At 53.6% G+C, this 922746-nt stretch carries 850 protein-coding genes, 4 tRNA genes, 10 pseudogenes and 1 riboswitch (2 of these 865 cut by a window edge); of the genes and pseudogenes, 379 read left to right on the plus strand and 485 right to left on the minus strand.

The features are described from left to right. Window positions 1–497 carry the final stretch of a recombinase family protein gene (locus tag ACHZBS_RS07015; RefSeq protein ID WP_319405793.1) on the plus strand. Its footprint begins 1063 nt before the window's first position, so only the last 497 of its 1560 coding nucleotides appear in the window; the start codon falls outside the window, past its left edge; the stop codon is at window positions 495–497. On the opposite strand, the gene ACHZBS_RS07020 is transcribed toward ACHZBS_RS07015, so the two are convergent. Continuing rightward, window positions 454–882, minus strand: a complete 429-nt coding sequence (locus tag ACHZBS_RS07020; protein ID WP_319405794.1) for an ATP-binding protein — start codon at window positions 880–882, stop codon at window positions 454–456. The genes ACHZBS_RS07015 and ACHZBS_RS07020 overlap by 44 nt on opposite strands. A 42-nt stretch (window positions 883–924) precedes the next feature. Between ACHZBS_RS07020 and ACHZBS_RS07025 the strand changes: the two genes are divergently transcribed. Further along, complete coding sequence (locus ACHZBS_RS07025) at window positions 925–1194, plus strand: recombinase family protein (protein ID WP_319405795.1); 270 nt, start codon at window positions 925–927, stop codon at window positions 1192–1194. Window positions 1195–1263: 69 nt separating this feature from the next. On the opposite strand, the gene istB is transcribed toward ACHZBS_RS07025, so the two are convergent. The 4 genes from istB to ACHZBS_RS07045 are packed head-to-tail and all read right to left on the minus strand — an operon-like array spanning window position 1264 to window position 4337. Further along, window positions 1264–2019 (minus strand): IS21-like element helper ATPase IstB, encoded by a 756-nt coding sequence (gene istB, locus ACHZBS_RS07030; RefSeq protein WP_319404673.1) that lies wholly within the window; start codon window positions 2017–2019, stop codon window positions 1264–1266. Further along, window positions 2016–3482: an IS21 family transposase gene (gene istA / locus ACHZBS_RS07035; protein WP_319404672.1), complete on the minus strand. Its 1467-nt coding sequence runs from the start codon at window positions 3480–3482 to the stop codon at window positions 2016–2018. Before istA ends, istB begins: the two co-directional genes overlap by 4 nt. Further along, window positions 3479–3856 carry a helix-turn-helix domain-containing protein gene (locus tag ACHZBS_RS07040; RefSeq protein ID WP_319404671.1) on the minus strand — a complete coding sequence of 126 codons (378 nt, stop codon included), beginning with the start codon at window positions 3854–3856 and terminating at the stop codon, window positions 3479–3481. The genes istA and ACHZBS_RS07040 overlap by 4 nt, the downstream gene beginning before the upstream one ends. Further along, entirely contained in the window at window positions 3816–4337 is a 522-nt protein-coding gene (locus tag ACHZBS_RS07045) for a hypothetical protein (protein ID WP_319404670.1), read from the minus strand. The genes ACHZBS_RS07040 and ACHZBS_RS07045 overlap by 41 nt, the downstream gene beginning before the upstream one ends. A 115-nt stretch (window positions 4338–4452) precedes the next feature. On the opposite strand from ACHZBS_RS07045, the gene ACHZBS_RS07050 reads away from it, so the two are divergent. Further along, window positions 4453–6102, plus strand: coding sequence for a recombinase family protein (locus ACHZBS_RS07050; protein ID WP_319405796.1), 1650 nt, complete (start codon window positions 4453–4455; stop codon window positions 6100–6102). Window positions 6103–6193: 91 nt separating this feature from the next. Here ACHZBS_RS07050 and ACHZBS_RS07055 read toward each other — a convergent pair whose 3' ends face one another. Then, window positions 6194–6391, minus strand: coding sequence for a hypothetical protein (locus ACHZBS_RS07055; RefSeq protein WP_319405797.1), 198 nt, complete (start codon window positions 6389–6391; stop codon window positions 6194–6196). 189 nt (window positions 6392–6580) lie between these two features. Between ACHZBS_RS07055 and ACHZBS_RS07060 the strand changes: the two are divergent. Further along, window positions 6581–6886 (plus strand): annotated as a pseudogene (locus ACHZBS_RS07060) (Bro-N domain-containing protein); the annotation flags it as partial. Between the two features lie 40 nt (window positions 6887–6926). Next, window positions 6927–7406 (plus strand): hypothetical protein, encoded by a 480-nt coding sequence (locus tag ACHZBS_RS07065; RefSeq protein ID WP_319405798.1) that lies wholly within the window; start codon window positions 6927–6929, stop codon window positions 7404–7406. A gap of 556 nt (window positions 7407–7962) precedes the next feature. Here ACHZBS_RS07065 and ACHZBS_RS07070 read toward each other — a convergent pair. From ACHZBS_RS07070 to ACHZBS_RS07095, 6 genes are all read right to left on the minus strand, one after another. Beyond that, on the minus strand, window positions 7963–8766 hold the full coding sequence (locus tag ACHZBS_RS07070; RefSeq protein ID WP_319405799.1) for a hypothetical protein: 804 nt from the start codon (window positions 8764–8766) through the stop codon (window positions 7963–7965). Between the two features lie 146 nt (window positions 8767–8912). After that, window positions 8913–9242: a hypothetical protein gene (locus tag ACHZBS_RS07075; RefSeq protein ID WP_319405800.1), complete on the minus strand. Its 330-nt coding sequence runs from the start codon at window positions 9240–9242 to the stop codon at window positions 8913–8915. Then, window positions 9242–9514: a hypothetical protein gene (locus ACHZBS_RS07080; protein WP_319405801.1), complete on the minus strand. Its 273-nt coding sequence runs from the start codon at window positions 9512–9514 to the stop codon at window positions 9242–9244. Before ACHZBS_RS07080 ends, ACHZBS_RS07075 begins: the two co-directional genes overlap by 1 nt. Before the next feature lie 441 nt (window positions 9515–9955). Next, window positions 9956–10585 carry a hypothetical protein gene (locus ACHZBS_RS07085; RefSeq protein ID WP_319405802.1) on the minus strand — a complete coding sequence of 210 codons (630 nt, stop codon included), beginning with the start codon at window positions 10583–10585 and terminating at the stop codon, window positions 9956–9958. Window positions 10586–11334: 749 nt separating this feature from the next. Continuing rightward, window positions 11335–12570 (minus strand): hypothetical protein, encoded by a 1236-nt coding sequence (locus ACHZBS_RS07090; RefSeq protein ID WP_319405803.1) that lies wholly within the window; start codon window positions 12568–12570, stop codon window positions 11335–11337. Window positions 12571–12723: 153 nt separating this feature from the next. Next, the gene (locus ACHZBS_RS07095) at window positions 12724–13065 is read right to left on the minus strand and encodes a hypothetical protein (protein ID WP_319405804.1); all 342 of its coding nucleotides are present in this window, start codon (window positions 13063–13065) and stop codon (window positions 12724–12726) included. A 479-nt stretch (window positions 13066–13544) separates the two neighbouring features. Between ACHZBS_RS07095 and ACHZBS_RS07100 the strand changes: the two genes are divergently transcribed. Then, on the plus strand, window positions 13545–14150 hold the full coding sequence (locus ACHZBS_RS07100; RefSeq protein WP_319405805.1) for a tyrosine-type recombinase/integrase: 606 nt from the start codon (window positions 13545–13547) through the stop codon (window positions 14148–14150). A gap of 204 nt (window positions 14151–14354) precedes the next feature. Here ACHZBS_RS07100 and ACHZBS_RS07105 read toward each other — a convergent pair whose 3' ends face one another. Continuing rightward, window positions 14355–15173 (minus strand): FRG domain-containing protein, encoded by an 819-nt coding sequence (locus ACHZBS_RS07105; protein WP_319405806.1) that lies wholly within the window; start codon window positions 15171–15173, stop codon window positions 14355–14357. A gap of 362 nt (window positions 15174–15535) precedes the next feature. Here ACHZBS_RS07105 and ACHZBS_RS07110 point away from each other — a divergent pair, with 362 nt between their 5' ends. Then, window positions 15536–16456, plus strand: a complete 921-nt coding sequence (locus ACHZBS_RS07110; protein WP_319405807.1) for a tetratricopeptide repeat protein — start codon at window positions 15536–15538, stop codon at window positions 16454–16456. A gap of 23 nt (window positions 16457–16479) precedes the next feature. Then, on the plus strand, window positions 16480–16722 hold the full coding sequence (locus tag ACHZBS_RS07115) for a hypothetical protein (protein WP_319405808.1): 243 nt from the start codon (window positions 16480–16482) through the stop codon (window positions 16720–16722). Here ACHZBS_RS07115 and ACHZBS_RS07120 read toward each other — a convergent pair. Both ACHZBS_RS07120 and ACHZBS_RS07125 read right to left on the minus strand, forming a co-directional pair. Next, the gene (locus tag ACHZBS_RS07120; protein WP_319405809.1) at window positions 16706–17236 is read right to left on the minus strand and encodes a thermonuclease family protein; all 531 of its coding nucleotides are present in this window, start codon (window positions 17234–17236) and stop codon (window positions 16706–16708) included. The genes ACHZBS_RS07115 and ACHZBS_RS07120 overlap by 17 nt on opposite strands. 16 nt (window positions 17237–17252) lie before the next feature. Next, complete coding sequence (locus ACHZBS_RS07125; protein ID WP_319405810.1) at window positions 17253–17915, minus strand: magnesium chelatase domain-containing protein; 663 nt, start codon at window positions 17913–17915, stop codon at window positions 17253–17255. A gap of 324 nt (window positions 17916–18239) precedes the next feature. On the opposite strand from ACHZBS_RS07125, the gene lpxC reads away from it, so the two are divergent. The 7 genes from lpxC to ACHZBS_RS07160 all read left to right on the plus strand — a co-directional run bounded on the left by lpxC (window position 18240) and on the right by ACHZBS_RS07160 (window position 25431). Further along, window positions 18240–19112, plus strand: coding sequence for a UDP-3-O-acyl-N-acetylglucosamine deacetylase (gene lpxC / locus ACHZBS_RS07130; protein ID WP_319405811.1), 873 nt, complete (start codon window positions 18240–18242; stop codon window positions 19110–19112). Between the two features lie 122 nt (window positions 19113–19234). After that, a complete protein-coding gene (locus tag ACHZBS_RS07135; protein ID WP_319405812.1) occupies window positions 19235–19807 on the plus strand; it encodes a DUF4390 domain-containing protein in 573 nt (190 codons plus the stop codon). Between the two features lie 21 nt (window positions 19808–19828). Next, the gene (locus ACHZBS_RS07140) at window positions 19829–22069 is read left to right on the plus strand and encodes an ATP-binding protein (protein ID WP_319405813.1); all 2241 of its coding nucleotides are present in this window, start codon (window positions 19829–19831) and stop codon (window positions 22067–22069) included. A 28-nt stretch (window positions 22070–22097) separates the two neighbouring features. After that, complete coding sequence (locus ACHZBS_RS07145; RefSeq protein ID WP_319405814.1) at window positions 22098–23441, plus strand: sigma-54 dependent transcriptional regulator; 1344 nt, start codon at window positions 22098–22100, stop codon at window positions 23439–23441. Then, window positions 23438–23992: a 16S rRNA (guanine(966)-N(2))-methyltransferase RsmD gene (gene rsmD / locus ACHZBS_RS07150; protein WP_319405815.1), complete on the plus strand. Its 555-nt coding sequence runs from the start codon at window positions 23438–23440 to the stop codon at window positions 23990–23992. Before ACHZBS_RS07145 ends, rsmD begins: the two co-directional genes overlap by 4 nt. 56 nt (window positions 23993–24048) lie before the next feature. Further along, the gene (gene coaD, locus ACHZBS_RS07155) at window positions 24049–24531 is read left to right on the plus strand and encodes a pantetheine-phosphate adenylyltransferase (RefSeq protein WP_319405816.1); all 483 of its coding nucleotides are present in this window, start codon (window positions 24049–24051) and stop codon (window positions 24529–24531) included. Between the two features lie 3 nt (window positions 24532–24534). After that, window positions 24535–25431 (plus strand): selenium metabolism-associated LysR family transcriptional regulator, encoded by an 897-nt coding sequence (locus ACHZBS_RS07160; RefSeq protein ID WP_319405817.1) that lies wholly within the window; start codon window positions 24535–24537, stop codon window positions 25429–25431. An 87-nt stretch (window positions 25432–25518) separates the two neighbouring features. On the opposite strand, the gene ACHZBS_RS07165 is transcribed toward ACHZBS_RS07160, so the two are convergent. The 21 genes from ACHZBS_RS07165 to ACHZBS_RS07265 all read right to left on the minus strand — a co-directional run bounded on the left by ACHZBS_RS07165 (window position 25519) and on the right by ACHZBS_RS07265 (window position 45266). Continuing rightward, a complete protein-coding gene (locus ACHZBS_RS07165) occupies window positions 25519–26337 on the minus strand; it encodes an MBL fold metallo-hydrolase (RefSeq protein WP_319405818.1) in 819 nt (272 codons plus the stop codon). Window positions 26338–26339: 2 nt separating this feature from the next. Then, window positions 26340–26798, minus strand: coding sequence for a dUTP diphosphatase (dut, locus tag ACHZBS_RS07170; RefSeq protein WP_319405819.1), 459 nt, complete (start codon window positions 26796–26798; stop codon window positions 26340–26342). Window positions 26799–26872: 74 nt separating this feature from the next. Then, window positions 26873–28138 (minus strand): pitrilysin family protein, encoded by a 1266-nt coding sequence (locus ACHZBS_RS07175; protein WP_319405820.1) that lies wholly within the window; start codon window positions 28136–28138, stop codon window positions 26873–26875. Beyond that, window positions 28119–30218, minus strand: a complete 2100-nt coding sequence (gene pnp / locus ACHZBS_RS07180; protein WP_319405821.1) for a polyribonucleotide nucleotidyltransferase — start codon at window positions 30216–30218, stop codon at window positions 28119–28121. The genes ACHZBS_RS07175 and pnp overlap by 20 nt, the downstream gene beginning before the upstream one ends. Before the next feature lie 207 nt (window positions 30219–30425). Further along, the gene (gene rpsO, locus ACHZBS_RS07185) at window positions 30426–30695 is read right to left on the minus strand and encodes a 30S ribosomal protein S15 (protein WP_319405822.1); all 270 of its coding nucleotides are present in this window, start codon (window positions 30693–30695) and stop codon (window positions 30426–30428) included. Window positions 30696–30821: 126 nt separating this feature from the next. Beyond that, entirely contained in the window at window positions 30822–31739 is a 918-nt protein-coding gene (truB, locus tag ACHZBS_RS07190) for a tRNA pseudouridine(55) synthase TruB (protein ID WP_319405823.1), read from the minus strand. After that, window positions 31724–32719 (minus strand): DHH family phosphoesterase, encoded by a 996-nt coding sequence (locus ACHZBS_RS07195; RefSeq protein ID WP_319405824.1) that lies wholly within the window; start codon window positions 32717–32719, stop codon window positions 31724–31726. Before ACHZBS_RS07195 ends, truB begins: the two co-directional genes overlap by 16 nt. Then, entirely contained in the window at window positions 32682–33068 is a 387-nt protein-coding gene (rbfA, locus tag ACHZBS_RS07200; protein ID WP_319405825.1) for a 30S ribosome-binding factor RbfA, read from the minus strand. The genes ACHZBS_RS07195 and rbfA overlap by 38 nt, the downstream gene beginning before the upstream one ends. A gap of 66 nt (window positions 33069–33134) precedes the next feature. Beyond that, a complete protein-coding gene (locus ACHZBS_RS07205) occupies window positions 33135–33422 on the minus strand; it encodes a DUF503 domain-containing protein (RefSeq protein WP_319405826.1) in 288 nt (95 codons plus the stop codon). Between the two features lie 9 nt (window positions 33423–33431). Then, complete coding sequence (infB, locus tag ACHZBS_RS07210; RefSeq protein ID WP_319405827.1) at window positions 33432–36209, minus strand: translation initiation factor IF-2; 2778 nt, start codon at window positions 36207–36209, stop codon at window positions 33432–33434. A 66-nt stretch (window positions 36210–36275) separates the two neighbouring features. Further along, window positions 36276–37676 carry a transcription termination factor NusA gene (gene nusA, locus ACHZBS_RS07215; RefSeq protein ID WP_319405828.1) on the minus strand — a complete coding sequence of 467 codons (1401 nt, stop codon included), beginning with the start codon at window positions 37674–37676 and terminating at the stop codon, window positions 36276–36278. After that, a complete protein-coding gene (gene rimP, locus ACHZBS_RS07220) occupies window positions 37676–38299 on the minus strand; it encodes a ribosome maturation factor RimP (protein ID WP_319405829.1) in 624 nt (207 codons plus the stop codon). Before rimP ends, nusA begins: the two co-directional genes overlap by 1 nt. An 85-nt stretch (window positions 38300–38384) precedes the next feature. After that, a tRNA-Gly gene (locus ACHZBS_RS07225) sits at window positions 38385–38460 on the minus strand. A gap of 132 nt (window positions 38461–38592) precedes the next feature. Continuing rightward, window positions 38593–38961 (minus strand): MerR family transcriptional regulator, encoded by a 369-nt coding sequence (locus ACHZBS_RS07230; protein WP_319405830.1) that lies wholly within the window; start codon window positions 38959–38961, stop codon window positions 38593–38595. Between the two features lie 46 nt (window positions 38962–39007). Continuing rightward, on the minus strand, window positions 39008–41422 hold the full coding sequence (gene pheT / locus ACHZBS_RS07235) for a phenylalanine--tRNA ligase subunit beta (RefSeq protein ID WP_319405831.1): 2415 nt from the start codon (window positions 41420–41422) through the stop codon (window positions 39008–39010). A gap of 18 nt (window positions 41423–41440) precedes the next feature. Then, window positions 41441–42448 (minus strand): phenylalanine--tRNA ligase subunit alpha, encoded by a 1008-nt coding sequence (pheS, locus tag ACHZBS_RS07240; protein ID WP_324292398.1) that lies wholly within the window; start codon window positions 42446–42448, stop codon window positions 41441–41443. 150 nt (window positions 42449–42598) lie between these two features. Next, window positions 42599–42949: a 50S ribosomal protein L20 gene (rplT, locus tag ACHZBS_RS07245; protein WP_324292399.1), complete on the minus strand. Its 351-nt coding sequence runs from the start codon at window positions 42947–42949 to the stop codon at window positions 42599–42601. Window positions 42950–43056: 107 nt separating this feature from the next. Beyond that, window positions 43057–43254 (minus strand): 50S ribosomal protein L35, encoded by a 198-nt coding sequence (gene rpmI / locus ACHZBS_RS07250; RefSeq protein ID WP_319405832.1) that lies wholly within the window; start codon window positions 43252–43254, stop codon window positions 43057–43059. A gap of 177 nt (window positions 43255–43431) precedes the next feature. After that, window positions 43432–43974, minus strand: a complete 543-nt coding sequence (gene infC / locus ACHZBS_RS07255; protein ID WP_319405833.1) for a translation initiation factor IF-3 — start codon at window positions 43972–43974, stop codon at window positions 43432–43434. Between the two features lie 207 nt (window positions 43975–44181). Next, window positions 44182–44715, minus strand: coding sequence for a nucleoside deaminase (locus ACHZBS_RS07260; protein ID WP_319405834.1), 534 nt, complete (start codon window positions 44713–44715; stop codon window positions 44182–44184). After that, the gene (locus ACHZBS_RS07265; protein WP_319405835.1) at window positions 44712–45266 is read right to left on the minus strand and encodes a type I restriction enzyme HsdR N-terminal domain-containing protein; all 555 of its coding nucleotides are present in this window, start codon (window positions 45264–45266) and stop codon (window positions 44712–44714) included. Before ACHZBS_RS07265 ends, ACHZBS_RS07260 begins: the two co-directional genes overlap by 4 nt. Before the next feature lie 106 nt (window positions 45267–45372). On the opposite strand from ACHZBS_RS07265, the gene ACHZBS_RS07270 reads away from it, so the two are divergent. From ACHZBS_RS07270 to ACHZBS_RS07280, 3 genes are read left to right on the plus strand one after another with little or no spacing between them, the layout of a single operon-like run. Further along, complete coding sequence (locus ACHZBS_RS07270; protein ID WP_319405836.1) at window positions 45373–46428, plus strand: deoxyguanosinetriphosphate triphosphohydrolase; 1056 nt, start codon at window positions 45373–45375, stop codon at window positions 46426–46428. A gap of 17 nt (window positions 46429–46445) precedes the next feature. Continuing rightward, on the plus strand, window positions 46446–47078 hold the full coding sequence (locus ACHZBS_RS07275; protein ID WP_319405837.1) for a hypothetical protein: 633 nt from the start codon (window positions 46446–46448) through the stop codon (window positions 47076–47078). After that, the gene (locus ACHZBS_RS07280) at window positions 47065–47844 is read left to right on the plus strand and encodes a YkgJ family cysteine cluster protein (protein ID WP_319405838.1); all 780 of its coding nucleotides are present in this window, start codon (window positions 47065–47067) and stop codon (window positions 47842–47844) included. Before ACHZBS_RS07275 ends, ACHZBS_RS07280 begins: the two co-directional genes overlap by 14 nt. A gap of 89 nt (window positions 47845–47933) precedes the next feature. On the opposite strand, the gene ACHZBS_RS07285 is transcribed toward ACHZBS_RS07280, so the two are convergent. The 3 genes from ACHZBS_RS07285 to ACHZBS_RS07295 form a co-directional block, all read right to left on the minus strand. Continuing rightward, complete coding sequence (locus ACHZBS_RS07285) at window positions 47934–49601, minus strand: Na/Pi cotransporter family protein (RefSeq protein WP_319405839.1); 1668 nt, start codon at window positions 49599–49601, stop codon at window positions 47934–47936. Window positions 49602–49893: 292 nt separating this feature from the next. Beyond that, complete coding sequence (locus ACHZBS_RS07290; protein ID WP_319405840.1) at window positions 49894–50376, minus strand: YcgN family cysteine cluster protein; 483 nt, start codon at window positions 50374–50376, stop codon at window positions 49894–49896. Beyond that, a complete protein-coding gene (locus tag ACHZBS_RS07295; protein ID WP_319405841.1) occupies window positions 50367–51533 on the minus strand; it encodes a 4Fe-4S binding protein in 1167 nt (388 codons plus the stop codon). The genes ACHZBS_RS07290 and ACHZBS_RS07295 overlap by 10 nt, the downstream gene beginning before the upstream one ends. Before the next feature lie 151 nt (window positions 51534–51684). Between ACHZBS_RS07295 and ACHZBS_RS07300 the strand changes: the two genes are divergently transcribed. Both ACHZBS_RS07300 and ACHZBS_RS07305 read left to right on the plus strand, forming a co-directional pair. Then, window positions 51685–53088 carry a M1 family aminopeptidase gene (locus ACHZBS_RS07300; protein WP_319405842.1) on the plus strand — a complete coding sequence of 468 codons (1404 nt, stop codon included), beginning with the start codon at window positions 51685–51687 and terminating at the stop codon, window positions 53086–53088. Window positions 53089–53159: 71 nt separating this feature from the next. Beyond that, window positions 53160–53789, plus strand: coding sequence for a hypothetical protein (locus ACHZBS_RS07305; RefSeq protein ID WP_319405843.1), 630 nt, complete (start codon window positions 53160–53162; stop codon window positions 53787–53789). Window positions 53790–53909: 120 nt separating this feature from the next. On the opposite strand, the gene nhaD is transcribed toward ACHZBS_RS07305, so the two are convergent. The 7 genes from nhaD to ACHZBS_RS07340 all read right to left on the minus strand — a co-directional run bounded on the left by nhaD (window position 53910) and on the right by ACHZBS_RS07340 (window position 62131). Next, on the minus strand, window positions 53910–55763 hold the full coding sequence (gene nhaD / locus ACHZBS_RS07310; RefSeq protein ID WP_319405844.1) for a sodium:proton antiporter NhaD: 1854 nt from the start codon (window positions 55761–55763) through the stop codon (window positions 53910–53912). Between the two features lie 172 nt (window positions 55764–55935). After that, on the minus strand, window positions 55936–56481 hold the full coding sequence (locus ACHZBS_RS07315; protein WP_319405845.1) for a lytic transglycosylase domain-containing protein: 546 nt from the start codon (window positions 56479–56481) through the stop codon (window positions 55936–55938). 683 nt (window positions 56482–57164) lie between these two features. Continuing rightward, complete coding sequence (locus ACHZBS_RS07320) at window positions 57165–57872, minus strand: ABC transporter ATP-binding protein (RefSeq protein ID WP_319405846.1); 708 nt, start codon at window positions 57870–57872, stop codon at window positions 57165–57167. Beyond that, the gene (locus ACHZBS_RS07325) at window positions 57865–58656 is read right to left on the minus strand and encodes an ABC transporter ATP-binding protein (RefSeq protein WP_319409070.1); all 792 of its coding nucleotides are present in this window, start codon (window positions 58654–58656) and stop codon (window positions 57865–57867) included. The genes ACHZBS_RS07320 and ACHZBS_RS07325 overlap by 8 nt, the downstream gene beginning before the upstream one ends. Window positions 58657–58694: 38 nt before the next feature. Next, window positions 58695–59903, minus strand: coding sequence for a high-affinity branched-chain amino acid ABC transporter permease LivM (gene livM / locus ACHZBS_RS07330; protein WP_319405847.1), 1209 nt, complete (start codon window positions 59901–59903; stop codon window positions 58695–58697). A 70-nt stretch (window positions 59904–59973) separates the two neighbouring features. Beyond that, on the minus strand, window positions 59974–60876 hold the full coding sequence (locus ACHZBS_RS07335) for a branched-chain amino acid ABC transporter permease LivH (RefSeq protein WP_319405848.1): 903 nt from the start codon (window positions 60874–60876) through the stop codon (window positions 59974–59976). A gap of 133 nt (window positions 60877–61009) precedes the next feature. Next, entirely contained in the window at window positions 61010–62131 is a 1122-nt protein-coding gene (locus ACHZBS_RS07340; protein WP_319405849.1) for a branched-chain amino acid ABC transporter substrate-binding protein, read from the minus strand. 590 nt (window positions 62132–62721) lie between these two features. Here ACHZBS_RS07340 and ACHZBS_RS07345 point away from each other — a divergent pair. From ACHZBS_RS07345 to ACHZBS_RS07355, 3 genes are all read left to right on the plus strand, one after another. Continuing rightward, window positions 62722–63579: an NAD(+)/NADH kinase gene (locus tag ACHZBS_RS07345; protein ID WP_319405850.1), complete on the plus strand. Its 858-nt coding sequence runs from the start codon at window positions 62722–62724 to the stop codon at window positions 63577–63579. A gap of 144 nt (window positions 63580–63723) precedes the next feature. Next, a complete protein-coding gene (locus ACHZBS_RS07350) occupies window positions 63724–65424 on the plus strand; it encodes a VCBS repeat-containing protein (RefSeq protein WP_319405851.1) in 1701 nt (566 codons plus the stop codon). A 374-nt stretch (window positions 65425–65798) separates the two neighbouring features. Then, window positions 65799–67517: a hypothetical protein gene (locus tag ACHZBS_RS07355; protein ID WP_319405852.1), complete on the plus strand. Its 1719-nt coding sequence runs from the start codon at window positions 65799–65801 to the stop codon at window positions 67515–67517. Window positions 67518–67923: 406 nt separating this feature from the next. Here ACHZBS_RS07355 and ACHZBS_RS07360 read toward each other — a convergent pair whose 3' ends face one another. The 7 genes from ACHZBS_RS07360 to ACHZBS_RS07390 form a co-directional block, all read right to left on the minus strand. After that, window positions 67924–68187, minus strand: a complete 264-nt coding sequence (locus tag ACHZBS_RS07360) for a hypothetical protein (RefSeq protein WP_319405853.1) — start codon at window positions 68185–68187, stop codon at window positions 67924–67926. 161 nt (window positions 68188–68348) lie between these two features. Beyond that, the gene (locus ACHZBS_RS07365; RefSeq protein ID WP_319405854.1) at window positions 68349–68570 is read right to left on the minus strand and encodes a hypothetical protein; all 222 of its coding nucleotides are present in this window, start codon (window positions 68568–68570) and stop codon (window positions 68349–68351) included. Window positions 68571–68809: 239 nt separating this feature from the next. After that, entirely contained in the window at window positions 68810–69106 is a 297-nt protein-coding gene (locus tag ACHZBS_RS07370; RefSeq protein ID WP_319405855.1) for a hypothetical protein, read from the minus strand. 97 nt (window positions 69107–69203) lie between these two features. Then, entirely contained in the window at window positions 69204–69665 is a 462-nt protein-coding gene (locus tag ACHZBS_RS07375) for a universal stress protein (protein WP_319405856.1), read from the minus strand. 85 nt (window positions 69666–69750) lie between these two features. Next, on the minus strand, window positions 69751–70713 hold the full coding sequence (locus tag ACHZBS_RS07380; protein ID WP_319405857.1) for a serine/threonine protein kinase: 963 nt from the start codon (window positions 70711–70713) through the stop codon (window positions 69751–69753). Window positions 70714–70745: 32 nt separating this feature from the next. Next, window positions 70746–71501: a cytidylate kinase-like family protein gene (locus ACHZBS_RS07385; RefSeq protein ID WP_319405858.1), complete on the minus strand. Its 756-nt coding sequence runs from the start codon at window positions 71499–71501 to the stop codon at window positions 70746–70748. A gap of 19 nt (window positions 71502–71520) precedes the next feature. Further along, entirely contained in the window at window positions 71521–71667 is a 147-nt protein-coding gene (locus ACHZBS_RS07390; protein ID WP_319405859.1) for a hypothetical protein, read from the minus strand. A gap of 134 nt (window positions 71668–71801) precedes the next feature. Here ACHZBS_RS07390 and ACHZBS_RS07395 point away from each other — a divergent pair, with 134 nt between their 5' ends. The 9 genes from ACHZBS_RS07395 (at window position 71802) to ACHZBS_RS07435 (ending at window position 81458) form a co-directional block, all read left to right on the plus strand. Continuing rightward, window positions 71802–72650, plus strand: a complete 849-nt coding sequence (locus ACHZBS_RS07395; RefSeq protein WP_319405860.1) for an HDOD domain-containing protein — start codon at window positions 71802–71804, stop codon at window positions 72648–72650. Window positions 72651–72671: 21 nt separating this feature from the next. Further along, on the plus strand, window positions 72672–73016 hold the full coding sequence (locus tag ACHZBS_RS07400) for a hypothetical protein (protein WP_319405861.1): 345 nt from the start codon (window positions 72672–72674) through the stop codon (window positions 73014–73016). Window positions 73017–73333: 317 nt separating this feature from the next. After that, complete coding sequence (locus ACHZBS_RS07405; RefSeq protein WP_319405862.1) at window positions 73334–74377, plus strand: hypothetical protein; 1044 nt, start codon at window positions 73334–73336, stop codon at window positions 74375–74377. 115 nt (window positions 74378–74492) lie between these two features. Next, complete coding sequence (locus ACHZBS_RS07410; protein ID WP_319405863.1) at window positions 74493–76046, plus strand: ABC transporter substrate-binding protein; 1554 nt, start codon at window positions 74493–74495, stop codon at window positions 76044–76046. A gap of 241 nt (window positions 76047–76287) precedes the next feature. Beyond that, window positions 76288–77262: an ABC transporter permease gene (locus tag ACHZBS_RS07415; protein WP_319405864.1), complete on the plus strand. Its 975-nt coding sequence runs from the start codon at window positions 76288–76290 to the stop codon at window positions 77260–77262. Next, window positions 77259–78179: an ABC transporter permease gene (locus tag ACHZBS_RS07420; RefSeq protein WP_319405865.1), complete on the plus strand. Its 921-nt coding sequence runs from the start codon at window positions 77259–77261 to the stop codon at window positions 78177–78179. The genes ACHZBS_RS07415 and ACHZBS_RS07420 overlap by 4 nt, the downstream gene beginning before the upstream one ends. A 4-nt stretch (window positions 78180–78183) precedes the next feature. Then, window positions 78184–79173 carry an ABC transporter ATP-binding protein gene (locus tag ACHZBS_RS07425; RefSeq protein WP_319405866.1) on the plus strand — a complete coding sequence of 330 codons (990 nt, stop codon included), beginning with the start codon at window positions 78184–78186 and terminating at the stop codon, window positions 79171–79173. Beyond that, on the plus strand, window positions 79170–80213 hold the full coding sequence (locus tag ACHZBS_RS07430; protein WP_319405867.1) for an oligopeptide/dipeptide ABC transporter ATP-binding protein: 1044 nt from the start codon (window positions 79170–79172) through the stop codon (window positions 80211–80213). Before ACHZBS_RS07425 ends, ACHZBS_RS07430 begins: the two co-directional genes overlap by 4 nt. 219 nt (window positions 80214–80432) lie before the next feature. After that, window positions 80433–81458 (plus strand): diguanylate cyclase, encoded by a 1026-nt coding sequence (locus ACHZBS_RS07435; RefSeq protein ID WP_319405868.1) that lies wholly within the window; start codon window positions 80433–80435, stop codon window positions 81456–81458. 212 nt (window positions 81459–81670) lie between these two features. On the opposite strand, the gene ACHZBS_RS07440 is transcribed toward ACHZBS_RS07435, so the two are convergent. From ACHZBS_RS07440 to ACHZBS_RS07450, 3 genes are read right to left on the minus strand one after another with little or no spacing between them, the layout of a single operon-like run. Continuing rightward, a complete protein-coding gene (locus ACHZBS_RS07440; protein WP_319405869.1) occupies window positions 81671–83002 on the minus strand; it encodes a pyridoxal phosphate-dependent aminotransferase in 1332 nt (443 codons plus the stop codon). Continuing rightward, window positions 83002–84201, minus strand: a complete 1200-nt coding sequence (locus ACHZBS_RS07445; protein WP_319409071.1) for an FAD-binding oxidoreductase — start codon at window positions 84199–84201, stop codon at window positions 83002–83004. Before ACHZBS_RS07445 ends, ACHZBS_RS07440 begins: the two co-directional genes overlap by 1 nt. Window positions 84202–84213: 12 nt before the next feature. Further along, window positions 84214–85893, minus strand: coding sequence for an electron transfer flavoprotein-ubiquinone oxidoreductase (locus ACHZBS_RS07450; RefSeq protein WP_319405870.1), 1680 nt, complete (start codon window positions 85891–85893; stop codon window positions 84214–84216). Window positions 85894–86350: 457 nt separating this feature from the next. Between ACHZBS_RS07450 and ACHZBS_RS07455 the strand changes: the two genes are divergently transcribed. From ACHZBS_RS07455 to ACHZBS_RS07470, 4 genes are all read left to right on the plus strand, one after another. Continuing rightward, the gene (locus ACHZBS_RS07455) at window positions 86351–86848 is read left to right on the plus strand and encodes a hypothetical protein (protein ID WP_319405871.1); all 498 of its coding nucleotides are present in this window, start codon (window positions 86351–86353) and stop codon (window positions 86846–86848) included. Window positions 86849–87128: 280 nt separating this feature from the next. Continuing rightward, on the plus strand, window positions 87129–87887 hold the full coding sequence (locus ACHZBS_RS07460; RefSeq protein ID WP_319405872.1) for an HD domain-containing protein: 759 nt from the start codon (window positions 87129–87131) through the stop codon (window positions 87885–87887). Window positions 87888–87921: 34 nt separating this feature from the next. Next, window positions 87922–89508 carry a B12-binding domain-containing radical SAM protein gene (locus ACHZBS_RS07465; RefSeq protein WP_319405873.1) on the plus strand — a complete coding sequence of 529 codons (1587 nt, stop codon included), beginning with the start codon at window positions 87922–87924 and terminating at the stop codon, window positions 89506–89508. Between the two features lie 216 nt (window positions 89509–89724). Next, the gene (locus ACHZBS_RS07470; protein ID WP_319405874.1) at window positions 89725–90702 is read left to right on the plus strand and encodes a quinone oxidoreductase; all 978 of its coding nucleotides are present in this window, start codon (window positions 89725–89727) and stop codon (window positions 90700–90702) included. A gap of 69 nt (window positions 90703–90771) precedes the next feature. Here ACHZBS_RS07470 and ACHZBS_RS07475 read toward each other — a convergent pair whose 3' ends face one another. Beyond that, complete coding sequence (locus ACHZBS_RS07475; protein ID WP_319405875.1) at window positions 90772–90936, minus strand: hypothetical protein; 165 nt, start codon at window positions 90934–90936, stop codon at window positions 90772–90774. Between the two features lie 284 nt (window positions 90937–91220). On the opposite strand from ACHZBS_RS07475, the gene ACHZBS_RS07480 reads away from it, so the two are divergent. The 5 genes from ACHZBS_RS07480 (at window position 91221) to ACHZBS_RS07500 (ending at window position 98267) form a co-directional block, all read left to right on the plus strand. After that, window positions 91221–91877: an XTP/dITP diphosphatase gene (locus tag ACHZBS_RS07480; protein ID WP_319405876.1), complete on the plus strand. Its 657-nt coding sequence runs from the start codon at window positions 91221–91223 to the stop codon at window positions 91875–91877. Window positions 91878–91952: 75 nt separating this feature from the next. Next, a complete protein-coding gene (locus tag ACHZBS_RS07485; protein WP_319405877.1) occupies window positions 91953–93914 on the plus strand; it encodes a phosphoenolpyruvate carboxykinase (GTP) in 1962 nt (653 codons plus the stop codon). A 388-nt stretch (window positions 93915–94302) separates the two neighbouring features. Further along, window positions 94303–95523 (plus strand): AmpG family muropeptide MFS transporter, encoded by a 1221-nt coding sequence (locus ACHZBS_RS07490; protein ID WP_319405878.1) that lies wholly within the window; start codon window positions 94303–94305, stop codon window positions 95521–95523. An 80-nt stretch (window positions 95524–95603) separates the two neighbouring features. Then, window positions 95604–97352 (plus strand): DUF6178 family protein, encoded by a 1749-nt coding sequence (locus ACHZBS_RS07495; RefSeq protein ID WP_319405879.1) that lies wholly within the window; start codon window positions 95604–95606, stop codon window positions 97350–97352. A 27-nt stretch (window positions 97353–97379) separates the two neighbouring features. Continuing rightward, complete coding sequence (locus ACHZBS_RS07500) at window positions 97380–98267, plus strand: DMT family transporter (protein WP_319405880.1); 888 nt, start codon at window positions 97380–97382, stop codon at window positions 98265–98267. A 138-nt stretch (window positions 98268–98405) separates the two neighbouring features. Here ACHZBS_RS07500 and ACHZBS_RS07505 read toward each other — a convergent pair whose 3' ends face one another. Continuing rightward, window positions 98406–99014: a TetR/AcrR family transcriptional regulator gene (locus ACHZBS_RS07505; protein ID WP_319405881.1), complete on the minus strand. Its 609-nt coding sequence runs from the start codon at window positions 99012–99014 to the stop codon at window positions 98406–98408. Window positions 99015–99172: 158 nt separating this feature from the next. Here ACHZBS_RS07505 and ACHZBS_RS07510 point away from each other — a divergent pair, with 158 nt between their 5' ends. Next, window positions 99173–99577 carry a hypothetical protein gene (locus ACHZBS_RS07510; protein WP_319405882.1) on the plus strand — a complete coding sequence of 135 codons (405 nt, stop codon included), beginning with the start codon at window positions 99173–99175 and terminating at the stop codon, window positions 99575–99577. Window positions 99578–99865: 288 nt separating this feature from the next. Continuing rightward, complete coding sequence (locus tag ACHZBS_RS07515) at window positions 99866–100273, plus strand: hypothetical protein (protein ID WP_319405883.1); 408 nt, start codon at window positions 99866–99868, stop codon at window positions 100271–100273. 737 nt (window positions 100274–101010) lie between these two features. Here the strand turns inward: ACHZBS_RS07515 and ACHZBS_RS07520 are convergent. From ACHZBS_RS07520 to ACHZBS_RS07535, 4 genes are all read right to left on the minus strand, one after another. Next, on the minus strand, window positions 101011–101325 hold the full coding sequence (locus ACHZBS_RS07520; RefSeq protein ID WP_319405884.1) for a response regulator: 315 nt from the start codon (window positions 101323–101325) through the stop codon (window positions 101011–101013). A gap of 102 nt (window positions 101326–101427) precedes the next feature. Further along, complete coding sequence (locus tag ACHZBS_RS07525) at window positions 101428–102150, minus strand: response regulator transcription factor (RefSeq protein ID WP_319405885.1); 723 nt, start codon at window positions 102148–102150, stop codon at window positions 101428–101430. A gap of 24 nt (window positions 102151–102174) precedes the next feature. After that, entirely contained in the window at window positions 102175–103128 is a 954-nt protein-coding gene (locus ACHZBS_RS07530; RefSeq protein ID WP_319405886.1) for a HAMP domain-containing sensor histidine kinase, read from the minus strand. An 83-nt stretch (window positions 103129–103211) separates the two neighbouring features. Beyond that, window positions 103212–103415: a hypothetical protein gene (locus ACHZBS_RS07535; protein WP_319405887.1), complete on the minus strand. Its 204-nt coding sequence runs from the start codon at window positions 103413–103415 to the stop codon at window positions 103212–103214. 77 nt (window positions 103416–103492) lie between these two features. Between ACHZBS_RS07535 and ACHZBS_RS07540 the strand changes: the two genes are divergently transcribed. Beyond that, the gene (locus ACHZBS_RS07540) at window positions 103493–103702 is read left to right on the plus strand and encodes a dodecin family protein (RefSeq protein ID WP_319405888.1); all 210 of its coding nucleotides are present in this window, start codon (window positions 103493–103495) and stop codon (window positions 103700–103702) included. 86 nt (window positions 103703–103788) lie between these two features. Here ACHZBS_RS07540 and htpG read toward each other — a convergent pair whose 3' ends face one another. Continuing rightward, window positions 103789–105723, minus strand: a complete 1935-nt coding sequence (gene htpG, locus ACHZBS_RS07545) for a molecular chaperone HtpG (protein WP_319405889.1) — start codon at window positions 105721–105723, stop codon at window positions 103789–103791. Between the two features lie 917 nt (window positions 105724–106640). Here htpG and ppdK point away from each other — a divergent pair. From ppdK to ACHZBS_RS07570, 5 genes are all read left to right on the plus strand, one after another. Further along, window positions 106641–109373 carry a pyruvate, phosphate dikinase gene (gene ppdK, locus ACHZBS_RS07550; protein ID WP_319405890.1) on the plus strand — a complete coding sequence of 911 codons (2733 nt, stop codon included), beginning with the start codon at window positions 106641–106643 and terminating at the stop codon, window positions 109371–109373. Between the two features lie 35 nt (window positions 109374–109408). Next, window positions 109409–113512: a hypothetical protein gene (locus tag ACHZBS_RS07555; protein WP_319405891.1), complete on the plus strand. Its 4104-nt coding sequence runs from the start codon at window positions 109409–109411 to the stop codon at window positions 113510–113512. Window positions 113513–113736: 224 nt separating this feature from the next. Continuing rightward, complete coding sequence (locus tag ACHZBS_RS07560) at window positions 113737–114420, plus strand: YkgJ family cysteine cluster protein (RefSeq protein ID WP_319405892.1); 684 nt, start codon at window positions 113737–113739, stop codon at window positions 114418–114420. Window positions 114421–114449: 29 nt separating this feature from the next. After that, window positions 114450–115532 (plus strand): aminotransferase class V-fold PLP-dependent enzyme, encoded by a 1083-nt coding sequence (locus ACHZBS_RS07565; protein ID WP_319405893.1) that lies wholly within the window; start codon window positions 114450–114452, stop codon window positions 115530–115532. A gap of 91 nt (window positions 115533–115623) precedes the next feature. Further along, window positions 115624–119253: a DUF748 domain-containing protein gene (locus tag ACHZBS_RS07570; protein ID WP_319405894.1), complete on the plus strand. Its 3630-nt coding sequence runs from the start codon at window positions 115624–115626 to the stop codon at window positions 119251–119253. A gap of 95 nt (window positions 119254–119348) precedes the next feature. Here the strand turns inward: ACHZBS_RS07570 and ACHZBS_RS07575 are convergent, their stop codons facing one another. After that, window positions 119349–120629, minus strand: coding sequence for a 4Fe-4S dicluster domain-containing protein (locus ACHZBS_RS07575; RefSeq protein WP_319405895.1), 1281 nt, complete (start codon window positions 120627–120629; stop codon window positions 119349–119351). A gap of 109 nt (window positions 120630–120738) precedes the next feature. Next, window positions 120739–120900, minus strand: a complete 162-nt coding sequence (locus tag ACHZBS_RS07580) for a hypothetical protein (protein WP_319405896.1) — start codon at window positions 120898–120900, stop codon at window positions 120739–120741. A 190-nt stretch (window positions 120901–121090) separates the two neighbouring features. Here ACHZBS_RS07580 and ACHZBS_RS07585 point away from each other — a divergent pair, with 190 nt between their 5' ends. From ACHZBS_RS07585 to ACHZBS_RS07665, 17 genes are all read left to right on the plus strand, one after another. Further along, entirely contained in the window at window positions 121091–121495 is a 405-nt protein-coding gene (locus ACHZBS_RS07585) for an NADH-quinone oxidoreductase subunit A (protein WP_319405897.1), read from the plus strand. Beyond that, window positions 121453–123858 carry an NADH-quinone oxidoreductase subunit B/C/D gene (locus ACHZBS_RS07590; protein WP_394708038.1) on the plus strand — a complete coding sequence of 802 codons (2406 nt, stop codon included), beginning with the start codon at window positions 121453–121455 and terminating at the stop codon, window positions 123856–123858. The genes ACHZBS_RS07585 and ACHZBS_RS07590 overlap by 43 nt, the downstream gene beginning before the upstream one ends. A 4-nt stretch (window positions 123859–123862) precedes the next feature. Next, window positions 123863–124339 (plus strand): NADH-quinone oxidoreductase subunit NuoE, encoded by a 477-nt coding sequence (gene nuoE / locus ACHZBS_RS07595; RefSeq protein WP_319405899.1) that lies wholly within the window; start codon window positions 123863–123865, stop codon window positions 124337–124339. Then, on the plus strand, window positions 124336–125613 hold the full coding sequence (locus tag ACHZBS_RS07600) for an NADH-ubiquinone oxidoreductase-F iron-sulfur binding region domain-containing protein (RefSeq protein ID WP_319405900.1): 1278 nt from the start codon (window positions 124336–124338) through the stop codon (window positions 125611–125613). The genes nuoE and ACHZBS_RS07600 overlap by 4 nt, the downstream gene beginning before the upstream one ends. 256 nt (window positions 125614–125869) lie before the next feature. Further along, on the plus strand, window positions 125870–128302 hold the full coding sequence (gene nuoG / locus ACHZBS_RS07605; protein ID WP_319405901.1) for an NADH-quinone oxidoreductase subunit NuoG: 2433 nt from the start codon (window positions 125870–125872) through the stop codon (window positions 128300–128302). Window positions 128303–128507: 205 nt separating this feature from the next. Further along, the gene (gene nuoH / locus ACHZBS_RS07610; protein ID WP_319405902.1) at window positions 128508–129497 is read left to right on the plus strand and encodes an NADH-quinone oxidoreductase subunit NuoH; all 990 of its coding nucleotides are present in this window, start codon (window positions 128508–128510) and stop codon (window positions 129495–129497) included. 85 nt (window positions 129498–129582) lie between these two features. Next, the gene (nuoI, locus tag ACHZBS_RS07615; RefSeq protein ID WP_319405903.1) at window positions 129583–130167 is read left to right on the plus strand and encodes an NADH-quinone oxidoreductase subunit NuoI; all 585 of its coding nucleotides are present in this window, start codon (window positions 129583–129585) and stop codon (window positions 130165–130167) included. Window positions 130168–130626: 459 nt separating this feature from the next. Then, entirely contained in the window at window positions 130627–130944 is a 318-nt protein-coding gene (locus ACHZBS_RS07620; protein ID WP_319409072.1) for a response regulator, read from the plus strand. A gap of 167 nt (window positions 130945–131111) precedes the next feature. After that, complete coding sequence (locus ACHZBS_RS07625) at window positions 131112–131879, plus strand: transporter substrate-binding domain-containing protein (RefSeq protein WP_319405904.1); 768 nt, start codon at window positions 131112–131114, stop codon at window positions 131877–131879. Between the two features lie 158 nt (window positions 131880–132037). Continuing rightward, window positions 132038–132166 carry a hypothetical protein gene (locus tag ACHZBS_RS07630; protein ID WP_319405905.1) on the plus strand — a complete coding sequence of 43 codons (129 nt, stop codon included), beginning with the start codon at window positions 132038–132040 and terminating at the stop codon, window positions 132164–132166. Beyond that, window positions 132166–132657, plus strand: coding sequence for a DUF3795 domain-containing protein (locus ACHZBS_RS07635; protein WP_319405906.1), 492 nt, complete (start codon window positions 132166–132168; stop codon window positions 132655–132657). Before ACHZBS_RS07630 ends, ACHZBS_RS07635 begins: the two co-directional genes overlap by 1 nt. Before the next feature lie 192 nt (window positions 132658–132849). Further along, complete coding sequence (locus ACHZBS_RS07640; protein ID WP_319405907.1) at window positions 132850–133743, plus strand: hypothetical protein; 894 nt, start codon at window positions 132850–132852, stop codon at window positions 133741–133743. A gap of 178 nt (window positions 133744–133921) precedes the next feature. Beyond that, a complete protein-coding gene (locus tag ACHZBS_RS07645) occupies window positions 133922–134449 on the plus strand; it encodes an NADH-quinone oxidoreductase subunit J (protein ID WP_319405908.1) in 528 nt (175 codons plus the stop codon). Continuing rightward, the gene (gene nuoK / locus ACHZBS_RS07650) at window positions 134446–134766 is read left to right on the plus strand and encodes an NADH-quinone oxidoreductase subunit NuoK (RefSeq protein ID WP_319405909.1); all 321 of its coding nucleotides are present in this window, start codon (window positions 134446–134448) and stop codon (window positions 134764–134766) included. Before ACHZBS_RS07645 ends, nuoK begins: the two co-directional genes overlap by 4 nt. Before the next feature lie 2 nt (window positions 134767–134768). Further along, window positions 134769–136670 (plus strand): NADH-quinone oxidoreductase subunit L, encoded by a 1902-nt coding sequence (locus ACHZBS_RS07655; RefSeq protein ID WP_319405910.1) that lies wholly within the window; start codon window positions 134769–134771, stop codon window positions 136668–136670. Window positions 136671–136672: 2 nt separating this feature from the next. Then, window positions 136673–138148 carry an NADH-quinone oxidoreductase subunit M gene (locus tag ACHZBS_RS07660; RefSeq protein ID WP_319405911.1) on the plus strand — a complete coding sequence of 492 codons (1476 nt, stop codon included), beginning with the start codon at window positions 136673–136675 and terminating at the stop codon, window positions 138146–138148. Next, window positions 138145–139560, plus strand: coding sequence for an NADH-quinone oxidoreductase subunit N (locus tag ACHZBS_RS07665; RefSeq protein ID WP_319405912.1), 1416 nt, complete (start codon window positions 138145–138147; stop codon window positions 139558–139560). The genes ACHZBS_RS07660 and ACHZBS_RS07665 overlap by 4 nt, the downstream gene beginning before the upstream one ends. A 148-nt stretch (window positions 139561–139708) precedes the next feature. On the opposite strand, the gene ACHZBS_RS07670 is transcribed toward ACHZBS_RS07665, so the two are convergent. From ACHZBS_RS07670 to ACHZBS_RS07685, 4 genes are read right to left on the minus strand one after another with little or no spacing between them, the layout of a single operon-like run. Beyond that, window positions 139709–140776 (minus strand): dipeptide epimerase, encoded by a 1068-nt coding sequence (locus tag ACHZBS_RS07670; protein WP_319405913.1) that lies wholly within the window; start codon window positions 140774–140776, stop codon window positions 139709–139711. Between the two features lie 2 nt (window positions 140777–140778). After that, on the minus strand, window positions 140779–143139 hold the full coding sequence (locus tag ACHZBS_RS07675; protein WP_319405914.1) for a creatininase family protein: 2361 nt from the start codon (window positions 143137–143139) through the stop codon (window positions 140779–140781). Window positions 143140–143199: 60 nt separating this feature from the next. Further along, the gene (locus ACHZBS_RS07680; protein ID WP_319405915.1) at window positions 143200–144273 is read right to left on the minus strand and encodes a DUF1611 domain-containing protein; all 1074 of its coding nucleotides are present in this window, start codon (window positions 144271–144273) and stop codon (window positions 143200–143202) included. Further along, the gene (locus tag ACHZBS_RS07685) at window positions 144270–145367 is read right to left on the minus strand and encodes a pyridoxal-phosphate dependent enzyme (RefSeq protein ID WP_319405916.1); all 1098 of its coding nucleotides are present in this window, start codon (window positions 145365–145367) and stop codon (window positions 144270–144272) included. Before ACHZBS_RS07685 ends, ACHZBS_RS07680 begins: the two co-directional genes overlap by 4 nt. Window positions 145368–145717: 350 nt before the next feature. Between ACHZBS_RS07685 and ACHZBS_RS07690 the strand changes: the two genes are divergently transcribed. From ACHZBS_RS07690 to groL, 7 genes are all read left to right on the plus strand, one after another. Continuing rightward, the gene (locus ACHZBS_RS07690; RefSeq protein WP_319405917.1) at window positions 145718–146008 is read left to right on the plus strand and encodes a hypothetical protein; all 291 of its coding nucleotides are present in this window, start codon (window positions 145718–145720) and stop codon (window positions 146006–146008) included. A 57-nt stretch (window positions 146009–146065) separates the two neighbouring features. Beyond that, on the plus strand, window positions 146066–146329 hold the full coding sequence (locus ACHZBS_RS07695) for a hypothetical protein (RefSeq protein WP_319405918.1): 264 nt from the start codon (window positions 146066–146068) through the stop codon (window positions 146327–146329). 20 nt (window positions 146330–146349) lie between these two features. Then, on the plus strand, window positions 146350–146715 hold the full coding sequence (dksA, locus tag ACHZBS_RS07700) for an RNA polymerase-binding protein DksA (protein ID WP_319405919.1): 366 nt from the start codon (window positions 146350–146352) through the stop codon (window positions 146713–146715). Between the two features lie 297 nt (window positions 146716–147012). Further along, window positions 147013–148422, plus strand: a complete 1410-nt coding sequence (locus tag ACHZBS_RS07705) for a sigma-54 dependent transcriptional regulator (protein ID WP_319405920.1) — start codon at window positions 147013–147015, stop codon at window positions 148420–148422. A 355-nt stretch (window positions 148423–148777) separates the two neighbouring features. Further along, complete coding sequence (locus tag ACHZBS_RS07710) at window positions 148778–149110, plus strand: hypothetical protein (protein ID WP_319405921.1); 333 nt, start codon at window positions 148778–148780, stop codon at window positions 149108–149110. Between the two features lie 431 nt (window positions 149111–149541). Then, on the plus strand, window positions 149542–149829 hold the full coding sequence (gene groES / locus ACHZBS_RS07715; protein ID WP_319405922.1) for a co-chaperone GroES: 288 nt from the start codon (window positions 149542–149544) through the stop codon (window positions 149827–149829). Between the two features lie 17 nt (window positions 149830–149846). After that, the gene (gene groL, locus ACHZBS_RS07720) at window positions 149847–151469 is read left to right on the plus strand and encodes a chaperonin GroEL (RefSeq protein WP_319405923.1); all 1623 of its coding nucleotides are present in this window, start codon (window positions 149847–149849) and stop codon (window positions 151467–151469) included. Between the two features lie 91 nt (window positions 151470–151560). Here the strand turns inward: groL and ACHZBS_RS07725 are convergent, their stop codons facing one another. Together ACHZBS_RS07725 and ACHZBS_RS07730 are read right to left on the minus strand one after the other, a co-directional pair. Continuing rightward, window positions 151561–153576, minus strand: coding sequence for a molybdopterin-dependent oxidoreductase (locus ACHZBS_RS07725; protein WP_319405924.1), 2016 nt, complete (start codon window positions 153574–153576; stop codon window positions 151561–151563). A 232-nt stretch (window positions 153577–153808) separates the two neighbouring features. Then, on the minus strand, window positions 153809–154783 hold the full coding sequence (locus ACHZBS_RS07730; protein ID WP_319405925.1) for a DMT family transporter: 975 nt from the start codon (window positions 154781–154783) through the stop codon (window positions 153809–153811). Between the two features lie 131 nt (window positions 154784–154914). Between ACHZBS_RS07730 and ACHZBS_RS07735 the strand changes: the two are divergent. The 3 genes and pseudogenes from ACHZBS_RS07735 to ACHZBS_RS07745 all read left to right on the plus strand — a co-directional run bounded on the left by ACHZBS_RS07735 (window position 154915) and on the right by ACHZBS_RS07745 (window position 156680). Continuing rightward, window positions 154915–155180: pseudogene (locus ACHZBS_RS07735) on the plus strand (methylated-DNA--[protein]-cysteine S-methyltransferase). 98 nt (window positions 155181–155278) lie between these two features. After that, the gene (locus ACHZBS_RS07740; RefSeq protein ID WP_319405926.1) at window positions 155279–155887 is read left to right on the plus strand and encodes a short chain dehydrogenase; all 609 of its coding nucleotides are present in this window, start codon (window positions 155279–155281) and stop codon (window positions 155885–155887) included. Between the two features lie 25 nt (window positions 155888–155912). Next, a complete protein-coding gene (locus ACHZBS_RS07745; RefSeq protein WP_319405927.1) occupies window positions 155913–156680 on the plus strand; it encodes an SDR family oxidoreductase in 768 nt (255 codons plus the stop codon). A gap of 121 nt (window positions 156681–156801) precedes the next feature. Here the strand turns inward: ACHZBS_RS07745 and ACHZBS_RS07750 are convergent, their stop codons facing one another. From ACHZBS_RS07750 to ACHZBS_RS07775, 6 genes are all read right to left on the minus strand, one after another. After that, window positions 156802–157443 carry a TetR family transcriptional regulator gene (locus ACHZBS_RS07750; RefSeq protein ID WP_319405928.1) on the minus strand — a complete coding sequence of 214 codons (642 nt, stop codon included), beginning with the start codon at window positions 157441–157443 and terminating at the stop codon, window positions 156802–156804. A gap of 77 nt (window positions 157444–157520) precedes the next feature. Beyond that, window positions 157521–158591 (minus strand): NAD-dependent epimerase/dehydratase family protein, encoded by a 1071-nt coding sequence (locus tag ACHZBS_RS07755; RefSeq protein WP_319405929.1) that lies wholly within the window; start codon window positions 158589–158591, stop codon window positions 157521–157523. Between the two features lie 136 nt (window positions 158592–158727). Beyond that, the gene (locus ACHZBS_RS07760) at window positions 158728–159498 is read right to left on the minus strand and encodes an acyl-CoA dehydratase activase (protein WP_319405930.1); all 771 of its coding nucleotides are present in this window, start codon (window positions 159496–159498) and stop codon (window positions 158728–158730) included. Continuing rightward, window positions 159495–160730: a 2-hydroxyacyl-CoA dehydratase family protein gene (locus ACHZBS_RS07765; RefSeq protein ID WP_319405931.1), complete on the minus strand. Its 1236-nt coding sequence runs from the start codon at window positions 160728–160730 to the stop codon at window positions 159495–159497. Before ACHZBS_RS07765 ends, ACHZBS_RS07760 begins: the two co-directional genes overlap by 4 nt. 242 nt (window positions 160731–160972) lie before the next feature. Next, entirely contained in the window at window positions 160973–162091 is a 1119-nt protein-coding gene (locus tag ACHZBS_RS07770) for a 2-hydroxyacyl-CoA dehydratase family protein (protein ID WP_319405932.1), read from the minus strand. Between the two features lie 67 nt (window positions 162092–162158). Continuing rightward, window positions 162159–163877, minus strand: a complete 1719-nt coding sequence (locus ACHZBS_RS07775) for an AMP-binding protein (protein WP_319405933.1) — start codon at window positions 163875–163877, stop codon at window positions 162159–162161. A 179-nt stretch (window positions 163878–164056) separates the two neighbouring features. Between ACHZBS_RS07775 and ACHZBS_RS07780 the strand changes: the two genes are divergently transcribed. The 3 genes from ACHZBS_RS07780 to ACHZBS_RS07790 are packed head-to-tail and all read left to right on the plus strand — an operon-like array spanning window position 164057 to window position 166162. Then, on the plus strand, window positions 164057–164680 hold the full coding sequence (locus ACHZBS_RS07780; protein ID WP_319405934.1) for a TetR/AcrR family transcriptional regulator: 624 nt from the start codon (window positions 164057–164059) through the stop codon (window positions 164678–164680). Between the two features lie 15 nt (window positions 164681–164695). Beyond that, window positions 164696–165331: a LysE family translocator gene (locus ACHZBS_RS07785; RefSeq protein ID WP_319405935.1), complete on the plus strand. Its 636-nt coding sequence runs from the start codon at window positions 164696–164698 to the stop codon at window positions 165329–165331. Between the two features lie 24 nt (window positions 165332–165355). After that, entirely contained in the window at window positions 165356–166162 is an 807-nt protein-coding gene (locus ACHZBS_RS07790; RefSeq protein ID WP_319405936.1) for a thioesterase family protein, read from the plus strand. 57 nt (window positions 166163–166219) lie between these two features. On the opposite strand, the gene ACHZBS_RS07795 is transcribed toward ACHZBS_RS07790, so the two are convergent. Beyond that, window positions 166220–167032 carry a DUF3786 domain-containing protein gene (locus ACHZBS_RS07795; RefSeq protein WP_319405937.1) on the minus strand — a complete coding sequence of 271 codons (813 nt, stop codon included), beginning with the start codon at window positions 167030–167032 and terminating at the stop codon, window positions 166220–166222. 213 nt (window positions 167033–167245) lie between these two features. Between ACHZBS_RS07795 and tesB the strand changes: the two genes are divergently transcribed. Next, window positions 167246–168136 carry an acyl-CoA thioesterase II gene (gene tesB, locus ACHZBS_RS07800; protein ID WP_319405938.1) on the plus strand — a complete coding sequence of 297 codons (891 nt, stop codon included), beginning with the start codon at window positions 167246–167248 and terminating at the stop codon, window positions 168134–168136. A 180-nt stretch (window positions 168137–168316) separates the two neighbouring features. Here tesB and ACHZBS_RS07805 read toward each other — a convergent pair whose 3' ends face one another. Then, the gene (locus ACHZBS_RS07805) at window positions 168317–169147 is read right to left on the minus strand and encodes a M23 family metallopeptidase (protein ID WP_319405939.1); all 831 of its coding nucleotides are present in this window, start codon (window positions 169145–169147) and stop codon (window positions 168317–168319) included. A 290-nt stretch (window positions 169148–169437) separates the two neighbouring features. Between ACHZBS_RS07805 and ACHZBS_RS07810 the strand changes: the two genes are divergently transcribed. Continuing rightward, entirely contained in the window at window positions 169438–170424 is a 987-nt protein-coding gene (locus ACHZBS_RS07810) for an aldo/keto reductase (RefSeq protein WP_319405940.1), read from the plus strand. A 144-nt stretch (window positions 170425–170568) separates the two neighbouring features. On the opposite strand, the gene ACHZBS_RS07815 is transcribed toward ACHZBS_RS07810, so the two are convergent. Both ACHZBS_RS07815 and ACHZBS_RS07820 read right to left on the minus strand, forming a co-directional pair. Beyond that, entirely contained in the window at window positions 170569–171483 is a 915-nt protein-coding gene (locus tag ACHZBS_RS07815) for a DMT family transporter (protein ID WP_319405941.1), read from the minus strand. A gap of 136 nt (window positions 171484–171619) precedes the next feature. Next, window positions 171620–172462, minus strand: coding sequence for an isoprenylcysteine carboxylmethyltransferase family protein (locus ACHZBS_RS07820; protein WP_319405942.1), 843 nt, complete (start codon window positions 172460–172462; stop codon window positions 171620–171622). Window positions 172463–172692: 230 nt separating this feature from the next. On the opposite strand from ACHZBS_RS07820, the gene ACHZBS_RS07825 reads away from it, so the two are divergent. Next, complete coding sequence (locus tag ACHZBS_RS07825; protein WP_319405943.1) at window positions 172693–173988, plus strand: MFS transporter; 1296 nt, start codon at window positions 172693–172695, stop codon at window positions 173986–173988. Between the two features lie 128 nt (window positions 173989–174116). On the opposite strand, the gene ACHZBS_RS07830 is transcribed toward ACHZBS_RS07825, so the two are convergent. From ACHZBS_RS07830 to ACHZBS_RS07850, 5 genes are all read right to left on the minus strand, one after another. After that, window positions 174117–174425, minus strand: coding sequence for a hypothetical protein (locus ACHZBS_RS07830; protein ID WP_319405944.1), 309 nt, complete (start codon window positions 174423–174425; stop codon window positions 174117–174119). Window positions 174426–174660: 235 nt separating this feature from the next. Beyond that, complete coding sequence (locus ACHZBS_RS07835; RefSeq protein ID WP_319405945.1) at window positions 174661–175047, minus strand: ACT domain-containing protein; 387 nt, start codon at window positions 175045–175047, stop codon at window positions 174661–174663. A gap of 78 nt (window positions 175048–175125) precedes the next feature. Then, a complete protein-coding gene (locus ACHZBS_RS07840; RefSeq protein ID WP_319405946.1) occupies window positions 175126–175257 on the minus strand; it encodes a hypothetical protein in 132 nt (43 codons plus the stop codon). Beyond that, a complete protein-coding gene (locus ACHZBS_RS07845) occupies window positions 175254–175811 on the minus strand; it encodes a MerR family transcriptional regulator (protein WP_319405947.1) in 558 nt (185 codons plus the stop codon). Before ACHZBS_RS07845 ends, ACHZBS_RS07840 begins: the two co-directional genes overlap by 4 nt. Beyond that, window positions 175789–176310 (minus strand): hypothetical protein, encoded by a 522-nt coding sequence (locus ACHZBS_RS07850; RefSeq protein WP_319405948.1) that lies wholly within the window; start codon window positions 176308–176310, stop codon window positions 175789–175791. The genes ACHZBS_RS07845 and ACHZBS_RS07850 overlap by 23 nt, the downstream gene beginning before the upstream one ends. A gap of 486 nt (window positions 176311–176796) precedes the next feature. Here ACHZBS_RS07850 and ACHZBS_RS07855 point away from each other — a divergent pair, with 486 nt between their 5' ends. Then, entirely contained in the window at window positions 176797–177348 is a 552-nt protein-coding gene (locus ACHZBS_RS07855; RefSeq protein ID WP_319405949.1) for a DJ-1 family glyoxalase III, read from the plus strand. A 178-nt stretch (window positions 177349–177526) separates the two neighbouring features. Here the strand turns inward: ACHZBS_RS07855 and ACHZBS_RS07860 are convergent, their stop codons facing one another. From ACHZBS_RS07860 to ACHZBS_RS07960, 21 genes and pseudogenes are all read right to left on the minus strand, one after another. Next, a complete protein-coding gene (locus tag ACHZBS_RS07860; protein WP_319405950.1) occupies window positions 177527–177847 on the minus strand; it encodes a hypothetical protein in 321 nt (106 codons plus the stop codon). A gap of 328 nt (window positions 177848–178175) precedes the next feature. Then, a pseudogene (locus tag ACHZBS_RS07865) lies at window positions 178176–178580 on the minus strand (transposase); the annotation flags it as partial. A 175-nt stretch (window positions 178581–178755) separates the two neighbouring features. Then, on the minus strand, window positions 178756–179892 hold the full coding sequence (gene wecB, locus ACHZBS_RS07870) for a non-hydrolyzing UDP-N-acetylglucosamine 2-epimerase (RefSeq protein WP_319405951.1): 1137 nt from the start codon (window positions 179890–179892) through the stop codon (window positions 178756–178758). A 93-nt stretch (window positions 179893–179985) separates the two neighbouring features. Further along, window positions 179986–181257 carry a hypothetical protein gene (locus ACHZBS_RS07875; protein ID WP_319405952.1) on the minus strand — a complete coding sequence of 424 codons (1272 nt, stop codon included), beginning with the start codon at window positions 181255–181257 and terminating at the stop codon, window positions 179986–179988. A 295-nt stretch (window positions 181258–181552) separates the two neighbouring features. Then, window positions 181553–182584, minus strand: a complete 1032-nt coding sequence (locus ACHZBS_RS07880) for a GDP-L-fucose synthase (protein WP_319405953.1) — start codon at window positions 182582–182584, stop codon at window positions 181553–181555. Window positions 182585–182790: 206 nt separating this feature from the next. Next, the gene (locus tag ACHZBS_RS07885; protein WP_394707973.1) at window positions 182791–183018 is read right to left on the minus strand and encodes a four helix bundle protein; all 228 of its coding nucleotides are present in this window, start codon (window positions 183016–183018) and stop codon (window positions 182791–182793) included. A 65-nt stretch (window positions 183019–183083) separates the two neighbouring features. Then, on the minus strand, window positions 183084–184169 hold the full coding sequence (gene gmd / locus ACHZBS_RS07890; protein WP_319405954.1) for a GDP-mannose 4,6-dehydratase: 1086 nt from the start codon (window positions 184167–184169) through the stop codon (window positions 183084–183086). 14 nt (window positions 184170–184183) lie between these two features. After that, a complete protein-coding gene (locus tag ACHZBS_RS07895) occupies window positions 184184–185443 on the minus strand; it encodes a polysaccharide biosynthesis tyrosine autokinase (RefSeq protein ID WP_319405955.1) in 1260 nt (419 codons plus the stop codon). Between the two features lie 27 nt (window positions 185444–185470). Beyond that, entirely contained in the window at window positions 185471–187243 is a 1773-nt protein-coding gene (locus ACHZBS_RS07900) for a Wzz/FepE/Etk N-terminal domain-containing protein (RefSeq protein WP_319405956.1), read from the minus strand. Between the two features lie 239 nt (window positions 187244–187482). Then, the gene (locus ACHZBS_RS07905) at window positions 187483–188037 is read right to left on the minus strand and encodes a polysaccharide biosynthesis/export family protein (RefSeq protein ID WP_319405957.1); all 555 of its coding nucleotides are present in this window, start codon (window positions 188035–188037) and stop codon (window positions 187483–187485) included. A gap of 87 nt (window positions 188038–188124) precedes the next feature. Continuing rightward, window positions 188125–189762 (minus strand): MraY family glycosyltransferase, encoded by a 1638-nt coding sequence (locus ACHZBS_RS07910; protein WP_319405958.1) that lies wholly within the window; start codon window positions 189760–189762, stop codon window positions 188125–188127. Between the two features lie 442 nt (window positions 189763–190204). Continuing rightward, window positions 190205–191026 carry a hypothetical protein gene (locus tag ACHZBS_RS07915; protein WP_319405959.1) on the minus strand — a complete coding sequence of 274 codons (822 nt, stop codon included), beginning with the start codon at window positions 191024–191026 and terminating at the stop codon, window positions 190205–190207. Window positions 191027–191069: 43 nt separating this feature from the next. Continuing rightward, window positions 191070–192194 (minus strand): Gfo/Idh/MocA family oxidoreductase, encoded by a 1125-nt coding sequence (locus ACHZBS_RS07920; protein ID WP_319405960.1) that lies wholly within the window; start codon window positions 192192–192194, stop codon window positions 191070–191072. A 65-nt stretch (window positions 192195–192259) separates the two neighbouring features. Continuing rightward, window positions 192260–193063, minus strand: coding sequence for a WecB/TagA/CpsF family glycosyltransferase (locus ACHZBS_RS07925; RefSeq protein ID WP_319405961.1), 804 nt, complete (start codon window positions 193061–193063; stop codon window positions 192260–192262). After that, window positions 193064–194257, minus strand: a complete 1194-nt coding sequence (locus ACHZBS_RS07930) for a glycosyltransferase family 4 protein (protein WP_319405962.1) — start codon at window positions 194255–194257, stop codon at window positions 193064–193066. Window positions 194258–194283: 26 nt separating this feature from the next. After that, on the minus strand, window positions 194284–195090 hold the full coding sequence (locus ACHZBS_RS07935) for a sulfotransferase family 2 domain-containing protein (RefSeq protein WP_324292400.1): 807 nt from the start codon (window positions 195088–195090) through the stop codon (window positions 194284–194286). Between the two features lie 233 nt (window positions 195091–195323). Then, the gene (locus ACHZBS_RS07940) at window positions 195324–196589 is read right to left on the minus strand and encodes a glycosyltransferase (RefSeq protein ID WP_319405963.1); all 1266 of its coding nucleotides are present in this window, start codon (window positions 196587–196589) and stop codon (window positions 195324–195326) included. Window positions 196590–196675: 86 nt separating this feature from the next. After that, window positions 196676–197863: a glycosyltransferase gene (locus tag ACHZBS_RS07945; RefSeq protein ID WP_319405964.1), complete on the minus strand. Its 1188-nt coding sequence runs from the start codon at window positions 197861–197863 to the stop codon at window positions 196676–196678. Between the two features lie 64 nt (window positions 197864–197927). Further along, window positions 197928–198923, minus strand: coding sequence for a glycosyltransferase (locus tag ACHZBS_RS07950; RefSeq protein WP_319405965.1), 996 nt, complete (start codon window positions 198921–198923; stop codon window positions 197928–197930). A 322-nt stretch (window positions 198924–199245) separates the two neighbouring features. Continuing rightward, entirely contained in the window at window positions 199246–200247 is a 1002-nt protein-coding gene (locus tag ACHZBS_RS07955) for a polysaccharide deacetylase family protein (RefSeq protein ID WP_319405966.1), read from the minus strand. Window positions 200248–200380: 133 nt separating this feature from the next. Continuing rightward, on the minus strand, window positions 200381–201586 hold the full coding sequence (locus ACHZBS_RS07960) for a hypothetical protein (protein ID WP_319405967.1): 1206 nt from the start codon (window positions 201584–201586) through the stop codon (window positions 200381–200383). Window positions 201587–201974: 388 nt separating this feature from the next. Here ACHZBS_RS07960 and ACHZBS_RS07965 point away from each other — a divergent pair, with 388 nt between their 5' ends. Together ACHZBS_RS07965 and ACHZBS_RS07970 are read left to right on the plus strand one after the other, a co-directional pair. After that, window positions 201975–202139, plus strand: a complete 165-nt coding sequence (locus tag ACHZBS_RS07965) for a transposase (protein WP_394708039.1) — start codon at window positions 201975–201977, stop codon at window positions 202137–202139. 79 nt (window positions 202140–202218) lie between these two features. Next, window positions 202219–202488 carry a transposase gene (locus ACHZBS_RS07970; RefSeq protein WP_319405968.1) on the plus strand — a complete coding sequence of 90 codons (270 nt, stop codon included), beginning with the start codon at window positions 202219–202221 and terminating at the stop codon, window positions 202486–202488. Window positions 202489–202643: 155 nt separating this feature from the next. Here the strand turns inward: ACHZBS_RS07970 and ACHZBS_RS07975 are convergent, their stop codons facing one another. After that, window positions 202644–202853, minus strand: a complete 210-nt coding sequence (locus tag ACHZBS_RS07975; RefSeq protein WP_394707974.1) for a GIY-YIG nuclease family protein — start codon at window positions 202851–202853, stop codon at window positions 202644–202646. Between the two features lie 18 nt (window positions 202854–202871). Between ACHZBS_RS07975 and ACHZBS_RS07980 the strand changes: the two genes are divergently transcribed. Continuing rightward, entirely contained in the window at window positions 202872–203387 is a 516-nt protein-coding gene (locus tag ACHZBS_RS07980) for a transposase (protein ID WP_319405969.1), read from the plus strand. Window positions 203388–203780: 393 nt separating this feature from the next. On the opposite strand, the gene ACHZBS_RS07985 is transcribed toward ACHZBS_RS07980, so the two are convergent. Continuing rightward, window positions 203781–204916 (minus strand): IS3 family transposase gene (locus ACHZBS_RS07985; RefSeq protein ID WP_319405970.1). Its coding sequence is split into 2 segments (ribosomal slippage): window positions 203781–204637 and window positions 204637–204916, totalling 1137 coding nucleotides; the frame shifts between segments, so codons are not numbered across the junction. A 40-nt stretch (window positions 204917–204956) separates the two neighbouring features. After that, complete coding sequence (locus ACHZBS_RS07990) at window positions 204957–205760, minus strand: IS3 family transposase (protein WP_319405971.1); 804 nt, start codon at window positions 205758–205760, stop codon at window positions 204957–204959. A gap of 90 nt (window positions 205761–205850) precedes the next feature. Here ACHZBS_RS07990 and ACHZBS_RS07995 point away from each other — a divergent pair. Then, a protein-coding gene (locus tag ACHZBS_RS07995) for an IS3 family transposase (RefSeq protein ID WP_319405160.1) occupies window positions 205851–206980 on the plus strand; the annotation gives its coding sequence in 2 pieces (ribosomal slippage) (window positions 205851–206121 and window positions 206121–206980; 1131 coding nt in all). Between the two features lie 126 nt (window positions 206981–207106). On the opposite strand, the gene ACHZBS_RS08000 is transcribed toward ACHZBS_RS07995, so the two are convergent. The 5 genes from ACHZBS_RS08000 to ACHZBS_RS08020 form a co-directional block, all read right to left on the minus strand. Further along, complete coding sequence (locus ACHZBS_RS08000) at window positions 207107–207406, minus strand: transposase (protein ID WP_319404665.1); 300 nt, start codon at window positions 207404–207406, stop codon at window positions 207107–207109. 1033 nt (window positions 207407–208439) lie between these two features. Then, window positions 208440–209945 carry a right-handed parallel beta-helix repeat-containing protein gene (locus tag ACHZBS_RS08005; protein WP_319405972.1) on the minus strand — a complete coding sequence of 502 codons (1506 nt, stop codon included), beginning with the start codon at window positions 209943–209945 and terminating at the stop codon, window positions 208440–208442. 1171 nt (window positions 209946–211116) lie between these two features. After that, on the minus strand, window positions 211117–211551 hold the full coding sequence (locus tag ACHZBS_RS08010; RefSeq protein WP_319405973.1) for a hypothetical protein: 435 nt from the start codon (window positions 211549–211551) through the stop codon (window positions 211117–211119). Between the two features lie 262 nt (window positions 211552–211813). After that, complete coding sequence (locus ACHZBS_RS08015) at window positions 211814–212659, minus strand: sulfotransferase family 2 domain-containing protein (RefSeq protein WP_319405974.1); 846 nt, start codon at window positions 212657–212659, stop codon at window positions 211814–211816. A 404-nt stretch (window positions 212660–213063) separates the two neighbouring features. Beyond that, a complete protein-coding gene (locus ACHZBS_RS08020) occupies window positions 213064–214284 on the minus strand; it encodes a glycosyltransferase (RefSeq protein WP_319405975.1) in 1221 nt (406 codons plus the stop codon). An 892-nt stretch (window positions 214285–215176) separates the two neighbouring features. Here ACHZBS_RS08020 and tnpC point away from each other — a divergent pair. Beyond that, on the plus strand, window positions 215177–216568 hold the full coding sequence (tnpC, locus tag ACHZBS_RS08025) for an IS66 family transposase (RefSeq protein WP_319404498.1): 1392 nt from the start codon (window positions 215177–215179) through the stop codon (window positions 216566–216568). A 204-nt stretch (window positions 216569–216772) separates the two neighbouring features. Here tnpC and ACHZBS_RS08030 read toward each other — a convergent pair whose 3' ends face one another. Continuing rightward, a complete protein-coding gene (locus ACHZBS_RS08030; protein ID WP_319405976.1) occupies window positions 216773–217771 on the minus strand; it encodes an acyltransferase in 999 nt (332 codons plus the stop codon). A gap of 41 nt (window positions 217772–217812) precedes the next feature. Continuing rightward, a complete protein-coding gene (locus ACHZBS_RS08035) occupies window positions 217813–219057 on the minus strand; it encodes an O-antigen ligase family protein (protein WP_394707975.1) in 1245 nt (414 codons plus the stop codon). Between the two features lie 891 nt (window positions 219058–219948). Between ACHZBS_RS08035 and ACHZBS_RS08040 the strand changes: the two genes are divergently transcribed. After that, window positions 219949–220122, plus strand: coding sequence for a hypothetical protein (locus ACHZBS_RS08040; protein WP_319405978.1), 174 nt, complete (start codon window positions 219949–219951; stop codon window positions 220120–220122). 72 nt (window positions 220123–220194) lie between these two features. Here ACHZBS_RS08040 and ACHZBS_RS08045 read toward each other — a convergent pair whose 3' ends face one another. From ACHZBS_RS08045 to ACHZBS_RS08180, 28 genes are all read right to left on the minus strand, one after another. Then, a complete protein-coding gene (locus ACHZBS_RS08045) occupies window positions 220195–221124 on the minus strand; it encodes a glycosyltransferase family 2 protein (protein ID WP_319405979.1) in 930 nt (309 codons plus the stop codon). A gap of 81 nt (window positions 221125–221205) precedes the next feature. After that, a complete protein-coding gene (locus ACHZBS_RS08050; RefSeq protein ID WP_319405980.1) occupies window positions 221206–222825 on the minus strand; it encodes a hypothetical protein in 1620 nt (539 codons plus the stop codon). A 93-nt stretch (window positions 222826–222918) separates the two neighbouring features. Continuing rightward, entirely contained in the window at window positions 222919–225111 is a 2193-nt protein-coding gene (locus ACHZBS_RS08055; protein WP_319405981.1) for a heparinase II/III family protein, read from the minus strand. A 22-nt stretch (window positions 225112–225133) separates the two neighbouring features. Then, window positions 225134–226033 (minus strand): glycosyltransferase, encoded by a 900-nt coding sequence (locus ACHZBS_RS08060; RefSeq protein WP_319405982.1) that lies wholly within the window; start codon window positions 226031–226033, stop codon window positions 225134–225136. A 250-nt stretch (window positions 226034–226283) separates the two neighbouring features. Next, window positions 226284–227444, minus strand: a complete 1161-nt coding sequence (locus ACHZBS_RS08065; protein WP_319405983.1) for a glycosyltransferase — start codon at window positions 227442–227444, stop codon at window positions 226284–226286. 23 nt (window positions 227445–227467) lie between these two features. Then, complete coding sequence (locus ACHZBS_RS08070) at window positions 227468–228436, minus strand: glycosyltransferase (RefSeq protein ID WP_319405984.1); 969 nt, start codon at window positions 228434–228436, stop codon at window positions 227468–227470. A 46-nt stretch (window positions 228437–228482) separates the two neighbouring features. Next, window positions 228483–229454: a sulfotransferase gene (locus tag ACHZBS_RS08075; protein ID WP_319405985.1), complete on the minus strand. Its 972-nt coding sequence runs from the start codon at window positions 229452–229454 to the stop codon at window positions 228483–228485. A 21-nt stretch (window positions 229455–229475) separates the two neighbouring features. After that, window positions 229476–231635 carry an acyltransferase gene (locus tag ACHZBS_RS08080; RefSeq protein ID WP_319405986.1) on the minus strand — a complete coding sequence of 720 codons (2160 nt, stop codon included), beginning with the start codon at window positions 231633–231635 and terminating at the stop codon, window positions 229476–229478. Window positions 231636–231678: 43 nt separating this feature from the next. Further along, window positions 231679–232800 (minus strand): hypothetical protein, encoded by a 1122-nt coding sequence (locus tag ACHZBS_RS08085; RefSeq protein WP_319405987.1) that lies wholly within the window; start codon window positions 232798–232800, stop codon window positions 231679–231681. Between the two features lie 106 nt (window positions 232801–232906). Continuing rightward, a complete protein-coding gene (locus tag ACHZBS_RS08090) occupies window positions 232907–233875 on the minus strand; it encodes a glycosyltransferase family A protein (protein ID WP_319405988.1) in 969 nt (322 codons plus the stop codon). Between the two features lie 18 nt (window positions 233876–233893). Beyond that, entirely contained in the window at window positions 233894–235108 is a 1215-nt protein-coding gene (locus ACHZBS_RS08095) for a glycosyltransferase (RefSeq protein ID WP_319405989.1), read from the minus strand. Window positions 235109–235158: 50 nt separating this feature from the next. Continuing rightward, the gene (locus tag ACHZBS_RS08100) at window positions 235159–235815 is read right to left on the minus strand and encodes a polysaccharide deacetylase family protein (RefSeq protein WP_319405990.1); all 657 of its coding nucleotides are present in this window, start codon (window positions 235813–235815) and stop codon (window positions 235159–235161) included. A gap of 40 nt (window positions 235816–235855) precedes the next feature. Continuing rightward, the gene (locus ACHZBS_RS08105) at window positions 235856–236782 is read right to left on the minus strand and encodes a hypothetical protein (protein WP_319405991.1); all 927 of its coding nucleotides are present in this window, start codon (window positions 236780–236782) and stop codon (window positions 235856–235858) included. Between the two features lie 133 nt (window positions 236783–236915). Continuing rightward, entirely contained in the window at window positions 236916–238127 is a 1212-nt protein-coding gene (locus ACHZBS_RS08110) for a glycosyltransferase family 2 protein (RefSeq protein WP_319405992.1), read from the minus strand. A gap of 205 nt (window positions 238128–238332) precedes the next feature. Continuing rightward, complete coding sequence (locus ACHZBS_RS08115; protein WP_319405993.1) at window positions 238333–239643, minus strand: ABC transporter ATP-binding protein; 1311 nt, start codon at window positions 239641–239643, stop codon at window positions 238333–238335. An 85-nt stretch (window positions 239644–239728) separates the two neighbouring features. Continuing rightward, window positions 239729–240553 carry an ABC transporter permease gene (locus ACHZBS_RS08120; protein ID WP_319405994.1) on the minus strand — a complete coding sequence of 275 codons (825 nt, stop codon included), beginning with the start codon at window positions 240551–240553 and terminating at the stop codon, window positions 239729–239731. Window positions 240554–240798: 245 nt separating this feature from the next. Continuing rightward, window positions 240799–242733, minus strand: coding sequence for a hypothetical protein (locus ACHZBS_RS08125; protein ID WP_319405995.1), 1935 nt, complete (start codon window positions 242731–242733; stop codon window positions 240799–240801). A 109-nt stretch (window positions 242734–242842) separates the two neighbouring features. Next, on the minus strand, window positions 242843–243976 hold the full coding sequence (locus ACHZBS_RS08130; RefSeq protein WP_319405996.1) for a bifunctional glycosyltransferase family 2/GtrA family protein: 1134 nt from the start codon (window positions 243974–243976) through the stop codon (window positions 242843–242845). Window positions 243977–244126: 150 nt separating this feature from the next. After that, entirely contained in the window at window positions 244127–244441 is a 315-nt protein-coding gene (locus tag ACHZBS_RS08135) for an NAD-dependent epimerase/dehydratase family protein (RefSeq protein ID WP_319405997.1), read from the minus strand. Window positions 244442–244462: 21 nt separating this feature from the next. Beyond that, window positions 244463–245254, minus strand: coding sequence for a sugar phosphate nucleotidyltransferase (locus ACHZBS_RS08140; RefSeq protein WP_319405998.1), 792 nt, complete (start codon window positions 245252–245254; stop codon window positions 244463–244465). Window positions 245255–245294: 40 nt separating this feature from the next. Continuing rightward, entirely contained in the window at window positions 245295–246020 is a 726-nt protein-coding gene (locus ACHZBS_RS08145) for an SDR family oxidoreductase (protein WP_319405999.1), read from the minus strand. Window positions 246021–246023: 3 nt separating this feature from the next. Further along, window positions 246024–247346: a DUF4910 domain-containing protein gene (locus ACHZBS_RS08150; protein ID WP_319406000.1), complete on the minus strand. Its 1323-nt coding sequence runs from the start codon at window positions 247344–247346 to the stop codon at window positions 246024–246026. A 20-nt stretch (window positions 247347–247366) separates the two neighbouring features. Beyond that, window positions 247367–247897: a dTDP-4-dehydrorhamnose 3,5-epimerase gene (gene rfbC, locus ACHZBS_RS08155; protein WP_319406001.1), complete on the minus strand. Its 531-nt coding sequence runs from the start codon at window positions 247895–247897 to the stop codon at window positions 247367–247369. After that, window positions 247897–249135, minus strand: coding sequence for a class I SAM-dependent methyltransferase (locus ACHZBS_RS08160; protein ID WP_319406002.1), 1239 nt, complete (start codon window positions 249133–249135; stop codon window positions 247897–247899). Before ACHZBS_RS08160 ends, rfbC begins: the two co-directional genes overlap by 1 nt. After that, the gene (locus ACHZBS_RS08165; protein WP_319406003.1) at window positions 249136–250206 is read right to left on the minus strand and encodes an SDR family oxidoreductase; all 1071 of its coding nucleotides are present in this window, start codon (window positions 250204–250206) and stop codon (window positions 249136–249138) included. It lies immediately after the preceding gene. Between the two features lie 120 nt (window positions 250207–250326). Then, entirely contained in the window at window positions 250327–251100 is a 774-nt protein-coding gene (gene rfbF, locus ACHZBS_RS08170) for a glucose-1-phosphate cytidylyltransferase (protein ID WP_319406004.1), read from the minus strand. 702 nt (window positions 251101–251802) lie between these two features. Then, window positions 251803–253359, minus strand: a complete 1557-nt coding sequence (locus ACHZBS_RS08175; RefSeq protein ID WP_319406005.1) for a LamG domain-containing protein — start codon at window positions 253357–253359, stop codon at window positions 251803–251805. 395 nt (window positions 253360–253754) lie between these two features. Continuing rightward, a complete protein-coding gene (locus ACHZBS_RS08180; protein WP_319406006.1) occupies window positions 253755–253976 on the minus strand; it encodes a hypothetical protein in 222 nt (73 codons plus the stop codon). Between the two features lie 780 nt (window positions 253977–254756). Here ACHZBS_RS08180 and ACHZBS_RS08185 point away from each other — a divergent pair. From ACHZBS_RS08185 to ACHZBS_RS08195, 3 genes are all read left to right on the plus strand, one after another. Then, window positions 254757–259877 (plus strand): malectin domain-containing carbohydrate-binding protein, encoded by a 5121-nt coding sequence (locus tag ACHZBS_RS08185; protein WP_319406007.1) that lies wholly within the window; start codon window positions 254757–254759, stop codon window positions 259875–259877. A 338-nt stretch (window positions 259878–260215) separates the two neighbouring features. Beyond that, a complete protein-coding gene (locus tag ACHZBS_RS08190; protein WP_319406008.1) occupies window positions 260216–261829 on the plus strand; it encodes a GDSL-type esterase/lipase family protein in 1614 nt (537 codons plus the stop codon). A 191-nt stretch (window positions 261830–262020) separates the two neighbouring features. After that, window positions 262021–263031, plus strand: coding sequence for a patatin-like phospholipase family protein (locus ACHZBS_RS08195; protein ID WP_319406009.1), 1011 nt, complete (start codon window positions 262021–262023; stop codon window positions 263029–263031). Window positions 263032–263271: 240 nt separating this feature from the next. Here the strand turns inward: ACHZBS_RS08195 and ACHZBS_RS08200 are convergent, their stop codons facing one another. The 3 genes from ACHZBS_RS08200 to cls form a co-directional block, all read right to left on the minus strand. Continuing rightward, window positions 263272–263979, minus strand: coding sequence for an RluA family pseudouridine synthase (locus ACHZBS_RS08200; RefSeq protein ID WP_319406010.1), 708 nt, complete (start codon window positions 263977–263979; stop codon window positions 263272–263274). Then, window positions 263976–264332 carry a YkgJ family cysteine cluster protein gene (locus tag ACHZBS_RS08205; RefSeq protein WP_319406011.1) on the minus strand — a complete coding sequence of 119 codons (357 nt, stop codon included), beginning with the start codon at window positions 264330–264332 and terminating at the stop codon, window positions 263976–263978. Before ACHZBS_RS08205 ends, ACHZBS_RS08200 begins: the two co-directional genes overlap by 4 nt. A gap of 64 nt (window positions 264333–264396) precedes the next feature. Next, window positions 264397–265833: a cardiolipin synthase gene (gene cls, locus ACHZBS_RS08210; protein ID WP_319406012.1), complete on the minus strand. Its 1437-nt coding sequence runs from the start codon at window positions 265831–265833 to the stop codon at window positions 264397–264399. 480 nt (window positions 265834–266313) lie between these two features. Between cls and ACHZBS_RS08215 the strand changes: the two genes are divergently transcribed. Together ACHZBS_RS08215 and ovoA are read left to right on the plus strand one after the other, a co-directional pair. Further along, a complete protein-coding gene (locus ACHZBS_RS08215; protein WP_319406013.1) occupies window positions 266314–266802 on the plus strand; it encodes a DUF4124 domain-containing protein in 489 nt (162 codons plus the stop codon). 125 nt (window positions 266803–266927) lie between these two features. Next, complete coding sequence (gene ovoA, locus ACHZBS_RS08220; RefSeq protein ID WP_319406014.1) at window positions 266928–269039, plus strand: 5-histidylcysteine sulfoxide synthase; 2112 nt, start codon at window positions 266928–266930, stop codon at window positions 269037–269039. 25 nt (window positions 269040–269064) lie between these two features. On the opposite strand, the gene ACHZBS_RS08225 is transcribed toward ovoA, so the two are convergent. Together ACHZBS_RS08225 and ACHZBS_RS08230 are read right to left on the minus strand one after the other, a co-directional pair. Then, the gene (locus ACHZBS_RS08225) at window positions 269065–269838 is read right to left on the minus strand and encodes an OmpA family protein (protein WP_319406015.1); all 774 of its coding nucleotides are present in this window, start codon (window positions 269836–269838) and stop codon (window positions 269065–269067) included. A gap of 63 nt (window positions 269839–269901) precedes the next feature. Further along, window positions 269902–270708 carry a MotA/TolQ/ExbB proton channel family protein gene (locus ACHZBS_RS08230; protein WP_319406016.1) on the minus strand — a complete coding sequence of 269 codons (807 nt, stop codon included), beginning with the start codon at window positions 270706–270708 and terminating at the stop codon, window positions 269902–269904. 329 nt (window positions 270709–271037) lie between these two features. Between ACHZBS_RS08230 and ACHZBS_RS08235 the strand changes: the two genes are divergently transcribed. Next, complete coding sequence (locus ACHZBS_RS08235) at window positions 271038–271883, plus strand: DMT family transporter (RefSeq protein ID WP_319406017.1); 846 nt, start codon at window positions 271038–271040, stop codon at window positions 271881–271883. 273 nt (window positions 271884–272156) lie between these two features. Here the strand turns inward: ACHZBS_RS08235 and lpdA are convergent, their stop codons facing one another. Next, window positions 272157–273590 carry a dihydrolipoyl dehydrogenase gene (lpdA, locus tag ACHZBS_RS08240; RefSeq protein WP_319406018.1) on the minus strand — a complete coding sequence of 478 codons (1434 nt, stop codon included), beginning with the start codon at window positions 273588–273590 and terminating at the stop codon, window positions 272157–272159. 216 nt (window positions 273591–273806) lie between these two features. On the opposite strand from lpdA, the gene ACHZBS_RS08245 reads away from it, so the two are divergent. The 7 genes from ACHZBS_RS08245 to lipA all read left to right on the plus strand — a co-directional run bounded on the left by ACHZBS_RS08245 (window position 273807) and on the right by lipA (window position 280988). Continuing rightward, a complete protein-coding gene (locus ACHZBS_RS08245) occupies window positions 273807–274250 on the plus strand; it encodes an Lrp/AsnC family transcriptional regulator (protein WP_319406019.1) in 444 nt (147 codons plus the stop codon). A gap of 162 nt (window positions 274251–274412) precedes the next feature. After that, window positions 274413–275684, plus strand: a complete 1272-nt coding sequence (locus ACHZBS_RS08250) for an aminomethyl transferase family protein (protein WP_319406020.1) — start codon at window positions 274413–274415, stop codon at window positions 275682–275684. Between the two features lie 57 nt (window positions 275685–275741). Next, window positions 275742–276140 (plus strand): glycine cleavage system protein GcvH, encoded by a 399-nt coding sequence (gcvH, locus tag ACHZBS_RS08255; RefSeq protein WP_319406021.1) that lies wholly within the window; start codon window positions 275742–275744, stop codon window positions 276138–276140. A 5-nt stretch (window positions 276141–276145) separates the two neighbouring features. Next, window positions 276146–277480: an aminomethyl-transferring glycine dehydrogenase subunit GcvPA gene (gene gcvPA, locus ACHZBS_RS08260; RefSeq protein WP_319406022.1), complete on the plus strand. Its 1335-nt coding sequence runs from the start codon at window positions 276146–276148 to the stop codon at window positions 277478–277480. Beyond that, entirely contained in the window at window positions 277477–278931 is a 1455-nt protein-coding gene (gene gcvPB, locus ACHZBS_RS08265) for an aminomethyl-transferring glycine dehydrogenase subunit GcvPB (RefSeq protein ID WP_319406023.1), read from the plus strand. The genes gcvPA and gcvPB overlap by 4 nt, the downstream gene beginning before the upstream one ends. Window positions 278932–279304: 373 nt before the next feature. After that, window positions 279305–280021, plus strand: coding sequence for a lipoyl(octanoyl) transferase LipB (lipB, locus tag ACHZBS_RS08270; protein ID WP_319406024.1), 717 nt, complete (start codon window positions 279305–279307; stop codon window positions 280019–280021). Between the two features lie 91 nt (window positions 280022–280112). Further along, window positions 280113–280988 (plus strand): lipoyl synthase, encoded by an 876-nt coding sequence (lipA, locus tag ACHZBS_RS08275; protein WP_319406025.1) that lies wholly within the window; start codon window positions 280113–280115, stop codon window positions 280986–280988. 131 nt (window positions 280989–281119) lie between these two features. Here the strand turns inward: lipA and ACHZBS_RS08280 are convergent, their stop codons facing one another. From ACHZBS_RS08280 to ACHZBS_RS08325, 10 genes are all read right to left on the minus strand, one after another. After that, the gene (locus ACHZBS_RS08280) at window positions 281120–281446 is read right to left on the minus strand and encodes a hypothetical protein (RefSeq protein ID WP_319406026.1); all 327 of its coding nucleotides are present in this window, start codon (window positions 281444–281446) and stop codon (window positions 281120–281122) included. A 32-nt stretch (window positions 281447–281478) separates the two neighbouring features. Then, entirely contained in the window at window positions 281479–282513 is a 1035-nt protein-coding gene (locus ACHZBS_RS08285; RefSeq protein WP_319406027.1) for an osmoprotectant NAGGN system M42 family peptidase, read from the minus strand. A gap of 117 nt (window positions 282514–282630) precedes the next feature. Then, window positions 282631–284379, minus strand: a complete 1749-nt coding sequence (gene ngg / locus ACHZBS_RS08290; protein WP_319406028.1) for an N-acetylglutaminylglutamine synthetase — start codon at window positions 284377–284379, stop codon at window positions 282631–282633. A 60-nt stretch (window positions 284380–284439) separates the two neighbouring features. After that, complete coding sequence (locus tag ACHZBS_RS08295; protein ID WP_319406029.1) at window positions 284440–286212, minus strand: N-acetylglutaminylglutamine amidotransferase; 1773 nt, start codon at window positions 286210–286212, stop codon at window positions 284440–284442. Between the two features lie 99 nt (window positions 286213–286311). Continuing rightward, complete coding sequence (locus tag ACHZBS_RS08300; RefSeq protein WP_319406030.1) at window positions 286312–287424, minus strand: mechanosensitive ion channel family protein; 1113 nt, start codon at window positions 287422–287424, stop codon at window positions 286312–286314. Window positions 287425–287470: 46 nt separating this feature from the next. Further along, the gene (locus ACHZBS_RS08305; RefSeq protein WP_319406031.1) at window positions 287471–288334 is read right to left on the minus strand and encodes an HAD-IIB family hydrolase; all 864 of its coding nucleotides are present in this window, start codon (window positions 288332–288334) and stop codon (window positions 287471–287473) included. Further along, a complete protein-coding gene (locus ACHZBS_RS08310) occupies window positions 288309–289580 on the minus strand; it encodes a hypothetical protein (protein ID WP_319406032.1) in 1272 nt (423 codons plus the stop codon). Before ACHZBS_RS08310 ends, ACHZBS_RS08305 begins: the two co-directional genes overlap by 26 nt. A gap of 58 nt (window positions 289581–289638) precedes the next feature. Next, a complete protein-coding gene (locus ACHZBS_RS08315) occupies window positions 289639–289896 on the minus strand; it encodes a glutaredoxin family protein (RefSeq protein ID WP_319406033.1) in 258 nt (85 codons plus the stop codon). A gap of 567 nt (window positions 289897–290463) precedes the next feature. Next, window positions 290464–291396 (minus strand): DUF1566 domain-containing protein, encoded by a 933-nt coding sequence (locus ACHZBS_RS08320; protein ID WP_319406034.1) that lies wholly within the window; start codon window positions 291394–291396, stop codon window positions 290464–290466. Window positions 291397–291409: 13 nt separating this feature from the next. Beyond that, window positions 291410–291811 carry a hypothetical protein gene (locus ACHZBS_RS08325; protein WP_319406035.1) on the minus strand — a complete coding sequence of 134 codons (402 nt, stop codon included), beginning with the start codon at window positions 291809–291811 and terminating at the stop codon, window positions 291410–291412. A gap of 407 nt (window positions 291812–292218) precedes the next feature. Between ACHZBS_RS08325 and ACHZBS_RS08330 the strand changes: the two genes are divergently transcribed. The 4 genes from ACHZBS_RS08330 (at window position 292219) to ACHZBS_RS08345 (ending at window position 296276) form a co-directional block, all read left to right on the plus strand. Beyond that, window positions 292219–292518: a hypothetical protein gene (locus ACHZBS_RS08330; RefSeq protein ID WP_319406036.1), complete on the plus strand. Its 300-nt coding sequence runs from the start codon at window positions 292219–292221 to the stop codon at window positions 292516–292518. A gap of 92 nt (window positions 292519–292610) precedes the next feature. After that, complete coding sequence (locus ACHZBS_RS08335) at window positions 292611–293360, plus strand: PRC-barrel domain-containing protein (protein WP_319406037.1); 750 nt, start codon at window positions 292611–292613, stop codon at window positions 293358–293360. A gap of 59 nt (window positions 293361–293419) precedes the next feature. Next, window positions 293420–295588, plus strand: a complete 2169-nt coding sequence (locus tag ACHZBS_RS08340) for a VTT domain-containing protein (protein WP_319406038.1) — start codon at window positions 293420–293422, stop codon at window positions 295586–295588. A gap of 1 nt (window position 295589) precedes the next feature. After that, the gene (locus ACHZBS_RS08345; protein ID WP_319406039.1) at window positions 295590–296276 is read left to right on the plus strand and encodes an endonuclease/exonuclease/phosphatase family protein; all 687 of its coding nucleotides are present in this window, start codon (window positions 295590–295592) and stop codon (window positions 296274–296276) included. Window positions 296277–296323: 47 nt separating this feature from the next. Here the strand turns inward: ACHZBS_RS08345 and ACHZBS_RS08350 are convergent, their stop codons facing one another. Beyond that, on the minus strand, window positions 296324–297883 hold the full coding sequence (locus ACHZBS_RS08350; protein WP_319406040.1) for a BON domain-containing protein: 1560 nt from the start codon (window positions 297881–297883) through the stop codon (window positions 296324–296326). A gap of 456 nt (window positions 297884–298339) precedes the next feature. Next, complete coding sequence (locus tag ACHZBS_RS08355; protein ID WP_319406041.1) at window positions 298340–299557, minus strand: ISL3 family transposase; 1218 nt, start codon at window positions 299555–299557, stop codon at window positions 298340–298342. A 76-nt stretch (window positions 299558–299633) separates the two neighbouring features. Here ACHZBS_RS08355 and ACHZBS_RS08360 point away from each other — a divergent pair, with 76 nt between their 5' ends. From ACHZBS_RS08360 to ACHZBS_RS08385, 6 genes are all read left to right on the plus strand, one after another. Continuing rightward, complete coding sequence (locus ACHZBS_RS08360; RefSeq protein ID WP_319409074.1) at window positions 299634–300074, plus strand: universal stress protein; 441 nt, start codon at window positions 299634–299636, stop codon at window positions 300072–300074. Window positions 300075–300425: 351 nt separating this feature from the next. Further along, window positions 300426–300815 carry a response regulator transcription factor gene (locus ACHZBS_RS08365; RefSeq protein WP_319406042.1) on the plus strand — a complete coding sequence of 130 codons (390 nt, stop codon included), beginning with the start codon at window positions 300426–300428 and terminating at the stop codon, window positions 300813–300815. 165 nt (window positions 300816–300980) lie between these two features. After that, entirely contained in the window at window positions 300981–301643 is a 663-nt protein-coding gene (locus ACHZBS_RS08370; protein ID WP_319406043.1) for a response regulator transcription factor, read from the plus strand. Between the two features lie 10 nt (window positions 301644–301653). Continuing rightward, the gene (locus ACHZBS_RS08375) at window positions 301654–302874 is read left to right on the plus strand and encodes an ATP-binding protein (protein WP_319406044.1); all 1221 of its coding nucleotides are present in this window, start codon (window positions 301654–301656) and stop codon (window positions 302872–302874) included. Window positions 302875–303421: 547 nt separating this feature from the next. After that, a complete protein-coding gene (locus ACHZBS_RS08380; protein ID WP_319406045.1) occupies window positions 303422–303799 on the plus strand; it encodes an STAS/SEC14 domain-containing protein in 378 nt (125 codons plus the stop codon). Between the two features lie 200 nt (window positions 303800–303999). Then, window positions 304000–304392 carry a desulfoferrodoxin gene (locus ACHZBS_RS08385; RefSeq protein WP_319406046.1) on the plus strand — a complete coding sequence of 131 codons (393 nt, stop codon included), beginning with the start codon at window positions 304000–304002 and terminating at the stop codon, window positions 304390–304392. Between the two features lie 292 nt (window positions 304393–304684). Here ACHZBS_RS08385 and ACHZBS_RS08390 read toward each other — a convergent pair whose 3' ends face one another. The 3 genes from ACHZBS_RS08390 to ACHZBS_RS08400 all read right to left on the minus strand — a co-directional run bounded on the left by ACHZBS_RS08390 (window position 304685) and on the right by ACHZBS_RS08400 (window position 308714). Next, window positions 304685–306061 (minus strand): NAD(P)/FAD-dependent oxidoreductase, encoded by a 1377-nt coding sequence (locus ACHZBS_RS08390; protein ID WP_319406047.1) that lies wholly within the window; start codon window positions 306059–306061, stop codon window positions 304685–304687. A gap of 1013 nt (window positions 306062–307074) precedes the next feature. Continuing rightward, window positions 307075–307338: a hypothetical protein gene (locus tag ACHZBS_RS08395; RefSeq protein WP_319406048.1), complete on the minus strand. Its 264-nt coding sequence runs from the start codon at window positions 307336–307338 to the stop codon at window positions 307075–307077. Then, a complete protein-coding gene (locus ACHZBS_RS08400; RefSeq protein ID WP_319406049.1) occupies window positions 307338–308714 on the minus strand; it encodes a TrpB-like pyridoxal phosphate-dependent enzyme in 1377 nt (458 codons plus the stop codon). The genes ACHZBS_RS08395 and ACHZBS_RS08400 overlap by 1 nt, the downstream gene beginning before the upstream one ends. Window positions 308715–308961: 247 nt before the next feature. On the opposite strand from ACHZBS_RS08400, the gene ACHZBS_RS08405 reads away from it, so the two are divergent. Then, the gene (locus ACHZBS_RS08405) at window positions 308962–309231 is read left to right on the plus strand and encodes a hypothetical protein (RefSeq protein WP_319406050.1); all 270 of its coding nucleotides are present in this window, start codon (window positions 308962–308964) and stop codon (window positions 309229–309231) included. Between the two features lie 44 nt (window positions 309232–309275). After that, window positions 309276–310271 (plus strand): alpha/beta fold hydrolase, encoded by a 996-nt coding sequence (locus ACHZBS_RS08410; RefSeq protein ID WP_319406051.1) that lies wholly within the window; start codon window positions 309276–309278, stop codon window positions 310269–310271. Between the two features lie 213 nt (window positions 310272–310484). Here the strand turns inward: ACHZBS_RS08410 and ACHZBS_RS08415 are convergent, their stop codons facing one another. Both ACHZBS_RS08415 and ACHZBS_RS08420 read right to left on the minus strand, forming a co-directional pair. Next, complete coding sequence (locus ACHZBS_RS08415; protein WP_394707976.1) at window positions 310485–311495, minus strand: TIGR00266 family protein; 1011 nt, start codon at window positions 311493–311495, stop codon at window positions 310485–310487. A gap of 116 nt (window positions 311496–311611) precedes the next feature. Next, complete coding sequence (locus ACHZBS_RS08420; protein WP_319406052.1) at window positions 311612–312289, minus strand: tellurite resistance TerB family protein; 678 nt, start codon at window positions 312287–312289, stop codon at window positions 311612–311614. A gap of 212 nt (window positions 312290–312501) precedes the next feature. On the opposite strand from ACHZBS_RS08420, the gene tsaA reads away from it, so the two are divergent. Continuing rightward, window positions 312502–313233 (plus strand): tRNA (N6-threonylcarbamoyladenosine(37)-N6)-methyltransferase TrmO, encoded by a 732-nt coding sequence (tsaA, locus tag ACHZBS_RS08425; protein WP_319406053.1) that lies wholly within the window; start codon window positions 312502–312504, stop codon window positions 313231–313233. A gap of 47 nt (window positions 313234–313280) precedes the next feature. On the opposite strand, the gene rsmA is transcribed toward tsaA, so the two are convergent. The 5 genes from rsmA to ACHZBS_RS08450 form a co-directional block, all read right to left on the minus strand. Further along, entirely contained in the window at window positions 313281–314147 is an 867-nt protein-coding gene (gene rsmA, locus ACHZBS_RS08430) for a 16S rRNA (adenine(1518)-N(6)/adenine(1519)-N(6))-dimethyltransferase RsmA (RefSeq protein ID WP_319406054.1), read from the minus strand. Next, entirely contained in the window at window positions 314144–314662 is a 519-nt protein-coding gene (locus ACHZBS_RS08435; RefSeq protein ID WP_319406055.1) for a DUF2062 domain-containing protein, read from the minus strand. The genes rsmA and ACHZBS_RS08435 overlap by 4 nt, the downstream gene beginning before the upstream one ends. Before the next feature lie 77 nt (window positions 314663–314739). Further along, window positions 314740–315201 carry an SsrA-binding protein SmpB gene (gene smpB / locus ACHZBS_RS08440; RefSeq protein ID WP_319406056.1) on the minus strand — a complete coding sequence of 154 codons (462 nt, stop codon included), beginning with the start codon at window positions 315199–315201 and terminating at the stop codon, window positions 314740–314742. A gap of 4 nt (window positions 315202–315205) precedes the next feature. Continuing rightward, window positions 315206–316984: a phosphoenolpyruvate--protein phosphotransferase gene (gene ptsP / locus ACHZBS_RS08445; protein WP_319406057.1), complete on the minus strand. Its 1779-nt coding sequence runs from the start codon at window positions 316982–316984 to the stop codon at window positions 315206–315208. Window positions 316985–316990: 6 nt separating this feature from the next. Continuing rightward, on the minus strand, window positions 316991–317296 hold the full coding sequence (locus ACHZBS_RS08450; protein ID WP_319406058.1) for an HPr family phosphocarrier protein: 306 nt from the start codon (window positions 317294–317296) through the stop codon (window positions 316991–316993). Window positions 317297–317530: 234 nt separating this feature from the next. Here ACHZBS_RS08450 and uxx1 point away from each other — a divergent pair, with 234 nt between their 5' ends. The 12 genes from uxx1 (at window position 317531) to ACHZBS_RS08510 (ending at window position 330246) form a co-directional block, all read left to right on the plus strand. Next, a complete protein-coding gene (uxx1, locus tag ACHZBS_RS08455) occupies window positions 317531–317749 on the plus strand; it encodes a UXX-star selenoprotein family 1 (RefSeq protein WP_319406059.1) in 219 nt (72 codons plus the stop codon). A gap of 94 nt (window positions 317750–317843) precedes the next feature. Continuing rightward, window positions 317844–318494: a TIGR00730 family Rossman fold protein gene (locus ACHZBS_RS08460; protein ID WP_319406060.1), complete on the plus strand. Its 651-nt coding sequence runs from the start codon at window positions 317844–317846 to the stop codon at window positions 318492–318494. A 31-nt stretch (window positions 318495–318525) separates the two neighbouring features. Further along, window positions 318526–320067 carry a PAS domain S-box protein gene (locus ACHZBS_RS08465; RefSeq protein WP_319406061.1) on the plus strand — a complete coding sequence of 514 codons (1542 nt, stop codon included), beginning with the start codon at window positions 318526–318528 and terminating at the stop codon, window positions 320065–320067. A 298-nt stretch (window positions 320068–320365) separates the two neighbouring features. Next, entirely contained in the window at window positions 320366–321127 is a 762-nt protein-coding gene (locus ACHZBS_RS08470) for an ABC transporter ATP-binding protein (protein ID WP_319406062.1), read from the plus strand. Beyond that, window positions 321128–323059 (plus strand): AMP-binding protein, encoded by a 1932-nt coding sequence (locus ACHZBS_RS08475; RefSeq protein ID WP_319406063.1) that lies wholly within the window; start codon window positions 321128–321130, stop codon window positions 323057–323059. Further along, on the plus strand, window positions 323059–323952 hold the full coding sequence (locus ACHZBS_RS08480) for a branched-chain amino acid ABC transporter permease (RefSeq protein WP_319406064.1): 894 nt from the start codon (window positions 323059–323061) through the stop codon (window positions 323950–323952). Before ACHZBS_RS08475 ends, ACHZBS_RS08480 begins: the two co-directional genes overlap by 1 nt. A gap of 3 nt (window positions 323953–323955) precedes the next feature. Next, window positions 323956–325050: a branched-chain amino acid ABC transporter permease gene (locus ACHZBS_RS08485; RefSeq protein WP_319406065.1), complete on the plus strand. Its 1095-nt coding sequence runs from the start codon at window positions 323956–323958 to the stop codon at window positions 325048–325050. A 115-nt stretch (window positions 325051–325165) separates the two neighbouring features. Then, window positions 325166–326428, plus strand: coding sequence for an ABC transporter substrate-binding protein (locus tag ACHZBS_RS08490; RefSeq protein ID WP_319406066.1), 1263 nt, complete (start codon window positions 325166–325168; stop codon window positions 326426–326428). A 144-nt stretch (window positions 326429–326572) separates the two neighbouring features. Then, window positions 326573–327391, plus strand: a complete 819-nt coding sequence (locus tag ACHZBS_RS08495) for an ABC transporter ATP-binding protein (RefSeq protein WP_319406067.1) — start codon at window positions 326573–326575, stop codon at window positions 327389–327391. A 47-nt stretch (window positions 327392–327438) separates the two neighbouring features. After that, window positions 327439–327831 carry a universal stress protein gene (locus ACHZBS_RS08500; protein WP_319406068.1) on the plus strand — a complete coding sequence of 131 codons (393 nt, stop codon included), beginning with the start codon at window positions 327439–327441 and terminating at the stop codon, window positions 327829–327831. Window positions 327832–327977: 146 nt separating this feature from the next. Continuing rightward, the gene (locus ACHZBS_RS08505; protein WP_319406069.1) at window positions 327978–329504 is read left to right on the plus strand and encodes an AMP-binding protein; all 1527 of its coding nucleotides are present in this window, start codon (window positions 327978–327980) and stop codon (window positions 329502–329504) included. Window positions 329505–329670: 166 nt separating this feature from the next. Further along, window positions 329671–330246 carry a flavodoxin family protein gene (locus ACHZBS_RS08510; RefSeq protein WP_319406070.1) on the plus strand — a complete coding sequence of 192 codons (576 nt, stop codon included), beginning with the start codon at window positions 329671–329673 and terminating at the stop codon, window positions 330244–330246. Window positions 330247–330261: 15 nt separating this feature from the next. Here ACHZBS_RS08510 and ACHZBS_RS08515 read toward each other — a convergent pair whose 3' ends face one another. Next, the gene (locus ACHZBS_RS08515) at window positions 330262–331203 is read right to left on the minus strand and encodes an MBL fold metallo-hydrolase (RefSeq protein WP_319406071.1); all 942 of its coding nucleotides are present in this window, start codon (window positions 331201–331203) and stop codon (window positions 330262–330264) included. A gap of 211 nt (window positions 331204–331414) precedes the next feature. On the opposite strand from ACHZBS_RS08515, the gene ACHZBS_RS08520 reads away from it, so the two are divergent. Beyond that, window positions 331415–332443, plus strand: coding sequence for a 3-oxoacyl-ACP synthase III (locus tag ACHZBS_RS08520; RefSeq protein ID WP_319406072.1), 1029 nt, complete (start codon window positions 331415–331417; stop codon window positions 332441–332443). Window positions 332444–332893: 450 nt separating this feature from the next. Here ACHZBS_RS08520 and ACHZBS_RS08525 read toward each other — a convergent pair whose 3' ends face one another. After that, window positions 332894–334444: a sigma 54-interacting transcriptional regulator gene (locus ACHZBS_RS08525; RefSeq protein WP_319406073.1), complete on the minus strand. Its 1551-nt coding sequence runs from the start codon at window positions 334442–334444 to the stop codon at window positions 332894–332896. A gap of 374 nt (window positions 334445–334818) precedes the next feature. Here ACHZBS_RS08525 and ACHZBS_RS08530 point away from each other — a divergent pair, with 374 nt between their 5' ends. The 9 genes from ACHZBS_RS08530 (at window position 334819) to ACHZBS_RS08570 (ending at window position 344702) form a co-directional block, all read left to right on the plus strand. Next, on the plus strand, window positions 334819–336324 hold the full coding sequence (locus tag ACHZBS_RS08530) for a BCCT family transporter (RefSeq protein ID WP_319406074.1): 1506 nt from the start codon (window positions 334819–334821) through the stop codon (window positions 336322–336324). A 38-nt stretch (window positions 336325–336362) separates the two neighbouring features. After that, entirely contained in the window at window positions 336363–337790 is a 1428-nt protein-coding gene (locus ACHZBS_RS08535) for a trimethylamine methyltransferase family protein (protein WP_319406075.1), read from the plus strand. A 134-nt stretch (window positions 337791–337924) separates the two neighbouring features. Next, window positions 337925–338548, plus strand: a complete 624-nt coding sequence (locus ACHZBS_RS08540; protein ID WP_319406076.1) for a corrinoid protein — start codon at window positions 337925–337927, stop codon at window positions 338546–338548. Between the two features lie 43 nt (window positions 338549–338591). Next, window positions 338592–339446: a methyltetrahydrofolate cobalamin methyltransferase gene (locus ACHZBS_RS08545; protein ID WP_319406077.1), complete on the plus strand. Its 855-nt coding sequence runs from the start codon at window positions 338592–338594 to the stop codon at window positions 339444–339446. Window positions 339447–339643: 197 nt separating this feature from the next. Next, window positions 339644–341326, plus strand: a complete 1683-nt coding sequence (ettA, locus tag ACHZBS_RS08550; RefSeq protein ID WP_319406078.1) for an energy-dependent translational throttle protein EttA — start codon at window positions 339644–339646, stop codon at window positions 341324–341326. 88 nt (window positions 341327–341414) lie between these two features. After that, window positions 341415–342005: a nucleoside deaminase gene (locus ACHZBS_RS08555; RefSeq protein WP_319406079.1), complete on the plus strand. Its 591-nt coding sequence runs from the start codon at window positions 341415–341417 to the stop codon at window positions 342003–342005. A 44-nt stretch (window positions 342006–342049) separates the two neighbouring features. Beyond that, window positions 342050–343384: a YihY/virulence factor BrkB family protein gene (locus ACHZBS_RS08560; RefSeq protein WP_319406080.1), complete on the plus strand. Its 1335-nt coding sequence runs from the start codon at window positions 342050–342052 to the stop codon at window positions 343382–343384. A 32-nt stretch (window positions 343385–343416) separates the two neighbouring features. Further along, the gene (locus ACHZBS_RS08565) at window positions 343417–344046 is read left to right on the plus strand and encodes a DUF4126 domain-containing protein (protein ID WP_319406081.1); all 630 of its coding nucleotides are present in this window, start codon (window positions 343417–343419) and stop codon (window positions 344044–344046) included. 20 nt (window positions 344047–344066) lie between these two features. Then, window positions 344067–344702 carry a LysE family transporter gene (locus ACHZBS_RS08570; RefSeq protein WP_319406082.1) on the plus strand — a complete coding sequence of 212 codons (636 nt, stop codon included), beginning with the start codon at window positions 344067–344069 and terminating at the stop codon, window positions 344700–344702. Window positions 344703–344902: 200 nt separating this feature from the next. On the opposite strand, the gene ACHZBS_RS08575 is transcribed toward ACHZBS_RS08570, so the two are convergent. The 4 genes from ACHZBS_RS08575 to ACHZBS_RS08590 form a co-directional block, all read right to left on the minus strand. Then, window positions 344903–345994, minus strand: a complete 1092-nt coding sequence (locus tag ACHZBS_RS08575; RefSeq protein ID WP_319406083.1) for a 3-deoxy-7-phosphoheptulonate synthase — start codon at window positions 345992–345994, stop codon at window positions 344903–344905. Window positions 345995–346315: 321 nt separating this feature from the next. After that, window positions 346316–347500 carry a thiolase family protein gene (locus ACHZBS_RS08580; RefSeq protein ID WP_319406084.1) on the minus strand — a complete coding sequence of 395 codons (1185 nt, stop codon included), beginning with the start codon at window positions 347498–347500 and terminating at the stop codon, window positions 346316–346318. A 36-nt stretch (window positions 347501–347536) separates the two neighbouring features. Further along, complete coding sequence (locus ACHZBS_RS08585) at window positions 347537–349945, minus strand: 3-hydroxyacyl-CoA dehydrogenase NAD-binding domain-containing protein (protein WP_319406085.1); 2409 nt, start codon at window positions 349943–349945, stop codon at window positions 347537–347539. A 676-nt stretch (window positions 349946–350621) separates the two neighbouring features. Then, window positions 350622–351368 (minus strand): N-acyl homoserine lactonase family protein, encoded by a 747-nt coding sequence (locus ACHZBS_RS08590; RefSeq protein ID WP_319406086.1) that lies wholly within the window; start codon window positions 351366–351368, stop codon window positions 350622–350624. Between the two features lie 282 nt (window positions 351369–351650). Here ACHZBS_RS08590 and ACHZBS_RS08595 point away from each other — a divergent pair, with 282 nt between their 5' ends. Genes ACHZBS_RS08595 through dusB form a run of 3 tightly spaced genes read left to right on the plus strand, consistent with a single transcriptional unit; the run spans window position 351651 to window position 353883 of the window. Next, window positions 351651–351992: a hypothetical protein gene (locus ACHZBS_RS08595; protein WP_319406087.1), complete on the plus strand. Its 342-nt coding sequence runs from the start codon at window positions 351651–351653 to the stop codon at window positions 351990–351992. Between the two features lie 20 nt (window positions 351993–352012). Beyond that, on the plus strand, window positions 352013–352897 hold the full coding sequence (locus tag ACHZBS_RS08600) for a DUF1848 family protein (RefSeq protein ID WP_319406088.1): 885 nt from the start codon (window positions 352013–352015) through the stop codon (window positions 352895–352897). Further along, complete coding sequence (dusB, locus tag ACHZBS_RS08605) at window positions 352894–353883, plus strand: tRNA dihydrouridine synthase DusB (protein ID WP_319406089.1); 990 nt, start codon at window positions 352894–352896, stop codon at window positions 353881–353883. The genes ACHZBS_RS08600 and dusB overlap by 4 nt, the downstream gene beginning before the upstream one ends. A gap of 152 nt (window positions 353884–354035) precedes the next feature. On the opposite strand, the gene ACHZBS_RS08610 is transcribed toward dusB, so the two are convergent. Both ACHZBS_RS08610 and queF read right to left on the minus strand, forming a co-directional pair. Further along, entirely contained in the window at window positions 354036–354974 is a 939-nt protein-coding gene (locus tag ACHZBS_RS08610; protein ID WP_319406090.1) for a hypothetical protein, read from the minus strand. Then, window positions 354971–355375 carry a preQ(1) synthase gene (gene queF / locus ACHZBS_RS08615; protein ID WP_319406091.1) on the minus strand — a complete coding sequence of 135 codons (405 nt, stop codon included), beginning with the start codon at window positions 355373–355375 and terminating at the stop codon, window positions 354971–354973. Before queF ends, ACHZBS_RS08610 begins: the two co-directional genes overlap by 4 nt. Before the next feature lie 188 nt (window positions 355376–355563). Here queF and ACHZBS_RS08620 point away from each other — a divergent pair, with 188 nt between their 5' ends. Further along, window positions 355564–355761, plus strand: a complete 198-nt coding sequence (locus ACHZBS_RS08620) for a hypothetical protein (RefSeq protein WP_319406092.1) — start codon at window positions 355564–355566, stop codon at window positions 355759–355761. A gap of 38 nt (window positions 355762–355799) precedes the next feature. On the opposite strand, the gene ACHZBS_RS08625 is transcribed toward ACHZBS_RS08620, so the two are convergent. From ACHZBS_RS08625 to ACHZBS_RS08640, 4 genes are all read right to left on the minus strand, one after another. Continuing rightward, the gene (locus ACHZBS_RS08625) at window positions 355800–356609 is read right to left on the minus strand and encodes a hypothetical protein (protein ID WP_319406093.1); all 810 of its coding nucleotides are present in this window, start codon (window positions 356607–356609) and stop codon (window positions 355800–355802) included. Between the two features lie 320 nt (window positions 356610–356929). After that, window positions 356930–357919 carry a signal peptide peptidase SppA gene (sppA, locus tag ACHZBS_RS08630; RefSeq protein WP_319406094.1) on the minus strand — a complete coding sequence of 330 codons (990 nt, stop codon included), beginning with the start codon at window positions 357917–357919 and terminating at the stop codon, window positions 356930–356932. A gap of 35 nt (window positions 357920–357954) precedes the next feature. Next, window positions 357955–360660, minus strand: coding sequence for a DNA polymerase I (gene polA, locus ACHZBS_RS08635; RefSeq protein WP_319406095.1), 2706 nt, complete (start codon window positions 360658–360660; stop codon window positions 357955–357957). 87 nt (window positions 360661–360747) lie between these two features. Continuing rightward, complete coding sequence (locus tag ACHZBS_RS08640; RefSeq protein WP_319406096.1) at window positions 360748–360933, minus strand: hypothetical protein; 186 nt, start codon at window positions 360931–360933, stop codon at window positions 360748–360750. A 52-nt stretch (window positions 360934–360985) separates the two neighbouring features. On the opposite strand from ACHZBS_RS08640, the gene ACHZBS_RS08645 reads away from it, so the two are divergent. Next, window positions 360986–361903, plus strand: a complete 918-nt coding sequence (locus ACHZBS_RS08645; protein WP_319406097.1) for a DMT family transporter — start codon at window positions 360986–360988, stop codon at window positions 361901–361903. Window positions 361904–362355: 452 nt separating this feature from the next. Here the strand turns inward: ACHZBS_RS08645 and ACHZBS_RS08650 are convergent, their stop codons facing one another. Then, on the minus strand, window positions 362356–362829 hold the full coding sequence (locus ACHZBS_RS08650) for an EVE domain-containing protein (RefSeq protein WP_319406098.1): 474 nt from the start codon (window positions 362827–362829) through the stop codon (window positions 362356–362358). A 501-nt stretch (window positions 362830–363330) separates the two neighbouring features. Here ACHZBS_RS08650 and ACHZBS_RS08655 point away from each other — a divergent pair. Then, entirely contained in the window at window positions 363331–364743 is a 1413-nt protein-coding gene (locus ACHZBS_RS08655) for an MFS transporter (RefSeq protein WP_319406099.1), read from the plus strand. Between the two features lie 240 nt (window positions 364744–364983). Here the strand turns inward: ACHZBS_RS08655 and ACHZBS_RS08660 are convergent, their stop codons facing one another. Both ACHZBS_RS08660 and ACHZBS_RS08665 read right to left on the minus strand, forming a co-directional pair. Continuing rightward, window positions 364984–365793 carry a transporter substrate-binding domain-containing protein gene (locus ACHZBS_RS08660; protein ID WP_319406100.1) on the minus strand — a complete coding sequence of 270 codons (810 nt, stop codon included), beginning with the start codon at window positions 365791–365793 and terminating at the stop codon, window positions 364984–364986. 293 nt (window positions 365794–366086) lie between these two features. Then, window positions 366087–366440, minus strand: coding sequence for a GIY-YIG nuclease family protein (locus ACHZBS_RS08665; protein WP_319406101.1), 354 nt, complete (start codon window positions 366438–366440; stop codon window positions 366087–366089). Window positions 366441–367473: 1033 nt separating this feature from the next. On the opposite strand from ACHZBS_RS08665, the gene ACHZBS_RS08670 reads away from it, so the two are divergent. Together ACHZBS_RS08670 and ACHZBS_RS08675 are read left to right on the plus strand one after the other, a co-directional pair. Continuing rightward, window positions 367474–367839 carry a cache domain-containing protein gene (locus tag ACHZBS_RS08670; RefSeq protein WP_319406102.1) on the plus strand — a complete coding sequence of 122 codons (366 nt, stop codon included), beginning with the start codon at window positions 367474–367476 and terminating at the stop codon, window positions 367837–367839. Window positions 367840–368537: 698 nt separating this feature from the next. Then, complete coding sequence (locus tag ACHZBS_RS08675) at window positions 368538–370541, plus strand: methyl-accepting chemotaxis protein (protein ID WP_319406103.1); 2004 nt, start codon at window positions 368538–368540, stop codon at window positions 370539–370541. 288 nt (window positions 370542–370829) lie between these two features. On the opposite strand, the gene ACHZBS_RS08680 is transcribed toward ACHZBS_RS08675, so the two are convergent. The 15 genes from ACHZBS_RS08680 to ACHZBS_RS08750 all read right to left on the minus strand — a co-directional run bounded on the left by ACHZBS_RS08680 (window position 370830) and on the right by ACHZBS_RS08750 (window position 378409). After that, on the minus strand, window positions 370830–370937 hold the full coding sequence (locus ACHZBS_RS08680) for a BrnT family toxin (protein WP_394707977.1): 108 nt from the start codon (window positions 370935–370937) through the stop codon (window positions 370830–370832). Window positions 370938–370952: 15 nt separating this feature from the next. Continuing rightward, a complete protein-coding gene (locus ACHZBS_RS08685; RefSeq protein WP_319406104.1) occupies window positions 370953–371597 on the minus strand; it encodes a PAS domain-containing protein in 645 nt (214 codons plus the stop codon). Between the two features lie 155 nt (window positions 371598–371752). After that, window positions 371753–372259 carry an ORF6N domain-containing protein gene (locus ACHZBS_RS08690; RefSeq protein ID WP_319406105.1) on the minus strand — a complete coding sequence of 169 codons (507 nt, stop codon included), beginning with the start codon at window positions 372257–372259 and terminating at the stop codon, window positions 371753–371755. A gap of 36 nt (window positions 372260–372295) precedes the next feature. Beyond that, window positions 372296–373111, minus strand: coding sequence for a site-specific integrase (locus tag ACHZBS_RS08695; RefSeq protein WP_319406106.1), 816 nt, complete (start codon window positions 373109–373111; stop codon window positions 372296–372298). Beyond that, complete coding sequence (locus tag ACHZBS_RS08700; protein ID WP_319406107.1) at window positions 373112–373363, minus strand: hypothetical protein; 252 nt, start codon at window positions 373361–373363, stop codon at window positions 373112–373114. It abuts the gene before it with no gap. 80 nt (window positions 373364–373443) lie between these two features. Beyond that, the gene (locus ACHZBS_RS08705) at window positions 373444–374181 is read right to left on the minus strand and encodes a transporter substrate-binding domain-containing protein (protein ID WP_319406108.1); all 738 of its coding nucleotides are present in this window, start codon (window positions 374179–374181) and stop codon (window positions 373444–373446) included. Further along, entirely contained in the window at window positions 374181–374420 is a 240-nt protein-coding gene (locus ACHZBS_RS08710) for an ORF6N domain-containing protein (protein ID WP_319406109.1), read from the minus strand. The genes ACHZBS_RS08705 and ACHZBS_RS08710 overlap by 1 nt, the downstream gene beginning before the upstream one ends. Before the next feature lie 107 nt (window positions 374421–374527). Next, entirely contained in the window at window positions 374528–374755 is a 228-nt protein-coding gene (locus ACHZBS_RS08715; protein ID WP_319406110.1) for a CopG family transcriptional regulator, read from the minus strand. Window positions 374756–374823: 68 nt separating this feature from the next. Further along, entirely contained in the window at window positions 374824–375078 is a 255-nt protein-coding gene (locus tag ACHZBS_RS08720; protein WP_319406111.1) for a BrnA antitoxin family protein, read from the minus strand. Continuing rightward, entirely contained in the window at window positions 375062–375232 is a 171-nt protein-coding gene (locus ACHZBS_RS08725; RefSeq protein WP_394707978.1) for a BrnT family toxin, read from the minus strand. The genes ACHZBS_RS08720 and ACHZBS_RS08725 overlap by 17 nt, the downstream gene beginning before the upstream one ends. A 480-nt stretch (window positions 375233–375712) precedes the next feature. After that, window positions 375713–376117 carry a GFA family protein gene (locus ACHZBS_RS08730; RefSeq protein ID WP_081429317.1) on the minus strand — a complete coding sequence of 135 codons (405 nt, stop codon included), beginning with the start codon at window positions 376115–376117 and terminating at the stop codon, window positions 375713–375715. 143 nt (window positions 376118–376260) lie between these two features. After that, entirely contained in the window at window positions 376261–376629 is a 369-nt protein-coding gene (locus tag ACHZBS_RS08735; RefSeq protein ID WP_319406112.1) for a 4Fe-4S binding protein, read from the minus strand. 58 nt (window positions 376630–376687) lie between these two features. After that, a complete protein-coding gene (locus tag ACHZBS_RS08740; protein WP_319406113.1) occupies window positions 376688–377200 on the minus strand; it encodes a reverse transcriptase domain-containing protein in 513 nt (170 codons plus the stop codon). A gap of 157 nt (window positions 377201–377357) precedes the next feature. Further along, entirely contained in the window at window positions 377358–377726 is a 369-nt protein-coding gene (locus tag ACHZBS_RS08745) for a hypothetical protein (protein ID WP_319406114.1), read from the minus strand. 194 nt (window positions 377727–377920) lie between these two features. Continuing rightward, on the minus strand, window positions 377921–378409 hold the full coding sequence (locus ACHZBS_RS08750) for a helix-turn-helix domain-containing protein (protein WP_319406115.1): 489 nt from the start codon (window positions 378407–378409) through the stop codon (window positions 377921–377923). A 200-nt stretch (window positions 378410–378609) separates the two neighbouring features. On the opposite strand from ACHZBS_RS08750, the gene ACHZBS_RS08755 reads away from it, so the two are divergent. Continuing rightward, window positions 378610–378837, plus strand: coding sequence for a hypothetical protein (locus ACHZBS_RS08755; RefSeq protein ID WP_319406116.1), 228 nt, complete (start codon window positions 378610–378612; stop codon window positions 378835–378837). 275 nt (window positions 378838–379112) lie between these two features. On the opposite strand, the gene ACHZBS_RS08760 is transcribed toward ACHZBS_RS08755, so the two are convergent. Beyond that, on the minus strand, window positions 379113–379868 hold the full coding sequence (locus tag ACHZBS_RS08760; RefSeq protein ID WP_319406117.1) for a hypothetical protein: 756 nt from the start codon (window positions 379866–379868) through the stop codon (window positions 379113–379115). A 460-nt stretch (window positions 379869–380328) separates the two neighbouring features. On the opposite strand from ACHZBS_RS08760, the gene ACHZBS_RS08765 reads away from it, so the two are divergent. The 3 genes from ACHZBS_RS08765 to ACHZBS_RS08775 all read left to right on the plus strand — a co-directional run bounded on the left by ACHZBS_RS08765 (window position 380329) and on the right by ACHZBS_RS08775 (window position 382716). After that, entirely contained in the window at window positions 380329–382266 is a 1938-nt protein-coding gene (locus ACHZBS_RS08765; protein ID WP_319406118.1) for a terminase gpA endonuclease subunit, read from the plus strand. Beyond that, window positions 382251–382412: a hypothetical protein gene (locus ACHZBS_RS08770; protein ID WP_319406119.1), complete on the plus strand. Its 162-nt coding sequence runs from the start codon at window positions 382251–382253 to the stop codon at window positions 382410–382412. The genes ACHZBS_RS08765 and ACHZBS_RS08770 overlap by 16 nt, the downstream gene beginning before the upstream one ends. A 97-nt stretch (window positions 382413–382509) precedes the next feature. After that, a complete protein-coding gene (locus ACHZBS_RS08775; protein WP_319406120.1) occupies window positions 382510–382716 on the plus strand; it encodes a hypothetical protein in 207 nt (68 codons plus the stop codon). Between the two features lie 70 nt (window positions 382717–382786). Here the strand turns inward: ACHZBS_RS08775 and ACHZBS_RS08780 are convergent, their stop codons facing one another. The 24 genes from ACHZBS_RS08780 to ACHZBS_RS08895 form a co-directional block, all read right to left on the minus strand. After that, window positions 382787–383167, minus strand: coding sequence for a carboxymuconolactone decarboxylase family protein (locus ACHZBS_RS08780; protein ID WP_319406121.1), 381 nt, complete (start codon window positions 383165–383167; stop codon window positions 382787–382789). Between the two features lie 133 nt (window positions 383168–383300). Then, window positions 383301–383720: a Zn-ribbon domain-containing OB-fold protein gene (locus ACHZBS_RS08785; RefSeq protein WP_319406122.1), complete on the minus strand. Its 420-nt coding sequence runs from the start codon at window positions 383718–383720 to the stop codon at window positions 383301–383303. A gap of 2 nt (window positions 383721–383722) precedes the next feature. Next, window positions 383723–384988, minus strand: a complete 1266-nt coding sequence (locus ACHZBS_RS08790) for a hypothetical protein (RefSeq protein WP_319406123.1) — start codon at window positions 384986–384988, stop codon at window positions 383723–383725. 27 nt (window positions 384989–385015) lie between these two features. Continuing rightward, window positions 385016–385420, minus strand: coding sequence for a VOC family protein (locus ACHZBS_RS08795; protein ID WP_319406124.1), 405 nt, complete (start codon window positions 385418–385420; stop codon window positions 385016–385018). Between the two features lie 240 nt (window positions 385421–385660). Beyond that, window positions 385661–387223 carry a long-chain fatty acid--CoA ligase gene (locus tag ACHZBS_RS08800; protein WP_319406125.1) on the minus strand — a complete coding sequence of 521 codons (1563 nt, stop codon included), beginning with the start codon at window positions 387221–387223 and terminating at the stop codon, window positions 385661–385663. A 41-nt stretch (window positions 387224–387264) separates the two neighbouring features. Continuing rightward, window positions 387265–388044: an SDR family oxidoreductase gene (locus ACHZBS_RS08805; protein WP_319406126.1), complete on the minus strand. Its 780-nt coding sequence runs from the start codon at window positions 388042–388044 to the stop codon at window positions 387265–387267. A 67-nt stretch (window positions 388045–388111) separates the two neighbouring features. Beyond that, window positions 388112–389431, minus strand: coding sequence for a TRAP transporter large permease (locus tag ACHZBS_RS08810; protein WP_319406127.1), 1320 nt, complete (start codon window positions 389429–389431; stop codon window positions 388112–388114). A gap of 56 nt (window positions 389432–389487) precedes the next feature. Beyond that, complete coding sequence (locus tag ACHZBS_RS08815; protein ID WP_319406128.1) at window positions 389488–389949, minus strand: TRAP transporter small permease; 462 nt, start codon at window positions 389947–389949, stop codon at window positions 389488–389490. A 152-nt stretch (window positions 389950–390101) separates the two neighbouring features. Further along, entirely contained in the window at window positions 390102–391244 is a 1143-nt protein-coding gene (gene dctP, locus ACHZBS_RS08820; RefSeq protein ID WP_319406129.1) for a TRAP transporter substrate-binding protein DctP, read from the minus strand. Between the two features lie 328 nt (window positions 391245–391572). Then, entirely contained in the window at window positions 391573–392235 is a 663-nt protein-coding gene (locus ACHZBS_RS08825) for a response regulator transcription factor (protein ID WP_319406130.1), read from the minus strand. Then, complete coding sequence (locus ACHZBS_RS08830) at window positions 392225–393931, minus strand: sensor histidine kinase (RefSeq protein ID WP_319406131.1); 1707 nt, start codon at window positions 393929–393931, stop codon at window positions 392225–392227. Before ACHZBS_RS08830 ends, ACHZBS_RS08825 begins: the two co-directional genes overlap by 11 nt. Window positions 393932–394514: 583 nt before the next feature. Then, window positions 394515–395267 (minus strand): site-specific integrase, encoded by a 753-nt coding sequence (locus ACHZBS_RS08835; protein WP_319406132.1) that lies wholly within the window; start codon window positions 395265–395267, stop codon window positions 394515–394517. A 774-nt stretch (window positions 395268–396041) separates the two neighbouring features. Beyond that, window positions 396042–396476: a DUF6941 family protein gene (locus ACHZBS_RS08840; RefSeq protein ID WP_319406133.1), complete on the minus strand. Its 435-nt coding sequence runs from the start codon at window positions 396474–396476 to the stop codon at window positions 396042–396044. A gap of 3 nt (window positions 396477–396479) precedes the next feature. Next, window positions 396480–396950: a toxin-antitoxin system HicB family antitoxin gene (locus tag ACHZBS_RS08845; protein ID WP_319406134.1), complete on the minus strand. Its 471-nt coding sequence runs from the start codon at window positions 396948–396950 to the stop codon at window positions 396480–396482. A 703-nt stretch (window positions 396951–397653) separates the two neighbouring features. Next, entirely contained in the window at window positions 397654–398742 is a 1089-nt protein-coding gene (locus tag ACHZBS_RS08850; protein ID WP_319406135.1) for a DUF4238 domain-containing protein, read from the minus strand. 75 nt (window positions 398743–398817) lie between these two features. Next, entirely contained in the window at window positions 398818–399618 is an 801-nt protein-coding gene (locus ACHZBS_RS08855; protein WP_319406136.1) for a hypothetical protein, read from the minus strand. Window positions 399619–400021: 403 nt separating this feature from the next. Beyond that, window positions 400022–400972, minus strand: a complete 951-nt coding sequence (locus ACHZBS_RS08860) for a hypothetical protein (protein ID WP_319406137.1) — start codon at window positions 400970–400972, stop codon at window positions 400022–400024. A 4-nt stretch (window positions 400973–400976) separates the two neighbouring features. Next, window positions 400977–401948 carry an MvdC/MvdD family ATP grasp protein gene (locus ACHZBS_RS08865; protein ID WP_319406138.1) on the minus strand — a complete coding sequence of 324 codons (972 nt, stop codon included), beginning with the start codon at window positions 401946–401948 and terminating at the stop codon, window positions 400977–400979. After that, window positions 401917–402303: a hypothetical protein gene (locus ACHZBS_RS08870; RefSeq protein WP_319406139.1), complete on the minus strand. Its 387-nt coding sequence runs from the start codon at window positions 402301–402303 to the stop codon at window positions 401917–401919. Before ACHZBS_RS08870 ends, ACHZBS_RS08865 begins: the two co-directional genes overlap by 32 nt. Window positions 402304–402401: 98 nt before the next feature. After that, window positions 402402–403007: a hypothetical protein gene (locus tag ACHZBS_RS08875; protein WP_319406140.1), complete on the minus strand. Its 606-nt coding sequence runs from the start codon at window positions 403005–403007 to the stop codon at window positions 402402–402404. A 119-nt stretch (window positions 403008–403126) separates the two neighbouring features. Continuing rightward, entirely contained in the window at window positions 403127–404629 is a 1503-nt protein-coding gene (locus ACHZBS_RS08880) for an ion channel (protein ID WP_319406141.1), read from the minus strand. A gap of 92 nt (window positions 404630–404721) precedes the next feature. Further along, a complete protein-coding gene (locus ACHZBS_RS08885) occupies window positions 404722–405399 on the minus strand; it encodes a DUF4145 domain-containing protein (RefSeq protein WP_319406142.1) in 678 nt (225 codons plus the stop codon). Window positions 405400–405660: 261 nt separating this feature from the next. Further along, window positions 405661–406029: a hypothetical protein gene (locus tag ACHZBS_RS08890; RefSeq protein ID WP_319406143.1), complete on the minus strand. Its 369-nt coding sequence runs from the start codon at window positions 406027–406029 to the stop codon at window positions 405661–405663. 127 nt (window positions 406030–406156) lie between these two features. Then, window positions 406157–406771 carry a hypothetical protein gene (locus tag ACHZBS_RS08895; RefSeq protein WP_319406144.1) on the minus strand — a complete coding sequence of 205 codons (615 nt, stop codon included), beginning with the start codon at window positions 406769–406771 and terminating at the stop codon, window positions 406157–406159. A gap of 152 nt (window positions 406772–406923) precedes the next feature. On the opposite strand from ACHZBS_RS08895, the gene ACHZBS_RS08900 reads away from it, so the two are divergent. The 25 genes and pseudogenes from ACHZBS_RS08900 to ACHZBS_RS09020 all read left to right on the plus strand — a co-directional run bounded on the left by ACHZBS_RS08900 (window position 406924) and on the right by ACHZBS_RS09020 (window position 423890). Then, the gene (locus ACHZBS_RS08900; RefSeq protein WP_319406145.1) at window positions 406924–407181 is read left to right on the plus strand and encodes a hypothetical protein; all 258 of its coding nucleotides are present in this window, start codon (window positions 406924–406926) and stop codon (window positions 407179–407181) included. Next, on the plus strand, window positions 407160–407348 hold the full coding sequence (locus ACHZBS_RS08905; RefSeq protein ID WP_319406146.1) for a hypothetical protein: 189 nt from the start codon (window positions 407160–407162) through the stop codon (window positions 407346–407348). The genes ACHZBS_RS08900 and ACHZBS_RS08905 overlap by 22 nt, the downstream gene beginning before the upstream one ends. Before the next feature lie 70 nt (window positions 407349–407418). Next, window positions 407419–407886 (plus strand): hypothetical protein, encoded by a 468-nt coding sequence (locus ACHZBS_RS08910; protein WP_319406147.1) that lies wholly within the window; start codon window positions 407419–407421, stop codon window positions 407884–407886. Further along, a complete protein-coding gene (locus ACHZBS_RS08915; protein WP_319406148.1) occupies window positions 407886–408119 on the plus strand; it encodes a hypothetical protein in 234 nt (77 codons plus the stop codon). The genes ACHZBS_RS08910 and ACHZBS_RS08915 overlap by 1 nt, the downstream gene beginning before the upstream one ends. Before the next feature lies 1 nt (window position 408120). Then, on the plus strand, window positions 408121–408285 hold the full coding sequence (locus tag ACHZBS_RS08920; protein ID WP_319406149.1) for a hypothetical protein: 165 nt from the start codon (window positions 408121–408123) through the stop codon (window positions 408283–408285). Between the two features lie 2 nt (window positions 408286–408287). Beyond that, window positions 408288–408602, plus strand: a complete 315-nt coding sequence (locus tag ACHZBS_RS08925) for a hypothetical protein (RefSeq protein WP_319406150.1) — start codon at window positions 408288–408290, stop codon at window positions 408600–408602. Beyond that, window positions 408599–408787 (plus strand): hypothetical protein, encoded by a 189-nt coding sequence (locus tag ACHZBS_RS08930; protein ID WP_319406151.1) that lies wholly within the window; start codon window positions 408599–408601, stop codon window positions 408785–408787. The genes ACHZBS_RS08925 and ACHZBS_RS08930 overlap by 4 nt, the downstream gene beginning before the upstream one ends. Further along, entirely contained in the window at window positions 408784–408993 is a 210-nt protein-coding gene (locus ACHZBS_RS08935; protein ID WP_319406152.1) for a hypothetical protein, read from the plus strand. The genes ACHZBS_RS08930 and ACHZBS_RS08935 overlap by 4 nt, the downstream gene beginning before the upstream one ends. Further along, on the plus strand, window positions 408977–410677 hold the full coding sequence (locus ACHZBS_RS08940; protein ID WP_319406153.1) for a ParB/RepB/Spo0J family partition protein: 1701 nt from the start codon (window positions 408977–408979) through the stop codon (window positions 410675–410677). Before ACHZBS_RS08935 ends, ACHZBS_RS08940 begins: the two co-directional genes overlap by 17 nt. Window positions 410678–410926: 249 nt before the next feature. After that, window positions 410927–412528, plus strand: coding sequence for a phage/plasmid primase, P4 family (locus ACHZBS_RS08945; protein WP_319406154.1), 1602 nt, complete (start codon window positions 410927–410929; stop codon window positions 412526–412528). A gap of 292 nt (window positions 412529–412820) precedes the next feature. After that, window positions 412821–413009 (plus strand): annotated as a pseudogene (locus ACHZBS_RS08950) (primase-helicase zinc-binding domain-containing protein); the annotation flags it as partial. A 63-nt stretch (window positions 413010–413072) separates the two neighbouring features. Next, complete coding sequence (locus ACHZBS_RS08955) at window positions 413073–414245, plus strand: toprim domain-containing protein (protein ID WP_319406156.1); 1173 nt, start codon at window positions 413073–413075, stop codon at window positions 414243–414245. Window positions 414246–414271: 26 nt separating this feature from the next. Continuing rightward, the gene (locus ACHZBS_RS08960; RefSeq protein ID WP_319406157.1) at window positions 414272–414715 is read left to right on the plus strand and encodes a hypothetical protein; all 444 of its coding nucleotides are present in this window, start codon (window positions 414272–414274) and stop codon (window positions 414713–414715) included. A 9-nt stretch (window positions 414716–414724) separates the two neighbouring features. Next, window positions 414725–415717, plus strand: coding sequence for a hypothetical protein (locus ACHZBS_RS08965; RefSeq protein WP_319406158.1), 993 nt, complete (start codon window positions 414725–414727; stop codon window positions 415715–415717). Window positions 415718–415742: 25 nt separating this feature from the next. Continuing rightward, the gene (locus ACHZBS_RS08970) at window positions 415743–416207 is read left to right on the plus strand and encodes a helix-turn-helix domain-containing protein (RefSeq protein ID WP_319406159.1); all 465 of its coding nucleotides are present in this window, start codon (window positions 415743–415745) and stop codon (window positions 416205–416207) included. Then, window positions 416204–416377, plus strand: a complete 174-nt coding sequence (locus tag ACHZBS_RS08975; protein ID WP_319406160.1) for a hypothetical protein — start codon at window positions 416204–416206, stop codon at window positions 416375–416377. The genes ACHZBS_RS08970 and ACHZBS_RS08975 overlap by 4 nt, the downstream gene beginning before the upstream one ends. 23 nt (window positions 416378–416400) lie before the next feature. After that, on the plus strand, window positions 416401–416622 hold the full coding sequence (locus ACHZBS_RS08980) for an SEC-C metal-binding domain-containing protein (RefSeq protein ID WP_319406161.1): 222 nt from the start codon (window positions 416401–416403) through the stop codon (window positions 416620–416622). An 18-nt stretch (window positions 416623–416640) separates the two neighbouring features. After that, window positions 416641–416952 (plus strand): hypothetical protein, encoded by a 312-nt coding sequence (locus ACHZBS_RS08985; protein WP_319406162.1) that lies wholly within the window; start codon window positions 416641–416643, stop codon window positions 416950–416952. Between the two features lie 22 nt (window positions 416953–416974). Continuing rightward, complete coding sequence (locus tag ACHZBS_RS08990; RefSeq protein WP_319406163.1) at window positions 416975–417880, plus strand: DNA cytosine methyltransferase; 906 nt, start codon at window positions 416975–416977, stop codon at window positions 417878–417880. Between the two features lie 27 nt (window positions 417881–417907). After that, on the plus strand, window positions 417908–419926 hold the full coding sequence (locus ACHZBS_RS08995) for a terminase gpA endonuclease subunit (protein ID WP_319406164.1): 2019 nt from the start codon (window positions 417908–417910) through the stop codon (window positions 419924–419926). Between the two features lie 10 nt (window positions 419927–419936). Beyond that, window positions 419937–420152: a hypothetical protein gene (locus ACHZBS_RS09000; protein ID WP_319406165.1), complete on the plus strand. Its 216-nt coding sequence runs from the start codon at window positions 419937–419939 to the stop codon at window positions 420150–420152. A 290-nt stretch (window positions 420153–420442) separates the two neighbouring features. Continuing rightward, a complete protein-coding gene (locus ACHZBS_RS09005; RefSeq protein WP_319406166.1) occupies window positions 420443–420940 on the plus strand; it encodes a very short patch repair endonuclease in 498 nt (165 codons plus the stop codon). A 1-nt stretch (window position 420941) separates the two neighbouring features. Next, the gene (locus ACHZBS_RS09010) at window positions 420942–422165 is read left to right on the plus strand and encodes a DNA cytosine methyltransferase (RefSeq protein WP_319406167.1); all 1224 of its coding nucleotides are present in this window, start codon (window positions 420942–420944) and stop codon (window positions 422163–422165) included. After that, the gene (locus tag ACHZBS_RS09015; RefSeq protein ID WP_319406168.1) at window positions 422162–422797 is read left to right on the plus strand and encodes an Eco29kI family restriction endonuclease; all 636 of its coding nucleotides are present in this window, start codon (window positions 422162–422164) and stop codon (window positions 422795–422797) included. Before ACHZBS_RS09010 ends, ACHZBS_RS09015 begins: the two co-directional genes overlap by 4 nt. Window positions 422798–423245: 448 nt before the next feature. Next, entirely contained in the window at window positions 423246–423890 is a 645-nt protein-coding gene (locus ACHZBS_RS09020) for a hypothetical protein (RefSeq protein ID WP_319406169.1), read from the plus strand. Here the strand turns inward: ACHZBS_RS09020 and ACHZBS_RS09025 are convergent. The 3 genes and pseudogenes from ACHZBS_RS09025 to ACHZBS_RS09035 form a co-directional block, all read right to left on the minus strand. Continuing rightward, window positions 423781–424227, minus strand: a complete 447-nt coding sequence (locus ACHZBS_RS09025; RefSeq protein ID WP_394707972.1) for a transposase — start codon at window positions 424225–424227, stop codon at window positions 423781–423783. The genes ACHZBS_RS09020 and ACHZBS_RS09025 overlap by 110 nt on opposite strands. A gap of 15 nt (window positions 424228–424242) precedes the next feature. After that, a complete protein-coding gene (locus ACHZBS_RS09030; protein WP_394708035.1) occupies window positions 424243–424533 on the minus strand; it encodes an IS1595 family transposase in 291 nt (96 codons plus the stop codon). A gap of 36 nt (window positions 424534–424569) precedes the next feature. Continuing rightward, window positions 424570–424755, minus strand: a pseudogene (locus ACHZBS_RS09035) (transposase); the annotation flags it as partial. Window positions 424756–424942: 187 nt separating this feature from the next. Between ACHZBS_RS09035 and ACHZBS_RS09040 the strand changes: the two are divergent. From ACHZBS_RS09040 to ACHZBS_RS09145, 22 genes are all read left to right on the plus strand, one after another. Next, window positions 424943–425149, plus strand: a complete 207-nt coding sequence (locus ACHZBS_RS09040; protein ID WP_319406170.1) for a hypothetical protein — start codon at window positions 424943–424945, stop codon at window positions 425147–425149. A gap of 256 nt (window positions 425150–425405) precedes the next feature. Beyond that, on the plus strand, window positions 425406–425618 hold the full coding sequence (locus ACHZBS_RS09045) for a hypothetical protein (RefSeq protein WP_319406171.1): 213 nt from the start codon (window positions 425406–425408) through the stop codon (window positions 425616–425618). Beyond that, complete coding sequence (locus ACHZBS_RS09050) at window positions 425618–427213, plus strand: phage portal protein (RefSeq protein ID WP_319406172.1); 1596 nt, start codon at window positions 425618–425620, stop codon at window positions 427211–427213. Before ACHZBS_RS09045 ends, ACHZBS_RS09050 begins: the two co-directional genes overlap by 1 nt. Further along, window positions 427200–428597, plus strand: a complete 1398-nt coding sequence (gene sppA, locus ACHZBS_RS09055) for a signal peptide peptidase SppA (RefSeq protein WP_319406173.1) — start codon at window positions 427200–427202, stop codon at window positions 428595–428597. The genes ACHZBS_RS09050 and sppA (ACHZBS_RS09055) overlap by 14 nt, the downstream gene beginning before the upstream one ends. A gap of 60 nt (window positions 428598–428657) precedes the next feature. After that, complete coding sequence (locus ACHZBS_RS09060; RefSeq protein ID WP_319406174.1) at window positions 428658–429020, plus strand: DUF2190 family protein; 363 nt, start codon at window positions 428658–428660, stop codon at window positions 429018–429020. Window positions 429021–429086: 66 nt separating this feature from the next. After that, window positions 429087–430091, plus strand: coding sequence for a hypothetical protein (locus tag ACHZBS_RS09065; protein ID WP_319406175.1), 1005 nt, complete (start codon window positions 429087–429089; stop codon window positions 430089–430091). A 42-nt stretch (window positions 430092–430133) separates the two neighbouring features. After that, a complete protein-coding gene (locus tag ACHZBS_RS09070) occupies window positions 430134–430556 on the plus strand; it encodes a hypothetical protein (protein ID WP_319406176.1) in 423 nt (140 codons plus the stop codon). 2 nt (window positions 430557–430558) lie between these two features. Further along, the gene (locus ACHZBS_RS09075) at window positions 430559–430882 is read left to right on the plus strand and encodes a hypothetical protein (protein ID WP_319406177.1); all 324 of its coding nucleotides are present in this window, start codon (window positions 430559–430561) and stop codon (window positions 430880–430882) included. A 2-nt stretch (window positions 430883–430884) separates the two neighbouring features. After that, window positions 430885–431460, plus strand: a complete 576-nt coding sequence (locus ACHZBS_RS09080; protein WP_319406178.1) for a phage tail protein — start codon at window positions 430885–430887, stop codon at window positions 431458–431460. Then, a complete protein-coding gene (locus tag ACHZBS_RS09085; RefSeq protein WP_319406179.1) occupies window positions 431460–431918 on the plus strand; it encodes a hypothetical protein in 459 nt (152 codons plus the stop codon). The genes ACHZBS_RS09080 and ACHZBS_RS09085 overlap by 1 nt, the downstream gene beginning before the upstream one ends. 12 nt (window positions 431919–431930) lie before the next feature. Then, window positions 431931–432959, plus strand: coding sequence for a hypothetical protein (locus tag ACHZBS_RS09090; protein WP_319406180.1), 1029 nt, complete (start codon window positions 431931–431933; stop codon window positions 432957–432959). Further along, on the plus strand, window positions 432959–433417 hold the full coding sequence (locus ACHZBS_RS09095) for a hypothetical protein (RefSeq protein ID WP_319406181.1): 459 nt from the start codon (window positions 432959–432961) through the stop codon (window positions 433415–433417). Before ACHZBS_RS09090 ends, ACHZBS_RS09095 begins: the two co-directional genes overlap by 1 nt. 145 nt (window positions 433418–433562) lie before the next feature. After that, window positions 433563–436235, plus strand: a complete 2673-nt coding sequence (locus tag ACHZBS_RS09100; protein WP_319406182.1) for a phage tail tape measure protein — start codon at window positions 433563–433565, stop codon at window positions 436233–436235. Then, window positions 436232–436579: a hypothetical protein gene (locus ACHZBS_RS09105; protein WP_319406183.1), complete on the plus strand. Its 348-nt coding sequence runs from the start codon at window positions 436232–436234 to the stop codon at window positions 436577–436579. The genes ACHZBS_RS09100 and ACHZBS_RS09105 overlap by 4 nt, the downstream gene beginning before the upstream one ends. Beyond that, window positions 436576–437208 carry a hypothetical protein gene (locus ACHZBS_RS09110; protein ID WP_319406184.1) on the plus strand — a complete coding sequence of 211 codons (633 nt, stop codon included), beginning with the start codon at window positions 436576–436578 and terminating at the stop codon, window positions 437206–437208. The genes ACHZBS_RS09105 and ACHZBS_RS09110 overlap by 4 nt, the downstream gene beginning before the upstream one ends. A 2-nt stretch (window positions 437209–437210) precedes the next feature. Then, complete coding sequence (locus ACHZBS_RS09115; protein WP_319406185.1) at window positions 437211–439136, plus strand: SPRY domain-containing protein; 1926 nt, start codon at window positions 437211–437213, stop codon at window positions 439134–439136. Next, a complete protein-coding gene (locus tag ACHZBS_RS09120; protein WP_319406186.1) occupies window positions 439137–440954 on the plus strand; it encodes a hypothetical protein in 1818 nt (605 codons plus the stop codon). 40 nt (window positions 440955–440994) lie between these two features. After that, window positions 440995–441420, plus strand: a complete 426-nt coding sequence (locus ACHZBS_RS09125) for a hypothetical protein (protein ID WP_319406187.1) — start codon at window positions 440995–440997, stop codon at window positions 441418–441420. Window positions 441421–441422: 2 nt separating this feature from the next. After that, the gene (locus ACHZBS_RS09130) at window positions 441423–441731 is read left to right on the plus strand and encodes a hypothetical protein (RefSeq protein WP_319406188.1); all 309 of its coding nucleotides are present in this window, start codon (window positions 441423–441425) and stop codon (window positions 441729–441731) included. Window positions 441732–441794: 63 nt separating this feature from the next. Next, complete coding sequence (locus ACHZBS_RS09135) at window positions 441795–442133, plus strand: hypothetical protein (RefSeq protein ID WP_319406189.1); 339 nt, start codon at window positions 441795–441797, stop codon at window positions 442131–442133. A 3-nt stretch (window positions 442134–442136) separates the two neighbouring features. Further along, complete coding sequence (locus ACHZBS_RS09140; RefSeq protein ID WP_319406190.1) at window positions 442137–442544, plus strand: DUF5675 family protein; 408 nt, start codon at window positions 442137–442139, stop codon at window positions 442542–442544. Window positions 442545–442561: 17 nt separating this feature from the next. Further along, window positions 442562–443098 (plus strand): hypothetical protein, encoded by a 537-nt coding sequence (locus tag ACHZBS_RS09145; protein ID WP_319406191.1) that lies wholly within the window; start codon window positions 442562–442564, stop codon window positions 443096–443098. A gap of 194 nt (window positions 443099–443292) precedes the next feature. On the opposite strand, the gene ACHZBS_RS09150 is transcribed toward ACHZBS_RS09145, so the two are convergent. The 14 genes from ACHZBS_RS09150 to ACHZBS_RS09215 all read right to left on the minus strand — a co-directional run bounded on the left by ACHZBS_RS09150 (window position 443293) and on the right by ACHZBS_RS09215 (window position 457174). Then, window positions 443293–443367 (minus strand) — tRNA-Val (locus ACHZBS_RS09150). 80 nt (window positions 443368–443447) lie between these two features. Then, window positions 443448–443999 (minus strand): CDP-alcohol phosphatidyltransferase family protein, encoded by a 552-nt coding sequence (locus tag ACHZBS_RS09155; protein WP_319406192.1) that lies wholly within the window; start codon window positions 443997–443999, stop codon window positions 443448–443450. A gap of 10 nt (window positions 444000–444009) precedes the next feature. Then, window positions 444010–445200, minus strand: a complete 1191-nt coding sequence (locus tag ACHZBS_RS09160) for a hypothetical protein (protein WP_319406193.1) — start codon at window positions 445198–445200, stop codon at window positions 444010–444012. A gap of 98 nt (window positions 445201–445298) precedes the next feature. Next, window positions 445299–446279: a polyprenyl synthetase family protein gene (locus tag ACHZBS_RS09165; protein WP_319406194.1), complete on the minus strand. Its 981-nt coding sequence runs from the start codon at window positions 446277–446279 to the stop codon at window positions 445299–445301. After that, a complete protein-coding gene (rimO, locus tag ACHZBS_RS09170) occupies window positions 446276–447601 on the minus strand; it encodes a 30S ribosomal protein S12 methylthiotransferase RimO (RefSeq protein WP_319406195.1) in 1326 nt (441 codons plus the stop codon). Before rimO ends, ACHZBS_RS09165 begins: the two co-directional genes overlap by 4 nt. 336 nt (window positions 447602–447937) lie before the next feature. Then, complete coding sequence (locus ACHZBS_RS09175) at window positions 447938–448903, minus strand: electron transfer flavoprotein subunit alpha/FixB family protein (protein ID WP_319406196.1); 966 nt, start codon at window positions 448901–448903, stop codon at window positions 447938–447940. 90 nt (window positions 448904–448993) lie between these two features. Continuing rightward, window positions 448994–449764, minus strand: a complete 771-nt coding sequence (locus ACHZBS_RS09180) for an electron transfer flavoprotein subunit beta/FixA family protein (protein WP_319406197.1) — start codon at window positions 449762–449764, stop codon at window positions 448994–448996. A gap of 434 nt (window positions 449765–450198) precedes the next feature. After that, window positions 450199–451200, minus strand: coding sequence for an FAD:protein FMN transferase (locus tag ACHZBS_RS09185; protein WP_319406198.1), 1002 nt, complete (start codon window positions 451198–451200; stop codon window positions 450199–450201). A 32-nt stretch (window positions 451201–451232) separates the two neighbouring features. Further along, a complete protein-coding gene (gene hypE, locus ACHZBS_RS09190; RefSeq protein ID WP_319406199.1) occupies window positions 451233–452243 on the minus strand; it encodes a hydrogenase expression/formation protein HypE in 1011 nt (336 codons plus the stop codon). Window positions 452244–452249: 6 nt separating this feature from the next. Next, a complete protein-coding gene (gene hypD / locus ACHZBS_RS09195) occupies window positions 452250–453341 on the minus strand; it encodes a hydrogenase formation protein HypD (RefSeq protein ID WP_319406200.1) in 1092 nt (363 codons plus the stop codon). Between the two features lie 170 nt (window positions 453342–453511). After that, window positions 453512–455803: a carbamoyltransferase HypF gene (hypF, locus tag ACHZBS_RS09200; protein WP_319406201.1), complete on the minus strand. Its 2292-nt coding sequence runs from the start codon at window positions 455801–455803 to the stop codon at window positions 453512–453514. 15 nt (window positions 455804–455818) lie between these two features. Beyond that, entirely contained in the window at window positions 455819–456061 is a 243-nt protein-coding gene (locus tag ACHZBS_RS09205) for a HypC/HybG/HupF family hydrogenase formation chaperone (protein WP_319406202.1), read from the minus strand. 6 nt (window positions 456062–456067) lie between these two features. Beyond that, window positions 456068–456562 carry a HyaD/HybD family hydrogenase maturation endopeptidase gene (locus ACHZBS_RS09210; protein ID WP_319406203.1) on the minus strand — a complete coding sequence of 165 codons (495 nt, stop codon included), beginning with the start codon at window positions 456560–456562 and terminating at the stop codon, window positions 456068–456070. 108 nt (window positions 456563–456670) lie between these two features. Continuing rightward, a complete protein-coding gene (locus ACHZBS_RS09215) occupies window positions 456671–457174 on the minus strand; it encodes a carboxypeptidase-like regulatory domain-containing protein (RefSeq protein WP_319406204.1) in 504 nt (167 codons plus the stop codon). Window positions 457175–457351: 177 nt separating this feature from the next. Between ACHZBS_RS09215 and ACHZBS_RS09220 the strand changes: the two genes are divergently transcribed. Beyond that, window positions 457352–459313 (plus strand): aldehyde ferredoxin oxidoreductase family protein, encoded by a 1962-nt coding sequence (locus tag ACHZBS_RS09220; protein WP_319406205.1) that lies wholly within the window; start codon window positions 457352–457354, stop codon window positions 459311–459313. Window positions 459314–459353: 40 nt separating this feature from the next. Beyond that, window positions 459354–459779: a 4Fe-4S binding protein gene (locus ACHZBS_RS09225; RefSeq protein ID WP_319406206.1), complete on the plus strand. Its 426-nt coding sequence runs from the start codon at window positions 459354–459356 to the stop codon at window positions 459777–459779. Between the two features lie 66 nt (window positions 459780–459845). Here ACHZBS_RS09225 and ACHZBS_RS09230 read toward each other — a convergent pair whose 3' ends face one another. The 3 genes from ACHZBS_RS09230 to ACHZBS_RS09240 all read right to left on the minus strand — a co-directional run bounded on the left by ACHZBS_RS09230 (window position 459846) and on the right by ACHZBS_RS09240 (window position 463468). Continuing rightward, window positions 459846–461495, minus strand: a complete 1650-nt coding sequence (locus ACHZBS_RS09230; protein ID WP_319406207.1) for a nickel-dependent hydrogenase large subunit — start codon at window positions 461493–461495, stop codon at window positions 459846–459848. Window positions 461496–461547: 52 nt separating this feature from the next. Then, window positions 461548–462489, minus strand: coding sequence for a hydrogenase small subunit (locus ACHZBS_RS09235; RefSeq protein ID WP_319406208.1), 942 nt, complete (start codon window positions 462487–462489; stop codon window positions 461548–461550). Window positions 462490–462991: 502 nt separating this feature from the next. After that, window positions 462992–463468, minus strand: coding sequence for a hypothetical protein (locus ACHZBS_RS09240; protein WP_319406209.1), 477 nt, complete (start codon window positions 463466–463468; stop codon window positions 462992–462994). A gap of 294 nt (window positions 463469–463762) precedes the next feature. On the opposite strand from ACHZBS_RS09240, the gene ACHZBS_RS09245 reads away from it, so the two are divergent. Further along, window positions 463763–463848, plus strand: a tRNA-Ser gene (locus ACHZBS_RS09245). Window positions 463849–463867: 19 nt separating this feature from the next. Beyond that, window positions 463868–463960: transfer RNA gene (locus tag ACHZBS_RS09250), tRNA-Ser, on the plus strand. Between the two features lie 133 nt (window positions 463961–464093). On the opposite strand, the gene ACHZBS_RS09255 is transcribed toward ACHZBS_RS09250, so the two are convergent. Next, window positions 464094–465269, minus strand: coding sequence for a tyrosine-type recombinase/integrase (locus tag ACHZBS_RS09255; RefSeq protein ID WP_319406210.1), 1176 nt, complete (start codon window positions 465267–465269; stop codon window positions 464094–464096). A 916-nt stretch (window positions 465270–466185) separates the two neighbouring features. Here ACHZBS_RS09255 and ACHZBS_RS09260 point away from each other — a divergent pair. From ACHZBS_RS09260 to ACHZBS_RS09295, 8 genes are all read left to right on the plus strand, one after another. After that, complete coding sequence (locus ACHZBS_RS09260) at window positions 466186–466917, plus strand: hypothetical protein (RefSeq protein ID WP_319406211.1); 732 nt, start codon at window positions 466186–466188, stop codon at window positions 466915–466917. 200 nt (window positions 466918–467117) lie between these two features. After that, window positions 467118–468494 carry a hypothetical protein gene (locus tag ACHZBS_RS09265; RefSeq protein ID WP_319406212.1) on the plus strand — a complete coding sequence of 459 codons (1377 nt, stop codon included), beginning with the start codon at window positions 467118–467120 and terminating at the stop codon, window positions 468492–468494. Between the two features lie 240 nt (window positions 468495–468734). After that, entirely contained in the window at window positions 468735–469556 is an 822-nt protein-coding gene (locus ACHZBS_RS09270) for a radical SAM protein (RefSeq protein ID WP_319406213.1), read from the plus strand. A gap of 181 nt (window positions 469557–469737) precedes the next feature. Then, window positions 469738–469905 (plus strand): hypothetical protein, encoded by a 168-nt coding sequence (locus tag ACHZBS_RS09275; RefSeq protein ID WP_319406214.1) that lies wholly within the window; start codon window positions 469738–469740, stop codon window positions 469903–469905. Then, window positions 469905–472202 carry a phage/plasmid primase, P4 family gene (locus ACHZBS_RS09280; RefSeq protein WP_319406215.1) on the plus strand — a complete coding sequence of 766 codons (2298 nt, stop codon included), beginning with the start codon at window positions 469905–469907 and terminating at the stop codon, window positions 472200–472202. The genes ACHZBS_RS09275 and ACHZBS_RS09280 overlap by 1 nt, the downstream gene beginning before the upstream one ends. Window positions 472203–473012: 810 nt before the next feature. Beyond that, on the plus strand, window positions 473013–473183 hold the full coding sequence (locus ACHZBS_RS09285) for a hypothetical protein (protein WP_319406216.1): 171 nt from the start codon (window positions 473013–473015) through the stop codon (window positions 473181–473183). Next, complete coding sequence (locus ACHZBS_RS09290; protein WP_319406217.1) at window positions 473176–474153, plus strand: hypothetical protein; 978 nt, start codon at window positions 473176–473178, stop codon at window positions 474151–474153. The genes ACHZBS_RS09285 and ACHZBS_RS09290 overlap by 8 nt, the downstream gene beginning before the upstream one ends. Before the next feature lie 193 nt (window positions 474154–474346). Further along, the gene (locus ACHZBS_RS09295; RefSeq protein WP_319406218.1) at window positions 474347–474532 is read left to right on the plus strand and encodes a hypothetical protein; all 186 of its coding nucleotides are present in this window, start codon (window positions 474347–474349) and stop codon (window positions 474530–474532) included. A gap of 641 nt (window positions 474533–475173) precedes the next feature. Here ACHZBS_RS09295 and ACHZBS_RS09300 read toward each other — a convergent pair. From ACHZBS_RS09300 to ACHZBS_RS09325, 6 genes are all read right to left on the minus strand, one after another. Beyond that, window positions 475174–476838 (minus strand): carbamoyltransferase C-terminal domain-containing protein, encoded by a 1665-nt coding sequence (locus ACHZBS_RS09300; protein WP_319406219.1) that lies wholly within the window; start codon window positions 476836–476838, stop codon window positions 475174–475176. A 24-nt stretch (window positions 476839–476862) separates the two neighbouring features. Beyond that, window positions 476863–479073 (minus strand): family 16 glycosylhydrolase, encoded by a 2211-nt coding sequence (locus ACHZBS_RS09305; RefSeq protein ID WP_319406220.1) that lies wholly within the window; start codon window positions 479071–479073, stop codon window positions 476863–476865. After that, entirely contained in the window at window positions 479070–480011 is a 942-nt protein-coding gene (locus ACHZBS_RS09310; RefSeq protein ID WP_319406221.1) for a glycosyltransferase, read from the minus strand. Before ACHZBS_RS09310 ends, ACHZBS_RS09305 begins: the two co-directional genes overlap by 4 nt. 49 nt (window positions 480012–480060) lie before the next feature. Next, on the minus strand, window positions 480061–480297 hold the full coding sequence (locus ACHZBS_RS09315; RefSeq protein WP_319406222.1) for a hypothetical protein: 237 nt from the start codon (window positions 480295–480297) through the stop codon (window positions 480061–480063). Further along, window positions 480281–482614 (minus strand): hypothetical protein, encoded by a 2334-nt coding sequence (locus ACHZBS_RS09320; RefSeq protein WP_319406223.1) that lies wholly within the window; start codon window positions 482612–482614, stop codon window positions 480281–480283. The genes ACHZBS_RS09315 and ACHZBS_RS09320 overlap by 17 nt, the downstream gene beginning before the upstream one ends. Window positions 482615–482958: 344 nt before the next feature. Continuing rightward, window positions 482959–483291, minus strand: a complete 333-nt coding sequence (locus tag ACHZBS_RS09325) for a helix-turn-helix transcriptional regulator (protein WP_319406224.1) — start codon at window positions 483289–483291, stop codon at window positions 482959–482961. Between the two features lie 165 nt (window positions 483292–483456). Between ACHZBS_RS09325 and ACHZBS_RS09330 the strand changes: the two genes are divergently transcribed. Both ACHZBS_RS09330 and ACHZBS_RS09335 read left to right on the plus strand, forming a co-directional pair. Then, the gene (locus ACHZBS_RS09330; RefSeq protein ID WP_319406225.1) at window positions 483457–484500 is read left to right on the plus strand and encodes a hypothetical protein; all 1044 of its coding nucleotides are present in this window, start codon (window positions 483457–483459) and stop codon (window positions 484498–484500) included. Between the two features lie 75 nt (window positions 484501–484575). Further along, window positions 484576–485490: a hypothetical protein gene (locus ACHZBS_RS09335; RefSeq protein WP_319406226.1), complete on the plus strand. Its 915-nt coding sequence runs from the start codon at window positions 484576–484578 to the stop codon at window positions 485488–485490. 203 nt (window positions 485491–485693) lie between these two features. On the opposite strand, the gene ACHZBS_RS09340 is transcribed toward ACHZBS_RS09335, so the two are convergent. The 6 genes from ACHZBS_RS09340 to ACHZBS_RS09365 all read right to left on the minus strand — a co-directional run bounded on the left by ACHZBS_RS09340 (window position 485694) and on the right by ACHZBS_RS09365 (window position 491888). Continuing rightward, window positions 485694–486752: a hypothetical protein gene (locus ACHZBS_RS09340; RefSeq protein WP_319406227.1), complete on the minus strand. Its 1059-nt coding sequence runs from the start codon at window positions 486750–486752 to the stop codon at window positions 485694–485696. A gap of 5 nt (window positions 486753–486757) precedes the next feature. Beyond that, window positions 486758–488458 carry a hypothetical protein gene (locus ACHZBS_RS09345; RefSeq protein ID WP_319406228.1) on the minus strand — a complete coding sequence of 567 codons (1701 nt, stop codon included), beginning with the start codon at window positions 488456–488458 and terminating at the stop codon, window positions 486758–486760. Continuing rightward, window positions 488430–489689 (minus strand): hypothetical protein, encoded by a 1260-nt coding sequence (locus ACHZBS_RS09350; protein WP_319406229.1) that lies wholly within the window; start codon window positions 489687–489689, stop codon window positions 488430–488432. The genes ACHZBS_RS09345 and ACHZBS_RS09350 overlap by 29 nt, the downstream gene beginning before the upstream one ends. A gap of 285 nt (window positions 489690–489974) precedes the next feature. After that, complete coding sequence (locus ACHZBS_RS09355) at window positions 489975–490139, minus strand: HU family DNA-binding protein (protein WP_319406230.1); 165 nt, start codon at window positions 490137–490139, stop codon at window positions 489975–489977. Window positions 490140–490781: 642 nt separating this feature from the next. After that, window positions 490782–491300: a D-alanyl-D-alanine carboxypeptidase family protein gene (locus ACHZBS_RS09360; protein WP_319406231.1), complete on the minus strand. Its 519-nt coding sequence runs from the start codon at window positions 491298–491300 to the stop codon at window positions 490782–490784. Between the two features lie 255 nt (window positions 491301–491555). Continuing rightward, window positions 491556–491888, minus strand: a complete 333-nt coding sequence (locus ACHZBS_RS09365; protein ID WP_319406232.1) for a helix-turn-helix transcriptional regulator — start codon at window positions 491886–491888, stop codon at window positions 491556–491558. Between the two features lie 165 nt (window positions 491889–492053). On the opposite strand from ACHZBS_RS09365, the gene ACHZBS_RS09370 reads away from it, so the two are divergent. From ACHZBS_RS09370 to ACHZBS_RS09380, 3 genes are all read left to right on the plus strand, one after another. Beyond that, on the plus strand, window positions 492054–493097 hold the full coding sequence (locus ACHZBS_RS09370; protein WP_319406233.1) for a hypothetical protein: 1044 nt from the start codon (window positions 492054–492056) through the stop codon (window positions 493095–493097). Window positions 493098–493212: 115 nt separating this feature from the next. After that, window positions 493213–494133, plus strand: coding sequence for a hypothetical protein (locus ACHZBS_RS09375; protein ID WP_319406234.1), 921 nt, complete (start codon window positions 493213–493215; stop codon window positions 494131–494133). Then, a complete protein-coding gene (locus tag ACHZBS_RS09380; RefSeq protein ID WP_319406235.1) occupies window positions 494099–494329 on the plus strand; it encodes a hypothetical protein in 231 nt (76 codons plus the stop codon). The genes ACHZBS_RS09375 and ACHZBS_RS09380 overlap by 35 nt, the downstream gene beginning before the upstream one ends. Before the next feature lie 100 nt (window positions 494330–494429). Here the strand turns inward: ACHZBS_RS09380 and ACHZBS_RS09385 are convergent, their stop codons facing one another. From ACHZBS_RS09385 to ACHZBS_RS09415, 7 genes are all read right to left on the minus strand, one after another. After that, window positions 494430–494756: a PilZ domain-containing protein gene (locus ACHZBS_RS09385; protein WP_319406236.1), complete on the minus strand. Its 327-nt coding sequence runs from the start codon at window positions 494754–494756 to the stop codon at window positions 494430–494432. Continuing rightward, complete coding sequence (locus ACHZBS_RS09390; RefSeq protein WP_319406237.1) at window positions 494753–495037, minus strand: integration host factor subunit alpha; 285 nt, start codon at window positions 495035–495037, stop codon at window positions 494753–494755. Before ACHZBS_RS09390 ends, ACHZBS_RS09385 begins: the two co-directional genes overlap by 4 nt. A 275-nt stretch (window positions 495038–495312) precedes the next feature. Then, window positions 495313–495645 carry a hypothetical protein gene (locus ACHZBS_RS09395; RefSeq protein ID WP_319406238.1) on the minus strand — a complete coding sequence of 111 codons (333 nt, stop codon included), beginning with the start codon at window positions 495643–495645 and terminating at the stop codon, window positions 495313–495315. Between the two features lie 312 nt (window positions 495646–495957). Further along, window positions 495958–497490, minus strand: a complete 1533-nt coding sequence (locus ACHZBS_RS09400) for a response regulator (protein WP_319406239.1) — start codon at window positions 497488–497490, stop codon at window positions 495958–495960. 1063 nt (window positions 497491–498553) lie between these two features. Then, window positions 498554–498817, minus strand: a complete 264-nt coding sequence (locus ACHZBS_RS09405; protein WP_319406240.1) for a hypothetical protein — start codon at window positions 498815–498817, stop codon at window positions 498554–498556. Between the two features lie 121 nt (window positions 498818–498938). Beyond that, window positions 498939–500945 carry a methyl-accepting chemotaxis protein gene (locus tag ACHZBS_RS09410; protein WP_319406241.1) on the minus strand — a complete coding sequence of 669 codons (2007 nt, stop codon included), beginning with the start codon at window positions 500943–500945 and terminating at the stop codon, window positions 498939–498941. 462 nt (window positions 500946–501407) lie between these two features. Further along, window positions 501408–502436 (minus strand): glyceraldehyde 3-phosphate dehydrogenase NAD-binding domain-containing protein, encoded by a 1029-nt coding sequence (locus ACHZBS_RS09415; protein ID WP_319406242.1) that lies wholly within the window; start codon window positions 502434–502436, stop codon window positions 501408–501410. A gap of 138 nt (window positions 502437–502574) precedes the next feature. Between ACHZBS_RS09415 and ACHZBS_RS09420 the strand changes: the two are divergent. Beyond that, window positions 502575–502750, plus strand: a pseudogene (locus ACHZBS_RS09420) (IS1595 family transposase); the annotation flags it as partial. A gap of 41 nt (window positions 502751–502791) precedes the next feature. Here ACHZBS_RS09420 and panB read toward each other — a convergent pair. The 35 genes and pseudogenes from panB to ACHZBS_RS09595 form a co-directional block, all read right to left on the minus strand. Next, entirely contained in the window at window positions 502792–503664 is an 873-nt protein-coding gene (gene panB / locus ACHZBS_RS09425) for a 3-methyl-2-oxobutanoate hydroxymethyltransferase (protein WP_319406243.1), read from the minus strand. 156 nt (window positions 503665–503820) lie between these two features. After that, window positions 503821–504732, minus strand: coding sequence for a 2-dehydropantoate 2-reductase (locus ACHZBS_RS09430; protein ID WP_319406244.1), 912 nt, complete (start codon window positions 504730–504732; stop codon window positions 503821–503823). Between the two features lie 65 nt (window positions 504733–504797). Continuing rightward, window positions 504798–505157: an aspartate 1-decarboxylase gene (panD, locus tag ACHZBS_RS09435; protein WP_319406245.1), complete on the minus strand. Its 360-nt coding sequence runs from the start codon at window positions 505155–505157 to the stop codon at window positions 504798–504800. 109 nt (window positions 505158–505266) lie between these two features. Continuing rightward, on the minus strand, window positions 505267–506040 hold the full coding sequence (panC, locus tag ACHZBS_RS09440; protein WP_319406246.1) for a pantoate--beta-alanine ligase: 774 nt from the start codon (window positions 506038–506040) through the stop codon (window positions 505267–505269). A gap of 80 nt (window positions 506041–506120) precedes the next feature. Then, window positions 506121–506858 carry a nitronate monooxygenase family protein gene (locus ACHZBS_RS09445; protein ID WP_319406247.1) on the minus strand — a complete coding sequence of 246 codons (738 nt, stop codon included), beginning with the start codon at window positions 506856–506858 and terminating at the stop codon, window positions 506121–506123. A 26-nt stretch (window positions 506859–506884) separates the two neighbouring features. Continuing rightward, window positions 506885–507154: pseudogene (locus ACHZBS_RS09450) on the minus strand (nitronate monooxygenase); the annotation flags it as partial. 338 nt (window positions 507155–507492) lie between these two features. Next, a complete protein-coding gene (locus ACHZBS_RS09455) occupies window positions 507493–507693 on the minus strand; it encodes a hypothetical protein (protein WP_319406248.1) in 201 nt (66 codons plus the stop codon). A gap of 177 nt (window positions 507694–507870) precedes the next feature. Next, on the minus strand, window positions 507871–508755 hold the full coding sequence (locus ACHZBS_RS09460) for a hypothetical protein (RefSeq protein ID WP_319406249.1): 885 nt from the start codon (window positions 508753–508755) through the stop codon (window positions 507871–507873). Window positions 508756–508830: 75 nt separating this feature from the next. Next, the gene (locus tag ACHZBS_RS09465) at window positions 508831–509106 is read right to left on the minus strand and encodes an HU family DNA-binding protein (RefSeq protein ID WP_319409076.1); all 276 of its coding nucleotides are present in this window, start codon (window positions 509104–509106) and stop codon (window positions 508831–508833) included. Between the two features lie 107 nt (window positions 509107–509213). Continuing rightward, window positions 509214–511163 carry a response regulator gene (locus ACHZBS_RS09470; RefSeq protein WP_319406250.1) on the minus strand — a complete coding sequence of 650 codons (1950 nt, stop codon included), beginning with the start codon at window positions 511161–511163 and terminating at the stop codon, window positions 509214–509216. A gap of 95 nt (window positions 511164–511258) precedes the next feature. Further along, complete coding sequence (locus ACHZBS_RS09475; protein WP_319406251.1) at window positions 511259–511501, minus strand: hypothetical protein; 243 nt, start codon at window positions 511499–511501, stop codon at window positions 511259–511261. Window positions 511502–511703: 202 nt separating this feature from the next. Beyond that, window positions 511704–512180, minus strand: coding sequence for a helix-turn-helix transcriptional regulator (locus ACHZBS_RS09480; protein ID WP_319406252.1), 477 nt, complete (start codon window positions 512178–512180; stop codon window positions 511704–511706). A gap of 359 nt (window positions 512181–512539) precedes the next feature. Beyond that, window positions 512540–513178, minus strand: a complete 639-nt coding sequence (locus ACHZBS_RS09485) for a TetR/AcrR family transcriptional regulator (protein WP_319406253.1) — start codon at window positions 513176–513178, stop codon at window positions 512540–512542. 371 nt (window positions 513179–513549) lie between these two features. After that, the gene (gene hemB / locus ACHZBS_RS09490) at window positions 513550–514524 is read right to left on the minus strand and encodes a porphobilinogen synthase (RefSeq protein ID WP_319406254.1); all 975 of its coding nucleotides are present in this window, start codon (window positions 514522–514524) and stop codon (window positions 513550–513552) included. 32 nt (window positions 514525–514556) lie between these two features. Beyond that, the gene (locus ACHZBS_RS09495; RefSeq protein WP_319406255.1) at window positions 514557–515849 is read right to left on the minus strand and encodes an MFS transporter; all 1293 of its coding nucleotides are present in this window, start codon (window positions 515847–515849) and stop codon (window positions 514557–514559) included. A gap of 8 nt (window positions 515850–515857) precedes the next feature. Next, entirely contained in the window at window positions 515858–516640 is a 783-nt protein-coding gene (locus ACHZBS_RS09500) for an SDR family oxidoreductase (RefSeq protein ID WP_319406256.1), read from the minus strand. A 239-nt stretch (window positions 516641–516879) separates the two neighbouring features. After that, a pseudogene (locus ACHZBS_RS09505) lies at window positions 516880–517954 on the minus strand (IS5 family transposase). A 380-nt stretch (window positions 517955–518334) separates the two neighbouring features. Then, window positions 518335–519657, minus strand: a complete 1323-nt coding sequence (locus ACHZBS_RS09510; RefSeq protein ID WP_319406257.1) for a TRAP transporter large permease subunit — start codon at window positions 519655–519657, stop codon at window positions 518335–518337. Continuing rightward, window positions 519654–520196: a TRAP transporter small permease subunit gene (locus ACHZBS_RS09515; RefSeq protein WP_319406258.1), complete on the minus strand. Its 543-nt coding sequence runs from the start codon at window positions 520194–520196 to the stop codon at window positions 519654–519656. Before ACHZBS_RS09515 ends, ACHZBS_RS09510 begins: the two co-directional genes overlap by 4 nt. A 98-nt stretch (window positions 520197–520294) precedes the next feature. Then, complete coding sequence (gene dctP, locus ACHZBS_RS09520) at window positions 520295–521341, minus strand: TRAP transporter substrate-binding protein DctP (protein WP_319406259.1); 1047 nt, start codon at window positions 521339–521341, stop codon at window positions 520295–520297. 389 nt (window positions 521342–521730) lie between these two features. Continuing rightward, the gene (meaB, locus tag ACHZBS_RS09525) at window positions 521731–522711 is read right to left on the minus strand and encodes a methylmalonyl Co-A mutase-associated GTPase MeaB (protein WP_319406260.1); all 981 of its coding nucleotides are present in this window, start codon (window positions 522709–522711) and stop codon (window positions 521731–521733) included. 34 nt (window positions 522712–522745) lie between these two features. Further along, the gene (locus tag ACHZBS_RS09530; protein WP_319406261.1) at window positions 522746–523135 is read right to left on the minus strand and encodes a carboxymuconolactone decarboxylase family protein; all 390 of its coding nucleotides are present in this window, start codon (window positions 523133–523135) and stop codon (window positions 522746–522748) included. A gap of 84 nt (window positions 523136–523219) precedes the next feature. Further along, window positions 523220–524920, minus strand: a complete 1701-nt coding sequence (locus ACHZBS_RS09535) for a methylmalonyl-CoA mutase family protein (protein WP_319406262.1) — start codon at window positions 524918–524920, stop codon at window positions 523220–523222. A 9-nt stretch (window positions 524921–524929) separates the two neighbouring features. Next, entirely contained in the window at window positions 524930–526096 is a 1167-nt protein-coding gene (locus ACHZBS_RS09540) for a thiolase family protein (RefSeq protein WP_319406263.1), read from the minus strand. Then, on the minus strand, window positions 526093–526518 hold the full coding sequence (locus ACHZBS_RS09545; RefSeq protein ID WP_319406264.1) for an OB-fold domain-containing protein: 426 nt from the start codon (window positions 526516–526518) through the stop codon (window positions 526093–526095). The genes ACHZBS_RS09540 and ACHZBS_RS09545 overlap by 4 nt, the downstream gene beginning before the upstream one ends. A 15-nt stretch (window positions 526519–526533) precedes the next feature. Then, window positions 526534–528090 carry a long-chain-fatty-acid--CoA ligase gene (locus ACHZBS_RS09550; RefSeq protein WP_319406265.1) on the minus strand — a complete coding sequence of 519 codons (1557 nt, stop codon included), beginning with the start codon at window positions 528088–528090 and terminating at the stop codon, window positions 526534–526536. Window positions 528091–528220: 130 nt separating this feature from the next. Further along, window positions 528221–528625 carry a cobalamin B12-binding domain-containing protein gene (locus ACHZBS_RS09555; RefSeq protein WP_319406266.1) on the minus strand — a complete coding sequence of 135 codons (405 nt, stop codon included), beginning with the start codon at window positions 528623–528625 and terminating at the stop codon, window positions 528221–528223. A 55-nt stretch (window positions 528626–528680) separates the two neighbouring features. Then, complete coding sequence (locus tag ACHZBS_RS09560) at window positions 528681–529886, minus strand: thiolase family protein (RefSeq protein WP_319406267.1); 1206 nt, start codon at window positions 529884–529886, stop codon at window positions 528681–528683. Window positions 529887–529949: 63 nt separating this feature from the next. Beyond that, window positions 529950–531224 carry a thiolase family protein gene (locus ACHZBS_RS09565; RefSeq protein WP_319406268.1) on the minus strand — a complete coding sequence of 425 codons (1275 nt, stop codon included), beginning with the start codon at window positions 531222–531224 and terminating at the stop codon, window positions 529950–529952. 47 nt (window positions 531225–531271) lie between these two features. After that, on the minus strand, window positions 531272–531775 hold the full coding sequence (locus tag ACHZBS_RS09570; protein WP_319406269.1) for a universal stress protein: 504 nt from the start codon (window positions 531773–531775) through the stop codon (window positions 531272–531274). A gap of 49 nt (window positions 531776–531824) precedes the next feature. Then, window positions 531825–532688: a 3-hydroxyacyl-CoA dehydrogenase family protein gene (locus tag ACHZBS_RS09575; RefSeq protein ID WP_319406270.1), complete on the minus strand. Its 864-nt coding sequence runs from the start codon at window positions 532686–532688 to the stop codon at window positions 531825–531827. A 21-nt stretch (window positions 532689–532709) separates the two neighbouring features. Then, on the minus strand, window positions 532710–534506 hold the full coding sequence (locus tag ACHZBS_RS09580; RefSeq protein WP_319406271.1) for an acyl-CoA dehydrogenase: 1797 nt from the start codon (window positions 534504–534506) through the stop codon (window positions 532710–532712). A 19-nt stretch (window positions 534507–534525) separates the two neighbouring features. Next, window positions 534526–535308, minus strand: coding sequence for an enoyl-CoA hydratase-related protein (locus ACHZBS_RS09585; protein ID WP_319406272.1), 783 nt, complete (start codon window positions 535306–535308; stop codon window positions 534526–534528). 3 nt (window positions 535309–535311) lie between these two features. After that, entirely contained in the window at window positions 535312–536064 is a 753-nt protein-coding gene (locus ACHZBS_RS09590) for an SDR family NAD(P)-dependent oxidoreductase (RefSeq protein ID WP_319406273.1), read from the minus strand. 311 nt (window positions 536065–536375) lie between these two features. Then, complete coding sequence (locus ACHZBS_RS09595; protein ID WP_319406274.1) at window positions 536376–537029, minus strand: GntR family transcriptional regulator; 654 nt, start codon at window positions 537027–537029, stop codon at window positions 536376–536378. A 566-nt stretch (window positions 537030–537595) separates the two neighbouring features. Between ACHZBS_RS09595 and ACHZBS_RS09600 the strand changes: the two genes are divergently transcribed. The 14 genes from ACHZBS_RS09600 (at window position 537596) to ACHZBS_RS09665 (ending at window position 550499) form a co-directional block, all read left to right on the plus strand. After that, on the plus strand, window positions 537596–537937 hold the full coding sequence (locus ACHZBS_RS09600) for a single-stranded DNA-binding protein (protein ID WP_319406275.1): 342 nt from the start codon (window positions 537596–537598) through the stop codon (window positions 537935–537937). A gap of 16 nt (window positions 537938–537953) precedes the next feature. After that, on the plus strand, window positions 537954–538082 hold the full coding sequence (locus ACHZBS_RS09605; protein WP_319406276.1) for a hypothetical protein: 129 nt from the start codon (window positions 537954–537956) through the stop codon (window positions 538080–538082). Beyond that, window positions 538051–539034 (plus strand): SWIM zinc finger family protein, encoded by a 984-nt coding sequence (locus tag ACHZBS_RS09610; protein WP_319406277.1) that lies wholly within the window; start codon window positions 538051–538053, stop codon window positions 539032–539034. Before ACHZBS_RS09605 ends, ACHZBS_RS09610 begins: the two co-directional genes overlap by 32 nt. Before the next feature lie 147 nt (window positions 539035–539181). Continuing rightward, window positions 539182–540012, plus strand: a complete 831-nt coding sequence (locus tag ACHZBS_RS09615; protein WP_319406278.1) for a PD-(D/E)XK nuclease family protein — start codon at window positions 539182–539184, stop codon at window positions 540010–540012. Next, entirely contained in the window at window positions 539990–540280 is a 291-nt protein-coding gene (locus ACHZBS_RS09620) for a hypothetical protein (RefSeq protein ID WP_319406279.1), read from the plus strand. Before ACHZBS_RS09615 ends, ACHZBS_RS09620 begins: the two co-directional genes overlap by 23 nt. Further along, entirely contained in the window at window positions 540277–542157 is a 1881-nt protein-coding gene (locus tag ACHZBS_RS09625) for an ATP-dependent helicase (protein WP_319406280.1), read from the plus strand. Before ACHZBS_RS09620 ends, ACHZBS_RS09625 begins: the two co-directional genes overlap by 4 nt. Window positions 542158–542250: 93 nt before the next feature. Continuing rightward, window positions 542251–542745 carry a hypothetical protein gene (locus ACHZBS_RS09630; RefSeq protein WP_319406281.1) on the plus strand — a complete coding sequence of 165 codons (495 nt, stop codon included), beginning with the start codon at window positions 542251–542253 and terminating at the stop codon, window positions 542743–542745. A gap of 239 nt (window positions 542746–542984) precedes the next feature. Next, window positions 542985–543533 carry a hypothetical protein gene (locus ACHZBS_RS09635; RefSeq protein ID WP_319406282.1) on the plus strand — a complete coding sequence of 183 codons (549 nt, stop codon included), beginning with the start codon at window positions 542985–542987 and terminating at the stop codon, window positions 543531–543533. A gap of 528 nt (window positions 543534–544061) precedes the next feature. Next, window positions 544062–544988 carry a DUF932 domain-containing protein gene (locus ACHZBS_RS09640; protein WP_319406283.1) on the plus strand — a complete coding sequence of 309 codons (927 nt, stop codon included), beginning with the start codon at window positions 544062–544064 and terminating at the stop codon, window positions 544986–544988. A gap of 83 nt (window positions 544989–545071) precedes the next feature. Then, a complete protein-coding gene (locus tag ACHZBS_RS09645) occupies window positions 545072–545569 on the plus strand; it encodes a JAB domain-containing protein (RefSeq protein ID WP_319406284.1) in 498 nt (165 codons plus the stop codon). Between the two features lie 10 nt (window positions 545570–545579). After that, window positions 545580–545780, plus strand: a complete 201-nt coding sequence (locus ACHZBS_RS09650; RefSeq protein ID WP_319406285.1) for a hypothetical protein — start codon at window positions 545580–545582, stop codon at window positions 545778–545780. A gap of 335 nt (window positions 545781–546115) precedes the next feature. Then, window positions 546116–546757: a transcriptional repressor LexA gene (gene lexA, locus ACHZBS_RS09655; RefSeq protein WP_319406286.1), complete on the plus strand. Its 642-nt coding sequence runs from the start codon at window positions 546116–546118 to the stop codon at window positions 546755–546757. Beyond that, window positions 546754–549804, plus strand: coding sequence for an N-6 DNA methylase (locus ACHZBS_RS09660; RefSeq protein WP_319406287.1), 3051 nt, complete (start codon window positions 546754–546756; stop codon window positions 549802–549804). Before lexA ends, ACHZBS_RS09660 begins: the two co-directional genes overlap by 4 nt. Further along, complete coding sequence (locus tag ACHZBS_RS09665) at window positions 549804–550499, plus strand: hypothetical protein (RefSeq protein WP_319406288.1); 696 nt, start codon at window positions 549804–549806, stop codon at window positions 550497–550499. Before ACHZBS_RS09660 ends, ACHZBS_RS09665 begins: the two co-directional genes overlap by 1 nt. A 219-nt stretch (window positions 550500–550718) precedes the next feature. On the opposite strand, the gene ACHZBS_RS09670 is transcribed toward ACHZBS_RS09665, so the two are convergent. Beyond that, entirely contained in the window at window positions 550719–551138 is a 420-nt protein-coding gene (locus tag ACHZBS_RS09670; RefSeq protein WP_319406289.1) for a hypothetical protein, read from the minus strand. Window positions 551139–551300: 162 nt separating this feature from the next. On the opposite strand from ACHZBS_RS09670, the gene ACHZBS_RS09675 reads away from it, so the two are divergent. Next, window positions 551301–551522: a DUF4186 family protein gene (locus tag ACHZBS_RS09675; RefSeq protein ID WP_394708040.1), complete on the plus strand. Its 222-nt coding sequence runs from the start codon at window positions 551301–551303 to the stop codon at window positions 551520–551522. On the opposite strand, the pseudogene ACHZBS_RS09680 reads toward ACHZBS_RS09675, so the two are convergent. Continuing rightward, window positions 551499–551924, minus strand: a pseudogene (locus tag ACHZBS_RS09680) (thermonuclease family protein); the annotation flags it as partial. The gene ACHZBS_RS09675 and the pseudogene ACHZBS_RS09680 overlap by 24 nt on opposite strands. Window positions 551925–551966: 42 nt before the next feature. Continuing rightward, window positions 551967–552782: a nuclease-related domain-containing protein gene (locus ACHZBS_RS09685; protein ID WP_319406291.1), complete on the minus strand. Its 816-nt coding sequence runs from the start codon at window positions 552780–552782 to the stop codon at window positions 551967–551969. A 725-nt stretch (window positions 552783–553507) separates the two neighbouring features. Between ACHZBS_RS09685 and ACHZBS_RS09690 the strand changes: the two genes are divergently transcribed. Next, window positions 553508–554413 (plus strand): radical SAM protein, encoded by a 906-nt coding sequence (locus ACHZBS_RS09690; RefSeq protein ID WP_319406292.1) that lies wholly within the window; start codon window positions 553508–553510, stop codon window positions 554411–554413. A gap of 538 nt (window positions 554414–554951) precedes the next feature. Beyond that, window positions 554952–556649, plus strand: a complete 1698-nt coding sequence (locus ACHZBS_RS09695; RefSeq protein WP_319406293.1) for a L,D-transpeptidase family protein — start codon at window positions 554952–554954, stop codon at window positions 556647–556649. A gap of 108 nt (window positions 556650–556757) precedes the next feature. On the opposite strand, the gene ACHZBS_RS09700 is transcribed toward ACHZBS_RS09695, so the two are convergent. The 7 genes from ACHZBS_RS09700 to argS all read right to left on the minus strand — a co-directional run bounded on the left by ACHZBS_RS09700 (window position 556758) and on the right by argS (window position 563901). After that, the gene (locus ACHZBS_RS09700) at window positions 556758–557309 is read right to left on the minus strand and encodes a DUF882 domain-containing protein (RefSeq protein WP_319406294.1); all 552 of its coding nucleotides are present in this window, start codon (window positions 557307–557309) and stop codon (window positions 556758–556760) included. A gap of 260 nt (window positions 557310–557569) precedes the next feature. Continuing rightward, window positions 557570–559441 carry a DNA mismatch repair endonuclease MutL gene (mutL, locus tag ACHZBS_RS09705; RefSeq protein ID WP_319406295.1) on the minus strand — a complete coding sequence of 624 codons (1872 nt, stop codon included), beginning with the start codon at window positions 559439–559441 and terminating at the stop codon, window positions 557570–557572. Window positions 559442–559449: 8 nt separating this feature from the next. Beyond that, window positions 559450–559629 carry a hypothetical protein gene (locus ACHZBS_RS09710; RefSeq protein ID WP_319406296.1) on the minus strand — a complete coding sequence of 60 codons (180 nt, stop codon included), beginning with the start codon at window positions 559627–559629 and terminating at the stop codon, window positions 559450–559452. 55 nt (window positions 559630–559684) lie between these two features. Beyond that, window positions 559685–561145, minus strand: a complete 1461-nt coding sequence (gene gatA / locus ACHZBS_RS09715) for an Asp-tRNA(Asn)/Glu-tRNA(Gln) amidotransferase subunit GatA (protein ID WP_319406297.1) — start codon at window positions 561143–561145, stop codon at window positions 559685–559687. Between the two features lie 61 nt (window positions 561146–561206). Continuing rightward, entirely contained in the window at window positions 561207–561491 is a 285-nt protein-coding gene (gene gatC, locus ACHZBS_RS09720; protein ID WP_319406298.1) for an Asp-tRNA(Asn)/Glu-tRNA(Gln) amidotransferase subunit GatC, read from the minus strand. Window positions 561492–561506: 15 nt separating this feature from the next. After that, window positions 561507–562190 (minus strand): SPOR domain-containing protein, encoded by a 684-nt coding sequence (locus tag ACHZBS_RS09725; protein ID WP_319406299.1) that lies wholly within the window; start codon window positions 562188–562190, stop codon window positions 561507–561509. 43 nt (window positions 562191–562233) lie between these two features. Next, on the minus strand, window positions 562234–563901 hold the full coding sequence (gene argS / locus ACHZBS_RS09730; RefSeq protein WP_319406300.1) for an arginine--tRNA ligase: 1668 nt from the start codon (window positions 563899–563901) through the stop codon (window positions 562234–562236). 433 nt (window positions 563902–564334) lie between these two features. On the opposite strand from argS, the gene ACHZBS_RS09735 reads away from it, so the two are divergent. From ACHZBS_RS09735 to ACHZBS_RS09785, 11 genes are all read left to right on the plus strand, one after another. Then, the gene (locus ACHZBS_RS09735; protein ID WP_319406301.1) at window positions 564335–565372 is read left to right on the plus strand and encodes a phenyltransferase domain-containing protein; all 1038 of its coding nucleotides are present in this window, start codon (window positions 564335–564337) and stop codon (window positions 565370–565372) included. Continuing rightward, entirely contained in the window at window positions 565365–566084 is a 720-nt protein-coding gene (locus ACHZBS_RS09740) for an acyltransferase (protein WP_319406302.1), read from the plus strand. The genes ACHZBS_RS09735 and ACHZBS_RS09740 overlap by 8 nt, the downstream gene beginning before the upstream one ends. Window positions 566085–566550: 466 nt before the next feature. After that, window positions 566551–568185, plus strand: coding sequence for a phospholipid carrier-dependent glycosyltransferase (locus ACHZBS_RS09745; RefSeq protein ID WP_319406303.1), 1635 nt, complete (start codon window positions 566551–566553; stop codon window positions 568183–568185). Between the two features lie 86 nt (window positions 568186–568271). Further along, the gene (locus ACHZBS_RS09750) at window positions 568272–568973 is read left to right on the plus strand and encodes a response regulator transcription factor (RefSeq protein WP_319406304.1); all 702 of its coding nucleotides are present in this window, start codon (window positions 568272–568274) and stop codon (window positions 568971–568973) included. After that, window positions 568970–570451 carry a HAMP domain-containing sensor histidine kinase gene (locus tag ACHZBS_RS09755; RefSeq protein WP_319406305.1) on the plus strand — a complete coding sequence of 494 codons (1482 nt, stop codon included), beginning with the start codon at window positions 568970–568972 and terminating at the stop codon, window positions 570449–570451. The genes ACHZBS_RS09750 and ACHZBS_RS09755 overlap by 4 nt, the downstream gene beginning before the upstream one ends. An 80-nt stretch (window positions 570452–570531) precedes the next feature. Then, window positions 570532–571686, plus strand: coding sequence for an aminotransferase class I/II-fold pyridoxal phosphate-dependent enzyme (locus tag ACHZBS_RS09760; protein WP_319406306.1), 1155 nt, complete (start codon window positions 570532–570534; stop codon window positions 571684–571686). Beyond that, the gene (locus ACHZBS_RS09765; RefSeq protein ID WP_319406307.1) at window positions 571683–572648 is read left to right on the plus strand and encodes a glycosyltransferase; all 966 of its coding nucleotides are present in this window, start codon (window positions 571683–571685) and stop codon (window positions 572646–572648) included. Before ACHZBS_RS09760 ends, ACHZBS_RS09765 begins: the two co-directional genes overlap by 4 nt. Next, complete coding sequence (gene arnA, locus ACHZBS_RS09770; RefSeq protein ID WP_319406308.1) at window positions 572645–574618, plus strand: bifunctional UDP-4-amino-4-deoxy-L-arabinose formyltransferase/UDP-glucuronic acid oxidase ArnA; 1974 nt, start codon at window positions 572645–572647, stop codon at window positions 574616–574618. The genes ACHZBS_RS09765 and arnA overlap by 4 nt, the downstream gene beginning before the upstream one ends. Before the next feature lie 73 nt (window positions 574619–574691). Next, the gene (gene arnD, locus ACHZBS_RS09775) at window positions 574692–575582 is read left to right on the plus strand and encodes a 4-deoxy-4-formamido-L-arabinose-phosphoundecaprenol deformylase (protein ID WP_319406309.1); all 891 of its coding nucleotides are present in this window, start codon (window positions 574692–574694) and stop codon (window positions 575580–575582) included. Continuing rightward, on the plus strand, window positions 575579–577222 hold the full coding sequence (locus ACHZBS_RS09780) for a phospholipid carrier-dependent glycosyltransferase (protein ID WP_319406310.1): 1644 nt from the start codon (window positions 575579–575581) through the stop codon (window positions 577220–577222). Before arnD ends, ACHZBS_RS09780 begins: the two co-directional genes overlap by 4 nt. A gap of 21 nt (window positions 577223–577243) precedes the next feature. Continuing rightward, window positions 577244–577615 (plus strand): EamA family transporter, encoded by a 372-nt coding sequence (locus ACHZBS_RS09785; protein WP_319406311.1) that lies wholly within the window; start codon window positions 577244–577246, stop codon window positions 577613–577615. Window positions 577616–577699: 84 nt separating this feature from the next. On the opposite strand, the gene ACHZBS_RS09790 is transcribed toward ACHZBS_RS09785, so the two are convergent. From ACHZBS_RS09790 to ACHZBS_RS09815, 6 genes are all read right to left on the minus strand, one after another. Continuing rightward, window positions 577700–577894, minus strand: coding sequence for an FmdB family zinc ribbon protein (locus tag ACHZBS_RS09790; RefSeq protein WP_319406312.1), 195 nt, complete (start codon window positions 577892–577894; stop codon window positions 577700–577702). A 15-nt stretch (window positions 577895–577909) separates the two neighbouring features. Continuing rightward, complete coding sequence (locus ACHZBS_RS09795) at window positions 577910–578746, minus strand: DUF4405 domain-containing protein (RefSeq protein ID WP_319406313.1); 837 nt, start codon at window positions 578744–578746, stop codon at window positions 577910–577912. 167 nt (window positions 578747–578913) lie between these two features. Further along, window positions 578914–579273: a DsrE family protein gene (locus ACHZBS_RS09800; RefSeq protein WP_319406314.1), complete on the minus strand. Its 360-nt coding sequence runs from the start codon at window positions 579271–579273 to the stop codon at window positions 578914–578916. 71 nt (window positions 579274–579344) lie between these two features. After that, window positions 579345–580499, minus strand: a complete 1155-nt coding sequence (locus ACHZBS_RS09805; RefSeq protein ID WP_319406315.1) for an MFS transporter — start codon at window positions 580497–580499, stop codon at window positions 579345–579347. A gap of 144 nt (window positions 580500–580643) precedes the next feature. Next, window positions 580644–582002 (minus strand): magnesium transporter, encoded by a 1359-nt coding sequence (gene mgtE, locus ACHZBS_RS09810; protein WP_319406316.1) that lies wholly within the window; start codon window positions 582000–582002, stop codon window positions 580644–580646. Window positions 582003–582064: 62 nt separating this feature from the next. Beyond that, the gene (locus ACHZBS_RS09815) at window positions 582065–582451 is read right to left on the minus strand and encodes a hypothetical protein (protein WP_319406317.1); all 387 of its coding nucleotides are present in this window, start codon (window positions 582449–582451) and stop codon (window positions 582065–582067) included. Between ACHZBS_RS09815 and ACHZBS_RS09820 the strand changes: the two genes are divergently transcribed. The 8 genes from ACHZBS_RS09820 (at window position 582440) to ACHZBS_RS09855 (ending at window position 592351) form a co-directional block, all read left to right on the plus strand. After that, on the plus strand, window positions 582440–583996 hold the full coding sequence (locus ACHZBS_RS09820; protein ID WP_319406318.1) for an OmpA family protein: 1557 nt from the start codon (window positions 582440–582442) through the stop codon (window positions 583994–583996). The genes ACHZBS_RS09815 and ACHZBS_RS09820 overlap by 12 nt on opposite strands. Window positions 583997–584051: 55 nt before the next feature. After that, window positions 584052–584498 (plus strand): flavodoxin domain-containing protein, encoded by a 447-nt coding sequence (locus ACHZBS_RS09825; RefSeq protein ID WP_319406319.1) that lies wholly within the window; start codon window positions 584052–584054, stop codon window positions 584496–584498. Window positions 584499–584591: 93 nt separating this feature from the next. Continuing rightward, the gene (locus ACHZBS_RS09830) at window positions 584592–586562 is read left to right on the plus strand and encodes a CoB--CoM heterodisulfide reductase iron-sulfur subunit A family protein (RefSeq protein WP_319406320.1); all 1971 of its coding nucleotides are present in this window, start codon (window positions 584592–584594) and stop codon (window positions 586560–586562) included. 6 nt (window positions 586563–586568) lie between these two features. After that, window positions 586569–586994: a hydrogenase iron-sulfur subunit gene (locus ACHZBS_RS09835; protein WP_319406321.1), complete on the plus strand. Its 426-nt coding sequence runs from the start codon at window positions 586569–586571 to the stop codon at window positions 586992–586994. Next, on the plus strand, window positions 586995–587954 hold the full coding sequence (locus tag ACHZBS_RS09840) for a hypothetical protein (protein WP_319406322.1): 960 nt from the start codon (window positions 586995–586997) through the stop codon (window positions 587952–587954). After that, window positions 587951–589336 carry a Ni/Fe hydrogenase subunit alpha gene (locus tag ACHZBS_RS09845; protein WP_319406323.1) on the plus strand — a complete coding sequence of 462 codons (1386 nt, stop codon included), beginning with the start codon at window positions 587951–587953 and terminating at the stop codon, window positions 589334–589336. Before ACHZBS_RS09840 ends, ACHZBS_RS09845 begins: the two co-directional genes overlap by 4 nt. 112 nt (window positions 589337–589448) lie before the next feature. After that, window positions 589449–589676, plus strand: coding sequence for a sulfurtransferase TusA family protein (locus tag ACHZBS_RS09850; RefSeq protein WP_319406324.1), 228 nt, complete (start codon window positions 589449–589451; stop codon window positions 589674–589676). 110 nt (window positions 589677–589786) lie between these two features. Next, window positions 589787–592351: a PAS domain S-box protein gene (locus ACHZBS_RS09855; protein ID WP_319406325.1), complete on the plus strand. Its 2565-nt coding sequence runs from the start codon at window positions 589787–589789 to the stop codon at window positions 592349–592351. Here ACHZBS_RS09855 and ACHZBS_RS09860 read toward each other — a convergent pair. Both ACHZBS_RS09860 and ACHZBS_RS09865 read right to left on the minus strand, forming a co-directional pair. Beyond that, the gene (locus ACHZBS_RS09860) at window positions 592329–592643 is read right to left on the minus strand and encodes a hypothetical protein (RefSeq protein ID WP_319406326.1); all 315 of its coding nucleotides are present in this window, start codon (window positions 592641–592643) and stop codon (window positions 592329–592331) included. The genes ACHZBS_RS09855 and ACHZBS_RS09860 overlap by 23 nt on opposite strands. 16 nt (window positions 592644–592659) lie before the next feature. Continuing rightward, entirely contained in the window at window positions 592660–594978 is a 2319-nt protein-coding gene (locus ACHZBS_RS09865) for a hypothetical protein (protein ID WP_319406327.1), read from the minus strand. 439 nt (window positions 594979–595417) lie between these two features. Here ACHZBS_RS09865 and ACHZBS_RS09870 point away from each other — a divergent pair, with 439 nt between their 5' ends. After that, entirely contained in the window at window positions 595418–596752 is a 1335-nt protein-coding gene (locus tag ACHZBS_RS09870) for a dihydroorotase (RefSeq protein WP_319406328.1), read from the plus strand. A 16-nt stretch (window positions 596753–596768) separates the two neighbouring features. Here the strand turns inward: ACHZBS_RS09870 and ACHZBS_RS09875 are convergent, their stop codons facing one another. From ACHZBS_RS09875 to ACHZBS_RS09925, 11 genes are all read right to left on the minus strand, one after another. Further along, window positions 596769–597344 (minus strand): manganese efflux pump MntP family protein, encoded by a 576-nt coding sequence (locus ACHZBS_RS09875; protein ID WP_319409077.1) that lies wholly within the window; start codon window positions 597342–597344, stop codon window positions 596769–596771. A 174-nt stretch (window positions 597345–597518) separates the two neighbouring features. Next, window positions 597519–597842, minus strand: a complete 324-nt coding sequence (locus ACHZBS_RS09880) for a DUF6955 family protein (RefSeq protein WP_319406329.1) — start codon at window positions 597840–597842, stop codon at window positions 597519–597521. 256 nt (window positions 597843–598098) lie between these two features. Next, window positions 598099–598926, minus strand: coding sequence for a prephenate dehydratase (gene pheA, locus ACHZBS_RS09885; protein WP_319406330.1), 828 nt, complete (start codon window positions 598924–598926; stop codon window positions 598099–598101). Further along, entirely contained in the window at window positions 598923–599654 is a 732-nt protein-coding gene (locus ACHZBS_RS09890; protein WP_319406331.1) for a prephenate dehydrogenase/arogenate dehydrogenase family protein, read from the minus strand. Before ACHZBS_RS09890 ends, pheA (ACHZBS_RS09885) begins: the two co-directional genes overlap by 4 nt. Further along, complete coding sequence (locus tag ACHZBS_RS09895; protein WP_319406332.1) at window positions 599651–600781, minus strand: pyridoxal phosphate-dependent aminotransferase; 1131 nt, start codon at window positions 600779–600781, stop codon at window positions 599651–599653. Before ACHZBS_RS09895 ends, ACHZBS_RS09890 begins: the two co-directional genes overlap by 4 nt. 185 nt (window positions 600782–600966) lie before the next feature. Then, on the minus strand, window positions 600967–602046 hold the full coding sequence (gene aroC / locus ACHZBS_RS09900) for a chorismate synthase (protein WP_319406333.1): 1080 nt from the start codon (window positions 602044–602046) through the stop codon (window positions 600967–600969). A 132-nt stretch (window positions 602047–602178) separates the two neighbouring features. Beyond that, window positions 602179–602709, minus strand: coding sequence for a shikimate kinase AroL (aroL, locus tag ACHZBS_RS09905; protein ID WP_319406334.1), 531 nt, complete (start codon window positions 602707–602709; stop codon window positions 602179–602181). Window positions 602710–602717: 8 nt separating this feature from the next. After that, a complete protein-coding gene (gene aroA / locus ACHZBS_RS09910; RefSeq protein ID WP_319406335.1) occupies window positions 602718–603980 on the minus strand; it encodes a 3-phosphoshikimate 1-carboxyvinyltransferase in 1263 nt (420 codons plus the stop codon). An 18-nt stretch (window positions 603981–603998) separates the two neighbouring features. Continuing rightward, the gene (locus ACHZBS_RS09915; protein ID WP_319406336.1) at window positions 603999–604841 is read right to left on the minus strand and encodes a shikimate dehydrogenase; all 843 of its coding nucleotides are present in this window, start codon (window positions 604839–604841) and stop codon (window positions 603999–604001) included. Window positions 604842–604844: 3 nt separating this feature from the next. Continuing rightward, entirely contained in the window at window positions 604845–605957 is a 1113-nt protein-coding gene (gene pheA / locus ACHZBS_RS09920; protein ID WP_319406337.1) for a prephenate dehydratase, read from the minus strand. A 323-nt stretch (window positions 605958–606280) separates the two neighbouring features. Continuing rightward, window positions 606281–607789, minus strand: coding sequence for an MDR family MFS transporter (locus ACHZBS_RS09925; protein WP_319406338.1), 1509 nt, complete (start codon window positions 607787–607789; stop codon window positions 606281–606283). 302 nt (window positions 607790–608091) lie between these two features. Between ACHZBS_RS09925 and ACHZBS_RS09930 the strand changes: the two genes are divergently transcribed. The 5 genes from ACHZBS_RS09930 to ACHZBS_RS09950 all read left to right on the plus strand — a co-directional run bounded on the left by ACHZBS_RS09930 (window position 608092) and on the right by ACHZBS_RS09950 (window position 612229). Beyond that, the gene (locus ACHZBS_RS09930; RefSeq protein ID WP_319406339.1) at window positions 608092–608865 is read left to right on the plus strand and encodes a carbon-nitrogen hydrolase family protein; all 774 of its coding nucleotides are present in this window, start codon (window positions 608092–608094) and stop codon (window positions 608863–608865) included. Window positions 608866–608905: 40 nt separating this feature from the next. Next, on the plus strand, window positions 608906–609538 hold the full coding sequence (locus tag ACHZBS_RS09935; RefSeq protein ID WP_319406340.1) for a hypothetical protein: 633 nt from the start codon (window positions 608906–608908) through the stop codon (window positions 609536–609538). Between the two features lie 57 nt (window positions 609539–609595). After that, window positions 609596–610489, plus strand: coding sequence for a sensor domain-containing diguanylate cyclase (locus ACHZBS_RS09940; RefSeq protein WP_319406341.1), 894 nt, complete (start codon window positions 609596–609598; stop codon window positions 610487–610489). A 103-nt stretch (window positions 610490–610592) separates the two neighbouring features. Next, window positions 610593–611282: an isochorismatase family cysteine hydrolase gene (locus ACHZBS_RS09945; RefSeq protein ID WP_319406342.1), complete on the plus strand. Its 690-nt coding sequence runs from the start codon at window positions 610593–610595 to the stop codon at window positions 611280–611282. Continuing rightward, entirely contained in the window at window positions 611279–612229 is a 951-nt protein-coding gene (locus ACHZBS_RS09950; protein WP_319406343.1) for a 2-hydroxyacid dehydrogenase, read from the plus strand. The genes ACHZBS_RS09945 and ACHZBS_RS09950 overlap by 4 nt, the downstream gene beginning before the upstream one ends. 12 nt (window positions 612230–612241) lie before the next feature. Here ACHZBS_RS09950 and ACHZBS_RS09955 read toward each other — a convergent pair whose 3' ends face one another. The 9 genes from ACHZBS_RS09955 to queA form a co-directional block, all read right to left on the minus strand. Then, window positions 612242–613501 (minus strand): diaminopropionate ammonia-lyase, encoded by a 1260-nt coding sequence (locus ACHZBS_RS09955; protein WP_319406344.1) that lies wholly within the window; start codon window positions 613499–613501, stop codon window positions 612242–612244. 213 nt (window positions 613502–613714) lie between these two features. Then, entirely contained in the window at window positions 613715–614824 is a 1110-nt protein-coding gene (locus ACHZBS_RS09960; protein ID WP_319406345.1) for a hypothetical protein, read from the minus strand. Window positions 614825–615153: 329 nt separating this feature from the next. Next, on the minus strand, window positions 615154–617061 hold the full coding sequence (locus tag ACHZBS_RS09965) for a propionyl-CoA synthetase (protein WP_319406346.1): 1908 nt from the start codon (window positions 617059–617061) through the stop codon (window positions 615154–615156). A gap of 235 nt (window positions 617062–617296) precedes the next feature. After that, window positions 617297–617902, minus strand: coding sequence for an acetate uptake transporter (locus tag ACHZBS_RS09970; RefSeq protein ID WP_319406347.1), 606 nt, complete (start codon window positions 617900–617902; stop codon window positions 617297–617299). A gap of 371 nt (window positions 617903–618273) precedes the next feature. Beyond that, window positions 618274–620175, minus strand: coding sequence for a sigma 54-interacting transcriptional regulator (locus ACHZBS_RS09975; RefSeq protein ID WP_319406348.1), 1902 nt, complete (start codon window positions 620173–620175; stop codon window positions 618274–618276). Next, a complete protein-coding gene (locus ACHZBS_RS09980) occupies window positions 620165–622600 on the minus strand; it encodes a cache domain-containing protein (protein ID WP_319406349.1) in 2436 nt (811 codons plus the stop codon). Before ACHZBS_RS09980 ends, ACHZBS_RS09975 begins: the two co-directional genes overlap by 11 nt. A gap of 185 nt (window positions 622601–622785) precedes the next feature. Then, window positions 622786–623004, minus strand: a complete 219-nt coding sequence (locus ACHZBS_RS09985; RefSeq protein ID WP_319406350.1) for a NifU family protein — start codon at window positions 623002–623004, stop codon at window positions 622786–622788. A 73-nt stretch (window positions 623005–623077) separates the two neighbouring features. Beyond that, window positions 623078–624181: a tRNA guanosine(34) transglycosylase Tgt gene (gene tgt / locus ACHZBS_RS09990; RefSeq protein ID WP_319406351.1), complete on the minus strand. Its 1104-nt coding sequence runs from the start codon at window positions 624179–624181 to the stop codon at window positions 623078–623080. A 118-nt stretch (window positions 624182–624299) separates the two neighbouring features. Beyond that, window positions 624300–625445, minus strand: coding sequence for a tRNA preQ1(34) S-adenosylmethionine ribosyltransferase-isomerase QueA (gene queA / locus ACHZBS_RS09995; protein ID WP_319406352.1), 1146 nt, complete (start codon window positions 625443–625445; stop codon window positions 624300–624302). A gap of 565 nt (window positions 625446–626010) precedes the next feature. Between queA and ACHZBS_RS10000 the strand changes: the two genes are divergently transcribed. From ACHZBS_RS10000 to hypB, 10 genes are all read left to right on the plus strand, one after another. Then, entirely contained in the window at window positions 626011–626610 is a 600-nt protein-coding gene (locus tag ACHZBS_RS10000; RefSeq protein WP_319406353.1) for a TetR/AcrR family transcriptional regulator, read from the plus strand. Window positions 626611–626694: 84 nt separating this feature from the next. Continuing rightward, the gene (gene scpA, locus ACHZBS_RS10005; RefSeq protein ID WP_319406354.1) at window positions 626695–628830 is read left to right on the plus strand and encodes a methylmalonyl-CoA mutase; all 2136 of its coding nucleotides are present in this window, start codon (window positions 626695–626697) and stop codon (window positions 628828–628830) included. Between the two features lie 112 nt (window positions 628831–628942). Further along, entirely contained in the window at window positions 628943–629929 is a 987-nt protein-coding gene (gene meaB / locus ACHZBS_RS10010) for a methylmalonyl Co-A mutase-associated GTPase MeaB (RefSeq protein WP_319406355.1), read from the plus strand. Between the two features lie 167 nt (window positions 629930–630096). After that, window positions 630097–631650: a carboxyl transferase domain-containing protein gene (locus tag ACHZBS_RS10015; RefSeq protein WP_319406356.1), complete on the plus strand. Its 1554-nt coding sequence runs from the start codon at window positions 630097–630099 to the stop codon at window positions 631648–631650. Window positions 631651–631694: 44 nt separating this feature from the next. Next, window positions 631695–631904 (plus strand): hypothetical protein, encoded by a 210-nt coding sequence (locus ACHZBS_RS10020; protein WP_319406357.1) that lies wholly within the window; start codon window positions 631695–631697, stop codon window positions 631902–631904. A 69-nt stretch (window positions 631905–631973) separates the two neighbouring features. Further along, on the plus strand, window positions 631974–634001 hold the full coding sequence (locus tag ACHZBS_RS10025) for a pyruvate carboxylase subunit B (RefSeq protein ID WP_319406358.1): 2028 nt from the start codon (window positions 631974–631976) through the stop codon (window positions 633999–634001). A gap of 94 nt (window positions 634002–634095) precedes the next feature. Continuing rightward, complete coding sequence (gene sucC, locus ACHZBS_RS10030) at window positions 634096–635262, plus strand: ADP-forming succinate--CoA ligase subunit beta (RefSeq protein WP_319406359.1); 1167 nt, start codon at window positions 634096–634098, stop codon at window positions 635260–635262. 185 nt (window positions 635263–635447) lie between these two features. Continuing rightward, window positions 635448–636317 carry a succinate--CoA ligase subunit alpha gene (gene sucD / locus ACHZBS_RS10035; protein WP_319406360.1) on the plus strand — a complete coding sequence of 290 codons (870 nt, stop codon included), beginning with the start codon at window positions 635448–635450 and terminating at the stop codon, window positions 636315–636317. Between the two features lie 424 nt (window positions 636318–636741). Then, window positions 636742–637095, plus strand: coding sequence for a hydrogenase maturation nickel metallochaperone HypA (gene hypA / locus ACHZBS_RS10040; RefSeq protein ID WP_319406361.1), 354 nt, complete (start codon window positions 636742–636744; stop codon window positions 637093–637095). 388 nt (window positions 637096–637483) lie between these two features. Next, window positions 637484–638278, plus strand: a complete 795-nt coding sequence (gene hypB, locus ACHZBS_RS10045) for a hydrogenase nickel incorporation protein HypB (RefSeq protein ID WP_319406362.1) — start codon at window positions 637484–637486, stop codon at window positions 638276–638278. Window positions 638279–638496: 218 nt separating this feature from the next. Here hypB and nifS read toward each other — a convergent pair whose 3' ends face one another. Together nifS and nifU are read right to left on the minus strand one after the other, a co-directional pair. Continuing rightward, window positions 638497–639669, minus strand: coding sequence for a cysteine desulfurase NifS (gene nifS / locus ACHZBS_RS10050; RefSeq protein ID WP_319406363.1), 1173 nt, complete (start codon window positions 639667–639669; stop codon window positions 638497–638499). Window positions 639670–639672: 3 nt separating this feature from the next. Continuing rightward, the gene (gene nifU / locus ACHZBS_RS10055) at window positions 639673–640497 is read right to left on the minus strand and encodes a Fe-S cluster assembly protein NifU (RefSeq protein ID WP_319406364.1); all 825 of its coding nucleotides are present in this window, start codon (window positions 640495–640497) and stop codon (window positions 639673–639675) included. 227 nt (window positions 640498–640724) lie between these two features. Here nifU and amrB point away from each other — a divergent pair, with 227 nt between their 5' ends. Beyond that, window positions 640725–641576 carry an AmmeMemoRadiSam system protein B gene (amrB, locus tag ACHZBS_RS10060; protein ID WP_319406365.1) on the plus strand — a complete coding sequence of 284 codons (852 nt, stop codon included), beginning with the start codon at window positions 640725–640727 and terminating at the stop codon, window positions 641574–641576. A 162-nt stretch (window positions 641577–641738) separates the two neighbouring features. On the opposite strand, the gene ACHZBS_RS10065 is transcribed toward amrB, so the two are convergent. Both ACHZBS_RS10065 and ACHZBS_RS10070 read right to left on the minus strand, forming a co-directional pair. Continuing rightward, window positions 641739–643067, minus strand: coding sequence for a nicotinate phosphoribosyltransferase (locus ACHZBS_RS10065; RefSeq protein WP_319406366.1), 1329 nt, complete (start codon window positions 643065–643067; stop codon window positions 641739–641741). Continuing rightward, window positions 643064–643585, minus strand: a complete 522-nt coding sequence (locus ACHZBS_RS10070; protein WP_319406367.1) for an isochorismatase family cysteine hydrolase — start codon at window positions 643583–643585, stop codon at window positions 643064–643066. Before ACHZBS_RS10070 ends, ACHZBS_RS10065 begins: the two co-directional genes overlap by 4 nt. 232 nt (window positions 643586–643817) lie before the next feature. Here ACHZBS_RS10070 and ACHZBS_RS10075 point away from each other — a divergent pair, with 232 nt between their 5' ends. From ACHZBS_RS10075 to ACHZBS_RS10140, 14 genes are all read left to right on the plus strand, one after another. Further along, window positions 643818–644474, plus strand: coding sequence for a GntR family transcriptional regulator (locus tag ACHZBS_RS10075; protein ID WP_319406368.1), 657 nt, complete (start codon window positions 643818–643820; stop codon window positions 644472–644474). A 5-nt stretch (window positions 644475–644479) separates the two neighbouring features. Continuing rightward, complete coding sequence (locus ACHZBS_RS10080) at window positions 644480–645691, plus strand: anion transporter (protein ID WP_319406369.1); 1212 nt, start codon at window positions 644480–644482, stop codon at window positions 645689–645691. 39 nt (window positions 645692–645730) lie between these two features. Next, window positions 645731–646099: a hypothetical protein gene (locus tag ACHZBS_RS10085; RefSeq protein ID WP_319406370.1), complete on the plus strand. Its 369-nt coding sequence runs from the start codon at window positions 645731–645733 to the stop codon at window positions 646097–646099. Between the two features lie 72 nt (window positions 646100–646171). Beyond that, window positions 646172–647311 (plus strand): hypothetical protein, encoded by a 1140-nt coding sequence (locus ACHZBS_RS10090; RefSeq protein ID WP_319406371.1) that lies wholly within the window; start codon window positions 646172–646174, stop codon window positions 647309–647311. Between the two features lie 91 nt (window positions 647312–647402). After that, window positions 647403–647621, plus strand: a complete 219-nt coding sequence (locus ACHZBS_RS10095; protein WP_319406372.1) for a hypothetical protein — start codon at window positions 647403–647405, stop codon at window positions 647619–647621. Between the two features lie 404 nt (window positions 647622–648025). Then, entirely contained in the window at window positions 648026–648793 is a 768-nt protein-coding gene (locus tag ACHZBS_RS10100; RefSeq protein ID WP_319406373.1) for a hypothetical protein, read from the plus strand. Between the two features lie 122 nt (window positions 648794–648915). Then, complete coding sequence (locus tag ACHZBS_RS10105) at window positions 648916–649902, plus strand: aldo/keto reductase (RefSeq protein ID WP_319406374.1); 987 nt, start codon at window positions 648916–648918, stop codon at window positions 649900–649902. Window positions 649903–650081: 179 nt separating this feature from the next. Continuing rightward, on the plus strand, window positions 650082–650396 hold the full coding sequence (gene merB, locus ACHZBS_RS10110) for an organomercurial lyase (RefSeq protein ID WP_319406375.1): 315 nt from the start codon (window positions 650082–650084) through the stop codon (window positions 650394–650396). Between the two features lie 57 nt (window positions 650397–650453). Then, complete coding sequence (locus ACHZBS_RS10115; protein WP_319406376.1) at window positions 650454–650765, plus strand: DsrE family protein; 312 nt, start codon at window positions 650454–650456, stop codon at window positions 650763–650765. Window positions 650766–650865: 100 nt separating this feature from the next. After that, complete coding sequence (locus ACHZBS_RS10120; RefSeq protein WP_319406377.1) at window positions 650866–651945, plus strand: mechanosensitive ion channel domain-containing protein; 1080 nt, start codon at window positions 650866–650868, stop codon at window positions 651943–651945. 44 nt (window positions 651946–651989) lie between these two features. Then, window positions 651990–652277, plus strand: coding sequence for a DUF1330 domain-containing protein (locus ACHZBS_RS10125; RefSeq protein WP_319406378.1), 288 nt, complete (start codon window positions 651990–651992; stop codon window positions 652275–652277). Between the two features lie 130 nt (window positions 652278–652407). Continuing rightward, window positions 652408–652794, plus strand: coding sequence for a DUF488 family protein (locus tag ACHZBS_RS10130; RefSeq protein ID WP_319406379.1), 387 nt, complete (start codon window positions 652408–652410; stop codon window positions 652792–652794). Window positions 652795–652914: 120 nt separating this feature from the next. Next, window positions 652915–653844, plus strand: coding sequence for a GGDEF domain-containing protein (locus tag ACHZBS_RS10135; RefSeq protein WP_319406380.1), 930 nt, complete (start codon window positions 652915–652917; stop codon window positions 653842–653844). An 84-nt stretch (window positions 653845–653928) separates the two neighbouring features. Beyond that, window positions 653929–655086, plus strand: a complete 1158-nt coding sequence (locus tag ACHZBS_RS10140) for an acyltransferase family protein (RefSeq protein WP_319406381.1) — start codon at window positions 653929–653931, stop codon at window positions 655084–655086. A gap of 193 nt (window positions 655087–655279) precedes the next feature. Here the strand turns inward: ACHZBS_RS10140 and ACHZBS_RS10145 are convergent, their stop codons facing one another. The 3 genes from ACHZBS_RS10145 to ACHZBS_RS10155 are packed head-to-tail and all read right to left on the minus strand — an operon-like array spanning window position 655280 to window position 659398. Continuing rightward, window positions 655280–657127, minus strand: a complete 1848-nt coding sequence (locus ACHZBS_RS10145) for an ABC transporter ATP-binding protein (RefSeq protein ID WP_319406382.1) — start codon at window positions 657125–657127, stop codon at window positions 655280–655282. Then, the gene (locus tag ACHZBS_RS10150) at window positions 657120–658889 is read right to left on the minus strand and encodes an ABC transporter ATP-binding protein (RefSeq protein WP_319406383.1); all 1770 of its coding nucleotides are present in this window, start codon (window positions 658887–658889) and stop codon (window positions 657120–657122) included. The genes ACHZBS_RS10145 and ACHZBS_RS10150 overlap by 8 nt, the downstream gene beginning before the upstream one ends. After that, window positions 658886–659398 (minus strand): MarR family transcriptional regulator, encoded by a 513-nt coding sequence (locus tag ACHZBS_RS10155; RefSeq protein WP_319406384.1) that lies wholly within the window; start codon window positions 659396–659398, stop codon window positions 658886–658888. Before ACHZBS_RS10155 ends, ACHZBS_RS10150 begins: the two co-directional genes overlap by 4 nt. Window positions 659399–659735: 337 nt before the next feature. Here ACHZBS_RS10155 and ACHZBS_RS10160 point away from each other — a divergent pair, with 337 nt between their 5' ends. The 5 genes from ACHZBS_RS10160 (at window position 659736) to ACHZBS_RS10180 (ending at window position 665227) form a co-directional block, all read left to right on the plus strand. Further along, window positions 659736–660854: an NADH:flavin oxidoreductase gene (locus ACHZBS_RS10160; RefSeq protein ID WP_319406385.1), complete on the plus strand. Its 1119-nt coding sequence runs from the start codon at window positions 659736–659738 to the stop codon at window positions 660852–660854. 53 nt (window positions 660855–660907) lie between these two features. Further along, the gene (locus ACHZBS_RS10165) at window positions 660908–661321 is read left to right on the plus strand and encodes a DM13 domain-containing protein (RefSeq protein ID WP_319406386.1); all 414 of its coding nucleotides are present in this window, start codon (window positions 660908–660910) and stop codon (window positions 661319–661321) included. A 158-nt stretch (window positions 661322–661479) separates the two neighbouring features. Next, window positions 661480–662193, plus strand: coding sequence for a TlpA disulfide reductase family protein (locus ACHZBS_RS10170; protein ID WP_319406387.1), 714 nt, complete (start codon window positions 661480–661482; stop codon window positions 662191–662193). Continuing rightward, window positions 662190–663371, plus strand: a complete 1182-nt coding sequence (locus tag ACHZBS_RS10175; protein WP_319406388.1) for an ABC transporter substrate-binding protein — start codon at window positions 662190–662192, stop codon at window positions 663369–663371. The genes ACHZBS_RS10170 and ACHZBS_RS10175 overlap by 4 nt, the downstream gene beginning before the upstream one ends. Beyond that, window positions 663356–665227, plus strand: a complete 1872-nt coding sequence (locus ACHZBS_RS10180; RefSeq protein WP_319406389.1) for an ATP-binding protein — start codon at window positions 663356–663358, stop codon at window positions 665225–665227. The genes ACHZBS_RS10175 and ACHZBS_RS10180 overlap by 16 nt, the downstream gene beginning before the upstream one ends. An 86-nt stretch (window positions 665228–665313) precedes the next feature. Here the strand turns inward: ACHZBS_RS10180 and ACHZBS_RS10185 are convergent, their stop codons facing one another. Beyond that, window positions 665314–666048: an acyl-ACP thioesterase domain-containing protein gene (locus tag ACHZBS_RS10185; RefSeq protein ID WP_319406390.1), complete on the minus strand. Its 735-nt coding sequence runs from the start codon at window positions 666046–666048 to the stop codon at window positions 665314–665316. Window positions 666049–666442: 394 nt separating this feature from the next. On the opposite strand from ACHZBS_RS10185, the gene ACHZBS_RS10190 reads away from it, so the two are divergent. Continuing rightward, window positions 666443–666865, plus strand: a complete 423-nt coding sequence (locus ACHZBS_RS10190; RefSeq protein WP_319406391.1) for a hypothetical protein — start codon at window positions 666443–666445, stop codon at window positions 666863–666865. Then, window positions 666858–667928 (plus strand): sodium/calcium exchanger protein, encoded by a 1071-nt coding sequence (locus ACHZBS_RS10195; protein WP_319406392.1) that lies wholly within the window; start codon window positions 666858–666860, stop codon window positions 667926–667928. Before ACHZBS_RS10190 ends, ACHZBS_RS10195 begins: the two co-directional genes overlap by 8 nt. A gap of 62 nt (window positions 667929–667990) precedes the next feature. On the opposite strand, the gene ACHZBS_RS10200 is transcribed toward ACHZBS_RS10195, so the two are convergent. From ACHZBS_RS10200 to ACHZBS_RS10215, 4 genes are all read right to left on the minus strand, one after another. Beyond that, window positions 667991–668878, minus strand: a complete 888-nt coding sequence (locus tag ACHZBS_RS10200) for a formate dehydrogenase accessory protein FdhE (protein ID WP_319406393.1) — start codon at window positions 668876–668878, stop codon at window positions 667991–667993. A gap of 190 nt (window positions 668879–669068) precedes the next feature. After that, window positions 669069–669788 (minus strand): 4Fe-4S dicluster domain-containing protein, encoded by a 720-nt coding sequence (locus tag ACHZBS_RS10205; RefSeq protein ID WP_319406394.1) that lies wholly within the window; start codon window positions 669786–669788, stop codon window positions 669069–669071. A gap of 15 nt (window positions 669789–669803) precedes the next feature. Further along, complete coding sequence (fdnG, locus tag ACHZBS_RS10210) at window positions 669804–672893, minus strand: formate dehydrogenase-N subunit alpha (protein WP_319406395.1); 3090 nt, start codon at window positions 672891–672893, stop codon at window positions 669804–669806. A gap of 281 nt (window positions 672894–673174) precedes the next feature. After that, a complete protein-coding gene (locus ACHZBS_RS10215) occupies window positions 673175–676510 on the minus strand; it encodes a BTAD domain-containing putative transcriptional regulator (protein ID WP_319406396.1) in 3336 nt (1111 codons plus the stop codon). Window positions 676511–677057: 547 nt separating this feature from the next. Here ACHZBS_RS10215 and ACHZBS_RS10220 point away from each other — a divergent pair. The 7 genes from ACHZBS_RS10220 (at window position 677058) to ACHZBS_RS10250 (ending at window position 682773) form a co-directional block, all read left to right on the plus strand. Beyond that, entirely contained in the window at window positions 677058–677789 is a 732-nt protein-coding gene (locus ACHZBS_RS10220) for a response regulator (RefSeq protein WP_394707979.1), read from the plus strand. 274 nt (window positions 677790–678063) lie between these two features. After that, complete coding sequence (gene tmcD / locus ACHZBS_RS10225; RefSeq protein ID WP_319406398.1) at window positions 678064–679338, plus strand: electron transfer complex subunit TmcD; 1275 nt, start codon at window positions 678064–678066, stop codon at window positions 679336–679338. 3 nt (window positions 679339–679341) lie between these two features. Then, a complete protein-coding gene (tmcC, locus tag ACHZBS_RS10230; RefSeq protein ID WP_319406399.1) occupies window positions 679342–680001 on the plus strand; it encodes a TmcC family electron transfer complex membrane anchor subunit in 660 nt (219 codons plus the stop codon). Window positions 680002–680071: 70 nt separating this feature from the next. After that, window positions 680072–681406: an electron transfer complex ferredoxin TmcB gene (gene tmcB / locus ACHZBS_RS10235; RefSeq protein WP_319406400.1), complete on the plus strand. Its 1335-nt coding sequence runs from the start codon at window positions 680072–680074 to the stop codon at window positions 681404–681406. A gap of 14 nt (window positions 681407–681420) precedes the next feature. Further along, window positions 681421–681801 carry an acidic tetraheme cytochrome c3 TmcA gene (gene tmcA, locus ACHZBS_RS10240; protein ID WP_319406401.1) on the plus strand — a complete coding sequence of 127 codons (381 nt, stop codon included), beginning with the start codon at window positions 681421–681423 and terminating at the stop codon, window positions 681799–681801. A gap of 234 nt (window positions 681802–682035) precedes the next feature. Continuing rightward, complete coding sequence (divK, locus tag ACHZBS_RS10245; protein WP_319406402.1) at window positions 682036–682386, plus strand: DVU0259 family response regulator domain-containing protein; 351 nt, start codon at window positions 682036–682038, stop codon at window positions 682384–682386. A 108-nt stretch (window positions 682387–682494) separates the two neighbouring features. Next, entirely contained in the window at window positions 682495–682773 is a 279-nt protein-coding gene (locus tag ACHZBS_RS10250; protein WP_319406403.1) for a hypothetical protein, read from the plus strand. An 18-nt stretch (window positions 682774–682791) separates the two neighbouring features. Here the strand turns inward: ACHZBS_RS10250 and ACHZBS_RS10255 are convergent, their stop codons facing one another. The 3 genes from ACHZBS_RS10255 to ACHZBS_RS10265 all read right to left on the minus strand — a co-directional run bounded on the left by ACHZBS_RS10255 (window position 682792) and on the right by ACHZBS_RS10265 (window position 687997). Beyond that, window positions 682792–683877, minus strand: coding sequence for a class I SAM-dependent methyltransferase (locus ACHZBS_RS10255; protein WP_319406404.1), 1086 nt, complete (start codon window positions 683875–683877; stop codon window positions 682792–682794). A 74-nt stretch (window positions 683878–683951) separates the two neighbouring features. Beyond that, the gene (locus ACHZBS_RS10260; RefSeq protein ID WP_319406405.1) at window positions 683952–684722 is read right to left on the minus strand and encodes an RNA pseudouridine synthase; all 771 of its coding nucleotides are present in this window, start codon (window positions 684720–684722) and stop codon (window positions 683952–683954) included. Further along, complete coding sequence (locus ACHZBS_RS10265) at window positions 684719–687997, minus strand: AAA family ATPase (RefSeq protein WP_394707980.1); 3279 nt, start codon at window positions 687995–687997, stop codon at window positions 684719–684721. The genes ACHZBS_RS10260 and ACHZBS_RS10265 overlap by 4 nt, the downstream gene beginning before the upstream one ends. Window positions 687998–688260: 263 nt before the next feature. On the opposite strand from ACHZBS_RS10265, the gene ACHZBS_RS10270 reads away from it, so the two are divergent. Both ACHZBS_RS10270 and ACHZBS_RS10275 read left to right on the plus strand, forming a co-directional pair. Then, window positions 688261–688443: a hypothetical protein gene (locus ACHZBS_RS10270; RefSeq protein ID WP_319406407.1), complete on the plus strand. Its 183-nt coding sequence runs from the start codon at window positions 688261–688263 to the stop codon at window positions 688441–688443. Beyond that, entirely contained in the window at window positions 688415–688846 is a 432-nt protein-coding gene (locus ACHZBS_RS10275) for a MaoC family dehydratase (protein ID WP_319406408.1), read from the plus strand. The genes ACHZBS_RS10270 and ACHZBS_RS10275 overlap by 29 nt, the downstream gene beginning before the upstream one ends. A gap of 36 nt (window positions 688847–688882) precedes the next feature. On the opposite strand, the gene ACHZBS_RS10280 is transcribed toward ACHZBS_RS10275, so the two are convergent. Then, window positions 688883–689350: a CBS domain-containing protein gene (locus tag ACHZBS_RS10280; protein ID WP_319406409.1), complete on the minus strand. Its 468-nt coding sequence runs from the start codon at window positions 689348–689350 to the stop codon at window positions 688883–688885. 270 nt (window positions 689351–689620) lie between these two features. Here ACHZBS_RS10280 and ACHZBS_RS10285 point away from each other — a divergent pair, with 270 nt between their 5' ends. The 3 genes from ACHZBS_RS10285 to ACHZBS_RS10295 are packed head-to-tail and all read left to right on the plus strand — an operon-like array spanning window position 689621 to window position 693643. Then, on the plus strand, window positions 689621–691345 hold the full coding sequence (locus ACHZBS_RS10285) for an adenylate/guanylate cyclase domain-containing protein (protein ID WP_319406410.1): 1725 nt from the start codon (window positions 689621–689623) through the stop codon (window positions 691343–691345). Next, window positions 691326–692336, plus strand: a complete 1011-nt coding sequence (locus ACHZBS_RS10290; RefSeq protein ID WP_319406411.1) for a polysaccharide deacetylase family protein — start codon at window positions 691326–691328, stop codon at window positions 692334–692336. The genes ACHZBS_RS10285 and ACHZBS_RS10290 overlap by 20 nt, the downstream gene beginning before the upstream one ends. Further along, window positions 692336–693643: a tetratricopeptide repeat protein gene (locus tag ACHZBS_RS10295; RefSeq protein WP_319406412.1), complete on the plus strand. Its 1308-nt coding sequence runs from the start codon at window positions 692336–692338 to the stop codon at window positions 693641–693643. The genes ACHZBS_RS10290 and ACHZBS_RS10295 overlap by 1 nt, the downstream gene beginning before the upstream one ends. Before the next feature lie 239 nt (window positions 693644–693882). Here ACHZBS_RS10295 and ACHZBS_RS10300 read toward each other — a convergent pair whose 3' ends face one another. After that, a complete protein-coding gene (locus ACHZBS_RS10300; protein WP_319406413.1) occupies window positions 693883–694809 on the minus strand; it encodes a phosphate/phosphite/phosphonate ABC transporter substrate-binding protein in 927 nt (308 codons plus the stop codon). Between the two features lie 244 nt (window positions 694810–695053). Between ACHZBS_RS10300 and ACHZBS_RS10305 the strand changes: the two genes are divergently transcribed. The 3 genes from ACHZBS_RS10305 to ACHZBS_RS10315 all read left to right on the plus strand — a co-directional run bounded on the left by ACHZBS_RS10305 (window position 695054) and on the right by ACHZBS_RS10315 (window position 699842). Then, complete coding sequence (locus ACHZBS_RS10305; RefSeq protein ID WP_319406414.1) at window positions 695054–697048, plus strand: ATP-binding protein; 1995 nt, start codon at window positions 695054–695056, stop codon at window positions 697046–697048. Beyond that, window positions 697045–698448 (plus strand): sigma-54 dependent transcriptional regulator, encoded by a 1404-nt coding sequence (locus tag ACHZBS_RS10310; protein WP_319406415.1) that lies wholly within the window; start codon window positions 697045–697047, stop codon window positions 698446–698448. The genes ACHZBS_RS10305 and ACHZBS_RS10310 overlap by 4 nt, the downstream gene beginning before the upstream one ends. Before the next feature lie 350 nt (window positions 698449–698798). Further along, entirely contained in the window at window positions 698799–699842 is a 1044-nt protein-coding gene (locus tag ACHZBS_RS10315) for a sulfite exporter TauE/SafE family protein (protein WP_319406416.1), read from the plus strand. Window positions 699843–699968: 126 nt separating this feature from the next. Here ACHZBS_RS10315 and ACHZBS_RS10320 read toward each other — a convergent pair whose 3' ends face one another. The 3 genes from ACHZBS_RS10320 to ACHZBS_RS10330 are packed head-to-tail and all read right to left on the minus strand — an operon-like array spanning window position 699969 to window position 702422. Continuing rightward, the gene (locus ACHZBS_RS10320) at window positions 699969–700688 is read right to left on the minus strand and encodes a lysophospholipid acyltransferase family protein (RefSeq protein ID WP_319406417.1); all 720 of its coding nucleotides are present in this window, start codon (window positions 700686–700688) and stop codon (window positions 699969–699971) included. Continuing rightward, a complete protein-coding gene (locus ACHZBS_RS10325) occupies window positions 700685–701572 on the minus strand; it encodes a diacylglycerol kinase family lipid kinase (protein ID WP_319406418.1) in 888 nt (295 codons plus the stop codon). The genes ACHZBS_RS10320 and ACHZBS_RS10325 overlap by 4 nt, the downstream gene beginning before the upstream one ends. 55 nt (window positions 701573–701627) lie before the next feature. Beyond that, window positions 701628–702422, minus strand: a complete 795-nt coding sequence (locus tag ACHZBS_RS10330; protein WP_319406419.1) for a transporter substrate-binding domain-containing protein — start codon at window positions 702420–702422, stop codon at window positions 701628–701630. 341 nt (window positions 702423–702763) lie between these two features. Here ACHZBS_RS10330 and ACHZBS_RS10335 point away from each other — a divergent pair, with 341 nt between their 5' ends. Further along, window positions 702764–703540: an MBL fold metallo-hydrolase gene (locus ACHZBS_RS10335; protein WP_319406420.1), complete on the plus strand. Its 777-nt coding sequence runs from the start codon at window positions 702764–702766 to the stop codon at window positions 703538–703540. A gap of 225 nt (window positions 703541–703765) precedes the next feature. Here ACHZBS_RS10335 and ACHZBS_RS10340 read toward each other — a convergent pair whose 3' ends face one another. The 8 genes from ACHZBS_RS10340 to ACHZBS_RS10375 form a co-directional block, all read right to left on the minus strand. Further along, window positions 703766–704818: a biotin-dependent carboxyltransferase family protein gene (locus ACHZBS_RS10340; protein WP_319406421.1), complete on the minus strand. Its 1053-nt coding sequence runs from the start codon at window positions 704816–704818 to the stop codon at window positions 703766–703768. Beyond that, window positions 704811–705539 carry a 5-oxoprolinase subunit PxpB gene (gene pxpB, locus ACHZBS_RS10345; protein WP_319406422.1) on the minus strand — a complete coding sequence of 243 codons (729 nt, stop codon included), beginning with the start codon at window positions 705537–705539 and terminating at the stop codon, window positions 704811–704813. Before pxpB ends, ACHZBS_RS10340 begins: the two co-directional genes overlap by 8 nt. Next, on the minus strand, window positions 705536–706318 hold the full coding sequence (locus ACHZBS_RS10350; RefSeq protein ID WP_319406423.1) for a 5-oxoprolinase subunit PxpA: 783 nt from the start codon (window positions 706316–706318) through the stop codon (window positions 705536–705538). The genes pxpB and ACHZBS_RS10350 overlap by 4 nt, the downstream gene beginning before the upstream one ends. Before the next feature lie 9 nt (window positions 706319–706327). Further along, window positions 706328–707032, minus strand: a complete 705-nt coding sequence (locus tag ACHZBS_RS10355) for a DUF2848 domain-containing protein (RefSeq protein WP_319406424.1) — start codon at window positions 707030–707032, stop codon at window positions 706328–706330. 94 nt (window positions 707033–707126) lie between these two features. Then, a complete protein-coding gene (locus ACHZBS_RS10360) occupies window positions 707127–708422 on the minus strand; it encodes a TRAP transporter large permease subunit (protein WP_319406425.1) in 1296 nt (431 codons plus the stop codon). Beyond that, window positions 708422–708979, minus strand: coding sequence for a TRAP transporter small permease (locus ACHZBS_RS10365; RefSeq protein WP_319406426.1), 558 nt, complete (start codon window positions 708977–708979; stop codon window positions 708422–708424). The genes ACHZBS_RS10360 and ACHZBS_RS10365 overlap by 1 nt, the downstream gene beginning before the upstream one ends. A 141-nt stretch (window positions 708980–709120) precedes the next feature. Further along, window positions 709121–710122, minus strand: a complete 1002-nt coding sequence (locus tag ACHZBS_RS10370; protein WP_319406427.1) for a TRAP transporter substrate-binding protein — start codon at window positions 710120–710122, stop codon at window positions 709121–709123. Between the two features lie 39 nt (window positions 710123–710161). Then, a complete protein-coding gene (locus ACHZBS_RS10375; protein ID WP_319406428.1) occupies window positions 710162–710935 on the minus strand; it encodes a nitrilase-related carbon-nitrogen hydrolase in 774 nt (257 codons plus the stop codon). Window positions 710936–711201: 266 nt separating this feature from the next. Between ACHZBS_RS10375 and ACHZBS_RS10380 the strand changes: the two genes are divergently transcribed. The 17 genes from ACHZBS_RS10380 to ACHZBS_RS10460 all read left to right on the plus strand — a co-directional run bounded on the left by ACHZBS_RS10380 (window position 711202) and on the right by ACHZBS_RS10460 (window position 725590). After that, window positions 711202–712155, plus strand: coding sequence for an AAA family ATPase (locus ACHZBS_RS10380; protein ID WP_394708041.1), 954 nt, complete (start codon window positions 711202–711204; stop codon window positions 712153–712155). A 90-nt stretch (window positions 712156–712245) separates the two neighbouring features. Then, window positions 712246–713136: a DUF58 domain-containing protein gene (locus ACHZBS_RS10385; protein ID WP_319406430.1), complete on the plus strand. Its 891-nt coding sequence runs from the start codon at window positions 712246–712248 to the stop codon at window positions 713134–713136. After that, complete coding sequence (locus tag ACHZBS_RS10390; protein WP_319406431.1) at window positions 713133–713834, plus strand: DUF4381 family protein; 702 nt, start codon at window positions 713133–713135, stop codon at window positions 713832–713834. Before ACHZBS_RS10385 ends, ACHZBS_RS10390 begins: the two co-directional genes overlap by 4 nt. 3 nt (window positions 713835–713837) lie before the next feature. Continuing rightward, window positions 713838–714836: a VWA domain-containing protein gene (locus ACHZBS_RS10395; RefSeq protein WP_319406432.1), complete on the plus strand. Its 999-nt coding sequence runs from the start codon at window positions 713838–713840 to the stop codon at window positions 714834–714836. Then, complete coding sequence (locus tag ACHZBS_RS10400; protein WP_319406433.1) at window positions 714833–716647, plus strand: VWA domain-containing protein; 1815 nt, start codon at window positions 714833–714835, stop codon at window positions 716645–716647. Before ACHZBS_RS10395 ends, ACHZBS_RS10400 begins: the two co-directional genes overlap by 4 nt. Then, window positions 716647–718374 (plus strand): BatD family protein, encoded by a 1728-nt coding sequence (locus ACHZBS_RS10405; RefSeq protein ID WP_319406434.1) that lies wholly within the window; start codon window positions 716647–716649, stop codon window positions 718372–718374. Before ACHZBS_RS10400 ends, ACHZBS_RS10405 begins: the two co-directional genes overlap by 1 nt. Further along, a complete protein-coding gene (locus ACHZBS_RS10410; RefSeq protein ID WP_319406435.1) occupies window positions 718371–719123 on the plus strand; it encodes a tetratricopeptide repeat protein in 753 nt (250 codons plus the stop codon). The genes ACHZBS_RS10405 and ACHZBS_RS10410 overlap by 4 nt, the downstream gene beginning before the upstream one ends. 471 nt (window positions 719124–719594) lie before the next feature. Next, window positions 719595–720071 (plus strand): ATP-binding protein, encoded by a 477-nt coding sequence (locus ACHZBS_RS10415; RefSeq protein WP_319406436.1) that lies wholly within the window; start codon window positions 719595–719597, stop codon window positions 720069–720071. After that, window positions 720068–720289 (plus strand): hypothetical protein, encoded by a 222-nt coding sequence (locus tag ACHZBS_RS10420; protein WP_319406437.1) that lies wholly within the window; start codon window positions 720068–720070, stop codon window positions 720287–720289. Before ACHZBS_RS10415 ends, ACHZBS_RS10420 begins: the two co-directional genes overlap by 4 nt. 24 nt (window positions 720290–720313) lie before the next feature. After that, window positions 720314–720673, plus strand: coding sequence for an ATP-binding protein (locus ACHZBS_RS10425; RefSeq protein ID WP_319406438.1), 360 nt, complete (start codon window positions 720314–720316; stop codon window positions 720671–720673). A gap of 159 nt (window positions 720674–720832) precedes the next feature. Then, window positions 720833–721729, plus strand: coding sequence for a metal ABC transporter solute-binding protein, Zn/Mn family (locus ACHZBS_RS10430; protein WP_319406439.1), 897 nt, complete (start codon window positions 720833–720835; stop codon window positions 721727–721729). After that, window positions 721716–722522 (plus strand): ABC transporter ATP-binding protein, encoded by an 807-nt coding sequence (locus tag ACHZBS_RS10435; protein WP_319406440.1) that lies wholly within the window; start codon window positions 721716–721718, stop codon window positions 722520–722522. The genes ACHZBS_RS10430 and ACHZBS_RS10435 overlap by 14 nt, the downstream gene beginning before the upstream one ends. 3 nt (window positions 722523–722525) lie before the next feature. Then, window positions 722526–723395, plus strand: a complete 870-nt coding sequence (locus tag ACHZBS_RS10440) for a metal ABC transporter permease (RefSeq protein WP_319406441.1) — start codon at window positions 722526–722528, stop codon at window positions 723393–723395. A 1-nt stretch (window position 723396) separates the two neighbouring features. After that, a complete protein-coding gene (locus ACHZBS_RS10445) occupies window positions 723397–723825 on the plus strand; it encodes a transcriptional repressor (protein ID WP_319406442.1) in 429 nt (142 codons plus the stop codon). Beyond that, a complete protein-coding gene (locus ACHZBS_RS10450; RefSeq protein WP_319406443.1) occupies window positions 723826–724338 on the plus strand; it encodes a permease in 513 nt (170 codons plus the stop codon). After that, a complete protein-coding gene (locus ACHZBS_RS10455; RefSeq protein WP_394707981.1) occupies window positions 724311–724853 on the plus strand; it encodes a permease in 543 nt (180 codons plus the stop codon). The genes ACHZBS_RS10450 and ACHZBS_RS10455 overlap by 28 nt, the downstream gene beginning before the upstream one ends. Further along, window positions 724850–725590, plus strand: coding sequence for a TIGR03943 family putative permease subunit (locus ACHZBS_RS10460; protein WP_319406445.1), 741 nt, complete (start codon window positions 724850–724852; stop codon window positions 725588–725590). The genes ACHZBS_RS10455 and ACHZBS_RS10460 overlap by 4 nt, the downstream gene beginning before the upstream one ends. A 12-nt stretch (window positions 725591–725602) precedes the next feature. Here ACHZBS_RS10460 and ACHZBS_RS10465 read toward each other — a convergent pair whose 3' ends face one another. Then, the gene (locus tag ACHZBS_RS10465; protein WP_319406446.1) at window positions 725603–726757 is read right to left on the minus strand and encodes a cysteine desulfurase family protein; all 1155 of its coding nucleotides are present in this window, start codon (window positions 726755–726757) and stop codon (window positions 725603–725605) included. A 14-nt stretch (window positions 726758–726771) separates the two neighbouring features. After that, window positions 726772–727545 (minus strand): RNA pseudouridine synthase, encoded by a 774-nt coding sequence (locus ACHZBS_RS10470; RefSeq protein ID WP_319406447.1) that lies wholly within the window; start codon window positions 727543–727545, stop codon window positions 726772–726774. Window positions 727546–727692: 147 nt separating this feature from the next. Between ACHZBS_RS10470 and rsmG the strand changes: the two genes are divergently transcribed. Next, the gene (gene rsmG, locus ACHZBS_RS10475) at window positions 727693–729114 is read left to right on the plus strand and encodes a 16S rRNA (guanine(527)-N(7))-methyltransferase RsmG (protein WP_319406448.1); all 1422 of its coding nucleotides are present in this window, start codon (window positions 727693–727695) and stop codon (window positions 729112–729114) included. Window positions 729115–729249: 135 nt separating this feature from the next. On the opposite strand, the gene qmoC is transcribed toward rsmG, so the two are convergent. The 5 genes from qmoC to aprB all read right to left on the minus strand — a co-directional run bounded on the left by qmoC (window position 729250) and on the right by aprB (window position 736900). Then, a complete protein-coding gene (gene qmoC / locus ACHZBS_RS10480; RefSeq protein WP_319406449.1) occupies window positions 729250–730398 on the minus strand; it encodes a quinone-interacting membrane-bound oxidoreductase complex subunit QmoC in 1149 nt (382 codons plus the stop codon). A 75-nt stretch (window positions 730399–730473) separates the two neighbouring features. Continuing rightward, window positions 730474–732810: an FAD-dependent oxidoreductase gene (locus tag ACHZBS_RS10485; protein WP_319406450.1), complete on the minus strand. Its 2337-nt coding sequence runs from the start codon at window positions 732808–732810 to the stop codon at window positions 730474–730476. Window positions 732811–732821: 11 nt separating this feature from the next. Then, complete coding sequence (locus ACHZBS_RS10490) at window positions 732822–734099, minus strand: CoB--CoM heterodisulfide reductase iron-sulfur subunit A family protein (protein ID WP_319406451.1); 1278 nt, start codon at window positions 734097–734099, stop codon at window positions 732822–732824. 325 nt (window positions 734100–734424) lie between these two features. Further along, entirely contained in the window at window positions 734425–736404 is a 1980-nt protein-coding gene (aprA, locus tag ACHZBS_RS10495; RefSeq protein WP_319406452.1) for an adenylyl-sulfate reductase subunit alpha, read from the minus strand. Window positions 736405–736468: 64 nt separating this feature from the next. Further along, window positions 736469–736900 carry an adenylyl-sulfate reductase subunit beta gene (gene aprB / locus ACHZBS_RS10500; protein WP_319406453.1) on the minus strand — a complete coding sequence of 144 codons (432 nt, stop codon included), beginning with the start codon at window positions 736898–736900 and terminating at the stop codon, window positions 736469–736471. Between the two features lie 565 nt (window positions 736901–737465). On the opposite strand from aprB, the gene ACHZBS_RS10505 reads away from it, so the two are divergent. Both ACHZBS_RS10505 and ACHZBS_RS10510 read left to right on the plus strand, forming a co-directional pair. Then, complete coding sequence (locus ACHZBS_RS10505; protein WP_319406454.1) at window positions 737466–738212, plus strand: YkgJ family cysteine cluster protein; 747 nt, start codon at window positions 737466–737468, stop codon at window positions 738210–738212. Next, window positions 738209–739024, plus strand: a complete 816-nt coding sequence (locus ACHZBS_RS10510; RefSeq protein ID WP_319406455.1) for an SDR family oxidoreductase — start codon at window positions 738209–738211, stop codon at window positions 739022–739024. The genes ACHZBS_RS10505 and ACHZBS_RS10510 overlap by 4 nt, the downstream gene beginning before the upstream one ends. 101 nt (window positions 739025–739125) lie before the next feature. Here ACHZBS_RS10510 and ACHZBS_RS10515 read toward each other — a convergent pair whose 3' ends face one another. Continuing rightward, window positions 739126–740034 (minus strand): hypothetical protein, encoded by a 909-nt coding sequence (locus tag ACHZBS_RS10515; protein ID WP_319406456.1) that lies wholly within the window; start codon window positions 740032–740034, stop codon window positions 739126–739128. 462 nt (window positions 740035–740496) lie between these two features. On the opposite strand from ACHZBS_RS10515, the gene ACHZBS_RS10520 reads away from it, so the two are divergent. Both ACHZBS_RS10520 and ACHZBS_RS10525 read left to right on the plus strand, forming a co-directional pair. Continuing rightward, window positions 740497–741381: an exopolyphosphatase gene (locus ACHZBS_RS10520; RefSeq protein WP_319406457.1), complete on the plus strand. Its 885-nt coding sequence runs from the start codon at window positions 740497–740499 to the stop codon at window positions 741379–741381. 115 nt (window positions 741382–741496) lie between these two features. After that, a complete protein-coding gene (locus ACHZBS_RS10525; RefSeq protein ID WP_319406458.1) occupies window positions 741497–742201 on the plus strand; it encodes a TetR/AcrR family transcriptional regulator in 705 nt (234 codons plus the stop codon). A gap of 197 nt (window positions 742202–742398) precedes the next feature. Here the strand turns inward: ACHZBS_RS10525 and ACHZBS_RS10530 are convergent, their stop codons facing one another. From ACHZBS_RS10530 to ACHZBS_RS10540, 3 genes are all read right to left on the minus strand, one after another. After that, a complete protein-coding gene (locus tag ACHZBS_RS10530) occupies window positions 742399–743196 on the minus strand; it encodes a sugar phosphate isomerase/epimerase (protein ID WP_319406459.1) in 798 nt (265 codons plus the stop codon). Window position 743197: 1 nt separating this feature from the next. Then, window positions 743198–744121: a DMT family transporter gene (locus ACHZBS_RS10535; protein WP_319406460.1), complete on the minus strand. Its 924-nt coding sequence runs from the start codon at window positions 744119–744121 to the stop codon at window positions 743198–743200. An 82-nt stretch (window positions 744122–744203) separates the two neighbouring features. After that, window positions 744204–744719 carry a hypothetical protein gene (locus ACHZBS_RS10540; protein ID WP_319406461.1) on the minus strand — a complete coding sequence of 172 codons (516 nt, stop codon included), beginning with the start codon at window positions 744717–744719 and terminating at the stop codon, window positions 744204–744206. A 389-nt stretch (window positions 744720–745108) separates the two neighbouring features. On the opposite strand from ACHZBS_RS10540, the gene ACHZBS_RS10545 reads away from it, so the two are divergent. The 3 genes from ACHZBS_RS10545 to ACHZBS_RS10555 all read left to right on the plus strand — a co-directional run bounded on the left by ACHZBS_RS10545 (window position 745109) and on the right by ACHZBS_RS10555 (window position 747644). Further along, window positions 745109–745282, plus strand: a complete 174-nt coding sequence (locus tag ACHZBS_RS10545) for a hypothetical protein (protein WP_319406462.1) — start codon at window positions 745109–745111, stop codon at window positions 745280–745282. 429 nt (window positions 745283–745711) lie between these two features. Continuing rightward, window positions 745712–746308, plus strand: a complete 597-nt coding sequence (locus tag ACHZBS_RS10550; RefSeq protein WP_319406463.1) for a TetR/AcrR family transcriptional regulator — start codon at window positions 745712–745714, stop codon at window positions 746306–746308. 121 nt (window positions 746309–746429) lie between these two features. Continuing rightward, window positions 746430–747644, plus strand: a complete 1215-nt coding sequence (locus tag ACHZBS_RS10555) for a PLP-dependent aminotransferase family protein (protein WP_319406464.1) — start codon at window positions 746430–746432, stop codon at window positions 747642–747644. Window positions 747645–747792: 148 nt separating this feature from the next. Here the strand turns inward: ACHZBS_RS10555 and ACHZBS_RS10560 are convergent, their stop codons facing one another. Then, window positions 747793–748689 (minus strand): hypothetical protein, encoded by an 897-nt coding sequence (locus ACHZBS_RS10560; RefSeq protein ID WP_319406465.1) that lies wholly within the window; start codon window positions 748687–748689, stop codon window positions 747793–747795. A gap of 249 nt (window positions 748690–748938) precedes the next feature. On the opposite strand from ACHZBS_RS10560, the gene clpB reads away from it, so the two are divergent. Beyond that, a complete protein-coding gene (clpB, locus tag ACHZBS_RS10565) occupies window positions 748939–751521 on the plus strand; it encodes an ATP-dependent chaperone ClpB (protein ID WP_319409078.1) in 2583 nt (860 codons plus the stop codon). On the opposite strand, the gene ACHZBS_RS10570 is transcribed toward clpB, so the two are convergent. The 9 genes and pseudogenes from ACHZBS_RS10570 to ACHZBS_RS10610 form a co-directional block, all read right to left on the minus strand. Beyond that, on the minus strand, window positions 751518–752150 hold the full coding sequence (locus tag ACHZBS_RS10570) for a four helix bundle suffix domain-containing protein (protein ID WP_319406466.1): 633 nt from the start codon (window positions 752148–752150) through the stop codon (window positions 751518–751520). The genes clpB and ACHZBS_RS10570 overlap by 4 nt on opposite strands. A 139-nt stretch (window positions 752151–752289) precedes the next feature. Next, window positions 752290–752751, minus strand: a complete 462-nt coding sequence (locus tag ACHZBS_RS10575; protein ID WP_324292415.1) for an N-6 DNA methylase — start codon at window positions 752749–752751, stop codon at window positions 752290–752292. A 54-nt stretch (window positions 752752–752805) separates the two neighbouring features. After that, window positions 752806–753255 (minus strand): annotated as a pseudogene (locus tag ACHZBS_RS10580) (type I restriction-modification system subunit M N-terminal domain-containing protein); the annotation flags it as partial. Window positions 753256–753546: 291 nt separating this feature from the next. Continuing rightward, window positions 753547–753969 (minus strand): DUF1232 domain-containing protein, encoded by a 423-nt coding sequence (locus ACHZBS_RS10585; protein ID WP_319406470.1) that lies wholly within the window; start codon window positions 753967–753969, stop codon window positions 753547–753549. Between the two features lie 321 nt (window positions 753970–754290). After that, entirely contained in the window at window positions 754291–754743 is a 453-nt protein-coding gene (locus ACHZBS_RS10590) for a response regulator (RefSeq protein WP_319406471.1), read from the minus strand. Window positions 754744–754821: 78 nt separating this feature from the next. Beyond that, on the minus strand, window positions 754822–756612 hold the full coding sequence (locus tag ACHZBS_RS10595; protein ID WP_319406472.1) for an ATP-binding protein: 1791 nt from the start codon (window positions 756610–756612) through the stop codon (window positions 754822–754824). 273 nt (window positions 756613–756885) lie between these two features. Continuing rightward, window positions 756886–759147, minus strand: coding sequence for a histone deacetylase (locus ACHZBS_RS10600; protein ID WP_319406473.1), 2262 nt, complete (start codon window positions 759145–759147; stop codon window positions 756886–756888). Then, window positions 759144–760808 carry a sensor histidine kinase gene (locus tag ACHZBS_RS10605; protein ID WP_319406474.1) on the minus strand — a complete coding sequence of 555 codons (1665 nt, stop codon included), beginning with the start codon at window positions 760806–760808 and terminating at the stop codon, window positions 759144–759146. The genes ACHZBS_RS10600 and ACHZBS_RS10605 overlap by 4 nt, the downstream gene beginning before the upstream one ends. A 6-nt stretch (window positions 760809–760814) precedes the next feature. Then, window positions 760815–761774 carry a response regulator gene (locus ACHZBS_RS10610; RefSeq protein WP_319406475.1) on the minus strand — a complete coding sequence of 320 codons (960 nt, stop codon included), beginning with the start codon at window positions 761772–761774 and terminating at the stop codon, window positions 760815–760817. A gap of 537 nt (window positions 761775–762311) precedes the next feature. Here ACHZBS_RS10610 and ACHZBS_RS10615 point away from each other — a divergent pair. Next, entirely contained in the window at window positions 762312–762533 is a 222-nt protein-coding gene (locus tag ACHZBS_RS10615; RefSeq protein ID WP_319406476.1) for a hypothetical protein, read from the plus strand. Window positions 762534–762558: 25 nt separating this feature from the next. On the opposite strand, the gene ACHZBS_RS10620 is transcribed toward ACHZBS_RS10615, so the two are convergent. From ACHZBS_RS10620 to ACHZBS_RS10650, 7 genes are all read right to left on the minus strand, one after another. Then, complete coding sequence (locus tag ACHZBS_RS10620; protein WP_319406477.1) at window positions 762559–763989, minus strand: sigma-54 dependent transcriptional regulator; 1431 nt, start codon at window positions 763987–763989, stop codon at window positions 762559–762561. Continuing rightward, a complete protein-coding gene (locus ACHZBS_RS10625) occupies window positions 763989–766124 on the minus strand; it encodes an ATP-binding protein (protein ID WP_319406478.1) in 2136 nt (711 codons plus the stop codon). The genes ACHZBS_RS10620 and ACHZBS_RS10625 overlap by 1 nt, the downstream gene beginning before the upstream one ends. Before the next feature lie 255 nt (window positions 766125–766379). After that, window positions 766380–766901, minus strand: coding sequence for a hypothetical protein (locus tag ACHZBS_RS10630; RefSeq protein ID WP_319406479.1), 522 nt, complete (start codon window positions 766899–766901; stop codon window positions 766380–766382). A gap of 88 nt (window positions 766902–766989) precedes the next feature. Further along, the gene (locus ACHZBS_RS10635; RefSeq protein WP_319406480.1) at window positions 766990–768036 is read right to left on the minus strand and encodes a sulfite exporter TauE/SafE family protein; all 1047 of its coding nucleotides are present in this window, start codon (window positions 768034–768036) and stop codon (window positions 766990–766992) included. 594 nt (window positions 768037–768630) lie between these two features. Next, on the minus strand, window positions 768631–769677 hold the full coding sequence (locus ACHZBS_RS10640) for a sulfite exporter TauE/SafE family protein (RefSeq protein ID WP_319406481.1): 1047 nt from the start codon (window positions 769675–769677) through the stop codon (window positions 768631–768633). 414 nt (window positions 769678–770091) lie between these two features. Then, a complete protein-coding gene (locus tag ACHZBS_RS10645; RefSeq protein WP_319406482.1) occupies window positions 770092–770853 on the minus strand; it encodes a TerC family protein in 762 nt (253 codons plus the stop codon). 232 nt (window positions 770854–771085) lie between these two features. After that, on the minus strand, window positions 771086–772324 hold the full coding sequence (locus tag ACHZBS_RS10650; RefSeq protein WP_319406483.1) for a serine hydrolase: 1239 nt from the start codon (window positions 772322–772324) through the stop codon (window positions 771086–771088). Window positions 772325–772607: 283 nt separating this feature from the next. Here ACHZBS_RS10650 and ACHZBS_RS10655 point away from each other — a divergent pair, with 283 nt between their 5' ends. The 3 genes from ACHZBS_RS10655 to ACHZBS_RS10665 are packed head-to-tail and all read left to right on the plus strand — an operon-like array spanning window position 772608 to window position 776760. Beyond that, window positions 772608–773459, plus strand: coding sequence for a protein phosphatase 2C domain-containing protein (locus ACHZBS_RS10655; protein ID WP_319406484.1), 852 nt, complete (start codon window positions 772608–772610; stop codon window positions 773457–773459). Window positions 773460–773488: 29 nt separating this feature from the next. Next, on the plus strand, window positions 773489–774235 hold the full coding sequence (locus ACHZBS_RS10660) for an FHA domain-containing protein (RefSeq protein ID WP_319406485.1): 747 nt from the start codon (window positions 773489–773491) through the stop codon (window positions 774233–774235). 44 nt (window positions 774236–774279) lie between these two features. Beyond that, window positions 774280–776760: a serine/threonine-protein kinase gene (locus tag ACHZBS_RS10665; protein WP_319406486.1), complete on the plus strand. Its 2481-nt coding sequence runs from the start codon at window positions 774280–774282 to the stop codon at window positions 776758–776760. Window positions 776761–776979: 219 nt separating this feature from the next. Here ACHZBS_RS10665 and ACHZBS_RS10670 read toward each other — a convergent pair whose 3' ends face one another. The 11 genes from ACHZBS_RS10670 to ACHZBS_RS10720 all read right to left on the minus strand — a co-directional run bounded on the left by ACHZBS_RS10670 (window position 776980) and on the right by ACHZBS_RS10720 (window position 784259). Continuing rightward, the gene (locus ACHZBS_RS10670) at window positions 776980–777879 is read right to left on the minus strand and encodes a hypothetical protein (protein ID WP_319406487.1); all 900 of its coding nucleotides are present in this window, start codon (window positions 777877–777879) and stop codon (window positions 776980–776982) included. Then, window positions 777876–779180 carry an ArsB/NhaD family transporter gene (locus ACHZBS_RS10675; RefSeq protein ID WP_319406488.1) on the minus strand — a complete coding sequence of 435 codons (1305 nt, stop codon included), beginning with the start codon at window positions 779178–779180 and terminating at the stop codon, window positions 777876–777878. Before ACHZBS_RS10675 ends, ACHZBS_RS10670 begins: the two co-directional genes overlap by 4 nt. A 442-nt stretch (window positions 779181–779622) precedes the next feature. After that, window positions 779623–780324, minus strand: coding sequence for a cytidylate kinase-like family protein (locus ACHZBS_RS10680; protein WP_319406489.1), 702 nt, complete (start codon window positions 780322–780324; stop codon window positions 779623–779625). A 172-nt stretch (window positions 780325–780496) separates the two neighbouring features. Beyond that, a complete protein-coding gene (locus tag ACHZBS_RS10685) occupies window positions 780497–781075 on the minus strand; it encodes an ATP synthase F0 subunit B (protein WP_319406490.1) in 579 nt (192 codons plus the stop codon). A 2-nt stretch (window positions 781076–781077) separates the two neighbouring features. After that, a complete protein-coding gene (locus ACHZBS_RS10690) occupies window positions 781078–781527 on the minus strand; it encodes an ATP synthase F0 subunit B (protein WP_319406491.1) in 450 nt (149 codons plus the stop codon). 98 nt (window positions 781528–781625) lie between these two features. Continuing rightward, window positions 781626–781874 (minus strand): ATP synthase F0 subunit C, encoded by a 249-nt coding sequence (gene atpE / locus ACHZBS_RS10695; RefSeq protein WP_319406492.1) that lies wholly within the window; start codon window positions 781872–781874, stop codon window positions 781626–781628. Between the two features lie 86 nt (window positions 781875–781960). After that, window positions 781961–782176, minus strand: a complete 216-nt coding sequence (locus ACHZBS_RS10700; protein ID WP_319406493.1) for a F0F1 ATP synthase subunit C — start codon at window positions 782174–782176, stop codon at window positions 781961–781963. Beyond that, on the minus strand, window positions 782164–782937 hold the full coding sequence (gene atpE / locus ACHZBS_RS10705) for an ATP synthase F0 subunit C (protein WP_319406494.1): 774 nt from the start codon (window positions 782935–782937) through the stop codon (window positions 782164–782166). The genes ACHZBS_RS10700 and atpE (ACHZBS_RS10705) overlap by 13 nt, the downstream gene beginning before the upstream one ends. After that, the gene (gene atpB / locus ACHZBS_RS10710; protein ID WP_319406495.1) at window positions 782938–783612 is read right to left on the minus strand and encodes a F0F1 ATP synthase subunit A; all 675 of its coding nucleotides are present in this window, start codon (window positions 783610–783612) and stop codon (window positions 782938–782940) included. 16 nt (window positions 783613–783628) lie between these two features. After that, window positions 783629–784018, minus strand: coding sequence for an ATP synthase subunit I (locus tag ACHZBS_RS10715; RefSeq protein ID WP_319406496.1), 390 nt, complete (start codon window positions 784016–784018; stop codon window positions 783629–783631). After that, complete coding sequence (locus ACHZBS_RS10720; protein ID WP_319406497.1) at window positions 783993–784259, minus strand: AtpZ/AtpI family protein; 267 nt, start codon at window positions 784257–784259, stop codon at window positions 783993–783995. Before ACHZBS_RS10720 ends, ACHZBS_RS10715 begins: the two co-directional genes overlap by 26 nt. Window positions 784260–784684: 425 nt before the next feature. Here ACHZBS_RS10720 and ACHZBS_RS10725 point away from each other — a divergent pair, with 425 nt between their 5' ends. The 5 genes from ACHZBS_RS10725 to fabD all read left to right on the plus strand — a co-directional run bounded on the left by ACHZBS_RS10725 (window position 784685) and on the right by fabD (window position 789250). Continuing rightward, a complete protein-coding gene (locus ACHZBS_RS10725) occupies window positions 784685–785455 on the plus strand; it encodes an MBL fold metallo-hydrolase (protein ID WP_319406498.1) in 771 nt (256 codons plus the stop codon). A gap of 9 nt (window positions 785456–785464) precedes the next feature. Then, window positions 785465–786142, plus strand: coding sequence for a bifunctional precorrin-2 dehydrogenase/sirohydrochlorin ferrochelatase (locus ACHZBS_RS10730; protein WP_319406499.1), 678 nt, complete (start codon window positions 785465–785467; stop codon window positions 786140–786142). A 1-nt stretch (window position 786143) separates the two neighbouring features. Next, complete coding sequence (ccsB, locus tag ACHZBS_RS10735; protein ID WP_319406500.1) at window positions 786144–786965, plus strand: c-type cytochrome biogenesis protein CcsB; 822 nt, start codon at window positions 786144–786146, stop codon at window positions 786963–786965. 75 nt (window positions 786966–787040) lie between these two features. After that, on the plus strand, window positions 787041–788315 hold the full coding sequence (hemA, locus tag ACHZBS_RS10740) for a glutamyl-tRNA reductase (RefSeq protein ID WP_319406501.1): 1275 nt from the start codon (window positions 787041–787043) through the stop codon (window positions 788313–788315). Then, window positions 788312–789250 carry an ACP S-malonyltransferase gene (gene fabD / locus ACHZBS_RS10745; RefSeq protein WP_319406502.1) on the plus strand — a complete coding sequence of 313 codons (939 nt, stop codon included), beginning with the start codon at window positions 788312–788314 and terminating at the stop codon, window positions 789248–789250. Before hemA ends, fabD begins: the two co-directional genes overlap by 4 nt. Window positions 789251–789327: 77 nt before the next feature. Here fabD and ACHZBS_RS10750 read toward each other — a convergent pair whose 3' ends face one another. Further along, window positions 789328–789564 (minus strand): hypothetical protein, encoded by a 237-nt coding sequence (locus ACHZBS_RS10750; RefSeq protein WP_319406503.1) that lies wholly within the window; start codon window positions 789562–789564, stop codon window positions 789328–789330. Between the two features lie 302 nt (window positions 789565–789866). Here ACHZBS_RS10750 and dksA (ACHZBS_RS10755) point away from each other — a divergent pair, with 302 nt between their 5' ends. From dksA (ACHZBS_RS10755) to ACHZBS_RS10770, 4 genes are read left to right on the plus strand one after another with little or no spacing between them, the layout of a single operon-like run. Then, on the plus strand, window positions 789867–790229 hold the full coding sequence (gene dksA, locus ACHZBS_RS10755) for an RNA polymerase-binding protein DksA (RefSeq protein WP_319406504.1): 363 nt from the start codon (window positions 789867–789869) through the stop codon (window positions 790227–790229). Further along, on the plus strand, window positions 790207–791094 hold the full coding sequence (locus tag ACHZBS_RS10760) for a PHP domain-containing protein (RefSeq protein WP_319406505.1): 888 nt from the start codon (window positions 790207–790209) through the stop codon (window positions 791092–791094). The genes dksA (ACHZBS_RS10755) and ACHZBS_RS10760 overlap by 23 nt, the downstream gene beginning before the upstream one ends. Before the next feature lie 5 nt (window positions 791095–791099). Further along, window positions 791100–791813, plus strand: coding sequence for a ribonuclease III (gene rnc, locus ACHZBS_RS10765; RefSeq protein WP_319406506.1), 714 nt, complete (start codon window positions 791100–791102; stop codon window positions 791811–791813). 2 nt (window positions 791814–791815) lie between these two features. Next, window positions 791816–792880, plus strand: coding sequence for a radical SAM protein (locus ACHZBS_RS10770; RefSeq protein WP_319409079.1), 1065 nt, complete (start codon window positions 791816–791818; stop codon window positions 792878–792880). Window positions 792881–792991: 111 nt separating this feature from the next. On the opposite strand, the gene ACHZBS_RS10775 is transcribed toward ACHZBS_RS10770, so the two are convergent. Together ACHZBS_RS10775 and ACHZBS_RS10780 are read right to left on the minus strand one after the other, a co-directional pair. Next, window positions 792992–794923, minus strand: coding sequence for a TRAP transporter fused permease subunit (locus ACHZBS_RS10775; protein WP_319406507.1), 1932 nt, complete (start codon window positions 794921–794923; stop codon window positions 792992–792994). 89 nt (window positions 794924–795012) lie between these two features. Further along, on the minus strand, window positions 795013–795987 hold the full coding sequence (locus tag ACHZBS_RS10780) for a TAXI family TRAP transporter solute-binding subunit (protein WP_319406508.1): 975 nt from the start codon (window positions 795985–795987) through the stop codon (window positions 795013–795015). 291 nt (window positions 795988–796278) lie between these two features. On the opposite strand from ACHZBS_RS10780, the gene ACHZBS_RS10785 reads away from it, so the two are divergent. Both ACHZBS_RS10785 and ACHZBS_RS10790 read left to right on the plus strand, forming a co-directional pair. After that, window positions 796279–797172, plus strand: a complete 894-nt coding sequence (locus tag ACHZBS_RS10785; protein WP_319406509.1) for a DMT family transporter — start codon at window positions 796279–796281, stop codon at window positions 797170–797172. A gap of 323 nt (window positions 797173–797495) precedes the next feature. Next, the gene (locus ACHZBS_RS10790) at window positions 797496–798581 is read left to right on the plus strand and encodes a M20/M25/M40 family metallo-hydrolase (protein ID WP_319406510.1); all 1086 of its coding nucleotides are present in this window, start codon (window positions 797496–797498) and stop codon (window positions 798579–798581) included. A 49-nt stretch (window positions 798582–798630) separates the two neighbouring features. Here the strand turns inward: ACHZBS_RS10790 and ACHZBS_RS10795 are convergent, their stop codons facing one another. From ACHZBS_RS10795 to ACHZBS_RS10805, 3 genes are read right to left on the minus strand one after another with little or no spacing between them, the layout of a single operon-like run. Next, window positions 798631–800019: a hypothetical protein gene (locus tag ACHZBS_RS10795; protein WP_319406511.1), complete on the minus strand. Its 1389-nt coding sequence runs from the start codon at window positions 800017–800019 to the stop codon at window positions 798631–798633. Between the two features lie 18 nt (window positions 800020–800037). Then, entirely contained in the window at window positions 800038–801477 is a 1440-nt protein-coding gene (locus tag ACHZBS_RS10800; RefSeq protein ID WP_319406512.1) for an aspartate aminotransferase family protein, read from the minus strand. 35 nt (window positions 801478–801512) lie between these two features. Then, window positions 801513–802262: a sulfite exporter TauE/SafE family protein gene (locus ACHZBS_RS10805; RefSeq protein ID WP_319406513.1), complete on the minus strand. Its 750-nt coding sequence runs from the start codon at window positions 802260–802262 to the stop codon at window positions 801513–801515. 143 nt (window positions 802263–802405) lie between these two features. Between ACHZBS_RS10805 and ACHZBS_RS10810 the strand changes: the two genes are divergently transcribed. Then, window positions 802406–803059 carry a TetR/AcrR family transcriptional regulator gene (locus tag ACHZBS_RS10810; protein ID WP_319406514.1) on the plus strand — a complete coding sequence of 218 codons (654 nt, stop codon included), beginning with the start codon at window positions 802406–802408 and terminating at the stop codon, window positions 803057–803059. Between the two features lie 41 nt (window positions 803060–803100). Here the strand turns inward: ACHZBS_RS10810 and ACHZBS_RS10815 are convergent, their stop codons facing one another. The 7 genes from ACHZBS_RS10815 to ACHZBS_RS10845 all read right to left on the minus strand — a co-directional run bounded on the left by ACHZBS_RS10815 (window position 803101) and on the right by ACHZBS_RS10845 (window position 814942). Continuing rightward, the gene (locus ACHZBS_RS10815; protein WP_319406515.1) at window positions 803101–805227 is read right to left on the minus strand and encodes an acetate--CoA ligase family protein; all 2127 of its coding nucleotides are present in this window, start codon (window positions 805225–805227) and stop codon (window positions 803101–803103) included. A 79-nt stretch (window positions 805228–805306) separates the two neighbouring features. Further along, window positions 805307–807106 carry a [FeFe] hydrogenase, group A gene (locus tag ACHZBS_RS10820; RefSeq protein WP_319406516.1) on the minus strand — a complete coding sequence of 600 codons (1800 nt, stop codon included), beginning with the start codon at window positions 807104–807106 and terminating at the stop codon, window positions 805307–805309. 14 nt (window positions 807107–807120) lie between these two features. Beyond that, window positions 807121–809103, minus strand: a complete 1983-nt coding sequence (locus ACHZBS_RS10825; protein ID WP_319406517.1) for an FAD-dependent oxidoreductase — start codon at window positions 809101–809103, stop codon at window positions 807121–807123. Window positions 809104–809248: 145 nt separating this feature from the next. Next, complete coding sequence (gene hydE / locus ACHZBS_RS10830; protein WP_319406518.1) at window positions 809249–810367, minus strand: [FeFe] hydrogenase H-cluster radical SAM maturase HydE; 1119 nt, start codon at window positions 810365–810367, stop codon at window positions 809249–809251. A gap of 2 nt (window positions 810368–810369) precedes the next feature. Next, complete coding sequence (gene hydG, locus ACHZBS_RS10835) at window positions 810370–811869, minus strand: [FeFe] hydrogenase H-cluster radical SAM maturase HydG (RefSeq protein ID WP_319406519.1); 1500 nt, start codon at window positions 811867–811869, stop codon at window positions 810370–810372. After that, window positions 811851–813170, minus strand: a complete 1320-nt coding sequence (gene hydF / locus ACHZBS_RS10840) for a [FeFe] hydrogenase H-cluster maturation GTPase HydF (protein ID WP_319406520.1) — start codon at window positions 813168–813170, stop codon at window positions 811851–811853. Before hydF ends, hydG begins: the two co-directional genes overlap by 19 nt. 335 nt (window positions 813171–813505) lie before the next feature. Further along, entirely contained in the window at window positions 813506–814942 is a 1437-nt protein-coding gene (locus tag ACHZBS_RS10845) for a PLP-dependent aminotransferase family protein (RefSeq protein WP_319406521.1), read from the minus strand. A 112-nt stretch (window positions 814943–815054) separates the two neighbouring features. Between ACHZBS_RS10845 and ACHZBS_RS10850 the strand changes: the two genes are divergently transcribed. Genes ACHZBS_RS10850 through ACHZBS_RS10860 form a run of 3 tightly spaced genes read left to right on the plus strand, consistent with a single transcriptional unit; the run spans window position 815055 to window position 816317 of the window. After that, window positions 815055–815243: a hypothetical protein gene (locus ACHZBS_RS10850; protein WP_319406522.1), complete on the plus strand. Its 189-nt coding sequence runs from the start codon at window positions 815055–815057 to the stop codon at window positions 815241–815243. A gap of 19 nt (window positions 815244–815262) precedes the next feature. Next, complete coding sequence (locus ACHZBS_RS10855; protein ID WP_319406523.1) at window positions 815263–816006, plus strand: AzlC family ABC transporter permease; 744 nt, start codon at window positions 815263–815265, stop codon at window positions 816004–816006. Then, window positions 816003–816317 carry an AzlD domain-containing protein gene (locus ACHZBS_RS10860; protein WP_319406524.1) on the plus strand — a complete coding sequence of 105 codons (315 nt, stop codon included), beginning with the start codon at window positions 816003–816005 and terminating at the stop codon, window positions 816315–816317. The genes ACHZBS_RS10855 and ACHZBS_RS10860 overlap by 4 nt, the downstream gene beginning before the upstream one ends. Window positions 816318–816319: 2 nt before the next feature. Here the strand turns inward: ACHZBS_RS10860 and ACHZBS_RS10865 are convergent, their stop codons facing one another. The 10 genes from ACHZBS_RS10865 to ACHZBS_RS10910 all read right to left on the minus strand — a co-directional run bounded on the left by ACHZBS_RS10865 (window position 816320) and on the right by ACHZBS_RS10910 (window position 823974). Continuing rightward, window positions 816320–816520, minus strand: a complete 201-nt coding sequence (locus tag ACHZBS_RS10865; protein ID WP_319406525.1) for a hypothetical protein — start codon at window positions 816518–816520, stop codon at window positions 816320–816322. Between the two features lie 198 nt (window positions 816521–816718). After that, window positions 816719–817039, minus strand: a complete 321-nt coding sequence (locus tag ACHZBS_RS10870) for a DUF1007 family protein (RefSeq protein WP_319406526.1) — start codon at window positions 817037–817039, stop codon at window positions 816719–816721. Window positions 817040–817404: 365 nt separating this feature from the next. Further along, complete coding sequence (locus tag ACHZBS_RS10875) at window positions 817405–817947, minus strand: LbtU family siderophore porin (protein ID WP_319406527.1); 543 nt, start codon at window positions 817945–817947, stop codon at window positions 817405–817407. A gap of 155 nt (window positions 817948–818102) precedes the next feature. Beyond that, complete coding sequence (locus ACHZBS_RS10880; protein WP_319406528.1) at window positions 818103–818339, minus strand: hypothetical protein; 237 nt, start codon at window positions 818337–818339, stop codon at window positions 818103–818105. A 133-nt stretch (window positions 818340–818472) separates the two neighbouring features. Then, entirely contained in the window at window positions 818473–819273 is an 801-nt protein-coding gene (locus ACHZBS_RS10885) for a DUF4198 domain-containing protein (protein WP_319406529.1), read from the minus strand. 110 nt (window positions 819274–819383) lie between these two features. Further along, window positions 819384–819707 (minus strand): hypothetical protein, encoded by a 324-nt coding sequence (locus ACHZBS_RS10890; protein WP_319406530.1) that lies wholly within the window; start codon window positions 819705–819707, stop codon window positions 819384–819386. A 21-nt stretch (window positions 819708–819728) separates the two neighbouring features. Then, the gene (feoB, locus tag ACHZBS_RS10895; protein ID WP_319406531.1) at window positions 819729–822197 is read right to left on the minus strand and encodes a ferrous iron transport protein B; all 2469 of its coding nucleotides are present in this window, start codon (window positions 822195–822197) and stop codon (window positions 819729–819731) included. Between the two features lies 1 nt (window position 822198). Further along, complete coding sequence (locus ACHZBS_RS10900) at window positions 822199–822417, minus strand: FeoA family protein (protein WP_319406532.1); 219 nt, start codon at window positions 822415–822417, stop codon at window positions 822199–822201. 198 nt (window positions 822418–822615) lie between these two features. After that, entirely contained in the window at window positions 822616–822987 is a 372-nt protein-coding gene (yidD, locus tag ACHZBS_RS10905; RefSeq protein WP_319406533.1) for a membrane protein insertion efficiency factor YidD, read from the minus strand. A gap of 54 nt (window positions 822988–823041) precedes the next feature. Continuing rightward, window positions 823042–823974, minus strand: coding sequence for a metal ABC transporter solute-binding protein, Zn/Mn family (locus ACHZBS_RS10910; protein WP_319406534.1), 933 nt, complete (start codon window positions 823972–823974; stop codon window positions 823042–823044). Between the two features lie 340 nt (window positions 823975–824314). Between ACHZBS_RS10910 and ACHZBS_RS10915 the strand changes: the two genes are divergently transcribed. The 3 genes from ACHZBS_RS10915 (at window position 824315) to ACHZBS_RS10925 (ending at window position 826583) form a co-directional block, all read left to right on the plus strand. Continuing rightward, window positions 824315–824617, plus strand: coding sequence for a hypothetical protein (locus ACHZBS_RS10915; RefSeq protein WP_319406535.1), 303 nt, complete (start codon window positions 824315–824317; stop codon window positions 824615–824617). A 95-nt stretch (window positions 824618–824712) separates the two neighbouring features. Then, window positions 824713–825864 carry a permease gene (locus ACHZBS_RS10920; protein WP_319406536.1) on the plus strand — a complete coding sequence of 384 codons (1152 nt, stop codon included), beginning with the start codon at window positions 824713–824715 and terminating at the stop codon, window positions 825862–825864. Further along, complete coding sequence (locus ACHZBS_RS10925; protein WP_319406537.1) at window positions 825861–826583, plus strand: TIGR03943 family putative permease subunit; 723 nt, start codon at window positions 825861–825863, stop codon at window positions 826581–826583. Before ACHZBS_RS10920 ends, ACHZBS_RS10925 begins: the two co-directional genes overlap by 4 nt. A gap of 65 nt (window positions 826584–826648) precedes the next feature. Here ACHZBS_RS10925 and ACHZBS_RS10930 read toward each other — a convergent pair whose 3' ends face one another. The 20 genes from ACHZBS_RS10930 to ACHZBS_RS11025 all read right to left on the minus strand — a co-directional run bounded on the left by ACHZBS_RS10930 (window position 826649) and on the right by ACHZBS_RS11025 (window position 846849). Continuing rightward, complete coding sequence (locus tag ACHZBS_RS10930) at window positions 826649–827161, minus strand: hypothetical protein (protein ID WP_319406538.1); 513 nt, start codon at window positions 827159–827161, stop codon at window positions 826649–826651. 14 nt (window positions 827162–827175) lie between these two features. After that, complete coding sequence (locus ACHZBS_RS10935) at window positions 827176–827556, minus strand: type II secretion system protein GspG (protein ID WP_319406539.1); 381 nt, start codon at window positions 827554–827556, stop codon at window positions 827176–827178. Window positions 827557–827618: 62 nt separating this feature from the next. Then, window positions 827619–828155, minus strand: a complete 537-nt coding sequence (locus tag ACHZBS_RS10940) for a hypothetical protein (protein WP_319406540.1) — start codon at window positions 828153–828155, stop codon at window positions 827619–827621. Next, a complete protein-coding gene (locus tag ACHZBS_RS10945) occupies window positions 828152–829036 on the minus strand; it encodes a peptidylprolyl isomerase (protein WP_319406541.1) in 885 nt (294 codons plus the stop codon). The genes ACHZBS_RS10940 and ACHZBS_RS10945 overlap by 4 nt, the downstream gene beginning before the upstream one ends. 55 nt (window positions 829037–829091) lie before the next feature. Beyond that, the gene (locus ACHZBS_RS10950) at window positions 829092–830306 is read right to left on the minus strand and encodes a type II secretion system F family protein (protein WP_319406542.1); all 1215 of its coding nucleotides are present in this window, start codon (window positions 830304–830306) and stop codon (window positions 829092–829094) included. A 6-nt stretch (window positions 830307–830312) separates the two neighbouring features. Next, the gene (locus tag ACHZBS_RS10955) at window positions 830313–831959 is read right to left on the minus strand and encodes an ATPase, T2SS/T4P/T4SS family (RefSeq protein ID WP_319406543.1); all 1647 of its coding nucleotides are present in this window, start codon (window positions 831957–831959) and stop codon (window positions 830313–830315) included. Then, window positions 831956–833116 carry a type IV pilus twitching motility protein PilT gene (locus tag ACHZBS_RS10960; RefSeq protein WP_319406544.1) on the minus strand — a complete coding sequence of 387 codons (1161 nt, stop codon included), beginning with the start codon at window positions 833114–833116 and terminating at the stop codon, window positions 831956–831958. The genes ACHZBS_RS10955 and ACHZBS_RS10960 overlap by 4 nt, the downstream gene beginning before the upstream one ends. Continuing rightward, window positions 833113–834921, minus strand: coding sequence for a hypothetical protein (locus tag ACHZBS_RS10965; RefSeq protein ID WP_319406545.1), 1809 nt, complete (start codon window positions 834919–834921; stop codon window positions 833113–833115). The genes ACHZBS_RS10960 and ACHZBS_RS10965 overlap by 4 nt, the downstream gene beginning before the upstream one ends. After that, window positions 834918–835301, minus strand: a complete 384-nt coding sequence (locus ACHZBS_RS10970; protein ID WP_319406546.1) for a hypothetical protein — start codon at window positions 835299–835301, stop codon at window positions 834918–834920. The genes ACHZBS_RS10965 and ACHZBS_RS10970 overlap by 4 nt, the downstream gene beginning before the upstream one ends. 15 nt (window positions 835302–835316) lie before the next feature. Continuing rightward, window positions 835317–835853: a type 4a pilus biogenesis protein PilO gene (gene pilO, locus ACHZBS_RS10975; RefSeq protein WP_319406547.1), complete on the minus strand. Its 537-nt coding sequence runs from the start codon at window positions 835851–835853 to the stop codon at window positions 835317–835319. After that, complete coding sequence (locus tag ACHZBS_RS10980) at window positions 835850–837358, minus strand: PilN domain-containing protein (RefSeq protein ID WP_319406548.1); 1509 nt, start codon at window positions 837356–837358, stop codon at window positions 835850–835852. The genes pilO and ACHZBS_RS10980 overlap by 4 nt, the downstream gene beginning before the upstream one ends. Window positions 837359–837501: 143 nt before the next feature. Beyond that, entirely contained in the window at window positions 837502–839565 is a 2064-nt protein-coding gene (locus tag ACHZBS_RS10985) for a prepilin-type N-terminal cleavage/methylation domain-containing protein (protein ID WP_319406549.1), read from the minus strand. Window positions 839566–839639: 74 nt separating this feature from the next. Further along, the gene (locus ACHZBS_RS10990; protein ID WP_319406550.1) at window positions 839640–840017 is read right to left on the minus strand and encodes a hypothetical protein; all 378 of its coding nucleotides are present in this window, start codon (window positions 840015–840017) and stop codon (window positions 839640–839642) included. A 58-nt stretch (window positions 840018–840075) separates the two neighbouring features. After that, window positions 840076–840747 carry a type II secretion system protein gene (locus tag ACHZBS_RS10995; RefSeq protein ID WP_319406551.1) on the minus strand — a complete coding sequence of 224 codons (672 nt, stop codon included), beginning with the start codon at window positions 840745–840747 and terminating at the stop codon, window positions 840076–840078. A gap of 153 nt (window positions 840748–840900) precedes the next feature. Continuing rightward, a complete protein-coding gene (locus ACHZBS_RS11000; RefSeq protein ID WP_319406552.1) occupies window positions 840901–842019 on the minus strand; it encodes a type II secretion system protein in 1119 nt (372 codons plus the stop codon). 97 nt (window positions 842020–842116) lie between these two features. Further along, window positions 842117–842213, minus strand: a riboswitch (cyclic di-GMP riboswitch). A 523-nt stretch (window positions 842214–842736) separates the two neighbouring features. Continuing rightward, on the minus strand, window positions 842737–843621 hold the full coding sequence (locus tag ACHZBS_RS11005; RefSeq protein ID WP_319406553.1) for an AraC family transcriptional regulator: 885 nt from the start codon (window positions 843619–843621) through the stop codon (window positions 842737–842739). A gap of 415 nt (window positions 843622–844036) precedes the next feature. Next, a complete protein-coding gene (locus ACHZBS_RS11010; protein WP_319406554.1) occupies window positions 844037–844399 on the minus strand; it encodes a hypothetical protein in 363 nt (120 codons plus the stop codon). 60 nt (window positions 844400–844459) lie between these two features. Next, entirely contained in the window at window positions 844460–845707 is a 1248-nt protein-coding gene (locus ACHZBS_RS11015; RefSeq protein WP_319406555.1) for a DUF2325 domain-containing protein, read from the minus strand. A 170-nt stretch (window positions 845708–845877) separates the two neighbouring features. After that, window positions 845878–846171, minus strand: coding sequence for a hypothetical protein (locus tag ACHZBS_RS11020; protein WP_319406556.1), 294 nt, complete (start codon window positions 846169–846171; stop codon window positions 845878–845880). Between the two features lie 132 nt (window positions 846172–846303). After that, complete coding sequence (locus ACHZBS_RS11025) at window positions 846304–846849, minus strand: metal-dependent transcriptional regulator (protein ID WP_319406557.1); 546 nt, start codon at window positions 846847–846849, stop codon at window positions 846304–846306. Window positions 846850–847253: 404 nt separating this feature from the next. Between ACHZBS_RS11025 and ACHZBS_RS11030 the strand changes: the two genes are divergently transcribed. The 10 genes from ACHZBS_RS11030 to ACHZBS_RS11075 all read left to right on the plus strand — a co-directional run bounded on the left by ACHZBS_RS11030 (window position 847254) and on the right by ACHZBS_RS11075 (window position 858969). Beyond that, the gene (locus tag ACHZBS_RS11030; protein ID WP_319406558.1) at window positions 847254–847682 is read left to right on the plus strand and encodes a hypothetical protein; all 429 of its coding nucleotides are present in this window, start codon (window positions 847254–847256) and stop codon (window positions 847680–847682) included. Window positions 847683–847711: 29 nt separating this feature from the next. Then, window positions 847712–848680, plus strand: a complete 969-nt coding sequence (locus ACHZBS_RS11035) for a TAXI family TRAP transporter solute-binding subunit (RefSeq protein ID WP_319406559.1) — start codon at window positions 847712–847714, stop codon at window positions 848678–848680. Between the two features lie 6 nt (window positions 848681–848686). Next, on the plus strand, window positions 848687–849244 hold the full coding sequence (locus ACHZBS_RS11040; RefSeq protein WP_319406560.1) for a DUF1850 domain-containing protein: 558 nt from the start codon (window positions 848687–848689) through the stop codon (window positions 849242–849244). Window positions 849245–849286: 42 nt separating this feature from the next. Further along, complete coding sequence (locus ACHZBS_RS11045) at window positions 849287–851260, plus strand: TRAP transporter permease (protein WP_319406561.1); 1974 nt, start codon at window positions 849287–849289, stop codon at window positions 851258–851260. A 161-nt stretch (window positions 851261–851421) separates the two neighbouring features. Beyond that, window positions 851422–852825, plus strand: coding sequence for an amidophosphoribosyltransferase (locus tag ACHZBS_RS11050; RefSeq protein WP_319406562.1), 1404 nt, complete (start codon window positions 851422–851424; stop codon window positions 852823–852825). 129 nt (window positions 852826–852954) lie between these two features. Then, window positions 852955–853575, plus strand: a complete 621-nt coding sequence (locus ACHZBS_RS11055) for a TetR/AcrR family transcriptional regulator (protein WP_319406563.1) — start codon at window positions 852955–852957, stop codon at window positions 853573–853575. Between the two features lie 49 nt (window positions 853576–853624). Further along, window positions 853625–854683, plus strand: a complete 1059-nt coding sequence (locus tag ACHZBS_RS11060) for a 4Fe-4S dicluster domain-containing protein (protein WP_319406564.1) — start codon at window positions 853625–853627, stop codon at window positions 854681–854683. A gap of 10 nt (window positions 854684–854693) precedes the next feature. Then, entirely contained in the window at window positions 854694–857036 is a 2343-nt protein-coding gene (locus ACHZBS_RS11065) for a molybdopterin-dependent oxidoreductase (protein WP_319406565.1), read from the plus strand. 242 nt (window positions 857037–857278) lie between these two features. Continuing rightward, window positions 857279–857686, plus strand: coding sequence for a Rieske 2Fe-2S domain-containing protein (locus ACHZBS_RS11070; RefSeq protein ID WP_319406566.1), 408 nt, complete (start codon window positions 857279–857281; stop codon window positions 857684–857686). Window positions 857687–857850: 164 nt separating this feature from the next. Then, window positions 857851–858969, plus strand: a complete 1119-nt coding sequence (locus tag ACHZBS_RS11075; protein ID WP_319406567.1) for an NADH:flavin oxidoreductase — start codon at window positions 857851–857853, stop codon at window positions 858967–858969. A gap of 36 nt (window positions 858970–859005) precedes the next feature. Here the strand turns inward: ACHZBS_RS11075 and ACHZBS_RS11080 are convergent, their stop codons facing one another. From ACHZBS_RS11080 to ACHZBS_RS11115, 8 genes are all read right to left on the minus strand, one after another. Continuing rightward, a complete protein-coding gene (locus ACHZBS_RS11080; RefSeq protein WP_319406568.1) occupies window positions 859006–859425 on the minus strand; it encodes a DUF3617 family protein in 420 nt (139 codons plus the stop codon). Between the two features lie 183 nt (window positions 859426–859608). After that, the gene (locus ACHZBS_RS11085; protein WP_319406569.1) at window positions 859609–861411 is read right to left on the minus strand and encodes a DUF3137 domain-containing protein; all 1803 of its coding nucleotides are present in this window, start codon (window positions 861409–861411) and stop codon (window positions 859609–859611) included. An 18-nt stretch (window positions 861412–861429) separates the two neighbouring features. Beyond that, the gene (locus ACHZBS_RS11090; RefSeq protein ID WP_319406570.1) at window positions 861430–861987 is read right to left on the minus strand and encodes a LemA family protein; all 558 of its coding nucleotides are present in this window, start codon (window positions 861985–861987) and stop codon (window positions 861430–861432) included. 21 nt (window positions 861988–862008) lie between these two features. Then, window positions 862009–862323 carry a hypothetical protein gene (locus ACHZBS_RS11095; RefSeq protein WP_319406571.1) on the minus strand — a complete coding sequence of 105 codons (315 nt, stop codon included), beginning with the start codon at window positions 862321–862323 and terminating at the stop codon, window positions 862009–862011. A 65-nt stretch (window positions 862324–862388) separates the two neighbouring features. Continuing rightward, window positions 862389–864509, minus strand: a complete 2121-nt coding sequence (locus tag ACHZBS_RS11100; protein ID WP_319406572.1) for a hypothetical protein — start codon at window positions 864507–864509, stop codon at window positions 862389–862391. 251 nt (window positions 864510–864760) lie between these two features. Next, window positions 864761–865768, minus strand: a complete 1008-nt coding sequence (locus ACHZBS_RS11105; RefSeq protein ID WP_319406573.1) for a hypothetical protein — start codon at window positions 865766–865768, stop codon at window positions 864761–864763. Window positions 865769–865978: 210 nt separating this feature from the next. Continuing rightward, window positions 865979–866569 (minus strand): DUF3592 domain-containing protein, encoded by a 591-nt coding sequence (locus ACHZBS_RS11110; RefSeq protein ID WP_319406574.1) that lies wholly within the window; start codon window positions 866567–866569, stop codon window positions 865979–865981. 50 nt (window positions 866570–866619) lie between these two features. Further along, on the minus strand, window positions 866620–869223 hold the full coding sequence (locus tag ACHZBS_RS11115; protein WP_319406575.1) for a VWA domain-containing protein: 2604 nt from the start codon (window positions 869221–869223) through the stop codon (window positions 866620–866622). 218 nt (window positions 869224–869441) lie between these two features. Here ACHZBS_RS11115 and ACHZBS_RS11120 point away from each other — a divergent pair, with 218 nt between their 5' ends. From ACHZBS_RS11120 to ACHZBS_RS11135, 4 genes are all read left to right on the plus strand, one after another. After that, entirely contained in the window at window positions 869442–872678 is a 3237-nt protein-coding gene (locus tag ACHZBS_RS11120; protein WP_319406576.1) for a BTAD domain-containing putative transcriptional regulator, read from the plus strand. Between the two features lie 169 nt (window positions 872679–872847). Further along, window positions 872848–873117, plus strand: a complete 270-nt coding sequence (locus tag ACHZBS_RS11125) for a transposase (protein ID WP_394708042.1) — start codon at window positions 872848–872850, stop codon at window positions 873115–873117. 270 nt (window positions 873118–873387) lie between these two features. Further along, complete coding sequence (locus ACHZBS_RS11130; RefSeq protein WP_319406577.1) at window positions 873388–875448, plus strand: C1 family peptidase; 2061 nt, start codon at window positions 873388–873390, stop codon at window positions 875446–875448. A gap of 460 nt (window positions 875449–875908) precedes the next feature. Then, a complete protein-coding gene (locus ACHZBS_RS11135; RefSeq protein WP_319406578.1) occupies window positions 875909–876451 on the plus strand; it encodes a flavin reductase family protein in 543 nt (180 codons plus the stop codon). Window positions 876452–876615: 164 nt separating this feature from the next. On the opposite strand, the gene gabD is transcribed toward ACHZBS_RS11135, so the two are convergent. The 4 genes from gabD to ptsP (ACHZBS_RS11155) form a co-directional block, all read right to left on the minus strand. Then, on the minus strand, window positions 876616–878076 hold the full coding sequence (gene gabD, locus ACHZBS_RS11140; RefSeq protein WP_319406579.1) for an NADP-dependent succinate-semialdehyde dehydrogenase: 1461 nt from the start codon (window positions 878074–878076) through the stop codon (window positions 876616–876618). An 83-nt stretch (window positions 878077–878159) separates the two neighbouring features. After that, window positions 878160–878897, minus strand: coding sequence for an oxygen-insensitive NADPH nitroreductase (gene nfsA, locus ACHZBS_RS11145; RefSeq protein WP_319406580.1), 738 nt, complete (start codon window positions 878895–878897; stop codon window positions 878160–878162). Between the two features lie 3 nt (window positions 878898–878900). Continuing rightward, the gene (locus tag ACHZBS_RS11150; RefSeq protein ID WP_319406581.1) at window positions 878901–881381 is read right to left on the minus strand and encodes a mechanosensitive ion channel domain-containing protein; all 2481 of its coding nucleotides are present in this window, start codon (window positions 881379–881381) and stop codon (window positions 878901–878903) included. A 93-nt stretch (window positions 881382–881474) separates the two neighbouring features. Next, window positions 881475–883781 (minus strand): phosphoenolpyruvate--protein phosphotransferase, encoded by a 2307-nt coding sequence (gene ptsP / locus ACHZBS_RS11155; protein ID WP_319406582.1) that lies wholly within the window; start codon window positions 883779–883781, stop codon window positions 881475–881477. A 351-nt stretch (window positions 883782–884132) separates the two neighbouring features. On the opposite strand from ptsP (ACHZBS_RS11155), the gene gltB reads away from it, so the two are divergent. From gltB to ACHZBS_RS11175, 4 genes are all read left to right on the plus strand, one after another. Continuing rightward, the gene (gene gltB / locus ACHZBS_RS11160) at window positions 884133–888668 is read left to right on the plus strand and encodes a glutamate synthase large subunit (protein ID WP_394707982.1); all 4536 of its coding nucleotides are present in this window, start codon (window positions 884133–884135) and stop codon (window positions 888666–888668) included. A gap of 5 nt (window positions 888669–888673) precedes the next feature. Beyond that, window positions 888674–890134 carry a glutamate synthase subunit beta gene (locus ACHZBS_RS11165; protein ID WP_319406584.1) on the plus strand — a complete coding sequence of 487 codons (1461 nt, stop codon included), beginning with the start codon at window positions 888674–888676 and terminating at the stop codon, window positions 890132–890134. A gap of 229 nt (window positions 890135–890363) precedes the next feature. Continuing rightward, window positions 890364–891602, plus strand: coding sequence for a diaminopimelate decarboxylase (gene lysA / locus ACHZBS_RS11170; RefSeq protein WP_319406585.1), 1239 nt, complete (start codon window positions 890364–890366; stop codon window positions 891600–891602). A 3-nt stretch (window positions 891603–891605) separates the two neighbouring features. Further along, entirely contained in the window at window positions 891606–891800 is a 195-nt protein-coding gene (locus ACHZBS_RS11175; RefSeq protein ID WP_319406586.1) for a hypothetical protein, read from the plus strand. A 684-nt stretch (window positions 891801–892484) separates the two neighbouring features. Here ACHZBS_RS11175 and ACHZBS_RS11180 read toward each other — a convergent pair. The 4 genes from ACHZBS_RS11180 to ACHZBS_RS11195 form a co-directional block, all read right to left on the minus strand. Next, window positions 892485–893141 carry a TrkA family potassium uptake protein gene (locus ACHZBS_RS11180; RefSeq protein ID WP_319406587.1) on the minus strand — a complete coding sequence of 219 codons (657 nt, stop codon included), beginning with the start codon at window positions 893139–893141 and terminating at the stop codon, window positions 892485–892487. A gap of 17 nt (window positions 893142–893158) precedes the next feature. Continuing rightward, the gene (locus ACHZBS_RS11185) at window positions 893159–894553 is read right to left on the minus strand and encodes a TrkH family potassium uptake protein (RefSeq protein WP_319406588.1); all 1395 of its coding nucleotides are present in this window, start codon (window positions 894551–894553) and stop codon (window positions 893159–893161) included. A gap of 298 nt (window positions 894554–894851) precedes the next feature. After that, window positions 894852–895124 carry an OsmC family protein gene (locus ACHZBS_RS11190; RefSeq protein WP_319406589.1) on the minus strand — a complete coding sequence of 91 codons (273 nt, stop codon included), beginning with the start codon at window positions 895122–895124 and terminating at the stop codon, window positions 894852–894854. Further along, complete coding sequence (locus ACHZBS_RS11195) at window positions 895125–895319, minus strand: hypothetical protein (RefSeq protein ID WP_319406590.1); 195 nt, start codon at window positions 895317–895319, stop codon at window positions 895125–895127. It abuts the gene before it with no gap. Between the two features lie 336 nt (window positions 895320–895655). Between ACHZBS_RS11195 and ACHZBS_RS11200 the strand changes: the two genes are divergently transcribed. The 3 genes from ACHZBS_RS11200 to ACHZBS_RS11210 all read left to right on the plus strand — a co-directional run bounded on the left by ACHZBS_RS11200 (window position 895656) and on the right by ACHZBS_RS11210 (window position 899042). Then, on the plus strand, window positions 895656–896717 hold the full coding sequence (locus ACHZBS_RS11200; protein WP_319406591.1) for a tartrate dehydrogenase: 1062 nt from the start codon (window positions 895656–895658) through the stop codon (window positions 896715–896717). A 221-nt stretch (window positions 896718–896938) separates the two neighbouring features. Continuing rightward, window positions 896939–897799 (plus strand): PAS domain-containing protein, encoded by an 861-nt coding sequence (locus ACHZBS_RS11205; RefSeq protein WP_319406592.1) that lies wholly within the window; start codon window positions 896939–896941, stop codon window positions 897797–897799. Window positions 897800–898052: 253 nt separating this feature from the next. After that, window positions 898053–899042, plus strand: coding sequence for a threonine/serine dehydratase (locus tag ACHZBS_RS11210; protein WP_319406593.1), 990 nt, complete (start codon window positions 898053–898055; stop codon window positions 899040–899042). Window positions 899043–899045: 3 nt separating this feature from the next. Here ACHZBS_RS11210 and ACHZBS_RS11215 read toward each other — a convergent pair whose 3' ends face one another. Then, on the minus strand, window positions 899046–899585 hold the full coding sequence (locus ACHZBS_RS11215) for a hypothetical protein (RefSeq protein WP_319406594.1): 540 nt from the start codon (window positions 899583–899585) through the stop codon (window positions 899046–899048). 129 nt (window positions 899586–899714) lie between these two features. On the opposite strand from ACHZBS_RS11215, the gene ACHZBS_RS11220 reads away from it, so the two are divergent. Beyond that, complete coding sequence (locus ACHZBS_RS11220; RefSeq protein ID WP_319406595.1) at window positions 899715–900638, plus strand: LysR family transcriptional regulator; 924 nt, start codon at window positions 899715–899717, stop codon at window positions 900636–900638. 38 nt (window positions 900639–900676) lie between these two features. Here the strand turns inward: ACHZBS_RS11220 and ACHZBS_RS11225 are convergent, their stop codons facing one another. The 3 genes from ACHZBS_RS11225 to ACHZBS_RS11235 all read right to left on the minus strand — a co-directional run bounded on the left by ACHZBS_RS11225 (window position 900677) and on the right by ACHZBS_RS11235 (window position 902365). Next, window positions 900677–901129, minus strand: a complete 453-nt coding sequence (locus ACHZBS_RS11225; protein ID WP_319406596.1) for a DnaJ domain-containing protein — start codon at window positions 901127–901129, stop codon at window positions 900677–900679. A 288-nt stretch (window positions 901130–901417) separates the two neighbouring features. After that, window positions 901418–902044 carry a hypothetical protein gene (locus tag ACHZBS_RS11230; protein WP_319406597.1) on the minus strand — a complete coding sequence of 209 codons (627 nt, stop codon included), beginning with the start codon at window positions 902042–902044 and terminating at the stop codon, window positions 901418–901420. Window positions 902045–902086: 42 nt separating this feature from the next. After that, window positions 902087–902365 carry a hypothetical protein gene (locus tag ACHZBS_RS11235; RefSeq protein ID WP_319406598.1) on the minus strand — a complete coding sequence of 93 codons (279 nt, stop codon included), beginning with the start codon at window positions 902363–902365 and terminating at the stop codon, window positions 902087–902089. Between the two features lie 248 nt (window positions 902366–902613). On the opposite strand from ACHZBS_RS11235, the gene ACHZBS_RS11240 reads away from it, so the two are divergent. After that, a complete protein-coding gene (locus ACHZBS_RS11240) occupies window positions 902614–903573 on the plus strand; it encodes an NAD(P)-dependent alcohol dehydrogenase (RefSeq protein WP_319406599.1) in 960 nt (319 codons plus the stop codon). Window positions 903574–903697: 124 nt separating this feature from the next. On the opposite strand, the gene ACHZBS_RS11245 is transcribed toward ACHZBS_RS11240, so the two are convergent. After that, window positions 903698–904981: an HDOD domain-containing protein gene (locus ACHZBS_RS11245; RefSeq protein ID WP_319406600.1), complete on the minus strand. Its 1284-nt coding sequence runs from the start codon at window positions 904979–904981 to the stop codon at window positions 903698–903700. A gap of 563 nt (window positions 904982–905544) precedes the next feature. On the opposite strand from ACHZBS_RS11245, the gene ACHZBS_RS11250 reads away from it, so the two are divergent. Continuing rightward, on the plus strand, window positions 905545–905754 hold the full coding sequence (locus ACHZBS_RS11250) for a hypothetical protein (RefSeq protein WP_319406601.1): 210 nt from the start codon (window positions 905545–905547) through the stop codon (window positions 905752–905754). Here ACHZBS_RS11250 and ACHZBS_RS11255 read toward each other — a convergent pair whose 3' ends face one another. The 4 genes from ACHZBS_RS11255 to ACHZBS_RS11270 all read right to left on the minus strand — a co-directional run bounded on the left by ACHZBS_RS11255 (window position 905755) and on the right by ACHZBS_RS11270 (window position 909792). Next, window positions 905755–906609 (minus strand): ABC transporter permease, encoded by an 855-nt coding sequence (locus ACHZBS_RS11255; protein ID WP_319406602.1) that lies wholly within the window; start codon window positions 906607–906609, stop codon window positions 905755–905757. Beyond that, window positions 906606–907472 carry an ABC transporter permease gene (locus ACHZBS_RS11260; RefSeq protein WP_319406603.1) on the minus strand — a complete coding sequence of 289 codons (867 nt, stop codon included), beginning with the start codon at window positions 907470–907472 and terminating at the stop codon, window positions 906606–906608. The genes ACHZBS_RS11255 and ACHZBS_RS11260 overlap by 4 nt, the downstream gene beginning before the upstream one ends. Beyond that, entirely contained in the window at window positions 907469–908551 is a 1083-nt protein-coding gene (locus ACHZBS_RS11265; RefSeq protein WP_319406604.1) for an ABC transporter ATP-binding protein, read from the minus strand. Before ACHZBS_RS11265 ends, ACHZBS_RS11260 begins: the two co-directional genes overlap by 4 nt. A gap of 176 nt (window positions 908552–908727) precedes the next feature. Continuing rightward, window positions 908728–909792, minus strand: a complete 1065-nt coding sequence (locus tag ACHZBS_RS11270; RefSeq protein ID WP_319406605.1) for an extracellular solute-binding protein — start codon at window positions 909790–909792, stop codon at window positions 908728–908730. Between the two features lie 428 nt (window positions 909793–910220). Between ACHZBS_RS11270 and ACHZBS_RS11275 the strand changes: the two genes are divergently transcribed. Together ACHZBS_RS11275 and ACHZBS_RS11280 are read left to right on the plus strand one after the other, a co-directional pair. Then, entirely contained in the window at window positions 910221–910823 is a 603-nt protein-coding gene (locus ACHZBS_RS11275; RefSeq protein ID WP_319406606.1) for a GNAT family N-acetyltransferase, read from the plus strand. Between the two features lie 93 nt (window positions 910824–910916). Continuing rightward, window positions 910917–911573, plus strand: a complete 657-nt coding sequence (locus tag ACHZBS_RS11280; protein ID WP_319406607.1) for an NAD(P)/FAD-dependent oxidoreductase — start codon at window positions 910917–910919, stop codon at window positions 911571–911573. Between the two features lie 321 nt (window positions 911574–911894). On the opposite strand, the gene ACHZBS_RS11285 is transcribed toward ACHZBS_RS11280, so the two are convergent. Beyond that, window positions 911895–912083 carry a hypothetical protein gene (locus ACHZBS_RS11285; protein WP_319406608.1) on the minus strand — a complete coding sequence of 63 codons (189 nt, stop codon included), beginning with the start codon at window positions 912081–912083 and terminating at the stop codon, window positions 911895–911897. A gap of 276 nt (window positions 912084–912359) precedes the next feature. Continuing rightward, window positions 912360–913397, minus strand: coding sequence for a 23S rRNA (adenine(2503)-C(2))-methyltransferase RlmN (gene rlmN / locus ACHZBS_RS11290; RefSeq protein ID WP_319406609.1), 1038 nt, complete (start codon window positions 913395–913397; stop codon window positions 912360–912362). A 336-nt stretch (window positions 913398–913733) separates the two neighbouring features. On the opposite strand from rlmN, the gene ACHZBS_RS11295 reads away from it, so the two are divergent. After that, window positions 913734–915425, plus strand: coding sequence for a glutamine--tRNA ligase/YqeY domain fusion protein (locus ACHZBS_RS11295; RefSeq protein ID WP_319406610.1), 1692 nt, complete (start codon window positions 913734–913736; stop codon window positions 915423–915425). Window positions 915426–915515: 90 nt separating this feature from the next. On the opposite strand, the gene ACHZBS_RS11300 is transcribed toward ACHZBS_RS11295, so the two are convergent. The 7 genes from ACHZBS_RS11300 to ACHZBS_RS11330 form a co-directional block, all read right to left on the minus strand. Then, window positions 915516–916289 (minus strand): EI24 domain-containing protein, encoded by a 774-nt coding sequence (locus tag ACHZBS_RS11300; RefSeq protein WP_319406611.1) that lies wholly within the window; start codon window positions 916287–916289, stop codon window positions 915516–915518. A gap of 162 nt (window positions 916290–916451) precedes the next feature. Next, window positions 916452–917357 (minus strand): divergent polysaccharide deacetylase family protein, encoded by a 906-nt coding sequence (locus tag ACHZBS_RS11305; RefSeq protein WP_319406612.1) that lies wholly within the window; start codon window positions 917355–917357, stop codon window positions 916452–916454. 70 nt (window positions 917358–917427) lie between these two features. Next, window positions 917428–918801, minus strand: coding sequence for a S41 family peptidase (locus ACHZBS_RS11310; RefSeq protein WP_319406613.1), 1374 nt, complete (start codon window positions 918799–918801; stop codon window positions 917428–917430). Between the two features lie 11 nt (window positions 918802–918812). After that, window positions 918813–920264, minus strand: coding sequence for a peptidoglycan DD-metalloendopeptidase family protein (locus tag ACHZBS_RS11315; protein ID WP_319406614.1), 1452 nt, complete (start codon window positions 920262–920264; stop codon window positions 918813–918815). Further along, window positions 920261–921139 (minus strand): permease-like cell division protein FtsX, encoded by an 879-nt coding sequence (ftsX, locus tag ACHZBS_RS11320; RefSeq protein WP_319406615.1) that lies wholly within the window; start codon window positions 921137–921139, stop codon window positions 920261–920263. Before ftsX ends, ACHZBS_RS11315 begins: the two co-directional genes overlap by 4 nt. 12 nt (window positions 921140–921151) lie before the next feature. After that, window positions 921152–921832 carry a cell division ATP-binding protein FtsE gene (gene ftsE / locus ACHZBS_RS11325; protein ID WP_319406616.1) on the minus strand — a complete coding sequence of 227 codons (681 nt, stop codon included), beginning with the start codon at window positions 921830–921832 and terminating at the stop codon, window positions 921152–921154. A 5-nt stretch (window positions 921833–921837) separates the two neighbouring features. Beyond that, window positions 921838–922746 carry the 3' portion of a TolC family protein gene (locus tag ACHZBS_RS11330; RefSeq protein WP_319406617.1) on the minus strand. Its footprint extends 453 nt past the window's final position, so 909 of the gene's 1362 nt are visible here — the last part of the coding sequence; its start codon lies off the right edge, out of view — the gene reads right to left on this strand; the stop codon is at window positions 921838–921840.

Below are 922746 nucleotides of genomic sequence, written 5' to 3' on the forward strand. Positions count from 1 at the left end.
GGGTGGACCATACTGTAACTTCATTCTTGCATGAAATCCTGACCGATAAGAAATACATGAATAGAATGATTGGGCTTGCATTGTCATCCGAGGACATTTTTGACCAGCGTAATGAAGCCGAGAAAATAAAGGGAATGTTAAACAAAATCAGTACGAAACGTGATAGGCTTCTGGACTTATACATTGATGGGCCGTTTTCACGTAGTCAACTTGATAAAAAGGTTGGCGAATTGGATAACCTTGAAGCAACATTGAAGATGCGACTTACAAGACTTGAGGAGGGTTTTGTCCTAAAGGACAAGAATCAGATTTTCGAATCCATCGAACCGATAATAGATACTCTGATGGAGTTCCCGTACTGGACACCAGCGCAAAAAAGATCGTTCCTGCAAAGCCAAATACCTGAAATTTCAATTACTAACGAGGGACTAACGGGATTTACGCTTGGAGTCTCTACTGTTCGTAACCACATGGACAGGGATTCATGGCAGCAATGAGCATGAAGCTGGACGGATAGGTCAGGGTGGAAGCCGCCCGGGAAATGGTCACCTGAAGATCTTCCAGCGGCTGACGCAGGACCTCCAGCACATTCTTCTTATACTCAGGCAATTCGTCAAGGAACAGAACGCCATTGTGGGCCAGGCTCACTTCCCCGGGTCTGGGGATATGGCCGCCGCCGATGAGGCCGGCATCTGAGATGGTATGATGGGGGGAACGAAAAGGCCGTCGGGTGACCAGCGGCTGGTCACGGTTCAACATCCCGACGACACTGAAAATTTTGGTGGTTTCGATGGCCTCTTCAAATGACAAAGGTGGCAGAATCGTGGGAATCCGCCGGGCCAACATGGTCTTGCCAGAACCGGGGGGGCCCACCATGAGCATGTTATGTCTTGAATACCCCAAACGAAGGAGGTATAGGAGACCATGCAAAACAGCCATCAGAATCATAACACCAAACCCAAGGCCTACAGCTATCTACGTTTTTCCACCCCTGAACAGATGAAGGGTGACAGCTTCAGGCGACAATCAGAAGCCGCTGTCCACTTTGCCGACAATCACCGTCTTGAACTAGATGAATCCATAACATATCAAGACTTAGGTGTCTCTGCTTTTCATGGGAAAAACGTCCATGAAGGTGCATTTGTTAGCGGCGGTCTGAAAATGTTCTATTTTTGGCGATTTCAAATTGCATGATCCAACCAATGAGGATTTCAGTTGCCGGAACCCATTTCGAGTGAGCCCGGCTACGTTTTTACACAACCATCATAATTCGATTTGTTCCTTCATCCGGAAGCTTTTTCCTTGGATGAGAACGGTTTCGGCATGGTGCAGCAATCTGTCGAGAATGGCCGACGTAAGCGTGCTGTCGTTGTTGAAGATTTCCGGCCAGTCCTTGTAGGCGCGGTTGGACGTGATTACTAAGGCGCCCTGTTCATAGCGCTGACTGATAACCTGGAACAAAAGGTCGGCTCCGGCCTTGTCGATGGGTAAAAAGCCCAGTTCGTCGAGGATCAACAGTGATGGGCGAGTATATTTTTTCAGTTCCTGTTTCATTCTTCCCGCCGCCTGGGCCGCGGAAAGCGTGTTGATCACATCGATGGCGGTGGCAAACAGCACCGTATATCCTTTGAGGCAGGCCTCGTAGCCCAAGGCGGACGCCAAATGGGTTTTGCCGAGTCCCACGCCACCCAAGAAAATGACATTGGCCGACTGCTTGACAAACTGCAACCGGAACAGTTGCTGAACCTGAAGGCGGTTGATTTTTTTTGGCCATGTCCAATTGAACTGATCCAGCGTTTTAATCACCGGAAAGCGTGCCTGGTTGATGCGACGTTTGGTGGAACGATCTTTTCGCAACGCCGCTTCGCCGTCGGCCAGTTTCTCCAGATAGTCTTCGTGCGACCAACTGTTTTTGGCGGCTTTTTGGGCCAGCGGATGATGGTGCTCACGCATAAACGGCAATTTCAGGTATTTGAGGTTGAGTTCAAGGGGAGGGTCCGGCAGTTGCGTGTCAGTCATGGTCTCTCCTTTTGGTAGATGCTCAAATCGGGCGATTCCACCGTCAAGTCCAACAGATCTTCACGGCGGGTCAGATGCAAAGCGCCGGGTTTTGGCAGACAACGTGTGTGCTGTTCGAGCAGGTTGGCAATATACTCACAGGAGAACGCCTGGAAGGTAAAAGCGTCTTCCAACGCTCTGGCGACGGCTTCTGGGCTGTAGATTTCGCTTAGGGCGACGATTTTCTGCACATGATGATAGGGGTTCATGCGACGCTGTTCGAGCTTTTGATAGTATAGCGCGGATTGGGGCGACAAGGAGAGAAAGCGCATCACGATTTTCTGTTCACGGGCCTTCTTGCGCCAGAGCAAAAGCTGTTTGGGGTGATCCGGATCTTCGATGTCCAGATGGCGGTCATAGCTGCGAGCGTGGCGGGCAATCAGCTTGTTGTCATAATAAAGGCAAATCCGATCGGGATAGGTTTTCAACGTCAGTTGTCGGCCGGCATACTCGGCCGGCACCGAGTAGCGGTTGGCATCGAGTGCCACGCGGAACTGGCTCGATGCCCGGACCTGGGAGACGGTGGCGATGTCGAACCGGTGATGGGGCAACGGATTGAGATAGGCCCGCTCATTTTCGAAACGCACAATCGGCTGCTCGCGGGTCTCGCCGTGGATGCGCACGTTGGCCACCGTGTCGAGCCAGTGCCGGGCTGCCGGATGAATCGCGGTAAAATCGGAGATATCCAATCCGGCCAACAGGTTCTTTTTTACATAGCCGACACCGTTTTCCACACGCCCTTTTTCATTGCCCTTGCCCACATTGCAGGCCGCGATGGTAAAACCGTAATGATTGGCAAAGTCCAGGTATTTGGGGTTGAACACCGGCGCCGTTCCCACAATGCGCTTGAGCACGGCACTTTTAAGATTGTCGACCATGATTCGTTGGGGAACCCTGCCGAAGAACTCAAAGGCGTTTTGATGACATCCCAAAAAATGCTCCATGGTTTGGGAGACGGTAAACTCGACATACATCATACGGCTGTAGCAAAGGACCATGACAAAAAAGCTCAGTCGTCTGCGGGTGGAACCGACATTAACCGCACCAAAGGAACCCCAGTCCACCTGGGCACACTCCCCCGGAGCAAACGACAAGGTGAGAAAGGCGCGGGTCTTCGGCGGTCTGACCTTGCGGACATACTCCTTGACGATGGAATACCCGCCCTTAAAGCCCTGCTCACGCAGGCGTTGAAGAAGCTGGATTGCCGTGTAGGGATGGGCTTGGAGCAGACGGACAATATCGCTTTTGAAAGGATCGAGCTTACTGGCTCGCGGGGAACTTTGTCTGGGTCTGAACCGCGTTTGGTCGAGCCATTTTTTGACTGTTCTCACGTCCATGGCCAGTTCCCGGGCGATCTGTCGGGCGGTCAACCCGTCGTGTTGGTTCAGATGCCTGATTTTGCTGAAAAGGGCGTAATCGATCATTGTCTGCCCTCCCCGAGGTGCTTGAAAATCTGTTCAACGGATTGGAGGGTGCCGGTCTGCCTGATTGGTTCGGCATCGATGGCCAGGACCTGATACAACGGATTTCGATAGGCAATCAGGCCGATGTCGACCAGTTCGTCCCGGGTCCGGACCGAGGTGTGCTCATCCATGGCCAGACGCTGGGCCAGGGTTCGGGCAGAGTAATAGCTCATCCCCCTGGCATCGGCTACGGTGACCAGAAACAGGTACAGCGCCGCAGCAGCATGGGTACAGCGATCAATATAGTGGTCGCTGACCAGGCGGTGATCGAGCCAACTGAACCGTTTGGGTGTTCTACGGATACGGTCGGGGCAAATGGGTTGTTTGGCTACCATGGCGGCCTCCTTCACATTGGGGGTTAAGGATATCGTTGCCGAATTGTTGCATGCGACGGGCGGCCATGACGATGTCATCTTGTAACGCATACCCGGTTAATTGGGCAATAATGCCAATTAATACGGAAGGTTGTCGCGTTAAGAGATCTTGTAACGCATTGTCTGCAAAATCGGTATTATTATCAATTGTTTCAAGAGTTTGTTGGATCAAGGGATCTTGTAACGCATCGGAGGTGATTTTTGGTTTTCGGAGCCAGTAGCCAGGGTTGTCGTCTCGCCAGCGTTGGACCCGTTGCACATTCTCCGGCCCGCTAAAGTAATCGCGGTTGTCTGGTTTTTGGAGCCATCGCCTCTGACTGGCAGCCTTGCTGGCCTTGCGGCATTCAGGTTGGCGGCAGTAGCGTTGTCTATCTCTATTTCGAGGATCGGGAACGAATAAGATATGGCAATGACAACATTTTTTACGCTTAATCCCTGGCATCGGTCGCAGCCCTCCTGCGTACCAATGATACAGGAATTGAGATCGATTTGAATAATCGGGTGCGGCAAGAAAATGATAGAAGAAAAAGAGAAGAAGATCGTTTAAAATTTACATTATGGAAGAAAATGGACGGGGAAGGACCTGGACTATTTCAAACCGCCAGGAAGAAAACAGTTTTAGAACGCCGCTGGCAGCATTGGGTGCGTTCCTTCAAGCTGTTGACCAAGGCACCATCAAAGCCGGTTCATACCTTCTGGTGGAGAGTCTTGACCGTCTGAGCCGTCAGGATGTCTGGAAAGCCTTCGGCCAATTCAGGGATATCATCACCAGAGGGATTAACATCGTCACCCTTCAAGATGAGCGGACCTACTCTGCTGACCAAGGGGAGATGGGTTTTACTGACCTGATGATATCCCTTTCAGTGATGCAGAGAGCGCATGAAGAGTCTCTCACCAAGTCACGCAGGCTGTCTGCTGCCTGGACAGCCAAGAGGGACAAGGCAAAGGTTGGCCTCAAGAAGCTCACTGCTCAATGTCCTGCATGGTTGGAACTGAGTGATGACAAAACATCCTTCACGGTATTGGAGGACAGGGCAGCCGTCATTGAACGCATTTTCAAGATGACAATTGATGGAATCGGCAAGGGTGTCATTGCCAGACAGTTCAACACTGAGGGGGTCACTACATTCGGCCGGTCCAAGGGATGGCATCCTTCATACATTCAGAAGATACTCGATAGTGAGGCAGTGATTGGGATATTCCAACCGCACACCAAAAAGACCATCAATGGTAAACAGGTAAGGACACCGGAGGGAGACCCTATTGACGGTTACTTTCCAGCTGTAATCAAACCTGAAGTTTTTTACAAAGCCAAGCAGGTCAAGGCATCAAGGATAATTGTTGGTGCAAACATCGGTAAGAGCTTCTCCAATTTATTCACTGGCATGGCCTTTTGCGGCTCCTGTGGTGCGCCGATGCACTTCGAAAACAAAGGAAGAGGAACCAAGGGTGGAACCTACCTTGTCTGCTCTGATGCAAGGCGAAAGGTCGGAGATTGCCAGCGCCATGGATGGAGATATCCAGAGGCACAATGCCACATCATCTCCAACCTCTTAGACCTTGATTACCGTGAGCTATTCCCGAAGGTCTACAAGCGGCTATCCAATGAACTGGAAAGGCTGGAAGGGCTTCTACTTGAGCGTGAGGGGGAGCTTCAGAGGACCGATGAAAGCATCGATAGAATCACCACCCTGTTGATTGAAAGAGATTCAAGCAAGGCTCTGCTGAACAAGCTGGATGCCCTGGAACTGAAGAAGGAAAACCTCACCAGTGAGCTTGAAGACCTCCGTAAACAGGTAGACCAAGAGAAGGACCGGTCTGCCAGCCTGGGTCTTGACTTCCAGAGTGCCGAACGGGCTATGAATGAGACCATCCGCATTGAGCGTGAGGGTTCACCGGAGGATGTCCTTGAGGTTCGCCGGAAGCTCCACCAGCTTTTGAAGAAGGTGGTGGACCGGATTGTGTTCACCCCCTGTGCCACCAGTGGCCAGCAGCAGCACCACGGGACCATCACCATCCATTATAAGGACGTGGTGGACTCATATCTCAGCATCAAGGTGGGTGGTCGGGCTCAAAAGGACTCGGTAGGATTCAGGGTTGACAGTGATGGTCAACAGGTTGAACATGTGCATGTTGTTGACGCTCAGTGGCCACCTGTGGACAGGTTTGTCAGTGGTGCTGCCTTGTGGAACCTGATAAAGAAATGATGTGAGTTGGTGTGTGTGTGGAAGAGAGTAACATGGAGTGTCTCTCGGATCGAAGGGAGGCACTCCCGTTTTATCTCATCGCGCCTATCACCTACAGCAGGAGCCCTCTCCCCTCTTCAGCAAGCCTCTCAACCTCAGCCTTTATCTGCTCCAGCCTGCCTTGAACATCAGGGCTTAACTCAGACCAATCCTTAAAGACACCCTCTTTTCCCCCAGCCTCATAAAAGACATGGCTCCTGGGTAGAATCTCTGTCTCCATTCCTTCGGTCTTGATTATAATTCCAACCATTTTGGTGTCCCCCTGTGTTGTGTGTGCGTGCGTTGATGGTGTTGTTTGGGTGTCACCTTGCGCAAGGTGGGTTGACTTTTAGCGGACATCAGGGAGGCTGTCAAGCACTAAAACATAATAAATTCAATTACTTTGGTGTACTATATTACACGCATGTACTGCAAAACACCAACGTAAAGGAGCAACACCATGACAAACACCACCAATCAAATCATCCCGTTCAACTTCAAAGGCGACACCATCACCGCTATCAAGGCCAACGATGGGTCACCGTGGTTTGTGGCATCGGAAATCGCTGATGCTTTGGGATATAGGAATCCATGGGATGCCACTGCAAAGCATTGCAAACACGCTAAAAAAGTCACCCTCGTGAAACGCGAGGTTGGGGGTGGTGGTCGTGACATGCGGACCATCATCCCTGAGTCCGACCTGTACCGGCTCATCATTAAATCAACACTCCCGTCAGCCCAGGCATTCGAAGAGTGGGTCATGGAGGAAGTCCTCCCGGCGATCCGTAAGGACGGTGGCTACATCAATGCTGACCCCATGGATACCGATGAAGAGATCCTGGCGAAGGCGCTGGCAAGCAGCGAAGCTGCGCTCCTCCGAGATCCGCGACACCAAGTCCTACAAGCTGGTGGCCGGTTACGATACCTTCGAAGCGTTCTGTCGGTCGGAGTGGGATATGAAGCGCAGGAACGCTTACTACTACATCGATGCTGCCCAGGTGATCGAGAATGTGCAACATGTTGCACAAATCAAACCCGACAACGTCCGTCAGACCATCCCGATGCAAAAGCTCAAGACCCCCGAAGAACAGCAGAAAGCCTGGACCCGTGTCCTTGAGCTGGCCGGTCCTGACCAGAAGGTCACCGCGAAGCTGGTCAAGAGCGTGGTCGATGAGTTCACTGCACCGGAACCGCCAAAGGAACCTGAGCCGCCGAAGGACATGACTGGCCTCAATAATGTTAAAAATTTTGCACAATTGTGCAGGAAAACCGAAGGCACGCGGTAACGCTTAAGCTCCAATTGGAGCCATTTTGCCGGTACGGGTGTGGTCGATGAGAATGACATAAATTTATGTCAAATCAGGAACGTTAATATTTTAACGCCTTGGTGCCCATGGGCACCATACGGACACGAACAATTGTTCCCTTCTCAGTTTGGTGGGGTGAGCGCCATGGCGCACAGAATGAGACCCATGGTTCTCAAAGTGACGATGACGATGTAAACAATTGTTTACAAAAACCAGCCATCGAAAACGGCCACAATTGTGGCCGTAACATGTGAGATAATTTGAATACAATTGTAGCTGTTTTGTGTCCCATGGGGCACACCATTTTACCACCAGCACCACCAGCAATGACACCCATGGGTGCCAATTGGCACCTCTGTTGTCTGCCATGGCAGACATTTCATCACCTCCACCATTGGGGTGGACGTTACCAATTGGTAACAATTGTTGTCATTCCAAAATCGAAAAATATAGAGACAGAAGCCCCCCCTTCACCTGCTGTTGCTGCTGGTGTTGTGGTAGGAGACTTCCATCTCTATATGGTAACGCTGTGTGACTATCGATTGTTGAGCTTGTATTTCTGGACAATATCATTCAGTGCCGATGCATCACCCAAGTACAGCCGGTTCAATATGGATGCCCGTGCATCCGGTCTGACCTGTGAATGAAGATAGTGCATCATCGCTGCGCCATCGTACCCTGCCCTGTCCAAATGTACGATAGCGCGAGCCTGTGTTCCCTTGATGGCATTGTTCACAATACGGTGAACCTCAGATGCAGGCTTACCTGTTGCCCGTGAGAGAGCCTCAACAGGTTGACCTGTGTCCTTGCCAAGGACCACTTGAGAGATGCATTGGGAAACCTGTTGGTCAACACCCCAATCCCCCAGCTTAGCCCGCATTTCATTAAGTTCATTACTGATGGGCCGTGTGTCCACTGCCTTGCTGTTTGATTGCTGTGCCTGGATGCTCTGCAGCTTCTTGCCTTCATTGATACCCTTGCTCTTGCCGGTCCCGCTGATGGTACCGTCTGCACCTTTAGAGAGCAGGCCAACATTGATGGCTGCCTGGATGGACATTTCAACACCTCCCACGGTAATGGTGGCACCATCCAGCTTGCTCAGGTCATTTAGGGGACGGCCTGTTTTGGTCTTGAGTGTGGAAAGAACATTGTCCCCATTGAAGTCAGCTTCACCCTCACCCACGTTGACCGTGGTGGGCTCCTCTTGGTGGAAACCACCGGATGATGTGACGGTGATGCTGCCGCCATGCTGAAGCTCATCTTGAATGCCAACATACTTCGGTGCTTCAGGTGCCTGCTGTGAGGCGGTGCCCATTTGAATCTCCATAAAATTACTCATTGATTGTGTTCTCCTTTATTTAAATGCTGCTGATGGTTGGTTGGTGCTGATGGTTTAGATGTTAAAAACGAATCCTCTGACGACAAGCAGGACGGATGCCGCGAGCAGTGCGTCCACCATGAGGTAGAACAGGACTTCTGCCATGGTTAATACCTCCGGTGGTCTGCGGGTTTAGGTGGTGCCAGCGCCTTTAGGAGGCTCTCAGATGACCTAAAGACCAGCTGGACATAATGGGTTTTTATAAGCGCCACATGGTGATTGCCAGACAAGACGATTTCAACATAGTTCTTCTCCGTGGCCTGCTGCACGGTCATGTACTGTGCAAGGCCGGTAGAGGCTGAGTGGATGAACACGTGGGATATTTCAATCACCTCCGGGTCAAAGATGACCGATGGGAGAGACCAGACCTTGCCCATGGTTTTCCGTGGTTGGCAGGCGTTCTCTATGGTGCCCAAGGTGGGCCTTGAGTTGGCCATCAGTCGGCCTCCCCGTCTGCTGCTGCTTTGATTTCTGCAACCAAGGCTGCCTCTTGGCGCAGCTTCAGGAGCATGTTAACGACGGCCTGGGAATAGAAGTTTTGAATCTTAATGCCATGCGCTTTGCAGGTCTTTTTAACCTGCTCATGCATACCTGAGAGGCTGATGAAGGTCACCTGTTTGGAGTTGGAGTTGGTGATTCTCAGTCGGGGTTTTTCTACTGCTGCTGCGGTGATGATGCTGGCGGTCTGGCTGGTTGTAATAGTGTTCATGGTGGTTTTGAATCCTTTATTAAGTTGGGTTGATTTATGGTTGGTTGGTGGTGGTGCCGGTGGTGGCTGCCCTCTATTACAGCGCCTCTACCGGTCCCCTGTGCTTGTGTTTATCGTAAGGGATGCCCGCCTTTTTACATGCGTTGAAGCTCCTGAAGAGGCAGCCACACGACCGGGTATCCCCATTTTTCAATGAACCTGAAAAGGTTGTGGTCAACTTCCCGCACCGGAGACACTCACATCGGTAATAGACACCACTGCGGATGTGTGATGGCCGTACAGCCCGCTCAAGGACAACGAGGTACCCGAAGCGCTGACCTACCATTGGGTCTCTTTTAGCGTGCGCTGGGTGAGCGCTGGTGGTGTTGGTGTTGGTGTTCATGGTGGTTTGTGTGCTCCTTTATTTTACGATGGTGGTGTTGATGGTGATGGCTGCGGTCATTATGGAATATCCAAGGCAGACCCCATGGCTTTCAATCGGGTCTGCCCTCGTTGCTCCATCTGCTCTACAGCATCGGCCAGCGTGACCAGCAGGACACCAATGCTGTCTTGAATGTATTTGCCGGCGGCCTTTCGCTCCTGTCCGGTCTTTTGATGTTCACCCCTCATGGGAGCAAGAGCAAACAGCTTCTGTCCCATGACAGCTCTCGTGTGTTCATCACCCTTGACGAATCTCCCCCGGTCCCGGGTGGCAAACAGCCACACACTCCCAACGACGGTAAGGCAGTCCAGAGGATGGACATTGAAGTCAGCCAGTCTGACCAAATGCCGGCCAGTTGGAACCATAGGGGGACTGAGTTTAATAGTGGCAACAGCTACTACCATCCATTGTTCAAAGAAGCGTTTACCGATGGCTATCCCTTTGTGCTCTGGATTGGCCGCTATGACCTTTTGAATCTGGTCAAAGGCTATGGTTAGCCTTGCGTCCGGTATGTCCAGGCCTTCAGGGTGGCCCCAGCGCTGCTGATTGTCTGAATGATGTTGACAGTATCCCGAGATTCGCCAACGGGTTGTATAACACCCATCCACTTTACATTTTTGTTGCTCATTACCTACAATTGCGGCCTGCATTGAGCCTCCATATTTAGGCATTGGTATTTGTTTTTCCTTTCGTTAACATTGAGGCCTTGAATAGGTTAACCGGCTCGGTGAACCATACAAAGACGAAGAGAGATGAAGAATAATAATGAAGGGGACCATCCCCCCAGCCAGCCACATGACCGGCACCAGCCGGCGAGCGCGTTCACCCTGTGAAGGTGTCCTGGGCACCCAACAGCCTACACCCCTCAGGGCATTATGGCTGGTGGATGAGTCAGGGCTTCAGGTTTCAAGAGCAGTGAGCGCGGTGATGCACAGGCTGGGGGGATGGTGTAGAGCTGACCAATGGTTATCAATCAGTGGTCCTAAAGCTGTGGGAGACGGCTATTGAGACCACTCAAAAGGATAACTGAAGGTCAGCTCTGGGACAGCTCAAGAATGTTATTACTATTTTTGGTGTCAATCGCCCGTAGGGCTGGCAAGCTTTAAAGCATGGACACCATCCAACGGATAGCTAACTGTCGGTCAGCAACTGCCCCCGGCAGGGGGTGAGGTCTATCTGTGGCTGACATTGTGTTAGCATGGTGTTGGATAGGATAAGGGTTATTCTTTAAATCTAATGCATGGTGTTGACCAAGTGTTGCAAGGTCTCACCTTCGCTAACGCTCAGGCTCAATCAAAACTAAATGGCAAACTTTACAGCTAACTGTGGGTATTTTCCCTATAAGGGATAGGCCTTCAAAGTACTGGAAATACATATAAAAAAATCAATTCCTGCAGGTTCAATCTGCAGGTTTTCCATTCCAGTGACCTTCCAGCCAGCTAATCAGCAGTCCCCGCATGCGTGCAGAAGGGATGAACACATTGATGGGTTTTCCGTCCCGAACCCGTGAACGCCAGATCCACTGAATCATCTCCGACAGGGCAAACAAGTCCTCATCGATACTGAAACCATCGCCGTTGAGGAAGTCCTTCACGAACGGATGCACATACCGGTTGCAGCAGTAGGCCAGATTCGATCTGTCACGATACATGTTGGTGGCTCTGGCCGTACATGGAACGAATCCACGAGCGTAACCATTGCCACTTAAGGACTGCTTTTGATTCTTGAAGGTCGTCCACATGTTCTCCCCTGACTTACCCTTGGCATGCCATCTGAAGAAAGTGTAGACGCTCTTCTTGAGCTTCTGCTTGTCCGCTTTGCATGCTCTCATGGTGAACCAAGTAGCAGACAGCGAACTATCAGCCTTCCCGGTACCGTTGAGCTTGTCGGAATCATGGATGGTGACCAGTTTCCTGAACTCAGCAATACGGTCAGCCTCAGCCGTCCTGCCACGCTCATGAGGTATCAGCCGGTATCCGGCATCCCTGGAACCAGCGACCGTGAAGTATTCATAATTCAGATTGAACCGGTCAAAGTAGGCCTTCTGAATCTGACCATCGAACAGGTAGGTCAGGTTATAAATTTCCCTGAAGGCACTAAAGATGGGACTCGGAAAGAGCCACATCAGCAGGGTGCCATTGACAAGGACCAGCCTGCCCATCTCGGCCATGCGCTGATATTCAGCGAACTCATCGAAGGCCTCTTCCTGGCCAGCACGGACACGAAAAAAGGAACCATCATAATCTTTGACGGTCTGGAGCCTGAGGACTTCCCGGTTGAACATGGCTGCTACCTTTTCAGGTTTTAGCTTCAGTGGCTCGACCACATCCATGACCTCATCCATGACGAGGGTGTAACCTCGGATACGAATCAGGTCCAGGGTGGTATCATCCAACCGTTTGAACAGTTCATGGGTCGATGCAATATTACGACCATCGGCCAGGAGAAGCTTCAGGGCATCCGATTTGTTCTTACTGCCAGCGCCATCCTTAGGCTCAACAAATTCACGGCCAGGACAATCATCGATAATCCGCTGAACCTCCGACAGGAACGGCGTGATATAAAGGTACCGCTTGCCGCTGTTCTTTTGGTCGTTCATCATCTGGACTGCCCAGGATGTCTTGCCGGCACCCATGACACCGTCTACAATCTTAATGGTTGATTGCTGTTTGATTTTCATTTCACCCCCTCAGAAACGACAAAGGCACCGGACCCCATGGTGGTGGTCTCAGTGCCTCTGCGCCGCTGCTGTGTTGCAGTTTAAATTGTTGTTGGTGGTTGTGTGACTCTAATCACCCGAGTGAATACACGGGAACTCCTCCGGTAGCTCCAGGGCCTCCCCATGTTCATCCTCATCATCCTCAGGGAACACAGGCAAGCTTACATCAAGCTCCTCCATCGCCTTCATGGCATCCTCTTCATCCTGCCGTTGCTGGTCACTGAAGGCCTCCTGAGCTGCCGTGTGGTGTATGAAATCGACAGACTGCTTGATGAACTGATTGAGTTCCTTCAGGATGGAGCCGGTCAGCTTCATGTCTCCATTCTTACAGGATGCTACCATGGTCTTGCACAGGTCAAATGAGTCCTCCCATAGGGTCTCAAGCTCCTGTTTCTTTGCTTCAAAGTCCATTGTGTTGCTGTCACCTCCCTTCATGTGGTCGGTTGTGTGTGTATATGTGGTGCGCCTTACCAGCCGTTATCACCCCGATGGTGATGTTGCGGATATCATGGCGCTTTAGTCCTTCTAAGGTGAGCCGTAAGCGCCAATCTAATTAAAACAGTAGGTTAGCTCTATCTCAGCCTATCGTTAACTATATTCTTAGCTTCTTTCTCTCCTAAGGTGGGCTGTAAGCGCGAATTGAACAATATCAGGTGGTTACCATAATTTGAGGTAAACACAATCTCAGGACCGGTGGACACAGCCAATGAACTGGTTAACAAATAGGCTAAAGTTAACGAGTTGACCCGTGGAGTTGATAATAATGAATGATATTGGTGTATTATAGATGGTGGCAAAATAAAGAGCTGGAATGGGTGTTGACAACTGGTTAAGATTTAGGCATATTGTGTCTATTAGTTAACTAATATTTCAACCACGGAGGCCAGCTAATGGCGCAGAAGAACACCACCATCAAGAACCCCAACCATCCCAAGATAGGAGACTCCATCAAGGTGGACCCCATCAAAGACATCAAGGACATCAAATCCATCAAGAGGCTGCTCAGTGATAAACCTCGGGATCTGTGTCTGTTCACCCTGGGCATCAACACCAACCTGAGGGCGTCTGACCTGCTGCGGATTACAGTGCGGATGGTGAAGGATTTGAAGGCAGGCGATGAGCTGACACTAAAGGAAAAGAAGACAGGCAAGCACCGTCGAATCACCCTCAACAAGGCGGCCACAGAGGCTATCCAGGGCCTGCTTAAGAGCCGTGAATACAAGGATGAAGACCCATTGTTCACTGGTCAGAGAGGGCCTCTAACGGTCCCCTCAGTCAACAGGCTGGTAAAGCAGTGGTGTCAGTCGGTCAACCTGAAGGGTAACTTCGGCAGCCACACAATGCGAAAGACGTTCGGGTATCATCAGAGGGTGTCCTTCGGAGTTGGCCTCCCTGAGTTGGTGGATATATTCAACCACAGCAGCCAGAGGCAGACCATGACGTATCTGTGCATCCAGCCTGAAGAGGTCAAGAATGTTTACATGAATGAGTTGTAATCGTGAATGAGAACCAGCGGCAGTGGCAATATCCCTATGCGCTATTACAAACAGCCGACCGCCGATAATGCTTAGGAGGGTACGTGCGTGTGTTCCTTTAGATGGACCGGCGAGGGCCTACGGGGGAGAACTTGGCCACGTCACGTATAAGATACCGGTTCATATTTTTGGGTTGGAAATGAAAGCTTTATCAGTATTGACAATCTACCATCCTACTGATGGCCCCTCATTTGGTAAGTTTGTCTTAGCTAATAAATTCAATTGTTCGCTAAGAGTTGGTCCAATAGTATCTGGTGAAAAGTGCATGGTTTTTAAGCCTCTGCAAATACCACCAATGCTTGGAAACAACGTCATTTCATTAATGCCCATCCAATTGAGTTCTTTTAGAACCAATGGTTTTTCTTTGACTGAGAGCAAAGCTGTATATAGAAAATTCGTTTGGTTTTGTATTGCCCTTTCAAGAATGTATTGTTCCATTTCTTCTATATTGGTCAATGTAAAGCAACCCTGTTGTGCGATAATTCTAGGATTATGCTTTGCATATGGCTTTAAAATACTTACAAATCCTTTGGACGTATCTCTTAAGTCATAAAGTTGTTCAAATGATTTAAGCCACTGTAAGTGATCAAAAAGATATATCTTTACGTTATCGCTTTGTGGCTGAACATCATTAACACCTTTGAATGCGAAGTAAGCTGCAATATAGGGGGATAGAGTCCAGTCAAGTAAAGGAGTTGGAAACCCATGGTGCTGTATTAACGCAAGAAAAGCACCGAATTCCTCTTGCACCCTTAGGTTGATAATTTCATCATGGACAGCACAAAGATGATAGTGGATATCTGGTATGATAACATCAAGGTAATCAAGGAGAGATAGCTTTTTATGTATAGCCTCTCTATGGAATGTAGTTTGTAGCTTCCAATACTCATTAGATTGTCCTCGGCACAGAAAGCTGGTTTTACTTTGGATAAGAGTGCTGACCCAGCTTTTGTATCCATCCCATGTCATCTTCCCATCAGTCATTGGTACCTCTACTATCCTAAACAACGTAATAGGGGAAAATTAGATCCCTTTAATGTAATACCATACAGTCAATACGGTAAGTCATCAAGCCCAATCCATCCTATGCCAAATCAAAAAGGATTCACGAAATGCTGATCCAGCAGTCTTTGCTGGTTCAAACCTTGGTCATAAAGAGGTTATGTGGATAGAAAGCATTCAGCGGTCTTCAGGGATTCCATATCCCTTGCCACCCCTCACCCATTGTGGTAACGAGATATCGTTTAATACCTGTCCGCTGTGTTCCACAGATCCATCCACAGATAGTGTTCCAAGATTGAGTTCCATAGCCATCATTTCAGGATGAGATGAGGGGGTGTCCGCATATGAATCAGAGATGGTCGATATTGAAATGGTGGGGGCTGGTCATCGTTTTTTGTTGTTCATATATTTTCGCGGAGGTCGTTTGTGGAATCTGCGGCAGTGAGGAACCAAAAAACTCAAAAGTCATAGACAATTTCCTTAATGCTCAAATAGCATACGACTTGGGTTTAAGTCACTTTACAGGTAGTGGAGTCCCACAAGACTACTCTGAAGCTCTAAGACTGTTCCATAAAGCGGCAGAACTTGGAAACATCGATGCTACATATACTTTGGGGATAATGTACGACAAGGGTTTAGGTGTTCCAGTCAATTATCAAGAAGCTTTGAAATGGTATGATAAAGCTGCTTATTGGGGTAATGTCAGAGCGATGTTTGATGTTGGTCATATGTATTACAAAGGCAAAGGTGTCCCTGTGAATTACCCATTGGCTCTTGAATGGTACAAGAAAGCTGCCGAAAAAGGCCACGAAATCGCTCAAAGTAATCTTGGTGTTATGTATCGAGGAGGACAGGGTGTTCCTGTAAACAATATAGAAGCTCTACAATGGTTCTTAAAAGCAGCTGAACAAGGAAACAAAATAGCGCAATACAATGCCGGAACGATGTACGATTTTGGGGAAGGAGGGCCTGTAAATTATCAGGAAGCGAAGAAATGGTATTTGGAAGCTGCCATGCAGGGATTCCCATACGCTCAATTCAATTTGGGATTGATTTATGGTGTTGGAAAAGGAGTGCCTTTAAATTACCAAAAAGCCTATATATGGATGAGTCTTGCCGCTGCCCAAGGTCACCAACAGGCAACGGAAAATATGGGAATCCTTACCAACATGATGCCCCCCGAACAGATCGCAGAGGCTCAGAAAGAAGCTGCTGTGTTGTGGGAAAAGATTCAGAAACGGAATGAACAAAAGCAGGACCAATAGATGGATAAACAAAGGAGACTATTATGAATGAGAATTACAATGAAATGGATAACGAAAGACTGATAGATGAATGCATCAATCCAAACTTAGAACGTACTGAAAAAGCAAAGGCTGTCTTTCTCTCACGTCAAACTACGGCCATTCAGGACACCGCAGAGCACACTAAGCGCTATACCAAGTACATGTTTTGGACCATGCTATTTACAGCGTTAACAGCCTTTGCTGCCTTCCTTACCATGCTATTTCAGGTTATTTCACCCTCCTGAACTCCCAAGGCGGCACCGCACTACCATCAACCCACAACCCCAACCCCCTACCCTTAGCCGTCTGTTCCACCTCCAGCCAGCCAGCGCAGAAATCAGCCTTGCAATATTTTCGGTACACCCAAGCATACCCTTCCCTGACAATGGCCTCATTGAGGCTCTCAGCCCCACTGATAGGGTACACCATGCCCACTGTCCGACCATACCTGTCTGTATCCATTGGGACCACCTTAACGGTCTTCCTGAACACTTGGTCTGATGTGAACTGTTTGGCCCTCTTCCCGAAGGCCTGCTTCATTTCAGGGGTGTCGATACCGTATAGCCGTATCTTTTCACCCTTGCCATTATGAAGGACCGTGATGGTGTCTCCATCGGATATGCCGACCACCTCACCTTGCCAAGCAGCCGCAGGGTGCGGCCATGGGGTGTCACTGAGAGCGAGGGCGGGCGCTGGATGGCATGACAGCAACAGAACCAGACCGACCATAAGGAAGCTGACGAAAATTGATTTTTTCATATGTGGGGTATTGCAATCATAATGTGAGCACATTGTGGCCGCCGGCCGCAGAGATTTCTAGCGCTCGCTTGGCATGCTCCTGGCCCATCACTTCGGAAAAATCCGTCCCTGAACAATCAGGAGCATCAAACACGGCTCGCAGGTCAGTCTTTAACGGAAGAATAGACCCGAACCCTCTGAGAAAATCCACGACCTGGCCCAGGGTGCGCACCGGATAAACGGAGAGATCCGACACCACGGATGCTTCTTTGCCGTTATCCGCGGGAACCACAATGCCGCGGTATCCCGCTTTCTGAGCCGCGATGGCCATGGGCAAGGAGCCGTTAACCGGCTTAACGCGGCCGTCCAGGGACAGCTCACCCAAAAACAGGTAACCGGAAATGGCTTTTTCGGAAAGGATGCCGGTGGCGGACAGAATCCCTAAAGCCATGGGCAGGTCGAAGCCTGTCCCCTCCTTTTTAATGTTGGCCGGGGCTAGGTTGACGGTGATCCGATCCGCCGGAAACGTGTAGCCAGAGTTCGTAATAGCAGATTTAACCCGTTCCCGGCTCTCCTTGACCGCCGCTTCCGGCAGGCCCACCGTCGTGAAGGTCGGCAGTCCCTGGGCAATATCCACTTCCACTTCCACCAGATAAGCATCGATACCGATCACGGCACTGCTCAATACCCTGGCCAGCAAATTCCACCTCCCTAAAAAATAACGGATTACTTCGTACGAAACGTGCGAAGTAAAATGTATATCAAGCCCGTCACCCAAGAACAACGGTTTTGTATAAGAATCAAATTCCTATCGGAATAACAATTAAATGTTGTCAAAAGAAAAGCGGGTGATTAAGATTGCCGGTAGGCAAGAAACACCCTTTCTCGCTCGTTGTCTACATAGGCGGGTTTAAGCGGGAAAAAGGATTGCGGCGAAAATCAACCGCACATTACTGTAAAAATTGACGCGGCGGCTCATGCATCCGCTCAGGACTGATCGAAACGCGTCAGGATATATCAAAAAATGAAACACCACCAGCAAACCATCAGCATGCCGGCAAGCTGTTCCGGTGTCGGTGTGCATTCGGGAAAAACCGTCAACCTCACCATCAAGCCTGCACCGGTCAATCACGGCATTCGTTTTGTCCGCAGTGATCTTCCCGGCCACCCCGGGGTCACCGCCCATTTCAACAACGTCGTGGACACGAGTCTGGCCACCGTCATTGGTGCCGAGGGCTGCATCGTCTCCACGGTCGAGCATTTGATGGCCGGATTCACCGGCATGTCCATTGACAACGCCGTTGTCGAAGTGGACGCCTATGAATTGCCCATCATGGACGGCAGCGCCGGCCCCTTTACCCAACTGATCAAATCAGCAGGAACCCTTCGCCAGGATGGGCGTAAATGCTATTTTAAAGTGAACGAGCCCATTTCCCTATCTGAAAACGGGAAGTCCGTCACTGTTTATCCGGCCGACGAATTCAGGATTACCTGCACCATCGCCTACGATCACCCGCTCATCGGCACCCAGACCTGCGATTTTGTCATCGGCCGGGAAACCTTTGAGAAAGAGATCTGTGCGGCCCGGACTTTCGGTTTTCTCCATGAGGTGGAAATGATGAAGCGCTATGGTCTGGCCCGGGGCGGTTCATTGGACAATGCCGTGGTAATCGACGGCAATCGAGTGCTCAACGAGGGAGGCTTGCGCTATCCGGACGAGTTCGTTCGCCACAAATTGCTTGACTGCATCGGCGATTTTTCCCTAATCGGTATGCCCATCATGGGACATGTAATCGCCAACAGATCCGGTCACGCATTCAACCATGCCTTTCTGGAGAAGTTCTTCAAGGAAAAAGGCTCCTGGGAAACCTGCACCATGGCAACTCATCCGGCATGAACCCGTCCTGCCTCCGGGCACCCGCCGCAAAACACCTTGCCATTTTTCAACAGTTCCGGTATGGTTATTTTTTGTATTGTTTTCTTCTATTTAGTCAACCTCGAGAATCCAGCGGCACATCCATGAACCAATCCAGCCAGCGAGTTACCGGCTTTATAGTGTGGGTTATCCTTCTTTTGCCGATCCATGGAATAGCCATGGCCAAGGATGCCTCGCTCACCAACATTATTGTCACCAACACTAGGGACGATCTGCTGGTTTACCTGTCGGTGGAGGGTGCCTTTACCCAAAAAATGGAGGATGCGGTAAAGAATGGAGTGCCGGCGTCATTCACATTTTTCATCAATCTTTACCGAACCCGAAGCATGTGGTTAGACAAAAAGATGGCGGATCTAACCATCACCCACACCATCAAATACAACAGCCTTAAAAAAGAATATGCCGTATCCCGCTCATGGGACAGCAACAGCCCCGTGATCCTTCAATCCTTCGATGCGGCGAAAAAACTCATGACCGAGATCGACAGCCTCAAAGTGATCCCGCTGGGACTGCTGGAAAGGGGCAAACAATACCAGATCCAGGCAAAGGCAAAACTCAGCCGGGTAACGCTGCCCTATTATCTGCACTACGTCCTTTTTTTTCTCTCCCTCTGGGATTTTGAAACCGACTGGTATACCATCGATTTTATCTATTAACCGATTTTCCCACATGCCCTCATGATCTTCGGCAAACGCAGCCCTACACCAAAACCGATCCTCTCGGAAGAAGAACGCAAACGCCGCAAACGGGAGGCGGTGCTCAGTATCGTCATCATCGTGGTGGTGACCGTGCTCACACTGGTGGAAAACCGGGTGATCACCTTCGGTGCAGATATCCCGGTTTCCAACACCATCTTGATGTTCATTCTGATCAACATCAACATGCTGTTGTTGATCCTGTTGATCTTTCTCGTGTTTCGGAACCTGGTGAAGCTGCTCTACGCCCGGCGCCGAAAAGTCATGGGTGCCCGGCTGCGGACCCGATTGGTCATGGCCTTTGTGGCCCTGTCCCTACTGCCCACCATCATCCTATTTTTCTTTTCCATCAATTTTATCACCAACAGCATCGAATTCTGGTTCACCGTTCCCGTTGAGCAGGCGTTGGAGAAATCCCTTCTGGTCGGCCAGCAGTTCTATCGTGAAAACGAAATCCGCCAGCGCTTTTTTTTGGAGCGGATCTCCTATCAGATCCAGCGAAAAAACTTGACCGAACCTGACAAACTCAAAGAACTCACCCATTACATTCAGGTGGTTCAGCGCGAGTTCGACCTTGACACGGTGGAGGTCTATTCGGCAAATTACAACCGCCTCACCTATGCCCTGGGGCAAGACCTGGAAAATGTTGCCGTTGAAGCCGCCCCCCCGGGTGCGTTTATCAAGGACGCCGGCGAAAAGGAGGTGCGCACCCTCACCGGAACGCTGAGCGACGGGGAACTGCTCCGAACGATCGGAACGATACCCTTTGGGGTTGCCCCGGAAACGGCCACCGCCCATGTGGTCCTGGGTCTCTTTATTCCACCGGACCTGGCGGAAAACATGGAATCCATTTCCAGGGGAATCGACGAATACCAGCAGATCAAGCTGCTGAAAAAGCCTATTCAGATCACCTACTATATTACCCTGTCCATTGTGGCCCTGCTGGTTATCTTCTGCGCCGTGTGGTTTGGCTTCTACCTGGCCAAAACCATCACCATTCCCATCATGGACCTGGCTGCCGGCACACGGCGAGTGGCCGAGGGAGATCTCACCGTCACCATCGACAGCGATGCGACAGACGATGAAATCGGCAGTCTCGTGGATGCTTTCAACAAGATGACGAGGGACCTGCGCTCCGGTCGCCAGCAGTTGGAATTGTCCGCCCGCAAACTCACCGAACAAAACCAGGAAATCGAGGAACGGCGGCAATATATGGAAATCGTATTGAAAAATGTTTCCGCCGGTGTCATCACCCTGGATGCCGACGGCATCATTACCACCTTCAACAAATCAGCGGAACGAATGCTCAGCCTTGACGCCGGGCAGGTCTTGGACAAACATTATGAAGATTTGCTGAACACCGAACACCTTCAATTTGCCGAAGACATCATGGATCGGGTCACTTCGGTGCGGGACCAGACCCTGGAAATTCCTCTGCGGGTCTCGGTAAACCGACAACCGCGGACATTTCTCGTATATGTCAACGCCCTGAAAGATGAACAGGGACGCCCCATGGGCATCGTCATGGTATTCGATGACCTGACGGAACTTGAAAAAGCCCAGCGAATGGCCGCCTGGCGAGAAGTGGCCCGGCGCATCGCCCATGAGGTGAAAAACCCGCTCACCCCCATCAGCCTGTCAGCCCAGCGGCTTAAAAGGCGTTATTCAGAGCGTATCAACGAACCGGTGTTCGACGAGTGCACCCGCATGATCATCGACCACGTTGACCTGATCCGCAACCTGGTCAACGAGTTCTCCACTTTCGCCCGCTTTCCCACGGCCGACCCCAAGGCCTGCCAGCTGCCCCCCATCATCGAAGAGACCGTCTCCCTATACCGGGAAGGGCATCCGGGTATCGTCTTCGATGTCCGGATCAGTGAAGACATCCCCCAGATGAACCTGGACCGTCAGCAGTTCAAACAGGCCATGATCAACCTGGTTGACAACGCCGTAGCCGCCGTTCGCAACCAGGGCCACATTGCCATCACGGCTGCCTACGATCCCATTTTGAAGCTGGTCCGCTTAGAAGTGGCCGACGACGGCACCGGCATCGCCGACAGAGACAAAATCCGGCTGTTCGAACCCAACTTTTCCACCAAGAAGGCTGGCATGGGCCTGGGCCTGACCATCGTCAACTCCATTGTCACCGACCACAACGGTATGATACGGGTGCAGGACAATCTGCCGAAGGGGGCGAAATTTGTTATCGAACTGCCGGCTTGAAATCGTTTCTTGAGAAAGGAAACCCCATATGTTCCCCTCTATATTAATTGTCGACGACGAGCCATCGATTCTTCAGTCCCTCAGCGGCTTGCTCACCGACGAAGGGTTTGAGGTCATCACCGCCAACAATGGCTATGAAGCCCTGAAGGTTATCGATACCGAAGCACCGGATCTGGTGCTGCTGGACATCTGGATGCCGGGAATCGACGGCATTGAAACGCTGAAAGAAATCAAAAAAAACAATGCTGCCCTGCCGGTGATCATCATCACCGGCCACGGCAACGTGGAAACCGCGGTCAAAGCCACCAAACTAGGAGCCTTCGACCTCATCGAAAAACCCCTGAATATCGACAAAGTCATTGTTGCCATCAATAACGCCCTCAATTTCCGCCGCCTGGAGGAAGAGAACCGCTTCCTGCGGAAAAAAACCATTGAAAAGCACTCCATCAGTGGCGTCAGTTCACCGGTGCAGGCACTGAAGATGCAGATCGCCACCGTTGCCCCCACCGAATCCTGGGTGCTGATTAAAGGGGAAAACGGCACCGGCAAGGAACTGGTGGCAAGAACCATCCACCAGTTGAGCCCGCGAGCCGAATCCCCAATGATCGATGTTAACTGCGCGGCAATTCCCGAAACACTCATCGAAAGTGAACTGTTCGGCCATGAAAAAGGGGCCCTTTCCGGCTCCAGCACCAAAAAACGGGGCAAGTTCGAGATGGCCAACACCGGCACCATTTTTCTGGACGAGATCGCCGATATGAGCCTGGTCACCCAGGCCAAAATCCTGCGCGTCCTCGATGAGAAAAAATTTCAGCGGGTGGGCGGTGGCCGAGTTTTGACAACGGATGTGAGGGTAATCGCGGCCACCAACAAGGATTTGGAGGCGGAAATCGAAAACGGAAGTTTCAGGGAAGATCTGTATTATCGCCTCAACGTGGTCCCCATCGAGGTCCCGCCACTCCGGGATCGGGCCAAAGACATCCCGGCCCTGGCGGAAATTTTCCTGACCGAGGCCGCCGCCAGCAACCGTGAGAAGCGCAAGACATTATCCTCCAATGCGTTGGAAATTTTAACGAAATACACCTGGCCGGGCAATGTGCGGGAACTGAAAAATCTCATCGAACGATTGGCTATCATGGTTCAAAAAGACACTATCACCGTCAGGGATCTTCCCGCCAACCTCTCGGACCAGAAAACCGCTGTGAGTGAACTCTTTTCCATTGACGGCATGGAAAAGGCCCGCATCGCTTTTGAAGCCGAATATGTCCGCAAAAAACTGGCCGCCCACGACAATGATGTGGCCAAGACCGCCAAGGCCATCGGTGTCAAACCAAAATATATCAAGTCGCTGATAACGGCAAACAAAGGATGAGAGTCATCAGCGGGACGCTAAAAGGCAGACGGCTGAGGGCTCCCGCCGGCATGGCCACCCGACCGACTGCCGACCGGATCAAAGAGTCCGTGTTCAATATCCTGGGCGGCAGCCTTCAAGCCAAACACGTGCTGGATCTGTTTGCCGGTACCGGAGCCCTGGGTATCGAGGCGCTGAGCCGTGGTGCCGCCTCAGCCGTCTTCATGGATCAGGCAAAGGCGGCCCTTTCCGCCATCCGGTACAATATCCGGGAACTGGGGCTGGAAGATCGCACCCGCGTGATCCACTGGAATATCCTGAAGAACCTCAACTGCCTGATATCGGAACGAGATGCCTTCGACCTGGTCTTCATGGATCCTCCCTATGAAATCAATGCCGTGGCACCGACGTTGGCCGGCCTTTTATCATGCGGGGCACTTTCCTCCGGCGCCTGTGTGGTCATCGAGCACAGCACCCGGGAGCCCATCCTCCGCACCATGGGCAAGCTGACCCTTAGAGACCAGCGTCGATTCGGGAAAACCCTTGTTTCTTTTATGGATACCATGCTATAGCCCTTTCCCGACAATTGTTCGATCCCCTTGGCTGTTTTCAATCGCTGGGAGTCTTCATGCAACGTATCGCCATCTATCCCGGATCCTTCGATCCCGTAACGAATGGACACATCGACATTGCCAAACGCGGCTTGAAGCTGTTCGACCGAATCATCATCGCCATTCTGCTCAATCCCGGCAAAAATGCGCTGTTCACTGTGGAGGAGCGCTTGGAAATGCTGAATGAATCCATGTCAGGCATCGACCATATCGAATTTGACACCTTCGACGGCCTGCTCGTGGACTACGCCCAGAAGCGGAATGCCAATGCCGTTCTGCGGGGGATGCGCGCCGTTTCCGATTTCGAATATGAGTTCCAGCTGGCGCTGATGAACAGAAAACTCAACCGGGAGGTTGAGACGGTATTTCTCATGACCGGCCTGCGCTGGATTTTTACCAGCTCATCTATCATCAAGGAGGCCGCCCGCTTTGGCGGCGACGTCTCGGACATGGTGCCCCCCGGAGTCAATCACCGAATTAAAACAAAATTCGGATTTTAAGCCATGGACCTGTGGCAGCTTCAAATTTTCTGCAAGGTGGTGGACCTCAAAAGCTTTTCGCGGGCGGGCCGGGCAGTGCACCTCTCCCAACCCACCGTCTCCAGTCACATCAAGGATCTGGAGGATCACTTCGATTGCCGGCTCATCGATCGACTGGCCAAGGAGGTCCTGCCCTCGAAGGCCGGACGCCTGCTTTACCGCTACGCCAAACGGATGATCACCCTGCGCGATGAAGCCGAAAGCGCCATGGCTGAATTCAAGGGAAAGGTCAAGGGAAGCCTGAATCTGGGTGGCAGCACGATCCCCGGCGCCTTCGTGCTGCCGGCGATCATCGGCGCTTTTACCAGGCGCTTTCCGGAAGTCAGCGTCAGCCTCACCATTGCCGACACGCGACAGATCATCGAGGCGATTCTATCCGGCGATCTGGAACTGGGTGTGGTGGGCGCCGTTTCCACCAATCCAAGCATTTTGCAGACCCATTTGGTGGAAGATGAAATGTGCCTGGTGGTGCCGAGCGATCACCGATGGTCCGGGAAAAAACGGGTCACGACAAAACAACTGTTCACCGAGCCCTTTATTATCCGTGAGCACGGATCGGGGACCCTCAAATCCATCCAGACCAGTTTTTCCGAAGGGGGGTTGAACATCAATGATTTGAAGGTGGTGGCCCGTATCGGCAGCACCGAAGCGATCCGCCAGGCGATCAAAAACCGCATGGGGGTATCGATTCTTTCGGCTATCGCGGTATCCGACGATGTGGCGGCGGGCAATCTGAAAAAATTGACCATTGACGGCCTGAATCTCAAGCGGGCCTTTTACCTCACCCATCATCGGCACCGAAGCATCTCCCCTTTATGCCAGACCTTTATGGAGTTCATCAACAGCCAGGTCCCCACCTAAAACCTGACCGTATCAAGTGGTTTGGACCGTTTTACAAGGTAAAGCACCCATTTGCACCATTGCACGAGGAGCTTTAATCTGAGGGTGCTAACCGAGGGTCAGCACACGGCTGCCTTCCGCTTGGGAGGCCACATGGAGTTTGACGCTGGCACCGTTAAGAGCGGTCATCATCACCCGCCTGGCTTTTTCCGGGGTATTGTTCTCCTCACTCAAGTGGGCCAGGATCACATGGGCCAACCGGTCATGCTGGAGCGATTCCAAGAGCAGGGCGGCGGCGTCATTCGAAAGGTGGCCGCTTCGGCCGCGGATGCGTTGTTTCAGAGGCCAGGGATAGGGTCCGTCGATCAACATCTGGGGATCATGGTTGGCTTCAAGAATAAGGATGTCACAGGCCTTCAGGTGTGTTTTCACCACTCCGCTGGCGATTCCCAGATCGGTGGCCACGCCCACTTTGGCACCATTGCCTGAAATGGTGAAGCCCGCCGGGTCTTCGGCGTCGTGTGAAATGGAAAAAGGGTGGATGTCCAGACTGCCGATGGCAAAAGCATGCCCGCATGAGAAGGGAACGACCTCGGGAAGTTTGCCCAACGCTTTCCCCGATGCCTGCCGGGTTCCATCATTGATGTAGACCGTCAAGCCAAAACGCCTGGAGAGGACCCCCACGCCATGGATGTGGTCGGCATGCTCGTGGGAAACAAGGATGGCATCCAGGTTGTTGGAATCCAGGCCTTTACAGGCCATCCTCCGCTGAATCTCTACCCCGGACAGGCCCGCATCGATTAAAATGGCGGTTCGGCCATCGGATATGTAGGTGGCGTTTCCCCGGCTGCCGCTGGCCAGAACACAGACCGACAGACGGCGACCAGTGCCTTCGGCCGACACCCCGATTTCAGACGAATCTGCCATTTTCATCGGCCCGTGTGCCCAAAGCCGCCGACGCTGCGGTCGGTATCATCGAGTTGCTTAACCACATTGATCCGGGCCTGACAGACCTGCTGGATAACCATCTGAGCGATGCGGTCACCCCGTTTGAGTGTCACCGGTTCCTGTCCCAGGTTGATCAGGGCGATCTTAACTTCTCCCCGGTAGTCGGCGTCGATGGTTCCGGGTGCATTGATGATACTGATGCCGTGTTTGACCGCTAATCCGCTGCGGGGTCGGATCTGGGCTTCGAACCCGGTGGGAAGGGCCATGGCAAACCCGGTGGGTACCAGGCTGATGTGGCCTGGTGCCAAAACTAGATCATGGTCCACGGCGGCACAGATGTCCATGCCGGAACTCTGGGCGGTCATGTAACGGGGCAGCGGAATATCCTGATTTTTATCAGGGTCCAGCCTGAGGAAATCGATGGATGGTGGAGCGTGCATAGGAGATATTCGCAGGCAGTTGTTCGGGTTCGGTTAAAAACAGGCTGTCGTTGTCTACCGGCGTTTCGGAACCCCTACAGAGCCAGTCTTCCGGAAAGGTCGGTCCGGTCAACACCCGGCCCCAGCATGGTTAGGGCCGCATCGCCGCTATTCCACAGATCTTCGGCCAGTGAAAGCAGTTCGGAAGCCGTAACGGCATCAATGTTGTCGATCACCGATTCAATGGGAATGACCCGTCCGAAACAGTATTCGTTCTGGGCCAATCGGACCATCTGGTTGTCCGGGCTTTCCGCGGCCATGAGAAGGTTGCCCTTGGTAAACTCCTTGGCATCCCTTAACGCATCGTCAGAGACCGGCTCACGTTTCAGCCTACGAAACTGGTCCATAATCAAATCGACGCTGGCATCGAGGTCCGGGGGGGCAACCGCTGTGTAGACACCGAACATTCCGGTATCGGCAAAAGATGTTAAAAAGGAATAGATGGAATAGGCCAGTCCCCGCTCTTCGCGAATGATCTGAAAAAGCCGGGAACTCATGTTCCCCCCGAAAATGGTGTTGAGCAGGGAAGCGGCAAATCGGCGGGAATCGTCCACCGACACCCCGTTCATACCGAGGCAGATATGCGACTGCTCAAGATCCCGATGCTTCCGGATGATGCCGCACCCGGTTGCCGGCACACTCCGGGGTGCAAACCCGTTACCGGCAGCGATTGAGGAAAAAACAGGTTCCACCTTTTCCACAAATCGATCGTGATCCACATTGCCCGCAACGGAGACAATGATCCGGTCGGGCTGGTAGAGCCGCTTGAAAAACGCCTTGATGGTCTGGCTGTCAAACCCCAGAATGTTTTCCCGGGAACCGAGGATGGAGCGTCCCAGCGGATGGCCGCCCCAGAAAGCGGGACCCATCATGGTGTGGACCCATTCCTCGGGGCTGTCCTCGACCATGCCGATCTCCTGGACAATTACCGGTCGTTCCCGCGCGACTTCTCTTTCATCGAAAACCGAATTCAGGAAAATGTCGGAGAGGATATCCACCATGGTTTCCAGTTGGGAATCCAGCACCCGCGCATGGTAGCAGGTATGTTCCATGGAGGTGAAGGCGTTGGTCTGACCGCCGATGGCATCAAATTCCTTGGCGATCTGAAAAGCGGTGCGCCTGACCGTGCCCTTGAAGATCATGTGCTCGATGAAATGAGACAGCCCGCTCTCGGCCTCGGATTCGTCACGGGATCCCACATGAACCCAGACCCCCATGGAAACGGATCGTACGTGGGGCATGGTCATGGAAACGACGCGAACGCCGTTATCCAGGATGGTTTTATTGACCGTCGGATTCACGCTCATCTTCCAGAACGGCCTTGTGGCTGAGCCGGATCTTGCCGTCCTTGGAAATTTCAAGGACTTTGACTTTAAGGATATCCCCCTCTTTGACCACGTCGGTCACCTTGCCAACCCGGTGGGCGGCCAACTGGCTGATGTGCACCAGTCCATCGGTGCCGGGAACAATCTGGACGAAAGCCCCGAAATCGGTGGTCTTGACCACTTTTCCCTCGTATATGGCACCCACTTCAGGCTCCATGGTCAGCGTTTCCACTTGCAGCCGGGCGGCCTCGCCATCTTCTGCCGATGTAGCGGCAATCTTCACCAGGCCACTGTCGTCGATCTCGATCTTGGTGTTGGTTTCGCTCTGAATGGCCCGGATCACCTTGCCTCCGGGGCCGATGATGTCGCGAATTTTGTCCGGGTTGATCTTGATCGAAATAATCTTCGGTGCAAAGGGAGAAATTTCCTCACGGGGAGCGGCTAATGCCTGGAGCATTTTGTCCAGTATGTGCAGCCGGCCCGCCTTCGCCTGATCCAGCGCACGCTTCATGATATCCCGGGAAAGTTCGTGGATCTTGATGTCCATCTGAAGGGCCGTGATGCCTTCGGCGGTGCCGGTCACCTTGAAGTCCATATCACCGGTGTGATCTTCGTCACCCAAGATATCGGAAAGGATCACCACCTGGTCACCCTCTTTCACCAGCCCCATGGCAATGCCCGACACGGGTGCTTTGATCGGCACGCCGCCGTCCATCATCGCCAGTATCCCTGAACAGACGGTTCCCATGGACGAAGAGCCGTTGGATTCCAGCACCTCGGAAACGATGCGGATCGTATAGTCGAAATCCTCTTTATCCGGAAGTACCCGTTCTATGGCCCGTGTGGAGAGGCCGCCATGACCGATGTCCCGCCGGCTGGGGGACCCCACCCGCTTGACCTCCCCCACCGAGTAGGGAGGAAAGTTGTAGTGAAGCATAAAGGGACGGTTCTCCTCACCACTGAGGGTTTCCACCCGTTGTTCGTCACCACCCGCACCCAGGGTCAGGATTCCGAGCACCTGGGTCTCGCCTCGAGTGAACAGCGCGCTGCCGTGGGGTCGGGGCAGCACACCCACTTCGCAGGTGATGGGTCGGATTTCGTCAAACCGCCGGTTATCGATACGACGGCCCTCTTTGAGAATCATGTCCCGGCAAATCTGCTTCTGGAGGTCGCCAAGAACGGAGCTGATCTCCTCGCGCCGATCCGCCATCTCCTCGCCCAACGATTCGATAATTTGCGACTTGACCGTTCGCACGGCCTCGTAACGCTTCATCTTCTCAGGGATGATCAGGGCCTCATGCAACGGTACAGAGGCCTTTTCCCGCAACATCTCCACCAGCGTCGGATCTTTTTCAGGCGGAATAAAGATCCGCTTGGCCTTGCCGATTTTCGCTTTGAGCTGCTCCTGGATCTCGATGATGGGTTGAATGGCCTGGTGGCCGAAGAAAATGGCCTCCAGCATATCCGCTTCACTGACCACATCGCCGCCGCCTTCAACCATGACCACACCCGTGCGGGAACCGGCAATCATGATGTTGACATCGCTTTCCGCCATCTGGGAAAGGGTGGGATTGGCCACAAATTGACCGTCGATGCGTCCCACACGAACACTGGCAATAGGTCCGGCAAAGGGGATATCCGAGATTTCAAGCGCCGCCGATGCGCCCACCATGGCCAGCATATCGGAATCATTCTCCTGATCCATGGAAAGCACCGTGGCAATAACCTGGGTCTCAAACCGGTACTCCTTGGGAAACAGCGGCCGAATGGGGCGATCGATCAGACGGGCGGTGAGCGTTTCCTTCTCGCTGGGACGTCCGATCTCTCTTCGAAAGTAATTGCCCGGAATTCGGCCGGCCGCATAGATCTTTTCCTGATATTCTACGGAAAGGGGCAGGAAATCGACATCTCTCTCGTTAGTAGCGGAAACCGCCGTTACCAGAACCACCGTATCGCCGTATTGAACCACAACGGATCCGGAAGCCTGTTTGGCGACCTTGCCGGCCTGGATGCTCAGGGACTTGCCCCCGACATCCGCTTTGAATGTATATTCCATTAGAATTCTTTCTCCTGATAATATTCCGGCAGCGGATAAAACACCGACCGTTGCCTGTAAAGTTGCCGTTGGTCAGGCCTGTGGCCAGACGCCAAGCCACACAAGATATACCGATTCCCCTCGGCAACAGCCGAACTGTGGGTGGCTGCATCCGTTAAAACCGGCAACAGGTGTCCGGCAACTGTCCGTTGCCGTTGTCGAATCACCTTAGCGCCGCAACCCAAGGGCTTCGATAATAGAACGGTAGCGCTGAACGTCATTGCCCTTGACGTAATTGAGCAGTCGGCGACGCTTGCCAACCAGCATCAGTAATCCCCGACGGGAGTGGTGATCCTTTTTGTGTACTTTCAGATGCTCGGTCAGATAAGAAATCCGATGGGTAAGCAAACCGATCTGGACTTCCGGAGAACCCGTATCGGAGTCGTGCTGTTTGTATTTTTCAATGAGTTCTTTTTTAGTTTCCGCTGTATACGCCAATGTTCCGTCCTCCTTAAAATGGTTACTGACTAACGTTTTGCTTTTCATCTGGGTTTCAACCGGACGGCCGCATCATGACCGGCGGTTTTTAAAATCAGTTAAAATCACTATACAATCTTGTTATTATCACCTTTGCGCCGAAAAAACACAACAATAATTATAGCTGGCCGTTGCCGATGATTCAGCCAGAACAGCAATCAGACGGCCGTTTGGGTCCACCACCTTAAACACGCCCTGTTCAGACGCCCGCGGTGGAATCGGAAGGTCTGCTTCCAAAAGCTTAGTGCCATTGAGGATCCTTTTGGCCAGCATATCATCAACCACCGCAGCAGGCATGAATGGCAGCGCTTCATTCATGGGGATCACCGTTTCGCCCAGCCGACCTTGCCCACTGAATTCCGCCAGCTTCTCCAAGCTGAAGGCCGCATCGATGGAAAAGCCGCAACTGGCTGTTCGGCAAAGAGCCTTGAGATGCCCACCACAGCCCAGTTCTCGACCGATGTCAGCACATAGGGTACGGACATAGGTACCGGATGAACAGGACACCGAGAACCGAACCGTCGGCAGGTTCACATCGAGAAGCTCCAAATGGTTAATCCGTATCGGCCGAGCCGGCTTTTCCACGGGCACCCCCCGACGGGCCAATTTGTAAAGCGGTGTCCCCTGGTGTTTCAGGGCCGAGTAGATCGGAGGAACCTGGGTGATTGCGCCCACAAACCGCGCCGCCATTTCCCGGACCTGTTCCTCTGATATACCCTCCAGTGGAAGCCGTTCAATGACGGTTCCTGTCGCATCCTGAGTGTCGGTCGCTGTACCCAGGACCAGCTCCGCCTCGTAAACCTTGTCACCCTTGAGGAAAAACCGGGAAAGCCGGGTAGCCTGGTTGATGCAACAGATCAGGACACCGGTAGCAAAGGGATCCAGCGTCCCGGTATGGCCGACTTTATTAACCCCGAAAATGCCCTTGACCCGGGCGACAACGCCAGCGGATGAAATCCCCTTGGGTTTGTCGACCAGGAGAATCCCATTTAGTTCAGGTGGCATGTCCCCCTAATACCTTCGGACAGGCTGTATATCGTCTTCTTCAGTTCTGCAAGGCTGGACTCCACGGAAAATCCGGCGGCTCCGGCATGGCCGCCTCCGCCGAAATCCAATGCAATGCGGGAAACATCCACACTGCCGTCCGAGCGCAGACTCACGTGGAATCGTTTTCGGCTCCTCGACTCGCCATTTCCATTTTCCAGCTCATGGATAAGGGCGGCGACCTTCACATCCTGAATCCGTCGGGCATAGTTGATCAGGCCATCCGCATCCTCAGGCTGGGTGCCGGTATCTGACAGCATCTCCCGGGTAACCGTCATGATGGAGATGTGCCCGTTGCTGGATATCTCGATGGAATCCAAAGCCAGGTTGAGCAGTTTGATCCGTCCCAGGGAATAGGTGCCGTATACATGCCGGGCCACTGCGGACGGATTCACGCCAATAGCAACCATGGCTTCGCAGATGGAAAAGGCCGCCCGGTTGGTGTTGGAAAACCGGAAAGAACCGGTATCCGTCAGAATGCCGGTATAAATCGCCGTGGCCATCTCTACATCCAATTCCAGATCCATGGCCTGAATCAACCGATAGATAATTTCTGACGTGGCACAGGCATTCACATCCACCAGATGGTATTGCCCGAATCGGGTGTTGGTCGTGTGATGATCGATGTTGACGATGGCGGGTATGGTGGTGATGGCATCAACGGCCGATCCAACACGGTCAAGGCCCCCGCAGTCCAGTATCACCGCCGTATCGAAGCATCCCACATCCGTCAGCTGCCTCTGGATGCTGTCCACCGACGGGAGGAACCGGTATACGGCGGGAATAGCGCTCTCATTGTAGCGTGTCACCTCGCACCCTACCCGTTCCAGTGCAATACCCATGGCCAGCAGTGAGCCGATGGCATCGCCGTCCGGCTTGGCGTGGGATGCCACCAGAACACGGCTACTGTTCGTCAGTTGTTGGATTATTTTTTTCATCATTGGTTTGCAGGGATTTAAGGACCCGGTTGATATGAGCCCCATAGTCAAACGACGCATCGTAAAAAAATTTCAAGTCCGGCATGTATCGTAGACCAAGTTCTCTGGCCAGTTCCCGCTTGATAAACCCTTTGGCACTCTCAAAACCCGCCAAGAGAGCCTGTTCATCATGCGCACCACCGGGAGCGGTAAAGTAAACCTTGGCAATCCGCAGGTCTCGGCTCATGGTCACCCCGGAAATAGTGGCCTGGGCCAGGCGCGGGTCGTTCACGCCCTTTCGAATCAGACCGGCCAATACTTTCTGTACTTGTCCGCCGACCCTTTCCGCTCGATTGAATGATCTGGCTGCCACGTTGGTCTCACATTCGATCCGGTCACCGAATCATCATTTGCCGGTAAGACGGGGTGGGGTTGACGGTCACAGGGAAATGATTTCCAGCTGGGTGTCGATCATTTCCGCAAGCCCCAGGTCTTCGGCAAAGTTGAATAGTTTATCCAGTTTCGCATTGATCATGCGACGGTCGCTGCCTACCAGACTGATACCAATTACCGCCCGCTGATAAATGTCATTGTCCGCCACCTCGGCCACCGAGGCGTTAAAGTGGTTTCGGATGCGGGCAACAATAGCCTTGACGACCTTGCGTTTTTCCTTCAAGGAGTTGCACTGATGGATTCTGAAAACGATGTGTCCGACACCTACAACCATTGTGGTTCATCACTCCACTTCCGGTCGAATCTCTTCCATGTAGTAGCTCTCGATCACGTCACCGACCTTGATATCATTAAAATTTTCAATGCCGATGCCGCATTCATAGCCGGTCAGAACTTCTTTCACATCATCCTTGAACCGGCGCAAGCTATTGTTTTTGCCTTCGTAGGTGATAATTCCGTCCCGGACCAGCCGCATGAGCTGTCCCCGTTGGATCTTGCCGTCGGTCACATAACAACCGGCAATGGTGCCGATCTTGGGCACATGGAAGGTCTGGCGAACTTCGGCGCGGCCAAGCACCCGTTCCTCGAAAGTGGACTCCATCATGCCCACAATGGCATCCTTGACCTCCTTGATGACATTGTAGATGATATTGTGGAAGCGCATATCCACGTTCTCTTCAGCGGCCAGTTCCTGGACTTTGACGTTGGGCCGGACGTTGAAGCCGATAATAATGGCATTCGAGACTGCGGCCAGGGAAATATCCGACTCGGTGATGGTGCCAGTGGCTGCGTGGACCACGTTGATGCTCACCTCTTCGTTGGAAAGCTTGACCAAGGAGTCTCTCAACGCTTCGATGGAGCCGTCTACGTCCGCCTTGATGATCAGGTTCAGGTCCTTGACCTCACCCTTCTGCATCTTTTCGAATAGCCCTTCCAGGCTCAACCGATTCGTCTTGGCCAGTTCCTTGGAGCGCTGTTTCTGGGTTCGGTGCTGACTCACCTGGCGCGCATCCTTCTCGTCTGCCAGTGCTACCAGTTCATCTCCGGCCATGGGTACGCCGGAAAGGCCCACGATCTCCACCGGCATGGACGGACCGGCAGATTCAACGGTACGGCCCAAATCGTCCTGGAGCACACGGATTTTTCCATAGTGCATCCCGCAGACGATGGAGTCACCGGCACGGAGGGTGCCCTCCTGCACCAGGACGGTAGCCACAGGCCCGCGCCCTGAATCCAGTTTAGCCTCGACCACATGGCCGCTGGCCAGCTTGTCCGGATTGGCCTTGAGTTCCAGTATTTCCGCCTGAAGCAAAATCATTTCAAGCAATTCGTCGATCCCGGTATTCTTTTTAGCCGACACCATGACAAAAATAGCATCACCGCCCCAGGCTTCCGACATCAGACCGTGTTCGCTGAGTTCGCGCTGAACCCGGTCCGGATCGGCATCCGGTTTGTCCATCTTGTTGATGGCCACGATAATCGGCACCCCGGAGGCCTTGGAGTGATTGATCGCCTCGACGGTTTGGGGCATCACGCCGTCGTCGGCGGCAACCACGAGCACGACGATATCGGTCACCTTGGCACCGCGAGAACGCATAGCTGAAAAAGCCTCATGGCCCGGAGTGTCGAGAAAAGCGATAACACCCTTTTCGGTCTCGACATGATAAGCGCCGATATGCTGGGTAATACCGCCCGCTTCCCCTTCGGTCACACGGGTTTTGCGGATCACGTCAAGCAATGATGTCTTGCCATGGTCCACGTGGCCCATAATGGTGACGACAGGAGGTCTGGATACTAGCTTTGAGGGGTCATCCGCTTCGGTTTTCTTCAGAATCACGTCTTCTTCAAAAGACGCCCTTTCCACCTCGTAGTCGAATTCACCGGCCACCAGGACCGCCGTATCATAGTCGATAGTCTGGTTCACCGTGGCCATCACCCCCATTCCCATGAGTTTGACGATCATTTCGCTGGCCTTGATGCCCATGCGTTTGGCCAGTTCCGACAGCACGATGGTCTCATCCACTTTCACTCGCCGTTTGATGGCCTTGGCAGTAGTAATCTGGGTTTTCTGGCCGGCCGGCATGGCTCGAAGCTTGCTGCCCTTTCGGGCCTTCCGCCCCCGCATTTTACCGCTGTACAAGGCTGCGCCCTCAACGATCTCCTTTTTTCGGAAACCGCCTTTCTTTTTGGCAAACCGGATATCATCGGTTTCGTCATCTTTTTTCCGCCACCCTTTCTTTTTCTTGTCCTTGGCAGAAACGGGTGCATCGATGATTTCAGGTTTCGGGGAAGGGGGCTGCAATGGCGGTCCCGTCGAAGCAATCCGCGTTACAGGAGCCGCTGAAAGTTTGGGTTTGGTCGGCAGTTTGATGATTTTGGCCGGTGTTTCTTTCTTGCCTTTTTTGGCCTTTGCCACAGGTACTTTGGGAGGTTCTTCGGCAACCGGTGCCACGGGAAGGGCTTCATCGACGGCCGGATCACCATCGGTCGTGCCGGCAGGGGGGGCTGCCGCATCAGTGATCGGTGTCCTTTCGTCGGTGATTTGGGCATCCGGTTCCGGTGAACCGGTTGCATCCGGTTCGATCGCATCGGTGGCAGGCATCGCCTCCACCGGCTCAGGTTCCGAGGCTGCCGGCGGTGTCCCGGGTGTTTGGGTTTTTGGCCTGGCAATGATTTTTGCGGATTGGGCGGGCTTGCGCTTTTTCACCAAAGGCTTCTTTTCCGGCGGTGTTTTCACTTCATCCGCTGCCGGCGCCGTTTCTACCTTCTCAACCGGAGGAGATTCCGGTTCTATCGCCGAAGCGGGCGCAGCCTCAGGAATCTCCGGTTCCGGGGGTAAGACAACCTTGCGCCGCCGGATCACGGTGGGACGTACCCGTTTTTCCTCGAGTTGATCGTCCTTTTCGCCGAAAAGCACCGATTTGACCTTTGCCACCACATCTTCGTCCAGAGAACTCATATGGCTGTTGACGTCGATATCAAGGTCCCGGATCTTGTCCAAGAGTTCCCTGTTCGTCATGTTAAGATCTCTGGCAAATTCATATACTCTGATTTTTGCCATCCATTCCCCCCCCAAATCTAGTTATAAGCAGTTTTTGCTCTGTTGCCGTATCCGCATCCTGATCCGCTACTGCTCCTCTTCCAAGGCTCCGGCGCCGAAAATCGCCCCCTCGTTCGATTCATTCACTGGCGTTTCAGCCGTCCCCGAATCGTCTTCCGCTTCCGCCCGGGTCGCTTCCTCAGCGGCGCGAACCGCCTCCTCCAAACGCCGGGATTCAGCCGCCTTGGCAGCCTCGATGGCATAATGCCGCGCATTTTCTATTAACACCAGGGCCTTTTCCTGTCCTATGCCACGGATTTCGATCAACTCTTCAACTGCGGATTCGGCCAGCTCTTCTGCAGAATAAATCCCCTTTTCGAAGAAGGCATCAGCCAGACTGCTCCCGACGCCGGGAATGTTAACCAGTGATTCGTAACCGATCTTCATCATTTCATCGTATTTGGACTCTGAGTTGACGTCCAGATGCCAGCCGGTAAGCTTGGAGGCCAGCCGAACGTTCTGGCCCCGTTTGCCGATGGCAACGGAAAGAAATTCATCGGGGACGATGACCTCCATGGCGTTATTTTCTTCATCGATGATCACCCTGGAGATTTCCGCAGGCGCCAGGGCGTTGCATACATATTTGGCTGCATCCACGTGCCAGGTGATAATGTCAATCTTCTCACCCCGAAGTTCCTGCACCACATTTTGCACCCGGCTGCCCTTCATGCCCACGCAGGCCCCCACCGGATCGATGTCTGAATCATTGGAAGAAACGGCAAACTTGGCCCGAACGCCCGGCTCCCTTGCAGCACCTTTGACCTCCACGATACCCTCGCTGATCTCGGGCACTTCGGTTTTAAACAGGTTGATCAGCAGATCAGGATGGGTTCGCGAAAGCACGATTTGAGGGCCGCGGGTATCATAGAGCACGTCGAATATCAGAGCCCGGATCCGGTCTCCCCGACGGTAATTTTCCCTGGGAATCTGTTCCCGCGTTGGGAGTATGGCTTCGGTATTTCCCAAGTTGACAATGATATTGCCCCGGTCCACCCGCTGGACGATGCCGTTGATCACTTCACCCTTGCGGTCAATGTAGCTGGAGTAAACCGCATCCCGCTCTGCATCTTTCATCTTCTGGATAATTACCTGTTTGGCGGATTGTGCAGCAATCCGGCCGAAGCTCGATGTGTCCATTTTTGTGCCGAGGCTGTCGCCAGGTTCACAATCGGGGTCTAGCTTGCGCCCTTCGGCCAAGCTGATCTGCAGGTCCGGCTCGGTCACTTCCGCCACCACCTCTTTAAATTGGAAGACCTCGATCTCACCCGTGTCGGGACTATACTGCGCCTCGATGTCGACCTTGCTGCCGAATTTCTTTCTGGCAGCAGACCGCAACGCCTCTTCTAGGGCGCGGATCAGAATTTCCACATCGATGCCCTTGTCCCGGCTTACCTGTTCCACCACACGTTTGATATCTGCTATAAACATCAGCGTTCTCCATTAAAATTGATCAGCCGCGCCCGTGAAATATCCTTAAAATTCAGACTGACAGTCTCGTTATCCACCTGCAATTGGACCCTTTCATCAATCACCCCGGCCAGCACACCGGTAAAATTTTGACGACCTTTCACGGCAGCGGTGAGTCGAATTTTTGCCCGATGGCCCTTAAAGCGAATAAAATCATTGAGCTTTCCCACCGGCCGGTCAAGGCCGGGCGATGATACCTCCAGGCGATACGGCGGTGCATCTTGCGCATGTACATCCAATAGATCTTCCAACTGGCGGCTGATGTTGACGCAGTCGTCCAGTGTCACTCCTCCGGGCTTATCCAGATAAAGACGCAATGTCAATCCGCCCGGCTCGCGCTGGTACTCCACATGAACCAATTCCATACCTTCGTCAATACACAGGGGCTCGGCCAGACGCGAAACCGAATCGACAAATGCCCGCTGTCGTTTCAGGATCTCCGGATCCGGTTGACGGGGCGCCGCCGACGCTCTACCTTCTTGTTTTCGCTTTCCGGTACGCCTGGCCATATTCTCACCGAACAAAAAAACAAAAACGGGCGAACAGCCCGTTTCCATGTTCAAACCGATAATGGATGCCTTCACTTACCAGTCCATAAAACCACGTCGGGCGGGGAAACCGCCCTTGTTCCAGCAACCACACCCGGAACAGACGAAAACGGACTTGAAATGGAGCGGGCAACGAGATTCGAACTCGCGACACCAAGCTTGGGAAGCTTGTACTCTACCAACTGAGCTATGCCCGCTCACCAAGAAACACTAAATAAGGCAAAATAGATGTTATGTCAATATCTTTCTATCTACCCCCCGTACACTGCAGCAGCAGAACGTGTCCTATGACGAGGCAGCAATCGGCAAATCAGGCAGACAGAAGGAAATTAGCGCCGGTGGCCGTCGATTAGTTCCCGGATACGAATCAACTCCTCCCTGATCTCGGCAATATCCGGTACGTTGACAACCGGCACCGGTTCCGGTATCGGGCCGGGTTTCTTCTTCAAATGTTGCCGGGCACCTTCAATGGTGAATTTTCTATGATACAGCAGGTGTTTGATTCTTAACACCAGCGCTACATCCTGCTTGCGGTAGAGACGCTGCCCCGCATCAGTGCGCTTGGGCTTGATCTGCTTGAATTCGGTCTCCCAGAACCGCAGCACATAGGGCGCAACACCGGCGATATCACTGACTTCACCGATCTTGAAGTAAAACTTGTCGGGAATTTCGACCGCGCCGTAAGCCTCTTCTTTCATCGGGGTTATCCATATTAGGTGACACGCTGCCGGCGGATTGAGGTGGTCAGACCGGCAAGGCTGCACCAAATTCGGTAATCAAGCGATGCGTGAGATGGTGATGAATCTCATTGACGGTTTCGTCCTCCAGGGTTCGTTCGGCGGACCGATAGACCACCCGGAAAGATACACTCTTTTTCCCCGCCGGTATGGGATCTCCGGCAAACACATCAAACAGGTACAGGTCCTCAACCAGTTTTTCGCCGAATTGAGCCACCGTATTCAGCAGGACCCCGGATTCAATTGTCTGATCGACAATAACGGTGATATCCCGGGTCGTGGAGGGGAACCGGGGTATGGGTGTCATCTGCTTGGAATCGGATGCCAGTCGACCGATAGCTTCCAGGTCCAGCTCGAAAATAAACGCCGGCTGCTTGAGGCTGTATGTGTTCACCACCTCGGAATCCACTTCTCCCACGATTCCCAGCACCCGCCCGTCGTGAAAGATCTGTGCGGCGTGACCCGCTCGAGTGTAGGGACATTGGCCATCGGGCACGGCAGAAAACGACAGTGAGGGGATCCCCAGGGCAAGAGCCAATCCTTGCACGGTCCCCTTGATATCAAAGAAATCGCAGGCGGTTTCCCGGGTGTGCCAAGCGGCTGTTGCACGCCGACCGGTCCAGAGACCCACGAGCATCTCCTTTTCCAAAGGAAGGAGTACATCCGACTGGGGCAGAAAAACTTTTCCGATTTCAAACAAGCGCAGGCTGTTCTGTTGCCGGGCAATATTGCGCTGAGCCGCTTCCAGGATGCCGGGAACCAAAGTGGTCCGCATCACCGACTGCTCCTCGGAAATGGGGTTGAGCAGGGCAATATGGTGGCGTCGGGAATCATCGGCATCCAATTGAATCCGGTCGCAGGAATCAGCGCTGATGAAGCTGTAGTTGACAGCCTCCGAAAATCCAAATCCACAAAGAATATCCCTAACCTGATTTCTCCTGACCATCATTGAGGAAGGGGTCGTGCCTTGAGCCGGCAGCACGGGAAAGGTGGTGGGAATCTGGTTGTAGCCGGAAAGCCGGGCCACTTCTTCCATGAGATCCTGGGGACGGGTGATGTCCACCCGAAAAGAAGGCACCCGCACCTCAAGCGCGTCCCTACCCTTGTCCTGGACCTTGAATTCAATACTTTCCAGAAGGGCGGCCATGCGATCACGATCCAAATCGGTGCCTAAAAGGTCATTGGTGCCCCGCACACGAAGGGAGAGCACCAGGGTGCCCGATTTTCTGCAATCCTCATCGATAACACCATCAACCAGCCGGCCTCGCCCCAACTCGGCCATAAGGCTGGCAGCGCGGTTCAGGGCGAAAAGGGTGCCGTCCGGGTCCACGCCCCGCTCAAACCGGTGGGAAGCATCGGTATTGAGCCCAAGGGCTTTGGATGTCTTGCGGATACTGATCGGATCAAAACAGGCACTTTCGATGAGCACACGGGTCGTGGAGTCTTCGATTTCCGAGTTCAGTCCGCCCATGACACCTCCGACGGCCACCGGTTTTTCACCGTCGCAGATCATGAGCATCTGGTCTGATAGCCGTCGCGCCTTTTGATCCAGTGTGGTAAACGGTTCCTGGTCTGCAGCCGTTCGGACCACGATACGATGGCCGGCCAGGTGGTCAAAATCGAAGGCATGCAGGGGCTGCCCGGTTTCCAGCATCACGAAATTGGTTACATCGACAAGATTGTTGATGGGCCGCACCCCCACCGAACGCAGCCGGTCCTGGAGCCAGTAAGGAGACGGCGCCACGGTAATGCCTTCCAGCAGGCGGGCGGCATACCGGGGGCAATGATCCGGCGCTTCGATGGTGACCGAGGTCAGAGCGCCGATATCGCCTTTTGCGTCAGGCAGGCTGAATACCGGAGGATTCATCTTAACGCCTTGGATGGCGGCAATTTCACGCGCCACACCCATCATACTCAGGCAATCGGGTCGGTTGGGCGTCAAACCGATCTCAAGGGCGTAGTCGAAAAGATTCAGGGCCGTTTTCAAGGAAAGGCCTGGCTGAAAATCCCCCTCCAGCAACATCAGACCGGAACCGTCCAGACCCAGACCCAATTCAATCTCGCTGCACAGCATACCCTCCGAGGTTTCGCCCCGAATAACGGTCTTGGCCAACAAGGTGCCGTCGGGCAGCCGGGTTCCTACACGGGCCAGGGGAGCCCTTACCCCCGCCGCCGCATTGGGTGCCCCGCAAACAATCGGCACGATGCCGGTACCATCATCGACCCGACACAGTTTAAGCCGATCGGCATTGGGGTGGGGCAGAACCTCTACCACCTGTCCGACGACCACCGTTTCCAAGTGCGCATAGCGATCTTCAACGGCCTCCACTTCCAATCCTGCCATGGTCAGCGCATCGGCGAGATCCGAGACCGCCATATCGATGGGCACATATTCTTTCAGCCAGCTTAGACTTACTTTCATGGGTTGGGAAACACTCCGTTAAAATTGACACAGGAATCGGTAGTCATTATCGAAATAGCGCCGAATATCATCGATGCCGTATTTAAGCATGGCAATACGCTCCACACCCATTCCGAAAGCAAAACCGGTGTATCGGCTGGTGTCATAGCCGATATTTTCAAACACCGCCGGATGGACCATGCCCGAACCCAGGATCTCCAGCCATCCGGTTTGAGAACAGATACGACACCCTTTCCCCCGACAAATCACGCATCGGATATCCACTTCGGCACTGGGTTCGGTGAAGGGAAAGAAGCTGGGTCGAAACCGCAAGGTGGTCTGGTCATCGAACATCTGGTGAATAAACGCGGTCAGGGTTCCCTTGAGATCGGCAAAGGAAACATGGCGATCCACCAGCAGCCCTTCCACCTGATGAAACATCGGCGTATGGGTCAGGTCGGAATCGCACCGGTAGACCTTGCCCGGAGCGATAATGCGAACCGGCGGAGGCTGATTTTCCATCACCCGTGGCTGTGTGGGTGAAGTGTGAGTTCGAAGCACAACATTGTCCGACACGTAAAAGGTATCCTGCATATCCCGGGCAGGATGATTTCTGGGAATATTGAGGGCCTCGAAATTGTAATAGTCGGTCTCCACCTCCGGGCCTTCGACCACATCGAAGCCCATATGTGAAAAGATACTGCAAATACGGTTGGTGATCTGAGTAATGGGGTGAAGCGATCCTTTTTCCGGCACCCGACCCGGCAGGGAAACATCGATGCGGTCCCCTGCCGTTTTGGGCGCTTGGGATAGATGGGTCAACGTATTCTTGAACTCACCTTCCAGGGAACGCTTAATCTCATTGGCCCGTTTGCCTGCCTGGGGCCGTTCCTCGACGGGAAGACTGGAGATGTTTCTCAAATAGTGGGTGATGCGTCCCTTCCGGCCGAGGTACTGGATAGAGAGATCGTTTACCGCATCAACATCGGTCGCCGATGCCAGCGCTTCCATGGCGTCCGCATATATCCGTTCTAATGTATTTTCCACGATCGTCGCTCTGTCTTTATATGGATTGTCGCCGTCCCCCGGTCCCGCCGGGGCGGGACGAGGAATACGGTCATTTTCGCGGTTCAGATAAGGGGGGGCAGCGGGAGGATACCGATGCGTGCGGCATTTGCCGCGACAGGTCAACCCGGCTTAACCCTGCTGTGACGCCAGCGCGGCAATCTGGGCAAATCCAGAGGGATCGGATATTGCAAGATCGGCAAGCACCTTCCGATCAAGGTTCACATCGGCCTTTTTTAGACCGCTGATGAGCCGGCTGTAAGAAAGGTCGTTCATACGCGCCGCTGCATTGATGCGGGCAATCCACAGTCGACGGAACTGGCGCTTTCGCTGTTTTCGATCCCGATAGGCATAATTGAGAGCCCTGTCTACTGTGTCGGCTGCGGTTCGAAACAGTTTGCTGTGCCCGCCACGAAATCCTTTGGCCAGCTTTAATACTTTTTGACGGCGTCTTCTCGCTTTGAATCCTCTTTTAATTCGCATGATCTCATCTCCTTGCTAACAGGACCACCGTGCCACCCGCACCCGAATCGTACCGTCAGATGCCGCCATCGGTGAAACCTGCCTTAGTAATTCTTATTTTCCGTCGATCACCCGTTGGGCAAAAGGAGTCGGACTTCTCTCATGTCGCTCTTTTTGATCAACTGCATCTTCTTCAGGGAGCGCTTACGTTTCCGGGACTTGGTGGTCAGGATGTGACTGTGGTGAGACTTTGAAAATGTGTATTGGCCGGACCCAGTTTTCTTGAACCGTTTTGCGGCCGCCCGGTTGGTTTTTATTTTCGGCATTGTTTCTCTCCTTGAACAAAAAATTGATCATCATTCTGAATTTTTAAATCGGACGGAAACCGCATTTCAAAAACCGATGGCGTGAACGAAAAACATGCGTTCACGCCAACGGTTGAAATGGTCTGTTTCTTTTCCTGCGGGCCATGATCCGAGCCAGAAGGCCGGTGCCGCAACCCGTCATTGTCCTGTCGACACGACCTGGGATCGGGGAGCCAGGACCATCATCATCGTCCGCCCTTCAAACTTGGGATATTGCTCTACGACAGCGACCTCTTCAAGCTCTGTGGCAATTTGCTGCAACAGGGCTCTGCCACGGTCTGAAAGCGTAATTTCCCGACCACGGAACATCACAGTGACCTTGACCTTGTCCTTGCGGTCAAGAAATTTGCGAATGTGGCCCATTTTCGTCTCGAGATCATGCTCTCCGGTTTTGGGTCGGACCTTGATCTCCTTGAGCTGAAAAGTGGTCTGCTTTTTTTTGGCCTCTTGCTGTTTTTTGGTCTGCTCATACTTGAACCGGCCGTAATCCATGATCTTGCATACCGGCGGTTTCGCGTTGGGCGAAATTTCGACAAGATCCAGACCATAATCATTAGCTTTGGCCAACGCCTGATGAATCGGAAGTACGCCGACCTGGTTTCCCTCCGGGTCAATCAAGCGGACTTCCCTCACCCGGATACCCTGATTGATCCGCGTGGTATCGGGCGGCCTCCTGTCCATCTGTCTATTTCTGGGACCAGCTATGCTTCCACCTCCTGAAGCCCTATATGTTCGATTTTCTCTACCCTGCCAACCATTGGCAGGCCAATGGATCCCCTCCACGTCGATCGCCAGTGGGTGACCCGATACTCGATACTAAACTTTAGTCCAATATATGACACCACCGGCAAATGCAAGAAAAAAAATGAAAAGCCTTGCTAAAACCGGTCAAGGAGAAACCGGCTGATTCAAGGTATAACGGCTCAACAGACTGTCGGCCCAGTAAGGGTTTCCGGAATCGGCGAAGAACTGCTGGAACAGTGCCAGGCTGTCTTTTCTCATGACACCGGAGATTACCGTCAATTGGGCATTCCGGTAAAGCGGCGGCAACCCGGATCGGTCGCATCCGGTTCCGCCCCCCATCACATCTTCATAGGCGTAGACGATTCTGACGATGCCGCTGAGCAGGATGGCGGAAAAACACATGAGACAAGGTTCCATCGTGCAGTATAGGGTCAGCGTCGAACGATCGACATCCGGCATATCGCCGGAAAGATTGCGCAAGGCATTGATTTCAGCGTGGTCGATCTCATTTCCCGATCCAGCTGCCGTGCCGGTTCGGTGACCCCGGGCAACCACGTTATCGCCGTCTGCAATCACACACCCCACGGGAAATTCACCGTCCACCAGGGCCGTTTGGGCCAGACCCAGGGCCGCGGTCATAAACACGGCGTCTTTTTCCGATGCCGTCTCAGGGTTCATGCGATCCTGCAGGCGGTATCGTCACAGGGACAGCCGCCGTCAATTTCAAATGCGTAGACGATCCTCGCTTCCATTTCCGCACGCTTTAATGAAATGGGTGAAAATTTACCTCGCGCCACCTGCTGCACCAGTTTTTCCCGAGCGGGAACCCGATCGAAGCCCGATCCCGCCAATTTGCCGGTCTCGCCGTCGAGAATATCCGCCTCCTCACCATTGGTCACCACCACTACCGGGATCTGGTAGGGTGCCACCAGCCGCGAGATGGCCAGCGCCGGCCGATAACGGGTCACCAAAGAACCCGGCCCGTATTTAATAACCATTGCCGTGCGATCGTCAACCGTTACCGTAAAGTCCAGGTTCAGACTCCCCTTCCGGTTCCCGGCGGCAACTATCATTGGGCGTCGGGGATGGATATCCGCCTTGTCATATCCTTTGTCGGTCACCAGGAAACGGGCAATCTTCTGGCGATAGCGCTCGTCATGGGTATCCGCCAGCAATTCACCGGTGATGAAATCGCCAAGCGTCCCCAATATAAGATGATGCCCCCCCATAGTCCATCCTCCCGTCACCAAGATACCACTTTACAAAGCCTTTTGTCTGTGAATAGATATTTGCCTAAAAATAATACATCTATGAAAAAATCACAACCGGAGTGCCGTGAACATCCGCGAGCAGTTCGAAAAACGCGAAAAAAACTTCATGTCTCCGTTCGGCTGCCAGAGCGCCCAAAGCCATGGCAGGCAACGACCGGAGGATGCCTGCCCCATCCGCACCGCGTTCCAGGTTGATCGTGACCGCATCGTCTACGCCAACGCATTCAGACGGTTGAAGCATAAAACCCAGGTGTTCCTCAACCCGCTGGGAGACGAATATCGCACGCGCCTGACCCATACGCTGGAGGTGGCCCAGATTGCCCGGACCATTACGCGGGCAATGTTTCTCAATGAAGACCTGGCCGAGGCCATTGCTTTGGGACACGATTTGGGGCACACCCCCTTTGGACACGGTGGAGAGGCGGTGCTTCAGGAGATCCACTCGCCGGATTTCTTTCACCACAAGCAGAGCCTTCGGGTGGTGGATGTGATCGAGAACAACGGCAAAGGGTTAAACCTGACCCACGAGGTTCGCGACGGTATTGTCAAGCACTCCAAGGGATATGGAAAAATCCTGCCCGATGATCCAGAGGAACTGGCTTGCACCATCGAAGGCCGCATCGTTCGGATTTCCGACATCATGGCTTACCTGAATCACGATCTGGACGACGCCATTCGCAGCGGCGTCATCCGTGAAAACCAGGTACCGTCAGTCTGCACCCAGGTTATCGGTCGGACCCATCAGGAGCGGGCCACCACCATGATCCGTGACCTGGTATTTTCAAGCCGGGCGGTCGACGGAGAATTACGGCTTGATATGAGCGAGGAGGTTTTCGGTGCCATGACCACATTGCGGGCCTTTCTCTACGAAAACGTTTACCGATCCGTCCAGGTCCACCGGGAATTTGTCAAAGCTAAGAAAATCCTTTCCGAACTCTATGCCTACCTGCTGGATAATGAGCGCATTTTAGAAAAGGAACTCACCCGCATGGGCATCGCCGGCTGCCTGAACAACGGTTCTCCCCGAAAGCAAGTGGTCTGTGATTTCATCGCCAGTATTACCGACCGCTACGCCCTCGGCCTTTACGAAAAAATCTTTTTCCCATCGCCCACCGTTTGAGGCCGTTCTTGATCGCCATGAACCTGACACCCGAACGATTGTTGTCCATCAGGCATCGCTCTCTCCCACTGCTTAACCGGATTGAGACACTTTTTAGCGAGATGGATCGGGCCTACGCGGCTGTTGCCGGGCAGTATGGGTTTCTGTGCAACGGTTGTGCGGACAACTGCTGCCTGACCCGATTTTACCACCATACCCTAGTGGAGGTCCTGTATCTGGTGGAAGGCATGTGCACCCTTGAAACCGGCATTCGCCAATCGATCAACAGCCAGGCGCTGACGGTCAGTGCCGGGATGGCAGCAGCCGGCCATGGCGGCGAGGCCCTTCGCATCATGTGCCCACTGAACCGGAACGAGAGGTGTCTGTTATATCACTACCGCCCCATGATATGCCGGCTTCACGGCATCCCCCACGAACTGCAGCGACCCGGCGGCAACCGCATCAAGAATCCGGGCTGCGATGAGTTTTTCAATCAGTGCCGCGAAGGTGGTAAAACGGATTATATCCGATTTGACCGGACCCCCTTTTACCGGCAGATGGCAACACTGGAGCAGGAGTTGCGCCGAGAGACGGGATATTCCGATAAAATCAAGCTCACCATCGCCCAGATGCTGGCGGCCCTTTCTGACTGCACCTATGAAATCAATTAAACCAGAAGAGATAAAACGGCTGCCGGGTATCCCGCTGAAAGAAACCGATACCTTTAATTTCCGGTGTCACAAGGACCTGGCCTGCTTCAACCAATGCTGCCGGAACCTGAACCTGTTTCTCTACCCCTACGATGTTCTGTGTCTGAGAAAACGTCTCAATCTGGATTCCGACCAGTTCCTGGAGTCCTATGTGGATGTGGTACTGCGGAAGGGCAACTATTTCCCGGACGTCCTGCTGCGAATGGCCGATAACGAATCCCGGACCTGCCCTTTTTTAAGCGATGCGGGGTGCACGGTATACCCGAATAGGCCCGACACCTGCCGCACATTTCCCGTGGAACACGGAATGCTGTTCGGCGACCGGCCCGGTGAATCGAAAATCGTCAGTTTTTTCCGACCACCGGATTTCTGCCAGGGCCAGCATGAAAACCAGGCATTGACCCTCGATGGCTGGGCGCAAAATCAGCAGGCTGGCATTTACAACCAGATGACTGCCCGATGGGCCGCAATCAAAGCACTGTTTCAAAAAGACCCGTGGGGACCCGAAGGCATAAACGGCGCCAAAGGGAAAATGGCCTTCATGGCCGCCTACAATATTGACCGGTTCCGTGAGTTTGTTTTTCAGAGCAGCTTTTTAAAACGGTATCGGGTCAAGAAGGCACGGGTTAAAAACCTCCGGGCCAGTGACCGGGAACTGATGCTTTTCGGCTTTGAATGGATTCGGTATTTCGTCTGGAACATTCCTTCCAAAAACATTCGCTCCTGACAACACGCCACAGACAGGTCAAGAATCCTGAGACCTTGAGTCTTTGAAACCGCAGTTATCCCTTCTATCAGCGATCAGCGTTGAGCGATCTACTTTTTCCCTGCTACAGCCTCGGCGATATTGAAGCAGTAATCGCCGATCTTCTCCAGGTTGGTCAGCAGGCTGACGTAAACCAGTCCCTGATCGATGCCGCATTCACAGGAGCGAAGCCGCTGGATGTGGTCGTCACGATATTTTTCGCGCATGGCATCGATGGTATTTTCCAATTTGTCCGCCTGATTCATGAAATTGGCGGGGCGCCGGCGCATGGCTGAAGTAATCAGATTCATGAACTCGGCAACCTTGTCCACCAATTGATTCATATCCGCCATGGCCTGTTCGGTGAATGTCAGATTACCCTCAATCATATCCTCGATGGCCTGGGCGATATTTTCCACGGAATCGCCGACACGTTCGATGTTGTTGGTCATCCGCATCAAACTGGAGATCTCCTTGGCCTCGGATTCGCTTACATCGCTCTGGTAGATCCGGGTGAGGTAGGCGACGATCTCCCGCTGCATGTCGTCCAGATGGTTTTCCACCTGCCGCCACTTGGACAGTTTCTTGTAATCTCTGTCCTTAAGCCGTTTCACGGTCTTTCTGAAGGTGTATTTGGCGGTCTCGGCCATGCGGAGAATTTCACTGCGGGTTTCGACGATGGCGGCAATGGGGGTGTCGATGAGGCGATCGCCAAAGTTGGGCAACCGGAAGTAGTCGATGTCCTCCTCTTCCTTGGGTGAGAGCAATATGGCAATTTTGATCAGCCAGGGCAGCACCAGAAGAAAAAATGAAGCGTTGATTACGTTGAACAAGGTGTGTCCATTGGCAATGTACCGCCCGATATTTACTACTTCATCGCCCACCACTTGGTCCACCGGGCCGGCCCCCATTCCCACAGTCACCATTTCCACCAGTTTCACAAACAGGGGGAAAACGCAGAGCATGAGGGTCACGCCGATGACGTTGAACATGGTATGGGCCCGGGCGGCCCGATGGGCGTTGATGTTGTTGGAACCGATGGTGGCCAGCTCGGCCGTAATGGTGGTACCGATATTCTCCCCCAGCACCAGGGCCATGGCGCCGGGAAAAGTAAGCAATCCCTGGCTGGCCAAGGTCATGGTCAGACCGATGGTGGCCGACGAAGACTGAACCATGATGGTCAGCCCGGCCCCCACGAACACGCACAAAAGAAGCCCGCCGACTGAACTGGGATCGAATTGGGTAAAAACCGCCAGGAAGTCCGGGTGGGATTTGATCGGTGCCAGTCCATGCTTCATGACGGTCATCCCGTAAAAAAGGAGGCCGAAGCCCAGGATGACCTCACCGATGTAGCGGGTTTTTTTCTGTTGGGTAAAATACTTGAGCACCACACCGGTGGCAATAGCGGGCAGGGCCAGTGCAGTCAGCTTAAAGGCGATGAGTTGGGCCGTGACCGTGGTACCGATATTTGCCCCCAAGATCATTCCCACGGCCTGCTGGAGGGTCATGAGGCCTGCGGTAACGAACCCGATGAGCATCACCGTAGTTGCCGATGAAGACTGAACCATGGCCGTGACAACAGTACCGGTCAGACATCCCACCACCCGGTTGGAGGATACCGCGCTCAGGATGGCCTTGATGCGTTTTCCGGCCGACATCTGAAGCCCCTCGGTCATCATTTTCATACCGAGGATAAACAGACCCAACCCCCCTAAGGTCGTAATGATCACACCCGTCATCACCTGCTCCATTCTTATATTTTACGGCTGTACCCGCAGTGATACGTCTAATCTCAAGCTCTTGAAATGAAAATATAATTTCGTTATTTTTCAATCGGTTAATGAAACAGCTGAAAAGTTGGCCTGTACTTACCACACGCCGTCCAGATGTCAAGTCCCAAGACCCGTCGAAGGGTGCCGATCATATGAACGATCAATCCTGACGGCCATTTTTCACTTGAAAGCAAAAGCAGCGCTTCGATATGGAAATGTCACCGACGGGTCTCTGCAAGTTTCCCGTGCCTGCGACTTTTCAGAGTGGATACCCGATGGTATAAAAATCGACATCCTCGGGGTGGACGTATACTTCTGAGACAGCCTTGTCCCGGACGGATATACCGGCCCGGTGAACCGACTCCGGATCACCGGAGACCAAAGGGTGCCAGGCATCCAGGTCCCTGCCTTCGGACAACCGCCGGTAGGCACAGGTTCTGGGCAGCCAGCGCAGGCGGGGGATCTGTTCCGGGGTCAGGATCAGGCAGTCGGGAACCAGGGTGGTCCGGTTGCCGTAGCCGCTGCAATGGCATGCCTGGACGTCAAGCAGGTAACAGGAGACCCAGGTGTAAGTTACCTTTCCCGTTTTGCCATCCTGAAATTTTTGCAGGCAACAACGCCCGCAGCCGTCGCACAGGGCTTCCCATTGCGCACGGCTCATCTGGTCCAACGCCGTCGTTTTCCAAAAAGGCTCGTCGGTCACTGCAGAAATAGGGCGGGTGGGATACGTCTTCACCGGCATCGATCCTTTTCCAAGGCATCCCGTTTCGATCTTCTGGACGACAGGTAGCGATCCCGTTGGGATTTTCCGATTTCCGCCGCTACCAGCAAAGGGCCTATTTTTTTCCGTTTCCAGGCCGTTCGCAACAAGGCGGTGGCCATGTTCGCGGGAACCCGAGGCTGCCGTGACCGCGATTTGCGGGTTAGCCGGAGAGCCCCGGTCGGGCAGGTGGAGACACACAATCCACAGCCGATGCAGCGATACGGGTCCAACTGAACCGCTTTGTCGTTGAGCGTCAGCGCACCCATCTGGCAGCGCCCCACACAAATACCGCAACCGGTGCACAACCCGGCACGCAATCGTGCGACAAAAGGGGTGGCCACAAGTTCGGCCGGTTTCGGATAGGTTTTTATAGTTCGAAGCACACCGCAGCAGCACCCGCAGCAACAGCAGATCCACGCCGGGTCCCGGCTGTTGCTGGGCTGCAGCACCAGCCCGGCACGATCCGCGCGCTCAAAAAGATCCAGCACCGTCTGACGGTCCACCGGACGCCCGATGCCCGATTTAACGAAATAGCTGCCGGCATCGCCAAAAGAGATGCACGCTTCCAGTGGGCCGTCGCAGCCGTGGCCGGCCATGCGCTGTTCTTTTCGGCAGATGCAGGGGGAGATCACAAAATGGTCTTTGTTGCGAACCAAGGCTGCCGCCCCTTCATGGGGCAGAACCGGCAGCTTCGGATCGATGCTCCGATTCACCGGGATGGTGCGCATCTGCGGGGCGCGTCGCCAGGCGTCGGCATCAAAAAGCACCGGGATGTAAGCGGCCATGTCCGCCACCAACTCGGGATCCAAACGATTGACCTGGAACTCCCAGATGCCCACCACAAACTGGGAAGCCAGGTACCGGGGCGATTTTCCTTTGGGTGCGTGCTTCAGAATCAGCCCCTTATGCCACATGGCCTCCAGCATCGTTCCCGCCAGATCCTCCTTTAACCCACAACGATAGGCGACAACCGGGGTCGTCTCCGGGATCAATGTCAGACAACAGGCCAAGCGGGCCTCGAGTTCCGTGAACAGATGCCTTAATATTTTCAGTTCGACGCCGTCCGGGGTGGATGGGAATCCTCCGGGGAGTCGATCCAGATGGTTGGCCAGTTCATGGTATACCGTGTTCTCCATACTCCGGAGCCTTACCATGAATCCACTCGGTGGAAAAAGGAAAATTCATTGAGGATTGCTTTTGGCGCAGGAACGCTTAAGTTTTTTGGCAGCGCATGTCCACTTCGATTGTTGGAAAACCCGGCATGGCCCACGTATCGGGAGAGACCCCGTGAGACGAAAAACAATCCCCTTTCTCCGCTTGGCTCTGATTTACCTTTTGGTCTTGACCGGAGTGCATGGCATCGCCGGTGCAAAGATTTCAACGGGTTCAAACGCCCACCACGATCTATCCATTTCCCTGTTTCCCGGAAAATCAGAACTGGAAGGACGGGACCGGATCCGGATCGAACAAGCGGAAAGGGGCTCCGTAGCGTTTTTTCTGTCTCCCCGCGCCCGCATTCACTCCGTTCGTATAGACGGCCGAGAGCACCCTTACACCTTTTCCCGGGGACGGTTGGCCCTGAATCCGGATCGAAGCGAATCCACCCTGAATGTGAATCTGAACCTTCATTATACCTGCAGGTTTGACGATCCTGTGCCGGTGCGCCCGGAGAATACCGACAACCCGGGATTCGGGGTCAGCGGTACGATCTCTGCGCTGGGGACCTTCATCCTGTCCGGTGCGGGTTGGTACCCCCAGATGGCCGATGCACGCGAGTCATTTAAACTTCATGTGGACGGTCCTGCGGATACCGTTGCGGTCACCGGCGGCCGGCTGCTGGGCATCGAGCGCCAGGACACGAGGACCATCAGCCGCTGGCGCATCGACAACCCGTTGGAAGGCCTGAGCCTGTCCGCCGGACCCTATGTGGTCGAACAGCAGACACTGAATGGCATGACTGCCGCCACCTACTTTTTTATGGAAAACCAACAGCTGGCGCCGCGTTACCTGGAATCATCCCTGCGCTACCTGAAGCGATACAGCGATCTTTTCGGAACCTATCCCTTTGACGGGTTTGCCGTGGTGGAGAACTTTTTCCCCACGGGTTACGGTTTCCCCGCCTATACCCTCATGGGGGGCAGGGTCCTGCGACTGCCATTTATCCCGGAAACGAGCCTGCCCCATGAGATTGTCCACAACTGGTGGGGCAACGGGGTGCTGGTGGATTTCGCTTCGGGAAACTGGTGCGAAGGATTGACGTCATACACGTCCGATTATTTGAACAAGGAGCAGGCGTCGCCCGATGCGGCAGCGGACTACCGCCGCCAGGCCCTGCGCAACTATGCGTCACTGGTGTCACCCGCAACCGATTTTCCCCTCAGCCGTTTTCAATCCCGAACCGACCCGGCCACCAAAGCCGTGGGTTATGACAAATCCGCCATGGTTTTTCACATGTTGCGAAAGGAAGTGGGAGACGCTGCGTTTTGGGCCGCACTGCGGGATCTTTACCGGAATTTTCTTTTCAAACGCGCCTCCTGGAAGGATCTGCGGCAAATCTTCGAACACCACGCCGGAAGATCTTTGAAGGTTTTTTCCGGCAGTGGGTCGAACGACCGGGTGCCCCGCACATACGACTGGAAGCTGTCCGCCAGGAACCGGGCAGCCATGGATACCGGACGACCGGCCGCCTGACCCAGAAAAAACCCTATTTCGAAGTCACGCTGAAGCTGGCCCTCAACACCGAAGGCGGCCCCATCGAGCAGATGATTCACCTGTCGGGCCGACAATCGAAATTTGAAATAGCCAGCGACACGCGACCCCGTGTGCTCACCGTTGACCCCGATTATCAGATCTTCAGGCAGCTCACCCCGGAGGAAATTCCCCCTACCGTCAACACCCTGAAGGGATCAACCGCCGTCGTGCTGGTGATTGCAAGGCGGATGGGCCGACGTGGCCGCCCCATCGCCCGGCATTTTGTCCAGGCCATGGGCGTTGAGCCGATCCGTACCATTGATGAAGCGAATTTCACTGCGGAAGATGCAGCCGGAAACAATTTGCTGTTCATCGGCCTGCCCGAAAACCCGGAGTCGGTCCAACTGCTTCCCCGCGACATGGCGCTGGCAGTCAACGCCTTTGAACTGGCTGGGCAAAGGTTCGACGGACCGTCAGACGTGCTGTTCTTCGTGGCCCGTCATCCCGGCCATCCGAGGAATGTGGTCGCCCTGCTGCACCCGCTCTCCCCGGATGCCGCCGATCAGGCATCTGTAAAAATCCCTCACTACGGCCGCTACAGCTACCTGGCCTTCAGCCGTGGACGCAACCGGGCCAAAGGCACCTGGGAAGCGAACACGTCGCCCCTGATGGTGCGCTGGAACCCCAAGCAGACCCCATAACCAAGGAGTTCCCCCATGACCTCACTCACCGCACAGTTGCCGTACGCCCCGGACATCCTTACGCCTCGCAACCTCAATACGGCCGACGCGCATTTCACTTTTCATGCCCTGAAGCGGCTTCTACATCAACCGCGCATTAACGAACAGGTGACAGGCAATGCTTGCCGCATACCCCAGTAAAATGAGGGGTGTCCATTTCAGGTGTGCGCCGAAAGTATAGGTTCCCCGGGCCGTGCCCATTAAGGCGACGCCGGCGGCTGAGCCGATGGATAACATGCTTCCCCCGACGCCGGCCGTCAGGGTTACCAGCAGCCATTGGCCATGGGACATGGCCGGATCCATGGTAAGCACGGCGAACATCACCGGGATGTTGTCCACAACAGCGGACAGAAGCCCAACAATCACATTGGCCGAGGTGGCTCCCAGATCCAGGTACATGAACTTGGAGATGGCGGTCAGGTAGCCGAACTGAGCCAGCCCCCCGACACACAGAATCACACCGTAAAAGAACAACAGGGTGTCCCATTCGGCCCGGGCGATTTTCTTCATCAGATCGAAATGCTGGGCGGCGGCCTTCTTGTCCGTATAGTCCTGCAGCACTTCCACGGCCCCGACCAGTTTGCCGGCCTCATCCTTTAACGGCGCCCCCGAAAAAGAGACCCATCGCCCCTCTTTTCCCAATGTGTGCACGAATCGGGATGCCTCGTATGCGCCGTCGATATACTCATTGCGTTTGAATTTGCCCTCATAGTGCTGCTCGATCATCTTTTCCGGCAAATAGTTGAGCACCAGATCGGCCATCACCGGCTGTTCGCTTTCGTAAAAGGGTTTCCACTGGTCGCGGGTGCCAACCATCTCCTGTGCCGTCAGTCCGGTAAATGTTTCGCAGGCCTTGTTCCAGTAAGTAATCATGTGATTGGTATCGATGGTAAAAGCCGGCAGGGATATCTTTTCGATGATGGCTGACAGGTCCAGCTTGCTCTTGACAATGGTGGTAATCGGATAAACGGACTCGGCGCCTCGGGCGCCCAATATATAGGGATAACGCTCCGAACGTCCTTCGTGAAGCTTGATGTGGTAAGACAACGGCCCCAGGAACCCCAACCCCAGCATCATGCCGGCCACCGGAGGAAGGTGCAGAAAATTGTGAAAACAGACCGCCGTGGCAATGGTTGCCAGAAAAAAAGCCATGATAGCCCTGGCCCCGTATTTCATCTCCACATTTTCATCGATGGGTTTGGGCACCCGTTTTTCGATGGCCAGACTCATGACCACCGCGGGAACCAGCCAGTTGATCAGAGAGGGAAAGAAAATGTTAAAAAATTCATTGAACTGAACCTTCCCTTTTTGCCATACCATCAGGGTGGTGATGTCTCCGAAAGGTGAAAAGGCCCCGCCGGCATTGGCGGCAACCACCACATTGATGCAGGCCAGGGCCACGAACTTCTTGTTGTCTCCGCCCACGGCCATAACCACGGCCCCCATCAACAGGGCAGTTGTCAGGTTATCGGCGATGGGGGATATGGAAAATGCAAGGGCGCCGGTCACCCAGAAGATCCTCCTCAGGGAAAGTCCCCGGGACACCAGAAACGCCCGCAGGGACTGGAAAACGTTGCGCTCTTCCATGGCGTTGATGTAAGTCATGGCAGACAGCAAAAATAAAAACAGCTCTGCATATTCCAAAAGGCTTTCCTTGATCGCCTCGTGAGCCGTATGGGTGTCTCCGATACGAATGTAGGCAATGGCCAGCAGCACCCAGATAATGCCGGCAGCCAGAAGCACCGGTTTGCTTTTCCGCAGATGGATCGAGTTTTCCAAGGGTACCAGCGCATAAGCCAAAACGAAAATAATGACACCCAGATAGCCGTATGCCGTACCGGTCAGATCCGCCGATGCGGAAGCCCCGTGCCCCCCTTCAGCCCACGCGAGCACGGGCGTCAGCACAATCAGAATAAACCACCAGAACTTTCTCATAATAACCTCATTTTAAAATTGAATGGCAGGTAAAAAAGAGAGGCACTATAGGCTATCGGTTCACAGATGCCAATAGTTTTTTATCGGCGAAATTGATTGCGGGAAAAGGGGGAAGGCTTTCAGGCGTGGATAGGTTGGCAGGAACCGTATTTACCAACAGGGGCACTAAGCGTCAGGCCAGCCTTCGGGAACCGGCTGATTTTTGCATTTTGAACTTCTCGTGAAACTTGAGCACTTTTTTGATGTAACGCCGCGTGGCCTTGAACGGAGGGATTCCATCATAGTTTCGAACGTGGCGTGAACCGGCATTGTAAGCAGCCAGGGCCAGCTGCACATTACCATCGAACCGGTCAAGCAGCGACCTGAAATAGCGGACGCCGCCATCAATATTTTCCTCCGGATCATAGATATCTTCAACACCCAGGGATTTGGCGGTGGACGGCATGAGCTGCATCAGTCCGCGGGCCCCTTTTTTGGATTTTGCCCGGGGATTGTACCCGGATTCGGCAAAGATAATTGCCCGGATCAAGCTCGGGTCCACTTCGTATCGTCCGGCTACCTGAACAATAATTCCGTGAAAGGGGTTTTGTTCTCGCGGAAGCGCTCTATCCGGCACCAATAATTTTTCCGCGGGGGATTCAGCGCCTACCGAGATCACTTCAACCGCCGGCAACACCAGGGCCATTTCAATCCCGGGTTGAGCGGGCTCGGTTTCCATTGCAGGTTCAAGAGATTTCGGTGGCTGCGGCATGGCCAGTACAGGGATGGCATAAGTTATCATTTCAGATTTTTTAGAAAACGTACAAGCGGCGGTCAGCAAGAAGGTAAAAACAACCACGGTAACTAAAAAAACGACAACGTCGTTCAAAGGAAAAAGCATATTCGGGTGTTGATTTTCTGGGTTCATGGCATTTCACATGAGTAAGGGTTTACCAACCAGTTGCAACGCCTCGCGTCGAACTTAAGAGGCTTTTTAGCAAATATAATGCCGAAACGGCCTTATATGAACAATTCTATATATAATTCAAATGAGTTAGATAATAACAAGTGCGGGTATAGATCTTCCCGGTGTGAAAATCGTTCATCAGGAACTATGGCATTTGCACCACATCACGAAATAGGTTTCCTATTCAAGAGCCTGCCCAATGCTCTCAAAAAAGCAATCATAACCACTATATACTGTACTAGTTATCATACTGATGAACCATATGGAGTATAGGTAGAATACTCTATAGTTTTTTTCTGACAGCCTGTCAAGGACCGGAAGCCAACAAAAATAAGCGGATTTGGTCTCGGGGGATTTGGCCCGTCGACCAATGCTGCAGGCATAATATCCAACGGACGGTAGCCGCCCAGTGAGCAACTTTTTTCCATTCGGGTCTAAATCATAAGGCTGCGATACTAAATTCCCAGGTAGGCCTTTTTCACATCTTCATTGGCCAGCAGCCTGTCAGCGGCGTCGGAAAGGGTGATCCGGCCGTTTTCCATGACGTAACCCCGGTGGGCGACCTTCAGGGCAAGGTTGGCGTTTTGTTCCACGAGGAAAATAGTGGTGTTGTTTTCGCTGTTAATTTTTTTTATGATTTCAAATATCTGTTTTACGATTAACGGGGCCAGCCCCAAAGAGGGTTCGTCGAGCAAAAGCAGCCGGGGGCGGGCCATCAGGGCTCGGGAAATGGCCAGCATCTGCTGCTCGCCGCCGCTCAAGGTGCCGCCGGCCTGGTTGCGCCGTTCAGCCAGGATGGGAAACAGGCTGAAAACATAGTCCAGGTCGGATTTAACGCCATCCTTGTCATCCCTCAAGAACGCTCCCATATCCAGATTTTCCAGCACGGTCAGATAAGGGAAAATCCGCCGACCTTCCGGCACCTGGCTGATGCCCATGGAAACGATCTTGTCGGGGTTCACCCGGGTAATGGCCTCCCCCATGAAAAGAACATCCCCGGTTCTGGGCGGCACGATCCCGGAGATGGACATCAAGGTCGTGGTTTTGCCGGCACCGTTGGCACCGATCAGGGTAATGATCTCCCCCTCTTTCACCTCCAGGCTGACGCCCTTCAGCGCCTGGATATTGCCGTAGAAAGTATGAATATCAACGAGGCTAAGCATCGATTTCCTCTCCGAGATAGGCCTTGATAACCGCCGGATTCTTCCGGATCTCTGCCGGTGTGCCCTGGGCGATCTTCTTGCCGTAGTCCATGACGAAAATGCGGTCCGACAGGCTCATGACCAGCTTCATGTCATGCTCGATAAGCAGGATCGAAATCCCTTCGTTCTCGCGGATTCTGATGATGAGATCATCCAGATCCTGGGTCTCATGGGGATTCATGCCGGCAGCAGGTTCGTCCAGCAGCAGCATGAAGGGATCCGTGGCCATGGCGCGGGCAATTTCCAGGCGCCGCTGGGCGCCGTAAGGCAGGTTCTTGGCAAAGTCGTTGACATATTTTTCAAGCCCGATCTTTTCCAGGATCGAATAGCTTTTTTGAACCACCGCCTTCTCTTCCCGGCGGGTGGAGACCCCTCTGAGCACCGCACCCAAGATGCCGGCTTTCATGCGGCAATGGCAGCCGATCATGACATTTTCCAGAACGGTCATGTTATGGAACAGTCGGATATTCTGAAAGGTCCGGGCCAGCCCTTTTTCCGTCACCCGGTTCGGCTTGAGGCCGTTGATCCGTTGGGTTTTGCCCTTTTTTGGCGCAGAAATCAGGACGTCTCCCCCGCTGGGATCGTAAATCCCGGTGATGCAGTTGAAAAAGGTGGTCTTGCCCGCACCGTTGGGGCCGATCAGGGCCACGATCTCCCCTTGGTGAACATCCAGATCGACGTTGTCCAGAGCCCTGAGTCCGCCAAAATTCATAGTCAGCTGTTTTACGTTGAGTATCGGTTCCATATCCATATCTGTTCAGGTAATAACCTTTTTCCCGTTCATTAGTGATCGGTCTCTTTGTATTGGTATGTCCGCCGCACCGTTTCCACGATGCCGCCGGGTCGGAACACCATCATCATCACCAGCACCGTTCCGAAAGCCAGCATGCGGTATTCGGATAAAAAGCGCAGGTATTCGGGCAGCAGGATCAGGATAAAAGCACCGACGATAACCCCCACGATCGATCCCATGCCGCCCAGCACAACGACGCACAGCACGTTGATGGATTCCCATATGGTGAAGCTGGCCGGGTTGATAAACGTCGTTTTGGCGGCAAACACCACACCGGCAAAACCGGCCCAGGTAGCGCCCAAAGCAAAAGCCATCAGTTTGGTCTTGCGCTTATCAATACCCATGGACTGGCAGGCCACCTCATCCTCACGCAGGGCAATCCAGGCCCGGCCGATCCTTGAATTCTGCAGCCGGTTGACCACAAAGATGGTGAACAGGGTCATGGCGATCATCAGGAAATAGACGTAGATGGTCGCCTGCTCGATATCCAAATCTATGCCAAACAATCCCGGGCGGGGAATATTGGCGATGCCGCTGGGTCCGAAGGAAAATGCATTCCAGTTCTCCAGAATCAACCGGATAATCTCACCGAAGCCCAGGGTGACGATAGCCAGGTAGTCACCCCTGAGCCGCAACACGGGAAAACCGAGTATAATGCCGAACATAGCCGCCAGTCCGCCACCGATGCCCAGTACCGTCCAGAATCCCAATCCGAAATGGTAGTTAAGCAGGGCGTAGGAATAGGCACCCACCGCATAAAAGGCCACGTAGCCCAGATCCAGCAGGCCGGCAAGACCGACCACGATATTCAGGCCCAGACCCAGCATGACATAGATCAGGGCCGTAATCATGATGTTGGTTTGGTAAATGGAAAAGACGAAGGGGAAAACCAGGGCGGCAATGGTGGTAATAATCAGGGCCGGGATGGTGAATCGACGGTCGCCCAGCAATCGTTGACTCAGGGTCACCCGGGCAATACCATCGACCTCCGTCCGGTGGATTCCCTGCTCCTTTCGCCGGATCAGGTAGCGCCAGAGTGCAGACAAAACAAAGCTGCCGATCCCCACGAAAAACAGGTTGGCCCAACGCCACTGGATGATGTTTTCCACCGTGTTGACGCGGATCACCATGATGGGGAAGGTCAAAAACATGAACCATAGGGAGGCCAGAAATGATTTTTTCAGTTCGTTTGCAAGCATAGGCGTTTCTATCTCAATCCACATGGTGACCGGCGGTAAGTGATGACGCCGGTCGTATTCTAAAAAAACCTTATACTTTCTCGGAGGTCGAACGTCCCAGAATCCCCGCCGGCCGGAAAATCAGAATCAGGACCAGGAAGACGAAGGCAAACACATCCTCGTAATCACTGGAAATATATCCGGTGAAAAACGATTCGGTCCATCCGAGCACCAGACTGCCCAGCACCGCGCCCGGTATGGAGCCGATCCCCCCCAATACGGCCGCCACGAAGGCTTTGATACCGGCGATGAAGCCGATGTAGAAATTGATCTGGCCGATGTGGGAGGCGATGAGCACCCCGCCGATGGCTGCCGTAGCGGACCCGATAATAAAAGTCACCGAGATCACCCGGTTGACGTCAACGCCCACCAGTTGGGCCATATCCCGGTCCTGGGCCGTGGCCCGCATGGCCTTGCCGATCTTGGTGAACTTAATCAGGAAGGTAAGCAGGACCATGACGATGGTGGTGGTAATCAGAATCACCAGCTCCGGCGAACCGATGATGTGGGCAATCGGTTCCATGAATTCAAAATCGGGGATCAAGGCAGGAAATGGCAGAAAATCCGAGGTCTGCGCCAGGAGCACATAGTTCTGCAGAAACAACGACATGCCGATGGCGCTGATCAAGGCCGACAGCCGGGGGGCCTGGCGCAAGGGCTTATAGGCGATCTTTTCCATCGTATAGCCGTAGGCCGACGAATAAACCACGGCGGCACCGGCGGCAATCAGCAGGATGGCGATCTGGTTCCAGCCCAGCATGGTGAGTACGCTGATCACGATCAGGGCGGTAAAGGCACCGATCATGTAGATTTCGCCATGGGCAAAGTTGATCAGTTGAACGATACCGTAAACCATGGTGTAACCGAGGGCGATCAGCGCATAGATGCTGCCCCGGGTGAGCCCGCCCAGAAAAAGCTCGAAAAAATAGTCCATATCAAAAAACCATCTTGGGTGAAGAGATGCCGCCGAGTGAATAATCGCCCGGGCGGTGGCAGGTTGCCTCATAAAAATTCAGGGGCCAGACGCATCGTTGTCTGTCCCCTGAATGGTCGTGACACCGCTCCCGCTATTTCAGCTCGACGTAAGCACCATCTTTGACCTGGTACATGGAAAAGCCCACACCGATGGCATCACCACGATCGTCAAAGCGGATTTTACCCAGCGGGGTTTCCACGTCTTTGGTCCGAAGCGCGTTGGTCACCGCAGCATAATCGGTGCTGCCGGCCTGCTCGATGGCGTTGAGCAGCGCGATAGCTGCGGAATAGGCATTCAGGTAAAATGCGCCCGGATCGGCGCCGTAGGCTTTTTTGTGGGCCTCATTGGCGGCAATGGCCATGGGGTTGCTGGAGACATCCTTGGGTCCGGTGGCATATACACCCTCGGCGTATTTCTGGGCCACTTTGATGAAGGTGTCATCTTTTACGCCATCATCGGAGATGAAGATAGTGTCCATTCTCTTTTTGCGCATCTGGGTGACAATTTTGGAGGCTTCCGGATGGTAGCCGCCGAAAATGACCGCTTCGGCCCCACTTTTCTTGATTTTCTGCACGACGGCACTGTAATCCACGGCACCGGGGGTAATGCCTTCATAAAAGACCACTTCCGCGCGGGGATCTTTTTCCAGGAATGCCTTGGCGAACTCGGCCAGGCCCTTGCCGTAGTCGCCCTTGTCATGAAGAACGGCAATTTTTTTCAACTTGAGGACATCCAGCGCAAAGTCCACTTCCAGACGCGCCTGGGCATCGTCGGAAGCGATGGTCCGAAAAAAGTTGGGGTAGTCGCCGCTCTGGGTCAGCGCGGGATTGGTGGCAGACGGCGACATGACCGGAATATTGGAGTCCTTGTAAATACCCAGCGCGGCCTTGGTGGCTCCGGAGCAGATGTGGCCCAGCACCACGTGGACGCCTTCGGAAACCAGCTTGGTAGCGGTGTTGGTGGCCACTTCAGGCTTGCACACATCATCTTCCACCAGCAGTTCCACCTGTCTGCCAAGCACACCGCCCTTGGCATTGATGTCTTTCACCACCAGTTCCGCGGCTTTGATGGTAGGGATACCGTAAGAGGCAAGGTCTCCGCTGTGAGGACCGGCAACACCCAGTTTTATGGTATCGGCTGCCATGGCGGTACCGGTGACCATGAACGCACAGACAACGGCAACAATAAGGAATTGTCCCAAACGATTTTTCATCTTGCCTCTCCTTCTCAATAGGTTTTGGTGAATGATCCCATCCAAATGAAAACGACTTTATTATCGAGTCATCGACGGCCAGTCAAGTCAAAAGGCTGCCGGTTGCGGTGCTTACCAAGGAGTGGGTTCAGTTTGATTTCACTATAATTCATGTTGTTCGAATCTTGTTAAGGGTAACTTGCCAAATGGCAGGAAGGCCTGTCCGGATACGAATGAAGCGAATTCATTTATTTATGAAGCAACAAGGAATATATATGACCCGGAGCAATTGATGTCAACTGCATTCCGCACAAGACGGACGCATTGTCCGTGGTCCTCCACAAAAACTTGCCCTGCCGGCCAAAGCCATGTATTAGGGTAGAAAATGGCGCTGTCGCTGTAAAAAAGGAACATCGAACGCCCAACATCGATCAGAATTTTCGTTGCCAGTATCAAAACGGCAGAAATAAGAAATAGCAGATAGCTATTAGGATATTTTGTATTTCTTCATTCGATGTTCGATGTTGGACGTTCATCTTTAAAATCATGCCCCCAACGCACCATGACGAAATGTAAACGGAAATCATGATTGCCATCTTGAAAGCTTCATTATGAAAAAACACATCGGTCTGGTTGTTAAAGATGACGATAATGCCCGGCAGCAGGCTGACCGGTTCGAACACTGGCTGGTCAAAAAAGGACTCTCCGTTACTCGCCGTCAAATCGGGTTTCCCGCGGAAAAACGATCGGAAGGATCGCGGAAACGGTCGCCCAAATCCCTTTTCTGCATTTTCGTTTTGGGCGGCGACGGCACATTTTTAAGCGCCGTTCGCTGGATTGGAGACCAGCAGACCCCCATTATCGGCGTAAAATTTGGTGAAGTCGGATTCCTGGCGGAAACCACGGAGGACCGTCTGTGTGAGGTGGCCGAGGCGATCCTGAAAGATCAATTCACCACCCGACCGCAAATGCGGCTGCAGATTCAGGTGCTCCGCAAAGGCGAGGAGATCGCCCGGGAGTCGGCCTTCAATGACGTGGTGATCAACAAGGGGGCGCTGGCCCGACTGGCCCGGATTCGTACGCATATCGACGGCCAGTTCCTCACCGATTACCGTGCCGACGGGCTCATCGTGGCCACACCCACCGGGTCAACGGCCTATTCCCTAGCCGCCGGCGGCCCCATCATCCACCCGTCGGTGCCCGGCATACTCATCACCCCCATCTGCCCCTTCACCCTGACCAACCGGCCGCTGATGGTCCCGGACGCCGCCACCATAAAAATCCAGCTGGCCGAAGACACCTCGGACATCATGCTGACCTGCGACGGCCAGGTGGGACTGAAAATCGACGGGCGGGACACCGTCATCATCGGCAAAAGTCCCAGCCCGGTTCAGATGATCACGCTTCCCGATCAGAACTACTTCGATGTGCTCAAAGCCAAACTGAAATGGAGCGGCAGCCGGGTATAGCGTAGATATTTTCCGCAAACCGGTGGAGCGGCTTCCAGCCGCGATAATTGAAGTGCCGTTCAGAAACAAATTGCACTTTTATTTTTCCAGGGTTCATGTTAACAAGGTTCACACGCCTGAAATAGGAAAAGGAGACTCCTCGATTTGAAGCGCTATCCACGACGGCCGATCGTAATTTTCTGCCTTTTGACTATCCTTTTGGCCCTTTCCATTTCACCCGCACTGGCAGACGAAGCCACCAAACGCGTCCTGATCCTGCCCCTGACGATTCATTCGGAAAAAGACCTGTCGTTTCTCAACCAGGGCATCATGGACATGATGGCCTCGCGCATCAGCCAGTCGGCCCAAGTGATTCGCGAAGGCCTGCCGGCCCCGGGAAAAGATCCCGTCCAGATGGGCCGCGATCTGAACGCCGACTATGTGGTCACCGGCAGCCTGACCGTTTTCGGCAACAGTGCCAGCACCGATGCCGCCCTGACGGCAGTGGATTCCGGGGATACGGCCCTGCAGTTCAGCCAGTTCGGCCAGAGCAGCGGCGACGTGCTCATGCACGTCAACCAGTTTGCCATGCAGGTGAGCCAGTACATCGCATCCCTGTCCGCCGCCGCACCTCGGATGGCCGCCCCCACGGCGGCCACACCGGCCGTGACGATCCCCCAGACGGCCGCCCCGGTTCAACCGGTACCGCCCCGTCCGCCTGCCGTGGCGGCAGCGCCCCAGGCACCGGCAGCACCGCTGCCGGCCGCTGCACCCGTTGTGGCCGCAACGGCGGCAGCCGTCGCATCAGCGGCAAAACCGGTTGAAGGCCTGTGGACCAGCAACCCGTTCAAAGGTACCATCAGCGCCCTGACCACCGGCGATGTGGACGGCGACGGCAGCCCGGACATCGTTTTTGCCCACGAGAACAAAATTGTGGTGGAGCGTCGGGATGGCGAGAGCCTGGACCGCATTGCCGCCTTCGATGCCGGCAACCGCCACACCATCCTCTCGATAGACGCCGGAGATATCAACGGCAATGGAGCCGCCGAAATTTTCGTCACCCGACTGGACGCTAACAGTAAACTGGACTCGGTCGTGCTGGAATATACCGGTTCCGGCTTGCATCCCATCGCCTCCGACCAGAGTTGGTACTTCCGGGTCGCCGACGATCCCGAAAACGGCCGCATCCTGATGGGTCAGCGGCGGGGCACCCCGTCGGCCAACGACACCGGCGGCCTATACGCCTACACCCATTTCCTGCCCGGCGTGTTCGAACTGACCTGGACCGGCAAGGATTACCAGGCCGGCCGCCGGTTTCCGCTGCCCGAAGACATGAACCTCTACCGGTTTGCCCGGGGGGACATCTTCAACGACGGGAAGATCCGGGCCATCGCCTATTCCGCCGACGACGACCTGCGCATCTACGACCCGGCCGGCAGCCCCCAGTGGGCCAGCCAAGAGACCATAGGCGGCAGCCCGCTCTTTCTCGAAGCCGTATCGTCCGCCGATGTCCGCACCAAAGACAAGACCTATCTGGCCCAGCGCCTGATCGTCGCCGATCTGGACGGCGACGGCAAGGTCGAGGTGGTCACGGTCCACAACCGGGATGCCGCCAGGGGCTTGGTGGAGCGCTTTCGCAAGTACACCCGCGGCCGGATGATCGCCCTGCGCTGGAACAAGGTCAATATGAAGGAGGTCTGGACCGGCGAGGAGATCAGCGGCTATATCAGCGATTTCGCCCTGGCCGACCTGAACGGCGACGGCCGCCTGGAAGCAGTCTATGCCATGGTGACCAGCACCGGACTGACCCAGAGCAAGTCCAGTAACATTGTAGTCGAACAGATTGGCGGGTTGTCGGGCAAGTAGTGGGGACCGACAAAGCGAAAAAATTCCAATATCCAAAAACCAAATTCCAAACGATCTGGCAGGGCCACAATAATCTGCAATGAATGGTTAATGCGGTTTGATATTTCGGATTTGTGATTTGGAATTTATTTGAGATTTGGTGGTTGTCATTTGTTATTTTTAGTCGATGCTACCGGATCACCAACCACGATCCGTTCCCTTTATAAAAAACTTATCATTTCGGACATCTGACGTTTGTCAGCCACATGCTGGATTGTCGGTGCAGCCTGGACAACTGCATCCACGCATCAACGAAAAGGAGGTGATCGAAAGCATTCCGGTGAGTTAAACCAGCACTCGACCTATTACCCTGTTTTTAACCAAGGAGGAGCCAGATGAAAAAAGTTAGGTTATTGATCGCCGTTTGCGCAGCGCTGATGATCGCTGCCCCGGCAATGGCCCTGGAGGTGGAGGTGTCGGGCCACTATTATGTCGAACATTACAACAATTCCAACTTTACCCTGCAAGACAGCGACGCCACCGACGACTACTCCGACATGGAGTTCATGGCCAAGCCGGTGTTCAAGATCAACGACAACATCACCCTGACCACCCAGTTCACCGCCCTGCAGGGGCATGTGGCGGGCACCGATGCCAGCGGCCAGTTTGAAAGCGACAATCCGCTAGCGCCGAAAATGGACAATTCCGAGAACTTCGACTGGAAAGCCGCCTACATGACCATCAAGACCGGCATCGGCGGCTTCATCATCGGCCGCTACATCGATACCCCCTGGGGCACGGCCCTGGGCGACAGCACCGCCAGCCACGGCAGCAACAGCCTGCACAAGGATCGCATCATGTGGGTGGTGCCCGTGGGCAACTTCATTTCCGGCCTGGTGGCCCAGGAGAACAACGAATACGACCTGGGCAACGAAGTCTCCGATGCCGACTTCTACAAATATTACGGGTTCAGCGCCTACAAGCAGGAAAACTGGTCCACCGGCCTGCTGATCGCCAACTACCAGCACAAAAACTTCGTAACCCAGGGAGATCTGCGGGCGTTTCAGCGGGGGTATACGAGTTATCAATCTTCGGTTGATGCATACAATTTGGCGTCAGCAACCTTTGGCGGTAACTATAATGCATCCCTCGCCCTTGATGCGAATGGCACCTATACGGCAGTCGGCCTTACCGCTGCAGCCAATGCCGCCGGATACGATACCGTCACAGAATGGGATCTAAACACACCGGGCTCTCAGATCTCCGGCCTTACCGGAGGAGCTATTCCCATTGAAGACCTGTATGCCTACAGCATGGCTGCCGATGCTGCTCAGGCCCAGGCCACTTACGCCGGCGCCCTGATTTCCAACGGCCCCACCCGCTCCGAACTGAACCTGTGGGTCTTCGACCCCTATTTCATGGGCACCTTCGGCGGCCTCAGCATCGAAACGGAACTGCTTTGGGGCAAGGGCACGATCGACCTGGACGAAACCCGGACCGACCCGGTAACCGGACAGACCTTCAACGATATGAACGCCACGGGCCTGGCCGCCACCATCGACCTGAAATATGACATCGCCGGCTTCACCCTCAACGGCGGCTATACCTACGTCCAGGGCGACAGCAACTACACGGACGACGAGACCAACGCCATCGGCTACCTGGAACCGTCGCTGGATCTCGAGCACGGCTTCCTGCTCACCTCCGACACCTCCGGCCTCGAAACCAGCCTGGGCGGCACCGATGCCGACGGCATCCCGCTGGGCAACCTGGCCGGCGGACCGACCACCCTCACCGGCACGGCAGGCTACCAGATGTTCTGGCTGGGAGGCAAATACGCAGTATTGGAGAACCTCACCCTGGGCGTGCTGTATGTTAAATCCAAGGCCGACGACGCCCCCCTGGTCAATCCGGATTCCGGCACCGGGCCGCAGTGGGATGACGACCACGGCCAGGAATACGATTTTACCGTCGACTGGGACATCATGGACAACCTGACCTTCAACGGCGTCATCGCCCACCTGGCCGCCGGCGATTACTGGAAGAAAGGCGATCCGACGGCTGATATCAAAGACAACACCACCTTCTACGGCTGCCTGACCGTAGAGTTCTAGTCGATCCTGTCATACCGGATACCATCCGGCATCCGTATTTCCCGGAATGCCGATCTCGACGGGATGACAGATGAATGCAAAAGCCCCGGCAGACCTTATGACTGCCGGGGCTTTTTTCACCGCCTGCAAAAACCCTTCCCATAAAATCATCGCGGCTGGAAGCCGCTCCTACGATCTGCCGTTCCTGCGTTGGAGCGCCATCTTGGCACAATTATCGATGGATCGAAGCCCACACTCACCGCCATCATTTTATCGCCGTTGGAAACCGGTTCCTGCCTTCCCGGAACCCCAGTGTAGGAGCGGCTTCCAGTCACGATGGGATCCAATCCGCTCCGGATATTATGCCGCCACGGATACGAAAACAGTGCGCTGATATAGATCACCGGAAAACGGAAGGAGAGAAAAGTTACAGGAGCAGCATGATGGCGACAACCAGGATCAGCAGGGCCAGGCCAATGTATACCAATCGCTTTGTCGTTATCCTCGGCAAGGCTGACGTAGACGCTTTATTTTTCTCCTTGAAGGCGCGGATTCTTTCTATTTTTGCCCGTTCCTGCTCTCTTTCCCAGCGCCTGGCGTCGTCGTCCCTTCTTTCGTAGGGCCCGTCTCTTCGGTCGTCAGCGACGAACACGTGAACCTGCCGACGGTCTTGGTTTTTTCTTCTTTCCATATGCCTTCCTCCGGAAAGTTGATTTTGGAAAAAGCACTGTTTTTTCAAATAAATAGAACCATGGTCGGCCTCGTTGTCAACAGCAAACGCCAGACAAAACCGTGATCGGGATAGCCTGCGAGACGCATCCCCCGGTATTTTCGTCTTGTGGAACGATTCTGTCAGACATAGATGTTCACCCGCGTGCCGATCCGTGCATCGGCGACAAAACGACCGCCCCCGCTGTAGGTCAGGCCATCGTCCGATTCGGGCGCAACCGTCCGCGCCTGCCGCTCGATGAACACCGGGTATCTGGAGGTTTCGCCGAATGTGAAAAACGGGCTGGTACCGGTCCGAACCGGGGCGTAAAAAGGTACGGGCACCAGCGCAGCGGATTCTGCCATGTTCTGGCTTTCAGACTATTAGCATTTAAGATCATAACCATCCATGCAACATCCGTACACACATGGATTGTTATAATAACGAACCGAAATAATATAGGTATTCTTTTTATATAGTCCATCTGTTCCGATACGCCGGCAATTTTTGCCCGATCGGTTGGCCCCACTTGCCTATCGATCGGCCCGATGTTCTGCCCGCAGGGCCGCTGCGGGAACGCAGCCGTTTGTGGGTGTTGGCCCAATTATTCTTTCTGGTTTGCGGGCGGGGTGATGCAGGTGCTTTCAAAACGGAGATTGGGTTGGCCGGCGGCATCCAGAAAAAGTAAAATACGGGTTCCACTGCCGCCGGCAAGGACCGGCCATCGGTTTCTCAGTTCCAGGAAATCAAAAGCTCGAAGCGCCTGCTGAAGCAGCGTAATTTCATTTTCCAGGTCGATCTTCTCCGAACCCGCCTTAAAATAGGCTGAAATAGCGGCATTCGTGCGACGCTTCATTTCCGTTTCGATGCAATGGCGCTTGAGATCAAGCTGGATTTTCATCGTTTCCCGGCCCAATAAAAAATACGTGCTGGAATGCAATAGGGTTGGGCTGAGATTATCATGAACGAAGCCGGTAAACAAGCGGCGGGATATGGTGCTATTGAACCACCCAGACGGTGCAGTTGCGGGCATGGCTGACAATCTGTTTGGATACGGAACCAAAAAGAAACTCCTCTTTAGGGGACAATCCCTGCCGGCCCAGCACGATAGTGCCGGCTTCCAGAAATTGCATTTCAGCAAGGATCAGTTGGGCCAGCGAAGGGCCGTCCCGTTCTATGGCGCGGATGGACACATCCCCGGCGTCGACGCCGACGGCAACCAGCATGTCCCGGTATTCGGTGATCCATCTTTCCACCTTTTTCCGGCCGGATTTAATCCACCGTTCACGTTCAAGGGGCGATGAAAAAAAATCCTCTTCCGGTGCGTGAATCACGTGCAGCAGCGTCACCATGAAACCCTTCAGGCCGCCCAGCAGCTCCCCCACATAAGCTACCGCGCGCCTTGAATTTTCCGATCCGTCCACAGCAATGACGATATGATTGTTTTTTAAACGGTTCATTGGGCATTCCTGCACATGGCTTAACCCGGGTGATAAAAAACGTCATGCGCCCAGGCAAGACCGGGCAGCATGGCGGCTGAAACGGTCAGAGGGCAACCTGGGTCATGTCTTCCAGAAGTTGGTCCACATGCTCGTAAAACCAGTTGGCGCCCACCGAAAAATGCAGCAGAATGCGATTGAGCGATTCCGGAATATAGGGATATACTTTCTTCAGGTTGGCCAACCGGTGATTGAAAACAATGTTGCGGTCCTGCGGCCTGAGCATGCCGAAGGACGGATGCTTTTGTTGAAAAAGATCCGGCACGAGCAGATCGCCCTTGCCGGTCAGATAGATCAGGATGTTGCCGATGCCGAAAAGGTCATAGCCGTATATGTTCTCACGGTGTCGATAATTGAAATCGAAATCGATCCAACGGTAGTTGCCGCTCTCCCGATCGATGATGATATGATCCCGCCGGATGTCCCCGTGTTTCTCCCCCTGGCGGTGGAGATAGCCGATGGCCTCGATGCAGGTTTTGAAGTGGTCGAGAATTCCCGGAAAATCATCAAAGAAATAACGTTCATGGCTGCAGGACAGTTCCTCGATAGTGTCGTAGAGTGATTTTCCGTAAATGAAATCCAATACCCGGATGATGTTTCCTTGCGTGTCGGAGGTGGCGAACCCGTGCATGAAATGCGGATGGTTCGCCACCCGTTCCAGAATGCGTGCCTCCTTGCGGGGGCTCCGAAAGCAATCGAAGGCAATGTCGCCGATGTGGGCGGTGAATTTTTCGAAAAAAACCAGTTTGATGATTTTCCGCTGGCCGCTCTCCAGGTCCACGGCGCGCTTCACCCAGAACTTTTCCTGGTCGTCCAGTCCGAAACGCCCTTCCTTGGCATTGTTCAAGATCAGGTATGGATGGCCGGCCAGGACCAGCGCATCCCCATAGTCCACCCGATAAAAATCCGTGGCATCGGTATGGCATCGATACCGGCGACGGTCGGCAAGGCTCGGGAACCAGTCCCCCACGCGCTGCCGTATGGCTTCATCGGTGATGGCTGCCGTCATGGTTGGTTGTCCGGTCTGCTGGCGGGCGATGATCAACCGGCAGTCTTGAATTTTTTATTAAACGCCAGGGTAACGATGTCGGCCACATCCCCGGGATTGGCAAAATGATCCAGGTTCATCACCATATCGAACTCATAGGGGGTCGCCGTTTTTTTACCGAAAACTTTCTTGAAAAACACCGCCTGCTCCTTGTCGATGCTCGACAGTTTCTTCTTGGCGTCGGCCTTGCTGATCCGCATGATATCGGCAATCCGTTTGGCCCGGTAATCATCGGAGCCGATGCAGCGAACGGCCAGCACCCGTTCACGGGGAAGGATCAGATGGGCTCCCCGGCCGACGAATACCGTCGGCTCCAAGCCGGCAATGGCAAAAACGGCGCTGATCAGGTGCCTTGAATAGTCGCTGTCGATAAACGCCTTTTCACCGAAAAGATATTTAAAGGTCCGGTTGACATAGCCAGGGAATCGCTCGTCGAAATAGGTGACGGCCTTTTCACTGATATTGGACTGGTTGGCGATCTGCTCGATCAATTCCCGGTCCGCCACCGTGTATCCCAGTTTCAGGGCCACCATGTCTGCAATCTCCAGGGCACCGACGCCGATTTTCCTGGAAAAGGTAATGCAGGGCCCCAGCTCGGCAGGCACAGCGGCCGTACTCTCCGCCTCTGCCTGGGCCAGCTTCCGGCTTTCCCATATGCGCACATAATGACCCACCCGTTCCTCGGCGCCGGGTTTTCGCTTGGCATATTTTCCCGGCACATATTCTCCACTTAATCCTTTTCCGGCCATGGTGATCTCCTTTCTGTTTTCAGACAAAAACACCCATTGCGCCAATCATTCCATTTTTTTCAGATTGAATCAGCAATGGCTGTGCCAATGGTGTGTATAAAGCTATACTTCCGTTATCTTTGTTTATTTTTACCTTCAAAGAGAAGAATGAAATGCTGAATGTCATGAACCCTGTCAGCTCTTTTTACATCATGGAAAGGGTTGAAGTCCGCGGTTTTCCTGAAGGGTGGGGATAGATGGACCATTAGCTTGAACTCATGATCGAAAAAAGGTAGAGGGAAAAGGAAAGGAGAACGGGCCATGCTGTCATTGGATCGGTTATTGAAGGAAAGCGAACGGATCGAACCCGTACCCCAGGTGATTCATCAACTCATGGATCTGGTGGACGACCCCGAGGTGCCGGTCTCCGAGATTACGGAGCTGATCCTTTACGAACCCGTGGTGACCGCAAACCTGCTCAAACTGGCCAATTCAGCGGCCTTCGGGTTCAAGAAGAAAGTAGACTCGGTGCATGATGCCGTGGTTCTTCTGGGATTGAAACGGGTGGTCGAAATCGTGCTGCTCAACAGCGTAACCAAACCGCTGAAATCCGCCCACCAGGGATACGGCCTCGAGGAGGGACAGCTGTGGAAGCAATCCGTCTCCTGCGCGCTCATGGCCAACGACATCGCTGAAACCATCGAGGCCCCGGGAAAGCACACCGTTTTCACAGCCGCCCTGCTCAAGGATATCGGCGTCATCGTTCTGGACCGTTACATGAATGACGCCATGGAAACGATTCGCAAGGCCATGGAGATCGACAGCCTGAGTCTGGTGGCGGCCGAACGAAAGGTACTGGGCATCGATCATGCCCGTCTCGGCGGGCGGATCGCCGAAAAGTGGAATTTCAGCGAAACACTGGCCGGCACCATTCAAAACCACCATCTGACAGACGAGGTAACCGACATTCCGAAACAGACTGCAATCGTCTACCTGGCCGACTGCCTGTGTTCGATGTCCGGCATTAATGGTGACCTGTTCTGCGGCCACTACGCCCACTATGATCGGATTTGCCAACAACTCGTCCTGTCGGAAGAGAAGGCAAACCGGATCATGTCCGATTTTTATTCCCGCAAGGAAAACATTTACGGCCTGCTGGCCATCCTATAACCCACAGGAGTGTGACAAAAGATGACCCCGTATGAACTATCAAAGCTGATTCACATGGAACTCTCACCCGCCGCCCCCAGGTTGTCGGCGGCGATCAACCGCGCCCTGGTGGATATCGGAGAGGGGTCCGTTCTGGTGGGGCTTGGCCCGGGCATGAATGAAAACGACAATGTCTCCTTCCAGGAATCCGAAACCATCAACACCGTCGGTGGCGATGCCGAGGGGATTCTGGCAAAGATTCACGAGATGATGTGGAAATTGGAAGAGCATTCTTCCTGGAAGGTGATTATCGACAAAAAACCCGGCCGGCCGGGAAAACCCCTCGAACTGCTCTACACCCTGGTTAGGATAAAAGGAGACCTGTAACCGGCGACTCAATAAGGAGCGGGGCGGTCAGAAGACCGCCCCGCAGGCAGAAGGAGTTGGATGAAAGAAGAGGAGGTAACGCTCTACAGCGGCAATCCCCCGATGTGCCGCTGTAAAATGATTATCAGCACCTTCCGGCCCAAACTTTAATTTTTTCATCAATTTTAATGAAAAAAGTAAAAAATGCTATCCTTCCTAATTTTGTTTCATTTTCATTCCAACTCTAATTAAAAAAATATTGCATCTTTAATGCAACTTCGCTATATCCGTTCCATCTTTGTTGGCTCGCGGCAACCTAATTTTCCCCCACATCAGCCATGCGCATTTTTGAAAACATCATCCGTGGAATCATTGAAAACAGCGGCCTGAAGCTGAATACCATCAGCAAGACCTCCGGCATTTCACATACCTACCTGACCAAACTGGTCAAAGACAACATCAACCGGCCGGGCAAGGATAAAATCGCCTCTGTCATGCTGGCCCTGAACTATTCCATCGATGAAATCAACTCGGTCCTGGCCGGATATGACTACCAGGCACTGGACGAGCCGGACATTCCGGAAATCCTGGAAAATAACCGGAAACGCAAAATTCAGGGGAATACCCTTTCGCTCTACGACGACATCCATGTCAAGCTGCTGCTGTCTCCCATGGAGCGGATGGGCGGCACCAAGATCCTGGTGAAAAAAGCGCCCTCGGTCCTGTTCATGCCCGATGAGCTCTATTTAGGGCAAACGCCCGACGCGAACAGGAATGATATGCCTGACAAAAGCTTCTACCATGCATTTACCAGCGCCTTGTTCAAGGAACGCAAAGCGATTTTTCGAAAGAGCTGTGACGAAGGGACCCGGTTCGAGACCTTTATCTGTCGGCATTGCCTGGAAGAATATGTTAAAAAGGTCATGGAGGCGGATCAGGGAAATCAACCCGACCTGGTGCTGCGCTTTTTCGCCAATGCCGCCGCTGCCATCCGGGCCAATCCGGAGCAGCACCGCACCTGGATCATGGAACGCTGCCCCTGGTTCGATTACATGATCCAGGGCGATGACCGCGACGATCCGAAAGTGTTTTTCTTTGGCAAAAAGAGCCATGACTATAGCACAACCCCCGAGCAGGGCAACCTGCAGGGGTTTACCTCGGATTCACCGTCGATGATTGAACTCTTCAGAAAAGAAACCCGGCAGTGCCGCAGCGCCGTCGATCCACGACTGGAAAAAAATTACCCGGACAGCCTGATCCGCTATTTCCGGCAGCTGTTCGCTCCGTACGGATGTGATGAGACGTTTGAATTGTTCATGAACCGGCCGGACCTGGCAGGAACGGCAATCCTCGGGGTTGTTCACCGGCATGGTTCCATCTGATGGATAAATCGCAATCGGCTTGACAACCAAAGGGTGTTTTTCATGAAAACGGCCAGCCGGGTGCATCGACGGATGCGGGGCTGCCACGATCACTACAACCAAGAGGAGGAGTTAAATGAAAAAATGTCTTGCAGTAACCCTGACCCTTGCCGTGCTTTTCAGCTTCGGCACCCTTGCCGGTGCCGCCACATTGAAGGTAGGACTGGACGCCGACCCGGTATCTCTCGACCCCCACGTGCAGCTTTCCGGTGGCATGCTGCAGTATTCCCACTGGGTGTTCGACCCGCTGGTCCGCTATGCCCAGGACATGTCCATCGAACCGCGCCTGGCCACCCGCTGGGAGCGCATCGACGACCTGACCATGCGCTTTTTTCTGCGTGAAGGGGTCAAGTTTCACAGCGGCAACCCCTTTTCGGCCAAAGATGTCAAGTTCACGCTGGAGCGGTTGAAGAAGAGCGTCGACTTCAAGGGCCTTTTCGAACTGTTTACCGAAGCGGCCATCGTCGACGACTACACCATCGACATCAAAACCAAGAAGCCCTATGCCCTGCTGCTGAGGATGTGCACCTACATCTTCCCCATGGACAGCGCCTTCTATACCGGCACGGATGAGAGCGGGCAGCCCAAGGACGCCATCGTCAAGATCGGCCCCTCCTTTGCCCTGACCCACGAATCCGGCACCGGCCCCTATAAGATCGCCGAACGGGAGCAGGGAGTAAAAATGGTCATGGATCGGTTTGCCGACTACTGGGACACCGCCTCGCCGGGCAACGTGGGGCAGATTGTCCTGACCCCCATCAAGGAAGACGCCACCCGCGTAGCCGCCCTGCTCTCCGGTGACGTGGACTTCATCTCCCCGGTGCCCCCCCAGGATTTCAAACGAATCGAAAAAGACCCCAAGGTAAACCTGTTCACCTATCCCGGCGGCCGCATCATCACCGTGCAGCTCAACCAGAAGCGCCGCCCTGAGTTCAGGGTCCAGAAGGTTCGCCAGGCCATCGTTTACGCCATCAACAACGAAGGTATCGTCGAAAAGATCATGAAGGGCACCGCCACTCCCGCCGGTCAACAGAGCCCCAAGGGCTATGCCGGTTACAACGCCAACTGCGTGCCCCGCTACGACCTGAAAAAGGCCAAGGCCCTGATGGCGGAAGCCGGGTTTGCCAGCGGCTTTGAATGCACCATGATCGCCCCCAACAACCGCTATGTCAACGATGAGAAAATCGCCGAAGCCGTGGTGGGCATGCTGGCCAAGATCAACATCAAAGTCAATTTGAAGACCATGCCCAAAGCCCAGTACTGGGATGAGTTCGACGCGCAGGTGGCCGACATGCAGTTGATCGGCTGGCATTCGGATACCGAGGATTCAGGCAATTTTTCCGAATTTCTGGTCATGTGCCCCAACAAGGAGACCGGCTACGGCCAGTACAACAGCGGCAACTACTGCAACCCGGAAGTGGACCGGTTGACCCTGGCCGCCCAGAGTGAGACCGATCTGGCCAAACGCAGTGCCATGCTGCAGAAGATCGAGCAGATCCTCTACGACGATGCGGCCTTCGTCCCGTTCCATTGGCAGAACCACTCCTACGGCGCCAAGAAAAACGTTAACGTGGCCCCGATCATCAACACCATGAATTTTCCCTATTTCGGGGACCTCGTGGTTAAATAGCCAAATGGGGGCAACCTGAAAAACCGCAATGGGAGGACGCAGGGAGAATTTTCAACACGGTCCCCTCATTCATGTTTAACTACATAAGAAATGGCAGATTGTGGTTCAGGCCAAGGCCGCAGGGTTTTCGAACCCGCAGGCGTAGTAGCACTACGTTGAGGATTGCGAAAACCCGAGAACGCCGGCCTGGGCCGCAAGATGCCGTTTCGCTGTATACTCCAAGTTTAAGGGAACGTCTTTTATGTTTGCCTTCGTCGTCAGACGTGTAACCCAGGCAATCTTTGTCATGCTGATCATCAGCCTGGTGGGGTTTTCCATCAAAAACAAGATCGGCGACCCGATCCGGGACCTGGTGGGTGAGCGGGTCACACCGGCCGAGCGGGAGCTGCTGCGGGATAAGCTGGGACTCAACGATCCGTTTGTCACCCAATACCTCCGGTTCGCCAAAAATGCCGTCCAAGGGGATCTGGGGGTGTCTTTTTTCCATAAGAAGCCGGCCCTTGCGGTCATTGCCGCCAAGGCGCCGGCCACCCTCGAGCTGGTTTTCGGTGCGGCGCTGATTATCATCTTCATCTCCCTGCCCATCGGTGTTTTCTCCGCCATCTATCCGCGCAGCGCCTTTTCCCGGTTCACCATGGCGTTTTCCACCCTGGGGGTGTCGGTGCCGGTATTTCTCACCGCCATCGTCCTCATCTATATCTTCTCCGTTGAACTGAACTGGCTGCCCTCATACGGGCGCGGGGAAACCGTCAGCCTGGGCGGATGGGACAGCGGCCTGTTTACCGTGGACGGCATCATGCACCTGATTCTGCCCTGCTTTTCTCTGGCGTCAATCATGCTGCCCCTGTTCATCCGTCTGATCCGCTCGGAAATGATGGAAGTCCTGGAAACCGAATACATCAAGTTCGCCTGGGCCAAGGGGCTGCACCGCAAACGCATCTGGTTTATCCACGCCTTCAAGAACACCCTGCTGCCGGTGATCACCGTATTCGGCGTACAGATCGGCATCATGTTCGCCTTTACCATCCTCACCGAAACAGTCTTTCAATGGCAGGGCATGGGGTTCATGTTTCTGGAAGCCGTTGAACGCTCGGACATCTCTTTGCTGGTGGCCTATCTGATGGTGGTGGGGGCCCTTTTCGTGGTGGTCAACACCGTGGTGGATATCATTTACGGGCTGGTGAATCCCACCATCCGGATTGCGGGAAGAAAATGAAACGAACCTGGCGCCGATTCAAGGCATCCTATCTGCTCTTCAGTTTCAAACAGGACAAGACCGCCATCTTCAGTCTGGCGGTCCTGCTGGTCCTGCTGGTCACCGGCCTGCTGGCGCCGGTGTTCTCCCCCTACGATCCCTATGACCCGGCCAATATCGACATCATGAACTCGGAACTGCCGCCGTCCTGGACCGAAAACGGTGAGGCGGCCTTCCTGCTGGGAACCGACATTCAGGGGCGCGACCTGCTCAGCACCATGATCTACGGCTTGCGGCTGTCGATCCTCATCGGCTGCGGGGCGGTGATCCTGCAGGGGTGTCTCGGCGTTGTCGTCGGCCTGTTGGCCGGCTACCTGGGAGGAAAGATCGACGCCGTGCTCATGCGCATCGCCGACATCCAGCTCTCCTTTCCCTACCTCATGGTGGCCATTTTCATCAGCGCCATCTTTCAACTGGCCTTCGGCATCGGCCGCTATGAGGACCTGGCCGTACCCCTGCTGATCGTCATCATCGGCCTGGCGGAATGGCCGGTATATGCCAGGACCGTTCGGGCGGCGGTCATGGGGGAAAAAAACAAGGAATACGTAGAGGCGGCCAGGGTGATCGGGCTGAACCGCTGGCGGATCATGTTTCGCCACGTGCTGCCCAACACCATGACATCCGTATTGGTCATCTCCACCATTCAGGTGGCCAACGCCGTGATGAGCGAGGCAGCCCTCTCGTTTTTGGGACTGGGCATGCCGGTAACCAAGCCTTCTCTGGGCTCGTTGATCCGATCCGGTTTCGAATACATCTTCTCCGGTTCCTGGTGGATCACCCTGTTTCCGGGAATATTTCTGGTGCTGCTGGTGCTGGTGATCAATCTGTTGGGAGACTGGCTGAGGGATGTACTGAATCCCAAGCTTTATAAGGGATAGTTTTATGTCACACTTACTGGAAGTCAACGACCTCGAAGTCAAATTCGGCCTGAGACAGGGCGATCTGACCGCCATCAACGGCATCAGCTTCAACCTGGACAAGGGCGAACGCATGGGACTGGTTGGCGAAAGCGGGGCCGGCAAATCGGTCACCGGGTTCGCCATCATCAACCTGATCAGCAAGCCGGGTTTCATCTCCGGCGGACGGGTGATATTCAACGGCCAGGATCTGGCGGCACTCTCCGAAGAAGCGATGCGGGAGATTCGTGGCAATCATATCAGCATGATCTTCCAGGATCCCATGATGACCCTGAACCCGGTGCTGACCATCGGCACCCAGATGGTTGAAACCCTGCAGGCCCACCGCAGGATCACCCAGGCCGAGGCGGAAGCCATCGCCCTGGAAAAGCTGAAAAAGGTGCAGATCCCCTCACCGGAAAAACGCCTGGCCCAGTACCCCCATGAATTTTCCGGCGGCATGCGCCAGCGCATCGTCATCGCCATCGCCCTGATCACCGACCCGGAAATCATTATCGCCGACGAACCCACTACGGCCCTGGACGTGACCATCCAGGCCGAAATCATGGATCTTTTACAGCAGCTGTGCGAGTCGGAAGATACGGGGTTGATCCTCATCACTCACGACCTGGGGGTGGTGTCTCAGGTGACCGAAAAGATCGCTGTCATGTACGCTGGAAAAATCGTGGAGTCGGGCCTCACCGAACGGGTGGTCAACAATCCCAAGCATCCTTATACGCAGGGTTTGATCAAGGCCCTTCCCGGCAGCCTGCAGCCCGGCGCGCGCCTGAATCAGATCCCCGGGATGATGCCCACACTGACCGACATCCCGCCGGGATGCGCTTTCAACCCGCGCTGTCCCCTTTGCGAGACCATCTGCCGGAACCAGGAACCGCCATTTATTCCTGTAGACCACCTGACCCGAATGGTGGCCTGCCATATGGTAAAACCCGAGCCCAGCATGGGAACAAGATGACGACCGAACGACCAAACCAGATAAAAACCGATGAAAACGGCCTGCTGGCCCTGAAACAGGTGGTCAAGCATTTCGACATTTCCGGGGGCCTGCTGGACCGCCTGCGGTTGGAAAAGGGCAAACTCCGCCACCGGCGCACCACCGTCAAGGCGGTGAACAACGTGAGCTTCACCATCGCCCCCGGGGAGACCTTCAGCGTGGTGGGCGAGAGCGGCTGCGGCAAATCCACCCTGGCCCGCACCACCCTGGGCATCTACCCGCCCAACAGCGGCAAAATTCTCTATCGGGGAGAGCGCATCGACAACAAGAACGCCCAGCAGATGCTGCCTTTCCGCCGCAAGATGCAGATGATTTTTCAGGATCCTTACGCTTCCCTGAATCCGAGAAAAACCGTCATGCAGACCCTGGAAGAGCCGGTGGTTTTCCACAACCCGTCAATATCGGCGGACCAGGTGAAAGACCGCGTGGCGGCCGTCATGTCCCAAGTCGGCGTCGATCCCAAATGGGCTGCCAGATACCCCCACGAGTTTTCCGGCGGACAGCGTCAGCGAATCAGCATCGCCCGGGCCCTGATGGTGGATCCCGAATTCATCGTGGCCGACGAGCCCGTGTCTGCCCTGGACGTATCCATCCAGGCCCAGATCCTCAACCTGCTCATGGACGCCCAGGCGCAGCGGGGTCTTACCTATATGTTCATCACCCACGACCTGTCGGTAGTGGAACACATCAGCAACCGGGTGGCGGTCATGTATTTAGGTACCCTGTGCGAACTCTCCCCGGCCAAGTCCCTTTTCGAGAGCCCCCGCCACCCGTACACCCAGGCGCTGCTTTCCGCCATTCCCAAACTGGGTCGCAAGAAAAGCGGCCATGTCAAACTGAAGGGCGAGGTACCCACCCCCATCAACCTGCCCGGCGGATGTGTTTTTCACGGCCGCTGCATTTACGCCAACCCGCGATGCGTCGACGAAGTGCCTGAGGCGCGAATCGTTGAAAACAAGGTCATTGTCGCCTGCCATGCTGTGGAGGAGGCACGGATATGAGTTCCGCTGGCGGGCGGCGCTGAACGCCGTCACCTCCCTGGGCCATTGAAATTAAAAATTATGTAGACTTCCAACCTGCCGATATAGGTTCAAGCATAACTGTTGCCGACGCATTGACAAATGGCTTACTGAATTGAGCCAAAACAGACCTTGAAGATTACTGTGCCTAATTTCAAAGAGACCGTTAACAACCTTTTAACCGCAGGTCAACGCAACCGTTTGGGGAATATAACCGAACGCAATATTCAACTGGCCGTGTTGTACAGCGTTGCCGGCATCATCCAGTTTTTCCTCTTTGCGGCCTACTTCCTGAAGCAAGGACGGCTGTACCACAGCCTGTCGCTGTTTTTTTTCGCGGCCTTTTTAATACTGGCCTATCTGTATTTGCGAACGACCGGCAACCACAGGCGATATTTTGACATGGTCGTCTCCATGATGGCCCTGTTCTGCCTTTACATGGTATGCTTGGGCGGAGCAAACAGTTCCGGCCCTTTGTGGGCCTACTTTATTCCCCTGCTGGCATCCTATCTCCAAGGGCTTCGAAAAGGCTTTTTTACCATCTCCGTCATGCTGGCTATGATCCTGATCATATTCTATGGACCTTGGACGTCCATCGGCATCGCTGAATACCCGCCCATATTCAAGGTACGGTTCCTTGGATCACTGACCATGGTCTGCCTGATGGCTTTCACATATGAATACAGCCGCAGCCTCGCCCATAAGGAACTGGTGGTGCTGAGCGAACGGCTGGACCGTGCGGCACGAACGGATGAGCTCACAGGATTGTCCAACCGGCGGGACATGAAGGAAAAGCTCCTTTACGAAATCAACCGATCCGCCAGAAGCCGGCGATCCTTCTGCCTGATGCTGGCAGACATCGACGATTTTAAACAGATCAACGATTCCCATGGCCACGATGCCGGAGACCTGACGCTTCAAGCATTGTCCCGCACCATGAAGGCGGTGCTTCGCAAGCAGGATGTGATCTCGCGTTGGGGAGGAGAAGAGTTCCTTATGCTGCTGCCGGAAACCACCATCACGGATGGCAGGAATACCGCCATCCGGCTTCTGGAAGAAATTTCAGGACAGCGGTTTCCCATCGAGGGGGAATTGCTGTCTCTCACCGTCAGCATCGGACTCGTCCAGTGCGGCCCCGCCGAAGAGTTGGAAAAGGCTATCAGCAAAGCCGATCGCGCGCTTTACCGAGCCAAGAAAAATGGCAAAAATCGGGTAGAAACGATTTAAACCGATCCCATCGTCGATCTCATGTCACGGCAAGGTGTCGGTAGGCAACGAATTAACAGGGTATTTAAAAACTATTGTGCTTGACAATACAGCGTTAAAATTTGGTTCAAAATGCTCATTTATCACACATAAACTCCGCTTTTTCACCAAATTTTGCCTTGTCTTGCCTGCGCTCATGACGCTTTTCAACACCCTGTTAAAAATCAGCAGATTCAGTCCAAGGCGCGCAAGCCCTTTTTATGATCGGCGTCAAACCGCCTCAAGCGTTCCGCCAACTCCCCGAAGCGATCTTTCCCCGTCAACGAAACGCAGGCCCGGATGCCTTCGGTGCGGCTGCTGCCGGTGGTTTCCAGAGAAATAGCGCTGATGCCGTAATAGAGCAGTTCCTCCACCAGTTGGACGCCGGTGAAACCCGAATAGGCAACGGTGAAGTAAAACCCGTCGGCCAGGGGCTGGTCCTCGTCCATGTCATAGACCAGGCAAAAACCGTTTTCCGTGAACAGACGTTTCATCGTCCGGGCACGTTCGCCGTATTCTCTGACCGCCTCGACAAAATTATAGTTGCCGTCGTTGACCGCCTCCAACAGTTTGGCCAGGCCGTACTGGGTGCTGTGGCACACACCGGAGCTCAGCGAATACATGCCGCCGAAGATATAGGCGTACCCGAACCGATCGGTGCCGAACCAGCGAGCCAGACCGTCGCCGGTGGATTCGAACAGGCGATCGGAAATGGCCGTCATGCCGATACGCTGGCCGGCCAGGCTGAAGGATTTCGAACTGGAGATCAGCAGAATATAGTTGTCCGTATAGCGGGCCACCGTGGGGATGAAGGGCGGCACCCCCGGCCGGGAGTAGTCCTGCCTGAAATCCATGCCGAAGTAAGCCAGGTCTTCCAGGGCGATCACATCATAGCGCGTGCACAACTCGCCGATGATGCCCAGCTCTTTTTCCGTGAAACAGATCCAGGCGGGGTTGTTGGGGTTGGAGTACATCAGCGCGCCGATGCGACCCGTCGACAGGTAGGATTCCAGCTTATCCCGCAGCCGGTCACCCCGGAAGTCGTATACGTCGAAGCTCTCCCGGTGCAATCCCAGCACCTGGGCCTGCTTCTTGTTCACGGGAAACCCGGGATCGATGAACAGGATACCGTCCCTGCCCTTGATCCGACGGCCGGTCATCATCATGGAAAGAAAGCACCCCTGCATGGAACCCACGGTGGGCAGGCAGTGGGCCGGTTGCACACGGGTGTCCAGGAATTGCTTCACGAAACGGGAGATTTCGGTCTTCAGGCAGGTGATGCCGTCAAAAGGCGGGTAGATGGCGCCCACGCCCTTTTTCAGCGCATCGATCTCGCCCTCTACGGCAATCTCCGGCGGGGCCATACCCGGGATGCCCATCTCCATACGGATAAACCGCTGCCCGGATGCCGCTTCGATTTCGCCCACCAGCCGGTTCAGTTCACGGATGGAGGCCAGTCCCACGCTGGCCAGCTTGCTTTCACGGATTTTGTCCCGGACGACATCGCCGGGAATCGGGGTTTCCATTACACGAGCCCCCCCTCTGCCAGGGGTTTGCCTTCGAGAATACGCTGGGGATTAAAAATTGACAGATCCAGCGCCGGCGTTTCACCGATGATCAGTTCACTCATGTAGCGACCCACGGCCGGCCCCTGCTGGAGGCCGTGCCCGGAGAAGCCGTTGGCCAGGTAAAAGCCTTTGAGTTCAGGCCATTCACCGAGGATGGCGTTGCCGTCCAGGGTGTTGACCGCATAAAGGCCCGCCCATCCCCGCACCAGCTTCAGCCGCTCGAAGGCCGGAACGAATTCGGCCAGCTCCAACCACAGAATATCCATGAACCGGTTCTGGTCCCAGGTGAAATCGAAGCCCACCGGGTCATCATCCATTGATTTCCCCAAAAGCACCATGCCTCCGGTCTCCGTCCTGAAGTACAATCCCGAGGGCAGGATGGTCAGCGGCAGCGGGCCGTCCGGCTTGACGGCCGTGTCCAGGCAAAAGCACTGGCGCTTGACCGGGTTCACGGGCAGGTCCACGCCGGCGGTTCCGGCCAACGCGGTGCACCAGGCACCGGCGCAGTTGACGACGACCGCGGATGCATAGGTGGCACCGGAGGCCGTCTTGACGCCGGTAATCCGCCCCTTGTCGACCGCCAGTTGGGTCACTTCATCCTCGACGTAAACGGCCCCCTGTGCTCGGGCGTTGACCTTGTACCCCATGAGTACGGCGTAGGCGTCGAAATGCCCGTCCTGAGCCCCGAAGGTGCCGCCGGCCAATCCTTCCGGTGCATACAGGGGATAGTGGGCCATGATCTCGTCCGGCGACCACCACTGGACCTGGCATCCCAAGGCCTGCTGCATCGCCAGGGCCGCTTTGGCATCGGCCGCAGCAGCTTCTTCATAAAGAAACAGGTTGCCTTCCCGGTGATAGGAGATACGGGGACGCTGGCCGGCCACGGTCATGTCGTCTTCGAAGCGTTCCAGCACATTGAAGGCGTACTGCGAGATCTCCACGTTCTGCCTGAGGCTGAACTGGATCCTGGCGTTGACCATGGACAGGGTGGTGGAGGCCCGGGTATAGGCCAGGTCCCGCTCGATAACAGCCACTTTCAGGTCCGGATCCTTGCGGGTCAGATAATAGGCGGTGGTGGATCCCATGATTCCGCCACCGACAATGATGACATCATAACGCTTTTTGCTATCCATGGTCTGGTGTTCTCCTGATAGGATGGCCTGAACCGGTCAGGCCTGTTTGTAGTTTGGTCCTTCCCCGCCCTCCGGACAGGTCCAGGTGACGTTGTGGAAGGGATCTTTGATGTCGCAGGTCTTGCAATGCAGACAGTTGGTAAAATTTACTTTGATGCCCTTGATGCCGCTGCCGTCTTTGCAGGGGTCCATCTCATAGACATCGCCCGGGCAAAATCGCGTGCAGGGGCAGCCATAGGTGGGGTAACATTTTTCCACGCACACCCGCTGGTCGTGGATGAGGATATGGCTGGGTTGGTCCTCGCGGTGCAGGGTGCCGGACAGGTAGACGCCGGTGAGTTTGTCCACCATGGCCGGATCGTCCTTGGCCGGTTTCGCTTGCTCTTCGGCAGGTTTGGTACCGCCTGCTTCTCCTTTCTGGGGGGTAAGCGTGGTGGCGTCGTCCACTGCGGGGAGGCGATCGATCAGGCCTTTGCCCTTGGAAAGGTATTGGGCGGCCAGGTGGATCCACTTGATCGGCCCTTTCTTGGCCAGCGCCTGGGCGAAGTTGCGGCCTTCCCGAAGCTCCGCACCGGCCCAGCTTGAGTCGATTCGCTGGCTGTAGCCGTCCAGGGAATGACGGTTCGTGTTGCCGGCCATGAGGGCGTCCATGATGGTTTCGGCGGCCAGCATGCCCGACTTCATGGCCAGGTGGATGCCTTTGATGGCCGGTGTGCTGTGAATGGCCGCGCCGTTTCCGGTGAACAGGGCGCCGTCCACGGCCAGGTGCGGCATGGAGAACCAGCCGCCGGTGGAAACGGTGCGAGCCCCCTGTTCCACCACCTTCCCACCCCGAATGATATTCTGGATCATCGGGTGGCGCTTGAACCGTAAAAACGTGTCGTAAAGATCCAGCGACGGATCCTCGTAGCCGAGGGCAACCAGAAAACCCAGGGCGATGCGATTTTTGGCCATTTCATAGACAAACCCGCCGCCAGGAGTGTCCAGATTCAGCGGGAAGCCCATGGTATGCAAGTCGTTGAATGCACTGCCGCTGAAAAAATGGTTTTCCGGCAGTTGGATCACTTCCTTGATGCCCGTCTCGAACACCTCGGGCAACCGGCCCGAACGGATAGGCAGTTTGTCGGCCAACATTTTCATCAGGCTGCCCCGGGCGCCCTCTCCCAGCACGGTCACCTTGGCCAGCAGATCGATTCCCGGCTCGAAATTGGGTTTTGGCTTGCCGTCCTTTCCCAGCCCTTTGTCGCCGGTACGAACCCCCGTCACGGTGAGACCGTCGTCGGCCAGCAGAATCTCTTTGCCGTCAAAACCGGAAAAAATATTGATGCCCAGGGCCTCGGCTTTCTCACCCAACCACCGACACACCCGGGAGAGACTGACAATGGGAAAACCGGTGTTGTGCATTTGGCGTGGCACCAGCGGCATCTTGATACTTCGCGCCTTCGTCAGAAAAAAGAAACCGTCACCGCGAACGGTCTGCTCGACAGGAAATTCCTGCTCCAGATAGTCGGGAAAAAGTTCGGCGATGGCCGCAGGATTCATCACCGCCCCGCTGATGGCGTGGGAGCCGATGGCAGCCCCTTTGTCGATGAGGGCCACTTCCAGTTCCTGACCTTTTTCCGCAGCCAGTTGCATCAGGCGGATAGCACCGGCCAGGTTGGCGGGTCCGCCGCCGACAAAGAGAACGTCAAATTCAATGGTTTCGTGCGTAGTCATCGGTTCCCCCCTTTGTTGAATCAGGTTTTCAAAAAAGCGACAGGAAAAATTCCGTATAGCGTTGAATGGTGTGGTGGGGAGTTCAATTAGCCTGATTTTCCATTAAAAACAAGGGGCCACGGATGAAAATGGGTCGGTTTCCGCCTCCGGCGGATGGATCTCGGATCCATGGCCACCCAATTAATGCCCGGGATAAGGCCGCCGATCCATGGTCGCATGAAGGCCTCGGATTAAGGTACACTTAAAGTTTTATCACTTGTATACCAATGGTCGAAAAAGCTGTCAAGGCTCATTGCTTCCCCTGCCCGCGGCCACATAGGGCTTGTTTAATAACAGGATCCATGGTATCAGCCATTGCTGATCTTTTCACCCAATTCCATAACATCGGTATACGGTAACCCAGGCCTGGCAATGCAATCGGCAATTGCCGGGGTGATTCTGCAAGGAGGCGTCGAGCATGGCAAACCGTAGCAACAATTCAGTGTGGATACTGGTGGTAATTCTGGCAGTGTTTCTTCAGGTGGTGTTTGTCTTTGCAGACTGCAGGCAAACGGCCACGGGAACGGCCATCAACTTTTCCAAGGCTTATTTTCTCCTGGATGCCGATATGGAAAAGTATATGTGCAGCGAACTGGCCGGCGATGAGGATGAACCGGTTGTTGCCGCCTACCTTCAGGCCATGACCGATGAGGCGAAGGCCCGCGGGTTCGGCACCGGGATGGTGAAACAGACAATTTCCCACGTGGAAACCGAAACGCTGGCCCAGGACGCCGAATCCGCTACCATTCACCTGAAGGGACTTCGCCGCACCTGCATCCATCCGGTTTTCGCCTATGTGGCTACGCTGTTTCACCTGGGCCAGGTCCACGAGTTCGAAGAGACGCTGGAACTGGTCAAAGAAGATGGCAAGTGGAAGGTTTGTGGCACTCCATACGGCCTGTCCATGGAGGTTTAGCCTGCCGTAATTGATTCCGCATTGCATTGGAGAAGATTCCCCAGGAAGTCGACGCGGACGATCTTCACGCGGTCGTCGAGACGCCGACAATGCCGCCGGCAGCAGTAAGGCTTGAATGCCAAGCGGAATGAAAACAAACGTCGGGAAGGCGGCGCCCCCTGATAAGCCGTGGTTGTCTTTCCCGTCATTACGACGGTGACTGTCTGCCGCCGGTTTCACCCATTGCTGTGGAACCGGCGGTTCTTTTTAACCGCCTGCATCCTGGTGGTGATGCCTGCCAATGGACGCTGTTTACCTGGAAATTCGAAAAATCGCCCGCAAGATCGTGGCCCGTTATCCGCGGCCTGCCTTTTACCATGATCATCCATTTGAGGTCAGAGATTCCCGGCGGTTTTTCCAGTGCAACCCCTCAATCATCAGGCTCCGAAAAGAGATGGCCGGATGCCTCGATGACGATTTCGGCCATGGTATGGGTCACGTGGAAAAGGTGGCCATCGATGCCGGCACCCTGGTCATTATCGAAAGCCGGCTGGATGGCCAAACGGAAAACCGGGTTCAGCGGAACCTGCTGTTGGCCCAGTGCGCCGGTCTGTTGCACGATATCTGCCGCAAAGAGAAGTCCCACGCTGAAAAAGGAGCCGAAGCGGCCAGCGATATCCTTAAAACCTATCCGCTGGTGCCCGATGAGATCACCCATGTCTGCACGGCCATCCGCAACCATGAAGCCTTTGCCCACCCGGAACGGCTGCCATCCCACCAGGCCCACAAAATATCCGATTGCCTGTATGATGCGGACAAGTTTCGCTGGGGGCCGGATAATTTCAATCATACGCTCTGGGATATGGTCAGCTTTTTAAACCCGCCTTTGGCCACCTTTGTAGATCACTACCCCAAGGGCATGGCCCTGCTGAAAAAGATCCGAGGCACCTTCCGTTCCCGAACCGGACGGCTTTACGGGCCCCAGTTCATCGATATGGGCCTTGCCATCGGCGAAGAGCTCTTCCAGGTAATCCTGACCGATTTCATCAACCGACCCTGATCCGTTCCTTCCCTCTATCAAAGGACATATAACCGTGCGCGTACTGTTGATCAATCCCTTCTACCCCATTTCCGAAACCCCGTCCCCGCCCCTGGGACTGGCTTTTCTGGCCGGCGCATTGGAGCGAGCCGGAAACCAAGTCATACTGCTGGATTGCGTCGTCTTTCCGTTCAATCCGGATTTTTTGGCATCCATGATACGGGATTTCAAACCGGATCTGGCCGGCGCCACCGCCGTGACCATGACCGTCGACCACGCCCTGGAGGTCCTCGCAGAAGTCAAAACGCTGGATCCGTCAATCACCACGGTACTGGGCGGGCCCCACGCAACCTTCTGCGCGACGGAAATTCTGCAGTCCTGCGACCAGGTGGATGGGGTGGCGTGCGGCGAGGGAGAAAATACCCTGGTGGCCCTGACCAAGGCCCTTGAGATCAAGGCTTCCTGGGAAGGTGTGCCGGGCATCGCCTTCCGTCAAGGCGGCCGGGTGGTTATTACTGCCGCACCGCCGCCGGCGGATCTGGACGAGTTGGCCCCGCCGTCCCGCCGCCTGATTCCTTTGGGGCGCTACCGAGCCCTGGGAATGCCGATAAGCATGACCACCAGCCGTGGATGTCCGTTCAAATGCATTTTCTGCGTGGGGCGCAAAATGGTGGGCGCACGGGTGCGTTATCGCGATCCCATCCGGGTGGTGGACGAGATGGAAGGTCTGAGCACCCTGGGATTTCACCAAATCAACCTGGCCGACGACCTGTTTACGGCCAACCGGGAGCACTGTCTGGCGGTATGCAACGAAATCCTGGACCGCGGTCTGAAGGTCAAATGGACCTCCTTCGCCCGGGTGGACACGGTCTCGCGCCAGGTGCTGGAAAAGATGCGCCAGGCCGGATGCACCACGGTCAGCTTCGGTGTGGAATCCGGCAGCCCCGATATGCTCAGGCGGATTAAAAAGGGTATCACCCTGGACCAGGTCGTCCATGCGGTGCAGCTGTGCCGGGACTGCGGCATCGATCCCCACGCCTCATTCATCCTGGGCCTGCCGGGTGAAACCGAGGCAACCCTGGCGCAGACACTGGCCTTCGGCGAGCGTCTCAAATCCATGGGGGTCAGCCACGGCTTTCACATTCTGGCCCCCTTTCCGGGCACCGACGTCCGGGAGCGGGTCAATGAATATGATCTGCAGATTTTGTCCGACGATTGGCGACGATACCATGCCAATCGCGCTATTATCCGCACGGCCGAGGTCGGACCGGAAACCATGGATGCCATCGTGATCGATGGTGAACGGAAGTTCGACGAGTGGCTGGGAGATATTGGCCGTCTCCGCGAAGAAGGGCGAGCCACCGCCGAAGAAATTTGGCCTCTGGTCCGCCTGGAGCACACGGTGGTCATTTACGATATGATGATGAAGCGGATCCTCGAAAAAAAAGGTATCTGGCCGGCTGAAAAATCGGACGCAGGGGATGACCGACCATTGGAAAAGCTGATCCAGCGGGTTTCTGGTGACCTTGACCATCCGCCCGAACGAATCCGGGCAGCTATCGAATTTGCCAATGAGAAAAAGCACTTGCTGCGAGACACCACGGAGGGGCTGATCCGCTGGTCATGGGTAGATTACCTATAGGTGTTTTGGATGGACAGACGGACACGATTCGCCTGTCGGGAAAGCAACACAGTCATGATTCAGCGCGGTGTATCCTGAAGCACGGCAGACGGCCCCGTGGAACCGTATCGAGGGTATTGGATTTGCGGCGCCCATGCTTATAGTTGATGATACCGGCAATCCACCATAGAGGATTCGTCGTCATCGATCTGGATCATTTTCTTAAAGGAGGACGCCATGTCCAAAGCAATCAGAATTCATGCAACGGGCGGCCCAGCGGTCATGCGGTGGGAAGACCATGATCCCGGAGATCCGGGGTCTGGGGAAGTGCGGCTGCACCAGGAGGCTGTCGGACTCAATTTTATCGATGTTTATCATCGAACCGGGCTGTATCCGCTGCCCGCACTTCCCGCCGTGATAGGCCTGGAAGGCGCTGGCGTGGTGGAATCGGTAGGTGACGGTGTCTCTGAATTCAAACCGGGGGACCGGGTAGCCTACGCCGGCATCCCGCCGGGTGCCTACGCGCAAATGCGCTGCATTCCGGCCCATCGACTGGTCCGGTTGCCCGACAGTATCTCCACCCGGCAGGCGGCAGGCATGATGCTTCGGGGCATGACGGCCCGGTACCTGCTTAACGGGTGCTATCCGGTTAAGGCCGGTGATCGCATCCTGATCCATGCGGCGGCCGGCGGGGTCGGCACCATTGTCTGCCAGTGGGCCAATCACCTGGGCGCCGAGGTGATCGGCACCGTAGGCTCAGCGGAAAAAGCCGCCATGGCTAAAAAAAATGGCTGCCACCATCCCATCCTTTACCGGGAAGCCGATTTCGCAGAGCGGGTAAAGGAGATTACCAGCGGACGGGGCGTGGACGTCGTATACGATAGTGTGGGCAAGGAGACGTTCATGAAGTCTCTGGACTGCCTCAGACCCATGGGAACCATGGTTTCCTTCGGTCAGGCATCGGGAGCCATACCGCCTATGGATCTCGGGGTTCTGGCGGCAAAAGGATCTCTTTTTCTCACCCGCCCCAGTCTGATGACCTATACGGCGCAACGGAATGATCTGTTGGCCCATGCCCGGGATCTGTTCACGGTAGTGGAAAAAGGAGCGGTAACGATTTCGATCGGCCAGACCTACTCACTGGAAGACGCGGCCCGAGCACACCAGGACCTGGAGGGACGCAAAACCAAGGGCAGTACCGTGCTGATTCCATAAAAATGGGGGGTCTGACAGATTGGCAGGCCCCCGCTATTTTTTAAGGTTGTGGCTAAAGAAAACCGCCGTTTAACAACAGCACTGGCTTACATAGCAACCGCACGGGTCAACCACGCGGCAGCCACAGGCATCGACCACTTGAAAACAGCCGCAGTTATCCACAACAATGCGATCACTGCCATGTTGCTTACTCTTTTTATTCGATTTACGAACATCGGATTTTTTGTCGGTCATGGTGCATCCTCCTTAGCGTGCATTGCATCCCCGATTGTCAGGGTTACAAGGTTTTTGTTTTTTGCGGGCCGCCCGGCGATGGCCGGTGGTTTACACCCGGACACCCCTTTAAAAAATAGACGGGTCGAACCCGGTTCAATATTTTAAAAATAACCATCACCGGCGGATTTGTCATGCTGCCGCACCAAAAATGTGGATACGGTCGATCAACCGATTATCACTGGATGTTTACCCGGTTTTATGTTACGTCAATCAAGCTTATCCCCCGCTGGAATAGAGGACTTATGAAAAGAAACAAGATACTTGTCATCGCCACCCGCAACAAGGGAAAGACTGCCGAGATCCGTGACCTGCTCGCCCCCTTCCCAGTGACCATTAAAAATCTGGATGATTTCGGTCCGATCCCGGAAGTGGTGGAAGATGGTGATACCTTTGATGAGAATGCCTACAAAAAGGCCAGCTTTACTGCCAGGGTGCTCGGGCATCCGGCCCTTGCTGACGATTCGGGACTGATGGTGGAGGCGCTGAATGGCGCGCCGGGTGTTCACAGCGCCCGCTGGGCCGGTCCCGATGCCAGCGATGCCCAGCTCGGCGGCAAATTGCTGGCGGCGCTTGGAAACCAGACCAACCGAACCGCGGTTTTTGAATGCGTAATTTCCATAGCCGTGCCCGGCGGGCCGGCGCTGACTTATGAAGGCCGCTGCGAAGGCACCATCACCCACACTCCTGCCGGAACCAACGGGTTTGGCTACGATCCGGTTTTCTTCTATCCGCCGTTGAATAAAACCTTTGCTCAGTTGACCATGGCCGAAAAAAGCCGGGTCAGCCACCGGGGCAAGGCGCTTCAGGGATTCCGGGATGAGTTTGACAAGGTAATGAAATGGATTGATCAGCACATGCCGGAGCCGGAAATCATCGGCTGCCAGAGTCAGGGGCGATAGCACTGAATCCATGCCCGGAACCGGATGCAATGCCGTTCGGGACGTATTGTTTACAGTCTAAAAGGGGTGAACTGCATGTTGAAAAGAAATGAGGGGATTGACATCGTCAAAGCCTTGGGGGGAATCCAGAGCGAAGAACAGGCCCAAGGACTGTTCGAGAAACGGCTGGACAAAGAGCATTTGTCACGCATCCGGACACTGAGCCATCCAGAGATCCTGCTTAAAATCGCCAACGCGATCGCCATGTGCGATCCCGCCCGGGTTTTCATCAACACCGGATCCGAAGCGGATCGCCAGTTTATCCGCCAACTGGCCCTTAACAAGGGCGAAGAAGCGATCCTTGCCATGAAAGGGCATACGATTCATTTCGACCTTAAAGAAGAGCAGGGTCGCATCATTGACCGAACTTTCTACATCGCCAATCCCGGCGAGAAGATCAGCAGCCTGGCCAACAAGTTCTTAAGAGATGACGCTTTGGTTGAAGTGCGCGAGAAGATGGCCGGTATCATGAGCGGTGCGACCATGGTCGTGGGGCTATATATTCGAGGCCCCGTGGGTGCGGCTGCCTCCAACCCGGCACTCGAGATTACCAGCTCCGCCTATGTCTCCCACAGTGCCGAAATCCTTTACCGCAACGCATTTGCCGACTTCGAGAAAGAGGTTCGCCGGCTGGGACATTTCTACACCAACATCCACAGCGAGGGCCTCAACCGACCCGAAGACCTGCCCAACGCCCGGGTGTTCATGGACCGGAGTCATCGCACCACCTATTCGTTCAACTGCACTTACGCGGGCAACACGCTCCTGCTGAAAAAGGGGAACCACCGTTTTTCCGTCGACAAGGCTGTTTATGAAGGTAATGGCAGAGAACTGGCTGAGCACATGTTCATTACCGGCATCGACGGCACCGGCGGCCGCGTGACCTGGGTAGCGGGTGCCGCGCCATCCGGCTGCGGCAAAACCACCACGGCCATGGCGGGCAACCATTTTGTGGGCGACGACCTGGCCCAGATGTGGATCGACGACCACGGCAGCGTTCGCTCGATCAACCCCGAATGCGGCATCTTTGGCATCGTGGAGGATGTGAACGGGGAAGGCGATCCCATGCTCATGGACCGGTTGAGAAATCCTGGCTCCGAAGTAATCTGGACCAACGTGGTCATCGACGAGAACGGGGTTCCTCACTGGACGGGGAATGGAGAAACTCAGCCCACTCGGGGGCGCAATTTCCAAGGGCCCTGGAAAAAAGGCTTGACGGATTCCAGTGGCAAGGAGATCCCCATCTCTCACCCCAACGCCCGCTGCACCATTTCCTCCTCCGCCCTGGCCAACTATTCGGACAAAGCCGAGGCGCCTGAAGGGGTTGAAACCCGTGTGATCACGTACAGCGGCCGGGACAGCGATACCATGCCACCGGTCTGGGTCGCAAAAAATTCCGACCACGGTGTAATTATCGGCGCCTGCATCGTTTCGGCAGCCACGGCCACCGAAGTGGGCGCTTCCGGTGTGAAGCGGGCACCGTGGGCCAACGCTCCCTTCATTCCGGGTGCACTGGGCGACTACATGAAGGCTCAGTTCGACTTTTTCGGCAGTGCAGCCATCGCCGACGACAAACGACCGATAATGGCCGGACTCAACTATTTTCTCACCCATGGGGCCCGCGGCGGCAGCGGCAAGAAACTGCTGGGAGAGAAAAAGGACGTCAAAGCATGGCTGGGATGGTTGGAGCGCCGTGCCCACGGCGACGTGGAAGCCATCGAAACGCCCATCGGTTTCATTCCCCGCTACAAAGACTTGCAGATGCTTTTTAAAACCATCGTCGACAAACCCTACCCGAAGGATCTCTATGATCGCCAGTTTTCGATTTATGTGGATAACATCCTGGCCAGAATAGACCTGCAAATGGCGGCTTACGGCAAGGAAGAAAATATTCCCCAGCAGCTCTTCGACGGTCTCCGGGAGCAGCGCGACGGCTTGGTTGCCCTGAAGACAAAATTCGGTCCCATCGTGACGCCGGAGCAATTATTGGAAGGATGACGCCGATAAACCCAGGAGTTGCCATTCGAAGCCATCTTGTTCAATTGATTAAGTTTTCGATCATTCCTTTAACAATCGAAGCCTCGCGTCTTGCATGAAACTGCAGGGGCGGCAGAAAAAATTTCTGCCGCCCTTTCTTCTTGCCGCCATAAGCTGGATGAACTCGTAAAATGTTCCATTTCAGACGGCTTCGTAAGAAGTTCGAGATCAAGGGTGCGGGCCGCGATAGCGAGTATCATCGATCGAACAGCAAATCGATCATCATTACGGCGAACATTTATGTTCCATCCCGAGGAATGAGGCGCACTAATCGTACTTTGCAGCGATGAGGAATAAAGTGTAACGCAGATATCGGACTTTTTACGGAACCGTCAAAGTTATGGATCCCATGAACCATCAACGACTTGCATCAGCAGTAATCAACCGCCGCATGCTGGTGGCTCTGGTGATGGGCTTTTCCTGCGGACTTCCGCTGCTGCTCACCTTGTCAGTGCTCCAGGCATGGATGAAGGAGGCAGGGGTCGATCTGACCACCATCGGGCTCATGTCCCTGGTTGGACTGCCCTACACCCTCAAATTTTTCTGGTCACCCGTGTTCGATCGCTACACCCTGCCATTGATGGGCAGACGGCGGGGATGGCTGCTGGTATCTCAGTTGTCTTTGATGGCCGCCTTGGCCTGGCTGGGTTTCAGCAATCCGGTGGCCCATCCTGAACTGTTGGCCGTTTCCGCGCTGGCCGTGGCCTTTTTCAGCGCGTCCCAGGACATCGTGGTGGATGCCTATCGGCGCGAGGACCTTCCCGACCACGAACTGGGCCTGGGGTCTTCGCTGTACATCAACGGCTATCGCATCGGTATGCTCCTGGCCTCGGGCGGGGGGTTGATTCTGTCGGACCATCTGCCCTTTTCCCGGGTGTACCTGATAATGGCCCTGTGTCTGCTTCCGGGGGTGATCACCACCGTATTGACACCGGAACCCCGCGTGGCGTCCTTTCCCGTCACGCTCACCGCCGCCGTGGTGGATCCGCTGGTAGAGTATTTCAACCGGGAGAATGCCCTGTGGATCCTTGTATTTATCCTGATGTACAAAATTGGTGATACGATGGCTGCGGCCATGACCACCCCCTTCTACCTGGACATCGGCTTTTCAAAAACCCAGATCGGAGCCGTGGTCAAACTGTTCGGATTCTGGGCAACCGTCGGCGGCACGATTTTCGGCGGTATCGTCATGATCCGACTCGGCATCCTTCGCAGTCTCTGGATTTTCGGCATCCTTCAGGCCGTCTCTACCACGGGATTTGCGCTGCTGGCGGCTATCGGTCCAAACTTGACAGCACTCTCAGCGGTTATCGCTTTCGAGAACCTGAGCGGAGGAATGGGCACCGCAGCCTATGCGGCATATATGGCCAGCATCACGGACAAGCGGTTCACAGCCACCCAATATGCCCTGCTGACGAGCCTCATGGGAATCCCTCGGGTACTGGCCTCGGCACCCACCGGGTACATGGCGACGGTCATGGGATGGCAGGGATTTTTCATTTTCTGCACCCTGATTGCACTCCCCGGCCTGCTTCTGATTCTGCGGATAAGTGATCAACGCCCAGCCTGATCCATACAGAAATCCTTGTTTTTATAAAAATTCTGATTATTGTAGAGTCAAAACTGTTCGACAATAGGAGTGATACTTCCGTGACGCAAACCAACAGTCCTGCAGTCAGCCATTCCGATCGAATCCGGCAACTGGCCGAAACCCGTCGGCGTATTCTGTCAATGCCAGCTGAGCAGGCGATGGACGCTATTTTAGACCACCCGCAACCCTCGGCCCTGGTTCACTCGTTTCCGGAGGAGGATCTGCATTTTCTCATCCATGATCTGGGTACGGACAACGCCCTTCCCCTCATTAGCTTGGCCTCGACCCGCCAATGGGACTATCTGCTGGACATGGAGGTCTGGAAAAAGGATCAACTGAACTACCCGCAGGCCACCACCTGGCTGCAGTTGCTGCTTCGTGCGGATCCGGACCGGTTGGTAAAATGGTGTTTCGATGAACGGCTGGAGTTCCTGGAATTGTATCTGTTCAGGAATATTGAACTGCGGGTCAGAGAGTCCGATCTGTTTTCGTCAGATTTTGACGACGGTTTTTTTACCGACGACGATACCTTCTACGTGCGCTTCGTGGACTATCCTGCAACCACGCCGGAAGCTGAAGCCGCCAAATCCCGGCGAAACGAGATGTTGAGCCAACTGCTGCGCCGTATTTCGATTTTCGATCATCCTCGTTATCAGGGTCTGCTGATGGAATCGGTGAGTCTTATTCCCAGTGAAATCGAAGAGGAGTTGTTCCGGCTGCGCAACGTCCGTCTTGCCGAAAAAGGTTTTTTGCCCTTTCACGAGGCGGTTGGCGTCTATCAACCGCTGCAGCCCCGTGAACTCGCGGCCAGGGGAAAAAAGGCCATTCGTCCCCCATCGCCGGATGATCCCCGTTTTCCGGAACCCCAGTTTGCCGCCACCTTCCTCGAGGGGGACAACCTGTTCGTGCGTGCATTGAAGGGAATCAATGAAGGTCATGTAATCCAGCAGCTCCAGGGTGAACTGGCCGGCCTGTGCAACCAGGTCATATCTGCCGACCAGACGATCATTGTGGGCCGCAACCAATTGAAATCGGTGGTTTCCAAAGTCAGCGGGTACCTGAGCATCGGCCTTGAGCTGATGACCGATAGCATCATCAACAACCCTGCCCCCATGGCATCCGCTCTTTTACAACGCCACTTGCTGGCGGATATCTTCAGAACCGGGTTCGGCAGCGCCCTGCAGCTTAAGTGGCAGGCCATCCGATGGCGCAAAGACAGCTGGTTTCAGTCTCAGTCGGTGGATCTCACCTTCTGGGACGAGGCATGGCTGGGTCTGTTGGGAGGACTATTGATCGATACGCCGCAGTTTTACGATCCGTCCAATGCCGGTTCCAACTACCGCGATTTCCTGACGCGCGAGGAGATTGAAGCAACCGGCCGGGGCCTGGGACAGATAATCGCTATCGACCAACTGCTTAAGGGCATGGACCTGACGATTGCCCCGATTGTGGAAATCCGATTTCTGACATACAAGAATCTTCTGCTCACCCTGTGGGTCAGGGCGTTGTTGAAAGCACCGCCGGTTAATGCGGACACGTCAACCCTTGCCGTTTCACTTTCAGCTTTTAAGGAAATTTATGCATCGCTTTGGACCGACCATGAGGGCCAACGCATTATCGGCGACGGGAAAAAGGCCGAATTTCTTCATTGGGCCGCGGAGGCATCGGGCCAGTCTTCCGATGACCTGTCGGATCGTCTGGGAACCGTGTTCGAGGCGCTTTTCGATGAAATTCAACGCGAACTGGCGTCTGTGGAATCCGGCAATCTGGATCCCCGTCATCTCTATCTTTTTCTGCTCAAGCACTGATCCGTCCGCCAACCGACAGGTCCTTTCATGCAATTGATCGGTATACTCTGCTCGACAGGAGCCGCTTTTTTCTGGGCAGCCGCCGTCATCATGTTCAAAAAGAGCGGCGAAGCCTTTTCCCCGATGGCCTTGAACCTGTTCAAAGGGGTGGTCACCCTGTTGCTGCTGGTGCCCACACTCTGGTTTGCCGGCGTAGCGCTTTTCCCGGTCCGACCGGCCCATGACTGGGTGTTGTTCTGCATATCCGGCTTTTTAGGCATTACCTTGGCTGACACCTTCTTTTTTATGGCCCTCAAGCGACTCGGCGCCGGCCGCTGGGCCGTTGTGGACTGCCTCTACCTGCCATTTATTATCTTCATTTCCACCCTGTTTTTGAATGAATCCATCGGGCTCAAAGGCATCTTAGGCGCCCTTCTGGTGATTGGGGCCATTGGTGCGGACGCCTGTTCCAAATCATCGGTGATGATGTCCCGGAAGGATTTTTGGCTGGGGCTTGTCTTCGGGGTGCTGGCAGTGATCCTGATTGCGGGAAGCGTCGTCATGGTGAAACCGCTTCTGGAGGAGACCAGTGTCCTGTGGGCCAGCTTCGTCAGGCTCCTCGCCGGAGTTGCCGGATTGATTGTGATTGCGGTGATCCATCCCGAAAGGCGGGTGATCCTGGGGGCACTGATGCCCTCATCGGCATGGAAAATCGTCCTGCCGGCATCCATTGTAGGCAATTACATGGCTATGCTGGCCTGGCTGGCAGGATTTAAATATACGCTGGTTTCCGTGGCGGCCATATTGAATCAGCTCTCCACCATTTTTACTTTTATTCTGGCCGCCGTTTTCCTGAAAGAGCCGGTAACCCCGCCCAGGATGATCGCCATTGTGATGGCGGTATCCGGCGCCCTGCTGGCGGCGTCCGCGGTTTAACCGGGTCATGACAAACCGCATAGGCTTGAACGGAGCCTGGAAACATGCAGCGGTGAAGCGATGTTCATGGAGGGAAAATGATCATCGCGGACAATCGTTACCGTCCTATGGCCAGGCCGGATTGTTTTTTACGGCAGGTTAGTCGAACAGGTACCGGTGAATCATATCCGCCAGGCCGTCAATCAGCCGATCGGCATCTTGATCTTGACCGAAGATGGTGATCGAGCAGATGATCTCTTCCACGGCGGCTGAAATGACATGGGCTGCGGTCTTGATGTCCGTTATCCTCAGTTTATCGCGAAACTGTTCGATAAACCGCTCGACGTGGCCCAGGCTGTGCTGATCCATTTCATTGAATACGGCTTCGACTTCCGGGTCCGAATAGCGCATGGCCAGCACTTCCCGGTGGAACTGGGGATAGGGCTCGTGTGCATCCAGCATGGCTTTGATCAGGCGGTAGACACTCTCCTTTCGGTTGTTCGAATCGAACCGATGCTCGCCTAAGATCCGCACGATCTTCTCTTCGATGTGTTCCCTGAAAATCTCCATGAACAGTTCTTTCTTGTCCTTGAAATAGGAATAGAAGCTGCCCACGGAGACACCGGCCGCCGCGGCGATTTCCTTGGCATTGGTGCCGTGAAAACCGTTTTTCGCAAACTGGTCTTTTGCCGCCACGAGGATGCGGTGTCTGGTCTCGATACTCCTTTTTTGCTGGGGAATTCTGGTTTTCGGTACTATTTTTGTCATTCCGATCTCTCCCTTTTGATTTAATACCCAATTCCCGCGCCCGGGTCAATAAAGCATAAAAATTATTATGTTCATATTGACATAACGTATATCGGACTGATCTTATACGTAAGATCAAGTGCGCTGAATGCTATCGGTCAACCAAATGGAGGGTTACAATGAAAAAATTCATATATATAACAGCAGTGACGATGACAACGATGGTGATGACGGCAGTTGCCATGGCAGGCAGTGTGGATATCGGACTGGGGAGAATGGATCAGGCCGAGTTTGAGTCCCTGCAACAGATGGTCAGCGGTAGCTACCATCCGTCTGCTTCCGCTTCCGCTTCCACGATAAGACCGCAAGACACCCGGGTCGCTGAATTCAATCAGGCGGATGTGGATGGCATCCGGCAGGCGATGGTAGCCGGCGCCGTTTCGCGAAATGCGACTGAATCCATAGCGAATAACGGTATGGTGGATATCGGTACGGGATCGATGGCAACCAGCGAATTTTGCAACCTGAACAAACTGGTAGCCAGCAACAATACCAATAGTGGTTTCGCTTTTATCTGTCCGTGATCACTGACCGACCCACAATACTGAATTCACAATAGAATCGTAAACATGCTCGAAAAGGCCTGCAGGATCGCGAATATCGCGTGGTCCTCAGGCTTTTGCCATATACGCCCCAGATCAATCGCGCGCGGCTGCACGTTGAATGGTCCCTGCCTGGTATTAAAAAACGCCAATACATGAATAAAAGTTCATTTTTTGCTTGACAAAATAAGTGGCGGCCCATATGTTTATCTAAAATATGAACATTAGGTCATGTTCATATTAAAACAAACTCAAAAGGAGGGCTCAGCAATGAAAAAATTAACATTAGCAATCGTTGTTTTGTCGTTGGTGGCGGTAACCCAAGCGTCGGCAGAAATGGTCAACATTGGTCTGGGGCAGATGGAACAATCCGAATTTATCGCCTTGCAGGCAATGGTCCAGGGGCGGCAACCGGATGTCGTGACGACGCATTCCACCCCGCTCGATCGCCCGGAGCGGTACGGCCCGATGGAAATGGCCCGTGCAGACTTCGAGGCGCTTCGCGATAAAGTGGCCGGCCGCAGCGCCGGCGTCGATGCAAGACCCGCCGCGAAAACGGTTCAGTTGGTCGATATCGGCACAGGTAAAATGCCCATGGATGAATTCATCGCCTTGAAAAACATCGTCGAAGGGACAAATATCTTCAAATGGGAGCATCTGGCTGCCGCACAACCGTAACGTTCTCAGGGGATGCGGATCAGTCAGTAAAGGCGATGCGCCAGGTTCCTCATGGACGGCCACGCTGCCGAAAGGATCAAGGCAGGTGGCCGTTTTTATGCCTTACGATTCGGCTTCGCACGGCACGCCAAACGTTCGCAACAGCGTGGACCAGGCCGACGACCAATGCAAAATGATTATCCGGCAACGGGTTTTTGTCTGATTGAGGGAAGGAAAATGACAAGGACTCGGTAATATTTCAAGAAAGGGCCTTCGATTGTACAAAATCGGCCGTTAGTCGAGGCATTCGACGGTCCCGGTTGGATCGGCGGTCTTTTCCGCTTCGGCGTTCGGGGATATGAACAGCATAGGTAAACTGCCGTCGGTCTACCCCGGTACGCCGTCCGCCGTTGTCAGGAATCGCCGTTGTCTTCATCTGAATTCAGGTCGTCCTCGGTTGCAATGGAGTCAGAATATTCCCGCCAGGAATCACGGAAATGGTTTATTCTCGGCAAGCGGAAAAAGGTCATACAGGATTCTCTTGAGCCATTTTTATGCAAGAATCACGCTATCGGCCCAATACAAAATACATACCATTTAATTTCATATAGTTGTGAGTTTTACCGACGGAGTTTGGTATAAAAAATGGGTAATAAATGAATGTAAAAATGGGTAAATTTCTTCCATATGGAAAAAATTTCTGCAATCGATTGGGAGCAAGTCGACCTGTCAATCGATTTCAAGTGGATTGCCATCGATCAGGATGCCTTGGCGGTTGATGGCATCAATTGATTCCCGGGGTCCAGCATCATTTTGCTGATTTTTTGTGAAAGGGCTTCTGCGGTGTATGGTTTGCAGATAATGTTACTCCGGCGATGGGACAGAATTTCTGTAGTTCCGGCGGCATCGCTGAAATCGGTGGACAATAAAATCGGCGTATCCGAAAAAAGACGGCAAATATGGCCATTCAACTCCCCCCCCATGCCGGGCATAACCCTATCAATAATCACCAAATCGAATAAATTGGGATTATTGGATAGAGGAGCGAGGGCATCGGAATCATTATCGATCACAGTGACACGGCACGGCCAGCATTAAAATGGTGAAGGATCGTGTGCTGATGGTGGTGGCCGTTCTCCATGCCGAACCGGCCGGGTCAAATGAAATGACAAAGGTCACTCAGGCTCGTGATCGAAAAGATACCCGATGGATCGAAGACTTTTAAAATAAATCGGGCTTCTGGGGTCTTGCTCGAAATATTTGCGGAAACGGACGATAAAATTGTCCACCGTGCGGGTGGTGGTTTTCCTGGAGTACCCCCAGCCGATCTGCAACAGCTTGTCGCGGGAAAGCGGTTTCCCGCGATTGGCGATAAACAGTTTAAGCACCTTGGATTCCTGTTCGGTCAGGGAAATCTCGCCCAGACGGCAGCGGGCCGTATGGGTTTTAAAATCGATGTGATTGTCGCCAAAATCATAAGTGTCGAAGGATGGGAGGACCGGCACGCCGTTTTCCTGGTTCCAGGCGCCGCGCTTGAGCAGGCGCTCGACGCGAAGGAGCAGTTCTTCCAAGTTAAACGGTTTAGCCAGGTAATCGTCCACGCCGTAGGCAAGCCCCTTGATCCGGTCATCCGGATCTCCCTTGGCCGAAAGAATCAATATGGGCAGCCGCTCATCTTCCAGCCGGATGCCCTGAAGAATGGAGAAACCGTCTATGCCCGGCAACATAATGTCCAGAATCACTAAATCCGGCCCGAACGCCTTCCATTTGTTCAGGCCGGCCACGCCGTCAGGTGCGACTTCCACCTCATACCCTTGAAGGGTCAGGTTCAGCTGGATGCCTTCGGCGATGTGAAGATCATCTTCGATGATTAAAATTCGCTTTTTGGTGGATTCCATAATGGCTACTCCTGTTGCAATCAGCTATTTCAGAGCCGGCAGAACCAGGGTAAAGGTAGAGCCTTGGCCCCGTCCCGGGCTTTCGGCCAGTACCTTTCCCTTGTGAAGACGGGCGATGTTTTGCACCAGGTGCAGGCCCAGGCCGCTTCCCTTGGCCGTCATGTTCTCCGACTGGCCGATCTGGTAAAATTTACGGAAAATCTTTTTCATCTCTTTTCGGTCCAGACCGATGCCATTGTCCGTAAACCGGATGTGCGTCCTTTGGCGCGTGGGTTCAATGAAGATGTTGACCTGCGGCGTTTCAGAGGCATTGTATTTAATGGCATTGGTCAGAATATTCATCAGCAGCATTTCAAACAAATGCCGGTTGATACGCTGGTAAAGGGTGCCGGTTTTCGGGCTGTGGACGTTAATCTGACAGCCTTTGAAGAGGTGGGCGTTCTCTTCCAGGAACTGGTTCACCGTCTTGACGACATCAAAAACAACGAACTCGCCCATATAGCTTTTGCTTTCCAGTTTGGCCAGGTTCAGCATGCGGTTGATATTTTCGGTCAGGCGATTCACATCGGTAAGCATGTACTGAATGTATTTTAGCTGATCATCCCGCGAGAGTTCGTACCTTGAAAAGGTCTGCAGATAAAGCTGCAGGGAAGTCACCGGTGTTTTGAGTTCATGGGTGAAGTTGTTGATAAAGTTGTTCTGCATTCGATACAGCTGCAAGGTTTTCTGGCTGAAAACGAAAATGATGAAGATTCCCAGCAGGATGATACCGATCAGCATGCTCAGGACCAGAATTACCACCCATGTGTCGGCGGCAAACACCTGCTCCTGCTCCAGGTTGAACCGCTCCATTGCCGAACGCAAGCCACTGCTGACCTCGATATACCAATAAATGTACAAAAAAAGAGACACCACCAGGGCGGTAACGGAGAAGATAAACACCAGGATGGGATGAAAAAACCACTTCACCTGCTTCATGGGTGGTAATGGGTCCTTTGCACGAGACGATTCGATTGCTGGTTCTGAACAATATAGCCGATAACCGATACTGGCCAGTGATACTACCGGATTTCTACGGTCATTTCAATGCGGCGATAATGCCTCGACAGGAAATTTCCTTGACCGGCCGGCATCTCCATATTAGGTTGTATGCATATTACTCCTTCCTGATTTTTTTGTGCCTGTTCATCGATGTTAAAGGCTGCTTTTCCAGCGAACCGTGCTTTCTGATGGGTTGTTTCTGACGTTATTCTTTGTTCGGCCATGGGATCATCCGTTGAAATGAACGGGTCATTTCCGCGGGTTTTCCCTGTTCTAACCGGAAAACAAAAAGGGGGAAATCATGAGCGAGAGTGTCTACAAAGTCATCGAATTGGTGGGAACCAGTACTACTTCCTGGGAGGATGCGGCAAAAAATGCAGTGGAAACCGCTTCCAAGTCATTAAAGGATCTGCGGGTGGCGGAAATCACGAAGCTGGACATGAAGGTGGAAGGGGGCAAGGTTACCGCTTTTCGTTCACGGGTAAAGCTGTCTTTCAAATATGCCACTTAAGAAAAGACATCAATATACAGGTGGGATCGGCAAACAACCGGCCGGGTTGCCCGTGCTACCGGGCAACCTGGCCTTGCCTGTCGGCGTCATCCCATGGCGCGGGACATCAAATCGCCCACCATCTTCGAAAAGCGGGCGGGGTTGTCCAGCTTCCCGCCTTCGCTGACCACGGCCATGTCAAGTAAGAGCTGGCTGTAATCTTTCAATTCGGGGTTGTCCCGGTCGTTTTCGAAAAGCGTCTTGATCTTTTCCACCACCGGGTGATCCATGTTCAGTTCAAGGACGCGCTTGACGTCGGCCGGCTTCTGCCCGGAAGCCTTGAGGAGCTTCTCCATGTATGCACTCATATCCCAGGCATCCCCGGATAGGCAGGATACCGAATCCTTGAGTCTAGAGGAAGGTTTCACCTCTTTTATTTTATTTTCCAGGTGGCCCTTGATGAAACCGAACAGCGCATTGTAGGCTTCCTTTTTGGTCTCGTCCACCTTGTCCAGATCCAGGTCGCCTTTTTCGGCGCTCTTCAGGGGTTTGCCGTCATACTCGGTCAATGACTGAACCACCCATTCATCAACCGGGTCGGTCATCAGCAGCACTTCAAATTCCTTCTCCTTCAACTTTTCAAGGTGGGGGCTGTTGATCAGGGCGGAAAGCTTATCCCCGGTAATGTAGTAAATCTCCTTCTGGTCGGCCTTCATATTTTTCACGTAATCATCCAGCGACACCCAGGTGTCCTCGGATTTGGTGGTCTTATAACGAGCCAGTGGAGCGAGTTTATCCTTGCTGGCCGGATCGGTGTGAATTCCCTCCTTCAAGACAGCGCCGAACTCATCGTAAAACTGATTGTATTTCTCCGCATCCATTTTCGCCAGCAGATCGAAAAGCTTTTTCACTAGATTCTTGCGGATGTTCAGCACCAGCCGATCCTGCTGCAGGATCTCGCGGCTGACGTTCAGGTTCAGGTCCGATGCATCCACCACACCCTTTACGAACCGGAAATATTCGGGCATCAATTCCTTGCAGTCGTCCATGATGAACACCCGCTTGGAATATAGATGGATGCCGTGGCGGCGATCCGGGGTGAACAGGTCAAAGGGGGCTTTGGAAGGAATGTAGAGCAGGGCATCGTACTCGGTGGTTCCTTCAAATTTAAGGTGGAGCCGCTCCATGGGGGCATTCCAGTCATGGCTCAAATGCTTGTAGAACTCTTCATATTCTTCCTCTTTGACGTCATTTGAATTGCGGGTCCAGATGGCCTTCATGGAATTAAGGGTCTCTTCGCGCATGACCTTACGCGTGGTGGCGCCGATGGGTTTGCCATCCTTATCCTTGATGACCTCCTCATCGGGCAGCGGCTCGTCGCGCTCGACTTCCATGGTGATGGGGTAGCTGACAAAATCGGAATGCTGTTTGACAATGCTGCGGACTGTCCACTGGTCGGTGAAATCCTTTTCGTCCTTCTCCTTTTTTTTCAGCGCCAGGGTGATAGTGGTGCCGCGGGTAGCCTTCTCGGTCTCTTCGATGGTGTAGGATCCATCTCCGGCGGAGACCCACTTGACGGCCTGGTTCGCATCCGCGCCGGCAGACCGGGTAACCAGGGTAATTTTATCGGCCACCATGAAAGCGCTGTAAAAGCCTACGCCGAACTGCCCGATCAACTCGGGGATCAGTGTCTCCTGCCCCTTGGCATGCTCCAGGGCTTCCATGAAACTGGCAGTGCCGCTTTTGGCGATGGTGCCGATGTTTTCCATGACCTCTTCGTAGGTCATGCCGATGCCGTTGTCGGAAATTTCGAAGGTCTGCTTGATGGCATCGGGTTTCAACTGGATTTTGAATTCAGTATCTTCACCCAGAATACCCGGCTCGGTCTCCGCCTTGTACCGGACCTTGTCAATGGCATCCGATGCATTTGAAATCAATTCCCGCAGAAAAATATCCTTGTTGGAATAAAGGGAATTGATGATCAGGTTGAGAATCTGCTGTACTTCGGTTTTAAACTGATAGGTTTCCTGCTTTGCTTCCATGGGTTCTCCTGAATCCTTCTTCATCAAGTTTTTATCAATGGTTATAATTAGTTCGACGGCAACGCTGAACAATTATGGGCGTGATTTGCCGTTTGTCAAGGCAGGAAAGCCGGTTTACATGCTAAAATCAGCGTGTCCCCCATTGCGTACCGCAGGACGATCTAACCCGAGGCGAAAATCCACCGCCGGGAAACGGAAGGGGTTGAAAAGCACCGGTTCAAAATCAAAAACATTTAATAAACTTTTTATTTCAATTGGTTATACAATTTTTTAAATGGGGCCGGAACAAAGTTTAAAATCTTGAACTTTTTGTAGAAAACAATATTTACCATTTAAATCAATTAGTTAAAATAGCTTTTGATTGCGGAGGGTTTAAAATTTTGAATTTTTTTCATGATGATTCGACGCTCGCTGCCGATGTGAAGCAAGTGGAAAAGAATAGGAAAAATTATATTTTTCTAAGATTATAATGTTTTATAGTTATTCTACTGTTTTTTTTGCTTTGGAAGTATAATTTGGCAGGGTGTTTGCTTTTGTCTAATGTCAACCTAATAATTTTTCATCTGTTCTCCTCCTTAACGGTTAATCGGCATCATCCCGATTAACCGTTTCCTTTTTTGGATCCTCGAAATAAAATTGCAAATTTCCAACCAACCGGTTAAAATTATCTTTATCTCATGAAGTGATCCAGCGCAATCCTTGTGTACCACCTCTGTTTCGGAACGATTAGCTCATTTTTTAAAACGGCGGATCGCTTCTTTTTTCTTCGTCGCTCACTTTTAACATGAATCGCAGCCGTCATGGGGCTGAATCCAGCCACGGTGGCCAACTGTCGCAGGGATCGGCAGATCTTACCGGTCACCTTTTCTCTGTCAACTGGAAAACCGCTTGGACTTTTGGCAAAACATGGAGGGGGTATGCAAACGAAAAAATGGGTGTTTGGCTTTGACGAACTGGATGCCGTAAAAAACCAGGTGGGCGAGGATGTAGATGCCGTCCGGGGGCTGCTGGGCGGCAAAGGGGCAAACCTGGCTGAGATGGTTCGGATCGGGTTGCCGGTTCCCCATGGGTTTACCGTATCCACCGAAGCCTGCAATGCCTTTCTCAAGTCAGGTGGTACCTTTCCCAAAGGCATGTGGGACCAGGTGCTGTCAGCCCTTCAAACCGTTGAAGCCAAAACGGACAAACGCTTTGGCAGCGACGACAGCCCCCTGCTGGTCTCCTGCCGGTCCGGTGCCAAGTTTTCCATGCCCGGGATGATGGATACGGTGCTCAACATCGGCCTCAACAGCCAAACAGTGGCGGCCATGATCCGTCTTACCGATGATCCCCGCTTTGTTTACGATGCTTATCGGCGGCTGATCCAAATGTTCGGCAGTGTCGTCATGGGCATCGACGACGAACCGTTCGAAGCGGTCATCACGGCCGCCCGCAGGGCTGCCGGCGTTGAAAATGATACCGAGCTGTCGGCGGAGGCCTGGCAGCAGGTGGTGCTGCATTTTAAGGCCGTATACCGCCGCCACACCACCCACGACTTTCCCGAAGATCCTCTCAAACAGCTCAAAATGGCCACCGAGGCCGTGTTCAAAAGCTGGAACGGCAAACGGGCGGTGGATTATCGCACAGCCGCCGGCATCGCCCACGACCTGGGCACGGCAGTCAGCATCGTCACCATGGTTTTCGGCAATATGGGCGATGACTGCGCCACCGGGGTGGCCATGACCCGCAACGGGTCTACCGGAGAAAACCATCTGGAAGGAGACTACCTGACCAATGCCCAGGGCGAGGATGTGGTGGCCGGCATCCGCATGACCCGGGACATCTCTCTCCTTAAAGAGGAGATGCCTGCGGCCTACACCGAATTCGAACGCATCGCCCGGCTGCTGGAAAACCACTACCGGGAAATGCAGGACATGGAGTTTACCATCGAGAAAGGCAAGCTGTGGATGCTCCAGACCCGGGACGGCAAGCGAACGGCCCAGGCAGCGGTGCGCATTGCCGTGGAGATGGCCGACGGCGGGCTGATCGATCGGCAGACCGCGGTGCTGAGGATCAAACCGGAGCAGGTGGACTTTTTCCTCCACCCGCAATTTGACCCCAAAGCCACCGCAGGGGGCAGGCTTCTGGCCCGGGGCCTCAATGTCTCTCCGGGAGCGGCCGTGGGGCAGGTGGCCTTCGATGCAAACATGGCCGAATCCTGGGCCAAGAACGACGGGAAATCGGTGATCATGGCGCGGCCGGAGACCAAACCCGACGATGTCCACGGCATGCTGGCCGCGCAGGGTATTCTCACCAGCCGCGGGGGTCGCACCAGCCATGCAGCCCTGGTGGCCCGACAGTTCGGAAAACCGGCGGTGGTGGGAGCCTCGACCATCACCATCGACCTGACCAACCGGCTGATGACCGTCGGCAACCATACCATCCATGAAGGCGAGTGGATCTCCATCGACGGAACGACCGGCGTGGTCTATGAAGGCAAACTGGAAACCATGGTTCCGGACATCAAAGATCCCTGGCTGATCAAACTGCTCTCCTGGGCCGATGAATTCAGGACCCTGGGAGTGTGGGCCAACGCCGACTATCCCCAGGACGCCCGCCGGGCGTTGGAATATGGCGCCCAGGGCATCGGCCTGTGCCGGTCCGAACACATGTTCTTCGAAACCGACCGCCTGCCTCACTTTCAGCGGATGATCCTGACCGACTATCCCGTGGAGCGGCGTGAGGCACTGGCCGCCCTGCTGCCGTTCCAGCGGCAGGATTTTGCAGGACTTTTCCGGGTGATGCAGGGCCGGCCGGTAATCATCCGCCTGATCGATCCGCCCCTGCACGAATTCCTGCCGGACCTGGTGGAACTGGTATCCGAGTTGGCCGACCTGAAGATCCGGCTCAAACACGCAGCGGACATGGCCGCCATCGATACCCTGCTGGCTGAAATCCGCCAGAAGGAGCTTTTGCGCAAGCGGGCCCAAAGCCTTCGTGAAGCCAATCCCATGCTGGGCCTGCGGGGGGTGCGCCTGGGAATTTACATTCCGGAACTGACCACCATGCAGGTACGGGCCATATTCGAGGCGGCCTGTATGGTGGTGAAAGAAGGTATCGACGTTCACCCGGAGGTGATGATTCCGCTTACCAGCCACGTCAATGAGTTGATCCGCCAGCGATCGGTGCTGGAGGCTGAAGCCAGGGCCGTCATGACCGAGAATGGGATGGAGATCGCTTACAAGTTCGGCAGCATGATTGAACTGCCCCGCGCCGCCCTCACCGCCGACCGGATCGCCGACCATGCCGAATTCTTTTCTTTCGGCACCAATGACCTGACCCAGACCACCTTCGGCATCTCCCGGGACGACGCCGAAACCGGGTTTCTCATCGAATACATGGAATCCGGCATCCTCCCCGCCAATCCCTTTGCCACCCTCGACCGGGACGGTGTGGGAGAACTCATCGACATGGCCGTAAAAAGGGGCCGGACCACGAAACCGGCCTTGGAATGCGGGATCTGCGGCGAGCACGGCGGCGATCCCAAATCCATCGCCCTGTGCCATGAACTGGGACTTTCCTATGTTTCCTGCTCCCCGTTCCGGGTGCCCGTTGCCCGGCTGGCGGCTGCCCATGCCGCCCTGCGGGACAAACAGAAAAAAAGCACCTGATGAAAAAATTATCCCGCCATCATCCGGGAGGTATCATGAACCGCGCAGCATCGGTCGTCGTTGGCCTGTTCCTGTTGTCTTTTGCCGGCATGGTGGCAGCGGCCGCGGCGCCGGCGCAGGTGTCGGATATTCCCGCATCTCTGGAACCCTGGAGGGAATGGGTGCTTCACGATAAGGCGGACCAGCGATGCCCCACCCACTTTGACAACGGAACGATTCACCGCTGCTGGTGGCCGTCGAGACTGGTTGTAGATGTGGGAGACCAGGGCGGCCTGTTCGAACAGCAGGTAACCGTGTACACCCCCACCTGGGTGACGCTACCCGGTGACGAGACCCATTGGCCCGAATCGGTGTCCGGCGGCGGCGAAGCGCTACCCGTGGTGGAGCGCAACAGGATGCCTTGCATCCGGCTGGAAGCCGGGGACTACCGCATCAAAGGGGCTTTTGTCTGGGACACGCTGCCGGAAGTACTCCAGGTGCCGGCTTCCACGGGCATTCTGTCGTTGACCATCGACGGGCGTGAAATCCTCGAACCGGACCTCGATCTTGACGGCCGCCTACGGCTCCACGGCAAAGGCGGTGTTGCCCGTCGGGAGGACACCATGACGGCCACCCTGTTCCGGCTGGTCGAAGATGACATTCCCATGCGGATGATCACCCGGATCCTGCTCGAGGTTTCCGGTCGGGCCCGTGAGATTCGGCTGGCCGCTCTGTTGCCCGACGGCGCCGTGGCGATGAAAATGGACAGCCCGCTGCCCGCACGCCTGACTCCGGCGGGTGACCTGTTGGTTCAGGCCCGCCCCGGCCGCTGGGATATCCGGGTGACGGTGCGGCTGGATGGTCCGGTGAAGACCCTTTCCACGGGAAAGAGCCATTACGGCGATGAAATATGGTCTTTCAACGCTTTCAATGACCTGCGCATGGTCAAGGTTCTGGGAGCACCGACGATTGAGCCGTCGCGAACCCGGATGCCCGACGAATGGAAAGGGTTTCCCGCCTACCAGCTCAAGCCCGGTGCCGCCCTCTCCTTCGAAGTCATTCGCCGGGGCGACCCGGATCCGGCACCGGACCAGCTGGACCTGACGCGCACCTGGTGGCTTGATTTCGATGGATCGGGGTTTACGATCCATGACCGCATTGGCGGCACGTTGAGCCGGACTTGGCACCTGTCCCTGGAGGCCCCCATGGAACTGGGACGGGTGGCCGTGGATGGCCAGGATCAGTTAATCACCCTTCAGGGGGATCGGCCTTCGCCCGGCGTTCAACTGCGTCGCGGGCGGCTGCTTCTGGAGGCCGACAGCCGTCTGCCGCGCACCTCGTCGACTCTGCCCGCCATCGGCTGGGACCACGATTTTAAAAGCGTCCGCGGTCTGCTTCATCTGCCTCCGGGCTGGACCCTGTTTTCCGCTGCCGGTGTGGATGTCCCTCCCGGGGCATGGCTCCAGCGCTGGACCCTGTTGGACTTTTTCCTGGTGTTGATCATCGCCGTCAGTGCTTACAAAATCCGCGGCCGGGCAACCGGTCTGCTTGCCCTGGTGACGCTGGTACTGACATTCCATGAAGCGGGTGCACCACGGCACGTATGGCTTCACCTGCTGGCGGTGGCGGCGCTGTTGAAATATCTTCCCGGCGGCTGGTTTAAAACGGTCGTCAAGCTGTGGGGGGCAAGCGCGGTGGTCGCACTCGTCGCCATCTCGCTGCCTTTTATGGTACAGCAGATCCGCACCGCCATCTATCCTCAGTTGGCCGAGGGAGGCGATGAAATCCATTACCGGCCATCGGCTGCCGGGACCGGCATGATCCTCGAGTCGCAGATGGCCGCCGCGCCTGAACCCGCTTCGGTCGGCCAGCGTACCCTCACCGCCGCGGATAAGATCCAGATGCCCCAGCTCAAAACAGCATCCCGTCAGACCCGGTTTTTATCGGATCCCGATGCCTTAATCCAAACCGGCCCCGGTCTGCCGGTGTGGCAGTGGCGATCCGTGCAACTCCGCTGGAACGGACCGGTGGACCGCACCCAGCAGATTCGCCTGTGGCTGGTTTCGCCGACCCTGAACCTGGCCCTTGGATTGGTTCGGGTGGTGCTGCTGTTTCTGTTGGTCGTGGCCGTTCTGGATTTACGCAACTGGCGACGGCATCTGCCGGCACCGATGATATCAAGTGTGTCCGCGCTGATTCTATTGCTGATCTTTCTGGCCCCGGCCCAGTTGCTTCGGGCCGAAACCGCCGGGCAGACCTTTCCGCCCCAACCCCTGTTGGACGAACTTCAGCGTCGACTGCTCGAACCGCCGGCCTGCCTTCCCCGTTGTGCCGATGTGAGCCGGCTGGAACTGGCGGCGACGCCTGACCAGCTTCGCCTGATCATGCAGATACATGCCCAGGTCGAAACGGCCATCCCCTTGCCCGCCACCTTGGATACCTGGCGGCCGAACCGGATCATTCTGGACAACCAACCGGTAAAAAGCCTCTCTCGGGACGACCGTGGCACCTTGTGGATGGTTTTGCCCCAGGGGGTTCACCTGGTCAAGATGCTCGGGCCGCCCGGGGTTGCCGATGAGATTCGCATCACCTTTCCCATCTTACCCCATGTGGGTACATATGCAGGTGTTGGATGGCAGGCCCGTGGGTTTGGACCTGACGGCAACATGGACGCAACGATTGCCCTGACCCGCATGCAGAGCGACAGTAAATCGCCGAGCGAAATATCCCGAACCGATATCCCCCCTTTTTTTCATGTGGCGCGCACGCTGCACCTGGGTATCCAGTGGGAGGTAACCACCCGCATTCAACGGCTCACCGAGCCGGGCGCGCCGGCATTGCTTTCGATTCCGCTGATGAAAAATGCCGTGGTCACCACGCCCGGCATTCATGTGGAAGAAGGGCGTGCCCAGGTTTCGCTGGGCCCGGATGAAATGGAAGCACAGTTTTCCACGACCATTCCCATTGCACCGACAATCCTGCTGACGGCGCCGCGGAATGGTGAATGGACAGAAACCTGGACCTTGGATGCCGCGACGATGTGGCGCTGCAGCGCATCGGGTCTGGCCGCGGTCCACCATCAGGATGCCGACCGCAACTGGCAGCCGCAGTGGCGCCCGTGGCCGGGGGAACAGGTAACCATTGACGTGTCCCGACCCCAGGCGGTGAGCGGCCGAACGATCACCGTGGACCGGTCGATGCTGTCGCTGACCCCGGGGCAACGGTTTTCCCGTGCGATGCTGACCCTTGGCATCCGTTCCAGCAAAGGCGGACACCATCAGATCGAATTGCCGACACAGGCCAATCTGCAGGCAGTTAGGATTGATGGCAAAAGCCTGCCCATCCGCCAGGACGGTCAACTGGTGACCGTGCCGCTGGAACCGGGCAGCCAGACGGTGAGCCTGGAGTGGAATCAATTGAACGATTCGATGACCCGGATTCACGGCCCCCGGGTCAACGTAGGCGGTGCCGCCGTCAATGCCGCAGTGACCTTTCACATGCCCGACCACCGCTGGATTCTGATGGCTGGCGGGCCCAGACTGGGACCGGCCGTTCTCTTCTGGAGCTATCTGATCGTGGTGATCCTGGTGGCTGTGGGCCTGGGGAAAACGACGCTCACGCCCCTTCGCACCCACCACTGGCTGCTGCTGGGGCTCGGGCTGACCCAGGTGCCGGCAGGTGTTGCCTTGGTGGTTGTGGGCTGGCTGCTGGCCATGGGAACCCGCTGCCGAAAAGCGCCGGAAAAGGCCTTGGCCTTCAACGGCATCCAGTTGCTTCTGGCGATCCTGACCGTGGCGGCCCTGGTGGGTCTCTACACGGCCATTGAACGGGGGTTGCTGGGCATCCCGGACATGCAGATTGCCGGCAATCATTCCACGCGTTTTCAGCTGAACTGGACCCAGGACCGCATTGACGGAACGATGCCTACCCCCTGGGTGGTAAGCCTGCCCCAGTGGATCTACCATCTGCTCATGCTGGTCTGGTCCCTCTGGCTGGCCTTCAGCCTCCTGTCCTGGCTGCGCTGGGCGTGGGGATGCTTTTCCAAAAGGCGTCTGTGGGAACCGATCAAATGGCGCCGCAGAACCAATCCGACCAGCGGCGACAATTCATCCGGAAAACCGGACGCCGGGGTTTTGCCTCCATCGTCCCCGCAGGCCTGAGTTGCCTGATACCGATTGAACGCACGGTGCCGCAAGCATGCGAAACGGACCCAACGGGTGGTGTTTTGTCGGGCGCTCACCGTTACCCGTGGAGCGTTAGTTTACCAGCCTTCCCGATCGTTGCCGCCTCCCTGAGCCATGGAACCACTGGAAAAAAACAATGGATTGGCGTATAAGGAAAGTTGGATTAACCACACTCATTATCCCACGGAAAGTCTTTTTTAATGGAGCTCAACGCAAAACTGACCCTTCTTGAACGCATGGTCGACATCTACGATTGGTTGGTGGACGAATTTGACCTGGCATGTGAAAAATACTGCGCTCACTGCTGTACGGCCAATGTCACCATGACCACCCTGGAAGGCTATCGGATCCTTAACCACCTGGAAAAGACCGGTGAAACCCGCTACTTGGAAACTATTGCCCGGCAAGCCCATCCCGACCGGTTTTCGCCCTGCATATCGATCAATCGCATGGCCGATATCTGTGCGCAGGGTGGCGACCCGCCCGATGAACACCTGAACCCCGATGCCGGCCCCTGCCCGGTGCTGACGGATGATACCTGCCCGCTCTATCCGGTGCGCCCCTTCGGCTGCCGATGCATGGTATCGGCCAGTAACTGCGGTCGAACGGGGTTTGCCGATATGGACCCGTTTATCCTGACGGTCAATGACGTGTTTCTTCAACACCTTGAGCATATCGACGCCCAGGGGTACACGGGCAACTTCGTTGATGTGATGCAGTTTCTGGAATCCGATGAAAATCGTCAGAACTACACCGCGGGCCGACTCGGAGCGGCACCGGACGGTCTGGTCGCCAATCAGCCGGTGTTCGTACTCATGATACCGCCGGAACACCGGGAGCGGATTCAATTCGTTCTCAAACAGATTCGCAGCATCCAGATGTAGTGCGGATTGAACGTCGAACAAGAACCGCTATGCAAACCTATCCCATCCCCATGGTCCCCGGCCCGGTAATGGTGCCCGATGCCATCCGAAAAGTCTACCTGGAACCCTATGGCTCCGGGGATCTGGAAATGGAGTTTGTTGAACTCTACACGCGCACGCAGCGGCGGTTGAAAGCGATTTTCGGCACCCGGGACGATATCGTGATCCAGTCCGGCGAAGGAATGCTGGCCCTGTGGAGCGCCTTGAAAAGCTGCCTGGTGCCTGGTGATCGGGTGCTGGCAGTGGCAACCGGTGTATTCGGTTACGGCATCGGCGAAATGGCCCAATCCATTGGTGCCGATGTTAAAATCGTGGGTTTCAGCTATGACGAAACCATCAACGACATGGCCCGCATCGAAGCCGCCATCGCCGAATTCAAGCCCCGCATGATCACGGCCGTCCACTGCGAAACGCCCTCGGGCACCCTCAACCCCCTGGAAGAACTGGGCCGGCTGAAACACGCCTACCGGGTTCCCCTGTTTTACGTGGACACGGTGGCCGGAGCCGGTGGTGTCCCGGTTCTGGCCGATGAATGGCATATCGATTTGTGCCTGGGGGGATCCCAGAAATGCCTTTCCGCACCGCCCGATATGTCCTTTCTGTCGGTGAGTCCCAAGGCATGGGAGATTATCGATGCCGTGGGTTATGTGGGCTACGATGCGCTGAAACCATTTCAGCATGCCGTAGAAAAACGATTTTTCCCATACACACCCAGCTGGCAGGGCGTGGCCGCCCTGTATGCGGCTGCCGGGCTGCTGTTGGACGAAGGACTGGAGAACAGCTTTAACCGACATGATGCGGTGGCCCGGTTCTGCCGACAGCAGTTGGTGGAGATGGGCATCGACCTGTTTCCGGCCCCCGGGGCCATCCCCTCTCCTACGGTCACGGCCGCCACCATTCCCCAAGGATATACGTGGCAGATATGGGACCGGCGGCTGCGGGAAAAGGGCCTGGTGGCAGCCGGCAGTTACGGGCCGCTGGCCGGGAGGGTGTTCCGGTTGGGCCACATGGGCACCCAGGCGGACCAAAAGCTGGTCAAGCAGGCGCTGAAGGCAATTGCAGGCGCATTATAAAAAGTAATGAATTCCGGCCCGGTAAACCAGGCGTTGTGTTGCCCCTTGAAAAGGGATTGCTGGCCCGCCCTAAACCAACGGACGCATCAAGATGATAAAAACAGCTGACCTGACCCCTCGGCAAAAAAAGATCGCGATCACCCTTTTCGCCATCGTTCTGATTTACATCCTTTTCGGATTCATCGGCGCCCCTTTTATCGTTCGCAGCGTTCTGGAAAAACAGGTGGCTACAGCCATCCACCGGCAGGTAACGGTGGGACCAGTTCGGGTCAACCCCATCACCTTGTCGGTTACCCTCAGAGATCTGAATATCCGGGAAAGCGGCGGTGCGCCTTTTGTGAAATTGGATGAAGTCTACGCCAACCTGCAGACATCGTCGCTGTTCAAGTGGGCCCTGGTGCTCAAATCGGTGCGCATGGTCAATCCGGACATTGCCCTGGTGCTCACCGGTGAAACCACATTCAATTTTTCAGATATCGGCGGAGAAAGCCCGCCGAAAACACCGGAAGCAAAACAAACGGCCGAGGCCGGCGGATTCGCTCTGGCGATCTACGACACCCGCGTCACCGGCGGCCGGATCGTTGTGGACGACCGGGTGGTCTCCGTGGTCCATCACATCGACGACCTGAACCTGAGCGTCGCAGACCTCTCCTCACGCCCGGCCGACAGGGATGTCTATACCCTGTTCAACCTGACCGCCCGGATCAACGGCGCTGCGCTCTCCCTGGATGGCAAAACCCGGCCCTTCGGCCCCGACCGTGAAACCAAGGCCGACATCGGTCTCAACTCATTGCAGGTGCCTCACTACCTGCCTTATGTGCCGCTGCCTGAAAATCTGAAAGTACGCTCTCTGCAGGTGGAAACGGAAACCGAACTCAGCTTCCGCATGAAGGAGGACAGCCAGCCGGAGCTGGTGCTGGCCGGCCTGCTTTCTCTCCAGGATGTCCAGTTGACCGACGGCAACGGCGACCCCTTCGTGAACCACCGCAACCTGAAATTCGACCTGCTGCCCTCAACGGTGCTCACCGGGCAGATTCGGTTGGCTCAGGTGGATCTGTCCGGCCCGGAGATCTTTCTGAAACGGCTGCCCACGGGAAACCTGTACCTGCCATTTCTCGCGGTGAAGGCCTACGACAAGGGACAGGAGGCGGCGGCTGAAGATATGACCGGCCGGTTTAAACCGGTGGTCACCATCGATCGGCTGAACCTGGAAGCGGGCGTCGTCCACGTTGAAGACCGTTCCAACAGCGACCCGTTTTCCACCACCATTTCCGACCTCAGCCTGGAGGTGGACAACTTCGGTCTAAACAGCGACCGCACCGCCGCCTATCGGCTCGCGCTGAAAACCGAAGCCGACGAATCCGCCCGCCTGTCCGGCACCGCTGCTTTGGTCCCCCTGCAGGTGTCGGGAGAGATCGATGTCTCGGATGTCAAGGTTTCCCGGTACCTTCCCTACTACAAGGATCTTTTCGCGTTCAAAGCCGTGGAGGGCAAGGTATCGTTCGGCGGAAATTACCGTTTCCGCGAGGAAAACGATGCCCCCCTGGTCTCCCTGGCCGGCGTCCATCTGGAGGTGGATGCCCTCAAGGTGGTCGACGAGGATGACGACGCCCCCCTGTTATCGCTCGACCGGCTGAGCCTGGCCGACACCACGGCGGAACTGGCCCGCCATGAAGTGACCCTGGGCAGTCTAACGCTGTCCACGGCGGAGATCTCCTGCCGCCGGGAAAAAGATGGGTCGCTGAACCTGGTCAAGGCCTTTGTGCCTGCCGCTGACGCCAAAGCGCCGCCAACGGATAATGCCGGGGTGCCGGATGGCAAGCCCATGCCCCGGACTGAACCGCCGCCCGAGCCCTTTGTCGTGAATTTCAAGGCTGTCAAAATTTCCGATGTCGCCGTGAATGTGGAAGACCGGGTGCCGGAAGAACCGGTAACCTTAAGGATCGACCAGATCGCCCTGTCCGCTTCGGATCTCTCCACGGCGCCCGGTTCGACCGGCAAGGCCGATCTTGCCCTGCGCTGGGGGCAAGAAGGACGACTCCAGGCCGGCGGCGATGTCACCATCGACCCCCTTGCCCTGAACCTGGCCATTCAGGTCGAAAAAATGGACGTCCGGCCCTTCCAGCCCTATCTTTCCGAGCAGGCGGGACTGATCGTCACCGAGGGTTTTTTCAACACGGCAGGCCGGATGCGGCTCTCCCGGAAAAACGGGGCGGCACCGTCGGTCACCTATACCGGCAAGGCGGGACTCAACCAGTTTGCTTCCATCGACCGTAAAAACGCCAACGATTTTCTCAAATGGAACGCCCTGGTTTTCGACGATCTCGAGGTCGGCGTGAACCCCGTCCGAATCTCCATCGACCAGGTTTCCCTGGCCAATTTTTTCGCCCGGGTGATCGTCGATCCGGACGGCAGCCTCAATCTGGTTTCCATGTTCAGCCATCCGGAACCTGCGCCGACGGATGCCGGTGAAACCGGCGGCGGGAAGCCGATTCCGGAGAAATCGGCTTCCCATGCTGAAACGCCGTCCATCCGCATCGCCCGGGTGACGCTGAGTGGTGGAGATGTGGATTTTTCCGACCATTTTATCAAACCCAATTACAGCGCCCGATTTCAAGATCTTGGCGGCCAGGTGTCCGGCCTGGAGTCTATTGCCGAAAAGCGGGCTGACGTGCTGTTGGAAGGCATGTGGGGCAGCCACGCCCCGGTGAAAATCACCGGCCGGATAAACCCGCTGATCGAAAATCCCTATGTGGATCTGAACCTGAACATTTCCGATATCGAACTGAGTCCCTTTTCCCCCTATTCCGGAAAATACATCGGTTACATCCTCGAAAAAGGGAAGCTGACCTTCAACGTGGCTTATCTCATGGAAAACCGGAGGCTGGAGGGGACGAACAGCGTCTATATCAATCAACTCACCCTGGGGGATTCGGTGGACAGCCCCGACGCGGTCAGCCTGCCCATCAAGCTGGCCATCGCCCTGTTGAAGGACCGCGAGGGAAACATCGTGCTTGATCTGCCGGTCAGCGGCAGCCTGGACGACCCCCGGTTCAAGATCGGCAAGGTGATCCTGACCGTGCTCAAAAACCTCATCGTCAAGATCGTCTCCTCGCCCTTTGCCGCCCTGGGCGCCCTGGCCGGCGGCGGCGAGGAGTTGAGCTATTTAGCGTTCGATCCCGGTGTCAGCGGGATCAGCCCGGAAAATGCCGGGAAGATGGACAAGCTGGCCAAGATTCTTTTTGAGCGGCCGGGGTTGAAGCTGGATGTCCAGGGTGCGGCCACGCCGGAAACAGACGGCGAGGCCCTGCAGGCCGTTCTGCTGGAAAACCGGCTGAAGGCCCAAAAGCTCCAGAAGATGATGAAATCGGGAAAAAGCGCCGTCCCGCTGGAAGAGATCGTTCTGGGTGAGGAAGAACGGACGGCCATCCTGGAAAAACTGTTTGCCGCATCCGGCATTGCCGTGCCGGTGGACGACAGCGGAAAGCCCGTCGAACTGACGCCTGAAATCATGCAGAAACTCCTGCGGGAGCACACCGAGGTCACGGAGAACGATTTCCGCAAGCTGGCCAACGCCCGTGCCTTCAATGCCAAGGACTACCTCCTGGAGCATGGCCAGGTGGACCGGGATCGCGTTTTTATCGTGGAACCGCGGACAGGTAGCAAGGCGCAAAAACCGGAAAAGGCAGATAAAGGGCAGGTGGTCTTCAGCCTGAAATAAAAATAGAAGTATTCCTTATTCGACGTTCAGGGGGTCTTATGCTGTAGGAGAGGCCGCCAGCCGCGGTACAGCAATGAGAATGGCCTAAATCCCGTTCATGAAAACCGCAACGCCAACGCCTCCAGGTAGCGGGACTTGACCTGGTCGGTGGCCATGGCCCGTGCCACCGGCGGCAGGCGCAGGATGACGCCCAGCACGGCGGCCAGAGCCCGATGGTGCCACAGGACGTGGTTGTCGAAAAGCAGGTGCTGGAGTTTTCCCCGCTCGACGGCCATCACTACCGCCCGGTGGGCAGCATTCAGGGGGGTTAGCACCCGTTTGGGCCGGTACTCGAGGGAAAGGCTGCCGGTTCTGGTGCACGCCCGCAGGCACACCCCGCAGCCCAGACAGCGGGTTTCATCCACCTGGGCCACCTTTCGTTTAGGGTGTCTGGGGTCGTTGGCCGAGACCAGGGCCATGGCCTCGACCGGGCACAGGGTCACGCACTTGCCGCAGCCATTGCAGGTATTCTCGTCTACCCGGGGAATAAAATTGGTGGTGTGGACCGGTTGCATGACGGCAAAACGTCGCGCGGCGATCATGGCCTCACAACAGCACCCGCAGCAGTTGCAGATGAAATTGACCCCCTGGCGCACATTCTCGCCGAACTGGACCAGGTTGTTCTCCCGGGCTTTCGCCAGCAGTTCCAGCCCTTCGGACACATCCACCGCACGCGCATGGCCGTGGCGGATCAACGATTCGGCCGAGGTGTTGAAGGTCATGCAGATATCCATGGGCGCCGCGCAGGCCCGGTTCAGGTGCATCATCTTGTGCCGGCAGTAGCACATGCTGATACCCCGGTGCGAAGCGGTGCTGACCACCTGGCTAGCCCGCTCGTAGTCCAGAACGTGCAGGGCGTTTGCCTCGGACAGGACCGGTTCATGGACAAAGGCGCGTCCGAGCTGGGTCTGCCCCTCGGTGAACAGCGCCCGGATAAAATCCTCCTCCTGGTTTAGGTATTGATAAAACAACTCCGCCAGCAGTTGCTGATCGATGTCATCCCGGATGCGCATCATGGAGAACTCGAAAAAACCGGCCATGGGCGGCGGCAGCACGTAGTGCATGTCGCCGTTGACTTCAAAATCCACCAGGAGCGCCTTGGCAGCCAACTGGTCCAGGATCTTGTGCGCCTCGACTGCGGACATGTGCCAGACACCGGCGGCCCGATTTACGGTAAACGGCCTGATCGGAAGCAGCGAAACCAGTTCGGCCTCACGTTGATCGAAGAGAACCTTTAATATTTTGGTGAGCAATTCATCGGGAGGTGCGCTTTGGGGAAAGCGGTTGAGGCGCTCGGTCAACCGTTGATAGGCAGATTGGGAAGAAATATGAGCCATGGCATGTTCCTGGATAAGAACCGGTTTTTTAGCCCATTATCTTGCCCGAATCGGGCAGTGATGATGTTATACAAACCATGATGCATCATACCAGAATGAAAACAAAAATTCAAATGTGTTCATCTTTGGTTTTCTCCCTTCTCCTCACGCATTGAGCCCTGTATATCACCCCGGTGGCTGACGTCCGGTTGACCGTGCCATCCTGAAGTTGCCCGTTGAGCGGATTGCACATGAAATACAGAATATTGATTTCCAGGTTATGTCTTTCCATATCACGCCTATTTGCAGTGGCCCGCGGTTGGCCGACCAAAAATAAAATGAACAGGGTCTTCCTTGACAAGGCACCGGGCAACGATCTAAGATCCATTTTCACAAGCAGCAGCGGTTGTGTTAATTTGTTGAAACCTATCCATTGTGCCCTGTACCCCGTCAGTCCAACCCTTGAAAAACGAAGGTGGAACATGCAGCCGATTGACGCCCACGCCCTGTTGTCTCCCTGGCAGCCTGGTATGTTCAGCCTGATCCTCTATGGTGGGGTCGTCATCGCGCTTACGCTTGCCCTTCTCTTTCTTTCCCGCTGGCTGGGCCAGCACCAACCCAATGATGAAAAACTGCGTGTTTACGAAAGCGGCATCATCCCCACCGGGCAGGCCAGGCTGCGCTATCCGGTGCCTTTTTTCATGGTGGCCATCTTCTTTCTGATTTTCGACGTGGAAGGGGCCTACATCTTCTCCTGGGCGGTGGCCAGCCGCCCGCTCGGCTGGGCAGGCTGGCTCCAGATTGAATTTTTCATCGGCGTGCTGATTGCCGGCCTGATCTACGTCTGGGTGAAAGGAGGCCTCGAGTGGGGGCCGAAACGCGACTGAAACCGGACGCCGCCCTTGCCGGTGTAGACGTCGTGATCAACTGGGCCCGCAAATACAGCCTGTGGCCCATGTTTTTCGGTCTCTCCTGCTGTTTCGTGGAAGAGGCCACCGTCTTCACCGCCCGCTATGACATCGCCCGTTTCGGCGCCGAAGTGCTGCGACCCTCTCCCCGCCAGGCCGACCTGCTGATTATTTCCGGAACCGTCTTCAAGAAAATCGCCCCGGTGGTCCTGCGGCTCTACGAACAGATGGCCGAGCCCAAATGGGTGATCTCCATGGGTTCGTGCTCCAACACCGGTGGCATGTACGACGCCTACAGCGTGGTCCAGGGCGTCAATCAGATCCTGCCGGTGGACCTTTACATCCCCGGCTGCCCGCCGCGGCCCGAGGCGGTATTGGCCGGTCTGGTCAAACTGCAGGAGAAAATCGTCCAGGAAAAACCGGCTCGCCCGGTCTTTCACCTGGCCGGCGGCACGCAGGGCACCCAGCAGCCGGTGCTGGTCGACGGCGTTTCCAAAAGCCGCGATCCGCGCGGTCCGGGCATGGCCGGCACCGCCATTCGGGGCACGTCAGTGACCCCCCCGACCTTTCCCGACAGCCGCAGCGACGGCATGTGGACCCCGCCGCCGGCCGAGCGCCCGGCCACCGAAACGGACCGGCAGCTTGCCGAAAGGCTGCACCAGCGGTTCGGCGACGGGGTCCATGCGGTAACGCCCACCGCCGACATGGCTGAATATTCAGTCGCCCCCCGGGTCATCCGGGAAGTGCTGGCCTATTTGAAAAATGAGGCGGTGCCGCGATTCCGGCGGCTGGACGATTTGACCGCCATCGACGAGTCGGCCCGCCGGCATCGCGAACCGGATCACGATTTCACCCTGGTTTACCATCTGCTGGCTTTTGACCCGCCCACCCGGCTGCGGTTGACCGTGCCCCTCACCGGCGAATTCCCCTCCGCACCCAGCGCCACCGGCATCTGGCCGTCCGCCGCCTGGTACGAGCGCGAAGTCTACGACATGTTCGGCATCGCCTTCGAGGGTCACCCGGACCTGCGGCGGATCCTGATGCCGGACCACTGGCAGGGCCACCCGCTGAGAAAATCCCATCCCGGGCGGGCCACGGAGATGGCCCCGTACACCCAGGCGGACGCCCGCCGGATGCAGCCGCGCGACGCCGGTTTCTTTATCAGGGACCGCGACGGCCGGCAGGACCTGATCCTCAATGTGGGTCCCCACCATGTGAGCACCCACGGCTTGATCCGATACATACTGGGTCTGGACGGGGAAACCGTCACCGACATGGACATCGAGATCGGCTACCACCATCGCGCGGCGGAAAAGATCGGCGAACGTCAGACCTGGCATCAATTCATTCCCTATACCGACCGGGTGGACTATCTGGCCGGGGCGGCCAACAACCTGCCCTATGTGATGGCCGTGGAGAAACTGGCCGGCATCGGGGTGCCGTATCGCGCCCAGTGCATCCGCGTCCTGCTCAGCGAGCTGTTCCGCTTGAGCAACCATCTGGTCTGGCTGGGCACCTACGCCCATGACGTGGGCGCCATGACCCCCACGTTCTACACCTTCCGTGAGCGCGAGATGATCCTGGATATCGTCGAGCGGATCACCGGCGGCCGGCTGCACCCCGCCTGGTTCCGCATCGGCGGTGTGGCCGCCGATCTGCCCGAAGGGTGGAAAGCTGCCGTGGACGCTTTTACGGGAATCTTTTCCGCACGCATGGACGAATACGAAGCCCTGATCACCCACAATCCCATTTTCCGTGCCCGAACCCTGGGGGTGGGGGCAATCGGGTTGGACGACGCTATCGAATGGGGGGTCAGCGGCCCCAACCTGCGCGCCTGCGGCCTAGCCTGGGACCTGCGCAAGGCCTTTCCTTACAGCGGCTACGACCAGTTCGATTTCGACATCCCTACGGCCGAGGGCGGCGACTGCTACGCCCGCTACCTGGTGCGCATCGAAGAGATGCGCCAGAGCCTGCGCATCATCTGCCAGGCGGCCGAGGGGATACCGCCGGGGCGCACCATCACCGACGACTACCGCTACGTGGTCCCGGCGCGCAAGGACATGCTTACGGATATCGAAACGCTGATCCATCATTTTATCAATGTGACCCGGGGGCCTAAAATCCCCCGGGGCCAGGCCTATGCCGTCTGCGAGATCCCCCGCGGCGAACAGGGCTATTTTGCGGTCAGCGACGGGCTCGGCTATGCCTACCGCATGCGCATCCGGGCGCCGGGATTCGCCAATGTGCAGGCCCTGCCGCTGATGGCCAGAGGATGGTCGCTCTCCGATCTGATCACCATCATCGGATCGGTGGATTACATTTTACCCGACATTGATCGATAGGTTTATGCTGCCGGAAACGCTCAGGCACAACTTACAGGAACAGATCGCCCGGGTGGACCATCCGCGCGAGATGGCCATCGACGTGATCAATGCCCTGCAGGATCACTACGGCTACTTTTCCGACGAAGCCGTGGCCCAGGCGGCCGACCTGCTGGGCATGTCGCCCCTCGAAGTGGATGAGCTGGCCACCTTCTACACGTTCATCTACCGGGAACCGGTGGGAAAGCACGTCATCCACGTCTGCGACAGCCTGATCTGCTGGATGGAGGGCGAGGAAAACCTGGTGGCGCACCTGTGCGGCCGGTTGGGCATCCAATTGGGCGGGACCACGGCCGACGGGCTGTTCACCCTGCTGCCGGTGTGCTGCATCGGCTACTGCGACCGGGCCCCGGCCATCCTGGTCGACCGCCAGGTGCATGGCCCGCTGACCATCGAATCCCTCGATCGGCTGATCGACAAACTGCGGGAGAATCCTTCGTGACCGGCCAATATCCCCAGGTGCTTCTCAAACACCGCAAGCCGGACCGCATCACCACCCTGGCGGAATACCGGGAGACGGGCGGATACGAGGCCCTGCGCCGGGTATTGACCGAAATGGACCGGCAGGAAGTCAAGACCCGGCTGGCCGATGCCCTTCTGCTGGGGCGCGGCGGCGCGGGCTTTCCGGCTGGGATAAAGGTGCAGACCGTGGCCGAGGATGCCCCATTTCCCCGCTATCTGGTCTGCAACGCCGACGAGATGGAACCCGGCACCTTCAAAGATCGCGTGTTTCTGCATGCCGAGCCGCACATGCTCATCGAGGGCATGGCCCTGGCGGCCTATTCCATCCGGGCCTCCCACGGCATCATTTTCATCCGGCCCGAATATGAAAGCGCAGCCAAGATCCTGGAGCGGGAAATCGGGATCGCCCGCCGGGAGGGATTGCTGGGCGAACATATCCTTGGCAGCGATTACGACTTCGAGATCGTCGTGCACCGCAGCGGCGGCCGTTACATCTGCGGGGAGGTGACCGCCCAGCTCAACGCCCTGCAGGGCCGGCGGCCCAACCCCAAGCAACCTCCGCCCTATGCCACCGACAAAGGCCTGTGGGGGCTGCCCACCCTGGCCAATAACGTGGAGACCCTGGCCTGCATCCCCCATATCGTCAAAAACGGGGCCCAATGGTTCAAGGATCTGGCCCTGACCCCGGAGGCCGCCGGCACCAAGCTCTTCTGCGTGTCGGGCAAGGTAAACCGGCCCGGCTGCTACGAACTGCCCCTGGGCATCAAACTCTCGGAGATCATAGAAACCTGCTGCGGCGGCATGAAGGACGGGACCACGTTCAAGGCCTGCCTGCCGGGAGGCGCCTCAACCGGGTACCTGACCGCGGACCATTACCATATCGAGATGGATTTCGAATCCCTGAAAAAGGCGCGCAACCGCCTGGGAACCGGGGCCGTCATGGTGTTCGACCACCACTGCTGCATGGTGGCCGCGACCTTGAACCTGACCGAATTCTTCGCCCGGGAGTCCTGCGGCTGGTGCACCCCCTGCCGCGAGGGGTTCCCCTACCTGCGGGACCTGTTGTGGCGCATCGAGAACGGGCAGGGCGAGGTCGGCTTCATTCCCATGATCAAAACCATGTGCGGGCACCTGTGGAAGTCCTACTGCGCCTTTGCCCCGGGCGGGGTGGCCTCCATCGAGAGCCTGCTGGAGAACTTCGAAGACGAGGTGATGGCGCATATTGAGGGCAAGGGATGCCCGTTTAAGAAATGAAGGAAAGGGCATCTTGCGGCCCGGGGCGGCGTTCTCCCATTTTCGCAATCCTCAACGTAGCCCTGCTACGCCTGCGGGTGCAAAAATGCTGCGGCCTTGCCCTGAACCACAAGCTGTCCTTTCCTGATGGAGACTGAATAACAGGTACACAACGGGTTTTTATTTAACGTTAGATGTTCGAGGCCGGCGGGTCGATTTTATTCTGGATTCTGACTCCTGGCTCCTGAATTCAATAATTTATATGGCTTAATCAAACATGCCCACACTCACCATCGACAACCGCGAAATCAATGTCCCCGCCGGCACCAAGGTGATCGAGGCCGCCGAACGGCTGGGCATCATGATTCCGCGTTTCTGCTTTCACCCGGCCCTGGGATCGGTGGGGGCCTGCCGGGTCTGCGCCGTGTCCTTCAAGGAAGGACCGGTCAAAGGCATCCAGATGAGCTGCATGGTTGATGCCCGGGATGGCATGGTGATTTCCACCACCGATGCGGAAGCCGTGGATTTCAGGCGGCACGTCATCGAATTTCTCATGCTCAACCATCCCCACGACTGCCCGGTGTGCGACGAAGGTGGCCACTGCCTGCTTCAGGATTTGACCGTTGCCGGCGGCCACGGCCTGCGCCGCTACCGGGGCCTCAAGCGCACCCACACCAACCAGGACCTGGGACCGCTGGTCCAACACGAGATGAACCGCTGCATCCAGTGCTACCGCTGCGCGCGGTACTACCAGGAATTCACCGGCTACCGGGATCTGGGCGTGATGGGCATCGGCAGCCGGGTCTATTTCGGCCGCAGTGTTCCCGGGATGCTGGAAAGCCCCTTTGCCGGCAACCTGATCGATATCTGCCCCACCGGGGTCTATACCGACAAACCCTCCCGCTACACCGGGCGGCGCTGGGATTTTCAGCGTCAACCGTCCCTGTGCATTCACTGTTCCCTGGGATGCAACCTGACGGCATCGGCGCGCTACCGTCAGGTCGTGCGCCACGAGGCCCGGCCCAACCCTGAGGTCAACGGCCATTTCATCTGCGACCGGGGCCGTTACGGGTACGCTTACGCTTGCATAGCCGACCGTCCCCGGCAGGCCATGTCAGCCGGAACCCCCGGGCCAATCGACGAAATTCTTGCCGGTGCATGCAAAGCGATCCAACAAACTGTGGACCAATATGACCCCGGCAGTGTGGCGGTCGTAACGTCGTCGCGCTGCAGCCTGGAAACCCTGGCCGAGGTCAAGCAGGCCTGCAGGCAGCGCGGATGGACCGGACCGGCAACGGCGCACACCAACCGCCAGGCCTTGAACCAGAAAACCGCTGTCGGCTGTCTCAGACCGGAGCTGGCCGTCTCCCTGGCGGCCGTTGCCGAGGCCCATGACGTGCTGGTTATCGGCGCCGATCCGCTCAATGAAGCCCCCATGCTGGCCCTTTCGCTGCGCCAGGTGCAGCGGCGCGGGGGCCATGTGACCGTGATCGATCCACGCGGGGTGCGGTTGCCTTTCGATTTCGATCACTGGGCCGTGCATCCGTCGGCCATAAGCGCCATCGTGGAGGCCCTGATTCAGGAGATTGGCGGCCACGGGAAGACAGCGCCGGCGGTATCGACAACATTCGACGTAACTACGCTGGCCAGACGGTTGAACGCCAGCCCACGGCCGATCGTCGTCTGCGGTACCGATATCCTGACGCCCCGAGAAATAAACCTGGCCGGCGATCTGGCCCGGGCACTGCGCCGGACCCATAAAGTGGCCGGGCTGTTTTACACCCTGACCGGGGCCAACGCGTTCGCCGCCGCCCTGACCCATGACCAACCGGTTTCCACGGAAACGGTTCTCGATCGGATCGAGGACGGCAGCGTTCGCCTGCTGGTAACGGTTGAACAGGATCTCTGGCGCGATTTCCCGGACCGGAACCGGCTGCAGGCGGCCCTGAAGCGGCTGGATCACCTGGTGGTTCTCGATTATATAGACTCCCCGCTGAACCGTGAAGCGGGTCATTTCATACCGACGCAGCCGCTCTACGAATCCGGTGGCCACTGGATCAATCAGGAGGGCGGGTTGCAGGCGGCATCGCCCGTGATGGCCGGCGGCGAACCCATCGAGATCACCGGCAGTTTGGATCATCCCCCACGCGTGTTCGACAGCCACATCCCCGGCGATGAGCCGCTGGCTGCGTGGCGGGCCATGGCGGCATTGGCCGGAGAAGCCGAAGCGGACCCGGCGATGCAGTTGAAAACCGCTCTAGCCGATTTTCATCCGGCAGTGAATCGTTTACCGGCCGAAGTACCGGGGCAACGCATCGACCTGGAAGCGGTTGCCCATGATCGCGTCGAATCCGGGCCAGCACCCGGGCCGGCGGATGACGATACCCCCGCCGAGGCCATTGTCCTGCTGCTGGTTGACTGGACCTTCGGCACCGAAACGCTGTCGGCAATGGCACCGGCCTTAAAAAAGGTGGAAGCAGCGCCCGTGGCGCACCTGCACCCGGATGAAATCGCCCGTCTGGAATTGGCGGAAGGCAAGCCCGTCACGATATCCCTGAATGGAAACCGGATGACGGTGCCCGTGAAGGTCGATCCGCGCATGGCTGCGGGGGTGATGGTGATTCCCCGGCACCATCTTCTTGAATGGCAGGTGTTTGGTGAGACACGGGTGATAGCAGAACGCTCACAGCTCAGCGCTGAAAGCGAATAGAAAAGCAATCACCCGCGCCCTTCGAGGGGTGAGGGTGGTGTATATGGTGCCCCCCTGTTCTTTATCTGAACCAAAGATGTGACAAGCGTCCCCTCGCCCCTTTGGGGAGAGGGACAGGGTGAGGAGCATTTGTCGAACAGGCGGTTTTGGCTGCCGTAAAGTCTGACACAATGAAAAGGGATCATATCTGGATGACGGATAGCGTATGAATTACTTGCTCGGCCTCATCGCACTGTTAATCAAGATCGCCGTCATGCTGGGCGGCCTGCTGCTGGTGGCCAGCTACCTGGTGTGGCTGGAGCGCAAGCTGCTGGCCCGGCTGCAGATCCGGCTCGGCCCTAACCGGGCGGGCATCTTCGGCCTGCTGCAGCCCATCGCCGATGCCATCAAACTGCTCACCAAGGAAGACATCGTGCCCACAGCGGCCGACGGGGTCATCTTCCGCCTGGCGCCGGCCGTGGTGGCCGTGACGGCGATGATGATGTTTGCCGTGGTGCCCCTTGGGCCGGATATTCGCATTTTTGGCCGCCCCGTTCCCATGGTGATCACCGACCTGAACGTGGGGCTGCTTTTCGTGTTCGCCCTGTCGTCGCTGGGCGTCTATGGCGTGGCATTGGGCGGCTGGGCATCCAACTCCAAGTTCGCCCTGCTGGGGGGCATCCGCGGGGCGGCCCAGATGATCAGCTATGAACTGGCCCTGGGACTGTCGCTGGTGCCGGTGGTGATGCTGGCCGGCTCGTTCAGCCTCACCGCCATCGTGGATGCCCAGGCCGGCGTGCCCTTCATCGTGCTCCAGCCGGTCTCGTTTGCCATCTTCGTGATCAGCGCCATGGCCGAGAGCAAACGCATTCCCTTCGACCTGCCCGAAGCCGAAAACGAACTGGGCGCCGGCTTCCACACCGAGTACAGCGGCATGCGCTTCGGCCTCTTCTTTCTGGGGGAATACGTCCACATCCAGGTGCTGGGCGCGCTAACCGCGGTCTTTTTCCTGGGCGGCTGGCACGGGCCGTGGCTTCCGCCGGTGGTTTGGCTGATGTTGAAGATATTCATCGTGGCCCTGATTATGATCTGGATTCGCGGCACGCTGCCGCGGCTGCGCTACGATCAGCTCATGGCCCTGGGTTGGAAGGTGCTGATTCCGGTGTCATTGATCAATATCGTGGTGACGGGGGCGTTTATTCAATTTGGGATGTAAATGTAACGGTTTTTGAGATTTTGATATTAAGCTCTTGTTTTTGTGTTTTTTTGTTTCCGGTGTATTCGGCTTAGGAAATTTTAAGATGACCCAAAAGGATTTAAAAATTAGTGATAAACCTCTGAAACCCGCCGATAGCTCGGGCTGGTCGGCCCTCAAGGCCCTGGTGGAGGGGTTCGCCACCACGGCCAAACACCTGGCGCGCAAACCGGTCACCGAATCTTACCCGGAGTTCAAGCGCCAACTGCCCGAACGCTCGCGGGCGCGCATCGTACTGACCCGCGATCCGGACGGACGCGAGCGCTGCGTGGCCTGCTACCTCTGCTCGGCGGTCTGCCCGGTGAGCTGCATCAGCATGCAGAGCGCCGAACAGCCAGACGGGCGTCGCTACGCCCGCTGGTTCCGCATCAACTTCGGCCGCTGCATCTACTGCGGCCTGTGCGAAGAGGCCTGCCCGACCTCAGCCATCCAACTCACCCCCGATTTCGAAAACATCCAACGCGACATCCTGAACCTGGTGTTCGAAAAAAAAGACCTGCTGGTCGACGGCTGCGGCAAGGACCCTTCCTACAATTATTACGAACACGCCGGTGTGACCACCGACGAACGCGGCAAAGGCGAGCACGCCAGCGAGGCGCCGCCGGTGAATGTTAAGAGCAATCTGCCATAAGCTTTCGTGAACCCGAAAGCGCGCCGTACCCGACTGCGTCATATTCCGACTGGCCGTAGGCAAACCGTTGAACGGTCATTCCATATAAAAATCGATAAAACGGCAGGAAAAGGGCAATCTGTTCGAATGGGTATCCTTTTTACTAACAGTCAAATTATTAGACGACTATATATAGTCGTCTAAACCATCATACAAAGATGTTATACTACTGTTTGGTGGTCTAATCCGATTTAGCTTCAAACATCTGTCCCGATATTTACACGAAGCCACCTTCCGTTGGGAGAACCAGATCCCAAAAGAAAAGAAGACCCCGGCCGGGAAAAAGAAAGTGATTATGCAACCTCGTCAATTTAAAGAGACTCTGGCGATTCTGACCTCACGAATATCAGGCGTACAGTTACGTAGAACATCCAACTGGAGCATCAAAGACGTGGCCTTTGCTTAAACTTTTTTTGGTAGATAGGCCCCTTTAAAAAATGGGGCTATCGGGTATTGTCTGCAGATACGCCCGAAGTGTCCCTGCGCCTTGCGGACGAACATCAGGGTGAAATAGACCTGCTGGTCACCGACGTCGTCATGCCAGGCATGAACGGACTTGAGTTGACGCATAAACTGCAGATGCTCTTTCCTGATATAAAAACGCTATACATGTCCGGCTATACAACCGAGGTGATCGCGAACCGGGACGTATTGGAAAAAGAAGTTCAGTTCATTCAAAAGCCGTTTTCGGTGAAGGATATGGGCATAAAAGTCAGAGAAGCACCGAAGAAGACATAAAGACGCTGCGCATCTGATAACTTGATGGCTGGTAGGGGTGCACAGAACGGGAATAATAATCTGACGCTTGGGCAGCGGGCCTGGTACAACTCAGCCCGGTGGGTCAGTCGATGACGCCTGTAACGGAACACCCGGGGTGATGAGCACATCCATTACATGGAGTATTCATGACTAAACAAAATCAGATGAGACCATATATCGTTTGTATATGGTGTTTTGTCATATGGACATGTGGCATTACCATCACTGAAGCGCAACAATCAACTGAGGAACCCACCATATTAAAAATCGGCACGATGGAGCTTCCGCCATACGGATGGGAAAATTCACAGCATGAAAAACACGGAATTATTTATGAGTTGAATCAGGAAATCGGTATCCGATCAGGCTTCTCATTTACCAACAATTTTCTACCTCATAATAGAATGTATAAATTACTGAAGGATGAGGAAATTGATCTGATTTCGTCTCAGGCGCACCAAGCTGCTCAGGATGCCGGAGATAAGCTGGCCGTACAATTTAATATTAATGTAATTGCCGCTACCCGAAAAGGATCCGGTATTCAAAAAATTGAGGATTTTAAAGGCAGGAACCTAATCTATCACTATTCCGCCTCTTATCCGCAACTGGATGGATTGCCGCGAAATATCCAACAGGTGAAAAGTTATCGACAAAGCCTCAAAATTCTATATTCCCGGTCATATAATGATGGAGCGGTCTTATCCGAACCTGCCTATTATTACTGGATGCAGGAAATGGGTCTTACACCAGACGATTTCGGGAAAGTTATCATGATCGAGCGCAACAAGGAACAATGGATATTTGTGAGAAAAGGGCTCCCACAGGAAACCCGAATGGTTCTTAAGCGAGTCGTCGAAACTATTTACCGGGAAAACCTATATGGGGGACTGCTCAAAAAATATGGAAAAAATTAAGATGTATGCGTCTTTTACAGAAGATAACAACCGGATGTGAGAGGATAACATATGGCATTGACAATTATTCCATTTACCCCCTTTCGTTGGGCCTTCCGACCGCTATGGGGTGCGTGACGATCACCCGCCTCGCAAGACGCGCGATGAGATCAAAGGATTTGAGAAAAAATATCTTTCTGTTTGACTGGGAGCATGTTGAAGCCATGGCGTTTGCTGAAGACGCCTTGAGAAAAGCATCCACCCCTTTGGCAATCAAAACAACTATCAGGCAGGAGGATTTGGCATAATGACGATAAATCCGGATTTGATTTCTCCTTGTGGCCTTTACTGCGGCGTCTGCGCTATTTATATTGCCCATCGGGATAATAATCAAAAATTCAAGGAACGGTTGGTGCGTCTTTACCAGGGAGACGTTCCCGGAAAAGGTACGCTTCCCAACAGTGAACGGCTTTCGGCAGAAAGCATTATCTGCCGTGGCTGCTTGTCCGATGAACGGTTTATGCACTGCCGGCAGTGTGCGATCAGGGACTGCACCCAGGAAAAAGGGTACGCCGGATGCCACGAATGCGACGAATTTCCGTGCCGGCATATCACGCACTTTCCGATGGCTGTCGGGAAGAAAGTAATCCTGCGGGCTGTTCCGTATCGCAAAGCGGTTGGCACCGAACAATGGATCCTGGATGAAGAAGCCCGCTATATTTGCCCCCAATGCGGCAATCCGGTCTTCCGGGGCGCGACCCGATGCAACCGGTGCAAGGCGACGCTGGATCTGGATTAGACCGAAGGGTGGATCGCTCAACCTGAGATAGACGTTGATGCTTTCAGCCCGGCACGAGATCTCTATGCAAAATTCGGTTTCACCGATTGTGAACCGTTTGGGGATTATTTCCCGGATTCAAACAGCGTGTTTATGACGCGTGAATTGAAATATGAAGATGCAACCTGCGGCGTCGGATAATAAGGGATACGTATGAACCGGACGCTTCATATCACCAGCGGGGACTGTGCCGGGGATATTCTTGCCAAGACCGGCATTGCCGGGGAAGTGTTCGTCTGGCACGACATCCTGTACGATGGCCCCCGGAAACCCGGCTGGCCGGACGATGACACGCTCAACGCCCGTGCCCGGTTCATTGAACAAACTACCGCCGGGGGACTGGACCGAAAGTTTGTGTTAAGCACCCTGGAAAACCAGTACCGGAAACTGGCAGCCGCGGCGGATTATGCGCGCGTTGTCCTGTGGTTCGACGCATGCCTGTTCGACCAGTCCATGCTCGTTCACATTCTCGGGTGCATACGCGGCAAGGGCATCCGGAAAGCCGAGTTGCTCTGCGTCGATCGATTTCCCGGAATCGTGCCGTTCAATGGCCTCGGACAGCTTAAGCCCGGGCAACTGGCTTCCCTGTATGACCGGCGTCGCCCGGTCACCGATGCCCAATTCCACTTTGCCGACGTCGTGGACCAGGCGTTTGCCGTTCAGGACCTGGTGCTGCTGGCCAAATTGTCCAGCATGACCGACGCGCCCCTGCCATGGATTCCCGCCGCCGTGAAGCGGTGGCTTCAGGAGCAGCCCGATCCGCAAACCGGCCTGGGACGACTTGAATGGCTTGCCCTGGAGGCAGTCCGCAGCGGCTGCGAGACACCGGCAGAGATTTTCTCGACCGTGGCCGCGGCCGATACGCCGCCGCAATACTGGGGAGACGTCACCTTGTGGGCCAAGATCAACGCACTGGCCGATCGCAGGCCCCCGCTGGTGCTCATCCAAGGGCCGGGGGAACGGTTGCCCCAATGGAAAAGCACGGTTGTTGATTTGAATGATTTCAGGATTAAACGGCTGCAACCCCGCGTGAAGCCCGATGCCTGAAAATTAACAGTTGACGCACACAGCCTGTAGATGGGAATAACCATGCAGGCCGAGTAAAAGCGTCCCCATCCTGGCCGAAAAAAACGATTTCCTATCCCTTTCGAATCAGGATACGGATGAAAATCTCAATGTTTCAAGGATAGAAATATCCAAAAACGATGAGCATCGTGATTGAACCATGTCCATACTGACCCTTTTATTCTATGCCATCGCCCTGCTGATCGTCGCCGCCACGGCCATGGCCGTGACCCGGCGCAACATGGTCCATGCGGTGCTCTACCTGGTGCTGTCTTTTTTCGGCACGGCCATGCTCTTCTACCTGCTGGGTGCGCCTTTTCTGGCGGCGCTGGAGATCATCATCTACGCCGGCGCAATCATGGTCCTGTTTCTGTTTTTGATCATGATGATCCGGCTGAAAAAGCTGCCGGGCATGTTCTTTCCGGTCGGGCAGCTGCTGCCGGCCATCTTCATCAGCGCGGGCTTTCTGGTGGTCAGTTCGGTGATGGTCGGCGGGAACGCGGCGGGATGGTCCCCGATGCCGGCGGCCCAGGCGTCGCCGGCGGCCTTTGGGGTTTACCTGTTCCAGACCCACTGGCTGGCCGTGGAAATCGCCTCCATGCTGCTTCTGGTGGCCCTGGTCGGCGCCTATGTGCTGGGCCGCAGGGTCCGCGGGCCGTCGGCGGACGCCCGGAAGGAGGCGCCGTGATCGTTCCGCTGAACCACATTCTGCTGCTTTCGGGGCTCCTGTTCGGCCTGGGAATGTTTTGCACCTTGGCCCGGCGCAACCTGATCATGATGCTGCTGGGCATCGAAATCATGCTCAATGCCGCCGCGGTGGCTTTTGTCGGCGCCTCCCTGCACTGGCAGCAGATGGAAGGGCAGGCCATCGTCATTTTTATCCTGGCCATTGCCGCCACCGAAGTGTCCATCGGCCTGGCCGCCATCCTGGTGGTCTACCGGCGCACCGATTCGGTGGATCCTGCCATGGATGCGGCGCTGTGGGAAAAAGGAGGGCGACCTTAGCCATGCAACCGGCCACCCCGCTTCCCCTCAGCCTGATCGTCACCGCCGTTGCCCTGCTGCTGCCGATGCTGGCCTTCGGTGTGATCATGCTGGCCACGCGATCCCGGCACCGGCTATCGGCCGCCATCTCCATCGGGGCCGCCGGCCTGTCGCTGCTGGCGGCCGTCTATCTGCTGGTGCAGCACTGGCAGATGCAGGCGCCACTGGTGTTTCAGACGGTCTGGCTGGTTTCCGGGCAGATGGCGATTCCCATCGGCATCCTGCTGGATCCGCTGAGCCTGCTGATGCTCACCGTGGTGGCCACGATCAGCTTTCTGGTGCAGGTGTACTCGCTGGGGTACATGGCCGGGGATCCGGGTTTCGGCCGCTATTACGGCTGCATGTCCCTCTTCGCCTGGGCCATGCTGAGCCTGACCGTTTCCAGCTCGTTGCTGCAGCTTTACATCTTCTGGGAACTGGTGGGACTGGCCTCCTACCTGCTCATCGGGTTCTGGTTCGACAAGTTCAGCGCCAGCGAAGCCGGCAAAAAAGCCTTTGTGATGACCCGCACCGGCGACGTGGCCTTCCTGCTGGGACTGGTGCTGCTCTGGCTGCAGATGGGAACCCTGGACATCCCGGTGCTGACCGACCCCGCAGCGGTGGCTGCCCGCCTGTCGCCCGGCATGATCACGCTGACCGCCCTGCTGATTTTCGGCGGCATCATCGGCAAAAGCGCCCAGTTTCCGCTGCTCACCTGGCTGCCCGACGCCATGGAGGGCCCCACGCCGGTGAGCGCGCTGCTGCATTCGGCCACCATGGTGGCCGCCGGCGTCTACCTGTTTTCTCGGCTGTTCGGCTATTTTTCGCTCTCGCCGACGGCCATGGCAGTCTGCCTGGCCATCGGCACGATCAGCATGCTGCTGGCGTCCAGCATGGCCATGGTAGCCCGGGACATCAAACAGGTCTGGGCCTTTTCCACCATCAGCCAGTTGGGCTTCATGCTCATGGGGCTGGGTTCCGGAAGCCTGTTTGCAGGGGTTTTCCACCTGACCACCCACGCCGGGTTCAAGGCGCTCCTGTTCCTGTGCGCCGGCGTGTTGATCCACCGCTTCCACACCAACGACATGTTCGAAATCGGCCGGCTGGGCGGGCGCCGGCTCAAGGCCACGGTCGTATGCATGATCGTGGGAGCCGCGGCGCTGTCCGGTCTACCGCCGTTTTCGGGATTTTTTAGCAAGGAGATGATTCTGGGACAATTGCTGGCCAGCGGCCATCCGATCGCCTTTCTGGCCGCATTGCTGGGAGCGTTTCTGACCACCTATTATGCCTTCCGCCTGATCTTCATCCTGTTGTTTCCCCTTGAGACAGATGACGCCGGGCACGCGGATGGCCGCGGCGGCCATCACGGCGCCTGGGGCGAGCGGGCCATGATTGCCGTGCTGGTCTGCCTGGCGGGCGTGACCGTGGTGCTGGGATTCTTCGAGATGTCGCTGCACGACTTTTTGGCACGCGGACTGGCGCTCGACGAAAGGACACCTGCCCATTTCACCTGGCTGCCGATGGTAGCCGGAACGCTGGCCGTGGCCGCCGCCCTCCAGGCCTGGTTGGAGTTCGGCCGCAAAAAGGCCCGGCAAATCGGCTGGGTGGAGCGAATCCCGCTCCTGGCCGACCTGTTCGGCCAGCGCTGGTACCTGGACCGGCTCTACCGCTACCTGCTGGACACATTGATCTACCGGGGCGTGTCGCGGCTGTTTACCGCCAACGACCGGCGGGTAATTGACGGCGCCCTGGACGGGCTGGGACGATCGACGATCGGGTTGGGTCGGGTGGTGGATTGGGTGCACAGCGGCATGATCCAGTACCGGCTGATGATCATGGTCGCGGCGGTGATCTTATTGATTCTTTTCATTGGATGGGGCGGCTGATCATGGCATACCAGCTGGCGGATTTTCCTTTTTTAACCACGCTGTTGCTCTGCTGTGTTGCGGGCCTGCTGGCAATTTTATGCATTCCCGCCAGACATGCGCGGGCCATTAAAATCGTCAGCGCCGTGTTCAGCGGATTCACCCTGGTCATCTCGATCTATCTGTTCATCGCCTACGACCAGCAGGCGGGCGGTTTTCAGTTCGTCGAGCGGTTGGCGTGGATTCCCGCGCTGGGCATCGCCTATTTCAACGGGGTTGACGGTTTCGCCCTGCCCATGCTGCTTCTGACCGGCATCGTCTTTTTTACGGCCGTGCTGACCATGTGGGAACTTGAACTGCGCGTCAAGGAGTTCTTCTCCCTCATCTTCCTGCTCGTGTCAGGCGTCTTCGGCCTGTTCATGAGCCTGGACCTGTTTTTCATCTTCGTCTGGTTCGATGTCTCCCTGTTTCCCATGTACCTGCTCATCGCCATCTGGGGAAGCACCCGCAAGGAATACGGGGCCATGAAGCTGACCCTGTATCTGCTGGCCGGCAGCGCGTTGATTTTGCCGGCCATCATCTACCTGGTGGTTCACTCGGGCAGCATGACCTTCGACCTGCTGGCCTTGATGGAAGGAACCCGGTTTTCCCCGGCGCAGCAGCGCATCGCTTTTTTCATGCTCTACATCGGCTTCGGCATCCTGGCCGGCGTCTTTCCTTTTCACACCTGGTCGCCGGTGGGACATGTGGCGGCACCCACGGCGGTGTCCATGATCCATGCCGGCGTGTTGATGAAAATCGGTGCCTTCGGCATCCTGCGGGTGGGCATCTTCCTGTGCCCGGATGGGTGGCAGTTCTGGGCGCCGCTCATGGCAGTGCTGGCCACCTGCGGAATCGTCTACGGCGTCTTCGTCGGACTGAGTCAGACCGATCTCAAATACGTGATCGGCTACTCCAGCGTCTCACACATGGGCATCGTCGGCCTGGGGCTGTCCACCATGACCATCGACGGCCTCAACGGGGCGGTGTTCCAGATGTTTGCCCACGGCATCATGACGGCGCTCTTTTTCTCGTCGGTGGGCCACATCTACGACCGGACCCACACCAAAGCCATTGCCGAACTGGGGGGGCTGAGCCGGATCATGCCGCGGGCCTCCTCCTTTTTCATCATCGCCGCACTGACCGGCATCGGCGTCCCCTGCCTGGCCAGCTTCTGGGGTGAACTGGCGGTATTCATGTCCTGCGTGAGTGTCTACCCGGTGGCCGGCGCATTAGCCATCGGTGCGCTGGCAGTGGGCGCCCTCTTCATGCTGCGGGTGGTCCAGAAGACCTGCTACGGTCCGCCGCTGGAAAAATTTGCGGGCCTGAAGGACATCACGGCCGCCCTGGCGGTGCCCCGCGTCATTCTGGTGTCGGTGATCGTACTCTTCGGTCTCTTTCCGGGCGTGCTGTTTGATATGATCCATACGGCCACGATGCATTTGATTGGATTGCAATGAACTGGATACTGCTTACTCCCGAACTGACCCTGCTGCTGGCGGCGGCGCTGTTTCTGGTCATGTCCTGCCTGAAACCGGATCCGCAACGGGACTACCGGCTTGCCGTGAGCATGGCAGCCGTCACTGTGGCGGCCGGTATTGCCTGCTCAACGATGAGCGGCGACCTGTTCAACCACGTCTATCGGGTGGACCTTTTTTCACAGGTTTTCAAGACCCTGATTTCCATCGGTTTTTTCCTGGTCATTTTTCTATGCGACGACTTTCAAGGGGTGGCGCCTTCGCACCATGGGGAGGGTTATTTTCTGCTGGCCGTCTGCACGCTGTCCATGATGATGCTGGCTTCTGCGGTCCACCTGCTGGCCATCGTTCTGGCCCTGGAACTGTCCAGCTATTCGCTCTACATCCTGGTTTTCCTGCGCCGGGACGGCCGCTGGGGGATGATAACGGGACTGCACTATTTTCTGGTGGGGGCCAGCGCATCGGCCATCATGCTCTTCGGCCTGGCCCTGATCTACGGGGTTACCGGTGCGGTGCTCGTCGATATGCTGATCCAGCGGCTGCCCGCCATGATGGACCGTCCCCTGGTGGTCACCGGGCTGCTGTTGACCCTGGCCGGATTTTTCTTCAAGCTGGCCGTCTTTCCCTTCCATTTCTGGGCACCGGAAGCCTACCAGGGCGCACCCAACCCGGTGGCGGCTTTTATTGCCGCGGTGTCCAAGGTCGCCGCCGTGGCCATTCTGCTGCGCATGATCTCCCTGGCCCAAGGCAACAGCGACCTGCTGGCCAGAGGGCTGATCGCCATGGCCGTGGTTTCCATGACCGTGGGCAACCTGGCGGCCATCGCCCAACGGGATTTCAAGCGTTTGATGGCCTTTTCCAGCGTGGCCCATGCCGGCTACCTGCTTCTGGGCATGCTGTGCATGACACCGGCCGGCTATGCCGCCGCCATGTTCTATGGCGCGGCAGTGCTGGTGATGAAATACACCTGCTTTATGGTCATGACCCGCGTGGCCGAAGACGGCGGCAACCTGCAGATCGATGAACTGGCCGGCCTGCACCGGCGATCCCCGCTGCTGGCCCTGGCACTGATGATGGCCCTGTTCAGCCTTGGCGGCATCCCGCCGACCATCGGTTTTTCGGGCAAACTGATCATTTTCGTCGCCGCCATGCAAAAAGGCTATCTGGTCTTGGTGATCATCGCCATGACCAACGTTGTCATCTCCCTGTACTACTACCTGCTGGTGTTAAAGGCCGCCTACCTGGATGAACCCACCCGGTCGCTTCCGGTCATCAACCTGACGATACCCTCCCGCCTGGTGGCCGTGGCCATGATTGTTCTGATCGTGGGCATCGGATTTTACCCCACCGCCCTGCTGGATCTGATGCAGGCAGCGGTTTTGAGATTGCCATAGGGTGTTTCCGGCAAAAACCGGCAATCCGGCGCAACTGCATTCCAGCCCTATCCTATCCCGCACGAAAACATCGATAAAAATTCCCGGCTCAATCGATTGATCAGTCGCATCCAGAATTTGATTTAATTCTCCGCCGATTCTGCGCCGATCAGTGACCCGGATCGAATCCGAGCCCGGGCCGGCCGGTAGGGTGCAGGATTCCATTGCGCAAAAGCACGGCACCCGATGCAGGGTCGCCCGTCAGGTCCAGATGGCCGTCCAGGTCGGCATACTTCACATTGGGACGCGCCAGTGCAAAATGAAGACCGGCGGCAATGCCCAGCGCCGACTCGTCCATGCACCCGACCATCACGTCCAGGTCGGCGGCGCGGGAGATGGCATTGATCTTCAACGCCTCGTCGATGCCCCCCACCTTCATCAGCTTAATGTTGATCATGTCCACCAGGCCTTTCCGGGCCAGCCGGTAGGCGTCCTTCAGGCTCATCAGGCTTTCGTCGGCCATGATCGGCAGGGGAACCTGTCGGGTAACCCGTCCCAGCAGGCGGTCCTGCGCCCGGGGGGTGGGCTGCTCGATCAGTTCCAGGCCAGCCGGCCGCACCGCCTCAACGAACTGCAGGACGTCGGCCTCCGAATAGCCCTGGTTGGCATCGAAGCGCAGTTCGATCTTTTTCCCCACGGCTTCCCGGATCTTGACCAGGCGCTCGATGTCCGCATCCACATCCGCACCGCCTTTGATTTTCAGAGCGAGAAACCCCTGCTGCACATGGTCGATGGCTCTGGCGACGGTTTCCTTGACGGGCAGGATCCCGATGGTAATGCTGGTGCGCATGCGGTCGCGGAATCCGCCTAGAAGGTTGTAGAGGGGGAGTCCGGCCACCTTGCCCAGAATATCGAAGAGGACCATATCCGCCATGGCCAGGACCGCCGGTTGATCCTTGAGGTGCGGCCGGATGCGCTCCATGAGCATCATGGACCGCAATGGGTCCGAGCCTTTGAAGGCAGGAAGGATCACTTTGCTGCAAGCGTCCATGACACCCGCCGGGGTTTCGCCGGTCACTTCCAGATCCGGCGCGGCACAGCCGTACCCGACGATGCCCGCCGACGTTTCCACACGCAGGAATACATTGGTGGTTGAACTGATGGTCTCGTAGGCAATGGTGTACGGCTCGGTCAACTTCATGGTGACCGGCCAGGCGTCGATGTGAGTTATTTTCATGGTCAATACTTTTTCTGGTATATTTCCTTCAGCGTCATGGCTTTCAGCTGATCCACGAAATTGACCAGATGGGCGATCATGAGCGCCCACATCTTCTCACCCTTTTCAACGCTGGCCTTGGTCGGATCGCCCATGACGCCGCTGGCCGATATCTTGTGGGTGTGGGCATACCAGGAAACACCCCGCTTGGAGGTAAAATCGAGATACCGGCTGGTGAACACCGGCACCTCCATCTGCAGGCGGTCCATGCGCACCAGATGGGGGCGGATGGCCAGGCTGGTGCTGGTTTCGATCTCGCCGGCATGGACATCGTTGGGCGTTTCGATGAGGCTGTCCACATCGACGTCGCTGGTTTCGCCGGTATCCACGCAGACAAAAATACGTGCATCCTGGTTGATGCGCTGGGCGGCAAAGTTCAACGACGGGGCGTTGCCGCCGTGCCCGTTGATGATCACCAGCTTCCTGATGCCGTTTTTGGCCACGCTGATGCCGATGTCGTAAACCAGATTGGCCAGGGTGTCGTTGTTGATGCTGATGGTGCCTTTAAAGGCTTCATGGTGGTAGGAGACGCCGTAGGCGATCAGCGGCAGCACCAGTGGCTTGGGGGCGCTGCAGCCGTCGGCGATGCGCCTGGCCAGGTACTCGGCGTCGAAGGCATCGGTGTCCAGGGGCAGGTGGGGGCCGTGCTGTTCGATGGCACCCACCGGCAGCAGGGCGGTATCGACGATGTCGAGGCGATGGGCGGCATCCGGCCAGCAGAGCTCGCCCCAGAAATAGGTATCCGGTCGCTTGTCGGCGCCATCGGCCGCTTCGGCTTGCAAGGACCCTGATTCGGGCGCATAGGGGGTCTGCAGGTCCGGGTGGGAAAAGGGATCCACCGACTGCCACGCGGTTCCCTGGCGCTGCACCGCACCCTCGGCGTACTCCATATAGATGCGGTACAGGTCTACCCGCAAATCCAGAGGTATACCGTTGATGGGCGACACCTTGGGGTCGAACCGCAGCTTCAGGATTTCAGGGAAGGGCTTGACGGACCTGGCAACGGTCTCCGGCACGCGGACATGATCGAGTTGGGCAAGCATGAAAAACAGCTGGCCCGCTTCGGCCGACGCCTGGGAGTAAACGCCTTTATCAAACAGGGCCTCCAGGCAGGCTGAGATCTGATTGTCGCTGTATCCGCAACAGGAAGGATTTTCCTCGAGCGCGGTGAGCATGCCCACGATACGCCGGCATTTTTCGCATTTGCCGCAGGGCTTGATCCGCTCCCCCGCCTTATGGGCGGCGTGACAGGAGGTCTGGTGCTCCTGAATGTGGGCATAGCGCTTGATCAGTATTTTTTCGATCAGCAATTCGGACAGGGGCCGCAGTATCGAAAACTGGCTGACCGACCATCCCTTGCGCATGAAATACCGGGACAAGGCGGTATCAAACCAGATGCTCTGATCGTACAGGCCGTCGTAATGACGGATGCCCTGGGTGGTGACGCGCCGCGAGGTGTCGAACTCGTCTCCGATGACCAGGCGCCCGATGCCCCGCCTCTGCAGGACCGGCAGGACCCCGAAGAGAAATACCGCCACCGTCCACAGGCGGATGGGGTATTCGTCCGATCGGACGCCGGCGAAATCCTTTCGGATGAAAGGCATCCGGCGAAGCATCCATGGGTATAGCCGGTCGGCGTTGACCCAGACCCGCGCGGTGTTGGGGATGTTGTCCCTGAAGTGGCGGTAGGCGTTCAGGGCCGTATACCAGTGCCGGCCCGATTCATTGACGAAAATGGGGTGCACTTCCCGGCCCATGTCGTCCAGCAGGCCGAAACTGAGCAGGCTGTCCTTGCCGCCGCTGGAGAGAATGCAATGGCGGTTCGGATCGGTTTTCCAGTGGCTCAGGTGATCGGTTCGAACCGTGACGGGAAATGTCAGCCGCGCGCGAAGATAGGCTTTGGGCTTGACAGCCGGCAGCCTGGCCGCCTCCCCCACCAGAAAGGGGTTGGGCTCCAGAAACTTCTTGACAAAAATTTCCCGGGCGGTGTTTTCCGCCATCTCTTTGAGAAACTGGCGGTCGGTTTTATCGAACCGGCCGATGAAGACGATTTCGTGGCAGAACAGACCGTAGTTGAGAGCCACCTGGGCGGCGATCATGTCGGCCAGGTTTCGGGATTCGGGGTTTTCCGGATCGAACACATCCTCTTCGTAGGTGTAGATCAGCTCGGTCTGCTCTGTTTTGTCGCCGTAAAACAGACGGTAAGGCGCAACCAAGCGCCTTCGCTCAAGCTTGACCGGCCCTACCTCCAGCCTGTCGAACACATCCAGAACGCTCAGGGGGTCGTCATCATTGTTCACGGTGGGGGGGAGTACATCCGGCATGGGTCCGGCCTTTCTGGTGAGGATTTCTTTTTTGATATTCCTTCACATCGGATCTCTCCATTATCGTTTCTTCACGTGCGGCACCAGCGCAGCCGCCAGCCCGTCCCCCTGATCCCGGAGCACATCGAACGCCGGTAATCCCACCACCTTTTCGATGGCGTCGCAGATGGTGGGAATCTGGTCGTCAATGAGATCCTCGTGATTCACGGTGATGGCAACGACCGGCTTCCCCGAGATGGTTTCGATGGCCTGGATCTGCCGGTACAGGGGCTGGATCGGATAACCGGGGAAGCCGTCATATTCTTTCCTGGCCGGGGCATGCTGCAGGACCACCACGTCCGGCCGGCCGGCCGCCAGGAGTTCGAAGCCGCCCGGGTAGGCGGGATTCATCAGGCTGCCCTGCCCTTCGAGGACGATCACATCGGGGTGCTGATCGTTCCAGGCAAGCCACACGGCATGCTCGATTTCTCCGGACACGAAATCGTTCACCAGCGAATCCATGATAATGCTGTACCGGGCGCCCTGCATCCAGGCGGTCTGGCCGGTGCCGATCATCTGGGTCCGGTACCCCAATCGTTCGAAGGCCTGCACCATCAGCCAGGCGGTGGTCCGCTTGCCCACGGCCGAGTCGGTGCCCAGCACGGCGATCTTCAACGCGGCCACCTCTTCGATCTTGCCGGAAAAAAAGTGCAGCCGATCCCTGGACGGCGGCTTGCGGACGTCCCTGAGGACCACCCCGCGCATGTCCGCCTGCCGCGAAATTTCTTCATCCTCGGACAAAAAATCATGCAATCCGCAGTCCACATTGAGCTTCAGGTCGATGGCCCGGATCACATCCTGGCGGGCCTTTTTCTCCAGCCGCCCACCGTCGGGGGCAATGCCGATCACCAGGTGAGTGGCCGGCCTGCCGGCCTTTTCGGCGATCTGCATGGCCGTTTCGATAGATTCAACCACCGGTATGCCCTTGATTTTGCCGTCGAGCACGTCGCCGGCATCCCGACCGGCATACCGGGAATCCACCACGGCAACAATAGTATATCGGAGGCAGAACCGAACCAGCCCGTGAGCCGTTTTGCCGTTCAGGGTGTTGAACGCACCTTCACAATAGACAATGCCATTTCCGTCGGAAGTCATGATTTTCTCCCGGTCAATACGACCACATAACGATCATTGGGCAAAGGGTTTGTTTTGTGATTTGCGACAAGGGCAATCAGCCCGGCGGTGGAGGCAGGGAGAACGTCCAGGCCCTCCCGCTCTCGAATCAAACGGGAATACAGGCGCATGTTCTTGTCCGACGCATCGCCGGCCCAACCGTTGGTTTCCCGGATAGCCCTGAGGGCTATGTTACCGTCAATGGCATGCCAGTTGATCAGCGGCTCGTTCACCGGGGTTTCCCGGATTTTTTCGGGAATCAGGTCCTCGCAGGTAGGCTTGTTCTTCAACGCGGCGTAGACGATGGGGTTCTTCCGAAAAGAGGAACCGGCCACCATCCGGGGCATGCGCGAGGTCTTGCCCCGTCGGTTCAGACTGGCGAATCCCCTGCACACACCGGCAAAAGTGGTCCCGTTGGACACCGGTACGGCTACCGCCGCCGGCGCATCTCCCAATTCATCGTATATCTCGTAGGAGATACCGCCGTAAGCTCCCAGTTGCAGCGTGGTATTACTGCCACCCGGATTGGCATCGTACCACTCCATTTTATCCGCCTGCTCGCTGGAGGCCTTCACGGCTCCTTCGTAGTCGCCTGGGACGCGGACAATGTCCGCCCCCAGTTCTACCATCTCCCGGGTCCGTCGGGTATGATAATTGCCCGGGATATAGATGACGCAGCGGATGCCGGCCAGGGAAGCCGCCAATGCCTGTGCCACGCCGAAGTTGCCGCAAGTGGCCACGGTAATGGTGTCGAACCTTCTGCGCAAGGCATCCATGGCCTGGGCAAAAGCGACGCGGTCTTTCTGGGTGCCGGTGGGGTTGCCCCCTTCGAACTTCAAGAAGATCTGGCGCAAGCCGGTTTCCCGCTCGATGTTGCGGGCTCGGATGAAAGCGGTATCTCCCACTTCCGAGTCGATGATGTCCTCGTAAGCTTCCAACCGCTCAGCCAATGGCCGGGAGGAGTCGGCGGTAATTGTCCGCTGTCGGTTCACTTCCTGGTGGATCTGTTGGAACTCTCCGGAGGCACCGTCCATCAACCCGGACGGCTGGGTGAGGGTGCTGTTTTCATTCGTCATTTTCTGTCCCCCCCCTATCTGAAAAAATAAGCGTTACCGACGGCCGGTGGAACAAATGGTTCCGGTTTTTCAAAAACCAGAACCCCGCTTTCAGTTCCAATTAAAATTAATATAACAATATGTTGGATCAAGATATGCGGTGTTATTAAATTCTGATGCGGCAAACGGACGATGATCAATCGGGCCTGGTGATTCTGATTTTATACTAAAAAATGAGATTATTCAAACAATATCTGATAGATATAATTCTGGCCCAATCATTGCTGCGTCGAATGTACCGGGTAGTCCAAACCGCCTGGCAGCCATTTTCAGGGACACGCAGTCCTTCCCAGCCAAAAAGGAGAAAAACAATGAGACGCGGAAAAATGAAATTTTTGATGGTGTTGTTCACGGTGGGCCTGATCTCGGCAATCCCGTTTGCCGCCCTGGCATCGGAAGCGGTGACGATTCAAGGCGAGGTCAACGACAGCTATCAGATTGTTGACAGCAACGGACAGGTATACGAGATCGCCGACACCGTACAGGGCAACGATCTCGTCGAAAACCACATCGGTGAAAAAGCGAAGGTGGTGGGAACGGTTCAAACGGAGGAGGACTTAAAAATCCTTACGGTTACCAAGTTCGAGATTCTGGCAGAATAAGACACCGGAGACCCGGCCATGAATTTGGCCGGGTCCCTTTTTGTAACAGGAGAGATCATGAACAAAAAGGTAACCGCATCCATGCAGACGCTTGTCGGCATCGTCACCCCTTACGCATGGGATGAGAGCGACCGGGTTTCTGAAGTATCTCTCTCAGCCACGGATGATGAAGAATATGTCATTGAGAACAGCGGACGATTCCTCGATCTGCTTCAAAAACAGATTCGAGCCGTTGGGATGGTAAAATGCGGCAAAAAGATGCACCGGGCAATCAATATAAAAAAATTTGAACTGTTGGAAAGCGCTTCGTTCAGCGATTAGGAAATTACAGGGAGTCCTCCATGGAAAAAAAAGATCTCGACTATTTTCGCCAACTGCTTGAAAATGAATTGAATCTTCTCATCGAAAAGGCGGGCGAGACGGTTTGGGAACTGATGGAGGCCTCTTCCGACAACGAATCAGACCTGTTGGATCGTGCAACCCAGGAGCTTTCCCAGAACAATGTGTTTCGGATTCGCAGTCGGGAGAGCCGGCTGATCAAAAAAATCAGGGAAAGCCTGCAAGCCATTGAGGACGGCACCTATGGTATTTGTGAAGACTGTGAAGAACCGATAGCTATCGAACGGCTCATGGCCAGGCCGGTTACCAGTTACTGCATTTCCTGCAAAAGCCGCCGGGAGGCTTTTGAAAAGGCCATCGGGTATTGATATGCCCATGCGGTGAGTGAAAGCCGTTCCCCATCCCCATTCCATCATTGCCCGAAAAAACCGACCGGAGTGGTTTCAGCTGTTTCGGAAATTGGCGGCGCTTTGGCGACAATGTGCGCAAATTTGCCCACCCGACGGGAAAAGTCAATGATTGTGGCCAGATTGGACTTGTGTTTAACCCTTTTTTATGGGAAATCCGAAATTATCAATTTGCCCAAATTCACCGACGATAACGGTACCCATCAATCAATAGCCCAAATCAGGCCTTTGGCCCGGTAACGTCCTTAGTGCAGCCTCATGGATACCATTCTCATCGCCACACAAGATTCGCACACGACCACCGCCATCCGCAGAATTCTATCGCCAGACGACCACATACAAATCGCTGATTCACCGGATCAAATCTGGGAGACGATCAAAACCTTCGCCTGCGATTGCCTGTTCATCGATCTTTCCCTGATGGAAGCACTGCCGGGCACCCTGGACCATTTGACGGATCCAAAGACGCTGGTGCAGGAACTGAAGGATTTGCGGCCATTGATGGCCGTTATTGTTATTGCCGGGAATGACGATGTCCGTGAAGCCGTACGGTACATGAAAAACGGCGCCACCAACTATATTACGGCACCCATCGATCCGGATGAAGTGCGCCTGGTCATCGATGAAATCTCAAGAGAACGGCGCCGCCAATTGGAGCTTGCCTATCTTCGCGAACGCATATGGAAGGATGATTCCCTCGATATTGTCCAGACACTAAGCCCCACAATGAAAAAAGTGTATGACAACGTCAGGTCCGTGGGTCCCACAAAGACAACCGTTCTACTGTTGGGGGAGACCGGAACAGGAAAAAGTTTTACCGCCAAGCTCATTCACCGGCAAAGCAATCGAAAAAATGGCCCCTTTATCAGCGTTCATTGCGGTGCAATTCCGGAAACGCTGATTGAAAGCGAGCTTTTCGGCCACGAGAAGGGATCATTCACCGGCGCTCACCGACGAAAACTGGGCAAGTTTGAAGTGGCCTCGGGAGGCACTATTTTTCTGGATGAAATTGGCACGATTTCAAAATCAGCACAGGTCAAGCTGTTGACCGTCCTCCAGGATGGAACCTTTCAACGCGTGGGCGGCGAACAGACACTGACGGCAAATGTTCGGGTGATCGCAGCTTCCAACGCCGATCTGAAACAGATGTGCATCGAGGGTCTGTTCAGGAAAGATCTTTACTACCGCCTCAACGTTTTTCCCATTACCATCCCGTTATTGTATGAACGCAAGGAGGACATCCCGCTGTTTGTCCATGCCTTCCTGAATAAATTCAACCAGTTCAACGCCAAGGACATCCAGGGGATTCATCCCGCGGTAATGCAAGCCCTGTTACAATACGACTGGCCGGGCAACATCCGTGAACTCGAAAATCTGTTGGAACGTGCTTATATCCTCGAAACAACGTCCGAGTTGACCCCTGAAAGCTTCCCCTCAGAATTGTTCGATACTGCCGAACCGATGACCGAAATTGCCATCGATACCAGCGAGACCCTGGCAGCCGTCAGAAAAAAAGGGCTGGCGGAGATCGAGCGCCGCTACCTGAAAGAAATCCTCTCTCGAAACATGGGCAAAATAAATGCCTCGGCATCGGAGGCCGGCGTGGGAACGAGGCAATTGAACAAGCTGATGCACAAGTACAAACTTGACAAGGGCATCTTTAAATAGTGTCCCCCCGCCTATTGAGAACCTTGATTTCCGATTTCACCGCAAAACGGAACTTCCTGTTCTGAACCCAACAACTATTTAATATTAAAATAATATCTCGCGGTTGCCGGCACCTTTTTCCCGAAAAAGTCTGTTGACCGCTCGGGTGTTATCAGAATTGTTCTTGTCTCGGCAGGAACGGCAAATAATAGAATGTCCTTATATTTCATATAGTTGAAAACTGGTATGCTTTTTGTAGATTAACAAACAAAGCACCCGATGATGTCGGTCGGTATGGTTTTGCCTGCTCCAATCCGGGGCTGCTTGACCAACGCGATAAAATATCAGTCAGACAAGCACGAAAGGATACCATTCAATGAACTGGAAATTCTGGAAAAAAGAATCTCAAAACGAACCCTTAGCCGCCAATGGCCCCAAACTTGCCAAACCGAAGGAGCTTCCAGAGCCGGTCGGTCGGAAAATGGTCACGGTCATGAAGTTGGATCCGGATCTGGTATGGTCGCTCAAATATGTGAGCCGTCCCCTGGGAGATCGCCGGAACGCCAGTGAATTCAGGATATTCAACCCCGAATCAGCACACATTAAAGGGATCACCGTCAAAAACTGGACTTCCCTCGACGACCTGCCGGACCTGATTCTATATTCAGGATCTTACGATAAAAGTTCCAACAGTATCGACATCCATTAACTTTGCCATTAATTGGAAATGATCAGATGCCTGTGATGGGACGCTGAAACATACCCATCCCATGCATTTAGATCGCAGCAGCTGAACAGATTGAAAATGCCTGCCTGAAGTTAGGGCGGGCATTTTTTTTCAGGACGCGCAGCTGGATTACGGCATGATTATTACCAGCAAGTTGCCCCTGCGCTACCGGCTGAGAATGACTTTTTTCAACCAATTGTTTTTACAAAAAATAAAATTGTCCCGGCAAAACTTGACAACGTACATTTCCGCTTTAATTTTGCCATATCTTTAACAGGCAACGCCCTGATTTCGTCCATTACAAACTGATGAGCGCATGCGTCGGCGGTTGCCGTTGACAACGGAACCGGTGCGTGTGGGTCACGCTCCCATAGGGAAATTTTTAAAAGGGTTAAAATGAAAAGGAGAAAGAAATGAAGGTCAAGCCATTGAATGACAGAGTCCTGGTGGTTCGTGTTGAAGAAGAGAAGAAAACTGCAGGCGGCATCATCATTCCGGACACTGCCAAGGAAAAGCCCATGGAAGGCAAAGTGGTTGCTGCCGGTCCCGGCAAGCTGGATGAAAAAGGCAAGCGGGTGCCCATGGAGCTGAAAAAAGGCGATCGGGTGCTCTTTTCCAAATATGCGGGCACGGAAATCAAGATCGATGGTGTCGAAAATCTGTTCATGCGTGAAGACGATATTCTTGGTGTAATTGAATAATTGGGGAGGGAAAACAGATGTCTGCAAAAAAAATTATCTATGGTTCGAGTGCCCGTGAATCGATGCTCAAAGGCGTCAACACACTGGCCAACGCGGTTAAGGTGACGCTTGGCCCCAAGGGCAACAACGTGGTGTTGAACAAATCCTTTGGTTCGCCCCTGGTGACCAAAGACGGCGTTACCGTGGCCAAAGAGATTGAACTGACGGACAAGTTCGAGAACATGGGCGCGCAGATGGTCAAGGAAGTGGCCAGCAAGACCAGCGATATGGCCGGTGACGGCACCACCACCGCAACCGTTCTGGCCCAGGCTATCTACACCGAAGGCCAGAAGCTGGTGGCCGCCGGCGCCAACCCCATGTCCATCAAACGGGGAATCGACCTGGGCACGGCCGCTGTGGTGGACGCTTTAAAAAAGCTGTCCAAACCCACCAAGGACCGCAAGGAGATTGAACAGGTGGGCGCCATCTCCGCCAATAATGACGAAGCCGTGGGCAAGCTCATCTCCGACGCCATGGAAAAGGTCGGCAAAGAGGGCGTCATCACCGTGGAAGAAGCCAAGGGCATGGAAACCACCCTGGATATCGTCGAAGGCATGCAGTTCGACAGAGGGTATATTTCCCCCTATTTCGTCACCAATGCCGAGAAGATGGTTGCCGAACTGGAAGAGCCTTTCATCCTGATCAACGAAAAGAAAATTTCCAACATGAAGGATATGGTTCCCCTGCTGGAATCGGTAGCCCGTTCCGGCAAACCCCTGATGATCATCGCCGAGGATGTGGACGGTGAGGCCCTCGCGGCACTGATCGTCAACAAGCTGAGGGGCACCCTGAAGGTGGCGGCCGTCAAAGCTCCCGGTTTCGGTGATCGCCGCAAGGCCATGCTAGAGGATATCGCCATTCTCACCGGCGGGCAGGTGATCTCCGAAGATCTGGGGATCAAGCTGGAAAACATCACCATCACCGACCTGGGCAAATGCCGCACCGCAAAAATCGACAAGGACAACACCACCATCGTTGACGGCGCCGGCGCCAAATCCGCCATCGAAGGCCGAGTGCGCCAGATCCGCGCTCAGATCGAAGAAACCACGTCCGACTACGACCGTGAAAAACTCCAGGAACGGTTGGCCAAACTGATCGGCGGCGTGGCCGTGGTCAGCATCGGTGCAGCCACGGAAACCGAAATGAAAGAGAAAAAGGCCCGCCTGGAAGACGCGCTGAACGCCACCCGTGCGGCCGTTGAGGAGGGCGTCGTCCCCGGCGGCGGCGTAGCCCTTGTCCGCTGTATGGCAGCCCTTGAGGGTGTGAAGGCCAAAGGCGAGGAGAAGAATGGCCTGGCCATATTGAAGCGCGCCCTCCAGGAACCCCTGCGCCAGATTGTCTGCAACGCCGGCCTGGAAGGTTCCGTGGTCATCAACAAGGTGATGGAAGGCAAAGACGACTTCGGCTTCAACGCCGCCACCGACCAATATGAAAACCTGCTGGCCTCCGGCGTCCTCGACCCGACCAAGGTGGTTCGCTTTGCCCTGCAGAACGCGGCATCCGTGGCCGGCCTCATGTTGACCACCGAAGCCATGATTGCCGACAAGCCCGAGAAGAAGAAAGCCCCGGCGATGCCGCCCATGGGCGATGACATGTATTAACAGTATCGATCCGAAGAAAAGTAATAGCATACCTGCCCGATGATCCAATGATCGGGCAGGTATTTTTTTATGAAACTCGCTTAAACCCGCGTCACACCCTGTACGTCTCTTTGCTTGCCCGTGAATGATCTGATGGGTCGCTTTCGGAAGACCCGGCCGCCAGCCTAATTTTCACTTTTACGGAATTGAATATGGGACCACCGCCGATGCCTTGAGAAATTCCGGGAACCAGGGCGTTCAAGGGAACGCCGTTCAAACCGGTCAACGGACGCGGCGCCCACAGGGTGCCCGAGGGGACCTTGGCCGTCACCTTGGCATGCAGGGTGACCGTGGCCAGTTCGTTGAAAACCGCCACCCGATCATTTTCCTCGATCGATCGTTGGCCGGCATCCTCCGGGTTCACCCAGACCACCTGGGGGATGGGGCCGTACACGTCGGTGAACTGGCTGTGCGTGAATTTGGCGGTGGAACTGTTCAGCAGAATAAGCCCGGAATCCGCAGACGGCAAAGGTTGTTGGGTCGGCAATGGTGTAGCCCCGGCCGGCGATACCGACGCTGCAAACTCGATCTTTCCCGAGGGCGTTTGATAGGCTTCGTTAGGTTTCAGTTTTACTTCAAGGATTTCTCCGTCAAGTATATTTTTCAGGCCCCCTTCCTGGTAAGTCCGCGCAAGCGTCTTCTCCAGGGACGCCCATGGGTCTTCGTAGAGCCAGTCGGCGGTCAGGCCCAGCCGCTTGGCGAGCTGCTGCATCACCCAGATCTCATGCCGGCTGTCGCCCAGCGGTTCAATGGCTTTTTCAGACAGACGGCTGAAGGGATGATGGTCGGAAATAGTGACGTCCCGCTTCTCAAGATAGGTGGGGGCGGGCAGCACCACATCGGCACGGAGGGCGGTCTCCGACCAGTGGGTGTCTTGCACGACCACGAACACATCCTTACGATCCAGGCCGCGCCGCACGGCAGACTGGTCGGGCAGCGTCATGGCCGGGTTTGACCCGAGAACGTATACGAACTTGAATTCACCCCCTGCCAAGCGTTCACCGATGGCCACCTGGCTGACCACCTTGCCCCGATGCCCGGACAACCCGCCGCCGTTGATCGTCGGCCAGTTGATAACCGGTCCCCTCGCATTGCTGTATTGAAACCCCCGGTGAAGCCCCAGCAGTGCCGGCAGCAATGCCACGGCCCTGGCAGCCTCGGCGCCCTGCATGGACTTTTGAAGGCCAAGCCCGATCATGAATGCCGCCGGCCGATGGGTCATCAACAACTCGCCGATCTGAGCGACGCAGTGCCCGGGGACGCCGGATACCTGTTCGACCCGCTGCGGTGTCCATTCCATGGCCGTTTCGGCATATTTTGGGAAGCCGGTGGTCCATCTGCCGATGAACCCCAGGTCGACGCCGCCCTTCTCGATCAGGTATCGGGCGATGCCGTAACACAGGGCCACATCGCTGCCGGGAATAGGCTGGACCCAGATGTCGGCCGCCTCTGCCGTCGGGCTTTTGCGCGGATCGACACAGACAAGGATGGCTCCCTGGTTTTTTTTGGCATGGCTGGCCATCGCCCATATGTGGGACGCACTCACCCTGGCATTGTTGCCCCAGAACAGGATGACCGTCGACGCGGCCATGTCCTCCAGTTGCAGGCCGTAACTCAGCCCGTAATGCAGACCGATGCCGGCATGGCCGGAGCTGCTGCACAGGGTATAGTCGGAAGTCGTCGCCCCCAGGGCGGACCAGAGCCGTTTGGCGAAATGCCAGGCCAGGAACCCGGTGTTGCCCGGATAATCGTAGAGCAAAAGGGATTCCCTGCCGTGGGTATCGAGGGTCGCCTGAATCCGACCTGAAACCGTGGACAGGGCGGCATCCCAGGACACGCGGGAAAAGGTTCCCGATTCACCGGATTCCGCTTTCACATGAGGATGAAGCACCCGGTTTTTGCTGTACACCCGCTGGGGATCGCCGTTTCCCCTCGGGCAAAGAAATCCCCCGGTTACCGGGTTTTCGGTGCTCCCCCGGATCGCGATGATTTTCCCCCGGTCCACGGTGACATCCATGAAACAGGTGTCCGGGCAATCCCGATGGCAAACGGTTTTTATGATTTTCAATGGATTTTCCTTTCTACAGGGGGTTTCAGATTCAGGTATCTGCCCATCGAGCTTCCCTTATTTGGTGTCCGTCCAGAAATGAGGAATTTGGGTCGAGATCAAGGCGTGCGAAAAAAGTTTACCGGAGGCGCCCTGAAAGGAGTACCCTTGGGGTGCATATAGTTGATATTCCGAAGACAAAATTTTTCGTGCAACGCAGAGATCGGGAAAACTAACCATTTATGGATGGGCACTATTTATTTTTCTGCCACCTGAATCCCTTGACCAATCGACCGTCGATGGCAATCAGCCCCAAGAATATCAGCGCCATCCCGGCGAAGGCATTCCACCCGGGACGCTCTCCCAGCACCATGACCCCTAAAAAGATGGCACTCGCCGGAATCAGGAAGGTGACCAGCAGGATGTTCGTGGCCCCGGCAACGGCCAGGACCCGGAAATAGATAATGTAGGCCAGGGAGGTGCTGACCGCGGACAGCCCGAACAGCGCCGCCCAGGTGGCCGCGCCGGGTGCCAGGTGCCACGGCTGCTCGACGATCAGGGCCATGGGAAGCATCATGACCGTCGATCCGCACAGCATGCCGGCGGACACAACCACCGGATCCATGGCTTTGAAGCGGCGGCCGTAAATGGCGGCGCATGCATAGGAAAGCGAGGCGACGACGACAGCCAGCTGGCCCAGCACCTGGATGCCGAACCCGCCCAGGGACTCGATTCCGATCAGCACCGCTACGCCGACCCAGCCGACCAGCACCCCGGCCATGCGGTTGGCGGTGAGCCGCTCCTCGCGCGTCAGCAAGTGGGCGAGAACCACGCTGAAAATGGGGGTGGTGGCATTCAGGATAGCGGCCAGGCTGCTGTCGATATGGGTCTGCCCCCAGACGATCAGGCTGAAGGGTATCAGGTTGTTCAGCGCCCCCAGGACGAAAAACGATCCCCACACGCCGGCGGAGGTCGGGATCTTCCTGCCGGTCAGTCTTACGACGGTCAGAAGAATCATCGACGCAAAACCCACGCGGCACAGCACAATGGTCAGCGGCGTCATCTCCTTCACGGCGACGCCCACAAAAAAGAAGGAACCGCCCCAGATGACGGACAGAATCAGGATCAGCCCCCACTCTCTGACGCCCATGACGGCGTTCACATGCGGGGGCCCGGACGGACGCGTCGGGATACCGCCGGTATCAAGGGTTGTATTTTTTGAACGCATGGTTCGGGTGCCTCCCAATGATCACGGGCAATAGGGTTCAGACCTCTTATAGCCGTTTCATCATCGCTTGGCGACCCGAATGTTACTCAACCGTCTGAGGGACGAACTTTCAAGTCAACGTCTGGCGGGCGTTGCTGACCATCCCCGCGGGCAGTTTTGTCACCTATCAGGATATCGCGGGATATATCGGGCGGCCAGGGCGTTCCGCGCAGTGGCCAACGCCATCGCCATCAACCCGGTTGGATATCTGATCCCCTGCCACCGCGTAATCGCCAAATCAGGGTCGATTCATCGATACCGCTGGGGTTCGGCGAGAAAAAAAGCCATGGTGGGGTGGGAGGCTGCCGGGACAACGTGGCCAAATAAAGGGCGATTGCGAAGCAACCCGTTCAGTTAAGATTAAAACTTAACCATTGGACAAATGATCTTGCCACATTTAAGTTACCTGTCGAGATCAAATTAATCCGGGAAACAAAAAAAGAATACGGAGAAACCATGAAAATTCTAATAATCGGCGGAACAGGTACAATCGGTAAAAAGGTCAGCGCGCATTTGTCAAAGAAGCACGACGTCCTGATCGCCGGAAGAACGTCCGGGGATGTTTCGGTAGATATTGCCGACAGACAATCCATTGAGGCCATGTTTGCATCCGTTGGACGCGTCGATGCAGTGGTCTGCATCGCCGGCGAGGCCAAATGGGCCGCCTTTGACTCCATGACCGAGGAAGATTTCTACATCGGACTGAAAAGCAAGTTGATGGGGCAGGTCAATCTGGTAAGCGTCGGACAGAAATATTTGAATGCAGGCGGTTCTTTTACGCTGACCACCGGAATCCTGGCTGATCATCCGGTTGTCCTTACCACAAGCGCCGCAATGGTCAATGGCGGCATTCACAGCTTTGTCAAAGCGGCATCCCTGGAGTTGACCCATGGGATCAGAATCAATGTCGTATCGTCGGGGTTGGTTGAAGATGCGGTGGAAAAATATGAGGCCTATTTTCCGGGCCACAATCCCATACCGATGAAGAAAGTAATCAATGGCTATGTAAAAAGTGTTGAAGGAAAAGGAACGGGCGAGATAATAAGAATGTATGACAATCGTTGAGGCAGTCGCAAGGGAGACGTGACCCATGGATTTAAATTTGAAAGTCGCCGTAGTGACCGGGGCGGGATCCGGTATCGGCAGGCGGACGGCACTGGCCTTTCTTGAAGAAGGGTATTCGGTCACCCTGGTCGGACGGCGGCAAAAGCCTTTGGAAGCCACCGCGGCGGATGCGGGTGAGGCCGCCGCGCGGTCACTGGTGGTCGCCGCGGATGTGGGTGATCCCGTTGCGGTGCGCAGCCTGTTTTCAAAAACCCGGGAAAGCTTCGGCCGCGTCGACGTTCTGTTCAACAACGCAGGAATTTTCGGTCCGTCCGGCCCCTTCGAAGATATCCTTTACGAGGAGTGGAAGGCGGTCATGGACATCAATGTGACCGGCACTTTTCTGTGTGCCCGGGAAGCGTTCCGAATCATGAAGGATCAGCATCCCAGGGGAGGACGCATCATCAACAACGGCTCCCTGGCGGCCCACGTCCCACGCCCCCATTCAGCCCCCTACACCGCCTCCAAGCATGCCGTCACCGGTCTCACCAAATCGTTGTCCCTGGCAGGCCGGGAGCACGACATCGCCTGCTGTCAGATAGACATCGGCAACGCCGCAACCGATATGATCAAGGCGGTTCTGCAGGACGGCGCCGGGGCCACCCAGGCGGATGGTTCGATGGCTGTCGAGCCGACCCTGGATCTGGATCATGTGGCCCGGGCCGTCATCCATATGGCGAGCCTGCCCTTGGAGGCCAACATCCAATTCATGACCATCATGGCTACCACCATGCCTTTTATCGGTCGCGGCTGACCTGCGCCATCGCCAAAGCCGGTCACAACAGGGTGCTGGCGAGGTTTTTGCTGGAGTTGGGGTTTCCCCTGAAGAACGACGTGGAGGCCAACTGATTTTGACACCCTGGTCAATCGGAAAATCAGCCTAACAGTCCCTTCAACAGATATTCGACGCATTCCTGATAATAGACCGTATAGTCAACCTTCAGATGCTTAAACTCCGGGTATGCCAACACTTCTTTCTGCGCCGCCGACAGGTTGGTCATCCGGTAGAGCCCGATGGAGGCTGCCAGCTGCATGTTTAAAAACCTGACCGCCTTCTGTGGGCTCAATGCCGAAAACAAGTTGCACAACAGGCTGGTTACGATCGTATATTCATCGTTGACCAGGCGCTTGAATTCGACCATCCTATCGATGGACGCATTCTTTTCCAAAAAATCGTATAAAATCGAAATCAGGTCCTGCATCCGTTCATGCCGGCGATGCACATCCAGCCAGGCCGCGGCAAACTGACGGACCGTGTATCTTTTTTTCTTGCCCAGTGTTGTAACTAGGTCTTTCCGCCAGCGAATCACATCCTGTTTGAGGAATTCAAAAAATATTTCCTCTTTTGAGTTGAAATATTTGTACAGGTTCGACCGGGTAAACTTCGCCGCTTTGGCGATGGACACCAAGGTTATTTTTTCAAAAGGCTGCGTTGCATACAGCCGGGCGGTCGCATCGAGGATTGCTGCTATGCGCTGCTCTTTTTGTTCTTCGGTTCTTGCGCGTTCCCACCCCATGTGATCAACCTCGCCTTGTCATCAAAAGCATACTTAAGTCTAATGCATCGGGGATTCTACTGCGCCGGCACACCGGTTCATTTTTTTCCCGGGGCAACGGCCCCCGCATCGACCATCTGTTGAAAAAAATCGACCATGGATTCTGCGAGCGGGCGGTATTGCATGCCCAACTCCCGGATGCTCTTGGAATTGTCCGCCCGCCAGGGATGGTTGACGTTCCGGGCGACCATTTTGCGGGTCATGCCGGCATTGACCATGGGCGCCACCAGCCAGACCAGCCATTTGGGCAGAGTCTTTTTCGGAAACGGGTAAGCGGAACCGAAGTGTGCGATCAACGGTTTGGCCATGCTCGGGAAATCCGTATTATGGCCGGAAATGATGTGGCGCCCCTTGGCAGACGGAGTGAAAGCCGCTTTAAAGTGGGCCTCGGCCAGGTCACGGATATCCACGACACCCATGCCCCAGTTGGGCGCACCGCTTTTCATGGAACCGTCGCCGAACTGCCTGATCAGGTTGAAGCTCTCGGATGTACCGCTGGGGTTGATGCCCGGGCCGATCACCAGTGACGGGTTGATCACCACCAGATCCCAGCGATGCTGCTCCCCGCAGATTTTCCAGGCCTCTTTCTCCGCCAGCGTTTTTGAATAGGAATAGGGTAGGTGAGCGAGAGATGACGTCACATTCCAGTCATCTTCCGTAAACACGCCGTTGGCGGTATTTTTCAGGTCGGCATTGTCTCCATAGATGGCCGCGCAGCTGCTGGTCAACACCACGCGTTTGACCGATTCCGCGCGGTTGGCCTGCTCGAGCACATTGCGTGTGCCCAACCGGGCCGGTTCGATCAGCTCTTTTTGCGGGTCCTTGACATTCATCAAAAATGGCGATGCCGTGTGAAAAACCACCTCGCAGCCGTCCATGGCCTTCGCATAGGACCCGTCGTCCAGCAGGTCGGCCTTGAAATAGTCAATGCTGCCGGGCGCCTGCTCTGCCAAGGCATTGAGATATTTCAGCTTTTCCCTGTTCTCCGGGTCGCGCACCGTGGCGTGAACCGTAAAGCCTTCATCCAGCAATTTTTTCACAATCCAGCCGGCCACATAACCGGTGGCCCCGGAGATCATGACCGGTTTATTTTTCGCGATTTCATTCATTGGCGCCCTCCTGTTGCAGTTTAAGAGACATTGTGTCACCACAATAAAAGTCAGCATGTCTCCTGTCAAGGAGATGTCGATATCTTTTTAAATGGAACCCAAAAGCGGCAAGAGGGTCAGGAAACCGCACCGGCTGTCATGCGATATTCGCTGCGATCAGCGCGGCGCCGATGGCGCCGTTGACCTGGGCATGGGCGGAAACACGGATGGGTTTGCCGGATTTTTTCTCCAGCGCCCGGACTACGCCGATGTTCTTGGCCACCCCGCCGGTCATCATCACCGGCTCGGTGATGCCCACCCGGTTGGCCATGGCGATCACCCGGGAACCGATGGATTCGTGGATGCCGGCAATGATGTTCTCCCGGCGTTCGCCCCTGGCGATGAGGGAGATCACTTCAGACTCGGCAAAAACGGTGCACAGACTGCTGATGGCGGCCGGCTGGTCCGCTTCGAGGGACATTTCGCCGAAGGCATCCAGATCCACTTCCAGGGCACGGGCCATCACCTCTAGAAACCGGCCGGTACCGGCGGCGCATTTATCGTTCATGGCGAAGTCGGTGACCCGACCGGTGGTATCCATGGCAATGACCTTGCTGTCCTGGCCGCCGATATCAATGACACAGCGCACCGCCGGGTCCTGAAAATGGGCGCCGGCCGCGTGGCAGGTGATTTCGGTTACGGCCTTGTCGGCAACATCCACACTGTTGCGGCCGTAGCCGGTAGCCACGATCCGATCCACGGCATCCCTTTGAATATCCAACTCAACCAGCAGGTCGGTAAATACCCGTTCGCCGGCATTTCTGGCGTTGTACCCGGTAAGCATCACTTTCGATCCGATCAGTTCGCCGTCTTTCATCATGGCTGCCTTGGCGCTGATGGAGCCCACATCGATTCCAACCGTAATCATTTCAACACCTCCATAAAGGCATCGATGCGGGTCTCGATCTGGCTTTCGGAAAAGCTGCGGGAATCGGTCATATCCGCCTCGATCACCAGGGAGGGAATGCCCCTTTTTTCCTGAACGATGCGCTGAATGTCGTATTGCCCCAAGCTGTAAGGTTTACAACTGCGGTTGGAATGGATCACCAGGCCGTTTACACTGTATTTATCCACCATGTCCACCACCATGTCGGCCATCTGATCCGTACCGATGTTGATATAGACGCGCGAGTACCCCTGGGCCATGGAGCCGAGAAAATCGTTTTCGTCCAGGTACCTCAGTGTTCCGCACCATGACGAGGTATAGGTGTCCGCCACCAGGCAGGCGCTGTGGACGGCGAACTTATCCGACAGCCAGCGGGTGCGATACCACACCGGCAGATTGTCCCACAGCAGCCGGTAGCGTTCACCGGGTACGGCGGCGATTCCCGTGGCCACCCGGGTTTTCATCTCATCGAGCAGTTCCGTGTAGTAGTCGACCACGGTCTGGGTGCCGCGCAGGGTGACGATCAGGGCCAGGTGGAAAAAGGCATCGAAGGCACTCATGGGTGCCGGCCGGTGAACCGTGGTGTCCAGCACCTGCTGCCAGAGGCGCTGGCCGGCCATGGAGAGCCGACCCACCTCGGCCAGACGGTCGTGGTCCAACGTTTTCTTGCAGTGGGTTTCCAGAAAGATAATGTACTCATCCAGTTGGGCGCGGACATAGGCGTGGGCTTCCGGGGTGTATTCCGTGTGGTTGAAGGGGGTGTCCAGGATGAACAGGGGCACCTTGAAATAGCGGGCCTGGACTTCGTACCACTTGAGCACCGTGCCGCATATGTTGTTGCAGCACACCAGCATATCCGGCCGGGGTAGGCCGCCGATAGGGCCGCCGTTGACGGTGGCGCAGGCAATATCGGCCCGGGCGTAAGAGCACAGATCGCCGGCGTAGCCCATCTCCTCGGCCTTTTCGCACAGATTCACGCCCATCTTCGCGGCGCCGATCATGGCCCCGTGATTCTCCGGGTATACCGGGATCACATCCATGGCAATCAACGGCTCCACCGGTCCGCCGCTGGTGATCCAGGCCACCTTTTTACCGGTCTGGTCGGCGGTCTTGGCGTCGATATAGTAGTGGGTCATGATATCCTTCATGCGCCTGACCGACTTGATTTTGCGCTTTTCCTTTTCAGGATCGATCGGCTTTTCCGTACCGTTCATAAAAGTCTCCTGTAACTCGACGAGGGTTGGGTTATTTTTTTCATTTTTTGCGGGAAGCCGCAAGGTAACCGGGAATTCAGTCGTTCAGGACCCGATCAGAGTCTGTCAGGAAACGAGGATTTTCTTTCGAGATCAAGGCATGCGAAAAATTTTACCGCAGGCATATAGTCGATATTCCGAGGATTAAATTTTGAGCATAACGCCGATGTCGGAAAAAAAGACCGTTTCCTGATTGGCTCTTGCTATAGCATTTCCATAAAGGCCTCACACCGGGTCCTGAACTGCCCCTGGGAGGCGATCTGTTCTTCCAGCTCCACCAGCAGGCTGGGAATACCTTCGGCGTCCAGCATGGATTTCAGATAGGGGTAGTCGAAGGCGTGCGGATCGCAGAATTTCAGGAAGAGAAGAATAACCCCCTGGGCCCGGGATTCTTTAACCAGGCGGACCAGATCGTCGCCCCGGCTGGTAATGCCCGCATGCTTGGCCGGGCAGATGGCCCGGCGGGCATAGCGGTCGGCAATGGCGTCCATGGGATCGCCATCCGTCTCAACCAGGCCAGCCAACCCACGCGAACCGGTGCACAGGTCATCTCCCACCACGGCACCGCCGGCCGATTCGATGATGCCGTAGACGTCGGGCAGGTTGCAGACCCCCCCGGAGAGAAAGATGCGTTTAGCATCCGTTGATTCAGGTTCGGGCTGCCGCTCCAGCGTGTCTACCACCTGGGTCAGCCGGTTGAGAAAATCGTTGCGGTCCATGATCATGGACGCCCGCACAATCGTGTGAACGTCGCTGCCGGCAATCGCGCCGGGGCGATCTTTGCGGATCGTGTAAAGCCGCTGCATGGCGGACCGGACCCCGTTAGAGATGCCGATGGCCTGGTGCAGATTGTCATCGGTAATGGTTTTCCCCAGCGCCGTTTCCAGATCGGTCCTGGCTTTTCTCATGACCGCCGTCATATAGTCCCGGGCACTTGTCGTATTCAGCTTGACCGGCAACACCACGTCCAGATGGAAACCGGTTTTGGCATTCATCCGCCAGATGTCGGACAGCCGCTGGATCGAATCGCAGGTGTGGGGGAAGATGGCGCCGTCGAGGAAATCAAGTTCTCGATTCAATGCATCATCGAGAGCGCCGCGGACCAGGCTGCAGCTGTAGGTCTGAAGGTGGGCATCGGCTTTGGATATGCTCCCGCTGCCGCCGACGATGCGAAAGCCCAGGGCGCCCCCGGCAAGAATCAGCTCTTCCGGGGCATAGGAACACAAGGTGCCGATCACCTTGCCGCCGGTCTTTTCCTTCCAGCGCCGGGCATAGGCTTTCGGGTCCGCACAAATCTCTTTAAACCGCTCAATGGCTTCCATCGAGGTTCTCCCTGTATCGTCAAGTCGGGGTATGCGTATTGATTGATCGGTAGTGGCGCAACGCCCGTTATTCTCTGCACACATCAGTCGCATCGCCCATTTTTTCACGTTCTTCGGCGGCCAGCTGGGCAAAAGCGACCTTGCCCACAAGGGTCAGGGGCAGTTCGGCCCTGAATTCGATTTCGCGGGGACAGCTCCAGAGGATCAGGTCCTTGCGGCAGAAATCGATCAAGGTTTTTTCCAGCTCCGACCCGGCCTTGTCCGGATCTTTCAGTACCACGAAAGCCTTGACCCGTTCCACCTGTTTGGCATCCGGGACACCGATCACGCAGGCGTCCAGCACCTCCGGATGCCGGTACAACTGCTCTTCCACCTGGGCCGGATAGACGTTCATGCCCGAGGATTTGATCATGCGCTTTTCCCTCAGCCGGAAGTAAAAAAATCCGTCGGCGTCCATGGTGCCGATGTCGCCGGTGTGCAGCCACACCTTACCGTCCGGGTGGATTTGGAGGGTTTTGGCCGTCTCCTCGGGCTGGTCCAGATAGCCCATCATCACCGCCGGTCCGTTGAGGCAGATCTCGCCCTCTTCGCCGGGCGGCAGGGTTTCGGTAGTGCCGGAGCGGACGATCTTGGCTGACATATCCGGAAAGGGAATTCCCACGCTGTTTTCGCGGTACTCGGTCATCGGCATGGCCATGATAGCGGTGACCGCCTCCGTCAGTCCATACCCCTCGCGCAGTTGGGTGCGGCTTCCCTGCTGGTGGGCGACGGCCTCAAAGCGGTCCTTTACGCATCGGGGAAGGGTGTCGGCCCCGGAAAAGGCCGCCTTGATGCAGCTCAGGTCGGTTTTTTGGAACAACGGGTTGCGGTTGAGCGCTTCGAACAGCGTCGGTACGCCGACGATAAAGTTCGGCTGTTTGGCGTGGATCAGTTTGGCCACCGTCTCCGGCGTGAACTGGGGCACCATGATGCTTTGGGCACCGCCCATAAAGGCGGCATTGATGCAGACACCGAGGCCGAAGCCGTGGAACACCGGCAGGATCGCCAGAATCGAATCCCCGTCGGTCAGGTTTCCCCAGGCTGACACCTGCATGCCCTCGCAGATGAAATTGCGGTTGGAGAGCATGATGCCCTTGGGTTTTCCCGTCGTTCCGCCGCTGTAGAGAATCACCGCCAGGTCTTCGAAGCCGGCGCTGCCCTTCCCGGTCGGTGCATGGGACGCCGCCATCATCGATTTCCACCAGACCACTTTGGGATCGGCCGGAACCGCCGGTATCTTTCTTCCTTTGGTGAGGTTGAACCCCAGCCGTTTGATCCACCCGAGGTAGTCGGGAATCCTGGCCAGAATCAATATTTCCAGCCCTGTGTTTTCCCGGATCTGCTTGAACTTGCCGTAAAAAGCATCCAGGGTCAGGGCAAACCGGCTGCGACTCAGGTTGAGGTAAAATTCGATCTCGGTGGCCGTGGACAGGGGGTGGATCATGCTGGCCACACCGCCCAGCTTGTTGACGGCGTAAAAGCAGATCACGGCCTGGGGACAGGTGGGCATGGCGATGGTCAACCGATCGCCCTGCTTCAATCCCATCCCGACCAGGGCCGCGGCGCAGCGGTCGATGGCATCGGCAAACTGCCGATAGGTGGCGGTGGTGCCGAAAAAATCGAAGGCCGTCGCATCCGGGCAACGGGCCACCGTGCGCATCAGCGCCTCATACATGGTGACGCGGGGGTAGTCGATGGTAGTCGGAACGTCGCCGTAGAATGTTAACCAGGGTTTTTCTCGGACCATCGGTGAATCTCCTGTGGCAGAAATGGATGAGCAGGTGTCGCAAAGAAGTCTGCCGTTCCTAATATCGAACGTCGGTCGGGATGTCAACCGAGAGTTGCATTACTCGGCTGTTGATGGTACAGAAAACCTGCGCATTCTAAAATCAGGAATTCATAGGGTCGTCAATAAAGGCTGAATTCATGGCCGGCAGAGATACGCTGAACAAATTGAAGCAGCAGGAGCGGGAAATCCGCGAGAACCTGATCATCGATGCCGCCCGGACGGTATTCGGGTCCAGGACCTACGATCAGGTCAGCATGAACGAAATCGCCAAGGCCGCCGGCATCGCCAAATCCTCCATCTACACCTATTTCCCCAACCAGGAGGCGCTGTTTGTAGAAACCGCTTTCAGAGACACCGAGGAATTCATCGCTGCCTTGAAAAAGCGCATTCAGGCAGAGCGATCTCCCTCACTGGAAACGTTCATCAATGACTATCTGGATTACAACATCGAACATGATGCCCACTGGCGCATGATCACCCATTTTGCCCTTCACGGGAATATCGGTGAGGATTCTGCGGAAAAGCTCAATCAGATTTCCCGGCAGGTGATGGATCTTCTGGAGACAGTGTTAAAGAAGTTCGACTATAAAGGGGATACCCGCCTGCTCTCCCATACCCTGTTTGCCGCCTTGAGCGGCATCATGATCAGTTTCCGAAAATATCCGGGACGGACTGAACCGGCGCGCATCGCCCATATGAAGCGTATCGCCAAAATGGTTGAACAGATGCTCCTGATTTTTATTCGGCAGGACGAAAAGTAAAAAAGGGAGGTGCACATGCTCGGCATCCACGATTTTCCGCTGTTTGTGCTTTCGTGTATCCTGCTCAACATCACCCCCGGTCAGGATACCATGTACATCATTGGCCGCAGCGTTGCCCAGGGGAAGCAGGCCGGGGTCATGTCCGTCCTGGGCATCATGACCGGCGTGCTGGTCCATACCCTGCTGGCGTCTCTGGGCCTGTCCGTGATCCTGGCCACCTCGTCACTGGCATTTTCCATCATCAAGTATGCCGGAGCCGGTTATCTGGTCTGGATCGGTGTCGGATTTATCATGGACCGCAATAGTCGTTCAGCGCTGCCCGATGCACCCGCCTCGGCTCCCGATCCCTGGAAAATCTTTCAGCAGGGCGTGCTAACCAATGTGCTCAATCCCAAGGTGGCGCTTTTCTTTCTCTCGTTTCTGCCCCAGTTCGTCTCTGTTCAATCGGACCTGGTATTCCTGCCCTTTATGGTTTTAGGCCTGGTCTTTTTTACCACCGGCAGCATTTGGTGCCTGTTCCTGGTCTACGGTTCCGCCTGGCTGTCGGCGCGATTCCGTGGCCGCACGTCGGCTGCTGGCGTACTGAAAAAGCTCACCGGCGCGCTGTTCATCGGCCTGGGCATTCGGCTGGCCTTGTCCCAGGCCCGATAGCCGGTCGAACCAGAAAGGGCTGTCATGCCAGACACCTCATTTTCAACAATGCTTGCCATGGTTGGCGATGCCTCCAAAGGAATCCGCCTTCAACTTCCGGAAGACTGGATGCAGGGTCGGGCCGGATTCGGCGGGCTGGTGGGTGCGCTGGCCTTAACGTCCATGCAAAACCATGTCCCCCCGGCGCGCAAGGTGCGGAGCCTGCTGATCTCATTCGTAGGGCCGGTCGGACCGGGGGATTTTTCGATCCATGCCCGAGTGCTGCGATCGGGAAAGGCCGTCACCCATGTGGAAGCCAGGCTGGTTCAGCAGGAGGCGGTAAGGTGCGTGGTGATGGGCAGCTTTGGCGGCGACCGGGACTCCGGCATCCGGATCGACCCGGCACCGCGGCCGGAAATGGCCGGTCCCGCGGAGGCACTCGAACTGCCATACATCGAGGGCCTGACCCCGGCCTTCACGCGCCATTTTGCCTATCGGTGGGCGCTGGGCGAATTGCCTTTTTCCGGCAAAGGCGGCCACGAAATCGGCGGGTGGATCCAATTTCGCGAGCAAACCGATTGCCTCACCGAAGCGTGGCTGGTGGCCCTGGCCGATGCCTGGCCCACGCCGGTACTCGCCATGCTCACGGCCCCGGCGGCGGCCAGCACGCTGAACTGGGAGATGGGGTTCGTTCATCTGAACCGCCGGACCTGCACGGAGAATGACTGGTGGTGCTACCGCTCGGTGGCGGACAGCGCAGAAAACGGCTATGTTCACGAACGGGGCGCCATCTGGGACCCTGAAGGCCGGCTGGCGGTTTACAGCCGTCAGACATCAACGGTATTTGCATAGATCGTGCTCATCCACAAATAACCGATTTCCCCCTTTTCGGACCTCCGTCATCCGACTTCAGACTTCTGAAAACCCATGCCTGAGAGCCAGTTTGTGAAACATTTGGGTAAGCCCCGCACCCAAAGAGAAAATGGAGCCGATGTCCAGGTTCTGGTCCGCGGTTGCATCGAAAAAAATATTCAGGCTGGATCCAAGGCCTTCGTCCGGACGCCAGTAGCAGATCATGAGAGGCACCTTGGGCAGCGGGTGGAGCACCACGGAGATGTCCGACTGAAACTGCCGCGCCACCTGTCGTCCACTGAACAGGTGCACCACGTCGTCGAACAGGTCGGTGTAGCTGTCCGCCACCTGTTGCATGGCTTCTTCGCACCGTTTTTGAAACAACGGGTAACGGTCTTTACCGTTTTTCAGTTCTCGGAAGGAGACCCATTGACCGGTGGGCTCAACGCCTTTCCCGTTGAGCACGTAATCGAAGAAGGGCGCCGCCACCCACGGGTTGACGTGGATGTCTGAAGAAAGGTTGCCTTTCCCGTCGACGCTGAAATCCTTTCCCAGGATTTTCAAGGTCAGTCGGCCGTTTTGATATCGCCCGCCGGTTCTTTCGGCAGCCGACATCAGATCGAAACGGGAGATCTTTTGCTTCATCGTCTCGAGGAATTCGTCCCGGTTCGCTTCAAGGGTGTTCAATTCGGTGGGATCTCCGGACAAGCGCTCGATAACGGAAGGGTCCAGTTTCGGGCACTCATCGATTGTCCGGTGGCCCTGAAACACCGCGCCGGCAAAAGCCAGACAGGTTTTTTCACCGCACTCCCTGCAATTGGATTTGTCCAATCGTTTAAATATTTCCATGGCATTTTTCGGTGCCGGCATACGCGACCTCCCCGATGGCAGTCCTAGAAAGTGTTGGTTCACAGGTGCGTAATATAACGACACCGGTAAAATTTGTCACCCCTTGATGAAAGGGTGGGGTTGCTGCGAAACGAAATGCGTGACAGGTGCCGCCAAAACGGTTAAAACAGCAGATGCCATCTGCTCTTGTTATACTTGTGGACCGCAGTACCATCCATACCGGGAGGATCAACCATGAGTGTCTGCGTCGAGGGAAATGTGCTTGAAGAACTGCTGAAGCTGCTGAAGCTGGAAAAGATCGAAGAGAACATTTTCCGCGGCCAGAGCCAAGATCTGGGTTTCGGCAACGTTTTCGGCGGCCAGGTGCTGGGCCAGGCCCTGTCCGCGGCTTCCCAGACCGTTCCCGACGGGCGGCAGGCCCACAGCCTGCACGGGTATTTCATGCGGGCCGGCGATGCCAGAAAGCCCATCGCCTACACGGTGGACTGCATCCGGGACGGAAAAAGTTTCACCACCCGGCGGGTGGTGGCCGTTCAGAAGGGCCGGCCAATTTTCTCCATGGCGGCCTCGTTCCAGATCGACGAGCCGGGTTTCGACCACCAGGACGACATGCCTGCTGTCCAGGGGCCGGACGGCCTGGAACCGGAAATAAAAACCGCCCGCAAACTGGCCGACCACATTCCCCCGGGTATCCGGGAGAAGATCTTGTGTGAGAAGCCCATCGAGATTCGCCACGTCAATCCGATCAATCCGTTCAAGCCGGAGAAAAGGGCCCCCGTCAAATATGTCTGGTTCCGGGCGATCGGCCCCCTGCCCGATGACATGGCTGTCCACCACTACCTTCTGGCTTACGCCTCGGATTTCAATCTGGTGGGCACCTCCCTATATCCCCACGGACACACCTTCTGGGAACCGGAAATGCAGATGGCCAGTCTGGACCATGCCATGTGGTTTCACCGGGATTTTCGCATGGACGAGTGGCTGCTCTACGCGATGGAGAGCCCCAGTGCATCCCGTGCCCGGGGGCTCTCCATCGGCCGCATCTTTACTCAGGCCGGCCGGCTGGTGGCCACCGTGTCCCAGGAAGGGCTGATTCGCCACCGGCCGCAAAAAGATAGCCACTGACATAAGCGTGGAGAAAAGACGGGGAAACAAACGCGCAGGCGCCCTTTTCCGAGTTCAGAGAGATCATGCTCTAGCGGACAAAGGCCCACCCCGACGGGCCGGGAGAGCGTGCGGAGTATTACCTCTTCGGTTTACAACGCCCTCCAGGATTGGCCTGCCGATCCTGGAGGGCTTATCGGCTTATTGGGCTGCCGCCGTTGCTTCCGGCATGGGTGGCACCAGCAGTGACGGATCCAGGCGGGTCTCAAACCAGTTCATGCCCCAGTGCAGGTGGGGGCCGGTGACGCGGCCGGTGGCGCCCACCTGGGCGATGACGTCGCCTTGTTTGACCCGTTGCCCCTCTTTCACCAATATCTTGTGCAGGTGCATAAAGACGGTGGAAAGACCATGGCCATGGTCGACGATCAGGGTGCCACCGGAATAAAACATGTCGTCATGGGCCAGGCTGACCACCCCGTCAATCGGCGCCTTGACCGGTGTACCGGTGGGAGCGGCAATATCCACGCCGTAATGGGGCCGTTTGGGTTTGCCGTTCAGGATCCGCTGGCTGCCGTAAACCCCGCTGATCCTACCGGTTACCGGCCAGATGAACGGTTGCGAAAAATCGGTCCGGGGGTCGTCTTTTTTGCGGACTTCCTTTACCAGGGCGATGTCTTTGCGGATTCGTTCCAGGTCTTCGGCGGAAGGAGTGACTTTCCGCGGCGGCAATCCATCGATGCGCTGGATTTTATAGGACCGTTTTTCGATGCGCACCGGATGTTTTTCAACCGTGCCGGAGGGGAGATGAAGCTCAATCACCGCTTCCGGTTCCGCGTTTCTAGAAAAACCGATAACAAATAAACCTTCCGGTGAAACCCGGATTGCTTTTCCATGGAAATAGACGGTCGTTGCAGGCTCGACTTTGCCGATGGCCATGCCGCCTTGAACGAGATGCCCCTCCAGTGTAAATGCCTGGGCTGAAAAGGGCAGGCAAAGCACGGCCAGGATTGTGCCGATAATGATACGCTGCATAAGCTTCCTGTGTTATATATTTTTATTTGAGCCAATTTCAAAACGCCCCATTTCAGCCAATATCTGCGTTGGGCTCACATTTCAATCCTCGACGTAGCGCGGCTACGCCTGCGGTTGAAATGATCGCCTGCCTTGATCTTGACCGAACTGAAACGTTTTGAAACAGGCTCATCTATCTGTTATTTTGAGATAGCTGACGGTTAGCATCATACACGGGTTGGGCGTAAGATGGAAGGCCCGAGACATCAGGACAATGCCGACTGGCTGGGCCAAGATATCGGGGAGACAATATGCACACACGCCGTCTGGGAAAAAATCATCTTGACGTGACCGCTATCGGCCTGGGCTGCTGGGGTATGTCCCACGCCTATGGCCCTGCAGAGGAGAAGGAATCACTGGCCACGTTGGAGAACGCCCTGGACCTGGGGATTAATTTTTTCGACACCGCCGATGTGTATGGCGACGGGCACAATGAGAGCCTGATTGCCAAGGTGCTGAAAAGCCATCGCAGGGAAATGGTAATCGCCACCAAGTTTGGTTTTGTGGGAGACGAACACGGTGCGGTGGGCGTCTGCGGCCGACCCGAATATGTTGCCGCAGCTTGTGAAAAAAGTCTGCGACGGTTAGGTATCGATGCCATCGATCTATACTACTTGCACCGCCTGGACCCCTTGGTTCCCATCGAAGAGACGGTGGGGGCCATGGCCGATCTGGTGGCCCGAGGAAAAATCCGTTTCATCGGCCTTTCGGAAGTCTCTGCAGGCACGCTGCGCCGGGCCCACGCTGTTCATCCGGTCACTGCCCTGCAGTCTGAATACAGCCTCTGGCAGCGGGATGTGGAAATAAAAATCCTGCCCGCCTGCCGGGATTTGGGGATCTCCCTGGTTCCCTATTGCCCATTGGGCCGGGGGTATCTCACCGGAACGGTAAGCCCTGAAAAAACGTTTACAGAAAAGGATTATCGCCGGAATATCCCCCGCTTCGACGCCGAATCGATGAATCTCAACCAGCGCCTGATAGACCGGTTGGTCCACCTGTCGCGGACCAGCGGTCATACACCGGCGCAACTGGCCCTGGCCTGGCTGCTGGAAAAGGATTTGTCCATCGTCCCCATTCCGGGCATGAAGCGCAGAAGACACCTCAAGGAGAATGTAACGGCCACGGCAATCCAGCTTTCACCGGAAATGATCGAGACCTTGGATGCGCTGGGAGAGCAGGTGGCCGGCGAGCGGCACAATGCGGATAACCTGCGGTTTGTGGACAAGGAAAATGGCTAAGGTTGAAATTAACCAATAACAAGAAGTCAGGAGTCAGAATTCAGAATGGCGCTGTTGTCGCTTCGCTCCCGCGTATTTTAAATATAACGCAGCCGAAGCCAACCTCCTGACTCCTTGCTCCTGACTCCCTCAACCCCTTCAACCTCAGCTTGCTTGTTCAAGCCGTTTCTCCCGTTTCATCGTATTGGCCTTGAAACGGTTCAGGGCCACGGCGCTGCCTAAAATCAAAAAACCGCCGACCCAGAAGCGCCAGGATGCGGGATCTCCCAGAAAGGCGATGCCCACAATGGCGGTGAAGATCACCTCACTGGACATGAATACGCCGCCTTCCCATCCCCGGCAGTAGAAAAAGCCTTGGTTCATCAAAAGCTGCGCGGTTACCGAGACAAAAACGATGCCCAATACCATGGCCCACTCCGTAACCGTTGATGGAACCAGCGGAGCCATGGCAAACTGGGGAAAGGTCACCAGCATGCCCATGGTGCAAAAGTAGAGATAGATGATCACCGGGCCGTTTTTTTCACGAAGGGTCTTAATCAGGGTAACGGTCAAACCGGCGAAGGCGGCCCCGGACAGAGCCATAAGCTGGCCGAATAAATTCCCGTCCAGGCTGAAATCGAAAAGCACGGCGATGCCGATGACCACGACGGCAATGCAGGCGATTTCCGCTCTGGAAATGCGTTCGCCGTAAATCAGGTAGGAAAAGACGGCGGAAAAGGCCGGATAGGCGTAGAAGATCACCAGGGCGGTTGATACCGGAAGCAGGCGGATGGCGGTGACGATGGAAAGAAACGCCGCCGAGCCGGTAAATCCGCGGATGATCAGCAGCCGGGTATTATGACCCCGATAGGGGTTGCCCTGCCTGCCGAAGACCAGAAGCAGCACCGCGGCCCCACCAAAAAACCGATACCATCCGATGTGCCAGATGGTGAAGGCCGGACCAATCAGTTTAACCAGCATGTTAAGCATGGTGAACAATAATGCGGCGGCAAGCATAAACAGCGGCCCGGCAACGGCAGCATCCAGTTTGACCTGTTGCGGGTTGTTGGGTTGCGGCATCGGAGCGCCTTTTTTGTGCGGATTGACTTTACACGCGTCTATTATGGCAGTTCGGAAAAAGTCTCAACACCAAACATAAAAGGATCGGCAAATTAAGGGATCGAGGAATTGGGAATTCGAAATGATGGAATTCCCATTATGGGTGATTTTCCGGTTTGCCTGTGGAACCGGTCGCCAACGGCTTCAGGCTGGTGGGCAGCAGCATGGGTACCTTTTTCTGGTATGACCGGTAGGCCTCACCGAAACAGCCGACCAGATCCCGTTCCTCCATGGTGGCACCGATGACAATCCAGATGGTCCAGAGCCCATTGTGCAACAGCCGGTCCACCGTGAATATCGGACACGACCAGATAATGACCAGGCTGAACAGGTAGAGCGGATGGCGCACCCAGCGGTAAGGGCCGCGAATGGTTAACGGCGTGCTGACCGGTTTTTCGCTGTCGAACGCCCGCAAGGCCGGTTTAATACCCAGGGCATCGAAATCTCCTAAGGAACGGGCGCCCCACCAGGCGCCGGCACCGGTCGCCAGAAAAACCCCTATCATCGCCCATCGGACGGGTCCTGACGGTGTCCATAGTGCCGATCCCACCGGTTGCCACAGAACGCTCAGAAGCAGGAGGAAGGTGCCGGAAGCCGCCGCGTACAGGGCACCGTGAAAATCCGCGCGAACGGTCCGTGTCAGCCACAGACGAAACCCGCGGCGGACCATGATGCTGTGCTGGATGAAGAAAAGCAGGCACAAGAGCGCGTCCAGCAGCAGACGACCGGCCATGCCGAGTCCAATGGTCAACGGGACCAGCGGCCCCATAACCAAAAAGATCAGCCAGGCCAGCATGCCGCCGCCGCCGAGCACATAGGCCGCGGCCACCAGAAGGAAAGCGCCCGGTTTTTGCGATATCAGTTGCCCGCGGGAACCGTGCATAGCCTGGGCGTCGTTCACATCCGACAGTTTGCAGGTCGTTTTGTCAGGTCTCGTCATTTTGGGAAGTCCATTTTTTGCGCGGTGGAACGGGTTTCAAAAAATGTTTGTTAAAACACACTATAAGTCTGAAAGCGCCGCCCATCAAATTTAATAGGGTTCACTGGGATCTTTTCATAAACGGTATCTTGTGGCATGATAATCATGTTTTCCATCATTTCATTTCCACCCATTCCAATTTTAACCTAACCACCCGGCACATCGTGTATGACCCTTAAAGGAGCGCTGCAATGGCTGACCCGTCCGCACATCCCCTGTTCAGGTTTCGCTGGCTGATTTTTTCCATCCTGGCTCTGGCCTATTTCTTCGTTTATTTTCACCGGCTCTCCCTTTCAGTGGTGGCCGACAACCTGGTTAAGGATTTCGACACCTCCGCCGGCACCATGGGCTTATTGGGTTCCATCTATTTTTACTGCTATGCGGCCATGCAACTACCGGCAGGCCTGCTCTCGGATTCGGTGGGGCCGCGACGGACGGTCACCTGGTTTCTGATTGCCGCGTCGGCAGGCAGTATTCTTTTCGGATTGGCGCCCAACATCGAAACCGCCTTCGTAGGCCGCATCCTGGTCGGATTCGGGGTCTCCATGGTCTTCATCCCCACCATGAAAATTCTCTCCCAGTGGTACTACCCCCATGAATTCGCCTCCATGGCCGGCATCCTCAACGCCATCGGCGGAGCCGGCGTCATGGCTGCGACCTGGCTGCTGGCGATGATGACGGTGGCTTTCGGCTGGCGGCTCTCCTTTGAATTGATCGGCGGTTGCACCTTCGTTATCGCGCTCATGGCGTGGCTGATCATCCGGGATCGACCCCAGGACAAAGGCTGGCCGACAATTGGCGCCCTGGCCGTGAAATCCAGCGCTCCGGCCGCGGCGACCCAGACCATTCCCTTGCTGGCAGGGATGCGGCAAGTTGTCGGCAATCCGCATTTCTGGCCCCTGGCCCTGTGGTTTTTTTTCGATTGCGGTATCTTCTTCGGGTTCGGTGGACTGTGGGGCGGGCCTTTCCTGATGCACGTATACGGGCTTTCCCGCGAGTCGGCCGGCGCCGTTCTGAGCATGATCGCATGGGGCATGATCATCGGCAGCCCGCTGCTGGGCTTTATCTCCGACCGCGTGCTGAAAAGCCGCAAAAAGCCTTTTGTCATCTGCACGGCGATTCTCGTATGTGAAATGGGAACGCTTTACTTTTTTCCCGACCGCCTCTCGCTGCCCATGCTTTACGTGGCGTTTTTCGTCTTCGCCGTGTGCGCGTCATCCATCGTAGTGATCGGTTTTACGGCTACCAAGGAGCTGTTTCCGGTCGAGATCGCCGGCACCTCGGTGGGCACGGTCAACCTTTTCCCGTTTTTAGGCGGTGCCGTGTTCATGCCCTTTCTGGGGAACGTGCTGGATACATACCCCCGAAATGCCGTTGGGGCCTATGCGCTGGAAGGCTACACCACCATGCTTCTGGTGCTGTTGATTTCCGCGGTGATTGCCCTGATCTGCACGCTGATGATGAAAGAGACATTTCAAAGGCATTAAATTGAAATGGCGGTAGGCTGAAGAAGAACAGGATTTTTGCTATCTTTACAATGAAATCGTCAAAAAAAATAAGCAGGGTCACGAATGACCCTGCCTATCATCATCTGAAATTTTTTGGTTGGTTTTTCTTAAGTTTTCTTTCTTCCCAATCCGGCCAGACCAATCAGGCCACTGCCCAGTAAAAGAATGGTAACCGGATCGAAAAGTTGACCACGTGTCATTGAAGACGTATCGCCACTATTTTGTGAATTGACTATCTGCTTGAAGCCGAATCCGAAATTTGAAATCACGTCAACATCATTGACCGAAGCAAGTGTGTCCGTAGCAATACTGCCGCTTATATCTTGGGATGCGCTCGGAGGGGCTTCGAAATAAAATAAGTCAAAAATGAATATCGCCACTATTACGATTAAGAAGGAAAAGATTTTATTCATCATTAGCCCCTTTCTTTGAAGCTAATAGTTATGCATTATCTGTTGGCATAATTATAAGCAAAAGGGGTGCCGAAAGCATCGAACAGATAAATTAATAAAAAAATCAATAGGTAAAGAAATTTAAAAGAAATGAAAAACAAAAAATAAGAATAAATTTACATAGTATTATATGTAATTTGATTCCCACTAAGAAATTCATTACCCAATAAGTAAGGGAGGCGAAATTCGGTTTCTGACGCTATCGAACGGTATGTCCGAAGGCGCTTAAAACAGAAACAGCTTGTTTCAGATCATTCTTTTTCACCAGCACATAGTCCGTATCAAAAGTGGACACGGCAAAAATAGAAATCCCAACATCGGACAACGGCCCAATCACGGCCAGCAGGATGCCGGTAAGAGAAAAATCAAAGGGGCCTTCGATTTTCAGGACACGAAAGCCGCGCTCCGCACGAACCGTGTCCGGCACCACCCCGTCCAGGCAGACGATAGACAGTTCGTCCGCCGTACGGGTAATGGAAACAAGGCCTTTTGTCGGCGCCCAATGTGGGATGCCGGCGTCAGGCGCCAGTTGGCACACCGAGAAGGAATCCTCTAAAACCGATAGATTCAGTTGAATGTTTCTCATGGTCGGATTCCAACTCCTTTAAAATAAAGTATAGCAGAAACGAAATAGATTGGCGATTCCCCCTGATTCCATGTGACTTCAAATAACCAGGCAATAACCCTCGTGGAAATAGGGTGCAAACACCTGGGTCACATAGTGGGCGCGACTCAGGTTCTTCGGCCCCACCCCGGTTTTCACTTGGTAGAACCGGGTTTTTTCCAGGTGTCTCAATCGCTGTTTTCCGCGGCCCATAATCGGATCTCGGCAATTTCGGTGGCATCGATGCCTAATGATTCCAGAAAGTCCTGGTGCGCCTCGGGAGACATGCGTTCAAAGGCCACGTGCCATTGCCCCATGGCCGCATCGTCCAGTCCGGCGGCGCGCAGGACGGCCACCCATCGCTGCTTGTCCATCACACGGGTACCGGCTATAACCGATTTATCCTTCAACAGCTCGACGATGGTCTGCTGCTGGGAGCGAAGGTCGTGGATCTCTCGGTTCAATGCCTCCAACCGTCGCTCCAGGGCCTTGACCGTCTTTTGCCGGGGAGCAGCCAGAACCGACTCGATCGTTTCCAGGGACATGCCCGTGCGTCGATAACGGCAGATCTGCTCCAGTCGCATTCGATCGGCGTCACTATATTCCCGGTAATTGGCCCCGGTCCTCCCCGAGGGCCGCAGCAGGCCGATGCGGTCGTAGTACAACAGGGTACTTCGGGACAGCCGAAACAGCCGCGCCAGCTGAGAAATGCGGTAAACGGACTCAATGGCTTTCTTTTTCGCCATAGGGATGGGTCTCGAGGTGAAGGTCGGCCATTTTAAGCATGGCTCCGGTTTTCAAATAGTGACCGAGCATTTCTTCGATCGCCCCTTTTTCCGACTGGAACGCATCGTCGGTCAGCCCCCTGATCCACTGGTTGCCCGGTTCGCTCAGGCCGGTATAGGTATGGGTCCAGGTGACGATGGAGGTCCCTCCCGCCGGGGTCAAGGCCACATCCAGCCGGTTGACTTTAAAATCGGGCACCACACGGATGAATTCAATGGCCCGATCTTTTTCATACCGGCACACGATCCAGGTTTCCCGACCGCCCTGGGCTGGGAAATTCGTGCTGAACACCGCATTTTTTTCTGCCACGCCGCTTGCGGAAAAGACCATATCACAGGACCAGGGCTCGATCCATTCATATTCCCTTATGGGGCATAGCAGCGGGAACACAACGGCGGGCTCGGCACACAGGTTCATGGTATATCTTTTTACCACACGTTCTGCTTTGAATGCTGCCATTGCAGGCCTCCCTTGTATTGAGTTATTTGAAGATGAATCAAGGTTGATAAATTCTGCATAAGCCCTCACGTTGCGACAGTCAAAGCGCTAACAAATTGATTTAATAAATATAATCAATTTGTGAATCATGCTTGGCCATTTTCTTATTCAACATCAGGGTAAACCGTTAAGCGGTAGACGGGTCAAGGATTGATTGAAGACTCCCCGCAAGGAAAAAAATCGATTTTCAGTGCGCTCGCTAACCCCGCCGCAAGCCGCGGGGAATGCGCTTGCTGTTACGGTTCAGCATACTTAAAGATCTCCATCACGACGCCCGAAACATCCGCCGTCTCTTTTGGTACGAAATTCAGCCAACCGGAAATAGAAGTCATTCTACCGATACTGGTATTCCACAATGTACCGCGGATATCTTTCAATGCTTGCCGGAGCGGTGTATACTCGACTGAGCGACCACGTCCCTTTCGCTAAAAAATATAGGAGCCCACTATGCACAAAACCGTATTGGTACCCGTGGCCGACGGCACCGAAGAGTTGGAAGCGGTGGCCATCATCGACGTGCTTCGCCGAGCCGGCGCAACCGTAACGGTGGCGTCGGTATCCGGCGCTCGCCAGATCACGGCTTCCCGCGGTGTGGTCATCGTTGCCGACGCACTGATCGAAAACTGCGTGGAGATGAATTACGACCTGGTCGTTCTGCCCGGCGGCATTCCCGGCGCTGAGCACCTGCGAGATTCTGCGGACCTGACTTGCATCTTAAAGCGTCAACAAGAAGAAAAGCGCCTGTATGGGGCGATATGCGCCAGCCCGGCCGTGGTTCTGGAACATCACGGGCTACTGAAGGGTCGCCAGGCCACCTGCCATCCTGGTTTTGTCGACCGGCTTGCGACGAGGGACCGGGTCAATGCCCGCGTCGTGGTAGACGGCAACTGTCTCACCAGCCGTGGGCCGGGAACCGCCGTCGAGTTTGCCCTGGCGTTGGTGGAGCGGCTCTACGGCAAGGACAAACGTGAGGAAGTGGCCACGCCCATGGTGATATAGCAAAAAGGCGCCATTCGTAAAGATGGTGTTTTTTGATAAAGGAGGTTGTGGCAAAAACATCGGTACCAAGATCAGGAAAAACCCTTGCTCTTGCAAAGCCTAAAAACACAAAACCCCGACAACCGCCGGGGTTTTGTTTACTACTTTCTTTTGCCGTTCAGGGTCAGACACTCACACACTATTTTCCATAAACAACCATATAATTGCTGCGAGTTTCGTTAGATGCCCCCGGTCCGTAGTTACCACCTAAATCGACACAAGCTCCGGCATTAAACATCTTTCGGTACAACTTCAGATACGGCTGTGTACTCAGCGATGTTGTAATTTTATCAGCCGAGCGCAATTCCCAACTGCTTAGCCAATTTGGTATCGAAGATGACCGGCTGTCAAAGAGCACATACACCCAATAACTGACCGGATTGGTAAAGCGCATATATCCGCTGGCTGCGCTGTTTTTAAGTTCATCATTGGGCGTTTGAATTAACGTGCGCCCGAGCATCCAGTCTGGAACGCCACCCGTGATAAAGTAGTGTCGGTCAGTTTAGGTATATGCCCCAACAGCCATCTAAGATTTGAGCCTGTTCTTTAAAAACATCCTTCCGTGGTATGTTTTTATATACTTTTCTCGGTGGGTGGCATCCTCTTGGCTTAAGCAGGCTTCATAGTATATCAATCGCAGAGGAAGACGATCCTTTGTTGAGTCAACGTAAGCGTCCTATAAACCCCATCTTCTCAAGCCAAAAAAATCTGTCATGATAGGCAAAATATTTGGGAGGGCCATCTTGAACAGCCGGGGAACAACGATCATTGAGGAGAAAAAGGAAGAATCAGTGGCGAATGGAGGCCAGAGTTTCCCGGTCGATATTTTTCGGCAAAAGCGCCCGATAGTCCTCCGCCGTCTTGGCAAAGGGCAGTTTTGCAAACAAGTAACGAAGATAGGCATAAGGCTCAAGCCCGTTGGCCTTGGCGGTTTCGATCAGGCTGAAGAAGGTTGCGCTGGCATCCGCTCACCTGGGGGCTCCCGAAAACAGCCAGTTCTTTCTGCCCAGCACAAATGGACGAATGGCGTTTTCAGCAACATTGTTGTCGAGTTTCAGAAACCCGGCGTCGATATAAACAACCAATTTATCCCATTGGTTCAGGCAGTATTGGATCGCTTTGCCCAAAAGGCTCTTCGGGGGGACTTGTGGATGATAGGTGTCCAACCAGATCCTGAACCGGTCCAGTACCGGCTTGGCCTTCAGAAAACAAAACCCCGACAGATGGCAGCGCTGTCGGGGTTTTGTTTAGCTTTATTTTGTGGGGCAGTTGGCTTTGAAGCTCAGTCTAAAAGGAACGCCGGCCGGGGATGCGACAAGCAATATAAACACCCTCAGTTGTTCTTTATCGATCAGGTGATGATAGAAGTTAACTTAGCTTGCGGATAGTATCCACGATGCGTCCTGCCGTATGCCCATCCCAAAGCTCAGGCACAACATGGGTTTTCATATCCCCCGAGACGATTCTTTCTATGCGACGTTGCAGGTTTTCTATGGTGCACAGCTGATTGGTGCCCTGGTCCACCGTAACCGGCCGTTCCGTATTGGGCCGCATGGTTAAACAGGGGATGCCCAGATATGTGGTCTCTTCCTGTATACCTCCTGAGTCCGTAATGACGAAGTGGCAGTTAAATACCAGATTCATAAATCGGATATAATTCATGGGCTCCGTGAGGATGATCCGCTCTGCGGCCCGAAGCGTGTTCATCAATCCAAAGGTGTCGAGATTCTTTCTCGTCCGAGGATGAATGGGGAAGACAAGTGGGGTTTTTTGTGAGGCACCAACCAACAATCGACACAAGGTTTTCAGGTTGGCCGGGGAATCCACATTGGACGGTCGATGAAGCGTAATCAAACCATAGCCGCCCCTGGTCAACCCCAACTCGCTGAATGCGTCGGCCTTTTCTATTTTATCACGCATCATTTCGAGGGAATCGATCATGATGTTGCCGACATTATTAATTTTTTCCCTTGTCACGCCCTCTCGCAGGAGGTTTTCCACGGCATCTGCGGAAGGCGTCCACAGGATGTCGGCCAAGGTGTCAGTAACCAACCGGTTTATCTCTTCGGGCATGGATCGATCCTTCGAACGCAGCCCGGCTTCCAAATGGGCCACCACGGGTCGGAGAGGGTCGCCTGGCTGTCGGGCGGGCCGCTGTGATGCCGACGGATAAACCAGTTTGCTCGCAGCAATGGTGCAGGCCATGGTAGAATTGACGTCTCCTACAACGACGACCAGCGCCGGCCTTTCTTTCTGAAGCACCTTTTCATAGGCGATCATCACGCTGCCGGTCTGCTCGGCATGGCTTCCGCTGCCGATTCCCAGATGGATGTGGGGATCCGGCAGTTCCAGGTCCCTGAAAAAAGCGTCCGACATATTGATGTCGTAATGCTGGCCGGTATGAACGATCACCGGATCGGCCCACGCCTCCTTTTTAAGGGCGTGAAAAAGCGGGGCAATCTTCATAAAGTTGGGTCGGGCCGCAGCGATCAAATGAATTTTCATGGTAAATGACGGGCCTTTTATGTTCGCATCAGTAAAAGCTTATTACGGAGGTGTGTCTAAAACGCAAAGTTGGCGTCGGATTGGGTCACCAGTTTACAGCAGCATCGGCAACTCATACCTGAACTCAATCCAGGCTCTGTTCCGCTCAAGGGTATCCTCACTTTCGACCAGATCTTTCGAGCTGTTTTGATAGGTGTATCGCAGATATACCTTGAAGTCCTCGGTCAATCGGTAGAACAAGAACGGTTCAACCATATAGTATCGGTTGTCCTCCACACCGCCTTGGCTGCTGAAAAGATCGTAGCTTAATACCAGCCGCCCGTTTATACCCAGGCCGAACCGCTCGGTCAGCAGATAATCGTACCTCAGGTGGAAATTGTCCACGTTGACATCCGTCCCGTCCACAAGCGTCGCCAGGTCGTGGTAGTATTCAAACGTGGTTGTCGATACGATTCCCTTGCGGGTCAGGTTGAAGCGGGCCAAGGCGCCCCAGTTGTTTTCATCGTTGCCATCCTTGTCTTTCACGTTCGTGTAGCGTGCACCGATGGAGGCATAGGTATTGGTTATGTCGCTCCAATCGCGAATCCAACCGAGGTCGAGCGAGACGTAATCGGTGTCGTTGAGATCGTTTTTACGCTTATAGTAGGAGGGGCCGATTAAGAGCACGTCCTGCTGGGTTTTCAAGCGATGGCGATACCGCAGGCTAATCCGATGCTTGTCGTAATCGGAAAAGGCGTCATCCGAATATCGGGCTGTTTCGTAAATGTAATCGGTATCGATGGAGGAAATGGTGGATATGTCGTATGAAATTCCGCCCTTAGCGAAACCGTATTCCCGGTCGATCCGCTCGACCACCCGGCCGGTCTCCTCGAGGTAGGTGTTCAAGGTCGTGTCGTTGTAAAAGCGTAACTCCGTGCGGGCATCCCAGCGCTGCCCGAGACGGTGGTTGCCCTCGAGGCGGTAGTATTGATTCACCCGGTTCAGGTCGCTTTCATCCAGGTAGCTGAGGATATCGAAATCGGCTTTCAGCAGCAATGACGAGAGCAGCGATTGATAATCCAGTTCAACGCCCGGTTCGATGCTGACAACGGAAGAGTCGACTTTGTCTTCTTTTGTATAAAATATATTGTCATCGTATCCGCCGGACACGCCGAGCTTCGGAACCACCCGCCACTCCGCGGCAAGAATGGGGGTGGCAAGGCAAGTCCACATGAAAACCATGATAAAAAACAATCGGGGACCGGTCCGCAAGGGCCGGTTTTGGTTGAGGCCGTTCATGATGGTAAAGCGGGTGTCGGGACACCTGCACAGCGAATGCCCCGTTGCCAGTTGCCGGTCGTCTGAACCTTTTGTTTTAATCATCATAAGCAGCCACCCTCCATTCGATCTTCTGTGTAGATCCACGATAAAACCGTTAATGTTGAGCCAACACAACTCGCTTAGCACATGCCAATGGGAAAAGCGAATAATCGGTTAATTTATTCACCCCTTGCCAACGTATTGATGTGAAATACGGTTGCCAGACAATTTGTTTATCGAAAACGCCTCCCTGGAAGACTCCCCTCGAGGTGGCGTTGTTGCCGGCGACGCTCACGGGTCACGCGGGTATAAAAAAGGCGACAAACCTGAATTCAGCAGGACCAGGATGCGAATGGCGCCATCAAACATGTTCCCTGTACCACTGATAGGTCATTCGAACACCGTCTGCCAAACCGATGGTTGACTGCCACCCCAACTCACGCAACCGGGTCACATCCAATAATTTCTGTGGGGTACCGTCCGGCTTTGAGGTATCGAACGTCAGCGTTCCCTTGAAGCCGACCACGTCCCGGATGATCTCTGCCAACTCACGGATCGTGTTGTCCACACCGCTGCCGATATTGACGTAACATGGGCGCGGGTAACTGAAAAAATGATCTGACGCGGTGTTCTCATCCAGGTTAATGATGGATACACAGGCATCGGCCATGTCATCCACATGGAGGAATTCCCGCCGCGGCGCCCCGGATCCCCAAACCACAACCGCTGGTTTGCCATCCCGTTTCGCCTCATGGAACTTGCGAATCAGCGCCGGGAGCACGTGGGAGGTCTCCAGATCAAAATTGTCGTTGGCGCCGTAAAGGTTGGTGGGCATCACGGCCATGAACCGGGTGCCATACTGCCGGTTGTAAGCCTGGCACATCTTGATTCCGGCAATCTTAGCGATGGCATAGGGCTCGTTGGTGGGTTCCAAGGGCCCGGTCAGCAAGTGGTCCTCTTTCAAGGGCTGAGGCGCCAGTTTGGGGTAAATGCAGGAAGATCCCAAAAACAGCAGCCGATTCACATCGTTTTGATGGGCAGCATGGATAAGGTTGTTTTGAATGGCCAGGTTTTCGTAAATAAATTGAGCCGGATACGTATTGTTCGCCTGGATGCCGCCGACCTTCGCTGCAGCGATGAAAACATACTCCGGCCTCTCCGCCTGGAACATCGTGTTCACCGCTGCCTGGTCGGTCAGGTTCACTTTCAAGAGTTTGACCGCATCGGTAATTTTTGTTTTGTCCCGGTTTTTCAGGAAAGTGGCCGCATCAGGCCGGCGTGAATGGTAGCTGCCTGAAATATTCATGTATCCCATGGCAAGCAGCCGCCGAATAATCGCGCTGCCCACCATGCCTGCGGCACCGGCGACAAAAATCTTAGCATGCTTAGCCATGGTGCGGGCCTGAGTGCTGAGTGCTGAGCACTGAGTTGCTTTATCGGAGTAAGTCATTTTTTAGCATCGAGTAATTTCTGTATTGAAAATCTGAGGCCGCCGATGATCCTGGTAACTTCTGTAGATAGATCCATGAGCGCATTAAAGTCTTACCCAGAAAGATAGCCCACATCCTTAGCGATATACAACTGAGATCAGACTTCAGCTCAGGATCCTTTGGCAATCACAAGGAAATGATGGAACTCGGGCCGACTCCCGCTTTCGAATCCCTCGGCAATATTGGACATGACGGAAACACTGGCTCGTCTTATCTGGTCTCTGAGGCCAAAATCCCTAGCAAAGGAGCCATCACCGGTATGGAGGTATATTAGGCGTGTCAACTCGCGCGCCTTCTGCCAGGCAATCAAATCCTCAAATCGTTCTATTCTACCCACGGTCTTCAGCCCTAAGTCCGGATAGCGTTGTCCTCATCCATCAGTCCTCAGCACTCAGCACTTAACTATTCCTGACGCTGGTTGACCTTGAACCCGGCCCGCTGGACGAGTTCATCCCGTTTGGCCTCTTCCAGGTCAGCATGAACCATTTCCTTGACCAGCTCCCCGAAGGAAATGCTGGGTGACCAGCCCAGTTTTTCTTTCGCTTTGGTCGGATCGCCAAGCAGGGTCTCCACCTCGGTAGGCCGAAAGTACACCGGATCCACTGCGACGATTATTTTGCCGTTGGCCATGTTGATGCCGCGTTCCTGGATACCTTCACCTTCCCATTTGATGGCGATGCCCAGTTCGGTTGCCGCCTGAACGATAAATTCGCGGACCGAATGCTGCTCTCCGGTGGCAATGACGAAGTCGTCCGGTTCCTCCTGCTGCAGCATGAGCCACTGCATCTTCACATAATCCCTGGCATGCCCCCAGTCACGCAGGGCATTGAGGTTGCCGATGAACAAGCATTCCTGCAACCCCAGATAGATACGCGACAAGGCCCGGGTTATCTTTCTGGTGACAAATGTTTCGCCCCGGATGGGCGACTCGTGATTGAACAGGATGCCGTTGCAGGCATAAATGTGGTAAGCCTCCCGGTAGTTGACCGTAATCCAGTAAGCATAGAGTTTGGCACAGGCATAAGGAGACCGGGGATAAAAGGGGGTCTTTTCGGTTTGCGGCACCTCCTGCACATTGCCGTACAGTTCCGAAGTGGATGCCTGGTAAAAGCGGGTTTTATTCTCGAGGCCCAGCAGGCGGATACCTTCTAAAATCCGCATGGTTCCCAATGCATCCGCATCAGCCGTGTATTCGGGGGTTTCAAAAGAAACCTGAACATGGCTCTGCGCAGCCAGATTATAAACCTCGTCCGGCTTAACCTGCTGCAGGATCCGGATGAGATTGGTCGCATCGGTCAAATCCCCGTAATGGAGAATCATCCTGCGGTCTTTTTCATGGGGATCTTTGTACAAATGATCGATCCTGTCGGTGTTGAACAGGGAGGCCCGGCGTTTGATACCGTGGACCTCGTACCCCTTTTCCAGCAAAAATTCTGCCAGGTAGGCGCCGTCTTGTCCGGTGATACCGGTAATAAGTGCTTTTTTCATAACAGTTAGATGCCTTATCCCCTGTTCTTGTTCAATACGACACCCAGGATATTAACCTCTTTAAGCAGGTTCATCATTTTTTTCAGGTCTTCGGCAGATGTCTTTTCCACTTCAACTACCGGCAGCACACCATCTACATAACGCGAGAGGATCATTGCATCCGGATAGGGTAACATCGCAGGGCCATCAACAATCACCAGGCGATCGGATGGATAGCGGCTCTTTATCTCTGACATCATCACTTCCATCCGGCCGGAGTTCAAAAGCTCCGAAGAGTTGTTTGCCGGCCTTCCCCCGGGAATCAAGGTGAGCCTATCGATTCCCGGATTGATCAGAATATCCGATATTTCAACGTCACCATTCAGATAGTCGATAAGGCCTTTATCAACTTTCAAAGAGAAAAACTCGGTGGAAAAGGCCGTGTGGTGCTGGGTGGGTTTCCTGATGTCCGCATCGATAATCAGGACCGTGCGATTGAACTCTTTTGCAATGCTCACCCCGAGGTTGATACTGGTGAATGTTTTCCCCTCATAAGGGTTCGCACTGGTGACCAGAATGCTATTCCCACCGATATCCTTTAATTTTTTAAGAACCTGCCCGCGTAATATTTTTATCTGGTTGGTCGTCTCAATATCGTCGTCAAAAATAGAGAATATTTTATTTTCCCTCAGTTTTTCGGGATCATTCGCCTGCACCCTTGTCTTGGAATATCTAACCCGTACTTCCTTTTTAGCCGTCGAATCAACGGCTTCGGGCGACTTCAGTTCAATTGGCGTGACCTCGGGTTCGGGGGAAAGATGCCGGACCGAAAAGGTCCGGGGTGATGGATCCGGCTTTACCAGCGCAACATTCATTGGGTCGGGTTTTCGATTTGGATCGGCCTCCGGAACCGACATGGAATTCACCGGTGGCCTCACCGTTTCCAGTTTTGAAGAGGCATCGTCGGGCTGCAACCGCCGCGCCACCTGATGCGCCGGCCTGTCCGCGACGGCTTGATCTACTGATTCCACGCCTAAGGGAGAAGGAGTAATGGCGGGCGACGGGTCCGCGTGCACCGCCGTTTGCATTTCCCCCGGGGGGACGGCCGGTGGTTTGCCCGATCGCCCATGATCAGGCGCCGGCTGTTGACGATCCGCCGCTGGTGCCGGCTTGGTTTTGGCCGGTGGCGCAACCGGTTCCGCATTCGACGGCACACGGTCAGTTGCCGGTTGTCGAATCGGCCTGTTCAGGTTTTCTTTTTCCGCTTTTTCAAGTGCTTTGAAAAATTTTCCCATTTCATATCCAATTAGGTGAAAATGTGATTACAGACTTTTTGACTCTTGCTTGATGGGGATGCCCATTTCTACCAACCGGTTTTCGACAGTTGTCCATATATGGTCCAGGGGCACCACGAATCGATCCACCAGGAATGACCCAAACAAAATGATCCCCAAGATCCAGGAGGCCAGCACTAATCGTTTTTTCCGGCGCAGGCGCTGCTGTTCGGGTGTATCGTAATAGGAGACGGTCGCCAGTACGGGAACGTCCAATATGCTCTCTATCTCCTCGGTGGCTTTGATTGACGTATCCATGGTCTCCTTCAGGGCCGTCAAGCCTACCGCGGTCCCCATAGCGAGCAGGAATCCCAGCAGGATAATGATGGGTCGGTTGGGTTTATACGGGCTATCCGGCAAAAAGGCTGGAGAATCGATATGGAATCGCGCACCTTGGCCCGATGCGTTCATCTCCTGGGCAATCCTGGCGTTGTGCAGCTTGTTCGAAGCCTCGTTGAACTTTATTCGCGCATTCTGGTAATCCAGGGTGAGCTTGTTGTATTCTTCGTCGATGAAGGGGGCCCTCTCGAGTCTATTTTGGTAATCCTCAAGTTTCTCCGTCACCTTTTTCCGCTCAGCCTTCAATGCGTTAATTTCAGACTCCGCCACGATAATCTGGGCTTTAATATTCATGTATCCCGGGTTGTCGGACTGTTCATCCGACGATGGTCTTTTTGCACCGCCGGTCCCCTCTTGACCGATCTGCTCTTTGAGCAAGGCGGCTTCCTTCGAATATCTGACGACATCCGGGTGCTTGTCCCCATACTTGGCTTTCAGCTCGATTATTTTCTTTTCAATGAAATTCAGCCGGTTCAGTTTTTCGACGGAGGAATCGGTTTCGCCCACCTGGGCTTCCAGCTCGCTGATTTCACTTTTTAATTTGATGATGTCCGGGTGCTTGTCGGAAAGATTGGACTGCATGCTGAGCAACTGGAGCCGGAGATATTTCAAGCGGTTGTTGGGATTGTTGGCCACTTTGCCGGTTTCGGTCAATATCGGCACCATGGGGTCGATATTGGCGATCTGGCTTTTCAGATAGACGATTTTATCCTGGGTCGTTTGTAATTTGGCCTCGATATTGTCAAGGTCCTGTTCCAATCGAAAGATGGTCTGGGTAAAGACCGTCGTCGATCCGGGGAGCTGGTCGATGTTGGCAGCCTTGAATTGACTGATTTTTTCCTCATTGATCTGGACCTGGCGCCGGAGATCCTCCAGTTCTTTCTCGATGAAACTGGTCGTGGTAACCGCCTGCATCTCACGGGTGCGCTGGTCCTCTTCGAGGAACAGGTTGGCCAGGATATTGGTGATTTCCTTGGCTTTTTTCGGGTCACGGTGCGCATAGGACAAGTTGAAGGCGATCGTAGCCGACGCATTAAACCGCGATTTTCTGTCACTCAGCGACACATCGATCGTTTCCAGCAAAATATCCTTGCGCATCTCCTGGACCATCTCGCTGTTCTGACTCAGGTCCGGATAAAGGTCGTGTTCCCGGATGATCTTCAACAACTTGCCATGGCTCAGGATCTTGCGCCGCATCATCTCCAGGCGTTCGCTGACGTAGGAGGTCACCGTCGATTTGACGTAATCTTCAGGAATCTCCTGGTTTTCAACGATGATCATAACGGTTGACTGGTAGACCGGCGGCAAGGAAACGGCGACGATAACGCCGGTCAGAAAAATCAGCAGAAAGGACGTAAGCAACAGTCCTTTCCGACGGCGTACAATGGCTTTTAATTCCTGTTTACTAAACTCGACTGACATTAATGCTTACCTCAATTTACGCATATGATAAAAGAAACCACCATCCGGTGGGTGCCGATCATCTCGCGGATCATTGTCCGGCGGCCGAAAAAAACAATGTGCCAATAACGGTGCTATTCGGCTGCGACGTGTATTGATTTCTAACTCACAACGCACGGTTGGCGATTTTGTACCTGTATTGTCGGCGCCTAATTCTAAAACGCTTTACGGCATTACAGGGTGTTCGACGACAGGATGGATCAGGGCACGACAAGGACATCCCCGCGTTTAAGGACAATATCCTGCTCCAAGTTGTTGCCCTTCAGCACTTCTTTGTAGTCAAACCCGATTTTTTCAATCTTCTTGCCCTGATACCGCAGAATATGGATATCGCGTTCCGCGGCAAATGGCGTCAGCCCCCCAGCCTTTGCGAGCAGCTGCATTACCCGGCTTTCCAGCGTAATATCGAACTCCCCGGGACTTTTAACCTGCCCGATCACATAAGCTTTCAGACTGTTTATCTCTTTCAGGATGACCGAAACCGACGCATCAGGGACGTATTCCGCCAATCGTTTCTTGATGGTTTCACGAATCTGGGCCACGGACATATTCGCCACGTTGACATCACCGATTAAGGGAAACGACAAGATGCCATCCGGCGGAACCACAATTTCGCGGCTAAGCGTTTCATCTCTCCAGACGGAAATTTCCAGACGATCGCCGGGACCAACGAAGTATGTTTCGGCATGAAGCGGGGAACAGACTACCATTGCTATCAGAAATGTGAACGCAGCTATAAATGGTTTATTGTGCATGATGCCTCCTGAACTTAAGCCTACCCTGAAATGGTTAATTATGTACCAGAAATTCAGGATATTCAATATTTTAAAAAACGACCACCGTCACATGTAAAGCACCAGGACCTTAATGCCCAGCAGAATAACCGCAGCCGAGATCGGGAGAACAAACGATTTTCGCCTGAGTTCCCCGATCAATACTTCATAGCTATAGAACAGGATGACGGTTTTTGCGGCAACGAGTCCCAGACGGAAGTCCGAAAATGTGGTGTCGGGCAAATTGGGAATCAAAAGAATAACAAATATGACCAGAAAATCCATCGGAGAGCTTTTAAAGCCCCTGGTTCTTCGGGTCAGTTTCATGGTTAACAAGACGGACATCAACAGGATCAGGTACGACAAATTGTAGAGTGCGATAAATGCCGGGGACATCAGCAGATAGACGCTTTGATCACATCTGTATATTAAAAACGGCGTCAACAGGAACAAACCGAATTTCAGGAACCGGCCAAAAACCTGTTTGCTCAGGATCAAGGCAAAAACCAGCAACCCCAATAGACCGGCTGAATAAAGCAGTCGATATTCGGCCTCCGGCGTCGGAACCAGGACATTGAACAGGAGGATCAGGGGAACGCCGTACTTAACCATCCTGAAGGACACTTTAATGATCCGGCCACGATCCTTGAGCGGCTTCAACCGCATTTTTATCGGGTTCACTAAAGTGTCCCGGTTGATGCGGTATCCCGTCCTTCTGACAAGATGAAAGGATCCGACAACGACCACCGAAAAACACAGGTAGCTTCCCAGCAGCAGCCAATCGTTTGAGCTTGGGAAAATAACAGCAACTAAAATCAAGGCTGCCTGGGCAACATAAATGGTCAACACGGCTTCCGTGTGAAAAAAACCCATGGTCATCAATTGGTGATGAAAATGGGTCCGGTCTGCGGCAAACGGGGAACAGCCCTTGGCAAGCCGCCGGAACATGACCGTCAACGTATCCATGATGGGAACGCCCAGCAGAATCATCGGAACGATGGGGCTCAAATGCGCGTTTTGCTGGGTCAAGGTGATGGACAAGACAATGGCGACAAATCCAAGGAACTGGCTTCCTGCATCACCCATGAACAGCTGTGCGGGGTGGCTGTTAAATCTCAGGAAACCCAGCACGGAGCCGCCGACCGCAATGGAAATCAGGACGAACAGCATGTTCTTTTCAGAACCGCTTAGATATCCGATACCAATGAATATCAGCAGCGCGATACCCCCTGCCAGCCCGTCCAGGCCATCCGACAGGTTGGTGGCATTGGTGACCCCCACAATGACGAAGGCCGTCAACGGGATTGCCGCCCAATCCGGCAGCATCATGCCGGCCGGCAAGAAATCACCCAAATCACTGATCTTTACCCCGCCCACCAGAATGGCCACCATGGCGGCCGCCAGTTGACCGGCAAGTTTCGTATGCGGCTTTAAATCGTTGATGTCATCGGCCATGCCGAACAAAACAATGATCAGCGTCCCGATCAGCAGTCCTTTGATGAACGGGGTCATGGGCACCCAGAGGACAATCGGTGTCATGGCGCCCACCGCCATGGCCATGCCGCCGCACCGAGGCATCAGGCCCTCATGAATTTTACGACTATCCGGCTCGTCCACTGCCTGCAACTTGCAGGCAAGCGCCCTGGCATAAGGCATCAGGACAACCGTAAGGATAATCGAAATCAGCAATGTGGTTAATAGTAACATTTATCTCTTTGGAGCAGAAAATCACCTGTGGATTAGCCCGGCTTTAGGATCTCAACAAGCGATGCCAGTTTTCAATCCGCTGGCTCATGTTAAATACGCATCATAATTAAAGCAAATGTATTAAAGCAAATGTGATGCCTTATGTTCAACAATCTTTTTAAAAATAATTTCTATGGGTTGCGTTTTTTAAAATTATGGCAGCCTCTGAAAGTGTGAAATAAAGGTACTACTTATGAAAAAGAATCCATTGAATCGCCCCGGTGTCATCTAATTCGGAACTGAACCGGCGCCATGCCGTCGATGGATCGCAGCCCCTCGTTCAACTCTAAAGTCGGCCATTATCTTTGGGGGGTATATCTTATCGTTGCCGCTTCAGCATGATTGTGAATGCAATGCGAAACAGGCAGTCGTTATCGCTATGGGATCGGATATCTGGTCCCAATCAACCGGACCCTTCAATCAACGCTTTTGTGTGCTGGATGTGCTGTCGGCTGGAGGCGCCAAATACAACTGCCTGAATGGCGGCCTGTTGATTGATGTATTCGACGGCCGCTTCAGGATTTACGGCACCGGATGCCAGAATTGACATGGCCACGGGCCTGAACTGCTTTTCTCTTAGCGTTTTTTCGTATGATTCCTTATCCGGATTCATAAAGTATCCCGCTTTGTTGATTGCCGTGCACACCACGGGGTTTTCGATTCCGCAGTCAAACAGGAAATCAACCAGTTTGGGCATATTCATGGTGACAAAACCAGGTTCGATATCGTAGGTTTTCTTCACGTAGGTCGCAAAGCCGGTAAAGACCTCTTTTACACCAAAACCAAGCATCAGATCCGTCACAATGTTCTGCAGGAAAAGCACCTTGATGTTGAGGCCTCGGAATATCTTCATCTCAATATCCACAAGCATTTCCATGACCTTGATCATATCTTTCTCAAAGAGCAGGCTCCCGCCCTTTGAGATGAGGCCGGCGACATTAGAAAAGGAGTTGTCGGCAAGGATAGTGTCTTTCAACGTGGAAAATATGCCCTTTTCAGCCACGGCATTGGCGTATTTATGGGCGTAAGGGATTGAAGGGTAGAGATTCAGGCCGGCATATCTTTCCGGGTTCCGGCGAAGGTGGTCGCAAATATCCCGGGATTTTTCATGGCTGTTGAGCATAAAGCCCCTGATCCCGCAATCGTAGGCAATATCGATTACATCTATAATCGACTGAATCTCCCGGAATCTTTCGGACAATGCCTGGGCTTTTTCTTCAGACATGTGATTGATCCCGAAAAACTGATTGTCACCAAAAATAACGCGATCAAGCATGTTTAGTCCCCATTCGTTTGGATATTTTCTTCCAAAAAGACGGCTTGGAAGATAAGCCGGTAACCGTCGGAGGTGCATCCGGTTGAAGCGTTCCCGGATTTGCAACTGATGCCGCATCAATCGTGATCTTATCCATCAGCACGTCGGTTTCGTGGCCTTCGGAAAAACCGGCAGGGTTGTCTACTTTTCTTTCCAGTATGGCGTCCACGAAGTAATCCAGCTGGCGGGTGAATTCATTGCCCCTCACGTAAACGCGGACGCTGCGGGCAAAATCCGTTATGTATCGCGTATTCCACCCTTCGTGAAACCCTATTTGTGGCTGATCTTCCTTCAGGAATATCTTGAAAGCGTGCTTGTCCGCGATGATTTTCCCCCGGCTGCCGAAAAAAGAGACTATATTGGCCGGCTTCCGAAAGGATTCATCGCTCCAGTTGACGGTGACGGTACCGGATAGGCCGGAATCATATATCAACGTCGAGGTCACCATGTCCTCGACGTGCGAGGAATAAATACTTTTCAAGACACTGCCGGCAACACGATCAGGCTGCCCCAAAAAGTAAACCACCAGATCGAGGCAATGGGATGCAAATTCATACATGCACCCCCCACCGGATTTTCGTTTACTCCGCCAGGTCGCATTTGAACCCTTCAGTACCGTCGCACCATACATCTCCGAGGTGAAACTTTTGAGGTCGCCGATCGCGCCGCTGTCCAAAAGCCGCTTAACCTCGACAAACACTTCATTAAACCGATTGACATATCCCACCTGGTTGACCAGTTGTCGCTTTTCAGCCAGGGCAACCACCGCCCCGCTTTCAGCCGGTGTCATCGCCAGCGGTTTTTCGGTAAAGACGTGGATGCCATGCGCCAAGGCAAAATTGATCACCTCGGCATGGGAATCCGTTGGTGTTGAAACAACAACGAAATCCAACGGAGTGTTCTCTATCATCTGACGATAGTCGGAAAAGGTGTCCACCGACAGGTACTTGTCCAGTATGTTCCGCATGGTCTTGGATGTATCTGCGATGGCCAATACTTTCACTGATGGGTGTGTATTGAGAATCGAGTAGTGGGTTATGCCCATTCTACCCATTCCGATGAAACCAGCATTCAACATAGTTGATAAACTCCCTGCGTTTGGTAAAGTAATTTAGTGTCCTCCAGGGGTTGATGCCTTTTCGATCATCCGGTCCGGTTCAAGGCGGCTTTGATTACCTGGGGAAAAATTAAAGCACTGTAGATGTTTCTGCGAATCATTCTGGGTTCGAACACGACCCGATAAAGCCACTCCAAACCTAAATCTCTGTAAACTTTGGGTGCTCTCTTAATGGTTCCTGCGTGGAAATCAAACGCCGCCCCAACGCCAATCATCCATTTTGCATTTAACCGGGTGCGATGCCGGGCAATCCAGCGTTCCTGTTTCAGGAGGCCTAATCCAACCCAAAGGATATCAGGGTTGGATTGATTGATCATATCGATGATTTTTTTCTCTTCTTGATGGGTTAATTCTCTGAATGGCGGCGAATAGGTGCCGGCAGCAATCATACCGGCATATCTATCACTAAATTTAGAAACTAAGCGTTCAGGAACACCGGGCTTGCCTCCATAAAAAAAATGGCTCCATTTGCGGGAGATGCCAAATTCACAGCATTTCAGCATAAGGTCCGGCCCATGCAACCTTGGAATCTCAAGACCAAGCAGCTTGGCTGCAAAAACAAGTCCAACGCCGTCACAACATGAAAAATTGGCATTTTGAATGTAGGACATGTGGGCAGGTATTTTAAGTGCATGATAAACGGACTCGGTGTTGGTTATGGAAACATAGTTGCCCGCTTCCTGATTAAGAATGGATTTTTCCATGTTTGCCAGGATGGCTGTGGTAGGCAGGCAGGTGAAGGGGACATCAATAAACTTAACAGTTTCATGCTTGCTAATATTATTTTGTTTCATTCCAAACACCGCATTAGAAATCAGTTCCTTGGACATTTAATTCGGATTATCCGTTTCAGAATAGTTCATGTGTCTTTTTACTACTTCAGCCAGGCAAGCCTCGAGGTTTTTCGATAGAAGACGCCAATCATAATAACGCTCGGCAGTCTGTCTTGCGTTAAATCCAAGCTCTTTTGACATCGTCTCATCTGACAACAGAATCAGGGTTTTTTCTGAAAGGTCTTCAGGGTTTTCGCTCGCTAAAAGACCGATTTTATGTTTTTCAAAAAGTGCGACCAGATCGCCAGTTTTATTGGAAACAGTCGGCCTTCCGGCAGCCATGTAGTCACCAATTTTGTTTGGCCATCTTCCCTTATTAACGGTTTTGTCCGAAAAGGGAAAAATGAAAACATCAATTGCGGGCAATAAGCGCGTATACTTATCATAAGATAAAAAGCCGAATTCAACAACTCGATCAGGAGCATTTAACTGCTTTCTGATCCTCGGATCAAAAGTCGCCCCTGTCGTTACAAGCAACACATCCTTTCTTGCTTTTTGAACCTGGTTAATGGTCTCTATCAGAAGGCGTATATCATAATGGGTTCCTGCAGTATATCCGATAATTTTCTGGTCCATGGGAAGGTTGAATTTCTTCCTGACATTTTTTTTGGGTAATGGTTTGATCATGTCGATTTCAGCCCCCCCCGGGATATATACAATGTCAGCTTCCGGAACTCCGATTCGGACCGCCTTTTCTTTAAGCCAGGTGGAAATGACGATCAATTTTTCTGCTATTTTTTTACTCTTGCATTCAGTAAAATTTTCGTAAGGACCAATCAAGTTTTGGAGTTTCCGAGGTCTCAGACTTAGTGAACCACCTTCGCCATGGAGATCGGTCCATTCGGCAATCAAAGGGATGTGAAGAAGATATTTTGCGAACAAGGATGGATAAAAAACCGCTGGCCTATGATCAAAGCTTTCGACAATGTCAAAGTTGGTTCGATTTATTAATAAGAAAATACATCGTAAAAAAGTATCTATTGGGCCCAATCCACCATTTCGAATTCTTTTGCCCATTGGGTCAGGCATGCATATGACTTCGACGCCATCGATAATTTCTTTTTTAGGCCTCAGGATATGGATAGGAGCTGACGTTAAAATGACAACAGAGTGGCCAAAGCGCACCAAATTCTTTGCGAAATTTAAGCACCTGATGTAGGTTCCTTTGCCTTTGATGTTATGGTTTAACATTAATATTTTCATTAGGTAAGCTTTGCCTATTGTTTGCGAATGCGAAACATGTTTTCCCAAAATAAATATTTAATTATTTTGAACATGAAATGGTTTATCTTGCTTTTTGAACCACCATTGTTCGATTTTTTGAATTCAATCAGCTCATTTTCACTGATATAACCAAATTCATTTTGATATCTTGTGAACAGATTCGTCTCAACAAAATCAAAAAGACGCAAATCCAATTCATTTTTATTACGCAACTTATCGAGCGATTCTTTATTATCAGGATTGTCAAGAATCTCAGAAGCACTAATTTTTGAAGAGCGTTTCTTTTCATATCGAATATCAAGGTTTCCTACCAATAATCGTTTGAGTATCAACAACGATTTGTCAAACGAATCGGTCGTCCCGACAAAAAAATAGCCTGATTTTAGTATTGTCTTTGCATTTGAAAGGTTTTCGCTCCCAGAAATAAACCGGGTTTGAAAATTACTCAAAATAGGATCAGTGTACTTCTCTGATACCCAATCCCGGAATTTTATTGCTGGATTTTCATAACGCTGAATATGGAAATATAGAGAGATGATTCTTAATATGGGGTCTCTTAGAAAAACAGTAAATTTAAAACTAGGAAATTTTGATTTGATTTCATCTGAAAAACGAAGGCGGTGCCCCGATAAACTCCGAATCTGTCCGACAAATACCGAGTTTAGTGGAAAGAGATTAGGTTGAACAATTAAAGTTCTTGGATCCAGCGGAATATCAACATGTCGGAATGAATAGTTGTTGATCAATATATGGCGAAACGTGGTTCCGCCTGTTTTTGGTATGTGCGTTAAACAGATCATTCGCGTTCCGATGTAATTATATCGATAAAATTTCAGGTGGTTGATACATATAAATGCCCTAAAATCCACTTTTCGATAAAATGGTTTGAAAAAAAACTTGACCGATACATGCAAGTTGCAACGAAAATTCTGCTACCATGTTATCGAATGTAATTTCAATGGTTAATGGCCATTATAGGAATCAGCTTTTAAAGCATTCATCGGTGTCTTTTATTTTCAAGCATTTCAGGCAGTCATTTTTTTTGAATGGCATAATCAGATATCACCTTCTGGAGATGGTTGAAAAGTAGTGATCCGTTCTTTTGGTAGTTAAAAGTTTCGATCATCTTTTGTCTTCCTTTTTTTGCAATTTCAGATGCTTTAAAGGGTGCTTTAATTATAAGTTCGAGTTTTTCGGCGATATCTATTGATGATTTTGGCGGTACCAGAAAGCCGGTATTTCTATTTTCTATTATTTCAGGAATGCCGCCGACCGCGGATGCTATTACCGGACGCTCACAGGCACAGGCCTCCATAACTACATTTGGAAGTCCTTCCATCCAAGAAGGAAGTACAAACACATCTGATGCATTCATATAACCGGGTATATCAGTGTGCCCGACCGCTCCTACCAATCGAACGCTTCTTTGTAATCCTTCTTCCCGGATCATTTTTTTTACTTTTTTTTCATCAAACAACGGTCCAACCATCAACAACTTGATAGTTGGATATTTTTTTGAAAGCCGAGCAAACGCATTCAGCAGATCGAAGATACCTTTCGATTGTGTTAATCGTCCAACAAAAAGAATAACAAAGTCTTCATTCGAATACTCCAATTTATTTCGGTATTCATAACGCAGTCCAGGTTTCGATTTAAATTTTTCTGTATCGACACCCGAATAGAAAGTGATTGTTTTAGCCTTTCCATCCGTCAAGATTTTTGCTTTCTTATTTAGATCATCAGAAACGCATATTACAAGTTCGCTGCCTAAAAATATTTCCCGATGGTGCTTATAATAGATGCTATCGGGTTTGTCATAATATAAATTTGTGTGGTCGCCGATGGCGCTCGCAGTGTATGGAATCCCCATTTCATTAGCTATCCAAGACATGGATAGAGACAAATCACCCCATGTAGCAAGGTATATCAGGTCAAATGGGAACTCTTTATAGATTTTGTATATGACCGGTTTCATCTGCTTGTAGGTCAATTTCGGAGCAATTTTTGAATAATTTAGAGGGAATCTTAGGTGGATGCCTTGCCGGCAAATCGATACACCCTGCCAATTGTATTCAAACACTCGAGGTTGCGTATAAAAATTAACCACCCTCTTATAAGATTTTAAATATGATCCAAAAGTCAAATGATCTCTTTTGTAAACTTTTATATCAATACCATTTGCCTGTAATTGTTCCGCCCAGTTTGCAACGAATGTACCTTCGTATTTAGAATCAGGGCTTGGATACGTGCAGGAACAAATTAATACTTTTAATTGCTTAACGGATTTTTCAATGTTCAAGATTACAATCTATCCTTTTATGATTTTGAATCACATTTTTTTTGTTTTTTTATTAAATTTAAATTTTCAAAATATTTCATTGAGCGTTAGGTGACAGTTGATTTGTGAAAAAGCTCTGAAAGTGAAAAAATATTTCTCTGCATGTCATAGTCTATTTCGAAAGACATTTTAGCACCCTTAGAAAGTCTATCTTTTAGATCATGATCCGTTGCCAAATTTAAGATGCATTTAGCTAATGCCTCACTATCACCAACAGGAAAGAGCAATCCATTTTTTTGATTGCTAATGAAATCACTGAGTCCCGGTACATTTGAGCCAATTATGGGCAGGCCACAAGCCATTGCTTCTATCATTGCCACGGAAAGTCCTTCATATTGGGATGGGATAACAAAAATATCAGAAGCCCTCATTAAAGATAGAACATCATTCCTCCGGCCGAGCAATTTTACATAAGGGTTAAGGTTTAATTCATTTATTAACTTCAGCAACCGAAACTTTTCATCAACATTGCCCTTTGGTCCGTCACCTACGATTAGAACAAGAAGTTCTTTGTTACCTTGAGATATAATTGATGCGGTGGCTTTGATCAAGGTACTAAAGTTTTTCATAGGAACCAGTCTACCAACGGCTATGAGTTTCAGCTTGTTAGTTGATTTTGGAAATTCCTCTTCTAACAAATTAATATTGGATTGTTCTTGGTTTAACAAGATTCCATTTTTTATAACCAGGACTTTATCTTCTTCTAATCCGTAGGTTTGGCAAACAATGTCTTTAATTTTTGAAGAAACAGCAAGAACTTTATCTGCACTTTTTAAGAAAATATTATCAATCATTTTTTTAAGGAATACTCGAGGATCTAAAATTGATCTTGAATCAATTAAAGCCATAGTTGAATGAATGGTCGGAAAGGCAGGTATTCCAAGTATTTTACCGATAAATATTGCCAGTTTATTTGACTGACCATTATGGGCTTGAATTACATTAATGTTTTTTTCTTTTATAATAAAAACAAGGTTTCTCAATAATAATATTAAGTTAAATGAAAAAACTATTGGATTTTTAATGCTGGGTAGATGAGGACCGAAGTTAACTGTCACTCCTAAGTTCTCAATGATAGACCGTACGGGACCATCATTACCAAAACAGTAAACAAAATGATTGAAGTGTCTATTTCCTAGCGCTTTGGTATAATGAACAAGCATCATTTCAGCACCGCCAATACCCAAAGAGCCGACCACATGCATTACATTTATTATGTTTTTACTTTCGGACATTAAAAGATCCTTGAGAATGATATACAAAATATAATTGAGAATAGTAACTTTTCAAACTAATTTATTATGATAGTAAAGATAAGATCACTTTTTCGATTTTTTGAACAAACTCTTTTGACCCATATTTTAAATTAACTGTTTGCTTTGCCAAAGTTTCAACTTGACTAACCGTTAATGGATTTAAATCTAAATATCGAATTACATTACTAAGTGAGTTATGGTCTTTAAAATCGTAAAAGAAACCTGTTTTGCCATCATCTATATAATCTATTGTTGCTTTAACCTTAGGTACGATTACAACTTTACCAAGACTCATAGCTCCCAAAATAACAAGTTGACCACAGCTAATATTCTTTTCAGATAATGGTACAATTACAAATTTAGATGCTTTCACAAAATTCCAAAATATTTTACCTTCAACAAAACCGAATGAAATAATTTTAGGATTTTTTTTAATGGCTTTTTTTAGGTCGACATTCCCAGAAATAATTATGGCATGTTGATTTAATGCGGTTACTGTTTTAATAAATGTTTCGTAGTCTCTATGAGACTTTCCTCCAGCAAACAAATACTTTTCTTTCAAATAGTTTGAATCATTTGAACATTGAGGAAATTTAATTCCTAATGGAATCCAAGCAAATTTTCTTTTATTCAATCCAAATTTTCGATTGTAATAGCAGGCCTCACTTTTCGAATGGACTATAAACATATCAACGTTCCAAAACGCCCATCTTACTAATGAGATTAGTTTTTCCCATCTTGAATCTAAGATAAACGCATTTATAACACATTTTTTATTATTACGTAAAATTTTTTTCAAAATGCATAGTTGGAGAGCTATGCCTGCGGTTTGAATTATGATTAGATCGGATTTATCAAATAAAGCTTTAATAGAAACAAGGAATGAACTTAAATAAGGATGATCTTTATTTATTCCGTATGTGATGTAATTAATATTAGGATTGTTGCTTTCGGTCCAAATTCCAATTCTTTTCGATTTTTTTTCTACTCGTTGCCATGAAATAACACTAACATTAAAGGGAGGTCGATTTTTATACATTATAATATGATCATCTGATATAATAAATTAGTATTTAATAAATAATTGATTAATCTTTAACACTTTGAAATTAGTATATTTTGAGAAATTATAAAGTTTATAAATCCCAACAATATAAGTTTTTAAATTTAGGGATTGATCTTAATTTCTCGGGCCTATAACCCAAAAAATGGTGAATCTTTGTGGATAGATGATAAGCGTACCTTTCCAGAGCGGGCTTATCTAAATAAAAAATCGCTCAACAAATAGAAATCATAACAAATATTATTGTATGACCTTTTTATTGGTCATAGATCCGTATTTTTTTGAAAAACAACTATTTCTAAGTACAGTTGTAGCCACTATTACGAGAATACGTTTTTGATTTTGTAAATTTGTAAAAAATTTGATAGAATCCATTAATTAGTGCTTCAAATTCAATCATATTTTTTTTACTATTATCCACAAATCGCCTTAGTAAATATAGATTAGTATTTGGATAATTAAACCCAGAATCACACGTGGTAGCGGTTTTAATTCCTTTTTCCATAAGAAATTCAATTTGCTCTTCACGCCAAAAACCACTCGGATAACAAAAGTGATTTAATTTTTTACCTACTAAAGGTTCTAAGAAATATCGGTTTTCATCAATTTCCTTAAAGGCATTTTTCTTATTTAAAGGCCAGTTATGTCTGTGAGTATGCAATTGAATATCAACCCCTTCTGAAGCAAGTTTTTGTATCTCCAACCGGTTCATGTAAGATAGTTTCCTGTTTTTGAACAAGTCTTTAGAATTAACTTCAAGGAGATCACCTAATTCAATAAGAATTCTATTTCTTTTTTCCTGAGTACATAATTTTTGACCATAATCAATTATATTTTTTTGTATTTGAGTTGATAAAATGCTATTTTTAATCCATTCATTATTCGTAAGTTCTATTCCAATAGATGAGAAAACAGATTTCTTTTTTTCTGTTTTCCAAAGTATATAAGGAACAGCCAAACTGAATACAGGGTCTTGGATTTTTGAATAATAAGTCGAAATATAGACTGTATAGGGGTAACCAAATTTTTTTAAAACATTACGACCATGAGATATTGTGTTAAAGAATCCATCATCAATTGTTATAACTGTTGCATATGGTGGTAACTTATTTTGTTTTAGGTAATTACCTGATTCTTCCAAACTGATCACTGGAAAGTTATTATCAGAAAGATATTTCAATCGGCGTTTCAGATCGTCAGGATAAATAAATAAACCGGGATTCCACTCTGTAACATCCGAATCAGTTATTCCATGATAACATAATATTCTTAATCCATTTTTAGTCATTTTCTTTGCCACTGAAAAGAATCCTGATAATTTCAAAGCATATAAAACATTAATTTTTATCATAATTTTTTTTAAATTTTTAAAATTTGAATTTTATAAAATATACCATACTAAAGCGGAAATATTTTTCATTTTAACAATTGTGTTACTGATATAGTTTATGAAACATCAAACGTCCTATGTACTTTTTAAAAAACTCAATATTAGCCATAGCATATGGTAGCAAATCGTGTTCATCGAAAAATGCAAACGAACGAGCTTTTAAAATGCCATTTATGGTTTCTTTATAATTGATTTTCGATCTTGTTTTATTTCTCTTCCATAAACCTGAAGCTTCGTCTTTAAATGATATCCAATATACATTGTTTATCTCGAAAGGGATATTCAATGGTTGGCGTAATGATTCTGTTAGATCCAGATATGCCAATTTAGTAAAATTAACACCGCTGGCAATAAAAAGTGAGTTGTACCAGGGAAGGCGGGGGTTGATTTCAATTAAATAAAATTGATTATTTCTTTCGCTCTTTTTGAACTCAACAGATGCAAATCCATTATAATCTATTGAGTTCAGAATTTGTTGTGTTTTTAAAATTAATTTCGGCATTGTCATGCTGCGCCCTAGCGTGTTCACACCAAAGTCTGGTGGGCTTTGATGAATTTTTTGCATCGTAAAAAAGTGAGGTGGTGTCTGTTTGCCAATGTATGCGGTACATTGAAAGATATTTTTTTCATCACCAGGGATGATTTCCTGAATAATGGTATTCCTTAAAAAATATGGAAATTGACTATAAATATTCGACAATTCATTTTCATTGTTAATTATTATATTTTTCCATGGCATAGCAAATGAAATTGAGTCCTGAGGTTTCAAAATGCATGGGAAACCTATCGATTCAGAAATATAATCCATTTGATATACATCCATCATCTGAAAAGTCTTTGGTGAATTCAGCCCAACACTACGAGCGACTCTATCAGTCTCGTATTTGTTAGTGATCCATTTTAGAATGTTATTTTCTGGAATATTAAACAAGTAATATTTGGCAAGTTCTCTGCGATGTGTAGCTATGAAATTAACGAAAAAATCACTTGTAGCGAAAAGGACAGGTTTTTTATTTAACTCTTCTGCAATCTTGATAAGTTGTTTTTTTAAAACTATTTCATAATTAAATAATTCTTTCTTTATCATTACAGGAACACAATATTTGGAAAAACGAGCAACATTCTTTGTTCCGGTACCAGAACAAACCACGTAGGTGGGAATACCAGCCTTTCCTAAACTGCGAACATGCCCAAGACCATTGACATCAGCCCCAAGTACCACTGCAAAATGCGATTTTTGATTTTTCAAATTGTTTCAACTTCCAGTTAATGGAATTTCAAATACAGAGAGAGACCTTTACACAACCTATGAAAATTTGGGCGCCAGTTCGAGCCGCCACATCCATTTTTATGCTTCTAAACGCAATTTAACACAAAATATCAGTGCGTTATCGTATTTTTCACTTGCCTTTTAATGTCGCCTGTGATATATATCTTTCAATATTACAGACACTTGGAGGATATCCATGGGTTACAAAAAGCTGCGCAACTCACTCGGATTCGCCCCAGTACGATCTTCCGGACCTACGGGGTAAACTGACCTGGCACTGGCAAGCTCCCTCAAACATAACCGCAGCCTCAAACTGATGAACACACTCAATGACGCCATCGATTGGAAGCGTGTCGATCAGATCTTGATGGCTCACTATACCGTGGGAACCAGCGGTGAAGGTGCTGATGCCTATCCTCCTCTGCTCCTCTTTAAGTGCTTGCTCCTTCAAAAGTGGTTCCGCATCAACTCCGATCCCGAACTCGAAAATCAGATTCACCCCGTTAAGGGTCTAAGAATTAAAGGGCAATAGCTTCCTCCATCACATCCATTTTCATATTTCTTAAGTTTTCCAGATTTTCTTTGGACCTTTAACGGGGTAAAATGATCGCTTGTCGTTTAAAAAATTTCTCGGCCTCTCTTTGGATCGACCTTCGCCCGATCATTCCACTTTTTCCCGTTTCAGATCCCGGTTGTCTAAAAATGCCATGGATCAAATCAATTCGGAAATCCTGCGCCAGTTCGAAGCCAAGGGACTGACCATCAATGAAGGCATCGCTGTCGATGCCAGACTCGTCAAATCCGCCAGCAGGCCCATCAGCAACAAAGAAATCGATGCGCTCAGGAAAAAGCGGGACACGCCTGAGGGCCTGCTCCGTTAGAAGATTCCTGCTTTAAACCTCCTAATTTTGGATTTTATGAAAAGTGCGCTTTGCCTTCTCATGAAAAGTCTTCTAACGGGGTGAACTCAATAAAAAATTAATCCCGTTACAAATTTTCAAGGAAATGTTTCAGACGATTCTTTGTGTATCTTTTTTTACATACCATACTTCAGGTATTTTTCTCTGGCTCTCGCATCAGTTTCATTTAAACAAGCCTCATAATATATCAGCCGCAGCGGCCTTCTTTTTTCTGTAGATCCCACCCTACCATCGTTGTGTTCGACTAAACGACGTTTTAAATCATTCGTCGAACCTGTATAGAAGTGGCCATCTTTAGCGCTATGCAATACGTAAACGTAATACATCAAAATTTGTAACGGGACGTGCCCAAAAAATTTACCCGCGATCTGGATTCAAACTGGGTCATCAAAAACGATATTCCCCACTATGGTCTGAAGGAACATGCCTCCGTGGACACCAACCACGGCTTCATTCTGGCGACCACCTTGTCCGAGGCTTCGGTCAACGACACCAACTATCTCGATTATTGCACGGTGTTCAGCAAACATACAAAAACACCCATCAAAAAAGTCTATGCCGACAAAGGATACGCTGGAAAACCCAACCGTGACTTTCTGGCCGGAAACAAAATTGCTGACGGAATTATGCGAAAGGATTCAACCACGGCAAAACTCACGGATTTGGAAATCGAACGAAACAAGAAGATCTCCAAGGTACGATACATCGTCGAACAGTATTTCGGGATCAGCCATCTGAAGGATAATGCCAAGCGGGCCCGGTTTCCGCAGATCGAGAAAAATCGATTCGATGGTTGGTATCGCCAGGCAGCTTACAATATCCAAAAGGCGTTGAAAATCCCGAAACTGGCCACCGTGTAGATGGATCGGTGCGCCCGGAAGATCATTTCCGGGTTGAGCACCTTGAGATCAGCCCTCAAAAGGGCTCAATAGGCGACTTAACGGTGGCATAGCGCCTGATTTTGATCGTTCCGGTTGCTATTTTCTCCTCGTCGCTTTCAAAAAAGTTGACCGGCCATATAAAATGAGAGGGAGACGCTGATTTTCAAACCTCTTAGAGAAATGAGGTGACACTACATAGTGCAAGAATTAATCGCACTGAAAGAAAATTAGGATGTGTCGGTAAACAAGGCTGGGATTTTTTCACCAAAAATCAAATCGCTTACGGTCTGATGGAGGTGGACCCCATCGGCTGGACAGCCTGAGGGGTAGAATAAGCTATGAGCCGAGAGCTTTTTAAAAGATAAAAAGGCATCAGGCAGCCTCGGCGAAAGGATGGGGCAGACCGTAATAAACCTCATCCGGGGTTCTGTCGTCAAGGGCCGAATGGCCCCGTTCGTGATTGTAATAATCGAGCCACCGGCCCAGACCCTGCCGCAGCGCCTTACCGGTGTCGAATGCGTGCAAGTAAATGTATTGGTGTTTGAGGGTCCACCACAGCCGCTCGACGAATATATTGTCCTGGCAACGACCCCGACCATCCATACTGATGGCGACCTTGTTATCGATGAGAACCTTGGTGAACGCGTTGCTGGTAAATTGAGCCCCTTGGTCGGTATTGAAGATTTCCGGTGGCTCATAGCGGCTCAACGCCTCTTTAAGGGCATCGATACAAAAGGCGCTGTCCAGGGTGTTGGATATCCGCCAGGCGAGCACCTTGCGGCTGTGCCAGTCCATGATCGCCACCAGATACATGTACCCACTGGCCATGGGGATGAAAGTGATGTCGCTGGCCCAAACCTGATTGGTGCGACTGATGGTCATACCCCTTAGCAGATAAGGATATACCTTATGCTGGGGATGGGGGCGGCTGGTCCGCGGTTTGGGATACACCGCCTCGATACCCATTAATCGCATCAGCCGCTGAACCCGTTTGCGATTGGCTGTTATGCCCTGACGATCCAGCTGGCGGCTGATCGTTCGGCTGCCCGAGGATGGATTGGTAAGATACAGTTCGTCGATCTTGCGCATCAGTTCCAGCTCTTCTTGGCTTATGGGTATGGGTTGGTAGTAATAGGATGACCGGCTAAGATCGATTAGTTCACACTGCCGGGAAACGCTCAGCTGCCGATCCAACGGATCGATCATGGATTTACGCTGTTTGCGATTCAGCTGCTGAGCTTGCGTGCTAAAAAATCGTTTTCCACCTTGAGTTGACCGATCTGGCGGTACAGTTCGGCGGTTTGGGCATCGGCCTGTTTTCTGGATCGGTGGCTTTTATCGAAGATATCGGCTGCACCGTCGAGCATCTGCCGCTTCCAGGTGGAAATCATGGTGGGGTGAACACCAAATCGACTGGCCAACTGTGCTGCGGTTTCTTCGTTCTGAATGGCAGCCAGAGCGACCTTGGCTTTGAACTGTGGACTGTGTGATTTGCGCTTGTTACCCATCGTCAGATCCTGAATTTCCCCCGAAACAGTGGACACCGAGTTAAGCCGCAAGCGGAAAAGTTTCGTATTGCTGCGGCGTTGCATAATCAAGCACGGAGTGACGTCTTTTTCGGTTGTAGAAGATTTCAATATAGTAAAACAGGCTGCTGACAGCTTCGGACCGGCTAAGGTACCGGTGATGATTCACCCATTCGGTCTTAAGCAGATGAAAGAAGCTCTCAGCGACAGCGTTATCGTAACAGTTTCCTTTGCGGCTCATGCTGCAAATCATGCCATGCTTGGAAAGCAGTTTCTGGTAATCACCGGAAGCGTACTGGCAGCCTTGATCCGAATGATGCATCAACCCCGGTGCTGGGGCTTGTTGGTCCAGTGCCATCTCAAGTGCATGTAATGCAAGCTGACGGTTCAGCCGGGATGAGGTGGCCCAGCCGACAATTTTGCGGTTAAACAGATCGAGCAGAACGGCCAGGTACAGCCAACCCTGTTGGGTGTGGATGTAGGTGATATCACCAACCCAGGTACGATCCGGAGCATCCACGGTGAACTCCTGGTTCAACAGGTTTGGTGCTACCGGCAGGTTGTGCCGGGAGTTGGTTGTGGCTTTGAATTTCTTTTTGATACGAGACCGGATACCGGCTTCACGCATGATCCGGGCGACACGGTTTTTACCACAGCGAACGCCATCATCGGTAAGATCCCGGTGTATCTTGGGTGAACCGTAGATGCCATGGCTGGCAGCATGCAGGACACGGATCTTGTCCTCTAAAGCCCGGTTTTCAATGCTTCGACGGCTCTCCGGACGTCTGAGCCATGTATAAAAACCAGAGCGGGAGACCTTGAGCAAAGAGCCGGTTTCGGAAAAAAGGACAGGCTTTTAAGTGAAAACTCTGCTCTAATAACGCAGTAACTATTCGTTAACCAAGGAGAGCAGACAATGAAACGACCTAGACGGAATCACGCAGCAACCTTCAAAGCCAAGGTGGCGATAACAGCCTTACGGGGCGACCAGACCTTAGCGGAGTTGGCTCAACAGTTCGATGTCCACCCGAACCAGATCGTGCAGTGGAAGACCCAACTGCAAGAGCACGCCAAGGATCTGTTCGCTACAGCGGCAGAGCGCAAGGCCGTCAACGGCCCCAATGTCAAAGATCTACATGCCAAGATCGGCCAGTTGGCAATGGAAAACGATTTTTTGGCCGGCGCGCTCGGTCGTATTCCCGATGCGAGCGCAAAGTGATGATTGATCGGCAGCACCCGTTGCCGGTGGTGCAGCAATGCAAGATCCTGAAAATGGCGCGCTCGTCGTTCTATTACGCCCCCCGGGCCGTCTCAGCAGCAGATTTGGAATTGATGCGGCAGATTGACAGGCTGCATCTTGCATATCCCTTTGCCGGCAGCCGGATGCTACGGGATCTGCTGCGACAAGACGGGGCCAGTGTCGGTCGCAGGCATGTCGCCACCTTGATGCGAAAAATGGGGATAGAGGCCCTTTACCAACGCCCCCGCACCACCAAACCGCATCTGGGCCATAAGGTGTTTCCGTACTTGCTGCGCCATCGAAAGATCACAGCGCCCAATCAGACCTGGGCCATGGATATCACCTACATTCCGATGAACAAGGGCTTTATCTACCTGGCGGCTGTATTGGACTGGGCGACGCGACGTGTCCTGGCTTGGCGGCTGTCCAACAGCATGACGGCCGATTTCTGCATTGATGCTGTCGAAGCAGCGATTCGGGATTACGGAACCCCGGAAATCTTCAATACCGACCAGGGCAGCCAATTCACCGGCAAAGACTTTGTCGGCTTGTTGGAAAAGCATCATATTCAGATCAGCATGGACGGGAAAGGCTCCTGGCGCGACAACGTCTTTGTCGAACGCCTCTGGAAGAGCGTCAAGTATGAAGAAGTATATCTTCATGCCTATGACTCGGTGGCGGATGCCCGGCGCGGCCTGGGGCGCTACTTCCTTTTTTACAACCAACGCCGACCGCATTCGGCGCTTGACGGGCAGACCCCCGATGTGGTCTATTTCGGCCAACTTCCTCAACACCGGGCAGCCTGATCCCAACCCGGCAGAGTTTCTTCACTTAAAAATGCGGGTTTCTGTCCAGCACCCCGGAGCCAGCGCTCAACGCGCACATGCGGCCTACCTTGAACGTCTCCCGGTGGGCAGAAATGAATCGAAATTTCATTTCTGATCCTCCGCAAAGTAGGCCAGCGCTTTTTTTAAGATATCACGCTCTTCTTTAACCCGGTCCAGTTCACGTTGAAGATCTTTGAACGCCTGGTCTTCAGGATTTCGCTTCCCTTTTCCGGGGAAGGCGTTTTGAGGATCATCGGCCAACTGCATTTTCCAGCGACGTAGGACACTGTATTCGATACCCAGATTTCTGGATGCTTCGGCGATACCGTATCCCTTTTCAGTGATCAGCGCTACGGCCTCCTTTTTAAATTCTCGGCTGTAGCTCCTTCTTTTTTTCTTTGACATTGGAACACCTCCTGTTGCCCATATACATTGGGCTTTTTGAGGTGTCCACTAAATTGGGGTAAATGCAATCCTCCTCATTTTTGGTCTGACTCATAGCTTAGCACATTGTCCAGTTTTTGGGGTCCACCGCCGATGGCTTAAAGACTCAACACGACCAAGTTGACCCAGTTAATTCGTTCGAAGAACGTCTTTTTCGCAATTAGACCGTACGAACTGAATTCGTAGTTGAGCTCTACAAAGAGATCTCCAAAGTCAGATATATCCTTTAACAGAATTTTGAGATCAGTCATCTTCATAACGGGGCTAAAAGAGTTGGCTTTACTAAAATTGAATAATCTGAGTAGCTTTCAATAAATCGTGGGAGTTAAAAATCCTTCACTTAACCATCAGATAGGTGGATCGGTATGCCCGGAGCCAGAGATGTTTTTCAGTACCGGGCACCTTAAAAAAACCATCGGTGAGGTGATTTGGACGCAAAATATTGATCTATAACAAAACTATTAGGTGCATGCTTGGATAACTTCTTGGTACATTTTCGAAAAATTTAATACCAGCATAGAATTGGTAAAAGAGCTTTATATTCAAAGGCCTCGCATTATCCCTGCTAGCGGAGGCTCGACACATGATATGAATCACAAATTAATGAACTGCCTGATGGGTCTTATAACCTGCAGAACGTATTTCTAAAGCAACTGCATCCGTTAATTAGCCAAAGGAAATCCCTTTAATGATGAATCCAGGGGATCTGGTACCCAAACTCTCCATCCGGGCTGGCATGATCAAAACGACGAAAGAGGAATGGAGAATCTCTGCCACGCAGTACCTGTTAAAAAATGGACTAATCAAAATATAAAACGCGGAAAATAGCATGTCACTCCATTTTCATTGGAAATTGTGCCATAATTAGCTATGTCGCACACCAACTATCAGTACCTCATGATATCTAGGAATGACTTGTAGCTTGAAACATTATCAAGTTTTTTCGAAACCTACACCAATAGGTCAGATAAATACATATTTTTACACATAAATCTCAATTTATTGATAATTTAAAATTAATTGGAGCCACTATTTTACCCACCACTATCCCTGTGTGCCATTTTTTTGTAGAATAATCAAATTTTACATCATTAACATTTTTTATGTTATACCATTCAGCTAAATCGTTTAATATCTTTTCAGCCTGTAAAGAGTTAAGCAAAATTTGGCCTTCATTAAAGTTTTCAGTGTTATTGTAATTTGGAGATGGCGTTTCATCTTTTGTCCAAAATTCATTTTTCAGTATATTTACCTTCGCTACTGGCAATAAACCGCTCTCCACAGCTGTCTGAGCTCCTAACTTCGATGTACTACTTTTGATCATTTTGTTATTAAAGATATTGATTTCATCGTAGTTAGAAATTCCCCCACTCCATCCTATATCGAAGTTTGTCCTGTTGTCGGCTAGAATATTATTATAAATATCTGCTTTGGGGATGTTATCGGGAATCATATTAAGTTTGTCATTGTACAATGTATAAATTTTAATGCCTCGATAACAACCGATAACAATATTACTGTAAACTTCTTGATAGCAGTTGTCATTGTTGCCAGTAGGCCATTCGTCTGTTATTCCAATACCATGCATAGAGCTCCACTTGCGTCCATCAGTTTTGGCAATATAGTATGTTGGATCCGATGTTCCAACTACAAGATTGTATCGTATGATAATATGCCCGCCATCATCTTTGTGTGGTGCACAATAGATCCCTGCAGAATAGGTGTCTGAAATAAAGTTATATTCAACCGTACAATCTCCAACAATGATTCCCTCGCCATAGATATTGCTGAGCTTATTATAGCGAATCACAGACCCAGTAGCCTCACAACTCACAAGCCCAATAGCCGCGCCCCATCCCGTATAGATTTTATAAAAATTGAGCTGTTGCCCGTTGTAGAATTCGTTACGTTGAATCGTTGTGTTAAGGGATGTGGCCCCAGGTGATGTACTATTACCAATACTCGTCGCTCCAGAATCATGAAACACACAATCCTGGACTGTCATACCGTTTTTTGATGTGATAATCCCCATTCCGTAATTACGCTTAATTTCAATATTCTCAATCGTAGCATTTGGTGAATTAACTGAAATAACGGCATGCCAGCGGTATGGTGATGGATCAATGATCCCAGCAGGTGGGTTTGAGAAATCGATCTCGCCATCAAAAACTGGTTTTTTACCACTTCCATAATCTGTAATTGTAACGGTCCCAGATGAAATTTTTAGTACGCCATTTATTGCCCAATCAAACGCCCATATGTCCCCCCGGTCAAAGTATAGAGTTGCGATGTCAGAGCTCGAAAGTTTGGCCAGCATGGCATTGGCTTTTGATAGGCTTTTCCAAGGACTAAGCTTAGAACCGTTGTTGTATTGATCGTTTCCAATTGGATTTCCAGTACTATCATCAGAGAAATACCAATGATATGTCTGGGCGTTTGAATATGATGACAACAAAAAGATAATGAGAATTGTATAAAAGGTTGTTTTAACAAGTTTCATCGGTTGGAATCTCCTGCTTGTATAGTATTGCAATTTTATTATTAAATATTTGAAGTGTATTTTTTTTAAAAAGAAAGTTTTTACGTTTTAAAAAAATTCTCCCTTTATAACATTTGGTTGAAAGAAAAGAGATTATGAATTGTCATACTGCCCTCAAAAATAAACAAACATTCTAAAAAAGTAACATAAACACTTTTCATATGCAATTTTGTTGCCATCAAGTAACGATTTAAGCCAAGATGTTTTTTTTCCTGTAAATACAGGTAGCTTAGAAATAAAATAGTAAAATATGACAAGATGAATAGAATGGATTTCAGATCCGTAAAGATGTTCTGAGAAATTTTCGTGCATTTTTGTACCCAAAATGAAAAATTTTGTTCCGTCTAAAATTTGGGTATTGGCCGTTGGGACCCAAAAAACGTACATTGTGAAACCTTTGCATAACCCACTAAATATCGCTAATATCAGCAGCGGCTTTTTGGATTTGTTTCCAGAATATTGATAAAACTTCTTCGAAGCTTATATCCTATTGTTTTTACATGATATATTTTAAATAATATTTTTCAACCTTTTCAACCATTTAAGAATCAGACGGGTTTCAAAAAAATTGACGGCTCTCCCACATTCACCGATTTCATTCTCAAATATTCTATGGACAAAATCCGTTGCCTGGCACGCCGACACGCCTTACTGAAATTGCCGAATCCATTAATTGTTGAAGCATCGCTGCAATCCTTTATGGGTCATTATCAGATCGGAATCAGCAATCAGGGCGCCGATAAATATCTGCCATTGTTGCTGTTCAAATGATTGGCCCGTCAAATAATGGTCAACAACCCAACTTTTGAGTGCATATTTGAAAGATCTCTCGGTACTTTTTGGAAAAATTTACCACCTTGTCTACAATGGACAAAAGAGGCTGATATTTAAAACTATCAATATGTTAATTAATGATTCAGGCCAAAAATATTAGTAGGATATGATAATGGGTAAGAAACGGAAAACACACAGTTTACAGTTCAAAGGTAAAAATCGCACTGGTTTCAATTCAGAGTAGGATGAAACCACCTCTCAGATTGCCATGCGATTCAGTGTTTACCCAACAATAATTCCTACCCCTGAACAACAAATGCTTGACGGTGCTGCTGATATTTATGACTGTGCTGCATCGCTAATTATGACAATATTTCGGCAAAAAATGGGGTAACACTTTTTCCGGTTTGCGGATGACGATCATCCGGTTTCTCTCCATCCATTTTCTGGCAGCCACGCGCCATGCGGTCGGATCGATTCCATTCTTGCCGGCGCGTGCAGAGATGTCAACGGCCAGATCGAAAATCCAGTCATAGGCCTCCTTTCGCTGACGTTTGGTGCGGCGCAATCGTGAAGAAGAAAAATAGGCACGGCAGGCATTCTTGCCGGACAGGCTGCGCCGGGGACGATGATTCCATGCATGGGCCGCGTTGTCCACTTGCAGTTCCAATTCCCGATCGGAGTCGGCCGCATGTTTCCATGTGCACAGCCAGGTTTTCAGTTCCCCCTGGCTGTGTTCGATAGCCCCGTTATAACTGGGGGTGTAATAGGGGCTGTTGATGGGGATGACCATGTGTTCCTCAAGAACGTCGTTGACCGAAGCGTGATTCGGGTTGCCGGCGTTGTCCCGCTTGATAAACAGCAGCGGATCGCCCCCGCTTGTCCCTTTTCTGCGGTTTTCTTTTGCGGTGAGTTCCCATGAATAACACTCCTTTCTCCTTGTTTTCTAGTTACCGGAGTGTTACCCATTTTTTGCGAAATCAGATTGTCAGAAATTGGAAATTAGGACAATCGTCCCATCAGGCTGTTCTGCCATTGAAATCCATCTCTTCGTTTTAATATGAACCTTTAATATCGAGGCCATTTTTATACCTCAAAAAACTAAAAATTGGACCATAATATAAGTTTCTATATAATTTCCCGATCAATTCATTTTTCATTTGATAATGATATGAATTTTCAAAATCTATATTTTTTTCATTCGTTGTTAACAATGCAGCTTCTTTTTGTTTCTGAAAAATGTAGTTTTTGGCATAGGAATATAATTCTATGTCATTTCTATTATTGAATAAAATTTCTTTCTTATATTTTTCTAATTTTTGATCAATGTTTACTTTTAAAAAGTTATTCTTTGCTACATTTTTTTTCTTATATTCACAATTAAATTCATATGGAGATAGCTTAATTTTTAGTAAAGCCAAAAAATAATCGAAATTTTCTAGAACGCCGACTAAAAAAAATTCATCACTTAAAATCCGCTTAGCTTCCTGAATTATCGGTGCACCAGCGATTTTTTTTGTTTGAAAATCACGCATGGAGTCTAATTTTAAAAAATCTTCAAATTTAATGTTTTTTTTCAACACTTTAACCCAGTATTGATAATGTGAAATATATCTTTCAACTGGATCACGAAGAATAGTAACATATCTTATGTGAGGAATATAAGTTGCCAAGTTACTGAATGGTTTAATGCTATGACCTGATATTGCTTGAGTGAATGGATTAATTTTTAATATTAATTTTAAGTCATCAACACTAAATATTCCTTTGTTTTTTTTATTTAAAGGTGCGACACGGCAATGTTTATATTTGAAATTATTTTCTAAGATTCTAATAAAGGTTTGTCCAGCTGCTTTTTCAATGTGGACAAATGCGATAAGATTTTCAATATTTTTTTTCATTGTTAATCCAGTAATAATACTTTTTAGATATAATATTCGGAGACTTGAAAATGCATTTTTTAAAATTTTTATTTAAAATTAAAATTCCAGAAAGTGAAACATAATTCAATAGGTTATTAGATAAAAACCTTCTTAAAGTTCTTTTTGAATTACATATTATTAATTATTTCTTAAGCGCATTAATTTTAAATTTAAATTATGATTATACGCTATAAGCGGGTAAATATTTAAAGTTTTTGTAATTGATTGTAGGGTCTTTAACAAAAAAGAGCCTTACGTTTCGATATAAGAACAAGAAAATGTTCGTTGAATCTTACAAAGGAATTTCTATGCAACATTTATAGTTTGATTAAAAAGTTATTTAAAATTTTTGTATTGAGTAATTTTTTCCTCAATATAAAAATTTAAATTAGATGGAGAAATTCAATATAACGAAATGCTATTTTCTCCCAATTGTAATTTTCAATATTTTTATAAGTGTATTTATTTTTATTTGATATTAAACACTTCAATCCAACAATAATTGATAAATCATTGTCTATTTCACTAAATACTCCACAATCCAACTCATTAATTAGCTGGGCTACAGAGGAATTTTTAGATGCAACTGCAAATATTGGTTTTCTAACACTCAAATAGTCGAATAATTTGAATGGAATTGCATATTCTACATCGGAACCAGAAGGAAGAAACAGAAAGTCAGAACCCTTTAAATATTGAATAACTTTGCTATATGAAACTTTGGAATGTTCTACGATTATCTCATCAAGAGAATATTGTTGAATGAGTCTTCGGTCAATATCATTTAGATTTCCAAAGATATGTAATTGAAAATTTTTTCTATCAATTGTCCCGTCTTTAACGAGGGTAGCAAAGGGTTTCAAGATCAAAGATAGTTGTCGCTCACCGTAAAAATTCCCTGTATAAATCATAATATTATCGGTGGATCCTAATTTAATTGGTCTAACCCCATTTTTTGGATAAAATCCATTTGTAATAATCGAATATGGTTTATCTAAATTTTCATGAAAATTGCTGAAAAACTTTTCACGCATCAATCCGGAACAAAAAACGTAACCATCCGCTCGTTTAATAGCAATTTTTTCAAAAAATGAATTAGATTTCTTCTTAAAATAATTCTGGTTAACCCAATCATGGGTGGACCAAGGGTCGCGATAGTCAAATATAATTTTAGCTTTGCTGAAAATTGAAAGAAGGACGCCGATCATCATAGGGGAAAAAGGAGGACCTGTAATGATAACTTTTGAAATATTATATTTTTTATATATTTTATATGCTTTAATAAATGCAGGAATTATCCATCCACTATAGGGATCAAGAACGCAAAGGTAATCCCTCCATAAGCTATAGAAAATCCTTGAAATAAAATTAGGACTATTTTTTGTTGGAAACGAAGGGTACATCTTCACTCGGTGAATTGTTCCCCCGCCCCAAAGAGTATTATCCTTATCTAAAATTTGTTTTTCATCCATTGTTAATATATGTAAATTTTTATAGGTATTTTCGAATATTTTTGATAAAAATGTAAATCGTTTTCCACCAACTCGTTGGTCAGGCGCAAACAAGATACTAATTATCAGTAATCCATTATCAGTTTCTTTCATGAATTAATTATCCTGCAAATTCTAATTGATGAGATTTTTTTGTATTGAGTTTAAAGATTTATTCAAATATTTTTCAGCTTATAAGATCATATCCATAAAAATTACAATATTTAATATTTTTTTAGGCATCCAATATTCAATAATAACTTCTGACTATGGTAACGTAATCAAAATACGATCAATCCTGTTAATGGCAATGAAATAATAATATCTTAAGAGTACGAAATTTACAAAGGGTATGTTTAGGCAATTAATTAATTCATTAATCACTTTTAAAATTTTAAATTACTTTTTCTTTAACAAATTAAATCAAAACAGAGAATATCAATGCTTAACTCTGTTTCGAACGCCCATTTAAGAATATTGTGAAAATAGATCGATTTCTTAATGGTGAGAATGAAGTCGTTAAATCCCACACTGGTGGCAAACGCATCAATTGCAAAATATGGCTTAACGCGCACAAGAAGACCCACCTATGTTTGTTCATCTTTAGAAGTGTTGTCAAGTTTGCGCACCGAAGTTGTTCCAGCTTATTCCTAAGGAAACGCTACGGGGAATTATTGAGAAACATTGAGTCTAATACTCCGCCGCTTGCCCCGAAAAAATTCATTCAATTATTCGCTGATCCCCCTCTGCTTGCCTCGAAGAAATTCATTCTCGGCCGTTTTGAAAATGACAGGATTATTCTTTTTAATAATTGTTTGTACTAATTTGTTCGTATATGTTACCAAAACAATGGTATCAAATCCTTGTAAGCATTCACGGGGTACTTTGAGGATCCAACTGGTCTCGCAACCCCCCGAAATCAAAGCACAAAAAATAGATCATAACTAACCGAAATAATACAAAATAAATCTAGATTTTTCTTTTTGACTATGGTAGAGTGCTTTTCATGGCACTCAAAAGACCCTTTTCGGAACTCGATTGGCAACTGACACCAGAGCCGGTGCGACAGTATATCATGGCTCTGGAACGGATGCTTTTCGATATGGAACAGCGGATTGTAGCCCACGAAAAGCGGCTGGAGAAGCTTGAGGTTCGGTCCAGCAAAAATTCTCATAACTCCAGTAAGCCGCCGTCATCCGATCCGCCCTTTAGCAGGCAAAAGAGAAAACAGAAAAAGAGTACACGTGCAAAAGGCGGTCAGAAAGGCCACAAGCCGCATCAGCGGCAGATGCTGGATCCGACCGAGAGCCATTGGTTGATGCCGACGCGCTGCGCATGCGGGCATGCGCAGTTCGATCCGCAAAAGATGCAGCCGTTTTATGCGCATCAGCATATCGAGCTACCCGAAATCGAAATGCAAATCAGCCACTATATTCTCCAGCAATGTGACTGTCCCAACTGCGGCAGGACGGTCAAGGCCGCGCTACCTTCTGACGTATCCACCGGTTATGGGCCGCGCTTTACCGCGCTTATCGGAGAATTGAGTGGGATCAAGGCCATGAGCCGCAACGACGTCAAGCAGTTGTGTGAGTCGGTTCTGGGCATCGGGATTGCCACCGGAACCATCCAGAAGCTTGTCGACCGCACGTCAAATGCGCTATTGCCGGCCTACGAACGCATCGGCCGGGTCGCCCGACGCTTTTGGTGCAACTACATCGACGAAACTTCCTGGTTTAAGGAAAACGACCTGCACTGGTTGTGGGCCATGGCCAACGAACGGGTGGCGTTTTATCGCATCGACCCGCATCGCTCCAAGGAAGCTTTCGAAAAACTGGTCCGGGATTGGGACGGGATTCTGGTCAGCGATGGTTACGGCCTATATCGAAAATGGGTTAACCGCCAAACCTGCCTGGCCCATCTGATCCGCAAAGCCGATGCCCTGGCGGAACGAAAGAAAACCGATCTTTGCCGCTTCGGAGAAATCGTCGCCGCCTGGCTGAGGCAACTGGTATCGTTTGCCAAAGAACCTCCCGACCCGGAAATGTGGTCGGATTTTTATACGTTCTTTTTGTTTACCGTCTCCGTTTGGGAGAAGGACAAGACCGACGCCGGAAAACTCGCCCGGCAGATTGTTCGCGAAATGGACAGTCTGTGGACCTTTCTCGATCACCATGGCATTGAACCGACCAACAACCGTGCCGAACGGGCACTGCGCTTTGGGGTGCTATGGCGAAAGCGCAGCCTGGGCACCCAAAGCGAAAAGGGAAACCGGTGGGTCGAAAGGATATTATCCCTGAAAGAAACCTGCCGTCTAAATGCAAAACCGACGTTCCCGTTCCTCGTGGAATGTATTACTTCCTATTTTCGAAGGTCGACGCCCAATCTCTCCTGGATTTAATTCAAACTGGAATATCCCGTGAACGCGTACAAATCCTTTATGCATTAATAAAAACGGTGCCAATAAAATTCAAAGGAATTGCTGAGTAGTTTTATTTGAATTTGAATGACTGCTAATTCTATTTTCAATAACATTAACGAAAATGTACCTAATATGTTATTAAATAAACCTCTATCATAGTCTATAGCCTAAAGAACATTTACTTTAAATAGAATATCCTAAAAATGCTTTCAAATATTTCATTTTTTTTTGAAATATTTTTTTAATAAATATTGGCAATAAAACAGAGAATATAAAAAATACCGGAACAAAGAATTGAAGGTCTTTAACGGAAAAATGATAATAACGTGTTAATGTTAAATATATGATCCCAACAATAGTCATATTTTGCAAATAAATTGGAAAAGCATTTTTGCCTATTTTTTCAAAAATATATGCAAATTTATTATTAATAAGCGAAATCCATAATATCACAATAATTGCAACAAAACTCAAAATTATTTTGCTAAAATCATAAAGATAATAGTCCGTTATAAATATTATTATTAAAATCAGAAAAAAGTATTTTCCAAACTTCTTAATGTTTGAAATTATTATTTGCCTATAATCAACATATACCATCCCAATCAAGAACCATGGTAAATATTTTATATATAATCTCAGAGAAAGAAAATTGGGAAATGGTAAAAAAGTAAGGATATAGCAGAAAAAAATAATAATTATTCTATAGTTTCTCTTAATCAAACGAAGTGCTAACGGAATTGTAGCATAAAAAATAAAAAGGACATGTAAAAACCATAAAAAGGTTGAATAAGAATTTATAGGTTTGAATAGTACTATTATAATATATCCATATTGCTTTTCTAAAAACAGATTTTTATCTGGGGAAAAAATAAATTCACCTATAAAAAAAATCAATGCAAAGAAAAAATAGGGTGGCCCAAATTTTTTCAGTTTTGATAATAGAAAATTTGAGTAAGAAAATGACGTAGAGTCAATATCTTTAGTGTAAAAAAAAAGGATGCCTGTAAGAAAAAAAAACACATTCATATGAAACTTATAGATAAGCGTTCGTAAAGATGAATACCAATAAATTTCTCCAGTATTTAAAAATGCCATATGACCAAAAATTACCAAGCTAGTAGTAATTCCAATAGCTATATCAATTTCCGATAACCTTTTAATGCGATTTTCCTTCCTCAAAAAGTAAAAATATTTTTTTTATTATTATTTCCATTAAGTACTTAAACTTTATTTTCTTTTAAAAATTGAGAAAATCTTAAAATTACTGCAGAATAAAACCAAAATAAAACACTCGAACCTTCACCATTTACAAATATTAGCGAGATTGAATACCCTATTAATCCTGATAAATAATTAACCAAAATAATTTTTTCTGACCTTTTAAAGGTGTTGTTGAAAACCTTATATGTCTGTTTAAACAAAGAAATTTGAATCAATAAATATGAAAAAATGCCAATCAAACCGAAATCCACGAGATATTGTAAATATCTGTTGTGTGCTACTGCAGTAATTCCCTTTCTTTTTTCAAGCAAAATACTAAATGAATTAAAACCACTACCAAATATAGGGCTTTCAGCGAATATATTCAATCCCTCTGTCCAGATCGTGGACCGGCCATGACTATATTTATTAATGTCAGCACTGCTCTCAGGAATTATTTTATCTTTATAATCTTCAATAAAAGTTTCTGGTAACATCAATATTGGGACTAATAAAAGTGAACAAAAAAGTATTATATACTTTAGTCTTTTTTTACTCTTTAAAGAGTTTTTTATTAGTATAAAATAAAATAAGCTGGCTATTAATAAAGATATAAAACCACCTCTTGACCCTGTCATTAAAAAGGCCATTAAACTAATTATTAAGCAAACTAAACTACTATACTTATGCATTTTATTTTTGCTAATTATAAATGAAGAAAAGAAAGTGAACAAGAACAATAACATATATGCTGCGTAGTCGTTTGGGTTACCGAAACCAGAGGATTCTCCATAATTTCTTTTGTGAATTCCTGGGATATCAACAAAATCAAACCAATCGATAAGCATGATACTATTACAAAACATAAAAAATACAATTAATCCAGAAAGAGATCTCAAACAATATTTTTTTCCATCTAAAATGTTATAAAAAACAACGAAAATTATAAACCCTTCAGACCAATTTTTTAGATAAAATATTTCATGGATTATTTTCACACCCCTAACTTCCGGATTAAGTATTTTTACAAATATAGAAACAATAGCTATAAAAAACATTATTAACAAATACTTGTAAATTTCATTCCATACCAAAAATTTTTTTCTTTTTATCGCAATTATACACCACAATAAAAGTGCGAAGTAGATCGTCGCATTCACAAGGCTTAAACCGACTAAATTACTAATTTTAAATTTCAATACAAGATCAGACCAGAATGAAAAAATTAGAAAATATGTACAAATAGTTATACACAAACCAATCATTAAATTCGCCTTTAAAATTCAGAGGAAACTATAATTCAAATATTATATTAATGTATTTTCAGCTATTTTAGGCCAATCATATTTTTCTTCATATGATTGAACGTGTTAAGCACGTTGATGAATCATCTCTGTCAACGCCTCCTCTATTGCATGAGGATCTTGAATAATAGAGAAATGACCACACGGTATGTCCTCCATCAATCCCTCGACCGCCGATCTTTTGGGGGATACCGTTAATATTGGCCTGTTGACCATCAGGTAGGCAAAAACTTTATACAGCATCGCATACTTGTGCTCTTTCACAAATGGAAGGAATAGGGTTTCACCACCTTTTTTGCGTTTCAATAAATTCTTATAGGGAATTGCAGCCCTGACGCGGATGACGGAATCCTGTTAGAAAGATTGAATTGTTTTTCTATCCTACGGCGGGATCATCCCATTGATGATAAACTCGAAATTTTCTGTACAGATTTTTCTTTTTGATCATGTTTGAAAAAAACTCCAGAAATAATATCATGGTTTCTCCCACCATAAAAATTTCCGACATAAAGCATCGTGATTTTTTTCATGGCCAGACAACGGGGCAATCGTTTGAAAGGTTTCCATATACCCATTTGTCAAAACATAAAGCTGAGTTCCTTTGCCTATCCAGCGAACCCACCAGCATGGATGTATATCGTGGCGCCATGGCGATGATTACCCTAATTTTTCTATTTTTTTTAATCTTTATTGCCTGGATAAGTGCAGGCAGAATCCATCCACTGAAATGGTCCAGCATGAATAGATGATTTTCCCACAAACGTGTACGAATTCTTTTCAAAATATTTTTACTGCCCATTGAGTATGAGGGAACCATCAGCACGCGATTGATGATGCCTGCTGGAGGGAGTAATGGATCTTTTTTACCGGAATCTGGCTTTTTGGAATGGTCAAGACATGGACGCTGGCATAGTGGTTAGAGAAAAACTCGACCAAATTGCCAAACCTTTTGGCGCCAACTTTGTTGTCCGGGTAATAAAAAAGCAGAATGACCAATATCTTTTTTTATTTTTTAACATTATTTGAAAATTAGAACCACGAGTTCAAAGAAGATATGATGTTTAAACAGAGCGAAGCATCAACAATTTCTATTAGAGGCTAATTCCGATTCCCATTCAACAACCAGGCCGGTATCAGGCAGCGGAGAAAATATTTTACCCATTCACCGTTTTTTTTATATGGAAATGAATGGAGAAGGTACTGTTTTGCCATGTCTTTTTTCTTTGACTGGATTAGCCCGGCAACGTGGGAAAAACACATACCCATGCCTTTGTTCTCATAGTGTTTTACCGTTCGGCGAAAATCGTTGTTCAACACAATATATAGCTGACTCATGCGTCGAGAACCGTAGGTTTTGTTTTCTGAAGATTTGAATGCACTGTTCGGAACGTCCACGACGCTGTACAGTGGGGTAGGGTCAACAATAACCCTTGGCCTGACCAAGGCGCAACGGATCATTATATCCGTGATTTCAAAACAATGAATATCTTCACGGAAGCCTTTCAGCAGGCTCCATATCAAATCTTTTTTTACGCACAGCCCGTTGATGTGGATTCCACTGATATCTAGATCCAACAGTGCATTATTGATGACTATTGGTTCACCGTTAATGGGGGCACCTGCTAAATTCTTAAATCCTCTAAAATTCGAATCATCACCACTTTTCAGGTCGAAGGCTGATATCAACCAGTCAATATCCGGGTGATCCAGAAGCAAGCGCGCGTTTTGTTCCAATTTAAATTCATAGTAGTAATCATCAGCATCTATGAAAGTGACGTACTGGCCGGTTGCTTCCTCTATTCCACGGTTTCTCGCAATGCTTGGTCCGGAATTTTGTTGACGAAAAAGTCTTATTTTGGGGTTGTTATCCGGGATTTCGAAGATTGATCCATCGGTGGAACCGTCATCGACGACGATCAATTCAAAATCATGAAAACTCTGGCGCATTATACTATTCACAGCTCGTTTGACATAGGGCTGCTTATTGTACAATGGCATGATGATGCTGAAAAAGGGGGTTTCAGACATTTTTCCGATAAGTCGTTGTTGATGAGAAAAGGTTTGAGTGTCCAGGAATCATTGAGAGTTAAATAACCAATAAACCATCGATTATTTAATGCAATAATTCTGTTTTGCTTTTTCAATCCCCCAGATAAATTTACCTGTCGAAAAAGACACATTTTTATTCTTTTTCAAAAACTGGTACAGGTCGTTTTCTGAGTCTCTACTCAAAGCGCTGCTGATCTTTTCTATTTCACTTTTAATCACATGTGTCTTGCTGATATGTGATAAAAGCTTTTCTTTTAAATTTTGAAAAACCATTAATTGATTTCTAATTATACTTCTCTGCTTTTCTGGAATTAAATGCTTGATTTTTATTATGAATTTTTCTTTTTTGCTTGATGTTTTTCTTTTCGGCTTTTTATTGGTCAGGTTAAAAACGCCGGACGCTTTTTTCTGTTGCCCAAATAGATGTCGGGGGACATTCTCTTCGGTTAAAATTCTTGTCGGAATCGGTCGATCATAATTCTCACTTCCATTTGACCATTTTTTCATTTCATCCGAATAAGAAATGGCTTTGACCAGTGGATCCTTGGTGGCGCCCATTGAAGGAAGAATAAAATGTATGAACCCAGCCCTCAAACGGAATTCAGTATAGGCGGAACCATCAGTCCACAACGTTTTTAGCTGGTTATTATTGAAATCATTGTCCATGTTCCAGATGTGGCCGCCATAATAGCCGGTTACGAGAATCCGCGCTTTCAAATATTTTTCAAGCGACAGGATATACAGCCCCGCACTTGCGAATCCCGCCGAAAGAACCTCGCCTTCGATAAATTTTCTGTCTGATTGCAAATAATCCATTTTATCTATTTCTGTAATTTTTAATGACAGCTTTTTCGCTATCTCCGCACCGCTGTCTATCCCCCCATTATTTGAAAAGGTTAACGCGTCTTCGCACCCGTTTCTCCTGGCGAACACAGAGGAACAGGCCGAATCATATCCCGTGGAGAGGGTGGTAATCGGGGAATATTTTATCTTCCGGTTCGTGTCTTCTGCATTGTTGAACACACCAGCCGTTCGATCATCCAGAAAGTTTTTATATGAATTGAAATTTTTAAAATGGGCGTCATCGGGATCGCGTTTGAAGCTTTCCGATACAGACAAGTCGTCGTTTATCACTACATTTCGGTGGTAATACAGATGAAGATGGTGACCGGCTTTTAACGGCATTTGTTTAACATAAGAACGAATCCCGTTTTTTATGGTCCACAGCCCTTCATTGTATTTGCCGTAATTTTCATCGAGCTGGCAACCGGATTTGATCAATAAAAATACGATTGAATTTGAAATAAATATTTCACTATCTTTTTTGATCAAAAACAGTTTTTCCCACTTGTGCGTCGGCGTGGAAAAAACAACTGACTGGTCTGATAATAGCCGTCCGCCTGATCCGAAGAACACATCCGATTCATCGAATTTGCCCTCAATGAATTTTCCTGGCCATGCGCCCTCCACAAAGAAATCCGGCGCCGTCTCCACCCATGCGCCATGGTAGATAGCTATGGTAGATTCTTTCTTTTTTAAATGGGCAAGCCACGCCAATGCAGGAATGCTTTTCTGCTCGTGAAAATCGAATGTAAATTTGTGGTCCGTTTCATTGGGTTTGTTTTTCATCGGGCTCCATTCATGGTTCAGTGTTGACTGGCCGATGGTCATTTTTTTCAAGGCCGATGCCTGCGCAACTCGTCATTGTCAATTATAGGCGGCTCAAGGGCAGATAACCCGCATGGGCCCCTTGCCCCCCGCCCTCTCAATTCTTTACCCGGCAATGTAATGATTCAGATAAAAAAAGGCCGATCCCCAGACCACAACCATTAGGATTAGAACCTGAGGGTGGCCTTTGTTTTTTTTATAAACCAACAATAAGCCAATCTCCTGAAATAAAAATAACCCCAAGATTGCCAGGCTCGCCTTGGTGCGTTTATCGATCTTGTCAGAGAACGAAGGGTACTTTCGGGATGCTGCCACAAAGGATGCTTCAAGCGCCAGTTGCGCATCCCGATATTCAGGCGGCGGCGAAAGTGAAAGCTCACGCGTGTCTTGAATGCCTGTTGCAACACGCGTTAAATGAATTTTGTCATCATTGCGGCTCAATTCAATCGAGTTGTTTTTTACCGGGATATCAAGGCGCCATTGCCGGGCATTTTTAAATTCAACCACTTTGGGTCTTATGGGTTGAGGGGCATTCATCGCCGGCTGGTCATCAAGATACCAGACCGCCAGTGTCCAGGATCCTGTTTTAGTCTGATCGACGACAATCGCGGAAGCCGGCTCATCAGCCACCCATCCGGCGAAGGGCTTGTCACTGCCTTTGTAAACATTGACCGAGCCACCGGCCGAAGGGATGATGTAGGCTTTGAGGGCAATGTCCTTGCCGGCAGGTTTCAGGGTGTATGATCCTCCATCCGAATGTTCGGCGAGGTCAATCTCGGGGGAAGTGGTCCAGATCGTCCTGACCGTGGCGTCGGGATCGGCTTCGACATAATCAAGGACGCCCCAGATATTGTGGTCTTTTAGATGAAAGACCTGGCGTCTCGTGCTGAAACCATTTTGGGTTTCTCTGGAGAGGTCGATGAAGTTGAGTCCCTGAAAATTATCGCAGCGGTTGAGTGTCACCGTGCGTGCGCTGTCATAGGCTTCACCAACAAGATGCGGTGCATTGGAGCCTTCCCAGGACACCGCATGACTCCGGTAAATTTCTCCGTAGGGATAATAGCCGATGTTGGTCCACCAATTGTAGCCGGACGCCCACAGGATCAAACTGAGTTCATCGGCATGCTTGTGGGCGTGTCCTTGAAAGTTGGCCCAGGTGATTGCCGTCTGGCTCAAGGGATCCGTACCGTGCCAATCCTTCAAGTCGTTCCACCAGACGGCTAAACCGGCGATGGGGTATATGCGGGAATCGATGACCGGCGCCCAGGAAATTTTATCTTCCCACCCGGTACACGCATTATTTTCGAAGCGGCAGGTACGCGGCCCCCATGGCCCCCCTGAGGGCCCGGTATCGCCTATCATCGGCAAGGTTCCATCCGGTCTTCGCAACTGGTTGTAAACCAGCAACGCCTTATCGTACTTTTCTTTCCAGTCGGTTGGGATGTCCTCGTCAAGCATGGAGAGTAAACGAAAGACGTTGGCCATGAAACCGATGCCGTCCCGATGATAACCGGGCGAATGCTCCAGCACAACGCCCTCGCTGTTTATGTAATAGCCGAATTGATCGGTAATCCGCTGAATGGCCATCGCCTTATATGCTTCCATCCGAGGAAGGTCGGGAAAGGCAACACATACCTGGAGCAAAGCGATGTTCTGCATGAGGCCGTGGTTGGACCAGAAGGTGAAGTGAGCCGGTTGGGATAAGCGCTTTGCAGTTCTTAGGATCAGCGCGAAAATCTGTTGGGCCGTGTCCTGATCGTAAAGGCGATGGTTCCGAAAAAGTTTCCAGAACTTTGCCATTGCAGCGATCCTCGAAGCCATGGCATGATCGTTCCATATGAACCCCTCGGGCAGCCAGAGGCCTTTTTCAAAATCAGCCCAGCTGACGATGATGTCCCGGGCCCTTTTCAGATAAATTTCCTCGCCGGTGGCCTCGAAGGCGGATAGAAAAACCATCGGGATTCTAAAGGATGCCAACGCCAACTGCCATTTTACCGATCCACCGGCCACATCCGCTCGGGAAAAGGGCAGGTTGAGGGTCCTGCGCGGCAGCCCGGGAATCTCCGCCTCACCGGTCAACAATTTTCCCGCAATTTGCACAAGGTCTTCTTCATCATAGTTGCGTTCATAAAAGAACCGTATTTCATCTAGAGTGCTGTCTGACGGAAACTGCCGTGCCCTTTCAATAATAGAAGAGTCAACCGCTTCGTTCAATACGAAGTGGTGCACCAGTAGCGGCAACCAGAACGCGGCAATAATGATCGGTGGGATGATGCGCAGAAGTAGTTTGACGAACATTTTGCCTTATTGGTTGATTCGGTTATCTGGCTTTTGCTTTTTTTAACAAAACGGACAGTTGATACCAGAAGCCGGTCATCAACGCACAAAGCCGGTTAAAAGACTTAACGGCGGCCTGATAGTGAGAAAAATTAAGTAAAATTGTTTTAACATTGCGCTTGAGTTCTATTAGAAATAGGTGTCCAGCAGTGAAATCACCTTTGAATATGTGCTTGCAGTAAAAGGCCCCCTGACCGATCACGTACCCCCTCGTAAGTTTATCCACCTGCATATCGGTTCGGCGGCCGTGATTGTGGTAAATCAGAATATTGGGGAAATAGGCCATCTTATAACCCTTGCCGTATGCCCGATAGAAAAAATCCGAGTCCTCCGCCGAGGGGATTTTCCTGCCGGCACCGTAATTGACATCAAACAGCCCTATAGTGTCGGACACGACTTTTCGAAAAGCCATATTGCACCCGGGCAAAAGGGTAAAAGTTTGAATCGCAGAAGAAAATGATCGTTTTTCATTAAGGCGACGAAGGGTTACCGGCTTATCCTTCTTGTTATAGAGTTCCACCCGCCCACCCAAAACCATGAGGTCAGGATCATTGCGGAATTCAGTTAGAATCTCCACGATCCAATTTGGTTCCACGATGCAATCGTCATCGGTAAAGACAACCACTTCCCCTGCCGCTTGCTTTATGCCTGTATTGCGCGCATAGGACAATCCCTGGAGGGGCTCAAAACAATACCTGACGGGAAATGGCATATCGGGGCCGAACGATTCGACAACCGACCGTGTCCTATCCGTCGAGTTGTTGTCCACCACGATCAGCTCACCTGTTGACTTTTCAGGGACCACTAACCGTTTAATGCTCTCTAAAGAAAGCGGCAATCTTTTCGACCCATTGAATGTACAGATAATGATGCTGAAGTCCATAATTTGGTTTGCGGTGGTTAAAAAGGTTGTTTTTTATGTTGTTTAACCATATAGGCAATGCTTTTTGAATTTCGGGGATTTTACTTTCGGCGCATGCACTCCGGATTTTTTCTATGGGCGAGTGGCAATGATTCATTCATCGCATTTTTAGACCGCCATACTTGCAGGCACCCGCCGGTCAGAACATACAAAATAGGAACAACGCATTGTGAGAAAACCAGACTGCTGAGTAGCCAAAGTGCAGTTGTTTTTAGGGACCTTGCTGATCTAACACCGATTGAAAAACAGAATAAGTGTGCCTGGCGGTATGGTTCCAGCTCAATTCATTGATAATTTTTTGCCGGGTACGTTGCCCTGCCTTTTCTGCCAAATCCGGATCTTTTTTAACCATCGCTATGGTTTGGTAGATCTCCGACACCGCATTGGATGTCAAAAACCCATCTTTCCCGTCGTCGATGACTTCGGCAATCTGGCCCATTTTTGAGCCGATTACCGGTTTCCCGGAAGCCATGTAATCGAAAAGCTTTAACGGCGATAAATGAAAACCTAAGTGAGACCAGGAAAAGTCACCATAGAGGCACAGGCAGGCATCGGCGCTGGCCATGTATTTCGGGACCTCATCATAGGGAACCTGGTTGAAGAGCAAAATATTTTTTTTATCGATTTTTTTAAGATGCGGGGAATTGTCCAGCACGACAAATAAAATCTCAGGGTCCCTTTCCAAAGCGTAGTCGGCCAATTCGACGATAATCGGAAAACCCTGCCAGGGCCAACGCGAATCCCCGGCATAAATGACTTTAAAGCAATCACGGTAATCGGAAAAAAGGCTGTCATCCTTATGTGAAGGGCTGAAAAAATCCGGGTCGGAGCCGTTTGGAATGACCCGGCAGCGGTCTATCTTCAGATCTTTTTGGGCGTACCCCATCAGTGCGCTGGACACGCAACAGGCTGCAGAGACATCCCTGGCGTAACTGCACCGGAGCTGTTCATCCTTTCTCACGGCCGCCTTGAGTCTGCGCATTCTTCGGAACGATTGTATCCTCTCCAGCAGACCTTTGTGCCGGGAAGCATCCGAGGATTGTCCATTCCGGATAACCAGCTCTTCCGCCGACGAATTGATCTCCCACACAAGCGGTTTTGAACCAATCTTGTCCATGCATTTGAGTTTTAAAGGGCTTTGGGATAAATACCATCCGTCCATGCGCATGTAGAGCAGATCGATCTTTGAAAGGAACGCGTCGACACCCTTCTCGTCCACAGGATAGACGCTGCACACAGGATCGCTCTCCGGCTCGAAGGTATGGATCCTGCACCCCAGGCCGGTCAATTGGGCAATCAGGTTATGGACGTGAATCGCGCCGCCGCCCGCACACGGAAAACTGTCAAACCCATACACATATCCGATATTCAATTTTGAAGCTGCTGAATCCACGTCTATTTTATCTTTACCCTGCCCAAACAGCGATTATAAAAAATGGCCATCGTTCCGAAAAATATCCCCAACCTGCTGAGAGGCAGGCCGATTTTGCTTAAATAATTGCGATGAAACCTGAAAAATTCATGCCTGTGGGGCCAGTTCGCTTTTTTTCGCAAACCCAGAACAAACGTTCCGACCACGCGGTAGTATACTTTCAAAAAGTTATTGCATACACTGGCAAATTCCGCATCATCCAAGAAATCTCTTCCATATCGGTGCAGGACCAACAGGTTGCCAAGCAGGAAGGTCTGGAAATATCGGGTTCGCGTTGTGTTGGCCTCATTGTGGCGGCGCGTATAGGTGAGCACTTGGTGAACAAAAGCGAAATCAGACGTTCTTAAAAGGTCGAAACAAATTTCCTGATCGGCATGGATGTTCTCCTCATTGTAAAAAGGATCGCGCCCCCTTATGAGATCCGATCGGAACAATAGGGAAGAGGGTGATCCAAAAAGGTACACCCGGTTCAGGAAAAACTGTCTGCAGGCATCACGGCCGGATAAAAACTCAATGTCCGGGGGCAGCCCATCAAGATTGACCCGGTTCTCGTCGATCCGGTATGCGCTGACAATGCCCGCCGAAGGATACCGTTCGGCCTGGAGGACCATCCTTTGGATGCATTCCGGGAAAAGCCAATCGTCTGCATGGACGATCTTGCAGTATTTGCTGTCTGGAGAGATCTGGCGCATGGAATGATTCCAGTTCGGCAGCAAATCTAAAAACCGGGCATTGCTGTGGACGCTGACCCTTGCGTCCTTTTTTAGATAGCTGTTTATAATTGCGAGCGAATCATCATTGCTGCAGTTATCGACGAGAACATATTCCCAATTCTGGTATGATTGCTTCAACACACTTTCGATGCATTCCGCTATATATTTTTCACCGTTGAATACCGGCGTAACGATGCTGACCAACGGCTCGTTTTTCAAAACCAATTCTCTCTTTACCCAAGATGGCTGTGGCTTAAAAGAACTTCTACTTTACCCATTCAAAATCCGACCAATAACCCGCTTGTCTGAGCGTATCCCCGGCGTATTTTCCGAAAATTTTCTTTTTTTTCAACGGCCATGCCTTCCATCGACCAGTGGGATTGAAGTTCTTCGGCTTTTGAACGCCCTTCCAGGTTACCTTGCCTTCGCTCTTCAGCGACGAAGATCCGATTACCGGCGTCTGGTTTATCTTCTCGTAAGGGTACACGCGTTCATTTAAATTGAATTTTTCACAGGCATCCGAGACAAACCGATGCGGGTCGTGAAACACGTCTTCAAATTTCACCAGCAGGTATGGCCTATCCGCCTCTGCATGAAACGCATGGAACCTCAGTATTTTTTTTGCACTTGAATCCCAGGATCGGCACAACCGGTCAAACGCATATTTTCCGGGCCAGGTTTTCATCGTCGATCTAACGACATCCCTGCCGTCCCTTAGAACAATGACCAAGTGTTCATGGGGAAAAAGCGAGAAAAACAGGTTCAAATTATCCACATACGGCGTTTTGAGAAGCAGCCTTTTCTTCTCCGGCGAAAACGATTGGAGGTAGGCGATCATGGACGAACCGAACAGGGGCAGGAAATCGATCGGGCCCATACGCGTTTTGTTGTGCCCATAGGTTGAAAAAAAACGATCCTGCATTCGCAGGAGGTCATCGGCATGCTTCAGCACCGGAAATTCATGGATTTCGTTTGGATAGGGGCAAATGTCCGGATGGTAGGACAGGAGCTTGCCGACATAGTTGCTGCCGCAGCGCGGCATCACGCCCTGGATAAGAATTGCAGGCTTGCAGCCTTTTCCCCTGATCGATTCGGCGGTCGTTGTGGCCGGCGGACTGAGGGAAGGCAACTCATAGGTGTCGATGAAAGGATTTTTTTTCCCCGACTTTACAGACAATATGCGTTTGATGGTTTTTTTATTTTCATTTTTTTTAATGGGCTGGGATTTGATGCACACCACTTTCGTGCGGCTTGCATGTCAATGCGGATGCCCTGAAGGGTCATCCAGCTTCTGACGCATTTTGATGACACGGGCCGGAGCCCCGGCAGCGATGGCCATTGCCGGGATATCCCCGGTCACCACGGAACCGGCACCGATGACCGCCCCCTTTCCGATCCGGACGCCATCCAGGACCGTCGTGCCGACGCCCAACCAGACATCATCCTCGATGATGATGTCCCCGTTGGATGTCAATGGCTGTTCTTTCATCGGTATATCGGCTGCCGTACCATGGTTGTATGGGTAAAACGCACAATTGGGGGCGATTTGCACGCCCCGGCCGATAACGATGCTGCCGACATAGGCTGAAAATTGACAACGGGGTTGAATAACCAGGTTGTCCGCCAGGACAACCCGCCCGTTTTGACCGGTCTGAATGATGGTATCCCGGTAAATGTGGACACGGTCTCCCAACCGGACGTAGCCGCCGTCTTTGCTTTGATAGATGGTCACGCGGTCATCGATCAGAACGTGGCGACCCAATTTGAGGCGGGGATGCTGAATGTCTGCATAGGGCGAAATAAAGCCTTTCGGGTGCATCCTGGCCAAATTCGCCATACCGTAATAGGGCATCGAGATCTGTCTCAACAGCCAGGCGGCGATTCTCCCGAGCCTGGACAGTCCGGAACAGCTTATCAATTGGTTGGTGACATAGCGCTTCAACAGCACCCGTGGCCGTGGCTTCTTTTTGTGAACCGGCGGGGGATTTACGGGCTGCTGCAGCAATTCAGGCCACAGTTTTGCCATCATCGCCGTGTGCATCCTGAACTCCGGGGGCATACGGTATACAGGATCCAAAGCGAGCATCGTTTCAAGGATGACCCGGCAATTATACGGCACAAAGATCTCGCCCACCACGAGATCAAATTCAAGTTGGGTGTATGCCTGCCAGTTGCCTTCCTTGTTTTCCCACTGAAACAGGTCCAGCAATTCCACACCGTGATTGTTATTGGCGCCTGCCATCCATTTATCGATCTCTTTTACGGCAAAGTCATTGTTGGCGGCACCGATGGCTTTTGACAGGTTTCGTGCGGTGATTCGATGGTGCTTCAATTTTTTCTGGTAGACGCGTTTGGTTATGGGGATCGCGTTGCCCTTGACCCACACCATGTGCTGGGGGAATTGATCGCTCATTCCCTGGATCATGCACTGGTATGACTCATGGGCGTTGTCGACATGTTTTTCGTACAGCGCCCGCAGCGGGCGCCGGCACTCTTTTTTACAGTCGATGACATGGTGTTCAAGGTCCAGTGCTTTCAACAAAGTTTTAGGAATCACGCTGTCCGGGTTGTTTTTATCCTGCCCCCAGAAGAACTTGGAAAAAAAGTAGATGTCCTTGACCAGGGGTCTCGCGGCTGCAGCAAGAACACGGGAGTCTCTGCCCGAGGTTAGGGACGAAGCCAGTTTATAGCGAAGATGCGCTGCCTGCATCAGTCGCTGGAGTTTCTTTGTGCAAAAATCCACACAATGGTCGAGGCTGACCGGGGCCACTTTTTTACGCGGCCAGAACCTGACCGTTTTCTTTTTGTCGATGCTCAGGTAGTGATTTGGCAGCAGGTGTTTCAGGTTGGAATAGGGAGTGCTGTCCCCCAGCATAAAATATTCGTTGTTTCCGAAGTGGTTGTGCTTTTCAAGGTCCAGGAAGTCCAGGGCGTCCGGATCCGGTACAAGATCCATGACCAAGGCGAAAAGACCCGGCTGGGATGCGCACCAGAACTCACTGTTCCGTTTAAAATCGGTATAATAGGCGGTTCGATAGCCGCAGGCGTCGTTAAACAGAATTCGATCCCCGCCGTGGCAGACGATTAACAGCCAGCGGCCGCCGAAGCCATCGGTCGTTTCAATCAGTTTGGAGAGGGGGAACCCCGTATCCAGCTTATCCAACAACCCGTCGATGATATCGCTGTCGGTCGCCTCAGGTTTGTCAGGATCGAGTACGAATCCTAAAAGCGTGATCGAGGACGCCCCCGACGCCTTATGGACAACATTCAAATCCGGGTGAATGGTCGCAAAAAGGGTATCGCCAATTTTAAGGTGTTCCCAGGATGGGAGCGGTTCGACGAAGCGCGGACCGAAGATAAACTGGCGCCGGTACAACAGTTTTTCTGCGAGCTCCTGAGGGATTTTAAAAGCGTTCATTTGGTATCATGACCTTAACGGTATCCGGTTGAGTAATCCCTGATTATTGCGGGCGGGCCCAACGACCTGATATAATTTTTTCTTTAGTGAAAGGGACGCGAAACTTGATCACCAGTTGTCGGGATATGGACTGCCGGCTTGCGCCATCGATACAGGCGATCCATTCGTCTTCGCCCAGCTGATGGAGATCGAGCTGATGAAAGCCATCCAGCCGCCAGGCCGGCGTTTTTAGGCCGACAGGCACCGCCTCGGCCTGAAGTTCGGGCAGATCACATAACTCGTGCTCCGCATAGTCGGTAGCGGTCAGCACATCGATCTGGAATATTCTGACGTCGTTTCCATAGGTCGGCCAGTCATCTTGGGCCACCCTGAACAGCTTGTCCTGGTAAAAAAGCACCTTTCCTGCCGGTCGGGCAATGTTCTCGTCGCCGCTGATGATGGGCGAAGACGGATGCTCGACCCACGGACCCAGCAGGTTGTCGGCATAATAGAGGCGCAGTTCCCCGAATCCCACCGGGTCTGTCTCCGAAAAGATATACCATTTGCCCCCATATTGGAAAATCGTTGAATCGGCGAACTCCAATCCGCTGAGCAGCGTTGCCTCATATCGCCAGTCAGCGGGGAAATCAGTTGATTTGTACAATCTAAGCTCTTTTTCAACGCTGGTCTCCGGAATCATATAGTAGCTGTTTTCATGAGAGAAGACGTGGGGATAGGAGAGGTGAAAGGGTTCATCCAGAACGATCTGTTGATATGTCCATTTAATGCCGTCCATACTTGTCGCAACACCGATGTCGCCATTCTTTGATGTTTTGTTCATTACCTCGAAGAACATATACCAGGTGTTTTTTTCGTGGATCATAAATGGGTCCGCAACAAAGCTCGCATCGACATCGTCGATATCTTCAGCGGTTATTACCGGATTGGCTATCGCTTGGGTTTCGGTGAGGTGAAACGGGTCTTTTCCGACAAGGATGCCGATTGAAAAATCGATCTTCTTTTTGGTGTAAGTAATTTCCCGCCCTGAATCTAGAAAAGAAATGTGGCGCTTCAGCATCTTCAACGGCTTAATGATTGCCGAGGGTTTGAAGATGGCCAGGGAAATCAACACCGCGGCACCGATGAAGATCACCACCATTCCCCGGATGACAACTTTTTTTGCCATGTATATCTCCTTATTGGCCGCAATGCGCAAAGGTAATAAAAAATCCGGAACCAGAGCCAACCCTATAATTACGATCGGGGTCGGCCACACCCGGTGGACATCGGTCTTAACCGGCACGTTGATTGGACATAAACGGTGCGTTTGAGCCCATTTTCGTTTTGAGGGCCTTGTTGCCCGGGTAATAGGGTTGGCAGGGGTTCAGCAACCGTCCCTGGAGCTGCCCGACGAGTTCGCCGGTCTGTTCAACCCACTGTTTTACCCATGCCCTTCTTTTTTGGCGGGTGTTTATTCGTAACCGCACCAGGCTTTTGATCAACCCCAACCAAACCGACAGCGACGTTTTCAGAGATGGCGGGGGAAGCATTCCCAGGTGTCTGTATCGTTTATAGCTCCAGTAATTGGAGGCCACCGTATCTCTTCTCCGGCGAAACCGATCGTGCAGGGAAGGATTTACCCGTTCCCGTCGAACCTGGACGACGGCATCGGGAATAAAGTGGAGATCGAAGCCTTCCAGCTGGAGACGCCAGTAGTAGTCGGCATCTTCCGATCGTGGCAGGGATTCATCGAACCCGCCGATCGCCTCATGAACCATTCGACGAACCCCCAGGTTGCCTGAACCGCCGCCGGGCAGGAATCGTCCCTTAAAGAGCCCGTCTTCCCACAGCTTGTTGGCGCGTTGAGCCGCATGCGGATCGTTGAACTTCTCAAACCGGAATCGACCGTATACGACCTCATGCGAACTGAGCCCCGCCGACATGCGGGCGACCCAGCCGGGGGCCACTTCATCATCGGCATCGCAAAAGGCGATATGGTCAGACCGCGCCACAGACACCCCGACATTCCTGGCATGCGCCGCCCCCCTGCGATCGGAGGCATCGACGATATTGAAAAATTGAAAACTATCTTTATAGGATCTAGCAACCGCGATGGAACGATCCGTGGACCCGTTGTCAGCGACGATCAATTCCCATGGCCCAGGTTCTTTTTCAGCCGCCAATGCGGTCAACTGTGCCGGCAAGGTGGCCTCTGCATTGAGGCAGGGAATGATGACGCTGAGTTTGATTTCCATTTCCATTAGGCCACCGTCAGGGTTTCAATTTCTTTGAGTGTCTTCCATGATTTCGGTGATGACCCGGCGGTACGTGCTGGTAAAATTTTCCCTGGTATGATGCCGCCGGGCATATTCCCAGGATTGGCGGCATCGATCTTCCAGCTGGTTTGCGGGAAGCAGTGAAATATGCCTGATGGTATTTTTGATGGTGGACAGGGAACACTCCCTCAGCACAAAACCGAAATCGTCCGCATCGATACTCGACTCGTAGCTGACAACCGGAATGAGACCGGTATGCAGGCACATTTTTACGGAGGCGCCGCCGCCCTCTGAACAGCTTAAGTGCAACACGGCAACGCAGGAGGCGGTAACTTCTTTAAACGCATCACTGTCGAGGGGAACCCAGCCGATGGCATCGATGTTGGCCGTCTTATAAAGTTCTTCGTGATAGGCGTTGACAAAATCAGCATCTCTTTCCACCGGGCCGCATACGGTTAAATGACAGTCGGGCATATCCTTAAAGGCGTCCAGGGCCAAATCAAGCCCCTTGTGGACCGGTGCGCTGCTGCTGAACCAGAGAAAATGGTTTCGAATCTTATCGTAGTCTCTGGCAGGCAGGTCGTGCATGATTCCGCAGGGAACGGGCAGTTTGAATATTTTCTTTTTCGCATAGGCGAAGGTGTTGATGGTAAAATCATTTCCTGAGGTGGTGGCCACATCGGCGTGCTCGATCCCCAGGTTCGGCATCTCGAATCTTCTGGGCCGCAGGGTGATTCCCCGCCGCTGCTGCAATGCCAGGAGCCGACCCGCCTCGGCGGCATTGTGAAACAGGATGTGCGCATGGTCGATGTGCATGATTTTAATGCAGTCCTCGTTCAAGAGCGGTGCGAGCCGTTGAAGGTTGTGCCGCACATCGACAAAAAACGAATAGTTTTCCCTGGGAACGAAGCTGTGGTTGGTGTAGTGAATGAAATCCACTTCATAACCGAGTTCGACAAACGTCTTGGCGATCTGGACGGACTGCCAGATGTTGGTGTGTGTTTTTGGTATTTGTTCTCCCGGTTCCAGAAGCAATCCATCGATGATATAGGATACAAGGGCCTTGCCTCTGGAGGGGCCTTTCGGGACCAGGGAGATGACTTTCTTGCGCCCCTTTTCTTTCTCTTGCCGCTCCCTCCGGATATCACCGAGGCACTGCCGGATGCGGCGATACGCCGACAGCAATAAAGAATCTTTAAGATATGCTTTTAAACCCATAACCTAAAAACGGCCTTTTCAAGGTTGTCGTTTGGAAGTCCCATGACCATTTACTGAAGCGGCCACTTGCTGCCCGGCGGACCATACCGCAGCAGTTCGGGCACCGTGACAAATTGCATCTTCGATGCCATCGCAGACAGGGCCCGTTCGAGACCGCTGAGCATGGTCTGGCGATCCCTCTCGATACCCTCTTTTTTTTCAGCACTGATCGCGTCGTGAAGAAGGAATATGCTCCCCGGGGTGATGCGGGAGATCATCTTTTGGGCGATATCTTCAGGCCCTTGAAAGGTCCAATCCTGGGCGGAGGCGTTCCACAGGATGACCTTGTACCGGAGCAACATGGCATCGAGCAGTATCGAACGATCGTGGGCCCCGTAGGGCGGTCGAAAAATGCGCTGGTGGTATGGGGCGGTCGCCCTGGCACAGGCCAACAGTTGCTTCAGCCTGCGCAATCGGGATCGGATTTTGGTTAAATTGGTATGTTGCCAGGCATGGTTGCCGATGGCGTGCCCGGCCTCCGCCACCATTCGAACGATTTGAGGATATTGTCTGGCCTTCTGGCCAATCATGAAAAAGGTGGCCCGGACCCCAAATTTCCCCAGAACATCAAGGACCCGGGGCGTTGAATCCGGGTGGGGGCCATCATCGAAGGTCAACGCCGCCACCGGTGCGCGGGTCTGGACGTGGGTGATCACGCGAGAAATCATCTACCGTATCGCCAGCCAGATTCAAAACCATGGACTTTCGTCAGCATGCGTGCTTTCCCCCGAAGGTTTCCTGGAATGCTTTGGCCAGTCGGATAACCGCAATCCTGCCATCATCGTCACTGATCGGACTGGGTGGCCCGGATGGCGTGTTGTTGGCATCAACAATATAAATCCGGCCGTTTTCGCGGTCCCTCAGCACGTCGACCTCACAGTAGTCCAGCCCCATTTTTCTGCAAAACCGGCAAATGTCGGTTTGTTCCGCTTCGCTCAAAACGTCATCGGTTTCGGCAGTAATCGCTTTGGTGTTGGTGTGCAGGCGGTCAACCAGCCGGTCTCCGACCGCCCTGTATTTAAGGTAGACAAAAGGTATCTTGTCCCTGAAAACGGGAACTCTGATATCCTCGACGAAACCATCATCGGTTTCGTTTCGAACGAGCCGCTGATAAACCACATCTTCATCGACAGGTTCCGCCGGGCAGTCGATCACCTTGCCTTTGTGCAGGGCATTCCAGTTCAATTTCATGACACATTGACCGACATGGCTGCGCGGGTCGACCGCCAGGGAATAACCAAAAACCTCCGCAAAGGTGGCGTTGACATTGTTTTTACTGATGTCGTTGCCTTGAAGATTGAGCACCTGGCAGCCATTCCGACGGGTGCCCACGATCTCGGCCAGCCGGTTTTGGGGTGCGTATGGGTTCCCATCGAAAGCGAGCCACCATTGGATGGCCATGCGATATGAGTCGCGGGGATCGGATGTGATGTGATACCCCAGAAACAAAAGCAGTTTGTAGATGGCATGGAAATCCCGCGGACCCTCGGGATAGAACAATATTTTCCGTTTGTTGATGAAAACGTCCCAGGCGCTTTGGAGGAATATTCTAAACCGCCCCCCCGTCTTTTGGGCGGGCATCAACGCGACGCGATATCGGTAAACGCTCAGGAAAAAAGAAATTGCCGTTGTCAATCTTTCACCAACAAACTTTTTAAAGCGTCGCTTGATCATAGAGACAACACCCTGTTTCCAAATTCTCTCTTAGGAAAAACAGAGAGTTTATTCTAAAAGAATCGATCATACTTTTGGAAGACATATTATTTTTTTAATCCTGTTGTGGCGACATGTGTTGGAGATTGACTTCACGCCATGTCCATAATGAATTTAGAAAGTAATTGATGACTGTACCAACGCCTATGCCGATAAGATTTGCGGCTATGTCATGAAAATTGAGAAAATCCAACAAGGCGATAAAGGTTAAATAGTTGAATAGGCCAGCTAAACCAGCGACAAAATGAAATTTAAACAGTTTTGTATGTATAGAACCATTTGCCGTTCGCTTATTGAATGTCCAGATTTGATTAAAAAAGAAATTTGAAAGAATTGATAATTCAATAGCAACAGGGGAAGCAATTTTATAGTTAATCTCAAACAAGCGCGTCAGAATTATGTATAGTGAAAGATTAACAAGAACTCCCGAAGAGCCAACGATGCAAAACTTTACAAATTCTTCAGATTGCCGAAACCTGATTTTTGCAATGTTTATAAGGAATTCTACTTGGTCTCTTAATGACAGCTTTGATTTTCCATGAATTCTATCGGGAAAAGTAATCGGCACTTCAATGACTTTTGCCCCGTTACGAAGCAGCTCACACAACAAAGACGATTGAAAAGAATAGCCACGGGTAGAAAGGAAATTTAAATTACATTTGGTAAGATAGTCCGCTTTAATGCATCTGAAACCGGAGGTGCAGTCATGAAGCTTGGGTATGCCTCCCAAGAAACGGATAATCCAATTTCCCAGAACACTTATCGTTTTCCGCCAGAAAGAAAAGTCGGGAGTCGATCCTCCAGGAGCAAATCGTGAACCGATAATTAAATCGAAACCGTGGTTGGCCAACAGAACAAAAATCTCTATTAATTCAGGATCATGCTGTCTATCCGCATCCATTTCAAATATCAGGTCGGGTGATAATAAATTTTGAGCATGCGCAAAACCACGTTTGTATGCCTCTCCCAAACCCTTCTTTTGACCGGAAATCAAGTGCAGGTTTTCATGTTTACTCTGTAAATTTTTAACTTTGTCTTGTGTGTTGTCCGGTGAATTATCATCTACCACGAGAACATGAAGATCATGTGACGATATCTTTGTCGCTTGTCTGAAAATACCTTCCACCACATACTCTATATTTTCAGCCTCATTGTAGGTAGGCAAAACGATGCATGCGATAGGTCTCACTTTTTTTAATTCCTTTTTTTTGGCAAAACTGAGCCAACGCATCGATTTCCCAAAAGACTTTTTAAGATTGACAAGCATCCATTCGTCTTATGGGACTATACGTTTGTACCGGGACGGTTGTAAGGCCTTGATGGGTGTCGTATTACGTCATGAGCAGACAAAGCGAAGCAAAATTCGCCTAAAAACGGAATCTTTTTTCAATATATGAGCATTTTGGTCCGGTTCATACGGCTGTATAACCCTGCAAAACTTTCTTTTAACCGACGGGGTTATGCTGCCATGTCTATAAACAGGTAATTTCCCATGGCAGATTCGGCGTTAAGAGCCCCTTGCGCTTGTCCCGGGTAAATTTATAACCCGCCTCGGAAATTTGGAAATGAACGGCATCGACATGCTCTTCTTCAAAGTACTCGGTCGGTTTTCCATAAATTCCAATGGAGACATAATATTGACCGGGCCGGAGAACAGACTTGGGAAACACGCAGGTGGAGCAATAGACGCCGGGCTCCCGGGTGCGACCCACGCCACCAGTTTCATCCGTGTCGTGAGACGACCATATGAGATTTCCTGTGGCGTCCCTTAGCATGATATAGCTTCTAAATGCCCTGGCGGTTTGCTTTATTTCATATTCGATCTCTATTTTGGCGTTTTCGTCATAGCCAACGAGGGATGAGGGTTCACCACCGTTATCGGTGATGACGCGCGCGCACCTAAGCCATGCCTGCTTTCCGGATTGCGCCATGGCTTCCGGCTTCCCTTCCCAGAAACTTTCTCCCTGCTGCGGATTCGAAGACAGGTATTCAGACACCACATCCAATGCCGCACCGTCTGCCTTCAACCCACCATCGGCGATCCACAGCACCCGGCTGCACAGTTCGGTGATCGCCCCCATGTTGTGGCTGACGAACAAAACGGTCCGCCCCCCCCGGGTAACGCTGTTCATTTTACCGATGCACTTCATCTGGAACTCTGCATCACCGACTGCCAATACTTCATCGACAATCAGAATCTCCGGTTCCAGATGCGCGGCGACGGCAAAGGCAAGACGCACGGACATGCCGCTGGAATATCGTTTGACCGGCGTATCGATAAATTTTCCCACGCCGGAAAATTCAACGATTTCATCAAATTTCTGTTTGATTTCTCCCTTCCGCATGCCCAACACGGTGCCATTCAAGTACACATTTTCTCTGCCCGTCAGTTCAGGATGGAAACCGGTGCCCACCTCAAGGAGGCTGGAATTTCGGCCATGGATTTCCACGCGGCCATGGGTTGGGTCCGTGATGCGCGACAAAATCTTGAGCAGGGTGGATTTGCCCGCCCCATTTTTGCCGATGATACCCAGCGCCTCTCCTTTTTTCACCTCGAAGGAGAGGTTCTTTAAGGCCCAGATAATATTGGCGGTTTCATTCTCCGGAAGCTTATCGATATCATCGAACCGATACAACGAACGGTACTTTTGAAAATTTTTCAACGGGCTTTTCAAAAAAGCAAACATCGCCTGGCCCAGGCTGTCATGCCGGGACTCCATTTCACCGATACGGTAAATTTTACTGAGATTGTCCGCTTTTATCGCAATGTCATTTGATATCATTTAAAATCCTTATGGACGTAAGGCCTATGTGTTCATCTAAAAATCAATATGAAGGGTATGAACCGACTAAAACTTTCATCGGCTGTCACATGACATCGACAAAGATATGCTCCATGCGTTTGAAGTAGAATGCGCCACTGATGGCAATTACGGCGGTCACCGCGATTCCCGGCAGGATGTATGCCCAGGGAAACGGTGTGCCGAGCAGGCAGGCCCTGAATCCTTCAATTACCGCGACCACGGGGTTTAACGAATAGAGGATTCGGTACTTCTCAGGAATTGCTGATGCCGAATATACGATTGGGGCTGTATACATGAGCATTCGAATGGCAAACGGCAGCGCGTGCTTGACATCGCGAAAACGGATGGCCATTGCTGACAGCCAGGTGCCCACCCCGATGGAAAGGCACATCATGACCACCATGAAAAACGGAAAGAGCAATAGATTCCACGTGGGGGCCACCTTGTAGTAAATGGCGACCACCAGCACCACCAACATGGATATCCCGAAATCGACCAGTTTGGCGAGGACAGGAATGATCGGGAATATCAGCCGGGGGAAATAGACCTTCCCGAGCATATTCATCGCGCTTAAAAGACTGTGGCTCGACGCCCCCATGGCCTGCGACATGTAGGTCCAGGGTACGACGGCAACCGTGGTGAAAAGGACGTAGGGGATTCCATCCGTGGGGATCTTGGCGACCCTTCCAAAAACGATGGTGAATAGGAGTATCTGAACCAGGGGCTGCAAGATGGCCCACAAAAATCCCAAGATGGTCTGGGCATACAGAACCTTCACATCGCGCCAGACCAGGAATAAAAAAAGATCACGGAAGTCTAACAGTTCCTTCAGATCGATTAATTGCCACCCCGTCTTGTGCTCGATTACGGTTGTCGCCTCACTTCTCATATTACGATCCTTCCTGAATGATTGACTGCAGGTAGAAATTAAATGGAGCCATTCAACACCGGGGCTGCGCGAGGGCAGAAAGGCTGCCGCCTGCATGTCGCTAAGATCGGCCGGTCGATAGCATCGTGAGGCAGATAAACGTCCATGGCACGGATCATGTCCTCTGGTGTGCCGATACCAATGCAACTGCCCTTGTTAAAAACGACGTTCTCGATTTTAAAACCTGAATCCAGGGCAACTCCCGGTTAGACAAGCAGGTGTAAAAGGGCAAAACGCGAACCGGATGCCACGATCTTGGCCTGATTGACGCCTTCAAATAGGATTTGCCTGGGATCAATGACCAAAAGAAAGACCGAATCTGCCGGGAAATCAGCCATGTTGATCAAACCCTTTGCTTGACTGATGAAATTCGACAATTCTTCAGCCGTATTGATTTCAATGGGGCTATTTCCCTGAAAAGCCTTGATTGCCTCATATCGTTCGGATACGGCAATAGCCTGTTTAGACGGATGTGCCCATGTAACGGGGACGAAAACATTTTGCTGAAGCGTCGCCAGGGAACCCAAATGGAGTATCGGCGGCTGCCACTGGAACCGATCACCAGCGGGTACCGGTTCTTTTGCGCCACTGGTAACAAACATTATTGCGCCAGCGGGCAGCCGGCTGAAAACCATCGTAAAATCCTGAATGATTGCCTCATATTTTTGCCAATCGTAAGACAGAAAAACAGACTGGAATATCAGGAAGCAGAACAGGCCATATTCCGTCACACGCTGCCACACCTTCTTTTTCACTATCAACCGGCTGCACCCGATTACAAATAAAACGATGGCAATGGGAATCCGGGTATCGATGTAGGCTCCGGATAGCAATCCATCGTATGGCAGAACAAAATAGGCAATTAACACCATTGCAATCGGAGAATACATCGACTTAGCTATGCGGATACGCCCAAGCGGTCTGATTCCAATAAAAAACAAAGCCAAAAGGACAAGCATTGGCGCATCTATCATCCAGTTCCGTGTCAACAATGACATAAAGAAGGTGCTCAACTTTTGACCGAACCATGGTTGCGCATAGACAATTCGGCTGAGGACATGATCGGAAGTGGAAGAGAGGATATACAACACGCATGGCAAGAAAAAAATTGCCGCTCCGATGAAAAGATCACGGTCGGCAGTTTGTTCGCTCGTAAGAATCGTACGGCAGCTTCGCTGCCATTCATATCCGGCAATGGTTACTGCAAATAACCCCAGCGCAGCGATGTGGCAGAAAAACAAGACCGTCGTTAAAACCGTGCCCGTAAAAAAACGTAAAAATGGATTGGAATTTCTGATGAGAACCCAGATTCCAATCGCCCACAGAAACAGGCCGATACCCAACAGATAATTCAGGAACCCAAATATGAAGATTGAATTAAATAAAAATAAAGCTGACACCAGGGGCCACAAAGAATAATGACAATAAACAGCTCGGTAAATACACATAGAACCGCTTACCATGAGGGCAAAGACGATAAAAATGAAAATGCGGCCAGCCAACTCAACAGAAAATATTTTTGACAGGGAGAGCGTAACGAGGTCCATTCCTATGTTGGGCAAGATGAAAGAACGTATATCATACCAACGCTGCAACAGCGGTAGTTGCTGCCAATTGTCAAGAATGTAAATGCGGGCGAGATGCCACGGGTAATCGAGAAGCGGCGGGAATTTTGAAAAATATAGCGGGCCGCTGGCTACAATCAGTGTCAGAAGAAGAGCACCACCTGCAGCACGACGTGAAATGGCGTTTGCAATTTCGCATGGTTCCGAATCCCCCTGGAAAGATTCGACAAAAAATATTTTTTTTGTGCTGAAGAAATACGCCATCTTTCTAGAAAAGGCATAAAAAATCGTTACTATCAGTAATATAGCAACTACCGCGTGGAACTGATGCACGAGGCGATCTGCCCTTGCAAAATAGCGTTCCAGGGACCAATGCGCTCGATTCGCCATCGTGTCATTTAAAAATGAGAATGATCTTTCGTAATAAATATCCGCAACCAGAACGCGCCCAAAAGAAATATAGATAATCTGTGTGAGGATTGCCGAACCAAGCAATACAAGAAGAATAATCAATACTCTTTTTTCGTACAAACTGTTTAGGATATCTGTATCCTTCATTTTTTTATAGGGGTTCATGGCGGGCATTGACCGGCGGGATTATGGTTGATCACCATTAAAGCCGTGAATATCGTGGGTGCATGGCCCATAATATTCAGTTTGCGGCTGCATTTCAGAATCAAATTGCCTATCCCTGATTTTGTGGACGCCACGGGCCGCTTGGTTTTTCCGGAAAAACCACAAAGCGCCGGCCCAAAAAATTCAGTATCAACGCAATACCAGTGGCGGTCAATTTGGAAACAGTCGGGGAATAACCTATGGTGAGAAGATACCTGGTCACGGCCATGTCAACCCATGCCACACAGCCGACGACGAGAACATAGGTAAGCCACTCCATGGGTGCTGTCCACTTGGCTTGATGTTTGAACAAAATAAATATGCACAGAAGGTAATTGATGGCGGCAGCGGCAACAAAAGCCACTGGAGCTGAAATCGATGCATCGATGCCGGTATTGTACATACCCAAAAAAATTATCAGGTTGAACAAGGCTGCTGTACCGCCAATCAATAGATAAATTAAAAATTGCATCGGCAGTGGTGATTTATGAGCGTTGTATTTCATTATGCAATACAATGCCCGGATACCATCTTTAACGCCTATTTTTTTACCTTCCTCATAGGTCCTGCCGGAGTAAGAGATGCCAATTTCAAAGACACGAACCCGCATCTGGGATACCTTGGCAACGATTTCAGGTTCAAACCCGAATCGGTTCTCCTTTAGGTCAACTTGTTGAATGATTTCTCGTCTGAAGACTTTATAACAGGATTCCATATCGGTCAGATTCAGGTCCGTAAACATGTTGGACAGCAACGTGAGAAACCGGTTTCCAAGGGAATGCCAGAAATAAAGGACACGATGCGCACCGGAAGACAGAAACCGTGATCCGATGACTACGTCGGCCTGATTTTCCTTGAGCGGGATAAGCAAGTTTTTCAATTCCATTGGGTTATATTCTAAATCGGCATCCTGGATGGCGACAAAATCACCGGTTGCTGCTTTGAAACCGGTCCGCAGCGCTGCTCCTTTTCCCATGTTTTTATCGTGTTGAAAAACGACGATTTCTTTGAACCGTTTCTCAAGGTCCCTGGCAATCCCAAGACTATTGTCACGAGAGGCATCATCAACGATAATGATTTCTATTGATAAATGATCGTCTTGCAATTCAAGGACTCGATCGACGCACCGGCTAAGCGTAGCTTCTTCATCATAGCATGGTACGACAATCGAAAGTTTAATGGGGGGGGTTTTTGCCGCCTTCATAGAGATTCCATTCGGATACTATTAATTTCGTTTCACAATAAGATGCGTTAAAGAGAACGTTGCAAATGGATGGCTTGAACCTTGACAGCCTTTGGCTTTGGGATTGGATTCAGGCAGACTGGTTTTCGGCCGACTTGAGACAATAGCTGGTCAAACTATTGATATGTTCATGGGACCGGTGACATTTTGGGCGGTCGCCATTAAACGTGTTATCGCTTCGATCAGATCGCCCATGTAGCAAAAAGACCGCGTTTGTGAGTCATCACCATAAATGGTGATCGGCTTGCCCTGCGGAGCCTGAATAATAAAATTGGAAACCATCCCGCCATCGTTTGGGTGCTTTCTTCCCGTGTTTAGATTGCCGGCACATAAAAGATCTTTTCCTTCTATAATTAAATCGCCGCACAAATGTGAGCCGATGAAGCCTGCACCACCTGTCACGAGGATTCTTTTCTGGTCGATCACTGTCCTTTTCCTATATTTAGGTTAATCCAGGCGATGTTGATCCAGGTGAACCTTGGTTGCACGAACCATATCTTCAGGCGTGCCGATATCAATGTAATCGCCATCGTTAAAAACGACGTTCTCAATTTTATAACCAGAATTCAAAGCAGATTGAACGACATCGCTAATATATATCTCGTTAGCATATCGTTGACTCCGGTCGTTTTTTTCAAGCGATAAGGCTTGACGATGACGATTGACAAATTTATGCAGGTAACAGGTAAAGGCATAGTTCCAAACCGCAATGATCCAGGTATATTTTAAACTCGTTTGAGTTGGCTTGATCTGAATGCAACTCACATTGCCACTTTCATTTAAGGCAACCATATCCATTTTATGTGGATTTTCTGCAGGGAAGAGCCCCAAGACGACGTCAGCATTGCATTCAGCTTGCTTAACGAGTAGTCTCAAAAAGGCATCATCGGGCTGGAAAATGGTATCAGGAAACCCGAAAACGACAGTCGTGTCTTGTATAAACGGAAAGGCCTGATCCAGTGTAAATGGCACCCCATAAGGCAAATCCATAATCAAGTAACCAATATTCATGTTAAGGCTTTTGCCGTCACCTAAATAGGCCGGAATATCCCACTTGCCTTTGCGCAACACAACATATGCTTCAGTGACGTCAGCCATCCGCATTTTTTCCAAAAGGTTTAAACAAACCGGTTTGGGATGCAGGCGGTTCTCGCCGGCCTGCTGATAGAACCCAATCGGGAAAAGTTCTTTGCTGAGAGGTAAAGGCGACATACGAGACGCTTCTCCAGCTGCAGGCACTATCCCTACTCTTTTTTGTTTTAATGGCGTTGACGAAGCACTATGGTTTGATGAACGGTCTGACACTGATTTCAGTGACCTCGGCACTACGGGGTATCGTGAGTGCATTCAGAATGACGTCGGCGACATCTTCTGGTTGCATGAGGAGTTCAGGGTGATATTCTCTTCCCTCCATTTTAAAAATAGCCGCCTGCATTGGACTGGCTGTTCGGCCTGGATACACACTTAATACGCGCACACCATCTGAATTAATTTCCAGGCGAAAACTATCAGCAATCGCTTTTAGGGCAAATTTGGTGGCTGCATATTGTCCCACTTTTGCGCCGGCATTCAAGCCTGCGCTCGAGTTGATGAAAACCACTTGTCCCCGGCAGTCCTTAACCAACGGCAATAGACACTGCGTCAGGGCATAAGGGGCCCGGACATTAATTTGAAACTGCCTGTCGAAATCCTCCAGGGAAGCCGACTCATGCGGGCCGAAGGCAATGATCCCTGCGCTGTGGATGAGGATGTCGATACAGGCAGCTTCCTTTTTCAAGCTATCCGCAATTTTCCTAATTTCCTGGACTGAAGCCAGGTCGACGGCAAAGAACTGAGACCGGGCGGATGTCTGGCGGGCAATCTCGGCAACCTGCTGCAAAGCTTTCAGGTTTCGCCCCAGAAGGAAGGTCGCAACCCCCTTTTTTGCAAGACCCAGCGCAATGGCCTTGCCGATGCCGCTGCTGGCGCCGGTGACGACCGCTATTTTATTTTTTAATTCGCTCATGGATCAGTATTTCCCAGCCAATTCTTTCAACAGGCCATTTTCCGCCAACACGGTGGCGGCATCCTTTATCAAATCGAATGTCATTTGAGATCGTTCCGATATATCCAACAAAGAATGCGTGCCATCAGACAAGTTGAGGACCCATAGCATGGCCAGCTGAAAGGACCCGCTGTCATCCTGGCCCCCAATTTTTTTGTAAAGCCCTCTTTTCCCTAATTGCGGTTCGCATTTTGGATTTTGATTCAGGTACGTGGTGTCGTTTTCCAAAATATTACAGACCGCCAGAAGCATTGAAAAAGAATCAGCGAGGTCTGTCGGCGTGACGAAATCGAGGTTGTCGCCCGATGTGTGATATTCCGGGAATTGCCCGTGGGGTGTTCTCATAAAACAGCCGACCGGCAGATTGAATCCAGGCGAGCAATACTGCCGTTCGTCATATCCATAAGGGAAGAAATCGATAATATCGAAATCTCTCTTTGAATCTCTCAGTGCTTGGGAAAAGACCCGATCGATTGCTGAATTCCCTCGACGTGTTTTTTTGTAGGTGAATCTTCCCGAATCGCCCGCACAGGTGATAACGAACCCATGTTTTATATGTGAAAGATTCGTTTCATTATAGTAAAGCCAGGTAATCGAACCGATCGTGCCGGGGATAAATAAAAACCGGTAGGAGTATTTTAAAGACGTTCGGGATAAAAAGCCCGCCAAAAAGTTTGCTAAAACAACGCCGGATAGATTGTCATTGCAAAGGGAAGGGTGACATATGTGAGTCGATATCAGGACTTCATCCGAGGTTTCCCCCTTGATGTAACACTCACCGTATGTCAGGAAACCTTCTTTCAGGGAAGCATCGATGTAGACCTCGTAATCGCCGGGTTCAAGCGCCTCCAATTGATTGTGGCTGGTGCAAAAGCCCCAGGTTTCATTGTAGTAGGAAGTCCTGTAGGGGATCCACGCGGGATGCTCCGGCAAGGAAAAAAGATGCCTCTTCAATTCAGATAGGCCAACCGTCTTATGAATGGGTACGCTGTAATTTAAAATGTGCAGGGTCGATGCGTTTATGTCTATTATTTTATTGCCTTTTGGGTCTTTTACGTATGCATCCTTTATATTCCATTCCTTCGGGATGGTCCAATCGAAGACGTCAATCCCTGAAGCCACCTCTTTCACATCGATCGGAATCGTTTTACTCAGGATGTCCAGCGTCTTTCGAACACCATCGCCCGTAATGCTTCGACAAATCGGATACAATTCACCCATCAGCCGATGCATGTCTTTGCCCGCCTGCGCCAACGCGTCACCCTCTAGACAATATCTTTCTTTCATGTTTTTTTACCGTAACCGGCTTATTCCCTGAAATCAGGATAGTGCATGTCTTTTTCGGATATGATTTTTATTTCTTCAGGCCAACCGATCTTAAAGGCAGGGTCATTCCACCTGATCCCGGTGGCACATGCAGGATCATAAAAATCCGACATCTGGTAGAAGACTTCGGTATTGTCCGCCACGGTTAAAAACCCATGGCTGAACCCTTTCGGTATGAAAAGCATTTTTCTGTTTTCGGCAGACAGCTCAATCGACAGCCACTGCTTGAACGTTGGAGAGTCCGGCCTTACATCGATAATTACATCATAAATAGCGCCAGCCGTGCACCGCACCAATTTTGCTTCTTCGTGAGGGGCCTTCTGGTGGTGCATGCCCCGCAGGGTTCCCCGCTTGATATTAACGGACAGGTTGCATTGAACCAGATTCGGATCAAGCCCATGCGCCTCAAATTCGCGCTTGCACCAGGTCCGTGCAAAAAAGCCCCGTTCATCGCGAAGCGCCTCTAATTCAATGATAAAAGCCCCTTTTAGTTTTGTTTCCAAAAAGATCATCAACATATGCCTATTTTTGGAATCAACACCAAAAACTTACCGCCCCAGTCACCTATGTGCGCCATCTGCGCCATGATTTCATCTTTCAGATTCCACGGGAGAATCATCAAGTAATCCGGTCTGGTTTCATTTATTTTGTCGGGGTGATAAATCGGGATATGCGTCCCCGGCAGGAACAGGCCCTGTTTGTGGGGGCTTCGATCAACGGTGTAATCGATGAAATCGGTTCGAATACCGCAGTAATTCAAAAGGGTGTTCCCTTTGGCCGGCGCCCCATAGCCGGCAATGGACTTCCCTTCTTTTTTGGCCTGAATCATAAAGGTCAAAATATCCTGCTTGATGGCCTTTACTTTGGTATTGAACGACAAATAGTGCTCCAGGGTGTCAAACCTGGCAGCCTGTTCTTTGTTCAAAAGATCCGTGACCCCCCGGTTCATGGGTTTGGATCGATCTGAACGGTGGCCGGCATAAATCCTTAACGATCCGCCATGCGTAGGCAGTTCTTCCACGTCAAAGATGGCCAGGCCATGTTCAGCAAAGATTTTTTTAACGGTCATGAATGAAAAATATGAAAAATGCTCGTGATAGATCGTATCAAACTGGTTCTCGTCCATTAAGCGCATTAAATGCGGGAACTCCATGGTGATGATACCATCGGGCTTCAGAAGTATTTTCATCCCTTTTACAAAATCATTGAGATTTGGGACATGCGCCAATACATTGTTGCCAATCAGGAGGTCGGCATGTTTTCCTTCCGAAGCAAGGAGGGTTGCGGTCTCAACGCCAAAATACCTGGAGATCGTCGGGATCCCCTTTATTTGAGCGGCTTTGGCCACATTTTTTGCCGGTTCAATGCCTAAAACCGGTATCCCCTTTTCCTTGAAATACTGAAGGAGATAGCCGTCATTGCTGGCAATTTCCACAATGGCGCTCTCCGAATCAAATCCGAACCGCTCAATCATTGACTCGGTATAATCTTTCGCGTGCTTAAGCCATGAATCCGAGTAGGACGAAAAATAGGCATAGTCGTCAAAGATCGTTTCCGGGCTCTGGAATTCAGGCAGCTGGACGAGATGACAGTTGTCGCACACATAAACATGCAGAGGGAAAAAGGGCTCCATGCCTAAAAGCTGTTCTTCCTTGAGATACGAATTTGCCAGCGGGGATGCCCCCAGATCGGCAAAGGTGTAGTTCAATGTCTGGCCGCAGAATCGGCAGTCTTTAGTTGCGCTTACCATTTAGAATCCACCCTGTTTTTTTATTTTATGTGTCCATTCGAGACGGTCGTTGAGTAAACCCGTATCCCGCAGATCGGTCAGTACGCGCAGCCGCATAAATCGGGACTGACGGAAATTCGAGTCCTTGAACCCCATTGTTTCCAAACCGTGCTTCAACGCTTTAACGGTGGTTATGACATCGACCTGGGGTTGATGGTCCGGGGCCAACGTTTTAAAAAGATCGAAATTCACGCGATAGGATCGCTTGTCCGGTTGCGCGTCCGCGTTGATGGAAATTTCCACCTCGGGAATAACCTTCGCCACCGCTTCAGCAAGGTCTTTGACTTGATAATTCCACTCATCGCTTCCAACATTGACCGCCAGGAAGTTTCCACCGTTGGCCGGTTCTCTGAATAGCGCCCAATCAATTGCCCTGGCCATATCGTTGATATTTATCAACGGCCGCCATGGGCTCCCGTCACTCAAGATCGTAATTTTTTTGGAAGCCACGGCGCCGGCGACGAAATCGTTCAATACCAGATCCAATCTTAATCTTTCGCTCATGCCGCATGCGGTCGAGAACCTGAGGCTGGTAATCTTAAAGGCGTCATCGCTCAATGGTTTCAGCCCGATCTCACTGGATACCTTTGATTTGGCATAGGCGGTCAGCGGGTTTAGCGGGGAATTTTCATCTCTCGCGCTGTCTTCGGCAGACCCGTACATACTGCAGCTTGAGGCATAAACGAATGCTTTAGCGCCTGCCGCCTTTGCCTGCCGGGCCAGTTCGACACTGGAATGGAAGTTAATATCGTAGGTGACATCCTCAAATGTGTTGCCCATCGGGTCATTGGAGATGGCCGCCAGGTGAACCACCGCGTCGACATCCTTCAATGATTCGGCCGGCAGATGTCTCATGTCTGAAAAAAATTGCAAGTCGACCCGGCATTCCGGGAGCATGGTCTCGGCAGTTAAACAATTGGCGAAATAGCCCATATCCAGACCAACCAAAACGGCATCCGGGTATCGGTTCCTCAAATGTCGAACCAGACACGGTCCAACATACCCCATGTTCCCCGTAATCAAAATTTTCATAGGTGCTCCCCTGTATATAGTTTTATTCTGTGGATCGCCGAAAGGATAATCAATCGATTTTCTGCCCGCTCTTGAACCCCGCCGTTGACTATGCGCGCACTCGCTGTCGTGGCTCAGGCGTTACCAAATCTTCCATGCGGGATTGGGAGATTTCCACAACTCCTCTAAATACATTTTGTCCCGCAGCGTATCCATGTTTTGCCAGAATCCATAATGCCGGTAGGCGGAGAGCATTCCGTCTTTTGCCAGTTTCTCCATGGGTTCGCGTTCCCAGACGGTCGAATCACTTTCGATATAATCGAACACCTCGGGCTCCAATACGAAAAACCCGCCGTTGATCCAGGCCCCGTCCCCGCGCGGCTTTTCTTTAAATGAAAGGATTTGCATCTGGTCCTTGTCCAGGTTGAACGCGCCGAAGCGGCCCGGCGGTTTGACGGCAGTCAGGGTGGCCAGGGTTTTTTGGCGTTTATGAAAATCGACCAATTCGGTGATGTTGAGATCCGACACACCGTCCCCGTATGTCAGGCAGAAGGTTTCATTGCCAATGTATTTTTCGACCCGTTTCAAACGGCCGCCGGTCATTGAACTTTCGCCGGTATCCACCAGCGTGACTTTCCACGGTTCGGTGTCGTTCTGGTGGATCTGCATGTCGTTGTTGCGCAGGTCAAAGGTAACGTCCGAGCGGTGGAGAGAATATTTGGCAAAATATTCCTTTATCATGTGGCCCTTGTACCCCAGACAAATGATGAAATCGTCGACTCCATGGGCGGAGTAGGTTTTCATGATATGCCACAGGATCGGTCGGTCACCGATCTCCACCATCGGTTTGGGCCGGACGCCCGTTTCTTCGGACAGCCGCGTTCCGAATCCGCCTGCTAAAATGATCGCTTTCATGATACCTCGCTTCCAAAAAAGGTGAACGGTGAATACATAGCTCCGCTCCCTCGGTTACAAAAGATACCGAGTCGTCGGTTAATTTACGGCAGCCGGAATGCCGCCGCCTTTATTGGTTGAAACCGCACCTATGAGCTGTCAAGGCCCCGGATGGTGTCGGGCCGGTGCGCCATCTTTTAGCTAACACCTTGCTAATCAAGGGATTTACTATAATCGGTAATCGATATGGGATCAACACGTTTGATCGATTTCCGCCTTAATCGCCCAACCATTCCAGGATTCACTATATTCAGTATCGGCAGTCTCCGCGAAACCAGAAAGCCGACCTGACTATTTTTCAATGGGAATGGGTTAAGCAAAAAGCATGCAGATTTTTGTTTTATTTCCTCAATCAACAGAATTCTTTGAATTTTTAGCGGTACCGTGAATGCGCGCAGGTCCCTTGAGGCAACATTCAAGCATTGGTGGGAAAACTGTCTTTGTTTTCCCGAAACCCGGACGTTACAGAAATCGCAATGATAACAAGCCAGTGAAATTCGTCAGGGAAAGGACGACAATGATGCGTGCCACACCGGGTTGTCACCGGTGGGTGAATGGGCTGATCATTTCAGGTGCAAGAAGGCTTACGGTCCATGGGGGCGGAGAAGGTTCTCCGCCCCCATGGTTTTAAAAATTATATGTTATTTTAAATTTTAAACAATTTTAGAATAAGGAGTCGATAAAACAACCACCGCCGCCACCACCACCACCGCCACCAGCCGCAGGAGGCGTCGTGGGCGCTGAGGATCTCAGCGAGGTGACGCTGTCTCCGTCCAACCCGGCGGCGACATGGGCATCGATTTCACTTTCGGGCAGGGCCCGGTCGTAAATGGCGACCTCGTCGATCAACCCGTTGAACCAGGAGTTGGCAAACCCTTCGATCCGGCCGATGTTGAGCGCTGTCGTCTCTGATGAAAATCCGGCGCCAAAATTGACCATTTCGCTGTCCTCAAGATTACCGTCGACATACAGGTGGGTGGTATCAGTTGATTCGTCACGGACGATCGCCACATGGTGCCATCCGCTGACGGTTGCAATGTCGGTGCTTCCTTCAAGCGTAGAACTGTCTGCACCGGTGTCGTTCAACTCAAAGGTAACATGACCATTAACACTTTCGAGGCCGGCAAACCAGAATAGGCCGCCGCCGCTTCGGGAAAGCAAGCCCTTGTTGTTGGCCGGAATACCGCCGGTCACCTTTACCCAGAATTCCATGGTAAAACTGTCGGTGCTGAGCCAGTTGAAGGTTTTGCTGGCCGGCACACTGATCGACATGGTCGAGCCGTTGAAACTCTGGGCCCCGTCGACCTTGCCGGCAACGGCGTCAGGATCGACAGCACCCGTACCGTCGTTGTCGTCGAATGCGTCCACGTAGGTGCTTCCGCCCGCTTCGTCCAGCGGCCACAAGGAGATGGTGTTATCGGGGTAGGGTGCAAAGATCGCCTCATCGGTGGGTGCAGCGCTGCCGCCGCAATAGTCCGTACCGGCGGCGACATGGGCATCGATTTCACTTTCGGGCAGGGCCCGGTCGTAAATGGCGACCTCGTCGATCAACCCGTTGAACCAGGAGTTGGCAAACCCTTCGATCCGGCCGATGTTGAGCGCTGTCGTCTCTGATGAAAATCCGGCGCCAAAATTGACCATTTCGCTGTCCTCAAGATTACCGTCGACATACAGGTGGGTGGTATCAGTTGATTCGTCACGGACGATCGCCACATGGTGCCATCCGCTGACGGTTGCAATGTCGGTGCTTCCTTCAAGCGTAGAACTGTCTGCACCGGTGTCGTTCAACTCAAAGGTAACATGACCATTAACACTTTCGAGGCCGGCAAACCAGAATAGGCCGCCGCCGCTTCGGGAAAGCAAGCCCTTGTTGTTGGCCGGAATACCGCCGGTCACCTTTACCCAGAATTCCATGGTAAAACTGTCGGTGCTGAGCCAGTTGAAGGTTTTGCTGGCCGGCACACTGATCGACATGGTCGAGCCGTTGAAACTCTGGGCCCCGTTGACCTTGCCGGTGGCGGCGTCAGGATCGACGGCGCCCGTACCATCGTTGTCGCCGATGAAATCCGCATAGGTCGGGCCGGCCGCTTCGTCCAGCTTCCAATAGGCGGCGATGTCAGCCGGACAGGCGGCGAAGCTTGCACTCGTCATAACAAAAGAAAACCCCACAACTGTCATCACGATGAAACTGAAAATAGTCGTTTTCGCTTTTTTCATCATCTACCATCCTTTGTTTTAAAAGTTTCAACTACCGTTAAAGATAACCGCTATGTTTCCAAACGATTCAGTTCTGAGGTGACCGCCACCTTCCGGATATATGGCCGGAGTAACTTCCGGAAGGAAATGATTTGCCGCTTTCATCGTTGTGAGCATCATAAAACCCCATAGGCAAGCAACGTACCAGGCAGGGCATCCATGGTGTAATTTTTACCCCGCCGCCTCTTTACGTGTCCATCAACACCCGGGCAATTCAACCTGCCGGCCGGAACGGTTTTTCAGGGCGGACGCGAGCGCTAAAAGTCACAAATTTCTTTTCTTATCAATCGAATGACTGGATTCGAACAGAGGTGGACTGGTCAAAATAATTGATCGAAGACCTTATCGGTGACAAGGGGTCAATACCTCCCCCCAACACTTTTTCCCAATCTGGACGGGGTGTTGTTAATGGCTGCAACCATCTGTTGGATCTCATGCCGACCGGCGTCACCATTAACAGCCTGCGCCCAGATACCAAATAACGCAACCACCTTGACGGTGTCAACAATCATGTCCGCCGGCATGGTGCGGGGCTTCCAACCCGGTTGATAATGAAGAGTCAATTTTCCTAAATAAAGCATCGCGCACTCGAAATAGCTCCTGCATTTTCCTGTTCATTTTTCTTGTTTCTAAGGCAGGCGCCCTGCGAAACACAACTGGACCGGTGTGCAAAAAGTGGAAACAAATTACATAATTTCCCATTTTATGGGTCACCGCTTTCACACCTGACCGCCCCCCATGCCGTTTGGGATCTCTTTTTCATGGTTTCCTTTAATTTGAGGAATTGAATTCCCAAAAAAAGGCACATTATTTTCACAAGCCCAAAAGGTCGTCGACAGCAATTTATGATGAATAAGTATATAATTCAGAATATTAATGGCATTTCTACTTCATGGGTACATTTTTTGCTTATTAATTTACGAATTATGAAACGGTAAATTATATAGTTGCCGCTGCGCTGACCGGATGCGTCGGCAACATCGATCAAGGACACGAATGAATTGAGAACGAAAAAACAGCCCCAGGGTTAAGGGCCGGGCTCTCTTTTCGTGTGGTGCATTTGGCGCATTGGATACCAACCCGGAGAAGGGTCTTTTATGTCACGCCATTTGACTGATCGACTCTGACCGCAAATGTTATCTAATCTGAACTACAAAGAAAAGCCACTTCACCGCATCCATATATTTTCTTAACCGAGTTGTTCAAGGGCCTCATTGGCGCAGGCAGGGCAGGGCAAAATTCGGTGCGTATGGGCGATTGATGATCACCCTGCGCCAAATGCCTGCGCTGGGTAACCAACCACAAATGTTTTTCAACAGCCTTTGTTAATGCTTGCCTTGGCTTTTTCGAAATGGATTCAAATGAAAAAAAATGCTGCTTTCTTTATCGGTATGGTGATCCTCCTGTCAGGCATAAATATCCACTCGGCAGTTGCAGATATCCGTGTCAATGCGGGCGGGGGTGCGTACACGGACGGCAGCGGCAACATCTGGTCCGCCGACAGCGGGTTCAATACCGGCTTGACCGCATCCACGGCCAACCCCATCAGCGGAACCACCGACGACGTGCTGTATCAGACCGAGCGCTATGACAAAGCCGTCAGCCCGGAGCTTGAATACCGCTTCACCGTTCCCAACGGGGACTATCTCGTCAGGCTTTACTTCACCGAGCTGTTCTCCGGCGCCGGCGGCGTCGGCCTGCGGGTCTTCGATGTCCTGATCGAAAACCAGCTGGTCATCGACAACCTGGATATTTTCAGCGAGGTCGGCCTCTATGCGGCCTTGATCAAAAGCATCCCCGTCACGGTAGCCGACGGACAGCTGAACATCCTGTTTCAACACATCATGGATGAAAACCCCAAAATCTCCGCCATCGAGGTGGTCAGCCAGGACGACACGACTCCTCCGACGGTCCCCGCGGGCCTGTCCGGAAGCGCGGCCGACGCCACCCAGATCAACCTGTCCTGGAACCCATCGACCGACACAGGCGGGTCCGGACTGGCGGGCTACCGCATCTACCGCAACGGCGGACTGGCCGGGACATCGACCACTTCCGCGTTTACCGATACCGGCCTGGCTCCGTCCACCACCTACAGCTATGCGGTGACGGCATACGACAACGCCCTCAACGAATCGGATCCGTCCAGTCCCGTCAGTGTCTCCACGACGGCAACTGCCGACACGACTCCTCCGACGGTCCCCGCGGGCCTGTCCGGAAGCGCGGCCGACGCCACCCAGATCAACCTGTCCTGGAACCCATCGACCGACACAGGCGGGTCCGGACTGGCGGGCTACCGCATCTACCGCAACGGCGGACTGGCCGGGACATCGACCACTCCCGCGTTTACCGATACCGGCCTGGCTCCGTCCACCACCTACAGCTATGCGGTGACGGCATACGACAACGCCCTCAACGAATCGGATCCGTCCAGTCCCGTCAGTGTCTCCACGACGGCAACTGCCGACACGACTCCCCCGACGGTCCCCGCGGGCCTGTCCGGAAGCGCAGCCGACGCCACCCAGATCAACCTGTCCTGGAACCCATCGACCGACACAGGCGGGTCCGGACTGGCGGGCTACCGCATCTACCGCAACGGCGGACTGGCCGGGACATCGACCACTTCCGCGTTTACCGATACCGGCCTGGCTCCGTCCACCACCTACAGCTATGCGGTGACGGCATACGACAACGCCCTCAACGAATCGGATCCGTCCAGTCCCGTCAGTGTCTCCACGACGGCAACTGCCGACACGACTCCTCCGACGGTCCCCGCGGGCCTGTCCGGAAGCGCGGCCGACGCCACCCAGATCAACCTGTCCTGGAACCCATCGACCGACACAGGCGGGTCCGGACTGGCGGGCTACCGCATCTACCGCAACGGCGGACTGGCCGGGACATCGACCACTCCCGCGTTTACCGATACCGGCCTGGCTCCGTCCACCACCTACAGCTATGCGGTGACGGCATACGACAACGCCCTCAACGAATCGGATCCGTCCAGTCCCGTCAGTGTCTCCACGACGGCAACTGCCGGCTTGCCGGTCATCCGTGTCAATGCGGGCGGGGGTGCGTACACGGACGGCAGCGGCAACATCTGGTCCGCCGACAGCGGGTTCAATACCGGCTTGACCGCATCCACGGCCAACCCCATCAGCGGAACCACCAACGACGTGCTGTATCAGACCGAGCGCTATGACAAAGCCGTCAGCCCGGAGCTTGAATACCGCTTCACCGTTCCCAACGGGGACTATCTCGTCAGGCTTTACTTCACCGAACTGTTCTCCGGCGCCGGCGGCGTCGGCCTGCGGGTCTTCGATGTCCTGATCGAAAACCAGCTGGTCATCGACAACCTGGATATTTTCAGCGAGGTCGGCCTCTATGCGGCCTTGATCAAAAGCATCCCCGTCACGGTAGCCGACGGACAGCTGAACATCCTGTTTCAACACATCATGGATGAAAACCCCAAAATCTCCGCCATCGAGGTGGTCAGCCAGGACGACACGACTCCTCCGACGGTCCCCGCGGGCCTGTCCGGAAGCGCGGCCGACGCCACCCAGATCAACCTGTCCTGGAACCCATCGACCGACACAGGCGGGTCCGGACTGGCGGGCTACCGCATCTACCGCAACGGCGGACTGGCCGGGACATCGACCACTCCCGCGTTTACCGATACCGGCCTGGCTCCGTCCACCACCTACAGCTATGCGGTGACGGCATACGACAACGCCCTCAACGAATCGGATCCGTCCAGTCCCGTCAGTGTCTCCACGACGGCAACTGCCGGCTTGCCGGTCATCCGTGTCAATGCGGGCGGGGGTGCGTACACGGACGGCAGCGGCAACATCTGGTCCGCCGACAGCGGGTTCAATACCGGCTTGACCGCATCCACGGCCAACCCCATCAGCGGAACCACCAACGACGTGCTGTATCAGACCGAGCGCTATGACAAAGCCGTCAGCCCGGAGCTTGAATACCGCTTCACCGTTCCCAACGGGGACTATCTCGTCAGGCTTTACTTCACCGAACTGTTCTCCGGCGCCGGCGGCGTCGGCCTGCGGGTCTTCGATGTCCTGATCGAAAACCAGCTGGTCATCGACAACCTGGATATTTTCAGCGAGGTCGGCCTCTATGCGGCCTTGATCAAAAGCATCCCCGTCACGGTAGCCGACGGACAGCTGAACATCCTGTTTCAACACATCATGGATGAAAACCCCAAAATCTCCGCCATCGAGGTGGTCAGCCAGGACGACACGACTCCTCCGACGGTCCCCGCGGGCCTGTCCGGAAGCGCGGCCGACGCCACCCAGATCAACCTGTCCTGGAACCCATCGACCGACACAGGCGGGTCCGGACTGGCGGGCTACCGCATCTACCGCAACGGCGGACTGGCCGGGACATCGACCACTCCCGCGTTTACCGATACCGGCCTGGCTCCGTCCACCACCTACAGCTATGCGGTGACGGCATACGACAACGCCCTCAACGAATCGGATCCGTCCAGTCCCGTCAGTGTCTCCACGACGGCAACTGCCGGCTTGCCGGTCATCCGTGTCAATGCGGGCGGGGGTGCGTACACGGACGGCAGCGGCAACATCTGGTCCGCCGACAGCGGGTTCAATACCGGCTTGACCGCATCCACGGCCAACCCCATCAGCGGAACCACCAACGACGTGCTGTATCAGACCGAGCGCTATGACAAAGCCGTCAGCCCGGAGCTTGAATACCGCTTCACCGTTCCCAACGGGGACTATCTCGTCAGGCTTTACTTCACCGAACTGTTCTCCGGCGCCGGCGGCGTCGGCCTGCGGGTCTTCGATGTCCTGATCGAAAACCAGCTGGTCATCGACAACCTGGATATTTTCAGCGAGGTCGGCCTCTATGCGGCCTTGATCAAAAGCATCCCCGTCACGGTAGCCGACGGACAGCTGAACATCCTGTTTCAACACATCATGGATGAAAACCCCAAAATCTCCGCCATCGAGGTTTTTTCTACGATTCCGTCGACCCTGCCGATTGCGGACGACTTTTCTGATGGTACAGGTTGGGGTGCTCGATGGACACCTCAAAACGACACCTCTAACCCCATGGATTGGAGTGTTGTCAGTGGTCAATTGCTTCAAAGTGAGTTCTTGGAAAGTGACGCGCTGGATCAATCCACATCCTATCACACCGGAACCTATGTCGTTCTTGATAATCCGCCGGTCAGTCCTTTTCCCTCCGATTACCGGTTCAGCGTGGACGTCACCCCATTGCCCAACCCTGCCGACCCCAGTGAAGGCAATGACATCGGCATCATGTTTCGATACCAAGGCCCTGATGACTATTATCGCGTGTCGATGAGTGCCAAGTTCGGCTTCACCCGTTTCGAAAAGCGTATCGGTGGTAGTTTCGAAACCTTGGCGGTCAATGCAATCGGATATGTCGATGATCAGCCGATGACCCTGACGGCCGAAGTCAACGGCGACACCATCATCGTCTGGATCGACGGGGACCCGGTTTTCGCCGTCAAAGATCCCAATCCGATATCTTCGGGAACCATCGCCCTGTACTGTCAGGATAAAGCCCAGTTCGACAATGTCCTCATCACCGAGACCCCCCTGCAACCGACGGTGGCCATTTCCTCGCCTTTGGCCTATTCCATTGCCCTGACGCCGGATGACGGCACGACCTTGTCCGTCGAGGCCGTGGTGCTCAACACCCCCGCCGGCGGCAGCGTGGCGTTCAGCCTGGATGGCGTCAGCAAACCGGCCTCGGCCATATCGGGCAACGTCTATTCCGCCTCGTTTACCGGGGTGCCGAATGGAAATCATACGGTTACTGCTGTTTTGCGGTACGCCGATGGCACGGAAGCCGACAGCGACGTCAATTCGACGGTGGGCACCGGCGGTGACTACTATGTTACGCTGGGCGACAGCATTACCAATGGCGTGGGTGATTTCGACCCGTCGAACAACGATTCGGCCGATGGAAGAATCGTATCGATTCAGGGTTTCCAGGCCCAACTGGCCGACGATCTGACAACGGCGACCAGCCGGCCCCAGATTGTTTTCAACGAAGGTATCGAAGGCGACAGGGCCTGGGAACTGGATGACAGACTGTTTTCCATTATGCAACGCCATCCCAGGGCGAATAAGGTGTTGGTGCTCATCGGTACCAACGACTCTGCCGCCAGCCCTACATCGGTAACCGACTTTCGCAACGATGTGGCGGCGATTGCCACAGAAATTCAAGACAGTGGCAGAGAGGTGTGGGTCGCTGAAATCCTGCCCACCAACGTGGATGCAACCCGGAATACGTTAATTCGGCAATTCAACACCGAAATCAGGGGTATCGCTAACGCCTCTGGTGCCGATGCAACATTCCTGGGACCCGATTTCTATACGGTTTTTACCGACCGTCCGGACCTGTACAGCGGTTTGCTGCACCCGAACGACCTCGGGTTCCAAACCATGGCCGATGAATGGCAAAGGCTGCTGCCTTAAAGCTGAAAACCAGAATGCCGTTGCATCGTTTGGCGCGCTAAATGGAAATACCGGTAAATGAATGCCGTCATTCGCATCGGTATAAGCCAGACAACCTCATCGGTGCCCAATGGGCGCTTGCCATGATGCAGCGCAAGCATCCGGAGAAAATGAAGCCGAGCCATCGACCGTGACGCGGTTAGGATGCTTTTGGCTCCTTTAACAGCAGGATGTTGCAAATTGCATAATAAAGCATTATAGATCCGTGATATTTGTTCTTATTCGTCTGTCAGGGGGTTGATGATTAAATATCGCAGAATACCTGAGCATTGAAATCTGCATTTAAATAAGGATGAGGATTGGATTCTCAAAAAATAGTAAACGCTGCCGTTATCTGTATTTTAATCATATTGACCCTGTCAGGCTGCGGTGGCGGCGGTGGAGGTGGAGGGGAAGAACCCGCCTCCTCACCCGTCTACCCGACGCCGGCAACGATATTTTCAGATTCCTTTGTCGACGGTGCCGACTGGAGCTCTCGATGGACGCATTATGATGAATCCGGGAACGGTGACAGTTGGGCGGTGGTAAATGGTCAACTGCTGCAGAGCAGTTTCCTGGAGAACAATGCGCTGCAAGGAACCACCTCCTATCACACCGGCGCTTTCGTTGTGCTTGTCGACCCGCCCGTTTACACGCTGCCCGCCTCTTACCGGTTCAGCGTGGACGTCACCCCGTTGCCCAACCCTGCCTCCTCCACCAGTGAAGGCAATGACGTCGGCATCATGTTCCGCTATCAAAACCCGCAAAACTACTATCGCGTATCGATGAGCGCCAAGTTCGGCTTTACCCGTTTCGAGAAGCGCAAAGGCGATGTTTTTGAAACCTTGGCGGTCAATTCAATTGGCTATGTGGACGGTAACGCGATGACCCTGACGGCCGAAGTCAGCGGCGACACCATCATCGTCTGGATCGACGGGGACCCGGTTTTCGCCGTCAAGGATACCAATCCGATATCTTCGGGAACCATTGCCCTGTACTGTCAGGATCAAGCCCAGTTCGACAATGTCCTCATCACCGAGAACCCCCTGCAGCCGACGGTGGCCATCTCTTCCCCCCTGGCCTATTCCATTGCCCTGACGCCGGATGACGGCACAACCCTGTCCGTCGAGGCCGTGGTGCTCAACACCCCCGCCGGGGGCAGCGTGGTGTTCAGCCGGGATGGCGTCAGCAAACCGGCCTCGGCCATATCGGGCAACGTCTATTCCGTCTCGTTTACCGGGGTGCCGAATGGAAATCATACGGTTACTGCTGTTTTGCGGTACGCCGATGGCACGGAAGCCGATGTGGACATCAATTCGACGGTGGGCACCGGCGGTGACTACTATGTTACGCTGGGCGATAGCATTACCAATGGCGTGGGCGACGAAATCGACTCGAACAATGATTCCACTGATGGACGCATCGTCTCCATCCAAGGGTACCAGGCCCGTCTGGCCAACCTCTTGACAACGGAAACCGGCCGGCCCCAGATCGTTTTTAACGAAGGTATCGAAGGGGAGAGGGCCTTGGAGGCAGTGGACAGAATCGATTCCATTCTGGATCGCCACCCGGGCGCCAACAAGGTGCTGGTGCTGATCGGCACCAATGATTCCCTTGACGGTGTCGCGCCTGCGGCCTTTGGAGGCAGTCTTACAACCATAGCCAACACGATCGTTACGGATAGTAAAAAGGTGTGGATCGCTAAAATATTACCCACTAATCCACCGGACCTGAATCCGACCAGAGACACATTAATCCAAAATTACAATCTCCAAATTATAGGAATCACCGATACCGTTGGAGATAGTATTTTTCTCGGTCCGGATCTCTACGCCGATTTCTATGGACAGCCATCCCTTTACACAGGAGACGTACATCCCAACGATAGCGGTTATCAACTCATGGCTAATAAATGGGCTGATCCGTTGCCCTGAGACGTAAATGCTGCCGCCCACCGCCAGGGGAGTGAACGGCATTGCCGGATTCACCCCCCACTGGCGATTGGCTTCCTGCCCGATTGGTGCCACTGCCCTTCCAAGCCGATCAATCATCCTTTGCCATTTCTGGTTTGACCCCGGGGACCGCCCATTGTAACATAAAAAATGCACCCCTTCAGGAGCGGTAAATGAATTCCAACCCACTTCAGACACCAGATCCGCTGAACGCACCCCCCCGCAAAACCGTCGCCCTGGTTCTCGGCAGCGGCTCATCGCGGGGCTGGGCCCACATCGGCGCCATCGAGGCCCTGGAGGAGGAAGGCATTCCCATCGACTTCATCTCCGGGTGCAGCGTCGGCTCCTACGTGGGAGCCATCTACGCCAGCGGCAGCCTGGCCAGCCTCAAGAAATTCGTGCTGAGCATGGACGGCAAAAAAGTCTTCTCCTACTTTGATGTGGTCTTCCCGCGCTCCGGCTTACTGGACGGCACCAAGAAAGTCGCCGAACTCTTCTCCATGCACACCGCCGTTAAGCGTTTTTCGGAACTGAACATCCCGGTGATGATGGTAGCCACCGACCTGCAGCGGGGAGAAAAAGTGGTGCTGAAATCGGGCAACCTGCTCCAGGCCCTGCGGGCGACCATGAGCGTGCCCGGCCTTTTCGCACCCGCATGGGTCAAGGGTCGCTGGCTGGTGGACGGGGGGATCGTGGATCCGATTCCGGTAGGCGTTGCCCGGGCCACGGAAGCCGACGTGGTGATCGCCGTGGACCTGAACAGCGGCATCGTCTCCCGAAGAATGAAAACTCAGAAGAAAAATGAAGTTGAAAAACAAGTGCCGGAAGGACCCAAATTCAAAAGCGAGCTCCTGACCAAGCTGACCGACTACTACGAAACGGCGGAAACCAATTTTAAAAACAAAATCAACGAACTGCTCGGACGCGATGCCAATATGCCCGATATCATCGACACCGTCATGACCTCCATCAACATCATGCAGGAACGCATCACCCGTATCAACCTGGCCGTGGAACCGCCGGACGTCCTGGTCCAGCCCCGGTTGGGCGCCCTGAACATGATGGACTTCGACCAGGTGGAACTGGCCATCGAAGAAGGCTACATCGGTGTAAAGGAGAAGATGGAAGATATCAGGGCGCTGCTGGAGATACCCGGTCAGAAACCTGAAACAGACTATCTATGAACGTCGAACGTCCAACATCGAATTTCGAATACAGTATTCTGCCATATGAGTTGCTGGCGGAGTGAAGTAAGGGTAATGCACTCGCAGAACGTCACGTTTCCGACGTTATCGTAAAAAGCCCGAGATCAAGGCTTGCTAATCCCGAGGAATGAGGCGTACTTACGGTACTCCGCAGTGACGACGGAAAAAGCGAAACGCAAATATCGGACTTCTTACGCTGCCGTCAAAGTTAAATTGATTCTACGTTGCTTGGCCCGGCAACGCAAAAAAAGTCAAAAAATATTCTGGAATTTTGGTTTCGAATATCATTTCTTCATTATTAAAAGGATGGTTGAACCTGATCGACAATGCATGTAACGCTAAACGCCCTTTAGCGCCCTTTCTATACTTTTTGTCGCCGACAACAGGATGCCCCTTTTCTGACAAGTGAACACGAATCTGATTTTTTTTCCCGGTCAACAGGTCGATTTCCAATAAACTATAATTCTTGGATTCTTTTATTACTTTGTATTTTGTTCTGGCAAAATCACCATCCTTTGGATTCTTGACCGATTGCATCCGGTAATCATCATCTTCAGCAAGATAAGACTCTATGATGCCACTTTTTTCTGCCAGATGACCATAGACGACGGCGATGTATTTTTTTTCTATATTTTCCCATTGCCTGGCAAATTTCTCACGAATTCCAAAACTTTTAGCAAAGATTAACACTCCGGATGTTTCGCGATCCAACCGATGCACCACAAATAGGTTGACCTTTGCCTTTGGATTCCCTTTTCTAACATAATTGGTGAGCAAATGGTGAGCCGTGTTTTCCGCTTCGTAATTGGCTTTGACGCTCAAAAGCCCCGAGCGCTTATCGATTACGATGATGTCCCGATCCTCATAAAGAATCTTGATACCGGCAGGCACATATCTATTTCTGATTTTTATTTTTGATTTTATCATAATTTTTTACAAATTTCAGAACAGGCTTCTTTCTGTGCAGGCGTTGATGGAAAATTCCTGCAAATTTCCGGTCTGGATTCATATACACGGCAAGAATAGGTATCGTCATTTTCATCTAAAAAAAAACAATGTCCGTTTTCTCTAAATTTTAAAAAGTATTCCTCAATGGCTTTACCTTTCGGGTTGGTAAACACCTCAAAAGGCAACCGTGATACTTGTTCCAACCCGTCGATTTCAGTTTCAGACAATTCGACAAAAGGGTAATTTTTGCAACAATCGGCACATTTTCTACACATCTCTCCGGGACCAATTTTCTTCATCGCATAAACATTTCTGGAGTATTTATTTGCCAACCGGTGTTGCTAAAAATCAACTTTTCCGGGTTCATTTCATTCGCGCTTGGCATGCGCACCCATATCACAATATCGGCGAGAAAAGCCGGGCCGTCCGTATAGCCAGGCGGAAAGCCATTGATCGGCGATAGACGTCGTCGGTGGTCAGGGGATCGGAGGCGGCAAAATCGTCGCGGCACATCTTTTCCACCTTGCGGATAAAATCGGGATCGGTGAAAGCCATGGTGATCTCGAAATTGATCCTCAGGGAGCGGTTGTCCAAATTAACCGTGCCCACACCGGCAAGGGTGTCATCCACCAGAAATACTTTCTGGTGCATGTAGCCTTTGCGGTAGGTGAACATCCGGACCCCGGCCACGGCCACTTCAAACAGGTAGGTGTGGGCGGCCCACCAGACAACCCGCTTGTCCGGATTGCCGGGAATCAGGATCCTCACATCCACTCCCCGCATGGCGGCCAGCTGCAACGCCTTGATAACGGCCACATCCGGCACGAAATAGGGAGTCAGAATCCAGCATCGATGTTCGGCCAGATTGATGGCTTGCACCATCATTAGCGAACAGCTCTCCACCAGGTCCCCCGGGCCCGTGGGAATGCACAGGACGGCTTCGCCGCCGGTACAAGGCGGTGGATCCCAAGGAATCTCGGGGAGTTTTCCGCAGGCCCAGTGCCAATCCTCGGCAAAGCAGAGCTGTACGGCCAGGGTCACCGGGCCTTCCATTTTAACGTGGGTGTCCCGCCAGTGGTCAAAACGCCGGCCCCCGTCCAGGTATTCGTCCCCGATGTTGTGACCGCCGACCCAGCTCATGGCGCCATCCACAACCACGAGTTTACGGTGATTGCGGAAATTGATCCGAAACCGGTTGAGCATTCCACCACCCATTCGGAAAATACCGACGTTCACGCCGGCAGCCCGCAACGCATCGGTGTAGGATCGGGAAAGACCTACGCTGCCAATCTGATCCAGGAGAAAATAGACCTGGACACCGGCCTTCACCCGGTCGATCAAGGCCGATTTGATCTGATCGGCCAGATCACCGTCGCGAACGATAAAAAACTGAATCAGCACATGGCGGCGGGCAGACCGGATCCCTTCCAGGATGGAATCGAATGTGGCCTTACCGTTGATCAGCAGGGTGCAGCGGTTCCCGACCATGACCGGCAACTGGTAGATGTCGCTTAACACATCGATGATGGGCGTATCGCGCACCATCAGGCAGGCGAGCCGCTGGTCCATCCGGAGATCCCTTCCCAGGTGGTGGATGGCCGTACTGCCGGACTGGTGAGCGACGGCATGACGCTGAATACGCCGGGCTCCGAAAACGAGGTAGAGAAAAACGGCCAGGTAGGGAAAGAAAAACAGGGCCATCACCCAGGCGATGGTACCCTGGCTGGTCCGGCCGTTCATGATGACGTCGAAGATAAAAAGGATACCTGTAATGTGCAGCACCAGGGGAATCAACAGCATCCAATACTCTAAAACCAGCTGTACGGCAGGCATCTTATAACCTTAAGGGATTAAGCGTTGTCGGTGTTCGCATCCGCCGCTGCATCGGCCATTTTCATGAACACAATGTCTGTAAGGCAATTCTGCAGAATCAACACCCCTGAAATGACCCTTATGTTGGATGTGAAGGGAGAAGGATGTTGTTCTCCAATTCACAACTTTTTTCTTTTGGAAATGATAACGGAAAAATGCCGGTATTTATCTGTCCAGTGACGGGCCGATGGTTGCTCGATTTTTTTTACCATAGGACTCCCCGCGTTGGCAATGAAACTCGTCCGGATTGTCCCCGGGCGTATTGAATGAGCGTCCTGAAATAGCTATTTATGGGTTGACTTGTACCGGGCCAAGCCTATATTTTAGTGGTATTTTCCAAAGGTTAGGTCTTGGCAAGAACCGCCCCTCTCCGTCACTGTCGGCTCTTTGGCCTCCTTGGCCGCCGGAGATAACCCCTGTTTCCCCCATCAGGAGGTTCACATGCATCGGAAAATCGTTTTCAGTTTCACCGCCTTGTTTTTTCTGCTTGGCAGCACCATTTTTGCCGATACCATCTATACGTGGACCGATGCCGATGGCATCAAACGCTATTCGAATTCCCAGCCGCCAGAAGATGTCGAAAATGTTCAAACCCTTCAGGGGATCCCATACGATCAGAGCGCTGATGACCGGAACCGGCGAGAATATGACCGCATGGTGGAGGACGCCAGCAGGAGCGCTGACCGGCATTTTGAGGAACAGGCCGACAAGAAGGCCCAGGAAGCGGAAGCCAGGCGGCAGCAGCAATTGGAGGCCCAGAACCGGCGAATCGAGCAGGAACGGGCCAAACTGCAGAAAGAGATCGATGATATTCAAGGACGAGGGCTGGGTCCCACTTTCTCATCCGGTCAGAAAGCCAACATGATCAAACAGGTTCAGGAAAAGATCAATCAACTGGAAAACAACCCTGACGACTATTTCACCAAGTAGCCGTATCGATATCATCGACTGCTTTTTCTGACCCTCGACACCGCTTTCCGGTCGCCCGTGTCATCCCCTCCATCCGGGTTGACCGCCATGCGGAACCCGCGTACAGAATCTATCGGGAGGGCGTTATGACAGATTTACGAAACACCCGGACACCCATTTTGAATACGGGCACGCCCGAAGCAAAGCGTGAAGAAATTCTGGATTATTTCCATAAAACCTTCACCCTCGACGAAAAGCTCTACGAGACCCTGGCATCCGATGACGCCTTTTACCTGCGGGCCGAACCCCTTCGGCATCCGCCGATTTTTTACCTCGGCCACACCGGTGTCTTCTACATCAACAAACTGATCATTGCAAAAATCATCGATCAGCGCCTCAATCCAACATTCGAGTCCATGTTTGCGGTGGGGGTGGACGAAATGTCCTGGGACGATTTGGACGACGCCCATTATGAATGGCCCACCGTGACAGCGGTTAAAGCCTATCGGGATGAGGTGCGGGCCTTGGTGGACAATACCATCCGCAATCTGCCGCTGACCCTGCCCATCACCTGGGACCACCCGTTCTGGGCCATCATGATGGGAATCGAACACCAACGGATTCACCTGGAAACATCTTCGGTAATCATCCGGCGAATGCCCATCGACCAAGTCCGTCATATGCCCTTGTGGGATATCTGCAAGGAATCCGGCACGGCGCCGGACAACGATCTGCTGCCGGTGTCCGGCGGCCAGGTCGTCCTGGGAAAATCCAAGGACCACCCCCTGTACGGCTGGGACAATGAATTCGGCAGCCACACCTTCGATATCCGGGATTTCGAGGCGTCGCGCTACCTGGTTTCCAACCGGGAGTACCTGGGCTTCGTCGAGGACGACGGCTATACCACGAAGGCGCTATGGACCGAAGAGGGCTGGAACTGGGTCGGCTATTCGACGGCGAGGCACCCGATCTTCTGGATCCCGTCGGATGGCGACTGGACTTTCCGGACCATGACCCGTATCATCCCCATGCCCTGGGACTGGCCCGTGGAGGTCAACTATCTGGAGGCCAAGGCGTTTTGCAACTGGATGGCCGCAAAACGCGGCAAAACCATCCGCCTGCCCACCGAGGACGAATGGTACCGCCTGCGCGATCTGCACGACATTCCGGACCAGCCCTATTGGGATCACGCGCCGGGCAACCTCAATCTGGAACACTGGGCCTCGTCGTGCCCGGTGAACCGGTTTCGCTTCGGCGACTTTTACGACATCATCGGCAATGTGTGGCAGTGGACGGAAACGCCCATCACCGGCTTCACGGGCTTTGCCGTCCATCCGGTTTACGACGACTTCTCCACGCCCACCTTCGACACCCGTCACAACCTGATCAAGGGAGGTTCCTGGATCTCCACCGGCAACGAGGCCACCCGCGACTCCCGCTACGCCTTCCGGCGGCATTTCTTCCAGCACGCAGGCTTCCGGTACGTGGCTTCCGAACAGCCGGTGGAACTGCCCGAGGCCATGTATGAAAGCGATCTGGCGGTCTCCCAGTATTGCGAGGCCCATTACGGGGAGTCCTATTTCAATGTGGAGAACTTTCCCCTGCAATGCACCCGGCTTGCCGTGGCCTTCATGGAGGGCCGACCCAAAAAGCGGGCCCTGGATTTAGGCTGCGCCGTGGGACGCGCCACCTTCGAACTGGCCCGGACCTTCGACTTTGTCAACGGACTGGACTTTTCGGCACGATTTATCCGTATCGCCTTCCAGATGCAGGAAAAAGGGGTAACCCATTATGAACGATTGGAAGAGGGAGAGATCGTCTCCTACCATGAACGGCATCTGGCCGATTTCGGACTGGACACCGTTATCAACCGGGTCGAATTCTTCCAGGCCGATGCCACCAACCTCAAACCCCAGTTCACCGGCTACGACCTGGTCCTGGCAGCCAATCTCATCGACCGGCTCTACGACCCGAAAAAGTTTCTCACCACCATCCATGAACGGCTCACCATGGGTGGCGTCCTGGTCATTGCCTCGCCCTACACCTGGCTGGAGGAATTCACCCGTCGGGAAAACTGGGTGGGCGGCATCCGCAAGGACGGCGAGCCGTATACCACGCTGGAGGGCTTGAAAGACCTGCTGGCCGCTCATTTTCAGATGATCGGCACACCCCGGGACGTTGAATTCGTCATTCGAGAAACCCGGCGCAAGTTTCAGCACACCGTCAGCCAAATGACGGCCTGGGAGCGGATAAAATAGGCGTCACCCCGATCAGTGAAGCCTCCTATGAATTTTCCGATGTCTGCCTGCCCTTCAGCAGGGAAATTTCAACCCGACGGTTTGCCCGTCGATTCTCATCTGAAGTATTGGCAACCAGGGGATGGAATTCCGATTTTCCCTGAATGATCAGCCGTTGAGGGGCGACACCGTGGGATGCCAGAAATTTGGCCACACTGGCGGCCCTTGCCGCAGACAGTTCCCAATTGGATGGAAATCTCGACGTCCGGATGGCGATGTCGTCGGTATGGCCTGACACGATGATCTGATACTGGTGCTGCGGCGCAATCCAATCGGCAATCCGTTTCAATGCGGATTGAGCATCCGCCAAAAGTATCGCGTCCCCAACATTGAACGTGATCCGCTCGCCCAGGACAAAAACAGGTTGTTTCTCGTCCCACCGGACGTAGAAATCATTGCTGAAGCTGTCTTTCAAACCATTCATCATTTCCTGATTCAACGGTTCGACGGGATCTTCCCCCTCCGTTAATGGAAGGTTCGCTGCCGGCGGTTCCGGATTCGGCGCCGAGGTCTCTTCCGCAGGTATGGATTCAACGGGTTGAACTTCCGGGAGAAGGTCGGAATCGACGCCCATCGACGATGCGACGGTCCGGCGTTCCGGTTCCGGCGCCTGGGCAGCGATTTCAGGCCGATTGATTGAATTGGCGTAAAGCAGAACAAAAAAAACAAGCAGAAGGGTCATCAGGTCAGCCATACTCCACAAAAAGGCACCCTCTTCGGCGGCCTCCACGTCTCCTGCCAGGAAAAATCGGGCAGCCAAACCCTTGTCCGCGTTTGGCCTGAACCGCCATTGAATTGACCCATCGCCCTTGCCGACCATCCGCTACCTCGCCAGGCCCTGTGGGCTGGCTGAATCGCCCCACGGATTCCATCGATGCCGCTTTTTTAGCGGCTGCGGCTGCGGCATTGAGAAATCGGCTTCCGCATAGGATTTCAGACTGTGGGCAATCTCCAGGGGTGGTCGTTGATCGCACACGGCCACGACGCCGTCGAAAATGACATTGAGCATCAGGGCCTCGCGCCTGATGTACTCGGCAAACTTTCCCGCGATTGGAAGAAACAGAAAATTGGCGAAGAGCAGGCCGTAAAAGGTGGTCAGCAGGGCCGTCGCCATGCCTTGTCCGATTTGCGCGGAATTGCCGATGTGGTTCAACACATTGATCAACCCGATGATCGTACCCACAAAACCGAATACCGGCGCAAGCCTGGCAACCCTGTTGATTACGTTCAGCTGGGTCTGCAATTGGTCCAGATACAGGTTGATCTCTTTCCCCAGCATCATCTCGACGCGCGGGGAGTCGTAATTATCAAGAATCATTTGGAAGCCGCGGCGGAGAACCGGATGTGGCACCGCGTTGATTTTACGGCTCATCTCGCTGAGACCGGCGACCCGCTGCAGGCGCGCCAGCACGGTTATTTGATTGATCAGATCCTCGACGGTTTTCGGTTGGGGTTTCAGGCTGTCGATCAAACGGGTGAAAAAGCCATGCAGGGTATGGACGGGAAATGCCAGCGAACCGCCAATGATCGTGCCGATAAAAACCAAGGCTCCGCTCCTCAAGTTAACCAGAACCGGGATATCGCCCATGATCGTGCGGGCAAAGAGAAAAAAAAATATCATCCCAACCATTAAAAGACAATTTCTTACCACGTTATGAACCCTCCACGGGTGGTGTTTACCCTCATTCTAAACTATTAACGGATGATGACGACCAATCAGGCTTTATCCTTTATCCTTTTCTCTTAGCAGTTTTTGTGCCATGAGACAGGTCACCCGCAAACAGGGCCGTAAAGATCTTTTTTGGGCATATGCAATATTTTAATCGGGAAAAAATTGCCGGGCGGAGAGCTATCCAGGCAAATATTGACGGACGGTAAATGACAATCTGGTTCGGATCGGTCTCATACCGGGGCGGACAGCTTCGCGATAACCCATGATAAGGGCAGGAAAGTGTCGATATGATCAATCCGGAAACCGTGGCCGTCACCTGCGGCCTGTGCAGTGCCGTAGCCTGGGGAGCCGGCGATTTTGCCGGCGGCTTTGCCTCCCGACGGGGCAATGCACTTACCGTGGTTCTCTTCTCACAGATGCTGGGCGGGATGCTGATGCTCGGTTTGACGTCGGTGTTTGCCGGCCATGCACCGGATACCCGGCAGGTGCTGTCGGGCATGCTGGCAGGCGGATTCGGCGTCCTGGGTCTTGTGTGTCTTTACAAAGGCTTGGCCGCAGGCCGCATGGGACTCGTCGCCCCCCTGTCGGCATTGGTCACGGCGATTATTCCCATGGGTTTTTCCTTTGTGGTCGAAGGTCTTCCCACAACACTGCAACGATTCGGCCTGGCCGCCGCCATGGCAGCGGTCTGGCTGCTCTCCTCTCCGGGTGGGGAGCTGCGCATGCACAAGGGCGAGCTGCGCCTGTCCCTGCTGGCCGGTTTGGGATTCGGACTCTTTTTTATCCTGATGGACCACGCCAGCGGTCAGGCTGTCCTCTGGCCCCTGTTGGCCTCCAAGGCCGGTGCCGTCACCGTGATGTTTCTGATCCTCACGGCAACCCGCCAGCTCACGGCACCTCCTAAAGGCCAAATCCTTTTCATTGCCCTGGCCGGCATTCTGGACACGGCCGGAACTGCCGCATTCACCGTGGCCGCCAATCTCGGGCGACTGGACGTCTCAACCGTGCTCGCATCGCTTTATCCGGCATCCACCATTATGCTGGCCTGGCTGGTGTTCCGGGAACGGCTGAACCGTCGGCAGTGGTGCGGGGTGGCCATTGCCATAGCGGCGCTGGTGCTGATAGCGATTTAGGTGAATAGACTGTAAGGCTGAAGAAAAGAATTACCTGAAGGCCAAATAGCCAAGCTCAACGATTTATTGAAGGTATTCCTCCGAGTTTAAACCTTTATCGTTAATCACTGACTCAGTGCTCAGCTCCGTGGCCATTCAGAAATGGTAGATTGTGGCTCAGGCCAAGGCCGCAGGGATTTTGGAACCGCAGGCGTAGCAGCGCTACGTCGAGGATTGCGAAATCACGAGAACGCCGGCCTGGGGCAAAAGATGCCGTTTCTGGACGGCCACGCCTTAGCCGTGGAGCGCCTTGCCACTGGCCTTCAACGCCGCCTCCAGCATAATCTCCGATAGGGTGGGGTGGGCATGAATGGTGTCGGCGACGTCCGCCACACTCAGATGGTTGCCCACCGCCAGGGTGCCCTCTCCCAGCAGATCCGTGGCATGGGGACCGATGAGGTGGACCCCCAGCACCTTGCCGCTGCCGGCTTCGGAAACGATGGTTGCCTGGCCGGCCAGTTCACCTAATACCTGGGCCTTGCCGATGGTGCGGAACAGCACGGTATCCGCGCGGGCATCGATCCCCTGCTCTTTGGCCTGGGTTTCGGTAAGTCCTACGCAGGCCACCTCCGGCATGGTGAAAATGGCCCCGGGAACCGCCGTGTAGTCCATGGAGAGGTCGGCACCCATGGCATTTTCCGCAGCCAGCATGGCTTCGGTGGAAGCCACGTGAGCCAGCATCACCCGCTCCGGCCCCAACACATCGCCGATGGCAAAAACCCCGGGGATATCGGTCTGCAGGCGGTCGTCCACCGGGATCCACCCCTTGGAATCCGTCTCGAGGCCGATGGTGGACAGGCCGATGCCTTTCGTATTGGGCGACCGGCCGATGCACACCAGCGCCTGCGCCACCCTTGCCGTCACCGGAACCTTGTCCTTTTCCTTCAAATCCGATGCAAACGGGGAGGGGCCGATGGTCACCGTGAGGCCCTCATCGCTCTGCTGGATCGATTCGACCACCCGGTTCACGTAAAACTTGATCTTGCGTTTTTTCATTTCCCGCTCCAGCACCTTGGAGCAACCGGTGTCCACCGACGGCAGGGGCAGCAGGCGGTCCAGGGCTTCCACAACGATCACCCGGGCCCCCATGGCGGACAGGATGCAGGCAAACTCGCAGCCGATGACACCCCCACCCACGATAACAATGGATTCAGGAACCCGCTCGATCTCCAGAATGTGGTTGCTGGAAAGAATCCGTCGGCCGTCAAAAGAAAACGCCGGCACCGAAAAGGGGTGGGACCCGGTGGCGATGATCAGCCGGTCCCAGTCCCAGCTTTGCTGCCGGCCGTCTTCGCCGGTGGCGGACACCTTGCCCGGACCGTCGATGCGGGCATGACCGCGAACGAGATTGACGTTGTGGTGGGCCAGCAGGCTTTCGATGCCCTTGATCTGCGTGGCCAGCACGTTGTGTTTGCGGGCCATGAGTCCGGCCATGTCCAGCATGGCGCGACCCTCGGTCCGGATGCCGAACTCCTCGGCCCGGTGAAATTGTTCAAGCATCTCGGCAGTGGTTTTCATGATCTTCGAGGGAATGCACCCCCAGTTCAGGCAGGTGCCGCCGACCTGCTCCTTTTCCACCACCGTCACCACCGCACCCAGTTGCGCTGCGCGTACCGCCGCCACATATCCCCCCGGACCGGCGCCCAGAATGGTTACCCGTGTTGCCATCAGGCTTTTCCTCCTTGTCCATATCGCTGTTTTATTGAAACCGCGGACAGGTCCGCCGCGGCACCCATTGTAATGACACAATTCCAATTAATGTCTTTTTCAACTATTTTTCAACTTTTTTTTGATGAAAACTTCAATTATATAAAAAATGTTTGACAGATTCATCATGTTCAATTAAATATTTTGCATATCCACGGTATCATTGAAAGGCTCTCGATGAAAGTAGACGATCTGAACATTTCCATTATCCGCCATCTTCAGGAGGGCAGAAAGTCCTATAAGATCATTGCAGAAGATCTCGGCGTTTCCGAGAATACCGTCAGATCACGTGTCAGTAAGCTGGAGGAAGAAGGTGTGCTGGAGATCGTCGGCCTGGTGGATCCGGAAGCGGTTCCGCGGCACCGGGTCGTGATGGTGGGCGTCAAGCTGACCACCATGGACCTGGTCAAAAAGGGCGAAGAGTTCAGCCGCGTCCGCGGGGTGGTATCGGTGAGCGTGGTCACCGGCCGATTTGACCTGATCCTCGTGGTACTGCTCAAGGAGGGCTTCGGCCTGCTCGAATTCTACACCGAAGAAGTGTCCCGGCTCCAGGGCGTACAATCGGTGGAAACCTTTGTCGTTTACAAGAGCTACAACCTGAAGATCCCTTATATATTTTAAGAAGGATTCCAGGAGTCGAGGGGTCAAGGAAAAAGCAAGTGCCGCCATGAACGCGATAGTTCGGCTGGCACATGAAAAAACCGATTGACCTTGCCCACGGCGGTGGCGCCCACTCGAATCCTGGAATCCCCGAACCCTTTAGTCATCAAAGGAAACCGCGTCATGGAAACTGCAATCAAACGGACGCCGCTGAACAACTGGCATCGGAGCCAAGGCGCCAACATGGCGGACTTCGGCGGCTACGACATGCCCCTGTGGTATTCGTCGGTGAAAGAGGAGCATTTAGCCGTGCTGACCGGCGCCGGCATTTTCGACACCAGTCACATGGCAGCCGTCATCGTCGACGGATCGGGAGCCGCCGCCCTGCTCCAGCATTGCTTTACCAACAATCTGGACGCCTGCATGGGACCGGCCAGGAAGCCCCTTTCCCCGGGCCGATGCGTATACGGGGCCTTTTTAGATAAAAACGGCCATACCATCGACGACGCCATCGTCTTCTTCATGAAGGCGGACAGCTACATGGTGGTGGTCAACGCCGGCATGGGCGGAGCCATCGCCGACCATTTGCGGCGCAACCTCGGTGGGAGAGAGGCCGCGGTCACCGACCTCACCGATCGGTTGGGCAAGATGGACATTCAGGGGCCGGCGGCGGCCCGAATTCTCGGCCAGGTTCTGGCCGATCCAAAAGCGGTCTTTGCCGGCATGCCCTACTTCTCCTTCAAGGGGCACATTGACCCCATCTCGCCCCTGGCCGATGAGGTTCGCCTGGACGACGGCACCCCCATTCTGCTGTCGCGCACCGGATACACCGGTGAATTCGGCTTCGAAATCTTTCTGGCACCGGATAAAATCCAGCGCCTGTGGGAACGCCTTCTCGAAGCCGGCCAAGCCAGCGGCATCAAACCCTGCGGCCTGGCGGCCCGGGACAGCCTTCGCGCCGGTGCCGTGCTGCCGCTTTCACACCAGGACATTGGACACTGGCCGTTCATCAACCACCCCTGGCCCTTTGCCCTGCCCTTTAATGCAGATCAGACCGGGTTCACCAAGGATTTCATCGGCCGGGCAGCCCTGGAACAGCATACGGATTTTTCCTTCACCCAGGCCTTTGCAGGCAATGACCTGCGCAAAATTTCAGCGGGAGAAGGCTCCCGGGTCATCGATGCCGACGGCCAAACGATCGGGACCGTGCTCACCTGCGCCACGGACATGGGCATCGGGCGTCACGGCGGTGAAATTTTCAGCGTTGCCAGCCCGGACAAACCGGCGGGCTTCACCGCCAGGGGGCTTTGCTGCGGTTTCGTCAAGGTCAACCGCAAGCTGTCGGTAGGCCAGCATGTGGATATCGCTGACAGCCGGCGCAAGATCACCGTCACCATCGTGGACGATGTGCGTCCCCACCGCACCGCCCGCAAACCCATGGCCGAGATGATCTAATCGCGGACACCGCGCCGCGTATCCAATAGAAAAAAACAATCACAGGGAGGACAAAAAATGAAAGCCATCAGCGAACTGAAACTGCCCGAAAACGTGCGTTACACCGACGACCATGAGTGGGCCAAAAAAAGCGGCGACGTCGTGCGCATCGGCATTTCCGACTATGCCCAGGATCAACTGGGAGACATCGTGTTTGTGGAACTGCCCGAGGTGGGCAGCAGTTTTGACAAGGGCGAGGAGTTCGGCACCGTCGAATCGGTCAAGGCCGTATCCGAACTTTACATGCCCATCGGCGGCGAGGTGACGGCCATCAACGAAGCCCTGGCCGATGAGCCGGAACGGGTAAACAGCGACCCATACGACAGCGGATGGATGATGGAAATCAAAGCCAGCGACCCCGCCGAACTGGAGGCTTTAAAATCCAAAGCCGACTACTTTGAAATGCTGAAAGGATAACCCTCATGAGATACCTGCCGCATACACAAGAAGATACCGAACAGATGCTTCAGGTGGTGGGCGCGGCGGATCTGGATGCTCTTTTCTCCAGTATTCCCGACGACTGCCGCCGGAAAGATGAGCTGGCCCTGCCCGACCCCCTTACCGAATGGGAACTCAACGGGCACATGGACGGCCTGGCCAGTCTCATGGGCGCCTCGCCTGCCTGCAAGGTGTTCATGGGAGCCGGCAGCTACAGCCACTACATCCCCGAAATCACCCGCCAGCTGCTGCTGCGCAGTGAATTCTTCACCGCCTACACGCCCTACCAGCCGGAAATCAGCCAGGGCACCCTGCAGACCATCTATGAGTACCAGACCCTGGTGACCCGCCTGCTGGGCATGGACGTAGCCAATGCCTCCATGTACGACGGCGCTTCGGGATTGGCTGAAGCCCTGCTCATGACCATCCGGGTTTCCCGCCGCAAGCGGGTGGCTGTTTCCCAAGCGGTTCACCCCTTGTATCGCAAAGTGGTGGAAACCTATTTCGCACCCACCGAATTTGAAGTGGTCGAGCTGCCCGTGGCGGCCGACGGCCGCACCGACCTTTCCGGTTTGAAAGACTTGGGCGAACTGGCCGGCGTGGCCCTGCAGAGCCCCAATTTTTTCGGCTGCATCGAAGATCTGGAGGCCGCCGAAAAATCCATTCACGCCGACAAAAAAACGCTCTTCGTCGTCGGTTTCAGTGAACCGCTGGCCTATGGCCTGCTCAAAAGCCCCGGTGCCTGCGGGGCGGACATTGCCTGCGGCGAGGGTCAGAGCTTCGGCATCCCCCAGAGCTTCGGCGGCCCCGGACTGGGCATGTTCGCCGCCCGGCAGCAATTTGTGCGCGCCATGCCCGGCCGGCTCATCGGCAAAACCGTGGACCGGGACGGCAAGACCGGCTTCGTCCTGACCCTGGCGACCCGCGAGCAGCACATCCGCCGGGAAAAAGCCACCTCCAACATCTGCTCCAACCAAGGCCTGTGCGCCACCGCATCCACCATGTACATGGCGGCCATGGGCGGCACGGGCATCCGGGAACTCTCCCGGCTCAACCGGGATCGGGCCGAGTACCTCAAGGCGTCCCTGGCCGCGGCCGGATACCCATCTCCCTTCAGTGCGCCGACCTTCAATGAATTCGTTGTCCGCTTCCCCGATGGATTTGCCGACACCTGGCAGGCGCTGCTGGAGAAGAAAATCGTCGCCGGGCTGCACCTGGGCCCCTACTATCCTGAACTGTCCGACTGCTGGCTCATGTGCGTGACCGAGACGCTGTCCAAAAATGATATCGATGCACTGGTAAAGGAGGTGGTCAAATGAAAGAGAAAATGGGAACCACCGGCCTGATCTTCAACGAACCCCTGCTCTGGGAAAAAGGATCCCCGGGGCGCAAGGGCCTGTCACTGCCCCGCCGCGACGTGGACGAAACATCGCTGGACGAATCCCTGGCGGGCGACGGTCCGGATTTTCCGGATCTTTCCGAACTGGATGTGGTGCGTCACTTCACCAAGCTTTCCCAGTGGAATTTCGGCGTGGACAGCGGCATGTACCCGCTGGGTTCCTGCACCATGAAATACAACCCCAAGACCAACGAACGCCAGGCATCCATTCCCGGTTTTGCCGGCGCCCACCCCCTGCTGCCGGAAAGCCTCTCCCAGGGAGCCCTGGCCCTGATGCATGACCTGCAGGGATACCTGGGTGAAATCACCGGCCTGCCGGCAGTCACCCTCCAGCCGGCTGCCGGATCCCAGGGTGAACTGACCGGCATGCTGATCTTCTCCGCCTATCACAAAAACAAGGGCGCGCCGCGCACCAAGGTGCTGATTCCCGACACCGCCCACGGCACCAACCCGGCCAGCGCCGCCCTATGCGGCTTCAAGGCCGTTCCGGTCAAATCGGGCTCCGACGGTGTCCTGCTGCCCGAAACCGTGGCGGAACTCATGGACGAAGACACCGCCGGAATTATGATCACCAACCCCAACACGCTGGGGCTGTTCGAACACAACATCCGCAAGGTAGCCGCCATCGTCCACGAAAAAGGCGGTCTGGTCTACGGCGACGGCGCCAACATGAACGCGGTGATGGGCATCGTCAACATCGGCGACATCGGGGTGGACGTGCTGCATCTCAACCTGCACAAAACCTTTTCCACCCCCCATGGCGGCGGCGGCCCGGGTGCCGGACCGGTATGCGTTACCCCGGAACTGGAACCCTTCCTGCCCGTTCCCCGGGTGGTAAAAGATGGCGACACCTACCGGTTGGATGAGGATTATCCTCTCTCCGTGGGTAAAGTGCATGCCTTTTACGGCAACTTCGGCATCCTGCTGCGTGCCTACAGCTACATTCTGAGCCTGGGCAAACACCTCAAGGAGGTCAGCCAGTATGCGGTGCTCAACGCCAACTACATTAAAGAACGCCTCAAAGGCCACTACCACCTACCCTACGACCGGCCCTGCATGCACGAGTGCGTTTTTACCGACAAGCGCCAGCAGGAACACCACGTGGCCACCCTGGATATCGCCAAACGTTTGATGGACCACGGGTTTCATCCGCCGACGATCTACTTCCCGCTGGTGGTCAGCGGCGCCATCATGATCGAGCCCACCGAATCCGAATCCAAGGAGACTCTGGACCAGTTCATCGACGCCATGAAACAGATCGCCCAGGAGGCTGTGGATTGTCCCGACTGCCTCCACGAATCGCCCCAGTTCCCCAAGGTGCGGCGCTTGGACGAAACCGCGGCAGCCCGTAATCCCTGCCTGCGGGGTTAAAAAGTACTATTCCCGGGGGCGGCTGTCGGGCCGCCCCAGTTTTTCTCAAGGGAGTAATTTAATTTCAGAAGACAAATTACAATAGCCAAAAACCAAATTCCAAATAAATAACAATGACCAAAGCTCCAAATGATGTGATCGAAATCAAGTCCATTCCAATTCGATCAAGTGGTAGAGAATTTCATCATACTATTGCCATAGACAATTGCCAATGTTGATGTTGCCAAACGACTCTTGGATTTTGAGCTAATTTGAGATTTGGATATTAGGAATTTATTTGTGATTTGAGTTTTGTAATTTGATGCTTGTGGCTTATTGTGTCCGGTTTACCCGGGTTTTAACCACATCATTGCGGACTTATTGAACATTGCCCATGGCACCTGAGAAAAACAACAACAAAATGCCGTGCTGGTGGATTGACCTGCCGGAAACCGACTACCAGAAGGCGCTGGACCTTCAGTTGGCCGTCGTCAATGCTAAAACAGCCGGCCGACTGGACGCAGACGTGATCCTGTGCGTCGAGCACCCCCGCGTCTTCACCCTGGGCCGGCGCGGGGGTCGGGAAAACCTGTGTGTCACCGACGATTTCCTGGTCGAAAAAGGCGTGTCGGTGGTGCCCACGGATCGGGGGGGCAACATCACCTACCACGGGCCGGGGCAACTGGTGGCCTATCCGATCATCGACCTCAACCGCCGGCGCCTCAAGGTGGTTGAATTCGTCTCCGGCCTCGAACAGGCCATGATCCTTACGGCCGGCCACTGGGGCATCGATGCCGGCACCAATCCAGCCAATCGCGGTGTCTGGCTCAATGGCGACAAGCTGGGCAGCGTGGGCATCACCGTTCGCCGCGGCGTCAGTTTCCACGGCCTGGCTCTGAACGTCAACACGGACATGGAGCCCTTTTCCTGGATCAATCCCTGTGGTCTCGACCAGGTGCGCATGACCTCTTTCGAACGCCATCTCAACGCCCCTGTTCCCATAGCCGAGGCCCGGCAGGAAATGGCGGCACATTTGGCCGATGTTTTGGGGATTTCCTTGACAACGGTCAGCCTGGAGAAACTTTATGCCGAGATCGAACTGGGGGATTGAGGGAATTGGGGAGTGGGAAGCCCTTTGAGCCCATTCACTCGAATCCTTGACCGCCCGGATCCTTGAAACCTTTTTCTGAAAGCCTCACATCATGACCCCATCCAACCCCATCCGCACCGGCAAACCCTCCTGGCTGAGAAGAAAGCTTCCTTCCGGGCCTGAGTATGAACAGATCCGATCCATGATCGGCAAGAGTCAGCTCCATACGGTATGCCAGGAGGCCAACTGCCCCAACCAGTTCGAATGCTTCTCCGCCCGTACAGCCACCTTTCTGATTCTCGGATCCACCTGCACGCGCAACTGCCGCTTCTGCAATATCGGTGACGGCCTCCCGGGTCTGCTGGACCCCGACGAACCCCGACGCGTGGCCGACGCGGCAGACAAGATGAACTTGCGGTACGTGGTGGTCACCTCGGTGACCCGGGACGACCTGGAAGACGGCGGCGCCGACCATTTTGCCGCCACCATCCATACCCTGCGGGAAAAAATCCCCGGCGTACAGGTGGAGGTGCTCATCCCCGATTTTCAGGGAGAAAAATCAGCCTTGGAAACCGTTTTGGCAGCCCGCCCAGATGTCCTCAACCACAACATGGAAACCGTGCGGCGCCTTTATCCCACCGTGCGGCCCCAGGCAGACTACGACCGGTCCCTTGAGCTGCTGGCTCGCGTCAAGACCATCGACTGGTCCATCCCAGCTAAATCGGGCATCATGCTGGGCCTGGGCGAAACCGAAGAGGAAGTCCGGCAGACCATCGCCGACGTTTACCGCACCGGCTGCCACATGCTCACCATCGGCCAGTACCTTCAACCCACCCCGCAGCACCTGCCGGTGGTCGATTTCATCCCGCCGGAAGAATTTGAACGCTGGCGCCGGTTCGCCTTGGAAGTCGGTTTCGAAAAAGTGGCCTCCGGCCCTTTCGTGAGAAGTTCCTACCATGCCGGAGAGATGTTTATGGGAAGTGAATGATGTGCTGATCCGGGAGGGTATAGGTATATTTCAAGTTCTCAATTGATGGTTTTTCTGAGGTAACGTTTCTCAGGCGGACCGTTTTCTTCGCTACCTAGTGTCCATCCAGGAACGAGCATTTTGGGTCGAGATCAAGGCATGCGATAAATTTTACCGCAGGCATATAGCTGATATTCCGAGGATAAAATTTTGAGCATAACGCAGATATCGGGCAAAAAGACCGTTTCTGGATAGACACTACCTATATCGTCGAGTTGCCCTGAGCGCTCTATAGCAGCCTCGCGATGCTTGAAGCGGCCTGGGATTAAATATAAATCAGCCAATGCTTTTCCCGGCCCTCGTCCTTGGAGACCCAAGAACAGATACGGCGGCTCTGCGTAAAAGGCGGGGCTTAAATCCGGTCTATCTTTTCCTTGGGCGATATCCAGAATGGCCTGTACATTTGATATTTCAATCATGAGAATTTTCTTTTTGCGTTTGTACGCCTCAATCAGGTTTTTATTTGAATGACTTCTCTGTCCGGTTGATGCGGGAAACCATTCAAGGACGACATTTCATCTTTGTCTCGCATAAAGGTCGGTTCACTTTGGATATAGTTAGCCACCAGGTCAGCTACCGCTGTTAATGAAGACATGTGCGTCCGTTCATAGCCATGTGACCCATCCACACCAAAGCATACCAATGCGGTACGTGTGTCGCTTCCAGACTCGATCGCTGACGCCGAATCACTGCGATAGAAGCGGAAAACATCCTTTACCAGTGCAATTTCATGATCCTTGCCGATGGTTAACAGTTTGCGGTTTAAATGGTAATCAAAGGGACCGGTCTGGTCCATCATTCCTACCACGCAGCTGTATTCCGTGGCGTTCTGGTTGGGAGCGACCGGGGCATGATCGATGACCACCATTTCGGCCACATCGCCATAGACCGCCGCCGATGCTCCTGATCCAACCTCTTCAAAAATAGTGAAAATCAAATGGCAATCGATGGGCAGAACAATCCGGGCGTCAACAACAGCTTTGGCAATGGCCAGAAGAATGGCGACACCGGCCTTATCGTCCAAATGGCGGGCATTGACAAACCCATCTGTAGAAATTTCCGGCAGCGTGTCAAACGCCACGAAATCACCGACCTGGATATTGATTTTAATCGTGCTATCAAGGATGCGGGTGTCGTAATCGACGCGGACTTCAACATGGTCCCAACCAACGGGTTGGGCATCCACCGCTTCTCCGTATGCGTGTCCGGATGCCTTCAGCGGAAGCACTGTTCCGCGGATCGGCCCGTTCTCGGTATAAACGGTTACGCGGGCTCCCTCGGCAAAGCGACTGGACCACGTGCCGATGGGAGAGATGGCCAATCGTCCGCTGGGTTTCAGCTGTCGGACCATGGCGCCGAGTGTATCAAGGTGCGCGGCAATGGCACGATCCAGCGTATTGCGACTGCGACCCTTCAATGTGGCACGGATCGCCCCGCGACGGGTTACATTATAGGCGATGCCAAGCGCTTGCAGCTCCTGACCCACAAAATGAACGATCTGGTCCGTATAGCCGGATGGGCTGGAATATTCAACAGCGATATAAGCATCTGCTTGAAATAGTCGATGTCGATGGCAACGCGATTCACTGATCACAACCTCTAATCAGGCCGAAGCGGCGGTTTGGGGAAAAAGAAGATCCATAAATCGTTCAGCAGTAGGCTGGGGTTCGTGATTGGCCAACCCCGGACGTTCGTTGGCTTCGATGATGACATATTCGGACCCTTCCAGGTCGGGAACAATCATGTCCAGTCCGGTCACGGGGATGTTCAGCAGTGTAGCCGCATGTTCAGCGGCGTTGACCACTGTTGGATGAATCATGTCGGTCACATCTTCGATCGTGCCGCCCGTGTGTAGATTGGCGGTCTTGCGCACCTGTATTTTTTCTTCGGAGGCGATAACGTCACTCAGGTCGTGTTCGGCCCGTCTGATGCAGCGCCGGGTTTCGTCGTCCAGCGGAATGCGGCTTTCACCATCGGTGGCGCTGGCCCGGCGGCGGTTATATTTTTCGATCAATTCGCTGATGCTGTGGATCCCTGTGCCGACGATCACCGGCGGCCGGCGGACCGCCGCGGCGACAACCTGCCGATCGATGACGATCAGGCGCAGGTCCTCGCCTGGCATGTAGGATTCGATAATAACGTCCAGGCAAAATCGACCTGCCCAGGCAACCGCTTTTTCGAGAGCTTCGGGCGAACGCACATCCACACTGATGCCGTTGCCCTGCTCGCCCCTGGCTGGCTTTACCACCACCTTTTTAAGTTTTTCCAGAACAGCAACATTTTTTTCGCTATCGTCCACGCTTGCTGTGAATTGCCGGGGAACTTCCAATCCTGCCGTCCTCAGCACGCGATGGGTCAACCGCTTGTCATCGCACCGGCTCATGGCAATGGCCGAGGTGAGTTCGGTCAGCGATTCACGGCAGACCATCGATCGGCCACCATGCGCCAATTTAAAATAGTTGTGTTCCTCATCGAGCACCTCCACGCTGATGCCCCGTCGCCGGGCCTCGTCGGTAATGATCCGGGCATAGGGGTTCAGGTTTTCTTCCGGTGCAGATGCAGTAAAAAAAGGCTCGTTGATCTGGTTTTTGCGTTTGATGCAAAAAACGGGCACCCGTTGGAAACCCAATTTTTCATACAGGGCAATGGCCTCGGCGTTGTCATGCATGACCGACAAGTCAATGTAGCTGCGACCGCGTGCCATATAATGCTCTGTTAGGTGACGCACCAATGCCTCGCCTACACCCGGTGCCTTGGCCTGGGGATCCACGGCGAGGCACCACAGACTGGCCCCCGACTCCGGATCGTTGAATGCTTCAACATGATCCAAGCCGGTGACGGTCCCGATGATCCGCCTGCTTTTGAGCTCCTCGGCCACCAGATAGGTGCGCAGACGGGAAGCGGTCTTGTCCAGGTAAAAACCGGTATCGGCGGTGACCATTTTCCGGGATCGATAAATACGGTTGACCGCCTCGGCATCGGTCTTCATGCTCAGGCGCCGAATGGTGAAGGTCGGCCAACGCTTGCGTCCCGGACGATAATCATGAAACCACAGCCGATAGGTGTGGGAGGGGTCCATGAACAGTTTGTCAGGTCCCATGGACAGCAGGACGTGGGGATCTCGCAGATAAAAAGCGATGTCCCGCTTGCCGGTTCCTTCTCTGCAAATGATATCATGCAGCCCGTTATTGGATTGAAACGTATGCCCGAAGATGATCCGTCCCCATCCCATTTCAACGGCCGCGTCTTTTTTCAGACTTACGGCATCGGGTCCCGTTGCCGGCTGCCAGTTCTTTAACGACAGACTGGTCATGCGATCCAGACGGTCCTGGCGGTTATGGGTAGCGTTCATCCGCTTTTCCTCCTTGTTGGGTGGTAGGCGTGCCTGGAGAAACCTGGCATCATAAAGCCCTTAAATTCCCTGTACCGTGAGCCAATGCTCAAGCACCGCCATCTGCCATAATTTAGATCCCTTCAACGGGGTGATATGTGCGTCCGGTTTCTCGAGGACATGCTCGATGTACTCGGGGTTAAAAATGGCCCGCTGGCGGCTTTTGGATGAACACAGCGTGTCGACAACAAACGCCAGGTAATCCCCATCCAGGTATTTCAGCGCAGGAACCGGAAAATAACCTTTGGGCCGATCGATCACCTCGTCCGGAATCACCGAGCGAGCCGCTTCTTTAAGCACATGCTTGCCGCCGTGACCGACCTTCAAGCTTGCCGGTATGCGCGCGCTGAACTCGACCAGTTCGTGGTCCAGAAAAGGTACCCGCGCTTCCAGGCCGAAGGCCATGGTCATGTTGTCCACCCGTTTGACCGGATCGTCGGTCAGCATGACGGTGGTGTCGATACGCAGGGCCCGATCCACTGCGGATTGCGCCCCTGGCTGGCCAAAATGGCGATGGACGAAATCGAGACTGTGGTCGTCACCCACAAAACTGGCGTTGACGGCGGCGGCATACTCGGTGTGAGGGCGGTCGAAAAAATGGCTCACATACTCATAGACACCGTCCGTGCTCTCCATCATGGGCGGATACCAGTGATAACCGCCGAAGACTTCATCGGCGCCCTGACCGCTCTGGACGACCTTGACGTGCTGCGACACCGCTTCGCTCAGCAGATAAAAACCGATGCAATCATGGCTGACCATCGGCTCGCTCATGGCGCGGATGCACCGGTCCAGGGAGGGCAGGACACGCGCATCATCTGCCTCGATCCGATGGTGGTCGGTGCCATAGTGATCGGCAATGAGTCCCGAATAGGCAAATTCATTGCCGTCCTCACCGTTGACGTCCTTGAAACCAATGGAAAAGGTGTTGACGTTCCACTGTCCGAGTTCCGCCAGCAGTCCCACGATCAGGCTGGAATCCAGCCCGCCGGAGAGCAGCACACCGACAGGAACGTCGGCGGTGAGACGCCGCTTGACCGCCTTGCGCAGGTGAACCAGCAGGAGTTCCGCCCAGTCTTCGAGTCCATATTGCATTTCATCCGCCGATGGCGTGAAATCCAACGTCCAATAGGCGGCTTCGTCAACACTGCCTTCAGGTGTGACGGTTAGCGTCGTACCCGGCTTCATCTTTTTGACGTCCCTGAGGATCGTATGAGGCGCCGGCACCACCGAATGAAAAGTCATGTAGTGGTGCAGGGCTACGGGATCGATGGCTTTTTCGATGTCGTCATACACCAGCAGCGCCGGCAGCGAAGAGGCGAAACGGAAGGCCTTGGCCCTTTTGGAGAAATAAAGCGGTTTGATGCCTAACCGGTCCCGTGCGAGGAAGGTCTCCCCGCTGTCACGGTGGGCGATGGCGAAGGCAAACATCCCGTTGAAGTGGTTGACACAATCTTTTCCCCAGGCGTGATAGGCTTTTAAAATTACTTCGGTGTCTCCGTAGGAAAAAAAATCATAGCCTTTCCCCTCCAGTTCCACCCGCAGTTCATCATAATTATAGATGGCGCCGTTATAGATGATGGACAGCCCCAGCGCGTTGTCCACCATGGGTTGATGGGCACGCTCGCTCAGGTCGATGATCTTCAATCGGCGGTGCCCAAAAGCGGTGCCCCCATGTACATGCAGGCCCAGCGCATCGGGGCCGCGCTCCTTCATCGTCTCGGTCATTTTGACTACGGGTTCGACATCAGCCGGTTGCCCGTTAAAACTGATCTGCCCACAAATTCCACACATGGTTGGTGAGTTCCTCCCTGGCTGGTTGGTCAATGCGAAGATGCAACACAAAAACTGTCTCCACGATATCAAAACAGCGTAAGATTCAAATGGGGGGATTTATGTATACGCGGAATATGCAGGCTGTATTGAATCTGAATGAGATGATTCATTGTCGCCCTGCCGGTTCTCACCCGTGAGAAAAACAGTGTGGGTAGGATAGGCAAAGTGGATGTTCAATGCTTCGAATTGACGGAATATTTCCAGGTTGATGGCCTGCTGGATATCCATATACAGGTTGTAGTCCGGTGAAAGGACATAGTAGACCGTTTCGAAATCGAGCGAAAATTCTCCGTAGCCTTGAAAATGGGAGCGATCAAACCGGACAAGGTCCTGATCTTCAATAATCTTTCGGATCAAGCCGGGTATTTTTTTCAAGGTGTCATAGTCCGTCTGATAGACGACACCGATGGAAAAGACGACGCGCCGTTCCGCCATGCGCTTGTAATTGCGAATACGGCTTTTTAAAAGGTCACTGTTGGAAAAGACCAGCTGTTCACCGGACAGGCTGCGGATGCGGGTGGTCTTCAAACCGATATACTCGACGATACCCATGTGGGTCTCGACGATGATGAAGTCGCCGATAACAAAGGGCTTGTCCAGCAGAATGGACAGGGAGGCAAATATGTCCCCCAGAATGTTCTGCAACGCCATGGCAACGGCAATACCACCAATTCCTAAACTGGCGACCAGTGTCGTGATCTTCACACCGGGTACATTGTCGAGGGCCAGCAGGGCAGCGATTGAGAACAGGGCTGTTCGGCCGACAAAGGTCAAGGCACGAAGCGTGGTGATGCGTTCACCGGTATCATGCACATATTTTTTTTGATACCGTTTGAACCCGAAGGAGATGAGAGCATTGCCCCACTTGGCGATCTGGATAATCACGGCAATCATTGCCAGCGCGGAAACCCAGATGCTCATTTTTTCAGGGATACTCAAACCCTGGGCCCCGACATATAGAAACAGCAGCGCCACAATGGGCATGGAGACGCTTTTCACGATCGCCGCGATCAAAGCATTGATATCATCCTCCCGGCTCTGGTCGAGTCTGAAGAACCGACGCACCAGAAAGTCTCTGATCAGCTTGACGGCAAGCAACAGGCCGACAGAGATACCTGCGGCAATCAGCCACGTTTCAATTGTATTTCCCCAAATTGTGTTATTCATCATAGGCGCATCAATCCTTGCAGTCTTTCCGTTCGTATCTGTATCTGATTCAGCCGACCGTATGGTTGGCCGAGTTTATCCATTCAGCAGTTGCGGGAAAAAAATGGACAATCCCTTCCAGAACACCGGCGGCATAGTTGCCGTTCATGTCCTTAAATCCGCCCCTGGCCAGATATAGCCGATCGTTGATTCCCTCTTCAGCCAGACGATTAAGCGCCGATTGGCGAACATCATCGGCTGCATTTTTGACCAGGATAGCCGGCAGTCCGCTGACCAGCACATCCAGGTCATTGCCGCTGTCACCGGCAAAAACGGTATTGGATTCCTCAAACGCTTTATCGGCCATTAAAAACCGGATTGCCTGCAGCTTGTTGGCCCGACGGGGCAGAATGTCCAGTAATCCACGCTGCTCGGCCTCATCGCGACTCCATATGATGTGGGCCGCGATCTGATGGTTGTTGAGGATGTCCGTAACCTGCTGCCTGAGCGTCCGGGGGTTGATCGAAGGGGCCGTATAATAGCTGATTTTATATCGGTTTTGCTTTTCCGGTGCCTGCAGTTCAAGGTCTTTCCCCTTCATGTCGGCCAGCAGCGCGGTGATGTCGTCATGGCCATGACCATGCCAATCCCGGGCGATTTCATGCTGCCACCCCGGGTTCATGTGCCATTGGTTCCCGTCCACATGGTAGAGGGTGGTGCCCACATCGCCGATGACAAAATCGGGCTCGGGCAGATCGAAATCGACAATGGCTTTTTTAACTAGGTTCTTGTCACGGCCGCTGACGTAAGCCAGGCGCAGGTGCGGATGGGCGGCCAGGCCAGCAAACAGAGGCCGGGCTTGCGGCGATTCATCTTCGGCACCGTTGGGAATCAGGGTGCGGTCCAGATCACTGCACAGGAGTATCGTCTTCATGGATCGTAAACACCTTCTTGCCTTTCAGGGCATAGTGCCCCATGAGGGCGGCCGAGGCGCTCCAGCACTGCTGGCGGTTTCCACCGGCTGAAAAATCGCTGCCGTTGACATATTCGGGAAATCCCCATGGGAGCTTGTCCATGGACATGGCGTTGGCGCCATGGATGCCGGCCAGATAGTCCTTGGCCTTTGCTGTCTCACCACGCCGGGCCAGGTCGGCAACATAGAATCCGGTTACCATCGGCCACAGGCCACCGTTGTGAAATTCGTAGGGACGGTTTTTGAAGCTGTATGAAAACGTAATGTGCAGATCCTCCCAGTCCTTGTCTATCGGCTTGATGACCGGATGAAACGCCGGCAGCAGCTTGATTTCGTCCGGCACGACGTGCCGGTCGATGTAAGCGTCGACCGTTCGGCGACGCGATGGCGTGGAGACGCCGAGCAGCGAGGCCAGCACGTTGGCAAATCCATCAAATCGATAGCCATACCCATGGGGTGAGAAAAACGGCAGCCAGTATCGACGGGTGCACCGGTCGGCCGCCTTGCGGCCTTTTTCAAAAAAGATTTCGTGATACACATCGTCGGGGATAGCTGCATCTGAGCCGAACCAGTAGTTGTCCTGAATCCTGTGCTTCAGCAGGCTGGTCCGGGTGCGCAAGTCATGGTCATCATCATCGGTGATCCGCCGCCGGAGGTGGTGAAGTGTCCTTAATGTCTGCAGATAGAGCAGTTGATCGTAGAGGATGTAGCCGTTGTGGACATATTCGTCGGCCCAGTCACCGGTGGCAGGTACGTATAGCAAACCGCGATTGTTGAATTCCCAGGCGCCCAGCAGAAAGACCACCTTTTCGATCGCCGGCAGCATGCGTTGAATGAAACTGTCGTCCCTTGTGACGTTCCAGTATTCGCCGCATCCGATGACGAACCAGAGATCCGCATCCACCCGGCCGGTCATGCCGCCATAACTGACGCGACCGCTGCGAATGTCCACATTGCTGGGGATCTCGCCGTGGGGCCCCTGGTGTTTGACCAGTGTTTCCAATGTGCTGCGCAGTGCAGCGATCATGTCGTGATCGTCGGTCATCAGGGCCGCCAACCCGATGATGATTCCGTCACGCCCCCAAATACGCCGGTAGTTGTCACTGTCGGTGGGGCTGGCCAGGAAGCCGTGACCGGTGATGCAGTTTTTTAACAGCGCTTCCGCCTGGCTGACAGCCTCCCGATGGTCTGGTGTTTTTAGGGTCATCGCAATACCTATTTCTGGTTTAGCAGTGTGCATTTCCGAAAACGGCGGACAGAATCCGCTATTTTCGCTCAAGGGCTTTTTTTATCCGGTCGGCTTTGAAGCCGACAATCACGTCATCGCCAATCACCGTTGTGGGAAATGAGACGCGATCGTTGTAATGCTTAACTTTTTCCAAGACCTGATTCCGCTGGTCTCCTTCCAGGCGATCGACATCAACCACTTCGACCGCGATGTCCTGTTTTGCCAGCAGGTTCTTAACCGCTTTGCAATGGCTGCAAGTGCTCAACGAATATAATTTTACTTTTTGAGAGGTCATGCCCTCCTCCGGATGATCGCATGGTTTTGGGACGCTGCCTGTCTGCCGGTGCATTGACGGAATCCCCTGACCGTCCCGACATGCTCATATATTAATTGATCGATCCCATGTCATCCATGGGTTGCACACCCCATATTTCCTGTATATGTGCATTAGCGGGCCGGTATCGGTCTGACATGTTGGAGCCTACGGCCACGGTTTCGAGCGCGCATCTTGTTTCGATGTCTCTATCTTGGCCTCGCATCCCGTCCAATGAACATCACGGTGAACCCGCTTAGTCCAGAAAGCGGTGGAATATGGCTTGATTACATCGGTACGCGCACAGCGAAAATAGCGGACATGGACACAAGCATTTACCGTAACCGCATTGTCAATCTCATTTGGCGGTAGGATCATGTCTCATGACCGATGCGAACGGTTTCAGGTGGGGCTTATCGGACCCTCTCCCGTGCGTGTATCCATCTAAATGATGCAGTGGCGGACCTGATGGCGCACGGACGGTTCTTTCAACCATAGCCGGCAGGACTTTCTTCTAGAAGGTTCACATCCTCGCTTGTCAGGCTGCCGTCATCCGTTGCTCACCGGCCACACGTAAAAATCTTCATGCGGTTTGAATCCCACACCGACAATGCCGTCACGGCAGTACAAGGTCCAGGCGTAACGGGGCTCATACACGCTGGTCGTTGAGGACCAGTAGGCATCTTGCACGTTGACAAACGGGTGACCGGTCGGCAGGGCGGGGGAGTGGTATCCGAGATCGATGAAACTCTCCAGTTCCCTGATGTTGGGTAGTCGCCAATCATGGCAGCCACCTAACTTTCCACGGTTCAAAACGTCTACTAGCAACAAGGCTTCCTGCCAGTCAAGCGGGCGGCCTGCCGGATTGGCATCTCTGCTCCAGATCAGACCGGTAAAAACGTCTTGTATGCAGGTATCATCAATCGTTTTAAAGCGGATTTTCCCGTTGCGACCTGGATCGCCCATTTCTATGTTGCCCATTGATACCGGCCAGACCATGTAGGAACCTTGTTTCATCCCGCGGTGGACGCGACCGCCCCCCAAGTGGACATACCAGGCCTGGTCGGGAAGCCGGCTACAGGAATCGGCGGTCCAAAAATAGCCGGGAAAGACGTTGTCGAACGGATGGCCCTCGGGGAGTGCCGGATTAATGTTCTGATGACTGATCAGAGAAAAGAGAAGGGCTCTTGATGGAAGCTGCCAGTTGTCGTATCCGTGTGCGCGGCGTACACTCATATTTGCAACATAGGCCAGTGCCTCATTCCAGGTGAGCGGATATTCCGCCGGATTGGCATTCCGCGCCCAGACCGCTCCGGTTAAATTATCCCTGGCGACATGGTCCAACACCTGAAAGCGTTGACGGCCTGACAGATGGTAGATTTTTTGGCAGCATGCATCCTGCCCGCTGTTTTTGCACGGGGCAGGCCGACCGTTTTCAGTGTAGCATTGGTTCTGGTCGGTCTCCAAAAGATATCGATTCATTTTTTAACCGCAATCAGTGGTCAAAGGTGATGAACGGCTTGGCTTCGATGAAACCACCGTCATTGAGCATCTCGTGGTCCGCCACGTCTGGGGCGAAACCGAAAGCCTCAACCTTTTTGCCAAAGACCCCCGGCAGGGAGTGGCTGACGGATGCGGGAAACTCGCCATCCGAAGACTGCAGCCGGGTAATAATCGGCGTTTCGGGGATGTTGGCGATGCGCAAAATCTCCTCGATATACACATGGACCACGCTGACCATCTGCTTGGCAGTTTTTTTCATCTGTTTGATGTGGGCTTCGAATTTGGCTACGGCGTCGTCGGGGCTTTTTGCATCGACAATGCTGCTGAAATATCCATGCTTCGGTTGGCTGTCGGCATCGATTTCGTCAAATGTAAAATGACCGATAAATAACATTTTTGCTCCTTTTCTCAGCTGGGTTGACCCTGTGGGGCATAACAGGCGTCACGGTTACAATATCATTCTAAGCACAGGTTCTGAGATATCGATAGCGGCACGATGCTGTAGTTTATCGAAAGGAAGACTGTATTTTCATTTTTTTGTGACATGTTCCCCCGCTGGTTTCAATTGATCCTTCACAGGAAACGCTGGTCGTTTGCGTGATAATCAGTTTTAGGTTTCCTGGCTGAATTGATCAAGCATACCCGCTTGATAAACACAGAATCAATTCTACCCCCCATTTCGTCAAATCCACCCTTTAACCTATAATGAATCAGTCATTTGATGTGACACCGCCTGAATGATGCAAACCGCTGCGGATGGTGAAAACAGGTCGAAAACTAAATTCTGAAAGGAGAGATCATATGTCTGCAAGGAAAATTTTTGTAGAGAAATTGAAGGCGAAGCTGGATGAATGGAATGCTGAAGTAGATCGTCTGGAGAGCAAAGCAGAAATGATCGACGCACAAAATCAGGCACGCTATCGAGCAACCATTCAGGAGATCAAAGCCAAGATTCGACAGGTCGAAAGAAAACTGACGGTGATTAAAAATTCCAGTACGGACGCATGGCAGGATTTAAAAGAGGGCGTGGAAATCGCCTGGAAGGATTTTGAGGCCAGCGTGAAGCAGGTCAAGGAGCAGTTCACGGGTGGAAATCCATAATATCACCAGGTCTTCCGGATCTGTACGATCCTTAGCACACCTTTTCAATTTTGCCGCGATAATGGGATAACCAACCCAACAAGGGAGTAATCATGCAAATGTTGAGAAGTATGAAAGATATTCAAGGATACGTATTGGGTGCCCAGGATGGGGAAATCGGGCTGTGCAGCGACTTCCTGATCGATGACAAGGATTGGACGGTGCGCTATATTGTTGCCGATACGCATAAATGGCTTCCGGGTCGTAAGGTCCTTATCTCACCCATATCTATCGGCAATGCGGACGGGACAACCCGGCGGCTGAGCGTCGGCTTGACCAAAGATCAAATCAAGAGTTCACCCCCTATCGATGCCGACGTCCCGGTCTCACGGCAGTATGAGATCGCGTTAAACAAATATTACGACTGGGCCCATTACTGGGGAGGACCTTCAGTCTGGGGCGCACACGACTACCCGCGTCTGCTGCATCGTGTGGAAGCGGACCGGCGCGTTCCCGAAAAGACCGATCACGACCCAAACCTCCGATCCGTCAAAGAGGTAACAGGATACCGCATCCAGGCATCGGACACCAACATCGGTCATATCGACGATTTCATCGTGGACCAGGATTCCTGGATCATCAGGTATCTGATCATCGATACCAGCAACTGGATGCCCGCCAGCAAGAAAGTGTTAGTCGCTCCCAATTGGGTCGACCGGGTGGACTGGAAGCGAAGCAAGGTGCTGGTGGATCTGACCGGCAGCCAGATCAAAAACAGTCCTGAATTTGACCCAGCGTTGCCGGTGAACCGGGGATATGAATTGGCCCTCTATGATTTTTACGGAAGGCCCTATTACTGGTAGCCTGGCTGGAGCCATCGTCATCAGGGCAACAAACATGCAACACCCCAACGGGACGTCCATTGGAAAACATACTTGAGCCCTCAAACAACTGCCATCGGCTGGAAAGCGCCCACCATGCGGCCTTAATCATCGACGGTGAAGCCTACTATCGTGCCCTGTACGATTCCTTTCTCCAGGCCAAGCATTCCATATTCATCGTTGGATGGGACCTTCACAGCGATCTGCATCTGATTCGCGATGACACCGACAGCGATTACCCGTCAAGTCTCGGTCAATTGCTCGACTGCTTGGTTGCCAAAAAAAAGGCGCTTCATGTCTACCTGCTAAGCTGGGATTTTGCCATGATCTATGCGCTGGAACGCGAATTTTTCCCGCGCTACAAACTCAAGTGGCGAACCCACAAACGCATCCATTTTTGCCTGGACGGTCACCACCCTGTCGGTGCATCCCAGCATCAGAAAATAGTGGTAGTCGACGATACCGTCGCCTTTGTCGGCGGCTTTGATTTGAGCAAGTGGCGCTGGGATACGCCGGCGCATCGGCCCCGCGACAATCGCCGCATCGACCCCGACGGCAAGCCATATCCTCCCTTTCACGACATTCAGATGGCCGTGGATGGGCCGGTGGCCAGGACACTCGGCCGGCTGGCCAGAAAGCGATGGCTCCGTGCCTCAAGGGAAAAACCGATCGATCGGGAGGACCTTGAAAAAGAGACGCCCTGGCCCTCAAGCATTGAGCCGGATTTCAAGCGGGTCCAGGTGGCGGTGTCCCGGACCCTGCCTGCCCATGGAGACCAGCAAGCCGTGCGGGAGGTGGAACGACTATACCTGGACAGTATCGCAGCCGCCCGACGTGCCATTTACATCGAAAACCAATATCTCAGTTCCTATCGAATCGGCCAGGCGTTGAAACATCGGCTGGAGGAGGCCGAGGGGCCCGAGGTGGTGATTGTCCTACCTGAAAAAACCGGCGGCTGGCTTGAGCAGCACACCATGGATGTCCTGCGTGGGCGGATTCTGTGCAGACTGCGGGATTCCGATCGACACGACCGTCTGCGCATCTATTACCCGCGGATCGCCAAAAAACCGGAATTCGCCTTGATGGTTCATGCCAAGGTGATGGTGATCGATGACGATTTCGTGCGCGTGGGATCGTCCAATTTGAGCAACCGCTCCATGGGCCTTGACTCGGAGTGCGACCTGGCCGTTGCCGCCGACACCAATGAAGCCGAACGGTCAGCAATTGCGCGATTTCGAAACCGGTTGATTGCCGAGCATTCAGGGAGCGATGTCGACGACGTCACCGATGCAATTGATAAAACCGGATCGTTGATCAAGGCCATCGAATCCTTGCCCAAGGGTGAACGTGGGTTGGTTCGCCTATCCGGCGATGTACCGCCCGAGGTGGACCAGTGGGTTCCCGAATCGGAGCTGCTGGACCCGGAAAAACCACTGGAACCGAATGAACTCTTCGACTATTTCATCCGTCCCGAGCAACAACCTCTTGCCTACCGGCACCTGATGAAGATTATTTTTTTGATTGCTGGCGTTCTGATCCTGGCAGCCCTGTGGCGCTGGACGCCTGCCGGTGAATGGGTCGATATGGAATCCGCGCGGGCAGCTGGTTATTGGATCCGTCGGCAGCCGTTCACGCCCCTTTTGGTCCTCTCCGCATATATCCTCGGTGGAATGGTTGCCTTTCCCGTCACCCTGATGGTGATGGCCACAGTAATTGTCTTCGGTCCCTGGTGGGGATTGACCTATGCGTTGACCGGATCCGAGTTGAGCGCACTTGTCGTATTTGGAGCGGGTCGACTATTGGGAAGCGATGCCGTGCGTCGATTTTCCGGCAGCCTGCTCAATCGACTTAGCCGGAAAATCTCAAATTCCGGTTTGACGGCAATCATCACCTTTCGCATCGTTCCCGTGGCCCCCTTTTCGGTACTCAACCTGATCGCCGGTGTGTCCGAAATACGGTTGAAGGATTTTGCTATCGGCACTCTCGTGGGCATGCTGCCTGGGGTCATGGCCATCGCTTTGCTGGCGGACCGCATTTCAGACTCTCTTCGTCGCCCGGATTTGGGTCGTTTCACTGCGCTTGTAGTTGCTGTTATGCTGGTCGGTGGAGCTCTCGTCGGACTTCGCCGGTGGGTCAAGCGCAAACGCGCCGATCGATCTTCCAAGAAACCGGCTTTAAATGATGACCCGGCCTTGAAGGAACCGGATTGAAATGACACTGCGAATCGCCACTTACAACATTCACCGCTGTATCGGGAGGGACGGCATTGAGGCGCCGGAACGCATCGCTGCAGTACTGCGAGATATCAATGCGGATGTGATGGCCCTTCAGGAGGTTTCATTCAATAACGACGGTCCGAATGATATCCTGGCGAACCTGGCCCGGGCAACGGATGCCCAAGCCATCGCAGGGCCGACCCTGCTGGAACAAAAGGGCCATTACGGGAATGCAATCCTTTCACGGATTGCCCCGGACAGCGTCGACCGCATGGATATCAGTGTGCCGGGCAGGGAACCGAGAGGCGCCATTTCGATCAAGTTGCGATTTAACGGCAGTACAGTCAGGATCGTGGCCACCCACCTTGGGCTTCGTCCCGGTGAACGTCGGTATCAGATGCGTCGCCTGCTCCCGCTGCTGGAGGATTTGGACGCTGCGGTGACGATCCTGCTTGGCGATTTCAATGAGTGGTTTTTGTGGGGACGCCCCCTGCGGTGGGCGAATCGTCGATTCGGCAGCATACCGGCGCCAGCCACCTTTCCTAGCCGCCGTCCGCTGCTGGCGCTGGATCGCATCTGGGTCGACCCGGCGGAACGGCTGATTTCCCTGCATCATCATCGGCACACGTCTGCAGCCATCGCCTCCGACCATCTTCCATTGGTGGCACGTGCGGCGGTCTGACACCTGAACAGGAATCACACCCCCACAATATCCTCCAGCCGCCCCAATCAGGGACGAAAACTGAAAATACGACCCGGACGGAATTGGTAGGTGTCTTCTCTAAACACTTCGTTCAATGTGCTTCCATCGTCCAGCACCAGTTTTGTCCATACCGTTTCAGCGCCCCCTTCAAAAGCGTTTTGCACGGCCGCATGGGCCACGAACCGGCCGGCGGCGTTGCCTGTTAAGACGGCTTGCCCGTCCTTCACCGTCACGCCGATACGGTCGCCGTCCACATAGGGGCTCCAGAACAATTCGTCGACAATGGCAGCGGATATATCGGCATCGCTTGGCCTGTCCGCTTTCGCGTTGACCGTAATCCGATTGTCCAGGGTCAAGACCCCTTCGATCTGCGTGGCGATATTCTCAGCCCGAACCTTTTGGCCCATGGTATCCACCGACCCGGAAAGACGGACATGATTGTCTTTGACCGCTGCTATGATATCGAGGGCATGCAGTTCGGCATCCCGTCGAAAGACATCCTCGATAATACTCGCGACTTCATTGTCCGGGGGAAAAAACCGGTAGCGCAGTTTCAGTTGGTTGTCCACGCTCCAGACACCGGTTGTGCTGCGGGCGTCGTCCGCAGCTGCCTGTTTGGCGTATAGGGTATCCACGGCTCCGGACAGCGTGACCGCACCGTTTACCACAAAGATGTCCGGATTGTAGGCGTTTACCCGTGGATCCATCAGCAGCGCATCCTCGACTGCCCGTAAAATGGTCTGGTCCGATTGACTGATGTAGGGGGATGCGCGGCGCATGTGATCTTTTTCCTGCCAGTCAACGATCAGATCCTTGTTCTCAACGGCAGCCACACCGTAAATCCATGCATCTTCGGCGGCACGCCGCTTTTCGGCTGCCGTTCCGACGATTCCTTCGAGCGCCACCCGGCCACCTTTCACCGTCACCTCAATAAGGGCGTCATCGACATACAGATCAGCGGCAAGCCGACGCTTGACGTCCAATCCAAGATCCTTGTCATCTCTTTCAAGCCGGGCTTTTATATCGATCAAATTGACTACTTCCGACACCCCTTTGATCGACATGGCCTGATGAACGGCCAGCCGGTTGAGCACCCAAGAGTCCGCAGTCCCGTTGAGCGTTACGACGCCAGCGTCCACAGAGACGGATACATCCATGCCATGATCGGGCGGTATTTGCGGGAGGCTGTTGCGCACGTCCCGAGCGATTACCTCGTTTTCGCGAACGACCGGTTTTACGGCCACGGTGTTGACCACCGACCGCACCCCACGGATGCTCTCGGCAATTTGCCGGACCCGGTCTTTCCGCAAAAGATTGTTCACTGTACCGGAAAGCATCACAATCCCGTCGTTTACTTTGATGTCGACTTGACCGGGCGCTATCGCAGTTTCATAAAGAATATGTTTGCCGATTGACTCTCGAATCGTGCTGTCGGTTAATTCGCGTCCAGTCGCCGGACGATACATGAATAGGACCGTACAAAAGATGGTCATACGCAGCGCCCACGATCGTCCGCGAATCCATTGATTATCATGGAATTGTCTGGCGGCTGGAAGGACAGCTATTGATCTGAAGTTGAGATTCATCCTTATCCTCCTTGTTCGGCTTGATGCGGCCCGGTTCGGGCAAATAGCGACTCGTCGAAATCTCGCTATCTAAAGCGTATGTTTATGGAGAGAGGTTTGGAATAGGGGTAGGACGGTATTTGGAGCCGAACCGGATTCTATTGAGCCCTTTCCGCGGCATGCCGCAGGGAGGGTTTACCGTGAAAATGGTATCGATTTCCAGTCCGCTCCCTAACCCCACCGTAAACGACGGGAATGTGCTCGTTATCGCGATTCAAGGATGCATGGGCAAGAAGACGCTCTGCACAGCCCACTGCACCGCCCGAATTACCGATCACCTGCAGCCACAATGGGGGATTCACCTTATACGATACGGATCGATCGGGTGATAAGCTGATTTTGAAATTAATTTTGCAAAACGCAGTCAAAGGAGGTGCTCCCATGAAAAATCTAAAGAAAATCAGGTTCCTCGCTGTTTCATGTGGGTAAATCGAACTTCAGTTTGCCTGCAATAAGATAAATCATGGTGATAAGTGTTCGCTCAGTTCGATACCCTCGGGCTCTGGCTTTGGCAGCTTGAATCAGACTGTTTATCCCTTCTATGATTCCGTTATTGATCCTGGAGGTAAACCAACGCAGGACGCCGTCCCAGTGGTTCTTGATGGTGTATGCGGCTTTTTTCATGGGCTCCAGGCGGCTGTGGGTTGCCCAGAAATACCATTTCTTCAAAAAGGTTTCGGCGGTCCGGGCGGTCTGATTGTAGAATTCCTGAAAGTTGAGTTTGATGTGGTACGCCCGGCTGGTTTTGAGGTTGAGCTTTTTGATCGTCAATTGTTCAAGCTGTTCGGCCTGGGACGCCTTGAGGTTGGATGGGTTCTTCAGCCAAAGATAGCGGCTGCCCTTTAGCACCGGCCGGCCTTTGGATTCTTCCCGGCGAACCTGGTCCACCGCTTCGTTGAGGACTTTCAGCACATGGAACTTATCGAAGGTGATATGGGCTTCGGGAAAATGTTTTTCGACACCGCTGATGAACGCCGGAGACATGTCGCAGCACATCTCCTCGATAGCGCCGGGATTGCCGCCATGGTCGGTGAGATCTCTTTTGAATCGATCAACGGTTGATGCATCCTTGCCGCCGGTGGCGAACAGAACCCGGGTTTCGTCAAGATCGACAAACAGGCTGACATAGTTGTGGCCGCGGCGTCTTGAGGTTTCGTCCATGCCGACATGCTTGACCTGACTGTGGTCGGCGGCCTTACGCGCTTCGCCCACATAGTGATGCAAGATACGCCATAACCGGGTATCGTGCTCACGGACAAACTCGGCGACGGTTTTCACCGGCATAGCCTTGGCCAGTATCATAATCATCGCTTCAAACAACAGCGTGAAGCCGCTGCCGGGTCTGGCCCAGGGCACATCAACCAGACGGATGCCGCATTTTTTGCAGTCGATTCTGGCAACCCTGGCGGTCAGATACGCTTCGTGCTGGAAGAAGTTCAGATGCCGCCATGTTTTCTCGACGGTATCGTGGGCCTTGACTCCCGATAGCCCACATTTCGGGCAAGTGAAGGTGCTCCCTTTGGGAAAATCAAGGCGGATATCCAGACGCTTTTCATCGGGGTTGAAATCCGCTGTCGAAACCTGCCAGGGCGGTTTCAGACCAAGAGCCATTTGAAGGAGTTCTGTATCTTTCATAGTGCTTAGCGATTATCACTAGTGCGGTAAGTCAATCAACTATCTACCCATACGAAACAGCGAGGAACCAAAAATCATCTGTCCAGTGGATTTCAGTGAACCGTCCGATGCAGCATTAAAATCTGCCGTTGAACTGGCGGAGCATTTTTCTGCCGAAATTATTTTGTTCCATGCAATCAACGAAATCGATCCAACCCCGTCTCCATCATATACGCTGACCCATCACCTCATGGACCAGATCCCGCAAATTATGGGGCAAATGAAGGAAAATGCCCATAAGGCCATGCAGGACCTGATCAAGAATCATGTTGAGAAGCGAATCCCCGTCGACCATCGGGTTGTGATTGGAGACCCGGCAAAAAGTATTGTCCAACTGGCGGAAGATGAACAGGCCGATCTGATCGTCATGGCGACCCATGGGAGGAGCGGTATCAAAGGCCTGTTTTTCGGTTCGGTGGCCGAGAAGGTCGTACGTTCAGCGACTTGTCCGGTGCTGACCATGAGATACAATGAATGAGACGAGTTAATGCGGTTGTCAGCAACCCAATACCAAGGAGGCCCCATGCGGTTACATGATAATAGAAAAGATAAAAATCTCATCGAGACTGCTTATCCGGCTGTTGCCGTTTTTTCAATGAACCGTCTACCACCGAACGCCCCGCCGGTGGAGGAACCGCCGAACGAGCCCAAAAAACCACCGGTAAAGGAACCGCCGCCTGAGGACCCGAATCGACGCCCACCTCACCCGCCAACCATGCGCCTTATGCATACCGGGTCGTATCAAAATACAGTCCACCACCCATAGACGCATAGTAAAGGGATGCGATAAATTACTCATCAAGTTTGTTCTAAAGACATTGGAGTCCAAATGATAGACCGAAGAAAAGTGCTGATTTTAGACCCGTCTCCGATCTTCCGGCGTACTCTGAAAGAGGTCATCCAGACCAGTGAAACCCATGTCGATGTCAGGGAAGCCAATAACCCGGGTCAGGCCAGAGACATCCTGCAAAAAGATCCTCCGGAGGTCGTTTTTTTCGATATTGGCCTTCCCCGGGAAAACGGCATCGAGTTTATCGCATCCATAAAGGAAATGGTTCCAAAAAGCCGCATTGTCGTGTTGACCAATCACGATTCAGCTGAGCACGAAGCGGCCTCGATTGAAAATGGTGCGGATTATTTCCTTTCCAAAGAAAAATCCGGTGGCCTGCGCCTGATCGATGTAATCCACGCAACCATTCGTCGACACGGAAATGCCTGAATTCCTCAATCATCCTTTGACAATCGGGTTTCGCGTTGCCAGAAACAGATATTTAAGGTATAGTTATTTATAAATATTTTATTCTGTCGCGGCTATCCCACAACCTCGCCCCCGCCGCTTCGCCGATCATTCGGATGTCCACGTTTTTACTGGAAAGGGCATGCATTGGATAAGAAACATAAATTTTTTATCGTCGAGGATCATCGGTTGTTTCGAGAAGGCCTCAAATCCATGCTAAACAGCCGTGACGATATCGACATCGTCGGAGAGGCCGAAGATGGTCTGCAAGCGGTCCGCCGGATTCGCAGGACAACACCTGACCTGGTGCTGCTGGATTTGTCCATGCCCAAGATGGGCGGAATTTCGGTGATGAAAGAGGTTAAACGGGAACTGCCGGAAACGCGGATCCTTGCGCTGACCATCCACGAATCCGATCAGTTTGTCTTGGAAGCCTTTGATGCCGGGGCCGACGGTTATTGTATCAAGGATGCCAGCCGGAAGGAGTTGATGCTGGCCGTCGACAGCGTTTTGGAAGGGAAAACCTATATCAGCCCGGATATCTCGGACCAGGTCATGGAAGGGTACCTGACCGGTCGGAAAAAACTCAAAGAGAATTCTCGATGGGATACCGTCACACAACGGGAGCGCGAGGTTTTGAAGCTCCTGGCTGAAGGGTACACCAACAAGGATATCGCCGATTTTCTGCACATCAGCGTCAAAACGGTGGAAAAACACCGCGCCAACCTGATAGGCAAACTGAACTTGCACAATATCGCCCAACTGACAGCCTACGCCATTGAAAATGGCCTCGTTGAAACCAAAAAATAGCCCAATGTCGATGTCCGAGAAACCACACTCTGATGATGGCGATGTTCTCAATTTCCGTATTGAAGCTCCCTATTTTCAGGCGCTGTGCAATGCACCGGTCCCGGTTCTCGTCGCCTGTGACGACGGCCGCTTGCTGATGGTCAACCACGCTTTTCGAAAGACAACCGGGCTATCCCACAAAGATATCCCGACCATTGATGCATGGGCCGGACATATTCTGAATGACTCCGCCAATAGGAATAAAAATTATCTCACCCGCCTTTTCGAACCGGAAAAAGTGTTGGCACCGTCGCGCATTTGGTTGAAAACAACCAACGGTCACGAGTTGATCTGGGAACTATTCAATGCACCGCTGGGCCGAACAACAAACGGCCAACGCATGGCTGTCATCATCGCATCGGATGTCACCCAAACCGTCGCGCATGAACGGCACCTTGAATCCGTAACAAGCCGGCTGGAAGAAGAAGTATCCAAACGGACAAGAGATCTCAATGCCACGATCGATGCGTTGGAAAGTGAAATTGCCGAACGGAGACGAATGGACGACGCACTGAGCATTTCCCGGGAGCGCCTGAAACATATGTCCCGGCGGACCTTGGATTTGCTGGAAGCGGATCGGCGAACCATCTCTAAGGAGTTGCACGACAGCATCGGCGCCAACCTGGCGGCCATTAAATTCAGTCTTGAAGAAAAAGAGATGAAGCGGGAACAACACAGCGGTCGATTGGAAGAGTCTTTAAAAAAGGAAATTGCCTACCTGCTGGCGACCATCAAGGAAACCAAACGCATCTCCGCCAACCTACGTCCCACAACGCTGGACGACCTGGGCCTGATGGCCACCATTCAGTGGTACCTACGCCAGTTTCAACGGCTTTATGGCAACATTCATGTCGATTACCGGACGGACATTGCCGAAAAAGATGTTCCCGAAGCAATGAAAATTATCATTTATCGAATTGTACAGGAGGGCCTGAGCAATGCCGAAAAACACAGTGAGGCGAATTCAGTGCGACTGCAGATGGGATTCTCCGACGGTAATCGTTCGATCTCTTTGATCATCGAAGATGACGGCCGGGGTTTCGATGTCGAAGAAGTCCTCTCCGAAAAAGACCCCCTGAGCGGATACGGCCTGACCGCCATGCGCGAACGCTGTGAAATCTTCGGTGGCTCGTTTCATATCGAGTCGCAGCATGGCCGGGGGACCAGAATCAATGCCATCCTCCCCATCTAGTGCCCGGCCGCTGCTTCTGTCAGACCTACCCATTGCCATTGCCGACCCAAAAAGTTCATCATCTCGGGAGACGGTTCCATGCCCTCTTTTACCAGATGATTGTGATTGGCCTTGGTCTTTTTTAGTTTGAAAAAAGTTTGCGTTGAGACTGGGTTGTTCCGATGCGGACACTGCGATGATTGTCCATCAAATACTTGGAAGGGTCGAATTTTCGCGCCGCTCGGACCAGTCCAACATTCCTTTTTTATGGCGACTTGACCTGCTTCACCACGATATAGGCTGACAGGGCACGCTTCAGGGGTTTGCTTCCCCGATGATGGGCCTGATGTGGAAAATACACATGACTATTTCCATCAATACATGCCACCCCCCATTGAGGTCCGGCTGTCCTTCACTAATATAATAGAAAATTCCTGATGAACGTTCAGGCACAATTTGATCTGGAGGCAACCCATACAAATTGGTTAAATCGGGTAGAAGTTCAACAGCCACGGTTGATTTAAAACGGCAAGGCACACAATCAAAATGTGCAGGAAGAGAGGTTACCATGCCGATCGGATTTGACGAAATTCAAGTAGACCAAACACCAGTGGGTACCATCGTCACTCTCAAGTTCCGTGAAAAGTTGGATAAAGCGGATTACGAAACGTTTGTTCCTATGATCGAAAGCCAGATGCAGAACGGCTCACCCATCCGGCTGTTGACAGAGTTGCACGACTTTGAAGGCTGGACGGCCGGCGCACTCTGGGAAGATACAAAATTCGCGGCCAAACACTTCAACGACATCGAACGGCTGGCCGTAGTGGGGGAATCCCGTTGGCAAAAGGGGGTAACCGTATTCGTCAAGCCGTTTACCTCCGCCGATGTACGCTATTTTGATATGAAGGAAGTCGACAAGGCACGGGAATGGATCCGAGAAGCATAAACAATCATCATTATGGTTCATCAGGGCCGGCAGATGCCACGCCGACGCCATTTAAGTGTGCATAAAGTGTCGGCAGGCTTTAAAGCATGCGCTATTCGTTCAATAGCCTCCGAATTCAGCGAATTCATTGAAACCAAAGGGGGACAACCCTTTTGCGGATTAGTAATTGGCAACAACCCTAACCTTGAAAGGAGTCCGTTTTGGCAAAAAGACTGGAAATTTACAAATGCGATGTGTGTGGCAACATTGTGGAAGTGGTCAACGGCGGTGATGGGGAACTGGTGTGCTGCGGCGAACCCATGAAGGCGATGACCGAAAATACCGTCGATGCGGCCAAGGAAAAGCACGTTCCGGTAATCGAGGTGGTGGATGGCGGGGTCAAGGTGAAAGTTGGTGATGTCGCCCACCCGATGGAGGAAAAGCATTATATCCAGTGGATCGAGGTCATTGCTGACGGAAAGACCTATCGTCAATTCCTCAATCCGGGAGAAATGCCGGAAGCTTTTTTCGCCGTTTATGCCACCGAGCTGATGGCCAGAGAGTACTGCAACCTGCATGGGCTGTGGAAAGCAACGCAAAAAGCGGGTGAATAAAAACAGATGAACCAATACCGGCCCGATTCATGATTGGACTGAAAAGGGGGACAGGCCACTTATTATGGACAGTTTATCCATGGTTCTCTGCCGTTCTTTTTTGCCTTCGATCACCCTGTTTCTTTCCGTCATTGGTTTTCACCTCCTTGACTGCAAGGTCCGCAAGCGTGGTAACTGCTTGCTTTAGCTTAACGATAACGGATCAATTCCGCGATGGGTATGGGGAATATGACGTACTTTAGCGGCAAGACCAGTTTATTTGGGCTGGGAAACCGCCATCGCCAGGTCTGCGTCATGCAATCAAAGGCTTGAGCATGTAAATGATGTCGCTTTCCCGGGATGGGTAGGGTGCCATGGTGCTCTGGCGGTAAAGGTCGTCGACGGAGATGCGGTTGACCATAGCAAGGGTAAAGGTGTTGATCAATCCGGTGGCATTGTCCGACAGCACATGGGCCCCCAACAGTCTTCCATCTTCTCCCGCAAGCAATTTATAAGCCGCCGATTCCATCCCCACACGTCTGTAAGTCGGCCAATTGAGATCCTTGTCAAAACTCTTTCTATAGGCCACGCCCTTTTCCTCAAGTGTATTTTCCGTGGCGCCCACCATCCCACACTGCGGGTAGGTGAACAGCACCGACGGCACGGCCGTGTAGTCCATTGAATGTTTCTGTCGATCGCCGCTGACTCGTCCGAAGATGTCCGCGGCCGCCACCTGGGCCTCGGCATCCGCCACCCGGGCCAGTTGAACGGTGGCGGCACAGTCTCCCACGGCATAGATATGGGGGTTCGTCGTGGCCATTTTCTCGTCTACGGCAATGCCGCGTTGCGTGCCTTCGACACTGGCTTTTTCCAGATTCAGATCTTGGATGTCTGCTGAACGACCGGCGCCGTGCACGACGAGATCCGATTCAAACCGATGACCATCTTTGGTCGTCACGATGAATCCGCCATCGGTTTTTTCAATAGCGGTAATGTCCACATCACAGTGGATGTCGATGCCTTCCGATGCAGATGCTTCTGCTAAAAGGTCAACCATCTCCTGATCGAAATGCCCCAGTGGACGTGATCCGGCTTCCAAAATTGTGCAGCGGGTGTCCGTTGGCCCAAGCCGAACGGCAAAATGGGCGAATTCAAAAGAGATGAAACCACCGCCGATAAAAACGATTCGGCGAGGAAGCCGGTCCAACTCCATAAATTCAGTGCTGGTAACCATGTGTTGGGCGCCGTCTATGGGCAATTGCATGGGAACTGCACCAGTGGCCACAACGATAAAGCGGGCCGACAGCTGCTGATGGAGGACAGAAATAGAACGCCGGTCCGTGAAGCGGGCCCGGCCCCTTATAAAATCGATGCCAACTTTATTCAGACCGTTGACCGTTTTATCGGGCACGCGTTTCGTAAATCGGTTTTTCGCATCACGCAGCTCGACCCAACTGGCAAATGCCGGGGAGGTAATGCCGATGCCTGAAAGATGCCGGGATCGTGCCACGGTCTCGACGCCTTCGTAAAACCATTTTTTAGCCTGGCAGCCTCTGAGGGCGCACGTCCCCCCGGGTTGTTGGCTGTGCTCAACCATGCCCACTGTCAGGCCTTGGCGATTCAATTCGTAGGCTGCAGTTTGGCCGGCAGTACCGGAACCGATAACCAATGCGTCGTATTGTTTAGACATGCGACCCTCTCGTTTTGGGTTTACTTGTCTCAGATGCGCTGCTTTCCATATGGTGTTGACGGCGTTTCCTCCAATATCGATAAAGTTTAAAACACATCTACTGCGATTGAGCCTATGGGTGAGACGCCGTATATGTTTATAAAAGGATGAAAAACGAATACTTGGAATGATCGTTAGTGAACAAGGTTTATCAGGGGGTTGACCATAGAGCAACAAGAGACCAGCAAGATACACAGCATCTAAACCTCGATCCTGTCCACCCTGTGGTGAAATAGATGGAATGTTTACGCGTCTTCCTGACAGCCCAAGATCGCTGCAGGTTTTGATTTCTGATGCGTTCAGGAAATCAAACGAGCCAAAAAGGATCGGCTGTCTGTCGAAGCGCTATGTGTTGAGTTTCTGCAGGCGTTTCCGGGCTGCCTCGCGTACCACTTTGTCGGAATCATTTTTGATGACACCTTTAAGCACCTCCGAATTGCGTTCGACTAGAACCGCTTTTTTCCTTACGTTTGGATCAGATCTCACAATTTTGGGAAGAAAAAGATCTCTAAACTTCATTTTTTTACCGCCTCCTTTTTATTTGTTTGTACTAATCTTTGCAGGCGGCGGTTTCATTTTCAATGGGGTGGACACTGTATTTTTTCGGGTCTCGAAACACCTTCTGCATTTTACTCCTTATATGCATCTGGGCAACGTTCAATTTCATGAATGTTCAAAACATTCGATGCCGCTCATTAAGATGGAAGGTTACGATCCGCCTGCACCGATGCCAATGAGATTGAAAAAGATCTGCCTGCTTGGGTTTTTCTTTCTCCTGATGCAAGTGCCGCCGGCAGTCAACTTCTTGTATGCACAGAGCCCTTCCTCTGGATTTCGACTAACCTACCGGAATAGTTAATTGTCAATATCAGCCAGGGATGCCGATCTTAAGAAGGTACGGTTGGATATTGCAAATAAAACCGGCGGCGCTTTTGATTCAGGCGCCGCCGGTTTTATTTATTTGCAGTGGCTTGTCAATCCTTTGAGGCCCGTTCCTGAGCCTGGCGGATCAGGTCCACCAGGCTGGTCACTTTCGGCTGGGGACGGTTGGTGGATAGCGCAGCGAATGCTTCCGGGGGCAAGTACGCCTGCATGTGCGCCACCACGTCGAAGCGTTCCCACCAGCAGTCAAACACCTTGAAGCAGGGCGTTTCCCCCTCGCCGCAGACCTTGCAGTAGCCGAAGGCCACGTCGCCGCCCAGCCGGGGGCACCGCCGTTCAAGACGTTCCGGGTCCATCAGACGCTCTTCAGATCTTGGGGTCTGGGATAGTTCTTGAGTATTTCCGTAGATTTTTCGATCTCGGCATCGTCCAGCGTGTAATCGAACAGTTCCCCGGATAGATATTTGTCGTAGGCCCCCAGGTCCAGCAGGCCGTGCCCGCTGAAGTTGACCACGATGCTTTTCTCTTTGCCCTCTTCCTTGGCTTTGCGGGCTTCCTCCACCACCTGGGCCAGGGCGTTGGAAGTTTCCGGCGCGGGAATGAAGCCTTCGGTCCGCGCCCACAGGACACCGGCCTCGTAGGCGGCCATCTGCCCCACGGATTTGGGTGTGAGCAGCCCTTCGTTGATCAACTGGCTGACGGTGGGCGCCATGCCGTGGTAGCGCAGGCCGCCGGCGTGGATAGGCGCCGGCACGAAGTTGTGTCCCAGGCTGTGCATGGGCAGCAGCGGCGTATACCCGGCGGTGTCGCCGTGATCATAGGCAAAAGGTGCCCGCGTCATGGTGGGGCAGGCCTTGGGTTCCACCGGGTAGATCTCGATCTGCTTGCCGTTAATTTTGTCCAGGACGAATGGAAATGCCAGGCCGGCAAAATTGCTGCCGCCACCGGCACAGCCGATGATGATGTCCGGATAGTCGCCGGCCATCTCGAATTGTTTTTTGGCCTCCAGGCCGATGATGGTCTGGTGGAGCATCACATGGTTGAGCACGCTGCCTAAAGAATAACGGGTTTTGCCGGAAGTGTCGCTCACCGCCGCTTCAACGGCTTCCGATATGGCGATGCCCAGGCTTCCCGGCGTGTTCGGGTCTCTGGTCAGGGCATCCCGACCAGCCTTGGTCTCATTGCTGGGGGAGGCGATGCACCTGCCGCCCCAGGTTTCCATCATGGCTTTGCGGTAGGGCTTCTGGTCGAAGCTGATGCGCACCATGTAGACCTTGCAGGTCAGTCCGAACTGGGAACAGGCGAATGAGAGCGCGCTGCCCCACTGGCCGGCACCGGTTTCGGTGGTGATTTTCTCGATGCCGAAAACTTTGTTGTAGTATGCCTGGGGCACGGCCGTGTTGGGCTTGTGGCTGCCCGGAGGGCTCATGCCTTCATTTTTGTAGTAGATTTTCGCCGGTGTACCCAATGCTTTTTCCAGGCCGGTGGCCCGGGTCAAGGGCGCCGGCCGCCAGATGGAAAGTACATCCAGAACCGGCTCGGGAATGTCGATCCAGCGCTCCGAACTTACCTCCTGCTCAATGAGATTCATGGGAAACACCGGTGCCAGCATATCGGGGCTGATCGGTTGGCCGTCGGGTCCCAGGGGGGGGTTCATCTTGATATCCGCCAGGATATTGTACCATTGTCTGGGAATCTCATCTTTGGACAGGATAAAGCTCTTGGGTTTCATGCACGTTCCTCCTTGGGGAAAAAATAAAGACCCGCCACCCTTTACGGCAATAGCGGGCAGCGCAACCAGAAAAAATGCCGGCACCATCAGGAAAATTGGTTTTACGCTGCAAATCGTGTTTCTGTCAATAGAAATGCCCTGACTATTCTATTTGAGGGGTTTACCGCCGGAAAAGAAATTGGTATTGACGATTATTACCCGCACCGATACCTTTCAACAACATAATGGCAAAAAGACGGAGAACACAATGAATCGACGGGGTTTTATAAAAAGCCTGCTGTCAGGCCTCCTGGGGATGGGCATGCTCACATGGGTAAACGGCTGCATGGCACCGCTGATCGACGCCGCGGCAAGGGATAAAAGCGCCGGCGATCCCTGGCAGTGCATGAACTGCGGCCATCTCACCCGCTCCACGGAAGATCTCTCCGGGACCCGTTGCCCCCGCTGCACCCGTAGAATGCTTCACCGAATCAGCGAAGAAGAAATGGCTGCAGCCCTGAAAAAACTGGATGCATAGTCTCGATATTCCGATCGGAAACAATTGCAAGGAACGGCCCGCCGATGGAATCCGGAACGTTGAACCCGCCTTTTTTGCTCAAGCCGGCCGGCGTCCAGACCGCGCTGGCCAGCGCCGGCCTGCGCGCCTGGGGTAAAAACCCCATGGTCGACGCTGCCCGGGAGGTTATCCTCACCACCGTTGAAGGCGTGCGCCTGTTGGGGTTCATGAGCCGTCAGCCCCGCCCTCACCACAAAGGCCTGGCTATTCTGCTGCACGGCTGGGAAGGCAGTTCGGAATCCACATATATACGCACTACGGGCCGTTTCCTGTTCAGCCGCGGTTTTGATGTCTTCCGCCTAAACTTGCGGGACCACGGCCCCAGCCACCATCTGAACACCGGTATATTCTACGCGGTGCTCCTCGACGAAGTGTTCGATGCCGTCCGCCAGATCAGTGAGGCGGAAAACGGAAACCCGGTGTTTCTTGCCGGATTCTCTCTTGGCGGCAATTTTGTCCTTCGAATCGCTAGGCGCTGCGCCACACACCCCATCGACGGTCTGAAGCAGGTATTCAGCATCAGCCCGGTGCTGGATCCGGACAAAGCCACCGACCACATCGACAACAGCCGGTTCATCCTGAAATACTTTCTGAAAAAATGGCGCCGGTCTCTTGCCATTAAACAGCGCCTCTACCCGGAGCACTATGACTTCTCCGGCATCATGGACGTGGACAATATCCGTGAGATGACCGAACGGCTTTTGGCACGGTACAGCACCTATGACAATGCCAGCGCTTATTTCAAGGGGTATACCCTGATCAACAATGACCTTCAGGGGATCGCCCTCCCCACCACCATCCTCACCGCCGCAGACGACCCCATCATTCCCGTGGAAGATTTCTACGACCTGCACACCAGCGCTGCGACCCGCCTGATCGTTCAGCCCCATGGCGGACATAACGGCTTTCTGGAAGGGTGGCGATTGAACGGGTGGTATGAGAAGGTGATGGAAGAGGTGTTCGAAAAAAATGGAATTGGCAATCAGGGCATTGTGGATTAGGGAATTGGCGGCGCCCCACCGCTTTTCCAATCCCCTAATCCTTGAATTCCTAAATCCTTCCATGGATAGAAGCCCTTTGAAAAATAGGATTGGGGTTCAATGTCAAGGCGGTGCCGCGTTTCAATCCGCAGGCATACGTGGGTATGTCGAGGAATTGAAAGGCAGCACCAACGCGAAGATTGGACCCAAAGACATTTTTGAAAGGACTTCTGTTTAAAACCGGTTGTCACCATCGATAAGCCCGCCCAGCGATCCCAGAATGGATCCTTCACCCCGACTGCCGCCGCGCTGGGGAGCGGCCTGGAGCATCCTGCCGGCCAAGCGCGAAAATGGCAGGGACTGGAGCCAGATCTTGCCCGGCCCATGGAGGGTGGCAAAGAAGAGTCCCTCGCCGCCGAACAGGGCCGTCTTGATGTTGCCCGCCTGGCGGATATCGAAGTTCACGGTTTTCTCCAAGGCCACGATGCAGCCGGTGTCCACATCCAGCACCTCCCCTGACTTGAGCTGGCGCTCGACCACGGTACCGCCGGCATGAACGAAAACCATGCCGTCTCCCTCCAGTTTCTGCATGATGAAGCCCTCGCCACCGAAGAGACCGGTGAGAATTTTCTTCTGCAGGAAGATGCCGATGGAAACCCCCTTGGCCGCACACAAGAAACTGTCCTTCTGGCAGATGAGGCAGCCATTGACGCTGGTCAAGGGAACGGGAATGATGTTGCCCGGATAAGGGGCGCCGAAGGCCACGTGGCCCTTGCCCTGGCCTGTGTGGGTGAACACGGTAATGAAAAGGCTTTCGCCGGTGAGCAGTCTTTTCCCCGCCCCCATGAGCTTGTCCATGAATCCGCCCCCACCGCCGGAGGGCGTTGACCCATCACCGAATACACTCTGCATGTCAATGGCGCTGTCCTTGTACATCATGGCGCCGGCTTCTGCCACGGCGCTTTCGCCGGGGTCCAGTTCCACCTCCACGAACTGCATCTCGGCACCGAAGATCTTGAAGTCGATTTCGTCCGCGCCTGCACGGGAAAAAGCGGCTGGCGGCGGTACGGGAACCGACACACCGGGTGCCGGATTGAGCTCGGCGATACTGGCGATGGGCTGCCATTCGGCAAAGCCGTCCCGCCACGCAAAACCGTTGGAATTCTGCCGGGCCTGGCCGATGGCCTGGGACAGGTCCATGGGGCCCACCTGCTTACCGTCAAAGCTCAGATACCATTGGGTCATTTAGGGTGCCTCCTTTAAAGAAAGGGTTCAAGGATCCGAAGTGTCAAGGGGTCAGGATTCCTGTTCTTTTCTTAATTCCTCGAACCCTGGATCCATTAAATCCGTTGTACCAACCATTATTGTGGATTTAGGCTGTGCTGGATTTGTCCAACCGTCGATTCATCCAATCCCAGCCGACTGGCCAGCGTGTCCATGTAACGGCGTTCTGCTTCAGTGTCCACATCGATGGCCATGAGCGATACGGTGTACACCTGTCGGGCCATTTCCGGGGAGGTTACGCCGCCCACAATGGTTTCCAGGTCCACCGGCGAAAGCAGTTCGCGGACGATAAAGGTGTGCTCCTCCGGCGAAAGATCAATGGTCTGCAGGCGTTCCAGAATATGGTTCCGCTCCGTCTGGTCAATGACGCCATCGGCATTGGCCGCCGCAATCATGGACCGGATGAGAAGCACCGCCTCCGGGTTGCCGGCAGGTTCGACGGCCGCCGGTGCCGGGGGAACGCGCGGCGGCCGTCCCGGCATCGGCGGGGGTGGCGGCGGTTTTAAAGCGGCCGAGGAAGAACCCATGACCGGCGGCGACGGGGGTGCAGAACCGGGAATGGGCGGCGGCCCTCCGGGTCCCTGGGATGGTGCGCTTGCCCCCTTGGGATTGTTCATGAAATGTTCCACCGCCTCCATGGCCACACCCAACATGCCCAGGGCTGCACCGCCGGACATCAGACCCCCGAGACCACCCCGGCTGCCCCGGGTGCTGCTGCGAATCAATCCGCCGAGTAGCTTTTCCGGATTAAACATCGTTGTCTCCCCGTAAATGAAAGTCATATGAAAGGCATCGGTAACGGCAGACCCACGCTGGCCGCTGAACCGAATTCTGAAGGAGGGTCAAAGCCCTGTCAAGCACTAATATTGGCATGGATTGTCCGCTGTTCAAGGCCATCATGCTATGCTACAAACGAAAGACATTCGGGGAAACGCCCATCAAGAAACTGCCATGCAGGAGCACTTCAATGGATACAAGTTTTGGCTTCAGCCCGATCGGCATTGTCCATTCGTGCTTTAGCGAGAAATTCGGCATTCCACGGCAGCCGGGGCTGGTGCCTGCCGCCCGGGCCACCCTGGAAATTCTGCCGCCCTATGATCGGGATGAAGCTTTCAGGGGGCTCGAGGATTTTTCTCATCTGTGGATTGTCTTTGTCTTCCACGGGATCGGCAAAAGGAAGTGGCAACCCACGGTGCGACCGCCACGGCTGGGCGGGAACACGCGTATCGGCGTTTTCGCCACACGATCCGGATTTCGGCCAAACCCCATCGGCATGTCCAGCGTGGTTCTGGAAAGCATCCGCCGGGACCATGGGAAAATGGTTCTGGATCTCTCCGGCATCGACATCATGGATCAGACCCCTGTTCTGGACATCAAGCCCTACCTTCCCTATGCAGACATTATCCAGGAAGCGGTCGGCGGATTTGCCGCCGATCCCCCCCGATCATCGCTGTCCATCGAATTTACGCCAAATGCCCTGCAGGCCGGTATGCTGCTCGAAAAAACCTATCCGGGATTCTGCGACCTGGTCAACCAGGTGCTCAGGGCCGACCCCCGACCCGCCTACATCGGCAAACGCTCGACAGAAAGCGAATACGGCGTAAGGCTTTACGGCATCAATGTTCGTTGGAGGGTTCTAAAGACCACGATTATCGTCCATACCATCGAAAAATTTCTCGACCCATCGCATATGCAATAATAAAGATGTCGAGGATCGTTTTGAAGACACCACCGAAGGGCAGCGCGTCACCTTCCTGTCCGGTGAGGAAGTGCATCCTTGCCGATGACATTGCTTAAGCGGACGAATTCTGCAACGGAAAGGCTCTCCGCCCGACGCATGGGATCGATTCGAGCGTCCGTAAGCAGCCGTTCGCAGGTTCCGGCCTCCAGGTTGAGGTCGCTCTGAGACAACGCATTTCTCAGGGTTTTGCGCCGCTTGCCAAAAGCCGCCTTGACCACGCGAAAAAGAAGGACTTCGTCATCGGCCGGAAAGGGAGGTGGACCGGTAAACCGGATGCCGACCACGGTTGAATCCACCTTGGGGGCAGGAAAAAAAAGGGGCGCCCGCACCTGCATCAGCACCCGGGTGTCTGCACAATACCCCAGCATGACGGACAGCCGGCCGTAGTCCTTGGATCCGGGACCGGCGCAGATACGCTGAGCCATCTCTTTCTGCAGCATGAGCACCGCCCGATCGATCCGGCTTCTGGCATGGATCAACTGGACGACAACCTGGGATGAAATATTGTAGGGCAGGTTTCCCAGAACCACCAGCGGCCGGCCGGCCTCACGGGCGGTCGCCTCCAGGTCCACCCTCAGAATATCGGCTTCCCGGATCTCGACATTTTCGATGCCGGCGGTCAGCAGCTCCGTCCTGAGCAGATCGATGATCCGGCCGTCCTTATCCACCGCAATTACCCGGCGGGCAGCGGCGGCAGCGGGAACGGTCATGGCCCCCAGACCTGGCCCGATCTCCAGCACCACGTCGTCACCGGTGATACCGGTTTTATTCACGATGGCCCTGGCCACGTTGGGGTCGTTGAGGAAATTCTGCCCCAGCTGCTTTTTGGCCTGGATGTTCCAGGCCGTCAGCAGCGCCCGCGGCGAGGTCATGGCAGCGACCTTGAGCCGGTATCGACCGGCCGGGCCCGGCGTCGGATGGTAATGAATACGCGAAAGGTGATGAAATAAGCCGCTACGCCGAGAATTGCCCCGATGACCACACCGCCGACGATCATGGCCCGGGTGACCTCCAACCCCAATCCCATCAATTGGGAAAAAGAATCAAAGGCGATGCTGTCCAGTGTTTTCTGGTATCCCAGCAGCGTGCACCCCAACTTGTAGTTGGCATAGTAAACCAAAGGGATGGTGAGCGGGTTGCTCAGCCACGTACCCAGGGCTGCTGCCGATTTGCTCCCCCGGAGCAGAAAGGCCAGAAAAACGGCAACGATGGTCTGCAGGGGAATAATGGGAGTGATAGACACAAAAATACCCACCGCCATGCCCAGTGCGAGATTGTGGGGGCTGCCTTCCAGTTGTCGCATGCGGACCAGCATCTGACCGAAGCGTTCCCGAGGGCCCGTAAAAACTGGCGGTTTTTTCTTGTATCGCACACGTTTTGAATTCATGGTTCTGGCAACCGTTCCTGCATCTATGGATCGAAACGTCCCCGTCGGAACTTCCGGGTATAATTCTGTTTCCGGGATCATCGATTGTTTTTTCGTTCTCGATCCAACTCCCGCTTTTGGTCACGGCGCCGGATGGTTTCACGTTTGTCGTGACTCTGCTTGCCCTTGGCCAGGGCCAGGCTGAGTTTGGCTTTGCCGGCCTTGAAATAGAGTCTCAAGGGGATGAGCGAATAGCCCTTTTCATTGACTTTGCCATAGAGCTTTTTGATTTCGTAGTTGTGAAGCAATAGCTTCCTGGGACGCAAGGGATCGTGATTGTCGAAGTAGGCAAAGGGATAGGCGCCGATATGCATCTGATAAACGAAGACCTCCCCGTTCTTGATGCGGGCGTATGAATCCTTGAGATTCGCCTTGCCCATGCGCAGGGATTTAACCTCGGTGCCGGCCAGCACGATACCGGCTTCAAACTTATCTTCAATAATGTAATCGTGTCGGGCCTTTCGGTTTTCCGCCACCACTTTGATCGGGTTTTTCTCCACGGGGTTACTGCTCCTGTTGTTCGGGCTCGATCTTCGAAACCACGGCGCCGAAGTGCCGCTCCACCAGGTCCTGAACTTCATCAGCGGTGGTCATGCGCATCACCGCATCCATAAAGTCGCGCAGATCTTCGGCATTAATTGAACGGATGGCGTTCTTGACCATGGGGATAGCCTGGGGGTTCATGCTCAGTTCATCTACCCCGAGCCCAAGCAAAATGGGGGCAAAAAGCGGTTTACCGGCCATTTCTCCGCACATGTAGGTTTTGATACCTTTTTCCCTGCCCACATCACAGGTTCGCTTGATCATCCGAAGGATGGCTGGATGCAACGGCTGGTGAAGGTGGGCCACATGCCGGTTACCCCGGTCGATGGCCAGTGTGTATTGGATCAGGTCGTTGGTGCCAATGCTGAAAAAATCGACCTTTTCAGCCAAAATGTCGGCGGTGATCACCGCCGACGGCACTTCGATCATAATTCCCACGGGAATGTCCCGGTTGTAGATCGCCCCTTGCTGTTCCAGGCACTGGGCGGCCTCATCCAGCAGATCTATGGCCTGCTCTACCTCTTCGATACCGGAAATCATGGGAATGAGGATACGGACATTGCCGTAGGCCGCGGCCCTCAGGATGGCCCGAAGCTGGGTTTTAAAAATTTCGGGCTTCTGGAGACAGTATCGGATGGCTCGAAGGCCCAGGGCCGGGTTCAGTTCGTGACTGTTCCGGATGAAATTCACCGCCTTATCGCCGTTAATGTCAAGCGTCCGGATGGTCACCGGCTGTTTTCCCATCACATCAATCACGTCTTTGTAGTTTTCAAACAGAATCTCTTCACTGGGAAAATCAGGCCGGCTGAGGTATTGAAATTCAGTTCGGTATAACCCAATCCCGTCACCGCCGTGATCCAACACGGAAACCACCTCTTCGGGAAGTTCGATGTTGCCCATGACCGAAATTCGGATGCCATCCCGGGTTCGGGCGGGCAAATGGCTTTTCCTGGCCATCAATGCTTTTTGAATTTCGTATTGCTCCCTGCGCTCCTCGGTCTCCAGCAGCGTCTGCTCCGTGGGGTTGACCACCACGATTCCGGCCTCGCCGTCCACGATGATGATATCATCGTTTTTAATAGTCAACGTGGCGTTGCCCACCCCTAAAACCGCCGGGATCTCAAGCGTCCGGGCGATGATGCTGGTATGGGAATCCCGGCCGCCCCGATTGGTGACAAATCCTTTGATCCGTTCCAGCTGGATCTGGCTGGTCTCTGCCGGAGACAGGTCCCGGGCCACCAGGATCACCCGCTTGTCGATACGTCCAATGTTCAACTGGTCTGCACCGACCAGGTTTTCCATGATTCGATCGGACACATGGGTGATGTCCTCGGCACGCTGCTTGAGGTAGTCATCGGACATGTTCTCGAACATGGGCTTTACCAAGGAAACCACTTTTTTCAGCGCCCACTCGGCGTTGACCCGTTCCTTCTCGATCACGTCGATCGTCCGGTCGTAGATCATCTTGTCTTCCAGGAGCAGCATGTGGGTCTCTAGAATCTGAGCATGTTGGCGAAGCTCTTCGGGCGTGTTATCGATGATCCGGCGCAGGGCTTCCCGGGCTTTTTTTACCGCCGTCTTGAAGCGGCCCACTTCTGCGGATCGTGATTCTTTGTGGATAATATACTTTTTAACGACATCCACCCCCTCCTTATCCACGAGGTAAGCTTTGCCGATACATATGCCAGGGGATCCGCCGATCCCCTTGAGGATGATTTCCTGGGGGTCCTGATTTTCCATGAACAATTATTCTCCAAACCCGGAACGAACCAACGCCGCAATGTGCTCCAGGATATCCACATCAGCTTCATCGTCGACACTGATAGTAATCTCAGTGCCCTTGGGGCAGGCCAGCGTCAGGATATCCAGCATGGATGTAGCGTCTGCCGCGTTGCCGTTTTTCATAATCCACACCCCGCCACTAGCCTCTGCAGCCAATTTGGCCAGCTTGGCAGCGGATCGGGCATGCAGCCCGAGATCGTTGACGATCCGCAGAGTTTTGGATATGGCGGTATTCACGTTGTCACTATAGTCTGATGAATCACAACCCATTTAAAAAGCCCGCAGAGAGCCGTCAAAACCGACCTTCCGGGCTATCCTACAAACAAAAAAAGGGAATGATCCCTTTATTAGAACCTAATTTATTTATCAACCGCCGGTACTGATGTCAATGTGTAAACATTGACAATACCGGCCCGTGAAGATATGTTGATTGCCAATAAATTCAGGCATGCGCTGCAACCTTTCACCGACGGCCATACAATGCTTAGCCCATGGGAGACGGCCATGACCGCACAGGTGACAATCTTCGGAAAAAACTCGTGACCCCATACCACGGCGGCCCGTGAGGCCTACGCGAGGGTAAACAGACCGGTTGAATACATCAGTGTGATCGATGATCCTGATGCATTGGAAAAAATGCTGGTACTCTCCAAGGGCCGGCGAAAGATCCCCGTGATCGTAGAGGATGAACGGGTGACGGTAGGTTTTCAGGGGAAGGGGTGAACGGTTTGAATCCGGCGGCGGGACGCCGCCCATTAGCAGATAACCGCCACAAAAGGGCTTTCCCTTCCGGCCATCGACAGAAAAGAAGGACTGAATGGAAAAGCAGTTTTTAATCGACGATCTGAAGCTGGGAGAATCCTGGCGACTGTTCAAAATCATGGGGGAATTTGTGGAAGGGGTGGAGGGTCTGCACGACTTGGGCCCCGCAGTGAGCATCTTCGGCTCCGCCCGAACCAAGCCCGATGACCCACAATACAAAAAGGCGGAATCCCTGGCCGCCCTTTTCGTCAAAAACGGGTTCGGGATCATCACCGGGGGTGGCGGCGGCATCATGGAGGCGGCCAACAAGGGGGCTGCCGAGGCTGGCGGCACCTCAGTCGGCCTGAACATCCGACTTCCCTTCGAGCAAAAGCCCAACCCATATGCAACCCTCCAGATGGAGTTCAAGTATTTTTTCATCCGCAAGGTCATGTTCATCAAATATGCTGCCGCCTACGTGGTCATGCCCGGCGGCTTCGGCACCATGGATGAGCTTTTCGAAGTGATGACCCTGGTGCAGACCCGGAGAATTCGGCCCTTTCCCATTATCATGGTGGGGACCGACCATTGGAGCGGCCTGCTGGAGTGGATCCGCAACCAGTTGCTGGCCCAGTCCCTGATTTCTCCCAAAGACATGGACATCATTCAGGTTCTGGATGACCCCGAGGAAATTGTCAGCACGGTCCGAAAAATCCTGGTCGTCTGACGACCGCATCCTTTAGTCAGCAAGCGTGGCAATGTCGAATTCAGCACAGCAGGACTCCGAATCCGTGGAATTCTTCTCCACAAATCCAGCCGATCCAACGGTCCAGCGCCAGAACGCGTCCCTGCGAGCCCTTCACGAAACCGCCTTAGGCCTTCTCGATAAGATCGATAAAGAGGAGTTGCTGGAGACCATTATCGAACGCGCGATTGCTCTGACCGGCACCCAGCATGGCTACATCTACCTCTTGGAACCAAATAAGCAGATGATGCAGATGCGGCTGGGTAAGGGTTTCTTTGCCGAACAGCTGGGGCGGTGCGTCCGTAAGGGCGAAGGTATGGGCGGATGTGTCTGGCAGACAGAGGCACCCGTGCTCGTGGCGGATTACAGCAGTTGGTCGGGGCGGTTGAACGACCCGGCTCTCGACGGCCTGCGCTGCATTGTGGGCATCCCCTTGAAATCCGACCATCAGGTCCAGGGTGTCATCGGCCTGGCCCACGTGGATCCGGAAAAGCACTTCGACCAAGAGGATGTAATTGTCCTTGAACGCTTCGCCGCGCTGGCGCTGCTGGCACTGGAAAAGGCCACCCTGTACAGCAAGGTCACCCGCGAACTGGCCGAAAGGAAAAAGGCCGAGGCCCGCATTCGTGAGAGCGAACAGCGGTACCGGTCTTTCCTTGAGTCTTCTCCTGATCCTATTGTCGCATACAACATGAAAGGCGTGGCCACCTACGTCAACCCTGCCTTTGAACAGACCTTCGGTCTCTCCCGCCACGAACTGCTGGGCAAACAGATCGATTTCGTTCCTGAAGAATGCTGGCCGGAGACCAAAGCCGCCATTGATCGCATGCTCAGCGGCAAGAAGATCACCATGTTCGAAACCAAACGGCTAGCCAGAGATGGTCGGGTTCTCGATGTTCAAATCAGTTCCACTTTGTTCCAAAACCAAAACGGCCGACCGGTGGGCAACATCGTTACCCTGAGAGATATCAGTGCCCGCAAAAAGGCGGAAGATGCCCTCCAGCAATACCACGGCCAGTTGGAAGAACTGGTCCAGGAACGAACCGCGGAACTGGCCGACACCAACCGCCGGTTGAAACAGCAGATTGAAGAGCGCAAGCGGGCGGAAGCGGCGTTGAGGGCTCAATCCAGTTATCTGGAAGAGGTAAACACCGCACTGCAGGTGCTTCTCAAAAAGCGGGAAGAAGATAAACGGGAGATGCAGGAAAATGTTCTGTCCAATGTCAAGGAACTGGTTTCTCCCTATCTGGTCCGCCTGAAGCGAGGGCACCTGGAACCCCACCAGGAAACCATGCTTGAAATCCTTCAGTCCAATCTGGACAATATTATTTCGCCCTTTATCAGCAAGCTCTCTTCACGGTATTTGAGCTTCACCCCCACCGAAATCCGCGTGGCCAACCTGATCAAAGAAGGCAAAACAAACAAGGAGATCGCCGAATTGCTGCTGATTTCAAAAAATACGGTTTTATTTCACCGCCACCACATCCGTACCAAGCTGGGACTCAAAAACAAGAAAATCAATCTCAGAACCCACCTGCTCTCATATGAAGAATAGCGGTTATTGCCCGCTATTTACCTACTATCTTATCAACTTGACATTCTTGTTCGTTAAAACGATAATGATTTTCAAAGGATCCATCCGCCACTATAAATCCTTAGGAAAATCAATCCAACATATTTAAATTTAAATAAATATTATAGATAGTGAGAATTTAAGCAATATTATGAATGCAATTTATATTTTTAATTATCAAGCGAAATATTAAGGGCTCTTTTTAAATCTGCATCGCCGTGGTATAAGAAATTGAATCCGGCAACATCTTCAGCTGTCACACAAACCAGGTTGAGCTTATATGACCACCTTATCCATTGAGAACGTTACGCTGACTTTCGGCGGATTGAATGCGCTTTCCGAAGTAAATATGACCATCGAGCCGGGGCTGATCACTTCCATCATCGGTCCCAACGGTGCCGGCAAAACCAGCATCCTGAACTGTATCTCAGGGTTTTACCACCCGACATCAGGGGAGATCCGGTATGGCGACAAGCGCCTGACCCAGGCCCCCCCCCATCAGCTGACCAAACTGGGCATCGCCCGGGCGTTCCAGAATCTGGAACTGTTCAGAGGCCTTTCCGTTCTCGACAACCTGCTGCTGGCCCGCCATACCAACCTGAAATACAATTTCTTCCAGGCCATGATTTACGTCGGCAAGGCCTCGCGGCTGGAGGCCGAAAACCGCGCCTACGTGGAAGATGTCATCGATTTCATGGAACTCGAACCCTATCGCAAAAGCACGGTGGGCAATCTGGCCTACGGCATTCAGAAGCGGGTCGAGGTCGCCAGGGCCCTGACGCTGGACCCCCGACTGCTGCTGCTGGACGAGCCCATGGCGGGTATGAATATCGAAGAAAAGGAAGATATCGTACGATTTATCATGGACATCAAAAAGGAGCGCAAGACAACGATCATTCTGGTCGAACATGATCTGGGTGTTGTCATGGATATTTCCGATCGCATCAATGTGCTTGATTTCGGGGAAGTTATCGGATCGGGGACACCGAAAGAAGTGGCTGCGAATCCAAAAGTTATCGAGGCTTACATCGGAGAAGATTAATTGGACAAGAAAGACACGCAACTCCTTCAGTCACTGACCATTCCACAATTGCTGCGCTGGCGCGTCGAAAGCACCGGCGACAAAGTCGCCTTGCGGGAAAAGGAATTCGGTCGCTGGAACAGTTACACCTGGAACGACTATTACCATCTGGTTCGAAAGACAGGGCTGGGCCTGCAGAAGCTCGGCTTGAAAAAAGGCGATGCCATCGCCCTGATCGGCGACAACATTCCGGAAATGCTGTTCACCGCCATTGGGGCTCAGGCGGTGGGCGGCATTTCCGCAGCCATCTACCAGACCACCATGCCGGACGAAATCGCCCAGCTGCTGGCCTACATGAACGTCACCATGGTCTTTTGCGACAATCAGGAGCAGGTCGACAAGATCGTCGAGATCCGCGAGCGGGTTCCGGAGGTCAAGCACGTGATCTACGAAGACCCCCGCGGCATGCGGGGCTACCGGTCAGACGACTGGTTCGTTTTCATCGAAAACCTCTACCGGCTCGGCGATGACGTCCATGCGCAAAACCCGAATCTGTATGAGTCGCTGATAGATGAAGGCACCCCCGACCAGGTCTGCCATCTCTGCCTGACCTCGGGCACCACCGGGTTGTCCAAGGGGACCATGCTGACCCATAAAAACTTTATCAGCATGGGGTTGCAGCTTACCGAAGCGGATCCCCTGGAGGATACCGACGAGTATCTCTCTTTCCTGCCCTTTGCCTGGATCGGCGAACAGATGAACTCCTTTGGTGTGGCCATGGCCACCGGAATCACCATCAATTTTCCCGAATCGGTGGAAACGGCCATGGAAGACCTGAAGGAGATCGGTCCCCACTTCATGTTCGGCGCACCCCGGATTTATGAGACCATTCGCTCCCAGATCTGGCTCAAAATCGACGAGTCGTACTGGCTCAATCGAAAACTCTATTATTATTTCATTAAAATCGGTGAAAAGGCTGCCGGTTACCGCATGTCGGGCAAATCAATGCCACCCGGCCTGAGATTCAAGGCCTGGCTGGGCTACCAGATAATGTTCCGGCCCCTGATCAACCAGATCGGCCTGCTGCGTCTGCGACGGGCCTATACCGGTGGCGCCGCCCTGGGTCCCGAACTGTTCACCTTCTACCAGGCCATCGGCGTCAACCTGAAGCAGATCTACGGCCAGACCGAAATCGTGGGTATCGCCTACATGCACAGGGACGGCGACGTGCGGCCCGATACGGTGGGCAAGCCCCTGCCCAACACCGAATGCAAGATTTCAGAAGAGGGGGAAATTCTCTCCCGATCGCCCTCGGTAACCCCCGGCTATTACAAACTGCCCGAAAAGACAGAGGAACTGCTTGCCGGCGGCTGGCTGCACTCCGGCGACGCCGGATACATCGATGAACACGGTCACCTGGTGGTCATCGACCGTTTGGCCGACGTGATGCACAATGCCAATGGTGAGATGTTCAGTCCCATGTTCCTGGAGAACAAGCTTAAATTCAGCCCCTATATAAAAGAGGCGGTCATCTTCGGCGACAAACGGGATTATGTGGCCGCCCTGATCAACATCGACCCCATCGTGGTGGGCAAATGGGCCGAAGACCGGGGCATCTCCTACACCACCTATATGGACCTTTCGGCCAAACCCGAAGTGGCGGGGCTGGTCAAAGAGCAGGTGGCCGAAATCAATTCTCGGGCCGAAAAAGAACACTTCAGGATCAAACGGTTTGCGATTCTATACAAACTTCTGGACATGGATGACGGCGAGTTGACCAAGACGGGAAAGATTCGCAGGAAATTCGTACGGGAAAAATACCAGGACCTGTACGATGCCCTCTACGATGAACGCATCAGCGAAAAGGAGGTCGAGGCCTTCTTCCAGTACCAGGACGGACAATCAACCACGGTAAAAACCAAAATTTCATTTTATACCATGGAAGGGTTCTGATGAGTTATTTTTTTCAACTGGTGGTCAGCGGTATCGTGGTGGGCTCTATTTATGCCCTGGCGGCACTGGGATTTGTCCTGATCTATAAATCGAGCAAGGTGCTGAATATCGCTCACGGACAAATTATTGCCGCCGGTGCATTTATCGCCTATGCGTTGACCGGCATGGCGGGCATTCCGATTTATATATCCTTCCTACTGAGTATGGTGATTACGTTTTTCCTGGCCATGAGCGTGGAACGGATATTTCTGCGCCGGTTGATCGGGGAACCGATCATCTCCGTTATCATGGTAACCATCGGACTGATGTCCATCATCGATGGCATCATTTTTTTGACGCCGTTCGGTTCCGTAAATTTTTCTTTCCCCCGATTTTTGCCGCAAACACTGATATCATTTGGTGGCGTGTCAATCTCCTGGACCCAACTGGTGGGTGTAATCGTCACCGTGATCATGATCGGCGGATTCTCATGGTTTTTTAAAAAATCCACCGTGGGGATCTCCATGCGGGCGGTATCGGACGACCAGTTCGCCTCCATGTCTGTCGGCATTTCCGTGCCACGGGTGTTCGGTCTCGCCTGGGCAACGGCCGGGTTGAGTGCCGCCGCTGCCGGTGTCATCATCGGCAATATTACCGGACTTAATTTTGAGACGCTGCAAGCCTTCGGGATTACGGTTTTTCCTGTAGTTATTCTGGGGGGGCTGGATTCAATTTTAGGCGCCGTGGTGGCCGGCATCATCATGGGCGTGATCCAGCAGTTTGCCAGCGGCTATCTGGACGGCAACTGGGGGCTCAACGGTACCGCCGAAGTGCTGCCTTATATTATTTTGTTAATCATTCTGCTTTTCAAACCCCACGGACTTTTCGGCATCCATGAAATAGAACGGGTATAGATCATGTCAACCAATCGTTGGTTAGCCACCGGCAACTACTTCACGTCGTATCAGGACGAACAGAGAATATTCTTTACGCATTTGGATCGGACCATCTTCACCCTTTTCCTCTCCCTTCTTTTTGTCTGGCCCGTGTTTTTTGCGGTAAGCAACAAGTACATGCTGGTAATAGACAACATCCTCATTGCCATCGTTGCCATCATCGGTCTGAACATCGTCACCGGCTTTGCCGGCTTAATATCCATCGGGCATGCCGCCTTTGTGGGTATCGGGGCATACACGGTCGCATCGTTTTCAAGAACCCTGGGTGACAGTCATGTAATCATCACGCACGCATGGCCCCTGATGATTGTTCTTTCCGGACTGATGGGGGCAATTTTCGGGGCCATCGTCGGGCTTCCCGCCATGCGCTTGAAACATCTTTATTTGGCCATCGCCACTTTGAGCTTCCAGATGATATTTTCGTGGACGATCAATTTTATGGAGTTCTTCAACCAGGGGCAGACCATCCCTGTCAGCCGGGTATTCTGGTTCACCGGCAAGCTGAATCGGGATGAACACTACCGCTTCTGGTATTATGTGCTCCTTGTGGTGGTGGTTCTTTCGGGATTCATGGTGAGAAACCTCCTGAGAACCCGTTATGGGCGTTGCCTTAGCGCCGTCCGGGACAATGACCGGGCCGCCGATGCCATGGGAATGCACCCCGGTCTTACCAAAGTTTACGCCTTCGGTCTGGCCGGCTTTTTTGCCGGTCTGGCCGGCGCCCTGCACGCCTATGTATACCGGGGGGTTGGTTTTGAATCCTTTACCCTGCATCACTCGATCACCTATCTGGCTATGGCCATCGTGGGCGGCCTGGGAACACTCAACGGATCTTTCTGGGGTCCGGCCGCGATAATAACGCTCGAGCTCCAGGTGGAAATCCTTGCCGAACAAGTCGGCCAGATATTTCCCTCGGACTGGAATCTTGCCACTGCTTTAAAGCCCTTTTCTTTTGGCCTGGTGATCGTTCTGTTTTTAATGTTTGAGCCGAGAGGGATCGCCAACTGGTGGCGCATTGTACGCTCGTACACCAAACTGTGGCCGTTCCGATACTGAGCCACTTGATTCTCGACAGATCCTAAGTACATATCGGAGCGACCCTGTGTTTCATAGGAAACGAACTGCGATCCATTTTTCAATTGTAGTCAAAACTCAAATTTAAGGGGGAGAGATGAAAAAAAAGAGCTTGTTGTCACTGTTTGTATTTCTGGCTGTCACTGCACTCTTCATAGTATCCTGCGGCCAAAAGGAAGAGGAAAAAGTTGAAAAAAAAGAGGCGGTTGTTGAAGCCAAAGTCTACAAATTAGGCCTTTCACTGGCCATTACGGGACCGACCTCTGATGCAGGAGACCCTTATTCAAAGGGTGTCGAAGACTATTTCAATTATGTTAACGACATGAAGCTCCTCGGAAAAGACAAGATAGAATGTGAAATCAGAGATGATCAGTATAAGACCGATGTCACCAAACGAAATTTCGAAGACTTCCTTTCCCAGGGCATCATCTTCTATCTCAATTATTCCACCGGAAGCACCATGGCCTTGAAAAAAGATTTTGACGAAGCCAAGATGCCTACTATTCCGGCTTCCTTCCATGCCGGAAACCTGGAGGGGTCCTCCTATATATTTTTACCCATCGCCTCTTACTCGGCCCAGGCTATCGGCCTGGCTGAGTATATCGTCAAAAACCACAAAGGGGACACCCCGAAAGTGGCGATGTACATTCATCCTTCAGCCTTTGGCAGGGGGCCTGTCTCCGATGTGGAAAAAGCGGTTGCCGCCGGCCTGAAAATGGAGATCGTGGAAGTGGTCGAGCATGGCAAAGACCTGGACAACACCGCTATGCTGCAGCGACTTGAGAGCAAAGGTGTTCAATACATCATCAGCCAAACCATTCAATCCCCGGTGGCCACCATGCTCAAGGATGCCAGCCGCCTTGGACTGATCGCCAAAACCTTTGGTGAGGAGGGCAAGATTACCTTCCTGGGATGCCACTACACCGGCGGCAACGACCTGGTGTCCCTGGCAGGACCGGCCGCGGAAAATTTCTACTGGACGACATCCTACATTGTAACATCCGAACCTGGTGTGGGAACGGATGCCCAACTGGCCCTGGCCAAAAAATACGGGCGTGATGAAAAGGCGGCCAATTCACACAATTATGCCAATGGGGTGATGGTGGCCCAGGTCGCTGCCGAATGCATCCTGCGGGCTAAAGCCAAAGGCGTAGAGGTTACCAAAGAAAGCCTCTATGAAGAGTTATTGGCAATGAACGGTATCAACGCATTCTATCCGGTGACAACAGTAGGGCCGGTAACCTATTCCAAGACCGACAAGCAAGGTGTCGACACCCTTCAGCTTTATGCAGTCAAAAACGGAGAGTTCAAATCAGTGGGCAAACCGTTTATTCCGGAATACACGGGAAAAATTAAATAAATCGGCATCGACCGGCCCGGCTGTCCGGGCCGGTCGGCCGTTTTTACACCGCTTATGCCGGATAGAAGAAGGCGCAAGATTTGCTGCGCTCAAGTTAATTAGGTGAAGGCGAAAAGGTTTCACCTGGAATTAGAAAACGGCCTTATGGACAAACAAAAATCCGGAAGTCTGCTCGAAGTCAACAACATTGAAGTGGTGTACAACGATATCATCCAGGTATTGCGCGGTGTCAGCCTGCATGTCACCCAAGGCGGCATCGTCGCCCTGCTGGGCACCAACGGCGCCGGTAAAACCACCACGTTGCGGGCCATCAGCGGCCTGCTCAAACCGGAAAACGGCTATATCCGCGATGGGTATATCAAATTTGCAGGCAGTGACATCACCAATGTCCTGGGTACCCAGGTGGTCAAACTTGGCGCAATCATGGTCCCGGAAGGGCGCCGGGTGTTCAAACATCTCACGGTGGAAGAAAATATACGGGTGGGATCCATCACCCGTAAAGACGGATCTCAAAAAATTCGCGCAGACCACGATAAAATGTACGATCACTTCCCCCGGCTGGCCAAAATCACGAACCGGCTGGCCGGGTACTGCTCCGGCGGGGAGCAGCAGATGATCGCCATTGCCCGGGCTCTGATGGCATCACCGATCATGCTCATGCTGGACGAACCCTCCCTGGGCCTGGCACCGCTGCTGGTAAAAGAGATCTTCGAAAACGTCCAGACCATCAACCGTGAGCTGGGCACCACCATTCTGGTGGTTGAACAGAATGCCAAGATCGCCCTGCAGGTGTCCGATTATGCCTATATCATGGAGTCAGGCAAGATCGTCCTGGAGGGCCCGTCCAGGGAACTCAAGAACAACCCGGATGTCAAAGAGTTTTACATGGGCATCACCCAGGGCGGCGGACGGAAATCCTTCAAAGAAGTCAAGTCCTATAAGCGGCGCAAGCGCTGGATGTAGGTGTTCCGGACGACAGCGTCTCGCCGATGGGGAAAGGGCATACAATCATGAAGTTTCTCGTTGCCTACAACGGTTCAGCAGAGTCCAGGGCAGCCCTCGATCTGGCGATTAAGCATGCGTCGACCTTCAAGGCCAAGGTTTTTGTCATCACCAGCATGGAAGGCGGACACAGCGAAAAGCCCGAGGACATCGCGCGGGTGAACCAGGAGCTGAAGCGGGTTCGACAGAAGCTCGAGGACGCCGGGGCGGAACACGAAGTCCATGAGATGGCGAGAGGGCTTTCTCCGGGTGAGGATATTGTGATTTTTGCGCAGGAGAACGGTATCGACCAGATTTTCGTGGGCATCGAAAAAAAATCCAGGACCCGGAAACTGTTACTCGGCTCAACGGCACAATACATAATTCTGAAAGCGGCCTGTCCGGTGACCACCATCAAGTAACCTGCGACCGCAAACCAATCCGGCACATGCCATTGACGCGCAACTGATGAGGCGGCTCTGTCCGAGAAGGGTGGTCACCTCATACCGGTGGACTGTTTTTTCCGCATGCAACGCAACGCCTAACGACCGCACAAGGAGTAAGAACCATGGGGCTTTATGATTTCTCCCTTTATGATTTGATTTGTCGCAACGCCCAGTGTTTCCGGAACCGGCCGGCCTGGTTCGAAGCCGACACCGGCGAGACGACAACCTTCGGGCAATTCAAGGGGCAGGTGGACCGACTGGCCTCAGGCCTGCAAAGAGCCGGAATAAAAACCGGAGACCGGGTCGGCATCGTGGGGAAAAACAGCCTGGCCTTTTTCCAGATATATGGTGCGGCTGCCGCTTTAGGGGCCATTGTGCTGCCCATCAACTGGCGCCTTTCCGTCGATGAGATGGCCTTTAACCTTAACGACTGCACGCCGGCGGTAGTATTTGCCGATGATGAATTCGGCGACGCCGTATCAGGCGTCCGGGATCGGCTCCCTTCGGTCAGGCGTTTTTTTAACCTGAACAATACCGGTCCCTTGGAAGCCTTCAACCAGCTGATGATTGATGCACCCCTCTCCGTTGAACCGGTAGCTGACGACGCCGGCCTGGTGATCATCCACACGGCAGCCGTTGCCGGCCGGCCGCGTGGGGCGCTGGTAAGTCATATCAATCTGCTGTGTGCCAGCCTGCACCTCAACTACTGCTTCGGCCTGTCGCCTGATGACGTCCACCTGAACCTGCTGCCCCTGTTCCACGTGGGCGGCTTGTTCATGGCCGTCAATGCCTTTCATGCCGGGGCACTGAATGTCAACATGAGCAAGTTCGACGCCGAAAAAGCGGTGGACCTGATCCAGTCCCACAAGGTCTCCGTACTTTTCGATTTCTCGCCGATTCTCGGATCCATCCTCGACGCACAGGAAAAGTGTGGCGCCGATATTTCTTCGCTGCAGTCGGTCATGGGCCTGGATGCACCGGACACCATCGCGCGTTACCAGAAGACAACCGGCGGCAGTTTCTACAATATGTACGGCCAGACGGAGACCTCCTGCCTCACCACCATGGGCCGCTACGATGACCGGCCCGGCTCAGCCGGACGGCCGATCCCAATGGGGCGGGTGGAACTGGTGGATGATGCGGACCACCCGGTGCCGACGGGCCAGGTGGGTGAAATTACCCTCAAAGGCCCCATGGTGTTCAAAGGATACTGGAATCTCGACGCGGATAATACACAGACCTTCCGCAACGGGCGGCATCACACCGGCGATCTGGGTCGCTTCGACGAAGACGGCTTCCTGTGGTACGCCGGTCGCAAGCCCGAAAAAGAGTTGATCAAACCCGGTGGTGAAAATGTGTATCCGGCGGAGGTGGAAAAGGTGATCCTTGAGCATCCGGCGGTCTCTCAGACGATCGTGTTTGGGGTGCCCGACCCCAAATGGAAGGAAGGCATCAAGGCGGTATGTGTGTTAAACCCCGGCCGGCAGCTGGTCGAAAGGGAGTTGATGGAATTCGTCGGCAGCCGCATCGCCCGCTACAAAAAACCCCAGTACGTTCAATTCGTGGAATCTCTTCCGGAAAAAAACGGCACCATCGATCGGGAGGCGGTAAAGGCTCTATATAGTGGGGAACAGATAAAAAAAGAATAGCTGCCCCACCTGGATTGAAGCCTACAGCATATACTCCCTCTCGGTAACCATCGGGAATGGCAGCTGCAATGTGTATTGAATTTCTGTGATAAATCTGATTCTATCATTCACCGGGATTTCGATTGTCACCCGAGCATCATACAAAATTGTCACCTGGAGGTCGTGGATGAATATCCTCACCCTTTTGGGAAGCCCACGAAAAAATGGCAACACGGCAGGCGTATTGAAAATGGTTGAAAAGGAACTGTCCGCCAGACACCAGGTGGAACGTCTCGCCATCTCCTCAATGAAGGTCAACGGCTGTCTGGGATGCAAGGCGTGTCAGAAGGTGGCGGACCAGCCCGGGTGCGTACAGAAAGATGACGCCGCTGCCATATTCGAACGCATGATGGCCGCCGATGCCGTGATTTACAGCAGCCCTCTCTACTGCTGGGATTTCTCCTCCCAGATGAAGGCCCTCATCGACCGCCACTTCTGCCTGGTCACGGGTTACGGCACAGCCAACCATCGCTCCCTGATCGCCGACAAACCCACCGCCCTGCTGGTGACCTGCGGCGGGCCGGTGAAAGGCAACGCCGATGTTATCCAGACGGTCTTCGATCGGGTGTGTCAATATGGCAGGGCCCGGGCCGTGAACAAAACCGTCATTCCCTTCTGCACGACACCGGACGCTCTGAAAGAGGACGCCCGTGCCGCCGCCCGGAAACTGGCCGGAGACGTCAACGGCGCGTTAAGACAATAGTCTTTCCACTTCACCCTATAATACCGACCGATGGGGTGGGTAACAGCCAGTGGCGCGATATTTCCCGTTTTCTTGAACGATTCGGCCCTCCCGAACCAACAGGGCCAGATTCTTGCGGATCATCTGGGTTTCGAATATTTGTTGAAGCATGCCGTCGGGCATCCGATTCCTGTAAAGGGGTGAGTGCCTGACCATCGCCGTCAGGTCCATCCCCTTACAGCACAAATCGAAAACCGCCGCCTTCTGCCGGTCAAATGCATTCAAGTAGCGATCAAAGGCCTCATCGGCATCCGATCGGTCGATCGGCAGTTTATGGGAGGCACAGATCTGACGGTAGGGCAGGTTGCGGAGCATCATCACGCTGTCCCGAAACCGGCGGATATCGCCTTCCGGATTGCCGTACCAGGGACCGAATCCGGTGAAATCGATATCGATGGAAAACAGCGTCCCCGAATGCCTCTCCAGGAAACCATAATGATCCTCCAGGTGGCCAGGAGCATGAATCGCCTGGAGTTGAATGGCTCCGAAATCAAGCATTTCCCCGTCGTCAAATTGGTGGTCCGGCTGGCGCATGGGATGGATGCCCAGCCGGGTTGACGCCACCCACGTCCAGTATTGGGCCTCCTGCCGACCCTCGACGAATCGTTGCCCGAGAAGTCGCAGATCGCCCACGGACGCCGGGGTCTGGGCCGGTAAAAACAGCTGCCGGTCGTTCAGCACGTGCCATGAAAGAATATGGTCGGGATGGGGATGGCTGATGATCAGCGTGTCGATGCGCTTCCGGCGATCGATCTCACGGATTCGGTCGGCACCGATACCGGCATCGACCAACACGGTCTGATCCCCAAGCATCAGGAACCCGTTGCAGAATGGAAAACGGCTTTTTCCGGGGCCCTTCGCGAGCCAGATGCCGTCGGCGACCGGCTGGAGAAAATGAATATTGTCAAAGTGAATCATCGCATGCAAAATCGTATTTCATCGTTTTAACGGGTTGTTTGAAAACTTGTTAATACCCCATTTCGGGCCGGCTGAAAAGAGCCGCCGGGGTTTTACTCGAACCTGGATGATAACCGGTTTACTGTTTTTTTAACCCTCCGGGCATGATATGAAAACAGGAGTCATTCTGTTTTCAATTGCTGAACCAACTGAAAGTGCTGGAAGGTCAATCATGCAACCGATATTTTTTAAGAATGCGGCCATCGAAGCGGTGGCCTGTGCGCTGCCGACGACGATCGTCTCCTCCGCCGATATTGAATCGCAGCTTTCGGCCACGTTGGAACGTATAGGCATCAAACCCGGGATTATCGAAGGACTTTCCGGCATCCGGGAGCGGCGGTTCTGGGACGCCGACCAACAGGCCAGCGACGTAGCCACCCGGGCAGCCGAACAAGTACTGGAGGAATCCGGCGTCCCCCGAGAAGCCATCGGATGCCTGATCAGCACATCGGTCTCCAAAGACTATATCGAACCCTCGGTAGCCAGCCTGGTGCATGGCAATCTGGGACTTGCCGACAACTGCATCAACTATGACATAGGCAACGCCTGCCTGGGTTTTGTCAACGCCATGTCCAGCGTGGGCATGATGATCGATGCCGGTCTCGTCGACTATGGGCTCATCGTGGATGGGGAAAATTCACGGGAAGTCGTGGAGGCGACCATTGAACGATTGCGGCAACCGGATGCCAAGCCGGAAGACTTCAGGGACCAGTTCGCCACGCTCACCCTTGGCTCCGGGGCAGTAGCCATGATCGTCTGCCGCCGGGACCTTTCCACATCCGGTCATGCCATCAACGGGTCGGTGACCCGCGCAGCCACGCGCCATAGCCGCCTCTGTCTGGGACAACGGGACCGGATGAGTGCCGATGCCTCCAAAGTTCTGATCTTCGGGGTGGAGTTGGCCAAAAAAACCTGGGACCTGGCCAGCCGGTCTCTGGCCAACTGGAGCGATGCGCAAATCGACGCCTACATGCCCCACCAGGTCAGCCGGCGAAATATGGAGGTGCTCAACGAAAAACTGGGCCTGACCCCGGAAAAACAACATCTGAACTTTCCCTCCCTGGGCAACATCGGTCCGGCGGCGGTGCCAATCACTTTATGCCAGGCAGCCGAATCCGGCCGAATTCGATCGAACGACCACGTGGCGCTCATGGGGATCGGCAGCGGGCTCAACTGCTCCATGATGAGTGTGACCTGGTAACCGTGACCATGCCGCCTGTTCCCGGTTGGAAGCAAACGGCACTTATTTTTTTCTCAGCTGTCTGCCTGGAATTCCTGTTTCTTGGGGGTCCGGACCTGAGCCATAACCGATCCTTCAAACACGCCTGGGACCTGGGGCATATCGCGGCGTTTATGGCATAGCCGCTGCTGTTGATTCACGGGTGGCCATGGCTGTCATCAGGTTCATTTTGCAGGCAGGCAACCATCGTCGTCTTGTTTGGTCTGGTTGCTGGCGGATTGGTGGAAGTTGCCCACGGCGCCTTGGGCCGATATCCCTCCTTCGACGACGTGGGGCGAGATATTATCGGCTGTTTGATATCCCTGTTCTTCCTGTTTGCCATCAGCCTTCCCGCCCCTCGGACTTTATACCTGGATAATCTGACGCTTGAACCGTAATCCATGAATACTTGCAAATAATCGATCCGCAACTTCACCCCTGGTGTTCCCGTGGAAATAACCCGATCCGACCATTTTTTACACTCCCACGATACCGTTGCCTGTCCAATCCATATTTGCGCATTTTGTAGTGAATCAGTTGTCGCGATACGCCGAGCATCCGGGCAGCTTCGGAGATGTTGCCACCCGCAGCCGTCAGTGCCTCATCGATCATCTTCAATTCCTTTTCCTGTCGCTGCTGCCGCAGATCCCGCACACCGGTTCCGGGGTAGGCCATCTCAGGGTTTGGGATGTCGGTTGCCTCAACCGTTTCTTTTCCAGAAGGATTGACCGGCAGTACATGCAGCGGCGGGTCCACGTCGCGGATCTGGTCGAGAAGCAGATGAGGCGGCAGGTGAGAGATGCGCAGGGTCGTGTCCGGCCCCATGGTGTTCATGGCCCCCTCAATGAGATGTTCGAGTTCACGAACGTTTCCCGGCCAGTGGTAGCTTCGAAAAAACTGCATGACCGGTTCACTGACGCCCTGCACCTCTTTGCCCAGGGCCAGATTGTTTTTGTATACGAAATGGCGGGTCAGGGTCTCGATGCCTTCAGGCTGCTCGCGGAGGGGGGGGATGGCGATATAGACCACGGCCAGGCGATAAAACAGGTCCATACGCAACTGTCGTTTCCGAATGGCCTTGTGGGCCGGGATATTTACGGAGCTGATGATTTTCAGGACCACGGGCACTTCACCGGATGCCCCGACGCGGCGGATCTTTTTCTCCTGGAGCACCCGCAGCAGCTTGGACTGCAGGTCGATGGGCATCGAATTGATCTCATCCAGGAAAAGCGTTCCGCCGTTGGCCTGTTCGAAAAGGCCCATCTTATCCACGGCCCCGGTGAAGGCCCCTTTGACCGTTCCGAAAAGCAGTCCCTCTAATAACGTGTCCGGAATCGCCGCACAATTGACGCCCACAAAGGGTTTGTCCTTGCGTGGGCTGAAGTTATGCATGCTCTGGGCAAACATTTCTTTACCCGATCCGGTTTCTCCAAAAAGCATCACCGGCGAATTGCTCTCCGCAGCCAGACGGGCCATGGTCAGCGCGTGGAGAAAGCTTTTGTCAAAACCCACGATATCGGTGAACTGGTAGCGGGTGCCATTGGCCAATTCCGGAGGGGTGTTCGGCGGAAGGGTGGAAAAGCCGGACATGACCTTTTCCAGTAAATTGTAGTTTTTTACGAAGCAGATGGCACCCACCAGCACGTTATTGTCGTGCAGCGGAAAGACGCTGTGGATCGTGTTGGCCAGTTTTCCTTGATAGGTTCGGTAGAAAAACAGCCTACCGACGATGGGTGCGTTGGCTTGCATGCACTGGCAGATCACGCTGCTGTTCCAGTCCAGCTGGTAGATATCGGTCACCTTTTTCCCGATGACATTTCCCGGCCGCAGACCGTCGATGGCCGCTTGGGTTTCGTTGTAAAACAGGATGCGGCCATAGGTATCGGTAATCAGAATGCCTTCGTCAAAAGCACCCAGCACCGGCAAGAAATCGATAGCGCCTAAATCGAGCATAATGGGTCGCCGCCTTACATCGTCGGGCAATGTGCGTCTCCGTGGCTGGTATTGAATACAAGCGGGTCAATATGTGTATTATATGTAAAAATTTTAGTCGATGAAAGCATTTTTGCACAAAAAATGTAAAATTTATTGTCGTTTTGTCTGTTCGTGAAGCCATCCCTGCGTAACAGCAACACCCAACCACGGGCAGCCGGCTTGCACGGAATTTGGTAATAACACCAATATTACAACACTTTGATTAAGATTTACATCTCATGCCGTGAAGCATCACCGGCATTGGACTTCTTTTAGGAAATCGGCATCCAATGGCATGCAACCTGCTTTACGAGTCGTGCATGAACCGGCAGTCCCATTCAATCCGTGTTATCGTCGTCCCCTAAATAAGGAAACGCACGTTTATGAAAGCAAGCCAGTCGAATCGCCCCTTCGATCCTGTGGTGTTCTGGGTATCCGCATCGGTTACCATCTTGTTCGTGGTGTGGTCTGTGGCTTTCCCGGAAAATATGAATGCCGTCATCAATGCCGTGTTTGCCTGGACAACAGGCAGCTGGGGTTGGCTTTACCTGTGGACGGCATTTTTACTGGTCATCGGCTGTTTGGCCCTGATGGGCGGCAAATATGGCCGAATCAAGCTGGGGTTGCCTGGCGACAAGCCTGAGTTTTCCGATTTCTCCTGGTTCGCCATGCTCTTCGGCTCGGCCATCGCCGCCGGCATTGTCTTCTGGGGCCCTGCGGAACCGGCTTATCACTTCATGAGTCCGCCGCCTTTCTTCGGTGGCGAGGCCAAGACCGCCCAAGCCGGAGCAAACGCCATGACTGTCTCGTTTTTTCACTGGGGCCTAAGCGCCTGGGCCATCTATGCCATGCTGACCATTCCCCTTGCGCATGCCTGCTACACCAAAGGGCTGCCGTTTAAATTTTCCAGCGCCTTCTATTATGCCATTGGGGACCGGATTCACGGAATCTGGGGAAAAATCCTGGATATCTTTGCCGTTTTCGCTACCTTGGGAGGCCTGGCCACCACCACCGGCCTGGTCGCCTTGCAACTCTCCAGCGGATTGAAATTTCAATATGGTGTGGAACTGGGGGCGGGCAGCACTTACCTGATCATCGGGATCCTGACGGCGATCTTCACCCTTGCCGTCTACAGCGGTATCGAAAAGGGCGTAAAATTCATCGGCAATGTGAACATGTGGATGTTTGCGGCCATTTGGTTCTTTGTCCTGCTGTTTGGCCCAACCATCTTTTTGATCAACCTGACCACCAACAGCATCGGCCAATACCTGCTCAATTTCCTACCCATGAGTCTATATACCGCACCCGGCACCGATGGCGGCTGGCTGGGCTCCTGGACCGTTTTTTACTGGGCCTGGTGGATGAGCTGGGCCCCCTTCGTAGCCGTGTTCATCGCCCGCATTTCCAAAGGCCGATCCATCCGCCAGACCGTCGCCGCCACCCTGCTGCTGCCCTCTCTGGGCGATTTTTTGTGGTATGGGGTGATCGGCGGTGCCGGCATCCACTTCGATGTTACCGAAACTCTCAACGCACACGGTGTCGAAAGCGCCATCTTCGCCATTGCCCAGCACCTGCCGGCAACCGGTATCCTGGCTATCTGCTTGATCTTTCTAATTGCCACCTTTTTCCTCACCAGCGCCAATTCAGCGGCACTGGCGCTGGCGATGTTCGTCTCCGGGCACGAAACGCCCGCAAGGGGCCTGCGGGCCTTCTGGGGGATTGCACTCGGGGCGGTGGCCGCGGTGCTGGCCGGCGTTGGCAGCCTCAAAGCCATTCAAACCGCGTCTATTGCAACGGCGTTCCCCATGCTGTTTTTGCTGCTGTTGGTCATGTTCGGCACCTTTAAAGGACTGGGACAAATTTCAGATGACGGCCCCGAAAAACAATAAGCCTGCATCGCCACAAAACGAAACAAGGAGGACTAACCATGTATGACCGAATGCAAACGTTCACTACGGACCAGATGACCCGGCTCCACGATGCCGCCATGGCGCTGCTGTCGGGTGTCGGCGTGGCCTTCAATGAATCCGAAGCATTGGAGATCTTCGCATCCAACGGTTTCAGAGTGGACGGCAAAAAGGTATTCATAACTGAGGCACAGGTTAAAAAAGCGCTCGACACCGCCCCTTCAAGCTTCACGGTAACCGCACGCAACCCCGCCAAGAGCGTTGCCGTGGGAGAGGACGATTTCGTTTTTGTACCCGGCTATGGTGCACCCTTTGTCGCCATGCCGGACGGCAGCCAGCGGCACGCCACCATGGCCGACTACGACAATTTCTGCAAACTGGTCCAGACATCCAAAACCATCGACATGAACGGGTTCATGATGGTGGAGCCCGGCGATGTAGCGCCCGAAACCGCCCATCTGGACATGATGTTTTCCAGTATGGTGTTGTGCGACAAGCCCTTTATGGGGAGCCCGGTGTCAAAACAGGGCGCCCGAGACTGCGTTGAAATGGCATCCATCATGTGGGGCGGCAAGGACAAGTTCAAGGCTGCGGGGCCGGTTTCGGTCTCCCTGATCAATTCCCTGTCGCCGCTGCAGTTTTCCGACGAAATGGCTGGATCACTGATCGAACTGGCCCGAGCCAACCAGGCCTGCGTGATTGCCTCGCTGATTATGGCCGGATCCTCCGGACCGGTGACCCTTGCCGGCGTGCTGGCCCTGCAGAACGCCGAGATCCTGGCTGGTATCACCCTGGCCCAACTTGTCAACCCCGGTGCACCGGTGATCTATGGATCGACTTCCTCGGCAATGGACATGCGTACCGGCGGGCTGGCCATCGGCTGCCCGGAATTGTCCATGGTGGTTTCGGCCACCGCCCAGATGGCCCGTTTCTACAAGCTTCCCAGCCGAAGCGGAGGCGGTCTGACCGATGCCCATTTCCCGGACGGTCAAGCTACGGGGGAATCTGTCCTGGCCTTGTCTACCGCCGCACGCAACGGAATTAACTTCATTCTCCATTCGGCCGGTATCCTGGGTTCCTACATTGCCATGAGCTTTGAAAAATTTCTCATCGATGAAGAGATGTGCGGCATCTTGCGCAAGCTGATCAAGCCTATCGACGTTTCCGATGATGCCATTGATGTAGAGACAATTAAAACCGTGGGAATCGGCGGCCAGTACCTGACCCAGCCCAAAACATTCAAGCTATGCCGGACGGAATTTTACATGACCGACTTTTTTAACCGACAAAATCATGCCGGCTGGAAGGCTGCCGGCGCCCAACGAATCGATCAGGCGGCCACCGAAAGCCTGAGCCGCCGCCTGGCCGCTTATGAAAAGCCCCCCATCGATCCGAATATAGAAACAGCGTTGGCTGCCTACGTTGCCGTGCGCAAGAATAAATCTTGACGGCGAACACCAGTTGACCTATGGATCGACCTAAAAAAGGAATTTCAATTCTACTAATTGAAATATTATAAAATGAGAAGGATACAGCAGCAACAGCTTTTAAATCCTATCACCTACATTCAGGAGGATCATTTATGACCACCCAGGACATTTTCAATGCAGTCATCGCCTTTGACGAGGCAACGGTAGTCGCCAAGACCCAGGCGGAGCTGGACGGCGGCACGGATATTTCCGCGATTCTCAACGACGGGCTGATCAGCGCCATGGACGAGGTCGGCGAGCGTTTTTCCGCCGGCGAACTCTTCGTGCCCGAGATGCTCATGGCCGCCCAGGCCATGAAAGCAGGCCTGAAGATCTTGAAGCCCCACCTGAGCGCCGGCCAGAGCAAGAGCAAAGGTGTTGTGGTCATCGGCACGGTCAAGGGCGACCTGCACGACATCGGCAAGAACCTGGTCTCGATGATGATGGAAGGGGCCGGCTTCGAGGTGGTGGACCTGGGGGTGGATGTGGAGAGCGAGAAGTTTGTCAGGACCGCCGCGGAAAAGAGTGCCGACGTGATCGCCCTGTCGGCCCTGCTGACCACGACGATGCCGTCCATGGAAAGCACGGTCAAGGCGGTGAAAGAGGCGGGCATGACGACCCGGACCATCATCGGCGGCGCGCCGGTAACCCAGGCCTTTGCCGACCAGATCGGTGCCGACGGCTACAGTGCCGACGCCCCCGGAGCGGTCAAGCTGGTCAAGCAGCTGGTGGCGTAACTGCAGGCTTTAAGATTTAAGGCTGAAGGTAAAAGCAAAAACAATGCTGTCATCCCCGCTCAAGGCGGGGATCCAGTGCTTTGAACAGGAGTATTTCGCCATGATCATTATCGGAGAACTGATCAACGCCAGCCGCAAGGCGATCAAGGCGGCCATCGAAGCCGGGGATGCGGCGGCCATCCAGCAGGTGGCCACCGACCAGGCTAAGGCCGGTGCGGATTACATCGACGTCAACGCGGGCATTTTCGTGGGCCAGGAGCCCGAATACCTCAAGTGGCTGGTTCAGACCGTGCAGCAGGTCACCGACAAGCCCTGCGCCATCGACAGCCCGGACCCGGGTGCCATCGAGGCGGCTCTGGCGGCCCACCGGGGAACGCCCATGATCAACTCCATCAGCCTGGAGAAGGATCGCTACGACAAGCTCATGCCGATCATCGCCGGCACGGACATGAAGGTGATCGCCCTGTGCATGAGCGACGCGGGCATGCCCCAGACCGTGGACGACCGCATGAAGATCGCCGACACGCTGGTGAACGGATTGGTCAAAAACGACATCCCGGTGGAGAACATCTTCGTGGACCCGCTGGTGCAGCCGGTATCGGTGGACAACAGCTTCGGGACGGGGTTCATCAACGCCATCGAAAGGATCGTGGCCGCCTTTCCGGGCATCCACACGGCCTGCGGGCTGAGCAACATCTCTTACGGGCTGCCGGCGCGCAAGTTCATGAACCAGACCTTCATGACCATGGCGATTGCCAAGGGGCTGGACGGGGCGATCATCAACCCGCTGGACAAGCGCATGATGGCCAATATCGTCGCCGCCGAGGCGCTGGCCGGCCGGGACAACTTCTGCATGAACTACCTCAAGGCCTTCCGGGCCGGCATGTTCGAGGGGTAATACACCCAAAGAAGCCGGATCCGGTGTGATAGCGGATCCGGCTTCTTCTGTTTCCACGCTTCACCTTCGCTCATCCGCCCATCGTTTTTCAGCCCTGCAAAATCCGCGTTTAAATTGTCACAAAATATGATAAGATTTTATGTTGATTGACCCTCTTTACCCGATACCACTATTTTCATTGAGAGGAAAAACGATCGATGAGCACCGATCCCAACAAAGTTATCTATTCCATGATGCGCGTCAGCAAGTTCTACCATAAAAAGCCGGTTATCAAGGATATTTCCCTGAGTTACTTCTATGGAGCGAAAATTGGTGTACTGGGCCTCAATGGCTCCGGAAAAAGCACATTGCTGAAAATTATGGCCGGTGTGGACAAGGACTTCAACGGTGAAACCATCCTGTCCAAGGGCTACACCATCGGCTATCTGGAACAGGAACCGCTGGTTGACGAAACCAAATCCGTTCGGGAAATTGTCCAGGAAGGGGTTCAGGCGACCGTAGACCTGTTGAATGAATTCAACCGGATTAATGAACGCTTTGCCGAACCCATGTCCGATGATGAAATGGACAAACTGATCCAGCGCCAGGGTGAAGTTCAGGAGAAACTCGACGCCATGGATGCATGGGATCTGGATTCCCGACTGGAGATGGCCATGGACGCGTTGCGCTGCCCCTCCGGTGATACCCCGGTAAACGTCATCTCCGGCGGAGAGCGTCGCCGGGTGGCCCTTTGCCGCCTGCTGCTCAAGAAACCGGACATCCTGCTGCTGGATGAGCCCACCAACCACCTGGACGCCGAATCGGTGGCCTGGCTGGAGCAGCATTTACAGCAGTACGCCGGCACCATTATCGCCGTCACCCACGACCGGTACTTCCTCGACAACGTAGCCGGCTGGATTCTGGAACTGGATCGGGGCCAGGGCATTCCATGGAAGGGCAACTACAGCTCGTGGCTGGAGCAAAAGCAGAATCGATTGGCCAACGAAGAGAAGTCCGAAAGCGAGCGCCAGAAAACATTGAAACGGGAACTGGAATGGATCCGCATGGCACCCAAGGGCCGCCGGGCTAAATCCAAGGCGCGCATCACCTCCTACGAGAAACTGATGGATCAGGAGAATGATCGCCTGGCCAAGGATCTGGAAATCTATATCCCGCCCGGTCCCCGGCTCGGAAACATCGTCATCCAGGCCAAGGCCGTCACCAAAGGGTATGGAGACAAGCTTCTGGTGGAAAACATGGAATTCTCCCTTCCTCCCGGCGGCATCGTGGGCGTCATCGGGCCCAACGGTGCCGGCAAGACCACCCTGTTTCGCATGATTACCGGTCAGGATCAGCCGGATAACGGATCGATTGCTATCGGTGAAACGGTGAGCCTGGCCTATGTGGACCAAAGTCGTGATGTCCTGGATCCGGAAAAAAATATCTGGGAAATGGTTTCCGGCGGCCAGGATACCATCGAACTGGGCAATCGCCAGATTAACTCCCGGGCTTACGTGTCACGGTTCAACTTTTCCGGATCCGACCAGCAGAAAAAGGTGGGCATGCTCTCCGGCGGCGAGCGCAACCGGGTGCACCTGGCGCGCATCCTCAAATCCGGGGCCAACGTACTGTTGCTGGACGAGCCCACCAATGATCTGGATGTCAACACCATGCGGGCCCTGGAAGAAGCCTTGGAAAACTTCGGCGGATGCGCCGTGGTGATCAGCCACGACCGCTGGTTTTTAGACCGCATCGCCACCCACATCCTGGCCTTTGAGGGCAACAGCCAGGTAGTCTGGTTCGAGGGTAACTACTCCGACTACGAAAAAGACCGTAAAAACCGCCTGGGCACTGCTGCCGATCAGCCCCATCGAATTAAATACCGGCAACTGACAAGATAAAACAATGGAAGGGTTTTGGGGTTGAGGAATTAAAAGACCGGGAATTTTAGGTTCAATCACCAATCCCCCAATTCTACAATTTTCATTCATGTCTTTTCCAACGGTCGAGATAACCCTGCCCGCCTGGATGGATGGCGCCCTGACCGACAGGAATCATCCTTATCCCACTGTGGCTGATCGCATGGCCCTGGTGATCGAACTGGCACGCAGAAACGTGGATGCAGAAACCGGTGGACCATTCGGGGCAGGCATCTTTGAGTTGCAGTCAGGTCGGCTGGTGGCACCGGGCGTCAACATGGTAATCCCCGGCAACTGTTCGGTGGCCCATGCAGAAATCACCGCCATCATGGTAGCCCAGAAAATAATGAGGACCTTCGACCTGGGGGAGGAGGGGTTGCCGCCTATGGAATTGGTCTCCAGCACCGAACCCTGTGCCATGTGCCTCGGCGCCGTGGTGTGGTCCGGCGTGCGTCGGCTGGTTTGCGGTGGCCGGGATGAGGATGCCCGCGGCATCGGCTTTGACGAAGGCCCCAAACCGAGCAACTGGAAGGTTGCACTGGAAAAACGGGGCATCGCCGTGCTCCGGGACGTCGCCCGAAGTGATGCGGTGGCTGTGCTCAAGCACTACGTGGATCGTGGCGGATGGGTCTACAACGCCCGTCAGTCTGCCGCTCCATAGGTGGTCAGCCGGCTTCCTAACACCAGAAAAACGGATGGGTTCTCATGGAAAAATTCAGGACGCTGATAGCCCGGTTCGTCGGATTTTTCACCACCACCATCTGGCATGCCCGCCGCCGTGAACGCTCGGCCGCCCAGTGGCTGCTGATCCGGCTGTTGAGAACCATGATTCTCTCGATCCAGGGCTTTGCACGGAATCATGGCCCCCTGCGGGCATCGGCGCTGACCTTTTTCACCCTGCTGTCACTGGTACCGGTGGCCGCCATGGCGTTTGGCATCGCCAAGGGGTTCGGATTCGAGCGAAGGCTGCAGCAGGAGCTGCTGGATAATTTTTCCGCCCAGCAGGAGGTCGTCCAGCAGGTCATCGGATTCGCCCAGAATATGCTGAACAATACCAAAGGCGGCATGATTGCCGGCATCGGCGTCATCGTCCTGTTTTGGGCGGTTATCAAGGTGCTCAGCAACATCGAAAGCTCCTTCAATCACATCTGGGGAGTTCGCTCACGCAAATTTATCCGCAAACTGAGCGATTACCTGACCATCATGCTGGTCTGCCCGGTGCTGGTGATCATGTCCGGCAGCCTCACCGTTTTCATCACTTCTCAGGTTACGGCCATCTCCGGCCGGTTCGAGCTGCTGCAAATGGTGGGTCCGGTCATTTATGTGGGGCTCAAGCTGCTGCCCTACACGCTCATCTGGATATTGTTCACCCTGATTTATATGATCATGCCCAACACCCGGGTGCGCTTCGATGGTGCCCTGCTGGCTGGTGTAATTGCCGGCAGCGCCTACCAGGCCGTTCAGGCCGCCTACATCCACTTTCAGATCATCGTGTCTAAGTACAACGCCATCTACGGTAGCTTTGCCGCCCTGCCCCTGTTCTTGTTGTGGCTGCAGATCAGCTGGTTTATCGTTCTCATCGGTGCGGAGATTTCCCATGCGTACCAGCATTCGGACCATGTGGATGATTCGGCCGGCAGCCGGGAGATGAGCATTTTTCAAACCAGGCTTATAGCGCTGATCGTCTGCCGCCATGTGGTTAAATTGTTTCAGCAGGGTCTACCGGCCCAGACGACAACGCAGATTGCCGAAGAACTGGCCCTTTCACCGGCCCTGGTGGACAACCTGTCCGATCTTCTGGTAAGAGCAAAGATCCTGGTGCGAATCGACAGCGATTCAGACGATGGACAGGCCCTGCAGCCGGCCCGGGATATCGGCAGCCTGACGGTCAACGCTGTGGTTGCCGCATTGGAGGATGTGGGGAAAAGCGGCCAGCCGCTGACGCATCTGCCCGATGTGGCAACGCTCTCCGAAACCCTGACGGCATTCCGATCGGAACTTGATCGATCGGCTGCCAACCGGCTGGTCATGGACGTCTGAAAAACGGCTAGACCTTACGGAGGTCATCAACCATGCAACAAGTCAACGACATTACCCATATCATCGCCCTGACCATGGGCGCAGCCTGGGCTGCGGGCATCAATCTGTATGCGGCCATCGCCACCTTGGGAATTTTGAGCGTGACCGGCAACATGACCCTGCCGCCGGACCTGCAGGTGCTGGCCAACCCCCTGGTCATCGGCGCCGCCTGCCTGATGTTTGCCGTGGAGTTCATCGCCGACAAAATGCCCGGGGTGGACACCGGCTGGGATACGATTCACACCTTTATCCGGATCCCGGCAGGTGCCCTGCTGGCCGCCGGGGCCGTGGGCGAATTGAATCCTGCGGTGATCCTGGCCGCCGCTCTCCTGGGCGGAACCCTGGCCGCCGGCACGCACGGCATGAAAGCCGGTTCCCGTCTGCTGATCAACACCTCGCCCGAACCCTTCACCAACTGGACGGCCTCCATCGTGGAAGACCTCATGGTCATCGGCGGCATCTGGGCGGCGGTTAACCACCCCTGGCTGTTTTTCGTCCTGCTGGCCATTTTCATCCTGCTGATGATCTGGCTGCTGCCCAAATTGTGGCGGGGCATCAAAATGCTGGCCGCCAAGATCAAGGCGCTTTTCACGCCGCGGCAAGCCACGCCGCCGTTAAACTGACCCAATATCAGGGTAACCGAATGGCTCTATTCATCACTCTTTTTGTGACATCGTTCATCGTGGCCCTTTCCGGCGCCGTCATGCCCGGCCCGCTGCTGACCGTCACCATCACCGAAAGCTCCCGGCGGGGAGTGATGACCGGCCCGCTGCTCATCGCTGGTCACGCCCTTCTGGAACTGGTCCTGGTGCTGGCCCTGCTCATGGGCCTGGCCCCTTTGTTGAAAATGGAGCCGGTATTTATCGTCATCGCCCTGGCCGGTTCAGCGGTTCTGCTGTGGATGGGCATCGGCATGCTAAAATCACTGCCAACCATGACCCTGGTCACCGAAGGCAGTGACATCGGAGGAAAGAATCTGATTCTGTCCGGCATCATCATGAGCCTGGTCAACCCCTACTGGAGCATCTGGTGGGCCACCATCGGTCTGGGCTACATCCTTCACAGCATGAACGCCGGCGCCTTGGGCGTGGTCGCCTTTTTCACCGGCCACATCCTGGGGGACCTGTTCTGGTATGCGGCCGTGTCCACCGCCATCTGGAAAGGCAGGCGGCTGCTCTCCGACCGGGGCTACCGCATTTTAATCGGCACCTGTGCCGTCTGTCTCATCGTCTTCTCCTGCCTGTTCGCCTGGTCCGGTATGCGGAAACTCATCGCTTAGCGGGTTCAAGAACACATTCCTTTTTCGCTCTTGGCATTTTTCCCTGATGTTCATGCGCCTCTCAACCGAATCGGCCCTACCGGATAGAAACGTTCAGGTCGAATATTTTAAGACAGACCGATCTATTTTTTGGATCGGCTGGAAAAGACCAATATCTGGTTCGGTCATGCCGACATGGCAAAAATCACCATCAAATGGGATCACCCCACCTTATACCGCCTGACCCCACCGTTCACAGCGGAGTTCCCGAGGCTGACCAACTGATCATGGGCGGAAAGGATCAACTGCTCGGTAGTTTCCCAGTCGATGCAGGCGTCGGTAATGGAAACCCCGTATTGCATGGTTTCCAGGTTACCGGTGTTTTTCTGATTTCCCGCCTTCAGGTTGCTCTCCAGCATCATGCCGATGATGCTGTCGTTCCCGTCGATGCGCTGATTGATCACATCCTGCCACACCGATGCTTGAAGGGTATGGTTTTTTCTCGAATTGTCGTGAGAGCAATCCACCATGATCGCCCGGGTCAGCCCTTTGGCCTCCAGCATGGCTCTGGCTTCATTGATGCTGACGGTATCGTAGTTGGGCCTGGATCCACCACGCAGCACAATGTGGGCATAAGGGTTGCCGGTGGTTTTAACGATACAGGTCTGACCGTCCGGATCGATGCCTAAGAAATGTTGGGGGGATGCGGCGGCAATCATGGCATTGATGGCGGTGGACAGGTCTCCGTCGGTGCAGTTTTTAAACCCAACGGGCATGGAAAGGCCGCTGGCCATTTCACGGTGGGTCTGGGATTCGGTGGTCCGCGCACCAACGGCAGCCCAGCATACCATTCCGGCAATGTACTGGGGGACGATGGGGTCCAGCATTTCAGTGGCGGTGGGGATACCCATTTCCGTAACCCGGATCAGCAGGCTGCGGGCTTTCTGAAGACCGGCGTTAATGTCGTAGCTGCCGTTGAGCCAGGGATCGTTGATCAATCCTTTCCAGCCCACATTGGTCCGGGGCTTTTCAAAGTAAACCCGCATCACCAGCAGCATGGTGTCCGCAACCGTATCACTCAGAGTTTTGAGCCGCCGGGCATAGTCCAGGGCCGCCGCCTCGTCGTGGATGGAGCAGGGACCGGTGATTACCAGCAGCCGGGGATCCATTCCGTCGAGGATGTTTGAAATGGCCCGCCGTCCTTCCACCACCGTGCGATGAGAGGTTTCATTGAGAGGAAGCTGGTCTTTCAACTGGGACGGTGAAATGAGCGGGTCAAATTTTTCTACGCGAATGTCGTAAGTCTTTTCCATGCTGGTTTTCCTTTCCGGTCGAAGATTGGGTTTCTAATTCTGGGATCCACAAAACAAAAAAGCCGCGGGCGGTTTCGCCTGCGGCTCTTGCTTTTTCCTTGGTATTGTGGGTTCAGCAGATCACAGGCGCACCTCGGCTGAAATAAAAATAAAAACCGAAATAAATTGCGCGGGTGACTGGCTTTTTACTCATGGTGAAAATGACCTTTTTGATTAGATGCTATGCCTGTAACACAGGGTTTTCAAAGATGCAAACCCCAAAGTAAAAAAAGGCCGCTGCAACCAGCGGCCTTTTTTTACTTCAATCAACCATCAGGTGATTCAATCGCAAAGTTCAAACAGGGCGGCCGCACCCATACCGCCGCCGATACACATGGATTCCACACCGTATTTAACGCCTTTGCGCTGCATGTTGGCCAGCAGGGTGGCACATAGTTTAGCACCCGTGCAGCCCAGAGGGTGACCCAGGGCGATGGCACCGCCATGGATGTTGATCTTGTCCATGCTGTCGGCAAGGCCAAGCTCACGGATGCAGTACAACGCCTGGGATGCAAACGCTTCGTTGATTTCCCACAGGCCGATGTCGCTGGTTTTCATTCCGGCCAAGTCCAACAGCTTGGGAATGGCATAGCGGGGGCCCACACCCATTTCATCCGGCTCGCAGCCAACGGTAGTATACATTTTCAGCTTGGCGATGGGTTTCAGGCCATATTTTTTGACCGCTTCTCCGCTGGCAACGATCGTTGCGGCAGCGCCGTCAGTGGTCTGAGAGGAGTTGCCTGCAGTGACCGATCCATTGACCGCAAACACCGCGCGCAATTTAGCCAGACCCTCCTTGGTAGTGGTGGCCCGGACGCCGTCATCAAAATCCTGGATGAAGGTTTCCTTCTTGTAGGTCCCGTTGTCCTGAAGCACATACTTGGCGGCCGGCGTAGGCACAAGTTCCGTATACAACCCTTCTTTCTGGGCCTTGACCGCCTTCATTTGGGAATCGTATGCAAAGGCATCCTGGTCTTCACGGGTCACGTTGTACCGGTTGGCCACGTTTTCCGCAGTGATCCCCATGGACGCGTACAGGTCTGCGTGAGCCCGTGAATGTTCGGGATGAGGGCGGGGCAGATTGCCGCCCATGGGCACGTAGGTCATGGATTCAACGCCACCACCCATGGTGATTTCAGACCAGCCGGCCATCACCCGCAGCGATGCCAGGGCAATGGCTTCCAGTCCCGAAGAACAGAAGCGGTTGACCGTGGCGCCAGAAACAGTGATGGGAAAACCGGCAATCTGGGTGGCCAGCCGGCCGATGTTCAACCCCTGTTCCGCCTCGGGAAAAGAGCAGCCGATCATGACATCGTCGATGATTTTGGGTTCGATGTTGCCGGCTTTTTCAACCGCCGCCTTCATGATGAAGGAAAGCAGGTCTTCCGGCCGGGTATCTTTCAAGGCCCCTTTGCCTCTGCGGCAGCCTGGGGTCCTGACGGACGTTACGATATATGCATCTCTCATGGGTATTCCTCCTTTACGATAAGGCGATCGGATCGATTAGTTTCTCAGGGGCTTGCCGGTGGTCAGCATGTGCTCGACCCGGGCAACGGTCTTTTCCTGTTTCCAGAAATCGACGAATGCCTCTCTTTCCAGGTTGAGGATGATCTCTTCGTCAACGGCGCTGTTGGTGCGCACATCGCCGCCACTGATGACGTAGGCGATCCGTTTGGCCAAAAAGGCGTCGTATTCACTGACATATTTAGCCGACTGCATATTGAACAACTCGGCATCGATCATTCCCTGGGCGGCCGCACCGAACACCTTGATGGGCCGTTGGACCGGCGGTGCGTAGCCTTCATCCACCATCTTGAGGACCTCTTTTTTGGCTTCGCCGATGAGGTAATCCCGGTTGAAAACAATCCGATCCTGCGGGCCGAGGAACCCGTTGGCCCGCGCTTCGGCGGCGGACATGGAGACCTTGGCCATGGCAATGGCCATGAATGTGGGGATGAAAAATTTGGCCAGGTCCATATCGGTCACCGGTCCGGGAATGGTACTCGTCATTTTACGCCACAGGTTCAGGCATCCGCCGCCGCCAGGCAGCAAGCCCACGCCAATCTCGACCAGACCCATGTATAACTCGCTGTGGGCCACGATCTTGTCAGCAGCGCCCAGACACACTTCGCAACCGCCGCCGAGGGTCAGGCCGTAAGGGGCCGCCACCACCGGGAAACTGGCATAGCGAACCTTCTGCATGCCGGTCTGTGCCTTTTTGAGGAACGCATCGATTTCGGCATATTTTCCTGCTTTGGCCAGGCCGGCCATGAAAGCCAAGTCACCGCCGGCGGAGAAAGCGCCGGGCATGCCGCCCGCCTGATTCCCGATTACCAGACCGGCTCCGTTGGCATCCACATAGTCCATGCCTTCGGCCATGAAATCGACGATTTCGCCGTTGATGGCATTCATCTTGGTATGGAATTCCAGGCAAAAAACATCATCGCCGATATCCACCAGGGAGGCGGACTTGCAGGTTTTCACGGTCTTATTGTCTGCCTTGAGGCCGGCCAGGGAAATGATATTCTCACTGGTTTTCACCGGTAGGTAGCTGCCACTGGAAAAATCGTAAAAATTGGATTTGCCGTTTTCCAACTTGTAAAAGCTGTCGTAACCGGCCGCCAGCATGGATTTGACAGATTCGGGAACGGTGAGGCCGTCGGCTTCCATTTTGGAGACTGACGCCTTCACACCGATGGCATCCCAGGTTTCAAAGGGACCCATCTCGAAGTTGAAGCCCCACTTCATGGCGTTATCGATTTCCACAATGGTGTCGGAGATTTCCGGAATCCGGTTGGCCGCATAGATCAGATTGGAGGCAATCGCCTTCCAGGCAAACCGGGCGCCTTTGTCTTCACCGTAAACAACCGCTTTCATCTTTTCCGACAATGATTTGGCAGCCTTGGCGGCAGCCAGGCAAGGCAGTTCCGCCTTACCATATTCGGTATGCGCCAGGCTGGCCGGATCGATGACCGTGCGGATTTTTTTCCACTCGGGAGTCAGATCGGTCTTGTAAAAACCCACCTTGGTTTTTTTCCCCAGCATCTTACCCTCGATCATTTTACCCACAAACGCGGGCATGACGAAATCGGCGCGGGCCTCGTCGTCCTCGACCAGGTCGTAAGTGTTTTTAGCCACGTGGGCAAGAGTGTCCAGGCCCACCAGGTCTGCCGTCTTGAACATGGCTGTTTTCGGACGGCCCATGGCCGGCCCGAAGAGGGCATCCACTTCGGGGATGGTCATGCCGTCTTCCAGCATCAGCTGCATGGTTTTTACCATTCCCTGAACGCCGATGCGGTTACCCACGAAATTGGGCGTATCTTTTGCCCAGACGATGCCTTTGCCCAGAATGCGCTCACCGTAATCAGCCATAAAGGCGAGCACGTCGGGAAGGGTCTCTTCGCCGGGAATAATCTCCAACAGTTTCATGTAGCGGACCGGGTTAAAAAAGTGAGTGCCGAGGAAATGCTGCTTGAATTCGTCGCTCAACCCTTCGCTCATGCTTTTTAGCGGAATACCGGAGGTATTTGAGGAGACGATGGAATTGGGCTTTCTCACCGGCTCGATCCGTTTGAGCAGGTCCTGTTTGACCTTCAGGTTCTCGACGACGACTTCCACGATCCAGTCGCATGCCGCCAGTTTGTCGAAATCGTCCTCCAGATTGCCGATGCTGATCAGGTCGGCATCCTTGGACTGCATAAGCAGCGCCGGCCGGGACATGAGAACCGTATCGAGACCGGCCTTGGCGATTCTATTTCTGGCCACCGGATTTTTCTTTTCATCTTCCTTTAAGTCAAACGGAACGATGTCCAGCAGCAGCGTCTTCACACCGGCACTGGCCAGAAGCGCGGCAATGCCTCCGCCCATCACGCCGCTACCGATGACCGCTGCCTTTCTGATTTTCCTGGTCATAATATCCTCCTGCAGATTTGAGTTGCCCCTATTTCATTTTAACGCGTATGAAAAACACGTCACCCGCGCGAAACAGATTTCAGCACGGCATCAATCCGGTTGGGGTGGTTTCCGGCACCGCCTGAGACCGGTATTGCCATAAAATGGCCGGTGCCGGAAACGACCTGAGATTCGCTCTTCCCTGCCCGGTTCACACAAGATCCCGGACACAATGCTGGATTCTGGATACAGTTATGGACTTTTTGTTTAACCAAGGCCTCGATGAATTCGGACAAGGTTGAGCGAAAATGAAACTTATTTCTGAATGAACGTTCATTCATTTATCAGAGGAAGAAACGCGCTGTCAAGTCCAAAACGATTTCGATATTATCTTTCGAGACAAATTCAATATTTTTCTCATTAAAACAAATGTATAAAAGGCGGCAACGCGACGACGACCCGTGCGTTTGCTGCCGGGATCAGGCCCCGGATCAGCCAAATGAATTCAAATTCAGTATCTCAGGTATGGCTGACAGCGTGAATTATTTAATTTCAGGGGCTGGCCTGACAGGAATCAATATTGGCAAAACAATTTACCATTTAAATATAGGTTCGAGGAGGATTGTCGATCTCAAGTATACATGACCCGCCGAAAGAACATCCTTCAAATTTTGAATATTGATGAATGGATATTCAGTCAGGGAATAGGCTTGCCGTCGGCAAAGGCCGGTTCATGCAGCGGCAACAGAATGTCGGCCATCTCCTTGACCCGGATCATGATGTCGTAAGCGTCGTAGGCGTTCACATGAGTACCGGGAGGAATCACGTCCATTTCCATGGCCCGGATCTGCTGTGGCGGGAAAAAGTTTTCGTTAATCACGCAAAATCCGGTGATGGCCGCTATGCCGCCGGCCGTCTCCACCAGTACTGTCAGGCCGCCTTCGGTGTGGACGGGAGTGTGCATGACCCGGATGCCATCGGCGATCTCTCCGTCAGCCTCCACGAGTTGGATCTGGCCGTTATCCTCAACCTCCTCGATGTAGTCTTCCACGTATCGGAAATCCAAAGGGTGAGGGTTGTGGATGTGCGCCATTTCTTTTGGGTGGACGAAGATCTTCGCGTTGGTGCATCTGTAGTCGTTTTCGCAATGGTCGTTGTGAAGGTGGGTATGAATCACCGTATCGATGTGCTCCGGCGTCAGTCCATACTGGGCCAATCCTTCTTCGAAAGTATAGATCCGCCCACCGATGGCCCGTGCACGATCGTCAGACTGCACCGGATGCATCTCGCCGGTGTCCACGATAATGGGTCGGTCACCGCCTTCCAGATACCAGCAATAGATAGGAATCGTATACGGTTTCCCGTAATCATGCTGGTAGGTCATCATGCCCTTGTCAAACTGCTTGGTCCCCATAACGATGGGATGGATGCGATACTGGGTCACCGGTAAGTCTCCTTGCGTCAGGGATATCCCAAAACGGAATCAACTTTAATTTTAGGGCATATGCTTTTTCAGGTCAACGCTTTTAACCCGCGTTTCGTTCCCGTGTTGACAGCGCTGATTTCGCCCCCTATAGATGAGGCCCATTCACCAGATGCATCTGGCGAAAAAATCACCGCTGTTTGACAGTCGAACATTGACATTTGGTTTTTTCATCAACAGTTTATCTATACCTTCGTGGAAGGACTTGGCGCTGCATTTCAGCAACCCCCAAAGGACCTTTATATGGCCACAACAAACGATATCGTGCTGATTCATTTTGAGGACCAACCCTTGAGCTTCGCCAGGATTGAAGAGATTCTTCCCGATAACAAACCGGACTGGTACCATGTGAAATTGCTTATGCTTCAGATTCCACTGCAGGTGGTCACATGGATTCTGCGGGACCGGTATATCAAGGGCGACGAGTTTACCATGAACGGAAAACGGATGCGTCTGGAGCGGGTCGTCTGCCCGGAAACAGCGCTGGAAAAGAACGATCTCCCCAAAGACGTTCCCGGAGAACAACCCATCCCTTCCAATGGCAAGGGCACAGTGATCTCCCTGGCCGACAAGCTTAAACGCTAAATCAGCGTAACCTTATTGTCATGATCGGTGAACTGAAACAAATTCTGTCCGTTTCCAGAAGAACGGACATTCCGGCCTTTTATATGACCTGGTTCATGGATCAGGTGGCCCGGGGATTCATCGAGGTGATCAATCCCTTCAACCGGCAGGCCAGGCAGGTCATCGTATCACCGGAACGGGTCCACACTATGGTATTCTGGTCCAAAAACTTCGGGCCATTTCTGGCAGGCCGCTACGGAGAGCACCTCCGGGACGAGGGTTACCACCTGTTTTTCAACTTCACCGTCAATTCACGATCGCCGATACTGGAGCCGGGTGTGCCGGACCTGGATCAACGGCTTGGCCAACTCCGGCAGCTTTGCCACCGGTTCGGGAGTGCATCGGTACAATGGCGCTTCGACCCCATCTGCCATTTCTCCACGCATTCGGGCACGAACCTGACCAATCTCGATGATTTCGAAACCATCGCCGCAGCAGCAGGGGAATGCGGTATCGACACCTGCACCACCAGTTTCATGGACCACTATCGAAAAATTGAGCGGCGAACCCGAAACCGGATAACCTTTGTCGAACCGCCGGCGGCTGAGCGAGTAAAAATTCTGCTGAACATGGAAAAAGCCCTGTCGCCCCTGGGCATTGGGCTGGCCCTGTGCTGTGAAAAAAACACTCTCGGACAGCTGCCCCCGGAATCCACCATCAAGGCAGGGGCCTGCATTTCCGGCCAACGGATCATGGGGGTTCATGGTGGCAGGGTCTCCCTTCGTCCGGATTCCGGCCAACGAAAAGCATCGGGATGCGAATGCACCGTTTCAATGGATGTGGGTTCTTACAGCCTTCATCCCTGCCACCACAACTGCCAGTTCTGCTATGCCAATCCCGCCAGTGACCAAAGGCGCCACCAATGAAAATCGGTTCCGTTGAAACCGACAATTTCACCGTGCTGGCACCGCTGGCCGGCATCACCAACCTGCCCCTGCGGCTGCTGGCCAAACGGGCCGGTTGTGGGCTGGTCTGCTCGGAAATGATCAGTTCCAACGGTCTGGTGTACGGTTCCGGCAAAACCGTGCAACTGCTGGACAGCATTCCCGAGGAAAAGCCGTTATCGGTGCAGCTTTTCGGTTCTGACCCACAGGTTATGGCCGATGCAGCCCGTATTGTCCAAGACTCCGGTGCCGATATTGTGGATATCAATTTCGGCTGCTCGGTAAAGAAGATCCTTAAAAGCAATTCGGGATCGGCCTTGATGAAAAACCCGCCGCTGGCCCAACGGATCCTCGAATCGGTGAGAAAGGCGGTTTCCATCCCCGTGACCATCAAGATCCGAGCCGGCTGGGAACCATCCGGGAAACAGGCCATAGAGATCGCCCGGCTGGCCGAAGGTTGCGGGGTGGATGCCATCGCCGTTCATCCGCGTACGGCCACCCAGGGTTTTCGGGGAGAGGCGGACTGGTCGATCATCGCCGCGGTCAAAAAGGCCCTGACCATTCCAGTGATCGGCAACGGGGACGTATCGGCGCCTGAAGATGCACTACGCATGTTAAATGAAACCGGCTGTGACGGGGTGATGGTTGGACGGGCCGCTATCGGTAATCCCATGATCTTCGGTGGGATGCTGGCGGTAGCCCAGGGCCGGCCGGCTGCGGCGCCGGATGATGGCCAGCGCATCGACATGATGATCGGCTACCTGCAGGACTCGGTGCGCTATCTGGGGGAAAAAACGGCCTGCCGAATGATGCGCAGTCGCTTGTGCTGGTTTGTGAAGAGCATGCGCAACGCCGGACAGTTCCGCAGCGCAATCCGGTTTATCGCTTCAGAAAAGGAAGCCACGGAACTGATCCGGAAATACGCTGAATCGATTTCAGTAGAAGCAGAGACATTAATTTACAAATAGATTCGTCGCGTCTGTACCGAAATGATAGATTTTTGGTTCAGGCCAACGCCGCAGAGCCAAAAAACATAGGCGCAGCCGCTTTACGTAGAGGATTTCAAGTGGGTGAAAACCCCGGCCTGGACCGAAAGATGCCATTGCCGGATGGCTGCAACCTATCGCCCCGGAATCAATATGCTGCCAACCGGAGGTATTTCCCCCGATTCGGGTGTCCCGGAAGATTGCCGGGGCGACACTCGGCTGATGATAATTTCGCCGATTTTTAGTCCGGGTACGATGTAACGCTGGCCATCTACGCCGGTCAGGATCGCGCTGCCATCCAGCACGCTGAACCGATCTCCTACCTCAATGCCCACCTCGCTACCGGCCATAAGGACGCAGGAGCTGTCCTCGATGGAAGCAACGGCAGATACCCATTTGCTGTCTTTGATGGCATCGCCCATCTGTTCGCCGAGTTCTTCGCCCATTTCTTCGGCTAATGTGACCAGATCGTCAACCTGTGCTTCCTGTCCGTTGCGGATGATGCCGGCCTGGTCTTCGTCGACATCGACTTCATCGGTCAGGATTCTTAAGGCCAAACGAGCGCCCGTCGCCGCATCATATACCGCCGCCGCCGTCTGAATCTGAATGCTGTAGGCCACATCTTTAAAAAACCAGAAGCCCGTCTTCCGGGTACGAAGCCGAATATCCATGAGCACGGGGCTCACCACGGCGTTCATGCCTTCCTGCCGGGCCAGTCCTGACAGGGTGAACACATCGATGTCTCTGTTGGCGATCCGCGGCGGGTTCCACAAGAATGGAGGGACGTCTGCTTTACCCGGCACCATTAACACCGCATTGGAAGCATTCAATTCCAGGCTGGATAAAAAAGCTGCCAAAAATGGTGAAGACACCTGCGCACTGGTAAAAATGGTCGCATTGGACAGCGCCAGAACGCCGACCGATTTCCGGTATTTGCTGCTCTCGGGAAAATCGCGAATGGTCTTTTGCTCCGCGGGCCGGTAAGAGGAGGAAATCCCGCACCCGGAAAGCGAGAACACCACCAGCAGCGACAACAGCAGTCTGATTTTTTTCCGCCCAACCATAGCAATCATGATGTCGCCTCATATCGGGCACAGACATCGGCGGTCAACCCGCCCCTTGATGTGAAATGCCCGGTCACTTCCATCACCTTGGGTTTCAGCACCTGCACCAGATCATCGAGGATCCGATTGGACACGTGCTCATAAAACATGCCTACGTTGCGAAACTGAAGCAGATAGTATTTCAAAGACTTCAGTTCGACTATTAACTTGTCCGGCGTATACCGGATAGTGATAGTGCCGAAATCCGGTAGGCCGGTCATGGGACAGACCGAGGTAAATTCCGGCTGAGAAATGGTGATGACGATATCCCGTTTACCCTTATAATGATAGTCGATGGGATCAAGCACATCGGTGGTAACGATGTCCGGCTTATCCACCGTGTAGCGGACAGTGTGATCATAGGATTTCATGGGCCTCTCCAATCGGTTACTGTTGGGGCTTCTTATTAAAGGATGGCGGAAACCGTGTCAAACGTTCTGTTGCCCCTTTCCGCTTCGGACAGGGACCGTCTCTGTCGGCAGGCTGCGGTTGACTTACGGCAGGCTTCCTGTTAACAGGTCAATATATTTAATAATATGATCCGTAAAGGCGGGTGCTGATGAAAAAGGCAAGCCAAGACGAGCAGATCCTTCGGGCCACCAAAGAGATCGTTGTCAAGTTCATTGAAACCGGTCGGATTTCACCCACGGGCTTTCCGGAAGCCTTCAAGGCCATCTACCAGGCGGTGGATGAAACCGTGAGGCTCTCGGCGGCTCCGGAAACAGAAGATGAAAATTCCGGGGAGGCTGCCGGATAGACAACCCCCCCCGAAATGATGGGTTGTGTGGGTACAGATCAGGCAGCGTAGGTCAGGTTGAAGCTGACCGATTCGCTGAGAGTCTGAATTTTCTGAACAAACGACGTTTGCAGGGTCTGAACCACATCCCGGCTCATTTTGTCTGTAGGCGCGCTGTCCACTTCACCGTTTCGGTATCGGCCGAAGAGATCCTCAACCGATCTGGCCAGCTGCTTGCGGTGGCCGCGGAAGCCTTTGACTTTATCGGTCATGTCGTCGGTCAAGCGGTCGATGCGATTCATCAGCCGCTGGATGCGGCCATGGCCACGGCGGTGGGAATGGTCGTCCTTTTCCGCTGCCATGCCGCTGATCTGGACCTTCTCCTGCTCGGCATATACGACTTGCCTCTCCTGGGAAAACGCCGCTTCCAGACTGGAGATGGTATCCAGTTCCATCAGTAGTTCCCCATCCTTGGCCATTTCCTGTAGATCCCCGGAAAGAAAATCATCGATCATGGAACCGATGGCTTTCATGGCCCTACGAATATCTTCCAGTTCCGATTCATTGAGATCCCCGGTGACTTCAATGGCAATGTTCTGGCTGCTGGAGAATTCGAAAAATGCCGTTTGGGAGGATACGGCCCAGCCGTCCTTATAGGAATCGCTGCGGTAAATGCCGGCGTTGGCCTCCACGGCAGAAGCCATGCTGAGCGTGACCGTGTCCCCCTCGTCGGTGGTGATGGTAAGGTCCGTACTCTGGTTCAGGGACATGGATCCGGCTCTGGTCTGTTCCGCCTGGTAGCTTTTGCCGCCGACGAAGGCCCCATGGGGAAATGGGGCAAATGATTCTTGATGGGCAATCGGGTTCATTCTAAACGCCTTTCTTTTGAAGGAGAACCTTCTGTTCTCATTGGGTTTTTTTTGTGATCGGTTTCCGGTAGATCACCCCAGTTTCGAAAAGTGGGCCACAGACGGGTAGATTACCTTCTTACCTGACCACCAATGGTCACCGCTGCTGTTTCAGGATGCGTGTTCCACACGATCTTAATAGCTGTATCGGTCGTAGTCAGATGAAGTTTAATCTAAAAATGGATTCTGTGTTAAAAGACAGAACAAGAGAACAAAGCCATTGAGGGCTGTCTCGTTGGGTTGATCAATGTTCCCCTAACCCGTTGTATAAGAAGAAAAAATCAGGGAGCATCCAATGCCTGGGGCCAGAGGTAGTAAAAGCCGGCATCCAGGGAAAGCAGGTCGCCGATGGGACCCATGTCCACCATCGGCGTTAGATTGGCATGGGTGCCGCTGGTGAGGGTATTGTAAAAATTGTCGTTGGGGTAATCGGTTCGCCGATAGGCCACTACCCGGGCGTCGGGATTGAGGGCGGCGAGCGCTTTGGCATCGGCGATGGCGTCCTGAAGATAACCGATCTTATCCACCAGACCCGCTGCAAGGGCATCCTCGGCCAAAAAAATCCGGGCATCGGCAACGGTGGCCAGGCGTTCGCCCTCCAGTCCCCGGTGCTGTTTCACCAGATCGACGAACCGCCGGCCCAATGCATCGGCCAGGTCCTGCAGCATGTTCTCCTCGGCTGGCGTGATGGCGCGGAACGGCGATCCCATGTCCTTATTCTCACCGGATTTGTTCACCCGCACGTCCACACCGATCTTTTCCATGAGCCCCGACACCTGAGGCCGCATCAGGATCACACCGATCGAGCCGGTAACCGTGGTGGGATGGGCCATGATCACATCCGCCGGCAGGGACACATAGTAGCCCCCGGAAGTAGCCAGGTTCATCATACAGACGACCACCTTCTTACCGGTGCGCTGTTTGAATGCAGCAATTTCATGGTAAAGAATGTCGCTGGCCGTCGTGGTGCCGCCTGGGGTATCGATCTTGAACAGTACGACCTTGACACGGTCATCCTTTTCAGCCAGCCGCAGATGGGAGACGACCTCCTGCACCATGCCGGGCATCGTCCGCGTGACCCGGCTCTTGGGGGAATCGGTGATGACGCCGGTAATGGGAACCATCAGGATCTTGTCATCCGCCGTGCCGTCGAGCGTCACCTCCCGCAGCGGATCGGAGGCATCTGAAAAGAGGGTGATGCGTGGGCTGGCGCAAGCAACAAGCAGGATTGCAAAAAGACCGGTGAACATAAGGTCGGTGCATTTTTTCATATCAAACCTCCGGGGTAATTCACTTTCAGGCCCTATCAGTGGGCCTCGGCCCAGTTCTGTCCGCAGGCCATGTTGACTTTCAGGGGAACGGCCAGCTCCCAAACGTTTTCCATGCCTTCCCGAACCAGCGCTTTTGCATCGTCAAGTTCATCGGGCGGTACCTCGAATATCATTTCATCATGCACGGAAAGAAGCATGGCGGTTTTCATTCGCTTTTTGCGCAGTGCCCGGTCCACGCCGATCATGGCCAGTTTAATCAGATCCGCGGCGGTGCCCTGGATGGGCGTGTTGATGGCGGTGCGCTCGGCAAACTGGCGCACGTTGCGATTGGTGCTGGCGATATCCGGCAGCTGACGGATACGACCTAACAGCGTGCTGGTTTTACGGGTAGTGTGGGCCGTCTCGATGGTTTTGTCGATGAAGGCCTTGACGCCCTGGTAGCGGGAAAAATAGTGGTCGATATAAGTCTGGGCCATCTTGTTGCTGATTTCCAGCTCCCGGGCCAGCCCGAAGGCACTCATACCATAGATGATGCCGAAGTTGATGGCCTTGGCCTGCCGCCGCAACTCGTCGTTGATCATCTGGGGAAAGATCTGAAAGACCTCGGTGGCCGTTCGGGTATGAATGTCTTCATCATCTTTAAAAGCCTGGATAAGGATCGGATCCTCGGAACAATGGGCCAGGATTCGCAGCTCGATCTGGGAGTAATCGGCTGAAAGCAACTGCCAGCCCTCGCGCGGTACGAAGGCCTTTCGGATTTCCCGGCCCTCTTCCGTGCGGATGGGAATGTTCTGCAGATTGGGGTCGCTGCTGCTCAGTCGACCGGTGGCGGCAACGGTCTGGTTAAAAGAGGTATGGATGCGTCCGGTTTCCGGGTGAATCAGTTCCAGCAGGGCATCGGCATAGGTGGACTTGAGTTTGGCCAGCGTCCGGTGGCGCAGTACCAGGGCGGGCAATTCGTGGCTGCGGGCCAGCGTCGTAAGCACCTCAACATCCGTCGAGTAGCCGGTTTTTTTCTTAGTTTTTTTCTGGACCGGCAGGTTCAGTTTCTCAAACAGGATCCGTCCCATCTGCTGCGATGAATTGATATTGAACGTCTCACCGGCCAGGTCGTAAATCTGACGTTCGAGAATGTCCAGCTGTCCGGCAAAGGATTTTGACAGATCATGCAGCCGGTCCCGGTCAACACAGACGCCGGTCATCTCCATCTCCAGCAGAACCGGCAGCAGGGGCATCTCCACCTGCTCCATCAGTTCTGTCAGTCCATTTTCTTTCAGCAGGGGAACGAACACATCGTGAGCGGCCAGGGTGATGTCGGCATCCTCGCAGGCATAAGGGACTGCCTTTTCCACAATTACCTGGTCGAAGGTAACGGCAGTCTTTCCCTTTCCCGCCACTTCGGCGTAAGTGATGTTCTTGTGTCTCAGGTAATCCAGGGCAATCTGGTCCAGACCATGGGCCCGCTTGCCGGGATCGATCAGGTAGGAAGCCACCATGGTGTCAAAGTTGACACCGGCCAGGTCGACGCCGTGACGCCGCAGCACCATCCAGTCATACTTGATGTTCTGGCCGATCTTTTCGACGTCAGGGTTGGCCAGCACCGGCTGCAGACGTTCCAACACGGCCTTCAGCGGAAGTTGTTCGGGGGCACCCAGATAGTTGTGCCCCACCGGAATATAAAAGGCCTCACCGGGGGTAAGGCAAAACGAAAGCCCCACCAGTCGTGCCCGCATAGGATCCACTGATGTGGTTTCCGTATCCAGGGCAAACCGTTTGGCACCTTCCAGTCGGCGCACCAGTTCATCCAGGCCATCCATTTCCAGGATGGCGCCATAATGCCGCTCGACAGATGGGTCTTGGGAGGCATATTCCTGTTGCAGCTGCCTGAACTCCAGCTCGGCAAAGAGCCGGGTCAACGCTTCATCGTCGGGCACCCGCGCTTTCAAACGGTCCGGTTCGAATTCGACAGGCACATTCCGGTCAATGGTCACCAGTTCGCGGCTCAACAGGGCCTGCTCCTTGAACTCGATCAGATTTTCCTTCTGCTTTTTCTTGGTGATGGTGTCGATACCGACGAAAACCCCATCCATGCTGCCGAAGGTTTTGATCAGGTCCACGGCCGTCTTTTGGCCGATACCGGGAACGCCGGGTATGTTGTCCGCCGTATCACCGGACAGGCCCATCACGTCAATCATCTGCTCAGGTTCAAGGCCGAAGGCTTCTCGGATGGCGGAAGGATCGAGGATCTTGTCTTTCATGGGATCCCAGATCGTGCAGTGCTCGGTTACCAGCTGCATAAAGTCCTTATCCCCGGTAACCATGACCACGCGAAACCCGTTTTTTTCTGCATGGCGGGCCAGCGTGCCGATGAGGTCGTCTGCCTCGTATCCCGGCATCTCGAATACTGGGATGTTAAACGCCTCCGTGATCTTGCGGATCCAGGGCAACTGCTGAACCAGATCCTCGGGCATCGGCGGCCGGTTGGCCTTATACGCTGCATAGCGGTCGTGGCGGAAGGTGGGGCCCTTGGCATCGAAAAACATGGCCACATGGTCCGGGGATCGGTCCGCCATCAGCTTGATCAGCATACGGGTAAACCCGAAAGTGGCGTTGGTGGGCAGTCCACTGCTGTTGGAAAGCCCCCGCACTGCATGGTAGGCTCGGTAAATGTAAGCGCTGCCATCGATCAGGTAAAGCGTCGGGGTCGTCTGTTTCAAGTCCGGCTCAATTGGCGTTGACACGAAGGTGCTCCTGCATTAGTTAATGTCGTTTCGGCATGTTGGCCGCATGGTAGCATTAACCATCTTAAACGACAAGACTTCAGATAGTTAGCGATAAGCGATGAACGACACTACAACCCGGCCGGCCAGACGATACCGGCGACGGCAGAAAGGACCGAAAATATGCCACTGCTGCTCGAAAGAAGTTCTCTTCTGCTGGAGCTGCCGTTGCGGTTTCCTGATCTGCCAGGACTGCATGTATGAGAATGTGTGGGGCATGTCCTGCAATGGCATAACCTGGCAGTGTCCGGATTGCGGCGGCCAAAACGGGTTCGGGAACCAGTAGATGCCTAAACAACACCTGAAATCCGATCTGCTCTTCCTCCTCAGCGCCGTCATCTGGGGCTTTGCCTTTGTAGCCCAACGGATGGGCATGGATCATGTGGGACCGTTCACCTTCAACGGCATCCGCTTTTGCCTCGGCGCCATGGTGTTGGTTCCATTTGTTTACGGCAACCGCAAAAATCCGCCCCAAATAGATCAAGGCCGCAACCCGATCCAGAACAAAAACCTTGTTTATTACGCCGGACTGGCCGGACTGGCCATTTTCGCCGGCGCGTCCCTGCAGCAGGTGGGGCTCGTCTACACCACCGCCGGCAAAGCGGGATTCATCACCGGCCTGTATGTGGTAATCGTCCCCATCATGGGGCTGTTGTGGGGCCAACGCACCAACGCAGGTACGTGGGGCGGTGCATTGATGGCTGCCGTCGGTATGTACCTGCTCAGCGTCAACGAAGACTTCACCGTCTCCTTCGGCGATCTGTTGGAATTGATCGGAGCCGTGCTGTGGGCCTGCCATATCCATCTGATCGGCTGGCTCTCCCCTAAAACTGATTCCCTGCGGCTGGCTTTCATTCAGTTCATGGTGTGCGCCGTGACCAGCCTGATGACGGCCGTGATGATAGAGACCGCCAGCGTTGTAGACGTCGCTGCCGCAGCCCTGCCCATCATCTACGGCGGAGTCCTGTCCGTGGGAGTGGCTTACACCCTTCAGGTAGTGGCCCAACGCCACGCCCATCCGGCCCATGCTGCCATTCTGCTTAGCCTCGAAGCGGTTTTCGCCGCCGTGGGCGGATGGCTTATCCTTGGAGAAGTGATGTCAGGCAGAGGAATAATTGGGTGTTCACTGATGTTCACGGGAATGCTGGTTTCCCAGCTTTACGGAATGGTGGCAAAAATACGATCAGAAGCGGTTATTGGGTAGGATCTGTCCCCAAATGGCAAACCTTGGGTTTGTGCCCGGTTTCGTCAGCAATCGTGTTGGCTCCATCGGGCCATTCTCCTTTAGGATCTTCAGCATCTCCGACTGAAATGGGGTCAGCATCTGGTTTTTCCCGGCGTGTTTTTCATAGGTCTTGGCGCTGTGCACGGCCCATGGATCGAAGGTTTGTAGCGGCGTAAGCACATCGATGTAGCAGTCCTCGCAAAGGGTTTGTCCAAGGTGTTCCCTTTCCTCTATAGGTTCAATCGTCTGGTTGCAGCGATCACACTTTATGTCGCCCTCCATTAAATTTAAAAGGACCCGGCGAGTCAGGCCCTCCAGGGCCGAGGACTTTTGTGGTCAATAATTAGCACTGTGGATACTGAATCCCAATTATTCTCAATGAAATCCGATGCAAGCTCCACAGCATCTGTAAGGAATACAGCTATGTCGATTTACTGCACCGGTCGATTCTCAATTGATAGAATATAGTGCCACTCGGTCTCGGAAACCGGCATGAGGGAGAGTCGGTTCCCTTTGCGCACCAGCGGCATGTTTTCAAGTGCCGCTGGTGCCTTTAGTTCGGCCAGGGGAATAACTCGCTTCGTGTGGCGGATGTATTTGACGTCGACCATAAACCAGCGCGGTTTGTCCGGATTGCTTTTATCGTCGAAATACTTGTTGTTGGGGTCAAAGGCCGTATGGTCCGGGTAACCTTCACGCACGACTTCCATCAGCCCGACGATCCCCGGCACATGGCAGTTGGAATGATAAAAGAAGGCGCGGTCGCCTACCTTCATCTGGTCGCGCATCATGTTGCGTGCCTGGTAATTGCGCACGCCGTCCCAGTGTTCCGTACGGTCCGGCATTTTTTTCAGATCATCGATGCTGAACACCGACGGTTCGGATTTCATCAGCCAATAGTTCATTTGTCGCTCCTTTGGGAGGCCTGAAACTGTGATCGCCTGCAGGGCCGATCTCAAAAAAATGGCGTGCTCTTTACTGAATTGACAAATACAGATCGATACAAACAGGAACCTAACAGCTTGAACTTATAAGAAAATATACCCTAACCGATTTTACTTTGTGTTTCAAGTGTATAACTGCTGTGGTGGGATCGTTGCGTGTCTCTTCTAATGGATCCCTGCTCGTTCTGGGATATCAGCAACACGAAAGCGCATTTATTTTAAGAAATGTTCTCAAAAATGAGAAGGGTTTTTTAGGAGCGGCTTCCAGCCGCGATTCTACGTGGATAATTGCTGGTGGAAGCCGCTCCCACGCAACACAGGCTCCCCTTAATACGCCAATGCTTTGCGTTGAAGAAACGCCTTGATCGGTGATAATGAAAAGCAAGCCTCACGTTGGAATCATAATAGCAAAACGAGCGACGTCGAACGCCCGTTTGCCGCCGACAGAAAGACAGGATGATAGTGAAGCCCAATCCAGATCCAACCAGACCACCCGCGCCGGAAAAGCAAACTGCCCTGGAACGATCCGCCCTGTTCGTGGCCACCTTGACCTCATTCATGGGCCCCTTCATGATCTCATCGGTCAATGTGGCTCTGCCGGCCATCCAAAAAGATCTGAGGATGACGGCCGTCCAGTTGGGCTGGGTGGCGACTGCCTACCTGCTGGCCATGGCCGTCGGCCTGATTCCGGCCGGCAAGCTGGCCGACATCCACGGCCACAAGAAGGTGTTCAGCATCGGCCTGATCGTCTACACAACCGGGGCGACGGCTGCGGCCCTTGTCCACACCACCGCCTGGTTTCTCTTCCTGCGGGTGATCCAAGGCCTGGGCGCAGCACTGTTCGTGACCACCGGCATGGCCATCCTGACCTCCATCTTCCCGCCCCGCAAACGCGGCCGAGCAATCGGCGTCTATGTTTCGGCCGTCTACGTAGGGCTTTCGGTCGGGCCGTTTATCGGCGGATTTCTGACCCAGCAGTTCAGCTGGCGCAGCATCTTTGTGGCCATGTTTCCGTTGGGGGTCGGTTCCATCGCCGTCACCCATGCCTTTCTCAAGGGTGAATGGGCCAATCCCCGCAGCCGGAGACTGGACATGGTAGGATGCCTGATCTACGCCGGGGCCATTCTCTCCCTGGTTTACGGCGCCACGGTGATGCCTTCACCTCTGGGATGCACGCTGATTCCAGCCGGAACGTTGGGGCTGGTAATTTTTTTCAGGCAGCAGCGCCGCTCCCTTCACCCGGTCTTCGAAGTGTCGCTGTTCGTGGAAAACCGCACCTTCACCTTCTCCAGCCTGGCCGCCCTGCTCAACTACTCGGCCACTTTTGCCGTCACTTTCATGATGAGCCTCTTCCTGCAGTACATCAAGGGCATGACGCCGCAAACTGCAGGCGTTGTACTCATGGCCCAGCCGGTGATCATGGCCATTTTCTCACCACTGGCCGGGCGCCTTTCCGACCGCGTGGAACCTCGCCTGCTGGCCACGGGGGGAATGACCATCACCGCCTTGGGGATGGCCGTCTTCACGCAGCTTCACACTAATTCCTCCGTCACCGGGATCGTCGGCAACCTGGTGCTGCTGGGTTTCGGGTTCGCGCTTTTTTCGTCGCCCAACATGAGCGCCATCATGGGCGCCGTGGCCAAAAAGGATTACGGCATCGCTTCCGGCGCCGTGGCCACCATGCGGCTGTTGGGGCAGATGGTGAGCATGGCGATTGCCACCGCCGTGCTCACCCTGCTCGTTGGCCACCGGGCAATTACGCCGGACAGCTATGCCGGATTTCTCAGCGGTACCCGGGTGGTGTTCGCAGTGTCAGTGGGCCTGTGCACGGTAGGAATCTTTTTTTCCATGTTCCGGGGGCGGCTGCGGAAATAATAAGCACGGCAGAACAGGCGTTTATCCGGGAAGGATCGTTCAGGCGCGCTGGGTGCCGGCGATCATCCGGTAACGACACCCAGACCGCCAACTCGTAAGCCGCAATGCCCGGAAAACCGCTTAGCCGATAGGGTCTGGAAAAGGCAACCTGTTATATTTTCAGATATGTTACTCTTATAGAACCCAAAAACGGCATATAATTTGTAGAACACTTTAGCTTATACCAAATAAATCCCTATCTCATTTTAATATGCAGCCGAAAATAATGCATTTGTTATAGCCATATTTTTGTGAGATTTTTTCAAAAACATTTTCTTGTTCCATGTCTTTCATCGCCTGATTCATTTTGGCAATAGTTTTTTCACGGTTGAAGATTTTTGATTTTTTGGATACACAAATATAAATCGGTTTGGGTGCTGTGATCGGATGAGGCAACCTCACGAATCTTTCTGTAAGGTTCATATCTGCAAAATGAGCCTGGAGCGTGGAAGTTACTCCTGCAATCGCTTCGATTCTTTTACCGTCAAGCATTTTTACCAGACTGCCATAATTCCCTGATTCGCTCACGGGTATCATTCCCTCTTTCATCGCGTGATCAAATTCCTCGCTGGTAGTATATCCACGTACAATACCAATTCTTTTTCCATACAGATCTTCGATTTTCTGAAAAGAAAACTCTTCCCCTTTTCGGACAAAAATCGATAATACCGCCCAACTCAGAGGAGTATCTAAAAAAACGGCAAATGCTTCTCGTTCAGGAGTCTTGTACCCCCCAAAAGAACCGTCAATCGTTCCCTCTTCAATCATTTTCAGGGCTCTTTTCCACGGCAAGGGTACCAACATCACCTTGATCCCGCTACGGTCTGCAACTTCCTGAATGACATCAATAAAGGGACCTATATATTTTCCATTATCCTTCCATTTCCAAGGTTTGGAAGTGGTGTCATTGAATGCCATCACCAGTAACTGATCGGCATGAACAGAATCAGCAAAAGGGATTGTGGAAAAAAACAAAATGCCGACAAAACATGCAGCCTTTATTTTCCCCATGAAACCCTCTTTCGTCTCTTTCAACTTATAGGTACGTTTGGGTACCCTTGCCAATTCTGTCCTCTGGGGCTTCATGTCGTCGTCAGCTGGTAGCAGCGATTTGTGGATGGACGCTTTGCCTGAGAGAGTTCAGCTCCTATACTTTTTTGGGTACCGTATATCGTCCGGGATGCCCGGTGAGTAAAGGTGGGGGAAGGAAGTACGTATGATAAAACGCCCAAGGAACACCGGAGCCTTCAGAATTGTTTATAGAAAAACCCGTCCGACCCTGCCCGTCAATCTTGAATGAGATGTTAGCAGTTTTTCGTATTATATCCTTTTTCATTATAAGGTTGAAGCTTTTCTATCCACATTTCTTCAAGCAGTTGAAGTTCTTCGGTGTAATCACCTTTCATGTCATCCCTTGGTCTTATCTGGTCTATTATTTCGAAAGTGAAACTTTCCGCACCAACTTCATTAAAATCTCTTTGCATTGCCTTATTCATATGGAGACCATTTTTCAGTTGGAATTTGTTGCGATTGATGATTCCCTTGAGATTTTTTGAACTTCCAATAAATATTTTTCCGTTTATCATGTTCCTTATTTGGTAGATTCCCATAGGCTGAATGGTTTGCTTATAGTCGTTTATCAACTCTTTCCTGTTCATTTATGCTCCTGTAGTCTGGTTCAAAAAAAATATCAACTTACTGTTTTTCGTGTTTTAACAGGTAACCGCCGGGGTATTCGGCGATTCTGCCATGATAAGTTGATAATTAGGGAATTTTCGGGCAAAATTGATTTTTTTCAATACCGACCTCAATGACACCCCGTTCGACGACAAACTCACCGAATCCAGCCGATACTGTTGCGGGATTATGGCCAGGCCTCCGAAGGTACCGTTGGGCAAGATCGCCGGCTTTTTGGGCCAGCCTCGGCCGATGGAGGAGACATCAACGATCACCCCTAAAAAATTACCGCCAAGCAGAAAGCAGCGATGGCGGTATGACATGCGATTTGAAAGTAAATCCTGAATTGCCCGGTCGGACGCCCGGGATCGTCGGGTATCGCTTCGGGGCTTGGAAGTACCGCATGTTCTGCTATTTCACGTACGCGGTGCATATTATCGCGATCCGGTTCCATGGAAAATTCCAAATGCAGGCAGGACTGCCTTTGGAGGGGTGGATTTATTCTTTCATGTTCAAGCCCGGACACCTGCAGGCACCACCCCGATACGGCGACATGGGCTTGGTTAATTATTTGATTTGTCTATCTATTGGAACGCGGCCACTCCAAGGAATGTTCAAAAGAAACCATAGCAAAGCCTGGATTTTTTAGCAAATGTACAAGACGAAAAAAGCCCGGGTAAAATTGGTTCCGTGGTTTTTAACAGAATTTCGGTTTTAATAAATCATCACATATTTCAGGATGATATAAAACACCTGAAGTTGTCGACTAAAAAAAATCATTTTTTCCCTAAAGTTCTCTCCACAAGTGCCGAAAAATATTCCTTGGTCTTAAGCAAATAAGAACGAGCTTAAGGGGCATTAAAAACAATCCACCCAAAATACAATGGAGAAAACATGAAACGTAATGCAATTGCGGCAGCGGGAGTTCTTTTTTTGATTTTCGGTCTGATATCCACCGTTTTAGCAGGTACGCGGGATGATTGTATTCTGAAATGCAAAGAGGCGGCGGAATTAGTGAAATCAAAAGGAATCGATACCGCCATTAAGGAAATTTCAAGCCAGAATAACCGTTTCGTCTGGAACGATGGCGTCAGTTACGTTTTTCTCATGAATATGGATTGCCGGATGCTGGCCCATCCGATCCATCCTGAGATGACAAAATCAAATGGATTGCTTGAAACAAAAGATGTGAACGGAAAACCGATGTTTGTGGATTTCATCAATGCCGCTAAAAAAGGAAAAGGCTGGGTCAAATACGATTGGACGGTTCCCGGAAAGGATGTTTCCAAGCCCAAACACACCTTCATTTATCGGGTGCCGGACACCAATTATTTTGTTGGCGCCGGTTTCTACGTCATGGCGCCGGGTGAATTCTACTAAAAACCGGAAAACTCCCCAACGTCGCCGATTCGGTTCGCTGTTATGCTGTCGGTCCGGGTCTCGGCATCCGGACGGCGACCGAAATATTCGCGCACGAGTTTCTTGCATGTCGGGTGTTGACAATAGGCATTTAGATTTTCATTCAGTCTGATTCTTTAAAGATTCATCGACCCAATCTCAGCTTTTAATCAAAAAGGCCGTTCACGATATTTTGTGAACGGCCTTTTCAGTTTTGGCTCACCCGTTAGCTGTTTTAATTTATGCGGTTACCATTTATCATCGCACGATTTAAAATATTGCAGACATGCCTACCTACGGTAATGTTTTCAGGAAACGACGATGCTTGACCCTGGCCAGAGAAAGGAGCGAATCTGTCAAGCCAATCTGCCATTGGGTCCCGCCATACTGAAACCATAGACCTATGGCCACTGGCTGAGTCCTTATCGTAAAGCATTTGATTCGTTCCACAATATTATCCAAAAATGAAAATCTGACTTCACCGTGAAAAGGCAGACTAACGGATTCTGTAGCCTACCTTTTTTCAGGTACCGCCACTCCCTGGAAAATTACCATTTTTTTAAAGTTACGTAAGAACATGTCGATAACCCATTTGCATGGCGGATCAAGTTTCAATTTATTTCCTGATCCTTTTTTATGGTCGTATTCAAAATTTATATACTTGATAAGGAACACCTTAAATGAAACTCAATCTTCGGTCCATCTCTTCAAAACTGATTGTCGGCGGCGTAACCGCAGTTCTGATTCCTTTAATCATTGTGGGGTATCTGTCTTTTTCGAAAGCTAAATCCGCGCTGATGGATTTATCTCAGCACCAGGCCCAGGGGATAGCATCGGATCTGGCACGATTGACCCGCACGATTATTGAATCTGAAATGGAAAAGGCCGCAGCTGTGGCCAGCCAGGAAAGGATTGTTAACCTGAGCGAGGCTGTTGATAAAACTGGCGTCGAGACCAATCAATCTGGAATTGGAGAAATCTTTGCCGATCTGGGCCGGCAATTTCACAAGATAGGCGAGCATTATCAGGGGATCTTTCTCACCGATGTCCGCGGCGAACTCTATACGGGCGTGCTTGAAGGCGGCAAGGAATATAAAGGTGTCAATATTGGGAGTCGTGATTATTTCCTGGCGGCCAAACAAGGGGGCAACCCGGTTTTTAGCGAGATTGTAATTTCGCAAAGCACCGGCAAGCCTATAGCCGTTGTCTGTGTTCCAATAAAAAACAGCGACGGGAAATTTCTTGGAACGTTCGGATTGGTTATCAAGGCCGAATTTTTTACGGAAGTGATTTCAAGTCGTAAAATCGGCGAAACTGGCTATGGCTATATGATCGATAGAAAAGGCCTGTTTATGGCCCATCCGAAATCAGAATTTGTCCTGAAACTCGATGCCTCCGGCATCGTCGAAATGAGCCCGATAAACAAAAGGATGATGGCCGGTGAAACCGGCGTGGAAGCTTACGTCTTCAAAGGTACTCCTAAAATTGCGGGATTTGCTCCGGTGGGCGTGAACGGTTGGTCCATTGGCGCCACTCAGAACCAGGATGAGTTTCTGGCGACATCTCACTCCATCCGCAATTCGAACATGATGGTGGCAGTGATTGCAGGCCTGATTACGGCCTTTGCCATCCTATTTGCGGCTCGGGGTATTGTCCGGCCCATCAACGCCGCCGTTGCCGGCCTCAAGGACATCGCCCAGGGTGAAGGCGACCTGACCATGCGGTTGGAAGTCAACACCCGCGACGAAGTCGGAGAACTGGCCAAGTGGTTCAACACATTTATCGAAAAGCTTCAAGGCATCATCAAGGATATCGCCGGAGGGGTCAACACGCTCTCCTCCTCCTCAACCGAACTGTCGGCGATCTCCGAACAGATGACCCAGGGGACTCAGGATGTTTCGGATAAGGCCAACACCGTATCCGTCGCCGCTGAAGAGATGAGCGCCAACATGAACACCGTGGCCGCGGCCATGGAGCAGTCGGCCACCAACACCAACATGGTGGCCACGGCGTCCGAGGAGATGTCCTCCACCATCGACGAAATTGCCAAAAATGCCGAAAAAGCCAGGGGAATCTCCGACGAGGCGGCGCACAAGGCGTCCAGTGCCTCGGCCAACATGGACCAGTTGGGGATTGCTGCCAATTCCATCGGCAAGGTCATCGAGACCATCACCGACATCTCCGAGCAGGTCAACCTGCTGGCCCTGAACGCCACCATCGAGGCGGCCCGCGCCGGCGAGGCCGGCAAGGGGTTTGCCGTGGTCGCCAACGAAATCAAGGAACTGGCCAAGCAGACCGCCGCCGCCACCCAGGACATCAAGGAAAAAATCGGGGCGATTCAGGGGACCACCTCCATGACCGTGGGCCAGATCTCTGAGATCACCAAGGTGATCACCGACGTCAACGATGTGGTGTCCAATATCGCATCGGCCGTCGAGCAGCAATCGGCAGCCACCAAAGAGATCGCCACCAACGTGGCCCAGGCTTCCCAGGGCATCCAGGAAGTCAACGAAAACGTCAACCAGAGCTCGTCGGTGGCCGCGGAAATTTCCCGGGACATCGCCGGTGTCAGTGTATCCATGAATGAGATGTCCACCAGCAGCGGCCAGGTCAACCTGAGTTCCCAGGAGCTTTCCAAGCTTTCGGAGCATCTGAAACAGATGGTAGACCAGTTCAAGATCTAAACGACATTAAAAGCAGCGGGAACATTTCAAGACCGGTTCCCGCTGCTTCTTGATTGTCGCTCAGAGAACCCAAAACTGGAAACACTCCATCACAACTCGAATCCGAACATCGGGTTTCCCGTTCTCTTGGTGCATTCCTTGATGAACCTGCCGGTAAACGGGTCCCGGGCCCAGGAGTGTTCAAAATTCTGTGTCAGGTCTGATGGTGATCCGGACTTTATTCCCTGATGCGGGAATTACGGCACCACGCTTGCTATGGCTGAAGTCATATTTCGCTTTCATATTGTTTCACCTCACCTCGCTTCGCACAGCTTTACGTGCGGAAATAATCCTGATGGTGTCTTCTCGCCAGGTATAAACCACAACCAATAGGCGTTCGAAAGCGTTTTGGCCCATCTGAAGTGGAGGACTTCAGTCTTTGGCCTTATAATACTTCGGGTAATGTATCTTGGCGCAGTCGGGGCAAACACTATGACTCAGGTCCGCATGAGAGTGTTCATTGAGGTAGTCTTCAAGCTGGTTCCAGTATCCTTTATCATCCCTGATTTTCTTACAGAATGAACATATGGGCAAAATGCCCCTTAAGGTTTTAATTTCGCCGATAGCCTTTTGAAGTTGGCTTATCAAAGATTCTTTTTCGATGATTGTGTTTTTCAAGTTGGTGATATTAGACGCAACCCAGACGACCATGCGTTTTTGGCCCTCTATCTTTTTAATCGGCGATATATGTGCTTCGAACCACAGTTGACCCTCGGGACCGGGAAGGGTCTCCGAACCTTTTATATCCTTGGCCGAGAGCTCATAGACGTAATCCAGGACCTGTCCGGATTTAATCGCTTTTTTTATCTGGCCCAGAAATCGATCCGCAAGTTCCTTGTCCATGACATCATGCATGCGCTTGCCTATAAGATGTTGACCGTTATGGTATTTTTTCCGGTCAACGCCTCCCAGGGTTTCAACATAGTATCCGTCCTCATCGATAATAAGGAACGGTTCAGGCATGGCCGATATAAGCGCTTCAATAAGTTTTTCGTTTGATTTTTTTGGGAAGGGCATAGGTTTACCGGCACAAGATTTTTTAGAGCAACTTTTCTATGCTGTAATGGGATGGCCGAAATAATGAGCGATCGGCATGGGTGACATCAAGCTGCCGATCGTTTTCGACTTGAGGTGCCAATCTGGCACCTCAAATTCCAGAATAGCCGATAAGATTATTTTTTGTCGATAAAGCCAATCTTTTTGTTTAATCCATTTTCATCCGAAACCAGGTTGTCTAAAACGGTGAAAACCACTTGAAACCGTTCCTCTGTCTGGCTGCGCAGCGCTTCCAGTTCGCGCTTCAATTCAGCGTGATCGATGACCAGGTGCCGAAGCTGTACAAAGGCCCTCATGATTTGGATATTCACCCGGATCGCTTTCTTGCTATTCAAAATTCCTGACAGCATGGCCACCCCATGCTCGGTGAAGGCCATGGGCACATAACGGGTACCGCCCCAGCTTGAGGTGTCAATCTTGCTCCTCAAGTTTTGGAATTCATCGGGAGTCAGTTCAAACATGAAATCCTGGGGAAACCGGTCGATATTCCTCCGGACGTTTCTTTTCAGAACCTTGGTTTCCACTTCGTAGAGTTCGGCAAGATCTCTGTCCAGCATGACCTTGGCCTCGCGAACGGTATAGATACGCTGAGTGATATCATCTATGGCAATAAGCTGATTCAACGAAAAAATCCTTTTGGTACAAGACCAATGAAAATGCTATGCGTCGTCATCCATCCCGAGACCGGAAATCTGGTCCATAGTGTTCCGGTGCATCGCCGATGTCACATGCTGGTAGTGCTTGCGCAACGTCTCCGGTCTGGACCCGACCATTTCCGCCAGGGTACCGATATCCGCGCCATCCTGAAGGGCCTTGGTCACAAAACGGTGGCGCAGGTCATACGGCCGAATCCGCCTGGTGATTTTCGCATTTTCAAGGGCCGACTTCCAGGACTTTTTAATGGAGTTGACGGGGCGACCGTAATAGTGAGCGATGGGCATGGCGTCGGCCAAGGACTCCCCGTATTTTTTAACATCAGCGGCAAACCATTTCTTGAGCGTTTCAAAAAAATCTTTATGGATCGGCACCTGCCTGGACGCCGGCCCGCCCTTTTCGGCGGATATGATCAGGATCGTGGCGGAATCCCAGGAGACGGACCGCCAGCGCAGGGATAGAATCTCTACCCGGCCGGGCCTGGCGCCGATGAATAAGGAAAGCATGATGAAGCGCTGCAGGTGGACCGGTGAATTTTTATAGATCCGCTTGAGTTCATCCTGGGTGGGTGGGAGGAGGATTTCATCTTTTTTGCTGGGGCCTTGGCAGTCTCGCACCGGGTTGAAAGGAATCAGCGGCGACCTGCGTTTGACGCTCCAGTTGAGGATGGCCTTGATGTCGGTCAGCTCCCGGGCAATGCTGTTGTCTTTAACCGACCGGCGTCGGAAAGCCACATATTTATCCATGTCGTCATCGGATAGCATGACGGCTCGTTTGTGGCCGATCCGAGGCAGGGTGATTGCCGTGAGCCGTATTTTCAATTATGCCAGCGGTCGGGGCTTGAACCCCCGGTATTTCATGTAAAGAACGGACAGATCAAAAAGAGTTTGTCCTTTGGGCCCGGTTTTCGACGGCCGGCGCGTTTTTAACCCAAGTTCGCTATCGCGCTGGATAGCCTTGAGCTTGCCTTCCGGGCCGCGTCCGAAGTATTCATTGACGACGCCCTTTTTAATGCCTTCCGGATCACGGTAATAAACGATCCAGCGCCCGTCTTTTCTTTGTCTTACAGCCATCAGACGGTCCTTCCGCTACCACCAGGGACCACGTTATCACTCTGGTTTGTACAATTTGTAAAGAACGTCCCTAACTCCCTTTATTTGTAACGATTATAGATTTCTTCTAAGGTGCCGTCATTGCGCATATCTTTAATTATTTCATCGAATTGTGACAGAATTATAACGAAAGATGAGTTTTTCCGGACGCATAAATAAAACGGGGCCGAATCAAGTACATTCGGTATTTCAATAATCTGATCTTGAAAACCAAATTTTTTGATATTAAATAAAACCCCTTGGGAAGCATCCACAAAGACGTCAACCCTTCCGGCAGCTAATTTCTTTAACGTTTGGAAAACATTGGGGGTCCAATCCACTTTCATGCCATTAAGCTTCTGTTTCGCCCAACCACTTCCTAGATAATGTCCGACTGTGAATCCTTTCAAGTCATCTATTTTTTTTACTTTTTTTAAAGCTTCGGTTTTGGGGCTATCTTTTTGGGTAAACAGCGTAAATGTTACCTGGACAACTGGTTCACTGTTAACTTTAGTATAGGCTTGCCGTTCAGAAGTGGGAACAGTGACAAAGGCATCCGCCTCTTCTTTCTTGACCATCATTTGAGCCCTTGCCCAGGGATACCCTTTATGTGAAACAATTATTCCCATCCGAGTATGGATGGCTTCTTCAATAATGTCGACCAGAATGCCAGTCATCTTGCCATTTTCTTCCCAGGAAAAAGGCGCCCCATCAGAAAAATATACAAGTTGCATCGTATCTTGCGCAAACGAGGGAATGGTAAATAAAGAAAACAGCCAAAAGAAAAAAATCTTTTTCATTACCGGGTACCGCCCCAACTTGAGGTGTCAATCCGGCTCCTCAAGTTTTGGAATTCATCGGGAGTCAGTTCAAACATGAAATCCTGGGGAAACCGGTCGAAATTCCTCCGCACATTTCTTTTCAGAACCTTGGTTTCCACTTCGTAAAGCTCGGCAAGATCCCCGTCCAGCATAACCTTGGCTCCACGAACGGTATAGATACATTGAGTGATATCATCTATGGATATAAGCTGATTCAACGAGAAAATCCTTTTGGTTATATTTATATATTAATGGACGTCCCGCCACTCCCTCTGACTCCCAGGGCCCTACAACCCTTGTGCATGGCGAGGTCATGGGCTCGCTGCTATTGATGTGCTGAATATTCATCCAGAAGCCGGCGAATCATTTTTTGATACTGAGTATTATATTTCTTTGCTTCCTTTTTAAAAAAATCAATGCTCGTTTTGCTTAGAGAAATTGTGACCTTGACGGTTTCGTCCTTTAAAGCAAGTTCTTCAGGCGAAGGAAGAAAGTCGGAAATGACATTTACTTTTCCAAGGGGTTCATCCGTGTATTTTATTTTGGCTGTCATATATTTTCTTTCCTTTCCGCCAATATCCTACGCCGATTGTCAAATGCGGGGACACCGTGTCCTTTAACTTAATGGGAAGTCTGCAGTTCTTCCCGAACGACGCGGCGCAGGATCTCTTCAAGCGGTTGTTCCTGATGTTCCATGTGTTTTCTCAGGGCATCATTGAGCATCGACTGATAGTTCCCCCCTCTTTGTTTCTCCACTTTGGAGTGGAACCAATCAACAATATCCCGGTCAAGCCTGATGGTGATCCGGACCTTGTTCCCTGATGCGGGAAGCACGGCACCACGCTTGCCGTGGCTGAAGTCATATTTCGCTTTCATATTGGTTCACCTCGCTTCGCACCGCTTTACGTGCAAATATAATTCTGATGTTGTCGCCTCGCCAGGTATAAACCACAACCAGTACGCGCCCGAAAGCGTCCATCCCAATGGTGATATATCGCTGTTCATCGGAATTGGCGTCCTCAATCGTCACGGAATTTTATTCGTCAAAGACCGCGAAGGTATCGGCGAACGAGATCCCGTGCTTTAACTGGTTTTGCTTGTCCTTTGGTTTATCCCATTCAAACATGGCAAACAATATGCATGCACTAATGTATGTACGTGTCAAGTGCTGATTGGTGAACGCCGCCATCGTACCGAGTCCCCAAATTAGCAATGTTTTTTGTCAAATTTAGAGACCTGCCCCGTTGTCACTTTTGTTTGTACAATTTGTAAAGAACGTCCCCGAATTCCTTAATTCGATGCAAATTTTTCTCATACGCTTCCTGCTCAATAGCTGCAACTCTCTTCCGTTCGTCTTCTGATAAGATAAATGGCGCTGTCACTTTGATCATACGGTCTATCTTTTCCCAATTGACCATTATTGGAATACCACTTTTAAATGCACAACTCTGCTAATCAGCACCGCGGCTTTTTGCGTCGGCTGAATTAGCTTTGTTATGTGGTTTTATGCTTATGACGGCAAAGTTTCTATCATAGGGAATTTATGAAGATCTTTATCCCAATTTGCTTTGCTCGAAATAAAAATGTGAGCGGTGGGTGTGATGTGGATATCACAATCAAGGCTTCCAGCAGGAACCACCAGAAGTTCACCTCCCATTTGAATATTTGGAAGTGCCGATCCACAAATTGAGCAAAATGATTTTTTGTGTTGAGTTGAAGGCAATGTAAAATTTGTGACCTTGTCGACTCCTGACAACCATTTCAACTTGGCAGTAGAAGAAAAAAGATTGGCTCCATGAGCTGAGCCTGTATCTTTTCGACACCGACTACAATGGCAAAGGTAAAAATTATCAAAATCACCTTCTATTTCGAAAGTGACCTCACCACAAAGGCATGATCCTGACTTTATACTCATAGATTAAACTTTCCATGATCACTATTGGCCTGTCCCCGATTTTATTGGACTAACGTGTTTTGTACCTGCAGGAGTGGAGCGGCATCGTAAGACCTGTCCGATGCAAGATCACTATTGTCCCCGATTTTATTTCCGGCCTTGTTTTAGTCTGCGTATTCCGTATTCTGCAGAATTTCAAGCTGCTCAATGGTTTTTTCAACCACCTTTTTATTTTTAGTAAAAAAGCGTTGCAAACGTTCGATAAGCTGTTTTTGTTTTGTCTTATCATTTAAATAATATTCATGCGTTAGCAACCCTTTGGCCCAAGCTAAATTAGATTGCACTTCTTCAGGGATTCGTTCTCCGTCATGACGAACTGCATCTTCTGGGCATACATCGTGACAAACTCCACATCGTATGCACTCGTCCTCTTTTATAAAGGCAATTTCTTCTTCCATCGAAATTGCCCCGACAGAACATTTATCGACGCATATTTGGCATCCCGTACACAATTCTTTATTTATCCATGGCATTTGGGTTTATCTCCTTTTTTATTCTATGTACTCTTTTATCTCGCGGTAGGAACACCGGTTACCCAGCGCCCCCCGCACAGACCCGGACGTGCGGTTTTCGCGCATCCGGTTCCTCGGTTGCCCGTACCAATCCATTTTGATCATGGGACCAGTAAGTCTCGAAACCCAGGAAAACTATCCGTCGGCTTCGACTTGGATGAAACCGGCTGAACCGCATCAATTGCGTTTTCTCAGGCGCCACAGATAAACCAAACTTGGCCAGCCGTTTGGGCAAGACATCGAAGAAACGGCGCGCGTCGGACCGGTACTGAAAGGCGCAGACAAAGTCATCCGCATAGCGGAGCAACAATGCATCTCCTTTGCAATGGGCCTTGACCACTTTCTCAAACCACAGATCCAGCGTAAAATGCAGGTAAACATTGGCCAATACCGGCGACACTACGCCGCCCTGGAGGATGCCGGTTTCCGGATGGATTACCTTGCCGTCCGTATCCAGTATCCCCGCTCTCAGCCATTTACGGATCAGGTTCAAAAAGGCTGCATCATCGATCCGCTCCTGCAGCATCCGCATTATGCGTCTAAACAGTCGTATAACACTTGCATATTAGTGTTTATGCGACTGTTTAGACGTCTAATTATTTGACTATTAGTAAAGGGAGACCCATTTGAAGGGGTCAGCCTGTTGCTGATGCAAAGCTTTAATAGCGTCCGGTGATCAGCGAAAAAAGCTATGCGTCGTCACCCATTCCGAGACCGGAAATTTTATCCATGGTGTTCCGGTGCATCGCCGATGTCATATGCGGATTGTGCTTTGACAACGTCTCCGGTCTGGATCCGACAATTTCCCCAAGGATGCCGATACCCGTGCCATTATGTAGGGCAATTGTCACAAACCCGTGCCGGAGGATGATTTTATCTTTTTTGCTGGAGCCCTGGTAGTCGCCCACAGGGTTGAAAGGAAACAGCGGAGACCTTCGTTTGACGCTCCAGTTGAGGATAGCTTTTATGTCGGTTAACTCGCGGGCAATGCTGTAGTCCTTAACCGACCGAGGCCAGGCAGTTACATTTCCATCCATGTAATCATCGGATACGGCCATGGGAATGATTCCGTTATCGATGTTTAAGGACTTATTTTACGATGCGTTTCAGATCTTTTTTTGCACAATTTGTTTAAATTTATTCTTAAAGCCTGACTATGTTCACGGGAAGTAGTATCGGGCTGATTTAAACGTTTAAATTTCTGCCTTTCCCAGCCTCCCGATTAAACGATCAAACCACGGTCAAGGTGCCTCTACGCTCTTTTTTTCGGCCTCAGAGCCCGGACTGTCCCCCTGATTTCACCAGCCAGCATCATGAAGTGGTCGCGATCCGCCTTTTCGATTTCGGCAATACCCAGGATCATTTGGCGGGCTGTTTCATTGTCATCGAAATTCGAGATGATCCCTTCCCGCAGGTTTTGAAGTATTTTCCGGCGTTCCGCAATCGAGACTGAATTTTGGTTTTCGCCCAAATTTTCTGATGTTTGAGGTTCTGGGTACACATTTTGGGTCGATTCACCCTCTCTATTTGATATTTTCTTTCCATTTAGAACCCAGTTTAAATCAACGTTTTCGTTTATTCCCCATCTGACAATTGGATCAATTAATGTGCCTCGTTTTTTTCTATTGCTGAAATCCTGTGGTGATAAATCAAGCAAAATAGCGATTTCTTTATCTTTAGAGATATTACGAATACTCTTTATTCTTTGCAATGCACCCTCAATGTCGATCACACCAGGCATAAAAATTAACCATTCGTTGATTTTAAAGTCGACAGAATAAACTATTTGTGTATTTAATGTTAAAGGCCACACACCTTGATGGCCAAGGCAAGAGACAGGGGCAATGATATTTAATTGTCTGTTTTTATTGTTAATAAAGGCGTTATCGAACCAAGACGATGTTCGAATCCAAACATAGCAAAACAAAAGGGCTTTAGCAAATGAACAAAACCCAAGGAATCGAAATCGCCGAGCAATTGCGCAACCGGGGCTTCACTCTGAGCGGATGGGCCCGGGCCAAATATGGCCACCTGGAGCAGGTGGCGCGCATGGACGACAAGCAGCAGCGAATGCAGGTGTTTGACCAGGTGCTCAAGGAGATCGACGAGCTGCTCGACGAGTTCGGCCGCATGGACGAGATCGGTGTCGTCGTGAAAAGGAGGGACTGATGGAAATGCTGCAGGCGATGCGCGCGTGTGCGCCCGGCGGGTATGTCGCCCGGAGAGCTTTTCCAAACCGGAAAGACTGCGTCGACCATATCGATTTTATTTCAAAAAACTGAAAGTACTGTGCGCCAGGAAAGTACTTCTTTGAATGCCGGGATACTATTCGGTAAAAACGATCCGCTGTCTATTGGGTTTTAATCCTGAATAAATGAACAGACGAAGCAACATGGATACTACCCTATAAGCTCTTTGAAAATTTATGGGGTTAAAGAACGGCATCAATCTTTGACCCATCCAGCATATGCCACCTTTACTATATTGATGTAGTCATCGGCGTCCAACATTAAATTAAGTATCGATATCTTGATCGATTTGAATCGCTCAATTCCTTGGATTTCATCGCTGGTCAGGCGATTTTTGTATATTGCAACGACCTCTGCTATCGCATCCACGTTGGTTCGCGTTAAATCATAGTATAGCATTTCTGTGTCTGCACTATAATTTTTATCACTGATTGGCTCTGTAGATGAAACCAAAAAAGGTCCCGGGTTAGTGTTGATCAACTCACGTAATTCCTGTTTTTGAACGGACGCTGCGATGCTGGTCAATATTGATTTCGACAAAATGCAATTTAAACTCTCGGCATTTTCATCTTTCTTATATTCATAAGGTATCAGAAAAAGATTATACAATGAACGGTCGAAATCAGAGCTGTAATCAGTCACCGCGCTGGTCGAAGAGAATATATTTTTCACCAATGCATTGTATCGATTCCACGCGGCCGAATCCGCCTCGTTCCGGTTGATCAATACGTATGTATACATTGCATAACCGGCAGGCTCATCACCGGGATTGAAGAGCTTGGTCCATAGGTGAGATCTTATGTCCAGCATTATATGAATCGGACGAACCTCAACCGGCTTTACCGAACTCACCTGTGTTGTAGCGCAACCTGACAAAAGCGCCGCTAAACTCAACAAAGTGATGGCAAAACAAACAATTCGACAACTATTGATCGTCTTTATTTTTATCATCCTTTTTTCCTTTCTTATTACCTATTAACTTTTCAATAATGAAACCTGAAATGATAGAGACAACGATCACAAGTGATGCCGTCTGCGAAGGGTCGATTCGTGGGTAAATAAGCTTTATAAGTGAAAGAAGCACAGACCCAACTATGACTGTTACGATCAACATCCTTGTTTTGTTGATATTCGATGAGCCCATACATCCCTCCTTTGTGGACAGGGTTTATTCACCTTTCATGTAACCATTATTATTCATCAGCTTGCCATAAAAAATAATAGATGAACTTCTTTGTAAGAATACCAAACTCATGGCGGGAACGTACTGAAAACCAGTTCGATTTATTTTTTTAGTATATACCCTTCAAAAACCAACACAATTCATTTTTTCGATCATGGCGATCCAAATCACGAAATCTCGCTGGCTTCGAGAGTGATAATTATTCTAATCCAAAAGGGATTCTAAACAATGCTGAACCTGACTGAGCAACCGATTGCAATTGACTCTATCTGGCTTACCGATGAACAGCTCGAGCAGCTGGGCAGCGGTGTTTCCTCCGTGCGGTTCTCGAGGGCTGAGCGGCGGGTGCTGAAAAAGAAAAAGGCCATCCGGCCGTCGGTCTGGGCCGAGCGCCACCGGCATCTGCCCAAGGATGCGGCGGTGCCCGGGCGCTGGAAGAATACAACGGTGCCCTATGCCGCCGGCATCCTGGACGCCAGCTTCTTTTCCTCGGTCCAGGAGATCGTGGTGTGCGCGGCACCGCAGACGGCCAAATCGGAGATCAACTACACCTGCCTGGCCTATGCGGTCGACCGCAGGCCCGGCAACGCCCTGGTGGTCATGCCCGACGAGAACACGGCCCGGGAGAACAGCAGCGACCGGATCAGGCCCATGTTCGAGGACAGTCCCCGGCTGCGCTCCTACCTCACCGGGTACGCCGACGACCTGTCCTCCAACAAGATCAGGCTGCAAAACGCCATCATCTACATGGCCTGGGCCAACAGCGCCGCCAGGCTGGCCAACAAGCCGTTGCCCTATGTGGTCCTGGACGAGGAGGACAAGTATCCGGAGACCGCTACCAAAAAAGAAGCCAGTCCCACGGACCTAGCCAAGAAACGCACGCGGACGTTCGCCCACATGCGCAAGATCTGGCGGACCAGTTCGCCGTCGGTGGAGACCGGTCCCATCTGGCGGGCGCTGACCACCGAGTGCCAGCTGGTGTTCGACTATTGGGTAAATTGTCCCGGATGCAATGGTTACCAGAAGATGACCTTCGAGAACATCCGGTGGCCGGAGGACCTGCGCGATCCCCTGAGGATGAAAGCCGAGCAGGCTGCCTGGTACGAATGCGTCCATTGTTCATCCAAGTGGGATGACGCGGACCGGGACCTGGCGGTCCGGGCCGGCGAGTGGCGGGACCGGGACAAGGGCCGCTCGCTGATGACAGCATTGAATGCGATCCGGCCGGTGACCATCGGGTTTCATATCCCCTCATGGTTGAGCCCGTTCGTCAAGTTGTGGGAGGTGGCCCATGCCTTCCTGGAAGGTCTGGGCAACCGCAACAAGATGAAGGACTTCCGCAACGGCCATGCGGCCGAGCCGTGGCTGACGGTCTCGGTGGAGCGCAGCGAGGACCGTATCCTGGCCCTGGCCGACGACCGGCCGCGCGGCAGGGTGCCTTCCGGCGGCCAGGTGGCCTGCCTGCTGGCCGGCGGGGACACCCAGGATGACGGCCTGTATTACGAGATCCGGGCCTTCGGCCACGGGTTCGAACGCGCCTCCTGGGGCATCCGGGAAGGCAAGGTGCCGACCTTCGAGGCCCTGGCCCAGGTGCTGTGGGCCGACCAGTACAGGGATACCGATGGCAAGGTGTATCCGGTCCGGCTGGCGCTCCTGGACGCCATGGGGCACCGCACCAGCGAGGTCTACGATTTTTGCCGCATGCACCGCGGCCGGATCCTGCCCACCATGGGCAAGCAGACCATGGCCACCCCCTATGCCTACTCCAACCGGGAATACTATCCGGGATCCAAAAAGCCGATCCCGGGCGGGATCAAACTGGTGCGCTTCGACACCAACTATTTCAAGAACCAGCTGGCCGGGATCCTGGAGATCGCCCCCGGGGATCCGGGATGCTGGCACTACCACAGCCAACTGACCCAGGACTGGGCCCGGCAGATGACTGTGGAGGGGATCAACGACAAGGGCGTATGGGAGAACCCGCAGGAACGGCCGAACCATGCCTGGGACTGCGCAACGCTGTTATTGCTGGCCCACGAGGTCCTGGGGGTTTCGTTCTGGCCGAAGCGGGATTCGCAAAAAAAGGCAGCGGACAGGCCGCGACCGGAAGAACCCCCTGAAAGCCGTCGCATCGTCTACGAGCGTCCCAGATGGTTGAACCGATGAATGAAGCCCTGCGCGTGGTCTGCTTCAAGAATGCAGAGGAAATCGCAGCCTATGTCAGGGAGGATCCCAAGCGGATCAACCTGTGGTCGTCGAGGAAAACCTGCCCGCCTGGAAGCGCAACGGCATCGGGCCCTGGCGGGCGCTGAACATCGACCTGGACCGGTGGATGGTCGAGCAGAGGGACAAGCATTACCAGCACCGGGAAACCGGAACCGTATCACATGAACATCGAGGTGGATCAAGATGATAGCCAGTTCCAACCAGATTCTTATCGGCAAGCAGGCAATCATTGATTACCTGCAGATGAGCGAAAACACGATCATGAAATTCGTCAGACGGGGGTTGCCGGTGCGGATCATCGATAACCGCTATTATGCCCACACCGACAACCTGGACCGGTATTTCCAGGATCTGACACTCGGAAATCGCCGGGAAGGAAAGAAGTCATGAAAGGCGCTTCGCAAACCTGAATTTTCAGATCAGGATCCAATTGGATCCACCATATTATCAACTCAAATGGTCAGGACGATTCTTCGCTTTCAAACACTTCCCGTGATGCATTAATTCCGTTAATAGCAGCTGGAAATCCTGCAAATACTGCCATCTGGAGAACCACCTCTATAATGTCCTGTTTTGAACAGCCGACATTCAGCGCCCCTTTGATATGAACTTTTAGCTGAGGTGTTGCTGTTCCCATAGCGGTTAAAGCTGCAACCGTCGCAAGTTGTCTTGACTTTAAATCCAGTTCGGTACGAGATAAAACGTCACCATATGAAAAGTTGATTATCCAGTCGGCTAACTCAGGGGCTATATCTTTTAGGCTTTCAACGACGGCTGATCCTGATGAGCCTGTTATTTTTTTAAGCGTCTCTAATCCTTTTTCAAAGCGTGTCTGTTCCATTTTACACGATCTCCATGCAGTTAAAATTGGCAGCCAGACTTTACCATCCTATTATTGCCTCAGCATCATCTCCCCGACCTTTGTGGTGAATATCATGAAACATCTAAAAATCCGATTACTTACCGAACAATCCTCAAGCGGGTCGAAAGCCGAGCACCGTAGACTTGACGCCGTTAAGTTCCCGGTGGATGTAATCGGTTCTCATGGGCATACCTACCCGGATCTCCTCCGGGTTTTTGGTGTCGACTCCTTGGATACGCGCATCTACCCGGATCCCGTCGGCCAGCTCTATAACACCGGAGCAATATGGGTTTTTCCGGCCAAACCCCTCTTGAGTCATAGCCGGAGGCCCGACAGTAATGCAAGTAAAAGCCGCCAATTTGCCGGTCTCAGGCATCTCGACCCATTCAAGATCACGGCTAAAGCAGTTCGTACAAATCGGTTTTGGAGGAAGGTAGTCAGTACCGCAACTGCGACACCGGCACCCCATCAGCTTCTCTTCGGAAAGAAACTGTTGAAAGGACATATCACTGAACGCCCGATTTTCTGACATGTCTATCTCCTTTCCAGTATTGTGAAGGTACAGGTTCCACCGGTGCCACCCAGGTTATGCGCCGCACCAATACGAAGATTATTCTTGGGAACCTGTCTTTTTCCCGCTTTACCTCGGAGCTGAGTCCAGACCTCGTAGATCTGGGAAGCGCCGGTGGCACCCACCGGGTGCCCTTTGCACTTAAGGCCGCCCGAAGTATTGATCGGAATCGAGCCGTTTAGCGCCGTTGCCCCGTCAGCTATAGCCCTAAATCCCTGGCCCGGCTTAAAAAAGCCCAGATCTTCGACATGAATCAATTCGGCCATTGAAAAGCAGTCGTGAACCTCTGCAAATTGGATATCGTCGGCATCCAATCCGGCCATGCCATAGGCCTCCTGGGCTGCAAAACGCGTTGCCTCGAATGAAGTCAGCGAATCGCTGGCATGGAGCCCTCGGCCACTACCTTGACCGATACCGGCTACATAAATCGGATCGTCGGTAAAGTCCCGGACGATCTCTTCAGCAACAAGAAGCATGCAACTGGCGCCGTCGCTGATTGGACAGCAGTCGTAAAGGTGCATGGGCCAGGCTACCACGGGATTGACCGACTGGTCGAACAAAAAAGCCTTTTCGTCACTCCAGTTCGGTACCTGCAGTCCTTTGCGCTCCGCGCTCTTTTTACGCGTCTCCATAATATCTCTAATGGTAAGGGGAAACTGAGCTTTTGGATTAAGCGGTGCATTTTTGTGACTCTTTATCGTTATGTTCATGAGGTCTTCACGACCGGCGCCGTATTTGGCAAAATAGGACGTTGCCAGTGCACCGAACACCCCCGGAAAAGTAAATCCCACCTCCCCTTCGTATGGAACGGTCGCCAGGGCAAGGCCTTCAGCCACCTCTTCAGTAGTCCGCTTGGACATCTCTTCCACACCGCCAATCAGGACAATATCGTAAAAACCAGAGGCAATGGCAAAAACTCCCTCACGAAATGCCAGTGCACTGGATGCGCATGCGCCTTCGGTCCTGGTGGCAGGCTTCGGAGTCAGGCCGACCAGATCCGAGACAATAGGCCCCCAGTGGGACTGGTGAACGAAAAAGTCATTTGAAAAATTTCCAAGGTACAGCGCGTCGATGTCTCTGGGATCAATCCCCTTGTCCACGGAAGAAAGCATTTCGCTGAATGCCTCTGCAAACAGATCCTTTGAATTCTTTTCCCTGAACATGCCGAATTTGGACATGCCGGCGCCTGCAATCGCAACACCTCTGGCAAGATTTCTTTTTTTAAGCATTTCAAGCCTCCTGAATTCCAAATCTGATCAACGCTGGACCAGTTCGATATATACGCCGTTGAATTCCTTGGGTTGAAAAAACGCAACCTGCGATCCCCGCGATCCGGGAATGATCCGATCCCAGAGAAAAGATACACCCTGACCAAGCAAGGTATCGAAAATAGATTTTAAATCATCAACAGCAAAAGCAATGTGGTGGATCCCCTCGCCATGATCTCGAAGAAAATCCGCCGCCAGACCGTTTTTTGCCATGGTGTGCACGAGTTCTATATTGGTGTCGCCGGCCGGGAAAAAAGCAACCCTCAGTATCGCGCCATCCACCTCGATTTCCTCGATCTCCTTGAGTTGCAACCCGAGAATGGTCTGGTATCTGGCCATGCTGGATTCTAAGTTCGCAACGACGATACCGATGTGATCGATTTTTCCGACCATAGTGACTCCTTCCGGCTCTCGGTAGTGGTTAGGCCACACTCCTCGAAAACCTCCCGATATCATACAGACCGTTATGCACCGTTGAAGCCCCCTGAATAGACGGCCATCTGCCTGATTGCTTGGCCACCCTCGCGGTGAAGATCAACGATTCTGAGCATCGCGCCATTGACGTTGCCGTAAAGTAGCGGAAAAACCGTCTTATGAAATTGGTGGCATCGGTTTTGGCTGTATCGCAATTCGTTAAACGTTGCGCTCTTTTTTTTGCCAATATTGCGCCCGAAGTTCTCGTTTGAGGATTTTACCGTAGTTGCTCTTGGGCAACTCGTCTACGAACTCCACCGATTTGGGTTTCTTGTAACTGGCGATGTTGTCTTTACAAAAATCTATCAGCTCCTGCTCTGTAACCATCATCCCCGTTGTCAGGGAAACAACCGCTTTTATCGCTTCGCCCCATTTCGGATCCGGGACACCGATCACTGAAACCTCGTGGACAGCCGGATGTTGAATCAGGACTTCCTCGATCTCCCGGGGGTAGATGTTTTCACCCCCGCTGATAATCATGTCCTTCGAACGGTCCATGATGAACAGATACCCGCTCTCGTCCAGATAGCCGACGTCGCCGGTATGCAGCCACCCGTTTTTGATTGTTTCCGCGGTCGTTTCCGGATTTTTCCAGTATCCTTTCATCACCAGATCGGAGCGGGTGACGATCTCACCGATCCGGCCGGGTGGAAGCTCGTTCTCTTCCTTGTCGAAAACCTTGACCTCCACATCCGTCCGGGCAAAACCGGCCGACCCCAGGCGTTTGATTGCTTCAGGGCTTCCGCCTGCCTGGTGAGCCCAGTGCGGCAGGTAGGAGATGGTCATCGGAGATTCGCCCTGGCCGAACAACTGGACCAGGCAGGGACCCAGCTTCTCGATGGCCTTCTTGAGATCTTCCACCAGCATCGGCGCACCGCCGTAATTGAGCGACCGTAAAGAGCTCAGGTCGTATCGATCCACCGCGGGGTGGTCGATGAGCATCTTGATCATGGTGGGCGCGGTGAACATGTTGGTTACCTTGAACGCCTCAATGGTTTGAAACACCAGTTCCGGTTTGAATGCTTTGGATGCCAGAATGACGTTGGTCGCTCCTTTTCCGATGTTGGGCAACCCGTATAGCCCGCTTCCGTGGGACAGGGGTGCCGCGTGGAGGACCACGTCGTTGGGAGAAAACCCGGGGGCGATGTCCGCATAAAAATTCATTGTCATCGCAAGCAGGTTGCGGTGGGTCAGCATGGCGCCCTTGGGCATACCAGTAGTCCCGGAAGTGTAAAAAAGCCAAGCGAGATCATCTGGAGAGACATCGACGTCGGAAAACTCGTCAGTCGTTTCGCTGAGCAGGGACTCGTAGTCGAGAAGCTCGCCGGCGGCACCATCCAAGGTGATCAGGTGGTGCGCATGGGGGATCCGATCCCGAACGGCCATGATTGCTTCATTAAATTCGGGTGACAGGATAACCGCCCTGGACTCGGAGTGGTCGATGATAAACGCGAACTCCTTGGGATGGAGCCGGAAGTTGATTGGCACCGCGCCCAGGCCGCATTTAAAACAGGCAAACAAGGATTCGTAGGTTTCCGGATAGTTGTACTGAAGGATCGCGACATTATCCCCCTTTTTGAGACCCAGCCGCCGGAACACGTTGGCCAGGCGATTGACCCTGGCGTTGAACTGGGCGTAGGAAAACTGCCTGTCGCCGTGGATCAGCGCCGGTTTGTCCGGGAAAATCCGTGCGGTTTTGGTCAGCAGCATGCTAAGATTCATCTATCCACTCCTTGTGATCTTTGGTGGGTATCGAACATGAGTTAAGCCGTTACCCACCCCCCGTCCACGTTGAGCACCTGCCCGGTGATGTAGCTGGAAGCATCGGAAGCGAGAAAGGCGATGGCCGCTGCCATTTCTTCGGGTGTTCCCATTCTTGGTATCGGCAGCATCGATACATTGTAGTCGAAGCCCTTGGTCATTTCCGTCTCACAGGCTCCCGGAGCAACGCTGTTGACAAAAATGCCGTCTTTGGCCACATCCTTGGCGATCCACCGCGTCAGGGTGATAACACCACCTTTGGACGCCGCATAAGCCGGCCCCGAACGGCCACGCATTTTTTCAGGAGAATCGTCAAGTTTTGAAACCGCCCCGCCAATAATGCCGGAGATCGAACTGACGTTGACAATCTTTCCATATTTGCGCTCTCGCATGTGGGGGTAAATGGCCTGGATGCATAGGAATGTCCCCTTCAGGATGACACCGACAACCCGGTCCCACGTTGCCTCGGAGGTCTCCAGCAGGCTGTCCCGGTGAACCACCCCGGCATTGTTGACTAGAATGTCTATATGATCAAAGGTTTCGATGGCCCGCTCCACCATATGCCGGACATCTTGTTGCACCGCGACATTGGTCTCCACCGCGATTGCTTTTTGCCCCAGGGATTCGACCTGCCTGACGGTCTCCGAGGCGTCAATGAGATCCGCAACGACAACGTTTGCCCCCTCTCTGGCTAAAGCCAGGGCTGCAGCTGCGCCGATTCCCCGTGCGCCGCCTGTCACAATGGCGTTTCGCCCGCTCAAATCCGATAATTTCCTGTTCATACACTCCTCCAAACCAGCTGTGCCGGTTTCGGTATTAGTATCCTGAAACAAAGGAACCGTTAGGGCTCTACCTCATTGTCATTGGAAGCCAGTAGCTTAACGGTGGGAAAACAAAGAGAACCAGGGCTGCCACAAGTTCGAAAAGAACGAACCATAAACAACCTTTGAAGATGTCTGCCAGAGGGACATCGGGAACCACCCCCGCAAGAACGTAGACATTGAGGCCTACTGGAGGGCTGATCAGTCCGACCTCACACAGTTTTGTCGAAAGGATGCCGAACCACAGTGCATTGAATCCCATATGTTCGACCACTACCGGAAACATGATCGGCAAAGTCACCAATAACAGCGAAAAGGAATCCAGGAGCATCCCCAGCGGGATATAGAGAAGTAAAAAAAGGCCCACAACCATCTGGGGTGGAACCGGAAGCGTAGCCACCCAGGCCGAGACCATTTGGGGAACCTGGGCCAGGGTAAGAAAAAAGCTGTACAACCCGGCCCCGACGATCACGATAAAGACCATGCAGGATGTGCGCAGTGTGGATACAAAGCATTCCTTGAGCGCGTTCCAAAATGTTTCTTTCAATTGATTTCGCCGGATGGCCATGGCCAAGAAAGAAACAAAAGCACCGACTGCTGCAGCTTCGGTCGGAGTGAACCACCCGATGTAAATTCCTCCGACAACGATGAAGAAAAGGAGAAATGCCCCCAAACCGTACTTTAGGCAACGGAATCGTTCGCCCCAGGAAACCTGTAGCGGCTTGGGTGTCAAGGTGGGTTCTATTTTACTCAAAAACATCAATCCGAGAATATATATCAAAACTGAAATGAATCCTGGAATGACGCCTGCGATCAGCATAGAGCCAACAGATGTATCTGTAATTACACCATAAAAAACCAAAATGACGCTGGGAGGAATAAGAATTCCCAGAACGCCGCCGGCAGCGACAATGCCGCAAGCTAACTTCGGATCGTAACCCTGCGCCCTCATCTCCGGGACCGCCACTGCGCCCATTGTTGCAGCTGTTGCCACGCTAGACCCTGAACAAGCGGCAAAACCTGCGCTGCCAAAGATAGTAGCCACCCCCAATCCAGCTGGAAATTGTGAAAACCAGTTTCTCCCGATGAGATAGACATCCTTACCAATGCCAGCCTTAAAGGCAAAATGACCCATAATAACAAAAAGCGGAACGACCACCAGCAGATAGCTGGCGGACTGTACATAGGGGAATACCTTGAGCTGGATTAGAGCCATGTCCATCCCGGAAAGTGCGGCGCAACCGAGAAAACCAGCAATTCCGAGGGAAGCGAAAACCGGGATTCCTACTGCCAGCATTAGGAGAACTAGGGGGACGCTAAGCATTACGGCCAAGAATGGATCCATCATTAATTACCTTCCGTAGTAACGCTATGAAAAAACAAATTTTTGATCTGCCAACTCCATCAGGCTCTCTGCTTGGGCAGTCTGCCTCTTAGAAACTCGATGTCCTTCCAGATGTCAAAAATAAGCTGTATGTTCATCATCCAGCATCCGATGGGCACCAGCGCCTTGGCCCACCATATCGGCATCTGAACGGAGCCCCAACGGAATTCCCGGATTTGGAAAGACTCCCATGCGCCGATGGCGCTTTGGTATGCTAATATGAAAATAAAAATGAAGGTTACCACCCAAGCTAAAATAACAAATTTGACCTCGGTTTCGTCCGAAAAGCGCATCAAAAATGCTGTAACCCGTATGTGCCCTCTTTCGATTTGGGTCCAGGCCAAACCCATGTATACGCAAACAACCAACAGGACCTCGTTTAGTTCGAAAACCCCGGGAATCGGGCTGTTAAGAACATACCGGGCGGTTGCATCCATCGTTGTGCTCAGAATCATAAGCGCAATTGTGAATGCTGCCAGCACGGCCGCATATGTGCAAAAAACCTTGTATCGGTCTGCGAGTCTTTCGACCAGTAGCCGTTTCCGCGGTCTGTCCATGGTAACACTTTCTCCCCTGTGGATGGTGGTGGCAACGGGGCCGGGACCTCCGAAGAGCACCCGGCCCCTAAAGCATTTTACATGTACTTCTGTTGGTAGATTTCCCAGGGTTTTTTAAATTTACCAGGCTCGTATTTCTGAATAAGCGCATCGACCTTTGCCTGAAATGCGACGCCGTCGAAATTATTGGGCTTTGCTATTTTTTCGATCCATTCATTGATCTGGGCTGGCTGGACCATTTCGGCGGCTTTCTTAATTTCCGAATCTGACCAGGTTGAAAACTTGGCTCCAGCCGCAACCATTTTGTCCACACTCTCTTCGGTCAGCTTTGTATAAAGTTCAAGATATTGATATTTGTAGAGGTCCGCTGCAGTCTGGCTCACGACTTCCTTAAGGTCGTCCGGTAGGGATTGCCAGAGACCCCGGTTCATGACAACGGTACTTGGCGCATGTGCACCGGCCCCGCCTTCTACAATATAGGGCGCCTGCTCGTGCAGTTTCATCTTTTCGGCGGTAATGAAGGCGAAGGCAAATGCGCCGTCCAGGATTCCCCGCTCCAGGGATGTATATACTTCGCCAGCGACGATGGGCATTCCCTGCCCTCCGAGGCGGTTGACTGTGTCGGCACCGATTCCGTATCCTCGAACCTTTTTCCCTTTGAGGGCAGCCACATCGGGAAGTGGCGACTTCATAATAAAGGGACAGTAGCTCCAATTTGTGAAGTAGAGCACCTTGGCGTTGTTCCGGTCTTCCCACTCCTTGCGCAACTCCGGGGTGGAATCATACATGTCGCGACATACATACAGCAGGCTGTCGGCATGGTTGCACCCCCGGTAATACCATTCAAGGCCGCGGCTCAAGGGAACCGCGGATGGGTAATATCCGTAACTGATTAGTGATATTTCTGAAAGACCGTCTCTGATAGCCGGCAGATGCTCACCGACTTTGTGCAGGGAGCCCGACCAGAACTTCTTGATCTCGATTCGCCCGTCGCTCCGCTTGGCGATTTCGTCCAGAAACCAGTTGTCAAGCTGAGCCGGTTCCGCAGTGGCGCCGATATAACAGTCGTATTTCATAGTGTAGACGCCCTTCTTAGCGGCACTTGCCGGACGCAACCCTGGAAACATCGTCAGGCTTGCCCCGACAGCAGCCCCACCGAGAACAACATCCTTCAGAAACCGGCGGCGCGAAATCTCTCTAATTCTGTTTTCTTTGTCCATTTTTACTCCTCCTTATGTTTTTCTGAAAGATTATGAGTTTCCGCACCCGCCTGAATGGCCTTTCGCAATCGGGTTTTTCCAAAACCTGAAACGATATGGGTGCTTGTAGGTTTTCTCGGTCGGTTTAAATGAAAGATAGGGCACAATTCCGGCCTGGCCGGCATTGAACGGGTGGAGTTTTTTTGGATGGAGAAAGGCAAATTCTCATTTTCCTAAGTATAATTGGAGTTGTGCGAGGGATAACAACGGGAGGAAAAGATGTAAATGCCCCGAAAGGGTGAAAGTTCTTCACCCTAATGGGTGAAGGAGAGAAAGAGTTAAGGTGCAGCTACCGGGAAAGGCAAACAAGCTTTCCCTGGATCGCGGTCCTTGCAGCCTGGGAGCGACTACTAACTCCTAATTTCTGGTAAATATTTTTGAGGTGGGATTTAACTGTATCGGGTGACAGGTTGACCGCATGAGCGATATCCTTATTGGATTTACCTTCCACCAGGTGGGTAAGAATTTGAAGTTCCCTCTGGGAAAGAACCGGGCGTGCCGCCGCCGTCTCGTCGGCAGATGAGGATTGCTGAATGCTATGAAACAGTTTGCGTGTAACCGTCGGATCAATAAAAGCACAGTTCTGGAGCACGCCTCGAATGATTTTAAGTAAATCTCCCTTTTTCACATCCTTGAGCACATAACCATCCGCTCCGGCCTTGATCGACTCGATGACGTATTCTTCATCGTCATAATTGGTCAGCAAAATCACTTTTGTCTGGGGATATTTTTCCTTTACCAGCCTCGTTGCTTCGATCCCGTCGATGCCCGGCATTTTGAGATCCATTAGGATCACATCAGGAATCACCCTTTCAATCCCATCGAGACATTCGATGCTGGAACTTGCTTCAGCCACGACGGCAATGTCCTCCTGGAGTTCAAGCAGTGCCTTGATTCCTTCTCGAACAATGGCATGATCGTCGACCACCATAACGCGAATCTTACCGGCCATTTGTCCGCCCCCTCAAAGGGATCTTCACGATAACCCTGCAGCCCTTTCCAGGGCTCGAATCTACTTTGAACTCGCCCCCCAGGTCCTCGGTTCTCTCCCGCATGGTTAACAACCCCAAACCGGGCCTTTGCCTCTGACGGTTTTTCTTTCGCAGATCGAATCCTCGGCCATTGTCTTTCACCGACATTAACAGGCACCCCTTTTTTTCGAGACTCAGGGACAAAGCGATCGTCGAGGCCATAGCGTGACGCCGCGCATTGTGCAACGCTTCCTGAAGGATGCGAAAAAGCGCAATCCCCTTATCCGGATCAATCTGCAGGTAATCGGGATGTGAAAATTGGACTTCAATACCGAACTTTTTGCCAAAATCACCAATGAGCTTGCGGAATGCAGCAATGACCCCAATATCATCCAGGATATGAGGACGCAGGTTACTGATAATCTGTCGTGACTGTCGCAACGCGTCATTAATGGTCTCGGTCAGCAACTCCAGTTCCTGGTAAAGGCGGTCAACATCCTGCCCGACGATTTCCATGCAATACAGCGCCTTGTATCCAATTCCTGTCAGTGCCTGGGTTAGCACATCATGAATATCGGCCGCGATCTTTTTCCTTTCCTCTTCTTGAACGGAAATGAGACGGGTGGTGAGATTTCTCAAATCCTCCTTCTTTTCTGCAATTTCTGAAACCATCCGGCAATTTGCGGAGACCGCTCCGGTAAAATAGGAAAATTGATATAAAAGATTTCTATCGAACTTTGAAAAGCGGAAAGTACGTCCCTGATCGTGAACGCAAAGAACCCCTGTAAGCTGTGATTTACGATCCATGAGCGGGGAAGCGACAAACCGGAATTGATCCGTATCCATTGAGCCTGATAGGTGATGTAATCTGTGGTTAATGTCCAACCCCATCGGCTTCAGCGACTGAAAGATGCCAGTCAGAATTTCCTCCAGATCCCGCTGAGTTACCTGCAGACCAATCATCCTGGCTGCTTCTAACCCCGTTCCCTTAAAACGGTCTCCACCTGGCAAAAGAAAAGTCCCGTTTAGTCCGAATACATCGAAAACCCCCTGAGTGGTCTGGGCCCAGATGTTTTCTTCGTCGAAAACAGACACAACCCCGGCCGCGAAACGCTGAAGCGCCTGGAGTTGTCCCCTATGGCGCATGATAATCTCGTCACGGGTCTCTAAAAAGGACAAGGACAATAAATAATAAGAGCCGTCCAACAACTTATTGAAAGTGAATATGTCGTCATTATTGAGAAGATCAGAAGGATTTTTTTTGGAGTCATTGTATTCTCTACTGGTTCGCCAAAGCGCATCTTTGAAGGCCACCGTGAATCCGTATACGTCATTGAGGTGGTAACCTTCCATGGCTCTGATATATCCGATGTTTTTTTGATCTTCGAGAAAAGTCTCAACATTTCCAGAAAGGGCCGCCTCGAAAGAATCCAGATAAACACGAACTCTTCCTTGGCCTTCAGCATTTTTCAGAATAAATTCCCGGTATAGGGTTGGCGGTTCTGATTCGATAAACCCAATCAGGTAGGCATGAATTTGTTCTTTGTGGCATTTAAAAAAGTCGAGGCGTTTCGCAGTATTGCCTTTGGAAAGGATTTTGTGAAAGGTGCTATGATCAAGCATGGTTCCTGAAACAAGCGTCGGGGTAGAACTTAGCCCGTTTTTTTGGTAGGGCATCACCGGATTTTCCATAGAATTGGCTGAATGAGGTCCGCTTAGAGATAGATCTCAAATTCCTTTTTTAATAAGTGTGGTTGGTTATTGGCAGATCTCTGCACCACTGTCAACCAATCCCCAATTATGAATTGGCTACACACGGGAGAAAAATTTAGGATTCCCATCATTTTAGGCTATGAACCTTTTAGACCCTGGCCTGTGGCGAAATTCAAACATTGGATATTCATTGAATCAAAACTGAAATGAGTTGTCATACCTTTTATTGTTGTTCGGAAACCGGGAGCGATGCTTTCCTGAAATAGCTCCTGCATCGTAATTTATGAATTGTGATCGAGAAACTTCGAATAGGATGTGCGGGGTGGAAAATAAAAATTTCCGAGTTAGACGCAAAAAAGCCTGGGTACATTTTATTCGACTTTGTACCCAGGCTTTTCGCTCGTAAGTGGTAGGCGCGATTGGATTTGAACCAACGACCTCTTCCGTGTCAGGGTTACGGAGTATCGAACAGATTCAGTTTGTTATCTATTGCTTTTGGTCCCACTTGTAGGTTCAGAAACAACCGCGATCAAGCCTTTTTTTGGTCCTACTTTGTAGGTCCGGGAGGATCGACGCCCAACCCCGGGATCAGGTCCATGGTGCTGCGGTGCATTGCCGATGTAACATGCTGGTAATGTTTCCGCAAGGTCTCGGGGCGGGATCCTACCATTTCGGCCAGGGTGCCGATGTCCGCACCTTCGGCAAGCGCCTTTGTGACAAAGCGGTGGCGAAGATCATATGGCCTCAGCCTCCGGGTGATTTCGGCGGCTTTCAACGCGGATTTCCAGGATTTCTTTATCGAGGTGATGGAACGCCCGTAATAATGCACGATTGGTTTTAACAATGCCATCTTATGCCCGAATTTTTTTTCATCCTCCTCCCACCATTTCGCCAACTGATCCAGAAAATCCTTATGTATGGGAACATGTCTTACAGGAGGCCCACCCTTATCAGCCGACACCACCTGGATCCAGTGATTCTCCCAATCGACCTTGCCCCATTGAATCGACAGGATTTCGACTTTCCCGGGCCGCGCTCCGATGAAAGACGACATCAGGATGAAGCGCCGGAGGTGCGCCGGCGACTTTTCATAAAGGCGCTGGAACTCTTGGCGGTTCGGCGGCAGGATAATGTCATCCTGTTTGTTTGGCGCTTTGTAATCTCGTACCGGATTGAACGGGATCAGCGGGGGTCGACGCTTTACGCTCCAGTTCAATATGGCCTTCACATCGGTGAGTTCGCGGGCGATGCTATTGTCTTTGATATGATTCTGCCGGCGTTTGGCGACATAGCTGTCCATATCGTCATCGGTCAACATGGTGGCCCTCTTATGACCGAAGTGGGGCAGAATAATTCCCTTGAGGCGGATTTTCAGCTGCTCCAACGGGTTTGGTTTGAACCCTCGATGTTTCGTATAGAGTAATGCCAGATCAAAAAACGTCGGACCCCGTAAGCGGGTGTTCGACGTTCTACGGGGAGCCAGGCCCAGCTCTTCGTTGCGTTGGACCGCATTCAATTTCGCTTCCGATCCGCGTCCGAAATATTCCCTGCGGATTTTCCCAGGCTCTTCCGGCAGCCTGTAATAGACGATCCAGCGTCCGTCCTTTAATTGACGCACAGCCATCAGACAGGGCTCCCGCTGCCGTTAGGTATCGATGGGCGCCTGCGCTTGAAAAAAATCATGGCCATACCTCGACCGAAATATTCTCGGGTGCGGTTGGGGATTCCGTTATTGTTCCCTTGCGATAGGAAACGACCTCGCGGCCGTCTTCAAGTTGGGTAACAGCCATAGCTGTTTCAACATACAGCAGACTGATAAAAAAAGACAAGGCCCCGACTGGAAGGGCCTTGTCTGTTGAGAGGTGGAGAGGTATTTTGAACCGTTGTTTTTAAATATTGCATGATTTATGCCGATTAATATGTATTTCTTAATTAATCATAATACCAGACAGTTTCGTTTTAATCGACGCGCTTGCAAGTTTACGATGTGTATACCTTTGTTTACATTGTATCGATTCGGTTGTGTGGAAAATGAAAAATAAGCAAGTCCACCGAAGTGGGTCTTGCTAACAATTCATTTTGTGGAATGTTGAGACCTGACCCCGCTATCCCTTGGTTTGTCAGTTGTGCGGATAAGCATTTCGTGTACATAGGAAGGTTTTTTTTCACCATTAAATCTTATTTCCCATAAAAATTTGCCTATTTTTTCGATTTTTAGAGGGACTACAAAGACATCCACATTGTAGCTTTCACCAATTTGTAGATTGTGGGGAGGTGCTATCTCAGGAAGATGAATAGACTCTCCCTCTGGATTTTTGAGCAAAACTTGAATTGAGGTCAATTGTACTTTTATTTTTTTAAAAAAAATTGCGAGACAAATTTTAGGCAGCAATTGTGGGACATCTTCAACGACCACGTCATCATAAATTCCCATTATTGACCTTTTGTTTCCAACTTCACGCCGTATATCATCACATACAATTGTTATAATTTGATCAGCAATTTTCATAGATCAAGCCATTTTTCTTTCGTTGATGTTGATGACACTACCAACCGTTGATGGCCCTGTACCGGCGGCATACTTTTGAAGCTCTCCAGTTGCCACTGTGTTGTAAAAACAATTTTTGATCACGTTTATATCTCTCTGTAGCTTAGCGGTTCGATTCCTGTGAGATAGCAGGCTGACGATGTAGGTATTTAAGGAAACACCCTCTCTTTCAGCATCTCTGCTGAGTTCCGCATGAAGCGACTTTGGTAGCCTAATCCTTAATTGTCCGCTAAATTCTGGAAGTTTTTTTGGGTCAGGGATATCGCAACCGTCTTCCTCGAAAACTTTAAGGTAGAGCTCTTTTGCGACCTCAAGCTCTTTAATTGCCTCAGATGCTGTTTCACCAAAAGCGCTTAACCCTTTAAGTTCAGGAACTATTGCGATATAACCTTCATCCTCATCGCTCCATTGGCAAATGATGGAGTACTGGTCCATAGTTACTCCTCCCGTTCTAATAAGCCGAATTCATCTATGAAATTTAGTACTTGCTTAACTTGATAGTCCTTGGCCATGCCTTTGTAATCTTGAATCGTTATAGTACGTCGTGGAGGCTTTGATCTTTTGTAAGGTATGTGGCTGCCGCCTGGTTGCCTCGCTTCCATGCCAATCGCCTCACAAATCGAGCATAACTCTCTGAATCTAAGGCTTTTTGGATTTTCACGGGCTTTCTTCAACAACTTTTCTATTCGGCTCAAGATTAAACTCCCCAGCCGATGGTGGTTCCACCCATGGAACCACCATCGTTATTTATATCGGCATCGCAGAAAATAAATCAAGGGATGAAATACTATTTGAGGACACTTTTCAGCGATTACACAATATGTGGTGTGATTTTAGACCTGTATGGCCTACCAATGCTATATTTTTTTTTGTTCTATGTGAAAAACAGCACAATCAACACCTCAAAGGTGCTTATGGGACTGCCACCGGTGGCAATCCAGTGGAGTTGTCAAAGGGAATGAAAAGTCCCCGACCCCCTCTTGGTTCCGGATAGAAAATTTCTCTCTGCTATTCTGGTAATCCATGCAGTATTAGCAAACTCCGATTCACCTCCACCTATTTTTTTTTATGGAATGTGGAGACCTGACCCCGCTACCCCCGCATTATTTAAAATTCGCATTTTTTAGGCCGAACGTCGCTAATCAGCGGCGCGGCTTTTTGCGTCGGCTGAATTAGCCTTGTTGGACCGACTTCCGTTCATTAATTCGTTTATCAACGATTCCATTTGGATCTCTGTTAATAAATGTGAATTTTCAGATATCTTTCCGCTAACCTGCTCATATTCAGGCCTAAATTCTCCGGCAATAAAATATTCCATGGAGCACTCAGCTATAATCTCTGGCAACAGTGAATAATTTGGAACATAATTATCCTTATATCCAACTATTATCTGTTCAGAGCTGACAGGCAGCAACACTGCGATGAGATCGTCTTTTTTTTCAAGGAAAGGTTTAAAACTCCTATCTCCGACTACGTAAAATATTAATACAGAATCTCCAAGTGGAATAGGCGTATTTTTACAGCTAAATACACTATACTTATATTTTTCAAGAAGGTTAACCTTTACAGGAGGCGCTAAGCCTCTGTTTAAGGCTTTTATATGACCTGTTTTTGATGCTTGCTTCAATATTGAAGGCATTTCCTTCTTTGAATGGGCAATTAATTCGTTCATAAATTGCATCATATTTGGAATTGTCGATTCTAAAAAAGGCTTACTCATCCGCAATAGCAGTGGAAGCGCCACTTGAGAAATTCCACGTTTTTGCAACTCGTCAGCAAAAGTTTCTTTGATAAGTGATGGGTCGTCTATTATCCTATCCCTTAAAAATTTTTCACAGAAAGCAGAATCACTTAAATAGTATAGCATTTTATCAATTAAATTATTTCCAGTAGAGAAAAAATTTTGCCTTAGATGCCTTGTCCTCAGTTCAAGGTGGCTAATTAGTTGTGCGATCTTTTTATAATCTTGTTTGTCAACATAGTTGTTATTTCTAATCTTATCAATTAATTGAGCAAAATCATCTTCAGCAACGGTGATTGTGTCATCTAAGTCAGTATCACTATTTTCAGAGTAGAAAAAACCTTCAACGCCTACATTTTTAATGTTAGCATTAAACGGCGTTTTGCCTTTTCTATAGGCCCAAGTGAACACTTCTTCGCCAACAACATGACTAGCAAAGCCTTTTTGCAGAAATCTTGGTATAAAATGTTGACGTTTTCCTGTCATTATTTTTGTCCAACGGCGGGCTTCAGTGGGCGCATGGTCCTATCGATCCACTGAAAGCCCTGGTTCGGTCATCGATTAATGTTCCTTAAACTCTGGATTAAAAATGTATTTTCTTGACTCATAATTGCCCAAACTAAAATAAATGATCCCTTTTAAAAATTTGGTGCTTTCATCATCAAATACCGATCTATTCCAATCGTATTCCGCCGACATCTTTTCCTTTGTTTCTTTATTGTACGTGATCTTGTATCCATCGGAAAGAGATGAAAGAATAGAAAAATCACCAGCAATTGATATGTCGTTCAATTCGATTACGGCATAATTTTCTCTGGGTTTAGTAAATTGTTTTTGTTTCTCGATTTTACGTAAAAGCTTCTGGCGTATAGATGCCATTTCATTCTGGGTATGTGTTTTGAAATTATGAACTATGACTTCGCCAGGTTCGGATGGGGTTTTCACTTTAGGCCCTACACAAAATACCTCAAGATAAGCAAGTGAGTCATCAAGACGACGGATAATGATATCACATTCATTGGTATTACGCTCAATCGCTTTAATAAGATTCTCATATACAAGTCGGATGTAATAGCGGTAGACAATTATTTCTGAATAAATAGCTTCACAATTATTCCAGTCAGCTTGAGATGAACGCAATGACTTTGCAAAACCTCCTGCATGTTGTTCGTTGTACTCAAAAATTTCATTGATACTACTCAATAAATTGAAGTAATTACGCGACCATACTGGATGGCCTACTTCGCGCAAATGATAATAAGCCTTCTTGTATTTACAAAGATACTGGCATTCAAGGAGGTCAGAAAATGGAAAAATGCCTTCGGCATCATTAATTTCATCATGTGAAACAAACTGTGCCATGTCTCACCTTCAACCGAACATGGATTAGACGATCCAATAGTCGCCTTATTTTACGTCTATTTAGCAGACGAAATGGTGTTATGCGTCTAAACAGTCGTATAACACCCGCATATTAGGGTTTATGCGACTGTTTAGACGTCAAATTATTTGATTATTAGTAAAGGGAGACCCATTTGAAGGGGTCAGCCTGTTGCCGATGTAAAGCTTTAATAGCGTCCGGTGATCAGCGAAAAATGCTATGCATCGTCATCCATTCCAAGACCGGAAAACTGGTCCATGGTGTTCCATTTCACCGCAGATTTCACATGCTGGTAGTGCTTTCATAACGTCTCAGGTCTTGATCCGACCATTGTTTGTATAATTTGTAAAGAACGTCCCCAAAATCCGGTCCCTAAAATCCCTCTCAATGCTTTTGTTGGGTTCTGGATGTCTCTTCTTTTGGATTTTCCATCAAAAGATTAAATAACGCTATCTGATCATTAATTATTTCATTTTGCTTTTCAGAGATTTTCAAAATCATTTCAAATAAATTCGATTGAGTCTTTAGTTGATCTGTAAAATAATCATTGATTTCTTTTATTTTATAAGACATCTGGTTAACCGAGGAAGCTACATTCTCAATACTATTGGTTACATTTTTAATTTCTGTATGGATTATCTCATTTAAGGAAATAGGTGGTTTTTTATTGCTGTTTGAAATGATAATTGAAAAAATAACAACAGAAATCATTAAAAATATAAAATTCAGTAAAATAAAGTATTCCGCTGCTCTAACAAAATCTGCCACATAATCATTTCTGACTTGATTATTTATCGCACAGTATAAAAATCCTAAGCCCTCTCTTTTTTGTGAATACTCATGTAGTTTATCATTTCCATGATCGATTATCGTCGAAATGAAGGGCTCCTCAATATCACTGACTTTTCTTGAGCGGAAAATTGCTATGAAAGCAATCAATACAGAGAAAACTGAAAGCCCTAAAGCACAATGAAACATTATAGTGAGCAACCCATACGGAATATCTTTGCTAAATATGTAAGTTATCAATGCAGAAAATAGCGGCGTAAAGATCAATAATAAGGATAGTAGTTTTTCAGCTTTCAATTCTAATTTTTCTCTTCTTCTGATAGAGCTTTCGAAAAAATATTTACATTGATCAACTTGTTCTTTGGTAATTTCCTCTTTAAATTCTAATGGCTTTTCTGAAGATAAAATAGCATTATCATGTAATGTAATAGTATGAAAGAATACACAGAAGAAGGCTTTTGCTTCCTTACATAGCTTTTCACAAATTTCTTTAATATTAAAAAGTTTTTTGGGCCGTTTTGGTATATAGCTGTGCAAATCACTCATTTTTTTATTTTGTTCTGTAAAATGTTTTTATTAGAGATTCTCTTATAGGCAAACCCAGTTTATGTTCTATCCAAGCCCATTCACCAGTTGGGTTTATTTCGAAAAAATAATATTCGTCATCTATTGTTCTGGCTAAATCGATTGCACCGAAATTCAAACCTAATTCAGAAACTAATCGAATGCAATTCTCCTTCAATTCAATTGGCAGATCAAATTCCTTATAAGAAACATCACATTCCTTCCTTCTCCAATCAGGAGTTTTAGAATTATCAAAAGTAATTTGAATAGAGAAAATGTCGTTTCTCACTACTGTAACACGTATATCTGAAATTTTTTTTATTTCATTCTGGAAATATGTCGGATATATTGAATCGAATCCATCAAACATTTTCGGTTCAATTCTATTTGAATATATTGCGTAATTATCATCTTTCTTTTGAAAGTATCCATGATAAATGGGCTTACAAATAATAGGAACGTTTTGTAAATGGAATGAGTTTATCAAATTTTTATCATTTGAAATAAGAGTGTTAGGTATCTTAAAACCCATATTCCTTGCCACCTTTAATTGATAAATTTTTCTTTCTGCTTTAATAACAGCATCAAATGGGTTTACCCATACCAAATCATCATTCAGGCAAATCCCTTCAACAAGATGCTGTAATTCCCCTGATATAAATTTTTTTGAATAGAAGTCGATATCTTGATTTATAGAAGGAGAGATTGCCCTGCGATACCATACAGATTTAACTTCAGACAAATCTAATATTTTGTTTTTATGTCTAATTTTAGCTTCGTATTTATTATTTTGGCAGCTATAGTTTACAAGATAATTTTGAATGTCCTCGGAATTTATGCGAAAGTATGGAAGGCTCTTTTCTATCAATGCTGAGATGAGATAATCAGCGGCCAAATCATCTTTATTGGTTATTATTAAAAGCATTTTAAAAAATCTCTCGCTGATCAATTCCTTCACTTGTTTTGGTCATAATAGTTTCGCCAAAATCGGTCGAAGAATCTTGATTGACTATTTCTCTCTGATCTATACCCTCATTAGTCGCAGTTGAAATTGTTTCTCCAAAATCAGAACTGCTTAACACTTCTGACTGATCTACCCCTTCCTTAGTTTCCGTCATTATAGTCTCGCCGTAATTTGAAAATTTTTGTTTATTAAAGGTTTCCACAAGAGGCAGATTTGTTTGCTTATCAACCCAGATTTGCCTATCATTGTCATAGCAAGCAGTCCTATTTTCTGATTTACCTGGAATTGGTTCCAAAAACCTGAAAAGAAAAAAGTCTCTATCTTTTTTTGCCTGAGAATTATGTTCCAAAACAAATCCCTCCCTTTCGATAATTCAAGAAACCCAACGGTGCGCTTCAGCCGCGCGTCTTTTTGCGTCGGCTGAAAGCGGTTTGTTAGAATATTTTTTCATGAAAGAAGTAAAATCGCATTATCGAATAACCACCTAAAGGCTGTGTTGACCGCCTTAAAAAGAGCTTTTGATGTGTCAGGCGCAAAGGCCGCCGACACACAAACTGTAGTCAGCGTACCCGCAACATAATTGATCCAGTCCTTGCGGCCTAATCGTTGAGAAGCATCTTCAATTTCGATCAATTTTCTATCTATTAGGTTAAGCTGTTCAGAAGTAAACTTCTGTGTTTTTTTGATATCAGCACTCAATTTTTTAATGCTCTCTGATATTTTGCCGAGTTCGTCTGGTGTGAAAGGCGTGTTGTTTGGGTCATCATCAACAAAACCGCCAACAATCCCTAACCGGGGTGACACTTGGCTAATTAGAATTTCAATTTGTTGGGTATCCATACTTAATGCACGTAATTCAAAAACACCGTCATTTGGCGTCTCAAATAATAAAGCGTCACCAACCAGAAATTCTTCATTAACATTAGGCAAGCCGGGAGATCCCACCACAATCTCACTTTTCGAACCATATGTGTGTCGAACACTAATAATAATATTCGTGGATTCTAATCGTTCACTATTGCCTTCTTTGATGACGACGGTTTCCTGTTTCATTAGATTTGAAATCCATTATCTATATTCTAACGTTTTGGGTGAGCTGCCGGCCCCGTGCTTGCCGAAAAAACACCCAACCTCTTCCGGTCAGCTCTACCCGATGGTTAGTTTCTCGATTCCTAATATTTACTTTTGTTTGCAAACCCAGCGATAATTAAACCGATAAATAATGCACCGAACAATGCTTCAGAACCACAGACGAATTTTTGTATGTCCGTCTTCGGAGTTATGTCGCCGTAGCCTAGTGTAGTAAAGGTTACTATGGAAAAATACATGCAATCGACTAACGAATACTTAGCCGGTGTACTTGGTAAGTCTGGTAAGTTAAACAGTTTAAAATATGCAAAGCTGTATATAGATAAAATCGCAAGGGATGATATTAAAATGCGGATAGGCTTTTCACCATACCCCCAAACGAGCTCTTCAATGAGAGAAAGGCTATACCTCGTTTTATATTTTAACCATATGGTTGAATGAAATATTGTTGACTTAATGATATGAAATGCAAGCTCTGTTTTAGTAACATGCCCTTTCTTCCACAAGCCAAGAACCCTTTTAAACGGCCCAGGATGGGGCTTCCGCGGGAATTCTATGGAGTAATATACTAAAGGCTTAAAAAGTGCCTTTCTTTCTGCTTTTCTTTCCAGGTAATAATAATTTGATGCTTCCTTTCTTTTGCCAGCATTTTGAAAAGCCGTTCTAAGTCTCCTATACATTTGGATGTCAGAACGCAACGCCCCTTTCTTCGGAATATATTTCACTTCTGAAATGTCACATTTGTCAAATTCGGCAGAAACACCACACCTATCAAAGATAAGACCGACTATTTTACATTGAATAAACCTGGCTTCAATTAATGAGGATTGATCAAATGAGAAATCTTGAAGCCTACAATCTTGACATGAAAACTTATCTACTTTGCAACCCACAAATTTTAAAAAGGCAAGTTCAGCTTTACAGAAGGACATCTCACGGCAGGAAGAGAAATGAACATAAGTCTGTCTTGAACCATGCCATTCGCCTTCCACTCTTAGAGTGTCTATATCTACAAAATCTAGATTACGGCCGCCTATCACGACACTCTTACCTAAGGTCACACCACCCAGTTTTAGTACCTGAAAAGTCTTAAAGAGACTTGCACGACTATGAGGCCCAAGCCCTGACCACAGGTTATAAACAAAAGTATCTGTCTTTCCTTTATTCGCCTTGTCACTATCTATAAATCGGTTCTTCTTGAGCTTATTCTTTCCCCAAATAAAATACGGGAGGAATGTCTTTATCACTGAAGGAATGGGTATGCCGTGATTCGTATAACGTTTAACAAGCACCTCTTTATCTAAGTCAACAACTGAATAGGACCAATAAGGATTGTTAATATTGTCTTCGTCCTTATTCTGTATCAACAATCGAGGGGAATGTCCGACAAAGAGGTGACCAGTAGGCATTACGCTGCAAAACAAATTGTCATCAATATCAAACTCATTTAGCCATGTTGTAAAACCTGGCAACTTTTTTTTAAAAAATGAAAGTAGAATTGGTAAATCATGTGTAGAACGCCACTTATTGAAGTCATCATGATTAAGACTCCAAAGCATGTTTATATCATACAAAGGTACAGACATTATTCCTTACTCCTATAGTCTTATCCTGCAAACTAACGTGGAGTTGAGCGGCGAGCTTCAGCGAGTCCGACTCGAACGTTTGGTAAGATTTTTTATTTCATTTCAGATAGATACTTCTCGGTTAACAAACTTTTATGTATCCAAGTTTGGGTCAGTTTTATTAGTGTCTTCAGATCCTCGATATCTTTTTCTTCCCATTTTCTTACATAATGTGTTTCATCGTTACCAAGCCACGCTGCTCTACGTGCACATTCCTTTATATTCTCATCGGAAATATAGTTGTTAATTATATTTCCTAAGAACTGTTTTTTTATATCTTCTTCTTTCCCAGGGTTTTTTGAAGTAGTGTAATCCTTTATTAGAAATTCTAAAGATTTTCTATAACCAACTCCGGCAATTTGATTTAATCGATAAGCCTCAGCTGTTTCACTTTGATTTAGTAATTCACAATAATCAGGGGAAAGGTCTGCTACTTCTTTTGGAATCTCGGAGCTTTTTGGGACATAAGGTGAGGTTGACTTTAAAATATGTGGCCCATCAGGGTAGTGGCCCCGGTAAGACTTATTCTGCCTATAGTTTCCAATGAATACCTTTTGACAATCTGATCTAGGACATAAATATACGTTTTGTAAAATATCTCCACTCATCGTGCTTCCAAGGATATTTGAAGAACACAGTAAGGTTGGTACTTTGCCATGGTGGCATATTGGACAGTGATCAGGGTCAGTGTTGTATTCATATTGTTTGTTATTAACCCTAATACTAGGCATATTATTAATCCTCCAAGTGGATATTTGTATTTTTTAAATCTAACATGGATTAGACGACCTAATAGTCGTCTTATATTACGACTGTTTAGCAGACGAAATGGTGTTATGCGTCTAATCAGTCGTATAACACCCGTATATGACGGTTTAGACGGCTGTTTAGACGTCTAATTAATTCACCATTAGTAAAAGGGAGACCCATTCGAAGGGGTCAAACTGTTGCCGATGCCAAGCTTTAATAGCGTCCGGTGATCAGCTAAAAAACTATGCGTCATCACCCATTCCGAGACCGGAAATTTTATCCATGATGTTCCGGTGTATCTCCAATGTCACTTGCTGGTAATGCCTGCGAAACACCTCCGGTCTAAACACTACCATTTCGGCAAGGGTACCGATATCTGTGCCATCCAAAAGGGCCTTTGTCACAAAGCCGTGCCGGAGGAAAATTTTATCTTCTTTGCTGGAGTCCTGGCGGTCGTGTACAGGGTTGAAATGAATCAGCGGGGGTCTTCGTTTGACGCTCCGGTTGAGGATGTCCTTAATGTGGGTCAGCTTGCGGGCAATGCCATGGTTCTTAACCGACCGGGGCCGGGCAGTTACATATCCATCCATGCAATCATCGGATACGGCCATAGGAATGATTCCGTTATCGATGTTTAAGGACCTGTTTAATGATGCGGTTCAGATCTTTCTTTGCAATTTTTGTATAAATGCATTCTTAAAGCCCGACAATATTCACAGGAACTCGTATCGGGCTGATTTACAGGTTTAAATTTCTGCGATCCCCACCCTCCCTTCGATCTGGAAAGTCAATGGGAATATCTTCTTTGCGTCGCTCCGGATGCCCTGATTTCAACGCATCGATTTCCGCTTGCATCGCCTTTAACCATTCGTCATTTTTTTGAATGGTTTGCGCTTGCTCCATCGCGTTATGAAACGATCGTATATTGGCCTTCAGCAACTCCGCATAGGGTGATTCGGAATTGATTATGTCCGACACCTTCCTCAGCAATTCCATTTTTTCATCATCGATACCGGAAATGAGAACAGACTGATTACCGGGATTTTTTTGGCTTTCCTTTATTTGAATATCAATGCCATTGGCAGTTTCCTGACCGATGGGAAATGGGGCTGATCCATCGCATTTTTCTGCCAACTTTTTAATTTTATCAGGCAGGTCTGATCGTAAAATCTTTGATAATGCCGGTTTTGGTATCCTTTTTCTAAATATCCACTGACTTAGCCTGTTTGGATCTTTAATTCCAAAAATTCCACTAACAGCATCGAAGAGTTCGGTTTTATAGCCGTGCTCATCCCCTATTGCGTAATATTCAGCTAACTCTTTTAAAAAATATTCTACTGGATTTTCTGACATATCGTATAGTTAATAATTTTTATTCCATACATTCCATTTTTCTTGTTGACTTAAATGGAATGTATGGAATATTTAATGTTCAGTCATGCACGCAATAAAACCAGCGATCAGTTGATCGTAAAACGTTCAAAAGTGAACATAGCAAAATAACAATGGATCAGACAATGGAAAAAGAATGCGGCGTTAAGATTGCTGAAAAATTAAGAAAAAAAGGGTTCACCCTTACCGGCTGGGCCAGGGCGAACGGATTCCATCGGCGCACCGTAAACGATTTCCTTTACGCAGGCACGGGCCACAAACGCGGCGGGCCCGTTACCGAGAGCATCAAAGAAGCGCTGGAGCGTGACGGTATCGTTAAACCGGATGCAGCCACCCTCGGAGCGGAAAAATGCAGCGTGACGACGAAATAATCCACCTGCAACTGAGCCTGCAGGCGATTAAACAGCGCCTGATCCAGGATCTGGAAGCGCTCGAATCCAGGCTGGCCCGCATGGCGCCCGACGAAGCGCCGACCGGCATTCCCAGCAATCCCGCGCAACGGAAAAAATTTTATCGGGACCAGTTAAGCAAAATTTAACCCGGCCAGAGGATCAGGCTATTTTTTTATGCCATTTCGGTAAATTTCCAAAAAGGGGAGGGAAAGCAATATGAAAACCTGGCAGATTTTCCGAGCAGCCAAGAAAAACCTTCCACCCGGAGTGCTCCAGAGCCTTTACACCCGCTCATCGCGTCTCATCGACCTGTGGGCGGCAGACCCGCGAAACTGCGCATGCACCGCCAGAAACCCGATCGACCGCATCCGCGACATGCTAGACGCCATGGACACCGCCGGTGACGGCGATTATGCCCGATTCGCCATCGACTACATGGCCGAACCCCTGGGCGGGCGGTTCGCACCCTTCACCGACGGTATCGAAAGCGACAAGGGCACCGTGGACGGTGAGGCCGTGGACGTCACCATGGCCCTTTCCAACCTGGTGGCCACCATCCGCGACACCATGGCGGACGACCGCATCACCACTGCCGAGCGGGTGCGCATCATGCAGGCCGCCAGGATCATCAAGGATGAGGTGGACCAGCTGCTGGCCGTGACCGGCATCCAAGGGGGTGCGTGATGATGGCCAAGGAAGTCCTGATCGCCGGCAACGGCATCGAGCCTCTCAAATTCATCGACACCGAGCTGGACAAGATGTTCGACCGAACCTGTGACAACGTCACCATCGACCTGATCCGGTCCGCCTCCAAAAGCATGGTGCTGAACTTTCCGGACAACAAGCCGCGCAACATGGCCATCCTTCACATGCTCACGGCCGCCCAGCAGCTCAAGCGCTGCCTGGAGGTGGGTTGAGATGCAAAGATTGAAAAACGCCGTCTGTTCGATTCTCGCCATGGCCATTATCTGCGCCATGGTGGTGCTGTTCATGATCACCGCCGCCGGCGGTGATCTGCATTCCGGTCGCCGGGATCTGTCCACTCTGGACTGCATCTCGATGTCGGATGAATACGGGAGGTGAACATGGATAATTTCGTGGCTCTTTCCCCGACCCGGCAGGTCCTGGCGGCCTGCACCGCGGCCAATGACGACGATGCCCGTTTCCGGATCCTGATCGACCTGCTGTCCGGGCCTTGCAACCCGCGCCAAAAAGCGACACTCGCCTGCTGGAAGAAATCCGGATTGTGGGTGCAGATGTTCAGAAGTTCCGCCCGTCACCGAGGCGGCAATATCGGGGCCTCCTCATCATGCCCGGTCGGGATTGGCCCGGCCGGGCACACCTTACACGACCGCACGGCGCCGGACCTGATTGGCATGTCCGGGCAGGAGAAGCCATGAAACCGACCGACGCCCACCTGGTGGCCGGATTTCTTCTCCGGGAGTTTGACCGTTTTGCCGCCTTCTTGGATGACTGCGCCATCGATCCGGTCGAAGCCTCGATGATCATCGAGGAGATCGCCGGCGAGTCCGGCGGCGGCATACCGACCTGCATCGAACAGTTTTCGGGGTTCATCGGCGAATGAGCCAGCGCCCATCCATACCGGTGAAGATCAACGGCATCATCAGAACCACCGATGATGCCGTGCTGGTTCGACTGCCGTCCGGCAAAGCCCGCTGGGTGCCAAGGAGGCAGGCTGAGTTTTCCCCGGGTCACGTGATCCTGACACCGTGGATGGCGGCCAAATTAAAAACAGACCCTGTAGGAGGAAACCATGGAAAGAACCTTTGAGGAGATCAGCCTGACAGCCATCACGCCGTCGCCGTTCAATCCGCGCAAGGCGTTCAGCGGCGCCAAGTTCGACGAACTGGTGGCGTCCATCGCCAATGTGGGCATCCTGGAGCCGGTCCTGGTAAGGCCGGTGGACGGCAAGACACCTTACGAGCTGGTCGCCGGCGAGCGACGCTGGCGGGCCCGGATGACGGTGGCCGAGGCCAACGGCGGCGGCGAGTCCGCCACGATCCCGGCCATGATCCAGCCCATGGACGACGACACAGCCCTGGACATCCAGACCATCGAGAACCTGCAGCGCGAGGATCTGGACGGCCTGGAGGAGGCGCAAGCCTTTAAAATCTTCGTGGACCGCAAGGGAGTCGACGCCATCCCCGAACTGGCCCAGCGCACCGGCATAAAAGAGCAGTACATCCGCCGGCGGTTGATGATCCTGCGGCTGCCCAAAAAGATCCTGGCCGCCTGGGACAGGGGCGAGCTCAAGTACGGCCACCTGGAGCAGCTGGCCCGCATGGACGACAAGCAGCAACGCATGCAGGTGTTCGACCAGGTGATCAAGGAGAGTCAGCACCGTCAGATATCGGTCGCCTCCCTCAAGGACATGATCCGACGCATCTCCCCGGCTTTGAAGTCGGCACGCTTCAACATCGAGGCCGAGGGCTGCCTCACCTGCACGCAGAACACCGGCGTCCAGATCAAGCTGTTCGACCTGGGATCCGGTGATGATCATTGCAACCGTCCCGCCTGCTTCAAGCAGAAGCAGTCCGCCCACCTGCTCAAGACCTGGAACCGCACCAGATACCCGAAGAAATTCGGCACCACCGGCTTCCGATTTGACGACGAGGTCGGCTGGAACGATTACCACCACTTCTGGGGCAGCGACCGGATCGCCAAAAAATGCCGGACCTGCGAGCATCATCTTTCCATCCTGTACCTCAGCGGCGAGTCCAGCGATGATCGCGCCTGCTTCGGCGACGAAGCCTGCTTCAAGACGGCCAAGGGCGGCCAATCTTCCGGTGCCGGCAACTCCAAACCCGAGAAGAAGGACGGCCCCCGGGTAGCCTGGCATGGCCGCCACTTCCGTGAAGTGTTCTACCAGGAGCAGCTGCCCCAGCGCTTCGAGACCGTCGTCCCCGGCAGCATCACCGCCAACCAGGTGGCCCTGTTCACTATCGTCAAGGGCAATGCCAGGATCCACGACTGGTACATGGAGCGTCATCCTGAAATCGGCAAACCGCGCTGGGAGGGCAGCGAGTTCCGATCCATTGACACTGCTGCCCTGTTTACCCTGATCTCCTGCATGGACATGCTGCAGGTGAAAGATGAGATCAATGCCGTGGCCCTGCAGGCGATCCTTTCCGACGACTACGCCACCGAGGAGCGCGGCATGGTGGCCCGGCACATCGGCATCGACCTGGCCGGCGAGTGGCGCTTCACCCAGGCATACCTCGACAAGAAAACCAGGGCCGAGATGCTTGATTTCGGCCAGCGCTTCAACCTGTTCGAGGATCCCCAGGCGCAGGCCTTCCTCGCGGATACGCTTAAGCGCAGGGCCTTCACGGCCTGCAAAAAGGGCGAGCTGATCCGGGTGTTCCTGGAGTCCGGCGCCGACCTGAGCGGAAAAGTCCCGGACGAAATCCTGTCCGACAATCCTTCCACCTCCACCGACACCATCGGAGATTAACCCTTTGGACAGCATCAAAACCGACAGGCCCGGCGAATGCCGGGCCTTCCGATACCCGGGTGCCGCTGCTTTTGCCGCTCCCCCTTACCCCCACTCCCGGGGGAAGCAATCCAAAGGTCCTGTTTCCCAAGGGCAGTACCCCAAAGCCCGGCGGGTCCTCCCTGGACCCTTTCTCTGTACGGCGAACGAAGGCTCGATCGTCGGCCCTGGATGAATTTGATAAGTACGCGAAAAAACGGAAAAAATTAAATGACCGATACGGAAAACACCCCAAAAACCCCAGAAAAGATGCAGTTTGACGACGGTAAAATCCGGGAACTGGTCGAAAAGCGCAAGGCCGCCGAGGATGAGCAGTATCCGGAAAAAGCCTGCGACCCGGCCGAGACCATCACCCCCGCCTTCATCATGGATTGCCTGTACTCCAACGAGATGGGCGACGGGTGCCTCTATTCCGAGCTGCACAAGGACCGCTACCTGTTCAACAAGAACAGCGAGGAGTGGATGGAGTGGAACGGCGCCCACTGGGAGCGCGACGTGATGAACCGGTCGACGGCCGATGTGGAGGACGTGGCCGTCAAATACCTAAAGGAGTCGGACCGGATCATCGAGGAGATCCTGGAAGCCCGCAAGGCGGACGAAAAGGACCGCCTCCGCCACCTGGAGAAAAAGCGGGGCGATCTTTTAAGCCGCGTCAACCGGCTGCGCACCGAGCGCGGCCGCCAGAACTGCCTGAAGTTCGCCCACACCTCGCAGACGCCCCTGGCCATCCCGGGCGACCGCATCGACCAGCGGCCCATGCTGCTTGCCTGCAGGAATTGCGTGATCGATCTTTCCACCGGATTATCACGGCCCGGCCGCCAGGACGACTATCTCCATAAGGCCTCGCCCCACGAATGGAAGGGAATAGACGAGCCGGCGCCGGTGTTCGAGAAGACGTTGACAGAAATCCTGTCGGGCAACGAAGAGCTTATGCACTATGTCAACAAGCTCATGGGTTACGGCATCACCGGCGAGATCTCCGAGCATATTTTTGCGGTGCTGAGCGGCCAGGGCCGCAACGGCAAGGGCCTGCTCATGGAATCGATCGCCTACGCCCTGGGCGACCTGGTCGGCGTGGTCCAGAGCGAGATGCTCCTGGACCAGGGCCGCATGAAAAGTTCGTCGGGGCCCAGTCCGGACATCATGGCGCTGCGGGGCCTGCGGATCGCCTACGCTTCGGAGACCGACGAGAACCAGAAATTCTCGCCGTCGCGGGTCAAGTGGTTGTCGGGCGGCGACACCCTGACCGGCCGCAACCCCCACGACAAATACCCGACGTCATTTTTACCGACCCATATTTTATTTTTGCTCACCAACCATAAGCCGCATGCGCCGGCCGACGATTTCGCATTCTGGGAGCGGGTCCGGATCGTTCCCTTCCTGCTCTCCTTTGTCGACCGGGAACCTCGAAACGACAACGAGCGCCGGGTCGACAAGACCCTGAAGGAAAAAATCTGGGCCGAGGCCTCCGGGATCCTGGCCTGGCTGGTTCGCGGCTGCCTGCTCTGGCAGAAAGAGGGTCTGGATCCGCCCATGATCGTCGCCGAGGCCACCGCCGAGTACCGCCGGAATGAGGACCTGATCGGCGATTTTATCGATGAGTGCTGCGAGGTTGTCGAGGGCGGCGAGGAAAATGCCACCGACCTGTACAACCGTTTCGTCACCTGGTTCGAGCTCAATATCGGCAAGCGCTGTCCCAAACAGCGCACGTTCGGCAACATGATGAGCCGCCGTTTCGAAAAGGAGAAAGTCGGCGGCAAATACAAATACTACGGCCTGAAATTGATTATCGAGGATTTTACCGGCGATTGAGGTCCTATGGTCCTGTCGGGTATTTTTCGCCAAATTAACCGGGGAGTTATGGTTATGACGACAAAATTTGTAGGTCGATCAAGTCCAGGACGATCAGGACCAAGCTATCTTTATTTGATCTAGTTTAAAAATAAATTCCTTACTTTTTATTACATTCTAAACTTTACCGTAAAAAAGGTCTCAATAGTCCTAGTAGAAAAGAATACATTATTAAATAAGTTAGTTACAGCAGGACTGTCTCTATAACTAAATATCCTGTTTTGTCCTGGTAGGTCCTGAAAGGAGAAAAACCATGAACGTGCTGGATCTGCTTTCGTCGTCCGGGATCTCCCCCGCCCGGGCCTCCGGCCACAAGGGGGGCGAGTATCACAGCCCGTGCCCCGGGTGCGGCGGCGACGACCGGTTCCACGTCTGGCCGGAGCAGAACGGCAGCAAGGGCAGCTACTGGTGTCGGGGATGCGGCAAAACCGGCGACAACATCCAGTTCCTGATCGACTTCGAGGGCCGCACGTTCCGGGAGGCCTGCCGGCAGCTGGAGGTCGAGATGGATCACCTGCACGGCCCCCGCCGGCCGGTCCCCCGGTCGACCGCCACCCCTGCCCGGGCATTCACGCCGCGGGCGACCGCAGCGCCGGCCGAGGCCTGGGTGGAGAAAGCCAACCGGCTGGCTGCCGACGCCCACGACCGGCTGCTGTCCGACGATGAAAAGCTGGCCTGGCTGGCCGGCCGCGGCATCACTGTCGACACCGTCCGCCTGGCCCGGCTGGGATGGCTGTCCGGCGAGAATGGCAAAAACTGCCGCTTCCGGGCGCGGGAGGCCTGGGGCCTGGCCAGCGAGGAGAAAGACGGCAGGAAAAAGCGCCTATGGATCCCCCGGGGGCTGGTGATCCCCTGGCCTCCTGAAGGCGATGTCCGCCGGATCCGGATCCGCCGGCCGGACGCCGACCTCACCGAAAACTTCACCTTGCGCTACTACGTCATGCCCGGGTCCGACACCGGCAGCCTGTGCCTTCCTGGAAAGATGCCGGCATTCGTCATAGTCGAGGCGGAGCTGGACGCCTGGCTGTGTTTCCAGGAGGCCGGCGACCTGTGCGGCGCCGCGGCCATGGGATCCAGCTCCACCAAGCCGGACGGCCCGGCCTTCGAGCAGCTGCAGGCGTCGGCCTGCATCCTCAACGCCCTGGATTTCGACAAGGCCGGGGCCCAGGCCCGCACCTGGTGGTCGACGCAGTTTTCCCAGTCCCGGCGCTGGCCGGTACCGGCGGGCAAGGATCCCGGGGACGCCTATAAAGCCGGGGTGCCCATCCGCGAGTGGATCCTGGCCGGGCTACCGCCCTTGTGGACCGTAGGACCACCTCCTGGACTGAACCGGAAAGCAGGGGGGGCGCCTGATAAACCGCCTGGCGTGGAGAGTGCCGCACCGGAGCCGGTTTCCGGTCCTCAGCCTGATGCCGGTACCGATGTCTGGCCGGAGCTGGCTGAACTGGCCGAGCTTCTGCGCAAGCATCCGCTGGCCATCGACCACGATCCGAAGCGGACGCGCATCGCCGAGGATCCCGGCTGGGCTTCCCGCAACCCGGAGATGTCGCGGCGGTTTTCGTTCCTGGTGTTCCAGGTGCCGGAAAATTTCAAGTACATCGACGATCACCCGTCCGGCCGGATCGGCTATGCGAATTTCTGGGACGGGATCCGGGTATGTGGACAAATCCGTTTTTGACAAAGTCCGGGGAAGGGAGGCGATGGATGAAACTATCCGTGCACGGCAGCCGCACGCTCAACGACGAACGAGTTAAAATTCTTCTCATGGAGGAGATCGAAACGTACGGGATCACCGAGATCGTCACCCATGCCGAGCCCGAGGGGGTGTGCCGGGTGGCTCGGGACCTGTGCAAGGAAAAGGCGATCCCGCTCAAGCTGCACTTTCTCAACTTCAAGTACCTGCGCGGGGCGTTCGAGCACCGGTCCCTGGATGTGCTCAACGACGGCGACCGGGCAATCTTCATCCATGACGGCAGGAGCAAGGGAACGGCCAACGAGCTCATACTCGCGAAGAAGATGAACGTTCCCCACACGTTCCACGAGCTGGAGAAGACCGAATACAAAAGCTCCGTGGGCTTTGAAATAACGCAGGACTGGGGCGCGGAGCTTGCCCCCCTGGAACTGCCCGAGATCCCCAAGCTGGTTTAGGAATAGTTGATGAACATCGACCGCAACCGGATCGACACGCTTTTAAAGACCGTCGGCGACAGCGACAAGGCCCGATTGACGACTCTTTACAACGCCACGGTCTCCACCCTCAAGGCCTACAACCAGGACAGCACGGCGTCCAGGCTGCGGGACTGGCAGGCCTCCGAGAAAGCCCTGACCGAGATGGTGGAGGAGATCGAGGGGCGGCCTGGCGGGGATGCAGCCGCCGGGGACGGCGCCGGGCACGCGAGCGAAGACGGGCAATGCCTCCCGGGCAAGGATCCCCTGGAACTCAAGCGCCGGATCCATGCCGATGCGGACACGGACCTGCAGTTCCTGCTCATGGCCAAAAACGATGCCAAGCGGCGGGTCCTGGATGATCCGTCGGCCGCCAACCTGGCCGCCTTCGACAAGGCCAAGCGCCTGCTCGCCCTGGCCGCCGGTGGTGATGAACAGGGCCGCCTCTTCAAAAACCGCGCCGAGGCCCTGCGCCACCTGCAGGCCAAGGGATACAAGGTTCAGAAAAGCAAATTCTACAAGGATGTGGGTTCCGGCTTGTGCCACCTCAACCCGGACGGGAAGATCTCCGAAGGGGCCCTGATGCGCTACGTGCAGCACCCGGGCGCGGGCCTGATCCAGGGCGATGCGATCGAGGACCAGGACGACGACATCAAGATGCTGCTCCGGCGCGAAAAGCAATTGGTGATCGACAACCTGGAGATCAAAAAGCGCAAGGACCAGTTCAATTTCGAAAAAGACAAAGGCCTGCACATCCCCCGCGCCGACGTGGACATGGAGCTGGTCAGCCGGGCCATCGCCCTGAAAAGTCACCTGGCCCACCGGTTCACCACCCGGGCCACCGAGTTGAGCCAGATGAATGCGGACCAGCTGCGGCGCAACCTGCTGGCCGAACTCGATGCGAGCCTGACCGAGTACGCCAACACGACCCGCTACCATGTGATCGTCATCGATGATCCATCGCCGGGGGTTGCACCGGAATAGATCGGCTTGAGGTATTTTGACTGCGATGGTTCCCGAACCCGAAGACATCAAGAATCTTATCGAGTTTTATGAATCGAGGGGATGGGACTGGGTTCTGCCGGTTGCGTTCATGTGCGACCGGATCATTGAAAACCATAAACCGGTACCGGCAAGCGGCCACGTCGAAGCCATCGCAAAGGATATCTTTTCGCACCTGGGAATATCGCACAAGTTCATTCAGCACCGGTCGCGCAGGCAGGATGTCGTCAAGGCCCGGTATATCGCCATGTATGTGGCCAGGAAAACCACCGGCGAGAAACTGGAAAGGATCGGATCGATTTTCGGGCGGAGCCATTCGGCGGTGCTGCACGCCATCGGCAGGGTCCGGGGCGACAGGGCGATGATCGAAATCGCCCGGCAGTTTGCAGCCGTCGATAAACCCTATCAGCCACGGCAACTATCGCCGGGGGAGAGCTTATGTATCGAAAACCGTATTGGGGATGCACTTTGAAATTTTATTTCGGCGCGGCATTGATTGAATTCGATCCTGCGATGCCGGTGTTCGGCGGCATCGGCGTCAGATTGAATTTCCGGATCTACGGCAAGCGCTACTGGGCATTCAAGCGCAGGGTCCGGAAGATGAAAGCGCGCATGGCACATAACCAAATCAAAGCCGCTTGAGACAAAAAACGAAAGGAGTCGGAATGGATCCAAGAACCGGAGAAATTCATCGTTTCGAAAGTGAAGAAGCAAGGCGCGAGTTCGAAAAAAAGACCGGCAGGAGATTTGTCCCGCTGACGGAAGAGAAAGCCGGGGAATTGAAGCCGCTGTCCAGGCGGCGTCGGAAAGCGCTTCTGGCCGGCATGTCGTGCCCCTGCGCCAGCGGCAGATCGTTTAAAAAGTGCTGCTGGAAAAAATACAAATAAGACCAGGGAGTCAGAAAAATGGGCAATGATATCGAGTTGGTCGAAACCGAATGGTTTGAGATGAAGCCGGACGTTTACGGCGGCAAGGACTTCGATGAGCACATCCCGATGTGGAACGGCTATGTCGCAGGCGACAAGCAGGACGATACCACCCGCCAGCCGCTTGTTTTCGATCCGAAGGACTACCCGCCCGGGACTAAAATCGTTGTCAAAGAGCCCGTGTGCCCCAAATGCGGCGAGGTATTCGAAAACTGCATGGTACGCGGATATGGCGGTGACAATGAGTGCGATTTTGACTGGAATGAATGGGCCGAGGATCGGTATTCATAAGCCCTGGGGAGTTAGCACGTTTGTGAATTACTACAACGACAATGAAAAATTCGCGGCGAACTGGCTGCGCGAATTGATCAAAGAGGGGATGATTCCCAATGGCGAAGTCGATGAACGCAGCATCACAGATATTGAACCGGCAGACCTCGACGGATTTGTCCAATGTCACTTTTTCGCAGGCATTGGCGGATGGCCTTACGCACTCAGGTTGGCTGGTTGGCCCGACGACAGACCCGTCTGGACAGGAAGCTGCCCATGCCAGCCATTCAGTGTTGCCGGAAAGGGTGGAGGGCTTGACGATGAACGTCACCTTTGGCCAGCTTTTCGGTGGCTCATCGCCCAGCACCGACCTTCAACTGTCTTTGGCGAGCAGGTTGCGTCAAAGGATGGAAGGGATTGGCTCTCCGGAGTACGAACTGACCTGGAAGCAATGGGATATGCAGTCGGGGCCGCCGATCTGTGCGCTGCGGGCATCGGCGCTCCGCACATCAGGCAACGGCTGTTTTGGATGGCCGACAGCCAGCAGCAGGGATTGGAAGGATGTTACCAACCCGGGCACATGGAATTGCACAGAGGAACGGAACAGATTCGACCAGTTGGGCAGGGCGGTGCATCTCATTGGCAGCACTCCATCCTCATTCCCTGCGCCGATGGAAAGTGGCGGCGGGTGCCTGGCAGGGTGGCAGACACCGAAACAACCATCCGGAGGTTCTTGCGAAAGGAACACATCGGGCGGTGGCATGAGAAAACTGGAAGACCAGACGGAATTATTGCTTCAAGGGATGCAGAAAACATCCTTGAAATTGAACCCCTTCTTTTCCCTCTGGATGATGGGATACCCAATCGAGTGGGGGCGCTGCGCGGGGCTGGAAACGCCATCGTGCCTCAATTAGCGGCTGAGTTTATTATGGCTTATAAAGCCACTTAACTACCGTGCGTTAGAAGGGATTAAAAAATGAAAAACTCCACCAGAGAAATCCGCGCAAAGATGCCCGCCTGGATCCCGCTGGCGATTGCTGCCCGGATCCGCGAGGCCGGCGCCGTCGTCTACGACTTCACCCTGAGCCGGTCCGAGAAGAAAGTCCTGCGCACTCCCAAGCCGATCAAGCCCAGCGTCTGGAGCGAGCGCCACCGGGTGGTCACCATGTCCCGGCTGCCAGGCCTGTGGAAAAACGAGATCACGGCCTACCTCACCGACATCATGGACGCCGCGGCCTTTCCTTCCGTGCGCGCGATCATTGTCTGCAAGGCGCCCCAGGTGGGCGGATCCGAGGCGGTCCACAACTTCGTGGGCTGGGCCATCGACCGCGATCCGGGCCCGGTGCTTTACGTCTATCCGGACGAACTCACCGCCAAGGAAAATTCCAGGGACCGTATCGCGCCAATGATCGACTCCAGCCCGCGCCTGCGCTCATACAAGACCGGGGCCCGGGACGATACCGCCCAGATGCGCATCAGCCTCAAGCATATGCCGATCTACCTGGGCTGGGCCACTTCCGCGTCGCGCCTGGCCAACAAGCCCATCAAGCACCTGGTTTTCGACGAGACCGACAAATACCCGGCCAGCACCGGCAAGCGCGAATCGGATCCGATCAGCCTGGGGGAAAAGCGCTGCAAGACCTACAGCACGGTCTGCAAGAAGTGGAAGATCTCCACGCCCACGGTCGAGACCGGCTACATCTGGCTGGCAATGACCACCGAGGCCCAGGTGATTTTCGACTACTGGGTCAAGTGTCCCCTGTGCGGCCGCTACCTGCTCATGGATTTCGAGCATATCAAATGGCCGGCGGACGAGCGCAACCCGGAAACCATCGAGACCAACCTGCTGGCCTGGTACGAGTGCAACCACTGCGCCGGAAGCTGGGACGATGCCATGCGCGACATCGCTGTGCGCTGGGGCCAGTGGCGCTCCAGACCCACCGGAGACCGCGTTACCGTCGGCCTGGAGGTGCATGCCTACCTGAAGAATTTCCGGCCTGCCAAGATCGCCTTCCACATTCCCAGCTGGCTCTCCTTTTTCGTCAGCCTGAGCGAGGTGGGCGCCGCCTTTCTCAAGGGGCTGACCGATTTCCAGAAGAAAAAGGATTTCCGCAACGCCCACGAGGCCCTGCCCTGGAAGCAGCGCGTGGTCTCCTCGCAGGTGTCCGACGTGCTGCTCAAGGTCTGCACCGACCTGCCGCCCCAGACCGTGCCGGCCGCTGCCGTGGCGCTGACCGCCGGCATCGACATGCAGAAATACGGATTCTGGTTCGTGGTGCGCGCCTGGGCCAGGGATTATACCTCGTGGCTGGTCCACTACGGCAACCTGGCCACTTGGGAGGATGTGGAGACCCTGCTGTTCGATACCTGGTACCCGGTCCGGGATTCTTCCGTCAGGATGCGCATCTTCCGCGCCGGGCTGGACACCGGCGGGACCGACACCGGCCGGGGCATCAGCATGACGGAGGAGGCCTATATGTGGCTGCGCAAGAACGGCCGCGGCCGGGGCTGCCGGGTCTGGGGCACCAAGGGCGCCTCCCGGGTCCTGGCCGGCAAGGTGCATGTGGGCAAGCCGCTGGATAAGACACCCTCGGGCAAGCCCATCCCCGGCGGCCTGCAGGTCATCCAGCTGGACACCGACCAGGTCAAGGATATGGTCCATTACCGCATCCATCAGGCTTTGGATGGTGCGTCGAACGCCGCCTGGCTGCACAAGGACACCGGCGAGGACTGGGTCCGCCAGGTGATCGAAAGCGAGGAGAAACAGGTGGACGAAAAGGGCCGCGAAACCTGGGTGCATACGCGCGGCGAAAACCATCTGCTGGACTGCGAGGGTATTTGCCAGTGCTGTGCGGATCCGGAGTGGCCCGGCGGCGGGATCCACCTGATCCGTGAGCCTGCCAAAGCACCAACGGAAGCGGCCAAGACCCCACCGGAAACCTGGATCCACAACAGCCAGCGGCCCGCTCGGCCCGACTGGCTGGATCGGCGATAGGAAAGACTGGTTGAAGCGTAGTGAGGAAATCCTGATCGGACTTGATGAGATATCTGATTTTAGCGGGGTCCAATCCGGGCAGACCGTTAAAATTTTTATCCAGGCCGGCCTGCCCGCCTTCCTGTTCAACGGCCGCTGGTATTCCAGCAAGCGTGCCATCGATGAGTATTTTTACCGCATGTCAATATCTCACGCCAAACACCGCAAGGGAGATGAAAAAATATGAAAAATACGCTGTTAAACAGGCTATGCTCCGGGCCCAGAATTGCATGGAGCCCCCCTATGTTGTTTTGTAACGTATATGATGCATTCCATAAGCGATTCGATTATCGGGGATGCTATCGGGTTTGAACTGACGGACACATTGATGAAAGATTTGGCATTTGAATACCTTTGTGGGCATACAAGAGACCGTATGAAGGATTCCGATGCCCCGAAAATGGTTGTTCCGAAATAAGCTGGAGATCATAATCTGTTGTATTGCCAATATTTTAGCGGAAAGAAGACTTTAACACGTTGAAACCACACTATGTTGGGCATAATGACTTTACTAACCACAACACGTTTGGTATAGGTTTATATGCAAACCTCTTGATTGATATGGACACTGTTACCCCTGAAAAACGAAGCCAAATCATGAGTAGGGTCAGGTGCAAGGACACCAAACCCGAAATGATTGTTAGAAGGCTCGTTTATGGAATGGGCTATCGCTACAGGCTACATGGTAAGATGCCAGGAAAGCCTGATTTAGTGTTCAAATCGAGGAAAAAGGTGATATTCGTACACGGTTGTTTCTGGCACAATCATAAAGGCTGCAAACTTGCAAGGATGCCTAAATCAAGGGTCAAGTTCTGGAGCGAAAAGCTTGAAGCCAACAGGGAACGTGATCTACGGAATCATGAGAAGCTGAGAGCACTGGGGTGGAATATCCATGTCGTCTGGGAGTGCCAGTTGGGTGACACCGTTAAAGTATCGAGCATTCTAAAAAAATTCCTTGATAAGGAAAACGCATAAGATGGCCATGAAATCAATTGAGCTATTCGCTGGTGCTGGTGGACTCGCCATGGGAGTCTCATTGGCCGGTTTTGAGTCTTTAGCTGTTGTGGAATGGGACAGTTGGGCCTGCGATACAATCCGAGAAAATCAAACCCGGGGTTATCCCATTGTTCAGGACTGGCAACTAAGAGAGGATGACGTTAGGACCTTTGACTGGTCGTCCATTGAGGACGAAGTGGACTTGATTGCAGGAGGTCCGCCATGTCAACCATTTTCAATGGCGGGTAAACACAAAGCATTCGGCGATAAACGTGACATGTTCCCCGCAACAGTCGATGTTGTTCGTAAGTTGCACCCTAAATCTTTTATTATCGAAAATGTAAAAGGCCTAACTCGGTCAAGCTTTGCCAATTACTACCAGTACATTCTTCTTCAGTTAGAGTTTCCAGAAGTGGTCCGTGAAAAGGTTGAAAGCTGGATGGACCATTTCAAAAGATTGCAAAGCGAAAAGACCTCTGGCAGGGCACATAATTCAGGACTTACTTACAATGTGGTGCCAACCCTGGTAAATGCCGCCGACTATGGTATTCCTCAAAAACGTGAAAGGGTTTTCATCGTAGGTTTCCGCAACGACCTGGGCATTGAATGGTCATTTCCAAAACCCACGCATAACCTGGACGCCTTACTACACTCTCAATGGGTCACAGAAGACTACTGGGAACGCCACCGTGTACCCAAACGCCGCCGACCTGATGTGCCACAGTCATTGAAAGGCAGGATAAAAAGACTCCAGGCAGACACATCGCAAATACCAAATAAAAAACCGTGGAAAACGGTGAGAGACGCCTTGGAGAGCCTGCCAGACCCCCGAAAGCAAAAAGCTAAAGAGTTCCTGAACCATGATTTCCAGGAAGGGGCAAAAGTCTACAAGGGGCACACAGGAAGTCCACTTGATTTACCAGCAAAGACGTTAAAGGCTGGCGACCACGGTGTTCCTGGTGGCGAAAATATGATGGTTCTTGAAAATGGCAAAGTACGCTATTTCAGTGTTAGAGAGTCGGCACGACTCCAAACCTTCCCTGATGGATACATTTTTCACGGCTCATGGACTGAAACAATGCGGCAACTCGGTAATGCAGTTCCCGTCTCCTTGAGCCGTTGTGTTGCGGCTTCGGTAGCTGAATGCCTCTCCTTATCGGGATTAAATGGACTTCTTCTTGCCAACAAAAGGAACGTGGCATGACGGAGAAGAAGATCCTTCCTTTCAATCCCCTTGACAAGGTTCACCTGGGTTCAAGTGTTGGGCGGGCTATGTTACGCCAGCCTGTAAGACCAATGGCTGAACTGAAACAATTCATTGGTGCTGGATTATACGCCATTTACTATTCTGGCGACTTTGTAGCTTATGACATAATCTCAGAATGCAATGTGAATGACCGTTTTGGCGCACCGATTTACATTGGGAAAGCTGTTCCAAAAGGAACACGAAAAGGGGGAGACTTAAATGCAAACCCTGGCAAAGTTCTTCATGACCGCTTAAAACAACACGCAAACAGCATCATCCAAGCTGACAACCTTGATTTAAGTGACTTCAGTTGCAGATACCTAATTGTAGACGATATTTGGATTCCTTTAGGTGAGGCTTTATTGATAGCCAGGTTCAATCCATTGTGGAACAAATTGGTTGATGGGTTCGGTAATCACAACCCAGGAAAGGGGCGTCATGCTGGTTTACGACCGCGATGGGATGTTTTACATCCAGGGCGTCCTTGGGCCGAAAAGTGCCGGCCACGGGAAGAGACAGCGGATCAGATAATTGGTGAAGTCCGTGAGTACCTAAGCAACAATCCACCACCAGATGACTCGTCAATTTAGACTTCACCCTTAAACCCCTCGTGTTGTCCTTAAAATCTGATGTGATAATAGAAGTCTACGGAGGCGGTCCTCTGAAAATCCCCCCTTACCCCAAATCTTTGCAGATAATACCAGCTTTTGTTTGAAGATTACATTGCGAACCTAATTGTTGGCCACCAGAGTGATACACGATCGAATGTTGGTTATGAGCGCAAAATTCATTATCCTTAATATAGGGCCTGAAAAAATGCGTACTATTCGGTCGCCAAAAATGAACATCGAAAAACAGATAACCGATTAATTTCTTGACATAATTCTATCCGAAAGTCTATCCTTCCCAAGAAATCATCGACATCTATTTTCGACCCTTGATTAATTATCAGGAGCACAAAACGTATAAACAAACTCGAACTGAACGATTATGTTGTGCATTCATCGAAAAAAACCCAAACAAAATCTTGGAGGGTTTATGACCATATCTGAAAGAGCTTGTCAAATTTGGAGTATTCTTGCTTGGGTCGCAAAGAACAGACAATCGTTGACTTTTGATCTTCTATCAAAACTAATTGGTGTGCCAACTGCAGGTCTTGAACATTTATTGGAGCCAATTAACGCGTTTTGTATCCTTAACAATTTGCCTCTATTGACCGTTCTTGTAGTACAAACAGACTCTGGACTTCCAGATTCTAAATTAACTGGAACAAAAGCATCTGATATTGCAAAAAATCAGGCGGACGTTTTTAATTATAATTGGCTTGATTATGGAAATCCGCAGCCAAAAGGGTTTGAAGGAGTAATAAAGATTGATCTGCCAGATAATCTGAAAGGCCGAAATATTCGAGAGAAAATCATACCGACAGTATGCAATTTAAACAATATGTTAGACAAACTGAAAAGTGCGAAGGGAAATACTTCTCTGTTGAAACCATGGGAAAAAATAAGCTATAAGGCTTACCGAATTGATGAAATACAGAAAAAGTTATTTAATTCTAAAATGCGGTTCTCTATGATGCTCCAGTTGTCGCAAAATACTCGGACAGCGGGTCCAGATCCCAAGGAATCTCCGGCCAGGTTATCCGGGGCGTCTTTAGCGCTTGCTGAACGATGCGCATGAACTTTTTGCCAATTTTCTTTGATTTGCGGCGATTGAATCGAAAGACATACTCATCCAGGTAGTTTTGAAGGTATTTCGGTTCGAATCGACCCTGATACGTTCCTCTGATCAATCGCTTGATCAAGGTCGTCACCAAGTGAGCGCCGTATAGCTTATCGTAGTTCTTGCTCTTGCTTTGGTTGGTCGTTTCGCGACGGAACTGTTCTTTATCAATGATGTTGTAGCTTTGCCAGTCATCCGTGGCAATGGTTGAGCCGGGCTCAATATTGTCGAGAATAAAGGTTTCCAAAGAAAAACCTGAACAATCCAGGGCGACATGCAGGCGAATGCGACCCATTCGCTTTTCGAGGTCTCAGCGCTCGACGGCAACCGCTACGATGGTTTTGCCTTCGGCCCCACGGCCTCGCTTGCCGGTACGTTGACCGCCGATGAAGAACTCATCGACCTCGACGCGTCCAGACAGCTTTTCCCGCTCGTGGCGGATCGTACATCGCCGGAGTTTTTGAAGCCATGTCCAGGCGGTTCCATAGCTGCCAAAGCCCAACAGTTCTTTGAGATTTACCGCATTGACACCGGATTTGCGGGTAGTAAACCACCACATGGCTTTGAACCAGTAGGTGATCGGGCTTTTAGAGCTATCCATAATCGTACCGGACGTTAACGAATGCTGGTGTTCGCACTGGGTGCAAATATATAGGTTCCGCGAACTCAGCCAATACCGGTTGTGGCCGCATTTTCTACACACAAAGCCGTTGGGCCACTTTTGTTGGAACAGATACTCGTAACAGGCATCCGGATTTGAAAACCGTTGATCAAATTCGATCTCGGATCTTGGAAAGTCCTCAGTAATGGAAAAGTTTGTCATGGTGGCCTCCTTTTGTTGGTTGTGAGGCCATCATAACGCAGCCGTGTGACAGATACGGTCACAACAGGTTTACTGGAGTTTCATAGAGAACCGGAATTCTAAAATTGAATATTGTAAGGAAATAATAAGAAACCACATTTTAAATAATGACCCATCAAACTTTGGCGCAAATTGTATTGATATATATTTGGTTGCTTATGTCGCAAATAAATTTGGGCCAGGAAAAGAAAAATTTATTGATTATATAAAAGAAAGCGGTATTTCAGACAAGAAAAATACTGCTCAAGCAATCTGGCAAGTTGGAAAGGGAGATGGTGTATTTTTAAATTTATTAAATAATGATGGTAGCATAAAAGATTTTTCTTTTTTTAAAAATTGGCTGTCCTGTAAATAATCATATATTATGAGATGTTTTATTTAAAAAAAATCATACGATGGATTGATAAAAGAAAACAAGATTCCGGATCCCCCTTGAGAGGCCATTTTCCCACCCTCCAACCCCGAGCCCACAACCGCTGTCAACCCCAATTAATACCCAATTAATATACAATTAACCATCCATTTAGACCCCATTTAGGCCTTTTTTAAAAAAACCCCATGCTATGGTGTGCGAAAAACCTTCAACCACACCATGTAGGGGGGTTCGTTGAATGGCCGTTAAAACCACCCTGGAGCAACTCGAAGAAGTCCAGGTTGCCATCAGCCAGGTAATGGATGGCCAGGAAGTCAGCCGTGACGGCAAGACCTGGCGTATGGCCGACCTGCCAGCCTTGGAACGACGTGAAAAAACCCTGCTTGCCCGCTACCGCCGCGAGCAGGGCACCGGAAGCCGTCAGAACATCGGCCTGATGAGGCGCGGCTGATGAACCGCCTGGCACTATTCCAGCAGATGCTTGGTAATATGGCCGCCATGGCCGGCAAACCACTTTTATACGGTGCGGACAACCGACCGCTTACCCCTTCCGCCGAGTACGGGATCCGCCGCCTGGCCGCCAAGCGCACCGGATCAATGAAAAACTGGATCCCCGAGCGTCTGCTCTCCCGCGACCAGGAAGCCTTTGACCGCCAGGAAATCGTCAAGCGCTGTATCGACCTTTCCCAGAACGACCCCAACGCCGCCGGCGTGGTCGACAGTTTCGCCGCAACGGTCATCGGCGCCGGCTTGAATCCGCATCCGTCGCTGGATTGGAAGTTGCTGGACATCGATAAGGACCATGCCCGGGAGATCCAGCGGGCCCAACGTTTCGCCTACGATGAGTGGAGCCCCTGGGCCGACGCCGGCGAGCGCATGAACTTCGGCCAGATCCAGTACCAGACCAAAAATCACATGATCCGCTTCGGTGAGTATTTCGTGCTCTGCCTCATGCTGGACGACCCGGCACGCCCCTTCTCTCTGGCCCTGTTGGTGATCAACCCGCTGCGCGTCAAAACTCCGGTGGACCTGGTCAGCGACGGCCGCATCCGCGACGGCGTGGAACTGGGCGCCTATGGTCAGCCGGAGGCATTTTGGGTCAAAAAAAGCATGCCGGGAATGCTCATGACTCCGGACACCTCCGCCAATTTCATGCGCATCCCCGCCCGCATCGGCCACCGCTGGAACATGATCCACCGCTTCGTGGTCAAGGACCCGGACGCCGTGCGAGGTTTTCCGGCCCTCACTCCGGCGGTCAAGCTGCTGCGCGACTTCAACGACCTACTCGACGCCGAGCTGGTTTCCAACGTAGTTACCGCCGCCCTGACTTACTTCATCGAGGATCATACCGGCGACCCCTGGGACCTGGCCGACAGTTTTAGAACCGACAGCGAGACCACCACCACTACCGACGGTAAAGTCAAAAAAACCCACTACGAGGAGACCTGGCCGGGCCGCATCCTCTATGGCAACCCTAGTGAAAAGCCTCACCTGCTATCGGCCAACCGTCCGGGCGTCACCTTCGAGCCCTTCACCAAAGTGATGAAAAAGATGGTTTCCATGGCCGTGGGCATTCCCTACCCGGTGCTGTTCAAGGATGTCGAGGGCGTCAACTTCGCAGGTTTTCGGGCAGCCATGCTCGATGCCTGGCGGGTCTACACCATGGAACGTCAGTGGCATGCCGACGGTCTGTGTTCTCCGGTGTGGCGGATGCTCCAGGAGGAGGCCTGCCTGCGCCGGCGCTTCATGGCTCCGGGCTTCTACCGCCAGCTTCACCACTACACCCGGGCCCTGTGGCGCGGCACGCCCAAGGGCGACATCGAGCCGGTCAAGGCCGCCCAGGCCGATATCCTGCTCAACAAAAATAACCTCAAGACCAAATCGGTCATCACTTACGAGCACGGCGGCGGCGACTTCGAATCCAACATCGACACCCTGGACGAGGAGCGGGAGATGGAAGAGGAGCGGGGCCTGGTTCCCGCAGCCGATGCGAAACCGCCGGCCGTCGAGAAACCCCAAGGAGGGCAGACCAATGCCGATCAGTGATTTCAGCCGGGGTTCCATATGGGGCATCCGCGCCGGCGCCATGGAGGACATGCTCAGTCGCATGCCCAACCCTGATACTGTCGCGTCCCTTTCTGTGAAGTTCAAGGAAGATCCGGAAGAGGCGTTCGACTTCATGCTGCGCGACGGAGTGGCCATCATCCCGGTCAACGGCACCATCTTCAAACGCGGATCCATCTGGTCATATCTCTACGGCGGCACGCCGCTGTCCGTGTTGAACCAGGTCCTGACCGCCGCCGTCGACGACAAGGACGTGGAGGCCATCCTCCTGGACATGGACTCGCCTGGCGGCCAGGTGAGCGGCACCGATGCCTTTTCGGACCTGATCTATTCGGTCCGGGAGAAAAAACCGGTGGTGGCTTTCGCCAACGGCATGATGGCCTCGGCGGCCTACTGGATCGGCAGCGCCGCCGACAAGGTCATCGTTGAGCGCACCGCCCAGGTGGGCAGCATCGGGGTTCTCTATATGCACAACGACTGGTCGAAATACGATGCCAACCTGGGGGTCAGGGTCACTGTCATCGCCGCCGGCAAGTACAAGGCGATCGGCAACAACGCCGAACCACTGAGCGATGACGCCCGCGCCGTCATCCAGGCCGAACTCGACCAGATTTACAGCCTGTTTATCGATACCGTGGCAAGAAATCGCGGGGTCTCCACCGACACCGTCCTGGTCGACATGGCCGATGGTCGGGTTTTCATCGGCCAGCAGGCCGTGGACGCGGGCCTGGCCGATGCCACCGGAACTTTTGACGACGCCCTGACCGCTGCCGTGGAATTGATTCCTGCAGCGCCCGGGCAAATTTACTTCCAATCACGTTCTACAGGAGCGGCCGCTCCTGGAAAGGAGTTTTCCATGAAAAACGGAAATCAAGGAACCGTTGCTCCCGAAACCGCCGGCGATCTGGCGGCGCTGTTTCCCGACCTGTGCGCCCAGATCCGGCAGCAGGGGGCAGACAGTGTGGACACCGTCGTGATCATCGGTGAGGCCACTGCAGGTGAACGCGACCGGATCCTCGGGCTGGCCAGGATCCACTTCGGCGAGGAATCAGCCGGCAAGTTCGAGGAGATCATCAAGACCAACGTGACGGTCGAGCAGTACAAGGCCATCCGTCCGGAACCGGTGGTCAGCGAAGAACAAAAGGCCATTGATGCGGCCAAGGACGCCACTCTTGCAGCCATCCAGCAGGCCGGTGCTCAAAATCCGGGGGGTGCCGGAAGTGATATCGATCAGGGCAACAAGGGTTTTCTGGTCCTGGTGGAAGAAACCATGGACAGGAAAAAGTGCACCAAGACCGAGGCCATGCGCCTCGTCATGCGGGCCCACCCCAAGGCCCATGCCGCCTATCTGGAAAGCGTCAACTAATCCGCCGCCGGCAGGTGTGCGGTTTTAAATCAACATTTAGCACAGCAAAGGAGAAACCCCATGTTCACTGAAAGCCCCAAGACGTTTAAGGCCGGCGAAGCCCTGGAAGCCAAGCGGCGGGTGAAAATTGAATCCGGCACCACCAGCGATCCGCCCGAAGTGGTCCACGCCGGGGCCGGTGAGGCCTACATCGGCGTCACAGAGTACGCCGTAGCCGATGGCGAACCTGTGGCCGTCAAACTGAAAAACGACTCAGGCACGTTCGAGGTCGAGTGTGCCATCGGCACGGCCATCGCCAGAGGTACCGCCCTTTTCGGTGCGGCGGAGGGCAAAGTATCCGACACCACCAGCGGCAGTGCCCAGTTTACGTCCATGCAGGCGGCCGGCGCGTCCAACGAACACATCGAGTGTCTGCCGGTTTAACCTGAACCCCGGCCGTTCGGGCCGCTGAAACCCAACCAACATTTGCAAGCATAGGGAGAAAATATCATGAGACCAAAAGGAAGCAGCGCTGTCTACCGGCCGGATTTGGGCATGTCGGTCATGGAGATGGTGGAAGGCGATACCATGGGATTTATCGGCCTGGAAGTCATGCCGGTTTTCCGAACCTCTGTCAACGGCGCCACCTATCCGGTGATCCCCAAAGAGGCTTTGCTGTCCGCACCCGATGCCGATCGGGCGCCGCGGGGCAAATATCAGCGCGACGATTGGGATTACGAACGCGGCCAGTTCCAGACCGCGGAGAAGGGCGTCGAGGAACCCCTGGACGATACCGAGCGCGAGCTGTTCGACCAGGAAGAACAGGGCATGGCCGAGATGATGGCCACCCAGCGGGCCTACAAGAAAATTTTGCGGTCCCAGGAGAAACGTATCGCCCAGAAGATGTTCAACGAAACCAATTTTATCCCTCACCCGGTTACCAACGAGTGGGACGATGCCGCCGCTGCCACCCCTCTTGATGATGTCGCCGCCGGTATCGCTGCCTTTCGACTCCAGTGCGGAATGCTGCCCGACGCGCTGATCATCGCCTACTCCACCTTCCAGAACCTCAAGAACTGCGACCAGCTCGTGGATCGTATCAAATTCACCTTCCAGGGACTCGACATCGCCAAGATGAGTGCGGCCCAGTTGGCCGGGGCGTTCAACCTGCCTCGCGTCCTGGTGGGCGGCGCCGTCTTCAACAGTGCCGGTAAGGGAATGGACGCCAATGTGGCCGATCTCTGGAACAACGAATACGCCCAGCTGGTAAAGATTTCCAGCGGTCCGGACATCTCCCAGCCGGGTGTGGGCCGCACCTTCCTCTGGACGGCCGACTCGCCCCAGAATCCCATCGTGGAGTCCTATCGCGAGGAGAAGATCCGCTCCGACATCTTCCGTGTGCGCCACCATGTCGACGAAGCGTTCATCCAGAGCAAGAACGACACCGGCGCAGTGGTAAGCAACATCGCCGCCGCCTGCCAGTACCTGTTCTCCAACATCACCACGCATCCATAATCAGGAGCGCGGGCCGCCGCGCTCCCACCAACAAGGTGAGCCATGAATTTCAACGAATTGCTGACCGACGAGGAAAAAGCCGCCATCTCCGTTCTGGAGGCCGGCGGATTCAAAGCCTTCACCGAGGCAAAACTGGAGGACGTGCGCGAGCTGGCCACCGGCAAGCGCCGGCGCACCTTCCGCAACCAGGGCCGCTACCACCTGGTTCTGGCCTGTCGCAACCTGATCGGACGCACCCTTCCGGATCCAGGCCTGCAGTCAGATTCGGAATCCGCACCACCGAAGATTGTTCCTCCTACCGAACTCAAGCCGGTGGCCGACATGCTCAAGGAGGACCTGCTGGCCGAGGCCAGGACCTACCCGGAACTTACCGGCGAAAGCCGCATGAACAAGGCCGAGCTGGCGGCCGCCGTGCAGGCCCAGCGTGACCGCCGGGCCCTGATTCATAGATCGTTCAAGGAATAGCCATGACTTTTGCCGATGCCTCCAGGATGGCCATATCCAAGGTCTATAAACTGACAGGAAGCCCGGCTGTTTTTTCTCCGTCTATGGGAGACGATGTCGCTTGCACCGTCATTGTCGACACCAACAGCGACTGGCAGCCAGGCGGCACAATCCAGGTTGCCGAACAACAGACGATTGTCAGCTACCAGCGCGCGCATATCGACCGCAAGGTCAGACGCGGCGAGACCTTCGCTGTTGGATCGACGGTTTACACGGTGGTCTCGATGGCCCATTACCCGGGATCCTGGACCGAATTTGAAGGCAAAGCAGTGGTTGTCGAGGCGTAGCCATGGGGTTTGCTCAGGTAAAGTTATCCGAATCCGACCTGAACGATGCCAAACGCGCGTTGATCGGCATCGAGAACGGTTTTCCCAGGGCCTTTGCCAGGGCGCTGAACAAGTCCGTCGCCGGCGTCAGGACCGACATGGTCAGCCTGGCCCGGGAGGATTACAACTTCAAGGCGGCGGCGGTCAGAAAGCGGATCAGCATCCATAAGGCATATGTCAGCCGGCTGACTGCAAAGGCGGTGTCGGTCGGTCCGGGCGTCCATCTGACCGATTTTGTGGGTACCCGCCAGACTAATACCGGGTTGTCGGTCGACGTTAAAAAATCAACCGGCCGGAAAGCCATCAGGCATGGTTTTCTCAACAAAAGCCCCAAGTCCGGCAAACTGCTGGCCATGCGCCGGGCCACCGTCAACGGCCGGCGCGTTCCACGATATCCGATCGAGACGCTGTATGGTCCGCACCCGGAGGTGGTTTACAACACCGGACCCAACTGGGCCAAACTGCAAAAATCGGCCGATGAGCGTCTTAACAAGAATTTTGCCCACGAGATCGATGTGCTTTTAAAGGGGGTCGCCTGATGGCGGACACGCTGCGCGAAAAAATCATCAAGCATATCGTCGCCACGCTGGAAAGCTATGGCTCGTATGTTGCCATTCCTGCACCGGAAGTTTTCAGGGGGCAGGAACTGTTCGATCCGGATGTGGATCCCCTCCCGGTGATAACGGTTATGCCGGGTGTCGAGGAGGCGGAGCGATCGCGTTATGGCAGCACGCTTTGCACCATGCCGGTGGACATCAGCTGCCTGATATCCTTTGGCGAGAACAACCCGAGCGAGCTGGGCGAGGCGGTCCTCGGGGAGCTGATTACCGCCGCGTTGAGTTCATTACCGGCCGACGCCGAAGACCTGGAATACGCCGGCGGGGGGATACTTGAATATCCGGATCAGATGGGCCAGCGGACATTGACTGCCGGAATCGTCATCAACGTTAAGTATGAGACCGATATCGGGGATCCGTATAATTTAACCACCACATAGGAGATTTTCACCATGGCATCTTCACAGAGAGGAAAGATCCAGATCGAACTAAGCCGCACGCTCGTCGATTTTGCGGTGATGGCGGACAGCGGCGACCACCAGGTTTTCACCGCTGCCGGCGGCGTGTTTTCCGGAAAATCCGGATTCGAACCGGATGTCCGGCCCAACGGCATCGTCACCGGCCAGCGGGTGTTGTCCGTGCATGCCACGCCGGACACGGTCACCATTGCCGCATTCACCGCCTTCAGCATGGGGGTTCTCCACCAGGTCGCGGCAGCCGCCCTTGCGCTCACACGGCCATCTACCCAAACACATAAGATCTGCAGCGTGGTGATGGACGAAACCGGTACCATCGATGAGGTCGAGGGAACGGAATCGACCAGTTTCTCCGAAACCCGCGGAGCCGCCGGCGGTCCCCCGCTGATCCCGGTCGATTCGGTCGAACTCGGCCAGGTGAGATTCAGCGCCACGGGTTCGGCAGTGATTGCGGCTGATGAGATCTATCAGGACTTCGGCAACCATGCCGAATATGCCGATATCCCCGGGTTCGAGATCTTCAACATCGGCGACGGATCTTTCGCGAAAGTGGCGGCGAAGAAAAACGCCCATGTCCTGTTCAATGAGGCGCTGCCGCTGAGCCATGTTGGCCCTGCGCCGAAACGGGTCTACATCAAATATTACACTCCCTCGCTGACCACCCTTCCCAAAACCGCCGATTTCAAGGCGGCGGAGGTCGGCGTCACCAAGTCCAGCGAAACCATGTATGAGGGGTCCGGCGTGTCCGGCGCGATCGGTTCGATGAAAGCGGACTCGGTGGGCGACGTCACTTTCACGGTGTTTGCCAACGACGGGATCACGGACGCCATCATCCGCGAGAAAAACGAGTTCGTGACCGTCAAGTGGTTCCCGGATGCCAACCGGGCCCCCTACCTGTTGAGCCAGGGAATGGTCGGGATCGCCCGTGATTTCCCGTCCGGCGAACAGAACAAAATCAACGTGACGGTTTCTTGTGAAAAACCGTCTGTGGAGTTCAGCTCATAATGGATATCAAAAAATTCAAGTCGGCCGAGTTCGAGCGGCGGACGGCCCCGGTACCGGTTCCGGGACTGTCCGCTTTTTTCGATGATCCCGCAAAGGCTGAATTCATCGTCCAGGGGCTTACCGGAGAAGAGGTCGCCAGGGCCCGCGATCGGGTGAGTCAGAACAAATCGATCAAGGAGATTATCGAAGGCGTCCTCAGCGATAAAATCAGCGATAAGGTTCAGGGGATCCAGCAGGCCCTGGGGATCGACAAGGAGGTTCCCAGCGACCTGGTTTACCGGATTGCCTTATGCGAGTTCGGGGTCGTCTCCGTTCACCTTGAACAGGAGGATTGCGTCAAGCTGGCGGCCGTCTGCCCGGTAGCCTTCTATGCGGTTACCTCGAAGATCCTCGAATTAACGGGGATCGGGCAGGTGCACCCGGGGGAATCGAACGCCTCTGGAACCAGGAGCGAGTAAGAGGCGCCTTGGCGCTATGTTCCAGGGGTTTGGGCGGGCAGCGGTTTCTCTTTGAAGTTATTCCGGATCTTTTTCCCCAGGGTTTCCTCACCGACATCGAGCTCCTTTTGTGGGAGCGGTATTATGATAAAAACAGGCGGGAATAATGGCCGATCTTAAACGCACCATCGAAATCCTTTTCGAGGGAACCAACCGGACCGGCACGGCCATTACCAGCGTCGGCCGCGACCTGGACAAGCTCAACGCCTCTGTCGGATCCGTTTCCGCTCCTTTCGCCTCCCTTACCACAGCGGTGGTCAAGCTGGATGCGGTCCTTATCGCCATGGCCGCCTCCGGTCTCGCCTTCGCCTTCAGCGAATCCTCCAAGCTTCAATCCGCATTCACCGAACTGAAAAAAGTCGTCGGAGACAATGACGAGGCGCTATCGGTGGCCAAAACCACCGCCAAGGACCTTTCGGGCGCCTATGGCGAATCGGCGGCCTCCATCCTTGAATCCACCGCCAATTATGTCCAGGCCGGATTCACCGTCAATGAGTCAATGGAGCTGGCGAAAACCGGCATGGACCTGGTCATCGCCGGCGGCGTCGAGGCCTCGCAGTCCAGCGAGATCCTGATCGCCACCCTGAAAGGATTCAAGGCGCCGGCCAGCGACGCCGGCCGTTTGCTGGACATCCTCAACGAGGTGTCCAACCGCTACGCCACGGACATCGAGCAGCTGGGCATCGGCATGGCCGGCCTGTCACCGATCGCCCGGACGATGGGTTTTTCATTCGAAGAGACGGCCGGCCTGCTCACTCCGGTGATCGAGGTATTCCGGTCCGGCGACGAAGCGGCGGTGGCGCTGAAAACCGGCCTGCTCAGATTGCTGGACGACTCCAAGCCGGTCCAGGAAGCACTGGCCTCCATCGGGGTTTCCCAGCGGGACTCGAACGGGGAGTTAAGGTCCGGCAAGGACATTCTGCTGGATGTGAGCAAGGCGTTCCAGACGCTCGACCAGAACCAGAAGCTTTTCGTTACCCAGCAGCTGGTGGGGATCCACCAGAGTGCGCGAATGGTCGAGGTCTTCGACGGCCTGGGCAAGTCGACCGAGATCACGGCCGTGGCGATGAATGCCGCCGGATCGGCATCCAAAGAGGTTGCCGAACGGCTGAAAGATCCGGAAGTGGCCATCAACCGGCTGATCCAGGGATTCAAAAACCTGTCATCCTCGATGGGAGACGAATTCCAGCAGGCCGGCGTCGGCGTCATCGACGGGTTCACGGGTATTTTTAATGCCATCGAAAAATCCGTCGGCACCGGCGCCTTCGATCCGATCCTGGATGCGCTGAACCGTTTCCTCGATGGCGTATCGGAAAGCCTGCGATCCATCGCCAGGAACCTGCCCGAAGCCTTGGAAGGCGTTGACTATTCCGGTTTCGTTCATTCGCTGGAGTCTATCAAGGAGACGATCGGAAGCCTCTTCGACGGAATCGACTTCAACGATCCGAAGGACCTGGAAAAGGCCATCCAGGGAATTATCGACACCCTCGAAAGCCTGGTTCGTTTTTCGGATGGAATCGCAGGGATTTTTATTAAAGTCGGCAAAGAAATCATCGGATTGATCGAGAAATTCAACGACCTGGATGATGAAACCAAAAGTACCTTCGGATCCATTTCCGGGATCGGATCCGTTTTGTCCGGAGTGACCGGTCCGATCGGCGAGGTGACGGGCGCGATCAAGGGCATCGGTCTGGCGATGAACGTACTCGCCGGCGGGCAAATCGTTTCCCTGGTCAAGTCGTTGATCGGAACCGGCGGGCTCACGGCTGCCTTCACTGCGGTTGAAGCGGCGGTGGCGGCCAACCCCCTGTTGGCGGCCGGGGCCGCCGGCCTGGCTATGGGTACAGTCTGGCGAAAACTGGTCCCCGAAGTCGATGCCGCCGCGCAATCGGTCCTGGGTTTCATCGACAAGCACACCGGCTTGATCGGCGTCCAGGCCCAGCAGGCAGAGAACGAGCAGCAATGGATCGAGATCCAGGAGCGATGGAAATCGATCATGGAGGATCGCAAGGCGGCTGCAGTCGATGCGGAAGCGGATTTCATCGATGCGAAAAGTCAGATCGACGCGACGACGAATTCAACGGCGGAGCTGACCGAGCAAATGCGGGCGCTGGGGATCCTTGTCGAGGAAAAAAAGACCGTCAACATCGATACCACCGAAGCCGTTTCCAAACTCCAGACGCTTGAATATTACCGCGAATCGACCGGCACCTGGGAAACCATCACGGTCCCCGTGGATATTTCGCAAGTCCAGAAAGCCAAGGAGGCGATAGAGGAAATTCCGGCGGTCAAACGCTTCGAACTGGAAAACGACCTGCATATCGCCGAGATCAAGGCCCAGGCGGAAACGGTGCAGTCCGCGTTTGAATGGCGCGCCAAGGTCGATATCGCCGAAATCGAGGCAGGCACCGAGCGGGTCAAGGCGATCGCGGAGAACATTTCTACGATCTTCACCGACACCGGCGATCTGATCGGCGGCCTTTTTTCCCAGCTTGGCGACACCGAGAACACCGGGCAGCGATACAACATCGAGCGGGCGATCGATGCGGAGCAGGAACGAAGAGACAAGGCGCTGGAACTCCAGGAGAAGATGACGCTTTCCGAAGTCGCTTACCGGGACGCCATGACCGAGCGGTTGAAAAGCGGGGGTGCCTTGATCACCGTCAACGGCGACGGACTCGCCCCGCACCTTGAAATGATCATGTGGGAACTGTTCGCGGCGATCCAGATCCGGGCCACGCAGGAAGGAATCGACTCCCTGCTATTGGGTGGAAAATGATTTTTCTCAGCAAAACGACGGCGGACATCGACGGACGGATGGTCCTTCGAAACTACCAGGTGAGCGGGGAATATGAGAACACGGCCCGGATCAGCCGGGACAAAACCTTGGACGGCGGTTCGGCGTTCTCGCACCTGGGGGTCTCGGATACCGACCGGGATTTCGTTGTCGAATGCCGGATGACGCCTGATGAGGGAGCAAAATTCAAGGCTCTTTTCGCAAATGCGACCGTGCTTCGCATCTCGTTCTGGGAGGGTGTTTTCAAAGGGTATGTCTACCGTTTCAAGTGGCGGCGCGACGGTAAAGCGACCATAACGTTTTTATTCATGGAGAAAATGGCATGACGGACTCAATAATCACAGTCAATGGTGACGGCCTGACTAAACACCTTCAAAAAATCATGTTTGACCTTATGCAAAAAACTGTCGAGAGACTCAGTAAAAACAATCCGCGCGAGAAAACCAACTCTCATCAGAAAATACGATTCAGTAGTAAGTGGCGCGTGGAGCATTGGCGGGGAAACAAACTCCTTGCCGAGCGCATCGAGGACAACCTTGTTCCGAACGAATGCATCGACCATCTGCTGGATGTGGGGTTCAGCGGCGGCCCCCAGACAAGCCAGTGGTACCTGGCGCTTTTCACCGACGACCACACCCCGGCGGCTACCGATACTTATGCCGTGCCCGGGTTTACCGAGACGATCGAGTATGACGAACCGACGAGGCCCGCCTATTCCGATGGCGGGGTATCCGGTCAAAGCTTGTCGAATGCAGCGGCCAAGGCAACCTTCACGATGACCGGTGTCGATCCGACGCTTTTCGGGGCGGCGATGATGTCGCTCAACACGAAAGGCGATGTGGCCGGCGGAGGCGTTCTGGGTCCGATCGCGCAGTTCAGCCAGGGATCGATCACCGGCATCTCTGATGATGATGTGATCAAGGTCTATATCGCGATTTCCGGTTCGGATGTCTGAACATGTCTTTTTTTCAATGGCACCCAACCTATAAAACCCAATATTGGACGATCACCAATGGCGGGTTGACGCTGGAGCATCATCTGACGGCGTATGCCGGCGCCAATGCCCTGGCCCTGGCCAAGATCGATTTCGGAAAATGGTATTGGGAGATCGTCCTGAATGTTGTCAGCACGCAAACGATTATCGGTGTCGTCAGCCCATCCTACGCGATCACCGAACAACCCCTCGGCTATGACTCCCAATCCTGGGGCCTGAATGTCTCTTCCGGCCTGATTTACAATTCCAACAGCAGCTCCGCGTATGGCCCGTCCAGCACCAATGGCGATGTCATCGGCATCGCCCTGGATATGGACGCCGGCAAGATCTGGTTTTCCAAGAACGGCACCTGGATGAATTCGGGGGACCCGGCGGCCGGCACGGGCGAGGCCTTTTCCGGGTTTGCCGGCGGATTCCGGCCGGCGGCCTATTCGCAGGATCTGGGAGCCATCCTCGACGCGCATTTCGACAACGCCGATTTCGACTATTCACCGCCGTCCGGGTTCAAGGCGTTCGAGGACATGAACGCCTTGAACATGTGGTCCGCGTCGCGATGTTCAGCAAAGGCGCTGGTCACCAATAACGGGTTGACCTTCGATCGTACCGGGACCAACGGCGTGACGACCTGCGCGGGAACCCGGCAGGTTTCGGATGCCAAATGGTATTGGGAGATCGAAATCGTCGCCGGCGGGATCGCGGATTCTGTCGGCGTGATCAATGAACAATGGCCGGTCCAGACACAACAAATCGGTTATGACGCCTACGGGTGGGGTTACCTGTCCACAGGCCAGTCCGATCATGCGAACGTGAAATCATCGTTCGGTGATTCATGGACCACCGGCGATATCATCGGGATCGCGCTGGATGCAACCAACGGCAGGGCCTGGTTTTCTAAAAACGGCGTGTGGCAGGGATCGGGAGATCCGGCCAACGACCTGAACCCGGCGTTTACCGGGATCACCGGTCTGCTGAGTCTGGCCGGTCAAAGTTACTACAGTACGGCGGAGCAGGCGGGGAAATTCTCGGAAGCCAGCCTTACGTATACCCCGCCAACCGGGTTCTATGCCTGGGATTATGATCCGGATTTTAACGAGGTGGAACCGAGCACGATCGGATTCAGCGCATTCGTGGATGCGTTCAACCTATCGGATATGGGTATTTCCGTCGGGATTGGATTTTCTGCCGAAATTCATGGCAGTGTTGCCGTCCGGAACGTAGGGTTCACGGCAGGAATCGGATTTTCTGCCACCGTCGAATACCGCAAATCCTTCGACCGATCCTTTGCGGCGATGATCGCATTTTCGGATGACATTGGCGGTACGGATTTTACCCGGTGGCTCAAAGCCAATGCGGATCACGTCGTCTATCGGTACTTTGCCCGGTTGACCGGCGGACCGGACGGCCTTGCGGATCACCAGCTTTCCGGATTGAAGTCGCTCCAGTTCCGGATGAGAAACGGCGAACCTTCTTACCTGTCGGTCGTGTTGAAATATGACCCGACCGAAGCAGAGGCGATTGTCGCGCGTCAAAATGGTCAGATCGTGGTTGAGATGTCCGGGTTCATCGGCGGCGTGGAATCGCTGCGAGAGGAATTGCTGCGGGCAAAATATTACTCCCATCGTTACGATCGCGGCGGGTTGAGCCAAAGCACCACGCTGGTCGGGTACGATACGCGGGAATATCCGTCGAATCGTGTGGCTTTGGAAAACGTTACGCGCGAGACTTTACTGGCTGACGGGCGCATGCAGTTCCGCTGCGCGAACCCCGATTTTTACCTGCGTCCCGGGGATGTGGCGACCTACGGTCCTCATGAAATCACGGTCGGGACCATCACCTGCATCATCTCACCGGATTTCCAATACATGGAAGTCGCGGAGGCCCAGGCCTGAATGGGAAAAGCGGAAATCATCAGCGAAGCCGGCGAAGGGCTTTATACCGTCAAGGTGCTCCACGATACGGCCACGGCGGACCTGATGCTTGCCCGGTTTAACGCGGTTCTTGGTTTTCTCGTTGGGGTTCTGGCCAAAACGACGGACCCGAAGGAAATCGCAACTTTAAAGATGAGAAAAGCGGGCGTGGAGAAACGGATCGCGGCAATTACGGAAGCCAGGGACGCGGATTTCCAAACCGAGGCATGGTGCGCGGATTACACGCATAACCTTTCCGGGATCGTCGGGACGATCGAACCTGGCGCCGAATACCAAAACGGAATCAACATCAGGCCCGGGTATGTGGACAAATCCGTTTTTGAAAAGGTCCGGGATGGCCAGGCGACTCCGTTTCTGACCCTGCCGGTGGCAGACGCCATGCGCAATTTTGCAATCATGCCGGCCATTCAGAAATGGCGACCGACCTTTCGATACGGCGTGGTCTCCAACGTCGATCAGGAAAACTCGACCTGTTCGGTCAACCTCGATGGGTGCTGGTCGGGCATCCAGAACCTGGACATCAACCACCAAACGCATTTCGATAACGTTCCCATCGAGTACATGAACTGTAACGGCGAGGCCTTCGAGAACGGCGACCATGTTCTGGTCAGATGGGAGCCCTATAAAACGACCGGACAGGTCAAGGTGATCGGGTTCAAGAACAACCCGAAACCCTGCGAAGGCGGTCCTTATGTCGTCATCAACACCCAGACCGGGATCCCGCCCTATAACGACTGGAACCTCAGATCCGTGATTATCTGGGATGTCACCCTGGGCGATTATGCGCGGCATGACGATTTTGACGGGCTGGAATGGCCGCTTTCCTGGAATCAGGTCAAGGATTTTTTAGCGGCATTGGATACTATCGAGATCCAGTCGATATGGTCTCCATCTGTTGCTTCCGCCGAATTGCCTACCGATTATGTGTGGGGAATCGACTACCTGGTATGTCCTGATGGTGAGGGTGAGGGATACGAGAATCAGGGAATCAGCTCATATGATCTGCTCAATACCCATGAATGGTATGTTTACGCATGGCTTGAATGTCAGGGATTTGTTGACCCCTGTTCTCTTCTGATGGAAAGCGGGGGATCCAAGCGAACAGAAACCAGAATGCCCGCTGTTCATGAGGAACCTAACGACTCTCGCCCCTGGGGAGTTTATTCATATTATTTGAATCCGATCAATAAACCGGAATGGGGAACGCAGGAATGCCGGCTTCAACATGAAGTGGACAGCGACGGAACCTCGATTTTGAAATACGAGGAAGGTGATTGTTTTTACGACCGCATTTCAACGACCGAATATAAATACCGCTTTGTTACTCCAATCGGAGATGTCGCACTCAGAAAGGATTACTACCATTTTGAACACGACCATCTGGTAAACGTCGAATATCAACCGTATCAGGTCGATGACCGATACGTGATCCGCGATTTTAAACAGTTTGTGACCTGCTTTTATTCGGATAAAATTTTTCTCCAACTTTATGCGATTTTTTGTCGCCGTATAGAAACGCAACGAGTTTCCGATGGTGGATGGGAATCCGAATACACAACGATCCGGGATGAATATGTCAACGAGTTCAAATGTGCCGCCGCTGTGGATTATTATCGGGACGAAGGCGGTACCGCCACCCGTCACCCGAAAGATCAGGGCCGGGATGCAGGGCTCGAAGCGGCAGTCGAAAAATTGCTTGAAACCGTCTACGACGCCGGCGACCCGGCGGAACACTTATGGGTTAAATTCTATCAGAACGAAGAAGAGGCAATACCCTGAAGGAACGATAGATCAATCAAACCTGAGAAAAGACGGAAATATGAAGACATTCACAGCTCTATCTTTGTCAGCGATGCTTTCGAGTTTCGCATGGTTTGCCTCCGGCGGCGATTGGTCGGGGATGGATTATTTCACCTATCGCGGCACCACCGACAAAGCCATCACCGCCTCCTGGGATGTCGTGGAAGGGGCGACCTATTATGAGGCGAAAATTTACAGCGTCGATCATGATTATGAAACCAATTTGGGAAAAACCGAGACAAACCGGATCGCGATTCAAATCCCGCGGTCGGGGCATTATGTGTTTATGGTCCGGGCCTGCAACGATTTGATGAATCCTCCCTGTTCGGAATGGACGGAATCAACCGACCCTGAAAGGGCATCCGTTGACGGGAAACCTCGCGGATGGTGGGTTTATGGCCACGTCGCGCCTGCAGGAATACCAACAATCACAAAGGAGCCATGAAAATGAAAGTCAAAACTGTCACCTTGTCATTTCCGCCGAGCGGATCTCCGGACGTCTCCGGATATCGGCTTTACATGGAGGAAGCGCCGAACGCGGTCGGGTATGATTCGCCTTCCTGGGATCTGGGAAACGTTACCAGCATCGATCTTTCCACCCTGGACGGCATGACCACCAGAGATGGAATCTATAACATCGGAATCACTGCCAAGGATTCTGCCGGCAATGAAAGCTCGATGTCGAAAATGGAGGGAGTCACCTTTGACCTTGTCGCTCCGGACCCTCCTGGGCAGATCGTTATCGAACGATCATAGAGCGAATAATCCGGTGGTTTAAACGTTTGTTCGATGATTGAAATTGAACAGGAAAATCGAACCATGTTGACTGAAGACGATAAAAAGTCCATCGGCGAAGTGGTGTCCCAGGCGCTGGCGGCTGGCCTGAAAAACAATAATTGTCTTTGCCATTTACCATCAGATGCACAGACAGAAGTTCCTCATCTGATGGGCATGGTAAGGGATCTGGGCGGCGGCGACTATGCAAGGGGAATCGAAGTGATGCGACAAAACAACAGGGCGCTAAAACGGTTCATTTCCCGCGTAGACAAGATGGGCCAGGGCATCGCGTGGTTGATTGTCGCATCCGGCGTGGGCGGCGGGATCTGGCTCCTGAAAGAGGGAGTCAAAGCGGCCTTCAAGTCAGCAAAAGGGGGCTAAGCCATGATACCAATCATCGAATTAATTCGCCTGGAGGAAAATTTCAGATTCGGAACGTTTGGGGTTTGGCGGATCAACAAACAGGTTTTCTGTGTCACCCTTGAACCGGCGGATCTGGAAAATGAACGGAACCGGTCGTCAATTCCTGCCCAACAATATGAGATGAAACGGGTTGTTTCACCCAGGTTCGGCGAGACATTCGAAATTTGCGATGTTCCGGGCCGTTCCAAGGTCCTGTGCCATCCAGGCAACAAAGTCATTGACACCGAGGGCTGCATCATACTGGCGCAGCATTATGGAAAGCTGTCAGGTGATAGGGCGGTCCTTAATTCGGGGGACACGTTCAAGGCATTCATGGCGGAGATGATCGGAATCAATCTGGCCCATCTAACCATTTATGAGCATTTTTAATCAAGGAGAGACGACCGATGGCATTCGACTGGAAACAATTGGTGCGGACCGTGGCCCCGGGCATCGCCTCGGTGTTCGGGACTCCCCTGGCCGGCATGGCCACCAAAGTGCTGGCCGATACGCTCCTGGGTCCCGACCAGGATCCCGACCAGGACATCGATGAGCAGCTCAACGCGGCCATGACGGCCGCATCGCCGGAGGTGCTCCAGAAAATCAAGGCCGCCGATCAGCAGTTCAAACTTGAGATGAAGCGCCTGGACATCGATCTTGAAAAGCTGGCCTATGATGACGCTGCCTCGGCCCGCCATCGTGAGATCGAGGTCAAGGATAAGATGCCCGGCGCGATCGCGATTATTCTTTTTTTAATTTTCGGTGCAACTCTTTTGGGCCTATTCAATGTCGAGGTTCCGGATGGCAATAAAGCGATCGTTTATTCACTGGTCGGATCATTGGGAACAATGACGGTCACGGCAGCGGCCTATTACCACGGGACAACGCGGGGCAGCGCCCGGAAAGACGGGTTGATCGGTCGGATGGCGACGGCGGGGAAATAAGAAAATTCCTTTTCCCGGTCGACTGCGGCCGGCTATCTTACCAGCGGCCTGGGCTGCCGGCGGACGTCGGCCGGGAGATCTACCCCGCACCTTTATTTCGTACCCGAAAAATAAGGTCTCGAATTGCCTCTGACCCCACAAAAAAAAGACCGACCATACAAAAGCTTGTATGGTCGGTCTTTTTTGCTCGTAAGTGGTAGGCGCGATTGGATTTGAACCAACGACCTCTTCCGTGTCAGGGAAGCGCTCTCCCCCTGAGCTACGCGCCTACATGAAGTGAAGCTGATACCACCTGATTATAGTGGTGTCAAGGGAAATGAGACACTTTTTGTCACCGGTTCTTCTCGACCTACTGAAGGATTTTCATGCCGATATAAACGTAGTGAAGCCCGGAAATGGTGGTCAGTGCAGCAGTCGCCCAAAGCAGCAGATGTTGTACGGTCAAAAGTCCGACCATGCCGGGTGCCATCAAAAAAACAAACACCATGACGGTCTGGGCGGCCGTGGTCCATTTGCTAACGAGGCTGGGTTTGATCTGGAATTTTTTCCTCATCAGGGTAAAAATGGCGATGCCGATAACAATCAGGATGTCCCGCGACAGGACGATTACCGCCAGCCAGTCCGGGATGATTCCCATAATGGCGAGGCAGACAAAGGCTGAAACCAGCATCATTTTGTCTGCCACCGGATCCAGGTAGGCCCCGAGGACGGTCCGCTGGTTGAACCAGCGGGCGATGAGGCCATCCAACCCGTCGCTGATACCGGCCACGGCGAAGACGATCAGGGCCAGAGACAACTGGTTCCGAAGCAACAGGATGACGAACAGCGGCGTCAACAGAATCCGCGTCAGCGTCAGGATGTTGGGGACGTTTATGGCCTTGTCCGATCGTTCGGTGCTCATGACTTCAGGATCACGGGTTCACCAGACGGATGCGGATGGTCTTGGGTGTCACCTCAAAGATGTCGATACCGAAACCGCTGAAGGTCTGCAGCAGCAGCGCGTCGGCCAGGGATCGCGCACTTCCCTGGTATTTGACGGCCATGTCGGCCCGGTCGGGCGACATCGCTTTCATCTTCAGTTCATTGACTCCGGACAGCGAAGAGATCGCCGTGCGCAGGCGGACAAAGCTGGCGATATGGCCCCCGGTGCCCTCGACCTCCACGTCAATAACGGCACTGCGGTCCTGTTCCTGCTGCCAGACGGCCATGATCTGCCGGGCCAGGTCATTGCCGGCCGATACCCCCGCTCCGGACAGTGCCTCGCGCCCTCCCAAGACCTCGTCTTGATTGGAAACCACAGATTCCTGGCGTGTCCGACCCATCGGCTGACCGGTCTGGACATTAAACGCCCGAACATCGACGACAGCTTCATAAGCTCTGGTGGCCCCTCCCATGGTATTGGGTGCACCCGCGGCAGTACCGTACCCGGTAACCAGAACATCCGCCCCCAGCCGTCCTGCCAGGGCCACCATATCCGCCTCCGGTGCATTCACGGGAAGCGACAGGGGTGATGTCAAATCAGGCGGGTCGACAATCTCGAATCCGGTTGCCTCAAGTGTCGCTGCCATTGCCCCTTCACAGATGGTCCGGCTGAGCAGCCGGCGATCCCCCCACCAGTAAGTAAAATCAGCATCCGTTACATTTCTTTCCGCCACCATGAAAAGAATCCTCGGATAAACGGCACCGGCCAGAGCGAGGCCCATACGGGAAAGATCCCGGCTGACCCGATCGACGGCAATGTCCACTTGAACCAGAGCCCTGACGGTGGTCCCGGATACGGATTCGGTGAGCACCCGGTAGTTCTTAACGTAGTTGTCCCGTTCGGACAGGATGCTGTCGTTAATCTGCTGAAATCGTTGGACCACGGTCTCCCCGGTGAGCAGTTCCATCACCACCTGGCCCACGGCGGCAACCAGGGCATCATTGACCGCGTTCTGCCTGCCATCGGCCAGATTCTTTTCGTGGATGACGGCCGTTCCCAATACTTTCAACTGCTTGACCGCACGGCTGTCTGCCGCGTAACTGCCGGTACCGACAAGTGCCAGAACAATCGCCAGGCAGATTTGCTTAATCCATTTTTTCATCGCGTTATAATCGGACATAGGTTCCTTCCTCACGGATCGCCCGGATACCGGAACGAAAACACCGGACAGGTCCATCCGAGTGAAATGGTCGGGTGGGTCTTGGGTTGATGACGAGGTTATCCTTTTCGAACCAGCGCATAGTCGGCAATGTCCGTCAGAACTTCCCTCATGGGACTATCCCCAAACGGCTGAAGCGCCGTCTTGGCCTTTTGGATGTGGGCAGATGCCTGCGCTTCAGTATAAGCGATACCGCCATGAACTTTCAACATCTCTACCAGGGCGGCAAACTCGGCCCCGCTAAAATTCGGATTCTCGAGGATGGCGACCATGCATTGTCGATCCGTCCGGGGGGCCCGGGACAATGCATGGATCAGCGGAAGGGTCAGCTTTCCCTCCCTTAAATCGGCCCCGGCGTGTTTGCCCAGAGAAGAGAGATCCTGGGTGTAGTCGAGCAGGTCATCGGCCATTTGAAACGCCAACCCCAGATGATATCCGTAGTCGGTCAGCGCCTGGACCCTGGCCGCGTCGGCATCGGCCACCAGGGCTCCGGTCCGGCAGGCCCCTTCGAAAAGCACGGCCGTCTTGCAGCGGATTACCTCCAGGTAATCGTCCTCGCTGAGGGTGATATCCCCTTTTTTCTCCAACTGGCGAATTTCACCCTGGGACATGTTTTCGGTAATCCGGGCAATGGTCCGGATCACCTCGCACAAACCCGTGTCCGCGGCAATGGCGAGCCCCCGGGCCAGAAGAAAGTCACCGGTGAGCACCGCCGTGGGGTTGTCCCATACCTGGTTGGCCACCTGCCGCCCGCGCCGCATGTCCGCCCCGTCAATCAGATCGTCATGCAGCAGGGTGGCGGCGTGCAGGTATTCAAAGATTGTCGAGAAGCGGGCCGTGTGATTGCCTGAATATCCGCAAAGCCGGGCACACAGGACCATTAAAAGGGGGCGCAATCGCTTTCCGCCGGCAAACAGGATATGACCGGCCACTTGAGATACCAGATCGAAATAAGGATTCAGGTTTTCGGCCAGTGCCTGTTCGATGGCCTTGAGATCGTCACCCACGGCGGCCAGGATTTTCTGTTTCAGGTCGGTCATAGCGCCCTTCCGATCAGGTCGTACTCCAGGGTATCCGTTATCGTAACCGATGATAGTTCTCCAACCGATGGCGCGGGCCCGCCTGGCAGCGTCCTCACGAAGGTCATGCCGTCTACTTCCGGCGCCTGCAGAATCGATCGGCCCTCGTATAAATGGGGTTCGGGTGAGGCCTCGATCAGCACCGACAGGGTTTCCCCAATCATGGATGTCAGGTTGTCCGCCGAGATCTCCATCTGCCGCGCCATGAGGGTGTCGTGTCGGAACTGGGCCACCTTTTTGGATACATGCCCCGGCAGCCGATGGGAGGGAAGATCCTCGGCGTCGGAGTATGTGAACACCCCCAGGTGGTCGAAACGGACCTTTTCAACGAAATCCATCAGTTCCTGAAAGTCGGCGTCCGTTTCTCCGGGAAAACCGACAATCAGGGTGGTCCGGATAGCGGCCCCGGCAACCGTTAACCGAATACGCTGAAACAGATCCAGCAACTTCTTCTTTTCATAGTTTCGACCCATCTTTTGTAATACGCGGGTGGCCGCATGCTGAACGGGCAGGTCGAAGTAAGGGCACAGGTTGGGATGGGCGGCAACGGTCTCGATCACGCTATCGGTGATGCTTTCCGGGTGGCCGTATAAGAATCGAACCCAGGCATCCCCGGCCACGTCGGCGAGATGGGCCAGCAGGATGTCGAAACTCACCGGTTCGGGCAGGTCGTGGCCGTAATGGGTGGTGTCCTGGGCCACCAGATTCAGCTCCTTGACCCCACCGGCAACCAGCTCCCGGGCTTCGTTCAGGATATGCTCCATGGGCCGGCTTTTCTGGCGGCCCCGCAGCCGGGGAATGATGCAGTAAGTGCAGTGGCGGCTGCATCCTTCGGCAATTTTCAGGTACGCTGTATGGGACTGCCCCCGTTCCCGGGCTCCGGTTGTGTCGACGACGATGCGGTCCGGGTCCGGCAGCAGGCAGACCCCTCCGTCCAGTGGGCCGGTCACGGCATCGGCGATGCGGGTAAAGGCACCGGTACCCAGAAACTGGTCCACTTCGGGCAGGGCGTCGGCAATGGCTTCGCGAAAGCGCTCCGGCAGGCAGCCGGCCACCACCAGTCTTTTACATCGCCCCTTTTTTTTGAATCGGGCCAATTCAAGAATCGTTTCGATGGATTCGTTGATGGCCGATTCCACGAAGCTGCAGGTGTTGACGACAATAACGGCGGCTTCGGCCGGATCCCGGGTCAGCGACCATCCGGCCTGGAGAAGTTGTCCGGCCATGTTTTCACTGTCCACCTGATTGCGGGCACAGCCCAGACTTTCAATATATAGAAGCATGGAGGTCAACAGAATTTCCGGATCCCCCGCAGGGGATAAAAAACCATCGTAATTCTCAATTAATAGAAGGATTCTTGCATCGGCATCATCTACCAGCAACCTAGTGAAAAGTCAAAAGGCCGCCCAATATTTTCGGGAGGCCTTTGAAATTTAATGCCGACGCTCAACGCTCAAACGGTCGATAACGGGTTGAGCCGGTTTCAACATGTTGACGTTCGGTTACGATCAAGGCGGGCGATCATTTCAACCGGAGGCATGCATTCGCGGTTGTCGCGGATTTAAACCGCCGTTCACGGTCGATAGTGGCCGAAAGGAGGCGTTTTGAAATTAGCTCATCTACCCTTTCAGTTTTTCGATTTCAGCGGTTATGGCAGGAACGACGTCAAAAAGATCCCCTACAATGCCGAAGTCGCATTTGGAGAAGATCGGCGCTTCGGGGTCCTTATTGACGGCCACCACCACGCGTGATGAGGCCATGCCGGCCAGGTGCTGAATGGCCCCGGAAACGCCGCAGGCAATGTAAAGATTGGGTGCCACGACTTTGCCGGTCTGCCCCACCTGATCGGAAACCGCACGCCAGCCCTCGTCCACGGCGCTGCGGGAGGCACCCACGGCCCCACCCAGGACGTTGGCCAGGGCTTCCACGACCGCAAAATCGTCCCCGCCCATGCCCCGGCCGCCGGTGACCACTACATCGGCTTCGGTCAGTTCGATCTTTCCGGTTTCCATGTGCTTTTCAACGAGGCTCAAGGTCGTGCCGTCCAGATTGATATCCACCTTTTCAACCTCGCCTTGACCCTGAGTAGCCACCGCCTCCACGGCCCGGGGGCGGATGGCGACAATGGCCGGCGTGCCGGAAAGGCTCACCTCTGCCAGGACTTTCCCGCCATACATGGGGCGTGTGGCCACCACCTGGTCGCCTTCGACGCGGACATCCACGCAATCCATGGCCAGCGGGGCGTCCAGACGGGCGGATAGACGGGCTGCAATGTCCTTGCCCTGCGACGTGGCACCGATCAGCACCACGGCCGGTTCGGATTTGGCGATCAGTTGGGCCGCCGCCTGGATGCAGGCATCGGACAAGCCGTCTTTCAGCCCTTCATGGTCGGCGAGCAGGATATGGTCGGCCCCGTATTCGACAGCCTGGCCGGCAATGGCCTCGATACCGGCACCCATGACGCCGGCGATAAGCGGTCCACCTGTTTTTTCGGCAATTTTTTTGCCGGCGGAAATAACTTCGAATGAAACGTTTTTAAAAGAACCGTCGAGCTGTTCGGTGATGGCCAGTATTGCCTGTGACATGATTCTTCTCCCTGTATAGTGACGCCCGATCGTGCAACGGTATCTGCAACGGGCGGTGTCTGGATTTACAACGGCTGCCGGTGTCGTCGCTCAGATCACCTTGGCCTCTTCCCGCAGGGCTTTGACCAGGGCCGCCGCCTTGGCCGCCGCACTATCACCCTCGATGATCCGGCCGCCCTTTCGCTGGGGTGGCAGCCGCATGGCAATCGTCCGGACCTTGGGTTCTCCCGGATTGGTGCCGGTTTCCGACAGTGCCCGCGTATCGATGGGTTTTTTCTTGGCTTTCATGATTCCCGGCAGGCTGGCATAACGGGGCTCGTTGAGGCCGCGCTGGGTGGTGATCAGGGCCGGCAGGGCCGTTTCCAGCACCAGGGTGCCCCCGTCAATGGTCCGGGTGCAGCGGATCTTGCCGTCTGTCACCTCCTGACGGATCACCATGGAGATGTGGGGAATGCCCATCAACTCGGCAACGGCCGGACCGACCTGGAAATTATCGTCATCCACGGCCCGGTGGCCGGCGATAATCAGATCGTAGGCACCCTTTTTCAACTCTCCGGCAAGCACTTTGGCAGTGGCCAATCCGTCCAGCGAATTGCCCTGCGGATCGATGCGGACGGCGGTGTCCGCGCCCATGGCAAGGGCCGTGCGCAACGCCTCCACCGCTTTTTCGGGTCCCAGCGAGAAAACGGTCACCGTTCCACCGCCGGCGGCGCGAATCTGAAGGGCCTCTTCCACGGCCAATTCATCATAGGGATTCATGACCCAGTTGATGCCATCGGTCTTGATGGCGGCTCCGCCATCGGCGATCTCAATTAACGATTCGGTAGCCGGAACCTGTTTGAGTAATACGGCAATTTCCACGTTTCACCCTCCTTTGGATTACCGCGCCAAGGATGTTACGGGGGAAGCCCCCTGGCCGCGTTGTCTTGAAATCTCTTCGGTTAAAATCGTAACTTATCAATATCATGGGTATTGTTATGGTATTGACGCAAATACTATGATGCGACCGCGCTTGTCAACTGTCATTCCCCCATGCTCACACCATATAGAAGACGTCTTGGGAACCACTCTTGGCCCCGGTTATGACAGTGGTGATCTGCAGGCGAGCCGGCAGCCTGATCAACGCGGCTAATATATAGCTACTATTAAGCTATAAAGTAACTATTTAGTTGCATGAGGATTGTCAAGCAAAAAACTCATCGCGGGGAAGATGCGGTTGAGGAGGACTCGCCAGAGATTGCCGCCGTAACTGGAAGGGCGGTTTGCCCACGCCCTGATTTCCGACGGCGAATCCATCAATTGATCACGAATCCGCTGGATGGATAGTCCATGAGCGTACCGTCGGACTTTCGCGCCACGATGAGGCACTCCACCGATTCCTGGCGGTTGACCAATGCCACCCCTTTTTCCGGTCCCATCACCATGAGGGCGGTGGCCAAACCGTCAGCCACGGTGCAGTTGGCTGCCACCACCGTTGCGCTCACCACCCCGTTAGCCACTGGCCGGCCGGTTCGCGGATCGATGATATGCGAATAGAATTGATCAGCGAGTTGAATAAAAATACGGTAATCGCCACTGGTGGCCATGGCCCGATTCGTGAGGGGAATCGCCCGGTAGACATCATTGAAGGCCGCCTCCCTATCCGGGCGGTTGATCCCCACGAGCCACGGCTTCCCGTCCTTGCGCAGGCCGCGGGCGTAAACTTCGCCGCCGATCTCCACCAGGAAGTCCGCAAACCCCTTTTGGCCCAGCAGCCGGGCGATCTCGTCCACGCCATATCCTTTGGCTATGGACGCCAGGTCCAGGGTCACGGCAGGGTCGGTCTTGCCGATGGCGCCCGACGGATCCAGACGAATCCGGTCGAATCCCACATGGGAAAGGGCCTGCAGAATCTCGCTGTCATTTGGAATGTGGTTGACCGCCCCCTTTCGGCCGAACCCCCATAGGTTAACCAGCGGGTCCAAGGTTCCGTCCCATGCCCCGCCGGTTAGCCGGTGCAATGTGGCCGCCACCTGCAGCACGTGAAGAAAATCATCGGACGGAGAAAAGGATTCGGCTGTCGATTGAATGGCATTGAATCGGCTGATCTCGCTGGAGGAGTCATAGGTGGACATGCTCTTGTTGATGGCGGCCAGACGGATGTCGATCTGCCTCTGAATCTCAGCGCCGGAAGTCAACAGGCCGGCGACCACCTTGATGTGGTAGGTGGTTCCCATGGTCTTTCCGGACAACCGCAGCTCCCGTTTCGGTTGGCAGGCCGAACAGAGCAATGCGGCCAGCATTCCAAAAATAAGCACGGCCTCACGCGTAGGCCCGGGTCGCAGAAAAATCAGCATATGCGTGGCAGTTGTTCGCTGGTGAGCATGTCCACGATGCGCTCGCCGCCGATACGGGTTTTCATGAAAACGCGGCCGGGATGCTCGTCGACGGTTTCGCCGATGATGCAGGCATCCTTGCCGTAGGGGGAGCGCCGAATTGCCGTCAGCACCCGATCGGCCTGATCGACCGGCACAAAAGCCAGCAGTTTGCCTTCGTTGGCCACGTATATCGGATCGAAACCCAGAAGCTCGCAGATACCGGTGACGGCAGGCTTGACGGGCAGGCGGTCCTCGTAAATTCGAATGCCGATGTTTGATTTTCCAGAGATTTCATTGAGGGTCGTTCCCACTCCTCCCCGGGTGGGATCCCGCAGGACGTGGACGTCGCAACCGGTGCGAAAGATATCTGCCACCATGTGGTTCAATGGGGCGGAATCGCTGGCGACGTCCGATTCGAAGGTCAGCCCCTGGCGCTGGGTGAGAATGGTCATGCCGTGATCGGCCATGGTGCCGCTGAGGATCACCGCATCCCCGGATCGGGCGTTGGCGCCGGAAACATTGACGTGCTCGGCGATGATGCCGATTCCGGCCGTATTGATGAAAATTTTGTCCGCCGCCCCTTTGGGCACCACCTTGGTGTCACCGGTGACGACCATGACGCCGGCCAGCCGTGCCGCACGACCCATTTCCGCCACCACCCGCTCCAGGTCGGCCATGGGAAAGCCCTCTTCGATGATCATCCCCACGCTCAGATACAACGGTGTCGCGCCGCACATGGCCACATCGTTCACCGTACCGTTGATGGCCAAGTCCCCGATGCTGCCGCCGGGAAAAAAGATGGGATCAACTACATAGGTGTCCGTGGAAAAAGCGATTCGGCCGCCGGGAACATTCAGGGTGGCCCCGTCATCGAGCATAGCCAGGGCCGGGTTGTCGAATGTGGGCAGCAACAGGTTAGTCGTTAAGCCGTGGGAAATTTTTCCACCGCTGCCGTGGTCCAGAAGGATCTTGTCCGGTTTCATGGGGTCTTATTCCTCTCCGTGGTAACGGTAGTAGGCGGCGCAGGTGCCTTCGCTGGAGACCATGCAGGGTCCCACCGGTGCCATTGGGCTGCACACGGTTTTGTAGAGCGGGCACTGGGGGGGCGTTTTCATGCCGGTGAGGATCTCGCCACAGGCACAGCCTTTGGGCTCCGGGACCGGCTTGAGTTGAATATCGAAAACCTTGACGGCATCGAATGCCGCATATTCTTCACGGATGGCCAACCCGCTGGCGGTAATGGCGCCGATGCCCCGCCAGTCGGCGTCGGCCACCTCGAAGACCGCGTTCATCACCGCCATGGCCCGGGGGTTGCCGGCGGCGGATACCGCACGGGTGTAGGCGTTTTCCAGAGCGGGTCGGTGGAATTCCACCTGGTCCACCAGCATGGCGATACTGTGGAGCAGGTCGGAGGGTTCGAAACCGGCGACGACACAGGGCACCCGGTGGGCGTCGAAAAAAGGCCGGTAGGCGTCCAGGCCGATGATCACGGACACATGGCCGGGCAGCAGGAAGCCGTCGATGTCGATTTCGCCGTCCGTCAGGGCCTCCAGAGCCCTAGGCACGGTTTTGTGGGCCGAGACCACGCTAAAGTTGTCCAGCTTTTCCCGATGAGCGGAAATAATGGCGGCGGCGACCGTCGGTGCTGTCGTTTCAAAGCCCACCCCCAAAAAGACCACCCGTTTGTCCGGATTCTCGCGGGCCAGCGCCACAGCATCGAATGTGGAGTAGACGATGCGCACGTCGGCGCCGGCGGCCTTTTCGCGCTGCAGGGAGGATCCGCTTCCCGGTACGCGAATCAGATCCCCGAAAGTGGCCACGATGGTTTCCGGTTCCCGGGCCAGGGCGATGAATGCATCGATTTCTTTCTGCGCCGTCACGCACACCGGACACCCTGGGCCGGAGAGCAGAGAGATGGTCTCCGGCAGCAGGGAGCGAATGCCGCTTCTGAATATAGATACGGTGTGGGTGCCGCAGACCTCCATGAACCGGACCGGTTTGCGGCTGATGCGGGTGATGCGCGCGGCCAGATGCCGGGCAATTTGGGGATCGTGAAAGTCCTGGCTGAGTTTCAGGGTCATATGGGATCGTCCCTTATGGATTTTTTACTTTTGATGAATGCGTAAAAAGTCGTATTTCCGACGGCTTCGTAAAAAGTTCGAGATCAAGGCTTGCAAATCCCAAGGAATGAGGCGTACCTGTCGTACGCCGCAATGACGAGGGATGAAGCGTAACGCAGATATCGAACGTTTTACGGAGCCGCCACTTTTGCAGCCGCTACCACCGCCTGGCCAAGTGAAAGGCCACCGTCGTTGGCCGGCACCAGCCGATGGGTGAGCAGGTCAAAGCCGCTTTTTTCCAAAGCGGCGGTCAGCCCGACCAACAACCGGTGGTTTTGGAACACGCCGCCGCTCAGCGCCACCCGGTCGATGCCGGTGGCGGTGCGCAAATGACGGCACAACTGGTCAAACAGAATGATCAGCGTTTGGTGAAACCGGCCGCTGACGGTTGCCGGTGAAAGACCCGCGTTCACATCCCGGACCACACCACGAATAATGGGGGCATTCGAAATGAGAATCGGATCGTCACCGTGATCTTCCCAGGAAAAATCATAGTGGCCCGATGCGGTGTCGTCGGCAATCATCTCCAGTTCCATAGCGGCCTGACCTTCGAAGGCCACCTTGCCGCGCAGCCCAATGATCGCGGCCACGGCATCGAAGAGCCGGCCCAGGCTGGAAGTGAGCGGGCTGTTGATCTGTTTGTCCATCATCGCCAGGATGACATTCATCTGTTGTTGGTTGACCGACCGGAACAGGGGCAGCACGAGAGCCCCCAGATCTTCACCGAATGCACTCCTCAGATGACTGAGGGCCATGCGCCATGGCTCTCTGATGGCGGCGGCGCTGCCGGGCATGGGTACCGTCGCCAGATGGGCCGCCCGGGTAAAGGTGTGGTACCGGGCCACCAGCACCTCGCCCCCCCAGATGGTGCCATCTGTCCCCAATCCCGTACCGTCGAAGGAGAGCCCGATCACCGGCCCGTCGGCCTTGTTTTCGGCCATGCAGGCAGCAATGTGGGCATGATGATGCTGAACCTCGATGCAGGGGATGCTGCCGGCCCGTTCCTTCGCATAGCGGGTGCTCAGGTAATCCGGATGAAGGTCGCAGGCCACGATCTGCGGATCGATGTCCAGGATGCGTTGGAGATGGTCCACCGTGAGCCTGAAAAAATCGTCGGTGGCCCGATTTTCCAGGTCGCCGATATGCTGACTCACAAAAGCCTGCTTACCCCGGGTGAGGCAAACGGTGTTCTTCAGTTCGGCCCCGCAAGCCAGCACCGGCGGGATATCGTCTTTTAAAAACACGGGAACGGGCACATATCCCCGGGAACGTCTGATGGAACGCATGCAGCCGGCACTGTAGCTTACGATGGAGTCGTCGCTGCGCAGGTAAATATCCCGGTCGTGAGCCAGGAATGCGTCGGCAATCCCATCCAGTCGTACAAAGGCCTCGGCGTTATCGATGGCAATGGGTTCTTCGCTCAAATTGGCGCTGGTCATCACCAGGGCGGCAAAACCGGCGTCCAGCAGCAGGTGGTGCAAGGGCGTATAGGGCAGCATGATGCCAAAATAGCGGTTACGAGGTGAAACCGCATCGGCAATATGCGTTCGTTCGCGCTTTTCCAGCAGAACGATGGGCCGTTGGATGGACGTCAGCAACCGTTCTTCCGCGTCCGTCACACGGGCGATCTCCCGGATGCGGTCCGGACTGCTGCACATGAGGGCAAGCGGCTTCTCCTCGCGATGCTTTCGCCGCCGAAGACGTGCGACGGCATCCGCCTGGGTGGCATCCACGACCAAGTGAAAACCGCCCAGCCCCTTGACGGCGACGATGTTCCCGGACCTTATCCGTCTGGCCGTTTCTGCGATGGGGTCGTCGGTGGTGATGGCCTTCCCGCCGGCATCGCACAAGGCCACCCGGGGACCGCAAACCGGACAGGCGTTGGGTTGGGCATGAAACCGACGGTTATCCGGGTCGTCATATTCGGCCTGGCACTGCGCACACATGCGAAAATTCCGCATGCTGGTTTTGGGGCGGTCGTAAGGAACGTCGTCGATGATGGTGTAGCGGGGGCCGCAGTTGGTGCAGTTGATGAACGGATAGCCGAAGCGGCGGTCCGCTGGATTGCGCATTTCCGCCAGACAGTCCTCGCAGACCATCACATCCGGGGAGATGAGGGTCGTCCGGGCGGCGCTGCTCCGGCTTTTGACGATGGAAAAGACCGTAAAACCATTTACGGCAACGGGTGTGGCCGATACGTCGACAATGTGCGCCAGGGGCGGTTTCTTGACCGGAAGATCGTCGATGAACTGCCGGATGGCGTTTGGCGGACCTTCCACGATCAGGGACACACCGGTTGCGGTATTGGCCACTTCACCCTTCAGGCCGTAGTGGTTGGCCAACTGGTAGACGAATGGGCGAAAGCCCACCCCTTGAACAATGCCGTTGATCTCCAGGCGATTTGCCGTAAGTGCATCTGTCATGACCCGTGTTGAACGCTATCCTTTTTTGGCTTCAAGATCATCCATCAGGACCGCGGCTTCCCGCAGCAGCTTGATAGACTCCGCCGCCGCCGCTTCGTCCAGTTTTTGAATGGCGAATCCGGCGTGAACGATAACATAGTCACCCACGGCAGCATCTTCGAGCAGCATCAGGCTGGCCGATCGCCGGACGCCCTCCACATCGATGGTGGCCATGCTGTTTTCAATTGCGATAATTTGTGACGGAATGGCAAGGCACATAGGTGTTCAGGCTCCTTCTTTTTCTGTGTAGGCCACGCCCAGCCGGTCCAGTTCGGTCAATACCATATGGATCACATCGTCTACCCGGTCGGCCGTGGCGGGCGTCAGCTCTAAAGACAGGGTTTCCGTATCCAACGGTTCGATGCCGACGATTACCGTTTCCGGCACTTTATCCAGTGCCTGGCAAAGGGTCAGGGATTCGAGAAAATCGATCTGATGCAGGGAATTTTTGGCTCGGATCCGCTCGGGAATCGCCTCGCCGTCTATGCGGTACAAATCCCCGGCATTGCCTTTGTTGCGGATGACATCCACAACGATGAGCTGGTCCGCCTCGGCAATGATTCCCATCAGGTTGATCCCTAAAACACCGCCATCGATCACGGAAACATTCTCCGGAAAATCGTAGCGTTCCTCAAGCGCCTCAACCACCCGGATGCCAAAGCCTTCGTCGCTCAAGAGGATATTACCCACACCCAGAATCATAACATGTTCAGAATTCATATTTTGGATCTTCCGCTGTCTGTGTAATCGAATGTTTCAACCCAAGGCAAGCCGCATTGGTAACACTAAATCGACCTTGGTTCAAGGCATCATCGATAGGTTTCAGGCTTATTCCCTTCTATCCGTGGGGAGCGCCAGGTTGTGGCTGTCAAGCGTTACATGGCGGATACGGCCGGCCGCGACCGTGACCGGCTGCTGCCAGGCCACTTTATAGCCGCCGATCATAGCCGGAAAGGTGACGACAACATAGTAGTCGCCGGGAGGCACATTCAGGAAGGCAAACGTTCCATCGTCCGACGATTCGGCATTGGCGACCAAATAGCCGGGTTTATTGCGGTATTGTGCAAAATATTTATAAAAATCCAAATGCATCTGGTTGATCCGGTCCAGACGCCGATGCCGTTCCAGTTTGTCAATTCCCGGGTATCGAGGCACCGGGATCTTTTCGGATGTCAGAAAAATAGAGACATATTCGCCGTATATCCGCTGCCCGGTTTCATCGGTCAGGTAAAGGCTGCCCTGGAGCCACTGTCCGGCGTTGACCGGTTCGGGAAAACTCCATAACAACGCCGCTGATAAAAAAAAGATCAGGCCGAATCGGCTGGCAGCCATTGTCGATCTCCGGTTTTCAAGTTTGTGGCCGTCCGCGGCCTGGTTTCCGATATCTGGCCGCTGGGCCTATTTTGGATAGTATATTGAAAATATACTCAAAACATGAAATAGTAAAGGCCAACCTTTCCTTTCGGTTGTCCCGATTGCTGAAGCGGATTGATTACCCCGGAGGCTTTTATGGGCCATGCATATATGGGAAAGGTGTTGTGGGTCGATCTGAGCACCGGCACCATCACCACCGAATCCATTCCCGATCGTCTATACACCCGTTTCTTGTCCGGAACGGGACTGGCATCCTGGCTGTTGTACCAACGGATCCCCCCCGGCGCGGACCCCCTGGGTCCCGATAATATTTTAGGGTTCGTGTCCGGGGTTTTGACCGGGAGCGGATCCCTATTTACCGGCCGCTGGATGGCGGTCGGCAAAAGCCCGCTCACAGGCACCTGGGGAGATACCAACTGCGGCGGCAACCTCGCCCCCGGCATCAAGGGCTGCGGCGTGGACGGTATTTTCTTTACCGGCCGGAGCAACCATCCGGTCTACTTGTACGCAGACACCAAAGGGGCGGAACTTCGGGATGCGTCTCACTTGTGGGGCCAGGACGCCATCGAAACCGAACGTCTGCTGATTGAGGAAAACGGCCGGCGGCAACGGGTTCGGGTGGCATGCATCGGCATAGCCGGCGAACGCCGCTCGCTGATCTCCGGCATCGTAAACCACGGGGGCCGCCTGGCGGCTCGCAGCGGCCTGGGGGCGGTCATGGGGGCCAAAGGGCTCAAAGCCGTTGTCCTGTGCGGCGCCCATCGGGTTCACGCCTACGATCGCCCGCGCATGAAGGCGTTGAGCCTGTCATGCAATGCGCATGTCGCCTTTCAGCCGCCGTTTTTAAACGGCACCATGACGGCTTATCTCGGCACACTCATGCGGTTTCTGCCGACCCAGATGGAAATAGACGGCATGCTTTATAAGGTTATGCTGGAAAAGTGGGGTACCGTCAACCAGAACCAGATAGCCATCGAAATCGGCGATGCACCGGTGATGAACTGGAAGGGCTCCAACCGGGATTTTGGACTGGAAGCGTCCAGGCCCATCGACCCTGACGAATTTACCCGACCGGTGGTGGCCAAATATTTCTGCTATTCCTGCCCCCTGGGCTGCGGGGGCATCAGCCTGGCGCCGGATGGCAAAACCGAGGTGCATCGGCCCGAATACGAATCCACCATCGCCCTGGGAGGGCTGTGCCTCAACAAAGATACCGACAGCATTTACTACCTCAACGAACTGCTTAACCGTGCCGGCATGGACACCATTTCCGTGGGTGGCACGGTTGCCTTCGCCGTCGAGTGCTTTGAAACGGGCATCCTGACCTCCGCAGACACCGATGGCCTGAAGTTGACCTGGGGCAATACCGAGGCCATCGTCCAACTGGTGGAAAAAATGGTCAGACGTGAGGGCATCGGCGACCTGCTGGCCGACGGCACAAAACGGGCGGCCGAAAAAATCGGCAAGGGCGCCGGGAAGATGGCCATTCATGCCGGCGGTCAGGAACCCGGTATGCATGACGGCCGATACGATCCGGGATTTGCCCTGCACAACGTGGTCGAAGCCACCCCGGGCCGCCATACCATCGGTGCCTACATGTACTATGAAATGTTCCAGCTGTGGCGGAAAATACCGGAGCTTCCCAACCCATTCCTATTCTATCTGAAAGGAAGCAAATATCAGGCAAACCGGGAAAAAGCGATCATGGGAGCCGCCTGCAGCCAGTACATGAACGTCATCAACGGTGCCGGGTGCTGCCTTTTCGGCGCCTTTTTGGGCGCCCACCGGATTCCGGTCTTCGATTGGCTCAACGCGGCCACTGGATGGGATTTTTCCCCTGACGAATACATGGTTATCGGCCACCGGATTCAAACGGTCAAACAGCTGTTTAACATCAAACAGGGTATCGATCCCAAAGATATCCGCCTCAGCAAACGGCTCCTGGGCGACCCGCCCCAGACGGAAGGAGCCAACAAGGGAAGGACCGTACCCCTGGAAAAACTGCGCCGCTATTACTGGCGCGAAATGGGGTACGATATGGACAGCGGCGTTCCTACGGACACCTGTCTGGCCCAGTTGGGCCTGGAAAAGCAATGAATCGGAAACGGTATCGTCGGACGATGCTTAAAGGTGGGCCATGGCTTATCGGATAACCAACCGCTGCGTCGGCTGCGGGGTCTGCAAGCAAATCTGCCCGGTCGCAGCCATCACCGGGCAACGGAAAAAGCGGCATCGCATCGACGAAAAAATATGCATCGACTGCGGGGCCTGCGGTCGGGTGTGCCCCCATGCCAGCGTGAAGAATCCCGAGGATATGGTTTGCGAACGGATCCGCATCCGGTCCAAATGGCCAAAACCGGAGTTCAATCCGGATTTGTGCATCGCCTGCACCATCTGCGTGGAGGCTTGCCCCACCAATTGCATCGATTTGAAATCGGACCGGGGCACCCGGGAAACCCGGCGGCGCCCCTTTTTAAAAAACCACAGGGATTGTATCGCCTGCTCGTTTTGTGCGGCCGAATGCCCGGTAGAGGCCATTGCCATGTCCGGTGAAAAAGGATGAAGCGCTGAAAAATAAACCCCCTCCCGGATGACCATACCCGGGAGGGGGCGGTTGTCGACTCTTTAATTAGAGAACTTTGAATTTATAGACTTCGTTGGAGTCCGGATCGATCACATGAACCGCGCAGGCGATACACGGGTCGAAGGAGTGGACGGTCCGCAGCACCTCCAAGGGCTGTTTGGGATCGGCAATGGGTGTCCCGATCAGAGATTCCTCCACCGGTCCCAGCTGGCCCTTCTCGTCGCGGGGACCGAAGTTCCAGGTTGAGGGGACCACATACTGGTAGTTGCCGATTTTTCCATCCTTGATCTTGATCCAGTGGCCCAGCGCGCCGCGGGGCACATCGTTGAGTCCCACGCCCATGGCGCTTTCCGGCATCTCATAGGGCTCGTAGGTCTGGGTATCCCCACCCTTGATGTTTTCCAACAGATCCATGATCCAGCCCTGCATGGCGTCGCCAATAGCGATGGTTTCCAGACCTCTGGCAGCTGTTCTGCCCAGGGTTGAGAACAGAGCACCCGCGGGAATCCCCAATTTTTGAAGGGTGTCGTCCACGATCGGCTTGATATCCTTGTGGCCTTTGCCGTATGCGACCAGCACGCGGGCCAGCGGCCCCACTTCACAGGAAAGGCCTTCGTAGCGCGGGGCCTTGAGCCAGGTGTATTTGCCGCTGTCGGGCCGATACTTGGGATCTTCCTGCAGGGGCTTGGTTTCTCCCTTGTAGGGATGCAGGGCGGGGCCGTCTTCATACCAGGCGCGGGTCACCTCTTCGGTAACTTTGCCTTCGTAAGCCATGTCGATGTTCGCCAAATCCCGTTTTTTAATTATCCCCCGGGGCATATACAGGCTGTCGGGCTCGGCATCGGTCTGCGGGAAGTCCCCGTAGGCCAGGAAATTGGTGGTTCCGCCGATGGCGCCCCAGTCCTTATAGAAGGAGGCGACCGCCAGAAGGTCCGGAATATAGACGTTTTTAATAAAATCCTGGGTCTCTTTGGTGAGATAGAGAAATTCGGCGATACGGTCGGCTGTCATGTCCGCTACGCTGGTGACGCCGCCCACTACCAGCGACTGGGGATGGGGGTTCTTGCCGCCGAAGATGGCGTGCATGCGGGCCGCTCGTGCCTGAAGCCGGAGGGCTTCGATATAATGGGCACAGGCCATCAGGTTGGCTTCCGGCGGCAGCTTGTAGGCTGGATGCCCCCAGTAGGCGTTGGCGAAGGGGCCCAGCTGCCCGCTGTCCACGAAAGTCTGGATGCGCTGCTGGACCTGCTTGTAGTAGGCGGAACCGCCCTTTGGGTCGTTGCTGACGTTGTCTGCCAGGGCGGCGGTTTTTTTGGGGTCCGCCTTCAACGCGCTGACGATGTCCACCCAGTCCAGGGCGTGCAGATGATAAAAATGGACCAGATGATCATGCTGGTACTGGGCGCCATGAAGCAAATTCCGGATGATGCGTGCATTTTTCGGTATTTTCAGCCCGATGGCGTTATCCACGGCGCGGACCGACGAAACCGCGTGAACATAGGTGCAGACGCCGCACGAACGCTGGACGAAATGCTGCGCATCCCGCGGGTCGCGGCCCAGCAGGATGAGCTCGATACCGCGGAACATCTGCCCCGAACTCCACGCGTTGACGACTTTGCCTCCGGCCACTTCCACCTCAATGCGAAGGTGGCCCTCTATTCTGGTAATCGGATCAACAACTACACGCTTGCCCATTATGCAATCCTCCCTTATTCGTTAAGGACTTGTATTTTCAATTTTTGATGGCCTACATTTCTTCATAGAACGGGGACATCTTATCCCAGAAATTCGGTTCGCTGCAGCCGATGCAGGGATGTCCCGCTTCTACCGGCCAGCTGGTGCCGTCGTTAAATTTGGCAATCGGGCAGTTGTTGTAGGTCTCCGGTCCACGGCATCCCATCTTGTAGAGGCAGTAACCCAAGGCGGCCTCTTGGCTGCCGAATTCTTCCACGAACTCTTCGTTTTCGAAATGGGCGCGACGGGGGCACTGGTCATGAATGGTTTTGCCGTAGGCGAAAAGGGGACGCCCGCTCTCGTCCAGATCGGGCAGTTTGCCCAAAAGGAGGTAGTTGACCACGGTGCCCACCAGGTTAATGGGATTGGGCGGACAGCCTGGAATGTTCAGGGTCTTGATACCTAACGCGTCACCGACACCCTTGTAACCGCCCGGATTGGGAGATGCGGCCGGGATACCGCCGAATGAGGCGCAGGTGCCGATGGAAATAACGGCGGCAGCCTTGGGGCAGACCTCTTTGGCAATCTCCAGGAAGGAGCGGCCGGCGACCTTGCCATATCCGCCGTTGAATTTCGTGGCGATGGAACCTTCGACGATGCAGATGAATTTGCCGTCGTATTTTTTAATCGCATTGTGCAGTTGCTCTTCGGCCTGGTATCCGGCGGCAGCCATGATGGTTTCGTGGTATTCCACCGAGAGCACTTCCAGAACCAGTTCGTCAATGTAGGGGTACTGGGTCCGGAGCAGCGCTTCCGAACACCCGGTACATTCGCCGAAATGCAGCCAGACCACCGGTGGACGCTGTGCCGGTGCGGCAAACACCTCGGCCACCTTGGGAACAAAAGATGATGACAGTCCCATGGTTGCCGTCAGCGCCGTACAGTACTTCATGAAATCTCTTCGCGAGACGCCTTTTTCCTTCAACCTTTGATAAAATGATCTTTCCTTTTCCATTGGCACCTCCTGATGCTGATTATGGATGAATGTAGAGCAAAAAAAAGAGAACCAGCCGTCCATGAAAAAGCCGTTCGCACCTCAAAAAAAACGGTACGGTCATGGTCACACTGGTTCCACTTGTCTTTTCAAAGGCATTGGAACGATTTATCTTGGAAACTATCAATGGATTTCGCAAACCATTCAGTTATCAGACCCGGTATTCGGTGATCACTATACAGCGCTCGGCCCCACGTCTCTGCCAAGATGAAGCGGCACGGTCGGTTTCATTCGTCAATTCTGAATTGATTTCGATTTAAACGTGATAAAAAAATAAACGGCGTTTGGAACTATTAGTGGAAGACCCAGGGCAAGTCAAGGTAAAAAGCGCCTTTTGGCTATTGTTCAAGCCGGTTGGGATCACAGAGGGAAAGTTTTACGCGTGGAGGAAATCACTGAAGGAAAACCACAAGCGTCCGCATGTCTGAACGGGCGCCTGTGATTTCAATGGTGTTGACTGGGGTCAGGCCTCGTCGATGCTGGCATCCTCATCGGAAATTTTGATGGAATTTTTCAGATCTTTAATGATCCCTTTTTCTTCGAAATCATCATCGATGTCATCATCGAGCAGATCATCCACCTCTATCCCGGAGTCCTCATCATCGTCGTCATCAGACTCGTCCACTACCGCTGGGACCACGGGGTCGAACAACTCCCTTTCTTCGAAAAAAAGCTCGGCAGAGGAGTTGGCACCAGGCTGAAACATCTCGACAATGGCATCGGCGATACGTTCCGTGTACGTGCCCGGTGGATACATATTATGCGTGCGAAGGGCCTGGATCAGGGCATTTCGGTCCTTATCCATGGCAGCCTTGATCGCTATGGCATCATAGGTTTCCTCACACAGCAGGGAGAGCATCTCCTTGTCCAGTTCGGCGTATTCCTGAATGGCCAGCTTCCCATTTTCATTGTCCAATAGAACCACATATTTTTGTTTCATACACGTCTTCCTCCAGAAGCGATATTTTGCTGTTTTTTTGTGCCCGGAGGAACATCACAAAACATCTTTGATGTCAACCATCATTTGAAGTATCCGACAACAACTGCATTTAACGACAACCATCGTTTGGCCTTCGTTCTTCAGTCCTTGATCAATTTCTTGATCATCATGGATTCCGGTGTCGATATAAGGCAACCTGCTGAGCCGACACCCCCGGATGCATCCCGGACTGGCCGGGGGATAAAAGGATTGACGCTGATGGTGCAAAATGGTATTGAGGCGACTTATTTCAGTGGAGGGATGGCCGAGTGGTTTAAGGCGGCGGTCTTGAAAACCGTTGAGTGAAAGCTCCGTGGGTTCGAATCCTACTCCCTCCGCCAGACCCAAATAGCTGACCCTGGAGAGATGGCCGAGCCGGCTGAAGGCGCTCGCCTGCTAAGCGAGTGTGTGGTGAAAGCTGCACCGAGGGTTCGAATCCCTCTCTCTCCGCCATTATTAAGGATTAAGGTCAATTTAAGATCTCTTAGATTGACCTTATTTTTTTGTCTTTTTGGAAAATCGTTACAATAATCGTTATAATGCGGTTTGAAGTTACTAAACGACACCAAAGTATGCCAGCTGAATTTTAAGATCGGGATTTGGATGTTTCGACAACTTGAAGGTAGGATTTTTTAGGTTTGTCCAAAATGCTGGCAACCTTTTTCATGGACGGGGAAAGACCTTTAAGATAGTTGTCGGTTGTTGTTGGGCGCTTATGCCGGAGCATCTTTTGGATTTCCCTCAGTGTTGCCTTTCCAGAATCTTCTAAAATCATAGCGACATGATGGCGGATTGCTTGGAACCCAAATTTTCTTACCCCCGCCTTTTTACACAATCTGGCCATCATCTCTCGAATGCACATATCATTTTTCGTATACATCCCTCCGCCTGGTTTTGTAAAAACGTTTGGGCTGGACTTATCGCGTTCATCCCACCTTTTATTAAAACATCTGTGCAAAGTTGCGGACATTGGAACAAGGTCAGATTGCATTTGTCCACCTTTGCGTTTCCGGGTCCGAAGCGTTACCGTTCGTTTTTCAAGATTAACATCCCTCCATTCTAAACGTAAAATCTCGGATAACCGCCCTAATGTATGATAGAGCGTTTGAATGAAATCAAGCTCCCAATCGGATGCAACAAGAATAACCCTATCTATGTCTTCAGCTGGTGGAATATAGCGGGGCGTTTCTTCCTCTGGATATGGTTCAAGATTTACCACTGGATTGTGTTGAATGATAGTTTGGCGGTTAGCCCAAGTGAAAAGTGCCTTGAATTCTTTAAGATCCCGATTAGCAGTCTTGTTTCCATCCGATCCTTTCCGCTGAACAAGGAAGGAATATTGCGCCAAAAATTCTTTTTGCTCTTTTGTTAGCTTACCCTCATCCATTCTGGCCAGATTATTGGCATCTTTACGTACTTTGAGGTATTTTACAAAATCAGGAGGTGCTAAATCTTCGATTTCGGGATCTTGTTGAATAAAGGTGATAAAGCTACGGAAAACAAATGCTTTTTGCCGATAGGTATTTTTTTGATGATAATCACTGGAATAGTTACCCAGGTATTTATTTGATACCCGCGCAAAGGTCAAAGGGATCGTCTTTTGCGTCGCTTGTTCCGGATGCTTTTTGCGATAACGTTCGTTTTCTTCCCATTCCGCCGCCTCGGATTTTGTTGGAAACCCCTCTTTTTTGTAAATTTCCCCGTCCAGCATGAAACGGGTGAACCATCCCCTCTTCTTGTCTTTGTGCTTGTATTGTCCCATTGTTTCGCCTTGCCTCAGCTTCTTCTTCCAGAAAATCTATTACTTTTTTAACATCAAATCGAGCTGATTTCAAATTACATCCTTCACCAACAAAAAAATGAGGAAGCCGTCGCCACCCCTTTCTTAAGGTACTGGTGCTGGTTAAAAGTATTTTCGCCAGTTTGTGTATGTTTACTATTTCATGGGGAATACCAGCGTAATTCCTCGATGATCGCCTCAAACTTGAATCTACCACGATGTCCTCTGCCTTCCGGATCCAGAGTAACATCTCTTTTAAAATCGGCCTGAACGGCCTGTAACTGATTCTTTGGAAAGGTAATTGGTGTGTTGGCCATCGCCTGAGCGATGACCGTAAAATAATCAGGGTTGGACCCTATGTGTTGATTGTTAGAATTGTCAGTATTTCCCCATTATCCCTGAGGAAAACCGAAGTGTTTTTTCATGTCCCGAAGAATGTCAGGAATAAATTGCTGTTTAATTCCGGACATTTCAGGCATTTCTCGATAGATGTTCATTTCGCATTAACTGCGTATCAGGGATTTTCGGTTCCCCTTCCTACCTGCCGTAACAGGGTGTCTCGGCACCGTTTCTTGCAATTGCCTGCCCACATTTACATCCGATTTCGAGCTGGTTGTTATCACACTCCCATCCACGCTAACCGAGTGGTTGTTGACGAGCTACTCGCTTCCGCCCTATGCCCTGCGGATCTCGGTGTCGCGGTTCCGGTATTTCGTTGTCAAAGAGCACCATGACTGTTACAGTATATTTATCATTAATTCATGAAAAGCAACAACTGATTGAAATTACTCTTATTACCATTTACTATATAACGAATGGCCATATAATTAGCGTTTATGGTAAATACACGAAAAACATACTATGCTAATTATTTCAGCAAGATAAAAAAATATAAGAAATGCCAAAAAATCCAAAAAAAATTACGCCAAAAACCAAAAAACTTGTCCAGTTCCTGGTTCAGGATTTTTTAGAAGCCGATGCTGAACTTATAAAAGGGATCGCAGGCGACGAACAAAAAACTGAGGATTACTGGAATAACCTTGTGGCCATTCTCTTTGACAATGCATTCTGGATGGATCAACTTGATCCTGAAGACATGGGAAATATCGACCACGGGAGATCAATCGTCGAATATCACGCCTTGCTTAAACCCATGTGGGATCAGTTCAAGGTTGCTCTGCTTGATTATAAAAATGAAATTATCCCATCGAGAGATAAAGCGCAGGCCTTGGATCGTGATATTGAAAACTTAAGGTCCACTGAATATTACCAATACAAAGATCTTCTCAGGCAAAGCGATCATGCTCATCGAGAACGGTTTTATGATATGACCGTGCAGTTCAAGTTTTCGTTTGATCCCGGTCGCGCCACCTTTTATAAAAGAACCATCGATGTCGTTAATAATTTCATAGACCTTCTCAGCGGATTGCCGTTGTCATTTTTCAGGGAATGCAATCATTGCGGGAAATTTATCGTAATGACCCGCAGCGATAAAAGGTTCTGTCCAGGTTGTGCAGCTAAGAAAAATCAAAAGGATAGATGGCGGAATGATTCTGAAGGGATGAAGTTGAAGGAAAAAATTCGATACCGCACCAAGCGCAAGCAAATCGACGGGGAAAAGGACGGATAGGATAGGCGATTGATTCTTTGGGCAGGGAACTTGGTTGGGGCGGCCATCGCCTGGCGGTGACCGTAACATGATAAGGGTTGAACCCTGTTAAGAAATCTGACTACTTTCCGATATATATCTTACAGCTTCAATGGATTGCCACGCACATGACCGAAAGATTGGATACGGATCTATAATTACAATTCGGGAAGGGGATCAAAATGCCGAAGAAAGCAGCCACAAAGGACTCATTACCCGCGTTGCCAGCAAAGATCGTGGAATCCTTTTTCCCCATGGCCACGGAACTTGAACCAGGCATCATCAAGATCTCCAAGGTGCTTCGTAATCAGGGGATCGCTACCACCCACTTATGCCAGGCGATGGCGATCATCATCGGTATCATGTCATCGAGACTGGGCGATCCCGTTCCAATGATCATTACGGAAGATGAAGGCGCCGGTGCTCTTGAGTTGTTGCATACATGCCTAAACCTGGTCCCGGCGGACTCTTGGATTCAAGCACCAACCGGCAAGGCAATGAAGAGCGGTGAAATCAGTTTCGATGGCAAAACCGTTATCTGTTATGACGCGGATTCTGCAAGGGATCTATTGTCAAAGCTACTAATGGACATAGAACTCAGCACTAAAATCGACCAAAGCAATAGGCATTCCCAGGCTAAGGTGCCGACCTCATTCTTGGCGCTCACAAAAAATCCTGCCAATCCATTACTGCAAAATCGGTATGTGACACGAATTCACGTTAATGCCGACCACGAATCTAAACAGGGGCGACTGGCGAGTCTGTTGGTCAAATCAGATCATGAATCACAGCGGCGCAGTAAAGTTGAGTGTGCCTGCGTAAGAACACTTCTTGGCAGGGTTGGTGCCCACCCAGTTGATATCGATTTTGCTGGCCAGATAGTAGAACCAGATGCAGCAAGGTTTCAAAATATAGTCCCGTTTGTGGAGTCAATGTTTAGGATTATTAGAAATATAACCCGCATTAACAATACCCCGCCGCTGCGACCTGAAGAACTGCAGGCATCATTTGTCGGACTGGACCTTCAAGATTTGATCTCGGAGGGAGAGACAGGGGGAAAGGAACCGATCAAGGCGACCAAAATTGACTATGCATATTTTTTGATGATTTTCGGCGGCATATTTAGCGTTGGTAACGACTTTCTAACACCACGCCAACTTGCTATATATAGTGCTATTCTTACACAGAATATTGAATATCAGGAAAAATATACAAAACACAAAAGCTCCACATCCCAGCAAATGCTTAATGATTATACCGATGACTCAAATAACAAAGGGTGGGCGACCAGGGATGATATTATGACAAGTCTGGAGGGACATGTAGAGGAGTTCTCCTTGTCGACGCTGCACAAGGAACTGCAAGTGCTTCTCAATCATAACATAATCAAAGGGAAAAAGGTTCCGAGGAAGGCAAATCAATATCACTATGCGGCAACTCGAGTTCTAACGGAAGCGCCTTTGTTCCAAACGGACTGTTCGAAGATAGAAGACCCTAATATCAAAGGAAAATCTGAAGAGATTCCCAACTTTCTAACTGGCAAGATTGAAAAGATATAGTTTAACTTATTGATATTTGTTACCATTTATATATTTTCAATATTTTGTTATATTTCTGTCATAGTCGATAAATCACAAAATCTTTAAATATCAACAAAGGCAACTCTTTTGTGGTTGCCTTTTTTATTTTTCAAACACAAAAATATTTTTTAAGTCACTGTCATCACGTAGGATTTCGAACATATTCCCAAATGCAAAATTCATTTGCATTAAATTCAATTCATGGGAGGTATGTTTACAATGAAATCAAACCAAGAAACTAAACAAAATGTAAAAAAGAAGTCAGGAGGGCACGGAACACAAGAATGGTCGGTTAAGACGGTAAACTGTGTTACCGGATGTTCTCACAATTGCCTCTACTGCTACGCGAAGGGCATGGCGGTGAGATTCAAACAGGTTACGCCTGAGGAATGGCCAATTGAGCGTGTACGGCCCCACGATGTTGCAAAGCGACATAGAATGTACAGCGGGCAGGTAATGTTCCCGTCGAGCCACGATATCACCCCCTATAACTTGGTTTCATGCATAAAGGTGCTGAAAAAACTGTTGATAGTTGGCAATCGAGTGCTGGTTGTCAGCAAACCACATATTCAGTGCATAGAAAAACTCTGCGAGGAGTTGGCAGAATACAGAGATAAGATCCTGTTTCGTTTCACCATCGGTGCCCAGGACAATAAAATATTGTCGTATTGGGAACCGAACTCACCGAGTTATGTCGAGCGCAGGGCATCGTTGGTACATGCATATGATCAGGGATTCAAAACGTCTGTCAGCGTCGAACCGATGCTGGATGCAACCAACATAGACGACCTGATCAGCGATCTTTCTCCCTATGTGACCGACGCCATATGGATCGGGACGATGAACCATCTGGGGCGGTTTGGGAAAAGTTCAGACGTGGTTATGAAACAGGCGATTGCCATGATCCGCCGGGGGCAGACTAACGCGTCCATCAGGGCGATATATAGGCGTCACAAGGATAATCCGCTGATCAAATGGAAGAAGGAAATCAAGAAAGTGGTCGGCATCCCAATTCCTAAGCAAAACGGGCTGGATATTTAAATAGTTTGCATACTGATGTGAATAAAAGGGTGGGTTCTGCATTATGCAGGGGCTGCCCTTTCTTTTTCTGTACTACCAATCAAGTTTCATACTCGAACTAAACTGTCTGTTTTTACAGAACTAAACAATACAAATGCAATCATCATTGCATCATATTTCATTTTAATAAGGAGGATTTCAAATGAGAAGAAAACAATTTTCAAAATCACTGACCATTGCATTGCCGCCGGACCACTTCGAAGAAATAAAGCGGATAACCGATGACCAGCAGATCAGTATTGCCCAGTGGGTCCGGGAAGCGGTGGCAGCGGCACTCCCAACAAATCAACCAAAGGAGGAAGATATGTAATGTATCCACAAAACATGATCACAGACAAACAGCGGTACCAAAAAGCAGCAACACTATTTTTCAACATTTTGTTCGCAGAATCATTGCGGAACGGTTGTGGCGAGATCCAAATTGACGGTTTTTACAATGGCCCGAAATATCGATCCTACCACAATAATATTCAAGATGCAGTGAATGCAGCATATCAAGCATGTCAGCAGGGCCTGGAAGTCTATTTTGGCATCAACCCGCGCGTTGGCCAAGCAAGCGGAGAGAAAAATATCCACTACCTGTCGTCTTTTCATGCTGAGGTCGATTATGGGCAAGCTGGCCACAAAAAAAAGCCAGAATATGATACATATGATGATGCACTCGCCGCTATCATAGCATTTGAAATCCCGCCGACCATCGTAATCCACAGCGGTGGCGGATTTCATTGCTATTGGGTATTGAATACTCCGGCAAATGTCTCAGAAATAGGCCTAAATAACCTTGAGAACGTCAATCGAGCGATTTTGGTGAAAATCCATGCCGATGTTGGGACACACAATATCAATCGCATATTGCGCGTTCCTGGGACATTCAACTTCAAACTCCCTGGCAATCACCGACCTGTTGACATTGTAATGGATTCGGGGCCGACCTATGAGTTGAATACGTTCAGGCCCTTCATGGATTTCCAGTCCAAACCCAAATCGAAAAAGACATCTGCATCAACTGATCCCGTCATTGGTTCCTCAGAATGGGATCAGGATATATCCTCACTGCCAGTATCTCCGAAAATCAAATCGCTGATCATCAATGGAAACGATGGATCATACCCATCCCGAAGCGAAGCGGATCAGGCGGTCATCACGGTTTTGTTCAACAAGGGAATGGATTTCGCTCAAATCAAGGGCATCTTTGAGAATTACCGGATCGGCGATAAATATCGGGAGCATTCATCTCCGGATGACTATCTGAAACATAACATTGAAAAGGCAAAGGAATTTTCGAATCTCGCTGAAGAAGAGCGCCAGGATCCGCTGTTCATCTCCGGAGCTATCCATAAGAGTGACAATGGCAAATATTCATTGAAAATCGTTTCCTTCCAGGAATTCATGTACAAAAAGCACATGCTGAAATTCCTGGAAAAGGAACAGGCCTGTTTTCGCTATAATGGTAAATGCTATGAACAGGTCAGCGATTATCGATTGAATAATATTTGTCAGATGGAGTTGGGACCATATCGAGAACTATTTACGCCTTCGATGAAGACCAATTTTATTCATTATGCGATTGGTAATGATCTTGTTGATACAGAGAAAGCCTACAAAGACCAGGTCCGATATTTAACGATGCAAAATGGTCTATACGATCTTTCGACATATGAGCTTATCGGGCACGACTCGAAAATTTTCACGACCAATCTGCTGCCCTATGATTACGATCCCGAAGCTGAATGCCCTCGGTGGCTGCAATATCTGGATGAAGTGTTCATGGGCGATGCTGATACTATCTTATTCATTCAGGAGGCAGTCGGATACGCATTCCATAAGGCAATACCAAAGGCGGTCATCTTCTTTTTAGTTGGTGATGGGGGCAATGGAAAATCCGTCTTCATCGATGTGATCAGCGGCTTATGCGGCAAGGAAAACGTTTGCAATATCAGCCTGAACCGATTGAATGATGAAAGATACCTGCCTGAGCTGTTCGGTAAAATGATCAACGTGTCCGGTGAAACGCCCAATGCCAGATGCATGAATACGGATCTGATCAAGGCTGTGGTTGCTGGTGATTGGGTCACCGGCCGTGAATTGTACAAGAGGCCAACGAGTTTCCAACCATTTACCAAGCACTTTCTGGGTATGAACATTCTTCCGGAAATTGAAGACAATACCCATGGCATGTGGCGTAGAATCCATGTCGTCGATTTCCCACGCAAATTTTCTGAGAATGAGATGGATGTCGAATTGACGAACAAACTCATTCTTGAACTGTCTGGAATCTTTAATTGGGCGCTTGAAGGATATAAACGATTGAGAGATCAAAGTTTCATTTTCAGTGAAAGCCCGTCGATGCGCAGATCAAAAAGTCGATATAGGCAAAACAACAGCAGTGTGATCGACTTTGCTGAATCAAAGTTTACAAAAATATTTGGCGGAATTGATTCAGTTCCATTTAAAGATGTGTATTCATGCTATCAAGATTTTTGTTCGACAGAGGGTTTAAAGCGTACGCTATCGAAAAAAGAATTTCGAGCAGGACTTGAATCGGAGGGATATCGAATTGAAAACTCTAGTAAACATTCGAACCAATTAAGGATATTTTCTGAATAAACAGAATATAGGAATTGGTGAAATAAAGGGATTATTTTGAACATTCATGTTTGGGATAGTCCCTTTTCTTTTGAAGTCTATAATCTAATATCATGAGTGAAATAAAAAGATCTCTTTTCCCAAAGTTGCCTGCTGCTATAAACTAATAATACCCAAGAAATAGATTAGAAAAATTAAAATGGATTATATTGCTTTTAATCCCATAAATAAACTGATTACACCATCTTACAACGAAAATTAAAAAATTAACGTAATTCTTATCCCAAAGACTAAGAAGAAATAAAAATACAAATATATATAAAAGCATATATAAAGAATAAAAGTTGGAAATTGCGTTAATTTTTTAATCTTGGGGTTACTCAATTGTTTTTATTCTAATTATTAGATTAAAGCATGTTTTACAGAAAATCATTCGTTTTTAATCTTATCGATTTAGTATCCAATCTCGCAGCAGCTAAATGCAGGTTATCATATTTTTATCCTTAGATTATTAGCAACAGACATTAAATTGTTAAGCAGCAGCTCCTTTGGGGAAAGCAACGCTTTCCATTCCTCTATTAATACCCTCATATAATGGTTTTTATTCGAATCTTATATCATAATATTAAGTGATAGAGTTTTCGCTCATATCGAGCTAATAGACCATCTTAGCAATAAAAATTTCCCCATCCGGTACAAGCATTTTTTCATCCATAGTACAAACCCACATAATTCATATTAAATTATGCAAGTTATGAACTGAATCCAATTGCTCTATTAAATGAGAACAAAATATAAATGATATAAAATCCATCAAGGAGGAAATGTAAAATGAGAAAACGATTGTACACGCGTAATGTTGGGGTGTTGCTTACAGAGGATAGTTATCAACAATTAGTCAGTATCACTGATGAACTGGAAGTCACAGTATCAGGTTATATTCGCGATTTAGTAATTGAAAATTTAAAAGCAGGAATTAAAAAGGAGAAAGATAATGGATAACGTAAAAAGCAAATATAATGTGGATGAAATGTTAAAAACCTTTTCAGAGGACGAGAATTTAAGGCAGTTCTTGAAAAAATACGAAATCGCTGTACCTACAGATTTTATAAGCAAGAAATATTGTCATAAGGATGATAAACGCTGCATAGTAATTACAGATGCTAGGGAAGAAAATTTCAGTCATAGTACAAGAATAATGATAGATCTAAAATTGGGATCGCCAACCGTCAATCAAGTTTATGAAGCTCTATATGATATTGGCAAAGACTGTGATATCAAAATAATCTGCTTCACAAACGATAGCAATGATATCGATGACGGAATACCTGTTGCTGATGAATATTTAGTCGCAGGGATTATTGGTGAAATGCAAAATCATAACGTACCTATTCTATTGTTTTCGATTGACCATGATACATTAAAAGAAAAATATATTGAATATTATCAAAATTGGCATGCAGTTAATCGCTTAAAGGATTATCGACTACCATCGAAAGAAAAATTTATGGAAGATACTTTTTGGGGTGTTTATTTTGATTCATATAATTTTACTTTTTATGAGCCATGGAATGCATTTAAAGGTTGCTATAATGAAAATGGAAATAACAATTACATTATCTATATTGATAGTATTTTCTATGGAGAGATAAGACTACTATGGGATGAAAATGGTGTACGATTTGAAGCGAAACAAATCACTGAATCAGAAGAATTTATGAAAAAGGTTCTGGATGTCATTATGCAAGATCTAAAAAACAAATATGGTGATGATTCCGTTGAGTTTGAAAATGTAGTTGGGCGACTGCCAAGACTGTATATCAAGTTTTCTGACAAACCATTTAACTGGCTGTTTACTGCTACTCCAAGGCAGATTACCGAGTTTGCGGAAAAAATGTATCATGACGCATGGGGATTACGTTGGATGATTGAAGGCACTATTGAAAAACTGTATGAAAAGGTACCTGCTTAACTTGACTGGCAGTGCTCGATAATTCAGAATCTTCTGGGGTTCAAGTTTATGGATCCCAGATCAATTTGTTTTGGGGATCAATTGTTTCAGGAATTCAATGACATACTGTCGGTCGATAGAATCGGCGTTATAAATTAACAATAAAATGGGTGCATCTGTGACTGGGTGCATCCATCAAAAGGAGATAAAGATCATGGGTACGAAATATTGTCCTGTTTGCAAGGAAGTCGTTGATGCAAAGGTTCTTGGAAGATATTCGCAGGTGGAGTTCATGGGGATTCCGGTCAAGCGACGGAAAATAATCCATCTGGAGGAAGACGGTGGATGTGGGCATGAATGGTATACCGTCGAGATCGCCGAGGAAGTCCTGGAGTTATAGTTGATTGCGATGGGGATGGAATCAATAGATGCTGGCCGCCTGCAAAATCATTGTTGGGTGGCCAGTTTCATAAAGCGCTCATGATAACCATTTTACTTTTGAAAACCGTTCTTGTTTCTTTGGATTTAGGGCGATCGCGGGATAAAAATCGATTTTCCACTGAAAACGAAAAGCGGTTTTACTCAGCGACCGGAAATTTTTAGAAAAGAGGATTTCACATATGCACAACACTTACACAATAGCCAGCAAAACATACATCGACCTGGACCAGCCAGAGATTTATCAGCGGTTCATGCGGGGATATCTTGAGTTGCTTCGAACGAATCTCCAACAATACAAGTTCATGGATCAAAATGGCAATTTACGGGAAATCCGATATTCATGCGGCCAAGACCATGACCCTCGAAACTCAAACTGGAAACCCTTTCAGTATCTGGAGCAATGCTGTCGCAAATTTGGATACGACGACATGGAGGCGCGGGATGTCATTGAGGAGCGAATTGGCCGGCGGTTGGAGTGCGAGTGTCAGTTGTTGGGTGGGTAGCGGGTGTGTTTAGGTGAAAACTGCAACACCGAAAATAATATCCGTACAGATCACGGATTTTTGCTCAGGAACCCCGTTCTCGCTGCAACTAAAATTCTCATTTTGAGAATTGGTTTTGTAGAGTTTCCGGTACCTTCTTCGTTGAGCCAGCTATAGTATTTGGCATCCTCAGATACGCCTGATAATTTGTCGATGACTTCAACATATAGCTTCGCCCTTCAATTGCAAAGCCATCTAAATTGTGCTCTATCGTATAGGCCGAGAGATCGGCTATGTTGTTTATAAACCCCCTTCCTTTGAAATTTAGAGAGGTATTACACAAGACGCCGTAACCGGTACGTGCCTTGAACGCCACGAGCAGCTCATACAAATGGCCGTTAGTCACAGGAGACACCGTTTGAATGCGTGCCGTCCCATTGACATGTGTCACCGCAGAAAGCGCATCCGTAGAAACGAGCTGCGTGTAAAGCATGAATGGGCTCGGGTGATTGCAGCCGAACCATCTTACAGCATCTTCTTCGAGGCAGACGGGCGCAACCGGACGAAACTGTTCGCGCTGTTTAATTTCATTCAGCCGCACCCTAGTGCTATCCTGGAATGGCGAAGCAAGAATCGAACGATTTCCCAATGCGCGTGGTCCGATTTCGTATTTTCCATTTACCCATCCGATGATCAGGTTGCTATCCAGCATGTCGGCAATTATTGCGTAGTTAGTTTCGTACTCATCAAATAAAGATGCGTCGAATGCGTCATTGAATATAAACTCAAGACCAGAGTAGACATTCCAATCTATCTTAGGGTTCCCTGTAAAATGGAACTGCGCGTCAATCGCCGTGCCGATCGCCGAGCCTGAATCGTTGGCAACAGGTGGCACAAATACCTCGGAAAAAAGATTGGTCTCCTTCCACTTCGTGTTCCAGTCACAATTTAGTCCGCAGCCCCCAGTGATTAACAACGGCATGCCTCTCTTCATGTTCGACTCGGCAAATTGATAAAAACGATCGAATATTTTGTTGCTGACAATACCTGCGAAATTACGAAACTCAGGGTCATCCAGCCCTACGTTGTAGTGTCGGCAATGCCTTAACACCTCACACTCCTTCGGCTTTAGGTGTAGGCAATCCTGCATGAGAAACGCGATTATTTCCTCCTCTTCATCCGAAGGCTTGCTTCTCTTCGAAAATGAAGCCAAAGCCATGAGTTTCCCCGCGTCAGAAAATCGAGAGAATTCTGCTACACTTTTATCAAAGGTAGGGTCAGCCAGGCCGTAAAGCAGTGCATAGCGATGTCCAGGTTCAGGCATCACATCGGCGAGTTTTGAAAGGTTCAACTCGGAATCGATTTCGTAGAATGAGCCGATCACTCCTTCCCAAAGTAATGCATAGCACTGGGTTCCCTTGGGCAGATTCGACATGCCAAAAGCACAGAGAAGATGGGAACGTTCGTGGGAAGATGAGAAATATTCAACCATCTTCCCTAATAAGCGTTTTTGACCAACTATAATGTCGCTGTTGCTGACGCCATGGTATCCAGCAAGGACTTGTTGCTCAGAAAAATGCGTGTCGCTAAACGACCAGCCACCTCTACAAAGCACATCGGGAACTTCTTTGAGTTCACCGAGAACGTTGAACACATCCGGAACGGACAGTGGTGAGTATCGATAACGGGAGTGTTTCTCAGCCTCAATTGAGACTACTAAATTACCATCCTCAAGATAAGCAAATGCGCCATCGTGGCCCGGGTTGAATGATAGAATTTTCATTATGATAGCTGCCTCGTGTTAAAGCTACCCAGCCGAACTTGACAGGGGTAGATCATCGGTCCCGGGTAAGGAAATAACGGAATTCGCCTCCAAAGCGATCGATCCTACTATTGTGGTTGCTGGGAGCCGTCGGTTGTTGATCCGCCCGGCAAGTTTGGAGGAACGAGATAGCCAACTGTTGACATGGGGCTTCATTGGAAGGTGCGGGATTGGTGTCGGATCCCAAATCGCGCGCCTATGGACCAAATTTTCGTCAACTAACCAGCGGATCTCGCACGGGCTCCATTCAATTGCGAAGCGGTGGCTTGCTTTAGACGCGTCAAACCCGAGTTCTATATAGCTTGGAGCACCTCTATAGCCATAGTCAAAGTTTGCTCCTTCGTCACCTGGGTTGTAGAAGACATTGACCAAGAGGCGGTCTGGTCGATTCCCCGCGATCTCGATATCTATTTCCTGTCGTGGTGAGTTACGGTGGAGAAAGAATCCGGTGACCACACCGGGCACATTTGATGCTTGGATGGTCGCTTCGAATTTTCCGAACAAGTATTGGTCCCGACTGCACAACGAAGCGGCGGTATAGTCTCGAACTCCGAGAGGCTCCCTTTTAACGGAAAGCAAAGCCCCGATTCCAGAACTGAACTCGACGTTTGAGGGGCGAAACAGCGCCAAATTGTCCGTAAAAGTATCGCTTCTTAGAAGCCAGCGTCTCGTGTCGAAAAATTCAAAACAGTCGGTGATTCTAACGAACGTTCCAGTGTCCGTCTGCCCATCCTCTGCCGGGACAGAGCTAATTCCTTGCCACCACTTACGGGGCTCAACGACCCATGGCGACTTATCACGTTTAGGGATTTTGCACTTTAGGACTTGGTCCGCTTCAATGGTTCCGTCGAGAATTGGTCTTTGACCAAGGTCCTTCAGCGCAGGGTAGGAGCAGGTGGGCGGCGCACATCTGAGGTGTTCGCAAACGACTTGCCATCTATTCGATCCCTCTGAATGAAGAACAGCGATGTCGGCACCATTGAAGTCGTCCTCAACACTGAGGAAAGTGCCTTCTGCAGTGATACCCTTGGCTGCGGTAAGAATAAACTTTGCCTTCGGGTAGAGACAACGGAGTTCCCTGACGCTGGCGTCCAAAGATCCTATGTTTACATATGCGTCAAAAATCCGATCGCTTCTTCCCTCAAGAAGCCGTTCTAGTTCAGAAGCTGGTAATTTTCGGAGATCACTGCAACATCTGTATCCTATCATGGACAAAGCCATTGCAAGCGATGAATGGCCGGAGCCCTCAGGCCCAAAAGCAAACACTGGTTGTTCAGTTGGGCGGATGTTAAATAGAGATGCTCCTTCACTAGAGATCGCGCCAATTGTAGTGAGAGTGGGAAGTATTGAATATGAGTTGGTAGATATCGAGTCGCGTCTTTGGCTAATAAGAGCCCGTTTAGTTGCTCGTACATCCAGCACTTTGAACTGGTGATTTATCCAGAGGTCAATAGGACCACGACAAGGAAGTAGGCGAAGGAGTTTCTCAGCACCCTCGTGGGAAAGAACATATCCGGACAGATACCAGAGACCGCGTACTGGGCGAAATACGCTGCTTGAAAGAAAGGTTTTTGGTGCACCGTGTTTCACTTCGATATACGACACATAAAGAACGTCGAATCTGCCCTTCTTATCATATTCGACCGCGACTTCGTCCCACACCTGGTCCAGATATTTTGAAAACCCGGAATGAAACCATATATCGTCTTCAAGGATAAGTACGTACCCATGATTACTCGCCGCAACCCGCTTCCAAACATTAATGTGTGATTGAGCCACTGCAATCTCAGGTCGAGTCATTCGAATTGGAGTATTTAGTTGGAGACGCGTAGGAAGAGCTAATGGTTGAGGTTCTACAAAAAGCTGATCTCCAAGCGTATAGAATGGTTCAATGTCGGCATCATTAAATTGCTCCTGCGAGAATTCATTAGCATCGACGGCGACATGTCGTTCAGTCAAGCTCAAGAGTTCAGCTCCTGACGAGTCCAATATGTGACTGAGCTCTTGCTCCATCTTGGACCAGCGGCCCGGTTCACGATCGAGGTTGATGACATAGACCTTCTCGATCCCAGGACCTCTCTCCGCACATTGGACACCGAATGTTTGGCACTTCCGCCTCGGCAAGAGCCTCCGAAGAGTCAGCCAAAATCGGAAAGCGTGACCGACAACTGATAGTGGAGGGCGCGCCAAGTTCATCGATTCTCCGCGTGCCGTGGGGTCCGATACGCTTGCTGATTCGAAAGTCTCCAGTTTCTCTTATCACTTCGGTAACTGAGTGGCCATTTACTGGTGGAAATCTTCTCCCAATCGTGCACAACGAGCAGCGCTTCCTCCGAGCAGCTTTCATCAACGACAGCTTCGAATATGGATCTGGTGAGGTTGCCGGGGCCAGTGGTTGCCTGGACTTCAGGCAACTCGCCTTTTGATTCTTGCTCAAGGGTTGTCGTAGCGTTCAGCAGTGCATGCTCTATAATAGGATGATTGGGAACCGAGATCAAAGGAGTGGTGTTAAAGTAGAAAATCCAGTTCAATTCGTTTGCCCCCGGATTGACAAAAACTGAGGGCGGAACCATCTGAGCTGTCGCAATATCGTAGCAGAACGGTTGAAGCTTCAATCGCCCATCTGTGAAGAGGTGATCGATTGTCGTTCCATGATAGACGTCATCAGCGTCAATATAGAAGCCCCCCTCTATGAAAAGGTAGGAGTAACGGAAGTAATCTGACTTCATTGAAGGGTGGTAGCACTTGTCAAATGCGCTCTCATATCGCGAGCCTAAGTGAATCCGGATAAATTCCCTCGCAGAGCTTTCGTCGAAAACCTGAAGCTTGAATCCGGATTGCTCGAGTTTCTTCCAGGACTCCATGCACTCCCTAACGTCCCGAGGCAATCGGCCAAGATCATCCCAGAATTGCACTATGCGTCTTGGAGGTGTGGTTAGTGCGGGCGCCCGGACTAGTTTATTGGATCGTTGCACCAACTCACGGACGAAATTGGAGCGAGCACGGTCGTCTTGTCCTAAAGGATCTGCTTCACTGGATTCGTGCACATTCGTGTAATCGTTCATTGTACGGGTGGCCTCCACAAGCGAAGGTTGCAAATAATAGGTGCAAATAGAGCAAAGCGGAATTTGCATCCGAGTTGATTTGCTTTGTTAGAGAGATAGGTCAGTGCCGGGGCTCACCCTAACCAGCATTTGCCTTCAATGTCTCTTTCGTGACTTTATTGATCTCGCTGACCATGTTGTTGATGCTCCGTATCTCTTCCTCCGTGAAGTCACCCTCAACAAGTGGTGCTTCAAGCTCACCATGTTCGATCAGTACCTTGATCATGTCCGTATAGATGAACTTGCGCTCATCACCATCGAATGACTGAAGAACTGTGATCTCCTCCTGGTCGTTTTTCCTAAACACTATTTTCATCTTCTCCTCTGAATCGTTTAAGGTTGTATTTTTTAACTCGCTTCTTGATTGATGACTTTCCGCCATCGGTGGTGGATGCTATCACATCCACAACATCGAGGTTTTCTATCTCACCCTCAAGTGGGCTCGAACGAATCGTCATGAACTTATCATCATTCCTGCACACAATCACATTCTGAGCATCGCCTAACATCGGTATCGTTGCGTTGTGTGAGACCAGGATGATCTGCCGTGCAGCCTTACACTTCTTGATTGCCTTTAGAAGACCCGTATTGATATAATTTGTCGCGAGATTGTCCTCTGGCTGATCAATGATCAGCGGAGCCGTGTCGGTTGCACATCCCAACACTAGGTCGAGTATCACCGATGTCTTCCACCCAGCGCTTAGCTGATCGAAGTCCTTTCCTTCGCTGGTGGTAATGCGGTATTTTTTCCGGTTCATCGCTTGGAATCGACTTAACACCTCACGATGAAGATCCGAGTAACTGGTGATATTCGGTGATCTCTTTCGGAATCCGGCGGATGACAGGGCCATAGCTGAAGGAGTGATTTCATTGAAGCTACGAATCTGACAATCGGACCGGAGGGTCTGGTTTAGAATCTCAATAAACTTGGCGGGAGAGAGCTCGAATGCATTCTCGATGAAAAGTCGGTGTCCCATGGACTCGACTACTCTGGTACTGCACGTGATGGAGAATTTTGCGATTCGGTCACGAGACGCGTAGAACACCCGATTGTACTTCATGTAGTTTCGAACCGCCCCCAGCAGCGTGCCGAACTGGTAACTTTTTGTCTTCGTTTCCCGGTTCTCGCGAGTCTGCAACTGATGTATCGCGTCAGCGTGCTCGATGATCACTCGACGGACGTCTGATTCAAAACGTGACGCAGATTGAGCCATATCAAGTTCTGCCTTCAACCCTTCTACGAGACTCTTGTCGTGGGCTACAAATGGGTTCGTCTTTAGGAAATTATCGATCTCCTCAAGGGCCTTCGTGTGCCTCTTGTGAGTGGGATCTGAATACTCAAAGGTTTCCACGGCTGAGTCAGTTGGCTTGAGGTATTTCAGGGGGTTACGTTTTATAAGCGTGGTCACCACAAGGCGAGACAGCACTGGGATTGTTTTCAAATCTTCTTCAATGGCTTCAATCTTCTCCGCGGCTTCCACCATTTGGCTGAGACTCTCACTCAGTTGGGCCAGTCCGTTATCAATCTCAGTCCTTTCGTCCTTATCTCCAGGAAAGAGCCTCCGCAGTAATCCGATGCTGTCAATCGTATTGTCGTGGTCTTTCTGATCACATACCTTGACGATGTAGTTTTGCTCCAGGAAGTGCGGAACCTGACCTGTGGGGCTATCAACTGAAATCTGGTCAACACCATATGCTATATAACTGCTGCCAGAAAAGTCCCCACGAAGCCTCCGATATACCGAATCGACGAACAGCGTCTTACCACTGGACGAACCCCCGATGACAACATTGAGCCCCGGCGTCAGAGCCGCATCGATATCCAGATAGTCATTCGATAACGATACGTGACGTATGAATTCAGCCCAAGTGTCTGGCCGGGTTCCGTAAACAAGCCGATCCGACTCCGACAGCGACAATCGAAGTCCATTGAAAGTCGGACTCGCTAACATCCACGTATGGACAAAGGGCTCTGCCTGCGATGACTTCGATTCTGGATACTTCTTCGGATTGTAATTGTCGGTCGAGGTGATCAGGTTGACGAACTCTGAGATCCCAAGCCGACGAAAGTAGTCGTGCGTACTATCCAAACCAGAGTTGCTGCGCGCAGTGAAACCGTCGAAGTGGTTGTAGTAAATGCTGCGCTCGATTGTGGTGTCAAACTGTACGCCCTTTGGAATCGACTTGTCGAAGGTGGAATGCGATTGGCCGCCGTGAGGAAGGAGAACGAATTCGTAAGCATCAAAGTGCTTTGCGATATCCTCGATGCTCGGAATCTGGTCGGAAGTGCACACGCTCTTTTTGGGATACAGCGTGTCAAGAACCACATTTAAAGAGTCGATGGTGTCTGCGTCGACTGAACTGCGAAAGAAGATGTGGCAGTGGTAGGGCGGCTCATCGCGGTAGTTGCGAACGTGCAATTCCGCCCCTATCAAAAGATGGGGAAACAAGGACGTGGCATGTAGGTAGGCCACCTTGTTTATGGTATTGTGATCGGTCAGCGAAATGAGACACGGCGATCCCATCGCGCATTCATGAACCTTCTCATGAAGCGTGGAAACGTCGTATGCGGCATTAAGTGTATCAGGGTTTTCCGAAGTGTGAATATGAAGGTCTATGTATATGGGTTCCAAAGGATTCGCCTCTCGGTCTTCTGTTCAAAGATTGCGCCCGCTCCTCGGCTGGCAGCCTGTGGTTTGGTCAGGCCGGTGGCGTATTTCAGGGCTTGGATTAGCTGGACCTTGTTCATCTGGTCGGCGCTCCTGATTGTGGTCTGCGTGGGAATGGAGAGTGGGGATCTTGGATAGGATAGACTCTTTGGGCGGATTATGTCAAGAAATTGATTAGTTATCGATGGTTTTTACGATATTCAGTACCACCGCAGATTTTCCACAGGCAACGTAGCTACAGGGCGTACGTAACGTCTGGCGGTTTTGTCTGCTGGGAGATTCCTTATAACTGACAGTATCGGCAGGGTTTATAACAATTCCTCCAAGAACAACCGCAGTTTTTTTACCTTGGCGTCGCTTTTCTGTCTGAACAGCTTTGTAATCTCCATGGTCACGGCCTCCCTGTCTTCAGAGACCTTTTCACCTTCCAGAAATGAAAAAAGCTCAGCTGGTGTGATTTCGAAAATTTCGCATAATTTCAGCAGGGTGCTTAGGGTCAGATTGACCAGCCCGCGTTCAATCTTCCCATAATACCTGAAGTTAATCCCCAGCTGCTCCACATCCTCCTGCCGCAGTCCCTTGGTTAACCGAGCCTGCTTAAACCGCAATCCCAACCGTTTTTTTACATCTTCAGGGTCCATTTATCTCCTCCATGGCTATTTATAGATGAAGGTGACAGGACCTTACAGGCTCATAAAGAGCGTAAATCTATTGAAAATTATCCCTATAGATGGTAATCGGCCGGATAGGAATATCGTTTGATCGCTGACCTTAATTGAAAAACGTCAATGAACAAGGAGGGTTAAATGATTCAGAAGCTTGAAAATGCGTTCCTCATCATTCTGATTACAGTATGTCTGACAATTTTTATAAGTGCTTCTTCCCTCTTCGCGCTTGATGTTAAGGGCCTTGCACAAGAGGAAGAGGAAGAAAAGGTCACGACTGTCGCCAAGGAAGTGGAATATACGAGGGAATGGTTTTTTGAGCATGTCCATAAAAAAATGGACTCCATTTTGGCAGAATATCCTGATTTTTCAAATTTTGCAGAAACAATGGACTTTTTCGATTTCCTGGATCTAACGGAATACGATCCGAACTACAATCAATGGGGAGATGGTTGGGGACCTGGAGATGTTAAGATGCTCCGGAAATTCTTGGTGAAGGATTATGGCCTCAATGAAAAAATTGAGATAGATACGGATGAATATGACGATATGCGCAGTTTGTTCGCAAAACTTGCCAAATATTATAGCTTCAAGAATGGACTGAAGGATTATCACACCAACGAAGAAAAACTCACGGCAGATATCCAACAAAGCATAAAAAGCCTATTCATGCATTTCAGACCGAGTTTGCCGGAAACAGAGAAAGATAAAGTGCTAAATTTTATTGGTGATTTCGATAAATTCTTGGAAACTTATTTCACCGAAAAGACCGCGATATTTATAGCGAACACTGAAAAAGCCAAGAAAGAACAGCAGGATCATATCGCATCTATCAAGTCAGGTAAAGAAGCAGTCGATACATTCGAAAACGCCAAGATTTATTACGATGCACAGAATGGGTTCAACCTTATACAAATGCCGCCGGTTAAGCCAACCATGAAATATTACTATGTTTCTGGGAAACTTGAGGCCAAAGATGGTGATCTTTTCATTGTTCAACGAGTTATCTTAGGTGATATTAAATACTTTGTATTTCAGTTAACTGCTTCTGCCGGTGAAAAGAATTTCAGAATAGGCGGTGAGCTGGAAATTCTGGGAAAATTTGTTGATTTGTACAAATACACAACGACTATCGGTACAGAAAAATATGCCCCGGTATTTGATGCGGTTTATGTAGAACCATAATCTTCACAACTACTACACATAGAGAGCAGGCAGCATTCAAGCGTCAACAATACCGGATGAAAGGAGCCCACGGATATGACAGATGAGAGCGGATTGTTGTGTCCAGTTGGAGTGGCGGAACTACCTTATTCGGAAAGACAATTGATCGTTATCGTCCCGGACGACGTCAAAAAAACCGAACTGGAGGCCATGCAGAAGGCCAGGCAGGAAGAATCCAAGGATAAATCCACCTCCTGGTGGAACTCCGCCATCGATGCAATCGCCCTGATCGCCCCCAGGATTACCGTCTATGGTCTTGGTGTTGAATTCGTGGTGGGCATTTATAAGGGCATTCAAAAACTCAGGCAAAAAGAGATCAATATCCAAACCGTCAGCTATTCCGATGCAAATGGGTTGGTTTTTCCTCCGGGGCATCCTCAGAAAAAATGCGTCTATGTCGGAAGTCCGGTTGATCCGCTGCACTATTTTTCACTCGCCGATTTCCATCGTATGACGCTCGAATCCAAATTTACGGAAATCGTCAATATCCTAATGGCATTGGGCGCTGAAACAATTCAAGCCGAGCGAGTGATCGGATGGGGTGCCGAAATATCTGCTAATGCCAAGGTATTGTCTGCCGATGATTGCGGAGCCAGCACCTCTCGTACTAACACCACGGAGAAATCGTTCCTGTTCGAAGCGAACCTGAATCCGGACGGCAATCCGCAGATGCCCGAAAAAGTCGCCTGGTATCCCTTTGAACCCACCTGGCAGATGATCAGTCAAGGCAGGCTGCATCATGGTCTCAGGAACTTTGCTCTGAACGTGACCTATCAGGAAAACTACGGAATCACCACCGACTTGAATGCTTCGGTCAAAGGCGAGGGATTGTCAATCGGAGGCCAGTTCACGGAACACCAGTCAACCATATGGAAAATCACCGGTCAATTTTCAGAACAAGGCGTGAAAAAAGCAGATGACCATACGACTGCCCCAACGAAACATACTTGACTACGTTTTACGGCTGTTCGGGAAAAGGCGTGCCATCGTCATGCCCAGGGAAGTGATTGGCGAAAGTGGACCCTATTCGACCATTGTGGCCCGCAAGGAATCCTTTTTCACCGCCCTTTTAAGGCCCAGGAATAGAAAACTGCCGGATGGTTTTGTGTATATGGAGGATTTCTACAAATCGGATACCAAAAAAAACAATGAAGTTAAAACTTTTTATCCTCATCTGTCTTTCTATGCGTTGACATGAGGTAATATTTTGCTATTGTTGCCGCTGATAAAGCTGCCAAAGGTTGTAAATCCTTCGTTGTTGATTTTTTGGAATCACCGAAATCAGACACCCCACGAAAAATAAGCCAAGGCATATTAAATTCTTTACATATACTCGCAAATCCGCTTCCTTCCATTTCAGCAGCACGGGTCTGTTCGTGATATTCCTTTTGCATTGAAGGAAGGGTCCCATCTACGATTAATTTTTCGCCTGAAAGAATAATTCCATGAAGATAATTAGGAAACCAGCTTTTGATCCTCTTAGTTTTTATGACTTGGTTTAATTCATCGACTTTTCCAGAAACATAATTTTGCCAGTTTAATGAATCAGGGTGAAAATATGACAAACTTCTCTCCATAAACGTATCTAAACGGTAAGCATTTGGCCGTTTTTCGAACTTTTTTTGAGTTTTTCTACCACTCTCATAATCAAGTATCATATCAGCAGCAATTACGTCTCCAATTTTAACTTTACTTTTTAAGCCGGCACAAATTCCAATTAGTATGCATAATTTACAATCAATCACTGAAAATAGTTTACTACATGCTCTAGCACAGGTTACATTCCCTGCGGATCCAATCATTGTTAAGCCGATTGAAATTTTGCCATCATTTTGTGAATCAATGGTTTTTTCCCAAATACGTAATCCATCAACTTCGTAATTTTCGGGTAAATCTTTGTCAATATCGAATGCTATTTTTGCCGCAAATAACTCAGGGATTTTAATGGTTACAACTAAAACATCTACTTTATGTTTTTTTTCAGGTTTAGTATTACGAAATAATTCGATTATTTCCTTAGAATTTGAAGGCATGAAAGATGGTAAAATATCGAGGAATAATCTTTTTCTGATGTCCTTAGATAAATTTCTTGATTTAGATTGCAAGTCTCTATAGAAAAGATTTTTTTGTTTTAACCTTTGTTCTTCCTTAATGCGGTATACTAAGGATTTGCAGCTTACTTCTGGATCCTCTTTGAAAGTTCTTTTTTCCATAGTTTTTATCGATAATTAAATGAATAAAAATTGCAACATTGTATACCGATCGGCTTTACCTGTTCTTCGTAAAAGTCAATAATTGAAAAATAACATAAAGGGTTTTTATTAAATTTCTTTACTAAATTAATCATTCCTTTTCTTGTAGTACCAGAAACATTAAATTCATCGAGTAAAATTAAATCTTTAATTGTTGTGTTAACTAATTGATTTCTCCATAGTTCATCAGAGGAAATAATATCATCAATATTATTGAGATCGGGCTCTATAAATTTTTCAATTATTTCTTTAGGAATTTTAATAACATCCATCCTCTTTATCGCTCTTAAATAATTAGAAAATGTTTCAGACCCTTTTTCAGCGGGGCAAACAATTATTGGTGATGATGGGCTTCCATGCAACAATGATTGTAAAATTTGATCAAATTTTAACGACAACCATGCTCCATTTTGATCAATAAAGTTTGGCAGGTCTGGTACAATATCGAGTGGAGATCTGTAGGATGGAGCATCTTCTTCATCTTTCCATCCTGCTTTTTCAACCATATCCCACATATCAAAACTGGTGAGCATATCATATGAATCGTTATCTGGATTTGTTTTTGGGATACCAATTTTACAAAGTGGGCAGTTTCCCTCTTTATAGAAAAAATTATCAACTTTAAGCAGATAATCTATTTTCAGAACTTCTTCATCCAACTTAAGGTTTCTTATACGATTCTTTGTATCGTGACAATCTGTGGTCATAATAGCAAGGACATTAACATTTGGTTTTTTATTTCCAAATATTAATTCTATAACTTTTATTAGGCTGTTCCCACTATAAACTGTCGGTAAAATTAGCATGGGTAGAGAATTGCTTTGATCTATACAAAAATCAAAGTTTGGTAAATCAGAAATATCGATACCATTTAAATCTTTTTCTGATATCCAAGTAACAACAGTATCTTTTAACCATGGAGAAATGGGCGCATAATAAAAAATATTTGGTTTTTCATTTTTTTGATACTTTTTCGAAATATACTGATTTAAAAGTTCGATTAATTCATCTTTGCAAAGTTCCCCATCATAATAATATCTAGTACATACTGAATCAGGATTTGGGCTGTCAAACTTTTTAAAGTGTCCAAATCTTTTAATCAATTTAAATTTTAAGAGTTCTAAAGGATCTTTTCTTATTTTTATTAGACGGATTTGATATTCATTTTCTCTATATTTTGGTATTTCAGACAAATATTCTTTATTTATTTTGCCATTTCCTATTAAAATGATTTTTTTTGCTTTAATATGTGAATTCAAATTAGTCCGGAAAGGATCTAAATCGGGGGGTAAATCTGAAAGAAGAATTATCACTGTGGCAGGCGTATCGATTTCTTTGAAATATACCTCGATTGCCTGAGAAAGGTGAATTAAAGCAGGACCTCGCAAAATACCATATTCAGGCATTGATAAATCAATGAGTAGAACGTTCGCTTCCTTCTGCCAAATTTTTCGACTATCATGGAATTTTGTGTAAAAATCATATGGAGATTGTGTTAATGATAAATCATCAACTGGTATTGTTGTATTTCCTTTACCACTTAAAATCTTACAATCATCTTTTGTAATAACTTGCGAAACCCATCTATAAAAATCAATAAATTGAGGAGTGACTATATCAGGTGTAGATTCTCCAATCCTAAAGGCCAACAGGGCTACATTCTTCATTGCGTTGAATTTCCTTCGGCTTTACAGTAGGAGCGTACGATCTAAAGATTGGAAGACGGATAGTTAACATGTTTCCTAAAAAGTTTGGTAAATATTCGCTATAATTCATAGCTTTTACTCGATAATCATAATTCTTTCCTGTTTTTTTAGGCGCTTTCTTTATATTAATAAATATGTTTTTTGTACGGTATGCTATTTCACCTCCAAAAATATATACTACGGCATTTACTAAAATATATAAACCCATACCAGGTCTGCTAAAAATTTTTGGGACTTCTACATCCCCATCATTATTATTTATTATGTTCTTACCTTCTATATCACAGGTTATACCTGGGAAACACTCCGTTAGTAATAATAATTCATCAGAGCAATTATTATCGGGAGAAAAATCTGACCCAATTGTTTTTTCATTTATCTTTTTTCCATTTGAATCTTTTAAAACAAAAAGATATTTTGTGAAAAACTCATCAGCCTGCGTTGATCGTATTTTTTTTCCAGCCTTAAGAGCATTACGTAGCGTGTCAATCATGCTAATACCATCATCCCAAATGATAATAGTGAAATGTCCTCTAATATTATTTCTCTTATCTCTAACTGGCTGAAAAAATGAAGATGTTTGAACTATTTTTGCATCAGGATGGCGAAGCGTATTTGTCAGAGCCTCAAAAATTATTCTGTTTGAAACATAGCTATCAGGTCCTTTTAAATGGTTATTTAATACCGACGAGATTAGCCTATCTTGCCATCTTCTGCATTCATCGAAAGCAACCTTTGGAGAAAAAATAATTGAATCTATCGAGTAGGTATTGAAAGAAAAAAAATTTTTACTAAGCAAACGTGTTAGTCTTTTGTCATAGATGATAGATTGTGAATACTTCATATTTTCGAGGGAAAAATCTTCCCCAAAATATTTATGATCTTCCTCAATTACTATTCTCGAGAAAGGTATTCCAGACGCTCGCTTTAATGCATTTGGGAAATCCCAAACTCTAAGAATATCCCTAACATCTTTAGAGAAAGGCAGTTTTATTTTTGTTATAAGGTTTTTTATAGCTCTTTGAGTTATAAAAGAAATGAGAAATGCCAATGTAGTAATTTCAATAAACGGACATGTTGAAAAATCAAACAGAAGTTTTTTGATACTCGCTTCTGAATTGTCATAAATCTCATTAATTTGTTTTTCAAGAAGTCCAACAGTTGCGGGTTCTTCTATTTTGATGGTCAACATTTTTGAGGCCTGATTCGAAAATATAAGATATTGAAAGAAGAATTAAAATTTCCATAATATCCTGTCAATTGTACAGAAAATTAGAATGAAAAATATTGCATATGGCTTTAGTCTCTTTAAGTCAATAGAATTAATTGAAAATATTGTACCACCGGTTAATGTGCTACACCATGTTGTATTAAAAATTATTTTTGCACAACATGGTGTATTTTTTAATTTTAAGTTTTTTTAAAAAATTAATCCAAAAATTTCACGAACAACCCAATTTGATACCAGCACTTTAGATCAACCATCTTTCTCAATCCCCTGCCCAGCTTTAAAAAAAGGCAACTTTTTGATAGCGAGTTCGTCGGCCATTCCATTGAAAAAAATGTCCACGACGGCTGCAGCTTGCGATTTGGAAAGGTCGGTGGCATCCTTCAATGCCTGGATCAGCTGGACCTTGTTCATGCGTATGGCGCTCCTGCTTTTTTGATTGTGGGGAATGGAGAGTGGGGATCAGGGGTAGGATAGACTTGATCGATGGATTTTGTCAAGATATTGATTGGTTAGGGATGGAATGACTATCGTTGCGGCGGTATTGGTCAGGGTGCACCCAATGGATAAATTAGATAAGGCCTTATTATGGCATTCGACCTTCCCCAACTCACTCATATCGAACCGTAAGACAGCATAATGGCGACCTGCGAACCATAATTGAATGACTAGTATCAGATTGGATTCAAATCAAGAATCCTGGGAGTGTTGGTTGGATGGAGTGGCGGAAAGCGCTGGGATAGAAAAATGACATGACAATCTCGTTTCCGGATCTTGGGATTAAAAGCCCTTGACTGCTTGTTCTAAATTTTGCGGTCAAAAACAGAATGAGGTTCTCCACAGCATCTTGCATATTTTTAGCGGTGGATTCGGAATGTCGTGGCCCTGCTTGAGACACCCCACTTATTGATCGGTTGAATTGGCCAACGTATTCCTGGGGAGTTAGTAACCTTTTGATAGAAATGCGGATGGTAAATTAACTCCGCAATCGTTCTTTGAAAAATTGTGTTGGTAACGTTGCCGAACAACTTCCTGCGGAAATGCATAGTTGGGCATTTATTGATGGCACCAATGCCAGGGTTCGTACTGGTAGCCGCTGTCATTGCCCTCAGGATAGGACATCACGAAGCCAAAGCGCCCTGCGTGTTGCTGCAACCACCGAAAGGCTTCTGTATCTTTAAACTCCACCTCCAGGGGCTTACAGCTTGGCGTTCCAATATCGACGGCCCGGCCGGTATGATGCTCACTAAAGCAAGGCGGTGCCGAGACAGCAAGAATTTTGGAGATGGACTCACCGGAGGCGAACTTCCGTTTAACGATCTCAGATTGCCGCTCAATACTGCGGAACGCGGATACCACGAATAGCGAAACACCATCCTCAGATGCACTTCTTTTAAGAAGGCGCCAAGCCTCGGCGGCCGTTGGCTCCAACAGGTGCTGTCGCCCTCCAGGCCCAATTTCAGCAATCTCAAGTTCCTTGGCCTCCAATTGCTCCCTAAGGCCCCGTGAAGTCAACATCACGGAAGGAATTCCCAGTTCCCGAAGAAGCGTTTCTGCCTGCACAGAAAATAGCATAGCGGCAATCCTTATATGCCCAGTCCCATTTGTTGTCAGGTCAATTTGCCCGGGCAATCTTATACCGAAGGGAAAATCGGGCAAATCGATTCGCTGGTCATGCGAAACATTATTACTGAGTAAGCCAACACAATTTTTTGGCAAGAATCAAGGGAATTTGACATCAATGACAACGTTGGTAGCTACAGGGAGTGCGTAACGTCCGGCGGTTTGGTCTGCTGGGAGATTCCTTATAACTGACAGTATCGGCAGGGTCTATAATAATTCCTCTAAAAACAGCCTCAGCTTTTTTACCTTGGCATCGCTTTTTTGTCTGAACAGCTTTGTAATCTCCATGGTCACCGCTTCCCTGTCCTCAGAAACCTTTTCACCTTCCAGAAATGAAAATAGCTCAACCGGTGTGATTTCGAAGATTTCGCATAATTTCAGCAGGGTGCTTAGAGTCAGATTGACCAGCCCGCGTTCAATCTTCCCATAATACCTGAAGTTAATCCCCAGCTGCTCCACATCCTCCTGCCGCAGTCCCTTGGTTAACCGAGCCTGCTTAAACCGCAATCCCAACCGTTTTTTTACATCTTCAGGGTCCATTTATCTCCTCCATGGCTATTTATAGATGAAGGTGACAGGACCTTACAGGCTCATAAAGAGCGTAAATCTATTGAAAATTATCCCTATAGATGGTAATCGGCCGGATAGGAATATCGTTTGATCGCTGACCTTAATTGAAAAACGTCAATGAACAAGGAGGGTTAAATGATTCAGAAGCTTGAAAATGCGTTCCTCATCATTCTGATTACAGTATGTCTGACAATTTTTATAAGTGCTTCTTCCCTCTTCGCGCTTGATGTTAAGGGCCTTGCACAAGAGGAAGAGGAAGAAAAGGTCACGACTGTCGCCAAGGAAGTGGAATATACGAGGGAATGGTTTTTTGAGCATGTCCATAAAAAAATGGACTCCATTTTGGCAGAATATCCTGATTTTTCAAATTTTGCAGAAACAATGGACTTTTTCGATTTCCTGGATCTAACGGAATACGATCCGAACTACAATCAATGGGGAGATGGTTGGGGACCTGGAGATGTTAAGATGCTCCGGAAATTCTTGGTGAAGGATTATGGCCTCAATGAAAAAATTACGATAGATACGGATGAATATGACGATATGCGCAGTTTGTTCACAAAAATTGCCAAATATTATAGCTTCAAGAATGGACTGAAGGATTATCACACCAACGAAGAAAAACTCACGGCAGATATCCAACAAAGCATAAAAAGCCTATTCATGCATTTCAGACCGAGTTTGCCGGAAACAGAGAAAGATAAAGTGCTAAATTTTATTGGTGATTTCGATAAATTCTTGGAAACTTATTACACCGAAAAGACCGCGATATTTATAGCGAACACTGAAAAAGCCAAGAAAGAACAGCAGGATCATATCGCATCTATCAAATCAGGTAAAGAAGCAGTCGATACATTCGAAAACGCCAAGATTTATTACGATGCACAGAATGGGTTCAACCTTATACAAATGCCGCCTGTCAAGCCAACCATCAAATATTACTATGTTTCTGGGAAACTTGAGTCCAAAGATGGCGATCTTTACATTGTTCAGCGAGTTATATTGGGCGATATTAAATACTTTGTTTTTCGGTTAACAGATTCTGCCGGTGAAAAGAATTTTAGAATAGGCGGTGAGCTGGAAATTCTGGGAAAATTTGTTGATTTGTACAAATACACAACGACTATCGGTACAGAAAAATATGCCCCGGTGTTTGATGCGGTTTATGTAGAACTATAATCTTCACAACTACTACATGATAGAACATGAGTTCGATCAATCGAAATAGATTTTCACATAGAGAGCGGGCAACATTCAAGCGTCAACAATCAACGGGGAAAAGGAATTAACGGATATGACAAAAGATAGCGAACTGTTGTGTCCAGCCGGAGTGGCGGAACTGCCTTATTCGGAAAGGCAATTGATCGTTATCGTTCCGGATGACGTGAAAAAGACCGAACTGGAGGCCATGCAGAAGGCCAGGCAGGAAGAATCCAAGGATAAGTCCATCTCATGGTGGAATTCTGCCATCGATGCCATCGCCCTCATCGCCCCCAGGATTACCGTTTATGGCCTTGGTGTTGAATTCGTGGTGGGCATTTATAAGGGCATCCAGAAACTCAGACAAAAAGAGATCAATATCCGTACCGTCAGTTATTCCGATGCCAATGGGCTGGTATTTCCTCCGGGGCATCCGCAGAAAAAATGCGTCTATGTCGGAAGTCCGGTTGATCCGCTGCACTATTTTTCACTGGCCGATTTCCATCGTATGACGCTCGAATCCAAATTTACGGAAATCGTCAATATCCTAATGGCATTGGGCGCTGAAACAATTCAAGCCGAGCGGGTGATTGGATGGGGTGCTGAAATATCTGCTAATGCCAATGCCAAGGTGTTGTCCGCCGATGATTGCGGGGCCAGCACCTCTCGTACGAACACCACGGAGAAATCGTTCCTGTTCGAAGCGAACCTGAATCCGGACGGCAATCCGCAGATGCCCGAAAAAGTCGCCTGGTATCCCTTTGAACCCACCTGGCAGATGATCAGTCAAGGCAGGCTGCATCATGGTCTCAGGAACTTTGCTCTGAACGTGACCTATCAGGAAAACTACGGAATCACCACCGACTTGAATGCTTCGGTCAAAGGCGAGGGATTGTCAATCGGAGGCCAGTTCACGGAACACCAGTCAACCATATGGAAAATCACCGGTCAATTTTCAGAACAAGGCGTGAAAAAAGCAGATGACCATACGACTGCCCCAACGAAACATACTTGACTACGTTTTACGGCTGTTCGGGAAAAGGCGTGCCATCGTCATGCCCAGGGAAGTGATTGGCGAAAGTGGACCCTATTCGACCATTGTGGCCCGCAAGGAATCCTTTTTCACCGCCCTTTTAAGGCCCAGGAATAGAAAACTGCCGGATGGTTTTGTGTATATGGAGGATTTCTACGAATCGGTGAAGTTGCCGTAATCTAATGTGAACTATCGCCATTCGTTTGGAGCTGTTGGGTCGCCTAAGCGGGGAAAGCGCTCATCCAGCCAAGATATACAGCAACATCCCCATTTCAGGGTCATCGATCACCTTCGTGAACAATCTCTGGGAGCAATCCATCCTTGCCGACTAAATCATCAATAGGCTCATCAAAGTCAACTGCAAACCCGTTATGTTCACGGCGAACAACTTTCCCGGATACCTGAATTATCTTGTCGAATTGTAACAGCGGAAATTCGAGCGAAATAGTCTGTCCTTCGGCAATATTCCTCGATGTGCCAATGAATAAGCCTCCCGCCCCAATGTTCTTAATCACATCCCGGTAAGTTCCCTCCTTGACCGAGTATTTTGCGATGATGTAGGAAGTTCGGCGTGAATGTTGGTGCCGATTCGGTTTGGGGATCATTTCCCGTTCACCCTTGCTCTCAACCGGCCTGAACACTTGAACGTCACCACACGCCTTGCCGGCAGGATGGCAGCTTTGCCAGTAGCCGGATTTCTTCCTTTACGTTCCTTTTTATCCTTGACGCAAAATTTCCCAAATCCGGAGACCAAAACATCATCACCGGAACCAAGAGAAGATTTGATAATCTCAAGCAGCGTTTCGATCACCTCAATTGATTGAGCTTTGGGAAATCCCATTTGCGCTTGGATTTGTTCTACGATTGATTGTTTGGTCAGCGCCATAGGTATCGGACTCCGGTTATGCAGATGTAAAAAGAAAGGGGATCGGGCGTTGGGGTTATGGGTTGCTCATTGCTCTGTTCAACGGAGTTGCGCCCGATCCCCAGCGGAATAGTTGGAAATGTTAATCGGCCTATTCCGCGTTGGCAATTTTTACCATGGCCGTAGCTGGAGCGGCAAGTCTAAAATACTGAATCGACGCCATTTTATATCAAAAAAACAGACCAATGGCAGTCAGTCTTTTTCCATGTCATCAAATCAAATATCAAGCAGAATAATCAGGCAATTTTTTTAAGCGATATGCCCGCTTTGGTCTTTCTAACGGTAAACTTATCACCCTCAGATAATCCCATGCTTTCGATCAATCCTTTAGATAGGATTACACTTCCTCGTTTACTGACAAAGACTTCATTTGCAGGGGATGTTTTCGATGAAGTTCTACCTGTCTTGATTTTCGGGGCTTTGCCGGATTCTATCAACGCGCTGAGATAGTGGGTCTTAAACTGGGTCGCCGTGCTGAATTTAAACGCTTTCATAATTTCGGACTGAGGTGTTCCGCTCTCGACCAATTTAATCAGTTTAGCGTGATCAACTTTTTTTTTCGCTGGCATCAATAAGTTCCTTTCCGGAGGTAAAAGATAGGTAAATGGATGCTTTCTATCATCGGCATATCAGAATAAAAATCAAGAAAAAATTCTGAAAATATGAACTATCCGGCTTTGATTCTGGTGGAATTTACCTCTCGGTTGAAATCGATAACAGCCAATTTTGAGATTCCCATTATCGCTACTACCCAACTGAACCGGGAAGCCCACCGCAAAGGAAAGAGCGATTGGTCCTGAAATGATATCTGGATCGATTCAAAAGCAGTTTATCGCGGATTAGGATACATCTCAAAAAGGTCTAAGTGCCTATAAATTTGTTCAACACAATACCTCTTTTATCGCTTGTCCCAACTCTTTAATAACAACGGGTTTTTTAATATATTTGGCGGCGCCTGCTTCAAGAGCCTTTTTGACTTCGTCGGTTTCGGCGAAGCCGCTTAAAATGATCGCTTTTTGATCAGGATACATTTCTTTTATTCGGTCATAGGTTTCCCGGCCGTTTATTCCAGGATCCATGATCATATCGAGTAGCAACAGATCAACGCCGCCATGTTTCCTGACATATTCAATTGCCGCTTCTCCCGACGATACGGAATCAGGTGCATAACCCATCTTCTTCAAAATTTGACAGGCGATTTCCCGCTGGATTGTGACATCGTCCACAACAAGGACCCGTTCGCCTTGCCCATAAAGACTGTTGATCTGCAGTGAGCGTGCCTCGCCTGCCGGCATCTCACGGGTGATATGGCAATAGATCTCAAAGCAGGTACCCTGGTCATTGCTGATAATATCGATATAGGCGCCGTGGTCCTGGATCACATTCCATACCAATGTCAGGCCAAGGCCGGTGCCGCTTCGACCCATGACTTTTTTTGTGTAAAACGGTTCGAAAATCCGATCGAGCGTTTCCTGGTCCATTCCCGGGCCATTGTCCACCACGGTCAAGACAGCATATTCTCCCTCGGGGATGGTGCCATAGCCTTTCACGGGGCGGTCCAGATAACAGTTGGTTGTCGAGACGACCACTCGTCCACGACCTTCGATCGCCTCTGCGGCGTTGGACACCAGATTCATGACGGCCTTGCCAAAATGCATGGGGGATCCTTTGATATTGAGCAGTTGGGTTTCCAGGTCCGTTTCTACCCTGACCTTCGGATGGAACATCAACAGCTTCTTGTGCTCCGGGGATCTCACATAGGCCTCGACGATCCGGTTAAGATTCATCACCTCTTTTTCAATAGCCGCGCCCCTGGCGACGGTAAGCAATTCACTGACGATGGCCGCTGCCCGTTTTCCGGATTCCTGAATCGTCAAAATCGGTTGTCTAAGCTTGCTGTCTTCAGGCAAGTCCATGAGAATCAGCTCTGGATAACTGACGATCCCCGAAAGCACATTGTTCAGATCATGAGCGACCCCGCCGGCAAGCAATCCAAGAGATTCCATTTTTTTCAGGCGGGCGACTTTTTCCTCATTTTTTTTTCGTGCGTTCTCCTCGCGAATACGTTCCGAGATGTCCCTCAAGACTGCCAGAAAAGCGGTGCCGGCCTTATAGTGAATCGTGTTAGCGTTGATTTCGATTACAGATTCCTTCTTATCGTTCTTTTCGATTCGCACGGTGGTCGACTTTTCAGGATTTCCGGAATTCATTAACGAATCGTAAAACCGTAAAAACGTTTCTTTATCGTTTCGGGCGATCTTGGATGAAAAGTCTTCAATCGTACAACCAATCACCGATTGACCGATCAGAGACTGACAGGCCGGATTCTCAAAGACTGCTATCCCGTTTTGAACCACGAGGATGCCGTCATTTAGAAACTTGGTAACTGTGCGATACTTATCTTCCGATAACATTTCATAAAATCTGCCTGAAACAATCCAAAGCACAATAACGGCGAAAACAAGAAATCCATATTCCATAAGATACTGAAATGCCTTCATACCGAGGGCGGTCATGCCGTCATGGAAACCAAGCAGCGACCAGATTACAATTCCTGAAAGAAAGGATAGTTTGTAGCGCTTGCAAGGGTCCTTGAGTCGAATCCATATCACAACGGCCCACAGGCTTGCCAAGAACCCGTACAGTACAAAATAGAGCCCTAATGGTCCTAACGCCGGTTCAATATAAGGTTGGGCCAATCCCAAGAAGTGGCGGGTGACAAATCGATCGGCTACCAAGAGGTCGGTCCACCAGATCAAAAAGAGCAAGGTTAGATGGAATAAACCGGCAATCTGGTGATATCGTTTGGCACAAATTTTAAAGTAGGCAAACGTAAAGCCGTATAAGAGATGGATCAAAAAAACTATCGCCGTCCATTCCAGCCGGCCGGCCCATTGATTTAACGGTCCTGGCGGGGAATTGTATTCGAAGAAAACTCCAATGGCATAAAGCATTGCCGAAAAGGAAACTCCCAGGCTCCAGCCATAAAGAATGAATCTAGGTTTTTTGAAAAGGAAGATAGACTGAAAAATCACCATTACCAGCGCCAGTACGGCGACGGATAATGAACCGGCCGACTGAAATACTATGTTGTCCACGGTCACGTCTATCACCTTCCCAGCTTTCCATCCAGAATGGGATGCAGTTTCAGAACAATTCCGCGCAGGCCGTTATGGGTTTTTAGACATAAAGGTAACTTTAGACCATTTTAACCAGAGGCTACAAGCAATTTGATCGGACTGTTAGTGAACGACGTTTATTGCGAGTTGCCCAGTTTGGCGACACATTGATAACCGACAATCCCGTACAATTACAGATACTGTTCTTTCACCTCACCGATTCACTCGCGCCTTCAATTCCATCCCAGGTTTAAAGAGAGGAGCGGGTTTTCCTGATTTTGATCCGTTCACGTTTGCCGGAACGTCGCTCGCCGATGAAAAACTCATCGATCCAATCACAACTGAACGCACTGGCGCTTCATAGAGAACCTGATTCGGTTTTGGGTGCAGATACGGAGTCCAATAACCGGTTCAGGCGATTTAATTCTTCATGCAGTTCGTTTCTGCTGGCATGATACATGATATTCAATATCTCCTGTCGATTATTTTTATCGGGGGCATTGGACAGCCGCCGATCAATTTCCGACTGCAAACCTTTCAGGCGCGGATATAGTTCGATTAATGCTTCAGATTTCGCGGTTAACAATTCAACCGCCCTGTCATAGGTATGTTTATTTTCCATATTTATCTCTCCCTGATAAGCCGGTTTCCCGGCTTATGTGAATGCCTCGACGCTGAATTCCGTTTCATTTGCTGTCGAGGGCTCCCGTAAACCTGGATATTCTTTTGAACGGTCGACCGGATCACAGCTTGAATTGCTCAACCATCTCCTTTAACCGTTCGGAGAGCGTGGATAACTCCTCTGCACTCATTCGGACCTGTGAGCTGGCATTGGCGATCTCTTGGGAAGCGGTATTGACCTCAACGATATCTTTTGAAATCTCCCCCGAAACGGTTGAGGCTTCAGTCACGTTCCGGGTTACCTCTTCAATACCCTGGGATGCCTGGGCGACATTGCCGGCAATCTCCTTGGTGGCGATGGACTGCTCTTCGATTGCCGAAGCGATATTGCCGACGACGTCATTGACCTCATTGATGATCTCGGTCACCTGTTTAATCTCAGAAACGGTGCTCTGCGTTGAATCCTGGATGCCTTCGATCTGCTGGCGGATCTGCAGGGTAGCCTCGGATGTCTGCTTGGCTAATTCTTTTATCTCATTGGCGACCACGGCAAAACCCTTGCCCGCCTCGCCGGCACGGGCAGCCTCGATGGTCGCGTTGAGGGCCAGCAGGTTGGTCTGCTCGGAAATGTCCGTTATGGTCTCGGTGACTTTCCCCACCGCCTGGGCTGCTTTCCCCAGCTGTTCCATCTTCTGGGAGGCGCTGGTGGTCTGATTGACGGCGTCTGAAGAGATTGAACGTCCTTTTTCCGTATTCTGGGCTATTTCCTGGATGGTCGAACTCATTTCCTCTGCGGCTGAAGCCACGATCCCTACATTCTGCGAAGCCTGCTCCGCGGCAGCTGACACCGAATTCATGTTGGCGGACATTTCTTCGGCGGCGGTGGCCACATTGGCCGACTTTCCGGCGGACTGTTCGGAGTTGGACGACATCTGCTGGGAGATCGCCGAAAGCTCGGTGGATGAAGAAGCCAGGGTCTCTACGCCCTTGGTGATATCGGTAAACATTTTTCGCAAATTGTCCACCATGCGCTTCATGGCCGACAACAGTTCCCCAATCTCATCCTTGCTGCTGACCTCAATTTCCTGGGTCAGATCGCCACCGGCCACCCGCGTTGAGATTCCAACTGCATATGCCATCGATTTTTTGATGGTCAAAGCGATCCACAACGCAATTATGACTCCAATTAACAGGGCGATACCGCAGAATGAATAGATAAAGGAATGGGCACGGTTGATCTGGGCTTCCATTTTGGATTTCTGATCGGCCCGGGCCGTATCACACACCTCTCGAGCAGTACGGGCGGCATCCACCATTGCCTCGTCACTTTTTTTCTGATCAGCGATCTTGCCGAAAAATTTGTTGAATTCTGCATAATACGCTGACAGGGAGTCCAGTGCCAAATTAATTTGAGCGATATTTTTGGGGTTCTCAAATCTCTTTTTCAGATCAACACCCAGGGCCGTGGTCTCTTTCATGCGTTCCGTAATTGCGTCCAGATACTTTTGTTCGCCGGAAAGGATCAGCTCTTTTTCATTTTTCCGGACATCGATGAACCATTTAATCATCCGGTTGGCATCATCCGCTTTGACAAGTTTATCGTTGAGGCTTGCCTGGAACTCGGCTTGGTTCTCAGATAAATTTTTATTTTTTAATATCTCTCCCAGTTGTCTCTTCTGATCCGTACGGATTTCTTCAAGTTTTGATATGGTATCCCGAGCCCTGGCTCTCATCTGTTCCATCAACAGAGCCTTGTCCTTTTCGATCGCCACATACTGACTAAATGCAGCGTTATATTCATTAACCTTGGTCAGAACCTCGTCCATCTGTTCTTTGTTGACGGGTTGGTCGAATTTTCCCTTGGTCTCGTTAACCTGCTCGACCAAACTGGCTAATACTTCAGAGACCTTGTCAACATACTGTTGATCTCCGCGGATAACGTAATTCTTCTCATGCTGACGAGCCTGTTGGATAAATTTGACCATGCGGTTGACATCGTCTGCCTTTTCGACACGGTCGACCGTTCCGGTCATTCCGTTCAGTCCGATATAGCCAACCATAAGCATCAGGAATAAAACGATGCCGAATCCGATTCCGATTTTCGTAGAGATCTTGATGTTGTTAAGCATTGCGGTCCTCCGTTCTTTTCAGTTGTCAGTTCTTAAAATTACCAGTTGCAGTTCTTGGCTTGATTGCATGGAATTGGTTTTATGTAATGTTATTTATCTACAAGCGATTTTAAAAATAACTCGAAGATCAACAACACCCTCTCCGCAAGTTGTAAAAAACATGATGAGTCAATAATTCAGATTCTAATGGACAAATTCAAATATATTATTGTTGAACATTTTAAATCTCATTCAGTGTTAAGTTATAACCAATATCGGAATAAAAGAATGATAGTTGATATTAAAATAATATTAGAAAAATATCAGGGTTAAACCTATCATTATAAAAAGATACCAATAAAAAAGGACAACGCCTTGAGGGGAACAGGTTTTTCTTTTTATTGTTCAGACGGGGTTTTTGCTGATATTGTTCCGGTGGGTACATGCAGGAGATCTGCAATAGCCTTGCTTCACCTTACTTGCTTACTTAATATCCAACATCGCAGCTACAGTTGTGTCCAGCATCCGATTCGCAAATCCCCATTCATTATCACACCATACTAATAATTTGGCGAGGTTGTTTCCGCTAACCCGAGTTTGGGTTCCATCGACAATGCATGAGTGGGGGTCATGGTTGAAATCAATAGAAGCCAGTGGTATTTCGCAGTAATCCATGATGCCATTGAACTGACTTTGCGACGCTTCATTTAATGCGTTATTTATATCAACTATTGAAGCCTTATTTTTCAACAAAACAGTCATGTCTATGGCAGTTACATTTTGCGTTGGAGCCCGAATCGACGTCGTTTCAAAGCAGCCTGTGAACTCTGGTAATATTCTTTGGATTCCCTTATTTAGTTGGGTATCAACTGGTATCAAAGATGGGCCTGCGGCCCGACAGAGATTTAGATTTCCCTTATTTGAGTCAATTACCGGTTGATCATTCATTGCCGAATGAATCGTTGTAATATTTCCACAGATAATTCCAAAAGCCTGTTCCAAGACTACGATTACCGGGACAATGCAATTGGACGTACAGGACGCGTTTGAAATAATTTTTTCCCTTCCCGACAATCGATGATGATTAACACCGTATACTATGGTTGCATCTACATTGTTATCCGCGGGATTGGAAATTACTACCTTAGTCGCACCAGACATCAAATGCAGTTCCGCTTCTGCCCGGGTTTTATACCGTCCTGTGCACTCGAATACGACATCGATTCCGAGTTCACCCCAATGCAAAAGTGATGGGTCTTCCTGCCGAATCAAACGAATGCAATCATCTTCTACGTGGAAACTCTCTCCATGAAGTTCGACTGGTAAATGAAAGCGTCCATGGGTCGAATCATATTTTGTCAGATAGACAAGCTTAGACGGTTCGACCAAATCATTAATCGCCACAATTTTAATTGGCCATTTACGATATTCATACAAGGCCCGGAAAATACTCTTCCCGATGCGGCCATACCCGTTAATTGCACAACGAATAAATGGGGATGATAATGCCATAGTCCACTTTTCCATGGTCCTACGTAAAAAGATTTTTTTTGTTTTTAATAATTTTGGGCTCTTGACTAAGACCGCGTAATCAAATTACGCCCAATCCCAGTCATGATAATGAAAAGCAAATATATTAAGAGTTAAAAAATTACTGAATCCAAATTCAGGCAGTTAATTATTTTGTTTACGATCTTAATTCTTCAACAATAGCCTCGCTAACCCATCTAAATCGGAACACGGTCAATCGATATTTGGCCCTGATCTGTGAACATATCGCTGAATATTGCGAGACCCAGTCACCTTTTCAAGGTGAGATTGAAGTTTTCACGGGACTGTCTCCCAACCATTCGGCAAGCAAACGATTTCATCCGTTAACCTGTCCGTCTTGATTTGCAAGGGATCTTCTCAGTTCTGTCTGGGCTTCATCGGACATGCCGAAACTGTATTTCAGGGTGGGAAACGCCGAGGAACGGACCTCATCCCCGTAGGTTCTGATGGCTTCGATGATCGTGGGTCGAATGTTTGTATACTGCTTGACGAACTTGGGCACAAAGCGATCAAAAAGTCCTACCATGTCATGGGTGACCAGGACCTGCCCATCAACATCCACACCGGCGCCGATTCCAATCACAGGTACGGCCACCGATCCGGCTATGAGTCGACCCAAGGGCGCAGGTACCGCTTCGACAACTATGGAAAAAGCGCCGGCCGCTTCCAAAGCCTTGGCATCGTCAATGATCTTCCGAGCAGCTGCAGCGTCTTTGCCCTGCATCTTGAATCCGCCCAGAGCTCCGGCGGTTTGGGGAGTCAGACCAATGTGTCCCTGAACGGGTATTCCTGCTTTGACGATAGCTTCCACCACCAACGCAAAATCCACGCCGCCTTCCAGTTTGATCGCGTCGCAGCCGCCCTCTTTCATCAATCGACCGGCATTGATGATCGCGTCTCGAATGCCCGTGTTATATGACATAAATGGCATGTCGCCTACCACCAACGGCCGTTTGCAGCCACGCCTTACTGCTTTGATATGATGGATAATCATTTCCAGGGTTACCTGGACCGTGCTGTTCAATCCCAACACCACCATTGCCAAAGAATCACCCACCAGAACCATGTCTACCCCAGCCTCATCGGCCATCGATCCGAATGGATAGTCATAGGCAGTGACCATAACCAGTTTGCGGCCTTCTTTCTTTGCTTGCAGGATATCCAAAATACCTACTTTGGAATCAATCATCGATTACCTCCTAAAATGGCGACCAAAATGGTATAGAATCTCATCCATTTTTACCTACCTTCCCGCTGAAACGCCATAAATCCTTGGACACGCGAGTTTCGTACTCTCTTTTTAATAAACGAATGTGTTGTCGTTATTAAACATGAATTAGCCGGATCAGTAGTGGACCTCAAGGGTTTCTATGAGTGATGTCAGGGTGCGGTTGACTGGGACCGCAACACCTAGTTGCTGGGCCATGCGAACGATAAATCCATTGAGAGCATGAATTTCAGTGCGCCTTCGCTGCTTTACATCCTGGCCCATGGATGAACGATTATGCGCAGTAGTTGTTGCCACCTGAAACATCTTCTCCACCGGATCCTCTTGGATCGTTATGCCCATGGCGCGAGCGACCGACACAGCTTCGTCGACCGCCTCACGTGAAATCTGCCGGGTCTGCTCAAGATCCAGCAACTGCCCGTTGCTGATGCCAGTCAAGGCGGTAATGGCGTTGATTCCCACATTGGTAAACAGTTTGCACCACAGCATACTTTGGACATCGGCAACCGTCCGGGTGATAATACCGGCCTGATTGAATCGTTCGGCAATAATTTTTGCGCCGAGCATGATTGATTTTTTCCAGGGGCCAATAACCGTTTCACCGATTCCGGCATGACGAATCTTCCCTGGCGCCAATAACGTGGCGCCGTGGGAAGTCGTACCGGCGACTATCCGCAATGGATCAATTCTCTCAGAGAGTGTTTCAATATTTCCAAAACCGTTTTGCAGCGTCAGCACCCAACCCTCGCTTCCGGACAGTTCAGCTGCTGTTCGGACAACATCGGCGGTATGGGTAGACTTAACGAATACAAATGACAAGTCCACAATGCCGATTTGATCCGGATCCGTGGTCGCCTTTATTCTCACCGTACGGCTTCGGTCACCATCCTCGATGATCAGGCCGTTGGCGTTGATCGCATCCACATGATCCTTCATTATGTCCAACAGCGTGACGGTTTCACCTGCTTCAGCTAACAGTGCGCCGAAGAGACTCCCCATGGCGCCTGCGCCAATCATGGCAATCTTCATCGTTCCCCTTTTATTATCTTAGAATTTTCCGGTAGGATGATGGTAGAATTCGAAAAGATTGGCATTCAGTGCCCATCTGTTCTATCCTTAATTCGGTTTTCGGGATCCAAGATCAACACAACGGGTCGGTGCCCATCGGCTTCGGATTCATCGACAAGGGCGTAACTGACGATGATGACCTGATCGCCGGATTGGACCAAGCGGGCGGCAGCGCCGTTAAGGCAGATCTGGCCTCTGGTTCCCGGTATCACATAGGTCGAGAAACGGGCGCCGGTATTGCAGTTGTATACGTCAACCTTTTCATTTACCCGAAAGCGTGCGGCATCGATGAGTTCGGTGTCGATGGAGATCGAGCCTTCGTAATTCAGGTCAGACCCTGTGACCGTGGCCCGGTGAAGTTTGGATTTGAGCATCGCTATCTGCATGGTAACCATCCGCTATGATTTCATTTTATGCTTCAACGACAATTCTCCCGGCACTAACCGTGGACGAAGCCGACGAAATGGGTATTGCCGATATGAAGACATAGGATCATCATTCGCCTTTCTCGTATAAGGGCAGATTATCGATTAGCCTCACTTCGCCGCAGTGAATCGCCGCGCAGCGTCGGCCTTTAAAATCCTGAACATAATCAACCTCAAACCCATCCGCTTCAAGCAAATGGGCCACTTCTTCGGCCGGCACCCGGGTAGTTAATAACCTTGGGAAGGCGGCGGCTTTCTGGCGGTGGACTTTAGACAGACGGAGATTGCGCGAACTCAAGGCCAGCTGGTCTGTATCGCGAACGGTGGGACATCCCACAATGGTCACGGGCATGAAAAAAGCATCCACCATCCCCTTGACCAACTGGAGTTGCTGCCAGTCCTTCTCGCCAAAGTACGCCCGCTGCGGTCGTGCCAGGTTCAACAGCTTCATGACTACGCTAAGAACCCCATCGAAGTGACCGGGACGATGGGCGCCGCAAAGCATGCGACTGACTTCGCTTTCGGAAACGCGATAACGATAGTCGTCAGGATAAAGTTCATTGTAGTCGGGAAAGAAAATGGCATCCACTCCTTCAGCTTCACACAGGTTTCGGTCCGCCTCAAATGTGCTCGGATAGTTGGTCAGATCGTTCTTATCATTGAATTGGGTTGGGTTAACAAACAGGCTGATAGTACAAATATCATTTTCCTGTCGACAGCGGGCTATTAATGACTGGTGCCCCGCATGAAGGGCTCCCATGGTGGGGACCAATCCCAGGCTCTGCGTTGAAGGAATCGCGTTACGCCAGTCCTGCCAACCACCAATACTGGTAAGGAGTTTCATCTAAATTGTTCCATTCTATGTTTAAATAACAATTCATGAGGTTGTGATCCAAGTGACGGAGGCGGCTCCACAATTTGCACTCATAGGAAAACACTCAACCGTTGGTGCAGGGCTTCGAATTTCTCATTGATTATTTCTGCAATTTCGTTGATCACTTCGCCGGCGCTTTTCACTTCATTGATCAGCCCGGCGACCTGGCCGCAACATATTTCCGCTTCATCCGCCAAACCAAGATGCTGTGAATGATACTGGGAGTGACCGTTGAGAAAGGCCTTAAGATCGCTGTTGCTTGCACCGGCCTGCCTCATGTTTAGATATTCTTTGGTAAAACCATTGATCAGATCCCTTGCAAGCATATAGTCCTTGGGCACCGAGACGGTGCGTACATCCTTGATTTCAGCAATAGCCTGCTTGACGCGGGAATGGCTATCCGACTCACGGGTAACCATAAACCGAGTTCCCATGTAGACACCTTCCGCACCCAGTGCCATGACGGCCAGAACGCCACGCGCATCGCCAATGCCACCTCCGGCAATTACGGGAACATCAACGGCATCGGCAACCATGGGCGTCAAGGTCAGCGTGGTCAACTCGGTGAATCCCTTATGACCGCCGGCTTCAAATCCTTCACAGATAACCGCATCGACACCGGCAGCTTCGGCTTTCTGACCGTGTCTTGGTGTGGAAATCGCGTGCAGAACTTTAATCCCTGCCGCTTTAAGCGTATCGGTGTAAATATCCGGACGACCGACAGAAACAATGGCAACCGGTACCGATTCTTCAATGATTACCTCGACGATTTTCTTCGAGTAATTCATCTCCTCTCCGACGCCGACAACGATGTTCACGGCAAAGGGAGCGCTAGGCAGAGGCGCCTGACTTCTTTAATCTGAGCGCGCATTCTTTCGCCGGTCAGATCCACATCCGAGGTAATATCTTCGGCACCGCAATTGGGTCCAAGGGTACCAAGACCACCGGCATTCGATACCGCCGCGACAAGCTCGGCGCCGCTGACCCAGTTCATGGGGGCCTGGATGATGGGATATTTTATCCCCACAAGTTCACAAATCCGATTTCGAGTCAAATTTCTAATCTCCTCACAGAAAAGGTCAGTATGTGTTGGGACAGATCTTTTTCAATGCCGCCAAACAGAAATGATGGATTCCATGTGGATTCTGCAAGGACAGATTAGCCCCTTTTGTTGACATCGGATGCAAATCCCAAGCGATCCGGTGCAGGCATATCGTCTTTTAAAAGGATTTCCAACAGGCGACAATTCGGGCAATACGCCCCATTATTTTCAGACGGTTTGAACTTCAGGCCACATTGCAGGCATCGCACGGTTATTTCGGTGATGTCCTCCTCTTTCAACTATTATTCTCCCCTGCTATCATAGGTGATGGGTCGTAGCACCGATAGGAAAAACGGTCTTCAGTAATGATCGACAGTACCTCAATGGCGTACCCGGTGAACCTGCTCCAATAGGAGGGCTTTGGCCTTCCTAACCTGTTCCAATGCCTTTTCCCGACCCAGTTGATCGATTAATGAAGTTATCTGCTCAACAAGAACATCGTATTCACAAATTCCGGGGATCAGGGTTTCATGCTCATTGATTATCGTCATGGCCTGGAATATGGGGTCGGACTTGTTCATCAAAACCTCGATTATCAATGGAAACGGTAAGAATTCTTTTATGACACAAAAGCGTGATAGAACATGAAATGGCTTGTGTATGTGATGTGTTACCCGCGGTAATAGTTAATCGAGAATCAATGACGATTATCCGTATAGATCGACATCAGATTTAAATAGCCATTATAGATTTTCAAATTAAACGTTTACAGCTCTTTTAGCCGACATCCTTGAATTAAAATATTTTTCCTCATAAACCATTCGATCAAGTTCCAATACCAGGAACCGGCGATATACATATGCATTGTTTAACATGCTATCAAGCATCCCTTCTTTGTCAGTGTAGTCAGGCTTTTCAATCGGGAAAATATGTTTATTCCTGATCTTTTGCGGTTTTTCTCCCTGTCGAATTCCGACACCGCAGCAATTACCACAGATCGATAATACTATCGTGTCCAGCGACCACTCATGGATAATGTCGAACGGTTCACCATCACAGTGAATGCAGGCAAATCGGTTTTTATTAACCGTGTACGTTTTGATTCTTCTTTTCAGGCTGGTTTGTAACTCATTGAAGTTTTTTTTAATGAATTTTTTCCGTTGATCTCTTTCCATCTTGTATCTATTAAAATAGGATATAAAATCCATCGTGACCGATGCTTTGGAACCATTGCCGTCATTATTGTTTAGAGAGATATCCAGCCCCGAATACGCATGTCGGTCATATACCAGATAGAATATGATCGATGCGATCTCAACGTTTGTAAACTCGCTGGTGCAGCCTGGCAAAACCAAATATTCTGAATTGTCGTTTGTCCCACCCTCATCCATAGTTGGATGGTGAGGATTGATATACCCGGCTCCTTTGCATTTGGCGCAATAGGAAAATAAAAAAATTTCGCCATTTGCATTTTTAACGAAATTATCTTGCGTTTTATTTTCGCTAAAAGGATGAACGGCCCTTACCGCCTTACAATCAGGACACAAGCAATATCCCTCGGGGACATGGAACAGAACAGTAAAAACACGGTTCACCAGCTCCATTGCCTTTTTAAAGCGATGATATCTCACCTCGATTGGCATGGTTAACATGTTCTGAGAAATCGAATTCTGTATGACTTTTTTAGCATGGCACTCGATTTTGCAATCTGAAAATGTCTATCGATTCATTCTTTCTTTCAGCTCTTTAGCGACCTTAAAAAAGGGAAGTTTTTTCGGTGCGATTTTAACTTTTTTTCCGGTCTTTGGGTTTCGTCCAATAAAAGATCGATAATGTTTTACATGGAACGTGCAAAAGCCTCGGATTTCGACCCTTTCACCTTTTGCCAATGCTCCGGCAACGGCATCGAAAAACGCAGTGACCACTTTTTCAGCATCGGCTTTATAAAGTCCACTGGAGTGCCACAATGCCCGGATCAGTTCGATTTTGTTAATACGTTCAACTCCCGCTGATATACTTGCTGGATTTAGGTATTGCCGAATGACGGCGTGACTGCCAAGCGTGAGTCACTCGATTGCGATGATGCCTGAACTTGGTCCGATCATTTGTCACCATCTAATAGTTGACGGATTTTCTGAGACAGTTCCGACAAAATAAACGGTTTTTGAATAAACCCGTTGCAGCCACGCTGCATGATCAGTTGTGCCTGCCCATCGAGGGTATACCCACTGGAAAGGATCACCCGCATCTGTGGCCAAATCTGATGGATACGGTCGAACACCTCACCCCCACCCATGCCTGGCATGACCATGTCCAGGATTACCAGATCTATCGCTGAACCCATCCGTTGGACGATTTCTACAGCGTCATCGCCACTATTAGCCGTAATGACACGATACCCAAGTTTTTCTAGCAGGGCTCGGCCGATCTCTAAAATCATATCTTCATCGTCAACCAGCAGCACCGTTTCGGAACCTTGGGTGATTTTCCCGTCTGACGGAATATCCAGAACTGCTGTTTTTTCAGACACCGGCAGGTAGATATTAAATGTTGAGCCTTGCCCTATTTCGCTGAAGACCGTAATTGCTCCACCGTGATTCTTGACGATGCCATAGGCTGAAGCCAGCCCCAGACCGGTCCCCCGGTTTTTTTCCTTGGTCGTAAAAAACGGGTCGAAGATTCGCGACAGGTTTTTAGTATCCATGCCGATACCGGTATCAGTAACCGACACACGGGCATAACGTCGCGGTTCCAGTTGATACGCCATGCAGAATTCATCATCCAATACGGCAATTTCGGTTCCCAGATGCAGTTCACCGCCATCGGGCATCGCCTGCCAGGCATTCACGAACAGGTTGATCAGCACCTGTTCGAGCTGTCTCCGGTCTGCTTCCACCACAATAGGTCCGTCATGAGTTTCAACGTGGATGGTGATCTCTTTTCTTGTCCGGCCAAACATCGTGGCGGTCGAATGCACCAGTTCGTTGATGTTGGTGGGTTTGACCTCGTATTTTCCGCCTCGGGCAAATCCCAGCAACTGATTGGTCAGGTCCTTCGCGCTGCGAATGTACTCATCAATGGCAGTCAGATGCTCCATATGGGGATGGGACTCATCCAGATCCATTGACATCAATGTGGCTCGGCCCTGGATGCCCATCAACAGGTTGTTGAAATCGTGGGCGATGCCGCCGGCGAGTGTACCCAGGGCTTCCATTCGTTGGGCACTGTGAAGCTGGGTCTGGAGTCGTTTCCTTTCGTTGATATCCCGGATAACCCCATGGGTGCCGACAAGCTGTTTCTTTCCATCAAAAATGGCGGTCTCATAGATTCCCATGGACTTGAGCTCGACAGTCACGAACCGGTCTTCGCGGGACGGCGTTTTGCCGGTAACCTTCAAGCGCAGTTCAAGCCCCGAAGAGATGCGGTCTCCCGATCGCCTCTCGTTGAAAAACCAGTGGGCTTTTTCGCGATCCGCCTCACACACAATCGTCGAATAGGGTTTGCCGATCAGATCATCGACCGTTGATCCCAGCAGGTGTTCCACGGCCTCGCTCAGGAAGGTAAACTTGCCATCGGCGTCCAAGGTGTAGATGATGTCGGGAATGTTCTGGACCAGGTACCGATATCTTTCTTCGGACAGGTTCAGTTGGTTGTCGATGGCCTCCTTTTCTCTAAGCAGTGACCCCTGAGCCAGCGCATTTTCAACGGTCTTGATGAGTTCATCGGGTTCGAAGGGTTTGCGGATATAGTCATAGGCGCCGTTGCGCAAGGCCGACAGGGCAGAATCGAGATTGGTATCCCCGGTGATGAAGATGACCGGGGTATCCGGGCTTTTAATCTTGATGCGGTTCAGGATTTCATGCCCCAGCATGTCCGGCAAATGAACGTCCAGGATGACCAGATCGAATTGGGTTGCTTTTAGCAAGGTTAACGCGTCCTGGCCGCAGTTCGCCGATGAGACCTGGTAGTTCCTGCCTTGAAGCAGCGCCTCCAGGCTGGCGCACATGCGAACCTCATCGTCGACGATCAGGATTACCGGGGAGCTGGCCATTGCGGGTACCATGGGTTTATGGTGTAAAAGGCTTCATGACACGACCTGAACATCCAACTTGTTTCTTTATGATGCCTTTTTGTATGAAAAGGTAGTTATTTGGTGTTGAGCGCGTCAAGCAATCCATTTAAATGATCCATTTGCGCATGCAGATCATTTCTGCCAGCTTGAAACATGATATCCAGAATCTCCTGACGCATCTGTTCATCCGGGGCGGTGGACAACAGCCGGTCAACCTCGGATCGCAGCTTTTTCAAATGCGGATGTTGCTCGATCAATTCTTCGGATTTAGCGGTTAACATTTCGACCACCTTGTCCAGGTTATTTTTGTTTCTCAAATCTGTCTCTCCTTGATTGCCGAATTTGGTTTTCCATCATTCACTCTGCAAGCCATCGGAAAACCGACACAGGAAATCGTTAAATGGATACTGAAATGATAGATCCTTTCAATATTGTCCACCAAAGTTGCTATTTATCTTTCGATATTATGACAAACCGATATGAGCTATTTACATTTGTAATTAAATTTATTTCGATTTTTTAATTCTTCAAAGAGTTCAGGTAGCTGTAGAGATTTTCTTTTCTTTTATTCAATCCCAGTTTGATTCGGATATTATTCCGATGGAAAGATATCGTCGCAATTGACACGTTCAGCAAGTCTGCAATTTCCTTGCTTCGCTTTCCCTGTTTGATCAGTTCAATGATGTGCATTTCGGTTGGCGTAAAGCCATGTGCCGATAATGCTTTAAAATCGTTATCTAAAGATACGATCTTTTCCAAGTTGTTTTTAATTAAAGTCAGATAGGTTTGTGCAATAGAACTCAGCGGAACGGTTGTCATCCTTTCTATAAAAGGAAACACATTTTTTTTGATATCGGCGGATATCGTCTGGTAAATACCGGCTTTCTCTTTATCCCGGCGTTCCAGCAAGACTTCAAGCGTCGTGCTGATTCTGTCTATCTGGATCTCCTGCTCCCTGACTTTCTCTTCCAGGCTTGTCGCAGTTTCCTTCGTCATCTTCCGGTCCGCTGAATCGTCGCCAATGTTCGTAAAGGATAACCAGTTGTTAGTGAAATAAGGTTATTATCTTGATCTTTTAACGGTAAAATTCTATATCCATTCAAACGCCTTGGATGGTTCAAGGGTAATTGAAAAGATAGAGGGCTGGGCACGCCATCTCGCCGTTTAAAAGATGGCGCGCCCAGCCCTCGGCGGGAGATGGAGGAGGTGCCAGGATGGCTTTTCCCGCAACATCATATTTGCTTTTCCTTCCCAACAGGCCCGCAAATCACCATATAAAGTACCAATACCGATCCATACGGTTTGGCCGCCAAATCCAACATCGCCAGTGCCGATAGATGTTTGTGTTCCAGGCATCAATTTTGCGCTGCTTGCAGGCCTCTGATAAAGATGTCAAAGGCCAGTTCAAAGTTTTTACGGACAAAATCCTCGCTGCCATTGATGACCTTTTTAACTTCTTCTCTTAAAACTACCCCGGAAAAGGTACCCCAGAGGATATCGGCCAGGGCGATAGGATGGTAATCGCTTAAAGCGTCTTCTTTCATGCTTTCCTCCAGGATCCGTACTATTTTATTGAGAATATTCCTGGCCAGGTCCTTGATCTCTGTCAGCAGTTCAAAAGAGATGTGGTGCAAGGTTTCGCTGGACTGAAGGTTAAACATATTGATAAGAATCGGAGCGTCAAAATCGTAAACATCCAGCAGGGCATTTTTAAGACTCTCCAATCTCTCTTCGGAGGAGGTGTTCGCCTCTTTGCTTACGTGCTCCAGTCGGAGCATCAGATACTGCAGGATCCTTATCGAAAGTGAGGCGTACAGCTCTTCTTTATTTTTGAAATAAAGGTAAAGGGTTCCGGCGCTCAATTCTGCTTCCCTGGCGATATCCTCCATCGTTGCACAGCTGTACCCCTTTTCTAAAATCACCCGCCTGGCCGCAATCATAATCTGCTGACGCCGCCTGTCTTTTTCTCGCTCTTTTCGCTGTGGGATTCCCATGAACACCTCAATGTACAAATTTTTAAAAATCATTCCATCAACAACTGTAAGAAAGGCACCATTCTTCACATCCATTAAGGGAACCCTCAAAACGCTTGAATATTCTAGCAGGTCTTCCTTGCACTGGGTGCATATGAAGTCATTGGGTCAGCGCAGGTTTAAAAGATATGCCTGGCAAGCTGTTTCGTTGTTAAAGTGTGCATCAAAAGTGGCATAGTTTCTGGAAAAGCCCTCGGTAATCATGAATTGGTCCATCTACAGCCTCTTTTTCAGAGAATTGAAGGCCATCATACCGCCGGGTTGTGACAGAAGCAGTCACACCTCAGAAAAAGTTGGCTGGTACGAACATAAAATAGAAAATGCAATCAACATCATGTGTTGAACAGGGCTGCGGCGTCCATGGCAAAGTAGGTCAGGATCATGTCGGCACCGGCCCGTTTGACGGCGGTCAGAGTTTCCATCATCACCTTCTGACCGTCGATCCAGCCCATCTTTGAAGCTGCCTTGATCATGGAAAACTCGCCGCTGACATTATATGCCGCCACGGGCAGGTTTACTTCGTCGCGGATCCGGCAGATGATGTCCAGATACGCCAAAGCGGGTTTGACCATGATGATATCGGCGCCTTCCTTCACATCCATGGTGGCTTCGCGAATGGCCTCACGGGCGTTGGCCGGGTCCATCTGATAGGTCCACCTGTCCCCGAATTTCGGAACACTCTGGACGGCTTCCCGGAACGGACCGTAGTAGGCTGAACAGTATTTGGCGGCATAGGACATGATGGGGACCTGTGAAAAATCGTTCTCGTCCAGAATCCCACGGATTTTCGCCACCCGACCGTCCATCATGTCCGACGGTGCCACCATATCCGCCCCAGCCTGGGCATGCGAAAGGGCGGCTTTGGCCAAAAGGTCCAGCGAGGCGTCGTTATCCACCCGATGGCCATCCACAAAACCGCAATGACCGTGGTTGGTGAATTCACACAGGCAAACATCGGTAATCACCGCCAGTTCCGGAAGTTTGTCCTTCAGTGCCTTGACGGCGCGCTGAACAATGCCGTCCCTTGCGTAGGCTTGCGTGCCCAGAGGGTCCTTTTTGGCAGGGATGCCAAAAAGGATAACGGCAGGGATGCCCAGATCTATAGCCGTTTTGGCTACCCTGACCAGGTTGTCGATAGAAAGCTGATAGTGGCCCGGCATGGCATCGATTGGGTTTTTAATTCCTTTGCCGTCAATGACGAACAGGGGCAGAATCAGGTCGTTGACCGCAAGAACGGTCTCCCGGATCATTTTGCGGAACGCCTCATTCTGGCGCATTCTTCTGGGACGATAGTCTGGAAACAGCATGGTATGTTTCTCCTCGATAATTGTGAACGTCGTTATTGTGGTGTTAATGGTTTAGGCTTTCCTGCCATAAAAATGGAACAGATGGCCATCGCGTAGATAATAAGAAACGTGATCATTGCGTGGTGGTAATTGCCGAAGTGGTCATATAATAATCCGGCGCTGAAGGCGCCGATTGCGGCTCCGAATGACTGCCCCAACGTGATAATCCCAAGAAGCATACTAAATGACGTCAGACCGAAGAACTGCCCGACAATTAATGGCTGTAACACAAGCACCCCCCCCATACCGAAACCGAAAATTACCGCATAGAACCATATCAGCGATGGGGTATTAAGATTTAAAAGGATCATAATACCGATGGCCTGCAGCGTATAACAGAGCACCACAACCCATCTGAATGGTAGTGATTCGGTCAGCCACCCAAAACAGAATTTCCCCAATCCTCCCATACCGGAGGTTATTCCCAGGGCAGTTGAGGCGGTTCCATACGAAATCCCTTTGCCAGACATGAGGACTACCTGATGCTGCAGAACCGCCATTTGGGCCGTGGCGCCCAGAAAAAAAGTGACGACAATCCACTTGAAAGCCTTTGTTGATAGTGATTCCTTCAAGGACCGGCTGCTATCAGAAATACAGACTGGTTTTTGATTCCCATGGGCAGATGATGGTGGTTCATCTTCAACTGCAGGCATGTCTCCATACGGTAGTAATCCGCAGTCATATGGACTTTCTTTAATAACTATAATCACTATCGGCACGGCAAGAAACCATACAAGCAAGCCGAGGAATACGAATGCATGACGCCATCCTAAAATCATGTTTATCTGACCGATCACTGGGGCGAATATCATCCCTCCCGCGGATATTCCCATATATACAAATCCAATGGCGGTACCCCTGCGCCGGTAGAACCAATTGGCAATCAAGGTACTGACAGGGATATAACCGATTCCGATCATGTTTAATGCCAACAAGGCGTATAATACATAGAAAAAAAACAGATTACGGGTGAAACTGATCATGAAAAAGCATGCACCGGCACCTATCGCCCCAATGCACATCACTTTTCGGGGACCGATGGTCTGAACCAGTCGACCGGCGACCGGCGCGGCCAATCCCAGAACCATAAGGTAAATGGAGATGGTAAAAGTAATTGCCGATCGGCTCCATCCAAACTCGACCTCAAGGGGTTTGATGAATACACCAAAAGAATAAAACCCGGAGCCCGCAAAACAAAAAAGAAGCATAAATCCGGCGAGGGCGATGAACCAACCGTAGAATGTTTTAGGTTTCGGGATATCTATAGAGGCTTGTTTTATATTCATTTATCCGCTCAATGCATAACCGATCCGGCTGAGACGTTAACTGCTTGGCCGGTCATACCCGAAGATTCCTCAGATGATAGAAACAGAGCCAATTGAGCGACTTCTTCCGGTTCCAATATTCGACCCATTGGGGTGCGTGAAGATTCAAGATCGTGTATGGTCTTTCCTTCTTTCTCAGCTTCAATTTTTAATCGCGCTTGCAACATTTCTGTACGGATGGGGCCCGGGCAAATCGAATTGACGGTAACACCGGTTTTGGCAAGATCAAGGGCGGTTGCTTTGGTAAGTCCAATCAGTCCATGTTTTGAAGCGCAATAAGCGGATGCATAAGAAAAGCCTTTCTTACCTGCAGAGGATGAAATATTGATGATACGACCATATTTCTGAGCAATCATCATCGGAGAAAATGCCTTCGTTAGAAGATAGGGTACGGTGAGATTGAGATAAATACTTCTTTCCCAAAAATCATCGTCATAATCCTCAATGGACTTTGGATTTTGACTGCTTCCAATTCCGACATTATTTACAAGGATATGGAGTGATGAAAAGGATGATTGAACAGTATTTACAACAGATGCAATCGACTCTTTATCACCCAAATCGATTTCTATTCCAATTCCTCGAGATCCTATTTTACGAATTTTGTCAATTGTTGTATCGATGTCATTCTTCTTTCGCGCCGTAATAATGACATCTGCTCCCTCTTGTGCGAACTTAAGCGCTATCGCCTTTCCAATGCCTCTGCTAGCACCGGTAATTAAAGCAACTTTGTTTGATAATCTGCCCGGCATTTATTTCCTCCTTTAATTTTCTTTGACGTTTGGTTTTGTATCAAATTGGTCATAGATGGGCACTATTTAGCTGTTGAGAAATTGAAGTGAGTTACTCTTTTTTTATTCCAAAATACGGGAAGACGCTGTTTTACAAAAGAAATCGAATCTTTTTTCGGTTCAGACAACCCGTTAAGCTTGATGTTTTTGCCTGTTTTCAGGCCAATCCAATGAGATATGGCCGCCATTATCCATCGCATTTAGCTTGTTTCCATCAGGTTCCGTATCCGGATCAGGTTGTGGGCGGTTGTTGCTAAGGTAAAGATTGCATCGACCCGCTCTCTGCCCCGATGATGCAGTTTGCCAAGACAACCGATGGTCTTTAGCCATCCGAAAACCTCCTCCACCCATTTTAGAATTCTCAAGTTGAGGCGGTATCCCTCGTAACGGGTGGTTCGGCAATCAATGCTGATCCCTTTTTCTTCTGTGCGACATGGGCCTGTCGCTTTGCGTCCAAGGCACTTATCAGCGAAGTCAGCTGTATCGTAGCCCTTGTCGGCACCGACGGTGATCCGATGGCAACCGGGAACGTGTTCGATCATATCCAGGGTAGCATCGCGCTCAGACGTTTCGCCGGCCACCGTTACAGCGGGTATCAACCACAAGGCCGTTGCGGTTTTCCATCAGCGCATGGCCCATGTAGCACAGCCTGGATTGTTGCCCTTTGGCCTTTTTGTATAACCGGGCATCCGGGTCGGTGGTGGAACCATGCGTACCATTGGTTCTTTCTGGCCGCGACAGTCAACGGTCGGGTTACGTCCCGGATCATCATCGGAGTTGTCGTCAGAATCCTTTGGCCGAAAGCTTTTCATCGAGGCCCAGGCTTCCAGCAAGGTACCATCCACGGTGAAATGCTCATCGCTGATCAGGTTTTTCTTTTTGGCCTGATCCCGGATGGAACTGAAGAAAACCGATGCCATTTGCGTATTGAGCAGCCGATCCCGATTTTTGGAAAACACGGAATGATCCCAAACCGCGTCATCCATGAAAAGACCGACAAACCGACGGTAGAGCAGGTTGTAATCAAGCTGTTCCATCAACAATCGTTCGCTGCGGAATTATAGAACACCTGAAGTAAAGAAGCTCTGAGCAGATGCTCCGGGGGAATGGATAGCCTTCTGGTATGGGAATATAGATCCGAAAAATACCCATGCATCTGCTCAAATGCTTGATCGACCATCTTTTTGATTTCACAAACGGTTGGTTATCTTGATAGCGTTATTCCAGAAATACATAACTGAACAAGAATTCTTGCCTTTTTTGGCTGCCCCTCATCACAATCCTTCATAAATTCAATTGGTTTGTTGATGTAAGCAATATAAATCATCTATACAAAGTCTCAAGAGAAAAATATTTTCAGAAAATTTATTTTTGCATACAAAGAGAAAAATCGGTTATCATTTCAAATACCGCGTTTCGGCGAAAACTGCCTCCCAATTTTTATTCAGATCTCTCTCACCAGATCATCTGGTAGCTCCTTTGCAAATTAAAGGAAATATGGTACACTTCTAGTTGATTTGCTCACATGACGTTGAGTGTCTTCATTCTCATTCAATCTTCAAATTTATCTTGGAATTCCCGGCTCAAGATCTTGCCACGAACATTCATAAACCGGGGATTCAGGATGAAAACGGCTTGTGCTGTATTATGGTTTGTTATGAAGGGCCTCCCAGCAGTTTGTAAGCCAGCCAGGTGGCAATATCGGGGAATATCATTATGACTATAAGGGCCGCCAGTTGGACAGCGGCGTATCCGATCACCGAGCGGTAGATATCGGCCATGGTTATCCCTCTTGGAACGATCCCTTTAAGGTAAAACAGATTGAAGCCAAACGGCGGGGTCATGTAACCGAGTTCCATGTTCATGACGAACAGAATACCGAACCATAAAGTATCAAATTTGTAATATTCAACGACTGGCAGAAATACGGGAAGACAAATCATCATGATTCCTGCGGGGTCGAGTAGCATACCTAGAAACAGAAGAATAGCTTGCATGAAAATAATGGCTCCCCAGCGACCGCCAGGAATGTGTATCATCAGTTCTTTCATTAATTCGGCTGCACCCATGGAATCATAGGCAGAACTGAAGCTGTAGGCGCCAAAAATGATCCACATGATCATACTTGACACCCGTAATGTCTTTATAGAAGCCTCCTTGACAACGGGCCATTTCAACTGCCCATACACCTTGGCCGATATAAGGGAGCCTAATATCCCCATTGCCGCGGCCTCCGTCGGGGTGGTGACGCCTCCCATGATGGAACCTAAAACCATGAGCACAACGATAATCGGCAAAATAACCGATTTAAGCGAAATAATTTTTTGCTTCCAGTTGCCTCGTTCCTCTTCTGGAATGGGCGGTCCCAGAGAAGGATTGAAGAAACATCTTATAAGAATATAACTCGACACCATAACAAGGCACAGTAGACCAGGCATAACACCGGCGGCAAACATCTTACCTACTGATTCTCCGGTAAGCAGACAGTAGAGGATCATGGTAACACTGGGCGGGATAAGTATTCCCCAACTGCCTCCGGCATTAATGCACCCCAAGGCCAAGCTTTTATCGTATTTGTATTTAAGCATGGAGGGAAGCGCAATAGTTCCCATAGTAACTACCGCCGCACCGCTGACTCCGCACATAGCCCCAAAAATGGCGCAGATCACACATGTACCGACGGCAAGTCCTCCTCCGAGGCCCCCAAACCATAAATACATCGCATCGTACAGGGCATTGGCCATTCCCGCCTGTTCCATTATCATGGCCATGAAAATAAACATGGGGATGGCAACGAGGGTAAATTTATTCATGTTCCCCCAGGTAAGGGCGACCTGCATATAGAAAGACTCCGGCCCCCAGGTAAAGTACAGGAAGATAATTGACACGCCACCCAGGGAAAATGAGAGCGGAAGGCCCATTAACAAGCAAATAAGAACCGCGCCGAAAAATAATATGGACAACATGGTAACACTCATACCGGATGCCCTCCTTGAACCTCTGTCTTTGCTTCTATCCGGATCCCAAGAAGAATATAAAGATTCTGAATAAGTTTACTCACGCCCTGCAAAAATAAGAGCGCACCTCCGATGGGAATCATCATCTTGAACGGCCAAATTGGAGGATTCCACGCTGACTCGGATGTCTCGAAGCGGGACAGGGATTCCCATGCCATTTCCCATCCCATCCAAATGAACATTCCTGCAAACAGAAAAAACATGATCGATGTGACGATGTCGCAGGCGGCCCGGGTTTTAGGTGGAAATTTAGCATAAAGGATATCCACGTTTACATGACCGTTGATGCGAAGCACCTCTCCTCCCGTAAGGATGGCGTAAGCCCCGAAAATCAACTGGACAAGTTCATTAGCCCATGTCGTTGGAGCATTGAACAGATATCTTCGGAATACCTCCACCAACAACAGGCTAAAGATTACAAAGAGCAAATTATGCGCGAGCCTTCCAATCCACGCATTGGTCGTGTCTATCGATTTGATGAAGTATTTCAGAAATCCCATGATGTCCCTCTCAAAAGACAACAGTAGATGCGACTTGAATGGGAGTGTAGAGGTTCTCCCATCCAAGCCACTTAATTTAGGCAACCTTCAATTGCTATTTAGAGGTAACCCAGTTGTTCCATCATCTCTTTTAACATTTTCACTGCCTTGGCGTTTTCCGGACTTTTTGCGCCTTCTAAGTCCCATAGATTAACGGCCTGCTTGGTGATTTTCTTCATTTCCTCAGGTAAAATTTCTAAAACTTCAACATTGTATTTTTTTTGGACGTCTGACAGGGCCATCGAATTAAGGTAATCGTATTCGATGGAATACGTGATATAATGATTTTCCATTACACCAATGAAAGCCTTCCGAATATCATCCGGAAGCTTATCGATAGCCTTTTGGTTGGTGATGTAGCATGTTGCCCCGGCGATGGTAAGGGAAGGCTTCAGATGATACTTACATACTTCATAGAATCCCATTTGTTCTGATGCCAGGGCTGCCCCCCAGTGGGCCCCGTCGACCACACCGGTGGACAATGCCGCATAAATCTCTGACCCTGGAATATTTGATGCTGCGGCGCCCATTTCATTTAGAAGGTTCGCCAGTGCACCATAGGAACGAACCTTTAAACCATTGAAATCCTCAAGTGTGTGAACCGGTTTTTTTAGGACAAACTCCGTCCTGTAGACATTGTCCGTCACATAAAAAATGCCATCCTTTTTGCAGGCGGCTTGCATCATTTTTTCAAATCCCAATTTCGAATGAAAATAGATGGCTTCATCAAGGGTTTTAAAAGAAAATGGCAAACCCGATGCGATACTTGCCAAGGGTACCCGATTTTGAAAATATCCCGGGACAGAAGTTCCCATTTGGATCATTCCTCGACTGACGGCGTTGTATGTTTCCGTGTTTGGAACGAGAGCCCCCGCATTATAGGGTTCGATGATTAGCCGTCCGTTAGTCGCTTCTTTTATCTTTTCAACAATGGCCAACCCGCTGAGCTTATATGCCGGGCTCGCTTGAGGCCAGTGGGTTTGAAGCTTCCATTTGATCACTTTGTCGTCTGAAACGGCTGTTCCGGAGAAACCGATGATTAGCAAGCAGATGGTGATGATGCAGATGATAGTGTTGGAAACAAGTATACTTGATTTTCTTTTCATTTGTTCTCCCTTTTCACAGGTTGTCATGGTTTTTTTGAGGTTTCAAAAATCCGGAAACAATAGAGTACCTGCAACTATAGTTTTCTGATTAATTTGCTCTTGTTCTAATATGAATAGCTCTCAAAAGGAAGTTACACATGTCACAACTACTAAAAAGGATGATTAGATCATAACAAACGCAAACAGAACTGCATTGTAATAATATCGGTTTTTAATAATCCTTATTTAGCGGGTAAATGTTTTCTTTGGTTTTCAGCCTATTTTGGAGGCTACAATTTATTTCGAAGCATTAATTTCCTCCTTCCATTTTATTATTGATTATAAGAAAAAATGTGTAAACATCATTCCCATTATAATGCAGGCACCGATGATGATCGATATTTATGACTTTATTTCTTTATATAATTTGAACAATATGCTTTAAAAGGTTCAACGATTTCTTCTACGTAGCTATATGGATTTTTTTCCCTGTTAAAAATTTTTTTAATAATTTCATCATTGGCATCATTTTCTTTAATCAAAGCTTTAAGTGTTTTGTGTATTTCCCATTCAATCATATTCATTACATTTTTTTCTATTCTCTTGATACGTATATTCTGTAGTTTTTTACAACCTTCAAGATATTTTCGGTGTTCCAGTATTTTATCAACTAAGTTATCAACACCATCGTTGTTAATTGCGATAGTTTTTATAATGGGTTTATTCCATGAGTTATTCGATTCGCTCAATGCTTTTAGTAAAGTTAATTCTGAAACAAGTCGGCCTGCCCCCTCTCTATCGGATTTATTGACAACATAGATGTCACCGATTTCCATTATTCCTGCTTTTAGTGTTTGGATTTCATCCCCCATACCAGGGATTGAAATCAAAATTGTTGAATCTGCTGTTTTAACAATATCAAGTTCGTCTTGCCCCACCCCAACTGTTTCTAATAATATAAAATCTTTCCCAAACGCATCTATCAGTAAAATAGCTCCCGTGGTTGCTTTTGAAAGGCCGCCCATGGCTCCTCTCGTTGCCATGGATCTAAAAAAAACAGTGCCGTCCTTTATGGATTTTTGCATGCGCAAGCGGTCACCAAGAAGGGCACCGCCATGAAAAGGACTGCTGGGATCGACAGCAATAATTCCGACGCTATTTCCCCGCTGAGTTAATGTTTGTGTTATTTTGTCTGTAAGCGTACTTTTTCCTGATCCTGGGGGGCCTGTAATTCCGATGATATAAGAATGGCCCGTTTTCGAATAAAGTTTCTTGAGAGCTTCGACTGCGGCAGGTTGATCATTCTCTACCATTGTAATCAACCTCGCCAAAGCACCTACAGATTTATTTTCGAAATCCGATATCAACTCTGATATTCTTTTTCTTTCCATTTGACCACTTTTTATTGATACGCTTTTTGTATTTTTATATTTCCTGGTTTAATTCTTTAAGTTCTTCCACAAGAATCGGTAATCCCATTGTAACGGAATGTATACCTAAAATACTTACCAGTTCAAAAACCTCCATTATTTCTTCTTTTGTAGCTCCATATTTAAGCGCATTTTTGATATGCACTCTTGTTCCTTTTGCGTGAAGATGGGTACATGATGTATCAATAGCAATGTAGATCAATTCCTTAATCTTCGGAGCCAACACGCCTTTTATCCATGGTTTCGATGAAAAATTCATATACGCCTCGAAATAATCCGGATCCATTCTCAATAAATCTCCAAACGCTGCCTCTTTCCAGTATCCTCGTAAATTGATAAATTTATCTTTTATTTCTTCTTGTCTTGGCGTTAATTCTTTTTCCATTATGTCTTCTCTTTCTAATCTAAAAGTATGTTAATTATGGACAATTATTTAACTTGTCATTTTGAAAATTTTTAGCGAATCGATTTATCTTAAAGACATCGAAGGTTTCGCCTCCCAACGTCCCCAAACTTGTCGCAACGTGTCGCATATCTCTCCAACGGTTGCATAACTTTTTACTGCTTCCAATATCGCCGGAATGGTGTTTTTATCATCACTTGCAACAGATGCCAGATTTTCAAGCGTTTTTTGCACTTTCTGTTTATTCCGTTTTTTTTTGAGCTCTACGAGCCTTTCAATCTGCTTTTTTTCTTCTTCGGCTTTACCTTTAAAGGCTTTTACAGGGTTTTCGGTTCCTTTTTCATCTGATTGAAATTTGTTAACTGCTACCTTTATGCGCTTGCAACTTTGCATCTCTTTGAAATTTTCATATAAGGATCGATTAATAAGCGTTTCGTAATACCCATTTTCGATGGCGATCGCTGCTTTACCCATCTCATCTATTTTTTTGATTAGACCCATTGCTTTTTTTTCAATCTGATCGGTTAAATACTCCAAGTAATATGAACCCCCGAGAGGGTCTACGGTATCGGCCACGCCACTTTCATAGGCAATGATTTGTTGGGTTCGAACAGCAAGCCGAGCTGCTTGTTCCGATGGCAAGCTCAACGCTTCATCATATGAAGGCAAGTTCATTGAGGGCACGCCTCCCAACGATAGCGCCAACCCCTGAATTGTGGTTCGGATGATATTGTTCATCGGTTCCTGATAGGTAAGTGGAGCTCCTGAACCGAACCCGACGATATGCATCATCATCGATTTTGGATTCTTGGCACCAAATCGTTCTTTTAAAATCCTGGCCCACATTCTACGAATGGCTCTGAATTTCGCTACATCTTCTAAAAGGTTCTCGCCGCGGGCAGATACCAGAAATTCGTTTTTTGAAGCGACGTCATCAACGTTAACTCCTCGTTCAATAGCGCATTCGAGATATTGAATGGCATTCGCCAGAGAAAAAGCGACGCCTTCGATGGGTTTTGCTCCCATACTGGCCATATGTTCCCCGGATATTTGCAATGGGGACCAATTTGGAAGATTACGAACACAATACTCAACGGCATCAGTTGTAAATTTTAACGACGCCTTGATTGGAAAGATTTGGGTACCACGCCCGGCATACTCTTTCAAAATATCATTTTGGGTCCCACCATGAATACGATCCGGATCAATCCCTTGTTTTTCACATAAAGCCAACAGCATCGCTATCCAGATGGGAGCGATGGCATTCGCAGTCGTGCGGATCGATGTCATTTTCTCAAGAGGTATCCCGTCGAAAATTCTTTCCATATCTTCCAAAGAATCGAAAGCGACACCACATTTTCCAACTTCCTGGCGAGCCAAAAAATGATCAGAATCGTATCCAATTTGAGTCGGCAAATCCAACGCGATGAAGATCCCACTCAACCCTCGGGTTAACAGGTCCTTGATACGACGATTAGTCTCATCGGCAGAACCAAACCCCGAATATTGCGACATTTCCCAAAATTTACGACGATACATATTGGGCTCATTGCCACGCGTATATGGATACTGCCCGGGAAAGCCGATATCCTCTATATAGTCCACACCGCCCTCTTCCAGATCCAGTGGTGTATACAGTGCCTTTACTGGGATCATCCCTTTGGAAGCGGTGAATTCAGCACTCCGTTCTCCATACTTTTCAACCCAAGGAGAAAGAGTTTTTTCTGACCATTCTTTTTCACAGGCTACAAGTTTATTAGTATCCATTTTTTTCCTTTATCTCTTGAGTATGATTACGGTAGCAGCAGCCGTATCATCTTCGACAAATCCTCCTGATGTCTGGACTAAACCCACCTTCGGATCAAAAGTTTGTCTACCTCCTGCTTCTCCTCTCAGTTGCCATACAACCTCTGCCACCTGCGCCATTCCGGTAGCGGCCACCGGATGCCCCCGGCCAGCCAATCCGCCGCTGGGGTTAACCGTGATGTTTCCTGTTATTCGAGTGCGGCCCTCATCAAGCAATCTGACCGCCTCTCCCTCAGGGCAAAACCCGAGTTCTTCGTAATGGCAAAGTTCAATCGGCGCCATGGCGTCGTGAACTTCCGCCACGTCGATGTCCTCCGGTCCAACTCCAGCCAGCTCATAAGCGCTTTTGGCAGTTAATGCGATTGTATTCTCCGGTTCAGAATTATTAGGATCTTGAAACTTGCCTGATCGTAGGGAACAAGAGATGATTGTAACCAAGGGCCTGTTGGTAAATTTTCGGGCCATCGCTTCCGTACACAAAATTGCCGCCGCGGCACCATCACCCATCGGTGCGCACATGTATAGATGCAAGGGTTCAGCGATCAGACGGGAACCTAATACCTGCTCCGCTGACAATGGTTTTCGGTTTTGCGCATAAGGATTCATCGATGCGTTGAAACTGTTTTTCTCAACGACTCTAGCAAAATCCATTTTCGTGCAGCCTGAAGTTTGCATATATTTTCTTAGTTTCATGGCGTAGTGCGCTGTGAATTGAAACCCGAAATCCCGCAAGCGAATATCAGAATCGGCAGCCAGAATTTTTATTGATTCGGATGTATCCGGCAAAAAAAGTTTTTCGACACCAACCGCCAAAGCCACATCATGAACGCCGGAGGCTACTTCCAACCAGGCCCCTCGAAAGGCAGTGGTTCCACTGGCACATGCATTTTCCACATTAATGATGGGCAATCCACTTAATCCGGCGTCCCTAAGGATCACTTGACCCCTGACACCTTCTTGCCCGGTAACCAAACCGCCCAGTGAATTTCCTACGTAGGCGACTTCAATGTCTTTGGGTGAAAGCCTGGAATCTTCGATGGCATTCCAGATTGCCGTTCTTCCCAGGTCCATCAGGCTTTTGTCCAAAAATTTCCCGAAGGAATGCATTCCCACGCCCAACACGACTACATTTCTCATCGTGCAGCCCCTTTATCATTATTTACTGTACGAAATTGGAAACCCATCAATTCGTTTCCTTGCTCATCATCACGTATTTTCCCAAGTATCAATTTTACATGGGCACCAATTTCAATTGGTTGATCTGAAATCTCGCCCTGATGAATGATTGAAAAGATTCGTGGTCCTTCAACCATTTTTACGTAACCAACAACATAAGGAACCGGAAAGCCTGGTGCGCCAACATGAAGCACGGAATAGGTATCAACTTTACCGGTTCGGGTCAGTTCTGTCTCCACCATATTACCCCTGGTAACGCAGGCTGGGCATATAACCTTTTTGGGAAAAGCGACAAAATTGCAATTTTTACATCTGCTTCCAATAAGGTAGGGTTCTCCATCTTTTAGCCGGTAGTAAACATTTTCATAGGGCCATGTTTTCATAACTCTTCCTCATGTTTAATGAATGGATCTTTTATGCCCAATCCAAAAAGGCGCCCTCAAATCCTTTTTTGCAATTTTCCCCGCTGCAGTTAAGGGAAATGATTTCATAAATTCGATGCTTTTAGGCTTTTTGAAACTCGCCATCCTTTTTTTTGTAAAAGCGATGATTTCTTCTTCAGTAGCTGTCTTTCCCGGCCGTAAAACTACGATTGCCTTGACTGCTTCACCCCAATTTTCATCCGGAACACCGATTACTGCGGCTTCTAATACTGCAGGGTGTTCATGGATCACATCCTCAACTTCCCGGGCATAAATATTATAACCTCCGCTGATGATCATATCCTTTTTTCGGTCGACTAAAAAAAGAAAGCCATCTTCATCCATTCTTCCCAAATCTCCGGTATGGATCCATCCGTCCTTTAACGCTTCTGCCGTTGCTTCCGGATTTTGCCAATATCCTTTCATCACGATTTTACTGCGCACGGTGACTTCTCCTACTTCGCCACACGCCAACTCATTTTCCTTCTCATCAACGATTTTCACTTCGTTGTTCATGTATGGTCTTCCCGCAGAAGCGAGCCGATCGAATTCATTTTCCGAACCGCCAATTACATGATCGTCGATATTCAATACACTGATAGACATTAATGCTTCGGCTTGCCCATAGCTTTGAGAAAAACAATTACCAAATAATCTTATGGCATTCTTTAGCCTATCCATAGGCATCGGCGCGGCCCCGTAGGTAATCAGACGTAGGCTTTTCAAATCGTATTGGTGAATACCTTCACAATTGCATAACCGAATAAGCGTCGTCGGCACCGTGCTTAATATGGTAACTTTTTCACGTTGAATGGTTTCAAGGATTGCTTTCGGTTCAAAATGTGCGGGAATTATAAACTTGGCCCCTTGCAGAAAAGACACCATGGCACGGAAACCATTGGCATGGGCCAATGAGCCTCCTGATAGAAATACATCGGATTGTTTCATGTGCCAAAATTCCGCTTGTAAATTGTTAAGCACTGTGGAGATGCTTTCGTGGGTGTGAATTGCCCCTTTGGGCACACCGGTCGTTCCACCCGTATAAAATAGCATGGCGATATCGTTTTCTTCTATTACCCATGGGCATGTGAAATTTTTGGAATTATCCAGCAGACTTGAATATTCAATCACGTCTGGATTGGATCCGGAAAAAAATACATAATTCTTAACCTGATCCAATTGACCTTTTAAAGGCAACACCAAGTCGGCCAAACTTGAACTTAAAAAAACAGTTTTTGCACCAGAATCTTTAATAATATGGGCAATTTCAGGTGGTGAAAGCATAGGATTGACAGCAACCCGGATGAGCCCGCTCTTGTATAGGGCAATATCGGTCTCCAAATATTCTACGCAATTGTGGCTTACCAGTGCGACCCGATCTCCTTTCTCCAGTCCAAGATTGATGAGCCCATTGGCAACACTATTGGAGTTTTCATCAATTTCCGCATATGTTCTATCTTTACCGTCACAAACAAGTGCACATCGCTTTTTAAAAAAATTGGCAGCTCGGCTGATGACATATCCCAGTCTCATCTTATTCTCCTATAACAACTGAATCTTTATACGGTAGATATTACTTCAAAAAAGAATTCGCTTACAGAAATACTCGTTCATGAACCTTCATTCGTGAAAACACTGTATATCGTTATTGTGGGTTAACAATCTAACGCATGACGTTATCACGAATATATTGCGCGATCTCCTTTATGGTGGCACCGGGTGTAAATATGGCGCTAACGCCTCCTGATGTTAAAAATGGTATATCTTCAGTGGGTATGATGCCTCCAGCTATCACCAGGACATCGGTGCGGCCTTTTTCTTTTATTTGGTCGATGATTTCAGGCAACAGGTTATGAGCACCTGCCAAAGAACTTAATCCCAAAACATCAACATCTTCTTGTATTACAGCCTGCACAATACTCTCGACGCTTTGTCGGATACCGGTATAAATCACTTCCATTCCTTCGTCACGCAACCCAAAACTAATTGCTCTAGCCCCTTGCTCATGGCCATCCAATCCAGCTTTTGCGATTAGTACTTTAATGGGTGCATTAGAAACGTCTGCCATATCGCACTCCTTATTGATGATCATGTTTCAGCGAATTATCGAAATAAATGCCTACTCACCGTTTGAGGTTTTCCAAAATGGATACCACACCCAGACCTCCGCCGCAGCACGATCCTATTAAGCCATATTTTCCGCGGGTTCTGGCCAATTCGCTCATCGCAAAAATGCATATTCGCGCACCGGATGCTCCATTGGGATGACCATAGGCGATGGCGCCGCCAAGAGGATTCCACCTTTCCGGGTCAACAGACTCACCGGTCTGATTCTCAAGTTCTTTTGCGACAGCTAAATTTTGCACCGCAAATGCTTCATTGCATTCAATGACATCGAGATCCCGGACTTTGATATTGGCTCTTTTCAATGCAATAGGTATGGCGTACGCAGGTGCAATCCCCATTATCTTCGGATCGCATCCACAATCCGCCCCTGTTACCCATCGGGCTGACGGCTCATAATTTAATTCAGCGGCTTTTTCTGAGCTCATCATCAATACAAAAGCGGCTCCATCATTTAAACCGGATGCATTTCCGGCTGTTACGGTTCCGTTTTTTTTGAATGCCGGAGGCAATTTTGCAAGCCCGGCCAAGGTCGTATCAATTCGGGGGTGTTCGTCCTTATTAAAAAGGCATGCCGGTGTTTTTTGATCGCCGGGAATCTCGATTGGAATAATCGCTTTATCCAGAAGCCCATTCTCCATGGCGGCTTTGCATTTCATTTGGCTATTGAAAGCGAATTCATCTTGTCTTTCCCTGTCGATAGCGTACATTTCGGCAAGAATTTCTGCCGTCAGCCCCATTCCCAATTGTTCATCCTCAAATGGAGATAACTGCTGTTTGACTGCTGCTGGAGGAATCAATTTATATGGAGGGGTAAACATGGGAAATTTGGCAAATCGTGTACTATGAGATTCGAAACCGCCAGCAATAACCACATCTGCCAGACCGGATAGAATTTTTGACGCGGCATGATTGATCGCGTCTATGGCCGAACCACATTGCATTTCGATGTAAGACGCTGAGGTTTGGTGCCCGAGCCCAGCATCAAGGGTGGCCCATCTGGCAGGGTTGCTTGATTGGACACAATGCGCCGCGCTTCCTAAAAGAACACTGTCAACCTGGGTTTTTTCCAAAATTTTGGTTTTTTTAACCAACCCTTTGAGGGCAATTGAAGCAAGCTTGGACCCATTAATGTGTTTCAGGGTACCACCGATTCGTCCAAATGCTGTTCTCACACCATCAATCAATAAAACTTCCTTTTGCATTTTGTTTCCTCCGCGACATCTTTTACTTCGCCAGTTGGCTTAAATAAGGTCTCCCTTATAATTTCATTCACGCATAAATACTCCGGCAATTCCTTGTCCTCCACCACCGCAAATCGTTTCGAGACCATAGCGGGCGTTTCTACGCCGCATTTCATAAAGCAATGTGACCAACCTCATCGCACCAGTCGCCCCAATTGGATGTCCTAATGAAATCCCTGAACCATTAACATTGACCTTTGTGTCCATTTCAGCAAGAGACAGTCCCATGAGTTTGGCGTCAGCCAAAACTTGAGCGGCAAAGGCTTCCTGAATTTCGATGAGATCCATATCGTCGATTTCTACACCAGCAATTTTCAATGCTTTAACAACAGAAGCGGGTACTGCCGGGTAGGTCAGACGTGGATCGGCAGCCGCAACGGCAAAAGATTGAACGAAACCCAGGGGTTCAATCCCCAACGCCATAGCCTTCTCTACGGTCATTAAAACAACCGCAGCCGCTCCGTCATTTTCGGTGGAACTGTTGCCCGCTGTACAAATGCCATCTTTGTAAACCGTGGCCAGAGCACCCAATTTTTCAATGGTCACGTCCCTGCGAGGAGGTTCGTCCGTATCGATGACGATGGAGGAACCTTTTCCTTGTTGAACGGTCACAGGAACAATCTCTTCAGTAAATTTTCCTGAATCAATAGCAGAAATTGCCCTCTGATGACTTTTGAAGGACCAATTGTCTACTTCTTGTCGAGTAATTTTCTCTTCCTTTCCGGCAGCTTCAGCCCAGGTCATCATGGAATTTAATTCGCCAAACCTCTCGATGGGTTGGGACATTACGCGGGCTCTTTGAATTCTATCAAAGAAAGGGACTCCCCACATGTCGAGCGATCCGTGTGCTCTAGGCATAAACCCCCATTTCGGATCGTTCTTCCCTCCGATCCCTGCTTTAATAAAATCTCCGGGAATATAAAATTCAGCACGGCTCATACTTTCAACACCACCGGCAACCACAATTTCAGCCATGCCACTCATTATTTTCATTGAGGCAAATTGGATCGCATCAAGCCCAGAACAACATCGCCGGTCAATCGTAACGCCAGGAATTTCCACCGGCCAATTGGCCGCCAAAAGGGACATGCGGGCAATGTTAACCGATTCCCCATTTTGGTATGATTGGCCCATGATTACATCATCCACCAAATCAGGTGATATGTTAGCCCGTTTGACCGCTTGGTCCAAGACAATAGCGCCGAGCTTATAGGCTTCAATATCCTTAAGGGCTCCCATGTATTTCCCGATCGGGGTCCTAGCAGCACTGGCAATTACAATCTTTAATTTTGTTTTCATTTTAAAAACTCTTTTTATGTAGGGTTAATGTTGCTAATTTATATATATTATTTACGATCACAAGGAACTACTGTTACTGGGATACGTGATTTTCTCATAACACCTTTTATTTTATTTCCAATAGTATTGTCGTGGAAAAATCCAGTTCTCATTCCCATAACAATGAGATCCACATCGTGAATTTCAGCCTGATTTATGATTTCTTCAACTATGTCGCCCTCGACAACAATAATCTCTTTTGAGTCATATCCACAATTCTTCTCATTAACACCCACATCGTAACAAAATTTATGTAACGCCTCATTAATTAGAGTGGTTGTTGATTTTTGGGCAATAAGCGCATTTTGGGCTTCTTCCTTATGACGTTGGATAAGCTTCTTCCATTGATCATCACCAAAAAGCGTTTTTACGTCTTGTTTCTCTATTACATGTAGAAAAATCAATGTCCCTTCAAAGCCGCTTACAGTGCCTGCAGCGAATTCAAATACCGATCGTGAATTTTCAGAAAGATTGGTCGCCAATAAAATTTTTTTCACTCTTTTAAAACGCATATTTCCTCGGCATTATTTAAATTTCTAATGAAATAATCAAAAACCACCACTAGTATTTGTACCAACCCTCACCTGTCTTTTTGCCGTATTTTCCCTGGGTAAATTTTTGTACTAAACTGCTGTATGGTAAGTCAGCAATCTCTCCGGTGCTTTTGAATTTTTCAATGGCTTGCGTGTATGATAGATCAAGACCCGTTAAATCATTCAATTTGAACGGCCCCATGGGATGGCCAAGTCCATAGACGCACGCTTTGTCAATGTCTTCAACGCTGGCTATACCCATTTCTTTAAGCCAGTATGCTTCAAGGCGAATAACACGTAAGATCCTATTGACAAGGAATCCTTCAACTTCTTTTTCCACTATTACCGGATTTTTACCCAACTTTTCACTTAAATTGTAGACAAGGTCGGCGGTTTCTTCAGATACATGTTGACCTTTGACAATTTCAACAAGTTTCATTGCTAAAGCTGGATTGAAAAAATGCATATTACATACTTTTTCACTTCTTTTTGTCGCATCGGCAATTTTAGAACTGACGATATAAGAGCTGTTTGTAGTAAGAATCGCATGCTTTGGTGCTATATGGTCTACTTTAGCAAATAATTCTCTTTTTACACTCAAAACCTCGATTATGGCTTCGATGACAAAGTCCGCAGTATTTACTGCTTCTTCCAAGCTATGGGTAAACGATATGTTTTTTTTTGATATTTTAGCTTGGTCGTCAGTTAATTTACCTTTTTCAACTCTGGAAGCGACGTATGAGCTGAAAAACTCAGTTGCTTTATCCAAGGTTTTTTTATCAGTATCCGTGCAGAAAGTACGATATCCTTTTATTGCGCACAGCGTTGCGATCTGGCGCCCCATGTTTCCGGCGCCTATTATCGCAATTTTTTTTATATCGTTTAATTTCATCTTATTTTCCTTGTTAAATATTTAAAATTCGTCCTCTTGCATTTCTACCAATAGTTCATCATTATTTAGAAGCCGTATACTCAAGCCATAGATTGTGTTTAGTTCGTAATCAAAAAAGAAGCGCAATGCGTTTAACTTACCCTTATAAAATTTTTTTTCTTTTATATTTTCGTTTCTTTTCAACCCGTCCACAATTGCCTTACCCTGAACCAACCACTGCCAAGCAACAACAACTGTTCCAAACATATCAAGATATAGTGTGGCATCGCTTAACCATACACTTTTCTTTTTAGTTTTAGATTGATGAACCATATATTCAGTCACTGTTGTCAGCTTTCGAATTGCCTCTTCCATTTTTTTTGAATAGTATTTCAACTCTTCGATCAAATCTGTCTGGTTGATGGTTTTAAAGATCTCCTCGCATAATATTTCATATGCTTTTCCGTTTTTATATCGTATTTTACGATTGAGCAAATCGATTGCTTGAATACCTGTCGTTCCTTCATGCAAAGGATGAATTCGAATGTCTCGATACATTTGTTCCACCGGGAAGTCATCGCAATATCCATATCCGCCGAAACATTGTAAGGCGTTGCTCGTTGCAATGACTCCTTTTTCCGTTGGATAACCTTTAAAAATCGGTGTTAACAAGTCCAATAACAGTTTAAAGCGTTTCTTTTCATCATCATCCGAAACGATTTCCAGGTCTGAATATTTTGCCCCCTGAAGCAGCAGACACAAAGCGCCTTCGATCACCGATTTTTGATACAAAAGCATTCGTTTTACATCCGGATGTTCAATGATTGGTATGACAGGCGCCTCTTGATCCTTATCATCGAGACTTCTACCTTGTCGTCGTTCTTTCGTATAATATAGAGCGGAATAGTAGGCTGCCGAGGCAATTGCAGTAGCCCCAATTCCGACACTGATTCGGGCTTCATTCATCATTTGAAACATCTGGGTAAGACCCTTGTTTTCTTCTCCTACCAGATAACCGCGGCAATCGTTGTTATCTCCAAAATTTAATTTAGTTATTGGACATCCCTTATAACCCAGTTTATGAAATACTTCTGCTAATACTACATCATTAGGTAATAGTTTGTTATCTTCTTCAACCCGCAATTTTGGAACGACGAATAATGAAATTCCTTTTACACCCGACGGTGCTCCTTTAATTCGGGCCAATAACAAATGAACAACATTCTCCGTGTTATTATGATCGCCTGCCGAAATAAAAATCTTTTGTCCGGAAATGCGATAATAATCTTCTGAATCCACATGTTCTGCGAGTGTTTTTATATCACCCAAAAAACTACCTGCGTCTGGTTCGGTGAGAGCCATTGTGCCTTGCCATTGGCCATTAATCATTTTTGGTAAATAAAGCTTTTTCTGCAAAGCCGTTCCGAAGTTTAAAATCAATCGGGCGGCCCCGGATGTTAAGTTCGGAAATACACCTGCTGAATAATTGGCGGCTGATAGAATAAAACGACAAGCCAAATGAAGCATTGCCGGCATCTGAAATCCATCATATTCGATTGGAAAAGCGGCACCAATCCATCCCCCGTCACCGCACTCCTTCATTATTTCTTTTACCTTTTCATGAACAACAAGTTCTCCGTTCTTTAGATAAGGTGGTTTTTTATCCATTTCTTCATAAATCGGTCGAAACAATCGATCAGCAAGTTCAAAAGCGGCTTTTATCGTCATATCGACAACACGTTTATTTTTACTTTCTTTGAAGTATTCGTATTTTGTAACGGAGTCGATATTCAAAACTTCATATAATAAGAACTTTAAGTTTCGTTCGCTACAATACATTTCTCTCGTTCCCTCCTCTTTAAATACCTTTGAAAACAGGATTACGCTTTTCAGCAAATGCTTGAAAACCCTCTTTGCAATCTGCTGAATTTCCTACGACTTCACTACCAATAACTTCGGCGTGATACCCGCCGTAGGTCCCCTCGTAATCTCCTGCAAGCATCGCCTTCAAAGTCCATTTCACTGCAAGCGGCGGACGTTTCGATAAAGTGTGTGCCATTTCCAAAGCTTTGGGCATTAAGGTGCCTGGATCAGTTAGCGAGCTGATCAAGCCCATTTCAAAGGCCTGCTCGGCGCTAAGCGTCTTACTGAACAAAATCAATTCCAACGCCTTTGAATTTCCGATCAGTTTTTTAAGCCGCTGTGTTCCGCCCCATCCCGGGATAATGCCGACATTTAATTCCGTTAGACCCAACCGCCCTTTCGATTGTTTTTCCATTATCCGGAAATGGCATGCCAGGGCTAGCTCCAAACCGCCACCATTGGTGTGACCATTAATGGCTGCAATTGTCGGTTTCTCCAATTGCTCCACCTTCATCCAAAAATAGCGCCCCATTGGTCCTACTATCCATTTATTTTCAACGTCCTTGACATCGAGTCCTGCGGAAAAAAACCGATCACCTGCTCCCGTTATAATAACGGCCCGGGTGTTTTCATCCCGCTGGATGTCGTCCAATACTTTCCCAAAGCTGGACATAGTTTGAAGATCCCACGCATTCGCCGGCGCATGATTGATTGTTACGATGGAAACTTTTCCTTCTTTTTCATAATCAATATTCTGGAATTTCATTTTTTTTCTCATTGTCTATATGTATTGTCCTCCATCAACTCTGATCACTTCGCCTAAAATGTGACGAGCTTCCTCTGATGCGAGGAAAAGTATTACATTTGCAACATCATTTGGTTCACCGATTCGTTTGATCACAATTTCGTTTAGAGCCAAGTCAATTATTTTTTGTGAGTCCGGCGCTTCACTGATCATTACAGTTTTGATCGTACCTGGCGCTATCGCATTTACGTTTATATTATAAGGGCCCAACTCTTTTGCTATAGCTTTTGTGTAGCCAATCACCCCGGCTTTGGCAGCTGAGTAATTTGAATTGCCAAATTTTCCTCTGAGTCCATTTATCGATGAAACATTAACAATCTTTCCAGCTTTCTTCTCTTTAAATATTGGTGATACATGTCTTACAAAATTGAAAACGCCCTTCAAATTCACATCGATGACCCTATCCCACTTTTCTTCTTCCATTTTCCATGAAACGCCATCCAGTGCTGTCCCTGCATTGTTTACCAAAACATCTATTGTCCCAAAGGCGTCGATAGTTTTTACCACGACGTCGCTTGCGGCATGAAAACTTGACACATCACACTGTGTCGCGATGGCATCAGTTTGATATTCCCTTCGTAGATGATCAATAATCTTCTGGGCAGGATTTTCCCTGGTGTTATATGTAAAGCTGATCTTATACCCTCTTTTGGCTGCCTCGATTACTGTTGCTTCTCCGATTCCGGAAGATCCTCCCGTCAACAGTAAAACCTTGTCCGTTTTTGCCATGGTGCCTTCCTTTCAATGAAGTTCACTTGTCCACCAAAAAGTACACTAAATTGTATACAATAAAACGCGAGGTTCTCCGATTTTTGAATCGTGCAACTGGGCTTACATCAAATTTTCCCAGTTATGACCAATGGTGAATTGGTCATATCTCATGCAAAAATTGTATTAAACTTTCATTCTATATTGAATTAAATGATCACCTTTGCCTTTTTATGCAATTTACTGTATAATGAATTCTGGTAGCATATTTTGAATTAGGTATTTTAAAAATGCGACATTCATTTTTTTTAGTTATGCGAAACGAGAAACAACTAAAAAGTAACCCCCCGCTCCTGTAATTGTTTGATCAAACCATCCTTGATATGTTGAAGGTGAAGCTTCATATATTTCTCAGCCATTTCTCCGTCATTCTGTTCACATGCCGTTAACATCTTATCATGTTGTTCGAGGTATGTTTCGAAATGCCAGGGTACAGTAATTGTAACAAAATGGTATCGATTTACATTTCTCTTTAAATTATCAACCATTTGGATTATTTTCTGATTACCGCAGTTTTGAGAGAAAAAATTATGGAATAGAGCGTTGCTCGTAAGCCATGCTTTCACATCTACGTTTTTTGCGGCCAAATATAGTTTTTTCTGCAAATCCTTAAGATATGCTACATTATTTTTAGTAGCCTTTTCCGCTGTGATGCGGGCCGCATGGCCTTCAAGCAACCAACGTACGACATAGATTTCTTCAACCTGCTTGATCGATAGTTTAGAGACCGTAATGCCCTTGTTTTGTTCAAATTTTATCAACCCTTCAGATTCCAACAACCGCAGAGCTTCTCTAACTGGGCTTCTACTGGCATTGAACTCTTTTGCCAATCTGTTTTCAATCAGGCGTTCACCTGGTGATAGAAGTCCGTGAGTAATATTTCCCCTGATTTTTTGATAGATTTCATCGCGTAGTGATTTTTTCATATGATCAACCGAGCATTTTTATTTTAAAAATAGATTAAAATTTAAATTACCTCATACATAGAATACCAATTTGTATACAATATACCTTTATTATCCTTCCTTCTCCTATGTCAAGTGAATTTTAATCATTTTATCAAATATTGTTTCTTCTCCGAGTTAGTTGAAATAAATCCAGGGAATATGTCGTGATATCAGATAGAATGGACATCAAATAGGCCACGCTGCCCACTGGAACGTGCAAAGGCGTTTGTATGAGATGACGCTATGAAGAGCTGTTGATGGTAATTTTCTTTGAATTAGCGCTCAGATATAAAAAAGACATCCGGTTTCAGATTCCCATCTGTGGTTTTCACCTCCGACTACTGGCAGCATAATTTTTTCACTTGAAAAGTATTTCCGTTTTCCATCTGCCCGCATGACTCCTATTTCTTCCATAAAATCCATTTTAATCCGTCGATATCCATATATATAAATTCTTGATACCCCACCTATCCCACATCCATTTACCTGTATCAACGTTTTCATCTCCACCAATCATAAAAATTATATCGAAAGGAGCGACATCCATGCTGAACCAACTAATCCTGACCGGCAATCTCGGTAATGACCCTGAAATTTTCTTCGGATCAGAAGGTGACCCGGTCACATCATTTTCTCTGGCATTCAGATCAGGCCGTGAAAAAACTGGCTGGCTGAAATGCGTGTGCTTCAACAAGAACGCCGAGGTCGCAGAAAAGTATCTTCATTCCGGAGCCCGTATCGCTGTTGTCGGTTATCTGCAGCAATCAAAATGGAAAACCAATGAAGGCGAAAACCGCAGCAGCTTCGAAATGATCGTCAACAATATCGAATTCATCAAGACCGATGGCCGTGGTTTTGAAGACAGAAACGATAAACCGCCCTTTTAATGGATGAAGGAGTGCAATGACCCAACGCACAATCGACCTGCTGGTAAGGATCGCCATCGAAATCGTGGACTGGATCAACATTTTACTGAAAGAGAAGAGGAGGCCTGACAACAATGACCGCAACGGAACTTCAAAAACGAAATGAAAAATCTGACCATCTGAGGGTGCTTCAAACTGACAGCGGACAATTCTTTGTGGAATCCGGTGAAGGGAAAATCCTGTACAGCGTGACCGTCAATGATAGTGGCGATACCTGTACCTGCGGTGATTTCGCCAAGAACGTGAAACGTGACCCGGATTTCAAATGCAAACACATCCTGGCGGTATTCAATGCGGTGCCCAAGCGAGAAGTGGAAGGTGCCGTATTCCTGGAAAAGCAGGTTCCCCGACTGGATGAACGCTGGATTACCAAGATTGAAGGCAAGGAGTTTGTCAAGTATCCGGGCCTGCTGGATCTTGCCCATCAACATGGCCTCTCAAGCATTGAGGTCGATATCGTTCAGATGCCGACCAATGAGAATGGCAACTTTGCTGTGTGTCGAGCGACGGTCATGTCGAAGATCGGAGAAACATTCACAGATATCGGAGACGCCAATCCCAACAACTGTTCCAGCAAAGTAAGCCGGCATCTATTACGGATGGCAAGCACACGTTCCATTGCCCGAGCGCTTCGATCCTATACAAACGTAGGGATGACTGCGCTTGAAGAGCTCGCCGATTTCAATGACGCCATACCTGAAGGAGGACACCATGCAGATCCTAAAACGATTCGACAACCCGCGAAGAAATCCGCTGCGAAAGCACCGAAGAAAACCAGTCCTGCCGCTGCTAAACCGAAAGCGAAACCGGCGCCAGTGGCATCTGCCGTGGAAACCCAGACCGAAAAAGAACCTGCTGGCCAGACTGCTTCAAAGGATAATGCCGGTCCTCGGATGAGCGAAGCCCAGAAACGGGCCATTTACAATCTTTCCAGACGTCGCGGCATATCTGTCGAACAATTGGAGCAGATGGTCGCCGATGCCTATGCCTGTGGCCTTGAGACCCTAACAAGCAGCGATGCTTCGGCGTTCATCCGGCAACTTCAGCAGGCAGCCTAACCTATTAATTCCCAGACGTTAACTTAAACTAAAATGAAGGCGATAGGCGGATCCTAACTCGACTGAAAGGGATGCCTATCGCCTTTTTCATTTCAGGAATCCGCCGTATACAGCGGGTTTTAGGATGCCTATCAGGAGGAACATAAAATGGTTTTAAGTGAGCTTAGGCAGAATGACCATCTGAGTGCATCGGCGATCTTAGGATACGTAGATTGCAGTCTTGCCTATAAATTTGGTCGTATCGACAAATTGCCTATGGAATTCAAATCGGATGCCCTTGAATTTGGAACTTGCATTCATCGTGTCCTTGAGAATTTCTACAGTGCCAGAATGATCGGTGAAAAACTGCTTTTAAAGCATGTCCACCTGCTATTCGAAACCACGTGGACCGACATCGCAGCTGACAGGGACGATATCCGTTATGCCGAGGGCAATGATTTCAAATCCCTTTTGATGTACGGGAAAGACCTGCTGACCGCCTGGTACAACAAACTGCCCGATGATCATTTCACAATACTGGCTATCGAGGAGGCCTTCACGTTCATCCTTCCAGGCATTCCCATTCCCGTCATCGGAGCCATGGACCTGGTGGAAGAGGACAGTGCCGGCACCATCATCATTACCGACTTCAAAACCAGCGGTCGGGCATACAGCAAAGACGAAGTTGACCAGAACCAGCAGCTGACCATGTATCAGATTGCCGCCAAGCGTAATGGATACGCTGACCGGGAAATCCTGTTGCGTTTCGACACCCTGATCAAAACCAAAACTCCCAAGTTTGAACAATACTGGACTGTCCGCAGCGAACTGGATGAACGTCGCCTGATTAAAAAGGCCGCTCAGGTCTGGGATGGCATTTCAAAGGGAGTTTTCGTGGCAAATGACACGAGTTGGAAATGCAAGGGATGCGCATACAAACAGGCGTGTGACGAGTATCTGGAAGGAGAGATCAACTATGACCAAGCGAGCAATCAATGATGTTCAGTCGTTCCTAACCTTCATGGAAACGGACGGCAACCGGGTCTATCAAATCGTGAATGTTGAACTGTTGCTAAGACGTCACCCACCGGAAGCGGTCGTGTCATTCCTTCAGGAACTGCACAAAGACTACGGCAAAGCGCTGTCCAAGCTGATCCAGGAGGATAAGACCAGCAGTCAGATAAACGAAATGGTGGCCAAGCGATTCCGCCTGAAAATGGCCATCAATACCATCCGCAACTACGAAAAAGACATGGAGGCAGCATGAGCGAAGAATTGAATCCCAAGCAACGGGAAGCCGCACAATTTAAAGATGGCATTGCCGCTGTGATTGCAGTTCCTGGGTCGGGCAAGACGCGCACAATGATGGAGCGTATCGGCATCCTGGTAACTGAATACGGCATCCCGCCGGAGCATATCCTTGGTTTGACGTTTACCAGAAATGCGGCGGACGAAATGAGATCCCGACTGGTTCCTGTATTGGGCGATCTGTCATCAAGAGTCAGGTTGTCCACTATCCATTCATTCTGTCTACATCTTTTAAAGGTCGAGGGGAAGGTGTTTGATATCCTGTCCGGCAAAGAGCAGTTGGTATTCATTAAAAACGTTATGAAACGTTTACGGGTAAAGGACCTGACGATTGGAACCGTGCTGCGGGAGATATCCCTGGCCAAGAACAACATCATCGATCCCGAAGAGTTCAAGGCGCTGTTCGAAGGCGATAAAACCATGACCCAGATTGCCGACATCTATCAGGCCTACGATGAAGCAAAGGTGAATAAAATGCTTCTGGACTTCGATGACCTGCTGCTGGAGACATATTACCTGCTGCGTGAAAACCAGGATATTCGGGAAAAATACCAGGGCAGCTTCCAGTCCATACTCGTGGACGAATTCCAGGACACCAACCCGGTGCAGTTTGAATTACTGCGCCTGCTTATCCGTGAGGACAACAAACATGACCCATCAAGCTTTTGGGTAGCCGGTGACGATGCTCAGGCGATCTATTCATTCACCGGTGCATCCGTTGGCAATATCATCAATTTTCAAACCATGTTTCCCGGTTCCCGCCAGTTCATCCTCGATTTTAATTACCGCTCCACTCCCCAGATCCTGCATGCCTGCCAGAACCTGATCCGGCATAACGTCAAACAGATCCACAAGGACCTGAAAACCGACAATCCCGACGGTGAAAATGTAATCGTGCTGGAGGCATCCAATGAGGAGACCGAAGCGCTGGGCCTGGTCAATGAGATTGTCGACCTGATCGAAAGAAAGGGATTCGAATACAGCGACATTGCGGTTCTGTACCGGGCAAACTTCCAATCCCGATATGTCGAGGAAGCCTTTCTGCAAAACAAAATCCCGTATCATATCCAGAATGGCCAGACCTTCTATGATCGCTGGGAGGTGCGCTGCCTATTGGACTATCTTCGGGTGATCAATGCCCCCGACTCCGATGAAGGCGACGAGGCATTACTGAACATCATGAATGTGCCTGTCCGATATGTCAGCAATAAAGTGAAGGACCAATTGAAATCCTTCAGCCGGGAAAGGGGCATCCATCTTTACCAGGGGTTGAAGTCCATGATCGTCACCGTTCCTTACGTCAGAAAGCTTATTAAGGAGATGGTTGGCTTCATGGACCCATTAATTAAAAGCGCTGAAACGCTGGAACCGGTGCAGGTAATCCAGTCTATCCGAACCATGTTTGATTATGACCGCTTTATCGTTGACGAAGACATCCCTTCACCAGACGACGTGAAGATTTCCAATATCAACCAGCTTCAATTGGCTGCCGCCCGATATTCAACCATCACTGCTTTCCTCGAATACACCGACAGCTTTAAGGATGAGACGGTCGGTGACGACAAAGAGGGCGTGAGCCTGATGACCGTGCATAAGGCGAAAGGTCTGGAGTTCCCCATTGTATTTGTAATTGGCCTGGTCGAAGGCCTGATGCCCAGCAAGAAGGGCAACATGGAAGAGGAGCGCCGGATCTGCTTCGTGGCCATATCCCGGGCCATGCATCTTCTGTTCCTGTCCTATCCACTCAATTACATTGGCCAGCCCGCCAAGAAATCCATATTCCTCGACGAAATCCTCGGCAACCGCCAATCGGTCATCGATAAATCCGCTGCTTAGAACGTCCCCATCTATTTCTCCGTCCTTTCTCTGGCCAATCTAAATCAGGAACAAACAGTCAACAACAAAACCATTTCAAGGAGGTCTACCATTATGACTTTTCAACTTTTCCATTTCCGTGATTCGGACAGGATTTTAAAGGAAAAATCCATGCTCTGCTATATTACTTTGACGATGGAGCATGTCTTCAACGCCATTAAAGGGGTGTACCTGCGCAATACCCTGCTTCGAACCGTCCTGGACGAAATGGGCTGGCATCAGGGGGATGTCTGGAACATTATCGCCGGCCGCCGTTGCCGCTACCTGGGATATAAAAACGGGGTGGCCATCGAGGCGAGCTTTACCGATTACTCGTATATCGCCGAAGGCCTGACCTGTCTTCAGCTCGGTTACGACAAAGGCCAGATCGATGCGGGCATCCTGCTGTTGACCACCAGGGGCATTCCAGCGGGCAAGGAAAAGGACACGTCGGTCATATTGAACAAGGACATGGGCGCCATGGAACCCACCATAAGGTTGCCGGTGTGCATCTGCCTTTACGATTTCGGCGATCCCGTGATCGGTAACTGTAACAATTTTCCCTCCTGAAACCCCTCACATCGTCTACAGCACCGGATCTATTCAGCTGCATATCCCATTGCCTGATTAACCCGTTGATCGTCCCAGGAGGTCATGATGCCGGTAGTGGTGATCCATTTCAGGGACGGTGACAGGATATTGAAATCAGCTGCTTAAACTTTCCCACAACCGCTACAGAGACAGTTCTTCGTTAATCCATATCCCATAATGAATCGCACATATTGACCTTATATATAGGAGGGCACGCCATGTTCGAGATCCTGCACTTCAGGAAATCGGAGAGAATTCTTTCCAACAAAAACATGCTGAAAGATGTCCAGGCAACCATGCAGTACATCGACGATGTCTTGACCGGAGCGCTCTATACCAGGGAACTGCTCCGTATGGCACTGGATGAAATGGACTGGAGCATTGATAGTGATGCCATGCGAATCATCGAAAACCGGCGCTACATGTATAAAGGCGTTAAACGTAAAATCGCAATCGATGGAAATATTTGCGCCTACGAATATATCCTTGAAGGCCTGGTACGCCTGCAGATCGGGTATGACAAACAGCGCGTTGAAGCAGGCATCCTGCTGGTCAACTCCAAACGTAGCGACAAAAGCCCGCTCGGCACCACTTCACAAATCATCAAAGAGGAGATTGAATCGCTTTATCCGACCATTCACCTTCCGGTAGCAGTCTGTCTATTCAACACCGGTGATCCGATCTTATATGACGAGGAGGGCAATACCTATGTCGCATCCGTTTCGAAAAATGACCACCCGGCAACTGAGAAGGCTGCTCAGGGATGACCGGGAAAGAGACCGAATTCTGACCGACACATCCGAATCAACATCATCAAGCCCGCCCGTTGTTCAACCATTGAGAATCCATCCTCCCCAGTCCCAACATACAGATAATTCTTCCGACCCGCGTTAGTCGATAACTGAAACATCAACCAATAAACCAGATCAATTCCGGGAGCCGCCCGTCCGCTTGTATGGATACGCACCCTGTAGAGTCGTCAGGGGAAATATAATGCGCCAGGCGGTGAAAGGCGTATCTCCCGGATTCAAATTTGCCACAGCGCTATCAATTACAATTTAGAGGAGAACATACGTGGCCTACACACCGGAGCTCAGTTACCAATCATCATGCACGTTGCGAAGAATTGCGTGGGCGCTGGGAATACCGATGACAGAAGCAATTGAAAGAGTTTTCGATCACATGCCCCTTATCCTGGATAAAGAAAAGGTCTGTCAGAGGTGCCGGGACAACACCCGATGCCATGGATGCGCATTTAATCAATGATATTTAAACGAAAAATTGGAGAAAATATTATGCAGAAACTGACCACCCTTGGTAAAGTCTTTGATCGCGTCGATGAGATGTCCGCTGGCTGCTTTGACCTGAACATCGATGTCCCGGACATTTCCTTCGATAATCTGGATGTGCTGCGCATTGCCGGTGAACCGCATCCGGTGAGAACGGTGGCACAGCGATCGATTTCAAACCGCCTTGGTATTCCGTATCCATATCTGAGACGGTGTCCGCCCGATGTGCAGGCGTTAAATCTGAATCACTGGATCACCCAGGAGAAGAACGAAAAGCTCCTGTTCCGGTTCGATGGGCAGGATGTGCGGGCGCTGTTTACAACTAAATACACACCAGTCGACAATTTCGAGGTTATGGAACGTCTGGATTCTTTGAATTATGGACCGGACACCGAAGTGCAGTGCCATCTTGATCCGGAGTTCATGTCCCTGTCCGTAATGGATGGCGCTAAAGCGTTTGATATCAACGGGGACAAATTCAAACCGGGGATATCGATATCCAATTCTGAAGTGGGCTTGGCATCGTTGTCCATTTCGGTTTTCGTTCTCCGCTTGGTCTGCACAAACGGATTGGTAGCCAAATCGGATGTGTCCGCGTCATACCGGCATGTCAGCACCAAAATCCTGAGCGAATTTCCGCAGGTTTTGGATAAAGTATCGTACGAGCTTGGCGCCCAGCGATCACAGTTCAAGTTGTCCATGGAAAGTCCCGTTGATAACCCTGAATCAACGCTGGCCAGTTTCAATCGTCAGTTCGGTCTGAATGCATCCGAGAAGGAAGCGGTGGAGTGGGCCTGGCCAATGGAGATGGGCGGCAACATGTTCGCTATCGTCAACACATACACCAGGGCGGCACAGTGGGATGAATTATCAGCGGAATCAAGTTTCAAATTGTCGCGGGTAGGCGGGAATATTTTGGGGATGTTGAATTAACGATCCTCCGGTTTGCACAATCAATCTAAAAGACCCTCTTTGAGCAATCATTGAGGGTTTTTCAGCTTTTACAAGGATTATTCATGATGGAGAAAAAGCAATTCTGGGAGTCTTTGAAATCCGGCGAGTTTGCTTCGATGGTCAAGGAGTCGTCCAAGGGAGAGCGTCTCCTGGCATCAAAGGACGTTTACCATGTGATGAAACCCATTTTCGCTGAAACGGATGATACCGAAAGAATGTATTGTATCTTTTTAAACTGCAGAAACAGGGTCATAGCGATTGAAAAGCTGTTCGAGGGCACGATCACTCAAATGGCGGTATATCCACGTGAACTGATGAAAAGCGTTATCAATCTTAAAGCAACCGCAATCATCATGGTTCACAACCATCCTTCAGGAGATCCAAGTCCTTCAAGGGAAGATAAGGCACTTACGATGAAGGTGGCAGTGGTCATGACCGGCATCGATGTGTCGCTGCATGACCATGTCATCGTTGGTGACGGGTATTATTCAATGGCGGATTCCGGGGATATCAATACAATTATGGGGCGGGTGAACGAAGTGTTTTCCAGAGGAATATGAGGTGGCAATAATGAAAGGACCTGAAACCAAACCAACCGTTAAGCTGGTCGGTCATGATGGCAACGCATTTTCGATTATGGGACGTGTGAAACAGGCATTAAAACGCGCCGGCGCCGACAAGGAATATATTGATCGATATCTAAGCGAAGCGACTTCAGGGGATTACGATCATTTGCTGGTGGTCAGCATGGGATATGTAGATGTTGAGTAGCAGGTAAATTCGAAATGCTAAATTGATGGTGGAGCCTGCTTGTAGACAGGCGGCGCAGTGGGATGAACTGTCTGCGGAATCGAGTTTCAGGTAGTCGCGGGTTGGCGGAAATATATTGGGGATGCTGCGTTAAAGGCCCGACTTTGGACAGTGGCAATAGGAACCCCTTCTGGTCAATGGATCGGGAGGGGTATTTATTGTAATTTTGTCGTTTGATGGAAAACCTAATGTCGCTGGGTTTATAAGTCGGCATCTATTCATGTCTTGCTTTTTATATACTGTATATTATAATAGTGTTTATTTTACCAGTATATTATGGCATCCACTGGACAATAATGAAGGACCTGACAGATAAACAATCTAAGATACGTGACTTTATTGCCGAATGGCAGATTGACAATGGTTATCCACCGACACAGGCTGAAATACGAGACTATTTCAAGTTTAGCAGCCTCAATGCTGTGCGCAGTCACCTTGTACTGATTGAAAAAAAAGGCTATATTCGACTGGATAGTGGCAAAGCCCGTGGAATCCATTTAACAACTCCACCGACAAAGATCATCCGACAGCAGGAGGATTCTATACCCTTGCTTGGTAATATTGCGGCTGGAATTCCAATATGGGCAGAGCAGAATTTTGAAGACCATCTCCCAATCTCCCCTGCTTTGTTCGGTAACGGTGAGCTTTTTGCGCTCCATGTGCGTGGTGATAGCATGACAGGCGCAGGAATCAGAAACGGTGATATTGCCGTTATTCAAAGACAGGATGTTGTTGAAAACGGGGAAATAGCGGCTGTTCTTATTGAAAATGAGGCTACCTTAAAGCGATTCTATTTGTCATATAATTCGCTTGTACTCAAGTCTGACAATCCTGCCTATAAAGATCTAAAGTATGCTAAGGGCAATAGTGACCTCATCCATATCCTTGGGAGATATAGGGGAATTGTTCGAACAGAGAATCATCGGAGCTATTCATGAATATCGTCAACACAGTCAAAGCCTTTGGGTGTCACGATGTTGTGCTGCTTGACGATGAACCGAACCCAAGGCATTTAGACTACCTTGATTTGCTGAAGATATCCGGAAAAGAGAGGCTCAAAGTCGATGCGGTCGCCGAATTTCAGTCCAGGCCGCTGCTTTACATTGTATCAGCCGATCAGAAAAGAGCATTTGGCGAGAAAAACGTATTGGATTTGCAGTGCCTTTTGGCTAACCGTGGAGAACGGGCATATCTTAGTGTCTTGAGTCCTGGTGAGTTGCATGTTTTTCCCATAAACTTAGACCGTTCCATTCTGGCTAACAGCCGCAAAACAACAATAAAAAAGGAGTCTTCAAAAGCCCCGTTTTTTTTTCAGAGTATTGTGAATGGCATCTTCACCATGGAAGGACAACCTGAAGAACCTGATTATGTATTCGGGACAATTAATGATCTGATGACCCGATCTTCAAAACTGCTCATAAAAACTTACGAACTCAACCAATTAGACGTTCTCTCGTTTCTGGGACGAGCTTTATTTTTCCGCTTCTTGTGGGATCGCAAGATAATCCGATCCACCGAACTTACTTCCGTTTGCCCGCAGGCAAAATCTCCTGGTGACTGCTTTTCCAATATTATAAATTCCGTTGCAACATGCCGGTGGCTTGATGAAACCTTCAATGGCGACATGCTTCCACTTTCAGGCGATTATAATTCGGTTTTCAGCCAGGCAGACAAACAAACGGCTGGAAAATTATTTTTCCACATGCGAGCCATCATAGAGGGATGGAAGCATGCTGGTAACGAGGCTTTTCAACAGCTGATAGATTGGGGTGATCTTGACTTTGCCCACATCCCCATCGGTGTACTTAGCCAGGTTTATGAAAACTTCAGTAAAATTTGGGATCTTCAACAGAGAGAACAGACAAGTGCGTACTACACACCCAAGAACATTGCGCGCTATCTTGTAGACGATGCATTTGAAGGTGTTACTGAAAAGAAAGATGCCCGGATATTAGATCCAAGTTGTGGCGCCGGGATTTTTCTCGTCCTCGCATTTAGAAAACTGGTGGCCGCTCGTTGGGAAAATGATAAAAAGCGACCCGACACCAAGACAATTCAGTCTATTCTCTACAACCAGCTTTCCGGCTTCGATGTGAGTGAGTCGGCCCTGCGTCTGGCAGCGTTATCACTATATATTACCGCTATAGAGCTAAATGGCACACCTCGACCTCCCAAGAGCCTTAAGTTTCCAGAGCCACTACAAGGAAAAGTGCTTTATAATCACCGACGAGTCGAAGAGCAGTCGACCAGAGGATTTGTGCTGGGCAGTTTGCGTCCAGATCTCCCCCAAAACTTTGATGGTCGTTTCGATATGATAATTGGTAACCCACCTTGGAGTCGCTTGAAAGGAGACGATGAAAAAACCAGGCGCGAAATTAAGGCACAAAATGTCATTTTCACTAATTTGACACGTCAGATTCTGATTGACCGTGGACTTGAAGACATGGCGAAGACATACCGTAATCCGGACAATAACCCGGACCTGCCATTTCTGTGGAAATCTATTCAATGGGCAAAACCTGGGGGAATTATTGCCATGGCTTTACCCGGGCGGATTTTTCTTAAGCAAACAGCATCCGGCACTCGGACGTTTAATACCATACTGAAAGGGATTGAAGTTACGGGAATACTCAACGGGTCAAACCTATCAGATAGTTTGGCGGTATGGCCGGGTATGAATCAGCCTTTCATGCTCTTTTTCGCGCGGAATCAAGTGCCAGCCGACAATCACCATTTCCATTTTGTTACACCTCATTTTGAAAAACACCTGAATGACAAAGGACGCATTCGTATTGACTACCAATCTGCTCAGCCAATAGCTGTGTCTGACGTTATTAAGAATTCTCGGCTATTGAAAACACTATCGGTTGGGACTGCTCTTGATGTGGAAATTGTTCACAAGGTTGATGATTTGAATTGGCCTACTGTTAAGAAATATTGGAAAAGCCAAGGGCTTTATTCGGGATTGGGATACAATCGCTCGCCCAAACTGCGACAGTATGATGCATCTTTCATTTGCGGGCTACCCGATTTTATTCCACCAGCAAATGATGCTTTTTTGGTTGATATATCATCCCTACCTAAGTTCAAAGATTCCGAAGCGCATATGCCAAGACGCATAGAACTATATACACCTCCACTGCTTATTGTACCAGAATCACCTGGGAGTTCGCTAACTTCGCCAAAATCTTGGATTGTAAGGGAACCAACTGTCTTTCGAAAAAGTTATTACGGTTTTTCAGCCCACGGCTGTAAAGATGCGGCTGGGATCATAGCTATGCTTCATCTGATCACTCATACAGATCTGTTCAGGTATCATGTGTTGATGACGAGTTCGAGGATGGGTGCTGAACGAAGAACTTTTCTAAAAGAAAACATAGAAAATTTCCCGTTTCCGGCAAAAGCTTTGCTAACCAAGCAACAACGACAAAAAACCATGAAACTGTCCAGTCAACTTGAAACCGCGGCCAATAAACCCTGGAAAGAGATCAACGATTTCATTTTTAATCTCTACGGTCTTGATCAGTATGACCGTCAAGTTATTGAAGATACACTTAAAGTCGCCACTCCCTTCAAAGATTCTCGTAATCGCGCAAATGCACCACCTATAAAGGCTGAACGCAATGTGTTTTATATTGGGCTTCAACGACTGCTTCAACCTTCTTTTGAGGTTACTCATGAAACGGTATCGATTGATGAGATTGATATTTCAGAGCAAGATTTTCGATCACCTTGGCATTTCTTTACGGTTTCTTCATCTTCCATCCTTCAAAGTCTGACACAAACAGAGCAGAAAAAACTTATTTCAAAAATTGCTGAAGAAGCTAACAAAACAGGCTGTAGTCGTGTCATTGTACATGAAAAGGAGCATCTGCTTGTCGGGATCATTGGCCAATACCGTTACTGGACGTTAAGTCGTGCCCGCCTATGTGCCTCTCAAATTCTGCGCCATCATCTTGATACGTTCCCCATAGGGAGAAGCTGATGGCAATCGGCTTTTTTACGCAAGGTATTGAGTACAAACTTCCTCATCCGAAAATCTCTCTACGTATAGTTTTGATTCTTTGTAAAGTAATTAGAACGGCCTGGCAATTACTTGAAGAAACTCCACCTGCCGGTTTTGTTCGAAAATCGGCAGATGAAAAAATCATTACTCAGTTACTGGTTGAAATCATTGAAAACCGTTTGCGGAAAAACGGTGATGTGGATGGATTTAACTGTGCTCTTTTTGGTAAGGTTATCCGGGACCCAAAGATCGCAAACGTTGATAAGATGCACCCTGACAAGATGCCTGATATCGTTTTCGATCTAAAGCGAGATCAATTACCAATTTTCAGCGACCAAGATGGCCTTTTTGTGGAATGCAAACCTGTGGACCGTAACCACCCGATTTTATCCTGCTACTGCAAGAAAGGATTGATACGGTTCGTTAATGGTGATTACGCTTGGGCGATGCAGGATGCAATGATGGTCGGATATGTAAAGGATAATTATTCGTTTAAAAAACTCGCATCTATTTTAAATCACGAAGATTATAGTAGGATTCTAAATACAACATTTAATTCCTCTGGCGATGACCCTACGATCTACATTTCAAGCCACAATAGATACTTCAAATGGCCAGAAAATAATGGCCAGGCTTGCCCGATATCTGTAGCGCACCTTTGGTTGTCAATGTAAGTATTGATTTCATCGTCTCCCCAACCCAACTTTCACCCCCCAGACACTTTTCCCGTGATACCGGGTCTCGTCCCTTGAGTGCGTATTCCGCCCATAGTGACCACTCATTCCGCTGCAAACTGACCACCGATTCAGCTGCATTGTGACCATCTTTCCAAAGTCATTATAAACTGGGAAAAAAATCGTCCTTTAAGATGGACATCCCATCATTTAAGTATGTTATAAGAGATTATAATACTCTAAAGATTCTAAGTATTTTGTATATTCCAAATGTTTATTATAATCAAATACAGAACCATTCGACATATTTTTTTTCCCCATAGATGCTTGTATTAAATCTTCAATTGTACAATTTTTAGAACCATTAAATAAAAAAGGTTCCCCAACTCCATGACTATTAATAATGAATGTACAAACTATAGTAGGCTCTTTATGTATTAAAGCATTATAATAATCAGCTACCGGTTGACATTTATCAATGTGTCTATATACCTCACAATTAGCAGGTTTAGCAAGACACTCATTACATGGACTATAAGGATGACTTCTTCCTTTCATTGCACTAAGCATGTAACCTGTAGGAAACAAATAAAGACCCTCTGAATCTGGGGGTATAATAACTGGTAAGGAGTCTTTCATATATATTCCTTTCTTATTTCACTCCGGCTAACTCAAACTATTTATTTTTAATCAAATCATAAAAACTAAGTCGGATATAGCTGCCCATTGCATTTTTATCATAATCTAATTATCGGTCTTCAAAGGTGCTTTCTTAAATTGTAATTATAAAAACAATCTCCTATGAAAAGGCATTCCGTACTCAACGCACAGCATGCTACTGCGACATGCTACCGGGGATGTCTGGGGAAATGGCAGTGGATTGAAAAGGAATCTGGGATCCCTTTGGTGATTTCCGATCAAAATGGACAAATTAAGGTTACAACCGTTTTCCCCGCGGAAATCCCACGGCGGCACTGGATTTGGATGCGACCAAAGACCGATATCCCCATCTATGGCCATTGATTCCAGTTCCAACCAGCTCTCGCAGATCTCCATCTTACAATATTTCCGATATACCCAGGCCAGACCATTCTCAATCAGAGCTTCATTCGCACAAACATCTCCCACATAGACCATTCCGACAGTGCGGCCATAGCGATCCATATCCTTTTTAATGACGCAGACCTGTTTTCCGAATACCAAATCAGAGGTGAATTGTTTGGCCCTGTTTCCAAAGTCCTGGTGACTCTCCGGCGTATCGATACCATACAATCTGATTTTGTATTGAGTGCGGTTTTCGAGAACGGTGATGGTATCGCCATCTGCAACGCCAACCACTTTTCCGATGATTATGTCATCCGCATGGACTATGGCGGTAAGGGAAAGGATGAAGAAGGTGAAAAATAGGCGGGCAACTCTCGGCATTTAGATTCCTTTGAAAGATTTAAAAAGAAATTCTGAACGACATCACGGAAAGGCCCGGTCCTTAAATTTGGTTTGAACTTGGTCGATTTGCCACGATCTATTTTCCCATGAGTCCGTAAATGCAGGCTCGATCTCGATATCCTGGCTCCACCTATCATCACTCAGTTGGATAGCTGTGGCCACTCCAGAACCTATATGGACAAGCCGGGTCTGTTTTTCGGCAACAATCTGTTTGACATGATCTATATGTGCCCTGGTGGTTTTCCTCGATGGCACCAGACGCTCTGCTTCAATCTTGGATAGAATCATTTGAACATCAGCATCGAATAGCACGCTCTGGTCTTTGGATTTGATATATTTTATCAGACCGGGGCCATTGATGACATTTTCAGGCATGTCAGTTTTAAAGGTGCTGCTACCTACAAAAACAACGACAGAGAAAATCTGCCGGTCGTTCAATTCCAGAATCGATTTCAACGTTTCTACGTGTTTGTAGTTCTGGTGGATCGGGTTTTGAAATTTATTTGTATACTTGAATATTTTCTGGGTCCACTGTCTCTGATGGGTGCCGCCAAATATCCATCCCTTCATGTTTTTTGTTTCAATTACAAAAACGCCGTATTCAGAGACGATGATATGATCAATCTGGGTCGTACCATCAGTAGTGGGCAGCGTGACGTTTCTCAGAACGTGATATTTATCCTTGTTCAGGTGGATCTTTGCCAATACGTGAACATAGAATTCCCCGCATACACCTTTAAACCAGGGTGTTTTCAAAAAGGACAGGATTAAGATAACCGGAAAACAAAGCATTAAGATTGGAACGAGCGCTTTAATGATGACCAGATACCACATCATAAAAAATCTCCATTGGTGTTTGTTTTGGCAACTAAATGAGAAACTGCAAAAAGCAAACCAATGGATAAGAACTATATTTTACATGAAATTAAATAGTTGGGATGTGTTGAAATCGAATCAGACGAAGAAATGTCAATAATCGGTCAATCGACATTATATAAAATGTCACACAAGAACACTTCGTTTTAAATTAAAAATTCTTTACTGCCTGTTATTACCTGAAATATTGTCTTTTTGAATAATCGGCACAGAATCTGCTCTGACAATAACCAGTGAAGAGAAACAATACCCCATTGATCTGAGTTGATATTTTGCTGGTTCCTAAACGACCTCCGGGATTACCAGCAAAAAACTGAACTGCGCTGCCTCTCGCTTCTCCTTCTTAGGGCAAGACTCTGCCAATCGGGGTCTTGCTCCTTTTATATTTCCATCCATTCAATCTCGTGGTATCACAACCTACATACCTGAGCTGGGCAGTGTGACGAATTGTCCGCAGAATCCAGTTTAAGGTTATCGAGAGCTGGCGGGAATATTTTTTCTCCTGATCTATATTGACAATTAAAAAATAAAAAGTCAGTCAGTTATCCTTTAACAAATTATTTTCAAGTCATCATCACATAGCTAAAGTCAAAACGAAATCTACCGATATATTTATGTATTCGGGAAATCTTTACCCTCAAATATTGTTGTTAATCTCAGTTTATTTTAACCAAGAGGACCTTTTAATGAAACCTTCTAAGAAAGTTGGAAAACGTTCTAAATTTCAGGATTGGGTTTATAAAACAATAAGTTGCTGCAATGGATGTTCAAATGATTGTGTTTATTGTTTTGCAAAAGGAGATGCTATCAATAAAAAAAGAATATCATTACAGGATTGGAGACATGAAATTATTCGTCAGAAAGACGTTGATAAAGATTATACGCTTTTTGATGAGCCGATTATGTTTCCAGGCACACATGATATAACTTTGAGTAACTTAGATTCCTGTAAAATTGTGCTAAATAAATTGTTGGAAGCTGGAAATCGAATCCTTCTTGTTTCGAAACCTTTGTGCAACATCATTACTGAGGTTTGTGATGATTTAAAAGAATACAAAAATCAAATAATATTTCGATTCACAATCGGTGCAAAAGATGATAAAATTTTATCATTCTGGGAACCAAATGCACCAAATTATGCGGAAAGAAAAGCTTCTTTAGAGTATGCCTTTATGTCCGGTTTTAGGACATCTGTTAGTATTGAACCGATGTTGAATTCTAACAATATAGAAGCTTTAGTTGATGATTTATCACCCTTTTTTAACCATTCTATTTGGATTGGTACAATGAATCATCCGTGGTACTTTGATATTGATGAGAGTGACGTGAAAACAGATGCTGGGATTAAACGGGTAAAACGGAATATAGCTTATTATGGAAATAGAACGGCCAATAAGATAAAAATCGAAAGAGAAAAAATATTAGCGGGCCAGAGTCCTGAAAAGCTTGTACAGATATATAAACAACTGGATACAAAAAGGATCCAGTCTAATGGCAATCGGCTGATATATTGGAAGTGGCATATAAAAAACGCTTTAGGGTTACCTCAACCTGATAAATCTGAACAATGGCCTGTTGATCATTTACTATAGATCATGCTCCCCAAAATCATAAGTGTCCTGGCAGTCGGAATCTATGCTTGGAAATTCAAAGAGACCCCATTGTGTCGACCATGAATCATGTTGCCGTTAGGGTTCGGCGTCGGGTACGCTGTTTATTTGGTGGTAAAAAGGATGATTTGATAGTAAGAGTGGCAGATCATTCAGGTCAAAAAATCGTTACAAAAATCGTTACAATCGATTCAAGAAACAGATCATTTATTGAAAGTTGCTGAAAGTTGATATCTTTTAACCATTTGTTATACAAAATAATAAAGCGATATGTATACGATTACCTAAAATTGGTGGCTCGCCTGCTAAGCGAGTGTGTGGTGAAAGCTGCACCGAGGGTTCGAATCCCTCTCTCTCCGCCAGTTTATACCACGACCCGATAGCCCGCTGGTTCTGCGGGCTATCTTTTTTGGGAAAAAAGATCAAGCCGCATAGGTTCTGTTTTTTGCTCCTTTTTCACCACAGTCAATCCGGTATGCAAACACCACCGTCAAATAAAAAGTCATCGGCCATAGTGGCCATGTTTCTGCTGTTCGCCGGTTTTCTGGCATGCGCTCTTTTCGGGATGGCGCCGCAAACCCGGGCGGCCGAGCCCATGATCGATCAGGTGCAGGCCGTCATTCAAAGCCGGCTGGACGGGGACCCGACCGCCCCGTCCCTATCCTGTCAGGGAGAAATGATCTGCGGCATCGAGATGCTGCCGCTGGCCTACCGCAATACAAAGCATCTGCCTCTGTGGATCGATGCTTCGCTTCGCCTGGAGAAAGCGGAGGCCATGGCCGATACCATCGGACGCGCCGGAGAGGATGGACTTTCACCCTTTGACTACCACCTGGAGGCCATCCGCAATTTGCTCGCCGACGTATGCGAGCAATCGTCGGTTGCAGGTCCGACCTCGGTCTCTCCCGACTTGTGGGCAGATCTGGACCTGATTCTCACCGATGCCTTCCTCTTGTATGGTTCCCATCTGGCTGCCGGACGGGTAAACCCCGAAACCCTTCACACCGACTGGAAGATCAACCCGGGTGCCGTGGACCTGTTATCTTCCCTTACCCGCGCTGCCTCAACCGGTGATATCAACGCTGAGTTGGAAAAATTACGCCCGGCGCACAGCGGATATTGGAATCTTCGCAACGCGTTGGCTCAACTTCGCAGCCTGGCCGCTGCCAGCGGTTGGCCGGTGATGGATAACAGCCAAACACTCAGGCCGGGCGATGCCGGTTCCGCGGTGGTCGGTCTCCGCCGCCGGCTTGCGGTAATCGGTGATCTTGACCCAACCGGCCAGGATGACGACCCGCTTTATTTCGATGCCGCCCTCGCGTCCGCAGTGAAGCGCTTTCAGCAGCGCAACGGATTGAATGCGGATGGCATTGTGGGACGCGACACGATCGGAATGTTAAACGTTCCCGTCGAACAGCGCATCCGCCAGGTGGAACTCAATCTCGAACGATGGCGGTGGCTGCCCCATGATCTGGGCGCCCGGTACATCCTTGTCAACACAGCCGATTTTACCCTCAAAACGGTGGAAAATGGCCAGGTTGCCCTGCAGATGCGGGTGGTGGTGGGGCGGCCGGCCAGGCGCTCTCCCGTGTTCAGCGCCAACATGACCTACCTGGTGCTCAACCCATACTGGAATGTGCCCACTACCATCGCCATCGAGGATATCCTGCCCGAGCTTCAAAAAGATGTTGCCTACCTGGCCCAGAGGGGTATCCGTGTGTTTCGAAGCTGGGAAGTGGACGCACCGGAAGTCGATCCCGCCACCGTGGACTGGCACGCCTACCATGCCAACCGTTTCCCCTTCCGGCTTCGCCAGGATCCAGGTCCCTATAACGCCCTGGGCCACCTTAAATTCATGTTTCCCAACCAGTTTGCCGTATACCTGCACGACACCCCCAACCGCTCTCTCTTCAAGCGGGTTCAGCGGGATTTCAGTTCCGGCTGTATCCGGGTGGAAGCACCTGCTGCGCTTGCCAATTTCGCGCTGGCGGGTGATGAACGATGGACGCCCGACGCATTGACTGAAGCCATTGAAACAGGGGACACCCGAACCATCCTGTTGAAACATCCGGTTCCGGTGCACATTCTGTATATGACTGCCTGGGCGGACGAAACGGGTGAGATCCAGTTCCGCAGCGACATTTACGACCGGGACCGCGATCTATCGCGTGCACTTGACCGGCGAAGAACCTACCAGGCGGCTGCTTTTTTACATTAACCGCAAGACCGACAGGGCGATAAACGCAGAAAAATCAGGGCCACCATGGAGATGAAAACCATCCATCGTGGCCTATTGCTTTTAATGAAAGAGGGTGGCGGTGGCCCGTTACCCGTTCCAGGTTCGAAAAGCCCCGGTATCTACGTGGACGAAATCGGACCGGGGATAGTAGCCGACACCGCCGAGTTCCAAGTCCAGGCAGGCTTGCCGCAGCTGGTGGGTATCGCACCCGGGCAGGCGAATATCGATGGCGCGTCCCAGCATGTGATAGCTGAACTTGGCCACCCCTGTACTTTTCTTGCGGAGCAGGGCGTTGGTCTGGGGGGAGCGGTAACCGGAAATAATGTGAAAGGAAGAACAGGAGCCCAAGCGTTGGTTCACGGTATAGAGCAGGTCCATCAGTCGAACATCCATGGGTTCGATATCACCGGTGCGGTGATCCCTTAGGATGTGGTTTATCTGTCCCATGGCGCCGGGACAATAGGCGCCGTTTTTAAAATAGCAGACATTGAGCCGTTCGCCGGTATGGGTGTTATAAAAAGATAAGGAGCGACGGGTGCTGTCCGGCAGCAGAGCGGACCATCCCGCTGCCGGCACCAGGCAGGTGGCCAGAAAACCGGTTCCGATTTTAAAAAATTCACGTCGACTGCAGCTGACCATATCTTTCTCCGCATTTTAGAACGTTGGACCGCATTCGGCCATCAATCCAAACCGCTGGAGATAAAAGCAAAAGTCATACCGGAATGCTATAGTTGGCACAGAATCATGGATTTCTCCTTTTTTTTGGAGGCAACTTATTGTTATCATATTATATTGCTTGATATTCAATCATCGGTTCTTTTATGTAGCCGATTGATGGCATCTTTCATTTACAGCGGTAGTGTACACATTTTGTCAACCTGTTGACGGGAAATGTGCCATCAGACAATCCGCTGGAACTGCTTTTCCAGATCCTTGACGGTCCATCGGATCCAGATGGGTCTGCCGTGGGGACAGTGCGACGGGTTGTCGCAGGCATCCAGTTGTTCGAGCATGGCCCTGATCTGCATCTCGGTGAGCTGCTGGTGGGCCCGGATCGCATTGTGGCAGGCCATGACCATGAGGCATTCATCCATCATCGTTTCCATCTCGGCGCCCGCGCCGATTTCCGCTGCTTTTTCGACGAGCTGGGTAACCAACCCCGGAATGCCACCGCTGTTAAGCAGTGTGGGTACGGCTTTGACCACGAACGTGTTTCCGCCGAAAGGCTCAATTTCCAGCCCATAGCGGTCCAGCTCCGGAGCCAGTTTTTCCAGGATCTGGGCTTCACGGAATCCCAGGTCGATGGTTTCGGGCAGAAGCAGGCGCTGGGCGGCGGGACGACGCGCATTGGACTGGCGTTTGAGTTGTTCGAAAACGATTCGTTCGTGGGCCGCATGCTGATCGATGAGCATCAGGCCATCGTGGGCTTCACAGATGATATAGGTGCCCTTATACTGGCCGATGAAGGTCAGGTCGGCAAAAAACCGCTGATTCCATAACGGCGCTTGTCGAATTGGCGTGCCGCTGCTGACCGTTGGGTGTTTCGGTGCTGCCGGCGTATTGACGGAACCTGGGGGCGGCCATGGCTTATGCCTGTTCTCTGCCACAGCGGCATGGACCATTGAGGCTCCTGTGCGGTCCACCGCGTCACCCGGCCGGCTACCATGATGGCCTGTTTCAGGCGTCTGCGGCATTTCGTATTCAACATGCAGCTCGGACACGGCAACCGGCCGCTGGACCGTTTCGGCGATCCCGGGTTCATGCGCTTTCCACCGGGTGGGATCCGATCGTCTGAGGGCATCGGCCACGGCGTCCCGCACGGTGTCGTGAACCCATTTCTGATGGGCAAACCGGATTTCGTGTTTGGTGGGGTGTACATTCACGTCCACCTGGTCGAAGGGAACCCTTAAAAACAGCACTGCCACCGGATACTGGCCCTTCATCAGCCGTCCGGAATAACCGGCAAACAGGGCGTGCTGAATCACCCGATCCTTGACCCAGCGACCATTGACGAACAGATAAATGCCCCGCGCAGTAGACCGGTTCATGCGCGGGGCGGCCACCCATCCGCTGATTTCGATATCCCCGGTGACCCGGTCAACCGGATGCAGCTCCTTTTTAATGGCGGCGCCAAGGACATCGGCCACCCGATCCGTGGGGTCTGAGGCCGCTGCCCAGCTTTTTACGATCCGGTTGTTGTGCGACAGCCTGAACTGAAGGGACGGACGACACAGGGCCATACTGGCAATGGTATCGGCGATGTGGCCCATTTCCGTATCGATGCTTTTCAAAAACTTCCGCCGGGCAGGGGTGTTGTAAAAGAGGCCACCCACGACGATCATGGTGCCGGGAGGGGCACCCACGTCGGAAACTTTATTGATCCGCCCCCCCGCCACCTCGATCTGGGTTCCCACGTCGGCATCCGTTTCCCGGGTGACCAGGGTAAACCGGGAGACCGAAGCGATGCTGGGCAGCGCCTCTCCCCGGAATCCCAGGGTACGAATGGCAAACAGGTCTGGATCCTTGGCAATCTTGCTGGTCGCATACCGCTCTAAACAGAGCAGGGCATCGTCCCGGCCCATTCCCTGTCCGTTGTCCGACACACGAATGAGTTTTCGCCCACCCTGTTCAATTTCCACGATGATCCGTGTGCTGCCGGCATCGATTGCATTTTCGACCAGTTCCTTGACCACGGAGGCCGGCCGCGCCACCACTTCCCCGGCAGCGATTTTATTGGACAGGATCTCCGGAAGGATTCTGATTCGGGACATTGTTTAAGCTATTTGGCGATCTCTTTAAAACTGCGGGACAGATACTCCGCCTCCATGGGGGTCAGGTTGAATTTCAGACAGGCCGCCTCCATGAGTTGCTGACGGCTTTTGGGTGACCCCGCCTTTTTTTCTTCGGATATCCACTGGACTGCTTTTCTCAAGCTTTCGCCTTCAGGCTGTATGCTCATGGGAACCTTTCGTTAACCGTCTGTGTATGCACGTTCTATTCTTCTCACTCCTCGGTCACAGGAGCGGTTTTTTATCCGTAAGGGTTGCCGCCCGTTCGAACTGCCGGGCAATCTGGAAAAGCATCGATTCGTTAAAATGGCGTCCCATGATCTGCAGACCGATGGGCAGGCCGTCATCGGAAAAACCGCAGGGGACCGAGATCCCCGGGATGCCGGCCAGGTTGGCCGACAGGGTGAAGATATCCGACAGGTACATGGTCAGTGGATCATCAAGGGTCTCACCGATGGGATAGGCCGGCGTGGGCGCTACCGGAGAGACAATGGCGTCGCAGGATGCAAAGGCCGTTTGAAAATCATTCTTGATCAGCGTGCGAATCTGGGAAGCCTTGCCATAATAGGCATCGTAGTAGCCGGCGGAAAGGGCATAGGTGCCCAGGATAATTCGCCGCTGCACCTCCGGGCCGAATCCTTGAGACCGGGTGCTGCGGTACATTTGAAGCAGATCGGTCTGCACCTTGTCGCGAAATCCGTATTTCACGCCATCGTAGCGGGCCAGATTGGAACTGGCTTCACTGGGAGCGATCACGTAATAGGCGGCCACGGCATGATCGGTGTGGGGCAGGGAGACATCGATGCATCGGGCGCCCAGCGATTCGATGGTTTTTACCGCCCGTTCAACCGCCGCAGCCACCTGAGGATCCAGCCCTTGGGCGAAACTGTACTCTTTGGGGATACCCACCACCACATCCGAAAGCCCATTTTCGGCGATCGCCGAAAATGTCGGCACCGGTTCGGGGACGGAGGTGGAGTCTTTGGGGTCATGGCCGGCGATGGCATCCAGCAAAATGGCGCAGTCGGCCACGGTTTTGCCCAATGGACCGATCTGGTCCAACGAAGAGGCAAAGGCCACCAGTCCGAAACGGGATACCCGGCCATAAGTGGGCTTGATCCCCACCACCCCGCAGTGGGAGGCGGGCTGGCGAATGGAACCGCCAGTGTCCGAACCCAGGGCTCCCAGGCACATATCCGCAGCCACCGCCGCCGCCGACCCGCCACTGGAACCGCCGGGGATACGATCCAGATTCCAGGGGTTGCGGGTAACCTGAAAGCCGGAATGCTCGGTGGTGGAGCCCATGGCAAATTCATCCATGTTAAGCTTGCCCACGATCACCGCTCCGGCATTTTTCAACCTGGAAATCACTGTGGCATCGTAGGGCGGAACGAAATTTTCAAGGATTTTCGATGCACAGGTGGTACGAAGGCCTTTAGTGCAGATCAGGTCTTTGATGCCCAGCGGGATGCCGGTCAGCGACGCAGGGTCACCGCTGGCCAGGCACTGGTCCGCCGCTTTGGCCTGAGCCATGGCACCCTCGGCATCGACGGTCAGGTAGGCACCGACCTTGCCGTCCACGGCATCGATGCGGTCGAGTACCGCCCGGGTCAGTTCCACGGAAGTAATCTCTTTTTTTTTCAGCAGGCCCGAAGCCTGCGCGATGGTCAGTTCATGCAGTTTCATCGGTTCACATCCTTGGCGCGTTATTGGCGGATAGGGCCATTGTCGGAACGGCAAATGGCCGTCAGATCACCTTGGGTACCGCAAAGGCACCATCGTCCTTTTCCGGGGCGTTGGCCAGGGCGGCCTCCGGATCCAGATGGTTCTGCAACTCATCCTCCCGAAAGGCATTGGTCAGCGTAATGGCATGGGACGTGGAAGGAACCCCGGTGGTGTCCACCTGCTTCAGGGTATCTACATAATCGAGAATGGTGCCGATCTGGCCGGCCAACCGGTCGACGTCCGTGTCTCCGATTTCCAGTCGGGCCAGGTGAGCCACATGCAGGACTTCCGTTTTGGTGATTTTCATCAGGTTCAACCTTTTCTATTTTTTGACCAGGATGGGTTTTCTCTGTCCTCGGGTCAGCCGATCCATGTCCGCTGTCGCCTGTTCACGGTCCGTGTAGCGACCCACCCGAACCCGAAACCAGAGGCCCTTGTCGGGAATGACAATTCTCGACAAGTAGGCAGGATACCCATCCTTTTTCAGATTTGCAACGATTCGCTCGGCAGCTGCCCCATCCTTCAGGGAGGCCACCTGGATGGTCAGATTGCCCGGGGTTTCCGCAGCTGCCGGAGTTGTCCCGACAGTCGGCGTATCCGCCGCCGTGGATTTTTTTGCCATGACGGCGGTTCGCGACTTGTGGGGCGGTTGCAGCGATTCGACGGTTTCCGCCTGGGGGGACGGTTCAGTTGTCGATACCTCGGGTGCGGGAATCTGGACGGTGATGTCCGGTCCGTCTTTTTTCAGGGCTTCATAAAACTCCAAAGGCGCCTTTTCATCTTCTCCCCGGATGGCTTTTTCTACCGCGTCCCGCTCCTTTTTCATCATGGCGTCACGCAGAGCGGCCAGCTCTTTTTGCAGCGCCTGGGTGTCGAAATTCACCGGAGCCGTCCCCCGGCCCACCAGCACACCAAGAACGAACATCCATGCCGCAACAAAAAAGACCAGGAGGTATCGCCCCCAGGCAATCCGGCGTTTTAAGGCGGTGGCCTTGCCCTCTGTCACAGATTGCTTCCTTTACCCGGAAATGGAGTCCACTACAGGGGACCTACATGGAATCCGGAGCCGACACGCCCAGCAGCGCCAGTCCGTTGCGGATCACCTTCTGAACGGCCGAAATCAGGTAGAGCCTGGCCCGGGTCAGCTTCATATCGTCTTCGCACAGGACCCGATGCCGGTTATAATAGGTGTGAAAAGCCGCGGCCAGGGTCATCAGATAGTAGGTGATGCGATGAGGCTCCATAAAAAGACCGGCAGTTTCGACGGTTTCCGGATAGCGGGCCAGGGCCTTGATCAGGGCGATGTCTTCCGAAGTTTCCAGGGCGGAAAGATCCGATGGCGAAAAGCCGCTCACATCCAGCCCATCGGCCGCGGCCTTGCGGTGGATGCTGGAGATGCGCGCGTGGACATATTGGACATAATAGACCGGGTTGTCGTTGGTCTTCTGCTTGGCCAGTTCCAGGTCGAAGTCAAGGGAGCTGTCATAATGGCGGGTCAGAAAGATAAACCGGGCCGCATCCCGGCCAACCTCCTTGACCACATCGGCCAGGGTGACGAACTCGCCGGCCCGGGTGGACATGGCCACGGGCTGGCCGGCCCGCAGCAGGTTGACCAGTTGCACCAGAAGGACGTCGAACTGTTCCCGGTCGTATCCGGAGGCCTCCACGGCGGCTTTCATACGCGGGATGTAGCCGTGATGGTCGGCCCCCCACACGTCGATAACTTTGTGAAACCCGCGTTCGAACTTGTCCTTATGATAGGTGATGTCCGATGCGAAGTAGGTGGTCTGACCATTCTGACGCACTACCACGCGGTCCTTCTCGTCGCCGTAGTCGCTGGTCTTGAACCACAGGGCGCCGTCTTTCTCGTAAATCAGTCCCTTCTCCTTGAAATCGCGGATATCCGCCTCCACCTTTCCCGAGTCATAGAGGCTTTGTTCCGAAAACCATCGGTGGAAGGTCACTCCGAAATCCACCAGGTCGGCCCGCATACCTTCGGTAATCTTCTCCGCTGCATACCGGGCGCAGGACATGATGGCATCCGCCTCGTCCGCTTCAAAAATTTCCCGGCCGTCCCGTTCAAGCAGTTCGCTGGCCAGAATCCGGATGTAATCCCCCTGGTAGCAGATGTCGGGGAAATCCACGGTTTCGCCCAGCAGTTGTTTTCCCCGCAGGTAGACAGACAGACCCAGGGTCTGGATCTGTCGGCCGGAATCGTTGATGTAATACTCTTTTTGCACCTCATATCCGCAAAAAGAGAGAATATTGGCGGTGCTGTCCCCCACGGCACCGCCCCGTCCATGGCCCACGTGAAGGGGACCGGTGGGATTGGAACTGACGAATTCGATCTGAATGCGGGTCCCCTTGCCCAGGTTGCAACGCCCAAACTGGTCGTCCTGCTCGTGGATGGCGGCCAGCACCGGGTACCAGGCGGACGGGCGGATGAAGAAATTGATGAACCCCGGCCCGGCAATTTCCGTATGGTCGATGATGCCCTTTTTGTCCTCCAGATGGTCGATGAGCGTTTCGGCGATTTTTCGAGGTGGCATGCGCTGGGTCTTGGCCATCTGCATGGCCATGTTGGTCGACAGGTCGCCGTGGCTGTCTGCCTTGGGTTCTTCCAGCACCACCTCGCAAAAGTCAGACGAGGGGAAGATGCCTTTTTCGTAAAGGGCCGTGGCTGCCGCAAGAATGATTTCCCTGAGCGCATTTTTCATGAAGTATGTCCTGAAGGCTGCCGCCTTTGGATGGGCGTCAGCCGATTTGGCATGATAAGTTGATGGTTGCCCTCATCGGGCGATGGTATCTGTCTTCGGGCACCGGCCCTTTTCGGTAAAGTCCAGTTCATAAAGAGTTTTCCGATTCAAGTCAAGAAGGTTCCCCCCGGTTGCAGGATGCCGGACCGGGGTATTTTTGACAGGCGTAAACCGCTTTGGAGGGGGAAGACCGGTGGCAAAACCCGTGGCGTGGACACCTGACGGACCGGGCCCCTGTTTCCATGCAATAGCCTGTCTGCCTCTTGACAATGGGCTTCCCGGATGGGTCCTTTTCCCTTGCATTTCCTTAATTTCCAACGTAATTTGATTGTTTGCTGGCCACTGCAACACACTTGTTTGGATTCTGGCGCAACCAAAAAAGGCTGTAATTATTATGAATGTGAGTATCTGCAAGCAGCGGCAGAAGCTTGCCGTTGATGTCGATGCGGTTTGCCGTCTGATCACCGCCACCCAGCTTCCCTCAGGCGAAATCCCCTGGTCTACCGGAGAAAAAACCGATCCCTGGGATCATGTGGAAGCAGCCATGGGACTGGTGGTGGGAGGATACCTGGAGCAGGCCCGGCGGGCCTTCTATTGGTTGCGATCCATGCAGTTGGATGACGGCAGCTGGTTTGCCGCCTATCGCCGAGGAATTCCCGAGGACCGGACCCGCGAAACCAACATGAGCGCATACATCGCCGTGGGCGTGTTGCATTACTGGCTGATCACCGGCGATCGCAAATTCCTCGAAGCCATGTGGGACACGGTGCGGCGGGCCATCGACTTTGCCGTCGGGCATCAGTGCGCCAACGGGGAGATCTGCTGGGCAATCAGCCCCCAGGGCAAGGTAGACCCCATGGCCCTGCTCACCGGATCCAGTTCGATCTACATGAGTCTGAAATGCGCCATGGCCATTGCCGCCGAACTGGGCATGTCGACCGTGCCCTGGGCCGATGCATTCAAGCGTCTCGGCGACGCCATCCGCAGCCGGCCCTATCTGTTCAACATGACCAAATCCCGCTTTTCCATGGACTGGTTCTACCCGGTGCTCTGCGGGGCCGTAACCGGAGAAGCCGCCAACCGGCGCATCGACCGGCAGTGGAAGAAATATGTGGTGGAGGGACTGGGCGTTCGCTGCGTATCCGACCAACCCTGGGTGACGGTCGCGGAAAGTTCCGAACTGGTGCTGACCCTGGCCGCCATGGGAGACACGGAAAAAGCCCGGATCGTTTTCAACTGGATGTTGGACCACGTGTTCGATGACGGTTCCTTCTGGTGTGGATTCACCTTTCCGGACATGACCCGGTGGCCCGAAGAGAAGATCACCTGGACCAATGCGGTAGTGCTTTTGGCTGCCGACGCCCTGTTTAATTTCACCCCCGGGGGGCGGCTGTTCAGCCACGCCTGGTGGACTGAAAACGGTCATGGTTAAAGATCACCGCCCTTACGTTATCAAGAAAGCATACATCAGGCTTCAGAAATTTTATGCCAGCCACTTTCTACGGCCGCAGCTGGCCCACCTGGGGAAGGGTTTTACATTCATGCGGCCCTGGCATGTGGAGCTGTTCGGCGCCCCGATCACCATCGGACAATTCGCCACGGTCATCGCCACCCCGGACAAAAAAATCCGGCTGTCGGTATGGCCGGACCAGGCGGGCAAGGGGCATATCACCATCGGCAACTTCTGCCTGGTCTGCCCCGGCGTCAGAATCAGCAGCGCCGCCGGCATCACCGTCGCCGACAACTGCATGATCGCCAACGGCGCCTACATTACCGATTCCGACTGGCACGGGATCTACGACCGCATCTCCTTCGGCAGGGCCATGCCGGTGTCCATCGAAAAAAACGCCTGGATCGGGGACAGCGCCATCATCTGCAAGGGGGTGACCATCGGCGAGAACAGCATCGTTGGCGCCGGAGCCATCGTGGTGGATTCGGTGCCCGCCAACTGCGTGGCCGCCGGCAACCCAGCCCGGGTGGTCAAAAAGCTGGACGCCGAAGAAACCTTCACCACCCGGGCCGCATTTTTCTCCGATCCGGCCAAACTCTCCCGGGACTTCATGGCCTGGGAGCAGGCCATGCTCCAGGGCAACACCCTTTTCGGCTGGCTGCGTCACCTGCTGTTTCCCGCCCAAGGGGATTGATCCTTCCAGATCAGCCCCGGAGAACCGAAATATTTGATCTGCCATTCAAATGGCATTTCAAGCCCCCCCCGGAAAACCCCCGCCGCAGATACCTGACGATTAACGCCTGCAACCCCATCGCTGTTCCTGCTTTTTTTACGCTTCAATGCTATTTATGGCTCTGAAAGCGTCCCCGAATCGCCAAAAGAATCTTCCTCGCCCATCTCTTCACGGTTTCTTCATGATGGCCTGCTATACAGCGCTCCACTATCGAATAGGAGCGTTCCAATGAAAATTGTCGCCAATCAGAAAAAATGGGTCGTCCCCGAGGTTGACTGTGAATTCAATCACGACTAGCGCGTGGGATCGGCGGTATCGGGGACAGGAACCGGATCCTGACAGGTCACTTCCATATTCAAAGACACTGGAGACCCGAAAGGTCCACGTCTCTAAAGCGGGCCGGCTATCTGCCATAAACGCGTCGGTGGTGGCCCTGGTATCCCTCTACCTGCTGCTCTATATCCTGCCGCTGGGTTTCCGGCCCCTGTTTCTTCCGGATGAAACCCGCTATTTTGAAATCCCCCGGGAAATGATCGCCACCGGCGACTGGGTGGTGCCCCGCCTGGACGGCCTGCGCTATTTTGAAAAGCCGGTAATGGGATACTGGGTCAACGCGGTGTCCATGCTGGCTTTTGGCGAAAATGCATTTGCCGCGCGCCTTCCCTCCGCTCTCTCCGTGGGCCTTTCGGCTCTGGCCATTTTCCTGCTGGCAAGGCGGTTTGCCGGGGGGGGGACGCCGGCATTACTGGCCCCGACCATTTTTCTGACATCCATCCAGATCCTGGCCCTCGGAACCTTTGGCGTCCTGGACAACCTGCTCGGCATGCTGCTCACCGCCTCCATGGCGGCTTTTTTCTTTGCCTACGAAGAACGCCGCCCGTCCCGCCAAACCGGGTTGCTGATTCTGTCGGGCGTGCTCTGCGGGGGTGCCTTTCTCACCAAAGGGTTCATTGCCATTGCCGTTCCCGGGCTGACCCTTTGCGCCTTTGCTCTCTGGGAAAGGCGCTGGCGCTGGCTGCTGAAATCCGCATGGATTCCGGCCGGTGCGGCAATTGTGGTGGCACTGCCCTGGAGCCTTCTGATTCATTTGCGTGAGGGAGATTTCTGGCCCTATTTTTTCTGGGTGGAGCATATTCAACGGTTTTTATCGCCCGGCGATGGCCAGCATCCCGAGGCCTTCTGGTTTTTCATTCCGGTAATGGTGGCCGGAACCCTGCCCTGGTCGGCACTGTTGCCGGCCGTCATCCAGGGTTTTAAAAAAATTGACCTCCCACGGTCTCTCATCCGATTCCTCGTTTGCTGGTTCGCCATTCCGTTTCTCTTTTTCTCCGCCTCTTCCGGCAAACTGATCACCTATATCCTGCCCTGTTTTCCCCCCGCCGCCCTGCTGATGGCCCTGGGGCTGTGGCACTATTTCAAGCAGGGGCGGCACCGGGCATACCGCCTGGGAACCCTCTTCTTGACCGCCCTGACCCTTTCCGGCGCAGCCTTGGTGGTCGTCAATCAGTTAACAGGGATATTAGGCACACGGCCCTACGGCCCTGGAGAAACCTGGAAATGGGGTTTGGCCTGCATCGGATTATCCGTCTGGGGCGGCGGGGTCCTATGGAGCGCGGTGAAGGCGAACCCCATTAAAAAGCTTAAATGGTTTGCCCTGGCAGGCCTTTTTTTCTTTGCGGCATCCACCTTTATTTTTCCCAACTTCATCACGCAAAAAAAAGCGCCGGGCCCCCTGCTGGAGAGAAATCGGCACCTGGTGTCACCCGTGGCCGTCGTGGTGGCGGACGGCTATCTGATCCGGGCGACATGCGCCTATCTCAAGCGCGACAATATTCGCCTGTTCCTCACACCGGACGAACTCGCCTATGGCCTGGACCACGAGTCCGAAAAAACCCGGATGCTTGACGGCCATGCGCTGTTGCGTCTCATCGAAAATAACCGACGCCCGGAGACCCCCATTGTGCTGGTGGTGAGAGTCGACCACCTCGGCGGGTTTATGGGCGGCCTGCCGGCACCAAAAATCAAGGATGTTTACGGAAACTTCGCCTTTATGGTATTTTAATCACGGTGGCCGCCCCGGTTCCCTGGATTCTACCGTTTTCGACCCGCGGCGTAAAGAGGACATGGGCGCTGTGCAGAGCCCATTTAATGAAACAACCCCCGGCAGTTATGAAAATTCTTGTGGTGGAAGATTCTCCCGAGATGTGTGACCAAGTCCGGCAGGCCCTTTCCCGGGAACGTTACGATGTGGACACCGCCGAAGACGGCGAGGTCGCCCTGGACAAGCTGTTTGCCAACCCTTATGACCTGATCCTTCTGGACATCATGCTGCCGAAAAAAGACGGTCTGGAGGTCCTGGACGATATCCGCACCGCCGGGATCAAAACACCCGTTCTGCTGTTGACGGCCAGAGGTGACGTCCAAGACCGGATCACCGGCCTGGACCGGGGAGCGGACGACTACCTGGCCAAGCCCTTTTCCATGGCCGAACTCATGGCGCGGACCCGGGCTCTGCTCAGACGCTTCAGCGATCACCGCCAGCCGATGCTGCAGGCCGGGAATGTCGCCCTGAACACCGTCAGCCGCAAGGTCACCAGCAAAGGGAAGTCCGTGGACCTGACCCCCAAGGAGTTTTCGATTCTCGAATTCCTCTTATACAACACCAACCGGGCGGTCTCCCGTTTCACCCTGGCCGAGCATGTCTGGGGCGATGAATTCGACCCGTTCACCATGTCCAACAGCATCGACGTCCACATCAAGAACCTGCGGCGAAAGCTCGGCAATGAAGGCGGCGGGTTGATCCAGACCCTAAGGGGGGTGGGATACATCGTCAGGAACACGCCGCTGTGAAAATCAAACACCGCATCAGCCTCTGGATCGTCGGGGCGGGCCTGTTGACCAGCCTGGCATTCTCCGGGGTGGTTTTTTTCGAAATGCTGGAACAGCCCTACGACCTCCTCGATTCACAAATCGATCGCCAGGCGGACATGCTGACCGATCGCCTTCATGCACCGGTTACGCCCGAACATCTCGATGCGTTGACACGATCGTCTCCCGGGCTGTGGATCCGGCTCTTTGATGCCAATGGGCAAAAGGTCTGGCAGTCGTCGCTGGCCGGGCAGGTGGGCCTGCCGCTACACCACCGGGAAGGGGGCTATACTGTGCGGCTGCGTGTTCCCATGGATCAGGGGGAAGAACTGGCGCGTTATCTGGAAGCCGACGACGACAAGGGACTTTCCGATCAGATCGCCCTGCGGATCAAGGAAAGGGATATCACCATCGGCGCGCTCACCTACCGCATTCAGATTGCCCAACCCATGATCAAACTGAATGAAGAGATCCGCGAACTGATCGGCGCACTGGTTTTCGGAATGGCCGCTTCGATGCTGCTTCTGGCCGTTACCAGCACTTATGTGGCCGGCCGGATATTAAAGCCCGTCAACCAGATCAACCGCCTGGCCCATGAGATCGATGAAAAAACGCTGAGCCAGCGGATCCCCCTGGGCGGCAGCCGGGATGAACTCTACGACCTGTCCCGATCCCTGAATCACATGTTTGACCGGCTCCAGTTCTCCTTTGACCAGCAGAAGCAGTTCCTCGCCAGCGCCTCCCACGAACTGAAAAGCCCCATCGGCATCCTGCGGCTTTTCATGGAGCAGGCCGTCCAGCGGCAGGATCTGCCGGAATCTCTCAGGGTTGAGCTGGCGGAGCAACAGCAAATATTGATGGGAATGAACCGGCTGGTACAGACACTGCTGACCCTCTCCGCCCTGGAACTCAGCCATACGCTGCAATTGGAGACGTTCAGCCTCAGGGCATTGGTCGAATCCGTCATAAGGGATTATGATGGGGCGATCGCTTCCAAGAAATTGCGCCTTGGCGTATTTTTTTCCGGAACGCTGACGATTCGCGGGGACCGGGACAAACTCAGGCGGCTGCTGGTCAACGTGGTGGACAACGCCATCAAATACAATGGCGAAGCCGGCGAAATCCGCATCGAGGCATCCGACGAAGGGGGCATGATCGCCATCAGCGTGTTCAATACGGGAGCAGGCGTCCCCCATGACGAGCTGAAAAAGGTGTTCGACCCGTTCTACCGGGTTGAAAAGTCACGGGCCCAGCGCTATGGAGGCACCGGGCTCGGGTTGAGCATTGCCCGGCAGATTGTTCGGCTTCACCGGGGTCGAATCATCATGGAGAGCGAGTCCGGAGCCTGGGCTCGCATCCGGATCACATTGCCCCAAGATGCCGATAACGTAAAAGCGGGCGACCGATTGCCGCCGGAACCGATTAAGTTTTCCGGACAAAATGGGAAAATGGCGGGTTGACAATGAACCGGGTAAAGCATAGGTACCACGGCATCCATCCCTTTGTAACCAAACCTGAATGCTAAGGATTACACTATCTCATGAGAAAAGATTTTCTTCCCTTTTCACGCCCTTCCATTTTAGAGGCCGATATCGAGGCCGTGGCGGAAGTGCTGAGATCCGGCTGGATCACCACCGGCTCCAAGAACGCCGAACTGGAAGCCCGGTTCCGTGAAACCACGGGCTGCCAGACCGCTGTGTGCGTATCGTCAGCCACGGCAGGCATGCACATCGCTTTAAAAGCCCTGGGTATTGGCCCCGGCGATGAGGTCATCACGCCATCCATGACCTGGGTATCGACAGTGAACCTCATCGTTCTGGCCGGCGCCACACCCGTATTTGCCGATGTGGACCGCGACACTCTGATGGTTACCGCCGACACCGTAGAATCGAAGATTACGGACCGCACCCGGCTGATCATCCCCGTCCATTTTGCCGGTGCGCCGGTGGACATGGCCCCCATCCGTCTGTTGGCTGCCCGGCACAACAACATCGCCCTGATTGAGGATGCGGCCCACGCCATCGGCACGGAATACAAGGGCATGCGCGTCGGTCGACTGGGCACATCCATTTTTTCCTTCCACCCTATCAAGAACATCACCACAGGCGAGGGGGGCATGGTCTGCTCTGACAACCCGGATTTCGAGGAACGCATCCGCCGCCTGAAGTTCCACGGCCTGGGAGTAGATGCTTACGACCGCCAGACCCAGGGCCGATCCCCCCAGGCCCAGGTGGTCGAACCCGGCTTCAAATACAATCTGCCGGATATCCTGGCGGTTCTGGGCCTCTGCCAGCTGGACCGCCTGAAGGAAATGAACAACCGGCGGGCGGTGCTGGCCGGGTATTATCGGGATAAGTTTAAGAATATGGAAGAGCTTCTGCCATTAGCCATCCCCGATTATCCCCTGAAACACGCCTGGCATCTGTTCATCGTCCGCGTGGATGAGAATAAAGCCGGAATGAACCGGGACCGGTTCATGGCCGAACTCAAAACCCGCAACATCGGTACCGGACTGCATTTCCGGGCTGCACACCTTCAAAAGTACTACCGGGAAACGTTCCCGGACATTGTGGGAACGCTTCCCCATACGGAATGGAACTCGCAACGCATCTGCTCGCTGCCCCTCTTTCCGGACATGACGCCGGAAGACGTGGACGATGTGGTCGATGCCATCAAGGCGGTACTGTCCAAATGAACCAGTCGAACATGATTTCCGTGGTCATTCCGGTTTTCAACGAGGAGGCCAACCTGGAAGAACTGATCCGCCGGTGCCTGGACGCCTGCCGCCAGGCCCGGCGGCCTTTTGAAATTGTCCTGGTGGACGACGGCAGCAGCGATCGCTCGGCCGACATGCTGGACGAAGCCGCCGCCGCCCACCCGGAAGCGATCGTGGCCGTCTTTTTGAATCGCAATTACGGCCAGCACGCCGCTATCATGGCGGGCTTCGAGCAGGTGCGGGGCGAGATCGTCATCACCCTGGATGCCGACCTGCAGAACCCGCCCGAGGAGATCCCGCGGCTGGCCGAGGCCATGGACCGGGGTTACGACGTCGTGGGCACCGTGCGGGCCAACCGGCAGGACACCGTTTTTCGCCGAACCGCCTCGGCCCTGATCAACCGGGCCGTCCAGAAAGCCACCGGCGTGATGATGCACGATTACGGATGCATGCTGCGGGCTTATCGCGGCCACATCGTTCGGGCCATGCTGATGTGCCACGAGCGCAGCACCTTCATCCCGGTGCTGGGCAACAGCTTTGCCCGCAAGACCACCGAGATCGAAGTGGGTCATGACGCCCGAAAAAAAGGGGACTCCAAATACAGCTTTTCCCGACTGATCAGTCTCATGTTCGACCTGGTCACCTCCATGACCACCTACCCCCTGCGGCTGCTGAGCATCGCCGGCGCCGTCGTGTCGGCCCTGGGCATCGGTTTCGGCGTCTTTCTGCTGCTGATGCGGCTGCTGTTCGGCGCCCAGTGGGCGGCCCAGGGTGTATTTACCCTTTTTGCCATCCTGTTCATTTTCGTTGGCGCCCAGTTTGTGGGCATGGGTCTTCTGGGTGAATATCTCGGACGGGTCTACAACGACGTTCGCGCCAGACCGCGCTATTTTGTCCAGCGGGTGGTCTGCAAAAATCAATGCGAGGAGAAAACGCGATGAAAGCGGTTGTACTGGCCTATCACAACATCGGCTGCGTGGGCATCGATGCCCTGCTCAAGCAGGGCATCGAGATTGCGGCGGTATTCACCCACAAAGACGATCCGAACGAATCGGTGTGGTTCGACTCGGTGGCGGAAATGGCATCGGGACAGGGTATCCCCGTGTTCGCCCCGGACAATATCAACCATCCCCTGTGGGTGGAAAAGATCCGAGCCCTGGCGCCGGATATCCTGTTCTCCTTTTACTATCGGAACATGGTCAAGGCCCCGATTCTGGAGATCCCGCCGTCCGGCTGCCTGAACCTGCACGGCTCGCTGCTGCCGCGATACAGGGGCCGCTGCCCCATCAACTGGGTCCTGGTCAACGGCGAAACCGAGACTGGGGTAACCCTGCACCACATGACCCCCAGACCCGATGACGGCGACATCGTGGGACAGCGGCGGCTCCCCATCTCCTCAGACGACACAGCCCCGACCCTCCACCAGAAAGCCGCCGAGGCCGCCGCTGCCCTGCTGGACGACCTGCTGCCGCAAATCGTTGCGGGCACCGCGCCGCGTATGCCTCAGGAAAAGTCCTTGGCCACCTATTTCGGTGGGCGCACGCCCAAGGACGGCGAAATCGACTGGGCCCGACCGGCATCCATGGTCATAAACCTGGTCCGGGCAGTCACCCGGCCCTACCCCGGCGCGTTCAGCCACATCGGCAACCGCAAATGCCTGTTCTGGTCTGTCCGCAGCGCCGAGGGCGGAAAAAGAGTTCCGGGAACGGTGCTTTCCATATCCCCCTTCGTCATCGCCTGCGGGGAAGGCGCGGTGGAGGTGCTTACCGGCCAGGGCGACGGCGGTGTAACCCAAAGCGGTCCTCAACTGGCCGAGGAGCTGGGCCTGGTGGAAGGCATGCGATTCGGCACACTGCCGGAAATCCGGATTCAAAAGGCTCGTAAAAAAAGCGTTCTGATCCTGGGGGTCAACGGGTTCATCGGCAACCATCTCAGCGAACGCCTGCTGGAAAGCGGCCGATACGAGGTCCACGGCATGGACCTGGCTGCCGGGTCCCTGAAGCGCCTCCTGGATCACCCCGATTTTTATTTTTCCGAAGGGGACATTTCCATTCACCGGGAGTGGATCGAGTACCATGTGCGCAAATGCGATATCGTCCTGCCCCTGGTGGCCATCGCCACCCCCATCGAATATGTCAGGAACCCCCTGCGGGTGTTCGAACTGGACTTCGAAGAGAACCTGCGGGTGGTGCGCTACTGCGCCAAGTACGGCAAACGGATTCTCTTTCCCTCCACCTCGGAAGTGTACGGCATGTGCCGGGATGACCGGTTCGACGAGGACCACTCCCGACTGGTGCTGGGACCCATTCGCAAGCAGCGCTGGATCTATTCGTGCAGCAAACAGCTGCTGGACCGGGTCATCTGGGCCTATGGCGCCACCCAGGGGCTTCAGTTCACCCTGTTCAGACCCTTCAACTGGATCGGCCCCCGGCTGGACAGCCTGGAATCGGCCAGGATCGGCAGTTCCCGGGCCATCACCCAGCTGATCCTCAACCTGGCCGAAGGAACGCCGATCAAGCTCGTGGACGGCGGCCAGCAGAAGCGCTGTTTTACCGACGTCAAGGACGGCGTCGAGTGCCTGTTCCGGATCATCGAAAACCCCGGCAATTGCTGCGACAGCCGGATCTTCAATATCGGCAACCCGGACAATGAAGCCTCCATCGAGTCATTGGCACTGCAGTTGATCGATCGGTTCGAAAAACATCCCCTGCGGGATCACTTCCCTCCCTTTGCCGGCATCCGCAAGGTGGAGAGCCGGGCTTATTACGGGTCGGGTTACGAGGATGTCCAGCACCGCAAGCCGAGCATTAAAAATGCCCAGCGGACCTTGAAGTGGAACCCGACGATTCCCCTGGCGCAGTCCGTGGAAGAGACCCTGGATTTCTTTCTCAGGGAAGCGGTGGGTGACTGATGGCGCTCGGCAACCTCAGCATGCGGGGAAAAGCGTTTTTCGCCGTTTCAGGTAAAGGACCCGGTCAGCAGCCATGATCGTCGGACTTCGCGTGGACGTGGATACGCTCAATGGAACCCGGCAGGGCGTTCCCGCTCTGTGCCGGTTGTTCCGCAGGCACGGCATCCGGGCTTCCCTCTTTTTTTCCGTGGGCCCGGACAACATGGGCCGGCATATCTGGCGTCTGGTACGGCCCGCTTTTCTGGTCAAAATGATGCGGACGCAGGCCGCCAGCCTTTACGGCTGGGACATCCTGCTGCGGGGGACCTTCTGGCCCGGGCCGGACATCGGCGTCAAGGGCGCGGCGATGATCCGATCGGCATATGATGACGGCCATGAAATCGGCCTTCACGCCTGGGACCACCACGGCTGGCAGGCTCACATCGACGCCATGGATGCCGATGCCATCCGGGAGACCCTCCGACGGGGATATGACCGGCTCGGGGAAATCACCGGCAAACCGCCGGTGTGTTCGGCGGTACCGGCCTGGAAATGTACGCCAACGGTTCTGGAAGAAAAGAGCCGGCTGCCCTTTGTCTACAATAGCGACTGCCGCGGTCGATGCCTCTTTTACCCCGTGGTGGAAGGCCGGACCCTGACCCAGCCCCAGGTCCCCGTCACCCTGCCCACTTACGATGAAGCCATCGGGCACCACGGAATCTCGGCGGAAAACTTCAACGACCACCTCCTCTCGCTGATTCGGCCGGACCGCCTCAATGTCCTGACCATCCACGCCGAAGTGGAGGGCGGCATCTGCCAGGATTTATTCGACCGATTCGTCACCACGGCCCGTGCCCGGAATATCTCCTTTGTGCCCCTGAGCGCCCTGCTGGAAGCCGAACCGATCGCGACCGGGTTCATGACGAAGGGGGCGATCGACGGACGGGAGGGCTGGCTTTCCTGCCAGGTCGAGGTGCCTCGATGACTGATTCTACCAGCAGAAAGATACCGGTCCTTCTCCTGTTGGGTTTCATTCTGGTTTACTTGCTGCCGTTGGGATTCAGGCCCATGGTCGTTCCCGACGAAGTCCGCTACGGCGAGATATCCAGGGAGATGATCGCCACGGGAGACTGGATCGTCCCGCGGCTGAACGGACTGCGCTATTTTGAAAAGCCGGTCATGGGATACTGGCTCAATGGACTTTCCATGCTGGCCTTCGGGGAAAATCCCTTTGCCGTTCGCTTTCCGTCGGCAGTCGCCGCCGGATTGTCCGCCCTGATGGTATGGCTGCTCATGCGGCGAACCGGCAGCATATTGGCCCCCCCGATCTTTCTCACCTGTTTTTTAGTGGTGGGTACCGGGGTGTTCAGCGTCCTTGACGGCATGCTGACCATGTTTCTCACCATGGCCATGACCGCCTTTTTCTTCGCCTGCGACGCTCCCCGGAGAAGTTGGAAAGAAAAAGGTCTGCTGGCGCTGTTCGGCATGCTGTGCGGCATGGCTTTTCTGACCAAGGGGTTTCTGGCTTTTGCCGTACCGGTGGTGGCCATCGTGCCCTATATGTTCTGGGCCGGTCGCTGGAAAGACCTGTTTCGAATGGCCGCCATTCCCATTGCCGCCGCCGTGCTCGTATCCCTGCCCTGGGCCGTCGCCGTTCACCTGAAGGAACCCGACTACTGGAACTATTTTTTCTGGCAGGAACACATCAAACGTTTCATGGCCGAAGACGCCCAGCACAAAGCCACGTTCTGGACTTATTTTCTGGCCTTCCCCGTGGCTGCCCTTCCCTGGAGCCCGTTGATTCCTGCCTCGGTGCTGGGCATGGATCGCTCACGGGCACGAACGCCGCTTTTCCGCTATGCCCTGTGCTGGTTCGTGTTTCCCTTTCTTTTCTTTTCGGCTGCCAGCGGCAAGCTGCTGACCTATATTCTGCCCTGCTTTCCGCCTTTCGCCATTCTTTTAACCGAGGGACTCACCGCCGGTGTCGGCAAAGCGACAGGCAAGGCCGTTCAAGGCGGCCTGATCGCCCTGGTCGTCATTTTTTCGGGCATTTTACTGGGTCTTATCGTCATTCAGGCCACCGGTGTCGGCGGATTCGTTCCCTATCTTCATTCGTGGAAAACCCTGGCGGCGACATCGGGACTCGCCGGATTCATTTTCTGCCTGGGGATATCGCTGAAAAAAGCGATGTTTGGGAGCAAGCTGCTTCTCGTTTCCCTGGGAGCGGCTCTTTTTTTAACCACCATTCAGTTGGTCCTGCCCGATGACACCATCGAACACAAGGCGCCCGGCGCGCTTCTGCTGAGAAACGCCGCCCGGGTTCTGCCGGAGACGGTGCTGGTCTCTCTGGAAGACCCCTTGCGGGCGGTCTGCTGGTTTTACAAACGCAGCGATGTGTTTCAGCTGGGGGCGGCCGGGGAACTGGCCTACGGCTTCGGCTACCCGGACGGTAGCCACCGTCTGCTGGATGAAGCGACATTCATCCGTCTGATCCACGGACATGCGCCCGGCCGGGTGGTTCTGGTCGGGAAGTCGAAACACTATCGCAACTGGAAAGACAGACTGCCGCCGCCGATTTTTGAAGATACCAGCGGACCGGGCGGCTATGTGTTCGCACAATATTGAAAACCATCGAGGTGATACCCCATGAACAAATATCTGCCGCTGATTCTGACCGGTGTCCTGCTGAACGCGTTCGCCCAGATCGTTTTGAAACAGGGCATGCGGACCATCGGGACATTTGCCTTCTCTCTGGAAAATATCATTCCCATCGGCATCAAGGTCGGACTCAATCCCTATGTCCTGATGGGTCTGGGCTGTTACGGAGTCAGTGTCGTCGTATGGCTGATGGTGCTGTCCAGGGTGGATGTGAGCTACGCCTATCCCATGCTGAGCGTTGGATACATTGTGGCCGCCTTGGCCGGAAAGAGTTTCTTCGGCGAGCCGGTGGATCTGATCCGATGGGCAGGAATCGTCACCATCTGCATCGGGGTCTGGCTCATCACCCGAACCGCCTGAGGCTGAACATCCCACGGGATGTCATAATGCAGAAAACCGCGTGTTGAAACCAGGTCGACAGACCGCCGACTTTTCTCATCCCGCTCAAGACGGTCCTTTGGGAACGCCGACGATGCGCGAACCCAATCCGGAGCCGACCATGAATCCCTCCGGGTTGGCTTTCATCTGAATATCCCTTCCCTTGCACCGAGGGCAGAGGGGCGGGGTGTCATCGCCTTTGAAGGTCAGATGGGTAAAACGGTGGTTGCATGCGTTGCACCGGCACTCGGCAGTGGGCATGGCTGACAGCCTCCTCTACTGCATTGGACTCGCCACAGATTTAATGGTCGCATACAGGTCCGTCGGCCCCATGCCATGCCGGTCGGCAATATCACGCAACGAATCGGTTACCGTAGCCCTGATGTTTTTCGTTTCCAGGGACGCAATGAGGGTCTGGCTGTCCAGGCCGTAAGTGTCGCAAATCTCCGCCAGGGTCAACCGGCCGGTACCCGGCGGAGCGGTGTCGGGCAGCCCCTTTTTTCGGGGTGTCGATTCGGGCCCCCCCTGCATGACCGCATAGAGGACTTTGGGGGTGGTTCCGTTGATGGCGGCCATGGCCTGGAGGGTCTGGTCACCCCCCGTCACCTGAAAACCTGCAGCTTCCAGGCGCTGACGCGCCGCGGCGGCATCGATATCCATTTTTTTGGCAAAGCTGTTCAAAGATGAGAGTTCCGCGTGGCCGTATGGCGGCTCGCCGTATTTTTCCGCCCCGGCGTCCTTGAGCGCCGTATTGAAATCCAGCACCCAGGAAAAAGGGGGCACGGCAAAAAGGGTGCCGGCAACCGTCAGCACACAAACCGTCAGTGCCACATTAAATGCGGCCGTGAAAACTTTCATCTGCCGGGTCCGGTCTTTAAGATAGGCCATGAGTGGCTTCCAGTTGTAATAGATATGCAGACCCAGGGCCAGCAGGAAAAGCAGCCCAACATTGATGTGAATGTCGCCCCACTGAGTCTTGGTCAGGCCCCACATACGCCAATCCGCCCAGTAGGCCACGCGCCCCGGGGGGACGAGATACAGGATGATGCTGGTCGTCACCATCAAAACAAACGACAGGGTGGCGGTCAGGGAGGTAATTTTTCTCATGGTCATACGCGTCACGGCTCCTTTCGATCAACTCGGTTTCTGGTTCCAGCCCCGACGGACCGGGGTCTGTAATTATGAGCCCCCTCCTGCCATTTCGTTACAAAGCAATATCTTACCCGGAGGATGCCTGGCGATGCAGCTGCCAGATACAGGCAGAACCATCAAACAGCAACCTACAGGCTGATGATCGCCGCCTCACAGGAAAGATGGATCAATTCGGCAGCCGTGGCCATTCGGGCGCCTTCGATAAGATCCTTCTCCTCGATTCGCCGGGCTTTGGCACAGGGAGTACAGACCAAAATCGGCACCTCGTGCGCCTGAAGATAGGCGATGAGGTCATCGGCCACATCCCCCGTCGCCGCGCGCAGATGATCCGCAAGCCCTTGCTTGGCGATGTAAACCCCTTCGTCAAGCAGAAACAGGGTCGTTTGCTTGCCCTCCTTGTGGGCGATGGTGGCCAAGTGGATCGCCCGGGTGGACCGGTTGGGGTTGTCGGTACCACAGGACAGGACGATGACGACGTGCGTTTTCATGATGACTCCTTTTCGTTATCGTTTTCGATCTTGCCCCTAATCGCGCCCCCCTTGCCGGTGACGGGGTCGGCTCAGGGCGAGGTTTCGGATTTTCCGAAGGATGCAACCCAGTGAAATCCGGTGAACAGCAATCCTCCCGCAAGCGCCACAGCGGCACTGAACAGGAACAGGGAAGCGGTGTTGCCGGATTCATAGAGGGCGCCGCTGACAAAAAAACCCACGGTGAGTCCAAGCCCATAGGTGACGGCATTGTTCAAGGCCTGGCCCAGTGTTTTTTCCGATGCCGGAGCCAGTTGATCCATGTACAGGATGCCGGCCATGTGAAAGGCGCCGTAGGTGACCGCATGGAGAAGCTGACTGGCCAGAATCACCACCGCCGACTGGGCAACATACAGAAGGCCCCATCGCATCGCCGCCGCCGCAAAAGATACGGCCAGCACCCGTTTGAAGGAAAAGCGGGCAAACAGCCGGGGGGAGTTGATCATCACCACCACTTCCGCGGTAGATGCCAGGGCCCAGCAGACGCCGATAAAACTGCCTCCATGCCCCAGCTGGGTCAGATGGATGGAGAAAAAACCATAGTAGGCCCCATGGCTCACCAGCATGAGAAAGGCACACAGCAGAAAAACCAGGGTGTGACCCGATAACAACCGCACGGCATCATGGGGTTGCGCCTGCCGCTGCGAACGGATGCGGGGCATGGCGGTGGCAGCCATGGCCTGGGCGGTTGAGATGGCCAGCACCAATGCGACGACGATGCCTACGGAATACCGGTCGATCAGCTTGCCCAGAATAAGCACCACGGCGATAAATGCGACAGATCCCCAAGCCCGGGTGCGGCCATAGCGACTTTTTGTCTTGCCCAGGACATCCATGGCAAAGGCTTCGAGAAAGGAAATAATGGGGGCGTAAAAAGCACCGTAGACAATGGTGATGACCAGCATGAACCGAAAATCGGTGGTGAAAAGAAAAAGCGCCCACAGGGCCGTGCTGGCAAAACTGCACAGGATGAAGATGGGACGACGCAGGTCCTTTCGGTCTGCCAGAAGGCCCCAGAGAATCGAAAAGAGAATCAGTACGATCGAGCGGACGGCACTCAGGCTGCCGATCTGGAATCCGCTGAAACCGATATGGAGGCAGTAGAGGTTGAAGTAGGGCAGGAAGACACCCATCGCTCCGAAATAGAGAAAATACTGAACCCTGATCGCTGTTTTTTCGGTGATCATCAACCCATCCGGGATTAGCAAAATAGTTGGCCTGATCCGCTGAATGGGAGGTCCAGGGCCAACCACTCAGCGGGCAGGGTGTTTTTATGCATCTTATCATACCTGTTTTGAGACGAAAGGCAACGCCGGGAAACCGCTGTCTTCCTACTTGATGACGCGCATCAGAAAGATGGCGATCTGAAAATAAAGCGTAATGCCGACGGCATCGATCACCGTGGCGATAAAGGGGCCGGCAGTCAGTGCCGGGTCCAGATTGAGTTTTTTGAGCAGCAGCGGCATCAGGGCGCCGGTAAGATTGGCAGTGAGCAGGGTGGCCAGCAGGGCCACGCCCACGGTCCACCCCAGAATCATGCTGTGATCCTGCAAAAAAACCCGGAAGTAGGCCATTAGGCCCAGGGAACCGCCCAGGGCCACCCCCATGAACAGTTCGCGGCGAAAGACCCGGAACACATCGCCGGGGCCGATCTCCCCCAGGGCCAGGGCGCGCACCACCATGGTGGCCGACTGGGTGCCTGCATTGCCGCAGGTGCCGGTGACCAAAGGGATGAAAAAGGCCAGGGCCACCATCTGGTGGATCACGGCGCTGTTCATCTCCATGATCGTGGTGGAGACCAGCGAGGTGAACAGCAGCACGGCCAGCCAGAGAAACCGGCTCCAGAAAAGCCGTGGCAGGGGCCGCTTGAAATACTCCTCCTCGAAAGGCACCATCGCCGAAATGCGCTGGAAGTCTTCGGTGTTTTCCGCCTCCATAATATCGATCACATCGTCGACGGTGATGATTCCCAGCAGGCGGTTTTCACGGTCCACCACCGGCACGGCCAACAGGTCATACTTGGCGATGATCGCCGCCACCTCTTCCTCCGCCATGTCGTGGGGAACGCTGATCACCCGGGTTTCCATGATGGCTTCCAGGGTCGTCCGGGGCTTGGACATGATCAGGTCCCGCAGCGAAACGATGCCCAGCAGATGACGCTGGTCATCCGTGATGTGGATGGTATAGATGGTTTCCTTGTTGGGCGCCTGCAGCCGCATCTGCTCCAGGGCGTTGGCCACCATGATGCCCTGGGGCAAAACGGCATATTCGGTGGTCATCACCGCACCGGCGGTTCCTTCCTCGTATTTCCAGAGCTTGCGGATATCGTTTCGTTCGGCCTGGGCGATCAAGGGCATGATGGCTTCGCGAACGTCATCATCCACGGCCTTGAGCAGATCCACCCGGTCATCGGGCTCCATGTTCTCCACGAACCGCAGCATGGTCTGGGCATTGGATGCTTCCAGACAGGCCTGCTGGGATTCGATGTTTAGCTGACCGAAGGCATCGCTGGCGGTGTGGTTGCCGATCTGGACCAGAACCTCGACGATCTGAGACGGCGAACAGCCGCTTTCTTCAAGGGTTTCGGCAATATCCGAGGGATGCAGGTTTCTCAGTGCATCGATCTCTGCACCGGGCAGGGCTGCAACGGCAGAATTCGCCAAGTGGGCAATATTGAGGGCGTGAATCATGGGGCGCCTCCTTATAGTCTTGAAACCGGTATCCGACCGGCGAGACGTAAGGCGCCTGAAAACTAACGGAGAGGACGAAGCGTCAGCAGAAAGGCGTCACTTTCCTGGGATCGGATAAACCAAAAGCGGTTTTGGGGGTCATTCATCTTTTGATTGGCGGTGCTACAACTGCCAGGGCCTGCATCATCCATAAAAGGTTTCCTTTTGTTGCTGTTTCCATTGTGCACACGGGAACGGCAGGGTTCTCGATCCCCGGCGGCAAAAGTAGTCCGACTGTATGGCACCGATTGGGAAATAGCAAGCGCTATTGCATCGATTCGCCCAATGCGCATAGTTATTGATTGACGAGAACTTGTTTTTTCCGATAGGTTTGATCCGTGGAAGGCATCGACAGCGGCCACCATATCGACATTCAAATTGGGAAATGGAGGAAAAAGATGAACGATCATGGACGGATATCCCTGTGGGCGGCCGTTTTCATTGTTGGCGTTGCCATGACCGGGTGCGTTCAATCCCGGACAGCCGGGTCCTCGGCTGCCGCCGGTCAGAACAAGGCCGTGATGGAAAACCCGGTTGAACTGGTAAACCATCTCAGCAGCGATATTTCCGAAGCACGCATGGCCCAGATTAACGTTCTGGCACCCGATGGGTTCAAAAAAGCGGAAAGCGCCTTTTTCAGCGCCCAGAAGGACCTTGAAAAGGGCAATGAGATTGCCGATATCCGCAAGGCCGTCATGGAATCACGCGCGCACCTCCGGCAGGCCGAAGAAATCGCCAAAATTTCGCGAATGGCCCTGACCGATACCCTCAAGGCGCGTGAAATGGCCCGCAGTGCCGGGGCTACCAAGTTCGAAAGTGAATACCGTCGGGTGGAAAACGATTTTCTGGACCTGACCCGGGCCATCGAAAAGGACAATCTCAGTTATGCCCAGAATAACCGGACCAAAGTGATCGAACGCTACCGGGAATTGGAAGTTCGCGCCATCAAAGAGGCGACCATCGGCGAGGTCCGTGCACTCATCGCCCGGGCCGAAGCTGCCGATGCCCGGAAGATCGCGCCCCTCTCCTACGGCCAGGCCGTGGAGCAGCTCAATGCCACCGACGCGTTCATCTCGGCAAATCCCTATGCCAAGGAAGAGATGCACGCCATGGCGCGGGAAGCGCTGTTCAAGGCCAACCGGCTGGTGGTGGTCACCGAACAGAGCAACCGGATCAAAACCATGAAACCGGAGGCGATCGTCCTGCTGATGGAAAACCACCTGCACACGATATCAGCCGCGCTCGGTGCCCAGGACATGCGCGACCAGGAATACCAGACCCAACTGGACAATATCATCGGTTCGGTAAATTCACTGAAAAGCGACCGCACCTTCATGTCAGAAAAAAATCAAGCCCTGCAGGCGGAGATGGAAACGCTCAAGGCTGACTACCAGGCCCAGATCGACGCCCTCAATGTGCGCGTGGCCACCCTGGAAGGCAAAACCCGGGAAGACCAGATGGCCAAGGAACGCATGGCCAGGGAACGCATGGCCATCGAACAGCGCCTGGCCGCGGAAAGGAAGTTCAACCAACTCTACGTGACTGTCCAGGATTATTTCGAAAGAGATGAGGCCGAGGTCTACAAGCAGGAAAACCAGCTGGTGATCCGGCTCAAGGCCATGCGGTTTCCCGTGGGCAAGAGCATCATCATGCCGGAAAACTACGCCCTGCTAAGCAAGGTCCAAAAAGCCATCCGCACCTTTGATGACCCGCGGGTGATCGTTGAGGGACATACGGACACCACCGGTTCAGATGAGGTGAACATACTGCTTTCCCAGCAACGGGCCGAGGCCGTCCGCGAGTACATGATCGCCAACCAGACCCTGCCCCCGGACAGCGTTTCGGCAGTTGGCTATGGTTCCGAGCGCCCCCTGGCCTCCAATGCCACGTCGGCGGGTCGGGCCATCAATCGCCGGATCGACATCCTGATTATCCCTGCGGCAAAGCCCATATGACCGGGATCGTGCATCAATCGACCCCGTCAACAATCCATCAACCCAAGGAGGCTCCATGAAAAAAGTACTGATCGCCTATGTCAGCCGAACGGGAAAGACCGAAGCCATGGCCAATTATATCGCCGAAGGGTTGCGAATCGGCGGACAGGAAGTGGATGTCAAGAAGATCGCCACCATTGAAAATGAGAAGGGCATCATGGGATATGATGGGTATGTGTTCGGCTGCCCCACCTATCATAAGGACATGACCGCCGGGATGAAACAGTTCCTGTTCAAGGCGGAAAAGGCCAACCTGACGGGTAAAATCGGCGGCGCTTTCGGTTCCCACACCCATAGCGGCGAAAGTGCACCCATGATCTTCGACACCATGCAGCACGTTTTCAAGATGGATATGATTAACCTGGGGCCCTTGAACCTCACCGAAGCCATGGTCGAGGGCGGCGAGGGGATGAAGGCCTGCCAGGATTATGGCAAGGCGTTGAGCAAACAACTCGGATCCTGAATCCATTGACGCAACCGGCGGCCAGTCGAAAACCCGTTTGCTGACGTCTCGAATTGTGGTTCGGACCATATCCCTATTGGCGGAGGGAATCGGGTGACGGATCGGATTGGCGTGTTCATCTGCGAGTGCGGACCGAATATCAAGGATGCCGTAGACATCCCGGCCCTGGTTCGCTCGGCCGGTCAACTGGACGCGGTGGTGTTGTGCGAAACAATGGGGCTGCTTTGTTCGCCCGCGGGGCGGGATCAGGCCGCCAGGACCATTCGATTGCACAACATGACCCACGTGGTATTTGCCGGCTGCTCTCCCCGGGAACACGAACAGACCTTTCGGAGCATTCTTTCCAGTGCCGGCCTCAATTCCTTCATGCTGCAGACCGTCAACATCCGTGAGCAGTGCGCGTGGGTGATCCATGACCGCACGCAGGCGACCCGCAAGGCCGAAAGCCTGATCCGTGGAGCGGTCCATCGGGTGCGTCATCACGCCCCCATTACCATCGGAGAGATCGATTGCTGCCCCGACGTTCTCGTAATCGGGGCCGGTGTGGCCGGCATCGGCGCAGCCCGTACGCTCAGCCAGAATGGCCGACGGGTTTTTCTGGTGGATCGGTCCCCGTGCATTGGCGGGATGGCGGCCATGTATGAAGACCTGTACCCGGATTTCAACTGTGCCGCCTGCCTGATCGAGCCCCTTCTGGACGACGTTCTGCACGATGACCGGATCGAGGTGCTCACCCTCACCGAGGTGACGTCGGTGCGCGGTACCCCGGGCAACTTTACCGTGGCGGTGAAGCAGCCGGCCCGATATGTCGATCCTGACCGGTGCATCGGCTGCGCGGCCTGCCTCGATGTCTGTCCGGTCACCGTGCCTAATGAATTCAATGCCCGGATGGACACCCGCACCGCCGTCTATATTCCCTATCCCGGGGCACTCCCCCACGTGGCGGTAATCGATAAAAACCACTGCCTCCGGTTCAAGGATGGAACGTGCAGTGCCTGCAAAACCGCCTGTCCGTTCGACGCGGTCGACTATGGGGCGGCCGATACGACCCGGGAGCTGGTGGTAGGCGCAGTGGTGGCGGCCACCGGCTTCCAGGGGTTCGATCCCGGTCGCAGCACCCGCTACGGTTTTCGAACGGTGGACAATGTCATCACCGCCTTCGCCTTTGAACGGCTGGTCAATACCGCCGGACCGACCGGTGGAAAAATAGAGACTGCCGACAGTCGGGCGCCGGAAGCGGTGGCCTTTGTGCACTGCGTCGGTTCCCGGACCGACCGGTTCAACCGTTTCTGCTCCGGTGTCTGCTGCCTGTCCGCCTTCAAGCATGGCCAACAGGTCAAAAAACAACTGCCTGATACCGCCGTTCATCATTTTTTCGCCGATCTCTGTCTTCCCGGCAAAACCGCCCAACGCTTTTTTGAGCAGGTCCGTGACATGGCCGGCGTCAACCTGCACCGGCTCGCCCGCCCGGATGCCATTCACATCAGCGCTGAAAACGGCAGCGTGATCGTTCAATACACCGGCGCATCGGGGACAGTCCACCGCGTCAAGGTCCACTTGGTTGTGCTGGCCACGGCCATGGAACCCCCCGGAGACGCGGCGCAGATGGCCCGGATCCTTGACATCGAGCTTGACGACGACGGTTTTTTCAAGGAGGCGCACCCCGTGATCGATCCGGTGACCGCGACCCGCGCGGGGGTCTATCTGGCCGGCTGCAGCCAGGCCCCCAAAGACATTCCCGCATCCGTGGCCCAGGGACAGGCGGCCGCAGGCAGGATTCTGCAGCACCTGATTCCCGGAGAAAAAATGGCGCTGGAACCGATCGTTGCCCGGGTCGACCCGGATCTCTGCTCCGGGTGCCGAACCTGTGAAAACCTCTGTCCCTTTGAGGCCCTCGACCGGGATGAAACCGGCGGCCCCTGTATGACGGTTGAGGCCACCTTGTGCCGAGGCTGCGGAATCTGCGCCGCCGCCTGCCCCGGCGGAGCCATCAGCATTCGCCATTATTCCCGTGAAGCCGTTTACGCGGAGATCGCCGGTCTGCTGAAACCCGGCGGGAATTGACGCCCCATGACCCTCTTTGAACCCAAGATCGTCGCCCTGCTTTGCAACTGGTGCGCCTATGACGGGGCAGACGCGGCCGGCCGTGCCCGGCTGGACATTCCACCGCATGTACGCGAGGTCCGTGTCATGTGCAGCGGCCAGGTCAGCCCCGGTATGGTTCTCAAAGCTTTTGAAGCCGGGGCCGACGGTGTGATCGTACTTGGCTGTCAGCCGGGGGATTGCCATTATAAGGAAGGTAACCTTCACGCCCTGAAACGCATCGTTCTGCTCCGCTCGGTACTCAACCCCACGCCAGTCGATCCGCAGCGGCTGCAGCTGGATTGGGTTTCCGCCGGGCAGGGTCACCGTTATGCCCAGGTGGTGAGGGACATGGTAAAAAGGATCACTGCCCTGGGGCCTTTACCCTCCGGCCATTTCCGGGAGGAACGTTGAATGGGGGACAAACCGAAAATAGCCCTGTATTGGTGTGCGGGGTGCGGCGGCTGTGAAGAGTCGGTCATCGACCTTGCCGAAGAACTGCTGACCGTGGCTGACAAGGCGGACATCGTCTTCTGGCCCGTAGCCCTGGATGTCCGCTATCGGGACGTTGAAGCGTTCGATGACGGGGCCATCGATGCCACGTTCATCAACGGCGCCATCCGTCTGGATGACCATGTCCGCATGGTGCGGCTGCTGCGTAAAAAATCAAAGCGGATCATTGCCCACGGAACCTGCGCCCACCTGGGAGGGGTAATCGGCCTGGCCAACCTGTCCACCCCAGGGCAGCTTCTGGAATCCGCGTTCCGGCAGGTGCCCAGCATGGCGGATCGCCGGTCGGGGCCGATGCCCGGCGAGGGGGAGGACGAACTGGCCCTGCCTGAATTACTGCCGGCGGTCAAGGCCCTCGATCAGGTGGTGCCGGTGGACGCCGTCATTCCGGGGTGCCCGCCGCCTCCCGAAACCATGGAACGGGCGATATGGGATGTCATCGACGGTCGCCCGCCGTCGAAAGGCACGGTCTACGCCGACCGCAAGGCGCTTTGCCATCAATGCCCCCGGCGGGAAACCCGGCCGGAAAAGATGGAGATCACCCGTTTCAAACGGCTCCACGAAACCCGTTGGGATCCGGATGTCTGTTTTTTACCCCAGGGCCTCATCTGCCTGGGACCGGTGACGCGGGGTGGCTGCAATGCCCGCTGCATCGGCGCCAACATGCCCTGCCGGGGATGCTTCGGCCCCACGGAGCGGATGGATGATTTCGGCGCCGGAGCGGTCGCCATGATCGCCGCGATGATGGCGGGAACGGATGAGCCGGTGCTGACGCAGCTGATTGAAAGCATCCCCGATCCCACCGGCCTGTTCTACCGCTATTCGCTGGCCGCGTCGGTTCTTGGAAAAGGGTGGACCCCATGAGCCGCCGTATCCTCATCGATCCGGTGACCCGGCTGGAGGGCCACGGCCGCATCGACATACGGCTGGACGATTCCGGCAATGTGGCCCGGGCATTTTTCCAGGTGCCGGATTTCAAAGGCTTTGAAAAGTTCTGCGAGGGACGCGCCGCCGAGGAGATGCCGGCATTGACCCAGAAAATCTGCGGGGTCTGCCCCACGGCCCACCACATTGCCGCCGTCAAGGCGCTGGACGACCTGTTCGACGTGTCGCCCCCCCCGGCGGCCCGGGCGATCCGCGAACTGATGCACACGGCATTTGTCTTCGAGGATCACCTGCTGCACCTGTTCTATCTCGGCGGCCCCGACATCCTGGTCGACGGCCAGGTTCACCACTTGAAACGCAACGTATTCGGTGCCCTCGAGACGGTGGGAGACGCCCTGGGCAGGCAGGCCATCCGCGTACGCAAAAAAGTCCGGGACCTCAACGCCATGGTGAGCGGCAGCGCTCTGTATCCGGTCTGCGGGCTTCCCGGCGGGGTATCCCGAGCGGTTCCCCGGCAAGCCCGCGAAACGATTGCCGCGACCACGGCGGAAGCACTGGCGCTTGCCCGTCAACTGCTGGTGATGTTCCATGACAAGGTATTGAAACGCAAGCGTTTCAGGGATATGGCCCGCAGCAGCATCTTCTCCCTGCAAACCTACTACATGGGACTCGTGGACACGGATGGCCGGGTCAATTTTTATGACGGTCGAATCCGGATCGTCGATCCTCAAGGGGGAACCTTCGCCCACTTTCCCGCCGATGACTACCTCAACCACCTGGAAGAACGGGTCGCCCCAGGCAGCTATATGAAAATGCTCTATCTTAAAAAGGTGGGGTGGAAGGGATACCTGGATGGGTTGGACAGCGGACTGTACCGGGTGGGTCCCCTGGCGCGGCTCAATGCCGCCAGCGGCATGGCCACCCCCCTGGCCCAGCGGGAATATGAGCGCCTGTACGCCGCCGTCGGCGGGAAACCGGCCCACAATACCCTGCTCTATCATTGGGCGCGCCTGATCGAGGTCCTGTACGCCGCGGAACGGATGGTGGAACTGGCCGCAAGCCCTGATCTCACCCACCCCCACGTGAGGGATCTGCCCGTCCGATCACCATCGACGGGTATCGGGGTCTGCGAGGCCCCCCGGGGAACCCTGATTCACCACTATCAGACCGATGTCCGCGCCATCGTCAAGCGGCTCAACCTGCTGGTGGCCACCCAGAACAATGCCGGTGCCATTTGCCTCTCCGTGGAAAAAGCGGCTCGGGCGCTTATCAAAAACGGTCGAGTAACCGATAAACTATTGAATGGGGTGGAGATGGCCTACCGGGCCTATGATCCCTGTCTGGCCTGTGCCACCCATTGAGGCTGATTTCCGGAACACGGAAATCGACGACATGGAAGCGGTGCATCAACATTCGGCCCCGAACTGACCGGTTGCCATCCCCTCGGCCAGGGGCCTGCAAGGAGTATTGACAATGGCTGTTGAGATTCTAGATATGGTGGGGATGAAATGTCCGCAACCGGTACTGAAAATCGCCGTCAAAGCACCCGATATGAATCCCGGCGACATTCTTGAAGTGATTGGCGACTGCCCGACGTTTGAACGGGACGTGCGGGTGTGGTGCCAGCGGCTGCAGAAAACCTTCCTCTCCATCCGGGATGAGGGAGCCGGCAGGAAGCGAATCCAGATTCTTTTCGAATGAATGCAAACAGGTGACTTCCATTGCTATGGCATTCAAGCGAGCAAACCGGCTTCATCCCTGCCGAGTGATCGCCGCCGCCCTTCGCCACCGTGAAAACGAGAACATGACCCATGAGCGACAATATCAAATGCAACAATTTTTTTGACTGCACGAAAGTGGATTGCCCGGCGTATGATTCGGAAAACAGGAACTGCTGGCTGATTGATCACACCCAGTGCCGGGATGCCGGACAGGATAATTTTTTGACCAAGGTGGATCTGTGCCTCAAGTGCCCGGTATTCAAGAAAAACATGAACCAGGACGCCATGGAGGCATCCTGCACCATGCTGGCACGCCAGTTCATCGAAACCCGCGATGCACTCCAAGCACGGGACCGGGAACTGGAGTCAGTCAGCATGGAGATGGCCATCGGTCTTTCCGAGGTCTTCGAAGCTTTGAAAAAGATAGCGGCCGGAGATCCGTTGGTTCGGCTCAATGAATCGTCCAGTCTCGAGCTGATCGCCAAACTCAAGCAACTGGTCAACCGGACCGCCGAGCAAATGGGCGAGATGGTCGACATGACCCATGAATTCGCCATGGGCCTGGCCGAACATTTCGATGTCCTGCACCGGGTCGGCACCGGGAACCTGGATGCCCGGGTCCAGGGAGAATCGGAGATCGAGCTTCTGGAGTCTTTCAAGGCCGTCACCAACCGGATGATCGCCAGCGTAAAGGAAGAGATTGACCATCGCCGGCAGGTGACCCGGGATCTGCAGGTAAGTGAGGAGCGCTTTCGCACCTTTGCGGAAAATGCACCCCTCGGCATTACCATCATGAAACCCGATCTGACTTTCGCCTTCATCAACCCGACCTTCACGGAAATGTTCGGTTACACCGTCGCAGACATTCCGGACAAACCCACTTGGTTTAAAAAAGCTTACCCGGACAAGGCTTACCGGGAGAAGGCGATTGCCAGATGGGAAACCTACCGGGGAGCAACCGCCAGAATCGGCAAAGTCCATCCGATCACGCTGGATGTATGCTGCAAAAACGGACTGAAAAAGACCATCAGCTTTGGTACGGTCGTCATGGAAAACGGCAGGCACTTCGTAACTTATACGGACATTACGCGACAGGCGCGGGCGCAGGAAGTCCTCAAGGAATCGGAAGAAAAGTACCGCACGCTCATCGACAACATTCAGGACGGTGTGATCCTCATCGAGAAAAACCGATTACTGTTTGTCAATGAGGCCATGGCGCGCATGACCGGCTATCCCGTCGCGGAGTTGATCGGCATGGATTTCAGCAGGGTCATTGCCCCGGAAGATGTTCAAATGGTTGTCGACCGCTATCGCCGGCGCCAGGCCGGCGAAGACGTAAAGCGGAATTATGAATGTCGCCTGCTGCACAAAGATGGGCAGACCCGCTTAGCCGCCAGCATCCACGTAGGCACAATCAACTACCAGAACCGGGTGGTGACCATCGGGACCGTCAAAGACATTACGGACCGCAAAATGGCCCAGCAAGAGAAGCGCAAAATGGCCGAGAAACTGCAGCGGTCGAAAAAAATGGAGGCCATCGGCACCCTGGCCGGCGGGGTCGCCCATGACCTGAACAACATTCTGTCCGGCATCGTGAGTTATCCGGAACTGCTGCTCATGGATCTTCCCGACGACAGCCCACTGAAAGGACCCATTTTAACGATCCAGAAATCTGGAGAACGGGCGGCGGCCATCGTTCAGGATTTGTTGACCCTGGCGCGACGCGGCGTGGCCACCATGGTAGCTGTCGATTTCAACCGGATCGTAACCGAATATCTGGAAAGCCCCGAATTCGCCAGACTCGTATCCTTTCATCCCCGGGTAACCGTCGAGACCCGACTTTCCGACGACCTGCTCAATGTCTCCGGATCCCCGATCCACCTGTCCAAAACGATCATGAACCTGGTTTCCAACGCCGCTGAATCCATGCCGGAAGGCGGAAAGGTAATCATCTCCACAGAAAACCGGTATGTCGATCGGTTCATAAAAGGGTATGATGAAGTCATTGAAGGGGAATACGCCACCCTGACGGTGTCGGACACCGGCGTTGGAATTTCACCCAAAGACATCGAACAGATCTTCGAGCCCTTTTATACCAAAAAAGTCATGGGCAGGAGCGGCACCGGGCTGGGCATGGCCGTAGTGTGGGGCACGGTCAAGGACCACAAAGGCTACATCGATTTGAGGAGCCTCGAAGGGGAAGGAACCACGGTAACGCTTTACTTCCCGGTTACCCGGGATCATTTGCCTGAGCGAACGGACAAATCTTCTGTAGACACCCTAATGGGCAACGGGCAAGATATTCTGGTGGTGGACGATATGCCGGAACAACGGAAGATTGTGTCCGACATTCTGAACCGACTGGGGTACACCGTTGTCACTGTTTCCGGCGGGGAAGAGGCCGTGGATTATCTCAAGAACCACTCGGTGGATCTCTTGGTCCTTGACATGATCATGGATCCGGGCATCGACGGCCTAGAAACCTATCGTCGGATTGCGGAATTCAACCCCGGGCAGAAGGCAGTAATTGCCAGTGGCTTTTCGGAAACCGAACGGGTCAAATCATTGCAGCGGCTGGGCGTCAACGAATACCTGAAAAAACCCTACACCCTTGAAAAAATCGGCCTGGCGATCAAAAGGACCCTTGCTGGCTGACTGCATCGGCCACCGAAATCGGCGCGGACGCTCTTTTTTTTCCAATAGCGTCTAAACGATGCCGAGTCGTCCGGTCCGACCCCGACGTCGCAACCCCGCTGATGGTTTCGTCTGGCTCCAGGCGGCAGGATGTTATTGCCTGTCGGGTGTAGGATGTCTGCCGCCCGGGCTTTCCAGCTTGAACTGCGGTGCGGATGGCAATGCCTGAAACCCTTTTCATGTCGATGACCCCGCCTTCGGGTAACCGCAAACTGGATTCCGTTGTCAGGCATCCGGGGCTTCTGCGATTCATGTCGCATCATGCGGCGCTATAGCAGATGTTTGGTGGCTTTGTATAGGGTAGGGCTGGTGCACACTTCATAATATTTGCGGTGGGTGAAGTGCAACTGGCTGAGGTCCTTGGGATTGACCGCCGGCACGTCCGCTTCGCGCAGCACCAGTCGTTGGTATCGGCCGGATTTGGTAGGAAACTTGCCCGTATACAGGCGAACCTTTTTCAGCTGAAGATCGGGAATGTCGCCGTAAAACTGTTTCAGGTCGATCTCCTGGGCCAGTTTGCGGAATCCGGCCTCGTTCAACTCAATGCCGTTGACGTTATATCGCAGCAGAAGATCATCGGCCGTCTTTTGCATTTCCGCATCCGAAGCCCCTTGGAAAACAAAAAGATTGAAGGGGCTGATGTTTTTCCGAATGATGCGCCGCACCGATTTGTGGCATCCGGAAAGGCGGTCCGCCAGGTTGATGGCGGGGGATATCATGATGCGGTTGTCCTCATCGAAAAGAAAGGTGGGCGCGTCTGCCCGGTGGCAGATGCCGATGCCCAGTTCCAGAATCGGCAGCTGGTACTCCTGGCTCTTCTTGTTGTAGCGGTTGATGATCATCAGCACATTGATGGCCATGCCGCAGGATCGGGCCACGCCGTACCAGCCGCTGGGCGTATCCTCCCGCTCGAAAATGGAGAGGATGATGGCATCGCCTTCGATGAAAACCTTGTGCGCGTCATACTCCGACAGGATCTCGGTAATGGGGTCAAAAAAATTGAGGCTGAAGTAGGAGGCCGGGTTAAGCCCGCGTTCGTTCATCTGGTGGGTGATATCCGTGGACCCGCGCAGATCGGCCTTGATGATGGTATGGTTCATGATGGGTTTTTCGCCCAACTCCTGCTCATGGGGCAACAAAAATTCATACAGGGTATGGTTGGCCTTGGAGAGTGCCAGAATTTTTTTGTCAGTCACCAGATTGATCCGCTCCGCCGCATCACGATAAATATTGAAGCAGCAGAAATCGCGGTGGTACCGGCAGAAGGCCCGGAGGAACCGGACCAGGTATTCCTTTTTCCGTCGGCTGCCCATCCGTTCCATCTCAACCACCTTGCGGTTGAGGGGCCACATGCGAAACGACTTGTCGTAAAGCTGTTTCAGACGCTTGAGCCGGTTTCTCACCTGCCTCCGGCTCTTGGGGTTGATCAGAAACTGCAGAACCTGCTGGGGAACAAGGGGCGGGCAGTAGTCGCGATAAAGAGACTGCATTTCATATGAAGCCGTAATCCGTTCCATGAGACCGGTTCGGGAGAACTGCCGGAAAAAATAGCCCATCAGCAGTCGCTGGTTTTTCATCCGTAACCGGTGGGATCGTCGGGTCTCCTTGTCCGCCTTGGCCCTTTTCAAGGCTTTGTATTGTTTTTTGGCCAGGTCCCGATCCAACAACAGGTCGATGTTTTCCGGACGCTTGATCCATTGATCCAGACGTCGCAGCTGAAATTTTTTGGCTTCGTCATCGCCCGGCAATTCAGCCGCCGATATCTCCCGGCGTCGCCGGTCCAAAGTCCAGCTGATCGCAGCGGTTTCCTCCATGTCAAGGAAACCGAAAATGCTCCGCAGAAGACTGAGCATCATTTCGTAGCGGTCCGGATCCTCGACCCGGCGACCCAGGCAGAGGTCGTACTCTTCAATCATGAAGTGGTCGTTGAACGGATTATCCATGTGAACGATAGGATTGGTGAGCAGATCGAAGAGAAATGGCAGATCCTGGCCGAACACGGCTTCGCGCATCTCCCGGATGTCGGTCTCCCGGATCTCCCTGAAATACCCGCAAAGTTCCAGCCCCACTTTCTGCTGCACCGTTTCACGGCTCTGAAGGACATGGGCCAGATTTTCCTTAAGCTTGAGCGCCGCCTTGTGATCCTCATGGCGGGCCAAATCCGACCGGCGGATAGCGGTTTTACAATGGCCGATCAGAATGTCGTACTGCTTGCGGATTTCGTCGTGAACCATGGAAAGGATGGCTATCTGGGCCAGAAAATCGACCTGCATCTCTTTGGCTGCTCTGGCTTTGTTAACCGCATCGCTCATGATCTGCCCGTAGAGTTGACGGTAGCCCTCCTGCTCCCTGGCCAGAACATTCAGCCGTTTTTTTTCAGAAGTGGTCCAGATTCCGGTTTCGCGCTCGATGAGAAGGGCGGCCAGTTTGGCCGTGGCATTGCAGAACGAAGGACTCATGCGGACATCGCAGCGGATATTGTCCACCCCCAGAACCAGTCGATCCAGGGAGAAATCGGTGGAATAGGACTCCATGGGGAAGTCCTTGAGCCCGGGCAGTCTGGGTTGAAATTTTAAAAAATCAAGCATCCCTGCGCATTCCGTCCACTGTTGGAAAAAGGAGAAGGTCTGAATCAACCCTTTGTTACCTTTACCATTTGGCGCTTGCGGTGTCCATAAAATTAACCCTTCACCCGCGGCTGCATGCGTTGCCCGACCTTGAGAAAAAGGGATTTACATCGGCCGCGACCTCGTCTGCCGGATGGCCAAGCCGACACAAAGGAATCCAAACCGGGGGCACGGTCGGGTCTGGACAAGCAGACGGTCACCCGTTAAAGTGGGTTACGGGAAACCCTATCAGGATTCGGGTTCAAAAGAACTGCTGATCCGAGCATCAACTCGCAGGCATTCGTAGGTATGCCGAGGAGCTGAGATGAGAATTCGGCCGTGAGCGTCAGGTAAAATACGCTTTTGTGATGCCGGAAACCCGCCCAGCCGTACGCCTTAACCCTTGCAGCGAGGAGCATCCATGGTATCCATTCTTATCACCAATGCATTGACGGTAAATGAAGGCCGGTTGAACCATCAGGATCTACTGATTCGCAACGGCCGCATTGAAGCTATCGGCGGTGATCTGTCCCGCAAAGACGCGGACCGGATCGTGGATGCCGACGGCCGCGCGCTGTTTCCGGGGATGATCGACGATCAGGTTCATTTCCGTGAGCCGGGCCTGACCCACAAAGGCGACATCCGCTCGGAATCCCGCGCGGCGGTGGCCGGCGGGATCACCAGCTATATGGAAATGCCCAACACATCGCCGCCCACCACCACCATCGACCTGCTGGAGGAAAAGCACCGCATCGCCCGTGATACCTCCTTTGCCAACTACAGTTTCTACCTGGGAGGCGCCAACGACAACATCGAGGCGGTCAAGCGTCTCGACCCGAAACAGGCCTGTGGGGTAAAGGTCTTCATGGGGGCCTCAACCGGAAACATGCTGGTGGACGATCCCCACGCACTGGAACAGATCTTTACCCACAGCCCGACCATCGTGGCCACCCACTGTGAAGACAGCCCCACCATTGAGGAGAACACCCGGCGGTTTCAGGCCATCCATGGCGAGGACATCCCCATCGTGCTTCATCCGGCCATCCGCAGCGAAGCGGCCTGCTACCGGTCCACGGCCCTGGCGGTCGAGCTGGCCCGTCGCTGCAACACCCGGCTGCACGTTCTGCACCTGAGTACGGCCAGGGAGCTGGCGCTTCTCTCGTCGATGCCGTTGGAAGCAAAACGGATCACCGCCGAAGTGTGTGTCCACCACCTCCTCTTCTCGGGAACCGACTACCGGGACAAAGGCAACCTGATCAAATGCAACCCGGCTATCAAAACGGAGGAGGACCGCCGGCAGTTGGTGTCGGCATTGCGGGAGGGGACAATCGATGTGGTGGGAACGGACCACGCACCCCATACCCTGGCGGAAAAGCAGCAACCTTATCTGAGGGCGCCATCGGGCCTGCCCCTGGTGCAGCATGCATTGGTCAGCCTCCTGGAGCACGTCCACGAAGGTGCGCTCACCCTGGAACAGGTGGTGGAAAAAACCGCCCATAACCCGGCGCACCTGTTCGATGTAAAAGAGCGGGGATATCTTCGGGAAGGCTACTGGGCGGATCTGGTGCTGGTAGACCTGAACCGACCCACCGTCGTAGACGACCAGCCGATTCACTACCGCTGTGGCTGGACACCTTTTGCCGGACGGACCTTCCGATCGAGTATCGCAGCCACCTTCGTTTCCGGCCATCTTGCCTTTTTTGACGGGAAGATCGATGCGGAACCCGCCGGGCAGCGGTTGGCGTTTAACAGATAAGGGGAACGTTTTGAAATTAAGAAAGAAAAGACAGAGCACCGTGCTCCCGGAGAATGTTTATACCAATAGCAAGCAGGACGATGCCCCCGGTCATTTCCGCCCAGCGGCTTAATTGAGCCATACTGCCGATGGCTTTGCCCAGATGCATGCCGACCGTGGTAAAGGCACCGGCCACCAGCCCGATGATCAGCGCCGGGGTCCAGATGGAGACGTTGATCATGGAAAGGCTTAGACCTACTGCCAGGGCGTCGATGCTGGTAGCCACGGAGAGCATCACCATGGTCATGCCTTTGGTAGGGTCCTTGGCATCGGCCTCCACCGGTTCTCCCTTGAATGCCGATCGGAGCATCCCCTGAGCCACGAACGCCAGCAGGGCGAAGGCAACCCAATGGTCGTATGCCTCGATGCGGCTTCTGACCGTAAAACCGGCACTCCAGCCGATGATGGGCATTATGGCCTGAAAAAGACCGAAGTGCCAGGCCAGCCGAAAGGTCTGGCGGGCGCTGACGGTGCGAAGGGAAACCCCCGAGGCGATGGAAACGGCAAAGGCATCCATGGCCAGGGCCACGGCAAGGGCCAGCGTGTTGATCATTTCCAATGATCGATTTCCTGTTTCGGGCGGTTGGTTCCCTGTAGGTTCCAATGAACCGGGGCAACAAAAAAGGGCCCGGCAGATGCGTACAGGGCCCCAGAATATTGAAACCGGCCCGGCATCGCAACGGGTTGAACGGCTGAGCGCCGAACCGGGTTACTGGTGGTAAGGAAACTACCGCTGGGCTGAGCGGGGTGCCTTGCCTGCCAGTGGGTTGTAAAGCTTCATGATGGCAAACTTCATGACATCCAGGGTTTTTGTATCGGCGATGATCCCCAGCAGCTTGGCTTCAGCCTCGGCGGGCAGCAGGCAGGCCTTGGATTCATCACAGGTGAGGCCGGAAAAGCCTTTGGTAAGTTTTTTGTATTCCTTGGCAGTCATCTCCACCTGAATGGCCTCTTTCCCGTCGATCTTGATGATCTTGTCTGCCAAACCGGCATCGTTGATCGTGGCCTTCTTCGCCTCATCCAGAATCACATTAATGTAGTAGTCAGCCATCTTGTCCCCTCTCCTTGTTAAAATGATAGTGGTATTGGAAAAAACTCCCCCGGTGGAGGCTTTTTACAAAATATCACATGGCCGGTCAAGAAGGGATTTGATGACTGGACCGTCATTCCCGTTGGTGATAAAGCCAGGCTCGCCCATCCGGGCCACGGATGCTGTCCTTATTCGCAGTCCATTCAGGATGCGTGGCGGCCGCCAGCAGGCCGTCGAGGTGCCGACAACACCGGCAGAACGTGAATGCATTGTGGCATTACCAGCATTTTTCCGCTTTGGGGTAGCTCCCCAGCAGCTTGACGAAAAGGGCGTGCAGGGTCAGTTCGCCGATGGCTGATTTGACCTCGTCCGAGTCGATGCCCGCTTCGAATGCCGCATAAAAGACATATTCCCATGGATTTTCCGGGATGGGCCGCGATTCCAGCTTGGTGAGGTTCAGGCTGTATTTCTGGAATATCTTCAGACAGTCCACCAGGGCGCCTGGATAATGGCGGGTTTTGAAGGCAATGGTGGTTTTTCCGGTCACGTGGCCATCCGGCACGTTCTCTTTTTTTGCAATGACGAAAAATCGGGTGGTGTTGGAGCTGTTGGTCTGAATATCCCGCTCCAGGATCTCCATATCGTAAATCTCGGCACACAGTGCCGAGGCGATGGCGGCACAGTCCATACGGTCACCGGATGCCACCGCCTGGGCGGCGCCGGCGGTATCGTAGGAAGGCACCATCTTGATGTTTTTCGACTTCAGGAACGCCTTGCACTGTTTGAGGGCGTGGGGATGGGAAAAAGCCTCCTTGATGTTTTCCAGCCGAGCACCTTTTTTTGCCAGAAGGGTGTGCCGGATGGGCAGATACGCTTCGGCGATGACAAACACATCATTGGCAAAGAGAAGATCGTAGTTCTCGACCACGGTGCCGGCGATGGTGTTCTCCACGGGGATAAATCCGTAGGTCACGTCTCCGCTGTTCACCAGATCGAACACATCGTCGAAGGCGTCGCAGCCAACCGTCTCGACCACTTTGTTAAAATATTCGTGGAGGGCCATCTCGCTGTAAGCGCCACGTATTCCCTGAAATGCAACTTTCATTGACTGAGCCTTTCGTGTATATCGGTCATGGCGTCAATAAACGCCTGGCGTTTTTGTTTGGCATAGGGGTTATAGGTGTGCATGTCTTCGAAAAGCTGCCAGGTGTCGTGGCTGACCACCCCCAGTATGTGCATGAGCCGCTTGTACCCCTCGGTATCGATGTCTAGGTCCCGGGCACCAAAAGCCGACAGGGACCTGCCGATGAAATGGGTCAGGGAAAGACTCACGGCAATCTTCTCGTCATGCTCCTGTGCCGTGGTCTGGATGACCACCAGCCCCTGGCGCGCCAGCCATGCCCTGATTTTATCATATTGATCACCGCCGATGCGTTCGGGACAAAGGACGATTTTCCGGCCGTTCAAGGAATTGGCCGCGCTGTCCGGGCCGAACATGGGATGGGTGGGCAGTATGGAAACGGTTTCAGGTAGCAGTTCACGCATCCATTGAACCGGATAGACTTTCACCGAGCAGACATCCACCACCAGGGCATCTTCGCTGAGCAGCGGTGCGACCTGCCGCAGGGTCTCCCGCATGGCGGAGATGGGCATGCACAGGATCACGACCGGTTGACGGCAAGCGGCTTCAAGGGAGACGGACCGGGCACCGCAGGCCTTGATGGCTTCCGCCTTGTCGCTCCGGGTAGAAACGACCACAGGGAAATCTTTGGACAGGTAGCGGGCGGAAAGCTTGCCGAAGCGCCCGAAACCGATGATACCGATGCTGCTCATAGCACCTCGCGAATTCTCTTGAATGCATCCAGCAATTGATCGTCGGGAACGGCAAAACAGATGCGCACATGACCGTCCATACCGAAATCCTCCCCGGGTACAACGGCGACGCCGGTCTTTTCCAGAACCCGGGCGGCAAACCCCCCCGACGTCTCCCCTTGGTGCAGGTGACCGGAAATGTCCGGGAAAAGGTAGAAGGCCCCTTGGGGGCGAACGCAGGGAAAGAGTCCGGAAACCTGCTCGAAGGCCAGATCCCGCTTGTGCTGCAGATCCATCCGGCGCCGGACCAGCAGCCCCTCATCCATTTCCAGGGCGGCCATGGCACCGTGTTGGGCAAAGGTACAGACGTTGCCGGTAACATGGCTCTGGAGGCGCACCAGGGCCGCGGCCACTGCTGGCGGGGCAACGGCATAGCCCACGCGAAAGCCGGTCATGGCATAATGCTTGGAAAAACTGCGGGTGAGGATCAGCCGGTCGCGCACCGTTTCCAGATCGTAAAAAGATGACCGGGGCAGGTTGTCATAGACGAAAAAATCGTAGGCTTCGTCGGCAATCACAAACAGATCGTGTTCATTTGCCAGCCGGGCGACCCGCTCTAAAGCCTCCCGGGGATAGACGGCGCCGGTGGGGTTGTTGGGGGAATTGATCAGGATGGCCCTTGTTTTTCCGGTAACGGCAGTCGCAATGGCCTCGGTGTCCAGTTGGTGATTGGAGGTGGCGACGAAGACCGGATCGCCGCCGGCCAGCTTCACCTGCTCGGCAAAGCTCACCCAGCAGGGAATGGGAATGATCACCTGGTCTCCCGGATTGCAAATGCCTTGAAAAATGGCATAGAGCGCCTGTTTGGACCCGTTGAAGACGACGATGTTTTCGGCCCCGCAGCCGTCAAACCGGCCGGCCAGGGCCGTTCTTAAGCCCATGAGCCCGGCCATGTCGCTATACCGGGTCTCCTGCCGGTCCAGGGACTGTTTGGTGGCGTCGATCACCGGCGGCGGCGTATCGTAGGTCGGTTCACCGATGGCCAGGCTGATCACCGGCCGGCCCTGCCGCTTCAGGGCGTCCAGCAACGGAATGAACCGGGCCGTCTTGGAGCCCTCGACCGCCTGAATTCGCTTGGATAGTTTCAATTCCTTAATTCCTCAATGCCAATATCCATGTATGGTCTGGTGTCCGTTCACAAGGGTAGATTTTGGTTCAGGCCAAGGCCGAAGCATTTTTGAAACCGGAGGCGTAGCAGCGCTACGTCGAGGATTTCATAAATGAAGAGAACACCGGCCTGGGCCGAAAGATGCCCGTTTTGGACGGACATCGCCTACGCTCGCATTTTTTGGCGCAGGGCAAAATCCCCCAACACCAGCGCGGCCATGGCCTCCACAATGGGCACGGCCCGGGGCACCACACAGGGGTCGTGGCGGCCTTTGGCCTCCAGCGTCACCGGGTTGCCATTGAAATCCACCGTCTGCTGCGCAAGGCCGATGGTAGCCGGCGGCTTGAAAGCCACCCGGAAAATGATGGGTTCACCGTTGGCAATACCGCCCTGAATACCTCCGCTGTTGTTGGTGATCGTCCCCAGGCGGCCATCGGCAGCCACGAATGGGTCATTATGGACCGATCCTTTTAGCCGGGTGCCGGCAAAACCCGAGCCGATCTCAAACCCCTTGGTCGCCGGAATGGAGAGCATGGCCTGGGCCAATTTGGCTTCCATCTTGTCGAATACCGGCTCGCCCCAGCCGGCGGGCACATGGCGGCACACACAGGTTACGATGCCGCCCACGCTGTCCTTGTCCTCCTTGACCCGGGCCACCAGGGCTTCCATTGCTTTGGCAGCCGCCGGGTCCGGACATCGGATCAGGTTGCCGTCCACCCTCTGCCGGGTGATCGTTCGCACGTCCACCGCCGACGACGGAATGTCGCTGACCGCACTAACCCAGGCGACGATCTCCACCCCGTAGGCTTCTTTGAGCATCTTTTCCGCCACCGCCCCGGCGGCCACCCGGCCGATGGTCTCCCTGGCACTGGACCGTCCGCCGCCGGACGAAGCGCGCACGCCGTATTTCATCTGGTAGGTGAAGTCCGCGTGGGAGGGCCGCGGGATCTGGCTCATCTGGCGGTAGTCGCCGGGCCGCTGATCCTTGTTGGGCACAAACAGGCCAATGGGGGTCCCCAAGGTGACACCGTTTTCCACACCGGAAAAAATGGTTACCTGATCGGTTTCCCGACGGTCGGTGGTAAGCTTGCTCTGGCCCGGCCGGCGCCGATCCAGCTGCGGCTGGATGTCCGCCTCGCAAAGCTGCATGCCGGGTGGGCATCCATCCAGAACAGCGCCCACCCCTTTGCAGTGGGATTCACCGAAGGTGGAAACCTTAAAAAGTGTTCCGAAGGTACTGGACATGGTACGCGATCCTGTTGGGTTGGTGTTATGGGTTGATTTCATTCATCGCTTCAGGTGGACAGTGCCTCAGCCCGGCGATAAGGTGTTCGCAAAAAACGAAAGTTGCATCTCCGATCAGCGGCAGGGCCACTGTTATCCGGCCTCGGCTTTCAATCCCGCTTGTTCTATTATCCGGTCGCAAATGGCCTCGATTTTCTTCCGGTTCGTATCGATGGCGAAATCGGACGCCTTTTCGTATAACGGCAATCTCTCACCGAGCACCGACATAATCTCTCTGACCAGCCCCTGGCCGGTGAGAGACGGTCGGCTTTCCTCGGTGGCATCGTCGGCGAGCATCCGCGCCGCGATCGTTTTCCGGCTGGCCGTGAGCAGGACAACGGTTCCCGATTTTCTCATGACGGAGACATTGCGCTTATCGAGGATAATGCCGCCGCCGGTGGCTACCACCTGCCGGTCATCAGCAGACAGCGCTTTCAGGGTCTGCCGTTCCTGTTCCCGAAAATAGGTCCAGCCCTTTTCATCAACCATTCGGGCAATGCTGGTCCCCGAAGTTGCAGCGATCATCCGGTCCGTATCCACGAAGGACCATCCGAGCCGACGGGCCAGCGCTTTTCCCACGGTCGTCTTTCCCGTGCAGCGGTATCCGATTAAAAAAAGATTCATGGCGTTCGTCAGCCTGCGTAAAGCGTTTCCCATACCTCCCAGAAGTTAGGGAAGGATTTTTCTACGCATTGCGGTTCTTTAATCATTACCCCTGGCGTCATAAGACCGGCCATGGCAAAACTCATGGCGATGCGGTGGTCATCGTAAGTTTCGATCGAAGCGCCACCAGGTGCGCCTCCCGTCACCCGGAGCCGGTCATTCTCGGCGATGGCGGCGATGCCCATCTTCTTCAGTTCGGCGCAGGTGGATGCCAGCCGGTCGCTTTCCTTGGCCTTGAGATGCGAGACGTTTTCAATCACCGTCGTGCCGTCGGCAAATGCCGCTACAACGGCCAGAGTCGGTACCATGTCGGGCATGTCGGCCATGTCCACCGTTACGGCCCGAAGCTCGCCGCCGGTCACCGTAATGCCCTCGGCTCCGTGGTTTACCCGACAGCCCATCTGCTCAAGGACCCTGACCAGACCTACATCGCCCTGGGTGGAATCGATCGACACCCCCTTGACGGTAACGCTGCCGCCGGTAATGGCAGCCGCCCCCCAGAAATATCCGGCCTGGGAGGCATCCGGCTCCACTGTATAGTTGCCGGCCCGGTAAGTCTGGCCTCCGTCTATGTCAAACCGGGTGTAACCGTCCCGCTGTACCCGGATGCCGAAGCGCTCCAAAATATCCACGGTCATGTCCACGTATGGCCGGGACACCGGCCCGTGGGACACCGTGATGGACATGCCCTTTGGGGTGCAGGGTGCCATGAGCAGCAACGAGGAGAGGAACTGGCTGCTCACGCTGCAGTTGATCGCCACCGAACCGCCCGCTGCCTGTCCGCCCGGAATTTCCACCGGCGGGCAGCCGTTGCCGTTCACCGACCGCGCACCGATGCCCAGCTGGTTCAACGCCGTCAGCAGGTGGGCAATGGGTCGATGGTACATACGAGGAGTGCCGGTAAGGATGGTGGTGCCCTGTCCCAGGGCCGCCACACCTGCCAGGAGTCGCATGGAAGTACCGGAATTGGCCAGATAGACGGGCTCAGGGCAGGGCTTGAACCGACCGTTTAATCCGCGGATGGATACGGTCTGTTCATGGTCGGCGACCACCGCCCCCATCTTCACTAGGGCAGCCAGGGTCAACAGGGTGTCCTGACTGCGCAACGGGTTGCTTACCGTGCAGGGACCGTCGGACAGCGCGGCTGCAATGAGGGTCCGGTGGGTGTAGCTCTTGGATCCCGGCACACTGACCTGACAACGGCCGATGCGATGGGGCTTGATCTCGATCATGGCGGTCGTTTTCCTTTTTTACTGCTTTTTTCCCAAGGCCGCGAGAACCGTTTTTTTCATCAGCTGAACCGGTGCCTTTTCCCCGGTCCAGCGCTCGAACTGGAAAGCACCCTGGTGCACAAACATGGCGACCCCGTCCACCACCGTGCAGCCGGATTCCCGCGCCACTTTGAGCAGCCTTGTTTCCAGGGGGTTGTAGACAATGTCCATCACCGTCATGGCCGGACGCAGGCAGGCGGGGGAAACGGGCATCTGATCCACGTGGGGAATCATGCCCACCGGGGTGGTGTTGACCAGAATGTCATAGCCGACACCCGAGAAATCGACCAGGCGACAGAAATCACTGCCCACCTCGCCGGCCAGCCGGCGCCCCTTCTCCTCGCTGCGGTTGACGATGGTCAACTGCCCGCCATGGGCCTTTACCCCATGGGCCAGGGCCCGGGCCGCACCGCCGGCGCCGATTACCGCCACCCGCCTGCGGGCGACGGGGGTTTTTTCCAGCAGAGCGGCCATGGCGCCTGGGCAGTCCGAATTGAAGCCTGAAAGCCGCCCGGCGTCATTGACGATGGTGTTGACCGCGCCGATCTGCCGGGCCATGGAGTCCACGTGGTCCAGAAGATCCATGACCGCCACCTTGTGGGGAATCGTCACACTGCAGCCGCGGATATTCAGGGCTCGGATGCCGGCGATCGCCCCGGGCAAATCCGTAACGCGGCAGGCCACATACACCCCGCTATGGCCTGTCTGACGGAACGCCGCATTGTGCATGACCGGGCTGAGGCTGTGGGCGATCGGGTCTCCGATCACCGCATACAGCCGCGTGTTGGAATCGACATTAAGATTTGCAGTTTCCGATGCCATGGTTTAAACACCCACGCCGAGCATGGGATAGGAACCCAGGTTTTTCAGATAAAGGGCGTGCGGCTGAATCAGCTCGATGGCCTTCTGGATGCTTTCGTCTTCCAGGTGTCCTTCCAGGTCGATGAAAAAGAAATGGCTCCAGCTCTCGTGTCGCGTCGGACGGGACTCGATCTTTACAAGATTGATGCCGGCTTCGGTGATGGGGGCAAGAGCGCCGGCCAGAGCGCCGGGCACATGGGCCAGGGCAAACATCAATGAGGTCTTGTCCTTCCCCGACGGCCGGACGTTCTCCTTGCCGATCACCAGAAATCGTGTAGGCGGGCGTGAAAAATCCTCAATCTTCGAAGCGACGACCTCCAACCCGAAGATCGCCGCCGCACCCCCGCCGGCAATGGCTGCGACGCCCTTTTCCTCCGCCGCTCGCCCTACGGCAAAGGCACTGGAACTGCACTCTTTCAATTTGGCTCCGGGAAGATACTGGTTGAGCCAGGTGCGGCACTGGTTCAGGGCCTGGGAATGGGCATAGACCGTCCTGATCGCGCTGAGGCTGATCTCCTGAGCCAGCAGATCATAGGATACCTGGTGGTAACGCTCGGCGCAGATGCACAAGTCCGATTCGAAAAAGAGATCCAGGGTGTGACGGACCGATCCCTCCACCGAGTTTTCCACCGGCACCACGCCGTAGTCGCAGGCACCCTTTTCCACCTCACTGAAAATCTCCCGGATGCTGGGCTGGGGCACGTAGGTGACGGAGTAGCCGAAGTGGCTCGTGGCCGCCAGATGGGTGAAAGTGGCCTCGGGTCCGAGATAGGCCACCCGCTGGGATGCCTGGATAGCACGCGCGGCGGCAATGATGTCGATAAAGATGTGGTGCAGGACGTTGGGGTTCAACGGCCCCTTGTTCAGGCCGGTCAGGCGCCTGAGAATTTCGCTTTCCCGGGTGCTGTCTACTACCCGGTTGCCACTGTCCTTTTTTAACTCGCCGATCCGTTTGGCCAGGTTGAGCCGCCGGTTGATCAGCTCCAGAATGGTGTCGTCGATGCTGTCGATCTGGTTACGGATAGTGCAGATGTCGGTAGCCATCGTGCAACCGGTTGTATTCTCGCTGTCTGTCATGGTATGTTGGTCGCTTTCTTTACCAATCGATCATTGGGCGGTGCATCATTAACAAAGGGCCGGGGAGAATTTCTCCACGGCCCTAAAAAAGCAAAAAGCCGTGGGGTTTCTCGGTCTGCCCACGGCTTGGTTTGTCTGTTTGGATTCTCAGGACATTCAGCGCGCGCCGGGCAGACCCTTGCTAAAAAAATAATAAAAGCAAAAAAAGCTGCCGGTAAAAAAGCCACGCATCGGATCCATTCCTTTCATGCATAAAATTGGGCAAAAAATACAGTGTCCATCTCTACCTGTCAAGTTTTTTCAGGGGAAAGGCAATCCATTCTTCAGCGGGGCGGCAGGAAGATACCAAAAACCAGGCAGATCACCGCAGCGATCAGCGCCAGCCAGAAGACATCGATGACACAGTTGCCGATGGCCTGGTGCAAAACTGTCTGTGCATGGGGCAACAGCTGCTGCTGTACGTCGGGGCGGAAAAAATTCTCGAAATTCCGCCGGATCTGATCCATCACCGCAGGCGGTATTTTCGTTTGAAGCGCCGAGGCATTCAGCGTATCCGCCACCCGGGCGAACTGAGCGGTAACCAGGCTGCCGCAGATGCCGATACCCACGGTCCCCCCGAGGGTACGGGTGAACTGGTGTGATGAGGTAGCCACGCCCAGATCGTTCTTCTCCACGCTGTTCTGAACGACCAATAAGGTGGCGATGGAGGTGAACCCCATACCCACGCCGGCCAGTCCCATGGCCGCGGCACAGGTCCACAGGCTGGTATCCGAATTAAACCGCACGGCCATCAGGCAACCGGCGATCAGGATGACACCACCGGCCAGGGAAAAGGGTTTTTCGCCCCAGCGGTTGGATTGTCGCCCGCAAAACAGGGCGCCGGCCGACCAGCCGAAGCTGAGAAACATCATGACGATGCCCAGCTGAAAGGGTGACTGGCCAAGGGCACCCTGGATGAACAGGGGGCTGAAGGCGGAAAGCGAAAAAATGGCCGCGCTGCTGAAAAAGACCAGGCCGTTACCGCTGGAAAATCCCCGCAGCCGGAAAAAATCGAAGCAGAGGATGGGTTCGTTGCTGCGTTTTTCAGCAACATAGAAGCCCGCGGCGGACAGGGCGAACAGGGCGAACAACCCCAGGATCGGCCGCGATGTCCACCCGTAATCCCGTCCACCCAGTAAAAAAGCGGTGAGAAAGGAGAGGATCGCCACGATCAGGGTGATGATCCCGGCATAGTCGATCTCGATAATCTGGTGTTTATCGCGGGTTTCCTTCAGGAAGAACCAAATGCCGACCATCGAAAGCAGGCCGATGGGCACATTGATGTAGAAAATCCAGCGCCAGGAGACCCAGTTGACGATAAAACCGCCCAAAGAGGGACCCAGAACACTGGCCAGCCCCCATACGAAACTGGCATAAGACATCATTCGTCCACGGTTTTCCGGCTCGGAAATATCCGAAAGGACAATGTATACCAGCGCGAAATTACCACCGGCGCCGATCCCCTGAATGGCCCGGAACACGGTCAGGGCCATCATGCTCCGGGCCATGCCTGCCAGCACGGACCCAACCAGGAAGATGAGAATGGAAACCAGGTAAAGGGTGCGGGTGGGAAACAGGTCCGCCAGCTTGCCGAACACCGGCAGGGCCACGGCACGGCTGAGCAGGTAGGTGGAAAAGACCCAGCTGTAGAGGTGCAGCCCACCCAGATCGGCCACGATGGTTGGCATGACCGCGCTCATGATCAGCGTGTCCAGTGCGGCCAGGAACAAGGCCAGCAGTGTTGCCAGGATCAGGAGCAGGCGGCGCTTGGCGGGAAGAGGGTCGGGCTGCATCGGGACCTTTCAGACGGTTATTCATAAAGGAATAGGAGCCAGGAGAGACAAACGATACCCCGGCAACAATGACAATTCAAGGGCCTTGAATGGGTATTCGGAACACTCCGCAAGTCAAGAGCGACGGTATCTGAAAGGAATCCATCCGATAGCCTCGACGATAGATTTACGGAGAAGGGGTTCTTGACCGGACCGCGAGATGATGTAAAGTAGATCTTAACATCCGATTTTTCAGTCATTCAGCCTGCATTGGCGGCATTGCCAATTGGACTGCGCATTCATTCGGGAAAAGGATCCATCTGTTGAAAGTCACCGTATGCGAACTGCCTAACGATCCCGGGGCGCTGGCCGAACAATGGGACCACCTGGCCGACCACACCCGCTCGGCCAAAAGCGATCTGGTCCTGCTGCCGGAAATGCCTTTCCACCCCTGGCCGGCCGCCTCAGATCGGGTCGATCCCGAACGCTGGCGGCAAACCGTGGAATCCCACCGGCGCTGGATTGAGCGCCTGCCCGAACTGGGTGCTGGCGTCGTCATGGGTACCCGGCCGGTGAACCGCCGCGGCGTGCCGCACAATGAAGGGTTTGTGTGGACACCGGATGACGGTGTCATCCCGGCCCACACCAAATATTACCTGCCCGACGAGGCCGGTTTTTGGGAAGCGTCCTGGTACCGAAGGGGAAAAGGCGCCTTCAAACCCTTTGCCTGCGGCGGCATCGTCTGTGGATTTCTGATCTGCACGGAGCTGTGGTTCACCCTGCACGCCCGCAACTATGGCCGGCAAGGCGTTCACATCCTCATCTGCCCGCGGGTGACGCCGGCCTCATCAACCGACAAGTGGATCGCCGGCGGCCGGACCGCCGCGGTAGTATCGGGCGCCTTCTGTCTGTCGTCGAACCTGAACGGTCCCAATATTCCGGGATCGGACTTCGGCGGCACCGGCTGGATCATCGAACCTGAAGAAGGTGCCGTATTAGGAACCACGTCCGTCGAAAAACCCTTTCTGACCGCAGACATCGATCCCCGGTGGGCGGAGGCGGCCAAGTCCACCTATCCCCGCTATGTTTCGGATTAGCTGGATGTTAAAAACGTCAAAACCCAATGGACGATTTGACTTGAAAATACTGATAGTGCTGATTCTCCCCCTGCTCATGATCTCCACCCGGACCATGGCCTACGAAGAGGTCGAGGATCTGGTGGAAATCTTTACCACGGACAGTGCATTCATCGCCGTGGTGGATGGAAGCCGGAAATTCTCAGAAGATTTTCGTTCACGGGAAAAGATTCTTTGGCAGGGGGCAAAAGGGGAAGTTGGCGCCTTTCTCACCAGTAATCGGCTGTTGGCCGTTTCCGTAAAATCGGGGCAGTGGAACACGCGCTATTTGAAAATCAATGAGAAAAAGGAAACACCTGAAATGCTCATCTCCGCCCATCTGGTGATTATGCTGACCGGTGAACGGATCGTCGGCTTCGGCACCGATACCGGCGGCTTTTTCCAGACCCGTCTTCCCATTGGCGAGTCGGTCGTCGCCAACGCGGTTGAAGGCCGGGTGGCCGCCGTCGTCACCCCGACACGGGCATTCGGTTTCTCGGCCTACCGCCGGGGCGCTGCCGAAATCCGCTTTCAAATAAAAGAGAACGTCGAGTCCCTGAAAACCACCTACAACAAGATTACCCTGCGAACGTCCCAGCGGTTGATTACCTTGAAGGCGGAAGATGCCGTTTGGCGGTATTTTGATTTGAAGTAGATGAAAGCACGGACATAATGAACGACAAACCCGTCAAGGAGGTATGAGAAAACCGTTATGGACATCGATTTCCGATCGCTTATCGAAAACATTTTCGACGGGCTGTATCTGGTGGATAAAGACAGAACCATCATTTACTGGAATCGCGTGGCTGAAAAAATCACGGGGTATCGTTCCCAAGAGGTGATCGGCCGCCAGTGCCGGGATAATATTCTCGTCCACGTGGATGACAAGGGAAGAAGCTTGTGCCTGGGCAGATGTCCGCTGGCATCCACTATCGCGGACGGTGTATTTCGCGATGCGGAGGTCTACCTGCGCCACAAAGACGGCCACCGTATTCCCGTATGGATCCGGGCGGCGCCCCTTCATGATACTTCCGGCAGCATCATCGGCGGTGCCGAATTGTTCACCGACCTGAGCGCCGGAAACGCCATCACAACCAAGGTCCGGGAGTTGGAAAAACTCTCTTTCCTGGACAACTTGACCCAACTGGCCAACCGCCGCTACCTTGAAATGGAACTGGACAGCCGGATTTCCGAGATACAGCGCTATGGCACAGGTTTCGGTATTGTCTTTATGGACATCGATTTTTTTAAACGGGTCAACGACACCTACGGCCATGACGTGGGCGACCGCGTGCTCAAGACCGTATCCCGCACCTTCATGAACGCCGCCCGTCCATCGGACCTGATGGGACGCTGGGGCGGGGAAGAGTTCATCGGCATCCTCAAGCGCGTCGATGACGACGGCCTGCGTTCCGCTGCCGAACGGGTCCGGTCCCTGGTGGAGAAATCTCATACCCGGGAAAACGGCCGGACCCTGACGGTCACGGTGTCCATCGGCGGCACCCTGGCCAATAAAACGGACACCACTGACAGCATCGTCAAGCGCGCCGACACCCTGCTGTACCGAAGCAAGGAAAACGGCCGGAACCGATGCACTATCGGATGAAGCATGAAAACCATCTTTATTTGCAGCTTTAAAATATCTGTGCTATCGGCTTCAGAAAATACCACCATCGATCTTGAAAAAATCTTCGTCCGGAAAAACGACCATGACCACACCCGATCAATTTACCCTTCCCAAATATGACCGGGCCGCCCTGATCACCATCGACGTTCAAAACGACACCCTTGACGGCGGAACGTTCACAGTACCCGGCACCACAACCATTCTTCCACAAATCAGTCGACTGTGTCGAACCTTTCGCGATGCCGGCCGGCCCATCGTCCATGTGATCCGCATCTACACACCCGATGCCGAGGACGCCGACCGGTGCCGTCGACATTCGCTGCTGGCGGGAAAACCGATTTTGCTGAAAGGATCGTCGGGGCGTCGACCGGCAGAGCCGCTGCTCCCCGGCAAGGATGTCCGCATCGACGACGATCTGCTGATGTCCGGGGCGATCCAGCCGATCGGCCCCCAAGAGGCCATCGTCTTCAAGCCCCGCTGGGGGGCATTCTACCACACACCGCTTGAAGCCTTCCTCCGAGAGAGAACCGTTTCCACCCTGGTTTTCTCTGGTTGCAACTATCCCAACTGCCCGAGAACATCCATTTACGAAGCCAGTGAACGGGATTTCCGAATCACGGCGGCGGTGGATGCCATTTCCGGCATGGCTCCGTCAGACATCTCCGGGCTTGAGAAGATCGGTGTCAACTGCGCCGCATCGGAGGCAATCTGCAGGCTGGTGGAAAAGGAGCACAGCGAGCCGAAAATAGGTAAAATGGAGGTGACCGCGTGAACATCCTGTTTGCCGCACCCGAGGATGCCTGGGGTGGATTTTTGGGAATCGTCCGGACGCAACTGCCAAACCATCGCTTTACGGCAACCGGCGGATTTGCCATAGACAGCCTGGCCGGGGTGGATGTGCTCATACCCACCATGTGTCCCGTCACCCGCACCCTGCTGGCAGAGGCCGACCGGTTGAAACTAATTCAACAGTGCGGCGCAGGACTGGAGGGAGTCGACATGGCCGCGGCAGAGGAGAAGAGGATTTTCGTGGCCAATGTTCCCACCGCCACATCGGGCAACGCCGAATCGGTTGCCGAACTGGGCATCTACCTGATGATCGGTCTGTTTCGGGATGCTCGCGGGATGGCACGGAGCCTCCAGGTGGGCAGGATGGGGCAGCCCCAGGGCAAGGCGCTGGGGGGAAGGACTATCGGGCTGGTGGGTCTCGGTGGCATTGGTCAAGCCTTGATTCAACGGCTGAGGGGATTTGGTGTCCGCATCATCGGGATCAGAAACCGTGACCCGCAAACGGCCAAAGCGGCCCTGGGTCTGGACTGGGTCGGCGGCCCTGAACAATTGCCTGAATTGCTGGGCCAATCGGATGTCGTCTTTCTCTGCCTGCCCGTCACCCCCGCCAGCATGGGGCTGATGAACCGTCGGACCTTTGCCTTCATGAAACCCACCGCCTATCTCATCAACCTGTCCCGCGGCGGTATTGTGGATCGGGATGCCCTGGAATGGGCCCTGTCCAGCAGCACCATCGCCGGTGCCGGACTGGACGTCTTCTGGGAAGAGCCTCCGGATCCCGGCGACCCGATCTTTGCATTAAATGTGCTGGCCACCCCGCATGTAGCCGGATCCACGGATCTTTCCATGCAGGGAATCGTGGCAGGTGTCGTCGAAAACATCCGGCGTCTTGAAGCCAGCCAAGCCCCTCTGAACTGCGCACGATGGTAAGCGCAAATGGCCTTACTTTTCAACGGTTCCGGGTACCAGGGGATATTTCCCGTACCAGAGAATCTCGCGATAATTATCCGGATCGGTGGCCCCTTCGGTGTTGAACAGCAGCACCGTCGAATCCGGCCCGATATGGAGGGATCGCCTTAAATCAAGAAAATCCGGATGGTTGGCAATCAGATCCAGCAGACCAATCCCCACCGAACCGGACTCTCCGGACTCGATGCCATCGTCCCCCGCCAGGGGATTGGCCATAATGCGAATCCCGTTGGCGGCCACATAATTATCGCAGCTGACATAGGCGTTAGCAAATGCATGCAGGATTTCCCATGCCAAGGGGCTGGGCTCCCCACAGGCAAGGCCGGCCATGATCGTATCCAGATCGCCGGTGACGGCATGGGGTCGACCGTCACCGGCAGCGGCTGAAGCAAGCATGCAGGCAGCACGGGTTGGTTCCACAACAATGAACCGTGGCGGCTTCTCCTTGAATGCATTCACCAGATGGGCAATCATGGCGCCGGCAAAAGCCCCTACACCCGCCTGAACAAAAACATGCGTGGGATGCAGCCGATCCATTGCCATCTGGCCTATCGCCTCCCTGCTCAGGGTGGTGTAGCCCTGCATGATCCAACGGGGAATGTCGACATAGCCTTCCCATGCGGTATCCTGAATGACCTGCCACCCGTTTTCCCGGGCCATGCGGCAGGCCAGACGAACGGTGTCGTCATAATTCAGGCCTGTCACCTCGACGGCAGCGCCGTAGGAACGAATATTTGCCACCCGGGATGGCACCGATCCTCTGGGCATAAAAATCCTGGCCTCCAGCCCCAATTGATCAGCCGCCCAGGCAACGCCGCATCCATGGTTGCCGTCGGTGGCCGCGGTGAGGGTCGTCTGGCCGAGTCTCCGCCGCACGGCATCGCTGGTCAGATAGTCAAAGTCGACATCCTTCAATTCGATTTTCAATTGCTGACAGAGCAATCGCGCGATGGCATAGCTTCCGCCAAGCACCTTGAAGGCGTTCAGCCCAAACCGCGTTGATTCGTCCTTGACCAGGATCTCACCTAAACCCCAACGCCTGGCCAGCGCGCCCAGGCGGACGAGACGGGTTGACCGATACCCCGGCAGCGTGCGATGAAATCGCAGCACCTGCCGAGCGGTAGCGTCGGTGAAACGGGCTGGCAGGGATCGGTGGACCGGTGCCGTCAACACATACCGGATGCCATATTCGGGAATCTCTTGAACCATGAGTGAATCCTTTAGCACACGCATTTAAAAGGGGCATCCTTTCAGACCGGTTACAACCGAACGATGACGCATTTCCGTTGACTCGCGGGAATGAGATAAATTTTATGCTTATCGGGTAAGAAGGATCGCTATGGCATATTATCCCATCGTCCAGAAAAATTGCCGACATTGCCGAGGAGTGGTATCAGGAGTGATAGGGCTGAAGGCGGTCCGCCGTGAGCGGATCGTCATGACCCCCTAATTGAGACGATATACCCGAAAAGGAAATGCACTTCTCATCGCCGTCAATTCATCCTCTCCCGCGAGAACATAGAAATCATATAGGGTTTTTCGTGCCAGAGACATTGCCTGGGATGGACGCTCACCGTTCAGCAGCGCCCTGAAAAACCGAATCATGGTCTGGGCGGAGGCATCACCCTTCTGCCGACTGAAAATGGGTGCCACATAGGTGGAGACGCCGGATTGGTCGAAGTGGTTGATAAAATTCAGGTTCAGCCCGTACCGGTTGCAGTCGAAATAGACCAGCTCCGGCTGCAGGCGCGAGAGCATCTCCGGGCGAAGCTCCAGGTGCTTCATTTTAAATCCGTTCACACCGCCGTCGGCGCTGACCAGGATGAAATCCACAGATGATATGCCTTGGATGTCTTCCCGTCGGACGCTCTGGACGTCAAAGCCGAATGCACCGGGAAAGCTGGAGGCAACAGTGGCGACACCTTTTTCAGGGTCCTCATCCGCATCCGAGATGATCAGCCCACGCCAACTGGCAGATGCCTGTGGCGTGGTTGTGTTCTTTTGGGATAGACGGTAGGCTACCGGTTTTTTAAGAAACAGGGACGTCCCGCTGACATGCAGAGCATCGAATGGATAAAAAAAACAATCTTCCGTAACCACGAATTCGATGCCGCTGGCGCTTGCCACCAGGGGCTCTATGGGATCGAAGAGCAACCCGCCGGCCTCGGCCAGCAATCGGTTCAATGTTTCGAGCTCTGCAGACGGAGCATCCGTGTCTTGTTTTTCCTTCTCCTCTTTCAAAAAAGGAATAAGCGCCCGAACCGTACGGTACTGTTTATCCATGAAGTCACCAACTTGATCCAAGGTACCGGCTGCTTCCGGTCGGCGTTCGATCAGGTCGTAGATCCGCTCCATTTTCTGAACCATGCCGGTCTGGGAATCAATGGTGAATGCAGAGGTATCGAATACCGAGACGGCCCGAACATTTAAGGAATCTTCCTGTTTGTCGATGTAAATGGCCAGATCGGCGGCCAGGGCAGGCGAAAGAAAAGCGATGGGGACGAAAATGGCAGCGGCGGCAAACGATCTGAAGAATCGACCTGGATGAAAAGCCATGAGGCCACCTCCGTCGACGATGGGCGGTAAATGCAAAGCACCTGCTGCACCAGGCCGGTCTATCTATAATCGCCACGCGTTGGAGGTCGCAAATGGCGATGGTGGTTTATGATGGGGAGTCACACCTGCGGTAAAAAACGGGCTGGCAGAACATTGAAAATGTAGCGCAGATAGGCCGTAAAGTCATCTATAAATTTTTAAGCGATGTCTTTTTGAAGGTCAAGCGTTGCCTTGTTTTTCTCAGGAATGCAGATAGCCCCAAAATAAAAAACGACACCGGAGCGATACGCAAGCACACCCCGGCGCCGTTAGAACTATATCTATTTTGATTAACCTTTTCTTGAACCGGCGTAACCGATGCCTTTGAGGGCTTCCTCCATTTCGCCCAAGATGGTCGGGTCGTCGATGGTGGCCGGCACATTGTATGCCTTGTTGTCGGCGATCTTCTGGATCGTGCCCCGCAGGATCTTGCCCGAGCGGGTCTTGGGCAGTCGCTTGACCACCGTGGCCGTCTTGAAGGCCGCCACCGGGCCGATCCGGTCGCGCACCATCTGGATCACCTCCTTGACGATCTCGCCTTCGGCCTTGGATACGCCGGCCTTGAGCACCACAAAGCCCACCGGCACCTGGCCCTTGAGGTCGTCATCCACCCCCAGCACCGCACACTCGGCCACGTCCGGATGGTCCGAAAGCACCTCTTCCATGGCCCCCGTGGATAGCCGGTGACCGGCCACGTTGATGATGTCGTCGGTCCGGCTCATGATGTAGGCGTAGCCGTCCGCATCGATGAAGCCCGCATCGGCCGTCTTGTAGTAGCCGGGAAACTCTTCCAGGTAGGACTCCACGTAGCGGTCGTCGTTCTGCCACAATGTCGGCAGCGCGCCCGGGGGCAGCGGCAGCTTCACCACCAGGGCACCGATCTGGCCCGGCGCCACCTGCTGGTTGCCATCATCTACCACCTGCAGGTTCCAACCCGGCGCCGGCTTGGTGGGCGATCCCTCCTTGACCGGGAACGCGTGCAGGCCCATGCAGTTGGCGGCGATGGCCCAGCCCGTCTCCGTCTGCCACCAGTGGTCCACCACCGGCACCTTCAGGGCGTCCTCGGCCCAGTGCAGGGTATTGGGGTCCGTGCGCTCACCGGCCAGAAATAAAATCTTGAAGTTGGACAGGTCGTACTTCTTCATCAGCTCGGCCTTGGGATCCTCACGCTTGATCGCCCGAAATGCCGTGGGGGCGGTGAACATGGCCTTGACCTTGTGCTCGGATATCACCCGCCAGAACACACCGGCGTCCGGCGTGCCCACCGGCTTGCCCTCGAACAGGATCGTGGTGGCACCTTTGAACAGCGGGGCGTAGACGATGTAGCTGTGGCCCACCACCCAGCCCACGTCCGAAGCCGCCCAGAATACGTCACCGGCATCGATGTCATAAATGGCCTTCATGGTCCACTTGAGCGCCGCCACATGGCCGCCGTTGTCCCGCACCACGCCCTTGGGCTGGCCCGTGGTGCCCGACGTGTACAGAATGTACAGCGGGTCCGTCGCCGCCACCGGCACGCAGTCGGCCGGCTTTGCCGAACCCATCGCCTCCACCCAGTCCACATCCCGGCCCGCGATCATCGCCGCTTTCTCCATGGGCCGCTGAAAGATGATACACTTTTTCGGCTTGCTCGCGCTCATGTCGATGGCCTTGTCCAGCAGCGGCTTGTACGCAATCACCTTTTTCACTTCAATCCCGCACGACGCCGTCACGATCACCTTGGGCTTGGCATCGTTGATCCGCGTGGCCAGTTCCTTGGCCGCAAAACCCCCGAATACCACCGAGTGCACCGCACCGATGCGCGCACACGCCAGCATCGCCATGGCCGCTTCCGCGATCATGGGCATATAGATCAATACCCGGTCTCCCTTTTCGACACCCTGCGCCTTGAGCACACCGGCAAAACCGGCCACTTCGTCCCGAAGCTGACGGTAGGTGTATTTCCGGATTGTGTCGGTGACCGGACTGTCGTAGATCAGCGCCAGCTGGTCCCCCCGGCCCTGCTCGATGTGATAGTCCAGCGCATTGTAGCAGGTGTTGATCTGCCCGCCGGTGAACCAGCGGTAAAAGGGCTTGTTGCTGTCATCCAGCACCTTGTCCCAGCGCTTGTACCAGTGGCAGTCTTCCGCCGCCTTCGCCCAAAAACGTTCCGGATCGCTGATGGATTCTGAGAATGCGCTATCGTATAGGTTGGTCATGAATATATCCTTTCGAGTCTTGGCGCTGATTGCGTCGATAATGGGGTTCGATGTATCTGTTTGTCGCAGCAGGACGGTATCGGGCACCACGGTCTTGCCCGGAGGGGGCCGTCCGCTCCGGGCAAGGGGTGGTGGATCCCTGTGGGTTAAATTCAGGGATTACCGTTCGATTCAATGACGACCGGCATGGGCTGTGTGAGGGGTAGGATACCCGGTTCCACCGCCGGTAACACGATTAGGCCGTTTCTTTAGCCAGGGTTCCCACGGGTTCGGGTGATGAATCGATCCACGGCTTTCCAACGGGAAGAATCGGTCTCCCGAACACCTGGGCATAAATGGCGGCGGCCATCATATACCAGGCGTTCAGCGCGCACAGAATCAAAACGATGGCGGTGGGTTTGGTCAACCCGGGAAAACCGAAATGAGCCAGATCGAGACCGATAAAACCGATCAACAACAAGGTGAACGTAGATGCCATGGCACCGTGAACCCGCATGGCAGCGACCCACATGATCGCGGTGTATAGGGTCCAGACCACCAGGAAAAAGCCGACGTCGGTGTGGCTGAGGGTGTAAACCTTGAAATGGTTCAGCATCCAAACAATCCCCAGGGCGATCCAGAACGAGCCGTAGGAAACAAAGGCACTGTAACCGAAATTGTTGCCGCACTTGAACTCTTGAAATCCGGCAATCAGCTGGGCCACCCCGCCGAAAGCAAGAGCAAGCGCCAGAACCGGCCCGATACCGCACCATCCAAGGTTATGGAACTGGAGAATCAACGTCGTTAAACCAAAACCGGCCAGACCGACGACTGCTGGATTTCCTTGACCTTCTGCTGCCATTGAGACCTCCTGTGGAAATAAAATGGGGAATAGTGATATAAAGCGCATTTGCCCGATACCCGATTCAGCGTTGTAGAGCCTGATGGCATCCTGGAATCATTGAAGGATCGACGGATAGAGGACAGTGCCGGGTCAACTCTCCACGCTGAAATTCGAATCAAGTAAAAAGCAAGGGCAGTGCCATAGCTGGAAAAAACATTTAATTATTTAATAAACAATCGGTTGCGTCCTATGAAAATCGGTTTTTTAATGAATCCGATTCTTTGAATAAATGGGGCTTATTTGTCCCATTACAATATAATTGTGGCTTTATTTGTTTGTTTTTAAAGATAAATTAAGATTTGGGAATTTTATGTCCCAACTAGGGAAGATTAAAGCCCATAGGCTTTCATTTTGCGGAAAAGCGTTCGCCGATCAATGCCCAGCAACTCGGCAACGCGGGAGCGATGCCATTGGTTTTCCTTGAGCTGGTGTTCGATGAATGCCTTTTCGAAGGCACTGACGGCATCGCTCAAAGCCTCACTGGGCCCATCGGGTTGAAAGCGCGGTCTGCCCGGTGGGATGTCAGGTGTGTCACTCGGCTGGGGAAGGTCCAAAAAATCGATCTCTCCTAAGGTGATATACCGATGAACACTGTTTTGCAGTTCGCGGACATTCCCCGGCCAATCATAGCGCTGCATGGCTGCAATGATTCGCTGGGGCACCACGGGAAGCTTGTCACCATGGTGAAAGTCGCTGACAAAATGGTTTACCAGCAGCGGTATATCCTCTTTTCTGGATTTCAGGCAAGGCAGATAAATAGGCAGAATATGGATCCGATAGTAAAAATCTTTTCGAAAGCGGCCCGATTCCAGACTGCTTCGCAGATTGCGATTGGTGGCTGCCACGATGCGGATGTCGGCCTGTTGCACCACGCTGCTGCCGATGGGGGTGAATCCCCCGCCCTCGATAGCCCGCAGCAACTTGACCTGCATGGTCAGGTTCAGCTCACCCACTTCGTCCATGAACAGGGTTCCGCCGTCGGCCGCATCCAGGTAGCCGGGCTTGTCCTGATCCGCTCCGGTAAAGGCCCCTTTGCGATAGCCGAAGAATTCGCTTTCGATAAGGTTGTCCGGAATGGCACCGCAATGAACCGTAACAAATTTTTTGCTGCCGCGGTCGGACAGGTCGTGGATGGTCTTGGCCACCAGTTCCTTGCCGGTGCCGGATTCGCCGTAGATGATCACGTGGGCGTTGGATTCCGCAGCCTTGAGGATGTTCTCGTAAACCTCCTGCATGGGGCGGCTCTTGCCGATGATATGGCCGAACCGGCTCGCCGTCCGCATGGAAGATTTCAGGCGCCGGTTTTTTTCCGAAAGCTGAGCCTCCCGCTGGCGCAGCCAGTCTTCAGTGGCTTTGCGTTCAGAAATATCCAGCACCACGGCTTGTAGGTTTCGTACCTGTCCCTCACTGCCGAACATCGGCGATTGAACAGCATCATACCAGCGACCGTCTTTTTCGTTGTAAAATTCAGTGTGTGCGGTCTGGCCCCCAAACACGTCTGAGTATCGACACCATGGGCACGGCTGGTCCAAGCCATACAGGACATGATGGCAGACCTTGCCGGCCACATCCCCGCCCACGTGATCGGCCAGTTTGCGATTGACGAAATCCAGACAGAACTCCGAATCACAGGTATATATGAACCCTTCAAAAATGGAGACGACTTCAGCCAGACGGGCTTCGCTCTGCTTTAGAGCGGAAGCGGTCTTTTCCCGGATGGCCATTTCCTTTTCCAATTCTGCGTTGGCCGCCAGCAGTTGTTCGGTTCGCCAACGGAGGTCCTGGGTCCGTGCGCGGATTTCGTCCTCCAGGTGGGCCTGATAACGCCGGTTCTCCTCTATAAGGCGGGTGCGCTCCAAGGCACGGTTTACCGCATGCTCCAGCACCGCCATGTCGACGATGGGTTTGGTGACAAAATCGAAGGCCCCCAGGCGCAGGGCCGCCACGGCATCCTGGAGCACACCGGCTCCGGTAACCACGATTACGGGGACCTGGTCAAGTTCCTCGGCAATCGACGCCAGTACCTCAAGCCCGTCCATGCGCGGCATGCGAAGATCCAGCAACACCACATTCGGATCGACCTGCCGAAAGCGTTCAAGCCCTTCTTTGCCATCTTTAGCCTGGTGGACAACAAATCCGCTGTCTTCCAGATAGGTGGAAATGCTGTCCCGCACAATATCTTCATCATCGATAACGAGAACACAGTTTTGCAGTGCGATTTCAGCTGACATGAATGAACTCCGTCGGGTCGGTCGCGGTGCTGTCGCCGGATGGGTGTGGGTATCCCATCGAAGAATCGGATAACGGCAACCGGATGATAAAAGTCGCCCCCTTGCCCGGGGATGCATCCGCGGACATGGAACCGTTGTGGTTGTTGGTGATGATAAAATAAGAAACCGACAGTCCTAACCCCGTTCCCACCCCGACTTCCTTGGTGGTGAAAAACGGTTCGAAGATCCGTTTGAGCCGCTGTGCATCCATGCCCGGCCCGTTGTCCGCAATTTCAATAACCGCTGAATCGCTTTCCCTGCGTAGGCTCAAAGTAATACAGGGTGGCTGCCGCTGCCGCCCGTTTTCGCCCATGGCCTGGGCTGCATTACGCAGCAGGTTGAGGATCACCTGCTCGATTTCGGTGGCCGCACAGGGAACCGGCACCATGTCCGGTTCATATTGCCGGACAACCCGGATGTGGCGAAAATCAAATTTCTTTTTCAAATCATAGTCGTGGGCCGCCAGTTCAACGGCCTTATCCAACAATTCTGACAAATTAACCGGTGTTTTCCTCGATTCGCTGCGCCGGCTGAAGCTGAGCATATTTTCGACGATGTGCGATGCCCGCTCTCCGGAGACCCGGATATTTTCCAAAAACCGGAAGATCTCTCTTTTTTCCAGATAACAGCGAATGGTTTCCAATCGGGTGCCGCACGCCACTGCATCGGCTTCGTTGGCGGGCAATCCGGTAGACATTCGCCGAATGACGTTTTGAAGGCTCTGCAGCATCCCTCCCAGCGGATTGTTGATCTCATGGGCCATGCCGGCAGCCAAGCCCCCGACGCTCATCATCTTCTCGGTCTGAACCATCATGTTTTCCATTTTCCGGGCTTCCGTGATATCGGTGCCGATGCACAGGTATTCCTTTATCTCGCCGGAACGGTCATGGGTGGTCCGGCTGGTCCAGGCAATCCATACCCGGTTGCCGTTGCGCAGCATATTCGCATACGATTGACCCCCTCGCTGGCTGGATTGCCGGACCATCATCTGGATGCCGTCGGGCGTCTCCTCGGGAATGATGGTACCCACGACCGGCTTTCCCAAAATTTCCAACTCAGTGTACCCAAAAAACCGCTGTGCAAATTCATTGAAAAAAGTGATGGTACCCTGCGGTGTCATCCGCAGGATAATGCTGTTGGCATTTTCCACCAGTTCCCTGTATTTGGCTTCGCTTTTTCGAATGGCGGCCTCCGCCTTTTTACGGTCGCTGATTTCCGTCTTCAGACTTTCACTATAGACCTCCAACCGCTCCATAAAGGCGTTGAAATAGTTGGCCAGCGCTCCCACTTCGTCACGACTTTGCCGCTGCATACGCACCGAGATGTCCCCCCTGGCGCCCGACGCAAATCGATTCATCAATTCTTGAAGCGGGTTGGTAATGGATGCGCTGATCCGCAGGGTAATGGGCAGAACCAGAATGAACGAGATCACCACGGTGGCCAGGATCAGGTGGCCGATGGTCTTGAGCGGTGCATAAAACTCCTCCAGGTAGCTGGAAGAGGCGACAATCCACTCATATTCAGGAATGTAGTTGAATATGACCAGTTTTTCACGGGCATCCAATTCATCGGGCGGCGCCCATGAATAGATAATTTTTCCACTTTTACGCTCGCAGATTTCCCGAATGAATTGACGTCCCTTGACATCGGTGGCTTCGAAATAATTACCCTCGAGTGAGGGGTGCACAATCAGATTTCCTTCGAGGTCCAAAACATAGGAGTATCCCGTCTGGCCGAATACGATCGACAGGATGCTGTTTCGGAAATCCCCCACGTTGACCAGTTCTCTGAATTCATTCCGATAAGAAGAGACCGAAATGATCCAGTCCCAGGGTTCGAAATAGGTCATGTACAAGGCTTTGGGTCGTGGATGGGTCTCCCCCGGGTTCTTCCAGTTGTATTCCAGATAACCGACCTTCCTTATCTTCTGATCAGCGATAAAGGAATAGTCGGACAGGTCCACATGAACCAGGGCGTTTTCCGGATGAATCAAGATGACGCCATGGCTGTCGATGCAGTAGATATATCCGGTTTTTCCGATCGTCTGGCTCAGCATGACGTCCCGGGTTCGGCTTTTGGCCTCTTCCATGCTGAAGTAACCGGCCTGGGCCTGCTGGTAAAAATGCTGGGCAATTTCCCTGTTCTTTTCGGCAACGGCACGCAGGTGGTTTTTTATGGAAACGCCGGCAGAAGTCCGTACCATGTTCAATATGGTTTGGGTGGTAGTGGTCAGCTCGCTTTCAATATTGGTTTCGATGGCTTCCTTAACAAAAAAATATATAATTCCACTGCCAATCGAAAACGAGAGAACAAATACCGCGGAATAGCTGATAAGCATTTTGTAGCGGATTCGAAGATCCGCAAATCGACGAGACAGGGATAACATCCGCCTCTCCTGTGGATCAGCATGGGTCGGCAATAACAAGCGCGTAGACTAAAAAATGGCGGGCCCTTGTGTCAACAAGGAAAAAGAAGGGCATACGGATGGCGGCAGTGTCGCCCGCCGCCACGGCAATCACACACCGGACATGTTCACCCGGCTGTTGGGCATCTTCCTGAAAGCAGGAAAAATCAGACCGATTCAACCGATTTGAGTTCGGGGATCTGCTGCTTCAGTACCCGCTCGATACCGTTTTTGAGCGTCATCTGGGACATGGGGCAGCCGGCACAGGCACCCTGCAGCCGAACCTTGACGATGCCGTTGTCAACGCTGATCAGTTCCACATCACCGCCGTCCGCCTGGAGCATGGGCCGTATCTTATCGATGGCCGCTTTCACTTTTTCTTTCATATCAGAGCCCTTTCCCGAAATTGATAAACCCAATTTCTGAATAGAATTGGATATCGGACTTGTTACAAAACCGTCAATGTTTACTATAGAACGCCTTTTTAAACTGGTCAAACGTTCCGGCCAGGATCGCCCTGCGCATGGCCTTTACCAGATTCACGTAATAGTGAAGGTTATGGATGGTGTTTAGCCGGTATGCCAGGATTTCACGCGCCGTATAAAGGTGACGAAGGTAGGCCAGGCTGTAATGGCGGCAGGTATAGCAGTCGCAGGACGGATCCACCGGCCCCTCATCTTCACGAAAGCGGGCGTTGCAGATGTTGAGAGTACCCCGCTCGGTGAACAGCTGCCCGTTTCGGGCGTTACGCGTGGGCATGACGCAGTCGAACATGTCGGCCCCCCGGTCCACCAGTTCCACCAGATCCTCGGGGGTGCCCACCCCCATAATATACCGGGGCCGATCATCGGGCAGCAATGGCAGGGTATGGGCCGCCATTTCCATCATCAATTCCTTGGGCTCACCCACGCTCAGGCCACCGATGGCGTATCCGGGGAAGTCGATCGCTGCGATCGCTTCGGCCGAACGCGCTCGCAGATCCGCAAACATGCCGCCCTGGACGATGCCGAACAGGCTGTTTTGCTGGTCGGTTCGTTCCTGCCAAAAGGTTTTGCATCGCTGGGCCCAACGGGTAGTCAACGCCAGCGTTGCGGCGGCCTGCTCATACGTAGCCGGATGTTCGAGGCACTGATCCAGGCACATGATGATATCTGAATTCAAGCAGATCTGAACCTCGATGGATTTCTCCGGCGAAAGCATGTGCCGGGAACCGTCAATGTGGGACTGGAAAGCGTAGCCCGCCTCGGTGAGCTTGCGCAGCCTGGAAAGAGAAAACACCTGGAAGCCTCCGCTGTCGGTAAGGATGGGCCGATCCCAGTTCATGAATCGGTGCAGACCGGCGAATCTCCCGATGATATCGCATCCGGGCCGAAGGTAGAGATGGTAGGTGTTGCCCAAAATAATCTGGGCACCGGCCGCCTTGAGCTCTTCCGGGCTCATGGCCTTGACCGTGGCCTGGGTTCCCACGGGCATGAACACCGGGGTTTCCACTCGGCCGTGGAGTGTATCAAAGACACCGGCGCGAGCCGCGCCGGACTGCGCAATCAATTTGAAATCAAGCATGACAGGTTCGGTTCATTGGTTGCATCTGAAAGGTTGGTAAAATTGGTTCGCTTCATGGAAACTACCCTTGATTCAAAGCGGTTCACTCGAAACCTCGAATCCTTGCCCCCTTGAACCCTCAATCGATGAACATCGCGTCCCCATAACTGAAAAACCGGTATTTTTCATCCACGGCCTTATCGTAAGTGTGCAAAATAGTTTCCCTGCCGGCAAAGGCCGACACCAGCATAAGCAGGGTGGATCGTGGCAGGTGAAAGTTGGTGATCATGGCGTCCACGGTCTTGAACGGGTAGCCGGGATAGATGAACAGATCGCACCGGCCGCTTCCCGGGTGGAGGATCCCGTCCGATCCGGTGGCATACTCCAAGGTGCGCACGCTGGTGGTGCCCACGGCCACCACCCGGCGACCTCCGGTTTTGGCCCGGCTGACGATTCGGGCCGTTTCTTCTGGAATGGAAAACCACTCTTCATGCATGCGGTGGTCCCGGATATCATCCACTCGCACCGGTAGAAAGGTGCCGTATCCCACGTGGAGGGTGACGGCCGTCACCGCGACGCCCTTTTCCCGGATGCGCGACAAAACTTGATCGGTAAAATGCAAACCGGCGGTAGGGGCGGCAATGGCGCCCTGCTCGCGGGCATACACGGTCTGATAGCGCATCCGGTCCGCTTCATCCGGCTGCGTTTCGTCCCTTTTAATATAGGGAGGGAGGGGCATTCTGCCGATTCGGCTGAGCAGGCCGTCAAAAGGTTCCGGTGCTGAAAATGCCACCGTATATACGCCGTTGGAAAAATCCTGGACCTCGGCAACCAGTCCCTCGTCGAAAATGATCCGCGTCCCGGCAGCGGCCTGTTTGGAAGCCTTGATCAGACAGCGATACAACCGGTTAAAGTCATCACTGCCACGACCATCGGTTTCACCGTAATCGAGGATCAGCAGTTCAGCTTTTCCGCCGGTTGCCTTGCGGCCATGCAGGCGTCCCGGGATGACACGGGTGTTGTTCACCACCAGCACGTCCGAGGGGCGGAGCAGGTTGACGATATCATGAAAATGCCAATGCGAAACAACGCCACTATTGCGGTTCAGGTGCAAAAGCCGTGATCCGTCCCGATCGGTTGCCGGGGTTTGGGCGACAAGCGCCTCCGGCAGATGGTAATCGTAATCGTCGAGTGTGTACATCAATGTTGGCCGGTTCTCGCGGCCATTTCCTTTCCAGGAATGCAGGAGGATAGTGCTGACGTCCAACCCTCTCAACCGATGCATTCGAAAATTTCAGTGCCGGGACTATATGCACCTTCCGGTTCGGGATCAAGCCCAAGTGCTCCTGTTCGTAAATACGGTGACGCGCCGAGATTGCCGAGGCGGCCGGATCGCAAGGCGGGAGAAGCGCCAATAGCAGTGCTATTGGCGCGCCGAACAGCGCGGCGAATCGGGTTGCCTCGGCGATCAAATGCCATCAGATTTAGGAACAGGGCTACTGAGGGTGGGCGGTCGGTTATCGCAGACATGACACGATGACCGGTTTAAATAAAAATTATCCGCATCAACTGATTGCAATTCATAAAATTTTTCTTGACAGAGGATTGGCGTGCATTCTAACGTGCTGAACCATAACAATGTTACACTTACAAGTTAAATCGACCCCATCAAAACATTTATTTTTAATAGATTCAAATAAATACAAATTTTTTAAAGAGAAACATCATTATTATTCAAAGCATTTCAATAGAAATTGAACAAACTGAAAATAAATTTTATATAGTAAATACAGGTTGTTTAGATATAACCTGCCATTGAGCTGACCAATCCAACCGGACAAAACATAACAATGTTCACACCCCTTAAACCTGAAGTGTACCAACGGCTGGAACAGGCTGTTCTGGACATTTTTTCCCATTCCGATTTTCACAAGGCCAACATCCGCGACGTAGCCAACCGGGCGGGTGTAAGTTTTTCCACCATTTATAAACACTACGGATCGAAAGAGCGGCTGGTCTTTGCCTTTGTGGACGTCTGGCTGGGCAAACTGACCGAACGAATCTACGACCACCTCCAGGGCATTGAAGACCTGAAGGAAAAGATGCGCAAAGTTCTCTGGCTTCAGTTGGATTACTACGAGCGCAATCCGGGGCTGGCCAGAATCATCTTCATGACCTTGCCCATGAAAACCTGGATGGCCGACGAAACATTCAAGCAGAAAAAGATGATCAACCTCTACCTGGAAGTCCTGCGCAACGGCCAGAAAGAGGGCCAACTGAATCCCCATGTACGGGCCGGGGTATTGTTGGATTTCATGCTGGGGACCGTGCAGCGGGCATTTACCATGTGGATCTCCAGAGGGCAGCAGGGCCGATTGACCGATCAGGCCAGCATGCTTTTTGAAATGGTCTGGCGAGCTATTTCCAATCCAGGCAACAATTTGAACTGATTTCGTTGTTGATAAAATGGCATTTTCCGGCAGGCCGGCAATACCATTTGAATCGATCAACCGTTTTTAACAAAGGAGCATACCATGTCAGAACATCCCGAATTGCAGAAATGGAAGGATTTGGCCAACAAGCAGCTCAGGGGAAAATCCCTGGAAGACCTTCAATGGGAAACCCCGGAGGGGATACGGGTTAAGCCGTTGTACACGGCCCAGGACCTGGAAGGCATGCCCCACATCAACACCCTGCCCGGTTTCGCCCCCTATGTCCGCGGCCCCATGGCCACCATGTATGCCGGGCGCCCCTGGACCATTCGTCAGTATGCCGGCTTTTCAACGGCCAAGGACTCCAACGCCTTTTACCGCCGCAACCTTGCCGCGGGGCAGAAGGGCCTCTCGGTGGCCTTTGACCTGGCCACTCACCGCGGCTATGATTCGGATCACCCCCGGGTAATGGGCGATGTGGGCAAGGCCGGTGTGGCCATCGACTCGGTGGAAGACATGAAAGTGCTCTTCGACCAGATCCCCCTGGATAAAATGAGCGTTTCCATGACCATGAACGGTGCGGTGCTGCCCATCATGGCCGGTTACATCGTTGCCGCCGAAGAGCAGGGGGTCAAACAGGAGCAGCTTTCCGGCACCATTCAAAACGACATCCTGAAAGAGTACCTGACCCGAAACACTTACATCTATCCGCCTACGCCCTCCATGCGCATCGTTTCGGACATCATCGCCTACTGCTCCGAAAACATGCCCAAATTCAACACGGTCAGCATCAGCGGCTACCACATGATGGAAGCCGGCGCCAACAGCGTGCTCCAAACGGCCTTCACCCTGGCAGACGGGTTGGAGTATGTCCGCGCCGCCATCGCTGCCGGACTGGACATCGACGCGTTTGCCCCCCGACTCAGCTTCTTCTTCGGCGTGGGCATGAACTTTTTCATGGAGATCGCCATGCTGCGGGCGGCCCGCTACCTGTGGCACGACATGCTCAAGCCCTTCAACCCGAAGAATCCCAAATCCTCCATGCTGAGGACCCATGTTCAGACCTCGGGCTGGAGCCTCACCCAGCAGGACCCCTACAACAATATCATCCGCACCACCCTGGAAGCGCTGGCTGCAGTGTTGGGCGGCACTCAGAGCCTGCACACCAACTCCTTCGACGAAGCCGTGGGATTGCCTACGGATTTTTCAGCCCGCATCGCCCGCAACACCCAGATCATCATCCAGGAAGAATCCCAAGTGTGCCATACCGTCGACCCGCTGGGCGGCTCCTACTATATCGAATCGCTCACCGACGGAATCATCAGAGAAGCCCGCAAAATCATCGATGAGGTGGAGGAACTGGGCGGCATGGCCAAGGCCATCGAAACCGGCATGCCCAAACTGCGCGTCGAGGAGTCCGCGGCCCGCAAACAGGCCCGGATCGATCAGGGACTGGATGTCATTGTGGGGGTCAACAAGTACAAGCTCGACGAAGATACTCCCATGGACGTTCTGGAAGTTTCGGAACAGGTGCGCGAAGACCAGATCCGCATGATCAATAAACTCAAGGCCGAACGTGACGACGCGGTCGTACACAGCGCCCTCAACGGCATCACCCGGGCCGCCGAAAAAGGCGGCAATCTGCTGGCGGCCAGCATCGACGCCATCCGCGCCCGGGCCACCGTGGGCGAAGTGTCCGATGCCATGGAAAAGGTCTTTGGCCGGTTCGTGGCCACCACCCAGTGCATCTCCGGGGTTTACGCCTCCGAATATTCGGACAGCGCGGTCATTGATGCCATTCGCAAGCGCACCACGGACTTTATGGAAAAGGAGGGCAGACGGCCCCGCATTCTGCTCACCAAGATGGGTCAGGACGGCCACGACCGCGGCGTCAAGGTGGTGGCAACGGCCTTTGCCGATCTGGGCTTTGACGTGGACATCAGTCCCATGTTCCAGACGCCGGAGGAAGCGGCAAAAATGGCCGTGGAAAACGACGTTCACCTGGTGGGCGCCTCCAGTCTGGCGGCCGGCCATAAGGCGTTGGTACCGCAGTTGATCAGCGCCCTCAAGGAAGCCGGCGGCGAAGATATTCTGGTCATTGTCGGCGGCGTGATTCCGCCGGGCGACTACGACTTTCTTTACCGGGCCGGTGCCGTAGGCGTCTTCGGCCCCGGAACGGCCATTACCGAATCGGCCAACAAGGTGCTCAACGCCCTGGACAACCGAAAGTCAAAATAATTGTTAACCCAGATCCCCGCTTTTCCCGCCGACCTCGGAAAACATTATCCAGGCAGGAGGAGCGTGGACTTACTCAAAATACTTTAAGCGACCATGGGAGCCATTTTTCCCGATGGGTGATAAAGATCCCGACTATTATATCGACGGCGTCCGATCCGGCAACCGCCGGATCCTGGCCAAAACCATCACCCTGATCGAAAGCGCGCACCCCGCGCACCGGAGTCTGGGCCGAACCGTGGTGGATCGTTTGCTACCGGAAACAGGAAAGGCCGTGCGCCTCGGCATCACCGGCGTTCCCGGTGTCGGCAAGAGCACTTTCATCGAGAGCTTCGGCATGATGCTGGTGGAAAACGGCCTTCAGGTGGCGGTGCTGGCCGTAGACCCCAGCAGTACCCGCAGCGGGGGCAGCGTCATGGCGGACAAAACCCGCATGGAACGGCTTTCCGTTGCGCCGGGTGCGTTTATCCGCCCGTCACCCTCCGGCGGCACCCTGGGCGGCGTAGCCCGCATGACCCGGGAGACGCTGCTGATCTGCGAGGCCGCCGGGTTCGATGTGGTGCTCGTAGAAACGGTTGGGGTAGGGCAATCGGAAACCACGGTGGCCTCCATGGTGGATTTTTTCCTGGTCCTCATGCTGGCCGGTGCCGGGGACGAGCTTCAAGGCATCAAAAAAGGAGTGCTGGAACTGGCCGACGCGGTGGCCATCAACAAGGCCGACGGCGACAACCTGGAAAAGGCGCAAAAGGCCCGACGATCCTATGAGATGGCCCTTCACCTGCTCAACCCGGCAACGCCCACCTGGTCGCCGCCGGTGCTGACCTGCAGCGCCTTGACAATGGCAGGAGTCGACACACTTTGGGAGACCATAAAGGATCACCGCAAGCGGCTGTCGGCCACCGGAGAATTGGATGAAAAGCGTCGCTACCAGGCGTTGGCCTGGATGGGATCCCGCATCGAGGACGGACTCAAGGAGCGTTTTTACAGCCATCCTAAGGTCAAGGCCCGGTTACGTGATATCGAAGCGTCCGTGGCGCGGGGAGAACTCTCCCCCACCGTGGGCGCTGAAACGCTTCTTTTTTTGCTTGACAACAATCGCTGAGTCTATAAGGGTTACAGGCTTGGTTTCAGGCATACATTCCACAGGAAAAAAATTTTAACCATTTATTTTCTTTATTATATTTAATTTGCGGACGGCTGACGGATTACTTTCATCATTGCCCGGCAGCTAGTCAAAATGGTCTGCACTTCAGGTGAAAGGAATGTGACATGGGTATCGTGAAGGAAAAAATCAAGGATCTCAAGACGCGCGAAGCGCGCATTCTTGAGATGGGTGGGAAAAAACTCGTCGCCAAACACAAGGAAAAAGGCAAACTGACCGCCCGCGAACGGCTGGGAAAATTGTTCGACAAGGGGACCTTTCGGGAAATCGACATGTTCGTTAAGCACCGCTGCGTGAATTTTGGCATGGAGGAAGTCGACATTCCCTCGGACGGCGTCATCACCGGGCACGGCATGGTTGATGGCCGACCGGTATTCGCTTTTGCCCAGGATTTCACCTCCCGGGCGGGAAGCCTCGGAGAGATGCAGGCCAAAAAAATCTGCAAAGTCATGGACATGGCCCTCAAAGCCGGCGTCCCCTTCGTGGGCCTCAACGATTCGGGCGGTGCCCGCATCCAGGAGGGCGTGGATGCCCTCTCCGGCTATGGCCAGATCTTCTATCGCAACTCGCTGGCCTCCGGCGTGATCCCCCAGATTTCAGGCATCATGGGTCCCACCGCCGGCGGCGCCGTCTATTCACCGGCCATGACCGATTATATTTTCATGGTGAAAAACACCAGCTACATGTTCATCACCGGCCCCGAGGTGATCAAATCGGTCACCGGCGAAGAGATCAACTTCGAGGACCTGGGCGGCGCCATGGCCCACAATGAAAAAAGCGGGGTGGCCCAATTTGCCTGTGAGAGCGACGAAGACGCCATCAATCAGATCAAGCGCCTGCTTGCCTATCTGCCGGCCAACAACATGGAAGAGCCGCCGGTGGTCGATACGGGCGACGATCCCGCGCGCACGGACGAAAACCTCAACACCATCATCCCGGACAGCCCCAACAAATCCTACGACGTGCGCGATGTGGTCCGTTCCATCGTCGACAACGGCGATTTTTTCGAGCCCTTCCAATACTTTGCCACCAATATCCTGACAGCCTTTGCCCGGCTCAACGGCCGCACCATCGGCATCATCGCCAATCAGCCCATGGTCATGGCCGGCTGTCTGGACATCAATGCATCGGACAAGGCGACGCGGTTCATCCGCTTCTGCGACGCCTTCAACATCCCGCTGCTCACCATCGCCGACGTGCCCGGGTACCTGCCCGGCAGCCAGCAGGAGTGGGGCGGCATCATCCGCCATGGCGCCAAGCTGCTCTGGTGCTACAGCGAGGCCACGGTGCCCAAACTGTTGCTGGTAACCCGTAAGGACTACGGCGGTTCCTACCTGGCCATGTGCTCCAAGGACCTGGGAGCCGACTTCGCCTTTGCCTGGCCCACCGCCGAGATCGCAGTCATGGGCGCCGGCGGTGCCGCGAACATCATCCACCGCAAAGAGATCAAGGAGGCCACGGATCCCAAGGCCAAACGGGCCGAAAAGATCGCCGAATACGAGGAGTTGTTCTCCAATCCTTACTGCGCCGCCCAGCGGGGCTACATCGATGCCGTCATCGAACCGGCCCAGACCCGGCCGCGACTGATCGCCGCCCTCGAGGTCATGTGCAGCAAGCGGGAACTGCGCCCGCCGAAGAAACACGGCAACATCCCCATGTAGCGGCCCTGTAAAAAAGCTAACCGAACCCAAAAAAGGTGCGATTTATGGATGCAAATGAAAAAAGACTGGCCGCCGCCCTTGCCGCGGTCACGGCCTATATCCAGACCGAAGAGGAAGCGCTGGTCACGCCCCCCCCCGAAAGGCCGCGGCCCCGCCGCTTTGACCAGGGCAACCTGTGGAGCCTGTCCGGCAGGCAGGGCATGATGAACATGCGCAACCTCATGCAGATGAAAACCTTCAACCGACTCCGTTAACACCGGGAGGAACCGTTGGAACCGAGCAAGCCATTAAACATCCAATTTTTTTAAGAGGAGAGCCATACGATGAGTGACCACGATCAAGTCAAAATGACCAAAATGAATTACGATGTGAACCGGCCCAAGGCAGAAAACCCGTTGAAGGTCATGGATCTGAGCCTGCGCGACGGACACCAGAGCCTGTTTGCCACCCGCGGGCGCACCGAGGACATGATTCCGGTGGCCGAACTGATGGACCAGGTGGGTTTCTGGGCCGTGGAAACCTGGGGCGGCGCCACCTTCGACACCATGCACCGCTTTCTCAACGAAGACCCCTGGGAACGCATCCGCACCCTGAAGCGCTATTTCAAAAAGACGCCTTTTTCCATGCTCCTGCGGGCCCAGAACCTGGTGGGCTACCGCAACTATGCCGACGACGTGGCCAACGCGTTCATGGACCGCGCCTGCGAAAACGGCATGGACGTCTTCAGGACCTTCGACGCCCTCAACGATTACCGCAACTTCCAGACCGTCGTACCCAAGATCAAGGAGTACGGCAAGCATTTCCAGGGCTGTATCTGCTACACCATGACCGAACCGCGCCTGGGCGGCGATGTCTATAATCTGGACTACTACGTCAACAAGGCCAAAGAGCTGGAGGCCATGGGTGCCGACAGTGTCTGCATCAAGGACATGGCCGGCCTGATCGCCCCCTATGACGCCTACGAAATTGTCAAGGCCCTGAAAGCCGCCGTCAAAGCGCCCATCCACCTGCACAGCCACTTCACCTCGGGCATGTCGCCCATGAGCCACCTCAAGGCCATCGAGGCGGGCGTGGACATCATCGACACCTGTATGACCCCTTATGCCTACCGCACCTCCCATGCCGCCATCGAACCCCTGATCATGGCGCTGCTGGGCACCAACCGCGACACCGGCTTCGACATCAAACTGATGGCCCGGATCAACGAGATCTTCGAAAAAGAGGTCATGCCCAAGTACAAACACCTCCTGGACGACTCCAAGATGTCCATCATCGACATCAACGTACTGCTGCACCAGACGCCGGGCGGCATGCTCTCCAACCTGGTCAACCAGCTGCGTGACATGGACGCCCTGGATAAAATCGGCGAGGTCTACAAGGAACTGCCGCGGGTGCGCAAGGAACTGGGCCAGATTCCGCTGGTCACGCCCACCAGCCAGATCGTGGGCATTCAGACGGTCAACAACGTGCTCTTCGATACCCCGGAGGAGCGTTACAAAATGATCACCGGGCAGGTCAAAGACCTGTGCTACGGCCTTTACGGCAAGACCGCCGTGCCCATCGATCCCGAAGTGCAGAAAAAAGCCCTCAAGGGCTACGACCGCGGCGAAGAACCCATCACCTGCCGTCCGGCAGAAGTGCTGGAGCCTGAGATGGCGAAGGCCAAGGCCGAAATCGGCGACTTGGCCGTGGATCTGGACGACCTGGTCACCTACGCCATGTTCCCCGTCACCGGCAAGAAATTCCTGCAGTGGAAATACGGCAAAGAAGAGGCGCCCGCGTCGGTAAAGCCCATCACGATGGAGCAGGTTAAAAAACAGGACGCATTGCTCAAGAAAGCCAAGGCCGGTGAACTGGTCGAAAAGAAGAAAGACGCCCCGGCCAAGGGCGAAAATCTGCGCACGTTCAACGTTTTCGTGGACAACGAGTACTTCGAGGTGGGCGTGGACGAAGTAGGCGGCAGCCCCATTCTGAAATACGCCCAGCAGATTCAGCTTGCCGGCGGGTTGCCGGCGGCCACGCCCGCGGCACCGGCTGCAGCGCCTGCAGCGTCTGTGTCTGCACCGGCTGCGGCTCCCGCTCCGGCAGCCGAGAAGAAAGCCGCTGCACCGGCACCCGTACCGGCTGCCGACACATCCGGCACCCCCCTGCCCGCGCCCATGCCCGGCATGATCGTCAAGTACGACAAGAAAGTGGGAGACGAGGTCAGCGCGGGCGAAACCGTGGTGATCCTGGAAGCCATGAAAATGGAAAACGCCCTGTCCGCGCCGGCTAGCGGCACAGTCAAGGCGATCAACTATGCCTCGGGAGATTCGGTGGCCAAGGGAGACGTGCTTTGCGTGATCGGATAAGCCGGAAGTCGTGTGACCGATAAGAAGAGCATGGTCACCCGCCTCCGGCGGACAACCATGCTCTTCCTTTTTGAAAGGAGAAAGAGGCCCATCCATGAAAATTCATGAATACCAAGCCAAAGAACTGTTCCGCAAGAACGGCGTGGCCGTTCCCGACGGTCAAGTCGCCTTTACCGTCGAAGAGGCCAAGGCAGTTGCCGATAAACTGGGCGCATACCCGGTGGTGGTGAAAGCGCAGATCCACGCCGGGGGTCGCGGTCTGGGCGGCGGCGTCAAGGTCGCCAAGACCGCGGAAGAATTCGACAGCTACGCCAACAGCATCCTGGGCATGAACCTGGTCACCAAGCAGACCGGCCCCGGAGGCAAACGGGTCAAGAAGCTGCTCATCGAGCAGGGGCTCAACATCGCCAAGGAACTCTACCTCAGCATTCTGCCGGACCGCGCCACGGCCAAGATGATCATCATGGCGTCCGAAGCCGGCGGCATGGACATCGAAACGGTGGCCGAGAAAACGCCGGAGAAGATCATCAAGGTGTACGTGGACCCCAATGTGGGAATCCAAGGGTACCATCTGCGGGGGGCGGCTTTCGGGCTCAATATGCCCAAAGCCTCCATGAAGCCCTTTACCGTGCTGTTAAAAAACCTGTACAACCTGGCCGTCAACTACGACTGCTCCCTGGTGGAAATCAATCCTTTGATCATCACTGCGGAGGATGATGTCATCGCCCTGGACGGCAAGATGGATTTCGACGACAACGCCCTGTACCGCCACCCCGATGTAAAAGAATTCCGCGACCTGGATGAAGAAGATCCCACCGAGGTGGAGGCCGGCACCCACGGCCTGAACTACATCCACCTGGGCGAAGGCGGCAATGTGGGCAACATGGTCAACGGGGCCGGGCTGGCCATGGCCACCATGGACTGCATCAAATACGCCGGCGGTAAACCGGTCAACTTCCTCGACGTGGGCGGCGGCGCCAGTGCCGAACAGATTGAAAACGGCTTCCGCATCCTGCAGAGCGACGAAAACGTCAAGGCGATCCTGATCAACATCTTCGGCGGAATTCTGCGCTGCGACCGGCTGGCCAACGGTGTGGTCCAGGCTGCCGAGAAGGTGGGCCTGCGTGTGCCGGTGATCATCCGCATGGAGGGCACCAACCTGAAAGAGGGGCGCAAGATCCTGGCGGATTCGGGCCTGGAGCTGATCAATGCCAAAGACCTCAAGGACGCCGCCGAGAAACTGCAGGAAGCCATTCAGTAGCAAACAGCATGGACACGACGGCGAAAACCAACCTGATTTCGGAAGGCTTTGTAAGAAGCGCCGAGGTCAAGGCTTGCGGATCCCGAGGAGTGAGGCATACGGGTAGTACTCCTCAACGACGAGGGATTCGCATAACGCAGATATCGGACTTCTTACGAAGCCGCTACAAAAGCGAGGATTGAATCGTGAGCATCTTAGTCAACAAAGAGACCAAATTGTTGGTGCAGGGCATTACTGGGAAAGAAGGTCAGTTCCATGCCCGCGCATGCATTGATTACGGCACCCAGGTGGTGGCCGGTGTAACTCCAGGCAAGGGCGGCCAGAAGATGGACGACGTTCCCGTTTTCAATACGGTGGCCGATGCCGTCAAGATCGCCGGAGCCAACGCCGCCATGATTTTCGTGCCCCCGCCCTTTGCCGCCGACGCCATCATGGAAGCGGCCGATGCCGCCGTTCCCCTGATTGTCTGCATCACCGAAGGCATTCCGGTCATGGACATGATGCGGGTGAAGAACTATCTCAAGGACAAACCGGTGCGCCTGATCGGTCCCAACTGCCCCGGCATCATCACTCCCGGCGAGTGCAAGATCGGCATCATGCCCGCCGCCATTCACCAGCCGGGGAAAATCGGGGTGGTCTCCCGTTCCGGCACCCTGACCTATGAAGCCGTCCACGCCCTGACCACGACCGGCCTGGGCCAGACCACTTGCATCGGCATCGGCGGCGACCCGGTCAACGGGACCAATTTCATCGACTGCTTGGAGCGCTTCCAGGCCGACGATGCCACCGAAGGCATCGTCATGATCGGCGAGATCGGCGGCGACGCGGAAGAGAAGGCAGCCGACTATATCAAGGCTAAGGTCACCAAACCGGTGGTGGGTTTCATCGCCGGTCTGACGGCGCCTCCGGGACGGCGCATGGGCCATGCCGGCGCCATCATCAGCGGCAGCAGCGGCACCGGCCAGAGCAAAGTGGCCGCCATGAAGGCCAACGGGATTCATGTGTGTGAAAACCTGGCGTATCTAAGCGATGTCTGCGCCGAAACCTTTAAATAAGTGGGGACGAAAAGGGCACCTCTCACCCGATTTTTGCGTTGCCTTGAACTCGGGCACGATCAACCCTTTCTGAATTTGTCTGATAGATATTTGACCAAACAGACGGACGGTCTTTGCGGACCGTCCTTTTTTTATGAGGTTGAACAAATTCCGGCCGGATGATAATTGATCCGCTGGGCAACCTGATCACCCCTCACCCCGGCCCTCTCCCCTCGATGGGAGAGGGTGCAGTGGTAGGCGGTTTAGCCTGATAATGAACCTTTGTTGGGGAAACGTCCCCTCGCCCCTTGGGGTGAGGGGGCAGCAACATGCCATACAATCAGGAAAAAAATCGGAAGTCCGATGACGGATGGATGCCAGAGGTCCGGAATCGGTCATTCAACCTCTGAGTTCAGACATCGGACCTCGTTCCTCGGAGAAAACCATGCACGAAATGGGCATCGCCATGGAGATCGTGGATATCGCCAAGGCATCCATCCCGGAAGACATGCAAGGCGCCAGAGTCCGGCGGGTCAACCTTCAGGTGGGCAAACTGTCGGCCATCGTGTCCGACAGCCTGCGGTTTTGCTTTAACCTGGTCGTCAAAGACACGCCATTGGAAGGGGCCGAACTGGCCATCGAGGAGTTGCCCGTGGTGGCCCGCTGCAAGGATTGCCAGACCCAATGGACCGTTGAGGAACCGGTGTTTACCTGTAAGAACTGCCAGGGCGGGGCCATCGACATTCTCTCCGGCCGCGAACTGGATATTAAGTCCATTGAAATCGAAGACGAGGATTGACGATTGCATAAAAACCCGATATCTGCGTTACGCTTCATCCCTCGTCACTGCGGAGTACCCATAGGTACGCCTCATTCCTCGGGATTGAAGATTCCCTGCGGGAAATCTCCGCCGAAAAAAGGACGATCTATAAAGTTCGCTCGCGGAACCCGCTCGCTTTCGCGGCTCGCAAGCCTTGATCTCGGGCTTTTTACAAAACCGCCTGAAATGTAACTATTTACGTATTAATGGAAGAGGCGATTTCAAAATGCTGCAGTTCGGCTAAAATTAAGGCGGAGCGATGATTTCAACCGGAGGCATACACGCAGTATTCCGAGGATTGAAATGGGAGCCCAACGCAGATATTGGTCGAAATGGGGCGTTTTGAGATTTCCTCGAAGGATTGATTATGTGGTTTTTCTCTAATCGCATCACCCGACGCTATCATCACGATCATAAGCAGCACGGCCCCCACGACCATCACCACCATGATCACCATAATCACGATCATGACGTGGAATCCCGGAAATCGGGTACCCGTGAGATCAAGGTGGTCCGGCGGGTGCTGGACGCCAACGACATCATGGCCGACCGCATGCGAACTGTTTTTGCCGAGAAAAAGGTCTTTGTCTTGAATATGATGAGTTCGCCGGGTTCCGGCAAAACCACGACGCTGCAGAAGACGCTGACCCGCATCATGCCGGACCTGCACTGCGCGGTGATCGTGGGCGACATCTGCACCACGAACGATGCCGACCGCCTGGCTCAGTCCGGCGCCCCGGTAACCCAGATCAACACCGACGCCTTCGGCGGCGACTGCCACCTGGCGGCCCATGTGGTGGAAAGGGCCGTGGCCGACCTGGACCTGGACGCCATCGACCTGCTCATCGTGGAGAACATCGGCAACCTGGTCTGCCCGGCCGAGTTCGATATCGGCGAAGACAAGCGCGTGGTGGTGCTCTCGGTCACCGAGGGCGAAGACAAGCCGGCCAAGTACCCGCTCATGTTCCGCGAATGCGACGCCACGCTGCTCAACAAGATCGACCTTTTGCCCTACCTGGATTTCGACATGGACCTGGCCCGGACGACCATCGCCAATGTCCACCCCGGCATGCCGGTGTTCGAAATTTCCGCCAAAACCGAAAAGGGCTTTGACGCATGGATCGGGTGGCTGGTGGGGCAGGTAAAAGCCAAGCTAAGTTAAAACAAGTATCCAATGCCGAACAAGGAAACGCAGAATGGTGAACTGGGTTTATTGGTTTGTTCGTTGAATTGGTTTGATTGGTTATAGGTGAGCGTCCCTACGCTGAACGCTGAGGGCACGCTAATTTTTCGTTGCTGCAGGCTAAAAACCAAAAAGCGCGGTGTTTCCCGGTCCAACCGGAAAACACCGCGCTTTTTATTTAACGGCCGGTCAAGCCGTCAGGAGGCTTTTTGCGCCTGCTGCCAGAAGGGCGACATCTGGCGCAGGCGTTCGATGATCGGCGGCATCTTCTCGATGACGAAATCGATCTCTTCTTCGGTGTTGTATATGCTCAGGCTGTAACGGATGGAACCGTGGGCCGCAGTGAAGGGCACCCCCATGGCCCTCAGCACGTGGGAGGGCTCCAGGGAGCCCGAGGTGCAGGCCGATCCGGACGAAGCGCAGATCCCGTACTGGTCCATCAGCAGCAGGATGCCTTCCCCCTCGATGAACTCGAAAGCAATGCTGGTGGTATTGGGCAGGCGGTTCTCCGGGTCTCCGTTGACCATGCTGCTGGGCACACGCTTGAGCAGTTCGGTCTCCAGTTTGTCCCGCAATGCCCGCACCCGGGTGTTCTCGTCCTGCATGCAGTCCATGGCCAGCTGGGCGGCCCGACCCATGCCGATGATGGAGGCGGTATTCTCGGTGCCGGCCCGGCGTCCGCGTTCCTGATGACCGCCCATGAGAAAGGGAGCGAACTTGGTGCCCTTGCGGATGTAAAGCACACCGATGCCCTTGGGCGCGTGCAGTTTGTGTCCGGAGAGCGACAGCATGTCGATGGCGGAGTCAGCCATATTGATGGGTATCTTGCCCACAGCCTGGACCGCATCGGTGTGAAAGACGATGCCTCGCTCGCGCACCGTTTTTGCAATCTCCTCGACAGGGAAAATCGTTCCGGTTTCGTTGTTGGCCCACATGACGCTGACGATGGCCGTATCGTCGGACAGCTTCTTGTAGAGATAATCCAGATCCAGGCGCCCCTGCCGGTCCACCGGTACGAAGGTCACCCGATAGCCGTTTTTGGCCAGGTGCTCGCCCAGATTTTTCACCGCCGGGTGCTCCACCCGGGTCGTGATGATGTGTTTTTTCTCCGGATGGGACCGGATGGCAGCATGGATGGCCGTGCTGTCGCTTTCGGTACCGCAGCTGGTAAACAGGATCTCCTCGGGCTGGGCCCCCAGCAGGCTGGCCACCTGTTCGCGGGCCGTCTTGAGCTTGGCGCCCACGTTGCCGCCGAATGCGTGCATGCTGGAGGGGTTACCGTAAAGGTCGGAAAAGTAGGGCAGCATCTCCGCTACCACTTCGGGGGCGACGCGGGTAGTGGCATTGTTGTCCATATAAATGGGTTTCATGCGCTACACCTCCTCGACGACCAGATCCTGGGAAACCAACTCCTTGAGTTTGTTTTCCACGTAATGTTTCAGGGTAATCTGGGATTTGCTGCACGACGCGCAGGTGCCCCGCAGCTTCACCATCACCCGGTTCCCGTCCACATCCACCAGTTCGATATCTCCGCCGTCCTGGTTCAACGCCGGCTTGATTTCCCGTTCCAGGGTGGCATCAATCATCTTGATTTTCTGGATGTTCGTCAGGTTTTCGGGCTTTTTGGCGGCCCGGGGGGTGTTGCCCATCACCTTGTCGATAATGAACTGGATCTTGTCGTGGCAATTTCCGCAGCCGCCGCCGGCCTTCACATAATCGGTGACGTCTTCGATGCTGGTCAGGCCGTTTTCCTTAACGGCCCGCTCGATCTGCACATCGGTAACACCGAAGCACTCGCAGACGATTTCCCCCTCGATCTTTTTCTCGGATTCCCCGCGATAGTAGGCGATTGCCTTTTCCATGGCATCCCGCCCCATGACCGAACAGTGCATCTTCTCTTTGGGCAGGCCGCCCAGATAATCGGCGATATCTTCGTTGGTGACTTTGGCGGCCTCTTCCAGGCTCATTCCCTTGATGATCTCCGTCAGGGCCGACGAGGAGGCGATGGCGCTGGCACAGCCGAAGGTCTGGAACTTGGCATCGGCAATTCGCTGATTTTCGTCAAGCTTGAAGGTTAGCTTGAGTGCGTCGCCGCAAGCCAGGGACCCCACCTCCCCGATGCCGTCGAAATCGTCGATGAAGCCGACGTTTCGCGGGTTAAGAAAATGATCCTTCGTTTTTTCCGTATAATCCCACATGGTCTCCTCCACAGTAACAGGGTACTGTCAAATATTATCGAATACGGGACGCCTCACGGCTTTTGAACCCGTCCGTTATCATTACTCGGTATACCATAAGCATGATCTTATAAAAAAAAAGTCGTGACCTTGTCGTTTTTCTATGACAGAATTTTTAACCATAGAAAAATCGAAAACCCATTTTAAACAGTGTCTTTAAGGGTCTCAGCCAGAAGGGAGGCGCTGCCATGAATCTTAGAAAATCCGTCTTTTCCGGAAGCTGGTATCCATCGGACAAACAGGCCTGCGAAGACCTGATCCAACAGTTTCTCGAATCGGGCAAAAACCAGTCCGTTTCAGTGGCCAACCCCATCGGCGGCATCGTTCCGCACGCCGGCTGGTTCTTCTCCGGCAGCATCGCCTGCAACGTAATCCATCGACTGGCTCAGGCCGCATCGCCCGATGTGGTGGTGGTGTTCGGTATGCACCTGCACAGCGGTTCCCCCCGCACCATCATGCCCAAAGGGGAATGGGACACCCCCTTTGGTCCAATCGCGGTGGACACGGCCCTGGCCGATAAATTGACCCGCCTTTATACCTTCCAGCTGGAAACCCCCACCCGGTTCCAACAGGACAACACCATCGAGCTTCAGATGCCATTCATCCGGTATTTTTTCAAAGAGGCGCGGGTCGTGGCCATGGGCGTACCGCCGACAGCCGAAACCCTGGATCTGGCGAATTCAGTCGTAGAGACGGCACGGGAGTTGGATCTGCGTATTGCTGTCATCGGGTCGACGGATCTGACCCACTACGGTCCCAACTACGGATTCACCACCAAGGGCGTCGGTTCAAAAGCCGTGGAGTGGGTGCGCGACGTCAACGACCGGCGCGTGATCGATGCCATGACCCGCATGGACCCGGAAGCCGTGATCCGCGAGGGCCTGAGCAATGACAATGCCTGCTGCTGCGGGGCCGCGGCCGCGGCCATCGCCGTCGGCAAGGCCATGGGCGCCCGGAAGGCCGACAAACTGATCTACGCCACCAGCTATGACAAAAGTCCGGGAGACAGCTTTGTGGGGTATGTGGGGATGCTGTTTTGAAAAACAGGGTTCAAGGGGTCGAGGATTCGAGGGGTCAAGTATTACGCCAAAAAATTAAAGCGTCTTAAAGCCTGTATATCAGAAGTAGAACGAATGCTAAAACCCTGATAAAATCACTGGGGAAAAAACCCTCGGCCCCTTGAATACCCGACCCTTTTTCAATTATAAGCCCTTTTGTACCTCCATCAGTCGCTCACTGATCCCAACCGGATAAGGTTCCGCGTCCTCGAAACGTTTGTGCCGATTATCCAGCCGCTCGAAGTTTCCGGCAAAGCGTGCCCGAATCTCCTCCAGCGTCGGCATCGGCCCCACGGGTCGACCCTTTTCCATCACCGGTGCCAGAAGGGCGATCTTCCCGTCCGGAGAATCGTCTCGCAAACCGATGACATCCCCATTAAAAAAGCCGTTTTCGGCGATTTTACGAAACACCTGTTTTTCTCCTGCCAGGGTGATCTTGCCTTCACTGACCTTGCGCACATTCCTATCGCCCAGCCGAACCATTTTGTAGACCATGTCCAGGTAGGGGACATCGGCCGACACACCCATGCGGGTGCCGACGCCAAAGGCATCGATACGCGCGCCGCCGGCAATCAAGCGCTCCATGACATACTCGTCAAAGCCGCTGCTGGCAAAAATCTTCACATCCGGCAATCCCGCCTGGTCCAGTATCCGGCGAACCTTCCGGCTCAGGGCGACCATCTCCCCGCTGTCCAGACGGACGCCCAGCAGGGCGCTGCCCTTTTTCCGCATGCGATTGCCGACCAAGGCGGCATTTCTGGCCCCCTGCAGGGTGTCGTAGGTGTCGATGAGAAATACGGCGCTGTCCGGGAATAGGTTGGCGTAAGCCTCGAAGGCATCGGTTTCCGATTCAAAAGCGGTCACGAAGGAGTGGGCCATGGTGCCGGAAATGGGGATGCCCCAGATCTTGCCGGCCAGCACGTTGCTGGTTCCCGAAAAGCCGGCGATATAGGACGACCGGGCCACCGCCATCCCAGCATGGCTGCCTTGGGTGCGGCGCAGGGAGAAGTCGACGACCGGCCGTCCGGCCGCCGCGTGAACGCATCGGGCCGCCTTGGTGGCCATCAGGCTGGCGACGCCCATGGTATTGATCAGATAGGTCTCGATGATCTGGGCCTGGATCAGGGGCGCCGTCACCTCCAGCACGGGCTCCTCGGGGAAAAAAATCTCCCCTTCGGCCATGGCCATGACATCCCCGGTGAATCTCAGCGTGGCCAGGTGGGCAAGGAAATCGCGGTTGAACCGGCCGGACTGCGCCAGCCAGTCGATCTCCTCATCGCTGAAATGAAAGCGGGTCACGGCATCCACCACCTCCTGGAGCCCGGCGGCCACGAAATAGCCCCGCTTGGGGTGAGGGCGCACAAACAGGGAGAAGGTGGCCGGATCGTCCATTTGCCGGTCGAAATATCCGGCCGCCATGGTCAGTTCGTAAAGATCGGTAAACAGGGGGCCGGGGAATTCGGGGAAACTCATTGGATGGTCGCTCCGTAGAGCCGTTCCATTCGATTCAGGGCAAAATTGTGGGCCTCGGCGTCAAAATCGGCCACACCGGCACGCGGGACGATGGTTGGATAATCTCGGTTGGCCAGTCCGCCGACGGTGTCCATCACACAGATGGAAGTGCACACACCCACGACTTCCACCTCCGCAGGACCATATTCTGCGAGAATCTTCTCCAGATCGGTTCCGTAAAAACCGCTGTAGCGGGTTTTGGGCAGCACCCGTTCGCCGGGTTGCGGGGCAAGCGAGTCAATAATCCGGCTGCCCCAGGTGCCCGCCACACAGTGGGGGGGAAATTTTTCAAACTCCCGGTCGTCTTCGGCATGGGCGTCATGCAGGTACACCACCAGGCTGCCCGCCCGGCGGTGGGCCTCCAGCCGCAGGCGCACGAAGGGGATGATGTCCCGGGCACTCTGCCCGCAGTAAAGCGCCCCTTTTTCGTCGATAAAATCGTTGAGCATGTCGACAACGATCAACGCCGCTTTGATCATGGGGATCCACCTTTCCGGGCCGTTGATTCACCCGTCGATTGATGCAACCAAAATAGACCTCAAACAATCATTTGTAAACATATAGAAGAAACCCTCGGCCCCTCGAATCGGTGAGACCTTTAATGCACTGAATAACTGATGTTGATTAAGCGTTGCTTGGCTGGTACTACTGGTTCTCGATTACCCCATACCATATTGCATATCAATCCGCAGACAAGAAAGCTTAGGTGGGATGAACCCTGACATTTACCGGGAAATCAAGCGCCGGATTCTTTTTTTGGAATACGCGCCGGGGCAGATTCTCAACGAAAATGTTCTGGCCAAGGAATTCGGGGTCAGCCGCACCCCCATGCGCGAGGTGCTTTACCGACTGGCGTGGGAACAGCTGGCCCGCATCATCGCCCGCACGGGAACCATGGTCACGCCGATCGAGTTTCAGACGATGATGCACACCTACCAGGCCCGCCTGGGTATCGAAGCGGAAGTGGGCCGGCTCTGCGCCGAACTGACCACGGACGACCATCTGGAAGCAATCCGAGCCATTCGTCAGGCATGCCTGTTGCTGACTGACCGCAAAGACCCCGGCGCCCTGGTGGACATCGACCGCCGGTTACGCCGTGTCGTCCATGACGCCGCCGGCAATCCGGTACTCAAATCCGTTTCCGACCAGCTCTACACCCTGACCTTTAGACTGTGGTACGTCACCTTGGACAAGGGCGACTGGCAGCAGGAGGTCCGTGAAATGCTGGACGAAATCGAGGCCACCCTGGCCGGCATGGAGGCCGGTGACGGCATCCAAACGGCAAGCGTGAGGCGCGACGCCCTGGTGCGCCACTTCGACCGCATCCGCGCCAAGTATCTGGGGGTTCCCAGCAAAGTTAAACTATAAAGTCTATGTCCCTTACCCTTTTTCTGATCACCTACCTAGGCATCGCCCTGGGCAAAGTCCCGGGGCTGGTAATCGACCGGGTGGGCATCGCCCTGCTGGGCGCCATCGCCATGGTGGGGTTCGGCGTGATATCGACGCAGGCCGCGGTCCAGGCCATCGACCTGCCCACGATCCTGCTGCTCTATTCGTTGATGATCATCTCGGCCCAGCTGCGCCTCGGCGGCTTCTACACCTGGTCGGCATCGAGGATTTTGCTGCTGCTGACCCGTCCCAAACAGTTTTTATGGGTTCTCATGGCAGTCAGTGCCGTCCTGTCTGCCCTTCTGGCCAACGATATCGTCTGCTTTGCGTTCACCCCCGTCCTTGCGGCCGCCCTGATACGATCCGGCATGAACCCCCTGCCCTTTCTGCTGGGCCTGGCGATCTCCAGCAACATCGGCTCGGCGGCCACCATCATCGGCAACCCCCAGAACATGCTCATCGGCCAGGTCGGGCAGTTGGCCTTCGGGCAATTCATCGTCTGGTGCGCACCACCCGCACTGCTCTCCCTGCTGGGCAGCTACCTGGCGCTGCTCTGGATTTACCGGGATAAGATGACCCTTGGCGGGGCAGCATCGACCCTCGCGGATCCGGACTCCTGGCCGGACTTCAACCCCTGGCAGAGCGCAAAAGGCATCGTCGCCGTGGTTGGACTGGTGGCCCTGTTTTTCACACCCATCCCCCGGGAAGTATCGGCCATCGCCATTGCCGGTCTCCTGCTTTGCAGCCGCAGGATGAAAACCCGGGATATTCTGGGGCTGGTGGACTGGCATCTGATCACCCTGTTCTGCGCCCTGTTCATCGTAATCCAAGGTATCACCCAGGCCACCGATCTGAACATGGTGGTGAACCGATTCACCGCCTGGGGAGTGGACCTTGGCAACCGCACCATGTTAACCGGCCTGACGGTCGTACTCAGCAATATCTTCAGCAACGTACCCGCCGTCATGCTGCTGATTCCCTTCATGGACCCGCTGAATCCCCAGCAATGGTATACCCTGGCACTGGCCAGCACCTTTGCCGGCAACCTGTTTGTGTTGGGCAGCATCGCCAATCTCATCGTCATCGAGCAGGCATCCCGCCTGGGGGTGGTCATCTCCTTCAGGGAGCATGCGCGGGTGGGCGTGCCGGTGACCCTGATATCATTGATCGTTCTGGTGGGTTGGGGTATGATCTGACGGTCTGCAAAAACGATTAGGAGAAAGGAGATCAAAAGGATGAAATACGTAGTTTATCTGTTGGGATTTGTGTGGATTGCGGCAGGAGCCTTTGCGATTCTCTACACGGAGGATTATAAGGCCTATTTCAAAGGGCTGTTAACCAGGCTGGCACCCAAGCGGCTGGCAATTATCCCCGCCGTCATAGGCCTGCTGCTGCTCCTGGCCGCATCATCGACCGGCCACAGCTGGTTTATCGGGGTGATCGGAACATTAGGGATCATAAAAGGTGCACTGATCTATTTCAATCCCGGCGGCCTTTTTGAAACCAGCAAAAACTGGCTGAACACGCTTTCCGACCAGGGGTACCGGCTGGTGGGTATCATTGCCCTGGTGCTGGGGACCGTGGTGATCTCCTGGATTCAATAAGCAAGGCAATCCTCCGGACCAGAATAGGGCAAACAACCGATGCGTCAGCGTTCACCAACGGGAGGGGCGGTCTTGCGCTGGTCCCTTTTTGTCCTGATGCTGATGGGTCTGCCGCTGATGGGCATCATGGCCGCCGGCCGCGATCCCGCCCCCTATCTGGAAATGCCGCCGGTGACCCGCTACGTCGCACACGCCGGTTTTTCATGGGCCTGGTTTGGCTTTTTTGCCTTCGCCGATCTGATGCTGATCGGCGGCCTGTTGTGGTCGATTCGCTGCGGGCAACTGCGCACGCGGGAAGTGGTTGAGACGCCCGATTTTCCCAAGGCGTTGAAAAACGCCACGAGCGCAGCAGGTTTAAAACACCCCGGGCACTTTCCCTGGTGGGGCTGGGCCGGCATCATTCTCTGCCTGGCCTCCTGGCTCCTGGCCTGGAAACGGTTCACCTGGTTCTGGCTTTTCCAACCCCACACCTTTCTGCCCATCTGGGCCGGCTTTATCCTTGCCGTCAATGCCCTCGCCGTCAAACGCAGCGGCAGTTGCCTGGTCCTTCGCCGACCGTTTCGATTCCTGCTGCTTTTCCCGCTCAGTGCCGGATTCTGGTGGTTCTTCGAGTACCTCAACCGCTTCGTCCAGAACTGGTACTACACCGGCATCGAAGGCATGGGACCGGGGGAATACTCATACTACTCCAGCCTGGCTTTCGCCACGGTGCTTCCCGGCGTACTCAGCATGGTTGACCTGCTGCTCACCGTCCCCGCCCTGGGAAAAGGCCTGACCCGCTGCCGGCCGCTTAACCTTCCCTCCTCCCCGTGGATTCCTTGGGTTACCCTGGCAACGGCGAGTGTCGGACTTGCCCTGATCGGCATCTTTCCGGATCAGCTGTTTTCCCTGCTGTGGATCTCTCCTTTGCTCATCATCTTCTCCATCCAAAGCCTGACCGGCCGTCGCACCCTGCTCAGTCCGCTGCGGATCGGTGACTGGCGGCCGCTGGTGGTCCCGGCCCTGGCGGCGGTGCTCTGCGGATTTTTCTGGGAAATGTGGAACTACTTCAGCCTGGCCCGCTGGACCTACACCATCCCTTTCGTGCAACGCTTCCACCTGTTCGAAATGCCGGTCCTGGGATTCGGGGGATATCTGCCTTTCGGGCTGGAATGTCTGCTGGTGGGATCGCTGGTGATCGGCAATCCGTTCAGACAGGTGGAGCAGGATTGATTGATCACCGCTAAGATGCAGCGGGCGCAAGGGTGAAATTCATGGCCCCGACCCAAAACAGGACAAACCCACCCATTTCAACGGAGACTAAATGAGGTATTGGTTCAATAGAAAAGCCATTTGGGCCAACCCGTCCTCCATTAAAAGCAACGCAGCCAGCCTGAAAAAGTTTTACACCTTTCTGCATGAAAAAGGCCTGGTTGGAAAGGAAGATTTTCTGGATTTAAAACAAACAATAAAAGCGGAGATGCCGGAATGCCTGGAAGCCCTTGGGCGCTTTGATAGCCAATCCATTGAAGAGGAATGGTGACGTAACTGCCGGCTCAACGTTTCCATCACCGCGGGCGGTGGATGCGGCATTGGCCCCACGGCAATATTTCTGCACTTGTACCTGATCGGAAAATAGATTAGCGTATATTTTCATAAATAAGATCCAATCCTTATGTTCTTGTTTCAGTAAATTCGTTTTCGTCAGTTCGGGCAAAAGATGCACAAAAGATACCTTCTCCAGGCGGCGTGATGAATAAAACGAATCAGAAAATCTATTGTTTCGGTTTGTTCAGTATAGAATCGGTAATAATTAGTGGATTGGATATGGTTATTGGAATATCCCAAAAACAAAAAGTGGAAAATTTTCTATTCTATAACCGTGATACGCAGAAAAACTTTTCCACGTATTGCCACTGTTAGGTCAGGATATGAAGGAGAGCAAAAATGACCCTTGTACTCACTGAGATTAGTGCCCTAGGTTTAACTATGGCGGCTGATTCCGCTGTGACCATAACGAACACTGTCACAGGACTCAGCCATGTTCAGAACAACGCAGCCCGAAAGCTACAAACCATTCCGTACTTAGACGCAGGCATATCTTGCTGGGGAATAGGCACTATCAACGGCATATCTACGGATCAATGGTTGGGTAATTTTATTGCGGCTAATTCTGGCATTAATAATTTGGGAAACTTCGCAGTTTCCCTTGAGAATGAATTGAATCAATTAATTCCGCCCAATCCTAATCCACAGAATAGTAGACTCGGCTTTCATTTGGCAGGATATGAAATGTATCAAGGGGCACCCACTCCTTCTTTTTATCACATACATGAAGGGGAAAGCACGACTTTGCAACAGCGAGGAATAATAATAAATCCTAATCAATTCAATGCCAATCATGATGTTCCGCCACAGATTGCGGTTCAGCTTTTTGCTCAAGGTAATAGCTGGATAACGAGGAATGGCGATTACCAACTCTATGCAAATATCTTCCAATCTCTTGAGACGATGTTCCAACAGCTTTTGCCTCTTGGTATAAGAATACCAAATTCTCAAAATCTTGCAGATCGTGTTGAGTATCTCGTATTTCAGATCCGCACTATCTCGGAAATTTATCGCCTAAGCAATCTTATTCCGGGTATTGGTGGGGATATTTACTTTATATCGATTTCCCAAGTCGGGCTTCATAGCCAGGGCATAAAACACTACTAAGTTTGCAGGGACCTAACCTTGCTCTTGCAGCGGAGCGCAAAAACCGGCGCCCGCTGAAGAGCCCGTTATCCCAATAAACATATAGCTAACCGTTTATTAATTGTGTTGTGGAGATAAAACCAATGCAAAAAAGAAAAATAGGCAATACTGAACGGGCATTACCAACGATAGGCCTTGGCTGCATGGGCCTATCGGAGTTTTACGGACCGCCCATGGAGCAGACTGCTGCGATCAAGCTACTACACGAAGCGATAGAACTGGGCGTCGAACACTTCGATACGGCAGAAATGTATGGAATTGGCGGCGCAAATGAGACACTGCTTGGCAAAGCGTTCGCAGACCGCCGCGACCGCGTATTTATCGCAACCAAATTCGGGCCAACGCGGGATTTCAAAACCGGTGAGTTTATTGGTCTCGATGGTTCGCGTGAAAACTGCCGGCGCGCTGTCGAAGGTTCACTACAGCGCTTATGTACCGATGTTATCGATCTGTATTACCTGCATCGTGTCGATCCGGCAACACCAATTGAGGAAACTGTGACCGCAATGGCCGAACTGGTGGTTGAAGGCAAGGTTCGCACCATCGGTTTATCCGAAGCGTCGGGCGATACTATTCGCCGCGCAGCCAAGATACATCCGATTTCGGCGGTGCAATCGGAGTATTCGATCTTCAGCCGAGATATAGAGACCAATGTCATTCCTGCCTGCATCGATGTCGGTGCATCTTTGGTGGCCTACTCACCGCTCGGCAGGGGTATGCTGACGGGACGATTCAAGACAGAGACTCTGGGTGAAGGCGACTGGCGATTAACGACTCCTCGTTATCAAAGTGAAGCCTACACCGCCAACGTAGCGCTCGTTGACGAGATAGAAACGGTAGCCTCTGCCAAGTCATGCACGTCGGCACAGGTTGCGCTCGCATGGGTCATCGGTCGCGGTGAATACATCATGACCCTTACGGGAACGACAAAACTGGAAAACCTCAAATCGAATCTCGGTGCCTACGATGTGAAACTGTCGGATAATGAGCAGGCGGCCCTGGATGCGTTGGCGGATTGCGTTAAAGGCGATCGCTACGACGAATGGGGTATGGCAGCCATAAATGGCTAAATCGCTCTACAAAAGTTGTAGACCAATTCGTCCTATGAACCTGACCCTATCAATGGCCAACAATCACATACACTCGGACAACAAAAAGCGCCGCTCGTTCCTCGCTATGCTTTTTGCTACCGGTGATGTGAGACGTTAGATGGCGCTTCACCTGCCACTGCTTTCAGTGAAAGATAATAATGAACAAACGGGCATTGCATTCTTTAGCCGACAAGCTTCACGATATTCTATGGTGCGAGGAAGGTGAACTCAGCCTTACCATTCTGCGGGGCTTGGCAAAAGGTCAGCCTTTGACAATTTGCTACCTGGAAAATACGCTCAATATGTCTGCTGAAAGTGTCAAACAATCCCTTCGATGCTTTCCCTGCATAGAATACGATCAGGTCGGTAATATTCTGGCATCAGGATTATCTTTAACCCCGACACCCTATCGTTTTCAAGTTGCCGGTCAGGATTTATACACGTGGTGCGCACTTGATGCGTCTGGGATATGATCTTGCACAGCGCCGTCTGGTTTATGAATAAAAAAGCTAATTACCAGGAAGGAAAATATGAAAGCACTATTTATCATATCAACCGATGATGCTGAAACCATTTATAATGCAATCCGGTTGGCCGATGTTGCTGTGAAAAAAGACGATGAAGTGAGCGTTTTCATGCTCGGAAAAGGCGTTCTTTATGAGAAAAGCAGCAACGAGCAATTCAATGTAATTGAACAGGTCAATCAATTCGAGGGAGATTTTTATGTCTGAGGGGTGTGTCTGAAATCCCACGGTCTGGCGGGATCGAGCTCATGCCCTATTGCCTGGATGGATGATCTTTATGAGCTGTCCATGGAGGCTGACAAGGTTTTTACATTTTGAAATAAAACAACGCCGGCATGACCTGCCGGTTGAGAATCGAGGCGCAGAGAACGCGTCCGCAACCCAACTCGACGGTTCGACGAAATAGCAGGTATTATTTATGGAACACTGGAACTATCTATTGGATCCACTCCTTTCGTTCTGGCCTTTCCTCTGCATTGTCATTGTGTTGGGAGCCGCCCTGCGGGGCACACATTGGTTTCTTATCAGGCGACATCCCGATCTCAGCAGCGAACGCAAGTTTCCTCGTCAAATTACTATGCTGGGATTATTGCTTCTCGGTCTTATTCTCGCCATTCTTGTCTTACCCGTAAATGAAACATTTCGCGACCGGTTGCTTGGACTAATTGGGCTGCTGGTTTCAGGAATCATTGCATTCTCATCAACAACCATCGTTGCAAACTTTATGGCAGGGATTTTACTTCGGATAACCAAACCGTTTAAAACAGGTGATTTTGTCCGCGTTGGAGAATATTTTGGTCGTGTTTCCGAACGCGGATTATTTGACACGGAATTGCAGACAGAAAGTCGGGAGCTTATAGCCCTTCCCAACACATACTTGATCAGTAATCCCGTAACCGCGGTTCTCAATTCGGGAACCATCATTTCAATTTCACTGTCTTTAGGATTCGACATTCATCATTCACAGGTGGAGCCGCTGCTCATTGAAGCCGCAGAGAAAAGCGGGCTTGAGGAGCCGTTTGTTCACATTCTTGAGATTGGCAATTATTCGATCACTTATCGTATTTCAGGCTTATTGATTGAAGTGAAAGGACTTATCACATCCCGCTCTAACCTCTCCAGAAATGTTCTGGACACACTGCATGGCCACGGTATCGAAATCATGTCGCCAGTCTATATGAATCAGCGCCGTATGGGAGATGACAAGAAGGTCATTCCCAAATTCGTTAGAGAAGCGTCGTCGGAAGTGTCTGCAGCGGCTGAACAGATTGCCTTTGACAAAGCTGATCGGGCAGAACTGATCGAAAACGAAAAGCAACAATTGACAAAGGATCTTCAAAAGATGGAATCCTTATTAAAGGAAGCCTCTGGCGAAGACAAAGACCGGATTAAATCGAAAATAGCGGAGGGCCGTGAGCGTCTCAAGGATATGGAGCAAAAACAAGATGAGTTAAACGTGGATGACAGAAACGCCGAACCACCGGCTGCAGGCGAATAGGGCCAGCCGCCCATTAGACCCTTTACCTTCATTTCAGGAACAAAATGAGCCACGCATACGTTATCGGCCACATTACCGTGAAAGACCCTGAAAAGTGGAACCAGTACCGAAGTCAGGTTCCGGCTACCCTGGAGCCATGGGGCGCTGAACTGGTTCTCCGGGGGAAATTGGCTTCCATCCTGGCGGGTGACCATTCGCACACCGACACGGTTGTCGTCCGCTTTCCCGATATGAAAGCAATCAATGGCTGGTATGCGTCACCGGCTTATCAATCGCTCATTTCCTTGCGGGAAAAGGCTGCAGAAATAGTTCTGCTCGCCTATGAAGGGTAACGGTTCAGCACGCCACTTCATTTTCCACCGGGATCGACAGCGGCCTTATCGGGCTGCCGTTCAGGGGGCAGAAGGGCGTTCAACCGCCGGGCAGGGTAATCCATCTTTTTAAGTATAGTGGAGGCATCGCATGACCATCCGAATCGTTCGTCTGGGTACCGACAGATCCCGGGGAGAAGGACTGCGCATTGGGACGGTGAGGCGCCCCCCGCGGGGCGTACCCAAAGATGAATACGCATCGAAAAACTGGTATGATGTGTGGCTCCCCAACGTTGCACCCACCGCCGAACTCATGAAGGTCGGCCAGGCAGCCGAATCCGAGAAAGCGTGGGCCGCATTCGCCAGGAAATATCGTGCAGAAATGAAAAATCCTGAAAAGAGCCGAATCCTCGATCTGCTTGCCGCGCTGTCTCATCATGCAAATATATCCGTTGGCTGCTACTGCGAAAACGAGCAGCGCTGTCACCGGTCCATACTGCGCGAGTTATTGGCGGAGCGGGGAGCCGAATTCGAATGAGACCGGGTGCAACGCCGCACAAAAACAACACCCAACAGGCCTCTTGACAGGAATTAGGCGGCAAACGCTGCCTCGCCTGTATGCATCGGCGTTGGCCGGGAAAAAGGTAAGTGGCTCGTCATGATATCCAGTATTAATGCATTTTTTAAAGAGAGGTCATCGTTTCAAGTTACCACAGCCTGCCTGTTTCTTATTTTTATTCTCGCCGCAATGGACCACATCACCGGATACGAACTCTCATTTTCCATTTTCTACCTCCTGCCGATCGCATTTGCGACCTGGTATGCGGGGCTGTATCATGGCGCCCTGCTCAGCATTGTCAGCGCGTTCGTCTGGCTAATCGTTGATATCACGGCTGGGCACCACTATAGCCGATCCATTATTCTGCTCTGGAACGCCGGTGTACGGTTCCTGTTTTTCATCGTAACCGCGTGGTTGCTTACGACCGTCAGGGCCCAACTGGAAAAGGAAAGGAGCATGGCAAGGCTGGACGGTCTTACGGGAGTCATGAACGGGCTGGCGTTCGTGGAGTCCGCACAAACCATTTTCCGCATCGCAGACCGATTCAAGCGGTCAACGGCCATCGGATATATCGATTTGGACAATTTCAAAAGCGTGAACGACACCTGGGGGCATGCCGAAGGGGATCAGGTGCTAAAAACGGTCGCTTCCATTTTATTGACCTCTGTTCGCAAAGCAGACCTCGTGGGTCGGTTGGGTGGGGATGAATTCGTTGTTCTTTTACCGGAGACCACCTGTTCCGGCGCCGGCACCGTGTTCGAAAACATCCGTGAAACTTTTTCAAAAAAAGCTGAAGAACAAGGCTGGCCGATTGGTGTCAGCATTGGCGTTGCCGTTTTCCTGACAGCGCCATCAAGCTTGAACGAAGCAATCAGATTTGCCGACACACTGATGTACCGCGTAAAAAATAGCGGAAAGAACCGTATTCTTATCGAAGAGGTGGGTCGCCCGGAGATAATCGGCCGACATTCGAACGGGGAAAACCCCCGGAACCCGCGCGGCACGATTCCCGAAGCGCCTCATCAATAGCGTCAGGAGTTCAACGAATCCGATGACTGTCGCCAATTTCTCTGAAACCGGGGCGCTGGTGAAGGCCGGGAGGTTGTCTACCCAATGAACGTAAATCCAACCTTTTCCTATCAAGCGACAAAAGAACGCATCCGATTCATTGATATGGCGCGCTTCATCGCCATGGCCCTGGTATTTTACGGGCATTTCATCGAGCGGATCATGTACTTGAAGAATCCGACGGCGGCAGCGCAGTACAAATTCATCTACTCGTTTCATATGGTCCTTTTTTTTGTACTGGCCGGCTACGTGGCCAAACAGAGCGACCTGTCCTTCGGATTCTGGAAATTTTTAAAACAGCGGACGCTGTCGCGCCTGCTGCCGTTCGTTTTCTTCACCGCGGTGTTCATGCTGTCCGCCGCCATATTTCCAGGGGATTTCTTCCACCTGAAGCTGCCCAGCCTGCAGGGCTATCTCGACGGCCTGGCGAACACCGTGTTCGGCATTCCCCTGTTTTGTGTGCCGTCATGGTTTCTGATGATCATCTTCTCGGTGGAAATGGTTCACTATTGGGCCTGCCGCGTGTTGACCTCCGACAGGAAAATCGTCGCCGGCTTGGTTCTCTTTTATGTCGCCGGATACCTCTTCAACGGAAGGTTCGATATCGTCAATCCGCTCAAGGGGCGGGTCATCGGGTGGAACTATCTGTTCATCCACGAGGCGATCTTCATGTATGCATTCTACCTGCTGGGCGTCTGGATGCGCCGCAGAGCGTTTCTCAGAAAAGGGCCGTCCCCGATAATTCTGATTCCTGCGGCTATGGTCGCGTTTTTCATCGTCTTCTTCACCTACCGCCTGAACAGCGGCCTTTTCAGTTTTCCGCCGATAGATGCCGTAGTCATCCTTTTCTCATCCCATGGGCACTACATCTGGTTCCCCCTCACCGCCGTAACCGGCTGCCTGATGGTGCTTTTCGTCGCCAGGACCATGCCGTCCTGGACACCGATGGTCTGGATGGGACAAAACACACTGATTCTGATGTGCCTCAACGGCATTTTCTACCACTACATTAACCCGCCCATGGCCCAATGGGTTGTCGATCATCTGCAGGGAACACCGTTGACCGTATTGTGGGTGGGTTGTGCCATGACGGCAGGCAGCCTGACGGCTTGCATGCCCATGGTCTACCTGTTGAAGCGATGGCTCCCCCAGCTGGTGGGCCGGCCCACGATGGCGGGGCCGCTGCTGAAGAACCTGATTTAGAGCCAAATCCGGCCAACTGGAATAATTGTTGATCAGCCGTGCTGAAGGCCAGACCGATACGGCGCTGGATAGGCGCAGGATGTTTCCAAACATGGAACCAGCCCTCTGCCAAAAAGGCGATCGAAGCAGCCGTCATCGCATTAGAAGCGGGGGTAGACTCAGATCGAACTGTCGTTGCTTCATCCGGCGAGGTTCAGGAGAGGACGGTCTTTCGCTCGCGAAACTGACTCTGGTACAATCGATGGTAGGCGCCTCGCTGGAGGAGGAGTTCTGCATGGGTTCCCTGTTCCACCACCCGGCCATTTTCGATCACGATCAGCTGGTCGGCATTATAGATGGTCGAGAGGCGATGAGCGATGACGAAGCTGGTGCGCCCCTTCATCAGTTCAAGGAGGGCTTTTTGAATATACAGTTCGGTGCGGGTATCCACGGAACTGGTGGCCTCGTCCAGAATCAGGATCGCCGGATCGGCCAGTATGGCGCGGGCAATGGTCACGAGTTGGCGCTGGCCTTCGGAAAGATTCGCACCCCGCTCCGCCAGAACCGTCGCGTAGCCCTGTGGGAGCCGGCGGATAAATCCGTCTGCATGGGCGAGCCTGGCGGCTGCGAAGACCTCCTCATCGGTAGCGGTGAGCCGGCCATAGCGGATGTTCTCCAGCACAGACTCGCTGAAAAGAAACGATTGTTGAAGGACCACCCCCAGTTGCCGCCGCAGACTGTCCCGCTTCACGGTGCGGATGTCGACGCCATCGATGCGGATGGTTCCCGCCTCAGGATCGTAGAAACGGGAAAGCAGGTTGACGAGCGTCGTCTTTCCCGCGCCGGTGTGTCCGATCAGGGCGATCCGCTGCCCGGGCCGGGCACGGATGGAAACGTCCTTGAGGACGGGGATGCCGGGCATATAGGAGAAGGTGACATGGTCGAGCGTCACCTCCCCGGCCACTCTGGGCAGATCCGGCGCGTGGGGGGAATCGGTCCGGTCGGCAGCGGTATCCAGGAGATCGAAGATCCGTTCGGCCCCGGCCAGTGCCGCCTGGACCTGGTTGTACAAGTCACTTAGCTGGCGCAGCGGCTCGGCAAAGCGCCGCGAGTAGGTGATGAATGCAGCGATCGTTCCGATGGATACAACTCCGCGGATCGCCAGCCACCCGCCCAGTCCGCAAAGAATCGCCACGTTGAGATTCGACAGAATCCCCATCATCGGCATCACCAGCAACGCCAGGGTCATGGCCCGTACACCGGCTTTTCGAACGGCTTCGTTGGCCTGGTCGAAACGGTCCAGAACGCGTTCTTCCTGTCCGAAGGCAATTACGACCCGCTGTCCGCTATAGGTCTCTTCAAGCACGGCGTTCAGGTCTCCCAGTCGCGCCTGGTAGCTGCGGAAGGCCGTGCGCGTCTTGCGGCCGACCATACCGACGAGACCGATCATCAGGGGAAAGGCAATCATCGATCCGAGAGCCAGCCAGGGGCTGAGCACGATGATGATCGCCAGAATGCCGACAATGGTCAGGAGCCCGGTAAATAATTGCGCGGCGTTGTGTGTAAGGACCTGATTGATGGCATCCATGTCGTTGGTCAGCCGGCTCATCAGGTCGCCTTGAATTCGGGAATCGAAGAATCGCAGGGACAGCTTCTGCAAATGGTTGAAGAGATCGGCCCGCAGCGCCCGCATTGCCTTTTGGGCCATACCGGCAATGAGCACGCCCTGGGTAAGCTGCGCCGCCGCTGAAAACACGTAAGCGCCCAGCATGAAGAGGATCAGTCGAAATAACGCGGCACGGTTTGCCTTCACAAGCTGGTCGATGGCCCGGCCCATCAGGAAGGGCCCGCTTAACGCCAGCGCCGTTCCGAGCACGGCAAAAAGGCCAACCAGGATGAGGGTGGTTCGATAAGGACGCAAATAGTGCATCAAACGGTGCAGGGCACCCTTGGTGTCCTTCGCCCGTTCGATGGTTCGACCCTGGCCGCCACCTCCTCCGCCCGGCCCGGGCAGGCCGGTCATGCGGACAGATGCCGGTTTTTGCGCGGGTCCGTCAGCCATGATGACCTGCCTTGCCCTCACGCGGTTCCCCGAGCTGGGAGCGATAAATATCCCGGTATAATTCGCTCGTGTCTATCAGGCGGTTATGGGTGCCGATGGCGGCGATCCGTCCCTGGTCGAGGACGATAATCTTGTCGGCCAGCAGCACGGAGCTGATGCGTTGGGCGATGATGAACCGGGTCGTGGAAATTTTAAAACCCCCGATCAGCCGATCGAGAGCGTCCTGCAGCCGGACCTCGGTCTCGATGTCCAAGGCGCTGGTCGCATCGTCGAGGATCAGGACCGTGGGTTTAACCAGGAGCGCCCGTGCGATGGCGATCCGCTGGCGCTGTCCACCGGAAAGCGTCACCCCCCGCTGGCCCACCACCGTGTCGTATCCATCGGGAAGCGCGGCGATGAATTCGTCGGCCTGGGCGGCCCGTGCCGCCGCCATCATGTCTTCTTCGTCGGCGGTCATCCGGCCATAGCGGATGTTGTCGCGCACGGTCCCGCTGAAAAGAACCGATTCCTGCAGGGCTATCCCGATGGCGCCCCTCAGAGCGTGAAGATCCAGATCCCGCACGTCGATTCCATCGAGGGTGATCCGACCGGCCGTAGCATCGTAGAAACGCGGGATAAGGTGGACCAGGGACGATTTTCCGGAGCCGGTCGCCCCCACGATGGCAACCGTCTCGCCCGGATCGGCAACAAATGAAACATCCGACAGCACCGGTTCCTCGCCGTTACCCGAGTAGCTGAAGCAAACACCCTCGAAGGCAATCCGTCCCCGGGAATTGACCAGGCTCGCTGCAGATCCGGACTGCCGGACTTGCGGTTGGGCGTCAAGCACCTCTAGGATCCGGCTCGCCGATGCATCCGCTGCCGATATCGGGCCGATCATACCGGTAAGCATGAGGATCGGGAAAAGGGCAAAGGAAAGGTAGTTAATGGCGGCCACGACCTCACCGACCGTCATCTCACCCGCCATTGCCGTTTTGCCGCCGATCCAGACCGCACCGACGATCGCCAGGTTAAGGATCAGCAACATGAACGGGGCGAAAGCCGCCAACAGGCTGGCGATGCCGATCGTCTGGTTCATCAGCGCCTGATTGGCCTTATCGAATCGGGCTTCCTCATGCGCGATACGCACGAAGGCCTTGATGACACGAACGCCGGCAAGGTTTTCCTGAAGGACGATGTTCAGCCGGTCGAGGCGTTGCTGCACCCCCAGAAACAGGGGCCGGGTCTTGCGGGCAAAAAGCCACACCAGCAGAACGATCAGAGGCACAAACACCGTCATAATCAGGGCCAGGTGGGGGTTGGTGAGGATCAGCAAGACGATCGCACCGCACGCCCAGAGCGGCGCCCGGGTAAGAATGCGCAGCGACAGCATGACGATCATTCCCACCGCGTTGACGTCGCTCGTCGAACGGACGATGAGTTTGCCGGTCTGGAGATGGTCGAGATTGCCGAATGAGAAAGACTGTACCTTGCGGATCAGCACGCTGCGGATGTCGGCCCCGAATGACATGGCCACGTTCACCGAAAGAAAATTGTTGGCGGCGGCCAAGGCTGCGGAAAGAAGCGCGGCGCCCACCATGATAAGGGCGGTGACGACGACCACCCGGCCGTTGCCGGGCACGATGCCCTGATCGATAATCCGCTGGGTCAGATGCGGGATGAGCAGGTCCGACGCAACCATGGCAACCAGCAGGGTCAGGGAGGCGGCGGCCTGCCTACGGTACGGCCACAGATACGCATACAATCGCAAAAGAGACTTCACCGGATCTTCTCCGCTTCATCCGGCAAGGAGAACCGCCCGGGGCATGCGTGGCCGGTGTCTTCGTCCCCGGCCTGGATCAGATACCCGCGGACCTTCAGCAGGGATTGCCTGAGCGTTTCCTGTTCCTGCCGGGTCATCATCGACGTCATCTCGTTGTCCAGTTCCTTGAACGATGCATGGGCCTCTTCGCGCAGTTTTTTCGATTTCACGGTCAGAAATACACGCACGATCCGCTGGTCGGTTGCGTCTCGGCAGCGTTCTATCCAGCCGTCCCGCTCCATCCGCTGCAACGTGTTGCTGGCTGTCGGCGGAGTAATATGCAGGGCCCGGGCAAGCACACGCTGGGAAATCCCGTCTTCCTGCCAGAGTCGAAAGAGGATCAACCCCTGGGCGTGGCGAAGGCCGATGCCCTCCAACTTCGCTCGTCGCCGACTGCCGACGAGCCGGCAGACCTGCGCCAACAGATAACCGATGGCAGGCGTCCGCACATCTTCTTTCGTATTCTTCATGCACTCGCTCATATATAGTTAGCTTTCGAATTATTAGAAGGCTAACTCATAAGCGTTCTTGAACCGTCTGTCAACATTTTGGGTTTGCCGGCTTAGACCATTTGCCCAGGCCATTCGATTGGGAAACGCGCGGGCTATCGTCGGGGTGGTTTTCCGGTGAACGCATCTTGGGGCCTGTCCAAAAGTAACTGGCACCATCGTGCACCACTTAATTTCGGACAACCCCTTATGTGATGAGGGAGGCCCCGAACCTATAAAATCATTGATCTAAACCCCGGCTACCGTGCTATGATTCGACCCTCACACCAATTCTTCGAAAACAATAAGGAGGCCCGGTATGTATCCTCATCTCTTTTCACCGATCACCATCCAGGGCCTGCCCCTGAAAAACCGACTGACCATGGCGCCGCTCTACCTGGGCTATGCCGGCCAAGGCGGAACGGTCAGCGACATGCTGGTGGCGCATTACCGGCTCATGGCCCAGAGCGGTGTGGCCATGGTCGTGGTCGAGAATGCGACGGTGGACCACCCGACCGGCAGCGGTTCCGACCGAACCCTGCGGGCAGACACCGACGACAACCTGGACGGATTGAAGCAACTGGCCGCCGCCATCAAACAGGAAGGTGCGCTGGCCTGCCTGCAGATCAACCACGCCGGCCGCTTTGCCCACGCGACACCAGCACCGGTGGCACCGTCGGCAGTGAAGACATTCGGCCGGTTTCCCAGAGCCCTGGAAAAGACCGAAATTGCGCATATCATCGGCCAATACGCAAAAGCCGCGGCCAGAGCCAAAAGCGCCGGATTCGATATGGTTGAGCTTCATGGCGGCACCGGCTACCTGCTGGCCCAGTTTCTTTCCCCGCGGACCAACCAGCGCAGCGATGAATACGGGGGCAGTTTGGAAAACCGCCAACGCTTTGCCCTGGACGTACTGACGCGGGTCAGAAAAGCGGTGGGTGAATTTCCCGTGGGGTATCGGTTCCTGGCCGACGAATGGATGCCTGACGGGCTGCAGTTGACTGAGTCGAGACAATTCGCCAAAAGGCTCTCCCAGACCGGTATCGCCTACATCTCCGTCATGGGCGGCACCTACGAGTCCTTTTCCTTGCCGGATATCGTGGAAAAGTCAAAACAGGAAGGGTACATGCTCGATTTGGCCACCGCTGTCCGCACGGTGGTAGACGTTCCAATCATCGCTGCCGGCCGCTTCGCCACCGGCAACTTTGCCGAACGGGCCATCGCAGAGGGGAAAACCGACCTGATCGGCCTGGCGCGGGTGCTCTGGGCCGACCCACGGTGGCCGCAGAAGGTACGCGACGGCAAGGAAGCCGCAATTACCCACTGCAATCCGGACTGCGGCGATGCGTGCATGCATATGGTCATGAAAGGCCGGCCGGCTTTTTGTGTGGCCTGGCCGACGGATAAAATGAAGGAATGGAAGGTGAAGTTCGTATAACAGATTTGTTGGAATGCTTTTGCGCTGAAACAATGCGTAATGCGGGAATAACGATGGTCAGTCTGGCCCTGCTGGGCTGGTTGGCTGCATGCGCCGGGACAGATGGAATGATGGACAAAAAAATGGACCCCGGCATGCACAGCGGGATGGAAGACAAAATGAACAATATGCTTATGGGCAGTGACAGTCACCACGCCTCCGGCAAGGTCTCTTTCGGCATGGATATGAGCAGGCATGTGCTGACCTTAAGCGATATCAAAGTGGACAAAGTACCGGGCGGCTATGTCTATCTGACCAAAAACGCGGATCGGATGCACGGTGTGGAGCTGGGAATGTTGAAGCAATTTTCAGGCACCGTCTCCTTCGATCTGCCGGTCGGGGTCAACCCGGACGAGTATGACAGTGTGGTGATCTGGTGCAAGCAGTTTAATGTGGAGATCGGCCGGGCACATTTATCCGAAAAATGATGGAGGCATCGGCGGGTTCACAGTAAATTAAAACTGTCTTTCCGGTGGAAAACCGGAAGGGCAGCCGATTCTTCCGGATGCCGGATCAGGCCCGGAAGGCCAATTTGAACAGTTCCGCAACATGAACGTCCCTTTAATCCGTATCGCTTGATCTTACCGTGTTTTCCTTAAAACCGCCGAACGGAAAAAGTAAAGCGAAGTGTAACTTCTTTGTAACCTTCGGTCTGATATTTAATTTTTTTTACGGTATGACGGGTTCATCAGTTGCCGTACAACGAAAGGCCGGAACAAGGATTATTCATCAGGCCGTTATCCCTCCATCCGATTTTCAGGCGCAAATTTACCTCTGCGCTGCCGGTCAAAGGCGAAACATGCAGATTTTCGAAAATCACCCGTGGGTGCGGTGCATTTTCAGGGTTGTTGGCGCAGGGCTCCTGTTGTTCCATTTCATTGGGGAAAGTGCCTTTGCCGCATCCTCACCTAAAATTGGAACAATGGCCCAAGCCGAATTAAACCAGCTGGTTTCAAATGATCACGGCATCTCGTTGCTGTTTTTTACGGCCGCCTGGTGCGGCCATTGTAAAGAGATGCTGCCCACTGTCAATCGGTTGTACCACCGTTTCCACGACAAAAGCCTTCGATTCATCGGCATAAGTATCGATGCGGGCGGACCGGCGGCGATGGAACGGGTCTTGAAAAAAAGGAAGGTGGATTTTCCCGTATTTTGGGTCGGTGAGACCGTGGTCGATGAGTTCAGGCTGGTTGGCATTCCGATGATCTTTTTGGTCAAAAATGGCCAAATTGTTGAAAAAATCCCTGGAAAATGTTCTTATGACCTCCTCCAAGGAAAAATTCTGGACTTTATCAAATGAAAAAATGCGTCACCCTCTGGGTGTTGGCTGTCATTGTCCTGGCCTGCGGAAACACCAATGAGAGCCAGACATCGACCACCCAACTGCTCGGAATAACCGAGGACGAGATCCTCGTCGGCTCGTCCCTGGCCCTAGGCGGACACGCCGGCTATCTGGGCACTCAGACCCTGCACGGCGCCATGGCCTATATCAATCACGTCAACCGGCAAGGCGGCATTCATGGCCGCAAAATCAGGGTCATTGCCTATGATGACGGTTATGACCCTCCCCGATGCGTGACCAATACCCAGAAGCTGATCGTTCAGGACAAGGTCTTTACGCTCTTTTGTTATGTGGGCACACCCACGACGGTCAAGATCCTTCCCCTGGTGGAGGAGGCCAGGATTCCCGTGGTCGGCATGTTTACCGGCGCCAATGCCCTTCGGGAGCCCCTCAACCGCTATCTGATCAATGTGCGGGCATCCTACTATCAGGAGACCGGCGCGGCGGTTAAGCATCTCGTCGAAGCGATGAAACTTAAGAAAATTGCCGTCTTTTACCAGTACGACGCCTATGGGTTCGACGGCTTGAAGGGCACGGAGATTGCGCTGCGCCCCTACAGACTGGTGCCGGTGGCCACGGGCACCTATATTCGCGGCACCCTGGATGTGGACGGAGGCTTGCGCAAGATCATGGCTGCTCAGGCGGAAGCCGTGGTCATGATCGGTACGTATGAACCCTGTGCCAAGTTCATTCGCCTGGCCAAGGAAAGACACTTTTCGCCTGTTTTCTACAATGTCTCTTTTGTGGGCGCCGATGAATTGGCCCGGTTGTTGGGCCAGATCGAGGAAAAGATAATCGTTACCCAGGTGGTGCCGCCGCCGGAGGTGTCGGACAGTAATAAGAAACTCTGGGGAGCCCGGGAATATGTCGCGCTGTTAAAACAGTACTATCCCTCGGATCGACCCAACTTCGTCAGCCTGGAAGGGTATATCAATGCCAAGGTCCTGGTGGAAGGGCTCGAACGCGCCGGCCGGGAGCTCAACCGCGAAAAGTTTATCAATGCCATCGAATCCATCCAGAAACTGGACCTGGGCATCGCCAATCTGTTGTCCTTCAGCCCCAGGGACCACCAGGGCCTGGAAAGAGTGTACTTCACCCATCTGCAGGATGGTAAATTCGTATGGCGCAATCACTGATCGACCGCATCAGGAATTCCAGCCTGAAGAACAAAATCTTCTTCTCGGTCACGGCTGTCATCCTGCTGATCAGTGTCCTGATCGCCCTGTTCACCCGCTGGATTCTGATATCCACGCTGACGTCGGAACTCAAGCTACGGGGGCTGGGCATCGGCTATAGTGTTGCCGAAAGCTGCCGGGGCTACCTCCTCACCGAAAACATACCCCAACTGACCAGCCAGGTCTTTGAAGCCCGTCTGGGCGCACGCAAGGAACTGGTCGGTTATATTTTTATCTTGGACAAACAGGATCAGATTCTTGCCCATACCTTTACTCGTGATTTCCCCGAGCAGATCGCCGGCGCCAATCGAATCGCACCTGAAAGCGACCATCGTATCCAATTGATGCACACGGGCATAGACGAGGTCTACGATGTGGCCGTGGCTGTCAACGAGGGTATTTATCGAATCGGATCCGTGCATGTGGGCCTCTATAAAAAGCACATCGATCAACTGATCAACAAACTGCGCACCACCTTTCTGGGTTTTGTTTCCGTAGTGATCATCTTCTTTTTCGTTATCAGCCACTATCTTTCAAAAACCATCACCCAGCCCATCACCCGGCTGACCCGGGTTTCCGACGAGATCAGCCGGGGAAATTTCGATGTTCAGCTGGATCTGGAAAAGGGGCTTCAGGAAAACAAGGTCAAAGATGAAGTGCGCCAGCTATCCAGATCCTTTATCAATATGACCAATCGCATCAAAGAGTCCCAAGCCAAGCTCAAAGAGTCGGACAACAAGTACCGGTCCCTGTTTGCCAGCGGCCCCAACCCCATTTTTGTATTGGATCGGAAAACGTTGAGGATTCTCAGCGCCAACCCCAGTGCCGAGGAGGTATATGGCTATACCAAAGAGGAACTGGTTGGCCGGCCGTTTACGGATTTGGGACCTTTTGAACTGGACGAAAACAAGTGGACCGAATGTAGCGCCCAGCATCCCGGCAATGTCTCCATCATCAGCTCCAAGGTTCAATATTTCAAGAAAGGGCACCAGGCGTTTTATGTGAATGTCCATGCCTGCCCGGCGCCTTATGAAAACAAGAATGCATTGATTGTGGCCACCACCGATATCTCCGAGATGGTGGAAAAGGACAGCCAGCTGATTCAAGCCAGCAAGATGACGACCTTGGGTGAGATGTCCGCAGGGATTGCCCATGAGCTCAATCAGCCCCTCAACGCCATCAAAATGGGCAGTGAGTTTTTGGAGATGATGCTTGAAAAAGAAGAACGCATCCCTGAGCGGGAGCTTTTTCAAATCGTTCGTGAAGTGAGCAGTCAGGTCGATCGGGCAGAAGGAATCATCCGCCGACTGAGAGACTTCGGACGCAAAACGGACTTTACCAAAGAGAAGCTCTTCATCAACGATCCCATCAACTCCGTGCTTGACATCATCGGACGGCAGCTTCGCCTGCAGAATATCGATGTCCAGCTTCAGTTGACGACAAACCTGCCGCCCATCCTGGCCCACCACAACCGCATCGAGCAGGTCATCTTCAACTTGCTGACCAACGCCCGGGATGCTATCAATCTTAAGGAAGAATCAGGCCTGAGGAACAACCGGCGAAACATCCTCATCAAAAGCTTTACCGAGGACGGCCAGGTGGTGGTGGCCGTATCCGATAACGGTATCGGCATCGATCCGGCAGTGAAAACTCAAATTTTTGAAGCCTTTTTCACGACCAAAAAAATGGGCGAAGGTATGGGGCTGGGTCTCTCCATTACCAACGGTATCGTCGAAGACTACGGCGGGAAAATCCATATCGACAGCAAAGAAGGCCAAGGCACCACCTTTAACCTGAGCTTTCCGGTCGTGCAGTAAACACCACCGACCGATCGAATGCCTTTTAACGGAATTGCTTCAGGCGTTCAAAAGAAACGGATTGATGAACCATTGCGCCAATTTGTTCAGCCAGGTTCGCCGACAGTGACAAAACCGGCTGCATAGACAGCCGTCGGGTCAAAAAACCGGAACCTGACGGTGTTTTTCACTGCCGCCACACCGGCCTGGAGGGTGTGGACGTCCCGACCGATCTCCTTGAGGTATTGAATCCCCACCTGGCCGACGTTGACGTCACCAATTCCGCTGCGTTTGATCAGCGTTTCCAGGTACTCCAGATAAGCCGTGTTGTTCACATGTCCATTGGGATCATAGTCCCCTTCCCGGGTAGTAATGGTGATCGTCCGCTCCGGTACGAACGTCTTGTTGACTTCAAAATCTATGGCGCCGGTCGGCAGAACATTTTCCGCCTCGGCCGTGTAGGGCTCGGATACATGCTTGGGAATCTTGGCGATCCGTTTGCGGTTAAGGTCATAGTAGAGCCACAGGCTGGTGGCTGCCGCCACCTGCTCATCACCGCTGAACACTAAGAAATCCCGGCCGGCCCGAAAGCCGATCGATCCTTTGTGCCACGTCCGGACGGTGATCTCCTCCCGGTAGATGGGCATGCGGCAAATGTCCACCCGCATGCGATTTAAAATCCACACAGCACCGGCCGCCACCATGGCCGCCGAGCCCAGACCCACCTGTTCCGAATGATGAATGGCGGCGCACTGGAGGCGCTGAAACAAAACGGGCAGTTTCATCCGAAAATCCGTATCCACCTCATTGTAATCCACCATGGTCGTCTGTTCGATTTTCATGGGATTCCGCTTTCTGAATTAAATGATATTTTCCGGATGTCGCTGTCGGGCATGCCCTCGGCCTTTAAAGCCGTTATAAAGACCGGTTCCAAATCATAATTCGGATCAATTGGCAACCGTTTCAATGATCTCGACCCGATTGCCCATGCCTCAATTCTCAGGTGAACCAGGGTCGATTTTATGATATATACGCCTTGTATGCACAGATATACACGGTGTATTAAATGAAACAGCCCCCGGGGATGAAGATGGAGGACACCGGAACTATCAAGCTGCCGGTTGGCTGCGGAAAAAACGACGAGGATAGAATGTAACACTATGGAACGCTTGTTGCATTTTTGGGTCTAAACTATACCAGATCATGAATCCAGCGGGGACAAGAGGGGGGAAAGGGATGCCAGGCGCCAACCAGGAAAAGAGCACCACCGAGTTCGACCGCGAAACCTACGTGAAAATGCTGATCGCCATTGCCAGGGCCGATAAGGACAACGGTCTGCCGGAGTATCGCTTCATCCGGAAACAGGCTATCCAACTGGGTGTCGACTACGAACAGGTTCTAAAAGACACGGACAAGGATTTTGAAATCGGCACCCATAAAGTGTCCCGCCTCACCGCTCTTCGCGTGCTCAAAGACGCCGTCATGATCGCATCCATGGACGGCAACTTCACCCTTCCCGAAAAGCATAAACTATATACCTACGCCGAAAAACTGGACATTCCCCGAACCGATGTGGATGAGGTGGAAACCCTGGTTAAACAGCTAAAAGAACTGGATCAACGATGGAAGGAACTGGTTGCCGGCCACCCCAATGAGTGACACCGCATTTTTCGCTTCCCTCTCCGGGTATACAGACCAGGCAGCAGCCTATTGCCGGGCAGGCCTCCAGCAGTTGAACGGCTGGTACCGCCTTTCCGAGTCCATGGATCCATGGTTCTCCCTGGTTTTGTTTCTCGCCTGCTCCATGCTTATGGTTTACCGCCTCAACGTTCTGGAGCGCAAAGGACTCGAAGGCACCGTGCTGGGCACGCTGGTGATGCCCTATGCATCCGGGTTTCCCAACCTGGTTTTCGCCTTCTCTCTTGGCCGACAGGGGGGCAGTGGATCGGTCATCGTTGAAAACTGCATCGTCAACAACGTCACCAACCTCACCCTGCTTATCGGTCTTCCGGCACTGATCTGGACCCTCAACATCATCCCTTCCCGATCGGCCCAGGCCGCTCACAGGCCCGTATCCAAGCTTCAGCGCCTGAATACCTTGTCCCTGATCCTGACCCTCCTGGCCGTCTTCTTCTTCACCGGCGCCCTCTGGGCCCTGGGGCGTGACGGCAAGTTGGATTTCAGTGACGGTCTGGTTCTGGTGGGTATTTTTCTGTTCTGGCAGGTGCTGCACGTATTTGACGTGCTCAAATACAACATCCACCAGCGCCGCTCCCTGTCATGGACCATCCTGGTGGATGCTCTGCTGGTGGTAACCCTCGGCGCAGGCATCCTCCACGGAATCGACCGCCTGGTGGCCTGGGTCATGGCCCTGGGCCCGGGGTTCATCCTTTTCGACCAGCTGGGTATTCTCAGCGGCTGCCTCATGGTGCTGCCCAATGCGGTGCTATCCACATATTACGCCTGGGCCGGGCGGGCGGACATCGTCTACAGCTCTCAGGTGGGCGACGGCCATATCTGCATCCCCATGTGCATCGGCCTGTTTGCCCTGTTTTCGGTTATCCAGGTACCAGACCAGATGAATATGGGGATCATGGTCATCCTCGGGGCGGGGTTGCTTCATCTATTTTTCGTCTCCGTCATCGGCCGGCTTCCCCGAATCATGGGTGCCCTGTTGACCATCGCTTACGGGGTCTTCCTCTATACCGGGTTCATGGGATGACTGCCCCTGGCAATGCCAACGGCAAAAGCCCCAATTTCCAATGAAGGCAAGCAGCCGTTTTTCTATCGGCCATCCGCTGTAGGAAATGTGACGCCACGCGCAGGGGCATACCCTTTTTCCGCGGCCAGCATGTCCAGGTGAAGGGACGCCACCTGCTCCAACGGAGGATAAAAACGGCGATCCATTTTGCGGGTGTCCGCCACTTTCAGGTATCGTTTGCACTCCCCGCACAGGTTTACTCGGTATTCCGGTTCATCATCGGAAAATAGATATTCCAGTGAAGCGCTGTCCCGGTTGCTGCAAAACGGGCAGACCATGCGCGTCACCGCCCAGCGGTGCCAGCACACCCCACAGTGGATCCATTGCCGGCCCTCGGCGTCCAGTTCTCCGATAAGGGGCGCACTGCCGCACACCGGGCAGCTTCCCTGATTTTTCGGACTGCCGGTCAACCGGACGGCCAGCTGCCGGGCACCGGCCTCGACACTGGGTTTAACGGCCAGATAGAGCAGCAGGGAAAGCATCTCCGGCGAAACGTCCATGGTCCTGGCAAGGTCAGCTATCCGGCCCTTGTCCCCCAGAACATCGGCAAACAGCCCGGCCATAACAAACCCGCCGCTCAACGCCCGGGTCAACGCCTCGCCGGCAGCCCCGAGTTTCTCACCGGACCGCATGGCGATGTCGCAGATCTGCACCAGCAGTTTTTCAGCCGCCGGGAAATCGACCGTAAATGCCGCCGGTTCGATGAGTGGAAACCCCTCGTTTGATTTCATTTCCAGGAGCACCTGGTCAATCGGAATCGCCTCGGGGAAAGTTTTCCCGGCTGCATGGATCTGGGCCGCGAAAACCGGTCCGTAAAAGCCCAGAATGGATGCATATGCGGGCCGGAGGGCTGCCAGCTGCGCAACGGCCTGCTCCACTGCCGCCGCATTCCATAGGGAATGGCTGGTCATCGGATGGTTCCTTTCCATGGTTCAGTGTCCGTCCAGAAGGCATGTGTATAGTTTGGATTCGATATGTTTTTCAAACAAAAAAGGAGAGGCACTGCGCCTTGCAGTACGCAGCAGCCTCTCCTTTCACGTGCAAGAGAATAATAGGACAGGAGCCAGGGTCCCATCCATTCGCAGCCAGCCAGCGATGCTCCTATGCCAGTTGACGAAACGCCCACCGGAGGGGGCTGACCATTTTTCTCAGAGCCATGTGCCGACTCAGCCCGTGGGAACCCGCCGAGGCCATGACATACTCATTATACGCGTCAGGCGCCTCGGTTATCAGATAGATCACATTGACATCGTCGGCATCCACCAGTTGCGCTGTTGCATGTTTTTTACGAACCTGGGCCAACCGCTGCTCTGCCAGCGAAACCATCTGGTCACGATCGCCAAAATTCATGGTGCCCGTCGGGCAGGTCTTTACGCAGGCGGGCAGCAGGCCGTTGGTCACGCGATCATTGCACATGTCGCACTTGGCCAGGGTGCCGTCAGCCGCTTTGCGCGGGATGTTGTAGGGGCAGGACTCGATAATCTCGTCCACGTCCAGGGATTTCGTGTTGGCGGTAAAGATGACGGCGCCGGTTTTTTCGTCCTTGTATATGGCGGTGTCGTCATCGGCCGTTTGCAGGCACGGCGGCTCGATGCAGTGGCGGCACTGTTCGGGGAAAAAGAGCCATTTCAGCTTGCCGCCGGTTTCCGATTCACGCATGCGGACCAGTTTGTAGGTGGAAAAAGAGAGGTCCGGCGGGTTCTCGAAGGTTCCCCGGTTTTTCGTCTCTTCGGCCGGCAGGTCATGCCACTGCTTGCAGGCCACCTGACAGCCCCTGCATCCGGTGCACCGGGTGGTGTCGATAAAAAATGCATTGCTCATGCCGATTCCCTCCTTTTACAATTTGGTCACATTAACCATGAATGCCTTGGATTCCGGAATCCGGGTGTTGGGATCGCCGGCCGATGCCGTGAGGAGGTTGGCGCTATCCTCTTTGCCGGATGACGGCCATCGCCATCCGAAATGCCAGGGAATTCCCACCTGGTGAACCGTCAAGCCGGCGATCGTGAAGGGTTTGAACCGTTTGGTGACAATGGCGCTGCACTCCACCTTGCCGCGGGCTGAGGTCACGTTGACCCGTTCTCCGCTCTGGATGCCTTTGAGCCCGGCCAGTTCTTCGCTCATCTCCACGAACATCTGGGGCTGCAGTTCCATGAGCCAGCTCTGGGTGCGGGTCATCAGGCCCGTTTGCCAGTGCTCACTGACCCGGTATGTCGTCCCCACATAAGGAAAGCGCGGATCGCAGGTGGCGTGGACATCAGCTTCGGAGGCATAAACCGCCGCCGTGGGATTCACCATCTGGGCGTTGAGGTAGTTTTTTTCCACCGGGCATTCCAACGGCTCATAATGCTCGGGAAAGGGCCCGTCCGCCAGTCCCGGTCCGAATATCTGGGCATGACCGTGCTTTTGCATGATGAAGGGGTACTTGGCATCCTTCCTCCAGGATCCGTCCGGATTCTGCATCGGGTACCAGCCTCCGTCGGGCACATCCCCTATCCACTTGTTGGATACATACTTGCCGTCTTTTTCATCCCCCTTGAAAAATATCACCCAGTCCTTGCGGTCCCAGGGCACGCCCTTGGCGTCCACCGAAGCCCGGTTGTAGATGATGCGCCGGTTCACCGGCCAGCACCAGGCAAATTCCGGGAACAGTCCGATGTGGTTCACCGCGTCCTCCTGCCCGCGGCGGGCGGCCATGTTGCCCTTTTCCGTATAGCTGTTGCAGTAGAGCCAGTTGCCCGACGAGGTGGATCCGTCGGCCTGGAGGAAGGCGAAGCTGGGGACCAGCGTCCCTTTTTTATAGGTTTTGTCCTTGATGGTGACATCCTTGACGAAGTAGCCGTTGATCTCCCTGGCCACTTTGTGAGGATCGTAGGCGCCGTCGGTGTCGTAATCCCACTTCAGATTGACGATCGGCTCGGGATACACGCCGCCGTCCTTGTAAACCGCCTTGATCTTTTCTCCAAGCGCCAGGATAATATCGCCGTCCGGCAGACTGTTGCCCAGGGGTTTGGGGCCCTGGTAGCGCCACTGCATCCACCGGCCGCTGTTGGTAATGCTGCCCTCCTTTTCCACCGACACACAGGCCGGAAGCATGAACACCTCGGTTTTGATGGCGCCCGGATCCATATCCGGACCTCTCCAGAACGATCCGGTCTCATTGTCAAACAGGTTGACATTGACCATCCATTCCAGCTTACCCAAAGCCTCGCGCGTCTTGTTGGCATTGGCACCGCTGCAGGCCGGGTTCTGGCCCCAGGCAAAAAAGCCTTTGATCTTCTCCTTATACATGGCGTCGAAGATGTCGAACCAGGAGTAGGAGGCACCGTCATCGACCTTAGGCAGCCATTGATAGCCGAACTCGTTGGCAGCATTGGCCTTTTCACCGAAAAAGGATTTCAGCATGGACACGCTGTATTTGGGGTAGTTCTGCCACCAGTTGGCGGACAAGGGGTCCTTGCTGGTCGGTGTCCATGTTTCGTTGTAGGCCGCCAGGGTGGTGTTGGATGCCCGTGCCGTTTTGAGGTAGCCGGGCCAGATGTGCCAGAGCAGGCAGTGGTCCGTGGATCCCTGGACGTTGGATTCGCCGCGCAGGGCGTTGACGCCCCCGCCGGCCACGCCCATGTTGCCCAGCAGCAGCTGGATAATGGCCATGGTACGGATGTTCTGGGTGCCGGTGGTGTGCTGGGTCCAACCCATGGCGTACATGATGGTGCCGGCCTTCCCCCGCTCTCCGGTTTTACTGTAGACATCGTAGATCCGCTTCAAATCGGCCTCGGAGGTTCCCGTTATCATAGAAACGGTCTTCAGATCATACCGCTGGTAATGCTTCTTTAACAATTGAAACACACTGCGCTTGTTCTTCAGCGACCGGTCCATTTTGGGCACACCGTTCTTGTCCATCTCAAAGGCCCACTGGCTCTTGTCATATCTGCCCAGCACCGGGCCTTCAGGATTCTTCTCGAAGCCGGAAAAGAGGCCGTCTTTGAAGTCGAATGTTTTGCCGACGATGAACGGCGCGTTGGTGTAAAGCGCCACGTACTCCTCACTGTAACGCTTGTTTTCCAGGATGTACTTGATCATGCCTCCGAGAAAAGCGATGTCCGTACCCGAACGCAAGGCCGTGTATATGTCCGCCTTGGACGAAGTCCGGGTAAAGCGGGGATCTACGTTGATCAGCGTGGCGCCTTTTTCCATGGCCTCGGTGACATATTTAAAGGAAATGGGGTGGTTTTCAGCGGCATTGCTTCCCATGATGAGGATGCAGTCGCTGTTTTTGATATCGATCCAGTGATTGGTCATCGCACCGCGTCCGAACGACTCTGCCAGAGCCGCAACCGTCGCGCTGTGTCAGATTCGCGCCTGGTGTTCGATATACACCAGACCCAGCGATCGCATGAGGGCCTGGTAGGCCCAGCATTCCTCGTTATCCATGGCGGCGCTTCCCACCGATGCAATATCCATCGTGCGGTTGACCACCTGCCCTTTGTCATTTTTGACGGTAAAGGAGGCATCACGGGTTTCCTTCACGCGATGGGCGATTTTTTCCAGGGCCCAATCCCAGGAGACCGGCTGCCATTTATCCGAATAGGGCGCCCGGTACATGGGTTCGGTAAGCCGGTTCTCGTTTTCCGTCAGCTGCTTGAGGGAGCCACCTTTCGAGCAGAGGGCGCCGCGGTTGATCACGTGATCGGGGTCCCCTTCGATGTTGATGACCCGGCCGTCACCTCGCTTGCTGGTGTGGACGATGGCACCGCAGCCCACCGCACAATAGCAGCAGATCGTTGTGGTTTCCTTGGCGTACTTGGTTTTCAGCATGCCGGCATGGGCCCTGACCGGCTTCAGGTCGAAACCCAGCCCGCTGACGGCCAGACCGGCAGCGCCGGCACCGGTAATCTGGATAAACTGCCTGCGGTTGACATCCATAATCGTCCTCCTTTTCTATAACCGGTTATCCGTGAAAAAGCTCAACCACTGAAACGCCTGAAATCAGATTGTCGATGAAGTTGGATCAGGCCTTCACCCGGAGGTGCCAACTCAGCGGGTGAAGGCCGGGACTCATCAGGGGAGGCAATGTTGGGGCAATCGCAGCCAATCTCCCCCAGATTGATGTTTACCATCGTCGGGGTTACGAAAAAGATACAAGGGAGGGTTACAAGAAGATTGAGAAATACGGAGGTGAGGATGACCGTCAGAAAAGTCGCTATTCACCTGTCATGCATGATCTCGTGATAGATTTTGGTGGTGGCGGGGTCGGGGTCGGTATCCAGTTCCACGGCGAGAACGTCTACCAGGTCCCGGTATATTTTGAGGGCGGCGCTTCGGCGTCCCTGGCGATACAGCAGGCGCATGAGCCGCTGGTAGGCCTGTTCGGCAAGAGGGTCGGCCTGGATCACGATTCCGCAGTGCCGTGCCGCCTCATCCAAATCACCTTTTCGTTCCAGAAGTACTACCATCTCCATGAGCACGGCGAGATACCGATCCTTCAGGGCGGCACGTTTCATTTCGGCCCAACTCAGATAGGGCTCTTCAGGAAGAAAATCCCCCCGATAGATAGCAGCGGCTCGCCGGCAGGCCGACAGGATCCGCTCGTCATCGTCATCGCGCTTCAGTTGCCTGATCTCGTCGCAGGCCTCCAGAAAATCGTTGACATCCACCTGGCAGCGCCTCATGTCCAGACTGATCAGGTTGTCCTTCAGAAGAATGCAGGAAAAACCGGCTCGCTGATCCGCCTGAGGCTCCAGAATCCTGCGCAGCCGGTGGAGAGTCACCTTAAAACGCTTCAGGGCCGCCTCATGAGTACTATCCGGCCAGAGGGCATCCATGAGAATATCCTTGGGGATCTCCCGGCACCCATTGACAAGAATGGCCTTAAGCAGCAACTTCTGGCGAAGGCCGGCCCACTGGGCATCGGCAATAGCCTCGCCCCCATTGCGGCGGACTTCGAACCCGCCCAAGGTCTGGATTACCAGACCGGCAGGGGTATCATCGGAACCTGCCGTCGTCGCCGGCCGTTGGATCGGTTTTCCTGCATCCGATTCTTTGGCCAGTGCAAATCCAGGGGGTTGAAGGGACAGATGGGTCAAGAGGCGGCGGGCGAGGCGAGCCATTTCGGAATGGGTGGTCTGAAGGGCCGGTGTACAGGCCGCCACGATGTCTCGGGCAGCCAGGATGGGAAAGGCTTCGTATCCCTGTGATGCCGCAACGGCAAGGGCGGATTCCAAATGCCGGTCCGCCGCATCTCGATTGCCCATGGCCGTTTCCACCAGCGACAGGCCCAGGCAGGCCTCGGCCAGCGACAGGCGGCTTGACACCCGACTGAAAAAATCACGGGCCGACGTCAGCGCCTGCCTGGCGCCGGCCAGATCCTTCAGGTGATAGGCCGCCATTCCCAGAATCAGGCGGCAGCGAAACAGGTGAATACTCTCTCCCAGGCTTTGGGCAATCACGCCAACCGCCAGTTCGGCCCATCTTCGCGCCCGCTCAAAATGCCCCTGATGATAGGCCTTCAGTGCCCGCAAACGAAGGGCCAACCCATTGTAGAAAGGGTTGGCGGTCAGCGTGGCCACGTCTTTGAGATGCCGGGTGGTGTGCCCCACCGCATCGAAGCGCCGTTGATGAATCTGAAGCAAGCCGGACAAGTCCAGATGAATGGGGTATAGAAAAAGCAGACCAAACTTGTCGATATCTTTTTGGTTGGCGTCAAGCAAGCGCTGGGCGCAATCCAGATCTCCTTTGGATAGGGACAGTTTCATGCTGACAATATTTTTCAGGGCGCGGTATTCGGGATAGGCGGCCGCCACCAGGTGGTGGATCGTGGCAAGGGCTTTTTCCGCCGCGGCGAACTCCCCGGTTAATGTGAGCCCGAAGACATGAATGATAGTGGTGTTCACCGTAAGGGTTTCGTCCTGAATGGTGTTGGCCAGCAGCATGGCGTTGCGGCAGGCGGACAGGCCTTTTTGGAGATCGCTGGCGCCGGAGAGATATCCGAACGCTACCTGCATCCACAACACCGCCTTGGCAAAGGGATAATATCGGTTGCCGCTCACCCTTTCGAGCATGGTCCATGCCTCACCGAGCCAGCGGTTCAGCACCACCGCCGGGTGGCCGATGAAAACGGCGGCTTCAATGAGATAAGCCAGCGCCAGGAGTTGGCCCCGCTGATCGCCTTCCGCCTTGAACCGATCGAGCGCCCTTGAAAAAGCCTCGATATTCCTGCGCCCGCCACTGATGCGTCGACCCACCGCCTTGTAGAAGGAAAGCCAGGCATCGTCGTGAATCAAGTCATCGGGCAGGATGTCGATCCACCCGGCCAGGTCGGCAAACCGGCCCTGGGCGGACAGCCCCATGGCGATTTTCTTGATCCCTGCCGCCGCTTTTTCAAAAACCTCCGCCTGCAGGAAAAAACGAATGGCTCCCTCGTAATTGCCAGAATCCCAGTCCAGATCAGCGGCCCTGACGAGAAGTTCCCGCTGCTCCGCCCTGTCCAGTATCCCGTGGAATTTGTCGAGCAGAAAATCGCGGAACAGCTGATTGTATCGATATCTCAGGCCGGACTGTATGTCGGAAAGGCGATGGATGAACAGATTTTGCCTAACCATGGTATTGAGAATGGTTTCAACATCCCCCACCGGTTGGTTTTGCAGATAACTGGCGGTCTTTTTCGGATCAATGGTGTCGAAGATGGCCGATCGAATCAGAAAGTTCCGGGTGGTCTCATCCAGTGCGGAAAAAACCGCTTCGGAAAAATAGGCCAGCCGGTCTCCTTGCATGGCAACGGGCAGCCCCCTTTCAATAAAGTCAATCCGCTGTGCCTCGGGAATATGACTCAACGCCTCCCACACCAGCACCAGGCCGCCGGCCCATCCATCGGTAATTTCCCGGATCCTCGCCAGTTGGGGCGGAGCCAGGCGCAAATCATACAGGTCTGAAAAAAAACGGAAAATTTCGTCGGTGGTAAACGCCAGATCGTCATTGTTGAGAACGACCAGTTCCTGACGAATTCGCAACTGCTCAAGCTTCAGCGGCGGGGTTTCGCGGGATACAAGCACCAGGCAGCTGGGTGGAGAAAGGTTGACGAGGATCCTGTCGATGAGCTTCAAACTTTCAGCGTTGCCGGAAAGCCGATCAAGGCCGTCCATCACGATTCGAACCGGTGCCTGGGCGATGATTTCGTTCAGGAAAACGCTTGCCAGCTCGGTGATCCGGCCCGAACCCATTTCGGTCCCCAGGGCAATCGCCGGATTTTTTAAGAAGGCGGAGGTATCCAGGGACGGCCGCGAGGTCTTAAGGGCATGGACCAGCAAGTGGAAGAAATTCACCGGATCGCTGTCCGATGGGTCCAGATGCATCCATGCGCCGGTCGGGCCAGGCTGACGGGCAAGCTCTGCCGCCAGTGTCGATTTGCCCTGAGCCGCCTGCCCGGTGATCAGGATCACACGGGTGGCGTCCGCACCCAAAACCCGCTGGATCAGCCGCGGACGAGGAATGGCCCGGGAGTGGCCCGGCGGGGTTGTTCTGGAGATGGTTCGCGCATCAACCATGGCGTTTCGCTTCAGCAATTGGGCCGATAAGCACTTTACTTGAAATCAAAAATGATACCGATGGCATTGACCGGGTATCAGTTGGCATAGCCATGTTAACATGTTCCCGCAACTTGCGGTATCTGCAAAGCGGTGAAAATCGGCATTTTGTCACTAACTGTTAAATTATACAATAGATTACCGGACCTGTGCAAATGGCCGGCGACCGGCACGGGGCTTGACGAAGGATACAGACCTTTGCTCGGCCGGCGGCATTTCATCCGTCAAGGAAATCGTTGCAAATGTTCCTGTTTCAGGTATCATTGTGCCGTCAAACAGAAACGGCCGTACGCCGTTAGGGGGACTGAAAAATTATACCACAACGATTGGGCCGGATATCGGTTCGCTTTCGAGGCACGCCAGACGGCACACACAATATTGTGGCTGTCGGAGCAACGCCGAAGACGAACGAAAAGACAGGCAAGCGTGTGGGCTTATTGATCGGCGAGGCCCTGACACCCTTTTTATCCTAACCCCCCGACAGGGAATGATTCTTGCGATGAATGCCATGAAAACGGTCCTGGTCATCGACGATGAAACCGCCACATTGACCATGTTCCGCCTCTTTCTCAATGCCTACGGCTATTCGGTGCTGACAGCTGAAAATGGCGAAACCGGCCTTCGGCTGGTCCGGGAACATCACCCCGGCATCGTATTCACCGACCTGAAAATGCCCGGTATGGATGGGTTCGAAGTACTGCGACAAATCAAGAAGACGGCGCCGAAAACCGAAGTGGTTGTTATTACCGGCCATGGCGACATGGATCATGTGGTCCGCGCCCTCAATCTCGACGCCACCGACTTTATCAACAAGCCCATCGGCCGAAACGCCCTTGATGCAGCTCTCAAACGGGCGGAAGCACGCCTTACAGATGACCGCCGGGACAGCATGCCCATCCAGGTGGAGGTCTCCGCCGGTGTGGGTATCGTGTCCATCAAAGGAACCCTGACCGGCCGGCACAAAGACCTATTCACGGCATCGTTGCATCGTACGTTGGATTCAGGGGCCAAAGGAATCGTCATCAACTTCGACAATCATTCCGCAGTCAACGGGACCGGCATCGCGCTGCTCACCCGGCTGCTGTCGGAAGCCCGGGCAGCGGGAACGCAGGTCTGTATCACCGGGCTGTCGGAGAATTTCAAAACCATTTTCGACATGGTGGGCATCACGCGGGTCGCCCCGTACGTCGACACGGTGGAATCGGCTATCTCTGCCATAGGTAAAAACATAACAGTGTAACCTCTTTTGGTTCATGGGTCCAAAAACAAACTTGCGGTTTCGAACCTGAATCAGTATAGAAACGGCGATCATCGCCGTTTACCAATGAATCCGATAAAACCACGCAAGGGCAAATAGATGAAACCGTCTACCGTCAGCGACAGTTCACCGGGGCGCCTCCCCATCGACCATCGTTGTCCGACGATCCCTTGTTTTTCAGCGGGAAAACGCACCCCTTGCCAACATTCAACACCCTATGAGAATCCACGCACCAGCGTTTCAATGAGGAGGCACTATGGTTGATTCCCGAAGCTGGGACTGGGAGACCGGAGAGAAGAAAGTTTCTCTGGACTCCTGGAAAAAGGAATACCGATGGGTTGAGGAACCCTATGCCAGTCCCGATGGCGAAAAGGTCGCCGCCATTGTCAACGTGGACGAAGGCGAATTCACCGTCTGCGTTAACGGCCAGGCCTGGGGGGAAACCCTGTTCGATAAAATCTGGCACCTGCGTTTTTCACCGGACGGGCGGCTCACGGCCCTGGTGTCCGAAATGGGCGAATGGACCATGGCCGTGGATGGCGAAGCCTGGGAGAATAAATTCGGCTACATCTGGGAACCCCGATTCAGCGCCGACGGCGCCAGTATTGCCGCCGCCGTGCAGCAGGACATGCGGTATGCCATGGTTCTCAACGGGAAACCCTGGGAGCAGACTTACGCCAACATGACCTATTTTGCCCTGAGCCTGGACGGCCGGCACACCGCCGGTGCGGTTCAGGTGGAAGATGTGGACTCCGGAGAGATTCACAAGTTCCAGGAGGGCTCCTTTTCCGCCGCCTTGGACGGCAAACCATGGGACTCGCGCTTCGTCAACGTCTGGAACCTGGCCATCAGCCCGGACGGAAAACACCTTGCCGCCGAAGTGCGAATCAACCTTTACGATTACACCATTGCCGTGGACGGCGTACCCTGGAAATCGCACTACGCCACCGTCTGGGAACCGAGGTTCAACCCGGCCACCGGCACGGTGGTGGCACCGGTTCGGGAAAAAGGGTTGTGGGCGCTGGCAGAGAACGACAAAATCATCTGGGATCGCCGTTTCGTCCAGCTCTGGCACCAGATGTTCAGCCCCGACGGCAGCCGGATAGCCGCCATCGTGGCCCCCAGCTACGGCCGATGGACCGTGGCCGTGGACGGCGTGCCCTGGCCGGCCACCTTCACCCGGCTGGTCACGGACGCAACTTTCAGTCCGGATGGACAGCGTATCGCCGCCCTGGCCAAGGATGATGAAACCTATCGTGTCGTGGTCGACGGAAAACCCTGGTCCGATGGCTGGGAAATGATTTGGAAACCCGTCTTCAGCCCGGACGGGAAAGACGTGGCCGCCAAGGTGGAGAAAAGGGGCCGGTACACCTACACGGTGAACAACCGGGTCTGGTCCGCATCCTGTGATGCCGCTTGGCCCCCGGTCTTCAGCCCCGACGGCTCGCATCTGATGCTGCGCACCATCGAGTCGGGAAGCTATGTCCGGCGCATCGTGCCTGTTTCCACCATCACCGGTCAGGAGAGATAACCCATGCACACCTTCTACAACGTCGTCAGCGGGCCGCTGGCATGGATCGCCTTTATTCTCTTCTTCGGGGGCAGTATCTACCGCATTGTCCGCATGCTGATGCTGGTTGCCGAAAAAGAGAAATTTATATTCACCTACATGAGCTGGCGTTACAGCCTGCGCTCCATCCTGCACTGGATCATCCCCTTTGCCACGGTGAACTGGCGGCGCCAGCCCGTGCTTACGGTGGTCACCTTTGCCTTCCACATCTGCCTGATGGCCGCGCCCATCTTTTTACTCTCCCATGCGGTACTTTGGGACGAGGCCTTCGGCATCAGCTGGTGGTCCCTGCCCGACGCCATGGCCGATGTGATGACCGTGGTCGTAATCATCGGTGCGGCCTATTTTCTGGTACGGCGGATCAGCCAGCCGGAAGTCAAGTTCGTCACAACGGCATCGGACTTCGTGATTCTGGCCATCGTGGCGGCGCCCTTTGTCACCGGGTTTCTGGCCTACCACCAATGGTTCAACTACCCGCTGATGATGGGCCTGCACGTGCTCGCCGGAGACATCATGCTGGCGGCCATCCCTTTCACCCGGCTCAGCCACATGCTCTTATCGCCCTTTACGCGGGCTTATATGGGCTCCGAATTTGGTGGAATACGACACGCCCGGGACTGGTAGCAGCCAATGACACATTTGCGCGACAGCCGGTTTTGTTGAATCAGGCGTCAGCTTAAAAGGAGTTCTCAATATGGCGGAACCGTCAAAAAAAGAAAAAAACAAAGTCGTCGACGAGGGCATCGATGTCGGTATCTCCCGGCTTACGGAAGAGAAAATCCGGTCGGTGATCAACAGCGTCATCGACAACGAGACCGGCGCCCGGCTGAAGGCCTATGTAGAAACCTGCATTCACTGCGGGTTGTGCTCGGAAGCCTGTCACTACTACCTGTCCCATGATAACGACCCGCACTACTCCCCGGTAGGCAAGGTCAAGCAAACCATCTGGGAGATGCTCAAGAAAAAAGGACGGGTAAGCCCGGAATTTATCCGTCAGGCAGCCATTATCGCCCACACCCAGTGCAACCTGTGCAAGCGGTGCGCCCAGTACTGCCCCTTTGGCATCGACATCGCCTATCTCATTCTCGTGGTACGGCGGATCATCCACCGGTTGGGCGTCACCCCGCTGTACATCCAGGACACCGCCCACAGCCATTCGGTGACCATGAACCAGATGTGGGTCAAGGGCGACGAGTGGCCCGACACCCTGCAATGGCAGGAAGAGGAAGCCCAGGCGGAAATTTCGAATTTGCGCATCCCTCTGGAAAAGGAGGGGGCCGATATCATGTACAGTGTCATCGCCCCGGAACCCAAGTTCCAGGCCCAGTTAATCTACCAGACGGCAGTAATCATGAACGTAGCCGGGGTCGACTGGACCATGCCGGCCTCGGTGGGATGGGACAACAGCGACATGGCCATGTACACCGGAGACAATGAAATCATGGGCCGCATCAAGCGTGCCCACTTCGAGACCGCTGAGCGGCTCAAAGTCAAAAAAATTGTCATGGGAGAGTGCGGGCACGCATTCCGCAGCGTCTATGATATGGGCAACCGCTGGCTGGGCTGGGCCATGCCGCCGTTTACCATTGTCCACGCCATTGAATTCTACCACGACCTGATCAAGGATGGCCGCATCAAAATCGCCAAGAAGTACCAACCGCCCATCACATTGCACGATCCGTGCAACGTGATACGCGGAGGGGGGTTGTTCGAAAAGGCGCGTTACGTGGCCCATGCCCTGTGCGAAAATGTGATCGAGATGATTCCCAACGGGGAGCACAACTACTGCTGCTGCGCCGGCGGCGGTGTGATCAACACCGGCCCGCCATTCAAAATGACGCGAATCGAAGGCAACCGGGTCAAGGCCGAACAGCTCTTCGGGGCAAAAAGCAAGGGTGCCCAGGTCCTCGTGGCGCCCTGCCACAACTGCCACAGCGGTCTGGAAGACATCGTGCATCACTATGGAATCGGTCTGGACATCAAGTTTTTCGGGGATATCATCTACGAAGTCATGGAAAAGCCCGAATGAACCCGGGAGGAAATATGAAAACCGTCACGCTGATCGCACTGTCACTATTCATCGGAATTGTTCCGGTCATCTCCCCGGCGTGGTCCCAGGAAGATATGACCGTGGTGGACAACGCCGCCTTCGACACCCCCCAGCGCACGCCGTCGGTATTCGCCCACGATGAACACAATGAAACCGCCGGCATCGACGACTGCGCCGAGTGCCACCACGTCTACGAAGACGGCAAACGGGTGGACGGCGAATCGTCGGAAGACCAGCGCTGCTCGGAATGCCACGGCCTGAAAGGGTCAGGAGGCCAGCCGTCGCTGATCAGGGCCTTCCACGCCAACTGCAAAGGCTGCCACCAGGAGCAGAAGAAGGGGCCGATACTGTGCGGGGAGTGCCACATCAAGTAGTATTCGAGAGGAGACGGCATCTTGGCGCCCAGCTCTGCGTTCTCGTGTTATCGCAATCCTCGACGTAGCGCTGCTACGCCTCCGGTTGCAATAACCCTGCGGCCTTGACCTGAACACCAATATACCATCTCCCCTCGAACACTGGATGGGACAAAGTTTATTGTGCCTAATTGTTGGTCCGGATTCCAACTGCGATAACGCACGACCCAGGAAATAAATTAGGAGACGTCTTCCATGCCCAAAAAAATTCTCATCATCGACGACGACCCCATTGTGGTCAAATATCTGGAAGCCGTTTTCAGCGACAACGGCTACGAAACCTGCACCGCATCGAGCACCATGGAAGGTCTTAATGTGGTCAAAAAGGAAAAGCCCGACCTGATCACCCTGGATCTGCAGATGCCCGGGGAGTGGGGCCCCCGCTTTTACCGCAAACTTCGCAAGGACAAGGACCTGCGCGATACCCCGGTCATCGTGATCAGCGGCATCGACGGCGACCACGCCATCAAGGACGCCATCGCCTTCGTGAAAAAGCCCTTCGATCCGGAAAAGCTGGTGGGGATCGTGAAAAATACCATTGGTTGAAATCGACTTTCTGTCGATAGGGAACACCTGTTTACAACGATTTCATCGATATGGAATCGTGACCGCGCTGAAGGAAATTCGTGGGTTTGACAGCCAGGCTTGACGCCAATGATCGACAACACCCCCTATATTATCGTAGACAACCGGAAAATCTCCCCCATCGAACGGTCGTCCCGGCCCGATTCGGCAACCGCTGAACGAACGGGGCGGGAGGAGCAGACCTTCGGTATTGTCGACCGAGTCACCATTTCCAGGGAAGCTAGGGAAAGAGCCAGACATCAACCGGCCCATTCCGAAACCGGTCTAACGGCCCTTGAAAACCTGTCGAAACGGCCGCCCGCCACCAATAAGCCCCTGTTGACCTATTCACCGAAGCAATTGAGGTGATTGCGGCCGTTCTCGCCGTTACTTCCGACAGAAAAAGTGCAGATTAAAGGGGTCGTTGGGTATTTCCATCACGGACACCCGCCAGAAGCCAGCCTGTTCCAGCATCCGTTCGGCCAGCTGACGGCCCCACATCATCCCCAGACCGGCACCGCCGTCCACCAGCCCAACCGGCATGCAGTGCATCAGGCTGACCGTATACAGAAAAGGCCCCATGGGATGGTCCCGGTTGCCGTCGATGTCGCTTTCCGCAGCAATATCGATCATGGAAAAGGCCCCGTCTTCCTTTAATATTTCATGAATCCCCTGGAGCGCTTCCAGGGGGCGGGTCTGGTCATGAATGGCATCAAAGGCGGTAATGTAGTCAAAACGGGCGGACAGGTCATTGGGATGGCGCAATCCGGCAGCGTCGCGCTGTTCAAAACAGACGTTGGGCAAGCTTTTTTCACAGGCGCCGGCCCGGGCTGTTTCAAGTGCCTCGGCGCTGATGTCGATGCCGGTAAAGCGGCTGGTGGGGAAGGCCTGCGCCATCAGAAGCGTGGCGACCCCCTGGGCGCATCCCAAGTCGCAGACATCGATACCACGGTGCAGGGCCTGGACCAGTCTCCCGTCGTCCACCGACGGCAGGAAAGAATCCACCAGCACCTGGCGGTGCTTGGCGTCGCCCAGCTGCGCCATGAAATCGTGAAAATCCGGATACTGTTCGTAGGAGATCCCGTCACCGGTCAGAAAACCCTGAAACACGCGTTCCATGGCACAGGCCGTAAGCAGGGGAATCTCCTGAGTGTATACGCCCAGGTTTCCGCTGCCGGCACGGCGGGCGAGCACATCCCCATGGGATTTGGGCAAAAAAAAGCGGGGCTGGCCGTCTTCGCCCCGAATCAATTCCACAATCTCCCCGCACACCATCACCCCCAACCACTCCTGCACATACCGTCGGCTCAGTCTTGCCGCGCCGCAGATTTCATCCGCGGTACACGCCCGATTCATGGTGTCCATGATATCGAAAAGACCGGCACGGTACCCCAGGCCCATGGCCAGATTCAAGGACCCGTAGTTGAGGACATCGACCATCTTGTCCTGAAAGGTTTTGGCATCATCTTGCATGGTTTTTCCTTTTGAACCGGAAAACGTTTTCGCAATTTTCCAAACCGCTGGGCGTTGTTTTCGAACAATGACGACTATCGGTCCGTTTCCAGGAGTTGACGCATCGCCTCGGGCAACCCGCCGGAGTGAAAGGTCGTGGTCCCGGCTTCACCGGGAAGGCGCAGGGTCAGGGCATGGGCATGCAGACCCAGCCGGTTGAAACCGTGGTGCCGACGCAGGAAGGCAAGGGAACGGACCGATCCGTAACGCCGGTCCCCCACTACCGGATGGCCGGCCAGTTTGGCATGCCGCCGGATCTGGTGCTTCCGGCCGGTCAGCGGTTCGCATTCGATCAGAGAGTAATGAAGGCTGTGAGCCAGTAACCGGCATCGGGTGGTGCAGGGGTTCCGTTTCCCCTTTCCCGTGGGATCGTTACGACCAGCTGCCCCGGAAGTCAACGGCCAGTTCCAGTCGATCCGCTCATGGTTTCCGGAGGGCCCTTGAAGAAAGCCATGGACCACTGCCAGATATTGCTTGATGACAGCCCTTGCTGCAAACTGGTTACCGATGAAGGCCAGCGTTTCCGGATCGCCGGCCAGTATCACGATACCGCTGGTGTCCCGGTCGATCCGATGGACGGCATGGATGGCGGAAAGCTCCTGGTCCACAGCGGGCAGGCCACCCGCATGCACCGCTTCCAGGGCCAGCGAACACAGGTCGCTTCCCGGATCGTTGTGAATACTCATGCCGCAGGGTTTGTCCAGCACCAGCCACCGGGGCCCGAAGGCCACCACCGGAATCTGGACCGCTCCCGAAACGATAACGGTTTTCGGATCGGATTTTAACGGCAGGGTGGACGGATTCATCGGGGAAGCCTGTCCAGCGCCGTCCTGGCCTCGGCGAGCAGCATGTCGGCACCACATCGATCGAAAAGATCGATGCTTCTGGCAATATGTTCCCGGGCGTCATTGAATCGGTTTTTATGGCCATACAGCAATCCGAGATCCAGGCAGGCTTGGGCCAGCCTCAGTCGGGTGCCGATCTGCGTGCCGATTTCAATGGCTTCACGCAAATACCGCTCAGCAAGGCGGGACGCCATCGGCAGCGTTCGCAGCAGGAATCCGGCGTTTTTGATAACGGCCGGAAAGCCCATTGCTCCCTGCCGCAGGACCAGAGAGAGATAGAATCTTCCCAGCATATGCGTAAAGATCAGATCGTGGTTCCGCTTGCCCCGCTGCCGGTGGGTCTGGATCCGCTCTCGAATAATGGCAACGCCTTTCGCCAGGTTACCCATGGCGGCCGAAACGATGCCGTAGAAAGCATTGGCGGAGGTGCCGACGTATTCGTAACCGAACTGTTCGGTGGTGGCAATGACCGCTTCAAGGGTTTTAGCCGCAATCGGTACCTTGCCTTGTGAAAAATAGGCATAACTCAGAAAAAACCGCGCGTTCAGGCTGTAAATGGGGTCCACGGACACCTCGATGGCCTTGCTGAGCAGCGACTCGGCCTTTACGAAATCCCCCGCCGCCATCCGGGCGGCGCCCATGAGCAAATATCCTTCGGAAAAGGGTCGGGCATCTCCCTCCGCTTCACCGAATCGGAGCAGTTGCTCCCCGGTTTTCCAGCAGGCATTGATATCCCCGCTGAAAAAATGAAGCAGGCCCATTCCTGTGAGGTTAAACCGGATCAGTTCGTGGTCGGTTTTGATCCGGTCGGCCACGGCTGCCGCCTGCCGGCCATAGGCCAGGGCTTCATCCATCCGGCCCAGGTCCGTACAGGTCCAGCAAAGACCGGCGCTGCTGTAACCAATCAGATTGTCGTCGCCCAAAGCCTTGCCGATCGTCAAGGCCCGGATCAGGTAGGTGTAGGACTCTGTCACCAGTTCCCTGCGCTGCAGGGCCCATCCCATGCAGACCTCATACATGCCCGTTCGCAGGGGGTCGCCAAAGGCATTCACGGTAGCCTCGTGGCTTCGCAGAAGGTCCAGCATCTCGCGAAACAGCCCCCGCTTGTTGAAGGCAAAGTACCACTTGATAATCAGATCGATGAGCATGGCCAGCTCCACGGCGGTGGGAGCGGCAATCCGGTTCAACAACCGGTAAGCTCTCTCGTAATAACCATGGGATTCCTCCACCGCATATTTTTCCAGGCTTTTTTCACCGGAACGAATCAAGTATTCGGCAGCCTTGTGGGTGCAATCGCTGTTGGCGTAATGCAGGGCCAAGGTTTCCAGTGCGCTCTCCAGGCGGCCGTGAAGCAGGGTTTCCAGGGTGCCGGCGACCTTCTCGTGAATAGCCCGACGATCCGGCTTCAAGAGGCTATGGTAAACGACTTCCTGAACAATGGCATGCTTGAAACTGTATGTGGGTTCGCTTTGATCCGGAATCCGGCGAATCAGATCCACCCGTTCAATCTTTTCGATGCTCGACTCGAATTCCCCTGGAAAAGCCGTGATCCGCGCCAACAGATCCAGGCGAAACACCCGCCCGATGACCGAGGCTTCCTGCAAAATGGTTTTGGCGGCGTTTCCCAGCCGGTCCAACCGCCCATGGATGATACCGTTGATGGTTGATGAAAAGTCTGAAATATCAAAGGATTCGTCGAGATGCCACTGACTGCCGTAGCGCTTGAGTCGCTTGGCGTCGATCAGGGAATTGACGACCTCTTCGAGGTAAAAGGGGTTGCCTTCCACATTTTTGAGAATATAGCGGTCAAGTGCTTCGGGAATGGCCTGGGTACCCATCAGCGACCGGATCATTTCCCTGGACGATGGCGCATCCAGGTCTGTGAGTCGGATATTTTCACGGGAATAGGAAATGGGTTCACCGTGCTCACCGTCAGGAAAATCCAGGGTCGGCCGGTAGCTGATTACAAAGAGAAGGGGGAGACCCGATTCCTTGAGGAGGAACCGAATCAGCGCCAAAGAGGAGGGGTCCGCCCAGTGCAGATCCTCGATGCAGACAATCGTGGGTCCCTGACGCGCCAGTGCCGACAGCAGGGTGATGAACGCGCTCTGGAGGCGGAATTTAAAAATCTCGGGCCCTGCCGCCAGGCCTTCCGGGGGCGAAACGGCGTACAACCCCGCCAGAAAAGGAACGACCGCATCCGGGTCATCTACCAGCGATCCGATACCGGATTGGAGCTTGGCATCGATGACTGCTTCGGCATCCTCTTCGTGGATGTCGAAACGCCGGTTCAGCATGTCAATGAAAGGATAGTAAGGGATGCCTCGGTTATACGCATAGGCATGGCCGTCCAGCCACCGAAGGGATTCCGCACCAGCCGCGTCTTTGAATTCCGCGATCAGACGGCTCTTTCCGGTGCCGGCATCCCCTGAAACGGTTATGACCGTGCCTTCTTTTCGCCGCAGCCGCAGCGCCGCATCTTCCAGCTGCTTCAATTCCCGGTCCCGCCCGATGAGCCTCGCCTTCAAGCCATGAATGCGGCGCACCTTGTCCGGCTGCGGTGCCGCCGATCGGACCCGGTAAACCAAAACCGGCCGCACCCGCCCCTTTACCATCACCGGCGGGTGAGGTTCAAAGCTGAAGAAACCGGCAGCCGCAGAGAAAGCACTGCTGTCCGCCAGCACTTCTCCCGGTGCGGCTAGGTCCCTGAGCCGGGCGGCCAGGTTGACTGTGTCACCGGTGATGCCATGCCGACCGGTCTTCTCTTGCGTTGAGCCGGTAATCACCAGACCGGTAGCGACACCTGAACGCATGGCCAGCGCACCACCGAGGCAATCGGCGTATCGGCGTTCCAACCTTGAAACTATCCGCTGAATTTCCATCGCCGCCCGTAAGGCCCGGATGGCATCGTCCTCATGGGTCCGGGGCATACCGAATACCGCCAATACGCCGTCCCAGAGGATGCGGTCCACATATCCCTCGTAGCGGGAGATGATCTTGACCATCTCTTCGAAGAGATGGCGGGTCACTTCGCGAATCTCCTCCGGGTCCACCTGGTTGAAAATTTCCCGGTATCGACTGATGTCTGAAAAAAGTACGGTCACATGCTTGCGTTCACTTTTGAGTGAATCTGCCGGCGGGTCCGAATCCGGCTCAAGACGATTGCCGCATTGGTCGCAGAATTTGCTGCTCGGCCGGTTTACGGCCCGACACTGGCAGCATTGAATCGATGGCATCAGTGCTGCCCCGCAATGGCTGCATTCGGCCGCTTTTTGATCGACCGAACCGTGGCACCGGGGGCATATCATGAATGGTGAGCCTTTCCTGAAAACAATCATGTCTTTGGGGAATCGAACCACAGATACCTGACATGTGAGAACAAGTCAAATCCCCATTGCTTATGAGAAAAGGCATTTCCCGGAAAATGTGATCGTCCGGGTCCGATTCAGCCCTGGACGTTTGCGGTTAAACGATTGAAGACCCGTAAAGGAGGGATCCGGTGGATAAAAAACAGAATATCGGGCAGGTGATAAATTTCAAAAAAATGCTTTTTAAAAATTTTTGGCATAGTATAAGAAATCAGTGCCTGACGCTGCGCATTATCGTCTTTCAACAGCCTGAAAAGGACCACTATGCAAAAAAGGGGATGCAACATGATCGGCAAAACTTTCGACCAGCTTAACATCGGCGATTCGGATCGGTTCTCAAAAACCGTGACCGATGCGGATATCTATCTGTTTGCCGGCGTCACCGGGGACCTGAACCCGGCACACATCGATGAGGCCTACGCCCAAGGCACGTTTTTCAAGACACGCATCGCCCACGGCATGCTGTCGGCAGGATTTATATCCGCAGTGATCGGCACCCGCCTGCCCGGCCCGGGAACGGTGTATATGCGGCAGACGCTTGAGTTTCTCTCACCGGTGCGCATCGGGGATACGGTTACCGCGACGGTAGAGGTGATCGAAAAAATGGCGGATAAGAAACGGGTCCGTCTGAAAACCACTTGCGTCAATCAGGAAGGGACCAAGGTGTTGGACGGCGAGGCTCTGGTGAGCCCTCCGCGGCCACCGAAAAAGTCCTGACCGACATCGGCGACGGTTTGCGGGCGGCCCGAGGGGTCATTTGGATTCGGGCCGCCAACACCAGTTCTCGTAGTAATCCCAGCCCACCATGGAATTGAGCTGTTTGAGTTCCCCGTCCTTTTCCTGGATGGAAGCTTTCATGACATCGCCACTGGAAACCATGCCGATGGTTTTGCCGTCCTTTTCGATAAGCAGGTGACGCACCCGGAGCCCCAGAAACTTGTCCATAAGATTGTAGACCGTATCCGTGTGAGGTGCAAATATTAGGTCTCTGGTCATGTAGTCCTCGATGCGGGCGGTCTTGGGATCGAATGCCGCATCAAGGGAATTTCGCATGAGGTCCCGCTCCGTCCAGATGCCCACCGGTTTGCCGTCGCGGGTCACCAAAATTGCCCCCACCCTGCGCGCGTTCATTTGCCTGAGCGCTTCCAAAACGAGGGTTCCTTCCGTAACGCAGAGAATATCGCTGCCCTTTTCCTGGATCATGTCGTTGGCTGTCTTCATCTTTCGCCGCCTTTTTGTGAAGGTTGCGGGAAACCGCATCAGCCGATGCCCCTGAGTTACATGAGGGGTTCTGATTAGGTAACCACTGGGTGAGTTGGCTGCGCGCGGCATTCGCCTGTTAAAATAAAATAGCCTTCCGACCCCGGTCTGTCAACGATTCCCAAGCTGCATGTTGACACCGGCCGATCCCCCCCATTATAGTTCTGCCCAGTTCGGTGGCGGTTTTTGCCACCCCGACACCCCATGACTCTCCACAGGTGCGATGCAACCATGCCGCAATCCTTCCGAAACCTGTTTTCAAGTATCCGGCATCTTTTTAAGCGACGATCGCCGGACGATGTGCAGCTGGGCCAGGTGCTGGTGGACCGGGGCATCATCACCGACAAACAACTGGAAACCGCCCTCGTCGCCCAGCGTCAACGACTGATCGAAACCGGCCAGGCCGTCCGCCTGGGACACATGATTACCGAGTTGGGGCTGGCCTCCGAAACCACGGTGGTGGAGGCTATCAATGAGAACTTCAGGATCTCCGTCGCCTCCCTGTCGGATAACATCCGCGAACTCATTCTCCATCAGCGCGGCACCCTGGCCGAACGACTGCCCGCCCCGGCCATACCCATCTGGCTGAAACTCTGCATCGGTGCCCTGCTCATCGTGACCGTGACCATCGTTTCTTTCAGTTATTTTATCATCAACAAGCAAAAAGCCCAACTTTTCAACCAGACCGTGACCGTGGGGACGGTGAGCCTCAATTATTTTGTCAACAACGCCCGCATTCCGCTCATCGACGACGATATTCTCAGTCTCAACACGTTGATCAAAGAAGCCACCGCCACCGAAGGACTGCGCTATGCCGTGGTAACCGACATCCGGGGTCTGATCCGGGCGCACACCGATGTGGATCGAATCGGCACGGCATTCACATCTCCCGCCCCCGTATCGCCGCCGGTAACCCGTGGGGACATTTCCTATTTTTCTTTCATTGCCGGTTCCGGCGAAAAGATCTTGAACCTAACCCGGGATGTGGTCTTTCAGGACAAGATCGTGGGAGCGGTCCGTGTGGGCGTTTCGTTGGATTTTATCGAGCACCTGGTGGACAGGGAAAAAGGGCCGATCCTGTTTATGACCCTGGTGATGATGACCGTTGGCCTGGCCATTGCCGTCTTTCTGGGAATTCGTTTCTCCAGGCCTATCTCACAGCTGGTGGCCGCCACCGAGGCCATAGGAAAAGGGGATTACCGCCACCGGGTGGAACTCAATCGCCAGGACGAGCTGGGAAACCTGGCCACCGCCTTCAACCAGATGGGCGAGGAGCTTTTTCGGCACACGCTCACCCGCCAGTCCTTCGGTAAATATGTGGGCGAGGACGTGCTGGAAATGATTCTCGCCGACCCGGAAAAAATGTGGCTCAAGGGGCACAAGAACAAAGCCACCATCCTCTTTGCCGATATCCGGGGATTTACCGCCTACGCCGAAGATCGGGAACCTGAGCTGGTGGTGGAGATGCTCAACACCTATTTTGAAATCGCCACCCGCGCCATATTGGATTACGGCGGATACGTGGACAAATTCATCGGCGACTGCGTGCTGGGCGTGTTCGGAGTGCCGGTATTTAGAAAGGATCATGTGGAGCGGGCCGTACGGGCCGCCCTGGATCTGATGGATCAGTTGCACCGGAGCAGCATAAATGGTAATCCTCTGTTGTCGTCCGTGGGTATCGGTATCCATACCGGCCCCATCGTGTCGGGGAACATCGGCTCCCAGGTGAAAATGGAATATACCGTCATCGGCGACACGGTCAACCTGGCATCGCGGCTCAGCGGCCTGGCCGCCCCCGGGGAAGTTTTGGTGACGAATGCGGTTCATGACCGTCTGCGTGGACTCGTCGGCGTGGAACCGGCCGGTACCCGCACCATCAAGGGAAAAATCGCCCCCGTGGAAACTTTTCGGGTTACATCAATAGAACAGAGGGCCCATGTCAAAGCATCCGATTAGACACCAGGCATACCGGTTTCTCATCTGCACGGCCCTGCTGATTGGTTTCGTCCTGCTTCCCCCAACCGTCCATGGCGAGGAGACAGACCTCGGCCCGCCACCGTCGTTACCGCTTCTGGTGAAAGCACGCCGGGGCGATACCCCCGCATCCATCGCCCGGCGCTATTTAAACGATGCGTCAAAGGGGTGGATGATCGTTGAGTACAACGGCATGGCGGCTTTTTCCGGGGGTGAACCGGTCATGGTTCCTATGGCCCCGTTTCAACCCGGCGGCCTGACCCCTGACGGCTATCAGACCGTTCCCGTGTTGGCCTATTCGGATATTGGCGAGTCATCTGGGCAGACTCGGCAGGTGCCTCGGTCGGCATTCGAGCACCAGATGCGCTGGTTGAAAACCGAAGGCTTTGTCGCCATCACCCCAAGGCAGCTTACCGATTTCATGGGGTTCTTCGGCCAGCTTCCCCGCCGGTCGGTGTTGATCACCTTCGATACGGCATCCCGCAGCCTCTTTGAGATCGGCATTCCTCTCCTGAAAGAACTGGGCTTCACCGCAACGGTATTCGTGGCCACCAAGGATGTGGGTGGTAAGGATGCCATGACCTGGGACCAGATCAGGCAACTGCATAGAGACGGCGTCACTATCGGATGCCGGGGTCGAAGCGGGCTTTCATTGACCCATCGAACCAACGGACAGACATTCGAAGACTATTTCAAGTGGGTGGAAGCCGAACTGGGTCTGGCCCGGCGGGCGATCGAGACGCACCTGAACGCCCCCTGTCTGTTTCTGGCCTATCCGCAAGGCGACACCGACAGCCTGGTATCCGCCATGGCCGCCAAGCTAGGTTTTTCGGCTGCCTTCCTCCGGCGACCGGGTGACAATCCCTTTTTCGCCGACCGATACGGCATCCACCGAACCTTCATCAGCCGGGGGATGAACATGGAGCGGTTCAGTCAAAATCTCACCACCCGGATCAAGGCGGATCTCAACTGATGCGACACTGGCTGCCAGCGTTAGCCTTGATGGCCGCCGTCACGCTCTGCGGCTGTGCCGGCATGGTAAATTCGGTGTCGGATTTCATGGGTGCCGGCCCCTGGTGGGAGGCGGACCAGGCCGACAAAATCACCTCGCGGGCCCGCGAGTTGGAGGCGCACGGCGAACTGACCATGGCCTTGGATCACTGGCGGCTGGTTGACCGGATATCGGGCGGCCAGGCTGCGGCTAGCCGCGAAATTACACGCATCCAAAACAAGATCACCGAAGCGGTAAACGCTCACTATCGAAACGGAATGGCAGAACTGAGAAAAAAAAATCAGGCGGCGGCCCGCAACCACTTTCTGGCTGCCCTTCGCCTGGACCCCGCTTTTCAGCCGGCCTTGATCCAGATCAATGCCCGCTTTTCCACTTTTCCCCTGGCCGCACGCTTGTCGGTACCCGGTGACCGCCCGGCCACCGTTGCCGAAAAAGTCTTTAGCGATAAGGAAAAAGCCTTTCTCGTGGCCTGGTTCAACGACCTGCCTATGGCCGAGGCGATGACACCCGGCACCCTGCTCATCCTGCCCAAACTGGAAAAAACACCACCGAAGAAGGTCTACACAAAAAAGCCGCCCAATCATCTGGCCGAAGCCAACGCGCTGCTGGCGAAAAATAGCCTCGATGGCGCACTGGCTATCGTCGAACAGGCGAATCCTGACGATCCTGACGTTAAGGCCATGCTTCACGCCATCCGTATGAAGCAGGCCGCCGCCCAGATCGAAGCAGGACGGCCGGAAGCCGCCCGTCCATATCTTGCCATGGTCCCGGACGGGTTCGCGGGAAAGGATGCCGCCTTGAAAGCGCTGCAGGCCGCCTTACAACGGCAACAGACGTCGCTGGTCCTCCTAAAGGCGCGGGCGCATTTTGATCAGGGGGAGTATCGGCAGAGTCTTGACCTGCTAGAAACGCTGCAGAAGGACGGGCCGGAAAATGTTGCCGTCCGCGACCTGGCCGCCGAAGCGCGCTACCGGTTGGCGCTGGACCACTTCGACCACAAGCGTTTTCTGGAGGCCCGGGATGTGCTGAAAAAGGCCGATGGAAGCCATAAAGCCAGCATGGCCCTGAAGGGAACCGTCCGCTCCCGGTTGCTGGAACTGGCCCAGATTCATTACCGCAACGGCGTCAAACACTTCATCAACGAGGATCTGAAGTCAGCCATCGCCGATTGGGAAAAAGCCCTGATCTGCAACCCGGATCACGAAAAAGCCCGAGAGAACATCGACAACGCCCGCCGGCTTATGCAAAAAGTCGAGACCCTGCCCTGATATCGCATTCCTGTTAAAAAAAACAGAACCAAGACAATTCAGTGGCAGCTGTGAATATCGTCAAGACGTTTTTTGGCAGCCGGTTCGTGGCCGAATATGAAATCCAACCGTTCGCAGGGATATATGCTGCACCAACCGCCCCTTTTTATTTCCTTTTTAAACAAAAAAGGGAACAGTCCCGTCACCGTAAGTCGAATGCCCATGATTCGGATCAGAACGGAAAACAGATTCCTCTTCGGTTATTGGTTCAGGGTACCGCCGATGTACTCGATTGCCTCGCGAACCGTGTCATAATCGGCGTCCACCGAAGCGATCACAGCGACGATTTGCGCGTCGTCGAGAATTGGCTGGTGGTCGGGTTGCCGTATGTCCAAAGCCCGCAACGCCGTTTTCACAGCGTTCACGATGTCAGGATCCAACCCGCTTCTGGAGGAAAATACCCACCCTGGGTACCAGGCCGTTTCGGCCAGCACCCGGATGGCTCGCGGATCGATTTTGCCGACCACCACATCCAGGGTTCCCTGCCGAATCGTCCCGATATCGTACTTGCCCGCGCAAACGGCCAGAACCACCTTCTCCTGTTTGCCGCCCGGTCCCGGAGCAAAGGCAATTTCCTGGAAATCATCTCGGGTAATTCCATGGCTGTAAAACAGCGTCAGCGGAAACAAATATCCTCCGCCCGACCCCGGATCCACGGCGATCCATCGTTTGCCTCGGCAATCGTTCAGAGTTTGGATGTGCGGATTGTCTGCACGGCATATAATTTGTCCCCGGTATTGATCCCCCCCCTCTTTTTCGACGATTCGTGCAAAAGCCCTAGCACCGTAGCGGTGCGCCATCTGGATGTAGATATAGGGATTGGCGAACGACAAATCGATTTTCCCCTGGCCGACCATCTTCATATGCCCATCGAATGTATCCGGAAATATCTGCCGGATGTTCAAGCCGGTTTTTCGACGCAGGTATTCGACCAGCCGGTGGTGTTTCTGGTACGAAACCGAGTGGGAGTACTGCGGCAAATATGCGTAGGTGATGCTGTGGTCCACTTGCTGGATGCGCGGGGATTCACGTACACTCAAATCAACCTTGTACGTCGGTTCGCCCGGATCGCAACCGGCCAGCATGCACAGCGCAACCCCAATCCATACGGTATGCAGACGCAACATACCCTCCTTCCAAGATTTGGCAGGTAGTCTTTGATACCATATAGGGTCGGCTACCGCACCAAGGCGTTGCCACCTTGCCATCAATTTATTTTACACCGTATCACCTCAGTGAGCAAGCCGCCTTACGGCCTTTACGAGGCGTTCCCTGACACCGGCAAAATCCCTTCCGGGAAAGAACGGGTTGACCGGCATTGAGAATTTGCCTAGTATCGTGGCAGAATCTCCTGAAAGTTGGGGCAAGGCCATGATCTTCAGTTTTCGAACCCGGGTTTTCGTCAGCATGCTCTCCGTGGTACTGCTGGCTGGCGGCCTGATTGGGCTGGCCGTCAGCAAGACAGTGACCCCTGCCCTTAGCGACGAATACAAGGAAAGAGGCCTGGCCCTGGCGATCAATCTGGCTGCCCGCTGCGAGGATCCGCTCCTGGCGGTGGATTTCCTGCGGCTTAAAAACATGGTCGATGAAACCGTAAACAGCAGCGACGGGATAGCCTATGCATTTATCATGGATGAGCGCAGCAAAGTATTGGCGCACACCTTTGAAGGGGGGTTTCCGGTGGCGCTCAAAACCGCCAATTCAGCCGATGAACGACAGCACTGCAGTGTCCGGCTGATAGACACGGGCAAGGAGTTGATTTACGATTTCGCCGCACCGGTGACTGCCGGTGATGACCGGGTCGGCATGGTTCGGCTGGGGCTTTCCCGCAGGCAGGAAGCGATGATCATCCGGCAAATTCTCTGGAATATTTTTTCACTGCTCGGACTGTCGCTCTTCGTGGCTGCACTGGTCGCTTTCAGTCTGTCGGACAGCGTCACCCGTCGGATTTCACACCTGCGCTCGGCCTTGAGTCTGGTCAACGCCGGAAATCTGGACATCCGGGTCGGTCCGGCCATCGGTCGAACATGCTGGCAGGTCACGTCGTGCACAAAGGTCAATTGTCCCCTGAACGGCGACGTTCACCGGAGATGTTGGGCCATGCGGTCATGGTTGGCGGCCGGCAGCACCGATGCCGAGGCGGCATGTCAAACCTGCACGGTTTATCGCCGGCACGCCGGTGACGAAATTCAGCAGTTGGCCGAGGCCTTCGACGTCATGCTGCACTCCCTGAAACGCTCGGTCGGCCAGTTGGCCGAATCCAAAACCATCATCGAAGCCTCGGAGCACAAATACCGACGGATTTTTGAAACCTCCATGGACATGATTTTTATTGCGGATGGCAATGGGATTTTGCACGACATCAATCCGGCCGGCCGAAGCCTGCTCGGATACCCACACAGCTCGTCGCAGATCGTTACGTTGCGCCTTGAGGACCTGTTCCCCGATCCGAACACCTTCGCCGAGCTGCAACAAAACCTGGAACACAACGGATTCGTCAAGGATTGGGAAACCACCTTGCGTGCCTGTGGTGACGGGCCGCTGGCCGTTCTTTTCAGTTGCTCGTTGCAACGCGATGCGGCGGGCGGTGTCGTCGGCTATGAAGGGGTCGTCAAGGACATCAGCCATCGGAAAAACATCGAGAACCAACTGCTCCGGGCCGACAAACTTGCCTCCCTGGGACAACTCTCCGCGGGGGTGGCGCATGAGATCAACAACCCTCTGGGCCTGATTCTCGGTTTTACCCAGCTGCTGCTGCGCGAGGCAACGGACTCCGCCCAGCAACGCTCGGACCTCAAGACCATCGAGGAGGAGACGTTGAAGTGCAAGAAAATCGTCCAGGCCCTTCTCAGTTTTGCACACAAAACCGAAACGCGTCTGGCACCGGTCTGCCTTTCCGCCCTAGTGGATGATGTGGCCGCCATCGTACGGCACGACTTCGAACTGGCCGGTATTGAACTGGAAACCGACAGTGGTGTACAGATACCGAACACCTTCGGGGATGCCGAAAAGCTGCAACAGGTCATCGTCAACCTGTTGATCAATGCACGGCAGGCCGTGGGCACCAATGGCCGCGTCCGGATCCGCATCGTCCATTGGCCGGATCGCTCGACCGTTGGACTTGAAGTGCAGGATAGCGGCCCCGGTATCGCCCCCGAGTATCTGAACCGTATTTTCGACCCCTTTTTTACCACCAAACCCATGGGCCAGGGAACCGGCCTGGGGTTGTCAATCAGTTATGGTATCATCCAAGAGCATGGCGGCAGTATCCATGTAAAAAGCCGTCCGGGCGAAAAGACGGTGTTCACCGTGGAGCTGCCGAGAATACCACCCGACCTGCCGAAAGGAACGCATATCTGCCTATGACCACACGAATCCTGATTGTCGATGACGAATTGAAAATGCTGGCAATGCTTCAACGGACCATTGTCGGCGAACTGCCGGATGTTGAGATTGTTACCGCCGGCAGCGGTCAGCAGGCGTTGGAACAGACCGCGCACCAACCCTTTGATATTGCATTGGTTGATATCCGTATGCCGGAAATGGACGGTCTGAGCCTTCTCGAACGCCTCAAGGAGCATAATCGACTGTTGACCGTTATCATGATGACCGCCTACAGCGCCGTCGACATCGCCGTGACCGCCATAAAAAAGGGCGCCTACGATTTCATCACTAAACCGTTCGATAGGGATGCGCTTGTTCTGCTGATCCAAAAGGCCGCCGAACGCGGACGACTCCTGCGCGAAAACCTGAACCTGCGTGAGCGGATCGCCGAGACCGAACGGTTCGAGAATTTTATCGGCACTAGCACGCGGATGCAGAAAATCTACACAACCATCCAGATGATCAGCGGCACCGATGTAACGGTCCTGATCACCGGTGAGTCGGGAACTGGAAAAAACTTGGCGGCAAAGGCTATCCATGCCATGAGCGCGCAAAGTCAGAAGCCGTTCCTGCGGGTGAACTGTCCGGCGATTCCGGAGCAAATTCTGGAAAGCGAACTGTTTGGTTATCGAAAAGGTGCGTTCACCCACGCCAGTCAGGACAAAAAGGGGATGTTCCAAGCCGCCGACGGCGGCACGATATACTTGGACGAAATCGGCGACATTTCGCTATCCGTTCAAACCAAACTGCTTCTGGCCATCGAAGACAAAGAGATCAAGCCGCTGGGTGACCCGAAAAGCCTCGTGGTCAATGTTCGGGTCGTCGCCTCGACCAACTGCGACCTCAAGGCCAAGGTCGATGCCCGGCAGTTCCGTGAAGATCTATATTACCGGCTCAATGTGGTCAACCTGCGGATGCCGCCGCTCCGTGAACGGAGGGAGGACCTGCCGCTGCTCATTGACCACTTTCTTTCCGAATCCTGCCGTCTCTATGACCGTCCCAAAAAACAGATCGCCCCCGAATTGGTGCAACGGCTTCTGGCCCATCCATGGGAGGGGAACGTCCGGGAACTGGAAAACGTGATCAAACGGGCCGTCGTCATGGCACCAGGCGATACGGTCCATGCCGAAGACATCGGATGGGCACCGATCGGTCCGATGCTACCAACCGGCTTGACCAACCCCGGCCTGGCGCCGTATCAAGAAGCCAAAAAACAGGTCTTGGCCGCATTCAATCGCGGCTATGTCTCCCAGGCTCTGCGGGCCAGCGGCGGCAATGTCACCCAGGCCGCCCAGATGGCCGGCCTGGAACGTCAGGGTCTGCAGCAGATCATGAAGCGCTGCGGTATCAAGTCCGACACTTTTCGCGGCGTGATTCCCTGATCCACCGGTTTCTTCCCCTCCGACAGGCAATCTTTCCACCCCGTCGAGGCGCCTTCACGCGGGTGCAAAATTGCAATGGCGTGGGCCACATGACGCTTTTTTTCAGTATCTATTCGATATGGTAAAGAATATTCGCCTTCCGCCCCGACCGGATGCCACCTGACGTTGGCACCTCATCAAGATCGCAGAGCCTGCTCTGCGGCCCAAATCATGGCAAGCCCCGTTTAAAATTCCAAAAAAATCAATGCGTAAAGAATAATTCTTCAATTTGCCGGGAGGCTTGGCCGCCGGGTTGCACTGAAGCCTTTGTAAAGTGCAATTCGTCAACCCAAACGATTAAGGAGGGGTGCATGGAAAAAATTGACAAGAGAATGGGATGGGAAGTAGCGCGTGAGTTGGAAGCGGCCAAGCCGACGATCCTCGAACGGCTCAAACCGGATAAGAGCGAAATCGTCGCCGCCTTGTGGGGGGTTGCGATCTTTTTCGTGGTCTTTCTGATCGGATGCTGGCTGGCCGGCAATCCCTTCGAGGGATCCGGCCGTCTGCCGTCGGAGATCGTCAAGGCCCACGGATGGGAGGGAACGAACAACTGGACCATCTTCTGGTGGGTGGTCGTCCTGGCGATCATCCTGGAATTTCTCGACGCCTCGGCCGGCATGGGTTACGGGGCGGCCATGACTCCGCTGCTGCTGGTCATGGGATTCGATCCCAAACAGGTGGTGCCGGCAGTGATGATTCAACAGGCCACCGCCGGGATGATCGGCGCCTTTCTGCACAAGGAGTTCGGCAACGTGGAGTGGCGCTTCAAACCGATGTCGGAACCGATCAAGCTGTGGCTGATGATCGCCGTTACCGGGTGCATCACGGTGGGTCTTTCGGTAACAGCGGTATACGTGGTCTTCAAGGTCCACAAGATCTGGATCAAGCTCTACGTGGTCGTGCTGCTGCTGATGATGGGCGGCACCATGCTCTTTAAGGGAAGAAAGGAGCGGCCGTACCGACCCTGGCGAATGCTTGGCTTTGCCGCCCTAGCCGGATTCAACAAAGGCGTCGGCGGCGGCGGGTACGGCCCGGTAGTCACGGTGGGCGGTCTGCTGTCCGGGGTTCCGGTCAAGAGCATGCTGGCCGTTACCGCATTGAGCGAAGGAACGACCTGCGTGTTTTCCATATTCGTCTGGCTGGCGTTGTCGATCGGGGGTGGGATGACCATTGACTACCTCGTGCTGCCCTCCATGCTGCTTGGCAGCATGGTGGCAGCCATAGCCGCTCCCTATGCGGTTAAAGTCTTTCCGGAAAAGGCCTGGCGCTGGGTCGTGCCGATCTATTGCCTTTTCCTCGGCGCTTACAGCTTCTACAAGATCGGACCGTCGCTGATGAAACAACTCGCCGGCTGATCCAACAACCTGGTCTGATCGCCGGAAACCGGTTGGGGCAACCTGAAACGCCCCCCGCCCTCCGGGGCGACAACCCCCGGCCGGTTTCCCGGCGTTCTGAATGCGCCAGGGGCGGATCCCGAGGGATCAGGCATGATAACGACGCAAACCGGCCAAGTCAGCGATAATGCCACGCACATGATCCCGCAACCGCTCCGGCGTCATATCGGCAATCGTCGCATAGGGAATGGCCGGCCCGATGGATACCTTTACCGGTTTGGGATTCAGGTGAAAGGTCCCTTTGGGGTGGTAATCAAACAGCCCGCTGATGGCAAAGGGCAAAATATCGGCACCGGCCTGGCGGGCCAAGTGAAAGGGCCCTTTTTTGAACGCACCCATCCGGCCGGTGAGGGTGCGGTGCCCTTCGGGCAGGATGATGATGGACGTTCCCTCGCGCAGCCGCTGCCTGGCGATATCAAGACTCTCCTTGGCTTTTTCCAGATTGCTTCGATAAATGGGGATGCATCCGTAGCGGGAGACCAGGCTGCCCCACAGGGGAATCGAAAAATGGTAGGCCGCTTCAACAGCCACATACGTCAGGGGAATGGCGGCAGGAATCACGAACAGGTCGAACAGGCTCTGGTGGTTGCCCATAATCAGGTAGGTCCGTGTTCGGTCCAGACCGTCCAGGCCCGTCACCCTAAGGCGAATGCCCATTATTTTGACCTGAACGGAAAAAAGAAAGCGGGCCAGAGCAAAAACCCGTTTTCTGGAAAAAATGAACAGCGCGAAGGAAAGAACGGTGAAGGTCAACACAAAAAAGGCCGATCCCGCCGCCCACAGCATTGCCGATCGCACCGTTTTCATGCGAAGTACCTGACTCGTCGGGGATCAATGGCAACCTGCGTGGGCGTCGACCCGAAAAGCTCACCATCCGGCAACAGGGTTTTAGGCAGGTCGGTTTTCACCGATGCCGTTTTGGCCCGGTAAAACCGCACCGCCGGATTCTGCCCATGGGTCCCCTTGAAAATTTTGGGAAAGGTGGCCATCAGTGACCGGCGGCTCATTGGTCCCACAACCACCACATCGAACCAGCCATCGTCGATCTTCGCCTCCGGCGCCATGAGCATTTTGCCTCCTGTGTGTCGGGAATTGCAGAACTCCACGAAGCAGTTTTCCCCATCGATTCGCCTGCCATCGAGTTCCAGCTGCATCCGGTGAAACCGCAAGCCCAGCATCCGGTGGAAGACTCCGATAACATAGCTGAAATCACCGAACCGTTTAAATTGGTGAGCCGTCTGGGCCACATCGGTAACAAAACCGAATCCGGCGAGATTGACGAAATACCATGGCTGCCCATCCTGGGTAAAACTGCATACGTCCACCGGCCGCGTCTCCCCCATGATCAGCGCCCGGATGCCGTCTGCCGTGGTGTAGATGCCAAGATCCCGGGCAAAGGAATTGCCGCTGCCCACGGGGATGATGCCCAGCGGGGGCAGTGTGGCCGGGTCGTGATATTTCATGAGGCCGTTGAGCAAATGGAAGTTGGTCCCATCTCCACCTAAAGACACGACGCCGTCGTATTTCCCTAGGGTCAGTTTTCTGGCGATGTCCATGGCGTGGGCATGGTACTGGGTAATGAAAATCCGGTATTCAATGCCATGCCGGCGCAGGTGGTTCTCCACCTTCGGGATGGCTCGGGATCCTTTTCGGCCTCCGGCGCTGGGATTGGCGATCAGTGCAATAGTCATGGATGGCAGCAAAAAGTCCTTTCTGTTTTTGGCTTACGGGGCCGGCGGGTCAGGTTCAATTGGCTTTATGAAGATAGCGGTTCATGTGGTCCTCGATCAGCGCATCGATCCGGCCTTCATCGCGAAGCCTTCGGATCTGCCGGTTGATTTTTGGCAGAAGAGCGGCGTGGGGAGATCGCTTGGGAAATGCAAAACAGAAATTTTCCACCACCAGGTCTTTTTTGACAACGGCGAGCTTTTCGCCAACGCCCAGGCGATTAGCTGAGATATGCACCGCATAATAGCCGAAAAAAAGGTATTCCGCCTTGCCAGACAGGAGGTGGTCGATCATCTTATCGACGGAATAGACCCTGGCCATCCTGAGTTCTTTTTCGATGAATCGGTCCATGCTATCCCCGAAGCTGTCACCAAAAAGGGTCACGCCCCGGCGGTTCACCAGATCCTCACGGCCGGCGACGGGAAAGCCCTTCCCCTTTTCGACGAATACGGATGTGGGGTCTTGGCAATAGGGCTCCGAAAACTCCAGGTAGGCCTCCCGTTCGATGTTGCGGTAAATCCCGGCGATCAGATCCACCTTGCCATACCGGGCGGTTTCCTGGACCCTTTTCCATGGCCCCAGATAACAACTTTGATAGACTTTGCCCAGGCCCGAAAGGATGATCCCGGCAAGATCGGGCCCGACCCCGACGATGCGATTGCCTTCCTGCCACATAAAAGGCGGGTAGTCGGGGTGCCCGGAAATAATGATGGGGTCCTTGATCCCACCTTCCCGGGCAGACGTCAAGGTCGGCAGGTGAACGATCAAAATCAGCAGGATGATTGCTGGTATACGGTTTTTCCATTCAGGCATTGTGGGTCAATTCTCCCTGTTATCCGCTGTATCGATGGCATCACGAAAATGATCGGCGCCTGCCGGGTCCTTGGGGGACGCATGCGGATCCATTGTTCGCGATATCGGAATTCACCTTACAGATATATACCTGAAATAAATTTAACTCAACCTTCGGGGATCGCCGGGCTGCAATTGAATCGTTGGAGATTTCCATGACAATCCGAGGGTTTTTTGGTAGATAAGCATGCAAACTTATGGGCACTGGTCTTATGAAGATGCGAAACGAAAAGACAGTTCATGCGTACACAGCGCTTGCCCGCATCTGACCCGTCTAATCCACGGACGAAAGGAATCCTCACATGCAAAAACAACCGACGCCGACCGACGCCGAGGGGATGGCGGCCAGGTCACGCCAGCGTTACACCATTCTCCTTCCGGGCATCCCGGTGTCTTCCAACCGCGGCGCGCTGGGCTGGTCAACGGTTGCCCTGATCGAGACCGGCGATCTTCGGGTTCTTTTCGATACCGGCTCCCATGGCGACCGCAGTCTGTTGATGGAACGGCTGCAGACGCTGTCGCTCGACCCGCAGGCACTGGACGCCGTTTTTATCTCCCATCTGCACTACGATCACTGCCAGAACATCGATCTGTTCGAAAACATTCCGCTCTTCGTCAGCGAACGCGAACTCCGCTATGTCCTGGAAGGGGAATACCGACAGCGCCGGGATCCTTACGTGCCTGCGACCACGATCTTGAGTCTGAAGGACCGATTCCGGACGGTCCCGGACGGCAGCGAGATTTTCCCCGACGTGCGCGTGGTCGCGCTGCCGGGCCACACGCCCGGCCAGGCCGGCCTCTTTCTATCCCGGGAAAAGATACTGATAGCCGGCGACGGCGTCAAAAATGCCTGGGAATTTGCCAGCCGAATGGCGCCGCCGGCTTTCTTTTCCCAAGCCGCCGCCCTCAACAACTATGACTGGGTAAGGGCCCACGCGACCGAAATCGTTCCGGGCCACGACCGGCCGTTTCGCCTGCAGGCAGACGGCACACCCGCCTATCTCACTGCTGCCGCCGATGTCACGCTGACATTCTTTCCTGGACCCGGCCTGGACCCGAAAGCGGTCCACCTGTCCTGACGGCAAGTCTGAAAAACGTTCAAAAGGAACCCAAATGGCGTAGGAGCAGCTTCCAGCCGCGATGCAATGGGATGGGATGATCGCGGCTGGAAGCCGCTCCTACGAAAAAGGACCCTGTTTTGATTAACGCTTTTTTAGACGTCCTGATGAATGAGGCGTGCATAAGGTACGCCGCAGTGCCAAGGGATGAAGCGTAACGCAGATTGTGGGCTTTTTACGAATCCGTCAAGTCTGATACAGGCAATGAATGAGTTTATCCACCACCTCCGGTGAATCCCAGTCAACGGCCGCAGGGTGGAGTTCATCCCGTCCGGACCGCTGCTCGGCCTCCGGCAGTTTCATTTCGCGGCGAATCCGCTCCAGGAGTGACGCCTGGCTGCGGTAAAGCCCATGGGCGGCAGCCATATCGATACGTTCAAAGCGGATGCGGTCTCCCGGAAGGGCCTGGGCGACGCGCCAGATGTCGCTGGAAATCACCGTCGCAATTTTGGTGTATCCCCCGACCGTCTGTTCGCTCAGCAGGATGATCGGCTGCCCGTCCTGGGGTATCTGCACGCCACCGGGCAGACTCGGTTCTGAAATAATGCTCCGGGGCATGCCCTCGACCTGGGAGATGACCGGCCCCTGGAGGCGGCAGCCCATGCGATCGGCCTGGGGCGACACGGTGAACCAGGCGTTGAAAAAAACATCCAGGCCATGATCGAAGAAATCATCCTGAGGGCCGGGGATCGCCCGCAGGGTGATCTCGGACGGATATGCCGGAACAAGCGCCGCCGGCACCCGGCGTGCCGGAGGGTCAGCCTCGCCGGAACCACGCCTCAGGCAATCGCCGGCCTGAAGGGACCGCCCCTTGAAGCCGCCGATGGCTGCGCCGACATAGCAGGAACGGCTGCCCATAACCAGGGGTACGTCAATGCCTTGCGAGACCGCCAGATACCCGCGGCAGCCGCTTTTCGCCATACCGAGGGTCACCGTATCCCCGGGCTGAACGGGCACCGCGCACCAGCCTGCGGCCGGGGCACCGTTGATTGAGAGCGGCATATCCGCGCCTGTCAAAGCGATGGTCGCCGGAGCGAGGATCTTCAAGGCAGGGCCGGAGAAAGTCAGCTCGAGCAGTGCCGCCGTGTCGGGGTTTCCCACCAGCATGTTGGCGATTCGTCCGGCGAAATCATCCAGCATGCCGCTGGGCGGGACGCCAAACCGCTGCCAGCCGAATCGTCCCAGATCCTGAACGGTCGTGTAAGCGCCCGGCGACAGCACGTTGAAGATGTCAGTCACCCTGGCCTCCGACGGCGAGTCGCCGGTACTCGTCCGGCGTGATCGGTTCGAACCTGAGGGTGTCGCCCGCACTCAGGAGAAAGGGGTTCGGTCTTTCGGGGTCAAAGAGCCGCACGGGCGACCGGCCGATGAGCTGCCAGCCTCCCGGACTGGCGATCGGATAGATTCCGGTCTGGTTGTTGGCAATCCCGACGGAGCCGGCCGGGACCCGTGTTCGCGGGGAGGTCAGCCGGGGGGTGTGCAGCTTCTCCGAAAGCCCTCCCAGAAAAGGAAATCCCGGAGAAAATCCCAGCATGTAAATGGGGTAACAGGGTTCCGAATGGAGGCAGATGACATCATCGATGCCGATGTGGTTATGCTCGGCCACAAAGGCGATGTCCGGCCCGTACTCCCCGCCATAACAGACCGGAATGACGCTTTCTTTTGGTGGGGGTGTCTCAATCCGGGCCGTCCCCCCGTAAAGGGACAGGATCCGGGGCTCGAGCAGGGAAGGGTTGGTCGTCAGGGGATCGTAGACCACCACCACCGAGCGGTAGGTAGGAATCACTTCGCGGACACCGGGGACGGCGGCCGTTTCCAGCGCAAAAGTCATCGCCCGCACGGTTTGATTGATTTCAGGGGCGATGGCATCGCCGAACTCCACCAGCAGGCCCCTGTCGCCGGCCAGGCGGAATTTCGGTCGATCGAAACATTGACGGTTCACGGCCACGGCGTCAGTCACCGGCCGCCGGCAAAGGGGGCGACCCGGATATTCTCGTTTTCCAGGGTCTGGCGGATCTGTCGAACCAGGTCGACGGCTCCCGGCGTATCACCATGGACGCATAGGGTCTGGGCCTGCAACGGAATTCGTCTCCCGTCGGATGCCACGACGGCCCCGTCCCGAGCCATCATGAGCGCCCGGGCGGCAACTTCGGCGGGATCCTTGATCACCGCGCCCGGCCGGCTGCGGGGTATGAGGGTACCATCGGGGGTGTAGGCCCGATCCGGAAAAGCCTCGCGAATGACCTTCAGGCCCATCGCTTTGCCGATGCCGGCGACGAGTTCGCCCTTTTGGCCGGCCAGCGCCATGAAATAGAGATCCGGGTCGACGGCGGTAATCGCCTCGGCGATCCCGCGGGCGACGTCTTCGTTGGCAACGGCGGACAGGTAAAGGCTGCCGTGAGGCTTGACATGATGGAGTTTCATGCCGTGGGCCGCACAAAAACCTTGCAGCGCCCCGATCTGATAGATCATGTAGGACCGAATTTCATCGCGGCTCAGGTTCATCTCCCGACGCCCGAATCCCATCAGATCGGGATATCCGGGATGCGCGCCGGGACTGACGCCGTGTTCCTTGGCCATGCGGATGGTGCGGTCCATCACCAGGGGATCGCCCGCGTGCCACCCGCAGGCGATGTTGGCGGAAGAAATATACGCGATCACGGACTCGTCCATCCCGATCTTGTAGGCACCGAAACTCTCACCCATGTCGCAGTTAAGATCAATGCTGGTCGTTGCCATCCCCACCTCCTAAAATGTCTCTACCGCCCCGGCCATCACCTCGCAGGTGTAACCATGGCCAAGGGTGCGGTTTAAAACCGGGTCATGCAGCTGGAAGTCATATCCGTCGCCGGCGACCAGGCCATCCACCGTGCCGATCGTTCCCGAGAAAAGCACCAGACCGTCCTCGAGCCCTCCCAGGCGCTTTTGAAGATCGTCGATCCAGTATTCGGGCGGCAGGATCGCCGCGCAGCAATCCTCCTGGTAGAGCGACACCTTCCCGCTGCGGGTGACCGTGCAGCGCAGCCGGAGCTGGTCGAAATGATCCTTGACCTCTTCATAGGGCCACAGGTCCCGGGCGATGACGTTGAGGCACATGTTCTTGGATTTGGCCACCGACACCGACTCCAGTTTGCGGTCGGTGTGATCCGACCCGACGGTCACCAGGATTTCTCCCTGGTGCCACAGCAGCACCCATTCCACTTCTCCCGACGTCTGCGGTCCGTGCACCTGGATGTCACGGCTATGGGTCAACAGATGATTGCCCAAGGCCAGCAGGGTGGGAATGTGTTTCGGTGCCGCGACCCCGACTTCCGCCAGTTCATCGATGTGGTGCTGCAGGGCCTTGCGGTCCCTGCCGACCCAGCCCGCGTTGAACATCCGCTTGGCACTGAATACGATTTTTTCCGGCTCGCGGCTCAACCGGTGGACCGTCAACTCAAGTTCGACTCGCATGACAGGGCATCCTTCCTCTGGGTATGCTGTTGACCGTTATCGACAGTACGAACCCCGGTGTAATTATAAACAACGCGGTGGATAAAGACAACTGTCATCCCGCCATCTGCATCGGCAGGATCATGACAATCGTCGGGAACAGGGTGATCAGGATCACGGCCAGAAAAATCAGCAGGAAAAAAGGAACGGCGGCCATGGCAACGGTTTCCAGCCGCTCTCCGGTCAACCCTTGGATGACGAACAGATTGAAACCCACCGGGGGGGTGATCTGTCCGACCTCGATGACGAGCGTCAGGAAGATTCCGAACCATACCGGGTTGAACCCCGCCTGAACCACGAGGGGAAGGGTGATCGGCAGGGTCATGACGATCATCGAGATGCCGTCGAGAAAAAAGCCCAGGAACATGTAGAACAGGGTCAGAATGGCGATCAGCATGTAGGGGCTCAAGCCCAGGGACCCGATGAACGCCGCGACCTGAGCCGGCAGCTTGAGGTAGCCCATGGCCACCGCCAGAAAACTCGCCCCGGCAATGATGAAGCAGATCATGGCCGAGGTTTTGATCGTTCCCTTCATGGCCTCGACCAGGTTCGACCATTTCAGGTCTCCCAGCAGCGCCGCCGCGATCACGGATCCGACGGCGCCGACGGCCGCCGCCTCGGATGGGGTGGCCAGGCCGGAATAGATCGAGCCCAGGATGAACAGGATCAATGTCGACACCGGCAGCAGTTTGACCACTGCCCGAAACTTGGCCTTGAGATCGAATGTTTCCCTTTTGACCGGGGCCAGGGCCGGGTTCAGCAGAACCCGGACGATGACGTAGCTCATGCAAAGTCCGGCGACCATCAATCCCGGCATCACGCCGGCCATGAACAATTGACCGATGGACTCTTCGGCCAGCACCCCGTAGATGATCAGCACGATGCTGGGGGGGATGAGCAGCCCCAGGGTGCCGGCCCCGGCCAGGGAGCCGTGGCTGAGTTGTTTGTCGTAACCATCTTCTTTCAACTGACGCAGGGTGATCTTGCCGATCGTGGCCGCCGTGGCCGGCGACGAACCCGAAACGGCCGCAAAAATCGCCGAACCGAGGATGTTGATGTGCAGCAGGCGGCCGGGAATGATCTGAACGAACGGCCGCAACCCCTCGAAAAGAAGATCGGACATCCTCGTGCGCAGGATCATCTCCCCGAGAAAAATGAACATCGGCAAGGCGGCCAGGGACCAGCTGTTCAAGCTGTTCCACATGGCCTGCGCCCAGATCTTGGCCACCGGCATGCTGGTCAAAACCTGCATCGATATGCCGGCGGTGGCCATCAGCGACATGGCGATCCACACACCGGACCCCAGAAGCCAGAAGAGCAATACAATTACCGTAACCAGCGTGACGTTCATCAATTCTTCCCGGCATCGTGGGTGATTTTGAATTGTTGGAGTCCCCCGACGATCAGGGCGGTGAGACGGCCGAAGATCTGGAGGGTCAGCAGGACCATTCCGACAAGGACAATGGCCTGAGGGATATACAGTGGTGTCTCGGCCGGCGTGTAGGCCGTGAGATTGCGGGCTTTGGATGTCAGGACCAGGTCAAAAATGAAAACGCACGACAGTCCGGACAAAACCATCGCAAAAACCATGCAGCCGGCCTCCAGCACGAAGGCGCTCATAGCCCCCAACCGTTCCCGCAGGAAAGTGATGCGGATATGGGCATCCTCCCTGAAAGAAAAGCCCATTCCGAGATAAATCATGGCCGCCAGGGCGTATCCCGAATACTCGCCGGAGACTTCGGTCGAGGATCCCATAAAGTTTCTCAGAATCACCTCGGCCAGGATCAACAGGACCATCCCGGAAAAAATAAGGGCCGACAGGATGGCACCGACATCGGAAAGCCGGTTGATCGGGTTCACCAGAACCGCAAAAAGCTGATGTTTTCTCTTTTTGGGTGACGCGTTCATGGCAGCATCCATGGAATTGGTGCCTTCAAGCCCCCTCGTTCAGGTCAGCGTCAGGCATTGGCAGCCGTTTTCGGGGGGTTGCAAGCACACAGATGGTTAGGGGGCCGCAACTTACGGCCCCTGTTGAAATGTCGATCGTTTCTATTTGAGCGTTTTGCGTTCTTTATCAAACTTGGCCAGAACCGCCTCACCGACCTTGCCCGTCTTTTTCAGCCAGTCGTTAATGACGTCCTGGCCGCTGGCGCGCAGTTTGGCGGCAAGTTCATCGGAGACCTCTGTGGTGATGGTCATGCCGTTGTCGGCGCAGGTCTTCTCATCCTTGACCATGGCTTCCTCGGCGATCTGCCACTGGCGAACTTCCATTTCCTTGCCGATCTTCACAAAGACCGCCTGCTGTTTGGGGGTCAGGGCATTGAAGCTGTCCAGGTTGATATTGATCATGTTCAGCGGAATGGCGAAGTTGACGCGGGTGGTGTCGGAAAGCACTTCCCAGAACTTGCCGGCGACCGCGCTCTGGGACGACGTCAGAACCGAGTCGATGGTCTTGGTCGCCAGGGCGGGATAAACGTCCCCCCAGGACATGACGACGGCGTTGGCCCCGGCCTTTTTAAGGACCTCGGTGCCGTTCTTGTCATAGGTCCGGATACGCAGCCCTTGCAGGTCCTCGTATTTTTTGATGGGCCGGTTGGCATGAATCGAGCTGGGCGGCCAGGGGGCGGTATACAGAATCATCTGGTTGAACTTTTTGGCCTCCGCATCGTATTCCGGCCGAACGATATCCAGGAGGAGTCTGGCCTCCTTGAAATTCTTGATCAGAAAGGGCGAGGTGCTGAGACCGAAAATCGGCGACGTGCCCACGGCGGCACCCATCAGCACGCTCTGAATCGGCACAATGCCGTCGGCCACGGCCGTGAAGCGGTCTTCGTCCTTGAGCCCCAGGGCCCCGCCTTCGTGAACCGTGAGGACGACTTCTCCAGGCAGCGCCTCGTTGATCCGCTTGGCAAATTCTCGGCAGGTTTCAGCGTGCATATTGGCGCCGCTGTAAGTGGTGGCGATGTTCAGTTCCACGACAGCCGCCGCGGGACTGCCGATCAACACCGCGCACAGGACCAGACCGACTGCTACCCACAGTTTTTTCGACATGAGAAAACTCCTTTCAGAATTGGTTAAGTTGGGCAAAATCTACCCCAGATCGACCCGGTCATGCAGCGCACTGAATTCCTTACGCACGGACGCCACTTGATCCATGTCGATTTCCACCGTAATCATACACTCCTTCTCTTCCCCCTGGGCCAGGATGTTTCCCAACGGGTCGACGACCATGCTGTGACCCGCGTAGAGGGATCCGGCATCCGAGCCGGCGCAGTTGCTCGATATCAGAAAAGCCTGGTTCTCCATGGCGCGTACACGATTAAAAAGAACCCAGGGGTCCAGGCGAACCGCCGGCCAGGCCGAAGCCACCAGGAAAAAAACCGCCCCGCGATCAACCATTTTACGAAACTGTTCCGGGAACCGCAGATCGTAGCAGGTGGCCAATCCGGCCTTCCCCCACGGCGTGTCGGCCACGACCACCTCCGTGCCACCGGTGAGCAGATCGCGTTCGCTGGATTGGTAGCCGAACAGGTGGATTTTGCGGTAAACGGCGGTCACGGTTCCCTGGGGATCGATCAGCAGGCTGGTATTGAACAGCCCTTTGGTATTCCGCTCGACAAAGCTGCCCATCAGAAGGTGGCGCCGTATCGCCGCGGCCTTGTCCCTGAACGCCTGGACGACCGGCCCATCGACGGGTTCGGCATCGACCGGGTAACGGTCGAAACGGAAAAAACCGGAGGGCCACATTTCCGGCAGCAGGATCAGATCGCTCGACGACGCCTGATCCACCATCGCCAGGGCGTGGGCCGTGGCTTCCGCTTTTGAAATCTCCCGCCTTTCCAGCTGGATACTGGTGACTTTCATGGCTCGCATCCTTATGTGGGCGTTGACCGTAGACCCTTCAAAATTAGGGATTTGTCTCTTATCACAACGCTGATCATCAAGCAAAATATAGTTCGCATGCATATTGCCATCGGGTTCAAGCGCCTTGACAATACCGGGTTCCTTATTTATTTTCCCGTTGATTAAAATCCTCGACATGCCTCTGCCGGGATACCGCTTACGCAAAGAAAGATCCGACCCTTGACCAAAAGGAGAATACCGTGCCACTGGAAGAACTGAAAGCACAAATTGAAGAAAAGCATCTCGTGGTCAGCCGGATCCGGGAAGAGATCGGCAAGGTCCTGGTGGGCCAGCGGGATCTCATCGACGGCCTGCTCATGGGGCTGCTCACCCGCGGGCACATTCTTATCGAGGGCGTACCGGGTCTGGCCAAGACCAGCGCGGTCAAGGCCCTGGCCGACACCGTCCGCGCCGACTTCAAACGCATCCAGTTCACCCCCGACCTGCTGCCGGCCGACCTGGTGGGAACGGAGATCTACCGCCCCAAGACCGGGGATTTCAGCATAAAAAAAGGACCGCTGTTCAACAACATCATCCTGGCCGACGAAATCAACCGGGCCCCTTCCAAGGTCCAGTCGGCGCTGCTGGAGGCCATGCAGGAACGCCAGGTCACCATCGGCGACACCACCTTTCCGCTGGCGGACCCTTTCCTGGTCATGGCTACCCAAAACCCCATCGAACAGGAAGGCACATACCCGCTGCCCGAGGCCCAGGTTGACCGCTTCATGCTCAAAATTCTCATCGACTATCCGGACAAGGTCGAAGAGAAGGAGATCATGAAGCGGGTCGGCTTCGAGGCCCAACAACCGGTGCAGCCGGTGCTGGATCCGGTGGAAATCAGGGCCATAGGCCAGTTGATCAACAACGTCTATGTGGACGAGAAGCTTAAAGACTACATCGTGGACCTGGTTTTTGCCACCCGCAACCCGGCGGCGTACAAAATAGATGTTGCCAACTACATTCAGTTCGGGGCCTCACCCCGGGCCACCATCTTCCTGAGCCTGGCCGCCCGGGCCTACGCATTTCTTCAGGGCCGCGCCTACGTGACGCCTCAAGACGTGAAGACCATTGCCCCGGCCGTGCTGCGTCATCGGATTCTTTTGACCTACGAAGCCGAAGCCGAAGACATCGATACCGATCAAATCATCGGCCGTATCTTCGATTCGGTGGAAGTGCCGTAAGAAATGGTGAAGGGTGAAAAAGTAGCCTTTCCCGAATACAAGAAAAACGATTTTTTCCTTCAATTGGCATTTTAGAGCGCAGCGAAAAGCATGCTTTCCCCCGACATCATCAAGAAAATCAAGAAGGTCCACATCAAGACCGGCCGCATGGTCAATACGATCATGGCCGGGCAGTACCGGTCGATTTTCCGGGGAGCGGGCATCGAATTCGAGGAGGTGCGCGAGTATACGCCCGGCGATGAGGTCAAGAGTATCGACTGGAAGGTCTCGGCCCGCATGGGCAAACCGTTCATCAAGCGCTACCGCGAGGAGCGGGAGCAGGTGGTTATGCTGCTGGTGGACATGAGCGCATCGGGCCGATTCGGCACCACCGACAGCACGAAGCGCGAAACCGCGGCCGAAATGGCCGCTATCCTGGCTTTCAATGCCATCCGCAACAACGATAAGGCCGGCGCGATTCTCTTCACCGATCAGGTGGAGCGTTACATTCCGCCCAAGAAGGGGTCCGCCCATGTGTGGCGCCTGATTCGCGAGATCTTCACCTTCCAGCCCGCGAAAACCGGTACCGACATCGTAGCTGCCGCAGACTTTTTGGCCCGGGTGTGCCGCAAGCGGACGGTGGCCTTCCTGGTTTCCGATTATCTTACCGAGAATTTCGACCGCCAGACGACCCTGCGCATTCGTTCGGCGGCCCGCAAGCACGAACTGGTCAGCGTGCTGATCACCGACCCCGGCGAATTCCACCTGCCCGAAGGCGGTATCGTCGCCCTTAAAGACCTGGAAAGCGGCGTTGTACGCTACCTGGACGCCGCCGACCGCCGCACCCGCGAACGGTTCAAGGCCGGCCGCCAGGCGGTTCACGACCATATTTTGCAAATTCATAAAAGCATGGACTTGGATTGTATTGAAATGCCCACCGACGGAGATGCGGCCGACGCCCTGGTGCGCTATTTCAGGTACCGGGAGCGACGCCGCCGATGATAAAACGACTGCCAGCCATTGTCGTTGGTCTGATCCTGTGTCTGATTCTCGGTCGTGTCCTGCCGATTCTGGGCGCGGAAAACATCACCCCGGCCTTACCAACGCCGGCGCCGAACCAGACAACGCCGGACACACCGGCGCCCATGTCCGACATCCACGATATCCGGCCGCCGGTACCGGTGGGGCTCGACGCCCCGTGGCTGATTCCTGCGTTACTGGCCCTGGCCGGCGTGTTGATCCTGGCGGCATTATGGTGGTGGTGGCGCCACCGCAAAAAACGGACCATCGAAACCATCGTGCCTGAATTGCCGCCCGAGATGATCGCCATGCAGGCACTGGACGGCATCAGCGATATTCGTGGGCAGGACGGCAAGTCCTTTTACTTTCACCTTTCGGCAATTCTGCGCCAGTATGTTTTCGGCCGGTTTGCCGTGGGTGCTCCGGAGATGACTACCGAGGAATTCATGCCCTGCATCGACCGCCTGCCCGTCGACCACGAGCTGGCGCGCCAGCTGAAACAGCTTTGCCGGGCCATGGATCCGATCAAGTTCGGCGGCGTGGCAACGGTGGAAAAGCAGATGGAAACCGATCTTTTCTTTGCGCGCGCCTTTGTGCGCAAAACCACGCTGGCAGCGGCCGACGAACCTCAAGGTGACGTCAGCTCGGCGCTCAAGGCGCTGCCATCGGGGGAGGTGTAGCCCATGCTGCGATTCGCCTCACCCTGGTTTTTCCTGCTCCTGCTGCTTTTGCCGCTGCTCGTCTGGTATCGCCGGTGGCGGCACCGGCCACCGACCATGGCCAGCAGCGCCCTTTTTCCGGTTGCCGGCGTACCGGCGTCAACGGTCTTGCGGCTGCAACCCCTCGTGCCGGTCATAAAATACGCGGCCCTGATGCTGATGATCGTGGCTATGGCCCGCCCCCAGTGGGGCACCGAGCGTACCGAGGTGAAGACCGAGGGAATCAACATCGTGCTGGCTCTGGACCTTTCCGAAAGCATGGCGGCCCTTGATTTCAAGAAAGAGGGCCGCGTGGTCAACCGCCTCGAGGCGGTCAAGGGCGTAGTCCAGAATTTCGTGGCCAACCGTAACGGCGACCGCATCGGCATGGTGGTTTTCGGAACCCATGCCTACACCCAATTACCCCTGACCCGGGATTACAACACCATCGTCAGCATGCTGGACCGACTGAAGATCGGAGCCGCCGGTGAACGTACCGCCATCGGCGACGCCATGGGGATATCGCTAAAACGCCTGGCCGACATCAAAAGCGAGTCCAACATCATCATTCTTCTCACCGATGGTCAAAGCAACGCCGGTGAGCTCTCACCGGAAGCGGCCGGGGAGATCGCCACGCAAAAAGGGGTGAAAGTATACACCATCGGTGTGGGCACCCGGGGCAAGGCCCCGTTTCTGGTCAACGACCCTCTGTTTGGCGAACGCTACGTCTACCAGCGGGTCAACATCGACGAGGATACGCTCAAGGAGATTGCCGACGAGACCGGCGGGCTCTTTTTCCGGGCCGAAAACCTGGAAGGCCTGCAAAAGATCTATGACACCATCGACAAACTGGAGAAGACCGAGGTCAAGGTGGACCTGTTCGCCGACTACAGCGAGATGTATCCCTGGCTGTTGATTCCGGCCATTCTGCTTTTGCCCATTTACGTAATTTTGCGTAACACGAGGTATCTGGTCGTCCCATGAGCTTTTTTCGAACCCAAATGTTGTTTTTCATCTGGTCCGTACCGCTGCTTATCCTGGTGATTGTATACGGCATGCGACGGCGGGGAGAAATTCTGCGACGTTTTTCTTCCGATCACGGCTTGGCGGCCATCGCCCCGGAAACGGTCAGCCGCCGCCGCTGGATCAAGGGGTCCCTGCTGGCGGCGGCCGTGCTGTTTGCCACCATGGCCCTGGCCGGCCCCAAATACGGGTTTCGCTGGCAGGAGATCCGCCAGCACGGCGTGGACATCATCATCGCCCTGGACTGTTCCCGCTCCATGACCGCCACGGACATTCAGCCCTCCCGGCTTGAGCGCGCCAAGCGGGAGGTGTTCGATCTGCTGGGCATGCTTCAGGGGGATCGTGCAGGTCTGGTGGCCTTTGCCGGCACTGCCTTCTTGCAGTGCCCGCTGACCCTGGACTACGATGCCTTCAATCTTTTTCTCAATGCCCTTTCGCCGGACTACCTCCCGGTGGGCGGTACCGATATCACCGGCGCCTTGACGACGGCCACGAGCGCCTTCGATCCCAAGAGCGCCGCGGATAAGGCCGTGATTCTCATCACCGACGGCGAGAATACCGGCAGCGGCGACCCCTTGAAAGCGGCCGAGCAATTGAAGGAGAAAAAAATCAAGCTTTTCTGCATCGGGGTGGGCGGCAGCGATGGCGTTCCCATCCCGGAAGCGGCCGGCGGTTTCAAGAAAGACCGGTCCGGCCAGATCGTGCTTTCCCGGCTGGACGAGAAAACCCTTAAAAAGATGGCCGTGATCACGGGCGGGACCTATGTTCGCTCCGTGGCCGGCGATATGGACCTGGATACCATTTACACGGACGAGATCCGCCGCACCATGGATGCGGAAACCGTCACGTCGGGACGTAAGCAGGTATGGGAGGACCGCTTCCAGTGGCCCCTGGCCCTGGCTTTGGTATGCCTGCTGGCCGAGCTGATGCTGCCCGTGACCCGTAAAACCCTCATCCCGATGCTGCTGGCGGCCACGCTGGTAATGCCGGCGCTTCCAGCCCGGGCCAACGACACCAGCCAGGGCATTCAGGCATATGAGAAAGGCGATTACGAGAAGGCCCTCAAACACTTCACCGATGCCCAGCTCAACGCACCGGACAAGCCCGAATCCCTTTACAATGTAGCCGATGCCTTCTATAAAACCGGTAATTATGACGCCGCCGTGGAGCATTACCAAAAAGTGCTGGAGTCCGACGACAAGGCGCTAAAAGAAAAAGCACTGTACAATCTCGGCAACGCCGAATTCCGGCGTGGCAATGCCAAGGCGGCTATCGACCGCTACAAAGCGGCTTTGGTCCTGGATCCGGACGACCGGCTGACCAAAGAGAATATGGAATTCGTCAAAAAGGCGCTGGAACAGCAGCAGAAGCAGCAACCGTCGGATGACAAAAAGCAGGACAAGAAAGACCAGGCGAAAAACCAGGACAAACAGGGTCAGCAACAACCATCTCCACCCGAGGGAGAACAGGATAAACAAAAACAGCAGGAAAATCAGGCCCAGGATAATCTCTCGGATGGGCAGCAGGACCAAAAGCAGGCCGAATCCGGCAATGATATGGATCAGGAGCAACAAGCGGATCGGGAAGGCACCCCTCAGCCCAATGCGCCAAAAGACGATCAACAGGCTGCCGCCCCCTCCCAATCGACCCGGCCAGGAGAGCAGACCGGCGATCCCGGGCAGGCCGAACGGATGCTTAATCGCTTGCAGGATCAGCCGGGACGCGCTTTGATGCCTGCCACCGGTCGGCAACGGGTGGAAAAGGATTGGTAATGGCAAGGACGCTCACCATAACCCTATGGATGTTTTTGGCGACTGTCGTCACCGCTGATGCGGCCACCGTGCGTGCCGTGGTGGACCGCAACCAGGCCACCGTGGGAGAGTCGATCAGTCTGCAGGTCACCATTGAAGGGGGTGACGGCGAGGCCGACCTGTCCGGCCTGACGGACTTCAAAACCGTCTCCCGCGGTTCCACCAGCAGTTTTCAGATGATCAACGGCCGCACCTCTCGCCAACTGATATACAATTATGTGCTGATTCCCCTCAAGGCCGGCAATCTTACCATTCCGGCCATCCCCGTGACCATCGACGGCAAGGTTCACTATACGACGCCCATTCGCGTCACGATTTCCGAGGAACCGTCGGCTGACAGCGGCCAGCGCGATGTGTATGTGACTGCCGAGGTTTCGGAGCCGGCACCGTGGATCGGTCAACAGATAGTTTATACCTTCAGGCTTTTCAACGCCGTCCAGGTGGCCGACGCCAAATTCCAGGCCCCTGAATTCAACGGGTTCAATGCCGAGGAACTGGAGAACCGAAAATCCTATCGAACGGTAATCAACGGACGGGAATTCATTGTGACGGAGGTGGTTTTCATCCTGGTGCCCGTAAAAACCGGAGCCCTGGAGATTGAACCGGCCGTGCTTCAGGTAGGTCTGGTCCAACGCAGTCGCCGGCCGCGTCCCTTCGCCGGCATGGACGCCTTTTTCGGGCGCAGCGAAATGACCACCCGCGTCTTGAAAACCGATCCTATTGAGGTCCAGGTAAAGGACCTTCCTTCAAGGCCTCAGGGAACATCGTTTTCCGGCCTGGTGGGCCGGTTTGAGATTTCCTCCAGCCTGGACAAGACGGCCATGCAGGTGGGCGACTCCACTACACTGGCCGTCACCATCAGCGGCGCCGGCAACATCATGGATGCCCCGGAACCGACGATTCCCGCGCCGGCCGAATTCAAGGCCTATGCCGATCATCCCGAAGAGCAGATTCAACCGGGTCCGCAAGGCTATTCTGGAGACAAAATTTTCCGTACGGCCCTGGTCCCCGTGAAGCCGGGTCAATACCGCATCGATCCGGTCGTGTTGACTTATTTCGACGTGGAATCCGGACAATACCGAGATATCTCAACATCGGCTTTTGACGTCACGGTTTCGCCATCCGAAACCGCAGCGACCGACATCGATGTGTTCCGGGCTTCCTCCGCGCAGACCCCTTCGCTAAAAAAACGGGTCGAGTTTACCGGTCGGGATATCCTCCCGCTGAAAGAGGGCCTGGAGACATTAACGCCCCAGCGGTACATGCCCCCCCTGTGGTTCGGCCTATTTTTGATCATCCCGGTGCTGGGCTTTATATTTACCCGAACCATCGTGCGGATGACCCAACAGGATGACTCACCCGGCCGGGTCATGGCTGATCGGACCAGACAGGCCATCAAAACCGCTGCCACCGCCGGCACCACGGATGCCGACTTTCTCTCGGCCCTCTACCGGGCACTGGTATCGGCCATCCTTGGCAAACAAAACGTCCTGGGTACATCCCTCACCTGGTCGGAGGCCAATGATCAGCTGCTGGAAATCGGGTGGAATGGGGATGATGCCGCCGCCACTGCGCGACTGTTGGAGGAAATCGAAAGCTTCAACTACTCCGGCGGCAGGCTCGACGAAGAAAAGCGGGCCGGCCTGCTGGACCGGACCCGGCAGGCGGTGCGGAGGCTGACCCGATGAAACGCTTTTCCCTGACAGCCGCAATTCTCTGGCTGCTCCTGACGCTTGCCGCCTCGGCTACGGCAACGCAAAGCGCCCGCACCTTCATGGACGGGACCGAAGCCTACCGCAACGGAAATTGGCCGGCGGCCATCGCCGCTTTTGAAAGCCTGGCCGACGCCGGAACGGACAACGGCAAGCTTTTCTACAACCTGGGCAACGCCTATTTGAAAAACGATGACCTGGGACGCGCCCTGCTGTGGTACGAGCGGGCCCTGAAGCGCATTCCCGACGACCCGGATCTGCGGTTCAACTACAACTATGCCCTGACCCTCACCAAGGATGAACGCGGAGAAAGGGAATCGCCGCTGCTGCGGATCCTCTTTTTCTGGAAATACCAGTTGAGTCCTTCAACGGTCCGCTGGATCGCCATTCTCCTCAATGCGGCCCTGTGGATTGCCCTGTCGGTTTTGGTTATCCGGAAAAAACGCCTCCTGCGCCCCTCCGTGCTTTTGGTCGCCGCCGCCTCCGTGGTCTTCAGCGCCACGGCCGCTTTCAACTATGTCGAGACAGCGCGAATCCGCCAGGCGGTGATTCTTCCCGAAAAAGTCGCCGTGCGTTCCGGTTTCACCGAAAGCGCCACCCAGCTTTTCGTCCTTCACGCCGGCACCAAAGTCCGCGTCGAGCGTGAAACCGACACCCATCTGCTGGTCCGATACACAGAAGACAAAATCGGCTGGTTAAAAAAATCAGAGGCCGGCATTATCTGATTGATTCAAATTTAATCTGAGTTGCGATTTCACACCACCCAAACGCCTCTGGTGAAAGATCTGGGGTGAGGGCAAATAAGTTCTCGAAAATACCTTGCACAAAGCTGGATTCTCATTGTATTTTTTCAATAATTTTCAATAGCCTCCAAAATTACGACCCAATCAATAACGACATCATTTGATAGTTGGCGTCATGCGGATATTTTCATTACGTAGGCAAAGAGATTTTGTTGGACCGGGTCTGCTGCCAGCAATCTCGAAAAAAATCTATCGACGGCGGAGGACAAACTGCGTGTCAAGGTGGGTGCGGCAGCCTACAGCTGCAGGTGGTCCTCGACCTGATTTTTCTCAACCACGTGTTTGCCACCTATAGTTGCAGTTCGACTATAGCTCACAGCTGGAGACAGAAATCCATAAGAACTTGGCGGGGAGCTGAGTTATTGAACTGTAAACTTACGACAGGAGACTGGGATGGCTAAACAGCCGCTCACTGAGGGAGAAACCGTAGAACTTAAAAAAAGCCTAGCCGAACTCAAACAGGGACTTATTTCCATTGCGGCCATACTGAACAAGCACCAGGCCGAAACCCTCTGGTTCGGGGTGCGCAACGACGGCGCCATCGCCGGCATCGACGTCAACGAAAAAACCCTGCGTGACCTCTCCCAATCCATTGCGTCCCATATCGAACCCAAGATTTCCCCAAAAATTTCAAAGGTGTCCATCGCAGGCAAACGCTGCATCAAAATCGAGTTCAGAGGTAATGATACCCCTTATTTTGCCTATGGACGCGCTTTCATGAGGGTGGCGGACGAAGACCGCCAGCTCAGCGTCAAACAATTGAAAGGGCTCATCACCGTCCAAAACCGGGAATCGCTACGTTGGGACAATCAGCCCGGAAAATTCTCCCTGGCCGACCTGTGGCCCCGGCCAAAATCAAGCACTTCGTGAAACGAGCCAAGCTCTCCTGGGATACACCACAAAATGCCCTGGCCAAACTGGGATTGATCAATGCAGACCAATTGCTCAATCCGGCCCGGCTTTTTTTCGGCAATAAACCGCTTCAACTTCGATGCGCGGTCTTTTTGAGCACCGAAAGTTCTACCCTTATTGATCGCCATGACTTTGACGGCGACATTCTCGAACTGATTGAAGAGGCCCAGAAATAGATCCTCAAAAACATCCATATCGGCATGCGGGTCGAGGGATTGCGCCGCGTCAACGTACCGGAGATCGCTGTCGAAGCGCTACGCGAGGCGATCATCAACGCCTTCTGTCACCGGGACTACTACGATCCGGACTACATCCAATCGGCCATCTTCAAGGACCGGGTGGAAATCCGAAACCCCGGCACCCTGTTCGGCAACCTGACCATCGCGGACCTGCGCAAAGGCAATGTCCCCCAGCGCCGCAACCCCTTGATCGCCGATTTGTTCCGACGCATCGAAATGGTGGAGGCCTGGGGCCGCGGCATGCCGTTGATCCTGAAATACTCGCCAGACGTGGATTTCCGAAAAATCGGTAACTTGTTTATCGTTTCCTTTATCCGATGAGTGGACGCGGGATTAAGCCTTCTCTCTCCTTTTCGAAACCAGGCTGAAAAATTCACAGAGTTTTTTTCATTCCCACCTTGCCAACCGCCATCCCATGCAATAGATTTGCATTGATAGGCATCGGACAGTATTGGAACCATACCTTATCATAGGAGATCAATGATGGCTGTATTGAAGCGATCCATATTATTCATTTTAACAATATGTTCCTTCTCCATTTCAACTGCATGGGCGACGGATCCGATTCCCGTTTTCGTCAGCATCGCCCCCCAGGCCTATTTCGTGCAACAAATTGGCAAGGACCGGGTCGAGGTACAGGTGATGGTTGAGCCGGGAGCCGACCCCCATACCTACGAGCCTAAACCGCAGCAGATGGCAGCCCTGTCCAGGGCGGTGCTTTACTTTGCCATCGGCATCGAGTTTGAAACCGCTAAATTGGAAAAATTAACCGCCATCAACCCCCATATGCAAGTGGTTCGCACCGATCATGGCATCATGAAGCTGCCCATGGATGCCCACAGCAGCCATGGCGGGGACAACCATCCAGGAGAAAAAAAAGACCCCCATGGCAGCCTGGATCCCCACATCTGGCTCTCCCCGCCCATGGTGATGCTCCAGGCCAGATCGATCCTCGCCGCCCTGCAGGCAGTTGACCCGGTGCATCGTTCGGCCTACGAAGCCAATTACCGCTCATTTATCCTTGAACTCGTGGATCTGGACGCCTACCTGAGAGCGACCTTCGACAGTTTAAAAGGCTCGCCATTCATGGTATTTCATCCCTCATGGGGCACCTTTGCCCACACGTACGGGCTGGAACAGGTGCCCATCGAAGTCGAAGGCAAAAGCCCCAAACCGGCACAGCTGAAACAATTGATCGAAAACGCCCGAACGAGCCACATCAAAGTGGTTTTCGTACAACCCCAATTCTCCGCAAAAAGCGCCCAACAGATAGCCAAGGCAATCGGCGGCCGGGTGGTCGCCGTGGATCCGCTGGCCCGGGACTGGGCGACGAATTTACATCAGGCCGCTGAGGAATTTAAAGATGCCTTCAAATGATCGCACTCAGGCCATGGGCGAGCCCATCATTCAGATCCAGCACCTCGATTTTGCCTACAACGGGCAGCGTGTGCTCGAAGACGTGAACCTGGAGGTTCTGGAGGGGGATTTCATCGCCATGATCGGTCCCAATGGCGGCGGCAAGACTACCCTGCTCAGGCTCATGCTGGGACTGCTCAAGCCCGCGCGGGGCCGGATCCGGGTCATGGGCGAACCGGCCATGCATGTCTCCCATCACATCGGCTATGTGCCCCAGGATGTTCACATCAACCAGCGTTTCCCCATTACGGCCCTCGATGTGGTGCTCATGGGAAAGCTGGCCCCGGGAAAAAGATGGTCTAGTAACAATGCGCGGGACCGAAGGGACGCATTGGAAGCCCTGGAGCGGATCGATATGGCCGGCTATGCGCACCGCCGCATCGGCGAGTTGTCCGGCGGCCAGCGCCAACGCGTGTTCATCGCCCGCGCCCTGGTGACGCATCCCCGGCTTCTCCTGCTGGACGAACCCACGGCGAGCATCGATTCCAAGGGGCAGACGGATTTCTATCAGCTACTCAAGCGACTCAATAGGGAAGTGACCATCGTGGTGGTCAGCCACGATCTGCTGGTAATTTCCACCTACGTCAAATCCGTGGCCTGCGTTAACCGACGGCTGCACTATCATCAACAGGCCGAAATTACCGGGGATATGCTGGAAGCCATGTACCCGTGCACCGTCGAAGATGTTTGTCCCGTGGAGCTGGTAGCCCACGGCCACCTGCCGCACCGGGTGCTGCAGCACCACAAGGAGTGATTGATGATTGACGCCCTGCAATTCGAGTTCATGCGCAATGCCCTGGCCGCCGGCCTGCTGGCCAGCGTGATCTGCGGCATCATGGGCACCCTGGTGGTGGTCAACCGCATCGTTTTCCTCTCCGGAGGTATCGCCCACGCGGCCTACGGCGGCATCGGCCTGGCCTTTTACTTCGGCTGGCCTTACTTGGCGGGCACCCTGGGTTTTTCCCTGGGTGCGGCCACGATCATGGCCGCCGTCACCCTGAGAGCCCGGCACCGGGCCGACACGATCATCGGCGTCATCTGGGCACTGGGCATGGCCTGCGGAATCATCCTGATTGACCTGAGCCCCGGCTACAACGTGGATCTGATGAGTTATTTATTCGGCAGTATCCTCACGGTACCGGACACCGATCTATGGCTCATGGTGACCATGGGGCTCCTCATCGTACTCCTGGTGGCGGTCTATTATAAAGACCTGCTGGCCCTCTCTTACGATGAAGAGTTTGCACGCATCCGAGGAGTACCGGTGACCGCCCTGTACTTTCTGCTCATCGGCATGCTGGCGGTCACCGTGGTGATGGTCATCCAGGTGGTGGGACTGATCCTGGTGATCGCCCTGCTTACCATTCCCCCCTTTATCATGGAAAAGCATGCCCGGTCGTTGCTGCAGATGATGATCGGGTCCAGTGTCCTGGGCGTTGTCTTTACGGTTGCGGGGCTGTGGATTTCCTACGCCTTCAACCTTACCTCGGGGGCAGCCATCATCATGGTGGCCGGCCTCTTTTTCTTCCTGAACCTGCTGGTTGAGCAATTGATCCCCAAACGGAAAAGGCCCGAACCATCCAGAATCAATGAAGTAAACATTCCTGTGGACCTGCAGAGGAGCTGACATGTGCAATCAATGCAATTATGAACGGCTGCTGAGCGGCGCGCATCTGGATGCGACCGACAACCGGCTGCGTGTTCTCGAAGTCATCGGCAACAACAGCTACCCGCTCTCCGCTGCCGACATTTTCAAAACCATTGAACGAACCTGCAGGATCAACCGGGTGACGATCTACCGCATTCTGGATCTACTGGTTGAGCACGGGCTGGTGGATCGAATCAGCACCGGCGGCCGTGCCTTTTACTACGGCATGGCACCCAATGCGCACCACCATCCCCATCCCCATTTCTACTGCAAGCGCTGCGGCCGGATGGATTGTTTGACACCGGACAGCCTGAATGTGGACAGCGATACCTTGTGGAAAACCTTCCCGGGCCGCATCGACAAACTGGAAGTCCGCGTGGACGGCATCTGCAAGAATTGCATGAAATAAATGAATTCCCGCGTCTTAGCAGATCCGAACCATCCTCACCCCACCCGACAGGACACACCGGCTGCCCAAGTGTACCTGCTCGCTCAGCTTGCATTTCTTGCCGCGCTCCTCTGCCTGGTCTTTTTTTTCCGCCGCACCCCCTGGTTCGATACCCTGAGCATCACCTTTGTTTCCATTTTTCTGGAAGCGCTGCCATTCATGCTGCTGGGCGCATTGATCGGCGGATTCATCGAGGTTTTCGTTTCCAAAACACTGATCACGCGCATCATTCCGGCCGGAATCCTGCCGGCCATCCTTCTGGCAGCCGGCCTCGGCCTGGTTTTTCCGGTTTGTGAATGCGCCATTGTGCCGGTGGTCCGCCGGCTTTTCAGCAAGGGCCTGCCTTTAGGTGCCGGCATTGCTTTTCTGTTGGGCGGGCCCATCGTCAATCCCCTGGTGGCCCTGTCCACCGCCGTTGCCTATGGCAACGACCTGGCCATGGCCGTGTGGGCCGGCTGGCATCCGGATATCTGATTGCGGTGGCAATGGGGTTGCTGATCGATCGATTCTTCTCACGGAAAAGAGCACTGGCCGAATTGCCGATGGACGAATCTGGGGAAGCGGATGCATCTCTTCCGGTTTCAGCTAAAGTTTCCCGGGCACTGCGGCACGGGGCATCGGATTTTATCGATATCGGCCGGTTTCTGGTTTTCGGTGCCTTCGTGGCCGGAGCACTGCAGACACTGGTGGCCCGGGGTGATCTGGCGGTCTGGTTCGGGTCGCTTCCCTTTTCTGTTCTGGCCATGATGATCCTGGCGCTGCTCTTGAGCCTGTGCAGTGAGGCCGATGCATTCGTGGCCGCGTCTTTTCGCACCACACTGCCCCTTACCGCCCAGATGGCCTTCATGGTTCTGGGACCCATGCTTGACCTGAAACTGATTGCCATGTATTTCCGGATTTTTCGAAAACAGCTGATTCTGGTCATGTCAGTGTCGACCTTCATCATCGTTTTTGTATGCATGATGGCCGGCTCATGGATGGTCAGATGATACGAATCGTTAAAAAGGGAACGCTGTCTGTCTGCCGCTACCTCGATGTGCTTCTATTTCTTGCCTGGCTGGCTGCGCTGTGCGGGTTGTTGCTGACAGGGAAGGACACGGCTTTCCTTCACCCACGATTCCGACTTTTTTTAGCAGGTGGGACCGTTCTGCTGACGGCATTTATTCTTGTGATCCTGTTCGGCCCGAAGCGGCATAATACCGGCTGGCCATTGGCGATGACAACCGGGCAGGCACTCGTAATCATGGCGCCGTTGCTTTTCCTGGCCACCGCTGTCAATCAGGGAATGGGATCGCATACGCTGACAAGGAAGTTTACGGGTACGGAGCAAAACACCCTGACCCGTCTGCTGGAAAGCGGAAACGGAACCATCGGCGAAGCGAACCCGACGCCCGCCATGTCCCTTCTGGATATCGCCCGCAAGATGAAACAGATTGACGGCCGGCGGGTAATCACCGAAGGGCTGGTCTACCGCCCCGACATCATGCCGGAAAACTACCTGACCCTTTTCCGGTTCGCCATCTTCTGCTGTGCGGCAGACGCCATGCCGGTATGGGTATTTGTGGAGAATGCGGGCGTGGCGGCCTTTGCTGACGAAAACTGGATTCGCGTGGATGGGACCGTCCGGATTGTCAATTTCAACGGCACCGATGTACCGGTGATCAGGGCCGACACCATCGTAAAAAAACCGGCCCCGCCACCGGGTGAGCAGTATCTGTTCTTTTAACTTGGATCGCTGTCAATATTGCTTCCTGAGCCGTTGCACCGCCTTGATCACGACATCGACAGCCCGATCGATCTCTTCTGGGGTGGTCGTCCGCCCCGTGGAAAAACGCACGGTGCCCTTGGCCCATTCCAGCGGCACCCGCATGGCTTCCAGGACATGGGACAGGGTCACGGTGTCGGAATGGCAGGCAGCGCCGGCCGAAGCGGCCACCTCCAGTCCGATCTCTTCCAGAATCCGGTTGGCCTCCAATCCCTTGAAAGAGAGGCTCAGGGTGTTGGGCAGTCGCTTTTCAAGATGGCCGTTCAGGTGCATATCCGCCAGGCCATCCGCCAGGCCCGAGTACAGCCGGTCCCGCATGGCCTTCAAGTGGCGACCGGCATAATCGAGATGGCGATCGGCCATCTCGCAGGCCTTTCCCAATCCCACGATCTCCAGCACGTTTTCGGTTCCTGCCCGCCAGCCCATCTCCTGGCCCGCCCCGTGGCAGAATTTTTCGGGCCGCAGCCCCTTTCTCACGTAAAGCGCACCGATGCCCTTGGGGGCGTATAGTTTATGCCCGGCCACCGAAAGCATGTCCACGTTCATCGATTCAACCTCAACGGCAATCTTGCCGAGGCTCTGCGCCGCATCGGTGTGAATGCAGATCCCTTGTTGTCGGGCCAGTTTGGCGATTTCGGTAATGGGCTGAATGGTTCCAACCTCGTTATTGGCATGCATAATCGAAATCAGGATGGTGTCCGACCGGATGGCGGCGGCTACATCGTCGACACCGACCATGCCGGTGGCATCGACATCGACAAACGTGGTCTCAAAGCCTTCTTTTTCCAGGTATCGGCAGACCTCCAGCACCGCTGGGTGCTCTACGGTGCTGGTAATCAGGTGGCGGCCTTTTTCCTTAAGGGTTCGGGCCATGCCCTTGATGGCGTGGTTGTTCGATTCAGTGCCTCCGGAAGTAAAGAATACCTCTTCCGGCAGGCAGCCCAGCAGACCGGCCACCTGCCGCCGAGCGGTCTCGACGGCTCGTTTGGGCCGGATACCGAACCAATGCGAGCTGGAAGGGTTGCCGAATTCAGTTTCCAGGAATGGCCGCATGGCCGCAATCACTTCCGGGTCATGGGGAGTGGTGCCGTTGTAGTCCAAATAGATGGGGTGAATCCTGGTATCCATGCAAATTTCCTTCGTCATTTGAAGTCAATGAGTGTCGACTCAAAAGCCCGCCAATCCCAGGGAGGACGGAGACTGTCCGCTGAATCGTCAACCGGCCAGGGCCATTGTTGAGGGATCGGGCTGCGACACACCAAACGGTCTCCCTGGGTGGGATGGTCCACCACCAACTCGTGGGCCAGCAGGGCGATCTGCCGGTCGGGGAGCGGTGGCCCAGCACCGTAGCGCAGGTCGCCCAGGATCGGGTGCCCCATGTGGGCCAGCTGAATGCGGATCTGGTGGCGCCGGCCGGTTTCCAGGGAAATTTTCAACAGACTTTTTCCTGAGTCCCTGCCGAGGACGGCATAGCGCAGCCGAGCCTCCTGGCTGCGGTCCGTGGACGTCGGGACCACACGGCTCAGGCAATCCCGACGCTCGATGTGATCGATCAGGCTGGCTTCCCCGGAAACCGCCCCGCTGACCACGGCCAGGTAATGCTTTTCGACCGACCGTTCACGGAATTGTCTGGACAGACGAGCCGCTGCCTTGGATGTGCGGGCAAACAGGACCACTCCGGCCACCGGGCGGTCCAGCCGGTGAACCATGGCCAGAAACACCTTGCCCGGTTTGTGGTAGCGGTCCTTGAGCCATTGTTTTCCCAGGTCCAGCAGGCAGACGTCGCCGGTACGATCCCCTTGCACCAGCAGTCCCGATGGTTTATAAACCGCCAGCAGATGGTTGTCCTCGTAAATGACCGGCCAACGGGAGTCAAAGAACGGAAGGCCTTCGGTTTCGGCGGGGTTGGCGAGCATTGTTTCTATCCGATAATCGAATTTTAATGTTACGATAAGGCTTCGAGAATTCTCAGCCACAAGGAGTAGCATGTGAATACAGCAGGTTCAAGGCCTTCTCAAACCGCGGGGGATCGTGGTCGGAAAAAGCCCCCCAGGCCTGAGCAGATGGATGCGCTGCTGCAGCGCTGCGGCATCAACCTGGCTGCTTCCCAGCTCAAACAGCTGTGGGCTTACCATCAGCTGCTGCGGCGACACGATGCGGAATTGAACCTCACCCGGATCCGCAATTTTGAAAATATGGTCGTCAAGCTCTACGCCGATTCCATCCTGCCGGCCCTGCATGCTCCACTGCCTTCACCGCTGCTGGACCTGGGCACCGGTCCCGGCATGCCCGGCATCCCGCTTAAAATTTTTCGGCCGGACCTTCATATCTTGCTGGCCGAAAGCCGGCAGCACCGCAGCGACTTTTTGAAAACGGCCGTCTCCGTGCTGAGCCTTGCCGGTCTGGATGTGGTCGAACGGGGAATTGCCCCGGACTACGAACGACCCGTGGCCGGTGTGATCACCCGGGCCGTCGAACCCATCGCCGACACCTTGGCGCGTATTGTCGGTTGTCTGGTGCAGGACGGCATGGTCATCTTCATGAAAGGGCCGCGGTGCGACGAAGAAATCGAAAAAGCCGCGAAAATGTTTGCGTCGGCATATGAACTGGCCGAGGACATTCCCTACCAGATCCCTCACACCCCGCATCGACGCCGCCTGGTGGTTTTTCGACGAAAAACCCGGCCGGCCCCTGCCAGGGTCACGCCTCAAATTATGGAAAAACACCGCATAAAGATCATCGAAAGCGAAAGCAACGCGATTTTCAAGGATCTTAAAAAGCTCCTGGGCGGCCGCGGGGTCAAGAAGCAGGGAAATACCCTGGTGTGCGGCGCCACCCTGGTGGCCGAGGCAATGGAACGATCCCCGAAGCGCTGCCGGGCCTGGATCACCAGCGGCAACCGCCAACCGCCGCCATCCGAGGCCCCCTCCGATCTGGAGTGGGTTCAACTGGCACCGGACCTGTTTCAGTCTCTGGACACGTTCGGAACCAAACATCCCATCGTTCTTTTCGATATTCCTGCCCCCGAACCCTGGCATCCTGAAAACGGCCCGCTTACCGGCTGCAGCCTTCTGGTTCCGTTTCAAGACCCGGAAAATGTGGGTGCCGTCATTCGCTCTGCCGTGGCATTCGACGTGGATCGGATCATTCTGCTTGCCGAAAGCGCCAATCCGTTCCACCCCAAGGCAGTACGCGCCTCGGCCGGGACCGTATTTTCCGCCAGGCTGTTCCAAGGCCCGTCTTTGTCGGAAATCCCCCCAAACCTGCCGGTAATCGCCCTTTCCTCATCGGGCCAACCGCTGGCCCAAACGCGGTTTCCCACATCCTTCTGCCTGCTTACCGGTATGGAAGGCCCCGGATTGCCTTCCCGTTGGCAGGCGGAAACCGTGGCCATCCCCATGGCTCCCGGTGTGGAATCACTGAATGCGGCAGTGGCCACCGCCATCGCCCTCTATGAATGGCGCCGGGCCAGTGCCGGTCGGTAGGCTCAAAAAACAGTCTGTTTTCTCAAACAACGGTGTTTTTCATAGCTCACAGATGACCTTTGCGCATGGACGTCAAATAACAAAGGGGAGCATTGCGCTCCCCTTTGTTATTCCTGTAGCATGCGGCGGCTCGGCTTACTTGCGTCCGCTGTACTCCTGATAGGCCATGGCTGTCGTGCGGTAGACAATGTGGGCCAGTTTGGAAAACGGGGTGTAGGCGAACAGGCTCCAGATGAACATCAGGTGCAGAAAATAGACGACGGCCGACAGGCTGTACATTCCTCCCAGACGCAGCATCTGGGTCAGCATACCGGTTGCACCCAGGCAGAGCACCAGGCCCACCAGGTACCAGTCCCAGTAACTGGAAATCTGATCCTTTTTGCCCAGGCGGTTTTTCAGGAGCAGGATGCCGCCGACAACCAGGGCGATACCGCTGATGTTCCCCAGCCATTTGACCGGGTTGATCTGGCTGTAAGGCCCTTCGATGTGGAAAATCCACTCGGCGGCGAAAAAGCAGTTGGTAACGATGAACAGGCCGATGAAGCTGAAAAGCACCATCATGTGCGCCGTCGACCGATCCCGGTTTTCACCGCACTCGTTGAATTTCTGGTGCTTCAGGATCGTGGGCACCGTTTTGATCAAGGCCTGGATAAAGCCGGCAGGTTCGATCTTCTCCTTGTCGGTCTTCCCTTCCTTAACGGCATTGGCATGCATGTCGGTCAAAAAGCGTTTCAGGCCCAGGGCAAAGACAGCCACGGCACCGAAAAAGGTGGGGATCATGATGATGTCCACCAGGTAGTTGCCGATGTAATCCGCCTGCCACAGGTGGTCGCCGGTGGGGGCAAAGTTCAGCCAGTTTACGCCCACCATCTTCAGCAGCAGCCCCACCACCAGAAAAATTATGGCAGGAATGGCCAGCAGGATGGGCAGTTTCGTGGGATCGCTGACCATTCTGGCCAGGGCCTTGGGCGTGGCATACTCGATGACCGTGGCCGCGCGTACCGCCGCCAGCACGTCACCGGGCTGTGCGCCGCGGGGGCACAGGGTAGAGCAGTCGCCACAGTTGTGGCACAGCCAGACGTCGCCGTTGCCGATCAACCGGTCCTTCAACCCCCAGGATGCAGCAATCATTTCCTTTCTGGGAAATGGCTTGGTATCCGGGGAGATGGGGCAGGCCACAGCGCAAGTTGCGCATTGGAAGCACTTTTTGACATCGGCGCCTCCCAGCCTGCCCACTTCCTTAATAAAACCCACATCAGGTTCGACCAGATATGAATCCGCCATTGGTAACCTCCTCACTTGGCAAAAAATGGGTGGGAAAGGCGGCGGTCACCGCCTTTCCATCGTATCAAAAAATAATTAGAAGCCCTTGAACGGGTTCGGACCCAGTGCTTCGATGGATTCCACGAAATCGTTGATGATCTGCGGGATCTTGTCGTAGTCGTCGATGGCCACTTCAAACTGGGCCACCCGCTCGTTTTCCAGCGCTAGGCTGGCCAGGGCGTCGCCGATCTTTTTCATGCGGATCTCGGCCAGTTCTGAGCCTTTCACAAAGTGGCACTGGTAGTCGTCACCGTGTTTGCAACCCAGCAGAAAGACGCCGTCCATGCCCTGGGACAAGGCATCCTTGATCCAGATCACGTTCATGGACCCCAGACAACGGATCGGGATGAGGCGGACGTCCGCCGAGTAGGATAGCCGGTTGAGACCGGCCATATCCAATGCCGGGTAGGCGTCGTTTTCGCAGACCAGACCCAGGATGCGATACGGCGGTTCGCTGTAATCGTCCTCGGACGGCACGCCCACGGCCTTGACCATGGAACCGATGCTGTCGATGTTGTAGTCGGCAAAGCCAATGATACGTTCGGGGCAGGCACCCATGCAGGTACCGCAGCGACGGCAGCGGGTGGGATTGGGCTTGGGTGTGCCCTTTTCATCGTCGTCAAGGGCTCCGAAAGGGCACTCTTCGGTGCAACGCTTGCATTGGGTACAACGCTGGAAGAAGAAGTCCGGGAAAGTCATATCGCCGGAACGGGGATGCACACTCACACCGCGGTTGACCGACTCCAGACACTGGATGGCCTTGAGCGCCGCACCGGAGGCATCTTCTATCGCCTCTTCCATGGTCATGGAGCGGCGGATCGCACCGGCCGCATAAATGCCGGTCCGCTGGGTTTCATAGGGGAAGCAGATGAAGTTGGAATCGACATAACCGTTGAACAGGCCGATATCGCGAAAACCCGGACCCTGGCGGTAGGCCAGGTTGATTACCGGGTCGTCCTTGGTTACGGGAACCATGCCGGCACCCAATACCACCAGGTCCGCTTTCACCTGGAGCTTCTCGCCCAGCAAAGTATTTTCGGCGTCCACGATCATGCCGTCGCCGTTCTTGGCCACGCCCATCACGGCGCCCTTGGTCATGAAGATGCCGGGATCCTGCTGCAGTCCCTTGTAGAACAGTTCGGAAAACCCAGGTGTACGCATGTGCTGGTAGAAAATAAAGGCCTTGCCGTCATCGTAGTCTTCCCGGACGTACTTGGCCTGTTTCAGCGAAACCATGCTGGTGACCGCGCCGGCATAAGCGAAGTCGCTGTCGGATTCGTCCTTGCCCGGACTCTGAACGAAAACCACGGATTTGGCGGCTTTCCCGTCCGAAGGACGTACGATCTTGCCGGCCTTGGCGATCTGTTCGAACTGATGGTTGGTAATCACATCGGGCAGTTCACCATATCCCAGATGGGAATATTGGTCACCTTCTAGTTTGTCTGGACGCCATCCGGCAGCCAGGATAACGGCGCCGAACAGTTCTCCGTCGGGATCAAGCTGCAGGATGTCATTTTTGCCCTCGTTGTAAGCCAGGTAGGCCTCATGCTGCTTCTCAGCGTCCAGTTCCTTGCCGCTTTCGTCCAACTTCATTTCATCTGGCAGCGGAAAGGGAACATCGAAGGGGATCTTCTCCCCGGGCTTTTTAAGGGTAACGGTGAACTCGCCGGGCTGACCGGCAATCCGGGCAACCTCGGTCTCGGTTTTAACGGTGATGTTGGGAAGGGCTTCCACTTCCGCGATCTTGGCCGCCACCACCGGGGGAATCAGCGCATCGTAGGGCGCGGATACCGGAATCTGTTTTCTCACCTTGGCCGCATAGCCGCCCAAAGATGCGGTTTTTTCGACAATGGTGACATCGAAGCCGGTCTTGGCCGCGTCGATTGCCGCGGACATACCGGTGATACCGCCACCCAGGACCAGAATCTTCCTGGAAAGGTTCTCCACCAGGTATGGCTCCGGCAGCTTGATCTTCTCTACGCGAATCATGCCCATCTTAATGTAGTCTTCGGCCATCATCTGAACGCGGTCGAAGTTGTCCTCGTCTTCCTTTTCTTCTTCGGTCAAGGCGGGAAACTCGCTGCGCGGGTGAGACCAGACCACGCCTTCACGCAGGTTGACCCGGTCCACGATACAGCCGTCAAAGCGGAAGATATCAAAGTTTACCCGGCGGGAACAAGCCGCAATGACCAGGGCGTTGGTACCGTCGGCAATATCTTTCTTCAAAACCTCGACCCCGTCCTTGCCACAAAGAAAAGGATGGGTTTTAACTGGCACGCCTTCCTCTTCCGGGACCCCGCACAGGGCCTTCACATCGAGGGATTCCCCGATGCCACAACCTTCGCAGATATATACGCCATACTTTTTATCCATCGGGTTACCTCCTACCTTTTCACCAGGGTTTGAATGGCTTTCAGGGCCATGCCGGTCGCATTCTGGTTGGATGAGATCACGTCTGCCGGTTTGGTGGCGCAGCCGGCGCCAAACATGCCGCCCTTTTCAAAGTCGTTGATGATGAATCCATCATCATTGAACTTCAGATCGGCAGGCAGTTTCGTGTTGGCCGCAGTGGGCTGCATTCCCGTTGCCAAAACAGCCATCTCCACCGTCTGGTGAATCTTTTCCCCGCTGACCGCATTTTCGGCAACCACGGTGATATTCTTGGTGGTCGGATCTTCGCTGACTTCGGCGACTTTCCCCTTGATCAGGATGACGTTCGCATCTTCTTTGATCTTGTTGTAGAACTTTTCATACCGGTCGCCGGGCGAGCGGATATCGATGTAAAAGATATACACCTTGGTGTCCGGATACTGCTCCCGAATGTAAGTAGCGTGTTTCAGGGATGCCATGCAGCAGATGTAGGAGCAGTAGGGCAGATGATTTTCATCACGTGAGCCGGCGCACTGGACGAAAGCCACGCTGGCCGGGGGCTTGTCATCGGACGGACGGAGGATCTTGCCTTGGGTAGGACCGGATTTGGCGGCCAGGCGTTCCAGCATCATGTTGGTGACGATGTTGTCGTACTGACCGAAGCCCAGGTTGTCGATCCGATGGGCGTCGTAAGGTTCCCAACCGGTGGCCCAGACAATCGCGCCCACCGGCAGATCGACGGTCTTGGCCTGCATCTCCAGATCTACCGCATCGTATTTACAGGCTTCCTTGACCTTGGCCGCGTCATCGGTGCCGACGATCTGCGGCGAAATGACGAATTTGGCCGGAAAGGCCATTTCGAAGGGCAGATAGGCCCCCTTGGTTTTGCACATGCCGAGGTTATATTCATCGGAGACTTCGGTCTGGCAGACCTCGGCACAGGCACCGCAGCAGGTACAGTTCTCGTTTACGTACCGGGGATTGATTTTCACGCTGACCGTGTAGTTACCGGGCATGCCGGCCACTTTTTCCACTTCCGCCAGGGTAAACACCTTGATTCTCGGGTTGTCCTTGATCCGCCGGAAGTTGATCTCCAACCCGCAGGTCGGAGGGCATAGCTTGGGAAAGTACTGATTCAGCTGTGCAACTCTTCCGCCCAGATAAGGATTCTTTTCGACCAGAAACACCTCATACCCCACTTCAGCGGCCTCGATGGCCGTGGTCAGACCGGCGATGCCGCCGCCGACAACCATAATGCTTCCACTCGCAGGGGCTGCTTTGTCGTTTGTCATGCTATCCCTCCGTGCATCAACGTTTCTAAAAGGTCATGAATAAAAATGCGCGCCAAAACTGCCTTGGTTTCGGGTAATACCCGTTTATTGAAACTGGAAACGGGGAGCTGGAAACCGATCCGGCGATCGCCTCCAGATGCCGGTTTCAGGCTCCAATAAAAGCAACACGCGTTGCTGGAACAGCCTGCCGTAAAGCACAGCACTCTGTCCCCGATGGGTACTACCCGAAAACAAAAACCATCCGTTCGGTAATAAAAACCTCCAGGTGCCGCAAAGGCACCTGGAGGTGTGCTGCTATTCGACTAGAACAACCGTCGACATTTCATCAGTCCGGGATAATCTTGATGTAGTCTTTCTTGAAGACATCCCATTCCTTCTTGTCGGGATCGAACTTGGAGTTGACGAAACAGAACCAGTTCTCGTCATCCTGTCCCGGATAGTCAGACTGATAGTAGAAACCCGGGTAGCGGGTTTCTTTACGGTACTGAATGTGGCGCAGGTGGGCTTCCACCGTCCAGATGCGGTGTTCGATTTCCCAGCATCTCATCAGTTCGTGCAGGTCACCGGCAGCCATCTTGGCGCAGTCTTCGCGCATGGTGGCCAGCAGATCCATGACAATTTTCAGGCACGCGGTGGTGGTCTGATAGAAGGTGGCGGTACCTGCACCATACTCATGGGTGGCCTTCATCAGGCGATACATCATGCCGTTCGGCTTCAGGTAGTTGGGGTTGACGTCGATGGCGGTGGTGTAGTCCTTGTGATCCAGGAAGGTACGCACCGGTTTGTAGACCAACGCGACCAGCTCTTCTTTGGTCTGCTTCAAGGTCGGGGTGAAAGAAGCGAAATCCGTGGCGTAGCGCACCATCTGTTTGGCGGCGATACGGCCTTCGGCATGGGATCCGGAAGAAAATTTGTGACCGGAACCTCCCACGCCGTCACCGGAGGTAAACAGACCGTTTACGGTGGTCATTCGGTTGTAGACCTTGCCGTTGGTGGCTTTGATCTTGTAGCTGTCCGGCACCCAACCCAGATCCGGGCCGGAAGTCCACAGACCGCAGCAGCCGGAATGGGAACCCAGCAGGTAAGGTTCGGTGGGCATGACTTCTGAGTTTTTCTTCTCCGGCTCACAGTCTTGCGCACACCACAGGTTGGCCTGGCCACAGGTCATGTCGAGGAAGTCTTCCCAAGCTTCGGACTCGAGGTGCTTGAGTTCTTTCTTGTCCATGGTTTTGCCCAGTTCGGCCAGCGCGGTCACGGTATCCATCATGATGGGACCGCGGCCTTCTTTCATCTCGAACAGCATCAGGTGGTTACGCAGACAGGTCGGGGTGATGGCGGCAGTGCCATATGGCGCATATTTCTGCAGCTCGGCTTTAGCAGCGTCGCTGGCTGCGAAGTTCTCGCCCAGACCGTTGAGGGTTTTGGCTTTGAACAGGAGGAACCATGCACCGACCGGGCCGTAACCGTCTTTAAAACGGGCCGGGGTGAAACGGTTTTCCATCATGGTCAGCTCGGCACCCACCTTCATGCACATGGTGTAGGTGGAACCGGCGTTCCAAACCGGGTACCAGGCACGCCCTTTACCTTCACCAACCGAACGGGGCTGATAAATGTTCACCGCGCCACCGCAGGCAACCATCATGGTTTTGCATTTGATGATGTAGACTTTGTTTTCACGGACGGAGAAACCGACGGCGCCGGCAATCTGATTGGGCACTTTGGCGTCCAGCAGCAGTTCAACGATGAAGCAGCGCTCGATGATGTTGTCATCGCCGATAGCCAGCTTGGCAGCTTCGGCAACGATACGCTTGTAAGACTCACCATTGATCATGATCTGCCATTTACCGGTGCGGACCGGTTTGGCGCCGGACTTCAGGGTCCCCATTTTCTGACCCTTCTTGCCGTCCAGGTTCTTGCCGTCTTCGGTTTTCTTCCAGACGGGCAGGCCCCACTCTTCAAACAGGTGTACGGAATCGTCGACATGGCAGCCCAGGTCGAAGATGAGGTCTTCGCGAACCAGACCCATCAGGTCGTTGCGCACCATGCGAACATAATCTTCCGGAGCATTTTCGCCAACGTAGGTGTTGATGGCGGACAGACCCTGGGCAACGGCACCGGATCTTTCCATGGCGGCCTTGTCGCACAACAGAACCTTCTGGCCGTCCTTCAGCCACTTTTTAACTTCAAATGCGGCACCGCAGGCAGCCATACCACCGCCAACGATGAGAATGTCAACTTCGCGCTCGTCAACTTCAGGATCCCGCACGGCCTTGAGTTCACCCACAGGTTTATTCGGTAATGCCATATTTTATCCTCCTGTAGAAATACAAATTCTTAATGAAAATATCACCTGCAACCAATGGACTGGATTAGATCTTCGGCGTCGGGATGGCGTATCCGTCAGCTTCTTCGGTGGAGAGCAGACCACTTTCAAGATCTTTGCCTTTGAGGCTCGCATAGGCATTGGCCTGGCCTTCGGGGGTGGTCCGGATGGGGAATTTGAAGCGTTTGATAAGGCCGTTTCTGAACTTACAGGTCCACATCACGTCTTCGGTACCCATCATGGGCATAATGGAACTTCCCAGCGGCACGAAATCAGCATAACCGCGCACTTCGATGGCCTGGGTGGGGCAGATTTTTACGCAGGAAAAGCACTCCCAGCACTGATCCGGTTCCTGGTTGTAAGCTTTCATGGCGTTGGGATCCAGCACCATCAGGTCATTGGGACAAATGTACATGCAAGCGGTTTTATCGCCGCCCTTGCAGCCGTCACATTTTTCCTGAATTACAAAACTTGGCATTTAGTATACCTCCTACGGTTAGTTAAAAAGATTTCACTCAACCTACTTCCGAAACTAAGGCGTTCCCTCCTGTTCGTCGCACCTCCCTTCCATGGATTAGGTGTCCGAATGGTTTCGACCCGGACAGTTACATTGGGTTAACATAAAAGCCCCATACCCTGTTTCATCAAAACACGACGTGCAGACATGAATCCAATGCGCTGCGGCATTGATTTGTTCGATTGAATATATCGTATAAATTCGGGAAGATAGTCATTGTGTAACACAAGGTAAGATCAATACCATCCAGCATATTCATTGTCAAGAATTTTCGGAGGCATAAAAGCCTAAAAGATGCAGCCACTTACATTCGACCTTACGACTGCCTACATATCGTTGGACCCTCCCGCAAAGGTACCATATATGGTGGAAGATTCTGATTGACGGCTCCCGTCATCAAGTCGTTTGGAATTGATTTCCGATTCAGTCGATTCAGGAAAGCGGATCAACATTGCGGTTGACATGCCTGCCCAGCGTGCTACCACTGGCCCACTTGATCTGAACGCAACCCTACTGGAGTCCGGCCATGCAACCCGCCGTCACGCCGCTGGAAAAATATCAGACGTTCTGCTTCACCTGCTCCCCGCAGGCAGCCTGTTTTAATGCCTGCTGCCGGAATCTCAACCAGGTATTAACCCCTTATGATGTATTGTGCCTCAAACAGTTTCTGAAAATGTCATCCAGCGCGTTTCTCAAGAGGTACACCGAGGAGAGCACCGGCCCCGGGACCGGGCTGCCGGTGGTCTCCCTGCGATTCGGTGATGCAGATGACCTGGCCTGCCCCTTTGTCAGCGATGCCGGCTGCCGCGTATACCCGGCCCGGCCCGCCTCCTGCCGCACCTATCCCCTGGCCCGGGGCGTCTCGCGCAATCGGAAAAGCGGACGGTTGACCGAATACTGGGCATTGATTCGAGAGCCTCATTGCCTGGGTTTTAATAACGGACAACGGCATACGGTAAACCAATGGGTGGAAGACCAGCAAATTGCCACCCATAACCGCATGAACGATATGATGCTGGAACTGATCAGCCTCAAAAAACGGTTCCGACCCGGTCCGTTGAAGCCTTCCGAAAAAAATCGGGTTTTTACCGCCTTATACGACCTGGACGCGTTCCGCAGGGTTCTGTTTGAAGGGAATAACACCTTCGCGACCCGCACGGATACCGATACCCTCGACCGGCCGAAAACCGGTGATCTGGATCTGCTGCTCGTCGCCATGGAATGGGTCCGGAAAAACGTTTTAACGGTGTCCCCGGAAAAGGTGCGAATATGAAACCCAACCATAACGTGGCATTGGTACTTGGCGGCATCAAGGGTATCGGAAAAGCCATCAGCCTTGACCTGCTGAGTCGCGGTACCCGGGTAGCGGCCACTTGGCATGACTGGCCGGAAAGCCTGCCAGCCATGCAATCCGATTTCGCCGGCACGGGAACGGATCACCTGATCGAACGCATCGACCTGCTTGACACCGATGCCGTTCCGGGGCTGGTGGAACGGATCATGGACCGATTCGGCCGGCTGGACATCCTGATCAACAACATCGAACGGGGAGGGTGGCCGGTGGTTCACGGCCGTTACACCCGGGAGCAGTGGGACATGGAGATGGCCACGACCCTGCGGGCCAAACAGTGGGTGTTCGACGCAGCCCTGCCTTTCCTCAGGGCTTCCGGAGACGGCGCCGTAGTCAACATCTCTTCCATTGCCGGCATCATCGGTCGAAGCGGTCCGGCCAGCTATCTCTTCAACGAAGGGTATGCGGCAGCCAACCGCGGCATATCCCTGCTCACGGAAACCTGGGCCCGTTTAGGTGCACCCCGTGTGCGTGTGAACGAGCTGATGCTGGGTGTTTTTGAAACCCGTCATGGACCGAAAACCCGCGGATGGGGGCTGCTGACCGACCGTCAGCGGCAGGCCATCGCGGATCACACCCTGCTGGCCCGAATCGGTCGGATGGACGATGTGGTGCGGGCCATTCGATTTCTATTGGATGACGCCCCGTTCATGACCGGCAGCGTGATTCGGTTGGATGGCGGATACCCCCTGGGCGGCGAGCCCGTCGCCCCCATGCCCGAAGGCGTCGATTAGCACCCGCCATTCCCTACCCCGAAAAACCAGCAGCATGTTGAAAAATGTGATGAGCGCAGGCCAGACAAGGCAAAGTCAGGGATAACCGTTGCTCGAAGTCGTCAGGTATGCTTTTTTTTCACCGCTTCCACGATCCGGCTGCGGCGCAGCCGGTCCCGGGGATCATCGCTGACCGCCGTCAGGATTTTCGTCAGATAAGCCCGCTGGTTGTCGATGGCCCGTTGATAAAGGTCTTCATCGATTTTCCACCGCGCCTTGAAGTGGTGGACCATAAATCGGTTCGAGGATGACAGTTGGGTTTCAAAACGGTCCGCCATGCGGATGAAAAAATCTTTCGACTGAGCCATCAGGTCCAACTCGTCCTCATAGTCGTCGATGCGGGCCTCGTCCAGCTCGTAGAATAAAAAAAGCAGTTTTTCCAAATAGGTCCGATCAGCCATCTGGGCCAGGATATCCGCCGCGGCCAGCATCTTGCCAATCTGCTCAGTGGCTTTGTCCGGAAACGGAACCGATGCCAGGTCGCAGTTGAGATCGGTGCAGTGAATCATCGCCATACAGGGGTGGATTTCGCTCTCCTGAAGGCCGAAGGCTGCAAAGTGCTTTTGGAGGAAATCCATGCTGCGCCGCACGTGGCAGGCGGTGTACTTGGCGCCGGTGCCTTCGGTGTCTTCACTGTTTTGCAGGTATCCCGAATCATGCAGCAGGGCCGCCACCAGCCCCTGGTGAGCCTGTCGGGAAGAAAAATGGATTCCCGTCTCCCACGCACCATGAAAAAGCCGGACCATGGCCAGGAAACAGTCGGTGACATGTTTGAGGTCGTGATAACCGGTGTTGCAGCCTTGGATGTCTTCCCAGTCTCCCTGATACAGGGACACGGTCTGGTTGAAGGCAGACCGGATGGCCACCGGATCCATATCCGGGGAAAGGTGTTCCACCACGACTATCGCCTCGTCCAAAACCGCCTGCGGGGATTCCATGTGGACCAGATTTGCCAGCTGGATTTCAGCCATTCCTGGATTGTTCCTCCTGTTGACGACAGTTGCCTGCCCTGCGGTTTAGGACCGCAGGAAAAAAATTGGGCGGATCGGGTGCCGGATTTTGGTTCGGATGCAAGGCACGCCAATGGTTTCATACGGATGATATGGAATCATTAATGCAACGCCGGTGCCAGGCCCTTGAATTTCGGGGGCAAGGTAAAAACCATGTCGCCCGAAAGCATGGCCAAGGCATTTCTGTCTGGCATGGATCGGTCTAAACTTCAAGCCTAATTTGCGATCGATAGCCTGCCGCATCCGCCACTGGCTATTGCGGTTCAACTCGATTATTGATACATGTGGAATTCTGGCCAACGACACCCGACAGTTGTTTGAAAGGCTTTTATCATCAACGGCTTAACCAACGGGATGATCCGTCTGTTTTTAGCCGGAGAACGGCAGCAATGGGCTCCCTCAACAGGTAAAGGAACAGACCCGATGAGAGTGGTTACCCGACCCGATTTTGACGGCGTGGTATGTGCCGTTTTGCTCATGGATGCGCTGCAGGTCGGCCCGCCGGTGCTATGGGTCCAGCCTAGCGACATGCAGCACCGCCGGGTGAATATTCAAAACGGCGATGTCGTTGCCAACCTGCCTTTTCATGAAAAATGCAGTCTATGGTTCGATCACCACTATTCCAATCAACCGGAAACCCCCGTGGACGGGGTCTTTAAAATTGCACCGTCGGCCGCGGGAATTATATATGAACACTACCGGGAACGACTGGATCGGGATTACACCGAATTGATTCGCCAGACCGACCGCATCGATTCGGCAGATTTGACATTGGACGAGATCCTTCACCCGGAGAGCCACCCCTACGTCCTGCTGTCGATGACCATCACCCACCACGAGCCGTCCGAAGAACACTACTGGGATCATCTGGTGGACCTGCTGCGAACCCGATCCATGGCCCGGGTGATGGACGATCCGGAGGTAAAGCGGCGATGCCGGCGGGTAGTGGAGACCAACATGGTCTACGAAAAAGCCCTCAGGGCGAATACCTCGCTGATCGACCATGTCTCCATCACCGATTTCCGGAATCTTGATCCGGCACCCGACGGCAACCGTTTTCTGGTCTATTCCCTGTTTCCCGACTGCACGGTGAATGTCAAAATCGTCTTCGATGATGAAGATCTGGCCAGTATCAAAGTGGGTCACAGCATCCTTAACCGGGGCTGTGAAGTCAATGTGGGAAAGATGCTCTCCGCTTTCGAAGGCGGCGGCCATCCCGGTGCCGGTGCCTGCCGCTTCGCCCGGGAAAAGGCGCCGGACTACCTGAAACGCATCGTAGGAATTCTGCAAAAAAATGTCCCTGTCTGAACCACGCCTGCGAGCTCATTTTCCTGCCTCCGGCAGGGACGTCAAAGGAAAACCGTAAACCGACAGAGACCCAAGTCGGTGAATCGATTCCGCGTCCTGCCGCAGGAAGGCGCGAATGATTGCTACGATCTTGGAGAAAATAGTGTCCACCCACGTTCAACGCCCCTACCACCACGGTGACTTGAGACGATCCCTGATCCAGGCTGGATCTAAAATGATCGAGGAGAAGGGACTGGCCGGATTGAGCCTGCGGGAGGTTGCCCGGGCCGCCGGTGTCAGCCATACGGCGCCCTACCGGCATTTTCAGGACAAGGCCGATCTATTGGCGGCCATCGCTCAGCTGGGGTTCGAACAGCTCACCGACCAAGCCGGAAAGGCGGCTTCGCTGCATGAGGGTGATCCGTGCAAACAATTTGTGGCCGCCTCGGTCCAGTACATTCTTTTCGGAGTCAGAAATCCGTGCATGTCCCATCTGCTTTTTGGCGGCGTGATCAACATGCGGACCGCTCCTCGCGCCCTGAAGCGTTCCTCCTGGGCGGCTTTTCAACTGGTGGAAACCATCATCGATAATGGAAAAAGGGCGGGTGTCTTCCTCGACCGGGACACCATGGAACTGGCGGTGGCCACCTGGTCCGGCATCCACGGCCTGGCCCAGCTGATCTCCGGCGGCTACTTGAGCCGCCTGGCCGCCACGGAACGACAGGTGGAAGCCTTGGGGAAAATGGTGTGCCAGCTGCTTTTGACCGGCATCCTCAATCCGGACGAAAAAAAGAAAAGGCGCTCAGGATTCAAGGGGTCGAGGATCCCCGGATTCGAGTGACAACGGCAAAATTTTCAATGAAAGGGCCCCATTCCCTCAGAACTACCCCGAACCAATTGAAAATAGGTTTTTATCGATTTCAACATCGCAAGCGACGGAGTATTAGCCCTCGCTTCGCATTAAAAATCTTAATTTAATAATAACGTTTATGTTCCCTTGACCCCTTGGATCCCTGAACCCTCGACCCCTCTATCCAGCTATCCCGCCATGAACATGGCTTCGATCCGCTCGCGGCTCTCGACCAGCATCCGGCGGTTTTCGTCGAAAATTTCCAGGGTGACGGTGTCATCGTACCCGGCACCCTTCAGGCCCCGGACCAGTTCTCCAAAATTGACGGTTCCCTGGCCCACGGCCAGGTGGTCATCCAGTCTGCCCTGATTGTCACTGAAATGAAGGTGGCCGATCCGTTTCCCAAATGCGCTCACCAGCTCTTTTAAACGGCGACCCCGCCGGTCGTCGATATTGGCGTGACCGGAATCCAGGGTCATCTTCAGGGCGGGGAAGGTCTTGAATATCTCTTCAAAATCATCCGGCTCCACCCCCAGCCGGTTTCTCGGAAACATGTTTTCCAGACAGATCGTCACATCCAGGCAGCGGGCGGCGTCCACCATTTCCGATAAAAAATCAAATGCGTAGCCTTTTACCGTGTCCAAGACAAAGGCGCCCATGCCACCGGCCATGCTGGGGTGCAGGACGACCTTTTTTGCTCCCAGATCGGCAGCCACGTCCAGGGAACGCTGCATCTCCGTCACCGAGGCCCGCCGGAGGCTTTCGGTAAGATCGGCGGTGGTGAGAAAAGTTGGCAGGTGGCAGACAAGCCCCAGGCCGTTGACCTTCAGCGCCCGATTGATGGCCGCCCGGGAGGACGAAAGAATGCTGTGATGGGCCATGGGCGGATCCATGGCCAGCTCCAGGTAGTCGAACCCCAGCCGGGCAAACGTGTCGATTTCATCCAGTACCGGCGTTATCGGGAAATTCATGGCGCCAAATTGCATGTCACACCCCCCGACCCAGGGGAAAGGAAAAAGTCGGCTTCTTCGAACCCACGTGAATCATCAGAATACCGACCGCAATGAAGACCATCGCGACAATGAGATTGGGGGTGATCGGTTCATGCAACAGAAACCCGCTGAACACCACCCCAGCGATGGGCATGATGAACACAAAGGCGTGCAGGGTGGACGCACCGTACCGTTGGAGCATCGTACTCCAGGCCACGAAGCCGAAGGCGGCGCTGACCAGGCTCTGGTAGGCATATGCGCCGATTACCATCGGATTCAGGTTGAACAGCATCCGATCATCCCACAGGAACCCGGCAGACAGAAAAATCGGGACCGAAAAGATCATCGGATACAGCACCAGATGGAACGGTGAATAGTCATTGATGATGCGCTTGGTGTAAACCACATTGCAGGACCAGACCATCACCGCCGCCAGGATGATCAGATCGCCGGTATGCAGCGATCCGGAAATACCCGGCGTACCGGTAAACATGAAGGCCACACCGGCAAACCCCAGCACAATCCCCGTCATTTTTTTCCACGTGATGCGTTCACCGGGGATAAACCGGTGGGAGAGGAACAATACGAAAAACGGCAGCAGGTTGGAGATCAGCACCCCTCTTGAGGCATACGTGCGGTCAAGCCCTAGATAAAAAAGAGAAAGCTGAACCGTAAAAGCCAAAGACACGATCAGCAGTTGAAACGCCTGGCCCGTCTGAATGCAAAATGAACGGTCGGTGGCCCGGGCCCAGCAGGCGATGGCAACCGCCGCCAGAGCAAACCGAAGCCCCGCGCTGGTCAACGGTCCCATACCGGTCAGGGCCAATTTGATGGCCACGGTATTGCCACCGAAGATCACCGTAAGAAATATGATGAAGATCCCCGGGAACAGGGTTATGTCCGTATTGTCTGAAACCATTTGAATCCCATCTGACGCATCAAAAAAGAGAGCGGGTCACTCGAAGAGAGCTGTCGTGTCTGGCTGCAGCCGTCATCGGACATCAGCAGGCCGCTTCCAGCATGAACTTTAAAAAATAGGCTACGTTTTTGGCCGCATAATGGGTACCGGTCCGGCCGGCAAAATCAGGATCTCCGGCAAACACCGGTCCTCCGGCCACGATCCGGGTTTTGCGGGGCAGATGATTAGCGATGCGTATCAGATCGTCTCCGGTATCGAACTGGAGTATGGTCAGTCCCAAATATGCCGGTTGGTGGCGCTGGCATGCATCGATGATGGCCTCGGGAGTCTGCATCAGGCCCAGGGAGATCAAGCGGATACCGAGGGCAACGGCAAATTTTTCGATAACGGCCAGTCCCTGCCCCAGTCCGTCGTCCAGGGTGGCGGTGACCATCGACGGTGGATCTTCCCAGAGGCCGCTAATGTGCAGACGACTGCGCAATCCTTCCAGGTTTTCTGCCGCCTCGTCAAGACCCTGCCGCGAAGGCAGACCTGTCTCTATCCATTGGTTGGCAAGGGTACCCACCGCCGCGCGGAAAGGGTTTTTTGCATCGTCCATCGTTACGGATTTTCCTTCAAACGGATAGCCGACTGGAAATCGATTGTCATCCCTGCGGTGAAGCATCCGCGCAGGTCGCACAGAATGGTGTTCCGCCATCGAAACACCAAAAGAGCCAACGGGATACCATCACCACCGCGGACGAGTCAAACGGTGTTTAGCACCCATGGCGCGGTGGCAAGCTTCAACTATTACCTTTTTTTCCCATTATCTATCCAAGACTCCTTCTTTTTTCACACTGGCAATCGGAATATTAATCCCAGAAATTTGTTTTATGTAATTTTACCATATAGTTAAAATATCTCAAGAGGTTTGGCAAAAAAATTGCTGGTACTTTCGTTAAATCCAGGAATCATCGACCCAAAGCACCATGGAAAAGGAAAGACGCCATGATCGATTATATTCTTGCCGGATTGAGTGCCGGACTTTTCGCTTTTTTGACACTCTTTATCGTCTCTTTTGTTGCTCTGAGTGTGATCACCGGTGTGATTCATCTGGTTGCCGTTGTTTATCGGAGTCTGGTTATGGGTAAAGGCTCAGTTTACCGGGAACAGACCGTCTGACAGGGGTATCAAAAATAAAATTCGGGCGGTCAGGCAAGACCTACGGATTGAACATTCAGAGTCATCCATCTGCGACAGAAGCAAGTCCTCCGAGCCTGTTTCAAAACGTCTTAGTGCGGTCAAAATCAAGGCGGACGACCATTTCACCCACAGGCGCAGCCGCGCTGCGTTGAGGATTGAAATGTGAGCCCAACGCCGATATTGGCCGAAATGGGGAGTTTTGAAATTGGCTCCTCCATTTAAAATAATCCCGGTGCGTATACCGTTCTATTCATATCGTGACCGGACCTTCTGTTTTCTACCTTCCGGTTTCCTCTCCGGCTATGATCGACACCTCGATTCCACGATTTTTTTACGACATTCGATGGTTGACTTTTTCTCTTCGAGGTAATAAATAAAGACCGGTCGGTATTTTTAAAGGAGCCAATCATGTCCGCCAAAGGCGAATTGACACGCCGCAACATCATCGAAAAATCGCTGCAGCTGTTTTCCGTCAAGGGGTATTTCAACACCTCCATCAGCGACATCCTCCAGTCCGCCGGGTTGACCAAGGGTGGGCTTTACTGCCATTTCAAGAGCAAGGAGGAGGTGTGGCGGGCGGTTTACGATGAAGCCGTGGAAATCTGGAAAGCGGTTGTCTTTAAACGCATGCGGTCAGCCACCGACCCTCTTGAACGGATTGAACGCACGATTGAAAATGTCCTGCTCGACTATCTGGGCAGGGAGGTGTTCGACGGCGGCTGTTTTTTCGTCAACATGCTGGTGGAGCTGTCCGGCCAGTCCGACACCATGGGCCGCCACATCCTCAAAGGCTTCGTGGGGTTTTCCAAACTGTTCCAGTCCTGGCTGACGGAGGCGGAAACCGCCGGTCTGCTCAAACCGGATCTGGATTACCGGGAAATATCCAATTTCATCGTCATCACCTTGAACGGAGCCGCCACCTTGTACATGTCCACCCGTGACAGGGCGGTCCTGCAGCAAACCAACGACCAACTGCACTTTTTCATCCGGCAGTTGCGAAGTTAAAGAATAAGCGTTCAATGGATCTATTGCGGTAAAGATAATAAGGATGGATTATCAATCCCTTGAATTCTCGAACCCTTTATAATACCAACCGGTCTTACTTTAAAGAGGAGGTTTGTTCGTTATGCCCGATAAAAAACTGCTGGCCCGCCGCACCCACAACATGGGAGCCAGTGCCATCCGTGAAATCCTCAAGGTGGTTTCAAAACCGGGAATGATATCCCTGGCCGGTGGCATTCCTGCTCCGGAAAGTTTTCCCATGACCATTATCCGTCAACTCACGGAAACCGTGCTTGAAAAATATGGCCCCAGTGCATTTCAGTATGACCTCACCGAAGGTTTCCTGCCTTTGCGCGAAGCCCTGATGGACTACCTGCTCGGAAAAGGCATTGCCGCTGCAGCGGAACAGATCCTGATCTCCAGCGGATCTCAGGGCGTGCTGGACAGTCTGGGAAAGATTCTCATCGACCCCGGCGACCGCGTTGCCCTGGAAGCGCCCACTTACCTGGGCGCATTGCAGGCCTTTACCCCTTACGAACCGGCATACGTGCAGATCGATACCGACGATCAGGGGATGCTGCCCGATGCGTTGGCAACCGCCCTGTCACAGCATCCCGTCAAATTTATCTATCTGGTGCCCAATTTCCAAAATCCCACCGGGCGCACTCTGCCCATGAACCGGCGCCGGGCCATCGCCGACATCATCCGTCAATTCGACACCCTGCTGGTGGAAGATGACCCATACGGTGACCTCCGCTACCGGGGAACACCCCTGCCGCCGATCAAAACGCTGGCCCCGGATCACGTGGTATACATCTCGACCCTGTCCAAGGTCTTCGCCCCGGGACTGCGCATGGGATTCTGCCTGGCACCGGATCTTATTTCCCGGTGGCTGGTTCTGGCCAAGCAGGGGGTGGATCTTCACACCAGCACCTTCAATCAGGCCCTGGCCGCGGAATATCTCGCCGGAGGACATTTGAAGCGCCATCTGCCACGGATCGTCGCGCTTTATCGTCCGCGGCAGGAGGCGATGCTCGATGCCATGGCCCGGTTCTTTCCGGAATCGTTTACCTGGTCGGCACCGGACGGGGGCATGTTCGTCTGGGTAAAAGGACCTGAAGGGATAGATATGGAAACGGTGAACCAAAAGGCGGTTGCCCGGATGACGGCATTCGTTCCCGGAACTTATTTTTTCGCCCGTCCGGGGGACGGCAGGGAAACCATGCGGCTCAACTACACCATGGCCGATGAAGAAACACTCACCCGCGCGATTAAAATTTTAGGGGATGTTCTGGGTGACGCACTGATGCAACAGCATGTTCAGCACCGGGTAGCATAGCAGATAGTTTACTATTAGAAATGGTAGCTTGGGGTTCGGATCAAGGCCGCAGCCTTTTGGAAACCGCAGGCGTAGCAGCGCTACGTCGAGGATTTCCAAAAGGCGAGAACGCCGATCCGGGCCGCAAGATGCCGTTTCTGGTTGTAAGCTAAAAGGGGATGTCTTCCGCCCCCTCGAAATCATCGATGGTCTCGGAAAGCTGCTGGACCACAGCACCCTTGGTGCCCGATTGGAAAATGGCCACCAGCTCATGCAGGGCATCATATCCCTGGTCATAGGTGTTCATGTGAAAATCCTGGGCCAGCAGGGAAAACCGCTCGATATCCGTCTCTTTGAGACAGGCATCGGTGTAGAAGTGGATCAGTTCGCCCAGCATGCTGTCGAATTCGCTGAAATAGGACAGGTCATCCAGAAGATCCAGGTCGGTGGGGTCGGCGGCAAGGCCTTTCAACAGGATCGCTTTCAAATTGGGGTTGGCCTGTTTAAAGTACTTGCGGATCAGCGGAAGATTGGACGTTTCAGAATAACGCTCTTCCAGGTAGGCGTCGAGGACCGGCCGGGTGACAGGACCGCCGGTATCCAGGAAATTGACCAGGCAACGCTGGCTTTCGGTTTCCGGCACGGCCACATGCTCTTCTTTGGCCTCTTCCTCGTATAGCAGGTCGGGTTCATCATCCCGCCATTCAAACCCGATTTCCTCCAGCCGCTCCCGATAGTCATGGGGGTGGTTTTTAATAATCTCGCTCACTTGAGCGATCCGGTCCTCGAAGTCATCCGCTTCAAAAAACAAGCCGTCACAAGCCGCATCGATCTCCGGGTCGCCATCCGGTTCGGCCGATCCGGTGATGCAGGTAAAGCAGCCGTACCCGGCGACGGCGGATCCCGCCACCCAGAGGGGTTTGCCGCAGGCACAACGGACGCCCTGGCGATGGGCGGCAAGGGCGTCTTCGACGGCGGCCCGAACCTCATCTCCGTCTGCACCTTTATGGTTGCGCAGGTATTGTTTTACAAACTGATTCAACCGAACGGGGGCAAAACCGGACATCGACATGCCTTCCAATACGTTTTGATAGTTTCGATTTTTTCATGCTTTTGGCACAACCGATTTTTGCCGTCAAGGGTTAGGCGGCATTGCCTGAGCAAAAAAGATCTTGGCAACCGCGGCCTCACCAGAAATACCATATGATATCGGTGGGTTCATTGGGTTTGACATCATCAAGGGGGTGTTTATATTTGGACTGCAAAATACAGACCAACACTTAATTTTGCCCATTACCCATGCAAGGAGGAAATGATGCGGTTTGACCGATTTACCATAAAATCGCAGGAGTTAATCCAGAACGCCCAGACCCTGGCATCCACCCACGGCAATCAGCAGATCGAGCCGGCACACCTGTTGGCATCGATGCTCGACGAAAAGGAAGGCGTGGCCCGGTCGGTATTCACACGACTGGGAGTCTCAAGTGACAGCATCGCCAACGCCGCTGCCAAGGCTATCGAACGACTGCCCAAGGTCACCGGTGGGGGAGATGGGTATCTCTCATCCGCCGCCAAGGCCGTTCTCGAAGCGGCATTCACTGAAGCCGGCAAGATGAAGGACGAATACACCAGCATCGAACACATCCTGCTGGCCATGTGCGATAAAAAAGCGGGAGAGGTATCCCGCATCCTGTCCGCATCCGGCGTGAGCCGGGACGCTATTTTAAAGGTGCTCATGGAGATCCGGGGAAACCAGCGGATCACCGATCCCAATCCCGAGGAAAAATACGAGGCCCTCAAAAAATTCAGCCGGGATTTGACGGAGATGGCCCGCAGCGGCAAGCTGGATCCGGTCATCGGCCGGGACGACGAAATCCGGCGCATCGTTCAGGTGCTCTCCCGCCGGACCAAGAACAACCCGGTGCTCATCGGCGAGCCCGGTGTGGGTAAAACCGCCATCGTGGAAGGCCTGGCCCAGCGCATCGTGGCCGGCGATGTCTCCGAAAGCCTGAAAAACAGACGGCTGGTGGCCCTGGACATGGGCGCACTGATCGCCGGTGCCAAGTACCGGGGTGAATTCGAGGACCGCCTCAAAGCTGTATTAAAGGAGGTGGAAAAAGCCGAAGGTCAGGTCATCCTGTTCATCGACGAACTTCACACGTTGGTGGGAGCCGGGGCCAGCGAAGGATCGATGGACGCCTCCAACATGCTCAAGCCTGCTTTGGCCAGGGGTACGCTTCGCTGCGTGGGCGCGACCACCTTGAACGAGTACCGCAAGTATATCGAAAAGGATGCCGCCCTGGAGCGGCGTTTCCAACCGGTGCTGGTTCGCGAACCCAGCGTGGAAGACACCATTTCCATCCTTCGTGGGCTGAAAGAAAAATACGAAGTCCACCACGGCGTACGCATCAAGGATTCGGCCATCGTGGCCGCCGCGGCCCTGTCCCACCGCTATATCGCCGACCGCTTTCTGCCCGACAAAGCCATCGACCTCATCGACGAATGCGCCTCCAAACTGCGCATCGAAATCGACTCCATGCCCGTGGAAATCGATGAAGTCCAGCGAAAGATCCTCCAGGCGGAAATCGAACGGGAAGCCCTGAAAAAAGAGACCGATCCGGCTTCCCGGGAGCGGCTGGCCAAACTGGAAGATACCCTGGAAGCGATGCACGCCCAGATCGCCGGCATGAAAAACCATTGGGAAGAGGAAAAGCGCCTGATCCAGAACATCCGGAAAATCAAGGAGGCCCAGGAACAGCTGGGCATCGATGAGCAGCGGGCTGAAAGGGAGGGCAACCTGGCCCGGGTGGCCGAACTGCGCTATGGCAGAAGCAACGAACTGAAGGCTCAGTTGGAAAAGGCCAATAAAGATCTGGAAGCGCTTCAATCCGACAAGAAAATGCTCAAGGAAGAAGTGGATGACGAGGATATCGCCGAGGTGATCTCCCGGTGGACCGGCATTCCGGTAAGCCGCATGCTGGAAGGCGAACGGCAGAAACTGGTGCACATGGAGCAGCGTCTGGGCAAGCGGGTCATCGGCCAGGAACAGGCTATCGAAGCCGTCTCCAATGCGGTGCGCCGGGCACGCTCGGGTCTGCAGGACCCCAACCGGCCCATCGGTTCCTTCATCTTCATGGGACCCACCGGTGTCGGGAAAACCGAACTGGCCAAGGCCCTGGCCGAATTCATCTTCGATTCCGAGCAGGCTATGGTGCGCATCGACATGTCCGAGTTCATGGAGAAGCATTCGGTGTCCCGGCTCATCGGCGCGCCTCCGGGCTATGTGGGCTACGATGAAGGCGGCTACCTCACCGAGGCGGTGCGCCGGCGGCCGTATGCCGTGGTCCTGTTCGACGAGATCGAAAAGGCCCACCCCGAGGTGTTCAACGTGCTGCTGCAGATTCTGGACGACGGCCGCATGACCGACGGCCACGGCAAGACCGTGGATTTCAAGAACACCATCATCATCATGACCTCCAACGTGGGCAGCCAGTATATTCAGGATCTGGGGGGACGCGACCGCGAGGAGATGGAGCGCCGGGTCACCGAGGCCCTGCGCGCCGGCTTCAAGCCGGAATTTCTCAACCGTATCGACGAAACCATCATCTTTTTTAACCTGGAGCAGGAGCAGATCGGCAAGATTGTGGAAATCCAGATGGAACGGCTGGCCGACCGGCTGGCCGAGCAGCACATCGAGCTGATCCTGGCCGATTCGGCCCGTGACCTGATCGCTCGCCAGGGCTACGATCCAGCTTACGGCGCCCGCCCCCTTAAGCGGGTGATCCAGCGGCAGATCGAAAACCCGCTGGCCATGGAGATACTGGAAGGCAAAATTATGGAAGGCGCCCGGTTGAGTGCCGAGGCCGAAGGCGAGCGGATCGTGTTCCGGCAGGTTTAGGATTTTCTGCGGGAAGTCCGCACGCGGTACATGCGCTCGGTAAAGCCGCCCTCGTTTTCAAACACCTCGGATTGCGCGGCAATCTGGCGGTCAAGCAGGCTGCATGCCACGGCGATGAGAACCAGGGCGGCATTGACCGCGATTTCGGGGAAGGTGGTGAACGGAGTGGACGATGTGGACCCGGTGGACAATTCATTCCGTCCATGTCGTCCACCCTGTCCATTATGTCCATCATGCACCGCTTTCACCCACCATGCCACGTCATCAGCCGTCGTGCACCGCCTGGCAATCAGGTTGACCCGGCGCGGGTCCTCCCGCGCCCAGATCGCAAGCCGCCGCTGGCGCAGAAAATCCTCATAATCCAGCCGCAGCTCCTCCAGGCTGGCGCGGGCCACGTTAGTCAGCTTCAATTCGGTTTTCCGGGACGTGCCCGACGCCTGGCTACCTTCGGCAATGTTCTGCACGCCGCTTCGCGCGGCCTGGACCATCTGGTCGCGGGTGGGGCTGAACCGGTCGACATAGCGCTCACAAAAACGGACCGTCAGGTCATAGGCCAGCTGTGCAACCTGAAAGCTTTTCAGGTTGCGATAGCAGCCGTGCTTGGGAATCAATGCTTCCCGTTCAACCATCAGCCACCCCCTTGATTCAGTCTTGTCTCCCCTTCAATTCCGTCCGTCCACAACGTCCACGTTACCCGGTAGCCCACGGCGATAATGGCCTGTAAATTATAGAATTTCGTACGGTAGCGTTTGCCGTCCGTGGCAGTTGTCAAGTATTCCTTGACAACTCGATCCGCCGGCAACTCCCCTTGGCCAGCATGTAGTGAAACTGCCGGTTCGGATGGCCGTCTCCGTCCGCCGCACCGTTTCTGCTTCTGCCGCTGCCCAGGGTGTTGCCGAAGACGATATGGGAGACATCCTCGCCTTTGATCATCAGGTCCGATCCGCAGATGGCGTAGGATTCGGGATTGTACTCCTGGCCGAACAGTTCCAAGTTGGTCTCCGCGTTGTGCTCCAGAATGTACTTTTCGGAAACCGACAGCATGCCGCCGGTGCCAACGGTAGGGTCGTAAATGGTGACCACCCGGCCGGGGTCGTAGATTTTTTCGTCGTAGGTGTAGAGAATATGCACCATGAGGGAAATCACCTCGCGTGGGGTGAAGTGATCCCCGGCCTCCTCGTTGGCCTGCTCGTTGAAGCGCCGCACCAGGTCCTCGAAGATGTAGCCCATGGCCAGGTCGGGCACCCGGTCCGGGTGAAAATCGACGGTCTTGAATTCCTGGATGACCTGAAAGAGCCGGTTGGATTCGTCCAGCTTTTCGATCTCCTCTTCGAACTTGAACTTCTCCAGTATTTTGCGGGCGTTGCCGGAAAAACCGGCCATATACCTGGCCAGATTGGCAGGCAGGTTGTCGGCGTCGTCCAGCAGGCCGGCGAACAGCCCCTCCTCGCGTTTGGCAAAGGTGAACCCGCTGATGTTGAAAAAGTTGAGTTTGAATTTCTGTCAGATGATTTTTTCAATGGTTTCGTCATCGTATTTCTCAGCCGCCTTCAGCGCCGCGTATCGCTTCATCACCGCTTTCTTGCTGTCTTCCAACACACAGTCCAGACGGCGCAGCACCGTCAGGGGAATCATCACCCGCCGGTATTGCGACGGCCGATAGGGTCCGCGCAGCAGGTTGGCAATCGTCCAGACAAGGTCGATGTGTTTTTTGTATTGGGATTGGTCGATCATTGGGCCGCTTTCTTCCTGTCACAGCATGTTTTTTCACAGGGTTTGCGAAAAAGGCGGTGCCATGCAGCTTATCGCCTATATTGGTTAATAATCTCGTAAAAACAAACGGTTGGAATGATTCGCAGTAAACCTGAAAAGGGAGGGAAAGTCAATACAGGCTGGTTTTCTTTATAGCCAGAGGAGAGGGTCCGCTTTACGATTTAACGCACAAAGATTCTTTCGGGCTTCATGTGGGATATGGTCATCAAACGAATTATATGAACGATCCGGTTTTTCCGATTAGTAGCACGATCACAAAAATGATGGCCAATTCATCATCTTGTTACCAAAAACAACCACGGCAACAATGATGATCATCCACGCAACAACCACGATCACCGCGCCGATGACGGCACTGGATTTCTTTTTCTCAGGAGATGCCTCCCCGGCCCTGACGCGGCAATCTTCCATGACCTCAACCGGAATCATCTTCACGGCCAGCAGGATACCCAGAGGCAGGATGATCAGGTCGTCCAGATAACCCAGCACCGGGATGAAATCCGGGATCAGGTCGATTGGGCTTACGGCATAAGCCACCACCAGGGCCGCCACGAGCTTGGCCTGCCGGGGGACCCGAGGGTCGCGGTAGGCCAGTAACAGGGCATGCACCTCCATCTTCAACACCCGGACACGCGTTTTCCAGCGTTCCATCCATCCGGATCCATATTCCATCATGCTTTTCCGTTAACGATAGGTCGGGCCGCGGAAAAAAGAACGTCCGCATTCTGCTTGAATCTCAAATCGTTAAGACACAACGCCAATAGCCCATGAAACCTTTATGGGACCTTTGCCGAACCCGCTTCCGGTGCAACCTCAGATACATTTATTTTTCCGCGGCCCTGTTTGAGTACATTCCTTATCCGTCCACGAATGAGGGATTTCGCGGGAGTTTAAGGCGAACGGCTGATTTGAACCGCAGGCGTAGCAGCGCTACGTCGAAGACTCAAATCCTGGTATCCAATGCCGAAATCACGTGAAAGCGCCATTCGTGGATGATCACTTCGCGAACACCCAAAATGCATCCCTCGGCGATTCAACCACTTTCCGGATTTTTTCCTGATTGTCCCTTTTCTGGAGACCGTCCTTTTTATCCCAGGCCCCCTCGATTTTGGCCACCAGCTCTTGGATCTGGCAGGGTTTGGTCAGGTAGTCGTAGGCTCCCAGCTTGACCGCCTCCAGGGCCGAATCGATGGACCCGTGACCGGTCAGTATCAGGGTTTGCGTGAAAAGGCCCAACTTCTTGATCTCCTTCAGGGTCGTCAACCCGTCCATACCCGGCATTTTCAGATCCAGTACCACCACATCAAAAGCTTCATTTTCAAGGGAGCGGATCGCTTCTGCCCCGCTGTTAACCGTCAGCGTCCCGTAGCCTCTGGCATCCAACAATCGACCCATATTTTTGGCAAAAATCACCTCGTCATCCACCAGCAGTATTTTAGATCCGATCATCGCGGCCTCCTTTCAACGGGGACGGGTGTCGCCCGAATGGATATTTCGGTCCGGAACGCTATGGCCTCCCCCGACATCTCAAGCGGCTCGTTCCATTTGGTTTACAGGGTTGTTCGGATCGGTCTGTACCTCCGTTGAGCGCAGCGGCAGCCGGATGGTGAAATCGGTTCCCTGGTTGAGTACGCTCTTCACCTGAATCTGCCCCCCCAACCGCCGGATAATGCTATAGCAGATAGATAGCCCCAATCCTGTTCCCCTGCCCATGGGCTTGGTGGTAAAAAAAGGATCGAACACCTTGGACAGGTTATCCTCCGATATTCCGCAACCGGTGTCGGACACCACGATCTCCACGGTCTCTTCGGTGTCCAGAAATGTGGAACTGACGGCCACTGAACCATACTGTTTGCCCTCATGGGCATCGATGGCGTTGGTGGTCAGGTTCAAAAAAACCTGTTGGAGCTGGGAGGGATCCGACAGAATCGGCGGCACATCCGGCGACAGGCGTTCGAAAAAAGTGATACCGGAAGATTTGGCCTCGCGCGCCATCAGCTCGACGACCTCCCTGATATAGGCGTTGATGTCCACCGTATCGATGACGGATTGCGTTCTTCGGGAAAACCGGAGCAGGTTATGAGTGATGCGCTTGCACCGTTTGATCTGTGTATCGATTTGATTCATGGAGTCGTCCAGTTGGGCACCGAAAGCCGGATCGATGCCGTCGGCTTCCTTGGAGGCATCCAGGAGAATCTCGCGTTCGGTGGAAATAATCGCCAGGGGATTGTTGATCTCATGGGCCACCCCAACGGAAAGCTCGCCGATGGAGGCCATCTTGCTGGCCTGCACCAGTTGTCGATTCAGAATCTCGGCCTCGGCGTCCCTGCGTTTGACCATGTTCAGCATGTAGCGGGTTACCAGAACCGTCACCAGCAGGATGGTAGCTGCGCTCACATGCAGAAATATCAGAACGGAGAGGTTGGCCCGATTCTCCGCAGCGAATGCCTCGTCGAAATCCTGCCGGACTACCAGCATCCATTGCGGCGTCTCCAACCAGGCGGTACTGACGATTTGCCGAACCGACCGTTCACCGTTGAAACCGGCATCGGCGTCCTCCTGCCTTACCCGGATGCCGGGGTGGACGTCACCCACGGCCATTGATGCGTTTTCCATAATCCGGCCGCTGTACCGGGGGGTGGTCTGGTAAATACCCTCGCCGTTGACGAGGAACACCTCGCCGGTCCGGCCGATCATGACGTTTTCCACCAATGCACGAAAAGCCTCCGTATCCACGGTGGCCCGCAGGATCCAGGGGCCCTGGTCATCATCCCCCCTGACCGCAATGACAAAATGGGGCTCTCGGCGAAACCCCATGAACATATCGCTGATGTATAGCCCCTTCTCCATGACCATTTTGAACCAATGGGCCTCTCGATAGTTTTTATCCAACAGGTCGTAGGGACCCACATAGGCCAGGTGTTTACCCGTGGCATCGATGACGCCGAGATCCGTCAGCGTCCAACGCTCCTGATTGATCTTGTCGAAAACGAACCGCAATCGCTCGGAGCGGATGAAGTCCTGCCGGCTGTGGGTCATGGCAATGAGTTCAAGCTTGGAGCTGTGTTCTTTTAAAAACATCTCGATGACCTTGCGATGGTGCTGTACTTCGTTGCGGAAATCGGTCATCAGCCGGGTTTCGGCAAAACGATGGTATTGGGTACTGATACCCCATCCCACCAGCAGCAACGGTACGACGGAACAAACCAGCGTCAGCAGGACAAACCGCTTGAAAAGCCTTCTATACCGGTACCGGTGATCGGCAGCGGAATCGGGATAGGTAGAATTTTCCGAAACGTTCGATGGTAAGCTCGGCATGTCGCCTCCTTCAACAGATCGGTCCCACAGATGTAACCCTGCTTTTTTTTGCTGATATGTCGTTTCAGATCAAGGAACATGCCAAAAAAAGCCATTCCTCAATAAATCATTTTATATAACTTTATTAAACAGTTAAGTTTAATCACGGCGACTATTCCCGCCGTCAGCTGGTGGATGTGTCACCCGCTCGGTGACAGGGGTGTCTCTCTGCCGGGCTGCCGGCAGTGGCCTGATGGCAGGTTCGGATGGCAGGGTGATCATTGCGGGAAAGCGTCAGACGAGTTGGGGCCAAAAAACCTTGTGGACGTCGATCACCTTGGCGATGGTGGCTGGAACGAAAGGAGAACGCTGGCTCCAGCAACCGGACCGGTCGCTGTCACCACTGTCGATTTTACATAGTTGCTGGATAAACTTAAGGCCGCACTCTTCGATGCCTTTAACGCTGTACCCGCCCTCAAGGACAAAAGCGATCCGTCCCCGGCATTCCCGGTCGGCCATCTCAATCAACCTGTCGGTGAGCATCCCGTAGCCCTCGGGCGTTACCCGCATCCCTCCCAACCGATCATGCTGATACAGATCAAACCCCAATGAAACCAGAATGAACTCGGGCCTGAACCCATGGGCCAGGGGCTCGATGATCCGGTGGATGACGGTGGCAAAGTCCCTATCGCCGGCGCCTCGGTTCATGGGGATGTTCACGGTGAAGCCTCTCCCTCGCCCACCGCCGATCTCACCGACATTTCCCGTTCCCGGATAAGCCGGAAAGCGATGGGTGGAGACAAACAACACCGAATCGTCGTCATAAAAAACGGCTTGCGTGCCGTTTCCGTGGTGGGCGTCCAGATCGACAATCATGATGCGTCCCACACCGTGGACCTTCTGAAGGTACCGGGCGGCCAACGCAACGTTGTTGAGCAGGCAGAATCCCATGGCCCGGCCCGGCTCGGCATGGTGTCCGGGAGGGCGCACGGCGGCAATGCCTCGAAGGGCCCGGCCGCCGCAAATACCGTCCATCAGCCCGAATACGCCGCCCACGGCCAGACAGGCCACCTCCCATGACCGTTCGGTGGTCTGGGTGTCCATATCCAGCGTGACCAGTTGCCGGCCCGACGTCCTCTCCAGGCGGTCCACATAGTCGGGCGTATGGACCCACAACAATTGTTCGCGCTCGGCGGGCTCGATGGTCAGGGCGTGCCATCGACCGGCGATGCTGGGGTCGGCAAGGGCTCTGTTGAATGCTTCAACCCGTTTGGGGCTTTCCAGGTGAAATACATTTTGCAGATGCAGGGCAAATCGCGGATCGTTGACAACCAGTACCGTGGTTTGTGAATCGGGTGTTTCACCGGCGATGCGCACCTTGCCCGTCCGGGTGGCAAGATCAATGAGGACCGAGGCTTCTGGTACCCGGGTCCGGTATTTGAGCAGCATCGCCAGGGCGGTTGTTGCCGGATACGGTTGGTATCGTGACATGAGACAGCGGGTGATGAATCTCAGGGCCGACTCCCGGCCCCGCCTCCCGGCGACGCTGCGCAGCCTTTTAATTGAAGCGCCGATAAGGGCCTCCAACCGGGACCGGACCCGGCCCCGGGGTGACCGACTGTCGTCAGCCATGTCTGCAATTGCCGTCAGCAGGTACCCGCCGGGTGTTTGCAGAATATAGCGGCACAGCCGCTGCTCCCTGAAACCACAATCCAGGTAAAACTGTCGGGCCCCCACCTCCCCGTCTAAAAAAATATGACGCACATGGTGATAGAAAGTGTTCCATAACATCCAGACGCCCGCCAGTAAAAACGTTCCCACTCCCTTGGGAGGGGCCTCGGTGTCAAGATGTTGCGGCTTGCGTCGGGCGACATATTTGATTTCGAGGCGGGTGTTCACCGCGTGTCGATGCAGCTGGAGCTTAACCAGGCCCAGAATCTGCTGCTGGGAAATGCACGCGAAGATCCACGGCAGGGAGTCGTCGGACCCACTCCGCAGCAGAAACCGGACGTCGAAGAATTCGAACCGCTGCCCGGCCACCTGCAGCATCGTCGCCCGGGTAAGGGGCAATGGCATGAACCAGGCCGGTTGCCCACCGCTCAGGTGGCCGAAAAAATGGGGCCCGAACGATCGGGGGTCCGGCATCCGGAGCGGTTCATCCAGGCCTGCCGGACACGCCGTCAGTCGACGCAGTTCATGATCCACCACCGATTCAGCGCCGGCCCGTCGGATGTCGTCCGCCAGTTGCCGCACATTTCCGGAAACCCATCCCGCAGCAAGGATCTGTTTTTTCCTGAGTTCCCCTAGTTTGAAGACCAGGGATTGCTCGAGGGTGCCGATACCATCAGCAACGAAGGCAGTTTTAGGAATATCCACCCGCTGCCCTTCGAAATAGTAGTGGAATCCCCTGCCTGCGGAATCCCTTTCATGAAAAGCATCGACAACCGGAATGGTTATCCTCGCGGCACCGAAAAGTTCCTGAAGTCCGTACCCCGAATCCGGGTCAACGACAGATATGGCATCAATGGCCATTTTCAGATGTTCGCGCTTAATCATGTGCAACGGGTTGAAGTTAGCTCTGCATCTGCTCCCCGAGGTCCCGGGTATCGTTGGGGCAGCACCATCCTGAACGCCGTGCCGCCGGCAGGAGACGCTTCCAGGATCAGGGATCCCCCCAGGGCTTGGAGGATATCCCGTGCCACGGGAAGTCCCAGGCCGGTACCGTCAGGTTTGGTGGTATACAGGGGTTCGAAGATCATCTCACGATCCGCCTCCGGAATCCCTGGACCGCTGTCGGCGATGGTGACCGCCACGTCCTGGCCGTCGGCGGAAATGGCGATGTGAATCTCTCCATGTTTAACCACGGCATCCACCCCATTGAGCAGAATATTCTGAATCGCATGGCGCAGCCGGCTCCGGTCGGTTCTGATTTCAGGTAGGTTTTTGTCGATCGTCCAGACGACACGAATGCATCGCTGGGTCAGTTCCTTTTTCAACCATGCGACCAACTCTTCGATCATGCTCACCAGGTTTACATCGGTGATCATGGGCGCATCCGGTCGCAGGCGGGAGAGGAATTGTTTAAGACGCTCCTGGGCGCCGCCGGCCGACTCTCCGATCAGCTTGAGGTCCTCGTCAATCTGCGGCGTCATATCCCCGGACAGATGCTTTTCCATCCACTGCGACGCCACCGTGATACTGGCCAGCCGGTCCACAATTTCCTGAAGTAAACCAATACCCAACTCCATGGTGGAGGTCATAAAGCTGCTTCGGCGAAGCTGGCGGCTCAGGTGTTGGATCCTCTGTCGTTTGGCTTCCAGTCGGTTGACCAGGGTGTTGGCCGTCAGCAGGACAAAAAACATGATAATGATACCACCGATAATCAGCGCCCAAAATGAAAGGTAGCGCATCTCCAGAACAGGCGCAAACACCTCGTCGAGGTCATATCGAGCCGCCAGCACCCACGGTGCGGCCGAAAGCCATATGGTAAGGAGTATTTTGCCATCCGCCTCATCGATGCGGGTTCCGTCGAAGAAACCCTGAGCCCCCAATCCCGAGTCGGCCATCAGGCGCCAGCCGGCCCGCGACAGGGTTTGATAGCGGCCGTCACGGTCAACCAGAAAAACGTCCGCCGTTGCCAACGTTTTCCAATCCTTCAGCACTTGCTGATGGAGCGTATCGGCATCGATGCTGGCCCGGATAATCAGGGGGCTGTTGTCTTGATCTCTGCGGACAGCGATACTGATGTGAGGCAGCTGTCGATATCCCAGTTCCAGGTCGCTGATATAAACCCCGGCATCAACAACCTTTCTGAACCACTTGTGATCACTGAAATTCCGGGTCTCCCTGGCATAGGCGCCCTTATAGGCAAGCTGATTGCCGCCAAGGTCGAAAACCGCTAAGTCGTGAATCCAGGGAAATTCACGGGTCAGGTCGCGGGTGTATTCGTCAAAGCGTTCCTGCTCCGTAAGAAGGGTGGTGGGCGTTCTGGCCACCCATTTAAGCTCAAAAATCCGATCGTTCAGGAATCGGTCGAGATGCTGCCTGCGCATCTCAACATCCCGAACGAGCATCTCCACGGTTCGGGTTTTAAAAATCGACACCGAATAAAAGGAAAAGATACCGCCGATGAGCACCAACGGAATGAATGCCGATCCCATGAGTGCCGCCAGCACCCGGTTCCACAGCCGCCGGAAATGCGGGTAATCATTTTTCATGGGTTCTCATTCCTCAACACCTTCATCGGCCCAGCTCTGGGCGCCATCCAGGTATACCAGCACATCCCTGAGACGGATCACCCCGATCACCCGTCGGTCTTCGTCGGTGACAGGCAGGGTCCGGATACCTTTTTCGATCATGATTGCCGCCACCCGTTTCAGCGGCGTGGCGGGTTCGACCGAAACGGTGTCCGGGTGCATCACCTCACGGACCTTCATATCCGGCAGCCATTGCGGATTGGCGGACAGCTCTGTCCAGGTGAGGGTCTTACGTTCCCTGGGCCGGGCGACACAGTCCACAATATCCTGTTTGCTCAGATGGCCGGCCAGGCGGTCATTTTTATCCACAATAAAAAGGGTCTCCCCAGCCATCATGAGCAGGCGATGGTTGAAAATGGAAAAAGCCTCTAACAAGGGGTCTGTATCCTCGATGCGCCGAAACGCATTCAGGATCAGTTCCCCGGCCAGGGATCGGGACCACAGGATGGGTCGCCGCCGAATCTGTCCAACCGTGCAGGCCAGGTCCAATTTTGCCACCAGGTCTTCAATGCCGCATGGCTTCATCAGGTAGTCGAAAGCGCCTTGACGGATGGCCTCGATACCCGTTTCCAATGTCGCATGGCCGGTGAGCATGATGACCGCCGGTGCCGAATTTTTTTCCTGTATTCGACTCAAGGCTGTCATGCCGTCCATCACCGGCATGCGGAGATCAAGCACCACCACATCGAAGGTCTGGGCATCGATCAACGCCATCGCCTGCCGGCCGTCTCCGGCCGTGGCCACCTGAAAGTTCCGTTTTTCCAAAAGCTTGCCCAGCTGAGCGACAAAGCGATCCTCGTCATCCACCAGAAGCACCCGCCGGGTCTGTGGGAAAGATTCCGCCAACACGTCTTCCATAACGATGGCCTCACCGAAGGACCTTGTTTTAAAACGCCCCATGTCGACCCGCATCGCCGGCGGCTTCACGTTTAACTCCTCGGAAGATACCATATCTTCCGCCGGTTGAAATGATCGCCCGCCTTGATCGGGGTCGAACGCCTGCGTTTTGAAACCGGCTCCGGGATCTAAGGGTTTCCCGCTTCCGTACGCTGCCGCCTTCCACTTTCTAATTCTCTAGCAATCAAAAGCCGTGCCATCATAGTAACCGCTGACTGCTTGTCCGGGGAAGCGTTCAGGTATGCCCTCCGGGTCGCCGATTGCCTGAACCGGGGAGAAAACCATTCGTGGACATGCAACCCGTCAACTGTCTCCTGATTCTGGACACCGATAGCCGAATACCTACGAAATCGAAAGTTTCAAGTTCAAAAATAACTCCCGGACCCAGTCAAATGGATGGGACTGGATAAAGCTGAAAGATCCCTCTAAATGGCACTTGGTTTGCAGTATTATCACCCAGAGTCCGGGCAGACCGGAGCCAGACTATGCTTCAGCGGGGACGAGAGCCCGGACCGCATGTGAAGACCGACAAAAATTCGTGATCCACCATCCCATGTTAAGTCATCTATGCACACAAGAACCCTGAACAGTGTCAGAGAAATCCTGCTTCCCTTCACCGGGCAGCTGCCCCTGGAACCGTCGGTACGTCTCAACGATCAGATCACCACTGCCATAGCGGTCATGGTCAAGCACAATCTCCACATCATACCGGTATTTTGGAACATGCGGCCGGTGGGCCAGGTACGCCTCAAGGATGCATTCGACATTGTGGGCATCCGGATTCCATGAACGACCGGCACCCCGTTTCTGTTGTTTAATCCATATCCGCCTTGACCATCTCATGATCGGACAGGTCCTTGTAGGCGTCCGTCACAATGCCCGACTCTTTCATGAGGCGGTGAAGATACTGACGCTGGATACCCGCCTTTTGTGCAGCCCGACTTACATTCCCGTCGTTGTCCCGCAGCAGCCGATCGATGTATTGCCGGTGAAAGACGGAGATCATTTGATCCCTGGCATCCTTGAAGGATAGTTGACTCAGGGATGGCGGGAAGGCAAGGGCTTCCTCGGACCGGTCCCGATCCAAAAAGAGGTCTTGGGTCTTCAACGATTCGGTCCGGCAGAAAATCACCCCCCGTTCGATGATGTTTTCCAACTCCCGGACATTCCCCGGATAGTCCAGGGTCATGAGGCGCTGCATGGCCAGCGGGCATATCTCCCCGATCTGTTTTCCGTTGATACCGGCATACTTCTTAAGAAAATGGTAACTGAGCAGGGGAATGTCCCCGCGCCGTTCGGCCAGTGAAGGCAATTCGAAATTGATCACATTGAGACGATAGTACAGGTCTTCCCGAAACCGCCCTCGGGCGATCTCCTGTTTAAGAACACGGTTGGTGGCCGCAATAAACCGGATGTCCGCCTTTCGGGTGACATTCCCGCCCACGGGACGATACTCGCCTTCCTGAAGCAAGCGGAGCAGCTTGGTCTGAAGAATGGGGCTCAGGTCCCCGATCTCGTCGAGGAACAAGGTGCCCCCATGGGCATCTTCCACCAGCCCGCGCTTATCCTTCCAGGCCCCGGTAAAGGCCCCTTTTACGTGACCAAAAAGCTCGCTTTCCAGCACATTTTCCGGAATGGCGGTGCAGTTGATGGTAATGAAGCGGTTGTCCTTCTGGTGGCTGTAAGCATGCAGCGCCTTGGCCGCCAACTCTTTTCCCGTGCCGCTGGGTCCGGTGATCAGGACGGTACCATGGGTGGGGGCTACCTGGCGGATTCGGCTGAAAATGTCACGCATTACCGGTGTCGCACCCAACAGCGAGGCAAACCCGTTCTGCTTGCCGAGCGCCTCCCGTAAGGCTCTGTTTTCCCGTGTGACGGACTGAAAACTCATGACGTTTTCGATGGTCACCAGTATCCGTTCCCGACGGAAGGGTTTGGTGATGAAGTCGCTGGCGCCCTTGCGGGTGGCCTCCACAGCCGTCTCAATGGTGCCGAAGGCGGTCATGACCACCACTGAAAGGGTTGAATCCAGAGCCTTTATGCTTTCCAATAGCCGAATTCCGTCCATTTTCGGCATTTTCAAATCCGATATCACCATATCGTACAAACCCGTTTTCAGCCTTTCCAAGGCTTCCAGCGGGTCAACGGTGGTTTCGACCCTGTGTTCGGTATCCTCGGTGATAATGCGTTCGAGCAGCAGCAGCATGTCCTGTTCATCGTCTACTACCAATATGGAACCTTTCATTAATCCTCCTGCTGGCGCTGCGGCAGGTTCACAATAAATGTGGTGCCGCTTCTGTCGCCGGCCTGTTCTGCAACACGACTTTCACAGTGCATGGAACCGCCGAAACTGTTGATAATGCCGTAACTGACGAAAAGCCCCAGGCCCGTGCCTTCCCCTTCGGGCTTGGTCGTGAAAAAGGGTTCGTAAATCCGATCCAGGTCCGTCTCGGGAATCCCGCAACCGGTGTCCGACACCTTTACCACGGCACGTCGGGTTCCTTTGTCCAAATAGGCCCCGATAGCCAGCACGCCGCCCTGGGGCATGGCCCCCACGGCGTTGGTCATCAGGTTGAGAAACACCTGCTGCAGCTGGCGGCTGTCTCCACACACCATTGGCAGCCGCCGCGCGATGTCGGTCTTCACCGTAACCGCTTGCCGCTCGATGCTGTGCCGGGCTACCTTGATAATCTCCTCCAGACATTGGGTCAGGTCCGTATATTCCTCGGACACCTTGCGGTCCCTGGCAAAACTGAGCAGGTTCTCCACAATGTCCTTGCAGTGAAGGCCCTGGCGCTCGATTATCTTCAGGTCTTCGTATGCCTGGCTTCCCGCTGGCTGCCTGCGGAGCAGCAGATCGCAAAAACCCAGTATCACACCCAAGGGATTGTTGATCTCGTGGGCCACACCGGCGGCCAATGTACCCAATGCGGCCAGCTTCTCGGAGGTCACCAGGTGGCGCTGAAGGTTCTTGTTCTCCGTAATGTCCCGGGCGATGCAAAGCACCGCGCTGATCCCCCCCGTCTCATTTTTCAGGGGCATGTAATTGGCGCTGAGCCACACCGACGGATCCACGGATCGGATTTCGATCTCCTCGCGAACGCTTCGCTGGGATTCGTATACTTGCTGGACGGCCCTGATGTTGCGCCGGGCCACGTCCTTGGATAGCAGATCGGATAGGGAACGGTCCATGAGGTGCTCGGCATCGCTTCCGAAAAAATTGGCCGTGTAACTGTTAACGGACTTCAGGCAGGCCGATTCATCCAGGGTGAAGATTAAATCCTCGGCGCTTTCGATAAGCAGGCGGTATTTCTCTTCCGACCGCTTCAACGCCCGCGTGCGAGCGTCCACCACCTTTTCCAACCCCCGGGAAAAGCGGATTTCGAGCAGGTATAAGGCCGTGGCCGCAGCCGCCACCACCAGGATCGCCAATCCTTGGAGAATCAGATGCCAGCGATGGATCTGCCCAACAGCGCTGGCGATCTCATGGGTCGGTGCCACCACGGCGACACTCCAGAACTGCCGGGGCGACTGGGAAATGTAAATGGGACAAAAGGCGATGAGTTTATCCATGTTCCCGGTAAAGCCCCGATGCCAGGCCGATTGGTATGCTCCGGTGCCTTCTTTTCCCTGAAGCATCTCCTCTCTTTGTATCCGATCGATCTGTACCAAATTCAGGCCCGGATAGGTTTCCTTGCGGACCTCGAAGGCGCTGCGGCCGATAAAGTCAGTAAACGGGTGGTAGAGGAAACGCCCCTGGCCGTCGATAATCCAGGCGTAGCCGCTGGCCCCGGAGCGAACGTCCTTGAGCAGGGGTGCAAGAAACCAGGAGAGGTGGATCCGGAAAAGAAGGAATTGCCCGGCTCCGGACCCCATCGGCGTAATCATGAAAATGTACACGCCGGAACCGGCTGAAATGGGATGCGTCACCAAAACTTCTCCCGGACCCGGAAGGGCTTCCGAGGCCATCGCCGGTGCGAGATCCGGGGACGCCCGAAACGGTTCCCCGCGGGAGAACACCCACGCGGCATCCGACGCACGCTCCCAAATAAGGATATCGATAACCCCGGCAGTGGCAATCCGGTCCAGATCAGGCTGCAACTGAACCTGCCAGGCAGAGGGGTCCGGCACCGGCGCGGATAGCTTGCCGGCGATCTGCAGCAATTCCTTCTCCAGCGTGTTGAGAGAGTTTTCTACCAGTTTTTGAATGATACGGGCAACAGTCAACTGCTCCTGATTGAACTGGTCGACCACCAGTATTTCCATCTGCCGGGTGAAACGGAGGTGAATGGCGGCTCCCGCCATCAATATTAGGGCGGCAACGATTAAAATAATCCGTCCGAATCGATTCTGGCGCGGTTTTCGGGAAACGTTTTCCATAACGTGTTCGTCATAAGCAAATTATATGCCACGGCAAACACTAAATAAATGGCGGAACAGACTCTGTCCGGCAGCCAGTTAAAGCGAGTTCGGAGTATAGCGGCAACCGGCGGGCACCCCTTGTCTGTCAGTTTTTTTTACCCGATGTAAAGCCAATAGGAAGATGGAAATGCATCTTATCAATGCCGGCAGGCAATCGAATGCGGCATCTTTTTTATTGGTTCCATCGAAGCGGGCTTTTTAGCTGGCCACGCATCAGACGCAGAAAACAGCGATGAGCACGAACGCCAGGCAAGCCAGACAGGCGGTGTTGCTTATCGGGCCTTTTTTGACCGGATGGAAATGGGCTTCGGTTCGACGGTGCCCATGGGTGCAGACATATTCCACCACTGTCTGGCCGCCCGACCTTTTGGAGACGTGACGGGTGCGCTTGACCGCCGCGCCACATACCCCGTCACCGTCTTTTCCCATGGCCTTGCAGGTCATGCGGGCGCCGATAAAGGCGCTGGTGAGGTTGAAAATCCAGTTCCAGGAAAGGGCACCGATCAGTATCGCGAGCAGTACCATGATCACGTGGCGCTGGGTCACACCCAGTCCCGACAGGGCGGCTCCCATATTGGCGGGCGTCAGCGGCCCGTCCACGGTCCCGAATAGTCCCAAGTAGTAGAGGATAAAGCTGGCACCCATGACGACCATGGTCAGGCCGAAGTTGTACAGTCGGTTACGGGGTTGAGCGTTTCCAGTATACATTCCCGGATCGATATGCTGCTCGTTCATCCCTTGGCCTCGCTTGTTTGTCTTGTTTATGGTTCAAATCAGATTACCCCCGGGCCCTTCGAAGGGCCCGGAGGCATTGAGGACGGCATCACCCTCCGGCCAGTTTTTTCATGATATCCGGAATGATCTTGTAGAAGGCATACGCCGTCAGGCACAGGCAGTAGGTCGGCACCACGATCTTCCAGATCTTTTCCGGAAACACGCGGGTCATGTAGGGTGCCGCCACGGCCGAGAACATGGTGGCCAACATGAAGCTGGGCAGCAGGATGTAGTCGATGGTCACACCGCTGCCCAGCAGGGCCAGCCAGGTTACCACGGACAGGGTGCTCACCGTTCCCTCGCTGATGGCCGTCACCGCCATCATGCTTTTCACCGGCACACCGGCCATCAGGCCGCCGATGGTCACCACCGGCCCGTAGCCGCCGCCGCCCACGCCCTTGTTGAACCCGGCCAGAGCCGCCCACAGCACCATTTTCCCGGGTTTGTAGGGACGCTCCTTCTTAGCTGTGATCAGTGAAGTCACACCCATCATCAGCAGCAGCATGGCCACATAGACCTTGATCCATATCTTCCCGATGGCGAAGATCTTGTAAACACCGACCACGGCCACCACATTGAAGAGCACGCCGGTGCCGGCGATAATCAGCCAAAGCTTGACCGTTTCACTCATGGGCGAAAACTTCCACTCCACGTTCTCGAACTCCCGGTGCAGGAATGCCCCCACCAGGCCGGCGGCACCCTGCTGGATCATGACCACGGGCACGATCTGTTTGGGGTCGAAGCCCACCACGAGCAGCAGCGGGGTCAGGGCGGTGCCGAAACCCATGCCGGCCGAGGCATCCATGAATTCGAAAAAGGCCGCGATCAGCACCACGCTCCAGATGATGGACCACTCATTGCCCAGGAGCCCGTGGTCGACCACATATTTGGAGGGCATGCGCACCGTGGCTTCGAAGGGGTTGCCGGCCAGCCAGATGCCCACCAGAAATAGAAGGAAAAAGACGAAAACGCCTGAGAACATCGCCTTGAGATGGCCCGCTTCCGGAACCATGCGCTCCCAGATGGTCTTCTTGGTCGCTTCGAGGTCCTTGGCGACCTCCCAACCGGTCAATTTTTCTTTTTTAATATTTTCCATGCTGCCCATCCTTTTTTGGTAATGACTGGTGAATCGTTGACTTGTCCATTGAACTTGCAAATGCCGGGTACCATTCTTCTCCTTTTCAAAATTGTGAATAGGCAATTTACGGATTGAACAAAGCCGTTGACCCAAATATTTCAATCGCCATGCCAAGGATAGCGGGAACCAAAAACATTTTAACTATTTGTAAATATTATTTAATTAGATTTTTCTGTCCACACTTTCCGAATAATGCCCGCCAATGGAAACTGCCAGTGGACAATTTTCTTCAAAGATGTCTATCCGGTGGAGACATGTCGGAAAAGGCTGACGGTGAGTGTTGATTTGAATGTTATCCGGGTGGTTAAAGCGGTATCGAAAGGAGGACGAGGATAATAGAATCATAGCCCAAGGGACCGGTGTTCTAATTATAAAAAAGGGAACCCGTCCTTCCCGGGGGCAACCGGTCGGACGGGAACCGATAAAGGCAGAGGATTAATTTCAGATTCCCTTGCACTAACCCCACGGGAATTTAATAAGTCGGTGACTGCACTTGTTTTCGAGGTTCAACCCGAACCCTATACAACGGGTCCGGGTTGAAGGAAGGCGGCTCTACCCGCCAGCCAGTTTCTTAATGATATCCGGCATAATCTTGTAAAAGGCGTAAACGGTCAGGCACAGGCAGTAGGCTGGCACCACGATCTTCCAGGCCTTTTCAGGGAACACACGGGTCATGTAGGGCGCCGCCACGGCCGAGAACATGGTAGCCAGCATGAAGCTGGGCAACAGGATATAATCGATCTGCACGCCGCTGCCCAGCATGGCGAGCCAGGCAAGCACCGCAATGGTGCTGACCGTGCCCTCGCTGATGGCGGTCACCGCCAGCATACTTTTGACCGGCACGCCGGCCAGCAGACCGCCGATGGTCACCACCGGCCCGTAGCCGCCACCGCCCACGCCCTTGTTGAACCCGGCCAGGGCCGCCCACAGCACCATTTTTTTGGGTTTATAGGGACGCTCCTTCTTCGCCTGGATCAGTGAGGTCACCCCCATCATGAGCAGTAGCAATGCCACGTATAGTTTGATCCATATTTTACCGATATGAAAGATCTTGTATACTCCGACGATGGCCGTGACGTTAAACAGCACGCCGGTACCGGCGATGATCAGCCAGAGCTTGACTGTTTCACTCATGGGTGAAAACTTCCATTCCACGTTTTCGAACTCCCGGTGCAGGAATGCCCCCACCAGGCCGGCGGCACCCTGCTGGATCATGACCACGGGCACGATCTGTTTGGGGTCGAAGCCCACCACGAGCAGCAGCGGGGTCAGGGCGGTGCCGAAACCCATGCCGGCCGAGGCATCCATGAATTCGAAAAAGGCCGCGATCAGCACCACGCTCCAGACAATCGACCACTCGTTGCCCAGGAGCCCGTGCTCCACCACATATTTGGACGGCATGCGCACCGTGGCTTCGAAGGGGTTACCGGCCAGCCAGATTCCCACGAAAAACAGCACGAAGAATACGGCAATTCCGCCGCCGGCCGCCTTGATGTGGTTCCACTCAGGAATCATTCGCTCCCATATGGTTTTCTTCTTGCCTTCGAGATCTCTCGCGACCTCCCACCCTGACACCTTTTCCCTTTTTACATTTTCCATCTGCACCTCCTTTTATGGTGATATATGGTGAATCGTCGAATGGTTGACGATGTTTGCAGATGCCAGGGTCGATTCTTTTTTTCCATTTTTCGATCCGTTAATTTCAAGGTTAAGAAAAGCCTTTTACAATCACCATGCCAATGAGATTTAAAATAGATTTATTTTCAACTGCCTGTTTTTATATATATAAAAGCTATCCGACAGACATCGTTGTCAGCTGTTCTTTTTCAATGAATACTGCCAGTTGACACTTTTCTTCGGGGATGTCTTTCCTTTGAAGACAGGGGGGATCGCAAAATGAGAAACAAAAAAGAACCCGTCCTTCCGGGGGGGCAACCGGTCGGACGGGTTGGGCGAGGAGGATGCCGGAATCGTGCGAAAGTCTGCATCCAGGAAGATCGGGTTACCATTTCATCATCGTGAATCGCTGGTCACTGAAACCACCTGGGGGGTAGCCATTTCCATCGCCTCCACCGGCTGAAGGTCAGCTTGCTTACGTCGATAGAGGATCCATCTGCCCAGGGCGATCACGCCGATGGTGAAAGTGACCATCACCGCATATTCCACAACCTTGGGCGGGTGCAGCCAGTTGTGGACGACCGCGTCGGTGATCATCATCTCGCCGCCCACTTTGCCTAAAATACCGGAGCCGATGTAAAGGATGATCGGGTAACGGTCCATGAGTTTGGCCAGCAGGGAACTCATGAATACGACAAATGGAATGCTCAGCATCAGACCGAACATCAGCAGGAAAAAGTTGCCGTGGGAGGCACCGCCGACGGCCAGCATGTTGTCGATCCCCATACTCATGTCCGCCACGATGATGATCCACACAGCCTGCCATAGGTTTCCCGCTTCCCTGACGCTTTCATCTTCGGCGCCCTCCACCAATAGTTTAACGGCGATCCAGAGGATCACGGCGCCACCCAGGAGCTTGATAAACGAAATGGTCAGCAGTTTGGCCACGAAAAAGGTGCAGACAACCCGGACGAGGACCGCTCCGGCGGCACCCGCAGTAATGCCCCAGGTACGCTGGCGGCCGGTGAGTTTTTTAACCGCCATGGCGATGACCACCGCATTGTCGCCGGCTAACACCAGATCGATGATCACGATGCTGATCAAAGCTGAAAAGAACTGCGCATTGAGGTGCATTTCTCCTAAAAAGCTTAGATCCATTTGATACCCCCTGTGTATAATTTTCGTATGGGTTGGTCGTTTGCAGGGGTAAAAAGCAACTGCCGTGCCTTTTTCTTAGCTATTTTGAAAATTTTTATTTATATTTAAAATCAATTTGTTAAAAACATTTGCGATCATTCGTACAGAATCAATGGGCGAACACTGTAAACCCGATGGAGACGTTGCTGAAACTGGCAGGAGACAACTGGATGAGGAATATGGATGCGACCAACTAAGGATGTCGGTCCATGTTGGCGGCAAGAGAGCGAAATACGGCCAGGGATTCATATTCCATTTCGTCCCCGGTTTGGTTGTAGTCCGCATAGGCGGAGGTTTTGGCGATCACGACCCGGTATCGGGGGTGGACGTAGATAAACTGGCCATATATGCCGATGGCGCAATAATCCCCGTCAGAAGTTTCCGGCAGCCACCACTGGTAGCCGTATCCAAGGGGGCTTGACGAGGCCGGGTTGTTGGCACCTGGCATGAGATGGGGGCGGCTGGGCGTCACGGAATCCCTGATCCACTGCGCCGGCAGGATCTGCTGATTCCTGAAAGTTCTACCCTTGTTAAGAAATAAAAGCCCGAAACGGGCATAGTCCCGGAGCCGCGCATTGAGACCGCCGAAGGCCAATTCCATTCCAGTGCGGTCGACAATCCAATAAGCATCCGATTCGGCTCCCAGTCGTGACCACAGCTTCTCCTCCATGTATGCGGAGAGACTACGGCCGGTGGCCTCACGCAGGACCATAGCCAATACCTGGGTGTCCATGCTGACATAGTGGTTATACGTTCCCGGCGGACGGTCGTTTTTTAGCGACGCCACGAAGTCATCCATGGCCGTGCCCAAGGCAAAAGTCCGGCCCATGCGGTTGATGTCCGAATTGAAATCCGCATAATTCTCATTGAATCCAATCCCCGAGGACATCTGCAGCACATCCTTCAAGGCGACCCCGCTATAACCGGAGGCGTTTAGCAGGGGTACATAATCGGTAACCGGATCGGACAGGCTGCGGATCAACCCCTCTTCCAGGGCAAATCCCACCAACGCTGAAACAAACGATTTGCAGACGGACCATGAAATCCAATGGGTGGTTGCACTGTTCCCCCGGTAGTAACGTTCGAAGGCAATTTTGCCGTCGTGGATGATGATGATGCCGCTGGTGCCCGTTTTTTCGATCCATTGAGCCAGGTCATGCTGACTTCCCTGGTAGGAATAGAATTCGGGGAGGCGTTTGCTTTCGTAAGGGATGCGGTAGATCGGTCCGCTTCGGCGAACCGTGCGATAATCAAAAACCCGGGTCATGCTCCGAAAGTTCTCGACAATGCCATGGGCATCGAAAAGCATGAGGACAAACTGAAGGCGAATCAGGTCTTTTTTGAAAAACTGGGCTGTCCCCAAACCGATGAGCAGGAATATTCCGATTCCAAAACCGATCTTTCGCCAAATGGACTTTTTGAGAACGGACACGATCTTTCCTTTGGGTCGCGGCAATAATGGAATCAATACCGTTGCCCCCTTTAACCATTATCTGCATAAAACACAAGCTGTTCAATGTCGGTCACCTGTTTGCCGCTGTTAATGGGTTGTGAGCCTGGAGGACCCCAGATGAAACCTATCTTGACTGTAGTTAAAAGCAGCGGTTCATGTCATTGAAATCCCGTTGGGTCAGGCGCTTCGATTTCTCCTAAACACAGTGTTTTCCTTGACAATCATCCCAATTTATTGTTTTTAAGGGAAAAAGGGGCAAAACATGATTAGGGTTCAAGCCGCTGGTTTCAGTGATATCGGAAAAGTCCGCAAGGCCAATGAAGATAGCTTCATCCTCAACGAACCAATTGGTTTGTACGTCGTGGCGGACGGGATGGGGGGACATCGGGCCGGCGGGGTGGCCAGTCGAATTGCCGTTGAAACCATCGACGCATACCTGGCAAACCCGACGCAGGAATTTACAGATCCTGACGGGCCCAACGTTCTAAATGGCCAGAGTGCAGCCGCCAGACATCTCCGCGAAAGTATTTTTTTAGCCAATCAAAAAATCTACAAGCAGTCACTCATGGATACAGCCTGCCGGGGAATGGGTACGACTGTTTCCGCACTCTACCTTTCCGGCAATTCTATCATCACCGCCAATGTTGGAGACAGTCCCATTTACCTGCTGAGAAACGGGGAAATCGAAACCCTTTACACGCCCCACACCCTGCTCCACGAGCGAAAAAAGATACCCAAGTCGATGGAGGGCCGGTTTCCCAGCAGCAAGCTGGCGCATATTCTTACCCGGGCCGTGGGCATCCGGTCGGATGTGGGTATGGATCTTGTAGAAACCCCATGCTTTGCGGACGATATCATCGTCCTGTGCAGCGACGGCCTCAGTGGCAAGATTTCCAGAGAAGAAATCCGGGATCTGGTCTACCAGAATGATTCGACATCGGCGTGCAGAAAGCTGACAGATCTGGCAAATCAGAGAGGTGGCGAGGATAACATTACCGTCATCGTGGTACGGGTTACATCGGCAAACGAGAGGCCGGCCAATCGTCTGTTTGGACGGATTGTGGGCATTCCGGCATGGATTGTATCCCTTTTCGGTGGTAAAAAGCGCTCCTGAGCTGAGTCTCTCGTAAAAAAGGCGGCCAAATGATCAGAATGCTCGTCAAGTACAAGGACAGAACGATCAAAGAGTTCGCCCTCGATCGAATCGACACCCTTTCAATAGGTAGAAACCCCAACCATCATCTGGTCATAGACAATTATGCGGTTTCCGGCAATCATGCCGTCATCCTCAAAGAAGGCAACCGGTTCATTCTAAAGGACACCAACAGCAAAAACGGCACCTTTTTGAATGGATATACCGTCGAGCAGGCAATTCTCAAAAACGGGGATATCATCACGATCGGCAAGCACACACTGGTTTTTTTGGACCGTGGAAGATCACGGCCGAGACCTGAACAAGGCGGATTGAAAACCTCCGGTTTGCCTGGGGATCCGGGTCCGGATCATACCATGTTCATGGACACGGAAGTGTACCGCCGGATGCTGGCCGAGAGCGGAGACATTCCCGAGATCCCCAAAACACGGGCCTATGTGGCCTTTTTGGCTGGTGGGAACGGCAGGTTAGACCTGGAGAAAAGTATGATTACCATCGGAAGAACCCACCGCTGCGACATTGTCATTGGCGGTTTTTTTTCCTTCCTGGCCGGAGATCCGGCTGCGGCTATCAGCAAGACTCCCCAACACCACTACATCAGCTGCGTCAGTGGCTGGATCAAACCGAAAGTCAATGGTCAGATTGTCCGCGGACCCGTCCGCCTGAAAGACATGGACATCATTAAAATTGGTGTGGTGGTTCTCCAATACGCTTCGGAAGGCCCGGCATCGTCATAATGAAAACTCCCCCGGGAAGACAGAATTAAACGGATGTGGGCGCTATGAAAAAATGGATCCTGATTGTCGCGTTCTCAGCGCTTTGTACCGCCGTTATCTTCTTTTTGAAAGTTGATATCAGCTCAAACAGTCGTGTCATTTATATTAAAGGAGGAGAACCGGTCCTTGCAGACAAGGTCGACCAGTCCGATCAGTTCGTCTTTTACGAAGCCAACGGAAAAGCCGGCATGTTTATGCGTGCTGATGTTACCTCTGTCGGGTCGATCAAGGTTCAAAAGCAGGCCTCCCTGCTTTTTATCATCGACGGCCAGAAACGACAGATAATGGAGCGTCTGGGATTCAATCAGAAACTGATCCGGGCCTTTGACACCCGCCTGCTGATCTTCCTGTTTATGTTTGCCGCTGCATCTGGAATCGCCAAACTGATCCTGATGTTATCCAATTCGGTGAAAACCACGGTTTCAAAAACACCGGCGGGTGACAGTCTACATCAAAGATCGGATCACTCCAGGGTCCTTGAGGAAGAAGGCCGGGAGACTTCCGATCTTAGGGATATTGCTCTGTTTTTCCTCGAACTTTACAAGGTCCAAAATGGGTTGGATAGGAATGTTCCTGCCCGCTTTACCATGACCGACGCCTCAACCTCACAAAAAATGAAGGTGTTCGAATTGGGCGTCAAGGGCAGCGGCGACTGGCTGACCCGCCGAATGTCCGTCGGGCCATTGGGAGAAGAGACCGGCAGCAAAAGCAAATGCTTTTACGTCATCTACGACACCCATATGGTGGTAAAGATACCGCCGGTGCCCGTCACGGACATGGAAAAATATGTAGGAGACATCCGGAGAGAGGTGCAGATCGCCACGCACCTGTCTCCGGTCGCCTGCATCGTCCCCATGGTCTCCGTAGTACTCAAAAAAGTAAAAAAACTGCCCTATGAATCGAGCCTTACCCAGGAGCAATTGGAAAAACAGTATATCCGGCTGGTTGAAGAACATCCCGAATATCAGGAATACCTGAAAATAAAAGACCGATTTGCCTTCTTTATGGAACTGACCAACAGTTTCTTTTTAGGGCGCGTCATCGACGAATTGCACGAGTCCAAAGACAAAACCATTGATGAAATCCGTGAGGCGCCTGATGTGGCCTGGGACCAAGAGGCGTTCACCGCTCGATACGGGCTGGACGCCCTCCCCGTATTTGAAGGGCTTCAAACCCTTTACCAACTTGGTGAAGCGGAAGCCAAACGTATAATCAGGGAGTCGGGCCAAGGGGAAAAGATTCACACCTTTCAGATCAAAAACTGGTTTCTATCCAGCATCTCCGGAGAAAAAGGCAACCCGGAAGAAAAAGGCATCGATCCGGCCCTGCTGGATAGGGTCAAAAATGGTTTTTCAACTGTCTTCAAATCCAATCAGAAAAACGTAGACGACCTGATCCGGCTCTTAAAAACACAGCAGGAAATAAAAGCCTTTTCAAAAAACCGCCAGCAGATCGAAAACATCGCATCCAATATGCTGCAGCTGATCTGCCTTCTCAAGGAAAAGCGCTTGGCGTTGAGGGATCTGAAGCCGGACAACTTGTTTTTGGATGCAGATCCGGGCAACTATCCGGTCTTTCTGAAAAACAAGAACGCATTTTCAATAGGCGTAATCGATGTGGAAACGGCGGTCTCTCTGATGCCCACCCGGGACGGTACCATTGCGCAACCCCTTCTCGGAGGAACGCCCCTTTATGCCACGCCGCTCCATCTATTGAAAAACAGGACAATTTCCTCCAATTTCGGAAACCTGGCGGAAGCGCTTCATCTTCAGGATTGGTTTGCCAGCATTGCCATCATTTTCAAGGCGGTAACCGGGAGAAACCTGTTTCCCCGCGCCGCCCGTTCTTTCCCGGGGATACTGAAAATCCTCAAATCCAGCCGAAACCGAACAGACCCTGACGAAGCCACCGTCAAGGCCATGAGCCAGAAATTCTGGTCGGCCGCCGCCACTGACATCAAAACCCACTTGTCGGTATTTTCAGACATATTGAACCAGTTGACCCTGTCGGTTCCCGAAGCCATGGCACCATCAATCAAGGTCGAGCTGGAGCGCGAAAAAACGTTACTTCATATAGCGATTCGCAAGCATGTCTCTTTGTCTCCTCTTTTAAAAAGTGAAAAAAACAAGACTTTTCTTTTGGAGGCATCCTGCGAGACCATCGCCAAGCAGGCAGCCCGGTGGGAAAACCACACGCAGCTTCCGGATCAACATCGCCAGGTAGCGCCCCAGATGGTTGCTTTCTTGAATAACCTGAGTCGATTAAAACAGGGCGAATCGGAAAAAAGCCGGGCCATCGCCGCTTTTGCCAATCCATCCCACGAAGTTTCGGCCTATTCGCTCCTCGAAGCCATGTTTCAGATTGCCTTCAAAGCGATGTACAAATCCCGCTGGAAGGCCCTGCCCGCAGCCGATGGGGCATCCGATCAGCAGACCGCTGTAAAAGAAGACCGCTCCATGGTCACCACCATTTTAAACGGCAATTGATCCCCGAAGGACCGTCCTTAAAACAGCTCGGATTGACGGTCTTCCGTCTCGGAAAAGTTACTTGCGGAGCAGGACCGAAATAGCGGGAAATCGGTGAGCCGGCAGGAAAAGCGGCTGAATACGAAAAGAACAGGGGACAATATACCTCACGGGGAATATTCTATATTTTCCCGTTAATTGGATTCACCCACCGCACCCTGAGAAAAACAGCGTACCCACCTATATGCGGGCAGCTTTAATAAACTCCATCGTGGCCGCCTTGTCCTTGATTCCCTCTTCGGTCACCAGGAAATCCACATGCTTGAGGTCCACGGCATCGTGGGAATGGGTGATCAGCTGGAAAGAGACGTCCCCGTGGGTCTTGGACTCCACTTTGCGATGGATCCTCTGCTGGGACCAGGGCCGGTGAGAAAACTTGAGGGTATTGGCGAACAGGTACACCGGCAGGCGGTTCAGGTGGCACAGGCTGACAATGTTGGCCGACCCCACCGCCGACACCACCTTCATGTCGTCGGTGATCGACAGCGCCCCCATGAACACCTTGTTGCCCCTCTCGATATAGTGGCTCAGGCTGTATTCGGGAATGATCTCCATGTCGATCCCGGCCGCGGACAGCGATTTGATCAGACGGCGGGTCTTGGCCAGATCCTGCTTGAGAACGATCACCTTGAAGTTTTTGTGCAGAACCTCATGGGCCAGTTTGAGCATGTTGGTCACATCGTAGCTGATCGTGTGGACGATGATCACATCCCCTTCGTTGATGCAGGCCAGGCCGTGTTCGATCACCCTGCCCGTCTTGGTCTTGATCTTTTGGTACTTCTCCTCCAGAATCCGGATCGCCTGGGCCTTGATCTGGTCGATGGACGCATCGGGGGATTCTCCGATCTCCCGTTCAAACTCTTCGATCAGGTGGATCAGGGGAATGACCTTGGGCTCCGTATTCTTGATGGCCCGGGACAGTTCCGAATACAGCTCCCGGACCTCCTCGACACGGCAGCGCACCTGCCGGATCGATTCGATAAAGGCCTTGAGGGCCATCATGGTCACCCGGGAGGAGCCCACCGTATCCTCATGGTCCCGGATCAGGCTGCACAATATGGCTTTGTCTTCATCTTTCATAACGATATCCACAAATAAAGCATCAGGTAGCCCGAGGCGATCACCAGGGTGATCAGGGTGATCACGGCGCTTTTCCGGGCAAAATCGATAAACGAGATCTCCTGGCCGAATTTTTTGGCCATGCCCACGGACACGATATTGGCCGAGGCCCCGATCATGGTCAGGTTGCCGCCCAGGCAGGCGCCCAGCGAAAGCGCCCACCACAGGATGTTGTGGGGAATGGGATTGTTCTCCAGCATCAGTTTGACGATGGGGATCATGGTGATGGTAAACGGGATGTTGTCCAGAAACCCCGAGACGATGCCGGACACCCACAGCACCGTCAGTACGATCACATACGGGTTGTCGCCCACGCGCATGAAAATGTTATGGGCGATCCATTCGATCACCCCCTTTTCCTCGAGCACCCCCACCAGGATGAACAGGCCGGTGAAAAACAGCAGCGTGCTCCACTCGATCTCCTCCAGCATCTGTTCCACGTCGATGCGGGTGATCAAAAAAAGGACCATGGCCACAAAAACCGCCACTACACCCGGGGAGAGTCGGGTGACGGTCTGGGTGACGAACAGAGCGATGGCCAGGCCCAGGCAGACCAGGCCCTTTGTCAGAAACAGCCGGTCGATCTTCGTGTCCAGAAAATGGAAGCGGATCTTTTCCAGCAGCAGCTGCACTGAAAAAAGCTTGGCCAGGTTGGTGTCGATGGGCTTGAATTTGTCCCGGTTGGTGGCCCAGAGATAAACCAGGGCGGCACCGATGCAGACAATGATCGGCAGCGCGAGATTGAACATGAACTGGTTGAAGGTCAGTCCGACCTTGGAGCCGATGATGATGTTGGGCGGGTCGCCGATCAGGGTGGCGGTGCCGCCGATATTGGAGATGATCGCCTGGCTGATCACGTACATCCGGGGGTCCAGGCCCATGCCGGCGGTCAGCTCGATAATGATGGGGATGATGATCAGCACCGTGGTCACGTTGTCCAGGAAAGCCGACAGGACGGCGGTGACGATCGAAAAAAGAATCAATATTTTCAGCGGACTGCCTTGGGTCAACTCGGCAATCCGGACCGAGACGATAGAGAAAAAGCCGGATTTTCTCAGAATGGCCACGATGGACATCATGCCCAAAAGCAGCATGATCGTCTCGAAGTCGATAAATTCGACCGCCTGGTGCTCGCTGACCACGTGCAGCACGATCAGGATCATCACCCCGAGCAGCGCGGCGACCGCCTTGTTGACCAGTTCAAAGGTCAACGCCACATAGACCGCCAGAAAAACGACAATCGGAAGCAGTGCCCCTTCCATCTTGAATCCTTTTTTTACGAACCTGGATGATAAGCGTCTCAAAAAGCGAATCGCCCCACACAAACTGACCGATACGCCGTTTCAGGGAACAACGCTTCTGGATAATGTTGTGTGCCGTTGCTTCCCGAATCCACCACGCCAAAAAAAAACTCTCTTAATTCACTACCGCTCCAATGTCAAACAGGGAGACGATATTTTATATGAATTCAAAATATTACATCCGCATCAAGTGATTTAGGAAGCTGCTTTTAATGAATTGTGTTCATATCTGTAGTAGGAATCAAAATCAATCGGGGTGCTCTCCAGAAAGAAGCCGGTGAAGGGCAAAACGGAAGAAAATCGGGGGGACCAGGACAAAAAAACAGCAGTGCCGGTGATCGGGTATCTCCGGCACTGCTGTTTTTCCTGATTCTGTGGACAAGCGGTCCGGCGACCGCAAAAATTATCTCTTTTTGGGTTTTGTTGCCGCCGGTTTTTTTACCACCACATCTTTACCGCCGACCACCATACCGATCACTGCACCTAACGCCGCGTCGAGGTTTAATTTCTGTGTATTGATCACCAAATCGTAATTGCGTGGATCGGCAACATCGGCATTAAAGGACTGGCGGATAAAGGTGGATCGGCGGTTTTCCCGGTTGATCACCCGCCGCTTGGCTTCTTCTCGGGTGACGCCGAATTCCTTGGCCACGTTCTTCACCCGGACCTCTAAGGGCGCAATCACCCGAACACTCAACCGGTCTTCCGGTGGGATCAGAAAGTTGGCGCCGCGGCCGACGATGACGGCATTGCCATGGCTGGCGATCGCGGCAACCACTTTCATCAAATGATCCAGGTAGACCCCCGGCCACAGATAGCGATCGTTCACCAGGGATGAAATGAAATCCTTGATTCCGGAGAGCCGGTCTTTTTCCATGGTTTCGATCACGGCGCCGCTGATATGGGCACTTTCAGAAATTTCCTTGACGATGTCACGGTCAAAAAGATCGATGCCGAGCCGTTTGGCCAACCCCTGGGCAATGATCCGACCTCCGCTTCCCGGTTCCGAAGAGATGGTGATCACCGGTATATGGGTCTGGGTTTGTTTTTTCCACTTTTCGATTTGATCCTTGATAAATGTTTCGATGGAGGCATTTTTTTCCATGATTGACGTCCCGTCCTGCCCGTTATGTCCCAAAACGGCGATTGATAGTGGTTGGTGTGACGAAAAAAGAACCGAGGGTCTCCTAATGAAAAATGGTGGCGCTGTCAAGCTGCAAAGAAAAACCGACGAATGGGTATGAAAGGCGAGTCCCTTAGGTGTGATGGGGATTCGTTCAGTTATGGAGACTGCTCATATAATCATCCAAAAGATGCTGAGTGTCTCCAGAGTTCATTACGCTTGGCAGCTTTACCATTGCCTGATCGATGGCCATATTTAGCAACTCCATTTTGAGGACCCCCTTGGCTTGGTCTATCCGGTTTTCCATCTTACGCCGAGTCTCTTCCATCATGATTTTACTCTGTTGCTTGGCCTGTTCCACGATCTGCTGCTTGCGGGTCTCTCCCTGGGCGATCAGTCGATCTTTCAACTCATTGAAGTGGGCCCGGTTTTCAATCCCTTTTTGCTTTACAGCCTTGATTTCACTAATAATCCTGGCTTTTTCTTTTTCTAGTTGGCCAATTTCGGCAACGATGTCACTTTTTTGGAGCCTCAAAAAATCTTTGATGGGTTCTCTGGCATATTTTACGATCACTGCAACAAGGATGATAAAGTTTACCCAACGCATGGCCACGTCGTAGGCGGGTCTCCATTGGGCGTCAGCGGCCTGGGCAGCTGCAGGAAGCGCCACCATAAAAAATCCCACAAAGAGGATGGTGACGCACAGCGCACCTGCTCTATCAGTCAACCTCATAATTACAGCCTCCGATGAAGCACTTTTTCCATGATCGTCAAAGTAATGGCCTCCACCTCTCCGGCCAATTCCATGCGAGCCTGCCGTAATTGATCTTTTACCCGGGTCTCCGTTTCATGCCTCAATTCTGAAATCTGTTGCCGTGTCTCCTCCAAGATTTCCGAGGCCCGATGATCCCCATCTGCTTCAATGGAAAGAACAACTTTATGGGCCTCTTGGATGACCTTGGCCTGCTCGCGGTCAAAAGCTTTGCCTATCCGAACCAGATCTTCTTTCCCTGAAAGGATATCTTTCTGGAAATCGGAGATTAACTCCTTCCGCTGGGAAATGGTGCTAAGCAGCGGACGGAACATAATCCGGTTCATAACATAAAGAAATATCAGGAAGGAGACCAACTGAACGAAAAAGGTCTCATTGATACTGATCAGCGAGGTAGTCGCAATAATTTCCATGGTGGACGCTCTCTGTTGAATATTTGCCGTTCCAGGTTTCTTATGCCTGGGCGGCAGGTTGAGACAGATCCGAAAATACCGGCGTCAGAGATGGTCCACTAAACCACAAACAGCAGCAACAGCGCAATAACCAGGGAATAGATGCCGGTCGATTCGGAGACAGCTTGGCCCACCAGCATGGTTCGGGTCAACAGTCCTGCTTCCTTGGGATTCTTGCCGATGGCCTCGCACGCTTTGGCGGCCACCATTCCTTCTCCCACACCGGGACCGATTGCGCCTAGCCCCATGGAAATACCTGCTCCTAAAAATGCTGCCGCTTTTACAATGTCTACACCTTCGATGGCCATAATACTCCTCCTCGGTTACCGTTTTATCATCATGTATTTGAAAATATTAGAGCGAAGCGACCGGAAAGTCGCCGAAATCCTTAAACCTACAAGACAAAGATCAACACCAGGCTGACCACCATCGCATAGATGGCCGTGGACTGGGAGACGGCCTGGCCCACCAGCATGATCCGCATGAGATCGGCCGCATGGGTGACGTTGCGGGCCACCCAGCGAACGGCGCCTTCCGCCGCCATGCCGTTGCCCAGGCCCGGTCCAATGCCGCCAAGGCCCGTGCAAAGTCCTGCACTCAGCAGCGCCATGGCTGCTTGCAGCTGCATGGATTCGGGAAAGGTTTGAACATCAGGATAAAACTAACCAGCAATCCGAAAATGGATGGCGTCTGAGCCACCGCTTGGCCCACCAGCATAATGGTTGTAATATTTGCCACCGTCTCCGGCTGACGGGCAACCCCCTCGCAGCTGGCCCCGGCAGCCATGCCACCGCCGTATCCCGAACCGATGGCAGCCAGCCCCGTGCTCAGGCCTGCCCCCACCAGCGCCGCCCAAGTGGGGTGAAGGGGTGCGTTGGAAAAATCCATGAACAGAAGCATCAGCGCCACCACCATGGAGAAGATCGCCGGGGTCTGGCAAACGGCGGATCCGATAAGCATGTTGGTGGTAAGCTTGTTGGATACCGCGGGCTGGCGGGAAAGTCCCAGACAGGCCTGGCCTCCGGGAAACCCGGACCCGATACCCGAACCGATAGCCCCGAATCCCATGCTGACGCCGGCGCCGAAAAGGGCGGCCGCTTTGAGCAGCGTCGGATTTCCCTTGTCCATGAACAGGAGCAGGATCGCAACCACCAAGGCAAAAATGGAAGCTGATTCGGCTACCGCTTGCCCCACGAGCATGTTTTTGAAGATCTCTCCAGAAATCTTCGGGTTTCTGGAAACGGCCAGATTGGCCTGGGCAGCGGTATACCCTTCGCCGATGGCAGCGCCAACCGCACCCAGCCCCATGGCAATACCCCCGCCGGCAAACGCGGCGACCTTAACCCAGGTCTGAACATCGAGATCCATCATCTATTTCACCTGGACTGAGATGTATACAACTGTTAGCATTGTAAAAACGAACGCCTGAATCGTACCCACGAACATGCCGAAAAATGCATTAAGAAAAGGCGGCAGCAAGATGCTGTAGGTGAGATAAGAGACCACAAGGATGATGATCGACCCGCCCATGATATTGCCGAACAGACGGAAGGATATGGAGACGATCTTGGCAAACTCGCCGATGATATTCAGCGGCGCCATGAAAAAGATCGGCTGAAAATACTCGCTGACATAGTTTTTAAACCCTTTTTTGCGTATCCCGGCGACATGGGCGATAACAAAACCCATCATGCCGAGGCTCAAGGGGGTATTGAGGTCCTTGGTGGGCTCATCCAGGTGAGGGACGATTCCCAGCCAGTTGGACACCAGCAAAAACAGAAAAAGTGCACAGATCAAGGGGCCGTACTTTTTGGCCAGATCCTTGTCCAAGGCGTCTTCTGTCAGTTTGTAGAGATTGGAAACGAGCAGTTCCCCGAACACCTGCATGGATCCCGGCACCATGCCCCGTTTGCGCGCCATAAAAAAAGCAAGCACAAAAAGCACAAAAAAGGCGATCCAGGTCATGAGAATGACCTCGAGGTTGAAAGTCATGGAATAGCCGAAAACCGGTATGATCAGCTGATGAATCCTTCCGAGTTCTCCCATGTATCGTGCCCTTGGTTCAGTGTTTGACAGCAGTGAAGATCAACCGGGAGCCATGTTCGACCATGATCACCAGTTGAACCATGAATAGACCGACTGCCGTGGCTGGAAAATTAAACCGGTCGGACCGCACGGCCAAAACGAGCGGGATCGCCAGCAGCGCATAACGCAGCAGCAGGGAAAGCAGAGATTGCCGGGTAGCCGCCTTGCGATTGTCCCTGATACGGAAGCGTATCAACTGGCCCATGATCGCAAAATTGACGGCGCTGAAAACCCCGCCAAGAACCAATCCACGGCAAATCCCTTGTTGGCCCAAGGCAAGAAAAAGGAGACCGGCACCAATGGCAAGCACCAACGCCCGCGAGCCATATTTTTTTTGTATGTCAAAAACCGTTGTGTCCGTTTCCATCAGGATCTGCCTTGTCTTTCGGTTCGGTGATTTCCAGTATCTGTCGATAGCAGACATTGGCGCCACCGGCGATGCCGAGGAAAATGAAAATTGCGGTGAATACTCCCCGGAATCCCAACCATTTATCCAGATAGTGCCCTACAAAGAAACAAAAGACGATGCAGCCGGCCATGGTCAGCCCCAGCTGCATGACAAGGGTCAAATTTTCTGCCCAGTCTCTGTTTTTTTTATAGTCGAACAAACAGCGTTCCCGTATCGATTCATCGATCTTCTTTTATTATCCGCCAGCGGTCAGCGGGTCGGACGGGGTCTATCAAAAGCTTGAAAAATTCGTCGGACACTGAAGCGAAAAGAACTTACCCGGACCGGTGGTTGATTGAACATAAATTGCTGCACCGGCTGGATTTTTTAGATTACCGATAGTTTTCGAATAGCGGCAGAAATAACAAATACAATTCAGCATTGTCAAGCACCATGATTGCGCGGCAACATCCGACCGACTAACCGAGAAAAGCAAAGCAAAGCCATGTGGCCTCTTTTTCAGGCACCCGGCAAGCCGATTTTTTTGACCATTTCCCGATATCTTCCGGTTGTATTCTTTTCAGGTTCAGCATACGATTGCGGACCTATGGATACGACCCCCTTTTGCAGGCAAACGCAACAACCATGAAAAGCCAAATCACCATTCTGGGATCGGGAACCTGTGTGCCCTCGCTGGTGCGCAACCCTTGCTCTTTTTTGATGAAAACCGGCGGGGAAAACCTGCTTTTCGACTGCGGGCCGGGGACCATGCGTCGCCTGCTGGAAGTCGATGTCTCCATATTCGATATATCCTACCTCTTTCTCAGCCATTTTCACCCGGACCACAGTGGCGAACTGGCATCTTTTCTGTTCGCTTTGAAATATCCGGCACCATCCTCCCAGAAACAACCCCTGACCATTATCGCGGGACAGGGGTTCCGATCCTTTTTCGAACGCCTTAAAACGGTTTACGGAAATTGGATTGTGCTGCCCCCCGGGATGTTCACGGTAGTTGAACTCGACACACAAAATGCTGATCATCGCGTGTTTTCATCATTTACCGTTTCCTCCATGCCTGTGGCTCACCGGCCGGAAAGCCTGGCCTACCGCATTGGCGATACCGATGGTAAGATATTGGTCTATTCCGGGGATAGCGACGTTTGCGACAGTCTGACCGCTATCGCAGTCAACGCAGATCTAATGATCTGCGAATCAGCCTTTCCCGATGATCAGAAAGTCGATGGCCATCTCACCCCCGCACTTGCCGGGAAAATAGCCCAGGCGGCCGATGTCAAGCGGTTGGTGCTTACCCATTTTTATCCGGCATGCGAAAACACCGACATTGAAAATCAATGCCGAAGCACCTATAATGGGCTGATTGTTCTGGCGCGGGACCTGATGACCCTGACCCTATAGGTGGTGGACATGCGGTACTATCCGGTAAATCTTGACATCAACGGCCGGCGATGCTTGGTGGTGGGCGCTGGACGGGTAGGCGCCCGGAAGGTGGACACCCTCGTTCAATGTGGCGCCGTGGTGACCGTGGTCAGCCTTGAGGTCTCTCCGGCGGTTGCGCAGCTGGCCGCTAAAAAAGTCATCACCCTGAAACAGCGGCCCTATCGGTCCTCTGACGTGGAAGGCATGTTTCTGATCATCGGCGCCACCGATGACGAAACGCTGAACCGGCAGATCAGCACCGACGCGGCGCGCTGCAACCTGCTGTGCAACATTGCCGACCGGCCGGAAATCTGCAATTTCATCCTCCCGGCCATTGTCAGGCGCGGCGACTTTGTGCTGGCGATCTCCACTGCCGGGAAAAGCCCCGCCTTTGCCAAACATATCCGCAAACGTCTCGAAACCCAGTTCGGGCCCGAATATGGAATCCTGCTGGATCTGATGGGCGCTATCCGAAACAAACTGCTGGCCGATGCGCATGAACCGGAGGTGCACAAGCCCCTGTTCGAGCAGCTGATCGACGGGGGCCTGCTTGCGCTGGTCAAATCCCAAAAAATTGCCCAGATTGACCAGTTGCTGAAAAAGGTTCTGGGCCCTGGCTACCGATATCAACAAATAATGCCATCCAACCGGCAGCCCCAGGAGTGACATGGAGTCAGTTTTCATCATTGCCACCATCACTTACATGTTCAGCTGTGCATGCTATTTCGGCTATCTTTTTTTCCAGAAATCGATCCTCCAGCGGTCGGCCATCGGATTCATGGCCGCAGGGTTTTCCCTGCACACGGTTTCCCTGGTGGCCTGCGGTATCCGGGCAGGCAACTTTCCGGTCAATAACCTCCATGAGACCCTCTCGGTCACGGGTTGGGCGATCGCGGCGGTATTTCTGATCTTTTTTTTCAAATATAAACTTAAAATACTTGGAATTTATGCCGCGCCGTTAATTACCCTGGTGATGATCGTTGCCTACCAGATGCCCAGGCCGGTAGCCCATGACCCTCAGCTCTTAAAAAGCTGGTGGTTGGCCGCCCATATCGTCACCATCTTTTTGGGCAATGCGGCTTTTACCCTGGCATGCGGTCTGGGCATCTTGTATCTGCTCCAGGAAAACGCCATCAAAAAGAAAACCCGGGGATTTTTCTTCAGCCGCCTGCCATCGCTTGACCTGCTGGACACCACCGGCTATGCCAGCATCGTCGTAGGATTCTCGATGATTACCATTGGTCTAATCACCGGTGTCGTTTATGCCAAAGCCATTTGGGGGAGATTCTGGAGCTGGGACCCCAAGGAGGTCTGGTCCGCCATCACATGGCTGTTTTACGCAGCACTGCTCCATGAGCGGTTGACCGTCGGGTGGCGAGGACGGCGGGCCGCTGTCATGGCCATCATCGGCTTCGGCGTCCTGCTCTTCACCTTTTTCGGCGTCAATTTCCTGCTGCAGGGTCACCACGGAACCTTTACGGCCATGTAGGCCGGTAAAATGTTAAAAACAGGGTCCCTTCTGCCTCGGGTGAAGCAAGCGGCGGACCGACAGCGATAATGAACTATGCGCGATATTGTACTGCTTGGATTGAATCATAAAACCGCCCCTGTCGACGTTCGGGAGTGCATCGCCTTTACGGCCGACGAAACGGACCAGGCGCTGATGATGCTCCGCGACAACCCGACTATCGAAGAATCGGTGCTTTTTTCCACCTGCAACCGGATCGAACTGCTCATGGCCGTCGATGAACGTGAAGCGGCGGTAACCCATGCCAAACAGTTCATTTCCGAATTCAAGAAAGTCCCGCTTTCCCAGTTTGAGAAGTCCCTCTATCAGTATGTCGGCGACGAAGCCGTCCGCCACACCTTGCAGGTGGCTGCCAGTTTGGATTCCATGGTGGTAGGCGAACCTCAGATCCTCGGCCAGATGAAGGAGGCCTATCGGAAAGCCACCGTGGAAAAAACCTCCGGCGTAATCCTTAACAAACTGCTCCACCGAACCTTTTTCGTGGCCAAAAAAATTCGCACGGAAACCGGTATCGGCGATCACGCGGTGAGTATCAGCTACGCTGCGATCGAACTGGGCAAAAAGATCTTCGGCGATCTTGAAGGCAAGCGAGTCATGCTGGTCGGTGCCGGGGAAATGGCCGAACTGGCCGTCGAACACCTGATCCGCAACCGGGCCGGCACCATTACCGTGGCCAATCGCACCTTTTCCAGGGGCGTTGAACTGGCTGACCGCTTCCGTGGAAAAGCGATTAAATTCGAAGAAATAATCAGCTGCATCAAAGACGTGGACATCGTCATCAGTTCCACCGGCGCCACCGATTACGTACTTCGCAAAGATCAGATCAAAGAAGCCATGAAAAGTCGCCGCAACCGAAGTCTTTTTTTCATCGACATCGCCGTTCCCAGAGATATCGATCCGGACATCAACCGGATCAACAATGCCTACGTTTACGATATTGACGACCTAACGGGCATCGTGGATGAAAACATCGAAGACCGAAACCGGGAGGCCGTAAAAGCGCAGCGGATTATCGATGAAGCGGTGATCGGGTTTCGAAAATGGGTCGACACCCTCGAGGTGGTGCCGACCATCGTCTCACTGCGCGGCAAAGTGGAAGCCATCGCCAGGCAGGAGCTGGAAAAAACCCTGGGGACAATGAGCCACCTCTCTGACATCGACAAGCAGGCCATCGAACGCATGACGGGCGCCCTGGTGAACAAAATTCTCCACGGACCCACCGATTTTCTAAAAAAAGATGGCTGCCGTGGCAATAAATCCGCTGCTTTGGACCTGACCCGGAAACTCTTCAACCTGGAGGATAACCATTGAAAAAAATTGCCTTCTTGTTTCCCGGACAGGGTTCTCAATCGGTAGGCATGGGACAAGACTTGTTTCAGGAATATGATTTTGTCAGGGAAATCTTTGACGCTGCCGATGACATCGCGCGCGCCCATATTTCCCAATACTGCTTTAAAGGCCCGCTGGAAACCTTGACGGAAACCGTCACCCTTCAACCGGCCCTTACGGCCGTGAACCTGGCTTGCCTGGCCGCCATTCAACGGTCCGGCATCCCCTGCGATTTTTCCGCCGGACATAGTCTGGGGGAATATAGTGCACTGACTTCCGCCAAAATTGTCTCCATGACCGAAACCCTTCGCCTGGTGCTTAAGCGGGGAGAATTGATGCATCGGGAATCGTTGAAACACAAAGGCGCCATGAACGCCATTGTGGGTTTGGATATCGCGGCAGTAGAGGCGCTGGTCAACACCTGCCGTCAAGCGGGAGTGGTTTCCGTAGCTAATCACAATTCCGAGCAGCAGATCGTCATCACCGGAGCCCCCGATGCGGTGACGGCAGTTTCGGAAGCGGCCAAATCAAAAGGTGCCCGGGCAATCCCTCTCAAGGTGAGCGGTGCCTGGCACAGCGACCTGATCAAGGGTGCCGAAGAGGAATTCACCGCCTTTCTGAACACGTTTCAATTTGGTTCACCGACCCACATGCTCATTCACAACGTCACCGCTGACAGCTGCAAAGACCCTAAAACAATCCAACGGCACATGGCCCTGCAATTGTGCAGTCCGGTGCGATGGTACGATACGATTCGTCGACTGGTGTCGGAAAAGGTAGAGGTGTTCGTAGAGGTGGGTCCGGGAAAAGTGCTGGCCGGCTTGCTTAAAAAAATTATTCCTTCAGATTATGATCATCGCGTATTCAATGCCAGCAATCTGAAAACGCTGGAGGCCCTGGTTTCAGAACTGTCCTGAAGTCGAAAACGCGACTGAAAAAAGATGGCAACCTCGCCGATGCGCAGTGGAGTTGCCATCTCTGATTTCAGCAGTCGTCAATCTTCGGGTTCAATCCAAACGATGTGGGCTTTATTGATGAACAGGGTTTTACCTCTACAGTCCATGTAGCTGGTATCCACAACCACCAGAAACGGTCCCTTTTGCAGTGTCAGCAAGTCGGAAACCCGTTGATTGGGTGAGATGTTCACTTTTCCCTGAACCGTTGAACCATCAATGGTTTTAATGGTTACCGTCCGATAATCGGTTTCATAGGCACTTTTTGACCCGGTCATGCAGAGCTCTCCTTGGTTAATGGGTTTAACAAGAAAAAACGATTTTTATTCTCATCATTCTTAAAAGATTTGTCGGCAGGACTCAAGAAAAAGATACCCACCGGGTCTTTCCAATAGTTGAAAATGAGCATCATCCTGTGCGGCATTGACCCCATAGATTCAGTTAACTGTTTGAATATTAATTTAAATTGAGACAGTCGGACTCAGCACCGCTGACACAAAAGCACTTTACATGCCCATCTCCATGTGTTAGGTTTCTTTTTTGTTTAAAATAGCAACCTTCACCTTGGCAGGATTGAGCGATGAACAAAAAAGATCAAAAATTTTTTGAAGAGCTCCTTCACAAGCGATTGCAGGAACTGCTGAGCCATGCCGGCGAAACCGTTTCGGGAATGACGGAACAGAAAGAGACGTTTCCGGACCCCACGGATCGGGCAACGCTGGAATCGGATCGAAACTTCATGTTGCGGATTCGTGATCGTGAGCACAAGTTGATCAAAAAAGTAAAAAAAGCACTTGATCGGATCGAAAACAACACCTTCGGTGTCTGCGAAAAATGTGGTGAAGACATTTCTATTGAACGACTCAAGGCAAGACCGGTCACCACCCAGTGCATCGATTGCAAGACCAAAGAGGAGGCTTTTGAAAAAGCCCTTGGCATCTGACCCACATGCCGGTATCGATCTGCATGTCCACTCAACAGCTTCTGACGGTACGCTTGCACCACCCGAAATTTTGGAGATGGCGGTTGGGCTCGGCCTGAAAGCCGTCTCAATTACTGACCACGACACCCTTGCCGGTTCAGCCGCAGCCCTGGCTTTCGGGATTCCAAAGTGCCTTGAATTTCTCACCGGAATTGAAATCAGCGCGGGGGCTCCCGAAGGATATCCATCGGGAAGCAGCGTCCATATTCTCGGATACGGGTTAAATCTTTTCGATGTACCTCTGAATAACCTGCTGGCCGTCCTTCAATCCTCCCGGGAAAACCGGAACCCCCAGATAATCGAACGGCTCAACACGCTGGGCATGGATGTGACCATGGAGGAATTGTCCATGGTCGTCGGTGACGCCACGGCCGGACGTCCCCATATTGCCCAAATGTTGGTCGCAAAAGGACTGGCTGATTCAATTGACGACGCATTTGACCGGTTTTTAGGAAAAAACAGACCTGCATACGTCGAAAAACACCGCGTGCCGATGAAAGAGGCCATTGAGGCTATTAAAACCGCGGGTGGGGTTGCGGTGCTTGCCCACCCGTATCTGAATGGCGTGACTGATTTGAACACCTTTGAGCCGTTTCTACTGACCCTCATGGACATGGGGCTTGAAGGTATCGAGGCCGTCTATCCCGAGCACCCTGAAGAAGCAACAGCCCATTATTTCCAGCTGGCCACCAAACACAACCTTCTGATCACCGGTGGGACTGACTTTCATGGTGCCATTACCCCCGGGATCCAGATGGGCGTTGGTAAAGGTGGCTTTCATGTTCCCTATTCCCTCTACGAAAATCTGATGGAACACCTGGGGTGATAAGTATGGATGACCCGACTCCCGAAAACGCCACCCGGGACGACCTGGAATGTGCTCTCGGGTACCGGTTCAACAGCCCCGAACAGCTGACCGCTGCCCTTCGCCACAGCTCCTTTGTCAATGAGCAGCCCCAGCCGAACATCGCCAGCAATGAACGCCTGGAGTTTTTAGGCGACGCCGTGCTGAACCTGTCCATCAGTCATCTGTTGATGAAACGATACCCCGATCTGGCCGAAGGGGAGCTCTCCAGAAACCGGGCGCAGCTGGTCAATGAAACCGAACTTGCCGCCATTGCCCGGGAGATCGGCCTTGGCCCCCACCTGCTGTTGGGAAAAGGGGAAGCACTGACCGACGGCAGGAAAAAAAACTCGATTCTGGCGGATGCGACAGAGGCGGTGATCGCCGCCATTTATATTGATGGCGGATTCGACGCCGCGTTCAGGTTTGTGGAAAATCAATTTCGGGAACGGCTTCGCAACGTCAGCCATCCACGCTATGAAACCGACTACAAGAGCATGCTTCAGGAGCGTGTCCAGTCGACCTACCACGAAGTGCCTATATATCAGGTCGTCGATGAGATCGGCCCGGACCACGACAAAACCTTCAGGGTTCGGATGACCGTAGCCGGGATCACTGCCGAAGGCGATGGAAAAAGTAAGAAAATGGCTGAGCAGGAAGCCGCCAGGGCAGGCCTTGATCGGTTGGATCGATCCGCTTGACCATGGAAATCCGAGGCGACACTGGACCTGCCGGACGACCCCTGATCATCCCTATATTCATCCCCCACATGGGATGTCCCCACCAGTGTATTTTTTGCAACCAACGTGCCATTACCGGCAAAGCCGCACAGACGCCGTCTCCGGAGCAGATCCAACAGGAAGTGAACCGTTTTTTAAAATACGGAAAGAAACTGCCTTCCACCACTCAGATCTCCTTTTTCGGTGGCAGCTTCCTGGGTCTCGAAAAAGCGACCATCCTCTCTTTGCTGCAGGCAGCCCTGCCCTTTGTGCGGACAAACGCTGTGGACAGCATTCGCTTTTCCACCCGACCGGACACCATCAGTCAGGAAACCCTGGGTCTGCTGGAACCGTTCGCGGTCTCCACCGTTGAGTTAGGCGTTCAGTCGATGAATGACCGGATCCTCGATGCCGCCGGACGGGGGCACCGGGCAGCAGATACGGTGATCGCGGCAGGACTGTTAAAAGCACGGGGCTATAAATTGGGCCTGCAGATGATGGTGGGGCTTCCGGAAGATGACGACGACGGCGCTATGGAAACGGCCCACCAGATTGCCGCCTTGCGGCCGGATTTTGTCAGAATCTATCCGACCCTGGTCCTCAAAGGCAGTCTGCTTGCCGGACGATTGAGCGGCGGCAGCTATCATCCCATGGCGCTGGCATCTTGTGTCACGCTAGTAAAACGACTCTACCTTTTTTTTAAATCCCACGACATACCGGTGGTCCGCATGGGACTTCAGGCCTCGGACGGATTGACCCGGGCGAACGACTTTATTGCCGGTCCCTACCACCCGGCCTTCGGCCACCTGGTGCACGGAGAAATCGTTTTCGATGCCATTTCATCCGCACTGGACAGGATGGAAAAACGGCCGGACCCCCTGACCATATCCGCCCATCCCAGCATGGTTTCCCGCGTTCAAGGTCTGAACAAACAAAACATCTGCCGGTTGAAAAGCGCTTTTGACATCAAAAAGATAGCCCTGCTCCAAGATGAATATCAGGCGAAAGACCTTCTGGTGGTCGCTGAACAACAAGTTGCCCTCCCATAGGCACCGGTATTCGGTAACGCCCTTTTTTTGTCCAAAAAAAACCCCCGCCCGTTAAGGCGGGGGTTTTTTGGATTTGAAGTTAACTGAGTGAACGCATCTTCCAGGGGTCGATCAGGCGGCCGGGGCTTTCTTGAACAATCCGATGATCTGTTTGATCCAAATCCCGCTCAGAATATAAGAATAGAGCCAGGTACCCATGATAATCAATACAAAGGCCTTGACGATATCCATGGCGCTGCCGTTTAGTGAGAAGGCCGGGACATAGCCGAACAAGAACGGCCCCAGATAGAGAAATTTGGCAAATTTGAACGAGGCAAAGGCCGTTCGCCACATGTTGGCCTTGGCGATCGTCGCCCCTGCAAAGGCGGCAATGCACACCGGCGGGGTGATGTTGGAATCCTGGGAGAGCCAGTAGACGATCATGTGGGCGGCGATTTCGTTGACCCCCAGATGGGTCAGGGCCGGTACGGCCACCACGGCCGTAATCAGGTAAGCCGCCGTGACCGGCACGCCCATGCCGAGAACCAGGGAGGCCAGCGCGATCAGAAAGATGGTCATCACCAGCGATCCGCCGGCCAGCTCGATGACAATGTCGGCAAAGGTCAGCACCAGGCCGGTAAAGGTCAATACGCCGATGATGATGCCGATGACCCCGATGGTGGCGCCGATCTTGAGGCTGTTTTCCGTGCCGGAACGGGAGGACTCCACAAACCGTTTGAGCCCTGAACGAATGGCCGGGCGATGTTCTTTTTTAATCGCATACCAGATCACGCATAGAGCGATGCCGGCAAACACCATTTCCCTTTCGGAAACCATATGGTTGAAACTTCTGCCCGCCTCGGGTCCGACGGTCTTGCTGAGCAGCAGCGATATCAGCTGCGTGGTCAGGACCAGGGCCATGACCACGGCCAGGGTATAGTCGATATGGGTGTCCTGGTACTTGTAGCTGACGATGATGCAGGTGGCCAAACCCAGGATGGCCGAGTAGCCAGGTGAGTAGCCGGTCAGCATGAAGATGGTGATGACGATCAGCGGCATGGTGAAGAACCACTCTTTTTTCAGGATCTCCATGGCGCTGTGTTCGGATCGCTCGCCCACGATGTTGTGCATCTTGGCTTCGTAGTGCACCATGCAGAATACGCTGAAAAAATACATGACGGCCGGGAAGATGCCCACCAGCATGATATGCGAGTAAGGCACACCGGTCAGCTCAGCCATGATGAACCCGCCGGCACCCATGATGGGGGGCATGAACATGCCGCCGATGGAAGCCGCCGGTTCGATGCCGCCGGCGATATGGGGCCGGAAACCGGCCTTTTTCATCATCGGAATGGTGAAGGTTCCCGTGGAGACCGTATTGGCGATGGCGCTGCCGGAAATGGAGCCGAACAGGCCGCTGGCGATAACGGACACCTTGGCCGGGCCGCCGATTTTGTGTCCCACCGCGGCCAGGGGCCAGTCGATGAAAAATTTCTGGGCGCCGCTTTTTTCCAGGAAGGCGCCAAACAGGACGAACAGAATCACGTAGGTAGCCAACACGTTGGCCATAATGCCGAAAACCCCGTCACTCATGTAGTAAATGGTGGTGCACAGGTTGGGAAAGGTGTCCCCCGGATGGGCGAAAAGATCCGGGGCATAGGGGCCATAGACGCCATACAGCAGCATCACCGTACCGATGATCACAAAGGCGTTGCCCACCACCCGCCGGGCCAGCTCGATGCCGATGAGCACCCCGACCACGGCGATGGTCTTGTCCATCGCATTTTCCGCGCCTGTCCGGTAGTTGATCGCTTCGAAGTTGAGGATCCAGTAGCCGATGCAGATGATGGAGAGCAGGATCAGGATGTAATCCACCACCCGCATCACCTTTGATTTGGATTGGTACAGCAGAAACACCAGTACATAGGTGATGATGACGTAAATGCCCCGGTGGTACTGGGTGGATGCCGGCTGGACCACGGCAGCATAAGAATAAAACAAAACCAGCAGTACCGAAAGAACATCGAAAACAATTTGTTCGAATCGCTTGAGTTGATCGTACACGGCGGCCCCTGCCTTGTTGATAGGAGGTTATTCTGCAAGCATTTGAAAAGGGGCCGCGGCTTAAACCGTCGGCCCCATATTGGCTGGGTTTATTTCAATATGCCTTTTTCTTTCCAGAACTTCTCGGCACCCGGATGCAGCGGGGTGACAATACCGGTGATGCCTGATTCGATGCTCATGGCCTTGGCGGTCTTCTTCACGTTGACCATGTGGGCCAGCCCTTCAGGGGTGTAGATCTTGGAAAGCAGCGTGTAGACGACGTCCGCGGGAACATCTTTGTTGGCCACCCACAGGGCGGAGTCCTGAAAGGAGGGAACGTCACTGTCCACGCCTTTATAGGTCCCGGCGGGAATCTTCAATTTGGCAAAGTAAGGATATTTGGCATAAAATCCGCTGGCCTCGGCTTCGGCATTCAGATCGATCATTTCGATGTCGTTCTGCTGGGCGGCCATGACCACCGCCCCGCTGGGAAAAGCGGTGAACAGCCAGAAGGCGTCCAGTTGATTGTTGCCGAAAGCGGCGGCGGCATCGTTGTAGCCCATGGCGTTTCGTTCGATCTTGTCCCAGATGCCCATGTGGGTGAAAAACAGTTCGCAGTTGGCAAAGGCACCGGAACCGGCGTTGCCCACACCCACTTTTTTGCCCTCGAGGTCTTTCACTGTTTTTATCCCGCCGCCTTTTTTCACAACCAGCTGAGCGGGCGCGCCATAAAAATATGAAACTGCCATCACGTTTTCATATTTCTTCGGGTCATTTTTCATCCGGCCGTTGAGGCCAAGATAAACGTGGCCGGAATAAACCACGCCAAAGGCGTAGGCCCCGGAATCGACTTTTCTCATATTCTCGACACTGCCGCCGGAAGCGCCGGCCAGCACCCTGAACTCCTTGATGTCCTTCACGGGCGGGTAGGTGGAGATGCCTCCGGCCATGAACTGAAAAGTACCTCCGGCAGGCCCGCCGCCGAATTTATAAATGGCTTTGGCATTGGCATCGGCCGAGAAGGCCATCGTCATCATCAGAACTGCACAGACACCGATAGCAACGGTAAAAAAATTTTTCCTCATTCGTTCCTCCTGCTGGGTAAGTGGGGTTATCCGTGGCGGATAGAAAATGCCGCCGCAGAGCATCAGAAAACTTTTCGGATGATTTACAGACTAACAAGGCATGGAAACCGGGTCAATTGGGGTATTTCTGATTATCGTGTAATACTTTTTCTTACAAAACAGACCACCCGACGATCACGTGCCGCTGAGGTAACAGCATCGGACTGTCAATGGCATAACGGTTGCGAATAAGGAGTGAATCCTGCTAAAAGCCATAATTCACATCACCCCATCATTGAAAGAAAAGGCATCATGCCCGCTGACAACACCCGGTCATTAAACCATGCCCTATGGAGAACCACGCTGGGCGCCATAATGATCAGTTTTTCCGCAGTGTGGGTTAAGCTGGCTCATGTCCCGCCCACGGTCTCCGCATTTTACCGGGTCTTTTTCGGTGGGCTTTTTCTGCTGATCATCCTGCTCGTCCGCCGTGAAAAGTTGTGGCGGGGGTGGCACTGCCTCGGGCTATCGCTGCTCGCCGCCATCTTTTTTGCCCTGGATCTGTATACCTGGCACCGCAGCATTGTCCATGTGGGACCGGGACTGGCCACCATTTTAGGCAACTTCGAGGTGTTTCTTGTCCCGGCGGTCGGTGTGCTGCTGTTCGGGGAACGGCTGAATCTGCGGTTTGTCCTGTCCGTTCCCCTGGCGGTCGCGGGGCTGTTCATGATCGTCGGTCTTCGCTGGGAGCAGTTGAGCCCGGACTACCGGATCGGCATCGGCTATGGCCTTTCAACGGCGTTTTTTTACACCGGATTCCTGATCGTCCTGCGTAAACTGCAATCCCACACGTCGAAGCCGTCCGCGGCCCTCAGCCTGATGGTCGTCTCTTTTTCCACGGCACTCTACCTCGCCCTGGAAATGGTCCGGACCGGTAACTCTTTTTCCATCCCCGATCTTCAAAGCGGGCTCTCGCTGGTGGCGCTGGGCTTGATGTGCCAGACATTGGGTTGGCTGCTCATCACCCGCTCCCTGCCCTGGATTCCCGCCGCCGTTGCCGGGCTGGTCCTGTTGCTTCAGCCGTCGCTGTCTTTTATCTGGGATGTCCTGTTCTTCAACAGGACCACATCGGCCTTGGCGTGGGTCGGCGTAATCCTGGCCCTGTCGGCTATCTACCTGGGAGCCACCAGCGGCCGGAAGGCATAGGAAAAATCGGTCAAATCCGCCAGCGCTCCCGCAAGAAAGACCGATAGCGTGCTACACGAATCTTCATCGTGGAAGTCAATCGTCTCTTTGATCGGCATGACTGCTGTACCCGAACCGGGTTTTGACCATATCAGGGATGGGGTCAAGCAAAAGCAACCATTTACAGGCCACCCGGTTATGCGTTAAATTGATTCATCGGATAAGCGTGAACCACGACGACGGACACAATCCCCCGGCCGGACAAAGGACGTGCCGACCGCCCTATTCAGTCCCATTTAAGGAGAATAACCATCGAAACCCCAACTGACAAACCATCTGCCACCGTGCAGGAGATCGTCGACCTGACCAAGGATCTGATCCGCTTTAAATCCACCCACACCCGACCCGAAGAGATCCAACGCTGCGCCCGGTTCATCGAAACATGGTTTAAGGAGCATGATATCCCCTGCGTCTTCATGGAACACGACGGCGTTCCATCGGTGAGTACGCTTTCGACACCCCGGCAGACCCCCGTCTTGCTGATGTCCCATGTCGACGTGGTTAACGCCACCGATCCGCTGTTCGAACCCTTCGAAAAGGACGGCAGACTCTACGGCCGCGGCGCCATCGATGACAAGTACGCCGCCGCGCTTTCCATGATCCTGCTGAAAAATCGCATTGATTCCAACCGCCGCCGGGGCCTGGACGACAGCACGGTGCCCCTGGGTGTGCTGATCACCGGCGACGAAGAGGTCGGGGGCTACCATGGTGCCCGCAGCTCCCTCGGCGGGATAACCTGCGACTTCTGCATCGCCTTGGACGGTGGCCGCGTGGATAAGATCGTGGTCAAGGAAAAAGGAATCTTGCGGCTCAAGGTTGTTGCCGACGGGAAAACGGCCCACGGGGCAAGGCCCTGGCAGGGAGAAAACGCCATCGAACGGCTGATGGACGATTGCCGCGTCGTAAAGGGATTCTTCGAAGGGCTGACGGAACCGGAACACTGGCATCGCACCATGAATCTGTCGATAATCCATGCCGGGGACTCGGTCAACCAAGTGCCCGACCATGCTGAAGCCACATTCGATATCCGCTACACCGAAAATGACGATGTGGACGACCTGATCCAGCGAATCGGTGCGGCGGTATCCGGCAAGGTGATCACGGAGGAGCGCGAACCCCTGTTCATCAGCCCCGGGTCACCCTACCTCGATCGGCTGCTGGCTCTCTCCACGGACACCCGTACCGGCATCGCCCACGGTGCCAGCGATGCACGCTTTTTGACCCAGTTCAACATCCCGGGCATCGTGTGGGGCGCCGACGGCAACAGCAGCCAGCATTCCACGGATGAACACGTGGAGATCCAAAGCATTTCCCGGCTCTACGATATTCTGGACCGATTTTTGACCGACATCCGTGAAAATCCCCTATAAAGGACTCCTTTTAATTGATCGCGGTCACCGGCCTGCCGAACGGAAACCATCATTGGGGAGGTGGTCCGACGATTTCAGCCTGGGATGCGCCATTAAGCAGTCCCAACAGCTTCATCAGGATCAGGGCGACGGCCATGATGCCTACAAAAACAAGTATGGCCGCCCACAGAGGCCACCCCCACCACAGGGGACCGTTCACCAGGACAGTGCACCCCCCGACCACCGGCAGGGAAAACACGTTCATGACTGCAATCTCATAGGCGACCGGTGTTTTGAAATCCGGATCAACGATGCGCAGCAGGAGCAGACCGCAGGACACCGTGCCGGTGACGACACCGTATATGGCGGCCGTGCGCTCCAGACTGTACGCGGAGAGGCGCCGGCCAAAATATACCACCAGCAGCGTGGTCATTACCCCGTTGACCAGGGCCATCAGGCTGATGGGCAGAAGGTATTCCCATACGATTTTCAATTCAATGGCTGCCACCGTGGCAACAATCAGGTAATCAACGGAAAAGCCGGTAATCCGGCGCTGCACGCCGGCATCAGCCAGATAGTGGATCTCCAGCCGCGCCATGGCCCACTTGACCAGCAGAGCAACGCCCAGGCCGAAAAAGAAGAAGAACCCCCAGAGCATTCCGGCCACGTCCCCAGGTAATAAACCGCCGAGAAAGGCGATAATTCCGTAGGTGATTCCGTATACGCCACCCACCAGGGCCAATTGAAAGGCCAGGGTTTCCGCATTTCCCGAGTGAAGGGTCAACCGGCCGGCAGATTCCGCAGTCCCCTGTGGATCGAGAATGCCAGTGAGAAAATCCCTGGGAATCTGCTGGGGGCCGAAGGTGGCCCGTCCGCTGCGGATGCCCCGGTTCACCAGCGGCACGCCAACGAAAAAGGCAAAAAAATAACCCACCGCGGCAAAGGTCAGTCCAATCGTGGCGGCATCGGCAAATCCGACGCCCTCCCATACTTTGCCGATGGACAGGGCCTGTCCCGGCCCCTCGTTAAACCCCAGGGGAACCAAAAAGCCGAAAGTGGGAAAAAGCTTAAGGCCGAACCAACCCAACAGGATCACCAGCAATCCTCCCAGGATCGCCTGCATGGGAAAGGTGAGTCCCTGCATCAGTGCCATCCAGGCCGGGCCCTTGATCATCTGTGTTTTTACCTTGTGTTCCCGGTCGTTGTCGTCCCGGGTCAATCCCACGGAAATAAAGGAAATATTGAAAAAATGATAGGCAAAGGCTTCGATGGTGGCGGTTTCAATACCGTGAATGCCCGTGTGCATGAGCACCAGTCCCAATACACCCCCGATGAGGCAGCTTGGCACCAGGAAGCGCTGGAAGAACCCGACCCTGGACCGCAGGCCGACGCCTACCAACAGGAGCACCGACAGGAAGGCGAAGGCCAACATGCCGTCAAAAGGGAAAGGGGTATTCATGGCGCTTTCCTTATTGATTTAGGGTTGAGAAAACATATCATTGACAAAGGCTGTGAGGATTTTTTCCCGGACCTGGGCCGGCATGGCGTCGAGGACGCCGTTGATGTCGGCCATGCGGCTGGGCAGGGAACCGTCTTTAATCCCGGCCGCAGCCATCATCCCCATTATCTCTTTATCCGAAATGGCCGACAGATCCACTCCTTCCAGACTCCCTTTGATCAACCCGGTCAACTCTCCCTCCGGCAGGGTCCGCGCGATTTGGACGCATTCGGCCAGGTTTTTCAGCAATTCGTCCTCCCAGCCCACATTGGAGGCGCTGACGGAAAGGTGAATGTGCGCCGGCGAGTTGTCAAAGGAAAGCGATGGCTGAATATACCATCCCCGCTGGTTCATTTCATCGATAATATGAAAAACGTTCACCTCGTCCGATATAAATGAGATCAGGCACATATCCGGGCGCGTCAGCAGCCGCAGGCCGTCAATCCGTCCGATGCCCTCAGCGATCTTCTTGACGGCAGCCAGTTTTTTCCGGGCGATCTCCAGGTAGCCCTCGTCTCCCACATAGTTGATGACCGCCCAGGCCGCCGCCATGGGTCCGCCGGATTTACTGCTCTGCACGGCGTTGTTGACGATGGTATAACCGATCCAGCCGGAACAGGCAAAGATCTGGTGCCTGCGCAATGCCTTGTTCCGATATAGGACCAGCGATGCTCCTTTGGGCGTATAGGCATACTTGTGAAGATCCACGGAGATTGAATCGACGCCCGGAACACTGAAATCGAAATCCGGCACTGGTTCGCCCAGGCGGCGGAAATAGGGAAGCAAAAACCCACCCATGCAGGCATCGGTGTGCATCCATAAATCATTTTCTTTTGCCAGGGCGGCAAGATCCGCAATGGGGTCGACCACCCCGTGGGCGTAGGACGGTGCCGATCCCACAATCATGATGGTACGAGCGTTGATGGCCCCCCTCACCTTTTCAACATCGGCCCGGAAGGTTTCCGGATCGACGGATACGGTCACCGCCTTCACATCGAGGTAATGGGCCGCCTTGTGAAACGCCGCGTGCGCCGTGGCCGGCAGAATCATTTCCGGTGCGGCAATATCCGGACGTTTTTCCCGGTAGCAGTCACGGGCGGCCTTCACCGCCAAGATGATACTTTCGGTGCCGCCGGAGGTAAAGTTACCCACCACCTGGTCGTCACCGCGCAGGTGGCGCGCCCCAAATGCGGCCAACTCCCGCTCCAGGCGCAGCAGGCTTGGAAACACCGTGAAATCCAACCCGTTTTCCGAGAGGAATTCATTGTAGGCGGCTTTGCCCACCTCCAGGGTCGCTTTTCCCGGATCAAAAATGTATCCGTAGGTGCGGCCTTCCTGCCATTTAATGTCGTTCCTGCGAAATTCGGCAAGTCGTTCGAATATGGCCTCCCTTGTCATTCCCGTTCCGGCAATCTCCATGAATCACTCCTATGCATGGTTTTAGTAAAAAGCGGTCACGCGAACACCCCCTTTGCCGCCCGCAGCATCATCAGCAGAGACAGCAGCATCAGGAAAAGCAGCACCCGCTTTCGAAAGGTATCTTCAGGTGCCCGCATGAAGGCATGTTTCCCCACAACCAGCCCGGCAACCATGGGAAGGGCAAGAATCAGGGCCCGTCGGGCGTGGCCGACGGTCATGAGGCCGCCAGCGGCGCACGTTCCGGCGGCCAGGATGTCCGTGGCCAGAAAGAAAGTGATCAGCGAGGCCCGCGATACAACGGCGCCGATCGGCGATGAGAAGAAAAAAAGAATGGCCGGTGGTCCGCCGATGGCCGCCGCACCGTTGAGGACACCGGAGGCCAGTCCCGCGGCCATCGTCTCCGACCGGTTCAACCGCCGTTTGACCACGAAACCCTGACGCAGCATCAGGGCCAGCATGAAAATGATCATCGCTACCGCCATTTTCATGGGTTCCGGTGAAACGTTTCCAAGTATCCAGACCCCAAGAGGCGTGCCCACCGCCATCCCCATCAGCAGCCATGACAGGTCCGGCCAGTTCACGTGGCGCCAGACCCCTGGCAGGAGGAACAAACTGGCGGCCACCTCCAGAAGCAAAACCACCGGCACCACCTGAACCGGTGCGGAAAAAAGCGATAGGGCCGCCACCGTGATCATGGAAAATCCGAATCCGCCGTATCCGCGCACATAGCCGGCCAGGACCACCACGACGGAAGAAAAGAGCACCAGCGTTAACGATTCGTTCATCTTGGGCCTTGACGGCAAACAGGGAAACTTGATATTCAACAAGGTGTCGTTTTATTCACCATAATGAATTATCATTCACTATCAGTTATTGTCAAATCAAAAGTCCCCGATCAACGGATTTTTTGCCCAAAGGAAGAAGCGCCATGGACAGTTCGGACCGAAAAGTCTGGGAGCAGGAACAGCGTAGAATACGCATCGTGGATATGGCCGAGGCCGTCTTCTTCAAATACGGATACGACGGAGCGACCCTGCCGGCCATCGCCGAGGCGGCCGGGTACAACAAGCGCACCCTCTATCTCTATTTCAAGGACAAGGAGGATCTATTTCTGGCGGTGGTGCTGCGGGGGCTGGAAGGCCTGCGCGCGGCGCTGAAAGATGCGCTCGACAAAGCCGGCGCCATCGGCGGAGGTCTCAGGGAACTGGCTGGCGCATTTTTCACCTTTTCCGTGGACCACCCGCTATACCTGGACCTGATCATGATCTACGAGAGCCGATACTTTGTTTACCATGGCGGAACCGCTTGTACGGACCCGGACAGCCACCGGGAAAGTTGCCAGCAGGTTTCCGAGACGATCGCCAGCCTCGTGACGGCGGCCATCGCCGTGGGAATGGATGCCGGCAGGGTGAGAAACGATCTGACCCCGCAACAACTGATGCTGATCCTGTGGGGCCAGATCGTCGGCGTGATGAAAATTCTGCATATGCGTCGGGAGCATTTCGACGCCGCCTTCGGTATCAGCCGCGAGGGTCTGTTCGATCGGTTTGTGGAGATGATCGAGCGGGGCTTGCGACCCTGACCGCCTCGATGGCCGAGCGCCTGCACAACAGAGCCGGCGGGTCATGCATCCGCGGCCCGCAGCATGATCCGGCAGTCGGCCACCACGGCGCCCTTGCCCTCGGGATAAACGATCAACGGATTGATATCCAGTTCGCTGATTTCCGGATGATTGGCCACCAGGGTAGACACCTGCAGAATGCACGTCTTAATGGCCTCCAGATCCGACGGCGGGTTGCCGCGGATACCTTGGAGCACGTTGAAGGTCTTGATGGAACGAATCATTTTCTCGGCGCTGGCAATGTGCATGGGGGCCAGCCGAAACGTAACATCCTTGATGGCTTCCACCAGGGTACCACCCAGCCCGAACATGACGATGGGACCGAATTTGGGGTCTCTGGCGCATCCGATGATCACCTCCACTCCCTTGCCGGCCATCTCCTGCATGAGCACCCCGTCGATATGGGCATCCGGGTTGTAACACCTCCCTTTCTCCAAAATCTGACCAAAGGCTTCCCTGGCCTGGGCCGCGTCGGCGATGTTCAGCCTGACGCCCCCGGCGTCTACCTTGTGGACGATGTCCCGGGAAACGATCTTCATGGCCACGGGGAAGCGGATGCTTTCAACGGCCGCATCGATGCCTTCCGGGCTGGTCACCAGGCGGCTGGCCAGAAGCGGCAGGCCATAGCTGTCAAGCAGGTCGGCAGCCTCCTTCTCCGGCAGGTAGCATTTCAGGTTGCCGTTGAGTTTGGCACGAATAAGACTGGCGGCATGATCGCGGTTGCAGGCCAGCTCCGGCAAGACCCGGTTGCCCATCGCCAGCCGCTCGCCAAAGCGGGCCATGGCCGCCATGGTGCGCGAGGCCGCCTCGGGAAAGACGTAGTTGGGAATCCCGTTGGTTTCCAAGTGGGCGACCCCTTCCGAGACGTCCACGATGCCCATGAACGAACAGAGAATGGGCTTGTCAACCCCCTTGGCCACGCTGGGAACGATCTGCGCGGTTTCCAGGATGTCGGTCATGGCCTGGGGAGTCAGCAGAACGATGGCTCCGTCCACGTTCTCATCCTGCATGACGGTTTTCAATGCAATTTCGTATCGCTCATGGGTGGCATCGCCGATTACGTCCACCGGATTGTGGATGTTGGCGGTAGGCGGCAGGAATTGCTTGAGCCGGGCTTCGGTCTCCGGGGAGAACGTGGATAGATGCAGGCCGTGACGCACCGCCGCGTCCGTGGCCATGATGCCCGGCCCCCCCGCATTGGTTACGATGGCGATGCGTCGTCCCTTGGGCAGGGGCTGGCGGGAAAATGCCATGGCGTAGTGGAACAGCTCGTTGACGCCTTCCACCCGCTGGATGCCGCTTTGCAGAAAGATGGCATCGTAGGCCGAATCCGTCCCCACCAACGATCCGGTATGGGAGGCCGCCGCCCGGGCGCCTTCCGAGGAAGTACCGGATTTGACCGCCAGGATCGGCTTGCCCTTGTTCCACGAAATGTCGCTGGCCACCCGGATAAACTCCTGCCCGGCGGAGAGATCTTCCAGGTACATGCAAATCACCTTGGTTGCCGGGTCCTCCCCCAGGTAGCGCAACAAGTCGATTTCGTTGACATCCGCCTTGTTGCCGAAACTGATGAACTTGGAAAACCCGATCTTGCGCCCCTCGGCGTAGTCCAGGACCGACGTGCACAGGGCTCCGGACTGGGAGATGAAGGCGATGTTGCCCGGCCGGGGCATTTTGCGGGCAAAACTGGCATTCATGCGCACATCGGCGGCGGTATTGATCACCCCCAGGCAATTGGGGCCCACCAGGCGGATGTTGTGGCAGGCGGCCACCGCCTGGATGCGCTTTTCCAGGACGACCCCCTGCCCGCCGACTTCCTTGAAACCCGCCGTGATCACCATGGCGCTGGAAATTCCCTTTTGGGCGGCATCCTCCATCAGGGCGGGCACCATCTCCGGTTTGATAATGATGATGACCAAGTCAACCGGGTCCGGTATATCGCCAAGGGTTTTATAGGCCTTGACGCCGAAAATGGATTTCAGGACCGGGTGCACCGGGTAGAGTACCCCCTGGAATTCGCCCTGAATGAGGTTGCGGACCACCGCCTGACCCACGCTTTGCGGCCGGTTGGTGGCACCCACGATGGCGATGGACGTCGGGTTGAAAATGGTGTCGATATCGTTCGTCATGAAAAGTCCTCCTCAACACAGACAGGCTCAACAATGATTACCACGGGCCATGCCACGCCCGCAAAAATTATGGACTGAATCAACAACGCGCTTCAATTTCCTGCCAGATCTCCTTCATGGTATGTTTGATGGTTCGTTTGCGCTCCCGATAGGTGGTATGCAGCAGATCATGGGCCTTGTGGGAATTGGGCTGGCCTAAAAAATCATCGTAAATTTTTTCGATGAGCGGGTTGTTGTGGGACTGGCGCACCGACCGCTGGCGGTCGATGTCATACAAGGCGCGTTGCCGCTCCTGCCAGCTGGCCTGGTAAGCTTTCTTGCTGCGCGGCTGCCCCCCGCCACCCATGCATCCGCCCGGGCAGGCCATAATTTCGATAAACTGGTAAGGCGCTTCGCCCTGAAGAACCATTTCCGCCATCTGACGGGCCGCTTTGAGGCTGTGGGCGACGGCCACCTTAACGGGAGGCGTGCCATTTTTCAAATCCACCGCAGCTTCTCGAATCTGTTCCCGGCCGCGCACCAGCCGGAATTCAACGGCATCAAGTTCCTGGCCGGTGAGCACCTTGCAGACCGTACGAAGGGCCGCCTCCATCACCCCGCCTGTGGTACCGAAAATAGCGGCAGCACCGGAGTAATCCCCCATCCACGGGTTGTCGTATGCCGACGATTCCAGGCCGGCAAGGTCGATTCCCTCCCGCTCCAGCAGGCGGGCAAACTCCCGGGTGGTCAGGACGACATCCACGTCAGGGACGCCGTCGCGAACAAATTCAGGCCGTTTGGCCTCCTCCTTTTTGGCCGTACAAGGCATGATCGAAACCACCCGCATTTTCTTGGAATCGAGTCCCATCCGATCGGCCAGGTAGGTTTTGGCCATGGTGCCGAAGCATTGCTGGGGCGAACGGGTCGTGGAGATGTGGGGCAGGATTTCCGGAAAATTCTTTTCGGCAAAGGTAACCCAGCCGGGGCAGCAGGAGGTAAACATGGGTAGCCGCCCGCCCGCTTCTATGCGCCGAAGCAGTTCGGTGCCTTCTTCCATAATCACCAGGTCGGCCGTAAAATTGGTGTCCAGCACCACATCGGCACCCAGCTGCTTCAGGGCCGTAACGATCTGGCCCTCGACGTTGGTGCCGGCAGGCATTCGGAACGCTTCTCCGAGGGCCACCCGGATGGCCGGGGCAAACTGGAAAACCGTAACGATGCGCGGATCAGAAAGGTAATCGATGACCGTTTCGGTGTCATCCCGTTCGGCCAGGGCCCCCACCGGACAGACCAGGATGCACTGGCCGCAGGCCACGCAGTCCGAACTGCCCAGGGGCAGGCCGTCGCGGACGCTTATTTCTGTGGCCAGGCCCTTTTCCGTAATCACCAGGGCGTCGGTGCCCTGAATCTCACGGCACACCTTTACGCAACGAAGGCAGCGGATACACTTGCTCATATCACGCACGATGGCCGCCGAGGAGTCGTCACGGGTGCGCTGTTCGTAAAAACTTGGATAACGGTAGCGCGACTGCCGCAGGCCGACGAACTGGGCCACGTCCTGAAGCTCGCAGTTGCCGTGGCGGATGCACACGGCACAATCCTGGTTATGGTCGGCCAAAAGCAGTTCCACCTGAAGGCGCTGCTGCTCCCGCAGGGCAGGGGTGCGGGTCAGCACGGCCATGCCGTCTTCCATGGGCGTGTTGCAGGAAGTCGCCACCTGCCGTCCCCGGCCGTTTCGGCGCTGGATCTCCACCAGGCAGACCCGGCAGGTACCCGGCGCATGATCGAGGTCCGCCATCTCGCACAGGGTCGGAATAAAATGACCGTTTCGCTTGGCCACCTGAAGGATGGTCTCATTCTCGCTGAATTCCACCGGTTTGCCGTTTATGGTACCATTCATCATCATTCTCCTAATCATTGTTCGGTGATTACCGAATAGACCCGATAGCATCGCATGCAGCGATCCGCCTCGTGGTATGCTTCTTCCACCGAGATGGGTTTTTCCACCTCCTCGAACATGCGTTTTCTGACCTGCGGGTCCAGCTCCTTGACCTTTACCCGGTATTCATGGCGAATGGGGATCGAGACCCCTTTGGAAATCATGGGCTGGATGGCCTGTACCAGGTCGCTCATGCGTGCATCGGGAAAAAATCGCACCCGCCCCAGGGTCAGGTAGTCGTCCATGCACCGGGCCGCCTGGTGCCCCTGGGCCATAGCCTGGACCAGGGTGGCCGGCCCGGTGACGCAGTCGCCGCCGGCAAAGATGCCCTTGCGGCTGCTCATCAGGCTATTGGGATTGACCTCGATCAGCCCCTGCTTGGTAAAGCGGATGCCCTCGTCCGGGCTCACAAAGCTGTGATCCACCTGCTGGCCGATGGCCGGCACAATGCTGTCAGCGTCCAGGACAAATTCCGATCCGTCCACGGGAAGAACGCTCCGTCGGCCGCCGGCGTCCACTTCACCGAGTTCCATGCGGGTCACCTCAACGCCCGTAACCCGTCCGTCGGCATGAAGAATCCGCACAGGATGGGTCAGAAAATGGAAAATGACCCCCTCTTTTTCGGCGGCCTCCACCTCCTCCACATCGGCGGGCATCTCATTTCGGGACCGCCGGTAGAGCAGGTGCACTTCCTTGACGCCCATGCGCAGGGCCGAACGGGCGCAATCCATAGCCACGTTGCCCCCGCCGACCACGGCCATCTTTTCTCCCAGATCCATGGGAATTCCCCGGTCGACATAGTCGTGATTGATGTGCAGCAGCATGTTCACGCCAAACTGGTAACCCTGCAAGGTGGTGTCTTCGCCGGCAATGCCCAGCATTTTGCCCTTGTGGGCGCCGACACCCAGGAATACGGACTGGTACCCGTCGTTCTGGAGGCTTTTGAGTGTGATATTCTGCCCGAGGCGTCGATCATAGTGAATGCGCCCCCCCAGGGTTTCGATAATGCTGATCTCCTTGCTCAACACCTCTTTGGGCAGACGGTAGTTGGGGATCCCCGTGGCCGCCATGCCGCCGGGGACCGTCTTGTCCTCAAAGACATCCACCGGATAGCCCTTGAGCAGCAGGTGGTAGGCGGCCGATATGCTTGCCGGTCCGGTGCCGATGACCGCCACCTTCAGGTCATTGGATTTTTTTTCCGCCACCGGGTAGCTGCTGAACCATTCGTTGGTGATGTATTTTTCCCGGTCGGCCACAAAACGTTTGAGCACTTTGATGCCCACGGCCTCATCTACCTGGGTCCGTCGGCAGGCCATTTCGCAAAACCGCACGCAGACCCGTCCGCAGGTGGCGGCCATGGGGTATTTTTGCAGGATAACCCCCAGGGAATGGGTAAACTTGCCGTCCTTGATGTAATCGATGTAGCGGGGTACATCGACCTTGGACGGGCAGGCCTCGATGCACGGTGCCGAAACATAGGTGGTGCAAGGTTGGGCCGGTTTGCCGTTTCCGGCAACGATCTCGGCGACCAGTTCCTCGCGCAGGTAGCTGAGCATCTCCAGCAGGGCCACCGGTGCGGTCTGGCCCAGGCCGCACAGGGACGTGCTGCGGATGTGCTCGGCAATGACGGCGATCTCTTCCAGGATGGCCGCGTCCCGGTTGCCGTTGGACAGATCGCGAAGCTTGGAGGCGATGATCTGCGTGCCCACCCGGCAGGGGGTGCATTTGCCGCAGGATTCCCGTGCCACCCGTTCCATGTATTGGCGGGCGGCATCCAGCAGATGGACGCCCTTTTCAAAGATGAAGAACCCATGACCGCCCATGAACGCCTTGATGGGATTGCCGGGATTGAAATCATCAAATTCCCGGAAGGCGGGGTCTTCTTCGATTTCGAATATCTTGCGTTTCCTGTTGTCGATGACCTTGCCGTCCCAAACGCCGAAAATCACTTTTGCCATGTAGCTATCCTCGCTTTTTTTCATTTCTACGGTGTATTGGTCCGCCACCCGTGTCGCTGCGGGCGACGGGGCCTTGCCGCTATTGCCAGGCAGCGCCATGCGGCCCGGGTCAATGGTGTTACCGAGCCCACCCGAGGGGTTGTCATCAGGCGGAACGCAGCAGTGCCTTTCTATGAAACACGCGGGGTGAATCCCCCCATTGATGTCGCCCCACCGTCCGCCCCAGCCCTCGGATCCGAGATTCCAGCGCTTTCTGATAACCGGAATCGGTTTCATCGTCGCACGGCTTGGCGTCGTACAGGGTGTAGTTTTTCCGGCAGCTGGCCGGAGTAACCTGGGGCATGATCACGTTGGCGCCGAAAGCCAGCCCCCTTTCCCTCCCCAGGGGTGCCAGGGTCTGCAGGGCCGTGGTGGCAGCGATATTGACATCCCGGAGCACCAGGCGGACAGCGGCGATGGCCAACAGGGTGCGCCGAAGACGCACCGCCGGGGAGTCCACGCCAACCGCCGCCAGGGGCGCTGCGTGGTGGGGGATGTATGGCCCCATCCCGATCATGTCCACGTCCATCTCCCTGAAAAAGGCCACATCGGCCGCCAGGTCGGCCGTGGTCTGCCAGGGCGCGCCGATCATGACGCCGGTACCCACCTGGAAACCGATGGCCCGCAGGTGGTCCAGGCAGTGCCGCCGGTTGTCGAAAGTCTGGCCGGCGGGGTGCCACCGCTGAAAAAGGCGCGGCGATGATGTTTCGATACGCAGCAGGTAGCGATGGGCGCCAGCATCGAAAAAGCGGCGGTAGCTCTCTCGTGATTGTTCGCCGACACACAGGGTGATACCCAATCCATCGGGCAGGATAGCCGACCGGGTCTCTCGTTTGATGGCTCGGACGACATCGGCCACGAAATCGACGAACCGGGGGTCCCGCCGCTCCCCCGATTGCAGGACCACGGACCCGAATCCCCGGTCCGCGCACCACCGGGCCTGGCGCAGGATCTCACCCTGGGTAAGCTGGTATCGCGCCACGTCCCCGTTGCTCCGCCGGATGCCGCAGTACTGGCAGTCACAGTTGCAGATATTGGAAAACTCGATAATGCCTCTGAAATAGACCGTGCAGCCACAATGCAGCAGGGTCATCCACCGGGCCTCACGGGACAGGGCATCGATCTCATCCCTGTTGGTCATTTCCAACAGGGATTGGATCTGCCCGGCCGAAAGGGTCGAGGGCGAATTGATGCTCGGTCTCTGAATGAGTGTGGACATATCCATTTTTAAAAATAAAGGTCCCGCTCGCCGGCGACGATTCGCTGGTAGTAGGCCATGAAGGCGTCAATGGTCTCGGGCTGCTGCCTGCCGATCGCTTCGATCTCGCGTTGAACGACGGGTTCGGCAGCGGCGGCCGTCTCGGGAGAGGCAAAGTCATCGAGCCATTCCCGATAGGTCAGGACCGCGTTGAGTTTGCAAAAACGTCCCTCCCTGCCGCTTCGCAGCAGGTCCATGATCCGCTTGCCCGTGCGGCCGCACCGGTAACCGGCCGTGCAGAAGGAGGTGATGGTGCCCATCTGCGCCAGTTCCCGAATCACGGCATCCAGGCTGCGTGTATCGCCCAGCACAAACTGCTGCCGGTTGTCCTGGACGTGGTCGGCCGTCCCATCGGCGTATGCACCCACACCGATGCGGCTGGACGCATCGATCTGGGTGATCCCCAGGGGCATCAGCGCCCGCCGCGTGTCAGCCGATTCCCGCGCCGTCAGGATCATACCGGTGTAAGGTACGGCCAGGCGCAGCACGGTGACGGCCTTTCTGAAATCGGCGTCCGCGACACGCAGGCGGGCATCCTGGAGAAAAGGCGTGTTTTCAGCCGGTTCGAGCCGGGGAAAAGAAATGGTATGGGGTCCAATGCCCACGGCCCGCTCCAGTTCATGGGCGTGGGCCAAAAGGCCCAGCACCTCGAAGCGCCAGTCGGCCAGACCGAACAGGGCGCCGATGCCGAAATCGTCCACGCCCGCTTCAAACGCCCGGTGCATACAGTACAACCGCCATTGGTAATTGCCCTTAAGCGTATCCGCCGGATGGATGCGCGCATAGGTGGCATGGTGATAGGTCTCCTGGAAGACCTGGAAGGTACCGATCCCCACTGTTTTCAGCCGCTCCAGGTCCTGGATGCACAAAGGGGCTGCATTGACGTTGACCCGCCGGATCCGGCCGGTGCCCTGGTGGACGGGTACTGCGACATCGTAGATGGCCGCGATGGAATCCACCATGTAATCGATGTCCGACACCGGGTGCTCGCCGTAGACCACGATCAGTCGTTTGTGCCCGATCCGGCCGCACAACACCTCTGTCTCCCGCCGGATCTCATCCATGGACAGGGTCACCCTTCGGATGTTGCGATTCTCCCGGCGAAACCCGCAATAGCGACAATTGTTGACACAATGGTTGCTCAGGTAAAGCGGCGCGAAGGTAACGATACGATTGTCATATACGTGGCGCTTGATCTGTCCGGCGGCTGCCTCCATCTCCGCCAGCAGGTCAGGATCGGTGACGTTGAGCAGGGCCGCGGCATCGTCGATGGCCAGCGTCTCGATGGCCAGGGACTTGGCGATGATGTCTCGGATCCTTGCCGGGTCCGGGGATCGGTTGGCACCAATGGCCGCTGCCAGTGCTGCGTCGTCAATGAAATCCCGGCCGCCGTGCAAGTACCGGTCGATTTCGTCCCATCTGATTTTTTGCTGTTTCCATGAATCGGTTTTCACGGTTGAACTGAGCATGAGAAGCCTCCCTGTCGGTTAGTCGCGGTTTGGATGGATGGAATCGAGGTCATCGTATTGGGTTGTGTGGGGTTCTCATAGGCCTGCCAGGCCTCCGGAAACGGTTCCAGCACCCGCTGGAGAACCTGGTGCAAGGCGGAGACGCACACCCCATAATTGGTAATGGGCACGCCTGCCGCCGATGCCCGCTGGATGCGGGCCAGCATCTCCCGGCGGGTCAGCATACAGGCGCCGCAATGAACGATCAGCCGGTAGTCCTCCAGGTTGTCCGGATAATCCCGACCGCTGTAAGTATCGATCTGAAGCTCGCAGCCGGTTCTCTCCCGCAACCATCGGGGAATCTTGACGCGCCCGATATCATCTTCCACGGGATGGTGGGTGCACGCTTCGGCAACCAGCACCCGATCCCCGTCGACAAGATTGTCGATAGCTTCTGCGCCCCTCGCTGCCGCACAAAGATCGCCCTTCAGCCGGGCGAAAAGAATCGAAAAGGTCGTGCAGGGAATTCCGGCGGGGGTCTCAACCACCATTTGCATGACCACCTGGGAGTCACAGACCACCAGGTCCGGCGGCCGGCTGAGGCGATTTAGCAGTCCCCGGTACTGCCTTTCGTTGACCACCAGGGTAGCGGCTTCGTAATCCAGGGCATCACGGATAGTCTGCACCTGGGGCAGGATCAGGCGCCCCTTGGGCGCTTCCGGATCGATGGGCACGATCAACACCGCCAGCCCGCCGGGGGGGAGCAGGTCACCGAGGATCGGCGGCTGGGCCATGGCCCCTTCCGGAAGGGCCTGGATCAGCAATGCCTTGAAGGCACTGACATAACGATCCCGCGGGCTCCCCGGTCGGCTGGAAACGCAGCACACGAAAGGGGAGGCCGCCTGGAGCATCTGCAGGAAATCCGCTTCCGGCTGCCGGTCATCGATCTTGTTGACCACGATCAGGCAGGGGCAGCGGCGTTGCCTGGCTGCGGCGATGATGGCGGACTCATAATCGGTCCAGTGGCCGGCCTCGACGAGCAGGATAAACACCTCCGCACGATCGAAGACCCGCCGGGTGCGCGCCAGGCGTTCAGCGGCCAGCCGGGTGTCGTCGTCCATACCGCCGGTGTCCAGAAACATCACCGGCCCGACGGGCAGCAGCTCCATGGCCTTTTCCACCACGTCCGTGGTGGTGCCGGGAATGGGCGAAGTAACAGCCACATCCTGTCCGGCGACCATGTTGAGAAAACTTGATTTGCCCACATTGGTCCGTCCAAATAGGCCGATCTGCAATCGCATGGATTTGGGGGTGAGAATCACGCAGCACCTCTGCTCCTGGGTAACTATCGGGATCATCATTCGCCGTGAGAAAACCGGTGGATGAGCAGTTCTCCTGAAAACACGTTCAGGCCGACTCGTTATGAGACAACAGCAAAGGGGGTGCCAGGGGGCATGAATTTTTACGGGGAGAGTTATTGCATTATAATTGAATGGGTTATTATAAACTCAACCCTGGTTTTAAAAAGGTAAGCACCGGCCGAACCTGTCATTTTTTTTTCCACGGTGTCAAGGCTCAGGAGACATAATCAATCCAAAAATGTCCACGGCCGGCAATGAGAAGAGAGGGACAAGGATCGACCGGAAGACACGCAGCGCTACCCCACGGTCCTGATAATATCCGCCAGGGAAACGATGCCCGCTTCAATTTTTCCGCTCCAGGGGTATCCGCAGCTGATGCGGATAAAGTTGCGGTAGCGGCCGGTGGTGGAACAGATGATACCCGGGAAGACGGATATCTTTTGCCTTCGCGCCTCCTGAAAGACTTTCAACCCATCCACCTTTTTATTCAGCTCCACCCACAACGTTAGGCCCCCCTGGGGTGCGGTGATCCGCGTATCCTCCGGAAAGGTCCGGGCGATGGCCAGGGCCGTATTGGTAATCTGGTTTTTCAGGGCCGTGCGCAGGCGGCGCAGATGACGGTCGAAGGCGCCGGTTTTTAAGAATTGCGCCACCACCTGCTGGTTCAGCGTCGGCGATGCAATGGTACTGTTCATCTTCAAGCGCCTGACCCGATCGGTGAAACGGCCCGGCAGGGTCCAGCCCACCCGAAGCCCCGGAGAAAGGGTTTTTGAAAAAGAGGCACAGTGAAGGACCAGCCCCTTGCGGTCCAGCGCTTTCAACGTTGTGGGGCGTGCGTTGCCAAAATAGAGCTCGCCGTGGATGTTGTCCTCGATGATGGGAATCTGCTTCTCGCCCATCATTTTGACCAGCGCGGTTTTCTTCTCATCCGACATTTCGAACCCCAGGGGGTTATGAAAGTTGGGAATCAGGAGACACGCCGCCACCTCATTCTTCTCCACCGCGCGTCCCAGCTGATCCAGGTCGATGCCCGTCTGAGGATCCGTAGGTATCTCCAAGGCAAATTTGTTCTGGTCCTCTATAATTTGCAGAAACCAGGGGTAGGTGGGGGATTCCACGACCACCGTGTCGCCGGCGCGCCCGACAGCCGCCAGGCAAAGGCTCACCGCTTCGATGCACCCGCTGGTAATGACCATCTCATCGGTTATGGCCTGCCGGGCCTGGCCGACCATGCGCTTGGCGATCTGTCGCTTCAGCTCGGCATTTCCATAAGGGTTTTCATAGCGCATCAGGCTGCGTTTCATCGCATCCATGGTTTCTGCGCGCATGCAGCGGGTCAGTTGCTTGAAGGGCAGCAATTCCGGCATGACAACGGATCCGCCCAACTGGAGAAAGTCTGCATTGCTCATATCCTCCACGATGGAATAGGCCAGCGTGTTCATGGTGACCTTTTTGGGAACTGGTCGTAGCTTTTTCGCTTCAGGAGGCGGTAAAATCCTATCCAACAGCGGTTTGACGTAGTAGCCTGATTTTTGCCGAGGCATCACGACACCCCGCTTTTCCAGTTCGATGTAAGCCTGGTAAACCGTGGTGATGCTCAGGCCGGTCTGGTCGTGTAATTTTCTCAAAGAAGGCATTTTTTCACCGGACCGGTAGATACCCTCTCTGATCTTTACCTCCAGATCATCAGCCAAACGAGCATATCGGAAGCTCGGAACCATGCTGTCCGTCATGTGGGCAACCTCCCATCTGTTATTAAATAAAATTTAGTTTTCTGTATCTGTTATTGTCTAACGAATCTGTTAGGCTAAAGCAAGCGTTGACTTCAGCTACCGGAGGCGAATAATGAAAAACCTGTCGGTAAAAACCCACACAACAATTAAGGTTCTGCGTTTTCTGCTGGCACCCGAAGATTCGTCGGCCACATCCTCAGGGAATGCCCCACCATATGGTGTCACCCCTTGGACCCAGGCCAAAACCTTGATCTGGTTCGTTTTCAGCGTGCTGGCAGCACTGACGGTCGGACAATTGTGAATATCGGGAAAAAATCAGAATGATCGAGGAGATGCGAAGGGGTGCACTGGCCAATCTGCCGGTAGGCGCCAGCGTGGCCGCATACGGCAGTGTTCTGGGAATGCTGGCCGCCCAGAAAGGGCTTACCTGGGTGCAGTTGCTGGCGATGAACCTGTCCGTTTTCGCCGGCTCCGCCCAGTTTGTCATGGTGGAGATGTGGGCACCGCCCCTGCCTGTGGTGGAGATGACCCTGGCCGTCCTGATCATCAACATGCGCTACCTGCTCATCGGCGCCTCTTTGAATCCGCTTTTCCAAGGGAAATCCCTGGCCCACAAAGCCGGAATCATTCACCTGGTTACCGATGAAAACTGGGCGGTCACCATGGCGGCCTATCGCTGCAAAGGCGCCACCACCGGTTTTCTGCTGGGCGGCGGCATCTGCCTGTGCAGCATCTGGTCCATGGGCACCTTGCTGGGCCATCAACTGGGCGCCCTGGTGGTCCGGCCGGAGCGGTTTGCCCTGGACTTCGCCTTCATAGCGGTCTTTACCGCCCTGACGGTGAGCATGTGGCGAGGAAAAGGCGACATCGCCCCGTGGGCAGCCGCAGCCGTACTGGCCGTCGTTGCCGAACGATGGCTCCCCGGCAAATGGTACATTGTTGTCGGCGGCATCGGCGGGGCATTGGTTCCGGCCGTTCGAGAAATTTTTATAGCAAGGGAAAACGCCCGGAACCCGTTGTCCAATCGATCCCGGAGCGACCCGATGACGAAGGAAACCAAATGACCGGACTCTCTCCGACCGATCTGTCCATTGTCCTGGCCATTGCCGGGGCCGCCCTGGCCACCTACAGCCTGCGCCTGGGTGGCCTGCTGCTGGCAGATCGCCTGCCCAAAAACGGCGGGTTCAAACGCTTCATGGAAGCTCTTCCCGGAACGATCCTGCTGTCACTGGTGGCACCGGGGATATTTTCCGCCGGTATGCTCGGCGGTGTTGCCGCCCTGGCCACTGCCCTGTGCGCCTGGAAAACAAGGAATATCCTGCTTGCCATGATTGTGGGCATGAGTCTGGTAGCAACGGGAAGGTGGTTGGCCTGATATCACGACTGATCCAAAAAAAGCGTACCGAAGCCTGCAATAGCGGCTCCTGAAAGCATACCGACAATGGCCTCTGCTTTTTCGATGCGCTTTTCAGATACCGCACGCAAAATTCCGGCCTTCCCCATCCCCAAAGCGATGCAAATCGCCAGCAGCAGGCCCAGAAGTACTAAATCCATGGACAGGCAGAACAGCATGACCATCACCACTGCCGGGCAAGGCACGCCGCCAACAGCAACCGCCCAAGGCCACACGTTTTTTCCCCGCTATCGGTCCCGGTTTCTTATCCGACGGGGATTCCTGCCGAACAAACAGCGTGTAGGCATGTTTTGCCAGGATTCCCATCCATAGGATGGCGGTCAATCCGAAGCTGACCATCTGGGTTATTTCGGTAACCGAGGTCAGCCGCTGCGTTCGATGACATAGCGCAGTCCCAGGACGCTCACGATGCCTGACATGCTTTGTTTCAACTGATGCTGCCAGACAATAATTTTAACGAAAAACTCAACTCCCGGATAAAAAAAGGCGTTTTCCTTTACCGATTTGACTTCATCGGCTTCCAGCGTGCCGTTGCGTTTCTTGTCGTGATCTTCGGCGATCATGCTGGCGAACATGTCATCCATCTTCCAACGCACTTTGATCCCAGCCAGCCAGTTTTCATGGAAAACGAGATTCAGCCGCTGGACGATAAACACATGGGGATGGGCGTTCGCTCTCGACAAAAACGGCAACGGGCCTCCCGCGGCCATGCCGAGGGCGGTGCATATCAATCCAAGCCACATGCTTTTTTTCGAAAGCCACCGCATTTTTTAACGTCCCTGCCCTCTTCCCCTTGTATCCAGGGCAATCGATGCCATCGCTTGGCAACAACCGAATCTATACCAAAGCGCTTGCCCAAGATCCAAATTTTAATTTGAAGACGAAGGAAAATAAGAAGGACGGGAGAGGTGCGTCTGAAGATGAGACGTCCGACACCTTTCGCTGGCATCAAAACGAAAAATGACGGAGCCGGGAGTAATTTCCCCCGTCCCCGATATAACCACCAACTGCTGTTAATCGTCAGGTTCGCATCGCGAATGCGGCCAAGCTAGAATTCTATGGATAGCTGCGCCGTCAATGCATCCTCTTCGTCATCGTTTTCATATTCGTCGTGGGCGTATTCAAACGCCAGGTTGGTGCCTTCAAGGATAGCGATGCCGAAGGATCCCATGTATCTGGTTTCAGGAAGACGGCTCTGGGCTTCGTCGGTACCCTGGAGCGCAGCGGCCAATACGGCTTCTTTTTCGCCGACGGTGAAGGCATAAGCGATTTCCAGATTCCAGGCGGCAATTTCATCTTCATTGACCGCTGCGCCGGAGTCGTCAATCCATTCGATTTCATCCAGGGCCGTCACATACTCGCCAATCAGCGTGAGCTGCCCCACGCCAACGATGGCATAGGCCCCCATACCGGCGGCATATTCATTGAGCGCCAAACCTTCTTCATCGATGATGTCCTCCCAGGCATCGGCATCGATCAGGTTGTTGATATAGCTGACCCCGAAGTCAACGGTGAATCCATCGCTCTCCATGGTGTAGCCAACGGTAAACGTGTGGTTCGGCGTCCCTCCTTTCTCAATAAAAAGGCGCAAGAAATCTTCCGAAAAATGTTCGGACTCTCTTGCGCCTTCACTTCCTACGCGTCGGCAATCAACCGGAGAACGTAAGACAAGTTTTTTAAAGATAGGATCTTCAAATTAACGGGATTGGTTCCGTTCCAGAAAATCGAATTGTCGTCAAGCCCTTTTTATTGGGCCCCTGAAGCTGACGTTTTGGGGACATTGGAGATCTGAAAAACCAAAGTGGCGGTGTGCTTCATTTGGGTGTAGGGCTCCTGCTCGTCCCCTTGGGCATCGATTTTGATAAAATAAAAAACCAAGCCAAGCCACTTGGCCGGGGCTACGCCCAACCAGCCATGCAAAACAAACCCGATAACGGCAATGATCGCCACCACCATCCTGACAGCAAACATTTTTGCAGACATACAGTTCCGTCCTCACGGATGCCATCCAAACCCGATCTTGTTTTCAAGAATGACCCCCGGGCGGCCCCGATTGGGTGGGGAAAGGGGCGCCCGGGGATCGTCAGTCGCACAGTGGAGGAGGCGACACGAAAAGCTATTTCATATCCCGGGCCTGGACCCAGATCACAGCATCCTGGGACAACTCTTTGCCCTTGTGTTCCTTTGCCGGTCCCGCGCCCAGAGCGCAGAAACCCCACCAACCGGCCCTGGGAATGCCAAAGGAGAACTCACCGTTGACATTAGCCTTGATCGTCATGGTGACAAAGGCATCCTGGGGTGCTTCCACCGCGGCGCTTTGCGCAAAGGCATTTTTGTCAGGCAGGGGCTGGTGGTTCATGTATTCCACCTCGATCTCGGCAAAGGGCACCGGCTTGCCCTCGCCCTTGACGATGCCCCGGAATACGTTGCCCGTCCACAAGGCGTAGGGTTTGTCCAGGGGCACGATCTCGGCCGGCAGGCCGATCTCGGCATCCCAATCGGTGGGGAATCCGCCGGTGTTAACCACGAGCTTGGTGATCTGCTGGATATAGCAATTCTCTTCCTTTTCCAGATACGGAGAGGGCACTAGGCAGAAGACGTTGTCGCCCATGCCCCGCAGCTTGTAGGTGGTTTCGTATGCCGCGCCGCTGTTGGTGAGGCTGGTCCAGGTGATGGGCTTCAGTGTGCCAAGCAGATCGGTCTTCTTCTCCTTGCGCACCACGTAAAACTGCTCGGGCTGCCCCATGTCCATGGTATGCCCGGCTTCGAAGGGATGGGTAAACACCAGTTTCATCCCGATGGTATCGGCTTTCGCCAGGGCCGACACGGGTGTGTAGACCATCTGGAAATGGGCCATGGCCGGAACCGCCAAGGCCAGCACCAACAAACCGGCGAACACAACAACTGCCTTTTTCATTGAAATCATCCTTTCCATTATAAATTGCGATTGTATTACGTAACTGTCACGATTCGACCAATTTCTCGCTTCTTATCTCAATGTACCGCAATCCAAGTGACAGCAATGTATCACTCCACAATCTCCTTGCCGTCGATTTCGATCTTATGACCTTCGCCGGCGTCGAACACGACTTTGTAAGCTTCGTCCGGTTTGTCGAAAGTAAACTCGCTGTCCTCATCCATTTTGCCCTTGAGCAGGACACTGCCGTCTTTTTCCACGCGCATCTGCACGCTGGCGGCCGAAGATCCGTCGGAAAACCCGCCTTCGCAAGTAACCGTGCCGTCCCCGTTGTCGTAGCAGGAGCACAAAGGGGTGTGCGCCAGGGCCTGTCCTGCAGCAAAGGTCGCAACCAGGGCCAGCAAACCAATGAAAAACATACTGCGCTTGAACATGAAACGATCCTCCTTTTTTGATTAGGTATATTGGGGTTCATTTTTGAAAAAACCCATAAAAACTGTGAACGCCAGAGCCAGCACATAAAAGGCGAACATCGCCTGCAGGCCCGAAAGCCCAAAAGCCCTGCCCAGCGAGAACACCAGGGTGGCGAACGCCAACCCCAGGAACATGGGATAGGCAATCGAAAAGAGCATCCACTTGACCGAACCGGCCTGAACCTTGACCGCGATGGCCGTTGCCATGCAGGGGGGATAGAGCACCATGAAAAGCATGAGCGCCAGGGCGTGCAGGGGCGTAAAATCAGTCTCGCCCCTGGCCATGCGCTGCTCCAGGGCTTCCCCATCTTCCCCCTGTTCGTAAAGGGCGCCCAGGGTGGCCACGCTGCTCTCCTTGGCCGCCAGGGCGCTGAGCAGGGCCACGTTGACGCGCCAGTTGAAACCGGCCCATCGGGTGACCGGTTCCAGCCACCGCCCCGCGGATCCCAGGAAGCTGTTGTCGATGCGCTCCTTGCGCATCTCTCGCAAGAGACCCTTGCGCGCCTTGACCAGGGTTTTCAATTCGCGGCCGACCTTCTTGGCCGCCTTGTCATCCCCCGGCTGGACGATTTGATAGAAAAGCGCGTCGCGGGCTTGGAATTGGGCATTCAGCGCCGCCACCCCATCTTCTCCCCGGGCGCCCATCTTGGCGTCTTTGTAAGCTTCCGCGTAGCGCACCAGAGCGATCACGCGATCTTCCCCAAGCGCTTCGGCAAAAGGCGTGCCCTTGATTTTTTTCATGAAGGCGGCCACGGCCTTCTCCTTCTCGGCATGGTAATAGTCCATGCGCGCCGCATCGATACCCGGAAACTGGAGCAGCGCGAAGATGATCACTGCCACGGCCACCACGATGGTGGTAATCTTACGCACGAACAGCCACACCCGCTCCATGGCCCTGCCCAATACGCCCCGCCAGGTGGGCAGGTGGTAAGGCGGCATCTCCATCACGAAAGGCGCCGTCTCCTTGTCCTTGAGCACGGTCAGGGTGAGAATTTTCGATACCGGCAACACCAGCAGCATGCTGATGGTGGAGATGAAGAACATGGCCCAGGCCTTGTGGGCGGCAAAGTAGATATTGATCAGGAGAACGTATAAAGGCACCTTGGCCAGGCAATTGAGCAACGGAATGATCAAGATCGTGGCCAGGCGCGAACGCTCGTCCGGGATGCCTTTGCAGGACATCACCCCCGGCACCGCGCAACCGCCCACGTAAATGCCGCCCAGCACCATGGGCAACGTGGATTGGCCGTGGAGGCCGTAGCGGCTGAAGAGCCGGTCCATCATAAAGGCCATGCGGGGCATGTAGCCGCTGTCCTCCAGGATGGCGATCAGCGCGAAGAGGATAAAGAAGATGGGGATGTAGTTGAGCAGGGCATTGATGCTGTCCACGATCCACAAGGCGAACTCGCGGATCAGCGGGATCTCGATAAACCCGGGCTGCGGAACAACGGCTTCGGTCAGACTGCGCAGCTTGGCCAGCAGCGGCCAGGTGTAGTTGGTGATGTTATACCCCTGGACGATGGCCAGGTAATAAAGCAGCCAGATCACACCGACCATGATAACCGGCCCCAGCAGACGATGGCAGACGAACCTGTCAATTTTATCCGAAAGCGGCCGCCTGGCCCCCTTGGGCAGGGTCAGGCACACCTTGGCAATGGCGTCGGCCGCCTTGTAGCGGGAATTGGCGATGTGCACTTCACAAGCCTCGTCGAAACGCTCCTCAAAGGCCACCCGCAATCCATCGACCGTGGCCATGAACATGTCACCATCCGGGTGATACTCGCGGATCAACCGCTGCACCTCCCCGTCCCCCTCCATCAGCTTGATGGCCAGCCAGCGCAGCGGATAGTGTGTGGTCAGGGTGGTCTCCGAGGCCAGTCGCTCGATCGTCTCCCGGAGCATCGGCTCCATCTCGCCGTAATCGATATGAAGGGGTTTTGCCGTCGGCTTCACCGCGGCCACGGCATCGATTGCCTCGCGCAACGCCTTCCTGCCTTTTCCAGACTTCATGGTCGTGGGAACCACGGGAATGCCCAGCTGCCGGGACAGCTTCTCCATATCGATGTGCATGCCGCGTTTTTCGACCACGTCCATCATGTTGAGATTCAAGACCACCGGAGTCTCCATTTCCAGCAGCTGGAAAGTCAGGTAGAGGCAGCGCTTGAGATTGGACGCATCCATGACGTTGAGCGTCACCGACGGCTTTTCATGCAGGATGAAATCCCGCGACACCCGCTCCTCGGGTGAAAAGGAGGTCAGGCTGTAGGTGCCGGGAAGGTCCACCACCGCCACCCGGTAGCCATTGTGCCGGTACGATCCGGTCATCTTGTCCACGGTCACGCCGGGATAATTGGCCACATGCTGACTGGCCCCGGTCAGCGCATTGAACACCGTCGACTTGCCGCAGTTGGGCTGGCCCGCCAGGGCGACTAAAATGGTATCGCCGCTCACGTCACTCCACCTCCACGAAACGGGCTTCCTCATGCCGCAGGCTGACGAAATATCCGTCCAACTCGACCTCCATGGGATCTTCCAGGGGCGCATTGCGAACCACCTTCAGGGTTAATCCCGGATAGACCCCCATGTCCATCAATCGTTGTCCCAACTTGTCACGCACAGACAACCGTTTGATGCGTCCCTCACAGCCCGGTTTCATTTGATCCAGTGTCATGGTCAAGCTCCTTTAGCGTTCCATAAAAAAAGGCGTAACCGGGTGTGATCGAAAACACCTCGCGCTACGCCTTCACTTCTTCCGCGCCGACGATGGCCGAAAGCCGTAAGACTTGTCTCTTCATGATAGAAGGTTCTATCTTGATGAGGATGCCTAAATTTCACATCGCCGGTTGGTTGTCAAGCCTTTTTTATCTTATCAAGGACAACCAGCGTTGTCCTCGACCGGATCATAATATTTCCACTTGCCGTCGATCAGGATCCTGGGCGCACGTCTGGTTTCATCACGACCGCATCGCATCAGCCGGTCCATGGTCATCATCCAGCCTTTGACAAGTCCATAGCGGGCCACGGCCTGTTGGCTGTACTGCGAACAGGAGGGATACATGGGACACTCACCCCGCCGGACCGCTTTTAGATGGTTCAGCGGGCCTACGTAGACCCGCATCAACTCTTCATAAAGGCCGCCATCCGGCAATTGGGCGGATCCTGCGCCAGCATTCGGTGAATGGGCACATGCAATCACGGCGGTCAAGTAGACCAGGAAAATCAACATCAATGGTCGCATCATGGATCCATCGTTTTACGGTAGGGCAACCTTTGCCGCCAAGATGGTGGGTAAAATCTAGCGCAATGCCGCCTTGAATTTCTCGGCCACGGTGCGTAGGTTGGCCGCCCAGTCCTCGGCCAGCGGATTGGCGGGCAGCACCTGGCCATGGATGGCCTCCGCAATTTGCTCGGCGCTCTTGGCGGAAAACTGCGGCTGCACGAAAATGACATTGATCTTGCTCGTTCGGGCACGTTCGACCAACCGCTGCAATTGAGCCGGTTTGGGGTTCTTGCCTTCGATCTCGATGGGCACCTGCTCGAGTCCGTAGGCATGGGCAAAGTAACCCCAGGCTGGATGGAAAACCATGAATTGAAGGCCCTTTCTTCCGGTGAAGGTCTGTTTCAATTGTGTGTCCAGTTCATCGATGGTCGATGCGAAGCGTTGGTAATTGGCCTCATAGACGCTCCCATGGGCCGGATCGATCGCCTGCAGGGCGGCCATGATCGTACGCGCCTGGATCTTCACCAGAGGCGGCGACAACCAGATGTGAGGATCGAGGCCGCCATGGGCGTGGCGGTGCGCTTCCCCGTGTTCCCCCTTTTCATGGTAGGCATCAACCATTTCGTGATGCCCGCCCTCCTCATGGTGATGATGGGCGGCCATGTGAAGCTTCTCGATGCCATGATCCGTGGGCACCACCTTCATGCCGGGATTGGCGGCCGAGACCTTGCTCAGCCAGGCGTTTTCAAACGGCACGCCGATGGAAAAATAGATCGCGGCCTTTGAAATCTCGGCCATCTGTTTGGGTTTGGGCTCGTAGGTGGCGGGGCTGGCACCAGGCTGGACCATGACTTGGATCGCCACGAGGTCTTTGCCAATTTGTTGCACGAAGAATTTCTGCGGAACGATGCTGACAAAAACCGGAATTCTCTCCGCCGCACCGCCGTGCCCAACAAAAACACAGGAAAACATAAATACAAACAGCATCCTAACCATTAATGGTATCATTTTATTCTCCTTGTTCAGTTTGGTTTACCGTATCATAATCCACTTTTGTGCAATTCGTTTGCATGTACTTTGACGGGTTCACAAAACATCGAAAACCACGTCGTTTAATCATTCCGGATAAATAAATAATCATATTATTCATAAGTGTTATAGTCTCCTCACCACGTCCGCTATGGCGATTCGCAGCCCATATTACGCGTTCATCAACGTTAAACCTTTCTAATCAAAAAGTTGTAATTTACTGGTATAATTTATCTATCTTGACGATCTCTTAAGAATGCAAATATATTGCATTAAGTTGGAATTTGCAAAATGTTCTCCCCAAAAAAGGATCGGCAATATGCAAAAACCCTCGACCAAACCGGTCTACGGCATCGGTATTGATACCGGTGGCACGTTTACCGACGCGGTGCTCGTCGATTTGCGAAGCCAGGCGGTGCTCGATGTGGCAATCGCCCGACCATTCACCACAATCTCGGCCAGGGAATCGTCGATGCGCTTGACGATATCCTTTCCCGTAAGAAAGCCGGGGGCATCAAAACAATCGCCTTTTCAACGACCCTGGCAACGAACGCCATTGCCTTGGGTTGCAGTTGCCAGGGTGAGATTGATTGTTGATCAGGCTCCGCTACGCTCCGCCTGATCAACGGCCGGGGTGACCGGTTCCCGGTCACCCCGGCCGTTATCGGTCCGTTGGACAACGTTTCATTTTTCTCGGACACAACTTCGCGGGGTCCCTTGAATTTGACCATCGTTCACCACCATCGTGGAAAGAAAAAGCCAACTCAAACGGAGCGCATCGACATCCTTCCCGCGCTGTTTCTTGTCACCGCCCTTTTTTTTCTACCGGCAGGATCGGATTCGGCAGCGTTGAACTCCCTGGCCATCGTTTTCATCAGCATCGTCCTCGAAGCGATCCCGTTCATGTTCCTCGGCGCCCTGATCGGCGGCCTCATCGAAGCCTTCGTGAGTCGGGAACGCCTGACTGCCATGCTGCCCCAAAAGGGGTGGCGGACGGTGTGCGTCGCGGCAGCCGCAGGCATCCTCTTTCCGGTGTGCGAGTGTGCCGTGGTGCCGGTGGTCCGGCGGTTGATCGGCAAAGGTCTCCCATTTTCGGCGGCCATCGGCTATCTTCTCGCAGGTCCCATCGTCAATCCCGTCGTGGCCGCCTCAACCGCCCTGGCCTATGCCTTTGACTGGCGGGTGGTGGCCCTGCGCCTGATCCTGGGATACGCCATCGCTGTAATCATCGGGTTGGCGATGGGACGGATCTTCGACGAGGCCACGGCGGTAGCCAACCATGCCATTCGGAGTGCAGACGCGCCCCTGCCGTGCGGCATCCATCAACACATTGCGCTCCCTCGAGGTGACCAACCTCCTGTTACGCAACCCGGAATCTTTGGGCGGATGGATTCAACCGCGATCGGGGTAAACGGATGCGTCTGTTCACAAGTGAGAGAGAAGGATGATTGGATGGGCAAGGTGGGATCGGCCTTTTGTCATGCGCAGGAGGATTTTTTGGCCGTGGGCCACTATCTGGTGATCGGGGCCTTTGTCGCGGCCCTGGCGCAGACGACCATCCAGCGGTCCGCCTTCCTGACGATCACCAGCGTGCCGCTTCTCGCAGTGGGGCTGATGATGGCGCTGGCCGTATTGCTCAACCTGTGTTCCGAAGCCGACGCCTTTATCGCCGCCTCCCTGCAGGGAATCATGCCTTTGTCGGCCCAAATGGCCTTCATGCTCACCGGCCCTATGTTCGATCTCAAGCTGCTGCTGAAGTATGGGGTCATTTTCCGCCCCCGGGCGATCACTATCCTGGCAACCCTCATCCTTCTGGTTGTCTTCGGCGTTTCAGCCGGCCTGGAATGGGTTGGTGGGGTACGCCCATGAACGCAGCGGATCGTTTCTTCCAGCGCTGGCTGAGCCCAATTCTGTTCGGTATCTGGTCTGCCTCCCTGCTCTATCTGATCGCCAGCCAACGATACACCGCGTTCCTGCGACCCGGATTCAGACTGCTACTGGTCCTGGCCCATTTCATCGCCATGGGATTCATGATTGCGGCCATGCCGGGAGAGCGTCCGTCAAGATTGGACTTTTCCGGTGTTCTGCGCGCAGTTGTACTGCTGGTACCGATTCTATTTCTGATGACCATGCCGGAGGCCACGCTGGGTAGCCGCGCGTTTAAAAACCGTTTTGTCGGAACAGCCGGCATAACCGCTGCGCTTCCCGGGCCGCCGGCCCCGCCCCCTCGAGGAATATATCGTTCGGACCGAGAGCTTACGGTCTTCAACCTATTTTTAAATCCGGAACGTTTCGAGGGCCAACGGGTGACATTCACGGGAATGATGCTGCATGATGAGCAGTTGGGGAAGTATTTCGGCGGCCGGGATACCGCCGTGTTTCGCTTTCTGATCAATTGCTGCGCCGCCGACGCCCTGCCCCTAGCCGTGGCCGTGGATTCCGACCGGGCCAGGAAAATGGCCAACGACCAGTGGGTTCGGGTGGAAGGGATCTTTCATCTTTGCCAAATCGAGGGCGATGCGGTGCCGGTGGTCGAAGATGCCGCCGTGCAGCCGGTTGACGCCCCTAAATTTCCCTATCTTTACTGATTTTTCATAATGGCGACAGGTACGACAGCAAATCGTAAGATAGATAAAGGACGATGCCGACCCGATCAGCTGTGCGGGTATGGTTCTTTTTCCGCGGTAGCCGCACATAACTGCTCCAATCGGAGCCGATCCGCGCGCATGGTTTCCAAACAACGATTTAGGTCCTCGGCAAGACCTGGGAAGGCATCTCCCCGCCGGAAAACCACCGGCTGTTCCGGAAAACATCCTTCGGCGGCAACCCGGAGAACTTTCCGGATCTTAATTACGGGCCCGGCAATGGAACGGGATCGCCACACTGTCCAGAAGAAGATTCCAACGGCGATGCAGCCCATGATCACGCAAAACTTGACCACATAAGACTGATTCCACACACTGGTGGCCAGATGATCGTTCAGAATATAGACGAAGGTCCAACTGACCACTACCGTGGTGGCCAACATGCTGAAGCCGGCAATCAACAGAATGTTGGCGGTAAAAGACAATTGGAAGTTCTTGTCGACGAGTTGGCTTCGAAAGCGGAAGCGCTTTTTCATGATCTTCGCCCTTTCTTTGGTGACTTCAACGCTGGCGGAGTCCATTAAATGTCCTCCTTTCAGGAACCGGTGGCTCGCAGGTCGTCGGCGGTGCCCACGAAACCGTCCGGGCCGTTGCTGGTCAAGTCAAATTTTTTGCGTTTAGGACCAACCTGATAGATTAGTCGGTTGCCCCAATGGTCCCGGCCGAGTTCATGCACCGGGCTTTCCTTGAATGTCCGCCGTAGCCAATCCGGGAAATCTGTAGTTTGCGGGTAGCAGCCTTTTTTCATGTACTCGTAGTCCAGCATATTGCTGATGCTGCGCAAATCTGCGACGGTGGCCAAATGCCGTGCCTGGGCCACGGTATCGTCGTAAAAGCGGACAACCTCGTCGACATTACCGGCGATGATGCCCACGGCCAGGCCGGCCACAAGCAGTCTTCTGATGATTTCAACCATCGGCATGCTTTCTTTTCAATGGCGGGTTCACACGTTGAAAGGGTCGGCGGGAGCCCTCGATTTCAAGCCTCGCATGCCGCTCGCTTTCGGCTGTGCTTTTGGCGTCGTAAAAAAAACAACAGTACGCCAGACACGAGGATACCCGCCGCGCTTGCCGGAAAAATATAGCGCTGATAGTAAAACCCCCATTTCTGGACGTAAGTATACATTTCAAGGGGCATGTCACTGCCTTGCGGCAGATAAGTCCACACACCGTCGTCGTTACGCCGGATGCGCATCGCATCGGGAAAGGTGGTCTTCTCCTTGTTGTCCAGCACGACGAAGCGGATTTCGGCCTCGTCCCCCTTCTGGTCCACGGCAATGAAATCCCTGACGTAAAAGCGATTCTTGCTCTTGGCGTAGCGCGTTTTGTAAAGCTCGCGATGGACGTAGGACTCGACGAAATAGGCGACATCGTCGATGACGATGGCTTCCTTGGCCAGCGGGATCCTCAACCGCCCCTTGGTGCTGTGGGCCGCCGCGGTCGCGGGGACGAGCATGGCGATCATTGCCGTCAGCAGCAGAACGGGAAACAACCGGCACGGAAAAATGGTTTTCATGTTGATGGGCCTCCCTCGAGAAATGGTTTCAGCTTTTCATCGTCGACTTCCAGCGAGAACTCCGCTTTCAGCCGATCATAGGTTTCCTCCCAGGCATCCCGGTAGCGGGCGTAGAGCAGATCGTTGCGCACATAGGCCTTGCGCTCCTCGTAGTCTTGGGGAACCGCTTCGGTTTTGCGCTCCAGCTTGAGCAGGTACCAGGCATCGCCGATTCGGGTCGGCGTGGAAACGGCGACCGGCGCAAGGGCGGCGACGGTCTCCCGCCAATCGGGCCGGAAACGGTTCAGGGGCCGCGTGCCGACGGCGCCGCCTTTTTCACGGGTGCTCGCATCGGTGGAATACTGTCGGGCGGCTGCCTCGAACGTGATCTCACCGTTTTCGATCCGCTTCAGGATCTCGTCCAGCAAGGCGCTATCATCGGCACGAATCACCTTCACGTCGTAGCGCGCAGGCGTCCGGTAGCTTTCGGGATGGGCATCGAAATAGGCCCGGATTTCATCTTCCGAGAAATCCGCCTTGTCGATTTCGGGAACGAGGTTATCCTGCATCACCTTGAGGAAGAGGTCGGCCATGAAATCGTGGATCTCGGCCCGGATACGTGGATCACGGTGAAGATTCTCCTTGAGCCCCTTGGCGATGATCATCTCCATGTTGACGGCATGTTCGAGGACGAAGGCCGGCGTCAGCATCTCCGGCTTGTCACGGAAACGGGAATTCTTTTTCAGCCTCGCCAGATGGGCCTCCAGATCCTCCACGGTAATGCTGCCATCGTCGAAGCGGGCAACGACATTCTCCCCGTGCTCCGCTTTTTGGCAGGCCGGCAGGCCAAGGCCCAGACCGGCGATGATTAGAACCATAACGGGAATTCTACTCAGCTTCATGTGTTCTTTTCCTTTGGATCATAGGTTGTCTTAATGCAACGTAATCGGGCCGCCTTCACGATACCGCCGAATACATCGCCAGCATCCCGGCCACCAGTCCCCAGGCCACGTACCCAACGATACCGCCCAGCACGACGACCAGCACCGGTTCAATCATGGCGCTCATGCGGGCGATCTTGTCCTGCAGGATTTTCTCGTGGAGCTCGCCCACGGTGACCATGGCCTGGTCCATCAACCCCGAATGCTCGCCGATCTTCACCATGGCCCTCACGATGGGCGTGAAGAACCGGTCACCCTCGAAAGCCATGGAGAGCGGCTCCCCGGCGATGACCAGGTCGTTCATCCGGCCGACTTGCAGGCGAACGGCCGCGTTGGTCATGGTTTCGCCCGTGGCGCGTAGGGCATCCACCAGGGTGATGCCGCTCTCCAGGAGCGAGGCCAGGGTTTTGGCGAACTGGACGATCACCCCGTAGCGTATGATCGGGCCGATCACCGGGACCCGGATCTTGTACCGGTCGATGATCAGGCGGCTGGCCGGAGCGGCGAAGAGGGCGGCTATTCCGCCGACCAACGCCACGATCCCCACCAAAATGGACCGGGCATTGTGGGTCAGGAAGGCGGACGCGTCCAGCAGGAACTGGGTGTTGGCCGGCAAGCGGCGTCCCCCCATCAGTGTTGCGAATTTGGGGATCACGAAGGTCACCAGAAAAATCACCACCACGGTGGCGACCACCACCACCACCGAAGGATAGATCATGCTGATGATCAGCCGGGCCTTCAGGGCGGCTTTGCTCTCCAGGTAATCGGAAATGCGCTCGAGCACCACATCAAGGATGCCGCCCAGTTCGCCGGCCTGGATCATGCTGGCGACCACCTGAGGAAACACCCGCGGGTGGTCGGCCATGGCCGCGCTCAGGGGCTCTCCGCCCTCGATCTTCAACCGGATCCGATCCAGCACCCGTTTGAGTTTGCGGTTCTCCGCCTGCTCGTAAAGAATGTCGATGGCCTCGGAAATGGTGACGTTGGAAGCGATCAGGGCCGAAAACATGCGAAAAAAAAGAACGATATCCTTGGTCCGCACCATGCCGAACATGCCGGCCAAAGTCCCGACTGCGCCGAGATGGGCGGCGCTGTCGGTCTCCTCGATCTCGGTGACCATCAGTCCCTGGCTGCGCAGGCGCTCGGCGGCCGCGTTGGCATCCGCCGCGGTCACCGTGCCCCGAACTTGCTCCGCGTTATCGTCGATGGCTTTGTAAAAGTATTTCGGCATTGTTGATTATTCCAAAGTCACCCGCATAATCTCCTCTGGCGTAGTCAGCTTCTGCCTGACCTTGTCGATGCCATCCTGCCGCAAGGTCCGAAACGCCCTGTTCTCCACCGCTGTCCGGCGCAGGACCTCAGTGGTCGCCGATTGCATGATCTGCGCCTTCATCCGCTCGTCCACTTCGAGCAGTTCGTAAAGGCCCAGCCGCCCGCGGTAGCCCAAATGGCAATCGTCACAGCCCGTCCCCTGCCGCACACTGAAGGCATCCCCGTCAATACCCAACATTTTCAGCTCGGCATCTGTGACGGTGCGCTCCCGTCCGCAGGCCGGGCAGACGGTCCGCACCAACCGTTGGGCCAGCACCGCCCTTACCGATGCGGCCACGAGAAACGGCTCGGCGCCCATGTCTATCATGCGGCCGAAGGCGCTGGGGGCGTCGTTGGTATGCAAGGTGGAAAGCACCAGGTGCCCGGTGATGGCGGCCCGCAGGGCGATCCGCAGGGTCTCCGTGTCACGGATCTCCCCCACCATGATGATGTCCGGGTCCTGGCGCAGGATGGCCCGCAGGGCGTCGGCGAAGGAGAGTTTCTCGCCCCGGTCCACCTGGGTCTGGTTCACCCCCCGCACGGTTAGTTCCACAGGATCCTCGATGGTGGTGATATTGGTAGTCTCGCTGCGCAGCATCTGCAAGGCGCCGTAAAGGGTGGTGGACTTACCCGAACCGGTGGGGCCGGTGACCAGCACGATGCCGTGGGGCGTTTTAAGCAGATACTTGAAGCGCTCCAGCATGGCCGCGTGCATGCCAAGTTCCTCCAGCCGGATCACCTCGTCATGGGGCGGCAGAAGGCGCATCACGGCCTTTTCCCCGTCCATCACCGGCAGGGTGCTGACCCGCACGTTGACGCCATCGATGGCCACATTCAGGGCCTGGGGCATGAAATAAAACGCGCCGTCCTGGGGCTTGCGACGCTCGGCGATATCCATGCCGGCCACCACCTTGATCCGTGACACCAGCCGGGCGCAAAGGTCGAAGGGCAGGGACTCGGTCTTGACCAGCATGCCGTCCACCCGGAAGCGCACCACCAGGGAATCCCTTTCCGGTTCCAGGTGCAGGTCCGAGGCCCCCTGGTTGATGGCCCGCAGCATGAGCTTTTCGAACAGTTCGATGACGAACCCGCTGTCCTCCACATCCACCCGACCGGTCAATTGAATGGAAGTATCGTAATCGCGGCTGAAAAACAGGTTCTGTATCTTCTTCAAACGACCCGGGGAGGTAAGCATCAGCCGCACCTGCCGTTTGGTCAACCGTGAAATGGTTTGCAGCATGGTTTTGGACAAGGGGCCGCCGCACGCCAGCAGCAGTTCGCCGTTTGGGCCCCAGCCCACGGGCAGCACATTGGCCTTGAGGGCCATCTTCATGGGAATGATTTGCGTGATGCCCTTTTCAATCGTCTCCACCGAAGCCTTGAACAGAGGCATGCCCAAAAATTCGCCCAGGTATTCGGTCAGTTGATCTTCGTCGATCAGGCCCTCGCGCACGGCGATGGTGCCGATCTTCTCGCGCACCATGCGCTGGGTGGACAGCAGACGGCTCAGCACCTCGCGGCGGATGGCGCCCTTTTCCACCAGAAACTCGCCGAAACGCTCCACCCGAATCATGCCCGCCACTCCATTTTACGGTTGCCGTTGCCCCCGCCGACCTGTTGGCTACCTCCCCGCCGAGCCGACAGGCGCTGGCGCAACAGGTTCTCGCTGCGGGCGGCACCCAAACCGGTTTCCAGGCCGATCTTGCCGTCGCCGATCAGCCGGATCAGGCTCTGCTCCATGGTCTGCATGCCCTGCTGAACCCCGGTTTCGATGGTCGAGTAGATCATGTCGTCCTTGGCCTGACGGATCAGGTTGGCGATGCCGGGCGTGGAAATCATGATTTCCACCGCCGGCACCCGGCCACTGCCGGCGGCATTGAGCAACAGGCGCTGGGAGACCACGGCCTTGAGCGTGGAGGAGAGCTGCTGCCGGATCTGGGTCTGCTCGCCGGCCGGGAAGGCGCCCACCAACCGGTTTACGGTGGAGACGCAGTCCCGCGAGTGCAGGGTGGAGAAAACCAGGTGGCCGGTCTCGGCGGCCATGATGGCCGTACGCATGGTTTCCAGGTCGCGCATCTCGCCCACCAGGATCACGTCCGGGTCGGCCCGCAGGGCATCGCGCAGGGCGTCGGCGAAGGAGGGCACGTCGGTGTGCAGTTCCCGCTGGTGGATGACGCTGCGCTGGTTTGGGTGGATATACTCGATGGGATCCTCAATGGTGATGATGTTGCGCCGGGCATGGTTATTGATATGGTCCAGCACGGTGGCCAGGGTGGTGGATTTACCGGACCCGGTGACCCCGGTGACCAGAATCAGGCCGTCGCGCAGATTGGCCAGGTCGGCAATGCTTTCGGGCAGGCCCAGGCTGGCGAAGGTGGGAATCCCCGCGTGCAGTAGGCGGGCCGCCACGCTGAGCGCCCCGCGCTGGTAAAAGGCCGCGATGCGGAAACGGCCCACGTCATTGGCGCTGATGGCGAAATCCACCGATTTTTTCTCCCGCAGAACCTCCCGGTGGCGGGGGGTGAGGATTTCGCCGAGCAATCTCTCGATCTCCTCCGGCGAAAAGGGATCGCAGGCCATGGGCACGAGATCCCCCTTGAGACGAAACACCGGCGGCATATTGGCCGTCAGGTGCAGGTCTGACGCGCCGCGCCGCACGGTCTCGCCAAACAGCGCGGACATGTCCCGGGGACGGGCCTCGGAGATCGGAGGGGGGGGGCACAGACTCATGGTTTCACCTTTTGGTCGTGTTCCAGAATATTCTCCCAACCCTTGGTGATCTGTTCGTGGGAACTCTTGCGTTGCATGAACTCTCGCGACGCCTCGCCGGCCATGGAGGGATGCATGATCACATGGGGCGTGAGCACGATCACCGTCTCGGTTTTCTTTTTGGTATTGGCGATTTCGCGGAAGAAAAACCCCAGGCCGGGAATGTCGCCCAAAATGGGCACCTTGTTTTCGCTGAGATCGAGGGTCTCCTTGATGATGCCGCCGATGGCGATGGACTCGCCGGAGCGAGCCGAGAGGATCGACTTGATCTCGCTGGTGCTCTTAGCGTCCAGGGGAAAATCGAGGACATCGCCTGTCACCTCGTTAACCACCTGGATCGTGCTGTAGTTGAGGATCGCACTGGATATCTCGGCCTCGAACTCCAGGGTCACGGTGCCGTCGGCATTGATGAAGGTGGTCATCTCCACGTCGGTGCCCAGCTCCTCGCGCACAATATCCACTTCGAAGGTAGTCATGGTTTTCCCCTGGTCGCCGACCGCCGTCGTCGTGGTGGAGACGTCGTCGCGCAGGGGCGTTTCCTCGCCCACGAAAAACTCAACCTTGCTGTTGTTGGCCGCCATGAGAAACGGCGTGGAGATGATTTCCGCCCGCCCCTGCTCCTCGAAAAAGGCGATACGCGCGGAAATTTTATCGTTACCGAAAAGATAATCCAGGGTGGTGCTGCCCGCAGCCTGCGTACCCATCAATCCAAGTGCATTTTTCGAATCGCCCCAGTCGAAGTCGAAGAAGCTTTCGAATCCGTCGCCGAGGGTCAGTTGAAGAATGCGGATTTCCAGCAGCACCTGGCTGGTGGGGGTGTCCAAGGCCTCGATGATGCGGCCCATCTCGTTGAGCAGGGATTCCTCCAGGCTGCGGGCCACGATGCAGTTGTTACGCTTGAACACCGTCAGAATGGCCAGCAGGGGTTTATCGGTCTTGGAATTGTTGGCCTTGCCACTACCGGCGGCAGTCGTCACCACAGGAACGCGCGGCGTCCTGGCCGCAGAAGTAGTCTTGGCGGTCTTTCCCTCGTTCAGTTCCGGAGCCTCGTAGTCGCCGTCGCCCACGTCGGCCTCTTGCTCGGGATCGATATGACCGTAGATCTCCTCATCCTCGATCGCTTCCAGGTGGACATCCCCGCCCATGGCCGCCTGGATCACCTTGGCCATGTCGGCGGCGTTGGTATAGCGGATATAAAAGGCCCGGGTCTGGTCGCTCTGGCGCACCTCTATATCCTGCACGTACTCCTGCCGGGTCATCAGGGTGACGATCCCACCGCCTTCCCGGTACCAGAGGTCGTTGAGACGGCAGATGGCGTCCAGGGCCCCGCGCAGGGTGATATCCTGCAGGTAGATGTCGATCAATTGATCAGCCACCGAGTTGGTGGCCACCACATTGGTCCCGCAGATTTCGCTGAGCAGTTCCGCGATGGTACGGACGGCCACATCACGAAGGACCAGGGACTGGACAATGGTATAAAGCCCCCTGGCCGTATTGACGACTTCCTTCCGGGCAAGCAGCTCCCGTGCCTCCTCGGCGCTTTTCACCGGAACCCCTTTGATAACCCGTACAATGGGTTTTTCCTCACCCGGAGCAGGCGGTGGCGTTGTTTCGGGGATGGGGGTTGGATTTTCTTTTGCCAGAATGTCGAAGGTGGGGCCCTGCATGGATTGGATCTTTTGTTCCACGTTTTTGGCCACATTGGCGCACCCCCCGCACAAAACGATCAGCAGCACACTCAATACGCGTTTGATGGATCGGCTCATCGAACAATCACCTCATAGGTCTGGACGGCATGTTGCCCGCCGGCGGAGGCCGGCGGCACGGTTTGGAAGCCAACGGTTTTCGCTTCAATGGTCGCGACGCGGAACACATGCGGCCGCCCCTGGCAATCCAGGGAGAGCTTGTCTCCCGGCTTCAGAACGGCCAGGCCGTCGATACCGGCAATGCTGACGATGATCCGCTTCGCTGCTTTCGTCCGCACGATCCCCTTCACAAAAAACTGGTGAATGGCCTGTTCGTAATTGAGCGGAATATCGGCCGAGGGCGTGTTCTCGAACGGGTCCCTGGCCGTTTCGGCATACCCCGCACCGCCGGCGGCGGACAGGCAAAGCCACACCGCAAGCATCATCGTCGCTGTTCGCATGGATCTCCTCATGGTTCAAATCATCAGGTTGAAGGTTATTTTCAGTCGCCGCCCGTCGAGCTTTTCCATCCGCAAGCCCTCGATCTTGACCACGTCGGGCATATCTTTCAGCGCTTGCATGAAATCCAAAAATTCGTAAAATGTACCCACCATATCGATGCGGAACAGGTTCCATGTGATCGGGTCCTCCTTGATCCGCCCGTCCGGCGCCAGGGCCTTGACGCGCAGCCCGTGGTCCGCCATCTTCTTGTTGATATCGCTGAGCAGCCGGGTCACCTCGCGTGCCGTGCCGGTGCGCAGTTGGTTGTTCTTCATCCGAAGCTTCAGTTCTTCAAGCTTTTCGCGATTGGCTTTCAGCTTGTATTTGACCGTGGCCTGGGGTGGAACCTCCTTGAGGTTGTTGACCTGGCCGATCACCTTGTTGAGGGCTTTGACGGTTTTCTTCAGCCGGGCCTCCTGGGGCTCGTACACCCGCTTGACGTAGAAAAAGGTGCAGACCACCAGAATCGCCGCGATGATGCCGAACTTTTCGAACCGGGAGAGTTTTCTCATGCCCCTTCACCACCGGCGTTGACCGTCAGATCGAAGGCCAACCCCTCCTTGCCGGATCCCGTCTCCAGCTTGTCGATCACGGCCGCCTCGCACCAGGGCGTTTCCTGGAGCTTGGTGGCGAAAGCTCCCACAGCCTCAAGGGCAAAAGCGCTGCCGGACACCTTGTAGACGGTCGGACCGCCCTGGCTGACGCTTTGCAGCACGATGCGCTCGGGCAGGGCCGCGGCCAGTCCCTGGAGGCAGGTGATCAGTTGGGTCAGATTCTGGTCCGCCTTGCCCCCGATGTACGCAAGTCGCTTTTTGGTCTCGTCGATCTCCTTTTGAAGGGCGTTGCTCTCGGCCAGAAGCTTTTCGTACTTTTCCACCTCGGTCTTGCGGTTCTTGGCCTCCTCGTTCAATGAAACGATACGCGCCTTGTAGCGCTTCTCCTGGAAACGCATGAACTGATAGTGGCCGGTCAGCAGCAGCACGAGGACCGCCGCCGTGGCCAGGGGGACGATATATACGCTGCGCTTCAGGCGGGGGATCAGGGGCACCTTGTCGTCGATGCCGGCCTGGCGCGCCTTGCGCCCCTTCAGCTCGCGGATGGCCGCGCCCACCGCGGTACCGAACACCGCATGGGCCGCTTCTTCGGGCGCATCAGCGACGCCGGCGGCCCTGGACAGGGTCAGGGGCCTGGCACCGCCAGGACAGAAGCCGGCGATGAACGCCACCACGGCGGCATCGGCGGCGCCCTGGCCGGAGATCACCAGAGGCTCGCCATCCGGCGCCTGACGGACCGTGAAGCGCAGGTTGTCCTCCAGCTCGTTGGAGACCTGCTCGCCAGCCAGGTGTGCGCTCAGGGAATCGAGGCTCAGGCTCAGGGTGCTGATCTGTTCGGGGGTGCCGCCCCGCAGGATGGCGAAGTTGGAGTAATCCGGCCCCACCTCGAGCAGGGCCCGGGGCGTTTCGATCTCGTCGAGCAAAAGGGCATAGTAGAACGTCTCTTCCGGCGGGTAGATGCGCACCAGTTGCAGCCCGGCCACCTTACAGCGCTCCCGGGCGGCCCGGTAGACATTGCGTTCGATGGCGGCCACGGTGATGGTCACCTGATCCGTGTCCACCTCGGGAACGATCTCCCCGGGCAGGGGCTCGACCTTGCGTTCGGGCTCCACGCCCACCAGGGCACTGGTGCCGCTGATGCCGGTATAGGGTTCCACCTCCCAGCGGACCGCTTCCAGGAGCTGGTAGTGCTTCATACCGGCCACCTTCCTACGGTCCATCAACAACTCGAAGGCCCGGGCCAGCGGGGTCACCAGCACGACAGGGCCGCCGGCGTATCCAAGGCGGTTGGCCAGGGCCTTGAGGGCCTCCACCGCAGGCAGGTCGTCCTGGGGGTCGGGACGTTTCATGGCGGCGAAATCCATCACCTCGAGGCGGCGGGCCTTCCTGTGCACCAGGGTCGCACGAATATCGTCGCCGGCCAGTTCCACGGCCAGTATTTTGCTGGTTAAGGATAGTTTCATCGTTATTGGTTTTACTGGCTCAATTGGTTTAATCAGTTTTATTGGTTGTCTATCTCGGTTTACGGTTCACAGTTTACTGATCACCGATAACCGTCCTCTGTCGTCTGCCGGCCATCGCCCATTGTCCATCCTCCATCCTCCCCCTACGGAAGCATTCTGAAGGTAGCAGTATCCACGGTTATCGCATCGTACTGCCCGCTGCCCGAGGAGGTGCCCACCGGATAGATGATCGTATGGTAGTTCTCGCCCCTGTCGATCTCGCCATCGTCGTCGGCGTCGTTCCACAACACCAGGTAGCGCGCGCCGGAAACGGCGGTTTGCGTGGTGGTGTCATCAAAATTGAAGGCCGGATCGCTGACGGTGCCGTCCCCCTGCTCCCAGTCATCGTAGGCGCCGTCACCATCGCCGTCGGTGAGGACCGTCGGAACCAGCAGGTCCACGTCGCTCACCGCCGTTTCATCGGCCCGGAAAAAGCGAGCCTTGGTGGTGCCGTGGGTGGCATCGCTCATATAGGCATTGACCACGGTAAATCCGAGCAGGCGGAAAAAACCGGGCCGCCAGTCGCTCTCGGCCACCACGATATGACAGTTGTCGGCATTGACCGCCGCAGTGGGATCGTAGGCGGTAACGTCAACGGTTTCGATGGGATTCTTGGGCTCGCTTTGATCCGTGTTGACACTGCCGAAAGCGAACATTCCGTCCTCGCCCCGCGAGAGAACCATCGTCAAGCCGTTGGCCGTATCGTAAAAGAAGAGGATTTCGCGGCCCCAGGCGTCGGTGAGCAGATTGTCCGCGCCTGCCTCTTCTGGAGCGCTCAAAAAAGCATGCCGCCAGCCGATCCCCCATTTGCAGGCCGCCAAGTCATCGCCGCTGTCGGCACTGTTAGGCGTGGCAGTCCACAGGCCCCGGGGTTGTCCCTTGGTGTAGGCGGTATCGGCATCATCGGCATTATCCCAGAAGTCATCCGTCGCATCATCCGGGGTGCCGTTGTCCTCCCAGCGGGACAGGGCCGACCAGGCGCAGAAGGCCCCGGTGTAGCCGCTGTTCAGGCCGCCGGGGCTATCCCCCACCAGTGCCCGGCGGATGCGCTCCAAAATGGCGTCGGTGGCCGCTTCCCGGCTTTGGGTCTCCTCCGCGAAGATCGCTTCCCAGTCGCGGGAGTAAAGCTTGAGCACGATGTTGTCCTGGTTTTCATCGGCATCCGGATCATAGGCCGTGGCCATGGTGTCGGTGGGGTCCACGCTCCATGAGTGGCCGCCGCAAGTCCCCTTGGCGGGATAGACACCGTCTTTGTCCGGGCCTTCGGAGATAATCCAGAAGACGGTGCTGCCTTCGTGGTCCGGGTCGGCGGTGATGAAAAAGCGCAAGGCCCGGTCCCAGCCGTCGGCCAGGCAACCGTCGTTCTGGAGAAGGCGGAAGGATTCCTTCTCGTCGGAAAGTTCGCCGGTGAAAAGATCGTAATCGCCGTCTTCCCAGGTCGGCAGCCATCTGTGGTTTACTTCGTCCCACACCGCTCTTGGCAGTGGTGCCAGATTTTCGTATTCGCCGTCATCAACAGCCCAATGGTCGGCATCGGCAAGCAGGCGGTCCGTGGGCGGCACCAGATACGGGCCTTTCCAGTTGGGACCGAGGTCGGCGCCGGGTTTCGTGTAAACGCCGATGTCGAAATTTAGTTCCTCGGGATAGCGGGTCCACAGGCCACGTGGCTGCCCCTCGTTTTCGGTTTCCAGACCGCCGATATGGTCGGCGTTGGTGGTGCTGTCGTCCATGAGCTTGCGATAGGGCGTGTTCCAGCGCCAACGCTTCTTGACAAAAGTGCCCGACGGCCTACGAAACACCAGGCCGTCATCCACAGCGTAGTTCGGCCCCTGGCCGTATCCAGTGCTCATGGATGAAGGATTTTCCCATCCGTTGGCAACCCCCGGTCTGATCTCGGCCCGCGCCTCCCACAGACCGGGCCAGGCCTGCATGTCGCCCACATACCCGCCGATAATGGGCCGGCCGTCGGCGTCGAAACGGTCGTCCGGCCCCAAAACGGCCCGCCGGATGACCGCCATGCGCTCCCTGGTGATGCGCGTCCGCTCGGCGTTATCCAGAAGGCCCATTGCCGGCACGGCCATGGCGGCGATCATCCCCAGTATGAAGAGCACGATTAGTACTTCCAGTAGGGTGAATCCGGATTGATTTTTTTGGTTTGATTGGTTCAATTTGTTTTATTGGTTTCGTTTTGATCGTCTGTCGTCCGTTTTCCCTCGTCCGTCATCCCTTCACCCTTCACTGATCACCGACCACCAACCTTATCAAAAGGATCAGCCCTCACAGCCGCCCCACAAAACTGGCACCGGACCTGGAAAGGGTGCACCATTTTGCCGCATTGGACGCAGGCACGGGGCTTCATATCGGGTTGGTATTTGGCGTCCAGCCGGCCGTCCCGGAGATCGATAGCATTGACGCGGGCTTTCAGGTCCGCTTCGGTGGGCGAGGTGTTTTCGCTCAAAAGCTCCCACGTGGCCCTGAGGACCAGGGTCAACCGCTCCACCGATTCGGCCGAGGCGGCGGCCCTGCGTCCGGCCCAGTCGGCTTTTTGGCGGGCGCTGGAGACCTCGATTTGCGTGGAAGCGATTTTTAAGTTCTGGCTCAGGTCCCATAGAGAGCTCAAGGCTTGTTCTCCTTGTTTTCGTTTTGATCGTTGGGATCGTTATATTGGTTTAATTGGTTCACGGTTCCGGACAGGTCGAGGCATTGAGTACCAGACCGTTCTTGATCAGGGACGTTTCCGGTCCCAATCCAAACAGAATGCGGAATAACTCATCTGGGTGCCTGCGGTCTGACTCGGCCGTATCCACTTCAGCACTTACGATGGTTCCGTCGTTGTCAGCATCGCCGCCACCGGTCATGAGCACCGCCACGCCGGCTGCGACTTTATCCATAAAGGGAGAACCCGTGGCCACATTGCGATCATTGGGCGAGTTGTAATTATAAATATTTACAACGCCCAGGCTGCGCAGTTCGGCGGCTTCGGATTCATTCAGGTAATGAAGGAACAACCGGTAGCGGTGATCCATGTCATAGCCCAGCACCTCGGGTTCGTTGTCCGGGTTCCGGTCTGAGACCATGGGCTTGTGATACGTCCCGGCAGAGCTGTCCACGCTGACGATATTGATCATGCCTGAGGGATACTTACCGTTACGCTGCAAATCGGCGGTGATGTAATTGATGAGATCCGTCATATTCTGTTGGGTCATCGTGGCCAGACTCTCCCTGGTGATGCCGCCGAAACGTGTGGACGCCATGGCCATGACAAAACCAAGGATGGTGAGTACCACCAGGACTTCGAGCAGGGTGAAACCTGACCTGTTTCGGAATAATCGTTTTGTTTTCGTTGTCATGGCGGCCTGTCTGCGGTGTGGATAGGGGTGTTTTGTTTTTTTGTCCGGCTCAGGAGAATGCTCTCCAAAGCGAGAACACGCAACTCAAACGGACTGAAGAGAGAGGAGGGCGCCGCAGCGCCCTCCAATGTTGCCGAATATCAGCAGAGCTGATTACGGAGCAGCAATACTACCATCTGCATTCAGGTCGATGGCCCAATATTCGCCGTCATCTTCAGGATACATGTGACCTTCCGGGCACTGAGTGGCGTACTGCCAGGATTCCATGGCATCCAGGGTGAAGGCGCGTGAGCGGTAATTGCTGTCATTATCTGCAATAACGTAAGCTGCTGCCTCGCTCCAGGACTCGTCGTAGGAAAGAGCGGCCAACTGAACACCATCCGTGTTTGCATCGCTGTCCATACCGGTAACCGTAGCGTCATACCGGTCAACAGTTGCGGAGAGACGCGGAAGAACCAGATTGTAATCATTGTAGGTAGCGTTGTCGGCGTTCTGGATGCCGCCGGGGCAATGCGCAGCATTGCCGATAACACCAGAGGTGATCAGGCCGCACTCGGGTCCCAAGCCAAGCACGATACGACCGAAGAAATCCGGTTCACCAAAGCCACCTGTTTCAGCTGTACTGGTCAAAACAAAAGCACCAGTAGCAGCATCGGCGCCTACACCAGTCATGGCCACGGCAATTCTATAATCATAGGCGTTATCATGATTGGCATCCACTGCCAGCTTGACTTCTTCCATGGAAGGGGATTGCCCCGTGGGAACCGCATAATCAACATCGCCGGACTGAGTGTAACCCGTCTTAATTGCATCGCCGGCTTCATTGAGCGCTTCATAAGCATTGAGGTTGAGCAGGGTTGAAAGGCCCATATCCTTCAGTTCTTTTTGCTCAAAATCGTTAAGGTAATGGATCTGGAAGTGGTTGCGCTCATAAAACTCGGAGGCGATTGTTTCCGGCCCATTTTCGGGGTCATCATCTGACACGGCGGGAAACTGGTAGGTTGCCGCATCTCCCAGAGCTGCACCATCGGTCCGGTCAACCAGGTTGGTCAGTCTATCCGGGAAATTGTTGGTCTGCTCGAAGTAAGAGGCCATATAGGTGACCATGCGGTTCTGGTTGGTGTCGCATACCGTATCAACGGCGCTGCCGGAGATACCGGCCAGGCGAGGTGCGACCATGGCAATCAAGAAGCCCATGATGGTGAGTACGACGAGGATTTCAAGAAGGGTGAAACCTTTGTTGCTGTTCAGCATTCTTTTGGTCTTTTGCATGATAAAAGTTCTCCGTTCGAAGGAAGGTTGTATTCCGTGTCCGCAACCCCGCCGCAGGGTCTGCGCCACTATACTGCTTACTTCCGATTGATTCGATTCCGGCAACCCGGCCGTCCGAAATCAGCGTCTGTCAGCTAACTTCCGGACCCGCGGCTTTCCGTCCCCCGGTCGCCCGGGGTTTGGCTCTTATCGGAATACAAGGTTTCCTTCCGGCGCCGTGCCGTGACAGGCGGACCGTCATCGCGGCCCGAATCGTTTGGTATTGGCGTCACCTCCTTTCGGCTCCCCTCGAGGGGGCGTTTGGTTTTTTTTTGGGTGTGTTTGCGAGGTAGGTCCGTCGGGAAAATCGACCACGAAACGGAATTCCTTGCCGCAGATTACCAGGACTTCCTTTTGACTTTTTTTAAGAAACCGCATCTCCACGCGTAGGGTTCCGTAACCGTCATGGAGGAATAGGTCGCGGTAGAGTTCGCAGATTTTACGCATAATCGGTTCATGTTTGCCGGTCAGATCCAAGTTCTGTTCAAATGTCATTGGTTGCAATTGATTCTCCCTTGTCTTGGGGGATCCGGCATGGCCGCTGCTTTTGCTGGGGGGTGCCGGCATGAAACTGCTTGATACGATTTGCTTTAATACCCTATCCGTGTTCGAATTGTCTAACCCGGTAGGCCATAAAAATCGCCCCAAAAGCCAAATCGGCAACCCCGGAGCGCGGTGCTATTGCATGTGCCTGGCCAGGGAGGGGTTGAAGCCGAATTGGCAGGCAAAGGCCCGCGAAAACCGGCTGGGGCTGGCATAGCCCACCTCCAGGGCCACTTCGGTCACGCTCATGTCCGTGTTGTGCAACATGTAAAAGGCCTGCTCCATACGCGCCTGGCGCAGGTAGCCATATGGGGGCAGCCCGCACACCCGGGGAAACACCTGTTTGAGCTTGGAAATGCTCATGCCCACACGCACCGCTAATTCGGAGAGGGAAGGGGCCGTGGTCAAATTATTTTCCAGGATCGCCTGGGCATCGCGCACCGCCTGCCGATCCGCCTGGCTGACCTGGTTCCTGTCCGGAGGATCTAAGCTGTTGACAAACAGCCACATCAATTCCAAAGCCTTGGCCATCACAAACAACGGATTGGCCTTGCCATGGGCCGCATGATTTTCCATCACGCTCAGGATGTGGTTCATGGGCTGCGTTATTTTGGTTATGGTTCTCACGGGCCCTCCCCGGCAGCAGCCCGGGAGGAGCAACCGCACCAATTGGTTGGCCCCCATTAGCTTCAACAGGTAGGACCGCGAATACCAGACATCCACGATACGGGCATCGCCGCAACCGGCGCAGGCCAGGCAACCGCATTTTTTTTGCGCATATACCAGGCCGCAGCAGCCCGAAGCGATCTGCAAATTCTCCTGAGACGCCGCCACCTCTCCTTGGGATTGCAGCAAGCCGTCCAGACAAAATACCAGCCGGCATGTATGGTCGCCGGCTTGGTAACGCAGCATGGGCGACCCTTTGGCCGGTGGCTTCAGCCGGGTCCAGCGCACCCGTACATCGGGCAGTACCAAATGCAGCGATTCGCTGGGTTGCGCTTGATGGGGCAGTATCTCCATCGCAGTTCGCACTCCTTTCGCAGGGATCAATCAGCAGTGGCGGGGAGATAACGATTCCGCACCATGTTTACCGCGACGCTTTGACGGCAACGGCTGGACAATGCCGACCTCGCGCACGGACGTAACAGGAAGTCGGGACAACGGCGGGGCACCAATTGGGTGGCAACATTTTCCAACTGGGCAGCCAGCCGGTTTAGGCGCCTGCACCCGGTCGGGGCTTCTCGCCATAGGGCTTCCACAGCTTTGCAGACATATGCGCCACAAGCACGCTTTCGATTCACAATCCAGGCAGCGAAAGTCGGCCGCACGAACCTGCCCGCCTGCCAGAAGTCGCAGCAGGGTGGTTTCAGCAATTTCGACACGAATCTGTTTATCCTCCATAGCTTCCATGGAAAAAGCTCCTGCGTGGCGTTGCTCAATATTTTTTCTTCGATTGGCAACAGGTGCAATTGGCGCAATTACCCCGGCAGCGGTGTTTTGGCAAAGACCGGATGACAGTACTTCCCTTGGGAGCGATATCGGCCCCTTTCTCGCCTTTGAAAAAGAGTCGCTCAACAGGCAGCTGCTGCCGGTTCAGACGGCACTGGAATGTGGTGCAGCCAAAGGGGCATAATTGGCGCAGATTGGTGGTTTCGATATAAACCCGCCCCTCGCCATCGTAGTGTTCGTGCAGCAGATTGATTAACTCCCAGGCAGCGCTGCCGTCGAAATCGCCGCTGGGACTGACATGCAGATTACCGTTGTTTTTTTTAAATTCCACTTGGAAGTTGCTGCTCATTGGAACATCCTCCATCAAGGGTTTAATCTTGTAAAAGAAAACTGCTTGAAAATGTCCGGATCAGTTTAGGGTGCATGCATCGTTACATGCTTTCCCCCAAATCACCTGGGATACGGTACTCAAGCTTGAATTAGCCAGGATATGAACGGCTTTATTATGCTTTTTGCCAAGATTTTTGACGATGGAGCAGGCCGCATGGCTGTTGCAGTTAACCGGACAAAGCACCATATCCGCCCGCCGGAGAGAAGATTCCAGGCTTTTGGCTCCTTTTTTGACGTACCCATCGTGGTATTCGAAGACCCCGCCGCGACTCTCGATCAACTCGCGGTAGAGCGATTCCATACGGGTGATCCCGCCCACGATCAGGATGCGTTTTTTGCATAAATCGAAGGACGGGCAACTGGCATCGCAAGGGTTCCAATTGGCCATTTCACCGATAATCGCCTGGGTTTGCTCTTTAACGTGGCGGTTCAGGTTGCACTGCTCCTCGAGTTGCAGGGACAGGCAACTGTTTTGTTTTTCGAGAGCGGCGGTTTGGCACAGAACTTTTTCCAATCGTATGGAGAGGGAGGCATAGTCCTGTTGAACCCTGCGGTTCTCCATCTCCAGCGCCTCAACCTGTTGATGGCGATCCAATTCGGCGAGGGCCCGCTGCAGATGCGTTTTCTCCCGTTGCGCGGTCACGAGTTCATTCTCAAGCCGTTGGCGGCCCTGCCGATACGCTTCGATCTCATTTTCCATCGACCGGCGCTGGCGGGATTGCGCTTTCACGCGCTGGCGCAGCCCGTTCAATTCCCGCTCCCGCCGGGCCAGCTTGCGGCTGAGTTTCAAGCGCTCCCCGGCGGTCCAATGCATGGCCATGTGAATTTCACCGAAGATTTCCCGGTTCGATTCCGGGGACAGGTGGGGATGGATCCCAGCAGCCCACAAGGCGCAGGCCCCCTCGCCTTTTTCCATGGCAACCTTGAAATGTGTCGTGAAGGCGTTGGCATCCAAAGCGAGCAGGCTTTCCGCCTGTTTGCCATACTTGTGATCGAGCAGGTTGTCCATCCGCCGCGAGAGCCGGTTTTCGGATTCGAGGCCGGCAACAAGTTTTTCGTGAATGTCGTATGCACTGTTCTTTTTTTCCAGAAGGCCGGTTTTTTTCAGCAGTTGCTTTTGCTCGGCAAACGTCAGGCACATCCCGACCACCGGGCATTTGAAACAATGGTTGGTCTCCCAGATTCGAAGTCGGCCCTCAAGGCGGAAAGCCGGGCCATCCGGATCGCATGTGGTTGTTTCACCATCATGAACAGGTTGTTTTTTCATCAGCAAGTTAATGTCCTCCTTGGTAATATTACCACGTCGATCGACCCGGCCTGAACCGAACCGGCCAATAAAAAAGGCGTATCTCGATCGTTTTCGATCTCGAGTTACGCCTTCACTTGTTCCATGCCAATTAGAAAACATGGAACCCGTAAGACCTTCCCCTGGCTATATCATTCCACTTCGATCAACACCTGGGTGAGCTGTTTACGCAATCCTTCTATTTTTTTGGATTTAAATGCCTTTCGGCTCTCTTCCAGAACGTCGATCGCCTCGGCAATCGCTTTTTCCAGCCGAATTTCCCGCGATCGCTTGGGACAGCGGTCCAATATCGGTTGCAGCTTGTTCTCGTCCAGCCGCCCCTCCAAAATGGAGGTTACCAGACAGCAATGCATATCGATGCCCTGCTGAAGTTCTTTAACGCTGGTATTAAGCACATTGACCAAATCCTTTTTGTCCACCCCCATGTCGATAGTATCTCCTTTCTTTGATAGAATTATCTAACTATCAGAGCAAAAAAACACCGCCTTGATAGTGTTGCCCTGAAGGCGGTTTACAGCCCGACCCTTTGCCGGAAAATCGGCTGACACAACAAGGGATCAGGAATTTTTAACAGGAGCAGCCTGGTTCTTTAACTCGGAAGAAAACGTTTCACAGCGTGTTTTGCACGATTCAGGCCTTTTGCCGTGCAACCGATAGTCGTCGAAAAACTGGAGCCAGTCTTCCCCCGTCCTGGGGCACACCTGGATAAACGCCATAAAATCGGTAAGGTTGCCCAGGGTTGAAGCACTGAGGGTATGCTCCATTTTACACGCCTCTTCATCTGCGGTGGAATGGTCAATCTTTAAAATTTCGGTCAGAAACTTGAGCAGAATCCCATGCCTGCGACGCATTTCCTGCCCGACGCCCATTCCGTCTTTGGTCAGTTCCACATATTCGTATTTTTCGTAGTTCACCAACCCCCGGGTATTCAAGCTTTTTAACATGCTGGAAACGGTGGGCATTTTCACATTCATTCGTTTGGCGATATCTTTTACGCGAACAACGCGCTTTTCCTTGTCAAGATCGAAAATCGCTTCCAAGTAATCTTCCATAACGGAAGTCAGTGGCTTTTCAACAATATCTCTTCTTTGGGCAGAAACCATGACGGGAACCTCATTGTTAGATGAATCTATCTTTCGTTTGAAAACCTAATAACCATTTCGATCATCGTGTGTCAAGCTTTTTTAAAAGGCGCTGAGGCAAGAAGCGATATGGGTGGCTAAAGAGCCATCAGCAAAATTGATGATCCTGAATCTGCATCAGGCTGGCGATAGTGAAACCATCACAACATCGGCGATGGACACCGGACACTGACAGTTGACAAAAAAAGGCGCCTGTGGTCTTTTGATTATCAGTCCGCCGGGGACCATTTCTCTTCACCAGGCCCGGCACGTTTCGTCTCTACACGACATTCAACACGTTATTGACAACACCATAGATATGCCTTCCCGGCATTGGACAATAGACTTTTGGTTTTCACCCGACAACCTGCAAGGAGGATTGAACCATGAAGCGATTTAAGCACGTCGTAGGATTCTTGGGGATCATTGCCGTCCTGGCATGCCTGGTTTTTGCGGGATGCGCCGGTCCCAAACCCAAACCCGGAGAAGTCTTTCCCTGCGCCGCAGACAGCAAAATTGAGAAAACAATCGCACCGGAAGCCGAGCTGGCCGACTTCTCATGTGTAGTCAAAAACTGGGAAGGAACCGACACCCTGCACTTTACTGTTGCCGTCAAGAATATCAGCGACCAGCCCCAGCGCTTCCGGGTCAATATCTTCCTGGACAACGGCAAAGCCGTCGGCGGACTGATCCCGCAATCAACCAAAAAGGGGCTGGTCGAACCCGGACAAACCGCCTCGTTTGAATATCCGGTCAGCGGAATGGATTGCGGGCCAAAATCAATCGTACTGATGGTCAAGACCATGAGTCAATAGATCTGAAAATCATACGGGAGGATTCTGATATGAAACGCATAAGCTTTGCAATATTAATCATTTTCGTCGCGGCTTCGATCACATCGCCAGCCCTGGCCAAAACCACCTTTATCAGCATCGGCACCGGGGGTACCGGCGGGATTTACTATCCCTATGGCGGTGGGGTGGCCGAAATCTGGTCCAAGTATGTCAAAGGCGTAAAGGCGGTGGCCGAGGTGACCGGGGCCAGCGTGGAAAACGTCAAGCTGGCTCACAAGGGCGAAACGGTCATCGGTGAAGTCATGGGCGATGTGGCCGTAGCCGGCTTCAATGGCCTGAGTAAATTCAACGGCAAGAAGCATGACATCCTCTCCATGGCCATCATGTATCCGAACCTGCTGCAAATTGTAGCGCTGAAAAGCGCCGGTATCACTGACATCACCCAGGTAAAAGGTCGCAGCATCAGTACGGGAAGCCCGGGAAGCGGTACCAACTTCATGGCCGAAGCGGTGCTCAAGGCCTTGGACATCGCACCGGACAGCTACAAGGACAGCCGCCTGTCTTTCACCGAAAACGCCAACGCCCTGCGTGATGGCACCATCGATGTCGGCGTGTGGTCGGTGGGTCCCGGCACCAGCAGCATCCTGGATCTGGCCACAACCCACGAGATCCATATGATCGGTTTTACGCCCGAACAGACCGAACAAATTCTGGTGGCCAACAAAACGTATTCGGCTGTTGAACTGGCCGGCGGGGTTTACCGCGGTATCGATCAGCCCGTGTCCACCATCGGCGTGTGGAACGTAATGATTTGCCAGGCCTCATTGGATACCGAGATGGTCTATAATCTGGTCAAGGCCCTTTTCGAACACAACGACTACCTTCAGAAAATTCATCCGTCTGCCGCCTACACCACGCCGGAAAATGCGGTGAAATACTCTCAGATCCCGCTGCACCCGGGGACGATCAAATACCTGGAGGAAAAGGGCATCGCCGTGCCGGACAAGCTGCGGCCCTGATATAGAATGTCGGCCAGATTAGCCAGGCGAATCGCGATCGCCGGAATCGGCTTGACGCTTCTGCTGATTGCCGTTGCACGGGCTTTACCCGGTGGACTGGAACTTCGCGTAACGCCGGTCAAAGGGGGGGCGCCGCTGCTGGTGCTTCCCTTGGAAGCCGGCGAACCCTTTACCATTCACTACTATCATTCGGTGGAAAACGCCCCGATCTGGGAAACGCACAGCCTGGACCCGTCGGGGCGCATTTTCATTGACGAGGAGCGCTACCTGAAGTTCGGCGCGGGCATGGGCAAAATGCCGGGTGTGGGACACATGGTCACACGCGGGCCGTACGAGGTAATCGAAGACATGCACATGCCCACCGGTGATTTTGTCCTGCGCATCGGCAGCATCGGCGTGGACCATACGATCGTCTGGCGCGGCACCCGTACCAACCTGAGCGTGATGGCCCCCCATGCGGCGGTAAAATTTTCTGCCAGACCGGTATCATTCTTGTACCGCTATTGGCGGTACTTTTTCCCGCACGCGGCAACCCCCTCGATGGTCGACCCAGTGAAAAAATAACCCAAAAAGCGGAATCAGCAGAAAGAAAGCACACGTGTCTATATGGCCAATAGCGATCCAGCAACAGCCAACAGTAGCAACCCGGCATTGGTAACCTTCACCGCCAAACTGGTCATGGTGGTGGCGGTGAGTTTGAGTCTCTATCAGCTCTACACCGCCGGCATTGCCGCGCTTACGGCCCTGGTCCAGCGATCCATTCATCTGGGTGCTATTTTGACACTGACCTTCCTGCTCCGACCTCCATTTCTCGGCGCCCGCAAGGATCGAATCAATTTCTGGGTGGTCATGGACTGGGTTCTTGCGGCGGCATCGATCTTTTGCACGGCCTACATCTGCATCAACCTCACCGAAATCTTCGAGCGTCAGGGGGACTGGCTGCCGGCTGACCTGATCGTCGGCATCGTCGGTACGCTGCTGGTATTGGAAGCCTGCCGGCGGGTCATCGGTGTGATCATGACCGGCATCTGCGCCGTGGCCATGCTTTATGCTTATTTCGGACCATGGATGCCCGAAATCATCATCCACAAAGGCTACTCCATCGAACGAATCGCCACCACCCTGTGGCTGACCACCGAAGGTATTTTCGGCCTGCCTATCGGTGTAGCCGCCACCTTTGTCTTTGTTTTTGTCCTGTTCGGCGCATTTTTGGAATCCACCGGCGGCGGCAATTTTTTCATCGAGCTGGCCTACGCCCTCACGGGGCGTTTTTCAGGTGGCCCGGCCAAAACTTCGGTGGTGGCTTCCGGTTTCATGGGATCGGTGTCGGGCTCTGCCGTCGGTAACGTGGTGGCCACGGGCTCCTTCACCATTCCCATGATGAAAAAAGTCGGCTACCGGCCCCATGTGGCCGGAGCCATCGAAGCGGCAGCTTCCACCGGCGGGCAGCTCATGCCGCCGATCATGGGCGCCGGCGCTTTTCTCATGGCCGAATTCACGAACACCAGCTACCTGACCATCATCAAGGTGGCCCTGGTGCCAGCGATCATGTATTACGTCACCGTCCTGTTCTTCGTCCATTATGAAGCCAAAAAATTCGGTCTGGAAGGCCAACCCAAAGAAAGCCTGCCCCGGGTGGGCAAGGTGCTCAAGGAGGGCCTGCATTTCATTATCCCCGTAATGATCCTCATCTATGTGCTGGTGAACAATTACTCGCCCATGATGGCCGGTTTCGTAGCCGTCATCAGTACGCTGGCGGCCAGCCTGGCCGCCAATACCGTTCGCTGGGCCGTAGCACCGCAAAAAATGGAAACGGAGAAAAAACGCCCTTCCGCCGCTGCATTCGGCTTCGGGGAGTTAAAAAGCATTGTGAAGGCGCTGGAGAAAGGGGCAAAAAGCGCCATCATGGTGTCGGTGGCCTGCGCCGCCGCCGGCATTATCGTGGGCATGGTGACGCTGACCGGCATGGGTTTGAAATTTTCCAGCCTGGTGCTGGACTTGAGCTATGGGATCGAATTGCTGGCCATCCTGCTCATCGGCGCTGCATCCCTGGTTCTGGGCATGGGCCTGCCGGTCACGGCCAGCTATATCGTCCTGGCCACCCTGGCCGGACCGGCCCTGCTGGACATGGGCGTTCCGCTATTGGTCAGCCATATGATCGTTTTCTGGTACTCCCAGGACGCCAACGTCACCCCGCCGGTGAGCCTGGCCAGTTTCGCAGGCGCCGGGATTGCCGGTGCCAACCCCATGCGTACGGCCTTTACTTCCTGGAAGCTGGCCAAGGGGCTCTACATCATTCCCATTATCATGGCCTACCGCCCCCTGCTGGGCATGGGAGCCGGTTATGAACTGCTGCACTGGCAGGTGGTGGAGACCATGATCGCCACCATGCTGGGACTCATCGCATTCGCTTCGGCCATTGAGCGCTTTTTCATCCGCCGGGCCACCTGGCCGGAGACAATGCTGTTCTGGATTGCCGCCGCCGGCCTTTTCTGGCCCCAGTACTGGGCCGATGGAGTGGGTCTGGCCGCATTCGCTGCAGCCGTTGCCATGCAGAAGCTGTCACCAGCCACCAGTTAACCCGATGGCGCTCCTTATTTCTTCAGGATATATTTCCCTTGATTTTCCATCCCGCTTAATTTACCCCCTACTATTCATTTCTTTTTTCGACCGTTCTCTGGTTCTGTGTTTGAAAAACCACTGCTTCGTTAGGACAAAAGCCACCGGAAGGGGGGAGCACCATGGGCGGATTGTTTGGCGTTGTTTCAACATCGGACTGCGTATCCGATCTTTACTACGGAACCGACTATCATTCCCATTTAGGCACCCGCCGCGGCGGCATGGCCGTATACAACCCCACTGACATCCAGCGGGCCATCCACAATATCGAAAACAGCTATTTCCGCACCAAGTTCGAAGCGGAACTGAACCGCTTCCACGGCAATTTCGGCATCGGCGTGATCAGCGACACCGATCCCCAGCCCCTGATCGTCGGCTCCCACATGGGTACCTTCGGCATCGTCACCGTAGGCAAGATCAAAAATCAGGAGGTGCTTGTCCAGAGGGCCTTCAAGCGCAGAAGCTTCTTTTCCGACACCACGGCCGGCGATGTGCATCCCACCGAAGTGGTGGCTATGCTCGTCTGCGAGGCTGACAGCTATGTGGACGGCATCAGAAACGCACAGGAGGCCATCGAGGGCTCCTGCTCGATGCTCCTGCTCACCGACCAGGGCATCTTTGCCGCCCGCGACCGGCTGGGGCGAACGCCGCTGACCATCGGCTGCCGCGACGATGCCTTTGCGATCAGTTCCGAAACCTGTGCCTTTCCCAATTTGGGCTACGAAGTGGATCATTGCCTGGGCCCCGGCGAAGTGATCCAGATGAGCCCGGACGGCTGGGATCAGCAAACGCCCCCCGGCGAACGCATGCAGGTCTGCGCTTTCCTGTGGGTCTACTACGGCTACCCGGCGTCGGAATATGAAGGCATCAATGTGGAGGACGTTCGCAACCGCTGCGGCGCGGCCTTGGCCAACAATGACGATGTTGTCGTCGATTTCGTGGGCGGCATCCCCGACTCGGGCATCGGCCACGGCATCGGCTACGCCAACCAGCGCCGGCTGCCCTACCGGCGTCCCTTCGTCAAGTATACCCCCACCTGGCCCCGTAGCTTCATGCCCCAGAACCAGAAGATGCGCGACTTGGTGGCCCGCATGAAGCTGATCCCCGTTCACCAGCTCATCGACGGCCAGCGCATCCTCTTCTGCGAGGACTCCATCGTACGGGGCACTCAGTTGCGGGACAACGTACAGGTGCTGTTCGAATACGGCGCCAAAGAGGTTCACATGCGTCCGGCCTGCCCCTGCCTGATCCACCCCTGCGAGTTCCTCAACTTCTCCACCTCGCGCTCCACCCTTGACCTCGCCGGCCGCACGGCCATCCAGGCGTTGGAAGGATCCGAGGACCGGCACCTGGATGAATATGCCCGTCACGGCTCTGAAAAAAATCTGGCCATGATCGACCGGATAAAGGAGAGGCTGCACCTGACCACCCTCAAATACCAGCGTATGGACGACTTGGTGGCTGCCATCGGACTGCCCAAGGACCGGCTGTGCACGCATTGCTGGGACGGCAGCAGCTATACATAGCGCCCTTCCGGAAAGGGCATCTTTCTGAATGAGCACAGCCTGGTAACTATCCTTAGAAAAATGTTTGCTATCCTACCCACCGCAAAATCACGGTTGACTTGATATACCGTTTGGTATATTTGCAATTTCATGAAACCCGCAACCAGCCCCCGATCCGAACGCACCCGGCAATTGATCATTGAATCCGCCGCCCCCATCTTCAACAAAAAAGGCTATGCCGGCACCTCCATGTCCGACCTGACCACGGCCACCGGGCTGACCAAAGGCAGCATCTACGGTAATTTCAAGGATAAGGACGACGTGGCCGTGCACGCCTTCCAGCACAACATCGATTTGATATTCGATTTCTTTTCCAAGGAACTCAAGGCTGCCGGTTCGACCCTGGACAAGCTGCTGGCCTATCCCCGTGGCTTTCGCAAAATTTACCGCATGATCCTTTCTTACGGCGGCTGTCCCATTCTCAACACTGCCGTGGAGGCCGACGACACCCACGCCGTGCTGCGCAAGATGGCCGTGGATGTCTTGGCGAAATGGAAAAAAAGTATCATTTCCCTGATCACCGGCGGCATCGAAGAGGGCGTTTTCGACCCGGCCACGAATGCCCAAAAGAGCGCCGAGATCCTCATCGCCCTCTTGGAGGGGGGCAGTGTCCTGTCGAAAATCTCCGGCGAGGAGTCGTATATGCTCAACACCATCGACATGGCGGAAAAAATTATTACCGACATGCGCCGGCCAACCTCAACGATATAGTATACCAATCGGTATTGATTAATAAAATATCACACCACAGGAGACAACAATGAGCGATGTCTATCAAAAACTGGCCACATTTCTGGACAACCTGCCAGCGGGGTACCCGAGCACGGAGAGCGGCGTCGAACTGAGAATTCTGAAACGCCTGTTCAGCCCGGAAGAAGCCGAAGTCGCCATGACCCTGACCATGATGCCCGAAACGGCGGCGGCCGTCGCCGCAAGAACCGGCAGAAACGAAGGGGATTTGGCCGAAGCGCTCGAGGAGATGGCCAAGAAAGGCTTGATTTTCAGGATTTCCAAAAAAGATTCAAGTCTCTACAGTGCCGCCCAATTCGTGGTAGGCATCTGGGAGTATCATCTCAACAGCCTTGACGAAGGTCTGATCCGCGATGTCAACGAATACATGCCGGCCCTACTGAAAAAGGGCTGGGTCGATGTCAAGACCAAGCAGATGCGGGTGGTACCGGTATCAAAAAGCATCTCCGCGGGTATGGCGGTGACGCCCTACGAAGCGGCCGAAGCGATCATCAACGCCCAGTCTAAAATCGTGGTCTCACCCTGCATCTGCCGCAAAGAGCAGAAGATGGTGGGCAAGGGATGCGACAAACCCCAGGAAGTGTGCCTGGCCTTTGGCGCCGGCGCTTATTACTATGAAAAGAACGGCCTGGGCAGATCCATCGACAAGGCCGAGGCCCTATCCATTCTCAAGGCCGGTGTCGATGCCGGACTGGTGCTCCAACCGGGCAACCAGCAAAAACCCATGAACATCTGCATGTGCTGCGGCTGCTGCTGCGGCATTCTCAAAAACATGAAGACCTTGGACAAGCCGGCCCAGATGGTCCACACCAACTATTATGCCCAGGTGGAGGAAGAGGCCTGCATTGCCTGCGAAGCCTGCGTGGACCGCTGCCAGATGGACGCCATCACCGTCGATGCATCCGCCCAGATCAACCTCGACCGCTGCATCGGCTGCGGCTTGTGTGTCACCGACTGCCCCACCGAAGCCATTACCCTCAAGCAGAAAGCGGAGGAAAGCCGGTACCTTCCTCCGAAAAATGTGTTCGAAACCTACATGAACATCGCCCAGGAACGGGGATTGATGTAAGGAGACGATCGTGGATGGATGGCATAAAACCGGATGCGTCCTGTGCGCCCAAAACTGTGGGCTGGAAGTCAAGGTGGCCGGCAACCGCATGGTCAAAGTGCGCCCGGACAAGGCCAACCCCCGCAGCCTGGGCTATGCCTGCCGCAAAGGGCTGAACGTGGCCCATCACCAGCACCACGCCGATCGGCTGACCCACCCCCTCAAGCGTACCGCCAACGGATTCGAGCGAATTTCCTGGGACCGGGCCATCACTGAAATTTCCCAAAAATTGAAGACGGTGGTAAACGAACACGGCCCCCGATCCTATGCTTACATGGGCGGCGGAGGGCAGGGCTGCCACTTCGAGGCGGGATTCGGCCGCACGCTGATGAAGCTGCTGGGGTCCCAGTACCACTACAACGCCGTCGCCCAGGAACTGACCGGCTACTTCTGGGCCTGCGGCCGCCACACCGGCCGGCAGACCGATTTTCACATCCCCGATGAACCGCGCGCGGACATGCTGCTGGCCGTAGGCTGGAACGGCATGGAGAGCCACCAGATGCCCCGGGCGCCTCTGGTGCTCAAGGAATTTTCCCGGAACCCGGACAAACTGCTGGTGGTCATCGACCCCCGAAAATCCAAAACGGCAAGTCTGGCCGACATCCACCTGCCCGTCAGGCCGGGCGCCGACGCCCTGATGGTGCGGGCCATGATCGCCATCATATTGGGAAACGGCTGGGAAAACAGGGCATACATCGAGAGCCACACCACCGGTTTCGACCGGATCCGCCCCTGGTTTGAAAATTTTGCGGTAGAAGAAGCGCTTGCCGTGTGCGGCCTCGACGTCAACCCGGTGGTCGACCTTTGCCATGAACTGGGCCGGCGCCGCTGGTGCCTGCATACCGACCTGGGCATCTACATGAACCGTCACAGCACCCTGGCATCCTGCCTGTACAACCTTCTGCTGGCCGTATGCGGGCGCCTGTGCGTGCCCGGCGGCAACGTCATCCCGGGCAAGTTCATGCCCATCGGCGCCCACACCGATGAACGGGGTCCCCAGAACTGGAGAACCGCGGCCACCGATTTTCCTATCCTCATGGGCTACTCACCACCCAACGTACTGCCCGAAGAGATCCTGGGCGATCACCCGGACCGCATCCGGTCCGTGATCGTCTGCGCCAGCAACCCCCTGCGTTCCTACGCGGACACGACCGCCTACGAAAAGGCGTTGGATCGCCTGGACCTGCTCGTCACCATCGAACTGGCCATGACCGAAACCGCAAGGCTTTCCCACTACGTGCTGCCGGCACGCTCCGGCTACGAATCCTGGGACGGCACCTTCTTCACCTGGACCTGGCCGGAAATTTACTTCCAGATGCGCCGTCCCATCATCGAACCCAACGGCGAACCCCTGGAGTGCGGAGAAATTTTCATGCGCATCGCCGACGCCATGGGTCTGATTCCCGCGCTCCCCGATGCCATTTACCAGGCTGCTAAAAAGGACCGATTCGCCTTTGCCGTGGAGTTGATGACCCTGGCCCGGTCCACCCCCGGCCTGATGAAGGCCATTCCGTTTATCCTGTCCAAGACCCTCGGCAGAGAAATGGGTTCCGGCAACCTGGCCGCCCTGTGGGGGCTGCTCTTCACCGCACCGGGGAAATTGAGAAAGGACGCGCTGCGGGCCGGGTTCGCCGAGGAAGGATGGGGGGAATCGATACGCTCGGCCCCGGGCAGACTGCCGACCATCGTGAAATCGATGATCAGGAACCGCAGCCTGGCTCCCCTGGCCGGCCTGCATCCCCGCGCCAATTACGGGGAGAAACTGTTTCAGGCCGTCATGGACCACCCGGAAGGATTGTGGCTGGGAAAATCGGACGCGACGGCGAACATGTCTGCAATCCGGACGCCGAGCGGCAGGATCGACCTCCATATCCCTGAAATGGACGCATGGATCGCGGACCTCACTCCCGAACGGGAAGCCGCGGCGCTGGCTCCCGATCCCGACTTCCCGCTGATTCTCATGGCCGGCCGCCATGTCCGCACCAATGCCAATACCCTGATGCGCAATCCCGAATGGAACCAGGGACGCCGCGCCTGCACCCTGGCCATAAATGCCGACGACGCCGTGGCATTGGGGCTTGTGGATGGCCAACAGGTGAGCGTGTTCACCGCCGCCGGCCGGGAGACCATCGAACTGGAAGTCTCCTCCCGGACCCGGGCCGGCCAGGTTGTGATGCCCCACGGTTTCGGGCTCAATTACCAGGGAAGGGTCACGGGGGCCAACGTAAACCGCTTGACCAAAGGAACGAACCGGGACCCGCTGGCCGGCACACCGCTGCACCGGTATGTGCCGTGTCGGGTTGAGGCGGCTTAGTGTCTGCCCAGAAAAGGCATCTTTTGGCCCAGGCCGGCGTTCTCGCTCTGCTGAGCACGTAGTGAAGCTTCAGCGCTATCCTCGACGTAGCCAATACTACGCCTGCGGTTTCAACATCGCTCGGGCCTTGGCCTGAACCAAAATCTACCATTCCCGGACGGACACTATAGGGGGTCAAGGTAAATGCTCGGATATTCAACCAGTGGTCAAAACGACCGCATGATTTTATCGGGAGAGTAAAAATGAAATTTCTGAAAAGACTTTTCGGCATCTGCGAAACTCCAATGCCCGGAGACCCGCAATCCTGGTCCGTGCAGGACGGAACCGTAAAGATAGACCTGCCCCGGACACCGGAACTGAGAACCCCAGGCGGCGGGGTGCGCCTGGAAGGCAAGGGGCTCGAGCCCCGGTTGCTGGTTTTCCACGGCGATGACGGGCAATACCACGCCATTGCCAACCGCTGTACCCACATGGGCCGTCGCATCGACACCCTTGCCGGCAGCAACACCATCCAGTGCTGCAGCGTCTCCAAATCGACATTCACCTATGACGGCCAGCCGGTGGGCGGTGCGGCCAAAAGGCCGGTGAAGACCTATCCGGTAACCCGCGATGGCGAGGCGCTTACCGTTTCGCTGTCCAACCAGGGATGACCGTTTTTTCAACGACAATTGAACCGTAAACACCCCTCTCCCCGTGATGGGAGAGAAAGACCTATAATGTTGAGCCGCCCCTTGGATGAACCAAGGCGATGCCGACGCCCCCTCGCCCCTTTGGGGAGAGGGACAGGGTGAGGGGACTTTTTTAGGAGATCAAGATGACCGCAAGCACTCTGTTTGAATCCAGCAACATCAACGGCATGACCCTGGTCAACCGGTTCGTTCGCTCCGCCACCTGGGAAGGCATGGCTACCGAAGACGGCCGGGTCACCCCCAAACTGATTGACACCATGGTGGCGCTGGCCGCCGGCGGCATCGGCCTGATCATCTCCGGCCACGCCTATGTGGCCAAAAACGGCCAGGCCAGCCCCTGGCAATTGGGCATCTATGACGACAGCCTGATCGACGGCCTGAAAGCCATGACCGACGCCGTCCACGCGGCAGGCGGCAGAATCGTGGCCCAGCTGGCCCACGCCGGCCATTTTGCCCTGGAGAAAGCCATCGGTACGCCACCGGTGGTGGTGTCCGATTTTGACGGACTTTCCCAGGCCCCCCGGACCGAACTGTCCGTGGCCGCCATCCAACTTCTGAAAAACGATTATGTCGACGCCGCCCGACGGGCCCGCACCGCCGGCTTCGACGGCATCCAGCTGCACAGCGCCCACGGCTATCTGCTCAGCCAGTTTCTCTCGCCCTGGTTCAACCGGCGTTCCGACGACTACGGAGGGACGATCAACAATCGCGTGCGCATCCATGCAGAGATCATCCGGGCGATTCGAAAGACGGTGGGCACCGACTACCCCATACTGGTCAAAATGAACTGCGAGGATTTCTCGGAGGGGGGTCTGACCGTTGCGGAGAGCATCGCGGCGGCCGGGCAGATGGTGTCCGCCGGCCTGGATGCCATCGAACTGAGCGGCGGGCTGCTCACCGGCGGCAAGCTGTCTCCCAGCCGGCCCAACATTGATAAATCGGAGAAAGAAGCCTATTTCAAGGATGCGGCACGGGCCTTCAAAGGAGAGGTGGACGTCCCGCTGATCCTGGTCGGCGGCATCCGCTCTCTGGATGTGGCCGAAAGGTTGCTGGACGCGGGAACGGCCGACTACTTCTCCATGTCCCGGCCATTGATCCGCGAGCCGGGCCTGATCAAACGCTGGCAATCCGGCAACCGCACCCGGGCCCGTTGCCTGTCCGACAACCTGTGCTTCGGTCCCGGATTGGCCGGTAAAGGCATCTACTGTGTGACGGAAGAACGCATCGATCAAAAGATGAAATGACAAGCATCCGGACAGAAAAGGCGGTTGAGACGAATGCTATTCGCAATCGCCAATCCGCCGGCCGCTGATTTTATTTTTTATCCGCATGCCGGCGCCTTTGATGACCATATCCATGGTCCCCTCCATGGAATCGCCCCGGTAGGTAACCGTTCCGGTGCCATCCATCTGGCCGTTCTGACCGGAACAGACGATCTTCCATGAAACGGTATCCCCGTCTTGTTGGATATCCGTTACCTGACACTCCTGGGAGGCCTCACTGCTCTGGGGAACAAGGTCATCTTTTTTCAGGCATTGGACATGGGTCATCGGCGGAACGGTCATGCCGGACATCCCGACCATCTCCGTCTCCGTGGTAATTTCCCATTTGCCGGGGTTCATGTTCGGTCCGGCAAAAGCAACGCCCAAATAGAATGCGAACAGTAAAGCGATCCCGAAAAAAAATACCCTTTTTGTCATTTTCAGCTCCCTTTTCTCGTGGTTATTTTCCATATAGACGCCTCCGCAGGATGTACGCCACCCGCTGGATACAGGACGTTTATCCCGATCTGCCACGATTATGTTGATTGTCGCCACCGATGGAGTGATCCCCCTTGAAACGCCGGCCAGGTTCATCCTTCAGGCCCTCTTTTTCACATCGAGTTACCCGAGCGCCCGGGTCTGTTTTCGCCATCGGCTGAACATGGCCACCCCCAGAAGGAGAAAAAAGGCGGAGAAGAAATACGGCACATAATTGAATCCAGGACTCCCCGGAACCAGCACCGCCTGTTCAGGTTTGTCGGGATTGTAGTAAACGGGAACGCTTTTTCCGACCGGGTATCGGGAAACGAGCTGTTTCGCGTTGCCCGGTGCTATAGTAAAGGAAATTTTAGTGGATTCGTAGCGCTTTCCATCGATGGGGTATTGATAGGCGATTTTGGGAATCAACGTCTCCGTTGTCTTCTTATCGGCCCCGTCACCGCTGGTGCTGGTTTGCCGTTCGATGTCAGACCGGATAATACTGCCGTCTACGGTCGGCCACGATTTGCTTGCCATACTGGTTTGATAGGCGCTGTAGCTGAACACGGCGATAACGATACCAATGGCGGGGAAAATAACGACACCGGCCATTTTTTCCATGGATGGGGACATAAAGCCACCCACAAGAAAAAACAGACCGACGCTCACGGTGATCAACCCGCCCATACCGACGCCCGAAAGAAGGAACGGCAAGGCAATCAACACCAGTAAAATGCCGGCAACCCGCTTCAACCAGCGTTTGACCGTCTTGATCTTGGGCGCCATGGCGGTGTCGGCCTTGCCGATGAATTCCGTGAAAAGCGCCTTGGTCTCTTCCTCTGAATAGCGCTTCCGGCTTCCCATCTTCTGGTACGTCGGCGGTGTAAATGGCGGCGGCGTGCCGGACGGCCCGGCTTCCAGGTTCGCATTGGCCGCGGCCACGGAGGCGGCCTCCGCCGACCCTTTCTGCGTCCATATGCGCGTATTGAGATTCAACTCGTCCACGATATCAACAACCAGTTTCAAATCGTCGTAATACTCCTGGATGTGGGAGATGTTGAGCAGGCTCTCTCTGATTTTGGGTTCGAACAGTTCTCTTTGGAAGGGAATGGCTACATACAGCTTGGAGGCCGAAAAGGAAAGCCGCATCTCCTGATTTGCCCGGTTCCGAAAATCGACGATCCGGCGCATCAAACTGGTGGAAAGGATGTAGCGCGCCTCCACCTGGTCCTCGCCGTAAACCACGAACAGCTTCTCGAACGCTGGATCTTCCATCTTGACCAGTTGGCCGTTTTGCACGTTGAGGCTCTGGAGCACCTGCCCCATGTCACCGAACAGCCGCTGGGCCGTGTCCGGCAAGACGATGGTCGTGCCTTTGAACGATTTATTGAAATCGGCCACGAAAAGAAGCCCCCTGAAGATGGGCGTGACGGTTTTTTTCGTCCGATTCGTGCTGCTTGAACTCGAACTTCTCCGGACGATATCGACCCGTTTGGCATGAACCTCCGAGAATTGGACGGCCGTTTCCCCCAAGGTGCCGCTTACCAGGTCGTCTCCGCGGTATTCACCGGGCTTGTCGACAAACAAAAGGCTGGCCATGAATGCTTCCTTGGGCACCATGCCGGCTTTGTTGTACCGCAGCCGCTGGTCGACAAAAGCGACAATTCTGGGGATGATCTTGTCCTTGAAGCCCGCATGATAGTCCCGGTAGTACTTGATGTGCCAGAAAAAAAACGTAAAGAGGGCCGATAGAAGGATAAACATCAACCAGACCATGAGATAAAGATTGAGGCCGAACAGACCATGAACAAATAAAAACGCCAGATTAAGCCCCACAAAAAGAATGATGGCCTGTTCGAATTTCTTTTTTACGGTAATCCGTTGTGCTTCCAGTTTTTCCAAGTCCGGCAACAAATCGGATTGATAAAAGGATTCCAGTGATTGCATGGTTGCTCCTTTTCGTGATTATAGGTCGAGAAGCTGCCCCACATCCACGTTCTTGCGCTCCTGGGCATCGATTTCGAAAAACACCTTCTGCTGATAGCGCATCAGGCTGGCAACAACATTGCTGGGAAACATTTCCAGGGCGTTGTTGTAATCCTTGACCGAGGCGTTGTAAGCCCTGCGCGCCGCGGAAATCTGTTCTTCGACTTCGTTCAGGGAGGCCTGCAGGTTGATGAAGTTCTCGCTGGCCTTCAGATCCGGGTAGTTTTCCGCGGCCACCATGATTTTCCCGATGGCGCTGGACATCTCCCGGTCCATGGCCACGGTGTCTGTATCGTTCATCTGGCCGGACATGGCTTTGGCCCGCATCTCGGTCACCCGGGTGAGCACGTCGACTTCATGCTTCATATAGCGCTGCACCATTTTGATCAGGTTCGGAATGAGGTCGAAGCGCTTTTTCAGCAATACATCGATGCTGGAAAAGGCATTGGCCACCTGGTTCTTTTTGCCCACCAGGTTGTTGTAAAGCAGGATGAAAAGAAGAACGATGACGCCAATGACAATCAGAGTAACGACCATGGTGCCTCCCTTTCTGTTTATTTAATTGCAGACATCCTTCCGACACATATTCTTGATGTCGGCCGTGCGAATCCTCTCGCACAGGCTGCAGTCCTTGTTTTTCATGGCCAACTGGTAGTAGCACCAGCCGTGCACCCCGTCGGCCTTGGGCCAGTACTCGAGAATCTTCTCGCACAACTCGGGTTGGTTGCGCTGCTCCAAAGCTTCCTGGTAGCACCAGGGGCCGCGGGGATGGTCTTTGCATGTTTCGTACAGAGCATCGTTTCCAGAAAAAGCATCTCCCGGGCTTAGGACATAAACAATTAGAATAAAAGCAAAAACAAACCAATAGCGCATTATAAACGTCCTTTCTTTTTGCGCAACGCCCGGCGATTGGCGCTTATAGGAAAAAAACGGCGAGCTCAGCAGCCCGCTTTTTTGTATTTTTCCAGTAGATCATTCAGTTCGTTCCAATAGGCTTCCTGCTCCCAATCGCTGAATTCGCTTATTGATTCGGGTTTATAACCCTTTTCAAGGTATTGCCGGGCATGGGTCAATTCATGTTTAATTTGGGAGTCAAATATGATTTCACCAGCACCCGATTCAAAGTAATCCTTGCCATAGGCTTCTCGGACCCGATCATAGTCGCCTGTTTTACGTGCTGAACTAAAATCGCCGTTTGGAAATTCCATGATCTTTACGAGTTTGCCATCTATATAGCCCTGTATCTCCACATTCACTACATGGCCGTCGAGGTCGTAATAGAGAACATCCGTTTTCATACAAGTCGCCGGATTACCTGTGTCACTGGATTCTATTCCCTGTATTTGACTTGGATCCAGGCTGTCGATAAAATCCGACGCCTCCTGGTAGGTTTCGAATTCCTGACTGTATATATAGCTGGCTGCCTTTTCGACGATAGCGTTATAGTCTGGATAATTTTGTTTTCCGAATTTTTCCTCGCAATATCGCTGGAGCTTTTTATTCTGGAAGAGCTTTCTGTTGATGCGGATGGTGTTTATCCGATTGAGAAGAATTTCACAGGGCTTTTTCTTGTCCGTGGGTTCAGCTGGAATTGAATTATATTCCTCTCCTTTCCGGATCTGCCAACTTACCCGATACGTCACGTTCCGGTTCCCGCCCGCAGGCGGTTTCAAAGGCTTCTTACCCTGTACCGCCGCGATATCGAGAATGGAGATGCCCAATGACGGCGGGCACAACCCCTGATCGTCGGCCGACCATGTTCGGGAACCAGTAAGCCCACCTGTCGCCGGCAGTTCGACCTGGATGCCGATGTGGCATCCGGGAAAACCCCGATCCACCGGGATGTAGACACACGCCGTTTGCCCTGAATCTTTTTTCCGGCCATTTATCCGTTTTTTCGATCCCCCCGGCCCCATCATCAATTCGTAGTAATCCGGCACCGCCGTGTTGTTTTTGAAAGCGGATAAAAAACGCTGCTTGTCCGCCGATAGATTCTGCAGATAGGGCGATGCCGAAGAGGAATAGCGATGAACTTTAAACAAACTTTCTACAGATAGCGGCATCACACCACCCCCCTGATATTCGACAATCAATGGGTCCTGACACTTTCCAGAAGGTATGCGCTTCAGGGTTATTCTACGTTCTTCGTAATTAAACGAAACAGTTCCGTTTTCCGCCTTGTAGGTCAACTCCGGTTTAAAGGCCCCCAGTGCACCATGAACGGTGGGGCTTCCCTTCTCAAAAATTTTCATGTTTCCATTGAAGTGCAGGTTGATCGTTCCGGTATACTCATATTCTTCCGGATCTGTAACCGTCCATCGGACGGAAGCATGGATGGAGACGGAAAGCTTTTCCGGCAGATCGCAGCCAGCATCCAACACATCCTCGGGTTGGGATGCGTCGTCGGATGACGAATCCTCTGCATCCGGATCACTGTCATCGGACGACGGGGAAGGATCATTCGGTAGATTGCCGCCGTCCTTTTTTCCGGTAACCGATCCATCACGACCCGACAACTCGGGGCGACGGATCAAATCGCCTTTGCCGATGGGCGTCCCTTCGATGGTGACGTTGCTGTTTTCGGGAAGCATCTTCTCTTTCGGGGCCGCGGCAGATTTCGTAGCATCACTATAGTGCTGGGCCACTTTCGGATCCAATGCCTTCTCGACAGACGACCGCAAGACCACGGCAAGGGTGACATATGTTCGGCCGCTCTTATCTTCCGCCTTAATCGAAAATACGTCCCCCTGATGCAGCAGCATTAGGGCGCAGTTTCTGCCGGCGGACATGATTCTGCCAGCCGGCCACCCTTTGGCCTGCATGGTCTGATGGTAAAATTCGACAACCTCCGCGGGCGCGATATCCACCTCGAATTCGAAACGCCCGGAACCCTGGAATTGCTTAACTTTTAAGATTCGAGCCCTGTCGATCAGGGGAATGTCGGTGCCCGAAAGAAAGGCGGCCTTGCCTGTGGACGGTTGGCCTGTTAAAACGATGGCCAGGATAACCGCGACCTTAAGGAAGAGGCTGATCTGCTTTTCATCAAAAGAATACGTCATCCGCTTTTTGCCTTTCAACTTATAGCAGGAAATGGCATCTGATCGGGAGCGGTTTTTTGTAGAAGCGGCGTCTTCGCAGCGATGATTTTCTTACTAATCGCGGCTGGAAGCCGCTCCAACATATCCACTCCTTTCTTTCGGATGTTTGGCCATCGGTGGCCTGAAGAAGCTTTAAAGGAAACGCCATGGAGTTCTCTGCACACTGTTCATGGAAATGACACCGTGATGATCTCGTACACTCCCGCTGTCGCTTACTGGCTGATAATGGTCACATCGATCCTGGATGCATTTCCCTGCCCCTTCACCTTGAAAACCAGCTGCCGGTTGGATTGTTTGAACATGAGCACGCCTTTGTTGCCCTGAACCATGGCCATGCCCGGCTCCCACCCTTTGGCCGACATGGCGTTTTTATAAAAATCGACAATGTCCTGAGGCGTGGCCTCCGCCTGCAATCGGGCCTGGGAATACGCCCCGGCCGAGCTGCTTTTCAACACCCGGGCGCCTTTGTACAAGGGCACTTCGCCATCGAGGATAGTGTCGCTGGAGGCTGTCGGCTGGGCCGTGGGGAGAATGGCCATTTGCTTCTTCACCTCAGGCTTCGGGAAGGCTTGGTCTTTGGGCTGGGGACTTGGCTTGGACGCATTTTTGGGTGCCGGCAGTTTGTGGACGGGTTCCTTGGAATCCGGCCCTTGGATCAGGCTGATTTTCGCCCGCCCTTTCGATATATCCACTTCCAAGCCTTTGATTCCCTGGCCGGCAGGATAACTCCAGGTAAGCGTCTTGCCACCCTCGATCATGAAGGGCGTCTTTTCCGAATAGTTTCCAGTCTCGTATTCCAGCCAAAACCTACCTGATGTCTGGTTATTAGAAGGATCATCTCCAGTTATTCTCAAGGTCAAGGGTTTCCCGGGATTTACAAATGTGCCATGCTGGTAGCCATAGTTATAGAAATCCTGGCGATTCTCTCCCGTCTGCCCCATTTTTGCGGATACCTCGCCCTTTTGTACTTGGATTCTGACTTCGTCAACAACCGACGACTCAGGCGTTTGCTCGAAGAAACGATTGAACCGCCACTCTTTTCGGTACTCGTCTCGATCAAGGGTTGAAGACTCAGCGTTGAAACCCTTTCTTGGTTTGCCGTTCCGGTATTCCTGCACGGTAACAACCGATTGGCCTCCTGCCCGGTTAGTAATCTCAAGATCGGCTTTCCGGTCGATATCGATGGAAACGCGCAGTTCGCCACCTTCGACAATTGTCACATAACAGGGAACCTGGGCGGTTCCCATGGAGGAAGGACTAGATACCGTGCTTGCGGAAAGCGGGGTCGTCGTGAGAGATAATGCTGCACAAAAAGTAACAAAAAACAGATAAACAAAAATGACCGGTTTCATATTTCCCCCATATTCAAGCGGTTTTTTATCCTGACAGAATTTTAACATGCCGCTGGTTCCCAGAAATCGGGTCGCTGTTCATAACGGTCTCGCTTTCCGCCTGTCCCTCAAATAAGCTTTCAAGCAAAAAACACCAACAACGAAAAAGAGTATTCCGGACAGTAAAAAAATAATCGACCGCCACGTGGTGCCGGCCTCCAGGACCCCGTAATTCGGCTCCTGGGGATTGTAGTACACGTTTACTTTTTTCCCGGTTGGGTATTTGTTCACAACTTTCTGGGCCCACTTCATGCTTCCGCCCGTCTCGCCCGTGCCGAATTGGATTCGTGAGCCGGCATATTTTCTTCCGTCAACCTGATAGTGAAAGCCTATCTTCGGATAGTAGGTCGTCCGGGTGCGGTGATTCGAATCCCGGGTGGTGCGTTTACTCATTCCGGAAGAAGTGATGGTGCCCTGGGTGCTGGGCCAGCTGCCGCTCTCCCGGGAACCCTTGATTTCATACCCGCCCCAGGCGATCAGGCAAACACCCGCGGCGAACATTCCCAGAACAAGGAAGAGCAGATTCTTGGCGGTTTTGCGGTTCACATCCAATGAACCAGTTGGTTTGACATTCGAATCGGTTGGAATGCGTTTGGGCATATTCGGTGGGGGTTTCGGGGGTGTCTGCATTTGTTCAGCCTCATCTTTGTTTTTTAGGATTCTGCGACAATGGGAAGCCATTAAAAAGCAAGGGTCTTTTCCACCGACTGTCCGGGCATGATTTCAACGTCGCGAACCTCTTTTTCCTCCTTAGTTTTTCTATCGTGAACCTTCAGGTAGTAAACACCCGGCACCAGGTTGTATTCAGCCGGTTTTTTCTGGTACCAGGTGTTCTTGCCGCCAATGCTTGTGTTGTCGTCCTGGCGGTACACAGAGGCTTGAGCCTCGAAGGGCTGGCCGTTTCGCGTTGCCGTGATTCTCAAAACACCACCGGCAATAAAATCGACTGTTTTTTCCACGGTCTGTCCGGAGACGATCTCGATGTCACGGATCTCCTGATGCTGAAAGGGCGTCACCGACCGGTCCGTCACCTTTAAAGCGTAGGTGCCGGGCACGAGCTTGTATTCGGCGGGCTTTTTCTGGTACCACGTGTTTTGGCCGCCCATGCCCTTGTTGTCGCTCTGGCGGATCACGTCGGCATAGGCATCGAACGGCTGGCCGTTTCGCGTTGCCGTGATTCTCAAAACGCCACCGACAATAAAATCGACTGTTTTTTCCACGGTCTGGCCGGAGACGATCTCGATGTCCCGGATCTCCTGCGTCTGAAAAGGCGTCAACGACCGGTCCGTCACCTTTAAAACATAGGTGTCGGGAACCAGCTTGTACTCGGCCGGTTTTTGCCGGTACCAGGTGTTTTGGCCGCCCATGCCCTTGTTGTCGCTCTGGCGGATCACGTCGGCATAGGCATCGAACGGCTGCCCCTCCTTGACGGCGGTGATGCGCAGGATGCCGGCGCCGCCGAAGGTCACGGTCTTTTCCACGGTCTGGCCGGAGACGATCTCGATGTCCCGGATCTCCTGCGTCTGAAAAGGCGTCAACGACCGGTCCGTCACCTTTAAAACATAGGTGTCGGGAACCAGCTTGTACTCGGCCGGTTTTTGCCGGTACCAGGTGTTTTGGCCGCCCATGCCCTTGTTGTCGCTCTGGCGGATCACGTCGGCATAGGCATCGAAGGGGCTGCCTTCCTTGAGGGCTGTTACTTTTAAATACCCTCCGGTGAACGTCGGCGTCTCCACCACTTCCCGGGCCGCCGCCAGAAATTCACCCGCGTTTCCTGCGGTGTAGTACTTGCCTCCTCCAGCCTCGGCCATACATTCCAACTGCTCCCGCTCCTCTTCGGTGACATCGAAGCCGATGACGTGCATGACGAATTTAATTCCGGCCGCCTTGAGTTCCTTCACCAGGCCGCAGGGATCCGGGTCGCAGGTTTCCTTGCCGTCGGAAACCAGGATGATGGTGGTCTCGTCCTCCAGATGTTTGATGCGCTTGGCGGTCAGGCGCACCGAGCGACTGATGGGCGTCTTGCCCTTAGGACTCAGTTCCTGTATCCGCCCCACCATCTTCTCTTTGTCCAGCGGCCCCAACGCAACCAGTTCTTCCACGTCGTCGCAGTCGCCCTTGCGGCGGTGGCCGTATGCCACCAGGCCGACCACGGCATCGTCCGGCAGGTCCCGGATCAGGCCGGTAAGAACCTCTTTGGCAATGGCGATCTTGGCCGTGCCCTCCACCTGGCCCCACATGGAACCCGAGGCATCGAGAATGAAGATAATATTGCCTGAAGCGGCGGCAGACGGCGGAGCCGCCTTGGATTTCTCATTCACCTTAACTGGAAGCACTTTCGTTTCGCCGGCCGGAGCGTCGCTCCGCTGTTCCACCGTAAAGCGAACCTGGCCTTTCCCGCCGTTCAGGTAGAGATCGTAGGGTAATTTCTCCGCCGGCACCTCCCAGGTTTTTGTTTCGCCATTTTTCAGGGAAACTTTTTCGGAAATGATGGTACTTTTATCTTTGGCAAGAACTTTCATGTCGGCCGTTGAGGGTGCACCGCCGGCATCGTCGCCGATAGCCGTGATGGTAATGGTCCGATCCGGCTCCAGGCCAATGGCATGGGCCGACGTGGGTTTGATCAGCACGCTCGTGGATAAGGGCTTTTTGGCCTTGACTGGTTTTTGGGATTTACGATCCGACGAATCCGCTGCCGGGCCGGCTTTGGTGTATCCCGACGGAATCTTGAAAAGGGCCTCATCAACCGGACCTTCCTTGATGTTCCTGAGCGCCATGGTGGCATTGCCGTTTAACGCATAGGAAACCTCTTTAACGGTGAACGTAAGATCCGGAGATACCCACACCCTGGATGCCACGCGATCGTTACCTGCTGCTCTGTATTCCATAATTTCACAGGGATACCCTTCCACCGTCTCCGTCCCGGCCGGGGTACCTGTCATATCCTTGCGCATATATTCCCATCCCACGACGGGATTCATCAGCATGGTTTTGACCGGATCGGTCTCCTCCACATACTGGCGCAACGGCGGGTTGAGTCCCCAGGTAACGCCGGTGAGTCGATTGTAGATGGTGGGAAAAGGCGGAACCGTCATGGGACCCTGGGTCTTTTCGAGACGGATAAGGTTGTCCTTAACCTTGAGGTCGTAAACAAAGTTCTCCCGGGGTGTGGTGATGGTCAGATCGGCGGTGAATTGCGCTGCATGGGATGGAAACAAGGGGACAATCAGTGCCACTAGAAAGGGTACGATTCTCCGAATACAGGCCAATCGACGGGTCAGCATCTCTTTCTCCTTTTAGCGAAATGTTCACTTTCTATCAGTTGAGCGAGTGCTTCATAGGCATCGGTGTTTGCACAATTACGGAATATGGCAACGGTTTTTATTTCATACCATGGCGCAGGTCACAGATGTGTCACCGATTAATTTGTCATTCATCAACGAATGTGTTATCACCCAATAAAAGCTGAAACCAATCTCCTGAAAAGCCGGTACTGTGCCCCATGAATCAGCATACCGCCTCCATCAGCAAAATTACCGCCCCTACGCTCCCTAAGATCATTTTACGTTCCCGATTGTTCAGGTACCTTGACGAAACAGAATCTCACACCGTCACCTGGCTGTCCGCCATGGCCGGATCAGGCAAAACCACTTATACCTTGAGTTATCTCACGCACAACCATTACGCATATGTCTGGTATCGTCTGGATGAGGGTGACAGCGATCCGGCTTATTTTTTTCAGAATCTCAGCCGCGCTGCCGGCAGCCACTTCGACAATGGGGAGCGGTCCCTGCCGATGTTTACACCGGAGAACACGCCAGGCGGGGAAGCCTTTGCACAGGTCTATTTCGAAAAGCTCTCCGCCGAACTGAGAAAACCAATCTGGGTGGTCTTCGACGATTATCAAGAGATAGAACGGCAATCACCCCTTCACACCCTGCTCAAAAAGGGATTCGCCGCCGTTCAACCTCAAGTCCGGATTCTGGTCATCAGCCGCAGCGATCCGCCACCGGAAATGGCAGTGCTCAAAGCCAAACGCCGGTTAAGCGTGATTCATGCCGAGGAATTGCGGTTTAACCGGTCTGAAACAAAGCAATTCGTGACCCTTCTCTCCGGCAGGGTGATGGACGAACAAACCCTGGGCGCCCTGCATACCCGGACCCAAGGGTGGGCGGCTGGAATCGTCCTTTTGGCAGGGGACCGGCACCCGGTGACGGCGGCGTCCTTTGAGCAGACATCGGCCTTGCCCACCGGACTGTTCAACTACTTCGCCGTCGAATTGTTCAATCGGCAGCCTGCCGATATTCAGCAGTTTTTCCTGAAGACGGCCCATTTGCCCCAGATGTCGGCCAAAGATGCCGCTCTGCTGACCCAAAACGCCAACGCCGAACGCATCCTGGAGGCGTTGAACCGCAAGCACCTGTTCATTGAACGAACGGATGCACCAGAACCCGACTATCGCTACCACATGCTGTGGCGGCAGTTTTTGATCGACCAAAACCCTGCCTATTTCAGTGCCGCCGAAGTGGATGGACTCCGAAATACCGCCGCTGGCATCCTGGCCGGGCGCGGCCATCTGGAGGAGGCCGCCGGGCTGCTGGTCCGGGCCGGTGACAGGGATAAGCTGACCACCTTCATTCTCCGGCATGCCGGGATTCTGATCAGCCGCGGTTGCCACAGCACGCTGGCCGATTGGTTGAACGGCCTGCCGGCCGCCTCGGTTCGACGCCATCCCTGGCTTTGCTACTGGTCGGGAATCTGCCTGCAATTCACCCAACCGGCCGAAGCCCAGAAGAAACTGGGCCGGGCACTCTTCCTGTTCAAAAAAACCGGCGATGCCGACGGTTGCCTGCTGGCCTGGTCCGGTATCGTGGACAGCATCGTCTACGAATGGCACTTCTTTGCCCGGCTGGATCGGTGGCTGCGCTGGTACGACTGCAACTTTAAAGACCAGGCGCATCATTTTTCCGACTCGGGTGTTAAAACCCGGGTTACGGTCAGCCTGGCCGTCGCCATGTTGATTCGCCGGCCTCAGGATTCGAAGCTGTTAACAATCGTCGACGAGGCCATTGGGTTGGCACGCCAAAGCGGCGAAATCGATCTGATCCTGCGCGCAACCGTCTGGACCATCACCTATTTTGCCTGGATGGGAAACTTCGGCCGCGCCGGCGTTTCATTAAACGAATTCAAACAGTTAGCGGCAGATCATGCCGACCGGCTGCCCTCACTGACCCTGCATTGGCAATGGCTGGATCTGTCCATACGAACCGCCACCATGAACCGGCTTGAAACCGCGCCCCGGGAGATCCGGGCGGCATTGGCAAGCGCCGGACGTAGCGGCCTTTATTTCACCGCCCAGACGCTTGTGTTTCTGGAGGCCTATGTCGCCATGACGATGGGTGACAAGATCCGGGCCCAACAAAGTATTGGCACCTTGGAGGCCCTGCTGGATGAATCCCACTACCATGGCCACTCGGTTTATCACCATTTTTCCGGATGGTACCAGCTGCAATGGGGTGACGCACACAAGGCGCTTGCCCACGCACGCAAGGCCACCGAGGTGTCGGACAAAACCGGATACGTACTGGCATCCCTGGTGTGCCGAATTCAGCTGGCTTTCTGCCTGTTTGAAAACAACGAAAAAGAGCAGGCCTGGCGAGAGATTACACGCGTGGGACGCTGGTCTCGTAAAACCGGAAGCGCTATTTATCGGTTCATGGTTCTGCTGATCAAGGGCTACTTCGCCGCCCGGGTGCAATCTCCGCGAGCATTGCGCTATCTTCGCGAGGGATTAACCATCGGACAACGGAACAACTATGTAAACATGATCTGGTGGGGCGTACCACGGCTATGGCGCTGGGTTGCGGCAACAGCGATGCAACACCATATCGAAACCGCATATGTCAAAGAATTGATTTTTCTCCATCGCATCGCCCCACCGGAAGGGGTTAACGACACCAATCAGTGGCCGTGGCCGTTCAGGGTTCGCACCCTGGGCGAGTTTAATATCGAAAAACACGGCCACGCGTTGACTTTCAACGGCAAGACCCCGCAAAAGCCCCTTGCGCTGCTCAAGCATGTCATCACCCGCACCCCATCCCCGGATGCCGTCGAAACGATCATCGACGACCTGTGGCCGAATGCCGACGGGAACAGCGGGTCCAGCGCCCTGTCCACGACCCTCAACCGGCTGCGCCGGCTGGTGGGGGATCCAGAGGCGGTTCGTTTAAACAATGGGCAGTTGTCCCTGCCGGCCGGTGATTGGTGGATCGATGCGATCGCATTCGAAAACGATTGCACCATAGCAGCCCGATACCATCAGACCAAGGATCTGAATAGGGCCTTGACTCACTACCGGAAGGCATTGTCTCTCTATCGAGGCGAGTTTATGGCAGGAGAAAAGTACGAACAGGCATGGCTGACGACTAAACGTGAACACCTGAAAAAGACGTTCGTGCGCTTGCTGATCAATTTCGGCCAGTGCCTGGAAGCCTTTAAAAAATACAACCAGGCGCTGTCCGTCTATCAAAAGGGCCTCGCTGTGGACCCATTCGAAGAAACTTTTTATCAGCGAATGATGCGTTGCTGTTTTCACCTGGGCCGCTATGCCAAGGCCGTCGGCCATTACCAGACCTGTTGCCAAATCCTGGAAAACGATTTGGGCGTTCCTCCTTCCGAGGAAACCCAGAGACTGTACCAAAATGTTCGCAAGGCGGCCGCCGGACAAATTTTAGCGTAGTCATCCAAGAACGGAGAGCCGGGGGAGAACCGGGGACGCCCAGACAACCTATTGTTTTCATATAAAATAACATTAAACTATGGCCCCCAAAATGGTCTTAGCCGTTCGGTTTTAGAGCCAAAAACTGCATTCTAAGCGGAAGACTGGTCAATGGCACACGCAAACCGACATTTCATTTAAGCTTTCCAAAGATCGCACTCGCTGGATTGAGTTGTTCTATGAAGCGAAAAAGCGCTACCGGTTGTCCATTCTGAATTTCATCGTCTCTTCCAACCATATTCACTTGATTGTTTTCGCCGACAATGGCAAGGACTCCATACCCAAGGCCATGCAACTGAGTGCGGGTCGGTCAGGCCAAGCGTACAATCGGCGCATAGGCCGCAAAAGGACTGAGGCAAACACAATACCCTGGATGCTGGAAGATTCCATAGAGTTTTGATTTGGATAAATGCGTTGGTCTTTTCCCGTTGACAATAGGCCGGCAATGCTGTTTTTTTATATATGTATTCCCTCGCTATTCAGCTTCCTGATTCGTTTTTCCATACAGTTCTGCACGCAATGCTGCTGGGATTGCACGCGCCAACCAAACCGGCAACTGCTTGATTGAGAAGGTTTTGTTCAATTCAAATAAGAATCAATTGTGAGCATGGTTGATGTAGACTTTATTTCCATCGATTTTTAACATCTTTAGCAATCAAGGAGGTCCATCATGCCTACGCGCACCTGCAACAACCGCACCTTCGATGCCCGCCCTGACCGGATCGATCTACGCGACCGCGAATACCAACCCAAACTGGTATCGCTGCCGGCCAGCTATCCGGACTTTAAAGCGATGGGCAAACACCTGCCGACCTATGCCAAGCACTTCGTGCTGGACCAGGGTGCCGAAGGGGCCTGCACCGGCTTCGGCCTGGCGGCGGTGATCAATTATCTTCAATGGAAGAACAACGGCTTTGACGTTCAGGAGCTGAACGTTGTCAGCCCACGCATGCTCTATCATATGGCGCAGTTGTACGATGAGTGGGCTGGCGAAGACTACGAGGGATCCAGCTGCCGGGGGGCGATGAAGGGCTGGCATCGTCATGGTGTGTGCAGCGACCTGTTTTGGCCGTATCGAAACATCAACGGCGAAATCGCCTTCGTTTCTCCGCAAGACAACTGGGAACAGGATGCGGCCAGCCGACCGCTGGGTGCCTACTATCGGGTCGACAAACGCAGCATCAACGATTTGCAATCAGCGGTCTGCGAAGTGGGTGCGATCTACTGCTCGGCCAATGTTCATAAAGGCTGGTATCTTAAAAAGACGACGAAGCTGAAGAAAATTCACTTCGATGCCAAGAACGTCGGCGGCCATGCCTTTGCCATTGTCGGCTATACCGAGGATGGATTCATCGTGCAGAATTCCTGGGGTGGGGACTGGGGTTACCATGGTTTCGCCATCCTTGGCTATGAGGACTGGGTTCGCAACGGCAGCGACGCCTGGGTCGCGGTTATGGGGGCGCCCATGTATGCTGCCGCATCCCCGACAACCTTCAGTTCCCGTTCGCTGCGCGAATTGGCGGCTTTCCAGGCCGGGTCGGCCGGAACCGACAAGGAGCCGGGAGCCGGGTTCCCGTATCGGAACCAAAAGGTCCGGCCGTTGACCGAGGATGAGGCCTACCGGTATACGCTTGTGCTGGGCAACAATGGGGTGCCCATCCACCGCATCGTCAGTGCGGAAAATGCGTTTACAGCCGCCGAGGACGTATGTGTCAGCCGGCCCCGGGCCTGGTTTGACGCGCAGGCCACACAGCATCCGCGCAAGCTTGCCGTATACGCGCACGGCGGCCTCAACAACGAAGCCGCTTCCATCAGGCGCATCCGCATGATTGCCCCATACTTTCTCGCCAATGGCATCTATCCGCTGTTTATCACCTGGAAGACCGGGGCATTGGAAAGCATCGGCAGTATGCTGGCAGACTCCGTGCGCAAAATATTCAGCAGTACGCCCAAGATGCGCGACGAAGGCGTCATCGATAAGATCAAAGAAGCGGCTGCGGAAATGCGTGACCGTTCCATTGAGGCGGCTTGCGAGAATCTTCTGGTCAAACCGTTGTGGACCGAAATGAAGCAGAACGCTGCGGCTGCGGCCGAACACGGTGCGGGAACCGATCTGTTGGCGGCCTGCCTGCTTAAGCTTAAAAAGAAGTTACCAAAACTTGAAATCCATCTCGCCGGACATTCCGCCGGCGCCATCGTCCTTGGCCACCTGCTCTCATTGATGGATAAAAGCCTATCCACCAGCACCCTGACACTATTCGCGCCGGCCTGCACGATCGGCTTTGCCAACCAGCATTATGGTTCGGCCATTCAAACGAAGAAACTCAGCTCAAACAACGTTCATGTCGACATCATGGATGATGAACGTGAACGGGCCGACACCGTTGGCCCCTATGGCAAATCGCTGCTCTATCTGGTCAGCCGTGCGCTGGAGTCCCGCCACAAGATGCCGCTCCTCGGCATGGCGTGGGCCTGGAATGCTAGCGGAGCGCCGGAAGACCAATGGTCCCAAGAACCCGTTATCCAAAGAGCTTTAGCGGATTGGTCAAAAATTGCAGCAGGAATGTCACTGCGCCTGCATGACAAACGGCGCGAGTACGTTCCCACCGGATCTGGACAGATCAGACTCGCCCATGGGTCATTCGACAACGACATCGAGGTTGTTGCCAAAATGCTGGCGCGCATACGGGGCGCAAAACTAATCGCCAAAGTGGAAAATCTCGCATATTAAATAGCCAGGCACTGCCCGTCCAGAATTCAGACAAATTGGCCAACTATGGACGGGCACTAGGTATGGGCGTGATTTTAAGCGGTCGAAATGCCCGGTCACCCCGACCGGTTGGCTGAAAAACGGACCTTGACAATATGCATGTTATAGCGTGATTTTTTTAAAAAACATCGAGGTGCAACATGCCTACATTATCTGCAACAAAGACGCGCACGAAGCTGTAACGCCTTATCGGGGGAGTCGGGGCGGGCCAAGGGGAGTCGGGGCGGGCCAAGGGGAGTCGGGGCGGGCCAAGCCAACTATTTAAAATAAAATCATAATTGTTTCAGGAGAGGGCCAAAATACACCCAATATTAAGATTTTTGGCCTCAAAAATTGCGATATAGGATGGTTTGATGGCAAGGACAAAATAACGTTACGCTTATAATGCGATTTTTGGCTCTGAAAATCACGAGGTGCTCTCATGCGTGAGTTGAAACTGAACAAGGCCTTTACCCTGATCGAATCAGGGCCTGTTGTCCTTGTGACGACCCATGATGGGCAGAAAGACAACATCATGACTATCTCCTGGACGATGGTGATGGATTTCACTCCGGTATTCGCCATCACCACGGGTGAGTGGAATCACTCTTTCGCGGCGTTGCAAAAAAATAGGGAGTGCGTCATTGCCATTCCCACGGTTGACATGCTGGATAAGGTGGTCGGTATAGGGACTTGCTCCGGGAAAGACACAGACAAGTTTGCCAAGTTCAAGCTCACGCCTGTGCAGGGCAAAGTCGTCAGGTCGCCCTTGATCAAGGAGTGCCTCGCCAACATAGAGTGCAAGGTCATCGACATCGTAAAAAAGCACAACATTATCGTGTTAGAGGCAGTTGCCGCTTGCATTGATACCACGCGCAAAGAGAAGCGCACGGTTCACGCTGTTGGCGACGGAACGTTCATTGTTGACGGGCGCAAGATTGACCGGAAGAAGATGATGAGATCCAAGCTCCCATACGGCCTTTAACGTTCATTGGCCAGCCACGAGGAAATTTTGCGGACCCGGCTCCCTTGCTTGACGCATTAAACCTTTTGGGGAAATTTGATCAGGGGGGTAGCGCTCAGGACAGATCTAATTTCGCCGCCCCCGTTTTCTCCGAATTTCGAACCTGTTGACGACAGCCTCATCCCCTACCGGTCGATCCCCGCCAAGCACAAATACTTCATCTCCAGGTATTCATCCATGCCGTACTTGGACCCCTCCCGGCCGATGCCCGATTGCTTCACCCCGCCGAAGGGCGCTACCTCGGTGGAGACCAGGCCGGTGTTGATACCCACCATGCCGTATTCCAGGTCTTCGGCGACGCGGAAGATGCGGCCCATGTCGCGGGCATAGAAATAGGCCGCCAGGCCGTAGATGGTGTTGTTGGCCATACGCACGGCATCGGCCTCGTCGTCGAAGCGAATCAGCGGTGCCACCGGACCGAAGGTCTCGTTGACGGCCACGCTCATGTCGGCATTCACGTTGGTCAGCACGGTAGGCTGGAAAAACGTGCCGCCCAGGGCATGGGGCTTTCCACCGGTACGCAGGGTCGCGCCGTTGGCCAATGCATCCTCTACGTGATGGGTTACCTTGTCCAAGGCGGCCTGGTCGATGAGCGGCCCTTGCTGCACACCGGGCTCCAGGCCGCTGCCTACCTTGAGCTTTTCAACGGTGGCCACCAGCCGATTGGCGAATTCATCGTAGACGCCCCTCTGGACGAAGAGGCGGTTGGCGCACACGCAGGTCTGGCCCGAGTTGCGGTATTTTGAAATCATGGCCCCTTCAACGGCCTTGTCCAGGTCGGCGTCGTCGAAGACGATAAACGGGGCGTTGCCACCCAGCTCCAGGGAGATTTTCTTGATATTTTCGGCGCACTCGGCCATGAGCTGACGGCCCACCTCGGTGGAACCGGTAAAGCTGAGCTTGCGTACCGTTGGATTGCTGGTAAGCTCCCTGCCGATCACGCCGGCGGAGCCGGTCACCACATTGAGAACACCGGCGGGAATTTGCGCCCGGCGGGCCAGTTCGGCCAGGGCCAGGGCGGTCAGGGGCGTCTGGCTGGCCGGCTTGACGACCATGGTGCAACCGGCGGCCAGGGCCGGCGCCGCCTTGCGGGTGATCATGGCGGCCGGAAAATTCCACGGGGTCACGGCTGCACAGACCCCGATCGGCTGGCGGATCACCAGGATGCGCTGGTCGGCGTTGGCGGACGGAATCGTATCGCCGTACACCCGCTTGGCCTCTTCGGCAAACCATTGAACGAATGATGCCGCGTAGGCGATCTCCCCCTTGGCCTCGGTCAGGGGCTTGCCCTGTTCGCTGGTGAGAATTACGGCCAGATCCTCCTGATGAGCCATTATCAAGTCGTACCATTTCATCAGGGCTGCCGAACGATCCTTGGCCGTCGTCCGGCGCCATTCGGCAAAAGCCTTGTCCGCGGCCGTGATGGCGGCGCGCGTCTCATCGGACGACAGCGACGGCACGTGACCCACGGTGCTGCCGTCGGCCGGATTGGTCACGGTGATGGTGTTGCCTGACGCGGCATCGATCCACTGGCCGTCGACCCACGCCTTTTGGCGCAGCAGGTTCTTTTCATGGAGAGTTTTCATCGCTTCATGGCTCCTTTCTAAACAGGCGACGTGCTAATCATGACATAACCGCCGTAGGATGCTGTTTCTGAACAAACACGTCTCTATTTGAGGAAAAACCCTTTCCTCTCCAGAAAGATCTTCATGTGGGGCCGGATCACCCGGCCCATGAGGTCAGCCATCTGGCGGCTCCAGGTCTCGTCCTTCAGGTTGCTGTTGCGGTTGAGGTAGTAATGGTTGGTGGTACGGTCGTAGGCGGCAAGCATGTCGGTCTCTTGCTGCTGGGGATAGCGGTCCGTGAACAGCACCGCCTCGACCGGCAGACGGGGCTTGGGAGGCGGATCCTGGGCCGGCCAACCCAGACACATGCCGAAAACCGGATAGGCCTGGTCGGGGATCTGCAGCAGGTCACACACCGTCTGGGGATCGTTGCGGATACCGCCGATGTAAACGCCGCCCATGCCCAGTGATTCGGCGGCGATCAGCACATTCTGGGCCAGCAGGGCCACATCGACGGTGGCGGTGACAAACTGTTCGGCCCACCCCTTTTCCATGACCGTATCATGCAGTCGGCAAACGGTTTCCAGCCGGTTGAGATCGGCACAGAAAACCAGGAATACCGGGGCCCGAGCCACCCAGACCTGGGGACCGGCCAGTTGAGCGATGGCCTCGCGTTTCTCCGGGTCTCTGACCCGGATCACCGTATAAGCCTGCACGAAATGAGAGGTGGCCGCACACTGGGCCGCCGCGATAATTGAGGTCAGGGTCGGGTCGTCCACCTGCCGGTCCGTAAATTTGCGGATCGAGCGGTGGGATTTGAGAAGGTCGATGGTCGGGTTCATAGGCTATGTACTTTCCGGCACCGGCGCCATGCCATCGGATAGGTGCGCGGCCGATGCATTTGGGTGATCCTTCAAGCGGTCCGCAGCCTTGCCGTCCACGCTGCGCAGATGCAGGTCCCGCTGGGGAAAAGGAATCTCCACGCCTTCGGCCCGAAACCGCCGGTCGATGTCCCGGATCAGGGCGCTCTGGATGATGCGCCGGTCATTGAAGTCGGCAATCCAGACTCGCAGCTGGAAATCCAGGGAGCTGTCGCCGAAATTCAGGAAAAGCACCATGGGTTGCGGGTCTTTGAGCACCTGATCGCTTTCCGTGGCCACGGCCATGAGTATCCGCATCACGGTCTCCACGTCCGAGCCGTAGGCCACGCCTACCGGGATGATCAGCCGCATGCTGCGATCCCCCAGCGTCCAGTTGGTTACCTGGGCGGAAATTAGGTCGCCGTTGGGCACCACGATCTCCGCCCGGTCAAACGTCTGGATCGTTGTGGCCCGCAATCCCAGGTTCGTCACCCGACCCTGCTGACCGCCGCTAAGCTGGATCACGTCGCCCACCTTGATGGGCCGCTCGAACAGCAGGATCAGTCCGGAAACGAAATTGTTGACAATGGCTTGCATGCCGAAGCCGATGCCCACACCCAGGGCACCGCCGATGATGGTAATATTCTTCAACTCGAAGCCCAGCGCGGAGAGGGCAACAAGAAAGCCAACCAGCACCAAGGCGTAATGGACCAGACGGACGATGGAAAGTCGGGCACCGGTATCCATTTGACGACGGCTCAGCACATTTTCCATAAGCAGCGCCTGAAGGCCCCATGAGAGAGCAAAAGCACCGTAGAGTATCAGGATGGCCGCCACCACCAGGCCAAGGGTGATTTTCTGCTCGCCGATGGTCGTTCCGAAGGAGAAAAATGCCTGCAGCGCCTCCACGGGAATGTCGTAGAGCTTCCAGGCCACCAGCAGGTTGGCGGCCACGAATATGACGATAACGCTGTTGGCGAAAAAAATGACTCGGCGCAGGATGGCATCCGCATTCTGTCGAAGGAAGGCAAACTTGTTTACGGGCAGAGACTCGACGCCGAGTTCCAGAGCCACACGGATCAGCCGCAGCATAGCCCATCCCATAAGCAGCAATATTGACGTGCGGATGGTGCCGTCCATGATCTGCACTGCAAAATTGCCAAAACCGATGACGTCGGCCACGGCAATGATAATAAACACACCGACAACCAACCGGAGCAGCCAGACCCGTACCGCCGGGTGGCCGGCAACTGCCCCTTGGCGGCCCCGCCACCCGAAATAGACGATGCCGGTCAAAGACCAGACCAGGAGGAACAGGCGCATGAGCGCCGGAGGAACCCCCGCGATCAGCAGCGCCTGGAATCCGACCATCACCAGGATCAAAATGTAGATGGCGCGCTTGATCCAGCGCTCTTTGACAAAGGCCGCCACCAGCCGTGCGGTCACAACACCGGCAATTGTCTGGATCAACACGCGCCAAAGGGTCGGCGGTGATCCGTAAAGAAATGAAAAGGTGAAGATGGTCACGAACAAAGACAGGGAAACCGGTCGTTTACCCAGGAACCGGCGGTCCGGATTGTCCAGCAGGCGCGACCGGTAACGGCGAATCACTGTAAACATGAACACGAAGACCACCACCTGAATGACGATCACCCATCCCTTTTCCGATAAAAAAAACGGATCCGGGGGGGGCACGGTCTTGATCAGCCGGGAAGGTTCGCTGGCCAGGTCGATCAGCTGCTGCAGGTAGGCGATGGAAAACATGTTCGGCATGCCGCCGCGCAGGGTTCCACCGCGCTGCTGGGCTATTCGAGTATCGATCTGGTCGGCAAGACCGCTGATTTTCGCCCCGATATCGCCGGCCTTCTGCTGAACGGCCAGCAGCGGCTCCAGTTTTCGGGAAAGGATATCCAATGCGTCGTCAATATCCGTGTTGGCCCGCACGAAAGCATCGGCGACGCTCTTTAAGGCCAGATCCGCCCCCAGTTGCGACCGCCATTGTTCCCAGCGAGATTTCTCCACCAGCCAATTTCGGCGACGCGACTCCATTTCCCGGATCGCCTCCGAAAGGGACTCCACCACCCGCTTGACGGCATCGGCTTCGCTGCGGACCTCCCCTTTGAGTGCAGCCAATTGCTGGTAGCTTTGCAGATCTTCATCCTTTAAAAAGCTCAGCCGGCTGTGGAACCGCTCGGCCTCTGCCTGAGCCTGTTTGAGCCGCTGCTCCAGCTTCTGCAGATTGCCGGACGTATCCGGCCTGCTTTTCAGCGCTGAGAGTCTCTGCGTCAGGGCCCCAGCCTGGTAGACCACGTCTGCCAGGCTGGGAGTCGTCAGTGACGTTTCAACACTTTTGACCGGTGGCAGGGTTTCTTCGCAGAACACCTGGGTGGCGGCACCGAAAACGATCAGACCGATGACTATAATTACGAAAAAAGCACGTACGGTTGCAGCAGCAAACAATCTCATGGCTCAGGGTTCCTGATCATTTTGAGCAATATGGGGGGTGGTAAAAAAAGGGTATGGAATCAAAAACTTCAATCGGGTCGGATTCTATACCATTCAGACCGTATGAATCAATGCCGGAAATATTGATGGGTATGGGTCTCGGGCATCGGCCAGAATTTTTCGAACCCCGTCGATGCTGGCGGCGGCCATCAGCGCCCCCGCGTGACCCCGACAGGCGTCGATGTCCAGGCTGGCAATGCGCTGATGCACGGCAGGCATTAACTGGGGGTCGATGCTTAGCCGTCTGATCCCGATCCCCAGCAGAAAGGGAATCATGGCCTCGTCGTGGCCCATCTCCCCACAGACGCTGATCGGTTTTCCATGATCGGCGGCGACGCGCACCACTCGGGCCAGAGCCCTCAGCACGGATGGGTGTTCCGGCCGGTAGTAGTCGGCCACGCGCTTGTTGCCGCGGTCCACCCCCAGCATGTACTGGACGAAATCGTTGGTGCCGATGGCAAAAAAATCGGCCTCTACGGCAAACTCCGCCATGGTTTCCACTACCGACGGCAGTTCGACCATCATGCCGATGGCCGGGTGGTTGTTATGCGCCAGCCCTTCTTCCTTGAGCCGATCCAGGCAGTCGAGCACCACCTGCCGGGCCCGATAAAAATCGTCCAGCGAGGAGATCAGGGGAAACATGATGCCCACCGAGTCGCTACCGACGGCGGCACGCAGGATGGCGCGGACCTGCTGCTCAAAGATATCCCGGTAAGCCAGGGTGAAACGGATGGCGCGCAGGCCCAGTTCCGGGTTCGGTTCGTTAGTCGTATCCGGAAAGGCCAGCGTCTTTTCACCGCCGATGTCCAGGGTGCGAAATACCACCGGCTTGTCACCCATGGCCGTCACCACCTGCCGATAAACCAGGTATTGTTCCGTTTCCGACGGAAACGACGGTCGGATGAGAAAGGGGAATTCGGTCCGATAGAGGCCGATGCCTGCCGCGTCCATCTCCCTGGCCAGAGGCAACTCTCCCAGAAGGTTGATGTTGGCCATCAGGTCAATCCGCGTGCCATCCCGGGTCGCAGTGGTGCCTGCCCGAACCGAGGTTTTTTGCGCGGCCACCTGCTGGCGAGCCTGATTGCGGGCATCGAAACGGGCAATGATGTCCGCCGATGGATCCACATAGACATTGCCCACATCGCCGTCCACCAATACCGGCGTCTCTTCGGGCAGGTGCATCAAATCCGGGCACTGAACCACCACCATGGGAATCTTCAGGGAACGGGAGATAATGGCCACATGGGAGGTAACCCCGCCGTTGGCCAGCACGATGCCCGCCACCGATTCGGCGGCCAGCTTGAGCAGTTCCGATGGGTAGAGCTCCCGGGCGACGACGACCCGGTTGGTGCTGTCCCCATTGCCATCCGGTGACGGCGGCGCCAGATTGTTCAACAGCCGGCCGGCCAGATCTTCGATATCGCTGACCTTTTCACGGATATAGGGATGGGGGCTGTCGGCAAACAGGTCGAGGTAATAGCGGGCCACTTCGCGCACCGCCCGGCTGGCCGGATCCCCCTTCTCGATCTGCGCCTTCATCCGGTCGATGAATTTGGGATCCTTGAGCATCATGAAATGGGCGGCAAAAATCAGTGCCGCGCTCTCCGGCAATCGCTCGGCACATCGTTGCTGAAGGGCATTCAATTGCTCACCGGTTTTTTTCACGGCTCGCAGAAAGTCGATCAGGGTTCCGCTATCGACCACATCGGGTTCGCCGACCAGCCGGCCATGGCTCCTTCCCCAGATGGTCGCCCGGGCGAAGGCAAAGCCGCCTGAGGCGCTCTGTCCTTTAATAAAGCGCAGGTCGTCTGCCGGTCGCTCCGGAATACTGCACATGCGCTGCAGATCCATGAGCAACCGGGCATTTTCAAGAACCGCAGCCAGTTGGGCACCGGTGGCCTTCAAGGCCATGATGTCACTGGTCTCAAAATAGTCCGCTGCGGTATGCTGGACCACCAGCACACCGATATTGACCACACCCTTTTGGATCGGCACGGCCAGAAAGGATTCGTATGGCAGCTCATCGGTTTCCGGAAAATAACGGTACTGCGGGTTTTTACTGGCGTGTCCCTCGCAGACCGGCTGGTGCGTGGCCATTACCGTGCCTACCAGTCCCTGGCCGGAGCCCATGCGTACCCGACCCACCGCTTCCGGATTTAATCCAATGGTGGCTTTGAGCACCAGTTCGTCGGCCGTTTCGTCATACAGGTAGATAGAGCATACCGGCGTGCCAAGGTGCCCGGAGACCAGCGCCACGGTACGCTGCAGAAAATTTTCGATGTTTTCACTGCCGGTGACCAGCGCGGACAGGTCGCTAAGGTCACAGAGCATGTTCAACAGGTCTTGCCGTTTGCCGGTCATTGGTATCTTGCGCCTTTCATGCAAAAAGGGGGGCTGGTATAAATAATTAACATAATGCATGTCCTGTACCGGGTCCAGTCTCAGGAGGCAAACCGTCAACAACGAATACAAATGCTGCCCCGCATGCTATAATTAACAACAATAATGAGTTTTTTAAGTTTTTATTTACATTTTTGTAGACATTTTTCGTTTGAAGCCAAGGCAATTAATCGTATTTTCGGATGAGAGCCAGCTCGATCAAGTGACTTGCAAAACACTCCAGTCATATACCATAAACGGTATATGACTTGCATTTTTTACCTATGCGTTAATTCCATCTGGACATGACTGGAAAGAAAGTCGATACGATCCATGACCACAACCGGTATGACGACACCCCTCCCTCCGATCCAAAAAGGCCTCTACCGCCCGGCATTCGAGCATGACGCCTGCGGCGTGGGCATGGTCTGCGACATCAAAAATCGCAAAAGCCACACACTGATCCGGGACGCCCTGCAGATCCTGGAGAATCTCACCCACCGGGGGGCCTGCGGGTGCGACGAAACCACCGGGGACGGCGCCGGCATCCTCATCCAGAAACCTCACCTTTTTTTGCAGCAAGCCGCCCGGGAGATGCTCATTCACCTCCCGGCCGAATCGGATTATGCTGCCGGCCTGGTGTTTCTGCCTGCTGACAAGGACCGTCGCCAGACAGCCAAAATCATCCTGTCCGCCGCCGCCGAAGAAAAAGGGCTGACCTTTTTGGGCTGGCGACCGGTGCCTGTAAATCCGGAGGCCGCCGGCGACCTGGCCCGACGGGTGATGCCGGTGATCGAAATGGCTTTCGTGGACAAAGGCGACACCGGCGGTGATACCTCAGCCTTCGAACGCCAGCTCTATCTAATGCGCAAAACCGCGGAAAACCGATTCCGCAGTAGGTTCGATCCGGAAGACGCCCTGTTTCACATCGCCAGCCTCTCGTCGAAAACATTGGTGTACAAGGGGATGCTGCTGGCGGATCAGATGAGCGCGTTTTACCCGGACCTGGGCGACCCATCTATGGTCAGCGCCCTGGCACTGGTCCACCAGCGTTACAGCACCAACACCTTTCCGTCCTGGGACTTGGCCCAGCCCTTCCGCTACCTGTGCCACAACGGGGAAATCAACACCGTTCATGGCAATGTCAACTGGATGCGGGCAAGAGAGCCGCTGTTCCGAGACGTCACTTTTGGTAAGGACATCGCGGACCTCATTCCGGTTTCCACCCCCGGCGGCAGCGACTCGGCCACCCTGGACAATGCCTTGGAACTGCTGTTGCACACCGGCCGCCCCCTGACCCAATGCATGATGATGCTGGTTCCCGAAGCCTGGCAGCATCACGACACCATGAGCCGGACAAAGAAGGATTTTTATGCTTACCACGCCTGCCTGATGGAACCCTGGGACGGCCCGGCGGCCATCCCCTTCACTGACGGCATCAGTGTCGGCGCCGTGCTGGATAGAAACGGCCTGCGGCCCAGCCGCTATACGGTGACCCGGGACGGCCGGGTGATCATGGCCTCGGAAACCGGTGTGCTGCCGGTAGATCCGGCCAACGTGGCCGTCAAAGGGCGCCTGGAGCCCGGCCGCATGTTCCTGGTGGATCTTGAACAGGGCCGCATCATCCATGACGACGAAATCAAGGAAACCATGGCAGCCAGGCGTCCCTACGGCCGGTGGCTGCAGAAAAACCTGGTAAACCTGCAAGACCTTCCTCCGGGGGAGACTCCGATGCCCCCGGGAACTGAGGCCCTGCGGGTCGAACAGCGGCGCTTCGGGTACACGGCCGAAGACCTCAAGCTGATCCTGGGTCCCATGGCCGAAAGAGGGGTGGAGCCCACCGGTTCCATGGGAGACGATATCCCCCTGGCCATCCTCTCCAAGCGGCCGCGCCTGCTCTACGACTATTTCCGCCAGCTGTTCGCCCAGGTGACCAATCCGCCCCTGGATGCCATCCGGGAAAAATTGGTCACGGCCCTGTCCACCACCATCGGACGGGAGCGCAACCTCTTTGCCGAAACACCCCTGCACTGCCGCCAGCTGCACCTGCCGCATCCCCTCCTCACACCGGCAGACCTGGCCGCCATCCAGGCCTCGGGCCACGATGACCTGAAATCGGCGGACCTGTCCATCTGCTGGCGACTGGCCGATGAAGGACAGGGATTGACCCGCGCCTTGGAATCCTTGTGCCGCTATGCCATCCGGCAGGTGGAAGCGGGTGCCAGGCTGCTGATCCTGTCCGACCGGGACATCCCCGACGGCTATGCGCCTATTCCCGCCCTGATGGCCACCGCCGCCGTGCACCACGGTCTTATTTCCGCCGGCATACGCTCCGGATGCGGCCTTATCGTCGAGACCGGCGAGGTCCGGGAAATTCACCATTTCTGCTGCCTGCTGGGCTACGGTGCCGGAGCGGTTGTGCCCTGGCTGGCCCTGGCCACCATCGACCAGCTGGCCGATGAAGGTCGGCTGGGTGGCAGCGGACCGCAGATGGCCCGTACACGCTATATCGACGCCGTCAAAAAAGGAATTCTCAAGGTCCTGTCCAAGATGGGCATTTCCACCCTTCAAAGCTACCGGGGAGCCCAGATATTTGAATGCGTGGGTTTAGATGCATCCGTGACGGATCGGTGGTTCACCGGCACCGTCTCACGCATCGGCGGGGCGGACATGCAAACCATCGCCAGAGAAATCAAGGCGCGCTGTGCCGGAATTGAGCGGCAAGCCGCTGCCGGCACGCTCCTGCCCGCCGGCGGTCGGTACAAGTGGCGCCGGAATGGTGAGGCCCACCAGTATAACCCGGCCACCATTCCCCTGCTCCAGCAGGCCGTGCGCCAGGACGATGAAAAGGCATGGCGGAAATACCGGGAGGCGGTAGACGAGCTCAACCGGAAGGAGGGGCTGATCCGCGGGCGGTTTGAATTCAAGCCCTCCGCAACACCGGTGCCGTTAGAAGCGGTGGAGCCCTGGACCGAAATCGTCAGGCACTTTAAAACCGGAGCCATGTCCTACGGCTCCATCAGCAAAGAGGCCCACGAAACCCAGGCCATCGCCATGAACCGCATCGGCGGGAAAAGCAACAGCGGCGAAGGCGGTGAAGACGCCGACCGCTTCACCCGCGACCCCAACGGCGACTGGCGCAACAGCGCCATCAAGCAGATCGCCTCGGGCCGCTTCGGTGTGACCATCAACTACCTTTCCAGCGCAGTGGAACTCCAGATCAAGATGGCCCAGGGCGCCAAACCCGGCGAGGGCGGGCAGCTTCCCGGGGAGAAAGTCTACCCCTGGATCGCCGCCACCCGGCACAGCACGCCCTACGTGGGCCTCATTTCGCCGCCGCCCCACCACGACATCTACTCCATCGAGGACCTGGCCCAGCTGATCTACGATCTGAAGTGCGCCAACCCCAAAGCCCGCATCAACGTCAAACTGGTCTCCGAGGTTGGGGTGGGCACGGTGGCTGCCGGCGTGGCCAAGGCCGGCGCCGACGTAATCCTGATCAGCGGCGAAGTGGGCGGCACCGGCGCCTCGGGGCTCACCTCCATCCGATACGGCGGCCTGCCCTGGGAGCTGGGGTTGAGCGAAACCCAGCAGACCCTGGTGCAAAACGGTCTGCGCGACCGGGTGGTACTGGAGTGCGACGGCCAGCTCAAGACCGCCCACGATGTTGCCGTCGCCTGCCTTCTGGGCGCCCAGGAGTTCGGTTTCGGCACCATCTCTCTGGTTGCGCTGGGTTGCGTGATGATGCGGGTTTGCCACCTGAACACGTGCCCGGTAGGCATCGCCACCCAGGACCCGGAACTGAGAAAGAAGTTTACCGGCAAACCCGAACACCTTATCCGGCTGATGCGATTCATCGCCGAAGACCTCCGTGCGATCATGGCCCGGCTGGGTTTTCGCAGCCTTGAAGAGATGGCCGGTCGGGTGGATCGGCTGAACATCAGTCCCACCCTGGATCACTGGAAAACCAGCGGCCTGGACCTGAACCCCATACTGCACCGTCCCGTGCCGCCGGCACACATCCTGCGGCTGTGCATCCCCAAAGGGCTGATGAACGATGCGCATACACCGCCGGATGCCGACCTGATCCGACAGGCCATGCCGGCCCTGGAAGGCGGCCTTCCGGTCAACATCGATCTTACTGTCACCAACGTCCAACGTACCCTGGGCACCCGCCTCAGTCATGAAATCGCCAAGCGCTATGGCGAAAAAGGACTGCCCGAGGATACCATCCTGATCAGCGCAGCAGGCAGTGCCGGCCAGAGCTTTTTCGCCTTCGGCGCCCCGGGCATCACCGTGCGTGTCAAGGGAGATGCCAACGACTACTTCGGCAAGGGCCTTTCCGGTGCGGTGCTGGCCATCCGGCCGCCGGACGGAGCCGCCTTTGCCGCCGAGGAGAACATCATCATCGGCAATGTGGCCCTTTACGGCGCCACCGCCGGCCAGGCCTTCATCCGGGGACGGGCCGGCGAGCGTTTCTGCGTGAGAAACAGCGGGGCCGTGGCCGTAGTCGAGGGTGTGGGCGACCACGGTTGCGAGTATATGACCGGCGGCCGGGTGGTCGTCCTGGGCCCCACGGGCCGCAACTTCGCCGCCGGCATGAGCGGCGGCGTCGCCTACGTACTGGACGACGCGGACGGAAGCTTCCGACAGTTCGGCTGCAACCGGGAATCGGTGGATCTGGAGCCGGTGGCAGGCGATGACGAAAAAGAGCTGTTTGGCCTCATCGAAGCCCACGCCGCGTTCACCGGCAGCCCAGTAGCCCGGCGGATTCTCGAGGCGCGGGAATCCATGCAACGGCAATTCGTCAAGGTGATCCCCGGGGAGTACAAACAGGCATTAGCCCGGCTGGCCGAAGAGGAGGGATAGCGACCATGGGAAAACCCACGGGATTCATGGAACACGACCGGCAGATGTCCGACAGGCGCCCGGTCGAAGAGCGGGTGGGAGATTTTCATGAAATCTACCGGCCTTTTCCCGACAAGACGCTGCGCGCCCAAGCCGCCCGCTGCATGGACTGCGGGGTTCCCACCTGTCACGCCGGGTGCCCCCTGGGCAACCGCATCCCGGATTGGAACGACGAGGTATACCATGGTCGCTGGAGGGAGGCCTTCAAACAGCTTATGGCCACCAACAACTTTCCCGAGTTTACCGGCCGCCTCTGCCCCGCCCCCTGCGAGGAGGCCTGCGTGCTAGCCATCAACGCACCGGCGGTGACCATCGAACAGATCGAAAAGACCATTATCGAACGCGCCTTCGAAAAAGGATGGGTCCGACCGCAACCACCCTCACAGCGTACTGGAAAAACAGTGGCGGTGGTCGGCTCGGGCCCGGCAGGCCTGGCCTGCGCCCAGCAGCTCAACACGGCCGGCCACACGGTGACCGTGTTCGAGCGGGACGCCAAACCCGGCGGGCTCCTGCGCTACGGCATCCCCGACTTCAAGCTGGAAAAACCGGTGGTGGACCGACGCCTGGATTTGATGGAAAAAGAAGGCATCCTTTTTAAAACCGGCATTCATGCCGGTGTGGACCTTGCCGGCGAAACCCTTTGCGGCGACTTCGATGCACTGGTCGTCTGCTGCGGCGCCTCCCGTCCCCGGGACCTGACCATACCCGGTCGCGGGCTTGACGGCATTCACTACGCCATGAATTTTCTTACCGGCCAAAACCGCGTGGTCTCCGGTGAAGCGCAGACGGTTGCAGTCAATGCCACCGGCAAACACGTCATCGTCATCGGCGGAGGGGACACGGGCAGCGACTGCATCGGCACCAGCCACCGCCAGGGTGCCGCCTCCGTAGTCAATTTCGAACTGCTGCCCCAGCCGACGGAAGACCGCCCGGAATCCCAACCCTGGCCTTTCTGGCCCATGCGCCTGCGCACCAGCAGCAGCCACGAGGAAGGCGGCAGCCGCAACTGGAATGTACTCACCAAACGATTTATCGGTGAAACCGGCCGGGTGCGGGCACTGGAAACAATCCAGGTGAAATGGACCGAGGAGGCCGGCAGGCCGGTGCGCTTCGAAGAGATTCCCGGATCGGAAAAAACCTGGCCGGCAAACCTGGTGCTTTTGGCGATGGGATTTGCCGGCCCGGAGCCGGACACCCTTATAGACCAGCTCGCCCTGGCTCTGGACGCAAGGGGCAACCTCCGCACCGGCAGCGATTTCATGACGTCACGGCCCGGCGTCTTCGCCGCCGGAGACGCCCGCCGGGGTCAGTCCCTGATCGTCTGGGCCATCTCGGAAGGTCGCGAGGCGGCCCGGGCGGTGGACCTTTTTCTCATGGGCCGAACCGATCTGCCGGAGAAAGGGTGCTGCGACCTGCCGCGGATTTAGGTGCCGCTTGAAACGCGCCTCGCGAAAACGCCAACGGCCCAATGACCTGTTTTCGACGAAAGGATAGGGTCCTTCAATTAAATCGCTTCATCTAATAGCCACGTCGCAGCGATAGTGAGAAATAACGCCACCCTTGCCGGCCGATTCCCTCTGTGTTCCCGGTAAACGCTGTGGTATTATCAATGTCATCATCCTGAACGACTGCATCCCATAGCGAAAGGGGTAAACCATGGATTATTTCGAGTACCGCGACGGAGAGCTCTGGGCGGAAGGGGTTCGCGTCAAGGAATTGGCCGAACGATTCGGTACGCCGCTGTATGTATATTCAAAAAAAACGCTCGAACGCCACTATAAGGCATTCGATATCGCCCTGGGGGGACTGGACCACCTGACCTGTTTTTCGGTCAAGGCCAACAGCAATATCAGCCTCCTTCGCCTGCTGGGCGAACGTGGGGCCGGTGTAGACATCGTCTCCGGGGGAGAATTGTACCGCGCCCTGAAAGCCGGCATCGATCCTCGCCGAATCGTCTTCTCCGGTGTGGGCAAGCAGGAACACGAGATCCGGGAAGCCCTGAAGGCCGACATTCTCATGTTCAACGTGGAGTCCGCCCAGGAACTGAAACAGATCGGGCGCATGGCCGCAGAGCTGAATAACACGGCGCGGATCAGCATCCGCATCAATCCCGACGTGGACCCCAAGACCCACCCCTACATCTCTACCGGGCTGAAGCAGAACAAGTTCGGCCTGGATATGCTTGAGGCCACCGGCGCCTATCTGTTGGCCAAGGAAACCCCGTCGGTGGAACCGGTGGGCATGGACTGCCATATCGGCTCCCAACTCACCCAGATCGGTCCCTTTGTGGAAGCCCTGAAAAAACTGCTCGCTTTTGCCGACCGGCTTAAAGCATCTGGCGTTGATATTTGCTACCTCGACCTGGGCGGCGGACTAGGCATCACCTACGACGAAGAGGCGCCGCCCCTGCCCGCAGAACTGGGCCGGGCCATCGCCGAGGCCGTCGAAGGCAGAAAACTCACCATCATCCTTGAACCGGGCCGCGCTATCGCCGGTAATGCCGGTATTCTGGCCACCCGGGTCCTGTACACCAAAAAAACCAGCGCCAAAAATTTCATTATCGTTGATGCGGCCATGAACGACCTGGTGCGCCCCTCCCTTTACGGCGCCTACCACCGCATCGGCGAAGTGACTCCCAGGGGCCGTGAGAAGATGGTTGTGGACGTGGTGGGTCCCATCTGCGAAAGCTCCGACTTTCTGGCCCAGGACCGCCGGCTTCCCGCGATGGAACCCGGAGAATACCTGGCCGTCTTCTCCGCCGGCGCCTACGGCTTCACCATGTCTTCTCAATATAATTCCCGACCCAGGGCCGCTGAGGTGATCGTCGACGGCGACCGGGCGACCCTGGCCCGCAAACGGGAAACGTATGCGGACCTCATCGCGCTGGAGAGTTGAGCCATGAAAGATATCCGCCAGCTCAAATCAAAACCTTCCTGCCTGTTTTCCGAGCAGTACTTCCCCGTCCTGGCCGCAAAGAACCTGATCATGGACCCCGCCGATCTTTTGCCTGGGGCTTTGCGGGGTCGCAAGGTGCTGGATCAAATCGATGCGGTCAACTCGCCAGAAAAGGATCTGCCTCAAATATGCCGATAGTCCTTCACGCCAATCAGCAGCAGATGCGGGCCATTACCAACATCTTGGATGGGGGGTCAAGTCAAAGATGAAGCCGCTTAGGAAGGTCCGGCAATCCGTTGGAGGGAGCGGGCCGACATTCCGTTCAGAAAACGATTTCCATCAGTCGCCGACTATCCCGACCAATAGCACCAGCCCGCATTGCCTCATCAGGCAACCCATCCGATTCTTTTTATCTTCTTTTTCTCGAACCGAATGACATAAAATTTAGGAAATAAATTACAGATTTCTCTCTCCTGTTTCTTGTTATTGTTCATTTAACATTTAATAATTATTGTAAATTTTAAGTATTTAGGCTTATTGCATAGTCTTTGCATAAGCAATCTTTCGAAGCGATGATAAAATTTTTAAAAGCGGTTCTCTAAAGCTCAAGTTGCGAAAACGTACTCGGATTTGTAACTGGAGAGGGGGTCAAAGTGAGTGTATGGTACTGCCGGGACTGCCAGACGTATAATTGCGAAGGCAAACAATCCCACCCATACAAGGTCGCCAGAATCGACGCGAATATTTTTTGCATAAAATTCTGGAATTCCCAATCCGAACCGATTCCCCAAGATGATGTAACAAAGTATCAGCGGCTTCGCAAAATTAATCAAACGGAGAAGAAAGAAAATATAGCGAATTTGGTGGTAAAATAAATGATTTTCATTTCAGTTCCTTGATTTTGGAAAGATCCGACTTCTTCCCCAAAACAATGAGAATATCGCTGTCCTTGACCTTAAAATCGGCGCCGGGCACCATAAAGAACCGCTCCGGGATCCGTTCCTTAACAGCGATGACATTGACGTGGTAGCGCTTGCGCAGTTCCAGTTCCATGAGTGATTTGCCGATGAAAGGCGGCGGCGGATCGACCTGGGCGATGGTATACTCTTCCTCAAGCGGAAGGAAATCCAAAATATTGGGCGATGTCAGCCGCATGGCCAGGCGCTGGGCCATGTCCATGCCGGGCCGAATGATTTCCGTGGCCCCCAATTGCTTTAGTATTTCGCCATGGTCGTCGTCCTCGGCTTTAACGATAATTTGTTTAATCCCCAAACGGGCAAGGTGAAAACAGATCAGGATGCTGGGCTTGATATTGGCTCCCGTGCTCACGATCACGGCATCCATCTCATCGAGTCCTAATCCTTTAAGTGCCTCGATGTCGGTAACATCTTGTACGATTGAGCTGGTGCAATGGGGTGCGATCACCTGAATCCTATCCTTGTTTCGATCGATGGTGATCACCTCATTCTTGGCTTCATAAAGGGCCTTGGCGATATGGTATCCGAAGTTACCGATGCCAATAACGGCGAATCTTTTCATTGTCACCTCATTTCTTACTAACCGATCATCAAGTTTTCTTCGGCGTGCTGAACCCCCTTGGTCAAACCGCCTCCTGCGATAATGTAGGTAAATACCGGAACTCCCACTCGGCCGATGATCATCAGGGCGATGATGACAAGTTTGCCTGACAGCGTCAACAAAGGGGTTACACCAACGGAAAGACCGACCGTCCCGAAGGCCGAGACCGTTTCAAAAAGAAAACTCAAAAATTGGCGGTCGCCCTGAACACGGGCACCGTGATCCGGGTCGATGAACACGATTAAAAAAACAGCGAAACAAATCGCGGCGAACGAGAAAACGAGCACGGAAATGCTTTTGGTGACGGTATCGTCCGGCACGGTCTTGCCGAAAAGGTTCACACATTTGTATCGCATCAGACGGCTCCAGGAAAAAGCCGCCAGCACGGCGAAGGTCGTTGTCTTAATGCCGCCGCCGCAGGAACCCGGCGAGGCTCCCACCAGCATCAGAAACATCATGAACAATAAAGTGGCCGTATTGAGCGAGGCAATATCCAAAGTATTGAAGCCGGCAGTGCGGCAGGTTATCGATTGAAAAAACGCAGACAGAACCCCTTTCCTCCATCCCATAGTGGGAATTAACGTACGTTCGGATACCAGAATCACCAGGACGCCAGCCAAAATCAATCCGAAACTGGTAAGGATCACGCTTTTGGTTTGAATCGACATCTTGCCGGCTTCTCTCAGAACCACACGGCGATAGAGTTCGAACACCACCGGAAACCCGATACCCCCCAGAACGATCAGTCCTCCCACAGTTGCGTTTAATAGCACGGATGCCCGTCCGGCGATGAGGCTATCCTTGAATTGTGAAAAACCGGCATTGCAAAAGGCGGAAACCGAATGGAAAACCGCCTTGAACAGGGCCTCGCCGAGGGGGTAGTCGGGGCGCCAGTGAAAAAACAGGATAATCGTGCCCAAGGCCTCGATCGTGAATGTAAATAGAAGCACCGAGCGGATCAGGTAATAGATGTCCTCCCGAGGCGTATGGGAAAAGACCTCCTGCATGGCCATACGCTGCTGAAACACCACTTTTTTACCGATGACCTGGAACAGCGCCACGGAAATCGTCATGATTCCCAAGCCGCCGATCTGGATCAAAAAGAGGATCACGCCCTGGCCGAATGACGAAAAAAAAGAGCCGGTATCCACAACAATCAATCCGGTTACACAAACGGCGGATGTCGCCGTAAACAACGCGTCAATTGCACCAATATCTCCATTCACCGTGGCAACCGGCAGCATCAGAGCCAACGTGCCAATGGCGATGGCCGCCAAGTAGCTCATCAAGAGCAAATTGGTGGGGTGTACACGATTTAAGCGGCTATGAAGCCAGGTGGACATGTCCTTAAAATCCCCGTGCTTTTTTTTCATCTGTCATTTGATTCTTCGGTCTCCTCCCGGGATAAGGCAAGGCCGCCACGCGGAAGAAGTGAAGGCCATGGCACTATTGCTGTCCTCTCTGGCGACCAGGAGCCAACTCCTCCGCGAACTCGTTCAGCGCTTCCCAGGCCTTCTGCAGAATGAAAGCGGTGCATTCCATGAAGTCGTTGTTCGTTGCCCTGTCTTGGAAATTCCTGGACGAGGTCGATGAATGTTTTGATATCGTTCTGTCAGGCTAATACCTGGCTCGCATCCGAATTTTGTAGTTTCGAACACAAGCCAAGACATATCAGACATCGTTCACCATCTCCAGCGTATGTGTAATCGTGATCGCCTCGATCACACTCTGAGCGGCCGGGCATAGCGTGATGTAATTGTTGAATGCCTCCTCGGCATCCGCACGCTTGTCCGCCGGCAGCTTCAGATTATAATGGACGTTGATGCGCACGATTTTCAGCACACCGCTGACATCTTCGATATCGCCGGTGACCGTTGCCATGTAACGGTCCTGAAAGGTGCGGATCTTTTTTTTGGCCAGGACCCCGGCCAAGGTGCCCATCATTCACCCGCCCACCGCGCCCACCAGGTGATCCAGGGTCGCGGCGTGTTCCTCTTCCGGGTCGACATTGTAAAATTTTTTGATCCCGCCGTGCACGCCATAGTAAACCGGCTGGTCGAATCCCCGGATGTGGGCGATGCGTGTGGGTCCCTTTTCGCGGGTAATCGTGATGTGCGACTGATGAATGATCTCTCCCATGGTGATTTCCTTTCCGTGAACTGTCTATGTTGTCTCGAAAAAGCGGTGATCCAGTGGGTTCAGCGGGTTGTGGACCCCCGTTTTCTGCGGGAGCGACAAGGGTTGGCGCATTTTCCAGATTCCAGCAACCCAACTGATGCAAAAAATAGGGATGCTTTGGCCGAATGTAAAATGGTCGCTCCATCCCCTTGAAACCAAGGGAGAAATCATATAGCGTTTAACTGTTTGTGAATTCCAGCAGCCCCGTTTCAAATCAGACCCGTTGTAAGATATAGAATGGGCCGCAAGATTGATGCACTCATCGCACCATGAACAAAAAACCAGAGGGTTTCAAGCATGACTTCCATAAAAATTGCGGTTATTCCTGGAGATGGCATCGGCAAGGAAGTAATTCCCGAAGGAATAAATGCCCTGGAAGCCGCCGGGAGCAAGCAGGGCGTCAAATTCGAGTGGACCGAATTTGATTGGTCGTGTGAGACCTATCATAAAACGGGGCGCATGATGCCCGAAGACGGAATCGACCGCCTGAGGCATTTCGACGCCATCTATCTGGGTGCAGTCGGTTTTCCCGGCGTACCGGACCACATCTCCCTTTGGGGGCTGCTGATACCCATCCGGCGGGCCTTCGACCAGTACGTCAATCTTCGCCCGGTGCGGTTGTTCGATGGCATACCCTGCCCGCTGGCGGGCAGGAAACCCGGCGACATCGATTTCTATGTTGTACGGGAAAACGTCGAAGGCGAATACTCTTCCGTCGGCGGCATTCAGTATGAAGGCACCGAGTACGAAGTCGTGTCCCAGGTAAGTCTGTTTACGCGCCGAGGTACCGACCGTATTCTTAAATACGCATTCGAACTTGCCCAAAGCCGGCCGGCCCGGCATCTGAGCTCGGCTACCAAATCCAATGGCATCTTCCACTCCATGCCCTACTGGGACAGTCGGGTAAAACAGGTCGCCAAGTCCTATCCCGAGGTAACCGTCGACCAATTCCATATCGATATCCTGACTGCCAATTTCGTGCGCATGCCCGAGCATTTCGATGTCGTGGTCGGTTCCAATCTGTTTGGCGATATTCTGTCCGATCTGGGACCCGCCTGTGCCGGTACGATTGCTATCGCTCCCTCGGCGAATATCAACCCCGAGAGGATCTTCCCGTCGATGTTCGAGCCGGTGCACGGCTCCGCCCCCGATATTGCCGGCCGGGGAATCGCCAACCCCATCGGTACGGTCTGGGCCGGAGCGATGATGATGCAGCACTTGGGCTATCCCATGATACATGACACAGTGATGGAAGCCATTGAAACCATTCTGCGAGAAGGTGGGACCCTGACGCGTGACATGGGTGGACAAGCCAGTACGCGCGAACTGGGCCAGGCGCTGACAGAGGCAATTAAATAATGCAGAGTGATTGTACCGCATCAACCCGTATGAACAAAAAGGAACACAGAAAACAAACAAAGCCCCTTGTAAGCCGGATCGATCAATAATTGCGCTACTTCCCCCGTTGATAGTGGCCCCTATCCCCTCCTGAAGCGCCGCTGGTTGGAATTGCATGTTTCTTCAAGATTGTTATTTTTAATTCATTGTAATTATTCACCTCATAATTGGAGAACCCATCGATGGGCATCGTATTATGGTTGTTGATTCTTCTGCTTTTAAGTCTGGGTGCGTGGGGGTTTCATCAATACCGGCACCAGGAGCTAAAGATGCAAACGCTCAAACACTCCCTTCTGGAAATCAATCAGAAAACGCACGCAAAAGAAGAAGCGCATACGAAAAACCAAGCCCAGTGGGAGCAGACCGAAGAAAAATTGCGCAGCTTCCTTCTGTTGATGGATACCGTGATGAACACCATTCCCAATCCCATTTATTTCAAGGACGCCGAGGGTGTTTACCAGGGATGCAATAAAGTCTTTGCCAAAAAGATCCTGGGCCTGACCCGGGACCGGATTATCGGCAAACGCCCCATGGAAATGCCCGATCAGATCCCGGCCGATCTGGCCGCCGCCTATCAGCGCGAAGAATACAAGATGATCGACAAGGCCGGTTTTCACGCCTTCGAGACCCAGGTCCAATGCGCCGACGGACAACGCCGGGATTATCTTTTCAGCCTAGCTCCGGTAATGGATCGCCAGGGCAAACTCAGCGGCAGCGTGGCTGTCCTTTCGGACCTGACCGAAAAAAACCATGCGGCCCGGCACCGCCTGCAAAAAGAAAAGCTTGAAGGCATATTGGAGATTGCCGGTGCTGTCTGTCACGAATTCAACCAGCCCCTGCAGGCCATCTCGGGCTACACCGAGCTGATGGCCATGAAGCTGGATGGCCACGAAGCCCATTCCTATATCGACAAACTCACGGACCAGATTGACCGCATGCGCGACATCACCGACAAATTGCAAGGCGTCACACGGTACGAAACCAAGGAATATGCGGGCAATACGAAGATCATCGATATCAAAAAGGCCTCTGAAAAACAGTAGCAGCCGATCCTCTTTTTTTGAGTCATTCTCATTCTCAGCGCAATTCCTCATCATCTCCCCCAATATGGACAGCCTGCCGTCGATCCATACGGGAATGGCTGGCAGGCAGGGCCGGGAGGCAAATCTGTTATTGTTCTATTATCGATCACCTGTATCTGTTTTATCCCTCCAATCCGGTTTAATCTCAGACCGGGCATGCTGAAACAAGCCGCATCGCCATACCGACAACCCCCGCAACCAAGGAGTCGCAACCATGCGCACCTGCAAAGAGAAAATTTCATTGGCCCATGCCCTGGGCGCACGGGAAATCGTCCGGCCCCATCTGACGCCGACGCCCTTGAGGCAGTATCCCAGCCTGGACCGTTGCGTTGGCACCCAGGTCTACATCAAGCATGAAAACCATAATCCCACCGGCACCTTCAAAATCCGGGGCGGCATCACCCTGATGCACCACCTGACGAATGACGGTGTCTCTGGCGTGATCACTTACTCCACCGGCAACCACGGTGCCTCGGTGGCCGCCAGCGCCCACATGTTCGGATTGACTGCGACCGTGGTGGTGCCGGAAGGGTCAAACCCGTTGAAGATCCAGGCCATCAGGGACGCCGGGGCCGAATTGATTGAGCATGGAAAGGACTTCGAAGCGGCCGGTCGGAAAGTGGCTCGACTGGTGGAGGAGAAGGGGCTTTATTTCGTCCACCCGGCCAACGAACCCCACCTGATCAACGGGGTCGGTACCGAGTTCCTCGAAATCATCGAGAAGGTGCCGGATCTGGATGTGATGATCGTCCCCCTCGGTGCCGGCAGCGAGGCGGCGGCGGCCATCACCGTGCTCAAGCAGATCCGGCCGGAAATCGAGATCATCGCCGTACAGGCCGAAGCTTCCCAGGCGGCATTCATGTCCTGGAAGGCCGGGAAAATCATCACCGCCCCCAACACCACCTTTGCCGGAGGTGTGGCTACCGGCACGGCCTACGACATACCCTTTTCGCTATATAAAGACGCCTTGGCGGACTTTGTGCTGCTTACCGAAACGGAGTTGTACGAAGGCATCGCCCTTGCGGCCCACCACACCCGCAACCTCACTGAAGGCGCCGGATCGGCCTGCTTGCGGGCTGCCTTCAAGATCCGGAACCGATTGTCCGGAAAAAAAGTGGCCATCCAGATGAGCGGCGGCAATGCCTCGGGAAAGGAGCTGCAAAAAGCGATGGATTTTCCATGCCTGCTTGACGGCTCCTGTTAGACCTTATTCAACCATGCAGTCCTGGTTCATCTGAAAAGCCTCCATCATGATAGTGTGGTCGATCATGCTGACGCCCTGGGCCAGGGCATCGACCATATCACTATCCTCCCATTCCAGAGCCCTCAGCCCCCGGATGTCCCCGGCCGTCACCGAGCCGGGGGCCTTGACGGCCTTGACCACGAAAGCCAGCATGGCACTTTCGTTCTCCTCCAGTAGGGATTGGCCGGGGTCAGCCTCCATCCTACGGATATCGTCATCCGTGAGGCCCTGTTTTTTCAGGATCAGCCGGTTGAAATCCATACAGAAGCGGTAGCTCAGGTTATGGGCCACCAGGTATCGGATATGGGCCAGCAAGGCAAAACTGAGTTTGGGGTGTTGTGAAAAATAAAGGATTCTTCGAAGCTGGAGCTCGAAAAGGGCCGGGCTGGCACTCATCATCTCCATCGGTTTGGGAATCACACCCATGTTTTTCATGAACATGTCATAGCCTTCCTTGATGGTTCCCTCGGCCTGTTGCGGTGAAACCGTGCTGATCAATGCCATGGCGGCCTCCTTTGTTTGGTTGGGGTAACCCGTCGATACAAACCCTTGGCTTGGAAAATAAGCCATCCTGTAGTATAAGTAAAATGGAATCTAATAATGATATCGATAAGGAAGGCTTATTTTTAAACCATGAACCATCTCGAAATCAAACACCTGCGCATGCTCTGCGCCATTGCGGCCACCGGCAATATGACCCGGGCGGCGGGAACGCTGTGCATCTCCCAGTCCGCGCTCAGCCAGCAGCTCAAAGACATCGAGGGCAGGCTGAAAGTCGACCTGTTTTTCAGGACCCACAAACGCATGCTCCTCACCCCCATCGGCAAACGCCTCCTGAATACGGCCCGGGACGTCGTCGGCGCCATTGAGGAGGCGGAACTGGAAATCGCAAGGATCGCCGGCGGCGACCGCGGAGAACTCAAAGTGGGCACCCAGTGCCTGTTCTGTTTCAAATGGCTTCCCGGTGTCATGCGGACCTTTCAGAAAAAATTTCCCAACATCATTTTCGAGATCGGCAACTCCGACAACCTGTCCCGGGAACTGGAAGCCAAACGCTACGATCTGATCATTACCGCCGCACCCGTGGCCGACGACTACGACAGTGTCGGGCTATTCGATGATCAGATGGTCTGCATCATGCCCGAGGACCTTCCCTTGAGCGCCCGACCCTTCGTCCGCTTCGAAGATTTCACCGGTTTCAACCTGATCGCCCATGTGGACAGGGGACAACACGGGTTTTACCAGCGTGTGCTCAAGCCCAAAGGTATAGAGCCGCAGCGCTTCATGGCCGTGGGCCAGCCCGAGGCCATCGTCGAGATGGTGGCCTCGGGGTTCGGTATCAGCGTATCGCCCCGATGGGCCGTGGCCCGAGCGCTGGCCGCCAACGGCATCGTTGCCCGCCCCATCGGCAAAAACGGCTTTACCTTGACCTATCGGGCGGCCTTTTTAAAGAAACGGCAGATTCCGATTTTTCAGCAGGAGTTTATCAACATCGTCAAAAAGGCGGATATCACCGGGCACGTCGTGCCTGCGGAGAATAGGATTGCAGGAATATAACGGAGGCGGTTTCAATAGGATGTGACCCTATCGTATCATTACTTGGAATTGACTTCGTCATACGCCTGTTGAATTCGTTTAAATCTCTCTTCGGCCAGTTTCTGAAATTCCTTGCCCAGATGCTGCACCTTGTCCAGATGATATTTCGCTGCAAGACGGCGGTAGGCAACTTTGATTTCTTCTTTGGAGGCATCCGGGGCGATACCCAATATCGTGTAGGGATCTATGTGATCCTGGCTATCGGAATCGGTGTCACGGTGTTGTCGATCATTATCTGTGTCTCGGGTTTGTTCGGTGCGGTTCCCAGGCCGTCGCCGTTGCGACAGACGGCGGTAATAGGACCAGAGCATATACACCACAATAAGATCATCGAGCCACCCCCATCCGACCAGAAAATCCGGCACCACATCGAATGGGAAAAAAACATAAAGCAGCGCTCCGATCAGGAGCCAAAAGACCATAGATTTATTCATATTGTTTTTTGCTTGCATCGGCAATCGTTTTCAACCGATCGACCAGCTTCATGTTCTCATTGTAATTCTCATCGGACGCTCGGAGGAGAAGCCGCCTGAAATCTTCAACCTGCAACGATTGTTAGGTCCGCCTTTCGGTGAACATTCCTTTTCCAAGTGGGATTAAAATACAAAGCCGAGGCCATTTGTTAGCCGGTTACAGGCTGTCCAGATAGTCTTAATCCACATCCAGATCCACCCAGAGCTGCAGGTGATCGCTCAGTTGAAACGTACGCCACGTGTTTTGGTAATACGCTTCACGCGGGTTTATGTCAGCCCGGAGTTGCCGGCGTTCTTCCATTTTTCTGCCACCGTCTTGAGTTCTTCGGTATGTGTCTTGGAAGGTTTTCTCGCTTCCAATGCCAGTTGCTCTGCAATCAGGGTATCCCATCTGGCCGCCAGCGTGGCGTCCACATCACTGTCATAGGCGGGGAAATCCTCGTCACGGAAAAGCGCAACGAACAGCCTCAGCACGCCATTGGCGCGATCCGCGTTTGCCATTCTCATTTCGCCTTCACGGGCCCAAAAGGAGATCGGATCATAGAATTTGGTTTGGGTCCGGTTGCTGCCTTCCTCATTGCGAACGATGGTGAAGTTGGCCTGCGCCAACGCATCTGCTGTGGCATCTCCGATTTTTTCAATGTTAAAATCACCTACCAGAATATAGACGCGGCCTTCCTGTTTGGCACGACTGACCAGATACTGCGCCACGGACGCGAACGCTTTGACCCGGCGCCGGTATGCACCCGGCTTTTTGGAGGCGTTTCCGTAATAAATATGCACCGTGGCGAACATGAAGTCCAGCCACCCGCTTTGAAACGCACAAGCAAAAGGCGTTCTGGCGAATTGACGTTTTTCGGTCACATCGCTGATCAGCAGTTTCTCGGGCAGCACAAATCCACCGGCAACGTCCTGGAAGAAAACCTTGTCGCGATGTCAGCTAAACCCCAGGCGTTTTTCGTTTCCCGAAGCGCCCTCGGTCACATCGGTCAGGATGAAATCGTATTCATTTCTCAGGCTCGACATCAGCCGTTCAAGGGGCCTCAGATCGCGGCAGATTTCATAGAAGGCAATGGCGTCGAATCTGAAGATCACTTCGACGATGTAAAAGAAGGTCTCTTCGAGGTGCGGTCCATTTCCAAATCGGTTGTTATCGAAATTGCGGATGTTCCAGGTGCCCAGCACCAGGGTGCCCTGGGCAGTGCGCTTCGGCAACTGCGCGTCGAGGAACCGTCGCAGCCGCTTGAAATGGTCGATGACCCTGCGGCGTCTGCCAAGTTCCAGTCTTTCATGTCACCGTCCCTCCCGAATGTCAAAAATTCATTGCCGCTCAATTATATCTTTTTTTACGGTCAAACGCTATAATGCCGGGATCGATTTGAATGTTTCATTGGATGGTTCCGGTCATGACGGATCACCCTTTCAACCCACAGCCATAGGCGCGTATGAAAAGGAAAGAAAGCGTGACGTCAACAAGCCACATGAAAGCCGCTACGATAAGCAACTATGGACCTCCAGAGGTGTTAGCCATCCGCGACGTGCCGATCCCTTGGCCCCAGGCGAACAAGGTGCTTGTGCGTGTACATGCGGCAGCAATCAACCCCAAAGACACCTTCATTCGCAAGGGGCGATTCAAGCGCTTTACCGGCAGGCATTTCCCCTTAATGACGGGTTTCGATTTTTCAGGGGAAGTCGCCGCAGTCGGCCCAGGGGTCATGGACACCACGGTTGGGGAATCGATTTATGGCATGCTTGACGGCTGGCAAGGGGGCGCCTGCGCCGAATTTGCGGCGGTCGGAACCGGCCATTTCTTCAAAAAACCGGAAGGGCTGTCTTTCGACGAAGCCGCAGCGCTTCCCCTGGTCTCGTTAACGGCGCTCCAGGCCCTGTGCAATTGTGGAGGCATCGGGTCGGGAATGCAGGTCTGCATCAACGGAGCATCCGGTGGCGTCGGCAGCATGGCCGTACAGATCGCCAAGATTATGGGAGCCGGGATAACGGCCGTCAGCAGCAGGCAAAACCACGACTTCCTGAAGGGTCTGGGTGCCGACCACTGCATCGACTACCGGCACGGGGACATTGCCCTTGGGCATCCATTCGACATCTTCTTCGACGTGTTCGGCAATCGGCCGTTCAGGTCCGTCAAACCGATCTTGAGCCACCGGGGGGTATGGGTCTCCACAGTGATCCAACCGCATGTGTTTCTCAGCGTCGTCCTCACCCGGTTTTTCTCCCGCCGCAAAGCCAAACTGGTGGTGGTCAAATCTGTCAGGGACGACCTGGAACAGGTTCGCCGCTGGGTGGCCGCCGGCCTTCTGAGACCAATTATTCACGACGTTTTCCCGCTGGAAAAAATACGGGAGGCCCATGTTCAGCAGGAAACCAAACACACCCGGGGGAAGATCGTCATCCACATTGGATGATCGAATTTCAAGGAGGATGTAAGTTTTAACCAATCCCCGCGCAGACGTGTCATCTAAAAATGGGTTGAAACCGGCGCCCCGTTGCACGAATCACATTTCATACCCGGATGAAGCTTTTTACGTTTCAGCCAAACATATACCTGAGTTGTTCCATACGCTGAGCAATCTCGATGATTACCTGGTCCTTCATCTGCTCGCTGATCCCCAGCGCTTCCATGGAATCGTTGATGAATTCCCAAGTGGTGTCCCCGAGTCCAAACCCGGCGGCCTTGGCAAGCAGGTCGGCCTGTTGGACAGCCTGCAGTGAATGGGACGCCGTTTCTCTGTCTCCGATGTGGTGGTGGCGCTTCACCAGCGATACAAACGTATCGGGGTAGCCCAGTTTAACCAGAATGCTTGCGCCGAGGCGCTCATGGTGTGCATCCATCAGGGCGTGCAGGTCGTCCACATGGAGGACAGCTTGCTTGGCATGCTTCCGCTGATCCAGATCACCGGCGACCTGGATCAGGAGCAATTTGCCGATATCATGCAGCAAACCGATCGAAAAAATATCTTCATCGACTTGCCATCCGTGGTTTTTCGCCACCGTCTCCGCAGTATGTGCACAGGCCAGTGAGTGCCACCAGAGTTTTTCCACGATCGCTTTGTACATGGGGTGATTCGTGGAAAAGTAGCCTCGGCAGCAAATGGACATGACCACTTCACGGGTGCGGGTGAGTCCCAGGCGGTTGGTGGCCTGGCTAAGCGTCGTGTTTTTTTCGATGCCCCGGTAATAGGCTGAATTCGAAACACTGATCAGTTTCGTGGCGACCGCCAGGTCTTGCTTGAGCAGATCCACCACGTCCTTAATCTCTGCACCGCAGTCGATCAGCTGCCTCACTCGCATGGCGATTTTTGGTGCGGGTGGCAGCTCCAGATCCCCATTTTTCAATTTCCGCGCAATCGTATCGAGAATATTGGCGGTGGAGATGGCGCTGTCTGCACCTCTTGAATCACTAGTGGGCACTAATTTGCCGGCCAACAGGCCATACTCGTCCAACTTGCCGAAAAGGCGGTCTTTTTCCACGGGCTTGGTAAAGAACGCATCACATCCATTTATCAAACAATCCGTTACCAGTTGATGCCCGGAAAGCACGGTGGCCACAAAGATCCGGCACCGTTGATCAGGGGAAACAGCATATTCATCCTCAATCGTTCTCAGCGCCCCGAGGATGGCATCATCGTCGGTATCGGTGACTTGAATATCAACAATAACAACCTGGTATGGAGTTCCGGCGTCGATGGCGGACCGAAATTGGGCCAAAGCGGAGTCACGGTCTCCGGCCTCCTCGCAGAGCCCAACTTCCTGCAAAAGCATTTTAACATGGGTACAGCTGAACGCGTCATTATCGATGATCAACACCCGCACGGTTATACTCCTTTACCCCATACGCGAACTATTCCTGGTAACCGGTTCCCTCAGTGCCCCTGTTCATCAATACGATGGCATTTGCTCGCCAATGCATCCCGACTCGCCGCGTTGCTCGGCGCGCCTTGCGATCCGGGCGCCTCGGCAATCTCGGTGCGTCATCGTGCTTACCAACAGGGGCACCAAGAAACCGATGTTTATTACCACGCGTACCTTATTTTGCAAGCACATGCCATGCGAATCAATGGCGACAAACAGTGAAAACGGTTATTGTTCATATGGTTAAACGAGATGTAAAAAACCGTTAGGCTTGGCTGTACAAGGTAAATGTACATGCCTGGACGGCATATTCGGCGCCGATCATGCAGCCTGCCATAATTGAAATTTAAAGGATAAATTTCATTCACATAATTTTGTTTCAAAATTTTTTATAATAGATTATGGTTAATCATGCTGGGTTTTTGCCACTGCGCGGTCCAGCCGGGCGCCACTCCACAAGATCAATGAAAAGCATCCGCCAGGGTGCTTCTATACGAATAACCGCTTCAAGCAGGAGGTGGGAAATGGGAACATATTTCGAATCGGTCACCACAAGGCTCGAGGAATCGGTCCTCCATTTTTTTTCACCGAGCGGTCTGCTGACCATCCTCATCCTGATACTCTTAAGTGTCTTGCTGTTCAGCGGTAGCAGCATCGAACGGCGCACCCTGGACAGGGCGGATGCTGATTATCACCAGGCCGCCGTCTCTCCGATTCTCGATACGGCCAGATAGTTATTCTTTCTTGCGGCTGAAGGTAAGATTGATCACCGCCAGCAAGGAAGTGCCCACGATGAGCAGGAAGGAAACGGCGTTGATGACGGGCGTTGAGCCGTCGCGCACCTGAAGATAGAGGGTGATGGGCAAGGTGGTCTGGGACCCTACCAGAAAGAGGGTGGTGTTAAAGTTTTCGAAAGACATCAGAAAAGCCACTGCACCGGCACCGATGATGGCGGGACGCAGGAACTTGAGCGTGATGTGCCAGATCACCTGCAGCCGGGTGGCACCGAGGTTCAGGGCCGCTTCTTCAAGGCTGCGGTCGAATTTTTTCAGCCGGGCCGACACGACCAGGGTCACCAGGGTCGATATAAAAGAAAACTGCCCCAGGACCACCAGCCAGAACCCCGGTCGGAAAAGAGGCACGTCCAGATTAAAGGTGTTTTCGAAAAACATCCCCAAGGTGTTGGCAAACAGCAGGATGGAGATGCCCAGGATCACGCCGGGGACCACCAGGGGGGCCAGCATGAGGAAGTAAAGAGCCTGCTTGAAGCGGAAATTCTCCTGCTCGAAAAGAAAGGCGCCGCAGGTGCCGACAAGGGTCGAAAAAATCGACACCCAGAAGGCGACCTTGAAGCTCACCTGGATAGCGGAAAGATTGAGCGAGTCGTGAAAAATGCCCACCCGCTCAGGCAGGTCCGCGGTGAACCACTCGAGGGTGAACCCTTTCCAAGGAAGCGCCGGAAACTGGGAGTCGTTGAAGGCCAGCACACAGGTAATGAACAGCGGGGCGAAAAGGAAAACGAAAAACAAGGCAACGTAGAGCTTGAAGCCCAGGGTGTAGGATCGGCTGTTGGGCAGTGAACGGATCATTGAACCACCCGGCTGAGTTTCTGGCGGGTAAGTTTAAGCCCGATCCAGATAATCGAGGAAGAGAGAATCAGCAGGAGAAAACCGAAGGCCGCACCCTGGTTCCAGTTGAAGCTGGCGATAAACTGATTGTAGATCTGTTCGGTGAACCACAGGGAATTCTTGCCCCCGATCAGGTTGGGGGTGAGGTAGTTGCCCAGGGTAAGCATGAAGACCACGATTCCCCCGGACACGATGCCGGGCATGGCATGGGGGATGATGATCCGCGTGACAATCGAAAAGATATTTCCCCCCAGATCATAGGCCGCCTCGATGAGGCTGTCGTCCAGGCTTTCCAGCACCGATATCAGCGGCACCACCATGAACAGCATGGACGTGTACACCAGGCCCATGACCATGGTGACATCGTTGTAAAGCATTTCCACGGGGTGCTGAAGCAGCCCGGCCTTTAGCAGGAAGTGGTTGATCACGCCGCTTTCCCGGAGCAGGATCATCCACCCGTAAACCCGCACCAGCTCGCTGACCCAAAAGGGCATGAGCAGCAGCAGGCTGAGAAAACCGCTGAAGCGCGGCGAAACCACCTTGGTGATGTAAAACGCCACCGGCAGGGACACGGCAAAGGTGATCATGGTGGTGAGAATGGCGTACACGGCGGTACGGGTGAACGTTCTCCAGTATACCGGTTCGTCAAAAAAATTCAGGTAATTGACCAGGCTCCACACCGTAGCCCCGGCATCGTCTTCGATCCGAAAGGACATCAGCAGCAGATCGATGTGGGGCAGGACAATAAGCAAAAACAGCCACATGAGCACGGGCGTGACGAAGATCAGGAAAGGCAGTGTAATGCGGGCCCGGGTAACGTTCATGATGCCTTGAAACAGCTGGCGGAACGGGCGCTCCAGCCGATATCGACACGATCACCGGCATTCAGGTGATCGTATTGTCGGTTCTGGGGAAGGGCGATCATCAGTTCCGCATTGCCGTCCACCGGTGTGGCCAGTAGTCGGCTGTTGGCCCCGTCGAAAAGGATCGATTTGATGATCACGGGCAGCCGGTTGAAATCGTTCAGCCCGGCATCCGGTTCAATGATGATGGCCTCGGGACGGATAAAAAACGCCACCGGTGTTCCAGAAGGAAGGTCCGGGGCGGCGGCGGCAAAGGTCTGGCCGTCGGTGGTTTTGATCGTACAGAGATCTTCCCGGTGATCGGCCACGGTTCCGTTCCAGGCGTTATTGTCTCCCACGAAACGGGCCACAAAGGGCGTCTTCGGATGGGCGTAAAGCTTGCGGGGGGTAGCCACCTGTTCGAACCGGCCATTGTTCATCACGGCCACGTGGTCGGACATCACCAGGGCCTCCGACTGGTCGTGGGTAATGTAGATGAAGGTAGTCCCCACCTGGGCCTGAAGCTTTTTCAGCTCCACTTTCATCTGTTCGCGAAGCTTCAGATCCAGCGCTCCCAGAGGTTCGTCCAACAGCAGCACGGCAGGGTCCAGCACTAGGCAGCGGGCAATGGCTACCCGCTGTTTCTGCCCGCCGGAAAGCTGGTCAATTTTTTTGTAGCCGAACCCCGGCAGTCCCACCCGCTCCAGGATATCCGCCACTTTTCTATCGATATCGGGCTTTTTCTCCTTGCGCCGCTGGAGGCCGAAGGCGATGTTCTGGGCCACGTTCATCATCGGGAAGAGGGCCAGGTGCTGAAAGATCAAGTTCACCGGCCGGCGGTTGGGCGGAAGGTTGGCCATATCGCTGCCGCGGATGAAGATTCGCCCCGCGGTGGGTTCGATAAATCCGGCGATCATTCTCAATAGGGTGGTTTTCCCGCAGCCCGACGGACCCAAAATGGAAAAAAACCGCCCCTGCTCCACCGCAAAAGAGACGTCGCTCACCGCGGTGAAATCACCAAAATTTTTAGTGACTTTTTCAACGGACAGGTCTTCGGTCATATCAATCGCATTTCGAAGCAATAGACTATCGTGTTTGTCCAGAGATGGCAGGTTGAGGCTCAGATCAAGGCCGCAGGGTTATTGAAACCGCAGGCGTAGCCCGGCTGCGTTGAGGATTTCAATAACCCGAGAACGCAGATCCGGGTTTCAAAATGCCATCTCTGGATGAACACGCACTAATTGGCGGCCTTGACCTTGTCTAGAATCAACCCTTCAATGGATTCCAGCTTGGCGGGAACCGGCGGATACCATTTGATATTGTCGATATCGGCCTTGGAAAAAGACCGCTGGAAGTTGGCTTTAACTTCGGCATCATAATAGTCGATGGCCCCGGCGGATGCGGTGCCGTATTTTTCCTTGTTGGTGAACACCGCCGCGTTCTCCGGCTTCATCATGAAATTGATCCATTTGTAGGCCGCCTCGACATTCTTGGCCTTGGCCGGAATAGTGAAGGTGTCGATCCAGCCCAGGGCACCGCTTTTGGGTGCCACGAAGTCGATATCTGGATTTTCGGCATGCATTTTCCACCCCCCGTTGTCCCAGGCCATGGCCACGAAAACCTCATTCGAACGCATGGACTGCAGCAGGGCGTCCCCGTTGGTCCAGTAATTTTTAACCAGCCCCTTGCCTTCGATCAGCTTTTCACCGACCCGCTCCATCAGCTTTTCGTAGCTTTTCGGATTGGCATAGAGCACAAAGGGGTCCTGCTGCATCGAAAAAGCGATGGCGATCAGGGTGGGCCGTTTGAGCCGGTAGCTGATCCTGCCTTTATAGGCCGGGTTGAGCAGGTCCTTGTAATCTGACGCTTGGGGCGCATATTTACGGTTCACGATCAGCCCGGAAGTGCCGTACACATGGGGAACCGCATAACTCTTATTGCCGACCATGGTGTTTTTCTTCACCGCCTCAAGCATGGAGGGAACGATCTGGGCGGCATCCACCTTGGTATAGTCGATCGGCTGGTAGAGCTTGTACTTGGCCTGTACCGACGATATACGGTCCTGGCTGGGCTGAGCCAGATCAAACCCCGCTCCGCGGGTGGCACGAAGCTTGGCAATAATCTCTTCGTTGTTTGAATAGGTCGGCTTCACCGTAATGCCCGTCTCCTTTTCGAACTTGTCCATCAATTCCTTGGGCGCGTATCCCTCCCAGGTGAGTAGTTCGAGGGTTTCGGCCTGGCACGACAGGGAAAACGCGAAGACCAGTGATAGTGCACAACATACAATCGCCAACTTTTTCATTTTTCTCTCCTCCTCTTAATTTGCGATGTCCGTAACACTGAATTGAACCGCTGAAAAATTAGCACTGAACGGTTCAACGCCGAATCAGATCGGGGGGGATCGTAGAACTGGAAATGACCTTGAAAAAGACATCTGAGATCCTGTTTCACTTTATTCCCGGGCCACTGCGGCGTCAACATGAAACCTGAAAAAATTCAGCGCGGGGTTGGCCTGATTTCATAAGCGGATTTCGGCGACATAAAGACAGTCCTCCAGGAACCCCCACCGAAGCATATGCCACACCATTGTTAGGTGCCGATGAGAAGATCGTTTTTTCAGCATCGACCTGAATCAATAATCCATCTTGTTTGCATTCACTCGCGCTTTTTCGTATGGAAAGCGAATAAAAAACACTTAAATGTAACCAACGTCAGCATAATTTATCCGAAATGAATTATCTCTTTAAATACAGGGTGTTTGCCGAATCCCTCTACGACGCCCTGACCGAAGACGCCTTTTATATAACCATGGAATGCAGCGTTTTCGGCGGATCGCACCAGCGCAGGGAAGCGATGCTGCGCTACTATGACTACTCGATGAAAGAAGCCCGTAAATTTGGCAGACTGTATCGGCCCACCGGGAAGGCTTTCGGCGCATCAATCTGGTCCAAGCCGGTCAGCGGAGAGCTGTCGAAGCAGATGGCCGATGAAAAAAAAGCGTTTCTCAAGATCCATATGGGCGACGCCAACCTGGCTAAATATGCGCAGATCACCGGAGGAATGGCTGAACAGACCGAAACGGTCGTACCCCCGAACAGCTGGTATCTCTCTATCGTCGGTATTGCCCCGCCATTTCAAGGCCGGGGCCTTGGCGGCACGCTGATCCGACCGATCCTGAACATGACGGACAAAATGGGCCTCTATACCTACCTGGAAACCTTCACTCCGCGTAACATGAGTTTCTACCAGCGACTGGGGTTTCAGGAAGCCGGTGCTTTCGATGAACCGGGCGTGAACGCGCGTTACTGGGTAATGATTAGGGATCCTGCCTAATCGGAAACCATGGGTTTATTTTAAAAATCGTATAATTATATATATTTAAGTTAGTTTGCAATCAACCCCAAAGAAACGATCAGGAGGTTCAACATGCTCAAGTTAGGAGAAAAAGGAGCCATTTTGCAGCGGGACAAAGTAACCTATGCCATCGCCCCGCACATCCCCTGCGGAGTGATAACCCCGCAGCTGCTGAGAACCATCGCCGATGTGGCCGAAAAATACGATGCGCAGGCCATCAAGATCACCGGAGCCACCCGGGTGGCCCTGGTGGGGCTGAAGGAAGAAAACATCGATGCCGCCTGGAACGAACTGCAGCTGGACAAGGGTGCCGCAGTTGGCCTGTGCGTGCGCAGCGTGCGGGCCTGCCCGGGAACCACCTACTGCCGTCTGGGCAAGCAGGACGCCCTGGGCATGGGCATGGAGCTGGATCGCCGATACCATGGCCTGGAACTGCCCGGAAAATTCAAGATGGCCGTATCCGGCTGCAACCTGAGTTGCTCGGAATCCTGGGTGCGGGATATCGGTCTCATCGGCCTCAAGGATGGCTGGCAGATGGTTATCGGCGGCAACGTCGGCGCCGAGCCGCGGATCGCCCAGGAACTGGTTTCCGGACTGGATGACAACCTGGTTTTGGAGGCCATCGACAAAACTGTTCAGTGTTACACGGAAAATGCCAAGAAGGGCGAACGTTTAGGCAAAATGATCGAGCGGGTGGGGGTGATTCCTTTTCAAAAGGCGCTGGGATAGCGCGGCCGTTAAAAAACGATTGCGCCTGTTCCCAGGCCTATATGGAAGTCACAGGAAGCCGTGTCCGCGGGTTGAACGAATCTATTGGCGCGACAGCCGGTGCCAGCGCAGGGCCGTTCACCGGCAAACAGGCCGGAGCAGTCTATTACAAGGGAATGGCCGATCCGATAAAAAAGTTAAGGGGAAATCATGGGTTGGCTCATGATTTCCCCTATGTTTATTGGAGGGTTCTACAACTGGCAGGTCAATGGCATTTCCTACCGTAGTGAATTTAAAATAGGCTCTCTTACAGATTGATGCAAGGGTGCAAAGCCTATTTTTTCAAATTTTCCTCAAGCGGGTGCCGAAAACCATGAGGCCGGCACCAAATAAAAACATGCTCAGCGGTTCGGACGACAAATTCATCGGGAGGGCGCCCTTGCCGATGAAGTCGGCAAACGCCCCTGAATTAATCAGAGGAAAAACCACGAACAGGAATATCAGGGTAAGCATTGCTGCTGTTTTCTTCACGGTTCACGCTCCTGCTTTGAAAATATATATCTGCTTTCAACAATTAAGTTTCGCGAGCAGTCGGCAGACGTAAAAGCAATGGAGGTGCCAAAGCAGGTTTCGAACAGGTGAGAATTTTAGCAAAATGGAATTATTGTTATAATTTAAAATAATTAAACATATAGTGGTCTTAAAAGAATACTTATGAATGGGGTTGGCAAGATGATTTCGCTTGAGCACCATTGTGGTGAGAACTTCATAGAAAAAGACAAATTGTGAAAATTATTACACAACCAGTCAGCCATCGAGAAGCTGGTTTTTCCCTCCCAACTGACCGCAGGCTGCCATAATCCTCCCCCCTTTTTCCCCACGCCTCCGAACAAACACGTTTTCTGCCACCAGCCAGGCATGAAAGCGTTCGTAGGCTTTTGCCGATGGGGGTTGCCATTCGGAACCGGGCGCCGGGTTGTAGGAAATCAGGTTCAGCTTGGCTGTCATGGGAGCCAGGTATCGAGCCAGGGCCCTGGCATGTTCCTGCCGGTCGTTGATACCTTGAATCAGCACATACTCCATAAACAATGCGGATTTTCTGGCCAGCGGATATCCAAGCAGCGACGCTTGCAGTGCTGCCATGGAAATGGATCGATTGATGGGCATGAGCCGGGAACGAATGTCATCGGTGGGGGCATTGAGGGAGACGGCCAGATTCACCGTCGCACCGTCCAACCGGGCAAGGCGGTCGATGCCGGCGGTCAGACCGACGGTGGAAACGGTGATATGGCGCCGGGCAATGTCCAGCCCCCGCTGATCCGTCAGCACTCGGATGGCCTGAATCACGTTGTCCAGATTGTCCAGCGGTTCGCCCATGCCCATGAACACCACATTGCGGATACCGACCCCCAACTGGTGCCGGGCGGCAAACACCTGGCCAACGATTTCCGCTGCGGTGAGATTTCTCAGCAATCCCATCTTGCCGGTCCTGCAGAAACGGCATCCCATTCGGCACCCCACCTGGCTGGATACACACAGGGTGTGGCGCCTGTACATGGGAATAACCACGGACTCGATGTCCAGGCCATCCTCCAGGCGCATAACATACTTGACAACATCCCCGTCGGACACCTGCTTAATGATCCTTCCCGGTGACGGCTCCAGGTCGGCTTCCACTTGACCGGCCAGTTCAGACAAATGGGAAAAGGCGGCTAACTCGTGGAGTGACATTTTCCCGGCTTTCATCACATGGCGGTAAACCGGCGTGCTAAAGTGGGTCCCCTTGCGGTATCGCCGGTGAAAAGCATCGGCAAACTGGTCGTGAGTCTGGTCAACTATTTTCATTCAAGGACAATTTCCCTCTGACTGATTTTTTATCACGGCATGGCCGTCGACTCTCACCGTTTTCGTGGCGATACCGTATTTTATCGGCAGAAAAAAGCAACCACAAGCTGCATCCATGGGGTCTGTTTCCAAAATCGACGCCATTGTCGGCCGGTAGCCGGACGGGAAGGAGATAATTCGCCTCATGGTTCCTTTCCAGGTTTATCGGTTTGACACCCTTTAGGGTTTTTGCCATATTCAGGGCCGCTCGGCATGCGGATTCCGCAACCGCCTTCCGGATCGGACAACTATTTCAGGCAGCCTGGAATTGCCAGGGGAAAACCAAGGAAAATTAAGATGACGGAAAACGAAACCACACCCGGATCCAACTTTATCACGACCATTATCGAAGCGGATCTGAAGGCGAACAAAAACAACGGCCGGCTGGCCACCCGGTTCCCTCCGGAACCCAACGGCTACCTGCACATCGGCCACGCCAAATCCATCTGCCTGAACTTCGGGGTGGCCAGCACTTACCATGGCACCTGCAACCTTCGCTTTGACGACACCAACCCCACCAAAGAGGACGTCGAGTATGTGGACGCCATCATGGAGGACGTACGATGGCTGGGATTCGACTGGGATGACCGCCTGCACTACGCCTCGGACTATTTCGAACAGCTTTACGATTTCGCCGTTCAACTCATCCGTAAGGGTAAGGCCTACGTGGACGATCTTAACGCCGACGAGATCCGCCTGCATCGCGGCACCCTCACTGAACCGGGCACGGACAGCCCCTGGCGAAACCGCGGTGTAGAAGAGAACCTGGATCTCTTTCAGCGTATGCGTGCCGGTGAATTCGAAGAGGGGTCCCGGGTATTGCGGGCCAAAATCGATATGGCCCACCCCAATCTGATCATGCGCGACCCCACCTTGTACCGGATCCGCAAGACCAGCCACCACCGCACCGGCGACACCTGGTGCATCTATCCCATGTACGACTTCACCCACTGTCTGTCCGACAGCATCGAAGGCATCACTCACAGCCTGTGCACCCTGGAGTTCGAAAACAACCGCCCCCTGTACGACTGGGTGCTGGACAATGTGGACGCCCCCTGCCACCCCCGGCAGATCGAGTTTGCCCGCCTGAACCTGAGCTACACGGTGCTGAGCAAACGCAAGCTGATCCAGCTGGTGGAAGAAGGCCATGTGAGCGGGTGGGACGATCCGCGCATACCCACCATCTGCGGCCTGCGGCGCCGCGGGTACACCCCCGAATCCATCCGTAACTTCTGCGACCGCATCGGCCTGGCCAAGCGCGACAGCGTGGTGGACGTGGCCCTGCTAGAGTACAGCATCCGTGAAGACCTCAACAGACGGGCCCCCCGTGTCATGGGCGTACTGCGGCCCCTGAAGGTGGTCATTGAAAACTATCCCGCCGGTCAGGTTGATGAACTGGAGGCGGTCAACAATCCAGAAGATCCGAATGCCGGCGTACGCAAGGTCCCCTTTTCCAGGGAAATCTACATCGAACGCGACGACTTCATGGAAAACCCGCCTAAAAAATTCTTCCGGCTGGGACCGGGGCGTGAGGTGCGGCTGCGTTACGCCTTCTTTATCACCTGCACCGGTGTGGTCAAGGATGATACCGGCGAGGTCATTGAGCTGCGATGTACCTACGACCCGGCCACTCGCGGCGGCGATGCCCCGGACGGACGCAAGGTGAAAGCCACCCTGCACTGGGTGTCGGCCACCCACGCTATAGACGCTGAAGTGCGGCTGTATGATCGTCTCTTTAGCAAGGCCAACCCGGACGAAAAGGAAGAAGGTAAAACCTATAAGGATTTCATCAACCCCGATGCGTTAGAAGTGCTTCATGGCTGCAAACTGGAACCCATTTTAGCCGATGCCGGTCCGGGATTTTTCTGCCAGTTCGAGCGCATGGGGTATTTTTGCGTGGATGCGAAGGATTCGAAGTCAGGCGCTCTGGTGTTCAATCGTTCCGTCACCCTTCGTGATGCCTGGGCCAAGCTACAAAAACAATCCTGATCGGCCAATGTAAAATCAAAAAGCCTGACCGGTTTGATTTCTGGTCAGGCTTTTTTTGATAAGATTATTAATATGGGATCGTACGAAACTTCAACGTTTCACCGGCATGGGGTTTGAATAGGGGCACTTAGCCCGCTGTTCATGGCGCCGCTTTTTTTCCCGATCCAGATGATACAAGGTTGCCCCTACCGGCGCAAAGCTGAGGAAGAGAAGGTTTAGCACGGGAATCAGAAAAGGCAGCCCAAAACCCAGGTGAAAAGGCAGTGCCCTTCCCAGGGCCTTGAAGCGCTTGCCAAACGGCTGGAAATTCCGGGCAGGGATGAGGTCGGTGTTATCCCATGCCAGGAAGATAGCCGCCACGATGGGGCCCACGACTGTCAGCACCGGCCCTAAAGGCGTCAACCACCCCAAGGCCATGATGATCAGTGTGAGCAGAACCGGAATAACGTTTCTGGGCAGCTCCTGGCGGACCAGAAAGCCCATCTGTGCGATAATCGGGGCATTTGGGGTGGCCGTCACCTGCCCGGTAAGCATGCGCTCGGTGATACGGGACATAAGGTCCATGATGAACACGGCAAAAAGCAGCTGGGCCATCAAATAGGCAGCCACCGCCGAAATGCCCATCAGCAGCAGGGTGAGTAACCAGGAGGCCAGGTGCCAGGCCCAGACTATCCACGGACTTTCGGGCTGCTGCCACAACAGGGCCAAGATGTCCGCATGCTTGGCCAGGATCAAGCCGGAGACCGCCACCGTCAATATGGCCACGACGGCAAAACGCAGAAATCCCAGCAGCAGCAGCCGGGGTGTTCGGATGCCCAGCCACAGCCCCTTGAAATTATAAATAATGCCTGAAAAAAGGTTCATCTTACCGCCTCCACGCCTTTAATATCAGATTTAATCGAACTTCCTTTAAAATGTAGACGGCTGTGTGTACCTTTCAAGATTAAGGATCACAAGTTCCGGGACGTGCGGCAAACCTAGTGAAAAATGCCGCACAGCGCAGATCGTGGACATTTTACAATGGTGTCATCCCTGCTGAAAAGCCACCACCTTGGAAGCATAAGTGAGGAACACCGCACCTCTCAATTCCGGCAGCATCTCCTGTAACACATCCAGCGTAACCGGGTGAGGATGGGCAATACCGATAGCGTAGCCTTGGCGTTTGGCCCTTCTTATCAGCAGCTTAAGCTGTTTTCTGACAAATTCAGGAGTCTGTTCGTGATCAATGAAAACATCCCGCTCGGCAAAGGGAAGGTGAAGCAGTTCTGCCGACGGCCGACACAGGGTATCCGCCGAGGTGCGGCTGTCCACAAAAAAGAGGTCGCGTTTTTTAAGAATACTGAAGATCTGACGCATCTGCTCGGATGATGCCGTCAGTTTCGAACCCATGTGGTTGTTCACCCCCTTTACGCTGGGGACCCTGTCGAGGTTTGCATTGAGCTGGGCGATGAGTTCATCGGGCTTCATTGAGGACAGCAACGCCCCGGGCCCTGGGTTGACACTCGGGTAGTTCTCCGGTTCCATGGGCAGGTGGAGCATGATTTCCACATCTTTTTTCAACGCCTGGTCGATAATGCTGTGGTTAAAGGTGCCTTCGGGTAGCACGGAAAAGGTAAGCGGCACATCCAGTTCCAGAAACGCCTCAGCGATTTTTCGGTCATAGCCGATATCGTCGATGATGATCGCCACGGGAATGCCGTTGGTCACAGGCTTGATCCGGGTGATGGGAGGCGGCGGAACCACCGCCTCCCGGTTGAAAGCCTCGTAATCGGGGACGCTGTGATGAACCGGACCTTTTTCGGGTTGGGTATTAATAATTGACTTGGGTTTTGAAACTACCTGCGGTGCGGGCCGCATGAGAAAACGGTTGGCCAGCAACCCGGCCGTAAGGACAAGGCACACCAATAAGGTCAGCCCCGCAACGATCTTCATAAACTGGAGTTTTGGGTTGAATCCTGTTTTTTTATTTTTTTTCCGAACTCTTGGTTTTGCGGAACCTTTCTTAGCCATTTTTAAGGTCTTTGAAAATATCGTAGCTGATCAAAATATCCAGCGCGCGCAAGACCTGGTTGTCGGAAAAGAGCGCATCACGGTCCAGGGGACTGTTTTTGGATTTAAAGCGTATAAGTGCCGGGGGATCCGGCGGCACTTCCTTTTTGGGTGTATCAGGATCAGTGAGAGGGGCTTCAAAGGCCTCGTCCGGTTCTGCGTCCAGATGATTTTTCAAGTCTTTTTCCTTGAGCATCCGTTCGCCGCTGGTTTCGGTGTCGGAAAGGATATGATGCTTGACCTCCACATCGGGCTCCACCCCTTTGGCCTGAATGGAGCGGCCCGAGGGGGTGTAGTAGCGGGCGATGGTAAATTTGAGGCCATAGCCGTCACGCAAGGTCTCCACAGTCTGCACCGACCCTTTGCCGAAAGAGGTGGTTCCCAGAATCAGGGCTCGCTTGTGGTCCTGAAGCGCACCGGCCACGATCTCTGAGGCACTGGCACTTCCGCCGTTGATCAGCACAACAATAGGATAATCCCGCTTAACGTTGTCGGCATGCGCCCGAAACACTTTGGTATTTTGACCGTCACGACCCTTGATGCTGAGAATCTCCCCTTCTTCGAGAAAAAGATCGGACACCTCAATGGCCTGGTTGAGGATTCCCCCGGGGTTGTCCCGCAAGTCCAGAATCAACCCTTTCATGGGCGCTTCTGGAGTTTCCATCGCCTTCAGGGCCTCGATCAGGTCGTCGGTTGTATTTTCCCTGAAGTTGGTGATCCAGACGTACCCATAACCCGGCTTGAGCAGCTCTGCCTTGACGCTGTATATGGGAATCACGTCACGCACCAAGCTGAAATCCAGCGGTTCGGGCGCACCTTGCCGGATAATGGTGATCTCGACGGTGGTACCCTTGGGACCGCGCATGCGCTTAACCGCGTCGCGCAGATCCTCGGTGGGCGTTCCGTCAACCTTGATGATCCTGTCTCCTGCTTTGATGCCCGCACGGTAGGCCGGTGTGCCTTCAATGGGGGAAATGACGGTCACCAGGTTGTTGCGCATGGTCACATGGATACCGATTCCGGTAAATTCGCCGTGGGTGTCGATCTGAAGCTCTTTCAGGGCATCGGGGGGAAGCAGGGCCGAGTGTGGGTCCAGGCTCCGGACCATGCCCTGAATGGCAGCTTCGATCATTTTCTGCGTGTCGACCTCATCCACGTAATTTTTCTGGATCAACTCGATAACGTCGGTAAAAAGCTTCAGACCTTTGTATGTTTCTTCGCTATTGGCGGATAAATCCCGGTAAAAGCCGTGACCCAGTATCAGCACGGCTGACACGAGCACCATTGCCACCCACATTTTCAGGTATCGGGTTTTTCTGGCTGTCATGCGTATCTCCTCTAGCCTTTCTTGATCCAACCCAATGGATTCATCGGTTTCCCGTGGTGACGTATCTCAAAATGCAGCCCGGCGCCGGTCAATGAGCCGGTATCGCCCACGGTGGCGATTACTTCACCGGCCTCAACCGGATCTCCTTTAGACTTAAACTGCTCTTCCAGGTGGGCATATACGGTGTAATAGTGGTCTCCATGATCAATAATGAGCATATTGCCAAAACCCTTGAACCAAGAAGAAAACAGCGTTTGGCCGCTGTATACGGCCCGGATGGGTTCTCCCCTGTCCGCCTTGATGTTAATACCGCTTTGAAAATTGGTCACCTTAAATTTACTGTCTTCATATTGACCGAAAAAAGATACTATTTTACCTTTCACCGGCATCATAAGCAAGCCCTTAAGCGCCGCAAAGGGTTTTTCCTCAACCGTAGGGAGCGGGGAGGCCGCCGGAATCGGTTCGGTTTTGAAGGCTGCAACCGTCTGGTCCAAGGCCCGGGCCGATTCCTTCAGCGATTCAATGGCCGCCAGCTGCAAAGATTTTTTGCCCCGGATCTCCGTGAGCAAGGCCTCCCGCCGGGCCTGTTCGGCGTTCATGGTATCGATACGATTGCTCAATTCTGCCGTGGTCGCCTGTTTTTCATTTTTCCTGGCAACCAGTTGTGCCAGCAGGGCCTGCATCTCGGATTTATCCCGGGATAATTGGGCAAGCACGGTCTCATCGTGAGCCAGAATCTGCTCCATGGCATGTTTACTTGAAAAAAAATCAAACATGGAATCCGCCGATGCCAGCACGTGGAATTTACCCAGCCAGCTAAGCTTATAAAGGGCGGCCAGCCGGCCGGCTACGTATTTCTCGTCGATGTCGGCGCGGTGTTCGATTTCCCTATATTGCGCTTCGAGCTCACGGATGCGAAGCTCCACGGCCTTGAGTTCCGTGGAGAGTCGGGCCACTTTTTTCCGAATGCCGTCCAGCGCCTTTTCAGTATCGTCCAGCGCATTGATGATGGATGTCTCCTCTTTTGAGAAAGATGCCACCTTTTTCCTGGACACCTCTATCTCCCGGTTAAGGTTGCCAGTCGAATTGTTCGGTAATTCGGTTGGCCTTCCATCATCTGTCAACGCCAAACCGGGTTCGTCAATGCGCAGATAGTTCTCCCTGTTCAAGATAAAGCCGGTCTGTTCCTCGAAAAGAATTCGGACCCACTCCCCTTCGTATGAGAGCACCAGCACCCGCGCACCTTTGCGCAAAGTGGCAATAGGTGGGTGGTGGCCTCCGGGTCCGGAGCGCATGTTGAGTTCTTCGACAAGGATCGTTCCCGACTTGGGATCACCGGCACCCCAAAGCGGTTGAGCGAACAAACTGAAGATCAGTACCGGCAGCAAAAGCAGGCAAACGTTCCCACGGCGAAAAAAAATCTTGGCACGCAGCATGTTTTTCTTGCCCGACCGATCCATCATTCTTTCATGAACTGTTTAAGGGAAAAAAAGCACCCCAACAGGCCCGTCACCATACCGCCACCGAGAATTGCCGCACAGACGCCCATGGAAAAAAAACGAATGACCACCATTTCTGCAGACAGTGTCTGTTCAAACTGGGACCCAATAGCGGAAAAGGCGGCGTAGAGCATCCCCAGCCCGATCAGGCCTCCGGACAAGCCCTGGATTAGGCCCTCCAAGAAGAAGGGAAACTTGATGAAATTATCCGTGGCACCCACCAGGCGCATGATATGGATCTCTTCCCGGCGGGCGTAGAGTACCAGGCGGATGGTGTTGGCCGCAATAAATACCGTGGCCATGAAAAACATGGCGCCCATGCCGTAGCCGGCCAGCTTGAACAAATTGAAAAAGTTGGCGAACCGATCGATCCACTGCCGCCCGTACTCAACTTCGGATACCGAGGGCAGACCTTCGATGCGTTGCGCCAGAAACTCTATTTTTTCCGGGGAGTTGGATTCGGTAACCAGGGTCACCTCAAAAGCATCCGGCAGAGGATTCTCCCGCAGGTTGTCCAGCAGTGAGGTCTGTCGCTGCATCCGATCCCTCATCAATTTCAGGGCGTCATCCTTTGAAATGAAGCGGATGCTTTGGATACCGGCGATAGACTGGAGCCGGAAGCGGGTATCCAGGCGTTGGGCCTCGGAGGTTCCCGGTGCCAGGTAAACCATGATCCGAACCCCCTTTTTCCAGGCGTTGAACATGTCCTGCGCATTGAGGAAAAAGAGGCCGAAGGCGCTCACAATGAGTACGGACAGGGCGATGGTGATGATGGTCACCACATTGAGAAACCGGTTCTCCAGGATGTCCTTGATGGCACGCTGGGAATATAAGATCATCGGTTCGCCTTTTCAGATATCCGGTGGAGTATCCAGCCGCCCCTGCCGGATCTGGAGCACACGGCCGGTGGCATTTTCGATGAGGGTTTTGTCATGCGTGGCCACCACTACCGTCGCCCCTCGATTATAGAACATGTTAAGCAACTGAAAAATAACAGCTGCCGATTCATCATCCAGACTACCGGTAGGCTCGTCAGCCAGAATGATCTTGGGATCGCCGGCCACGGCCCGTGCCACGGCGACCCGTTGCTGCTCACCGCCGGAAAGGCTGGGGGGGTATGCGGTCAAGCGGTCTTCCATGCCCACCACACGAAGAACGCTTTTAACCTTTTTTTCGATGAGGCTGCGCTTCTTTCCCATGACCTCCAGCACCAGGGCCACGTTTTCGTATACAGTTCGGGAAGGAATCAATTTGTAGTCCTGGAAAATGATGCCAAATTTTCGTCTGAGCAAGGGGATCCGCCGCCGGGGAATCCGTGAGAGATTCATGCCGTCCACCAGGATCTGCCCTTCGGAAACCGGTTCGGCCAGATAAAGGAGTTTGAGCAGGGTGGATTTACCCGCCCCGCTGGGCCCGCTGATAAACAAAAATTCATTCTTGGCAATATCCAGGGTGGCATCCACCAGCGCCTGCTTGGCTCCGTATCGCTTGTGGACATGAAACATCCGGATGACCGCGCTTTTTTCAGCCATGCTGGTCATTGGACCTCGGCAATTTCGATTGTGGGTTTTCCCATGGCCCGGTCAAGGGCGGCCAGCGCAATTTGAAAATCGTACAGGGCATTGTAGTATCGGGTCATGGTTTCGGAAAGCTGGGTCCGGGCATCGAGTACATCCGTGGATGTTGCCATTTGCTCTTTAAAAAGCGCTTCACTGATACGAAAGCCTTCCCTGGCCTGATCGATGGCGGATTGCACCGTGACGATATTCTTCTCAAACTCATCGGCCTTGAGCCAGGCCTGCTTTACCTCCCGCTGGATGTTGTCCAGCAATTCGGTGCGGTTGAGACGCGCTTCAGCCAGCTTGCTTTTCTTTTCGGCAACGCCGTGACCGGTCCTTCCCCATTGCCAGAAATCCCAGCGGGCTTGAGCCTGGACATCCCAGAAGCTGCTGTCGGAAATCCCTTCCCCACCGGCCACCTGCCAGTCGGTGCCCAGTTTGTAGTAATTGCCTTGAACCTGAACCATTGGATAGTAATCCCTTTCAGCCAGGGTTACTTCCTTCTCACGGATCTGGATTTCCAGACCGGCCACCGCAACCTCCACGCGGTCCTTTTCCCCCGTGTCCAGACACTCCGCAAGCGTTCGGGACAATGGCGCATAATCCAGGATATCCACGGGGGTAACCGATGTGCCGATGGGGCGGCGAAGCAGCAGGTTGAATTCGGCCCGGGCAATCTCCAGGCCATGTTGGGCTGCCACCAGATCCTGCCGGGCATTGGCCAGTTCGACCTTGGTTTTAAGAAGGTCGTTTAGCGGCGTCATCCCCACCTCGTGATAATTAACCGCCACTTCCGTCTGCGCTTCCAGCATGGTAACGGCTTCTTCGGCCACCACCTTGAGCTTTAGGGCTTTGAGCAGGTCAAAATAAACCCGCTTGGCCTCGAA

The sequence above is a fragment of the uncultured Desulfosarcina sp. genome (assembly GCF_963664155.2).
Taxonomy (GTDB): domain Bacteria; phylum Desulfobacterota; class Desulfobacteria; order Desulfobacterales; family Desulfosarcinaceae; genus Desulfosarcina.

Coding starts and splice junctions, on each gene's coding strand:
- ACHZBS_RS07020 (WP_319405794.1), bottom strand. CDS start 882: ATGCTCATGGTGGGCCCCCCCGGTTCTGGCAAGACCATGTTGGCCCGG.
- ACHZBS_RS07025 (WP_319405795.1), top strand. CDS start 925: ATGCAAAACAGCCATCAGAATCATAACACCAAACCCAAGGCCTACAGC.
- istB (WP_319404673.1), bottom strand. CDS start 2,019: ATGACTGACACGCAACTGCCGGACCCTCCCCTTGAACTCAACCTCAAA.
- istA (WP_319404672.1), bottom strand. CDS start 3,482: ATGATCGATTACGCCCTTTTCAGCAAAATCAGGCATCTGAACCAACAC.
- ACHZBS_RS07040 (WP_319404671.1), bottom strand. CDS start 3,856: ATGGTAGCCAAACAACCCATTTGCCCCGACCGTATCCGTAGAACACCC.
- ACHZBS_RS07045 (WP_319404670.1), bottom strand. CDS start 4,337: ATGCCAGGGATTAAGCGTAAAAAATGTTGTCATTGCCATATCTTATTC.
- ACHZBS_RS07050 (WP_319405796.1), top strand. CDS start 4,453: ATGGAAGAAAATGGACGGGGAAGGACCTGGACTATTTCAAACCGCCAG.
- ACHZBS_RS07055 (WP_319405797.1), bottom strand. CDS start 6,391: ATGGTTGGAATTATAATCAAGACCGAAGGAATGGAGACAGAGATTCTA.
- ACHZBS_RS07065 (WP_319405798.1), top strand. CDS start 6,927: ATGCTGACCCCATGGATACCGATGAAGAGATCCTGGCGAAGGCGCTGG.
- ACHZBS_RS07070 (WP_319405799.1), bottom strand. CDS start 8,766: ATGAGTAATTTTATGGAGATTCAAATGGGCACCGCCTCACAGCAGGCA.
- ACHZBS_RS07075 (WP_319405800.1), bottom strand. CDS start 9,242: ATGGCCAACTCAAGGCCCACCTTGGGCACCATAGAGAACGCCTGCCAA.
- ACHZBS_RS07080 (WP_319405801.1), bottom strand. CDS start 9,514: ATGAACACTATTACAACCAGCCAGACCGCCAGCATCATCACCGCAGCA.
- ACHZBS_RS07085 (WP_319405802.1), bottom strand. CDS start 10,585: ATGCAGGCCGCAATTGTAGGTAATGAGCAACAAAAATGTAAAGTGGAT.
- ACHZBS_RS07090 (WP_319405803.1), bottom strand. CDS start 12,570: ATGGGTGCCGGCAAGACATCCTGGGCAGTCCAGATGATGAACGACCAA.
- ACHZBS_RS07095 (WP_319405804.1), bottom strand. CDS start 13,065: ATGGACTTTGAAGCAAAGAAACAGGAGCTTGAGACCCTATGGGAGGAC.
- ACHZBS_RS07100 (WP_319405805.1), top strand. CDS start 13,545: ATGGCGCAGAAGAACACCACCATCAAGAACCCCAACCATCCCAAGATA.
- ACHZBS_RS07105 (WP_319405806.1), bottom strand. CDS start 15,173: ATGACTGATGGGAAGATGACATGGGATGGATACAAAAGCTGGGTCAGC.
- ACHZBS_RS07110 (WP_319405807.1), top strand. CDS start 15,536: ATGAATCAGAGATGGTCGATATTGAAATGGTGGGGGCTGGTCATCGTT.
- ACHZBS_RS07115 (WP_319405808.1), top strand. CDS start 16,480: ATGAATGAGAATTACAATGAAATGGATAACGAAAGACTGATAGATGAA.
- ACHZBS_RS07120 (WP_319405809.1), bottom strand. CDS start 17,236: ATGAAAAAATCAATTTTCGTCAGCTTCCTTATGGTCGGTCTGGTTCTG.
- lpxC (WP_319405811.1), top strand. CDS start 18,240: ATGAAACACCACCAGCAAACCATCAGCATGCCGGCAAGCTGTTCCGGT.
- ACHZBS_RS07135 (WP_319405812.1), top strand. CDS start 19,235: ATGAACCAATCCAGCCAGCGAGTTACCGGCTTTATAGTGTGGGTTATC.
- ACHZBS_RS07140 (WP_319405813.1), top strand. CDS start 19,829: ATGATCTTCGGCAAACGCAGCCCTACACCAAAACCGATCCTCTCGGAA.
- ACHZBS_RS07145 (WP_319405814.1), top strand. CDS start 22,098: ATGTTCCCCTCTATATTAATTGTCGACGACGAGCCATCGATTCTTCAG.
- rsmD (WP_319405815.1), top strand. CDS start 23,438: ATGAGAGTCATCAGCGGGACGCTAAAAGGCAGACGGCTGAGGGCTCCC.
- coaD (WP_319405816.1), top strand. CDS start 24,049: ATGCAACGTATCGCCATCTATCCCGGATCCTTCGATCCCGTAACGAAT.
- ACHZBS_RS07160 (WP_319405817.1), top strand. CDS start 24,535: ATGGACCTGTGGCAGCTTCAAATTTTCTGCAAGGTGGTGGACCTCAAA.
- ACHZBS_RS07165 (WP_319405818.1), bottom strand. CDS start 26,337: ATGGCAGATTCGTCTGAAATCGGGGTGTCGGCCGAAGGCACTGGTCGC.
- dut (WP_319405819.1), bottom strand. CDS start 26,798: ATGCACGCTCCACCATCCATCGATTTCCTCAGGCTGGACCCTGATAAA.
- pnp (WP_319405821.1), bottom strand. CDS start 30,218: ATGGAATATACATTCAAAGCGGATGTCGGGGGCAAGTCCCTGAGCATC.
- truB (WP_319405823.1), bottom strand. CDS start 31,739: ATGCCACCTGAACTAAATGGGATTCTCCTGGTCGACAAACCCAAGGGG.
- ACHZBS_RS07195 (WP_319405824.1), bottom strand. CDS start 32,719: ATGATGAAAAAAATAATCCAACAACTGACGAACAGTAGCCGTGTTCTG.
- ACHZBS_RS07205 (WP_319405826.1), bottom strand. CDS start 33,422: ATGGTTGTAGGTGTCGGACACATCGTTTTCAGAATCCATCAGTGCAAC.
- infB (WP_319405827.1), bottom strand. CDS start 36,209: ATGGCAAAAATCAGAGTATATGAATTTGCCAGAGATCTTAACATGACG.
- nusA (WP_319405828.1), bottom strand. CDS start 37,676: ATGTTTATAGCAGATATCAAACGTGTGGTGGAACAGGTAAGCCGGGAC.
- ACHZBS_RS07230 (WP_319405830.1), bottom strand. CDS start 38,961: ATGAAAGAAGAGGCTTACGGCGCGGTCGAAATTCCCGACAAGTTTTAC.
- pheT (WP_319405831.1), bottom strand. CDS start 41,422: ATGAAAGTAAGTCTAAGCTGGCTGAAAGAATATGTGCCCATCGATATG.
- rplT (WP_324292399.1), bottom strand. CDS start 42,949: ATGCGAATTAAAAGAGGATTCAAAGCGAGAAGACGCCGTCAAAAAGTA.
- rpmI (WP_319405832.1), bottom strand. CDS start 43,254: ATGCCGAAAATAAAAACCAACCGGGCGGCCGCAAAACGGTTCAAGAAA.
- infC (WP_319405833.1), bottom strand. CDS start 43,974: ATGGACAGGAGGCCGCCCGATACCACGCGGATCAATCAGGGTATCCGG.
- ACHZBS_RS07260 (WP_319405834.1), bottom strand. CDS start 44,715: ATGAACCCTGAGACGGCATCGGAAAAAGACGCCGTGTTTATGACCGCG.
- ACHZBS_RS07265 (WP_319405835.1), bottom strand. CDS start 45,266: ATGGGGGGGCATCATCTTATATTGGGGACGCTTGGCGATTTCATCACC.
- ACHZBS_RS07275 (WP_319405837.1), top strand. CDS start 46,446: ATGAACCTGACACCCGAACGATTGTTGTCCATCAGGCATCGCTCTCTC.
- ACHZBS_RS07280 (WP_319405838.1), top strand. CDS start 47,065: ATGAAATCAATTAAACCAGAAGAGATAAAACGGCTGCCGGGTATCCCG.
- ACHZBS_RS07285 (WP_319405839.1), bottom strand. CDS start 49,601: ATGACGGGTGTGATCATTACGACCTTAGGGGGGTTGGGTCTGTTTATC.
- ACHZBS_RS07290 (WP_319405840.1), bottom strand. CDS start 50,376: ATGCCGGTGAAGACGTATCCCACCCGCCCTATTTCTGCAGTGACCGAC.
- ACHZBS_RS07295 (WP_319405841.1), bottom strand. CDS start 51,533: ATGGAGAACACGGTATACCATGAACTGGCCAACCATCTGGATCGACTC.
- ACHZBS_RS07305 (WP_319405843.1), top strand. CDS start 53,160: ATGATTCACCTGTCGGGCCGACAATCGAAATTTGAAATAGCCAGCGAC.
- nhaD (WP_319405844.1), bottom strand. CDS start 55,763: ATGAGAAAGTTCTGGTGGTTTATTCTGATTGTGCTGACGCCCGTGCTC.
- ACHZBS_RS07315 (WP_319405845.1), bottom strand. CDS start 56,481: ATGGAAACCGAGCCCGCTCAACCCGGGATTGAAATGGCCCTGGTGTTG.
- ACHZBS_RS07320 (WP_319405846.1), bottom strand. CDS start 57,872: ATGCTTAGCCTCGTTGATATTCATACTTTCTACGGCAATATCCAGGCG.
- ACHZBS_RS07325 (WP_319409070.1), bottom strand. CDS start 58,656: ATGGAACCGATACTCAACGTAAAACAGCTGACTATGAATTTTGGCGGA.
- livM (WP_319405847.1), bottom strand. CDS start 59,903: ATGCTTGCAAACGAACTGAAAAAATCATTTCTGGCCTCCCTATGGTTC.
- ACHZBS_RS07335 (WP_319405848.1), bottom strand. CDS start 60,876: ATGGACTATTTTTTCGAGCTTTTTCTGGGCGGGCTCACCCGGGGCAGC.
- ACHZBS_RS07340 (WP_319405849.1), bottom strand. CDS start 62,131: ATGAAAAATCGTTTGGGACAATTCCTTATTGTTGCCGTTGTCTGTGCG.
- ACHZBS_RS07345 (WP_319405850.1), top strand. CDS start 62,722: ATGAAAAAACACATCGGTCTGGTTGTTAAAGATGACGATAATGCCCGG.
- ACHZBS_RS07355 (WP_319405852.1), top strand. CDS start 65,799: ATGAAAAAAGTTAGGTTATTGATCGCCGTTTGCGCAGCGCTGATGATC.
- ACHZBS_RS07360 (WP_319405853.1), bottom strand. CDS start 68,187: ATGGAAAGAAGAAAAAACCAAGACCGTCGGCAGGTTCACGTGTTCGTC.
- ACHZBS_RS07365 (WP_319405854.1), bottom strand. CDS start 68,570: ATGGCAGAATCCGCTGCGCTGGTGCCCGTACCTTTTTACGCCCCGGTT.
- ACHZBS_RS07370 (WP_319405855.1), bottom strand. CDS start 69,106: ATGAAAATCCAGCTTGATCTCAAGCGCCATTGCATCGAAACGGAAATG.
- ACHZBS_RS07375 (WP_319405856.1), bottom strand. CDS start 69,665: ATGAACCGTTTAAAAAACAATCATATCGTCATTGCTGTGGACGGATCG.
- ACHZBS_RS07380 (WP_319405857.1), bottom strand. CDS start 70,713: ATGACGGCAGCCATCACCGATGAAGCCATACGGCAGCGCGTGGGGGAC.
- ACHZBS_RS07385 (WP_319405858.1), bottom strand. CDS start 71,501: ATGGCCGGAAAAGGATTAAGTGGAGAATATGTGCCGGGAAAATATGCC.
- ACHZBS_RS07390 (WP_319405859.1), bottom strand. CDS start 71,667: ATGACATTCAGCATTTCATTCTTCTCTTTGAAGGTAAAAATAAACAAA.
- ACHZBS_RS07395 (WP_319405860.1), top strand. CDS start 71,802: ATGCTGTCATTGGATCGGTTATTGAAGGAAAGCGAACGGATCGAACCC.
- ACHZBS_RS07400 (WP_319405861.1), top strand. CDS start 72,672: ATGACCCCGTATGAACTATCAAAGCTGATTCACATGGAACTCTCACCC.
- ACHZBS_RS07405 (WP_319405862.1), top strand. CDS start 73,334: ATGCGCATTTTTGAAAACATCATCCGTGGAATCATTGAAAACAGCGGC.
- ACHZBS_RS07410 (WP_319405863.1), top strand. CDS start 74,493: ATGAAAAAATGTCTTGCAGTAACCCTGACCCTTGCCGTGCTTTTCAGC.
- ACHZBS_RS07415 (WP_319405864.1), top strand. CDS start 76,288: ATGTTTGCCTTCGTCGTCAGACGTGTAACCCAGGCAATCTTTGTCATG.
- ACHZBS_RS07420 (WP_319405865.1), top strand. CDS start 77,259: ATGAAACGAACCTGGCGCCGATTCAAGGCATCCTATCTGCTCTTCAGT.
- ACHZBS_RS07425 (WP_319405866.1), top strand. CDS start 78,184: ATGTCACACTTACTGGAAGTCAACGACCTCGAAGTCAAATTCGGCCTG.
- ACHZBS_RS07430 (WP_319405867.1), top strand. CDS start 79,170: ATGACGACCGAACGACCAAACCAGATAAAAACCGATGAAAACGGCCTG.
- ACHZBS_RS07440 (WP_319405869.1), bottom strand. CDS start 83,002: ATGGAAACCCCGATTCCCGGCGATGTCGTCCGGGACAAAATCCGTGAA.
- ACHZBS_RS07450 (WP_319405870.1), bottom strand. CDS start 85,893: ATGACTACGCACGAAACCATTGAATTTGACGTTCTCTTTGTCGGCGGC.
- ACHZBS_RS07455 (WP_319405871.1), top strand. CDS start 86,351: ATGGCAAACCGTAGCAACAATTCAGTGTGGATACTGGTGGTAATTCTG.
- ACHZBS_RS07460 (WP_319405872.1), top strand. CDS start 87,129: ATGGACGCTGTTTACCTGGAAATTCGAAAAATCGCCCGCAAGATCGTG.
- ACHZBS_RS07470 (WP_319405874.1), top strand. CDS start 89,725: ATGTCCAAAGCAATCAGAATTCATGCAACGGGCGGCCCAGCGGTCATG.
- ACHZBS_RS07475 (WP_319405875.1), bottom strand. CDS start 90,936: ATGACCGACAAAAAATCCGATGTTCGTAAATCGAATAAAAAGAGTAAG.
- ACHZBS_RS07480 (WP_319405876.1), top strand. CDS start 91,221: ATGAAAAGAAACAAGATACTTGTCATCGCCACCCGCAACAAGGGAAAG.
- ACHZBS_RS07485 (WP_319405877.1), top strand. CDS start 91,953: ATGTTGAAAAGAAATGAGGGGATTGACATCGTCAAAGCCTTGGGGGGA.
- ACHZBS_RS07490 (WP_319405878.1), top strand. CDS start 94,303: ATGAACCATCAACGACTTGCATCAGCAGTAATCAACCGCCGCATGCTG.
- ACHZBS_RS07500 (WP_319405880.1), top strand. CDS start 97,380: ATGCAATTGATCGGTATACTCTGCTCGACAGGAGCCGCTTTTTTCTGG.
- ACHZBS_RS07505 (WP_319405881.1), bottom strand. CDS start 99,014: ATGACAAAAATAGTACCGAAAACCAGAATTCCCCAGCAAAAAAGGAGT.
- ACHZBS_RS07510 (WP_319405882.1), top strand. CDS start 99,173: ATGAAAAAATTCATATATATAACAGCAGTGACGATGACAACGATGGTG.
- ACHZBS_RS07515 (WP_319405883.1), top strand. CDS start 99,866: ATGAAAAAATTAACATTAGCAATCGTTGTTTTGTCGTTGGTGGCGGTA.
- ACHZBS_RS07525 (WP_319405885.1), bottom strand. CDS start 102,150: ATGGAATCCACCAAAAAGCGAATTTTAATCATCGAAGATGATCTTCAC.
- ACHZBS_RS07530 (WP_319405886.1), bottom strand. CDS start 103,128: ATGAAGCAGGTGAAGTGGTTTTTTCATCCCATCCTGGTGTTTATCTTC.
- ACHZBS_RS07535 (WP_319405887.1), bottom strand. CDS start 103,415: ATGGCCGAACAAAGAATAACGTCAGAAACAACCCATCAGAAAGCACGG.
- ACHZBS_RS07540 (WP_319405888.1), top strand. CDS start 103,493: ATGAGCGAGAGTGTCTACAAAGTCATCGAATTGGTGGGAACCAGTACT.
- htpG (WP_319405889.1), bottom strand. CDS start 105,723: ATGGAAGCAAAGCAGGAAACCTATCAGTTTAAAACCGAAGTACAGCAG.
- ppdK (WP_319405890.1), top strand. CDS start 106,641: ATGCAAACGAAAAAATGGGTGTTTGGCTTTGACGAACTGGATGCCGTA.
- ACHZBS_RS07555 (WP_319405891.1), top strand. CDS start 109,409: ATGAACCGCGCAGCATCGGTCGTCGTTGGCCTGTTCCTGTTGTCTTTT.
- ACHZBS_RS07560 (WP_319405892.1), top strand. CDS start 113,737: ATGGAGCTCAACGCAAAACTGACCCTTCTTGAACGCATGGTCGACATC.
- ACHZBS_RS07565 (WP_319405893.1), top strand. CDS start 114,450: ATGCAAACCTATCCCATCCCCATGGTCCCCGGCCCGGTAATGGTGCCC.
- ACHZBS_RS07570 (WP_319405894.1), top strand. CDS start 115,624: ATGATAAAAACAGCTGACCTGACCCCTCGGCAAAAAAAGATCGCGATC.
- ACHZBS_RS07575 (WP_319405895.1), bottom strand. CDS start 120,629: ATGGCTCATATTTCTTCCCAATCTGCCTATCAACGGTTGACCGAGCGC.
- ACHZBS_RS07580 (WP_319405896.1), bottom strand. CDS start 120,900: ATGGAAAGACATAACCTGGAAATCAATATTCTGTATTTCATGTGCAAT.
- ACHZBS_RS07585 (WP_319405897.1), top strand. CDS start 121,091: ATGCAGCCGATTGACGCCCACGCCCTGTTGTCTCCCTGGCAGCCTGGT.
- nuoE (WP_319405899.1), top strand. CDS start 123,863: ATGCTGCCGGAAACGCTCAGGCACAACTTACAGGAACAGATCGCCCGG.
- nuoG (WP_319405901.1), top strand. CDS start 125,870: ATGCCCACACTCACCATCGACAACCGCGAAATCAATGTCCCCGCCGGC.
- nuoH (WP_319405902.1), top strand. CDS start 128,508: ATGAATTACTTGCTCGGCCTCATCGCACTGTTAATCAAGATCGCCGTC.
- nuoI (WP_319405903.1), top strand. CDS start 129,583: ATGACCCAAAAGGATTTAAAAATTAGTGATAAACCTCTGAAACCCGCC.
- ACHZBS_RS07625 (WP_319405904.1), top strand. CDS start 131,112: ATGACTAAACAAAATCAGATGAGACCATATATCGTTTGTATATGGTGT.
- ACHZBS_RS07635 (WP_319405906.1), top strand. CDS start 132,166: ATGACGATAAATCCGGATTTGATTTCTCCTTGTGGCCTTTACTGCGGC.
- ACHZBS_RS07640 (WP_319405907.1), top strand. CDS start 132,850: ATGAACCGGACGCTTCATATCACCAGCGGGGACTGTGCCGGGGATATT.
- ACHZBS_RS07645 (WP_319405908.1), top strand. CDS start 133,922: ATGTCCATACTGACCCTTTTATTCTATGCCATCGCCCTGCTGATCGTC.
- ACHZBS_RS07655 (WP_319405910.1), top strand. CDS start 134,769: ATGCAACCGGCCACCCCGCTTCCCCTCAGCCTGATCGTCACCGCCGTT.
- ACHZBS_RS07660 (WP_319405911.1), top strand. CDS start 136,673: ATGGCATACCAGCTGGCGGATTTTCCTTTTTTAACCACGCTGTTGCTC.
- ACHZBS_RS07665 (WP_319405912.1), top strand. CDS start 138,145: ATGAACTGGATACTGCTTACTCCCGAACTGACCCTGCTGCTGGCGGCG.
- ACHZBS_RS07670 (WP_319405913.1), bottom strand. CDS start 140,776: ATGAAAATAACTCACATCGACGCCTGGCCGGTCACCATGAAGTTGACC.
- ACHZBS_RS07675 (WP_319405914.1), bottom strand. CDS start 143,139: ATGCCGGATGTACTCCCCCCCACCGTGAACAATGATGACGACCCCCTG.
- ACHZBS_RS07680 (WP_319405915.1), bottom strand. CDS start 144,273: ATGACTTCCGACGGAAATGGCATTGTCTATTGTGAAGGTGCGTTCAAC.
- ACHZBS_RS07685 (WP_319405916.1), bottom strand. CDS start 145,367: ATGACGAATGAAAACAGCACCCTCACCCAGCCGTCCGGGTTGATGGAC.
- ACHZBS_RS07690 (WP_319405917.1), top strand. CDS start 145,718: ATGAGACGCGGAAAAATGAAATTTTTGATGGTGTTGTTCACGGTGGGC.
- ACHZBS_RS07695 (WP_319405918.1), top strand. CDS start 146,066: ATGAACAAAAAGGTAACCGCATCCATGCAGACGCTTGTCGGCATCGTC.
- dksA (WP_319405919.1), top strand. CDS start 146,350: ATGGAAAAAAAAGATCTCGACTATTTTCGCCAACTGCTTGAAAATGAA.
- ACHZBS_RS07705 (WP_319405920.1), top strand. CDS start 147,013: ATGGATACCATTCTCATCGCCACACAAGATTCGCACACGACCACCGCC.
- ACHZBS_RS07710 (WP_319405921.1), top strand. CDS start 148,778: ATGAACTGGAAATTCTGGAAAAAAGAATCTCAAAACGAACCCTTAGCC.
- groES (WP_319405922.1), top strand. CDS start 149,542: ATGAAGGTCAAGCCATTGAATGACAGAGTCCTGGTGGTTCGTGTTGAA.
- groL (WP_319405923.1), top strand. CDS start 149,847: ATGTCTGCAAAAAAAATTATCTATGGTTCGAGTGCCCGTGAATCGATG.
- ACHZBS_RS07730 (WP_319405925.1), bottom strand. CDS start 154,783: ATGCGTTCAAAAAATACAACCCTTGATACCGGCGGTATCCCGACGCGT.
- ACHZBS_RS07740 (WP_319405926.1), top strand. CDS start 155,279: ATGAAAATTCTAATAATCGGCGGAACAGGTACAATCGGTAAAAAGGTC.
- ACHZBS_RS07745 (WP_319405927.1), top strand. CDS start 155,913: ATGGATTTAAATTTGAAAGTCGCCGTAGTGACCGGGGCGGGATCCGGT.
- ACHZBS_RS07750 (WP_319405928.1), bottom strand. CDS start 157,443: ATGGGGTGGGAACGCGCAAGAACCGAAGAACAAAAAGAGCAGCGCATA.
- ACHZBS_RS07755 (WP_319405929.1), bottom strand. CDS start 158,591: ATGAATGAAATCGCGAAAAATAAACCGGTCATGATCTCCGGGGCCACC.
- ACHZBS_RS07760 (WP_319405930.1), bottom strand. CDS start 159,498: ATGATTACGGTTGGAATCGATGTGGGCTCCATCAGCGCCAAGGCAGCC.
- ACHZBS_RS07765 (WP_319405931.1), bottom strand. CDS start 160,730: ATGAACGGTACGGAAAAGCCGATCGATCCTGAAAAGGAAAAGCGCAAA.
- ACHZBS_RS07770 (WP_319405932.1), bottom strand. CDS start 162,091: ATGGAAGCCATTGAGCGGTTTAAAGAGATTTGTGCGGACCCGAAAGCC.
- ACHZBS_RS07775 (WP_319405933.1), bottom strand. CDS start 163,877: ATGGTCCGAGAAAAACCCTGGTTAACATTCTACGGCGACGTTCCGACT.
- ACHZBS_RS07780 (WP_319405934.1), top strand. CDS start 164,057: ATGGCCGGCAGAGATACGCTGAACAAATTGAAGCAGCAGGAGCGGGAA.
- ACHZBS_RS07785 (WP_319405935.1), top strand. CDS start 164,696: ATGCTCGGCATCCACGATTTTCCGCTGTTTGTGCTTTCGTGTATCCTG.
- ACHZBS_RS07790 (WP_319405936.1), top strand. CDS start 165,356: ATGCCAGACACCTCATTTTCAACAATGCTTGCCATGGTTGGCGATGCC.
- ACHZBS_RS07795 (WP_319405937.1), bottom strand. CDS start 167,032: ATGCCGGCACCGAAAAATGCCATGGAAATATTTAAACGATTGGACAAA.
- tesB (WP_319405938.1), top strand. CDS start 167,246: ATGAGTGTCTGCGTCGAGGGAAATGTGCTTGAAGAACTGCTGAAGCTG.
- ACHZBS_RS07805 (WP_319405939.1), bottom strand. CDS start 169,147: ATGCAGCGTATCATTATCGGCACAATCCTGGCCGTGCTTTGCCTGCCC.
- ACHZBS_RS07810 (WP_319405940.1), top strand. CDS start 169,438: ATGCACACACGCCGTCTGGGAAAAAATCATCTTGACGTGACCGCTATC.
- ACHZBS_RS07815 (WP_319405941.1), bottom strand. CDS start 171,483: ATGCCGCAACCCAACAACCCGCAACAGGTCAAACTGGATGCTGCCGTT.
- ACHZBS_RS07820 (WP_319405942.1), bottom strand. CDS start 172,462: ATGACGAGACCTGACAAAACGACCTGCAAACTGTCGGATGTGAACGAC.
- ACHZBS_RS07825 (WP_319405943.1), top strand. CDS start 172,693: ATGGCTGACCCGTCCGCACATCCCCTGTTCAGGTTTCGCTGGCTGATT.
- ACHZBS_RS07830 (WP_319405944.1), bottom strand. CDS start 174,425: ATGATGAATAAAATCTTTTCCTTCTTAATCGTAATAGTGGCGATATTC.
- ACHZBS_RS07835 (WP_319405945.1), bottom strand. CDS start 175,047: ATGAGAAACATTCAACTGAATCTATCGGTTTTAGAGGATTCCTTCTCG.
- ACHZBS_RS07845 (WP_319405947.1), bottom strand. CDS start 175,811: ATGGCGAAAAAGAAAGCCATTGAGTCCGTTTACCGCATTTCTCAGCTG.
- ACHZBS_RS07850 (WP_319405948.1), bottom strand. CDS start 176,310: ATGGCAGCATTCAAAGCAGAACGTGTGGTAAAAAGATATACCATGAAC.
- ACHZBS_RS07855 (WP_319405949.1), top strand. CDS start 176,797: ATGCACAAAACCGTATTGGTACCCGTGGCCGACGGCACCGAAGAGTTG.
- ACHZBS_RS07860 (WP_319405950.1), bottom strand. CDS start 177,847: ATGCTCGGGCGCACGTTAATTCAAACGCCCAATGATGAACTTAAAAAC.
- wecB (WP_319405951.1), bottom strand. CDS start 179,892: ATGAAAATTCATTTGATCGCTGCGGCCCGACCCAACTTTATGAAGATT.
- ACHZBS_RS07875 (WP_319405952.1), bottom strand. CDS start 181,257: ATGATGATTAAAACAAAAGGTTCAGACGACCGGCAACTGGCAACGGGG.
- ACHZBS_RS07880 (WP_319405953.1), bottom strand. CDS start 182,584: ATGGCTAAGCATGCTAAGATTTTTGTCGCCGGTGCCGCAGGCATGGTG.
- gmd (WP_319405954.1), bottom strand. CDS start 184,169: ATGAAAAAAGCACTTATTACCGGTATCACCGGACAAGACGGCGCCTAC.
- ACHZBS_RS07895 (WP_319405955.1), bottom strand. CDS start 185,443: ATGGGAAAATTTTTCAAAGCACTTGAAAAAGCGGAAAAAGAAAACCTG.
- ACHZBS_RS07900 (WP_319405956.1), bottom strand. CDS start 187,243: ATGTCAGTCGAGTTTAGTAAACAGGAATTAAAAGCCATTGTACGCCGT.
- ACHZBS_RS07905 (WP_319405957.1), bottom strand. CDS start 188,037: ATGCACAATAAACCATTTATAGCTGCGTTCACATTTCTGATAGCAATG.
- ACHZBS_RS07910 (WP_319405958.1), bottom strand. CDS start 189,762: ATGTTACTATTAACCACATTGCTGATTTCGATTATCCTTACGGTTGTC.
- ACHZBS_RS07915 (WP_319405959.1), bottom strand. CDS start 191,026: ATGTCTGAAGAAAAAGCCCAGGCATTGTCCGAAAGATTCCGGGAGATT.
- ACHZBS_RS07920 (WP_319405960.1), bottom strand. CDS start 192,194: ATGTTGAATGCTGGTTTCATCGGAATGGGTAGAATGGGCATAACCCAC.
- ACHZBS_RS07925 (WP_319405961.1), bottom strand. CDS start 193,063: ATGTCCAAGGAACTGATTTCTAATGCGGTGTTTGGAATGAAACAAAAT.
- ACHZBS_RS07930 (WP_319405962.1), bottom strand. CDS start 194,257: ATGTTAAACCATAACATCAAAGGCAAAGGAACCTACATCAGGTGCTTA.
- ACHZBS_RS07935 (WP_324292400.1), bottom strand. CDS start 195,090: ATGATCTGTTTAACGCACATACCAAAAACAGGCGGAACCACGTTTCGC.
- ACHZBS_RS07945 (WP_319405964.1), bottom strand. CDS start 197,863: ATGTCCGAAAGTAAAAACATAATAAATGTAATGCATGTGGTCGGCTCT.
- ACHZBS_RS07950 (WP_319405965.1), bottom strand. CDS start 198,923: ATGTATAAAAATCGACCTCCCTTTAATGTTAGTGTTATTTCATGGCAA.
- ACHZBS_RS07965 (WP_394708039.1), top strand. CDS start 201,975: ATGGCTCACTATACCGTGGGAACCAGCGGTGAAGGTGCTGATGCCTAT.
- ACHZBS_RS07975 (WP_394707974.1), bottom strand. CDS start 202,853: ATGTATTACGTTTACGTATTGCATAGCGCTAAAGATGGCCACTTCTAT.
- ACHZBS_RS08000 (WP_319404665.1), bottom strand. CDS start 207,406: ATGTCAAAGAAAAAAAGAAGGAGCTACAGCCGAGAATTTAAAAAGGAG.
- ACHZBS_RS08005 (WP_319405972.1), bottom strand. CDS start 209,945: ATGAAACTTGTTAAAACAACCTTTTATACAATTCTCATTATCTTTTTG.
- ACHZBS_RS08010 (WP_319405973.1), bottom strand. CDS start 211,551: ATGGTCATCCCCATCAACAGCCCCTATTACACCCCCAGTTATAACGGG.
- ACHZBS_RS08015 (WP_319405974.1), bottom strand. CDS start 212,659: ATGAAAAAAAATATTGAAAATCTTATCGCATTTGTCCACATTGAAAAA.
- ACHZBS_RS08020 (WP_319405975.1), bottom strand. CDS start 214,284: ATGAAAGAAACTGATAATGGATTACTGATAATTAGTATCTTGTTTGCG.
- tnpC (WP_319404498.1), top strand. CDS start 215,177: ATGGCACTCAAAAGACCCTTTTCGGAACTCGATTGGCAACTGACACCA.
- ACHZBS_RS08035 (WP_394707975.1), bottom strand. CDS start 219,057: ATGATTGGTTTGTGTATAACTATTTGTACATATTTTCTAATTTTTTCA.
- ACHZBS_RS08040 (WP_319405978.1), top strand. CDS start 219,949: ATGGATCTTTTTTACCGGAATCTGGCTTTTTGGAATGGTCAAGACATG.
- ACHZBS_RS08045 (WP_319405979.1), bottom strand. CDS start 221,124: ATGTCTGAAACCCCCTTTTTCAGCATCATCATGCCATTGTACAATAAG.
- ACHZBS_RS08055 (WP_319405981.1), bottom strand. CDS start 225,111: ATGTTCGTCAAACTACTTCTGCGCATCATCCCACCGATCATTATTGCC.
- ACHZBS_RS08060 (WP_319405982.1), bottom strand. CDS start 226,033: ATGGACTTCAGCATCATTATCTGTACATTCAATGGGTCGAAAAGATTG.
- ACHZBS_RS08080 (WP_319405986.1), bottom strand. CDS start 231,635: ATGAACGCTTTTAAAATCCCTCAGGAGCTCGCAGAAAAACTGTTGTAC.
- ACHZBS_RS08085 (WP_319405987.1), bottom strand. CDS start 232,800: ATGGCAAAAAAAGTTGTCATCCGGGGAATGGTGGTGATCTTCATCGGT.
- ACHZBS_RS08090 (WP_319405988.1), bottom strand. CDS start 233,875: ATGGAAATGGAAATCAAACTCAGCGTCATCATTCCCTGCCTCAATGCA.
- ACHZBS_RS08095 (WP_319405989.1), bottom strand. CDS start 235,108: ATGGGTTTAAAAGCATATCTTAAAGATTCTTTATTGCTGTCGGCGTAT.
- ACHZBS_RS08100 (WP_319405990.1), bottom strand. CDS start 235,815: ATGATTTCTCGCGTGATCACCCACGTCCAGACCCGCGCACCGGTGGCG.
- ACHZBS_RS08110 (WP_319405992.1), bottom strand. CDS start 238,127: ATGCTTGTCAATCTTAAAAAGTCTTTTGGGAAATCGATGCGTTGGCTC.
- ACHZBS_RS08115 (WP_319405993.1), bottom strand. CDS start 239,643: ATGATATCAAATGACATTGCGATAAAAGCGGACAATCTCAGTAAAATT.
- ACHZBS_RS08120 (WP_319405994.1), bottom strand. CDS start 240,553: ATGAGAAGTGAGGCGACAACCGTAATCGAGCACAAGACGGGGTGGCAA.
- ACHZBS_RS08125 (WP_319405995.1), bottom strand. CDS start 242,733: ATGAACCCCTATAAAAAAATGAAGGATACAGATATCCTAAACAGTTTG.
- ACHZBS_RS08130 (WP_319405996.1), bottom strand. CDS start 243,976: ATGAAGGCGGCAAAAACCCCCCCCATTAAACTTTCGATTGTCGTACCA.
- ACHZBS_RS08145 (WP_319405999.1), bottom strand. CDS start 246,020: ATGAGCGAATTAAAAAATAAAATAGCGGTCGTCACCGGCGCCAGCAGC.
- ACHZBS_RS08150 (WP_319406000.1), bottom strand. CDS start 247,346: ATGAAAGAAAGATATTGTCTAGAGGGTGACGCGTTGGCGCAGGCGGGC.
- rfbC (WP_319406001.1), bottom strand. CDS start 247,897: ATGATCTTTTTGGAAACAAAACTAAAAGGGGCTTTTATCATTGAATTA.
- ACHZBS_RS08160 (WP_319406002.1), bottom strand. CDS start 249,135: ATGGTAAGCGCAACTAAAGACTGCCGATTCTGCGGCCAGACATTGAAC.
- ACHZBS_RS08165 (WP_319406003.1), bottom strand. CDS start 250,206: ATGAAAATTTTGATTACGGGGAACATGGGGTATGTTGGACCGTGTCTG.
- rfbF (WP_319406004.1), bottom strand. CDS start 251,100: ATGAAAGCGATCATTTTAGCAGGCGGATTCGGAACGCGGCTGTCCGAA.
- ACHZBS_RS08175 (WP_319406005.1), bottom strand. CDS start 253,359: ATGATGAAAAAAGCGAAAACGACTATTTTCAGTTTCATCGTGATGACA.
- ACHZBS_RS08180 (WP_319406006.1), bottom strand. CDS start 253,976: ATGCTTTATTTAGGAAAATTGACTCTTCATTATCAACCGGGTTGGAAG.
- ACHZBS_RS08185 (WP_319406007.1), top strand. CDS start 254,757: ATGAAAAAAAATGCTGCTTTCTTTATCGGTATGGTGATCCTCCTGTCA.
- ACHZBS_RS08195 (WP_319406009.1), top strand. CDS start 262,021: ATGAATTCCAACCCACTTCAGACACCAGATCCGCTGAACGCACCCCCC.
- ACHZBS_RS08200 (WP_319406010.1), bottom strand. CDS start 263,979: ATGATAAAATCAAAAATAAAAATCAGAAATAGATATGTGCCTGCCGGT.
- cls (WP_319406012.1), bottom strand. CDS start 265,833: ATGCCTGCCGTACAGCTGGTTTTAGAGTATTGGATGCTGTTGATTCCC.
- ACHZBS_RS08215 (WP_319406013.1), top strand. CDS start 266,314: ATGCATCGGAAAATCGTTTTCAGTTTCACCGCCTTGTTTTTTCTGCTT.
- ovoA (WP_319406014.1), top strand. CDS start 266,928: ATGACAGATTTACGAAACACCCGGACACCCATTTTGAATACGGGCACG.
- ACHZBS_RS08230 (WP_319406016.1), bottom strand. CDS start 270,708: ATGGTTGGGATGATATTTTTTTTTCTCTTTGCCCGCACGATCATGGGC.
- ACHZBS_RS08235 (WP_319406017.1), top strand. CDS start 271,038: ATGATCAATCCGGAAACCGTGGCCGTCACCTGCGGCCTGTGCAGTGCC.
- lpdA (WP_319406018.1), bottom strand. CDS start 273,590: ATGGCAACACGGGTAACCATTCTGGGCGCCGGTCCGGGGGGATATGTG.
- ACHZBS_RS08245 (WP_319406019.1), top strand. CDS start 273,807: ATGAAAGTAGACGATCTGAACATTTCCATTATCCGCCATCTTCAGGAG.
- ACHZBS_RS08250 (WP_319406020.1), top strand. CDS start 274,413: ATGGAAACTGCAATCAAACGGACGCCGCTGAACAACTGGCATCGGAGC.
- gcvH (WP_319406021.1), top strand. CDS start 275,742: ATGAAAGCCATCAGCGAACTGAAACTGCCCGAAAACGTGCGTTACACC.
- gcvPA (WP_319406022.1), top strand. CDS start 276,146: ATGAGATACCTGCCGCATACACAAGAAGATACCGAACAGATGCTTCAG.
- gcvPB (WP_319406023.1), top strand. CDS start 277,477: ATGAAAGAGAAAATGGGAACCACCGGCCTGATCTTCAACGAACCCCTG.
- lipB (WP_319406024.1), top strand. CDS start 279,305: ATGGCACCTGAGAAAAACAACAACAAAATGCCGTGCTGGTGGATTGAC.
- lipA (WP_319406025.1), top strand. CDS start 280,113: ATGACCCCATCCAACCCCATCCGCACCGGCAAACCCTCCTGGCTGAGA.
- ACHZBS_RS08280 (WP_319406026.1), bottom strand. CDS start 281,446: ATGATTGAAATATCAAATGTACAGGCCATTCTGGATATCGCCCAAGGA.
- ngg (WP_319406028.1), bottom strand. CDS start 284,379: ATGAACGCTACCCATAACCGCCAGGACCGTCTGGATCGCATGACCAGT.
- ACHZBS_RS08295 (WP_319406029.1), bottom strand. CDS start 286,212: ATGTGTGGAATTTGTGGGCAGATCAGTTTTAACGGGCAACCGGCTGAT.
- ACHZBS_RS08300 (WP_319406030.1), bottom strand. CDS start 287,424: ATGATGAATAACACAATTTGGGGAAATACAATTGAAACGTGGCTGATT.
- ACHZBS_RS08305 (WP_319406031.1), bottom strand. CDS start 288,334: ATGAAGACGATACTCCTGTGCAGTGATCTGGACCGCACCCTGATTCCC.
- ACHZBS_RS08310 (WP_319406032.1), bottom strand. CDS start 289,580: ATGACCCTAAAAACACCAGACCATCGGGAGGCTGTCAGCCAGGCGGAA.
- ACHZBS_RS08315 (WP_319406033.1), bottom strand. CDS start 289,896: ATGACCTCTCAAAAAGTAAAATTATATTCGTTGAGCACTTGCAGCCAT.
- ACHZBS_RS08320 (WP_319406034.1), bottom strand. CDS start 291,396: ATGAATCGATATCTTTTGGAGACCGACCAGAACCAATGCTACACTGAA.
- ACHZBS_RS08325 (WP_319406035.1), bottom strand. CDS start 291,811: ATGTTATTTATCGGTCATTTTACATTTGACGAAATCGATGCCGACAGC.
- ACHZBS_RS08330 (WP_319406036.1), top strand. CDS start 292,219: ATGTCTGCAAGGAAAATTTTTGTAGAGAAATTGAAGGCGAAGCTGGAT.
- ACHZBS_RS08335 (WP_319406037.1), top strand. CDS start 292,611: ATGCAAATGTTGAGAAGTATGAAAGATATTCAAGGATACGTATTGGGT.
- ACHZBS_RS08345 (WP_319406039.1), top strand. CDS start 295,590: ATGACACTGCGAATCGCCACTTACAACATTCACCGCTGTATCGGGAGG.
- ACHZBS_RS08350 (WP_319406040.1), bottom strand. CDS start 297,883: ATGAATCTCAACTTCAGATCAATAGCTGTCCTTCCAGCCGCCAGACAA.
- ACHZBS_RS08355 (WP_319406041.1), bottom strand. CDS start 299,557: ATGAAAGATACAGAACTCCTTCAAATGGCTCTTGGTCTGAAACCGCCC.
- ACHZBS_RS08365 (WP_319406042.1), top strand. CDS start 300,426: ATGATAGACCGAAGAAAAGTGCTGATTTTAGACCCGTCTCCGATCTTC.
- ACHZBS_RS08375 (WP_319406044.1), top strand. CDS start 301,654: ATGTCCGAGAAACCACACTCTGATGATGGCGATGTTCTCAATTTCCGT.
- ACHZBS_RS08380 (WP_319406045.1), top strand. CDS start 303,422: ATGCCGATCGGATTTGACGAAATTCAAGTAGACCAAACACCAGTGGGT.
- ACHZBS_RS08390 (WP_319406047.1), bottom strand. CDS start 306,061: ATGTCTAAACAATACGACGCATTGGTTATCGGTTCCGGTACTGCCGGC.
- ACHZBS_RS08395 (WP_319406048.1), bottom strand. CDS start 307,338: ATGGACCCGGAACGTCTTGAACGGCGGTGCCCCCGGCTGGGCGGCGAC.
- ACHZBS_RS08400 (WP_319406049.1), bottom strand. CDS start 308,714: ATGAAACCCAAGAGCTTTATCCTGTCCAAAGATGAGATTCCCAGACAA.
- ACHZBS_RS08405 (WP_319406050.1), top strand. CDS start 308,962: ATGAATCGACGGGGTTTTATAAAAAGCCTGCTGTCAGGCCTCCTGGGG.
- ACHZBS_RS08410 (WP_319406051.1), top strand. CDS start 309,276: ATGGAATCCGGAACGTTGAACCCGCCTTTTTTGCTCAAGCCGGCCGGC.
- ACHZBS_RS08415 (WP_394707976.1), bottom strand. CDS start 311,495: ATGACCCAATGGTATCTGAGCTTTGACGGTAAGCAGGTGGGCCCCATG.
- ACHZBS_RS08420 (WP_319406052.1), bottom strand. CDS start 312,289: ATGTTTAATCCGGAAAAGCTACTCGGCGGATTGATTCGCAGCAGCACC.
- tsaA (WP_319406053.1), top strand. CDS start 312,502: ATGGATACAAGTTTTGGCTTCAGCCCGATCGGCATTGTCCATTCGTGC.
- rsmA (WP_319406054.1), bottom strand. CDS start 314,147: ATGACCTCGCCGCGGGCGCTGCTGACGGCCTGGAACATCCAGGCCAAA.
- ACHZBS_RS08435 (WP_319406055.1), bottom strand. CDS start 314,662: ATGAATTCAAAACGTGTGCGATACAAGAAAAAACCGCCAGTTTTTACG.
- ptsP (WP_319406057.1), bottom strand. CDS start 316,984: ATGGAAAATCAGGACCCCCAGGAAATCATCCTCAAGGGGATCGGCGGA.
- ACHZBS_RS08450 (WP_319406058.1), bottom strand. CDS start 317,296: ATGGGTTGTGATTCATCAGACTATAGTGACAACGTGAATACCGCCATA.
- ACHZBS_RS08460 (WP_319406060.1), top strand. CDS start 317,844: ATGGAAAAGCAGTTTTTAATCGACGATCTGAAGCTGGGAGAATCCTGG.
- ACHZBS_RS08465 (WP_319406061.1), top strand. CDS start 318,526: ATGTCGAATTCAGCACAGCAGGACTCCGAATCCGTGGAATTCTTCTCC.
- ACHZBS_RS08470 (WP_319406062.1), top strand. CDS start 320,366: ATGACCACCTTATCCATTGAGAACGTTACGCTGACTTTCGGCGGATTG.
- ACHZBS_RS08480 (WP_319406064.1), top strand. CDS start 323,059: ATGAGTTATTTTTTTCAACTGGTGGTCAGCGGTATCGTGGTGGGCTCT.
- ACHZBS_RS08485 (WP_319406065.1), top strand. CDS start 323,956: ATGTCAACCAATCGTTGGTTAGCCACCGGCAACTACTTCACGTCGTAT.
- ACHZBS_RS08490 (WP_319406066.1), top strand. CDS start 325,166: ATGAAAAAAAAGAGCTTGTTGTCACTGTTTGTATTTCTGGCTGTCACT.
- ACHZBS_RS08495 (WP_319406067.1), top strand. CDS start 326,573: ATGGACAAACAAAAATCCGGAAGTCTGCTCGAAGTCAACAACATTGAA.
- ACHZBS_RS08500 (WP_319406068.1), top strand. CDS start 327,439: ATGAAGTTTCTCGTTGCCTACAACGGTTCAGCAGAGTCCAGGGCAGCC.
- ACHZBS_RS08505 (WP_319406069.1), top strand. CDS start 327,978: ATGGGGCTTTATGATTTCTCCCTTTATGATTTGATTTGTCGCAACGCC.
- ACHZBS_RS08510 (WP_319406070.1), top strand. CDS start 329,671: ATGAATATCCTCACCCTTTTGGGAAGCCCACGAAAAAATGGCAACACG.
- ACHZBS_RS08515 (WP_319406071.1), bottom strand. CDS start 331,203: ATGATTCACTTTGACAATATTCATTTTCTCCAGCCGGTCGCCGACGGC.
- ACHZBS_RS08520 (WP_319406072.1), top strand. CDS start 331,415: ATGCAACCGATATTTTTTAAGAATGCGGCCATCGAAGCGGTGGCCTGT.
- ACHZBS_RS08530 (WP_319406074.1), top strand. CDS start 334,819: ATGAAAGCAAGCCAGTCGAATCGCCCCTTCGATCCTGTGGTGTTCTGG.
- ACHZBS_RS08535 (WP_319406075.1), top strand. CDS start 336,363: ATGTATGACCGAATGCAAACGTTCACTACGGACCAGATGACCCGGCTC.
- ACHZBS_RS08540 (WP_319406076.1), top strand. CDS start 337,925: ATGACCACCCAGGACATTTTCAATGCAGTCATCGCCTTTGACGAGGCA.
- ACHZBS_RS08545 (WP_319406077.1), top strand. CDS start 338,592: ATGCTGTCATCCCCGCTCAAGGCGGGGATCCAGTGCTTTGAACAGGAG.
- ettA (WP_319406078.1), top strand. CDS start 339,644: ATGAGCACCGATCCCAACAAAGTTATCTATTCCATGATGCGCGTCAGC.
- ACHZBS_RS08555 (WP_319406079.1), top strand. CDS start 341,415: ATGTCTTTTCCAACGGTCGAGATAACCCTGCCCGCCTGGATGGATGGC.
- ACHZBS_RS08560 (WP_319406080.1), top strand. CDS start 342,050: ATGGAAAAATTCAGGACGCTGATAGCCCGGTTCGTCGGATTTTTCACC.
- ACHZBS_RS08565 (WP_319406081.1), top strand. CDS start 343,417: ATGCAACAAGTCAACGACATTACCCATATCATCGCCCTGACCATGGGC.
- ACHZBS_RS08570 (WP_319406082.1), top strand. CDS start 344,067: ATGGCTCTATTCATCACTCTTTTTGTGACATCGTTCATCGTGGCCCTT.
- ACHZBS_RS08575 (WP_319406083.1), bottom strand. CDS start 345,994: ATGGAAAAGACTTACGACATTCGCGTAGAAAAATTTGACCCGCTCATT.
- ACHZBS_RS08580 (WP_319406084.1), bottom strand. CDS start 347,500: ATGAGAGATGCATATATCGTAACGTCCGTCAGGACCCCAGGCTGCCGC.
- ACHZBS_RS08585 (WP_319406085.1), bottom strand. CDS start 349,945: ATGACCAGGAAAATCAGAAAGGCAGCGGTCATCGGTAGCGGCGTGATG.
- ACHZBS_RS08595 (WP_319406087.1), top strand. CDS start 351,651: ATGGCCACAACAAACGATATCGTGCTGATTCATTTTGAGGACCAACCC.
- ACHZBS_RS08600 (WP_319406088.1), top strand. CDS start 352,013: ATGATCGGTGAACTGAAACAAATTCTGTCCGTTTCCAGAAGAACGGAC.
- dusB (WP_319406089.1), top strand. CDS start 352,894: ATGAAAATCGGTTCCGTTGAAACCGACAATTTCACCGTGCTGGCACCG.
- ACHZBS_RS08610 (WP_319406090.1), bottom strand. CDS start 354,974: ATGATTGCTATGGTTGGGCGGAAAAAAATCAGACTGCTGTTGTCGCTG.
- queF (WP_319406091.1), bottom strand. CDS start 355,375: ATGAAATCCTATGATCACACTGTCCGCTACACGGTGGATAAGCCGGAC.
- ACHZBS_RS08620 (WP_319406092.1), top strand. CDS start 355,564: ATGAAAAAGGCAAGCCAAGACGAGCAGATCCTTCGGGCCACCAAAGAG.
- ACHZBS_RS08625 (WP_319406093.1), bottom strand. CDS start 356,609: ATGAACCCGATTGCCCATCAAGAATCATTTGCCCCATTTCCCCATGGG.
- sppA (WP_319406094.1), bottom strand. CDS start 357,919: ATGAAAAAATGCACCGACCTTATGTTCACCGGTCTTTTTGCAATCCTG.
- ACHZBS_RS08640 (WP_319406096.1), bottom strand. CDS start 360,933: ATGCCATTGCAGGACATGCCCCACACATTCTCATACATGCAGTCCTGG.
- ACHZBS_RS08645 (WP_319406097.1), top strand. CDS start 360,986: ATGCCTAAACAACACCTGAAATCCGATCTGCTCTTCCTCCTCAGCGCC.
- ACHZBS_RS08650 (WP_319406098.1), bottom strand. CDS start 362,829: ATGAACTATTGGCTGATGAAATCCGAACCGTCGGTGTTCAGCATCGAT.
- ACHZBS_RS08660 (WP_319406100.1), bottom strand. CDS start 365,793: ATGGGGAAAATAAAGGCTGCATGTTTTGTCGGCATTTTGTTTTTTTCC.
- ACHZBS_RS08665 (WP_319406101.1), bottom strand. CDS start 366,440: ATGAACAGGAAAGAGTTGATAAACGACTATAAGCAAACCATTCAGCCT.
- ACHZBS_RS08675 (WP_319406103.1), top strand. CDS start 368,538: ATGAAACTCAATCTTCGGTCCATCTCTTCAAAACTGATTGTCGGCGGC.
- ACHZBS_RS08680 (WP_394707977.1), bottom strand. CDS start 370,937: ATGGGCCAAAACGCTTTCGAACGCCTATTGGTTGTGGTTTATACCTGG.
- ACHZBS_RS08685 (WP_319406104.1), bottom strand. CDS start 371,597: ATGCCCTTCCCAAAAAAATCAAACGAAAAACTTATTGAAGCGCTTATA.
- ACHZBS_RS08700 (WP_319406107.1), bottom strand. CDS start 373,363: ATGGCTGTAAGACAAAGAAAAGACGGGCGCTGGATCGTTTATTACCGT.
- ACHZBS_RS08705 (WP_319406108.1), bottom strand. CDS start 374,181: ATGAAAAAGATTTTTTTCTTTTGGCTGTTTTCTTTATTTACCATTCCC.
- ACHZBS_RS08715 (WP_319406110.1), bottom strand. CDS start 374,755: ATGACAGCCAAAATAAAATACACGGATGAACCCCTTGGAAAAGTAAAT.
- ACHZBS_RS08720 (WP_319406111.1), bottom strand. CDS start 375,078: ATGAAAGCGAAATATGACTTCAGCCACGGCAAGCGTGGTGCCGTGCTT.
- ACHZBS_RS08730 (WP_081429317.1), bottom strand. CDS start 376,117: ATGAGTATAAAGTCAGGATCATGCCTTTGTGGTGAGGTCACTTTCGAA.
- ACHZBS_RS08735 (WP_319406112.1), bottom strand. CDS start 376,629: ATGCCATGGATAAATAAAGAATTGTGTACGGGATGCCAAATATGCGTC.
- ACHZBS_RS08740 (WP_319406113.1), bottom strand. CDS start 377,200: ATGCGGATGCTGCAGGAGCGGATCGATGATGCAGCCTTTTTGAACCTG.
- ACHZBS_RS08745 (WP_319406114.1), bottom strand. CDS start 377,726: ATGGCCGTATCCGATGATTACATGGATGGAAATGTAACTGCCTGGCCT.
- ACHZBS_RS08750 (WP_319406115.1), bottom strand. CDS start 378,409: ATGCCTGGTGTGATCGACATTGAGGGTGCATTGCAAAGAATAAAGAGT.
- ACHZBS_RS08755 (WP_319406116.1), top strand. CDS start 378,610: ATGAACAAAACCCAAGGAATCGAAATCGCCGAGCAATTGCGCAACCGG.
- ACHZBS_RS08760 (WP_319406117.1), bottom strand. CDS start 379,868: ATGATAAAAATAAAGACGATCAATAGTTGTCGAATTGTTTGTTTTGCC.
- ACHZBS_RS08765 (WP_319406118.1), top strand. CDS start 380,329: ATGCTGAACCTGACTGAGCAACCGATTGCAATTGACTCTATCTGGCTT.
- ACHZBS_RS08770 (WP_319406119.1), top strand. CDS start 382,251: ATGGTTGAACCGATGAATGAAGCCCTGCGCGTGGTCTGCTTCAAGAAT.
- ACHZBS_RS08775 (WP_319406120.1), top strand. CDS start 382,510: ATGATAGCCAGTTCCAACCAGATTCTTATCGGCAAGCAGGCAATCATT.
- ACHZBS_RS08780 (WP_319406121.1), bottom strand. CDS start 383,167: ATGGAACAGACACGCTTTGAAAAAGGATTAGAGACGCTTAAAAAAATA.
- ACHZBS_RS08785 (WP_319406122.1), bottom strand. CDS start 383,720: ATGTCAGAAAATCGGGCGTTCAGTGATATGTCCTTTCAACAGTTTCTT.
- ACHZBS_RS08790 (WP_319406123.1), bottom strand. CDS start 384,988: ATGCTTAAAAAAAGAAATCTTGCCAGAGGTGTTGCGATTGCAGGCGCC.
- ACHZBS_RS08795 (WP_319406124.1), bottom strand. CDS start 385,420: ATGGTCGGAAAAATCGATCACATCGGTATCGTCGTTGCGAACTTAGAA.
- ACHZBS_RS08800 (WP_319406125.1), bottom strand. CDS start 387,223: ATGAATCTTAGCATGCTGCTGACCAAAACCGCACGGATTTTCCCGGAC.
- ACHZBS_RS08805 (WP_319406126.1), bottom strand. CDS start 388,044: ATGAACAGGAAATTATCGGATTTGAGCGGGCGAAACGCCATTGTGACA.
- ACHZBS_RS08810 (WP_319406127.1), bottom strand. CDS start 389,431: ATGATGGATCCATTCTTGGCCGTAATGCTTAGCGTCCCCCTAGTTCTC.
- dctP (WP_319406129.1), bottom strand. CDS start 391,244: ATGGACAAAGAAAACAGAATTAGAGAGATTTCGCGCCGCCGGTTTCTG.
- ACHZBS_RS08825 (WP_319406130.1), bottom strand. CDS start 392,235: ATGGCCGGTAAGATTCGCGTTATGGTGGTCGACGATCATGCCATTGTT.
- ACHZBS_RS08830 (WP_319406131.1), bottom strand. CDS start 393,931: ATGCCCTACCAAAAAAACGGGCTAAGTTCTACCCCGACGCTTGTTTCA.
- ACHZBS_RS08835 (WP_319406132.1), bottom strand. CDS start 395,267: ATGGACAGCTATGTCGCCAAACGCCGGCAGAATCATATCAAAGACAAT.
- ACHZBS_RS08840 (WP_319406133.1), bottom strand. CDS start 396,476: ATGAAAATTGCTGATCAAATTATAACAATTGTATGTGATGATATACGG.
- ACHZBS_RS08845 (WP_319406134.1), bottom strand. CDS start 396,950: ATGGACCAGTACTCCATCATTTGCCAATGGAGCGATGAGGATGAAGGT.
- ACHZBS_RS08850 (WP_319406135.1), bottom strand. CDS start 398,742: ATGACAGGAAAACGTCAACATTTTATACCAAGATTTCTGCAAAAAGGC.
- ACHZBS_RS08855 (WP_319406136.1), bottom strand. CDS start 399,618: ATGGCACAGTTTGTTTCACATGATGAAATTAATGATGCCGAAGGCATT.
- ACHZBS_RS08860 (WP_319406137.1), bottom strand. CDS start 400,972: ATGAGTGATTTGCACAGCTATATACCAAAACGGCCCAAAAAACTTTTT.
- ACHZBS_RS08875 (WP_319406140.1), bottom strand. CDS start 403,007: ATGAAACAGGAAACCGTCGTCATCAAAGAAGGCAATAGTGAACGATTA.
- ACHZBS_RS08880 (WP_319406141.1), bottom strand. CDS start 404,629: ATGTCTGTACCTTTGTATGATATAAACATGCTTTGGAGTCTTAATCAT.
- ACHZBS_RS08885 (WP_319406142.1), bottom strand. CDS start 405,399: ATGCCTAGTATTAGGGTTAATAACAAACAATATGAATACAACACTGAC.
- ACHZBS_RS08890 (WP_319406143.1), bottom strand. CDS start 406,029: ATGGCCGTATCCGATGATTGCATGGATGGATATGTAACTGCCCGGCCC.
- ACHZBS_RS08895 (WP_319406144.1), bottom strand. CDS start 406,771: ATGTCAGAAAATCCAGTAGAATATTTTTTAAAAGAGTTAGCTGAATAT.
- ACHZBS_RS08900 (WP_319406145.1), top strand. CDS start 406,924: ATGGATCAGACAATGGAAAAAGAATGCGGCGTTAAGATTGCTGAAAAA.
- ACHZBS_RS08905 (WP_319406146.1), top strand. CDS start 407,160: ATGCAGCGTGACGACGAAATAATCCACCTGCAACTGAGCCTGCAGGCG.
- ACHZBS_RS08910 (WP_319406147.1), top strand. CDS start 407,419: ATGAAAACCTGGCAGATTTTCCGAGCAGCCAAGAAAAACCTTCCACCC.
- ACHZBS_RS08915 (WP_319406148.1), top strand. CDS start 407,886: ATGATGGCCAAGGAAGTCCTGATCGCCGGCAACGGCATCGAGCCTCTC.
- ACHZBS_RS08920 (WP_319406149.1), top strand. CDS start 408,121: ATGCAAAGATTGAAAAACGCCGTCTGTTCGATTCTCGCCATGGCCATT.
- ACHZBS_RS08925 (WP_319406150.1), top strand. CDS start 408,288: ATGGATAATTTCGTGGCTCTTTCCCCGACCCGGCAGGTCCTGGCGGCC.
- ACHZBS_RS08930 (WP_319406151.1), top strand. CDS start 408,599: ATGAAACCGACCGACGCCCACCTGGTGGCCGGATTTCTTCTCCGGGAG.
- ACHZBS_RS08935 (WP_319406152.1), top strand. CDS start 408,784: ATGAGCCAGCGCCCATCCATACCGGTGAAGATCAACGGCATCATCAGA.
- ACHZBS_RS08940 (WP_319406153.1), top strand. CDS start 408,977: ATGGAAAGAACCTTTGAGGAGATCAGCCTGACAGCCATCACGCCGTCG.
- ACHZBS_RS08945 (WP_319406154.1), top strand. CDS start 410,927: ATGACCGATACGGAAAACACCCCAAAAACCCCAGAAAAGATGCAGTTT.
- ACHZBS_RS08955 (WP_319406156.1), top strand. CDS start 413,073: ATGGATCACCTGCACGGCCCCCGCCGGCCGGTCCCCCGGTCGACCGCC.
- ACHZBS_RS08960 (WP_319406157.1), top strand. CDS start 414,272: ATGAAACTATCCGTGCACGGCAGCCGCACGCTCAACGACGAACGAGTT.
- ACHZBS_RS08965 (WP_319406158.1), top strand. CDS start 414,725: ATGAACATCGACCGCAACCGGATCGACACGCTTTTAAAGACCGTCGGC.
- ACHZBS_RS08970 (WP_319406159.1), top strand. CDS start 415,743: ATGGTTCCCGAACCCGAAGACATCAAGAATCTTATCGAGTTTTATGAA.
- ACHZBS_RS08980 (WP_319406161.1), top strand. CDS start 416,401: ATGGATCCAAGAACCGGAGAAATTCATCGTTTCGAAAGTGAAGAAGCA.
- ACHZBS_RS08985 (WP_319406162.1), top strand. CDS start 416,641: ATGGGCAATGATATCGAGTTGGTCGAAACCGAATGGTTTGAGATGAAG.
- ACHZBS_RS08995 (WP_319406164.1), top strand. CDS start 417,908: ATGAAAAACTCCACCAGAGAAATCCGCGCAAAGATGCCCGCCTGGATC.
- ACHZBS_RS09010 (WP_319406167.1), top strand. CDS start 420,942: ATGGCCATGAAATCAATTGAGCTATTCGCTGGTGCTGGTGGACTCGCC.
- ACHZBS_RS09015 (WP_319406168.1), top strand. CDS start 422,162: ATGACGGAGAAGAAGATCCTTCCTTTCAATCCCCTTGACAAGGTTCAC.
- ACHZBS_RS09020 (WP_319406169.1), top strand. CDS start 423,246: ATGACCATATCTGAAAGAGCTTGTCAAATTTGGAGTATTCTTGCTTGG.
- ACHZBS_RS09025 (WP_394707972.1), bottom strand. CDS start 424,227: ATGGGTCGCATTCGCCTGCATGTCGCCCTGGATTGTTCAGGTTTTTCT.
- ACHZBS_RS09030 (WP_394708035.1), bottom strand. CDS start 424,533: ATGGATAGCTCTAAAAGCCCGATCACCTACTGGTTCAAAGCCATGTGG.
- ACHZBS_RS09045 (WP_319406171.1), top strand. CDS start 425,406: ATGGCCGTTAAAACCACCCTGGAGCAACTCGAAGAAGTCCAGGTTGCC.
- ACHZBS_RS09050 (WP_319406172.1), top strand. CDS start 425,618: ATGAACCGCCTGGCACTATTCCAGCAGATGCTTGGTAATATGGCCGCC.
- sppA (WP_319406173.1), top strand. CDS start 427,200: ATGCCGATCAGTGATTTCAGCCGGGGTTCCATATGGGGCATCCGCGCC.
- ACHZBS_RS09060 (WP_319406174.1), top strand. CDS start 428,658: ATGTTCACTGAAAGCCCCAAGACGTTTAAGGCCGGCGAAGCCCTGGAA.
- ACHZBS_RS09065 (WP_319406175.1), top strand. CDS start 429,087: ATGAGACCAAAAGGAAGCAGCGCTGTCTACCGGCCGGATTTGGGCATG.
- ACHZBS_RS09070 (WP_319406176.1), top strand. CDS start 430,134: ATGAATTTCAACGAATTGCTGACCGACGAGGAAAAAGCCGCCATCTCC.
- ACHZBS_RS09075 (WP_319406177.1), top strand. CDS start 430,559: ATGACTTTTGCCGATGCCTCCAGGATGGCCATATCCAAGGTCTATAAA.
- ACHZBS_RS09080 (WP_319406178.1), top strand. CDS start 430,885: ATGGGGTTTGCTCAGGTAAAGTTATCCGAATCCGACCTGAACGATGCC.
- ACHZBS_RS09085 (WP_319406179.1), top strand. CDS start 431,460: ATGGCGGACACGCTGCGCGAAAAAATCATCAAGCATATCGTCGCCACG.
- ACHZBS_RS09090 (WP_319406180.1), top strand. CDS start 431,931: ATGGCATCTTCACAGAGAGGAAAGATCCAGATCGAACTAAGCCGCACG.
- ACHZBS_RS09095 (WP_319406181.1), top strand. CDS start 432,959: ATGGATATCAAAAAATTCAAGTCGGCCGAGTTCGAGCGGCGGACGGCC.
- ACHZBS_RS09100 (WP_319406182.1), top strand. CDS start 433,563: ATGGCCGATCTTAAACGCACCATCGAAATCCTTTTCGAGGGAACCAAC.
- ACHZBS_RS09105 (WP_319406183.1), top strand. CDS start 436,232: ATGATTTTTCTCAGCAAAACGACGGCGGACATCGACGGACGGATGGTC.
- ACHZBS_RS09110 (WP_319406184.1), top strand. CDS start 436,576: ATGACGGACTCAATAATCACAGTCAATGGTGACGGCCTGACTAAACAC.
- ACHZBS_RS09115 (WP_319406185.1), top strand. CDS start 437,211: ATGTCTTTTTTTCAATGGCACCCAACCTATAAAACCCAATATTGGACG.
- ACHZBS_RS09120 (WP_319406186.1), top strand. CDS start 439,137: ATGGGAAAAGCGGAAATCATCAGCGAAGCCGGCGAAGGGCTTTATACC.
- ACHZBS_RS09125 (WP_319406187.1), top strand. CDS start 440,995: ATGAAGACATTCACAGCTCTATCTTTGTCAGCGATGCTTTCGAGTTTC.
- ACHZBS_RS09130 (WP_319406188.1), top strand. CDS start 441,423: ATGAAAGTCAAAACTGTCACCTTGTCATTTCCGCCGAGCGGATCTCCG.
- ACHZBS_RS09135 (WP_319406189.1), top strand. CDS start 441,795: ATGTTGACTGAAGACGATAAAAAGTCCATCGGCGAAGTGGTGTCCCAG.
- ACHZBS_RS09140 (WP_319406190.1), top strand. CDS start 442,137: ATGATACCAATCATCGAATTAATTCGCCTGGAGGAAAATTTCAGATTC.
- ACHZBS_RS09145 (WP_319406191.1), top strand. CDS start 442,562: ATGGCATTCGACTGGAAACAATTGGTGCGGACCGTGGCCCCGGGCATC.
- ACHZBS_RS09155 (WP_319406192.1), bottom strand. CDS start 443,999: ATGAGCACCGAACGATCGGACAAGGCCATAAACGTCCCCAACATCCTG.
- ACHZBS_RS09160 (WP_319406193.1), bottom strand. CDS start 445,200: ATGTCCGATTATAACGCGATGAAAAAATGGATTAAGCAAATCTGCCTG.
- ACHZBS_RS09165 (WP_319406194.1), bottom strand. CDS start 446,279: ATGACCGACCTGAAACAGAAAATCCTGGCCGCCGTGGGTGACGATCTC.
- rimO (WP_319406195.1), bottom strand. CDS start 447,601: ATGCTTCTATATATTGAAAGTCTGGGCTGTGCCCGCAATCAGGTGGAC.
- ACHZBS_RS09175 (WP_319406196.1), bottom strand. CDS start 448,903: ATGTCACAGGCAATACTGGCCATCACCGAACAGCTCGACGGTTCTTTT.
- hypE (WP_319406199.1), bottom strand. CDS start 452,243: ATGAAACCGGACAAGATCCTTCTGGACCACGGCAGCGGTGGAAAAATT.
- hypD (WP_319406200.1), bottom strand. CDS start 453,341: ATGACCCTGAAACTCAGCCAGGACTTTCACGATCCCCAAATTGCCCGG.
- hypF (WP_319406201.1), bottom strand. CDS start 455,803: ATGACAGATGCACTTACGGCAAATCGCCTGGAGATCAACGGCATTGTT.
- ACHZBS_RS09205 (WP_319406202.1), bottom strand. CDS start 456,061: ATGTGCCTTGCCATTCCGTCACAAATTATCGCAATTGAAAACAGCATG.
- ACHZBS_RS09210 (WP_319406203.1), bottom strand. CDS start 456,562: ATGAATTCTGAACATGTTATGATTCTGGGTGTGGGTAATATCCTCTTG.
- ACHZBS_RS09215 (WP_319406204.1), bottom strand. CDS start 457,174: ATGGCTGCCAGCCGATTCGGCCTGATCTTTTTTTTATCAGCGGCGTTG.
- ACHZBS_RS09220 (WP_319406205.1), top strand. CDS start 457,352: ATGGGCCATGCATATATGGGAAAGGTGTTGTGGGTCGATCTGAGCACC.
- ACHZBS_RS09225 (WP_319406206.1), top strand. CDS start 459,354: ATGGCTTATCGGATAACCAACCGCTGCGTCGGCTGCGGGGTCTGCAAG.
- ACHZBS_RS09230 (WP_319406207.1), bottom strand. CDS start 461,495: ATGGGCAAGCGTGTAGTTGTTGATCCGATTACCAGAATAGAGGGCCAC.
- ACHZBS_RS09235 (WP_319406208.1), bottom strand. CDS start 462,489: ATGGAAAAGGAAAGATCATTTTATCAAAGGTTGAAGGAAAAAGGCGTC.
- ACHZBS_RS09240 (WP_319406209.1), bottom strand. CDS start 463,468: ATGAAACAAAAATATGTGGTTCTATTGGACAATGAAAATGGGAAGCTG.
- ACHZBS_RS09255 (WP_319406210.1), bottom strand. CDS start 465,269: ATGGGACAATACAAGCACAAAGACAAGAAGAGGGGATGGTTCACCCGT.
- ACHZBS_RS09260 (WP_319406211.1), top strand. CDS start 466,186: ATGCCAAAAAATCCAAAAAAAATTACGCCAAAAACCAAAAAACTTGTC.
- ACHZBS_RS09265 (WP_319406212.1), top strand. CDS start 467,118: ATGCCGAAGAAAGCAGCCACAAAGGACTCATTACCCGCGTTGCCAGCA.
- ACHZBS_RS09270 (WP_319406213.1), top strand. CDS start 468,735: ATGAAATCAAACCAAGAAACTAAACAAAATGTAAAAAAGAAGTCAGGA.
- ACHZBS_RS09275 (WP_319406214.1), top strand. CDS start 469,738: ATGAGAAGAAAACAATTTTCAAAATCACTGACCATTGCATTGCCGCCG.
- ACHZBS_RS09280 (WP_319406215.1), top strand. CDS start 469,905: ATGTATCCACAAAACATGATCACAGACAAACAGCGGTACCAAAAAGCA.
- ACHZBS_RS09285 (WP_319406216.1), top strand. CDS start 473,013: ATGAGAAAACGATTGTACACGCGTAATGTTGGGGTGTTGCTTACAGAG.
- ACHZBS_RS09290 (WP_319406217.1), top strand. CDS start 473,176: ATGGATAACGTAAAAAGCAAATATAATGTGGATGAAATGTTAAAAACC.
- ACHZBS_RS09295 (WP_319406218.1), top strand. CDS start 474,347: ATGGGTACGAAATATTGTCCTGTTTGCAAGGAAGTCGTTGATGCAAAG.
- ACHZBS_RS09300 (WP_319406219.1), bottom strand. CDS start 476,838: ATGAAAATTCTATCATTCAACCCGGGCCACGATGGCGCATTTGCTTAT.
- ACHZBS_RS09305 (WP_319406220.1), bottom strand. CDS start 479,073: ATGAACTTGGCGCGCCCTCCACTATCAGTTGTCGGTCACGCTTTCCGA.
- ACHZBS_RS09310 (WP_319406221.1), bottom strand. CDS start 480,011: ATGCAAATTCCGCTTTGCTCTATTTGCACCTATTATTTGCAACCTTCG.
- ACHZBS_RS09315 (WP_319406222.1), bottom strand. CDS start 480,297: ATGAAAATAGTGTTTAGGAAAAACGACCAGGAGGAGATCACAGTTCTT.
- ACHZBS_RS09325 (WP_319406224.1), bottom strand. CDS start 483,291: ATGGACCCTGAAGATGTAAAAAAACGGTTGGGATTGCGGTTTAAGCAG.
- ACHZBS_RS09330 (WP_319406225.1), top strand. CDS start 483,457: ATGATTCAGAAGCTTGAAAATGCGTTCCTCATCATTCTGATTACAGTA.
- ACHZBS_RS09335 (WP_319406226.1), top strand. CDS start 484,576: ATGACAGATGAGAGCGGATTGTTGTGTCCAGTTGGAGTGGCGGAACTA.
- ACHZBS_RS09340 (WP_319406227.1), bottom strand. CDS start 486,752: ATGGAAAAAAGAACTTTCAAAGAGGATCCAGAAGTAAGCTGCAAATCC.
- ACHZBS_RS09345 (WP_319406228.1), bottom strand. CDS start 488,458: ATGAAGAATGTAGCCCTGTTGGCCTTTAGGATTGGAGAATCTACACCT.
- ACHZBS_RS09350 (WP_319406229.1), bottom strand. CDS start 489,689: ATGTTGACCATCAAAATAGAAGAACCCGCAACTGTTGGACTTCTTGAA.
- ACHZBS_RS09355 (WP_319406230.1), bottom strand. CDS start 490,139: ATGAACAAGGTCCAGCTGATCCAGGCATTGAAGGATGCCACCGACCTT.
- ACHZBS_RS09360 (WP_319406231.1), bottom strand. CDS start 491,300: ATGCTATTTTCTGTGCAGGCAGAAACGCTTCTTCGGGAACTGGGAATT.
- ACHZBS_RS09365 (WP_319406232.1), bottom strand. CDS start 491,888: ATGGACCCTGAAGATGTAAAAAAACGGTTGGGATTGCGGTTTAAGCAG.
- ACHZBS_RS09370 (WP_319406233.1), top strand. CDS start 492,054: ATGATTCAGAAGCTTGAAAATGCGTTCCTCATCATTCTGATTACAGTA.
- ACHZBS_RS09375 (WP_319406234.1), top strand. CDS start 493,213: ATGACAAAAGATAGCGAACTGTTGTGTCCAGCCGGAGTGGCGGAACTG.
- ACHZBS_RS09380 (WP_319406235.1), top strand. CDS start 494,099: ATGACCATACGACTGCCCCAACGAAACATACTTGACTACGTTTTACGG.
- ACHZBS_RS09385 (WP_319406236.1), bottom strand. CDS start 494,756: ATGATCCCCAAACCGAATCGGCACCAACATTCACGCCGAACTTCCTAC.
- ACHZBS_RS09390 (WP_319406237.1), bottom strand. CDS start 495,037: ATGGCGCTGACCAAACAATCAATCGTAGAACAAATCCAAGCGCAAATG.
- ACHZBS_RS09395 (WP_319406238.1), bottom strand. CDS start 495,645: ATGCCAGCGAAAAAAAAAGTTGATCACGCTAAACTGATTAAATTGGTC.
- ACHZBS_RS09400 (WP_319406239.1), bottom strand. CDS start 497,490: ATGTTATCGGAAGATAAGTATCGCACAGTTACCAAGTTTCTAAATGAC.
- ACHZBS_RS09405 (WP_319406240.1), bottom strand. CDS start 498,817: ATGGAAAATAAACATACCTATGACAGGGCGGTTGAATTGTTAACCGCG.
- ACHZBS_RS09410 (WP_319406241.1), bottom strand. CDS start 500,945: ATGCTTAACAACATCAAGATCTCTACGAAAATCGGAATCGGATTCGGC.
- ACHZBS_RS09415 (WP_319406242.1), bottom strand. CDS start 502,436: ATGGCATTATCATCCCCATTTATTCGTTGTGCAATTAACGGGTATGGC.
- panB (WP_319406243.1), bottom strand. CDS start 503,664: ATGATTGATTCCAAAGTAGGTATTTTGGATATCCTGCAAGCAAAGAAA.
- ACHZBS_RS09430 (WP_319406244.1), bottom strand. CDS start 504,732: ATGAAGATTGCCATGATTGGCGCAGGCGCCATGGGGAGTCTCTTCGGC.
- panD (WP_319406245.1), bottom strand. CDS start 505,157: ATGCAGATAGCGATGCTCAAATCCAAACTTCACCGGGCCACGGTCACA.
- panC (WP_319406246.1), bottom strand. CDS start 506,040: ATGAAACTCCTTACCAGTATTGGTGGTTGGCAGGACTGGCGTAACGCG.
- ACHZBS_RS09445 (WP_319406247.1), bottom strand. CDS start 506,858: ATGAATTACTCGAAGAAAATCGTCGAGGTAATCATTGAAGAATCGGTA.
- ACHZBS_RS09455 (WP_319406248.1), bottom strand. CDS start 507,693: ATGAACAAGTCCGACCCCATATTCCAGGCCATGACGATAATCAATGAG.
- ACHZBS_RS09460 (WP_319406249.1), bottom strand. CDS start 508,755: ATGCCAATCGAGGTGAGATATCATCGCTTTAAAAAGGCAATGGAGCTG.
- ACHZBS_RS09470 (WP_319406250.1), bottom strand. CDS start 511,163: ATGGCCAGCTCCCCGGTAATCCTGATCGTCGACGATGAGGTTCGCATG.
- ACHZBS_RS09480 (WP_319406252.1), bottom strand. CDS start 512,180: ATGACGAAGGAAACTGCGACAAGCCTGGAAGAGAAAGTCAGGGAGCAG.
- ACHZBS_RS09485 (WP_319406253.1), bottom strand. CDS start 513,178: ATGGGAATCCCACAGCGAAAAGAGCGAGAAAAAGACAGGCGGCGTCAG.
- hemB (WP_319406254.1), bottom strand. CDS start 514,524: ATGCTGTTTCCAGACTATCGTCCCAGAAGAATGCGCCAGAATGAGGCG.
- ACHZBS_RS09495 (WP_319406255.1), bottom strand. CDS start 515,849: ATGAATATAAAACAAGCCTCTATAGATATCCCGAAACCTAAAACATTC.
- ACHZBS_RS09500 (WP_319406256.1), bottom strand. CDS start 516,640: ATGCCGGGCAGATTATCAAACAAAGTTGCTTTAATTACCGGTGCTAGC.
- ACHZBS_RS09510 (WP_319406257.1), bottom strand. CDS start 519,657: ATGAGTGTTACCATGTTGTCCATATTATTTTTCGGCGCGGTTCTTATT.
- ACHZBS_RS09515 (WP_319406258.1), bottom strand. CDS start 520,196: ATGGGATTTCTGAAATACTTCATCAAATCGATAGACACGACCAATGCG.
- dctP (WP_319406259.1), bottom strand. CDS start 521,341: ATGAAAAGAAAATCAAGTATACTTGTTTCCAACACTATCATCTGCATC.
- meaB (WP_319406260.1), bottom strand. CDS start 522,711: ATGGAAAGAAAAAGAATATCAGAGTTGATATCGGATTTCGAAAATAAA.
- ACHZBS_RS09530 (WP_319406261.1), bottom strand. CDS start 523,135: ATGGAAAAAGAATTAACGCCAAGACAAGAAGAAATAAAAGATAAATTT.
- ACHZBS_RS09535 (WP_319406262.1), bottom strand. CDS start 524,920: ATGGATACTAATAAACTTGTAGCCTGTGAAAAAGAATGGTCAGAAAAA.
- ACHZBS_RS09540 (WP_319406263.1), bottom strand. CDS start 526,096: ATGAGAAATGTAGTCGTGTTGGGCGTGGGAATGCATTCCTTCGGGAAA.
- ACHZBS_RS09545 (WP_319406264.1), bottom strand. CDS start 526,518: ATGAAAACATGGCCCTATGAAAATGTTTACTACCGGCTAAAAGATGGA.
- ACHZBS_RS09550 (WP_319406265.1), bottom strand. CDS start 528,090: ATGAGACTGGGATATGTCATCAGCCGAGCTGCCAATTTTTTTAAAAAG.
- ACHZBS_RS09555 (WP_319406266.1), bottom strand. CDS start 528,625: ATGGCAGACGTTTCTAATGCACCCATTAAAGTACTAATCGCAAAAGCT.
- ACHZBS_RS09560 (WP_319406267.1), bottom strand. CDS start 529,886: ATGCAAAAGGAAGTTTTATTGATTGATGGTGTGAGAACAGCATTTGGA.
- ACHZBS_RS09565 (WP_319406268.1), bottom strand. CDS start 531,224: ATGAAAACAAAATTAAAGATTGTAATTGCCAGTGCTGCTAGGACCCCG.
- ACHZBS_RS09570 (WP_319406269.1), bottom strand. CDS start 531,775: ATGCGTTTTAAAAGAGTGAAAAAAATTTTATTGGCGACCAATCTTTCT.
- ACHZBS_RS09575 (WP_319406270.1), bottom strand. CDS start 532,688: ATGAAATTAAACGATATAAAAAAAATTGCGATAATAGGCGCCGGAAAC.
- ACHZBS_RS09580 (WP_319406271.1), bottom strand. CDS start 534,506: ATGTATTGTAGCGAACGAAACTTAAAGTTCTTATTATATGAAGTTTTG.
- ACHZBS_RS09585 (WP_319406272.1), bottom strand. CDS start 535,308: ATGAGAAAAAAAATGAAATTCCAGAATATTGATTATGAAAAAGAAGGA.
- ACHZBS_RS09590 (WP_319406273.1), bottom strand. CDS start 536,064: ATGGCAAAAACGGACAAGGTTTTACTGTTGACGGGAGGATCTTCCGGA.
- ACHZBS_RS09595 (WP_319406274.1), bottom strand. CDS start 537,029: ATGAAAAAATCACTACGCGATGAAATCTATCAAAAAATCAGGGGAAAT.
- ACHZBS_RS09600 (WP_319406275.1), top strand. CDS start 537,596: ATGCTGAACCAACTAATCCTGACCGGCAATCTCGGTAATGACCCTGAA.
- ACHZBS_RS09605 (WP_319406276.1), top strand. CDS start 537,954: ATGACCCAACGCACAATCGACCTGCTGGTAAGGATCGCCATCGAAATC.
- ACHZBS_RS09610 (WP_319406277.1), top strand. CDS start 538,051: ATGACCGCAACGGAACTTCAAAAACGAAATGAAAAATCTGACCATCTG.
- ACHZBS_RS09615 (WP_319406278.1), top strand. CDS start 539,182: ATGGTTTTAAGTGAGCTTAGGCAGAATGACCATCTGAGTGCATCGGCG.
- ACHZBS_RS09620 (WP_319406279.1), top strand. CDS start 539,990: ATGACCAAGCGAGCAATCAATGATGTTCAGTCGTTCCTAACCTTCATG.
- ACHZBS_RS09625 (WP_319406280.1), top strand. CDS start 540,277: ATGAGCGAAGAATTGAATCCCAAGCAACGGGAAGCCGCACAATTTAAA.
- ACHZBS_RS09630 (WP_319406281.1), top strand. CDS start 542,251: ATGACTTTTCAACTTTTCCATTTCCGTGATTCGGACAGGATTTTAAAG.
- ACHZBS_RS09635 (WP_319406282.1), top strand. CDS start 542,985: ATGTTCGAGATCCTGCACTTCAGGAAATCGGAGAGAATTCTTTCCAAC.
- ACHZBS_RS09640 (WP_319406283.1), top strand. CDS start 544,062: ATGCAGAAACTGACCACCCTTGGTAAAGTCTTTGATCGCGTCGATGAG.
- ACHZBS_RS09645 (WP_319406284.1), top strand. CDS start 545,072: ATGATGGAGAAAAAGCAATTCTGGGAGTCTTTGAAATCCGGCGAGTTT.
- ACHZBS_RS09650 (WP_319406285.1), top strand. CDS start 545,580: ATGAAAGGACCTGAAACCAAACCAACCGTTAAGCTGGTCGGTCATGAT.
- lexA (WP_319406286.1), top strand. CDS start 546,116: ATGAAGGACCTGACAGATAAACAATCTAAGATACGTGACTTTATTGCC.
- ACHZBS_RS09660 (WP_319406287.1), top strand. CDS start 546,754: ATGAATATCGTCAACACAGTCAAAGCCTTTGGGTGTCACGATGTTGTG.
- ACHZBS_RS09665 (WP_319406288.1), top strand. CDS start 549,804: ATGGCAATCGGCTTTTTTACGCAAGGTATTGAGTACAAACTTCCTCAT.
- ACHZBS_RS09670 (WP_319406289.1), bottom strand. CDS start 551,138: ATGAAAGACTCCTTACCAGTTATTATACCCCCAGATTCAGAGGGTCTT.
- ACHZBS_RS09675 (WP_394708040.1), top strand. CDS start 551,301: ATGAAAAGGCATTCCGTACTCAACGCACAGCATGCTACTGCGACATGC.
- ACHZBS_RS09685 (WP_319406291.1), bottom strand. CDS start 552,782: ATGATGTGGTATCTGGTCATCATTAAAGCGCTCGTTCCAATCTTAATG.
- ACHZBS_RS09690 (WP_319406292.1), top strand. CDS start 553,508: ATGAAACCTTCTAAGAAAGTTGGAAAACGTTCTAAATTTCAGGATTGG.
- ACHZBS_RS09695 (WP_319406293.1), top strand. CDS start 554,952: ATGTTTCTGCTGTTCGCCGGTTTTCTGGCATGCGCTCTTTTCGGGATG.
- ACHZBS_RS09700 (WP_319406294.1), bottom strand. CDS start 557,309: ATGGTCAGCTGCAGTCGACGTGAATTTTTTAAAATCGGAACCGGTTTT.
- mutL (WP_319406295.1), bottom strand. CDS start 559,441: ATGTCCCGAATCAGAATCCTTCCGGAGATCCTGTCCAATAAAATCGCT.
- ACHZBS_RS09710 (WP_319406296.1), bottom strand. CDS start 559,629: ATGAGCATACAGCCTGAAGGCGAAAGCTTGAGAAAAGCAGTCCAGTGG.
- gatA (WP_319406297.1), bottom strand. CDS start 561,145: ATGAAACTGCATGAACTGACCATCGCGCAGGCTTCGGGCCTGCTGAAA.
- gatC (WP_319406298.1), bottom strand. CDS start 561,491: ATGAAAATCACCAAAACGGAAGTCCTGCATGTGGCTCACCTGGCCCGA.
- argS (WP_319406300.1), bottom strand. CDS start 563,901: ATGAAAAATGCGCTCAGGGAAATCATTCTTGCGGCAGCCACGGCCCTT.
- ACHZBS_RS09735 (WP_319406301.1), top strand. CDS start 564,335: ATGAATGTGAGTATCTGCAAGCAGCGGCAGAAGCTTGCCGTTGATGTC.
- ACHZBS_RS09740 (WP_319406302.1), top strand. CDS start 565,365: ATGGTTAAAGATCACCGCCCTTACGTTATCAAGAAAGCATACATCAGG.
- ACHZBS_RS09750 (WP_319406304.1), top strand. CDS start 568,272: ATGAAACAACCCCCGGCAGTTATGAAAATTCTTGTGGTGGAAGATTCT.
- ACHZBS_RS09760 (WP_319406306.1), top strand. CDS start 570,532: ATGAGAAAAGATTTTCTTCCCTTTTCACGCCCTTCCATTTTAGAGGCC.
- ACHZBS_RS09765 (WP_319406307.1), top strand. CDS start 571,683: ATGAACCAGTCGAACATGATTTCCGTGGTCATTCCGGTTTTCAACGAG.
- arnA (WP_319406308.1), top strand. CDS start 572,645: ATGAAAGCGGTTGTACTGGCCTATCACAACATCGGCTGCGTGGGCATC.
- arnD (WP_319406309.1), top strand. CDS start 574,692: ATGATCGTCGGACTTCGCGTGGACGTGGATACGCTCAATGGAACCCGG.
- ACHZBS_RS09780 (WP_319406310.1), top strand. CDS start 575,579: ATGACTGATTCTACCAGCAGAAAGATACCGGTCCTTCTCCTGTTGGGT.
- ACHZBS_RS09785 (WP_319406311.1), top strand. CDS start 577,244: ATGAACAAATATCTGCCGCTGATTCTGACCGGTGTCCTGCTGAACGCG.
- ACHZBS_RS09790 (WP_319406312.1), bottom strand. CDS start 577,894: ATGCCCACTGCCGAGTGCCGGTGCAACGCATGCAACCACCGTTTTACC.
- ACHZBS_RS09795 (WP_319406313.1), bottom strand. CDS start 578,746: ATGACCATGAGAAAAATTACCTCCCTGACCGCCACCCTGTCGTTTGTT.
- ACHZBS_RS09800 (WP_319406314.1), bottom strand. CDS start 579,273: ATGAAAACGCACGTCGTCATCGTCCTGTCCTGTGGTACCGACAACCCC.
- ACHZBS_RS09805 (WP_319406315.1), bottom strand. CDS start 580,499: ATGATCACCGAAAAAACAGCGATCAGGGTTCAGTATTTTCTCTATTTC.
- mgtE (WP_319406316.1), bottom strand. CDS start 582,002: ATGATTCACGCCCTCAATATTGCCCACTTGGCGAATTCTGCCGTTGCA.
- ACHZBS_RS09820 (WP_319406318.1), top strand. CDS start 582,440: ATGAACGATCATGGACGGATATCCCTGTGGGCGGCCGTTTTCATTGTT.
- ACHZBS_RS09815 (WP_319406317.1), bottom strand. CDS start 582,451: ATGATCGTTCATCTTTTTCCTCCATTTCCCAATTTGAATGTCGATATG.
- ACHZBS_RS09825 (WP_319406319.1), top strand. CDS start 584,052: ATGAAAAAAGTACTGATCGCCTATGTCAGCCGAACGGGAAAGACCGAA.
- ACHZBS_RS09835 (WP_319406321.1), top strand. CDS start 586,569: ATGACCCTCTTTGAACCCAAGATCGTCGCCCTGCTTTGCAACTGGTGC.
- ACHZBS_RS09840 (WP_319406322.1), top strand. CDS start 586,995: ATGGGGGACAAACCGAAAATAGCCCTGTATTGGTGTGCGGGGTGCGGC.
- ACHZBS_RS09845 (WP_319406323.1), top strand. CDS start 587,951: ATGAGCCGCCGTATCCTCATCGATCCGGTGACCCGGCTGGAGGGCCAC.
- ACHZBS_RS09850 (WP_319406324.1), top strand. CDS start 589,449: ATGGCTGTTGAGATTCTAGATATGGTGGGGATGAAATGTCCGCAACCG.
- ACHZBS_RS09855 (WP_319406325.1), top strand. CDS start 589,787: ATGAGCGACAATATCAAATGCAACAATTTTTTTGACTGCACGAAAGTG.
- ACHZBS_RS09860 (WP_319406326.1), bottom strand. CDS start 592,643: ATGAATCGCAGAAGCCCCGGATGCCTGACAACGGAATCCAGTTTGCGG.
- ACHZBS_RS09865 (WP_319406327.1), bottom strand. CDS start 594,978: ATGCTTGATTTTTTAAAATTTCAACCCAGACTGCCCGGGCTCAAGGAC.
- ACHZBS_RS09870 (WP_319406328.1), top strand. CDS start 595,418: ATGGTATCCATTCTTATCACCAATGCATTGACGGTAAATGAAGGCCGG.
- ACHZBS_RS09875 (WP_319409077.1), bottom strand. CDS start 597,344: ATGATCAACACGCTGGCCCTTGCCGTGGCCCTGGCCATGGATGCCTTT.
- ACHZBS_RS09880 (WP_319406329.1), bottom strand. CDS start 597,842: ATGGCTGACTACTACATTAATGTGATTCTGGATGAGGCGAAGAAGGCC.
- pheA (WP_319406330.1), bottom strand. CDS start 598,926: ATGAAAGTTGCATTTCAGGGAATACGTGGCGCTTACAGCGAGATGGCC.
- ACHZBS_RS09890 (WP_319406331.1), bottom strand. CDS start 599,654: ATGAGCAGCATCGGTATCATCGGTTTCGGGCGCTTCGGCAAGCTTTCC.
- aroC (WP_319406333.1), bottom strand. CDS start 602,046: ATGTCCAGTACCTTCGGAACACTTTTTAAGGTTTCCACCTTCGGTGAA.
- aroL (WP_319406334.1), bottom strand. CDS start 602,709: ATGAATCTTTTTTTAATCGGATACCGCTGCACGGGAAAGACGACCGTG.
- aroA (WP_319406335.1), bottom strand. CDS start 603,980: ATGATCGAGATCAAGCCCCATCGCATCGGCCGTTGTCAGGTCAGTGTG.
- ACHZBS_RS09915 (WP_319406336.1), bottom strand. CDS start 604,841: ATGGCATCGGAAACTGCAAATCTTAATGTCGATTCCAACACGCGGCTG.
- pheA (WP_319406337.1), bottom strand. CDS start 605,957: ATGACAGACAGCGAGAATACAACCGGTTGCACGATGGCTACCGACATC.
- ACHZBS_RS09925 (WP_319406338.1), bottom strand. CDS start 607,789: ATGCAGCCCGACCCTCTTCCCGCCAAGCGCCGCCTGCTCCTGATCCTG.
- ACHZBS_RS09940 (WP_319406341.1), top strand. CDS start 609,596: ATGGACATCGATTTCCGATCGCTTATCGAAAACATTTTCGACGGGCTG.
- ACHZBS_RS09945 (WP_319406342.1), top strand. CDS start 610,593: ATGACCACACCCGATCAATTTACCCTTCCCAAATATGACCGGGCCGCC.
- ACHZBS_RS09955 (WP_319406344.1), bottom strand. CDS start 613,501: ATGCGTGTGCTAAAGGATTCACTCATGGTTCAAGAGATTCCCGAATAT.
- ACHZBS_RS09960 (WP_319406345.1), bottom strand. CDS start 614,824: ATGGCTTTTCATCCAGGTCGATTCTTCAGATCGTTTGCCGCCGCTGCC.
- ACHZBS_RS09965 (WP_319406346.1), bottom strand. CDS start 617,061: ATGACCAACCTATACGATAGCGCATTCTCAGAATCCATCAGCGATCCG.
- ACHZBS_RS09970 (WP_319406347.1), bottom strand. CDS start 617,902: ATGGCAGCAGAAGGTCAAGGAAATCCAGCAGTCGTCGGTCTGGCCGGT.
- ACHZBS_RS09975 (WP_319406348.1), bottom strand. CDS start 620,175: ATGTCAGCTGAAATCGCACTGCAAAACTGTGTTCTCGTTATCGATGAT.
- ACHZBS_RS09980 (WP_319406349.1), bottom strand. CDS start 622,600: ATGTTATCCCTGTCTCGTCGATTTGCGGATCTTCGAATCCGCTACAAA.
- ACHZBS_RS09985 (WP_319406350.1), bottom strand. CDS start 623,004: ATGAAAGAAAAAGTGAAAGCGGCCATCGATAAGATACGGCCCATGCTC.
- tgt (WP_319406351.1), bottom strand. CDS start 624,181: ATGCTTGATTTCAAATTGATTGCGCAGTCCGGCGCGGCTCGCGCCGGT.
- queA (WP_319406352.1), bottom strand. CDS start 625,445: ATGCATCGGTTGAGAGGGTTGGACGTCAGCACTATCCTCCTGCATTCC.
- ACHZBS_RS10000 (WP_319406353.1), top strand. CDS start 626,011: ATGTTCACACCCCTTAAACCTGAAGTGTACCAACGGCTGGAACAGGCT.
- scpA (WP_319406354.1), top strand. CDS start 626,695: ATGTCAGAACATCCCGAATTGCAGAAATGGAAGGATTTGGCCAACAAG.
- meaB (WP_319406355.1), top strand. CDS start 628,943: ATGGGTGATAAAGATCCCGACTATTATATCGACGGCGTCCGATCCGGC.
- ACHZBS_RS10015 (WP_319406356.1), top strand. CDS start 630,097: ATGGGTATCGTGAAGGAAAAAATCAAGGATCTCAAGACGCGCGAAGCG.
- ACHZBS_RS10020 (WP_319406357.1), top strand. CDS start 631,695: ATGGATGCAAATGAAAAAAGACTGGCCGCCGCCCTTGCCGCGGTCACG.
- ACHZBS_RS10025 (WP_319406358.1), top strand. CDS start 631,974: ATGAGTGACCACGATCAAGTCAAAATGACCAAAATGAATTACGATGTG.
- sucC (WP_319406359.1), top strand. CDS start 634,096: ATGAAAATTCATGAATACCAAGCCAAAGAACTGTTCCGCAAGAACGGC.
- hypA (WP_319406361.1), top strand. CDS start 636,742: ATGCACGAAATGGGCATCGCCATGGAGATCGTGGATATCGCCAAGGCA.
- hypB (WP_319406362.1), top strand. CDS start 637,484: ATGTGGTTTTTCTCTAATCGCATCACCCGACGCTATCATCACGATCAT.
- nifS (WP_319406363.1), bottom strand. CDS start 639,669: ATGAAACCCATTTATATGGACAACAATGCCACTACCCGCGTCGCCCCC.
- nifU (WP_319406364.1), bottom strand. CDS start 640,497: ATGTGGGATTATACGGAAAAAACGAAGGATCATTTTCTTAACCCGCGA.
- amrB (WP_319406365.1), top strand. CDS start 640,725: ATGAATCTTAGAAAATCCGTCTTTTCCGGAAGCTGGTATCCATCGGAC.
- ACHZBS_RS10065 (WP_319406366.1), bottom strand. CDS start 643,067: ATGAGTTTCCCCGAATTCCCCGGCCCCCTGTTTACCGATCTTTACGAA.
- ACHZBS_RS10070 (WP_319406367.1), bottom strand. CDS start 643,585: ATGATCAAAGCGGCGTTGATCGTTGTCGACATGCTCAACGATTTTATC.
- ACHZBS_RS10075 (WP_319406368.1), top strand. CDS start 643,818: ATGAACCCTGACATTTACCGGGAAATCAAGCGCCGGATTCTTTTTTTG.
- ACHZBS_RS10080 (WP_319406369.1), top strand. CDS start 644,480: ATGTCCCTTACCCTTTTTCTGATCACCTACCTAGGCATCGCCCTGGGC.
- ACHZBS_RS10085 (WP_319406370.1), top strand. CDS start 645,731: ATGAAATACGTAGTTTATCTGTTGGGATTTGTGTGGATTGCGGCAGGA.
- ACHZBS_RS10095 (WP_319406372.1), top strand. CDS start 647,403: ATGAGGTATTGGTTCAATAGAAAAGCCATTTGGGCCAACCCGTCCTCC.
- ACHZBS_RS10100 (WP_319406373.1), top strand. CDS start 648,026: ATGACCCTTGTACTCACTGAGATTAGTGCCCTAGGTTTAACTATGGCG.
- ACHZBS_RS10105 (WP_319406374.1), top strand. CDS start 648,916: ATGCAAAAAAGAAAAATAGGCAATACTGAACGGGCATTACCAACGATA.
- merB (WP_319406375.1), top strand. CDS start 650,082: ATGAACAAACGGGCATTGCATTCTTTAGCCGACAAGCTTCACGATATT.
- ACHZBS_RS10120 (WP_319406377.1), top strand. CDS start 650,866: ATGGAACACTGGAACTATCTATTGGATCCACTCCTTTCGTTCTGGCCT.
- ACHZBS_RS10125 (WP_319406378.1), top strand. CDS start 651,990: ATGAGCCACGCATACGTTATCGGCCACATTACCGTGAAAGACCCTGAA.
- ACHZBS_RS10130 (WP_319406379.1), top strand. CDS start 652,408: ATGACCATCCGAATCGTTCGTCTGGGTACCGACAGATCCCGGGGAGAA.
- ACHZBS_RS10135 (WP_319406380.1), top strand. CDS start 652,915: ATGATATCCAGTATTAATGCATTTTTTAAAGAGAGGTCATCGTTTCAA.
- ACHZBS_RS10140 (WP_319406381.1), top strand. CDS start 653,929: ATGAACGTAAATCCAACCTTTTCCTATCAAGCGACAAAAGAACGCATC.
- ACHZBS_RS10145 (WP_319406382.1), bottom strand. CDS start 657,127: ATGGCTGACGGACCCGCGCAAAAACCGGCATCTGTCCGCATGACCGGC.
- ACHZBS_RS10155 (WP_319406384.1), bottom strand. CDS start 659,398: ATGAAGAATACGAAAGAAGATGTGCGGACGCCTGCCATCGGTTATCTG.
- ACHZBS_RS10160 (WP_319406385.1), top strand. CDS start 659,736: ATGTATCCTCATCTCTTTTCACCGATCACCATCCAGGGCCTGCCCCTG.
- ACHZBS_RS10165 (WP_319406386.1), top strand. CDS start 660,908: ATGGTCAGTCTGGCCCTGCTGGGCTGGTTGGCTGCATGCGCCGGGACA.
- ACHZBS_RS10175 (WP_319406388.1), top strand. CDS start 662,190: ATGAAAAAATGCGTCACCCTCTGGGTGTTGGCTGTCATTGTCCTGGCC.
- ACHZBS_RS10180 (WP_319406389.1), top strand. CDS start 663,356: ATGGCGCAATCACTGATCGACCGCATCAGGAATTCCAGCCTGAAGAAC.
- ACHZBS_RS10185 (WP_319406390.1), bottom strand. CDS start 666,048: ATGAAAATCGAACAGACGACCATGGTGGATTACAATGAGGTGGATACG.
- ACHZBS_RS10190 (WP_319406391.1), top strand. CDS start 666,443: ATGCCAGGCGCCAACCAGGAAAAGAGCACCACCGAGTTCGACCGCGAA.
- ACHZBS_RS10195 (WP_319406392.1), top strand. CDS start 666,858: ATGAGTGACACCGCATTTTTCGCTTCCCTCTCCGGGTATACAGACCAG.
- ACHZBS_RS10200 (WP_319406393.1), bottom strand. CDS start 668,878: ATGACCAGCCATTCCCTATGGAATGCGGCGGCAGTGGAGCAGGCCGTT.
- ACHZBS_RS10205 (WP_319406394.1), bottom strand. CDS start 669,788: ATGAGCAATGCATTTTTTATCGACACCACCCGGTGCACCGGATGCAGG.
- ACHZBS_RS10215 (WP_319406396.1), bottom strand. CDS start 676,510: ATGGTTGATGCGCGAACCATCTCCAGAACAACCCCGCCGGGCCACTCC.
- ACHZBS_RS10220 (WP_394707979.1), top strand. CDS start 677,058: ATGAAAACGGTCCTGGTCATCGACGATGAAACCGCCACATTGACCATG.
- tmcD (WP_319406398.1), top strand. CDS start 678,064: ATGGTTGATTCCCGAAGCTGGGACTGGGAGACCGGAGAGAAGAAAGTT.
- tmcC (WP_319406399.1), top strand. CDS start 679,342: ATGCACACCTTCTACAACGTCGTCAGCGGGCCGCTGGCATGGATCGCC.
- tmcB (WP_319406400.1), top strand. CDS start 680,072: ATGGCGGAACCGTCAAAAAAAGAAAAAAACAAAGTCGTCGACGAGGGC.
- tmcA (WP_319406401.1), top strand. CDS start 681,421: ATGAAAACCGTCACGCTGATCGCACTGTCACTATTCATCGGAATTGTT.
- divK (WP_319406402.1), top strand. CDS start 682,036: ATGCCCAAAAAAATTCTCATCATCGACGACGACCCCATTGTGGTCAAA.
- ACHZBS_RS10250 (WP_319406403.1), top strand. CDS start 682,495: ATGATCGACAACACCCCCTATATTATCGTAGACAACCGGAAAATCTCC.
- ACHZBS_RS10255 (WP_319406404.1), bottom strand. CDS start 683,877: ATGCAAGATGATGCCAAAACCTTTCAGGACAAGATGGTCGATGTCCTC.
- ACHZBS_RS10260 (WP_319406405.1), bottom strand. CDS start 684,722: ATGAATCCGTCCACCCTGCCGTTAAAATCCGATCCGAAAACCGTTATC.
- ACHZBS_RS10265 (WP_394707980.1), bottom strand. CDS start 687,997: ATGCCATCGATTCAATGCTGCCAGTGTCGGGCCGTAAACCGGCCGAGC.
- ACHZBS_RS10275 (WP_319406408.1), top strand. CDS start 688,415: ATGATCGGCAAAACTTTCGACCAGCTTAACATCGGCGATTCGGATCGG.
- ACHZBS_RS10280 (WP_319406409.1), bottom strand. CDS start 689,350: ATGAAGACAGCCAACGACATGATCCAGGAAAAGGGCAGCGATATTCTC.
- ACHZBS_RS10285 (WP_319406410.1), top strand. CDS start 689,621: ATGCCGCAATCCTTCCGAAACCTGTTTTCAAGTATCCGGCATCTTTTT.
- ACHZBS_RS10290 (WP_319406411.1), top strand. CDS start 691,326: ATGTCAAAGCATCCGATTAGACACCAGGCATACCGGTTTCTCATCTGC.
- ACHZBS_RS10295 (WP_319406412.1), top strand. CDS start 692,336: ATGCGACACTGGCTGCCAGCGTTAGCCTTGATGGCCGCCGTCACGCTC.
- ACHZBS_RS10300 (WP_319406413.1), bottom strand. CDS start 694,809: ATGTTGCGTCTGCATACCGTATGGATTGGGGTTGCGCTGTGCATGCTG.
- ACHZBS_RS10305 (WP_319406414.1), top strand. CDS start 695,054: ATGATCTTCAGTTTTCGAACCCGGGTTTTCGTCAGCATGCTCTCCGTG.
- ACHZBS_RS10310 (WP_319406415.1), top strand. CDS start 697,045: ATGACCACACGAATCCTGATTGTCGATGACGAATTGAAAATGCTGGCA.
- ACHZBS_RS10315 (WP_319406416.1), top strand. CDS start 698,799: ATGGAAAAAATTGACAAGAGAATGGGATGGGAAGTAGCGCGTGAGTTG.
- ACHZBS_RS10320 (WP_319406417.1), bottom strand. CDS start 700,688: ATGAAAACGGTGCGATCGGCAATGCTGTGGGCGGCGGGATCGGCCTTT.
- ACHZBS_RS10325 (WP_319406418.1), bottom strand. CDS start 701,572: ATGACTATTGCACTGATCGCCAATCCCAGCGCCGGAGGCCGAAAAGGA.
- ACHZBS_RS10330 (WP_319406419.1), bottom strand. CDS start 702,422: ATGCCTGAATGGAAAAACCGTATACCAGCAATCATCCTGCTGATTTTG.
- ACHZBS_RS10335 (WP_319406420.1), top strand. CDS start 702,764: ATGCAAAAACAACCGACGCCGACCGACGCCGAGGGGATGGCGGCCAGG.
- ACHZBS_RS10350 (WP_319406423.1), bottom strand. CDS start 706,318: ATGGCAACGACCAGCATTGATCTTAACTGCGACATGGGTGAGAGTTTC.
- ACHZBS_RS10355 (WP_319406424.1), bottom strand. CDS start 707,032: ATGCGAGTCGAACTTGAGTTGACGGTCCACCGGTTGAGCCGCGAGCCG.
- ACHZBS_RS10360 (WP_319406425.1), bottom strand. CDS start 708,422: ATGAACGTCACGCTGGTTACGGTAATTGTATTGCTCTTCTGGCTTCTG.
- ACHZBS_RS10365 (WP_319406426.1), bottom strand. CDS start 708,979: ATGAACGCGTCACCCAAAAAGAGAAAACATCAGCTTTTTGCGGTTCTG.
- ACHZBS_RS10370 (WP_319406427.1), bottom strand. CDS start 710,122: ATGTCGAAAAAACTGTGGGTAGCAGTCGGTCTGGTCCTGTGCGCGGTG.
- ACHZBS_RS10375 (WP_319406428.1), bottom strand. CDS start 710,935: ATGAAAGTCACCAGTATCCAGCTGGAAAGGCGGGAGATTTCAAAAGCG.
- ACHZBS_RS10385 (WP_319406430.1), top strand. CDS start 712,246: ATGCTTTCCCCCGACATCATCAAGAAAATCAAGAAGGTCCACATCAAG.
- ACHZBS_RS10390 (WP_319406431.1), top strand. CDS start 713,133: ATGATAAAACGACTGCCAGCCATTGTCGTTGGTCTGATCCTGTGTCTG.
- ACHZBS_RS10395 (WP_319406432.1), top strand. CDS start 713,838: ATGCTGCGATTCGCCTCACCCTGGTTTTTCCTGCTCCTGCTGCTTTTG.
- ACHZBS_RS10400 (WP_319406433.1), top strand. CDS start 714,833: ATGAGCTTTTTTCGAACCCAAATGTTGTTTTTCATCTGGTCCGTACCG.
- ACHZBS_RS10405 (WP_319406434.1), top strand. CDS start 716,647: ATGGCAAGGACGCTCACCATAACCCTATGGATGTTTTTGGCGACTGTC.
- ACHZBS_RS10410 (WP_319406435.1), top strand. CDS start 718,371: ATGAAACGCTTTTCCCTGACAGCCGCAATTCTCTGGCTGCTCCTGACG.
- ACHZBS_RS10415 (WP_319406436.1), top strand. CDS start 719,595: ATGGCTAAACAGCCGCTCACTGAGGGAGAAACCGTAGAACTTAAAAAA.
- ACHZBS_RS10425 (WP_319406438.1), top strand. CDS start 720,314: ATGCGGGTCGAGGGATTGCGCCGCGTCAACGTACCGGAGATCGCTGTC.
- ACHZBS_RS10430 (WP_319406439.1), top strand. CDS start 720,833: ATGATGGCTGTATTGAAGCGATCCATATTATTCATTTTAACAATATGT.
- ACHZBS_RS10435 (WP_319406440.1), top strand. CDS start 721,716: ATGCCTTCAAATGATCGCACTCAGGCCATGGGCGAGCCCATCATTCAG.
- ACHZBS_RS10440 (WP_319406441.1), top strand. CDS start 722,526: ATGATTGACGCCCTGCAATTCGAGTTCATGCGCAATGCCCTGGCCGCC.
- ACHZBS_RS10445 (WP_319406442.1), top strand. CDS start 723,397: ATGTGCAATCAATGCAATTATGAACGGCTGCTGAGCGGCGCGCATCTG.
- ACHZBS_RS10450 (WP_319406443.1), top strand. CDS start 723,826: ATGAATTCCCGCGTCTTAGCAGATCCGAACCATCCTCACCCCACCCGA.
- ACHZBS_RS10460 (WP_319406445.1), top strand. CDS start 724,850: ATGATACGAATCGTTAAAAAGGGAACGCTGTCTGTCTGCCGCTACCTC.
- ACHZBS_RS10465 (WP_319406446.1), bottom strand. CDS start 726,757: ATGGATACCAGGATTCACCCCATCTATTTGGACTACAACGGCACCACT.
- ACHZBS_RS10470 (WP_319406447.1), bottom strand. CDS start 727,545: ATGCTCGCCAACCCCGCCGAAACCGAAGGCCTTCCGTTCTTTGACTCC.
- rsmG (WP_319406448.1), top strand. CDS start 727,693: ATGGATGCGCTGCTGCAGCGCTGCGGCATCAACCTGGCTGCTTCCCAG.
- qmoC (WP_319406449.1), bottom strand. CDS start 730,398: ATGGCGGATTCATATCTGGTCGAACCTGATGTGGGTTTTATTAAGGAA.
- ACHZBS_RS10485 (WP_319406450.1), bottom strand. CDS start 732,810: ATGGATAAAAAGTATGGCGTATATATCTGCGAAGGTTGTGGCATCGGG.
- ACHZBS_RS10490 (WP_319406451.1), bottom strand. CDS start 734,099: ATGACAAACGACAAAGCAGCCCCTGCGAGTGGAAGCATTATGGTTGTC.
- aprA (WP_319406452.1), bottom strand. CDS start 736,404: ATGGCATTACCGAATAAACCTGTGGGTGAACTCAAGGCCGTGCGGGAT.
- aprB (WP_319406453.1), bottom strand. CDS start 736,900: ATGCCAAGTTTTGTAATTCAGGAAAAATGTGACGGCTGCAAGGGCGGC.
- ACHZBS_RS10505 (WP_319406454.1), top strand. CDS start 737,466: ATGCAACCCGCCGTCACGCCGCTGGAAAAATATCAGACGTTCTGCTTC.
- ACHZBS_RS10510 (WP_319406455.1), top strand. CDS start 738,209: ATGAAACCCAACCATAACGTGGCATTGGTACTTGGCGGCATCAAGGGT.
- ACHZBS_RS10515 (WP_319406456.1), bottom strand. CDS start 740,034: ATGGCTGAAATCCAGCTGGCAAATCTGGTCCACATGGAATCCCCGCAG.
- ACHZBS_RS10520 (WP_319406457.1), top strand. CDS start 740,497: ATGAGAGTGGTTACCCGACCCGATTTTGACGGCGTGGTATGTGCCGTT.
- ACHZBS_RS10525 (WP_319406458.1), top strand. CDS start 741,497: ATGATTGCTACGATCTTGGAGAAAATAGTGTCCACCCACGTTCAACGC.
- ACHZBS_RS10530 (WP_319406459.1), bottom strand. CDS start 743,196: ATGCAATTTGGCGCCATGAATTTCCCGATAACGCCGGTACTGGATGAA.
- ACHZBS_RS10535 (WP_319406460.1), bottom strand. CDS start 744,121: ATGGTTTCAGACAATACGGACATAACCCTGTTCCCGGGGATCTTCATC.
- ACHZBS_RS10540 (WP_319406461.1), bottom strand. CDS start 744,719: ATGGACGATGCAAAAAACCCTTTCCGCGCGGCGGTGGGTACCCTTGCC.
- ACHZBS_RS10545 (WP_319406462.1), top strand. CDS start 745,109: ATGATCGATTATATTCTTGCCGGATTGAGTGCCGGACTTTTCGCTTTT.
- ACHZBS_RS10550 (WP_319406463.1), top strand. CDS start 745,712: ATGTCCGCCAAAGGCGAATTGACACGCCGCAACATCATCGAAAAATCG.
- ACHZBS_RS10555 (WP_319406464.1), top strand. CDS start 746,430: ATGCCCGATAAAAAACTGCTGGCCCGCCGCACCCACAACATGGGAGCC.
- ACHZBS_RS10560 (WP_319406465.1), bottom strand. CDS start 748,689: ATGTCCGGTTTTGCCCCCGTTCGGTTGAATCAGTTTGTAAAACAATAC.
- clpB (WP_319409078.1), top strand. CDS start 748,939: ATGCGGTTTGACCGATTTACCATAAAATCGCAGGAGTTAATCCAGAAC.
- ACHZBS_RS10570 (WP_319406466.1), bottom strand. CDS start 752,150: ATGGTTGAACGGGAAGCATTGATTCCCAAGCACGGCTGCTATCGCAAC.
- ACHZBS_RS10575 (WP_324292415.1), bottom strand. CDS start 752,751: ATGGGCTACATCTTCGAGGACCTGGTGCGGCGCTTCAACGAGCAGGCC.
- ACHZBS_RS10585 (WP_319406470.1), bottom strand. CDS start 753,969: ATGATGGAATATGGATCCGGATGGATGGAACGCTGGAAAACGCGTGTC.
- ACHZBS_RS10590 (WP_319406471.1), bottom strand. CDS start 754,743: ATGATCGGATCTAAAATACTGCTGGTGGATGACGAGGTGATTTTTGCC.
- ACHZBS_RS10595 (WP_319406472.1), bottom strand. CDS start 756,612: ATGCCGAGCTTACCATCGAACGTTTCGGAAAATTCTACCTATCCCGAT.
- ACHZBS_RS10600 (WP_319406473.1), bottom strand. CDS start 759,147: ATGATTAAGCGCGAACATCTGAAAATGGCCATTGATGCCATATCTGTC.
- ACHZBS_RS10605 (WP_319406474.1), bottom strand. CDS start 760,808: ATGAAAAATGATTACCCGCATTTCCGGCGGCTGTGGAACCGGGTGCTG.
- ACHZBS_RS10615 (WP_319406476.1), top strand. CDS start 762,312: ATGCACACAAGAACCCTGAACAGTGTCAGAGAAATCCTGCTTCCCTTC.
- ACHZBS_RS10620 (WP_319406477.1), bottom strand. CDS start 763,989: ATGAAAGGTTCCATATTGGTAGTAGACGATGAACAGGACATGCTGCTG.
- ACHZBS_RS10625 (WP_319406478.1), bottom strand. CDS start 766,124: ATGGAAAACGTTTCCCGAAAACCGCGCCAGAATCGATTCGGACGGATT.
- ACHZBS_RS10630 (WP_319406479.1), bottom strand. CDS start 766,901: ATGAACGAGCAGCATATCGATCCGGGAATGTATACTGGAAACGCTCAA.
- ACHZBS_RS10635 (WP_319406480.1), bottom strand. CDS start 768,036: ATGGAAAATATTAAAAAAGAAAAATTGACCGGTTGGGAGGTCGCCAAG.
- ACHZBS_RS10640 (WP_319406481.1), bottom strand. CDS start 769,677: ATGGAAAATGTAAAAAGGGAAAAGGTGTCAGGGTGGGAGGTCGCGAGA.
- ACHZBS_RS10645 (WP_319406482.1), bottom strand. CDS start 770,853: ATGGATCTAAGCTTTTTAGGAGAAATGCACCTCAATGCGCAGTTCTTT.
- ACHZBS_RS10655 (WP_319406484.1), top strand. CDS start 772,608: ATGATTAGGGTTCAAGCCGCTGGTTTCAGTGATATCGGAAAAGTCCGC.
- ACHZBS_RS10660 (WP_319406485.1), top strand. CDS start 773,489: ATGATCAGAATGCTCGTCAAGTACAAGGACAGAACGATCAAAGAGTTC.
- ACHZBS_RS10665 (WP_319406486.1), top strand. CDS start 774,280: ATGAAAAAATGGATCCTGATTGTCGCGTTCTCAGCGCTTTGTACCGCC.
- ACHZBS_RS10670 (WP_319406487.1), bottom strand. CDS start 777,879: ATGAAAGATGAAGACAAAGCCATATTGTGCAGCCTGATCCGGGACCAT.
- ACHZBS_RS10675 (WP_319406488.1), bottom strand. CDS start 779,180: ATGGAAGGGGCACTGCTTCCGATTGTCGTTTTTCTGGCGGTCTATGTG.
- ACHZBS_RS10680 (WP_319406489.1), bottom strand. CDS start 780,324: ATGGAAAAAAATGCCTCCATCGAAACATTTATCAAGGATCAAATCGAA.
- ACHZBS_RS10685 (WP_319406490.1), bottom strand. CDS start 781,075: ATGAGGTTGACTGATAGAGCAGGTGCGCTGTGCGTCACCATCCTCTTT.
- ACHZBS_RS10690 (WP_319406491.1), bottom strand. CDS start 781,527: ATGGAAATTATTGCGACTACCTCGCTGATCAGTATCAATGAGACCTTT.
- atpE (WP_319406492.1), bottom strand. CDS start 781,874: ATGGCCATCGAAGGTGTAGACATTGTAAAAGCGGCAGCATTTTTAGGA.
- ACHZBS_RS10700 (WP_319406493.1), bottom strand. CDS start 782,176: ATGGCGCTGCTGAGTGCAGGACTTTGCACGGGCCTTGGCGGCATTGGA.
- atpE (WP_319406494.1), bottom strand. CDS start 782,937: ATGATGGATCTCGATGTTCAGACCTGGGTTAAGGTCGCCGCGTTTGCC.
- atpB (WP_319406495.1), bottom strand. CDS start 783,612: ATGGGAGAACTCGGAAGGATTCATCAGCTGATCATACCGGTTTTCGGC.
- ACHZBS_RS10715 (WP_319406496.1), bottom strand. CDS start 784,018: ATGGAAACGGACACAACGGTTTTTGACATACAAAAAAAATATGGCTCG.
- ACHZBS_RS10725 (WP_319406498.1), top strand. CDS start 784,685: ATGAAAAGCCAAATCACCATTCTGGGATCGGGAACCTGTGTGCCCTCG.
- ACHZBS_RS10730 (WP_319406499.1), top strand. CDS start 785,465: ATGCGGTACTATCCGGTAAATCTTGACATCAACGGCCGGCGATGCTTG.
- ccsB (WP_319406500.1), top strand. CDS start 786,144: ATGGAGTCAGTTTTCATCATTGCCACCATCACTTACATGTTCAGCTGT.
- hemA (WP_319406501.1), top strand. CDS start 787,041: ATGCGCGATATTGTACTGCTTGGATTGAATCATAAAACCGCCCCTGTC.
- ACHZBS_RS10750 (WP_319406503.1), bottom strand. CDS start 789,564: ATGACCGGGTCAAAAAGTGCCTATGAAACCGATTATCGGACGGTAACC.
- dksA (WP_319406504.1), top strand. CDS start 789,867: ATGAACAAAAAAGATCAAAAATTTTTTGAAGAGCTCCTTCACAAGCGA.
- rnc (WP_319406506.1), top strand. CDS start 791,100: ATGGATGACCCGACTCCCGAAAACGCCACCCGGGACGACCTGGAATGT.
- ACHZBS_RS10770 (WP_319409079.1), top strand. CDS start 791,816: ATGGAAATCCGAGGCGACACTGGACCTGCCGGACGACCCCTGATCATC.
- ACHZBS_RS10780 (WP_319406508.1), bottom strand. CDS start 795,987: ATGAGGAAAAATTTTTTTACCGTTGCTATCGGTGTCTGTGCAGTTCTG.
- ACHZBS_RS10785 (WP_319406509.1), top strand. CDS start 796,279: ATGCCCGCTGACAACACCCGGTCATTAAACCATGCCCTATGGAGAACC.
- ACHZBS_RS10795 (WP_319406511.1), bottom strand. CDS start 800,019: ATGAATACCCCTTTCCCTTTTGACGGCATGTTGGCCTTCGCCTTCCTG.
- ACHZBS_RS10800 (WP_319406512.1), bottom strand. CDS start 801,477: ATGGAGATTGCCGGAACGGGAATGACAAGGGAGGCCATATTCGAACGA.
- ACHZBS_RS10805 (WP_319406513.1), bottom strand. CDS start 802,262: ATGAACGAATCGTTAACGCTGGTGCTCTTTTCTTCCGTCGTGGTGGTC.
- ACHZBS_RS10810 (WP_319406514.1), top strand. CDS start 802,406: ATGGACAGTTCGGACCGAAAAGTCTGGGAGCAGGAACAGCGTAGAATA.
- ACHZBS_RS10815 (WP_319406515.1), bottom strand. CDS start 805,227: ATGACGAACGATATCGACACCATTTTCAACCCGACGTCCATCGCCATC.
- ACHZBS_RS10820 (WP_319406516.1), bottom strand. CDS start 807,106: ATGAATGGTACCATAAACGGCAAACCGGTGGAATTCAGCGAGAATGAG.
- ACHZBS_RS10825 (WP_319406517.1), bottom strand. CDS start 809,103: ATGGCAAAAGTGATTTTCGGCGTTTGGGACGGCAAGGTCATCGACAAC.
- hydE (WP_319406518.1), bottom strand. CDS start 810,367: ATGGATATGTCCACACTCATTCAGAGACCGAGCATCAATTCGCCCTCG.
- hydG (WP_319406519.1), bottom strand. CDS start 811,869: ATGCTCAGTTCAACCGTGAAAACCGATTCATGGAAACAGCAAAAAATC.
- ACHZBS_RS10845 (WP_319406521.1), bottom strand. CDS start 814,942: ATGACGGACAGCATGGTTCCGAGCTTCCGATATGCTCGTTTGGCTGAT.
- ACHZBS_RS10850 (WP_319406522.1), top strand. CDS start 815,055: ATGAAAAACCTGTCGGTAAAAACCCACACAACAATTAAGGTTCTGCGT.
- ACHZBS_RS10855 (WP_319406523.1), top strand. CDS start 815,263: ATGATCGAGGAGATGCGAAGGGGTGCACTGGCCAATCTGCCGGTAGGC.
- ACHZBS_RS10860 (WP_319406524.1), top strand. CDS start 816,003: ATGACCGGACTCTCTCCGACCGATCTGTCCATTGTCCTGGCCATTGCC.
- ACHZBS_RS10865 (WP_319406525.1), bottom strand. CDS start 816,520: ATGGTCATGCTGTTCTGCCTGTCCATGGATTTAGTACTTCTGGGCCTG.
- ACHZBS_RS10880 (WP_319406528.1), bottom strand. CDS start 818,339: ATGTCTGCAAAAATGTTTGCTGTCAGGATGGTGGTGGCGATCATTGCC.
- ACHZBS_RS10885 (WP_319406529.1), bottom strand. CDS start 819,273: ATGAAAAAGGCAGTTGTTGTGTTCGCCGGTTTGTTGGTGCTGGCCTTG.
- ACHZBS_RS10890 (WP_319406530.1), bottom strand. CDS start 819,707: ATGTTCAAGCGCAGTATGTTTTTCATTGGTTTGCTGGCCCTGGTTGCG.
- ACHZBS_RS10900 (WP_319406532.1), bottom strand. CDS start 822,417: ATGACACTGGATCAAATGAAACCGGGCTGTGAGGGACGCATCAAACGG.
- yidD (WP_319406533.1), bottom strand. CDS start 822,987: ATGATGCGACCATTGATGTTGATTTTCCTGGTCTACTTGACCGCCGTG.
- ACHZBS_RS10910 (WP_319406534.1), bottom strand. CDS start 823,974: ATGATACCATTAATGGTTAGGATGCTGTTTGTATTTATGTTTTCCTGT.
- ACHZBS_RS10915 (WP_319406535.1), top strand. CDS start 824,315: ATGCAAAAACCCTCGACCAAACCGGTCTACGGCATCGGTATTGATACC.
- ACHZBS_RS10925 (WP_319406537.1), top strand. CDS start 825,861: ATGAACGCAGCGGATCGTTTCTTCCAGCGCTGGCTGAGCCCAATTCTG.
- ACHZBS_RS10930 (WP_319406538.1), bottom strand. CDS start 827,161: ATGGACTCCGCCAGCGTTGAAGTCACCAAAGAAAGGGCGAAGATCATG.
- ACHZBS_RS10935 (WP_319406539.1), bottom strand. CDS start 827,556: ATGGTTGAAATCATCAGAAGACTGCTTGTGGCCGGCCTGGCCGTGGGC.
- ACHZBS_RS10940 (WP_319406540.1), bottom strand. CDS start 828,155: ATGAAAACCATTTTTCCGTGCCGGTTGTTTCCCGTTCTGCTGCTGACG.
- ACHZBS_RS10945 (WP_319406541.1), bottom strand. CDS start 829,036: ATGAAGCTGAGTAGAATTCCCGTTATGGTTCTAATCATCGCCGGTCTG.
- ACHZBS_RS10950 (WP_319406542.1), bottom strand. CDS start 830,306: ATGCCGAAATACTTTTACAAAGCCATCGACGATAACGCGGAGCAAGTT.
- ACHZBS_RS10955 (WP_319406543.1), bottom strand. CDS start 831,959: ATGATTCGGGTGGAGCGTTTCGGCGAGTTTCTGGTGGAAAAGGGCGCC.
- ACHZBS_RS10960 (WP_319406544.1), bottom strand. CDS start 833,116: ATGAGTCTGTGCCCCCCCCCTCCGATCTCCGAGGCCCGTCCCCGGGAC.
- ACHZBS_RS10965 (WP_319406545.1), bottom strand. CDS start 834,921: ATGAGCCGATCCATCAAACGCGTATTGAGTGTGCTGCTGATCGTTTTG.
- ACHZBS_RS10970 (WP_319406546.1), bottom strand. CDS start 835,301: ATGCGAACAGCGACGATGATGCTTGCGGTGTGGCTTTGCCTGTCCGCC.
- pilO (WP_319406547.1), bottom strand. CDS start 835,853: ATGAGAAAACTCTCCCGGTTCGAAAAGTTCGGCATCATCGCGGCGATT.
- ACHZBS_RS10980 (WP_319406548.1), bottom strand. CDS start 837,358: ATGAAACTATCCTTAACCAGCAAAATACTGGCCGTGGAACTGGCCGGC.
- ACHZBS_RS10995 (WP_319406551.1), bottom strand. CDS start 840,747: ATGACAACGAAAACAAAACGATTATTCCGAAACAGGTCAGGTTTCACC.
- ACHZBS_RS11000 (WP_319406552.1), bottom strand. CDS start 842,019: ATGCAAAAGACCAAAAGAATGCTGAACAGCAACAAAGGTTTCACCCTT.
- ACHZBS_RS11005 (WP_319406553.1), bottom strand. CDS start 843,621: ATGGAGATACTGCCCCATCAAGCGCAACCCAGCGAATCGCTGCATTTG.
- ACHZBS_RS11010 (WP_319406554.1), bottom strand. CDS start 844,399: ATGAGCAGCAACTTCCAAGTGGAATTTAAAAAAAACAACGGTAATCTG.
- ACHZBS_RS11015 (WP_319406555.1), bottom strand. CDS start 845,707: ATGAAAAAACAACCTGTTCATGATGGTGAAACAACCACATGCGATCCG.
- ACHZBS_RS11020 (WP_319406556.1), bottom strand. CDS start 846,171: ATGGGGGTGGACAAAAAGGATTTGGTCAATGTGCTTAATACCAGCGTT.
- ACHZBS_RS11025 (WP_319406557.1), bottom strand. CDS start 846,849: ATGGTTTCTGCCCAAAGAAGAGATATTGTTGAAAAGCCACTGACTTCC.
- ACHZBS_RS11030 (WP_319406558.1), top strand. CDS start 847,254: ATGAAGCGATTTAAGCACGTCGTAGGATTCTTGGGGATCATTGCCGTC.
- ACHZBS_RS11035 (WP_319406559.1), top strand. CDS start 847,712: ATGAAACGCATAAGCTTTGCAATATTAATCATTTTCGTCGCGGCTTCG.
- ACHZBS_RS11040 (WP_319406560.1), top strand. CDS start 848,687: ATGTCGGCCAGATTAGCCAGGCGAATCGCGATCGCCGGAATCGGCTTG.
- ACHZBS_RS11045 (WP_319406561.1), top strand. CDS start 849,287: ATGGCCAATAGCGATCCAGCAACAGCCAACAGTAGCAACCCGGCATTG.
- ACHZBS_RS11050 (WP_319406562.1), top strand. CDS start 851,422: ATGGGCGGATTGTTTGGCGTTGTTTCAACATCGGACTGCGTATCCGAT.
- ACHZBS_RS11055 (WP_319406563.1), top strand. CDS start 852,955: ATGAAACCCGCAACCAGCCCCCGATCCGAACGCACCCGGCAATTGATC.
- ACHZBS_RS11060 (WP_319406564.1), top strand. CDS start 853,625: ATGAGCGATGTCTATCAAAAACTGGCCACATTTCTGGACAACCTGCCA.
- ACHZBS_RS11070 (WP_319406566.1), top strand. CDS start 857,279: ATGAAATTTCTGAAAAGACTTTTCGGCATCTGCGAAACTCCAATGCCC.
- ACHZBS_RS11075 (WP_319406567.1), top strand. CDS start 857,851: ATGACCGCAAGCACTCTGTTTGAATCCAGCAACATCAACGGCATGACC.
- ACHZBS_RS11080 (WP_319406568.1), bottom strand. CDS start 859,425: ATGACAAAAAGGGTATTTTTTTTCGGGATCGCTTTACTGTTCGCATTC.
- ACHZBS_RS11085 (WP_319406569.1), bottom strand. CDS start 861,411: ATGCAATCACTGGAATCCTTTTATCAATCCGATTTGTTGCCGGACTTG.
- ACHZBS_RS11090 (WP_319406570.1), bottom strand. CDS start 861,987: ATGGTCGTTACTCTGATTGTCATTGGCGTCATCGTTCTTCTTTTCATC.
- ACHZBS_RS11095 (WP_319406571.1), bottom strand. CDS start 862,323: ATGCGCTATTGGTTTGTTTTTGCTTTTATTCTAATTGTTTATGTCCTA.
- ACHZBS_RS11100 (WP_319406572.1), bottom strand. CDS start 864,509: ATGACGTATTCTTTTGATGAAAAGCAGATCAGCCTCTTCCTTAAGGTC.
- ACHZBS_RS11110 (WP_319406574.1), bottom strand. CDS start 866,569: ATGCAGACACCCCCGAAACCCCCACCGAATATGCCCAAACGCATTCCA.
- ACHZBS_RS11115 (WP_319406575.1), bottom strand. CDS start 869,223: ATGCTGACCCGTCGATTGGCCTGTATTCGGAGAATCGTACCCTTTCTA.
- ACHZBS_RS11120 (WP_319406576.1), top strand. CDS start 869,442: ATGAATCAGCATACCGCCTCCATCAGCAAAATTACCGCCCCTACGCTC.
- ACHZBS_RS11130 (WP_319406577.1), top strand. CDS start 873,388: ATGCCTACGCGCACCTGCAACAACCGCACCTTCGATGCCCGCCCTGAC.
- ACHZBS_RS11135 (WP_319406578.1), top strand. CDS start 875,909: ATGCGTGAGTTGAAACTGAACAAGGCCTTTACCCTGATCGAATCAGGG.
- gabD (WP_319406579.1), bottom strand. CDS start 878,076: ATGAAAACTCTCCATGAAAAGAACCTGCTGCGCCAAAAGGCGTGGGTC.
- nfsA (WP_319406580.1), bottom strand. CDS start 878,897: ATGAACCCGACCATCGACCTTCTCAAATCCCACCGCTCGATCCGCAAA.
- ACHZBS_RS11150 (WP_319406581.1), bottom strand. CDS start 881,381: ATGAGATTGTTTGCTGCTGCAACCGTACGTGCTTTTTTCGTAATTATA.
- ptsP (WP_319406582.1), bottom strand. CDS start 883,781: ATGACCGGCAAACGGCAAGACCTGTTGAACATGCTCTGTGACCTTAGC.
- gltB (WP_394707982.1), top strand. CDS start 884,133: ATGACCACAACCGGTATGACGACACCCCTCCCTCCGATCCAAAAAGGC.
- ACHZBS_RS11165 (WP_319406584.1), top strand. CDS start 888,674: ATGGGAAAACCCACGGGATTCATGGAACACGACCGGCAGATGTCCGAC.
- lysA (WP_319406585.1), top strand. CDS start 890,364: ATGGATTATTTCGAGTACCGCGACGGAGAGCTCTGGGCGGAAGGGGTT.
- ACHZBS_RS11175 (WP_319406586.1), top strand. CDS start 891,606: ATGAAAGATATCCGCCAGCTCAAATCAAAACCTTCCTGCCTGTTTTCC.
- ACHZBS_RS11180 (WP_319406587.1), bottom strand. CDS start 893,141: ATGAAAAGATTCGCCGTTATTGGCATCGGTAACTTCGGATACCATATC.
- ACHZBS_RS11185 (WP_319406588.1), bottom strand. CDS start 894,553: ATGAAAAAAAAGCACGGGGATTTTAAGGACATGTCCACCTGGCTTCAT.
- ACHZBS_RS11190 (WP_319406589.1), bottom strand. CDS start 895,124: ATGATGGGCACCTTGGCCGGGGTCCTGGCCAAAAAAAAGATCCGCACC.
- ACHZBS_RS11195 (WP_319406590.1), bottom strand. CDS start 895,319: ATGGGAGAGATCATTCATCAGTCGCACATCACGATTACCCGCGAAAAG.
- ACHZBS_RS11200 (WP_319406591.1), top strand. CDS start 895,656: ATGACTTCCATAAAAATTGCGGTTATTCCTGGAGATGGCATCGGCAAG.
- ACHZBS_RS11205 (WP_319406592.1), top strand. CDS start 896,939: ATGGGCATCGTATTATGGTTGTTGATTCTTCTGCTTTTAAGTCTGGGT.
- ACHZBS_RS11210 (WP_319406593.1), top strand. CDS start 898,053: ATGCGCACCTGCAAAGAGAAAATTTCATTGGCCCATGCCCTGGGCGCA.
- ACHZBS_RS11215 (WP_319406594.1), bottom strand. CDS start 899,585: ATGGCATTGATCAGCACGGTTTCACCGCAACAGGCCGAGGGAACCATC.
- ACHZBS_RS11220 (WP_319406595.1), top strand. CDS start 899,715: ATGAACCATCTCGAAATCAAACACCTGCGCATGCTCTGCGCCATTGCG.
- ACHZBS_RS11225 (WP_319406596.1), bottom strand. CDS start 901,129: ATGCAAGCAAAAAACAATATGAATAAATCTATGGTCTTTTGGCTCCTG.
- ACHZBS_RS11250 (WP_319406601.1), top strand. CDS start 905,545: ATGGGAACATATTTCGAATCGGTCACCACAAGGCTCGAGGAATCGGTC.
- ACHZBS_RS11255 (WP_319406602.1), bottom strand. CDS start 906,609: ATGATCCGTTCACTGCCCAACAGCCGATCCTACACCCTGGGCTTCAAG.
- ACHZBS_RS11260 (WP_319406603.1), bottom strand. CDS start 907,472: ATGAACGTTACCCGGGCCCGCATTACACTGCCTTTCCTGATCTTCGTC.
- ACHZBS_RS11265 (WP_319406604.1), bottom strand. CDS start 908,551: ATGACCGAAGACCTGTCCGTTGAAAAAGTCACTAAAAATTTTGGTGAT.
- ACHZBS_RS11270 (WP_319406605.1), bottom strand. CDS start 909,792: ATGAAAAAGTTGGCGATTGTATGTTGTGCACTATCACTGGTCTTCGCG.
- ACHZBS_RS11275 (WP_319406606.1), top strand. CDS start 910,221: ATGAATTATCTCTTTAAATACAGGGTGTTTGCCGAATCCCTCTACGAC.
- ACHZBS_RS11280 (WP_319406607.1), top strand. CDS start 910,917: ATGCTCAAGTTAGGAGAAAAAGGAGCCATTTTGCAGCGGGACAAAGTA.
- rlmN (WP_319406609.1), bottom strand. CDS start 913,397: ATGAAAATAGTTGACCAGACTCACGACCAGTTTGCCGATGCTTTTCAC.
- ACHZBS_RS11295 (WP_319406610.1), top strand. CDS start 913,734: ATGACGGAAAACGAAACCACACCCGGATCCAACTTTATCACGACCATT.
- ACHZBS_RS11300 (WP_319406611.1), bottom strand. CDS start 916,289: ATGAACCTTTTTTCAGGCATTATTTATAATTTCAAGGGGCTGTGGCTG.
- ACHZBS_RS11305 (WP_319406612.1), bottom strand. CDS start 917,357: ATGAAGATCGTTGCGGGGCTGACCTTATTGGTGTGCCTTGTCCTTACG.
- ACHZBS_RS11310 (WP_319406613.1), bottom strand. CDS start 918,801: ATGACAGCCAGAAAAACCCGATACCTGAAAATGTGGGTGGCAATGGTG.
- ACHZBS_RS11315 (WP_319406614.1), bottom strand. CDS start 920,264: ATGATGGATCGGTCGGGCAAGAAAAACATGCTGCGTGCCAAGATTTTT.
- ftsX (WP_319406615.1), bottom strand. CDS start 921,139: ATGATCTTATATTCCCAGCGTGCCATCAAGGACATCCTGGAGAACCGG.
- ftsE (WP_319406616.1), bottom strand. CDS start 921,832: ATGGCTGAAAAAAGCGCGGTCATCCGGATGTTTCATGTCCACAAGCGA.